Source organism: Guptibacillus algicola (assembly GCF_020171805.1).
GTDB lineage: Bacteria > Bacillota > Bacilli > Bacillales > Guptibacillaceae > Guptibacillus > Guptibacillus algicola.
Genome location: NZ_JAIVAF010000001.1, coordinates 459,451 through 1,382,196, shown reverse-complemented (window position 1 = coordinate 1,382,196; position 922,746 = coordinate 459,451). Strand labels below are relative to the sequence as shown.

At 40.3% G+C, this 922,746-nt stretch carries 894 protein-coding genes, 3 tRNA genes, 2 other RNA genes, 5 pseudogenes, 12 riboswitches and 7 other annotated features (2 of these 923 cut by a window edge); of the genes and pseudogenes, 705 read left to right on the top strand and 199 right to left on the bottom strand.

Features of this window, described 5'->3' with window-relative positions; translation table 11 throughout:
* The 20 genes from LCM09_RS07045 to LCM09_RS06955 all read left to right on the top strand — a co-directional run.
* Positions 1-966: the 3' portion of a glycoside hydrolase family 55 protein gene (locus LCM09_RS07045; protein WP_224879924.1), read on the top strand. The gene continues 27 nt to the left of window position 1, outside the view; only the last 966 of its 993 coding nucleotides appear in the window; the start codon falls outside the window, past its left edge; its stop codon occupies positions 964-966.
* Between the two features lie 216 nt (positions 967-1,182).
* A complete protein-coding gene (locus LCM09_RS07040; protein ID WP_224879923.1) occupies positions 1,183-2,421 on the top strand; it encodes an O-antigen ligase family protein in 1,239 nt (412 codons plus the stop codon).
* A gap of 393 nt (positions 2,422-2,814) precedes the next feature.
* Entirely contained in the window at positions 2,815-3,558 is a 744-nt protein-coding gene (locus tag LCM09_RS07035) for a YveK family protein (RefSeq protein WP_224879920.1), read from the top strand.
* A complete protein-coding gene (locus LCM09_RS07030) occupies positions 3,551-4,177 on the top strand; it encodes a P-loop NTPase family protein (RefSeq protein WP_224879918.1) in 627 nt (208 codons plus the stop codon). Before LCM09_RS07035 ends, LCM09_RS07030 begins: the two co-directional genes overlap by 8 nt.
* 111 nt (positions 4,178-4,288) lie before the next feature.
* A complete protein-coding gene (locus tag LCM09_RS07025) occupies positions 4,289-5,347 on the top strand; it encodes a glycosyltransferase family 4 protein (protein WP_224879916.1) in 1,059 nt (352 codons plus the stop codon).
* Positions 5,344-5,985 carry a sugar transferase gene (locus tag LCM09_RS07020; protein ID WP_224879914.1) on the top strand — a complete coding sequence of 214 codons (642 nt, stop codon included), beginning with the start codon at positions 5,344-5,346 and terminating at the stop codon, positions 5,983-5,985. Before LCM09_RS07025 ends, LCM09_RS07020 begins: the two co-directional genes overlap by 4 nt.
* Before the next feature lie 23 nt (positions 5,986-6,008).
* A complete protein-coding gene (locus LCM09_RS07015) occupies positions 6,009-6,773 on the top strand; it encodes a GNAT family N-acetyltransferase (protein ID WP_224879913.1) in 765 nt (254 codons plus the stop codon).
* Entirely contained in the window at positions 6,770-7,987 is a 1,218-nt protein-coding gene (locus LCM09_RS07010; RefSeq protein WP_318246491.1) for a DegT/DnrJ/EryC1/StrS family aminotransferase, read from the top strand. Before LCM09_RS07015 ends, LCM09_RS07010 begins: the two co-directional genes overlap by 4 nt.
* A 60-nt stretch (positions 7,988-8,047) precedes the next feature.
* A complete protein-coding gene (locus tag LCM09_RS07005) occupies positions 8,048-9,874 on the top strand; it encodes a polysaccharide biosynthesis protein (RefSeq protein ID WP_404800786.1) in 1,827 nt (608 codons plus the stop codon).
* Positions 9,875-9,894: 20 nt separating this feature from the next.
* The gene (locus tag LCM09_RS20710; RefSeq protein WP_263622836.1) at positions 9,895-10,020 is read left to right on the top strand and encodes a hypothetical protein; all 126 of its coding nucleotides are present in this window, start codon (positions 9,895-9,897) and stop codon (positions 10,018-10,020) included.
* Positions 10,017-10,229, top strand: a complete 213-nt coding sequence (locus tag LCM09_RS07000) for a hypothetical protein (protein ID WP_224879911.1) — start codon at positions 10,017-10,019, stop codon at positions 10,227-10,229. Before LCM09_RS20710 ends, LCM09_RS07000 begins: the two co-directional genes overlap by 4 nt.
* A complete protein-coding gene (locus tag LCM09_RS06995) occupies positions 10,204-10,842 on the top strand; it encodes a YdcF family protein (RefSeq protein WP_224879909.1) in 639 nt (212 codons plus the stop codon). The genes LCM09_RS07000 and LCM09_RS06995 overlap by 26 nt, the downstream gene beginning before the upstream one ends.
* Positions 10,843-10,864: 22 nt before the next feature.
* On the top strand, positions 10,865-11,992 hold the full coding sequence (locus LCM09_RS06990) for an acyltransferase family protein (RefSeq protein WP_224879907.1): 1,128 nt from the start codon (positions 10,865-10,867) through the stop codon (positions 11,990-11,992).
* A 44-nt stretch (positions 11,993-12,036) separates the two neighbouring features.
* Entirely contained in the window at positions 12,037-12,387 is a 351-nt protein-coding gene (locus tag LCM09_RS06985) for a helix-turn-helix domain-containing protein (protein ID WP_224879905.1), read from the top strand.
* Between the two features lie 84 nt (positions 12,388-12,471).
* Positions 12,472-13,500: a UDP-glucose 4-epimerase GalE gene (gene galE / locus LCM09_RS06980; protein ID WP_224879903.1), complete on the top strand. Its 1,029-nt coding sequence runs from the start codon at positions 12,472-12,474 to the stop codon at positions 13,498-13,500.
* 354 nt (positions 13,501-13,854) lie between these two features.
* Positions 13,855-15,264, top strand: a complete 1,410-nt coding sequence (locus LCM09_RS06975) for a TcaA NTF2-like domain-containing protein (RefSeq protein WP_224879901.1) — start codon at positions 13,855-13,857, stop codon at positions 15,262-15,264.
* Between the two features lie 26 nt (positions 15,265-15,290).
* Entirely contained in the window at positions 15,291-16,115 is an 825-nt protein-coding gene (locus tag LCM09_RS06970) for a zinc ribbon domain-containing protein (RefSeq protein ID WP_224879899.1), read from the top strand.
* 109 nt (positions 16,116-16,224) lie between these two features.
* Entirely contained in the window at positions 16,225-18,084 is a 1,860-nt protein-coding gene (locus tag LCM09_RS06965; RefSeq protein ID WP_224879897.1) for a zinc ribbon domain-containing protein, read from the top strand.
* A gap of 416 nt (positions 18,085-18,500) precedes the next feature.
* Entirely contained in the window at positions 18,501-19,166 is a 666-nt protein-coding gene (locus tag LCM09_RS06960) for a c-type cytochrome (protein ID WP_224879895.1), read from the top strand.
* 330 nt (positions 19,167-19,496) lie between these two features.
* Positions 19,497-19,724: a helix-turn-helix transcriptional regulator gene (locus LCM09_RS06955; RefSeq protein WP_224879893.1), complete on the top strand. Its 228-nt coding sequence runs from the start codon at positions 19,497-19,499 to the stop codon at positions 19,722-19,724.
* Positions 19,725-19,763: 39 nt separating this feature from the next.
* On the opposite strand, the gene LCM09_RS06950 is transcribed toward LCM09_RS06955, so the two are convergent.
* Together LCM09_RS06950 and LCM09_RS06945 are read right to left on the bottom strand one after the other, a co-directional pair.
* Positions 19,764-20,003 (bottom strand): mersacidin family lantibiotic, encoded by a 240-nt coding sequence (locus LCM09_RS06950; protein ID WP_224879891.1) that lies wholly within the window; start codon positions 20,001-20,003, stop codon positions 19,764-19,766.
* A gap of 13 nt (positions 20,004-20,016) precedes the next feature.
* Positions 20,017-20,256, bottom strand: a complete 240-nt coding sequence (locus LCM09_RS06945) for a mersacidin family lantibiotic (RefSeq protein WP_224879889.1) — start codon at positions 20,254-20,256, stop codon at positions 20,017-20,019.
* A 291-nt stretch (positions 20,257-20,547) separates the two neighbouring features.
* On the opposite strand from LCM09_RS06945, the gene LCM09_RS06940 reads away from it, so the two are divergent.
* The 11 genes from LCM09_RS06940 to LCM09_RS06890 all read left to right on the top strand — a co-directional run bounded on the left by LCM09_RS06940 (position 20,548) and on the right by LCM09_RS06890 (position 32,819).
* Positions 20,548-20,835: a hypothetical protein gene (locus tag LCM09_RS06940; protein WP_224879887.1), complete on the top strand. Its 288-nt coding sequence runs from the start codon at positions 20,548-20,550 to the stop codon at positions 20,833-20,835.
* 19 nt (positions 20,836-20,854) lie between these two features.
* Complete coding sequence (locus tag LCM09_RS06935; RefSeq protein ID WP_224879884.1) at positions 20,855-21,754, top strand: ABC transporter ATP-binding protein; 900 nt, start codon at positions 20,855-20,857, stop codon at positions 21,752-21,754.
* On the top strand, positions 21,747-22,982 hold the full coding sequence (locus tag LCM09_RS06930) for an ABC transporter permease (RefSeq protein WP_224879882.1): 1,236 nt from the start codon (positions 21,747-21,749) through the stop codon (positions 22,980-22,982). Before LCM09_RS06935 ends, LCM09_RS06930 begins: the two co-directional genes overlap by 8 nt.
* Positions 22,983-23,201: 219 nt before the next feature.
* The gene (locus tag LCM09_RS06925) at positions 23,202-24,455 is read left to right on the top strand and encodes a helix-turn-helix domain-containing protein (protein ID WP_224879881.1); all 1,254 of its coding nucleotides are present in this window, start codon (positions 23,202-23,204) and stop codon (positions 24,453-24,455) included.
* Positions 24,452-24,697 carry a hypothetical protein gene (locus LCM09_RS06920; RefSeq protein WP_224879879.1) on the top strand — a complete coding sequence of 82 codons (246 nt, stop codon included), beginning with the start codon at positions 24,452-24,454 and terminating at the stop codon, positions 24,695-24,697. The genes LCM09_RS06925 and LCM09_RS06920 overlap by 4 nt, the downstream gene beginning before the upstream one ends.
* A gap of 308 nt (positions 24,698-25,005) precedes the next feature.
* Positions 25,006-25,251: a response regulator transcription factor gene (locus LCM09_RS06915; RefSeq protein ID WP_224879878.1), complete on the top strand. Its 246-nt coding sequence runs from the start codon at positions 25,006-25,008 to the stop codon at positions 25,249-25,251.
* A 9-nt stretch (positions 25,252-25,260) separates the two neighbouring features.
* Positions 25,261-27,420, top strand: a complete 2,160-nt coding sequence (locus tag LCM09_RS06910; protein ID WP_224879876.1) for a peptidase domain-containing ABC transporter — start codon at positions 25,261-25,263, stop codon at positions 27,418-27,420.
* A complete protein-coding gene (locus LCM09_RS06905) occupies positions 27,401-28,858 on the top strand; it encodes a S8 family serine peptidase (RefSeq protein ID WP_224879874.1) in 1,458 nt (485 codons plus the stop codon). The genes LCM09_RS06910 and LCM09_RS06905 overlap by 20 nt, the downstream gene beginning before the upstream one ends.
* A gap of 24 nt (positions 28,859-28,882) precedes the next feature.
* Entirely contained in the window at positions 28,883-29,110 is a 228-nt protein-coding gene (locus tag LCM09_RS06900) for a mersacidin family lantibiotic (RefSeq protein WP_224879872.1), read from the top strand.
* Positions 29,111-29,133: 23 nt separating this feature from the next.
* On the top strand, positions 29,134-29,364 hold the full coding sequence (locus LCM09_RS06895) for a mersacidin family lantibiotic (RefSeq protein ID WP_224879870.1): 231 nt from the start codon (positions 29,134-29,136) through the stop codon (positions 29,362-29,364).
* 371 nt (positions 29,365-29,735) lie between these two features.
* Complete coding sequence (locus LCM09_RS06890) at positions 29,736-32,819, top strand: type 2 lanthipeptide synthetase LanM family protein (RefSeq protein WP_224879868.1); 3,084 nt, start codon at positions 29,736-29,738, stop codon at positions 32,817-32,819.
* A 522-nt stretch (positions 32,820-33,341) separates the two neighbouring features.
* Here the strand turns inward: LCM09_RS06890 and LCM09_RS06885 are convergent.
* Positions 33,342-34,442: a S8 family peptidase gene (locus tag LCM09_RS06885; protein ID WP_224879866.1), complete on the bottom strand. Its 1,101-nt coding sequence runs from the start codon at positions 34,440-34,442 to the stop codon at positions 33,342-33,344.
* Positions 34,443-34,746: 304 nt separating this feature from the next.
* Positions 34,747-35,856: a peptidase S8 gene (locus tag LCM09_RS06880; RefSeq protein WP_224879864.1), complete on the bottom strand. Its 1,110-nt coding sequence runs from the start codon at positions 35,854-35,856 to the stop codon at positions 34,747-34,749.
* Between the two features lie 190 nt (positions 35,857-36,046).
* Between LCM09_RS06880 and LCM09_RS06875 the strand changes: the two genes are divergently transcribed.
* A complete protein-coding gene (locus LCM09_RS06875) occupies positions 36,047-36,631 on the top strand; it encodes a YdhK family protein (protein ID WP_224879862.1) in 585 nt (194 codons plus the stop codon).
* Positions 36,632-36,798: 167 nt separating this feature from the next.
* On the opposite strand, the gene LCM09_RS06870 is transcribed toward LCM09_RS06875, so the two are convergent.
* The 3 genes from LCM09_RS06870 to LCM09_RS06860 all read right to left on the bottom strand — a co-directional run bounded on the left by LCM09_RS06870 (position 36,799) and on the right by LCM09_RS06860 (position 40,231).
* On the bottom strand, positions 36,799-37,998 hold the full coding sequence (locus tag LCM09_RS06870; RefSeq protein WP_224879860.1) for a DUF819 family protein: 1,200 nt from the start codon (positions 37,996-37,998) through the stop codon (positions 36,799-36,801).
* A 293-nt stretch (positions 37,999-38,291) separates the two neighbouring features.
* Positions 38,292-38,717, bottom strand: coding sequence for a hypothetical protein (locus LCM09_RS06865; protein ID WP_224879859.1), 426 nt, complete (start codon positions 38,715-38,717; stop codon positions 38,292-38,294).
* 155 nt (positions 38,718-38,872) lie between these two features.
* Positions 38,873-40,231, bottom strand: a complete 1,359-nt coding sequence (locus tag LCM09_RS06860; protein WP_224879857.1) for a GntP family permease — start codon at positions 40,229-40,231, stop codon at positions 38,873-38,875.
* Positions 40,232-40,551: 320 nt separating this feature from the next.
* Between LCM09_RS06860 and LCM09_RS20960 the strand changes: the two genes are divergently transcribed.
* Both LCM09_RS20960 and LCM09_RS06850 read left to right on the top strand, forming a co-directional pair.
* A complete protein-coding gene (locus tag LCM09_RS20960; protein ID WP_404800785.1) occupies positions 40,552-41,061 on the top strand; it encodes a TM2 domain-containing protein in 510 nt (169 codons plus the stop codon).
* 159 nt (positions 41,062-41,220) lie between these two features.
* Positions 41,221-42,489 carry a LysM peptidoglycan-binding domain-containing protein gene (locus tag LCM09_RS06850; protein WP_224879855.1) on the top strand — a complete coding sequence of 423 codons (1,269 nt, stop codon included), beginning with the start codon at positions 41,221-41,223 and terminating at the stop codon, positions 42,487-42,489.
* A 106-nt stretch (positions 42,490-42,595) separates the two neighbouring features.
* Here LCM09_RS06850 and LCM09_RS06845 read toward each other — a convergent pair whose 3' ends face one another.
* From LCM09_RS06845 to LCM09_RS06830, 4 genes are all read right to left on the bottom strand, one after another.
* Complete coding sequence (locus LCM09_RS06845; RefSeq protein ID WP_224880130.1) at positions 42,596-44,011, bottom strand: NAD-dependent succinate-semialdehyde dehydrogenase; 1,416 nt, start codon at positions 44,009-44,011, stop codon at positions 42,596-42,598.
* Positions 44,012-44,029: 18 nt separating this feature from the next.
* A complete protein-coding gene (locus LCM09_RS06840) occupies positions 44,030-45,421 on the bottom strand; it encodes a DUF3360 domain-containing protein (RefSeq protein ID WP_224880128.1) in 1,392 nt (463 codons plus the stop codon).
* Between the two features lie 23 nt (positions 45,422-45,444).
* Complete coding sequence (locus LCM09_RS06835; protein ID WP_224879853.1) at positions 45,445-46,593, bottom strand: iron-containing alcohol dehydrogenase; 1,149 nt, start codon at positions 46,591-46,593, stop codon at positions 45,445-45,447.
* Positions 46,594-46,763: 170 nt separating this feature from the next.
* Positions 46,764-48,365, bottom strand: a complete 1,602-nt coding sequence (locus LCM09_RS06830) for a sigma 54-interacting transcriptional regulator (RefSeq protein ID WP_224879851.1) — start codon at positions 48,363-48,365, stop codon at positions 46,764-46,766.
* A gap of 295 nt (positions 48,366-48,660) precedes the next feature.
* Between LCM09_RS06830 and LCM09_RS06825 the strand changes: the two genes are divergently transcribed.
* The gene (locus LCM09_RS06825) at positions 48,661-48,834 is read left to right on the top strand and encodes a hypothetical protein (protein WP_224879849.1); all 174 of its coding nucleotides are present in this window, start codon (positions 48,661-48,663) and stop codon (positions 48,832-48,834) included.
* 317 nt (positions 48,835-49,151) lie between these two features.
* Positions 49,152-49,931, top strand: coding sequence for a nuclease-related domain-containing protein (locus LCM09_RS06820; RefSeq protein WP_224879847.1), 780 nt, complete (start codon positions 49,152-49,154; stop codon positions 49,929-49,931).
* Positions 49,932-50,065: 134 nt separating this feature from the next.
* Here LCM09_RS06820 and LCM09_RS06815 read toward each other — a convergent pair whose 3' ends face one another.
* Genes LCM09_RS06815 through LCM09_RS06805 form a run of 3 tightly spaced genes read right to left on the bottom strand, consistent with a single transcriptional unit; the run spans position 50,066 to position 53,498 of the window.
* Positions 50,066-51,457, bottom strand: coding sequence for an APC family permease (locus LCM09_RS06815; RefSeq protein ID WP_224879845.1), 1,392 nt, complete (start codon positions 51,455-51,457; stop codon positions 50,066-50,068).
* Between the two features lie 12 nt (positions 51,458-51,469).
* A complete protein-coding gene (gabT, locus tag LCM09_RS06810; protein ID WP_224879843.1) occupies positions 51,470-52,828 on the bottom strand; it encodes a 4-aminobutyrate--2-oxoglutarate transaminase in 1,359 nt (452 codons plus the stop codon).
* Positions 52,829-52,841: 13 nt separating this feature from the next.
* Positions 52,842-53,498, bottom strand: coding sequence for a GntR family transcriptional regulator (locus tag LCM09_RS06805; protein ID WP_224879841.1), 657 nt, complete (start codon positions 53,496-53,498; stop codon positions 52,842-52,844).
* A gap of 265 nt (positions 53,499-53,763) precedes the next feature.
* Between LCM09_RS06805 and LCM09_RS20890 the strand changes: the two genes are divergently transcribed.
* The 3 genes from LCM09_RS20890 to LCM09_RS06790 all read left to right on the top strand — a co-directional run bounded on the left by LCM09_RS20890 (position 53,764) and on the right by LCM09_RS06790 (position 58,297).
* The gene (locus LCM09_RS20890; RefSeq protein WP_224879839.1) at positions 53,764-55,215 is read left to right on the top strand and encodes a cell wall-binding repeat-containing protein; all 1,452 of its coding nucleotides are present in this window, start codon (positions 53,764-53,766) and stop codon (positions 55,213-55,215) included.
* A 238-nt stretch (positions 55,216-55,453) separates the two neighbouring features.
* A complete protein-coding gene (locus tag LCM09_RS06795) occupies positions 55,454-56,596 on the top strand; it encodes an acyltransferase (protein ID WP_224879837.1) in 1,143 nt (380 codons plus the stop codon).
* A 183-nt stretch (positions 56,597-56,779) separates the two neighbouring features.
* Complete coding sequence (locus LCM09_RS06790; protein WP_224879835.1) at positions 56,780-58,297, top strand: cell wall-binding repeat-containing protein; 1,518 nt, start codon at positions 56,780-56,782, stop codon at positions 58,295-58,297.
* Between the two features lie 71 nt (positions 58,298-58,368).
* On the opposite strand, the gene LCM09_RS06785 is transcribed toward LCM09_RS06790, so the two are convergent.
* Positions 58,369-59,508, bottom strand: a complete 1,140-nt coding sequence (locus tag LCM09_RS06785; RefSeq protein ID WP_224879833.1) for an IscS subfamily cysteine desulfurase — start codon at positions 59,506-59,508, stop codon at positions 58,369-58,371.
* A gap of 115 nt (positions 59,509-59,623) precedes the next feature.
* Between LCM09_RS06785 and nadB the strand changes: the two genes are divergently transcribed.
* From nadB to LCM09_RS06750, 7 genes are all read left to right on the top strand, one after another.
* A complete protein-coding gene (gene nadB / locus LCM09_RS06780) occupies positions 59,624-61,168 on the top strand; it encodes an L-aspartate oxidase (RefSeq protein WP_224879832.1) in 1,545 nt (514 codons plus the stop codon).
* Positions 61,125-61,967, top strand: coding sequence for a carboxylating nicotinate-nucleotide diphosphorylase (gene nadC / locus LCM09_RS06775; RefSeq protein WP_224879830.1), 843 nt, complete (start codon positions 61,125-61,127; stop codon positions 61,965-61,967). Before nadB ends, nadC begins: the two co-directional genes overlap by 44 nt.
* Positions 61,964-63,067, top strand: a complete 1,104-nt coding sequence (nadA, locus tag LCM09_RS06770; RefSeq protein WP_224879828.1) for a quinolinate synthase NadA — start codon at positions 61,964-61,966, stop codon at positions 63,065-63,067. Before nadC ends, nadA begins: the two co-directional genes overlap by 4 nt.
* 69 nt (positions 63,068-63,136) lie before the next feature.
* Positions 63,137-63,967, top strand: coding sequence for a 3'(2'),5'-bisphosphate nucleotidase CysQ (gene cysQ / locus LCM09_RS06765; RefSeq protein ID WP_224879825.1), 831 nt, complete (start codon positions 63,137-63,139; stop codon positions 63,965-63,967).
* A 134-nt stretch (positions 63,968-64,101) separates the two neighbouring features.
* Positions 64,102-65,883: a S9 family peptidase gene (locus LCM09_RS06760; RefSeq protein ID WP_224879823.1), complete on the top strand. Its 1,782-nt coding sequence runs from the start codon at positions 64,102-64,104 to the stop codon at positions 65,881-65,883.
* 41 nt (positions 65,884-65,924) lie between these two features.
* A complete protein-coding gene (locus LCM09_RS06755) occupies positions 65,925-66,350 on the top strand; it encodes a hypothetical protein (protein WP_224879822.1) in 426 nt (141 codons plus the stop codon).
* A 170-nt stretch (positions 66,351-66,520) separates the two neighbouring features.
* A complete protein-coding gene (locus LCM09_RS06750) occupies positions 66,521-66,925 on the top strand; it encodes a DoxX family protein (protein WP_224879820.1) in 405 nt (134 codons plus the stop codon).
* Positions 66,926-66,988: 63 nt separating this feature from the next.
* On the opposite strand, the gene LCM09_RS06745 is transcribed toward LCM09_RS06750, so the two are convergent.
* Positions 66,989-68,758: a metallophosphoesterase family protein gene (locus LCM09_RS06745; RefSeq protein ID WP_224879818.1), complete on the bottom strand. Its 1,770-nt coding sequence runs from the start codon at positions 68,756-68,758 to the stop codon at positions 66,989-66,991.
* Between the two features lie 222 nt (positions 68,759-68,980).
* Between LCM09_RS06745 and LCM09_RS06740 the strand changes: the two genes are divergently transcribed.
* Positions 68,981-70,099, top strand: a complete 1,119-nt coding sequence (locus LCM09_RS06740; protein ID WP_224879816.1) for an NAD(P)/FAD-dependent oxidoreductase — start codon at positions 68,981-68,983, stop codon at positions 70,097-70,099.
* A gap of 124 nt (positions 70,100-70,223) precedes the next feature.
* Here LCM09_RS06740 and LCM09_RS06735 read toward each other — a convergent pair whose 3' ends face one another.
* Positions 70,224-71,648, bottom strand: a complete 1,425-nt coding sequence (locus LCM09_RS06735; protein WP_224879813.1) for a peptide MFS transporter — start codon at positions 71,646-71,648, stop codon at positions 70,224-70,226.
* A gap of 346 nt (positions 71,649-71,994) precedes the next feature.
* Here LCM09_RS06735 and LCM09_RS06730 point away from each other — a divergent pair, with 346 nt between their 5' ends.
* From LCM09_RS06730 to LCM09_RS06630, 21 genes are all read left to right on the top strand, one after another.
* The gene (locus LCM09_RS06730; RefSeq protein WP_224880126.1) at positions 71,995-72,672 is read left to right on the top strand and encodes an MgtC/SapB family protein; all 678 of its coding nucleotides are present in this window, start codon (positions 71,995-71,997) and stop codon (positions 72,670-72,672) included.
* A gap of 274 nt (positions 72,673-72,946) precedes the next feature.
* Positions 72,947-73,231: a YhdT family protein gene (locus tag LCM09_RS06725; protein ID WP_224879811.1), complete on the top strand. Its 285-nt coding sequence runs from the start codon at positions 72,947-72,949 to the stop codon at positions 73,229-73,231.
* Positions 73,228-74,694, top strand: a complete 1,467-nt coding sequence (panF, locus tag LCM09_RS06720; RefSeq protein ID WP_224879809.1) for a sodium/pantothenate symporter — start codon at positions 73,228-73,230, stop codon at positions 74,692-74,694. Before LCM09_RS06725 ends, panF begins: the two co-directional genes overlap by 4 nt.
* Positions 74,695-74,866: 172 nt before the next feature.
* Positions 74,867-75,661 (top strand): carbon-nitrogen family hydrolase, encoded by a 795-nt coding sequence (locus LCM09_RS06715; protein ID WP_224879807.1) that lies wholly within the window; start codon positions 74,867-74,869, stop codon positions 75,659-75,661.
* Positions 75,662-75,835: 174 nt separating this feature from the next.
* Complete coding sequence (locus LCM09_RS06710) at positions 75,836-75,931, top strand: putative holin-like toxin (RefSeq protein WP_224879806.1); 96 nt, start codon at positions 75,836-75,838, stop codon at positions 75,929-75,931.
* A 337-nt stretch (positions 75,932-76,268) separates the two neighbouring features.
* Positions 76,269-77,507 (top strand): M20 family metallo-hydrolase, encoded by a 1,239-nt coding sequence (locus tag LCM09_RS06705; protein WP_224879804.1) that lies wholly within the window; start codon positions 76,269-76,271, stop codon positions 77,505-77,507.
* Positions 77,508-77,511: 4 nt separating this feature from the next.
* The gene (locus LCM09_RS06700) at positions 77,512-79,116 is read left to right on the top strand and encodes an amidohydrolase (RefSeq protein WP_224879803.1); all 1,605 of its coding nucleotides are present in this window, start codon (positions 77,512-77,514) and stop codon (positions 79,114-79,116) included.
* Complete coding sequence (locus LCM09_RS06695; protein WP_224879801.1) at positions 79,113-79,334, top strand: DUF3311 domain-containing protein; 222 nt, start codon at positions 79,113-79,115, stop codon at positions 79,332-79,334. Before LCM09_RS06700 ends, LCM09_RS06695 begins: the two co-directional genes overlap by 4 nt.
* Before the next feature lie 3 nt (positions 79,335-79,337).
* The gene (locus tag LCM09_RS06690; RefSeq protein ID WP_224879799.1) at positions 79,338-80,810 is read left to right on the top strand and encodes a sodium:solute symporter family protein; all 1,473 of its coding nucleotides are present in this window, start codon (positions 79,338-79,340) and stop codon (positions 80,808-80,810) included.
* Positions 80,811-80,932: 122 nt separating this feature from the next.
* The gene (locus tag LCM09_RS06685; RefSeq protein WP_224879797.1) at positions 80,933-84,148 is read left to right on the top strand and encodes an AfsR/SARP family transcriptional regulator; all 3,216 of its coding nucleotides are present in this window, start codon (positions 80,933-80,935) and stop codon (positions 84,146-84,148) included.
* 144 nt (positions 84,149-84,292) lie between these two features.
* Positions 84,293-85,471, top strand: a complete 1,179-nt coding sequence (locus tag LCM09_RS06680) for a substrate-binding domain-containing protein (protein ID WP_404800797.1) — start codon at positions 84,293-84,295, stop codon at positions 85,469-85,471.
* Between the two features lie 71 nt (positions 85,472-85,542).
* Entirely contained in the window at positions 85,543-86,307 is a 765-nt protein-coding gene (locus LCM09_RS06675; protein ID WP_224879793.1) for an ABC transporter ATP-binding protein, read from the top strand.
* Positions 86,291-86,998 carry an ABC transporter ATP-binding protein gene (locus LCM09_RS06670; RefSeq protein WP_224879790.1) on the top strand — a complete coding sequence of 236 codons (708 nt, stop codon included), beginning with the start codon at positions 86,291-86,293 and terminating at the stop codon, positions 86,996-86,998. Before LCM09_RS06675 ends, LCM09_RS06670 begins: the two co-directional genes overlap by 17 nt.
* Before the next feature lie 15 nt (positions 86,999-87,013).
* Positions 87,014-87,874: a branched-chain amino acid ABC transporter permease gene (locus LCM09_RS06665; protein ID WP_224879788.1), complete on the top strand. Its 861-nt coding sequence runs from the start codon at positions 87,014-87,016 to the stop codon at positions 87,872-87,874.
* Between the two features lie 4 nt (positions 87,875-87,878).
* A complete protein-coding gene (locus LCM09_RS06660; protein WP_224879786.1) occupies positions 87,879-88,880 on the top strand; it encodes a branched-chain amino acid ABC transporter permease in 1,002 nt (333 codons plus the stop codon).
* A gap of 8 nt (positions 88,881-88,888) precedes the next feature.
* Positions 88,889-89,911 (top strand): 3-oxoacyl-ACP synthase, encoded by a 1,023-nt coding sequence (locus tag LCM09_RS06655; protein ID WP_224879784.1) that lies wholly within the window; start codon positions 88,889-88,891, stop codon positions 89,909-89,911.
* Positions 89,908-90,807: an intracellular short-chain-length polyhydroxyalkanoate depolymerase gene (gene phaZ, locus LCM09_RS06650; protein ID WP_224879782.1), complete on the top strand. Its 900-nt coding sequence runs from the start codon at positions 89,908-89,910 to the stop codon at positions 90,805-90,807. The genes LCM09_RS06655 and phaZ overlap by 4 nt, the downstream gene beginning before the upstream one ends.
* 11 nt (positions 90,808-90,818) lie before the next feature.
* The gene (gene fabG, locus LCM09_RS06645) at positions 90,819-91,559 is read left to right on the top strand and encodes a 3-oxoacyl-ACP reductase FabG (protein ID WP_224879779.1); all 741 of its coding nucleotides are present in this window, start codon (positions 90,819-90,821) and stop codon (positions 91,557-91,559) included.
* 46 nt (positions 91,560-91,605) lie between these two features.
* Positions 91,606-93,111 carry a class I adenylate-forming enzyme family protein gene (locus tag LCM09_RS06640; protein WP_318246490.1) on the top strand — a complete coding sequence of 502 codons (1,506 nt, stop codon included), beginning with the start codon at positions 91,606-91,608 and terminating at the stop codon, positions 93,109-93,111.
* A 170-nt stretch (positions 93,112-93,281) separates the two neighbouring features.
* Positions 93,282-94,244: a 2-hydroxyacid dehydrogenase gene (locus LCM09_RS06635; RefSeq protein WP_224879777.1), complete on the top strand. Its 963-nt coding sequence runs from the start codon at positions 93,282-93,284 to the stop codon at positions 94,242-94,244.
* Positions 94,245-94,455: 211 nt separating this feature from the next.
* On the top strand, positions 94,456-95,040 hold the full coding sequence (locus LCM09_RS06630; RefSeq protein ID WP_224879775.1) for a transposase: 585 nt from the start codon (positions 94,456-94,458) through the stop codon (positions 95,038-95,040).
* A gap of 71 nt (positions 95,041-95,111) precedes the next feature.
* Here the strand turns inward: LCM09_RS06630 and LCM09_RS06625 are convergent, their stop codons facing one another.
* On the bottom strand, positions 95,112-95,588 hold the full coding sequence (locus tag LCM09_RS06625) for a hypothetical protein (RefSeq protein WP_224879773.1): 477 nt from the start codon (positions 95,586-95,588) through the stop codon (positions 95,112-95,114).
* A 154-nt stretch (positions 95,589-95,742) separates the two neighbouring features.
* Here LCM09_RS06625 and LCM09_RS06620 point away from each other — a divergent pair, with 154 nt between their 5' ends.
* Positions 95,743-96,660: an ankyrin repeat domain-containing protein gene (locus tag LCM09_RS06620; protein ID WP_224879771.1), complete on the top strand. Its 918-nt coding sequence runs from the start codon at positions 95,743-95,745 to the stop codon at positions 96,658-96,660.
* Between the two features lie 68 nt (positions 96,661-96,728).
* On the opposite strand, the gene LCM09_RS06615 is transcribed toward LCM09_RS06620, so the two are convergent.
* From LCM09_RS06615 to LCM09_RS06590, 6 genes are all read right to left on the bottom strand, one after another.
* Positions 96,729-98,102 carry a M28 family metallopeptidase gene (locus tag LCM09_RS06615; protein ID WP_224879769.1) on the bottom strand — a complete coding sequence of 458 codons (1,374 nt, stop codon included), beginning with the start codon at positions 98,100-98,102 and terminating at the stop codon, positions 96,729-96,731.
* A gap of 319 nt (positions 98,103-98,421) precedes the next feature.
* The gene (locus tag LCM09_RS06610) at positions 98,422-99,348 is read right to left on the bottom strand and encodes a glycerophosphodiester phosphodiesterase (protein ID WP_224879767.1); all 927 of its coding nucleotides are present in this window, start codon (positions 99,346-99,348) and stop codon (positions 98,422-98,424) included.
* Positions 99,349-99,666: 318 nt separating this feature from the next.
* Positions 99,667-100,659 (bottom strand): LacI family DNA-binding transcriptional regulator, encoded by a 993-nt coding sequence (locus LCM09_RS06605; protein ID WP_224879765.1) that lies wholly within the window; start codon positions 100,657-100,659, stop codon positions 99,667-99,669.
* 96 nt (positions 100,660-100,755) lie between these two features.
* The gene (locus LCM09_RS06600; protein ID WP_224879763.1) at positions 100,756-101,586 is read right to left on the bottom strand and encodes a carbohydrate ABC transporter permease; all 831 of its coding nucleotides are present in this window, start codon (positions 101,584-101,586) and stop codon (positions 100,756-100,758) included.
* 24 nt (positions 101,587-101,610) lie between these two features.
* The gene (locus LCM09_RS06595) at positions 101,611-102,510 is read right to left on the bottom strand and encodes a carbohydrate ABC transporter permease (protein ID WP_224879761.1); all 900 of its coding nucleotides are present in this window, start codon (positions 102,508-102,510) and stop codon (positions 101,611-101,613) included.
* An 82-nt stretch (positions 102,511-102,592) separates the two neighbouring features.
* Positions 102,593-103,834, bottom strand: coding sequence for a sugar ABC transporter substrate-binding protein (locus tag LCM09_RS06590; RefSeq protein ID WP_224879759.1), 1,242 nt, complete (start codon positions 103,832-103,834; stop codon positions 102,593-102,595).
* A 289-nt stretch (positions 103,835-104,123) separates the two neighbouring features.
* Between LCM09_RS06590 and LCM09_RS06585 the strand changes: the two genes are divergently transcribed.
* Both LCM09_RS06585 and LCM09_RS06580 read left to right on the top strand, forming a co-directional pair.
* Positions 104,124-106,283, top strand: a complete 2,160-nt coding sequence (locus LCM09_RS06585) for a glycoside hydrolase family 3 N-terminal domain-containing protein (RefSeq protein WP_224879758.1) — start codon at positions 104,124-104,126, stop codon at positions 106,281-106,283.
* 15 nt (positions 106,284-106,298) lie between these two features.
* Positions 106,299-109,634 carry a GH36-type glycosyl hydrolase domain-containing protein gene (locus LCM09_RS06580; RefSeq protein WP_224879756.1) on the top strand — a complete coding sequence of 1,112 codons (3,336 nt, stop codon included), beginning with the start codon at positions 106,299-106,301 and terminating at the stop codon, positions 109,632-109,634.
* Between the two features lie 61 nt (positions 109,635-109,695).
* On the opposite strand, the gene LCM09_RS06575 is transcribed toward LCM09_RS06580, so the two are convergent.
* The gene (locus LCM09_RS06575; protein WP_224879755.1) at positions 109,696-111,054 is read right to left on the bottom strand and encodes a glucoamylase family protein; all 1,359 of its coding nucleotides are present in this window, start codon (positions 111,052-111,054) and stop codon (positions 109,696-109,698) included.
* A gap of 159 nt (positions 111,055-111,213) precedes the next feature.
* A complete protein-coding gene (locus LCM09_RS06570; protein ID WP_224879753.1) occupies positions 111,214-111,366 on the bottom strand; it encodes a hypothetical protein in 153 nt (50 codons plus the stop codon).
* Between the two features lie 69 nt (positions 111,367-111,435).
* Between LCM09_RS06570 and LCM09_RS06565 the strand changes: the two genes are divergently transcribed.
* Positions 111,436-112,242, top strand: a complete 807-nt coding sequence (locus LCM09_RS06565; protein WP_224879751.1) for a histidinol-phosphatase — start codon at positions 111,436-111,438, stop codon at positions 112,240-112,242.
* Positions 112,243-112,288: 46 nt separating this feature from the next.
* On the opposite strand, the gene LCM09_RS06560 is transcribed toward LCM09_RS06565, so the two are convergent.
* Positions 112,289-113,761, bottom strand: a complete 1,473-nt coding sequence (locus tag LCM09_RS06560) for a potassium/proton antiporter (RefSeq protein WP_224879749.1) — start codon at positions 113,759-113,761, stop codon at positions 112,289-112,291.
* 295 nt (positions 113,762-114,056) lie between these two features.
* On the opposite strand from LCM09_RS06560, the gene yhfZ reads away from it, so the two are divergent.
* From yhfZ to murQ, 19 genes are all read left to right on the top strand, one after another.
* Complete coding sequence (gene yhfZ, locus LCM09_RS06555) at positions 114,057-114,989, top strand: GntR family transcriptional regulator YhfZ (RefSeq protein WP_224879747.1); 933 nt, start codon at positions 114,057-114,059, stop codon at positions 114,987-114,989.
* A 63-nt stretch (positions 114,990-115,052) separates the two neighbouring features.
* Positions 115,053-115,427 (top strand): PRD domain-containing protein, encoded by a 375-nt coding sequence (locus tag LCM09_RS06550; protein WP_224879745.1) that lies wholly within the window; start codon positions 115,053-115,055, stop codon positions 115,425-115,427.
* Positions 115,424-115,783: a DUF2620 domain-containing protein gene (locus tag LCM09_RS06545; protein WP_224879743.1), complete on the top strand. Its 360-nt coding sequence runs from the start codon at positions 115,424-115,426 to the stop codon at positions 115,781-115,783. Before LCM09_RS06550 ends, LCM09_RS06545 begins: the two co-directional genes overlap by 4 nt.
* A gap of 17 nt (positions 115,784-115,800) precedes the next feature.
* Positions 115,801-117,093, top strand: coding sequence for a YhfT family protein (locus LCM09_RS06540; RefSeq protein WP_224879742.1), 1,293 nt, complete (start codon positions 115,801-115,803; stop codon positions 117,091-117,093).
* Positions 117,094-117,115: 22 nt separating this feature from the next.
* Positions 117,116-118,036, top strand: a complete 921-nt coding sequence (locus tag LCM09_RS06535) for a phosphotriesterase family protein (RefSeq protein ID WP_224879740.1) — start codon at positions 117,116-117,118, stop codon at positions 118,034-118,036.
* Positions 118,033-119,127: an aminotransferase class V-fold PLP-dependent enzyme gene (locus LCM09_RS06530; RefSeq protein ID WP_224879739.1), complete on the top strand. Its 1,095-nt coding sequence runs from the start codon at positions 118,033-118,035 to the stop codon at positions 119,125-119,127. Before LCM09_RS06535 ends, LCM09_RS06530 begins: the two co-directional genes overlap by 4 nt.
* 44 nt (positions 119,128-119,171) lie before the next feature.
* Positions 119,172-120,335, top strand: coding sequence for an alanine racemase (locus tag LCM09_RS06525; protein WP_318246496.1), 1,164 nt, complete (start codon positions 119,172-119,174; stop codon positions 120,333-120,335).
* A gap of 1 nt (position 120,336) precedes the next feature.
* Positions 120,337-121,629, top strand: a complete 1,293-nt coding sequence (locus LCM09_RS06520; protein WP_224879735.1) for a serine hydrolase — start codon at positions 120,337-120,339, stop codon at positions 121,627-121,629.
* A 73-nt stretch (positions 121,630-121,702) separates the two neighbouring features.
* Positions 121,703-122,665 (top strand): nucleoside hydrolase, encoded by a 963-nt coding sequence (locus LCM09_RS06515; RefSeq protein ID WP_224879733.1) that lies wholly within the window; start codon positions 121,703-121,705, stop codon positions 122,663-122,665.
* A 247-nt stretch (positions 122,666-122,912) separates the two neighbouring features.
* Entirely contained in the window at positions 122,913-124,592 is a 1,680-nt protein-coding gene (locus tag LCM09_RS06510) for a serine hydrolase domain-containing protein (RefSeq protein ID WP_224879731.1), read from the top strand.
* 24 nt (positions 124,593-124,616) lie between these two features.
* Complete coding sequence (locus LCM09_RS06505; RefSeq protein WP_224879729.1) at positions 124,617-126,701, top strand: glycoside hydrolase family 3 protein; 2,085 nt, start codon at positions 124,617-124,619, stop codon at positions 126,699-126,701.
* A gap of 58 nt (positions 126,702-126,759) precedes the next feature.
* Entirely contained in the window at positions 126,760-128,037 is a 1,278-nt protein-coding gene (locus LCM09_RS06500) for an exo-beta-N-acetylmuramidase NamZ family protein (RefSeq protein ID WP_224879727.1), read from the top strand.
* Positions 128,038-128,188: 151 nt separating this feature from the next.
* Positions 128,189-129,043 carry a MurR/RpiR family transcriptional regulator gene (locus tag LCM09_RS06495; protein WP_224879725.1) on the top strand — a complete coding sequence of 285 codons (855 nt, stop codon included), beginning with the start codon at positions 128,189-128,191 and terminating at the stop codon, positions 129,041-129,043.
* Positions 129,036-130,046, top strand: a complete 1,011-nt coding sequence (locus LCM09_RS06490; RefSeq protein WP_224879723.1) for a serine hydrolase domain-containing protein — start codon at positions 129,036-129,038, stop codon at positions 130,044-130,046. The genes LCM09_RS06495 and LCM09_RS06490 overlap by 8 nt, the downstream gene beginning before the upstream one ends.
* A 4-nt stretch (positions 130,047-130,050) precedes the next feature.
* Positions 130,051-131,319 carry an ABC transporter substrate-binding protein gene (locus LCM09_RS06485; RefSeq protein ID WP_224879721.1) on the top strand — a complete coding sequence of 423 codons (1,269 nt, stop codon included), beginning with the start codon at positions 130,051-130,053 and terminating at the stop codon, positions 131,317-131,319.
* A 19-nt stretch (positions 131,320-131,338) separates the two neighbouring features.
* A complete protein-coding gene (locus LCM09_RS06480) occupies positions 131,339-132,289 on the top strand; it encodes a carbohydrate ABC transporter permease (RefSeq protein WP_404800784.1) in 951 nt (316 codons plus the stop codon).
* Positions 132,290-132,299: 10 nt separating this feature from the next.
* Positions 132,300-133,124, top strand: coding sequence for a carbohydrate ABC transporter permease (locus LCM09_RS06475; RefSeq protein ID WP_224880121.1), 825 nt, complete (start codon positions 132,300-132,302; stop codon positions 133,122-133,124).
* 1 nt (position 133,125) lies between these two features.
* Entirely contained in the window at positions 133,126-134,091 is a 966-nt protein-coding gene (locus LCM09_RS06470; RefSeq protein ID WP_224879719.1) for an N-acetylglucosamine kinase, read from the top strand.
* Between the two features lie 13 nt (positions 134,092-134,104).
* Positions 134,105-135,004, top strand: coding sequence for an N-acetylmuramic acid 6-phosphate etherase (gene murQ, locus LCM09_RS06465; protein WP_224879717.1), 900 nt, complete (start codon positions 134,105-134,107; stop codon positions 135,002-135,004).
* Positions 135,005-135,078: 74 nt separating this feature from the next.
* Here the strand turns inward: murQ and LCM09_RS06460 are convergent, their stop codons facing one another.
* On the bottom strand, positions 135,079-135,225 hold the full coding sequence (locus tag LCM09_RS06460) for a BH0509 family protein (protein WP_224879715.1): 147 nt from the start codon (positions 135,223-135,225) through the stop codon (positions 135,079-135,081).
* A 348-nt stretch (positions 135,226-135,573) separates the two neighbouring features.
* On the opposite strand from LCM09_RS06460, the gene LCM09_RS06455 reads away from it, so the two are divergent.
* Positions 135,574-136,011: an HIT family protein gene (locus tag LCM09_RS06455; RefSeq protein WP_224879713.1), complete on the top strand. Its 438-nt coding sequence runs from the start codon at positions 135,574-135,576 to the stop codon at positions 136,009-136,011.
* Positions 136,012-136,063: 52 nt separating this feature from the next.
* On the opposite strand, the gene LCM09_RS06450 is transcribed toward LCM09_RS06455, so the two are convergent.
* Together LCM09_RS06450 and LCM09_RS06445 are read right to left on the bottom strand one after the other, a co-directional pair.
* Positions 136,064-136,549: a hypothetical protein gene (locus tag LCM09_RS06450; protein WP_224879711.1), complete on the bottom strand. Its 486-nt coding sequence runs from the start codon at positions 136,547-136,549 to the stop codon at positions 136,064-136,066.
* A 213-nt stretch (positions 136,550-136,762) separates the two neighbouring features.
* Positions 136,763-137,923, bottom strand: a complete 1,161-nt coding sequence (locus LCM09_RS06445; RefSeq protein ID WP_224879709.1) for an amidohydrolase — start codon at positions 137,921-137,923, stop codon at positions 136,763-136,765.
* A 201-nt stretch (positions 137,924-138,124) separates the two neighbouring features.
* Here LCM09_RS06445 and LCM09_RS06440 point away from each other — a divergent pair, with 201 nt between their 5' ends.
* The 15 genes from LCM09_RS06440 to LCM09_RS06370 all read left to right on the top strand — a co-directional run bounded on the left by LCM09_RS06440 (position 138,125) and on the right by LCM09_RS06370 (position 153,027).
* Positions 138,125-138,583 carry an Lrp/AsnC family transcriptional regulator gene (locus tag LCM09_RS06440; protein ID WP_224879707.1) on the top strand — a complete coding sequence of 153 codons (459 nt, stop codon included), beginning with the start codon at positions 138,125-138,127 and terminating at the stop codon, positions 138,581-138,583.
* Between the two features lie 73 nt (positions 138,584-138,656).
* A complete protein-coding gene (locus LCM09_RS06435) occupies positions 138,657-139,505 on the top strand; it encodes a M55 family metallopeptidase (protein WP_224879705.1) in 849 nt (282 codons plus the stop codon).
* Positions 139,506-139,526: 21 nt separating this feature from the next.
* Positions 139,527-140,453, top strand: a complete 927-nt coding sequence (locus LCM09_RS06430) for an ABC transporter permease (RefSeq protein WP_224879703.1) — start codon at positions 139,527-139,529, stop codon at positions 140,451-140,453.
* A 1-nt stretch (position 140,454) separates the two neighbouring features.
* Positions 140,455-141,396 carry an ABC transporter permease gene (locus LCM09_RS06425; protein ID WP_224879701.1) on the top strand — a complete coding sequence of 314 codons (942 nt, stop codon included), beginning with the start codon at positions 140,455-140,457 and terminating at the stop codon, positions 141,394-141,396.
* A 13-nt stretch (positions 141,397-141,409) separates the two neighbouring features.
* A complete protein-coding gene (locus LCM09_RS06420; protein ID WP_224879699.1) occupies positions 141,410-142,435 on the top strand; it encodes an ABC transporter ATP-binding protein in 1,026 nt (341 codons plus the stop codon).
* Positions 142,432-143,442 (top strand): ABC transporter ATP-binding protein, encoded by a 1,011-nt coding sequence (locus LCM09_RS06415; RefSeq protein ID WP_224879697.1) that lies wholly within the window; start codon positions 142,432-142,434, stop codon positions 143,440-143,442. Before LCM09_RS06420 ends, LCM09_RS06415 begins: the two co-directional genes overlap by 4 nt.
* Entirely contained in the window at positions 143,423-145,021 is a 1,599-nt protein-coding gene (locus LCM09_RS06410) for a peptide ABC transporter substrate-binding protein (RefSeq protein ID WP_224879695.1), read from the top strand. The genes LCM09_RS06415 and LCM09_RS06410 overlap by 20 nt, the downstream gene beginning before the upstream one ends.
* On the top strand, positions 145,021-145,455 hold the full coding sequence (locus LCM09_RS06405; RefSeq protein ID WP_224879693.1) for a DUF3899 domain-containing protein: 435 nt from the start codon (positions 145,021-145,023) through the stop codon (positions 145,453-145,455). The genes LCM09_RS06410 and LCM09_RS06405 overlap by 1 nt, the downstream gene beginning before the upstream one ends.
* A gap of 23 nt (positions 145,456-145,478) precedes the next feature.
* The gene (locus tag LCM09_RS06400; RefSeq protein WP_224879691.1) at positions 145,479-147,488 is read left to right on the top strand and encodes a S9 family peptidase; all 2,010 of its coding nucleotides are present in this window, start codon (positions 145,479-145,481) and stop codon (positions 147,486-147,488) included.
* Positions 147,489-147,594: 106 nt separating this feature from the next.
* Positions 147,595-147,703, top strand: a riboswitch (SAM riboswitch).
* A 174-nt stretch (positions 147,704-147,877) separates the two neighbouring features.
* Positions 147,878-148,684: a MetQ/NlpA family ABC transporter substrate-binding protein gene (locus LCM09_RS06395; RefSeq protein WP_224879689.1), complete on the top strand. Its 807-nt coding sequence runs from the start codon at positions 147,878-147,880 to the stop codon at positions 148,682-148,684.
* Positions 148,685-148,705: 21 nt separating this feature from the next.
* Positions 148,706-149,740, top strand: coding sequence for a methionine ABC transporter ATP-binding protein (locus tag LCM09_RS06390; protein ID WP_224879687.1), 1,035 nt, complete (start codon positions 148,706-148,708; stop codon positions 149,738-149,740).
* Complete coding sequence (locus tag LCM09_RS06385; RefSeq protein WP_224879685.1) at positions 149,730-150,404, top strand: methionine ABC transporter permease; 675 nt, start codon at positions 149,730-149,732, stop codon at positions 150,402-150,404. The genes LCM09_RS06390 and LCM09_RS06385 overlap by 11 nt, the downstream gene beginning before the upstream one ends.
* A 29-nt stretch (positions 150,405-150,433) precedes the next feature.
* Positions 150,434-151,528: an iron-containing alcohol dehydrogenase family protein gene (locus tag LCM09_RS06380; RefSeq protein ID WP_224879683.1), complete on the top strand. Its 1,095-nt coding sequence runs from the start codon at positions 150,434-150,436 to the stop codon at positions 151,526-151,528.
* 419 nt (positions 151,529-151,947) lie between these two features.
* Positions 151,948-152,445 carry a DUF6843 domain-containing protein gene (locus tag LCM09_RS06375; protein ID WP_224879681.1) on the top strand — a complete coding sequence of 166 codons (498 nt, stop codon included), beginning with the start codon at positions 151,948-151,950 and terminating at the stop codon, positions 152,443-152,445.
* Between the two features lie 30 nt (positions 152,446-152,475).
* Positions 152,476-153,027 carry a GNAT family N-acetyltransferase gene (locus LCM09_RS06370; RefSeq protein WP_224879680.1) on the top strand — a complete coding sequence of 184 codons (552 nt, stop codon included), beginning with the start codon at positions 152,476-152,478 and terminating at the stop codon, positions 153,025-153,027.
* Positions 153,028-153,110: 83 nt separating this feature from the next.
* Here LCM09_RS06370 and LCM09_RS06365 read toward each other — a convergent pair whose 3' ends face one another.
* The 3 genes from LCM09_RS06365 to galU form a co-directional block, all read right to left on the bottom strand.
* Positions 153,111-153,692, bottom strand: coding sequence for a histidine phosphatase family protein (locus LCM09_RS06365; protein WP_224879678.1), 582 nt, complete (start codon positions 153,690-153,692; stop codon positions 153,111-153,113).
* A gap of 1 nt (position 153,693) precedes the next feature.
* The gene (locus LCM09_RS06360) at positions 153,694-155,529 is read right to left on the bottom strand and encodes a LuxR C-terminal-related transcriptional regulator (protein ID WP_224879676.1); all 1,836 of its coding nucleotides are present in this window, start codon (positions 155,527-155,529) and stop codon (positions 153,694-153,696) included.
* A gap of 225 nt (positions 155,530-155,754) precedes the next feature.
* Positions 155,755-156,645: a UTP--glucose-1-phosphate uridylyltransferase GalU gene (gene galU, locus LCM09_RS06355; RefSeq protein WP_224879675.1), complete on the bottom strand. Its 891-nt coding sequence runs from the start codon at positions 156,643-156,645 to the stop codon at positions 155,755-155,757.
* A 314-nt stretch (positions 156,646-156,959) separates the two neighbouring features.
* Here galU and galE (LCM09_RS06350) point away from each other — a divergent pair, with 314 nt between their 5' ends.
* Together galE (LCM09_RS06350) and pcp are read left to right on the top strand one after the other, a co-directional pair.
* The gene (galE, locus tag LCM09_RS06350; RefSeq protein WP_224879673.1) at positions 156,960-157,967 is read left to right on the top strand and encodes a UDP-glucose 4-epimerase GalE; all 1,008 of its coding nucleotides are present in this window, start codon (positions 156,960-156,962) and stop codon (positions 157,965-157,967) included.
* Between the two features lie 346 nt (positions 157,968-158,313).
* Entirely contained in the window at positions 158,314-158,928 is a 615-nt protein-coding gene (gene pcp, locus LCM09_RS06345; protein WP_224879671.1) for a pyroglutamyl-peptidase I, read from the top strand.
* 48 nt (positions 158,929-158,976) lie between these two features.
* On the opposite strand, the gene LCM09_RS06340 is transcribed toward pcp, so the two are convergent.
* Positions 158,977-160,779, bottom strand: a complete 1,803-nt coding sequence (locus LCM09_RS06340; RefSeq protein ID WP_224879669.1) for a diguanylate cyclase — start codon at positions 160,777-160,779, stop codon at positions 158,977-158,979.
* A 218-nt stretch (positions 160,780-160,997) separates the two neighbouring features.
* Entirely contained in the window at positions 160,998-161,585 is a 588-nt protein-coding gene (locus LCM09_RS06335) for a DUF5317 domain-containing protein (protein WP_224880119.1), read from the bottom strand.
* A 205-nt stretch (positions 161,586-161,790) separates the two neighbouring features.
* On the opposite strand from LCM09_RS06335, the gene LCM09_RS06330 reads away from it, so the two are divergent.
* The 5 genes from LCM09_RS06330 (at position 161,791) to LCM09_RS06310 (ending at position 171,281) form a co-directional block, all read left to right on the top strand.
* The gene (locus LCM09_RS06330; RefSeq protein ID WP_224879667.1) at positions 161,791-162,687 is read left to right on the top strand and encodes an ROK family protein; all 897 of its coding nucleotides are present in this window, start codon (positions 161,791-161,793) and stop codon (positions 162,685-162,687) included.
* Between the two features lie 27 nt (positions 162,688-162,714).
* Complete coding sequence (manA, locus tag LCM09_RS06325) at positions 162,715-163,674, top strand: mannose-6-phosphate isomerase, class I (protein WP_224879665.1); 960 nt, start codon at positions 162,715-162,717, stop codon at positions 163,672-163,674.
* Positions 163,675-164,207: 533 nt separating this feature from the next.
* A complete protein-coding gene (locus LCM09_RS06320) occupies positions 164,208-165,938 on the top strand; it encodes an ABC transporter ATP-binding protein (RefSeq protein WP_224879663.1) in 1,731 nt (576 codons plus the stop codon).
* On the top strand, positions 165,889-167,688 hold the full coding sequence (locus LCM09_RS06315; RefSeq protein ID WP_404800796.1) for an ABC transporter ATP-binding protein: 1,800 nt from the start codon (positions 165,889-165,891) through the stop codon (positions 167,686-167,688). Before LCM09_RS06320 ends, LCM09_RS06315 begins: the two co-directional genes overlap by 50 nt.
* A 224-nt stretch (positions 167,689-167,912) precedes the next feature.
* The gene (locus LCM09_RS06310) at positions 167,913-171,281 is read left to right on the top strand and encodes a hypothetical protein (RefSeq protein WP_224879659.1); all 3,369 of its coding nucleotides are present in this window, start codon (positions 167,913-167,915) and stop codon (positions 171,279-171,281) included.
* Positions 171,282-171,316: 35 nt separating this feature from the next.
* On the opposite strand, the gene LCM09_RS06305 is transcribed toward LCM09_RS06310, so the two are convergent.
* Entirely contained in the window at positions 171,317-171,913 is a 597-nt protein-coding gene (locus LCM09_RS06305) for a YdcF family protein (protein ID WP_224879657.1), read from the bottom strand.
* A 246-nt stretch (positions 171,914-172,159) separates the two neighbouring features.
* On the opposite strand from LCM09_RS06305, the gene LCM09_RS06300 reads away from it, so the two are divergent.
* The 5 genes from LCM09_RS06300 to LCM09_RS06280 all read left to right on the top strand — a co-directional run bounded on the left by LCM09_RS06300 (position 172,160) and on the right by LCM09_RS06280 (position 179,075).
* Entirely contained in the window at positions 172,160-173,605 is a 1,446-nt protein-coding gene (locus LCM09_RS06300; protein ID WP_224879655.1) for a circularly permuted type 2 ATP-grasp protein, read from the top strand.
* A 20-nt stretch (positions 173,606-173,625) separates the two neighbouring features.
* On the top strand, positions 173,626-174,591 hold the full coding sequence (locus LCM09_RS06295) for an alpha-E domain-containing protein (protein WP_224879653.1): 966 nt from the start codon (positions 173,626-173,628) through the stop codon (positions 174,589-174,591).
* Positions 174,588-175,454: a transglutaminase family protein gene (locus tag LCM09_RS06290; protein ID WP_224879652.1), complete on the top strand. Its 867-nt coding sequence runs from the start codon at positions 174,588-174,590 to the stop codon at positions 175,452-175,454. Before LCM09_RS06295 ends, LCM09_RS06290 begins: the two co-directional genes overlap by 4 nt.
* A 185-nt stretch (positions 175,455-175,639) precedes the next feature.
* Positions 175,640-178,606: a formate dehydrogenase subunit alpha gene (gene fdhF / locus LCM09_RS06285; RefSeq protein WP_224879649.1), complete on the top strand. Its 2,967-nt coding sequence runs from the start codon at positions 175,640-175,642 to the stop codon at positions 178,604-178,606.
* A complete protein-coding gene (locus LCM09_RS06280; protein ID WP_224879647.1) occupies positions 178,590-179,075 on the top strand; it encodes a helical membrane plugin domain-containing protein in 486 nt (161 codons plus the stop codon). The genes fdhF and LCM09_RS06280 overlap by 17 nt, the downstream gene beginning before the upstream one ends.
* A gap of 28 nt (positions 179,076-179,103) precedes the next feature.
* Here the strand turns inward: LCM09_RS06280 and LCM09_RS06275 are convergent, their stop codons facing one another.
* Positions 179,104-179,601 (bottom strand): VanZ family protein, encoded by a 498-nt coding sequence (locus LCM09_RS06275; RefSeq protein ID WP_224879646.1) that lies wholly within the window; start codon positions 179,599-179,601, stop codon positions 179,104-179,106.
* A gap of 167 nt (positions 179,602-179,768) precedes the next feature.
* Between LCM09_RS06275 and LCM09_RS06270 the strand changes: the two genes are divergently transcribed.
* The gene (locus tag LCM09_RS06270) at positions 179,769-181,100 is read left to right on the top strand and encodes a UDP-glucose dehydrogenase family protein (RefSeq protein WP_224879644.1); all 1,332 of its coding nucleotides are present in this window, start codon (positions 179,769-179,771) and stop codon (positions 181,098-181,100) included.
* 588 nt (positions 181,101-181,688) lie between these two features.
* Positions 181,689-182,102, top strand: a complete 414-nt coding sequence (locus tag LCM09_RS06265; RefSeq protein ID WP_224879642.1) for a hypothetical protein — start codon at positions 181,689-181,691, stop codon at positions 182,100-182,102.
* Positions 182,103-182,207: 105 nt separating this feature from the next.
* On the opposite strand, the gene LCM09_RS06260 is transcribed toward LCM09_RS06265, so the two are convergent.
* A complete protein-coding gene (locus LCM09_RS06260) occupies positions 182,208-182,345 on the bottom strand; it encodes a hypothetical protein (protein WP_224879641.1) in 138 nt (45 codons plus the stop codon).
* A gap of 43 nt (positions 182,346-182,388) precedes the next feature.
* Positions 182,389-182,479, bottom strand: a riboswitch (cyclic di-GMP riboswitch).
* Between the two features lie 180 nt (positions 182,480-182,659).
* Between LCM09_RS06260 and LCM09_RS06255 the strand changes: the two genes are divergently transcribed.
* Entirely contained in the window at positions 182,660-183,607 is a 948-nt protein-coding gene (locus tag LCM09_RS06255; protein WP_224879638.1) for an arginase family protein, read from the top strand.
* Here LCM09_RS06255 and LCM09_RS06250 read toward each other — a convergent pair.
* A complete protein-coding gene (locus tag LCM09_RS06250) occupies positions 183,604-183,768 on the bottom strand; it encodes a hypothetical protein (protein WP_224879636.1) in 165 nt (54 codons plus the stop codon). The genes LCM09_RS06255 and LCM09_RS06250 overlap by 4 nt on opposite strands.
* 173 nt (positions 183,769-183,941) lie before the next feature.
* Between LCM09_RS06250 and LCM09_RS20700 the strand changes: the two genes are divergently transcribed.
* The 6 genes from LCM09_RS20700 to LCM09_RS06225 all read left to right on the top strand — a co-directional run bounded on the left by LCM09_RS20700 (position 183,942) and on the right by LCM09_RS06225 (position 189,318).
* The gene (locus LCM09_RS20700) at positions 183,942-184,076 is read left to right on the top strand and encodes a hypothetical protein (RefSeq protein ID WP_263622834.1); all 135 of its coding nucleotides are present in this window, start codon (positions 183,942-183,944) and stop codon (positions 184,074-184,076) included.
* 124 nt (positions 184,077-184,200) lie between these two features.
* Positions 184,201-184,653, top strand: coding sequence for an SRPBCC family protein (locus tag LCM09_RS06245; RefSeq protein WP_224879634.1), 453 nt, complete (start codon positions 184,201-184,203; stop codon positions 184,651-184,653).
* 59 nt (positions 184,654-184,712) lie between these two features.
* Entirely contained in the window at positions 184,713-185,204 is a 492-nt protein-coding gene (locus LCM09_RS06240; RefSeq protein ID WP_224879632.1) for a VanZ family protein, read from the top strand.
* 167 nt (positions 185,205-185,371) lie between these two features.
* Positions 185,372-187,651 (top strand): cell wall-binding repeat-containing protein, encoded by a 2,280-nt coding sequence (locus LCM09_RS06235; RefSeq protein WP_224879630.1) that lies wholly within the window; start codon positions 185,372-185,374, stop codon positions 187,649-187,651.
* Positions 187,652-187,822: 171 nt separating this feature from the next.
* Positions 187,823-188,110 carry a hypothetical protein gene (locus tag LCM09_RS06230; protein WP_224879628.1) on the top strand — a complete coding sequence of 96 codons (288 nt, stop codon included), beginning with the start codon at positions 187,823-187,825 and terminating at the stop codon, positions 188,108-188,110.
* Positions 188,111-188,325: 215 nt separating this feature from the next.
* Positions 188,326-189,318: a Gfo/Idh/MocA family protein gene (locus tag LCM09_RS06225; RefSeq protein WP_224879626.1), complete on the top strand. Its 993-nt coding sequence runs from the start codon at positions 188,326-188,328 to the stop codon at positions 189,316-189,318.
* 26 nt (positions 189,319-189,344) lie between these two features.
* Here the strand turns inward: LCM09_RS06225 and LCM09_RS06220 are convergent, their stop codons facing one another.
* The 3 genes from LCM09_RS06220 to LCM09_RS06215 form a co-directional block, all read right to left on the bottom strand.
* Positions 189,345-190,130 carry an HAD hydrolase family protein gene (locus LCM09_RS06220; protein ID WP_224879624.1) on the bottom strand — a complete coding sequence of 262 codons (786 nt, stop codon included), beginning with the start codon at positions 190,128-190,130 and terminating at the stop codon, positions 189,345-189,347.
* A gap of 101 nt (positions 190,131-190,231) precedes the next feature.
* On the bottom strand, positions 190,232-190,360 hold the full coding sequence (locus LCM09_RS20695; RefSeq protein ID WP_263622833.1) for a hypothetical protein: 129 nt from the start codon (positions 190,358-190,360) through the stop codon (positions 190,232-190,234).
* Positions 190,361-190,378: 18 nt separating this feature from the next.
* Entirely contained in the window at positions 190,379-191,638 is a 1,260-nt protein-coding gene (locus tag LCM09_RS06215) for a tetratricopeptide repeat protein (protein WP_224879623.1), read from the bottom strand.
* 203 nt (positions 191,639-191,841) lie between these two features.
* On the opposite strand from LCM09_RS06215, the gene LCM09_RS06210 reads away from it, so the two are divergent.
* From LCM09_RS06210 to LCM09_RS06135, 16 genes are all read left to right on the top strand, one after another.
* Positions 191,842-192,057 (top strand): hypothetical protein, encoded by a 216-nt coding sequence (locus LCM09_RS06210; RefSeq protein ID WP_224879621.1) that lies wholly within the window; start codon positions 191,842-191,844, stop codon positions 192,055-192,057.
* Between the two features lie 77 nt (positions 192,058-192,134).
* The gene (locus LCM09_RS06205) at positions 192,135-194,192 is read left to right on the top strand and encodes a cell wall-binding repeat-containing protein (RefSeq protein WP_224879619.1); all 2,058 of its coding nucleotides are present in this window, start codon (positions 192,135-192,137) and stop codon (positions 194,190-194,192) included.
* 222 nt (positions 194,193-194,414) lie between these two features.
* On the top strand, positions 194,415-198,575 hold the full coding sequence (locus LCM09_RS06200) for a cell wall-binding repeat-containing protein (protein WP_224879617.1): 4,161 nt from the start codon (positions 194,415-194,417) through the stop codon (positions 198,573-198,575).
* A gap of 192 nt (positions 198,576-198,767) precedes the next feature.
* A complete protein-coding gene (locus LCM09_RS06195) occupies positions 198,768-199,541 on the top strand; it encodes an SGNH/GDSL hydrolase family protein (protein WP_224879615.1) in 774 nt (257 codons plus the stop codon).
* Between the two features lie 251 nt (positions 199,542-199,792).
* Complete coding sequence (locus tag LCM09_RS06190) at positions 199,793-200,809, top strand: Gfo/Idh/MocA family protein (protein WP_224879613.1); 1,017 nt, start codon at positions 199,793-199,795, stop codon at positions 200,807-200,809.
* 23 nt (positions 200,810-200,832) lie between these two features.
* Entirely contained in the window at positions 200,833-202,164 is a 1,332-nt protein-coding gene (locus tag LCM09_RS06185; RefSeq protein ID WP_224879611.1) for a nucleotide sugar dehydrogenase, read from the top strand.
* Between the two features lie 78 nt (positions 202,165-202,242).
* Positions 202,243-203,295: a non-hydrolyzing UDP-N-acetylglucosamine 2-epimerase gene (gene wecB / locus LCM09_RS06180; RefSeq protein ID WP_224879610.1), complete on the top strand. Its 1,053-nt coding sequence runs from the start codon at positions 202,243-202,245 to the stop codon at positions 203,293-203,295.
* 25 nt (positions 203,296-203,320) lie between these two features.
* Positions 203,321-204,550: a glycosyltransferase family 4 protein gene (locus LCM09_RS06175; protein ID WP_224879608.1), complete on the top strand. Its 1,230-nt coding sequence runs from the start codon at positions 203,321-203,323 to the stop codon at positions 204,548-204,550.
* 16 nt (positions 204,551-204,566) lie between these two features.
* Entirely contained in the window at positions 204,567-205,709 is a 1,143-nt protein-coding gene (locus LCM09_RS06170) for a glycosyltransferase (protein WP_224879606.1), read from the top strand.
* A gap of 21 nt (positions 205,710-205,730) precedes the next feature.
* Positions 205,731-206,825, top strand: coding sequence for a glycosyltransferase family 4 protein (locus LCM09_RS06165; protein ID WP_224879604.1), 1,095 nt, complete (start codon positions 205,731-205,733; stop codon positions 206,823-206,825).
* Positions 206,826-206,850: 25 nt separating this feature from the next.
* Positions 206,851-207,981 carry a DegT/DnrJ/EryC1/StrS family aminotransferase gene (locus LCM09_RS06160; RefSeq protein WP_224879603.1) on the top strand — a complete coding sequence of 377 codons (1,131 nt, stop codon included), beginning with the start codon at positions 206,851-206,853 and terminating at the stop codon, positions 207,979-207,981.
* Between the two features lie 3 nt (positions 207,982-207,984).
* Positions 207,985-208,695, top strand: a complete 711-nt coding sequence (locus LCM09_RS06155; protein WP_224879601.1) for an acyltransferase — start codon at positions 207,985-207,987, stop codon at positions 208,693-208,695.
* A gap of 58 nt (positions 208,696-208,753) precedes the next feature.
* Positions 208,754-209,734 carry an LCP family protein gene (locus LCM09_RS06150; RefSeq protein WP_224879599.1) on the top strand — a complete coding sequence of 327 codons (981 nt, stop codon included), beginning with the start codon at positions 208,754-208,756 and terminating at the stop codon, positions 209,732-209,734.
* 76 nt (positions 209,735-209,810) lie between these two features.
* Positions 209,811-211,289 carry a flippase gene (locus LCM09_RS06145; protein ID WP_224879597.1) on the top strand — a complete coding sequence of 493 codons (1,479 nt, stop codon included), beginning with the start codon at positions 209,811-209,813 and terminating at the stop codon, positions 211,287-211,289.
* 8 nt (positions 211,290-211,297) lie between these two features.
* Positions 211,298-212,305, top strand: a complete 1,008-nt coding sequence (locus LCM09_RS06140; RefSeq protein WP_224879596.1) for a GNAT family N-acetyltransferase — start codon at positions 211,298-211,300, stop codon at positions 212,303-212,305.
* 20 nt (positions 212,306-212,325) lie between these two features.
* A complete protein-coding gene (locus tag LCM09_RS06135) occupies positions 212,326-213,249 on the top strand; it encodes a PIG-L deacetylase family protein (RefSeq protein WP_224879594.1) in 924 nt (307 codons plus the stop codon).
* 127 nt (positions 213,250-213,376) lie between these two features.
* On the opposite strand, the gene LCM09_RS06130 is transcribed toward LCM09_RS06135, so the two are convergent.
* Positions 213,377-214,459 carry a glycosyltransferase family 4 protein gene (locus LCM09_RS06130; RefSeq protein WP_224879592.1) on the bottom strand — a complete coding sequence of 361 codons (1,083 nt, stop codon included), beginning with the start codon at positions 214,457-214,459 and terminating at the stop codon, positions 213,377-213,379.
* A 213-nt stretch (positions 214,460-214,672) separates the two neighbouring features.
* Here LCM09_RS06130 and LCM09_RS20885 point away from each other — a divergent pair, with 213 nt between their 5' ends.
* Together LCM09_RS20885 and LCM09_RS06120 are read left to right on the top strand one after the other, a co-directional pair.
* Positions 214,673-216,148, top strand: a complete 1,476-nt coding sequence (locus LCM09_RS20885) for an O-antigen ligase family protein (protein ID WP_224879590.1) — start codon at positions 214,673-214,675, stop codon at positions 216,146-216,148.
* On the top strand, positions 216,149-216,817 hold the full coding sequence (locus LCM09_RS06120; RefSeq protein WP_224879588.1) for a YveK family protein: 669 nt from the start codon (positions 216,149-216,151) through the stop codon (positions 216,815-216,817).
* A 118-nt stretch (positions 216,818-216,935) separates the two neighbouring features.
* Here the strand turns inward: LCM09_RS06120 and LCM09_RS06115 are convergent, their stop codons facing one another.
* The gene (locus LCM09_RS06115; RefSeq protein WP_224879587.1) at positions 216,936-218,003 is read right to left on the bottom strand and encodes a glycosyltransferase family 4 protein; all 1,068 of its coding nucleotides are present in this window, start codon (positions 218,001-218,003) and stop codon (positions 216,936-216,938) included.
* Positions 218,004-218,192: 189 nt separating this feature from the next.
* Positions 218,193-218,831 (bottom strand): YigZ family protein, encoded by a 639-nt coding sequence (locus tag LCM09_RS06110; protein ID WP_224879585.1) that lies wholly within the window; start codon positions 218,829-218,831, stop codon positions 218,193-218,195.
* Positions 218,832-219,093: 262 nt separating this feature from the next.
* On the opposite strand from LCM09_RS06110, the gene LCM09_RS06105 reads away from it, so the two are divergent.
* Together LCM09_RS06105 and LCM09_RS06100 are read left to right on the top strand one after the other, a co-directional pair.
* A complete protein-coding gene (locus LCM09_RS06105; RefSeq protein ID WP_224879583.1) occupies positions 219,094-220,245 on the top strand; it encodes a sensor histidine kinase in 1,152 nt (383 codons plus the stop codon).
* 3 nt (positions 220,246-220,248) lie between these two features.
* Positions 220,249-220,953: a response regulator gene (locus tag LCM09_RS06100; RefSeq protein ID WP_224879581.1), complete on the top strand. Its 705-nt coding sequence runs from the start codon at positions 220,249-220,251 to the stop codon at positions 220,951-220,953.
* Between the two features lie 98 nt (positions 220,954-221,051).
* Here the strand turns inward: LCM09_RS06100 and LCM09_RS06095 are convergent, their stop codons facing one another.
* Positions 221,052-221,978: a C40 family peptidase gene (locus LCM09_RS06095; protein ID WP_263622832.1), complete on the bottom strand. Its 927-nt coding sequence runs from the start codon at positions 221,976-221,978 to the stop codon at positions 221,052-221,054.
* A 289-nt stretch (positions 221,979-222,267) separates the two neighbouring features.
* On the opposite strand from LCM09_RS06095, the gene LCM09_RS06085 reads away from it, so the two are divergent.
* The 15 genes from LCM09_RS06085 to LCM09_RS06015 all read left to right on the top strand — a co-directional run bounded on the left by LCM09_RS06085 (position 222,268) and on the right by LCM09_RS06015 (position 238,402).
* Positions 222,268-223,116, top strand: a complete 849-nt coding sequence (locus LCM09_RS06085; protein WP_224879579.1) for a DegV family protein — start codon at positions 222,268-222,270, stop codon at positions 223,114-223,116.
* A gap of 28 nt (positions 223,117-223,144) precedes the next feature.
* Positions 223,145-224,638 carry an ATP-dependent helicase ComFA gene (locus LCM09_RS06080; RefSeq protein WP_489753191.1) on the top strand — a complete coding sequence of 498 codons (1,494 nt, stop codon included), beginning with the start codon at positions 223,145-223,147 and terminating at the stop codon, positions 224,636-224,638.
* Positions 224,635-225,345 (top strand): ComF family protein, encoded by a 711-nt coding sequence (locus LCM09_RS06075; RefSeq protein WP_224879576.1) that lies wholly within the window; start codon positions 224,635-224,637, stop codon positions 225,343-225,345. The genes LCM09_RS06080 and LCM09_RS06075 overlap by 4 nt, the downstream gene beginning before the upstream one ends.
* A 143-nt stretch (positions 225,346-225,488) precedes the next feature.
* A complete protein-coding gene (gene cspD / locus LCM09_RS06070; RefSeq protein WP_136947176.1) occupies positions 225,489-225,689 on the top strand; it encodes a cold-shock protein CspD in 201 nt (66 codons plus the stop codon).
* Between the two features lie 215 nt (positions 225,690-225,904).
* A complete protein-coding gene (gene hpf / locus LCM09_RS06065) occupies positions 225,905-226,465 on the top strand; it encodes a ribosome hibernation-promoting factor, HPF/YfiA family (protein WP_224880115.1) in 561 nt (186 codons plus the stop codon).
* Positions 226,466-226,634: 169 nt separating this feature from the next.
* Positions 226,635-229,148: a preprotein translocase subunit SecA gene (gene secA, locus LCM09_RS06060; protein WP_224879574.1), complete on the top strand. Its 2,514-nt coding sequence runs from the start codon at positions 226,635-226,637 to the stop codon at positions 229,146-229,148.
* A 68-nt stretch (positions 229,149-229,216) separates the two neighbouring features.
* Positions 229,217-230,327 (top strand): peptide chain release factor 2 gene (gene prfB / locus LCM09_RS06055; RefSeq protein WP_224879572.1). Its coding sequence is split into 2 segments (ribosomal slippage): positions 229,217-229,288 and positions 229,290-230,327, totalling 1,110 coding nucleotides; the frame shifts between segments, so codons are not numbered across the junction.
* Positions 230,328-230,535: 208 nt separating this feature from the next.
* On the top strand, positions 230,536-231,405 hold the full coding sequence (locus tag LCM09_RS06050) for a YitT family protein (protein WP_224880113.1): 870 nt from the start codon (positions 230,536-230,538) through the stop codon (positions 231,403-231,405).
* A 47-nt stretch (positions 231,406-231,452) separates the two neighbouring features.
* On the top strand, positions 231,453-231,842 hold the full coding sequence (locus tag LCM09_RS06045; RefSeq protein ID WP_224879571.1) for a c-type cytochrome: 390 nt from the start codon (positions 231,453-231,455) through the stop codon (positions 231,840-231,842).
* Positions 231,843-232,145: 303 nt separating this feature from the next.
* Positions 232,146-232,832, top strand: coding sequence for a cell division ATP-binding protein FtsE (ftsE, locus tag LCM09_RS06040; RefSeq protein WP_224879569.1), 687 nt, complete (start codon positions 232,146-232,148; stop codon positions 232,830-232,832).
* Complete coding sequence (ftsX, locus tag LCM09_RS06035; RefSeq protein ID WP_224879567.1) at positions 232,822-233,715, top strand: permease-like cell division protein FtsX; 894 nt, start codon at positions 232,822-232,824, stop codon at positions 233,713-233,715. The genes ftsE and ftsX overlap by 11 nt, the downstream gene beginning before the upstream one ends.
* Before the next feature lie 52 nt (positions 233,716-233,767).
* Positions 233,768-235,099 (top strand): murein hydrolase activator EnvC family protein, encoded by a 1,332-nt coding sequence (locus tag LCM09_RS06030; RefSeq protein ID WP_224879565.1) that lies wholly within the window; start codon positions 233,768-233,770, stop codon positions 235,097-235,099.
* Positions 235,100-235,255: 156 nt separating this feature from the next.
* Entirely contained in the window at positions 235,256-236,698 is a 1,443-nt protein-coding gene (locus LCM09_RS06025; RefSeq protein ID WP_404800795.1) for a S41 family peptidase, read from the top strand.
* 98 nt (positions 236,699-236,796) lie between these two features.
* A complete protein-coding gene (locus LCM09_RS06020; protein ID WP_224879563.1) occupies positions 236,797-237,999 on the top strand; it encodes a PDZ domain-containing protein in 1,203 nt (400 codons plus the stop codon).
* 172 nt (positions 238,000-238,171) lie between these two features.
* Positions 238,172-238,402, top strand: a complete 231-nt coding sequence (locus LCM09_RS06015; RefSeq protein ID WP_224879561.1) for a DUF2198 family protein — start codon at positions 238,172-238,174, stop codon at positions 238,400-238,402.
* 3 nt (positions 238,403-238,405) lie between these two features.
* On the opposite strand, the gene LCM09_RS06010 is transcribed toward LCM09_RS06015, so the two are convergent.
* Entirely contained in the window at positions 238,406-239,272 is an 867-nt protein-coding gene (locus tag LCM09_RS06010; protein WP_224879560.1) for a sulfite exporter TauE/SafE family protein, read from the bottom strand.
* 174 nt (positions 239,273-239,446) lie between these two features.
* Between LCM09_RS06010 and uvrB the strand changes: the two genes are divergently transcribed.
* From uvrB to LCM09_RS05925, 17 genes are all read left to right on the top strand, one after another.
* A complete protein-coding gene (gene uvrB, locus LCM09_RS06005) occupies positions 239,447-241,423 on the top strand; it encodes an excinuclease ABC subunit UvrB (RefSeq protein WP_224879558.1) in 1,977 nt (658 codons plus the stop codon).
* Between the two features lie 7 nt (positions 241,424-241,430).
* Positions 241,431-244,298, top strand: coding sequence for an excinuclease ABC subunit UvrA (gene uvrA, locus LCM09_RS06000; RefSeq protein WP_224879556.1), 2,868 nt, complete (start codon positions 241,431-241,433; stop codon positions 244,296-244,298).
* Positions 244,299-244,407: 109 nt separating this feature from the next.
* Positions 244,408-244,701: a magnetosome magnetite crystal formation protein family gene (locus LCM09_RS05995; RefSeq protein WP_224879554.1), complete on the top strand. Its 294-nt coding sequence runs from the start codon at positions 244,408-244,410 to the stop codon at positions 244,699-244,701.
* Between the two features lie 51 nt (positions 244,702-244,752).
* Positions 244,753-245,805 (top strand): DUF4097 family beta strand repeat-containing protein, encoded by a 1,053-nt coding sequence (locus LCM09_RS05990; RefSeq protein ID WP_224879552.1) that lies wholly within the window; start codon positions 244,753-244,755, stop codon positions 245,803-245,805.
* A 29-nt stretch (positions 245,806-245,834) separates the two neighbouring features.
* The gene (locus LCM09_RS05985) at positions 245,835-246,191 is read left to right on the top strand and encodes a phage holin family protein (RefSeq protein WP_224879550.1); all 357 of its coding nucleotides are present in this window, start codon (positions 245,835-245,837) and stop codon (positions 246,189-246,191) included.
* A gap of 83 nt (positions 246,192-246,274) precedes the next feature.
* Positions 246,275-246,844: a glycerol-3-phosphate responsive antiterminator gene (locus LCM09_RS05980; protein WP_224879548.1), complete on the top strand. Its 570-nt coding sequence runs from the start codon at positions 246,275-246,277 to the stop codon at positions 246,842-246,844.
* A gap of 207 nt (positions 246,845-247,051) precedes the next feature.
* The gene (locus LCM09_RS05975) at positions 247,052-247,879 is read left to right on the top strand and encodes an MIP/aquaporin family protein (protein ID WP_224880110.1); all 828 of its coding nucleotides are present in this window, start codon (positions 247,052-247,054) and stop codon (positions 247,877-247,879) included.
* A gap of 42 nt (positions 247,880-247,921) precedes the next feature.
* Positions 247,922-249,424: a glycerol kinase GlpK gene (glpK, locus tag LCM09_RS05970; RefSeq protein ID WP_224879546.1), complete on the top strand. Its 1,503-nt coding sequence runs from the start codon at positions 247,922-247,924 to the stop codon at positions 249,422-249,424.
* 344 nt (positions 249,425-249,768) lie between these two features.
* Positions 249,769-251,391: a glycerol-3-phosphate dehydrogenase/oxidase gene (locus LCM09_RS05965; RefSeq protein WP_224880108.1), complete on the top strand. Its 1,623-nt coding sequence runs from the start codon at positions 249,769-249,771 to the stop codon at positions 251,389-251,391.
* 137 nt (positions 251,392-251,528) lie between these two features.
* Positions 251,529-252,467, top strand: a complete 939-nt coding sequence (gene hprK / locus LCM09_RS05960; RefSeq protein ID WP_224880106.1) for an HPr(Ser) kinase/phosphatase — start codon at positions 251,529-251,531, stop codon at positions 252,465-252,467.
* Between the two features lie 29 nt (positions 252,468-252,496).
* On the top strand, positions 252,497-253,309 hold the full coding sequence (lgt, locus tag LCM09_RS05955; RefSeq protein ID WP_224879543.1) for a prolipoprotein diacylglyceryl transferase: 813 nt from the start codon (positions 252,497-252,499) through the stop codon (positions 253,307-253,309).
* 12 nt (positions 253,310-253,321) lie between these two features.
* On the top strand, positions 253,322-254,269 hold the full coding sequence (locus tag LCM09_RS05950) for a nucleoside recognition domain-containing protein (RefSeq protein ID WP_224879541.1): 948 nt from the start codon (positions 253,322-253,324) through the stop codon (positions 254,267-254,269).
* Positions 254,259-254,903, top strand: coding sequence for a pyrophosphatase PpaX (gene ppaX / locus LCM09_RS05945; protein ID WP_224879539.1), 645 nt, complete (start codon positions 254,259-254,261; stop codon positions 254,901-254,903). Before LCM09_RS05950 ends, ppaX begins: the two co-directional genes overlap by 11 nt.
* Positions 254,900-255,406, top strand: coding sequence for an acyltransferase (locus tag LCM09_RS05940; RefSeq protein WP_224879537.1), 507 nt, complete (start codon positions 254,900-254,902; stop codon positions 255,404-255,406). The genes ppaX and LCM09_RS05940 overlap by 4 nt, the downstream gene beginning before the upstream one ends.
* A gap of 95 nt (positions 255,407-255,501) precedes the next feature.
* A riboswitch (cobalamin riboswitch) is annotated at positions 255,502-255,686 on the top strand.
* Between the two features lie 171 nt (positions 255,687-255,857).
* Positions 255,858-256,835, top strand: a complete 978-nt coding sequence (locus tag LCM09_RS05935; protein WP_224879535.1) for an ABC transporter substrate-binding protein — start codon at positions 255,858-255,860, stop codon at positions 256,833-256,835.
* Entirely contained in the window at positions 256,819-257,859 is a 1,041-nt protein-coding gene (locus tag LCM09_RS05930; RefSeq protein ID WP_224879533.1) for a FecCD family ABC transporter permease, read from the top strand. Before LCM09_RS05935 ends, LCM09_RS05930 begins: the two co-directional genes overlap by 17 nt.
* A 2-nt stretch (positions 257,860-257,861) precedes the next feature.
* Positions 257,862-259,331, top strand: a complete 1,470-nt coding sequence (locus tag LCM09_RS05925) for an adenosylcobinamide amidohydrolase (RefSeq protein WP_224879531.1) — start codon at positions 257,862-257,864, stop codon at positions 259,329-259,331.
* A gap of 133 nt (positions 259,332-259,464) precedes the next feature.
* Here LCM09_RS05925 and map read toward each other — a convergent pair whose 3' ends face one another.
* Positions 259,465-260,220 (bottom strand): type I methionyl aminopeptidase, encoded by a 756-nt coding sequence (gene map, locus LCM09_RS05920; RefSeq protein WP_224879529.1) that lies wholly within the window; start codon positions 260,218-260,220, stop codon positions 259,465-259,467.
* 330 nt (positions 260,221-260,550) lie between these two features.
* On the opposite strand from map, the gene LCM09_RS05915 reads away from it, so the two are divergent.
* The 16 genes from LCM09_RS05915 to LCM09_RS05840 all read left to right on the top strand — a co-directional run bounded on the left by LCM09_RS05915 (position 260,551) and on the right by LCM09_RS05840 (position 274,132).
* Entirely contained in the window at positions 260,551-261,732 is a 1,182-nt protein-coding gene (locus tag LCM09_RS05915; protein ID WP_224879527.1) for an ATP phosphoribosyltransferase regulatory subunit, read from the top strand.
* Positions 261,732-262,373 carry an ATP phosphoribosyltransferase gene (gene hisG, locus LCM09_RS05910; protein ID WP_224879525.1) on the top strand — a complete coding sequence of 214 codons (642 nt, stop codon included), beginning with the start codon at positions 261,732-261,734 and terminating at the stop codon, positions 262,371-262,373. Before LCM09_RS05915 ends, hisG begins: the two co-directional genes overlap by 1 nt.
* Positions 262,360-263,631 carry a histidinol dehydrogenase gene (gene hisD, locus LCM09_RS05905; protein WP_224879523.1) on the top strand — a complete coding sequence of 424 codons (1,272 nt, stop codon included), beginning with the start codon at positions 262,360-262,362 and terminating at the stop codon, positions 263,629-263,631. Before hisG ends, hisD begins: the two co-directional genes overlap by 14 nt.
* Complete coding sequence (gene hisB, locus LCM09_RS05900) at positions 263,631-264,224, top strand: imidazoleglycerol-phosphate dehydratase HisB (protein ID WP_224879521.1); 594 nt, start codon at positions 263,631-263,633, stop codon at positions 264,222-264,224. The genes hisD and hisB overlap by 1 nt, the downstream gene beginning before the upstream one ends.
* Positions 264,224-264,859 carry an imidazole glycerol phosphate synthase subunit HisH gene (hisH, locus tag LCM09_RS05895; protein ID WP_224879519.1) on the top strand — a complete coding sequence of 212 codons (636 nt, stop codon included), beginning with the start codon at positions 264,224-264,226 and terminating at the stop codon, positions 264,857-264,859. Before hisB ends, hisH begins: the two co-directional genes overlap by 1 nt.
* A complete protein-coding gene (gene hisA, locus LCM09_RS05890; RefSeq protein ID WP_224879516.1) occupies positions 264,849-265,580 on the top strand; it encodes a 1-(5-phosphoribosyl)-5-[(5-phosphoribosylamino)methylideneamino]imidazole-4-carboxamide isomerase in 732 nt (243 codons plus the stop codon). Before hisH ends, hisA begins: the two co-directional genes overlap by 11 nt.
* Before the next feature lie 2 nt (positions 265,581-265,582).
* On the top strand, positions 265,583-266,341 hold the full coding sequence (gene hisF, locus LCM09_RS05885; protein WP_224879514.1) for an imidazole glycerol phosphate synthase subunit HisF: 759 nt from the start codon (positions 265,583-265,585) through the stop codon (positions 266,339-266,341).
* Positions 266,338-266,964 carry a bifunctional phosphoribosyl-AMP cyclohydrolase/phosphoribosyl-ATP diphosphatase HisIE gene (gene hisIE, locus LCM09_RS05880; RefSeq protein ID WP_224879512.1) on the top strand — a complete coding sequence of 209 codons (627 nt, stop codon included), beginning with the start codon at positions 266,338-266,340 and terminating at the stop codon, positions 266,962-266,964. Before hisF ends, hisIE begins: the two co-directional genes overlap by 4 nt.
* Positions 266,965-267,025: 61 nt before the next feature.
* On the top strand, positions 267,026-267,163 hold the full coding sequence (locus LCM09_RS05875) for a hypothetical protein (RefSeq protein WP_224879510.1): 138 nt from the start codon (positions 267,026-267,028) through the stop codon (positions 267,161-267,163).
* Between the two features lie 180 nt (positions 267,164-267,343).
* Positions 267,344-268,939: a tetratricopeptide repeat protein gene (locus LCM09_RS05870; protein ID WP_224879508.1), complete on the top strand. Its 1,596-nt coding sequence runs from the start codon at positions 267,344-267,346 to the stop codon at positions 268,937-268,939.
* 106 nt (positions 268,940-269,045) lie between these two features.
* A complete protein-coding gene (gene trxB / locus LCM09_RS05865) occupies positions 269,046-269,996 on the top strand; it encodes a thioredoxin-disulfide reductase (protein ID WP_224879506.1) in 951 nt (316 codons plus the stop codon).
* Positions 269,997-270,273: 277 nt separating this feature from the next.
* A complete protein-coding gene (locus LCM09_RS05860) occupies positions 270,274-270,747 on the top strand; it encodes an 8-oxo-dGTP diphosphatase (protein ID WP_224879504.1) in 474 nt (157 codons plus the stop codon).
* Positions 270,748-270,799: 52 nt separating this feature from the next.
* On the top strand, positions 270,800-271,690 hold the full coding sequence (rapZ, locus tag LCM09_RS05855; protein WP_224879502.1) for an RNase adapter RapZ: 891 nt from the start codon (positions 270,800-270,802) through the stop codon (positions 271,688-271,690).
* Between the two features lies 1 nt (position 271,691).
* Positions 271,692-272,657, top strand: coding sequence for a gluconeogenesis factor YvcK family protein (locus LCM09_RS05850; RefSeq protein WP_224879501.1), 966 nt, complete (start codon positions 271,692-271,694; stop codon positions 272,655-272,657).
* 45 nt (positions 272,658-272,702) lie between these two features.
* Positions 272,703-273,644, top strand: coding sequence for a DNA-binding protein WhiA (whiA, locus tag LCM09_RS05845; RefSeq protein WP_224879499.1), 942 nt, complete (start codon positions 272,703-272,705; stop codon positions 273,642-273,644).
* A 233-nt stretch (positions 273,645-273,877) separates the two neighbouring features.
* On the top strand, positions 273,878-274,132 hold the full coding sequence (locus tag LCM09_RS05840) for an HPr family phosphocarrier protein (RefSeq protein WP_224879497.1): 255 nt from the start codon (positions 273,878-273,880) through the stop codon (positions 274,130-274,132).
* Positions 274,133-274,168: 36 nt separating this feature from the next.
* Here the strand turns inward: LCM09_RS05840 and clpP are convergent, their stop codons facing one another.
* The 3 genes from clpP to LCM09_RS05825 all read right to left on the bottom strand — a co-directional run bounded on the left by clpP (position 274,169) and on the right by LCM09_RS05825 (position 275,524).
* A complete protein-coding gene (gene clpP / locus LCM09_RS05835) occupies positions 274,169-274,753 on the bottom strand; it encodes an ATP-dependent Clp endopeptidase proteolytic subunit ClpP (RefSeq protein ID WP_224879495.1) in 585 nt (194 codons plus the stop codon).
* A gap of 165 nt (positions 274,754-274,918) precedes the next feature.
* A complete protein-coding gene (locus LCM09_RS05830) occupies positions 274,919-275,305 on the bottom strand; it encodes a YhjD family protein (RefSeq protein ID WP_224879493.1) in 387 nt (128 codons plus the stop codon).
* A 140-nt stretch (positions 275,306-275,445) separates the two neighbouring features.
* A tRNA-Arg gene (locus LCM09_RS05825) sits at positions 275,446-275,524 on the bottom strand.
* A gap of 113 nt (positions 275,525-275,637) precedes the next feature.
* Here LCM09_RS05825 and LCM09_RS05820 point away from each other — a divergent pair.
* Complete coding sequence (locus LCM09_RS05820) at positions 275,638-275,904, top strand: atypical membrane-integrating protein (Mistic protein) (protein ID WP_224879491.1); 267 nt, start codon at positions 275,638-275,640, stop codon at positions 275,902-275,904.
* A gap of 25 nt (positions 275,905-275,929) precedes the next feature.
* Here LCM09_RS05820 and LCM09_RS05815 read toward each other — a convergent pair whose 3' ends face one another.
* Complete coding sequence (locus LCM09_RS05815; protein ID WP_224879489.1) at positions 275,930-276,217, bottom strand: hypothetical protein; 288 nt, start codon at positions 276,215-276,217, stop codon at positions 275,930-275,932.
* 189 nt (positions 276,218-276,406) lie between these two features.
* Between LCM09_RS05815 and rpoN the strand changes: the two genes are divergently transcribed.
* From rpoN to LCM09_RS05735, 16 genes are all read left to right on the top strand, one after another.
* Positions 276,407-277,696, top strand: coding sequence for an RNA polymerase factor sigma-54 (rpoN, locus tag LCM09_RS05810; RefSeq protein ID WP_224879487.1), 1,290 nt, complete (start codon positions 276,407-276,409; stop codon positions 277,694-277,696).
* 76 nt (positions 277,697-277,772) lie between these two features.
* On the top strand, positions 277,773-278,009 hold the full coding sequence (locus tag LCM09_RS05805; protein WP_224879485.1) for a glutaredoxin family protein: 237 nt from the start codon (positions 277,773-277,775) through the stop codon (positions 278,007-278,009).
* 153 nt (positions 278,010-278,162) lie between these two features.
* On the top strand, positions 278,163-279,191 hold the full coding sequence (locus LCM09_RS05800; protein WP_224879483.1) for a sugar-binding transcriptional regulator: 1,029 nt from the start codon (positions 278,163-278,165) through the stop codon (positions 279,189-279,191).
* Between the two features lie 57 nt (positions 279,192-279,248).
* Positions 279,249-280,256 carry a type I glyceraldehyde-3-phosphate dehydrogenase gene (gap, locus tag LCM09_RS05795; protein ID WP_224879481.1) on the top strand — a complete coding sequence of 336 codons (1,008 nt, stop codon included), beginning with the start codon at positions 279,249-279,251 and terminating at the stop codon, positions 280,254-280,256.
* A 149-nt stretch (positions 280,257-280,405) separates the two neighbouring features.
* Positions 280,406-281,590 carry a phosphoglycerate kinase gene (locus LCM09_RS05790; protein ID WP_224879479.1) on the top strand — a complete coding sequence of 395 codons (1,185 nt, stop codon included), beginning with the start codon at positions 280,406-280,408 and terminating at the stop codon, positions 281,588-281,590.
* A 37-nt stretch (positions 281,591-281,627) separates the two neighbouring features.
* Positions 281,628-282,389 carry a triose-phosphate isomerase gene (gene tpiA / locus LCM09_RS05785; protein ID WP_224879477.1) on the top strand — a complete coding sequence of 254 codons (762 nt, stop codon included), beginning with the start codon at positions 281,628-281,630 and terminating at the stop codon, positions 282,387-282,389.
* Positions 282,382-283,914, top strand: a complete 1,533-nt coding sequence (gene gpmI / locus LCM09_RS05780) for a 2,3-bisphosphoglycerate-independent phosphoglycerate mutase (protein ID WP_224879475.1) — start codon at positions 282,382-282,384, stop codon at positions 283,912-283,914. Before tpiA ends, gpmI begins: the two co-directional genes overlap by 8 nt.
* A 24-nt stretch (positions 283,915-283,938) precedes the next feature.
* Entirely contained in the window at positions 283,939-285,228 is a 1,290-nt protein-coding gene (gene eno, locus LCM09_RS05775; RefSeq protein WP_224879473.1) for a phosphopyruvate hydratase, read from the top strand.
* 136 nt (positions 285,229-285,364) lie between these two features.
* Positions 285,365-285,595 (top strand): preprotein translocase subunit SecG, encoded by a 231-nt coding sequence (secG, locus tag LCM09_RS05770; protein WP_224879471.1) that lies wholly within the window; start codon positions 285,365-285,367, stop codon positions 285,593-285,595.
* Positions 285,596-285,828: 233 nt separating this feature from the next.
* Positions 285,829-286,578 (top strand): alpha/beta hydrolase, encoded by a 750-nt coding sequence (locus LCM09_RS05765; protein ID WP_318246495.1) that lies wholly within the window; start codon positions 285,829-285,831, stop codon positions 286,576-286,578.
* A gap of 64 nt (positions 286,579-286,642) precedes the next feature.
* Positions 286,643-288,931, top strand: coding sequence for a ribonuclease R (gene rnr / locus LCM09_RS05760; RefSeq protein ID WP_224879467.1), 2,289 nt, complete (start codon positions 286,643-286,645; stop codon positions 288,929-288,931).
* Positions 288,932-289,026: 95 nt separating this feature from the next.
* On the top strand, positions 289,027-289,494 hold the full coding sequence (gene smpB, locus LCM09_RS05755; RefSeq protein ID WP_224879465.1) for an SsrA-binding protein SmpB: 468 nt from the start codon (positions 289,027-289,029) through the stop codon (positions 289,492-289,494).
* 96 nt (positions 289,495-289,590) lie between these two features.
* Positions 289,591-289,949: a transfer-messenger RNA gene (ssrA, locus tag LCM09_RS05750) on the top strand.
* 128 nt (positions 289,950-290,077) lie between these two features.
* Positions 290,078-290,704, top strand: coding sequence for a TVP38/TMEM64 family protein (locus LCM09_RS05745; RefSeq protein WP_224879463.1), 627 nt, complete (start codon positions 290,078-290,080; stop codon positions 290,702-290,704).
* Positions 290,705-290,825: 121 nt separating this feature from the next.
* Positions 290,826-291,767, top strand: coding sequence for a helix-turn-helix domain-containing protein (locus LCM09_RS05740; RefSeq protein WP_224879461.1), 942 nt, complete (start codon positions 290,826-290,828; stop codon positions 291,765-291,767).
* 16 nt (positions 291,768-291,783) lie between these two features.
* Positions 291,784-292,170, top strand: a complete 387-nt coding sequence (locus LCM09_RS05735) for a DUF1761 domain-containing protein (protein WP_224879459.1) — start codon at positions 291,784-291,786, stop codon at positions 292,168-292,170.
* Positions 292,171-292,210: 40 nt separating this feature from the next.
* On the opposite strand, the gene LCM09_RS05730 is transcribed toward LCM09_RS05735, so the two are convergent.
* Positions 292,211-292,633 carry a hypothetical protein gene (locus tag LCM09_RS05730; protein WP_224879457.1) on the bottom strand — a complete coding sequence of 141 codons (423 nt, stop codon included), beginning with the start codon at positions 292,631-292,633 and terminating at the stop codon, positions 292,211-292,213.
* A gap of 58 nt (positions 292,634-292,691) precedes the next feature.
* Positions 292,692-293,111, bottom strand: a complete 420-nt coding sequence (locus tag LCM09_RS05725) for a hypothetical protein (protein ID WP_224879455.1) — start codon at positions 293,109-293,111, stop codon at positions 292,692-292,694.
* A gap of 176 nt (positions 293,112-293,287) precedes the next feature.
* On the opposite strand from LCM09_RS05725, the gene LCM09_RS05720 reads away from it, so the two are divergent.
* Genes LCM09_RS05720 through LCM09_RS05700 form a run of 5 tightly spaced genes read left to right on the top strand, consistent with a single transcriptional unit; the run spans position 293,288 to position 299,125 of the window.
* Positions 293,288-294,088 (top strand): hypothetical protein, encoded by an 801-nt coding sequence (locus LCM09_RS05720; protein WP_224879453.1) that lies wholly within the window; start codon positions 293,288-293,290, stop codon positions 294,086-294,088.
* 11 nt (positions 294,089-294,099) lie between these two features.
* Positions 294,100-294,399, top strand: coding sequence for a hypothetical protein (locus LCM09_RS05715; RefSeq protein WP_224880104.1), 300 nt, complete (start codon positions 294,100-294,102; stop codon positions 294,397-294,399).
* Positions 294,400-294,420: 21 nt separating this feature from the next.
* Complete coding sequence (locus LCM09_RS05710) at positions 294,421-294,723, top strand: hypothetical protein (protein ID WP_224879451.1); 303 nt, start codon at positions 294,421-294,423, stop codon at positions 294,721-294,723.
* A gap of 14 nt (positions 294,724-294,737) precedes the next feature.
* Positions 294,738-298,385: a multicopper oxidase domain-containing protein gene (locus LCM09_RS05705; RefSeq protein ID WP_224879449.1), complete on the top strand. Its 3,648-nt coding sequence runs from the start codon at positions 294,738-294,740 to the stop codon at positions 298,383-298,385.
* A gap of 35 nt (positions 298,386-298,420) precedes the next feature.
* The gene (locus LCM09_RS05700; RefSeq protein WP_224879447.1) at positions 298,421-299,125 is read left to right on the top strand and encodes a hypothetical protein; all 705 of its coding nucleotides are present in this window, start codon (positions 298,421-298,423) and stop codon (positions 299,123-299,125) included.
* A 66-nt stretch (positions 299,126-299,191) separates the two neighbouring features.
* Here LCM09_RS05700 and LCM09_RS05695 read toward each other — a convergent pair whose 3' ends face one another.
* Entirely contained in the window at positions 299,192-299,470 is a 279-nt protein-coding gene (locus LCM09_RS05695) for a hypothetical protein (protein WP_224879446.1), read from the bottom strand.
* Positions 299,471-299,892: 422 nt separating this feature from the next.
* Here LCM09_RS05695 and LCM09_RS05690 point away from each other — a divergent pair, with 422 nt between their 5' ends.
* Positions 299,893-300,477 (top strand): SCO family protein, encoded by a 585-nt coding sequence (locus LCM09_RS05690; RefSeq protein ID WP_224879444.1) that lies wholly within the window; start codon positions 299,893-299,895, stop codon positions 300,475-300,477.
* Positions 300,478-300,581: 104 nt separating this feature from the next.
* Positions 300,582-301,280, top strand: a complete 699-nt coding sequence (locus LCM09_RS05685; protein ID WP_224879442.1) for an SDR family oxidoreductase — start codon at positions 300,582-300,584, stop codon at positions 301,278-301,280.
* Between the two features lie 73 nt (positions 301,281-301,353).
* Here the strand turns inward: LCM09_RS05685 and LCM09_RS05680 are convergent, their stop codons facing one another.
* Both LCM09_RS05680 and LCM09_RS05675 read right to left on the bottom strand, forming a co-directional pair.
* Positions 301,354-301,851, bottom strand: a complete 498-nt coding sequence (locus LCM09_RS05680; RefSeq protein ID WP_224879440.1) for a DUF4188 domain-containing protein — start codon at positions 301,849-301,851, stop codon at positions 301,354-301,356.
* A 13-nt stretch (positions 301,852-301,864) separates the two neighbouring features.
* On the bottom strand, positions 301,865-302,413 hold the full coding sequence (locus tag LCM09_RS05675) for a PadR family transcriptional regulator (protein WP_224879438.1): 549 nt from the start codon (positions 302,411-302,413) through the stop codon (positions 301,865-301,867).
* Positions 302,414-302,586: 173 nt separating this feature from the next.
* Here LCM09_RS05675 and LCM09_RS05670 point away from each other — a divergent pair, with 173 nt between their 5' ends.
* Positions 302,587-303,138, top strand: a complete 552-nt coding sequence (locus LCM09_RS05670; RefSeq protein ID WP_224879436.1) for a DJ-1/PfpI family protein — start codon at positions 302,587-302,589, stop codon at positions 303,136-303,138.
* Positions 303,139-303,180: 42 nt separating this feature from the next.
* Here LCM09_RS05670 and LCM09_RS05665 read toward each other — a convergent pair whose 3' ends face one another.
* Positions 303,181-303,717 (bottom strand): DUF6944 family repetitive protein, encoded by a 537-nt coding sequence (locus LCM09_RS05665; RefSeq protein ID WP_224879434.1) that lies wholly within the window; start codon positions 303,715-303,717, stop codon positions 303,181-303,183.
* Between the two features lie 75 nt (positions 303,718-303,792).
* Positions 303,793-304,992: an MFS transporter gene (locus tag LCM09_RS05660; protein ID WP_224879432.1), complete on the bottom strand. Its 1,200-nt coding sequence runs from the start codon at positions 304,990-304,992 to the stop codon at positions 303,793-303,795.
* Between the two features lie 175 nt (positions 304,993-305,167).
* On the opposite strand from LCM09_RS05660, the gene LCM09_RS05655 reads away from it, so the two are divergent.
* Positions 305,168-305,326, top strand: coding sequence for a DUF1540 domain-containing protein (locus LCM09_RS05655; RefSeq protein ID WP_224879430.1), 159 nt, complete (start codon positions 305,168-305,170; stop codon positions 305,324-305,326).
* 44 nt (positions 305,327-305,370) lie between these two features.
* Here LCM09_RS05655 and LCM09_RS05650 read toward each other — a convergent pair whose 3' ends face one another.
* Positions 305,371-305,814, bottom strand: coding sequence for an SRPBCC family protein (locus LCM09_RS05650; protein WP_224879428.1), 444 nt, complete (start codon positions 305,812-305,814; stop codon positions 305,371-305,373).
* A complete protein-coding gene (locus LCM09_RS05645) occupies positions 305,814-306,623 on the bottom strand; it encodes a helix-turn-helix domain-containing protein (RefSeq protein ID WP_224879426.1) in 810 nt (269 codons plus the stop codon). The genes LCM09_RS05650 and LCM09_RS05645 overlap by 1 nt, the downstream gene beginning before the upstream one ends.
* A 249-nt stretch (positions 306,624-306,872) precedes the next feature.
* On the opposite strand from LCM09_RS05645, the gene ilvD reads away from it, so the two are divergent.
* On the top strand, positions 306,873-308,567 hold the full coding sequence (gene ilvD, locus LCM09_RS05640; RefSeq protein ID WP_224879425.1) for a dihydroxy-acid dehydratase: 1,695 nt from the start codon (positions 306,873-306,875) through the stop codon (positions 308,565-308,567).
* Positions 308,568-308,654: 87 nt separating this feature from the next.
* Complete coding sequence (locus LCM09_RS05635) at positions 308,655-309,674, top strand: nuclease-related domain-containing protein (RefSeq protein ID WP_224879423.1); 1,020 nt, start codon at positions 308,655-308,657, stop codon at positions 309,672-309,674.
* A 245-nt stretch (positions 309,675-309,919) separates the two neighbouring features.
* On the opposite strand, the gene LCM09_RS05630 is transcribed toward LCM09_RS05635, so the two are convergent.
* The gene (locus tag LCM09_RS05630) at positions 309,920-310,339 is read right to left on the bottom strand and encodes a VOC family protein (protein WP_224879421.1); all 420 of its coding nucleotides are present in this window, start codon (positions 310,337-310,339) and stop codon (positions 309,920-309,922) included.
* A gap of 208 nt (positions 310,340-310,547) precedes the next feature.
* Between LCM09_RS05630 and LCM09_RS05625 the strand changes: the two genes are divergently transcribed.
* Positions 310,548-312,581, top strand: coding sequence for a catalase (locus LCM09_RS05625; protein WP_224879419.1), 2,034 nt, complete (start codon positions 310,548-310,550; stop codon positions 312,579-312,581).
* 117 nt (positions 312,582-312,698) lie between these two features.
* Here LCM09_RS05625 and LCM09_RS05620 read toward each other — a convergent pair whose 3' ends face one another.
* On the bottom strand, positions 312,699-313,442 hold the full coding sequence (locus tag LCM09_RS05620) for a SurA N-terminal domain-containing protein (RefSeq protein ID WP_224879417.1): 744 nt from the start codon (positions 313,440-313,442) through the stop codon (positions 312,699-312,701).
* A 181-nt stretch (positions 313,443-313,623) separates the two neighbouring features.
* On the opposite strand from LCM09_RS05620, the gene hpaB reads away from it, so the two are divergent.
* Both hpaB and LCM09_RS05610 read left to right on the top strand, forming a co-directional pair.
* Positions 313,624-315,060: a 4-hydroxyphenylacetate 3-monooxygenase, oxygenase component gene (gene hpaB / locus LCM09_RS05615; protein ID WP_224879415.1), complete on the top strand. Its 1,437-nt coding sequence runs from the start codon at positions 313,624-313,626 to the stop codon at positions 315,058-315,060.
* 186 nt (positions 315,061-315,246) lie between these two features.
* Complete coding sequence (locus tag LCM09_RS05610; RefSeq protein ID WP_404800794.1) at positions 315,247-316,566, top strand: short-chain fatty acid transporter; 1,320 nt, start codon at positions 315,247-315,249, stop codon at positions 316,564-316,566.
* 64 nt (positions 316,567-316,630) lie between these two features.
* Here the strand turns inward: LCM09_RS05610 and LCM09_RS05605 are convergent, their stop codons facing one another.
* Positions 316,631-318,076, bottom strand: a complete 1,446-nt coding sequence (locus tag LCM09_RS05605) for a carbon starvation CstA family protein (RefSeq protein ID WP_224879412.1) — start codon at positions 318,074-318,076, stop codon at positions 316,631-316,633.
* Positions 318,077-318,415: 339 nt separating this feature from the next.
* Here LCM09_RS05605 and LCM09_RS05600 point away from each other — a divergent pair, with 339 nt between their 5' ends.
* The 11 genes and pseudogenes from LCM09_RS05600 to LCM09_RS05550 all read left to right on the top strand — a co-directional run bounded on the left by LCM09_RS05600 (position 318,416) and on the right by LCM09_RS05550 (position 325,763).
* A complete protein-coding gene (locus LCM09_RS05600; protein ID WP_224879411.1) occupies positions 318,416-319,393 on the top strand; it encodes an acyltransferase family protein in 978 nt (325 codons plus the stop codon).
* A gap of 377 nt (positions 319,394-319,770) precedes the next feature.
* A pseudogene (gene msrB, locus LCM09_RS05595) lies at positions 319,771-320,708 on the top strand (peptide-methionine (R)-S-oxide reductase MsrB).
* A gap of 231 nt (positions 320,709-320,939) precedes the next feature.
* On the top strand, positions 320,940-321,308 hold the full coding sequence (locus LCM09_RS05590) for a YidH family protein (protein WP_224879409.1): 369 nt from the start codon (positions 320,940-320,942) through the stop codon (positions 321,306-321,308).
* Between the two features lie 140 nt (positions 321,309-321,448).
* Positions 321,449-321,709: a metal-sensitive transcriptional regulator gene (locus LCM09_RS05585; protein WP_224879406.1), complete on the top strand. Its 261-nt coding sequence runs from the start codon at positions 321,449-321,451 to the stop codon at positions 321,707-321,709.
* Between the two features lie 52 nt (positions 321,710-321,761).
* On the top strand, positions 321,762-322,241 hold the full coding sequence (locus tag LCM09_RS05580; RefSeq protein WP_224879404.1) for a DsrE/DsrF/DrsH-like family protein: 480 nt from the start codon (positions 321,762-321,764) through the stop codon (positions 322,239-322,241).
* A 13-nt stretch (positions 322,242-322,254) separates the two neighbouring features.
* Positions 322,255-322,608 carry a rhodanese-like domain-containing protein gene (locus LCM09_RS05575; RefSeq protein WP_224879402.1) on the top strand — a complete coding sequence of 118 codons (354 nt, stop codon included), beginning with the start codon at positions 322,255-322,257 and terminating at the stop codon, positions 322,606-322,608.
* A gap of 14 nt (positions 322,609-322,622) precedes the next feature.
* Positions 322,623-322,931 (top strand): rhodanese-like domain-containing protein, encoded by a 309-nt coding sequence (locus tag LCM09_RS05570; protein WP_224879400.1) that lies wholly within the window; start codon positions 322,623-322,625, stop codon positions 322,929-322,931.
* Between the two features lie 22 nt (positions 322,932-322,953).
* Entirely contained in the window at positions 322,954-323,517 is a 564-nt protein-coding gene (locus tag LCM09_RS05565; protein ID WP_224879398.1) for a sulfurtransferase TusA family protein, read from the top strand.
* Positions 323,518-323,556: 39 nt separating this feature from the next.
* Positions 323,557-324,678: an MBL fold metallo-hydrolase gene (locus LCM09_RS05560; protein WP_224879396.1), complete on the top strand. Its 1,122-nt coding sequence runs from the start codon at positions 323,557-323,559 to the stop codon at positions 324,676-324,678.
* Between the two features lie 17 nt (positions 324,679-324,695).
* Positions 324,696-324,923: a sulfurtransferase TusA family protein gene (locus tag LCM09_RS05555; protein WP_224879394.1), complete on the top strand. Its 228-nt coding sequence runs from the start codon at positions 324,696-324,698 to the stop codon at positions 324,921-324,923.
* A 60-nt stretch (positions 324,924-324,983) separates the two neighbouring features.
* Positions 324,984-325,763: a sulfite exporter TauE/SafE family protein gene (locus LCM09_RS05550; protein ID WP_224879392.1), complete on the top strand. Its 780-nt coding sequence runs from the start codon at positions 324,984-324,986 to the stop codon at positions 325,761-325,763.
* 41 nt (positions 325,764-325,804) lie between these two features.
* Here LCM09_RS05550 and LCM09_RS05545 read toward each other — a convergent pair whose 3' ends face one another.
* A complete protein-coding gene (locus LCM09_RS05545) occupies positions 325,805-327,094 on the bottom strand; it encodes a hemolysin family protein (protein ID WP_224879387.1) in 1,290 nt (429 codons plus the stop codon).
* A gap of 235 nt (positions 327,095-327,329) precedes the next feature.
* Here LCM09_RS05545 and LCM09_RS05540 point away from each other — a divergent pair, with 235 nt between their 5' ends.
* The 10 genes from LCM09_RS05540 to LCM09_RS05495 all read left to right on the top strand — a co-directional run bounded on the left by LCM09_RS05540 (position 327,330) and on the right by LCM09_RS05495 (position 333,240).
* Positions 327,330-327,632 (top strand): EthD family reductase, encoded by a 303-nt coding sequence (locus tag LCM09_RS05540; RefSeq protein WP_224879385.1) that lies wholly within the window; start codon positions 327,330-327,332, stop codon positions 327,630-327,632.
* An 87-nt stretch (positions 327,633-327,719) separates the two neighbouring features.
* Positions 327,720-328,337, top strand: coding sequence for a flavodoxin family protein (locus LCM09_RS05535; protein ID WP_224879384.1), 618 nt, complete (start codon positions 327,720-327,722; stop codon positions 328,335-328,337).
* A 303-nt stretch (positions 328,338-328,640) separates the two neighbouring features.
* On the top strand, positions 328,641-328,817 hold the full coding sequence (locus LCM09_RS20880) for a YjcZ family sporulation protein (protein WP_318246488.1): 177 nt from the start codon (positions 328,641-328,643) through the stop codon (positions 328,815-328,817).
* Positions 328,818-328,855: 38 nt separating this feature from the next.
* A complete protein-coding gene (locus tag LCM09_RS05525; RefSeq protein WP_224880103.1) occupies positions 328,856-328,942 on the top strand; it encodes a YjcZ family sporulation protein in 87 nt (28 codons plus the stop codon).
* 151 nt (positions 328,943-329,093) lie between these two features.
* Complete coding sequence (locus LCM09_RS05520; protein ID WP_224879382.1) at positions 329,094-329,861, top strand: DeoR/GlpR family DNA-binding transcription regulator; 768 nt, start codon at positions 329,094-329,096, stop codon at positions 329,859-329,861.
* Between the two features lie 167 nt (positions 329,862-330,028).
* Positions 330,029-331,015 (top strand): LLM class flavin-dependent oxidoreductase, encoded by a 987-nt coding sequence (locus LCM09_RS05515; RefSeq protein WP_224879380.1) that lies wholly within the window; start codon positions 330,029-330,031, stop codon positions 331,013-331,015.
* Between the two features lie 97 nt (positions 331,016-331,112).
* Entirely contained in the window at positions 331,113-331,463 is a 351-nt protein-coding gene (locus LCM09_RS05510; protein WP_224879378.1) for an IDEAL domain-containing protein, read from the top strand.
* 69 nt (positions 331,464-331,532) lie between these two features.
* Complete coding sequence (locus tag LCM09_RS05505; RefSeq protein WP_224879376.1) at positions 331,533-331,949, top strand: RrF2 family transcriptional regulator; 417 nt, start codon at positions 331,533-331,535, stop codon at positions 331,947-331,949.
* 66 nt (positions 331,950-332,015) lie between these two features.
* Positions 332,016-332,510: a Crp/Fnr family transcriptional regulator gene (locus LCM09_RS05500; RefSeq protein WP_224879375.1), complete on the top strand. Its 495-nt coding sequence runs from the start codon at positions 332,016-332,018 to the stop codon at positions 332,508-332,510.
* A gap of 94 nt (positions 332,511-332,604) precedes the next feature.
* Positions 332,605-333,240: a nitroreductase family protein gene (locus LCM09_RS05495; protein WP_224879373.1), complete on the top strand. Its 636-nt coding sequence runs from the start codon at positions 332,605-332,607 to the stop codon at positions 333,238-333,240.
* 67 nt (positions 333,241-333,307) lie between these two features.
* On the opposite strand, the gene LCM09_RS05490 is transcribed toward LCM09_RS05495, so the two are convergent.
* Complete coding sequence (locus LCM09_RS05490) at positions 333,308-334,672, bottom strand: alanine/glycine:cation symporter family protein (RefSeq protein ID WP_224879371.1); 1,365 nt, start codon at positions 334,670-334,672, stop codon at positions 333,308-333,310.
* Between the two features lie 188 nt (positions 334,673-334,860).
* On the opposite strand from LCM09_RS05490, the gene LCM09_RS05485 reads away from it, so the two are divergent.
* Positions 334,861-335,499, top strand: coding sequence for an SDR family oxidoreductase (locus tag LCM09_RS05485; protein ID WP_224879369.1), 639 nt, complete (start codon positions 334,861-334,863; stop codon positions 335,497-335,499).
* A 169-nt stretch (positions 335,500-335,668) separates the two neighbouring features.
* Positions 335,669-337,078, top strand: coding sequence for an alanine/glycine:cation symporter family protein (locus LCM09_RS05480; RefSeq protein WP_224879368.1), 1,410 nt, complete (start codon positions 335,669-335,671; stop codon positions 337,076-337,078).
* A gap of 61 nt (positions 337,079-337,139) precedes the next feature.
* On the opposite strand, the gene LCM09_RS05475 is transcribed toward LCM09_RS05480, so the two are convergent.
* Both LCM09_RS05475 and LCM09_RS05470 read right to left on the bottom strand, forming a co-directional pair.
* On the bottom strand, positions 337,140-337,790 hold the full coding sequence (locus LCM09_RS05475; protein ID WP_224879366.1) for a class F sortase: 651 nt from the start codon (positions 337,788-337,790) through the stop codon (positions 337,140-337,142).
* Positions 337,791-337,851: 61 nt separating this feature from the next.
* Complete coding sequence (locus LCM09_RS05470) at positions 337,852-338,736, bottom strand: DUF4349 domain-containing protein (RefSeq protein ID WP_224879364.1); 885 nt, start codon at positions 338,734-338,736, stop codon at positions 337,852-337,854.
* A gap of 110 nt (positions 338,737-338,846) precedes the next feature.
* Here LCM09_RS05470 and LCM09_RS05465 point away from each other — a divergent pair, with 110 nt between their 5' ends.
* From LCM09_RS05465 to LCM09_RS05450, 4 genes are all read left to right on the top strand, one after another.
* Positions 338,847-339,923 carry a mechanosensitive ion channel family protein gene (locus LCM09_RS05465; protein WP_224879363.1) on the top strand — a complete coding sequence of 359 codons (1,077 nt, stop codon included), beginning with the start codon at positions 338,847-338,849 and terminating at the stop codon, positions 339,921-339,923.
* Between the two features lie 106 nt (positions 339,924-340,029).
* Positions 340,030-340,560, top strand: a complete 531-nt coding sequence (locus LCM09_RS05460; RefSeq protein ID WP_224879361.1) for a hypothetical protein — start codon at positions 340,030-340,032, stop codon at positions 340,558-340,560.
* A gap of 400 nt (positions 340,561-340,960) precedes the next feature.
* A riboswitch (cobalamin riboswitch) is annotated at positions 340,961-341,138 on the top strand.
* A 132-nt stretch (positions 341,139-341,270) separates the two neighbouring features.
* Complete coding sequence (locus LCM09_RS05455) at positions 341,271-343,502, top strand: ribonucleoside-diphosphate reductase subunit alpha (protein WP_224879359.1); 2,232 nt, start codon at positions 341,271-341,273, stop codon at positions 343,500-343,502.
* 11 nt (positions 343,503-343,513) lie between these two features.
* Positions 343,514-344,551 (top strand): ribonucleotide-diphosphate reductase subunit beta, encoded by a 1,038-nt coding sequence (locus LCM09_RS05450; RefSeq protein WP_224879357.1) that lies wholly within the window; start codon positions 343,514-343,516, stop codon positions 344,549-344,551.
* Between the two features lie 473 nt (positions 344,552-345,024).
* Here LCM09_RS05450 and LCM09_RS05445 read toward each other — a convergent pair whose 3' ends face one another.
* Positions 345,025-346,092 carry a DmpA family aminopeptidase gene (locus LCM09_RS05445; RefSeq protein ID WP_224879355.1) on the bottom strand — a complete coding sequence of 356 codons (1,068 nt, stop codon included), beginning with the start codon at positions 346,090-346,092 and terminating at the stop codon, positions 345,025-345,027.
* Positions 346,093-346,313: 221 nt separating this feature from the next.
* On the opposite strand from LCM09_RS05445, the gene LCM09_RS05440 reads away from it, so the two are divergent.
* Complete coding sequence (locus LCM09_RS05440) at positions 346,314-347,033, top strand: YebC/PmpR family DNA-binding transcriptional regulator (protein ID WP_224879353.1); 720 nt, start codon at positions 346,314-346,316, stop codon at positions 347,031-347,033.
* 39 nt (positions 347,034-347,072) lie between these two features.
* On the opposite strand, the gene LCM09_RS05435 is transcribed toward LCM09_RS05440, so the two are convergent.
* The gene (locus LCM09_RS05435) at positions 347,073-347,525 is read right to left on the bottom strand and encodes an NUDIX hydrolase (RefSeq protein WP_224879351.1); all 453 of its coding nucleotides are present in this window, start codon (positions 347,523-347,525) and stop codon (positions 347,073-347,075) included.
* A 225-nt stretch (positions 347,526-347,750) separates the two neighbouring features.
* Here LCM09_RS05435 and LCM09_RS05430 point away from each other — a divergent pair, with 225 nt between their 5' ends.
* Together LCM09_RS05430 and LCM09_RS05425 are read left to right on the top strand one after the other, a co-directional pair.
* Positions 347,751-347,870 carry an FbpB family small basic protein gene (locus tag LCM09_RS05430; protein WP_318246487.1) on the top strand — a complete coding sequence of 40 codons (120 nt, stop codon included), beginning with the start codon at positions 347,751-347,753 and terminating at the stop codon, positions 347,868-347,870.
* 96 nt (positions 347,871-347,966) lie between these two features.
* The gene (locus tag LCM09_RS05425; protein ID WP_224879348.1) at positions 347,967-348,608 is read left to right on the top strand and encodes an MOSC domain-containing protein; all 642 of its coding nucleotides are present in this window, start codon (positions 347,967-347,969) and stop codon (positions 348,606-348,608) included.
* Positions 348,609-348,749: 141 nt separating this feature from the next.
* Here LCM09_RS05425 and LCM09_RS05420 read toward each other — a convergent pair whose 3' ends face one another.
* Together LCM09_RS05420 and LCM09_RS05415 are read right to left on the bottom strand one after the other, a co-directional pair.
* Positions 348,750-349,022 carry an HU family DNA-binding protein gene (locus LCM09_RS05420; protein ID WP_224879346.1) on the bottom strand — a complete coding sequence of 91 codons (273 nt, stop codon included), beginning with the start codon at positions 349,020-349,022 and terminating at the stop codon, positions 348,750-348,752.
* A 145-nt stretch (positions 349,023-349,167) separates the two neighbouring features.
* Positions 349,168-349,326 carry a Fur-regulated basic protein FbpA gene (locus tag LCM09_RS05415; RefSeq protein WP_224879345.1) on the bottom strand — a complete coding sequence of 53 codons (159 nt, stop codon included), beginning with the start codon at positions 349,324-349,326 and terminating at the stop codon, positions 349,168-349,170.
* A gap of 152 nt (positions 349,327-349,478) precedes the next feature.
* On the opposite strand from LCM09_RS05415, the gene LCM09_RS05410 reads away from it, so the two are divergent.
* Entirely contained in the window at positions 349,479-349,679 is a 201-nt protein-coding gene (locus LCM09_RS05410; RefSeq protein WP_224879343.1) for a hypothetical protein, read from the top strand.
* Positions 349,679-350,443 carry a GNAT family N-acetyltransferase gene (locus LCM09_RS05405; protein ID WP_224879341.1) on the top strand — a complete coding sequence of 255 codons (765 nt, stop codon included), beginning with the start codon at positions 349,679-349,681 and terminating at the stop codon, positions 350,441-350,443. The genes LCM09_RS05410 and LCM09_RS05405 overlap by 1 nt, the downstream gene beginning before the upstream one ends.
* Positions 350,444-350,478: 35 nt before the next feature.
* Here LCM09_RS05405 and LCM09_RS05400 read toward each other — a convergent pair whose 3' ends face one another.
* Positions 350,479-351,165: a TerC family protein gene (locus LCM09_RS05400; protein ID WP_224879339.1), complete on the bottom strand. Its 687-nt coding sequence runs from the start codon at positions 351,163-351,165 to the stop codon at positions 350,479-350,481.
* A gap of 344 nt (positions 351,166-351,509) precedes the next feature.
* Between LCM09_RS05400 and LCM09_RS05395 the strand changes: the two genes are divergently transcribed.
* The gene (locus LCM09_RS05395) at positions 351,510-351,770 is read left to right on the top strand and encodes a hypothetical protein (RefSeq protein WP_224879336.1); all 261 of its coding nucleotides are present in this window, start codon (positions 351,510-351,512) and stop codon (positions 351,768-351,770) included.
* A 30-nt stretch (positions 351,771-351,800) separates the two neighbouring features.
* Positions 351,801-352,784, top strand: coding sequence for a S8 family peptidase (locus tag LCM09_RS05390; RefSeq protein ID WP_224879335.1), 984 nt, complete (start codon positions 351,801-351,803; stop codon positions 352,782-352,784).
* A gap of 109 nt (positions 352,785-352,893) precedes the next feature.
* On the opposite strand, the gene LCM09_RS05385 is transcribed toward LCM09_RS05390, so the two are convergent.
* The 7 genes from LCM09_RS05385 to LCM09_RS05355 form a co-directional block, all read right to left on the bottom strand.
* Positions 352,894-353,736 carry an ABC transporter ATP-binding protein gene (locus LCM09_RS05385; RefSeq protein ID WP_224879333.1) on the bottom strand — a complete coding sequence of 281 codons (843 nt, stop codon included), beginning with the start codon at positions 353,734-353,736 and terminating at the stop codon, positions 352,894-352,896.
* A 9-nt stretch (positions 353,737-353,745) separates the two neighbouring features.
* On the bottom strand, positions 353,746-354,540 hold the full coding sequence (locus LCM09_RS05380; protein WP_224879331.1) for a hypothetical protein: 795 nt from the start codon (positions 354,538-354,540) through the stop codon (positions 353,746-353,748).
* Entirely contained in the window at positions 354,521-355,087 is a 567-nt protein-coding gene (locus tag LCM09_RS05375; RefSeq protein WP_224879329.1) for an RNA polymerase sigma factor, read from the bottom strand. Before LCM09_RS05375 ends, LCM09_RS05380 begins: the two co-directional genes overlap by 20 nt.
* Entirely contained in the window at positions 355,080-357,335 is a 2,256-nt protein-coding gene (locus LCM09_RS05370) for an ABC transporter permease (protein WP_224879328.1), read from the bottom strand. The genes LCM09_RS05375 and LCM09_RS05370 overlap by 8 nt, the downstream gene beginning before the upstream one ends.
* Positions 357,332-358,195: an ATP-binding cassette domain-containing protein gene (locus tag LCM09_RS05365; RefSeq protein ID WP_224879326.1), complete on the bottom strand. Its 864-nt coding sequence runs from the start codon at positions 358,193-358,195 to the stop codon at positions 357,332-357,334. The genes LCM09_RS05370 and LCM09_RS05365 overlap by 4 nt, the downstream gene beginning before the upstream one ends.
* A 113-nt stretch (positions 358,196-358,308) precedes the next feature.
* A complete protein-coding gene (gene trhA / locus LCM09_RS05360; RefSeq protein ID WP_224879324.1) occupies positions 358,309-358,962 on the bottom strand; it encodes a PAQR family membrane homeostasis protein TrhA in 654 nt (217 codons plus the stop codon).
* A gap of 63 nt (positions 358,963-359,025) precedes the next feature.
* A complete protein-coding gene (locus LCM09_RS05355; RefSeq protein WP_224879322.1) occupies positions 359,026-359,205 on the bottom strand; it encodes a hypothetical protein in 180 nt (59 codons plus the stop codon).
* 345 nt (positions 359,206-359,550) lie between these two features.
* On the opposite strand from LCM09_RS05355, the gene LCM09_RS05350 reads away from it, so the two are divergent.
* The 9 genes from LCM09_RS05350 to LCM09_RS05310 all read left to right on the top strand — a co-directional run bounded on the left by LCM09_RS05350 (position 359,551) and on the right by LCM09_RS05310 (position 368,478).
* On the top strand, positions 359,551-359,886 hold the full coding sequence (locus tag LCM09_RS05350) for a hypothetical protein (protein ID WP_224879321.1): 336 nt from the start codon (positions 359,551-359,553) through the stop codon (positions 359,884-359,886).
* A 54-nt stretch (positions 359,887-359,940) separates the two neighbouring features.
* On the top strand, positions 359,941-360,201 hold the full coding sequence (locus tag LCM09_RS05345) for a YusU family protein (protein ID WP_224879319.1): 261 nt from the start codon (positions 359,941-359,943) through the stop codon (positions 360,199-360,201).
* 310 nt (positions 360,202-360,511) lie between these two features.
* Positions 360,512-361,426 (top strand): proline dehydrogenase family protein, encoded by a 915-nt coding sequence (locus LCM09_RS05340; RefSeq protein ID WP_224879317.1) that lies wholly within the window; start codon positions 360,512-360,514, stop codon positions 361,424-361,426.
* Between the two features lie 189 nt (positions 361,427-361,615).
* Positions 361,616-364,006 carry a 3-hydroxyacyl-CoA dehydrogenase/enoyl-CoA hydratase family protein gene (locus LCM09_RS05335; protein ID WP_224879315.1) on the top strand — a complete coding sequence of 797 codons (2,391 nt, stop codon included), beginning with the start codon at positions 361,616-361,618 and terminating at the stop codon, positions 364,004-364,006.
* Between the two features lie 21 nt (positions 364,007-364,027).
* On the top strand, positions 364,028-365,203 hold the full coding sequence (locus LCM09_RS05330; RefSeq protein ID WP_224879314.1) for an acetyl-CoA C-acetyltransferase: 1,176 nt from the start codon (positions 364,028-364,030) through the stop codon (positions 365,201-365,203).
* A gap of 31 nt (positions 365,204-365,234) precedes the next feature.
* Entirely contained in the window at positions 365,235-367,019 is a 1,785-nt protein-coding gene (locus LCM09_RS05325; protein ID WP_224879312.1) for an acyl-CoA dehydrogenase FadE, read from the top strand.
* A 214-nt stretch (positions 367,020-367,233) separates the two neighbouring features.
* Positions 367,234-367,593, top strand: coding sequence for an arsenate reductase family protein (locus LCM09_RS05320; RefSeq protein WP_224879310.1), 360 nt, complete (start codon positions 367,234-367,236; stop codon positions 367,591-367,593).
* 99 nt (positions 367,594-367,692) lie between these two features.
* Positions 367,693-368,079 (top strand): glycine cleavage system protein GcvH, encoded by a 387-nt coding sequence (gene gcvH, locus LCM09_RS05315; protein WP_224879308.1) that lies wholly within the window; start codon positions 367,693-367,695, stop codon positions 368,077-368,079.
* A gap of 150 nt (positions 368,080-368,229) precedes the next feature.
* The gene (locus LCM09_RS05310) at positions 368,230-368,478 is read left to right on the top strand and encodes a YusG family protein (protein WP_224879306.1); all 249 of its coding nucleotides are present in this window, start codon (positions 368,230-368,232) and stop codon (positions 368,476-368,478) included.
* Positions 368,479-368,504: 26 nt separating this feature from the next.
* On the opposite strand, the gene LCM09_RS05305 is transcribed toward LCM09_RS05310, so the two are convergent.
* Positions 368,505-369,011, bottom strand: coding sequence for a peroxiredoxin family protein (locus tag LCM09_RS05305; RefSeq protein WP_224879304.1), 507 nt, complete (start codon positions 369,009-369,011; stop codon positions 368,505-368,507).
* A gap of 138 nt (positions 369,012-369,149) precedes the next feature.
* On the opposite strand from LCM09_RS05305, the gene LCM09_RS05300 reads away from it, so the two are divergent.
* The 5 genes from LCM09_RS05300 (at position 369,150) to LCM09_RS05280 (ending at position 372,924) form a co-directional block, all read left to right on the top strand.
* Entirely contained in the window at positions 369,150-369,668 is a 519-nt protein-coding gene (locus LCM09_RS05300) for a TraR/DksA C4-type zinc finger protein (protein ID WP_224879303.1), read from the top strand.
* Positions 369,669-369,763: 95 nt separating this feature from the next.
* Positions 369,764-370,093, top strand: coding sequence for a toprim domain-containing protein (locus LCM09_RS05295; RefSeq protein ID WP_224879301.1), 330 nt, complete (start codon positions 369,764-369,766; stop codon positions 370,091-370,093).
* 79 nt (positions 370,094-370,172) lie between these two features.
* Positions 370,173-370,490: a thioredoxin family protein gene (locus tag LCM09_RS05290; protein ID WP_224879299.1), complete on the top strand. Its 318-nt coding sequence runs from the start codon at positions 370,173-370,175 to the stop codon at positions 370,488-370,490.
* A 344-nt stretch (positions 370,491-370,834) separates the two neighbouring features.
* On the top strand, positions 370,835-371,590 hold the full coding sequence (gene sigI / locus LCM09_RS05285; protein WP_224879297.1) for an RNA polymerase sigma-I factor: 756 nt from the start codon (positions 370,835-370,837) through the stop codon (positions 371,588-371,590).
* 20 nt (positions 371,591-371,610) lie between these two features.
* On the top strand, positions 371,611-372,924 hold the full coding sequence (locus LCM09_RS05280; RefSeq protein ID WP_224879295.1) for an anti-sigma factor domain-containing protein: 1,314 nt from the start codon (positions 371,611-371,613) through the stop codon (positions 372,922-372,924).
* A gap of 102 nt (positions 372,925-373,026) precedes the next feature.
* On the opposite strand, the gene LCM09_RS05275 is transcribed toward LCM09_RS05280, so the two are convergent.
* A complete protein-coding gene (locus LCM09_RS05275) occupies positions 373,027-373,446 on the bottom strand; it encodes a TlpA disulfide reductase family protein (protein WP_224879293.1) in 420 nt (139 codons plus the stop codon).
* A gap of 166 nt (positions 373,447-373,612) precedes the next feature.
* Positions 373,613-373,722: riboswitch (SAM riboswitch) on the top strand.
* Positions 373,723-373,830: 108 nt separating this feature from the next.
* Between LCM09_RS05275 and metX the strand changes: the two genes are divergently transcribed.
* The 20 genes from metX (at position 373,831) to LCM09_RS05175 (ending at position 397,195) form a co-directional block, all read left to right on the top strand.
* Complete coding sequence (metX, locus tag LCM09_RS05270) at positions 373,831-374,904, top strand: homoserine O-acetyltransferase MetX (RefSeq protein WP_224879291.1); 1,074 nt, start codon at positions 373,831-373,833, stop codon at positions 374,902-374,904.
* A gap of 15 nt (positions 374,905-374,919) precedes the next feature.
* Positions 374,920-376,218 (top strand): O-acetylhomoserine aminocarboxypropyltransferase/cysteine synthase family protein, encoded by a 1,299-nt coding sequence (locus LCM09_RS05265; protein ID WP_224879289.1) that lies wholly within the window; start codon positions 374,920-374,922, stop codon positions 376,216-376,218.
* A 28-nt stretch (positions 376,219-376,246) separates the two neighbouring features.
* Positions 376,247-376,359: riboswitch (SAM riboswitch) on the top strand.
* 72 nt (positions 376,360-376,431) lie between these two features.
* The gene (locus LCM09_RS05260; RefSeq protein WP_224880098.1) at positions 376,432-378,210 is read left to right on the top strand and encodes a PLP-dependent aspartate aminotransferase family protein; all 1,779 of its coding nucleotides are present in this window, start codon (positions 376,432-376,434) and stop codon (positions 378,208-378,210) included.
* 22 nt (positions 378,211-378,232) lie between these two features.
* Positions 378,233-379,240 (top strand): aliphatic sulfonate ABC transporter substrate-binding protein, encoded by a 1,008-nt coding sequence (locus tag LCM09_RS05255; RefSeq protein ID WP_224879287.1) that lies wholly within the window; start codon positions 378,233-378,235, stop codon positions 379,238-379,240.
* Positions 379,241-379,255: 15 nt separating this feature from the next.
* A complete protein-coding gene (locus LCM09_RS05250; RefSeq protein WP_224879285.1) occupies positions 379,256-380,086 on the top strand; it encodes an ABC transporter permease in 831 nt (276 codons plus the stop codon).
* A gap of 12 nt (positions 380,087-380,098) precedes the next feature.
* Positions 380,099-380,854 (top strand): ABC transporter ATP-binding protein, encoded by a 756-nt coding sequence (locus LCM09_RS05245; RefSeq protein ID WP_224879283.1) that lies wholly within the window; start codon positions 380,099-380,101, stop codon positions 380,852-380,854.
* Positions 380,851-382,506 carry an acetate--CoA ligase gene (gene acsA, locus LCM09_RS05240; RefSeq protein WP_224879281.1) on the top strand — a complete coding sequence of 552 codons (1,656 nt, stop codon included), beginning with the start codon at positions 380,851-380,853 and terminating at the stop codon, positions 382,504-382,506. The genes LCM09_RS05245 and acsA (LCM09_RS05240) overlap by 4 nt, the downstream gene beginning before the upstream one ends.
* A gap of 14 nt (positions 382,507-382,520) precedes the next feature.
* Positions 382,521-383,723 carry a homoserine dehydrogenase gene (locus LCM09_RS05235; RefSeq protein WP_224879279.1) on the top strand — a complete coding sequence of 401 codons (1,203 nt, stop codon included), beginning with the start codon at positions 382,521-382,523 and terminating at the stop codon, positions 383,721-383,723.
* A gap of 330 nt (positions 383,724-384,053) precedes the next feature.
* Positions 384,054-384,959 (top strand): branched-chain-amino-acid transaminase, encoded by a 906-nt coding sequence (ilvE, locus tag LCM09_RS05230; RefSeq protein ID WP_224879277.1) that lies wholly within the window; start codon positions 384,054-384,056, stop codon positions 384,957-384,959.
* 401 nt (positions 384,960-385,360) lie between these two features.
* Positions 385,361-387,076, top strand: coding sequence for an acetolactate synthase large subunit (ilvB, locus tag LCM09_RS05225; protein ID WP_224880097.1), 1,716 nt, complete (start codon positions 385,361-385,363; stop codon positions 387,074-387,076).
* Entirely contained in the window at positions 387,073-387,594 is a 522-nt protein-coding gene (gene ilvN, locus LCM09_RS05220) for an acetolactate synthase small subunit (protein ID WP_224879276.1), read from the top strand. The genes ilvB and ilvN overlap by 4 nt, the downstream gene beginning before the upstream one ends.
* Positions 387,595-387,623: 29 nt before the next feature.
* Positions 387,624-388,649 (top strand): ketol-acid reductoisomerase, encoded by a 1,026-nt coding sequence (ilvC, locus tag LCM09_RS05215; RefSeq protein ID WP_224879274.1) that lies wholly within the window; start codon positions 387,624-387,626, stop codon positions 388,647-388,649.
* The gene (locus tag LCM09_RS05210; RefSeq protein WP_224879272.1) at positions 388,636-390,177 is read left to right on the top strand and encodes a 2-isopropylmalate synthase; all 1,542 of its coding nucleotides are present in this window, start codon (positions 388,636-388,638) and stop codon (positions 390,175-390,177) included. Before ilvC ends, LCM09_RS05210 begins: the two co-directional genes overlap by 14 nt.
* A 16-nt stretch (positions 390,178-390,193) precedes the next feature.
* Positions 390,194-391,300: a 3-isopropylmalate dehydrogenase gene (leuB, locus tag LCM09_RS05205; RefSeq protein ID WP_224879270.1), complete on the top strand. Its 1,107-nt coding sequence runs from the start codon at positions 390,194-390,196 to the stop codon at positions 391,298-391,300.
* Between the two features lie 17 nt (positions 391,301-391,317).
* Positions 391,318-392,730 carry a 3-isopropylmalate dehydratase large subunit gene (gene leuC, locus LCM09_RS05200; RefSeq protein WP_224879268.1) on the top strand — a complete coding sequence of 471 codons (1,413 nt, stop codon included), beginning with the start codon at positions 391,318-391,320 and terminating at the stop codon, positions 392,728-392,730.
* A 12-nt stretch (positions 392,731-392,742) separates the two neighbouring features.
* Positions 392,743-393,330, top strand: coding sequence for a 3-isopropylmalate dehydratase small subunit (gene leuD, locus LCM09_RS05195; RefSeq protein WP_224879266.1), 588 nt, complete (start codon positions 392,743-392,745; stop codon positions 393,328-393,330).
* Positions 393,305-394,333 carry a threonine ammonia-lyase gene (gene ilvA / locus LCM09_RS05190; protein WP_224879264.1) on the top strand — a complete coding sequence of 343 codons (1,029 nt, stop codon included), beginning with the start codon at positions 393,305-393,307 and terminating at the stop codon, positions 394,331-394,333. The genes leuD and ilvA overlap by 26 nt, the downstream gene beginning before the upstream one ends.
* A 97-nt stretch (positions 394,334-394,430) precedes the next feature.
* Positions 394,431-394,540: riboswitch (SAM riboswitch) on the top strand.
* Between the two features lie 112 nt (positions 394,541-394,652).
* Positions 394,653-395,672, top strand: a complete 1,020-nt coding sequence (locus LCM09_RS05185; RefSeq protein WP_224879262.1) for a methionine ABC transporter ATP-binding protein — start codon at positions 394,653-394,655, stop codon at positions 395,670-395,672.
* Positions 395,665-396,333 (top strand): methionine ABC transporter permease, encoded by a 669-nt coding sequence (locus LCM09_RS05180; RefSeq protein ID WP_224879261.1) that lies wholly within the window; start codon positions 395,665-395,667, stop codon positions 396,331-396,333. Before LCM09_RS05185 ends, LCM09_RS05180 begins: the two co-directional genes overlap by 8 nt.
* A gap of 19 nt (positions 396,334-396,352) precedes the next feature.
* Positions 396,353-397,195, top strand: a complete 843-nt coding sequence (locus LCM09_RS05175; protein WP_224879259.1) for a MetQ/NlpA family ABC transporter substrate-binding protein — start codon at positions 396,353-396,355, stop codon at positions 397,193-397,195.
* 42 nt (positions 397,196-397,237) lie between these two features.
* On the opposite strand, the gene LCM09_RS05170 is transcribed toward LCM09_RS05175, so the two are convergent.
* Positions 397,238-398,188, bottom strand: coding sequence for an L-lactate dehydrogenase (locus LCM09_RS05170; RefSeq protein WP_224879257.1), 951 nt, complete (start codon positions 398,186-398,188; stop codon positions 397,238-397,240).
* Positions 398,189-398,358: 170 nt separating this feature from the next.
* Between LCM09_RS05170 and LCM09_RS05165 the strand changes: the two genes are divergently transcribed.
* From LCM09_RS05165 to LCM09_RS05115, 11 genes are all read left to right on the top strand, one after another.
* The gene (locus LCM09_RS05165) at positions 398,359-398,730 is read left to right on the top strand and encodes a carboxymuconolactone decarboxylase family protein (protein WP_224879255.1); all 372 of its coding nucleotides are present in this window, start codon (positions 398,359-398,361) and stop codon (positions 398,728-398,730) included.
* 258 nt (positions 398,731-398,988) lie between these two features.
* Entirely contained in the window at positions 398,989-399,141 is a 153-nt protein-coding gene (locus LCM09_RS05160; RefSeq protein WP_224879253.1) for a YuzK family famiily protein, read from the top strand.
* 322 nt (positions 399,142-399,463) lie between these two features.
* Positions 399,464-400,249 (top strand): Fe-S cluster assembly ATPase SufC, encoded by a 786-nt coding sequence (sufC, locus tag LCM09_RS05155; protein ID WP_224879251.1) that lies wholly within the window; start codon positions 399,464-399,466, stop codon positions 400,247-400,249.
* A gap of 18 nt (positions 400,250-400,267) precedes the next feature.
* Positions 400,268-401,575: a Fe-S cluster assembly protein SufD gene (gene sufD, locus LCM09_RS05150; RefSeq protein WP_224879249.1), complete on the top strand. Its 1,308-nt coding sequence runs from the start codon at positions 400,268-400,270 to the stop codon at positions 401,573-401,575.
* Positions 401,575-402,798 (top strand): cysteine desulfurase, encoded by a 1,224-nt coding sequence (locus LCM09_RS05145; protein WP_224879247.1) that lies wholly within the window; start codon positions 401,575-401,577, stop codon positions 402,796-402,798. The genes sufD and LCM09_RS05145 overlap by 1 nt, the downstream gene beginning before the upstream one ends.
* Positions 402,788-403,234, top strand: a complete 447-nt coding sequence (gene sufU / locus LCM09_RS05140) for a Fe-S cluster assembly sulfur transfer protein SufU (protein WP_224879245.1) — start codon at positions 402,788-402,790, stop codon at positions 403,232-403,234. Before LCM09_RS05145 ends, sufU begins: the two co-directional genes overlap by 11 nt.
* A gap of 101 nt (positions 403,235-403,335) precedes the next feature.
* A complete protein-coding gene (gene sufB / locus LCM09_RS05135) occupies positions 403,336-404,733 on the top strand; it encodes a Fe-S cluster assembly protein SufB (RefSeq protein WP_224879243.1) in 1,398 nt (465 codons plus the stop codon).
* Positions 404,734-404,944: 211 nt separating this feature from the next.
* Positions 404,945-405,757: an ABC transporter ATP-binding protein gene (locus LCM09_RS05130; protein WP_224879241.1), complete on the top strand. Its 813-nt coding sequence runs from the start codon at positions 404,945-404,947 to the stop codon at positions 405,755-405,757.
* Positions 405,758-405,825: 68 nt separating this feature from the next.
* Positions 405,826-406,770, top strand: coding sequence for an iron-hydroxamate ABC transporter substrate-binding protein (locus LCM09_RS05125; protein WP_224879239.1), 945 nt, complete (start codon positions 405,826-405,828; stop codon positions 406,768-406,770).
* A gap of 28 nt (positions 406,771-406,798) precedes the next feature.
* Positions 406,799-407,842 (top strand): FecCD family ABC transporter permease, encoded by a 1,044-nt coding sequence (locus LCM09_RS05120; RefSeq protein WP_224879237.1) that lies wholly within the window; start codon positions 406,799-406,801, stop codon positions 407,840-407,842.
* Positions 407,839-408,846, top strand: coding sequence for a FecCD family ABC transporter permease (locus LCM09_RS05115; RefSeq protein WP_224879236.1), 1,008 nt, complete (start codon positions 407,839-407,841; stop codon positions 408,844-408,846). Before LCM09_RS05120 ends, LCM09_RS05115 begins: the two co-directional genes overlap by 4 nt.
* 23 nt (positions 408,847-408,869) lie before the next feature.
* Here LCM09_RS05115 and LCM09_RS05110 read toward each other — a convergent pair whose 3' ends face one another.
* The gene (locus tag LCM09_RS05110) at positions 408,870-409,916 is read right to left on the bottom strand and encodes an NAD(P)/FAD-dependent oxidoreductase (protein ID WP_224879234.1); all 1,047 of its coding nucleotides are present in this window, start codon (positions 409,914-409,916) and stop codon (positions 408,870-408,872) included.
* A 626-nt stretch (positions 409,917-410,542) separates the two neighbouring features.
* On the opposite strand from LCM09_RS05110, the gene LCM09_RS05105 reads away from it, so the two are divergent.
* From LCM09_RS05105 to LCM09_RS05070, 8 genes are all read left to right on the top strand, one after another.
* Entirely contained in the window at positions 410,543-411,394 is an 852-nt protein-coding gene (locus tag LCM09_RS05105; RefSeq protein ID WP_224880095.1) for a DUF72 domain-containing protein, read from the top strand.
* A 14-nt stretch (positions 411,395-411,408) separates the two neighbouring features.
* On the top strand, positions 411,409-412,230 hold the full coding sequence (locus tag LCM09_RS05100; protein WP_224879232.1) for a sulfite exporter TauE/SafE family protein: 822 nt from the start codon (positions 411,409-411,411) through the stop codon (positions 412,228-412,230).
* 15 nt (positions 412,231-412,245) lie between these two features.
* Complete coding sequence (locus LCM09_RS05095; RefSeq protein WP_224879230.1) at positions 412,246-413,628, top strand: bifunctional metallophosphatase/5'-nucleotidase; 1,383 nt, start codon at positions 412,246-412,248, stop codon at positions 413,626-413,628.
* Between the two features lie 74 nt (positions 413,629-413,702).
* The gene (locus tag LCM09_RS05090) at positions 413,703-414,005 is read left to right on the top strand and encodes a YunC family protein (protein WP_224879228.1); all 303 of its coding nucleotides are present in this window, start codon (positions 413,703-413,705) and stop codon (positions 414,003-414,005) included.
* A gap of 101 nt (positions 414,006-414,106) precedes the next feature.
* A complete protein-coding gene (gene yunB / locus LCM09_RS05085) occupies positions 414,107-414,877 on the top strand; it encodes a sporulation protein YunB (RefSeq protein WP_224879226.1) in 771 nt (256 codons plus the stop codon).
* A 76-nt stretch (positions 414,878-414,953) separates the two neighbouring features.
* A riboswitch (Lysine riboswitch) is annotated at positions 414,954-415,134 on the top strand.
* A gap of 116 nt (positions 415,135-415,250) precedes the next feature.
* Entirely contained in the window at positions 415,251-416,828 is a 1,578-nt protein-coding gene (locus LCM09_RS05080) for a Na+/H+ antiporter NhaC family protein (protein WP_224879224.1), read from the top strand.
* A gap of 230 nt (positions 416,829-417,058) precedes the next feature.
* Positions 417,059-418,585, top strand: coding sequence for a sodium-dependent transporter (locus LCM09_RS05075; protein WP_224879222.1), 1,527 nt, complete (start codon positions 417,059-417,061; stop codon positions 418,583-418,585).
* Position 418,586: 1 nt separating this feature from the next.
* Entirely contained in the window at positions 418,587-418,691 is a 105-nt protein-coding gene (locus tag LCM09_RS05070) for a methionine/alanine import family NSS transporter small subunit (RefSeq protein ID WP_224879220.1), read from the top strand.
* A 27-nt stretch (positions 418,692-418,718) separates the two neighbouring features.
* Here the strand turns inward: LCM09_RS05070 and LCM09_RS05065 are convergent, their stop codons facing one another.
* A complete protein-coding gene (locus LCM09_RS05065; RefSeq protein WP_404800793.1) occupies positions 418,719-419,711 on the bottom strand; it encodes a M23 family metallopeptidase in 993 nt (330 codons plus the stop codon).
* 179 nt (positions 419,712-419,890) lie between these two features.
* Between LCM09_RS05065 and lipA the strand changes: the two genes are divergently transcribed.
* The gene (lipA, locus tag LCM09_RS05060) at positions 419,891-420,778 is read left to right on the top strand and encodes a lipoyl synthase (protein WP_224879216.1); all 888 of its coding nucleotides are present in this window, start codon (positions 419,891-419,893) and stop codon (positions 420,776-420,778) included.
* Positions 420,779-420,814: 36 nt separating this feature from the next.
* Here the strand turns inward: lipA and LCM09_RS05055 are convergent, their stop codons facing one another.
* Positions 420,815-421,474, bottom strand: coding sequence for a YhcN/YlaJ family sporulation lipoprotein (locus tag LCM09_RS05055; RefSeq protein ID WP_224879215.1), 660 nt, complete (start codon positions 421,472-421,474; stop codon positions 420,815-420,817).
* Between the two features lie 125 nt (positions 421,475-421,599).
* Here LCM09_RS05055 and LCM09_RS05050 point away from each other — a divergent pair, with 125 nt between their 5' ends.
* Positions 421,600-421,905 (top strand): YutD family protein, encoded by a 306-nt coding sequence (locus tag LCM09_RS05050; RefSeq protein WP_224879213.1) that lies wholly within the window; start codon positions 421,600-421,602, stop codon positions 421,903-421,905.
* Between the two features lie 28 nt (positions 421,906-421,933).
* Here LCM09_RS05050 and LCM09_RS05045 read toward each other — a convergent pair whose 3' ends face one another.
* On the bottom strand, positions 421,934-422,215 hold the full coding sequence (locus tag LCM09_RS05045; RefSeq protein WP_224879211.1) for a hypothetical protein: 282 nt from the start codon (positions 422,213-422,215) through the stop codon (positions 421,934-421,936).
* Positions 422,216-422,265: 50 nt separating this feature from the next.
* Positions 422,266-422,538: a DUF3055 domain-containing protein gene (locus LCM09_RS05040; protein ID WP_263622826.1), complete on the bottom strand. Its 273-nt coding sequence runs from the start codon at positions 422,536-422,538 to the stop codon at positions 422,266-422,268.
* 139 nt (positions 422,539-422,677) lie between these two features.
* Here LCM09_RS05040 and LCM09_RS05035 point away from each other — a divergent pair, with 139 nt between their 5' ends.
* Complete coding sequence (locus tag LCM09_RS05035; RefSeq protein ID WP_224879208.1) at positions 422,678-423,121, top strand: DUF86 domain-containing protein; 444 nt, start codon at positions 422,678-422,680, stop codon at positions 423,119-423,121.
* A 58-nt stretch (positions 423,122-423,179) separates the two neighbouring features.
* A complete protein-coding gene (locus tag LCM09_RS05030; RefSeq protein WP_224879199.1) occupies positions 423,180-423,944 on the top strand; it encodes a TIGR01457 family HAD-type hydrolase in 765 nt (254 codons plus the stop codon).
* A 43-nt stretch (positions 423,945-423,987) separates the two neighbouring features.
* Here LCM09_RS05030 and LCM09_RS05025 read toward each other — a convergent pair whose 3' ends face one another.
* Positions 423,988-424,479: a phosphatidylglycerophosphatase A family protein gene (locus LCM09_RS05025; RefSeq protein ID WP_224879197.1), complete on the bottom strand. Its 492-nt coding sequence runs from the start codon at positions 424,477-424,479 to the stop codon at positions 423,988-423,990.
* A gap of 166 nt (positions 424,480-424,645) precedes the next feature.
* Between LCM09_RS05025 and LCM09_RS05020 the strand changes: the two genes are divergently transcribed.
* Positions 424,646-425,647: a protein kinase family protein gene (locus LCM09_RS05020; protein ID WP_224879195.1), complete on the top strand. Its 1,002-nt coding sequence runs from the start codon at positions 424,646-424,648 to the stop codon at positions 425,645-425,647.
* Between the two features lie 42 nt (positions 425,648-425,689).
* Here LCM09_RS05020 and LCM09_RS05015 read toward each other — a convergent pair whose 3' ends face one another.
* Entirely contained in the window at positions 425,690-425,914 is a 225-nt protein-coding gene (locus tag LCM09_RS05015) for a NifU family protein (protein WP_224879193.1), read from the bottom strand.
* A 210-nt stretch (positions 425,915-426,124) separates the two neighbouring features.
* Here LCM09_RS05015 and LCM09_RS05010 point away from each other — a divergent pair, with 210 nt between their 5' ends.
* Positions 426,125-426,433, top strand: coding sequence for a DUF1462 family protein (locus tag LCM09_RS05010; RefSeq protein ID WP_224879191.1), 309 nt, complete (start codon positions 426,125-426,127; stop codon positions 426,431-426,433).
* 40 nt (positions 426,434-426,473) lie between these two features.
* On the opposite strand, the gene LCM09_RS05005 is transcribed toward LCM09_RS05010, so the two are convergent.
* Entirely contained in the window at positions 426,474-427,538 is a 1,065-nt protein-coding gene (locus tag LCM09_RS05005) for an NAD(P)/FAD-dependent oxidoreductase (protein WP_224879189.1), read from the bottom strand.
* 214 nt (positions 427,539-427,752) lie between these two features.
* Between LCM09_RS05005 and LCM09_RS05000 the strand changes: the two genes are divergently transcribed.
* The 17 genes from LCM09_RS05000 to LCM09_RS04920 all read left to right on the top strand — a co-directional run bounded on the left by LCM09_RS05000 (position 427,753) and on the right by LCM09_RS04920 (position 442,088).
* Entirely contained in the window at positions 427,753-427,983 is a 231-nt protein-coding gene (locus LCM09_RS05000; RefSeq protein WP_224879187.1) for a DUF1450 domain-containing protein, read from the top strand.
* Between the two features lie 229 nt (positions 427,984-428,212).
* Positions 428,213-429,436 carry a NupC/NupG family nucleoside CNT transporter gene (locus tag LCM09_RS04995; RefSeq protein WP_224879185.1) on the top strand — a complete coding sequence of 408 codons (1,224 nt, stop codon included), beginning with the start codon at positions 428,213-428,215 and terminating at the stop codon, positions 429,434-429,436.
* A 107-nt stretch (positions 429,437-429,543) separates the two neighbouring features.
* Positions 429,544-429,783 (top strand): hypothetical protein, encoded by a 240-nt coding sequence (locus LCM09_RS04990; protein WP_224879183.1) that lies wholly within the window; start codon positions 429,544-429,546, stop codon positions 429,781-429,783.
* A 21-nt stretch (positions 429,784-429,804) separates the two neighbouring features.
* Positions 429,805-430,662: a diaminopimelate epimerase gene (dapF, locus tag LCM09_RS04985; RefSeq protein WP_263622871.1), complete on the top strand. Its 858-nt coding sequence runs from the start codon at positions 429,805-429,807 to the stop codon at positions 430,660-430,662.
* 78 nt (positions 430,663-430,740) lie between these two features.
* Positions 430,741-430,938 carry an aspartyl-phosphate phosphatase Spo0E family protein gene (locus tag LCM09_RS04980; RefSeq protein WP_224879181.1) on the top strand — a complete coding sequence of 66 codons (198 nt, stop codon included), beginning with the start codon at positions 430,741-430,743 and terminating at the stop codon, positions 430,936-430,938.
* 73 nt (positions 430,939-431,011) lie between these two features.
* Complete coding sequence (locus tag LCM09_RS04975) at positions 431,012-431,368, top strand: HesB/IscA family protein (RefSeq protein WP_224879179.1); 357 nt, start codon at positions 431,012-431,014, stop codon at positions 431,366-431,368.
* Between the two features lie 153 nt (positions 431,369-431,521).
* A complete protein-coding gene (locus tag LCM09_RS04970; RefSeq protein ID WP_224879177.1) occupies positions 431,522-431,818 on the top strand; it encodes a hypothetical protein in 297 nt (98 codons plus the stop codon).
* Positions 431,819-431,835: 17 nt separating this feature from the next.
* Positions 431,836-432,597, top strand: coding sequence for a hypothetical protein (locus LCM09_RS04965; protein WP_224879174.1), 762 nt, complete (start codon positions 431,836-431,838; stop codon positions 432,595-432,597).
* 122 nt (positions 432,598-432,719) lie between these two features.
* Positions 432,720-433,478 (top strand): sugar phosphate isomerase/epimerase family protein, encoded by a 759-nt coding sequence (locus LCM09_RS04960; RefSeq protein WP_224879172.1) that lies wholly within the window; start codon positions 432,720-432,722, stop codon positions 433,476-433,478.
* A gap of 128 nt (positions 433,479-433,606) precedes the next feature.
* On the top strand, positions 433,607-434,596 hold the full coding sequence (locus LCM09_RS04955) for a LacI family DNA-binding transcriptional regulator (RefSeq protein ID WP_224879170.1): 990 nt from the start codon (positions 433,607-433,609) through the stop codon (positions 434,594-434,596).
* Positions 434,597-434,673: 77 nt separating this feature from the next.
* Positions 434,674-435,987 (top strand): ABC transporter substrate-binding protein, encoded by a 1,314-nt coding sequence (locus LCM09_RS04950; RefSeq protein WP_224879168.1) that lies wholly within the window; start codon positions 434,674-434,676, stop codon positions 435,985-435,987.
* A gap of 66 nt (positions 435,988-436,053) precedes the next feature.
* Positions 436,054-437,397: a carbohydrate ABC transporter permease gene (locus LCM09_RS04945; RefSeq protein WP_224879166.1), complete on the top strand. Its 1,344-nt coding sequence runs from the start codon at positions 436,054-436,056 to the stop codon at positions 437,395-437,397.
* Positions 437,398-437,427: 30 nt separating this feature from the next.
* Entirely contained in the window at positions 437,428-438,255 is an 828-nt protein-coding gene (locus LCM09_RS04940; protein WP_224879164.1) for a carbohydrate ABC transporter permease, read from the top strand.
* Between the two features lie 28 nt (positions 438,256-438,283).
* Positions 438,284-439,003, top strand: a complete 720-nt coding sequence (locus LCM09_RS04935; protein ID WP_224879162.1) for a ThuA domain-containing protein — start codon at positions 438,284-438,286, stop codon at positions 439,001-439,003.
* Between the two features lie 21 nt (positions 439,004-439,024).
* Positions 439,025-440,053 carry a Gfo/Idh/MocA family protein gene (locus LCM09_RS04930; RefSeq protein ID WP_224879160.1) on the top strand — a complete coding sequence of 343 codons (1,029 nt, stop codon included), beginning with the start codon at positions 439,025-439,027 and terminating at the stop codon, positions 440,051-440,053.
* Between the two features lie 4 nt (positions 440,054-440,057).
* Complete coding sequence (locus LCM09_RS04925) at positions 440,058-441,095, top strand: Gfo/Idh/MocA family protein (protein WP_224879158.1); 1,038 nt, start codon at positions 440,058-440,060, stop codon at positions 441,093-441,095.
* 24 nt (positions 441,096-441,119) lie between these two features.
* The gene (locus LCM09_RS04920; protein ID WP_224879156.1) at positions 441,120-442,088 is read left to right on the top strand and encodes a sugar phosphate isomerase/epimerase family protein; all 969 of its coding nucleotides are present in this window, start codon (positions 441,120-441,122) and stop codon (positions 442,086-442,088) included.
* Between the two features lie 44 nt (positions 442,089-442,132).
* On the opposite strand, the gene LCM09_RS04915 is transcribed toward LCM09_RS04920, so the two are convergent.
* The gene (locus LCM09_RS04915) at positions 442,133-442,954 is read right to left on the bottom strand and encodes an SDR family oxidoreductase (protein ID WP_224879154.1); all 822 of its coding nucleotides are present in this window, start codon (positions 442,952-442,954) and stop codon (positions 442,133-442,135) included.
* Positions 442,955-443,408: 454 nt separating this feature from the next.
* Here LCM09_RS04915 and LCM09_RS04910 point away from each other — a divergent pair, with 454 nt between their 5' ends.
* Positions 443,409-443,597 carry a hypothetical protein gene (locus LCM09_RS04910; protein ID WP_224879152.1) on the top strand — a complete coding sequence of 63 codons (189 nt, stop codon included), beginning with the start codon at positions 443,409-443,411 and terminating at the stop codon, positions 443,595-443,597.
* Positions 443,598-443,655: 58 nt separating this feature from the next.
* On the opposite strand, the gene LCM09_RS20685 is transcribed toward LCM09_RS04910, so the two are convergent.
* Positions 443,656-443,784 (bottom strand): hypothetical protein, encoded by a 129-nt coding sequence (locus tag LCM09_RS20685; RefSeq protein WP_263622824.1) that lies wholly within the window; start codon positions 443,782-443,784, stop codon positions 443,656-443,658.
* 20 nt (positions 443,785-443,804) lie between these two features.
* Positions 443,805-444,812, bottom strand: a complete 1,008-nt coding sequence (locus LCM09_RS04905) for an NAD(P)/FAD-dependent oxidoreductase (RefSeq protein WP_224879150.1) — start codon at positions 444,810-444,812, stop codon at positions 443,805-443,807.
* 371 nt (positions 444,813-445,183) lie between these two features.
* Here LCM09_RS04905 and LCM09_RS04900 point away from each other — a divergent pair, with 371 nt between their 5' ends.
* The 5 genes from LCM09_RS04900 to LCM09_RS04880 all read left to right on the top strand — a co-directional run bounded on the left by LCM09_RS04900 (position 445,184) and on the right by LCM09_RS04880 (position 448,449).
* Complete coding sequence (locus tag LCM09_RS04900; RefSeq protein WP_224879148.1) at positions 445,184-446,386, top strand: NAD(P)/FAD-dependent oxidoreductase; 1,203 nt, start codon at positions 445,184-445,186, stop codon at positions 446,384-446,386.
* A 164-nt stretch (positions 446,387-446,550) separates the two neighbouring features.
* On the top strand, positions 446,551-447,021 hold the full coding sequence (locus LCM09_RS04895) for an NUDIX hydrolase (RefSeq protein WP_224879146.1): 471 nt from the start codon (positions 446,551-446,553) through the stop codon (positions 447,019-447,021).
* Positions 447,022-447,160: 139 nt separating this feature from the next.
* Positions 447,161-447,304, top strand: coding sequence for a YuiA family protein (locus LCM09_RS04890; RefSeq protein WP_224879144.1), 144 nt, complete (start codon positions 447,161-447,163; stop codon positions 447,302-447,304).
* Between the two features lie 109 nt (positions 447,305-447,413).
* Positions 447,414-447,731 carry a YuiB family protein gene (locus tag LCM09_RS04885; RefSeq protein WP_224879142.1) on the top strand — a complete coding sequence of 106 codons (318 nt, stop codon included), beginning with the start codon at positions 447,414-447,416 and terminating at the stop codon, positions 447,729-447,731.
* Between the two features lie 130 nt (positions 447,732-447,861).
* Positions 447,862-448,449 (top strand): 3D domain-containing protein, encoded by a 588-nt coding sequence (locus LCM09_RS04880; RefSeq protein WP_224880089.1) that lies wholly within the window; start codon positions 447,862-447,864, stop codon positions 448,447-448,449.
* 37 nt (positions 448,450-448,486) lie between these two features.
* Here LCM09_RS04880 and LCM09_RS04875 read toward each other — a convergent pair whose 3' ends face one another.
* Positions 448,487-449,287, bottom strand: a complete 801-nt coding sequence (locus LCM09_RS04875) for a cobalamin-binding protein (RefSeq protein WP_224879140.1) — start codon at positions 449,285-449,287, stop codon at positions 448,487-448,489.
* 10 nt (positions 449,288-449,297) lie between these two features.
* On the bottom strand, positions 449,298-449,783 hold the full coding sequence (locus tag LCM09_RS04870) for a divergent PAP2 family protein (RefSeq protein WP_224879138.1): 486 nt from the start codon (positions 449,781-449,783) through the stop codon (positions 449,298-449,300).
* 90 nt (positions 449,784-449,873) lie between these two features.
* Here LCM09_RS04870 and LCM09_RS04865 point away from each other — a divergent pair, with 90 nt between their 5' ends.
* From LCM09_RS04865 to LCM09_RS04855, 3 genes are all read left to right on the top strand, one after another.
* Positions 449,874-450,257, top strand: a complete 384-nt coding sequence (locus LCM09_RS04865; RefSeq protein ID WP_224879136.1) for a DUF309 domain-containing protein — start codon at positions 449,874-449,876, stop codon at positions 450,255-450,257.
* Positions 450,258-450,333: 76 nt separating this feature from the next.
* The gene (locus LCM09_RS04860) at positions 450,334-451,653 is read left to right on the top strand and encodes a Na+/H+ antiporter family protein (RefSeq protein WP_224879134.1); all 1,320 of its coding nucleotides are present in this window, start codon (positions 450,334-450,336) and stop codon (positions 451,651-451,653) included.
* 82 nt (positions 451,654-451,735) lie between these two features.
* Positions 451,736-452,332, top strand: a complete 597-nt coding sequence (locus tag LCM09_RS04855; RefSeq protein ID WP_224879132.1) for a sulfite oxidase-like oxidoreductase — start codon at positions 451,736-451,738, stop codon at positions 452,330-452,332.
* Positions 452,333-452,357: 25 nt separating this feature from the next.
* Here LCM09_RS04855 and LCM09_RS04850 read toward each other — a convergent pair whose 3' ends face one another.
* Positions 452,358-453,755: an N-acetylmuramoyl-L-alanine amidase gene (locus LCM09_RS04850; RefSeq protein ID WP_224879130.1), complete on the bottom strand. Its 1,398-nt coding sequence runs from the start codon at positions 453,753-453,755 to the stop codon at positions 452,358-452,360.
* Between the two features lie 96 nt (positions 453,756-453,851).
* Positions 453,852-454,436 carry a YiiX/YebB-like N1pC/P60 family cysteine hydrolase gene (locus LCM09_RS04845; RefSeq protein ID WP_224879128.1) on the bottom strand — a complete coding sequence of 195 codons (585 nt, stop codon included), beginning with the start codon at positions 454,434-454,436 and terminating at the stop codon, positions 453,852-453,854.
* A gap of 144 nt (positions 454,437-454,580) precedes the next feature.
* Between LCM09_RS04845 and LCM09_RS04840 the strand changes: the two genes are divergently transcribed.
* The 11 genes from LCM09_RS04840 to LCM09_RS20680 all read left to right on the top strand — a co-directional run bounded on the left by LCM09_RS04840 (position 454,581) and on the right by LCM09_RS20680 (position 467,077).
* Positions 454,581-455,306 (top strand): hypothetical protein, encoded by a 726-nt coding sequence (locus tag LCM09_RS04840; RefSeq protein ID WP_224879125.1) that lies wholly within the window; start codon positions 454,581-454,583, stop codon positions 455,304-455,306.
* Positions 455,307-455,581: 275 nt separating this feature from the next.
* Complete coding sequence (locus tag LCM09_RS04835) at positions 455,582-456,271, top strand: DUF4867 family protein (RefSeq protein WP_224879123.1); 690 nt, start codon at positions 455,582-455,584, stop codon at positions 456,269-456,271.
* The gene (locus LCM09_RS04830; protein ID WP_224879121.1) at positions 456,264-458,045 is read left to right on the top strand and encodes a solute:sodium symporter family transporter; all 1,782 of its coding nucleotides are present in this window, start codon (positions 456,264-456,266) and stop codon (positions 458,043-458,045) included. The genes LCM09_RS04835 and LCM09_RS04830 overlap by 8 nt, the downstream gene beginning before the upstream one ends.
* 24 nt (positions 458,046-458,069) lie before the next feature.
* Positions 458,070-460,112, top strand: a complete 2,043-nt coding sequence (locus tag LCM09_RS04825) for an alpha-glucosidase (RefSeq protein ID WP_224879119.1) — start codon at positions 458,070-458,072, stop codon at positions 460,110-460,112.
* Positions 460,113-460,208: 96 nt separating this feature from the next.
* The gene (gene sftI / locus LCM09_RS04820; protein ID WP_224879117.1) at positions 460,209-461,552 is read left to right on the top strand and encodes a sulfoquinovose isomerase; all 1,344 of its coding nucleotides are present in this window, start codon (positions 460,209-460,211) and stop codon (positions 461,550-461,552) included.
* 14 nt (positions 461,553-461,566) lie between these two features.
* Entirely contained in the window at positions 461,567-462,730 is a 1,164-nt protein-coding gene (locus LCM09_RS04815) for a diphosphate--fructose-6-phosphate 1-phosphotransferase (RefSeq protein WP_224879115.1), read from the top strand.
* A complete protein-coding gene (locus tag LCM09_RS04810) occupies positions 462,720-463,448 on the top strand; it encodes a GntR family transcriptional regulator (RefSeq protein ID WP_224879113.1) in 729 nt (242 codons plus the stop codon). Before LCM09_RS04815 ends, LCM09_RS04810 begins: the two co-directional genes overlap by 11 nt.
* A gap of 16 nt (positions 463,449-463,464) precedes the next feature.
* The gene (locus LCM09_RS04805) at positions 463,465-464,358 is read left to right on the top strand and encodes a class II fructose-bisphosphate aldolase (RefSeq protein ID WP_224879111.1); all 894 of its coding nucleotides are present in this window, start codon (positions 463,465-463,467) and stop codon (positions 464,356-464,358) included.
* A gap of 16 nt (positions 464,359-464,374) precedes the next feature.
* Positions 464,375-465,808 (top strand): aldehyde dehydrogenase family protein, encoded by a 1,434-nt coding sequence (locus LCM09_RS04800; RefSeq protein ID WP_224879109.1) that lies wholly within the window; start codon positions 464,375-464,377, stop codon positions 465,806-465,808.
* 73 nt (positions 465,809-465,881) lie between these two features.
* Positions 465,882-466,790 carry an AEC family transporter gene (locus tag LCM09_RS04795; RefSeq protein ID WP_224879108.1) on the top strand — a complete coding sequence of 303 codons (909 nt, stop codon included), beginning with the start codon at positions 465,882-465,884 and terminating at the stop codon, positions 466,788-466,790.
* A gap of 152 nt (positions 466,791-466,942) precedes the next feature.
* Entirely contained in the window at positions 466,943-467,077 is a 135-nt protein-coding gene (locus LCM09_RS20680; RefSeq protein ID WP_263622822.1) for a hypothetical protein, read from the top strand.
* 48 nt (positions 467,078-467,125) lie between these two features.
* Here LCM09_RS20680 and modB read toward each other — a convergent pair whose 3' ends face one another.
* Both modB and modA read right to left on the bottom strand, forming a co-directional pair.
* On the bottom strand, positions 467,126-467,788 hold the full coding sequence (modB, locus tag LCM09_RS04790) for a molybdate ABC transporter permease subunit (RefSeq protein WP_224879106.1): 663 nt from the start codon (positions 467,786-467,788) through the stop codon (positions 467,126-467,128).
* Positions 467,789-467,793: 5 nt separating this feature from the next.
* Positions 467,794-468,540 (bottom strand): molybdate ABC transporter substrate-binding protein, encoded by a 747-nt coding sequence (modA, locus tag LCM09_RS04785; protein ID WP_224879104.1) that lies wholly within the window; start codon positions 468,538-468,540, stop codon positions 467,794-467,796.
* Between the two features lie 430 nt (positions 468,541-468,970).
* Between modA and LCM09_RS04780 the strand changes: the two genes are divergently transcribed.
* A complete protein-coding gene (locus LCM09_RS04780; protein ID WP_224879102.1) occupies positions 468,971-469,300 on the top strand; it encodes a hypothetical protein in 330 nt (109 codons plus the stop codon).
* A 25-nt stretch (positions 469,301-469,325) separates the two neighbouring features.
* On the opposite strand, the gene LCM09_RS04775 is transcribed toward LCM09_RS04780, so the two are convergent.
* Together LCM09_RS04775 and LCM09_RS04770 are read right to left on the bottom strand one after the other, a co-directional pair.
* The gene (locus LCM09_RS04775) at positions 469,326-470,153 is read right to left on the bottom strand and encodes an alpha/beta fold hydrolase (protein WP_224879100.1); all 828 of its coding nucleotides are present in this window, start codon (positions 470,151-470,153) and stop codon (positions 469,326-469,328) included.
* Between the two features lie 178 nt (positions 470,154-470,331).
* Positions 470,332-471,672, bottom strand: coding sequence for a sodium-dependent transporter (locus LCM09_RS04770; RefSeq protein WP_224879098.1), 1,341 nt, complete (start codon positions 471,670-471,672; stop codon positions 470,332-470,334).
* 301 nt (positions 471,673-471,973) lie between these two features.
* On the opposite strand from LCM09_RS04770, the gene yugI reads away from it, so the two are divergent.
* On the top strand, positions 471,974-472,387 hold the full coding sequence (gene yugI, locus LCM09_RS04765) for a S1 domain-containing post-transcriptional regulator GSP13 (protein ID WP_224879096.1): 414 nt from the start codon (positions 471,974-471,976) through the stop codon (positions 472,385-472,387).
* Between the two features lie 38 nt (positions 472,388-472,425).
* Here the strand turns inward: yugI and LCM09_RS04760 are convergent, their stop codons facing one another.
* Complete coding sequence (locus LCM09_RS04760) at positions 472,426-472,656, bottom strand: DUF378 domain-containing protein (protein WP_224879094.1); 231 nt, start codon at positions 472,654-472,656, stop codon at positions 472,426-472,428.
* Between the two features lie 163 nt (positions 472,657-472,819).
* On the opposite strand from LCM09_RS04760, the gene LCM09_RS04755 reads away from it, so the two are divergent.
* Positions 472,820-473,983 carry an iron-containing alcohol dehydrogenase gene (locus tag LCM09_RS04755; RefSeq protein WP_224879092.1) on the top strand — a complete coding sequence of 388 codons (1,164 nt, stop codon included), beginning with the start codon at positions 472,820-472,822 and terminating at the stop codon, positions 473,981-473,983.
* Between the two features lie 199 nt (positions 473,984-474,182).
* On the top strand, positions 474,183-475,550 hold the full coding sequence (locus LCM09_RS04750; protein ID WP_224879090.1) for a glucose-6-phosphate isomerase: 1,368 nt from the start codon (positions 474,183-474,185) through the stop codon (positions 475,548-475,550).
* A gap of 52 nt (positions 475,551-475,602) precedes the next feature.
* Here the strand turns inward: LCM09_RS04750 and LCM09_RS04745 are convergent.
* Positions 475,603-476,427, bottom strand: a pseudogene (locus LCM09_RS04745) (IS3 family transposase).
* Positions 476,428-476,432: 5 nt separating this feature from the next.
* Complete coding sequence (locus tag LCM09_RS04740) at positions 476,433-476,996, bottom strand: helix-turn-helix domain-containing protein (RefSeq protein WP_224879087.1); 564 nt, start codon at positions 476,994-476,996, stop codon at positions 476,433-476,435.
* Between the two features lie 143 nt (positions 476,997-477,139).
* Between LCM09_RS04740 and LCM09_RS04735 the strand changes: the two genes are divergently transcribed.
* The gene (locus tag LCM09_RS04735; protein WP_224879085.1) at positions 477,140-477,550 is read left to right on the top strand and encodes a YugN-like family protein; all 411 of its coding nucleotides are present in this window, start codon (positions 477,140-477,142) and stop codon (positions 477,548-477,550) included.
* Here the strand turns inward: LCM09_RS04735 and LCM09_RS04730 are convergent.
* Positions 477,541-478,533, bottom strand: coding sequence for a potassium channel family protein (locus tag LCM09_RS04730; RefSeq protein ID WP_224879083.1), 993 nt, complete (start codon positions 478,531-478,533; stop codon positions 477,541-477,543). The two genes, LCM09_RS04735 and LCM09_RS04730, sit on opposite strands and share 10 nt — an antisense overlap.
* A 122-nt stretch (positions 478,534-478,655) precedes the next feature.
* On the opposite strand from LCM09_RS04730, the gene LCM09_RS04725 reads away from it, so the two are divergent.
* Entirely contained in the window at positions 478,656-478,964 is a 309-nt protein-coding gene (locus LCM09_RS04725; protein WP_224879081.1) for a YggT family protein, read from the top strand.
* 212 nt (positions 478,965-479,176) lie between these two features.
* Positions 479,177-479,249: transfer RNA gene (locus LCM09_RS04720), tRNA-Ala, on the top strand.
* Positions 479,250-479,378: 129 nt separating this feature from the next.
* Here the strand turns inward: LCM09_RS04720 and LCM09_RS04715 are convergent.
* The 3 genes from LCM09_RS04715 to LCM09_RS04705 all read right to left on the bottom strand — a co-directional run bounded on the left by LCM09_RS04715 (position 479,379) and on the right by LCM09_RS04705 (position 480,850).
* Complete coding sequence (locus tag LCM09_RS04715) at positions 479,379-480,308, bottom strand: tyrosine-type recombinase/integrase (protein WP_224879079.1); 930 nt, start codon at positions 480,306-480,308, stop codon at positions 479,379-479,381.
* Between the two features lie 45 nt (positions 480,309-480,353).
* Positions 480,354-480,491 (bottom strand): Arm DNA-binding domain-containing protein, encoded by a 138-nt coding sequence (locus LCM09_RS04710; protein WP_224879077.1) that lies wholly within the window; start codon positions 480,489-480,491, stop codon positions 480,354-480,356.
* Positions 480,492-480,649: 158 nt separating this feature from the next.
* Positions 480,650-480,850 (bottom strand): helix-turn-helix domain-containing protein, encoded by a 201-nt coding sequence (locus LCM09_RS04705; protein ID WP_224879075.1) that lies wholly within the window; start codon positions 480,848-480,850, stop codon positions 480,650-480,652.
* A 569-nt stretch (positions 480,851-481,419) separates the two neighbouring features.
* Here LCM09_RS04705 and LCM09_RS04700 point away from each other — a divergent pair.
* The 4 genes from LCM09_RS04700 to LCM09_RS04685 are packed head-to-tail and all read left to right on the top strand — an operon-like array spanning position 481,420 to position 489,834.
* Positions 481,420-483,999: a UvrD-helicase domain-containing protein gene (locus tag LCM09_RS04700; protein ID WP_224879074.1), complete on the top strand. Its 2,580-nt coding sequence runs from the start codon at positions 481,420-481,422 to the stop codon at positions 483,997-483,999.
* Complete coding sequence (locus tag LCM09_RS04695; protein WP_224879072.1) at positions 483,992-484,813, top strand: PD-(D/E)XK nuclease family protein; 822 nt, start codon at positions 483,992-483,994, stop codon at positions 484,811-484,813. Before LCM09_RS04700 ends, LCM09_RS04695 begins: the two co-directional genes overlap by 8 nt.
* A complete protein-coding gene (locus LCM09_RS04690; RefSeq protein WP_224879070.1) occupies positions 484,814-486,814 on the top strand; it encodes a site-specific DNA-methyltransferase in 2,001 nt (666 codons plus the stop codon). It abuts the gene before it with no gap.
* A gap of 14 nt (positions 486,815-486,828) precedes the next feature.
* A complete protein-coding gene (locus LCM09_RS04685) occupies positions 486,829-489,834 on the top strand; it encodes a restriction endonuclease (protein ID WP_224879068.1) in 3,006 nt (1,001 codons plus the stop codon).
* Positions 489,835-490,168: 334 nt separating this feature from the next.
* Here the strand turns inward: LCM09_RS04685 and LCM09_RS04680 are convergent, their stop codons facing one another.
* The 3 genes from LCM09_RS04680 to LCM09_RS04670 are packed head-to-tail and all read right to left on the bottom strand — an operon-like array spanning position 490,169 to position 491,853.
* Positions 490,169-490,915 (bottom strand): hypothetical protein, encoded by a 747-nt coding sequence (locus tag LCM09_RS04680; protein WP_224879066.1) that lies wholly within the window; start codon positions 490,913-490,915, stop codon positions 490,169-490,171.
* Positions 490,899-491,105 (bottom strand): helix-turn-helix domain-containing protein, encoded by a 207-nt coding sequence (locus LCM09_RS04675; protein WP_224879064.1) that lies wholly within the window; start codon positions 491,103-491,105, stop codon positions 490,899-490,901. The genes LCM09_RS04680 and LCM09_RS04675 overlap by 17 nt, the downstream gene beginning before the upstream one ends.
* Positions 491,086-491,853: a rolling circle replication-associated protein gene (locus tag LCM09_RS04670; RefSeq protein WP_224879063.1), complete on the bottom strand. Its 768-nt coding sequence runs from the start codon at positions 491,851-491,853 to the stop codon at positions 491,086-491,088. The genes LCM09_RS04675 and LCM09_RS04670 overlap by 20 nt, the downstream gene beginning before the upstream one ends.
* A gap of 329 nt (positions 491,854-492,182) precedes the next feature.
* Between LCM09_RS04670 and LCM09_RS04665 the strand changes: the two genes are divergently transcribed.
* The 8 genes from LCM09_RS04665 (at position 492,183) to LCM09_RS04630 (ending at position 502,958) form a co-directional block, all read left to right on the top strand.
* Positions 492,183-492,755, top strand: a complete 573-nt coding sequence (locus tag LCM09_RS04665; protein WP_224879061.1) for a hypothetical protein — start codon at positions 492,183-492,185, stop codon at positions 492,753-492,755.
* A gap of 15 nt (positions 492,756-492,770) precedes the next feature.
* The gene (locus LCM09_RS04660; RefSeq protein WP_224879059.1) at positions 492,771-493,220 is read left to right on the top strand and encodes a hypothetical protein; all 450 of its coding nucleotides are present in this window, start codon (positions 492,771-492,773) and stop codon (positions 493,218-493,220) included.
* Between the two features lie 171 nt (positions 493,221-493,391).
* Complete coding sequence (locus tag LCM09_RS04655) at positions 493,392-497,309, top strand: nSTAND3 domain-containing NTPase (RefSeq protein WP_224879057.1); 3,918 nt, start codon at positions 493,392-493,394, stop codon at positions 497,307-497,309.
* Between the two features lie 72 nt (positions 497,310-497,381).
* The gene (locus LCM09_RS04650; protein WP_224879055.1) at positions 497,382-497,834 is read left to right on the top strand and encodes a hypothetical protein; all 453 of its coding nucleotides are present in this window, start codon (positions 497,382-497,384) and stop codon (positions 497,832-497,834) included.
* A gap of 707 nt (positions 497,835-498,541) precedes the next feature.
* Positions 498,542-498,997 (top strand): hypothetical protein, encoded by a 456-nt coding sequence (locus tag LCM09_RS04645; RefSeq protein WP_224879053.1) that lies wholly within the window; start codon positions 498,542-498,544, stop codon positions 498,995-498,997.
* A 670-nt stretch (positions 498,998-499,667) separates the two neighbouring features.
* Positions 499,668-501,635: a lipoteichoic acid synthase gene (ltaS, locus tag LCM09_RS04640; RefSeq protein WP_318246486.1), complete on the top strand. Its 1,968-nt coding sequence runs from the start codon at positions 499,668-499,670 to the stop codon at positions 501,633-501,635.
* Positions 501,636-502,045: 410 nt separating this feature from the next.
* Positions 502,046-502,516: an inner membrane protein YiaA gene (gene yiaA / locus LCM09_RS04635; RefSeq protein WP_224879049.1), complete on the top strand. Its 471-nt coding sequence runs from the start codon at positions 502,046-502,048 to the stop codon at positions 502,514-502,516.
* Positions 502,517-502,688: 172 nt separating this feature from the next.
* Positions 502,689-502,958: a hypothetical protein gene (locus tag LCM09_RS04630; RefSeq protein ID WP_224879047.1), complete on the top strand. Its 270-nt coding sequence runs from the start codon at positions 502,689-502,691 to the stop codon at positions 502,956-502,958.
* A 148-nt stretch (positions 502,959-503,106) separates the two neighbouring features.
* Here the strand turns inward: LCM09_RS04630 and LCM09_RS04625 are convergent, their stop codons facing one another.
* Positions 503,107-504,681: a high affinity choline transporter 1 gene (locus LCM09_RS04625; RefSeq protein ID WP_224880085.1), complete on the bottom strand. Its 1,575-nt coding sequence runs from the start codon at positions 504,679-504,681 to the stop codon at positions 503,107-503,109.
* 679 nt (positions 504,682-505,360) lie between these two features.
* On the opposite strand from LCM09_RS04625, the gene LCM09_RS04620 reads away from it, so the two are divergent.
* Positions 505,361-505,948, top strand: coding sequence for a TetR/AcrR family transcriptional regulator (locus LCM09_RS04620; RefSeq protein ID WP_224879045.1), 588 nt, complete (start codon positions 505,361-505,363; stop codon positions 505,946-505,948).
* Between the two features lie 73 nt (positions 505,949-506,021).
* On the opposite strand, the gene cudC is transcribed toward LCM09_RS04620, so the two are convergent.
* Complete coding sequence (gene cudC, locus LCM09_RS04615) at positions 506,022-506,561, bottom strand: choline uptake/conversion transcriptional regulator CudC (RefSeq protein WP_224879043.1); 540 nt, start codon at positions 506,559-506,561, stop codon at positions 506,022-506,024.
* A 285-nt stretch (positions 506,562-506,846) separates the two neighbouring features.
* Between cudC and betB the strand changes: the two genes are divergently transcribed.
* The 7 genes from betB (at position 506,847) to LCM09_RS04580 (ending at position 514,526) form a co-directional block, all read left to right on the top strand.
* A complete protein-coding gene (gene betB, locus LCM09_RS04610) occupies positions 506,847-508,319 on the top strand; it encodes a betaine-aldehyde dehydrogenase (protein WP_224879041.1) in 1,473 nt (490 codons plus the stop codon).
* Positions 508,320-508,501: 182 nt separating this feature from the next.
* Positions 508,502-510,184, top strand: coding sequence for a choline dehydrogenase (betA, locus tag LCM09_RS04605; RefSeq protein ID WP_224879039.1), 1,683 nt, complete (start codon positions 508,502-508,504; stop codon positions 510,182-510,184).
* Positions 510,185-510,693: 509 nt separating this feature from the next.
* Positions 510,694-511,236, top strand: a complete 543-nt coding sequence (locus LCM09_RS04600) for a small multi-drug export protein (RefSeq protein WP_404800778.1) — start codon at positions 510,694-510,696, stop codon at positions 511,234-511,236.
* A 224-nt stretch (positions 511,237-511,460) separates the two neighbouring features.
* Positions 511,461-511,886, top strand: a complete 426-nt coding sequence (locus LCM09_RS04595; RefSeq protein ID WP_224879034.1) for a DMT family transporter — start codon at positions 511,461-511,463, stop codon at positions 511,884-511,886.
* 26 nt (positions 511,887-511,912) lie between these two features.
* Entirely contained in the window at positions 511,913-512,599 is a 687-nt protein-coding gene (locus LCM09_RS04590; protein WP_224879032.1) for a Crp/Fnr family transcriptional regulator, read from the top strand.
* 26 nt (positions 512,600-512,625) lie between these two features.
* A complete protein-coding gene (locus LCM09_RS04585) occupies positions 512,626-513,090 on the top strand; it encodes a DMT family transporter (protein WP_224879030.1) in 465 nt (154 codons plus the stop codon).
* Positions 513,091-513,380: 290 nt separating this feature from the next.
* Entirely contained in the window at positions 513,381-514,526 is a 1,146-nt protein-coding gene (locus LCM09_RS04580) for a serine hydrolase domain-containing protein (protein ID WP_224879028.1), read from the top strand.
* A 143-nt stretch (positions 514,527-514,669) separates the two neighbouring features.
* Here the strand turns inward: LCM09_RS04580 and ulaA are convergent, their stop codons facing one another.
* The 4 genes from ulaA to katG form a co-directional block, all read right to left on the bottom strand.
* Entirely contained in the window at positions 514,670-516,049 is a 1,380-nt protein-coding gene (gene ulaA / locus LCM09_RS04575) for a PTS ascorbate transporter subunit IIC (protein WP_224879026.1), read from the bottom strand.
* A 2-nt stretch (positions 516,050-516,051) separates the two neighbouring features.
* Positions 516,052-516,327 carry a PTS sugar transporter subunit IIB gene (locus tag LCM09_RS04570; protein WP_224879025.1) on the bottom strand — a complete coding sequence of 92 codons (276 nt, stop codon included), beginning with the start codon at positions 516,325-516,327 and terminating at the stop codon, positions 516,052-516,054.
* A gap of 15 nt (positions 516,328-516,342) precedes the next feature.
* Positions 516,343-518,448: a BglG family transcription antiterminator gene (locus tag LCM09_RS04565; RefSeq protein ID WP_224879023.1), complete on the bottom strand. Its 2,106-nt coding sequence runs from the start codon at positions 518,446-518,448 to the stop codon at positions 516,343-516,345.
* 355 nt (positions 518,449-518,803) lie between these two features.
* Positions 518,804-521,050, bottom strand: coding sequence for a catalase/peroxidase HPI (gene katG, locus LCM09_RS04560; RefSeq protein WP_224879021.1), 2,247 nt, complete (start codon positions 521,048-521,050; stop codon positions 518,804-518,806).
* A gap of 286 nt (positions 521,051-521,336) precedes the next feature.
* On the opposite strand from katG, the gene LCM09_RS04555 reads away from it, so the two are divergent.
* The 9 genes from LCM09_RS04555 to LCM09_RS04515 all read left to right on the top strand — a co-directional run bounded on the left by LCM09_RS04555 (position 521,337) and on the right by LCM09_RS04515 (position 534,526).
* Entirely contained in the window at positions 521,337-524,540 is a 3,204-nt protein-coding gene (locus LCM09_RS04555) for a DEAD/DEAH box helicase (protein WP_224879019.1), read from the top strand.
* Between the two features lie 240 nt (positions 524,541-524,780).
* Positions 524,781-526,853, top strand: a complete 2,073-nt coding sequence (locus LCM09_RS04550; RefSeq protein ID WP_224879017.1) for a right-handed parallel beta-helix repeat-containing protein — start codon at positions 524,781-524,783, stop codon at positions 526,851-526,853.
* A gap of 197 nt (positions 526,854-527,050) precedes the next feature.
* Positions 527,051-527,422 carry an ArsR/SmtB family transcription factor gene (locus tag LCM09_RS04545; protein ID WP_224879015.1) on the top strand — a complete coding sequence of 124 codons (372 nt, stop codon included), beginning with the start codon at positions 527,051-527,053 and terminating at the stop codon, positions 527,420-527,422.
* 33 nt (positions 527,423-527,455) lie between these two features.
* Positions 527,456-529,969, top strand: a complete 2,514-nt coding sequence (locus LCM09_RS04540) for a heavy metal translocating P-type ATPase (protein WP_224879012.1) — start codon at positions 527,456-527,458, stop codon at positions 529,967-529,969.
* Positions 529,970-530,062: 93 nt separating this feature from the next.
* Positions 530,063-530,920: an AraC family transcriptional regulator gene (locus tag LCM09_RS04535; RefSeq protein WP_224879010.1), complete on the top strand. Its 858-nt coding sequence runs from the start codon at positions 530,063-530,065 to the stop codon at positions 530,918-530,920.
* A 167-nt stretch (positions 530,921-531,087) separates the two neighbouring features.
* Positions 531,088-531,408 carry a metal-sensing transcriptional repressor gene (locus tag LCM09_RS04530; RefSeq protein ID WP_224879008.1) on the top strand — a complete coding sequence of 107 codons (321 nt, stop codon included), beginning with the start codon at positions 531,088-531,090 and terminating at the stop codon, positions 531,406-531,408.
* Between the two features lie 12 nt (positions 531,409-531,420).
* Positions 531,421-533,826, top strand: a complete 2,406-nt coding sequence (locus tag LCM09_RS04525) for a heavy metal translocating P-type ATPase (protein ID WP_224879006.1) — start codon at positions 531,421-531,423, stop codon at positions 533,824-533,826.
* Between the two features lie 29 nt (positions 533,827-533,855).
* Positions 533,856-534,062, top strand: a complete 207-nt coding sequence (gene copZ, locus LCM09_RS04520; protein ID WP_224879004.1) for a copper chaperone CopZ — start codon at positions 533,856-533,858, stop codon at positions 534,060-534,062.
* Between the two features lie 134 nt (positions 534,063-534,196).
* On the top strand, positions 534,197-534,526 hold the full coding sequence (locus tag LCM09_RS04515) for a four-helix bundle copper-binding protein (RefSeq protein WP_224879003.1): 330 nt from the start codon (positions 534,197-534,199) through the stop codon (positions 534,524-534,526).
* A 63-nt stretch (positions 534,527-534,589) separates the two neighbouring features.
* Here the strand turns inward: LCM09_RS04515 and LCM09_RS04510 are convergent, their stop codons facing one another.
* A complete protein-coding gene (locus tag LCM09_RS04510) occupies positions 534,590-535,084 on the bottom strand; it encodes a CBO0543 family protein (RefSeq protein ID WP_224879001.1) in 495 nt (164 codons plus the stop codon).
* 225 nt (positions 535,085-535,309) lie between these two features.
* Here LCM09_RS04510 and LCM09_RS04505 point away from each other — a divergent pair, with 225 nt between their 5' ends.
* The 13 genes from LCM09_RS04505 to LCM09_RS04445 all read left to right on the top strand — a co-directional run bounded on the left by LCM09_RS04505 (position 535,310) and on the right by LCM09_RS04445 (position 548,862).
* Positions 535,310-535,762 carry a MarR family winged helix-turn-helix transcriptional regulator gene (locus LCM09_RS04505; protein ID WP_224878999.1) on the top strand — a complete coding sequence of 151 codons (453 nt, stop codon included), beginning with the start codon at positions 535,310-535,312 and terminating at the stop codon, positions 535,760-535,762.
* Positions 535,759-538,176, top strand: coding sequence for an MMPL family transporter (locus tag LCM09_RS04500; RefSeq protein WP_224878997.1), 2,418 nt, complete (start codon positions 535,759-535,761; stop codon positions 538,174-538,176). The genes LCM09_RS04505 and LCM09_RS04500 overlap by 4 nt, the downstream gene beginning before the upstream one ends.
* Before the next feature lie 177 nt (positions 538,177-538,353).
* A complete protein-coding gene (locus LCM09_RS04495) occupies positions 538,354-538,506 on the top strand; it encodes a hypothetical protein (protein WP_224878995.1) in 153 nt (50 codons plus the stop codon).
* 81 nt (positions 538,507-538,587) lie between these two features.
* The gene (locus LCM09_RS04490) at positions 538,588-539,454 is read left to right on the top strand and encodes a hypothetical protein (RefSeq protein WP_224878993.1); all 867 of its coding nucleotides are present in this window, start codon (positions 538,588-538,590) and stop codon (positions 539,452-539,454) included.
* Positions 539,455-539,554: 100 nt separating this feature from the next.
* Entirely contained in the window at positions 539,555-540,532 is a 978-nt protein-coding gene (locus tag LCM09_RS04485; RefSeq protein WP_224878992.1) for a LacI family DNA-binding transcriptional regulator, read from the top strand.
* A gap of 6 nt (positions 540,533-540,538) precedes the next feature.
* Positions 540,539-541,429, top strand: coding sequence for a ribokinase (gene rbsK, locus LCM09_RS04480; protein WP_224878990.1), 891 nt, complete (start codon positions 540,539-540,541; stop codon positions 541,427-541,429).
* A complete protein-coding gene (rbsD, locus tag LCM09_RS04475) occupies positions 541,426-541,812 on the top strand; it encodes a D-ribose pyranase (RefSeq protein ID WP_224878988.1) in 387 nt (128 codons plus the stop codon). The genes rbsK and rbsD overlap by 4 nt, the downstream gene beginning before the upstream one ends.
* Positions 541,813-541,826: 14 nt before the next feature.
* The gene (locus LCM09_RS04470) at positions 541,827-543,317 is read left to right on the top strand and encodes a sugar ABC transporter ATP-binding protein (protein WP_224878986.1); all 1,491 of its coding nucleotides are present in this window, start codon (positions 541,827-541,829) and stop codon (positions 543,315-543,317) included.
* On the top strand, positions 543,310-544,263 hold the full coding sequence (gene rbsC, locus LCM09_RS04465; RefSeq protein ID WP_224878984.1) for an ABC transporter permease subunit: 954 nt from the start codon (positions 543,310-543,312) through the stop codon (positions 544,261-544,263). The genes LCM09_RS04470 and rbsC overlap by 8 nt, the downstream gene beginning before the upstream one ends.
* A 10-nt stretch (positions 544,264-544,273) precedes the next feature.
* Complete coding sequence (gene rbsB, locus LCM09_RS04460; RefSeq protein ID WP_224878982.1) at positions 544,274-545,212, top strand: ribose ABC transporter substrate-binding protein RbsB; 939 nt, start codon at positions 544,274-544,276, stop codon at positions 545,210-545,212.
* Between the two features lie 83 nt (positions 545,213-545,295).
* Positions 545,296-545,396: riboswitch (SAM riboswitch) on the top strand.
* A 230-nt stretch (positions 545,397-545,626) separates the two neighbouring features.
* The gene (sfnG, locus tag LCM09_RS04455; protein WP_224878980.1) at positions 545,627-546,718 is read left to right on the top strand and encodes a dimethylsulfone monooxygenase SfnG; all 1,092 of its coding nucleotides are present in this window, start codon (positions 545,627-545,629) and stop codon (positions 546,716-546,718) included.
* Between the two features lie 271 nt (positions 546,719-546,989).
* Positions 546,990-547,826: an ABC transporter permease subunit gene (locus LCM09_RS04450; RefSeq protein ID WP_224878979.1), complete on the top strand. Its 837-nt coding sequence runs from the start codon at positions 546,990-546,992 to the stop codon at positions 547,824-547,826.
* Positions 547,827-547,839: 13 nt separating this feature from the next.
* Positions 547,840-548,862, top strand: coding sequence for an ABC transporter permease (locus LCM09_RS04445; RefSeq protein ID WP_224878977.1), 1,023 nt, complete (start codon positions 547,840-547,842; stop codon positions 548,860-548,862).
* Between the two features lie 100 nt (positions 548,863-548,962).
* Here the strand turns inward: LCM09_RS04445 and LCM09_RS04440 are convergent, their stop codons facing one another.
* Positions 548,963-550,420 (bottom strand): aldehyde dehydrogenase family protein, encoded by a 1,458-nt coding sequence (locus LCM09_RS04440; RefSeq protein WP_224878975.1) that lies wholly within the window; start codon positions 550,418-550,420, stop codon positions 548,963-548,965.
* Between the two features lie 287 nt (positions 550,421-550,707).
* Between LCM09_RS04440 and LCM09_RS04435 the strand changes: the two genes are divergently transcribed.
* From LCM09_RS04435 to LCM09_RS04395, 9 genes are all read left to right on the top strand, one after another.
* Positions 550,708-551,778, top strand: a complete 1,071-nt coding sequence (locus LCM09_RS04435) for an SDR family oxidoreductase (protein WP_224878974.1) — start codon at positions 550,708-550,710, stop codon at positions 551,776-551,778.
* Positions 551,779-552,210: 432 nt separating this feature from the next.
* A complete protein-coding gene (locus tag LCM09_RS04430) occupies positions 552,211-553,116 on the top strand; it encodes a peptidoglycan-binding protein (RefSeq protein ID WP_224878971.1) in 906 nt (301 codons plus the stop codon).
* Positions 553,117-553,357: 241 nt separating this feature from the next.
* Complete coding sequence (locus tag LCM09_RS04425; protein WP_224878970.1) at positions 553,358-555,817, top strand: S8 family serine peptidase; 2,460 nt, start codon at positions 553,358-553,360, stop codon at positions 555,815-555,817.
* A gap of 114 nt (positions 555,818-555,931) precedes the next feature.
* Positions 555,932-556,810 carry a GNAT family N-acetyltransferase gene (locus tag LCM09_RS04420; protein ID WP_224878968.1) on the top strand — a complete coding sequence of 293 codons (879 nt, stop codon included), beginning with the start codon at positions 555,932-555,934 and terminating at the stop codon, positions 556,808-556,810.
* Between the two features lie 170 nt (positions 556,811-556,980).
* Complete coding sequence (locus tag LCM09_RS04415; protein ID WP_224878966.1) at positions 556,981-557,181, top strand: hypothetical protein; 201 nt, start codon at positions 556,981-556,983, stop codon at positions 557,179-557,181.
* A gap of 114 nt (positions 557,182-557,295) precedes the next feature.
* Positions 557,296-557,784, top strand: a complete 489-nt coding sequence (locus LCM09_RS04410) for a GNAT family N-acetyltransferase (protein ID WP_224878964.1) — start codon at positions 557,296-557,298, stop codon at positions 557,782-557,784.
* Positions 557,785-557,953: 169 nt separating this feature from the next.
* Positions 557,954-558,715 carry a class I SAM-dependent methyltransferase gene (locus LCM09_RS04405; RefSeq protein WP_224880084.1) on the top strand — a complete coding sequence of 254 codons (762 nt, stop codon included), beginning with the start codon at positions 557,954-557,956 and terminating at the stop codon, positions 558,713-558,715.
* A gap of 27 nt (positions 558,716-558,742) precedes the next feature.
* Positions 558,743-559,258 (top strand): GrpB family protein, encoded by a 516-nt coding sequence (locus LCM09_RS04400; RefSeq protein ID WP_224878961.1) that lies wholly within the window; start codon positions 558,743-558,745, stop codon positions 559,256-559,258.
* A gap of 271 nt (positions 559,259-559,529) precedes the next feature.
* The gene (locus LCM09_RS04395; protein WP_224880081.1) at positions 559,530-559,922 is read left to right on the top strand and encodes a GNAT family N-acetyltransferase; all 393 of its coding nucleotides are present in this window, start codon (positions 559,530-559,532) and stop codon (positions 559,920-559,922) included.
* Between the two features lie 134 nt (positions 559,923-560,056).
* On the opposite strand, the gene LCM09_RS04390 is transcribed toward LCM09_RS04395, so the two are convergent.
* From LCM09_RS04390 to LCM09_RS04380, 3 genes are all read right to left on the bottom strand, one after another.
* The gene (locus LCM09_RS04390) at positions 560,057-560,824 is read right to left on the bottom strand and encodes an SDR family NAD(P)-dependent oxidoreductase (RefSeq protein ID WP_224878960.1); all 768 of its coding nucleotides are present in this window, start codon (positions 560,822-560,824) and stop codon (positions 560,057-560,059) included.
* A gap of 592 nt (positions 560,825-561,416) precedes the next feature.
* Positions 561,417-561,710: a hypothetical protein gene (locus LCM09_RS04385; protein ID WP_224878958.1), complete on the bottom strand. Its 294-nt coding sequence runs from the start codon at positions 561,708-561,710 to the stop codon at positions 561,417-561,419.
* 172 nt (positions 561,711-561,882) lie between these two features.
* A complete protein-coding gene (locus tag LCM09_RS04380; RefSeq protein ID WP_224878955.1) occupies positions 561,883-563,205 on the bottom strand; it encodes a PAS domain S-box protein in 1,323 nt (440 codons plus the stop codon).
* Between the two features lie 285 nt (positions 563,206-563,490).
* A riboswitch (cyclic di-GMP riboswitch) is annotated at positions 563,491-563,574 on the top strand.
* Positions 563,575-563,665: 91 nt separating this feature from the next.
* Here LCM09_RS04380 and LCM09_RS04375 point away from each other — a divergent pair.
* Positions 563,666-563,842, top strand: coding sequence for a hypothetical protein (locus LCM09_RS04375; protein WP_224878953.1), 177 nt, complete (start codon positions 563,666-563,668; stop codon positions 563,840-563,842).
* An 82-nt stretch (positions 563,843-563,924) separates the two neighbouring features.
* Positions 563,925-564,206, top strand: a complete 282-nt coding sequence (locus LCM09_RS04370) for an AbrB/MazE/SpoVT family DNA-binding domain-containing protein (RefSeq protein ID WP_224878951.1) — start codon at positions 563,925-563,927, stop codon at positions 564,204-564,206.
* A gap of 49 nt (positions 564,207-564,255) precedes the next feature.
* On the opposite strand, the gene LCM09_RS04365 is transcribed toward LCM09_RS04370, so the two are convergent.
* The 3 genes from LCM09_RS04365 to LCM09_RS04355 form a co-directional block, all read right to left on the bottom strand.
* Positions 564,256-564,678 carry an S-Ena type endospore appendage gene (locus LCM09_RS04365; protein WP_224878950.1) on the bottom strand — a complete coding sequence of 141 codons (423 nt, stop codon included), beginning with the start codon at positions 564,676-564,678 and terminating at the stop codon, positions 564,256-564,258.
* 67 nt (positions 564,679-564,745) lie between these two features.
* Complete coding sequence (locus tag LCM09_RS04360; protein WP_224878948.1) at positions 564,746-565,099, bottom strand: S-Ena type endospore appendage; 354 nt, start codon at positions 565,097-565,099, stop codon at positions 564,746-564,748.
* Between the two features lie 611 nt (positions 565,100-565,710).
* Positions 565,711-567,165: a recombinase family protein gene (locus LCM09_RS04355; RefSeq protein ID WP_224878946.1), complete on the bottom strand. Its 1,455-nt coding sequence runs from the start codon at positions 567,163-567,165 to the stop codon at positions 565,711-565,713.
* A 111-nt stretch (positions 567,166-567,276) separates the two neighbouring features.
* Between LCM09_RS04355 and LCM09_RS04350 the strand changes: the two genes are divergently transcribed.
* The 4 genes from LCM09_RS04350 (at position 567,277) to LCM09_RS04335 (ending at position 569,236) form a co-directional block, all read left to right on the top strand.
* Positions 567,277-567,504 (top strand): hypothetical protein, encoded by a 228-nt coding sequence (locus LCM09_RS04350; protein ID WP_224878944.1) that lies wholly within the window; start codon positions 567,277-567,279, stop codon positions 567,502-567,504.
* Between the two features lie 168 nt (positions 567,505-567,672).
* Positions 567,673-567,846: a manganese catalase family protein gene (locus LCM09_RS04345; protein WP_224878942.1), complete on the top strand. Its 174-nt coding sequence runs from the start codon at positions 567,673-567,675 to the stop codon at positions 567,844-567,846.
* A 143-nt stretch (positions 567,847-567,989) separates the two neighbouring features.
* Positions 567,990-568,487: a P-loop nucleotide/nucleoside kinase family protein gene (locus tag LCM09_RS04340; RefSeq protein WP_224878940.1), complete on the top strand. Its 498-nt coding sequence runs from the start codon at positions 567,990-567,992 to the stop codon at positions 568,485-568,487.
* A gap of 191 nt (positions 568,488-568,678) precedes the next feature.
* A complete protein-coding gene (locus tag LCM09_RS04335; protein ID WP_224878938.1) occupies positions 568,679-569,236 on the top strand; it encodes a hypothetical protein in 558 nt (185 codons plus the stop codon).
* A gap of 89 nt (positions 569,237-569,325) precedes the next feature.
* On the opposite strand, the gene LCM09_RS04330 is transcribed toward LCM09_RS04335, so the two are convergent.
* A complete protein-coding gene (locus tag LCM09_RS04330) occupies positions 569,326-569,757 on the bottom strand; it encodes a MarR family winged helix-turn-helix transcriptional regulator (RefSeq protein WP_224878936.1) in 432 nt (143 codons plus the stop codon).
* 128 nt (positions 569,758-569,885) lie between these two features.
* On the opposite strand from LCM09_RS04330, the gene LCM09_RS04325 reads away from it, so the two are divergent.
* Positions 569,886-571,046, top strand: coding sequence for an MFS transporter (locus LCM09_RS04325; protein WP_224878934.1), 1,161 nt, complete (start codon positions 569,886-569,888; stop codon positions 571,044-571,046).
* Between the two features lie 200 nt (positions 571,047-571,246).
* Here the strand turns inward: LCM09_RS04325 and LCM09_RS04320 are convergent, their stop codons facing one another.
* Positions 571,247-572,527 carry a GntP family permease gene (locus tag LCM09_RS04320; RefSeq protein ID WP_224878932.1) on the bottom strand — a complete coding sequence of 427 codons (1,281 nt, stop codon included), beginning with the start codon at positions 572,525-572,527 and terminating at the stop codon, positions 571,247-571,249.
* A gap of 252 nt (positions 572,528-572,779) precedes the next feature.
* Here LCM09_RS04320 and LCM09_RS04315 point away from each other — a divergent pair, with 252 nt between their 5' ends.
* The 8 genes from LCM09_RS04315 to LCM09_RS04280 all read left to right on the top strand — a co-directional run bounded on the left by LCM09_RS04315 (position 572,780) and on the right by LCM09_RS04280 (position 579,513).
* The gene (locus tag LCM09_RS04315) at positions 572,780-573,556 is read left to right on the top strand and encodes a 3-hydroxybutyrate dehydrogenase (RefSeq protein WP_224880077.1); all 777 of its coding nucleotides are present in this window, start codon (positions 572,780-572,782) and stop codon (positions 573,554-573,556) included.
* Between the two features lie 501 nt (positions 573,557-574,057).
* Positions 574,058-574,519, top strand: coding sequence for a hypothetical protein (locus tag LCM09_RS04310; protein WP_224878930.1), 462 nt, complete (start codon positions 574,058-574,060; stop codon positions 574,517-574,519).
* Between the two features lie 213 nt (positions 574,520-574,732).
* Entirely contained in the window at positions 574,733-575,227 is a 495-nt protein-coding gene (locus tag LCM09_RS04305) for an AAA family ATPase (RefSeq protein WP_224878928.1), read from the top strand.
* A gap of 286 nt (positions 575,228-575,513) precedes the next feature.
* Positions 575,514-575,957 carry a hypothetical protein gene (locus LCM09_RS04300; protein WP_224878926.1) on the top strand — a complete coding sequence of 148 codons (444 nt, stop codon included), beginning with the start codon at positions 575,514-575,516 and terminating at the stop codon, positions 575,955-575,957.
* A 98-nt stretch (positions 575,958-576,055) separates the two neighbouring features.
* Positions 576,056-576,322 carry a hypothetical protein gene (locus LCM09_RS04295; RefSeq protein ID WP_224878924.1) on the top strand — a complete coding sequence of 89 codons (267 nt, stop codon included), beginning with the start codon at positions 576,056-576,058 and terminating at the stop codon, positions 576,320-576,322.
* A gap of 238 nt (positions 576,323-576,560) precedes the next feature.
* Positions 576,561-577,205 carry a YczE/YyaS/YitT family protein gene (locus LCM09_RS04290; protein ID WP_224878923.1) on the top strand — a complete coding sequence of 215 codons (645 nt, stop codon included), beginning with the start codon at positions 576,561-576,563 and terminating at the stop codon, positions 577,203-577,205.
* 227 nt (positions 577,206-577,432) lie between these two features.
* Complete coding sequence (locus LCM09_RS04285) at positions 577,433-578,281, top strand: alpha/beta fold hydrolase (RefSeq protein WP_224880075.1); 849 nt, start codon at positions 577,433-577,435, stop codon at positions 578,279-578,281.
* On the top strand, positions 578,281-579,513 hold the full coding sequence (locus tag LCM09_RS04280; protein ID WP_224878921.1) for a SpoIIE family protein phosphatase: 1,233 nt from the start codon (positions 578,281-578,283) through the stop codon (positions 579,511-579,513). Before LCM09_RS04285 ends, LCM09_RS04280 begins: the two co-directional genes overlap by 1 nt.
* A gap of 44 nt (positions 579,514-579,557) precedes the next feature.
* Here LCM09_RS04280 and LCM09_RS04275 read toward each other — a convergent pair whose 3' ends face one another.
* From LCM09_RS04275 to proB, 3 genes are all read right to left on the bottom strand, one after another.
* Positions 579,558-580,670 (bottom strand): oxidoreductase, encoded by a 1,113-nt coding sequence (locus LCM09_RS04275; protein WP_224878919.1) that lies wholly within the window; start codon positions 580,668-580,670, stop codon positions 579,558-579,560.
* 167 nt (positions 580,671-580,837) lie between these two features.
* On the bottom strand, positions 580,838-582,106 hold the full coding sequence (locus LCM09_RS04270) for a glutamate-5-semialdehyde dehydrogenase (RefSeq protein WP_224878918.1): 1,269 nt from the start codon (positions 582,104-582,106) through the stop codon (positions 580,838-580,840).
* 50 nt (positions 582,107-582,156) lie between these two features.
* Positions 582,157-583,299: a glutamate 5-kinase gene (gene proB / locus LCM09_RS04265; RefSeq protein ID WP_224880073.1), complete on the bottom strand. Its 1,143-nt coding sequence runs from the start codon at positions 583,297-583,299 to the stop codon at positions 582,157-582,159.
* 439 nt (positions 583,300-583,738) lie between these two features.
* On the opposite strand from proB, the gene LCM09_RS04260 reads away from it, so the two are divergent.
* From LCM09_RS04260 to LCM09_RS04230, 7 genes are all read left to right on the top strand, one after another.
* Positions 583,739-584,299 (top strand): methyltransferase family protein, encoded by a 561-nt coding sequence (locus tag LCM09_RS04260; RefSeq protein ID WP_224878916.1) that lies wholly within the window; start codon positions 583,739-583,741, stop codon positions 584,297-584,299.
* Between the two features lie 57 nt (positions 584,300-584,356).
* Positions 584,357-585,652: a DUF2254 domain-containing protein gene (locus LCM09_RS04255; protein WP_224878914.1), complete on the top strand. Its 1,296-nt coding sequence runs from the start codon at positions 584,357-584,359 to the stop codon at positions 585,650-585,652.
* Between the two features lie 23 nt (positions 585,653-585,675).
* Entirely contained in the window at positions 585,676-586,860 is a 1,185-nt protein-coding gene (locus tag LCM09_RS04250) for a DUF418 domain-containing protein (RefSeq protein ID WP_224878912.1), read from the top strand.
* On the top strand, positions 586,847-587,410 hold the full coding sequence (locus LCM09_RS04245; protein WP_224880071.1) for an HD domain-containing protein: 564 nt from the start codon (positions 586,847-586,849) through the stop codon (positions 587,408-587,410). The genes LCM09_RS04250 and LCM09_RS04245 overlap by 14 nt, the downstream gene beginning before the upstream one ends.
* A 74-nt stretch (positions 587,411-587,484) precedes the next feature.
* Positions 587,485-587,928: a DUF948 domain-containing protein gene (locus tag LCM09_RS04240; protein WP_224878910.1), complete on the top strand. Its 444-nt coding sequence runs from the start codon at positions 587,485-587,487 to the stop codon at positions 587,926-587,928.
* Entirely contained in the window at positions 587,928-588,560 is a 633-nt protein-coding gene (locus tag LCM09_RS04235) for a YtxH domain-containing protein (protein ID WP_224878908.1), read from the top strand. Before LCM09_RS04240 ends, LCM09_RS04235 begins: the two co-directional genes overlap by 1 nt.
* A gap of 172 nt (positions 588,561-588,732) precedes the next feature.
* Positions 588,733-588,999: a hypothetical protein gene (locus tag LCM09_RS04230; protein WP_224878906.1), complete on the top strand. Its 267-nt coding sequence runs from the start codon at positions 588,733-588,735 to the stop codon at positions 588,997-588,999.
* On the opposite strand, the gene LCM09_RS20675 is transcribed toward LCM09_RS04230, so the two are convergent.
* Positions 588,996-589,124, bottom strand: coding sequence for a hypothetical protein (locus LCM09_RS20675; RefSeq protein WP_263622818.1), 129 nt, complete (start codon positions 589,122-589,124; stop codon positions 588,996-588,998). The genes LCM09_RS04230 and LCM09_RS20675 overlap by 4 nt on opposite strands.
* 281 nt (positions 589,125-589,405) lie before the next feature.
* On the opposite strand from LCM09_RS20675, the gene LCM09_RS04225 reads away from it, so the two are divergent.
* On the top strand, positions 589,406-589,792 hold the full coding sequence (locus tag LCM09_RS04225; RefSeq protein ID WP_224878904.1) for a response regulator: 387 nt from the start codon (positions 589,406-589,408) through the stop codon (positions 589,790-589,792).
* A 92-nt stretch (positions 589,793-589,884) separates the two neighbouring features.
* Positions 589,885-590,025: pseudogene (locus tag LCM09_RS04220) on the top strand (TIGR00266 family protein); the annotation flags it as partial.
* 49 nt (positions 590,026-590,074) lie between these two features.
* Here LCM09_RS04220 and LCM09_RS04215 read toward each other — a convergent pair.
* Positions 590,075-591,196 (bottom strand): DEAD/DEAH box helicase, encoded by a 1,122-nt coding sequence (locus tag LCM09_RS04215; RefSeq protein WP_224878902.1) that lies wholly within the window; start codon positions 591,194-591,196, stop codon positions 590,075-590,077.
* A gap of 125 nt (positions 591,197-591,321) precedes the next feature.
* Between LCM09_RS04215 and LCM09_RS04210 the strand changes: the two genes are divergently transcribed.
* On the top strand, positions 591,322-591,666 hold the full coding sequence (locus LCM09_RS04210; protein ID WP_224878900.1) for a DUF3905 domain-containing protein: 345 nt from the start codon (positions 591,322-591,324) through the stop codon (positions 591,664-591,666).
* A gap of 53 nt (positions 591,667-591,719) precedes the next feature.
* On the top strand, positions 591,720-591,956 hold the full coding sequence (locus LCM09_RS04205) for a hypothetical protein (RefSeq protein ID WP_224878898.1): 237 nt from the start codon (positions 591,720-591,722) through the stop codon (positions 591,954-591,956).
* 363 nt (positions 591,957-592,319) lie between these two features.
* On the opposite strand, the gene LCM09_RS04200 is transcribed toward LCM09_RS04205, so the two are convergent.
* Positions 592,320-592,802: a divergent PAP2 family protein gene (locus tag LCM09_RS04200; RefSeq protein WP_224878896.1), complete on the bottom strand. Its 483-nt coding sequence runs from the start codon at positions 592,800-592,802 to the stop codon at positions 592,320-592,322.
* Positions 592,803-592,888: 86 nt separating this feature from the next.
* Here LCM09_RS04200 and LCM09_RS04195 point away from each other — a divergent pair, with 86 nt between their 5' ends.
* The 3 genes and pseudogenes from LCM09_RS04195 (at position 592,889) to LCM09_RS04185 (ending at position 594,219) form a co-directional block, all read left to right on the top strand.
* A complete protein-coding gene (locus tag LCM09_RS04195; protein ID WP_224878894.1) occupies positions 592,889-593,065 on the top strand; it encodes a hypothetical protein in 177 nt (58 codons plus the stop codon).
* 137 nt (positions 593,066-593,202) lie between these two features.
* Positions 593,203-593,736, top strand: a pseudogene (locus LCM09_RS04190) (peptidoglycan recognition protein family protein); the annotation flags it as partial.
* The gene (locus LCM09_RS04185) at positions 593,731-594,219 is read left to right on the top strand and encodes a peptidoglycan-binding domain-containing protein (RefSeq protein ID WP_224880068.1); all 489 of its coding nucleotides are present in this window, start codon (positions 593,731-593,733) and stop codon (positions 594,217-594,219) included. The pseudogene LCM09_RS04190 and the gene LCM09_RS04185, both read left to right, overlap by 6 nt.
* Positions 594,220-594,262: 43 nt before the next feature.
* On the opposite strand, the gene LCM09_RS04180 is transcribed toward LCM09_RS04185, so the two are convergent.
* Complete coding sequence (locus LCM09_RS04180) at positions 594,263-595,399, bottom strand: CapA family protein (protein ID WP_224878892.1); 1,137 nt, start codon at positions 595,397-595,399, stop codon at positions 594,263-594,265.
* Positions 595,400-595,549: 150 nt separating this feature from the next.
* Positions 595,550-596,008, bottom strand: coding sequence for a hypothetical protein (locus LCM09_RS04175; protein WP_224878890.1), 459 nt, complete (start codon positions 596,006-596,008; stop codon positions 595,550-595,552).
* Between the two features lie 166 nt (positions 596,009-596,174).
* On the opposite strand from LCM09_RS04175, the gene LCM09_RS04170 reads away from it, so the two are divergent.
* The 5 genes from LCM09_RS04170 (at position 596,175) to proC (LCM09_RS04150) (ending at position 600,192) form a co-directional block, all read left to right on the top strand.
* A complete protein-coding gene (locus LCM09_RS04170; protein ID WP_224878888.1) occupies positions 596,175-596,894 on the top strand; it encodes a Crp/Fnr family transcriptional regulator in 720 nt (239 codons plus the stop codon).
* Positions 596,895-597,027: 133 nt separating this feature from the next.
* On the top strand, positions 597,028-597,183 hold the full coding sequence (locus LCM09_RS04165; protein WP_224878886.1) for a cytochrome c oxidase subunit 2A: 156 nt from the start codon (positions 597,028-597,030) through the stop codon (positions 597,181-597,183).
* A 15-nt stretch (positions 597,184-597,198) separates the two neighbouring features.
* Positions 597,199-597,672: a cytochrome c oxidase subunit II gene (locus tag LCM09_RS04160; RefSeq protein ID WP_224878884.1), complete on the top strand. Its 474-nt coding sequence runs from the start codon at positions 597,199-597,201 to the stop codon at positions 597,670-597,672.
* A complete protein-coding gene (locus LCM09_RS04155) occupies positions 597,669-599,312 on the top strand; it encodes a b(o/a)3-type cytochrome-c oxidase subunit 1 (protein WP_224878882.1) in 1,644 nt (547 codons plus the stop codon). The genes LCM09_RS04160 and LCM09_RS04155 overlap by 4 nt, the downstream gene beginning before the upstream one ends.
* 82 nt (positions 599,313-599,394) lie before the next feature.
* Positions 599,395-600,192 (top strand): pyrroline-5-carboxylate reductase, encoded by a 798-nt coding sequence (gene proC, locus LCM09_RS04150; RefSeq protein WP_224878880.1) that lies wholly within the window; start codon positions 599,395-599,397, stop codon positions 600,190-600,192.
* Between the two features lie 38 nt (positions 600,193-600,230).
* Here proC (LCM09_RS04150) and LCM09_RS04145 read toward each other — a convergent pair whose 3' ends face one another.
* Positions 600,231-601,739: a hypothetical protein gene (locus LCM09_RS04145; protein WP_224878878.1), complete on the bottom strand. Its 1,509-nt coding sequence runs from the start codon at positions 601,737-601,739 to the stop codon at positions 600,231-600,233.
* A gap of 147 nt (positions 601,740-601,886) precedes the next feature.
* Between LCM09_RS04145 and LCM09_RS04140 the strand changes: the two genes are divergently transcribed.
* The gene (locus LCM09_RS04140) at positions 601,887-603,707 is read left to right on the top strand and encodes a terpene cyclase/mutase family protein (RefSeq protein ID WP_224878876.1); all 1,821 of its coding nucleotides are present in this window, start codon (positions 601,887-601,889) and stop codon (positions 603,705-603,707) included.
* Positions 603,708-603,737: 30 nt separating this feature from the next.
* Here the strand turns inward: LCM09_RS04140 and speD (LCM09_RS04135) are convergent, their stop codons facing one another.
* Positions 603,738-604,124: an adenosylmethionine decarboxylase gene (speD, locus tag LCM09_RS04135; RefSeq protein WP_224880066.1), complete on the bottom strand. Its 387-nt coding sequence runs from the start codon at positions 604,122-604,124 to the stop codon at positions 603,738-603,740.
* A 191-nt stretch (positions 604,125-604,315) separates the two neighbouring features.
* On the opposite strand from speD (LCM09_RS04135), the gene LCM09_RS04130 reads away from it, so the two are divergent.
* The 5 genes from LCM09_RS04130 to LCM09_RS04110 all read left to right on the top strand — a co-directional run bounded on the left by LCM09_RS04130 (position 604,316) and on the right by LCM09_RS04110 (position 612,061).
* Positions 604,316-605,686: an aldehyde dehydrogenase gene (locus tag LCM09_RS04130; RefSeq protein ID WP_224878874.1), complete on the top strand. Its 1,371-nt coding sequence runs from the start codon at positions 604,316-604,318 to the stop codon at positions 605,684-605,686.
* A 140-nt stretch (positions 605,687-605,826) separates the two neighbouring features.
* Complete coding sequence (locus LCM09_RS04125; RefSeq protein WP_224878872.1) at positions 605,827-606,777, top strand: carbohydrate kinase family protein; 951 nt, start codon at positions 605,827-605,829, stop codon at positions 606,775-606,777.
* A gap of 160 nt (positions 606,778-606,937) precedes the next feature.
* Positions 606,938-607,987 (top strand): M20/M25/M40 family metallo-hydrolase, encoded by a 1,050-nt coding sequence (locus tag LCM09_RS04120; RefSeq protein ID WP_224878870.1) that lies wholly within the window; start codon positions 606,938-606,940, stop codon positions 607,985-607,987.
* Between the two features lie 297 nt (positions 607,988-608,284).
* A complete protein-coding gene (locus LCM09_RS04115; RefSeq protein WP_224878868.1) occupies positions 608,285-610,036 on the top strand; it encodes an ABC transporter ATP-binding protein in 1,752 nt (583 codons plus the stop codon).
* Positions 610,037-612,061 carry an ABC transporter ATP-binding protein gene (locus tag LCM09_RS04110; RefSeq protein ID WP_224878866.1) on the top strand — a complete coding sequence of 675 codons (2,025 nt, stop codon included), beginning with the start codon at positions 610,037-610,039 and terminating at the stop codon, positions 612,059-612,061.
* A gap of 51 nt (positions 612,062-612,112) precedes the next feature.
* Here the strand turns inward: LCM09_RS04110 and LCM09_RS04105 are convergent, their stop codons facing one another.
* Complete coding sequence (locus LCM09_RS04105; protein WP_224878864.1) at positions 612,113-612,808, bottom strand: thermonuclease family protein; 696 nt, start codon at positions 612,806-612,808, stop codon at positions 612,113-612,115.
* Positions 612,809-612,898: 90 nt separating this feature from the next.
* On the opposite strand from LCM09_RS04105, the gene LCM09_RS04100 reads away from it, so the two are divergent.
* Positions 612,899-613,060 (top strand): hypothetical protein, encoded by a 162-nt coding sequence (locus LCM09_RS04100; RefSeq protein WP_224878862.1) that lies wholly within the window; start codon positions 612,899-612,901, stop codon positions 613,058-613,060.
* Here the strand turns inward: LCM09_RS04100 and LCM09_RS04095 are convergent.
* The 3 genes from LCM09_RS04095 to LCM09_RS04085 form a co-directional block, all read right to left on the bottom strand.
* Positions 613,057-613,437 carry a hotdog fold thioesterase gene (locus LCM09_RS04095; RefSeq protein WP_224878860.1) on the bottom strand — a complete coding sequence of 127 codons (381 nt, stop codon included), beginning with the start codon at positions 613,435-613,437 and terminating at the stop codon, positions 613,057-613,059. The genes LCM09_RS04100 and LCM09_RS04095 overlap by 4 nt on opposite strands.
* Before the next feature lie 91 nt (positions 613,438-613,528).
* Positions 613,529-614,473, bottom strand: coding sequence for a 1,4-dihydroxy-2-naphthoate polyprenyltransferase (locus LCM09_RS04090; RefSeq protein ID WP_224878858.1), 945 nt, complete (start codon positions 614,471-614,473; stop codon positions 613,529-613,531).
* A 148-nt stretch (positions 614,474-614,621) separates the two neighbouring features.
* Positions 614,622-614,906 carry a hypothetical protein gene (locus LCM09_RS04085; RefSeq protein ID WP_224878856.1) on the bottom strand — a complete coding sequence of 95 codons (285 nt, stop codon included), beginning with the start codon at positions 614,904-614,906 and terminating at the stop codon, positions 614,622-614,624.
* A gap of 271 nt (positions 614,907-615,177) precedes the next feature.
* On the opposite strand from LCM09_RS04085, the gene LCM09_RS04080 reads away from it, so the two are divergent.
* From LCM09_RS04080 to menC, 6 genes are all read left to right on the top strand, one after another.
* On the top strand, positions 615,178-616,581 hold the full coding sequence (locus LCM09_RS04080; RefSeq protein ID WP_224878854.1) for an isochorismate synthase: 1,404 nt from the start codon (positions 615,178-615,180) through the stop codon (positions 616,579-616,581).
* Positions 616,574-618,328 (top strand): 2-succinyl-5-enolpyruvyl-6-hydroxy-3-cyclohexene-1-carboxylic-acid synthase, encoded by a 1,755-nt coding sequence (gene menD / locus LCM09_RS04075; RefSeq protein ID WP_224878852.1) that lies wholly within the window; start codon positions 616,574-616,576, stop codon positions 618,326-618,328. The genes LCM09_RS04080 and menD overlap by 8 nt, the downstream gene beginning before the upstream one ends.
* Positions 618,322-619,146 carry a 2-succinyl-6-hydroxy-2,4-cyclohexadiene-1-carboxylate synthase gene (menH, locus tag LCM09_RS04070; RefSeq protein WP_224878850.1) on the top strand — a complete coding sequence of 275 codons (825 nt, stop codon included), beginning with the start codon at positions 618,322-618,324 and terminating at the stop codon, positions 619,144-619,146. Before menD ends, menH begins: the two co-directional genes overlap by 7 nt.
* Positions 619,147-619,172: 26 nt before the next feature.
* Complete coding sequence (gene menB / locus LCM09_RS04065) at positions 619,173-619,988, top strand: 1,4-dihydroxy-2-naphthoyl-CoA synthase (RefSeq protein WP_224878848.1); 816 nt, start codon at positions 619,173-619,175, stop codon at positions 619,986-619,988.
* Positions 619,989-620,060: 72 nt separating this feature from the next.
* Positions 620,061-621,521: an o-succinylbenzoate--CoA ligase gene (locus LCM09_RS04060; protein ID WP_224878846.1), complete on the top strand. Its 1,461-nt coding sequence runs from the start codon at positions 620,061-620,063 to the stop codon at positions 621,519-621,521.
* A complete protein-coding gene (gene menC / locus LCM09_RS04055; protein ID WP_224878844.1) occupies positions 621,518-622,618 on the top strand; it encodes an o-succinylbenzoate synthase in 1,101 nt (366 codons plus the stop codon). The genes LCM09_RS04060 and menC overlap by 4 nt, the downstream gene beginning before the upstream one ends.
* Positions 622,619-622,660: 42 nt before the next feature.
* Here the strand turns inward: menC and LCM09_RS04050 are convergent, their stop codons facing one another.
* From LCM09_RS04050 to LCM09_RS04040, 3 genes are all read right to left on the bottom strand, one after another.
* Positions 622,661-622,936: a DUF3817 domain-containing protein gene (locus tag LCM09_RS04050; RefSeq protein WP_224878842.1), complete on the bottom strand. Its 276-nt coding sequence runs from the start codon at positions 622,934-622,936 to the stop codon at positions 622,661-622,663.
* An 874-nt stretch (positions 622,937-623,810) separates the two neighbouring features.
* Positions 623,811-623,999: a hypothetical protein gene (locus LCM09_RS04045; protein ID WP_224878840.1), complete on the bottom strand. Its 189-nt coding sequence runs from the start codon at positions 623,997-623,999 to the stop codon at positions 623,811-623,813.
* Positions 624,000-624,121: 122 nt separating this feature from the next.
* Positions 624,122-626,296, bottom strand: a complete 2,175-nt coding sequence (locus tag LCM09_RS04040) for a UvrD-helicase domain-containing protein (RefSeq protein ID WP_224878839.1) — start codon at positions 626,294-626,296, stop codon at positions 624,122-624,124.
* A gap of 144 nt (positions 626,297-626,440) precedes the next feature.
* Between LCM09_RS04040 and LCM09_RS04035 the strand changes: the two genes are divergently transcribed.
* The 5 genes and pseudogenes from LCM09_RS04035 (at position 626,441) to ytkD (ending at position 628,709) form a co-directional block, all read left to right on the top strand.
* Positions 626,441-626,665 (top strand): hypothetical protein, encoded by a 225-nt coding sequence (locus LCM09_RS04035; protein ID WP_224878837.1) that lies wholly within the window; start codon positions 626,441-626,443, stop codon positions 626,663-626,665.
* Between the two features lie 21 nt (positions 626,666-626,686).
* The gene (locus LCM09_RS04030; protein ID WP_224878835.1) at positions 626,687-627,016 is read left to right on the top strand and encodes a hypothetical protein; all 330 of its coding nucleotides are present in this window, start codon (positions 626,687-626,689) and stop codon (positions 627,014-627,016) included.
* 180 nt (positions 627,017-627,196) lie between these two features.
* Positions 627,197-627,307 (top strand): annotated as a pseudogene (locus tag LCM09_RS04025) (YjcZ family sporulation protein); the annotation flags it as partial.
* A 266-nt stretch (positions 627,308-627,573) separates the two neighbouring features.
* Entirely contained in the window at positions 627,574-628,098 is a 525-nt protein-coding gene (locus LCM09_RS04020; protein ID WP_224878832.1) for a hypothetical protein, read from the top strand.
* A 137-nt stretch (positions 628,099-628,235) separates the two neighbouring features.
* Complete coding sequence (ytkD, locus tag LCM09_RS04015) at positions 628,236-628,709, top strand: RNA deprotection pyrophosphohydrolase (RefSeq protein WP_224878829.1); 474 nt, start codon at positions 628,236-628,238, stop codon at positions 628,707-628,709.
* A 98-nt stretch (positions 628,710-628,807) separates the two neighbouring features.
* Here the strand turns inward: ytkD and LCM09_RS04010 are convergent, their stop codons facing one another.
* From LCM09_RS04010 to pckA, 4 genes are all read right to left on the bottom strand, one after another.
* Positions 628,808-629,608 (bottom strand): ABC transporter permease, encoded by an 801-nt coding sequence (locus LCM09_RS04010; RefSeq protein WP_224878827.1) that lies wholly within the window; start codon positions 629,606-629,608, stop codon positions 628,808-628,810.
* Positions 629,601-630,365 carry an ABC transporter ATP-binding protein gene (locus tag LCM09_RS04005; RefSeq protein WP_224878826.1) on the bottom strand — a complete coding sequence of 255 codons (765 nt, stop codon included), beginning with the start codon at positions 630,363-630,365 and terminating at the stop codon, positions 629,601-629,603. Before LCM09_RS04005 ends, LCM09_RS04010 begins: the two co-directional genes overlap by 8 nt.
* 11 nt (positions 630,366-630,376) lie before the next feature.
* A complete protein-coding gene (locus tag LCM09_RS04000; protein ID WP_224878825.1) occupies positions 630,377-631,372 on the bottom strand; it encodes an ABC transporter substrate-binding protein in 996 nt (331 codons plus the stop codon).
* A 146-nt stretch (positions 631,373-631,518) separates the two neighbouring features.
* Complete coding sequence (pckA, locus tag LCM09_RS03995; RefSeq protein ID WP_224878824.1) at positions 631,519-633,102, bottom strand: phosphoenolpyruvate carboxykinase (ATP); 1,584 nt, start codon at positions 633,100-633,102, stop codon at positions 631,519-631,521.
* Positions 633,103-633,318: 216 nt separating this feature from the next.
* Positions 633,319-633,427, top strand: a riboswitch (SAM riboswitch).
* A gap of 200 nt (positions 633,428-633,627) precedes the next feature.
* On the opposite strand from pckA, the gene metK reads away from it, so the two are divergent.
* Together metK and LCM09_RS03985 are read left to right on the top strand one after the other, a co-directional pair.
* On the top strand, positions 633,628-634,824 hold the full coding sequence (gene metK, locus LCM09_RS03990) for a methionine adenosyltransferase (RefSeq protein WP_224878823.1): 1,197 nt from the start codon (positions 633,628-633,630) through the stop codon (positions 634,822-634,824).
* A 94-nt stretch (positions 634,825-634,918) separates the two neighbouring features.
* Positions 634,919-635,539 (top strand): pyridoxamine 5'-phosphate oxidase family protein, encoded by a 621-nt coding sequence (locus LCM09_RS03985; RefSeq protein ID WP_224878822.1) that lies wholly within the window; start codon positions 634,919-634,921, stop codon positions 635,537-635,539.
* Here LCM09_RS03985 and LCM09_RS20670 read toward each other — a convergent pair.
* The 4 genes from LCM09_RS20670 to LCM09_RS03970 form a co-directional block, all read right to left on the bottom strand.
* A complete protein-coding gene (locus LCM09_RS20670) occupies positions 635,531-635,653 on the bottom strand; it encodes a hypothetical protein (RefSeq protein ID WP_263622815.1) in 123 nt (40 codons plus the stop codon). The two genes, LCM09_RS03985 and LCM09_RS20670, sit on opposite strands and share 9 nt — an antisense overlap.
* A 22-nt stretch (positions 635,654-635,675) precedes the next feature.
* Positions 635,676-636,203 (bottom strand): phosphatase PAP2 family protein, encoded by a 528-nt coding sequence (locus tag LCM09_RS03980; RefSeq protein WP_224878821.1) that lies wholly within the window; start codon positions 636,201-636,203, stop codon positions 635,676-635,678.
* A 684-nt stretch (positions 636,204-636,887) separates the two neighbouring features.
* Positions 636,888-637,109 (bottom strand): hypothetical protein, encoded by a 222-nt coding sequence (locus LCM09_RS03975; protein ID WP_224878820.1) that lies wholly within the window; start codon positions 637,107-637,109, stop codon positions 636,888-636,890.
* A 70-nt stretch (positions 637,110-637,179) separates the two neighbouring features.
* Positions 637,180-637,701: a gamma carbonic anhydrase gene (locus tag LCM09_RS03970; protein WP_224878819.1), complete on the bottom strand. Its 522-nt coding sequence runs from the start codon at positions 637,699-637,701 to the stop codon at positions 637,180-637,182.
* Positions 637,702-637,783: 82 nt separating this feature from the next.
* Here LCM09_RS03970 and LCM09_RS03965 point away from each other — a divergent pair, with 82 nt between their 5' ends.
* The 3 genes from LCM09_RS03965 to LCM09_RS03955 all read left to right on the top strand — a co-directional run bounded on the left by LCM09_RS03965 (position 637,784) and on the right by LCM09_RS03955 (position 640,063).
* Complete coding sequence (locus tag LCM09_RS03965; protein WP_224878818.1) at positions 637,784-638,593, top strand: alpha/beta hydrolase; 810 nt, start codon at positions 637,784-637,786, stop codon at positions 638,591-638,593.
* A 33-nt stretch (positions 638,594-638,626) separates the two neighbouring features.
* Complete coding sequence (locus LCM09_RS03960; RefSeq protein WP_224878817.1) at positions 638,627-639,697, top strand: tetraprenyl-beta-curcumene synthase family protein; 1,071 nt, start codon at positions 638,627-638,629, stop codon at positions 639,695-639,697.
* A 66-nt stretch (positions 639,698-639,763) separates the two neighbouring features.
* Positions 639,764-640,063, top strand: coding sequence for a hypothetical protein (locus LCM09_RS03955; RefSeq protein WP_224878816.1), 300 nt, complete (start codon positions 639,764-639,766; stop codon positions 640,061-640,063).
* Between the two features lie 332 nt (positions 640,064-640,395).
* Here LCM09_RS03955 and mnmM read toward each other — a convergent pair whose 3' ends face one another.
* Entirely contained in the window at positions 640,396-640,968 is a 573-nt protein-coding gene (gene mnmM / locus LCM09_RS03950) for a tRNA 5-(aminomethyl)-2-thiouridylate-methyltransferase MnmM (RefSeq protein WP_224878815.1), read from the bottom strand.
* Complete coding sequence (mnmL, locus tag LCM09_RS03945; protein ID WP_224878814.1) at positions 640,965-641,927, bottom strand: tRNA modification radical SAM protein MnmL/YtqA; 963 nt, start codon at positions 641,925-641,927, stop codon at positions 640,965-640,967. Before mnmL ends, mnmM begins: the two co-directional genes overlap by 4 nt.
* Positions 641,928-642,078: 151 nt before the next feature.
* Here mnmL and LCM09_RS03940 point away from each other — a divergent pair, with 151 nt between their 5' ends.
* The 6 genes from LCM09_RS03940 (at position 642,079) to LCM09_RS03915 (ending at position 648,187) form a co-directional block, all read left to right on the top strand.
* On the top strand, positions 642,079-642,291 hold the full coding sequence (locus LCM09_RS03940) for a hypothetical protein (RefSeq protein ID WP_224878813.1): 213 nt from the start codon (positions 642,079-642,081) through the stop codon (positions 642,289-642,291).
* A gap of 158 nt (positions 642,292-642,449) precedes the next feature.
* Positions 642,450-642,680 (top strand) — a binding site (T-box leader).
* Between the two features lie 58 nt (positions 642,681-642,738).
* On the top strand, positions 642,739-645,153 hold the full coding sequence (leuS, locus tag LCM09_RS03935) for a leucine--tRNA ligase (RefSeq protein ID WP_224878812.1): 2,415 nt from the start codon (positions 642,739-642,741) through the stop codon (positions 645,151-645,153).
* Positions 645,154-645,395: 242 nt separating this feature from the next.
* Positions 645,396-645,704, top strand: a complete 309-nt coding sequence (locus tag LCM09_RS03930) for a rhodanese-like domain-containing protein (protein WP_224878811.1) — start codon at positions 645,396-645,398, stop codon at positions 645,702-645,704.
* Between the two features lie 27 nt (positions 645,705-645,731).
* Positions 645,732-646,076 (top strand): rhodanese-like domain-containing protein, encoded by a 345-nt coding sequence (locus tag LCM09_RS03925; RefSeq protein WP_224878810.1) that lies wholly within the window; start codon positions 645,732-645,734, stop codon positions 646,074-646,076.
* Between the two features lie 161 nt (positions 646,077-646,237).
* A complete protein-coding gene (locus LCM09_RS20875; RefSeq protein ID WP_318246484.1) occupies positions 646,238-646,843 on the top strand; it encodes a lytic transglycosylase domain-containing protein in 606 nt (201 codons plus the stop codon).
* 123 nt (positions 646,844-646,966) lie between these two features.
* Entirely contained in the window at positions 646,967-648,187 is a 1,221-nt protein-coding gene (locus LCM09_RS03915; protein ID WP_224878809.1) for a DEAD/DEAH box helicase, read from the top strand.
* A 39-nt stretch (positions 648,188-648,226) separates the two neighbouring features.
* On the opposite strand, the gene LCM09_RS03910 is transcribed toward LCM09_RS03915, so the two are convergent.
* The gene (locus LCM09_RS03910) at positions 648,227-649,483 is read right to left on the bottom strand and encodes a BaiN/RdsA family NAD(P)/FAD-dependent oxidoreductase (protein ID WP_224878808.1); all 1,257 of its coding nucleotides are present in this window, start codon (positions 649,481-649,483) and stop codon (positions 648,227-648,229) included.
* 196 nt (positions 649,484-649,679) lie between these two features.
* Here LCM09_RS03910 and LCM09_RS03905 point away from each other — a divergent pair, with 196 nt between their 5' ends.
* Complete coding sequence (locus LCM09_RS03905; RefSeq protein WP_224878807.1) at positions 649,680-651,317, top strand: putative polysaccharide biosynthesis protein; 1,638 nt, start codon at positions 649,680-649,682, stop codon at positions 651,315-651,317.
* A 52-nt stretch (positions 651,318-651,369) separates the two neighbouring features.
* Here LCM09_RS03905 and LCM09_RS03900 read toward each other — a convergent pair whose 3' ends face one another.
* On the bottom strand, positions 651,370-651,630 hold the full coding sequence (locus tag LCM09_RS03900) for a hypothetical protein (protein WP_224878806.1): 261 nt from the start codon (positions 651,628-651,630) through the stop codon (positions 651,370-651,372).
* A 76-nt stretch (positions 651,631-651,706) separates the two neighbouring features.
* A complete protein-coding gene (locus LCM09_RS03895; RefSeq protein WP_224878805.1) occupies positions 651,707-652,132 on the bottom strand; it encodes a DUF6884 domain-containing protein in 426 nt (141 codons plus the stop codon).
* 115 nt (positions 652,133-652,247) lie between these two features.
* Here LCM09_RS03895 and LCM09_RS03890 point away from each other — a divergent pair, with 115 nt between their 5' ends.
* Both LCM09_RS03890 and LCM09_RS03885 read left to right on the top strand, forming a co-directional pair.
* Positions 652,248-652,952 (top strand): pseudouridine synthase, encoded by a 705-nt coding sequence (locus LCM09_RS03890; RefSeq protein ID WP_224878804.1) that lies wholly within the window; start codon positions 652,248-652,250, stop codon positions 652,950-652,952.
* A gap of 66 nt (positions 652,953-653,018) precedes the next feature.
* The gene (locus LCM09_RS03885; RefSeq protein WP_224878803.1) at positions 653,019-653,615 is read left to right on the top strand and encodes a PRC-barrel domain-containing protein; all 597 of its coding nucleotides are present in this window, start codon (positions 653,019-653,021) and stop codon (positions 653,613-653,615) included.
* 74 nt (positions 653,616-653,689) lie between these two features.
* Here LCM09_RS03885 and LCM09_RS03880 read toward each other — a convergent pair whose 3' ends face one another.
* Complete coding sequence (locus tag LCM09_RS03880; protein WP_224880064.1) at positions 653,690-653,887, bottom strand: DeoR family transcriptional regulator; 198 nt, start codon at positions 653,885-653,887, stop codon at positions 653,690-653,692.
* Between the two features lie 389 nt (positions 653,888-654,276).
* On the opposite strand from LCM09_RS03880, the gene LCM09_RS03875 reads away from it, so the two are divergent.
* Complete coding sequence (locus tag LCM09_RS03875) at positions 654,277-655,374, top strand: potassium channel family protein (RefSeq protein WP_224878802.1); 1,098 nt, start codon at positions 654,277-654,279, stop codon at positions 655,372-655,374.
* A complete protein-coding gene (pepV, locus tag LCM09_RS03870) occupies positions 655,371-656,780 on the top strand; it encodes a dipeptidase PepV (RefSeq protein WP_224878801.1) in 1,410 nt (469 codons plus the stop codon). The genes LCM09_RS03875 and pepV overlap by 4 nt, the downstream gene beginning before the upstream one ends.
* Positions 656,781-656,821: 41 nt before the next feature.
* Here pepV and cysK read toward each other — a convergent pair whose 3' ends face one another.
* A complete protein-coding gene (cysK, locus tag LCM09_RS03865; RefSeq protein ID WP_224878800.1) occupies positions 656,822-657,751 on the bottom strand; it encodes a cysteine synthase A in 930 nt (309 codons plus the stop codon).
* 221 nt (positions 657,752-657,972) lie between these two features.
* On the opposite strand from cysK, the gene thpR reads away from it, so the two are divergent.
* The 5 genes from thpR to LCM09_RS03840 all read left to right on the top strand — a co-directional run bounded on the left by thpR (position 657,973) and on the right by LCM09_RS03840 (position 662,707).
* Positions 657,973-658,515 carry an RNA 2',3'-cyclic phosphodiesterase gene (gene thpR / locus LCM09_RS03860; protein ID WP_224878799.1) on the top strand — a complete coding sequence of 181 codons (543 nt, stop codon included), beginning with the start codon at positions 657,973-657,975 and terminating at the stop codon, positions 658,513-658,515.
* Entirely contained in the window at positions 658,499-658,867 is a 369-nt protein-coding gene (locus tag LCM09_RS03855; protein WP_224878798.1) for a CidA/LrgA family protein, read from the top strand. Before thpR ends, LCM09_RS03855 begins: the two co-directional genes overlap by 17 nt.
* A 4-nt stretch (positions 658,868-658,871) precedes the next feature.
* Positions 658,872-659,555, top strand: coding sequence for an LrgB family protein (locus LCM09_RS03850; protein ID WP_224878797.1), 684 nt, complete (start codon positions 658,872-658,874; stop codon positions 659,553-659,555).
* A 77-nt stretch (positions 659,556-659,632) separates the two neighbouring features.
* Positions 659,633-661,771, top strand: a complete 2,139-nt coding sequence (gene pulA / locus LCM09_RS03845; protein WP_224878796.1) for a type I pullulanase — start codon at positions 659,633-659,635, stop codon at positions 661,769-661,771.
* A gap of 129 nt (positions 661,772-661,900) precedes the next feature.
* Positions 661,901-662,707, top strand: a complete 807-nt coding sequence (locus tag LCM09_RS03840; RefSeq protein ID WP_224878795.1) for a phosphotransferase — start codon at positions 661,901-661,903, stop codon at positions 662,705-662,707.
* On the opposite strand, the gene LCM09_RS03835 is transcribed toward LCM09_RS03840, so the two are convergent.
* Both LCM09_RS03835 and cydS read right to left on the bottom strand, forming a co-directional pair.
* On the bottom strand, positions 662,691-662,969 hold the full coding sequence (locus LCM09_RS03835) for a YtzH-like family protein (protein ID WP_224878794.1): 279 nt from the start codon (positions 662,967-662,969) through the stop codon (positions 662,691-662,693). The genes LCM09_RS03840 and LCM09_RS03835 overlap by 17 nt on opposite strands.
* Positions 662,970-663,246: 277 nt before the next feature.
* Positions 663,247-663,342: a cytochrome bd oxidase small subunit CydS family protein gene (gene cydS, locus LCM09_RS20955; RefSeq protein WP_404800777.1), complete on the bottom strand. Its 96-nt coding sequence runs from the start codon at positions 663,340-663,342 to the stop codon at positions 663,247-663,249.
* A gap of 148 nt (positions 663,343-663,490) precedes the next feature.
* Here cydS and trmB point away from each other — a divergent pair, with 148 nt between their 5' ends.
* The 7 genes from trmB to LCM09_RS03800 all read left to right on the top strand — a co-directional run bounded on the left by trmB (position 663,491) and on the right by LCM09_RS03800 (position 670,826).
* Positions 663,491-664,129 (top strand): tRNA (guanosine(46)-N7)-methyltransferase TrmB, encoded by a 639-nt coding sequence (gene trmB / locus LCM09_RS03830; protein WP_224878793.1) that lies wholly within the window; start codon positions 663,491-663,493, stop codon positions 664,127-664,129.
* Between the two features lie 98 nt (positions 664,130-664,227).
* On the top strand, positions 664,228-665,070 hold the full coding sequence (locus LCM09_RS03825; protein WP_224878792.1) for a YtnP family quorum-quenching lactonase: 843 nt from the start codon (positions 664,228-664,230) through the stop codon (positions 665,068-665,070).
* 169 nt (positions 665,071-665,239) lie between these two features.
* Positions 665,240-665,992 (top strand): DeoR/GlpR family DNA-binding transcription regulator, encoded by a 753-nt coding sequence (locus tag LCM09_RS03820; protein ID WP_224878791.1) that lies wholly within the window; start codon positions 665,240-665,242, stop codon positions 665,990-665,992.
* Positions 665,989-666,897: a 1-phosphofructokinase gene (pfkB, locus tag LCM09_RS03815; RefSeq protein ID WP_224878790.1), complete on the top strand. Its 909-nt coding sequence runs from the start codon at positions 665,989-665,991 to the stop codon at positions 666,895-666,897. Before LCM09_RS03820 ends, pfkB begins: the two co-directional genes overlap by 4 nt.
* Positions 666,898-666,916: 19 nt before the next feature.
* The gene (locus LCM09_RS03810) at positions 666,917-668,818 is read left to right on the top strand and encodes a PTS fructose transporter subunit IIABC (protein WP_224878789.1); all 1,902 of its coding nucleotides are present in this window, start codon (positions 666,917-666,919) and stop codon (positions 668,816-668,818) included.
* A gap of 444 nt (positions 668,819-669,262) precedes the next feature.
* Positions 669,263-670,117 (top strand): pyrroline-5-carboxylate reductase, encoded by an 855-nt coding sequence (proC, locus tag LCM09_RS03805; RefSeq protein WP_224878788.1) that lies wholly within the window; start codon positions 669,263-669,265, stop codon positions 670,115-670,117.
* Positions 670,118-670,283: 166 nt separating this feature from the next.
* Positions 670,284-670,826 carry a hypothetical protein gene (locus LCM09_RS03800; RefSeq protein WP_224878787.1) on the top strand — a complete coding sequence of 181 codons (543 nt, stop codon included), beginning with the start codon at positions 670,284-670,286 and terminating at the stop codon, positions 670,824-670,826.
* A gap of 47 nt (positions 670,827-670,873) precedes the next feature.
* Here the strand turns inward: LCM09_RS03800 and LCM09_RS03795 are convergent, their stop codons facing one another.
* Positions 670,874-671,182, bottom strand: coding sequence for a PepSY domain-containing protein (locus LCM09_RS03795; protein ID WP_224878786.1), 309 nt, complete (start codon positions 671,180-671,182; stop codon positions 670,874-670,876).
* A gap of 172 nt (positions 671,183-671,354) precedes the next feature.
* On the opposite strand from LCM09_RS03795, the gene LCM09_RS03790 reads away from it, so the two are divergent.
* Positions 671,355-672,428: a M42 family metallopeptidase gene (locus LCM09_RS03790; protein WP_224878785.1), complete on the top strand. Its 1,074-nt coding sequence runs from the start codon at positions 671,355-671,357 to the stop codon at positions 672,426-672,428.
* 61 nt (positions 672,429-672,489) lie between these two features.
* Positions 672,490-672,993: a DUF84 family protein gene (locus LCM09_RS03785; protein WP_224878784.1), complete on the top strand. Its 504-nt coding sequence runs from the start codon at positions 672,490-672,492 to the stop codon at positions 672,991-672,993.
* Here the strand turns inward: LCM09_RS03785 and LCM09_RS03780 are convergent.
* Positions 672,990-673,436, bottom strand: coding sequence for a YtoQ family protein (locus LCM09_RS03780; RefSeq protein ID WP_224878783.1), 447 nt, complete (start codon positions 673,434-673,436; stop codon positions 672,990-672,992). The genes LCM09_RS03785 and LCM09_RS03780 overlap by 4 nt on opposite strands.
* 154 nt (positions 673,437-673,590) lie before the next feature.
* Here LCM09_RS03780 and LCM09_RS03775 point away from each other — a divergent pair, with 154 nt between their 5' ends.
* The 12 genes from LCM09_RS03775 to ccpA all read left to right on the top strand — a co-directional run bounded on the left by LCM09_RS03775 (position 673,591) and on the right by ccpA (position 686,772).
* A complete protein-coding gene (locus LCM09_RS03775) occupies positions 673,591-674,604 on the top strand; it encodes a PTS sugar transporter subunit IIC (RefSeq protein WP_224878782.1) in 1,014 nt (337 codons plus the stop codon).
* Positions 674,605-674,620: 16 nt separating this feature from the next.
* On the top strand, positions 674,621-674,935 hold the full coding sequence (locus LCM09_RS03770; RefSeq protein WP_224878781.1) for a thioredoxin family protein: 315 nt from the start codon (positions 674,621-674,623) through the stop codon (positions 674,933-674,935).
* Between the two features lie 536 nt (positions 674,936-675,471).
* Positions 675,472-676,275: a DUF1444 domain-containing protein gene (locus LCM09_RS03765; protein ID WP_224878780.1), complete on the top strand. Its 804-nt coding sequence runs from the start codon at positions 675,472-675,474 to the stop codon at positions 676,273-676,275.
* 20 nt (positions 676,276-676,295) lie between these two features.
* Entirely contained in the window at positions 676,296-676,904 is a 609-nt protein-coding gene (gene ytpR, locus LCM09_RS03760; protein ID WP_224878779.1) for a YtpR family tRNA-binding protein, read from the top strand.
* A gap of 189 nt (positions 676,905-677,093) precedes the next feature.
* Complete coding sequence (locus tag LCM09_RS03755) at positions 677,094-679,904, top strand: DNA translocase FtsK (RefSeq protein ID WP_224878778.1); 2,811 nt, start codon at positions 677,094-677,096, stop codon at positions 679,902-679,904.
* Positions 679,905-680,051: 147 nt separating this feature from the next.
* A complete protein-coding gene (locus LCM09_RS03750) occupies positions 680,052-681,149 on the top strand; it encodes a nicotinate phosphoribosyltransferase (protein ID WP_224878777.1) in 1,098 nt (365 codons plus the stop codon).
* Positions 681,150-681,324: 175 nt separating this feature from the next.
* Positions 681,325-682,629, top strand: a complete 1,305-nt coding sequence (murC, locus tag LCM09_RS03745; protein ID WP_224878776.1) for a UDP-N-acetylmuramate--L-alanine ligase — start codon at positions 681,325-681,327, stop codon at positions 682,627-682,629.
* 249 nt (positions 682,630-682,878) lie between these two features.
* On the top strand, positions 682,879-683,322 hold the full coding sequence (locus LCM09_RS03740) for a DUF948 domain-containing protein (protein WP_224878775.1): 444 nt from the start codon (positions 682,879-682,881) through the stop codon (positions 683,320-683,322).
* Between the two features lie 12 nt (positions 683,323-683,334).
* Positions 683,335-683,787, top strand: coding sequence for a YtxH domain-containing protein (locus LCM09_RS03735; RefSeq protein WP_224878774.1), 453 nt, complete (start codon positions 683,335-683,337; stop codon positions 683,785-683,787).
* Positions 683,788-683,881: 94 nt separating this feature from the next.
* Entirely contained in the window at positions 683,882-684,208 is a 327-nt protein-coding gene (ytxJ, locus tag LCM09_RS03730; protein ID WP_224878773.1) for a bacillithiol system redox-active protein YtxJ, read from the top strand.
* A gap of 154 nt (positions 684,209-684,362) precedes the next feature.
* Positions 684,363-685,463 carry a bifunctional 3-deoxy-7-phosphoheptulonate synthase/chorismate mutase gene (locus tag LCM09_RS03725; RefSeq protein WP_224878772.1) on the top strand — a complete coding sequence of 367 codons (1,101 nt, stop codon included), beginning with the start codon at positions 684,363-684,365 and terminating at the stop codon, positions 685,461-685,463.
* Positions 685,464-685,767: 304 nt separating this feature from the next.
* Positions 685,768-686,772 carry a catabolite control protein A gene (ccpA, locus tag LCM09_RS03720; protein ID WP_224878771.1) on the top strand — a complete coding sequence of 335 codons (1,005 nt, stop codon included), beginning with the start codon at positions 685,768-685,770 and terminating at the stop codon, positions 686,770-686,772.
* 41 nt (positions 686,773-686,813) lie between these two features.
* On the opposite strand, the gene LCM09_RS03715 is transcribed toward ccpA, so the two are convergent.
* From LCM09_RS03715 to LCM09_RS03705, 3 genes are read right to left on the bottom strand one after another with little or no spacing between them, the layout of a single operon-like run.
* On the bottom strand, positions 686,814-687,962 hold the full coding sequence (locus tag LCM09_RS03715) for an acetoin utilization protein AcuC (protein WP_224878770.1): 1,149 nt from the start codon (positions 687,960-687,962) through the stop codon (positions 686,814-686,816).
* Positions 687,959-688,606, bottom strand: coding sequence for an acetoin utilization AcuB family protein (locus LCM09_RS03710; RefSeq protein WP_224878769.1), 648 nt, complete (start codon positions 688,604-688,606; stop codon positions 687,959-687,961). Before LCM09_RS03710 ends, LCM09_RS03715 begins: the two co-directional genes overlap by 4 nt.
* Positions 688,607-688,627: 21 nt before the next feature.
* Positions 688,628-689,260: a GNAT family N-acetyltransferase gene (locus tag LCM09_RS03705; protein ID WP_224878768.1), complete on the bottom strand. Its 633-nt coding sequence runs from the start codon at positions 689,258-689,260 to the stop codon at positions 688,628-688,630.
* 176 nt (positions 689,261-689,436) lie between these two features.
* On the opposite strand from LCM09_RS03705, the gene acsA (LCM09_RS03700) reads away from it, so the two are divergent.
* Positions 689,437-691,146 (top strand): acetate--CoA ligase, encoded by a 1,710-nt coding sequence (gene acsA, locus LCM09_RS03700; RefSeq protein ID WP_404800791.1) that lies wholly within the window; start codon positions 689,437-689,439, stop codon positions 691,144-691,146.
* Positions 691,147-691,186: 40 nt separating this feature from the next.
* Here the strand turns inward: acsA (LCM09_RS03700) and LCM09_RS03695 are convergent, their stop codons facing one another.
* Positions 691,187-694,348 (bottom strand): transglycosylase domain-containing protein, encoded by a 3,162-nt coding sequence (locus LCM09_RS03695; protein WP_224878766.1) that lies wholly within the window; start codon positions 694,346-694,348, stop codon positions 691,187-691,189.
* Between the two features lie 136 nt (positions 694,349-694,484).
* Positions 694,485-694,713: a binding site (T-box leader), on the top strand.
* Positions 694,714-694,766: 53 nt separating this feature from the next.
* Between LCM09_RS03695 and tyrS the strand changes: the two genes are divergently transcribed.
* Positions 694,767-696,038 (top strand): tyrosine--tRNA ligase, encoded by a 1,272-nt coding sequence (gene tyrS / locus LCM09_RS03690; RefSeq protein ID WP_224878765.1) that lies wholly within the window; start codon positions 694,767-694,769, stop codon positions 696,036-696,038.
* A 126-nt stretch (positions 696,039-696,164) separates the two neighbouring features.
* Here tyrS and rpsD read toward each other — a convergent pair whose 3' ends face one another.
* The gene (gene rpsD, locus LCM09_RS03685; RefSeq protein ID WP_224878764.1) at positions 696,165-696,767 is read right to left on the bottom strand and encodes a 30S ribosomal protein S4; all 603 of its coding nucleotides are present in this window, start codon (positions 696,765-696,767) and stop codon (positions 696,165-696,167) included.
* A 340-nt stretch (positions 696,768-697,107) separates the two neighbouring features.
* Between rpsD and megL the strand changes: the two genes are divergently transcribed.
* Complete coding sequence (megL, locus tag LCM09_RS03680; RefSeq protein ID WP_224880063.1) at positions 697,108-698,310, top strand: methionine gamma-lyase; 1,203 nt, start codon at positions 697,108-697,110, stop codon at positions 698,308-698,310.
* A 48-nt stretch (positions 698,311-698,358) separates the two neighbouring features.
* Here megL and LCM09_RS03675 read toward each other — a convergent pair whose 3' ends face one another.
* Positions 698,359-698,844: a GAF domain-containing protein gene (locus LCM09_RS03675; RefSeq protein ID WP_318246483.1), complete on the bottom strand. Its 486-nt coding sequence runs from the start codon at positions 698,842-698,844 to the stop codon at positions 698,359-698,361.
* A gap of 148 nt (positions 698,845-698,992) precedes the next feature.
* Here LCM09_RS03675 and refZ point away from each other — a divergent pair, with 148 nt between their 5' ends.
* Positions 698,993-699,649 carry a forespore capture DNA-binding protein RefZ gene (gene refZ / locus LCM09_RS03670; RefSeq protein WP_224878763.1) on the top strand — a complete coding sequence of 219 codons (657 nt, stop codon included), beginning with the start codon at positions 698,993-698,995 and terminating at the stop codon, positions 699,647-699,649.
* Here the strand turns inward: refZ and hisJ are convergent.
* Positions 699,636-700,469 (bottom strand): histidinol-phosphatase HisJ, encoded by an 834-nt coding sequence (gene hisJ, locus LCM09_RS03665; RefSeq protein ID WP_224878762.1) that lies wholly within the window; start codon positions 700,467-700,469, stop codon positions 699,636-699,638. The genes refZ and hisJ overlap by 14 nt on opposite strands.
* A gap of 213 nt (positions 700,470-700,682) precedes the next feature.
* On the opposite strand from hisJ, the gene ezrA reads away from it, so the two are divergent.
* Positions 700,683-702,380 (top strand): septation ring formation regulator EzrA, encoded by a 1,698-nt coding sequence (ezrA, locus tag LCM09_RS03660; RefSeq protein ID WP_224878761.1) that lies wholly within the window; start codon positions 700,683-700,685, stop codon positions 702,378-702,380.
* A gap of 392 nt (positions 702,381-702,772) precedes the next feature.
* Here ezrA and brnQ read toward each other — a convergent pair whose 3' ends face one another.
* Positions 702,773-704,101: a branched-chain amino acid transport system II carrier protein gene (gene brnQ / locus LCM09_RS03655; protein WP_224878760.1), complete on the bottom strand. Its 1,329-nt coding sequence runs from the start codon at positions 704,099-704,101 to the stop codon at positions 702,773-702,775.
* A 269-nt stretch (positions 704,102-704,370) separates the two neighbouring features.
* On the opposite strand from brnQ, the gene LCM09_RS03650 reads away from it, so the two are divergent.
* The 4 genes from LCM09_RS03650 to mbcS all read left to right on the top strand — a co-directional run bounded on the left by LCM09_RS03650 (position 704,371) and on the right by mbcS (position 708,718).
* Positions 704,371-705,510, top strand: a complete 1,140-nt coding sequence (locus tag LCM09_RS03650) for a cysteine desulfurase family protein (RefSeq protein ID WP_224878759.1) — start codon at positions 704,371-704,373, stop codon at positions 705,508-705,510.
* 2 nt (positions 705,511-705,512) lie between these two features.
* A complete protein-coding gene (gene thiI / locus LCM09_RS03645) occupies positions 705,513-706,709 on the top strand; it encodes a tRNA uracil 4-sulfurtransferase ThiI (protein ID WP_224878758.1) in 1,197 nt (398 codons plus the stop codon).
* 87 nt (positions 706,710-706,796) lie between these two features.
* Complete coding sequence (locus LCM09_RS03640; RefSeq protein WP_224878757.1) at positions 706,797-706,985, top strand: alpha/beta-type small acid-soluble spore protein; 189 nt, start codon at positions 706,797-706,799, stop codon at positions 706,983-706,985.
* A gap of 152 nt (positions 706,986-707,137) precedes the next feature.
* Positions 707,138-708,718, top strand: coding sequence for an acyl-CoA synthetase MbcS (mbcS, locus tag LCM09_RS03635; RefSeq protein ID WP_224880059.1), 1,581 nt, complete (start codon positions 707,138-707,140; stop codon positions 708,716-708,718).
* Positions 708,719-708,796: 78 nt separating this feature from the next.
* Here mbcS and murG read toward each other — a convergent pair whose 3' ends face one another.
* The gene (gene murG / locus LCM09_RS03630) at positions 708,797-709,867 is read right to left on the bottom strand and encodes an undecaprenyldiphospho-muramoylpentapeptide beta-N-acetylglucosaminyltransferase (protein WP_224878756.1); all 1,071 of its coding nucleotides are present in this window, start codon (positions 709,865-709,867) and stop codon (positions 708,797-708,799) included.
* Between the two features lie 178 nt (positions 709,868-710,045).
* On the opposite strand from murG, the gene LCM09_RS03625 reads away from it, so the two are divergent.
* Positions 710,046-711,641, top strand: coding sequence for an amidohydrolase (locus LCM09_RS03625; protein WP_224878755.1), 1,596 nt, complete (start codon positions 710,046-710,048; stop codon positions 711,639-711,641).
* A 29-nt stretch (positions 711,642-711,670) separates the two neighbouring features.
* On the opposite strand, the gene LCM09_RS03620 is transcribed toward LCM09_RS03625, so the two are convergent.
* Positions 711,671-712,468, bottom strand: coding sequence for an NAD kinase (locus LCM09_RS03620; protein WP_224878754.1), 798 nt, complete (start codon positions 712,466-712,468; stop codon positions 711,671-711,673).
* 226 nt (positions 712,469-712,694) lie between these two features.
* On the opposite strand from LCM09_RS03620, the gene sppA reads away from it, so the two are divergent.
* The 9 genes from sppA (at position 712,695) to LCM09_RS03575 (ending at position 720,033) form a co-directional block, all read left to right on the top strand.
* Complete coding sequence (gene sppA / locus LCM09_RS03615; RefSeq protein WP_224878753.1) at positions 712,695-713,690, top strand: signal peptide peptidase SppA; 996 nt, start codon at positions 712,695-712,697, stop codon at positions 713,688-713,690.
* 14 nt (positions 713,691-713,704) lie between these two features.
* A complete protein-coding gene (locus LCM09_RS03610; protein WP_224878752.1) occupies positions 713,705-714,178 on the top strand; it encodes an RDD family protein in 474 nt (157 codons plus the stop codon).
* An 82-nt stretch (positions 714,179-714,260) separates the two neighbouring features.
* Positions 714,261-714,866 (top strand): hypothetical protein, encoded by a 606-nt coding sequence (locus LCM09_RS03605; protein WP_224878751.1) that lies wholly within the window; start codon positions 714,261-714,263, stop codon positions 714,864-714,866.
* A gap of 25 nt (positions 714,867-714,891) precedes the next feature.
* Positions 714,892-715,431 carry a GerW family sporulation protein gene (ytfJ, locus tag LCM09_RS03600; RefSeq protein WP_224878750.1) on the top strand — a complete coding sequence of 180 codons (540 nt, stop codon included), beginning with the start codon at positions 714,892-714,894 and terminating at the stop codon, positions 715,429-715,431.
* 125 nt (positions 715,432-715,556) lie between these two features.
* Positions 715,557-716,054: a thiol peroxidase gene (gene tpx / locus LCM09_RS03595; protein WP_224878749.1), complete on the top strand. Its 498-nt coding sequence runs from the start codon at positions 715,557-715,559 to the stop codon at positions 716,052-716,054.
* A gap of 149 nt (positions 716,055-716,203) precedes the next feature.
* Positions 716,204-717,196 carry a class I SAM-dependent methyltransferase gene (locus LCM09_RS03590; protein WP_224878748.1) on the top strand — a complete coding sequence of 331 codons (993 nt, stop codon included), beginning with the start codon at positions 716,204-716,206 and terminating at the stop codon, positions 717,194-717,196.
* A 177-nt stretch (positions 717,197-717,373) separates the two neighbouring features.
* Positions 717,374-718,561, top strand: coding sequence for an acetate kinase (locus LCM09_RS03585; protein ID WP_224878747.1), 1,188 nt, complete (start codon positions 717,374-717,376; stop codon positions 718,559-718,561).
* Between the two features lie 115 nt (positions 718,562-718,676).
* A complete protein-coding gene (locus LCM09_RS03580; protein WP_224878746.1) occupies positions 718,677-719,525 on the top strand; it encodes an EcsC family protein in 849 nt (282 codons plus the stop codon).
* Between the two features lies 1 nt (position 719,526).
* Positions 719,527-720,033: a MogA/MoaB family molybdenum cofactor biosynthesis protein gene (locus LCM09_RS03575; RefSeq protein ID WP_224878745.1), complete on the top strand. Its 507-nt coding sequence runs from the start codon at positions 719,527-719,529 to the stop codon at positions 720,031-720,033.
* 40 nt (positions 720,034-720,073) lie between these two features.
* On the opposite strand, the gene LCM09_RS03570 is transcribed toward LCM09_RS03575, so the two are convergent.
* Positions 720,074-720,376, bottom strand: coding sequence for a hypothetical protein (locus LCM09_RS03570; RefSeq protein WP_224878744.1), 303 nt, complete (start codon positions 720,374-720,376; stop codon positions 720,074-720,076).
* A gap of 108 nt (positions 720,377-720,484) precedes the next feature.
* On the opposite strand from LCM09_RS03570, the gene LCM09_RS03565 reads away from it, so the two are divergent.
* On the top strand, positions 720,485-720,652 hold the full coding sequence (locus LCM09_RS03565) for a hypothetical protein (protein WP_224878743.1): 168 nt from the start codon (positions 720,485-720,487) through the stop codon (positions 720,650-720,652).
* A gap of 19 nt (positions 720,653-720,671) precedes the next feature.
* Here LCM09_RS03565 and LCM09_RS03560 read toward each other — a convergent pair whose 3' ends face one another.
* Complete coding sequence (locus tag LCM09_RS03560; protein WP_224878742.1) at positions 720,672-722,015, bottom strand: purine-cytosine permease family protein; 1,344 nt, start codon at positions 722,013-722,015, stop codon at positions 720,672-720,674.
* 117 nt (positions 722,016-722,132) lie between these two features.
* Between LCM09_RS03560 and LCM09_RS03555 the strand changes: the two genes are divergently transcribed.
* The 13 genes from LCM09_RS03555 (at position 722,133) to LCM09_RS03495 (ending at position 731,447) form a co-directional block, all read left to right on the top strand.
* Positions 722,133-722,504, top strand: coding sequence for a hypothetical protein (locus LCM09_RS03555; RefSeq protein ID WP_224878741.1), 372 nt, complete (start codon positions 722,133-722,135; stop codon positions 722,502-722,504).
* Between the two features lie 55 nt (positions 722,505-722,559).
* Positions 722,560-722,925 (top strand): fluoride efflux transporter CrcB, encoded by a 366-nt coding sequence (crcB, locus tag LCM09_RS03550; protein ID WP_224878740.1) that lies wholly within the window; start codon positions 722,560-722,562, stop codon positions 722,923-722,925.
* 1 nt (position 722,926) lies between these two features.
* Complete coding sequence (locus LCM09_RS03545; RefSeq protein ID WP_224878739.1) at positions 722,927-723,268, top strand: fluoride efflux transporter FluC; 342 nt, start codon at positions 722,927-722,929, stop codon at positions 723,266-723,268.
* 132 nt (positions 723,269-723,400) lie between these two features.
* Complete coding sequence (ald, locus tag LCM09_RS03540; RefSeq protein ID WP_224878738.1) at positions 723,401-724,522, top strand: alanine dehydrogenase; 1,122 nt, start codon at positions 723,401-723,403, stop codon at positions 724,520-724,522.
* 93 nt (positions 724,523-724,615) lie between these two features.
* On the top strand, positions 724,616-725,089 hold the full coding sequence (locus tag LCM09_RS03535; protein ID WP_224878737.1) for a DUF3939 domain-containing protein: 474 nt from the start codon (positions 724,616-724,618) through the stop codon (positions 725,087-725,089).
* 51 nt (positions 725,090-725,140) lie between these two features.
* Complete coding sequence (locus LCM09_RS03530; RefSeq protein WP_224878736.1) at positions 725,141-725,653, top strand: DUF4178 domain-containing protein; 513 nt, start codon at positions 725,141-725,143, stop codon at positions 725,651-725,653.
* 13 nt (positions 725,654-725,666) lie between these two features.
* Positions 725,667-726,338 (top strand): PspA/IM30 family protein, encoded by a 672-nt coding sequence (locus LCM09_RS03525; protein ID WP_224878735.1) that lies wholly within the window; start codon positions 725,667-725,669, stop codon positions 726,336-726,338.
* Between the two features lie 26 nt (positions 726,339-726,364).
* On the top strand, positions 726,365-726,937 hold the full coding sequence (locus tag LCM09_RS03520; RefSeq protein ID WP_224878734.1) for a DUF4247 domain-containing protein: 573 nt from the start codon (positions 726,365-726,367) through the stop codon (positions 726,935-726,937).
* Between the two features lie 18 nt (positions 726,938-726,955).
* Positions 726,956-727,351 carry a DUF350 domain-containing protein gene (locus LCM09_RS03515; protein ID WP_224878733.1) on the top strand — a complete coding sequence of 132 codons (396 nt, stop codon included), beginning with the start codon at positions 726,956-726,958 and terminating at the stop codon, positions 727,349-727,351.
* 26 nt (positions 727,352-727,377) lie between these two features.
* Positions 727,378-728,922 (top strand): polyamine aminopropyltransferase, encoded by a 1,545-nt coding sequence (locus LCM09_RS03510; protein ID WP_224878732.1) that lies wholly within the window; start codon positions 727,378-727,380, stop codon positions 728,920-728,922.
* Between the two features lie 68 nt (positions 728,923-728,990).
* Complete coding sequence (locus tag LCM09_RS03505; RefSeq protein WP_224878731.1) at positions 728,991-729,671, top strand: metal-dependent hydrolase; 681 nt, start codon at positions 728,991-728,993, stop codon at positions 729,669-729,671.
* Positions 729,672-729,783: 112 nt separating this feature from the next.
* Positions 729,784-730,029 carry a hypothetical protein gene (locus LCM09_RS03500; RefSeq protein ID WP_224878730.1) on the top strand — a complete coding sequence of 82 codons (246 nt, stop codon included), beginning with the start codon at positions 729,784-729,786 and terminating at the stop codon, positions 730,027-730,029.
* Positions 730,030-730,136: 107 nt separating this feature from the next.
* Positions 730,137-731,447 carry a DRTGG domain-containing protein gene (locus tag LCM09_RS03495; RefSeq protein WP_224878729.1) on the top strand — a complete coding sequence of 437 codons (1,311 nt, stop codon included), beginning with the start codon at positions 730,137-730,139 and terminating at the stop codon, positions 731,445-731,447.
* 38 nt (positions 731,448-731,485) lie between these two features.
* On the opposite strand, the gene LCM09_RS03490 is transcribed toward LCM09_RS03495, so the two are convergent.
* Positions 731,486-731,788 (bottom strand): YtpI family protein, encoded by a 303-nt coding sequence (locus LCM09_RS03490; protein WP_224878728.1) that lies wholly within the window; start codon positions 731,786-731,788, stop codon positions 731,486-731,488.
* Positions 731,789-731,897: 109 nt separating this feature from the next.
* Here LCM09_RS03490 and LCM09_RS03485 point away from each other — a divergent pair, with 109 nt between their 5' ends.
* Entirely contained in the window at positions 731,898-732,836 is a 939-nt protein-coding gene (locus tag LCM09_RS03485) for a DHH family phosphoesterase (protein ID WP_224878727.1), read from the top strand.
* A 55-nt stretch (positions 732,837-732,891) separates the two neighbouring features.
* Here LCM09_RS03485 and LCM09_RS03480 read toward each other — a convergent pair whose 3' ends face one another.
* The 3 genes from LCM09_RS03480 to LCM09_RS03470 all read right to left on the bottom strand — a co-directional run bounded on the left by LCM09_RS03480 (position 732,892) and on the right by LCM09_RS03470 (position 734,020).
* A complete protein-coding gene (locus LCM09_RS03480) occupies positions 732,892-733,083 on the bottom strand; it encodes a YtzJ family protein (protein WP_224878726.1) in 192 nt (63 codons plus the stop codon).
* A 98-nt stretch (positions 733,084-733,181) separates the two neighbouring features.
* On the bottom strand, positions 733,182-733,688 hold the full coding sequence (ytrI, locus tag LCM09_RS03475; RefSeq protein ID WP_224878725.1) for a sporulation membrane protein YtrI: 507 nt from the start codon (positions 733,686-733,688) through the stop codon (positions 733,182-733,184).
* Positions 733,688-734,020: a YtrH family sporulation protein gene (locus LCM09_RS03470; protein ID WP_224878724.1), complete on the bottom strand. Its 333-nt coding sequence runs from the start codon at positions 734,018-734,020 to the stop codon at positions 733,688-733,690. Before LCM09_RS03470 ends, ytrI begins: the two co-directional genes overlap by 1 nt.
* A gap of 194 nt (positions 734,021-734,214) precedes the next feature.
* Between LCM09_RS03470 and LCM09_RS03465 the strand changes: the two genes are divergently transcribed.
* From LCM09_RS03465 to LCM09_RS03430, 8 genes are all read left to right on the top strand, one after another.
* Positions 734,215-737,586: a DNA polymerase III subunit alpha gene (locus LCM09_RS03465; RefSeq protein ID WP_224878723.1), complete on the top strand. Its 3,372-nt coding sequence runs from the start codon at positions 734,215-734,217 to the stop codon at positions 737,584-737,586.
* Between the two features lie 130 nt (positions 737,587-737,716).
* On the top strand, positions 737,717-738,955 hold the full coding sequence (gene ystJ, locus LCM09_RS03460) for an NADP-dependent malic enzyme (protein ID WP_404800790.1): 1,239 nt from the start codon (positions 737,717-737,719) through the stop codon (positions 738,953-738,955).
* 81 nt (positions 738,956-739,036) lie between these two features.
* A complete protein-coding gene (locus tag LCM09_RS03455) occupies positions 739,037-739,690 on the top strand; it encodes a FadR/GntR family transcriptional regulator (RefSeq protein ID WP_224878721.1) in 654 nt (217 codons plus the stop codon).
* A gap of 20 nt (positions 739,691-739,710) precedes the next feature.
* Complete coding sequence (gene accD / locus LCM09_RS03450; RefSeq protein WP_224878720.1) at positions 739,711-740,568, top strand: acetyl-CoA carboxylase, carboxyltransferase subunit beta; 858 nt, start codon at positions 739,711-739,713, stop codon at positions 740,566-740,568.
* On the top strand, positions 740,568-741,545 hold the full coding sequence (accA, locus tag LCM09_RS03445) for an acetyl-CoA carboxylase carboxyl transferase subunit alpha (RefSeq protein ID WP_224878719.1): 978 nt from the start codon (positions 740,568-740,570) through the stop codon (positions 741,543-741,545). Before accD ends, accA begins: the two co-directional genes overlap by 1 nt.
* A 115-nt stretch (positions 741,546-741,660) precedes the next feature.
* Positions 741,661-742,620 (top strand): 6-phosphofructokinase, encoded by a 960-nt coding sequence (pfkA, locus tag LCM09_RS03440; protein ID WP_224878718.1) that lies wholly within the window; start codon positions 741,661-741,663, stop codon positions 742,618-742,620.
* Positions 742,621-742,723: 103 nt separating this feature from the next.
* Positions 742,724-744,478: a pyruvate kinase gene (gene pyk / locus LCM09_RS03435; protein ID WP_224878717.1), complete on the top strand. Its 1,755-nt coding sequence runs from the start codon at positions 742,724-742,726 to the stop codon at positions 744,476-744,478.
* Between the two features lie 160 nt (positions 744,479-744,638).
* Positions 744,639-745,031 (top strand): FxsA family protein, encoded by a 393-nt coding sequence (locus tag LCM09_RS03430; protein WP_224878716.1) that lies wholly within the window; start codon positions 744,639-744,641, stop codon positions 745,029-745,031.
* Positions 745,032-745,133: 102 nt separating this feature from the next.
* On the opposite strand, the gene ytvI is transcribed toward LCM09_RS03430, so the two are convergent.
* A complete protein-coding gene (gene ytvI, locus LCM09_RS03425) occupies positions 745,134-746,258 on the bottom strand; it encodes a sporulation integral membrane protein YtvI (RefSeq protein WP_224878715.1) in 1,125 nt (374 codons plus the stop codon).
* A gap of 458 nt (positions 746,259-746,716) precedes the next feature.
* On the opposite strand from ytvI, the gene citZ reads away from it, so the two are divergent.
* The 22 genes from citZ (at position 746,717) to LCM09_RS03315 (ending at position 768,670) form a co-directional block, all read left to right on the top strand.
* Positions 746,717-747,832 (top strand): citrate synthase, encoded by a 1,116-nt coding sequence (gene citZ / locus LCM09_RS03420; RefSeq protein ID WP_224878714.1) that lies wholly within the window; start codon positions 746,717-746,719, stop codon positions 747,830-747,832.
* A gap of 67 nt (positions 747,833-747,899) precedes the next feature.
* The gene (gene icd / locus LCM09_RS03415; RefSeq protein ID WP_224878713.1) at positions 747,900-749,171 is read left to right on the top strand and encodes an NADP-dependent isocitrate dehydrogenase; all 1,272 of its coding nucleotides are present in this window, start codon (positions 747,900-747,902) and stop codon (positions 749,169-749,171) included.
* A 50-nt stretch (positions 749,172-749,221) separates the two neighbouring features.
* Entirely contained in the window at positions 749,222-750,160 is a 939-nt protein-coding gene (mdh, locus tag LCM09_RS03410) for a malate dehydrogenase (protein ID WP_224878712.1), read from the top strand.
* 83 nt (positions 750,161-750,243) lie between these two features.
* Positions 750,244-750,723, top strand: a complete 480-nt coding sequence (locus LCM09_RS03405) for a MaoC family dehydratase (protein ID WP_224878711.1) — start codon at positions 750,244-750,246, stop codon at positions 750,721-750,723.
* 281 nt (positions 750,724-751,004) lie between these two features.
* Positions 751,005-751,718: a response regulator transcription factor gene (locus LCM09_RS03400; protein ID WP_224878710.1), complete on the top strand. Its 714-nt coding sequence runs from the start codon at positions 751,005-751,007 to the stop codon at positions 751,716-751,718.
* Positions 751,718-753,136, top strand: coding sequence for a two-component system histidine kinase PnpS (gene pnpS / locus LCM09_RS03395; protein ID WP_224878709.1), 1,419 nt, complete (start codon positions 751,718-751,720; stop codon positions 753,134-753,136). Before LCM09_RS03400 ends, pnpS begins: the two co-directional genes overlap by 1 nt.
* Before the next feature lie 254 nt (positions 753,137-753,390).
* Positions 753,391-756,018, top strand: a complete 2,628-nt coding sequence (polA, locus tag LCM09_RS03390) for a DNA polymerase I (protein WP_404800776.1) — start codon at positions 753,391-753,393, stop codon at positions 756,016-756,018.
* Positions 756,019-756,041: 23 nt separating this feature from the next.
* On the top strand, positions 756,042-756,872 hold the full coding sequence (gene mutM, locus LCM09_RS03385) for a DNA-formamidopyrimidine glycosylase (protein WP_224878707.1): 831 nt from the start codon (positions 756,042-756,044) through the stop codon (positions 756,870-756,872).
* A gap of 65 nt (positions 756,873-756,937) precedes the next feature.
* Positions 756,938-757,570 (top strand): sporulation membrane protein YtaF, encoded by a 633-nt coding sequence (gene ytaF / locus LCM09_RS03380; RefSeq protein WP_224878706.1) that lies wholly within the window; start codon positions 756,938-756,940, stop codon positions 757,568-757,570.
* 13 nt (positions 757,571-757,583) lie between these two features.
* On the top strand, positions 757,584-758,177 hold the full coding sequence (coaE, locus tag LCM09_RS03375; RefSeq protein ID WP_224878705.1) for a dephospho-CoA kinase: 594 nt from the start codon (positions 757,584-757,586) through the stop codon (positions 758,175-758,177).
* A gap of 197 nt (positions 758,178-758,374) precedes the next feature.
* Positions 758,375-759,403, top strand: coding sequence for a glyceraldehyde-3-phosphate dehydrogenase (locus LCM09_RS03370; protein ID WP_224878704.1), 1,029 nt, complete (start codon positions 758,375-758,377; stop codon positions 759,401-759,403).
* Positions 759,404-759,680: 277 nt separating this feature from the next.
* Positions 759,681-760,070: an adenosylmethionine decarboxylase gene (gene speD / locus LCM09_RS03365; protein WP_224878703.1), complete on the top strand. Its 390-nt coding sequence runs from the start codon at positions 759,681-759,683 to the stop codon at positions 760,068-760,070.
* A 130-nt stretch (positions 760,071-760,200) separates the two neighbouring features.
* A complete protein-coding gene (locus tag LCM09_RS03360) occupies positions 760,201-760,584 on the top strand; it encodes a cytosolic protein (RefSeq protein WP_224878702.1) in 384 nt (127 codons plus the stop codon).
* A gap of 77 nt (positions 760,585-760,661) precedes the next feature.
* Positions 760,662-761,120, top strand: a complete 459-nt coding sequence (gene nrdR / locus LCM09_RS03355) for a transcriptional regulator NrdR (RefSeq protein ID WP_224878701.1) — start codon at positions 760,662-760,664, stop codon at positions 761,118-761,120.
* Between the two features lie 97 nt (positions 761,121-761,217).
* Positions 761,218-762,579, top strand: a complete 1,362-nt coding sequence (locus LCM09_RS03350; RefSeq protein WP_224878700.1) for a replication initiation and membrane attachment family protein — start codon at positions 761,218-761,220, stop codon at positions 762,577-762,579.
* A gap of 24 nt (positions 762,580-762,603) precedes the next feature.
* A complete protein-coding gene (dnaI, locus tag LCM09_RS03345) occupies positions 762,604-763,533 on the top strand; it encodes a primosomal protein DnaI (protein WP_224878699.1) in 930 nt (309 codons plus the stop codon).
* A gap of 143 nt (positions 763,534-763,676) precedes the next feature.
* Positions 763,677-764,531 carry a sporulation protein YtxC gene (ytxC, locus tag LCM09_RS03340; protein ID WP_224878698.1) on the top strand — a complete coding sequence of 285 codons (855 nt, stop codon included), beginning with the start codon at positions 763,677-763,679 and terminating at the stop codon, positions 764,529-764,531.
* A 307-nt stretch (positions 764,532-764,838) separates the two neighbouring features.
* Positions 764,839-766,776 (top strand): threonine--tRNA ligase, encoded by a 1,938-nt coding sequence (gene thrS, locus LCM09_RS03335; protein WP_224878697.1) that lies wholly within the window; start codon positions 764,839-764,841, stop codon positions 766,774-766,776.
* A gap of 216 nt (positions 766,777-766,992) precedes the next feature.
* Positions 766,993-767,117, top strand: a sequence feature (ribosomal protein L20 leader region).
* An 88-nt stretch (positions 767,118-767,205) separates the two neighbouring features.
* Positions 767,206-767,709 (top strand): translation initiation factor IF-3, encoded by a 504-nt coding sequence (infC, locus tag LCM09_RS03330; RefSeq protein WP_224878696.1) that lies wholly within the window; start codon positions 767,206-767,208, stop codon positions 767,707-767,709.
* Between the two features lie 22 nt (positions 767,710-767,731).
* Positions 767,732-767,932 (top strand): 50S ribosomal protein L35, encoded by a 201-nt coding sequence (rpmI, locus tag LCM09_RS03325; protein ID WP_224878695.1) that lies wholly within the window; start codon positions 767,732-767,734, stop codon positions 767,930-767,932.
* Positions 767,933-767,975: 43 nt separating this feature from the next.
* Positions 767,976-768,332, top strand: a complete 357-nt coding sequence (gene rplT, locus LCM09_RS03320) for a 50S ribosomal protein L20 (protein ID WP_224878694.1) — start codon at positions 767,976-767,978, stop codon at positions 768,330-768,332.
* A gap of 56 nt (positions 768,333-768,388) precedes the next feature.
* A complete protein-coding gene (locus LCM09_RS03315; RefSeq protein ID WP_224878693.1) occupies positions 768,389-768,670 on the top strand; it encodes a DUF1294 domain-containing protein in 282 nt (93 codons plus the stop codon).
* On the opposite strand, the gene LCM09_RS03310 is transcribed toward LCM09_RS03315, so the two are convergent.
* Positions 768,650-769,681 carry a cytochrome d ubiquinol oxidase subunit II gene (locus LCM09_RS03310; RefSeq protein WP_224878692.1) on the bottom strand — a complete coding sequence of 344 codons (1,032 nt, stop codon included), beginning with the start codon at positions 769,679-769,681 and terminating at the stop codon, positions 768,650-768,652. The two genes, LCM09_RS03315 and LCM09_RS03310, sit on opposite strands and share 21 nt — an antisense overlap.
* 23 nt (positions 769,682-769,704) lie before the next feature.
* On the bottom strand, positions 769,705-771,030 hold the full coding sequence (locus LCM09_RS03305; protein WP_224878691.1) for a cytochrome ubiquinol oxidase subunit I: 1,326 nt from the start codon (positions 771,028-771,030) through the stop codon (positions 769,705-769,707).
* A gap of 142 nt (positions 771,031-771,172) precedes the next feature.
* Here LCM09_RS03305 and LCM09_RS03300 point away from each other — a divergent pair, with 142 nt between their 5' ends.
* Positions 771,173-771,745, top strand: a complete 573-nt coding sequence (locus LCM09_RS03300) for a TVP38/TMEM64 family protein (RefSeq protein WP_224878690.1) — start codon at positions 771,173-771,175, stop codon at positions 771,743-771,745.
* A gap of 42 nt (positions 771,746-771,787) precedes the next feature.
* Here the strand turns inward: LCM09_RS03300 and LCM09_RS03295 are convergent, their stop codons facing one another.
* Positions 771,788-772,183: a sigma-w pathway protein ysdB gene (locus tag LCM09_RS03295; protein WP_224878689.1), complete on the bottom strand. Its 396-nt coding sequence runs from the start codon at positions 772,181-772,183 to the stop codon at positions 771,788-771,790.
* A gap of 103 nt (positions 772,184-772,286) precedes the next feature.
* Between LCM09_RS03295 and LCM09_RS03290 the strand changes: the two genes are divergently transcribed.
* Positions 772,287-772,772: a dUTP diphosphatase gene (locus tag LCM09_RS03290; protein WP_224878688.1), complete on the top strand. Its 486-nt coding sequence runs from the start codon at positions 772,287-772,289 to the stop codon at positions 772,770-772,772.
* A gap of 83 nt (positions 772,773-772,855) precedes the next feature.
* On the top strand, positions 772,856-773,941 hold the full coding sequence (locus tag LCM09_RS03285; protein WP_224878687.1) for a M42 family metallopeptidase: 1,086 nt from the start codon (positions 772,856-772,858) through the stop codon (positions 773,939-773,941).
* Between the two features lie 573 nt (positions 773,942-774,514).
* Here the strand turns inward: LCM09_RS03285 and sspI are convergent.
* Entirely contained in the window at positions 774,515-774,721 is a 207-nt protein-coding gene (gene sspI, locus LCM09_RS03280; protein ID WP_224878686.1) for a small acid-soluble spore protein SspI, read from the bottom strand.
* Positions 774,722-774,861: 140 nt separating this feature from the next.
* Here sspI and LCM09_RS03275 point away from each other — a divergent pair, with 140 nt between their 5' ends.
* From LCM09_RS03275 to pheT, 3 genes are all read left to right on the top strand, one after another.
* Entirely contained in the window at positions 774,862-775,611 is a 750-nt protein-coding gene (locus LCM09_RS03275; protein ID WP_224878685.1) for a TrmH family RNA methyltransferase, read from the top strand.
* 54 nt (positions 775,612-775,665) lie between these two features.
* Positions 775,666-775,881: a binding site (T-box leader), on the top strand.
* Between the two features lie 123 nt (positions 775,882-776,004).
* Complete coding sequence (gene pheS / locus LCM09_RS03270; RefSeq protein WP_224878684.1) at positions 776,005-777,039, top strand: phenylalanine--tRNA ligase subunit alpha; 1,035 nt, start codon at positions 776,005-776,007, stop codon at positions 777,037-777,039.
* Positions 777,040-777,057: 18 nt separating this feature from the next.
* Entirely contained in the window at positions 777,058-779,469 is a 2,412-nt protein-coding gene (gene pheT, locus LCM09_RS03265) for a phenylalanine--tRNA ligase subunit beta (protein ID WP_224878683.1), read from the top strand.
* Positions 779,470-779,743: 274 nt separating this feature from the next.
* Here the strand turns inward: pheT and LCM09_RS03260 are convergent, their stop codons facing one another.
* Both LCM09_RS03260 and rnhC read right to left on the bottom strand, forming a co-directional pair.
* Positions 779,744-780,118 carry a cytochrome-c oxidase gene (locus LCM09_RS03260; protein WP_224878682.1) on the bottom strand — a complete coding sequence of 125 codons (375 nt, stop codon included), beginning with the start codon at positions 780,116-780,118 and terminating at the stop codon, positions 779,744-779,746.
* 139 nt (positions 780,119-780,257) lie between these two features.
* Positions 780,258-781,208, bottom strand: a complete 951-nt coding sequence (rnhC, locus tag LCM09_RS03255; RefSeq protein WP_224878681.1) for a ribonuclease HIII — start codon at positions 781,206-781,208, stop codon at positions 780,258-780,260.
* 144 nt (positions 781,209-781,352) lie between these two features.
* Here rnhC and zapA point away from each other — a divergent pair, with 144 nt between their 5' ends.
* From zapA to LCM09_RS03155, 20 genes are all read left to right on the top strand, one after another.
* Positions 781,353-781,613 carry a cell division protein ZapA gene (gene zapA / locus LCM09_RS03250; RefSeq protein ID WP_224878680.1) on the top strand — a complete coding sequence of 87 codons (261 nt, stop codon included), beginning with the start codon at positions 781,353-781,355 and terminating at the stop codon, positions 781,611-781,613.
* A 6-nt stretch (positions 781,614-781,619) separates the two neighbouring features.
* Positions 781,620-782,162 (top strand): CvpA family protein, encoded by a 543-nt coding sequence (locus LCM09_RS03245; protein ID WP_224878679.1) that lies wholly within the window; start codon positions 781,620-781,622, stop codon positions 782,160-782,162.
* A gap of 71 nt (positions 782,163-782,233) precedes the next feature.
* Complete coding sequence (gene polX, locus LCM09_RS03240) at positions 782,234-783,967, top strand: DNA polymerase/3'-5' exonuclease PolX (RefSeq protein ID WP_224878678.1); 1,734 nt, start codon at positions 782,234-782,236, stop codon at positions 783,965-783,967.
* Between the two features lie 28 nt (positions 783,968-783,995).
* Positions 783,996-786,341, top strand: coding sequence for an endonuclease MutS2 (locus LCM09_RS03235; RefSeq protein ID WP_224878677.1), 2,346 nt, complete (start codon positions 783,996-783,998; stop codon positions 786,339-786,341).
* Positions 786,342-786,358: 17 nt separating this feature from the next.
* Entirely contained in the window at positions 786,359-786,766 is a 408-nt protein-coding gene (locus LCM09_RS03230) for a DUF350 domain-containing protein (RefSeq protein WP_224878676.1), read from the top strand.
* Between the two features lie 272 nt (positions 786,767-787,038).
* Positions 787,039-788,733 (top strand): AMP-binding protein, encoded by a 1,695-nt coding sequence (locus LCM09_RS03225; protein ID WP_224878675.1) that lies wholly within the window; start codon positions 787,039-787,041, stop codon positions 788,731-788,733.
* Between the two features lie 241 nt (positions 788,734-788,974).
* Positions 788,975-789,568 carry a fatty acid metabolism transcriptional regulator FadR gene (gene fadR, locus LCM09_RS03220; RefSeq protein ID WP_224878674.1) on the top strand — a complete coding sequence of 198 codons (594 nt, stop codon included), beginning with the start codon at positions 788,975-788,977 and terminating at the stop codon, positions 789,566-789,568.
* A 49-nt stretch (positions 789,569-789,617) separates the two neighbouring features.
* Complete coding sequence (locus LCM09_RS03215) at positions 789,618-790,391, top strand: enoyl-CoA hydratase (RefSeq protein WP_224878673.1); 774 nt, start codon at positions 789,618-789,620, stop codon at positions 790,389-790,391.
* Positions 790,392-790,421: 30 nt separating this feature from the next.
* Positions 790,422-791,192, top strand: a complete 771-nt coding sequence (locus tag LCM09_RS03210; RefSeq protein ID WP_224878672.1) for an electron transfer flavoprotein subunit beta/FixA family protein — start codon at positions 790,422-790,424, stop codon at positions 791,190-791,192.
* Positions 791,193-791,204: 12 nt separating this feature from the next.
* Positions 791,205-792,182: an electron transfer flavoprotein subunit alpha/FixB family protein gene (locus LCM09_RS03205; protein WP_224878671.1), complete on the top strand. Its 978-nt coding sequence runs from the start codon at positions 791,205-791,207 to the stop codon at positions 792,180-792,182.
* A 215-nt stretch (positions 792,183-792,397) separates the two neighbouring features.
* A complete protein-coding gene (gene trxA, locus LCM09_RS03200; RefSeq protein WP_224878670.1) occupies positions 792,398-792,709 on the top strand; it encodes a thioredoxin in 312 nt (103 codons plus the stop codon).
* A gap of 258 nt (positions 792,710-792,967) precedes the next feature.
* Complete coding sequence (locus LCM09_RS03195; RefSeq protein WP_224878669.1) at positions 792,968-793,912, top strand: NAD-dependent epimerase/dehydratase family protein; 945 nt, start codon at positions 792,968-792,970, stop codon at positions 793,910-793,912.
* Complete coding sequence (locus LCM09_RS03190; protein WP_224878668.1) at positions 793,885-794,829, top strand: lysylphosphatidylglycerol synthase transmembrane domain-containing protein; 945 nt, start codon at positions 793,885-793,887, stop codon at positions 794,827-794,829. The genes LCM09_RS03195 and LCM09_RS03190 overlap by 28 nt, the downstream gene beginning before the upstream one ends.
* On the top strand, positions 794,826-796,292 hold the full coding sequence (locus LCM09_RS03185) for an alkaline phosphatase family protein (RefSeq protein WP_224878667.1): 1,467 nt from the start codon (positions 794,826-794,828) through the stop codon (positions 796,290-796,292). Before LCM09_RS03190 ends, LCM09_RS03185 begins: the two co-directional genes overlap by 4 nt.
* Positions 796,289-797,062, top strand: coding sequence for a glycosyltransferase family 2 protein (locus LCM09_RS03180; protein WP_224878666.1), 774 nt, complete (start codon positions 796,289-796,291; stop codon positions 797,060-797,062). Before LCM09_RS03185 ends, LCM09_RS03180 begins: the two co-directional genes overlap by 4 nt.
* A 64-nt stretch (positions 797,063-797,126) precedes the next feature.
* Entirely contained in the window at positions 797,127-797,885 is a 759-nt protein-coding gene (locus LCM09_RS03175; RefSeq protein ID WP_224878665.1) for a hypothetical protein, read from the top strand.
* A 27-nt stretch (positions 797,886-797,912) separates the two neighbouring features.
* Positions 797,913-798,851: an FTR1 family iron permease gene (locus LCM09_RS03170; RefSeq protein WP_224878664.1), complete on the top strand. Its 939-nt coding sequence runs from the start codon at positions 797,913-797,915 to the stop codon at positions 798,849-798,851.
* A gap of 84 nt (positions 798,852-798,935) precedes the next feature.
* Complete coding sequence (locus LCM09_RS03165; RefSeq protein ID WP_224878663.1) at positions 798,936-800,420, top strand: hypothetical protein; 1,485 nt, start codon at positions 798,936-798,938, stop codon at positions 800,418-800,420.
* A 65-nt stretch (positions 800,421-800,485) separates the two neighbouring features.
* On the top strand, positions 800,486-802,267 hold the full coding sequence (gene uvrC, locus LCM09_RS03160; RefSeq protein WP_224878662.1) for an excinuclease ABC subunit UvrC: 1,782 nt from the start codon (positions 800,486-800,488) through the stop codon (positions 802,265-802,267).
* 79 nt (positions 802,268-802,346) lie between these two features.
* Positions 802,347-802,535, top strand: a riboswitch (Lysine riboswitch).
* A 145-nt stretch (positions 802,536-802,680) separates the two neighbouring features.
* Positions 802,681-803,913 (top strand): aspartate kinase, encoded by a 1,233-nt coding sequence (locus LCM09_RS03155; protein ID WP_224878661.1) that lies wholly within the window; start codon positions 802,681-802,683, stop codon positions 803,911-803,913.
* A 34-nt stretch (positions 803,914-803,947) separates the two neighbouring features.
* On the opposite strand, the gene LCM09_RS03150 is transcribed toward LCM09_RS03155, so the two are convergent.
* A complete protein-coding gene (locus tag LCM09_RS03150; protein ID WP_224878660.1) occupies positions 803,948-804,397 on the bottom strand; it encodes a YslB family protein in 450 nt (149 codons plus the stop codon).
* Between the two features lie 293 nt (positions 804,398-804,690).
* Between LCM09_RS03150 and LCM09_RS03145 the strand changes: the two genes are divergently transcribed.
* The 24 genes from LCM09_RS03145 (at position 804,691) to LCM09_RS03030 (ending at position 830,275) form a co-directional block, all read left to right on the top strand.
* Complete coding sequence (locus tag LCM09_RS03145) at positions 804,691-805,299, top strand: succinate dehydrogenase cytochrome b558 subunit (protein ID WP_224878659.1); 609 nt, start codon at positions 804,691-804,693, stop codon at positions 805,297-805,299.
* 85 nt (positions 805,300-805,384) lie between these two features.
* Positions 805,385-807,148, top strand: a complete 1,764-nt coding sequence (gene sdhA / locus LCM09_RS03140; protein WP_224878658.1) for a succinate dehydrogenase flavoprotein subunit — start codon at positions 805,385-805,387, stop codon at positions 807,146-807,148.
* The gene (gene sdhB / locus LCM09_RS03135) at positions 807,148-807,906 is read left to right on the top strand and encodes a succinate dehydrogenase iron-sulfur subunit (protein WP_224878657.1); all 759 of its coding nucleotides are present in this window, start codon (positions 807,148-807,150) and stop codon (positions 807,904-807,906) included. Before sdhA ends, sdhB begins: the two co-directional genes overlap by 1 nt.
* A 235-nt stretch (positions 807,907-808,141) precedes the next feature.
* Entirely contained in the window at positions 808,142-808,369 is a 228-nt protein-coding gene (locus LCM09_RS03130; RefSeq protein WP_369810531.1) for a helix-turn-helix domain-containing protein, read from the top strand.
* 164 nt (positions 808,370-808,533) lie between these two features.
* Positions 808,534-809,373, top strand: a complete 840-nt coding sequence (gene glcT, locus LCM09_RS03125) for a glucose PTS transporter transcription antiterminator GlcT (protein WP_224878656.1) — start codon at positions 808,534-808,536, stop codon at positions 809,371-809,373.
* 163 nt (positions 809,374-809,536) lie between these two features.
* On the top strand, positions 809,537-811,567 hold the full coding sequence (ptsG, locus tag LCM09_RS03120) for a glucose-specific PTS transporter subunit IIBC (protein ID WP_224878655.1): 2,031 nt from the start codon (positions 809,537-809,539) through the stop codon (positions 811,565-811,567).
* A 31-nt stretch (positions 811,568-811,598) separates the two neighbouring features.
* Complete coding sequence (locus LCM09_RS03115; protein WP_224878654.1) at positions 811,599-811,865, top strand: phosphocarrier protein HPr; 267 nt, start codon at positions 811,599-811,601, stop codon at positions 811,863-811,865.
* Positions 811,865-813,592 (top strand): phosphoenolpyruvate--protein phosphotransferase, encoded by a 1,728-nt coding sequence (ptsP, locus tag LCM09_RS03110; protein WP_224878653.1) that lies wholly within the window; start codon positions 811,865-811,867, stop codon positions 813,590-813,592. The genes LCM09_RS03115 and ptsP overlap by 1 nt, the downstream gene beginning before the upstream one ends.
* Positions 813,593-813,722: 130 nt before the next feature.
* The gene (locus tag LCM09_RS03105; RefSeq protein WP_224878652.1) at positions 813,723-814,172 is read left to right on the top strand and encodes a MarR family winged helix-turn-helix transcriptional regulator; all 450 of its coding nucleotides are present in this window, start codon (positions 813,723-813,725) and stop codon (positions 814,170-814,172) included.
* A 29-nt stretch (positions 814,173-814,201) separates the two neighbouring features.
* Positions 814,202-815,008 carry a glutamate racemase gene (gene racE, locus LCM09_RS03100; protein WP_224878651.1) on the top strand — a complete coding sequence of 269 codons (807 nt, stop codon included), beginning with the start codon at positions 814,202-814,204 and terminating at the stop codon, positions 815,006-815,008.
* Positions 815,009-815,113: 105 nt separating this feature from the next.
* Entirely contained in the window at positions 815,114-816,190 is a 1,077-nt protein-coding gene (locus LCM09_RS03095) for a GerMN domain-containing protein (protein WP_224878650.1), read from the top strand.
* A 112-nt stretch (positions 816,191-816,302) separates the two neighbouring features.
* Positions 816,303-817,061 (top strand): ribonuclease PH, encoded by a 759-nt coding sequence (rph, locus tag LCM09_RS03090; RefSeq protein WP_224878649.1) that lies wholly within the window; start codon positions 816,303-816,305, stop codon positions 817,059-817,061.
* The gene (locus tag LCM09_RS03085; protein WP_224878648.1) at positions 817,054-817,647 is read left to right on the top strand and encodes an XTP/dITP diphosphatase; all 594 of its coding nucleotides are present in this window, start codon (positions 817,054-817,056) and stop codon (positions 817,645-817,647) included. Before rph ends, LCM09_RS03085 begins: the two co-directional genes overlap by 8 nt.
* Positions 817,648-817,662: 15 nt before the next feature.
* Positions 817,663-818,181, top strand: a complete 519-nt coding sequence (locus LCM09_RS03080) for a metallophosphoesterase (RefSeq protein ID WP_224878647.1) — start codon at positions 817,663-817,665, stop codon at positions 818,179-818,181.
* Positions 818,182-818,292: 111 nt separating this feature from the next.
* A tRNA-Arg gene (locus tag LCM09_RS03075) sits at positions 818,293-818,369 on the top strand.
* 264 nt (positions 818,370-818,633) lie between these two features.
* Positions 818,634-819,662, top strand: a complete 1,029-nt coding sequence (locus LCM09_RS03070; RefSeq protein WP_224878646.1) for a tetratricopeptide repeat protein — start codon at positions 818,634-818,636, stop codon at positions 819,660-819,662.
* Between the two features lie 262 nt (positions 819,663-819,924).
* Positions 819,925-821,217: a trigger factor gene (gene tig / locus LCM09_RS03065; protein WP_224878645.1), complete on the top strand. Its 1,293-nt coding sequence runs from the start codon at positions 819,925-819,927 to the stop codon at positions 821,215-821,217.
* A 321-nt stretch (positions 821,218-821,538) separates the two neighbouring features.
* Positions 821,539-822,813 carry an ATP-dependent protease ATP-binding subunit ClpX gene (gene clpX, locus LCM09_RS03060; protein WP_224878644.1) on the top strand — a complete coding sequence of 425 codons (1,275 nt, stop codon included), beginning with the start codon at positions 821,539-821,541 and terminating at the stop codon, positions 822,811-822,813.
* Between the two features lie 126 nt (positions 822,814-822,939).
* Complete coding sequence (gene lonB, locus LCM09_RS03055; protein ID WP_224878643.1) at positions 822,940-824,607, top strand: ATP-dependent protease LonB; 1,668 nt, start codon at positions 822,940-822,942, stop codon at positions 824,605-824,607.
* Positions 824,608-824,833: 226 nt separating this feature from the next.
* Entirely contained in the window at positions 824,834-827,092 is a 2,259-nt protein-coding gene (gene lon, locus LCM09_RS03050) for an endopeptidase La (protein ID WP_404800788.1), read from the top strand.
* Positions 827,089-827,670, top strand: a complete 582-nt coding sequence (yihA, locus tag LCM09_RS03045; protein WP_224878641.1) for a ribosome biogenesis GTP-binding protein YihA/YsxC — start codon at positions 827,089-827,091, stop codon at positions 827,668-827,670. The genes lon and yihA overlap by 4 nt, the downstream gene beginning before the upstream one ends.
* Before the next feature lie 282 nt (positions 827,671-827,952).
* On the top strand, positions 827,953-828,780 hold the full coding sequence (locus LCM09_RS03040) for a transporter substrate-binding domain-containing protein (protein ID WP_224878640.1): 828 nt from the start codon (positions 827,953-827,955) through the stop codon (positions 828,778-828,780).
* A gap of 76 nt (positions 828,781-828,856) precedes the next feature.
* Positions 828,857-829,516, top strand: a complete 660-nt coding sequence (locus LCM09_RS03035) for an amino acid ABC transporter permease (RefSeq protein WP_224878639.1) — start codon at positions 828,857-828,859, stop codon at positions 829,514-829,516.
* Positions 829,517-829,534: 18 nt separating this feature from the next.
* Positions 829,535-830,275 (top strand): amino acid ABC transporter ATP-binding protein, encoded by a 741-nt coding sequence (locus tag LCM09_RS03030; protein ID WP_318246493.1) that lies wholly within the window; start codon positions 829,535-829,537, stop codon positions 830,273-830,275.
* Between the two features lie 41 nt (positions 830,276-830,316).
* On the opposite strand, the gene LCM09_RS03025 is transcribed toward LCM09_RS03030, so the two are convergent.
* Positions 830,317-830,793 (bottom strand): LiaI-LiaF-like domain-containing protein, encoded by a 477-nt coding sequence (locus LCM09_RS03025; RefSeq protein ID WP_224878638.1) that lies wholly within the window; start codon positions 830,791-830,793, stop codon positions 830,317-830,319.
* Between the two features lie 239 nt (positions 830,794-831,032).
* Between LCM09_RS03025 and hemA the strand changes: the two genes are divergently transcribed.
* The 9 genes from hemA to LCM09_RS02980 all read left to right on the top strand — a co-directional run bounded on the left by hemA (position 831,033) and on the right by LCM09_RS02980 (position 840,296).
* On the top strand, positions 831,033-832,406 hold the full coding sequence (hemA, locus tag LCM09_RS03020) for a glutamyl-tRNA reductase (RefSeq protein WP_224878637.1): 1,374 nt from the start codon (positions 831,033-831,035) through the stop codon (positions 832,404-832,406).
* Between the two features lie 17 nt (positions 832,407-832,423).
* The gene (gene ccsA, locus LCM09_RS03015) at positions 832,424-833,251 is read left to right on the top strand and encodes a cytochrome c biogenesis protein CcsA (protein ID WP_224878636.1); all 828 of its coding nucleotides are present in this window, start codon (positions 832,424-832,426) and stop codon (positions 833,249-833,251) included.
* A gap of 33 nt (positions 833,252-833,284) precedes the next feature.
* Positions 833,285-834,214: a hydroxymethylbilane synthase gene (gene hemC / locus LCM09_RS03010; RefSeq protein ID WP_224878635.1), complete on the top strand. Its 930-nt coding sequence runs from the start codon at positions 833,285-833,287 to the stop codon at positions 834,212-834,214.
* Positions 834,211-834,957 (top strand): uroporphyrinogen-III synthase, encoded by a 747-nt coding sequence (locus LCM09_RS03005; RefSeq protein WP_224878634.1) that lies wholly within the window; start codon positions 834,211-834,213, stop codon positions 834,955-834,957. Before hemC ends, LCM09_RS03005 begins: the two co-directional genes overlap by 4 nt.
* Positions 834,958-834,968: 11 nt before the next feature.
* Positions 834,969-835,946 carry a porphobilinogen synthase gene (gene hemB / locus LCM09_RS03000; RefSeq protein WP_224878633.1) on the top strand — a complete coding sequence of 326 codons (978 nt, stop codon included), beginning with the start codon at positions 834,969-834,971 and terminating at the stop codon, positions 835,944-835,946.
* Between the two features lie 21 nt (positions 835,947-835,967).
* Complete coding sequence (gene hemL / locus LCM09_RS02995; RefSeq protein ID WP_224878632.1) at positions 835,968-837,254, top strand: glutamate-1-semialdehyde 2,1-aminomutase; 1,287 nt, start codon at positions 835,968-835,970, stop codon at positions 837,252-837,254.
* A 149-nt stretch (positions 837,255-837,403) separates the two neighbouring features.
* A complete protein-coding gene (gene spoVID / locus LCM09_RS02990; protein ID WP_224878631.1) occupies positions 837,404-838,447 on the top strand; it encodes a stage VI sporulation protein D in 1,044 nt (347 codons plus the stop codon).
* A gap of 24 nt (positions 838,448-838,471) precedes the next feature.
* Complete coding sequence (locus LCM09_RS02985; protein ID WP_224878630.1) at positions 838,472-839,329, top strand: hypothetical protein; 858 nt, start codon at positions 838,472-838,474, stop codon at positions 839,327-839,329.
* The gene (locus LCM09_RS02980; protein WP_224878629.1) at positions 839,322-840,296 is read left to right on the top strand and encodes a phosphotransferase; all 975 of its coding nucleotides are present in this window, start codon (positions 839,322-839,324) and stop codon (positions 840,294-840,296) included. Before LCM09_RS02985 ends, LCM09_RS02980 begins: the two co-directional genes overlap by 8 nt.
* Here the strand turns inward: LCM09_RS02980 and LCM09_RS02975 are convergent.
* The gene (locus LCM09_RS02975) at positions 840,293-840,493 is read right to left on the bottom strand and encodes a hypothetical protein (protein ID WP_224878628.1); all 201 of its coding nucleotides are present in this window, start codon (positions 840,491-840,493) and stop codon (positions 840,293-840,295) included. The genes LCM09_RS02980 and LCM09_RS02975 overlap by 4 nt on opposite strands.
* A 158-nt stretch (positions 840,494-840,651) precedes the next feature.
* Positions 840,652-840,877, top strand: a binding site (T-box leader).
* 63 nt (positions 840,878-840,940) lie between these two features.
* Here LCM09_RS02975 and LCM09_RS02970 point away from each other — a divergent pair.
* The 3 genes from LCM09_RS02970 (at position 840,941) to LCM09_RS20870 (ending at position 846,762) form a co-directional block, all read left to right on the top strand.
* A complete protein-coding gene (locus LCM09_RS02970; RefSeq protein WP_224878627.1) occupies positions 840,941-843,583 on the top strand; it encodes a valine--tRNA ligase in 2,643 nt (880 codons plus the stop codon).
* Between the two features lie 58 nt (positions 843,584-843,641).
* Positions 843,642-844,943, top strand: coding sequence for a bifunctional folylpolyglutamate synthase/dihydrofolate synthase (locus LCM09_RS02965; RefSeq protein WP_224878626.1), 1,302 nt, complete (start codon positions 843,642-843,644; stop codon positions 844,941-844,943).
* A gap of 109 nt (positions 844,944-845,052) precedes the next feature.
* Entirely contained in the window at positions 845,053-846,762 is a 1,710-nt protein-coding gene (locus tag LCM09_RS20870; RefSeq protein ID WP_224878625.1) for a sensor domain-containing diguanylate cyclase, read from the top strand.
* A gap of 42 nt (positions 846,763-846,804) precedes the next feature.
* Here the strand turns inward: LCM09_RS20870 and LCM09_RS02955 are convergent, their stop codons facing one another.
* From LCM09_RS02955 to LCM09_RS02945, 3 genes are read right to left on the bottom strand one after another with little or no spacing between them, the layout of a single operon-like run.
* Positions 846,805-848,607 carry a hypothetical protein gene (locus LCM09_RS02955; RefSeq protein ID WP_224878624.1) on the bottom strand — a complete coding sequence of 601 codons (1,803 nt, stop codon included), beginning with the start codon at positions 848,605-848,607 and terminating at the stop codon, positions 846,805-846,807.
* Positions 848,597-849,085: a PulJ/GspJ family protein gene (locus tag LCM09_RS02950; RefSeq protein WP_224878623.1), complete on the bottom strand. Its 489-nt coding sequence runs from the start codon at positions 849,083-849,085 to the stop codon at positions 848,597-848,599. Before LCM09_RS02950 ends, LCM09_RS02955 begins: the two co-directional genes overlap by 11 nt.
* The gene (locus LCM09_RS02945) at positions 849,066-849,509 is read right to left on the bottom strand and encodes a type IV pilus modification PilV family protein (protein ID WP_224878622.1); all 444 of its coding nucleotides are present in this window, start codon (positions 849,507-849,509) and stop codon (positions 849,066-849,068) included. Before LCM09_RS02945 ends, LCM09_RS02950 begins: the two co-directional genes overlap by 20 nt.
* Before the next feature lie 143 nt (positions 849,510-849,652).
* Between LCM09_RS02945 and LCM09_RS02940 the strand changes: the two genes are divergently transcribed.
* From LCM09_RS02940 to pheA, 29 genes are all read left to right on the top strand, one after another.
* The gene (locus LCM09_RS02940) at positions 849,653-851,029 is read left to right on the top strand and encodes a hypothetical protein (protein ID WP_224878621.1); all 1,377 of its coding nucleotides are present in this window, start codon (positions 849,653-849,655) and stop codon (positions 851,027-851,029) included.
* A 22-nt stretch (positions 851,030-851,051) separates the two neighbouring features.
* Positions 851,052-851,831: a PRC-barrel domain-containing protein gene (locus tag LCM09_RS02935; protein ID WP_224878620.1), complete on the top strand. Its 780-nt coding sequence runs from the start codon at positions 851,052-851,054 to the stop codon at positions 851,829-851,831.
* 13 nt (positions 851,832-851,844) lie between these two features.
* The gene (locus LCM09_RS02930; RefSeq protein ID WP_224878619.1) at positions 851,845-853,224 is read left to right on the top strand and encodes a VanW family protein; all 1,380 of its coding nucleotides are present in this window, start codon (positions 851,845-851,847) and stop codon (positions 853,222-853,224) included.
* Entirely contained in the window at positions 853,224-854,888 is a 1,665-nt protein-coding gene (locus LCM09_RS02925; RefSeq protein WP_224878618.1) for a GspE/PulE family protein, read from the top strand. The genes LCM09_RS02930 and LCM09_RS02925 overlap by 1 nt, the downstream gene beginning before the upstream one ends.
* 15 nt (positions 854,889-854,903) lie before the next feature.
* The gene (locus LCM09_RS02920) at positions 854,904-855,938 is read left to right on the top strand and encodes a type IV pilus twitching motility protein PilT (RefSeq protein ID WP_224878617.1); all 1,035 of its coding nucleotides are present in this window, start codon (positions 854,904-854,906) and stop codon (positions 855,936-855,938) included.
* Between the two features lie 5 nt (positions 855,939-855,943).
* A complete protein-coding gene (locus LCM09_RS02915; protein WP_224878616.1) occupies positions 855,944-857,152 on the top strand; it encodes a type II secretion system F family protein in 1,209 nt (402 codons plus the stop codon).
* Between the two features lie 78 nt (positions 857,153-857,230).
* Positions 857,231-857,659 (top strand): prepilin-type N-terminal cleavage/methylation domain-containing protein, encoded by a 429-nt coding sequence (locus LCM09_RS02910; protein ID WP_224878615.1) that lies wholly within the window; start codon positions 857,231-857,233, stop codon positions 857,657-857,659.
* Between the two features lie 92 nt (positions 857,660-857,751).
* Positions 857,752-858,504 (top strand): prepilin peptidase, encoded by a 753-nt coding sequence (locus LCM09_RS02905; protein ID WP_224878614.1) that lies wholly within the window; start codon positions 857,752-857,754, stop codon positions 858,502-858,504.
* A gap of 19 nt (positions 858,505-858,523) precedes the next feature.
* Positions 858,524-859,525 carry a type IV pilus biogenesis protein PilM gene (pilM, locus tag LCM09_RS02900; RefSeq protein WP_224878613.1) on the top strand — a complete coding sequence of 334 codons (1,002 nt, stop codon included), beginning with the start codon at positions 858,524-858,526 and terminating at the stop codon, positions 859,523-859,525.
* The gene (locus tag LCM09_RS02895; RefSeq protein WP_224878612.1) at positions 859,515-860,099 is read left to right on the top strand and encodes a PilN domain-containing protein; all 585 of its coding nucleotides are present in this window, start codon (positions 859,515-859,517) and stop codon (positions 860,097-860,099) included. Before pilM ends, LCM09_RS02895 begins: the two co-directional genes overlap by 11 nt.
* Complete coding sequence (locus LCM09_RS02890; RefSeq protein ID WP_224878611.1) at positions 860,092-860,868, top strand: hypothetical protein; 777 nt, start codon at positions 860,092-860,094, stop codon at positions 860,866-860,868. The genes LCM09_RS02895 and LCM09_RS02890 overlap by 8 nt, the downstream gene beginning before the upstream one ends.
* Positions 860,869-860,991: 123 nt before the next feature.
* Positions 860,992-862,005 carry a hypothetical protein gene (locus tag LCM09_RS02885; protein WP_224878610.1) on the top strand — a complete coding sequence of 338 codons (1,014 nt, stop codon included), beginning with the start codon at positions 860,992-860,994 and terminating at the stop codon, positions 862,003-862,005.
* Positions 862,006-862,234: 229 nt separating this feature from the next.
* Positions 862,235-862,825 carry a Maf family protein gene (locus LCM09_RS02880; protein ID WP_224878609.1) on the top strand — a complete coding sequence of 197 codons (591 nt, stop codon included), beginning with the start codon at positions 862,235-862,237 and terminating at the stop codon, positions 862,823-862,825.
* 22 nt (positions 862,826-862,847) lie between these two features.
* Positions 862,848-863,537 carry a RadC family protein gene (gene radC, locus LCM09_RS02875; RefSeq protein ID WP_224878608.1) on the top strand — a complete coding sequence of 230 codons (690 nt, stop codon included), beginning with the start codon at positions 862,848-862,850 and terminating at the stop codon, positions 863,535-863,537.
* 100 nt (positions 863,538-863,637) lie between these two features.
* Positions 863,638-864,678 (top strand): rod shape-determining protein, encoded by a 1,041-nt coding sequence (locus tag LCM09_RS02870; protein ID WP_224878607.1) that lies wholly within the window; start codon positions 863,638-863,640, stop codon positions 864,676-864,678.
* A 19-nt stretch (positions 864,679-864,697) separates the two neighbouring features.
* The gene (gene mreC / locus LCM09_RS02865) at positions 864,698-865,576 is read left to right on the top strand and encodes a rod shape-determining protein MreC (RefSeq protein ID WP_224878606.1); all 879 of its coding nucleotides are present in this window, start codon (positions 864,698-864,700) and stop codon (positions 865,574-865,576) included.
* The gene (mreD, locus tag LCM09_RS02860; protein ID WP_224878605.1) at positions 865,573-866,094 is read left to right on the top strand and encodes a rod shape-determining protein MreD; all 522 of its coding nucleotides are present in this window, start codon (positions 865,573-865,575) and stop codon (positions 866,092-866,094) included. The genes mreC and mreD overlap by 4 nt, the downstream gene beginning before the upstream one ends.
* Before the next feature lie 65 nt (positions 866,095-866,159).
* Complete coding sequence (minC, locus tag LCM09_RS02855) at positions 866,160-866,834, top strand: septum site-determining protein MinC (RefSeq protein WP_224878604.1); 675 nt, start codon at positions 866,160-866,162, stop codon at positions 866,832-866,834.
* Between the two features lie 19 nt (positions 866,835-866,853).
* Complete coding sequence (gene minD / locus LCM09_RS02850; RefSeq protein ID WP_224878603.1) at positions 866,854-867,654, top strand: septum site-determining protein MinD; 801 nt, start codon at positions 866,854-866,856, stop codon at positions 867,652-867,654.
* Positions 867,655-867,776: 122 nt separating this feature from the next.
* Entirely contained in the window at positions 867,777-868,520 is a 744-nt protein-coding gene (locus LCM09_RS02845) for a M23 family metallopeptidase (protein ID WP_224878602.1), read from the top strand.
* Between the two features lie 56 nt (positions 868,521-868,576).
* Positions 868,577-869,347, top strand: coding sequence for a M50 family metallopeptidase (locus tag LCM09_RS02840; RefSeq protein WP_224878601.1), 771 nt, complete (start codon positions 868,577-868,579; stop codon positions 869,345-869,347).
* 33 nt (positions 869,348-869,380) lie between these two features.
* On the top strand, positions 869,381-870,529 hold the full coding sequence (locus LCM09_RS02835) for a ribonuclease E/G (protein ID WP_224878600.1): 1,149 nt from the start codon (positions 869,381-869,383) through the stop codon (positions 870,527-870,529).
* Between the two features lie 84 nt (positions 870,530-870,613).
* Positions 870,614-870,689 (top strand) — a sequence feature (ribosomal protein L21 leader region).
* Between the two features lie 12 nt (positions 870,690-870,701).
* Positions 870,702-871,010, top strand: coding sequence for a 50S ribosomal protein L21 (gene rplU, locus LCM09_RS02830; protein WP_224878599.1), 309 nt, complete (start codon positions 870,702-870,704; stop codon positions 871,008-871,010).
* A gap of 11 nt (positions 871,011-871,021) precedes the next feature.
* A complete protein-coding gene (locus LCM09_RS02825) occupies positions 871,022-871,354 on the top strand; it encodes a ribosomal-processing cysteine protease Prp (protein ID WP_224878598.1) in 333 nt (110 codons plus the stop codon).
* 13 nt (positions 871,355-871,367) lie between these two features.
* Positions 871,368-871,658, top strand: a complete 291-nt coding sequence (rpmA, locus tag LCM09_RS02820; RefSeq protein ID WP_224878597.1) for a 50S ribosomal protein L27 — start codon at positions 871,368-871,370, stop codon at positions 871,656-871,658.
* Between the two features lie 183 nt (positions 871,659-871,841).
* The gene (locus tag LCM09_RS02815) at positions 871,842-872,375 is read left to right on the top strand and encodes a Spo0B C-terminal domain-containing protein (RefSeq protein ID WP_224878596.1); all 534 of its coding nucleotides are present in this window, start codon (positions 871,842-871,844) and stop codon (positions 872,373-872,375) included.
* A 9-nt stretch (positions 872,376-872,384) separates the two neighbouring features.
* A complete protein-coding gene (obgE, locus tag LCM09_RS02810) occupies positions 872,385-873,668 on the top strand; it encodes a GTPase ObgE (protein WP_224878595.1) in 1,284 nt (427 codons plus the stop codon).
* 77 nt (positions 873,669-873,745) lie between these two features.
* Complete coding sequence (locus LCM09_RS02805) at positions 873,746-874,195, top strand: ACT domain-containing protein (RefSeq protein WP_224878594.1); 450 nt, start codon at positions 873,746-873,748, stop codon at positions 874,193-874,195.
* Between the two features lie 9 nt (positions 874,196-874,204).
* A complete protein-coding gene (pheA, locus tag LCM09_RS02800) occupies positions 874,205-875,068 on the top strand; it encodes a prephenate dehydratase (RefSeq protein WP_224878593.1) in 864 nt (287 codons plus the stop codon).
* 38 nt (positions 875,069-875,106) lie between these two features.
* On the opposite strand, the gene LCM09_RS02795 is transcribed toward pheA, so the two are convergent.
* On the bottom strand, positions 875,107-875,646 hold the full coding sequence (locus LCM09_RS02795; RefSeq protein ID WP_224878592.1) for a transcription repressor NadR: 540 nt from the start codon (positions 875,644-875,646) through the stop codon (positions 875,107-875,109).
* 267 nt (positions 875,647-875,913) lie between these two features.
* On the opposite strand from LCM09_RS02795, the gene safA reads away from it, so the two are divergent.
* The 11 genes from safA to yajC all read left to right on the top strand — a co-directional run bounded on the left by safA (position 875,914) and on the right by yajC (position 886,443).
* A complete protein-coding gene (safA, locus tag LCM09_RS20865) occupies positions 875,914-877,899 on the top strand; it encodes a SafA/ExsA family spore coat assembly protein (RefSeq protein ID WP_318246482.1) in 1,986 nt (661 codons plus the stop codon).
* 88 nt (positions 877,900-877,987) lie between these two features.
* Positions 877,988-878,818 carry a phosphotransferase gene (locus LCM09_RS02785; RefSeq protein ID WP_224878591.1) on the top strand — a complete coding sequence of 277 codons (831 nt, stop codon included), beginning with the start codon at positions 877,988-877,990 and terminating at the stop codon, positions 878,816-878,818.
* Positions 878,819-878,864: 46 nt separating this feature from the next.
* Positions 878,865-879,491 carry a YhcN/YlaJ family sporulation lipoprotein gene (locus LCM09_RS02780; protein WP_224878590.1) on the top strand — a complete coding sequence of 209 codons (627 nt, stop codon included), beginning with the start codon at positions 878,865-878,867 and terminating at the stop codon, positions 879,489-879,491.
* A 112-nt stretch (positions 879,492-879,603) separates the two neighbouring features.
* Positions 879,604-880,353, top strand: coding sequence for a YebC/PmpR family DNA-binding transcriptional regulator (locus LCM09_RS02775; protein WP_224878589.1), 750 nt, complete (start codon positions 879,604-879,606; stop codon positions 880,351-880,353).
* Between the two features lie 505 nt (positions 880,354-880,858).
* Positions 880,859-881,404: a BofC C-terminal domain-containing protein gene (locus LCM09_RS02770; RefSeq protein WP_224878588.1), complete on the top strand. Its 546-nt coding sequence runs from the start codon at positions 880,859-880,861 to the stop codon at positions 881,402-881,404.
* 673 nt (positions 881,405-882,077) lie between these two features.
* Positions 882,078-882,680, top strand: a complete 603-nt coding sequence (gene ruvA / locus LCM09_RS02765) for a Holliday junction branch migration protein RuvA (protein ID WP_224878587.1) — start codon at positions 882,078-882,080, stop codon at positions 882,678-882,680.
* Positions 882,681-882,692: 12 nt separating this feature from the next.
* Positions 882,693-883,691, top strand: coding sequence for a Holliday junction branch migration DNA helicase RuvB (gene ruvB, locus LCM09_RS02760; RefSeq protein WP_224878586.1), 999 nt, complete (start codon positions 882,693-882,695; stop codon positions 883,689-883,691).
* Between the two features lie 2 nt (positions 883,692-883,693).
* Positions 883,694-883,891 (top strand): DUF2905 domain-containing protein, encoded by a 198-nt coding sequence (locus LCM09_RS02755; protein ID WP_224878585.1) that lies wholly within the window; start codon positions 883,694-883,696, stop codon positions 883,889-883,891.
* Positions 883,892-883,954: 63 nt separating this feature from the next.
* Entirely contained in the window at positions 883,955-885,001 is a 1,047-nt protein-coding gene (gene queA, locus LCM09_RS02750) for a tRNA preQ1(34) S-adenosylmethionine ribosyltransferase-isomerase QueA (protein ID WP_224878584.1), read from the top strand.
* Complete coding sequence (tgt, locus tag LCM09_RS02745) at positions 884,998-886,140, top strand: tRNA guanosine(34) transglycosylase Tgt (RefSeq protein WP_224878583.1); 1,143 nt, start codon at positions 884,998-885,000, stop codon at positions 886,138-886,140. The genes queA and tgt overlap by 4 nt, the downstream gene beginning before the upstream one ends.
* A 39-nt stretch (positions 886,141-886,179) precedes the next feature.
* Positions 886,180-886,443 carry a preprotein translocase subunit YajC gene (gene yajC / locus LCM09_RS02740; RefSeq protein ID WP_224878582.1) on the top strand — a complete coding sequence of 88 codons (264 nt, stop codon included), beginning with the start codon at positions 886,180-886,182 and terminating at the stop codon, positions 886,441-886,443.
* A gap of 39 nt (positions 886,444-886,482) precedes the next feature.
* On the opposite strand, the gene LCM09_RS02735 is transcribed toward yajC, so the two are convergent.
* Positions 886,483-886,869: a TIGR04086 family membrane protein gene (locus LCM09_RS02735; RefSeq protein ID WP_224878581.1), complete on the bottom strand. Its 387-nt coding sequence runs from the start codon at positions 886,867-886,869 to the stop codon at positions 886,483-886,485.
* Between the two features lie 128 nt (positions 886,870-886,997).
* On the opposite strand from LCM09_RS02735, the gene LCM09_RS02730 reads away from it, so the two are divergent.
* Together LCM09_RS02730 and LCM09_RS02725 are read left to right on the top strand one after the other, a co-directional pair.
* A complete protein-coding gene (locus LCM09_RS02730) occupies positions 886,998-888,287 on the top strand; it encodes an ArsB/NhaD family transporter (RefSeq protein WP_224878580.1) in 1,290 nt (429 codons plus the stop codon).
* Positions 888,288-888,382: 95 nt separating this feature from the next.
* Positions 888,383-889,054, top strand: coding sequence for a DUF421 domain-containing protein (locus tag LCM09_RS02725; RefSeq protein WP_224878579.1), 672 nt, complete (start codon positions 888,383-888,385; stop codon positions 889,052-889,054).
* A 53-nt stretch (positions 889,055-889,107) separates the two neighbouring features.
* Here LCM09_RS02725 and spoVB read toward each other — a convergent pair whose 3' ends face one another.
* Entirely contained in the window at positions 889,108-890,661 is a 1,554-nt protein-coding gene (spoVB, locus tag LCM09_RS02720) for a stage V sporulation protein B (RefSeq protein ID WP_224878578.1), read from the bottom strand.
* Between the two features lie 121 nt (positions 890,662-890,782).
* Here spoVB and LCM09_RS02715 point away from each other — a divergent pair, with 121 nt between their 5' ends.
* The 10 genes from LCM09_RS02715 (at position 890,783) to dtd (ending at position 901,070) form a co-directional block, all read left to right on the top strand.
* The gene (locus LCM09_RS02715) at positions 890,783-891,268 is read left to right on the top strand and encodes a COG2426 family protein (protein WP_224878577.1); all 486 of its coding nucleotides are present in this window, start codon (positions 890,783-890,785) and stop codon (positions 891,266-891,268) included.
* Positions 891,269-891,286: 18 nt separating this feature from the next.
* Positions 891,287-891,553, top strand: coding sequence for a post-transcriptional regulator (locus LCM09_RS02710; RefSeq protein WP_224878576.1), 267 nt, complete (start codon positions 891,287-891,289; stop codon positions 891,551-891,553).
* Positions 891,554-891,657: 104 nt separating this feature from the next.
* Positions 891,658-892,962 (top strand): protein translocase subunit SecD, encoded by a 1,305-nt coding sequence (gene secD / locus LCM09_RS02705; RefSeq protein WP_224878575.1) that lies wholly within the window; start codon positions 891,658-891,660, stop codon positions 892,960-892,962.
* A complete protein-coding gene (gene secF, locus LCM09_RS02700) occupies positions 892,952-893,872 on the top strand; it encodes a protein translocase subunit SecF (RefSeq protein ID WP_224878574.1) in 921 nt (306 codons plus the stop codon). The genes secD and secF overlap by 11 nt, the downstream gene beginning before the upstream one ends.
* Positions 893,873-893,983: 111 nt before the next feature.
* Positions 893,984-894,886 (top strand): cation diffusion facilitator family transporter, encoded by a 903-nt coding sequence (locus tag LCM09_RS02695; RefSeq protein ID WP_224878573.1) that lies wholly within the window; start codon positions 893,984-893,986, stop codon positions 894,884-894,886.
* A gap of 41 nt (positions 894,887-894,927) precedes the next feature.
* The gene (locus tag LCM09_RS02690) at positions 894,928-895,272 is read left to right on the top strand and encodes a LapA family protein (RefSeq protein WP_224878572.1); all 345 of its coding nucleotides are present in this window, start codon (positions 894,928-894,930) and stop codon (positions 895,270-895,272) included.
* Between the two features lie 117 nt (positions 895,273-895,389).
* Positions 895,390-897,741 carry a single-stranded-DNA-specific exonuclease RecJ gene (gene recJ / locus LCM09_RS02685; RefSeq protein WP_224878571.1) on the top strand — a complete coding sequence of 784 codons (2,352 nt, stop codon included), beginning with the start codon at positions 895,390-895,392 and terminating at the stop codon, positions 897,739-897,741.
* A complete protein-coding gene (locus LCM09_RS02680) occupies positions 897,742-898,254 on the top strand; it encodes an adenine phosphoribosyltransferase (protein ID WP_224878570.1) in 513 nt (170 codons plus the stop codon).
* A gap of 168 nt (positions 898,255-898,422) precedes the next feature.
* Positions 898,423-900,603 (top strand): RelA/SpoT family protein, encoded by a 2,181-nt coding sequence (locus LCM09_RS02675; RefSeq protein ID WP_224878569.1) that lies wholly within the window; start codon positions 898,423-898,425, stop codon positions 900,601-900,603.
* A 23-nt stretch (positions 900,604-900,626) separates the two neighbouring features.
* A complete protein-coding gene (gene dtd / locus LCM09_RS02670; RefSeq protein ID WP_224880055.1) occupies positions 900,627-901,070 on the top strand; it encodes a D-aminoacyl-tRNA deacylase in 444 nt (147 codons plus the stop codon).
* A 32-nt stretch (positions 901,071-901,102) separates the two neighbouring features.
* Here the strand turns inward: dtd and LCM09_RS02665 are convergent, their stop codons facing one another.
* Positions 901,103-902,548 carry an N-acetylmuramoyl-L-alanine amidase family protein gene (locus LCM09_RS02665; protein WP_224878568.1) on the bottom strand — a complete coding sequence of 482 codons (1,446 nt, stop codon included), beginning with the start codon at positions 902,546-902,548 and terminating at the stop codon, positions 901,103-901,105.
* 142 nt (positions 902,549-902,690) lie between these two features.
* Here LCM09_RS02665 and LCM09_RS02660 point away from each other — a divergent pair, with 142 nt between their 5' ends.
* The 4 genes from LCM09_RS02660 to ssrS all read left to right on the top strand — a co-directional run bounded on the left by LCM09_RS02660 (position 902,691) and on the right by ssrS (position 906,625).
* A complete protein-coding gene (locus LCM09_RS02660; protein ID WP_224878567.1) occupies positions 902,691-902,864 on the top strand; it encodes an RNA polymerase subunit sigma-70 in 174 nt (57 codons plus the stop codon).
* Between the two features lie 131 nt (positions 902,865-902,995).
* Positions 902,996-903,220 (top strand) — a binding site (T-box leader).
* A gap of 72 nt (positions 903,221-903,292) precedes the next feature.
* Positions 903,293-904,579 carry a histidine--tRNA ligase gene (hisS, locus tag LCM09_RS02655; protein ID WP_224878566.1) on the top strand — a complete coding sequence of 429 codons (1,287 nt, stop codon included), beginning with the start codon at positions 903,293-903,295 and terminating at the stop codon, positions 904,577-904,579.
* Complete coding sequence (aspS, locus tag LCM09_RS02650) at positions 904,576-906,363, top strand: aspartate--tRNA ligase (RefSeq protein ID WP_224878565.1); 1,788 nt, start codon at positions 904,576-904,578, stop codon at positions 906,361-906,363. Before hisS ends, aspS begins: the two co-directional genes overlap by 4 nt.
* A 78-nt stretch (positions 906,364-906,441) precedes the next feature.
* Positions 906,442-906,625: non-coding RNA, 6S RNA (gene ssrS, locus LCM09_RS02645), on the top strand.
* Between the two features lie 60 nt (positions 906,626-906,685).
* Here ssrS and LCM09_RS02640 read toward each other — a convergent pair.
* Together LCM09_RS02640 and LCM09_RS02635 are read right to left on the bottom strand one after the other, a co-directional pair.
* On the bottom strand, positions 906,686-907,372 hold the full coding sequence (locus tag LCM09_RS02640; RefSeq protein WP_224878564.1) for an RsfA family transcriptional regulator: 687 nt from the start codon (positions 907,370-907,372) through the stop codon (positions 906,686-906,688).
* 154 nt (positions 907,373-907,526) lie between these two features.
* On the bottom strand, positions 907,527-908,870 hold the full coding sequence (locus LCM09_RS02635; protein WP_224878563.1) for an AAA family ATPase: 1,344 nt from the start codon (positions 908,868-908,870) through the stop codon (positions 907,527-907,529).
* Between the two features lie 146 nt (positions 908,871-909,016).
* On the opposite strand from LCM09_RS02635, the gene LCM09_RS02630 reads away from it, so the two are divergent.
* The 14 genes from LCM09_RS02630 to LCM09_RS02565 form a co-directional block, all read left to right on the top strand.
* Positions 909,017-909,724 carry a YczE/YyaS/YitT family protein gene (locus tag LCM09_RS02630; RefSeq protein WP_224878562.1) on the top strand — a complete coding sequence of 236 codons (708 nt, stop codon included), beginning with the start codon at positions 909,017-909,019 and terminating at the stop codon, positions 909,722-909,724.
* The gene (gene cymR / locus LCM09_RS02625; RefSeq protein WP_224878561.1) at positions 909,657-910,076 is read left to right on the top strand and encodes a cysteine metabolism transcriptional regulator CymR; all 420 of its coding nucleotides are present in this window, start codon (positions 909,657-909,659) and stop codon (positions 910,074-910,076) included. Before LCM09_RS02630 ends, cymR begins: the two co-directional genes overlap by 68 nt.
* 48 nt (positions 910,077-910,124) lie before the next feature.
* Positions 910,125-911,267 carry a cysteine desulfurase family protein gene (locus LCM09_RS02620; protein WP_224878560.1) on the top strand — a complete coding sequence of 381 codons (1,143 nt, stop codon included), beginning with the start codon at positions 910,125-910,127 and terminating at the stop codon, positions 911,265-911,267.
* 46 nt (positions 911,268-911,313) lie between these two features.
* Positions 911,314-912,429 (top strand): tRNA 2-thiouridine(34) synthase MnmA, encoded by a 1,116-nt coding sequence (gene mnmA / locus LCM09_RS02615; protein ID WP_224878559.1) that lies wholly within the window; start codon positions 911,314-911,316, stop codon positions 912,427-912,429.
* Between the two features lie 106 nt (positions 912,430-912,535).
* Positions 912,536-913,204 carry a tetratricopeptide repeat protein gene (locus LCM09_RS02610; RefSeq protein WP_224878558.1) on the top strand — a complete coding sequence of 223 codons (669 nt, stop codon included), beginning with the start codon at positions 912,536-912,538 and terminating at the stop codon, positions 913,202-913,204.
* Positions 913,205-913,230: 26 nt separating this feature from the next.
* Complete coding sequence (gene recD2, locus LCM09_RS02605) at positions 913,231-915,504, top strand: SF1B family DNA helicase RecD2 (RefSeq protein WP_224878557.1); 2,274 nt, start codon at positions 913,231-913,233, stop codon at positions 915,502-915,504.
* A 139-nt stretch (positions 915,505-915,643) separates the two neighbouring features.
* Positions 915,644-915,832 (top strand): hypothetical protein, encoded by a 189-nt coding sequence (locus LCM09_RS02600; RefSeq protein ID WP_224878556.1) that lies wholly within the window; start codon positions 915,644-915,646, stop codon positions 915,830-915,832.
* A 22-nt stretch (positions 915,833-915,854) separates the two neighbouring features.
* A complete protein-coding gene (locus tag LCM09_RS02595) occupies positions 915,855-916,919 on the top strand; it encodes an AI-2E family transporter (protein WP_224878555.1) in 1,065 nt (354 codons plus the stop codon).
* A 400-nt stretch (positions 916,920-917,319) separates the two neighbouring features.
* Entirely contained in the window at positions 917,320-919,953 is a 2,634-nt protein-coding gene (alaS, locus tag LCM09_RS02590; protein ID WP_224878554.1) for an alanine--tRNA ligase, read from the top strand.
* A gap of 78 nt (positions 919,954-920,031) precedes the next feature.
* Positions 920,032-920,295, top strand: coding sequence for an IreB family regulatory phosphoprotein (locus LCM09_RS02585; protein ID WP_224878553.1), 264 nt, complete (start codon positions 920,032-920,034; stop codon positions 920,293-920,295).
* A 9-nt stretch (positions 920,296-920,304) separates the two neighbouring features.
* Complete coding sequence (ruvX, locus tag LCM09_RS02580; protein ID WP_224878552.1) at positions 920,305-920,724, top strand: Holliday junction resolvase RuvX; 420 nt, start codon at positions 920,305-920,307, stop codon at positions 920,722-920,724.
* A 12-nt stretch (positions 920,725-920,736) separates the two neighbouring features.
* A complete protein-coding gene (locus tag LCM09_RS02575; RefSeq protein WP_224878551.1) occupies positions 920,737-921,021 on the top strand; it encodes a DUF1292 domain-containing protein in 285 nt (94 codons plus the stop codon).
* A 209-nt stretch (positions 921,022-921,230) separates the two neighbouring features.
* Positions 921,231-922,388: an endolytic transglycosylase MltG gene (gene mltG, locus LCM09_RS02570; protein WP_224878550.1), complete on the top strand. Its 1,158-nt coding sequence runs from the start codon at positions 921,231-921,233 to the stop codon at positions 922,386-922,388.
* An 82-nt stretch (positions 922,389-922,470) separates the two neighbouring features.
* Positions 922,471-922,746, top strand: the 5' portion of a protein-coding gene (locus tag LCM09_RS02565; protein WP_224878549.1) for an O-methyltransferase. Its footprint extends 372 nt past the window's final position; the window shows 276 of its 648 coding nt (coding positions 1-276); its start codon is at positions 922,471-922,473; its stop codon lies beyond the right edge, outside the window.

Genomic DNA, 922,746 nt, shown 5'->3' with positions numbered 1-922,746 from the left:
ATCTCATTTTTCTTTGTCGGTGTTTTCTTATCAATTGAATTTAGTCAATATACAAAGAAGGAGAGCGAAGCGGTTTCTTTAACTACGTACTCAGAGGACAAAGGTCAAGTGACGTATGTAACACCTGAACAATTTGGTGCGGGGGAGGAGGGTGAACAGGACGACGCAGAAGCTATTCAAAAGGCAATTGACTTCAGTGCTAAATCAGATATAGGTTTAGTACGGCTCACTGGGAACAAGACATATGTTTTGGAGAAGGGACTTATCATACGTGAAAAGGTTGAACTCAGACTTGATCAGAATACAAAAATTCAAGTTAGTGGTGACTTTCGCGTACTTGAATTGGAGCGAAATGCTTCTATCACAAATGGGATTATTGAAGTTGTTTCTCCTACTTTCACTTCAGAAGTTGTTTACATGGATGGGCATACACAACACTGGTCTACTGAACGCACGCGTGTGCATAATCTCACAATTGTTAATCTAAATGAAAAGCATCAAGGGACTGCTATCTATTTATCTGCTAATAAGAAGGGCGAGTACATCAGCTTTGTTAACATATCAGATCTTAACATCAATGGATTTTATAATGGTATTCATATTGAAGCCAGTAATGGAAAAGCTGGAGAACCTACTTGGATTAGCGGAAACCGCTTTACTAATATTACGCTAGACTATTGTGTTCGCTGTATCGAATTAAGTGGAGATGTTAGTGGTAAAAATGAAACCTCTGGAAATCAATTCAGCAATCTACAAATTCAAATCTCAAAAGTTACAGAAAGAGCTATTGTTGTAACTGGATCTTCTAATCGTATTGACGGAATAGTGTGGGACGCTCACCTTGCTCCTGGAAGTTCTTTAATTGAATTGAATTCTAAATCAGCCTACAATCGAATTGATTTAAATTTGAATCATGAATATATCGTAAATAAAGGTAATCAGAATAATGTATTAGAATCAAGGTAATAAGTGAAAGTACATTTCTAAAATACAAAAGGATTAATTAAAATTTTATAGAAAATAAAATTTATAAGTTGCTACCAGTTTATTGTAGAAATTTTTTTTATAAAGGCGTTCTTTATAGAGTACGATATTGCTATAAGAAACTCTGTTAGAAACACTTATTGATTTGTCTATAGTGTTAAGCCGAGTAATAAAGTAAAGTTTCAAGGAGGGTGAAGGATGGATAGAACCTCTCTAGCCATAGAAAGAAGTCCATTTATCATATTTTTGTTAATGGTATTCGTTACTATGGGAAAGTACTATATTTATGTGGGTTTTGCTATTAAACCGTACATGATCTTTTGTTTTCTATTTATGTTCTTTCATCTAACTTCATTTTACTTTCATAAGTTTCAACTATTTGAAATCTTTTTTTTCTTTTTCTATTTTATGTACATGTATTCTGGGGCGTTTTCACTTTATTCAACTTCTTCCTTTCGTGTGATGGTTGGAATAGGGCTGTATTTGCTTTGTTATTTAATTATTAAAGAAATCATAAGCGATTCGAAAGAATCGGTCATTGAAAGTGCTCTTGGGTATGCAGGTATTGTATTTAATCTAATTAGTTTGTTTCTATATATTCTTGGCTTAAGAATGATAGATAGTCTTGGAGATGGAGATTATAGAGCTTATGGCCTTTTACTTGATAGGGAATCACCAAGGTTAATGGGAGTTCTACAGGATCCGAATTTCTTTGTTTTTTATAATACACTCTTCTTCACTTACTATCTATGTAATAGTAAATCTTTGAAAAATAAGGCCGGTTTGATTCTTTGCTTGACTACTTCAGTACTTACTTTTTCAAGGGGAGGCCTGATTGCTCTTGTCCTGCTTTTTTTCCTTTATATCAGTATGAATAAGTTTGTCACCCAGCTAAAACTCTTAGGAACGCTCATTATTTCACTAAGTTTGATTGCTTATATAGCCATTGTGCAATTAAATTTTGATATGTTTGCGTTATTAGAGTCTCGAGTTGAAGAGTTTTCGATTGATCAAGGAAGTGGGAGGTTTGATCTGTGGGGGCGTGCTTTAGAGTTTTTTTCTACAAACATGGTATCTGGAGTAGGGTCCTTTAACTTTGAAGAATACAACTATTTTTATTACGGCGATCGTCTTGCAGCCCACAATACTTTTCTTGAAATCCTTTCTGAATCTGGTGTTTTTGGACTCTTTTTTTATCTATTATTCATCCTAATTGTTTTTTATCAACTATTCGAAAGTAAGCTTTACCGCACAAAGCCTTATCTTTTTCTGGCCTTTGTTGGTTATCTTTTACAAATGCTTTCATTATCACTCGTTTTTAATGATATATTTTTCTTATTCTTAGCTATTTTGTCGGCTTATCTTCACCAAAGTGAATATCGAGATACCAAATCCCCCCCAGTAGATTCACACATCGAAACTGATCGTGCCATATGAGTTTTTGAAATTAAAAAAGGAACTTTTACACTCGGAATGTTAATAAAAAACAATCCTTCCCTTTTTAAGAGTCAGTGATATAACGTTAGGAACAATGCTGAAACGTCAATAAAAGATTTAAACTCGTTAAGCTAATTTTAGAGGTTGGGGTAGCGTTAACAAAGAATTAATGATTAAATTCGTGTTTTATAAAGAACAAAAACATTCTTTTTGTTCTTTATGAGAAACGGCGGTAAATTGAGAAAAGAATAGAAAAAGCATGTATTACTCTTGTTTTTGAAGATATATAGATGATAGTAGTCCTTTCCATTCTTCTATAGGGGGACTATACTTATGTTAGAGTTCTCTAAAAAGAACGAAAGGTGAATGAAAACATTAAATTAGGAGGTCATTATGGAGCAGCGAATGGATATAAAGCAGTTTTTAAGGGTTATGAGAAAAAGGTTTCTTTCTATCATCATAACCACACTGGTTGTTTCATCAATTGCCATAGTGGCATCTTTGTTTTTGATTAAGCCGACCTATCAAGCTACAGAATATATTCTTATTGGGACGTTTGCTGAAGATAGTGCCTCAGTAAACGGTCAACAAATCGATCGTCTTCTTGCATCAACTATGGATTTCATCGAAAGTCCAATTGTTGATAATACGGTTAAAACAAATTTTAATTTTAAAGAAAGCGAGATTGAAGAAAGTGTTTCTGTTCAAAATACACGGAACTCACAAATTATTAATGTAATTGCGAAGGGTAATGATCCAGAAAAGGCTCAGGAATTAGCACACGCTATTGCTTCTACTTCGGTTGAAAAAATGGAAGAGTTGCTAAAGGTAAACCAAATAGAGCTTCTAAGTAAAAGTGAAGGGGAAACGAAACTATCTCGAGTCGATAAGCCAGTTGTTAATATCGTAATCGGCTTTGCAGTTGGTTTATTAATTGGCATTGGATTGGCACTTCTCAGGGAACAGTTCGATGATACTTTCTCTAACGCTAAAGAACTTGAATCACAGATGGGTGTAAAGGTGCTAGGAGAGTTAGATATAGTACCTACCAAAATTAGAAAACAGATGATTTATGGGAAAACAAAAAATGAAGATATCGTTTTTAGAGAGAATAAAGGAGGGGAAGCTCGTGCCTAGTCAGAAAACAGTGGTCCATGGAAAGACGAAGAAAGGGCAAGCTCGCTACCGCCTTAGAATTAATCAAATAAAAATGATTAGTGAAGAGCTTCGACAAAAAAAGAGGGTTGGTCAAAGGTGTATTTTAATTACGTCTATTGACCATTCATTTTATGATTCCTTTCTCTCATTTGACATGGCTACTACGTTCGCCGAACAAGGAATGAGAACTGTGTTGGTTGACGCGAATATTCGAGAAAAGAGTGATGAAACAGCAGAGTTCGGATTAATTAATGCGTTGCATAAGGGTAGTAATATAACAAGGTTCATCCATCCTACTAAAGTGAAAAATTTATCTTATTTACCATACGGAAGACCTTCTATTATGAATTCTAAAAGCTGGCAAATAGAAAGGCTTTTATGGTTAAAACAGCAGCTCACTGAAATCAGTGATGTTGCTATCATCGAATCACACAGTTATTTGAATTACCTTGAAATACAAATGCTAGCAAAAGTTTGCGAGGATGTAGTTGTTGTGGTGAGGAAACACAAAGATAAGAAGAGTAAAATTCAAGAAATGAAAAGGGATATGGAAACAGCTGGTATCCATCTAACTGGATTGATTTTTCAACCTCATTAACTAGAGGTTTCTTTGCATTTTTAATCTCATCCGTTTATCTTTCTGATACTAATAAAAAGCTTTCATCTAGAGTAAAGGAGTTCTACATACTACCTAAAGGGAGGACAGGGTATGAATCTCTTAATTCTTACGGACAAACTTATTCATGGTGGAGCGGAGAATTACTTTTGTCGGCTTGAAAATGAAATACATGCACAAGACTTTACCGTTTACACGGCTGCCGGTCCAGGTGAGTTACAATCTCAAATTAAACATAAAGAGAATTTTTATTGTATGAGCAGAACCAACCATTTAACGAATGTGAGAAGTATCAGGAGACTAATAGTAAAACGGGATATCGAGGTGGCTCATGCTAATAGCTTACGTATGGTATTGTATCTTCTTATGGTTAAGTTAACGCTCGGAAGAAAAAAAACTTTTGCCATTATTTATACAAAGCACAATATTACGGCGCTTGAGAAATACTCTTTCCTTTTTGCTAGTATCGTCAATAAATACGTTGATCGGGTCATTGCTGTTAGTGAATTTGAGAAAGAGAATCTCATAAACAAAGGCGTTCAACCATCTAAAGTCACAACTGTTTATAATGGAGTTGACATAGAAAAGTTTTATTTTAGCTCAAAACAAAAAAGCACTCACTTCAAAATTGGTATTTTGGCTAGGTTATCTGAAGAAAAGAATCATAAGCTCTTTGTCCAGGTTGCGAATGAGTTTAAAGATGTTCCTCATCTTCAATTCTATATTGCTGGAGATGGACCTGAACATGCATCCATCATAAATCAAATCGAATCATTAGGAGTACAGAATATTACGTTACTAGGTAATGTTTCTAATCCGGGAAAATTTATAAGGGAGATGGATTTGCTTCTATTAACTTCAAAAAGAGAAGTATTTCCCATGGTAATGCTTGAGGCAATGGCTACAGGCACTCCCCTCCTCGCAGTAGAGGTAGGAGGCGTAAAAGAAGCAGTCATTCATAATGAAACAGGTTTCCTAGTAAGACAGTATAGTGTAGATGAATTTTGTGACATTATTTATCATGTACTTGAAAATGAGGATATAAGCCGCCAGTTAGTTGTGCGTGCAAGAGAAAGAGTAGAGTCAGAATTTTCGATGGGAAAAATGGTAGAACGAACGATGGAAGCGTATATGCAGGTTAGCCATAAATGATTGTTCTCAATAAAGAATGGAATGGAGGTGATGTTTTGAAACGTGCAATTGATTTGAGTATTAGTGCTTTTACTCTACTGATGTTATCTCCATTCCTCTTAATTGCTTGTATTGCAATTAGGATTAAGTTGGGGGCACATATATTTTTCAAACAAGAAAGAATAGGCTATAAAAATGAGGTTTTTACTGTATATAAGTTACGCACAATGTCTGATGAAAGGGATAAGGAAGGCAGTTTGCTCCCAGACTCGGTTCGACTAACTCGTACTGGGAAGATTCTTAGAAGATTAAGTCTAGATGAGATTCCACAGCTGATCAACGTCATAAAAGGAGAAATGAGTCTTGTGGGTCCAAGACCTTTGCTAGTGAAATACCTACCTTATTACTCAGAAAGAGAACGTAAGCGACACGAAGTAAGACCTGGTATAACAGGACTTGCTCAAATAGCAGGTAGAAATACGCTTAAGTGGGAAGAACGATTTGAACTTGATGTCCAGTATGTTGAGGAAGCTACTACCTGGTTAGACATAAAGATTATGTTGGTAACCGTAGTAAAAGTCTTACGAAGAGAGAGTATTCTTGATGTACCAGGAGATCATTTAATGGACTTTGATATGGAACGGAAACTCAAAGTTTAATACGACAAAAAGGAGTTCTTTAGATGAAGAGTCTTCAAATTCAACCACTTCTTGAGACGGATGCTGGCTCTATTTCTAGATTGATAGAATCGGGAATTAAACATAACGTTTTTCCACTTACCATATATAGCTCTCCGAAATATAGTGAATTTGTAAAAAAAAGCATGTCTAATTCAGTGGATGTGAAGTTTTTCGGAGCATATTATGAAAATCATTTGCTTGGATTTACAGAGTGGAGGATAACCGATAACCAACTATTTTTGAACAATATTGCTACCTCTAAGAAGGCACGAGGCTTGGGAATTGGGCGCAAATTGTACCATCACGGATTATCTTCTTTGGAAAGGCGATCAATGATATGTCTTGCTCTTGATGTGTTCGACGATAACATATTTGCAAAAGCATGGTATGAAAAAATGGGCTTTGAACAAATTGACTTAACTCACTGGTACACTTCTCCACAAAATCTGATAGAGCGAAGAGAAGGCGGAAATTTTCATATTACTAACTTTGATCAAGCCAAAGAACATCATGGTAAGTATGGTTTCTCAGTTATCAACATTGCAACAAGTATAGGTGAGTATGGGATAGGGCGCATTAATAGCTCACATTTTCGTATTAGTGATAAATGTTTACTAGATACGGATTTGCTTGTTGCTCTAAAAGAGATTGACGAAGACCGTAATCTCTTGTTGCTGAGCAAACAATCTTCTGTAGACGGATTTAAAAAGGTAAGCACAAGTCATCGGATGAGGAAGGGCATATTACACCAGGTGGGGGGTATATGACTATCACAAGGGAGGTTATGAATATAGAAAATCATAAACGAATCTACTTATCTCCACCTCATATGACCGGTAAAGAACAAGTGTATATCTCTAAAGCATTCGAATCCAATTGGATTGCACCCCTTGGACCAAATGTAGATGCGTTTGAAAATCAAATCAAAACCTATACGAATGTAAAGGGGGCCCTTGCAGTAAGTTCTGGGACTGCTGCTATCCACCTTGCTCTGCGTTTAATTGGTGTTGAACCAGGGGACCATGTCTTTTGTTCTAGCTTTACATTTATAGCGAGTGCTAATCCTATCTTGTATGAAAGAGGAACACCAGTCTTTATCGATTCGGAGCCTGAGACATGGAATATGTCGCCAACTGCATTACATCAAGCATTTGAAGAAGCTGTGAAAGAGAAGAAATTACCGAAAGCTGTTATTGTTGTTCATCTATATGGTCAAAGTGCAAAGATGGATGACATCCTTGCGATATGTAACTATTACAATGTTCCGGTTATTGAAGACGCTGCAGAATCATTGGGTGGTTTATACAAAAATAAGAAAACTGGCAGCATGGGGAAGTACGGTGTTTATTCGTTTAATGGGAATAAAATTATTTCCACTTCTGGTGGAGGGATGCTGGTTTCAAATGATCAAGACGCGATTGATCAAGCAAGGTACTATGCTACACAAGCAAAAGATAAAGCCCTCCATTATGAACATAGTCAAGTTGGGTACAACTATCGGATGAGTAATATACTAGCTGGAATGGGGATTCCACAGCTTCAAGTAATCGATGAGAGGGTGGAAAAGAAGCGTAAGCTATTTACCAAATATAAAGAAGCATTCAAGAATATTGAAGGAGTTTCATTTATGCCAGAAGCGGAAGGGATGTACCATAATCGTTGGTTGACCACTATGACCATCGACCCAACTCTATGGGGCAAGTATCCAGAAGATTTCGTGAAGGCACTTGAAAGAGAAAATATTGAAGCAAGACCGCTTTGGAAACCACTCCATCTCCAACCATTATTTAAGAACCATCGGTTATATTCCCATTCGATAAATGATGTGAGCGTCAGTGAAAAGTTATTTCGTACAGGGATTTGTCTCCCATCAGGTACGAACATGACGGAAGCAGAACAAAAAAGGGTAATTTCAGTGTTGAAAGAAAACTTACAGGAGAAGTCAAAAAGTCCTATGGTCCGGATTGAAAGTTTCAGATAAAGAGTCATGTCTGGTCGTTCTTTATAAAGAATGAAAAGGGAAGTAAAGGGGCTGGTAGGATTGAAGTTACAGAATAAGCTATGGAGTGCTATGTTACTAGACTCGGTTATTGTATTCACTTCTGTTTATATTAGTACCATCTCATTATTTCCTGTATCTGAAGTGTTTACAATACCACTTCTAGTTATCTCGATTACTCTCATACTCAGTCATCACATCTTTGCACATTACTATAAGATGTATAAACGAGCTTGGGAATATGCGAGCATAGGGGAATTAATCATCATTCTCAAAGCTGTAAGCTTATCTGTCATAGTAGCTGCACTTTGTCAGTATGTTTTCATGCAAGACATTTTCTTTAGAGTATTAGCTTCAACATGGATGATTCAATTGTTTTTAATTAGTGGCACACGTTTTTCTTGGAGAATTTATCAAGAAAGAAACTCTTTAAAGAGTTATAAACAAATGAAACCCACACTTATTGTAGGGGCGGGTTGCGCAGGAACCCTCGTTGCACGGCAGTTAAAATATAACCAGGAAAGCGGACTCCAGCCTGTTGCTTTTATCGATGATGATAAACGAAAGCAAAATCTTGATATTATGTGTTTACCCGTAGTCGGTGGCACAGATTCTCTGACTGAGAATGTAGAGAAGTTAGGTATCGAAACGATTGTGATTGCAATCCCTTCATTAAGTAAAAAAGAGTTGCACAAGATTTATCAGGAGTGCAACAAAACAAACGCCACCACTCAAATGATACCAATGTTTGAGGATCTTGTAACAGGCAAAGTATCCGTTAGTGATATTCGAAATGTTGAAATTGGTGATTTACTTGGGAGGCCATCAATCCAATTAGATACAGATTCAATTGAGAAACTTGTAAAAGGAAATGTGATTCTAGTAACTGGTGCAGGAGGTTCAATTGGTTCAGAAATATGCAGACAGCTATCAAGTTACCAGCCCTCTCAAATCATATTGTTAGGACATGGAGAGAACAGTATCTATTCAATTGAGATGGAACTAAATACAAACTTTGGAACGGACACTAGATTCACCACGGAAATTGCGGATATTAAGGATCGTGAAAAAATTTTAAAACTCATGGTTCATTATCGTCCAAAGGCTGTATTCCATGCAGCGGCTCATAAACATGTACCATTAATGGAACGAAACCCAGAAGAGGCGATTAAAAATAATGTTTACGGAACTCGTAATGTAGCTGAAGCCGCTGATGTAGCTGGTGTCGAGACGTTTGTGATGATTTCAAGTGATAAGGCTGTTAATCCGACAAGCGTAATGGGAGCGACCAAGCGAATAGCTGAAATGATTGTTCAAAATCTTGATAAGAAAAGTAAGACAAGGTTTGTAGCTGTTCGTTTTGGAAATGTACTAGGTAGTCGGGGAAGTGTCATCCCATTGTTCAAAGAACAAATCCGAAAGGGCGGACCTGTCACCATAACCCATCCAGAAATGGAACGGTACTTTATGACGATTCCAGAAGCCTCAAAGTTGGTTCTTCAAGCTGGCGCTCTTGCTAAAGGTGGAGAAATCTTTGTTCTAGACATGGGCGACCCAGTTAAAATTCTCGACTTAGCACACAACTTAATACGGTTATCAGGTCTTTCAGCAGACGATATAGGAATTGAGTTCACAGGGATGAGACCCGGTGAAAAACTATACGAGGAATTACTCAATGATTATGAAGTTCGAGAAAAGCAAATCTATCCTAAGATCTATATCGGTAAGTCAGTTGAAGTCAATGTGAATGAAGTAATTGAGAGGGTAGATGAGTGTTGGTCTAAGGACAAGTCCGTTGTAAGAGAGGTACTCTTATCGATTGCGAATCATCCTGTTCCACATAAAGGATCAGAAGCCGTGAGTATTTAAAGAGGGAGGTTACGTTTCAAGTGTCTACGAAAAAAAATGTTCTTCATGTTTTACCATTTCCTATTTTGCTGAGTCTAGTAGAGGAGAAATTCGATGGAAGAATAAGATACATGGATTATTTAGTAATTGAGGATGCACCTTCTTGAAAGAAGGGGGAGGAACGGAGTACAGAGAACTTTTTCTAGAAATCAGACAGTATGTTAAAGAAATAGAAAGGAATAAAGGAAGTACTCTAACTGCTGAGAAAACTGTAGATGAATTGAAGTTCATCTTTCTTAAATATTTACTAGACAGTGAATACATCCCAAAAAAAGATACGGGTGATTCTAATGAGCCCCACTCCAATTGTAAATAAAACTAAGAAATTGTCGACTAGGAATTCTGTTTATTGGTTGATAGTTTTTGCCATCCCCTTCTTCTTCCTTCTTTTTGCTGGTCGTTGGTTGGTTATTGACCAACAAGCAAAACAGGCTGATGTCATTTTTGTGTTAAGTGGTGGAGAGGGTCGTGTAGATAAGGGGTTAACTCTCATCGAACAAGGCTTTTCTAATAAAATTGTTTTAACCAATGCTCGTGGTTTTTCCGCAGCTGATTTTAAGAGGGTGAATGATGAGATAACCTACGAAAATGTGTACACAGATTATGAGTCTACAAGTACGTTAGCCAGTGCAAAATATTCAAAAGAATTGATGCAAAGTGAGGATATGACCTCTGCTCTTATTGTTTCATCCGATTACCACATGAGAAGAACAAAGCTAATTTATGATCGTACCTTTAATGACGGTGGTATTGAATTAACATTTATCAGTACAGAGAGTGACTATCTCCCAGAGCGGTGGTGGGCAGATAAGTATAGTATCGGTGTAACTGGAAGTGAGTACATTAAGCTAATTGGAAATTTCATAGGTATTCATGGAGCTTTTGCGAAAAGACAACTGTATAAATTTGAGAGCTATTTCTTCTCATAGTTTAAAGAAAGGAAGTGAACGAATGGATCAAAGAAAAACAATCGATGAAGTTTTCTTACTTAGGAGCTTGGCCTGTCTAGGCATAGTCTTCTTGCACGCCTTTGCGAGATCGTTCTTAGAAACGAACAGTGTTGTTAATTCCCTGAATTTATTATTTACTTTTGCAACGCCTACATTTGTTTTTATTTCAATCTTTATTCTAGCTCGGTCTTATCCCAATCAGCTGCCAACCTATTTCTGGGGGAAACGAGTGAAATATGTCCTTTTCCCTTATCTATTGTTTGGAACGTTTTACGCTGGATCGAAAGGGTTGGAACTTGCTCTAAGTAGCTCTGAAATGTCCTTTGCTAGTGCGTTTTTCCAATTCTGGTGGAAACACCTTTTACTGGGCGATTACCATGGATATTTTATATTGATTATTCTTCAATTCTATTTCCTTTATTATTTCTTCCATTCTCGATTAAAAGAGTGGAGTCCTAAAATCGTACTTCCTATAACCTTTATCATTACTAGTGCTTATTTAGGTTTCTTTAATTTTGTTCCAGCAATTCAAACACCTATTGGTGAATACATTTGGGACAAATTCTATTGGATCCCCTTTCTAGGTTGGCTGTTTTATTTCGCTCTAGCTTATTATTGTGGAAGAAATTATTCGGAGTTTGTCTCATTACTTAAGACCCACTCAAAGCTAGTTCTTATTGGACCAATTCTAACAGGAAGTCTTTGTGTTTTTCTTTATCACTATGATGTTTTCGGAAAAATATCATCAAAGCAGGTCGACATTCTCTTCTTTACTACGAGTATGATTTTCTTTATCTACTATATCGGAATGAGTGTTCGAAGAGTCCCAGATTTCTTTGTTTATATAAGCCAATACTCTTTTGGAATCTATTTGTTTCATCCATTATTTATGGCTTTCATTTATATTGGTCTAAGCTTACTGCCACTCTCTATTCCTCCACTTCTTCAAGTAGTTGTCTATGCCTTTATCAGCGTAGTTCTCTCAATCATTGCGACATACATCATGAATCAAATTCCGCTAGGACACTATTTTTGCGGAAAAATTGGAATGGGACGTAAGAAGGACTCTAAACCCAATGAAACGGAGTCTGTCGTTATGCCACATCGAAGTGTAGCAAATAAAACCTGAGTGTTATGGGAGGAAGACATCAAATAGGAAGGTGAAGATGTGGAATGATTGGAGATAATCTTAGAAAGTATCGAAAGGCTAGCGGATTGAGTTTAAGTGAATTAGCAGAGCGATCAAATGTTTCAAAGTCTTATTTGAATAGTCTTGAGAGAAACATTAAACATAATCCCTCCATTAACTTAGTAACACGTATTGCCAAAGAATTGAATACAAATATCCACAACATCCTTGGTACGGAAGAAACAAACACTAATCAACAAGAAGATTCTGGTTGGGAGAAATTTATTGAAGAAGCAGAACGTGCTGGGATTGAAGGGAGAAATTTGAGCGATTATAAGGAGTTGATTTCTTTTATTAAGTGGAAGAAAGAACAGGGTGTTAAAGAGAAGGGATAGCAAAATGGTTTAAATAAACGGTTTGATTTACTCTACCGTGCGATGTTTTGGAATATCTATTGCTAACAAGGGGGCGGGCATAAAGTGGCTATATTGGTGACCGGTGGTGCAGGGTATATAGGAAGTCATACATGTGTACAGCTAATTAGTCAGGGATATAAGGTAGTAGTTGTCGACAACCTTTCAAATAGCAATATTGAATCGTTAAATCGTGTTCGCGAACTAACCGATACAGAAATCCCTTTTTATAAAATTGATTTATTAGATCGGAAGTCGCTTGAAAAGGTATTCGAAGAACATCATATAAATGCTGTTATTCATTTTGCGGGATTAAAAGCGGTTGGAGAATCCGTTTCAAGGCCACTAAATTACTATTACAATAATGTAGCTGGAACCTTTGTTTTATGTGAAGTAATGGAAAAGTACAACATTAGAAAAGTTGTCTTTAGTTCCTCGGCAACAGTGTATGGTAATCCTAAAACTGTCCCTATTACAGAAGAAGAACCTTTGTGTGCAACAAATCCCTATGGTCAAACTAAGCTTATGATCGAACAGGTTTTTCGTACTCTATACGAATGTGATGCTCGTTGGAGCGTAGCACTCCTTCGTTACTTTAACCCAATTGGTGCTCATATAAGCGGCAGAATTGGTGAAGACCCAACCGGTCTCCCCAACAACTTAATGCCATATATCAGTCAGGTTGCTATTGGTAAGCTTGAGCAACTTAAGGTGTTTGGAGATGATTATGAAACTGTTGATGGCACAGGTGTAAGAGATTATATTCACGTGATGGATTTGGCCAATGGTCATATAAAAGCTCTTGAATATTTGTTTGGTACAACAGGAGTTGAAGCTTTTAACTTAGGTACCGGAAACGGTTATAGCGTACTTCAAATGGTAAAAGCGTTTGAAGAAGCTACTGGTAAAAAAGTGAAGTATTCAATTGCGCCCCGTCGTCCTGGAGATATTGGAGAATGCTATGCTGACTCAACCAAAGCAAAAAAAGAACTTGGTTGGGTGGCTGAAAAGGGAATTGAAGAAATGTGCCGTGATACATGGCGTTGGCAGTTAAGTAATCCAAATGGATATAAGCTTGATCAGGTACATACCTGATCAAGCTTTTTTTTCTGTATATGATCCCTTTTATACAAAGACTGGCAAAAATATCGAAAAAGAAACCCTTGATCAAACGTTTGTTCAATAAATTTTTATTAAATATGTCGTCTCTTAAATTATATGGTTGTTAATCAGGCTGACAATAAGATAACTATTTTATGGAAGAATATACATTTTATCACTTTCAGGCTAAAACTTCCTTATTTGATACCGATATACTAGTGAGAGGAAATTATATGGAAAATAGTAGTTCGAAAGACTCCGTTATATTTTCTGAATCTATGATTGTGAAAGGAGAAAGAGAAACTCTTTATTAGTTTGTTGAATAAGTAGCAAAGGAGGAAAAATGGATTGAATTTTTGTATCGAGTGTGGGAAAGCACTTAATGAAAAGAATACGTTTTGTATAGAGTGTGGCTCACCTCAAGGAAAAAAGAAAGACCATACTCAACAGTCAGTAGAAGTGAAGGAGGTGCCAAGAAAGCCACTTTCACACAAAAAGAAAATTAGTTTACTCGCAAGTGGTATCACGGTTGCCTGTTTAATTATTGCCCATTTTGTCATTACGTCAATTACTGACCCTATGAATAAAGTAAAGGAAATGGATCGAGCAATCAGCGAGGGAGAGACGGAAGCTTTCTTTGAAGAGGTTAATCTTGATCAATCCGCACTTATTAATAAAGATCATTATTTACAGTATATAAAAGAATCTGGTTGGGAAGATATCCGTGTTCAGCTTGTTGCGATGGAAGATGCTGATTACGCATTTGATACGACCATAAGAGATAACTACGGAAACCAGGTTTTTATTGTGAAGAAAAAGGCCTTCGTTCCTGGGTTTTACTATACATATGATTTTGATGCAATCCCGAGTGATGTGGTTGTAAGTAGTAATGTTGAACAGACTACTATCACCATAGGCAAGAAAACCAGTAATGCCAAAGAGGTCGGTGAAGAAATCTCTTTTGGAAAAGCTTATCCAGGTAAATTTGATGTAATTGGGACGGCTAGTAATTCTTTCGGAGAATTCACTTATGAGGATACGGTTGATTTAAAAACACAAGGGAATGAACCTATCTCTATACCTGTAGAATTTACTGGGTTCATGCTTTCTTATAATACGAATGTGCCTGAATCTACATTGTTTATCAACGGAAAAAGCACAAAGAAAACACTCTCTGAGTTTGATGCACTTGGCCCTTTTCCAGACGATAAAGATGTTGTGATGCATGCTGAGTGGAAAGATAGCGAAGGTAAGGTTCATAAAACAGATGAAATGAGTCAGTTTGATGATAACTGGGGTGCGCTAGAGTTTGAATTCGCTGTAAATGATGATGCTGTTGTTGCCTCGACCTTAGAAGAACCAGACAAAGCAGACGCGGTAGAAAATAGTGAAACGGCTGAAGATCATGTCTTGAATTTTCGTCAAGCTTACGAAGAGGCGTTAAACTCTCGAGATTATAGTATCATCTCTCCTTTTTTACTTAATAACAGTACAGCAGACAAAGAACTAAAGAAATATATAGGTGATTTACAGGACAAAGGGTATTCATATGAGTTTACTGATAATACGGTAACGGATACGGAAAATCTCGGAGAAAATATGTTCTCAGTTTCTACAAACGAGGTATTCGTTTTTACCAACCACCTTAATGAACAAATTCATTATGATCGGGAGAAAACTTACTATTTAAGTAAAGAAGAAGATGGATTTAAAATTACTAAGATTGATATTAAAGATACAGATCGAAATGATCTTTAAAAACAAAATAAAGGAATGGTGACAGGATGAATTGTTCAAATTGTGGAGCTGTATACGAAGAAAATGCTAAGTTTTGTGGTGGTTGTGGAGGTCAGCTGAATACAAACAACGCGAATGAAGCGGCTCAGTTAAATCAACAACAAGTGACTCAGCAAATGACGGCTGCAACTGTTAGCACTACTGGTACGGCAAACAACGAATACCTTGAAAAAGGAAAACAAATCAGCAAGAACTTTTTCTCTTTTGCACTAGAAGCCTTTAAAGGTCCGATGGTTGCTAGTCACAAGGTTACAGATTCCGATAAGTTAAACGGAATCATTTCTCTACTATTATATGCGTTTTTGCTTCCTTTCTTTTCATATTTAACGACTAAGAACTTAACGAATCAAGTTAATAACGAATTCTTTCCTGCAGCTTCTATTCCAGTTCCATTTGGAGCGACCGTAATTCAACCATTCTTTTATATACTAATTTTCCTCGCAGTGTTTACGGCAGTTAATTTTGGTGTTGCAAAATTAATGAGAGTGGATCTGTCGTTTACAAATGTGATGACTCGGTTTGGTGTATTTGTTGTTATTCCAGCTACTCTCTTATTTCTTGCAGTTTTGTTCGCTTTCATTTCTGCTAATTTCCTTAGTGCGCTATTCTTCTTTATTGGACTTGGCCTCTTCACTGTCTCTAGTACATCTCTTCTATTTTCCTTAAAAGAGAAGTCAAGTGGCGGATTAGATGTTTATTACGGATTAATCATTACGAATGTGGTGATGTTCATTTTCTTTGTAATAGTAGTCATGACTGTACTGGATAGAATTATCAACGAAATGGGTAGCATGCTTCCCTTCGGATTCTAGTAAAGACATGGATCAGTAGTTTACATGATTGTTACTCAGCCTACTTAGTAATTCTGTTATTAAGTAGGCGTTTTTGTTAATGATGAAATTCTTTGGAAGGGGAAAGAACATGAAGTTTTGTACATCCTGTGGTACAGAAGTTGAGCAGTCAAAGACGTTTTGCATTCATTGTGGAGCAAAACTAGACGGTGAAAAAAGTACTGAGAACAAAGCAAGAAAAGCGTCTAGGCCAAAAAAGAAGAAGGTCATGCTCGGTAGTCTTCTAGCTTTTATCATAGTAGGGTTTATTCTTTTTAGAGTGGGAGCCTCGTACACAGACAAGTATAACCAGCTATCCAAATTTGAAGAGTATCTTAATAATGGAAACGTAAAGGGGTTAGTCACTCTTCTTGACTCTCCAGATCAATCTCTCAAAGTTACCGAAAATAACGCTGAAAGTTTAGTATCGTATTACAACGAAAACCCTTCTGAGAAAGAGAGCTTGATTACAAGTTTACGAGAAGCTGTCTCACAGAATAGTCTGTCTCTGCAACCCAGTGCCCAAGCTTCAGAGGATAGTGGTCAATTAATATGGTTAGTACAGAACGGCAAGAAATTTTTCGTATATGATAATTACGATTTTGTGCTACAGCCATTCCCTCTTTTAATCGATTCTAATTATGAAGAGGTAAACTATCTCGTAGACGGGAAGAAAGTGTCGTCTGAGGTTACAGAAAATGGATTGGTGAATCTAGGGACATTCTTACCAGGATATTATGAAGTAGAAGGAAACCTATCTTCAGATTTAGTTGACTTGACTAAGAAGGTAAAAGTGGACCATTTTGATCGAAACAACTACTCTGATTTTACATTTGATGTGGAATCGACTGTTGTAGAAACGAATGTTGAAAGCGGTACAGTATTGATCGATGGAAAAAACACTGACATCTCAATTTCAAATGGAAAACAAGTCGAAGTGGGTCCTGTCATTCTCGATGGATCGATGACTGCCCAAGTTGAAGTAGAGACACCTTTTGGAAAGGTGAAAAGTGAAGATGTATCGATCGATGACTCTTATATTAATGTCGTTGTGACGCTGTCAGATGAACAAAAAGAAAAAGCAGCTCAGAGTTTAAAACAGCATGTAACAAATTATTCGAAGGCCCTTATCAATAGAGAAATCGAACATCTTAGAGACAACGCTACAAATGTTTCTGACTATACCTTTTCTAGTTTTGAAAGCTTGTTAGGCCCCGGCACAAACTACGCTGGCTATGTAACCGATGCACAAGTAGATTGGGAAACCTTTTATCTAGAAGAAACCGATGGCGAATGGAAACTTGAAGTGGGTCTATTGGAAAAGTGGAATGAGAGCTACGACTACAATGGCGATGCTTCTGCATTATCGGAATCACTACATTCGAACTTATATACCTTAACGTACGAAAAAGGTAAGTGGGATGTGGTTAAGTGGAACTCCTATGATGAAAGTAGCGGTAACTTGAAAGCACTCGGGATGGATGTGAAAGAACAGAAGAAGCTGTTTGATTCATCTAGCGCTTTAAAATCATCCACTAAAACACAACCAGAATCCAACACAGGTAATGCCAATACAGATTTGATTATAGGGTTCGTTCAAAATTACGTAGCAACATATGTAAAAGCGATTAACTGGGGGGATTTTTCAATCGTTTCCAACCAGATTGACCCCTCAGCGACAGATTATCAAAATGAAGTTTCTGACTATATCGATTACCTAGCCGAAAAGGGTATGACGGAAGAAGTTATTAATGTTGAAGTTGATTCCGTAGAAGCTATTGGAGATAACAAATATAGAATTTCTACGGTCGAAAAATATAAAATTTTCTATGAGAACGGCTCCGCAAAATACAAATCCTATAGTTCTAGTTATGAAGTTAGAAATACTTCTGATGGTTTGAAGATGGTTAAGCTTTTGAAGACTAAAGAGGTGGATAGTAGGGATTTTTGATATGATCTGTCATTAGTGTCTAATCTACATTTCGTTTATGAGAACCTCTTGACCAACTATTGGTTATGGAAATTATAAGCTCTATTAAAATATCAATTACTAGTGTTTTTACCCTGATAAACACTAGGGTGGGCGAAAGTGACATTTACACTAACAAGAGTGATTATTGAGCATATGCCTTCTTCGGTGATGTATTAAAAATAACCAAATCTGTAAGTGCTCGTTTATTGAATCGTGTATTGAAAATCAATACACGACTTTTTGTGGACTCTAAATATTGTTGTTGTGATATGAACTAAGGGACGATGAAAGAATTCGCTAACTAAAAACAGAAATATGTTAAATACTCTAAAGAATACTCAGATATTAGTGTTGCTATAGTAAAAAAATTACACAGAAATAAGGTGGACAAAACGATGTTTAAGAAGTTGTTTAAAGGTTGTTTAACTATATTTTTTACTTTGTTTTTCTTAAGTTTCTTATTGATTCGTTTTCCAGAATTTATTGTGAAGAAAGCTATCTTGGAACCAAAAGTTGAAGAAGTTACTGCGGATTTGGTGAGTTACATTGAGATAAATGACAGGGCATTAACTGAAGAGTACATAATAAACTACATTAATAATAAAAAGGAAAGTGGTTATATAAAAACAGATCAGGAACTAAGTCTGAATTACGTACAGGCGGCAAATGACAAACGATACAAACTAAGGGTTACGCTATCTGGTGGATCATATTTTAACGACTTTGTAACCGGTGGATATGTTGTTAGTGAGCTTCAAGGCTCTAGGTACAGTGTTCCCCGTTCAACAATTTATAGGACATCTCAATTCAATGAAAAAATGAAAAGTACTGATTTGACGTCAGTGAAAGCTGATAATGGAAATGAATTATATCAAAGAATGTGTGCCTCGTGCCATGGAGGCCAGTTAGAAGGTAGTGTAGGTCCTAATTTGACTAACCTAAAAAGTAGTGAGACATATGAAAGTATATATAACTTCCTTATTAACGAGGAACTACATAGTGATTTGATTAGTGAAGAGGAAACAAGTTTAATCGCTGAATGGTTAATCGGTTATCAATAGAGTTAGCAAATAACATCACTTAAGTAACCGAGAACTTTACATTGATTCTGTCTGGTTAAAAGCTTTGTTTCAACAGATTTTCTAGGGGAGTTGAATCATGTTATATCATTCTGTATTAAATATTCTAGGTGAGCTAACCATGTATTCGTCATTTTGAGATGGGAGCTTTTAATAACCATAAGAATCATATGTAACGTTCTTACTGATTTTTTAGTAGAGATGCGTTATATGATACGGAATATAACTTATTTTTTACTTATTGTAATATATTTTTGACAATATTTCGTAAATATATTACATTATTAGTAAGTTAAGAAATGAGGTATGAATATGAAGAAAAAAGGTACGCTGCAAAATCGACTTCATGTATTAAGGGCTGAACACAAAATGTCTCAAGGAGATCTTGCCAAGAAAGTTGGTGTCAGTCGTCAAACCATCTCTTCATTAGAAGCAAACCGCTACAACCCTTCGTTATTATTAGCGTTTGAGTTAGCGAGAGTTTTAGAAACGAACATGTTAGAAATATTTACTTATGAACATGAAGAAGAAATGAAATAAATGCCTAGCATGATGTCATACTAGGCATTTTCTTACAAGTTATCCGCAATATTTTAGAGAAAGTGTTACCCCTACACCAACTGTAGTTACTGCACAGAAACCAGAACTTGCAATTGTAGTTGTGGGAGTGGTTTCTGGCTGAACATCTCCAGCACCTTGTACGTCCATCATCTCTTGTTCTGATAGTTCATTAAATGCCTGTCCTGCTGGATGTATAAAAGTAGAATGAGTACGAAGTTCCGGATTTTTCCATGATCTAATGATATCTGTTTTATTCATTTTTGGTTCCCCCTTAACATTTTTTGATGCTGTATGAAATTGTAATTCCAGCTGTAAGTCCACCCACACAAGGTGCTGAACTTGTAGAAATAGTAATAGTTGGTGATGTTTCAGTTTGCACATCTCCAGCCCCTTGAATGTTCATCATTTCATCCTTTGTCAATTCTCCGAATGCTTGACCAGCAGGATGGATCGTTGATTGAGAACGCAATTCAGGGTTTTTCCAAGCCAAAATTGTTTTTTCGTTTTGCATTGTAATTCCTCCTCTTAATGTGTGATACAAGAAAAGCTTACCACGTGGTTTTTTGTGGAAAAACATACATCTTTAGGAAGTTATGTAATATATTTTTGACAATGTGTAATAAATATATTACAATGCTTGTAGATAGCTTACCGAGTTAATACTCGCCTAATTTATTTCTCCACTAAACGTATAAAGCTTAGCATGGGGGGGGTTTAAGGAAAACGTTCATTCTTATGAATGGTTATAACGTATCTTATAAAGACACATTAATTTCTATAGAACAATATAAGGAGGAATAGTATGTTATCTACATTGAGCACGATTGCAACCTTTATGTTAGTTATTGCAGTTTTCTATTTTGGTAGCTTTGTAGCAACAGAAGGAAAGGACGAGAGAGGACAACAAATACTTGGGAAAGCAAGTATCTGGACATACATACTTGTCACGGTAGGCTTTGTAGGAACGGTTATTATTGAAGCTGTGTTCTCGTTGTCTGTTGAAGATCTAATACAAGTTTTAACGATTATGTATGGTTTGTTGGCTTCCGTTCATTCATTACTTATTTTCACGTTTAAAAAACAATATTAAGCAAAAGGGATGGGTTAATGTGGGATTGGAACTTCGTAACATCTCAAAGACGTTTGGAGATTTTGTAGCAGTCGAAAACTTAAATGTTCAAGTGAAAGAGAATCGCATTCTAGGAATGATTGGGCAGAACGGAGCAGGTAAAACGACTACTTTTCGAATGATTTTGGGCTTATTAACTCCTGATGCTGGAGAAATGGTTTGGGGTGGAAGAAAAACAACTCACATTCATTCAAATGCAGTAGGATATCTTCCGGAAGAGCGTGGTCTCTACCCTGAAATGTCATTAGAAGAGCAGCTACTTTTCTTTGGTCAACTTAGAGGTAAAAAGAAAAAAGAGCTTATGCCGCATATTCATTCCTGGTTAGCCCGTTTACAGTTAGATGAAAAAGCAAAACAAAAAGTAAAAACGCTTTCGAAAGGAAATCAGCAGAAATTACAGCTAATAAGCACAGTTCTACATAACCCTCAAATTGTCATTTTAGATGAACCTTTCAGCGGCCTCGATCCGGTTAATGCAGAAGCTTTAAAAGAAATTGTGTTGGAATTAAAAGAGATGGGGACTACTGTTATTTTTTCTAGTCATCGTATGGAGCATGTCGAGGAAATGTGTGATGATATTTGTTTACTAAAAGATGGGAAAGCAATACTGCAAGGTGACATTCTAGAAGTGAAGGAACAGTTTGGTGTTAAGAAAATCGTTCTACGTTCTAATCATACGATGAATGAATTAAAAGAACTGCCCTTTGTTACATCAGTAAAAAGGGAGTTTGATAAAACGTATGTTTATATCAAGAGCGAACATGACGTAAAGAAGGTGTTTAACTATGTTACGAAAGATGGTTTTATTCCAACCTTCAGCGCTGAAACACCTACTTTAAATGAGATTTTTAAAATGAAGGTGGGTGGACTTAGTGCATAAATTTTGGGTGCTGGTTGGCCAAACTTATAAAAGTAAAATTAAATCCAAAACCTTCTTCTGGTCTACGATCTTAACGATTATGGCTCTGTTTGGTGGCGTAATGTTACCTGGATTACTTACAGAAATTAAAGAAGAAACATCGCTAACTTCGCTTGCGCTTGTTAATGCGACCCCAGAAGTTGAACAATCTCTAAAAGATAATTTGAAAGGGATTTCGATAAAAGATGTTCAATCCAAAAAGGAAGCTGAAACTTTATTATATGAAGATACAGTAAGTGGTTATCTTGCGTTAGACGTTGGAGGAAATGAATTAGTTACAAAAGAACCAGTCAACCAACAAGATATGCAGTCTGTTGCCAAAGCGTTGCAATTGACGAAGTTACAGCGAACCTCTGATGCATTAAGCATATCTGATGAAAAACTTCAGGAACTCGTTACACCTGTTTCTTTGAAGACAGATACTTTTCATGGATCTGATAAAGCGCTATCCGAAAAAGAACGAAAAGCAGCAGAGAATATTGCGATCGGGTTATTATTCGTATTGTATATGTTTGTCATGTTATATGGAACGATGATCGCATCAGAGATTGCTAAAGAAAAAGGCTCTAGAATTATGGAAGTTATCATCTCTAGTTCTTCAGCTACATCACACTTCTTTGGAAAATTAGTAGGAGTATTATTTATTAGCATAACCCAGCTAAGTGTTTTTGGTATTATCGGATTTATTATCATTACATACTTCGGGTCAGATACAGTAAGGGGAGTTGTTACTGAAACAGTTCAGAGTGTATCTATTAGTGTTTGGCTCTATGCAATCCTACTAGGAATCTTAGGGTATTTGTTTTATGGTGTTTTAGCAGCTTTTGTTGGATCACTAGTTTCAAAGGTGGAAGACATCAATCAATTCATGGCGCCAATCTCATATCTCTTAATGTTCTCATTAGTTGGTGCGTTAATCGGTATAAACTCTCCATCGTCGATCTTGATTACAATAGGGTCTTATATTCCATTTTTCGCTCCAATGTTCATGTTCATTCGTATTAGCTTTTTAGAAATACCCTTGATTGAAATCATTTTCTCACTATCAATACTCATCGCATCCATTGGAATATTAATGAGCTTTTGTGTACATTTTTATAAAGGTAGCGTATTACTATACAGCAATCAACCTCTTTACAAATCTATGAAAAGCGCCTGGAAACTAGCAGGTGAAAATAATCGAACATAACGACCTAGCCTGCATCTCGAATGCAGGCTTTTTTATTTTGAACATGAATAAGTGAATAATATTTTCCTGTAAATTCCTATTTTAACCTGCAAAAACTGTAAATTTTTGAGATAATAACAGTGGTTTTACAAACAATTTGAACAAATTTAATGCTTATAAGGGCGTTATATCCCTGAAAACAACCGATTTATTCAACTTAGAAATGAAGGTGGTTAGGCTATGTGGGGAGAAAAAGTACACTATTATAGGAAAAAAAGGGGGTTAACACAAAGCGACTTGGCTCATGGTATATGTTCCGTTTCTTATCTTAGTAAAGTTGAACATAATAGTATTGAACCTTCTCAGACTATCATTATCCCTTTATGCGAGCGATTAAACATTCAATATGATGATCACCAGACGATTGAAGAAGTTAATGAATTATTAATGTCTCTATATAACGATATTATTGAGAAAAATATAGATGAGGTAGAGAAAGCCTTTGAATCCCTCAATACTCAAATGAAGTGGATTCACGAACCAGATATAATAGCTTGGTTTAACTTGTTATGTGCTAGATATTCCATGTTAAAGAAAGATTTAGAAACTGCTTCTGAACACCTCCATCTAGTTGAAAAGACAGTAGATCGGCTTAGAGATGATCGAAAATATTATTTCAATAGTTTTAAGGGACTTTACTATTACCTCAAGGGTCATTTTATTGAGGGACTTGACTACTACATTGCTGCAGATAAGCTAAGAAAAGAGCTCAATATTGAGGAACCAAATTTTATTTATCAATTAGCCATTATATATAGTCGCACTAATCAAAATTCAAAAGCGATCAGTACTGCGTTAGAAGCTCTAAGGAAATTCAATGATATGAGTGCTTATTCAAAAAGCGTCGATTGCTTAATTCTTCTTGGTATCAATTATAATCGCATAGGAAATAGAGAAGATGCTAAGTCTTATTTTCATAAAGCATTAAAAGCATCCAAGCATTTAATCAATAAGGACAAATTTCTCATCAAAATCTACCATAACTTGGGCTATGTTTACTCACTCGAAGACTCTTCCTTAGAAGCCATCACAAATTACGAGAGAAGCTTGAAATTAGCTGATCAACAATGTAATGTTCCGACATTATACTTGTTAGCAAAGGAGTATTATCGCATTGATCAATTTGAGAGTGCTCTAAGTCAGCTACATAAAGCGCAAGAGTGTATGACTAATGAGGATATTACCTACTCATTAAAATTATCAATCTTATCGTTGAAGCTAAAAGAACAACACGAAACGGTAGAATATGAACATTATTTAATCAAGGCACTATCTCATTTCCAGGAGAAAAATGATGTCGTAAACTTGCACGAGATTTATATTGAACTTGGGAATTATTATTCAAAAAAATTCTCATATAAGAAATCGAGTGAATATTATCGAAAAGCACTCGAACTCGATCACAAAATAATGAAAAGAGGTACTTTATTATGAAAAAATTAATTTATACTGTCGCAATAACTTCTACTATTTTTGGGGGAACATTATTAGGAGGAGCACAAGATACTCAAGCGAGTGCTACTTCATCTTCGACTATTATTGTGAAGCCAGCAGCAGACGAATTGTATCCGGATCCGACTCCGCCGATCCCTTTTCCATTTGATGAATTATATCCAGATCCTCTTCCTGCTTTAGACGAGCTTTATCCAGACCCAATTATTATTGAATTACCTTAATTTGATTTTCTTTTCTAAGTGAATCTCATATTTTAAAACAGTTCTTTCATTCGAAAGAGCTGTTTTTTTTATGAAAATTTGAATGATAGAAAGAAAAATACAAGAATAAAACGGAAAAATCCTCTATTTTTTCTCAATACCAAAACTTTACAACATGATTTAGGATGAGAACTAAGCACTACGAACTAAAACTTAAGATTTGAGTGGGAACCAATTCGTTACACGTAGGTAAACACAGCTAGGACATATTTAATGCGTTGATCACTACTTTCATTGGAATTTATTTCATTTAGAAAAGGAGAATTGTAATGGCCTTATCATCGGTAGCAACAAAACTAAGCAAACGAGAAAGAGAAATTGCCTCCATGGTTTCGAGGGGGTTAACGAACAAAGAAATTGCTTATACCTTACATATTAGTCAGCGTCGTGTGGGAGAAATTGTTTCTAATATTAAACGAAAATGGTCCATTGAATCTCGAGTTGAAATAGGGGTTATTTCTTATCATTTAAAGATCATAGAAATTTCCTATTTTCCAATGGAAAGTACTGACTAGGAGGATGCTATGAGAAAAACTGTCCCTTACATTGAGCAAATGGAACATAGCGAATGTGGAATAGCCTGTTTGGCTATGGTGCTCAGCTATTTCGGTCACCATATATCGCTATCTGATTTACGGGAAGAGTATGGTGTTCCGAAAGGTGGCTTTTCGGTCTTCCACTTATCAGAAGTAGCGAAAGAAAAAGGGTTAGAAACAAAAGCATTCAAGGTCGATTATAAAAAGCTTGAAGAAGATGAAATCCTTCCTGCTATTTTATTTTGGGAACGAAAGCATTTTGTTGTGTTAGAAAAATACAAAAAAGGTCGCTATTATATCGTTGATCCTGCTGTAGGACGTTACAAGTTATCAGAAGAGGAATTTGAAGAACGTTTTTCTCAAATCGTACTGTTATCTAAGCCTTCTGAAAAATTCGAGAAGAAAAAGAAATTAAATCCATATGTGTTTTTATTGTCCTATGCGTTTAAAAAACCAAGACTTCTTGTAAGCATCTTGTTAGTTTCATTGTTATTGCAGGGATTGGGTATATCTTTACCGTTGTTAACCAAATGGGTGACTGACAATGTACTTGTAACAAAAGATGTTACAAATCTCAACACGCTTGGGGTTGTGATCCTCTTTATCCTGGTTGGTTATAAACTGTTAAGTTTTGCGCGAGGTTTTTTCATCGCCAAACTCCAAACTGCAATGGATAATCAGATGATGTCGCATTTTATGCACCATCTGTATCGTCTTCCTTATCAGTTTTTTGAGAACAGATCTAATGGTGAACTAATATTTAGAGCCAATTCAAACGTGTATATTAGACAAATCCTATCAACTAGACTGATTACGTTCGTAATCGACGGTATCATGTTATTTTCTTATGCCATTCTTATGTTTAACATGTCTGCCATCTTGGGACTTGGAGTCGTTGGAATAGGCATACTGTTGTTTGCTCTTTTGATTTTGAGTACAAACATTACTCATCGTATTACGAGTAAGGATGTCACAAACCAAACGAAAGTCCAAAACATATTAGCTGAATCTATTAATGGTGTTTCTGATATCAAGGTGTTGGGATTAGAAGATCGTTTTTATAAGGAATGGAAAGAATCCTTTCGATTGCAGCTGAAGAGTTCAGAGAGAAGAAGTATCTGGACGACCACTTTAAATATATTACCTTCTACGATCCAATTTGGATTACCAATTTTTCTACTGTGGTGTGGCGGGTATCTCGTCGTGGATAATGCGATCAGTTTAGGGACGTTAGTCGCGTTCAGCACACTCGCACTTTCATTTATTGCACCTATCTCATCGTTAGGGTTAGGGTACACCGAGATTATTTCTTTAAAGTCGTATATCCAACGTCTATACGATGTGATTAAAAGTAAAGTAGAGAACCAATCGTTTGAGAAAGAAGAAACAAAATTAAAAGGGGAAGTTGCATTTCAAAATGTCTCATTTAAATACAGTCGCTTCTCTGAACCTATCTTAAAAGATATCTCATTTCATGTGAAACCTGGAGAAAAGATAGCGATTGTTGGAGATTCTGGATCAGGAAAAAGTACCATTGCAAAGCTTCTTCTGGGATTATACAAACCCTCTTCTGGAGGCATTTATTATGATCAGAAAAATATCGAAGAACATAACCTCCTCAATCTACGTAATCAAATAGGTACTGTATTGCAGGAAACAAAGCTTTTTAATAAGTCTGTAGTAGATAATATTTCCATGCAGCATCAAGAATTGGACGAGGAAACATTGATTTCTACTTGTCAAAGGGCTGATATCTTACAAGACATAATGACTTGTCCTTTAGGGTTCCAAACAACCGTTTCAGAAAAAGGTGTGAACTTTTCTGGGGGACAGCGTCAACGATTGGCTCTTGCAAGAGCTCTAATTAATGAGCCTTCTGTACTAGTTTTAGATGAAGCGACAAGCGCGCTCGACAATCTTTCAGAAGAAAAAATAGATGCGAGCATATCTGAGTTGAATTGTACGCGTATCATCATCGCACATCGATTAAGCACCATCATTAATGCGGATCGAATTTTGGTTTTGCGAGACGGAGAAATTGTAGAGGAAGGGAATCACGCAACGTTAATTAATCAATCTGGCTATTATGCACAACTTTATCATGCAAATAAGAAGGGAAACATAGAAGATGAAAAAATTTATGCCTAATCTTTTTAAGACGATGCTCTTGTTCTTTTTGTTAGTCGGTGGGATTTCCATAGGAGTAAACCAAACAGTTCAGGCGAAACAAATTGACTCAAACCAAGCCATATTAATTCTATCTGCCAATACGAAAGAGGCTTCTGATTTAAAAAAGGAGCTATCTAGTCTTGATTCAGAAGCTCAAATCGAAGAAATAGAAGAAATCAATCTAGTGAAGATCAAAGCTTCTTCTTCAGAAAGAAAGAAAATAATTGAAAGGCATTTTGTAGATAAATTTCAATTCAATACTGAAAACATTGGTGAGGAACAGAAAGTTCAGTTGCTGGACGCAACTCCAAATGCCTTTTCGTCTAGTAAAGCGATAGATTCCGAAATTAGTTTTTTGAGAGATTCTCAATGGGACGTAAATCAAGTTACACAAGATGGAAAGTCTTATGAATTACAAGCTGGAAACCATGGTGTAACGATTGGAATGATTGATAGTGGGATCGATTTTAACCATCCAGATTTATCAAAAAATATTGTAAGCTCTGGTAAGTCTTTTGTGCCTGGCATACAGGATACCCAGGATGTACTTGGACATGGCACGATGGTTGCAGGGTCTATTGCAGCAAACGGGACACAAAAGGGTGTAGGACCTGGACTGGGATTGATTCCTTACAAAGTCTTTCATAATGGTTCAGCTGACTCATCTTGGATCATAGATGCAATTATAGAAGCTGCAAATGATGGCGTAGATGTTATCAATTTAAGTTTAGGAACGTATAAATCACCTAAAAACAAGGAAGATCGAATCGTTATTAAAGCCTATGAAAAGGCTGTGAAATATGCAAAGAAAAGAGGGGTGTTCGTTGTGGCATCTGCTGGATCAAGTGGGTATGACATTACAAAGCCATTTGACCAAAACGAAGAACATCAAGATCTCATTCATTTGCCAGGAGGGATGAAAGGAGTCTTTACTGTTGCTGCCACTACAAAGGAAGCTACTCTAGCATCTTACTCCAATTTCGGTAGAAATGTAGATATGGGAGCACCAGGAGGGGACTACGGTATTAATTTCAAGGAAAATCAGGTGTTTGATATCGACTCGATGATCTTAACAACATACCCTGTTAACGCACCACAATCTCCTTTTGCTACTTATTTTGGTATTCCAAAAGGCTATGATTATAGTGCAGGATCAAGCTTGGCTTCACCAAAAGTAGCTGCTACAGCTGGGCTTATCATCGCTGAATACAGAGAGTTGCACGAAAAGAAACCGAATGTCCAAACTATTGAAAGGATTCTTGTAAAAGGAGCTAATCATAGTAACGAAAAGGAGCAGAAAGCTTTATTTAGGCACGGTATTTTAGACGTTTCTCATTCGCTTGAACTCCTTCAATATGACTGCGTTCATAAAGAGGTATGTTTTAGCTCCCCTAAAAATGATTTACAATTCAGATAAATTAAAAGAAAGGAGCGACAAGTGATGAGTAAAGAATTGATGATTCAAGCATGGAAGAACCCAGAACTACGCACAAATGCAATGGATCACCCAGCAGGTCAAGCTTATGGAGAGCTAACTGAGGAAGATATGATGAAAGTACAAGGAGCTGGTGATGTGCAACCAGAAACAACACCAACCCTGTCTAGTGCACCATGTGCTGGTTGGTTAACAGTAGGTGTAACAGTAACAATTTCTTATGCAAAGTGCTAATAACTCTATAGGAGGAATGCAAGATGAGTAAGGAAAAGACGATCCAAGCATGGAAAAATCCAGAAATGCGTTCTGTATCAATGAACCACCCAGCAGGTCAAGCATTTAGTGAACTCACTATTGAAGACATGATGACCATTCAAGGCGCAGGGGATGTACAACCAGAAACAACACCAACTACTGTTTCCAGTGGAGTATGTGTTGGATGGTTTACAGCTGGTGTCACAGTAACCATTTCATATGCAAAATGCTAACCGTTTCGTAATCGCAAGGCTAACTCATAAATAGAAAAATAATGATACAAGCAAGAAAAATCCAGAAAAGCGTACTGCATTACTGAATCATTCAACAGCCAAGCAATTAAAAACTGCAGCTTACAGTAGTCAAGTTATCTTAAGATAAATGGTTCAAGGGGTTGGCGATGTATTGATAAATGCTTTAACTCCTACGCTTAATTACTTCTATATACTATCGTACTTACAGATCGTGTAGTGTGCTATTACATATTCAATAAAGAATTGGTAATAACGGATTTTGCTACAGTTCAGTATGTATTTTCTTGATTAGGATACCTGTCCTTCGATGGACAGGTATCTATACATAAATTTAAAAAGGAGTTACAACAATGACGACAAAACATCGACTTCACCTTGATTCCAAGTTCGCAATGCATGCTTTATGGATTGAGGAACGACATGACGTTATTCAAAACAATTCAATTCAATTTGATAATACTGCAGCACTTTTAACTAAATGGAGAGACAAGAAGAACATAGTGACAGATGAAGCTTTCCAAATGAAATTAAACTACGATTGCTACACAGAAAAAGAATTTAGCTCTGCTACCGCACCGATACCGCAGGAAATGGAAACCTATTATCAGGAGAAGGTAGAAAAGAGTGAGTGGTTTAAAGTATTTAATGAGTCATTAGAGTTGTTGGAAAAAGAAGAAACACCAGATGATAGTAAGGATTGGTCACGATCTGTTAAACCATTGTTATTATGGGCTGTCCAAGAACTAAAACCTACATTTATGAGGTTGGATGATTTTCTAGAATCTGGGCCAGATATTCTAAGGAATTTACTTTTAAACCTTGCGAATGAATTAGTAACTTTCCTGAGTCGAAGTGCTGTTTTAGAATTACATATCTTCAAGTTAAACGAAGAATTAACAGGTGAAACTCCAGAAGAACGTTTTGAAAGTTTTATAGAAAAGCAATTTGCTGATTCTGATAAGCTACTTACTTTTTATGAGGAGTATATTACTCTCTGTCGTATAGTGACAACGAGAACGATTTTCTTTGTTAACAATATTAAAGAAATACTCAACCATTTTGAGGCGGACTATAATGAATTACAAGATGAGATGGGAATAGGAGATGCAAAGATTATTGCTTTAAAACCCGGTATGGGGGATACGCATCAAAAAGGTCACACGGTAATTCGTTTTGAATTCGATTCTGGTCAAACGGTGTTTTATAAGCCAAAGAATCTATTTGTAGCGCAATCTTACAACAATCTCATGCAATGGATAAATAATAAAAATGAGTTATTAGATATGCCTATATATAATATTATCTGTCGTGATACGTACAGTTGGGAATATAACATTGAGAAGAAAGAGTGTGTAACAGAAAAAGAAGTATCTAATTTTTATGAACGTTTCGGGCAAATCCTAGGGATTATGTATTGCCTTAAAGGTGGAGATTTTCACTACGAAAATCTAATTGCACAAGGAGAATACCCATATATTATCGACTTAGAAACGTTATTTCAGCAATCTCCTCCATTAAATTTTCCGGATTTTGCGAACATTAAAGCCAAAGATGCTCATGTAAACTCTGTGCTCTTCACGTCTCTTTTACCACAACGTTTTTACAGAGATTTAACTGATAAAGAAGGCATCGATTTAAGTGGTTTGAACGGAAAAGAGCAGAAATTACCATATCAAGTCATCTCTCCAAAGAACTTTTCAACTGACGAAATGGTTTATGACTATTCGGATGTTATGCTTACAAATAAAGATAACTTGCCTAAATTAGACGGCCAAGCTGTTTCTTTTCAACCTTATTTAAATGAAATCTTCCAAGGGTTTAAGAATTCAGCAATGTTTTTTGTTCAACATCGTGAGGAGCTTTTTAACCAAGGACTACTAACACAATTTAAAACGAACATCGTTCGTGTGATCTTACGTGCTACTCAGCGTTATGTGAATATGCTGACTGAGGGAACACACCCTGATTACACTCGGGATGCATTACATAGAGAGCATTTAATGGAAAACATGTGGTCTTACCCGTTTGTAACTAAGGAAGTGATTGGTCACGAAATAAATGACTTACTTCTTGGTGATATACCAGTCTTCTTTAATTATCCAGGTTCTAGAGATCTAGTTGATGGTGACGGAAATGTGGTTTCGAACTTCTTTGAAAAATCTTCTTATGAACTAGTAAAAGACCGTATCATGAACTTGAACGAAGATGAGATTCAAACTCAAATGTCGTGGCTTAAAGTTGCTTTAGGCGACTACGACATCGTCCAAGAAGAAAAATATTCTAACCTTAGGGTAGAGAATGATGTAAATCTTCTTGATTCATCGGTATTAATTGAAGAAGCTAAAATTATAGGTGATTCTTTACTAGAAAGCAGCATTTTATCCAAAAATGAAAAAACAATGACATGGCTTGATGTGACCATGGGACGTAACGATTCTTGGGCAATAGAACCTTTAGTTGCTGATTTTTATGATGGGCTCTCAGGGGTAGCGTTATTTTTCTATTACCTTCATGAGCAAACTGGAGAAATCAAATATAAAAAGGCTTTTGATAAAGTAAGTGAAAATATTAAAAGTGTACCAGATCTCGCAAATTTAATTTCTTCATATTATGGTAAAATTTCAGTCATACAATTAATCAGTCGTACCAACGATTCGATAGAGTTGCTTGATGAGTTATTAGAAGAGCTAGAAAACGGAATCGAGGACGTTGAACAGTATGATTATCTGTCTGGGGTAGCTGGAATTATCGATGCATTGCTCAAGTTAGTAGAATATGAGAATGATACAAGAATTCTAAACATCACTGATGAGTATGGAGAGAAGTTACTAACGATATTGAATGAAGAAAAAGAAAATCTTATTGGAGGCATGGCTCACGGGTCTGCAGGTATAAGCTATGTATTTTTCAAGCTTTATGACCGGTTTGCTAAAGAAAAGTATTATCAAGCAGCTGTTGATTTACTAGAACATGATCGTCATCACTATAGTGAACAACACTCTGCATGGATGGATGCTAGAAAAGATGAAGAAGTTTGTTTACACCAATGGTGTCATGGCAGTAGTGGAATTGGTTTAAGCCGTGCTCTTATGATGAACTATTACAAAGACGAAAAATTTGATGAAGAAATCAACGTGGCAACAGAAAATGTATTAAAGCAGGGAATTAAAACGGATGATGGAATTTGTCATGGTAATCTAGGGGATATGGAACTTTTCTTAACCCTTTATCAAAACACAAAAGATCCTAATTATTTGAAAATGGCTCACGGGATTACACAAAAAGTACTAGCACGAAAAAGTGAGAATTCGAATTATTCTCTAAGAGACATTCCGGGTTTTGATGCAGTGGGATTATTTACTGGAAAAGCAGGCGTTGGTTATCAATTACTTCGATTAGCAAACCCAGACTCAGTGCCATCTGTACAATATTAATACAATCTAAACTAAAATGCTCTAGCACTTTTTTGTGCTGGAGCATTTTATGGTTGAAATACTTAAAGAGATGAATAAATCATGAGTTAGATTCTTTTATCTTATTTTTGAGCGTTATAAAACATTCGTTGTATAGATGGTGTAGACTAGTAAATCCATATTGGTGACATGTGCAATGTCATTTAATTAGAAAGTGTTAAATGAGCATATTCAATACATTTAGGTGTTGAATTGGGAGGATAAATATTGAAACCATATTAAGAAGTAAGTATAAAACTCTATTGGACAGAATGTTTTATGGTCGTACTTGGTTTTACTATAATTGCTCTCCAGTAAACAAGAGTATTCAAATGAAACCGTGGTTGCGTTTTTTTCTAGGTTATTGTTGGAGCGAGAAAACTGCCTGCGAACTGTTCCCTTTGTCTCCCTAGTAAAACACCAAATGAGCTAACCAATTTACATTGATCGCTCATTTAGTCGGGTATTGTAAGCAAATAAATTAAAAGAACCGTTCCACTTATTCTATCCTTTAATTTTCAACAAAGCAGTATACGTATTAATCCGACCTCTCTCATAAAGGGATCCTGTCCCATTTAGCGGAACAGTTGTAGTCTCAATCGCATTTTGAACGTTGTTAACGTTCGCATCAAGAGAGAGCATCAGCGCTGCTAAGCCAGCTACAAATGGTGAAGCCATCGATGTGCCTGATAAGATACCGTAGTTGGTTTGACCGGTTGAATTCTCATAGGTTGGAAGAGTAGATAGGATACTGACTCCAGGAGCGGCGACGTCGACCCAGGAAGAGCCGTAATTAGAAAACGACGCTTTCGTATCGTCTCGGTTTAAAGCTGCTACGCTAAGGCAGTGGGGGTATGCGGCTGGATAGAATAGGTCGTTTGAATTGCTATTTCCTGCAGCAGCAACGACCAACACGCCATTGTCTTTCGCATATTGGATTGCATCTTGAAGAGTTCTACTAGATAAAGTACCGCCAAGGCTCATATTGATGACTTTTGCTCCAGTATCTGTCGCATAAACAACGCCTTGAGAAACATCACTAACGGCTCCGCTTCCGTTATCATCTAATACCTTTACATTCATGATTCTCGGATTAATGGCCAGTCCCGCTACACCAAGGTCATTTTTCGTCGTAGCAGCTGCAATTCCTGCTACGTGCGTTCCGTGACCTTGTAAGTCTTCAAATGTTGATGAATTTGAGAAGTTTTTACTTAATACAATCTTGTCCACTAAATCAGGATGACTTGTTTGGACACCAGTATCTAAAATAGCGATATTCACAAATATTGATCCACGTGTAACGTTCCATCCTCTCACAGAGTTTATTTTCAGAAGGCCCCATTGCTGAGGGAAGAGGGGATCATTCGGTGTCAACTGAGTGTCTACGATGCCATCATACTCGGTATACTCAACTCCGGAAAAGTTAGAGAGAATTGTCATTTTAATGTTCAAGAGAAGGGGATCAACTGCTACAGTATAGACGTTCAGTACTGGTATTTCATCTATAAGAGTAAGACCACCAACATGTTGAATAATTTCTAGAGCACGTCGCCTTGAAACGCCGGGTATAAATCCAATTATAAATCTATTTGGAAAATAATTCATTGTAATAGATACACCTCCTATCATTGTAAGACATTACTAGTTTATTCATAAGATTATTTAATGATTGGGGAAGGGTACAAAATAGGTTAAAAGTGATAAAAGAGTTTAAAATAGTTAATGAAAATATTATGAATTAGCTCTTGATGCAACAAATTCTTCTAATCTTTCATTGGTAAAGGGTTTCAATAAATCTCCTTCTAAATTATTGAGTTTGATGAATTCGTATAAAGAAAACAGGGCACCGTCTTCGTCGGTTCCCTGTTTTTCTTTAGTTAGTGAATCATTCGACTGTCCTATCTTTCTTTTATTGAGAAATGTTCAACAAGGCCGCATACGTATTGATTCTACCCCTCTGATAGAGAGAACCTGTCCCATTTATCGGCACAGTTGTTGTCTCGATTGCATTCTGAACATTGGTAGCATTCGGATCTAGAGAGAGCATGAGTGCTGCGAGTCCAGAGACGAATGGCGTAGCCATCGAGGTACCAGATAAGGAACCATAGTCTGTTCCACCCTGGCTATTTGCATAAGTTGGAAGGGTAGATAGGATACTGACTCCAGGAGCCGCAACATCGACCCATGAAGCACCGTAATTTGAGAAAGCAGCCTTTGTATCATCCTGGTTTAAGGCTGCTACGCTAAGGCATTGCGCGTAGGCAGCAGGGAAGAATAGGTTACTAGAGTTGTCATTGCCAGCGGCTGCAACGTTAAGCACACCGTTGTTTTTAGCATATTGAAGGGCATTTTGGAGAGTGGCACTTGCTGAAGGTCCGCCGAGACTTAAGTTGATTACCTTTGCTCCGTTATCTGCTGCATAGATAACGCCTTGAGCAACATCGCTGAAGGATCCGCTTCCACTATCGTCTAATACTTTTATATTCATGATTTTCGGATTAATCGCAAGTCCAGCGACTCCAAGGTCGTTTCTGGTTGTAGCTGCTGCAATTCCAGCTACGTGTGTTCCGTGACCATTCAAATCTTCCGATGTGGCAGATGTTGAGAAGTTTTGACTTAAAATAATCTTGTCCACTAAATCAGGATGGTTCGTTTGAACACCGGTATCGAGAATTGCAATATTCACAAGTGTTGAACCACGTGTCACGTTCCAGGCTCTTACAGAATTTATCTTTAGAAGCCCCCACTGTTGAGGGAATAGAGGGTCGTTCGGTGTGAGCTGAGCATTTAAAATGCCATTATATTCAACATACTCCACACCGGAAAAGTTTGAGATGATTGTCATTTTGATATTCAACAAAGCTGGATCCACTGAAACAACATACACATTTAGCACTGGGATTGTATCGATGACAGTAAGACCACCAACTCGTGAAATGATCTGTAGCGCAGTACTTGGTGTAACACCAGCTTTAAACCTGATGATAAATTGATCAGGTAAATAATTCATAGTAATCATAACACCTCCTATGTTTGTAAGGCATTACTAGTTTATTCAGTAGATTGATAGATTGTTTGGGTATTTATGGGAATTGGGTTTAATTTGTGAAATATACTAATCTGCACAATTTCCACATATTTAGAAGGTAATGTTAGAAATGAACTACTGTATAAACTTACAGTTGTAGAAAAATTCAGGAGGTTTTTTTATGAAAAATAAGTCTATTCTATTAGCAACTACAATTCTTGTATTTACATTCATTCTTGTTGCATGTTCAGGAAGCAATGAGAACATGAGTAAAGAAGATAGTGAATCACAAGCCAATATTGAGTCGAACTCTGAAAGTAATATGGATGATATGAACCATTCGGGTTCTTCGAAGGTCCCTAATGATTTAGAGAAGGCAGAAAACCCAGCATTTGAAGTTGGAAACCAAGCGATTATCCAAGCAGATCATATGAAAGGTATGAAAGGCGCTGAAGCAACGATTAAGGGCGCATACCAGACGACCGCCTATGTTGTTTCTTATACTCCAACTACAGGTGGAGAAAGAGTAGAAAACCATAGGTGGGTTATCCATGAAGAGATTGAAGAAAGTGGTGAGAAACCTCTCGATACAGGAGCGGAAGTTACCATTAAGGCTTCACACATGGAAGGCATGGAGGGAGCAAGCGCCGTAATAGAATCTGCCGAACAAACGACTGTTTACATGATCGATTTTAAGCCAACGACTGGAGGCGAAAAAATAACGAATCACAAATGGGTGACAGAAGATGAGTTATCTGCAGAATAACATTTAATAGGATGCGGACATTGCGAAAACGAATTTCATGCTTCACTTACAATTAAAATTCCAAAGATCATAATTAAAAAAACCAGGAGACTAACCACGTGTGGATTAGCCTCCTGGTTTTATTTTAAGTTTAAGCAGGGTACCCGCAGAACTCTTCCCTGTTTCTATTAACCTCCTGCAATCATCCGCGCGAGCTGACCACAGAGAAGTGCGGCATACGTTCCGACCACATTACCGAGTATCCCCATTAACAATCCAACAGGAGCAAGCGCTGGCTGGAAGACGGAAGCCACAATCGGTGCTGAGCTCGTACCACCGATATTTCCTTGTGAACCAACAGCTACGAAGAACAGTGGTGCACGTAAGAGGCGTGCAGCGATAAAGATAAATAGTACGTGAATCGAGAGCCATACCATTCCCATCAGAATAAACTGAGGAGCTTGAACGATGTCCATCAAGTTTGCCTGAGCACCGATCGCTGTTAGGAATAAGTAGATTCCCATATAACCGAATTTACTAGCACCGTAGTACTCAAGGTTACGAACCTTCGTAAAGGATAGAAGAATACCAACGGCTGTAATGATAAGGAATGTCCATGTGGACGTGCTCATCACATCTGACTTCGGAATGAAAGAAAGATCTGCAAATAGACGAATCAAGTAAGACCCAGCCACACCAATAGCAAGGATCCCAAACAGCTGTGGCAATTGTAGTGGCTTGGAATTTTCCTCTACATCTGTTGCGATATCTTCATTAACACGTTTGATCGTGGAGTTATCCGCCTTGTTCCATTTGTTAAAACGTTCCTGGTAACTAGCAAGTGAAATCATTACACCCATCCAGCCGATTCCAACGAGTGTATCTGTTAAGATGATCGGGCTAAGGATATCGTCCGGAGTTTGAAATGCTTCAATCATCGCACCCATGTTAGCAGATCCACCAATCCAGCTTCCTGCAAGGGCGGCGACACCGCGCCATGCTTCATCAGGAAGGATACCTTGGAAAAGGAAGAATGAAATTGGTCCACCTATCACGACTCCAAGTGTTCCTGCTAAGAATACGAGAATGGCTTTTCCGCCAAGCTTGAACGTTGCCGGTACATTTGTACTGATCATTAATAGCAATAGACCTGCTGGGAGCATATATGTGCTCAAGAAGCTGTATAAGTCTGAGCTTTGAGGGATAATGCCGAATGTCGTAGAGAGCATCGGCAAGAAATACATCCAAATTAACGGTGGCAAATAGCCGAAGAACTTTTTCAGCGGTGCATATTGAACTGTCGAAAGCATAAATACAATTCCGACAATTGCGATTAAATAAGCAAAAATCGCCATGGGTTGTTGGATAAGAGCTTGTGCAAGTATCATGATGTGTTTCTCCTTTTCTGTTCAATCTTAGAAGTAGTTATGTTGGGTTATAAAGCTACATTCGAAAAGTATAGCATATAGGAAGGATCTTGAGACAGGTACATCTTAGCTAATAGTATGGTAATTTGTCTCATTGTTTTTTCTGTATTTGAGGAAAGAAGAAAATATAATCCTTAGTATTTTAAGTGAAGGCTGAAAGTTAATTAAGAGTATTGCCACAAACAAAAAGCAGTGGTTAATCAAACGTTTGATTAACCACTGCTTTTTATGTGACATGAGCTGACAGTCTTGATTTAACTGTTCTGAAACTGCTGATCGAGCTCCCGCACTCTATCATAGGACTCTTTTAAGAAATCAGGAATTAATTTACGCCCGAATTCCCAAGCGTTTTCTTCAATTTCATTCAGTAGCTTTTGTTGAACTTCTTTATCTTCATACATTAGTATTCTCAAGTCGTGTCTGTGCTTCTTAAAGTCTAAGTAATAGCCGATCTCATGATAGAGCAAAATGAGTGCGATGTTTTCTTCATTTTCTTTTAAGCCAACATTCACTTTTGCTACATACCCGTTTATTTCTAAATAGTTAAACTTGATCGTATTTGTTGATACGTTGTAACTCATTGGGGATTTCAGATCGTTATTGAATTCATAATTAATATCTAACTGGTGCTTTTCCAATGTATCTTTAATGATCTTTTCAACATCCCATATATATAACATGTTCTTTATCACTACCTTTTTGTGAAGCTTTGCCCTATTTTAAACCATCAACTGTTATATTCCCACTATTTTTTAGATGAAACGGTATAGGTTGGCCTTAAAACATGAATGAGACAGTTTTCAATCAAACTTTGATTGAAAACTGCCTCACTATGTTAAACCAATACAATCCACAATATCATTGTAAACACGATAGCCGTCAAACCTTGGACGAGTGTCGCCATTGTTTGTGCTTTATAAGCATCGGTGACTTTCATGCCACTAAATTCTGTCACAACCCAGAAGTAACTGTCGTTCACATGACTGACCACCATTGCACCAGCTCCTACTGCCATAACTACGAGTGCTAATGGAATTGCGCCATCGATGCCCATTCCTGGTAGTAATGGTGCGATGAGAGTTGACGTTACAACGATTGCTGCTGTAGAAGAGCCTTGGGCAGATTTTAATGCTGCAGCAATGATAAAAGGAATAATTAAGACGAATGCGCCGTTTAAAAGTCCACCGTCTGCAAGACCCTGAATCAATCCTGCAACTGGAGTCGCTTTAATGACTGAGCCAAATGCTCCCCCTGCACCAGTAATCAATAGAATCGGTGCGGCATCTTTAATGCCATCTCCAACCCACCCGGTTAATGTTTCTTCATTAAGGTTAGGCATTAATGTAAAGGAAACGAGTACGCCCACGAGGAGAGCAACGACCGGCGAACCGAGAAAGAGTAGGACGTCTGCGAATGTTCCAGTCCAACCTGCGAAGCTAACGAATGAACCACTGCCGATTAATAGAATAGGTAGCGTGATGGGCGCAAATGATTTAACAGTAGATGGGAGTTCTCCGAAGCTTTTAACGATCTCATCATAATTAAGTCCCTCGTCATCATGTTCGCCCTCGATTTCGATTTTACTAGCTACTTTAATTGCCCATAAGTACCCAACTAAAATGGTAGGAATGGCCACAATAATACCAATCATGATGATCGTTCCTAAATAATCACTCGCCCCAATATTCCCAGCTGCGGCAATTGGACCTGGAGTTGGTGGCACAAGAGTGTGTGTTGCATATAAACCAGTAGCTAGAGCAACACTCATTGAAGCGAGAGCGACTTTCGCCTTCTTCGCAAGCGCTTTCTTTAAACTGGATAAAATAACGTATCCTGAGTCACAGAAGACGGGGATACTGACGATAGCACCGATCAATGACATCGCAAGTTGAGGGCGCTTCTCTCCAACGATTCTTAGGACGACTTCGGCCATTCTAAGTGCGGCACCTGATCGTTCAAGAATCGTTCCGATGATGGTACCGGCTACGATTACAATTCCGATGTAGCCCATCAACCCGCCGAAACCACCATTTACAGCTTCGATGACGTCTGGAAGTGGCAATCCTGATAGGAGGCCGACCCCAAAAGCTGCGAATAGTAGGGATAGAAATGGGTGAAGCTTAAGCTTGGCTGTTGCAAAAACGATGAATCCAACTCCTAATAAAATGACAAGAAATAATAGTGGTCCTTGCATAGTAGTTCCTCCTTAATACTCTTGCTGTAGTGCTCATTAAACAGTGGTGTTGTTTTCACATTTAGTTAAAACTTCCGTTTAACGTTTAGTGATAACACTATATGAATCCGTTTACATTTTAAAGCGTTTGAGTGACTTTTATTAAAAAGTAACCTTTTTCATAGCTAAACTCATTGATCATTAAGAATTGAAAGAGGTTCGAATACACAGGTACATCGAATGATAAAAGATGTGAATTATTCTTAGATTCACCCCAAATATTTCCTTTATTTAGTATATAATAGAAATTGTTAGTACTGGTAATCTAAGGGGGCATTACTATGGGGATTAACTGTTATATTCATGAGAATCAGGCATCTGTAGGTACGTGCGTAGGTTGTGGAAAGTTTATATGCCAAGAATGTAATACTGAAGTGAAGCGAAAGAATTATTGTAAAACGTGTATTGGCGAAATGATCACTGAGAATCAAAGCAAGATTGAGAAGTTGGAAGACAGCAAGAATAATTCTAACCCAATGGTCTTCATGAATGCTGGTGGGGGTGGCGGAGCAGCCAGTTCTGCTGCTAGTTCAAGTGGTTCAAATGGTATGGGGGTACCAGTCTACACGAAAAGTAAAATTACTGCAGGTGTCTTAGGGATTTTGCTAGGTTCTCTCGGAGCTCATAAGTTTTATTTAGGAAGATGGGGATGGGGGATTATTTATCTGTTATTCTCTTGGACATATATCCCAGGTATCATTGGTTTCATCGAAGGCGTAATATATTTGTTTTCACACCACGAATCTTTCGCAGCAAAGCATGATCGTAACTATTTTAGACGGGCAGCATAACGGTAATGTATGTACATATCAAACTAAACAGTCTTTCCCAGTAACGGGAAGGCTGTTTTTTTTAGGTTCTTGTAGATGGTAGACACAGATAGCCTTCATGAAAAGCGCCAGCTCAAAATAGACTGTCATTATAGACTTTTAAATGAAGGGGGGGATCGAATGGCAATCCATACGATTAAAGCAGGAGATAATTTATGGCGGATCTCAGCGGCTTATGGTGTACCGATACCAACACTAAAAGCAGTTAACGGACTCGTTTCGAATCGTCTCGTTCCAGGGTTGAACTTATATATCCCTGACCAATCTCTTCCTGAGCAGTATTATCAAATTAAGCCAGGAGATACGTATTGGAAACTCTCTCAACAATTCAACACTTCCATTCAAGCGATTATCGCTGCTAACCCAACTCTTGATCCTAACGCTCTCCCAATCGGGTTACGCGTGCGAATTCCTTCTTTAGAAAAATACCGGATGCAATCCTTAGTCTTCTTTGATGCGTTAGCTGGTACTCCTTACCTTGATACGCTTACTAAAATTGCTGCATCAATCACCTATTTAGCGATATTCACGTATTCCTTCACAAGAGACGGGGAATTAATTGGGATAGATGATGCGCTGATTTTACAAAGGGCGAAAGAATTAAACATCAAACCGTTGCTGGTGATTAGTAATTATGAAGGGAACATGTTCAGTCCCGGTTTAGCAAATGATGTTCTTCAAAATAAGGAAAAAAGAACTGTATTGGTTCAAAACCTCGTTCGAGTAGTAAAAGCAAAAGGATATGCAGGTGTTAGCATCGATTTTGAATTCGTTCCTCCTGAGAGAAGAAATGATTTTACAGCATTCTTAAGAGAATTAAAGAACGGGCTCGGCACTCTAGTCCTCCAGCTCAACGCGCATGCGAAAAGCAGCGATATGGCAACGAATCGATTGGTTGGCTTTTTGGATTACAAGGCCACTGGTGCGATTGTAGATATCGTTTCAATTATGACGATTGACTATGGATATGCGATCGGCCCGCCAGACCCAATAGCGCCTGTTTGGTGGGTTGAACAGGTGTTGATGTATGCAACAGGACAGATTAACCGGCGCAAGATCATGCTTGCGATGAGTCTTTACGGCTATGATTGGATAGTACCAATTCAGGCTGAGGTAGTGGCTGGAATGATTCCAATGCAAATCGCTCAAAACCGAGCGATTGATTCGTGGATTCCTATTACCTATGATGAGGTTGCGCAAGCTCCTCACTACCGTTATCGATTGCCGAACAGTGAGCATATTGTCTGGTTCGAGGACATTCGGAGTATCACTTGGAAGTATAAGCAGATGGAAGCTTATAACTTGTTGGGGGCGACTTATTGGCGATTACGCTTTTCGTTTCCACAGAACTGGGCTTATGTTGGGAAGAATCTTTTAGTAATGAAATAACTAGAAATAATAAGATATATTCTATAGTATAAAAAAGCACTTAATCAAACGTTTGATTAAGTGCTTTTAAAAAAAGAAAGTTACCTTTTTTCAATAGATTATCTTCTTACAACCCTATCGAAATATACTTCACTTCCAAATACTCCTCAATTCCATGATGTCCACCTTCACGTCCAAGTCCACTTTGCTTAAAGCCTCCAAATGGAGCTTGAGGAGTGGAAGGGGCACCGTCGTTGAGCCCAACAATTCCGTACTCCAGCTGTTCGCTAATACGGATCCCTCTCGTTAGATTCTCTGTAAATAAGTACGCAGCAAGTCCATAGATAGAATTGTTCGCTCGTTCAATCGCTTCTTCTTCTGTTTTGAATGTAGCGATTGGAGCTAGTGGACCAAATGTTTCATCTTTCATACAAAGCATCTCGTCAGTCGCATCAGTTAAGATCGTAGGTTCATAAAACAACCCGTTTTTTGCACCACCGGAAATAAGTGAAGCTCCTTTTAATTGTGCATCCTCAATGTGGCTTTGTACTTTTTCGATAGCAGATTGATCGATTAGCGGGCCAATTTGGACATCTTCATTAAGACCGTTTCCTGTTTTGAGCTCTTTCACCTTTTCTTCTAGAAGTTCGGTGAACAAGCCTGAAATCGATTCTTGTACGTAGATTCGGTTCGTGCAGACGCATGTTTGTCCTGAATTTCGAAATTTTGATGCGATGACCCCGTCGACAGCTTTATCAAGATCACAGTCATCCATCACAATTGCTGGTGCGTGGCCTCCTAATTCAAGGGATATTTTCTTAACCGTTTCCGCTGATCCTTTCATGAGTAGCTTTCCAACTTCGGTTGAGCCTGTGAATGTTAGTTTTCTCACACGCTCGTCTTCTAACCATGCTTCTCCGATCGATTTCGCGTCACCTGTGACGACGTTAATCACTCCCTTTGGAATACCAGCTTCCTCAGCAAGTTCTGCTAATTTCAACGCTGTAATTGGCGTTTGCTCAGCAGGTTTGATAACTACCGTACAGCCTGTCGCTAATGCTGGTGCTATTTTTCGAGTGATCATCGCAGCCGGGAAATTCCATGGTGTAATGACTGCGACGACACCTACCGGCTGCTTACTTACAAATAGTCGCTTGTTTTGTTGGATCGCAGGCAGCTGCTCCCCATTCACTCGTTTCCCTTCTTCTGCATACCAGGAAATGAAGCCATTCGCATAGTCGATTTCCCCTCGTGCTTCTTTTAGAGGCTTGCCTTGTTCGAGTGTCATCGTCCGGGCGAGATTTTCTTTATGTTCATTGATAAGGTGATGCCATCTAGAAAGGTAGGCACTTCTTTCAAAAGCAGAAATTTGAGACCATGGGCGAAACGCATGATGTGCTACGTCCACTGCCATCGACGCTTCCGTTTTACCTCCGTTAGGAATTGTTCCGATAACGTCTGATGTAGCAGGATCAGTAATCTCGATTGTTGGCAGATTTGCGCCTATTTCTTCATTATTAATTCGCATATAGTATGGTTTCATCATAATCCTCCTACTGTTTTACGAAATTTTCTTTTCGTCGTCAGTTTTAATGTCTTTTGTAAAGATTTCGTCGTTTTCTCCTTTGAAAAAGTTCTTTCCATAGATTAAGAATGTGAGGAGGATACCGACTGCAAACGCCCACGCAGCTCCTTTTGTAGCAAGGACCGCTCCAATGATTCCAGCTATTCCAAGGTCACGGTTACTACGTGATTCGAGGATTCCGACTTTTACACTTACATAACCTTGAATCAAAAGAGTTAAGGCTAGTGCGATTCCGAGGATGGGTTGTACTAAGCTTACGATTGGGAGTAAGAGTAGACCTGTATTCGTTCCCCAACGGAATGATCCTGATCCGCCGAAGATGGAGTTCATCGCTTTCTTTCCTTCTTTAAAACGTTCGATGACAACAACTTGCATCGCTGCCCATAATGGTCCAGCCATCGTTACATCGGGTCCTAAAATACTCATAATCGTGTTACGTCCACCGAAGATCATATGAGCACGGTTCGGGTTGTAATCGATCTTCTCATCTCTACGATAATCTTCCGCTTCTTCGACGAGCGCCTTACTTTGCAGGACGTCACCGAAGAGAACGATATACGCTGCAAGAACGGTAGGAATTGCCGTAACAAATAACATGAGTGGCGGGAATCCGAGTCCAAAGACTGTGTACTCACTCCAAAGTGTTCCGAAGTCAGGGTTGATTAGCCCCCATTCGATCGTTGGCCATGGCGCTTCTCCAAAAAGAGGTCCAATAATGACGGCCAGGATGATGATAGGGAAAATTCCGAGCTTACCGATTAATCCCCAAATAGAGCTCTGGTTCTTAAGACGATTGAAGTGTTTTGAGAAAATGATATAAAATGCGATACCTACAGCGATCGAGATCGTCCACGGGAACGATTCAAATCGACCGCCGACTTCAAATACAGAAATAACTGCCGCAAATCCAGCTCCTAATATAATCCCTGATTTGATAGCAGGAGGGACGAAGGCGACAACTTTTCTCGCAAGACCAGTCGAACCGAGGAGTATAGAGAACAACCCTAAGGTCAGCTGAAAGGCGACGAGGGCATGAACCCGTTCTGCTCCTTCTGGGAACGTCGATACATATGCCATGATTAGTGGAATGGCAGGTGTAATCCATCCAGGAACAACAGGGTCTCCAAGGAGATGATGCGTTAAATAAAGTAAACCGTTCAATAGAACGACAGCTAACGCAACTTCAAACGGCATGCCTAATAGTTCGATCATTAATGGGATGGCAGCTAAGTCGACAGCACACATCAGAAGGCCTTGTACATAATCAGGCCATTCAAATTTATAATGAATGAACGGGAGCCTTAATTTAAACGGCCCCATCGGGATGTACGGTGATTCCTCACCATCTTTTCGGTTTTTCCACATAATAAATCCCCCTTATCTCAGTATTATTAATACGCAGATCGATAGATTTCTTCAATATCATCTTTGCTAAGTTGACGAGGGTTATTGTTCAGCAAACGTTCCACCTTGCTCGCGTCTTCTGCCATCTCCGTAATAGCGGATTCTGGAATATCGAATGATTGCAATCCTGATGGGATGTTAACGGACGTGCATAAGCGCTTCATCGCTTCTACGGCACTTGTCGCAGCGTCAGCATCTGAGAGGTGTTCTACTTGTTCACCTAAAGCAGTCGCGATGTCTCTAAAACGCTCCACGCAAGCGAGTTTGTTCCATTCCATCACATAAGGTAAAAGAAGAGCGTTACTCACGCCATGCGGAATATGGTACCGACCACCTAGAGGATAAGCGAGTGCGTGAACAGCTCCTACACCTGCATTTCCAAATGCCATGCCCGCCATTAAGCTCGCTGTTGCCATCTGTTCTCGAGCTTCGACGTTGTCGGCTTTTGCATAAGCTTTCGGAAGGTTTACTGAGATCATTTTGATTGCTTGAATCGCAAGTGCATCAGTAATCGGAGAAGCGTGAACGGAAATATATGCTTCTATCGCGTGCACGAGTGCATCGATTCCACTTGCAGCTGTCACGGATTTTGGCATGCTTAACGTCATTTCGGGTGCTACGATCGCAACATCTGGGAGGAGGTGATCACTTACGATCCCTTTCTTCAGCTGCGCCTCCGAGTCAGATAGAATGGAAATATTGGTTACTTCCGATCCAGTTCCAGCTGTAGTAGGCAGCGCAATAATCGGTGCTCCTTTCTCTGGCACGAGGTCTGTCCCAAAAAGATCCGATAATGAACCTTCATACCCGGCATATGCTGAAACGCTTTTTGCGATATCAATCGCACTTCCTCCGCCAATTGCGATTAATGCATCATGATTTCCTTCGGTAAATAACCCCGTACATTCTTCAACAATGGTGAGTTCGGGATCAGGCTTTACCCCTGTGTACACGTCATACTGTATCTCTTTTAATAGTGGGGTGATTTGATCAACAATCCCTATTTTTTCTAGAATTTCATCTGTGACGATAAGCGGATTTTTTACTTGTAAGCGCTTAATTTCTTCTGTAAGTTTTTCAGTCGCCCCTTTACCAGTAATTAATTTGTTAGCGATTTTGAACGTTGAGATAGACAAACGACATTCTCCTTTCAAGCATTTGTCTATAGACGTTGCAATTCCCATGCCAACTTATTAGTTCCCTTGTTTGTAAGGGCTTTGTTTCGGGTTATGTTCGAAATATTGTAAAAAAGCTTTTAAATTGAGTAGTATTCTACTCAAAAAAAGAACAATGATTAGATATTTAATCATTGCTCCCACTTTTTCATTTTTTGTACGATGGTCGATTGACTCACTTCAAGAATTTCGGCCGCTTTCCTTGTGGTCTTGTACTTCCTCATCGCTCTCATAATTAAATCACGTTCAACTTGTTCAAGTGCTTTCTTTAGTGGAATGATTTCATCACGTTCAGAATTTAGGTGGTCACTTTTGAAATGGAGTAAGTCATTTGGTAAATCTGCCAACTGAATTTTGGGGTGAGGTGTCAAGACCACTAAGCGTTCTATGACATTCTTAAGTTCTCGTATATTACCTGGCCAATCATACTCATGTAACATGTCCAGTGCTTCAATACTCAAGGAGTGATCTACATCATACTCCTCGTTAAAGCGTTCAAGAAAATGTTGCGCTAACGGTATAATTTCTTCTCTACGGTATCGTAAAGGAGGGATTTCGAGTGGAACGACGCTAAGTCGATAGTAGAGATCTTCTCGAAAAAGCCCTTCACCTACTAATTTCTTCAAATTCTTATGAGAGGCAGCGATGATGCGTACATCAACATGCTTTAATTTAGAAGATCCAATTGGAATAAACGCCTGGTCTTCGATGACTTTTAATAACTTGATCTGTACTTCTAAAGGAAGGTCTCCGATTTCGTCTAAAAACAACGTGCCATTGTCTGCGACATCTAAGAGCCCTTTTTTCCCTTTCGTTAGAGCACCAGTAAAGGCTCCGGCTTCGTACCCGAATAATTCAGCCTCAATAAGATTCGGTGGAAAGGCTCCGCAATTCAGCTCTAAGAAACTTCCTTCGGATCGCTTTGAATGTTCGTGAATGTATTTTGCGATCATCGTTTTTCCAACACCGGTTTCCCCCTGTAAAAGGATCTTCGTATCTGTCTTCGAAGCCCTTTTGATGAGAGAAAACAATTCACTCATCGTTTCGCCAAAGTAAATCGATGAATGATCTGGTTGATTCAGCGTTGTTTTAGAATTTTGTCTAAGGTTTCTCAAATCCTGAAGTTCGTCAATCTGAAGCTTCAATTTCAATAGTTCTGTGATATCTCGAACGCTGTTTACGATATATAGAATCTCGTCGTCAGGCGTAAAAATAGGGGTGCCGGAAACGATGATTTTTCTCCCGTTCGAAATCGTCTGCATCAATGTAATCGGCTTCTTTTCTTTTAAAACCTGCAACGAGGCTGATTTTGAGATATAGCCTGCTTTAATGAGATCTTCCATATGATAACCGATAACTTGCTCCTTTTTCAGACCCGTAATTCGTTCGTAGGACTCGTTGACTATGACAGGTATGCCTTCACCGTTCGTAATGAACACACCATCATATAAAGAATTGATAATATCATTGAAAACCGGATCTTCGAGTAACGCAGTATACTGATTTTGGTTTATGCTGTGTTCTTGTATAGGGTGATGATTCTTAGCAATCGTTTCTAAGATGTGTCCAATCGATGTACTGCCTTCGTCTTCTTGTAGAGCGCGAACCATTTCTTCCACTTCGATAAGACCAAGTGATGCGCCATTTTCATCGATAACTTCCAAAGCCTGAACGTCTTCATTTGCGAATAACTCAATCGCTTGTTCGATTTTATCTGTTGCGAGGATCTGCATGATTGTAACCTCCAGAAGAGTTTGCTTGGTGTTAGTTTAACATGATGGGGGGAGAAGCATGTTGATGTGAGTAGGAGTGAGAGGAAAATATGATGTGGCAGCTTTTCATTCCCTTAGCATTTTTGGTGAAAATATGCCTAGAGTTATATTTAAAAAAGAAAATAGAAGAATATGTAAGCTTGGGTATGGTTGAATGCTTGTAATATTCTCTCAATAAATATGCAGATAAAGTAAAGAGAGTTATAGACTAAATACTATATGCTTTATAAATAGAGGGAAAAAAGGGGAAATAAGGATGAAGAAGGTTATAGTGAACATACTGCTTGTCACAGGATTTCTATTCAGCGTTGTTCAAGCAGATTATACAGGAGTAAATGTAGCGGTTGCGATTGGTGGCCCAGATTTCAGTGATAAAGACCTCCCACCTCAACATACACCTGGTGGAAATGACGACCAAGTTACGGGTTAATTGATCGAGAGATAGTAATAAATTGTTGATAGAGGAGCGAGTCGCATAAAAGTGCGGCTCGTTTTCGTTGTTATGTACATTGTTTTTTAGGAAGGCCTATCATGTAACTATCAATATTATTGGAATATATATACATTTATTTGATAGATAAGTATACTAATAATGGAAGGAGCAAGGTGACACATAGTGCTCTATATTTATTTGATACTTATATAAATGCAAGTAGATTCCTATACAAATTCAGAAAAGGTGACGATATGGCAAGGGTAGCTAAAAGGGACACGATTCTTCAAAAAACTAGGGAAGAATCACTTTTTATGAAAAGAAGATTGGAAGGAGAGATTGAACGGGTCAAACGAGAAAATAAGAAGGATCTACTCTTTCAATCTATTCTTTGGATGATGGCAATGGGTATTGCCTTGTTTTTTGTTTTCCCAATCGGATTTATATTAGGGTGGTTTGTAGGTAGGGAGCTTGTCTTACGAAAGGTATGTGGAGGACAAAGAATTCAACTAAAGCAATTGAATCATCACATCCAAATCCAGCCAGGAGAAGAAGGGGAAAGCAAGGTATCTGATGTTATAGAAGGTTGGCTACCGGATACGTTTACGTTGTTGAATGACCTTGTCATACCGAATGGGCGAAATGGCACGCAAATCGATCATGTTCTAATTGGTCCAGATAAAATCTATTGTATTGAAACCAAAGACATCACTGGAAGGTTCTATCCACATCGAGAAGGGTGGCTATGGTATCCATACAATAGTAGAGGAAATGTTACGAAGAAAACGATCGTTAAGAATCCTCAGGGGCAATCGATCTACCATGCGGTTCACCTAAGGAAGTATTTGAGGAGTTATGGGCATCATTATAAAGTCGAGCCTGTTGTGATTATGACAAATTCTCAAGGAGTTTGGATGGGCAAGCAGGATGATAAGTGCCCGATTTTTAGGATCCATGATTTCATTCATTATGTGAGGAAAGCGAATCAAGGGAAGATCACAAGAAAGACGAGCGATGAGCTCGCTAGGTTACTGTTGGAATGTGATCGGGATTATTCTGATGGGTTTTACCGCGCTATAAGGTCTGTGCAGTAGGTGGGGAGACAGGTGCCTCTTGTATGTTAAATGAACTTGATGGCGTTCAATAGATAAATATAGAAAAATAGCTTCAGCCGACTTGGCTGAAGCTATTCGACATAAAGCGGGTGGTACCAGGCACGTGCCTTGCCTTAGAGCGTTTCACTTTTCTCTGTACTTACTTGTTTATATACACCTTTCCTCATTCTCATGAAGAAAAACAATCCTACTATTGCCCAACCTGCGAACATAATCCATTCGTATGGCCAGATGAGGGAGGCTGGCATGCCTGGTAAATAGAGTGTGATGAATCCGAAGCTTAGCACAAGTGCGAGATATCCGTAGACAGGAGATTTCGCTGCACGGAACGGTCGTTCCATGTTCGGTTCTCTTTTACGAAGAACAAGGAATGAAAGAGCAACAAGGAAATAAGCGACAACGATTCCAAGTCCACCAGCGTCAACGATCCAAACGAGCGCTGATCTTCCTAGAAGGGGTGCGAGCATAGACAGAATGCCGATGAACAGAACGGCGTTTGAAGGCGTGTTAAATTTGGGATGCAAACGTCCAAACCAAGCTGGAAGCATGCCGGACTGAGCCATCGCATAAAGCACGCGACTTCCTCCGATGATGAACGAGTTCCAGCTCGTGATGATACCAGCTACACCACCGATGATTAAAATTTGAGCGAATAAGTCTGATCCAAATAAGCTCGCGATCGCGTCAGCTGAAGCGAGTTCAGTGACAGCTAGTTGCTCTTGGTTGAGTCCGAGTCCTACACCAAGGGCAATCGCAAGGTAAAACAAGATTGCCCCGATTACGGAAACGACTAGAAACATTCCGATTTGGCGTTGCGGCAAGTTGGCTTCTTCGGCAACCTGTGGAATGACATCGAAACCTACGAATAGAAATGGAACCATCACGAGAACGGTCATGATTCCACCTGCTCCTCCTACGAAAGTGGGAGCGAGGTTTGATGGATCGCCGTGTAGACCTGATCCAAAGATTAATAGAAGTCCTACACCAATAATGAGGATCGTGAAAAACGTCTGCATCGCAGCGGCTTGCTTAAGACCTATGTAATTAATCGCTGTGATGATGAGCGCTCCGCCTGTTCCGATCAACACCCAATTTAGATGCACATCCCATCCTGCAACGGTCCATAAATAGCCAGACTGGTAATCGGGAATGAGATAGTCGATAACAGTAGGTAACGCTACAGCTTCAAACGTTGCGACTGATACATAGCCTAGTGTTATCGCCCATGAAGCGATAAAGGACATGTTTTCACCGAGTGCCCGATGAACATACTCGTGTTCTCCACCAGCCTTTGGCATGGCGGAGGCGAGTTCGGCATAGTTCAACCCAACGCAGATAACCAAAAATCCTCCGATCGCAAAAGCGATGACGGCTCCAAATGAACCAGCAGATGTAATCCATGTTCCAGATAATACGACCCATCCCCAACCGAGCATGGCTCCTAGAGCAAGGAAGAGGAGGTCGAATCTTGATAGAACCTTCTTTAACTTTTGTTCTTCTTGCATACTTGATTCCTCCTATTCATTCGAAGTAACTAACGTGGTATTCCAGACAGTTCGGACAGCGCTTTCAATGATGGATAAGCCTTCATCAAGTTCTTCATCCGTAATAACGAGTGGCATGAGAAAGCGGATGACATTTCCATAGACGCCAGCTCCGAGAACGAGAAGACCCTGTTGTTGAGCGGTAGAAATCATTTGAGCTGCTAAACTCTTTGCGGGTGTTTTCTTTTCTAAGTCGCTCACGATTTCAACCGCTACCATCGCGCCAATTCCTCGAATGTCGCCAATACAATCAACTTCTCCTGATAAGGTATGGAATGTCTCTTTTACTTTTTGTCCGATTTCGTTTGCACGATCGTTCAACTTTTCCTCTTCAATAATATCGATTGCAGCAAGAGCAGCTCGACACCCAAGTGGATTTCCACTGTACGTTCCACCGAGTTCCCCTGCGTTAGCAGCATCCATCATTTCTTTCCGTCCGATTACACCACTAATTGGCATTCCAGCACCAAGTGATTTCGAAACGGTGATGAGGTCAGGAACGATGTCAAAGTGCTCGGAAGCAAAATAGGCACCCGTTCGAGCGAAACCTGTTTGAATTTCATCAGCGACAAAAAGAATACCGTGTTCAGCACATAATTCTTTTACCGTCTGTACAAACGCTTTGTCAGGTACGATGAATCCGCCTTCTCCTTGAATTGGTTCCATTACGACAGCGGCGATTGTTTCTGGTGCAACTTCTTTTAAAAGAAAGTCTTTAAACTGATCGATCATGAAATCACTGTACTCTTTTTCAGTCATATTATCAGGACGGCGATAAGCATAAGGGAAAGGGGCTTTATAAACTTCTGGCGCAAACGGACCAAAGCCAAATTTATAAGGCTTTACCTTACTTGTCATCGACATCGTCATAAGCGTTCGACCATGGAAAGCGTTTGCGAACGTGACGATCGCTTGGCGTCCTGTGTATTTTCTAGCGATTTTCACTGCATTTTCTACTGCTTCAGCTCCGCTGTTTTGTAAGAGGACTTTTTTATCGTGAGACCCTGGAGCAAGCTCTGCTAACTTCTCAGCTAACGCAATGTATGGCTCATACATCATGACGTTGAAGCCAGTGTGGATGTATTTTTCTACTTGATCATGAAGCGCATCCTTCACTTTTGGATGGCAGTGGCCAACGTTGATCGTACCGATGGCCCCAGCAAAGTCTATAAACGTATTGCCATCGACGTCCGTAACTTTTGCGCCATGTGCTTCTCTAGCAAAGGTTGGAATGCCGTAACTAACCGCGTCAGGAACGATTTTTTTCCTGCGTTCTAATAGGTCACTAGCTTTTGGCCCTGGAAGAGGGGTATTGATCGATGCATGTCTCATAGAAAATCTCTCCTTAGCTAAAAATAGATTTACGTTCAGACAAGTCGTCGAGCGTTGAAAGTAAGTGAGTTTCAATCGCATCGCACATCTTGTCTACATTTCGGTTTCGAAAAGCTTCTAAGATCGCATGATGTTCTGGGATCGACTTCGCTTCTTCAGTTGGTATGGTGTAAAATTCGTCTTTCAAGATCAGGTAGCAATCGGACCATTGATTTAATCTCTCTATCTCTTGAAGGAGGAATGTATTGTTTGAGAGTTTAGCAGGGAACGAATGGATGAGGCAGTTGATTTGGAGGAAGGCCTCGAAGTCTTTGGATTCGTATGCTTCTAACTCTTGTTTCAATAATGCCTCCATATGATCGACATCATCATCTGACATGTTTTCAATTGCTAATTGAGCGGCATAGCGTTCGATGACGACTCTGAGATGAAACACATCTTCTAGCTCTTTATCAGAAGGGTTACAAACAAATGCCCCTCGGTGTGGGATAAGTGTAAGAAGTCCCTCACTTTCAAGACGTTTGAATGCAGATCGTATAGGTGTGCGACTCATCTTCAGTTCCTGACTTAACCAATCTTCTGTTACGCGTTGATCTGGATTCAGCTTCTTGAGCATGATGGCGCGCTTCACTTTCTCATAAGCTAGTTCTTCATTTCTCCGTTTTGTCATCTTATAATCCCTCACAATTGTGTTCATGCATTGTATACAATTTCTCTGTTGCTAGTAGTCATGATAACTTACTATATTCTAAACTTCTAGTATTTTCAGAAAAGTCAGTCATAGTGCCTGTCACCACCCGGTTTTTGTCGAACAAGAATATGGTAATTTATACCCAAATCACCGTTCGACAGTACCTTACATGGATTATGGTTCAAAGCACCTATATAATGAGTCTATGTTACACATTTTGGTAAATGAGGCGGGGGATGAGCGAGTGAGGAAGACGTTATCATGGCTGTTGTTAGGGTTTTTATTAGTGAGCGGGTTTTCATGGTCAGGCGATGTGCATGCAGCAAGTGATGGTTCAAATGGATTAGAAGAAGAAATTAAGAAAGTAAAACAGGACAAAAGTGCTTCGTTCTCTGAAGATGAGAAGAAGAAGATCGAAACTCATCTAAAGCAGAAGCTTTCAAACGATCCGACAAGTATCAAAACGCTAGGTGACTATTATGAGAATGAACCGAATGATGATTTCAATCAGGCGAATATCCTTTACATGGAGGATGTTGTTTACGGTACATTCGATGTTAATGATGTAGATATGTACCAAATTAAAGTCAACAATCCGATCGAACTTGTTGTTGCGGGTACTTCACAGCCTGGTGTCGATCTTGGGTATCTTGTAGCGGATGCTTATGGAGATTGGCTCGACCCTGATTTTTATGACTATTACGACGGTGTTGAAATACAAGTCTATACGATTCCAGAAGGAACCTATTACATAGGAGCGATCGATTTGAATGGTGGCGGCTCAGAAGGCATGTATGCTTTATCTGCCTATAACACAGAGTACATCGAGCGTCTTTCAGGTAAGGATCGTTATGAAACAGCGATCACGATTGCTGAAGCCGGTTGGCCAGAAGGAACGGATAATGTCGTGCTCGCTACTGGATCAACATTTCCAGATGCCCTCGCAGGAGCGCCACTTGCTTTTCAATTAGATGCTCCGATTCTATTAACGCCAAAAGCGAAACTTGATAGTCGAGTGCGTGATTTAATAGTAGATTTTGGTGTCAAGAAGGTAACGATTCTTGGAGGAACAGGTGCTGTTTCGGCAGAGGTGGAAAAAGAGTTGCGAAACAAAATGGGTCTTGAAGTTAGACGGTTGAAAGGGAAAAACCGCTATGAGACTGCAGCTGCAATCGCAGAAACCCTTTTACCGACTCATCATGCGGTCGTAGCATATGGCGGTAACTTCCCAGACGCGCTTTCGATCGCACCATATGCCGCGATGTATGGACTCCCGATATTCTTAACCGACAAAAACGAACTCTCGAAGGCAACAAAGGACGCGATGTCTTCTTATACAAAAACGTACGTGGTCGGCGGTACTGGAGCAATCAGTGAGAGTGTGAAAAGCCAGCTTCCTTCGCCAACTCGTTTAAAAGGGAAAGATCGCTATGATACGTCAATTTCCATTACAAAAGAGTTGAACATGGCTACGACTGGGGTATTTATTGCTACTGGTGAAGGGTTTGCTGATGCTCTTACAGGTTCTGTTCTAGCAGCTAAGTTTGGAGAACCTACCATTTTAACTCAGAAAAACAAGCTACCAACGGGGACTAAGAAATTCCTTATTGAAGAGAACACGACGTTCTACACGATTTTAGGCGGTAGTGGAGCTGTGGGACCAGGTGTTGAGGATGATATTTTTGGAATAGAATAAGAAAAGAGTGAGAAAGGGACGAGATCTGAGAAGCTCGTCTCTTTTGTTTTGATAAAAGGAAGCATAAGGGAATGTAGCTAAATACTAGATTTTATTGGAAGTATCATCTTGTTATATGTGTAATTTTTTAAGAAATAATTGACAGGAGTATTACTATTTTATGAAAAATGATGCTGAAAGCTAGATAGTTCGTGAGCATCCGTTATAATAGGATCGTTATGTCGAATTGTGTGGGATTATGCAATTTGACAAACGCTACTATAATCAACAGGACGTGACACCTATTATGAATAAAAATAAATCTAGCTATATAAATGAGATTCACTTTCTACGCGCCATTGCTTGTTTGTTTGTATTAATGGTACATGTGACTGCAATTTATTATTCCAAACATGGAGGCACGTTTACTGAATTCACTCAGTTTTTTAATCAGATTGGCCGCTATGGAACGCCGACTTTTGCGGTGATTAGCGGCTTCTTACTCTTCTTGCAAGTAAGGAAAAAAGGCTTCGATGCGAAGCGGTTCTATCACTCTCGTATGATCAAGATCGGTATGCCATTCTTGATTTGGAGCATCGTGTACCTTGCCTTGATGCAATATGTGCTTCAAGTCGATATCTTTACAGACTGGAAGCAGTTCGCGGTAGATTTTGCGATGGGTAATTCGTTTTATCATCTCTATTTCATGTCAGTCGTTTTTCAATTTTATTTAATCTTCCCATTGCTTCAGCTTATTCGTACGAAACTCGGCTGGTGGATTGCGCTAGCATTAGCTGTTTTCGCTAACTATTATTTTGTTTATGTCTATTCACCAGAAACGGTCACGGTAGTGAGTCAGTTATTGGAACAAAGGGCCATGCTGACAAAGTGGATTTTCTTCTTCGTATTCGGAGGATTTCTTGCATACCATTGGGATCCAATCTTGAAGTTTGGTAAAAATTTGAACTGGTTCGGTTATGTTGGCTTTGCAGGTTTGGTCGTTTTTGCAGTATATGAATATAAGACAAAAGGTTCGATTGACAACAATCGTTGGACGAATATGATCAACATTCCGGTTATGACGTTGATGGTGATCGGGATGTATCAGTCAGTGAAAAGAGTGAAGTGGATTGAGAAGTTCTTTGCGATGTTAGGGAACTTATCGATGGGAATTTATTTGGTCCATCCACTGGTCATCCTCGTCTACTCGAGAACGCTTCCTGAAAGTATTTGGACAACAGAAACAGCGCCGTTCATGTTCGTAGTGGTCCTTGCTACGTCTATCGGCTTTATCAAAGTTCTACAGCTGTTCCCACTGAATCACTATGTGATCACTGTGCCAGCTAAGAAAAAACCTGTTTATAAAGAACGAGAACCTGAGATGACGTTAAGCGTAAGGTGACAGGTACCACCCTATATGTGTTAGGTGACGTCGAATAACTATTGTATTAAGGAAGAGCCCCATGGTGGGGTTCTTTTTTTATGGAATCGCTATTAAGCACAATTTACTAAATTTAGAATCCTTGGTTCATTCTGTTTTTGTTACAAATATTACGGGAATTGGGGACTATGGGGTGATTACTTTATGCTTACACGAAAACTAGGAGTAAGCTTCTTTTGGTGTGTTGGTCTATTGGGACTAGTTCTATTGTTCCCTAAAGGGGTCGTAGCAGTAGAGATCGATCGGATTTCTGGCAGTGACCGGATTGAAACAGCTGTTGAGGTTTCGAAGAAAGGTTGGGCTGACGGTAGTGACACGGTTCTGTTATCACGAGCAAACGCGTTTCCTGACGCACTCGCTGGAACGCCACTTGCTTATCAAGAGAATGCGCCTATTCTACTGACACAATCTCACAAACTATCAGATGCGACAAAGAAAGAAATTCAAAGATTAAACGCAAGTAACGTTATCATATTGGGAGGCTCAGGAGCTATCTCAAACGATGTGGAATCATACTTAGAAGATGAAATGAACGTAGACGTTGAACGAATTTCAGGTAGCGATCGATTTGAAACGGCAGCGTTGATTGCAGATCGAATTGACGCAAATAGTCGAGCAGTTGTCGTAAGCGGTGAGAATTTTCCAGATGCGTTATCGATTGCACCATACGCAGCTTACCGCGGCTATCCAATTTTATTAACGCTTAAAAACGATCTTCCTGATGTAACGAAAAATAGAATCGATAAGAACGAAAGGAACTATGTAATAGGTGGTACTGGTGTTATTACAAAATCAGTTGAAAATGACATTCCAAAATCAATGAGAATCGCTGGAAGTGATCGCTTTGAAACGTCCAGAGCAGTAGCAGAGGCATTCCCACAAGGTAACGCCGATGAGACGTATTTAGCGACTGGTTTAGATTTTGCGGATGCATTAACAGGGTCCGTACTAGCAGCAAAAACAAATGATTCACTCCTATTGGTAGAGAAAAATTATGTTCCAAACCCTGCAAAGCTCTATATTGCTGAGAAAAGACTAACGAAATTTACTGTACTCGGTGGATATGGAGCGATCGATGAGTATGTCGATACAGAAGTTTCGTTGCCGATCCAATTGTTATTAGTGAACAAGCAACGAGATCTACCAGCATCATACGTCCCTGAGAAATTAGAAGAACCCGACGTACCATTTCCGTTTGATTATGAGCATAACAAACGGAAGATGAACATCATCGCTGTCGAACATCTTGAAGCACTATTTGATGGTGCAGAACGAGCAGGTCTTGATCTTTATGCACAGTCTGGCTATCGTTCTTATGAAAGACAAAAGCGTATTTATGAGCGAAATGTTCAGGAACATGGTGAAGAGTATGCAAACCGTGTTAGCGCTAAGCCCGGGCACAGTGAGCATCAAACCGGACTAGCGATGGATGTGACGAGTCCTGAAGTTGACTATAGGCTCGTTGAAGAATTTGCGTACACGGATGAAGGTGAATGGGTTGATGAACATGCACATGAATATGGGTTCATCATCAGATATCCTGATGGGGAAGAACATGTGACAGGGTACAAGTATGAGCCTTGGCATTTACGTTATGTAGGTAAAGAAATTGCGACGTACATGAAATCTACTAACAGAGTGCTTGAAGAATATTTGAGATAGGCCCTTCTAATACGAACTGATGAAATGCACCGATCATCTCGAGATGATCGGTGTTTTTTTGTGCGGATCACTCATTCGACATGATTCGGGTGGTGCCTGTGAAACCTACTAAGAATGCCGTTTATCAATGCTTTAGTCCTCACGATCTCTTCCTTCGTTGTATGCTTTCCAAAGCTTATTCGAACGAGTTCCCTTGCTTCATCATCACTTCGACCCATCGCTTTCAGAGTTTTTGAAGGGCTTTGTTGTCCGATTGAACATGCTGAACCAGTCGAGACGGCGATTCCTTTTTGGTTTAGTTCGTTCATCACATATTGTCCTTCGATGCCTTTTAAGCGGATACCAACGATATGGGAAAGAGCATCATTTCCTCCTTCGATTACTACATTTGTCCCTCCACATTCACTTAGGAACACGTCGCGTAACTCATTACAATAGGCAACAGTAGCATCCATATTTGTCGTTGCTTCTTCAACAGCAGCTGTAAAAGCAAAAATCCCAGGCACATCCACTGTCCCGGGTCGGAATCCTTTTTCGTGAACCGTTCCGGGTAAGCTAGGATGCCATGATTCTGCCGGTGCGATATAACAAGCACCTACGCCTTTAGGACCGTGTAGTTTATGCGAAGAGACAGAGAGTGCGGTAAGGTTCATGCTCTTAACATCAATTGGGACTTTACCAAATGTTTGCACCGCATCAGTGTGAAATAGGATTCGTCTTTTCGCAAGTTCTGCACCGATTTCTTCAATCGGTTGTCGTGTACCAATCTCACTATTACCGTGAGCGATCGAAACGAGGAGGGTATCCTCGCGAAGTGATTCTATGAGCTTATCGATCTGAATTCGTCCTTTGTCATCGTAGCCGAGATAGGTGACGTCGAACCCCTCGCGTTCCAATTGCTGAAAGGTATTAAGGATAGAGGAGTGCTCCGCTTTAGCGGTTATGAGATGACCGCTTTTGTGCTTTTTCACTAGCCCATTGATCGCTAAAATATTCGATTCTGTGCCGCCAGATGTAAAGTAAACGCCAGAGGGGTCACCGTTTATTTCGTTTGCGACTGTTTGCCTCGCGATTTCGAGCAGTTGAGCTGCTGATGTTCCCTCGTCGTGCAGGCTTTGTGAATTTGCGAAATAGCTCCGTGCTACCTTGGTATAAACCTCAATTGCTCGCTCTGACATCGGGGTTGTCGCTGCGTAGTCTAAATAAATCATTTCCTTCTCCTCGTTAATTTCTGTCTTGTACTTTATTTAAATCTATGTAACTATTAGTGTCAAGACACATGTAAAGTTACATCAGTGAATACCATCATTTTTAGGAGAAGGTGTCATGAACAACAACTTTCATACAGAGGTACTTGTCATTGGTAGTGGGGTGTCAGGTTTATTGACCGCTGAGCTTCTAGCTGCGGAAAAGAATGTGACGGTTATCACAAAGTCAGAGCTCGGAAAGAGCAATTCCCGATTAGCACAGGGTGGTATTGCAGCTGTCACGTCGGACGATGACAGTTGGGCAGATCATTTTTTCGATACGATACAAGCAGGCGTTTTTCATAACAACAACGAATTGACGGAGCTCTTAGTGAAAAAAGGGGGAGAATGCGTCAGTCAGCTTATTGAAATGGGAGTGACGTTTGATCAGAGTAAAGATGGAACCTATTCCAGGTGTCGTGAAGGCGCGCACAGTGTTCCAAGAATCCTCCATGCAGGTGGCGATGCGACGGGAAAAGAACTCATGAATAAGCTTGTGAAACGAGTGAAAGAAAGCAGTACGATCATCGAACATCATGCAGCGGTCGATCTCATCGTGGAAAATGGCTTCTGTGCAGGTGCCTCGTTTATGAATGAGAAAGGAAATCTTCTCATGGTAAAGGCAGATTTCGTCATTCTCGCAACAGGTGGTGCAGGGCAGCTTTATCCTGTCACGTCTAATGATACGTCAGTGACGGGCGATGGCATTGCGATGGCTTATCGAGCGGGAGCAATCGTCTCTGACCTTGAATTCATGCAGTTTCATCCGACGATGTATGCAGGTAGTGGTGCTTCTTTTCTTCTTTCTGAAGCAGTGAGGGGAGAGGGCGGCCGTTTGGTCATGGAGTCAGGAGTGTACCTGATGGAAGGGAAGCATGAACTCCTCGACCTCGCCCCAAGAGACGTCGTTGCCCGTGCGATCTATGAGGAACAGAATATGGTGTACCTCGATATTTCCGCTGTCACGAACTTTGACGACCGTTTTCCAACAATAGCGTCGTACCTGAATGAAGACGATGCATCATCAAAAAAAGTTCCTGTCCAGCCAGGAGCACATTTTTTGATGGGTGGGGTGGAAACGGACCGATACGGAAGAACATCGGTCGCAAATCTTTTCGCCATTGGAGAAGTTGCGAACACTGGTGTGCATGGAGCGAATAGACTTGCGAGCAATTCCCTTTTAGAAGCGGTTGTTTTTGCGAATGAAGCGGCAACGTGGATGCTGAATCATAAGCGAGTTCAGCATGGTATGGCTGCCGCGTCACAACCTCTTCACATACCAAACTCGCTCCCTGATCCAAGCAAGCTCCGAACCATAATGAATGATTACGTCGGAATCACGCGCCATGCGGTTGGACTCTCTACTGCAATAGACGAACTAGGTGCTTATTTAAAAGGTAAGAAAAAATTAGCATCGAGTGTCGAGGAAGTCACATTGACCAACATGCTGCAAACAAGCTGGCTAATGGCGACGTCAGCTTATATGCGAACGGAAAGTCGTGGGGGACATCATCGGTCAGATTTTCCTCAAGCAAATCAACGATTTCAGCAAAAAAGGATAAAGAGGAGGATTCTTGAGGATGAATGGGCTACTACTGAGAAGAAATCTCGAGCGGTTTTTTAATGAAGATATTGGCACAGGAGATTTATCGACTGAACTGTTATTTGAACTGAATGAGCGTGGCGTTGCCGAGTTCGTAGCAAAGGATGATGGCATCTTCTGCGGGCAAGCTGTGATCGATATGGGTTTTTGTTTGTTAGATGAGGATTGCTCTGTCGAGATATACGTGCAAGAGGGTGAGCGTGTCCAAAAAGGCGATGTAATTGCGAAGGTTTCCGGTCGTGTAGGTGCTATCCTCACTGGTGAACGCGTCATCCTTAATTTGATTCAGCGCTTGAGCGGGATCGCGACGATGACGAGGCGTGCAGTTGAGTTACTTGGTGATTCGAAAACACGCATATGCGACACTCGTAAAACGACTCCAGGACTTCGGATGTTAGAAAAATACGCCGTGCGATGTGGTGGTGGGTACAATCATCGCATCACGCTTGACGGTGGCGTGATGCTAAAGGATAACCATATTGCACAATGTGGAAGCATTCGAAATGCTGTGGCACAGGTTAGAGAAAAGGTAGGTCACATGACGAAGATCGAGGTAGAGACGAGTACTGAAGAAGAGGTGCGAGAGGCCGTTGACGCAAACGCTGACATCATTATGTTTGATAACTGCTCACCTGATGAAGCAATTTTTTATAATCGTCTCGTACCACGTGCGATCGTGACAGAACTATCAGGCGGGATTACGCTCCAGAACCTAACACAGTACAAGGACTGTGGTGTCGATATGATTTCACTCGGCTGTCTCACACACTCTGTTAAAAGTCTTGATATTAGCCTTCGAATGAAAGGGGTAGGGCAATGAGTATACTAGATGCGTTACATATACCAATAGGCATTCCAGAGCATTATCACTCACTATCAGAGGAAGAGATGATTCAGCGGGTACGTGAGATCAAGAAGGAATTGGGTGAGCGTCTTTATTTACCTGCTCATCATTATCAGAAAGATGAGGTCGTTCAGTTTGCAGATGATACGGGTGATTCGTTACAGCTTGCTCAGTTAGCAGCGAAAAATAAGAAAGCGGATTACATCGTTTTTTGTGGTGTGCATTTCATGGCGGAGACGGCGGATATTTTAACAGAGGATGCTCAGACGGTGATTCTTCCAGACATGAGGGCTGGGTGTTCAATGGCCGATATGGCTGACATCCACCAGACGGAGCGCGCATGGAAGATTCTTGTGGAGCGGTTCGGTGATACCATTCTCCCGTTAACCTATGTGAATTCGACCGCAGCGATCAAATCATTTGTTGGGGAGAACGGTGGCGCGACCGTTACTTCTTCAAATGCTACGGCTATGGTCGAGTGGGCGTATACACAAAAGGAGCGAATTCTCTTTTTGCCAGATCAGCATTTAGGAAGAAATACCGCTTATGATCTTGGCATTCCACTTAAGGCGATGGCAGTATGGGATCCTATTTCAGATCGACTAGAATATGACGGTGATTATGAAGATGTAAAAGTGATTTTGTGGAAAGGGCATTGCTCTGTTCATGAGAAGTTCACGCTTGATAATATTGCCGATGTGCGACGAGACATGCCGGACGTCAACGTGATCGTCCACCCTGAGTGTACGTTTGAAGTCGTTCAGAAATCGGACTATGCAGGTTCAACGAAAATGATCATCGATACGATCGAGAAAGCACCTTCTGGGTCTTCATGGGCCATTGGGACAGAAATGAATCTCGTAAATCGCATTATTCAACAGCATCCTGATAAAAGAATCGTATCGTTGAATCCTAATATGTGTCCGTGTTTAACGATGAATCGAATCGACCTTCCGCACCTTCTTTGGGCTCTTGATGAAGTCAGTTCCGGAAAGAAAACGAACCAGATTAAAGTAGACAAGAAGACGGCGCGATATGCGAAAGATGCCTTGAATCGTATGTTAGAACGCGCGTAAATTCAGTTTAAGCATACAGTATTACAGATGAGGTGTGCCTCACCGTTATTTTGGAAAGGAGTGAGTGCAGTGTTAAGTGAAAAAGATTTGCTTAACGTTATCCATACCTCAGTGACTGCTGGAAAAGCAATACTGAAGATATATGGTAGTAATGATTTTCAGATTGAGAAGAAGAGTGATGCGTCTCCTTTGACGACAGCAGACAAACTGTCACACGAAACAATCGTAAAAGGGTTAACTACACTTACCGTCGATTATCCGATCTTAAGCGAGGAAGGGCAGCATCTCAGGTTTGAAGATCGGAAGAAATGGGAAACGTTCTGGCTTGTCGACCCTCTCGATGGAACGAAGGAGTTCATTAAACGAAACGGTGAATTCACTGTGAATATTGCTCTGATTCATCATAAAAACCCTGTTTTCGGGGTTGTTTATGTGCCTGTCAGTGACACCTTGTATATCGGAAGTGAAGAAGTAGGCTCTTACAAAATTGAGAAAGTTTCAGAGGGCAAGCATCCTACATTCAAGTCTCTTACTGAAAGTGGTCACCGACTTCCACTGCACAATAGTAAGGATGATACCATCACCGCAGTAGCCAGTCGGTCGCATCCGACTCCTGAGACAAAGAAGTTCTTAGAAACTCTTAAAAAGTCGTATAGAAAAGTGAATGTGACGTCAGCTGGGAGTTCGCTTAAATTATGTCTTGTTGCTGAAGGGACGGCAGATGTGTACCCACGTTTCGCTCCTACAATGGAATGGGATACTGCAGCAGGGCATGCAATCGTATTAGGCTCTGGTGGCAACGTCATTCATTCGACAAGTGACAGGCACCTCGAGTATAACAAGGAGGATTTGTTGAATCCGTGGTTCATTGTATGGAGAAAGGGGCAAGGAGCAGGATAAACTTCCGCTATCGGAAGTTTATTTTTATGCCATTATTTATTGGTTAATTATGTAAAGTAAACAGGAGTTTATCGTTAAATTGCGAATACGTTATACAGAATACAGGTTGCACACATTATTGGGGGGGAAACAGTATGATCGAATTTGAGAAACCAGACGTGGAACAATTTTTTCAAACGCTAGGTATTCAAACATTTGCAGTTAGTCCAGATGAAAAACAAATGGTATTCAGTACAAATCTAAACGGAACATACAATTTATGGGCGATGGATCTACCGCACACATTTCCATATCCGTTATCGTTTGAGAACCAGAGTTGTCAGGAAGTCTTTTATGATAAAAACGGATCGTTTATCGTTGCGGTCATGGATAAAGATGGTGATGAGAATGGTCAAATTTATGCGCTGCCAACTTCAGGCGGGAAGGTAAAGCCTCTTAGAGAAGCAGAAGGATATCGTCATGATATGCCGTTCTTATCAGACGATGGGAAGTGCCTTTATTATACGTCGAATAAAGAAAATGAAACATTCCTGAACGCCTACTCCTATCATCTGGAAACGGGAAAGGAAGAATCTGTTCTAGAAGGTAAGGACGCAATGGTTTTCTTATTCGATAAAAGCCCTGAGGAGAAGAGCTTCTTATATGGTGAGTTTCATAGAAATACATACTCATTACCTTATGTGAAGATGGCTGAGGAACATATCTTATTGACACCAGACAAAGAAATTGAGCACACATTTGATGGCGCAGTCTACACTTCGGAAACAGACGTGTATTTGGTTACAAACTATGGAGAAGATTTTACATACCTTGCAAAGTTCGATATAGAGGCGAGAAGCTTCGAAAAAGTGCTTCAGCTTGAGAAAGAAAGCTTTACTGAAATCGTATTTGATCGTAGTAGTGAATCTCTTTATCTCACTAGTGAAAAAGGGGTTCAAGATTATTTCTATCGGTACAGAATCCAATCTGGCGAACTCGAGAAAATCGAAACACCCGTAAACGTTATTGAAAAGGTGATCGTCGGTGAAAAAGGAGGCGTCTACCTGAAAGGAAGTTCGCCTAGAGTTCCATCTAATATTTATAAGAGATCTGATCAAGGATGGGCGAGACTTACAAACTACAATGTGCCTGGTGTAGCTGAGGAGGATATGGTTGAGCCATACGTCGTAACGTACTCATCGTTTGATGGTCTTGAGATCGAGGCGCAGTTTTTCAAAGCAAAAGAAGAAAACAACAATGGCCATGTGATCGTTTGGCCACACGGAGGGCCTCAAGTTGCAGAACGAGCTTCCTTCCGCTCGTTGTTTCAATTCCTTCTCCACAGAGGATATAGTATTTTCGCGCCGAATTTCCGTGGCTCAACTGGATACGGTCTTGCTTTTAAAAGAATGGTAGAAGGTGATTGGGGAAATGGTCCACGTCTCGATAATGTTCATGGAATGGAGTGGCTAATAAATGAAGGACATGCTGATCGAGATAAGATCCTATTGATGGGCGGTAGCTATGGTGGCTATATGGCACTCCTCTTACACGGTAGACATCCAGATTACTTCAAAGCCGTTGTCGATATTTTTGGACCAAGTAACTTATTTAGTTTCCTAGATACAGTTCCTGAGCACTGGAAACCAGCAACAAAGAAGCTAGTCGGTGATCCGATCAAAGATAAGGATGAACTAACGGAAGCATCCCCAGATACGTATCTTTCATCTATGACAAAACCAATGCTTGTGATACAGGGGGCGATGGATCCAAGAGTTGTGAAAGAGGAATCTGATCAAATTGTTGACGCATTGAAACAAAAGGGTAGAAAGGTAGACTATCTTGTTTTGGACGACGAAGGACATGGGTTCTCGAAAAAAGAGAATGAGATGACCGTCTATCGAAAAGTTTTAGCCTTCTTTGATCAGTGTTTGTGATTCAATAAAAAAAGCAAGGTGTTAAAAGTGGGGGGATAATCTTGGAGTCTGAAGTTTTAGCAATCAAGTTCTTAAATTTTGTAACTAATCATTTTATTGACGTTAGAGCAAAACCTCCTAATGTTAAAAGACCCAATAGAGTTAGCCTATATGTCCCCAACAAACCTAGAAATAAAAGGTGGATGCAAATAGATTGGAATAAAGAATCAATAAGCATAGCGATGGATCATTTACAGGGAGATATAAGTGAAGAAACCATCAGAAATGCCGGAGTTGTATACGGAAAATTAGATGGAAGAAATTCTAGAATTCGTCTTCAAAATGACAACGCTGTATATTTAACTGTTTTTAAGAGCGACATGGTTAATTTCACATCAGACGAGTTTTTATATTTCTTAACCCTGCACTACAATTCCTATTTGAGAAGAATTTCGAGGAAAGACTTAACTATTGGAATCAAGAGTTGATAGTAGCTTAAACCTGAGCCGGAGAGGGCGTTACGATAAAAACTAAGTAATCTAACAGATGCTCAGAGGTTCGCACTCTGAGCATCTTTGGGCTTAGTGATAAGTCTCGTTAGCTGATAACTGTATTTCTGAACGTTACAATAGGTATATCATCTAAAAAGGAGATCGACATGAAAACTATTCTACGGATTGCTGCACTAGTATTATTTGCGCTCTTTTTCATATTCGCCGGCGTTGCTCACTTTACTCAAGGGGAAGGGTTCGCAACTATGTTGCCCGAGTGGGTGCCGTTTCGTTTAGGTATTATATACGCAACGGGCATACTTGAAATCCTTCTTGCGATTCTACTTCTAGTACCTTCTACTCGAAAACAAGCTCGATTTTGGACAGCGGTATACCTCATCGCGATATTCCCAGCAAATATTTATGCAGCAATAGCTGGCATACCGGCTCCAGGTCAGGAAGAAGCAAATCAGACACTTCTATGGATCAGGCTATTATTCCAACCTTTATTAATCTGGTGGGTTCTATGGGCGGCAGATACCAAAAACCGCTCTAAAAGCAAATCATCATAGCACAAACAAAAAGAGCTTAGTGGCGAATGCCATCTAAGCTCTTTTCATTTATTTAAATGGTAGTTATTCCACGACAATCTCCTTCGAACTCTTCGCAGGCACCGTAATTTCTACTTCAATGTGCTGTTTGTCTCCTGAAGCAGTATTTTGTGTGACCGTTCCTTCAGAAACGTTGTAGTCTCCTTTTACTAAATAGAAAGGAACCGTTACAGTCATTGCTTTATCGAGACGATTTGTAATCGTCGCTGTTAGGTTAGATGAATGTCCATCATTGCTATTTTTATAGCTAGATTCGAGTGACATTACACCGCGCTCCGTATCACCATTCTCGTAAACAGGTATAGAGTGATGAGGGTCTTGGTAGTTGTAATTCACAACGTTGCCGTCTTTTACCTCAAGTGGACGGAAGCCAACGTATGGTTTGCCGCTAAGCTCAAGCGAAGTCGTTGTTGTATAAAGGATGCCATCCTCTTTCGTAACGTCATCGATATGCGTATGACCATGTAAGCTAATATCAACGTTGTGTTGCTTCATCACATCGATCAGCTCATGAGCATTTTCGCCGTGCCACTGCTGGTCATATTCGATTCCTAGCTTTTCCCCTAGTGCGAGTGTCTCTATAGACTGTGGATTGTGCTTCGCATCATATTGCTCCCAGTACTTTTGAACATCAGGATCTTCTTTTGGCCAGATGTCACGGTCTCTCCATAATGGGTTATGGTGAGAGAAAAGACCTCTAATTTGATTTGGTTGTGCTGTTTGTGCATTTTTCTCAAGATCTTGCTTCACCCAATCGAGCTGTTCCTCACGAATCTGTCCGCCCCAAGTTGGTACAGACACCGTTCCGTGTCCCTGGCGGTCGAATTTGTGCCAGTCAAAGGAATTGTATCCGATGAAGTGAGCATATGGGCCGTAATCAAATGAGAAGTATTGTGGTCCGAAATAATTTTCCCAGTATTTTGCTCCGTCTGCTAGAGTGGCATCTTGAGCATAGTAATCGTGATTACCTGGTACAAGGTACACTGGCACTTCTAGCTGTTGTAGCATCCGGTACGTTTCTTCATATTCATAAATATACTCTTGAGGGTTCATTTGCCCATACATCAAATCTCCCGTTACCACTACAAAATCTGGATTTTTCAGATTCACTTCTTTAATCGCTTTTTGAAGGTAGAGCCAACGATCATCTTCATTAGGATTCCACATGCCAGCTTCTTTCGTCCGGCCTGGGTCTACAGTAGAAGGATCATCCTGGTTACCTAGGTTACGAGGTGAACCTATATGTGTATCTGTAAGATGCAAGAACTCAAAGTCTTTCTCATATTCATCGACAACATTGACTGAATGAGGCTGCTCATCTGAATGACGCTGACCATTCGCTGTATATTCAACTTGTAAATCATAAAGTTCTTCTGGGATGTCCTCTGGAATCGTTACGGTAACATCATAGATCTTCTCGCTATCCTTCCAGTGTGACTTCCCTATATCAATATCTTTAACGGGTAAGCTGTGAGTCTCTGTTACCGCTGAATTACTGTTTGGTTTGAGTAGTATATCCCAGCTAGCTGCTTCTTTCCCATGTGTATCGATCTGCATCGTCAAGGTCTGCCCCTTCTTCTTTATTGCTGGTGTTGCGAAAAGGGGATAGATGATATCGTTGATCTTTTTATCCAGCGATGTGTTTGGTGCAAAATCGGTAAAATTCGTCGTCTTGCCAATTCCTCCGTCACGCTTTCCTACTGTATCTATTGAATTTTCGGCTGACAAAACCGAAAATGGTGCAATCAATACGACCATCATGATGACTGCGAAAATCGCTTTTAGTTTATGCATCTAAGATATTGCCTCCTTTTATGAAGTCAGCCCCATTGTAACTGACATGTGTAAATACTGTGTTAACAACCCATTACAAAACGACTGTTTAAATGTAAATCCTTCTACATTTGTGTTAAACAAACATTTGATTGAACATTTTAATGAAGGTAGCCTGAATTGAGTGGATAAAGGTTATCCTGTAAAATAGCTACACAGACAGAAGAAGAAAAGGTGTATGTAATGAAATCAGTCATCGTCATCGGGGCAGGCATAGTAGGAGCTTCGACTGCTTATCACCTCTCTAAAAAGGGTGTAGCGGTCACAGTAGTCGATCGAAAAGATCGCGGACAAGCAACAGAAGCTGCGGCAGGAATCGTTTGCCCCTGGCTTACAAATAGAAAGAACGGACCTTTTTATAGACTCGTGGAAGCGGGAGCGAGGTATTATCCTTCCTTAATAGGAGACCTAGAAAAAGATGGTGAAAGAAACACTGGGTATAAACGGGTCGGTGCGATCAACATCTATTCTGGGGAAACGAAGCTCGAGAAGAAATTAAATATGGCGCTTGAGCGGCGGGAAGACACGCCTGAAATGGGTGAAGTCTCAAAGCTATCGAAAGAGGAAACGAAGGCAATGTTTCCACCGTTATCAGATCGGTTTGGAGCGGTGTACGTCGGTGGGGCAGCAAGGATCGATGGAGGAGCACTACGTGATGCGCTTATTCGTGCTGCAGAAAAAAATGGCGCGACCGTTTTACATGGAGACGCTTCTCTAAAATGGGAAGGATCAACGATCAAAGGGGCATTCGTTAATCATGAAGAGTTGCTCGCTGATGAAGTCATTGTGACAGGAGGAGCTTGGGCGAAGGAGTTGATCGAGCCACTTGGTATGACGTTTCACGTTTCACCCCAGAAAGCTCAGATCGTTCACTTGCAGTTACCGGATACAGAGACGAAAGACTGGCCAATCGTGATGCCACCATTCGTTCAATATTTCTTACCGTTTGAGGGCGGAAAGATTGTAGTCGGTGCTACACAGGAAGATGATGCGGGCTTTGATTACCGCGTTACGATGGGTGGCGTTCATCATATCATTGAGCGTGCTTTGAAAGTTGCGCCAGGACTAGAAGTGAGCACGTATGTAGAAACGAAAGTAGGTTTTCGCCCACTTACGCCCGGAAACCTTCCGGTGGCTGGTGCTGTACCTAACGTAAAAGGGCTTTATGTTGCAAATGGATTAGGAGCTTCTGGGTTAACGAGCGGTCCATTTCTAGGGGCGGAACTTGCTAGAATGATTGCAGGTGAAGAGACAGAGCTAGACTTAGAGGAATATGATCCAGAGAAAGCCTTTGGGCGGTGACAGGCACCGCCCGGTTTTGCTCGAAGGGTGTCGAACCGAAGTTAAATCAAAAACAGGCGGTTCCCAAAAATGGGAATCGCCTGTTTTGTAATGAAAAAGTATCTAGTAATCAATTTATAAGCTACTAACTAGCTTGCTGAATCTTATTCCCATGAACATCTTCATCAACATGCATCAGCTTTTGAAGTTTCTTAGACATGAGCAGTAGTACGACTCCTAGTCCAAGTGCTGCAACTCCAAGGTAAACGAAGATTTCGAGGTACCCTGCTGAAGTTGTGAGTGATGCGATATGACCTGCTAGATAGTTTGCGACTGAGTTACTCAAGAACCATGCACCCATCAAGAGTGATGCGATTTTCACTGGTGACATCTTACTTACAAGTGAAAGACCGATCGGTGATAGTGCTAGTTCACCTAGTGTGTGTAAGAGGTATGTGAATACCATGAACAGCATACTCGCTTTTACAGTGATGCTTCCGTCATCACTACCTGTCATAATGACTGCTGGAACCATGACCATGAAACCTAGACCGAGCAAAATGAGACCGAACGCCATTTTCGTAGGGATGGCAAAGTCTCCACGCTTCGTTTTAGAAAGCTTGATCCATAGTGCAGAAATAACAGGTGCAAGTAGTAGAACGAATAGTGGATTCAATGACTGGAACCAGGATACGGGTACTTCATAGCCAAATACGGTTCTGTCGATGAAATCACGTGTATAAAGTGTAAAGGATGCGCCGGCCTGTTCAAAACCAGCCCAGAAAATAACAACGAATACTGCAAGGATAAGAATAACTGACGTACGTTGTTTTTCGATTTTCGTTAATGGTTTAGCTTTTCCTTTCACTGTTGGCGAAACTCTCTGAGAAGAAGGCTGTGTACCAACATCACCGAGGTATTTCTTTGCAAGAAGGTTAAATGTAAGCTGTCCAATAATCATACCGATCGATGAAGCAAGGAAAGCATATTTAAAGCCGAATGTTTCGATTCCGCCCGAAGTGGAGTGGAATAGGTCGGCATAAAGGAATCCTGCAACTAGTGGGGAAATAAGTGCCCCAAGGTTGATTCCCATATAGAAAATTGTAAAAGCTGAGTCTTTACGTGGATCGTTTTTGGTGTATAGTTCACCAACAAGAGTTGAGATATTCGGTTTGAAGAATCCATTACCTAGAATTAATAATAGTAGTCCTAAATAAAGACCCCATTGCTCTTGTATAGCAAATAAGGTAAAATCACCCAGAGCCATCGTAATACCACCGATTGTGATGGCGGTCCGTAGACCCATGAGTTTATCGGTTAAATATCCTCCGATGAGTGGAGTGAAGTATACGAGACCAGCATAAATACCATAAAGCTGAAGTGCTTTTCCGTTGTCCATTCCTAGACCGCCGCTGATCAATTCAGCCGTCAAATAGAGAATTAGAATGGAACGCATTCCGTAGTAGCTATAACGCTCCCACATTTCTGTGATGAATAGCAAGTATAAACCAGGAGGGTGTTTTCCTTTTCCCTTTGGTGGTTTCACCTTGCTGTCTACTGTGGTGTCCATGTTGTAACCTCCAAGTTGTTAAAATAACACTCACCCATTTTAGCAAATTATTAGTCAATTTGAAGATTTTGCAAAAATGTTCACCTATTTAAAATCTTTGTAAATTTGTAAAAACAAAATTAAAATAAACGAAATAATTGAAGAAAGCGCTATTATGTAAGACGTTTTGAAAAATATTCATTTAAGACTGGTTGTTAAGCTTGTTATAAAATTGGGCACAATGAACTGAGTGTTAGGTCATACATAAATCACGAAAAACGCACATAAAAATTACCTATACCGCAGGAAATCCACATGTGCTTAAAGAATTTTGAATGATAAAGAAAAAGAGTTGGAGATGACTCCTATGAGCATGATTGTACTAGCAAAACTGGCTATTTCAGCACTATTAGGATTGATGATTGGAATCGAAAGGGAGTTAAAGCATAAGCCACTTGGGCTGAAAACATGTATGGTTATCGCCGTTAGCAGCTGTTTGTTAACGATCGTTTCCATCGAATCAGCTGTTAAATTCGCTGAGTTCTCAACGAATATCCGTACAGATCCGATGCGACTTGCTGCACAAGTTGTGTCTGGAATCGGTTTCATCGGTGCTGGCGTAATACTTAGAAGAAACAATGATGCCATATCAGGATTAACGACAGCGGCAATTATTTGGGGAGCTTCAGGGCTTGGTATATCTGCAGGTGCCGGCTTTTATTATGAAGCGTTTATTGGCGCAGCAATCATTCTTTTCAGTGTAAATGTTCTACCAATCATTATTAAGAAGATTGGACCAAAGCAGCTTAGACAGCGTGAGATGCGTGCAAAGATCACGTTGAACGAGGACCAGGATGTGACTGCTTTTATGCGAGCGATCGAGGAACATGATTTTGAACTTCGCCACGTACGCGTTCGCGATACGAAGGATCATAACCGACAGATCGAACTTAGACTGATGACGTTTGAAAAAAATCACACGACAGATATTTACCAGCTGCTAAGAAAAGTAGATGGTGCTTCATCCGTAGAAGTCGAGGGATAAGTAGCTTTGTATTAAGGTGTTTTAATACTTAGATAGGATAGCTACCTTTCAATCAAACGTTTGTTTAACTTAAAAGCTTTTGGCGAGAGTGACGGCCAAAAGCTTTTTTTATGTTTGATAGGAATGATTGCTGTCGCAAAAGATAGTAAGAGGGTTATGATCAAGACTGTAGACTTTCTTCCATTAAATTATTTAGAATAGGAAATTGTAGACATGCTTTTTGATATTGATGGATGAAGAGTCATGTGCTTGAGAGGTTTTAGGGGGGTAAAGAATGAATAAAGAAAAGCGAGAAAATGGCGAGGATCCGCGTTTTCAAATCGCAAATCGTGAAGCCCTTATCGGTATTGGGCTTGTAGTTATAAATTTTCTGTTATGGTATGGAACCGCTTATGGTTTCGGGTCAAAGCCTGTAGCGGAGTACAATTACATATGGGGATTGCCGGCTTGGTTTTTCTATAGCTGTATCGTTGTCACTCTTGTGATGCTTGTTCTAGTAATCGTATCTGTAAAGTTTCTATATAAAGAAGTGCCGTTAGATGAGGAGGAAGACAATTGAACTGGGAAGTTGTGATTCCACTCTTTATCTTTCTTTGTAGTATTTTCGTCGTTGGCTTCTATGCGTCTAGGCATTTATCGGCATCGTCCAGTTTTCTTCACGAGTACTTTCTTGGCAGTCGTGAACTAGGTGGATTTATTCTTGCGATGACGATGGTAGCAACGTATGGGAGCGCGAGTAGTTTTATTGGTGGTCCAGGCGTAGCGTACGAAATGGGACTCGGTTGGGTGTTGCTCGCGATGACGCAGCTTCCTACCGGTTATTTTGTGCTATCCGTTCTAGGGAAAAAATTTGCGATCGTGGCAAGGAAGATTCGAGCTGTAACATTAATCGACTTTTTGAAAGAGAGGTATCGAAGTAAAGCTGTTGTCATCTTATCTGCACTTAGCATCATTATCTTCTTGTTTTCCGCCATGGCAGCACAATGGGTCGGTGGAGCACGTCTGATCGAGTCATTAACAGGGCTCTCGTATACAGCGGCGCTGTTTATTTTTGCTGTTTCCGTGCTTGTGTATGTCATTATTGGTGGATTTCGAGCTGTTGCGATTACGGATACGATTCAAGGTGTGATCATGTTCTTCGGGACCCTCGTTATCTTAGTCGGGACGGTTATTGCAGGTGGTGGTATCGAAAACATCATGTCAGATCTTTCTGCAGAGAATCCAAATTTGATTTCTCCTTATGGGCCTGATCGATCCCTTACACCTTTATACGTGTCATCGTTCTGGCTGTTAGTAGGTGTTGGGGTCGTTGGTCTGCCACAAGTTGCTGTTCGTGCTATGTCTTATAAAAGCTCAAGAGGGATGCACCGCGCTTTGATCATCGGCACTGTTGTCGTAGGTTTTATTATGGTTGGTATGCATTTAACTGGAGTTTTTGCACGTGCTGTCTTACCTGGTATCGAAGTTGGCGATACGGTCATGCCGAGAATTGCTATGGAGGTTTTGCCAGCTTGGGTAGCAGGGATCGTTCTAGCTGCACCAATGGCAGCAATTATGTCCACGGTAGATTCACTTCTCTTGTTGGTGAGTTCTGCAGTTGTAAAGGATGTTTACTTGAATTATGTGAAGCCTGATGCAAGTGATCAGTCCATTAAGCGGTTTAGTATCGGGGTTACTGCAGTACTCGGTATTATTGTATTCTTAATGGCTGTTAATCCTCCTGATCTTTTGATATGGTTGAATCTGTTTTCTTTTGGGGGATTAGAAGCATCTTTCATCTGGCCTGTCGTAATGGGTCTTTACTGGAAGAAAGGCAATGCGAGCGGGGCAATGGCTTCGATTGTAACGGGAGTTGGGAGCTATATTTTGTTCAACACGTTTCAGCCTAACGCGTTCGGTATGCACACGGTTGTGATGCCCGTTCTGATATCACTCGTTTCCTATGTTCTGGTGAGCTTATTGACAGTGAAACGACATGAAGAAACGCAGGCTTTCGTGCAAGAGAATTTGTGGAAAGCTTAAAAGAAAATCGACAGATGCATTCGACAGGTGCCAGGCACTTGTCGATTTTTTTAGCCCTTAAAGGTACAAACAATTTGATGTTTCTGAAAATTAAGATGTATGATGTGGGGAGAGTGACAAGCAGAGGACGAAAAAACGTAACTCCAGAACTATTTCAACAGGAGGGTGAGCAATGAAGTTTTCAATTTATCAAATGGACATTTATCCAGGTGACCCAGAGAAGAATCGCCAGAAGGTAAAAGAGTGGGTAGAAGAAGAGGTTGCAAACGCAAATCCTGATACGATCGTTCTTCCTGAAATGTGGACGACCGCTTATACTCTCGCAGACCTTAACCTTTATGCTGATGAAAATGCTGAACCGACGAAAGGGTTCCTAAGTGATCTTGCGGTAAAGCACGATATTAACATTATTGGAGGCTCCGTCGCTAACAAAATCGATGGAGAATTTTATAACTCATCATTGGTCGTGAACCGAAAAGGTGAAGTGATCTACCAGTACGATAAAGTCCACTTAGTTCCGATGTTGAATGAGCCAGCTTATCTTTCAGGTGGGACAAAAGCTCCAGAAATCTTTGAACTCGATGGTATCAAGATGGGAGTGATCATCTGTTATGATCTTCGTTTCCCTGAAATTATTCGTTCTCTAGCGCTAGAAGGTGCTCAGGTTCTTCATATCGTAGCTGAGTGGCCGCTTGCTAGGCGTTCTCATTGGCGTACGTTACAGCTTGCAAGAGCGATTGAGAACCAGATGTATGTTGTCTCTTGTAACCGTGTCGGGAGCTATGATGGCGTTGAATTTGCAGGAACGTCTATGGCAATTGATCCATGGGGAGATGTACTCGCAGAAGGTGAAGTAGAAGAAGAAAAGTCGCTTTCCGTTTCATTAGATCTTGAAAAGGTGAAGCAGGTTCGAAAGGATGTCCCTATTTTTGATAGCAGGGTCCCTCATCTTTATAAACATAAATAAGGGTGTAGTTATGTAGAATGTGTAAGCTTTTATAACAATCATTAAATCGGTCCTGAAGTCACAATGACTAATGACCCATCCTATTCACCCATTCGGCTGTGGTAAAATAAACGTATCAGCTGTAAAGCAGGGTGGGCGGTGGTACCCCATGAACGAAAGGGGGTACTGCCTATAATGATGAGCACATATGAGGCATTGGTATTGATGATCAGTTTTGCTTCTCTTGTGGTCACGATTATTACGGTTTCAAGTAATAATAAAAAGAAGTAACCCACCCTGCCCCGGCCAAGGTTTAAGGTGAGTTACTTCATTCATTTGCCTTTTGAGCCGCCGCTCTTCTTGCGGAGCAGCTGTATGGACGCTGGTGTTAACGCACCAGCGTTCTTTTTTTTACTGTATGATTTCTACTCTTATTATATGCAATGCAGCTCGGTATGGCAAGGGTTATTGGGTGCCTGGTACCACCCGGATTCTCTCATAAATTGTCGAATATGAAATGAAATAGACGAAATATCAAAAGGGAATCTTGAAAATTGAGCGAAGTGTAAAATGTCAGACTATTTCTGTTTTGCTATAGTGGACTAAAACAAATGAAAAGGGTGAGATTATGTCAATAAACCGTTCGCGTTTACTAAGTCATTTAGAAGAGCTTGCAGAGATTGGGAAAATCGGTGAAACAGGTGTATGTCGTCTTGCGCACTCTAAAGAAGATCGGCAGGCTGTTGATGTCGTAAAAGGGTGGATGGAAGAGGCAGGATTATCAGCTGAAATCGATGGATTTGGCAACTTAATAGGTCGAATTGATGGAGAAGATAAAGCAAAACCTATCTTGATTCTAGGATCCCATATCGACTCTCAACCGTACGGCGGCAGGTTTGATGGTACGGCGGGGGCACTCGGCGCGATCGAAGTGATCCATACGATGAAAGATAATGGAATCAAACCAAAACGAACGATCGAAGTGATCTGTTTCTCAGATGAAGAAGGTTCGCGTTTTAATAAAGGCGTATTCGGTGTTCGAGCGCTCGTTGGCATGCTTGAAGAAGGCGAAATCGAGCGTCAGGACAAAAATGGTGTGTCGAGAAAAGAAGCGCTAAAAGAGTTTGGTGTCGAAACGGATCTTAGTGAAAGCCCCGTATATAAGGAGGGGGACATCGAAGCATTTATAGAGCTTCATATCGAGCAGGGACCTGTACTCGAATCAAAGAATAAGCCTGTTGGAATTGTTTCTGGTATCTCTGGTCCGATCTGGCTAACGGTTACGCTTGAAGGATTCGCAGGTCATGCTGGATCTGTTCCGATGAACTTACGAAAAGATGCGATGGTTGGCGCGAGTGAAATCATTTCGAAATTTGACCGTATGGTAAAAGAAAAAGGGAAGAATACAACGGTTGGAACGGTAGGTAGTGTCCAGGTTTTTCCTAATTCAAGAAACATCATTCCAGAAAAGGTAGAGTTTACGATCGATTTACGTGACATTGACCTTGACCACAGAACGAAACTTGAGCAAGAGCTTTATACGATTATCGAAGAAACGTCCAATTCGTATGAACTTACGTATAGCATCAGAGAAGATACAAAGAGTGATCCAAGGTATTGTGCAGACTGGATTAAAGAGATTATGGCAGAAGAAGATGAGAATCTTGGACTTCATTCTCCAGTTCTCATGAGTGGCCCCTTTCATGATGCGCTCTTCATGTCTTATATCAGTGACTATGGCATGATTTTTGTTCGCTGCGAGAAGGGCATCAGTCATAATCCGCTTGAGTTTGCTGAGATGGATGATATTGAGAAAGGAGTCAATTTACTTTATAAGACAGCAGTGAGAATTGCTCAGAAAGGATGAGTTTATGAAAGCTGATTTGGTCTTTGTTAACGGCGAAGTATGCGTTTTGGATTCAGAATTTTCAATACACGAAGCGGCGGCAGTGAAGGACAACAGGATTTTGATGACTGGGAAAACAGATGAAGTGATGAAGGTTGCTGATGACCAGACAGAAATCATCGACTTGAAAGGTCGAAGTTTATTGCCGGGTTTTATTGATGCTCATGCACACCTCGAACTATATGGTACGAATCAGCTAGGAGTAAACTGCAAAGATGTTACGGGCATTGAGAACCTTTTAGGAAAACTAAAGGCTGCTGCTGATCGAACGCCAGAAGGAGAGTGGGTTCGCGGCTGGGGCTATAACCAGAACGAATTAGGTCGACATCTTACTAAGTGGGATCTCGATAAAGTGTCTACAGAGCATCCGATCATCGTCATACGAACGTGTGGCCATATCTCATGCGTGAATAGCCTGGCTTTGGAGATGGCTGGGATTACGAATGACACTCCTAACCCTGCTGGAGGGAAGTTCGTTCGTGAAGGTAATGAATTAAATGGCCTATTGCTGGAATCAGCTCATATGAGTATGTTTCTTAAGGCGATGTATACAGAGGAGGAGATTCAAGAGGGACTTGCAATCGCTTCTGAAGCCTTTTTGAAAAATGGCATCACGAGCGTTCATGATGCCGGCGGATATGGTACAGATCATATTCGTGCTCTTCAAATTGGAGTGAACTCTGGTGCAATAAAGCAGCGTGTGTATGCGTTATACGGATCGCTACATGAGTCTGCTTCTATGGTCCAAAAAGGGATAGGAAGTGGTCTGCTGACGGGCTTAGGAGATGACAGGTTTAAAATCGGTCCTGCGAAAGTATTCATCGATGGAAGCAGCAGCGGACCGACTGCAAAGACAAGAGAACCTTATACGAGTAAGCCGGAAGACTCGGGCATTTTATATTTAGATCAAGAAGAGCTCAATCAGTCTCTGCTAGGAGCACACGAACAAGGATGGCAAATCACGGCTCATGCGATAGGAGACGAAGCAGTCGAGATGATGAGTAAAACGATCGAAGTGGCACTCGACGTCTCATATCGAGAAGACCATCGCCATCGAATCGAACATGCAGCGATTACCCCGGCCGATCTAACAAAAAGGATAAAAGAATCTCGCATCGTACCCATTCCTAACCCTGCGTTTTTACATGAGTTCGGTGATGGATATGTACGTGATTATGGTGAACGAACAGATGTGATGTTTCCTCTGAAAGATTTTGGTGATCAAGATATTCCGTTTGCCTTCGGTTCTGATAGTCCAATCACAGACGTTAATCCATTCGTTGGAATTCATGCAGCTGTGAATAGACGAAGCAAGAATGGAAATTTAGTTGGGGAACGTCAACGCATTTCCGTTGAAGAGGCGATACGAGCGTATACTCAATCAGGAGCTTATGCGAGTTTTGAAGAAGATATAAAAGGGAGCATTGAGGAAGGGAAACTAGCTGATCTAGTAGTTGTAAACGAATCAGTTCTACACTGTCATCAAGAGCGGTTGAAGGAATTGAGAGTTGATATGACGGTTATAGATGGAAAGGTTGTCTTTACAAATGAAAAGGAGGGTGTGAGATGACCAAGAAAACGTTCACTAAGGTTTACTGTTTATCGTTAGCGATCCCATTACTATTACTCGTATTTCCCCTGTTCACCTTGGGAAATCGAAGTACCCCTCTCGTACTGGGTCTTCCCTTTTCTATGTTTTGGGTACTCTTTTGGATTGTGATTACATTTCTGATCGTTCTCGTGTTGTATCGACTGGACCCAGATAAAGATGAAGAGGAGGTGAGCTAAATCATGGCAGACTGGAAAATTGCAATGATCATTATGATTGGATACCTTGTCGTCGCTCTCTTCATCGGGGTGCTGGCTGGACGAAATCAAGATAAAGGATCTCTCGACGAATTTGCGGTAGCAGGCGGTAAATTAGGATTGTTTGTCATGTGGTTCTTGATGGGTGGCGCGGTGTTTAGTGCCTTCTCCTTTCTAGGTGCGCCTGGATGGGCCTATTCAAAAGGGGCGCCGGCACTTTACATCATCACCTATACGGCGTTTGCTATCCTTCCGTGGTATATCATCGGTCCGAAAATAGGAAAGATCGGTCGGGCGTATAATATCTACACTGTATCGGGCTTTTTGAAAAAGAGATATAACAGCCGTGCTTTACCTATCTTGATCGGGTTAATTGCCCTATTTGCATCCATTCAGTACTTAGCAACACAAATGAAAGGAATGGCATACATATTCAATATCATGACAGAAGGAAGAATCCCCTTCTGGTTAGGAGCTCTTGTGTCTTATGGTATCGTTGTCGTTTATGTAGCTACAGGTGGGCTCAGAGCAGCGGCGTGGTCTGATGTTTTTCAAGGGTTACTCATGATCATCATCTCCTGGGTAGTCGGGCTAGCGATCGTAAACCAGCTTCATAGCAGCGTTTCTGGTATGTTTACGGATTTAATTGCAGCAAAACCAGGTTTTCTTGAAATAGGAAGCGAAGGCTCTTTCATGTCTTCCACTGCTTACACATCTACCATTCTCGTGTCTGTTATCGGTTTTCTTATGTGGCCTCATTTATTCTCAAAATCGTATGCTTCAAACGCGAGAACAATAAAGAAAACCGTTCTTGTTTATCCTGTATTCGCGTTGTTTCTTGTGCCGCTTTTACTCGTTGGATTTGCAGCAGCAAACGTTGTCGACTCAACAGCTATCGGATCACCGGATGAAATTCTACCGTACCTTATTACAGCTGTCTTGAGTCTTCCGGGTTGGATTTATGGACTTGTTGGAGCAGGAGCACTCGCTGCAGCGATGTCTTCAGCGGATGCGATTACACATAGTGCTTCCCTTGAGTTTACGGATGGCGTGATTAAGAATGTGAAAACAGATATTTCTAATAAAACGACGTTGTTATTAATGAGAGTAGGCGTCTTCATTATAGGAGGACTCGCTTATTTCATTACTGTTTTCGGCGGGCAGGGGCTAATTGCGCTGTTACTTGGTGCTTATGGATCAATCGTTCAATTTGCACCGGGGGTATACGGAGCTCTTTACTCGAAGCGGATCACAGGACCTGCTGTTATTTCAGGACTACTAATTGGAACTGTTGTGAACTACTATTTCCAGCTTGTAGCATCAAGCACACCATTTGATTTACATGCTGGAATACTTGGCTTACTTTGTAACATCGTCATTGTAGTGGTGGTATCAGCATTTACTCAATCAAAGGATGTTCAGGTTGTTGCTGACGAGTATCGAAGTATAAGTGGATGATAAGCAGAAGAGAGTGGATCATAATCCGCTCTCTTCTTATTTTTTTATTAAGAAGACACCAGTATTTTACTGGATATGGTAAACTATTAGAAAACTCTGAAATATGCAGGCGGGGTGTGTTGATGCAACCTACCGTACCGATTATTGAAACGAAACTTGTACCACCAGCTTTGAAAGATACGTATATCTATCGGCGTTCGGTAATCAAAAAACTGAAAGAGGTTATGAATGTTCCATTAACTCTTGTTCATGGTGGAGCGGGTTATGGAAAAAGTACGATCGTCAGTCAATTTATTAAACAATGTAATATACCTGTTTGTTGGTATACAGTAACCGAGCATGACGATGATATTTTTCCCTTCATCCACTATGTTGTTTATTCGATCCGAAAGAAATTTCCTTCTTTCGGTGAAGAGTTACTCGACGTTATTGCAAATATGGACTATTGGGTCAGTGAAGAAGATCTTCAATTACTAAGTGCTCTCTTTATAAATGAATGCGCGAGAACAGAATCAGAATTCGTTCTTGTAATCGATGATTTTCAACTCGTTGATCACGTATTTATGATCAATCAGTGGATTGAGAAATTCCTTACCCTCCTTCCTTCGAATGTTCACCTTCTCTTTTCTACTCGTATGAAGCCTAAGTGGGATAGTCTGATCAAACTGAGCGTTAGCAGTAGAATGCTTGAAATAAGTGAGAAGGAGCTTTCGCTTTCTGAAGAGGAGACTGGGTTCTTTCTGACGGATTTCTATGAATCATCTATCACGGAAGAGCAAGTTGAGAAAATTCACCATTTAACAGAAGGTTGGATCATTGCGATCAACATGATTGGGAGCCAGCTTTCTCGTTCAGAAGAAATCGATTCGATCCTAAAATTTACACATACGTCTATGGAAGAGTTATTCTCTTATCTTGCTCAAGAGGTTTTCAATAAACAGTCTGAAGAAACGAGGCAGTTCCTGTTGTATTCGTCGATTTTCAGAGAGCTTGAACCCGAAATATGTAACCGCATTCTTGAATGTCCCAACGCTAAAGAGATGTTAGAAACCCTGTTCGCTAAGAACCTTTTTATTCAAAAAGTAGATGAGTGCCGCTACCGTTATCATGCGTTATTCAAGGCATTCTTGAAGAGTAGAGGGGTAGAACAACAGGAAAAACGTTTGAGAAATCTGCAATATAAATGGGCACACGATCTTGAAGAAAACAACTGCTATGAAGAGGCGATCGTTCACTATGATGAATTAGGCGATGAGTCTTCACTCGCTCGAATCTTGTTAAAAACAAGTGACAGGTTGATACGAAACCGCCAGCTCGAAACCCTTCTTGAGCAGTTGAGCTCTCTTTCTAAGGACGTCAAAGACGAACGGTATCCACTATGGTTTTATGAAGGGGAAGTTTGGCGCTATCGCTCCTATTATGATCGGGCGTTCACTTGTTATGAACGAGCGATTGAGTTAGGGAAGAGGGAAGACGATTCTATTCTACTCAGTAAAGCGAATGAGGGGATTGGAAATATCTATTTAGATACGATTCAGCCTGGGAAAGCTGAGCGTTATTTAGCTGAAGCGATCCATTTTCTCGAACGAGCTGATCCCGCTCATCCTGATAAAGAACGATTGTTTCGTTTACTAGCTGAAAACCTTGTCAACTCTGGTCAAGCTGCTAAGGCAATGAACTGGTATGAAAGAAGTGAGGGAAACGATTCCTGGATATCTGGAAATCTCGATGCTCGTTTGTTATTACGTACAGGTAAGATTTTTGAATCGCGAGAACTCCTTCTCACCCGTAACTCTTCGATCGAACAGCTTCCTCAGTCTCATAGAGAAACAGAGCTATTGCTTTCACTATTAGAGTCGCTCAGCGGTAATGAGGACCGTGCCAAAGAGCTTGCGCAACAAGGTATACAGCAAGGGATTCAACACCAATCCACTTTCATAGAGGCATGTGGTTGGATCCGGATGGGGCATGCAGTTGCTATTTCAAATCATTACGAAGAAAAGCTCGCGATTAATTGCTATGAAACAGCTTTAGAATTAATGGAGTCAATAAAGGTTGAGAGAGGGAAAGCAGAGCCTCTCATGGGCTTGTGTGCGATGTTTGGTAGAAATGAGATGTGGGAGCGTGCGAAAGAATACGGTGAACAAGCTTTATATGAAACGAAAAGGGTGAAAGATGAATGGCTCTCTACCCTTATCAAACTATGTATCGGTCAATCAGCGTACTATTGTGGTCAACATGAAGAAGCTGAAAAGTGGCTGCTCGAAACGTACCGTTCTGCGCAATCGTGTGGGGATGTTTATGCAGAAATGCTCGCCACGATGTGGCTGTCATTTCTAACGAAAGATCGAGAAGATTTTACAACCTATGTGCGTGCGTTTCTCCAGAAGGTCCAAATCGAAGAATACGAATTTATTTTCGTGAAAAAGACAACTTTCGGTCCAAAAGACTTGCAGCAATTTATGCCGCTATTACTTCAAGCAAGAGAAGCGGGAGTCTATGCATCTTACATCACCAATTTACTGGATTCATGGGGATATAAGCACTTAGAATCTCATCCAGGTTATACCCTCCGTATCAAAACTCTAGGAGAATTTAGCGTTTCGTTAGGTGACAAGGTCCTTGACCATAAAGACTGGCAACGTGAGAAGGGGAAAGAACTTTTTCAGTATTTGCTTGTGCGCCGTAATACATTTGTGAGAAAAGAAGAGATTTTTGATGACATATGGCCAGAAGCAGATGAATCTAGTAGTCAACGAGACTTTAAGGTCGCTTTTAATGCGTTGAATAAAGCACTAGAACCTGATCGGAAAACAAGAGGTCAACCGTACTTCGTGGTAAGGCAGGATTCATCCTACGGTTTTAATAAAACAGCTGTGATCGATGTTGATAGCTTCCATTTCGATCATTGGATAACAGAGGGGTTAAAAGAGAACCGTGTGCTTCAATCCAAAAAGCTACTAGAGAAAGGGTTGCAATACTATGAGGGTGAGTTTCTCCCTGATCGCAGGGCACCATGGGCTCAACGTGAACGAGAGCGTCTTCGTCAATTATATGTACGCGGGTTAGAAAAGCTTGCTCAGCTATCTATTCGGTTATCAGATTTCGATAAAGCGATTCCCCTTTGTAGAAAAATCATTGAAGTCGATTCATTGTGGGAAGAGGCTTACCGGCTTCTCATGTACTGTTATTATCAGCGGAACAATCGACCGCAGGCAATGCGCCTATACCATGAATGTGTCGAAAAGCTTCGTGAAGAGCTTGCAGTAGACCCGATGAAAGCAACAAAGCAAATGTATGACATGATTTGCTCAGAATCCGTTTCATTTACGATATAAGATCGCTTCTTTCAATCGAAGAAGCGGTCCTTTTTTATTTTGTAACTCGTGTGTAACTCTCTCCCTGTAAGCTGTTCCTATAGCAATAACTGAATGAAAAGGGGGAAGAAATTCTTGCGTAAACATGTGGTGTTATCGATCGTTATGTCATTGTCTCTTGTTCTTGGTGCCTGTAGTTCAAATTCTCAGTCGTCGGGAGAAGCTGACGGAAATTCTGAAGAAACAATCAAGATCGGCGTACTTGCATCATTGACTGGTGCTCTTGAAACGTACGGAAATCAGACAAAGCAAGGCTTCGAGCTTGGATTAGATTACGCAACTGATGGAACGATGGAAGTTGAAGGGAAGAAAATCGAAGTAGTCTATGAAGATACCGAAACAAAACCAGAAGTAGCTGTGCAGAAGGCAACAAAGCTATTGGAAGAGGACGAAGTGGATTTCCTTGTAGGCTCTTCGAGTTCTGGTGATACATTAGCAGTTCTTCCGCTAGCAGAAGAGTATGAACGCATCATGGTCGTTGAACCTGCAGTAGCAGATAGTATTACAGGTTCAGAGTTTAACGAGTATGTTTTCAGAACGGCTCGTAACTCATCTCAGGATGCCATTTCTGGTGCGGCGGCTATCGCAGATGAAGGGGTGAAGATCGCAACGTTCGCACCTGATTATTCATTTGGAATCGATGGTGTGGCGGCGTTTAAAGAAGCAGCGGAAGACCTTGGTGCTGAAGTTGTACTAGAAGAATACGCTGATCCAGCTGCGACGGATTTCACACCGAATATCCAAAAGATTATTGAAGCAGATCCAGATTACTTGTTTGTCATTTGGGCAGGAGCTAACTCTCCTTGGAACCAGATCAGTGACATGAAGCTGCAAGAGAAAGGAATCAAAATTTCGACAGGTGCACCTGATATGGCTGCCCTAAAAACGATGGAACCTCTTATCGGTATGGAAGGGTTCTCGGTCTACTATCATAGTTTACCTGATAATGAAGTCAATGATTGGCTCGTTGAAGAGCATAAGAAGCGTTATGATGGAACACTTCCTGATCTCTTTACACCTGGTGGAATGAGTGCTGCCATTTCGATCGTAGAAGCATTGAAGGAAACGAAAGGTGACGCAACGGCTGATGGTCTTATCGATGTGATGGAAGGCATGTCGTTTGAATCGCCTAAAGGTACAATGACTTTCCGTGAAGAAGACCACCAGGCATTGCAAACCATGTATGCTGTGAAGCTCGAAAAGCAAGACGGTGTCGATCACCCTGTACCTGTTCTTATTCGTGAGCTGACGCCGGAAGAAACAGCACCGCCTATTCGTAACTAAGGAACTTATGAGAGAAGGTGCTGTTGCTGATGTTCAGCGCAGCCCTTTTCCATGTTGGGAGGTATTCAAGCATGAGCATATTGGAGACAAAAGATTTAACGATCGCATTTGGCGGACAGGTGGCAGTAAATTCAGTAGATCTCTCCATCGAAGAGCAATCGTTCACATCCATCATCGGCCCGAACGGTGCTGGTAAGACGACGTTGTTCAACCTATTGAGCGGGCAGTTAAAGCCTACGAAGGGAAACATTTTCTTCAAAAACGAAGAGATTACGAAACTACCTTCTACCATACGTACGCGAAAAGGAATCGGTCGTTCTTTTCAAATCACGAATGTTTTTCCTAACTTAACCGTTCTTGAAAATGTTCGTCTTGCCGTTCAGTCACAAGCAGGGGTTCGTTATCAAATGCTTAAGCATTTCAGGTCGTATAAGAAAATGACCGAAGAGGCTTTCCATTTACTCGAGCAAGTCATGATGGCGAAACAAGCGGACGCTCTTGCAAGTAATCTAGCACATGGAGAGAAGCGAAAGCTAGAAATTGCGATGTTGCTAGCATTAAAGACAGAACTACTTTTACTTGATGAACCGACTGCGGGCATGTCATTAGAGGAAGTTCCTGCAATCTTAAAAATCATCGAGGATATCAAGTCTTCAGGTGATCGAACGATTTTGTTGATCGAACACAAGATGGATATGATTATGAATCTCTCAGATCGAATCATCGTTCTTTTTAATGGCAGGTTACTAGCTGAAGGGACGCCTCAAGAAATTATGACGAATGAAACGGTGCAGAATGCGTATTTAGGAGGGTTGTACGATGACCACACTGCTTGAAGTTAACGATATCGAGACGTATATAGGGCAGTATCATATCCTCCAAGGTGTCTCGTTTCAGGTTAAAAAAGGTGAAGTTACTGTTTTACTAGGACGAAACGGAGCAGGAAAAACGACTTCTTTGCGATCGATTATGGGACTAAACCCTATACAAGATGGCCGCATTAATTTTAACGGTGAAGACATTTCAAAGCTTGCAACCTATCATATCGCAAATCGTGGCATTGGGTTTGTTCCAGAGGATCAGGGGATATTTGGGGAGCTAACGGTAGAAGAAAATATGAAGATTGCGATGCAGAAGCAGGATGATGCGACGCTTGCACGGTTGGATAAAATCCTTACGCTCTTCCCCGATTTAAAAACATATTGGAAAAAGCAGGGCGGGTACTTAAGTGGTGGACAAAAGCAGATGCTTTCGATCGCAAGAGCTTACCTTAATAAAAATGAGCTTTTACTCATCGACGAACCTAGTAAAGGCCTTGCGCCTATTGTTGTAGAGAAAGTAATGGAATCGATTATGGAAATGAAAGATGAAACAACGATCGTACTTGTTGAACAGAATTTTAGAATGGCGATGGGTGTTGGAGATACCTATTACATTATCGATGATGGAAGAAGCGTAGACACTGGAAACATGAAGGAACTTGCTGATAACGAGGAGCTAAAACGTAAATACCTTGGTATCGCATAGAAAAGAGGTGGGAAGATGGATCTTCTATTAAACTTAACCATCAATGGACTTGCAACCGGAATGTTGATCTTTTTATTAGCAGCAGGATTAACGCTCATCTTTGGGTTGATGGATGTTTTGAATTTCGCTCACGGTGGTCTTTTTGCTTGGGGAGCTTATAGCGGTGTCTGGGTATATGGAATGACTGGAAGTTTCATGGCAGCAATTGCTGGCGCGATTCTAACAGGTATTATTCTAGGGTTTGTTACTGAACGCTTTATCATTCAGCCAGTGTATGGGAATCACGTTCAGCAGATTCTGATTACGCTTGGTCTCATGCTTGTTCTTTCTGAGATGTTAAAAGTAGTCTTTGGACCAAATCAAATCGTAGCTTCTCCTCCTGATTACTTAGCAGGAAGCTGGCAGTTAGGTGATGTGGTCATTATTAAATACCGTGCGTTCATTATTCTTATCGGCGTGATGGTATTTGCTCTCGTTCATTATGTTCTAAAGAATACTAAGATTGGTCTTACCGTTAGAGCGGGTGTTATGAACAAAGAAATGGTGCAGGCACTCGGGATCAATATTAAGAAAGTATTCATGCTCGTGTTCATGATTGGTTCCGCGATGGCTGCGCTAGGTGGCGTCTTGCTTGCCCCTTATTCTGGCGTCATCTATGCGGAGATGGGAATGGACTTCGCAATTCTTGCCTTTATCGTTGTGGTGATCGGCGGGATGGGAAACTTCGTTGGTTCCTTGTTCGCAGCAATGCTGATCGGCCTCTCAGGGGCATTCATGACATATTATGTTCCAGATCTTTCTCTAGCTGTAAATATGCTCTTGATGGCCGTTGTGCTAGTTGTAAGGCCACAGGGTCTATTCGGTGTAAAGGGGTGAGCAGATGTTAAAACAACTCAATAAAAGTCCAGTATGGCTTCTCGTTTGTAGCGCATTGCTCATTCTACTTCCATTCGTTAACGACTCTAGGAGCTTAATGATCATGCTAACGCAAATCTTCATCCTCGCGATTTTTGCGATGAGCTATGATTTGTTACTCGGCTACACTGGGATCGTTTCATTTGGGCATGCGATGTTCTTTGGAATTGGTGCTTATTCAACAGGTGTGTTGCTAAGTCGATTCGAGCCAACCTTGTTGTGGCTAATCGTCTCAATGGCGGTAGGTATGGTCATCGCTGCAATCGTTAGTTACTTTGTAGGACTGTTAACGCTTAGACTTAGTAATCACTTTTACGCCATGCTAACCCTTGCGCTTGCTGGTTTGTTTCTTGTAGTAGCAGAGAAATGGCGTTCACTTACTCTTGGTAATGATGGGTTTACGTTCAGGGTGCCAGACATTATGAGAGATCGCCTTTCCTTTTATCTCATCTGCCTCCTCTTAATGGTAGCCGTCTTCTTTTTACTTATGAGACTTACGAATTCACCAATGGGTAAAGTACTCGTCGCTGTTCGAGAAAACGAGGCGCGGACCCAATCACTTGGGTTTAAAACGATACATTATAAGCTTATCTCAAGTGTAGTTGCTGGTGTAATCGCTAGTGTCGCAGGTTCCTTGTATGTGATGTCACTTCGCTTCGTAAACACAAGTGTATTCGCTCTAGATGTTACTCTTGATGCCCTTTTGATGACAATCCTCGGTGGTGTTGGTACGTTGATCGGTCCGATTATTGGGGCAGCGATCATTGAAGTGTCACATCACTGGTTAACAGAGCTTGGCAAGTTCTATGCGATTTTTGAACGCTGGATTATCTTTTTTGGGATCTTATATATTCTTGCAGTGATGTTCTTTCCAAAAGGCATTGTTGGATCGCTTAGGGAGATAAGGTGGAAGAGAAAACCATCTAAGGTAAAGACGAAAAACAAGAATAAGCGAATCGCAGGGTAGGTGAAGGGATGAGTATTGGAATCGTTAGTACAGGTGTATATATTCCAGATTCATATATAACGGGGGAAGAGATCGCTCAGAAAGCAGGACTTCCTACAGATGTAGTGGAAACAAGGTTAGGCATTAAAAGAAAAGCAGTACCAGGCGAAGAGGACCATACATGTGAAATGGGTATTCGAGCTGCTGAAAGCGCGCTTAAAGAGGCTGGGATGACAGGAAAAGACATCGATCTTGTAATTTATATTGGAGAGGAATACAAAGAGTATCCGCTTTGGACAGCTGCACTTAAAACACAAGAAGCGATTGGTGCGCACCATGCCTGGGGGTTTGATACCGCCCTTAGATGCGGCACGACGATCATGGCTCTCAAGCTAGCGAAAAGCTTGATGCAAACGGATGACGAAATTAAGACAGTCCTTCTTGCAGGTGGCTATCGAAATGGCGATTTCATCGATTATTCCAATGAGCGGACACGCTTTATGTTTAACCTCGGAGCTGGTGGCGGCGCACTGATTTTGCAGAATGGTTTTAAGAAGAACATGCTTCTAGAGTCACATATCATGACGGATGGTTCGTTTTCGGAAGACGTTGTCGTTACGGCAGGAGGTACGAAGAATCCAATTACGTGTCGCGAACTAGAATTAGGAACATATCGATTGGACGTAAAAGATCCCGTTGGAATGAAGAAAAGACTGGAACAAAAGTCTATGGATAATTTCTTATCTGTCATTCGAAAATCTCTTCATAAGAGTGGAAAAGAAGAGAGTGACATCGCCTACATAGGGATGTTGCATATGAAAAAATCAGCCCATGATTTTGTGCTACGTGAACTTGGACTAACAGAAGAACATTCGATTTACTTAGAAGACTATGGCCATATCGGGCAAATCGATCAGATCCTATCGCTACAGTTAGCTGAGGAACAAGGGAAAATCAAGTCTGGTGACGTGATTGTCCTTGTCTCTGCTGGGATCGGATATGCCTGGGGGGCAACAACAATCGTTTGGGGAAATGAGGAGGGAATCGCATGATTACACTACCAGCCGATAAGAAAGTAAAACTTTCAAATGGAGAAGAGATAGGCTATCGAAAACGAAAAGGCGGAGAAAAAACGATATTACTCGTTCACGGCAATATGACGTCATCGAAACATTGGGATTTGTTTTTTGAGACATTCTCAAACGAATACACGCTCATTGCAATCGATATGAGGGGATTTGGTGAATCGTCTTATAAAGAACGTATCAACTCTATTCAAGACTTTGCTGAAGACCTGAAATACTTCGTCGATGAGATGAAATTAGAAGACTTTACTCTGATCGGGTGGTCTACTGGGGGAGCGGTTTGTATGCAGTTTGAAGCGCAATACCCGGGATATTGCAACAAGCTTGTCCTCATTGCTTCCGCATCGACAAGAGGGTATCCATTCTTTGAAGCGCATTCGGATGGCACGCCGAATTTCGATAGAAGACTTCAAACGGTTGAAGAAGTTGAAAAAGATCTGATGAGAACAATTCCAATTCAACAAGCTTATGACACAAACAACCGTGAGCTTCTAAAAACAATATGGAACTCGCTTATCTATACCCATAATCAACCTGATAAGGAACGATACGAAGCGTATGTGGATGATATGCTTACGCAGCGAAACCTAGCTGACGTATACCACGCACTCAATACATTTAACATAAGCTCCGTTGATAATGTGATTTCTAAAGGAACGAACCAGGCTAAAGACGTGGCTATACCTGTTCTCGTTCTAAGGGGTGAACGTGACCTTGTTATTACGAAGGAAATGGCAGATGAGATCGCCCAGGATCTTGGAGATTATGCAACATTCAAAGAGTTACCGGAATCTGGTCACTCTCCCTTTGTGGACGATGTTGAACAGCTGAATGCTATCATTGTTGATTTTTTGGAGAAATAGGAGGAGACGATATGCGACTTCAAGATAAGGTAGCTGTTATCACAGGTGGTGCGAACGGAATTGGTTTCGCTGCAACGGAACGTTTTGCTAAAGAAGGTGCACGCGTTGCAATGGTCGACTTTAATGAGGAAGTAGGCCGGGAGAAAGCGGAAGAGCTACAATCAGCTGGGTATGATGTAAGGTTCTTCCGGCTTGATGTTGCAGACGAGGAAGATGTTCATACTACGATGAAGGAAATAGCTGATGCTTATGGAACAATCGATATTCTCATTAACAATGCTGGAATTACAAGAGATAGCATGCTTCACAAAATGAGCGGAGAAGATTTTAAAAAAGTGATGGACGTGAATGTAAATGGGGTTTTCTACTGTGCTCAGGCTGTGACGCCTTATATGGTGAAGCAGGGGAAAGGGAAGATTATTAATACGTCTTCGGTCAGCGGCGTATATGGAAACGTAGGTCAAACAAATTATGCAGCAGCTAAGGCTGCAGTTGTAGGGATGACGAAAACATGGGCGAAGGAACTGGGTGGAAAAGGAGTTAACGTGAACGCAGTCGTTCCTGGGTTTACAGAAACAGGGATGGTAGCTGCAGTACCTGAGAAAGTAATCGAAAAGATGGTTGCAATGGTTCCTGTAAAACGACTTGGAAAACCAGCAGATATTGCGAATGCGTATTTGTTTCTAGCAAGTGATGAATCTGATTATGTGAATGGAACGGCTCTTCACGTTGATGGAGGCATTATGATGTAATGATTTTTAGCTCAACATGTTTTTTGTGGGGAGGGGATGAAAAGAAGTGGAACTTGACTGGATGGAACGAAGAGCCATTCTATTCCCGGATGAAATCGCGTTAATTGATGGGGATTCGAATAGAGAGTGGACTTATTGTCAGCTGAATGAAAGAGCACTCCAGTGGGGTGCGTACTTACAAAGAAACGGTGTGTCAAAGGGAGATCGGGTTGTGGTGTTAGCCCATAATGCCCCCGAAATGTTTGAAGTATTGTTTGGATGTAAAAAGCTCGGAGCTATATTCGTTCCACTCAATTGGCGACTTTCAGAACAGGAACTATCTGAACTAATCGATCATTCAGACCCAACCCTTGTCATATTTGACCAGCATACAAAAGCACTAGTGACGAGATGTGTAAATAAAAGAGTCCCTAGCGTTTCTATCGAAATCCCTTTGTTAACCGATGTTAATGCAACGTTTTTGCCTCTTATTAACCTTGAGGAAGAAGACCCATGGATGATGATTTATACGGGGGGAACCACAGGTAAGGCTAAGGGTGCTGTATTGTCCTACCGTTCCGTTAATTGGAATGCTTACAATACGATTATCAGCTGGAGCTTATCCCAGAAGGATACAACGTTAACTTATCTGCCGATGTTTCATACCGGCGGACTCAATGCGCTGTCACTACCAGTTCTAATGGCTGGAGGAACAGTGGTGGTAGCAAACAAATTTTCACCGGACGAGGCGATGGGACTTCTACATGATTTCAAATGTACGATCGTTCTGTTTGTTCCAACCATGTACCATATGATTGTAACCGACCAACATTTTGATAGGTATGCCTTTGCATCTGTGAACGTATTCTTGTCTGGTGGTGCACCTTGTCCAGATCTAATTTACGAGAGATTCAAACAGCGTGGGCTACCATTTAAAGAAGGGTATGGATTAACTGAAGCTGGTCCTAATAATTTTTATATCGATCCTAAACAGTCTGTCATAAAGAGAGGGTCTATTGGAAAACCAATGCTATTTAATGATGTGAAGATCGTTGACGAAAACGGTATGACCGTCGAAGCTGGCAAGGTTGGCGAACTGTTGATTCGAGGTAAACATGTGTTTAAAGAATATTTCAGAAATGACGAAGCAACGAAAAAGGCACTACAAAATGGGTGGCTTCATACTGGTGACCTTGCTCGGTGCGACAGTGACGGAGATTTCTATATTGTAGGTAGAAAAAAAGAAATGATCATTTCAGGTGGAGAGAATATCTATCCTGTAGAAATTGAGAATGTTCTACTTCGCCACACTCATGTGGATGAAGCTGCAATTGTAGGAATAGATGATGAAAAGTGGGGACAGAAGCCAGTTGCCTTTGTGTCTCCAAAAGCTTCTATGGAGCTTGATGTTGAAGAATTGAAGGCGTTCATGAAGATGACTCTCGCTGCATTTAAGGTACCGACGGAAATATATGTGATCAAAGAATTGCCAAAGACTTCAGTTGGAAAAATCGATCGAAATAAGCTTGTCATGCGTGCGATTGAAGGAAATCGTATACAAGTGGATCGTTAATAAATGCCTCTCAAAAGCGAAACAAGCTTACTGGATTCGCTTTTATTTTGATTTTTTCAAAGCTACTATTATCAACATTTATTGGTGATTAGCAGGAATAAAGAGGGTAAAAGCTTAACGTATTGTCTATAACGTATAGAATGGAACTGTGAGGGAGGGGCGAATCTCATATGAAACGAAAAGTCTATGTAACAAGAAAACTACCTGACGTAATCGTTGAGCGTTTGAGTGAGACCTGTGAGATTAGAATGTGGGAAGAGGAAGAAAGGCCTGTACCGAGAGAAGTACTTGAAGAAGAGATCAAAGACGTTGATGGTCTCTACTGTTTACTTACAGAACAAATCGACGCACCACTCTTAGATCGAGCAGACAAGCTCAAAGTAATCGCAAACATGGCAGTCGGCTATAACAACATCGATATTGACGCTGCAAAAGAGCGAGGTGTGACAGTTACAAATACACCTGGCGTTTTGACAGAAACAACTGCAGATCTTACATTTTCTTTATTGATGGCGACTGCTAGAAGAATTCCCGAGGCTTCAGAGTATTTGCGGAATGGCGAGTGGAAAACCTGGTCGCCGATGCAGCTTACCGGACAGGATATTCACGGTGCAACACTAGGTATTATTGGTCTCGGAAGGATTGGCGAAGCAGTAGCCAAGCGCGCTAAGGGGTTTGACATGAAGGTGCTTTATCATAATCGGAGCCAGAATCGAGAAGCAGAAGGACGACTAGAGCTTCACTATACAGAGTTACATACATTATTACGTGAAAGTGATTTTGTCTGTGTGTTAACTCCGTTCACCCCTGAAACAAAGAATATGATCGATAAAGAGGAATTGGATCGTATGAAAGAAAGCGCCATTATCATCAACACAGCAAGAGGTGGAATCGTAAACGAAAAGGCGCTTTATGATGCGTTAAAGGAAAAATCAATTTGGGCTGCTGGCCTTGATGTGTTTGAAGAAGAGCCTGTTTCATTGAACCATCCACTATTATCGTTACCAAATCTCGTCACCTTACCGCATATAGGCAGTGCGAGTATTGCGACAAGGATGAAGATGGCAGATCTTGCAGCAACGAATTTGCTGGACGTCTTGGCAGGAGGAGATCCACCGAATAAAGTAGTGTAGAAGGGCGGGTGCCAGGCACCGCCCGAACTACCTCGAACGTTGTCGGAGAGAATGTATTGACGATGTTAGTGTGAGACAAGTAATCTGAAACTACTATGAAAGGGGGAATAATGTTATTTACTACTAAATACGAAGGAGAGAAGAAAGTGAGAACGATGTATCAACCCCGTTCGCTAATTACCCGTCATCGAATAATCAGCCTGACACCCCCATGGTGAGAAAACGCAGAGTTTGGCTTCCGAATCATTTTTATCACATTGTAAGCAGAGGTAACCGTAAAGATCTTCTGTTTAAAGACGACAAGGATTATCGCGTTTTCTTCTACATCCTCGAAGAAGTCTACGAATCTTATCCATTTGAAATCTCTTCATATTGTTTATTAAGTAACCACTATCATCTTCAGCTTCGATCACAACACTTCCCTATCTCTAAAATAATGGCGATCATTAATAAACGCTATGCAACTTACTTTAACTCACGCTACGAGTTAACTGGTCATGTTTTTGAAAGGCGGTATTTTGGTGAAGTCTTAGAAACCGTTGGTGATATGTTGGAAGTTAGCCGTTACATCCACCTTAATCCCGTCAAGGCAGGTATTAGCACCCAACCCCAAGCGTACAAATGGTCAATCTATTCCCATTATTTCTCAGGTCGGTCACGGGTTGTTCCATATCTAAAAACCTCTGTGTTGTTAGAGGGCTATCCAGGAACAATAAAAGAAAAAAGAGAGGAGTATTGTAATTACGTTAATGTGTTACAAAGAGAACTTCTAAATTCCCATTCTGTAAAGGCATAAATAACAATCGAGGTGCCTGTTCATGCAAGTACCTCGATGTTAAACAAACGTTTGATTGATACAAATGTACGCTAGTTATAATTCCACAGTATTCGGTATTCCCCATCTTCCTTTGTGACGAGCACATCTTGCACGATCTTGAAGTTACCAAAATCGTTATTAAAGGTTTGGGTCACGGTCGTGACATACACTTTTGTTAAAACTTGACCGCTTCCAGGTGTTTTCCAATTCTTTTTTGTTTTCATTTTACTAACTTTAAAAGTATATGCCTTTGCGAAGGTATCTTGTGTTAAAAACTCGGCTCGTAACTTACTATACTGTTCGTCTGAAAAGCGATTCCTCATTTCAGTGTGAAACAACTTCCACGATTTTGTGTATTCTCCTTTTTGCTCATATCTATAAAATTCTTTCACGGCATCCGAAGCTCGAGCTTTTGGTTGGTGCCAAATCCAAACTGTAACACTACCACCTAACAATAAAATAATAATGATGATGATCAAGAATTTAGCGCCGCCTCCAGGTTGGCGACGAGTTTTGAAATGCGACAAGGTGTGTTCCTCCTTGTGGCTTGACTATTAAAGTGTATGAGCTACCTGAGTTGTCCCATTCAAAGTAGTTGTACTTTTCAGAGTATTTCCCCTTACCGTCTCTTTTAAAGGTTATACTAGAAAAAGAATAGAACTTGCTTCAGGAGGAGAGCTAATGAACTGTAAACTGTTGATGGGAATACTGTTTCTTTCATTTATGTTGGGATGCAATACGATGGAGTTGTCTTCTGACTCTCATAAGGTTTCCAGTGCTGAAACAGTTGAGGATCAAAATCCTGAAGTACCTAAGAAAATCTCTGACGAAGAACGCTTTTGGAGCATAGTTACTTCAGCTGATCTTAGCGATGATAGTGATGAGATTGCTTCTCTCATTGAAGGAGGAGTCGATCCAGATATAGAGGATGAAAACGGTCAAACACCATTAGCGTATGCTGTGAATCAAGGGAATAGCAACCTTGTAGAAGTGTTACTTCGTGCCGGAGCTGGTGAAAAGGATGCACATGAAGGTGATGAACTTTTAGCAATCGCTGCAAAAGCTCAACACTATGAAATAGTCGATCTTCTTTTGAAGAGTGGGGCACACTTTGAGATCGGGAATGAAGCCATGCTGATCAAGGCTGTTGAAGAAGCTCAAAGTGATCTGATTGGTATCCTATTACATAATGGATACAGCCCGAATCAAATATTATCGATCAAAGGTACAGAAACGACTCTCCTTAATTATGCGCTTAAGGGAGAAGACGAAACGCTAGTCACGTTGCTTCTAAATGCAGGAGCAAATCCTAACTTTGCAGTTGAAGAAGGAGATGATAATGCTCTATCCATTGCGATATCAGAAGGAAAATCGGCTGACATGTTAGCAAGGTTACTAGCAAAGGGTGGAGACCCGAATAGTTCGATAGAGGGTGAATTATTAATACATAAAGCGATTGAAGGGAATCAATTAGAGCTTGTAGAAACGCTTCTTATTTATGGAGCATATCCTCGATTAGAGGAGGAAAGGAAAGAAGTTAATACACTAGCGGGGGCGAATAAAGAGATTGCTAATCTACTTGTACATTACGGGTGGTGAAGGGGCCGAGCGGAACCTTTGTAGGTATAACATGAATCAGCCCCTCTAGTGAGGGGCTGACGATTTCGTTATAATGGTCGATAATCAAAATCATAATCGGCCGGGCTAGGAGCAACATTAGCGTTTTCTAAAGCAGGAGTGTCTGGTCTAGCAATTTGGTAAACGGATGCCCCGACAATTTCAGTTACGTTTTGAAGTTTTTCTTTACTGATTTTATCTAACGTATCTTCAGGAGAGTGGTACCATGGCTCCAATGGGGCGTGAATAAACAATGCAGCTGGGATACCTTTTTCAAAGAATGGAACATGGTCGCTGCGACCAAGCTGGCCGTAATCTACGACTTCAGAAATTCTTGCTCCTGCAGACGCGCCAATGTCGGTCACAAGATTTTTCTCACCGTCTGGAGTGAACATAATTAAATCTCCAGAGTCTTTACTACCCACCATATCTAATTGAAAATGAGCGACACTATTATCGATTTCCTCATCAGATAGTGAATCAGCATAATGATATGAGCCCCATAAACCTTTCTCTTCAGCGCCGAATGTTACAAATCTGAGTTCCGTGTCTGTTGGTGTCTTTGCCATAATTCTTGCTAATTCAAGAGTCGCAGCAACTCCTGAAGCATCGTCATTCGCACCGGGACCTCCAGGCACAGAATCATGATGAGCGCCGATGGAGATGATTTGGCCATTGTCTTTATTAGGATGAGGCTCTTTTTTGGCAACTACATTGTAGGAGGTTTTTGGAATGAAGTTAGCATCCTGAACGGAAACTGTGGCTTTTATTTCTCCGCTACTAAGACGATTCACTAAATCTAACCCAGCTTCTCGTTCAACGGCTACAGCAGGTATATTCTGTCCTTGATAAAGAATTCCAAAATCATTACCTGACTCGCCTTCTTTATTGAACATAATTACGCCCACTGCTCCTTTTGCCAATACATTTTGAACTTTTTCATAGAAACTATATTTACCACGTTCGATAAGAGCAATTTTACCCTCAACATCCTCACTGACCTCTTCAGGGGAAGCGAACCCTACATATTCTAGCGGAGCTGTAACACTAGCATTAAGAGATGCATAGAAAGATTGAGTGTCAGCTTCAAAACTACCTTCTTCAAGAGTTATAGAAGATGTGCCAGAATCCCAGTTGTAGATTGGGAAGGATTGTACTTCAGTTTCATATCCATACTCCTCGAACTGACTCTTTATGTACTGTACAGCTTCATATTCACCTTCTGTACCGGCAGCACGGGGTTGCTCTGACAATAGCGCAATAGTATTGTACATTCTTTCAGAGCTGATTTTCTTAATGACTTTGTTATCAAATGCATGATCGGATTGGTTGTTAGGTTTAGACTGGTTTGCATCTGCAGACATACCAACGGGACTGAGAACAAGACCTGCAACGAGTGCAGCTGTTAAGATTTTACGATACAAATGAAATCCTCCTTTGAATTGATATACAAAGAACATTATTCCATTGTTAGAATATTAAGCAAATTACACCTCGTACTATAATGCGTATTATTTCTTCATTTTCCGTACTTTCTACTCATGAAAATATGTAAAATTTTATCAAAATTTGAAGCTGTTTGTAGAAAAAATGTGCCATAGTAATCATTTTGAAAAAAGTGAGTGGCACCAACCGAAAAATAGTTAAAACAAGGACTGTGTGCCCCTATTTTAATAATAGAAATAAAAAAGTCCGGCATGAGGGGAGCTCATACCGGACTTCTTGAAATGGTTGGATTGACTTTTAATCTTCATCCTCTTCATTCTCATCCTCATCTTCAAAATCATCCATAACATCGTCCAATCGGTCTGGATAATTCGTAAACATTCCAGTTACACCCCAGTCAAGAAGGCGTTTCATGTCTTCTTTTTCATTCACTGTGTAGGGGTGAATAAGCAATCCTGATTCTCTTACTTTTTCAACGTACTCTTGATCAATTTGATTGTAAGACATTCCTACTCCAACAGCGTAACGATTAATCTCTTGTAGTTCTTGATTAGTAATAGTAGCTGGAGTTACATAATGAATTAATTGTACTAAAGGCATGTTTGGTGCAAGGTCATGCATTTTTAATAGACTCGCTTTACTGAAAGATTGAATCAAAACTGTTCCGCGCTCTTCGTTCTCAGGTGTAAGTTCATATTTCTCTAAAACGCGAAGTAGTTCTTTTTCCATACCAGGGTAAACTTCTGGAGATTTCGTTTCAATGTAATAGCGTTTGTCTTTACCAAACGTTTGGATAACTTCTTCAAGTGTTGGTACTTCTAGTCCCTCGTAAGAAGGCTTTGCTTTCTCAGGATTTTCTTCGTTAAACCAACTTCCAGCGTCTAATTTCTTCAGTTCTTCAAGTGTATAGTCCTTTACAAGACCTGTACCATCAGTGGTGCGGTCAACTGTCTCATCGTGCATTGCAACCAGGACCCCGTCTTTTGTCATTTGGAGATCAATTTCAATATAGTCCCCATTCATTTGATCACCAAGCTCGTATGAAGGAATCGTGTGCTCAGGTGCATGGCCAGAAGCTCCGCGGTGCGCTACGTTTAATCGTTCATTAGAATCTATCTCGGATTGATTATCTTGAGGTGATGCTAGCGTCGTATTACCTGTAATCGTACTGAGGAATAATAGAAGACTAAGAGATAGTACTGTTGCTTTGAATATTCTTTTCATTCTAACCATCCTTTCAATTTTCCCCCTTTGTAAACGGGCGTTTACAATGTTCCTTTCTTTGGATAAGAAGGAGGGGGCTTGTGACATCAGGAATCTAGCATAGAAAGTTTGGTAGTACAACTTAATTAATTGCAAATAGTGAAATAATACTATGAAATATGGGTACGTTCACACGATGCGATTCAAAAGTTACATGTAGATGGACTTGGAGAGATAGGAAGTTGGTTGTAGAAACCTTAACAGATTCTCAACAAAAAGCGGGTGGTGCCTGGCACCGCCCGCTTTTAGAAATCTATATCCTCAATTGGTTTTATATCTTCAATATTGTTTTTCTACTGATTTTCTTTCGACTAGTTCAGTAGGTAGCTTGTAATACCGTTCTACTTTCTCAAGTAATAGCTGCTGGAATATGAGATGAACAGCGAGAGCACCTGCTTCATATTTAGGTTGTCTAATTGTTGTTAGGGAAGGGGAGATGTATTCAGATAGCTGTATATCATCATATCCGATTATTGAAATGTCTTCAGGGACAGAAATCTTATTTTCATTAAATGCTTGCAGCCCTCCAAGTGCCATTTCATCGTTTGCAAAAAATACAGCTGTTGGCAGGTTTCCTTGAGCAATCAGCATTTTGGTTGCTCGGTAACCACCTTCCCGAGTGAAATCACCAGCGAACTTCCAACGTGATTGATAGCGAATGTCATGCTCACTTAAAGCATGCTGGAAGCCATCAAATCGCATTTCATTATCGTGCGAGTTATAAGGTCCACTTATATAGGCAATTTCTTTATGGCCCATCTTGATTAAATGTTCAGTCGCAAGGTATCCACCTTGCATGTTGTCGACTTCTACTTGAATAATGTGTTCATTGTCTATATTTCGATCGAGTACCACAATTGGAAACCCTTCTCTAGCGGATTCAATTATGATTTCATCTGTAATGTTCTGAGCCAGAATAATTGCGCCATCCACGCGTTTTTCTTTCAAAAATTTCACGGCAGTTGATTGTTCACCACCGATTGAACTGCAGGCAATTAAGTCGAAGCCATTCGTCATCGTCACTTCCTGAACCCCTTTAATCAGTTCAGAATAGTACGGTCCTGAAAGATCCTTTAGAATTAGAGCTATTGTATTTGTTTTAGTCCTTTTCAGATCAGATGCCAAGCCGTTTTTTTGGTAGTTTAGCTCTCTAGCAGCATCTTGCACTCTTTTTACAGTGGCAGGACTCACTTTTTTTATATTATTTAACGCATATGAAGCAGTTGATACTGCAACGCCTGCTAATTTTGCTACGTCTTTAATCGTCGCCATCTTTTTTCACATCCTCTAACTAGACAGGTCATCCACTGTTATATTTTCTTCCAGACAAAAGTTTTCACGTTCAGTCACATCCTCATTATATAGCATTTACTTCAAGCCAGACATTGTAAACCCTTCAACGATATACTTCTGGAAGAATGAAAAGATAATGACGATCGGTATGACCATGAACGCTGCTCCAGCCATTTGTAATGCATAGTTATTCGCATATTGACCTTGCAAAAGAGAAAGGCCAACGGAGAGAGTATAAAGACTTTCATCATTTGCGATAATCAAAGGCCATAGGAAACTGTTCCACGCTCCGATAAAGGTCAGGATACCTTGAACAGCAAAGATAGGTTTTGCAATCGGTATGATGAGCTTAAAGAAAATATAAAATTCCCCAGCTCCGTCTAATCTAGCGGCTTCAATCAAGTCGTTAGGAATAGTCGTCATAAACTGCCTGAACAAGAAAATACTGAACGCTACTGCAAGTCCAGGGAGGACAATCCCTGTCATTGTATTGGTAAGTCCCATTTCATTTAACAATAGGTAAACTGGAATCATGGTTACTTGTGCTGGAATCATCATTGTCGCGAGTACAATATAAAATAGCTTTTGTTTTCCTTTGAAGTTAAATTTAGCAAAGCCATACCCAGCCATCGCGTTTAATAGAAGTCCTAGAAATGAAAATAAGACGATGATCAACGTGTTTTTTAAATAAACCCCGAAGTTTAAGCTTTGGAATAAATTGATATAATTCTCAAAAGTCGGATTCGATGGAAACAACTGTGGCGGGATATTTAATACCTCGCTTTCCTCCTTAAATGAACTTGAAATCATCCATAAAAATGGAACGGAAACGAGTACACCTCCAACAATAAGGAAGAGCGCTACGAAGGGTCTTTCGATTTTTTGTAAAAATGATTTTGATTGCAACTGTATCACTCCAATCCTATACCTTTAGTATTCCGTGTCAGACTTGCGTACTTTGAACTGAACGAGTGTAGTGACAATGATGAAAATGAACAGGATGAAAGAGCCTGCTGCTGCATAGCCAAATTCGCTGAACTGGAAACCGTTCTTATAGATGAATAATGCAATTGAAATGGTACCATCCAATGGACCACCGTCCGTCATTACAAATGGTTCCTCGAAGAATTGCATCCACCCGATCAAAGTCGTCACCGTTACGAAGAAGGTTGCATACCTCAGTAGCGGAATCGTTACATAGAACAACGTTTGAAAGCGATTAGCTCCATCGATTTTTGCTGCTTCGTAATAAGACTGAGGAATGCCTTGGAGAGCGGCAAGAAAGATAATCATATTGATACCGATGCCTTTCCAAACAGCTAGGATAATAAGTGACAGCTTCGCAATTGTTGGGTCTGTAAGCCATGGAATTTTATCTGCGGAAAGTAGCGACAACAAGTAGTTGAAAAGTCCATATTCTGTGTTGTAAAGATAGCCCCATACCACTGCGACTGCAATGATGTTTGTAATAGAAGGCATGTAGTAAACAGCCCTGAATACTGTAAACAGTTTCGAAGTTCCGTAATTTAATAGAAGAGCGATACCTAGAGAGAAAAAGATAACTAGTGGAACACCGATCAGTACATAGAAGATCGTGTTGTAAATTGATTTATGAAACAGTTCATCCGAAAAAAGTTCAACGTAGTTTTCGAATCCTATAAAACTGATATTAGACCAGTCAGCAAGTCCCTTTAGGTTTAAATCTGTGAAGCTGATAAAGAAGGCGATAATAATTGGCACAATACTAAAGACAAATAAGATGAGAACTGCAGGAGCAATGAACATCAGTCCGTGTTTGGCTTGTGAAACACTTTTGAGAATACCTTTCATAATAACCCCACCTACCTTTGAAGCGCTTATTATTCCTGTAAAAAAGGAGAACAGGCAGCGCCTGCCTGTACCTCCATAGTGGTTAGTCTTCTATTATTTCGTTCGCTTTTTTACTAAAATCGTCAAGCTCTTTATCAAGGTCAGCTCCGCCAACATTAATTCGTTCTATTGAAGCAAGAAGTTCTTGAGCAATCTTTTCGAACTCTTTAAGTTGTGGTGCTGCTTTTGTGTTTTCAAGCTGTTCACCAAACGTAGCTAACATTTTGTTTTCACTTAATGCAGGGTCTTCCCATGCTTTCACGCGTGAAGGTAGAGTGTTTGAAATCTCAAGCCATTCAAGCTGTGTTTCAACTTCGTTCATGTAAGATAGGAATTCAAGAGATTCATCAACATTTTCAGAGTTATGGAAGATGGAGAGGTTGGATCCGCCGATGCTTGATTTGTTTGTTTCTTTCTCAGGCATCACAGCTACGTCCCATTTTCCTTCTAGATCTGGAGCCTGATCATTGAGGATGTTGATCATCCATGGACCACTGAAGAACATTGGCTTTACACCATCTTTGAAGGCTTGTACCATATCCACGCCTTCTGTTGTTTGGCTAATCCCTTCTTCAAAATAGCTATGATAATAGTTCATCGCTTCTCTGAATTCTGGACTATCAAAATTAAGATTGTTGTTTTCTGCATCGATCTCATAACCGTTTTGCCAAGCGAAAATGAATGGTGTGATTTGGTCATTCTGGTCAATATCTAACCCGTAATAGTCATCACCACGGTCAGAAAGAGTAGTTGCAGCTTCTTTGAGTTCATCCCATGTAGCTGGAGGTTCTTCATAACCAGCCTCTTTTAAAAGGTCTGTACGATAATACAATACTCGTGTTTCTACATACCAAGGTACACCGATAACCTCATCGTTGAACGTCATAGACTCAGCTGCACCTTCGAAATAATTATCAGGCTTAAATTCGGGATAATCTTCGAGGTGTGGAGACAAATCAAGTAAAGCTCCTGCGTCGGCAAATTCAGGTACCCACGTAGTTCCAAGTTGAACAATGTCCGGTCCTTTTTGAGATGCGACAGCTGTTAACAGTTTATCGTGAGCATTTTCCCATGGGATTGCTTGGACGTTCACCTTGATATCGGGGTGCTCTTCTTCAAATTTCTTACTTAGCTCACTAAGTTTTTTCCCTTCTTCACCCATTGCCCAGACTGTGATTTCCTTTGATCCATCTGAAGAACTGTTGTCACTATTTGAGCATGCTCCTAGAACCATCGAGATAGCAAGTAAGCATACTCCTAAGATGATTGACGATTTTTTTCTCACTTCACTCCAACTCCTTCTAAACTTATTTTCATATACACCTTGGATTTCTATCCAATTTCAAAAATACTGCAAAAATTATTGAAACGTTTCGATAACCCGATTATAATCAAACGTGTATCCGCTTTCAATACTTTTGTTAAAAAATTTAAAATATTATTTATAGATTACTTTTACTACAGTACTTAAGCTGAATAGAGAAGAAGAAATGTTTTGACGATTGCTAATAAACTAGTCTATTATTCTTATTATACTTTATTGAAACGTTTCGATTTCTAGAAGGAGGTAATGTATGAGCCAGTTAGATTTGACGTTATTGTTGGAGAAGATGACGCTTGAGGAGAAGACCGCTCAATTAATGCAGCTTGCAACCCCTTTTTACAAAGGTGCGAAGGATTCGGGAGAGATTACGGGTCCTTTAGAACAATTGAACATAGATGAAAAGCATGTCCGGAATAGCGGGTCTGTGCTTGGAGCTTCTGGTTCTGAAAACATTATGAATATCCAAAAGACCTACCTTGATGAAAGCAGGCTTGGAATCCCGCTTCTTTTTATGTCTGATATTGTGCATGGTTACAAAACGATCTTCCCTGTGCCACTTGCAATTGGATGTTCTTGGGACTTGGAGCTTGCTGAGAAAAGCGCAGAAGTAGCAGCTCGAGAAGCAGCCGTTTCCGGTGTGCATGTAACGTTTGCTCCGATGGTCGATCTAGTACGTGACCCAAGATGGGGACGTGTGATGGAATCAACTGGAGAAGATTCGCATTTGAACAGTGAGTTCGCTCGTGCGTTTGTAAGAGGCTTTCAGGGGAAGGATTTAACGAATGATTATGAAAAGGTTGCAGCATGTGTGAAGCATTTTGCTGCTTATGGAGCGGCCGAAGGTGGAAGGGATTATAATACGGTCGATATGTCTGAACGTGAGCTTCGTGAAACGTATTTACCAGCATACAAAGCAGCGTTAGATGAGGGCTGTGAAATGGTGATGACGGCGTTTAATACAGTCGATGGTATACCTGCGAGTGGAAATAAACCGTTGATGCGAGATTTGCTCCGCGGCGAGTGGGGATTCGATGGCGTTCTCATTTCTGATTGGGGAGCAATAAAGGAAATGATCCCACATGGGGTTGCTGAAGATGAACGAGAAGCAGCATTAAAGTCGATTGAGGCTGGCGTAGACGTTGAAATGATGACGTCGACATATGTTCACCATCTCCAGCAGCTTGTGTCTGAGAACTACATAACAGAAGAAATTATAAATGAAGCAGTACTTCGTATTTTGAAATTGAAGGACAAGCTGGGCTTGTTTGAAAACCCTTACAGAGGAGCGAATCCTGTTCTTGAGAATGAGATTGTTCTATGTAATCACCACCGTGAGACGGCACGTTTACTTGCTCAGAAATCCAGTGTCCTATTGAAGAACGATTCCGTACTACCATTACAGAAAGATCAAAAGGTAGCTCTTATAGGACCATTTGCTGAGAGCGAGGACATTCTAGGACCTTGGTCGTGGCTCGGATCCTTCGACGAAGCAGTGACACTAAAGAATGGAATCTCGTCAAAGCTGAAGGAATCGAATCTTCACTCATCAAAAGGTTGTGATGTTGAGAGCTGGACGGAGAAAGAGATAGAAATGGCTATTAACACTGCAAATGAAGCGGATGTTATTGTGCTTGCACTAGGTGAGCACTCGGAAATGAGTGGAGAAGCTGGGTGTCGTGCAGATATTCGCTTGCCTCTTGCACAGCTCAAGCTCGTGGAAAAAATAAAAGAGCTGAACAAGCCAGTCGTTACCGTTTTATTTAATGGGAGGCCGCTCGATTTACATGGTGTGATCGAGGAGTCTGATGCGGTACTTGAAGCATGGTATCCAGGAACTGAAGGTGGAAACGCAATTGCTGATCTACTGTTTGGAGACGCCAATCCTTCAGGTCGGTTAGCGATGTCCTTTCCTCATTCAATGGGTCAAGTACCAGTCTACTATAATCATTTCAATACAGGCCGACCTAAAGGAGCACCAGATGCCCAAATACGATATGTTTCTCAGTATTTGGACGTGCCAAATGAGCCAATGTTTCCGTTTGGTTATGGGTTAAGTTATTCATCATTTGCGTATTATGATGCGACAATCTCAACTGATGTGATGAAAGAAGAAATTGAGATCAGTGTAACGGTAGAGAACACTAGTGAGCGTGTTGGAGAAGAAGTTGTTCAGCTTTATGTTCGCGACATTTCAGGAGAAGTAGTTCGTCCAATGAAAGAGTTGAAGGATTTTAAGAAAGTAGAGTTAAAACAAGGTGAAGCTCGAAAAATAACCTTTATTTTGAATGAGAAACAGCTTCGTTACCATCATGCAGACTTAACATATAAAAGTGATGCTGGAGCATTTAGAGCGTATATCGGATCCAATAGTCGTGATGTTATTGAATTGCCATTCCAATTAGTGAAATAGAGGGGTTGTGTCACAGTGTTAAAAACAACAGAGGAACACAAAACGCATTTGCGTGCGGGGGAAGTAGAAGCTGTTTTTTTAAACAGTGGTGATCTTTATGAATTAAGCTCAAACACAATTATGATCAATCAGGTTCTTTCGAATCCGATTGATGGTGCGCTTAATAACCTTTATCTTAGGGTTTTTTTAGAAAAAGAGATTCAGTCTTATCCACTAATCGGCGTTAAATCAAATAGTGATGTTTGCTTTGAAGAGTCTCGTGTAATTTGGACAGGGGAAGTATCTGGGGTGAAATACAGGGTGACCTTCATGCTTTCGGAAAGAAATATCTGGTTCTGGGATGTCGCGGTAGAAGGAAGTGACGTTGAAGTAGATGTGATCTACGGTCAGGACCTCGGATTAGCTGAAAAAGGAGCAGTACGTACGAATGAAGCTTATATGTCACAATACATGGATCATGCTGTGTTCGATACTCACAACGGTTATGTCGTCTGTACACGACAAAATCAGCCGCAGCAAGGATCTTTTCCATATCTACAGCAAGGTTCTCTAGGAAACATAGCGGGCTACTCAACAGACGGGTTTCAGTTCTTTGGATTATCATATAAGGAAACAAACGAGCCTGAAGTGTTGAAAAGAGAGTCACTTGCAAACGAGATTTATCAATATGAGTTTGGTTATACTGCACTTCAAACTGAACGTGTTCAACTTGATGGAATAGAGAGATTTGCTTTTTATGGATTGTTTAAAGGAAATCATCAAGAAGCAGTAGCTCAACGCGAGTATGAGGAAGAGATTAAATCAGCATGGGACGATGTTCAGAAACGTGCTGAAAAAGAAGGTGAGCCTGGACAAAAAGTAAACCTCCAAACTGGTCGTCCTCTTCAAACAATTAGCATGACAGAAGGGGATGTGAGTGAGTTATTCCCGAATCGAGTGCAGGAGGAGCGTGAGGACAATCAGTTACTGTCTTTTTTCACTAACACTTATGAGCACGTGGTTCTAAAAGAAAAGGAGCTTCTTGTGGAGCGGCCTCATGGCCATATCCTTATGTCGGGTGAGAATGATCGCTTGAATGAGAATGTCATTTCGACAACGTCATATATGTATGGATTATTCAACTCACAGCTTTCTCTTGGCAACACATCGTTTCATAAAATGCTAAGCAATGCTCGTAATCCGCTTAATATCATGAAAACGTCTGGACAGCGCATTTACATTGAACTGAATGGTGAGTTCATGTTGCTTTCGATGCCTTCTATGTTTGAGATGGGTTTCAACTATGCGCGCTGGTATTACAAAATGGAAGACGACATGCTTATTGTCACAAATTTTACTACAGTTGATTCTCAACAAGTACAGCTCGATGTTTGCTCAAAAAATGGTAAGGAATACCGTTTTCTCGTTACGAATCAGATTACAATGAATAATCTTGAGTATGAAAGCACGTACCTCGTGATTCATGATGAAGGTAGACTCACATACAAGGCGGGAGAAGAGGGCCCGAGTAAAAAGTCTACTCCTGACCTCTCTTACCACTTGCAACTTTTTGGCGGTTCAATGAAGGTCGGCGATGAACAATTACTCGGCGAAAATATTCCTTCAGGCTCAGCATCGCTTACTGTTATGGATGTTAGCCCCTCTGATAAATGGTCAATCGTCATTCAAGGTGCACGTTATGGGGAATGCACGATTTCTGAAAAAAATGCTGAGGTAGAAATTGAGCGTTACCGAGCTTTCTATAACGGCGTTATGAATGGCTTTGAAGTAGCAACAATGCGAGAGAGTAGCGATGATCTCGAAAAGGTTAATGCCCTTGCATGGTGGTATACCCATAACATGCTCGTTCATTTCTCAGTACCAAGGGGACTCGAACAATATATCGGTGCTGCTTGGGGAACGCGTGATGTATGTCAGGGACCAACGGAGTATTTTCTAGCTACCCAAAATTATAAAACCGTTAGGAAGATTATTCAGACAGTATACGCTCATCAATACGAGGATGAAGGCAATTGGCCACAGTGGTTCATGTTCGATGAGTATGCTTCTGTTCAGCAAGATGAAAGTCATGGAGACGTCATTGTATGGCCGTTGAAAGTCATTGGGGATTATATTGCTGCAACTGGTGATCATGACATATTAAATGAGCAAATACCTTTTACAAAGCGAGGAGACTTTTCATTTACGGATCATCAGTATACGCTGCGAGAGCATATTGAAAAGCAGCTTCACTATATCAAGAATAATTTTCTCCATAACACGCATCTCTCTTCTTATGGTGATGGCGATTGGGATGATACATTACAACCTGCGAACGCTCAATTAAAGAAATATATGGTGAGTAGTTGGACGGTCGCGTTAACCTATCAGGCTATGGTGAAACTCTCTGAAGCGGTTGGCAGTAGTAATGAAGCTTCGTTAAGTCGTGATTTACAGGAGCTTGCGAAAGGAATCGAACGTGATTATCAGGAATTCATATTGAACTCAAACGTTATTCCAGGCTTTTTGTATATGGAGGATAAAAACAATCCTGAAAAGATGCTTCATCCTGAAGATTCAAAGACAGGGATTTCTTACAGGTTGCTTCCAATGATAAGAGGTATGATCAGTGAATTATTGTCGGCAGAAGAGGTAGAAACACACTATGAGCTAATTAAAGAACACTTGTATTGCCCTGATGGTGTTCGGTTGATGAATAGACCGGCACACTACATTGGTGGAGTAAGTACTCATTTCAAACGAGCTGAGCAAGCATCGAATTTCGGAAGAGAAATTGGTCTTCAATATGTGCACGCTCATATCCGTTTTGTTGAAGCGATGGCGAAGTTAGGTAAAGCGGATGAAGTGTGGCAAGGCTTGCAGATGATTAACCCGATAGGTATAACAGACGTCGTTATGAATGCAGAAAAACGTCAAAGTAACGCTTATTTCAGTAGCTCAGATGGTAAGTTCAAAACTCGTTACGAAGCACAAGAGCATTTTGAGGAATTGAAGAAGGGGACAGTTCCGGTGAAAGGCGGATGGCGTATTTATTCCAGTGGCCCCGGGATTTATATGAACCAATTGATCACTAACACATTGGGTGTCAGAGAGGAAGCAGGAAAGATGGTCATCGACCCCGTTCTTCCACAAAAACTAGACGGCTTGCAGTTCCAGTTTAGATTTTGGAACAAACCGATCACATTTGTTTATCACCTTAATAAAGGAGAAAACCGTGTCATCGTAAACGGGACAGTTGTGGAGACTGAAACAACTAAGAATAGGTATCGTAGTGGCGGTGAGTTGCTGGAACGTGACCTCGTTGAAAAATTATTAAAAGATGATGGAAACCTTATAGAAATTTGGCGTTAAATTGTAATCAAAACGTTTCGAAAAAAGGCCGCTGATTGATATCAGCGGCCTTTTTCTATCTCTATTTTATTGAGAAAGTTTCTTTGATCAATAAGTCTTCAGGTTTTTCTCCGATTTCATCTTGATGGAAGTAATCTTTTATCACACCATCTTCTAGATAGTTCGCCATAGCGACCATTGACATCCCCTGGTCTAGGGCTAAATATGCTTGTGTCACTTCGCCGGTCTTTACGTTAACGGAATCAAGGAATCCGTATTTACCGTAAGCTCCAAATTCTTTCAATGTTTTCAGGTTTTTGTATGCTTCCTTCGGTGCATATTCAAGAGCGAGAAAGGTAGCGTGAGGTGTAACGATCGCGCCTTCTGCGCTGTAGCCACTCATACCAAGAGGTGTAGCCCCAAACTCAGAATAATTTTCAGGCGTGGCTGCTGGTGATAACCCCCAAGCACTGAAACCCATTTCCTCTGTTGCGTACTCAATTTGAATATCTACGTGGCGTTGATTGTTGAGTCCAAGTGCATTTTTTCCAAGTTCCTTTTCCTTTAAGACAAGCCCTGGCATAAGAGCTTCGAACATGCTTCCGCCCCAGCTAGGTACATACTTTTGGTCGTTGTACGTATAGTGCCCTTCGAAGACCTCGACACCGTCATATGTTTCAGTATACCCCTCAGGTGTTTGTGACTGCCAATCCCAACTATCAGGCATTGTTCGATACATTTTCCACCAGTGTTCTTTCGGAACATCCCCTTTGCCGATTGATATGTAGCTAGCAACACGGGGTTCAGTATAAAATGCTCCATAATGGTGTTCTGTAACGCTTCCTGCTTTTACATCATAGCCACCGCGCATTTGTCCAACCTCTGGATCGTAAAGAGTAGAATAATCCATTGCTTCTACAAGTTCACTTGTTTGTTCGTTCAATTCTGGATAAGCTTGCCCAGCAACAATCAGTCCAGCTGAAAGCCACCCATTGTCGACAGTAGAGATGAATTCGCCCCAGTCTGTCATCAATGAACCATCTTTCGTATAGTACCAGTTATAATACAGACCGTTCCATTTCTCTAAACCTTCTAATGTCTCTAAACTCGTTTGAATGCGAGAAACCGCTTCTTCTCTTGAAATAATACCGATTTCCTCTGCTGACACGGTGCTCATGTAATACATACCGATGTTAGTTGGCGAGGTGAAATCTTGTGCTTCCATTTCACCATCGTTCATGCGAACAGCATCATAGGGTAGTCCAGTTTCTTCATCAGTAAAATCCTCGAAATACCGATATGTGTTCTTTGAAATCGCTTCCAATTTCTTTGAAAAAGCATGCTTTTTCCCTTTTGTAGGTCCATGTGCTCCAACCGATGTCGGTAAAGTGCCGCCTACGATTAACCCAAGTACAAGAATTAGAAAAAAGATTTTCTTCATCGATACACATCCTTTTAAGTTTTAGTGAAACGTTTCGATTTTTAGTATACAGAAAGGGGAGGAGTCCGTAAACAACAGGAGTGATAATATTCAGAAATTATTAAAAGATAAACAAAAATACCTGAGTCAAAAGAACGAGGGGTGCTTTGTATAATTAGCTTACAAAGAAGGTGACTTTTCGTCTTTGTCTTCGTAGCCTACGATTTTTATGATTTGTTCAGCAATGTTCCCTTGAAGCGTTACTGTATTGAGCAAACTTTCTAATGCTAGGTTTTTTTCCCAATGCTCGCTCAAAACATTAAAATTCGTCATGTATTATTTTCGCAATATTTTGTGATAGGATATATGAAAGCTACCTAACATTTGGAAAGGGGTATGAAAATGAAGTTCGATTACCATACACACCACGAACGATGTGGTCATGCGGAGGCAACAATCGAGGATTACATACAAGCTGCTATTAAGAATGATTTGCAGATGATTGGTATCTCAGATCATTCACCGTTCTTTGCGAGTGAGGAAGATCGAGCGAAGCCACGTATCGCGATGGCGAAAAGCGAGTTTTCTTCTTACGTTGAAGAAGTGTTGAAACTGAAAGAAAAGTACAGCGGTAAAATTGACGTGTTGTTAGGTGTGGAATCAGATTTCTTCCGAGAGCATTATCCGTTATACAAGAGTATTTATGATCAATATCCGTTCGATTACATTATCGGTTCTGTTCATTTCAGTAACGAAGCCAATATCTTTGATAAAGAGCGTTGGGAGAACGTGACAGAAGAGGACGTTAGAAAAGAAAAGGACCATTACTATCAGCTCATTGTTGAGTCTGCAGAAAGTGGCGTGTTCGATATCCTTGGACATATTGATGCGATGAAGGGTTTTTATCCAGACTTCACGAATGTGCATACTCCTGAAGTGGAAAAAGCATTGAAGCGACTTGGGGAAGTAGAGGCAACAATTGAAGTGAATACTTCTGGAAAACACAAAGATTGTGGGGGCTGGTATCCAGCTAATGACATGCTAGAGATGGCTTGTCATTATGGAGTAGGTGTCACGTTTGGTTCTGATGCGCACTGGCCAGAGCGCGTTGGTGAAGAGTTTGAAGAAGTGCGTGCGAAACTGAAGGAAATAGGGTTTAAGAACTGGACGATCTTTAAAGAGCGGAAGAAACAGCTGGTGGAACTGTAAAGAGAAGGGGTCAGGATGGGGACTGTCCCCATCCTGACCCCTTTTTTCATCCACCGATTGTTTTTCGAATCCCGAGAACTTTCTCCAATTCTCCTCTCTTTTGGTTTTCGACAAGGATGTAGAGAACATCGTTCACCTTGATTTTCGTATCACCAGAAGGTGCGATAAGTTCATCTTTTCGAATGATGGCACTCACAAGCACTTTATCAGGAAACGAAATGGCTGATAGCTCTTTTCCGATGAGCTTAGAAGATGATCTGATCGTATAAGGAATCATCTCTGCATTTACTGTTGTTGATGAAACAAGTTCAAGTGAATGAGATGGCACATGCACCTCTGGACCAGTAAGTCCAAGCCGTTTGGCCACATAAGGGATGGTCGTTCCTTGAATAAGAGCTGACGTCAAGACGATGAAGAAGATTAAATTAAAGAACAACTGACTGTTCTCAAGACCTGCTAATAAGGGAAACGTTGCAAGTACAATTGGAACTGCCCCTCTTAGGCCAGCCCAGGAGAGAAATGTTCTTTCTTTTAATGTGAATTTGAATGGAATACTTGAGATAAAAGCAGCAATCGGACGTGCGACGAAAATCAGTATGAATGATAACGCGAGTCCTTTTAGAACGATCCATGTAGAAAATAACTCAGAAGGAAAGACAAGAAGTCCAAGCATTATAAACATTAGGATCTGCATCATCCATGCGATTCCATCGTGGAACCGGAAAATCGTCTGCCCGTATGGAAGACTCTTCGTATTCCCAAGCACAAGCGCAGCGGCATAAACGGCTAAAAGTCCACTTGCATTTATAAGGTCTGTTAGGCTGTACGTAATTAAAGCAATCGCGATAGAGAAGACAGGGTATAAGCCGTTTGACCCTAGATTAATGTTTTTCATTGCCCAAGAGGCAGCTAAACCGAATAGAATTCCTAATAAAAGCCCGGCACCCATTTGCCAGAAGAACGAAAGAAAGATTGAAGCTCCAAATGACTCCTCGCCTATCGCAAATTGAAGGAGAGAAAGGGTCAAAAACATCGCCATCGGATCGTTTGAACCTGATTCAGCTTCAAGTGTGGACTGAAGTTTCCGTTTAATATTTTTACCTTTCAACACTGCAAACACGGCAGCGGCATCTGTTGAACCAACAATCGCACCAAGAAGAAGTGCCTCGTTCCATGTTACATCGAGTAGAAGTTTGGCAGCTACGCCGAATAATCCTGCGGTGATCAGAACTCCCACTGTTGCTAGCGATAAAGAAATCGGTAGAACGGATTTGGTTTTACGCCAATCCGTTTGTAAACCACCATCAAATAAGATAAGAACGAGAGCTAATATTCCAAGTGACTGGGTGAGTGACGCGTTATCGAAATAGATAAAGCCAAAACCATCACTGCCAAAAAGCATCCCGACGATGATAAAGAGTACAAGAGCAGGTACACCTACACGTGATGAGAACTTTGCCATCATCACGCCACCTATTAAAAATAAAGCACTAAATAATATGACCGTATTTGTTTCCATTTGTGTTGCTCCTTCTATCTTTCACATCAATCTTTCGTTCTCGTGTCATTTAGTCTAATCCATTACATTGTTTCACTTTGTAACAGCCGTATACTTGTTATTTATCTTACTAAATTTTAACACAGTCATTATGTCACCACTACTATTCTGAATTGATGGTATGTGGGGTCAGGTAGGGGACAGGCACCATCCAGACCCCCACCTCAAAATAATCAGAATATTCATTGTAATCATCTTATGTATAAGATAAACTATCAGTATAGAATACAAAATACTGTATATTGAGGTGGAGACGTTGGACGGCAAGTGGGAGAAACTATACAACAAGAATGGTCTAGCAGCGAAGAAAATTGCTGGAAGATTGTTATCCATCGAGCCAGGAAGCCGCATTCCTCGCGTAAGTGATTTCGTTACTGAAACTTCACTTGGAAGGGGGACGATTCAGGGAGCATTTCGTTTACTTGAGGAGATTGGGGCGATTCAGCTCGAAGCAAGAGGGCATTTAGGTACGTTTCTTGTCAGAACGGACAAGGCGCTTCTTTGGGAGATTGCAGGTCTTGGTGCTGTTATGGGCGCGATGCCGCTACCGTATTCAAAAAAGTATGAAGGATTAGCAACGGGACTTGTGCAAGCTTTCGAAGATATGAAGGTTCCTTTTAATCTTGCATTTATGAGAGGGTCTTCGAATAGAATCGAAGCGTTAAAGGCTGGTAGATATGACTTTGCTATCGTATCTCGACTTGCGGCTGAGCTAGCGATTCAAGAGTCTACATCGATCGAAATTGTAAAATCATTCGATCATCATTCCTATGTAACAGGTCATGAAATTTTCTTTTCAGATTCCAACGAAACTCATATAAAAAGTGGAATGAGAGTCGGAATCGACTACTCTTCTGCTGATCAACACCTTATGACTGAGTATGAAGTTGAAGGAATAGACGTTGACTTGATTGAAGTGAACTATATGCAGCTGATGGAAATGCTGAAAAATAACGAAATTGATGCGGCTGTGTGGAACAAAGATGAAATGACATTGTCTGATGGATTAGGGAAAGGATCTTTTCGCTCGGAAAAAGCAGTAGAGGTCAGCAAGAAAGTAAACGAGGCGTGCATGGTCCTCCATCGAGATCGGGAAGAGCTTAGCAAAGCTTTAGGTGAACTAGCAGTGTTCGAAGTGAAGCAAATTCAGCAACAAGTTGAAGAAGGAAAGGTCTATCCAAGGTATTAACGGAGAATGTTACTTCTTCACGAAATAAATATACTAAATACTGTATATTGGAGGGTTTGACTATTGACTACGATTAACGAGCGACTCACCATTTTAGAAAAAGGGGACGTGATCAGCCATGAAGCAGCACTTGTGGCCGAAAAAGCTGTGCAGCGTTTAACAAGTAAGGCAAACGATCTTCCACAAAATAAGCTAGACATGCTTGTCACCCATCTTGCGACAGCGTTAACGCGCATTTCCCGTGGTGAAACGATCGATCAACCGCCAGAAGAATTAGTAGCTGAGGTAGAAAACAGTAAGCAGATTCAATCAGCCTTAGAAGAGATCGGATGGGTAGAATCCGTTTGGGAGGATAAGCTTCCACACTCAGAAATCGCATTTTTGAAAATCCACTATGTATCTATTTTTCAAGAAATGAAAGAGGAGGGGTCACGATGAAGGTTGTAATAGGTGGTCAAGTTGATAAAAAAGAAGTAGAAGCGCTAGTAAAAGAATACGGACCTGAAGGAGTAGAGACATCGATTAAGTCTGATGTCGAAGCAGCGATGGCTGTAAAAACTGGTCAAGCGGATTATTACGTTGGAGCGTGTCATACAGGTGGTGGCGGAGCGTTAGCCATGGCGATCGCGATCGTAGGGAAACCTAAGTGCGAGACTGTATCCATGCCCGGACGCAAACCGAATGAGGAAAAGATACAGGTGGCAGTGAAAGAAGGAAAGAAAGCCTTCGGGTTTACATCAGATCATAAAGAGACGGCTGTACCTATGATTATGAAGGCAATTAAAGAGCTGTAATCTGAAAGGAGAATCGCATGATGGAAATGGTGCTCATTATACTGATCGGTGCGATGGCTGCTGTTTTAGCAAACTTGAATCTAGCAGTCTTTAACGATGGTTTGCGTCCGATCGTACCAGAAAACACTGAAGGTCGGATGGGGCGGAAAGAACTCGGGGTCACAGCATTTGCGATGAGCTTTGGACTCGTGATCGGATTTGGAATTCCTTTTACGATTACAGCTAGCATTATTTTGATACATAGTATTCTCCTAGGAACAGACATCATCGGGTTAATGACACCAAGAAATAAGTGGGGAACACCAGTCGCTGCTATTATCGGCGGTGCATATGGAGCAGGATTGTTAGTAGGTTTAGAAGGATTCGTAGCACTGTTTGAGAAGCTACCACTGAACTTTCTTGATGCGATGGGACAGGTAGGATCTCCTGTTGTCGTGACATTCATGGCATTTCCGGCACTTGCTGTCGCTCTACAGTTTAGTGTGAAGAAAGGTGTACTTACGTTTATCGTTTCAGCAATCGTGAGGCAGCTAGCTGTATGGTTGAATGGAAGCGGTATCATCACGTTTGGGGGCACGGCCGTCACATTGAACCAGGAAGGGATGGCATTGATTACAGGGATGATCTTTTTGATCACATATGCTGTCCGTCAAAAGCCAGATTCTGAAGGAAGTGGCATTGACCTAGCTTCTGTGTTCAGTGAGCGGGTGAACCGAATTAAGAAGCACGTTGTGTATTTCATGATTATGGGTGGTCTGATCGCGGCAGCTACGAATCTACTGATTATGGCTGGGGATCCGATCTCTCTCAATTTAATTGCTGAAGGAAAAGTTACTGATGGTGCAATCGCTGCTGGTGCTCGCGCGCTTGGCTTTATTCCACTTGTTGCGAGTACAGCAATCGCAACAGGGGTGTACGGCCCGGTAGGATTTACGATCGTTTTCGTTGTGGGCTTACTCGTTCCGAATGTGTGGGTTGCTTTAGTAGCGGGGGCCATTACAATTTTTCTTGAAGTGATGTTACTTAGCAAAGTTGCGCGATTTCTTGATAAGTATCCAGGAGTTCGCCAATCGGGTGAAAACATTCGTACTGCTATGACACGTTTATTAGAAGTTGCTTTATTAATAGGTGGGGCGAACGCGGCAAATGCCATTGCCCCAGGACTTGGTTTCTTTATTATCGCTGGTTTTTATTTATTAAATGAGATCGCGGGTCGACCGATCGTAAGGATGGCAGTTGGTCCGATTGGTGCGATCGCGGTAGGTATTCTCGCTAATATTCTTGTTGCGTTAGGTATTATGCAGCTGTAATGACTCGGAAGGGGGTTATACAATGATTCAAACGGTAACTGGGAAAATTTCTTCATCAGAACTAGGCGTATGCTCAGCACACGAACATCTATGTATCGATTTATCACGTATCAAAAAAGATCCAGACACGATTCTTGATGACGTAGGAGGGATGGAAGAAGAACTGCGTCGTTTCAAACGTGCTGGAGGACGCTCCATGGTAGAGGTTACGAATGATGGGATGGGACGAGATGCATCGTTACTAAAGAAATTAAGTGAGACAACCGGCGTACACATTATCGCTAGTACTGGTTTTTACAAAGATCCTTTTCTTCCAGAACAATCTGCTTCATGGAACAGGGATGATTTTGCGAGACGTATGCTTGATGAAATTCGGAATGGAATAGAAGGAACGGAGGTCTATCCAGGGATTATTGGTGAAGTCGGAAGCAGTCATCATGAAATAAAACCGATTGAAAAAGAACTCCTGATGGGTGCTGGGATAGCGGGAATCGAAAGCGGTTTGCCCGTTACCACTCATACGACTCTTGGCACTATGGGGGTTGAGCAAGTGGAACTATTTTTGAAGCTTGGACTTGCGATGGATCAGCTTATCATAGGGCATCAGGATCTTAATACGGATGATGAACGTATCCTTGCCGTCTTAGAGTCAGGAGCTTATGTAGGGTTTGATACGATTGGAAAGAATAATTATCGCAAAGATACAGAACGGATTCGTTTGTTCGAGTTTTTATTCGAGAGAGGATTTGGTTCTCGTATTCTTTTATCTACGGATTTAACTAGGAAATCTCATTGGCATAAGTATGGTGGCATTGGCTATGACTACGTTCTTCATTCGTTTGTTCCACTTTTAAAGGAAAATGGTTTTTCTGATCGTGACATTCATATGCTTCTCGTTGAGAATCCAGCTCGCGCCTTTTGCCAAAAGGTGATTACCTCATGAACGTTGCCGATTCAGTTTTAAGTCAAATGACGGTGGAAGACGCGAAGCAGTTCCAATTTAAACTAATCGATCGTATTACGAAAGAGTTCACTGACAACGCCATGTTTGAAGATGGTGACCGTGGCATTCATCCAACGTATAAACGTCCAAGAACAACAGCAAAAGTAGAACGTGTTTTTGCTGATGTTTTTGGTGTGGATCATGCTGCCCTCGTTAGGGGGTCAGGTACCGGAGCGATTCGCTCTTTGTTGAGTGCTCTTTTGGAACCGAGTGATGAAGTGATCGTCCATACTGCTCCTATTTATATGACGACAAAAGAAACATTCCGCATGCTCGGCCTTCAACCTGTGGTGGTCAATTACAATGATGTGAATGCGATCAAAGCAGTAGTAGCTACTTCGAAAGCGAAGGTACTTTATGTTCAGCATGCGAGGCAGCAGCCTGAGGACACGTATTCACTAAGAGAGGTAATCGAGACTGTGAAATTGGTGAATCCTGCGATCGATGTTGTTGTGGATGATAATTACTGTGCGCTAAAAATGCCGAAGATTGGAGTAGAGCTTGGCGCGGATTATTCAACATTCTCAGGGTTTAAGGTATTAGGTCCAGAAGGTGTAGGAGTCATAGTAGGACAACAACATGCAATAGAGGTCGTACATCAACGGAATTATTCTGGAGGGAGTCAGGTACAAGGTCCAGAAGCGATGGAGCTGCTTCGTGCTATTCCTTTTGCTCCTGTCTCTCTTGCTATTCAAAGCGAGCAGGTCGATCACTTATGCGAACTTTTGAATAGAGGTGCTGTTCCTGGTGTGAAGGAAGCCTATATAACGAACTCTCAATCTAAGAATGTCATTATCGAGTTAGTTGAACCAGTCGCACAGAAAATCATCGAACGAAGTAAAGCGTTTGGAGCTGCGACTTATCCAGTTGGAGCTGAATCCAGATTCGAGCTCGCGCCGATGGTTTATCGTGTGTCTGGTAGTTTCTTAGAGAGTAATCCCAATCTTCTAGACTATGGACTGAGGATTAATCCAATGAAAGCAGGAGCAGATACTGTTGTTCGGATTTTGAACAAAGCGATGAAGGTGTAGAATGAACTTAAATTTGGTAGGAGCGCATGCCTATCGTGTGGGAGGTGTTGCGATTGTTTTTAACGCTTACGAAGAAAAGAAATCCAGAGCTCATAAAGACTGGAGTTAAGCTCCATCAAGCTGGAGAAATTCCTCCCAATACATATGTGATCGATCTCGATACTGTTGCAGACAACGTGAAGCACATGGCACGTGCAGCCGAAGAAAATGAGTTTTCACTGTACTTTATGAGTAAGCAGCTCGGTCGTATCGGAGAGCTAGGGCAATGGATTGCTGAACATGGTATTAAAAAAGCAGTCGCGGTTGAATTTGAGGAAGCTAGAAGGCTTCATGAAGCGGGGGTACCTCTTGGCAATGTGGGACATCTTGTGCAACCTGGAAAGCATCAGTGGCCAGATGTTCTCACATTTGATCCTGAAGTGGTAACGGTTTTTAATATTGAAAGGGCCAAGCAGGTATCGGATGCAGCTATTGGGCTTAGAAAGAAGCAGGACATTCTTCTTCGTGTGATCGAGAATGGCGATACAATTTATCCTGGTCAATGGGGAGGCTTTCAATTAGATGAGCTTGATGACATCATCCCAATCCTTAAAAAGCTTCCAGGAGTTAATGTTGTTGGGGTCACCTCATTTCCGTTGTTATTAATGGATAACGAAGGAGAGGGACTGACTTTTACTAAGAATTTAGAGACGCTTCTAAATGCAAAGGAAAAATTAGAATCATCGGGCTTCACGATTACACAGGTGAATGGACCGAGTGCGACAAGCACTGAGACCATTCCCATGTTGAAGCGAGCAGGGATTACTCATGGAGAGCCAGGACATGCGCTAACCGGCACGACACCTCTCCATGCCATACGATCACTTCCCGAAAACCCAGCGATTATCTACGTTACAGAAGTATCACATCAAGATTATGAACATGTTTACGTTCTTGGAGGCGGGTTTTATGAACGGGGCAATACGACAGGAGCATATGTCGGAGATAACGCTGAGACGATCTTTCAGACTTTCTTAAAAGGCAAGCCTACGACCTCAGAGTATATCGATTATTATGGAAGACTTGAGCAGGGAGCTCCGGTTTCCGTTGGGGATACCGCAGTTTATGCTTTTCGAACGCAGGTATTTGTCACTAGAGCCAATGTTGCACTTGTACGAGGATTACGTTCAAATAAACCAGAAATCGTGCATTTGGAAAGGAGAGGCTAGCGTGAAATTTGCAGGAATCACTAAAATGTTTGTGGTGATGATGGTAGTCATTCTAACAATGGGAACGCCTTTGTACTCAACAGCTAACGCAATGGGGAAGAATAAGCTTAGTCACGGCAGTGCTAAGAGTGTGGATATGAATGCATCTACCCTTGATAAGATCGATGATGTTGTTTATACCGCAATCGAAAGCAACATTACGCCTGGAGCGGTAGTATTAATTGCGAAGGATGGAAAGATTGTAAAAGAATCAGCTTATGGCTATGCAGAGAAATATGATATGGGCATGCTACTCGATGATCCTCGTAAAATGAAGAAGAAGACGATATTCGACCTTGCCTCTCTGACAAAAGTAATGGGCACGACCCAGGGCATTATGAAGCTCGTGAGCGATGGGAAACTATCAGTTGATGATCGTGTGACGGACTACATACCTGAATTCGGAAAGAATGGTAAAGAGGATGTCACCGTGGCAGACCTTTTAACCCATACCTCTGGTTTGACACCATGGCAGCCGACCTATTTAGAAGCTGGTAATTCTGATGAAGTTCTCGAAACTATTACGAATCTACCATTAGAATACGAGACAGGTACCGACCGACGTTATAGTGACTTCAGCTTTATGACGTTAGGGTTTATTATCGAACGTGTTTCTGGTCAGCGTTTAGACCAATATCTCAAGGAAAGTGTGTATGACCCTCTTAAGATGAAAGATACGATGTTCACGCCTTCCGACAAACTAGATAAAAAAATTGCTGCGACGTCTTGGGGCAATCCATTCGAGCATCGCATGATCGATGATCCAGACTTTGGTTACTTCGTACCTGAAGATGCAGATGAATTTTCAGGTTGGCGCAATTACACGCTAGTTGGAGAAGTGAACGATGGGAATAGTTTTTATGCGAATGGTGGAGTCGCGGGGCACGCGGGACTCTTTTCGACAGCACGTGATCTCGCGATTCTTGGGCAAGCGATGCTCAACGGTGGGAGCTATGGAAAAACCTCTCTGTATGATGAGTCTACTTTTTCTACTTTTACTCACCCTCAACGATTTGGACAAGGATACGGATTTGAATTGAATAAAAGCTGGTACATGGGTGACAGGCACTCTAACAGTGCATTCGGACATACAGGGTTTACTGGTACTAAAGTAATTTTCGATCCTGCGTACAACTTGCAATTCATTGTTCTAACAAATAAACAAAACAACGGACCAAAGGAAAATGGGTTCTACCCAAGTACTGGAGGATTATCGAAGGATATCGCGAATCTTGTATATAAGTCTATTGAATAAGTAATCAAAACCCTGATCTCTTTTAAGAGCTATCGGGGTTTGCTTGTTTCTACATAAAAGGAGGAGCCAATTCATGCCAAAACCAAAGAAAATCATCTTAGACTGTGACCCAGGACATGACGATGCCATCGCCATGATTCTTGCCGCTTCGAATCCTCATATTCAATTAGAAGCAATCACGACAGTCGCTGGAAATGTAGAAGTAGAGAAAACGACGTTAAATGCGCTTAGGATGTGCGATATTCTTGGATTAGAGGATGTTCCTGTCGCTCAAGGTGCTGCTCAGCCCCTCGTTAGAGAAAGAGAGATTGCGCCGACGATCCACGGTAAGACAGGGCTTGATGGACCTCATTTCCCGGAGGTTCCGAGAAAAGAGGTCGTCGATCAACATGCAGTAGATGTCATCATTGAAAAAGTGATGGAGTCGAACGGAGATCTATACCTTGTTCCAACTGGACCACTCACAAATATCGCTTTAGCTATTCAGAAGGAGCCAGCAATTACGGACAAAGTCAAAGAAGTCGTTGTGATGGGTGGTGGGACATTTGGTAACTGGACACCTACGGCTGAATTTAATATTTACGTTGATGCAGAAGCGGCTGACATCGTATTTAACAGTGGTATACCCGTAACGATGTTTGGTCTAGATATTACACATCAGACGATTGCTACTGAGGAGATCCTGGAGCAAATTTCTGAGATAGGAAATTCAGTATCTAATCTTGTGAGTGAGCTATTAGTCTACTTCTCTCACACCTACAAAGAGGTCTTCGGATTCGACGGTGCCCCGATTCATGACGCGTGTACGGTTGCCTATTTAATTGATGAGTCAATCTTTGATTTTGAGAAGGTCCGTGTGGACATAGAGACAGAAGGAAACTATACCTATGGAACAACGTGTGTTGACCGTTTGCATGTGACAGGAAGAGAGCCGAACGTGAAGTTTGCGACGCAGCTTGATTACGAGCGGTTTTGGAGGCTATTGATTGGAGCGTTGCGAGCGGAGGGGTCTGACCCGGGTCAGGTACGTACCTGACCCCCTGCTTTTGTCATGTAACAAAGTTTCGTGAAAATCAGCACCAAAATGTCACAATATTTAAAATTCATTCAAACCTCATAGTCACAAAGTCCTCAAAAAACACGTCATCTTGTCTGAAGCGGTACTAAGGTGGTATAGACGACTATAACAGAAGAGCGTTACTCTTTAAATAGAAGTGATTCGATAGCATTTTAAGGAGGGTGGATTAATCGTTTTGCATTTTATATGAAAAAAGGGGGAGCACATGAGGAAAAAGACGGTGTCTGTTGTTTTATCAACGTTACTCGTAACCTCGTTATTTCAAGTTACACATGTAGATGCGAAAGGTCCAACGATTGAAAGAGAAGGAAAGCATAATCAGCATCAGTCTTCAAAGAACCGTCATCCTGTCTCTACATGGGGAGAACCAGGACCTACTTCTCCGGTTCTTCACAAAGGTTCTGTTAGAGGAGCTGGTATGCGCGTTGATCCATTGAACAAGATTGATGAGGTCATAGAGACCGCGATTGATAAACAGGTTATGCCTGGTGCCGTTACGTTTGTGGCAAGGCGGGGGCATATTGTAAAAGAAGAAGCTTACGGATATGCAGCGCAGTATAAAGACAATTCTTTTACTGAAATGGACGAGCCTGTGAAAATGAAAAAGGATACCATTTTTGATTTAGCTTCAATCAGTAAGATCTTCACTACAACCGCTGCAATGACACTTTATGAAAAAGGGATGTTCAACCTCGATGATCCGGTGGCTAAGTACATTCCGGAATTTGCTGTGAACGGAAAAGAAAGCGTTACCATCGAACAGCTCATGACGCATACTTCAGGATTTAAGCCCTGGGTTCCGCTTTATTCCATCGATGGTACACGCGAAGAACGTATGCAATATGTGTTTCAATATCCGCTCAGGTCTGAACCAGGTACAGAGTATACATATAGCGACCTCAACATGATCACACTCGGTGCCCTCGTAGAAACGTTATCAGGTATGCGTCTTGATGACTATGTACGTCAAGAAATCACGAAACCACTCGGGATGGATGATACGACATACAATCCAGAGCCAGAGTTAAAAGACCGTATTGCCGCAACAGAATACCAACCGTGGACGAATCGAGGACTAGTCTGGGGTGAGGTTCACGATGAGAATGCATGGTCGTTAGATGGAGTAGCTGGTCATGCGGGAGTCTTCTCAACAGCTTCGGACCTCGCAAAATTCGCTCACATGTTTTTGATGGAAGGTCGTTATGGTGGGACGAAGATTCTTGAACCCGAAACAGTCCAGCTCCTTACCGAAAATCGTATCCCCCAGTTTCCGGGTGATGACCACGGACTAGGTTTTGAACTTCAGCAAGGTTGGTTCATGGATGCGCTGACTGAGAGTACGACGCTTGGTCACACAGGGTACACTGGAACGTCTCTTGTCATAAGTCCTTCGAATCAAACGATTGCAATCTTATTAACAAATAGGGTTCATCCTACGAGGGAAACAGTATCGACATCCCCAACGCGTAGAGATTTTGCTAGACAGGTGGCAGACTCTATTCCGGTGGCTATGCCGAAAAAAGCTGATCCCTGGTTTGCGGGATATGGTGACGATGTTTCCAAGAATCTTATCGCTAAAGTAGACGTAGAAACAGATTCTTTATTTTCTTTTCATACATGGTATCAATTGGAAGCAAACTATGATGTAGGAAAAGTTGAGGTATCGGAAGATGGAACGAATTGGACGGAGCTCACGATAGTAACTGGTAATAGTGATAGCTGGGAAACGAAAGAGCTGACTGTGCCAGGAGAAACAACCTATATACGCTTTTCTTATGATACGGACTCCTCGGTAAATAAGCGAGGCTGGTACGTTGATCAGATGAAACTGAACGGTAAACAACTTCATTTCACAAGTGACGAGTGGGAAAAACGTTCATATTAATTCTTTTACGTAGGAGGAAACGCAATGCCTAGAAAATTTACGCGACGGATTGTTTTCTTACTAACCTTAGTCTTGATCGTTTCGCAAGTACTGATAAGTCCGGGGAGTGCTCAAGCTAAAAAGGATAAGGGGCACAATCATACAGATTTAATCATCATGCAAAATGTCCCTGAAGCAAAAACAGATATTGAAGATGGAACAATTCAGTTACACGCTCTCCATGTTTATGACGATGGTCATTTTATGAAAACGTCAGACAAGTTAACATGGCGCTCTTCTAATAAAAATGTGGCGACTGTCGATGAAAATGGAAACGTGACGCTTTCAGGCCAACCGGGGCGTACCTTTATTTATGTTTCAGATGGTGAGGATCGAGACCGTATCGCCATCCATACATCAAAATCTCCCAAGGTCATCAAAGCGGAAGGAGTTAAATACGATATTATCCAGAATGCGATCAACGGCATGACGCTTGAAGAGAAAGTTGGACAGATGCTGATGCCAGATTATCGGAAATGGAATGCTGAAAACGTAACGGAAATGCTTCCTGAGATTGAGCAACAGGTAAAGGACTATCATCTAGGTGGCGTAATTTTGTTCCGAGAAAACGTGGTCACCACTGAGCAAACAGCAAAACTTGTTTCTGATTACCAAAAAGCTTCTGAGAAGTATGGCTTGTTGATGACAATCGACCAGGAAGGTGGAATTGTGACGCGACTTCAGTCAGGTACAGATATGCCAGGAAACATGGCACTGGGTGCAGCTCGATCTGAAGAGATTAGCAACGATGTTGGCCGTGTCATAGGCGAAGAGCTGGAATCACTCGGTATCAATATGAACCTTGCACCAGTGATGGATGTGAATAATAATCCTGATAATCCTGTCATAGGTGTACGTTCATTTGGTGAAGATCCTGAGCTTGTCGCTGGTCATGCGATCGCTTATACAAAAGGACTTCAGGAAACTGGTGTTGCCGCCACAGCGAAGCATTTTCCTGGACACGGAGATACTGCGGTTGACTCCCACCTTGGATTACCAGAAGTTCCTCATGATAAGGAACGTTTGAAAAAGGTTGAACTATACCCATTTCAACAGGCTATGGATGCAGGAATCGATGCCGTGATGACAGCTCATGTTACTTTTCCGAAAATCGATGACACGAAGGTAATATCCAAAAAAGATGGGGAGGAAATTTCCCTGCCAGCTACGTTATCTGAAAAAGTATTGACTGGACTTATGCGTGAAGAAATGGGTCATGATGGAGTCATTATTACTGATGCGATGAACATGGGGGCTATCGTGGAGCATTTTGGCTCGGTAGATGCTGCGATACGCGCTGTGAAAGCTGGAACGGATATTGTATTGATGCCTGTTGGTTTACCTGAAGTAGCGAGTGGATTACTTGATGCGGTTCGTTCAAGGGAGATTTCAGAAGAACGCATCGAGGAGTCAGTCGAACGAATTTTAACCTTGAAAGTAAAAAGAGGGATTATTAAATCGGAGAGTAAAGAAAACGTTGAAGACAAAATCCAAGAAGCCTTAAAAACAGTTGGGTCAGACGAGCATAAGGCTGTTGAAAAAGCAGCAGCAGAAAAATCGATTACGCTAATAAAAAATGAAGATGTCCTTCCTCTTACTAAACAAAGTGATGAACGAATTGTCGTGATCGGGAGAAGCTTTGTTGATTCTTTAGGAGAAGCGGTGAAAACGTATCATCCAAATACAACCGTAATCAGTCTTGATTCAAACTACAAACTGAACGAAGATCAGCGCGAAGTAGTTGAATCGGCAGATCGAATTATCGTTGGGACGTATACGTACAGCGTTGGAACTCGCTCAGAAGAACATCCACAGATGAAGATGGTTAATGATTTACTGAAAACGACAGATGCTTCTGTAATCGGGGTAGGGATTCGAAACCCTTACGATATTATGGCTTATCCAGAGATCGATGGTTACATTGCACAATACGGGTTTAGGACAGCTAGCTTTAAAGCAACAGCCGCAACGATCTTTGGTGAATATGCACCATCTGGAAAGTTACCTGTTACGATTCCAGGTGTTGAAAATGAAGTTCTTTATCCATTCGGTCATGGTCTAACTTACTAAACTAATATGAGAAGAGAGCTCTTACCTCTCTTCTCTCCTTGGGGGAGGAGTTTCACGTATGAAAAAATGGTTCGTCATGATTTTGATGTCTGTTCTTGTCATGTCTACAATCTCGGTAGCCCTTGCTGATGATAATGGAAAAGGAAATAAGTATGGTCATGATAAAAATAAGCATAAGAAGGATTTTAAACTCGGAGTAGAAGTACTATTAGATGAAGAGAAACAATTGATCGAGGGGAAGAATGTTGGTTTGATCACGAATCCAACGGGCGTTGATCAAGAATTAACTAGCATTGTTGATCGTCTTCATAACGATCCTGATGTGAACCTCACTGCTCTTTATGGCCCTGAACATGGAGTGCGAGGAAGTGCGCAAGCCGGTGAATATGTGGAGTATTACACAGACGAACAGACCGGACTTCCGGTATACAGTCTGTATGGTGAAACTCGGAAGCCATCACCTGAAATGCTAGAGGGAATCGATGTGTTACTTTTTGATATTCAAGATGTTGGAACACGCTTCTATACGTACATCTATACGATGGCGTATGCGATGGAAGCAGCAGAAGAGAATAATATCAAATTTGTCGTTCTAGACCGTCCGAATCCACTTGGAGGCGAAGCGGTTGAAGGGCCAGTCTTGAATGATGAGTATTCTTCTTTCGTTGGAAAGTATGAAATTCCACTCCGTCACGGTATGACGGTTGGGGAGCTTGCGAAACTATTCAACAACGAATTTGGCATCGGCGCAGATCTCACGGTTGTCGAAATGAAAAACTGGGACCGAGACATGTACTATGATGATACGCCGCTTGAGTGGGTGTTGCCATCTCCAAATATGCCTACGTTAGATACGGCTCTTGTGTATCCAGGTGCTGCCCTCATCGAAGGCACAAACGTATCGGAAGGACGCGGAACGACAAAACCATTTGAACTAATTGGTGCTCCGTTCATTAATTCAACAGAATTAGCGTCAGAGCTTAATCGTCTCGAACTTCCAGGGGTTGATTTTAGAGCAGCATCTTATACGCCATCCTTCTCGAAACACGCAGGGAAATTAACACATGGTGTTCAGATTCACGTTACTGATAAGGAAGAATTCAAGCCTGTCATGACGGGATTACACCTAGTGAAAACAATCCATGACCTCTATCCAGCAGACTTCGAGTTCCGTGCTGAATATAGTAACGGCATCTCATTCTTCGACTACCTTGTTGGAAATGGCTGGATCAGAGATGCGATAAAGGAAGGACAGAGTGTTGAAGAGATGCAGGAGAAATGGGAAGAAGATCTTGATGACTTTAAAGAAGTAAGAGAAGACTATTTAGTATACTAAACAAAGAAAAAAGCACTCGCGGTAAGCGTTCGCGGGTGCTTTCTTTATATGATTGTAATAAAACTTCGTAAATAGTGTTTAAATAATAAATAAAACTTGATACACTGTAATAAACTTATTAGAAAATTCACTCATTTAGAAAGGAGGTAAGATGATGAACGGAGGATTAATCAGTATTCAAGAGTCTATGGCATCTCTTAAACCTTCCGAACGAAAAGTCGCAGAATACATTGTTAACCGTCCAGAAGAAGTGATCAACCTCTCTATTCAAAAGCTGGCGCACAGGACAGAAGTGAGTGAAGCTACGATTATTCGTCTTTCTCGAACGCTTAACTATAAGGGTTTTCAAGAATTGAAGCTTCGAATTGCTGGAGACCTTGCTACGAAACAGAGCAGTAATTCTTATCAGGAAATTTCGATCGATGGAACCGTTGATTCTTTTATCGCTAATATATCGAACAACAACATTCAATCCATCAATGATACACTCTCCGTTCTTTCACGAGATGAGGTTGAGAAGGCAATCGAAGTGCTTGGTAAAGCAAGGAAGATCGCATTATATGGCATTGGTGCCTCTGGGTTGATCGCGCACGACTTCAAACAAAAGCTTTCTAGAATCAATCGATGGTGTGAAGCAGCAGTAGATTATGACTCACAAGGGACGATTAGCGCAAACCTTAGTGAGGAAGATGTCGTGTTTGGCATTTCGTATTCTGGTCAAACGAACGATATTATTCAATCATTATCTATTGCTAAAGAAAACGGTGCGACCGTAATCACGCTTACGAAATATGGAACGAATCCTGTCTCTCAGCTTGCTGATATCAAGCTATTTACTAGTTCACTAGAAAAGAGCATTCGAAGTGGCGCGATGAGTTCACGCATTTCGCAGCTTAATGTGATCGATATTTTATACGTGGGTTTAACAAGCCGCAACTACAATGAAAGTGTAGTTGCACTCGAGCGCACCCGAAAAGCTGTGGAGCATTTGAAGAAGCATGTTTGATCAATATGTACACCAACTCGTCAAAGACAATGAATTGCCAGGTGCGACTCTACACGTTCAACATCTAGGAAAAACAGTGTTTCACAAAGCCTATGGCACGTATCGTAATCGTCACAACAACGTAGCTAGCATTTCGAAATCCACAAAATTTGATGTAGCTTCTCTCACAAAAGTGATGGCCACCTTACCTTCGATTCTCTGGCTACTCGATAACAGCTCATTAGAATTAGACCATCCTATTCAGACCTACATACCAGATTTCAAGCATAGAGACGTTACAATTGAACACGCCCTTACACACACGAGTGGCCTCCCAGCTGACCTTCACCATATGAAAAGGAGCGAGTGGCGACCGGTATTAGATGAGATCGTTGCATTGCCTCTCGTCCATAAACCTGGTGAAAAAGTCCTTTATAGCGACTCCGGGATGATTTTACTTGGAAAGGTGATCGAAAAAATAAGCAACTTACCGATTTCAACCTTTACAAAAACGTATCTCTATCGGCCATGGAGACTTTCATTCACCGAATTTCACCCAGCTGGCGATGCAATCGCGTCGACTGAGGCTTATGGTGACTCCTATATTCAAGGAGAAGTTCATGACGAAAAAGCCCTTCATCTAGGTGGCGAAAGTGGAAGTGCAGGACTGTTTTCAACTGCTTCTGATGTTGGAAAGTTCGGAAGCATGTTTCTTTATCCGGAACAGCAAAGCGTCTTACAGGAAAAGAGAATTTGGCAAGCCCGGGAACATGTGCTTGGTAATCGCGGACTTGGGTTTGAAGTGTGGAGTGGCAAAGGAGCTGAGCTTTCGTGTGGGAGGTGGTCGATAGGGAGCTTCGGTCATACCGGTTTTACAGGAACAAGTTTATGGATCGATCCTAAAGAGAAACTCGTTGTAACTTTTTTGACGAACATCGTTCACTATGGGAGAAAACATAATATGAAAGTGATTCGACCTTATCTACATTCATTGATTCATTCAAATTTTATTAAGGGGGAGTAATGGCATGAAGAAAATGAAAGCGATTTCTTTTGTGGCGTTTTTATCGTTAATTCTTGTTATTTCTGCTTGTAGCAGCTCTGACACAGGTAGTGATGGTGGAAGTGAAGACGGGACAACGTTAACGATCGGCAGTTGGAGAACAGAAGACAAGGCAAGTTATGAAAAGGTCATCGAAAAATTCAATGAGGAATACCCCGACATCAATGTAGAATTTAAGCCTTCTAAAAACACAGAATACAACACGATTTTGAATACAGCTCTTCAAAGTGGAGAAGGTCCAGACATTATTCATCTTCGTCCTTATACCCCGGGAATTGAACTAGCTGACGCAGGATACCTTGAGCCCCTCGATGGACTTGAAGGTCTTGATCAATATCCAGAAGAAACGCTTGCTGCTTCAAAAGGAACAGACGATAAACAGTATGGTGTCCCTCTAAACATCAGTACGACACAAATGTTTTACAACAAGAAAATTTTCGAAGAGGTAGGTCTTGAGGAGCCTAAAACGTGGGAAGAGTTCATGACATTGAACAAGACGTTACAAGATGAAGGGTATACGCCTATTTCTCTTGGAACGAAGGAAGGATGGCTCCTATCACTTGCTCACGGTATTATCGGCCCTGCACACTACGGAGCAAATGAATTTGTAGACAACATCACGGCAGGAGAAACTGAATTCACTAGTGATGAGTTCAAAAGCTCGATCGAAGCATTGGATGAGTTAAAACAATTCTTCCCTGAAAATTATGAAGGTCTTGGGATGGAGGATATACGAACGATGTTCTTTACAGGTGATGCTGCGATGTTCCCGCTAGGTAGTTGGGAAATCGAAGTGCTTCGTGAAATGAACCCTGAATTGGAACTAGGTTTCTTCCCGATGCCATCGGCAGTCGGCAAGGAACCAACAATTACGACATGGGTAGATGGTTCCTATGCAATCAATGCAAATTCAGAAAATAAAGATGCTGCAAAGAAATTCCTTCAATTTATGACGACAGAAGAGTTCGGCACGATGTTCACGGAAGAATTTAAAATGATCAGCGCGATACCTGGAATTGAGTCGGATGATGAGCTTGTAAATTCGCTTGGAAAAGCGGTAGAAGAACAATCAACACCATACATGATGCTTGTTCATTTCGCAGGTGGTAATCCCTCAACGAAAGCTACGATTGAAACAGAACTTCAGGGCATGTACTTAGGCGAACGCTCTCCAGAGGAAGTTGCAAACGCTGTACAAGATAGTGCGAAGTCATGGTATGAACCTCTGAAATAATAAGGAAGGGGCGGAGAATATGAAGCCAGCAATGCATAAACCACTGACATTGAAAAAGCAACGGAACTGGAAAAGGTTGACGATTCACCTTTTCCCTATTCCCGCCTTGATTATTTATGGGCTATTTATTGTTTACCCTTTATTTGCTGCACTTACATACAGTTTCTTTGATTGGAAAGGCATCGTTAGAGGGGAGTTTGTTGGACTCGACAATTTCAAAGATCTATTCACGCTCCAACCTTTCTCGGATCTGTTTTGGAATGCCTTTGGTCATAACATCCTGTATTTTGTTTTACAGATGATCTTTCAGAATGGTTTAGCCTTTATTCTTGCTTATATTATTTATAAAAAAGTTCGAGGCTCTGAGTTTCTGAAGATCGCTTACTTCCTACCGCGTCTTCTTTCAGTCATCGTTGTTGGCTTCTTATGGAAACTAATTCTGAATCCAAACTACGGTGCTTTGAACGTGATTCTAGAAAAAGTCGGATTAGAAGATCTCGAGAAGGCATGGCTTGGTGATCCTGATACGGCCCTCATTTCTATTATTCTCGTCAATTGTTGGTACGGACTCGGATTTGGCGTACTGATCTTTCTTGCAGGGTTTCAGTCGATTCCAAAAGAGTTGTTTGAGGCTGGGAAACTTGACGGGGCAGCTGGTTTTGCGATGATCAGACGCATTGTTTTGCCACTGATGGTGCCATCGATCATGATTATGACGGTGTTAACGTTCATTCAGTCGTTTGAAGCCTTTGAACTCGTTTATGCGATGCAAGGTTCACAAGGAGAACCTTATCATTCTACTGATACGCTCGCAGTATACTTTTATCGGCTTGCCTTTGGCGGATCAGCTGGTGGATCGACCACAGCGGTAGGTCTCGGTTCAGCACTTGCTGTCGTGTTATTTATTTTCATCTCATTCTTTACAGCGCTGTATCTGAAATATATGCAGAAAAAACAAGTGGATCTATAGGAGGGATATGATGAAGCATTCAATCTGGTCGAAGCCTTTTTACTACGTTTTTGCATTTTTAATTGCATCTGTCAGCATCTATCCAATCCTACTCATGATTCTATCTTCTTTCAAAACAAGTTCGGAGATTTTTACGAACCCACTCTCGTTACCAGAGACGTTTACGTTAGATACGTATAAAAGCTTACTTGAACAAGTGCCATTCATGACATATTTCATGAACAGTGTTCTCGTTAGTGTGGTGTCTGTGGCGCTCATTCTTGTCACGTCTTCTCTTGCGGCATTTTATATCGCGCGCTTTACGTTTGTATGGAACAACATGATTTTCTTTTTCTTCCTAATGGGCATGATGCTTCCGATCAAACTAGGAATCGTCCCTCTTTTCATTTTGATGAAAGATCTACAGCTATTAAACTCACTCTGGTCATTGATCTTTATGTATGTGGCAACAGGAATACCGCTCTCCGTTCTTATACTGACAGGCTTCTTTAGAACGATGCCACGGGAACTAGAAGAAGCTGCGAGAATCGATGGAGCTGGAAACCTTCGCATCCTATGGAATGTCGTCTTACCTCTTATGAGACCAGCACTTGGAACAGTGATGATCATTCAATTTATTCAATCATGGAATGATTTTTTCTTTCCGTTGATCTTCATTACAGATGATTTAAAACGAACGATACCAGTCGGGATGCTGTCACTCTTCGGTGAGTATTCAGCTGATTGGGGAGCCCTTTTTGCCGGTCTTACACTTGCTTCATTACCGATGATCGTCCTATTCTTCATTGCTTCAAAACAATTTATGGAGGGACTCACACAAGGTGCGATCAAATAACATGTATTATATCGGAATCGATGGTGGCGGTACGAAGACAGAAGCGTTCCTTTGTGATCACGATGGGAGACTCATTGCTAAAGGCGTAGCTGGGTCGACGAATATCAAATCACGTTCAGTAGAAGAGGTTCGAAAAGAAATACAACAGGTCATGAAAGCCTTGACGTGTAACCTCGTAAAACCTGAAATTGAAGCCATCTATGTATCGACAGCTGGAGGCGACCGAGTGGAGGACCAGGAACGTTGGAAAACGTGGCTTCTTGAAAGTTTACCAGAATTCAGTGGAATGATAACCGTTACGAACGATGCCTATGGTGCCATTGCAAGTGGCACATTCTCATTGGAAGGAACCGTGCTCATCGCTGGAACGGGTTCGATCGCATACTCGATAAGTCGTAACAAACCTTCTATTCGTGCGGGAGGGTGGGGCTACCTTTTTGGAGACGGAGGAAGTGGCTATGCGATTGGAAGACAGGCGCTAAATGTTCTCACTGAGATGCATGACAACATACGAGAGAAGGATGAAGCTTTTGTACGAAGCATGCTATCTTTTTTAACATTGAAAAACGCTTCTGAAATCATTACGAGTATTTATGAAGACGGGTACCCTAGATTGAAGATCGCGTCACTAGCAAAGTGTGTCATCATGCTTGGGGAACAACATAACCCTATAGCTTTAAGGATCTTGGATGATGCTTGTGAAGCATTGTTGAAACTAGTGAAGGTGGTACATGATGATACAAAATCGATTGTATTATGTGGAGGGCTATTTCAGTCAGAGCTTTTCAGAGAAACGTTTGAAAGAAAGCTAGAAAAGAGCTTTGCAAAATTGAAGGTCATCTATCCAGAACTATCACCAGCTGTAGGTGCTTGTATTTGTGCCTTGCTTACAAATAGTTTAATCACTGAAAGAATGAAAAAAAATCTAACGTCGTCCTATAATAAGATCGAGGACAGCTATACCTGATGGAGGTACAGATATGACGGATGTGAACGACATGAATACGGAAATGAGAAACGTAAAATCAGAACAACTTCATCAATTTTCAACGTTAGAAATCATCGAGCTAATGAATGAAGAAGATCAACGCGTACCTTCTGTAGTGAAGGCGGCTTTACCCCAGGTCCAGAAGGTCATCGATCAAGCTGTTGAAATCATGAAAAGTGGTGGTCGACTCTTTTATTTCGGAGCTGGTACGAGTGGTCGTCTCGGCGTCCTTGACGCTTCAGAATGTCCGCCAACTTTTGGAGTTCCGCATGACCTTGTGAATGGTATTATTGCTGGTGGCGACAGAGCTCTTCGCTTTCCGATCGAAGGAGCAGAAGATAGCGCTGAGGCAGGTGCAGCAGATGTTCATAAACACGTGACTCGTAAAGATATGGTCATCGGAATAGCGTCAAGTGGAAGAACGCCGTATGTGCTTGGTGCAGTTAATGCCGCATCCAACCTCGGAATCCCAACAGCGGGTATTGCTTGCAACACAGGGTCCTTATTATCACAGAAAGTTATATACCCGATCGAAGTACCGGTTGGACCTGAGGTGGTCACGGGATCGACTCGTTTAAAAGCAGGTACAGCGCAGAAGATGGTACTGAATATGATTACGACAGCTTCGATGATTAAGCTTGGAAAGGTTTATCGAAACCTGATGGTCAACGTTCAAGCTTCAAATGAGAAACTCCGTAAACGAGCAGTTTCAATCATTCAGGAAATCACAGGTGTTGATGAAGTAGAAGCGAGTCGAGCTAGTGAAAAAGCAGGCGGTGATGTGAGAGTTGCCATTGTCATGCTGTTACTAGGAGTTAACGTTGAAGAAGCGAAGGTAGTGTTAGAGAAGAAAAATGGTAATTTAGCAGAATTAATGAGAGATGTGGAGTAGTGGGTCAGGTACGTGCCTGGCACCAAGTTAAAAAAATTCCACCCCCTGCAACCTTGCAGGGGGTGGAACCGTTATTACATTAAATCCATCGGTGATTCATCAAAATAGAGCCAGTGGAAGTATTCGATTTCTGCGTCGGACATGCTCAGAACGTCATCCCTATTCATTGTCGTTTTGGTCGTTAAACGTTCAATAAATTGGTTTCTTGCTTTCTGGCTCATTGTAAATCCTCCCTGTATTTTTAAGCGGGACAGCTACTGTAACCGCTTTCAATTTGTTAACACTATTATAAATCTCGAAATGAGATCAATACAATACCGTTTCGAGATATATCGTATGTAACCAATGTGAAATTGTGATGAGAGTGAGTGCTCGTTCAGATGAAAAGAAGTAAAACAGAGAACGTTTGTTCCTTTTGTGGTAATAAAGGCTTAGTGATATGTATAGAAATGAATGGACTACCAAACATCTAAACTCACAAATTTTATAGTCAATGTTTCTTTTTAAGAGAAATGATAAACTATGGTTATTAAAATTTACCAAAATCACAAAAAAGAGGAAGTGCTTTAATGATTTGCTTAGGTTGTCGATTGGCCAATAAAAAAGAACCAGTGCATATCGTTTATGAAAATGACTTTGTAAGTTGTTTGTTAGATCATGAACCATACAACGAAGGCCATGTCATGATTTTGCCCAAAAAACACTTTCATGACGTAGATGAATTTGATGAAGATACAGCAACTGCGGTTATGAAAGCATCGATTCTCCTATCCAAAGCAGTTAAGAACGTATATGCTCCTGATGGAATAACGGTTTGTCAAAACGGTGGTATTTTCAATGAGCTGACGCATTATCATATGCATGTTGTACCAAGGTACGAAAATCAGTCGTTCTCAACATTTTACATCGAAGACGGAGAGGTGTGTATTGAGGATGAAGCGAAGTTAGCTGAGACAAAAAGAAAATTGAGTGGTGCTATTGCTGAACTAGTTGAAATTCATCAATAGGTGCAGAGGGGAACGATCGAAAAGCATCAATTCCCCTTCTTATTTAACCCCCCTATTCTTTCTCATACTCTGGGAATTTCCCATATTTAATAAGTTCATACACGATTCGTCCATTGCTTGGTTGTCCATCAGGATAATAGATTGGCAATAAATCGAATAGCACAAAGTAAAAGGCATAATAAATGAATTGTTTCCCGAAATCCTTCATACCGATCCATCCAAAGGAAAGTGAAAAATTCACAATAAGCGCTACAGCAATATTCGCAACAATAGGTGAAGAATACACCAGGATTTGTGCCCAGTTCTCCTTATACCTTAAGTTATCGTAGCTACACCAGCTATACATAAAATAATATTTGCGAAATTCAAAGATTCCTATATTGAAAATTCTTGGGCCGCAGCCAATTACGACCTTAGAATTTTTTGCGCCAAGAAAATAGCTCGTTAATAAGTAGCCACCTTCTCTAATGATCGAAACCATTGGCAAAATAATAAAAGCAGATAATAATAATTTGAGAAAATCACTGATTCCAAACATAACGTCGTTCCTTTTGCTTAAGTTTTTTAGTTAGTGAAATAAAAAAAGCCAAAAAGAACCAGGGTTCACACCTAGTCCTCTTTGGCTTATGTCTAGCTCTAATTGTCCAGCTCATTTCCACCAATTATGCGGCTGTCTAGCATTCGTAACTAATATTATTATTAGGTATATACCCGCATTCTACAAACTAAAACGTTATGTTGTGAAGATTTATCATTTTTCCTTTAAAAATTCTTGCTCATACACGACTTCCCCATTAACATACGTTACTTCAACTTCATTTCTGGTATCAAAAGGATCGCCGCCCCAAATAACAAAGTCCGCATCTTTTCCTTCTTCTAACGATCCAACTCGGTCGTCCACACCTAAATGCTTAGCAGCTTGCAGGGTGATGGCTTTCCACGCATCCGTTGTTTTCATTCCATGCTTAACTGCAAGGGCAGCGCTTTGCAGAAGATTTTCGATTCCGACAACAGGATGATCCGTCGTAATCGATACAGGCACTCCAGCATTCGCAAGAATACCAGCAGTATGCCACCCTTTATCAGCAAGCTCGATTTTACTTCTTGTTGAGAGGGTAGGACCAATTGCAGCTGGAGCATTTGATGCTGCCACAAATTCGCTAATCTGATGACCTTCCGTGCAGTGCTCGATCGAAATATTTAAATCGAATTCTTTGGCAAGGCGTATAAGTGTAACAATATCATCTGCTCGGTGCGCATGAGCGCGAATTGGAATCTCCTTTCTAAGCGCTTTTGCTAAGTTTTCTAAACCAAGGTCTATTTCTACGCTTTCTTCTTTCTCAACTTCCATCATATAGTGCTTGGCTTTGAGCAATTCCTGGCGAAACATGGAGGCGATAGCCATTCTTGTGATAGGCGCTTTTCCTTTATGACCATGGATGCGCTTCGGGTTTTCTCCAAAAGCGGCTTTCATTCCTGAAGGTTCTCGAATGACCATTTGATCAACGATGGTACCCGCTGTCTTCAATGTAACCATCTCGCCACCAATGACATTCGCACTTCCAGGAAGCACTTGAACAGTTGTGATCCCCGCACGTCTTGCATCTTCAAATCCTTTATCTGCTGGATTGATGCCATCCATCGCTCGTACTTCTGGTGTAAGTGGACTACTTGTTTCATTAAAATCGTGACCTTCAGCTCCGATGCCTTCTTCATGCACGCCGAGGTGAGTATGCACATCGATCAAACCAGGAGTGATTACCTTTCCTTTCGCATCGATCACATCAATATTGCTAGAGTCTATGCAAACCTCCCCAACTTGGCGAATAATTTTTCCCTCGATCAGAAGACTTGCCTCTTCAAGAACTTCACCATTCCCAATGACGATTGTTGCATTCGTAAAAAGTTTCATATGAGTAATCTCCTTTTATTAAATAGAAATTTTTTCTAAATAACCCTTGAAATTAATTATTAGAATATTTATACTGTTCTTTAAATTACTAATTCACATACTAAAACAAAGTATTAGTATTGTAAATAGTCGTAATGTATTATGATTAGGTCTAAGTACATAAGTAATTATAACTATTACGACTGAAAGGCGGAATTGTAATTGAGTAGAATTGGTACAGATCTTATCGATGATCTTGATCGCAGTATTATTAAGTTTTTATCGAAGAATGGCAGAATGTCATTCACAGAAATCGCAAATCAGCTTAACGTAACGGAGAAAACTGTTCGAACACGGTACAACAATATGGTGGAAAACGACATCCTCGAAGTTGTTGGCGTTATTAATCCGATCACACTCGGCATTAAGATGGGAGCAATTATTCAATTAAAGGTTGTTCCTCAACACATCGATGATGTTATTGAAAGACTCAGAACCATTCGAGTGGTTCGCTTTATTACAACGATTTCTGGTGAGTATCCCTTACTTGCACAAATCAACGTCCGAGACTACGAAGAAATCAACGAAACGGTGCGCACTGTTCAATCTATTGAACATGTGACAGCAACGAACGTGATGGTGCAGATGGATGTGTTTAAAAATACGTTTGAATATTTATAAAAAGAGCTCTCGCTCTTTTTTTATAGGATTATATGTCTGAATATTTAGATAAAAATTGAAGGAGATGATTGTAATGAAGATTTTTATTTCTGCGGATATGGAAGGCATATCGGGTGTTGCGACAAACGTTCAGTTGAAAAAAGAGAGCGAGTATCAACGTTTTCGAAAGCTTATGACTCTTGATGTAAATGCGGCAATCGAAGGGGCCTTCAATGGAGGGGCCACTGAAGTAGTTGTGGCGGATGGACATGGCAATATGTCGAACATCATCGTGGAAGATCTAGATGAGCGAGCAATATTGGTTTCTGGTAACAACCGCGTGATGTGTCAGATGCAGGGACTTGATGAAACATTTGACGGCGTGATGTTCATCGGTCACCACGGTCGTGAAGCAGGTGCAAATGAGACAGTAATCAGCCACACTCTCGCTGGAATTTGCGTTGGTGAAATGAAAATCAATGACAAGGTAGTTGGGGAAACAGAGCTAAATTCGGGTGTTGCAGGAGCCTTCGGAGTACCTCCAATCTTTGTTTCAGGAGATGACACTTATGTAGCAGAAGTAAAAGAAACCTTCCCAGACATTGAATCAGCTATCGTGAAAACTGGAATCGACCGATTCGCAGCTGAGTTAATCCATCCTGTTAGGGCGAGACGCTTAATAAGAGAGCAAGCTGAAGTTGCTGTTCGACATGCAGAGAAAAGGACTCCTTACGTAGTCGATGGACCGATTACGTTTGAAATTGAGTTTAAAGGTCCTCAACAGGCTTTGATGACAACGACCATTCCAACTGTTGAGAAGATAGGACCGAAAACAATTCGATTTACTTGTGATGACTATGTAACAGCCTACAAGCAGATGTGGGGTCTAATCATCATTGCGATGACATCAACAAACGGAGTGTTAGGCTCAGTAAATACATAACCACTAAAAGGAGGGGCATCATTGTACATTTTTAAGCGGGTCCTCACGATGATTTTAACCATCTGGGTGATCACCACACTCACCTTTATCATTATGCACTCGATACCTGGGGATCCTTTCGCTTCAGATGCGGACGTGCTCCCTGAAGAAGTTCTTGAAAACATGCGGGCGAAATTTAATTTGGATGAGCCGTTACCTATGCAGTACATCTTATATTTGAAAAACCTTGTCCAATTTGATCTCGGACCTTCCATTCAATCTGAGACGCGAGACGTCAATACGCTAATTGCAGATGGGTTTCCTGCCTCAGCCATACTTGGTCTTCAATCACTCGTAATCGCACTTGTTTTTGGACTGCTTCTCGGTATCATCGCTGCGCTCAATCATAATGGCATTCTCGATTACGCGGCAATGGCATTTGCCATAATTGGGATATCGATTCCGAGTTTTATCCTTGCACCACTGCTTATTAATTATTTCGCCGTAAAGTGGGGCATGTTCCCTGTGGCCTCATGGGGGACATGGCAACATACTATTCTCCCCTCAGTCGCGTTAGCAACGGCACCACTCGCGATCGTCGCAAGGTTTATGAGGTCAAGCATGTTAGACGTTATGAATCAGAACTACATCAAAACAGCTGATGCAAAAGGCCTTGCTATTACAGGAATCGTCATTAAGCATGGTGTACGAAACGCGCTCATTCCTGTCATTTCGTTCATCGGACCACTTGCTGCGTTTTTATTAACTGGAACATTTGTTATTGAAAAGATTTTTGCGATTCCAGGTATCGGAAAGTATTTCGTAGATAGCATCTTCAACCGTGATTTTCCGGTTATTCTCGGAACGACGATTTTCTTCAGTACGATTCTGATCGTAACGTTGTTCCTTGTTGATATTTCATACCGAATCGTAGATCCAAGAATCAAACTAACAAGCAGGGGGGAGTAACATGGCTGAGCAGCATAAAGAAACGTTATTTCGCCCTGTAGATCGAAGTCGTTTTCAACAGGAGAAAATCGTTCGACCAAGCATGAGTCAGTGGAAAGAAACAACGGTTAAAATCATGCGGAACAAGCTTGCGATTCTTGGTCTCGGTCTCCTTGTCATCATTACGATCCTTGCGATAATCGGTCCTCACCTCGTGCCGTATAGCTATTCTGACCAGAACTTATCAGCCAAGAATATGGCACCAGGAGCAGAGCACTGGTTTGGGACAGATTCTCTAGGACGTGATATGTGGGCGAGAACCTGGTATGGGGCAAGAATTTCGTTAACGATCGGACTTGCTGCCGCCATTATCGATTTGATCCTTGGTTTAATCGTCGGTGGAATCTCCGGCTATATGGCTGGGAGAGGAAAATTCGGTGATAAGGTCGATGGTTTCTTGATGAGAATCGTTGAGATCCTCTATGGCATTCCGTACCTTCTTGTTGTGATCTTGCTCCTCGTTGTTATGAAGCCAGGTCTTTGGACGATTATCATCGCCCTTTCCATTACAGGCTGGGTTGGAATGGCAAGAATCGTAAGAGGGCAGATTCTGCAGCTGAAAGAGCAGGAGTACGTCGCTGCCGCTCAAAAGCTTGGAACACCTCACAGGAAGATCATCTTGCGTCACCTTTTTCCAAATATGATCGGGATTATCATCGTGAATTTAACCTTTACGATTCCTCAGGCGATTTTCGCAGAGTCATTTTTAAGTTTTATCGGACTTGGTGTACAAGCTCCGATTGCAAGCTGGGGAACAATGGCGAACGATGCGCTGGGCGTTATTCTCACCGGCCAATGGTGGAGGTTGTTCTTCCCAGGATTCATGATTTCATTAACGATGTTTGCATTCAATGTCTTCGGTGATGGATTACAAGACGCGCTTGATCCTCAGTCAAAGGAATAAGGAGGGGAAATAGATGAGTCGATTACTTGATGTTAATGATTTGAAAGTATCATTCAAAACGTACGGCGGGGAAGTGAAGGCGGTACGAGGCGTTGACTTTCATATCGATGAGGGCGAAGTGCTCGCAATTGTTGGAGAAAGCGGCTGTGGGAAAAGTGTAACGGCTCAGTCGATCATGGGACTCCTTCCGAAGAAGGTTAGCAGAATTAATAGTGGAAGAGTTACGTTTAACGGAAAAGAACTATTAGGCTTGTCGAAGAAAGAGATGCAGAAGCTGAAAGGGTCCGATATCGGTTTAATTTCACAGGACCCCATGACATCTCTTAATCCCACGATGAGGATTGGTTCACAGATCGCAGAAACGATAAAAAAGCATACCGATTATTCAAGGTCTAAGATTCATGACCGAACCATCGAGCTCCTTGATCTAGTGGGAATTCCTAACCCGGCGGAGCGCTATCGATCGTATCCTCATGAGCTTAGTGGAGGAATGAGGCAACGCGTGTTGATTGCGATGGCACTTTCTTGTGAACCAAAACTCTTGATTGCAGATGAACCGACAACGGCTCTCGATGTTACGATCCAGGCTCAAATTCTCGATTTATTAAAAGATATTCAAAAGCGTCTTGGAACGTCGGTCTTGATCATTACACATGATTTAGGTGTTGTTGCAGAAGTTGCCCAACGTGTTGCGGTGATGTATGCAGGAGTAATCGTGGAGAGTGGCGAAGTGGAAGAAATTTTCGAAACACCAAACCATCCTTACACATGGGGCTTACTAAAGTCCGTGCCGCGTTATGAGAAAGGAAAGCATGAGAAGGAGCGTCTCGTACCTATTGAAGGTTCTCCTCCAGATTTATTTGCTCCTCCGGCAGGGTGTCCATTTGCCGCAAGGTGTGAATACGCGATGGAGATTTGTCTCGATCAGATGCCAGACCCTATTAAGACGTCTGACACACACCAGGCACGTTGCTGGTTGAACGATACGAGGGCACCGAATGCAAAAGACTTTGTTGCAGCAGGGGGGAGCGATGTATGAGTGATGCGTTAGTAGAAGTGCAGCAGGTGAAGAAATATTTTAATGTTGGACGCAATGATTCCTTAAAAGCCGTAGACAATATCTCGTTCTTCATAAAAAAAGGTGAAACGTTTGGACTAGTTGGAGAAAGTGGCAGTGGAAAATCAACGCTTGGGCGAACGATCGTTGGTCTTCATCAAGCCACTGATGGTCGCATCGTCTACAACGGAAATGACACGAGTCTTGTAAAAGGAAAAGATGCTCGTGATCTTAATCGCACGATGCAAATGATCTTTCAGGACCCAGAGGCGTCTCTTAATCCACGCATGCGTGTGATGGATATTATTGCAGAAGGCATTGATGCGCATGGACTTCTGAAAGGAAAGAAGCGAAAGGAACGAGTCTTTCAACTTTTAGAAAAAGTTGGATTGAGCGCTGAGCATGCAAAGCGTTATCCGCATGAATTTAGTGGGGGGCAGCGCCAGCGGATCGGGATCGCACGAGCGTTAGCTGTTGAGCCTGACTTCATCGTTGCAGACGAGCCGATTTCAGCTCTCGATGTGTCCATTCAAGCGCAAATTGTAAATCTTATGGAAGATCTAAAAGAAGAGGAAGGCCTTACGTATTTGTTCATCGCTCACGATTTAGGAATGGTGAAACATATCAGTGACCGAATTGGCGTGATGTACCTTGGAAACTTGATGGAGCTCGCAGATAGTGACTCACTTTTCGATGAGCCGCTTCACCCTTACACTCAGGCGTTGCTTTCCGCCATACCTGTTCCGAACCCGAAAGAAGCAAGTGAGAGAGAACGGATCATGCTAGAAGGTGATTTACCGAGTCCGATCTCACCTCCGTCTGGCTGTCGTTTTCGAACAAGGTGTCCTCATGCCATGGATGTTTGTAGTGAAGTTGTTCCTGAATGGAGAGAAGCAAAGGAAAACCATTGGGTAGCATGTCATCTTTATACGAATGAAGGAGGAGAAACGAATGAAGGAGGAGAAACGAATGAAAAAGTTGATCTATAGTTTGATCATGGTGTTAACTGTCGTTCCATTTCTTGCAGCATGCGGCGGGGAAGGAGCTTCTGGAGATGGAGAAGGAAAGCAGGAAATTACAGTCAATGCAATGAGCGAGCCTCCTTCCATGGACCCTGCTCTAGCAACAGATACGACATCAGGATGGGTGCTCGATCACTTATTTGAAGGGCTCTACAGGAAGAATAAGAATGGGGAAATTGAGCCTGCTCTTGCAGAGAAAACCGAAGTATCAGAAGATAACACTACGTACACGTTCACACTGAAAGATGCAGAGTGGTCAAATGGAGATCCGATCACTGCAGGAGATTTTGAATATGCTTGGAAGCGTGTATTAAATCCAGAGACAGGAAGTTCTTTTGCTTTCTATATGTATTACATCAGCGGTGCTGAAGCTTATAATAAAGGGGACGGTCCTGTTGAGGATGTCGGTATTACAGCAGTGGACGATAAAACACTAAAAGTCGAGCTAAATGCACCGACAGGTTTCATCGAGAAACTTCTCTCTTTCTGGACGTTTTACCCTGTAAATCAATCTGTTGTTGAAGGAGATGAAAACTGGTCAGCAGAAGCAGATTCGATCGTTAGTAACGGTGCTTATGAGATGACGAGCTGGAAACATGACAACGAGCTCACGATTGAGAAACGCGCCTCTTATTGGGATGAAGATTCCATTAACATGGAGAAAATCACTTGGAAGATGGTTAACGATGCAACAACATATTATCAAATGTACAAATCAGGGGAGCTCGATATGATTCATACGCTTCCGATCGACGTCATTTCTTCAGAGAAAGAAAGCGATGATTTCAAGATTACTCCTTATTTTGGAACATATATGTATATGTTCAACGTGGATAAAGAACCGTTTACAAATGAGAAAGTAAGAAAAGCCTTTGCGATGGCGATTGACCGTGAATCGATCACTGAAGATATTTCACAAGCAGGTGAAACACCGGCTTACGGCTTTGTACCAGAAGGCGTCGATACGCCGAACGGTGACTTCAGAGAACAAAGTGGGGAGTACTTCGAAGAGGACTTTGATAAAGCGAAACAATTGATCGAAGAAGCTAAGAAAGAAGAAGGATGGAGCGAACTGCCATCAGTCGAACTCATGTACAACACTTCTGATAACCACAAGAAAATAGCTGAAGGTGTACAAGAGATGTTGAAGCAGAATCTCGGTGTGAACGTTACGCTGAATAACCAGGAATGGAAAACGTACCTTGATACTACAAAACAAGGAAACTTCCAGATGGCGCGTATGGGCTGGATTGGCGTTTATGTTGATCCGACTCCAATTCTAGAATACTACCTGGGGGATAGCCCTAACAATCGTACGAACTGGGTGAATGAAGAATACGATTCACTTATCGCTGAATCCAAAATGGTTCAGGACGAAGAAAAGCGAATGGAGCTTTTGCATAAGGCAGAGGATGTGTTAATGGAAGATATGCCGTTTATGCCTGTTTACCATTACTCACAAAACTTCTTAACATCAGAAGCCTATAAGGGTATTGTATATCCTGTTAACAGATACCCAGACCTACGCTATGCTGAAAAGAAATAATGATTGAAAAGAAGGAAGATCTGCTGAAAGTGGATCTTCCTTTATTTGAAAGGATGAGCGCAGTGCATAAATATGGACTAGCTTTTCTAGCGTCACTGCTTTTAGCAACAACCTTTTGGTTTGTTCAAGGTGATGACGTTCTTCACTTTATTAACAGTTCATTTTATTGGGGAATCATTTCGTTAACAATTGGGACTGGATTGTTTGTGTTAAAAACAGGGTTCTTGAATTTGTTGTTTGAAGGATTTTCAAAAATCCATCGCATGATCGTACCCCGTCCGCGTTCGATGGAACGAGTGGATGAACAGGTGAATAGAGATTATCGATTTACAGATTGGAAGGATCGTGTCCTTTTAAGTGGCATTCTTATGTGTCTAGGAGTAGGTACAGGGCTTACTGGGATCTCGGTAGCAGGTGTTTTTTTACTTATGTAAAAACAATTAGGTGAGGTGTTTAGATGGAAATTAAAACAGTAGAGAAAGAGAATCTTCAAGCTGATTCACTTTATAACTTGGCATTTGTAGGAGATCCACAGTTATCTCCTGACGGTAAGAAGATCGTATATGTGAAGAAAAAGATCACGTCGGATCATGAATATGCTTCTTATCTCGTGATGGTAGATGGTGAGACAGGTGAAGAAGTGCCGTGGACATCTCCCTCTTCCCCGCATCTTGATTCTTCTCCGCGATGGTCACCTGATGGGGAGAAACTAGCTTTTGTTTCGAATCGTTCTGGAGAGAATCAAATATGGATCATTTCAGCTCTTGGAGGGGAAGCATTCCAATTAACCTCACTTGAAAATGGAGCAGGCAGCCCGGTTTGGAAACCGGATGGATCAGCACTTCTAGTACTTTGTAATAGGTACCCTAAAGGTAAGAAAGAAGAAGCGAATAAAAAGAAGACAGCACTCGTAGTAGAAGATTTGCATTACAAGGCAGATGGGAAAGGGTTCCTTGATGGAAAGCATACACAGGTGGCTGTAATCAATAGCACGACAGGTGAAGAAACTTGGATTACGGACGCTGAGCTCGATCACTCATACCCAAATTGGTCGCCTGACGGTGAAACGATCGTTTATGTAAGAAGTAGACGCGAAGAGAATGGAGCTTACATTCAATCGGATTTATTCATTAAGAAGCTAGCTGAAGATGATAGGAATAAGCCTGAGCAGCTTAACACGGAAGGTGGTAGTTTCATAGCTCCACGATGGGCTCCTGATGGAACAACACTCTCTTATATTGGTCATGACTTTAAACATGAAGGAGCGACGTTGAATAAAGTGTGGACAGTGGATGTGAAGTCGAAAACGTTTAACTGTCTTACTGATTCGTTCGACCTAGAGTGCTCGGACGTTCTTATTTCAGATCTTCATTGGGGAATTAATTCTCCCGGAGCGATTTGGAGTAAAGACGCGAGAGAACTCTACTTCCTTGGCAGTGAACGTGGAAACACAGGAATCTATTCTATCAACCTTGATGGCACGCTTCGACAAATAGCGGGTGGTGACAGGCACCACTATACGTTTCATGCAGTAGTTGATCACGGTGAGGCAGTCGTCGCAATTAGTGACACTACGAATATAGGCGATATTTATACCTTCTCATTAGAAGAAGATGCTTCTCCGAAAAGAATGACATCATCAAATGAAGAGGTGCTGAGTGACTATCCTCTTTCAACACCAGAAGCGTTCACGTATGAAGGTCGAGATGGTTTGAACGTACAAGGGTGGATCATGAAGCCAATCGGTTTTGAAGAAGGAAGACAGTACCCAACGGTCTTAGAAATCCATGGTGGTCCTCATATGATGTATGGAAACTCATTTATGCATGAGTTTCAGCTTCTTGCAGCGAAAGGGTACGTCGTCGTGTTTACAAATCCTCGAGGTAGTCAGGGATACGGTCAAGATTTCGTTAACGGCTGTCGAGGTGACTATGGCGGTGGTGACTTCGATGATGTGATGGCAGGTATAGAAGCAGCAGTAGACCGAAACCGATTCATAGACGCTGATTGTTTGTTTGTTACTGGCGGGAGTTATGGAGGGTTCATGACAAATTGGATCATTGGTAAAACGAATGTATTCAAGGCCGCTGTAACACAGCGCTCGATTTCAAACTGGTTAAGCTTCTATGGTGTAAGTGATATCGGATACTTCTTTACGAAATGGGAAGTTGGGGCTGACCTTGATGAAGACCCAACGAAGCTGTGGGGTCATTCACCTTTGAAGTATGTAAACGACATCGAAACCCCGCTGCTCATTCTCCACAGTGAAAAGGACTACCGTTGTCCGATTGAACAAGGCGAGCAGTTATACATTGCACTTAAGCACCGTGAAAAGAAGACAAAATTTGTGAGATTCCCTGATTCTGACCACAACCTTTCTAGAAGCGGTCATCCTGAATTAAGAGTAGAACGCTTGAATCATTTAATCGGTTGGTTTGATGATCACCTTGATGGCGACCAAGCATGATTCGACAGAATGTGGGGAGTGACAGGCACCGTTAAATGTCCCCTTGACGTGCATGAATTAAGGTACTATACTGTTTAGAATAGTTAAACAATATGAATATTTCAAACTCTTATCAAGAGTGGCGGAGGGACTGGCCCATTGACGCCCGGCAACCATCTCAGTTCGTGAGAAAGGTGCTAATTCCAGCAAACGAGCAATCGTTTGAGAGATGAGAGAGAGTTACATAATCGTGAAGAACACCCAACTCTCTCTGTCCAACAGGGAGAGTTTTTTAGTTTATGGGTAGAAAGAAGGAGGGGGGATTTTCACGGTTCCAATGCAGCCGTATGTTTTCGTAATTTAGTGCAAAGACGCTTTAAATGATTATAGGTAAGAGGAGGAGTAGGAGAATGAAGAAGTTATCACTTTTATTAGGTGCATTAGTATTGATTGTTGTAACAGGTTGCTCTAGTAGTGCAGAGTCAGGCGGTTCAGAGGGAGGGCCATTGAAGGTCGGTGTTACAGCTGGGCCCCATGAAGACGTCATGAAGAAGGTAAAAGAAGTAGCTGAGAAAGATGGGTTTGAGATTGAAGTGGTGGCGTTCAACGATTACGTGATGCCGAATAAGGCTCTTGACGAAGGTGAACTCGATGCGAATGTTTTTCAACACGAACCGTATTTAACTGATTTTGTTGAGGAGCGTGGCATGGAATTATCAAAAGTTGCGACGACGATTAATTTTCCGATGGGAATCTACTCTGACCAATATGATGATCTTGATAATCTTAAAAAAGGTGACAAAGTAGGACTACCAAACCACTCGACAGGGGAACCTCGAGCGCTCATGCTGTTTGAGGAAGCAGGAATCATTGAACTGAAAGACGGCGTAGGAGTTGAAGCAACAATTAAAGATATTGAGAAGAACCCACTAAATCTTGAGTTTGTTCCTCTAGAAGCATCACAAATTCCAAGGCAGCTAGGTGAGCTTGCAATCGCAGCGATCAACACGAACTATGCGATGGAAAGTGGTCGCGTTCCAACAGAAGATTCACTCGTAATGGAACCAGAGGATTCTCCTTGGGTGAACGTCATCGCAACAAAAACAGAGAATAAAGACGATGAAAGAATCAATAAGCTAGTGGATTATTACCATTCAGATGAGGTGAAGCAGTTTATTGAAGAAGAATTTAACGGTTCAGTTGTAGCATCCTGGTAATTTGGTAAAGGAGAGAAGGCAATGATTCGATTAGAGAACATCACAAAAGCGTTTCAAACCGGAACGACTGTAACGAAAGCACTGGATGGGGTAGACCTAAACGTTGAAAAAGGGAAGATTTATGGCGTGATCGGATACAGTGGGGCTGGTAAAAGTACACTTGTACGAACGGTGAATTTATTGGAGAGGCCTACAGAAGGCAAGGTGTACATTAACGATGTAGAGTTAACAGGCTTATCTGCAGGAAAGCTTAAGAAAACTCGTCAACGAATAGGAATGATCTTTCAGTCTTTCAATCTATTAAAGACTGGAACGGTTTATCAAAACATAGCCGTTCCTCTTAAGCTGACAGGCGTTCCAAGAAAGGAAATCGATTCGCGGGTGAAGAAGTATCTTAACATTGTGGGACTTGAAGATAAGCGTGATACGTACCCTGGACAACTTTCTGGTGGTCAAAAGCAGAGAGTTGCGATTGCTCGCGCTCTTGCTCACGAGCCAGAAGTACTTCTTTGTGATGAAGCAACAAGTGCGCTCGACCCTGATACAACTGAATCGATTCTCTCCTTATTAGAGCAAATTAACCAGGAGTTCGGTATTACAATTTTACTGATTACGCATGAAATGCACGTTGTTCAGAAGATTTGTCATGAAGTAGCGGTTATGGAAAATGGGCGCGTCATTGAGCGAGGCCGCGTCGTTGATCTGTTTAGTAAACCGAAAACTCCTACAACGAAGCGGTTTGTTCAATCGCTGTTTCAAGATGACGTTCCAGAATTACTCGTGAAAAAGTTAGAATCTAAAGGCCAAATCGTAACGTTGTCCTTTGTCGGGGAGTCTTCTGGTAAACCAGCGCTCGCACTTCTTAGTAAAAATTTTGATATTTATCCTTCTATTCTTGCAGGGAATATCACGCAGCTTAAGGACGAACCTTTCGGAAGGTTAGTCGTTCATCTGGAGGGTGAGGAGACGGAAACTAGACGAGCAGTCATGTTTTTAGAAGAGAAAGGAATCGGTGTTGAAGGGTACGTACAGGAGGTGAGTACACATGTCAGCTAGAGTATCAGAGTTTATCGATCTATGGGGAGCAGATATTTGGAGTGCGATCATTGAGACGTTCCAAATGGTTGGAATCTCCCTGTTCATTTCAGTGTTGATCGGTTTACCACTCGGTGTGCTGCTCGTTCTCACAAGGCCTGGAAAGGCGTTAGACAACAAAATTTCATTTCGATTATTGAATGCTGTCATCAACGTGATCAGATCGATTCCATTCATCATTCTTCTATTTTTCATATTGCCATTCACAAAGTTTATTGCTGGAACGACGATCGGAGTAAAAGGGGTCATCGTGCCACTTGTTGTCTTTACCGCTCCATACATAGCAAGGCTGATGGAGTCTGCTCTTCTAGAAGTAGACCGAGGAGTAGTAGAAGCGTATGAAGCGATGGGAATTAAAACGCGCCACATCATCTGGCACGTACTCGTACGCGAATCACGTTCTTCTATTGTGTTAGGGCTTACGATTGCAACGATTGGATTGATCGGTGCAACTGCCATGGCAGGACTTGTTGGAGCAGGAGGTTTGGGTGACCTTGCCTATCGATACGGTCATCTACGCTATGAAGTGGATGTTATGTATGTCACGGTGTTCTTGTTGATCGTACTCGTGCAAGGGCTACAATCATTTGGGAATGTGATGGCAGCGCGATTGAAGAAAGACTAGTTTTATAAAAGTAGAGGAGGTCTCATAGAATGCAACCTATTCATGTAAGAGCTACTCCGGGACATTACCAGTGTCAAAATGGTGTTTTGGATGAACTGCCAGATCGATTGAAGGAAGGAGGATTTCGGAATATCTTTATTATACACGGTGAGAAATCGTGGGAGGCAGCTCGTCATTATATTCCTGAACTCTCACAATTTCATGCTGCTTTTTCAAAGTATCGAGGAGAGTGTTCTTATACCGAAATAGAAAGGCAGGCTGAGTTAGGTCGGCTTCATGATGCAGATCTAGTTATCGGTGTTGGTGGTGGAAAGGTACTAGATGTTGCAAAGGCAGTTGCAAACGAACTGACTATTGAAACAGCCCTTATTCCTACGCTTGCTTCAACTTGCGCCGCGTGTACACCTCTCAGCGTAATTTACACAGACCGAGGTGAGTTTGTAAGGCATATCGTCTACCCTAGAAGCACTCATCTTGTTCTTGTGGAACCAGAAATTCTACTCCATTCACCGTCATCTTTCCTACGTGCAGGAATTGGGGATACGCTCGCAAAGTGGTATGAAGCGAGAAGTATTATAGAAACGCTTCCTTCTCTATCAGTACCGATCCAGTTTGCATATTTTGCAGCGAAAAGCTGTCGAGACACCTTGCTAGAACATGGTGAGCAAGCTCTTAAAGATCAGAAAGATGGCAACCTAAGTGAATCTTTCATAAAAGTGATCGAAACGAACCTACTTACCGGGGCGATGGTAGGAGGTTTTGGAGATCAGTATGGAAGAGTAGCTGGGGCTCACGCCGTTCATAATGCGTTAACTCATCAGCCCGAAACGCATTCCTTTCTCCACGGTGAAAAAGTAGCGTACGGTATATTGGCTCAACTTGCACTTGAAGAGAAGTGGGAAGAGATAAAGGATCTGCTACCATTTTACGAGTTGGTAGAGTTACCTACTTCACTTGGTGCACTTGGAATCCATGAGGAAGAAAGTTTTAAGAAAGCCGAGTCGATTTCACAATACGCAACAAAGAAAGAGGAATCGATTCATATAACAAAGCATGTTAGAAAAGATGAACTGTTAGAAGCGATCACTAAACTTGAAGCAAAAGCAAAAATTAGCAGTAAATAAAAGGAACCCCTGGATCTCAAGTATGATCCAGGGGTTTATATATGATATTGGTGATCAGCTAGTCGATCGATATGACGTTCGCGATGTTTCCTAAATGCTTCAACTTGCTTTAGGTGTGATTTAAAGAAATTCTTCATTAGTACCACGACCATTACATGACCTCCTTTTCTACAATCCTATTCATTATTCATAACGTTTATTAAAAAATTCTCCGGCCGCTCTCTCGATACCGTTGACGTCTCTCTTTCTACTCCCAGTGTACGCAGAAAATGATTGAGTTAAACCAGTCGCGAGAATGGTTTTTCTCTCGGTCTCTAGTCTGATTTTTTCTTCGACAAAATGCGGGGAGTGACAGGCACTGTACTGGTAGGCGTCGAAATAATCATAGAGTTTGTTTAGATAATGGGGGCGAAGCATAAATGAGATGGAGCAAACTGCTTGCTTTAACACTAGTGGTTATGAGTACAGTTTCATGTTCGTCTAAAGCTTCTACTAACCATGACACAACAGATACGTTACACTTGATTCCAGAAGGTTTTGAGGGTCAGTTGATCACCGTCTATAATGTAGAGGGAGCGCCAAAGTTAAAAAGGGAAAAAGGATTCACGGTGATTCGATACGATAAGGATGGAATGTTTTTAACTTCCACAGAGGAAATGGAATATGGGGCAGTGACAGATGAGTTTTATTATGTAGATCGTAAAGATAAACGCACGAAAATAGAGGAGAATTGTACGTATCTCTTTCCGAATGGTGGCTATACGATCAAAGACAGACGTCTTCTTTATAATGCTTTCTACATTACCGAATCGCACTGTAGTGAAGATTTTGTAGGGAGGGGGCCACAAACTCCAGCAAATCGTAATTTAACCCCAAAGCTTGAAGCAAAACTGATTGAAGAGGGTCTGCTCGAGTAGTGACCCTCTTTCATAGAAAAGGATGTAGAAATGATGAATGGAAACTTAACACGACTTCGCGCAGTAGCATTCGACGATATGGAAGAGTTGTTTCAATGGAGAAACGATGAAGAGGTCAGTCTATTTGCAGTAGGTAATTCTCCACTTCTAACACACGTATCTCGAGAACAAGTAGAAAATACGTATGAAACGATCATAAGTATGAATCGAGCAGAAAATGGAGTGTTTTCAATTCTTGATTTGGAAGGGAGAATAATAGGTATTGCAGACTACCGAGATGTGAACAGCATTACTAGATCTGCAGTGATGGGAATCACGATCGGTGATAAAGCATACTGGGGAAAAGGGTACGGAAGTGATGCGATTCGTGCGATGGTTCGTTATCTCTTTCTCCAATTAAACTTAGAGCGGATTCAGTTGGATACATGGAGTGGTAATGTGCGTGCAATCAGGTCTTATGAGAAGTGCGGGTTTGAAGTAGAAGGTCGGCTACGTCAAAACGAGTACGTAGAAGGAACGTACTATGATACAGTCGTCATGGGCTTACTGCGAAGTGAATGGGAAGACACAATAGATCGATAATGTTAAATCAAACGTTTGTTTAACATGAAAAACCCCTGTTGTGAGGGTACAATCTCTTATAAAACAGGGGGGTGCTATGAGGGCTATAAATAGACTTTTTTCAATTCAGGGTTCCAGACCCTTTCGACCTCTGTTAAATTTTCTCCATGAAAAGAAAGTTTGTAAACATCAGGCATATCAAGGCTTCTCCAAAACTCTACATCATAGTGACTGTCAAAGTAACTCATCAGCAAAACCATAATATTACCGTGCGTGCCGATCACCACGCTTTTCCCTTCATATGTGTGAAGGATTTTAAATAAAGCGTCACTGCCTCTTTGTCTTGCAGCCTCATTCGATTCTCCACCTTCGAATGAAAATGACTCATCGCTCCAAACTGCTTCGATCGCGGCGGCGAAATCCTCTACAGGCTTTTCGGCAAGAACGCGTTCTTTCAAGTCTTCGATTACGTTTACTTGTTGATCGTTGCCTTTTGCAATTCCTTCAACTGTAGCGATGGCACGCTGATAAGGGCTTGAAAGCACTACGTCTACGTGACGAGTCTTCATTAGTTCCGTTACGCTTTTAGCATCATCTAACCCTTTTTGAGAAAGTTCTCGTCCATATTCATCTGGCGTGTAAGTGGAATGTGCATGGCGCACGAGATAAATTGTTGTATGTTTCATTCTAGTTCACTCGTCCTCCTAAAATTATTTTGGTTAGTTCTGTACGGTTTTTTATATCGAGCTTGGCATAGATACGTGTTAAATGTTTTTTTACCGTGATTTCTGTTAAAGATAGCTCGTTCGCTATCGTAGCATTTGATTTCCCCTGGATAACGAGAGTAGCTACTTCTTTCTCGCGAGGTGTGAACTGGAAACGGTCTAACGGTGTTGAGTTTAAGGTTACACCGATTGCTTGTGCGAACGTATCCAGGTATTGTGGCAGGCGGTTGTTTTTTAAGTCGAGTTCGTACGTTTTGGATCGTATATGACTGCCATAGTCGTTATGAGACGCTTCAGGAATTTCTTTGAAGCGGAATCGTTCGAGAAGGCTCTGGTAGTAGGCCACAGGGGTTGAAGCAACGAGAATCCCTTCAGTTAACACAAGTGGAAGAAGATGATAAAGCAAGGCGTATAGCTCTTCCTTTTTGTTTTTATCAATGATGTTAAGGTAACGAATAACCCAGCCACAAGGCAGTTTAGCTTTCCGAACTCGTTTTTCCTCAAAAGATGATAGGTTATAGAAATAGCTTTTTGTGACGGGATTGGTTTTCAACAACTCGAGTGTAGAAGATTGTATGGGTATCATAACTGCCATTCCTCTAACCTTACCTGCCTCATTTCTCAAAAGTTTAACGTAGCGAAGACCTATTTCTTTGAGCGCTTCTAGTGATAAATAAGAATTTTCACCTTCCCGGAAGTATTCCTTATCTTTCATAAGGAATGGTTGAATTTCAGTCCAATCTTCAGCATGAGCTGAAGCCATTGAATACATCGAAATGTTTTCATTATTGAATGGAGATGACTGTACCATACGCTCCTTTAAAAGGTAGAAAAACTCGTTGATGTCGTTGGTTTTTATCACGTGGTCATGTTGCTCCATGTACGTGCGGCAATACATAAGAGCTCTTTTCCACAACTCATGGTAGTAAGTTGGTTTTCTTTTGATTAAATCCATTTTTAAAGCATGGTGGAATAAAGGATGGAGTTTCCAACCTGTTTCTGTTTCTTCAACAAAAGAATAGGAAATAAGTTGCTCGAACTCTTTTCTTGAGAGGGTGTTTGTAAGGATCGCCTCTATTTTTTCCTGGTGGATCTGCACCCCGAATGAAGCAGCTTCAATGTATGGTAACATCCTATCGTTTGTAACTTCTCTAAGCCACTCACGTACAATGTTCTGATAGGTTGCTTGTACTAGTCTGTCATCTAATTTCCCTTCCTTATTTGAGGAATAGATAAGATGAGAGATTGCGAATGGATTTCCTTTCGAACAGTGCCATATTTTCTTTAATTGTGCTTCTGTTGAAGTCTCGATCGTAGCATTGAACTGTTCATATGTAAGCGCCTGAAGCTCGATCGTCTGAATGAACGGATGCCAAATAGAAGATTTCCAATATGTGTTCAATGGGTTTCTTCCACAAAAAATGAATATAATCGATGAAGGGAGGGAGGGAAGGAATGACTGCCTGAACCATTCATCTAGCTTCTCATAATGTTCGTAGGAATCGATCGCGATTACAAAGTGGATCCCTTTTTTCTCAAGGTGTTGCATATGCATACGAATCGCTTCAAGAGGAGAAACAGAAGGAGAAGGTGGGCCCATTTGCTCGAGTAAAGCTTGTAAAAAAGAACTTGGGTCAGCCTTTGTGAATTGTGCGTTCACGAGGTAGAATGGTACTCCTTTATCTCTAGCTTTAAGGCGATAGTGCATAAGTAATTCACTTTTGCCTGTGCCGGAGTGACCGTAGATCGACAGTATCCCGCTACTTTCACCTATAAGTAATCTATGAAAAGTGTTCATTTCATTTTCTCTTGAGATAGTGATAGGACTGAATTTAGAGTCTTTGTTAAGATTGGGTATATTCGTTAAGTCTTCTAGCATCGGTGTCATCACGCCCCGTTGAATATTTTTGCATACGAAAGTATAAATACTATACTTTCGTATAAGTCACCGATATTCCTGCATACCAGGTTCAACTTGTTACAAAAAAAAAAAAACGCACCCTAGTTGGGGATGCGGTTTTTGTTATTTCTTCGTGGCTAGCTCTTGTTCAACTACTTGCTTCAAGTAATTCATGACATCTTCTTTGAGCTCAGGGCGATATAATGCGAAGTCGATCGTCGCTTTAATGAAACCAAACTTATCACCGACATCGTATCGTTGACCATCGAATTCATGAGCGAAAACGGCCTGTTGTTCGTTCAATCGCTTGATCGCATCAGTTAACTGAATTTCCCCGCCTGCACCAGTTGCTTGCGTATCAAGGATAGAAAAGATCTCAGGCGTTAGAATATAGCGTCCTAGGATTGCATAATTAGAAGGAGCTTCTTCTAGAGATGGTTTTTCTACTAATGATTGAATTGGGATGATTCCGTTATCGATTTGTTCGCCCTTTGGCGCGATGACTCCGTATTTAGAGACATCCTCATTTGGAACCTGCTGAACGCCAACGATTGATGTGCGATACCTGTTATAACTTTCCATCAATTGTCCGATACATGGCTTTTCAGACCGAACGATGTCATCTCCAAGAAGAACTGCAAAAGGTTCATTTCCAATAAATCGGCTTGCGCAATTAATCGCGTGACCGAGACCCTTTGGCTCTTTTTGTCGTATGTAATGGATGTTAGCTAAGTTCGAAATTTGTTTTACTTCATCAAGCATCTTTGTTTTTTGTTTCTTAGTAAGCGTCTCTTCTAGCTCGTAAGATTTATCGAAATGATCTTCGATCGCACGCTTCCCGCGTCCACTTACGATGATAATATCTTCAATGCCAGCCGCTACTGCTTCTTCTACAATGTACTGAATTGTAGGTTTATCAACGATCGGTAACATTTCTTTCGGTTGTGCTTTAGTCGCTGGTAAAAATCTTGTTCCAAGACCAGCAGCAGGTATGATTGCTTTTCTTACTCTCACGTTGGAATTCCTCCCAAAATCTAGATAAATTATGTTTCTAATTCCCTATAAATCCTTTTTCATATTAACATAAAATAGTGTAAATTTCCTGTTTTTTCTTATTAAAGCTTCTAAAGTATGGAAAAGATAGATTCCGATTACAAACTAATTTCGACGTGTTTCCTTGTGTTCCTTTAAGATTTTAGTAAATAAAATTGGAATTATGTGCATGGATGAATGAACGTCTCGTCTTTCGCAAAATTATTGTATTTTCCGGGAAATAACGTGTGGATTCGACGAGTAATAACAGGTACTATTAATGTGGAGGGGATAAAATGGCAATTTTAGTAACTGGTGGAGCAGGATACATAGGAAGTCATACTGTCATGTATTTGAAAGAGCAAGGGGAAGAAGTCGTTGTATTAGACAACTTGTCGAAGGGACACAGTGAAGCTGTTGATGGTGTGTCTTTTTATCAAGCAGATTTAACGGATGCTAAAGTATTGGATCAAGTTTTTTCTGATAATGACATTGATTCCGTTATTCATTTTGCAGCGAGTTCACTTGTAGGTGAAAGCGTAGCGAATCCACTGGAGTACTATCGAAATAACGTGAATGGATCGCATGCTCTTGTTTCAAAACTTGTTGAGTATGAAGTGAATTATATTGTATTCTCTTCAACTGCAGCAACTTACGGAAATCCGGAGCGAACACCGATCGAAGAGACTGATCCAACGATTCCAACGAATCCTTATGGAGAAACAAAGCTTGCCATTGAAAAGATGCTTCGTTGGTGTGATGAAGCATATGGCTTGAAGTCTACATCGCTTAGGTACTTCAATGCTGCAGGCGCTGATCCAAAAGGTCGGATCGGTGAAGATCATGACCCTGAGTCACACTTAATACCGATCGTTCTAGAGGCTGCCCTAGGAAAAAGAGAGAAAGTCTCTATCTTTGGAAATGATTATTCTACAAAAGATGGTACATGCGTGCGAGACTATATTCATGTATTAGATCTTGCGCAGGCGCATTACCTTGCACTGAAGCGTATGAAAGATACGAATGAGAGCAACATTTTCAATCTCGGGAACGGTAAAGGATTTACCGTTAAAGAAGTGATCGATACATGCCGTAACGTGACAAATAAAGAGATCATAGCAGAAGATGCACCCCGTCGTGCTGGTGATCCTGCTGTTCTAATCGCATCTTCCGAGAAAGCTATAGAAGAACTCGGATGGAAGCCCGTTTACCCTGAGCTGCAGCAAATTGTTGAGCACGCTTGGAATTGGCATCAAAATCATCCACAAGGCTATAAAGCAGGAGCTGCTTCTTTAGACAAATAGGCACAGTTTTCATAGATGGAAAAATAACAAACACATGAAGGTCATGTAGGAGAAACTCCTGCATGACTTTTTTACGTTCCAACACCTGGTTAGAAATATCTCCAATAGGGAAGAGGTAATAGTAGTATGTTTGAAACGGTGGTGTAGTCATTGGGATATTTTCTGCTGTTAATCCTTTCATTAGCTCTATTGATCGTTCTTGTTCGAGTTCCTATGACGGAACGTTTTCCTCCTGCAATTCGTAAGATGGGAATCGTGTTTCTTGTATGCCTTTCACTAGTATTTCTTATTTTATTAATAGGGGGTATGGTGCGTTCCTGACCCCAAGATGAGAGGAGCGAGTAAGTTGAACAGATTATTATTAACAGGATTTGAACCTTTTCTTGGACACCGACATAACCCTACTGAATCAATTGTTAGAGAGATGGATGAGGAAGTTGTAGGAGGGTATGAAATCATAGGCCGTGTGTTGCCGGTAGATTATAAGCATGCTGCCGAAAGACTACTGACCTATGTAGAAGAATGCAAACCAAGTGCGATCATCATGCTAGGTCTAGCTGCAGATCGCACGAAAATTACACCTGAACGTATTGCGATCAATGTGAATGATAGTGTTGAAGATAACAACGGCAATGCTCCAGAAGATGAGCCGATCGTACCAGGTGGTCCTGCAGCATATTTTTCAACTCTTCCTATTAAACGAATGACGGATGCGCTCTTGGAAAATGGCATTCCTGCCGAGATTTCTAACACAGCGGGAACTTATTTGTGTAATAACGTGATGTATAGCGTTCTACACGTTCTTGAACAGAATAACATCGATACGCCGGCAGGATTCGTTCATGTGCCTCCGACGTTTGAAATGACGTTGCATCATTCTGCTCATACAGGCTTTCCGTTTCATAGCATTCGAGATTCGATTCGAATTATGATCAACACGATCGCTGAAGCAAAAGTATAGGATGAATCATAAATAAAAGGCAGAGCTAAACACTAGCTCTGCCTTTCGTTATGGTGTCACTTGGACTGGTTTGTTGTGATTCATTTTCTCTAAATCTACCGTTGGAGATTCTTGGATTACTTCAATAAATGCATCAACAAGCTGCGGATCAAATTGAGAACCTGAACAACTCTTGAGTTCGGTGATTGCTTCTGTGAAGGACTTTGTTTCCTGATAAGGTCGCTCTGTCGTCATTGCATCGAAAGAATCGATAACAGTCAGCATGCGGACGAGTCTTGGAATTTCATACCCGCTAAATCCATAAGGATATCCCTTTCCATCGAAGCGTTCATGGTGAAGTTCGACTAGTGGGAGTAGGTCATGAAGCTCACGGTCTGTTGATACGATTTCTCTTCCCCAGATCACGTGCTTTTGAACCATCTCCCATTCTTCTTTCGTAAGCTTGCCTCTTTTGTTAATCACATCTCTTGGGATTTCTAGCTTGCCGATGTCATGTATAAGAGCACCCATAATAAGTGTTTTTCGATCTGCCATATTAAGGTTAAGTTTCTTGCTGAATTGGATCGCATACTCATAAACCCTTCTACTATGACGATACGTATAGACATCCTTGTACAAGAAGATGCGAAGCTGCTGTTCAAGTAGGTCCATTTCTCTTTGGTACTGAAAGGTATCTACGGGAAGATTCTCGGTATCAAATAGAGAAACATTGTTTTTCCCTTTTGTTTTTGCAAAATACATCGCTTGATCAGCTTTTTCAATCATTTCTGTTGAATTATAGATCTCAAGATTATATTCGATTACGCCTGCCGAGAATGAAAGACAGCCATGTGGTAATACCTCGACTCCTTCAAAATACGTATCGTTGACTTGTTTTCTCAGCTGATTAATAAATCGGTATGCTTCTAGTTGATTTAGACCGGGCATCAATACAGCGAACTCTTCACCGCCATATCTTGCAACTGTAAAGCTAGACTTTGCCATTCTTTTCATCTCAGCTCCGAAATGCTTGAGTAACCGATCACCTTGCAAGTGACCATGAAGATCATTGTATTTCTTAAAATCATCGAGATCGATTAGTCCAAGTGAGAGCGGTTCACCGGCTTTTTTAGCTTTATTGATTTCTTTTTCTAATAAGTTCTTAAAATAACCATGGTTAAACAATTCGGTTAAATGGTCGATATCGGCTTTTTCTGACACTTCCTGATAAAGTTGAAAATATTGTCTAAACGAAATAGATAGTAGGATCGCAACGGACGAAAAGAGGAAAATCCCAAGATAAACCTGCTGTTTTATCATTAAAACTAGAATTAGCGATAGCACTAGAGTGATTAAATAACTGGATATCGTTTCTTTTAGCATTCCTTTGATGAGCATAAATAAGCTCTCTGTTTGAGTTAGAAGAAAGAACAAACCTATAAGGATTACGTTCAATAAAAAGTAAATGCTAAATGACGCGAGGTAAGAAGAAATATTCAATACCGTGATTGAACCGAGCTTCCCACCAGTTAATAGAAACGATTGATACGTACAAACAATCATAATCACATAGATTGAAAAATTAAATAGGTGCTTCCACCAAACAACTTGCTTCTGGTAAATGGCGTAGATAAGAGAGGTGAATAATAAGATCGTTAGCGTCATATCTAAACCGAAAACAAATAGAATCGCAAGATAAATTGCAGAATCCATCGATAAGGAGTTACCGCTCGGTGGCAGTAGAATTGTATAGTGGTTTAATAGGAGGATCGCAGTAATAAACGTGAAGGCCAAACTCCAAGTCAGTGGTGTCATGGAATAGCTTGAAATGTACAATAATATCCCAGCAACAGAAACTGCGCTGAGGTACATGTTTACTAGGTTTTTGCTTTGAAATATGCCCTTCATGTTACCACCACTCTCATTTAAATTTAGTTTGAAAGTCGAGGAGCACACCGTGCTCCTCGGTTATCAATTAAACTAATTTAAATCCAGAAGTTAATGCGATTAAGGCGGTAGAAATAATAGCAATATTAACGATGATACCAGTTAGCTTAATGCCTTCTTTTCTTTCCATGCTGTCACCTCCTTTAAGTAGACAGCTTCTTAGTCGCGGAAGATGAACCTTCTGGATGTCGATTCTTTACCATGACTCGCTGTATGAAAATAAAAATACCTATATTCATGACGATATCTCCGATACTGATTACCTGATCTTTTGGATAGGGATCGGTAATTGGAATAACATCACCAAGAAATCCTAATAATGTTGAATCTGTAAGTACAGCATGCTTACCATATAAACCGTCTTGGATAGCGTTTGCATAGGCTGGGTCTAAAATAGTAGCAGCTTCTAATGATACTGGCATTCGACCGCCATTCAAGGCCATAACGATAAAGTTAAGAAAAACGCCTAGCAATAGAATTGGAATACCTATGTTCATCTTGCGGTTTATCCAAAGGAAAACCATGCCGACAACGTAGATCAGCATAAATAATAATCCGCTATATTTTCCAATCCATGCATAGGAAGATTGGAAGATGAAAACTCCAATTTCTATAAGGAGTAATAGCGGGAAGATCCAACCGCCGCGGAACGTTAAATAAGCAAAGCCTTTTAAGCTTCCTTTTCTTAGGAATCCAATAAGGAGTGCTAGCAAAATGCCGTCAAATACCATGTTTGTCACCTAATTTAACCTAATTTGTTATTTAATAATAGTTTATCAGAGCACCATTAGTAGTCAACGAAATTCCTAGAAAGTTTTCACAATTTAACAATTTTAGAAGATTTATGTTGAATAGTGTAACGATTTGAACTTTACGATACGTTACTGTGTGATTCATGGTAGCATATAAAAATAAGAAATTGCAGGAGGGGATATTTTGGGAAAATACTACATGGGTATCGACTTAGGAGGAACGAACTTACGTGTAGGAGTGACTGATGAACGTGGTCACCTACTAAAAGTAAGGCAAGTTCCTACAGAAGCTACCAATGGCTCTACATCTATTATCGGCAGAATGGTAGACTTGATAAAGGAAATGAATGAAAATTACAAAGTAGAGACCATAGGTATCGGATCCCCGGGACCGTTAAATCCCTTTGAAGGTATCGTGCTTTCGCCTCCCAATCTGCCAGGCTGGAAAGATGTTCATATTACGGAGATTGTCGAGAAGAGAGTCGGCGTTCAGACTTCTCTCATAAATGACGCTGATGCTGCAGCGCTAGGTGAAGCGATGTATGGTGCAGGAAAGGGAAAACATAGTTCATTCTACATAACGGTCAGTACTGGTGTCGGCGGAGGATACGTGATAAATAACAAGATTGTCCAAGGTGAACATGGTTATGGTGCTGAAATTGGAAACATGATAATAAAGCCGAAAGGGCCAAAACATGCGAATATGAACGCTGGTTCTCTTGAAGCAATGGCATCAGGAACAGCTATCGGAAGAGAAGGAAAGGCAAGATTGGGTATTGCAGGAGGAGCTACCGAAGTGTTTTCATTAGCTGATGAAGGTAACCAAACAGCGATCGCTATTATTAATGAGGCAATCGATGCGCTAGCTATAGGGATTGCGAACCTCGTTCATACAGTAGATCCGTCAGTGTTTATTCTTGGTGGAGGTGTTATGAATGGACAAACTACGCTGTTCCCGCTCCTCAGAGAGAAAGTCGATGGCTATATTTATGAAGGGTTACATGGAAGAGTAGCGATTGAACCTGCCTCACTTGGGAATCATGCAGGGTTAATTGGAGCAGCAATGGTTGGAATTAAGTAAATAAATGTAATGAGGAGGAATCAATATATGTATCAACATGAACCGCTTTTCTTAAAGCCTGAATTCAAAGATCGAATCTGGGGTGGTACGAAGCTTAAAGACCTATTTGGTTACGACATACCATCAGAAACGACTGGTGAATGCTGGGGGATTTCAGCTCATCAGAACGGACCATGTGAAATTAAAAATGGTCCACTCGAAGGCAAAAAGTTAAATGAAGTGTGGGAAGATCATAGAAATTTATTTGGAGATGAAGAGGGAGAGCACTTTCCACTGTTAGTTAAAATTCTTGATGCGAATCGTGATCTTTCTGTTCAAGTCCATCCTGATGATACATACGCAAGGGCTGAAGAAGGTGAAGCGTATGGAAAGACAGAATGCTGGTATATCATCGATTGTGATTCTGGAGCTGAGCTTATTTTTGGTCACCATGCAACATCAAAATCACAGTTTACAGAGATGATCGATAATGGGCAGTGGGGTGACCTGCTTCGCCGCATTCCAATCGAGCCAGGGCAATTTTACTTTGTTCCGAGTGGTACCATCCATGCAATTGGAGCTGGAACTATGATTCTTGAGACTCAACAAAGTTCTGACACCACCTATCGCGTTTATGATTATGATCGTACGGATGATAAAGGAAATAAGCGTGAGCTGCATATTGAGAGGTCGAAAGAAGTTTCGACTATACCTCATGTTGATCCAGAGTTTCATCCTGTCGTTTCAGAAGAAGAAGGTTTGAAGGAAACAAAACTTATTGAAGCGACCTATTTCACAGTATATCACTGGGAGGTCGATGGTGTTTATAGCACCGATTTAGACGCCCGCTATTTATTGGTTAGTGTCTTAAGCGGTGAAGGTGAAATTTCTTCAGCAGATTCCTCTCATTTCGTAAAACAAGGAGATCATTTTATTATTCCTTCAACGATGACTGAATTTGAGTTTGAAGGAGAGCTTGAACTGATGGTTTCAAAAAGCAATAAATAATCTGAAGGAAATCGGCTCTGTAGCCGATTTTCAAATTGTCTAGAAAGTCTTAAACATCATCTGCACGGATATGAAGGTGATTTCCGCTCCAGGATGCTCGCTTTCCGCGAGTCGGGCGGTGAGCCTTCTCAGCGCACAAAACCATTGCGCCTCCGGGGTCTCACCTGTCCCGCACATCCCGCAGGAGTCGAGCATCCTTCCGCTCCAATCAACATTAGTACGTATGATAGGAAAACAAAACATAAGCAAAGTTACCAACATCATGATTAGTGGACAGAAAAGTTGCTATATTCATAGCAATCTAGTGGGAGTGATTATCGCTTGACTACTCTCGAATACGTGCTTTCGTCCACACGAAAGTAAGCGGTATTCAAACTCCTACGGTATATGTAGCACCATAATCAGCGTTTTTCTTAAAAAAGGAATTGGCTTTGTAGCCGATTTCTTTTTTTATTTGTCATAATTTCCGCGGACCTAAATATTCTGAAAAATATGGTAAAGTGTATATAATGTCGGAGTATTCTGGAGGGGTTATGCGTCATATTTTTTCTTTCATATATCCATATCGTAAGGCTGCAATAATTGCTGCATTGTTGATGCTTTTTGAGCTTGCGGTTGAACTATGGTTGCCTATACTAATGGCGGATATCATTGATAACGGCATTATAGAGAGAAATATTTCTATTATTACTTCAGTTGGACTGTTTATGCTTCTGCTCACTGTCCTTTCTTTTGTTACATCAATTATAAATACATATATTGCTTCTTTTGTTAGTCAACAGTTCGCGTTCGATCTAAGAGAAGCGTTATTTGAAAAGATTCAATCGTTCTCATTTATGGATTTTAATCGTTTTCCAACTTCTTCTCTGATCACGAGGCTTACCAATGATGTGAATCAGGTTCAGCTTGTTATCTTTATGGGCCTTAGAATTATGGTAAGAGCTCCTCTCCTTGTAATTGGGGGCGTGGTGATGGCTCTCTTTGTGGACTTCCAAATTGCTCTTTTATTAACAGTAGCGATCCCGATCGTGATCGTCTTTCTATTTTTTGTTATGAAGAAAGGTATCGCGTTGTTCGCTCTTGTTCAAGAAAAGCTTGATCGAGTAAATGGCGTTATGAGAGAGAATTTAGTAGGCATTCGATTGATAAAAGCACTAAGACGAAGCGAGTATGAACAAGATCGCTTCAAGGTAGTTAATGATGACCTTTTTGAACGAAATGTTGCCTCCTTACGGTTAATCGAACTTGCGACGCCTGTATTGCTCATCATTATGAATGTCGCGATTGTAGCTGTTATATGGTTTGGGGGGATCAGAATTATTGGAGGAGGGACACAAGTCGGTGATGTGGCAGCTATCATCACATATGGAACACGGATTACTGTTGCCCTTTCGATGTTTTCTTTCATATTAATGATTCTTTCTCGTGCAAGAGCATCAGTCCACCGCATGGAAGAAGTGTTTGCTACTGAGACAGTAACTCAAAGTTCTAGTCATCCGTTGCCTCTTCCATTACGTACCTTAGCGTATGAAGATATCAGTTTTTCATATCCTGAAAAGAAGGTGTTGAAGAATATTTCCTTCACGTTGGAACGAGGTCAATTTATTGGAATCTTAGGTTCCACAGGTACAGGGAAGACGTCGCTTATACAATTAATCCCTCGTCTTTATGAACCGGATTCTGGAGAAGTAAAATGGAATGGCGTTAATGTGAATGAGGTGCCAGTAGATGAGCTTAGAAGAGCAATCGGTGTTGTTCCGCAAGAAGTCATGCTTTTCAGTGATACAATCGGTGAAAATATTCGATGGGGGAAAGAGGACGCATCGATGGATGAAATTGTTGCTGCTGCAAAAACAGCGCAAATTCACGAGTTCATCATGACGCTTCCCAATCAATATGAAACAGAGCTAGGACAAAAAGGTGTCAACCTTTCTGGTGGTCAAAAGCAACGTCTCTCGATTGCAAGAGCCCTCATACGAAAGCCTGAAATCTTAATACTTGATGATAGCACTAGTGCCCTTGATCTAAAAACAGAAGCGAAATTACAGCAATCATTGAAGGATAGTGATTTTCAAGGACTCATATTGTTAATCGCCCAGAAAATAAGTTCTGTTAAGGAAGCTGATCAAATTTTCGTACTTGAAGATGGAAAAGTAATTGGGAAAGGCTCCCACGTGACGTTATTACGTGAAAATGAAGCATACCAGGATATTTATGCTTCGCAGTACGGGGAGGGGGTTGACCATGCCGAAAAAACATCTTAATAAGAAGAGACCGGATGATATAAAAGGAACGGTGAAGAGGATTTGGAACTACCTATCTGTGCAGAAGGGACTCCTAACCGTTGTCTTTTTCTTAGTCTTGATGAGCTCGGTTTTTGGTTTGCTCGGCCCGTACGTAACGAGCGTGGCAATTGACGATTATTTAGTAAAAGGAGATCTGAACGGTCTTATTCCTCTCCTTTTGATTTTGATCGGCATCTATTTTTCACAGTCAATCGTAACGTTCCTTCAGAATTTCTGGATGATCGGAATCGCACAAAAAACGGTAATGACTATAAGGAAAGACCTATTTCGTCATTTTCAACGTCTTCCGATCCCTTACTTTGATAAAAAGACACATGGAGAGCTCATGAGTCGACTTACAAATGACATTGAGAATGTAAGCAAGACGTTGAACAGCTCAGTAATTCAAATTATCTCGAGCATTCTGACTCTAATCGGAACAGTGGCGATTATGATTTGGTTAAGTCCTCTTTTAACCTTGATTACGTTTACAATCATTCCAATTATGTATGCAGGGATGAAATGGATTACAAAACGTACAGGGTATTATTTTAAAGAACAGCAGCGAAACTTAGGAAACTTAAATGGTGTTATTGAAGAGACGATTTCAGGACAGCAGATTGTAAAGACATTTTCACAAGAAGAACGAGTGATGAAGCAATTTGAAAAAGAAAGTGAAGAGCTCAGAAAATCAGGGTTCTGGGCGTTGACGTATTCCGGTTTTATTCCAAAACTAATGAATGTGTTAAACAATCTAAGCTTTGTTCTAATCGCAGCAGCAGGAGGGTGGCTAGCGTTAGAAGGGTTAGTCACGATAGGGGTTATCGTTGCTTTTATTCAGTACTCCAGGCAGTTCACTCGTCCTTTGAATGACTTGGCGAATCAATTTAATACGATTCTTTCCGCTGTTGCTGGCGCGGAAAGAGTTTTTGTAGTTCTTGATGAAAAGGAAGAGCTTGAGGATCGAGATCACGCTACTCCATTAACTGACGTAACTGGAAGCGTGTCTTTCCACGAAGTCTCATTTGGATATGAGAAAGATCAAGATACGTTACAGGGGCTGAGCTTTACCGCTCAACCTGGTGAGACCGTCGCAATCGTCGGTCCGACTGGAGCTGGAAAAACAACCATCGTTAACTTACTCATGAGGTTTTATGAAATAGACGAAGGAACGATTGAAATAGATGGGAAAGATATTACTTCGTTTACGAGAGATAGCTTACGAGAGAATATGGGGTTTGTCCTACAAGATACATTGTTATTTGAAGAAACCGTTCTAGAAAACATTCGCTACGGAAGATTGGATGCAACGGATGAAGAGGTCAAGAACGCAGCAAGAATTGCCAATGCTCATTCATTTATCACAAAACTCCCCAATGGTTATCACACGGTTTTACAACAAGATGGAGGAGGAATTAGCCACGGACAAAGGCAGTTACTGTCGATTGCAAGAGCTGTTCTTACTGATCCAACTATTCTTATTCTTGATGAAGCAACAAGCAGTATCGATACGAGAACAGAAGTGCAGATTCAACGTGCGCTGTGGACATTAATGGAGGGTAGAACGAGCTTTGTGATCGCTCACCGGTTGAATACCATTCAGCGAGCTGATCAAATTCTTGTTTTAGATCAAGGGAATATTATTGAAAAAGGAACGCACGATGAATTGATTGAGAAAGATGGATTTTACAAAGAGATGGTAATCTCAGGTATTCAAGCGAATGCTTAAATGTAAGATCGAAGATCGAAGCATTTCTATCTTATTAAAGACGGCTCTTGAGAATGTCTCGGGAGCCCTTTTATTTAAAATAACGTATAAAACGTCAATCTGAAGAGCATATCTGATAGTTCTAGAAGCTAGATTGGTTTTGTTTTTTGACTATTGCGAAATAAAAAAAGGTGTGAGTAAATAGAATTATTATAAAGGAAAAATACGGAAGTAGGGGGGAGAGAATGAATGGAAAGGAGAATGAAGCTACTTTTAGAGAAGAATTAACCAAGCTAAGGCAAAGGGATTTTATTTCTAAAAGTACTTACGATCAAGTATCAGCTGCTTATTCACGTCTATTAGAGTCAGAAGTTGAACAGCAAATGGATATGACACAAGCTAATGCAGTTCTGGAAGAAAAAAAAGCAGCAAAAACGATAGAAAAGAAAAAAGCGAAAAAGGTAAAATCTACTCAAGAACTCCGTGATCGAAACCTCACTTGGATCCTTATTATTGGCGTTGTACTCCTTTTGTTAGGCGGCCTCGTACTTGCGACTAGTACCTGGGATGTTCTTACTTCAACACTAAAAACAGCTTTAATTGCTACTGTATCGTTCCTTTTCTTTGGCATTAGCTGGCTAAGTGAACATAAGCTTAAAATCGGAAAAACAGCATTTGCTTTCTTAGTTCTAGGAAGCCTATTTCTACCGATCATCATTATCTCAGCTGGATACTTTCAGTTATTTGGACCATGGTTGTCAATAAGTGGAGAAGGCAAATACGTGCTTGGTTTACTCGGAACTCTCATGTGCTTACCTTTGTATAGTTATCATGCAATAAAGAGAAACTCGAGATTATTTGTATGGTTATCTTTCGTCGGCCTTACAATCGGAGCCTCATTTTTTGTTCAGCTATTTAATCCGAGTATCGATGCTTTCTTTTTTGGCATCGTATTATTTAATGGACTACTAATCATTGCGTATGTAAAGTCTAGAAGAGTAACGGGGAATCACATATTTATTAAAGAGCTACCGCTTTATCTTCAGGGAAATCTAGTGTTATCCACGATATTGATGCTTTTCTTTTACGATCACGCCGTTTTTTATAGTTTTAACATTATTATAACGTCAACTCTTTATTTAACAATGGTATATGTAGGCAAACAAAAAGAGTATCATTTTGTATTCACACTTCTTTTCATATACGGCATCTATCAGTTAATCGAGAATTCTGCTCTCGAATCATTAGATGTTTTCCTTTACTCGCTGATCGGATTTCTATTCATAGGACTTCAAATGCTCGAGAAATTTGAACAACTCTATATGAAACGGGCGTTTCAGTTTACGAGTGGAATTATTTCTATATGTGCCTTTCTTTTCATTAGTTATAAGGGGTTACTGCTGCGGTTCGATGATCCATCATGGCTACTTGTTGCAGGGTACGTTTTGATTAGCATCAACTATATATACCTTGCGAATCTATCTAAAATGAAGCTCTTTGGTTTTCTAGCTCCTCTCTTTCTATTAGCGGCAGGGCTGTATCCATTGAACTTAATATATGACGATGTGAACGTAACGATCGTGATGCTTCACTTCTTCCTAATTGGTTTCGTTTTATACTTTCTAGGCTTTTATTGGAACAAGTGGAAGTTCACAACGGTTATCAGATCTGGATCGATGTTTCTATCATTTGGACCGATGACTCTAGCTGTCTTAATTGGAATAGCTGCTGAAAAATGGATTCTAGATAGTGTCATGTTGGGAATCATAGGCATTGTCTTTTTGACACTTACTTCTAAAGGTGAAAGAGAATGGATCAGAGAGGCAGCTAGTGTAGGCAATCCTGTAGCATGGGCGTTCGCATTCCTTGTTCTCTATCCTTCTTTTGCTGAAGCTAGCTTTTATCGAGATGAGCTAGGTGCACCGTTTCATATAGGTGCAACTGCGTTCATGCTTATGGGGATTTCCTACGTATGGAAGGACAGGATGAGCCTTAGAGGGGCATTCTTTTGGACGGCTCAGGTTGCATATACAATCGGTCTTCTGCTACTTCTTGTCTATCCAGTTAATGCGTTATACACGAGAACTGGCCTGCTTTTAGGAGCTATACTCTTTTTGATTCTACTTATTAAAAAATCGGCAGAGGAAACGGTTTGGATTCTTGTTAGTTTATTTACTCTGGGGGCTTATGTTTCTACTGCTGCAGCTTTTCCAGTTCAGGGAATCTTCCAATGGATTCCTGGTAGTATCGTGTTGATTGTAATAGGGGACTTTATCACTAGAAAAAGCGAATTTGTACAAAAGTCTTATTTTTATTTGGCTCATATTTACTTGCCTTTTGCTTTGTTTTTTACAGTCGGGGAATATTCAAATGTACCAATATTATATGTAGCGGCACTACTGATCTATTTATATAGTGTTGTCACGCGTACGAGGGAATGGGAGGTTCGGGCATTCCTTTATGCTGGCTTTTCCATTCTGCCGTTTCTATACACTTCTCTCGTAGATTTCTATCAGTTTAATAATGCCTACCTCTATACAGGGTTCGCCTCAAGTGTTGTGATGGTTGTGCTTTGGTTTTTGTTGAATCCGAAATGGAAGGATCGGATCAAATGGTATGTCGTACCTTTTTCTGTACTCGGGTTAGTACCATTTACTTTGGAGAACACATTGACTGCTTTATCTTTTAGTATCGCAATCTGCTATATAGGTGTACTTCTGTATATCATGCATAAGTCTAGGTGGCAGTTATTTAGTATCATTCCTTTGTTGTTTGTACTCATATGTGTTCAGCTTCTACCTTTCGAATTCATTGAAATGACGGTCGTACTCAATGTACTTGTAGGAACGGTACTGCTTTGTTCAGGACTCTTCATTCATAAACAGCTATACGCGTTTCAATCAACAGAAGTGCTGAATAACCATATCGATTGGTATTCATTTGCTGCGCTGATGCTAGTTCTGCCGTTAAATTACTATTATGACGCCTCACTATGGGCAGAAGAACTGCCTAGTCTCTTCATCGTTATTTTACTAGCATGTCAGATAAATAGGGTGCCAGGGGGTGCTCCGAAGCGAATTGTGAAAAGCTTGACCGCTGTAAGTATGCTAATCCCTTACTATACGCTTCTTCATCATGTGGAGATCAATCAGTATCTTGTAACAGAAGTTTATGTTCTTCCATGGTTAGGTGTCACGATCTATCTCGCAAAAGGTACATGGAAGCATGAAGAGCGAGCTGTGAAATGGATAGAGTTCGGTGTAGTGGCGATCATTGCAGCCATTCTTGTGACAGATGCTATCATGAGCAATATGATCTATGATGCTCTTATCGCAGGAGGATTATCTCTCGCATCGATTCTAGGCGGTTTCTATTACAGGATTAAATCTTATTTCTTAATCGGAATCAGTGTTCTTATATTGAACGTCTTTATTCAAACTCGCCCATATTGGGGGAACATGCCGTGGTGGGCTTACTTATTGATCTCTGGGTTTACGCTTATCGGAGTTGCAAGCTTTTACGAATGGCAGAAGCAGAAAAAAGATGATAAAGGAAGCACGATTCTACAAGTGAAGAAAGAACAATTATTGAGAAAATGGAAGGAATGGAAATGATGAAAGAGGGGGCAGGCTCGCTGCCCCCTCTTTTTTTACAATTCTTCATCTCTTAAAATTCCCAGTTTCGCATACTTGTTAATAGATTTAACTTCCTTTACTACATTAGCTTTTTCACCGGGGTCAGTCCACCAATTTGTACGCTGTCCTACTTTTCGATTATCGGCACAGAGCGTGTATTCTATTCTTTCTGGCATGTATGTTTTTAGAGTTAGGAGACATCGTTTCATATGAAAGGGAGAGCTCACAATTAATAACCTGTTGATGGCATGTAATCCAAATGTCTGTTGAAGAACCAACATGGAAGCGACCACGTTTTCAGTAGTGTTTTCAGCCTTGATCTCTAGCAAAATATCTTCCGAAGGAACTCCGCGTTCCATCAATTGATCTCTCATCCAGACAGCCTCAGGAATTTCTTCGTCTCCCCATCTCGCACCTGAACCTGAAACGAGAATCGTTGGAGCTCGTTTCTCACTATATAATTCAGCTGCTTTCTCAACACGTAATAGGCTCCTTGCTCCAAATACTAGAATACAATCACCGTTCTTGCCATCATCTTCTAAACCATCGAACAGAAGAGATGTTATTTGGTTTCTTGTAAGAAGTTCAGGATCCATCTCTGATAAACGCACGTTTATTCACCTCACTGTTGAATAAATATCAACGGTCTCATTAAGAATCACTTTTTTAGCCTGTACTAGTCTATGTTTAAAACGATTTAGAAGTGAATAGTAACGGTTACAATTGTAAATTTCTGAAAAAAACCATCCTTTTCTACTATCAATTAAAGGAGATAGACTATATGATAACGAAATTTGTTAGAAAAGTAAGAATTATGGGTAATTTATTAATCATACATAAAAGGAGGAAGAGGGATCGTGTTTAATTCATACAAACTTGGTGAATTTTTTGATGAGATGCTTCAAAAGGACCGCCTTCCTAGAGATTATTGCAGACCTTTTCATGAAAGGTTGAATGTAGTTGATTCAAGAGATCTGCAGGAGAGGTATGAACTTGCTCAGAGTGACTTTCTAAGGCAAGGTATTACCTTTACAGTTTACAGTGAGAATGAAGGAATGGAACGAACGATGCCGTTTGATTTTGTCCCGAAAATCATTCCTCCAGATGAATGGGCTGAGCTTGAACGTGGGTTGATGCAGCGTTTTGATGCGCTCAATGCATTTCTTGATGACGTGTACCATGAACAACAAATTTTAAAAGATGGCGTCATTCCACGTGATCTCATTGTGAATTGCCAGCATTTTTTTGAGCAGGTTGCAGGCATTGACCTACCAAGAAGACAACATATATTTATGGCGGGTATCGATTTAATTCGCGATGATACCGGAGAGTATCGCGTTCTCGAAGATAATCTTAGGAATCCTTCAGGGTTATCGTATGTCTTTCAAAATCGCTACGTGATGAGGAAAGTCTATCCTGAATTCTTTAATCAATATTCAGTACAGTCTCTTGAACAGCAATTTTCATACCTTCACTCTTCAATGGCTTCTCTTGCACCACAGAATAAAAGTAACCCTACTATTGTCCTACTAACTCCTGGTATCCATAATTCGGCTTATTACGACCATAGCTATATTGCCCAAAGATCTGGCGTTGAGCTTGTAGAAGGTAGAGACCTTGTTGTACGAGATCGAGAAGTATTTATGAAAACTGCAAGAGGTCTAAAACAAGTAGACGTGATCTACAGAAGAATAGACGATGAATTCCTTGATCCATTAGAGTTTAGAGAAGACTCACTTCTTGGTGTACCAGGTCTTGTTGATGCTTATCGAGCGGGTAATGTATCCATTATCAATGGCATTGGAAATGGCGTTGCTGACGATAAGGCAATCTATCATTTTGTTCCAGATATGATTCGCTATTATCTTAATGAAGAACCTCTTGTGAAAAATGTGAAAACGTATTTGTTAAGATATGAAGATCAGTTGGAGTACGTTCTTGACCACTTGTCTGAGCTTGTTGTGAAGCATACGAATGCTTCCGGTGGATACAACATGTTAATCGGACCACATGCGTCTGAAGAGGAAATAGAAGCTTACCGAAAGCAAATTTTGAAGAACCCTTCAGAATTCATAGCGCAGCCAACGATTAAGTTATCAAGACTCCCCGCATTTAAAGGTGACCGTTTTGCTGCATGTCACATCGACCTTCGAGTATTCATTTTCGGCGGAGAGAAAACTCACGTATTCCCTGGTGGTCTAACGCGTGTTGCTTTAAAGGAAGGTTCTCTTGTCGTGAATTCCTCGCAAGGTGGAGGAGCGAAAGACACATGGGTGCTTGAGGAATCGCCTGTTAACGTATAGAAAAGAAAGGAGTGCTGAGGATGTTAAGTAGGGTCGCTGATTCATTATATTGGTTGTCGCGTAACGTTGAAAGAGCCGAAAACAATGCTAGATTGATAGCTGTAAAGTTAACGAGTCGTCTTGAAAACGCAAATCCAATAGAAGAAAATAACCAAAACTGGTATGAGCTCATCGAAATTGGTGGTTATGAGCAAATTTTCAATGAAAATTATGATCGGTGTGATGACCGAAGCGTTGTAGAATTTTTGATGTTTTCTATGAAAAATCCAAATTCAATACTGAACGCTATTACGGTTGCAAGAGAAAATGCAAGAGCCGTCCGCGAAATTATCCCTAACGAATTATGGGAAAGCATCAATTCATTCTATTTAAAGTTAATGAGCTTTAGCAAATCAGTTTGGGCGATGGATGAGGTCAATGAATTTTGTGAAACAGTCAAAAAAGAATCCCTATTCTTCCAGGGTATTGTGGAAGCGACAATGCCTCGAGGAGATGCTTACTTGTTTATGGATATGGGGAAACATCTAGAAAGAGCAGAGAAAACAGCTCGCATTCTTGATGTTTTCTATCATAAAGATTTAGATCAGTATCAAAATAAAGAAATTGTTGAATATCATCACTGGTGGTCTGTTCTTCAATCCGTAAGTGGACATGAAGCGTATATAAAAATGTACCGTCCCTTGATTAAAGCAAAGGATGTTGCAGAGTTCTTTATTCTTAATATCGATTTCCCACGCTCTATGATCTATTGCATTCAAAAGGTTCGAAATGCATTTGTTGCTCTCGAAGAGGGGGAAGTGGAGCACTACTCTGAGTCACTTGCAAAAGAACTCGAGTACCTAGCAAACGATTTAATAGATTTTACAATCGAGGAAGTACTCTATCAAGACGCACATGCATTTCTTCAAAGTTTTCAGCGCAGATGTAGTACCGTCGGTCACTATATTACAAGAACATACTATTTAGGGGAAGTAGCGATACCATGAAATTTGAAGTTACTCAAACCAGCAGCTATGAGTATGAACGTCCAGTGAGACAAAGCATCAATCAGTTCAGGTTACGACCGCTTCATGATGAGATGCAGTCTCTTGAATCTTATTCAGCGACTATTGATCCAGCTAGTCCAACTTATGGTCATGTTGATTACTGGGGAAATTACGTGGAAACCTTCTATCTTTGGGGAGAACATCATAACCTATCTATCGAAACTGTCTCAAAAGTGGAAACGAGGCCAACAGAAATTGACTCAACTCTGGTGTTAACTTCAGAGCAAAAGCAAGAGCTGAAGTCGCATGCTTTTAAACAAGCATACGCAGAGTACTTAGTAGATCGAGATTATACAATTATTTCTGAAGAATTGATGAAGCAAGAAACGAATGAACTTTGGGCACAGTCTCGTGATGAATTAGACTTCGTGGTTAACCTTAATGAGCATATCTACAATACGATGACTTATGTATCAGGTGCTACAAATGTCCTGACAACCGCTGAGGAAGTATTGTATCAAAGAACCGGAGTGTGTCAGGACTTCACTCACTTAATGCTAGCGCTTTGTCGCTACCGTGGAATACCAGCTCGTTATGTCAGCGGGTATATCTATATAGGTGAAAATTCTGCGTTTCGTGGAGATGCTGCAACGCACGCTTGGCTTGAGGTGAAACTTCCGGGCATAGGTTGGATTGGTTTAGATCCTACAAACAATACGATTGCTAGCGAACAGCATATACGAATTGCTGTAGGGCGAGATTATAGCGATATTTCCCCATTAAAAGGTGTCTATATTGGCGGAGCGCATACACTTGGTGTAAGTGTTAGCGTGAAAAATTTAGAAGAGCGGGTAAGCGGATAGTTTCGCTACTCGCTTTTTTTAGCGTTTAATTTGGAATTAGTAGCGAGTCGGGAGGAATTTCGAATACTTTTAAAGAATGGTGAAGTCATATAAGACTTAACCGTTTTCTGAAAATTAGTCTACCATTGCTACTAAAAGGGTATATAGGAATAGGTTTCCTATGAACGAAACAGGGGTGAAAAATATTGTCTGAAACCATTCAGGTTACGATTAATGGCGTAAGTACGGTAGTAGAAAAGAGTAAAAGTGTTTTAGAAGTATTACATACCAATGAGCTAGATTTACCTAGTGTGTGCTATCATCCAAGTTTAGGTGCGATCGAGACATGTGATACATGTATGGTGGAGGTAAATGGTGAGATCGTGAGGGGCTGCTCTACAAGTCTATCGAAAGGGGATAACATAAACACCACAGCTTCTCATGTAAAAGAAGCGCAGGATATCGCAATGAACCGGATTCTTTATAACCACGAGCTCTATTGTACCGTTTGTGACTACAACAATGGTACATGTGAAATCCATAATACAGTTAAACAAATGAAGAAAGATCACCAAGCCATACCTTTCGATGCAAAACCTGAGCAAGTGGACAATTCAAATGCATTTTATAGATATGATCCAGATCAATGTATATTATGTGGTCGTTGTGTCGAGGCATGTCAGGATGTCCAGGTAACTGAAACACTGACGATCGATTGGGAGAGGGAACGACCAAGAGTAATTTGGGACAACGATGTTCCAATCAATGAATCTTCTTGTGTTTCTTGTGGTCATTGTTCTACGGTGTGCCCTTGTAATGCCATGATGGAAAAAGGGATGGAAGGGGAAGCTGGTTTCTTAACAGGCATGCCAGATGGGACTCTTCGCCCAATGATCGAATTAACAAAGAACGTTGAAACAGGCTATAACTCGATTCTAGCCATCTCTGATATGGAGTCAGCGATGCGAGAAAACCGCATTAAGAAAACCAAAACCGTTTGTACATATTGCGGTGTGGGCTGTAGTTTTGATGTGTGGACTAAAGGAAGAGATATCCTGAAAGTTGAGCCGCAAGCTGAAGCACCTGCAAATGGTATATCGACCTGTATTAAAGGTAAGTTCGGATGGGATTATGTGAATAGTGATGAAAGGTTAACGAAACCTTTGATCCGAGAAGGAGATTCATTCCGAGAGGCAGAGTGGGATGAAGCGGTGAAATTGATCGCAAGCAAGTTCAGTAGCATAAAAGAAACCCACGGCCCTGATGCCCTTTCATTTATCAGCTCTTCAAAATGTACAAACGAAGAATCCTATTTGATGCAAAAATTAGGTAGAAGCGTAATCGGGACGAATAACATCGATAATTGCTCACGATACTGTCAAACTCCAGCGACGAAAGGGTTATTCCGAACTGTTGGATACGGTGGTGATTCTGGATCGATTACAGATATTGAAATGTCTGAACTAGTGATCGTTATTGGTTCTAATACCTCAGAGTCACACCCGGTGCTCTCTACCCGTGTGAAACGATCAAATAAACTTCATGGACAAAAGCTTATCGTTTCTGACTTGAGAAAGCATGAAATGGCTGAGCGTTCTGACCTCTTCATTCGTCCTTCTTCTGGAACGGATCTCGTATGGCTGTCAGCCGTTACAAAATATATCATCGATGAAGGATGGGCAGATGAAGCATTTTTGAAAGGTCGCGTGAATGGCCTCGACGACTATATTGAAAGTCTTGAAACGTTCACGTTGCAGTACGCTGAGGAAGTGACTGGAATTGCACAAGTAGAACTAATCAAGATTGCGACGATGATTCATCATTCAAACAGTACGGTTGCTCTTTGGGCTATGGGAGTGACGCAGCATAGCGGTGGTTCTGATACGAGTACAGCTATATCGAATCTACTACTTGTAACAGGGAATTACGGTAAACCAGGAACGGGTGCCTACCCGCTTAGAGGACATAACAATGTTCAGGGTGCAAGTGATTTCGGAAGCATGCCGAATATGATGCCAGGATATGAAGAAGTAACCGATGAAAAGGTTCGAGAGAAATACGAAAAAGCATGGGGAAGCCCTTTACCTAAAGAGATTGGACTCAACAATCATGAAATGGTCAAAAGTATCCACGATGGAAATCTTAAGTGTATGTACTTAAAAGGAGAAGACATGGGAATTGTAGATTCGAACCTTAACTATGTACATGATGCTTTTGAAAAACTAGATTTCTTCGTTGTACAAGACCTTTTCTTAACGAAAACAGCGGAATTTGCAGATGTGGTTCTTCCAGCAAGCCCGAGTCTCGAAAAAGAAGGGACCTTTACGAATACAGAACGACGAATCCAACGACTTTATCAAGCGCTAGATGAGCTTGGAGACTCTAAACCAGATTGGAAGATCATCATGATGATCGCAAATGAACTTGGAGCTGACTGGAACTACTCTCATCCTAGAGATATCATGGCTGAAGCTGTGCAATTAGCTGATCTTTTCGCTGGTGTCTCCTATGATCGCTTGGAAGGTTATGATAGCCAGCAGTGGCCAGTGACAGCTGATGGAAAAGATTCGCCGCTGCTTTTCCAAGAGGATTTTCCGTTTCCAGATGGAAAAGCGCGTCTGTTCCCAATTGACTGGACTGAACCTATACAATTTGATGATGAGTATGACCTTCATGTTAACAATGGACGCCTTCTTGAACATTTCCACGAAGGGAATATGACATACAAAAACGAAGGCATAAAAGCGAAAACTCCTGAATCGTTCATAGAAGTTTCTCCAGAGTTAGCCGATGAGCGAGGTATAACGGACGGCACATTAGTAAGACTTTCTTCTCCATATGGTGCGATAAAACTGAAGTGCCTCGTAACGGACAGAGTACAAGGAAAAGAAATATACGTGCCATTGAATGACTCTGGGGAAGGTGCGATCAATTTACTAACGAGCAGCTATGCAGATAAAGATACAGACACACCAGTATATAAAGAAGTAAAAGCGAAAATGGAGATCTTAAAAGACAAGGGATCGTCTCCGCTTCCGAAAATTAACCATCGATACGGCAACCCTCAGCCACAAATAGGTGTACAGGTAGAACGAAAATGGGCAAGAAAAGACTACCTCTTCCCTGGAGATATGGTAAAGAAGGAGGCGAACCGTTTTGGCAAAAGCCATTAAGTCGATTAAGAAAATTGAGCTGTCAGAAGAAGAAAGAAGAGCACAGGACTTAAAGGAAATCGAAGATGCGCTCATCGATAATAAAGAAGCTTTGCTCGAAACGCTTGAAGTGGTAGGACATATGAAGGACAGAGGCGTGATCTCCGTCTTGAATGGAATGTTTGGGGAAGGGGATCGAGTGCTTAAAGTTCTCGTTGATCTCCTCAGTACGAAAGAGAATACGATGGCTATCAAAAACCTATTGCTATTGGTTGGAGCGCTAGGAAGAATTAACGTGAAAGAGCTTGAACCATTGATGGAACGCTTAAATAATGGGATTGAAAATGTATCGGAACACGAAGAGGTTCACCATAAAACAGGCTATCTTGATTTGATCAAGGCATTAAAAGATCCTGAAATCAATCGGTCGCTTTCCATTCTTCTACTCTTTTTAAAGGGGATGGGAAGTGAGAAAGATCAAGGAATGTAGCTTAAAAAGAAGAAAGCTGGAGAATCCTTTAGGAGGATTTTTCGGCTTTTTCTTTTTTGCTGATTGAAGCCATAATAAGAAAAGCAAAGCTGGCTATTACGATTCCGAGAGTATCAGGGATAAAGACATCGATCAGATGACCGGTTCGATTTGGGATTAGGCTTTGATGAAATTCGTCAAACAAAGCGTATAGAAGTGCGAGCGCAAATCCCAAAAGGAGTGCCACACGCTTGGAATATTTTCCTTTGAAGAACATCATCCAAAAAAACGCAAGTAACCCAAACGAAACGACGTGGGCACTTTTTCTTAAAAAGAACTCAACATAGTTATATGGCTGTGATGGTGTAACGAGAGCGCCATCATAAGTAAACTCAATTTGAGGTAGATCTTCTTGCGTAATTGTAACCCACTCTCTAAAAAGAGGTTTAACGTCTTGATTTTGGTAAGGCGTGTTAGAAGAGATGAAGAGAATAGTCATCATTAACAATGCTAATAGAAGCCAAAGCCACTTTTGTAAGAACATCATTCGTTTCACACTTTCTTGTTTGATCGTTAATTACAATCATATCGGAAAACGTGCATAATAGGGAGGTGTAAAATTATTATTAATGTTTTGTTTAGATAGAACGAAACGGTAAACCACAAAAATATTCTTATAATAGATACAAGTACGTAGTAGAGGAGGACCTTACTATGAATATTGCAGTGATCGGTACTGGATATGTTGGACTAGTTACCGGTGTGAGTCTTGCGGAAATTGGACACAACGTTATCTGTATCGATAAAGACGATGAGAAGGTAAGAGTGATGTCTCAAGGGAAATCGCCTATATATGAGCCGAAACTAGAAGAACTTATGAAGAAGAATATAGATGAGAACCGTCTAGTTTTTACAACGTCCCACCATACTGGAATCGAACATGCTGATGTTATTTATATTGCTGTCGGAACTCCTCAACTGTCAGATGGTACAGCAGATCTTAGTTTTATTGATCAAGCTGCCTTTGATATAGCCCGTTCGTTAACTCATTCTGCAATTGTTGTAACGAAAAGCACCGTACCGGTTGGGACAAATGAGCGCATACAGAAGATCATACACTCCCCATCCTCCTCCGAATTTGATGTTCATATCGTTTCTAATCCTGAGTTCTTGCGAGAAGGATCAGCGGTTTATGACACGTTTAACGGTGATCGTATCGTTATTGGTGCAGACCACCCAGAAGCGGGAGACATCGTAGAATCGATCAACCTTCCCTTCGGCATTCCTATTTATCGGACGGACATCAAGAGTGCAGAAATGATTAAATATGCGTCTAATGCTTTTTTAGCAACTAAGATTAGTTTTATCAATGACATCTCGAACATATGTGAAAAGGTGGGGGCGAACATCGAGGATGTTGCGGCCGGAATGGGAAAAGATCATCGAATTGGCAACGAATTTCTGAACGCTGGTATCGGATACGGAGGCTCTTGTTTCCCGAAGGATACAAAAGCCCTTGTCCAGATTGCTGGAAACAATCGACATGATTTTAAGTTACTTAAGTCTGTTATCGAAGTGAATAATATTCAACAAATGAAGCTTGTCCAAAAAGCCAAAGAAGTGATGGGGGATTTGAAACATAAAAAAATTGCCCTTCTCGGTCTAGCATTCAAACCGAATACGAATGATATGCGTGAAGCAGCTTCGATTCCTATCGCTCATACTCTTATAGATGAAGGTGCAGATATTTACGCATATGATCCAGTGGCAATGGATCATGCTCGTTCATTCTTGCCAGAAGAAGTGGTATTTTGTAATACGATAGAAGATGCAATTTCGAATGCTGATGCAGCTTTTATTATAACGGAATGGGGAGAAATAAAAGCACTTGATCTTGCTATTTACGAACGTTTCATGAGTGTGCCACTCGTTTTCGATGGTAGGAATTGTTATAGCCTAGAGGAAGTTTCTGAGTACGATCTAACCTATCTATCGATCGGAAGACCAATGATAAGCCCTTCATTGAGACCAACAACGAATCAGTAGGAGAAAAGCAGACCTGTCAAGGCTGTCGAGAAAGTCTCGACAGTTTTTTCTGTTTTTTATTGGGTGTGGTGATTTCCGCTCCAATCAACATTGTTATGTAAATTATTTATACAAACCAACCTAGAGTTGATAGAAATGTGGTTTTTGTCCAGTTAATATCAATAGGAAGGAGAGTTCTGCTTGGTATCGGGAGCACAAAAGTAAAAGTCAAGGTTCCTCTACAACCAGTCAGTAGAAATTAACCAGTTTCTTATATATTTTTGTAATATAATGTCATAAGGTTGTTCTTGATATATTACCGTATTTTGGTAAAATAATTGTGAGTATATGGAAAAGTAACAATGATTCAATGACATGGGGGAGCGAGGTGATAAGGTGGTAGAAAAAAAGTGTATCCACTGTGATAAACCTTCCTATAGTAGTAACCAAAATGGTGAGTGGATTTGCCCGTATTGTGGAGAGGATATGACCGATATTCCAGTTAATGATCAAGAACTTAACTCATAAAAATAACCATAAAAAAACCCTTGCTTTTCTAGTTGCCTTCTCTCTAGAATAAAGTCATACAAATGAAAAGGAACGTGACTAATGGAGGGGCTAATAAAATTAATCGTTGCCATAGTTAATGAGCTTCACGATCTTCTTATTGAGGTTGTCTACGGTTTAGGATTTGTGGCGACTGATAAAGATTTACACTTTTGGGTGATTGGTATTTTAGGGATGTTTGGGTTTATCTTCGTTCAACTTGCTTTTAGACTGCTTTCTAAATGGAGTATTACGTCTATCTCATTTATCTATACGTTTACAGTGTTATTAGTCGTCGTATTTGCAATTGAGATTCAGCAAAAGATTACGGGTAGAGGAAACATGGAATTCGATGACGCCGTTGTTGGATTACAAGGATTCTTCGTGTTGTTTGGCGGCTATCTTATCCTAAGAGGTGTGTTGAAGGGAATCAAACATATATATAAAACCATACAGAAACAGTCTGTTACAAAGTAACGTCGTGAAGCTGCTATAGTCAGCTTCTTTTTTATGGTTTAATTGTTGTAATCAATGATCATTCACATAAAATAAAAAGAGCCTGTCAATTGAGGCCCCGCAGCGTTAATACGTTAGTTGTGTTAGCAATGCTATCAATGCACCAATACAAATAGCTGAGATTGGTATGAGGATATAAATCAGTTTTTCTTTTCGTTCCTTCTTATATTGAATCTCTTCCGGTGTCGACCAAGTTCCTTTCATATCTTTCTCCCCCTTTATTGCCACAAATCGACTGGAGAATGTGTTCGGCAGCTGGCTGACTTTCGGAACGCCAATACCATTAAGTCCCTCTAGCTTTGCGTCACCACTTTTCAGTGGTTTTGCCTTTCTCGTACGATTGTATGACGGTTGCTGTGAAGACCTGAAAAAAATAAAATCTTGTCGAAATTTGACCACAACAATAGTATAACCTAATCCAATAGACCTGTATATTGGGAAAATTGTTTTATTTTATAATTCATAAAACTCTCTCTTCCAAAATTATTTCCCAACCTTTTTTAAGGAGGATTGGTCGTATGGGACGTTACCCTTATCCGATGCTTGAAAGACCTATGATCTTTTCTAATGCAAACACGAATAGAAAGTCTTTTGTAAGTGAGTGGGTGCAAACCTTGCCCTGTTCGGGAGCGATTGATTGGGGAAAGATCGATGCAATATTCCTAGGAATACCCGTACCAAGAGTGCACAGCATGTTCGCTTCCTCATATAACTTCATACGTAACTACAGAAACGCGTGGCGTGATGTTACAACGTATCATCTTGAGAAAAATGTAGATTTGGAAGATATTTATTTTGCTGATATAGGGAACATAAGGCAACCGAAAGAGAATCATGTGAGTAAGGTCATAGAGGAAGTCATGTATGAAATGAGAAGTCATCACTCTCATATTCTTCAAGTCTGTCTAGGAGTCGATAGAGGAGTTGATCGATCATTGCTTGAGGGGATAAAGAAATCTGCTCCAGATAAAAAAATAGGTGTGTTGCAATATAGTAATAATCTAAATAAAGAACTGATCAACTCACTCGCATGTAGTGATAACGGGGAGAACACCATAGAGAGTTTGCATGTCATCGGTATACATGGGTTTACTACTTGTAAATCCCTTATGATTGAAGCTGTGCAGGCTGGAATGACATATACTCGCTTACCAGAAATGCGTAAAAAAGGGGTTGCAAGGACAATAAAAGAAGTGATTGAAGTGATGAGTAATCAAGTTGATATGATTTACGTCACTGTCAATATGAATGTAGTCGATAGGGTCTCTCAATCATTCGATTCTATAATGTGTAGAGAATTAATGGAATCAGCATATCTATCTGGACTTGCCTCAAAAACTGGATGTTTCACACTTGTTTACGAAGATGAGGCATTGGAAAGGGAAGAGGCAGTAGCCCCCGGTGTGAATGTTATGCTGAGCTTGTTGTCTGGATATTGTGAGCGTAAATCGAAAAACACCTATTAAATGATATACTTCTGTTCGGTTAATTGACGTTCTACTAAGTACTCAATGAAATCCCTTTCATTTTCTGAGAGACTACGGTCAAGCTTTTCTTCAAATTCAAGCACTAACTCGTTGTATCTTCTTTCAGAAAGCGATGCAAGCATGATAAATGAATCCTTCATGACCTTTCCCCCTTTTGGTTAAATAATTTCATGGCAAAAAGCTCCTCATATTATACTTTCGAAACGTTAACAAAGGTTTTTGGGTATAATTGCTGAATATTATAAAAATTTAATTTTATACATGAAAATGTTTTGTGAGCTTAAACTAATCTCAACCAAAAGGAGGTAGCGATATGAAGAAAAGAAAAGCACAAAGAAATGCAGCAGTAACAAATAATCAAACTCCTACTGAAAGCCTTCCAACTCCAAAAGGAGAATATAAGAGAAGCGAACACAAAGAAGTAACAGCACCAAAATTAGAAGAGTAGAGGTATCAAGTTGCTCCGAAGATAGGTAAAAAATGCGAGAGAATTCATAGTGATTCTCTCGACCCTTAACCACACTAAAAAGTAGATGACTCATTGGATTACAGTAGAAAAAGGTGGATGGAAAATGGCTTTAATTTATCTGGAAACATTCATTGAAGCTCCGGTTGAAACGTGTTTTGATCTTGCTAGAGATGTCGATGTGCATATGAAAAGCACAAGGGGTACAAATGAAAAAGCGGTCGGCGGAGTAACAAGCGGGTTATTAGAAGTTGGTGACTTCGTAACGTGGGAGGCCAAGCATTTAGGAGTGAAGCAAACGTTAACTGCTCAAATTACAGCCATGAATAGACCGGATTATTTTATAGATGAGATGGTATCTGGAGCATTCCATTCATTTGTACATACACACAGGTTCGAAGAAATGGATGGGGTAACATTGATGATCGATCAATTTATTTATAAAGCTCCTTTCGGACTAGCGGGAAAGATTGCAAACGTGGCTTTTTTAAAGCGCTATATGCACCGTTTTCTTCAACAGAGGGCTACAGCATTAAAGACTATCGCTGAATCGAGTTGAATAGCAGCTGCTCCTCCAGGCAATACTCGTAAGGTCTAAGGGGGAGTGAAGCAGAAACCATGAGAATTTTAGTTAATATATGTCTAATGTTGTTTTTAACCTACATATTCCTTGGTATTTCAATCATAACTGCTGCCGTCCTTCATTATCCTCTTGGGGAGCAACTTCCCAACTACGATAATTATTTACCTGCCGTTATTCAATATGGCCATTTAGAAGTAACGATTGAGAGAAATGGACAAGAAGGTATGCTTTACTTTCTGATAAGAAAATCAGGGCATTTCTTCATGTATAGTTTTGCATCCTTTTTCTTAATGGCACTCATCCAGATGAAATCCCGTATGTTCAAAGTCACATTAGTAATAGCTTGTATATATGCGCTTGCTGCTATTGACGAAATGGTACAAGCCTTCTTACCGGAAAGAAGTTCATTGCTCATGGATGTAGTTGTTGATGGAGCGGGAGGTTTTTCTGGAATTGCTTTTTATCTTATGCTTTCTATTTTGTTAACTAGAAGTAGTTCACATATGAACGGAAAAGTGGTTGGTTAAAGAAACTTTTATAGTAAAAAAGAACCTATAAGGATTTCCCTTATAGGTATATTTGTGTTATTTATGTAAGATTTGTCATTTTTACCATTCTAAATGTCGAATTTATGCTAAAGTGTTGTAAAAGGGAAAAAACTATTTTCCGACAAATTACTTAGGGGGAAAGGGATTTGAAATTTTTCACTTCACTTTTAGTTGGCATTTTCGCACTGTCTTTGTCGGTCCAACATGTTCAGGCAGCAGAGGACCAAGTTTCAGTACGGCTCGTGAATTTTATTAAGAACAAAACAGAAGTTTCCTTTAACGTTAATGGTAGCTATCATGTGGATGGTAGTGACATTGACATTCAAAGTAAAGATGATAATCAATTCAAAGTAAAAGCAGAGTCTGGGGATGTTGTTCTTTACAAAGGAAACTCAAAGATTGGTAATTTCGGCGATAGTCTGAAATTGGTTCCTACCATAACAGGTGCAAAAGATAGTTACATAGAATTAGGGGATAAAAGCTATCTAGGTGTAATTGAGATGAAGGTAGAAGGTAACTATATCCGACCAATCAACACATTGCCGATGGAGGACTATCTTAAAGGTGTCGTTCCAAGTGAAATGGTGCCTTATTGGGGAGATCAAGGTGGGCAAGAAGCTTTGAAAGCTCAGGCGGTTGCAGCACGAACATTCGCTAAGGTCGATATGATTAATCAAGAGAGAAATCCAGACAGATATCCGTTTACTGATACTACAATGAGTCAAGTGTATAAAGGGATGAACTGGTATTCTACAACGAATCGAGCTGTAGATGAGACGGCTGGGAAAGTTTTGAAACACCCGAATAGTAAAGGTGAATTAAATTACATCGGTGCCTATTACTCTTCTAGTAATGGGGGAAGAGTCCTATCTAACACAAATTCTTGGGGAAGTGGATTAGTACCATACCTTCAAGGAAAAGTAGATCCATATGATGAGAGAAGCACCAACCCTAACGATATGTGGAGTTATACATTAGGGAAAGAGCAAATCGACACATCAGCATTAGATTTAACAAAACCTGAATCATGGTGGAGTAATGTTTCAGAGCTAAACACGGATGCAACAGAAATAAAAAACATCAAAACTAGACTCGTAAGCAAATACGGCTTCAGTTCTAAAGATGAGATTAAAATAACAAAAATCAATGACCTCTCATTCACATTACCTCCATTCAAGTCTGATGAGGTATTAAAAGGTAGTCTATCATTTAGCTACTTCGTTAAGAAACCTGATGGGTTCGTGATGGAGAATGGGGAGATTAAAGAACATACAAAAGAGATTAACGATACATCGTATAACATCAGGTTTATGGTAGGTACTTCCATCATGATGGGACCATACGTAAAGAATGTCGATAAAAAAGCTAATTCCTTTACCGTGCATGGCAGCGGATTCGGACATGGCATCGGAATGAGTCAATATGGAGCATATCAGCAATCCAAGGAAGGTCGTACGTACGATCAAATACTTGATTTCTACTACACTGGTACAAAATTAGTTCAAGAGGGCACTGTGGTTTCAAGTAAAAGACTTTCTGGCATAGATCGATATGGAACAAGTGTTGCAGTATCTCAATTCGGTTGGGCAAACCAATCTGATGTTGCAGTTATCGGGCGCGGAGATGTAGCGATCGATGCATTAACAGGAAGTGTATTAGCGAAAAAATACAATGCACCACTTTTACTAACGCCGCCCGATCATCTTGATGAGCGTGTAGAAGAAGAGTTAAACCGTTTGAAGCCTCAAAAGATTTATGTTCTTGGTGGTACTGGTGCAGTTTCTGAGAGTATCGAGAAAGCTTTGAAAGGGAAGCCTTTTGTACAGGAAGTTGAACGCGTTAGCGGAAAAGACCGCTATGAAACTGCCATTGAAGTTGCTGAAGAAGTAGGAAACTATAATCAAGCAATACTAGCTTCAGGCAGTGATTCCTCTCCTGATGCACTTTCCATCGCTTCACATGCAGCTTCTTCCCAGGTTCCGATTTTATTAACACCACAGAATAAGTTGAGTGATTCAACAGAAGATTATCTTCATACCGTTAACGTGAAAAAAGCCACATTAATCGGTGGGAAGGGCGTCATCTCAACTTCAATAGAAGAGGGATTAAACAAAGACGGACTTACAGTCAACCGTGTATCTGGAAAAGATCGTTATGAAACAAGTGTAGAAATTGCAAAAACATATGACTTTGCAGCTTCTAACGTTTTCTTTGCGAATGGGGACGTATTTATCGATGCTTTGCCTGGCTCATCACTTGCGGCAGCTATGCAAGCACCGGTTCTTTTGACAGAGCAAGGGAAGTTACCTCAATCAGTAAACGAATATTTGATAAAGAATAGTCATTCGACAAATGTTTACCTTCTTGGTGGCAAGGGAGCCATTTCTAATCAAACAGTTGATACTATTCAAAAAAGCTTAGATTAAAAAGGTGACCCACTTTCTTATTAGAAGGTGGGTTTGCCTTTTAGAAAGCAAAAGTGTAATATTTGTGTTTCTGTGTTATGCTTTTTAGAAGATATTTGTTAATCAACATGCTAATCTAAAGTAAACAGTCAAACAAATAAATTATAGTCTCACCTCTAAGGACGTGATTCGATGCACGATAAACAGGAAATAGAAATTCTATGTGATGCGTTAAGAACATATTGGCGACAGCATCCTGAAAAAAAGTTAGGTCAATTGTTATCTGATTTATATGATGAGCGTAGCAAGGACAAGTCTTTTTATGAAACAGGCGACGATGAGTGGTTGCACTGGATGCTTGAGAACAGCAAAAATCAGCATCGTATCGAAAAAAAGTATCGTTATGAAGCTCAAATCAGCGATCTTGAGAAGCATATTCGTCCTGAGTTAATCGAAGTAATCAGACGTTTTTCTAAATAAGAAAAATACTCAAAGAGCCGCTCTCCAATTGGAGAGCGGCTCTTAATTTTCCTTATAATCAAAAGGGGGGATTAAAGGGATTACTTAATGTTTCGGTATCTAGATAATCTAGGTGGGGGTACTATAAAGGAAAATTTTTCAGGCATATTGAATGGAGCTACTGATTACTTATGCTAAGCTAAAAGTGTGATACATAGAGAAAAGGAGAGGATAGCATGACGATTAGGTTTGGTATTATGGGTACTGCAAATATTGCTCGAAAAGCGTTGATTCCAGCGATGAAAAGAGCGAAAGATGTACAAGTAGTGAGCGTTGCTAGTGGAAGTGGTAAAGCAAAAGCATTTGCTGAAGAAATGGAAATTGAAAGATATCACGACAGCTATGAAGCGATGCTTGAAGACGAGACGATCGACGCTGTTTATATTCCTCTTCCAAACACTCTTCATAAAAAGTGGACGATTGCAGCAGCAAGAAAAGGAAAGCACGTATTATGTGAAAAGCCTGCGGCAATTACCGTTCAGGATGCTGAAGAAATGGTACAAGTCTGCGAAGAAAATGGCGTTACTTTTATGGAAGCATTTATGTACCAATTCCATCCGCAGCACAATAAAGTAAGAGACGTTATCGCATCAGGAGAAATTGGTGAAGTAAAGCATATGCGCGCGACATTTTCATTTTATCTTGGTGATCGTCCAGAAAATATAAGGTTGAACAAAGAGCTTGGTGGAGGGAGTATATGGGATGTTGGCTGCTACTGTATTCATTCCGCTCGCCTTATTCTTGGAAGTGAGCCGATAAGAGTGTTTGCTGAAGGAAACGTTCCTGAAAACGTTGGGGTAGACTTGTCTGCAAACGGCATCTTAACATTTCCGAACGGTGTGACCGCATCCTTTGATTGCAGCTTTGAGCGCCAAATGAATAACGTCTATGAAGTGTTTGGTACAAAAGGTAGCATAAAAGTTCCATACGCATATCGTCCTGATGCCCCTCATGCTGAAGGGTTAATCGAAGTTACTGATAGCTCTGGAGAAATCAGACACGAACGAATAGAGGGAGAGCAGTACACGTTGATGGTGGAGCATTTTGCAGAAAGCGTGAAAAATCGTAAAATACCTTCTTACTCAGGTGAATTGACAGTAAACAACTTAAAGGTTATCGAAGCATCATACGCTTCACTCGAAAAACAAAGTCCAATCCCTATTCGTTAAATCAATCGAAAAGCACACTTGGTCAACTACGACCGAGTGTGCTTTTTTAATAGTTCTTTCGTTCCACTTGAAAATGATGCTGAACTTGATACGGTCTCGATCATGTCCTCTTCAGGTGCAGATCCTTCTCCGACCCAATGAAAGGTGATGTCTTGTAGTTTCTTTTCACGTGCAGTTACTGCCATGACCATGTCGCCACTGCTGTCTCCAAAAACGAAAACTTCATTAATTTGCTCACCCGAGATTTCTTCGATAATCCATTCTGCACCAACATTTTTAGAAAGATCAGGGTGAATAACATCAACACCGTAAGTAGATATGACGGTTTTGTTCCCGGAGCCTTCCGAAATTGATTCGATTTTAGAAGCATAATCTTGTAGGGCTTTTCTTGTATTTTGTAAATGTTCTCGATCACCAGGTTCTCCGTGAACTGCTTCAACCGTTCCCATAGATTCTTTGGTGTGATCCCACTCGATAAGGTCATTAAATTCCGGTTGCTTGCTCACATCGTACAACGATGCCTTCACATTATCAGCAATAACAAATTGATCGTCCAAGTTCCAAGTCGAAATATCGGTACCTCGCCCTTTGATCGCGCCATGCTCTGCTACACAATAAAGTGAAGACCAATCGATGTCGTTATTGAAAAGAGGAAACAAATTATCTGAAAGCCATTCACGAGATCGCCCTGTAACGAAGGATAGGATATGACCGTCTTTCGCAACATCTTCGACTAGCTTAACTGCATCGTGATCTGGTCTTGCATTTTCGTCAGTCAAAACACCATCAACGTCAAACATATAAAATGCCATGAGTAGCACGCTCCTTGAATAGATATCATTTATAGTATAGCTTCCAATCTAAAAGTAGAGCAAATAAATAACCTGACGCAATGAGCGTCAGGTTGATTGAATTATGCGATTACTTCAGTTTTTACTTCTGGTGTGTGGTCCTTAGAATCAGGCACCCTATCGTGATCACTCATCAAAGCGATACTACCAACACTAGCGACTAACAGCATGTTAACGATAAACTTTTTCATAATAATTTTTCTTCCTTTCTAATTCATAATTTTTTTTCTAGCATCATTAGCTAATCTAAAGTAAAAGCTAGCGCTTTTATATTGACCACTATTAAAATAGTAATCTGCTAGCATTTCTCCATAATCTGATACATGTATCCAATAGTTTTTTGCTTCAAAGTAGATAACAGCGTCCTTGAGTAATTCTTCACGGTTGTTTCCATCACCATCAAGCTTTAACCTTAGAAGCTTAAAATGATAGATATACTCAAGGTATTCTTTCTTTGTTACTAGCTGTAACCCTTTATCAATCCAGTGACGTGCTAAGTCAAAATCATTTATCTTATAATACTCTGAAGCAATTAGAAACATCGTTTTAGAGCGGTCTTCAATCTCGTGTTCTTCATTATTATGAAGAGCAGATTGATAGTAACGCAATGCCTTTTCAGAATCATTTTGAAAAGAAAATACATAGCCTAGATCATGGTAAATGATACTCTTGAGCCTTTTATCATTAAATGATTCTGCATACTTTAATGCATTTTGGAAATGATGCTCAGCTTCTCCGTAATTTAAGATGATGCGATTGTTTACGCCGAGTAAAATCTCGGTGTCAGCAGCTCGCTTGAAGTTATACTCCTTATTAAAGAGGTCGAGACATCTACTAGCCAGGTTATTCGATAACGTAATTTGACTAATTCGGTTGTGAACGAGTGCTTGCTGATAGTAAAACTCAGCTAATTCAGCATTATTCGTTTTCATAGAGCTAAGAAGCTTGTGAGCCTTTGTGTACTGTTCATTCGCTTCTTTAAACTTACGATTTTGATAATAATATAGTCCAAGGAAATAGTAGTAGAAGTACTCAAGATCTTCAGACAGTCTTTCTTGTACATGATAGAGCTTCTCTAGAATATCGTTCGCCTTATCAGCTTCTTTGAAGAGGATGTGGTACCTAAAGGTAAGAAGAAGATACTTAGTTAACATGTCTGGATCTTCTACTCCAACTATCTCATCTTCAATACGCTTTTTGAGTATAGTCACTTCTTCAAAATTACGAAGGCGCATTTCCTTATACCAGGTATCCAAATCGTTATGAAGTCTATTAATCTTGTCTTCATCATCAACCTGTTCTAGAGATACTCCTAATTCTTTACATAAATGCTCGACTAATTCCTCACTCGGCTGAGCTAGACCATGTTCGATTTTGCTTAGATAAGGGATAGAACAGATTCCCGAGGCAAGCTGCTCCTGTGTAATACCCTTCATTTGCCTGAAATAACGAATTTTTGCCCCAATCATGAGATGCTTCCTTTCTCCTAGAACTATTCTATTACAGTTTACTAAAAATTTGAACAAATGAAAATAGATTTAAGGTTGGGAAATATAAAAAGAAAAACGGTGATAAATGTCTCATTTTGCGATTAGGTTTCCCAATATTGTTTTGTGCAAATATTTTGATAGTATGCTATATATAAATTATAACATAGAAAAGGAGGTTAAATATGGAAGATAGATTAAAGAATATGGAAACTCTTGTCGCAAGTTTGATTCAAATCATTGGCTCCTTAAGAAAAGAACAAAGCATTCTAGAAGCTAGGTACTCAAAGCTTCAATCCTCCTATGACGCTCTTCTTTACGAGATTTCATCCCATCAACCTTCTATCGATTCACCCCTCAATCCTCACCATTCAGAACAAACTCCATTATGTGACATTTAAACTATTTATCGTAAAACTCTTTCAATTCGTTCTGGATTTCCTTATTCTAGTACTACCACGCATTAGGAGGAAACGAATTGAAGGCAGTCAGTAAAGTAACCATCACGTTTATCGTCTTCAGTTTCTTCATCGTATTTAGTCATCATGTAAATGCTGAAGAAACTGTGAAAATTATTGTGAAGTATAGCGATTCAAATGAACTAGTTAGAACCCAATCAAGTAAAGCAAGCAACTTTGATGTAATTGAAACAACCCAGTCAGAGAAGAATAGCGTGATCAAAGAGCTCAAAAACTCTCCTAATGTTGAATATGTTGAAGAAGATGTACCTGTATATTTAATGAATTCTAGTACGACTAATGATCCTGAATTCCAAAAACAAGAAGGTTATCTATCTGAGTTATCAACAACAGATGGGTGGGATACATACGAACCGACCGATGAGGTAGTGGTAGCCGTTCTTGATACTGGTGTTGATCTTGATCACCCAGACTTAAAAGAAAACCTCGTTAAAGGAATCAACCTCCATTCTAAAGGCACTAGTCCCCAGGACAACGAGGGCCATGGTACCCATGTTGCTGGGCTCATAGGTGCAGCTACCGATAATAATTTAGGAATAGCTTCTATATCTAGAGGCGTAAAGATCATGCCTATTAAAGTAATGGATGGAAACGTAGGGCAAATGTCTACGGTGGTTGAGGGGATCGATTATGCGATCAACCATGGTGCAGATATTATCAATTTAAGTCTTGGATCATATAACAATTTAAAGTCAATGAATGATGTGATTGATAAAGCTTCGGAAAACGGAGTCCTAGTTGTAGCAGCAGCTGGCAATGATAATCTAAACAAGGTAATTTATCCTGCAGCTTACGAATCTACTATTGCAGTGGGTTCTACTAAGACAGGCACTGATGAGAAAGGTGATTTCTCAAATTATAGTAAGAATGTTGATATCAATACGCCTGGTACAGATATCTATAGTACTTGGATCGATGGTTACAATTATTCTACCGGTACTAGTATGTCTTCAGCTATCGTTAGTTCTGCAGCTGGAATGGTTATGCAACATGCGCCGTTCTTGGAGCCAGAACAAGTAGCCGATATTCTTATTTCAAGTGCAAATCCAATCGAGGATTTGAACGAACTTGGGAATGGCAGACTTAATGTATTAGGCGCAATAAATAGTATCAAAAACAAAAACCGATTGTATGGTGAAAATGCTGTAGAAACAGCTATCGCCGTTTCGCAGCATGGATGGCCAGAACTACTTGAAAAAGAAGTCGTTTTAAATGATGCTAAGATAAAAGGGAAGTTTGCCATTATGGCAAGTGGGTTAACATTCCCGGATAGTCTGGCAGCATCTCCATTGTCCACTTATCTTGATGCTCCGATCCTTCTGCAACAAAGGAAGACTCTCTCTCATGCAAACACGACAGAGCTTGAACGTCTCGGTGTCACACATGTTGTAATCGTTGGAGGCAGTGGAGCAGTTTCAAGTACAATTGAAGAACAATTAGCAGAGAAAGAGATAAACACAATCCGTTTATCAGGCAAAGATCGTTATGAAACGTCTGTTGCAATTAATGAAGCAATACCATTTTCAACGAATGAAGCAATGATTGCTTCCGGAGAGAATTTCCCGGATGCGCTCTCGATTGCTCCTTATGCGGGTAAGATGCATACTCCTGTATTATTTGTACAAAAAAACAAAGTTCCAACTGAAGTGGCTTCTTATTTGAAAGATAATAACATCGCAGATTCATATACAATAGGTGGCGAAGGTGTCATTACGGATGATACAGTTCAATCCCTTGGTATTCCATCTTCTAGGGTCAGTGGCAAAGATCGATACGAAACAAATTATCAAGTAATCAAAAGGTTTAGTGGTCCTAATTTGGAACACATTTATATTGCGACAGGAACGAACTTTCCTGATGCTCTTGTAGGAGGAGCACTTGCTGCAAAAGAAAATAGTCCGATTATGCTAACTCATCCAAACAAATTACTTCCCGGAGTAGCGCAAGAAATAACATATTTGAAGAACAGAGGCGCACAACAATACAACATTTTGGGTGGGTATGGAGCAATATCAGTTGAACTGGCATGGGCAATAGATAATAAGTTTCTTTACTAGCTTCGATTTATTTCGAGGCTATTTTTTATGGAAAAAAATAGATTTATAGAATATCATTAAGATAATTGTTATATAATTTAAAATTCTTGTAATTTTATACAGTTTTTTGTTGACGGTTTGTAACCTACGCAGTAAACTGAAAATACAGAAATTTTGTAAATTTTCAACGAGGAGGGTCGGTTGAAGAGGGATTTATAAATTAATTTAGGGGGAAATTTATACATGACATTCAAGAACAAAGTTCTTTCCGTCGTTGCAGGGGCATCTTTGATCGCCTCATCTTTTGCGAGCGTCGGATTCAATCCGGAAGTTGCTGATGCAGCCTTACAAGAGACAAAGAAATTCAAGGCACCTATCTCTCAAGAAATTTCAGCTCTGGCACTTAGTGGTCAGCAATCTCAAGAACTAATCGTTGTTACAAAAGGGAAGAAAGACATTAGTTCACAGTTGAAGAAGCTAGGCGTTACAGTAAAGGACAACCATAAAAACTATATTTACTTAACGGAAATGCCAACTTCAAAAGTTATGGACGTTTATAACCTTGCAGACGTTGCATCTTTAGGTAAAAACGGTACTGTAGAATTAGAAAAGACGTTCGATGATCCTGACATTAAGCCAGTTAATGAGCAAGGTGGAGAAGTTGATGGTCCACAAACTGAGGAAACTCACGATGCGACTGGCGTAGACGAATTTCACAATAAATATGATGGTTCAGGAGTAAGAGTAGGAATCATTGACTCTGGTCCAGACCCAGGTCACGAAGCATTTACTGCAACGTTAAAAGATGGGTATTTTGGAAAGTCAAAAATCGTAGGTGTACGTGATTATACAATAGGCGATCAGACTTATGAAAGAGATATGCTGCTTGCAGAAGGTGACGTCGTATTTGATCAAACGTTCGATGAGGGCGCTTCTTTCACTGCTGATGGTGATACATATGTAACAGCAGGAATCGATGCTTCTGATGATGAGTACCATTTTGGAATGCTTGCACCTGACTATAATGCGGGTGACATGAATGCTGATGGAGAAGTAACTGAGGATAATAACGAAAATGTAGAAGGTAATGATGCTGACGCATTTGGCGTATTGATGGTTGATGATGAGGTTTATATCGACAAAGATAACGATCAAGACTTCTCTGATGAAATGCCATACAAGAATAATCAAGCTGGTACGTTCGATGTAAATCCAGATGACGATCTTGTAGGAGCTAACTTCCGAGTTAACTCACTAGATGCTGAAGGTCAGTTTGCTAACATTTTCTTCGATGTTAACGGACACGGAACACACGTTTCTGGTATTACAGCTGCGAATGGTCCTGCACGCACAAATGCTCTTGGAGCAGTTTCTAAAGATGGTGTAGCTCCAGGTGCTGAGCTTGTTGGTCTAAAAGTATTCAAAGCTGAGGGCGGTGCTTCAAGCTACAGCATTATGTCAGCGATGGTAGATGCGGCTCTTCCTGAAGATTTAGGCGGTTTTGGCGTAGATGTTGTCAATATGAGTCTTGGCTCATTACCTGACTTGAACGATGGAACGGATTCAGATGATCAACTAGCTAACATCTTATCTGAAGAATTCGGAACAATCTTCTCAATGTCAGCTGGTAACTCTGGTCCAGGAGCAGATACTGTAGGTTCCCCTGGAACAAGCACAGCATCTGTTTCAGTAGGAGCACACATTGACGAAACAATGTGGGCAACAGAATATGGTGCATATCCATACGGTAAGAATGAGGATGGAACGCCGAAAGAAGGAGACGGACTTTGGTACTTCTCTTCTAACGGTCCACGTGAAGACGGAATGCAAAAGCCTGATATCGTAGCTCCGGGAGCAGCTTTTGCAGCTTATCCTGCTCAATTGGGTAATTATGCAGTTCTTCAAGGTACTAGTATGTCAGCTCCTTACGTAGCTGGTGCTCTAGCGCTATTGAAGCAAGCTTCTCTTAAGGATCGCGTACCATTTGATTATGAAACAGCTCGTGAAGCGTTGATTCAAACTGCTAAACCACTTGAAGGGTACACTCGTACGCAACAAGGTGCTGGTCTTATCGATGTACCTGCTGCATTTGAATATTTGAAGAATAACTTTGTTAATGAGTTAAAAGAAGTGAACGTGAAAGTCTACCACGGTGAGAAAGTATCTGGCGGTGCAGGCCTTTACGTAAGAAATCAAGAAGTTCCTGAAAAGGTTGAAGTTCTGATCGAGAACCCAACTGATGAGAAGAAAACTCTCTCTATCACTCCATCTGAGAGCTGGTTCACTCCATCTAAAAAGTCGATCACGCTAGAACCAGGCAAGAGTGAAGCAATAACAGTAACGTACGATAAATCTCAGCTTGAGGTTGGTAGAAATGAAGGCACGTTAGTTATCGATGATTCTTCAACAAGCTATGTAGAAGCTAGATCTCACCAAACAATCATTATGGGTGAACAGTTTACTTCTGATAATAAGTATCGCTTTAGTGATGAGAACGAAGTACAAGCTTCTCAAACGAAGCACTATTATTTTGATGTGAAGCCAGGAATGGAAGAAATTCGCTTTGCTCTTGAAGCATTACAAGAAAATGGCGAATATCAAGGCCGTGTAAGAATGATGGTCTTCGATCCAAATGGTACACAAGTAAGTAGCTATCAGGGTTACGCTGGGTACGGTAATGGTGGATTAAAAGTAGAAGAAAACGTATTTGAAAGCCCTAAAGCAGGAGTATGGGAAGTAGCGATCTACGGTACGTTTGGTCCTGAAGAAGGCAAAGAAATGAACAAATTCAACTTTGAAGCATTTGTTCAAGGTGTCGTGAAATCCCCAGGTCAGATTGATCTTGGTCAAACACCTGCAGGATTTGAAGCAACGAAAGAAGTTATGTTTGAAAACTACATGTCTACTTCTAAGAAAGTGAAAGTAGAAACTGGAGATTTCAGTAAGGCAGAAACAACGAAAGAGAATGTTGAGGTTCCATTACAAGGTTACTATACTCAAGTTCTTAATCTTGAAAACAATATCTCACTAGAAGTGGTAACTTCTAATCCAAATAATCCATTGGATGATGTTGATTTAGAGTTCTACAAGATTACAGAAGATGGTCCTAAGATGGTGGCTAGCTCAGGCTCAGCTTCTTCTGATGAAGCTGTGAAGCTTAATAACCTTGAAGATGGCCAATATCTTGTAGCCGTTTATGGTTACTCTACTGCTGAAGGTGGCGACACTGCAGTTGATCTAGCAATCACTGAACAAAAAGTAACAAGCCCAGGTGTCGAAGGTGAAGGTGAACTACAAGCAACAGATAAAACGTTTGACCTTGGAGTAGGAAAATCATTTAAAACAGATGTGAAGATCACAGCACCTGAGTCTTCTGGTGATTACACTGCTGGTGTATTCTTAACAGATGCGGATACTGGTGAAGTACTCTCTATTCTTCCTGTTTCTGTTGATGGCGGAGTAGTTGATGTGATTAAAGGTAAAGACCGTGAAGGCACAGCTATAGCTACTTCTAAGGAAATGTATCCAAATGGATTTGGTAAAGATGATAGCAAAACTGTTGTCATCACAACTGGCTATGACTTCCCTGATGCTCTTTCAGTAGGACCACTAGCATCTGCATACGGTGCTCCGATTTTACTAGCAGGACCTAATGGAAAGCTATCTGATCAAGTGAAAGTTGAAATCTCACGTCTAGGTGCAGAAAATGCTATCATCGTCGGTGGAACAGGAGTTGTTTCTGATGATGTAGTTGTACAACTTGCTGAACTTGGTATGAGTGCAAACAATGTAGATCGCTTATCTGGTAAGAGTCGTTTCGATACAAACATCGAAATTGTTAACCATTTACAAAGTGATTCTGACTTAGAGTTTGCTGGTAATGGTGTCTTCCTTGCAACAGGTATGACTTATGCAGATGCTCTAAGTGCTGCAAGTGTTGCTGGTGAAAATGGAATGCCGATCGTACTAACGGATGGTAAGAAGTTAACTAAGGAAGCAAAAGAGGTTCTTGCTGGTGAGAATGTATATGTTCTTGGTGGAACAGGTGCAATCTCTGACGATGTATTCAAAGAAGTTGAAAAGATTGCTTCGAGTACTGAACGTCTGAAGGGTAAGAATCGTTACGGAACTCTTGCAGCAATTCAAACGATGTTTGCTGATTCTACAGATACTCTTTATGTAGCAAGTGGGCAAACATTCCCTGATGCTCTTGCTTCAGCTCCACTAGTTACAATGAATAATGGAACAATGATTCTTGTTCAAAAAGATGACGTTCCTGGTGAAGTTGAATCCTTCCTAACTAAGTACCTCTACACAAATGACATCACGTCTGTGAAGGTACTAGGTGGAAATGGTGCTGTAAGTGAGATGACAAAAGATGAGCTTCAAAAGCTAGTAAAGTAATAACGCAATATGATGAAAGAGCCACTGATCTTAGATCAGTGGCTTTTCTATTTTCGACGTTCTCTAACAAAGACAAACAATTTTCGATATTTTGTTTATTTTGTGGGGGTCTCTCTATATAATTGAAATTAGGCGCTAGAAAATGTAATCAATTAAGGATAATATTTCTATTTAAAAGCGGGGGGATTAATATTGAACAAAGTAATGAATATCGTACTATTACTAGCATGTATTGTTGTCATTATATTAGGAAAGAGCCACTGGGAAAGTAGAGCGAGTGATTATGATGGTAGCGCAGGTGCTACCGAACAAGTAGGTGCACAAGAGGTAAGTACTAATGAAAATAACAAGAACCAGGTCTCAGGGAAGGTTAACGAGTTAACATCTAATCTTCCTACGGAAATAAAAGAAGATGTACAAAACGAAGAACTTCCTATAACGGTTGAAGCTGTTGGATCCTCAGCTACATCTGAAGATCGTGTTGGCTGGCCTGCAGTATTACAAGAGAACTTGGATAATACATATGGAGAAGGTGTCTTTGAACTATCCGTTACTTCTTTTGGTGACAAAACGTCTGATGAAGTCGTACAAGAAATTACTGCTTCTAAGGTTGATGTTTTGCTATTAGAACCGTTTTTGCTGAAGAATAATGGAATCATACGTATTGAGGATTCACTTGAAATTGCTACAAATATTATAAGCAAATATAAAAAAATGAATGAAGATGTCACGATTATGCTCCAGCCATCGAATCCTTTATATGATGCAACATATTATCCTTTACAAGTAGAGGAACTACAAAATTATGCTGCTGAAAACGATTATGTTTATATCAACCATTGGGAAGCTTGGCCAGCGTCAGACGACGAGAAAATGAATGAGTACCTAACTGATAAAAGTGAACCTAATGAAATGGGACATAATATTTGGGCGCAATATTTAACATCTTACTTTACAGGTAATTAACCAAAACGGTTTGATATAATCATAAGAGTGGTATAGAAAATTTAGTAATACCAAAAGACATCATATGACAGATGTCTTTTTGATTTTAGTCGATTTTTAGTCGATTTAACAAAACAATTGATATTGAAAATTATTGCTATACAATTACTATAGAAGATTTTATTATATAGATGTCTTTACAAGTATGTTCATAAAATACAAAGTACGGTAGAAAACTATATATAGGAAAACGAAAAGGAGATTTTACACATATGAATTTTGCAATTGTAGGCTGTGGCCATATAGCAAAGAAACATGCAGATGCGATTCAAGCAGCTGAGGGTGCTACGTTATTTGCTGTTTGTGATACTGTTTCTGAAAAAATGGAACCATTTGTTATAGATTATGGTGTTGAAGCTTTTGATGACTTTAGCAAATTATTGGCGAATGATAACGTCGATGTGATTAACATTTGTACTCCGAGCGGCTTTCATGGAGACCTTGCTGTACAAGCAGCAGCTGCAGGGAAACATATCGTCGTAGAAAAGCCGATCGCTCTTACTCTTGAAGATTCTCAACGTATTATTGATGCATGTAAAGAAAATAATGTTAAGCTATCAGTAGTGCATCCAAACCGCTTTAGACCGGTTATGATGGAGATAAAAGAATTAATGAACCAAGGCAAGATCGGTAAATTAAGTCATGCAAATGCTACGGTAAGATGGAATCGTAATCAAGCATATTATGATCAGGCACCTTGGAGAGGGACAAAATCTCTAGACGGTGGCGTACTCATGAATCAAGCGATACATAATTTGGACTTGATTCTTTGGTTGATGGGTGATGTTGAGGAAGTTTATAGCATGAGTGCAACAAGACTTAGAGATATAGAAGCGGAAGATGTTTCAACAGGGGTAATCCGATTTAAGAATGGCTCACTTGGAATTATTGAAGCAGCGACTACCATTTATCCTAAGAACCTTGAAGAAACAATTAGTTTGTTCGGTGAAACTGGATCTGTGAAGATCGGTGGTACTACAGCTACTCTTTTTGAACATTTGACGATAGAAGACCTTAATGATGAAGAAAGCAACACGCTAATTGAGAAAGTAAAAGCTGATCCATTTGGTAAGCCAGGACATCAATGGATTATCGAGGATATGGTGAAGGCTATTGAGGAAGATCGAGAGCCAGTTGTTACAGGTGAAGATGGTAAGAAGGCACTTGCACTAGTGTTAGCGTTGTATGACTCAGCAGAAACGAACACTCCAGTTAAAGTACTTGATTAATATAAAAGAAAGTAGGAATAATCATGGTTGATATTCAGTTGAACACGAATGCGAAAGAACTTTTAGCAAAAATCGAAAACAAAACAGCTACAATCGGTGTTGTTGGATTAGGTTATGTTGGTTTACCATTAGCTGTCGAAAAAGCGAAAGCTGGATATAATGTTATTGGTTTTGATGTTCAAGAAAAGCGAGTTGGCCTCGTTAACGACGGTATTAATTATATTGGAGACGTTGTTGAAGAAGAGCTTGCTGAGTACGTTGAGAAAAAGCAACTTTTTGCAACGACAGATTATTCAAGAATCGCGGATGTTGATGCAGTCGCGATCTGTGTGCCAACACCTCTTGATGTGTACAAGCAACCAGATACGTCATACGTAGAGAGCTCTGCAAAAGAAATTGCGAAGTATCTACATGATGGTATGCTCGTTGTTCTAGAAAGTACAACATATCCAGGTACAACTCAAGAGATCTTAAAACCGATTCTTGAAGCGACTGGTAAAGTATGTGGCGAAGACTTATTCATCGCATACTCTCCAGAACGAGTTGACCCAGGTAACAAGATATACAATACAAAGAACACGCCAAAAGTTGTGGGTGGGATTACACCATCATGTACAACTGTCGCTTCTGCTATGTACCGTAACGTATTAGAAGGTGATGTTCATGAAGTTAGCAGTCCTTCTGTAGCTGAGATGGAAAAGATTTTGGAAAACACGTTCCGAAACATTAACATCGCACTTGCGAACGAAATGGCTATTCTCTGTAATAAGATGAACATCGACGTATGGGAAGTAATCGACGCTGCAGCAACGAAGCCTTACGGATTCATGCCGTTCTACCCAGGACCAGGGCTTGGTGGTCACTGTATTCCGATCGATCCTTTCTACCTTACTTGGAAAGCAAGAGAATTTGACTATCATACACGATTAATCGAAATTGCAGGTGAAATCAATACGAGTATGCCTGACTTCGTTATTGATCGTTGCATGCAGATCTTGAACAAAGATAAGAAAGCATTAAACGGTGCGCGCGTTGTTGTGCTTGGCGTTGCTTATAAGAAGGATATTGAAGATGTTCGGGAATCCCCAGTACTGCCTATTCTTGAACAATTGGAAGAAGCAGGAGCAGATTGGATCGTAGCAGATCCACACGTTGAATCATTTAAAGTTGCAGAAAAAGTGAATGAAACGGTTGCTCTAACTGAAGAGCTAGTTGAAAATGCTGACTTAGTTCTATTAGCAACTGACCATTCTGACTTTGATTATCAGATGATTGCTGAAAGAAGTCCTGTTATTTTTGATACACGTAATGCTTTCAAAAATGTAGAAAAACCAGCTAAATACTACAAGTTATAGAGTCCTTAATAAAGAGGCGTAGATGAGTATCATCTATGCCTCTTACTTAAGAAGATGAGAATGAAGGGAGTTTTTCACATGAAAATTTTAACAGTATTAGGTGCGAGACCTCAATTTATTAAAGCTGCTCCAGTATCACGTGAATTAAGAAAGCGTCATACTGAACTAATTGTACATACAGGTCAACATTACGATAAAAATATGTCAGATATTTTCTTTGATGAATTAGAAATACCGAAACCCGATTTTCATCTTGGAGTCGGTTCTGGTAATCACGGAAAGCAAACAGGCGAGATGTTAACTAAGATTGAAGAGATAATTTTACAGGAAACTCCTGATTATTTACTAGTATATGGTGATACAAACTCCACACTTGCTGGAGCTTTGGCTGCATCAAAATTGCATATCCCTGTAATTCATATTGAAGCGGGGCTTAGAAGCTTTAATAAACACATGCCTGAAGAAATTAACCGTATTATGACTGATCATGTATCAGACATGTTGTTTTGTCCAACAAATACGGCTGTTGAAAACTTACAGAATGAGAATATTCGAGAAAGAGTATTTAATGTTGGAGATGTAATGTATGACGCGGTTGAATTCAACAGAAAATTGGCTGAAGAGAAGTCTACAGTACTTTCAGATAACGGTCTAACTTCAAAAGACTACCACTTAATTACTGTTCACAGAGCTGAAAATACTGACGATAGCGACAAAATGCGAAATATATTAAATGCATTCTCTAAAATTGATACTGTTAAAGTTTGGCCTATTCACCCTCGCACAAAAAAAGTAATAGAGGATCAGGGCTTTGATTTAGAATCAGTTCCTAATTTACACGTTATTGAACCAGTAGGATACTTGGATATGTTAACTCTTGAACAAAACTCTCGGAAAATTATTACTGATTCTGGCGGAGTTCAAAAAGAAGCTTACTTTATGGAAGTACCATGTGTTACTTTGAGAGAACAAACCGAGTGGGTAGAAACTTTAGAAGGCGGTGCCAACGTACTTGTTGGAACTGATCTTGAGAAAATAGTTAATGCGGTTGAAAAACAAGTCACGCCAAATTATCTTAGCGTATTTGGGGATGGTCAAGCTTCTGTTAAAATATGCGAAATGATTCGGTAAGCATTATCAAATAAGGATGAGAATAATGAAAATTACACTGCTTAGTCAACACTTCCCACCGGAAATAGGTGCTCCTCAAATTAGATTATATGAAGTGAGTAAAGAACTAAAAAAAAGGGGTCATCAGGTGGAGGTCATCACTGCCTTTCCACATCATCCTCATGGAATAATCCCTGAAGAGTATAAAGGGAAATTTTATGAGCTTGAAACATATGACTCAATACCTGTTCACAGAAGTTGGATATATCCTTCTCCTAAAGGTAGCTTTTGGAGAAGGCTCCTTTCTTACTTTTCGTTTACGTTCAGTGCGTTTTATTCAGTAATGAAGTCAAGTAAGACGGATGTAATAATATGCAATTCCCCTCCACTTTTTTTAGGACTAACTGGATATATAGCCTCTAAAATGAAAAGGTCCAAATTTGTTTTCAATATAGCTGATATTTGGCCTGAATCTGCTGTTGAATTAGGGATTGTAACAAATAAAAAATTCATACGTTTAGCAGAAAAACTTGAAATGTTTCTCTATAAAAAATCATGGAAATTAGCTGCTGCAACAGAGGGAATCCAAGAATATTTAATTAACAAAGGCAAACCCCAATATAGTGTCTTTTTACTACCTAATGGAGTGAATACTGAAACATTTCAACCGGAGCCTCAAGATGATAATTGGTTGAAGAAATTAGAGGGAGAAAACAAAACGGTATTTACGTTTGCAGGACGAATGGGTTATGCCCAGGGGTTAGACTCTATCCTTCATGCTGCAAAAGTAGTGCAAAACAAAACTCCGAATATTCAGTTTTTATTCGTGGGTGATGGGCCTGAAAAACAAAAATTAATCGATCTTTCTCTCGAGCTAGGATTGAACAATATTCAATTTCATGAGTCGGTACCTGTAACCGAGATGCCAAAAGTTTTCTCAGTAACAGATTTTAGTATTGTTTCATTGCGAAATATAGAATTGTTTAAAGGTGCTAGACCTTCTAAGATATTCCCTGCATTGGCTACAGAAACTCCCGTCTTATACTGTGGTTCAGGTGAAAGTGCACAATTTATTACTGAAAAAAAATGTGGGATAATCGCTGAACCAGAAAATGTTGAAGACATTGCTGAAAAAATGCTTTACTGTGCTAATTTATCTGATGAAGATCAAGATGAAATAGGGAAAAATGGAAGGAAATTTGTCCTGAATGAATACTCTTGGGAAAAAATTGTTGATGATTTACTAATTAACCTTACAGTAGATGAGGGTAGGTAGTATGAGGAGGAATGGTATGCATGTCTTAATTGTTCCTTCTGGTTACCCTATGGAGGGCAAGCCTTATAGGGGTATTTTCTATAAAGAGCAAGCTATTGCTTTAAGTAAAGCCGGATATAGAGTAACTGTCGCTTTTCCTGAAATATGGAGTTTAAAGGCTATCGGTATTCACAAAGAAAAAGACAAACTAACTCACGAGGTAGAAGATGGAGTAGTGACATACCGCTATAAAGGTTTTAACATCTTTGGAAATGCACCATATAGCACAGAACTGATTTTTAAAAAACGACTAAAATCCTTATATAAACAAATAGTAAATGATATCGGTAAACCTGATATTATACATGCACATTCATGTTTATGGGGAGGATATGGTGCTAGCGAGTTAAGTGAAAAAGAAAATCTTCCTTTGGTCATTACTGAACACTCTTCAGCATTTGGAAGAAATATGCTCAAATCCTACCAAAAAACATTAGCAAAAACAGCATTTAAGAAAGCGGATGAAATAATTTCTGTAGGCCCTGGTTTGAAGAAAGACCTAGAATCTTATACAGATAAAAACATTAGGTTGATTCCAAATTTCATTGAAATGGACCAGTTGACTCCAAAAGAGTCCAACGTTTCAACATCAGATTTCAGAATTCTTATAGTGGCAAATTTGAATACTAACAAAGGTATTGACCTGCTAATCACCGCTTTTGCTCAAGCATTCAATCAAGGGGATGAAACGTTGAGGATCGGTGGTATGGGAGAAGAAGAGAAGCATTTAAAGAAATTAGTGAAAGAATATGGCCTGGAATCTAGAGTTACGTTTTTAGGAGCACTTTCTAGAGAAGATGTTTTAAAGGAAATGATACAGGCCGATGTGTTTGTGTCATCAAGTTACTACGAAACATTTGGTGTTGCTTTAGTCGAAGCTTTAGCAGTTGGAACACCAATTATTGCAACGGATAGTGGTGGCCCAAGTATGATCGTAAACGATTTGAATGGGTTATTAGTTCAACCAGGAAGTGTTTCGGAACTAGCTAATGGATTAATATACATGAAGAATCATCAAAAAGATTATAACCCAGTAACTATTCATGATGATTGCAAAAAGAGATTTGGCAAACAGGCAGTTATCAATGAATTGGGCAAAATATATAATAAGTTAGTTTGAGTTGAAAGTAGGTAGTACAAAATGAAAGTTTGTCATTTAACCTCGGTCCACTCTCCTAATGATATAAGGATTTTTATAAAAGAATGTCGCTCGCTTCAGAAAGCTGGATATGATGTTTCATATGTAGTTCCAAATACGACTTCTTTTGTAAAAGATGGAGTTAATATTATTGGAGTGGCTTCTGAAGCAACTAATGAAAGAAATAGAATGGTAAATACAACCAAAAAAGTATATGAAGCCGCGTTAAAAGTAGACGCAGACATCTATCATTTTCATGATCCCGAACTTATTCCAATAGGCCTTAAATTAAAGCGAAAAGGAAAAAAAGTAGTTCATGATATACATGAAGACGTACCAAGACAGATCTTAGAAAAGCAGTGGATTCCTAAGTATCTTCGAAAGAGTATCAGCGTTGTGTTTGAAAGATACGAACACTATGCTGCTAAAAAGTTTGATGCAGTCATAACCGCTACTCCATATATATGTGAAAGATTCAAACGTATAGGTTCAAACGCCTATAATGTAAACAATTATCCTATCCTAAGCGAACTGTATATGGATGATTCAGATTGGAATCAGAAAAAATCTGCGGTGTGTTTCATTGGTGGAATTACAAAAGTTAGAGCTGCAAGCGAAATGGTAGAAGCTATAGGCAAAACGGATTCTCTCCTTATATTAGGCGGGAATATAGCGCCTGTAGCATTGAGACAAGATCTTGAAGAAAATATTGGGTGGAAGAATGTACGGGATATGGGGTTTGTAGACCGAGAGACGGTTGCGAGTGTTATGTCTGAATCTCTTGCTGGGTTGGTTTTATACCATCCACTCCCTAACCACATTAATGCACAGCCTAATAAAATGTTCGAGTATATGTCAGCAGGAATTCCTGTTATCGGATCTAACTTTAAGCTCTGGGAAGATATAATAAAAGGTAATGATTGCGGACTTTGCGTCGACCCATTAAATCCGGATGAAATTGCTAAGGCGATTGAGTGGATAACAAACAATCCTCAAAAGGCTCAAGAAATGGGTAAGAATGGAAGAGAAGCAATCGAACAAAAGTACAATTGGGAAAAAGAAAGTGAAACACTAATTGATATATATCAAAATATCTAAAAATTATCGAAAGAAGGTTTAACTTATGAAAGTACCTATGCTTGATTTAACAGAACAATATAAATCATTAAAAGGTGAGATTGGAGTAGCTTTAGAGGAAGTAATGTCTAGTTCGAGATTTATCCTTGGTGATAATGTAAAAAAACTTGAACAAGATGTAGCTGAGTTTAGTAATGCTACTCACAGCGTTGGTGTGGCAAATGGTAGTGATGCACTTCATATCTCCTTATTAGGATGTGGAGTTGAAGAAGGTGACGAGGTAATTTGTCCAGCATTTACTTTTTTCGCTACAGCAGGTGCAATAGCACGAGCGGGTGCTACCCCTGTATTTGTTGACATTGATCCTAAAACATATAATATCGATCCTTCTGCTGTAGCCCAAGCTGTCACAGATAAAACAAAGGCTATTATTCCTGTTCACTTATACGGACAGATGGCTGATATGGATGCACTCAAAGAGATAGCAGAAAAGCATAATCTTGCTATCATTGAAGATGCGGCGCAATCAATTGGTGCTGAATACAAAGGAAAGAAAGTAGGAGAACTTGGTACTACTGCAACGTACAGCTTTTTTCCAACAAAGAATTTAGGAGCATATGGGGATGCAGGTATGATCATCACAAGCGATGATGAAGTTGCTGAAAAAATGCGGGTTATCAGAGTACATGGTAGTAAACCTAAATATTATCACCATGTATTAGGTTATAACAGTCGGTTGGACGAACTGCAAGCTGCAATATTAAATGTTAAATTCCCACACCTTACTGATTGGAATAAGAAAAGAATCCAAAATGCTGAGTATTATACAGAATTGATTAACAAGCACCTAAAAGAGGAAGTTGTGACTCCTTTTGTTGAAGAACATAATTACCACATCTTCCATCAATACACTATCCGTGTGCCAGAACGGGACAAGCTTCAGGCATTTCTAAAAGAACATGGTATAGCTACAATGATTTATTATCCTAAGCCTTTACACCTTCAGCCAGTATTTTCAAATCTTGGATATAAAGAAGGAGACCTTCCTCATACAGAAAAGGCATGTGGAGAAGCTCTTTCGCTTCCTATGTTTCCAGAATTGAAGAAAGAACAGCAAGAATTTGTTATAGAGACAATGAAAAGCTTTTTTGAAAAGAACAGGGAAGGAGAAGCTTAATTTATGCAACCCATACAAGTAGGTCAGAATGTTGTTATTGGAGAAAACGTAACTTTTGGGGAGAATGTTTCATTAGGAAACAATGTAATAATATATGATGGAGTGCATTTTGGTAATGGAGTTATGGTTCAAGACAATGCAATAATTGGTAAGCAACCGGCTCGTGCTAAAAATTCTATACTTCCAGAGGTCAAGAATCTCCCCCCGGCTAAGATAGGTTCTGGCTGTACAATCGGTACCTCCTCTATTATTTACGCAAATGCGGAATTAGGTGAAGATGTATTTGTTGCAGACCTTGCTACAATTCGTGAGCGTGTTACAATCGGTGAAAAAACGATTGTTGGACGCGGAGTAGCGGTTGAAAATGATTGTAAAATAGGTGTTAAATGTAAGTTGGAGACTAACTCATATATAACTGCATATTCTGAACTGGGTAATTATGTATTTGTAGCACCTTATGTAGTAACAACAAACGATAATTACTTGGCAAGATCGTCAGAAAGATATGACCATTTCAAAGGAGTAACGATCCATGATGGGGGAAGAATAGGTGCAAATGCTACGATCCTTCCTGGAAAGACTATTGAAAAAGATGGCACCGTCGCTGCCGGGAGTGTTGTCACGAAAGATGTGGAAGCAGAAATGCTTGTAATTGGATCTCCTGCAAAGCCAGTTAGAAAAGTTCCAGAAACTCAACTACTTAAAAATCAATGAGAAGCTTTCCTATAATATATCTAATGTAGAGCTTTTGAATTGAAAAGAGGCGTTATGTTTGGCAAACAACAAGTCGCGTATTAGGCGAAGAAGAAAACGCTCAATTCTACGAAAAATTATTTTGTTAATTTCTCTAATCGTTTTATTAGTTGTTGGTTATGGTGCTTATGTTGCATTTCAAGGATATCAAGCATCTAAGAAAACTTTTAATGAATTAGAGCGTGGTAATCAATCAGAACTACGTGGAGAAGCGGTTAAAATAAGTGAAGATCCTTTCTCGATCTTGCTAATGGGCGTTGAGGACTATTCTACAGGTGGCGACCATGGCCGTACAGATACCTTAATATTATTAACGATTGACCCTAAGAAAAAAACTGCCAAGATGGTTAGCATTCCTCGTGATACCAGAGTTGAAATTGTTGGTAGGGGAAAAATGGATAAAATCAACCATGCCCATGCCTTTGGTGGACCTGATATGACAATTGACACGATAGAAAATTTCTTAGATATTCCTATTGATTATTATGCTAAGGTGAATTTTCAGGGGTTTAAAGATATAATCAATGAAATTAATGGTGTAGAAGTGGACGTGCCGTTTGATTTTTGGGAGTACAGTGACGAAGTAAACCGAAAAAAAATCCAATTTACGGAAGGTCCGATGAAATTAGACGGTGAAGAAGCGCTAGCATACGTACGTATGCGAAGGTTTGATAGTGATTTTGGTCGAAGTGACCGGCAACGACAAGTTATTGATGCTGCATTAGACAAAACATTGTCTGTTTCTGGCCTATTTAAATTAGATGATATAGCGGACCACTTAGGTGAGAATATTCAAACCAACTTAACTGCATTAGATTTAGTTTCTTTAAAGAAAAATTTTGCGGATCTAAATTCCGCAAATATTGAAAACCTCAAGTTCAATGGGGAAGACGCTCGTATAAATGGAATATACTATTTTGAACCATATGAAGATAATGTAAATGAAATAGAGCAGATTCTCAAAAATCATTTGAATCATGAGAACACATCTGAGGAATAATTCCTTAGATGTGTTTTTATGAAGAATATGTTGTTTACTGAAGACTCAGTAATTTTGTTGTTAAGGAGTTTCAATTATGAGTAAAAGAGAGCAGTCCTTTGGGCACGATCTTGTGTATTATGCTATCACATATATAGTTCCAATGATTATAGGTTTTCTTCTCGTTCCTATCTTCACTAGTAATTTCACCACCGCTGAATATGGTCAATATAGTCTAATTAATGCTTCAGCTGGATTTCTAGGAATACTTTCAGTTAACTGGATTAATGTGGCCTTTATTCGCTATTATACAAATGACGAAGAGGATACTAAAGAACAACAGTTAATAATAGTGTCAATAATTGCTTTAACGGCATTAGTAACACTTATTTCAATAATATTATTTGTACTAAGCTATTTTGGCATAATAGATGAGATTATTCCAAGTAAGTATTTATGGTTAACAATCGTGTTATTATTTTCAGCGAACCTTCATTCCTTTTTCTTTTCGTATTTAAGAGCTAATCGTAAAGCGAAATTTGCAACTGTCTTAACTACATTAACAATATTAATTAGGTTTTTATTATTTATATATTTGCTTAAGAATTTTGATTTAAGTATCGCTGCTATTCTTATCGCAACGATTGTTTCAGATATTATTTATTCACTTGTAGTAGTTATTAAAGAAAAGAAAAAGTTAAGGCTGTATAAATTTGATAACCTTGACTTTAATTTAATTAAAGAATATTTTAATTATGGTTTTCCATTTATATTAATATTGGGAGTTCATTGGCTGTTAACTTTATCAGATCGATATATGCTAAAGTTCTTACGAGACAGTAGTGAAGTAGGTATATATTCGATCAATTATTCTTTCGCACAGCAAATAATGATGCCATTAATAACAATTTTTATGTCTACAGCTGAGCCAATCTTGTTCCGTAAACATCGCAATAATACAGAAACAGAAGTTAACTATACACTTAACACTATTTTTAAATACTTTTTCCTTATGATATTACCTGCAGTTGTGGGACTTTCAGTTGTTTCTAATAATATCACTTCACTATTTATTAAAAATGATTTTAAAGCTGGATATATAATCATACCAATTGTCACGTTCGGATTCTTGTTTCTTGGTGTAAGACAATACCTTAACAAAAGTTTGGAGCTTGTTAAAAAGAGTAAAGAAATAGCAAATATATCACTTGTAGCCGCAATTACTAACATAGTATTTAATTTGATTCTAATTCCTATATACGGTTATATTGGAGCCGCTTGGGCAACGCTAATAGCCTATTTCGTCTATTTTATCCTATCCTATTACAAAACTAATCACTTATCTAATTTAAAAATCAAATTTACATTCTCTCATATTAAAATAATAACAGCGGCCACTATAATGGGGATATGTGTTTACGGAGTTAATTTCCTTCCTATATCTAATGTTCCGTTATTGCTGTTTGTACAAATTATTGTTGGTTTACTTGTTTATTTTGTAGCCCTAATATTCTTAAAAGTTATTAAAGACGATGTATCTTTAATACTGAATAGATTTAGAAAGAAAGGTAGATGATGGGGGTAGTGAGTAATTCAGATATTATTTATCGCCTTTATAAAGACAGTGATTTTACAGAATACGTGAAATTATATTTAAAAGTATTTAAAAAGAACATTTCTAAACAATACTTTGATTGGAAATTTCGTAGTGAAAGTAACCCAGCATATATTTTCTGTGCTTTTAATAGTGAAGGTGATATGGTGGCTGCTAGAGTTATTTTACTTACTGATATAATGTGCAATGGTGAGACTATAAAAGGAGCTCAATCCGTAGATTCAATGGTGGATTCAGACTACAGAGGCAGGGGTATATACAAAAACCTAAATATATTAGCTATTGATGTAATAGAAAAATTGGACGTCAAGTGGATTATCACGTTCCCAAATGGAAATTCATTTCCTGCGTTGCAGAAAATAGGTTGGGAAGAGGTTTCTCCTATATCAATAAAAATTAAAGTTTTGAGATATAAACCATTTGCTCCGAATATACCAGGCTTGACATGGCCCCTTTCTATCCTTGATGGCATTTTAGCAAAGAGAAATAATTCAACAAAATTTAGCATTACAGAATTAGATATTTTTAATAAGCATCATGAGAGTTTTATATTTTCCACTTTAAGACATAAAACACATCAAAAAAGAAGCGCTGAGTATTTGAATTGGAAGTATCACGAAAAGCCAAATAGCGATTACGTGAAATTAGAATTTAGAAAAGACAATAAAATAATGGCGTTATTTGTAATTAGAAGAGACGCCAATGCACAGAGAACAACTGGAACTATACTTGAAAGTATAATCCATGAAAACGAAAATAAAAAAGTTGTGTTCCAACATTTAATCAGCTATCTCAGAAGAACCCATTTTGATGTAGTTAAAGTATGGGAAACGAAATTCTCCAATGATAACACTACTAACTCGATAGGCTCTTTTAGGAGAAAAAACGCTCTAAGATTTGCAATAAAGAATGTAGGTGAAAAAAGAGCTGAAAATGAAGTGTGGTTTATTAGTGCTGGCGATGCAGACACCGCATAAACTTTGGGGAGGCAATTAATATGATTTCATTAATAAAACGTTTCATAAAACCACTAGTATTAACCATGCATACGAGAGAAAACAAGAAGTTCATGAGAACAATTATTGAAGAGAACAAAGAGGAAATTATAGAAAGAAATCAAGTTGTTTCAAAGCTTTCTGGTAATAAGATTCTCGTCTTAGCTCCACATGTTGATGACGATATAATCGGATGTGGCGGAGCTATCGTACAATATTTGAGGGAAGGTAAGGATGTACATATAGCCTATTTGACTAATGGACAAGGTAAAGGTACTCCTGGTTTAAAGGAAGAAGAAATAATTGAAGAACGAAAAAAAGAAGCATTTGCTGTAGCTGACAATCTGGGATTACCTAAGACCAATCTATATTTTTTGGAAGCAAGAGATTCAGAATTATTAACAACCGATATCCATTGCGATCTAAAAGAATTAATTCAATCAAATAGTATTGACACCATCTTTTTCCCTTCAATTATAGATACACATGTTGACCACTATGCAACAAGTAAAAAGCTCTATGAGCTCTATGCAAAAGATGAAGAATTAGTCAAAGATATTACACTGATGATGTACGAAGTGCAAAGTCCAATATCACCTATATACTCAACAATTATACTGAACATTACAAGAGAATTTGATATCAAGAAAAAGTTGCTGAAAAACTATAAATCACAAACTAATAAATTCTACTTCTTGCCCATTATGAATCGTCTTAACGGTTTGGTAATCGACAGGGACAGTATGGCTGAAGTTTTTATTAAAACTGATTTCAAATCATTTACTAATTTCGTAAATCAAAACTTTAGTGATAATGAAAAGTACTATAATTATAAGAAAGAACTAGTTGCGCACAGGGACCATAGAAACACCATAGCCACTTACAAGAACGTATTAAAATATAAAGAGGAGCTACTTAAATTATAATCGTTTGAGGGAACATTTTAGACGTTAGGTTAAATAAAAAAGCCTTTGTAATTAAACAAAGGCTTTTTCTGAGTTTGGGATCATCACTTTTGTATTATCTATTTATATATAATTATTTCATTTTAAGTTATTTTTTAGTAGATAGTCCAATAGCTAAAATTCTTTTAGTAGTGTTAATTAAAGGTTTTTTATCTTTATCGCCGATTAATCCTACTATTTCTGCTGTTAATTGAATGAAAATAAGAATTAATCCTAAGATGATAAAAGACCCCCAAAGAGTAGCATTAGAAAAAACTACTGCTGATAAGCCAAATAGTGTAGCTAAACCGTAAATAATTAATACTGTTGATTTATGGCTAAACCCCATAGAAATAAGACAGTGATGAAGATGTGATTTATCCGGATCAGAGATTTTCTTCTTGGTAATAATACGTCTCAGAATAGCGAAGAAAGTATCAAAAATAGGCACTGCAAGAATAATTACAGGAATAATGAAACTAAATAAAGTTACACTTTTGAAGAAGCCCATCAACGATACGATTGATATGGCGTATCCCAGAAAGAGAGCACCTGTATCACCCATGAAAATCTTAGCTGGATGAAAATTAAATACTAGAAATCCTAGCGTGCTTCCTATCAATACAAGAGTTAAAGAGACTACTAGAAGATTCCCGTTGAAAATTGCCATGATTAGCATTGAAGAGAATGCTATTGTTGAGATCCCTCCCGCCAAGCCATCTAAACCATCTATTAGATTTATCGCATTGGTAATCCCTACGATCCAAAGAACAGTGACGATATACCCGAAAGGACCTAAATCTAGTATTCCTTCAAAAGGTAGAGCGATAAAATCAATTTTTAGTCCGGATTGAACTACGATGATAGCTGCTGCTAGCTGCGCTACCATCTTTATTCCTGCAGATAATGTGTATTTATCATCAAGAAAACCTATTACTAGAATAATAGCAGCGCCCACTAGAATATTAGACATATAAGAAGAATATGGAGACAGGTAAAGAAAGCCAACGCTACTTCCTATTACGATTGCTGCTCCCCCAAGTCTCGGCATAACCGCCTTATGGACTTTTCTATGATCAGGCTGATCCACAGCCCCAATTTTGATAGCGAACTTTTTCACGAATGGAGTAGCGAGGATGGATACAAAGAATGATAATAAGAAACCAATGATCAGTTGTGATATTGTAAACATTTTCCTTCACCTACTTATTAGTATACAATCTTAAATAATCATAACAGAAACATCAGAAGATGCAACGAATTTGCGAATACTTTTACATGTAAATTTCGACAAAATGATATTGAAATACAATAGCTTAAATGGAATAATTTATTATGGCAATAATGAGATAGGGAGGTTTCGTACCAAAAGGATGAGTGAAAATATTGTAGGAGTTGAAATTTTGTGGAAATCATCACCAATCTTTTAAAGAATATCTATATACAAATTTTAATTGCCTTTATTGCTGCTATATTAATTAGCATTTCTATAGTACCTGTGCTTACAGGTTTGAATGATAAAGTTGCTTTAGGTGCTCTAGTTATGAGTATCCCCGCATGTGTGGTTACATTGAAGATTTTAAAAATAGCGAGAAGAAAAGTTAAGTTACATGAACTACTACTATATTTACTAATAGCAGCTTCGTTTATTGGGCCGGCTCTCACATTTAAGCTTGGACCTATATCCATGTTTCCCTTTAGAGCATTGTATTTAGTAGTGGTTCCCATGTTTTTTCTTTACTTGTATAAGAAAAAAGATATAATAGAATGGCGTCAAATACCATATAAATCCATATTTATATTTATGATAGCTTGGATATTATTCGCAATTGCTTCATTAATATGGGCAAAATCTTTAATCTTAGGTATAAAAAATCTTTTTTACTTAAGCACTGGAATATCGCTTGTATTTATTATTTCTTTCCTATTCACAAAATTAAAGAATTACTTAATGTTCTTCTATATTTGGATCGTGATGTTAGTTTTACTTTTAGTGTTGGGCTTTTGGAACCATCTGACCCAAAATCATTTGAGTGTATCGAGAATTAATGATTTAGCAAAATATATGCAAAGTGTACCTACTGCAGTGTTCGGTAATGAAAATGACTACGCGAGCTATCTTTCGATAAGTTTGTTTTTTGTTGTAAGTTTAATTAAATATCAGAAGAATTGGTTTGTGAAACTATTGGGAGTAGGGGTAGTCCTAGGTTCTATTTATATTATTTACGTTACTTCTTCTAGGGCAAATTATATATCAATCTTGTTAGGATTTGGAGTGTGGCTGCTTCTATATGGCGGAAAAAAGTTGAAGACAATTATCTTCACAATGAGTGGTGTAGGAGTTCTCTTGATAGGTACTTTATTTTACTCAAGAGTTATAGCGGTGCTAGATAAAATAAAATCTGAAGTTTTTGCAACTAATAATGGTGGTTCAATTGATGTTCGAACCAATATTTTAAAAAATGTTTATGCTTATTTTGAAGAATCTTACGGTTTAGGTGTGGGTGCAGGAAACGCACAGTATTATTTAAAAAATCATGCCATCTACCCAATAGACATCTTTTCAAATGTTCATAATTGGTGGGCAGAAATAATGGTTAACTATGGCGCTATTATTATTTCTGGTTATTTAGCACTTTATATAAGTGTATTGTATATTCTTTTTAACATTTCTAGAAAGAAATATGATGATAATGTAAGTATGATAAGTGAGGCATTAACAACAAGCTTACTTGTATTTTCTCTTGCAAGCATAAGTCCTAGTTCTGTTTTAACTTTAAATTATCATTGGATGTTGTTCTCATTTTCAATTGGATTTATTGTTTATTATTCAACTCGATATAGTCATGCTAGTACGCCCATAACAGGAGGTAAGTCTTAAATGAAAAATAACTTGAAAAGAGTCTTGAATAGGTTTAAAAAGTTTTTTTGGGTAATATTATTAATTCCTATCCTAACTGCGGGGATTTCATATGTATTAGAGATGAATACCCCAAAAACATACACGGCTTATTCAGAGATAGCACTTGGAAATTATGAATACGATAGAATGACTGAGCCCCGCACGGTTAAAGACTTCTTGTCCAATGAAGCTTATTTGAAAATTTTGGATGACAAGTATGGTTTATCAATGTCTCCTGAAGATTTATCTAAAGATTTAACCATAGGTGAAAAACCAGGAAAAATCTTGACGCTCCAGTTGGTTGGTAAGGATTCTGCTACGGTAGAGGCGGGATTGTCTGATGTAGCAGAAGCATTTATTAAAGAAAGTGATGAGATAAAACAGGAAAGAAAAAACTTTTTCCAAGAAAAAATAAATAAGCTTGAGTCCTTACCCGATAGTCCAGAATCGGCAGTTAAGAAACAAGAATTTATTTATGAACTACAATTAAATATTCTTAATATGCGTGACACGATTGTCAATGAACCAGTTACTATAAAAGACCAATTAGGCGATCCTATAAAAAGAGCAGTATTTGGTTTTCTGGTTGGTGTAATTATTAGTATGTTTATTCTTATTTTGCCTGAGTTCTTGAGACAAGAAAAATAGTAATAAAAGCAGGTTGTCGAAACATTCTCGACAACCTGCTTTTTTACTTCAATTCACAAAAAAGCTTGTAAAAGAACATAGTATTCCTTTACAAGCTGAACAATTCACATAGTGTTTTTTATTGTATTAACGCTAATAATTTTTTGATTGTACTTAGGATAGGCGTGGGCTTCTCTTTAAGCCATCCTAAAACTTCAGAAGTAAATTGCATAGCAAACAATATAATACCAACAATAAATAATGTTCCCCACACTATAGAGGAGGTAAACACTACAGCCGATAATCCAAACAGTAAGCTCATTAAATATATAATCAGTACTGTCCCACGATGTCCAAAACCTAATGCAAGAAGGTTATGATGCAAGTGAAATTTATCTGGTGCTGAGATTTGCTGTTTGTTCTTAATCCTTCTAATAATTGCAAAAAACGTGTCAAAAATAGGTACAGCGAGAATGAGTACTGGTAAAACAAAACTGAAGATCGCGACACTTTTAAAGAAACCGATTACGGAAAGTACAGCGATCATGTAACCTAAGAATAGTGCTCCAGTGTCACCCATGAATATTTTCGCGGGATGGAAGTTAAAGATCAGAAATCCTAACGTACCCCCGATTAAGATGATGGCGATTCCAGCGACAAATATATTATTATTCAATACTGCAACAGTGAAGATGGATGTAAGCGCAATTGTCGATACTCCTGCAGCTAGTCCATCTAATCCATCGATTAAATTAATTGCATTCGTGACTCCGACGATCCAAAATACCGTCACTGCGTAGCTTGCAATGCCAAATTCGATTTTACCAATAAACGGAAGAGCAACAAAATCAATCGTTAAGCCAGTACTAACTACAAGTAGGGCAGCGGCAATTTGAGCAATAAATTTAACTTTTGCACTTAAGGTATATTTATCATCAAGGATACCAACAATGATAATAATCATTGCTCCAAGAACAATTCTTAACGGAGTATCCAAAAATTGTGATAGATAAAGATATCCTGCAAAAAATCCAATTACAAATGCTAAACCGCCAAGTCTTGGCATTAATTTTTTGTGTACTTTTCGATTATTAGGCTGATCAACAACACCCATTTTTATAGCTAATTTCATCACTAACGGCGTAACAGCTATAGTTGTTAGGAGAGCTATAAAAAAAGCGATGCTAAGGTCAAGCCATGATGGCATGTTTTTCACCTACTTTACTATGCATTCACATAACATTTCCCTCTTTATGAAAATGAAAACTTTGTCATGCTCTTTCTTGATAACTTAGTTATATGCTTCGACAAAAAAACACATACTCCATAATGATATCAAAATACTGGGAAGATAGGGAATGTGTTTTATTAAATTATTTTACGATAGTTCTACGTCTTATGAAGGAAAATTAACTTCAATATATAGTTGGTTATGCACACTGATTGTGCCTTTACCGCTTGTTAAGTTCGTCATCCACTCTATGAAAGATTCTTCTTCACCTCGCTCTACAATAACGATTACCTGAACATTTTCTAAATAATTTATTTTCTTCAGTATATAATTCGAAGAACGGATTTCGTTTTCGACTTTTCCAAGCAAAGTATAGTAGATATTTGTCTGTATCTCCGTCATAAGCTTTCGTTCAACTATACCCGTAGCATTTATACCTTCTGAAACCGTTTGACCGTATGCACGGATTAGCCCACCCGCACCTAGTTTAATCCCCCCAAAGTATCGGGTAACTACGACGGTAGTATCTTTCAGTTGTTTCTTTTTTAAGACCTCTAACATCGGGACTCCTGCCGTTCCGGAAGGTTCTCCATCATCGTTAGCTTTTTGGATGTTGTCCTGCTCGCCAATTAAGTATGCTGAACAATTATGGGTAGCGTTGTTGTGGGTTTTTTTGATATGTTGGATGAACGCTTGGGCTTCTTCTTCAGTGGTTGTCCTTTTTACATGTGCGATGAAGCGAGATTTCTGAATAACCATCTCATATTCTCCTTCACCTTTCACGGTTAAATAAGAGTTAAGCAAAATTATTACCTCCATAATCCCTTACAATTTTTTGGTTGGAAGGGGATTTGTTCTTTATTATCGAATAGTATCAAGATAAAGAATACTAATATGGCTTGGAAACACCTCGATTTAGACATATTCATTATAAGTGTCCTAAATTAATCCATCAAATATTATTCCTAATGACATAAACAGGCGGTCCGATACGAATTTTGTAAAAGAAGTACTTTTGGACTATCTTTTCTCGACGTCCGTCTCCTAAAGAAATGGAGGAGTAAGCTTGAGTTTTCAAAAGTTAGATCCAAACGCGCTCGATGCTATCCTGGATAAAACGATGGAAAGCATAAACACAAGCAAATCAAAGCTTTTCGAAATTGGAGAGCACTCTCATGAGGAATATCAAGAGCTAAATGAGCAACTTCTACTTTTAAAAGAAGAACTCAACACAGTTCAGAAATTGAGAGAAACTAGGCTCCATGAAGATCGAATCGCTAGAGCTGAGCTTGTGAAAATCAGTAAGAACTTTCATAATTATGGAGAGCCAGTTATCAGAAGGGCCTATGAGCAGGCATCAGAAGCACAAATTAAACTCTCCATAAGTTTAGAGAAAGAAACTAGGTTGAAAGATCACATCGCCAGCATAGAAAACAGGATCTCATCAGTAAGGAAAACATCTGATAAAGCTGAATCATTCATGAGTCAAATTTCTACAGTTCTTAGCTTTTTAGGTGGAGAGCTTAGGCAATATGGTGAAGCTATAGAAGATGCCAAAAGAAAACAAGAGTATGGTCTACGTATTATTGAAGCTCAAGAAGAGGAAAGAAAACGTCTCTCACGGGAAATTCATGACGGACCAGCCCAAGTACTTGCGAACGTATTGTTAAGGTCACAGTTAATAGAACGAATTTACGAGAAAAAGGGAAAAGATGAAGCATTTAAAGAGATAAAAGATATGCGGAGTTTAATTGAGGACGCATTATCTGAGGTAAGAAGGTTAATCTATGATCTTCGTCCGATGGCTCTCGATGATCTTGGTCTTATTCCCACATTGTTAAAATATTTAAATCGAGTTGATGAACGATCAAATGCGTCGATTACTTTCGAATACTATGAAGGAATACAACGCATGCACGTCCGATTAGAAGCTGCAATCTTCCGCCTCGTGCAAGAAGCCGTCCAAAATGCAATTAAACATGCAGAAGCTAGCAAAATACATGTTGACCTGAATCTAGATGGTGATAAGATTGTGGTAACGATTCAAGATAATGGAATTGGTTTCGATGTTAATGTGCGTAAAGATCAATCTTTTGGGTTGTTAGGAATGAAAGAACGAGTCGGCTTATTAAATGGTACGATTAAAGTTGATTCGACGCCAAAAAAGGGTACATATATTTTGATAAGAATCCCGATACATGAACAGGAGGGCGTGTAAGATATGTATACAGCAAAAGCTTTAACAAAAATTGTTATCATAGATGATCATCGATTATTTCGTGAAGGTGTAAAACGAATTTTGGATATGGAAGATGATTTTGAAGTAATCGCTGAAGGTGATGACGGTGGAGACGCACTTCGCCTTGTTGAGGACCATAAGCCGGACGTTGTGCTAATGGACATCAATATGCCTCACGTAAATGGTGTGGAAGCGACTAGACAGTTAATTGAACAAGTACCAGATACAAAGGTTATTATTCTTTCAATTCATGATGATGAAACATACGTTACTCACGCTGTGAAGACTGGAGCTGCTGGTTACCTTCTTAAAGAAATGGATGCGAATTCTCTTGTAGAAGCTGTTAAAGTTGTAGCTTCTGGTGGAGCTTATATTCATCCGAAAGTGACGCACAATTTGGTAGATGAATATAGAAGACTTGCAACAGAAGGTAAAAAAACAACTGCTCAGATTGGTTTTAAAGAAGTTGAATATCGCAAACCGCTTCATATTTTAACACGTAGAGAGTGTGAAGTTCTCCAGTTATTAACGGATGGTAAAAGCAATCGTTCGATTGGTGAAGAGCTTTTCATAAGTGAAAAGACAGTTAAAAACCACGTTTCAAACATTCTCCAAAAAATGAATGTAAACGATCGTACGCAAGCGGTTGTAGAAGCGATTAAAAAAGGTTGGGTAAAGGTGCGCTGATGCGCATCTTTTTTTGTGCAGGATTTCGAGTTTACTAGTTTCATACCATCAACAAAAAAGGAACTCCTATAAAAGGAGTTCCTTCATTAATATATGGTTTATACTTCTTTCGCACCTAGGTAACGTGGTGCCCAGTAAGAGTTATCCATGCTGCTGATCGTTACTCCGTAAGAAGAAGAAGCGTGGATAAACTTGCCGTTTCCAAGGTAAATACCAGCGTGAGATGGGCCAGCTTTGTATGTTTCAAAGAATACTAAATCTCCTACTGATGGAGATGAAACACTGCTTGTAGCATTCCACATGCTTGCTACTGTACGAGGTAGTGATTCACCAGCTTTGTTGAATGCGTATTGTAGGAAGCCACTGCAGTCAAATCCAGATGGAGTAGATCCACCCCAAACATAAGGAACGCCTATGTATTGTTTTGCAATTGGTACTACAGATGTGCTAGCTGTTTCTGTGCTTGTGTTCGATGATGAGGAAGTAGACGTTGATGCACCAGAAAGTGCTCCAAATGTCTGTGGTCCAGCGATTCCATCGACAGTCAAGCCGTTAGAGCTTTGGAAATCCATAACTGCGTTTCTAGTGACAGGTCCGAAAACACCATCTACTGAATAGTTATAGAAGCCTTTATTCTTTAACTGGCTTTGTAGGTTAGAAACTTGTTGTCCACGATCTCCGTAACGAACTGTTCCTGAATAATTAGAAGAAGTAGATTGGCTAGTTGCTTGTACTGAAGCTCCGTTAAGTGCTTTTACAGTTTGTGGTCCAACGACTCCGTCAACTGTAATTCCTGCACTGCGTTGAAAGCTACGTACGCCAGATTCTGTGATTGATCCAAAATATCCTGTTGCTGTATGGTAGTTAAAATAGCCTTTGCTATCTAGTAGATTTTGAAGTTCAGTTACGTCAGAGTGCTTCATGCCATTGTAAAGTGTTTGATCACCAAGTGCAGCTTCGCTTACGTTTGGTGCTAATAAAAGTGACCCAGCAATCGTAGTAGTGATAACAACTTTCTTAAACATTATATAATTCCCCCTGAAGTAATATATTAAACATTTTATTTTTCTTTACGATTGCTAGTTTACAGGATAGAGATAACAGTGCGATGAACATGAGATTACAATGTTGTAACAGAATAGTGGTCTATTTTACTAAAAGATTCATTTTTCGACAATTACATTAAAAAATATGGCATTTGTGGTTGACAAATATTATGAAAACATTGCTTAGATCTGTTGGCACACTACAAAAAGTATTCTATGATTAGCTTAGCTGCAATCTAACAAAAGTATCATGAAGAGAGGCGTTATTATGAAAACTGTTGCTGTTGTTACAGATAGCACCGCATACATCCCAGGTGAACTCCTGGATGAATATAATATTACGATGGTTCCTCTCAGCGTAATTTTTGGGAATGAATCATATCTTGAAGAAAAAGAAATAAAAGCAGAAGAGTTTTTTGACCAAATTCGTAATGATGAAGACTTACCCAAAACGTCTCAGCCTGCTATAGGAAGTTTTGTAGAAGCGTACGAGAAACTTTCGGAGGATCACAAAGAGGTCATTACGATTACTCTTTCAAGTGGAATCAGTGGTACATTTCAATCGGCACACTCAGCTGGGGAAATGGTCGAAGGAATAGATGTCCATGTCTTTGACTCAGAAATCAGTTGTATGATGCAAGGATTCTATGTTCTCGAAGCTGCTCGTATGGCTCAAGAGGGACATAATGGAGCTGCGATTCTACAAAGACTTACATCAATGAAAGAAAAGGGTATGCCTGCATACTTTGTGGTAGATGATTTAAGTCATCTCCATAGAGGAGGTCGCCTGAATGGTGCTCAACTTTTTGTAGGAAACTTGCTACAAGTAAAGCCGGTGCTCACATTTGAGAATAAAAAAATCGTGCCATACGAAAAAATTAGAACAAAGAAGAAAGCATTAAATAAGATCCTGTCACTAGTTGAAGAGGACGCGAAGCAAGGAGAACCTATTAAATTAACTGTCATCCATGCTAATAATAGAGAAGAAGCTGAAAAACTGAAGGATAAACTTGAAGCGGACTACTCTAATATAGAGGTGGTTCTCAGCTATTTTGGTCCAGTTATTGCGTCTCATCTCGGTGAAGGATCTATTGGAATCGGATGGTATCGTCCATGAGACTGCTAATACGAGAGGAAGTAAATCTATGAGATTTACTTCTTCCACTATTAACAATAGAAATGTTCTTATACCAGAGGGAATTACAAAGGGCAACCTTGAATCCTATTATCCGATCAATCACTTCGATTTATTTGCACCACTACCAACAACGCTAGATTACACCCCTTCACATGAACTCCTAATACTCCTAAATGGCCGCCATCTCCTAATAGATGAAATTCCTTTTTCTATAGAAATACTGCATGATCACTACGTAAATGGATATCTTCAGATAGAAGCTGGAATTCAAATGATATCTAGAAAACCTACTTGTATGAGGTGTGGAAGCATTGATGGCTTCGGGTTCTATCCGTGTGCAAGATGTAAAAATAATGCGTGTCGCTACTGTAGACAATGCATCATGATGGGACGAGTCAGCGCATGCTCCCCCCTATATCACTCTCCTCTCACAACCTCTTATCATCCACCCACAACTTTACAATGGAATGGAAAACTTTCTGAAGGACAACAAGAAGCTTCTAATCTAGTAAAGCTCACCATACAGGAAAATAAAAAACTACTGGTTTGGGCAGTATGTGGTAGCGGAAAAACTGAAGTTTTATTTAATGGTCTTGAAGCTGCTATTTTAGAAAACAAGACGATTTGTATTGCTACACCAAGAACTGATGTAGTACTTGAATTACTCCCACGTTTACGTAAGGTTTTTCCGAACATAGATATTTCTGGTCTTTATGCAGGAAGTACGGACCCTTTAACATCATTCATCATCTCCACCACACATCAATTAGTCCGTTACAAAAATTTCTTCGATGTCATGATTATTGATGAAGTAGACGCTTTTCCATTTGAATATGACGCTACACTTAAATATGCCGTGCAAAAGGCTCGAAAAGATTGCGGGGCATTAATATACCTCACCGCAACGCCTTCCAAAAAGATTCTCCAACAAGTGAATGAACAATCGTTACCACATGTGCGAATTCCCGCTCGCTTCCACCGTCATCCTTTACCGATTCCAAGATACGTGTGGATTGGAAACTGGAGAAAAAGTATTCAAAAAGGAAAAGTACCGAAGCTCCTCATACAGTGGTTAAAGATACAATTTGATAATAAGAAGCCAGTGATGTTGTTTGTTCCTTCTATTAAACTTATTGAACAACTTCAATACTTACTGGAAGCAGTTGGTGTAAGTTGTGAAGCGGTTCATTCCGAAGATCCTGAACGTGTTGAAAAAGTTAAAAACTTTCGCGCGGCTCACTATCCATTACTTCTTACTACGACAATATTAGAAAGAGGCGTGACAATAGAGAATGTTTCGGTCGGGGTTTTAGGTGCGGAAGCAGAAATTTTTACGGAAAATGCACTTGTGCAAATCGCTGGCAGAGCAGGAAGAAGCGAAAAATATCCTGATGGGGAAATAGCTTTGTTTCATTTCGGTAAAACAAATGACATGGTATTAGCTGTACGACATATCAAGAAAATGAATATAGAGGCAGAGAGAAGAGGATGGCTCAAGTGAGAAACTGTTTATGGTGTAGGGATACAATTGATCGTGTTTCGTGGGGGATGTTCTCTATATTTGAAGAAGAGTGGAAGATTTGTGAAGAATGCAAGTCGAAACTTGCTCCTATTTCCGGGGAAATTTGTCTAATGTGTGGAAGACCTCTCGCAAAACTAAACCATGATTATATACATGAAAAAAAGTGTTTAGATTGCCAAAAGTGGAAGAGGAAGGATCAAAGTAACACGTTCGTTCATAATCGTTCTTTTTACGAATATAACGATTTTATAAAACATATTCTTGTTCGTTATAAATATAGAGGCGATGCCGAAGCTGGGAGGGCATTCAATAGTGTCTTCGTAAAAAAAATAAGGAAATCGTATAAGTTCATCGATGGGGTGATTCCAATTCCACTAAGTAATGAAAGGTTATACGAAAGAGGATTCAATCAGTGTGAGATTTGGATAGAGAAAGAGTCCCAAACGTTGAAACATTGTCTTGTAAGAACGCAACATGAAGAAAAACAAAGCAAAAAATCAAGAGCAGAGCGAATAAATCGATCAGAGCAGATGTTTCAAGTTACAAATCATTCACTCATTTCAGGGAAAAAGCTCCTCGTTATCGATGATCTTTATACAACAGGAACGACAATTCATCACGCGGCACATTCGTTAGTTAGTAATGGAGCAAAAGAGGTCTATTCATTAACACTATGTAGAGGTTGAATCCGGTTGTCGAAAAGTTTTTTAGAAAGCGCCTCCATTCGTGTCAAATCAACAAAAACATCCCTTTGACAGGTAAGGGGAGCGGGCGTATAGTGAAAGTGTGGCTTACGCCATGAAGATTTTTGAAGGGAATGTTGAACAACATGCAAGGAAAAGTAAAATGGTTTAACAATGAAAAAGGATTCGGTTTTATCGAGAGAGAAGATGGAGACGATGTATTCGTTCACTTTTCAGCAATCAGTGGTGAAGGGTTTAAGTCTCTAGAAGAAGGCCAGACTGTTGAGTTTGAAATTGTAGAAGGCGCTCGCGGTCCTCAGGCTGCTAACGTAGAAAAAGTATCTTAATAATCTTGCTAATGAATGAGCCCTTATCTTTTAAGGGCTTTTTATTTTGGGGATAAACCGTTCATGTATAAGGAAAAAATGTAAATTATTGTCGAAAAAAACGGTATATTGTTAATTTATCGTTAAAAAAACTTATTTTTTTGAAAGTTTATGAAGGGAAAGAGAAAGGGTATAACGAATAATATAGTTATAGATGGAAGGAGGAGTGCCACATGATGAATTTCAACATCCGTGGTGAAAACATTAAGGTTACACCTGCAATGAGAGATTATACTGAGAAGAAGGTAAGTAAACTTGAAAGGTATTTCGATACTCCACCTAACTCTGATGTTCATGTAAATATGAAAGTTTACAACGATCAGCAGATGATTGAAGTAACAATTCCGATGCCGAACCTATTACTAAGAGCAGAAGAAGAACATCAGGATATGTACGCAGCAATTGATCTAGTAGTTGAGAAGCTTGAAAGACAAATCCGGAAGCATAAAACAAAAGTGAATCGCAAATTCCGCCAGGAAGGTAGCGTAAAATATATGTTCCGCGATGAACTGAATCCAACGATGACAAGCGTTGCTGAGGCTGATCAGGATGAAGACGAACTTCAAGTCGTTAAAACGAAACGATTCACATTCAAACCGATGGATGTAGAAGAAGCAATCCTACAAATGGATATGCTGGGACACAGCTTTTTCGTATTCTCTAGTGCGGTTACTGGAAACACAAACGTGGTATACCGCAGGAAAGACGGAAAATACGGTTTAATTGAACAAGATTAACATAAATAAACAATGGGGCAGAGGGGTAACCCTCTGTCCCTTTATGATGGGGAGGCAGTTTTTAACTTTCTTGTGCCCCCGTCAAGGAATTGTTAAAATGAATACATAGAACTAAAATGAATTAATTTAAACGATAGCACTCTACTGATAATAAAAGAGGAGCGTTTTTATGAAGGGTTTATTACGCAAAATTATTCCAAACGGCAATGAGCGTCAAATAGGACGCCTACAAAAAATTGCTGATCAAGTCGATTCATATTCGGAAGCTATGAAAGGCTTGTCCGATGAAGAATTACAAGCGAAGACAAATGAGTATAGAGAGCGTATTGAAAAAGGTGAAAAGCTGGATAAAATGCTACCAGAAGTTTTTGCTACAGTACGTGAAGCCTCAGATCGCATACTCGGAATGAGACCATTCCCCGTGCAGATTATGGGTGCGGCTGCTTTACATGAAGGTAATATCGCAGAGATGAAAACTGGTGAAGGTAAAACGCTAAGTGCGACTATGCCAGTTTATTTAAATGCGTTATCAGGAAAAGGTGTTCATGTTATTACGGTCAACGAATATTTAGCGAGACGTGATGCTGAGGAAATGGGTGAACTCTATCATTTTCTTGGTCTAACAGTGGGACTTAATATCAGTGGCTTATCTAAGGATGAAAAAGCAGAAGCTTATGCTGCTGATATCACATATGGAACGAATAATGAATTTGGATTCGATTACCTAAGAGATAACATGGTGCTTTATAAGGAAGAAAAAGTTCAAAAACCTCTTCATTATTCCATCATTGATGAAGTCGACTCCGTCTTAATTGATGAAGCTAGAACGCCATTGATTATATCTGGGAATGCAGAAAAGTCTGCTACCCTCTATATCAAGGCAAATCAGTTTGTACGCATATTAAATGAAGAAACTGATTATACCGTCGATATAAAAACTAAAAATGTTCAACTAACAGAAGAAGGAATGTCGAAAGCTGAGAACTTCTTCTCGATTGAAAACTTGTTTGATTACAAACATGTTCAGCTCAACCACCATATCAACCAGGCGATGAAAGCTAATTTCATCATGCAGCGTGATACAGATTATGTTGTGCAAGATGAAGAAGTTGTAATCGTAGATTCTTTCACAGGTCGCCTAATGGCAGGTCGCCGTTATAGTGATGGTCTTCATCAAGCTATCGAAGCAAAAGAAGGACTAGTGATTCAGCGTGAGAGCATGACGCTTGCTACCATCACATTCCAAAACTATTTCCGAATGTATGAGAAGCTATCTGGTATGACTGGTACAGCGAAGACAGAGGAAGAGGAATTTAGAAACATCTACAACATGAACGTTATTGCAATCCCGACGAATAAGCCGATTGCTCGTGTGGATTATCCTGATCTTGTGTACAAGTCAATGAATGGAAAGTTTCAAGCTCTTTCGAAAGAAATCGAAGAAAGACACAAGAAGGGACAGCCAGTGCTAGTCGGAACCGTAGCAGTTGAAACTTCTGAATTGATTGCACAGGTCCTTAAGAAGCGCGGCATCCCGCACAATATTTTGAACGCGAAAAACCATGCTCGAGAAGCTGAGATCATCGAATCAGCTGGTCAGCCTGGAGCAGTTACAATTGCAACCAACATGGCGGGTCGAGGTACAGATATCAAGCTAGGTGAAGGTGTAAGAGAAGCAGGCGGTCTCTTTATCCTCGGTACTGAACGTCATGAAAGTAGACGTATCGATAACCAGCTTCGTGGACGTTCCGGTCGTCAAGGTGACCCGGGTGAATCGAGATTCTATATTTCAATGGAAGACGAATTGATGCGTCGTTTCGGTTCAGACAATATGATGAACATGATGAATAGACTTGGTATGGAAGAAGACCAGCCTATCGAATCGAAGCTTGTATCAAGAGCCGTTGAGTCTGCTCAAAAACGAGTTGAAGGTAATAACTACGATGCACGTAAACAGCTATTGCAGTATGACGATGTTATGAGACAACAGCGCGAGATCATCTATGCACAGCGAGATGAAGTGTTAGAATCTGATAATCTCCGAAATATTGTGGAAAAGATGCTCGATTCCGTAATCCATCGTATTGTTGATGCTCATACCGGTGATGAGGACATTCAGGAAGAATGGGACCATCAGGCTATTCTTGATCATGCTAAAGGGATCTTCTTACAGGAAGGTCAAGTAACGCTTAAAGATATAAAAGGTCTAGACAAAGAAGAAATCGTAGAGCTTTTAATTGAAAAAATGAAAGTGAACTATGATGAGAAAGAAGCAGAGTTTGAACCTGAGCGCATGCGTGAGTTCGAAAAAGTTATTCTTCTTAGAAGTGTCGATCGTAAATGGATGGACCATATCGATGCGATGGATCAGTTGCGTCAGGGAATACATCTGAGAGCGTACGGTCAAAATGACCCACTGCGTGAATATCAGTTTGAAGGATATGAAATGTTTGAAGATATGGTAGCAGAAATTGAAGAAGAAGTTGCCACTTATATCATGAAAGCGCAGATTGAGAACAATCTCAAACGGGAAAAAGTAGCTGAAGGGCAAGCGGTGAACCCAAAGGAAGAAGGGTCATCAAAACCTAAACCAGCTAAGAAGAAGCAGGATATAGGTAGGAACGATCCGTGTCCTTGTGGTAGTGGCAAGAAATATAAACAGTGTCACGGCAAAGTTCAATGATGCCGGGCAGGTGTTCTTCTTGAACACCTGCTCGTTCTGTTTAAAATAATTTATTTGAGGTGTACGACATGGAAATGCATGAAATTCGCAGTGAATTGAACACGATTGAAACAAGATTAAATGATTTTAGGGGGTCTCTTTGACTTAGAAAACAAAAGAGCCCGTATCAATGAACTTGAGTTAGAAATGACTGTTCCTAGTTTTTGGGATAATCAGAATGAGGCTCAAAAAGTCATCAACGAATCGAATGGATTAAAAGATATGGTTCATGAATTTGATGCTCTTGAGGAGAAATATGAAAACCTTGAGGTTTCATATGAATTAGTTAAGGAAGAGAATGACCAGGAGCTATTTGAGGATCTTGAAGTTGATATCAAAGATTTAAAAAAATCATTGAATGAATTTGAACTAACATTATTATTAAGTGATGAACACGATAAAAATAACGCGATTCTTGAGCTTCACCCAGGTGCTGGTGGAACGGAATCTCAAGACTGGGCTTCAATGCTTCTTCGTATGTATACACGATATGGCGAGAAGAAGGGCTTTAAAGTAGAAACGCTTGATTATTTGCCAGGTGATGAAGCTGGTGTGAAGAGTGTAACGTTGAACTTCAAAGGTCATAATGCATATGGATACCTTAAAGCTGAAAAGGGTGTGCATCGACTTGTTCGAATCTCACCTTTTGATTCGAGTGGTCGTCGCCACACGTCGTTCGTTTCTTGTGAAATCATGCCAGAATTTAATGATGAGATCGAAATTGACATTCGAACGGAAGATTTGAAAATTGACACTTACAGAGCTAGTGGTGCAGGTGGACAGCACGTAAATACAACCGATTCAGCGGTTCGTATTACCCACCTTCCAACAAATGTAGTTGTGAGCTGTCAGTCTGAAAGATCTCAAATAAAAAACCGTGATCAAGCTATGAAGATGCTGAAAGCAAAGCTTTATCAGCGAAAATTAGAAGAGCAAGAAGCGGAGCTCGATGAAATTCGAGGCGAACAAAAAGAGATCGGATGGGGAAGCCAAATTCGTTCTTACGTCTTCCACCCTTATAGCATGGTGAAAGATCACCGGACGAATGTTGAGATTGGTAACACGCAAGCTGTTATGGATGGAGATCTTGATCCATTTATTGATGCATATCTTCGTTCACGCCTTAATGACAAAGAATAAACACTTTATATATGATCCTCTACATAGGTAGGGGATTATTTTTTTCGTTAAGGGCATGCTACAACATCAATGATGCTTCAATATGATAACGCGCTGATATGGTGCGGTTTACACCCTCCTAGTACGGTGATATACTACTGAAGGATTTTGCTGAAAAGTAGCAAAATATGTGTGAAAACTATTAAATAAGTGAGTGGAATAAACCATGATGGCAACAGTAGCGAAGTTTACAGCAAGAAACGATTCATTTTCACGGCAAATCTTTGAATACATTAGTGTCTTAATAGGTTCCGCAATCGTAGCCATCGCCTTTAATCTATTTCTACTACCGAACAGTATCGCGTCTGGTGGAGTAAGTGGAATTAGTACGATAACTAAAGGGGTCTTCGATTGGAAACCCGCCTACGTTCAGTGGGCTTTTAATATTCCATTGTTTATTAGCGGATTAATTTTTTTGGGGAAAAAGTACGGCCCCAAAACGCTTGCTGGGACGTTGTTCCTTCCTTTTGTCGTAAAGCTAACAGAAAATGTAGAAGCTGCGACAACGGATCCTTTACTAGGTGCATTATTTGGCGGGCTTGGGGTAGGTCTTGGTCTAGGTATTGTCTTCCGAGGAAAAGCATCCACTGGAGGGACTGACCTTGCAGCACAAATTGTGAACAAGTTCTCAGGTTTATCCCTTGGAACGTGTGTATTTATTATTGATGGTCTGATTGTAACAGCATCTGCTTTTGTGTTTAGTCTTGAGTCAGCTCTGTATGCGCTGATCGCCATGTATCTAACTGGAAAAACAATCGATGTTGTCCAACTTGGATTCGGGTATTCAAAAATGGCGCTTATCATTTCCGAGAAAGAAGAAGAGCTTAGAGAAGGCATTTTTTCTGTTATCGATCGAGGTGTCACGAGAATTTCTGGTCAAGGTGGATATACGAACGATAAGCGTCCGATTCTTATGGTTGTGGTTACTCAGAATGAAGTGACGAAGTTGAAACAACTTGTAAAAAGTGTAGACCCAAAAGCTTTTGTTATCGTCTCCAATGCAACAGAAGTGCTTGGTGAAGGTTTTAAAAGAGAGTAAGCAGGTTATAGTAACAGTAGCAATTCTTAACTTGATTACAGGGGTGAGTGACTTTGAAAAAGTGGCTAACAGTATTGTTAGGACTCGTGCTAGCGATCGGACTTGCAGCTTGTGGAGGCAATAGCTCAGATGAGGGCGCGGTGAATGAAGGTTCTAATGACGAATCGACTGAAGAAGAATCAACAGAAGAAAGCTCAGATCAAGCAGCAGATTATGATGAAGAAGCAGCTAAAGCAACGTACGAACAGCAATGTTTGCAATGTCACGGTGAGAACTTAAAAGGCGGCGCAGGACCGAATATTTCGAAGGTAGGCGAACGCCTTTCTAAAGATGAGATTTTGAACATTGTTAAAAACGGGAAAGGCCAAATGCCAGCAAACCTTGTCGAGGGTAAAGAAGCAGAGAATCTTGCAAGTTGGTTAGCAAGTATGAAATAAAGAAAAAGCACATGTGAATGCATGTGCTTTTTCTTTATTTTAGTACATATAAGCATTGGATTACAGAGAGTTAAAAAAGCTTTCAACAAAGGGTTTGTAGAGCATTATTAAACGACTATTGCAAAACATGTCAGATTAGGGTTTATTTGAAACAGAAATGTAATAAAAATTTGTCTTAAAATATCGAATTTGTTTGTTATAATATCTTCAGAGTAAGACACAAGAAAAAGTACAATGCTAAAATAAAACACCAAGATCCTAAAAGTTTGCATCATGAATTTAGCAAGTAGGAAGTGGTAAAACGTGATCGAAATGAACGATGTATGGAAAACATACAAAAACGGAATAAAAGCCATTAATGGAATAGATATAAAAATCAACAAAGGTGAGTTTGTCTACATAGTCGGTCCAAGTGGAGCCGGTAAATCAACTTTTATGAGAATGATGTATCGGGAAGAAAAACCGACGAGTGGAAAGATTATCATTAATGGTAAAGACGTGGGGAAGATGAAGAGTAAAAATGTTCCTAGATTACGCCGTGATATTGGAGTTGTCTTTCAGGACTTTAAACTTCTTCCGAAATTAACCGTCTATGAAAACGTCGCTTTTGCTCTTGAAGTCATCGAAGAAAATAAAGCAGTCATTCGCAAGCGCGTGATGGATGTTTTAGGTCTAGTAAACTTGAAAAACAAAGCAAGATTCTTACCAGACGAGCTTTCCGGTGGTGAACAACAGAGGGTTTCAATAGCAAGAGCGATCGTGAATAACCCTGTGATTCTTCTAACAGATGAACCTACTGGTAATCTGGATCCGGAGACAGCTTATGGGATTATGGATTTACTTGATGAAATCAACAATCGCGGTACAACTGTATTAATGGCAACTCATAATAAGGATATCGTTAATTCCTTTAGAAAGCGTGTTATTGCAATTGAAGACGGTTTGATCTCCCGTGATGAAGCAAGAGGTGAGTACGGGTATGAAGATTAAGACGTTCGGAAGACACAACAAAGAAGCTTTTAAAAACATCGGAAGAAACGGTTGGATGAGTTTCGCATCAATTTCTGCTGTTACCGTAACGCTCCTTCTAGTAGGTGTATTTCTAACTCTAGTGTTAAACTTAAATGCATTTGGTGATCAGCTAGAAGAAGATGTTGAAATAAGAACATTCATTGATCTTACAGCGGAAAAAGCGCAGCAGGATGAGCTAAAAGCAAAAATCGAGAACATCTCAGAAGTTAAGTCAGTTACTTATCAGTCTAAAGAAGAAGGACTCGATAAACTGATTGATAATCTTGGCGATCAAGGTGAAGTTTTTGAATCTCTTAAAGACGAGAACCCGCTGAGTGATGAGTTCGTCGTTAAGACGACAGATCCTCAAGATATCAATGATGTAGCTGATCAAATTAAGAAATTCGAATATGTAGAGAATGTTGAATTCGGTAAAGACACCGTCAATAGATTGTTTAAAGTCTTAGAAATTTCTCGAAATGTTGGACTTGGGCTTGTAATAGGGCTTCTATTTACAGCAATGTTCCTCATTTCAAACACTATTAAACTAACAATTGTTGCCAGAAGAACTGAAATTGAAATTATGAAATTAGTAGGTGCGACAAACTGGTTTATTCGCTGGCCTTTCCTTATCGAAGGGGTGCTAATCGGCATATTTGGAGCATTGATTCCAATCGGCGTCTTGATTTACGGCTACTATTTCTTAACAGACCTTATCAGTACGAGATACCCAACTTTCTTTATCGACTTGCTGCCAGTAACACCGTTTGTATATCAACTTTCGGCTCTACTAGTAGTATTAGGAATGATCATAGGGGTTTGGGGCAGTCTTACGTCAATGCGAAAGTTTTTGAAAGTCTAACAGACAAATACAAAGATAAATAGTTTGATCTATTTTGGGGGAGGAAGAAAGTTTGAAGTTTAAAGTAATGGCCACGGCACTAACGTTAACTTTAGGGTTGAGCACACTATCGACTACAGTCTCACCAGCACCTATACAAGCAAATTCACTTGATGAGAAACTAGATGAAGTAAAAGATAAGCAGTCACAGAACGATCAGGAGCTTAAAGAAAAGGAATCAAAGCTTGCTGAAGTAAAGAAAGAACAAGAAGAGGTACAAGCTGAAATCGGACGTATCGATAAAGCGGTAGCCGAAACTGATAGCAAAATTGCAACAAAAGAAAAAGAAATCAAAGATACTAATGCAGAAGTAGAACAGCTGAAAGAAGAAATCACCGTTTTGCAAAACCGTATTGCTGAACGCGATAAGCTCTTGAAAGACCGCGTACGCTCTATGCAGCAAAACAATGGCGGATCTGTTGATTATATGGAAGTCCTTCTAGGTGCATCTAGCTTTGGTGACTTTGTAGAACGTGTTCTAGCATTAAACACAATCGCTGAACAGGATAAGAAGATTCTAGAAGAGCACAAAGCAGACAAACTAGCTGTTGAAGAGAAGAAGGCTGAAGTTGAAAAGAAACTTGCTTCACTTGAAGAAAAGAAAGCAGAGCTAGAAACTCTTAAAAATGAACTTAGCGCTCAAAAAGCGGAAAAAGATAAATTGATGGAATCTCTTGAACATGAAGAAGGCGAAATTCATAATCATATGATGGATTTAAATGAAACGGCTGAACTTTTAAAAGCACAAGAAAGAGCCGTTCAACAAGAAATTAAACGTGCTGAAGAAGAAGCAAGAAAAGCGGCTGCAGCACGTAAAGCAGCAGCGAAGAAGAAAGCTGCCGCTGAAGCAGCAGCTAAAAAAGCAGCAAACAACAGTAGTTCAAGCAGCTCTAGCAGCTCAAACGAATCTACAACATCAAGCGAACCTGCTCCTGCAGTGTCAACAAGCAGCTCAAGCTTTAGATGGCCAACGGCTGGTCGAGTAACATCTGGTATTGGTCAACGCTGGGGTTCATACCACGCTGGGATTGATATCGCACAAGGCGGTAAAAACCCAGTTTACGCAGCAGCTTCAGGTACAGTATTACGTTCGTATTATTCAAACAGCTACGGCAACGTAGTTTTCCTTACTCATAGCATTAATGGACAAATGTTCACGACAGTATATGCACACATGAGAGATCGTGGTGTTTCTACTGGTCAATCAGTAAGCGCGGGTACATACCTGGGTACTATGGGTAACACAGGAGCTTCAAAAGGACAGCATTTACACTTTGAAGTTCACAAGGGCTCTTGGAACGGAAGTAAGTCAAATGCCGTTAATCCTTTAAACTACCTACCTTAAAAAGTTACTGGCTTGATCGTTTTCATGACTGTTGCTCATATAGTTGGAAACATAATGAAAACAAGCCGGTCATATAGTACAATAAGATGAAAAGGCATCGCATCGCTAAGGTGTGATGCCTTTTCTTTCAAATTAGAAGAGGTGAGTGGATTGAATATAAAAGGGAAGGTTGTCGGACTACTCGTCGTTATTGCCCTGCTTGTAGGCTCAGGAGGTACATATGCTGCAATGGCGCTCTTTCAGGATGATTCGAACGGAGGAAGTGAGCGTTCGGTTTCAAACGGTTCTGATAGCGACATTGATTCTGAAGAACTCACAAAAATCAATAAAGCTTATGAACTTATAACCGATCGCTATGTAAGTGATGTAGATCAGAAGAACTTACTTGATGGCGCGATTAAAGGAATGTTAGATACGCTAGAAGATCCTTATTCCGTTTATATGGATCCTGAAACCGCTGAACAATTTAGTCAGTCATTAGGCTCTTCTTTTGAAGGAATAGGTGCAGAAGTAAATATGCAGGATGGACGGGTAACGATCGTTTCTCCTTATAAAGATTCTCCCGCTGAGAACGCCGGCCTTCGACCCAATGATAAGATTATGACGATCGATGGAGAAAGTACCGAGGGTCTTGATCTTTACGACGCTGTGTTAAAAATCCGAGGAGAAAAAGGTACCGTTGTGAAGTTGGGAATCCAGCGACCTGGTGTCTCTGAAACATTAGAAGTCGACGTGACTCGAGATGAAATCCCGATTGAAACAGTCTACTCTGATACGGTGAGAAAGAATGGTAAAACAATCGGTGTCTTGCAAATCACATCTTTCTCGGAGAATACAGCAGAGAGTTTTTCAAAAGAACTAAAGAAGTTAGAAGATCAGGGAATCGATGGCCTTGTTCTTGATGTAAGAAATAACCCTGGTGGTTTATTAAATAGTGTTTCTGATATTGCTCAGGAAGTCATTCCAGGTGAGAAGCCTTTCGTACAGATTGAAGATCGAAAAGGAGAGAAACAACGTTCCGTTTCGTCTCTTCAAGAAAAGAAAGACTATCCGATCGTTGGTTTGATTGACCGAGGAAGTGCTTCAGCTGCTGAAATACTGGCCGGAGCGTTAAAAGAAGCAGGCGGATATGAACTGGTCGGTGAAAAAACATTTGGAAAGGGAACAGTTCAGACAACAGTTGATCTTGGGGATGGCAGTAACATCAAGCTAACAATGTTTAAATGGTTAACTCCTGATGGAAACTGGATTCATAAAGAGGGAATTAAGCCAACTGTTGAAGCTGACCAACCTTCTTATTTCTATGTAAATCCACTTAATACTGAAAAAACACTGCAGTATGACCAGAATAATAAGCAGGTTGAATCTGCACAAGTTATGCTCAAAGGTTTAGGATTTGAGCCTGGTCGAACAGATGGTTATTTCAGTGATAAAACCACTACCGCTGTAAAAGCATTTCAGCGTACAAACGATTTATCTGTTTCTGGTAAAATCAATGAAGAAACAGCTCAAAAACTACAAGAAAAAATATTGGAATCAATTCGAAATCCCGAGAACGATATTCAGTTAGAAACGGCTGTGGAACTACTAGCAAAGTAAATTAAGAAAAGGAAACGAGCTAGTTATGTCGAAGCTATTCCGCAGGATATCCTGCGGAATTTTCTTTTGACAGGAATTGAAAGATGGAGGAGTAAATCATGGCGGAAACGATAGGTCTTTCCATATTAAAAGGTATAGTCTCTTTTTTAATAAACCCACTTACTTATATTAGCTTAGTGGCAGCTTTTATGATTGGGTTATCACGTGTCAAACGAGATCGACGTGATTTTCATACTCGGGTTCACGACGTTCTCGACGATGTGAAATTTGCGATTGTTCCAGGTATTATAGCGGGTATTTCAATCCTTATTCTAAACTTATTATTAGGACTAGTCGTTCCGATGGGGATTGTGTTAGCTATTAGCATCAGTGCGATTCTTATTCTTGTAACAGGGCAAATGCGTTTCTTATCGCCGGCATTTGTATTTATCCTTCCTGTCTTAGCCGCTCTATATTATGAACCTATCGATCTAGGAAGTGAGTGGTTGAATTCATGGCAAACCGGCTTTGATTCTGTATCCCTTATTGCCTTGGCACTCATCGCTGGATTGTTGCTTATTGTCGAAGGCGTTCTTATTCATCAGAATGCTAGAAAGCAAACGTCTCCAAGATTAGTAAGGAGCAAACGCGGTAAGCTCGTTGGAGCTCATGAGGTCCAAAGGCTTTGGTTGTTACCGCTCTTTCTCTTTCTTCCTTCAGGTGCAATCGAAGCAAGTTCGTGGTGGCCATTATTAGAATTCGGCGATCAAACGTATTCATTCTTAATCCTTCCACTGCCAATTGGATTCCGAAAATTAATCCACCATACATTGCCGGCACCGGAAATTAAAAGAAATGGTATTCATGTTGTGACAGTAGGCGTATTTGCTACGTTACTTGCTACTGTAAGCTATTTCGTTAATGCCGAATGGCTCGCTCTTTCTGTGTTTCCATTGATCGTGATCCTAAGAGCAGCTATCTTACTTCTTCATAGAGGAATGAATAAACCTGCTTATTTTAATGAACGTAACGAGGGTCTTGTTATTCTTGGTATTCTGCCTGAATCACCTGCTGATCAAATGAATCTTCAGGTTGGTGAAGTCATTTCTAAAGTGAACGGATTGTCTTTAGGAAATGGGACAGATTTTTATACTGCTCTTCAGCAGAATGCGGCATTTTGTAAACTACAGGTCCTTGATTTCAATGGCGAAATAAGATTTGAACAAAGAGCGCTCTACAACGATCAACATCACGAATTGGGATTGCTATTTGTGAAAGAACAGCGACTCGATGATTCTATTGATTATGCAAAAGAAAGCTAATCGTTCGAACGAAAAAAAGGCTGTTGAGAAACCTCTCAACAGCCTTTTTGGTTGATTCAAAGTAGAATAAAATGAATAGCTTTTAATAAGAATTTTAACACTTAATAGCATTCTCTCATTCATTTGTTGTAAGATGGAGAAAGAGTTACGCTTTAGAGAGGGGAACCAACTCATGCAGGAGATATTAGCAGCATTACTCATCCCAGCGATTGTTGCCGTTGTGTTTACACGCGTTACATATAATAAATATGTTAGTCTCGGATTAGCACTGCTTTTCATGTGGGCAATTTTTGGAGGGTTTGACCACCCGATTCATTTGATCCTTATCACGATTCTTTCTGCTTTGATCGGATTTTATTTTTCTAGGAAGATTCAAAAACAAAATAAGAAAAAGATAAAATAGCGTCTATTCTGAAGAGAATAGACGCTTCTTTTTTGTTCTATACTGATAGCTAAAGAAAATGATGAGTGGAGTGATATAGATGGCAAGGATACTTAATCCTGCTATCGGTAAATGGAAGAGTTCCAAAATGACACTCACCAATGTAAAGATATATAGTGTACCCAATAGTTTCTGTATAACGTGATTGGAAACAAATTCAGTAATTCCAGCCCCTATACGCGAGCCTATAATCGCACCGATTACTAAAATACATGCTAGAGTGAACGGAATACTTACACTTCCTATGTATGAAAAGAACCCTGTAGATACAATAATGAAGATGCTTGCAAGAGACGTTCCTACTGCTAAGCGTGGTGGAAGACCTAGAACACTAATTAAAAGTGGCACCATAACAAACCCACCCCCTACGCCAAGAACAGATGAAATAAACCCACCGGCTAGTCCGATTAGAATTGCTCGAACAGGGGAAATGGAATACAACTGAGACGATTCCTGGGTAGATTGCTTTTCCGTTAGCATGGATAGTGCGAAATAACTGAGTAACCCTACATATAAGAGTGAGATGACAATTTCATCATAACCGATCGACTCTAAAAAGAGGACGAGCGGTTTTGCTATTTGGGTGCTTAGCATCCCGCTGATCGATAAGATGATAACAGGTTTCCAAAGTATATGTTTTTGTTGATAGTGTTTAACCGCTCCTGAAATAGAAGTACTCATGCTATATAGTAAGCTGATCGTAATCGCAGTTGAAGGTTCATATCCGAGCAGGAGAAGAATAGGTGTTAATAAAAACCCCCCGCCTACTCCAAAGAACCCTGATATTGCGCCGATCGCTAGTCCTAGTGGTAATGCTAAGAAAACAAACAAGGTCATAACTCCTTTTTCTGAAAAGGGTATTTGCTCACTCAGCATACCTTAGTTTTTGTAATATCGGAAGTGTCGTCCTAAAAAAAGGGGAATACCAGTTCGTTTCATTTGAAGGAATAGCCATCATTTATGATATAATAAATTTTATGAAGAATACGAACGGAGGCGACTAAGGTGGAAAGACAGTTTGAATTGGTCTCTAAATATGAGCCTCAAGGCGATCAGCCTGAAGCAATTAAAAAGCTTGTTGAAGGTGTAAATAATAATGATCGGTATCAAACATTACTTGGAGCGACAGGTACTGGAAAAACATTCACAATGTCCAACGTAATCAAAGAGGTTAATAAACCGACGCTTATTATTGCTCATAATAAAACGCTAGCAGGACAATTATACAGTGAATTTAAAGAGTACTTTCCTAATAATGCTGTTGAGTACTTTGTGAGCTATTACGATTACTATCAGCCTGAAGCTTATATTCCTCAATCGGATACTTTTATTGAAAAAGACGCTAGTATCAATGATGAAATCGATAAGTTGCGACATTCCGCAACATCAAGTTTATTCGAACGTAACGATGTCATCATTGTTGCCAGTGTTTCTTGTATCTATGGTTTAGGTAATCCAGAAGAATACAGAAGCCTAGTCGTATCCCTAAGATCTGGAATGGAGAAAGACAGGGACGGTCTTCTACGTGATCTCGTTGATATTCAATATGCACGTAACGACATTAACTTTACTCGTGGTACATTCCGGGTTCGCGGAGATGTTGTTGAGATTTTCCCAGCATCAAGAGACGAAAACTGTATCCGAGTTGAGTTCTTTGGTGACGAAATCGATCGTATTACAGAAGTGAATGCATTGACTGGTGAAATATTAGGTCAGCGTGAACATATTGCTATTTTCCCTGCTTCCCACTTCGTAACGCGTGAAGAAAAGATGAAGATGGCGATCAAACGGATTGAAGCGGAGTTAGAAGAGCAGTTAAAGAAGATGAACGAAGACGGCAAACTTCTTGAAGCACAACGACTGGAGCAAAGAACAAAGTATGACATCGAGATGATGGCAGAAATGGGCTTTTGTTCTGGAATTGAAAACTATTCAAGACATCTAACTCTACGAGATGCTGGGGCTACGCCATATACCTTAATGGATTACTTCCCAGAAGACTTCTTAATCATGGTCGATGAGTCTCATGTTACATTGCCTCAGGTTCGAGGAATGTATAACGGAGATCAGGCGCGAAAAGGCGTACTCGTGGATCATGGATTCAGACTTCCTTCAGCCAAGGACAATCGACCGTTAAGGTTCGAGGAATTTGAAGAAAAAGCTCATCAGTTTGTCTATGTGTCTGCTACACCTGGGCCATATGAAGAAGAGCATTCAACAAAGGTAGTAGAGCAGATCATTCGCCCTACAGGATTACTTGATCCTACAATTGAAATCAGGCCGATCGAGGGTCAAATCGATGATTTACTTGATGAAATAAATAAGAGAGCCACGAAAAATGAGAGGGTTCTTGTTACAACTCTAACGAAAAAGATGTCAGAGGACTTAACCGATTATCTAGTAGAAATGGGTGTGAAAGTTCGTTACCTTCATTCAGAAATAAAGACGTTAGAGCGAATTGAAATCATCCGTGATTTACGCCTTGGTGTCTTTGATGTCTTAGTCGGCATCAACTTGTTGAGAGAAGGGCTAGATATCCCAGAAGTATCTCTCGTTTCGATCCTTGATGCAGATAAAGAAGGTTTCTTAAGATCTGAACGATCATTAATTCAGACGATTGGACGAGCAGCTCGTAACTCTAGCGGTCATGTCATCATGTATGCAGACAAGATCACGAAATCAATGGATATCGCGATGAATGAGACGAAGCGGCGTCGTGAAACACAACAGGCATACAACGAAAAATATGGTATTACTCCTACGACGATCAAAAAGGAAGTTCGTGACTTGATTCGAGCAACTGTGGCAGCTGAAGAAGGCGAAGAGTACACAGCTCCGAAGCCAGGTAAGCTGAACAAGAAAGAACGTACGAAGATGATTGAAAATGTTGAGAAAGAAATGAAGGAAGCTGCACGGGACCTTAACTTTGAGCGTGCTGCTGAGCTTCGTGATTTACTATTAGAGCTTAAAGCGGAAGGATGACGAATAAATGGCAAATGAAGAAATCGTCGTCAAAGGGGCAAGAGCCCATAATTTAAAAAACGTTGATGTGTCGATCCCTAGAGATAAGCTAGTCGTTTTGACTGGCTTATCTGGTTCGGGAAAGTCATCATTAGCTTTTGATACGATTTATGCAGAAGGGCAAAGACGATACGTAGAATCCCTCTCTGCTTATGCAAGGCAATTTCTTGGGCAGATGGATAAACCTGATGTCGATGCAATTGAAGGATTATCTCCTGCAATTTCGATCGATCAGAAAACGACTAGTCGTAACCCTCGTTCCACTGTAGGAACAGTAACCGAAATCTACGATTACTTGCGCCTATTGTTTGCGAGAATCGGACGTCCTGTGTGTCCTCGTCATGGAGTGGAAATCACTTCTCAGACAATTGAACAAATGGTCGATAGGATCCTAGAATATGAAGAACGCACGAAGCTACAAATCCTAGCTCCCGTTGTATCTGGTCGAAAGGGAGAACACGTAAAGATCCTTGAAGATATTAAGAAGCAGGGCTACGTGAGGGTTCGTGTCGACGGTGAAATGATGGAAGTAGCAGATGACATTGCCTTAGAGAAGAACAAAAAACATTCTATCGAAGTCGTAATCGACCGTATTGTTGTAAAGGATGGTGTCCAATCAAGACTTGCTGACTCACTTGAAACAGCTCTTCAACTTGGAGGAGGACAGGTCATTGTAGATGTGATAGGAGAAGGAGAACTTCTTTTCAATCAACATCATTCTTGTCCATACTGTGGATTTTCAATCGGCGAATTAGAGCCGAGAATGTTTTCATTTAATAGCCCATTTGGCGCATGCCCATCTTGTGATGGAATTGGTTTAAAGCTAGAAGTAGACCTCGATCTCGTTATTCCAGACTGGAGCTTAACGCTTAATGAACATGCACTTGCTCCATGGGAACCGGTTAGTTCTGGTTACTATCCGCAGCTTCTTAAGAGCGTCTGTAATCATTTTGGAATCGATATGGATACACCTGTCGAAAAGCTTCCTAGGCATCTCCTTGATAAAGTGCTTTATGGTAGTGGAAATGAAAAAGTCTACTTTAGATATGAGAATGATTTTGGGCAAGTAAGAGAGAACAATATTCATTTCGAAGGCGTCGTGCCTAACGTTGAACGACGTTATCGTGAAACGAGCTCTGACTATATTCGTGAGCAAATGGAAGCGTATATGTCTCAAAAACCCTGCCCAACTTGTAAAGGGTATCGACTGAAAAAAGAAGCGCGTTCTGTTTTAATTAACGGAAAACATATCGGAGAAGCAACGGAGTTTGCTATTAAAGATGCTTCTGTCTTCTTTGATGAGCTACAACTCACAGCGAAGGAAGCGACCATCGGTAAAATGATTTTACGAGAAATAAAGGATCGCCTTGGATTTCTTGTAAATGTTGGATTAGATTATTTAACTCTTAATCGATCAGCAGGTACTCTATCTGGAGGAGAAGCTCAGAGAATAAGGCTCGCTACGCAGGTAGGTTCAAGACTTATGGGTGTGCTCTATATCTTGGATGAGCCTTCGATCGGGTTGCATCAACGAGATAATGATCGCCTCATATCTACTTTAGAAAACATGAGAGACTTAGGAAACACGTTGATCGTTGTAGAACATGACGAAGATACGATGCTTGCGGCAGATCATATTATCGACATTGGTCCAGGTGCAGGAGCGCACGGGGGATATATAACGTCACAAGGTACTCCGGCTGAGATTATGAGTGATGAGGAGTCTCTTACAGGTGAATATCTCTCTGGTAAAAAGTTTATTCCCGTCCCTTCTGAACGAAGAAAGACGGATGGGCGATATATTGAGATCGTTGGGGCGAAAGAAAATAACTTAAAGAATACGAATGCGAAAATCCCGATCGGTTTATTTACATGCGTAACGGGTGTATCAGGATCAGGAAAAAGTACGCTCATCAATGATATTCTCTATAAGTCCCTTGCACAAAAGCTTCATAAAGCAAAAGACAAACCAGGCGAACATAGGAAAATTAAAGGGTTAGAATACGTCGATAAAGTAATCGATATCGATCAATCACCAATCGGTCGTACGCCAAGGTCAAACCCAGCAACATATACGGGTGTTTTTGATGATATTCGTGACGTTTTTGCACAAACAAACGAAGCAAAAGTCCGCGGATATAAGAAAGGTCGCTTTAGCTTTAACGTAAAAGGCGGCCGTTGTGAAGCGTGTCGTGGAGATGGAATCATAAAGATCGAGATGCACTTTTTACCTGATGTGTATGTTCCTTGTGAAGTATGTGAGGGGAAACGGTACAATCGTGAAACGCTGGAAATAGAATACAAAGGGAAAAATATCGCTGATATATTAGGGATGACAGTTGAAGACGGGCTCGAGTTCTTTAAGAACATTCCTAAAATCAATCGAAAGTTACAAACGCTATATGATGTTGGTCTGAGTTATATTACGTTGGGCCAGCCGGCTACAACGGTGTCTGGAGGAGAAGCACAGCGCGTGAAGCTTGCCTCACAGTTATATAAACGATCAACTGGGAAAACACTCTATATCCTTGATGAGCCTACAACAGGCCTTCATGTCGATGACATCGCGCGATTACTTCAGGTATTGCAACGATTAGTGGATAACGGTGATTCTGTTTTAATCATCGAGCATAACTTAGATGTGATTAAGACTGCTGATTATCTAGTTGATCTTGGACCAGAAGGCGGAGATGGTGGCGGTGAAATCATCTCTACAGGAACTCCTGAAAAAATCGTGAAAGAAGAACGGTCTTATACAGGACGTTATCTTGCGCCGATTCTTAAGCGAGACAAAGAGCGGATGAAAAAGAAGCTAGAACAAACACAATCTGTTTAAACATAAAAGACAGCCGAACTGGCTGTCTTTTTATTGAATATAACTTTATGAAACCTTCTCATTGTTTATTCGTATAAATAGGTAGATAGTTTTGAAAGGAGAAACATGCATGTCTGTGGAAAAAGTAATGTCGTCACTATGTTATTTTAGTGTGTTTTTCGCTCCATTCCTATTTCCAATCATCGTCTTTTTCGTAATGAGAGATGAGGAAGTTACGTATCATGCGAAGCGGGCAGTCCTTTCTCATTTATTACCGTTCGCTAGTGTGATTATCGCCTTTATAGCAGTATTTGGATTGGATATTGGAGTCGTTGTTTTCCTTGGTTTCATCGTCTTTGGTTTACTTAATGTCATTGTGTTTATCTGGAATATCGTAAAAGGAATTCAAGTTCTCCGCTGGTAATCAGGTATAAGTGTTAGACCACTTCAATAAATGAAAAGGGGATGTTTTTGAATGAACGAAGAACGCAAAATGATTTTGACCATGATCGAAGAAGGAAAAATCACTGCAGATGAAGGTGCGAAACTATTAAGCGCACTTGGTAATGCGGATACGAAAAAAGAAGAAAAAGCTGCTGAGCCGGAGCCAGAACGGTCTCAACCAGGGTATAGAGTCGGTCAGTTTGTAGAGTCGTTGATTCAAAAAGTGAAGGACATGGACCTTGACTTTAATTTCGGTTCATCAGAAGAAGCTGCACACGTGTTTGAACAACAAGATGTTTCTCTAGACACAATAGACATACACGTAAGAAACGGAGAAATTGCTTTTCAAACTTGGGACCAGAACGATGTGAAGATCGATTGTAAAGCAAACGTATACCGTGTATCTAATGCGGAAGCTGCAAAAGAAAAGCTACTAAGAGATACGTACTTTTCAATCGATGAAGGGAAGATGACGTTTAAGTCTGAAAGAGCGGATGTGAAGCTTAACATCGTTGTTTATGTACCTGCTAAAGAATATGAAAGAGTATGGATTACTACGTTTAATGGTGATGTTACTGGAGAAACGATTCATTCAGCGAAAGCGAAACTGAAGACCGCTAATGGGAAGGTTGGAATCAAGTCATCTGAAGTAAAAGATTTAGAAGCTGAAGCTGGGAATGGAGCAATCTCGGTAGTAAATACAAACGGTGATGTTTGCGAGCTAGAAACAGCAAACGGTCCAATAACTCTTGATGGCACGTATAAAGAGGTTGAAGCACAATCCCTAAATGGAGCAATTCGCTATACGCTTCTAGAAACAGTAAGTGGAAGCATTCAATTGAAAACCGTAAATGGTACGATTCAAGTAAATGTTCCAAAAGGAATGAATCTAACTGGCGACCTGAAGTCTACAATCGGAGCGATTACAGCTGATTTAGATAACATGAGCGTAGTGAGAGAAAAACAAGAAATCTCTCACAGAATGAAGAAGTTCAAAACTGAAGTAGATTCAGAATATAATTATCGAATCGATGCCACGTCTACAGCTGGTTCAGTTACAGTAGCGTATTCCACTAACGAATAACGCTTACACTTGTGATGGAGGGATAGCCCTTGGGGCAATGGTTGATCAGTTTAATCGTAAACAGTATCGTTTTAATGGTGGTGGCTGGTTACTTTGAGGCCTTCTATTTAGAGGGGATCGGAGCTGCAGTTATAGCGAGTGTTTTACTATCTGTGATAAACGTGTTTATCAAGCCAGTATTAATCGTATTAACACTACCGGTTACGATTGTAACGTTCGGATTGTTTTTAATCGTAATTAACGCGATAACATTGTTGATCACAGCTGCGTTCATGGGGAGCTCTTTCGTCATCGATGGCTTTGGGATGGCGATCCTTGCAGCAGTGATCATCGGGTTATTAAATTTATTAATCGATAAGCTTATTCTCGATCGAATCAAAAAGTAATGAAACACACGCCTTCAAATGGCGTGTGTTTTTTATTTTTGGTCACTATATCTGGTAAGATAGTATGAAAAGGAGGCTGCATTATGCCATTTCATAACCAGACGATTTTGCCTGCAGTTAGGAAGATGCGGGATTTTGAAACATTATTGAATAGTTCATATACATATATCGTGTTGCTCGATTCCCACATCGGTCAATTAAAATCAATTGTGAAAGAAGGAAAGAGAGCGGATAAACAAATTCTTTTACACGCAGATCTTGTACAAGGGTTAAAAAACGATGAACATGGTGCTGAATTTCTTTGTCAGGAAGTGAAGCCAGCTGGTTTGATCTCGACAAGGTCGAATGTGCTATCCGTCGCAAAACGGCGCGATATCATTGCTGTGCAGAGGTTATTTATGCTTGACTCTATGGCGCTTGAAAAAAACTTAAATATAATTAAGCATACACAGCCAGACTGTGTGGAGATCCTCCCTGGGATTATTCCTCAAGTATTCGAAGAATTGCATGAAGAAATTGAGGTTCCTATTTTCGCAGGTGGTTTTATACGCTCTGTTGATGATGTAGAACTCGCTCTAAAAGGTGGAGCAACTGCAGTAACAACGTCAAAAAGCGAGCTGTGGAAGCATTATGAACCCAAAAAAAGGATTTGACATCGCTTACATATATTTGTTTTAATAAACAGTAAGTTAATACAACGTGCCGGAGACGAGGAGAACCACGCAAAATTCCTATCAGATGTATAGGAAAATTTGTCGTGGTTTTTTATGTTACTTTTGAAATGGCGCAAACAGGGTATAGTTGAGAGTAGGAATACATTTCAACATACCATACTTAGAAAGAAATGGTAGGTGTCAAAGATGACTCCATTTGTTGGGGAAATATTAGGTACAATGATTTTGATTATCTTTGGTGGAGGGGTTGTCGCTAACGTCAACCTCAAGGACTCAAAGGCTCAAGGTGGCGGCTGGATTGTTGTCGCTCTTGGGTGGGGACTCGGTGTAGCGATGGCTGTCTATGCAGCTGGACAGGTTAGTGGTGCTCACGTAAACCCTGCAGTAACATTAGGGTTAGCAGCGGTTGGAGATTTTCCATGGAGTCAGGTACCTGGCTACATAACAGCACAAATGATTGGAGCCTTTCTCGGAGGGTGTATCGTCTACTTTCATTTTCTTCCGCACTTTCGTAAAGAAGAAGATAAAGCGCTTAAATTGGCGGTGTTCTCAACGGATCCAGCTATACCGCATACGTTCAGTAACTTCCTAAGTGAGTTTATTGGAACAGCAGTGCTACTGAGCGGTCTACTCGCAATTGGTTCAAACGAATTTACAGAAGGGTTAAATCCATTCATTGTTGGCTTTTTGATCGTAGCAATTGGTCTTTCGCTTGGCGGAACGACTGGCTATGCAATTAATCCAGCCAGGGACTTAGGTCCTCGTATCGCGCATTTCTTTTTACCTATTCCAGGTAAAGGTGATTCCAATTGGAGATACGCATGGATTCCTGTAGCTGGGCCAATCTTCGGAGGCATTTACGGTGCTATCTTCTATAAGTCTGTGACAGAAGCAAATTACAGCATGGAATTCTGGTTTTCAACGCTCTTTGTCACAATCTTTTTGTTTGGCCTCTACCATGCTGGTGATAAGGTAGAAGATAGTATCCATTCAGGTGAAAAGGCGAAAAATTAATCGTCCTAAAATTTTATTCTAGATTAAAGGGAGGACTTCACAATGGCAGAACAAGAAAAGTATATTTTATCACTCGATCAAGGAACAACAAGCTCACGCGCTATCTTATTTAATAAGAAAGGTGAAATCGTTAACGTAGCTCAAAAGGAATTCAAGCAACACTTTCCTGAGTCTGGTTGGGTGGAACATGACGCCCAAGAAATTTGGAGTTCTATTCTTTCCGTAATGGCACAAGTTCTATCTTCTACTTCAGATATTGCTGCAAAAGATATTGAAGCAATCGGAATTACAAATCAGCGTGAAACGACTGTTGTATGGGATAAAAACACTGGAAAGCCTGTCTATCACGCAATTGTTTGGCAATCCCGTCAAACAGCGGGCATTGTTAATGAGCTGAAGGAACAGGGCCACAGTGAAATGGTTAGGGATAAAACGGGGCTGCTCATCGACGCATACTTCTCAGGCACAAAAGTAAAGTGGATTCTTGATAATGTAGACGGTGCTCGCGAGAAGGCGGAAAATGGTGACCTGTTGTTTGGAACGATCGATACGTGGCTCATCTGGAAACTATCTGGTGGAAGTGCTCATGTAACTGACTACACGAACGCCTCTAGAACGTTAATGTACAACATTCATGATTTGAAATGGGACGACGAGCTTCTTGACATGCTAGATGTTCCAAAATCAATGCTTCCTGAAGTTCGTCCTTCTTCTGAGGTTTATGCAGAAACGGTAGATTATCACTTCTTTGGTCAAAACGTACCGATTGCAGGCGTTGCAGGAGACCAACAAGCAGCATTGTTTGGTCAGGCATGTTACGAAAAAGGAATGGCTAAGAATACGTATGGCACAGGTTGCTTTATGTTGATGAATACTGGTGAAAAAGCTGTTAAGTCTGAAAATGGTCTTTTAACCACGATCGCATGGGGAGTTGATGGTAAAGTTGAATATGCACTTGAAGGAAGTATCTTCGTAGCAGGTTCAGCTATCCAGTGGCTTAGAGACGGACTTCGCATGTTTAATTCTGCGCCTGAAAGTGAGAAGTATGCTGAGCGTGTTGAATCGACTGAAGGCGTCTATATGGTTCCAGCCTTTGTAGGATTAGGTACGCCATATTGGGATAGTGATGTGAAAGGAGCCGTATTTGGCTTAACGAGAGGGACAAGCAAAGAGCACTTTATCCGTGCAACTCTCGAGTCACTTGCTTACCAAACGAAAGACGTTCTCGATGCTATGACAGCTGATTCAGGCATTGATTTGAAAACACTCCGTGTCGATGGCGGCGTTGTGAATAATGATTTCTTAATGCAGTTCCAAAGCGATATGATTGGAGTTCAAGTAGAGCGCCCAACTGTTAACGAAACAACAGCATTAGGTGCAGCTTATCTTGCTGGTCTTGCAACAGGATATTGGGAAAGCCGTGAAGAAATTGAAAAGCAGTGGATGGTTGATCGTGCTTTCGAACCTGAAATGAAAGAAGACCAAAAGGAAGAATTGTATGACGGCTGGAAAAAAGCTGTGAATGCGACAATGGCATTTAAATAACACTTCTGAATAGCAACTCAAACTAAAGTGTGCTACACTAAATATAAGTTAATAGTAAAGCGGTCGGAGAAAAGGAGAAGACTACAACGCTCAAGCATAGGAGAACTATGGCTTGAGATGTTGTGGTCTTTTTGTTGTTTTAGCGAATTAAAAAGTTAAATCGCTAAATTTGTTTCGACTACGTATAGTTTATAAGTTTTACCATGCTTTATTCCTTATGGAGAAGGGTATGGTAATAAGAGCCTATTTAAAACGAATGGATGATCTAGTCTAGATATATAAAAGGAGTGAGCGTTTTGGTTAAACCATTTTCTGGATTGCAAAGAAGCGTTATTTTAGATCAGATGGTATCTGAAGAATTGGATCTATTAGTAATTGGTGGAGGTATTACAGGTTCAGGTATTTTACTTGATGCAGCATCACGAGGAATGAATGCTGCTGTTATTGAGATGCAGGATTATGCTGCAGGTACATCAAGTCGTTCAACGAAACTTGTCCACGGAGGCCTTCGATACTTAAAGAACTTTGAAGTTGGTCTTGTGGCTGAGGTAGGTAAAGAACGAGCCATTGTATATGAAAATGCTCCACACGTTTCAATTCCAGAGTGGATGCTGCTACCGATCTTCAAAGGTGGGACATTTGGTAAGTTCTCTACTAGTGCAGGTCTTGCGTTGTATGACCGCCTTGCTGGTGTTAAGAGAAAAGAGAGAAGAAGCATGCTTTCTAAGAAAGAAACAATGTCAAAAGAGCCATTACTTCGAAAGAACGATCTAAAAGGTGGAGGGTATTACGTTGAATACCGAACTGATGACGCCCGTCTTACTCTTGAAGTGATGAAAGAGGCTGTTCATCGCGGAGGGAAAGCAGTTAACTACGTAAAAGCAGAACAGCTTTTGTATGAAGATGGCAAGGTCGTTGGCGTACGTGCAATGGATGTCATTACAGGTGAGACACGAGAAATCCGAGCGAAAAAAATTGTGAACGCAGCGGGTCCTTGGGTAGATGATATCAGAGAACTTGATCAGTCTAAGAAAGGGAAACACCTCTTTATGACAAAGGGAGTTCATCTTGTTTTTGATGAAAGTAAGTTTCCACTTCAGCAAGCTGTGTATTTCGACACACCATTTGAAGATGGCCGTATGATGTTCGCTATTCCAAGAGCTGGAAAAACATACATTGGTACAACAGACACGGAATACAAGAAAAATCCTGTTCATCCACAAATGACAGTTGAAGATCGCGATTATATCATCGATGCAGCTAATTATATGTTCCCAGGAATCAAACTAGACAAAGATGATGTGGAATCTAGCTGGTCGGGTGTACGTCCACTTATTCATGAAGAAGGAAAGGATCCGTCCGAAATTTCTCGTAAAGATGAAATCTTCCACTCCAACTCAGGATTAATTACAATTGCCGGGGGCAAGTTAACTGGCTATCGTAAAATGGCTGAGAAAGTTGTCGACTTCGTTGCTGATGAATTTAAAGATGAGAAATATAAAAAGTTTCCTAGCTCCACTACAAAGAATATGGTTCTCTCTGGAGGGGACGTTGGTGGAAGCAAAGGATTCAAAGATTATGCGACGAAGCAAGTTCGCCGCGGTACAACGCTTGGCTTATCAGTAGAGGAAGCTGACAGACTCGTTCAGAGATACGGTTCTAATATCGAGCGAATTTACCAGATTATCGAAACGATCGGAACAGAAGCAAACTTCCATGGCTTAAGTCTTGAGGTATTCGCAACACTTATCTACGGTATTGAAGAAGAAATGGTAGCAACACCGCTCGATTACTTTAATCGTCGAACGAGCGCGCTATACTTCGATATCGAATGGGTGAAAACATGGAAAGAACCTGTGATTGAATATATGGCAAAACGTTTGAACTGGTCGAACGAAATGAAAGAAGCTCATAAGCAAGATCTCGAACAACAACTTCATGATGCTGTTGTACCAGTTGATGCGTAATAAGAACGCCGATGCGAAAGCATCGGTTTTTCTTTTGGAGAATTTTGTGGTGCATCATTCTGTTCTTTCAAATGTGAAATGGTACAATAGAAAATAGCGAAAAATGTAACTATAAGGTTCGATCAAGGAGGTTTATGATGGTAAAAGTTCGCATGAAAGATGTAATGGAAAAATTTAGCCTTGAACTTGTAAGTGGTGGTGAGGGGATTCATCGCCCGATCATCACAAGTGATATTTCACGTCCAGGTCTTGAAATGGCTGGTTTTTTTACATATTATCCTGCTGAAAGATTGCAGTTGTTAGGGAAGACTGAGCTGTCTTTCTTCAATGGATTGCCTGAAGAGCAAAAACAGGCGCGTATGGAAAAACTATGTACAGATGAAACCCCGGGTATTGTGATCTCGAGAGATATGATTGTGCCTGATGAGCTGATTCGTTCTTCGAAAGAAAATGACGTTCCAATCCTACGTACCAGTATGACGACAACTCGTTTGAGTAGTAGACTGACGAACTATCTGGAGAGTCAACTTGCTCCTAATACTGCGATTCACGGTGTACTTGTTGATATTTATGGTGTCGGCGTTCTCATCACAGGTTCAAGTGGTGTTGGAAAAAGTGAGACGGCCCTAGAACTCGTTAAGCGTGGTCACAGACTAGTAGCCGATGACTCTGTAGAAATTCGACAAGAGGCTGAGAACACACTCGTTGGTAGTGCTCCTGAATTGATCCAACATCTTCTTGAAATAAGAGGATTGGGGATCATCAATGTGATGACTTTGTTTGGTGCGGGTGCAATCCGAAATTACAAAAAGATCTCATTAGTTATCAATCTTGAGTTATGGGATTCTAAGAAAGTATATGATCGCCTTGGTCTTGAAGAAGAACATATGAAGATTATTGACTCTAACGTCCCTCGCCTTGTGGTTCCAGTGCGTCCTGGACGAAATTTAGCCATCATCATTGAGGTCGCGGCTATGAACTTCCGTCTGAAAAACATGGGAATGAACGCAGCGAAACAATTTTCTGAGCGTTTAACGAAGGAAATTGAAGATGGAGATGAGCACGATAGCATCTAATAGAGTGAACTTAGAAAGGGGAAACTGACATGCTAGCAACGATAGAACCTCTAGATCGGATTGCTGTTCAACTTGGACCAATTTCAATCTATTGGTATGGCATCATTATCGCTCTTGGGGCATATCTTGGACTTGTTCTTGCCGTTAGAGAAACACAGCGCCAAGGACTACCAAAAGAAACGTTTGTCGATTTAATCTTATGGGCTGTGCCCATTGCCATAGTTTCAGCAAGAATTTATTATGTCATCTTTCAGTGGGGCTACTATAAGGATAACCCGGGGGACATTTTTGCGATATGGGAAGGCGGAATTGCCATTCATGGTGCATTGATCGGTTCCGTTATTACCGCTCTTGTTTTCACTCGAAAGCGCGGGTTATCATTCTGGAAGATCACTGACATTGCTGCTCCTAGTATCATCCTTGGTCAGGCTATTGGACGTTGGGGTAACTTTATGAACCAGGAAGCACACGGCGGAGAGGTAACAAGAAGCTTTCTTGAAAATTTAATGCTTCCTGATTTTATCGTGAATCAGATGTTCATCAACGGAACATATTATCACCCAACTTTTCTGTATGAGTCTCTTTGGAACTTAGTCGGATTTGTTATTCTAATTCTCTTACAAAGAACAAACGTGAAACGAGGAGAAGTCTTCCTATCCTATGTAATCTGGTATTCAATCGGGCGCTTCTTTATAGAAGGATTACGAACAGATAGCCTTATGTTAACTGAATCTCTCAGAATGGCGCAGGTTATTTCGGTTGTTCTAATCATCGGTGCAATCATCATAATCGTTTATCGTAGGATGAAGAAAAATCCGAAGCCTTATAACGAAAAATCCTAGGAGGACGTTGGGATGGGAACACTACAACGTGGATTGAAAACGGGTCTCCACACAACGTGGGAGCTAGGCAAAATCATTTTCCCAATAACTCTTCTTGTTACGATTCTAAGGTATACACCTGTACTTGGATGGCTGATCAATGTAATCGAACCTGGTATGAAGTGGATCGGACTATCAGGAGAAGCAGCCATCCCACTCGTAATCGGAAACTTCCTGAACCTCTATGCAGGAATTGGAGCGATTCTTACGCTGGATCTATCCGTCAAAGAGGTGTTTATCCTTGCCGTCATGCTCTCTTTCTCACACAATTTGTTGATTGAATCTGGAGTTGCTGCAAAGGTTGGCGTCAAACTATGGGTGATTTTGTGTGTGCGGATTGGTCTAGCATTGTTATCAGGATTCATCATTAACCTCGTTTGGCAAGGTGGAGAAAAACAAGCGGTTTATGGTTTCGTACCGCAAACTAGCGAGGAAATTAACGGATGGGGTGCCATTCTACTTGAAGGTCTTGAAAAAGCTTCGATTGGGATATTACAGCTCGCGATCATCGTTATTCCATTGATGATTTTTATTCAAGTGATGAAGGATCGATCTTGGCTTTCTGTCTTTTCTAGGTGGATGGCACCTATCACAAGAAGTCTCGGTATGAGGGAGAATACGTCGACGACGCTCGCTGCAGGTCTTGTATTCGGTCTTGCTTACGGTGCGGGTGTGATGATTCAGGCAGCGAAGGAAGACGGGGTTAAGAAAAAGGATCTTTATTTGGCGTTTATTTTTCTTGTCGCGTGTCATGCTGTTATTGAGGATACGCTGATTTTTATCCCACTCGGCATCCCGGTGATCTATCTTTTATTAGTCAGACTGATTACAGCTGTTTTACTAACATTGGTGATTTCGATTATTTGGAAGAGAAAGGATACACGTGTGTCACACAGAAAGGAACCTTTTTATGAACATTGATACAATTCTATTTGACTTAGACGGTACGTTAATTAATACGAACGATTTAATCATGGCATCGTTCAAGCATACTTTCGAGCATTACTACCCAGGTATGTATACAGACGAAGAACTTGTGGGATTTATCGGGGAGCCACTTTATCATACGTTTGAAAAGCATGATAAAGAAAGAGCGGAAGAAATGGTTCAGTTTTATCGTGAGCACAATATCGAGAATCATGATCTTCTTGTTACCGAATTCGACGGTGTGTTTGAAACGATCAAAACGTTATCTGAAAAAGGATATAAGATGGCGATCGTCACTTCAAAAATGAGAAACACAGTCGAGATGGGCTTAAAGCTGACAAAGCTCGATCAGTTCTTCCCTGTTGTGATCACAGTGGAAGAGGTGGAAAATCCGAAGCCTCATCCTGAACAGCTCAATTCTGCAATCGAAAAGTTAGGGTCTACACCAGAAAAGTCATTAATGGTTGGAGATAGCCAATATGATATTCTTGCTGGACAAAACGCAGGCGTGAAGACTGTCGGTGTATCTTGGACAATTAAAGGGCGAGAGTTTTTATCTTCTTACAATCCAGACTATATGCTTGATCATATGTCAGAGATTCTTCCAATTGCAGGAGCGAACAAGTGAGGAATACCGAGCGTTACCCTGTTAAAGGAAGCAACGCCCTGTGGCAAATATACAAAACAGTCCCATTCTGGAAAGTAGTGAAAAACTTCGCCGTTATTCAATTAGCAAGGTATACGCCATTTATTCCAATGAAAAATTGGCTATATAAAACGTTTCTTGGAATGAAGATTGGAAGTGAAACAGCTTTTGCGTTGATGGTTATGGTAGATATCATGTTTCCTGAGCGTATTAAAGTGGGGAAGAATTCCATCGTTGGGTACAATACAACGATACTTGCTCACGAATATCTGATTGATGAATATCGTCTTGGAGACGTAGTGATTGGGAACCGTGTCATGATTGGAGCAAATAGCACGCTGCTACCTGGAATTACAATTGGTGATGATGCCATCGTTTCTGCTGGGACACTCGTTCATAAAAGCGTCCCGGAAGGTGCTTTTGTTGGTGGAAATCCAATGAGGATTATTTACACGAAAGAAGAAAGAGAATCGAAAGGATTATGATGATAACGATTACGTGGTGGTAAAGAGCTTATAGAGAGAAGATGGTTTAGCCTCTTCCGCCCCTCGCAACAATCGTGTATAATGAAGTTTGCAATTACATATGTATTGATTCGGGTGTCTTCACTATGAAGACTTAAAAGGGAAGCTGGTGTAAATCCAGCGCGGTCCCGCCACTGTAAATGGTTGTACGCTGTAAAATCCACTGTTCGTCACCTCGAATGGGAAGGAACAGCGTGCGATAACCATAAGCCAGGAGACCTGCCTGAATTACAAGCACGAACAACCTACGAGGATAGGGATGTGCGAAGGACTTTAGGCGTAGATTTATGTATTCAGTAACCCTAATTTCATTCGACCATCTCCATGCTCGTGCGTGGGGATTTTTTTATTTTATTGAAAGGTGTTTACCACCTCAACTCATCATTGTCTAAAAATAGGAGGAGAAATACACATGAAAAAGCTTTATTCATTACTTACCTTACTACTACTCGTTACAGGAATCATTGCTGGGTGTGGTGCAAATGACACAGAAAATAATGCGAGTGATACAAGTGCTGAACAAGATCAAAATTCAAAAGATAGCGCTTTCCCAGTAACAATCACGGATGCTCTAAATAAGGAAGTTGCCATTGAGGAAGATCCAGAGAAGGTCGTCTCTCTCATTCCTAGTAATACTGAAGTACTTTTTGCGCTTGGAGCTGGAAATGAATTGGTGGGTGTCTCTGATTTCGCTAACTATCCAGAAGAAGCAGCTGATATTGAGAAGATTGGCGGCATGGAATTTAACGTTGAAAAAATCATCTCCCTTAAGCCTGATCTTGTACTTGCGCACGAATCAAGTGCTAAGAACTCAGAAGCTGGTCTTCAGCAACTGCGTGATGCAGGAATCGCAGTTCTCGTTATAAATGATGCAAAAGGCTTTGATGAAGTGTATAAATCGATAGAAATGATCGGTCAAGCTACTGGTGAAACGGAAGCAGCAGAAACGATGATCGCAGATATGAAAAAGAAACTTGAAGAAGTGAAGTCAAAAGCTTCAACAATCAGTGAAGATGACCAAAAGAGTGTTTTTGTAGAAGTTTCGCCTGCACCTGAAATTTTTTCACCAGGAAAAAACACGTTCATGGATGAAATGCTCTCGCTCATGAATGCTAAAAATGTGACCCATGATGAAGAAGGGTGGAACCAGGTAGATCAAGAAGCGATTATCAAAGCAAACCCTGATGTCATCATTACTACCTACGGTTACTATACGGAGAAACCTGTTGAGAAAGTGTTGAGTCGAGACGGGTGGCAGAATGTAACAGCAGTGACTGAAGAAAGGGTTGTTGACGTTCACTCTGACCTAGTCACACGTTCAGGACCACGCCTTATCGAAGGAATAGAGGAACTTGCTAAAGCGGTTTACCCTGATGTTTTTGCTGAATAATAAGGTCGTGCCATACCTCATCGCAATAGGATTGCTGATCGGTGCCATGTTACTTGGTATTTCAATTGGAACCGTCTCAGTCCCAATTCCAACGATCTTACAGTTAATTTGGACTGAAGTACTGCACCTCCCTTCACGAACTGAAACTGATCCAATGTTCACTACAATTGTGATGGATATTCGATTGCCACGTGTGATTCTCTCAGCTCTTGTTGGGGCATCACTAGCGGTTGCTGGAGCTGCTTTTCAAGGGCTTCTTCGCAATCCGTTGGCAGATCCTTATGTACTTGGAGTGTCATCAGGTGCATCAGTTGGTGCGGTTCTTGTGCTCTTTTTCAATCTTTCTCTACCGGTTGTAGGTATGTTTACGTTGCCTGTTATGAGTATCACTGCCTCAATCATCACGATTTTTCTCGTTTTGTTTTTTGCAAGACAAATTGAACGCTCGATGCGTGTTGAGACAATCATTTTGACTGGAATCGTATTTAGTTCGTTTCTTGGTTCTCTGCTCTCACTTATGATTGCTCTAACAGGAGAAGAACTACGTCAGATCATCGGTTGGCTACTCGGAAGCGTTTCAATGCGTGGATGGGAGTACATTGCGATTATCCTGCCTTTTTTCGTAATCGGAACTGCCATTTTACTCTTTAGCAGTAAGGAATTGAATGCCATGTCCTTTGGAGAAGAACGTGCCCAACATATTGGAGTGAACGTAGCGAGGAGAAAGCTTTGGATTCTATTAGGGGGCTCTATTCTAACAGGAGGAGCGGTAGCTGTTTCTGGGACGATCGGGTTTGTCGGACTCGTGATTCCTCACCTTACCAGGTTATTATGGGGACCTGATCACAGACACCTTTTACCTCTATCCATTTTACTCGGGGCAGCGTTTCTGATCGTGACAGACCTCATATCAAGAATAATCATCTCGCCTACCGAACTACCGATCGGCGTCATTACTTCTTTGATCGGTGCACCAGTGTTCGCAATTATTTTAATTAGAAGGCGTAAAGAAAGAAGAGGGTAAGTATGTTAAGCGTGAATCACGTAACAGGTGGATATCCTGGTCATGAAGTACTTCATGATCTTTCATTCGACGTTCAAAAAGGTGAACTGCTAGGAATTGTTGGACCGAACGGGAGTGGCAAAACGACGATATTTAAAGTGATAAGTGGTATTCTTAAAGCGCAATCAGGAGAGGTAACGATTAAGGGAAAATCTATTTCAAAATACTCGGCTAAGCAACTTGCAAAAGTTCTCGCTGTTCTTCCTCAGCATGCTGAACAAGCCTTTCCATATACAGTGAAAGAAACCGTCTCACTTGGACGCTATGCGCATCATACAGGCTGGTTCCAAATGTGGAGTGAACATGATGAAGCTGTGGTCCAAAAGACGATGGAGCAGACTGGAATTAAAGCGTTTCAAGACAACTATGTGAATGAACTTTCTGGCGGTGAACGTCAGCGAGTGTTCCTTGCTCAAGCGCTTGCTCAAGAGCCAGAAATCTTGCTGCTCGATGAACCGACGAATCACCTTGACCTTTCCTATCAAAAAGAACTGCTCGATTTATTGAAAAAATGGACGCGTGAACAAGGTCTTACAGTCATCTCTATCTTTCATGACTTAAATCTTGCTGGTTTATATTGCGATCGACTCCTTCTTCTTGAAGAAGGGAAGATCAATAAACATAACAAGCCAAACGAGGTGTTAGAAGAAGGGCGTATTCAATCCGTGTATCGGACACACATCGAAAAGCACCCTCATCCGACCGTACCTAAACCTCAAATGCTACTTTTGCCAGAAAAGCGGGCAGAAGATCTGGATGATCTTCTTATTGATAATCGGCTCCTGAAGTATGACGATGATATGATAATGCTTGAAACACCCTTCCCGCTTCGTACAATGTCTTCAGGTGTGGTGGGATCTGGGACAGGCTGGTATAAATCATTCGTTAACCGTCGCGTTTCAAAAAATTACAGCTGTCTGAACCATCGAGAAGAAATGAGGGCATATTTAAGAAAACGTGGTATCGATCCTTTTGAAACTGTTGGGATGATGACTGCTGTTTGTCTTGAAGATGTTTCGTATCGGTTGATCGAAGAAGATGATGTTTCTGTATTTATCGTTGTGACCGCTGGAATAGGGAATGCAGTAGATGCTTCGAGAAGTGCAGAACATGTTTATGCACCACTGCCAGGGACGATCAACACGTGGGTGTTTGTGAATGGCTCTCTTACAGACGAAGCGTTCATACAAAGTATCATGACTGCAACTGAATCCAAAGTAAAGGTTCTGCACGATCATGATGTGAAAGATTCGGTAACAGGTTCTTATGCTACCGGAACACCGACAGACAGCATTTTGATTGCCTCTAGCCAAAGAGGTAAACACCTACCCTACGCCGGGACGATTACGACATTAGGAAAGCTCATTAGTCAGGGCGTTTACACATGTACATCTGAAGCACTTAAGAACTATCGAGAAAGAATGTCGGTATGATCGTCAATTGCTTTGTAGCGTTGAGTGTGAAATAAATCTAATAAATAAGAGGGACGCACCTTAAACAAAACAGTGCCGGATTGGCGCTATGATTTGTTTTAAGGTGCGTCCCTTTTGATGATGATTCAGTTTGTTATTCGTCGTCCTGACTAGTGAGGATAACTGGCCCTTCTGACGTAATCGCAATGGTATGCTCATATTGCGCAGATAGAGAGCCATCCATTGTACGAGCAGTCCAGCCGTCTTCGTCGATTTTACTGTAAGGAACGCCAGTGTTAAGCATTGGCTCAATCGTGATGACCATGCCTTCTTTCAAACGAATGCCCGTTCCAGGTTGACCGAAATGTGGAATCATCGGTTCTTCGTGAAGTGTTGGTCCAATTCCGTGTCCAGTAAAGTCACGAACGACTGCAAAGCCTTCTCCTTCAGCATATTGTTGAATAGCGTGGCCGATGTCACCGATTCGATTTCCGATTACCGCCTGTTCTATCCCAACATAGAGAGACTTCTTCGTTGTATCGAGAAGCAGCTGTTTTTCGTCAGAAACCTTACCTACAGCATATGACCATGCTGAGTCAGCTAGTGCACCATTTAAATTAACGACCATGTCGACCGTAACGATATCGCCTTCTTCAAGTTTCTTGTCGTTAGGAAATCCATGACAGATCACATCATTAACGGATGCACATGTAGCGAATGGGTAATCTTGATAGCCTTTTTGTTCCGGTGTCGCACCGTGTTCCTCAAGAAAGTCTTCTACGAATGAATCAAGCTGTAAGGTTGTAACTCCCGGCTTGATCAAAGCTCGAAGCTCTTTGTGGCAGGCCGCAAGAAGTTCCCCGGCTTCTTTCATGAGCTGAATTTCTCGGTTTGTTTTTCGTTGTATCATGTTTTCGCCTACTTTCTGCGGTTTACTTATTACGATATGTGTTTCCCTTCGTTACTGTAACAAAAATACCCGCACATTGCAGGCTTTTCGCCTAAAGTAGGTAAAATTCTATCCTCTCTTCAATAGAATAACCAATTTCTATTATAGATTTCCTTTATCAGAAGGAAACCCTTCGTTCATGTTCATTGTTGTGTAAAATTCAGATTAGAGAAAATCGTTATAGGGAAGTCTTTTCATATATGTTGACGTTGAATAGTTAGAGATGTAAACTACAATTAACTTCATCTTGTTAGTATGTTAGCGAACTAAAGTATAAGCGGGGTGCAATTGATGACAGTACCATTTGTTTTTGAAAAGCCACTCGGTATGCGTGATACGCTACCGGTATTATATGACCTAAAAACAAACATCAGACAAAGAATTCAAGGCGTTACGGAAACATGGGGTTACCGTTTTATGAATACCCCTACTTTAGAATATTATGAAACCGTTGGAGATGCTTCGGCTATTCTCGATCAGCAATTGTTCAAACTCCTTGATCAACGTGGTAAAACTCTTGTATTACGGCCTGATATGACAGCGCCAATCGCGAGGGTTGCTGCATCTAGTTTAAAGCATGAACCTTTTCCACTTAGACTTGCATATGATTCGAATGTGTTTAGAGCCCAGGAGGATGAAGGTGGAAAACCTGCTGAGTTTGAACAAATCGGTGTTGAATTGATAGGTGACGGAACAACAAGTGCTGATGCTGAAGTTATTGCATTGATGGCTGAAGTTTTGAACAAAGCAGGACTAGAGGAATACCAGATTGCGATCGGCCACGTAGGTTTTATTCAAGAGCTCTTTCTGTCGATCGTAGGAAATGAAGAGCGTGCTGCAACGCTAAGACGATTCTTATATGAAAAAAACTATGTAGGGTATCGCCGACATGTGAGAGAAATGGCGCTTTCAAGTATCGATCAAAAACGACTGATGGCACTTCTTACTTTACGAGGGGATGGCTCGAAGCTATCTGAGGCGATCGAACTCCTTCCAACTGATAAAGGGGAGAAGGTGCTAAGCGACCTTCGTACACTTTTAGATACGTTAGACTCTTACGGTGTCGCTCATCGAGTGAAGTTTGACTTCACTCTCGTCAGCCATATGAGCTATTATACAGGCGTTGTTTTTGAAGGGTATGCAAATAACCTTGGTGTGCCTCTCAGCAATGGGGGACGTTACGATGAGTTGTTATCTCGTTTTAATCGTCCAGCTCAAGCAACTGGGTTTGGAATAAGACTTGATCATCTTACTGAAGCACTGAACCCTAAGCGAGAAGAATTGCTTCCGGCAGCAATTATCTTTAGTCCGGAAAGAAAAAAAGAAGCGATTCAACAAGCTACAGAAAGACGTTCGAAGGGTGAAAAAGTCGTCATGCAAGAATTAAGCGGCATAAAAGACCTCGATGCATATTCTGAAGGATTTGAAGATGTCGTTTATATGATCGGTAAGAACGGAAGGGGGACGATGTAATGCTAACGATGGCGATGCCAAAGGGACGAATCTTCGAAGAAGCAGTTGGCTTACTTCGTAAAGCTGGTTACAGATTACCCCCTGAATTTGATGATTCTAGAAAGCTAATCCTTGAAATAGAAGAAGAGAATTTGCGTTTTATACTGGCGAAACCGATGGATGTTCCGACATACGTTGAACATGGTGTTGCAGATGTAGGAATCGCCGGTAAGGACGTTATGCTTGAAGAAGAGAGAAATGTCTACGAAGTGTTAGATTTGAAAATTAGCGGTTGTTACCTCGCTGTTGCTGGCATTACGGACAAGCCTCTAACGGGTGTAGCACCAAAAATCGCTACGAAATATCCGAATGTTGCATCCAATTATTTTAGAGAACAGGGTGAGCAAGTAGAGATCATTAAGCTAAACGGATCGATTGAACTTGCTCCTCTTATCGGGCTAGCTGATCGAATTGTAGATATTGTATCGACAGGAAGGACATTGAAAGAGAACGGCCTCATGGAAACCGCATTTATTGAGCCGATCACATCACGTTTTATCGTTAACCCTGTTAGTTATCGGACGAAGGATCGGGTGATCGATGATATGGTAGAACGCTTGTCGGCTGTTGTTGAAGGAGTAGATGACTATGAAGATCGTTAATATGAATGAAGGTGTTTCGATAAAACGTTCGATCGAAGAAGGAACGGATGAACAGCGCGAGGCTGTTCTATCGATACTCAACCAGGTGAAAACAAACGGCGATCAAGCCGTTTCAACGTTTACGAAAACATTTGATGGAGCAGATTTGCACGATTTTCGTGTTTCTACTGATGAAATAAACGAAGCTTACAATGAGGTGTCCGATGACATCGTCTCCGTTATTAGACAAGCAGCTATTAATATCAAAACATTCCATGAACAACAGCGCCGTCAGTCGTGGTTCACAACATCAGAAGACGGTAGTATGTTAGGGCAAAAAGTAACGCCGTTAGATTCTGTTGGCGTGTATGTCCCTGGAGGAAAAGCAGCGTATCCTTCATCAGTTTTGATGAATGTGATCCCGGCTTCTGCTGCAGGCGTAGAACGAATTGCAATGGTTACTCCTCCTGATGCAGATGGCAAAGTGCCAGCAGGCGTATTAGTAGCCGCAAATGAAGTAGGTGTAACAGAAATCTTCAAAGTAGGTGGAGCACAAGCGGTAGCTGCACTTGCTTATGGAACAGAGACGATTCAAGCTGTTGATAAAATCGTAGGTCCAGGAAACATCTACGTTGCGCTCGCAAAGCGAGAAGTGTTTGGTCTCGTTGATATCGATATGATTGCAGGACCGAGTGAAATCGTTGTCCTTGCTGATGATAGCGCAAAAGCTTCCTATGTCGCTGCAGATTTATTGTCACAAGCTGAGCATGATGAGCGCGCTAGTGCAGTACTCGTAACGAATTCAATGATACTAGCGGAATCTGTTCAACAAGAAGTAAGCGAGCAGCTCGAGCAGCTACCTCGAGCAGATATAGCTTCAAAGTCTATTGAAGACTTTGGTGTAATTTATGTAGTGGAGGATCTTGTGAGTGGAGTTGAAGCGGTGAATGAACTTGCGCCTGAGCACCTTGAAGTACTTGTTCAAAATCCAATGGCGCTGTTAGGCAAGATCCGTCATGCTGGAGCGATTTTCCTAGGACCGTATAGCTCGGAACCTGTTGGTGATTATTTTGCTGGCCCAAACCACGTATTACCGACAAATGGCACCGCACGCTTTTCAAGTCCACTTTCCGTTGACGATTTCATTAAGAAGTCGAGTGTAATCTCGTATAGTAAAGAGGCGTTACAGAAGAACGGAAACAGTATTGCGGCGCTTGCTAAATTGGAAGGCCTAGATGCTCACGCACGAGCGATTGAACTTCGATTGGAGGACATGTGATGACTGAGGAAAGAACGTATTCAATTTCAAGGGAGACTTCTGAAACGTCTATTAATCTTACGTTCGATATAGATGGAGAAGGAAGGTCAGAATTAGAGACAGGAGTTCCTTTTTTAACACATATGCTAGATCTATTTACAAAACACGGGAAATTTGATCTTTCATTAACTGCGAATGGTGATACTGAAATCGATGATCATCACACGACAGAGGATATTGGAATTTGTCTTGGAGAAACGATTCGTCAAGCTTTAGGAACAAAAGAGGGAATTAGAAGATATGGGAATGCATTTGTTCCGATGGACGATGCTCTTGCACAAGTAGTTGTTGATTTAAGTAATCGCCCTCACCTTGAATATCGCGTTGAGTTACCAGCCGATCGCGTTGGCACATTCGATACTGAACTCGTGCATGAATTCCTTTGGAAGCTTGCTCTTGAAGCGCGTATGAATCTTCATGTTATCGTTCACTACGGTCATAATACACACCACATTATTGAAGCGATTTTCAAAGCGCTAGGGCGCGCGTTAGATGAAGCTACACTACTTGACCCGCGTGTGAAAGGCGTTCCATCCACAAAGGGGATGCTGTAATGATCGGCATTATCGACTATGGGATGGGGAATTTATATAGTGTTAGTAAAGCGCTTGAGCGACTTGGGTTCGATTATTTCGTTTCAGAAGATGAAGAAGAGCTAGCAAAAGCTAATGGTTTGTTGCTACCTGGAGTTGGTTCATTTCGAGATGCGATGGCGATCTTGGTTGAGAGTGGTTTAAAAACATTTATCGAAAAAGAAGTTGAGGCAGGAAAACCTTTGCTTGGAATATGTCTTGGAATGCAGCTTCTTTTTGAAGGAAGTGTTGAAAATGGAGAGACGCCTGGCTTTTCATTTTTACCTGGTAAAGTGAAAAAGTTCCCATACAAAGACCAATCGGGTCAAGCTTACAAAATCCCTCATATGGGGTGGAATAAACTGAAGAGACAACAGCCAGGTTCTTTCCTTTTAAATGAAGTATCTGATGAGCATGTGTACTTCGTGCATTCTTACTACGTTGATACAGACAACCGTGATGTTCTCCTCGCAACTTCTGATTATAGCGAAGAAGTTCCAGCAGTAGTTGGAAAAGGAAATGTATTTGGGACACAATTCCATCCTGAGAAAAGCAGTCATGCAGGTCTAACGATTCTAAAAAACTATGCAGAATATGTGGAAAGGAATGACGTATAGAATGACCTTTACCATCTATCCAGCAATCGATATACGCGGAGGGAAATGTGTTCGCCTCCTTCAGGGAGATTATAATCAGGAAACAATTTATGGAGATTCTCCATTTGAAATGGCAAATAAATTTGCAAACGATGGGTCAGAATGGATTCACATGGTAGATCTTGATGGGGCGAAAGAAGGAAAAAGAATCAACGACCATCATGTTCTGAAAGTGGCTCAAGAGCTAGATGCAAAGGTTCAAATTGGCGGTGGAATTCGAACTGAAGAAGATGTTGCTTATTACCTTGATAACGGAGTCGATCGCGTTATTCTAGGAAGCAGTGCGATCTCACATCCGGATTTTGTTAAAAAAATGCTTTCTCGTTATAAAGAGAAGATTGCGATTGGAATCGATGCACGTGACGGATACGTTGCGGTTGAAGGCTGGTTGAAGACATCTGAAATTAAAGCTGTAGACCTTGGCAAGGAGCTTGCTGAACATGGTGCTGAAGTCTTTATTTTCACAGACATTTCAAAGGATGGCACACTTTCAGGTCCTAACGTTGAGGCAATCGCTGAACTAGGTGAGGCTACTGGTAAAGAAGTGATTGCTTCTGGTGGTGTGAGTACTCTTGAGGACATTTCAAACCTTCGCAGCAGAAGTGAATCAATAAGCGGCGCAATTGTAGGAAAAGCCCTCTATACGAACAAATTCACATTAAAACAAGCTCTGGAGGTCTAGACATGTTAACGAAACGGATCATTCCATGCCTCGATGTGAAAGATGGTCGAGTCGTTAAAGGTGTTCAGTTTGTCGGTCTTCGTGATGCGGGTGATCCCGTAGAGCTTGCGAGAGTATATGACAAAGAGGGCGCAGACGAGCTTGTGTTTTTAGATATCTCTGCTTCTCACGAAGGTAGAGAAACGATGGTAGATGTTGTTCGCCAAGTTGCTGCCGAGCTTGCGATCCCATTTACTGTTGGGGGAGGTATCAATAAGTTAGAAGATATGAAGCGTGTGTTGCGCGCAGGTGCTGACAAAGTTTCGATGAACACAGCAGCCGTATTAAGACCTGAATTGATTAGCGAAGGCGCAGATTATTTTGGGACACAGTGTATGGTCGTAGCGATCGATGCAAAGTGGGAGCCTGAATTAAACGCCTGGCGTGTATACACCCATGGCGGTCGCACCCAAACAGAGTGGGATGCAATCGAGTGGGCGAAAAAAGCTCAGGAAATGGGTGCAGGCGAAATCCTACTTACAAGCATGAATGCAGATGGCAGTAAGAAAGGATTTGACCTACCACTTACGAAAGCGATTGGAGAAGCAGTAACGATTCCAATCATTGCTTCAGGAGGAGCTGGATCAGGGGAAGATTTTATAGAGGTCTTCCGCGTGGCCCAAGCAGATGCAGCTCTAGCTGCTTCGATCTTCCATTACAAAGAAACATCAGTGTCTCAAGTGAAAAATCTTCTTAAAGATAATGGGGTGGCGATTCGATGAATTTAGATACGATCACGTTTGATGAGAAAGGACTTGTCCCAGCAATCGTGCAGGATGCAGTAAGCAAAGAAGTGCTCACCCTCGCATATATGAATGAAGAGTCTCTTAAGAAAACGATTGAAACGAAAGAAACATGGTTTTACAGTCGCTCACGTGAAGAGCTCTGGCATAAAGGAGCGACTTCCGGCAATACTCAGGAAGTTGTTGATCTACGGTATGACTGTGACCAGGATGCTGTACTAGCGCTCGTTAAACCCGCTGGTCCTGCTTGCCATAAAGGTGATTACTCCTGCTTTTCCGACTCATTGATGAAGGATGAGGCGAAGCCTGTTGAGAGTCGTTATGAGATCTTGAACACTCTTGAAAGCATTATTGCTAAGCGTCATACAGAGCGACCAGAGGGAGCGTATACAACGTATCTTTTCGGAGAAGGTGTAGACAAGATCCTTAAGAAGGTTGGAGAAGAGGCTTCAGAAGTGATTATTGCTGCAAAGAATAGAGACAAAGAAGAGTTAACGTGGGAGTCTGCTGATCTTCTGTTTCATTTAATGGTGTTACTACGTGAACAAGAGTGTCCTCTTGACGATGTATTGAAGGTTCTCGAAAAGCGACATAATTCATGAAACCTTTTTGATTCTTGATCGTATGTAAACGAAAGACGATTAAGAAGAGGAGAGAGCGGCTATGTTCGTTGGATTCTTATTTGTTGGTCTTGCAATCGGCCTGTTTTTCGGGCATCCAGGGCCAGGAGTTTTACTAGGAATGGGCGTTGGGTTTATCGCTCAGAAGCTAATGGAACGTAAAGAGAATATGTGGAAGTAATAAGAGCAATAAACGTTCGTGAGACTGCTGGAATGATCCGGCAGTCTTTTCGTTTGTCCAAGTCTTTGAAGATTCATTCTTTCATAGATTTTTCCTACACGATTGGAAACAGATGTATGTTATACTTTTGAACGGACATGACTGGTATAGAACTACTTTTAGAAAGTAATGGGGGAAAACATGAGGAAAGAACTTCATGCTTCTTCGGAGATAAAAGGCCGGTTGATTCCGTTCGTGCAGAACGGAGATTATTTTTTTAAGAAGGCAATGCGTGCCTATCAACAGCGGAACCTTGATAAAGCAAGACAGCATCTGGAAAGAGCTGTGAAGCTTGAGCCCGAAGAGGTCGATTATATATGTCAATTGGCGGCGGTCCTTGCAGAAATAGGCGAATATGAAGCATCGAATAATTGGCTGACGTTTGTTCTTGATGATCTTGATCCTGACTTATATGAATGCTATTTCTTCCTAGCAAACAATTATGCTCACATGGGATTGTTTCAACAAGCAGAAAAGCATGCAAATACTTACCTCGCTAATGAGCCTGACGGTGAGTTTCTTGAAGATGCGGAAGAACTTGTAGAACTGATTTCATTTGAGCAAGAAGAAACCGTTCCTGGAGAATTTGGCGAAGAGAGCCTCATTCAGGAACATGAAGAAGCAAGAGGTGCGATTGAATCAGGAAGATTTACAGAAGCAATCGAACTTTTAGAGAATATGACAAGTGTATATACAGAATTTTGGCCTGCCTATAACAATTTGGCACTAGCCTATTTTTATAACGAGCAGTATGACGATGCGATTCAAGTTCTCGATCTTGTGCTCACTAAAAACGAAGGTAATTTAAACGCGGTTTGTAACCTTGCATTATTTTATGATTTCCTTGGACAGCACGTTAAGCGTGATGTGATGGTCGAAAGGCTCAAGAACGTCTACCCGATTCACGTGGACCATCGATACAAACTGGGTAGTACGCTAGGCTTTCTTGATGAGCATAAGTTAGCATACTACTGGTTAAGAAAAGTAGAAGTGACGAGAGCAGAGTGGAATGTTCCTTTCTATCATTGGCTAGCAGTATCTGCTTTTCACCTTGAGCAACCTGAAGCGGCAAAACGCTATTGGGAAAAAATAAAGCAACTTGATGCGACGAGTGAGATTTCAAGTTCTCATCTCGAGGCATTGGATGAAGGTACGTTGACGGTTGACCGTATCAACTATCGTCTTCAAGCACCGAGGGATGTAAGGGATAGTGTGAAGAAGCATGATTATCGTGCGAGAATGACACATTTAATGCTTCTTTATACGAAGAGAGACCCTGCTTGCGCTTCACTTCTCCAATCCTACTGTAAAAGTAAGGATGAACCACTCCTTATTAAAGAGTTATCTGCCTATATCGCATTAACTCTTTCTGGGGAAGAAGTTAGTATTCTAGATGGCGATCACGTTGTCACGATGAAGAGCTACAGTGACTTTCCTGAACATGTAACGGCTGGTATGCGGGTGATCGTTGAGCTTGAACAATCGTATTTATCAGATACAGAATTGCATGAGCTCATTTCTACCGTATGGTTACCTTGCTATGTTAAGCTACAACGAAATAAAGACTTCTTTCAGAATTCAAAAGGAATCGCTGCGGCGATGCTATATATGTGGAAGAAGCTAAACGCGATGGAAGTTTCTCAAACTGAAGTCGCTAAGGTATTTAATATATCTAGTTCAACTGTACATGCTTATCGGAAGAAACTTACGAATCTACTGGCAAAAAGAGATCTGTAAGCAACCTGGTAGACTTTCCTTTTATCATCAGTTATCATACTAGATAAGAAACATTACTTTTTAATAATTAATATAAATAGATTTTAACGTGAGGGAAGTGAAACACATGAGTGAAAAAATATATGATGTCATTATCGTTGGAGCTGGACCTGCTGGAATGACTGCAGCTGTTTATACTTCTCGCGCAAACCTTGACGTTTTGATGATTGAGCGCGGGATTCCAGGTGGACAGATGGCTAATACAGAAGATGTTGAAAACTATCCAGGATTCGATCATATCCTAGGGCCAGACCTTTCAACAAAAATGTTCGAGCACGCTAAGAAATTTGGTGCTCAGTATCAATACGGTGATGTGAAAGAAATCCGTGATGATAAAGACTACAAGACCGTTGTCTCAGGTAACCAGGAATTTCGAGGTAAGGCTGTAATCGTAACGAGCGGTGCAGAATATAAGAAGCTAGGTGTTCCAGGTGAAGCAGAGTATAGTGGCCGTGGTGTTTCTTACTGTGCAGTATGTGATGGAGCATTCTTCAAGAACAAAGAACTAGTCGTTGTAGGTGGCGGAGATTCTGCTGTTGAGGAAGGCGTCTATCTAACTCGCTTTGCTTCAAAAGTAACGATCGTTCACCGTCGAGATCAGCTTCGTGCTCAGAAAATTCTCCAACAGCGTGCGTTTGATAATGAGAAGATCGATTTCATTTGGAACCACACTGTGAAAGAAATCGCAGGAGAGAACGGCAAAGTGAGCAAGACTGTCCTTGTGAATACTGAAACAGGAGAAGAAAGAGACTTTGAAGCAGATGGTGTCTTTATCTATATCGGTATGCTTCCATTGAATCAAGCAGTAAAAGGTTTAAACATTACAAATGAAGAAGGTTATATTGTTACTGATGAACAAATGGCTACAGAAGTGCCAGGAATCTTCGCAGCTGGAGATATTCGTGACAAGATGCTTCGTCAAATTGTAACAGCAACTGGTGATGGTAGTATCGCTGCTCAATCTGTTCAGCACTACATTGAAACCCTAGAAGACGCTAACAAAAAAACACTCGTCTAAGTTCGACAAAATGCGGGTGGTGCCTGTTACGACGAGGCGTAATTAGCTTTTAATTCTGCTGTAACAGCTATGAAACAATGATGGGGTACAATGTAAATAGATTTGACCCCCTTTTAAATAATTACTTTTGGCACGGGCATGTTTTAGCCCGTGCTCTTTTTTTGCTATAATCCACTTACATTGTTCATGCTAAGCAATCATAGTATACTATGATTAGAAATTTAGATGATTGTACGGTTTAATGGGAAAGTCCTGTACAAAAAGATGCCGAATTGAGGTGACAAATGTGCAACGTGTAACAAACTGTATATTATTTGATGAACCTAATAATCGAGTACTACTCCTACAAAAGCCAAGACGTGGTTGGTGGGTTGCACCTGGTGGAAAGATGGAATCAGAAGAATCGATCCGAGATTCGGTGATTAGGGAATTTCGAGAAGAAACTGGTGTTTATTTAAAAGATCCTAAGCTAAAGGGAATCTTTACGTTTATTATTAAAGAGAATGACGTTATTAAATCTGAATGGATGATGTTTACGTTCCTCTCCACTAAATATGATGGAGAGCCCGTTGAGCAATCTGCGGAAGGGAAAGTAGCTTGGATAAACTCAGAGGATGTTAGTGAACTACCGATGGCCCCTGGGGATTACCATATACTTGATTACATGATGAAGGGCCACGGCATTATATATGGAACCTTTACCTACACACCTGACTTCAAATTACTTTCATATCGACTAGATCCTTCGTAATACGTCCAATTGCCATATAATAATCCGAGAAATGAGAAATGGAGTGGGGAGAATGGCCGAACTTATAGATAAACGAATTCATATGGTCATTATTACTGGAATGAGCGGTGCAGGAAAAACGGTTGCGATGCAATGTTTTGAAGATATGGGATATTTCTGTATCGATAATCTACCTCCTGCATTGTTACCGAAATTTGTTGAGATGGTCGAAAACTCCGAAGGAAAATTAGACAAAGTAGCTCTAGTCATGGATTTAAGAGGCGGTGATTTCTTTGAGCATCTGTTAGAAGCAGTAGATTTACTGCGTACGAATGCTCAATTAGACGCTGAAATTCTTTATCTTGATTCTAGTGACTCAGCGCTCGTTAGACGATACAAAGAGACGAGACGATCTCATCCACTCGCTCCGGAAGGACTACCTTTAGAAGGAATAAAAGTAGAGCGTGAGATGCTTGAAGAGCTAAAAGGACGTTCACAGCAAATCATTGATACGAGTGATATTAAACCTGTTCAGCTAAGAGAAAAAATCATGGATCGTTTCTCCTCTAATGAAAAAGAAAATTTTGGTGTGAATGTGATGTCCTTCGGTTTTAAGTACGGAATTCCAATTGACGCTGATCTCGTTTTTGACATTCGTTTCTTACCAAATCCTCATTATGTTGAGCACTTGCGTCCGAAAACAGGAGTAGATGAAGAAGTATCGAACTATGTATTTAAGTGGAAAGAAACTCAGACATTTTTGGATAAGCTGATCGATATGCTGGCTTATATGCTTCCGCAATATAAAAGAGAAGGTAAAAGTCAGCTTGTCATCGGTATCGGATGTACTGGAGGAAAGCATCGATCTGTTGCTTTCGCTGAGCACATCGGACATCATTTTGAATCAGAATATCGAACGAACATAACTCACAGGGATATTGAAAAAGGAAAGGGTCACAAATAATATGACAGACACAAATCTTCCGAAGGTCGTTGTAATTGGTGGAGGGACCGGCCTTTCGGTATTGCTTCGTGGACTTAAGACATTCCCAGTCGATATTACGGCAATCGTCACAGTAGCTGATGATGGGGGGAGCTCTGGTCGCTTACGTGATGAGTTTGATATCCCTCCACCTGGTGATGTGCGAAACGTTATCACTGCACTAGCTGAGGTCGAACCACTGTTAGAGGGCTTAATGCAGCATCGTTTCAAAAATGGTAATGGGTTATCAGGTCATTCGCTCGGAAATCTTATGCTAGCTGCTATGACGGACATTACGGGAGACTTTGTCCAAGGCGTTCGGGAGATGTGTCGCGTTCTTAATGTGCGAGGAAAAGTCCTTCCAGCTTCGAATCAAAGTGTAGTCCTACACGCTGAAATGCGCGATGGAACGTTCGTAAAAGGTGAATCTCAAATTCCGAAAACGAATAAGACGATTAAGAAAGTTTTCCTTTCACCTCCAGGAATAAAAGCTTTGCCAGATTCTTTGGAGGCGATTCGAACCGCTGACTTAATCGTACTTGGACCAGGCAGTCTTTATACGAGCATACTGCCGAACTTACTTGTTCCTGGTATTGCAGATGAAATTAGTCAATCAAATGCTCGTAAAGTGTATGTATGTAATGTGATGACTCAACAAGGTGAAACTGAAAATTATACTGCAAGTGACCATGTGCAGGCACTCATTGATCACATTGACCACAAACTTATTGAAACGATTATTGTAAACAAACAAGTGATTCCACCCTATTACGCAAAGCGTTATGCAAAAGAGCAGGCAGAAGTTGTGCAATATGACGAAAATAGGTTAAAGAGCTTTGGTTTTGAAGTAATCAGTGATAAAATTATTCAATATGATGAGAAGTATGTACGTCACGATGCCATCAAAATATCTTCTATTCTTTTATCTTTATTAGAAAATAAGAAATGATGGCAATGGGTCAATGGACCCCTGCAGGGTAAAGGGGGGATAGCGATGTCATTTGCTGCCGATACAAAGAAAGAATTAACACAGCTCGAAAGTAAACCGTGTTGCTCGAGGTCAGAACTCGCAGCCCTCATCAGGATGAACGGGTCCATATCATTTGGAAACAGACAATTGATCCTTAATATTCCCACTGAACATGCTGCGATTGCAAGAAGAATCTATACGCTTATCAAACGACTATACAATTTTGATGTGGAATTACTTGTGCGTAAGAAGATGCGTCTCAAGAAAAACAATGTCTATATTGTTCGAGTGTCTGCTAAAGCGAGAGATTTACTTGAAGACCTCGGAATTATGGACAATACGTTCATGTTTACGAGAACGATCCCTAATGATTTTACAAAGCGAGCATGTTGCAAACGGGCATATTTAAGAGGTGCCTTTCTCGCAGGCGGATCGATTAATCACCCAGAAACTTCCTACCATCTAGAGATATTTTCGATGTATGAAGAGCATACTGAGTCGTTGTGTAAGCTAATGAATCAGTTCGACCTGAATGCAAAAATGCTTGAGCGAAAAAAAGGATACATCGTCTATATTAAAGAAGGCGAAAAAATCACAGAGTTTTTAAGTGTAGTAGGAGCTCACCAGGCGCTACTGTACTTTGAAGATGTCCGTATTATGAAAGATATGCGAAACTCGGTTAACCGTATAGTAAATTGTGAGACTGCCAATTTAAATAAAACAGTTGGTGCTGCATTCCGACAGGTGGAAAACATCCGATTTATTCAGAATGAAGTTGGATTAGAAATCCTTCCTGATAAATTAAGAGAAATTGCTGAATTAAGAGTTAAGCACCAAGATGTAACCCTAAAGGAACTTGGAGAAATGTTAACTGGGGGAGCGATCAGTAAGTCTGGAATCAATCATAGACTTCGTAAAATCGACCAGTTAGCTGAAAAACTCCGTGCAGGAAAACCAATAACATAAGTGTCAGAAAATAAAAGCCTGCGCAAGTGGTGCGGGCTTGATTTTCTATACGACACCTTGATTCTAACTAACTAATAACTGTTCATGATGTTTATAAGTCAGTTTAAATGGAATCCTGTTAGTAGGATCATAGTAAATGAATAATGAGGACATATACTTATTTTTTTCGTCATTTAAGATAGCGCTTTCTTATAAGGGAATAAAGGATTTAGGAATTAAGGAGGAATGGAAAAGTGGTTCAAAAAGAGGTTGTCGTTACGTTAGATACAGGGTTACAAGCAAGACCTGCCGCGCTTTTTGTACAAGAGGCAAATCGATTTAATTCGGATATCTTTCTTGAAAAAGACGGTAAGAAGGTAAATGCGAAAAGCATTATGGGGATCATGAGTCTAGCAGTAGGCTCTGGCTCGTCTGTGGTGATTACAGTCGATGGAAATGATGAAGAAGACGCTGTTTCTTCTCTCATTCAGTTCATTCAAAAAGATTAAAGAAAAAAGGTTGCCGAAACGGCAACCTTTTTTTATTTATGCTTTTTTCTCCATAACTTCGTCGATCAAGCCGTATTCTTTCGCTTCATTTGCTTCCATGAAACGGTCACGGTCAGTGTCGCGTTCGATCGTGTCTAGAGGTTGACCAGTACGTTCTGCAAGGATCTTGTTAAGCTTCTCGCGCATTTGGATAATACGCTTCGCGTGAATTTCGATATCAGAAGCTTGACCTTGTGTACCACCTAGTGGTTGGTGAATCATAACTTCACTGTTTGGAAGAGCATAACGTTTGCCGGGCTCACCAGCCGCAAGTAGGAATGCTCCCATTGATGCAGCCATTCCGATACAAATTGTAGAAACCTTTGGTTTGATGAACTGCATTGTATCATAGATCGCCATTCCAGCTGTGATTGATCCACCTGGGCTATTGATGTATAGAGAGATATCTTTGTCTGGATCTTCTGCAGCAAGGAAAAGAAGCTGTGCTACGACTGCGTTAGAAACGTTGTCGTCAATTGCCGTTCCAAGCATAATAATGCGGTCCTTTAGAAGACGAGAGTAGATGTCATAAGCTCTTTCACCGCGGTTTGTTTGTTCGATAACCGTTGGAATTAATACCATTAAAAATTCCTCCCTTATATTCATTCAAATATGTAGTTGCTGTAGGTTCATCATACCGAAAAGGTCAATATAGGTCAAATAAAGTGCTGTTCTTTTTAACCATTTATTTTGTAGCTACTTATAAGATGCTTCTACATACCTCCATTTTCCCCGCTAACTATCGTTTTAAACAGAACGAACCTGTCTTTTTTTAAATCGCTGATCAGATAAAAAGTAACCCGCAATCCTTCTCTCGACTAGGTTTCTTATTTGGACTGATGTATACCGATACGTTTGGTTGTATCCGCGACAATATACTGTGTAAATGACGATATCTTTCTTAGTATCTTGAACTGAAGCAGTAATGTGTTGCCTATGGAGAACTGATTTTGCATCCCTAAGGTCTGTTGAAGCTAGAGAAAAAGCCTGATTGATCAGTTCCAAATAAGGGCGTGGTAGCTTCATCTTAGAGTGATTGATCCATGCAGCATCGAGCTCCAGTACCCTTTTGACATAAGGAAGCAATAAATAATCCCGAACAGCACTTGCTTCCTCTTTACTTAATCGGAACATGATCTTCACCGCCTATAAGAACATATGTTTGGTATTACAATACTATGAGACGAATGAGACGTCAAGAACTCCCTCAATCAATTACATTGATAACGCAAAAAGTCCCCTTCCGTATGGAAGAGGACTAACATTTATGTAGTTGGCGCGCCCGGAGGGATTCGAACCCCCGACAGACGTGGTACCGGAAACCACCGCTCTATCCTACTGAGCTACGGGCGCATATGTGAAGTGCAAGGATTATTATACGTGAATGGTTTTTTTTTTGCAAGGTGATTTTTTGGATGAAAGTGACAAACACTAAGGCTATAAACACGCTGAAAGTAGGGGTTTAGTTGAAGGTAAAACGTGAAGAAAGTAAAGCTTTAAGTGATGCGATTGATCATATTACTGAGGGACTTGAGAAGGTCGTTGAACTGTATAATGAATCAGAAGAAGATGAGCCATTGATTCAGTTTGAGCCTATAGTAGTGGAAACCATAGAAAAAGCAAAAAAGGTGTACGGAGATCAGGTCGTTAACAACAAACTGAATAACGTTGTAAAGGAGATGCTAAGTTGGTTGGATCTTGAGGAAGAAAAAGAAGGCAAAAAAAAAGAGTGAACCTTGTCCACTCTTGAAAATGAGATTACTGCTTCTTAACTGGCTTGTCATCTTCTCGGTCAACTGGTTTTTTGCTTGCCCCATTCATCGTATGCTTTATGCCTGAATGCATACCAGAAGCGCATAATCCTAGCCAAAGTCCAATTAAAAAGGCTTTCTTAAAATCCGGGTCAATATAAATATAGCTCATGACGATTCCAACTCCAACTGAAAGCAATGGAAGAAATCTGGCCGGAAAACCAAATACCTTAAAAAGTTGGACAATTCCAATGATGATTGGAAGCAAAGCAATACCATATACAGTTAAATCCATGGTTTTTGCCTCCTTTTCTCTCTCTGTATAACAGTGTATGTCGAATAATAGGGTATTGAGTGGGCATATGGCTCATTTTAATAAAAAGGAGGCACATCACTTCGTAAATGATTGAAAATTCAGGTCATTATCGTTTTCCTCATACCATAAGCTGAATCAATATAGTATGATAAAGGTGGAGGGATTGCGATGGAATTAGGATTAGTACAAAAACAGACAACGCAACTCGTAATGACAACTCAATTGCGTCAGGCTATAGCTATTCTTCAATATTCGACTATAGAGTTGATGGAATATATTAAAGAAGAAGCGCTTGAGAATCCTCTTATTGAACTTCATACGCCGTCATGGGAAGTGGGCATTCATTCGAAAAACGCATTCGGGCGAGAACGCACTGATCCGCTAGACTATGTAGCAGAGCGAGGGAAAAGTTTGAACGACGAGCTTCATGAACAAGTGCGATGTTTGAACCTATCTCATCATCAAGCAAACGTTATCCATTATTTGATAGATAATATAGATGAAACTGGGTATTTACGAACGCGCGATCAAGAGGTTATCTCACAGTTTCAATTGACAGATCATGAATTTAAAGATGCGCTTCATGTTCTCCAATCACTTGAGCCTGGAATTGGTGGCCGCAATTTAGCAGAATGTCTATGTTTACAGATACACTCCACCACACCTATTCATAACCTTGCTCGTAAGCTAGTAACAGAAAATTTGAAAGCGCTAGCACAAAGGAAGTTTCGAGAACTTTCCAAAGAGTATGAGGTGAAACTTGAAGATATACAATTGGCCTCGGATGTTATCGCTACGCTTGATCCAAGGCCGGGTTCAAAGTGGTACACGGAGAAACCACATTACGTTTCCCCGGACATCATCATTCAAGAAATTAACGGGAACTACACGGTTAAGTTACTAGATGATGATCTACCATCTATGAAAATAAGCGATGCATACCAATCGTTCAATAAAGGCGAAGTAGCTCACTATATTAAAGGGAAATACAAGCAAGTCAATTGGCTGATAAAGAGCATTGAACAACGGAAACAAACGCTTCGGTCCATTATGGAGGTATTCATAAGGCGGCAGGTCCACTTTCTTAAAACTGGGCTTAGCGAACTAAAACCATTCACGCTTAAGGAAGTCGCGATTGAGGCAGGTGTCCATGAATCAACAGTCAGTCGAGCAATTAAGAATAAGTACGTTCAAACACCTCAAGGGTTGTTTGCGCTAAAAGACTTATTCACGTCACGCCTAGGTGGAGAAACGGAAAGAGGAACGTCATCCTCTAGTGTGAAGATCTTGATCAAAGAGTTTGTCGAACAAGAAGATAAGAAGAAGCCACTGTCAGATCAGAAAATTGTTGAGGCTCTTCATATACAAAGAGGGATTAAGGTATCGAGACGAACGATCGCAAAGTATCGTGAAGAATTAAGTATACCTGGCTCATCTAGAAGGAAACGTTTTTCATAGCAGCTGCAAACGCAGCTGTTTTTTGCGCTCACTTTTGGTTAAAGGTTAGAATGATGGTAGGAAAGGGGTTTAAGTGATGAGTAAAACGGTAATGTTATACACGAAAGAGACGTGCGCTCTTTGTGATGAAGCTTATGCGATTCTTGAGGATCTTCAAACCGAAGTAGATTTCACGATCGAAACGGTTGATATTTATCAGGACGAAGCATTGCTCGAGAAGTTTATGGTGATGATTCCGGTCGTTGAAGTAGACGGGGAAATCATTGATTATGGTCGAGTTTCAAGGAATAACGTAAGAAAACGCTTACTTTAAAATTTTCAGTATAACATAGTTGCCCATGCAGTTGGCAACTGCTACAATGAAAATTGTAAGACGTTCTTTTTTTGATTCAGGTGGGACTGAAAATGTCTAACCGGGACATAATACGTCTCATGAAGATAAAAAGAACTGCAGGGGAGACGAACAATGCGCTCATTACTCGCACTTCAACAAAAATTATTGCCAGACCTTCTAGAAGTCATGAACAAGCGTTATCGTGTTCTCAGGCAGCTGAGACTCACGCAACCTATTGGACGCAGAAGTCTCGCGAACAGTCTGGATATAACAGAAAGAGTTCTTAGGAGTGAAGTGACTTTCCTGAAAGATCAAGGTTTGATCGACATGTCGATTCAAGGCATGCAGCTAACTGAGGAAGGTGAGCAACTATTAATGGAGCTCGAACCTGTTATGAACGAAGTTTCTGGTCTAGATAATCTGGAAGAACGGTTGAAAGACAAACTTGGTATTCCAGAAGTACTTATTGTACCCGGTGATAGCGATGTTACTCCCTGGGTAAAGAAAGAAATGGGCAGAGCCGCAGTGGGACGCCTCAAAAGGTTTCAGCTTCAAAGTAAGGTAATAGCTGTTACTGGCGGTACCACGCTCGCGAGTGTTGCTGATATGATGATTCCCTCGCAAGATACGGATGGAACACTATTTGTACCGGCACGTGGTGGTCTAGGTGAACAGGTTGAAAACCAGGCTAACACGATTTGCGCGAAGATGGCACGAAAAGCCCATACAGATTATCGTTTGCTTCACGTTCCAGATCAGCTTAGTGAAGAAGCATACCAATCATTAATCGAAGAACCAGGCGTCAAGGAAATCCTTGAAATTATCAAATCTGCCAGTATTGTGGTTCATGGGATTGGAGATGCTAAAACAATGGCTGTGCGGCGTAAATCAACAACTGAGGTTTTAGAGAAAATCGAAGAAAACCAAGCTGTTGCGGAGGCGTTTGGATATTACTTCAACCAATCCGGAGACGTTGTACACAAGGTGAAGACCATTGGATTACAGCTAGAAGATTTAGAACGAAGTGAACTGGTTATTGCAGTTGCAGGTGGCCATTCAAAAGCAAATGCGATTGAAGCTTATCTGAAAACTGGTATTCAAAGCACCCTCGTCACTGATGAGGGAGCAGCAAAAGCGTTACTAGAGGGATTTTCCCTTTAATAAATAAAATTATTAGATACCTCGGGAAACGAGGAACATTCAAGGAGGAATTATACAATGGCAACAAAAGTAGGTATTAATGGTTTTGGACGTATTGGTCGTAACGTATTTCGTGCAGCACTAAACAACCCAAATGTAGAGATCGTTGCAGTTAACGACCTTACAGATGCTAACATGCTAGCACACCTTTTGAAGTATGACACGATCCACGGAGAACTAAATGTAGAAGTTGAAGTTAACGGTGAGAACCTTGTAGTTAACGGATCTGAAATCAAAGTTCTTTCTGAGCGCGACCCTGCACAACTTGGTTGGGGAGACCTTGGCGTAGAGGTTGTTGTTGAATCTACTGGTCGTTTCACGAACCGTGAAGACGCTGCTAAGCACATGGAAGCAGGCGCTAAAAAAGTTATCATTTCTGCTCCAGCTAAGAACGAAGACATCACAGTTGTTCTTGGTGTAAACGAAGATAAGTACGATGCAGATAACCATCACGTCCTTTCAAATGCATCTTGTACAACAAACTGTCTAGCTCCAGTTGCTAAAGTATTGAACGACAAGTTCGGTATTAAGCGTGGTCTTATGACAACAGTTCACTCTTACACAAATGATCAGCAAATTCTTGATCTTCCACATAAAGATTATCGTCGTGCTCGTGCAGCTGCTGAAAACATCATCCCAACTTCAACAGGCGCTGCTAAGGCAGTATCTCTAGTACTTCCTGAGCTTGATGGTAAGTTGAACGGTATGGCTATGCGTGTACCAACTCCAAACGTATCAATCGTTGACCTAGTAGCAGAACTAGACGCAGATGTAACAGTTGATGAAGTTAACGCTGCACTAAAAGAAGCTGCTGAAGGTGACCTACAAGGCTATCTTGGTTACAGCGAAGAGCCACTTGTATCAAAAGACTACAATGGTAACCCTCATTCTTCAATTGTAGATGCAATTTCTACAATGAACATTGACGGTAACATGGTTAAAGTTGTTTCTTGGTACGACAACGAGTGGGGTTATTCTAACCGTGTAGTAGATCTAGTCGACTACGTTGCATCAAAAGGGCTATAATAAGAATTGTGAATAATGGGGGAGGAAGTCAGGAGCCTTCCTCCTTTTCCATTGGTTTTTTTAGCTCTATTTTAGGATAAATAAACAGTATGTCACATGTAATGTGATGATTTTATCCTCACTAAGACGTGCAAAGGAGGAATATCCGTATGAACAAGAAATCGATTCGTGACGTAGCTTTGCAAGGTAAAACGGTATTTTGCCGCGTTGATTTTAACGTACCTATGGAAAACGGTAACGTCACAGATGAAACTCGTATCAAAGCAGCACTTCCTACGATTCAGTATCTTTCTGAGCAGGGAGCAAAGGTAATTCTTGCAAGTCATCTTGGTCGTCCAAAAGGTCAGGCTGTCGATGAACTTCGTCTGGATCCTGTTGCTGACCGTCTGAGTGACCTAGTTGGAAAAACAGTTACAAAAACAGATGCAGTATATGGTGATGAAGTGAATCGTGCGATCAGTGATCTTCAAGAAGGTGACCTTCTGTTGATCGAAAACGTACGTTTTGAAGCTGGTGAAGAGAAGAACGACGCTGATCTTGCGAAAGAATTTGCTAATATGGCAGATCTTTTTGTGAATGATGCATTCGGAGCAGCTCACCGTGCACATGCTTCAACTGAAGGCATCGCACACCACATCCCTGCTGTAGCTGGTTTCTTAATGGAAAAAGAGCTTGAAGTACTTGGTAGTGCGCTTACAGAACCTTCTCGCCCATTCACAGCGATCGTAGGAGGAGCGAAAGTAAAAGATAAGATCGGCGTAATCGACCACTTGCTCGATAGAGTGGACAACTTGATTATTGGTGGCGGTCTTGCTTATACATTCGTAAAAGCACTTGGTCATGAAATCGGTCAATCTCTTCTTGAAGAAGATAAGATTGAGCTTGCAAAATCCTTCATGGATAAAGCAAAAGAAAAAGGCGTTAATTTCTATATGCCACAGGACGTTATCATTGGAGATGATTTCTCAAATGATGCGAATACGAAAGCTGTAAGCATCGAAGAAATTCCTTCTGACTGGGAAGCTCTTGATATCGGACCGAAAACAAGAGAAACGTACAAAAGCGTTATTCAAGATTCCAAGCTAGTTATCTGGAATGGCCCTATGGGTGTATTTGAACTTGATGTGTATGCAAATGGTACGAAGGCAGTAGCTGAAGCTCTTGCTGATGCGAACGATACTTATTCAATTATCGGTGGCGGTGACTCCGCAGCAGCTGTTGAGAAGTTTGGCTATGCAGATCGTATGAGCCACATCTCTACTGGCGGCGGTGCATCTCTTGAGTTCATGGAAGGAAAAGAACTTCCTGGAGTCGTTGCACTAAACGATAAATAAATTACAATTACTACTACCAAAAGGATGGTGAGTGAACATGCGTAAACCAATCATCGCAGGGAACTGGAAGATGAACAAAACACTTACTGAGACGAAGAGCTTCGTCGATGAAGTAAAAGGACTAATTCCAAGTGGCGACCGCGTGGATTCAGTCGTCTGTGCTCCAGCTCTTTTCCTTGATTATCTAACGGATGAGCTTAAAGGCAATGCGCTAATGACTGGTGCACAAAACATGCACTTTGAGGAAAATGGGGCTTTCACAGGTGAAATTAGCCCTGTGGCACTTAACGATCTTGGCGTAGAATATGTCATCCTTGGTCACTCTGAACGTCGTGAGCTTTTCGGTGAAACGGACGAAATCGTTAACCAAAAAACTCATTCAGCGTTCAAACATAATATCACACCGATCATTTGCGTTGGGGAATCGCTGGAACAGCGTGAAAGCAACGAAATGGAAGCTGTTGTGAAAGTACAGGTCCAAAAAGCGATTTCAGGCCTTACGAATGAACAAGTATCTCAGGCTGTTATTGCATATGAACCGATTTGGGCAATTGGAACAGGTAAAACTGCAACAAGTGAGCAAGCGAATGAAGCATGTGCATTTATTCGTAACGTTCTTAAAGAAGAAACGTCTGAAGAAGCAGCAAATGCTGTTCGAATTCAGTACGGCGGCAGTGTAAAACCTGCTAATATCGATGAGCTTATGAGTCAATCTGATATCGATGGTGCTCTTGTTGGAGGCGCTAGTCTAGATGCTAAGTCTTTCCTACAGCTTTTGGAGGCTGGTCAGAATGCCTAAGAAGCCAAATGCTCTCATCATTCTCGACGGCTTCGGCCTTAGAGATGAAGAGAAAGGAAATGCAGTAGCAAAGGCTAATAAGCCGAATTTTGACCGCTATTGGAATCAGTATCCACACGCAACCCTTGAAGCTTCAGGGGAAGCTGTTGGTCTTCCAGACGGGCAAATGGGGAATTCTGAAGTTGGACATTTGAATATCGGTGCCGGCCGTATCGTTTATCAAAGTCTGACTAGAGTAAACCTTGCTATTAAAGAAGGCGACTTTTACGAGAACCAAACATTTATTGATGCGATGGATCACGCGAAGGAAAAAGGAACAAGCCTACACTTGTTCGGACTTCTTTCAGATGGTGGAATCCACAGTCATATCAAACATCTTTTTGCTCTTCTTGAGCTCGCAGCTAAGAAAGATGTTAAGAATGTGTATGTGCACGGCTTTCTAGATGGAAGAGACGTTGGTCAGCAATCAGCTAAGACTTACATCAAGCAGCTTCAAGACAAAATGGACGACCTCGGAGTAGGACGCCTTGCAACGATATCAGGCCGATATTATTCGATGGATCGTGACAAGCGTTGGGACCGGGTTAAGAAATCTTACCAAGCGCTTGCTTATGGTGAAGGTCCTTCATACAAAGACCCATATGAAGTTATCGATGATAACTACAAGAATGAAATCTATGATGAGTTTGTTCTTCCTTCCGTACTAACTGAAGAAGACGGCTCACCAATTGCGACGGTAGATAGCGAAGATGCAGTCATCTTCTTTAACTTCCGTCCCGACCGAGCAATTCAGATTTCACAAGTCTTTACAAATGAAGATTTCCGTGGCTTTGACCGTGGCGAAAATCATCCAAAAGACATTCACTTTGTCTCATTGACACACTTCAGTGAAACAGTGGGTGCAGATGTTGCCTTTAAACCAGTTAATCTTGATAACACCCTTGGTGAGGTACTGTCTCAACAAGATTATACTCAGCTTCGTATCGCTGAAACTGAAAAATATCCTCACGTAACGTTCTTCTTTAGTGGTGGACGTGAAGAGGAATTCCCTGGGGAAGAACGTATTCTGATCGACTCCCCTAAGGTTGCTACTTATGATTTACAGCCGGAGATGAGTGCTTATGAAGTAACGGACGCGTTACTGAAAGAACTTGATGCGGATAAACATGATGCAATCATATTGAATTTTGCTAACCCAGACATGGTGGGGCATTCCGGAATGCTCGAACCTACAGTCAAAGCCATTGAAGCTGTTGACGAATGTCTTGGTAAGATTGTTGATAAAATTAAGGAAAAAGGCGGAAATGCTATCATTACCGCTGATCACGGGAACTCTGATGAAGTTACGACACTCGATGGTGACGCAATGACCGCTCATACAACGAGTCCTGTACCTGTTATTGTTACTAAAGAAGGAGCAGAGCTTCGTACAGATGGAATTCTTGCGGATCTATCTCCGACTCTTCTTGAACTACTAGGTGGAAACCAACCTAAAGAAATGACAGGAAAATCATTAATTAAATAACCTAAATTAAAAGGAGATGACAATATGCCAATCATTACTGACGTATATGCACGCGAAGTCCTTGACTCCCGTGGCAATCCAACAGTTGAAGTAGAAGTATTTACAGATGCAGGCGTAAAATCACGCGCTATGGTACCATCTGGTGCATCCACTGGCGAATACGAAGCAGTTGAGCTTCGTGATGGCGACAAAGGCCGCTACCTTGGTAAAGGTGTAGAAAAAGCAGTAGCTAACATTAACGAAACAATCGCTCCTGAACTAGTAGGCATGAGCATTTATGACCAGCTTGGAATCGACAACATGATGATCGACATGGATGGTACTGACAACAAAGCGAAGCTAGGTGCTAACGCAATCCTAGGCGTATCCATGGCTGTAGCTCGTGCTGCTGCTGAAGAGCTTGAGCTTCCACTTTATGTTTACCTTGGTGGATTCAACGCGAAAACTCTTCCAACACCAATGATGAACATTCTTAACGGTGGAGAACACGCTGATAACAACGTAGACATCCAGGAATTCATGGTTATGCCTGTTGGCGCACCTTCTTTCAAGGAAGCACTACGTACTGGTGCAGAAATCTTCCACAGCCTGAAAGGTGTTCTTAAAGAAAAAGGTCTTAACACTTCTGTTGGTGACGAAGGCGGATTTGCTCCTAACCTTGGTTCAAACGAAGAAGCAATTCAAACAATCATTGAAGCAATCGAAAAAGCTGGTTACAAGCCAGGCGAAGAAGTTATGCTTGCTCTTGACGTAGCATCTTCTGAAATCTACAAAGACGGCAAATACGATCTTGCTGGTGAAGGTGTCGTTAAGACATCTGAAGAAATGATCGAATTCTATAGCCAACTTTGCGAGAAGTACCCAATCATCTCCATTGAAGATGGTCTAGATGAAAACGATTGGGAAGGCTGGGAGAAGCTAACTCAAGCACTTGGTGAGAAAGTTCAGCTTGTTGGTGACGACCTGTTCGTTACAAACACAAACAAACTTTCTGAAGGAATCGAGCGCGGCGTTGGTAACTCAATCCTTATTAAAGTGAACCAAATCGGTACACTTACTGAAACGTTCGAAGCAATCGAAATGGCGAAACGCGCTGGTTACACAGCTGTTATCTCTCACCGTTCTGGTGAAACAGAAGATACTACGATCGCTGACATCGCTGTTGCGACAAACGCTGGACAAATCAAAACAGGCGCACCGTCTCGTACGGACCGCGTAGCGAAATACAACCAGCTACTACGTATTGAAGATGAGCTAGAGCATCTTGCAGTATACGGTGGTAAGACAAGCTTCTATAACCTTGCTAACAAGTAAGGTCTGCTATTCCCCCTCATATCCATGAGGGGGTTTTGTTTTTGCTAGAACGACGTATTCCAAAATTTATTGCTTTTATCGAATTTTTTGTGGTAAATTTATAGTATTGGAAGGTTAATGTCCGGGAGGTGGAATCATGCATTTAGCAGCATCTATTGCGTTAATCATCGTATCGATCTTACTCATCACTGTAGTATTGCTTCAATCAGGTAAAAGCGCAGGTTTATCAGGAGCAATTACTGGTGGCGCTGAACAGTTATTTGGAAAGCAAAAAGCACGCGGTTTTGAAGCCGTATTAAATAAAATAACGGTAGTACTCGCAGTACTATTCTTTGTTCTTTCTATTCTAGTTGCGTACCTCGTGTAACGCAGGGGGCAGCAAGTGATGAACCACTTGCTGCTTTTTTATTTCCTAAAAAGTTAGGCATGAATAACAAAGGGTACTAGATGGTTTTCTACATAATAAATCAGGGTAGGAAAAATAACAGGAGCACTTTCCTTTAGCCTCCCTTATGAAAAAGGTAAAATGCAGATAGAAATGATAATCATATAAATCTAAGGAAAAGCTACAGATAGGTAGAGATTTAGGAGGAGGAACACATCATGAAAGTTGTTGCACCAAAGCCGTTTACATTTGAAGGAGGCAATAGGGCGGTATTGATGCTCCATGGGTTTACAGGAAACTCAGCAGATGTCCGGATGATGGGGAGATATTTACAGGAGCAAGGATATACCTGTCATGCTCCACAATATAAAGGACACGGCGTGCCACCGGAAGAATTAGTACATACGGGACCTACTGATTGGTGGAAAGACGTAGAAGAAGGATATAACAAGCTGAAGGAAATGGGATATGAAGAAATCGCAGTTGTAGGATTATCCCTAGGAGGCGTATTTTCGCTCAAGCTAGGCTATACTGTTCCTGTAAAGGGAATCGTACCCATGTGTGCTCCAATGGATATGAAAGATGAAGAGACCATGTATGAGGGCGTTCTTGCATATGCGCGAGAATATAAAAAATACGAACGTAAATCTCCTGAGCAAATAGAAGAAGAAATGGAAGCGTTCAAAGAAACACCTATGAACACTCTTGGTGAGCTAAGAGATTTAATCTACGACGTGAGAGAAAACATCGATATGATTTATGCTCCAGCGTTCGTGGTTCAAGCAAGACATGATGAAATGATCAATACAGATAGTGCTAATGTGATTCATGACAACATCGAGTCAGATGAGAAAAGCCTTAAATGGTATGAGAATTCAACTCACGCAATTACGCTTGGAAAAGAAAAAGAAGAACTTCATCAAGATGTCCTCGAATTCTTAAATGGACTCGATTGGAAAGAGTGAAAATCACATTAACATATTTGAAGGAAGGTGAAACGATTTGGCAGAAGAACACGTGCAGAAAATAATGAGTTACATGAAAGACGAAGCATATAAACCACTAACCGTTAAAGAACTTGAAGAAGTGTTTGGACTTGAAGATTCAAGTGAATTCAAAAATTTCGTTCAAACTCTTAATAAGATGGAAGACGATGGTCTTATCGTACGGACGCGAACAAATCGATATGGTTTACCAGAAAAGATGAACCTTGTTCGAGGTAAACTACAAGTTCACGCAAAAGGATTTGCGTTTCTAATCGCTGAAGGTGAAACAGACGAGAAAGACGTATACATCAATCAAGGCGATTTGAACGGAGCAATGAACGGAGACCGTGTCATCGTACGCTTACATTCTAAGTCGTCTGGTTCCCGCCCAGAAGGTACGGTTATTCGCATCATTGAACGAGGTGTGAAGCGGACTGTCGGAACGTATTCTGATAGTAAGCATTTTGGTTTCGTAATAGCAGATGATAAGCGAATTCCTCATGATATATTTATTCCAAAAGGCTCCACTGCTGGTGCTGTAGATGGACACAAAGTAGTCGTTGAAATTACGAAGTATCCTGAAGGAAGAATGAGTGCTGAAGGAAAAGTTACTGAGATTCTTGGTCATAAAAATGATCCGGGTGTAGATATTCTTTCCATCATCCACAAGCATGAGCTTCCTGGAGAATTTCCAGACGCTGCGATGGATCAGGCGACAAAAACGCCAGATCAAATCGATGAGAAAGAAATAGAGGGCCGTAGAGACCTTCGAGACGAGACGATCGTTACGATCGATGGTGCAGATGCAAAAGACCTTGATGATGCTGTTAACGTTGAAAAACTATCCAACGGGAACTACAAGCTTGGCGTCCATATCGCTGACGTAACGTATTACGTGACTGAAAACTCCCCAATCGATCAAGAAGCATTAGAAAGAGGAACAAGTGTCTATCTGGTTGACCGTGTAATACCTATGATTCCTCACCGGTTATCAAATGGAATTTGTAGTTTGAATCCGAAGGTCGACAGACTGACGATTTCATGCGAGATGGAAATCACCACTGGTGGTGAAGTTGTTAACCATGAGATTTTCCCTAGTGTCATCAAAACAACCGAAAGAATGACGTACACTGATGTACGAAAGATCTTAAATCGTGAAGATGATGAGGTGCTTGAACGCTATAAGTCACTAGTGCCATTCTTTGATGGTATGGGAGAGCTTGCTGAAATCTTACGTAAAAACCGCTTCGAACGAGGCGCAATTGACTTCGATTTCGCTGAAGCAAAAGTTCTTGTAGATGAAGAGGGAAGCCCAGAAGAAATCGTTTTGAGAGAACGTTCTGTAGCAGAACGACTCATCGAAGAATTCATGCTCGTTGCAAACGAAACCGTTGCACAGCATTTCCACTGGATGGATATCCCGTTCATGTATCGTATTCACGAAGATCCAGATTCTGAAAAGCTAGATACGTTCTTTGAATTCATCACGAACTTCGGTTATGCTATTCGCGGAAATGCGAACACCGTACACCCACGTGCTCTTCAAGAGCTATTAGAAGAAGTGAAAGGTGAACCGGAAGAAGCAGTCATAAGTAAAGTGATGCTTAGGTCTATGCAACAGGCGAAATACTTCCCTGAGAGTCTTGGGCATTTCGGACTTTCGACAGAGTTCTATACACACTTCACATCTCCTATTCGTCGTTACCCGGATCTAATCGTACACAGATTGATTCGTACGTATCTTTTCGAAAAGAAGGTCGACAACCAAACGCGCGCAAAATGGCAAGAAGCGCTTGGAGAAATTGCACAGCACGCTTCTGCGATGGAAAGAAGAGCAGTTGATGCCGAACGTGAAACAGATGATCTGAAAAAAGCACAGTTTATGGAAGACAAAGTTGGGGAAGAGTTTGAAGGCGTAATCAGTGGTGTAACGAACTTCGGACTGTTTGTTGAACTTCCGAACACAATCGAAGGTCTCGTTCATGTAAGCTACCTAACTGACGATTACTACCATTACGATGAGGGCGCATACGCTATGATCGGTGAACGTACAGGGAATGTTTATCGAATCGGTGATGAGATTTCGATTCGCGTCCAGAACGTCAATGTCGATGAACGAGCAATCGACTTCGAAATCGTCGGAATGAAACCACCTAAACAGCGTCGCCGCAAAGAGAGCCCTAAGGTTATCCAAGGCGGTCAACGTAAGAAGCGTGGTAAATCCAATAAGACGACAGATGAAGGTTCCAAAAAGCGTAAGTTTACGCCGCCAAAGAACGGTCAAGGCACAAAGAAATCAAAAAAGAAAAAGCGTAAGCCTGGAAAAAAATAAGAGGTAACAAGCACATTTTGGTCGGAATAGGTCATCTTGACTTATTCTGACCATCTTGTTATACTGGTTTTTGACGCTTGAGAGGGGGAACAGTCATGCCAAGAGGCGATGGTAATCTTATTGCACAAAATAGGAAAGCAAGACATGATTATTCAGTTATCGAAACATACGAAGCAGGATTAGTTCTACAGGGTACTGAAATCAAATCCCTCAGGGCAAGACGTGTGAACTTAAAAGACTCTCATGCCATCATTCGTAAAGGTGAAATCTTTCTCCTGAATATGCACATCAACGAGTATGAGCAAGGAAATCGTTATAATCACGATCCAACTCGTACACGTAAGCTATTGATGAAACGGAAAGAGATTGATAAGCTTATTGGCCTTACGAAAGAACAAGGTTATACACTTATTCCGCTGAAAGTCTATATTAAGAATGGCTATGCAAAAGTGCTTCTAGGCCTAGCTAAGGGTAAGAAAAAGTACGATAAGCGCCAGGATCTGAAAGATAAGACAATGAAGCGTGAAGTGGATAAAGCATTGAAAGAGCGTCAACGGATATAGTTTCCATTTGATTACAAACGCTCATATGTTATAATAAAAAGTACCGAAACATCCATATAAGCTTAAGTGCTTCCCGTTTTCGGTTCTCATTCACATGGGGACGTTACGGATTCGACAGGGATAGGTCGAGCTTAAGTCGCGAGTCGAGTTGGCGAGCTACGTTAAAAACGCCACGCCTATAATTGGCAAAGAAAACAACAACTTCGCACTAGCAGCATAAACTGCTTTGCGGTTCCTCCCTCCATCGCCCATGTGGTAGGGTAAGGGACTCAACTTAAGTGGGATACGCCGACGATCCACCGTCTGAGGAAAGTCGGAAGAGATTAATCAGACTAGCTACAAGGAAGCCTGTCGTTAGGCTGAATTGTAGTGAAACGCTAATATAACGACTACACTCGTAGAAGCTTAAGTGCCGATATCTCTGGACGTGGGTTCGACTCCCACCGTCTCCACCAATACATATGTTGGTGGTTTTTTTAATAGAAATAATCTTTAGAAACAGTCCTTTTAATAAGGAAGTGAGTATATAAAAGCTACGCGCATAGTACTAATAACCGCATTGATTTTCATTGGATTAATTATCATGCTAACTCCCTCATTAAGAGAAGTAGTAAGCATCTTATTTTCAAAGAATGGGTTAGAAGATTTAAAGGACTACATGTTGAACTTGGGACACTGGGGACCGGTTTTTGCAATTTCTCTCATGATTCTCCACAGTGTCATCTTTATTCCTTCTGAAATCATCTTGTTTGCTAACATCTATATATTTGGCTTTACTCTTGGACTTATTTATACATGGATCGGGTCTATGTTGGGCGCATATTTATCGTTTTATCTTGCGCGATTATTTGGTCGGCCTCTTGTAGTCAAATTCGTATCGAATGAAAAACTCCAGAAGTTTGATAGCTGGTTCGCCAAAAACGGCCTAACTGGGTTATTCACATTGAGACTTATCCCCTTATTCTCGTTTAACTTACTTAACTATGGTGCCGGTTTATTAACAATCACGTTCTGGCAATTCACCTGGACCACTTCTATTGGTATCATCCCTCCGATGATCGTGATGGCATGGTTGTATGTAAACTCGCTGCAATCGAACTTGGGACTTATCCTCTTACTAGCAGTAGTTTCGATGTTTATCCTGATTAAATTCATGAGAAAAAAAGTTCAAAGAACAAGGTTGTCTCGCTTAGAAAATGAGAATGAATAACAAAATGATGAAGGACTCGACTCAAGACGTCGAGTCTTTTTTTATTTTCATGGTAAACTAATGGGTAGATAATGTTGAAAATTCTAAAACAGTATAAAACGTGACCGTTAGGAGTTTTATCATGACCCCTGAACATGAACAGAATAAACAGATAAGTAAAGTGTTGCAATACATAGAAGCTCATCTTACTGAACCGTTACAGCTCGAAAATGTTGCGAAAGTCTCAACATACTCTCCGTATTACTTCCAAAGACTATTCAAAAAAATTGTTGGAGAATCACCGGCGAACTATATCAAAAGACTTCGACTAGAAAATGCAGCTCACCTGTTGATTTATGAGCCCCATATGCCGGTTACAACAATCGCATATCAGTCTGGCTTCTCGTCTTTGTCTTACTTTACATACTCATTTAAAGCATATTTTGAAATGAGTCCTAAGCGGTGGCGAGAAGGAGCTTATCTAGAACGATTTACTAGAGAATATCAAGATAGCAAGAAATCTAAACTACTTAACAATAATATGAAAGCTGTTTCTCAAACGAACAACTATAATGAATTTAGGTGGTTAGACCTATCTGCCGTAAAAACAGTTCAATTGAAGCGATGCTCTACCGTTAAGCGGATTTGTACGGGACCTTATACAGAAGGACTTCCAGAGGTTTGGGAAGAGCTGTATCACTGGGCAAATGCTAGAGGATATCATCAAGATCATCTTTTTACATTTGGCATCCCTAAGAACAACCCTTACATTACCCCACCTGAGAAAAGTCAATATGAGTGTTGTTTAGGGTTACACTTGGAATATCAAGACTTGGAAGACGAAGTAATAGGGGATTTTGAAGGGGGTAATCACGTCCTTTTTGAGTTTGAAGAACCTTTACATTATAGTGAGAGAGAGAAGATCATCGAGTGTTATGCCGAACTCTATAGTATCTGGTTGCCAAAGAGTGGCTATCGATACTTGAGTAATCCCATTGAGGTTGTTCAATTGGAACGAGAAGAAAATTCTTTAACAGTGAATTGCAAAATTAAGGCAATAGGTTTAGCGATTGAACCAAAATAGTATCGGAGGAATTCTTATGACTGATATAAGTATTATCGCTTTTATTGCTGGTGGATTGTTATATATGGTATATGGGGGGATATACTACTCTGTCTTGTTATCGGACAAGAAGAGTAAGAACGAATCGTTTTCACAACAAGAAACAAAAGGTGCTATCAAGTACGTTTTTGCAGTTCTGATTGCATTCATTTCTTCTTTTATCGTCGCGTTATTTGTACAGATGAGCGGGGAAGTAGGAGTATTGTCCGGTGCAGGAATCGGATTGCTCATAGGTACGGTTATTACGATGGTCTATTTAAAAAATCACCTGTTTGGCTTAATGAGTAAAAAAGCCTTTATTATCGCGATCGGTGATCATCTTGTAGTCTTTACCTTACTTGGTATACTCCATGGATTGATCTAAGACTTTAAAAACCCACCAAAGGTGGGTTTATTGTTTGGATTCATACTCTAAAGGATGCTAACAATAACCCAAAAGTTACGGTAGTCAAAAGAGTAATGAATACACTCATTCCAATTATATTCTGTTCTATTTGTAAGCTATATAAGCTTGGTAATCTACATAATGAAGGGTCTACGAGTATCGCCCCAAGCATCGTTCCCATCAAAGCAGCTGTCATACCATGAAAATAGCCTATCAGCAAAGATTTAAATGTTTCTAACGCTCCAATACAGGTGCCTATGATTGCGCCAATTATAACCGTTGAAATAATGATCGCACTCGATTTATCTTGTAGTAGGAGAAAAAGGTGTAAGCCAATAGTGAAGCAAAGACTGGTACTATACAGTGTAGATGATATGATTGCAAAACGATCGCTAAATAACTTGCGAGACTTTCTTCCTTTTACAAAAACAAGATACCCCATTACACAATTAACTATAAGAGATAAAAAGAGATACAACTTCAAAAGCAACATCCCCTTATTACGATCTCCTAACTGACAAAAATAACAGTAGGTATGAAACCATAAGCAACATTTCAATGAAGATCAGAAATGGAAAGTTATTATTTGCTGCTGATCCAATCATAGGAGACATAAGTCCAAGCATCATTCCGTTACCATATCCAGTTAGCAACGTTTGATAATCAAATAATCCCCCAAATAAACTCCCTATAGTTACTCCAGTTAAAGTAGAAAGTATTGTTATTAATACAAAGTGAAAAGGATATTGATAAATTAACACAACTCCAGTTGACAGTGCCGTTATTCCCCCCACAATTATTGAGATGTTCATCCCCAATTGAAAACCGATTAGCTTCCTGTATTGGAAGAGGTAAAGATACATCAGAGTTGTTAGTAGAAAGTTCCCGTATAACATCCAACCGAGTATATTAATCTTCATTATATCCTCCCTAAAATGTAGTATTACTCTCTACACTTTATGTAGAGTAGGGTAAAACTATTTTTTCTAAAGCCCCTTCTTTTCTCATGTAGCGATCTTTCAATAACTGATGGTGTCATAATCATGCACGTTGTTTGATACACATAATTCGTAGAGGAGTTGAAAGGAGAGGGATGATGGAAAAGAAGAAATCATCCATACGAATGTCGGAGTATACTTCACGTTTGTTGGAAGCAAGGAAAAAAGAGGTAGTAAATGTAGACGTTGTTAATGAATTTAGATTAAGAAAAGAAAATCTCCTATCCTCCCCAACAACTGCTACCTCAACTGAAGAAACAAGGCTATTTATGGAGTATATGACTCTTCATAACCTCTTAAATATTTCAAAAGGGGATAAAGAAAAAGGAAAGTTACTTACACTGAAACAATTTTTTAAATCCAAACGGAATCAGCAAGTAGAAGTATATTTAAAAAACAGAATCAACGAGATTGCGTATCTAGAAGCTAAGGTAAGCGCGATTGGGCGAGATTTTGTCATGTTAACTAATTTAACAAGGCGTTACTGGATTCCATATACGTCAATTGAATCTGCCAACATTCCATATGGAATTCCGAACTATTCGAATGCTCACCAACACTATTTGTATGACAATAATTTGAGGCAGAAGTTACTTAGAAATTTTGGTGAAACCGTTTCAAAACGAGATGCGCTAAGGCAACAATTTTATGAAGAAACGCTTCAAACTAACTTAAACTATTGGCAAAGCACGGGGGTAGAAATCAACCTTTCTGATGGTAACAAAACGGTTGGGAAAATATTGCGTTCTCAGGATGGACTTCTCGTACTAAAGTCACTACTTAATGAGATGAAAATCCCGATAGAAGAGATACAACTCCTTAAGAGTTTAAGGTTTTATGAAGGAACAATGTTTTACTTAAAAAAGGCGATCAGACGTAAAGAGTATGAAGGAGGCTAATTTATTTGAGTATGTATAAGAATGAGCCTTTAGGTGAGAGATTATTTGAATTCTTACGTTCAAAAATTGGTAGTGACATATTGGTCATTACAGATTCAGATCAACTTAACATATTTGGGCAAACGTTTCGTCCAATCTTTTGTGGGAGACTAAACCAAGTTGAACCAGGTCATATCGAGCTATACCCTGTCATTATCAAAATGGTGAACGCTCCGTTTTTTGAGTTTCCCACACCTCTTTGTTTTCCTCTAGAAAAAATCAGTCAATTCACGATCGACTTTGACTGTGGAACTGTTTTTCCTATTACGTAAATAAGGAGAGGAGACAAAGCGATGGCAGATTATAAGTACGATTATAAGTTTCCAACAGTAAATGATGTACATGATCAATCTTTGGTTTACTACTTTATGGAGCAAGTTGGAAAGAGAATACTAATTATGAGCCCAGCTTTTCCGTTTATCATTATTGGAATAATTCTAGAAACAATCGACGATTACTTAGTTGTTGATGTTGAAACGACGAATATAGCCGAGTTGGAAAACAGAGATTGGTTCATTCATATTCACGACATCGAAGTGTTTTATGTTGAGAACGGTGGTCCACCTATTCCTAAGTTAAAGGATGGATATTGCTAAAGGGAGGTGCTGAGATGAAACGCTGTTTTCATGTGGTAGCCATTCCGATTCGAATCGTTCTCAATACGTTTGGAGATTACAACCCACACGGGATGATGTATGTATTAAAAGAAAATGAGGATGAAGTGAGGGAACGTGTAAAACGAAATCCGTTCTCACCAGTGGATTTAGTGCAACCTCTTGTCATCAGAGCAAATGATGGAGATGAGGTTGAGATTAAATTTGAAAACAAACTTCCCTTTGCAACTGGTATGCACTTTAGCGAAGCTGATTACGATGTTCAGACCTCTGATGGTGCGAATGTGGGCTTGAATGAAAATACATTAGTCGAATGCGGAGAGTGTATTGTTTATAATATTAAGGCTAATCATCCAGGCGTTTATTATTTTTCTGACCTGGGTAATCCTGCAAGCAGCGATCAGGGATCTAATATTAATGGATTGTTCGGCTCATTATTTGTGCAGGCAAGAGGTTCATGGTGGACAGATCCAGTAACAGGATGTCCAATAAAGAGCGGTGTATATGCTGATATTCACCACCCATTTCTTCCTTCTCATCGAGAGTACGCGTGGATTTTCCATGATGAGATGCCTGCGGTTGATTTAACGGGGAACAAACCGCTCGATCCTGTTACAAATCAAGAGAGAGAGTCTACCCATGCCATAAACTATCGCTACGAGCCTCTCCAAAACAGAAAGAAATTAATCGATGAGGGCGTTGTATGTCCTGATTGCGATGGAGAAGAAGTACACCATGATTCGTGGGTGTTTGGGGATCCTGCAACCCCTATCCTTAGAGGGTATGTAGGCGATCCAGCTAGAATTCGCCTGGTGCATGGAGGCGTGAAGGAGACGCACGTTTTTCACTACCACGTTCATCAGTGGTTCCAGGATCCTACCAATACAGATTCAGAGATTTTCGATGCTCAAGCCATTAGCCCTCAATCCTGGTATGATGTTAATCCTTTGTATGGCTTAGGGAGCTTGCAAGGATCTTTTGGAGATGCCATTATTCATTGTCATCTGTATCCGCACTTTGAAGTTGGAATGTGGGGAATTAACAGGGTCTTCAATACACTCCAAGACGGTAGTCAATGTTATCCAAACGGTGAACCGATTGAAGCACTCAAGCCGTTACCAGATCGGGCTCCACCACCTCTACCAACAAAGAAGAAGCCAGGATTCCCTAACTTTATACCAGGGAAGGTAGGTTTTAAAGCACCTAGACCGCCACTAGGAATTGTAGGAGGAAGAGGCTTAACGAAAATAGAACGAAACGCTGCTGTGCCAAATCCAAGACCTGGGGCAGTATTTACAGATCCTTGTGGGTTTGTAGACGATCCAGTTGTTGTTGAATACAATATTTCAGCAATCGAATTACCGCTTGTATACAATCGAGAGGGGTGGCACGATCCTAAAGGCAGAATTTATGTAAAAGATGAGGATATTGACGATATCTGCTCAGGTAAGAAAGAGCCAGAACCTCTTATCATTCATATGGCCGCTGGAACATGTATAAGAATTAACTTCACGAATAGGTTACCAAATGTAGCAGATGGGGACGCCTTTCAGCTTGTCACTCGCACATATGAAGTAGGGCTGCACATTCACTTCGTTAAGTTCGATGTTTTAGTAAATGATGGCGCCAATGTTGGGTGGAACTACGATTCAAGTGTGTTACCAGGGGAAACCATACGTTATGAATATTTTGCAGATGTTGAGCTGAAGGCATGGTTTTTCCATGATCATCTTTTTGCAAACTATCACCAGCAGCACGGGTTATTTGGTTCAGGTGTGGTACATCCGAGGTTTGCAGAATTTTTAGATTCTTGTACAGGAGAAGAGGTTGATTCTGGAACTCAAATTACTGTTGTTCAGCCACTCATTCCAGATTACAGGGACTTTTCTTTAATGGTTCATGACTTCGCATTGATTTTTGATAAGAAGGGGTGCCCTCTTAACCCTCCAGAATTCCCAGGCTCTCAAGATGACCCGGGGTTATTTGGTGTGAATTATAAATGTGAACCTCTTCAATTTCGTTTGAAGGGTCCAGATTGTGATCCAGCCTATTCGTTTAGTTCCTTTGTAAACGGGGATCCAGTAACACCTATTCTTCAATGTTATGAAGGTGATTCATTTAGGATACGGCTTTTACAGGGGGCACAGGAGGAGTCGCATAGTTTTAATGTTCATGGGATGAGGTGGAAATCAGATCGACCAGATGTTGAATCTAGGTTTAATGCTCAACAGCATATTGGAATATCAGAATCATTTACTTTCGAAATATGGGCGAAAAGATTTGGTGATTACCTCTGGACCTTTGAAACGGAAGAAGATCTCTGGAATGGTCTATGGGGATTAATAAGAGTTTTTGATGAAGAAGTTGATTTTTTGATTCCGCTCCCAGATCAAATTCCACCACCACCGCGTACAATGGCATTACCTGAATGCACTGGGATACCTCCGGGGCAACCAGAAATAATTGACTGTCCAGGTCCAGCTGATGCTCCCGTGAAAAGGTTTAATATTGTGGCATTCCAAATTCCAATTATCTATAGTGATCACTTGGAAAAGGATCCTTTTGGAATTATTTTCGCACTAGAAGAAGATATGAACGATATAATTTGTGGTAAGAAAAATCCTGTTCCACTTGTCATCAGAGCTAATGTTGGGGACAGAGTAGAAGTTAACTTAACGAGTTTATTAGAATTTAATAAATTTCCATTTCTTGATGGGATATGGCCATATCCACCAGTAAAAGAACAGGCTTGTTACCCTCCTTCTATACGAATATCTCTGCATTCTCAGTTAATTGATTATGACGTTAAAACGTCAGCTGGAGAAACAGTAGGTTTTAATCCGGATCAAACTGTAGGGCCGAATGAAGCGATTACGTATTGTTGGTACGTAGATGAAAACGTCGGTACATGTGGATTATGGGATATGGCTGACATCCGAAATCATCGTTCACTCGGGACATACGGTGCTTTTATAGCAGAGCCCAAAGGGACTGAATTTTTAAACCCTTACACATTAGAACCGGCATGCAATGGAGCAAGTGTTATTCTAAACAACCCTTTCTTACCGGTAACAAGAGAGTTTGTGTTAGTGATGTACGATGGAGCTAGGTTAGTGGATAAATGTGACCAACTCATTGTAGATCCGATTGACGGTATTCTATTAGCTGATGAACCTGATCCAGATCTTGTCGATACGTACGACAATGGTTCAAGGGGCTTCAATTATCGTACTGAAAGGTTAATCAACAGATATGTAAAAGTTCCTAACTTGGGTGTATTATTCAGTAGCAAAGTCCATGGCGATCCTTCTACTCCTCTTTTTGAAGCTTATGCAAGAGATCCAATCACGTTTCGGTTATTAAATCCTTCAGAACGGAGACGCTCACATGGATTTTTCCTTCATGGCCATTATTGGAATTCAACCAATACGGACATAACTTCACAGATTAAATCTTTCATATCTGAAATTGTTACAGGATTAACAAGAGACATCCCAGTCCATTATGGAGCTGGAGGGGTTTTGGGTATTCCAGGAGATTACATGTATCGATCAGGGAACATAAGATGGGATATTGAACAAGGTATGTGGGGGATAATGCGCGTTCATGGACAGGTGCAAGGTCATCTTCCACCTATAAAATAGACAGTCATAGTCGAAGGGAGGTGTTGTGACAGAACATGGAAATGGAAGAAAGAGAATGTTGTCAAGAAAATGATTGCCCAGAGCGGTTTCAGACCCAAGAGCTTCCATCCCCTAATAGCTGTTTGCCATTAGATGTACTAAGAGATCTTGAAGAAGAAATTGAGGCAGCTAATGAGTTATTGCTTAGTCTGGCATTGTCAGATGAGAGAGAAATTGACGAAACATATCGTTCAATTTTTGATGGGTTGCTTGGGCAAACAGTAGAAATACAGATAGATTGTTTTGACACGTTATCCCCTGACGAAAATGATGAAAGAATAATGTTGTCTGGGTGTGTCATTTTATCAGGAACAAATTTTGTAGTCCTTTGTGAAGGTAAGAAAAAGACGCTTGTTTTGTACGAGAAAATTTGCAATGTCACCTCAAAAGAGAGAGGAGAGGAGCCAGAACACCAGCCTCAGTTACTTTGCATCAGTCCTAGTCTTAGGAGGTGCCTAGTCTCTGATTTTGGAAGGGTTGTTTCTAGCTCACCAGAGCTCGTTCAAATATTCTTCGGGCTGAATATGCAAGCATATCTTCTACAATTCGTCCAGTCAGAAGTTACTGTCAGATTAGAAGATGAAAAAATAGAAGGAGATCTTGTGAAAGTAGATAAAGATTCAATCAGAGTATTCGTAAGCGGTCAAAAGAAACGGATCTCTCTAGATGAAATTTGCTTTATGGTTGTTTGTAATCCGTAAAAAAAACTATCGAGCACAACTCGACAGTCTGAAAAGCTGCTTATGATAAGCAGCTTTGTTCTTCTTTTAATTGCAACAACAGTCTCTTTTATTACACTTAGGACAATTTTTAACGTCAACAGAAGCGATCTTCTGAATAGGAATAATAAAGGTTTGTTTGTTACTATTCCTGCAGTTGCAATCGTCATCTCCTGGGTCTGGGAGTGGTGGATCTGTTCGAGTGATCAATTCAACAAAGTCACTTCCAACGTTACAAATCGTTCCCTCGTATTCTTTGCAATTACTCGCACACTCATATTCGATGACGACATCACAGTCAATAAGCTGACGTAATCGGAACGCCAATCCGCTCTGGAGCCCTCCAAACCTCACCTTAAATCGATCATCACACACGAAAGGACTGCAACAATTGTCTTTGCATTTATCATAAGGTTTTTTACACCCAGAACAACATGAATGCCTCATTTTATCACTCCAATAATTAGTTGATGGGTACTCGTACCCAGAAGGTGAATCATCAAACAATGTTTTGCGGAATCTGCTCTTTTTCTTTCTATAGGGATACTTCCAATAGTGAGAACTAGAAGTTTTACCTGACCACGAACAGGACCCATTGTAGCTATAACCCATCTTATCTCCTCCATTTTCTACATACATCTATAGTTTATGGTTGTCTTTTATTTTTGTATGGTTTTGTATCCAGTGTTGCAAAAGCTTTTGTATAAATAAGTGGTATGTACAGACGTATTGTTGGGGAGGTATTAAAAGTGAAGGTATTGTATTTATCAGCGGTTACGATCGTAGGATTTGTATTGGTTTATTTCTTTTGGCCAAACAATCAGGAATTACCTGTGTTAACTAGCATAGAAGAGGTGAAGTTAGAGTCAATTGACAAGGATGGATATCGTTGGGATAATTCAAAAATTAAAGTTGTTTCCTTCTTTTACACCAACTGTCCTGATATTTGTCCCCTTACCCTTGGTGATATGAGTAAGCTACAGAATCATTTAAAAGAAGAAGGGCTTTTCGGAGATCGGGTGGAACTAGTCTCGATAACCCTCGATCCACAAGTTGATACCATTCAAAAAATAAAGGGTTACTCCAAACTCTATAATGCTGATGGTAAAGGATGGGAGTGGTTGACTGGTTCTGAAAAGCAGGTAACAAAGGTTGCATCAAATTTCCAGATGCAATTCCAAAAGAGTGAGGATGGCTTTGTGACCCATGGTACAAAATTGTATCTACTTGACGAGAGACTGCGAATACGAGGAGTATACGACATGGCAACTAGAAAAAACAAAGTAGATACGGATAAGGTCATGGAAGAAATCAGGATGTTATTAAAAGAATAAAATTGAGCATACCAAAGGGTAAAAGTGTCAAAGTTAGATGTTTGGTTTAAATAATTTGTGGAAAGTAAAGTAGCATGACATAGTTTGGTTGAGGAGTGGTCAAAGTGAGCAAGAAAACAGCGCTTGTAACTGGTTCAAATAGAGGAATTGGCTTTGAAATAGCACGCCAGCTAGGAAAACAAGGTGTCACGGTTATTATGACAGCTAGAGATAAAGAAAAAGGAATAAAAGCAATGGAGGAGCTTAAAGAAGAGGATCTAGATGTCCACTTTTATGAGTTAGACATTACGAGTGACAGTAGCGTGAAGCACCTATATAGTGAAATATACAAAAACTTTCATAAACTCGATATCCTCGTAAACAACGCCGGGGTATTTATCGATCAGGACTTCACGGTATTAGAAGTAGATCGTGATACAGTTTCAAAAACGATGGAAACCAACACATATGGTCCGTTATTCTTGACCCAAGCTTTAATCTCTTTACTTAAGAACAGTGAAGATGGTCGGGTAATCAACGTTTCGAGTGGGCTTGGTTCTGGTAACAGCATAGGAGAATCGCATCCTGCTTATTCCCTCTCGAAAGCAGCGTTGAATATCGTCACGATTCAACTAGCCGATGCACTGCGAGATAAGGGTATAAAAGTAAATGCGATGTGCCCAGGCTGGGTTAAAACTGATATGGGTGGAGCAGGAGCAATGAGGTCTGTACAAGATGGTGCAGATACGGCAGTATGGCTTTCCTTAGCTGAATTAAGCACAACAGGGAAGTTCTTTAGAGATCGTAAGATGATTGATTGGTAATTTAAGATGTAAGATTGTCAACAACAGATAATAACAGAAATCCCCTCTTTAAATATAAGAGGGGATTTTACAATTAAGTAGATGCTTCACTTTTCGATTGGTGGTTTGGGCGCAGACGCTTTTTTGCTGTACTGCTTTTCGAGGTAATCGGGGTATGTCCCAAAGCCTTAGATAACCCAAATTTCGGCATGTTTCCATAGATGCATTCACTATTATCTTTTGGAACAATGTACGTCTCGTGATAAATGCCCACTGCCTTATTGTCTCCAACTCTTTTATTAAAGTTCTTCCAGGCTGTTAGATGCTTCTCACCATGAGCGTAAGAGAGTAAGTCTTCAGTTGATCGCCAGTATTGAATCATTAACGTTGTGCGTCCAAAGAAAGATTCCATTGAAAGACACCCAAGGCTTTTGTTTATAAGTAACTCCTTAATCATACCTGGCATCGCTGCAAACACTGGCAACCACTTATGAATAGCCCACCACTTATTAACCCTCATTCCGATGACGAAAACAACAACATCTTGTTTCTCTTCAGCCGTATACCTTCCTGGAAAAACTTCTTTACTCATGCTTGAAACCTCCCTATTTTTTTAGTAATGCTGTTCGGGTTTCATCACACCACTCAATGGCTGCCTGCGTTGTCCGTTTACCGTAGTCGAGTGTAAATAACCAGTATTGTGCATCTTCATTGTCATTCAGTGTTTCTGAAATCATGGTCTCGATACCAATATACGTCTGGAGTCTTTCTTGGAGGTTTTCAGCGTACTGATCAAGCAGATTTGTTGTTACATCATCTTGTTGATGTCTACTAAAGAAAAGCTTAAGTAATAGTTCATTCTTTTCTGGTTGGACAGATTCTAAGGGGAGAGCTAGCCAATGTTGCAAAGCTTCTTTTCCTTTGACAGTAAGGTTATACTCTTTTTTATCTGGCTTCCCGTCTTGTATTTCCTGTCTGCAAGTTGCCAACCCTTCTTCTTCTAGACTTTTCAAGGTAGGATAAATTTGTCCATAGCTAATTTTCCAAAAGTGATTTAAGCTACCGTCGATCATTTGCTTTATGCCATACCCCGTCTGACAACCGGTAGTAAGAAGCCCTAGAATTGCATATTTAGTGTGGTTTATTTTTGTCATATACTCTCCTATATCTATTTGATATATATCTAATAGATATAATATAGACGATCACCAACAAATAGTAAAGGTTATTTTTTGAATTATATAAAAATTCATTATGTTCTAAGTTAACTTTTTACAAATCAGGGTAAGGAAAAGGTGTAATCATTATTCGATGGAGGTGCTTTTCTATGAGTAAAAAAGTATTGATTGTTACGGGTGATGCTGTCGAGGCGCTTGAGGTGTTTTATCCTTATTATCGTTGTATAGAGGAAGGGATGGACGTGACGATTGCAGCTCCATCAACGAAGAAGCTACAGACAGTTTGTCATGACTTCACAGGAGAAATGGAGACTTATGTAGAGAAGCCAGCGTATGGGATCGAAGCACATACCTCTTTTAGTGAAATCGACCCAGCTAATTTTGATGGCTTGATTATTCCAGGCGGCCGTGCACCTGAATACATTCGTCTTGATGAGAACTTACCAGACATCTTGCGTCATTTCTTTGATGAAAATAAACCTGTTGGCGCTATATGCCATGCATCACAAGTGTTGAGTGTGGTGTCTGATCGTATGGAAGGAAGAGAGTACACCGCCTATCCCGCATGTAAACCTGATGTGACAGCTTGTGGCGCTACATATAGTGAAGATCAGGTTCATACAGATCGTAATCTTGTTTCTGGTCAAGCATGGCCAGACTTGCCTCATTTCATGAAAGAATTTCTAACTTTATTACGATAGCGCTAAAATCCCTGGTATGTACATACCAGGGATTTCTTTATATTACGGATATTTTGTTTGGCCGATAGCTGAGATGACAGAGCCGACTGCTTGAATCCAGCTTCCCACTACATTCAAATTCTGTGCTTCCTCATCCTTAAGTTCCTTCACTCCAGACACAGCTTGAAGAGAGTTACCGATTACCTGAAGTAAATTACCATAGATGTTATAAAGCTGCTCTTCAGAAGGTGTTTGTTCAAAGGCATCGCCCAGAGACGCACTACCTCCGAGTGCTTGGAGCCAGTTTCCGTCAATATTGAGAATTTGACTGATTCGGGAATTACTATCTATAAGAATACCTGCGACAACTGTAGAATTACCAACCGCTTGGATTTGGTTTCCGACTTTATTTAAGTTAACTGATTCAATCGTATCCGCGATTAATGCATTTCCTGTCCCTTGCATGACATTACCTATTAGGTTGAGGGCATTTTTTAGTTCATCGCTCAATGACTTAAATGGTGTACTACCGGTTGCAGCCAAAATGGTTCCTATCGCTTGGATCCAGGAACCTAATACAGCCTTTGTTTGATTGTCCATTGGGAATCGCCTACTCTATAGTAGTCCTATGATAGTGTATACAGTTTCAGTCTGTTTGGTTCGGAAGTTGAGTCGTTAGCTTACGTTTATGTTTAAATTTGCTTTTTGCTCTGTTTTATATTTAGTGAAAAAGGTAGCAGTTATCGTAAGCGACAGAATTCCAAACAATACACACATTAATTGTAGACCAATAAGGTCTAACATGAGCCCTGTTAGTAAAAGCACAACTTGAAAGATGATTCGGTCAAGCATGTTTCGGAATGAAAAGAACCTGCCGTGATATTCTTTCGGTACTCTTGTTTGAAAGATTGTTGCAGCGGTAGGGAAAAAGCAACCCACCGAAAATCCAAATATGGCAAATGCCATCACAGACAGTAGCGGAATCCACGCAAAGAAAAGCAAAAGCTGGGACAACCCGATGATGAATGAAAATACGAATAAAATTGTATAGGGAGAAAGCTTATGAGCGAACCGTTTCACAGAAAATGCTCCGATCATAAACGCGATCCCTTCTGTTGTATAAATCCAACTCTTTATTAATGAGTTATCTTGTAGTTCACTAATGTTGATCACTAACAAGTTGAATCCGCCGATGAACAATAAAGGGACCATCGTCATGATCAACGTCATTGTAACGATAGGAAGCTCTTTTACAATAGGGAAAAGGTGTTTAAATCCACTTGCTTCTTTAGAAAAAGTAGCTTGTGTTTCTTTATCTTCATCAATTTTTATAAAGAAGGTTAGGATAAAGAGAAGTAAATAAGCAGCTAATGACATCGTGTACATCGTACTAAGCGACATGATGGCGAGGAAAATCCCTGCAACTGCTGTCCCTAAAATACGTGATAGCGTGGCCACGTTCATATGGACGCCGTTCATCTCCAGTAGGTCTTTCTCTTTCACGATAAGCGGAATGGCTGCCTGTAAGGCAGGAAAATAAAAAGCCGCCGCAAGTTGAATCATTACTAAAAATACGATCATCCATAGAACTGAGCCTGTTTGAATTGCGATTAACATAAACACAACGCTCAATGAACGAGCCAATCCAGCGGGGAGCATAACCGTTTTCTTTTTTACTTGATCCGTTATCCGACCAGCTAAAGGACCAATTGCTACCCCCGCTAAAAGACCTGCTGCGAGAATAACAGCTTTCATGAAATCAGATGGGACCTTCTCTTGCATAAATTCAAGGTTTCCGATAATACCAAGCCATAACCCAAGCCCAGCAACAAATTCTCCCGCAAGAAGGATCCATACATTTTTGTTTCTCCACATAATTGTTCCCTCAATCTCTTGTTATTTCTCCCATCATATCACGTAAATTAAGCAAATTATCACGAAATGTAGAGGTTAAATTTGTCTTTTTTGAGGAGAGAAGGAAATGCTTCTAAATGACTCCTGCATGATACAAATGCATTAAGCTCATCTTAACGTTAAGGAGGTGAGAAACATGGCATTAGATGTACTATGTGAAGTAGCAAACTGTGTCCATAATCGTGAAGGTAAGAAATGTGGTGCAGATGAGATATATGTTGTGAGTCACAAGGGGAATAAAGCAACGAATAGTGAAGAAACAGATTGCAAAACGTTCGAGCCTGGTGTGCTTTAAACATCAGAACAAAGCCGGTTCTACGCGAGAACCGGCTTTTCTAATTACTTTTTCGAACATCGGTTTTCTAAAATGGTTTTCAAGTTCGCATAGTCATTCGTAACTGAACGGTATACCATTCGTTTTAACAGAGGCTTTGCGAGTTTGAAAAGTCCACCAGGATCCCCTTCAACAACTGCACTTACGAGTGTGCCTTCATCGGCAAGCTTTACAGATCTCGTGACTTTAATCGGAAAAGTGCTTGTTACGCTTTGAATTTGTATACATCTGTTTCGTTCAAAGCGGGTGACAACGAAGGAGGTGATGATTTTTCTGCCTAAAAACGTTGCAACCTGGTCATATGTCGATCCCTCTCCGAGTGGACCAGTAGATGTGAACGTGGCCTCGATCATCCCACCTTGCCAGATGGGATTGTTCTCAAAATTCGAGATATACTCAAAGACAACGGAGGGCTCACATTTAATGACTCTTTCCGATGTGATCTCCATCATTTTTGCTGCTCACTATATGTCTTACCTTCCTCCACATAGTTCTTTAAGAATGTACCAAGTAATTCTTTCCATCCGCCGTCATGCGCAGCATGCCACTCAGGATCTAATAAGCCAGATGCATGATGAGATAGGGAGAGGATTGTTTCTCCACCTTCTTCACGCAGCTTGTAGCTATATGCACTGTTAACTGCCCCTTGCATTCCTAGTAATCCATTGAGACGGATTTCACACGGTGCGTTTATATACGTGATCGTCCCCCATAGAGCACCAGCCTCACCTGAAGCGCCTCTTTCAATGAATCGACCTCCAACCTCTGGCTCAAATGAAAGCGTCGAATCCTCACCACATAATCGATAAGCCCACCAAGAGTCGATTTTTTCTGTAAGTGATTTAAATACCTTTTCGATAGGTGCTTGAATGCGAATCTCCTGTTCAATTTGAAATGTGTCGTGCTTGTAACCGTGGTTTTCCATTATATTTGTACCCCTTTCAAGAGTAGATTTTAAAGATAAAAGTGAAGAAGCATGCATGGATTGATACTTGTTCATCCAGCGATCGTACATCTCTTGAATCGGCACGGCGTTTAAGTAATTCATTCTAGAACGCCCCTCCCGACGAACGAGAATCAAATTAGCTTCTTCAAGTTGTGATAAGTGCTTCATGACCGCATAACGGCTGATTTCCCCAAACTGTTCATCTAAATACCCAGTTGTTTTGGGACCATCTTTCAGTAGATCAAGAATTTCTCTACGTGTAGGGTGAGTTAAAGCTTTGAGAGTAGCTGTTAACTCATCTTCAAGGGTCAAAAAATCCACCTCCATATTCATGTGACGTAAAGGTAACATTTATTATGTGACTTAATAGTAACATATTATTCATGCTAAGACGATGAATTTTAGAAGGTAATAATTGGAACGGTATCGCTTACATAAAAATGTTTCGTAAAAATTCTGATAATGGTTTGCAGAAGGAGCTGAAAACTAGTATTATCAAAGAATATAAATTTTGAATAAACAAAATTATGAATTTTCATGTAAGGAGAAAGGGTGAGAAGGATGACAGAAAAAAAAGACTTGCGCATCCGAAGCAAAGTTATCAGTGAGGGCGTAAATAGGGTTCCGAATCGCTCTATGCTTCGAGCAGTTGGATTTACAGATGAGGATTTCAAAAAGCCTATGATTGGCGTAGCTAGTACATGGAGTGAAGTAACGCCGTGTAATGTACATATCGATCGGCTTGCACGTGAAGCAAAAGGTGGAGCGGCCGATAACGGTGGCGCCCCAATGATCTTCAATACCATTACCGTTTCTGATGGAATTGCGATGGGGCACGAAGGAATGTTCTATTCTCTTCCAAGTCGAGAGATCATCGCGGATTCCATCGAAACCGTTACAAACGCTGAACGTTTAGACGGTATCGTTGCAATCGGTGGTTGTGATAAAACTACACCTGGCTGCTTGATGGCAATCGGACGAATGAACATTCCATCCGTTTATGTTTACGGTGGAACGATCCAGCCAGGGAAACTCAATGGAAATGACATCGATATCGTGTCTTCATTTGAAGCTGTTGGTCAGTATCGTGAAGGTACAATCAATGAGGAAGAGCTTCATAAAGTTGAATGTCATGCTTGTCCGGGAGCGGGAGCATGTGGCGGAATGTATACTGCCAACACGATGGCATCAGCAGTAGAAGCACTGGGCATGAGTATTCCAGGATCATCATCAACTCCTGCTGTAAATGATTATAAGGAGTCAGAATGTCGTCAGGCTGGTGAAATGGTCGTGAACCTATTGGAAAAGGACATCTACCCACGCGATATCATGACAAAGAAAGCATTTGAAAATGCGATTACCGTTGTGATGGCGCTCGGAGGTTCAACGAATGCCTTTCTTCATTTAACAGCTATGGCGCATTCATCTGGCGTTGATCTTTCTCTAGATGATTTTGAAAAAGTGCGTGAGCGCGTTCCACATATTGCAGATATGAAACCAAGCGGAAAATATGTCATGCAAGACCTCTATGAAATCGGTGGCGTCCCTGCGGTCATGAAGTTATTGCATGAACATGGACTTCTTCATGGTGATTGTCTAACAGTTACAGGAAAAACAGTTGCAGAGAACCTTGCTGAGGTTGAGTCCCTAACAGAAGGACAAGTGGTGATCAAACCGCTGAACGATCCGATCAAGCCAAGCGGTCCACTTGTTGTACTTCGAGGCAACCTTGCTCCTGAAGGTGCCGTTGCTAAAATGTCTGGTCAGAAAATCAGCCGCTTTGAAGGACCTGCAAGGGTATATGATAGTGAAGCAGAAGCGACGGTCGCAATCGAAAATAACGAAATAAAAGAAGGCGATGTTCTCGTCATTCGAAATGTTGGACCAAAAGGCGGACCTGGAATGCCAGAGATGCTTTCAATCACAGCCATGATCGTCGGGAAAGGACTTGGTGGTAAAGTAGCCCTTCTAACAGACGGCAGATTCTCCGGAGGCTCACATGGTTTTGTTATCGGTCACGTATCACCAGAAGCCTTCGTTGGTGGACCGATTGGATTGTTGAAAGAAGGCGACACGATTACGATTGACAGCGACACTCAGCAAATCAATTTCAATGTCACAGACCTCGAACTTCAAAATCGTAAAGCTGAATGGGTCAGGCCAGAATTACGATACAAAACAGGAATTCTTGGTAAGTATGCGCGTCTAGTCTCTTCTTCAGCTAAAGGCGCAGTGACAGATTTAGATATCGAGTAGGTTATTGTGCCGGTCTTCCTTTTTCGGGAGGCCGGTTTTTGTGTGGGAGGAGGAGATAGGGGTGGGGAAGAGAATAATAGTTAGGTGTTGAATGAAAGGATTGATGAAAACGTGATCGCCAAAAATCGAAATACTCCGCAGTACCTCCTCAAGCTAACCGCACTTATGAAACGCCTCCCATCACATCATCCAATAGTTGAAGAAGTTAGAGAACTGGTAGCGATCCATAAAGCTGGATTCAATGGAGAACGAGCGCTAGATTTTCCCCTTAGCTTAGTCAAAAGTAAAGATCATACCGTCTATCATGATATTCGAATCTCTAATATTTCATCTTATTTTCAAATGGATTCATTGGTCGTAACTCCGTCTTACTTGCTAATAATAGAAGTGAAAAACATATCTGGCACGCTGCTGTTTGACCCTATTTTCAACCAACTTATTAGAACTTCAAAAAATAATGATGTCGAGGAAGCGTTTCCTGATCCCTTAACACAGGTTAGACGACAACATCTTCAGTTATTAACTTTCCTCAAACAACACCGTTTTCCAAGTATCCCTATTGAAACCCTAGTTGTCGTGAGCAATCGAAGGACAGTTCTTAAAGCAACGAATGATGTTAAGGAAATAGCAACTCAAGTAATCAAAAGCGACTATTTGCCGACGAAGATAAAAGCATTTGATAACAAGTACCTCGAAGAGAAGTTATCGATGAAGGAAATGCGAAGATTAGGGAGACTGCTCATTAAGCATCACACTCCACTAGATATCGATGTGTTAAGAAGGTTTTCACTGTCACGATTAGATCTTCTTGAAGGTGTTCATTGTCCGGAATGTAGTTATTTACCTATGAAGAGGTTGCATGGTAGATGGATTTGTATGAAGTGCGGAGGGGTATCGAGGGAGGCGCATTTAGAGGCTTTGAGGGATTATGCTTTGCTGGTTAGCAATTGGGTTACTAATCAAGAGGTCCGAAGGTTCTTGAAAGTAGAGTCTGCTGATGCTGTTAAGAGATTGTTAGGAGAACTGAATCTTGAGTATGTTGGAGCAAATAAAGCGAGGAAATACAAGCTGGATAATCGAGTGATTAATCGATTCGCTGATAAATAGAGGGTATCGCTGATATAACTAGTGTTTTCGCTGATATATTTTAAATATCGCCGATATATCTTGAATTTCGCTGATATCCCTGAACTTTTCGCCGATATCCGGTCTTCCAGCCCCGTCAAGCTCTAATCCACCCTAATCCACCCCCAATCCAGCCCCTGCCCACACCCCCAAATCACCCCGCCACCCAAAAAACAACCAAAAAAGCACCCGCCACTCCCCGTGACAGGCACTCTCCAACTCAACTATTATTTAGCTTTTGCCTTCTCAAAGTTCAAATCCCACGTAACACCGTATGCATCCTTCACTTTAGCGAAAGTTGCACCCCAGAAGGTATCTTGAAGCTCCATAAAAACTGTTCCTCTTTCTTTCAAACGCTCATATAACGCATTGATTTCTTCTTCCGAATCAAGCTCGAGTGCAAGAGAGATGTTATTTCCAACAGCGACATCCTTATTGTCGAATGTGTCTGAAACCATGAAGTAAAGGCCTTCCTTTCTGAAGCGAGCATGCATGATGCGCTCATCCATGTTTGGGGGCGTTTCGAAGTCTGCGTCTCCGAAAGTTTGGAGATCAGTGATTTCGCCACCGAAAACCTCCTTATAATAGTTCAGTGCTTCTCTTGCTGTACCATCAAAAGTAAAGTATGGAATTGCTTGTTGCTTCATTAGATACACTCCTTTTTCGTTTGTAGGATGTTTTCATCACCATTATAGTATAGCTCATCCTATTCCCCTAGTCTAGAACATATGTTCCTAAGATGGTGTGTTCGAAAAAATTATTCGTTATGCTCTGAGAAATGTTTTATTTTGGGAGAAGGAGGGGATTACCCATGTAGACGATTTATACATATTCGTTAGAGGAGGAGAACCAAAAATGAGTGAGGAGCAAAATAAGAAAAAAGAACAACTAGAGAAATATAGCACGAATGACGAAGGTAAGATGACAACGAATCAAGGGCAAAAGGTTTCTGAAGATGAATTTTCTTTAAAAGCTGGTGAACGTGGACCAACGTTGATGGAAGATTTTCACTTTAGAGAGAAGATGACGCACTTTGACCACGAGCGAATTCCAGAACGAGCTGTTCATGCAAGAGGTTTTTCAGCTCATGGTGAATTTCAAGTATATGACTCGTTAGAAGAGTTAACAGACGCTGAATTTCTAAAGGATCCATCTAGAACTACGCCTGTTTTTGTTCGTTTTTCTACAGTGGCTGGTTCCAAAGGTTCTTCTGAAACGGTACGTGATGTAAGAGGATTTGCGACACGTTTTTATACAGATGAAGGAAATTTCGATTTAGTAGGTAACAACATTCCTGTTTTCTTCATCCAAGATGCGATTAAGTTCCCTGACTTGGTTCATGCAGTAAAACCAGAACCACATACAGGAATGCCACAGGCTGCTTCAGCACATGATACATTTTGGGATTTCATTGCAAATAACCAAGAATCAGCACATATGGCAATGTGGGCGATGTCAGATCGCGCAATTCCAAGAAGCTTCCGCATGATGGAAGGTTTCGGAGTTCATACTTTCCGTCTTGTTAATGCAAAAGGTGAAGCTAACTTTGTTAAATTCCATTGGAAGCCGAAACTAGGTGTGCATTCCCTTGTTTGGGATGAAGCTCAAAAGCTTTCAGGTAAAAATGCAGACTTCCATCGTGCTGATTTACTTGAAGCAATCAATAATGGAGACTATCCAGAATGGGAGCTTGGACTTCAAATTATTAAAGAAGAAGATGAGTTCAAGTTTGATTTTGATGTCCTTGATCCAACCAAAGTTTGGCCGGAGGAAGAAGTTCCTGTCAAAATCGTTGGTAAGATGGTACTGAATCGAAACGTAGAAAATGTTTTTGCGGAGAATGAACAGGTTGCATACCATCCAGGAAACGTCGTGAAAGGAATCGACTTCTCGAATGACCCGCTATTACAAGGACGTCTATTCTCTTACACAGACACACAAATCAACCGTTTTGGAAGTGCGAACCATCATGAACTACCGATCAACAAGCCAGTATGTCCGTTCCACAATAACCAGCGAGATGGGTTTATGCGCCAAACAATCAATAAAGGGCAGGTAAGTTATCACAAGAACTCTCTTGCAGATAACCAGCCTGAACCAGCAACAGAAGAAGAAGGCGGATATGTTCACTACCAAGAGAAGGTAGAGGGACATAAGATCCGTGCTCGTAGTGAGAGCTTTAAAGATCATTTCTCTCAAGCTACTCTATTCTGGAACAGCATGAGTGATGTTGAGAAAGATCATATTACGAATGCATTTAGCTTTGAGTTAGGAAAAGTTGAAAGTAAATCTGTTCAGCAGCAAGTGGTAGATATGTTAGCGAATATTAACCTAGACTTATCTACATCAGTTGCAGAGAACATTGGAGCTAAAGTTCCTGAACAGGGTGGATCTGAAGTCACAAAATCATCTCCAGCTCTAAGCCAAATCAATACGAAGTTCAAACCGGATACTCGTAAAGTTGGAGTCATTGTTGATGATGGCTTTGATGGTAAAGAACTGATCGCTATTCTAGATGAACTGAAGGGACAGGGAATTATGCCTGAGCTAATCAGTGATAAGCTTGGTGTTAAGAAAGGAAACGACGGCGCAGAAGCTGAGATCGATCATACTTTCTTAACGAGTGAATCAGTCCTCTTTGATGCGATTTATGCAGTCGGCGGAGACAAGGAAGACAAAGGATTCTATCAAACGGCGAACTACTTTATTAATGAAGCATTTTCTCATTTTAAACCGATCGGTGGAACACATGAAGGTGCGAAGTGGTTGGAGAACAACAATATGAAAGGTAGTGCCGGAGTCGTAACAGGGGATAACCCCGAGGATTTCGCAAGAGAATTTGCGAAAGCTATTGCGAAGCACCGTCACTGGGATCGCGAATTGGTTTAATCCTTGATCATAAATAACGGGAGCTATCATGTAATGTGATAGCTCCCTTTTTGTGTGTCATCGCCGTTTTGACAATAAAAAAACCGCCAAGGAAAGTCCTTAGCGGTTTATGTGTCATTATACGTTGATTTTGATGTCTGCGTCTTCTTTCAATTTCTCAATGTGTTCTTGAGTTTTCTTTTTCTTCTTTTCACTCTCTAGCCCTTTTTTGATTTGAGATTTTACTTCTTCAAATGCAGGCATTTCTTCAGAGCTTCCTTTTTCTTTTGCTTGGTCGTAATATTGCTTCATTTCTTCTTCTGTTACTTCTTCTACCCTGATTTCTTCTTCAACATAAGACGTATATTGGACGTTCTTCCCAATTTCTTTCTTAAGTTCATCTAATGTCATGCCACTCTCTTCAAGAGCAGTTTCGAATTTCTTTTCATCGCCATACTGTTCTTTAAGGTCTGCAAGTTCTTCTTCTACTTGCTTTTCAGAAGCTTCATAGCCTTTTTCATTGGCTGCTTGAAGAATTAATTCCTGACCCACCATACTTTCAGCTACTTGTTTTTTGATTTCTGATAATTGTTCTTCAGAGACTTCTTGTCCCATTTGATGGTACTGCATTTGGTTTTGAGTATAGAGGGCATTGAAGTCCTCACCTTTAATCTCTTCACCATTTACAGTAGCAACGACTTTATCTGCTTTTACTTCATCAACGTCAGGTTGAGATTGCTTTGAATCCCCTTCACCTGCTTCAGCTGACTTTTGTTCTGTATCGTTTTCTTTATTTTTGCTTTCACTTTCTTCATTACCTCCACAAGCTGCAAGTGCAACTAGTAAAAGTCCAGTTATCATTAGATAAGTTAGTTTACGCAAGTCACATTCTCCTTTCAAAAGGCTGTACCCATTGTTCCACAAATTTTCCACTTTGAAAACCCCATGAGTAAAGTATGGGACAGATTCCACAATTCTATTACCAGAATGAAACAATGGGTAACTACCTTGCCACATGTCCACCTCTATTTGCATAAACTAGAATTAGAAAGGGGGAGCATTTTTGATTAATGGGAAACAATTCGTCGATAGAATCGATGCCCTCCAGAATGAGGTATGGATTGAAGGAAAACGATGTTTGGATGTATTGTCCAAATCAGCACCCTTCAAAGGGATTATTGCAAGTAAAGCTGAACTGTATGATTATCAGTGTTGTAAAGCGCAACAGGAGTTGTTTTGTTGTACAGCACATGATGGAAGAAAGTATGGTTTTTCATACCATCAACCTCAAACTGTCGAGGATTTAATAAATAGAAGAAAAGCGACACAGAGCTGGGCAAGACTAAACGGTGGTCTGATCGGACGCCCACCTGATTATATGAATACACTCTTAATGACTTTAGGAACCGCTTCTTCACACTTCTCAAAAGGTGAACGCCCATTTGGTGAAAATTTGAAGGCACTCTATGAATTAGCGAAATCGGAAGATCTTTCGATAACACATACATTTGTTAATCCACAGGTGAACCGTTCAATCTCGCATTATTTGGATGACAAAACGATTACTGCGGCAAAAGTAATTGAAGAAAATAAAGATGGAATCGTTGTTCATGGGGCTAAACTACTAGCAACCCAAGGAGGACTTACAGATGAATTACTCGTTCTACCAAGTGGGCAAATTGTAGACGAGTCATTTATTTTTGGGTTCATGATTCCCTCGAATACAAAAGGACTACGTTTTTTGTGCAGAGAGTCATATCGGTATAGAGATTCGTCCTTTGATCATCCGCTAGCTGCGAGATTTGAAGAAGTGGACTCTCTTGTAGTATTCGATCATGTCTTGATTCCATGGGATCGCGTTATTCTTTACAAAGATTTACAGGTTCTAAATGACTTAGATGCTGAAACTGGTATGTATGCATTTTTACAATACCAGGCGGTTTGTAGACAGATTGTTAAATTAGAATTCTTGCTCGGTTTAGGTGAAGCCATGTGCGATGCGATTCAAATTAGCGAATTTGAACACGTGAAACTGAAAATGACAGAGATCATTGTTTCTCTAGAAATAATGAAAGCTTTGCTCCTGTCTTCTGAAGTAAATAGTGAATTGAACCAGCATGGTACGCTTGTCCCTGATAGCAAACCATTGCGTACCGCGAATAATTATTTCGCGAATACGTACCCAAGATTAATAGAGATCACACAACTACTTGGGGCGAGCAGTATGATTTCCTTACCTACAGAAGAAGATTTTGCATCACAGATAAAAGGTGACCTCGGACAATATTTGCAAGGTGCCAATATTGGTGCGATGGAGCGGGTGAAACTCTTTCGAGTAGCATGGGATCTTGGAATGAGTGCCTTTGGGTCAAGACAAACTCAGTTTGAACGATTTTTCTTTGGAGATCCGATTAGGCTTTCAACAGCGTTTTACAACAGTTATCCGAAGCAACCCTACCATGATATGGTGCAGAATTTTTTAGATAACGATAAGAAATAAATGTGCATGAGCTTAAAGATAGTAACTGTCGAGATTTCTCGACAGTTTTTTTATTTCGTCCAGACGCAGAACGGATTTTCATTAAAACAATAATGTAATCGTTTTCAATATGCGGGAGGAGTCGTTTAGAAATATGTCGAATGAGTTTAGAGAGAGAGATAGATTGTAGGAGGAGATAGTGTCATGTTGAAATCAGCGATATCTGTTTCAAATCGGGTTATGCAAAGATATTTGCCTGATCCATTTTTGTTTGTCATTTTGTTAACATTCGTAGTATTTGGATTAGGATTAATCATTACAGGAAGTACCCCTGTTCAGATGGTTCAATACTGGGGAGAAGGGTTCTGGAACTTACTTTCATTTTCTATGCAAATGGTGCTTGTTCTAGTAACAGGATATGTTCTTGCTAGCAGTCCTATTTTTAAAAGAGGACTTGGTTGGTTAGCAGGCTTGGCAAAGTCACCTGGACAAGCAATCATTTATGTCACACTTATTTCATTACTTGCCAGCTGGATTAACTGGGGTTTTGGATTGGTAATTGGTGCTCTTTATGCAAAGGAACTAGCGAAAAAGGTTGAGAAAGTCGATTACCGCTTACTTATTGCGAGTGCATATAGCGGGTTCATCGTATGGCATGGTGGATTAGCAGGTTCGATCCCGCTTACTATTGCAACTCCTGATCATTTCTCAGAGGAACAAATCGGGCTGATTTCAACAAGTGATACGATTTTTTCTATGTTTAACTTAATTATCGTAGGAGCTCTGTTTCTTTGTCTTCCTATCATAAACTATTTTATGTCGCCTGCTGAGGACGAACGAGTATTGGTGGATCGCTCTGTACTAAATACGGAAGATCTTCAAGCTGCTACGGTTGAGGGTAGTCCAACTCCTGCAGAGCGCATCGAAAATAGTAAAGTACTAGCTATGCTAATGGGGTTAGTGGGATTATCTTATCTCTTCTATTATTTTATTACGAACGGCTTTCAGCTTAATTTAAACATTGTAAACTTTGGATTTCTGTTTTTAGGGATATTATTTCACGGTACACCGAAGCGTTTTCTAGAATCGGTAACAGATGCTGTAAAAGGGGCTAGTGGAATCATCATTCAATTCCCGTTTTATGCAGGTATCATGGGGATGATGGTAGCTTCTGGACTTGCTGCAGAGATGTCTCAAGGATTTGTATCAATATCGAACGAATGGACATTTCCGTTTTTCACATTCCTTAGCGCAGGTATCGTGAACTTTTTTGTTCCTTCAGGCGGAGGACAGTGGGCGGTACAGGCACCAATCGTGTTAGATGCTGCAAAAGAGCTTGGGGTATCTGTCCCGAAGGCTGCGATGGCTGTAGCTTGGGGAGATGCTTGGACGAACATGATCCAACCTTTTTGGGCGTTACCTGCACTTGCAATCGCTGGGTTAAAGGCGAAAGATATCATGGGCTTTTGTCTCATTGTTCTAGTGGTAAGTGGAGTAGTAATATCAACAGGACTTGTTTTCCTATAAGTGTACGTAGCTACAAAAAAAGCGGCTTCCCTTCATTGAAAGGAAAGCCGCTTTTTTTTTGTGATTATGAGGCAACTTGTTCAACAGTGAAGCTATCTTTCTTACGCTCTTTCCAGAGTTGATACCCAAACCATAATGCGACGATTATTGTGATAACTCCGCCCAGAATCATGGAGACTCCATAGGGAAGTTCAAATCCTTCAGGTGCTAAGAAAAGATACGTTGCCACTGTCATTGTCATGAAGAGGGCAGGAAGGCTACAGATCCAGTGGAACTTCTTGCTTTTAACAAGGTACATGGCTCCAGCCCAAAGCATTACTGTCGCAACAAGCTGATTGGTAAATCCTACATACCTCCATAAGAAGGTGTAGTCCATTTGCGTCAGCATAAATGTAGGTAGTGCAACGACGCCAGTAAGCAATAAGGTCTTCCCTTTACCGGAAGCTTTCCCTTTGTTCTCTTTCTTAGTGAATAGGTCTGCGAGCATCATTCTTGATGAGCGAAGAGAAGTATCGCCCGTCGTGATCGGAAGTACAATCACGCCAAGAATAGCAAGTATGCCCCCTACGGTTCCAAGAAGAGAAGAACTGATTTCGTTAACAACGCCTGAAGGTCCGCCTGCTGCTAATGTTTCCTGTAAGCCGCCAGTTCCGCCGAAGAACGTCATACCTGCAGCAGCCCAAATTAGTGCGATGACGCCCTCTGCGATCATTGCGCCGTAAAAGACTTTTCTTCCTTCACTTTCTTTTTTCATCGTCCTAGCGATGATCGGACTCTGAGTTGAGTGAAATCCTGAGATTGCCCCGCATGAGACGGTGATCATTAGAAGCGGCCATAATGGTAAATTATCAGGGTGGAGATTAGAGAACGTTAGATTCGGAACGGCATGATCCATGAAGAAAAGCCCAATCCCGATTGAAACAGCCATAACGATAAGAATAACGCCAAAGATCGGATATATTTTTCCAATGATTTTATTTACAGGCAACACTGCTGCAATAACGAAGTAAGCGAAGATGATCAACAGACTTACCAAAAAGCTTAATGGTGTAACTTGAGCCATTAGCTGAGCAGGACCTGCTGTAAATGCTGCCGCCACTAATACCATAAGGACGATAGAGATAATGTTGATCGCCCCTTGCGCACCACGACCTAAGTACCTTCCTACAAGAGAAGGGTATTGCTCTCCATTATGTCGAAGTGACATCATTCCAGAAAAGTAATCGTGAACAGCTCCAGCGAAGATACTACCGATTACGATCCATATAAAAGCGACAGGGCCGTAAAGTGCGCCAAGAACTGCTCCGAAGATAGGTCCGAGTCCGGCTATATTTAATAGCTGGATCAAGCTTCCTTTCCACCAACTCATCGGCATATAGTCCATGCCATCGTTCTTTGTATATGCAGGCGTTTCGCGATGATCATCAATGCCGAAAATTCGCTCAACCACCTTAGAATAGACAATATAACCAAGAATTAATAAAGCAACTGCACCGACAAATGTGATCATGTTACTCGCCTCCTCTTTTTGTATGTTTGAAAATATAACACTCATTGTACGTACCAAATTGACAAAATACAATAGATTATTCAGAAAAAATAAAATATATCGAACTATTGGACTGAACATGCATCGGAAAGGCGTCGAATTAAGGGGAAATCAGGACTATAGACGTACGGTAAAATTCCCTCTTTATGAAATTCATACCTTTTCTTAGATGACCGATAAAATACGAATATTACAATTCGAATAACTAATAGTGAAATAGGGTAAAAATGAACTGAAACTGGGTATTAGAAGGGTGAGCGGGATTGTCCCGTTTTTGATCTTATGAGGAGGTCTTGTATCGTGTCGCAGCGTATAGCATATTTCGATAACAGCAAAGCAATTTTAATTCTACTAGTCGTTGGGGGCCATCTGCTTACGCCATTTATTGACGACTCACGTTTTTTATATAGTTTGTATCATGTGATTTTTATCTTTCATATGCCGGCCTTTATCTTTCTAACCGGGTATTTCACTCGTAAGGCTTCTGGAACTAAGTACTATTGGAAGATCTTCACCACCTTCCTTCTTCCTTATATCTTGTTTCAAGTTGTTTATGCAGTTTACTATACGAACCTGTATGAGAAGGCATTCCAAATTGAGTTTCTTACTCCTAGGTGGGCCATGTGGTTCTTATTATGTATTGCAGCGTATAAACTTCTTTCACCATTCATTCTAAAAAGCAAAACCAGTATTTTGCTCACTGTAAGTATTACAGCGGGTCTTATCGTTGGGTATTTTGATATAGAGAGGTTTCTTTCTCTCGATCGCCTATTTGTTTTTCTACCATTCTTTGTTTTAGGTGTCGTAATGGGAAGAAGTGAAAAGCCAATTCGCTTACCTCATATGAAATGGATTGCACCTGTGGTGCTTGGAGGACTGTTTCTTCTATTCTACTTGTATAAGATAGAAGGTCTGACAGATCTCCTTTATGGAACGTATGTTTATGAATCAAATATGGGACTTCTCGTACGTCTAGGGTATTACGTAGGAACGGCATTCGTAATGTTCATGTTCTTTTCAATCATTCCGAAAACGCCGATCGTGATCACGCCGATTGGCTCACGAACATTTGCGATTTATCTCTTCCATGGGTTTATCATCAAATGGTTCCTTGAACAGCAATCTGCAGAAGTTATCTCTACCTTATGGGGTATCCCGTTCATCGTGATCTTTACTCTCACGATCGCGATGATTCTGAGTCTGCCATTCTTCTCGAAGCTTCTTGCGTTTGATCGCTGGCTTCCATCACCAGACAAATTAATCTTTAATAAGAGGTAATAGGAAGGTATCCCTGGTGGGGTACCTTCTTTAAGGCTGTTGAGACGTTCTCAACAGCCTTTTTTTAAAATATGCTCTTTAAAAATAAGCACGTTGATAATCGGCCTATTGTCAAAGCAAAAACCTCTCTTTTACAACAGAGATGAGTTACACTTAGAGTAACTGGAAGAGAATCTTCCACGGTGATTTAGCAAAGGGAGGAACTTTATATGAAGAAATCAAGAATCCTCATGTTACTAGGTTTGCTAGCCGTTCTGATAATTGGAGCACCAAAACTGTACGATGTTCTTTTCAATCGCTCTTATGGAAGTGAGCCGGTTAATGCTGTTGATGAAAACCTTGAAGTTGCGACGTTTGCTGGAGGATGTTTCTGGTGCATGGAGCCACCTTTTGAGAAACTAGACGGTGTAGATGAAGCTATTTCAGGTTATATAGGAGGAGATACTAAGAATCCTTCATACGAAGAAGTGTCTTCAGGCGACACAGGTCATATTGAAGCAGTTCAAGTGCATTATAATCCTGATATTGTCTCTTATGAAACATTGTTAGATGTGTTCTGGAGGCAGATCGATCCTACAGATGAAGGTGGGCAATTTGTAGATAGAGGTGATCAGTACCTTTCGGGTATTTTTTATCACGATGAGAATCAGAAAGAATTAGCTGAGAAATCGAAAGAAGAGCTTGAGAGCACAGGACGATTTAATGAACCGATCGTAACGTTTATTAAAGAAGCCCCTACCTTTTATGTAGCTGAAAAATACCATCAAGATTATTACAAAGAAAACGAGTTTCGTTATAAGATCTATCGTAAGAACTCTGGACGTGACGCTTTCTTGGATGAAGCTTGGGGAGATGAAAGGGAAATCGAACAGCCCGATAATGATGTGACTTATACAAAGGAAGAATTGAAAGAAATGCTTACGCCAATTCAATATGAAGTGACGCAAGAAGATGGAACGGAAAAAGCATTTGATAATGAATACTGGGACAATAAAGAGGAAGGAATCTACGTCGATATTGTTTCTGGAGAACCATTGTTCAGTTCTACTGACAAATACAAATCAGGTACAGGTTGGCCGAGTTTCACAAAACCTTTGGTCGAGGATAATATTGTAGAGAAAGAAGATAAAAGCTTTTTACCACTCGTACGGAAATTAGGAGTAAAGAGGCCGACTCGCATTTAGGACATGTTTTTGAAGATGGTCCAGAGCCAACGGGATTAAGGTATTGTATGAATTCTGCTGCACTTGATTTCATTCCGAAAGATGAATTGGAGTCTAAAGGCTACGGAGAATTCTTAAGCCTATTTGAATAAAAGGAGAGTAAGTCATCACCATATTCTTGGTAACTACTGACAAACCAACGTTACCATAGATATGTTTCTAAACTTTTCTACAGCCTGAGGCAGCATCCGTTGCTGCCTTTTTATAGTTATCGTTTCCTTTGTACATACTCTATTTAAGGTCGAAGTGAATAAACTCATCTCTTGATATTTTACGGAGGGGGGTATAAGATCAAAGGTATGAAAGAGGGAGGGAGATTAGGAGTGGAAGAGAAAAAAGCAGATGGAAGGGTTCAGCAGCTACTTGCAAATGAACGGACATTTTTAGCATGGATTCGAACATCAATCGCTATCATTGGTATTGGATTTCTCGCAGCTAGTCTTCATTTTACAAGAACGGCTGGTGAGCGTGCAGATGATCAAATTGTTGTCATGATCAGCTTTACTTCATTATTATTTGGTTTATTAACGATGGTGGGTGGAGCATTCCAATTCTACCGTACTCGAAAGAAGATCTTGAATTTCGAAGTCCCTTCATCAACTTGGGTCGTTATTTTCTTAATCGTGATTGTCCTTCTTATTATCGCTCTGATTATCACGTATTTTGTTATTCAAATAAACTGGCTTTCTTAAACTTGAGCACCTATTGACATTTCAACTCAGTACGTTATAATACCCCTATAGGTATTAATTGTTAGTGACAACACGCATTCATATAAAATTTTTTTGGTTGCAATAATACCCCGTAGGGTATATAATGTGGAGGTGACCGTATGAATTACGATAAGAAAGTAATAAATCGCATCAAAAGAGTTGAAGGTCAACTTAGAGGTGTCGTTCGAATGATGGAAGAGGGGAAAAGTTGTGAAGACATCGTAACGCAGCTTTCTGCTACACGATCTGGTATTGATCGTTCCATCGGGCTTATTGTTGGCTCCAACTTAGAACAGTGTCTTCTAGAGCAACTTGAGCAAGGCAACTCAACAGAGGATACAGTTAAAGAAGCAGTTCAGCTTTTAGTTAAAAGTAGATAAAAAAATTTAAAGATAATTATACCCCTATAGGTATAACGAGGAGGAAATAAAGATGAGTGAAACAAAATCAACAAACATTGTCCTTTTTAGTGGTGATTACGATAAAGCAATGGCAGCTTATATTATCGCAAACGGTGCAGCTGCTTACGATCATAAAGTAACGATCTTCCATACGTTCTGGGGCTTAAACGCATTACGAAAAGACGAACTTGTGAAAACGAATAAAGGTTTCCTAGAAAAAATGTTCGGTAAAATGATGCCTCGTGGCGCAGATAAAATGGGAATCTCAAAAATGAATTATGCTGGCATGGGTCAGAAGATGATTAAGAAAGTTATTAAAAAGCATAATGCAATGGAATTGCCACAGCTGATCGAGATGGCTCAAGAACAGGATGTCGAGCTAGTAGCTTGTACGATGACGATGGATCTCCTTGGCTTGCAAAAAGAAGAGTTGTTGGAAGAAATCGAATACGCTGGTGTTGCTGCTTACCTTGGTGATGCAGAAGACGGTAACGTAAACCTGTTTATCTAAATGGAGGGTTAAGATGGAATTCCTAATCATTATCGCAGTTGTAATTCTTGCATCATTTTTTTTGAAACGAAGTGGAAAAGGTGTAACGACGATTAATCCTGAACAAGCAAAAGCTAAGTTCGGTGATCGTAATGTGCAATTTATCGACGTAAGAACGCAGGCGGAATACAAAGGTAACAAAGTGAAGGAATTTAAAAATATGCCGCTCGACCAACTTGGTAAACGAGCAAAAGAGCTCGATTCCAATAAGGAAACCATAGTTATATGTCAGAGTGGGATGAGAAGTTCCAGAGCATGTAAGGTATTAAAGCAACAGGGTTTCAAATCGCTTTATAATGTTCGTGGCGGTCTAAATACCTGGAAATAAGGGAGGAAAGGTATATGTCAGGCTATGTAGAAGAAATTGCTCCAGAAAAAGTAAATGACCTACTATCGAATAGGGAGAAATTGAGCATCGTTGATGTTCGTGGCCCCGAGGAGGTTGCAACTGGTAAAATTCCGGGCGCATATAACCTTCCTGTTAACGAGATTCAAACGAGAATGACCGAACTAGACAAAAACAAACAGCATATTATCGTCTGTCAATCTGGAGGTAGAAGTAGTATGGCTTCTATGGTCTTAAAATCTAATGGCTATAACGTGCTTAATATGACAGGCGGTATGAATGAGTGGAACGGTACAACAGAATAACAAAATCTCAGGAGGTATGGATATGATTCAAACTGACCATGTATTAGATGCAAAAGGACTAGCTTGTCCGATGCCAATTGTTAAAACAAAGAAAACGATGAAAGATCTTGAACCAGGAGTTGTTCTTGAAGTTCAAGCAACAGACAAAGGTTCAAAAGCTGATATTAAAGCATGGGCTGAAAAAGTTGGCCATTACTATCTTGGAACAGTTGAAGAAGACGATGTACTAAAGCACTATTTACGCAAAGCTTCTGATGATGAAACAGTGCCTGAAACAAAGCATGATCACGTCATTTCGAATGAAGAATTAAATGAACTACTTTCTAATGATGCTTACACGCTTTTAGATGTTCGTGAACCTGCTGAGTATGCATTTGGTCACATTCCTAATGCAGTATCGATCCCACTTGGAGAAATCGAAGAGAAGATGACTGAACTATCTAAGGACAAAAAAGTATTAGTGATCTGTCGTACAGGATCAAGAAGTGATCTAGCTGCTCAGAAGCTTTCAAGTAATGGTTTTGAAGCGATTAATGTAGTGCCTGGTATGTCAGAGTGGAACGGCGAAACAACATCAAACCTATAATTTTTTTTGGTAAGAATAATACGGATGGGGGTATAATTGATGAGTTTAAATAAAATGCATGCAAGTGAAGTAGCTGCAAAAATTATCAACAAAAACGATCTTTTCATTCTTGATGTTCGAAATGAGGATGCATATGCTGACTGGAAAATCGACGGTGAGTCTGTAACAAGTATGAACGTTCCATACTTTGACTTAATCGATGGCGTAGAAGATATTCTCGAGAAACTTCCTAAAGATAAAGAAATACTTGTTGTTTGTGCAAAAGAAGGGTCTTCAATCTTTGTAGGGGAAGAATTAGTAGAAGCTGGCGTTCAGAACGTTTCTTATCTTCCTGGTGGAATGAAGGCATGGAGTGAATACCTTGAACCAGTCAAAGTAAGCGATCTTCCTGGAGGCGCACTTTATCAATTTGTACGCATAGGGAAAGGCTGCCTATCTTATATGGTCGAATCAAACGGTGAAGCTGCAGTCATCGATGCTAATCGTATGATCGAGAATTACACGTCATTTGCTGAGAACAAAGGTCTTACGATTAAAGCAACGTTCGATACACATCTTCATGCTGATCATATTTCAGGAGGAAAAGATCTTGCTGATCAGATGGGTGGCACGTACTACCTTCCTGAAGAAGATGCTGGAGAAGTGACGTTTGACTATACGCCTCTAAAAGAGGGAGATGTGTTTTCAATTGGTGATGTGAAGCTTGAGCCAGTTTATTCACCAGGGCATACGATCGGAAGTACGTCTTTCATCATTCAAGATCAATTTTTACTAACTGGAGATATTTTGTTTGTTCAATCAATCGGTCGTCCTGATCTTGCAGGAAAGGCAGAAGATTGGGTAACAGACCTCAGAACGACACTTTATGACCGTTATAAAGAAATGGCAGGCGAGCTCACTGTATTGCCAGCACACTTCTCAAAAGTAGAAGAGTTGGGCGAAAATGGATTAGTTTCAGCTCAGTTGAATGAACTTTATCGTGTAAACGATGGCTTGAACGTGGAAAAAGAGGAAGACTTCCGTAAGATGGTAACAGAAAATCTTCCTCCTCAGCCAAATGCCTATCAAGAAATCCGTGAAACAAACATGGGCAAGATTAGCCCTGATGAAGAAACACAAAGAGAAATGGAAGTTGGACCAAACCGCTGTGCGGTAAACTAATTAGGAGGTTTTATAAGATGGATGCACAAAAAACATTAGACGCAAAAGGACTAGCTTGTCCGATGCCAATTGTAAAAACAAAAAAGGCTATGAAAGAGATCGAAACAGGAGAAATCCTTGAAATTCAAGCAACAGATAAAGGTGCAAAAAGTGATTTGACTGCATGGGCCAAATCAGGAGGACATGAGCTTCTTAAGACAGAGGAAGAAGACGATGTTTTCTACTTCTGGATTAAAAAGGGATAAATATTGATACAATGTGGGGTACTTAATAAGTGCCCCATATTCATTTGGAGGTGAGTGCAAATGGATTTTAGTTTTATTATTACAATATTCTTAATTGGATTTATAGGCTCTTATATTTCAGGTATGGTGGGAATCGGTGGCTCTATTATCAAATATCCGATGCTCTTATATATCCCAGGACTTCTTGGTTTTACAGCATTTAGTGCTCACGAAGTATCGGGGATAAGTGCTGTTCAAGTGTTCTTCGCAACCATTGGCGGGGTCTACGCATACCGTAAAGGTGGCTATCTTAATAAACAGCTTATTCTATATATGGGTGTAAGTATTCTTATCGGAAGTTTCATCGGTGGTTATGGTTCTAACCTGATGTCTGAACAGGGGATTAACGTTGTATATGGTGTGCTAGCAGCGATTGCAGCAATCATGATGTTTATCCCTAAGAAAGGAATCGATGATGTACCACTCGATCAGGTTAGCTTTAATAAATGGTTATCTGCTAGTCTAGCCTTTATCGTTGGGGTTGGCGCAGGGATCGTTGGCGCGGCCGGGGCATTTTTACTAGTGCCGATTATGCTTGTTGTTCTTAAGATACCAACTCGAATGACGATAGCATCATCGCTAGCTATTACGTTCATTTCATCAATAGGTTCAACAGTAGGAAAGTTAGCAACAGGGCAAGTGCTCCTTTTGCCAGCAGCTATTATGATCATTGCGAGCCTAATCGCAGCACCTCTAGGGGCAAACGCTGGTAAAAAGATAAACACGAAATTTCTACAATGGTTATTAGCAGCTCTTATCCTAGGAACTTCAATCAAAATATGGGTAGATCTTCTTATGTAATAAAAGCTGGCACGATCCACAATGGGCGTGCCAGCTTTTTATTATGATTGTTTCGTCTTGATTTCGATTTCTTTTACTTGATGACCATCGATTTCTAACACTTTAAATTCATACTGATCGACGGTTAACGTTGTACCATGAACAGGTTCCATGTCATGCGTGAGAACCCATCCACCAATCGTATCAACATCGTCATGCTCGATAGCAGTTCCAAGATATTCGTTAATATCTTCAATCAATGCTTTTCCATCGACAACGATACTTCCGTTCTCTTCTTTTCGAATAGGAGGCTTTTCATCTGAATCAAATTCATCCTGTATTTCTCCAACGATTTCTTCGAGGATATCTTCTACTGTAACGAGTCCAGCCGTACCTCCATACTCATCCACGACAATGGCGATATGGCTATGTGTTTTTTGCATTTTAGCAAGAAGCTTTTTGATCGGCGTAGATTCGATGACATGATGAATCGGATGAATGTAGTCTTCTAATAATAACTCTTCTCCCCATTTGTACTGAGTGAGAACTTCCTTAATATTAACAACCCCTACGATTTTATCTTTATCACCATCTGCGATAGGGTATCGTGTATATTTCCCTGTTTTCATGATCGCTAGGTTTTCTTCTGTCGTATTATCTAGGAATAAACAAGTCATTTCTGTTCTTGGTATCATAATTTCTTTCGCTAACCGCTCATCAAATTCAAAGATGTTATTAACAAATTCCATCTCTGATTCATTAATTTCTCCACTTTTGTAGCTCTCGGATAAAATGATGCGAAGTTCTTCTTCGGAATGAGCTTGTTCATGATCATTAGCCGGTGGTAGTCCTAGGACACGGACGATTCCACGAGCGGAACCGTTCAATGCCCATATAAATGGATACATAATCCAGTAAAACCAGATGAGTGGTCGAGCCGTTAGTAAACTGACTTTTTCTGCTTTTTGAATGGCGAACGTTTTTGGGGCAAGTTCCCCGAGTACAACGTGTAGAAACGTAATGATCACGAATGCTAATGCGACCGTTATCGTACCAGTCATTGCTGGTGGTAGGTCAATCATCTCGAATAAAGGATGCAGAAGGTGCTCAACAGTGGATTCACCTAACCAACCTAGTGCTAGCGCTGTAATGGTAATTCCTAGTTGGCAGGCTGAAAGATATCCATCTAAATTACCAAGAACCTTTTGAACAGACTTTGCTTTCTTATTCCCTTCTTGTGCTAAAGAGTCGATTTTTGTTTTTCGTACTTTTACAATCGCAAATTCTGATGCCACGAAAAATGCAGTTAACACGATCAATAAAATAACAACAATAATTTTTATGATTTCCAATAGAGCCCTTACTTCCGCGTAAGGGTTCACCTCCTATACACTAAGTTACAACACCTATTATTATAACGATATTTACCTTAATAATGTCGGATTAAACACGTAGTTACATTATAGTTTCTTCACTATTGCATGAATTATCACGACATACTGTACAGTTTCGATTACTAGCGTTATTTCTACGCTGTGCTGTATGATGAAGCTTATTAAAGACAGAAAAAATAGGGAGAGAAGAATATTGGCTAAAGTAATCGTCATTTACAAAAAACCAACCGATGAGGAAAACTTTAAAAACTACTACGAAAATGAACACATTAAGCTTGTTCAACAAGTTCCTTACATTCAAAAAGCTGATCTAGACTATGTCACAGCAGCAATGAATACAGAGGAGTCCTATTACCTTGCAGCCACGATCGAATTTGAATCAAAGCAAAGAATTGGGGAAGCATTGCAGTCTCCAGAATGGGCGAAAGTAACGGAAGATGCGGAAAATATGATGAAATTCCTGCCTGAAGCACCTCTTGTACTGATTACGGAATAACGATTTCTAGATGAGTTCTATTGTTTAGGTGCCCTTGCGTAAAGGGAATGGTTGACTAAATCAAAGCTGCTGAGAGGAGATGTAAGAATGAAAGCACTATTTCTTAATTGCTCGCTTAAAGATAGTAATGAGACGTCAAACACCGATGCGCTGTATAAAGAAGCCGAGACCATCTTTCATGAAGAAGGTGTTGAATCAGAAACTGTAAGGGTTGCTGATTACAACATTGCATATGGAATTTCTGAAGATGAAGGAAAAGGTGATGAGTGGCCAATCATTTTTGATAAGGTAAAAGCTGCAGACATCGTCGTACTCGGCACGCCCCTTTGGCTTGGTGAAAAAAGTAGTGTAGCCACTTTAGTTATCGAACGATTGTATGGTGGAAGTGGAATAACGAATGAAAAAGGCCAATCAATCTACTACAACAAAGTTGGTGGGGTAGTGATAACGGGCAATGAGGACGGTGCAAAAAATGCCGCACGATCTGTTCTTTATGCATTTTCTCATATCGGCTTTACCGTTCCTCCAAATGTTGATACGTACTGGGTCGGTGAGGCTGGTCCTGGCGAATCGTATATTAAAGCTGAAGGACAAAAAAATGACTTCTCAGTCGGTCATGCAAAGACAATGGCGCATAACCTCATTCATTTTGCACAAATGTTTCGTAATAACCCAATCCCTGCCAAAGGGAATACAATGGAATAATGCATACTATAGCCCTCTAATCCAGAGGGCTTTTTTTAATGGAAAAGAAGAGCCCTCACCATTCACTCTGTAGCCTCATAAACTAATACACGAAATGTATGGGGGGAAATTTTATGGATGAATTGATAATCTTGCTAATCCTTTTTATTCTCCTAATCATCATTTTGCTTTTTGTAGCGGATGTATTTTAAGCATCTTTTAGGCCAGGGTATATAAATCTTACCAAATATGGATAGATGCCCATCCCTTACAATCAATTCTCACATATAGTATTAGTAACCTTCGAGGAAAGGGGGTTTTCAAATGAGCGGTGGAAAAGAGAACGTGCGCCCTGCTGGATACGGCAAAGGGTTTGCGTTGATCGTAGTATTGTTTATCCTTCTAATTATTGTTGGTGCAGCGGCAGTTGGAGGAGCTAATACAGGACCTTGCTGCTATGGAAAAGGTGGTTATGGCGGTTACGGCGGTTACGGCTACTAAACCTTTCTTTATATCTTAATTAGAAGGGAGGTTTTTTTATGAGCTATGGATGTGGTCAAGGTTTCGCGCTAATCGTAGTATTGTTCATTCTTTTGATTATCGTAGGAGCAGTTTGGGCTTACTAATATAAACGAAGCACCCTTTGAATGGGTGCTTTTATTTAATTTGATCTACAATACTTACATTTACTTATAAATAATAATAAATAACTTAAAATAATTGATTTATTCATTACGAAAACTTATAATGGTAGTGAATGGAAGAGAGGTGTTCCCCATGTATCAAGAGGAGCGCATGCTATCAATTCTTGAATATTTAAAGAATAATGAGCGTATTTCTGTCGAACAGATTTGTGACCGCTTTGAGGTTTCAAGGGATACTGCAAGGCGGGACCTGGTTCGATTGGAAGAAGAAGGAGCTGTGACACGTACAAGGGGTGGAGCGGTTTTACCACAACTACGACATGAAATTAAATCTTATCAAGATCGCTTGTCGTTAGTATCAAAGGAAAAACATCTTATCGGACAAAGAGCAGCTGAATACATAAGGCCAGGAGATATTGTAATTCTTGATGCCTCTACAACGGTTCAAGCGTGTGCTGAATTTCTCACTCATAAACACGCCGTCATTTTAACGAATTCGATTCATCAGGCTGATATACTCTCAAGTGGAGAAAACCTAGATATTCACCTTCTTGGAGGCAAACTTGAAAAGGAACATTTCTTCCTATATGGATCGAGTGTTGTGGAAAAGGTAGCATCTTATAATGCAGATGTTGCGTTTATCGGAGTAGTTGGCATAACGGAACAGGGATTAACGATTGCTCATGAAGAGGATGGCATGGTGAAGCGTAAGATGATTGAACAGGCAAAGCATGTGATCGTCCTTGCTGATTCAACGAAATTTGGTCAATCAGAGTTTTTCACGTTCGCGAAATTGGACGATGTAGATGTCATCATTACGGATAAACTGCCTGAACTGGTTTTTCAAGAGATGCTTCAGAATCTTGGTGTGGAAATCGTGATTGCAGAAGGCACATCATAAATTTTGTTTACAACAGCACATGCTGTTGGAATATACAATGGACCGGCGTAACCTTACGGGCGTAACGGTCCGTTTGCTTTGTAAGCATATTTTTTGGAGTAGATGTATTTACCTGTTATGATTTAACTGTAATATTTAAATTTACACATTAAGGGAGACCTTTATAGATGAAATTAAGTGTATTGGATCAATCACCTGTATCAAAAAATAAGACAGCAATAGAAGCTCTTAAAGAAACTACTGAATTAGCGAAAGAAACCGAAAAGCTTGGCTATCATCGTTTTTGGGTATCCGAACACCATAGTACAAAAAGTCTTGCAGGTTCTAGTCCTGAAGTTTTGATTTCTCACTTGGCAGCTAATACAAGTCATATAAGAATCGGTTCAGGTGGCGTGTTACTACCTCATTATAGTTCCTATAAAGTGGCTGAGAATTTTAGAATGCTTGAATCTCTAAATCCAGGACGAATCGATTTAGGTTTAGGCCGTGCACCTGGTGGAATGCCAAACGTTACGAGAGCTTTGGCAGATGGGAACCGAAGAGATATCGATCGATACCCTGAGCAAATCGATGAACTCACGAATTATCTTAAAGGACGTGCCTCTTCCTATAATGTTCATGCGACTCCTCAAGGAGAAACGACGCCGGACATATGGTTACTTGGATCAAGTGGAGGCAGTGCCCGAATAGCTGCGAACAAAGGTTTATCATTTTCGTTTGCACATTTCATAAACGGGAATGGTGGTACAAACGTAGTAGATAAGTATCGCGAACGTTTTACAGCGTCAGAATTTAATGATACGCCAAAAACGAACGTTGCCGTGTTCGTTGTATGCGGTGAAACAGAAGAAGAAGCAGAGTACTTAGCATCTAGTCTTGATCTTGCCATCTTACTAATAGAACAAGGGAAGTCAGGGACAGGCTTTCCATCACCAGATGAAGCCATGCAATTTCCGTACTCTGTGTTTGATAAAGCACGAATCAGGGAAAATAGGAATCGTATAATCGTTGGCAACCCTAAACAAGTAAGAAAGCAAATCGAAGATCTTTGTGAAATGTACCAAACCGACGAAATCATCGTGAATACCATTACGTATGATTTTAACGCCCGGTTAAAATCGTATCGTTTATTAGCAGAAGAGTTCGGTCTTTAATCCGACACTGTTGACAAATCTAACTGTAATATTTATTATTACATTATGCGATGACGCAGTTGGAACACGATAATCTTCCAAATAAGGAGGGAGAATAATGATGAACCAACTTCATCAACAATCTCAATTTACTAAAGGTGAATGGGTAAAAGGCAAATCAGTTCACGATGAATTAGTGAAAGGGTTTGTAGATTCAGTAAATGATTATTTAGGTACGATTAAGATATATGTTCATGAGTGTGATAACCCAGAAACAGTGGGTAAGGTGATTGAAACCTTTCAAAATAGGATTTCAGTGTTAGAAGAACAAGATCTTGAGAAAGACGAAACTTACATTTTGAATCTTATTGATCTTGCTCTTATTACTAAAGACAAAGAATGGTTTTTAGAGCTTTCGACTCAGCTTAATGAAATCCGAAATGGGTCTGAAGAAGCGGTTGCCTGTTAAAATTTTCTTGCCAGTTACAAAAGGAGTACGATAGGATGGAATTGAAGAAAGTGTTAGGGGGCGCTAAAATTGAATAGTGATTTTACTCTTGCCGTGCATAGCCTGGCCTTATTAGCTATTAAGCCAGGACAAATGTCAACAAGTGATTACCTTGCTGGCAGTGCTTCGGTCCATCCTGTACGTATGAGAAAAATTCTTAGTTTACTAAAGAAAAATGGATATATTGTTTCAAAAGAAGGTGCCGGTGGTGGCTTTACTTTAGCATGTAAGGTTGAGGATGTTACACTTGATAAGATCTACTCACTAACGTCGATCGGTTCGTTAAAGCCTAAGTGCCCAGATGCGAACCAGTATTGTCTCGTAGGAGCAAACTTATCAGAGGTACTAGGAGACATTTTCACTGATGCGGAGGATCACTTAACATCATTTTTGAAGAAATATACGATTCGTGATATCATACAAAGCCTAAAGCAGAAGCAATTCTAAAGAATTGTTTTTGTTTTTGAGATAACTGTAACAAAATATATTCTAATTATTCGGGGGTGAGCAAACATGGGAAGTTTGGCATTGAGTAAAAGTGAAAAGAAGTTCGAAATAAAGGATTGGAATAAGTTAGAACGATCTGGACGAAAATTGAAACGAAATGAAGGAAGGTTTCTTATTCGACCCAAACATACGAATCGCGATGTTTATATCATTCAACAAGGATGTGTAGCGATTTATCAGGAGGGTGATGACACGCCGCTCGCCGTGCTTTCGGCAGATGATGTCCTTGGTAATCGCTCGATTTTTGTGCATCAGAACTTGTATGCCAAAACTATAACTGATGTTGAGCTCATTCAACTCGATCAAGCATCTTATCGCTCTTTGTATCTGGCATATCCAGAGCTTGCAATTAAATTAACAACGGAATTATCGAAGCTAAAGCTAAAACTTGATTTTCCAGAACAACTGCCAAAATCAATTCTTGCTGTGTTCAAAAAGAACGCAAAATCATTGTTGAATAAGACTACAACGAAAAAAGGTAGATACTGCCACAATTGCTAACAATATGATTTTGTAACTGTAATCATTTATGTTACATTATAATAGTGCTATACCTTAAGAGAGAGTATTGATGGATAGAAAGGGAGAGAAACAAATGTCTACACAAGTTGAACAAAAACTAGATGTTCTTGAAGTGATGAAAGAACGCCATTCAGTAAGAAAATATGAAAAGGGATTTAAGATTCCTGATGAGGATATGAACGATATTTTGAACGCTACAATCGAAGCTCCTTCATCTTGGAATCTACAACATTGGAAATTCCTTGTTATCGAAAATGATGAGAAGAAAGAAAAGCTTCTACCAATTGCTTTTAACCAGAAGCAGGTTGTAGATAGTTCTGCAACGATCGTTATTCTAGGTGACACAGAGGCAAACTTGCACGCTGAAGAAGTATATGGTCAAGCAGTAGAGAATGGCTTTATGGATAATGCAGTTAAGGAAACGTTAGTTAGCCAAATTAACGGTGCCTATGAAAGAGAGGGCTTTGCATACAGTGAAGCAGTGAAAAACAGTTCTCTAGCTGCGATGCAACTCATGCTAGCTGCAAAAGCAAAAGGATATGATACGATTCCGATGGGTGGCTTCAATCCACAGGCCCTTATCAATGAATTTAATATTCCTTCAAGATATGTACCTGTTATGCTCATTTCAGTTGGTAAAGCAGCAGCCGAAGCGCATGCATCTGCTCGTTTCCCAGTTGAGCGCGTCGTGATTAAAGATAGCTTTTAAAAAGTATTAATAATTAGAAGAAGAAGCTGTCAGCTTATGCTGACAGCTTTTGTTATACATAATCACATTACATGCCTTGTGAGCGTGCTTCTTGCTTTTCTTCTTTTACTTTTTCAAGGAAGCGTTTTGTTTCAGCAACGACAACTCCAGAAAGACCTAGTAGTCCAATTAAGTTTGGTAGTGCCATTAGGCCGTTGAAGATATCAGCAAGCAGCCATACGACATTTAGTTTTAGCGTTGTACCAACAAATACTGCTAATACAAAAACAATTCGATAGTACTTGATCGACTTATCTCCAAATAGATAAGAGAAGCATTTCTCTCCGTAATAGGACCAGCCCAACACAGTCGAGTATGCAAAAAGAATTAATCCGACCGTCACGATTAATGCTCCTGGTACTCCTAGGAATTTCTCAAAAGTAGCTGTTGTAAGAGCGGCGCCGTTAAGATCGCCCATATACAGGTCACCCATCACGAGTGCAATTCCTGTGATCGAACATACAACAATCGTATCGATGAATACTTGTGTCATGGAAACGAGAGCCTGGCGACCAGGATAGTCAGTCTTAGCAGCTGCTGCAGCAATTGGAGCAGATCCTAGACCGGCTTCATTTGAGAATACCCCTCGAGCAACACCATAACGGATGACTGCACCGATTGCGCCACCTGCTACAGCTTCACCGCTAAAAGCGTCAGAGAAAATGAGCGACACGGCTGCAGGGATAAGATCAATGTTCATAAGTAGAACGATAAGACCACCGACTACATAAAAAAGCGCCATGACCGGGACAAAGAAAGCTGTAACCCGTCCGATGCTTTTAATTCCTCCAAGAATTACGAGGCCAGTAAGAACCATTAAGACAAGACCAGTAATCCATGGAGCGATTCCAAATGTTGCTACTGCATCTGCTACGGAATTCGATTGAACCATGTTCCCGATTCCAAAGGCTGCAAATGCCCCAAAGAATGCAAAGATCATACCTAGCCATTTCATGTTAAGGCCTTTATCAAGGTAATACATAGGACCACCAGACATCTCACCATTCGAATTCACTGAGCGATATTTAACCGCTAGGATAGCTTCAGCATATTTCGTAGCCATTCCGAATAGTGCGCTGATCCACATCCATAGAACAGCCCCTGGTCCACCAACGAATACCGCTGTTGCTACACCAGCGATGTTTCCAGTACCGATAGTGGCAGCAAGTGCTGTCATCAATGCCTGGAAGTGGGAGATGTCTCCTTCAGAGGACTTATCTTGTTTTCTAGTAAATGCTTGTTTTAATGCATACGGTAGCATCGTAAACTGCAAAAATCCTAAACGAAGGGTAAGAAAGATACCCGTTCCAACTAGGAGGATTAGAAGGGGCCATCCCCAAACGAATCCACTAATAGTATTTAATACTGATTCCAAAATAATATCCCCTTTCATATGTAGTACAATACTAAATATTCTAATAATTTATCACAAATCCCTTTTAAATTACACAAATCGACTTATATTACTTAAAAAAAGTATTGGTTTTCATGAAAAAAGCATTATTAAGCGTTCATGTGTTTATTTGCGCAAGGAATGAGGAAAATAACAGAGGTGAAGGTAATTAAAGGAGGAAGATAGTTGTGAAAGTACTCGTAATTGGTGCGAACGGACAAGTTGGGACACATGTTATTAGTAGTCTTGCAGAAAGAGGGCACGAACCTGTAGGAATGGTGAGAGATACTGATCAAGTGAAAGCAATCGAGGACGCAGGTGGAAAAACAGTACTTGGTGATTTAGAGAAAGACTTTTCCCATGCAATGTACGGTTGCGAAGCTGTAGTCTTTGCGGCAGGTTCTGGACCACACACTGGTGCAGATAAAACGATTTTAATTGACCAGGAAGGTGCAATTAAATCTATTGATGAAGCAAAACATCAAGGAATCAAGCGATTTGTGTTATTAAGCACAGTAGGAGCTGATTATCCAGAACAAGGTCCGGATAATATGAAACCTTATCTATATGCGAAAAAACGTGCTGATGACTATTTGAAATCCACTAATTTAACATATACGATTCTCCGCCCTGGAAGACTTTCGAATGATGCCGCTACAGGACAAATTCGAGCAGCTGAAACGCTCGAAGACAAATCTGGACAGATTCCACGCGAAGATGTGGCTAAAGTACTTGCTGAAATTGTAGATAATGAGAACACATTCAATAAAACGTTCGAGATATTAAATGGTGAGACCACCATCGGTGATGCTCTAGGTCAATTATAAAAAGAGAGAATCTTTTGAGAGACCCATTTGAGGGTCTCTTTTTTTATGGAAGAAACGAATTATATAGTTGTGTCTGAAACGGTCATTATCATTGACCTCGAAATAATTCTGATGGTAATGTATAAAGGTCGTCGGTTGAAAGCGTTAACACGTTGGAGGAGTAGAGAAAATGGACATCTTAGAACTACTAAAACTAGTAAATGGTTTCCTTTGGGGAGCACCAAGCTTAATCCTTTTGTTTGGTACTGGTGTATTTTTGACACTGATTTTAAAAGGGCTTCAGTTCAGGAAGCTCGGCTATGCATTCAAGCTCGCATTCTCAAAAGAGAAGGCAGAGGATACCTCTGCTGAAGGTGATGTTAGTAACTACAAAGCACTTATGACCTCATTAGCTGCTACGATAGGGAACGGAAACATTGCAGGAGTAGCAACTGCGATTACGATTGGGGGACCAGGTGCTGTATTTTGGATGTGGGTCGTTGGGTTATTTGGAATGGCTACAAAGTACGGAGAAGCCCTACTCGCAATGAAGTACCGGGTAAAAAATGATAAAGGTGAGTACGCTGGCGGACCGATGTATTATGTTGAACAAGGTCTAGGATCGAAGTGGAAATGGCTTGCCATCTCGTTTGCATTATTCGGTGCAATTGCCTCGCTAGGAATTGGTAACAGTGTACAATCGAACACGATTGCGAGCGTTGTTGGAGAAAGCTTTAATATTGATGGCTGGATAACGGGAGCTGTCGTTGCAGGTCTTACGTCTCTTATTATTTTCGGAGGAGTAAAACGAATCAGTTCTGTAGCAGGGTTCTTTGTACCGATTATGGCGGTGCTCTACATAGTAGGTGCTTTAATCATCATCCTTTTGAATGTTGATGCAATCGTACCTGCAATGAAGTTAATCTTCACGTATGCCTTCTCACCAATCTCTGCTGTCGGTGGATTTTCAGGTGTAATCGTTATGGAAGCAGTTAAGTCTGGCGTTTCAAAAGGTATCTTTTCAAATGAAGCTGGATTAGGAACGGCAGCGCTTATTGCTGGTAACGCGAAAGCAGAACACCCTGTTAGGCAGGCACTTGTTGCCATGACGGGTACGTTTATCGTTACGATTATTGTTTGTACGATGACAGCATTAGTACTACTCATTACTGGGTTCTGGGATCCAACAGGTGGAGATCTGTCAGGAGTGGTTCATAACGCAGATTTGGAAGCTGGAGCATTAACCACAGCCGCCTTCGGGTCAAGTCTTGGTATGATAGGTGAATATATCGTCACCTTCTCAGTAATCTTCTTTGGTTTCTCTACGATTATTGGATGGTATGTATATGGATATAAATGCTTTGAATATTTAGCAGGAACGAAATTCACGACATACTATGGAATTGTGTATATCCTCGCATGCTTTGTTGGAACGGTTGCAAACCTGACAACAGTGTGGGCATTTGCCGATATGGCGAATGCACTAATGATGATTCCGAACTTGATCGCTTTGTTATTATTATATAAAGTCATAAAAAGTGAAACAGATGACTACTTTAATCGATACTTGGGTGAAATAGAAGTTAAAAAAGCGAGTTGAGTGCATAACGAAAAAGACGCTTCGTCCTATGAATAGGAGAAGCGTCTTTCTTATGTTACTACTATTCTGCTTTGAGCTCAGTGAACACGACGAGGCGTTCTTCATGTGTTCCATGAGACTGACTGAAGTTACCAGTACATGTGATGAGGTTCAGATTGGCGTCATCAGTTGGTCCAAAGATTTTTTCAATCGGTGCATTCTGAAATGGGTACCTCTCTTTACCTGTTACAACGAATGTAAGTGTTTCTCCATCCTTATTGGTTACAAATACTTCATCACCTTCTGATAGGTCTTCAAGATGATAGAAAACAGATGGTCCGGTTTTGCTATCTACATGTCCTGCTATGACAGAATTTCCGGTTGCACCCGGCTCAAAGCCAGGCTCAAACCACCCGACATTTACGTGATTGGATGGGACACCCATCTGTCCGTTTTCCAGAATACCTACGTTCTCAACTTTTGCTTCAACTTCAATAGAAGGGATCTCGACAGAAACGGGGATTATGCTTTTCTCACTAGAAGTTGGAACTTTCTTTGCATTTTCATCGATCGATTGTTTTACGTTGTCATATGCTACATCGGAATCATTTTCAATTTCTACTTTCTTAACTGGTTCTGAATCCGTTTCAGCTGTTGATGAATAGTTATTGGTATATCCAGTAATCAGAAGAAAGATGATTACTGAAGTAACTAGAGACATGACTATTTTCATAGTATCACCTCGTTTGTTCTATAGGGATTTAATAAGCTAACGATTCAATTGAAGGTTTGGATCACTCTTTTCTTCTTTTTCTACGATGGCGTATGAGAAAAACTACGGCTACTAAGGTAAGTGGCACAAGCACTGGCGATAACCCAATGAGAACTACCACTGTTTTTGAGAAGAAATGAAGGATGCCATTTGCTGTTTTCATAAATAGCTGCTTCGCCTCTGCAATCGTACTGTCATCACCTTCTCCTAGAGAGGGAACGGTGATTTTTCTTTCTTCTAATGAAATCGTAACCGTAGAAAAGTCACTCTGATTGTTTAAATACTTCATCCTACCTTTTAATTGTTCGATTTCTTCTTGTATTCGAGAAAGGTCATTTGAAATAGCAAGTAAATCTTCTGTCTTTTCCGCTTTCTCTAAGAAAGATTCTAGCCTACTCTTAACATCTTCCTTTGCTTTCAGCCTTGCTTCTAAATCTACAAATTCTTCTGTTACATCACTACCTGAAATAGATTTCTCTGGCGTTCCTTTTCCAATTGTTTCAGCTTCATCAAGAAAAGGGTAAAAGTTATTTTGAGGAACCCGAACAGTTATTGAAGCATGGTTAATATCTTCCTCAGAGAATGTATTAGCCTCAACAATATATCCTCCATTTGATTGTAAGAGCTGTTCGATTCTATCAGTAGCTTTAGAAAGGTCTTCAACCGTTAATGACAAATTCGCATTAAAGATGACTTTTCGATCAGTCTGAAGTTTTGGCATGTCCATAGCTTCATTTGAAGAAGGGGATTCGCTACTATCATTTCCTTTTCCTTCTTCAGAACTTCCAGCCATATCTTCGGTCTTGAATTCGCCTCGATCCCCACTCTCAGACTGGTGTTGGTTAGAGCTGCAAGCTGTAATAAGAAAAATAGATAAGGCAATCACACATATCAATACCCTTTTCATCCCTTTTCCCCCTCAATCACTTTATACAACTAAACGTGCTAAGGAAGGAATAGGTTACAAGTCCATGATATGATTGTTCATAACTCTTGATAAAGGAGGTTATTCGTTAGTTGTTAACATTCTTTGAAGATTCCATTATGAAAGATACGTTGATTACGACAGGTGTTATCGTATGCATCATCTTGTTTCGGTTTATTGGAAAAGCACTTTTCTTTAAAAGTAAAGGATTCGAAAAGCAAGAGAGCAAGCATGCAATTGTTTCGTTTCTGAATTGGGTTACGTTGTATGCGATTCTTGTTTTCCTATTGCTCTACTTTTCTGAGTATGCTTGGATGAGTCGAGAATTGTTCACGATTGGTGATGTTGACATATCCTTACTTCTTCTTCTGATCGCATTGTTCATCATTACTCTTGCGAACAGGCTATCGAAGATCTTCACATCGTTACTGATGCCTCCTTTGTACGATCACTACAGGTTAGATACAGGTTTGCAATTTACATTTAATCGTGTTTTTCATTATACATTGATGGTGATCGCGGTCATTATTAGCTTGACTACTGTTGGAATCGACTTAAGCGCATTGACGATTTTCGCTGGGGTACTAGGTGTTGGAATTGGTTTTGGAATGCAGAACATCGCTAATAACTTTATTTCTGGACTTATTATACTGTTTGAGCGGCCAATAAAAGTTGGTGATCGGGTCATTATTAATGACATCATCGGAGATGTTGAGAAGATAAAAATGCGAGCAACGATTATTCGCACGCTCGATAATGAACGGATCATCATGCCAAATTCCTATTTCATTGAAGAGCAAGTCGTTAATCACTCTTATGGAGACAACCGGCTTCGTCTCGTGGTTCCGATCGGTGTCGCCTATGGTTCTGATGTTGAACTGGTGAGGGATTTGCTTCACCAGGTCGCAAAAGAAGAAAAAGAAAATTCGATGTATGTACTCGAGAAGCCGAATCCTTTTGTGAATTTCATTGGATTTGGGGACTCATCTCTAGATTTTCAGTTATTCATTTGGATTTCTTCTCCTAAAGCAGCGGTAGAAACGAAAAGTAACCTTAATTTTCGAATCAATAGGGTGCTTGCTGAAAACAATGTAGAAATTCCATTTCCACAACGTGATTTGCATATAAGAAGTGTAGATGAAGCGGTCTTAGAAAAGCTAAGAAAATAAGAACGATTGAATTCACATAATTTCACACACTTTTCACGAAATTTCTTCCACAATTATTGTCCATAATGAAACATGTAAGGATAATAAATTGAAGGGAGATTTGATAATGAAAAAGTGGTTGGTAGGTGTTGTAGGATCTGTGGTACTTGCTGGGGGATTAGCTTCAGTAACTGCGAATGCCTCATCTGAAGACACACCAGTGGACAGTGAGGTAAGTCAAGAGCAAGGACAATTTGGAAACCATAGTCATAAAAGAGGCTTCCATAAGCATGGAAATGAAAACAAGAAAGAGAACCATGAGTTGATGGGAACGATCTTTCAAAAGCAAGAACAGCTGATCAATTTGTTGCTTGATAAAAATGCCTCAGCGATTGATGGTGTTGAAGAACTCCAGACTGAGTTAGCAAATGTTAATGAGCAGTTGAATGCTCTTCATGAAGAAGCGAAAGCGGCTCATGAGAAAATGAAAGCACAGAAACAAGATTGGAAAGATGGCGAACGACCTGAACTCACAAATGAAGAAAAAGAAGATCTCAAAGCGAAGTTCAGTGAAATGCAAGAGAAGCGTGATGAAGCACTTGCATTAGCCAAACAGAAAGACGTAATACTTACTCAGTTAATTGAGAAACTAAGTTAATTCAATTGACTAACAGAGATAGGGGTTCCTATCTCTTTTTGTATGCTTATGTTTGTTGCTTTGAAAGAAGATTCATGATTTCTTTACTTTCTTCCTCGCTAAGTAATCCAAATTTACAGCACAATTGTGTATAACCCGCTAATTTCTTCAGACATGTATGATGTTGTTTCTTCACGGTAAGCTCATCTCCTTTTTCCTTAGGGAAACATTTTTAGGTATAAACAATATATGCTGGATTGAAACAAAAGTGTTAGGCAAAACAAAGACTTTATACCCAAAAACGGCTAAATACATTTTTTGTTCTTGTTCGAATTCAGAATGTACGATAAGATATTGATATCGATATTTAGTATTTATTTTATATAGGTAATACTACATATAGATGTTTTTGACAATAATTACATAATGATTGAGTATGAGGTGTCGTATAACGACTTAATAGGGAATCCGGTTAGAATCCGGAGCTGTCCCCGCAACTGTCGTGTGGACGAAGCAAATGCCACTGGATGATTCATCCGGGAAGGCTTGCTGAGGAAGAAACACGTAGCCAGTAGACCTGCCTGTACTCAAATCGTTTCTATTCTTCGGGGATTGAGGATGAGAAGTGGCAATATGAATGCAGGACATTCCTGTATTCTAACCTTGTCGTATTCTCAAAGCTCACTCGTTGAAGAGTGAGCTTTTTATTTTGACTAAAAGGAGAGAGGTATATGAGTTATACGGCTGATCTAGCTGAACATGAAATGATAATAAAAGCAAAAGATATCTTGGCACGTTTTCCTTATTTAAATCGCGAAGGGTTTTTAACAAAGCTAGTAAATGGAGTTTCAGGAGAAGAGTCGCATCATGATTTAGAGCGAATGTTGGTTCTGCATGCACTCGAGCGAATCACAGCGGAAGAACCTGATTGGACATATGTGGCAGCGGGTTTTCATCTTCAAGCATTGTATCGGAATGCAATTCAAACTCGTGGAGAAGAAGGTGTGTATAGCAAGGGGTCATTCTACCGTCTATTACAAGTTCTTACAGATCAAGGAATCTACAACGCTGACCTATTGAAATTCTATAGCGAAAAAGACATCGAACAACTTACAGAAATACTTCAGCCAGAACGAGATCACCTTTTTACTTATATTGGTTTAAGAACACTTGCTGATCGCTACTTAACAAAAGATTACGAGAATAATATTGTTGAGATGCCTCAAGAGCGCTTTCTCGTTATTGCGATGACCCTGATGATGAAGGAGCAAGATAATAAAAGACTAGACCTTGTTAAAGAAGCATATTGGGCACTATCGCACCTCTATATGACAGTTGCAACACCTACTCTATCAAATGCGGGGAAAACGTATGGGCAGCTAAGTTCTTGCTTTATCGATACTGTAGATGATAGCTTGCGTGGCATCTATGATAGCAATACAGACGTTTCGACAGTATCGAAAAATGGTGGCGGAATCGGTGCATATCTTGGAAAGATTCGAGCGAGAGGCAGTGATATAAAAGGTTACAAAGGGAATTCCTCTGGTGTCCTTCCTTGGATGAAGCAACTGAATAACACAGCGGTAAGCGTTGATCAGCTAGGGCAACGCCAGGGAGCTGTTGCCGTCTACCTCGATGTCTGGCACCGAGATATTATTGAATTTCTTGATGCCAAGTTAAATAACGGGGATGAGCGGATGAGGACTCACGATCTTTTCACGGGGGTGTGTCTACCAGATGTATTTATGGAAGCCGTTGAAAACCGTGATGAATGGCATTTGTTTGATCCTCATGAGGTTCGAAAGGTGATGGGTTTTTCACTTGAGGATACTTATGATGAAACGCCAGGGGAGGGTGACTTCAGAAGGAAATATGCTCAGTGTGTGAAGAGGAGTGAGCTATCCCGAAAAACCATACCTGCGATCGACATTATGAAACGAATCATGAAATCGCAATTAGAAACCGGCACACCATTTATGTTCTATAGAGATGCCGTTAACCGAGCGAACCCGAATAAGCATTCGGGCATGATCTATAGCTCTAATTTATGTACTGAAATTATGCAGAACATGAGCGCGACTACGGTAGAGGAAGAGATAACTAAAGACGGAAAGATCGTTATTACAAAAGCACCAGGGGACTATGTGGTTTGTAATCTATCAAGCATTAATCTTGGTAAAGCTGTTCCAGAGGGCGTGCTCGAACGACTGATTTCGATACAGGTTCGAATGCTTGATAATGTGATCGACTGCAACACAATCGAAGTGCCTCAAGCTCAACTTACGAATGCCAAATATAGAGGAATTGGTCTAGGTACGTTTGGTTGGCATCATCTTCTCACAAAAAACAAAATAGTATGGGAATCAGATGAAGCGGTCCATTATGCAGATGAGTTATATGAAACCATCAATTATTTAGCGATAGAAGCTAGTGCGGAGTTAGCTCGGGAAAAGGGTCCTTACTCAGTGTTTAAAGGATCAGATTGGCAGACCGGTGCTTACTTTGAACAGAGACGGTATGACGATGAAAAGTGGCTTAGGCTTAAAGAAAAAGTCCAGAGCAACGGGCTTCGTAACGCGAATTTAATAGCAGTTGCACCGAACAGTTCGACAAGCTTGATTGCAGGTTCTACAGCCTCGATCGATCCTATTTTCCGGAAAGAGTACTCCGAGGAGAAGAAAGATTATAAAATTCCTGTGACAGCGCCAGATCTATCACCCGAAACAACCTGGTATTATAAGTCCGCCTATCATATCGACCAATTATGGAGCATCAAGCAGAACGCTGCCAGACAGCGTCATGTTGATCAGTCCATTTCATTTAATATCTATGTTCAAAACACAGTTAAGGCGAAAGACCTCTTAAAGATACACATGACAGCATGGAAAAAAGGGTTAAAAACAACGTACTACGTTAGAAGCACATCCGTAGATATTGAAGATTGCGAAAGCTGTTCTAGTTAGGAGGAACTTATATGAATACGATTCAGAAAAGGAAAATATATGATAGTACAGCACCTAATCGATCTAGCGGAATCATCAATGGAAAAAGTTCCAATGTACTAAACTGGGATGATACGAGATTCAGCTGGACGTATCCAATGTATAAGAACATGTTAGGTAACTTTTGGACGCCGTTTGAAATCAACATGTCTCAAGATGTAAAGCAGTGGGAGTCTTTATCGGAGGAAGAGCAGGAAACGTTCAAGAAAATTATAGGTTTACTTGCATTCCTTGATTCAATTCAGACAGATTACTCGAGCAAAGTGGCAGATTATTTAACAGACTCTAGTTTATCTGCTCTCATGCAAGTTCTTTCGTTTCAAGAAGTCATTCATAACCAGTCCTATAGTTATGTGCTCTCATCACTTGTGTGTAAGCAAGAGCAAGATAAGATTTTTGAGTATTGGAAGCATGATGAAATCTTGGTGGAGAGAAACGAATTCATAGCATCTGGTTATGAGAGGTTTGTAAAAGATCCTTCTCCTCAAACGTTCTTTGAATCGATTGTCTATGACATCATTTTAGAAGGATTGTTTTTCTATGCAGGATTTGCGTTCTTCTATAACTTAGCACGCAATCAAAAGATGGTATCGACTTCGACGATGATCAATTATATCAATCGTGATGAGCAGCTTCATGTCACCCTTTTTGTGAATATCGTAAAAGAACTATTCAATGAACAGCCTCAGTTGAACACAGAGGCAAACCATCGTTTTATTACAGAAACCTTTAGAAAAGCAGCAGAATTAGAAATAAAATGGGGGGAAGCGATCATAGGAAATAAATTTATAGGAATCTCTAAAAATGAGCTCAACGATTATATCAAATTTATGACGAACAAACGTGTGAACCAGCTTGGGATTGAACGGCCTTTCGAAGGTTACCGAGAGAATCCTATGCGTTGGATCAAAGCCTATGCTGATGTTAATTCCGGAAAGAGCGATTTCTTTGAACAGAAATCAAGGCAGTATACAAAAGTATCCGATGATAATGGATTTGACGAGTTATAGAAGAGAGAAGTGAACCTACTGCAATAGTAGGTTCACAGATTGTCGAGAAAGTAGTAAGGACCATTCGCCTCGGATATAGTAGTGATTTCCGCTCCAGGATGCTCGCTTTCCGCGGGGCGGGCGGTGAGTCTCCTCGTCGCTTTCAAAACGCTCCTGTGGGGTCTCACCTGTCCCGCACGTCCCGCAGGAGTCGAGCATCCTTCCGCTCCAATCAACATTGATATGTGGTTTTGAAAACAAGACAAAAGCAAATAAAAACCTTCTAGAGATATAAAGCAGAGGACTACTTAATTATAATCAGTTGGAAAGTTTGCTTTGATTGAATGCAACCTAGTAGGAGTGAATAACACTTGACTCCCGTGGAAAAAGGGCGTTCGTCCACAGGAAAGCAAGTGTATTAAACTCCTACAGCATAGGGAATACATTAATCAGGTTTCTCTACAAACTGTGAACCTCCTACTATAGTAGGAGGTTCATTTTTTATTCAAATCAATCCCGAACTCCTCCAATAAGTCCTTTAGTGCTGGGCGCTCATTTCCGTCTCTGCCAATTACATGAGTTGCCTGAGTCAACGAGTTGAGGACAGCTTCTTCCGTTGCTTCCCCGATCGCTCGAAAAGCAAGATCGATGTCTTCTTCATGGATGTTTTTCATTTCTAAAGGCACTGCCGTCTTCTCGTGAGGTACTTTGTTGGCAGTTGAAAAACCAACTATGATTTCACCACTTCCAGTTGTAATAATCGATCCCGTTCTTGATAGGCCTGTGACAGACCGTTTGAGGATTCGGTTCAGCTGTCGCTCAGAAACAGGAAGGTCTGTGGCTACGATGACCATAATTGAGCCTTTATCTTTCTCTTCCCATTTACTTTGGAGACAGGCTTTAAGTTCTTCACCAATCGCTTTGCCATTAATACGTAAATCACGTAAAATACCAAAGTTTGTGACAACGAGAACACCTAACGTATATGTACCGTGCGTCATTTCCATCATTCTAGATGATGTACCTATACCACCCTTTAATGAATAACAAAGCATCCCTGTCCCGGCTCCAACCGTCCCTTCTTCAACTTGACTCGAAGCATTAGTTATGGATTCTAGGACATGCTCTTTCTTAACGTTTTTCGCACGGATGTTATTCAAAAACATGTCGTTGCATTCACCAACGATTGGGTTGACCGTCCCTGTAGATGTTCCAATTTCAGGACATTGATCGAGCATATACTCAATTAGTCCATCTGAAACTGTTCCAATGCTAAGTGTATTTGTTAAAAGAATCGGAGTTTCCAATGTCCCGAGTTCACTCATTTGTATTGTACCCATCGTTTTTCCGAAGCCATTGATAACATGACTTGAAGCAATACATTTTTCTCTGAATGTGTTCCCTTGATGAGGGAGGATCGCTGTTACCCCTGTTTGTATGTCGCCGTTGCTAAGCGTGACATGTCCCACTGCAACTCCTGTTACATCAGTTATTGTATTTTGAGGACCTGTTTCTAATTCTCCGACAGTTATACCATAATCTCTTAATCTTTGTTTCTGCATCTTCTCCCACCTTTCTCATTTCATCATACTCTTAATGTGTTGAAAGGAAAATATGATGAAGCAATCTATGAAGTAATGATCAATAACTGGTGGTCTTGATAACCCATTCTCATTCGGGAGATGTGCTATAATCAATGAAGGAATTGTAAATTTCTTTACGTAATCAGTCATTAGCTTTAGATAATAGATAAATAGATTAAGTCGAAAGAGAGTGGAACGTAATGGGACGAAAATGGAATAATATTAAAGAGAAAAAAGCTTCCAAAGATGCGAATACGAGTAGGATCTATGCGAAGTTCGGCCGTGAAATATATGTTGCTGCAAAACAAGGGGAGCCAGACCCAGTAGCGAACCAGGCTCTTCGATTAGTACTTGAGCGCGCAAAGACGTACAACGTACCAAAAGCGATCATTGACCGTGCGATCGAGAAAGCAAAAGGTGGTTCAGAAGAGAACTATGACAACTTGCGTTATGAAGGGTTTGGACCGAATGGTTCAATGCTGATCGTCGACACGCTAACGAACAATGTGAACCGAACAGCGTCTGACGTTAGAGCTGCTTTTGGTAAAAACGGTGGAAATATGGGGGTAACTGGATCTGTTGCATATATGTTCGACCCAACTGCCGTATTCGGTATTGAAGGAAAAAGTGCTGATGAACTGCTTGAGTTATTAATGGAAGCAGATATTGATGTTAGAGATTTATTAGAAGAGGATGACGTAGTCATCATTTATGCTGAACCTGATCAATTCCATGCCGTACAAGAAGCTTTAAAAAATGAAGGAATCACAGAATTTACTGTTGCAGAGCTTACCATGCTTCCTCAAAATGAAGTTGACCTTTCAGAAGAATCTCAGGAACAGTTCGAGAAACTAGTGGATGTACTTGAGGATCTTGAAGATGTTCAGCAGGTATACCACAATGTGAACTTAGGTGAATAATGAATGTCATACAGCCCGACGATTTGTCGGGCTGTTTTATTAGGTGCATGTCATGTAATCCATAATCATCTTTCGATGGCTCAAAACCATATTATCAGGTAGATTAGTAGTCCGAAAAAATTGATAAGACAGGCTTTCTTCTTTATTTGAGATCAACGTTCCTGTGTAATGGTTCGTATAATAAGCAGCTGTTACGGAGTAAAACTCATCACCGTTATCTGCTATGGTGAAGAATTCCTGTCCTGAATACATTTGAAAAAGAGTAAGTGATTGTACACTCAACCCAGTTTCCTCAAAAGCCTCCCGTATAGCAGTTTCTTCAGTAGATTCTCCAGGCTCCATCAATCCACCAGGTAAGCCCCATCGTTCTTTCTTTTCATTTCTCTGTTGTAGAAGGATCGAACCCTCTTTATTACAAATAATCACAACTGAACCGACAAGTATAAGTGGTCGTTTTCCAACTAGGCTTCTTAATTCTTCTACATACCCCAATATCAAAACTCCTTTGAAGTGTTCTATTGTAAGTATAAAGGAAATTGTTTGTAAGGAGGCTTGTTCAAGCATATTAAGGAAAAATAACACGGTCATATTCCAAAAAAAGGTGAATAAACTTAATTATGTGTTAATTTTCATAAAATTTTAACAATTAGGTAACTTATCTTTCGTTATGTTGATGTATAATCGTTAGCATACAGACAAGAAAGTTGGTGGGTTATTGTGAAGAAGCATAAGAAATTAACTTTTAAACAGCTTGTTGAGCAAAATAAAGCAGAACTTCTAAAGAACGAAAAGGAGTTAGCAGAAATAGAAAAGCGCCTGGATGATAAGCATTCATAGTTAAGAGCAGTCCTTGATAAAGGGCTGCTTTTTTCATTTGGAGCATCCATGAAATGGAAGGTTATGCTACGATTAGAGAAGAAGGGAGGTACGGGAGTGAAAAACTTATTGAGCGTAAATGTCGGGATGCCGGTTGAAATGCAATACAAAGGAAAGTCGATGGAATCTGGAATAATAAAGACGTCTACTCATGAACCATTGTATGTATCCACTGTTCAGGTAGAAGGGGATGGACAAGCTGATCGCGTTCATCACGGAGGTCCTGAGAAAGCAATTTGTGTTTATTCCTATGAACATTATCCATATTGGGAAGAGAAACTAAACCGTAACCTATCTCCTGGAGCATTTGGTGAGAACTTTACCGTATCTGGACTGGATGAACACGAAGCGAGAATTGGTGATGTTTATCGTATAGGAGAAATCCTTGTTCAAGTAAGTTTACCTAGAAAACCTTGTTATAAGCTTGCAAGTAAATTCGGTGTAGAGGATATGGCTAAACAAGTAACTGACAATGGATTTAGCGGGTACTATTTACGAGTCCTTAAGGAAGGGTATGTCACGACTGGAGAGAAAATAATTGTCGATCATAGGCCTGATCATGATGTAACTGTAGCGATGATCAATCGTTTAACCTACCATGACAGACAGGACCGTACAGGTCTCGAACAAGCTATGTTAGCGAAAGAGCTTTCAGAGGATTGGTATCATAAACTCAGTAAACAATTAAGCGCGCTCTAAGGCGCGCTTATTATTTTTTTGCCATTCGATAATAGAAGTAACAAAGCATACCGATCGTAACTGCAGTTACTACATATTTTACAATATCCATCTTTGCTCCTTAAAAGAAAAGCCGGAATCAAATGATTCCAGCTTTATGCGTTAGACGACTTTTTCTTTTAATGCTTTACCTGGTTTGAACGCAGGTGTTTTAGATGCTTGAATGAAAATTTCTTCTCCAGTTTGTGGGTTACGACCTTTGCGAGCGGAGCGCTCTCTTACTTCAAAGTTACCAAAACCAACGAGTTGAACCTTTTCACCCTTAGCAAGTGCTTCAGCAATCGTATCCATCAGCGTGTCTATCACTCTTGCAGTATCCTTTTTGGACAGTTCTGCTTTCTCCGCAACGGTGTGTAGTAATTCTGCTTTATTCATAGTGAATCATCCTTTCTAACTTTGCTAGTTTATCTATCTATGTCTTAAGCTTGGACATTAAATCCTTGTTCTATACATGTTTTTCTTAATTATTTGTAGATTCATCTGCAAAGAAAAAAAGAGATTCACTCAGAACCTCTTCGGATTAGTAATTTGAGAGTTGTTTGTACTCTTTTTCAAGGTCTGTCAGTGTGCATTGATAAAGGTGTTGGTCAGAAGTGGAGTATGCACCTGCTTCAACCAGCTTTGAAATGTAATAATTCTTTCGTTCTTCAATTGCTTTTCTTAGCTGATTCGCTTCCAAGAGTACACCTCCTTAATAATTCTTTTGTTCCCAGTATGTCCTCGAATAATGTATTCTAATCAAAATCTTATTGTGACAATTTAGACAAGATAAAGGTTCACTATAGGTGCAGTAACGAATACATAGTGGTATAGGAAAAAGGAGGAGATGTGATGATTAAAACGTGTTTACTTTGCAAGAAGGAATACGAAATAAAACCAGGACACCCTCAATATCGCAAACTATTGATAAAGAAATCATCTTCATTCACGTGTGAAAGCTGTAACCGTAACCTCCAAATGGAAGCGTCAGCAACGACAGGGCTTAAGCCAGAGGATATTGAGACAGATCATGATAGGATGTTAAAAAAGTAATGAACTACATATTAGAAAAAATCGCAGCCCTTCAATGGGATTACGAACCATCGTTTGTACCTGAATGTATTCATTTCGTTCAAAAAGAAGACCTAATAATGATAAAAAACTTACGGTCTACAAGTGTTCACGCCAACAGAGTCGTTAGGTACAATAAGCCTGTTGAGAACATCGAAATGGTTTTTGACTATTTTGAGGGTCGACCATTTTCCTGGTGGGTCATTGAGAACAAAGAACTTGAATCGAAGCTGAGCGAACATGGTATGACACACCATGATACGTATATTGGATTAGCGAGAACATTGGAAGACGTAAATGTAACACCAGAACGTTACCGAATAGAAAACGTAACAACGAAAGAGGACGTGTGTCTTCACGCAAAATTAAGCGCTGAAATTTGGGGTTATGACGAGAAGAATTTAGAGGCCGCGATTAATGAAAGAGAGAGTTATTTAAACCTTCCTGATCGTAGAGGTGGGTTCGTTCTCGCATTTGATGAGGATACACCCGTAGGTTATTCATCCTATCGTTATAGTCATGATGGAGATGCTCTTTATATGACTGGAGCTGGTGTTCTTCAGTCGCACAGAGGAAAAGGCGTTTATCGAAAGATGGTTGAGAATAGACTAGTGGATGCGAAGGAAAAGGGGAGCAGTATTGCGGTCACGCAGGCAAGATATGGAACCTCTGAGCCTATATTGAGAAAGCTAGGATTTCAAGAACATGGAGTCTTTAAACAGTATATTCCTGATGAAAAGGCATAAAAAAAGAGCTCTGAGAGATTCAGAGCTCTTTCCTATTAATGTTCACGTGCTACTTGGTGGTTCGATTGAGCTGCTTTTAGCTTGCCTGCAAGAAGGACTAATGCAGTCACAATAATCATAAATGCCCATTCAATGAACGTGTTATGGTTGATGAAGTCTCCAACAAAAGGCTCGTGTAGGATCATTTTGGATGCTGTCCATGCAAGAACACCAGCACCAATAAAGATAATGATAGGATACTTCTCCATAAGTTTCAGGATAATCGTACTTCCCCATACTACGATAGGAATACTGATGATTAGACCGAGGATAACGAGTAAGAAATCCCCGTTTGCTGCTCCTGCCACTGCAATCACATTATCAAGCCCCATAGCAGCATCAGCAATAATAATCGTACGGACAGCCGCCCATAAGTTACCTGCTGACTTTACATCTTCGTCCTCTTCTTCTTCATTTAATAGTTTATAAGCAATCCAGAGTAACACGACTCCTCCGATAAGTAGGAGGCCAGGTATTTTCAGTAACCAAACAACGAGAAGTGTCGCTACGGATCGAATAACAATCGCACCTAGTGCACCTAACCAAATCACTTTCTTTTGCTGTTTCTCAGGCAAGTTGCGAGCTGCCATACCGATTAGAACGGCGTTGTCACCAGCGAGCACAATATCAATCATAATGATACTAAGTAGAGCCATAAAGAATTCTACTGAGAATAATTCCATGAATACACCTTCCTCATAAAAATAATGATAACAAATAAAAAAATCCTGCCATGACGACGGACAGGATAAAAAAGAAGGGTCCTTTGTCCGGCGTACGGGCAAAGGTCTCGCTAACAGTCTGATAGACTGCCAGTGTGGCCGGAGAAACAAACGTTTCTCGTCATGACGACCATACTGTGACTAGCTACTCCCCTTTGAAGTTTATATTGTTCAATACCAACTAATTATACAATCCTTTACCTTATTGCGCAATGTGAACTTTTGTAATTTGAGATTACAGTAACGCTCATTAGCGTTTTATAAATGTAATAGGCTGTACTCCCCTGTGTCTGGAATAATGGACTGTGAGGATAATAGTAATCCTTACAATCTTTTGTACATCACTTCAAAAGAGCTGTTCTACTAGCGCGATATACAACGGAATAACGTATGCAGTAGAGCGGTTAAAACAAGAGGGTGATGTAGGAATCGCTCATCTTACAAATACAAAGCGAAGTAGTCTTGCTGAAAAGACTGTTATAGGACGATGGAATCACCATCACATTAAAAAAAGGAAAGAATTAGCACATATGGGACTGGACAAGAAGACTCTGTTTATCAGATAATTCTGTTAACAGCGTATGAAGGGGGTACTTATGAACGAAATAAAGTTAATTCCATTCGAAGTAAATGAAGTAGTAAGTAAAGCAGAAGAGGCTTTTCCGGACGGTGTTGAAATGATTCAGGCACCAGAGATATGGGATGAGTCTGATCGAGGGAAGAATAGAATAGTTGCCGTTATTGATACGGGGTGTCAAGTGGATCATCCTAATCTTAAGTCTAGAATAATTGGTGGAAAAAATTTCACAAAAGATTACAATGCTGACCCAGATAACTATGATGATAATAACGGTCATGGAACTCACGTGGCTGGTACAGTCGCTGCTGTGCAAGGTGAAGATGGAATTGTAGGAGTAGCACCAGAAGCAAAGCTCTTAATCGTTAAAGTACTAAATGGTTCCGGAAGTGGTTCGTACGAGTCCATTATAAGTGGGATTCGCTATGCGATCGATTGGGAAGGAACAAATGGAGAAAAGGTGAATGTCATTTCAATGTCTCTAGGCGGCCCATCTGATCTGCCTGAGCTTCATGAAGCGATCAAAGATGCTGTCGATCAAAACATATCGGTCGTCTGTGCAGCTGGAAATGAGGGAGACGCGAGAGCAGATACCCCAGAATATGCTTATCCTGGCGCATATAATGAAGTGATTGAAGTGGGAGCTGCTTCCTTCAAGCGAACCCTAGCACCGTTTTCCAATACTAATGATGAAATCGACCTTATCGCTCCCGGGGTAGATATTTTATCTACTTTTCCTGATAATAAATATGCGGTGCTTTCAGGAACGTCGATGGCCGCACCACACGTCTCTGGAGCGTTAGCGCTTCTTATGAACTTATCCGAGAACGAATTTAATCGAACATTAACAGAACCTGAGATTTATGCTCAGCTTATCAAACGAACTGTTCCAATCGGGTATAGGAATAGCGCAGAAGGAAATGGTCTTCTTGCTCTAAACCTAGTAAACCAACTTGAAGAGTTATTTAACATCTACACAACTGCTTGGAATTCAAAAGAATAGAATGGTTTCAGGCTGTCGAGTAAATTTCTCGACAGTCTTTTTGCATTAATTGTATTTTTAGTTGCAAACGTAAACCCTCCTGATCATCAGGAGGGTTTCAATATTATAGTCACGAGCTATATTTTCGTATAAAGTACGCATCTTCAATTGTAGTAGTAGTGAGTGTGAAGGTTTCAAAAGGCTTTGATTCAGATATATATTTAACGATAACATCGTCTTTCGATCTCTTCATATACGTTATGCGGTTGAAATCAAGTGAGCTGATTTCATGTTGCTTTACTCTTCCTTCCCAAACGCGACCAGAGTTATTTTTCCATAAAGTAAGTGGTCCATCGAACAGTACTTGTCCATCACTTAGCCAGATGATGTGATCGGCAATTTCTTCCCACTCATTTAAATCATGAGTAGCAACGAGTACAAGTTTACTTTTCCCATAACGTGATAGGAGCGACACTACGTTTTTTCTTTCTTGACTGTCTAAATAATTTAATGGTTCATCAAGAAGGAGGAAAGAAGGTGTATCTAATAGTGCTTGTGCAATTCCTACTCGTTGTTTCATTCCTTGAGAAAGAGATTTGATCTTGGTCTTTTTTACATCTTCAAGTTTCATTGCTTGAATTGAAGTTTCCACTGCTTTGTCAGTTGAAATGCCTTTTAATTCACTCATGTAAGTTAGGAACTGTCTCGTTTTCATTTCTTCGTACAGTTCTACACCTGTTGGGAGAAAGCCTATTTGTTTTCTGATAAATGGAAGAGCCTCGCCAACTGTTTTTCTTCCATAAGTAATACTGCCTCGATGTGGCTTAAGAGCAGTGGCGAGTAGTTGGAGGAAGGTAGATTTTCCAGCTCCGTTCTTACCAACTAAAATCGTAATGCCAGCATTAAGCTGCATAGTAGGAATCGTTAGTGAGAAACCTTTTCTATTGTATGTTATCTGGTCAATTGAAATCATTGAATAACCTCACATATATTGAAGGTGTAAACTCTTGCGATAGGATAAAAATAATAAGAGACCTCCTATGGCAAAGATAATAAGGTATGAAGCAACTAATGGAACTTGAGAGACATGTGATCCGCTAGACAGTTGATGCAAAGAGTATGGCAGTGCGATAAAGGTGAATACCCAACCAGCTAATGCAGAGATAAAACCAGCCACTACCCCTTTATGAAACATAATGTAAGCAAGTAATCCCGTTAGGAATAGTAAAGGGGCGATCCATTGCAATAAGAACATGCCTGGTTCAACGAAACGGTTCTCCACGATAATAACCATGGTTGAGACAAAGGCAAAGCTGAAATTCACTCCTAGAACAACGAGTAGTTTGCTAAGTAATAAAAGTGCTGGTGGAAAAGGAGTGACAGATTCAATCATTCGCATTTCTTTGTTCCAGGATTTGTAGCTGTACAGTATTCCAAACAATAAATAAATCGGGACGAGTAAAGGAAAGAAGCTGTCTGGATCACCGCTTCCAGAAGTAATTAATGTTAACATCGTGAATATACCAAGACTTATTATCCAATAGAGCCAGTGATAAGAACGGAATTGATTTAGACACTGTTTGAGTAGAGACGGTTTTTCAGGTTCAGCATCGAAATCGAATTCGATTTCATTTGGCTTAAGGTCATCGAATGAATCCTGAAGAGAGAGGATAAGCTTTTGAGTATCTTCTGACCTTGGTGACGTTGCCATATAAGAGTTGAATGGTTGCTTCATTTCTTGTTCGAGTTCTTCTAATTCATCTTTGTGATCTCGCATGGCTAACTTCCTCCTTTCGCCCAATTGATGTCTTTAGTTTCTTTAATGCGTGATAAAGGTTTGATTTAACAGTTCCTAAGGGCATTTCAAGGGTTTCTGCGATTTCCTGATACTTCAGATCTTGGTAGAATCTCAAAAACACAATCTCTCGCTGGCTCGTAGAAAGTTCATCGAGTTCCTCAAGGAATTCTTTCCTAGACTCTTGACGTTCAAATAATTCTACAACAGATGGATCTCCGCTTTGTTGATCTGGTAGTTTATCAATTACTTGTTTCTCAGATTTATAACTTGAGCTTTTCCAGTAGTCCCTACATTGGTTTGTAGCAACCTGGTATAGCCAGGGTTTAATCTTTTCAGGGATCTTTCTCGCTTTTAATTGGGTTAGTAATTTCAGGAATGTGTCCTGTACGACATCTTCCGCTTTTTTTCGGTCTCGAAGCATTCGCTCTAAGTAGCCTAATAGAGGTGCATGATAGCGGTGAATCAATGCTTCAAAAGCAGCCTGATTGCCTTTGGACATTCCAATAACTAACTCTTCATCAGTCATGCCCTTTCTCCTCTCGCTGTTTAGTAGTCATTACGTCATTCCATTCTTTCATCCAATCGTCAAATCCAATGATGGAAGCAGGCTCGAGATACAAGTTATATCCGGTCGGATAGCTAGTGTCGCTCCAGTGCTCACTGTAAAGTCTGTTGAGAACCTCCTTAACTTTTTCTTCCTTCCCTTCCTTTACCGCAGCTTCGATCATATCTAATACCATATCAGCTTGAATAATTTCGTTACTTGATATAATCTTTTCACGTTCATCTGTGATGTTCGCAAAAGCAGATCTTGTCTGAAAAGCATCATCTTCTTGTCCATTTTCGAGTTCGTATAAATAATTGAATGAAGCTTTGATCGTGCTCGTTATTAAAATGTTCTTAGCTCTAGCATTTCCGCTTACATAATTATCCTCATGAAATAAATTAGCGATCATAAAGGTATTGATCGTTTCACGCTGATTTAAAGAATTATTATCGTTCATAATGTAATTTTGATCGATAAACCCATTTTGTCTAAAATAACCACTCCACCTCAATCGATTCAGCGGCAGATAGAAAAAGTGGTTTACAGGCTCTATTTTTTCATCCAAAAACTCATCAAAATATACGAGTCGTGAATCTACTTCCCTCATAAATAACTCTGAAGCTTCCCTATGATAAGGAACAGTTACTAAAGTAGTAGAATAGTGATCTGAATAAATCTCAGTCAAAAAGCCACTGAATAGATCAAGTCTAGCTGTTTCCCCGGATAGGGTATGAGTTTCACCTGAAGACTGCACGTTTTTAACAGAGCCATACACGTTGTTATCAACCCCTGACACCTTCACATTAAACTCGGAAGGGTGAAGCAAGCCGACATCAGTGCGTGATTCACCAGTAGAATCAGTCAAGTACTGATGACCCGGTAAAGGATACCATGCTGTATGTGAAGGCATCACCATCTGGTTGTTTAGAGCGAAGCCAGGATAATACTCTTGACTATTGCGATGTGTCCAAAGTTCAAAAACCCCCTCGTAGTCGAAGTGAATGATTGGTTCTTTTATTGTGTTTGGAAGAGTGATCGTAACGAAATCGCCACTCTGTTTGTAAGGAATCGATTGTTGATCAATTTTCACATCTTTAAGTGAAAAAGTGTGGTTAAGAGTAAACTTGAATTCATCTTTGTTTTTTAACTCAGCTTGTTTAAGAGCAACGGTTGCTGATATATCGAGCTTAGAGCTTGGTGTATGATATAGATCGATATCATAATTCGTAATAGAAAAAAGGCTTGGCTCGTAAACATCTCTTTCTTCTAATGGAATAGCTTCATAGTCTATAGGCGAGAACCACATATAGGAGTGATTACCCTCACTAGCTTGTGCGAAAGTGGGGGAACTATCTTTCATACTATTAAAAGTAGATAAACGATCATTCCATAATTGACTATAGGGAAGGTAAGCAAATGTCGCTCCTAGTAAGCTAATACCGCACACCAATTTCCACAGTTTTGTATGATCACTTGGACGCTTGCTATTTAAGACTAGCATCGTCACCATCAGTAACATGAAGGAGAAGGAAAGGACGAACAGTCTTTGCCTCTTAATTTCATCCTTCATTATTTCAATTCCCCATACTCCATTTGCCAATATGGAATCCACAAAGAAGTAGGTGAGATGAAATGGCTTTAAATAGAAATTTCCTGTTCCACCAAGTATGTATATTTCCATAAACAATGTGCCAAATATCCATGCGCAAAATGCGATTAGATAAACAAATCGGTTTCGAATAATGACGGATAAGACCATTCCAAGAGATAAGCTGATCAATAGTGAGATTTCATATTGAACGACAAAGAAGCTTAGCACCTGCGTTGTTTCCGCACCTGGTATACCTTGCATGGTGGAAAGTGCACTGAACACGATCGCCATCAACAATGTGAACAACGACATATAGGTCATACCAGCAAATAATTTTGCCGATAAAAATACAAAGTTAGAAACAGGTAAAGCTCGATGCCATTCAAATGAGTCATTCCCTAAATCCCTACGCATAAGGTATACGCCTATAAGGATACTCAATCCGACTACTAAAATGAAGATTGTAGAATGGGTTGTTCGATAGGCTGACACATAAAGATTAGTTGAATCGCTAACATTCTCAATGGTCATACTCGTAAGTAGCCAAATTAGGAATAGAAAGGGCATGGGAAGTAGAAACCAGTTCTTGTATAAAAATGATAATTCAAATTTCCATTGGATAAACCATTTCTTCATCTCATGTCCCACCCAATCATGGTCATATATCCTTCTTCGAGCGTTGGATTAACGCCTTCTGCATCTTCTAGCGGTGCTACAGGTGAAAGGACTCGGAATAAATAGCCGTTTTTAGTTTGCTTTGAGAATGTGATTTGTAGTCCTCGCAAAGCAGTGGCATTCTCATCAAACAACTCAAGCTCCCAAACGAACCCATCCCCTTTCCGTTGTAGTTCATCAGGCGAACCATGGAAAATGATCTTACCTTCTTTTAGAACGATCAACGTATCACAACTTGCTTCAATATCTTCTACGATATGTGTTGATAGGATGATCGTCTTATCTGATGGAGAATTAGCAATCAATTGCCGGAACCTCAATCGTTCATCGGGATCTAGACCAGAAGAAGGTTCGTCAAAAACAATGACATCGGGACTCCCGTACATCGCCTGGGCTATCCCGAGTCTTTGTCTCATACCGTTTGAGTATGTTTTGACTTTGGAATGTTGGTAGTCTGATAAGTTTAATTCCTTTAATATGCGCGCTTTTTCCTTCTTGTGATCAACATTCGTAAAGCGCTTTAGGTTACCAGCATAGTCTAGGAACGTTGATCCTGTTAGCTGAGGGTAAAGTTGAAAGTGTTGAGGCAAGTAGCCAACTTGTTTTCTAACTTTAGTAGTCTCTTTTTGGACAGAATAACCGTTTATCTTCACATCACCAGAAGAGGGGCTAGTTACGGTGGAAAGAATCTTTAACAGTGTGGACTTTCCAGCACCATTCGGTCCGATGAGCCCGACCACTCCTCCTTCAATCGAAACAGTTAGGTCTTCTAAAATCGCTTTACTTTTTATTTGCTTTGATAATTTCGTTATCTCGATCACATGTCTTCATCCTTTTAATATGTAATTCTACTTTTATAACGAGTAGACAGTATGTTTTGTTCTAGTTCACACAAAAAAAACACCTCTGCACGATAATCGTACAGAAGTGCTCTTTAAAGGGGAAGAACATAAAACAAAACACAGAAGAAGTGTGTGATTGTTCCGCCAATTACAAATACGTGCCAAACTGCATGGTGATATTTAAAAGCTCGCCAAACATAAAAGACTGCTCCTACCGTGTAGAGCAAGCCTCCTATGATCAGAAGTGTCAATCCATTCGGATGAAGGTTCTGAAGAAGAGGATCCCATGCTAAAACGATTAGCCATCCCATAACAACATATACGATTGTAGAGATGAACAAGAATTTCTTAACAAAGAATGCTTTGAATACTGTTCCGGCGATGGCAAGGCCCCAGACTGTTCCAAATAACGTCCAACCGAGCCATCCTTGGATAACAATAAATAAAAACGGTGTATACGTTCCAGCAATAAAGAAATAGATTGCAGAATGATCAAGAAATTCAAAGAAATCTTTCGCCCTACCTGGTGGAAAACTATGAACTAAGGTAGACGCCGTGTATAGAAGCAGCATAGTCGCTCCAAATAATGTGAAGCTGATGATATGCCAAGCTGTGCCTTGAAGTGACGCGAAAACAATAAGGATGACGAGAGCAGCAAGACTAATTAATGCACCAACACCATGAGTAATATAGTTTGCTCGTTCTTCACCTACAGTAAATGTATGGGTGGTCATGAAAGGCATCATTCCTTTTTATCAGTTACAAGAAGTATACATCATATGCGCCCATCATCAAATAGGTCAATGTTGTTATTTCCTTTTACTTCTTAATTCTTCTGCTTGTTTTAATAGGTGGTACGTAAAGAAATCTTTCTCTTGAACATTTTCATTTACCGCTTCCATTACTAAGAATTCTTCAGCGATTTCCTCGCGAACGGATGCTAACAACTTCTCACTACCTTCTGCGATGAGTTTCTTACGTTCATTCACTATATCCCTCTCCTTTTGGTAAAGAATGTTATTATCATTCTTCCATAGACTGGGAATATTATTCTTCTCTTATGTTATTGCAGGTACAAATTATTAAAGAATTTGAAAAAATACATGTTTGTACCGTGGTACTTGTCCAACCAATCGTGCTTAATTAACATAGTATATTGTGAGAGTGAGTAGTGGTCCCCCCCTTCGTAAAGCTCACTCTTATGTGACCCATAGTACAACCAAAGCTAGTCTTTGGTTTTTTTTTTTTTTTTTACATAATTTAAATGTTTTGTCTTTTGTACCTCTAAGAAGAATGGTGTTTCCTTCGAATATTGTGTAGAGGAGGTATGTACTTTGCTAGAAATTGTAGAAATGGGTCAAAATCAGCAGGGAAGAGAGTTTACGGTTAGAGAACTAATTAAATTGATCGAAGAACATTCTCTCGATCCTGCATATGAACAAAATGGGAACTTCATCTTTCCATATCAACCCGTTCGTGATGCGAAGAGATATCAAGGCTGTAGAGCATTCTTTGGAGATTTTGCGATGATTTCTTGCAGGTTCTTTATCATTACTGACGAAACCGTATTAATTGATGAATTAGTTAAAGTCATTCGTGAAAATCAACAGAGAATAGATTATGCAAGACTAAGAGATGTTCAGGTGAACGGAAGAGTCTCTCCTTATTAAAGAACTCTGCTCTATGCTATAATCGAGAGACACTGTATTGATCGGAGTGATAGCATGAGTCTAGAAACCTTGCAGGAACAAGTCGATGGATTGATGGAAAAATATACAGAACTATTAGTTGGGGAGAGTACTCCTGAACTAAAGGAAAAAGTGAAACTATGGGCGATGTATACGCACTTATCCAAAACGATGCCTCCACTAGCAAAGCACTGGAATCAGACATATCCAGATGCCAAAGATGAAATGAAAGAACTGGTGGAGGAAATTAAACTATTAAATGAAGAAAATCGCAAATCTCAGCAAGATAAAGAGTAAGAGACTAGGGCATAAACTGCCCTAGTTTTTTTATGTTTAAAGGTAGCGCGGAGTATCCAAACAAAAGAGTTAGCAATATAATAGGGAAAATATGTTTTTTGACCCCATTCACTTGGGTATGGTTAAAGACACAGTTAAAAATTAGCAGTTATTATTTGAGAGAATTTCTAACAAAAAACGTCTTATTCATAGGATTTCGTGGTAGAATAACACTAAAGGGAGAATATGACGGTATTTGAAGCAATATGCCGTTTTTCACCACAATATATTTTTTATCACGCTTTGAATGCGTTTTCATGGAGGGGTTATTATGGAACAAGTAATGCGTAATTTCTTTTTACACATGGGAAAGAACAAGGTCGCGACAAAAGTTGCTAAGAAATATGGCATGCGATTTGGCGCAGGTAAGTTTGTAGCTGGTGCATCTCTCGATAGCTCTGTAAATGCAATTAAACAACTAAATGCCAAGGGATTATCCGTAACGATCGATCATCTTGGTGAATTTGTTGATAATGAAGCAGAAGCATCGCAAATGACAAGGCACTGTATCGAAGCGATTGAACGTATTGCTGCCGAAGGACTTGATTCTCAACTCTCTCTCAAGCTCACTTCTATGGGGCTTGATATTGACTACCATATGACGCTAAGGAATATGCGCGAGATACTTAAAGCCGCTGATAAATACGACGTATTTGTAACAATCGATATGGAAGATTATGAACGTTGTGAAAGGACATTGAATATCTTTACTGAATTAAAAAAGGAATTTCAGAATATCGGAACTGTTTTACAAGCTTACTTATACCGAGTTTCTGATGATGTCGAAAAGCTAAATGAATTATCTCCTAACCTACGATTAGTAAAAGGAGCGTACAAAGAAGCTCCGACAGTTGCTTTTCCTGCAAAACGAGATGTTGATATTAATTTCAAGAAGATTATCAAAATGCATTTACTGAATGGAAATTATACTGCAATCGCTACTCATGATGATGCCATTATCGAATATACAAAAGAACTTGTTGAAGAACATAATATTAGTCGCGATCAGTTTGAATTTCAGATGTTATATGGGATTTGCGTAGATCGTCAGGAGCAACTATTAAAAGAAGGCTACAAAATGAGAGTGTATGTACCATATGGACAGGACTGGTACGGTTACTTCATGAGACGTCTTGCTGAACGTCCTGCGAACGTTGCCTTTGTGCTTAAAGGAATGATGAAATAAAAGGAAGGCGAATTTTTTTGCCTTCCTTTTTCACAATGTTTTGATAAATAATCGTAAAGAAAATAGAAAACATTATATTGCTAAATTTCAGAAAATACTTTATAGTAAAGACAGAGGAATTGAAAAGTGAATTCGCTTCTTTTTTTGAAACAAAAATGAATGAGCATTCATTCAATAGGGAGGTTCATTATGTCACGCAGCATTCATAAAGTTGCCGTATTAGGAGCAGGAGTAATGGGATCAGGTATCGCTGCACACCTTGCGAATGTTGGTATCCCAAGTATTTTACTAGACGTTGTACCGAAAGAACCAAACGAAAAAGAAAAAGCTAAGGGGCTTTCCATAGAGCATCGATCGGTAAGAAATAGACTATCCGTAGATGCAATCAATAAGCTCAAAAAGCAAAAGCCAGCACCACTGTCTAAGAAAGACAATATTCAACTTATCGAACCAGGGAATATGGAAGACGATATGGAGCGATTAAGTGAAGTGGACTGGATCATCGAAGTGGTTGTTGAGAACTTAGAAATCAAAAAGAAAGTATATGAGAAAGTAGAACAATATAGACGTCCTGGTGCAATTGTTAGCTCTAATACGTCAGGAATTTCTGTAGAAGCTATGGCAGAAGGTCGCTCAGAGGACTTTAGAAAGCATTTCCTTGGCACTCATTTCTTTAATCCTCCAAGGTACTTGAAGTTATTAGAGGTCATCCCAACTAAGGGTACAGATCCTGCAGTTCTTTCTTATATGAAGACATTTGGAGAAGAGACGCTAGGGAAAGGCGTTGTCGAAGCGAAAGATACTCCAAACTTCATTGCGAACCGCATTGGAACATATGGGTTACTGGTTACGGTGAGAGAAATGCTCAACCGAGGTTATTCAGTTGGAGAAGTTGATTCTGTTACTGGACCACTGATTGGTCGTCCGAAGAGTGCAACGTTTCGAACACTTGATGTTGTTGGGTTAGATACATTTATTCACGTAGCGAAAAATGTATATGATCAAGTATCAGGTGATGAAAAAGAAGTGTTCAGAACGCCGGATTTCATGGAAAAAATGAACCATAAAGGATGGATCGGTTCGAAGGCAGGGCAAGGATTTTTCCTCAAGAAAAAAGGTGAAAAAGGAAGCGAGATTCTAGAATTAAATCCTGAAACGCTGGAATACGAACAAAGAAAGAAGCTTAGAACTGGTTCAGTTGAAGCAAGTAAACAAGCAAAATCAAAGAGTGATAAATTGAAAGCGGTTGCTTATGCAGAAGACCGTGCTGGTGAATTGGTATGGAACATATTGAAACCAGTGTTACTCTATTCAGCTGAAAAAGCTTACGAAATTGCAGACGATATTCAAGCGATCGACCGTGCGATGAAGTGGGGATTCGGCTGGGAGATGGGCCCATTTGAATCGTGGGACGCTCTTGGACTTGAAAAGTCAGTTGCACGAATGAAAGAACAAGGTGAAACCATACCAGCTTGGATCGAAGAGATGATCGAAGGCGGCAATACAACGTTTTACAAGCGTGAAGGTGGCAAGACCTTCTTCTTCCATAACGGAGAATACAAGGAAGTAGAGGAAAGTAAGAAGATTATTCATCTGAAAGGGTTAAAGGACCAAAATCGTGTGATAAAGAAGAATACTGGTGCTACTCTTTTAGACCTTGGGGACGGCGTTGCTGGACTTGAATTCCATTCTCCTAACAACGCGATTGGAATGGATATTCTCCAAATGATCAATGAAGCGGTCGATGAGACTGAAAAGAACTTTGAAGGTCTTGTCATTGGGAACCAGGGAAGGAATTTCTGCGTTGGAGCAAACGTCGCATATATGTTGATGGAAGCGCAGGATGATAACTTTTTTGAAATCGAATTAGTCGCAAGGAAGTTCCAACAATCGATGGGACGCATCCGTTATTCCAAGAAACCTGTTGTGGCAGCACCATTTCAAATGACACTAGGTGGAGGAGCAGAGGTTGTCATGCCTGCTGCAGCGGTCCAGGCATCATTTGAAACCTATCTCGGTTTAGTTGAAGTAGGAGTTGGGCTGATCCCAGGCGGAGGCGGAAACAAAGAGCTTTATCTAAGAAAGCTTGAGCAGGCTGGCGGAAAACCAAACTTAATCGATGTTTCTGCAGATGTATTCGAAACCATTGCGATGGCAAAAGTATCAACTTCAGCACATGAGGCTTCAGAAATGGGATACATCAGAAATAAGGATGGCATCAGTGTAAACGCTGATCATGTTCTACATGATGCGAAGAAAAAAGTTCTCTTCCTAGCTGAACAAGGATATCAGCCACCCGTTTCAAAGAAGATACCAGTTTCAGGTGAAGCAGGGTATGCCGCGATGTTGATGGGAGCGAAAACAATGCAGTGGAGTGGCTATATTTCAGAGCACGATTTGAAGATAGCGAATAAACTCGCACATGTAATCGCTGGCGGTAAAGTGAAAGAAGGAACGCTTGTGGATGAACAGTATCTTCTAGATATTGAACGAGAAGCATTCTTGAGTCTATTAGGTGAACCGAAAACTCAAGCGAGAATGCAGCACATGTTGATGAAAGGAAAGCCCCTACGTAACTAGTTTTGGAGGAGGGAAGCAATAATGAAAGAAGCAGTGATCGTGTCTGGTGCCAGAACACCTGTAGGAAAAGCAAATCGTGGAACACTTGCCGAAATGCGTCCTGATGATTTAGGAGCAATAACGGTAGCCGAAACGTTAAAAAGAGCTGGGGATTATGATGGAGACATAGATGATGTCATTATGGGTTGCGCGATCCCTGAAGCAGAACAAGGTTTAAACGTTGCCCGTATGATCGGTGCACGAGCTGGCCTAAAAGAAACAGTTCCAGCTATTACTGTAAATAGGTACTGTTCTTCAGGATTACAAACAATCGCATATGCTTCAGAGCGGATTATGCTAGGTCAATCTTCCTCTATATTGGCAGGAGGCGTTGAGTCGATGAGCCTCGTTCCAATGGGAGGACATGTGATTAAACCAAACCCTACACTCGTTGAAGAGAAGCCAGAGTATATTATGGGTATGGGTCATACCGCTGAAGAGGTTGCCAGAAGGTTCGACATAAGCAGAGAAGATCAAGATGCGTTTGCGTTGAGGAGTCATCAGCGCGCAGCAAAAGCGATCAAGGAAGGCAAGTTTGCTGATGAAATCGTACCGGTCGAAGTAACAAAGCGCTGGGTAGACGCTAATCATAAGCTTAAAGAAGAAAAAGTGATGTTTTCACACGATGAAGGAGTCCGTGAAGATACGTCCCTTGAAGTACTTTCGAAACTTCGTCCAGTCTTTAATGTAAGAGGATCCGTAACTGCGGGTAATTCTTCTCAAACAAGCGATGGTGCAGCTAGTGTTCTCGTTATGGACCGAGAAAAGGCCGAGAGTGAAGGATTAAAACCGATGGCAAAGTTCCATTCGTTTGCTGTAGCAGGTGTAGCTCCTGAAATTATGGGTGTCGGACCTATCGAAGCTATTCCAAAAGCATTGAAACTAGCTGGACTAGAGCTATCAGATATCGGATTGTTTGAGCTGAATGAAGCGTTTGCTTCTCAGTCCATTCAAGTTATCCGTAAATTAGGACTCGATGATGAGAAAGTGAATGTAAATGGAGGCGCGATTGCGCTCGGTCATCCGTTAGGCTGTACAGGTACAAAGCTCACACTAAGTCTTATTCATGAAATGAAAAGGCGTGGAGAGCAGTTCGGTGTCGTAACGATGTGTATTGGTGGCGGTATGGGAGCTGCCGGAGTGTTTGAATTGCTATAATACATGACCAAATTAAGGGAGGAACACCTGCATGTCTAATACAATGAACAAAACGGTTAAAGGCGGAAGTTTTCTAGTAGAGGATCATCTTGCAGAAGATATTTTTACACCAGAGGATTTTTCCTCTGAACATGTGATGATGGGGAAAACGACGGAAGACTTTATTATTAAAGAAGTTGTTCCTGAGTTAGAGAAGATTGAAAATCATCAGTTCGATATTTCACGTAAGCTTCTGGAACGCGCTGGGGAAATCGGTTTGCTTGGAGCGGATGTACCTGAAGAATACGGTGGACTTGGTCTCGATAAGATTAGTTCTTCTGTTATCACAGAAAAATTTGCTCGTTCTCGCTCATTCTCTTTAAGCTACGGTGCGCATGTGGGAATTGGATCGTTACCTATCGTGTTCTTTGGTAACGAAGATCAAAAGAATAAGTATCTCCCAGATCTAGCATCTGGAGCGAAAATTGCAGCTTATGCACTGACTGAGCCTGGCTCCGGTTCTGATGCACTAGGAGCAAAAACAACAGCTAAGTTAAACGATGAGGGTACGCACTATATCTTGAATGGCGAAAAGCAGTGGATTACCAACTCTGCATTTGCCGATGTTTTCATTGTTTATGCAAAAATAGACGGAGAGCACTTCTCAGCTTTCATCGTAGACCGTGAGCTCGAAGGCCTTTCAACCGGACCAGAAGAAAAGAAGATGGGAATCAAAGGTTCTTCTACCAGAACGCTAATTCTAGATGAAGTAGCTGTGCCAAAAGAAAACCTTCTTGGGGAAGCTGGTAAAGGTCATGTTATCGCCTTTAACATTCTTAACGTAGGACGTTATAAGCTTGCTGTCGGTACAATTGGCGGTATGAAACGCGCGATTGAACTTTCAGCTAAATATGCAACTGATCGAAAACAGTTTAAAACACCTATTGCTAAATTCACGCTCATACAAGAAAAGCTTGCGAATATGGCGGTCGCAACTTATGCAAGTGAAAGCTCAACATACCGTACGGGTGGGCTCTTTGAAAATAAGCTTGGAAACCTCTCTGATGAAGAACATAAGGATGGAGAAAAGGTTGCAAAATCCATTGCTGAATATGCGATCGAATGCTCATTAAATAAAGTATTTGCTTCTGAGGCTTTAGATTATGTCGTAGATGAAGCCGTACAGATTCACGGTGGATATGGATTTATGTCTGAGTATGAAGTTGAGAATATGTATCGTGATTCCCGAATTAACCGAATCTTTGAAGGGACGAATGAAATCAACCGTCTTCTAGTACCTGGAACGCTCGTTAGAAAAGCGATGAAAGGTGAACTTCCTTTGATGGAGAAGGCTACTGCTCTTCAAGAAGAGCTGATGATGTTGATGCCTGAAGAAATTGGCGATGCTCCACTTGAACAGGAGAAACACCTTGTTGCCATGGCGAAGAAGATTATGCTGATGGTAGCTGGAACAGCAGTTCAAAAGTATGGCAAGAGTCTTGATAAAGAACAAGAAGTCTTGTCTAATATTGCTGACATAATCAGCGAAATCTATTCGATGGAGTCAGCAGTCCTACGTACTGAAAAAGCAATCAATAAATCGAGTAGTGATAAGCAACAGCAAAAGCTTTTACTAACACAAGTTTTCTGCCAAGAATCGTTCAATCGAATAGAAGCACACGCTAAAGAAACTCTTGTGGCTGTTGAAAGTGGAGATACACTACGCATGATGATCTCTGCATTACGAAAGCTAACTCGTCACACGCCAATCAACGTTATTGCGAAGAAGCGTGAGATTGCTGCCAACATTTTGGAACAGCAGCGTTATGCTGTTTAACTAATATTTTTCAAACCCTATTCTCTTAGATTCCCTCTTGAAAAAGAGGGATTTTTTTTGGCTGAATTGGGAAGATAAATCTTAAAGCAAAAAAGAGGATTTGCACTGTATATGACGAAAGGTGTTTAAGGCACGTCATAATTTGTTGTAGGGGTTTCATATGGTACACTTAGTCTGTACTTACTATTGATCAGTTGCACAAGGAGGAAATGGATTGTCACTTACTTTTTATGCATATCCTAAATGCGGAACGTGCCAGAAAGCAAAGAAATGGTTTCAAAGTAATGAGATTGCCGTGGATGAAGTCCACATCGTCGAAAATCCCCCTACAAAGAAGGAACTTGCAGAATTAGTGGAAAAAAGTGAACTGCCTATCAAAAAGTTCTTTAACACTAGCGGGAAGAAATATCGTGAGCTAGGTTTGAAAGATAAGGTTTCTTCATCTTCTCAAGATGAACTGTTAGAACTGCTAGCTTCTGACGGTATGTTGATCAAAAGACCTATTGTTACTGATGGGAAAAACGTAACGTTGGGATTTAAAGAGGAAGTTTTTGACGAAACTTGGGGACACTAATAGTTGATTAATTAATAATAACTATTATACGATAGTTATTGTAAATAATAATAATAAATACTTACCTTAGTTGAGGGATATTTCAGGGAGGAATTACTAATGAATTTACCAAAAGATTTCCGTTATTCAGAAGAGCACGAATGGGTACAAGTACAAGAAGATGGCAATGTTCGCATTGGAATCACTGATTTTGCACAGTCAGAATTAGGTGACATTGTTTTCGTAGAACTTCCTGAAGAAGGCGACAGCCTTGAAGCTGACGAACCTTTTGGTAGCGTTGAATCAGTTAAAACTGTATCTGAGCTTTATGCACCTATTTCAGGTAAAGTTGTTTCTATCAATGAAGACTTAGAAGACAGTCCTGAGTTTGTAAATGAGTCTCCATATGAAAAAGCTTGGATGGTTGTTGTTGAACCTTCTGATTCTTCAGAGCTCGATGAACTTATGACTGCACAGGCATATGAAGAAATGGTAAGTGCTGACTAATCATCGCTAAATACTTCCAAGTATCATTTGAGGGAATAAATTCTTCATCATCGCTAACCCTATTGAATACCTGTGTTTCCGTTTCATATTGCCTGTATTTGTTGTGATGTTAGGTATAAGGAAAGACACTATAAAAAGGGGATGAATTCGATGAATGATCAGTCTCGTCCTATGGAAAAAATCGATATCACTAGTAGAGTGCATGGTAAACTCGACCAAAGTTCAATGAACCTATATCTGAACAAAGAAAAAATCGGTCGTATACTCTTCACGAATCAAGGCAACCAGTATGAATTTGCTGAGGGCTTTGAGTTTGACCAGGATAAGATTTTTCAATATCAACGAGCAATGGAGAAAAACGGCAAGTACGTTGAAGACTGTGACCTCGGATGGTGCTAAAAAGACCGGCCATATGGCCGGTCTTTTTATGCTTTATTTTTGCGGATATACTTAATTGTAGTAGTTAGCCCATCTGCTGACGGACGTCCGAATGGACTAGACTGTAGATATTGTGCCATTAACTTTCCTTCATCATCGATAATAAAGATAGCAGGCTCACCGTGCTCGCCATGATCTTCATAAGGGTCTTCTTCAGTATGCATGAACACGCCAAATGAGTCGATTGCAGCTCGTTCGTGATCTTGGAGAACTGGAAAATCAAGACCGTGTTTCTTCTTCATCTTGCGTAGTGAATCCATTTCGTCACTTGCAATCGCGATAACGTGCACATCAAGGTCTTCAAAAGCCGAGATATTTTCTTGTAGTTCTTCCATTTGCTCGTTACAAACAGGGCACCACTCACCTCTAAAGAATACAAGCATATGCCACCTTTTGTTATCTTCTTCTAAATGCTTATCTAGTTGAAAAAGCCCTCCCTCAGTATCGACGAGGGAAAATGATGGTACATTTTGTCCTAAAGATAATTTAGCCATTATACTCACTCCTATTTAATGTCTTATCCATTGCTTTCCACTTAATGGACATAATAAAACCCAATGGTTGGTTTAACGTAATCAATTAACAGGAAATTAAATTATGGAAAAGAAAAAGAACCTTTGGAGGGAAAAAATATGACTTTGTCGAATCAAGAAATACAGGGATTTAAAAAAACCCTTATTATGCAGAAAAAGGAAATATTAGAGAATGGTGAAGCCGAGCATAATGAAAACAATGGGCTTTCTGAGGAAACGGGGGATCTAACTTCATATGATAACCATTTTGCTGACCTTGCAACAGAGTTGGATGAACGAGAAAAAGATATTACAATCGAGGACGCGGCGAGAGAGCGTTTAGAATTAATCAATACTGCACTAGATCGTATTCGTGAAGGAAAATACGGTATATGTGTAGATACTGGAGAAGAAATTGATCGAGAGCGTCTAGAAGCTATTCCATATGCGATCCGCACGAAAGAAGCGCAAGATCGACTTGAAGATCGAAAAGAGGGGAATCGAACAGAAACTGAGGCTTCGTTTGCTACAGGCGGCGAAAGGGAAGATGACCGAATTCGCACAGTGGATGACCTGCAAGAGGAGCACGGCAATTCAACAAGAATTCCGTCTTCAGAAGATGAGCGTTTTGACGACTAGGTAGAATACTTTATAGAAAGTGAAACGATATGCCTTCTTATCCATATACTATAGTAAACGCAGTAGAGACGACAGCTTGAATGGAGAGTTGCGCCATGCATGATAAAGTGATTATTGTAGAAGGTAAGACGGATCGGGATCAGCTACTTAGAATTCTAGATGAGCCAGTAGATATCATTTGTACGTACGGTACGATTAGCTTTGACCGACTCGAAGAACTAAGTGAAGAGTTGATAGAAAAGGATGTATATGTACTCGTAGATGCGGACGATGCTGGTGAAAAACTACGAAGACAATTGAAACAAGAAATTCCTCATGCGGAACATTTGTATATTACGATGCTGCATCGAGAAGTAGCAGAAACACCATTAAATTATTTAAAACGCATTCTACGAGCAGCGAAGTTTAAAGTAATGCCTGTATAAAAAATAAATAAGTATCTTTTCCGAAGAAGAAGCTCGCTAAGCTTCCTCTTCGGGTATATAACTGAAGGAGTATACACATATGATAGAATTAAACAAGGAGGTTGAGATTGAGAGAGCCCATCAAGAATCAATGTCGGTGCTCTTTTTTTATACGCCTTTTTGTTCGACATGCAAAATTGCAGAACGAATGTTGGGAATCGCTAGTGAAGCTAACGACTTAAAGGAACACACGTACAAAGTGAATTTGAATTATTTCCCAAAACTAGCCGAGAAGCTCACGATACAAAGTGTTCCTGCACTTACAATCTTTAAAAATGGACAAGAGGTCGAAACCATTTTCGCAATTGAATCAGTCGTCCGCCTAAATTCTTTATTACATAAGTATAAAGAGGACTAAATTTATTTGATGAATACTGACCAAATCCACCACAGTTTACGTTTCTTAAAAAGCGTATTCTAACAAGGGTTTGAGGCGTTGAAAATTTGTTGAAAATTGTGCAATATTAATAATGATAAATTATGATATCAGACAGTAAAGAAACAGTAACATTGTCATTAAATTGTATTTTCGTTGCAGCTGATTGAGTGGTATAAATGAATAGAGAGTCGCCATTCGAATCCATCGTATGGGGGCGAATTTTTATTTTGCATTCTTTTTTAATTTTTAAATAACAGACATCTAAGAAAAAAACCTAATAAGCGATCAATGCTAAATTGACTGCAAGATGAGAGGTGTATGACATGACAACCATTTCAATCAGCACAAGAATAGGAAAATATAAAAACAAAAAAGACAATGTTACATTAGAGGATAAAATTGATAGAATTCAAAACGGTGACGAGTTTTTACGAAATAAGCTTTTAGAAGACTATCAACCATTTATTAAGAAAATCACGTCAAAAGTCTGCAATCGATACATTAATCAAATGATGGACGAATTTAGTATTGGTTTATCAGCTTTTAATGAAGCGATGGATCAATATCAAAGAGGACAAGGTAGTCGTTTTCTTACATTCGCAGATATGGTTATCCGTCGACGCGTAATCGATTATATCCGTAAAGAAGCACGTCAAAATAAGTACATCTATTTAGAGCCAGAAGAGTTGGACGAAGAAGGTAGATTAGAAGATAGCTTTGCAGAACAGAAGGCAGCTCTTGACGTCTATGAAATGGATAAACAACGAGAAGTAAGAATGTACGAAATCGAAGAATACGAGCAATTACTGCAGAAATTCAGCATCACGTTCAAGGTGTTGAGTAAGAATTGTCCGAAACACATCGATGCAAGAGATAATGCTAAATTGATAGCAAAACTCATTGCGGAGGATTCAACATTATCGAGTTATCTACTTGAAAAGAAACAGCTCCCAATAAAAGATTTGCTATCTCTTGTTTCTTGCAGTCGGAAAACGATCGAACGTAATCGAAAGTATATAATAGCAGTTGCATTAATTTATCTGGGAGGTTTTAATGCGCTGAAATCTTATATACAGTAACTGAACGAGGGGGCCAGGGGATGAAAAACGGGGTTATTATGGAGATACGAGGCAGAAAAGCCGTAGTCCTGACACCCGATGGTGAATTTACAACAATCTATCTTAAACGAAATCATAATCTATCAATTGGCTCTGAAATTAAACTTGCACAAAAACCTCAGAAAAATAGAAAAGGTTACTTTATCCCCTCTATGCCAACTATGGCAGGAATGGCATCGATCATCATGCTTTTTGTCATTGTGGCGAGTGTCATTCCTGTCCCGAATAACGATGCAGTTGCTGCTTATGTTAGCTTCGACATCAATCCAAGTATCGAGGTGGGAATCAACTCCGATCTTGAAGTTGTACAGTATCAAGCATGGAATTCGGACGGTGAAGGGTTGAATTTAGATCATACAACAAAGAATATGCCGCTCGCTGAATTTGCGAATGTCCTTGTTTCAAAACTCGAAGAGAATGGGTACCTAATGGACCAAGGACAGCTTCTTATCGTAGCGAGTAATGTTGAAAAAAACAGTCGCTATCAGGAAATCAAAAATAAACTAGAAGTAACGATTAATAGTTTGAAACAAAACGAAGTTCTTACAAAACAAGCTGTTGCCATTACGACTATTTTACATGCCGATTATCAAACGCGGAATAAAGCAATTGAAAAAGGCGTGTCTCCTGGAAAATACATGACGTATTTAGCTGCACAAGATCGTGGAGTTGCGATTACTCTTGAGGATGCACGTAACCTCTCTATTAAGAAGTTGGATGCACTTAACAATCGCGCAACTGCTTCGGAAGATACTACTTCTGAAGAGAATGAAGCCGAACCTATCAAAAATGAAACGAACAACTTAGAAAATAAGATCACTCAGCTTAATGATAAATCCAGCAAAGCTGTTTCCAGTGAATCTGATGAGAAAAAAAAAGTACAAAGTAAACAGGACCTTGATCCGGTCGTAAAAGAAGAAAAAGATTCAATCGGTAAGCTATCTGATAATGGACAATTCTCAACTCAGCAAACTAGTGACAAAACTGTTGAAACGAAAAAGGTTTCTGAACCTAAGGAAACGTCTATAGAAAAAAAAGATAGAAAAAAAGAAGAGAAAGATAACAAAAACAATCGTTCCTCGAAGGAAGATCACAAAAAGGATAACGATGAAGATCGAAAAGAACATGATGATGAGAGAGAGAAAGAAGATCATGATGACGAGAAAGATGAGAAAGACAAAGACAAAGATGATCGTAAAGACAAACGCGAAGATAAGCATGAGGAAAAGCACGAAGGTAAACACGACAGGCATTCGAAAGATGATGAAGATCGCGAAGAGCAAGAAGACGATTAAGAGAGAGTTTTACTCTTATTCAAAAAGATTAACGCTATTATTTTATATTATTAAAGAAAAGCCAGGGGATTTCCCTGGCTTTTTTCGTTGTGTCTTATAGTTTTAAAGCATGATTGTAGGGAGCACTTTGACGATGTCCATGAATGATGCCTGATCTCCGAAGGTCTCTACAATATTGTGTTCTTTATCTAGAAGTACCGTTGTAGGAACACCACTACAGCCATATTGATCATATGTCTCTCTTCCTTCGTCCTTTAGTACCGGAAAAGGGAGGTCGTTTTTGATTGCAAATTGTTTGCCGGCTTCTTCTGAACGTTCTCGCCCAGTCACATTGATTGTAAGAAATGCAAGTTTTTCTAAGTCGGCGTGTTCATAAAATTGTCCTTTCGTAGGTAGGTCCTTCATACAATCAGGACACCACGATGCCCAAAAGGTAAGCATAACGGGCTGCCCTAAATAATCATTTAAAGAATATTTTTTATCACTACGGACCTCTTGTAAAGAAAACGTAGGTGCTTTCACAAAAAGTCTCCTTTCGAATATTGTTATGGTAACCTTATCAAAATTCTCGTTCTAATCAAACCGTTTTGTGTGTATAGTGAATTTGTATAAACTTTCAAAAAAAAGTTTGACACTAATGCATTGCCTTGCTAAAATAATACTCAATCACAAAGTAATTGAATATTCGTACTTATCTAGAGTGGCGGAGGGACTGGCCCGATGAAGCCCGGCAACCGTCAAACCATTATGGTTTGAAAAGGTGCCAATTCCTGCAGGATTATTCCTGGAAGATAAGCAGAGCTGATTTTATATAATCGTGCCTCTCTGTCTTTCAGAGAGGCTTTTTTATTTGGTATAAACTATAAACATCTGAAATTGGTAATGCGTGATGGGAGTGATCGTGAGTTGGAAAGAGAGACGAATTACGAAGACCAAAGGGTCTCCATTGGCTCGTTCGTTCTCGAATCAGGAAAAGTACTTGAAGAAGTTGAGCTTGCTTATGAACGAGTTGGACCGAAAGAAGCGCCAGTCATTTTAGTCTGTCATGCACTAACAGGGAATCAATATACGGTTGGAAGAAGCGAGGATGGGTGGTGGGAAGGCCTTATCGGTCATCGCAAATTTGTAGATACTTCGGAATTCCAGGTCATCACATTCAATGTTCTAGGTGGATGCAATGGTTCGACTGGTCCATTATCACTTGATCCGAGTAGGAACCGTCCTTATCAGGCAGATTTTCCTTTCGTAAGTGTGAGAGATATGGTCCATTCTCAAAAGAGAGCGCTTGAAGCTCTTGGCATTGACCGCCTTCACGCAGTCATTGGTGGATCACTTGGAGGAATGCAGGTTCTCGAGTGGGGAATCCTTTATCCAGATATCATGGAGCACCTCGTACCATTAGCAGTGACACCATCTTTAAGCGCATACGGAATTGCATATAACGCAATATCGAGACACGCGATAACGAAAGACCCTGAATGGAGAGGGGGCTATTACGATCATGCCCACCCACCAGCTGCAGGCCTAGCTACAGCGCGTATGATCGGAATGATATCGTATCGAACAGATGAAATGTTTCAAAAGAAATTTGGCAGGAAGGTGATTGGAAAACCTGAAGATCAGCATACAGAGGCTGCCTACGACGTTGAATCATACCTTAAATACCAGGGGCAAAAGCTTGTTGGAAGGTTTGATGCTAACAGCTACTTGTACTTATTAAAAGCAATGGATCATCATGATATCACTAGAGGTAGGGATGGCACTTCACCCATCAAAAAGATTAAAGCAAATGTTTTAGCGATTAGTTTTAAGGGTGATTTAATATACCCGCCAAAGGATCTTGAAAACGTATTTAACCTTGAGAGCATGGCACAATTCTATATCGTCGATACAAAATATGGTCATGATGGATTCCTTGTAGAATTTGAAAAATGGGGTCCATTAATTAAAGAGCGATTAAAAGAACCATCAAAAATTTGAAGGAGTGGATAAGAGATGGCAGAGAAACGTTATAACTTAGAAACAATTGGAATTCATGGTGGATTGCAGGCTGACCCTGCTACAGGAGCAAGAGCATTACCGATCTATCAATCGAATGCTTATAAATTTAATAGCACAGATCATGCAGCTGATTTGTTTGGATTAAGAGAGGAAGGATTTATCTATTCACGGATCGGTAATCCAACTGTTGGTACCCTTGAAGAACGTGTTGCTGAGCTCGAGGGTGGAATTGGAGCTCTTGGACTTGCGAGCGGCATGGCTGCTATCACAAATGCAATCTTGAATATCGCCAATAGTGGAGATGAAATTGTATCAGCTTCTACTTTATATGGCGGGACATACAACCTATTCTCTACAACCCTTCCTAAATACGGCATTAAAACCAACTTTGTTGATCCGAAAGATCCGGAATCGTTTCGAAAAGCCATTACCCCGAATACGAAGGCGATTTTCGCTGAAACGATCGGGAATCCTGGACTTCACGTCCTCGATATAGAGAAAGTAGCAGAAATCGCTCATGATGCTGGAATTCCATTAATCGTCGACAATACATTTGCCACCCCTTATTTGTGCAGGCCAATCGAACATGGTGCTGATATCGTAGTACACTCTGCGACAAAATGGCTTGGTGGGAACGGCTCAACGATGGGAGGCCTAATTGTGGATAGTGGTAAGTTCGATTGGAACTCATCGAAGTTTCCAGGTTTCATTGAACCAGATCCTTCTTATCACAACATCGTATATGCTGAAGCACTTCCTGAAGCAGCTTTCATCATCAAAGCGCGTGTTCAACTATTGCGAGATACTGGTGCATCACTAAGTCCTTTTAACGCTTTCCAAATCGCTCTAGGAATTGAAACACTTCACGTTCGGATGAAGGAACACGTTCAGAATACACGTAAAATCGTATCCTATTTGAAAGAAAATCCTGCGGTTGAGTGGGTAAGCTATCCTGAAGACGAAAACCATCCTTCAAAGCCCCTTGCAGAGAAATATTTACCGAAAGGAGCAGGATCAGTAGTCGTATTTGGAATCAAAGGGGGACGTGAAACTGGTGCAGGTATTATTAATTCAGTGAATCTGTGGTCCCATGTAGCAAATGTTGGCGATGCAAAAAGCTTGATTATTCATCCTGCAAGCACGACACATCAGCAGCTTAGTGCAGAAGAATTAACAGCCTCTGGTGTTAAAGATGATTTGATTCGATTGTCTGTAGGAATTGAACATATCGATGATCTCATCGAAGATTTGGATCAGGCCATTTCAAAAGCAAGAATAGAAGCTAGCGTATAACAGAAACCATCCAAAACTAAATAGATCACTCTTATCAAGAGAGGCAGAGGGACTGGCCCGATGATGCCCGGCAACCTTTAAGCAATCCGCTTAAAAAGGTGCTACTTCCAGCAGAATAGCTACTATTCTGAGAGATAAGAGGAGGCGAATGCCCTCTTCTTATTGAAGAGGGCATTTTTTATTACCTATACAACAATTACTGGAGGAATCATGATGACACAACAATATCAGTTCGACACACTATCGCTTCACGGTGGCCAATCACCAGATCCTACAACAGGATCAAGAGCAGTACCGATTTATCAAACGAGTTCGTATGTGTTCCATGATAGCGAGCACGCGGAGAGACTGTTTTCTCTTGATGAACCAGGCAATATTTATTCAAGGATTGGAAATCCAACTGTAGATGTTTTTGAGAAGCGTATGGCTCTTCTTGAAGAAGGTGTGGCAGCCGTTGCAACATCTTCTGGGCAGGCGGCGATTGCACTTTCGATTTTGAATATTGCAAGTGCCGGAGACGAGATTGTAGCGGCTTCAAACTTATACGGAGGAACTTATAATTTGTTTGCCGTGACACTCCCGAGGTACGGGATCAATGTGAAATTCGTCGATCCTACTGACCCAGAAAATTTCAGAGAAGCGATTACTAGTAAAACAAAGGGAGTTTTCGCAGAAATCATTGGGAATCCTAGTTTGTCCGTTCTCCACGTTGAAAAGGTGTCAGCGATTGCTCATGATGCAGGAATTCCATTGATTGTCGATAACACGTTTGCTACGCCTTATGCTTGTAAGCCACTGACGTTAGGTGCGGATATCGTAGTTCATTCTGCGACAAAGTGGATCGGAGGGCACGGGACATCGATTGGAGGTGTGGTTGTCGATGGAGGGCGGTTTGATTGGAATTCTCCAAAGTTCCCTACGTTCACTGAACCAGATGAAAGTTACAACGGAATTCGCTATGCGATTGATTTTGCGACACTCGCATTCAGTACAAAATTACGCGTTCAGCTGCTTCGTGATTTTGGTTCTTGCTTAAGCCCATTCAATGCATTTCTTCTACTACAAGGACTTGAGACGCTTCATCTTCGAGCAGAGAAGCACAATGAAAACGCACGTAAGCTAGCAATCTATTTGCAAGATCATCCTGCTGTAGATTGGGTGAGTTACCCAGGCTTACCAACTCATCCATCCTATAACGATGCAAAAGAGATCCTAACGAATGGTTTCGGGGCAGTCGTTAACTTTGGAATTAAAGGAGGAAAAGAAGCAGGTCGGAAGCTTATCGATCATGTCTCTCTTTGGTCTCATCTTGCAAATGTTGGCGATGCGAAAAGCCTGATTATTCATCCAGCGAGTACGACTCATCAACAGCTAAGTAGAGAACAGCTACAACGAGCGGGAGTGAAAGAAGAGCTTATCCGCCTTTCTGTAGGGGTCGAGGGTGCAGATGATTTGATTTTTGATTTAGATCAATCGCTCCGCAAAGCAACTGGTTTAGAAACTGACACGTGTATCGTCATCAATGATGAAGGTGAGATTCAATGGGCCCTGCAAAGTCCTTATCAGAAAGAGAAGATTAATGGAATTGACACCCAAAGACAGAAAACACTTGCTGTTGTAGGTCTTAGTGGGAATGAATCCCGCCCAAGTCATCGGTTAGCTAGGAAAATGCAGAGGTTAGGATACAAGATTATTCCTGTCAATCCGAAGGCCGACTACATCCTAGGTGAAAAAGCTTACCCAAATTTAAAGAGTGTTCCAGATTATATAGATGTTGTGCAGGTATTTAGAAGTCCTGAGGCAGCTGTGGAGATCGCAAAAGAAGCTGCCGAGGTGAAACCACGTTTATTCTGGCTTCAAGAAGGTGTGGTATCAGAAAAAGCTGCACAAATAGCAGCTGATGCGGGTCTACAGGTAGTTCACAATCGTTGCACATACAAAGAGGCTCAAAGGCTTAGAGGCACGATTTCAACATATGCGTGTGAACGTTAAATAGGGAGAGGGAGAAATCATTATGAAGAGAATTCCATGGATTAATTTAAGAAGTTTGGTAGCACTCTCATTGGTAGCCGCGTTGATTCTAATAAGCGCAGGTTGTTCTTCTTCAGGAGCTTCTTCGAGCGAAGGGCCAGACGAATTAAGAGTAGATTATGCTTATTATTCACCTACTAGCCTCGTTGTGAAAAAGCAAGGCCTGCTTGAGGAGGAGTTTAAGGGTGACAATATCAAGATTGAATATGTGCTGAGTCAAGGAAGTAACAAAGCTCTAGAATTCTTAAATAGCAATAGTGTTGATTTTGGTTCTACAGCAGGTGCGGCAGCATTAATGGCAAAAGCGAAGGGCGCACCGATTAAGAACGTGTATATTTATTCAAAACCTGAATGGACGGCGTTAGTGACAGATAAGGGTTCAGATATTAGTAGTGTTAAAGATTTAAAAGGAAAGAAGGTTGCAGCAACCTTAGGTACAGACCCTTATATTTTCTTACTTCGTTCATTGAATGAAGTGGGGCTGACGCAAGATGATATTGAACTAGTGAACCTTCAGCATGGTGACGGTGCATCTGCCTTAAGTACTGGTCAAGTGGATGCGTGGGCAGGGTTAGATCCTCATATGGCACGCCTTGAACTAGAGACGGGCTCAAAACTATTCTATCGAAATGCAGATTTGAATACGTACGGCTTTTTGAACACCAGGACTGAATTTGCTGAGAAATATCCAGAGCATGTAAAGCGTGTGATTAGCGTATACGAGAAAGCTAGAAAATGGGTCATCGATCACCCAGAAGAAGCAGCACAGTTACTAGCTGAAGAAGCTGATATTAAGCTTGACGTAGCTAAGAAACAATTGGAACGAAACGATTTTTCAAACCCAATTCCTGGTGAAGAACAGAATAAAGCGATCATTAAAGCAGGAGACGTTCTTCAGAAGAGCGAGATCATCGATCAGGGTGCAGATATCCAATCGTTAACAAATGATCTGATCGATCCATCGTTTGCAGAAGAAGTTATTACAGAATAGAAAGGGGATAAGGAGATGGCAAAACAACATACAGAAGCACTCCCCTTAAAGGGGATCGCGGGTAAGTCTGCCGAGAGACAACTTAGGTTACACCCGATCCTTATTGGAAGTATCCTCCCCTTTATTTTGTTAATCATATGGGAGTCATTAAGTAGATTAGGTATACTACCGTCTTATTTACTCCCAGCTCCCACTGTTATTTTTAGCACGATTGTAGAATTGGGTGCAGATGGCTCTCTTTTTGGTCATATTGGAATAACATTATATCGAATTTTCTTAGGCTTTCTCTTAGGAGCTGCATCAGCATTATTGCTAGGCTCATTCGTTGGCATTTACCGAAAAGCAGAGCAATTTTTTGATCCGATCATTCAAGCATTTCGTTCGATCCCATCTCTTGCCTGGGTTCCACTTTTCATCTTATGGATGGGTATTGCTGAAGCATCGAAAGTTACGCTGATTGCTGTTGGTGTATTCTTCCCTGTTTATCTGAATGTGGTGAGCGGGATTTTGAGTGTGGATCGTCAGTTGATCGAGGTTGGCAAAATGTACGGATTAAATAGTTATCAATTAGTAAAACGAATCATTCTTCCAGCTTCGCTCCCTTCTTTCCTTGTCGGTCTCAGAAGTGGTTTAGGTCTTGGGTGGATGTTTGTTGTCGCAGCTGAATTAATGGGGGCAAGTCAAGGACTGGGTTATTTACTCGTACTTGGACAAAACACGTATTCTCCAGAGTTGATTATCGCGAGCATCGTTCTCTTTGCATTACTTGGGAAAGTAAGTGATGCCCTATTAAAGAAAGTGGAGTACCGATCATTACACTGGCAGGATCGAATGGAACAACGTTGAGGGGGAGTCACAATGAGTCTACAAGTACGTAACGTAAGTAAAGAATTTGAAACCCGAAAGGCCATTAGTAATATTTCGTTCAACACAGAGAGTGGTGAAATTATAGGAATACTAGGAACGAGCGGTTGTGGGAAAAGTACGTTGTTACGAGCAGTTTCGGGACTAGATTCATCGTATACGGGTGATGTGATTATCGATGGCGAAGTTTGCAACGATATTGATGAAAGACTAGGGTTTATTTTTCAACAACCAAGACTTATGCCGTGGTTATCTGTACTCGACAACGTGTCGTTTGGTTTAAAGGGCGGGAAGGAAGAACGACGGTCGAATGCTGCGAGATACCTTGATCTTGTTGGGCTTAAAGGAAATGAACAAGATTATCCAAAGCAACTTTCTGGAGGGATGGCCCAACGCGTTGCGATTGCGAGAGCGCTTGTTACGTCACCACAATATTTGTTATTAGATGAACCATTTAGTGCACTGGATGCGTTTACGAAAATGAAGCTTCAGGACTTATTGTTAGACATCTGGGAGGCTTACAAAACAACTATTCTACTCGTCACTCATGATGTGGAGGAAGCACTGTATCTTTGTGACAGACTTATTATCTTAAAGGGGCAACCAGGACGGAAAGATGAAGAGATTGTTATCGATGAACCACGACCTCGTTCTCGTGGAAGTGTAAACCTCGCGGAATACAAAGAACATATCTTAGAGAGGTTGGAATTGACTACATCTGCAACCGAAATCGGAGGGGCTACCACATGAGTATATCCATACCAAAGCAAATTCCTTCAGAAGCAACAGGTACAAATCTAGGAAGTTATGAAGAGGCTTATGAAACGTTTCAGTGGGGGAAGGTAGAAGATCAATTTATCAATCATACTACTGGAAAAATGAATGTTGCTTATGAGTGCATCGACCGCCACGTAGAAAATGGCTATGGTCATAAAAAGGCATTGTATTATGTTAACGAAAATACGAAAACCTCACTCACGTTCGAAGAAGTGAAGAACAAGACAGATCAGTTTGCGGCTGTACTCAAAAAGCATGGGATAAGAAAAGGAGAAAGAGTGTTTGTTTTTCTTCCTAAGAACCCAGAGTGCTACATCGCCATACTTGCTGTAATCAAAATTGGTGCGATCGCTGCACCATTGTTCGAAGCATTTATGGAAGAAGCTGTGAAGGATCGCATCGTTGATTGCGACGGTACAGCACTCATAACTGATGGAGAGCTCCAAAAGAGGGTGCCTGCTAATGAAATACCATCACTTACTCTCATTCTTACGACGGATGAAATTGAAGAAGCGCATGTACAGGAAAGGGAACCTATTGAATGGTCTGATCCTGAAGATGGCTTTTTGCTTCACTATACGAGCGGGTCAACAGGGAAACCAAAAGGAGTTCTTCATGCACATCGTTCGATGATCCACCATTATCAATCGGGTAAGTGGGTTCTCGATATTAGAGATTCAGACGTTTATTGGTGCACGTCACACCCTGGATGGGTGACTGGAAGTGTCTATGGATTGTTTGCCCCCTGGTTAAATAAAGCAACGATTGTGATTAATGGAGGACGTTTTAAGGCAGAAGATTGGTATAACATAATCGACGATTTGAATGTCACAATCTGGTATAGCGCGCCAACTGCATTTCGGATGTTAAAGGCAAAAGAAGATATAGTAGAAAACTATCGTTTAACTTCATTACGTCACATTCTTAGTGTTGGAGAACCATTGAACCCAGAAGTGATCCATTGGGCCTCACGAGTATGGGGACAAAGGATTCACGACACTTGGTGGATGACGGAAACGGGTGGACACCTCATTGTGAATTTCCCAGGCGAATCGATTAAACCTGGCTCAATGGGACGGCCATTTCCAGGTGTAAAGGTTGGGATCCTAGATGAGGACGGAAAGGAAGTACCTGTAGAAAAAACGGGACAGCTGGCGATTCAGGCACCATGGCCAGGATTAATGAAAACGATTTGGAAAAACGATGAGAAATTCGAAAGCTATTTTCCGTATCCGGGTTGGTATGTATCAGGTGATCTTGCTTATAAAGATGAGGAAGGATTTATATTCTTTCAGGGACGTGATGACGATATGATTAATTCCTCAGGGGAGCGGATCGGTCCGTTTGAAGTAGAAAGCCAGTTGATTACTCATCCTGCAGTTGCTGAGGCAGGTGTGGTTGGCAAACCCGATCCACTTAGAGGTGAAATCGTAAAAGCATACGTCACATTAAGACATGGCTATGAAAGAAATGAGAATCTTCTAGAAGAAATTCGACTTCATGTGAGGAAGAACCTTGCAGCACACGCTGCACCACGAGAGATAGAAGTGCTAGACGAACTACCGAAAACGAAAATAAGCGGGAAGATCTTGAGAAGAGTCTTGAAGGAATGGGCAATACAATAACGGAGGTGATAGGATTGGATACACTGCACGTAGCGCTGATTGGTTTCGGCACAGTTGGTAAAGGCATTTATCAATGCATCGAGAAACAGAGAGAACAATTAGAGAGCTTGCTTCAGAAAAAGATTTCGATCGACGCCATCTTAATTAAAAACGCTGAATTACAACGTGAAGTAGACGAGGGAACGGTAGTGACGACGGAATTTGATGAACTATTGAACCTACCTCAGCTCGATGTTGTGTTTGAAGCGATCAACGGTGTCGAACCTGCAGAAACCTATTTGTCTAGATTAATAGAAAAAGGCTGTCATATCGTCACAGCTAATAAAGAGTTACTTGCGACGAGTGGAAGTAGGATAAGGGAGTTAGCAGCAACGCACAAGGTAGGCTTAAGGTACGAAGCATCCGTTGCGGCATCTATTCCGATTCTAAGCACGTTGAGAGAGGGGGTTAGAAGCAACCAACTTAGCGAAATCAGCGGAATATTAAATGGGACCTCTAATTTCATTCTCAATGAATTACAAGAAAAGGGCATCACATTTGAAGAAGCTCTAAGGGTTGCGCAGGACAAAGGGTACGCTGAAGCTGATCCCAAAAATGATATTGATGGCTGGGATGCGTTTTATAAGATTCTCATTCTATCTGACATTGTATACGGTCAGCAGCCTAAATGGGAAAACGTAGTTAGGAAAGGCATAAGCGATGTTACTAGTTTCGATATCAAAAAAGCTGAAGCAATTGGTCTCCGAATTAAACATACAGCGAACCTTAGCTTAAGTGCTGAAGGACCCGTTATTTCTGTTGAGCCAGTTGCAATTTCTAATACCCATCCTTTTTTCAATGTTACAGGTGTTAACAATGCTGTATGTGTTTCTAGTAACCTCGCAGGTGACATTACACTACAGGGACCAGGGGCAGGTGCAGAACCTACTGCTAGTGCTATGATTGAGGATTTGCTTAGCCTACATCGAAACAGCACGGACGCAGTGTATTACTCTAGCCTAGAAAAAGCAGAGGATGGAGATCAGAACTTTCTGCTGATAGGTGATGATGCTGCCTTAAGTAACCTAACCTTTCTTCCATCGTCCGAAGAGGGTGCTTACTATGCCACGGGCAATCGGAGAGATATTGAAGCAGCATTACAGACTCATCCTCATGTAAAGGTTTATCCGATGTATGGAACTGAAAATAGGTTAACACCCCAGATAGAATTAATTTAAACACATCTTCCCCCCCCTCTGAGTTTTGGAGGGGGTTTCCTCTTAATGGATTGTAAGCGCTTTAATAAAATTTACAATAAAAAATTTTATGTCATGTAATCTCACTCATGTAAAGGTTGTAAGCGGTTGCAAATAAACTGATATATCTAAATAGTCTAAAAACTTTCGTGAAGGGTGTTGACCTTCACCAGAAACGGGAGTATTATTGTCCTCAATTAAACAAATTATCAAAACAATTCAAACATTCAACAAGGACCTAACTCGTATGGTCCTACAAATTAAACTTGATGCTTTAATGCGTCTATTACCAAAAGGAAAGGAGTGAACAAGGTGAGTGAACAATGGATCTACCTTAATGGAGAATTTGTAAAAAAAGAAGATGCCAAAGTATCGGTATACGATCATGGCTTTCTATACGGCGATGGGGTGTTCGAAGGGATTCGCATGTATGATGGAAACGTCTTTCGACTGAAAGAACACTTACAGCGTTTATTCGACTCAGCTCATTCAATCATGCTTAATATTAGCTACACGATGGAGGAAATGACTGACATTATTGTCCAGACATTGAAAAAGAATAAACTCCAAGATGCTTATATTCGTATTGTTGTTTCACGCGGCGTGGGCAACCTGGGACTTGACCCATTCACATGTAAGGAGCCACAAGTGATTGTTATTGCGGAATCACTGGCCTTGTTCCCTAAGGATCTTTACGATACTGGGCTTGAGATCGTAACGGTCGCAAGTCGAAGAAACCGTTCAGACGTTCTAAGTCCAAAGGTTAAATCATTAAATTATTTGAATAATATTCTAGTGAAAATCGAAGCGAACCTTGCTGGGGTCAGTGAAGCTCTCATGCTTAATGATCAGGGCTATGTTGCAGAAGGTTCAGCTGACAATATATTTATCGTGAAAGGCAATGTTATTAAGACGCCACCTGGTTATGTTGGTGCTCTAGAAGGAATCACGCGGAATGCCATCATGGAAATTGCCAGAGAAAAAGGATATGAAATGCGAGAAGAAACATTCACAAGGCATGATGTTTATGTTGCAGACGAGGTGTTCTTGACTGGAACTGCAGCGGAAGTCATTGCTGTGGTTAAGGTTGACGGAAGGGTAATCGGTGACGGCCGTCCTGGTAAGACCACTAACAATCTTCTTAAAGCATTTAGAAATATCGTTACCGTGGATGGCGAGAAGGTATACCCTACACAGCGTGATGTTCAAGCAGGATAATAGCGAATACAAAAATAAATATGCAAAATCAATGACGAGGTAAAAGGTGCAGGACCGAGTAATTACCAGAGAACCGGTAAAGGTGGAAGCCGGTATTACTCCCTGCTCCGACATCCCCTCTGAGTGCTGATCTGAATAAAGCAACGTAGGATCAGTCAGGTGTTTTACAACACTTGTTACTAAAAAAACAGCATCAGCTGTTACTGAGGTGACATCGAATAGATGTCACAAATGTAGGGTGGTACCGTGAAGTCTTTTCGCCCCTACGGACCGTGTGAAGCGGCGTGGGGATGAGAAGGCTTTTTTTTAATACGTTAACGAGCCTGTTAATACAGGATAAAAAGCTTGTTGCAAAGCACGATAAGCAAAAGTCATTACAAAGCATTGGAGGGATTATCAGTATGCGGGCGAAGGCAAGAAATGAAGCCGAAGCTGTTACGATGGAGATGACCGGAGCGGATATTCTGATCGATTCATTGAAAAAGGAAAATGTTGAAGTACTGTTTGGCTATCCAGGAGGTGCTGTTTTACCGATTTACGACGCCCTCTACCGTTCACCGATCAAGCACATCCTTTCAAAACATGAACAAGGGTCGATCCATGCTGCTGAAGGATACGCGAGAGTAAGCGGTAAGCCAGGTGTCGTGATTGCAACATCAGGTCCTGGTGCTACTAATCTCGTGACAGGTATTACAGATGCCATGATGGACTCGTTACCGATCGTTATTTTTACAGGTCAAGTAGCTAGTAACGTCATCGGTACAGATGCCTTTCAGGAAGCAGACGTGATGGGAATCACTTCACCGATTACAAAGCATAATTACCAGGTGCGTGATGTGAAGGACCTTCCTAGAATTATTAAAGAAGCGTTTCATATCGCTTCTACCGGTCGACCAGGTCCAGTGCTTGTAGACATTCCAAAAGACGTATCGAATAAGAAAGTAGCGCCGGTTGAGGATTTCAAGGTGAATCTACCAGGTTATCAACCAACCTTTTCTCCAAACGTCTTACAAATTAAGAAATTAGCAGATGCGATTGGTACTGCACAAAAACCTGTTATTTTAGCTGGGGCTGGCGTTCTTCACGCCACTGCCGGTAAAGATCTACTCGCATTTTCAGAAAAGCACCAAATACCGGTAGTCAATACCCTCCTCGGCTTAGGAAGCTATCCAGGTAACCACCCACTGTTTCTCGGAATGGGAGGTATGCATGGTACGTACACGGCCAACATGGCGTTGTATGAATGTGATTTGCTTATCAGTATTGGAGCTAGGTTCGATGATCGGTTAACAGGTAACCTTGATCACTTTGCTAGAAACGCAGTAGTAGCACATATCGATGTAGATCCAGCAGAAATAGGTAAGAACATTCCTACCCAAATACCAATTGTTTCTGATGCGCGAGAAGCGTTAAAGAGTTTACTAGATGTTGAAACAAGAACACCTGAAACGGATGAGTGGCGAAAGCAACTTACAGAAAAAAGTGAACAGTATCCGCTTTGGTACAAAACGCATACAGAGGAATTTTTACCACAGCGCGTTATAGAGCTTGTTCATAAGCATACGAAAGGAGACGCCATCATCACGACTGATGTTGGGCAACACCAGATGTGGGCAGCTCAATATTATTCTTTTACAGATCCGAACAAATGGGTTACTTCAGGTGGTCTTGGAACAATGGGATTCGGCTTCCCAGCTGCTATTGGGGCACAGCTAGCGTTTCCTGAACAAACAGTTGTGTCACTAACCGGCGATGGCGGTTTTCAAATGACGCTGCAAGAGCTTTCAGTTCTTCAAGAACTAAATCTTCCAGTAAAAGTGGTCATCGTAAACAATCAATCACTTGGAATGGTGCGACAGTGGCAGGAAGCCTTCTATGAACAGCGATACTCTCAATCTCTTATTCCAATCCAGCCTGATTTCGTGAAACTTGGTGAAGCATATGGAATTAAGGCCTATCAAGTGCACACAGAGGAAGAAGCAGAGGCTGTATTCAGTGAAGCATTTTCACATAGAGATCCTGTATTGATTGATTGCAGAGTAAGTGCTTCTGAGAATGTATATCCGATGATAGCACCTGGTAAAGGTCTTCATGAAATGATCGGGGTGAAACCATGAAACGAATCGTGACGGCTACGGTTATTAATCAAAGTGGTGTGTTGAATCGAATCACCGGATTGATGACCAAAAGACAGTTCAATATCGAGAGCATCACAGTTGGTCATACCGAAACTGAAGGTATATCAAAGATGACCTTTGTGGTTAACGTTGAAGGTGACGGAAAGATCGAGCAGTTGATCAAACAGTTAAACAAACAAGTTGATGTGTTGAAAGTATCTGATATTACTGACCAGGCAATCGTTGTAAGAGAGCTTGCACTTATCAAAGTCATTAGTAACGCTCAGATCAGAAGTGAACTATCCGGGATTATTGAACCTTTCCGAGCTTCCATCATCGATGTTAGCCGCGAAAACTTAACGGTTCAAGTAACAGGAGATTCAGATAAAATCGAAGCCATCATCGATCTGCTACGCCCATACGGGATTAAAGAGATGGTTCGAACTGGCATCACAGCATTCCCAAGAGGAAGCCAGAAATCTGTAACAGACTTAAAACAATATTCAATTCTTAATTAACAAACCACATTCAGAAGGGATGGAGAATCATGGCAAAAGTTTACTATAACGGAGATATTAACGAAGGTGTACTGAAAGATAAGAAGATCGCGGTAGTTGGATATGGCTCTCAAGGGCATGCACATGCACAAAACTTAAGAGAAAGCGGTTTTGACGTGACGATTGGTTTACGTAAAGGTCGTTCCTGGGATCAGGCATCTGAGGATGGTTTCGATGTAAAGTCCGTTAAAGAGGCAAGCGAAAAAGCTGATGTCGTAATGGTACTTCTCCCTGATGAACATCAGCCGGAAGTGTATAAAGAAGAGATCGAACCAGGTCTGAAAGCAGGTAATGCACTTGTATTTGCTCACGGATTCAACGTTCATTTCAATCAAGTTGTCCCACCATCAAATGTAGATGTATTTCTAGTAGCTCCAAAAGGTCCAGGACATCTTGTTAGAAGAACATTTGCCGAAGGAGCTGGCGTTCCTGCATTAATCGGTGTTTATCAAGACGTAACCGGTGAAGCGAAAGAACTTGCATTAGCCTATGCGAAAGGCATCGGTGGGGGACGAGCGGGAATTCTAGAAACATCGTTCAAAGAAGAAACAGAAACAGATCTTTTCGGAGAGCAAGCAGTCCTTTGCGGTGGTCTAACGTCCCTCGTTAAAGCTGGGTTCGAAACATTAACGGAAGCAGGTTATCAGCCAGAAGTTGCCTACTTTGAATGTTTGCACGAGTTGAAGCTAATCGTTGATTTGATGTATGAAGATGGTATTGCTGGTATGCGTTACTCGATCTCAGATACAGCTCAATGGGGTGATTTCGTTTCAGGTCCACGCGTTGTCGATGCTGATACGAAGAAGCGCATGAAGGACATTCTTGATGAAATCCAAACAGGCAAGTTCGCGAAAGGCTGGATTTTAGAAAACAAACTGAATCGACCTGAGTACCACGCGATCAATGAGAAAGAAAAGCAGCATCCTATTGAACAGGTTGGGAAAGAACTACGAGCAATGATGCCTTTCGTTAAACCAAAATCCAAGAAGGAAGTGGTTTCAAGTGCAAAAGATTAATGTATTCGATACGACGCTTAGAGACGGTGAACAGTCAGCAGGTGTCAATCTGAATGCATTAGAAAAGCTCGAAATCGCTAAACAACTTGAAAGGTTAGGAGTCGACATTATGGAAGCGGGTTTTCCTGCCGCTTCCAAAGGCGACTTCGAGGGTGTGAAGAACATTGCTGATACAGTACGAAATGTCTCTGTAACAGGTCTTGCGAGAGCGAATAAAAAAGACATTGATATCGCATGGGAAGCCTTAAAAGGCGGAGCCGACCCAAGATTGCATGTCTTTCTTGCAACGTCTCCGATCCACATGACGCACAAGCTTAAGAAGACGCCAGAACAAGTGGTAGAAACTGCTGTAGAAGCTGTAAGATATGCCAAAACGATGTTCCCTAAAGTTCAGTGGTCAGCTGAAGATGCTTGTCGTTCAGATCGAGCGTTTCTAGCAAAAATCATTACAGAAGTAATCGATGCGGGTGCATCTGTTATTAATATTCCGGATACAGTCGGCTATCGCAGTCCACAGGAATACGGAGAACTATTTACGTATTTGAAGAAGAACGTTCCTAACATAGATCAAGTTGCCCTTTCTGCACATTGCCATGATGATCTTGGCATGGCTGTAGCCAATTCACTAGCTGCAATCGAATGCGGTGCTACTCAGATTGAAGGAACGATCAATGGAATCGGTGAACGTGCTGGGAACGCGGCGATCGAGGAAGTCGCTGTTGCCCTTCGAATAAGAAATGATTTCTACAACGCTGAGACTAACTTGAAATTAGATGAAATCAAACGAACGAGTACGCTAGTAAGTAAGCTGACTGGTATGGCGGTGCCAGGAAATAAAGCGGTTGTTGGAGCAAATGCGTTTGCTCATGAATCAGGAATCCACCAGGATGGCGTTCTTAAAGAGAAATCCACCTATGAAATTATTAGTCCTCAATTAATAGGTGTCCAATCGAATAGTCTTGTTCTTGGTAAGCACTCAGGAAAGCATGCTTTCAAAGATAAAGTGAAAGAACTCGGTTTTGTTCTTGATGAGTCCAAGATCCTTGAAGCTTTCGCTGATTTTAAAGACCTTGCTGACAAGAAGAAACATATCACTGAAGAAGATTTAATCACGCTTCTAACTGATATTCAGACTGATGAGACAGTTGAGAAATATGAGATTCATAGTATACAGGTGCAGTATGGAACGGCTAATATTCCGACAGCAACCATATCTATGAAGTCTCCAGATCAATCGATGTTACAGCAAGCTGGTACAGGTTCAGGTAGTGTTGAAGCGATCTATAATACTCTTGAACAAATGATCCCAGGGACGCTGCAACTACAAGACTATCGTTTAAGTTCAGTTGGTGGAGGACGTGATGCCCTCGCAGAAGTTCATGTTCGCGTCTTGTACAACGGAATCGAATCAAGTGGGCGAGGTACTGCTCAGGATGTTCTAGAAGCTTCAGCAAATGCTTACTTGAACGGAGTAAACCGGACGCTAGCTCGTGAAAATTATTTAGTCAAAAAGCAAGCTCACGTATAAAAGGAGGTTAAAAAGGATGAAGAAAACAGTTGCGGTATTACCAGGAGATGGAATTGGCACAGAGGTAATGGAGGGAACGATTAAAGTTCTAAATGCCGTAGCAGATCGATTCGGCCACACATTCGAATTTCAAAAAGGCGTCATTGGTGGTGCAGCTATTGATGAAACAGGTGAGCCGTTGCCTAAAGAAACACTTGATGTGTGTAAAGAATCTGACGCGGTTCTATTAGGCGCGGTAGGCGGACCGAAATGGGATGATCTGCCCCGAAACCTTCGTCCTGAAAAAGGCCTTCTAAAAATTCGAAAAGAGCTTGAATTGTTTGCAAATCTACGTCCAGTTAAAGCGTATGACAGCCTCTTAGATGCATCGCCCTTAAAAGAAGAGCGCATCAAAGGTGTCGATATGCTGATTGTACGAGAGCTAACTGGTGGTCTGTATTTTGGTACACCGAGTGAACGAAGAGAGGATGGGGATCGCGTTGTCGACACCCTTTCCTATACAAGAGAAGAAATCGAACGCATTGTTGACCAGGGATTTCAAGCAGCCAGGAAACGAAATAGAAAGTTAACGAGTGTCGATAAAGCGAATGTTCTAGAATCGAGTAGAATGTGGCGCGAAATCGTAAATGAAAAGGCAGCGAATTATCCAGATGTCGACGTGGAGCACATGCTTGTAGATGCTGCGGCGATGAAAATCGTCCAAAATCCTGCGAACTTTGACGTAATCGTAACAGAGAATCTTTTCGGAGACATCTTGAGTGACGAGGCATCTATGATTACAGGGTCATTGGGTATGCTTCCATCAGCAAGTCTTAGAAAAGATGGATTTGGAATGTATGAACCTGTTCACGGTTCAGCGCCTGATATCGCTGGGAAAAACCTTGCGAATCCACTAGCAATGATCCTATCCTCATCAATGATGTTGAATCATTCCTTCAATATGAAGGAAGAATCTGAAGCAATTGACAAGGCTGTTAAGGAAGTACTTGAAGCCGGATATTTCACAAGTGATCTTGTGAAAAAAGGGAAGCGTGGCCTTAGTACAGACAAGATGATCAATCAAGTGATCCTTCAATTGGCAGAAGACAATGCTACGGCTGGAATCATGGAAGCTTATGCGTGATCGAGAGGAGGATGGGTGTGGAGCCAAAAACAATTATTGAAAAAATCTGGAATAAACATATCGTTCATAGAGAAAAAGGTAGTCCAGATTTACTTTATATCGATTTGCATCTTGTTCATGAAGTGACATCTCCGCAGGCTTTTGAAGGCCTGCGGATGAACCAACGGAAGGTTAGACGACCTGAATTGACGTTTGCAACGATGGATCATAATGTTCCTACAATAGCACGGCACATTATTAATGATCCTGTATCAAAAGTGCAGATGGAGAAGCTTGAAGAAAACTGTAAAGAATTCGGTGTGGAAATTGCGGATATCAACCATCCAGATCAAGGGATTGTCCATGTAATTGGTCCTGAACTAGGGTTAACTCAACCAGGTAAAACAATTGTGTGTGGAGATAGTCATACTTCGACTCATGGTGCTTTTGGAGCACTTGCTTTTGGTATCGGAACGAGTGAAGTCGAACACGTTCTTTCAACACAAACGCTTTGGCAGTCCCCTCCGAAAACAATCGAAGTTCGAGTGAACGGTCAGCCAGGTGCAGGTGTGACAGCGAAGGATATTATTCTTGCGATCATCGCAAAATTCGGCGTGAATGCTGGGACAGGTGCCGTATTAGAATACACTGGTGAAGCGATTCGAAACATGTCTATGGAAGAACGGATGACGATTTGTAATATGTCGATCGAAGCAGGTGCTAAAGCAGGGTTGATCAGTCCTGATGAGGTGACCTTCGACTATCTAAAGGGCAAAAGACACGTTCCAAAAGGCGAAGCTTTTGAAGAGGCCGTAATGGAATGGAAAAGCCTAGCGACAGATGAAGGAGCAGAGTACGATAGCGTATTAGAAATACACGCTGATGAAATCGAACCGCAGGTGACATGGGGAACGAACCCTTCGATGGGAACCTCCGTTTACGGAAGAGTACCTTTTCCAGAGGATTATGAAGATCCAGGTGATCAGAAGGCGATTTCTCAAGCATTGACTTACATGGGCTTAACAGCAGGGATGGCGATTCAGGACATCGACATTCAACATGTTTTCATTGGTTCTTGTACAAATTCACGAATTAGTGATTTAAGGTCAGCAGCAAACATTGTTCGAGGAAGAAAGGTACACAGTAATGTTCGGGCTCTTGTGGTGCCAGGCTCTAAATCAGTTAAAGATCTAGCCGAAGCCGAGGGACTTCACCAGGTATTTATGGAAGCTGGTTTTGAATGGAGAGAGGCAGGATGTAGTATGTGTCTTGCGATGAATGACGACATTGTTCCACCAGGTGAGCGATGTGCTTCAACTTCGAATCGTAATTTCGAGGGTCGACAAGGGAATGGCTCTAGAACACATCTTGTTAGTCCTGCTATGGCAGCAGCCGCAGCTTTGGAAGGCAAATTTACCGATGCTAGAAAAATGAAGCCGACTGTCGTTTAAAGGAGTGAACGTATGGAACCAATCAACGAATATACTGGTATCGTTTATCCACTAGAAAAGGTGAACGTGGACACTGACCAAATCATTCCAAAGCAATTTTTGAAACGGATCGAGCGGCAAGGATTTGGACAGTTTTTGTTCTATAACTGGCGTTTTGACGATGATGGAGTCGCACGATCTGATTTCTCATTAAATGAAGAGCAGTACCGATCTTCATCCATCCTTGTAGCAGGAAAAAACTTCGGATGCGGCTCTTCAAGAGAACATGCTCCGTGGGCACTGCTTGACTATGGGTTTAGAGTGATCATTGCACCAAGCTTCGCCGATATCTTTTATAATAATTGCGTCAAAAATGGCATTCTCCCAATCGCGCTTCCTCAAGAAACCATCTCAGAATTGTTCTCGAAAGCGTTCGATGGTTATTCTTTAACAGTCCACCTTGAAGACCAACAAATCAAGGACCACGAGGGATTACATGTATCGTTTGATATCGATCCTTATTGGAAGGAAATGCTGTTAAACGGTTGGGACGAAGTATCACGTACCCTTTCGCTGGAGGAAAAAATCCAGCATTATGAAAATCTGCATTCAGGAGTGTGAGGAACTTGGGAATTATCAGGGGAAATACAACGTTCATGTCGTAAAAGCAATGGAGAACTTACTTGGAGCCGTCCACAGAACCCCGTTACAACGGTCACATACACTTGATCAATTAACAGGTAAAGATGTCTACTTAAAGATGGAGAACTTACAGCGGACAGGTTCTTTCAAGTTACGCGGTGCTTTTAATAAAGTTTCGAAGTTAACAGACATAGAAGCTGCGAGGGGTATTGTAGCTGCATCGGCAGGGAACCATGCGCAAGGAGTAGCCCTCGCATCAAAAGGAATCAAATCAAAAATATTCATGCCAGCCCATACCCCGATAAGTAAGATTGAAGCTACACAATCATATGGTGCTGAAATTGTTCTTGAAGGCGATTCCTATAATGAAGCTTTCAAAGCTGCACAAGAAGATCAACTGAAACGAGGAGCAACATTTGTACACGCCTTTGATGATGAAGATGTTATGGCTGGTCAGGGAACGATTGCACTAGAAATGATGCAACAGTGCCCGGATTTAGACACTATTCTAGTTCCAGTTGGAGGTGGTGGTCTACTAGCTGGCATGGCGGTCGCTATCAGAGAGTTCTTCCCACATGTGAAGCTTATCGGTGTTCAAGCTGCTGAAGCCTCAGCTACATGGAATCGTTTTCATAAAATAGGACCAGATCAATTATCTTCTGCAAAGTCAATTGCAGATGGTATCTCTGTGAAAGAGCCAGGTCAAATGACATATCCAATCATTGAAGACCTTGTTGATGATATGGTTACCGTGAGTGAAGAAAGGATAGCGTCAGCCATCATCTTTATGCTTCAGCGGCAGAAAACGCTTGTCGAGGGTGCCGGAGCAGCATCAGTTGCGGCACTTTTAAGCGGCAGTATAAAAGGCGAGAGAATTGGTGCGGTTATTAGCGGTGGAAATGCAGATGTAGAGAAGATCTCAACGTATAAAAAGCTTTCAGAAGAAGCAAACAAGAGAGGCAAAAAGTTAAAGGTTATTTAAAAATTCAAACTTTTTACTCATCGATTGACACACTAAAAGTCCCATGCTAGAATTCGATTTAGTACTTAACCAGAGTAACGTGTTAATAACTAAATATCTCTTATTCAGAGAGGTGGAGGGACTGGCCCTGTGAAGCCCGGCAACCAACAAACAATATGTTTGAGAAGGTGCCAATTCCTGCAAAGCAATTGCTTTGAGAAATGAGAGAAAGACATCGATTTTTCAGTGCCTTTCTGCTCATAGCGGAGAGGCACTTTTTAGTTTAAGAAATAAAAAAATAGTGGTCATGGGACGTCGTACCTAAAAAGGATGTGTGCAGATGATTGAGTTAAAAGGAATAAAGAAAACTTTTTTTGCAGCTTCAGGACCAGTTGAAGCCGTGAAGAATACTGATCTTACAATTGAAAAAGGCGAAATTTTCGGAGTAATCGGATATAGTGGCGCTGGTAAAAGTACGCTGATCAGGATGCTGAATTTACTAGAAAGACCTACTGAAGGTAGCGTAACCGTAGATGACAAAGCGTTATCTAAGCTGAAGAAAAAGGACCTTCGGTTGGCAAGACAAGAAATAGGAATGATATTTCAACATTTTAATATTCTTTGGTCCCGTACTGTAAAGGAAAATATCGCTTTTCCACTTGAAATATCAGGTATGCCGAAAGAGAAACGAAAAGCTCGCGTAGAAGAACTAGTCAATCTTGTTGGATTAACTGGGAGAGAAGATGCCTATCCTTCTCAGTTAAGTGGTGGCCAAAAGCAACGCGTTGGAATTGCAAGGGCACTTGCTAACAATCCTAAAGTGTTACTTTGTGATGAAGCAACTTCTGCTTTGGATCCGAAGACAACAGATAGCATTTTAGACTTGCTAAAGAAGATTAATAAAGAGCTGGGATTAACGATTGTGCTGATCACACATGAGATGCACGTAATAAGAAAGATATGTCACCGTGTTGCCGTTATGGAAGGCGGAAGCGTTGTGGAAGAAGGTCCAGTTCTTGATATCTTTCATCATCCAGAGCAGCCGATCACTAGAGACTTCGTTAATCAATTGAGTGAGCCTGAAGAAATGAAAGAATCGATATCACATCTAAGTGAAGGAGCGGATGGTACGCTCGTACAATTTACATTTGTGAAAGGTGCTACTGGATCACCACTCGTAACTCAGTTGATCAGAGAGTATCAGGTTGAAGTAAACATTATTCAAGGTAAGGTCACTCACACTCAGGATGGACCGTATGGCAAGTTATCTGTCTTACTAAAAGGTGATGAATCTGCGATCGATAACGCTTTGAATTATGCGCGGGGGCAAGTGAAAGTTGAGGTGATTCCAAATGCTTAGTTCATTATTTCCAAATGTGCGTTGGGAGGATATGTGGGAAGCTTCATTACAAACGATGTATATGACCGCAATATCCGTATTTGCAACGTTCATCTTAGGCATTGCGCTTGGACTCCTCCTTTTCTTAACTTCAAAAGGAAACAGCTGGGAAAATAAGTTTGTTAATGGAATCGTTGCAGGGGTAGTCAATCTGTTTCGTTCGATTCCCTTCATCATATTAATTATTTTACTTATTCCACTATCTGTTTACATTGTTGGAACCATGCTTGGTGCAAATGCAGCATTGCCAGCACTTATTGCGGGGGCTGCGCCATTTTATGCACGAATGGTCGAAATTGCTCTAAGAGAAGTGGACAGAGGCGTCATCGAAGCATCTCAAGCAATGGGAGCGACGAATGGCCAAATTATCTTTAAAGTTCTACTTCCTGAAGCTATGCCAGCATTAATATCAGGTATTACCGTAACTGCAATCGCACTAGTGAGTTATACAGCGATGGCAGGTGTGGTTGGGGCTGGAGGTCTAGGTGACCTTGCTTATCTAGATGGTTTCCAACGAAATAACCCAGATGTAACACTCGTAGCAACAGTATTGATACTCGTCATTGTTGCGGTTCTCCAGGTTATTGGAGATGTAACGACGCGAGCTATGGATAAAAGATAGAAAAAAGGAGAGAGAAACCATGAAAAAACTATTAGTCATACTGTCAGTTCTTGCTCTTGCAGCACTAGCAGCTTGTGGAGGCAATAACGGTGGAAACAGTGAAACTTCTGGCTCAGAAAATGAAGAAACGAAGCTAGTTGTAGGAGCATCAAACGTACCACATGCTGAAATCTTAGAAAAAGCGCAACCGCTTCTTGAAGAAAAAGGGATAACTCTTGAAATTGAACGATTCCAAGATTATATTCTACCCAACAAGACACTAGCTAATGGCGAATTAGATGCAAACTACTTCCAAACCGTTCCATACATGGATCTTCAGATGGAAGAAAACGAAAATTATGATTTTGTTAATGCTGGCGGCATTCACATCGAACCGATCGGCGTGTATTCTCAAGAGTACGAAAACCTTGATGCATTACCAAAAGGTGCAGAAATCATCATGAGTAATTCTGTATCTGACCACGGTCGTATGCTTTCATTATTAGAAGCAAAAGGCTTGATCACGATCGAAGAAGGTATTGATCCTACAGATGCACAAGTTGAGGATATTGCAGAAAACCCTAAAGAACTTGAGTTCACTACAAATGTTGAAGCTTCTCTTCTTCCACAGATTTATAAGCAAGGTGAAGGCGACGCAGTAATGATCAACACGAACTATGCGATCGATGCCGGTTTGAATCCACAAGAAGATGCGATTGCACTTGAAGGATCAGATTCTCCTTATGTGAATGTGATTACTGTGAACAAAGGCGATGAAGATAACGAAGCGGTACAAACGCTTGTTGAAGTTCTTCGATCTGAAGACATTCAGACATTCATTAAAGAAGAGTATGATGGAGCGGTCGTTCCGGTAAATGAATAAATACCATAAAAGGTTCTCCAAAATGGAGAACCTTTTTAATGCTTATTTGTTCAGAGACACTTGCTGCATTGCCTGTTTAAGAGTGTTTGCTGAATGATGAAGTTTTTCCTTCTCCATTTGATTAAGGTCAAGCTCTATAATCTCCCTTATTCCTGTTTTATTAACAATCGCTGGCACCCCGATATAAATATCATTAAGTCCATATTCACCTTCTAAATAAGTGGATACTGTTAGGATAGAGTTTTCATTTCTAAGAATTGCTTTTGTTAAACGAACTAGCCCCATAGCTATTCCATAATACGTAGCCCCTTTACGATTAATAATGTGATATGCCGCATCCCGTACATCCTCAAAAAGAGAATCAAGTTCAGCTTTTGCGCTCTCGTTATTTTCAATCAATGATAAGACAGGCCTGCTTCCTATCGTTGCGTGGCTCCATATTGGTAACTCGGTATCACCATGCTCGCCAAGAATATAGGCATGTACATTCCGTGAATCTACATTAAAATAGTCACCTAATAAAAATCGAAATCTTGCAGTATCAAGGATTGTACCAGAACCGATTACTCTTTCTTTAGGTAATCCTGAAAATTTCCACGTTGCATAAGTTAAGATATCAACTGGATTTGTAGCGACGATAAAGATGCCATTAAAGTTGGTTTCCATCACGTCTGAAACGATTTTCTTAAAAATACTCGTGTTTTTATCGATAAGATCTAGCCTGGTTTCTCCTGGACCTTGGTTAGCTCCCGCTGCAATAACGACAATGTCAGCTTCCCTACAATCTTCATAATTACCTGCCCATATTTTCATTGGAGTGCCAAAAGGGAGGCCATGATTCAGGTCTCTTGCTTCACCCTCGGTTTTTTCTTTATTAACATCGATCAATACGAGCTCGTTAACCACTTCTTGATTTAATAATGAAAAAGCATAGCTCGTTCCTACAAAACCTGTCCCGATCAATGAAACGCGTGTCGTTTTACCTTCGTACATAAAAGCAACTCCTTCTACGTTATTAAATCTAGATTATCGTACTACTTTACCCAATAATGTGACATTCCTCACAAAAAAATCGTTTTATGAAGCATTCTATATAATTTCATGGATAGCATTGTTACTGTCATCTCATACTAACGGTGAATAATAAGAAGGAGGAATGTGTCTTGACGCAGGAACAACAAACGAATAATTTCGCTCAACAAGCACTTCAGGATTACAAAGAGGGTCTTGGAGTATTTACTGAGAAAATGCCACAAATAGCAAAAAAGTATAATGCTTTTACTGAAGCTTGTTTTAGAGAAGGTGCAATCAGTAAAAAAGAAAAGCAAATGATAGCACTTGGAATCTCTATCTTTTCTCAAGACGAATATTGCATTATTTACCACACAAAAGGGTGCCTTGATCAAGGATGTACGGAAGAGGAAATACTTGAAACCGTAGGCGTAACAGCTGCATTCGGGGGCGGAGCTTCCATGAGTCAGGCGGTTACCCTTGTGCAAGATTGTATAACTGATTTAAATCAAATGAAGCATTAAAAAACGAGTTTCTTCCATTATATATGTGCATGGTTCAAATAGAGTTAGCTGAAAAAGGCTGTTAATTGAAGGAATGGTACGAATTATAGTTTTCAATATATTCAGAACATAGAAGAGCGTGATATATCCTTTCTAATTCCTTTATATGCTGTTTGTAGGCTAGCGTATTAAAGTGGTAAATTAAGTAAGTGAATAAATAAAGATTACTGAAAGGATTGATTCATTATTAGCCCGTTGCGGTTAAACCACACATCAGAAATGGAAAAGGCAATGTACCAGTCTCACGGGGTAGGCTACGCAGAATATAGCAGAAACTTCAATAAACGAATGCAGGTAGAGCGTGATCGTGATCTGGACTATCGCCAGAGTCTTATGATGGTAAGGGAATTCGACCGTAAGTTGCAAAAGTGAATCAGACTAGAACGCCACTAGAAACCAGTCGTTGACTGGTTTTTTTATTTGGATAATGAGAATAACATCCGTTGTCTACCGTATGAGGAAATGATACGCTTATTCTTGGGTGCAAACTCTTGTCTGAATAGTGCACAGATTTGTGGTGTACGCTAGGAAAGGACACTTTTCTCGTTCCTTGATAATAGTTTGGATTTGTTATAAAATTAGAATGAAAATAGATTGAGAATGACTCAGCACACATTCCTTGACTTAAACCTTATAGCTACTACAATAAGGAAGGAAGAAGGAATAGTATAAACGTTATTGGAGGTATTCACAAATGGCAGCATCAACTCTTAAGATTGAAAATCTTCATGTTTCCATTGAAGGAAAAGAGATTATCAAGGGGCTAGACCTTGAAATAAATGGTGGCGAAATTCATGCAGTAATGGGTCCGAACGGTACAGGTAAATCTACCTTAGCATCCGCTATCATGGGACATCCGAAATATCAAATCACTGAAGGTAAAGTCTTTCTTGATGATGAAGATGTACTTGAAATGGAAGTTGATGAGCGTGCGAAAGCGGGCCTCTTTCTTGCAATGCAATATCCAAGTGAAGTAAGCGGGGTAACAAACGCTGATTTCCTACGTACGTCAATCAATGCTCGTCGTGAAGAAGGCGATGAAATTTCTCTAATGAAATTCATCAAAAAGCTAGACAGCAAAATGGCTGACCTTGATATGGGCGAAGAATTTGCTCAGCGTTACCTTAACGAAGGATTCTCAGGCGGTGAGAAGAAGCGTAACGAAATTCTACAGCTTATGATGCTTGAACCAAAGATTGCCGTTCTTGATGAAATTGACTCTGGTCTAGATATCGACGCTCTTAAGGTTGTTTCTAAAGGTGTAAACGCTATGCGTAACGAAGAGTTTGGTTGCTTGATCATCACTCACTACCAGCGTCTTCTAAACTATATTACTCCAGACAAAGTCCACGTAATGATGCAGGGACGTATCGTGAAGTCCGGCGGTGCTGAACTAGCTCAGCGTCTTGAAGCAGAAGGTTACGATTGGATTAAAGAAGAACTAGGTATCAAAGACGAAACAGTTGGCCAAGAAGCGTAAGCAGTAAGGAGGATGACAATGTCAGTGGATACGAAGATTGCATTCGATCAAGATTATGTTCGGTCTTTTTCAGAGAAGCGACAGGAGCCTGAGTGGCTTACACAGCTTCGACTTATGGCACTAGAGAAATCAACAAACCTTCCTATGCCAAAACCTGATAAGACGAAAATAGATAAATTTAATTTCACTTCTTTTAAACACGATGTACCGACAGAAGGAATTTCTTCTTTGGATGAACTTCCAGAAGATATTAAGGACCTAGTTGCAAAAGATCAGCAATCAGGTAACCTTCTCGTGCACCGTAACTCAACGCCAGTTTTCAGTCAGCTTTCTGATGAACTTAAAGATAAAGGCGTTATCTTTACAGACATTCAAACAGCTGTTCAGAATCATAGTGAACTTGTTGAGAAGTACTTCATGAAAGACGTTGTAAAAGTGGATGAACACCGCTTAACAGCACTTCATACAGCACTTCTTAATGGAGGAACGTTCCTATACGTGCCACGCAACGTGGATGTAGACGTTCCAGTCCAAGCTCTATACTGGCAAGAAGACCCTGAAGCAGGTCTATTCAACCACGTGATTATCGTTGCTGAAGACAACAGTTCTGTAACTTACGTAGAGAACTATCTATCTTATTCTCATGACGTTGAATCAGTAGCTAACATTATTGCTGAAGTTCATGTTGGTCAAAATGCTCGCGTAACGTTCGGATCAGTTGATAACTTCGCAAAAGGCGTAACAACGTACGTTAACCGTCGTGCAAATGTTGCTCGTGACGGAAACATTGATTGGGCACTTGCTCAGATGAATGACGGTAATACAGTTTCAACGAACTCGACTAACCTTGTTGGTGACGGTTCTACTGCTGACTCTAAGACGGTTACGATCGGTCGTGGTAATCAGAAGCAGAACTTCACAAATGAGATTTTCCATCACGGTAAAAACTCAGAAGGTGTTCTTCTTGTTCACGGTGTTCAAAAAGATAGTGCGAGCGCAATTTTCAATGGAGTTACGAAGATTGAGCACGGCGCTACGAAATCAAATGGTGACCAGACTCAACGCGTTCTTATGATGAATGAAAAGGCTAGAGGGGATGCAAACCCAATCCTTCTCATCGATGAAGATGACGTTATGGCTGGACACGCGGCATCTGTTGGTAAAGTAGATCCACTTCAACTCTTCTATCTACAAAGTCGCGGAATCAGCCGTAAAGAAGCAGAACGTTTAATTATCCACGGATTCCTTGCTCCGGTTATTAACGAACTTCCAATCGAAGGTGTTAAAAACCGTGCGATCGAGGTAACCGAAAGGAAAGTAAATTAATGTTCAATGTCCAGGATATACGCAAGCAGTTTCCCATTTTACATCAAGAGGTGAATGGGAAACCTCTTGTTTATCTTGATAGTGCTGCAACGTCTCAAAAGCCTAAGCAAGTCATCGATGCAGTTGAGCGTTACTATAAAGAAATCAATTCTAACGTCCATCGTGGAGTTCATACGTTAGGTACGCATGCTACTGATGCATATGAAGGCGCACGTGAGAAGGTTCGTGAGTTTATCCATGCTTCTTCTACTGAAGAGGTTATCTTCACTCGTGGAACGACAACTGCGCTTAACATGGTTGCATCAAGCTATGGCCGTGCAAACCTTCAAGAAGGTGACGAAGTCGTCATCACTCCGATGGAACACCATAGTAATATCATTCCGTGGCAACAAGTTGTTAAAGCTACTGGTGCTACACTCAAATATATTCCTCTCCAAAAAGATGGAACGATTTCACTTGAAGATGTAGAAAATACAGTAACAGAAAACACGAAAATTGTTTCAGTTATGCATGTGTCAAACGTCTTGGGTACGATCAACCCAATCAAGGAAATCGCTGCGATCGCTCACCGTAATGGTGCTGTGATGGTAGTGGATGGTGCACAGAGTACACCGCATATGAAAATCGATGTCGACGACCTTGATTGCGACTTTTTCGCATTCTCTGCACATAAAATGTGTGGTCCGACAGGTATTGGTGTTCTATACGGTAAAAAGCATCACCTTGAAAACATGGAGCCGTTTGAATTCGGTGGAGAAATGATTGACTTCGTTGGTCTTTACGACTCAACGTGGAAAGATCTACCTTGGAAGTTTGAGGGAGGCACTCCTATCATTGCAGGAGCAGTCGGCCTTGGTGCTGCAATCGACTTCTTGAATGAAGTCGGAATGGATAACATTAAAGCTCATGAACAGCACCTTGCTAACTATGCAGTGAAACAAATGTCTGAAATTGAAGGTGTCGAGATTTATGGTCCTGAAGAACGTGCTGGCGTAGTAACGTTCAACAGTGCCGATGTTCACCCTCATGATCTGGCAACAGTGCTGGATACTGAAGGAATTGCTGTTCGAGCAGGACACCATTGTGCTCAGCCACTCATGAAGTGGTTAGAGGTATCAGCTACAGCTCGTGCTAGCTTCTATTTATATAACACTGAAGAAGACGTGGACACTTTTGTAGCAGGTTTACAAAAAGCAAAGGAGTTTTTTGGTCATGTCTTTTAACAATCTTGACCAGTTATATCGACAGGTCATTATGGATCATTATAAAAACCCTAGAAATAAAGGGGAGCTTGAAGAAGGCGACCTAAAAATAAATATGAACAATCCAACATGTGGAGACGCGATTCAGCTTCAGTTGAAAGTGGATGAAGGTAAGATATCAGAGGCAAAATTCATTGGAGAAGGCTGCTCAATTTCATTAGCATCTGCTTCCATGATGACGGAATCTGTTAAAGGCCTTGAAGTTGATGAAGCTCTCCGTATGTCTAAGATCTTCTCTGATATGATGCAAGGAAAAGACTACGACGATGAAGAATTCGATCTAGGTGACATTGAAGCTCTTCAAGGTGTATCAAAATTCCCAGCTCGTATCAAATGTGCAACACTTTCTTGGAAAGCAATGGAGAAAGGGTTTAAGGAACAGAACAACGAGGCTTAACCCCTTTCCAGGTGTTGTAATAGATGCTTATTCATACTAGAATGATGGAAAGAGAACGTAAGCCAAACACTGACATGTAATATGTCTAGGAGGGAAATACTATGGCTAAAAAAATGCCTGAAGTTGGCGATTACCAATATGGTTTTAGTGATAAAGACGTTTCAATTTTCCGCTCACAGCGTGGCTTGACTCCTGATATCGTTAAAGAAATTTCTCGAATTAAGGATGAACCACAGTGGATGCTTGATTTCCGTTTGAAATCTCTTGAAACGTTTTATAGCATGCCTATGCCTCAGTGGGGTGGCGACCTTGCTGATTTAGACTTTGATGAGATTACGTACTACGTAAAGCCTTCTGAGAAGTCTGAAAGATCATGGGATGAAGTACCAGAAGAAATTAAGACAACGTTTGATAAGCTTGGAATTCCTGAAGCTGAGCAAAAGTACCTCGCAGGTGTATCTGCTCAGTACGAATCCGAAGTCGTTTATCACAACATGCAAGAAGACCTTGAGAACATGGGGATTGTCTTTAAGGACACAGATACAGCTCTTAAAGAAAACGAAGAATTGTTCAGAGAACATTTCGCTAAAACAATTCCTCCAACTGATAATAAGTTCTCTGCTCTTAACTCTGCAGTATGGTCTGGTGGATCATTCATTTATGTTCCAAAAGGCGTAAAAGTTGATACTCCACTACAAGCATACTTCCGTATTAACTCAGAAAATATGGGGCAGTTCGAGCGTACGCTTATTATCGCGGACGAAGGTTCTTCTGTACACTATGTTGAAGGTTGTACAGCTCCTGTTTATACAACGAATTCACTACACAGTGCTGTTGTTGAAATCGTTGTTAAGAAGGATGCTTACTGCCGTTATACTACGATCCAGAACTGGGCTAACAACGTCTACAATCTCGTTACAAAGCGTGCAGTTGCAGAAGAAAACGCAACGATGGAATGGATCGATGGTAACCTAGGTTCAAAACTTACGATGAAGTATCCAGCCGTTCTTCTAAAAGGCGAAGGCGCACGTGGAATGACACTTTCCATCGCCCTAGCTGGTAAAGGACAGCATCAGGATGCAGGTGCTAAGATGATTCACCTTGCTCCGAATACTTCTTCTACAATCGTTTCTAAGTCCATCTCAAAACAAGGTGGTAAAGTAACGTACCGTGGTATCGTACACTTTGGCCGTAAAGCTGAAGGTGCTCGCTCTAACGTTGAGTGTGACACGCTTATCATGGATAACGAGTCTACTTCTGATACAATTCCTTACAACGAAATCCTTAACGATAACATTTCACTTGAACACGAAGCGAAAGTATCGAAGGTTTCTGAGGAACAGCTTTTCTATCTAATGAGCCGTGGGGTTTCAGAAGAAGAAGCAACAGAAATGATCGTAATGGGCTTTATCGAGCCATTCACAAAAGAACTTCCAATGGAATATGCGGTAGAAATGAACCGTCTTATCAAATTCGAAATGGAAGGTTCAATCGGTTAAATACAAGTAGACCCTGGATACATTCCAGGGTCTTTTTTTATTGGTTTCTATAGACATAAGAAAAATGACATAGAGCATTTAATGTGTTAGCAATAGGAATTAGGTTGACACTCTTAAACGTTTCAACTAGAATAAACTATGACATTGATAATCATTTTCATTTAGATAAGTTTGGTTCAGTATAACTTGAGAATTTCTAAGGAGTGGTAGCATGTCTAGACTATATGCTGAGGATTTAAAGGTTGCTTATGGTGAGAGGGAGATCGTGAAGAATTTAAAAATCGATATTCCGGATAGAGAGATCACTACGATCATTGGTCCGAATGGCTGTGGGAAATCAACAGTTCTAAAAGCGTTATCACGCATTCTCAATCCGAAGTCTGGAACAGTTTATTTAGATGGTAAAAGCATCAGTAAAGAGTCGACAAAGAAAATTGCTCAAAAGATGGCAATTTTACCGCAAGCTCCAGATTCACCTGATGGACTTACTGTTGGAGAACTTGTTTCATATGGTAGATATCCATATCAAAAAGGGTTCGGTAAACTAACGAAAAAGGATTACAACGTGATTGACTGGGCGCTTAGCGTGACAGGTATTCTTGACTATAAAGAACGCCCTGTAGATGCTCTTTCTGGTGGTCAAAGGCAGCGTGTATGGATTGCGATGGCGTTGGCGCAAGAAACAGACATCATCTTGCTAGATGAACCTACAACCTATTTAGACTTGTCTCATCAATTAGAAGTACTCGAGTTATTGCATCAATTGAACCGTGATGAGAAACGTACAATTGTTATGGTCATTCACGATTTAAACCATGCCGCAAGATTTGCTCATCATATGGTTGCTATGAAAGAAGGCTCGATTGTAAAAGAAGGAAAAGCAGAAGAAGTGATGACGCATAAAGTTCTTTTTGATGTGTTCAATATCGATGCTGAGATCGGGGTCGATCCAAGAACGAGAAAGCCTGTATGTCTTACTTACGATCTTGTGAAGAGTGAGCAGTACGAGAAGAATTTGGCGTAATCGCCTTTCTTTTTTTCTACTATATGAGAATGATTCTTATTATCATACAATTCAGGAGGAAGAACAACATGACAAAAGGATTGAAACAGTTTCTACTAAGCTTGACGGCACTTGTATTTGTATTCGCACTAGCAGCTTGTTCAGATCAACCATCAGGAGAATCGAGTACAGAAGAAAAAGAGTCAAAACAAGAGACAAGAATATATGAAGGCGAAAATGGAGAAGTTGAAGTGCCGGCTGAACCAAAACGCGTTGCAATGCTTGCAGCTACATACGCAGGGAACCTGTTAGAATTAGGCATTACGCCAATCGCAGTAAATGAATATCCAAAATCCAACAAATTTTATGGTGACAAACTAGAAGATGTAGAAGTTGTTACTGCTGATTCTTACGAAAAATTATTAGAACTAAATCCTGATCTCATCATTACGTATTCAGATGATAAGAATCTAAAGAAATATGAAGAAATCGCGCCAACTGTAACGATGTCGTATGATAAGTATGATTATATGGAACAACACGTGGAAATTGGTAAGATTGTTGGGAAGGAAGAAGACGCGAAAGCATGGGTAGAAGATTGGAAGAAAAAAGCTGCACAAGCTCGTAAAAAAGTATATGAAGCAATTGGTGAAGACAAAACATTCATGGTCATGGAAGCATACGGAAAAGACATGTATGTTTACGGAGAAAACTGGGGCCGCGGCACAGAAGTTATCTATCAAGCTCTAGAATTAAAAGCACCTAAGAAGCTAAAAGAAGATGTCTTTGGACCAGGTTGGAAAGCTATCTCTACGGAAGTGATCCCTACTTATGCAGGAGACTACATTTTCGTTGGAACTGGAGCTGCTAATCCGGATAACTCATTTATGGAGTCTGACGTTTGGAAAGAGCTTCCTGCAGTGAAGAATGGAAATGCGATCAAGTTTGATTCAGAATCCTTCTATTTTAATGATCCGATCTCTCTAGAGAAAGAATTGGAGTTTATCGTCGAAGAATTAACGAAAAAAGAATGAATAGACGTTTCATAAAGGGATAGTTTATATGTTCAAAACGAAAACGAAGGTTATAAATGATGTAAAAGTGTATTCGAGGCCTCAGGTTGGAATGACCATCTTATTGTTAGGGTGTTTGCTACTCGTATTGAGTATAGGGCTTGCAGTCTCAGTTGGAGCTGCAAAGATTGATTTCCGTTCAGTTTGGGAAGCTATATTTAATTATGACGCTAGCAGAGAAACCGACCGAATTATTATGAGCCTCCGCTTACCAAGAGAACTTGGAGCTGCTGTGGTCGGGGGTGCGTTCGCTGTCAGTGGTGCGATTATGCAAGGCATGACTCGAAACCCCCTTGCAGATCCAGGCTTGCTCGGTTTGAATGCTGGGGCTAGTTTGGCCCTCGCTTTAGTATTTGCCTTTAACTTAGGCTCATCCTATTTCACAGTTATGCTTCTTTCTTTTGTAGGAGCTGGAGTGGGTGCGGGATTAGTATTCGGTTTAGGTTCAATGACAAGGGGAGGGCTATCTCCTATACGTATTACGTTAGCAGGTGCAGCTGTGTCTGCACTGCTTTCTTCATTAGGAGAAGGCGTTGCAATTTATTACAAACTCTCTCAAGACCTTGCATTTTGGACAGCGGGCGGTGTTTCAGGAACGAACTGGACACAGTTGAAGATTATTGTTCCCGTTGCTGTGATTGGAATGATGGTTTCAATTATGCTTTCGCGACAGCTTACAATTCTTAGTTTTGGTGAAGACCTAGCCAAAAGTCTTGGACAACGCACGCTAGTGACGAAGGCGGTTTTGATGACCGTGGTATTGATTCTTGCAGGAGCTGCTGTGTCACTTGCGGGCGCAATTGCTTTTGTTGGGTTACTCGTTCCGCATATCGTCCGTTTTCTTGTTGGAACAGACTATCGCTGGATTATTCCGTGTTCAGCTATTTTTGGTAGTGTACTGTTAGTTTTAGCAGATACGTTTGCGAGAACAGTAAATGCGCCATATGAAACACCTGTAGGAGCAGTGGTAGCAATGGTTGGAGTTCCTTTCTTTCTTTACCTCGCTAGAAAAGGGGGAAGGAAACGATCATGATGAACGCACAACAGGTCAAACGCTTTAGAATCACTTTGATTACTGCCGTAGTGTTATTAGTCCTAGCTATCATTATTAGTATTGGAACAGGATATGCGCCGTTAACGCCTAGTGAACTCTTTCGTACAATCATCGGACAAGGAACACAGCGAGAGAATTTGATTTTGTTTCAATTCAGGATGCCAAGAATTTTCGTAGCGGTACTTGCAGGAATGGGACTTGCAGTATCTGGTGCCATCTTGCAGAGTATTACGAAGAACCCACTCTCTGATCCTGGTATTCTAGGGATAAATGCAGGAGCAGGTTTGATGATCGTCGTCTATATTATGTTCTTCTCCGTTGAGTCTACTAGCTTCCTATATATTCTGCCACTCTTTGCATTGGCTGGTGGAATGGCAACAGCTGCTATTATTTATGTGATGTCATACATAAAAGGTGAAGGTGTTGAACCAACAAGGCTTGTATTGATCGGAGTTGGTTTAGCAGCTGCGTTATACGGGGCAACATTAGTGCTAACTACTCGATTAGACATGGAGGATCATGCTTTCATGGCTAATTGGATGGCAGGGCGTATATGGGGAGACGACTGGGTATTTGTTCTTTCATTAGCACCTTGGATTTTGATTTTATTCCCGATTGTGCTTATGAAGTCTAACGTCTTAAATACATTGACGCTTCATGAAAATGTTTCGATCGGTGTAGGTGTGAATATTGGTAAAGAACGAATCGTTCTCATTATTATTGCCGTTGCGCTAGCGTCTGCATCTGTAGCAGTAAGTGGAGGAATCGCATTCGTAGGATTGATGGCACCGCACATATCCAGGTCACTTGTTGGACCTCGTCATCAAGCGTTTCTACCGATCACTGCATTATTAGGTGGTATTTTGCTTCTTACTGCGGATACGATTGGGAGGGTGATCCTAGACCCTAGCGGAATTCCTGCTGGAATCATCGTTACAATAATCGGAGCACCATACTTTATGTATTTATTAGCCAAAAAGTAAAGGAGCCATTTCTGGCTCCTTTTTTATATCATCTGTTTGATTAGCTCTCGGTTTCTTTCTTTGAAAACTTCATTATGAGAAGAAACCATTCCAGCAGCTTGGGCTTCAGGCTGGATAAATTGTTTCGCTTTATTTACAGCGTTTGCAGCATCTTGAAAAGCACCTGCAATTAAGTTTAGTTTGCCATCGTGTTTTAATATATCACCTGCTGCATATAACCCAGGGATAGATGACTCGCTAGTTGAATTTCCTTCGATAAAGAATTGGTCAACGAGTACAATATCTAAGTCACTATTCCCAATTAACGAAGAATCGCGCTCATATCCATGATTAATAATAACTTCATCGATCGGAAGATAAGAAATTTCACCTGTTACATGGTTGGTCAACTCGATCTGTTCAATCGTTTCATGGTTACAACAAGCGATCAGTTTAGAAATTGAAGTGTTGAAGATGCAGTTTGCACAGCTATCTTTAAGCTTTGAGACCTGAGCTTCGTGCCCGCTAAGTGTATCTTTTCTATACGTAAGATATACTTTTTTTGCGACAGGAAGTAGTTCGTTTGCCCAATCGATCGCAGCGTTACCACCGCCTGAGATGACAACCGTTTTATCCTTGAAATGCTGAAGAGACTTAATTGTGTAATTCAAGTTCGATACTTCAAACCGTTCAGCACCTTGAATCTCTAGTTTTTGTGGCTTTAGAATGCCGCTCCCAACTGCGATGATTACGGTCTTAGAGTAATGTTTCTCTCCTTCAGAACTTTTCAAGATGAATAGTCCATCTTCATCTCTAGTAATGGATTCAACTTTTGTATTTAAGACTACTTCTGGGTCGAATGTTAATCCTTGCTCAACGAGAGATTCGATGAGTTGAGCACCAGGAAGGGGCTTGTGCCCACCTACATCCCAAATCATTTTCTCTGGGTAAACGTGAATTTTGCCTCCTAAATGAGGCTGGAATTCGATAATCTTGACCTTTAATTCTCTTAACCCACTATAAAACGCAGAGTAAAGTCCTGCAGGACCTCCTCCAATTACCGTTACATCAAAAACTTCTATATTTGGCATTTACAGTCCTCCCCAGAAAGTAAACAGTACTGATTATCATTATCAATTACAATATATAATAGATCCTGGGGATTTACAATAGATAGTAGTTGTGCAGTTCTTGGGGTTACTTCACCTTTTCGTTTGAAGGTGAACAGCGTGTTCAATCGAAAAGGTTCCAGCGCTTGTCGGGTCTAAGCGCGCCCTTCCGCATTTCGGTGTCTAGCTGCGGTGGGCAGATCCTCGATCGCTTCACTCTTTCACATGAACACAAAAAGCGTGTTCAGTCGAAAGGCCTCCAGCGCTTGTCGGGTCTAAGCGCCCCCTTTCGCTTTTCATGTCTAGCTACGTGGGCCAAATCCTACGGCTGTTTCGCCCCTTCGGATGAGACAAAAAGCGTCTCAACCTCACGGGCTCCAACATCCTACGGATTTAAAGCGCGCCCACCTCCGCTTTTCGTGTCTAGCTGCGACTCGCAGAAACTACGATATTTCACTCTTTCAACAGAACACAAAAAGCGTGTTCTATTTCAAGAGTTCCAATATCTCCGTTTCTAAACGCTCGTCTCCGCCTTTCATGTCTTTTCCCTTGCTATTTCTTCTCTAAAATCAGAAAATAGAAGGAGTGAGGTAGAAGGGAAGGATTTGATGATTTACATAGGTGTTACAGGTTGGGGAGATCATGATGATTTGTATCCTCCTGGTGTAAAGAGCAATGAAAAACTATCGATTTATAGTTCCCATTTCCCTGTGGTGGAAGTGGATTCTTCTTTCTATGCGGTACAACCTATCAGAAATTATGAGAAGTGGGCGAATGAGACGCCTGAGGGTTTTCAGTTTGTTGTGAAAGCATATCAAGGTATGACAGGGCATGAGCGAGGAGAGATTCCGTTTGAAACGAGAGACGATATGTTCACTGCGTTCAAGGAGTCGATCGTGCCATTACAACGTTCTGGGAAGCTCGCCATGGTTCTTTTTCAGTTTCCACCATGGTTTGATGTGAACAAAGATAACGTGAACATTTTGCGAGATTGTAAAGAAAGGATGGGAGACATCCCTTGTGCGGTTGAGTTCAGGAACCAGTCCTGGTACCATGAAGCATTTCGTGAGAAGACTTTGTCCTTTCTCGAGGAACAAGGCTATATTCATTCCATCTGCGATGAGCCGCAAGCTGGAGAAGGATCGATTCCGATCGTGATGGAAACGATCTCTAATAAGGACGTACTTGTTCGGCTGCATGGTAGAAATGTAAACGGATGGCGTAACCCTGGAAATAGCCAGAAGTGGCGAGAAGTTCGCTATTTGTATGATTATGATAAAGAAGAGCTAGAGGAATGGAAAGATAGAATTGAGAAGCTACGTAAAGAATGTAAGAATGTGACTATACTATTCAATAACAATTCTGGTGGTCATGCGTCAGGGAATGCAAAAGAGATGATTCGAATGCTAGACATTGAGTATACGAATCTTAACCCAAGACAGCTTGATCTTTTTGATTAATAAGGAGTTCTTACATGCTAACTTGGGTATTATTATTTGTTATCGGACTAGCTGCAGGAACAATCGGAAGTCTAGTTGGACTTGGTGGCGGAATCGTTATTGTGCCGGGGCTCTTGATCATTGATAAATATACGGATTGGCTTCCGAATTTAACCCCACAGCTCATTGTAGGGAGCTCTATCGTGGTTCTTGTAGCCATCGGTTTATCTTCAACGCTCTCTTACATGAAAAAGAAGACCGTCGATTATAAAAGTGGCGGATTATTCTTTCTCGGGAGCGGTCCTGGTGCAATCGCAGGAGCCTGGTTGAATAAATTTATCGCGGTTGATCAATTTTCTATGTATTTTGGGGTATTTATGGTGCTTGTTTCCATATTATTAATGGTAAGGGGTCGTTTACGGCCGTTGAAGTTGAATGGCCGATTCACTCGAACGATTACCGATTCCAATGGAAATGCTAGTGAATACCGATTCTCAGCGACAGTTGCTTTACTGGTTTCGTTCAGTGTTGGGGTTCTTTCAGGGTTGTTTGGAATTGGTGGAGGCTCATTAATGGTACCTGCTATGATTTTACTATTCGGTTTTCCGACATCTGTTGCAGTGGCTACTTCGATGTTTATGATCTTTCTTTCAAGTATAATCGGCACGGCAACTCATCTAGCCCTTGGGAATATTGCCGGATTTTTGTTGATTGGATTAGTTCCGGGCGCCTGGATTGGGGCGAAATGTGGCTCTTTCATTAATCAGAAACTGTCAGATAATACGATTGTCGTTATTTTAAGGTGGATGCTAATTCTCGTCGGGATACGATTGGTCTGGCAGGGAATGACGGGTTAAGAAAGGAAGAGTGTCTTGACTTCAAAAAAGATACATTTATATTATACGAACGACCTGCACAGTCACTTTGAGAATTGGCCCAAAGTGGCTAGGTATATAAAAGATAGAAAAAGAATTCATGATTACCATGAAGATCGCTACTTATTATTAGATCTAGGAGATCACGCGGATAAAGTTCACCCCATTACTGAAGGAACGTCAGGAAAAGGGAATGTACATCTTTTAAATAAATTGAATTACGATTATGCGACCATTGGCAATAATGAGGGAATCACATTTTCAAAGGAAGAGCTTGAAGACTTATACACGGACGCTGAGTTTCAAGTGATTGTTTCAAACTTATTCCATTCCGATGGTTCTAGACCTACTTGGGCAGCTCCATATGTTATCGATGAACGTGACGGGGTCAAAGTTGGACTCATCGGTGTAACGATTCCATATGAGCAATTCTATAGCCTCCTTGGCTGGTCGATTCAATCTCCTTGGGATATGCTTCAGGAAATTGTGGATGATGTTCGTGAGCAAGCTGATGTGGTCGTGCTGATGTCTCACATGGGCCTTGGTAATGACGAGCGGATTGCGAATGATATAGAAGGAATAGATGTAATCATAGGTGCTCATACCCATCACGTTCTTAAGCATGGTATGACTGTGAACGGTACATTGATCACACAAGCAGGGAAAAACGGAAACTATGTAGGCGAAGTTGTATTGAAGTACGACCATGGAAAGTTGCTAGAAAAGGAAGCATACGCTATATCTGTTCGTGATCATAAGGAAGACCAAGCTACGAAAGAGCTACTAGATCAGTTAGGAACAAATGCACAGAATTTATTGGACGAGGTCGTTTGTCGACTTGAACAACCTCTAGAAGCTGATTGGTTCAAGCGCTCTGTTCTCCCGGATGAGCTTTCAGCTGCTCTTAGAGAATGGTGCAACGCTGATATCGGGATGATTAATTCCGGAATGCTTCTTGAGGGATTACGGGAAGGAAAGGTCTCAAGAGAAGATCTTCATCGTATATGCCCACATCCCGTAAATCCATGTAAAGTTATCTTAAAAGGAAGCGAGCTTCGAGAAATCATTGCATATGCCATGTCTGATGAACTCGTGAATTTAAGTTTTAAAGGATTAGGCTTCCGAGGGGAAGTTATGGGCATCATGGCATTCGATGGACTAGAAGTCAAAACTGTTATTATGGAGGACGGTCTCCATCACGTTACAGAAATTCTTCATAATGGCAATCGTCTATCTCCAGAACAAGAATATTCAGTGGCAACTGCGGATATGTTCACCTTTGGAAAATTTTATCCGCAGATGAAGCACGCTAGGAAAAAGTATTACCTACCTGAAATGTTAAGAGATCTGCTCGCATGGAGACTCGAGAATAGATATTAATCTTTGATTGTCAAACAGGCCTCCGCGCTCATATAAATATAATGACAATTTGTGAGTCAGGAGGCGGAGAATACATGATTACAATGACACCTATCATGATCGATGGTCATCCATTTACAGCTATCAGTATGAAGCTACCTAAAACAAACTTCCTTGCTGTTTCAAATGAAAATGGCTACATCATGTGTGGAGCACTCGATATCGCGTTGCTTAATGAAAAGTTAAGTGATCGCAAAATTATCGCAGGGAGAGCAGTTGGTGTAAGGTCTATCGAACAGTTGCTGGATGCACCACTTGAATCTGTAACCCTTGAAGCAGAGGCGAGAGGCATCAAAGTAGGAACAATCGGTAGAGATGCGATGCTCAAAATGCTATAAGACAAACCACAGCGAATAAGCTGTGGTTTTCTTTCGGGAAAATTGTCCATACTTCTTTCCTTCTTCGCATATACATGTTGAGGAGAAGGGAGGATATTCGCTTGTTCCGAACTCGAAGAAGATTTATTCGAAAAGGTCCACTTCCTTTTCGATATGTGTTTGTGATCTCGTTCATTCTTTTTATTTTTATGACTGTTCAGGGCTTATGGATCGTTGAAAAAGGCATTAAGCCGACCCTGATTGAAATCGCTAGAACGGAGACGAACCGAATCGCAACACTTGCGATCAACCAGGCGATCAACAAAAAGATCGTTGAAGAAGCGGATAGCACAGAAGAACTTATCAAAAAAGAAACGGTGAACCAAGTAGATATTGTACAGATTAACCAAAGTGCAGTTAATAAAGTGCTTGCTCAATCTACAGATAAAGTACAAAAGTTCTTAAAGAGCGTTGAAGATAACTCGATCGATTACTGGGCAGAAGAAAATGGAGTGGAACTACAAGTGGATGAAGATGTTCCATTAAGTAAAGGTATTATCCATAACATTCCGATCGGTCAGGCATTCAATAATACATTACTCGCTAACTTTGGTCCGAAAGTTCCAGTTAGATTCACAGCGATCGGAGAAGTGAAGTCTGATATTAAACACAATATTAGACAAGTGGGAATCAATAATACGTGGGTAGATATTCGCGTTCATATCGAAGTTCATGTGAAAATAGTTATCCCATTTGCAACGGATTCTGATGTTGTTACAACGGATATACCAGTTATCGCGACCTTTATAAAGGGAGACGTTCCGAACTTCTATAACAATGGGTCAGGAACTGGGCTGCCAGATCCTGCGATCGATATAAGTGGAATGGAATAATTTGCGATTGCAGAGCACGTAGAAATAAGATATAATAACACATTGTATTGAACTAAATAATGTTCCTTATCTTATACGATGAGGTAGAGGAGCAGATACTCATTAGTACGTGTTGGGAGAATGACATCCATGATCAGCATCGAAAGGGAGATCTGCCGAAGCAAAAATAATCGTCACATTATTTTTGTTGGGGCGGCATTGAATAAATGTCGAACTGTCATTATGAGGCCCACTTATAATGGAGAACTACTGATCGGGATGGACACTTGACATTGTATCGGTGAAACGGGCAATGATAGGACCATATCCTGTCATAGCCCGTTTTTTGTTTATCCAAAAAGTAGTGAACCATAATTTACAGAGGATGGTGAATATGGAAAATACGATTTATTCGATTATTCCGCCGCTCGTCGCGTTATTGATGGTAGTGGCAACCAGGAAGGTATTACCTTCACTAGGGGTGGGAATCGTCCTTGGTGCGTTAATGATTAACGACTGGAGTATCATGGGTTCATTGAAAGAAGTTTATGCGATCGTGAAAGGAATCTTCATTGATTCTGAAAGCGGTGGACTGAATAAGTGGAATATGTATATTATTTTCTTCTTATTATTACTTGGAATGATGACTGCATTCATTTCCATTTCTGGCGGAAGTCGAGCGTTTGGTGAATGGGCGATGAAGCGAGTGAAAACAAGAACTGGCGCCCAAATTGTAACGGCAGTCTTCGGAGTTATCATCTTTATCGATGACTACTTTAATTCACTAGCAGTAGGGAACGTCAGTCGTCCAATTACGGACAGGCATAAAGTATCACGAGCAAAACTTTCTTATATTATTGATTCAACTGCAGCACCAATGTGTATCATTTCTCCGATCTCAAGCTGGGGAGCTTATATTATTGCAATTATAGGTGGCATTCTTACTACACATAGCATCGTTGGTGTTGGCGCTTTAGAAGCATTTATCAAAATGATTCCTATGAACTTATACGCAATCTTTGCACTAGGATTGGTATTCTTCGTTAGTTATTTTGATATTAACCTGAAATCGATGAAGGTTCACGAAGACCGTGCTCAGAAAACGGGTGAAGTGCTCGACCCTTCAAAGGGTGCTGTTCCAGGAGAGTCTACTGGGTTACCAGAAAGTGAAAAAGGTAAAGTAGCAGATCTCGCTTGGCCGATCATTATGCTGATTGCAGGAACGGTTATCTTCATGATCGTTACGGGTATTCAAGCGGTAAGTGGAACAGATGCTAGTGTAACACCACTTACAATTTTCGAAAATACTGATGTAGCAGCTTCACTCTTGTACGGTGGTCTAATTGGATTAGGCACGTCTCTAATCTTCTTCTTCCTAAAGAATATGGGAGGATCTGCTTTTGGTAAGGGCATTGTAGAAGGTATTAAATCGATGCTTCCTGCAGTGTATATCCTACTCTTTGCTTGGACGTTAATCGAGATCATTGGAACGCTTGGAACAGGTAAGTATTTAGCTGGCCTTGTCGATCAGCACATTGCGATTGGGTTCCTTCCGGCAATCTTATTCCTATTAGCAGGAGTTATGGCATTTGCGACAGGAACATCTTGGGGAACATTCGGTATCATGCTACCAATCGCAGGGGAAATTGCTGCGGCAACAGATCCGACATATATGCTTCCTGTACTTGCAGCAGTCTTGGCAGGAGCGGTGTTTGGAGATCATTGTTCACCGATTTCCGATACCACGATCCTATCGTCTACAGGGGCAGGAAGCCATCATATCGACCACGTGTTAACACAGCTTCCTTACGCGATGATCGTAGCTGGAATCGCACTCGTCGGTTATCTTATTCTTGGATTTACAGGAAGCTCAGTCATTGGGTTACTGGCAACAGCGGTAGTGTTTGCAGTTGTTGTTTATTTCCTTAAATCAAAATACGCAAATCGTACGGTTGATGCCGTTAATGATTAAGTAAACAGGGGGACCATCCTCCTGTTTTTTTTATGTCAAACTACAAAAAAGGTGCGTTAGTATCTAATTTTCTACTGAATTTTACAAAATATTTAAAAGATTACTTTGACATGGCCAATAGTACTAGATATACTATAAACAAAATAATCAGAATTTAATTAAAAGTCTAAACCTTTTTCTGGAAGGGGGAATATGGGGAGAAGGTTATAACGTCTAAGGGGGTAATGCATGTGGAAAAACGAGCACAGTGGGGAACAAGAGCTGGCTTTATTTTAGCGGCTGTTGGTTCTGCAATCGGACTAGGTAATATTTGGAGATTTCCAGCCGTTGCATATGACAACGGTGGGGGAGCATTTTTTATACCTTATTTATTTGCACTAATAACAGCGGGTATTCCGATTCTTATTTTAGAATTTACACTTGGTCACAAGTTTAGAGGTTCCGCTCCACTTTCCTTCTTCAGAATGAACAAGAAGACAGAATGGCTCGGTTGGTGGGGAGTTATCGTAGCATTTGTTATTTCTACGTACTATGCGGTCATCATAGGCTGGGCGATTTCCTACAGTTACTTCGCATTCAATCTAAGCTGGGGCTCAGACACTGAAGGCTTCTTGTTCAATGACTATCTCAAGCTAACAGTAGATCCAGGACAAACGGGTAGTCTTGTACCGGGAGTATTCATTCCGCTTGTTGCTGTATGGATTATCACACTTGGTGTCCTTCTTGCGGGTGTTAAGAAAGGAATCGAGCGTGCGAACAAGATCTTTATCCCAACATTGATTGTACTTTTCCTTATTATTGTTATTAGAGCTGTCACGCTTCCAGGTGCTGCTGAAGGCTTAAATGCATTCTTCACACCTAACTTCGATACGATTATGTCAGGAAGCGTATGGGTCGCAGCTTATGGTCAGATCTTCTTCAGTTTATCGATTGCGTTTGCTATTATGATTACGTATTCTAGCTATCTTCCGAAGAAATCTGATATTACGAACAACGCATTTATTACCGGCTTTGGTAACTCGTCTTTCGAACTTTTAGCTGGTATCGGAGTATTCTCAGCACTTGGATTTATGGCTACGCAACAAGGTGTTAGTGTTGGTGAAGTTGTAAGTGGTGGAGTAGGACTAGCTTTCGTCGTATTCCCTCAGATCATTAATGAGTTTCCAGCGATGAATGGTTTGTTTGGATTCCTATTCTTTGCATCACTCGTACTTGCTGGATTGTCGTCATTAATCTCAATCTCAGAAACGTACGTTGCGGGTATTTCAGAGAAGTTTGGCATTTCTCGTACTAAGGCTGTATTGATCGGTGGAGGCGTTGCATCGCTTATCTCGATCTTATTTGCTACACAAGGTGGATTGTTCTTCCTTGATGCAGCAGATTATTTCATCAACCAATTCGGTATCGCATTTGTAGGTCTAGTCGAAGTAGTCGTGGTAGCATGGTTCCTACGTCAGCTTACAGACCTTGAAAATCATGCGAATGGCATTTCTGATATTCCGCTTAACTACTGGTGGAAAGCGTGTCTTGGTGTCATCACACCAATCGTGCTTGGTTACATGATGTTTGATCTATTCAAAACGAACCTTCTTAAGCAATTTGAAACTGAGACAGGAAACTATGGAGGATACACAGATGGCTTTATCCTTTATAGTGGCTGGTTCGTAGCTGGATTTGCTCTTCTTGTTGGTATCCTATTCAGCGTAAAGAAATGGGATGCAAAAGTAGAACAGGAAAAGTATAAGGAGGTAAGTTAATATGGGTGGAAGCGCAATTTTCATGATGATTGTTGGCATGGTAATCATATGGGGTGGACTTACAGCAAGCATACTGAACGCTGTAAGAGTCGCTAAAAAACAATAAATCAAAGAAAGAACTAACGGGTTTCCGTTAGTTCTTATTTTTGCGTATTCGCTCTTGTCTCTCCCATAGGCGTAAAGAAGGATAGGGATCGTAAGACCATTCGGTTCTCCCATTATCTTTATAAATCCCATAGTGTAAGTGTGGAGGGAACTTACCTGCAGTGCCTTTAGGTCCGTACCCCGAGCTCCCAACATATCCAATAACCTCTCCTGGTTGAACGACGCTTCCTTTATTCATTCCTTTTTCAAAGCCATTCAAATGTGCATAGTAATGATAGTTACCGTTTATATCACGAATACCTATTCTCCAACCGCCATAGCGATTCCATCCTTTTGTTTCAACCGTGCCATAGCTTGTTGCTTTCACTGGAACACCGTATGAAGCAAAAATATCTGTTCCTTCGTGAATACGAAGACCACCCCATCCGCGACGATCTCCCCATGTGCTTCGATAGCTGTAATTCGCAGTGAGCGGTACAGGGAAGGCATGTTTCTCAAGTTTTAGTGTATTGAAGGTTTTGTAAACTAAGCAGTTGCTATTAATCGTTCTGACCGCTTGATCTCGTTGATAATAATCCCATAAGCCGATGCGAATATCTTCCATGTTTGTACCATACTTTTGTAGAAACGAACCGATCGTGAACAGTAGGTCTTCATCATCTGTTCGACTTGCTTTTCCATCTTCATTACCATCTAAACCGATTCCTCCGAAGAAAGAGATTGATTCAGGTGAGGTATCCTCCTTATTAGGATTAGCACCTCCTGCCCATTCTTCAGGCGATATATTGATTGCAATGGCACCCGTTTCTCTAGGGATATCGTTCCGTGATCTTCTTATACTTCTTTCATACTGATCGATTCCGGCATAGACATACCAAGGGATTTGGGTGATAGTTTCCATATTATTAAAGAGCATCATACGAGCTTTTCTTAGCTCGTCGTCATTTTGTTCAGCAGCAGAATAACTCGCAGGAAATAGGAAGAAAAGAATAAGGATAAGAAAGCTGTATTTTCTCACGATTCTTCTCCTTTCGTTAAATGTCGTTATATATAGTGTGGTTTTCCTGTGGTAATTCATTAGGTCTAAATAATGGAAAGGAAATATGGGACAATCGTCATTAGATTCCGACTTTTCCTAGATTCATCCATATTAGGTATGTTATTCTTTAATACAGAAAAGGAATGGTGGGGTGAATAAACATGACAAAAAAAGAAGAACATTTGCGTAAACCGGAATGGTTGAAAATAAAATTAAATACGAATGAGAACTACAAAGGTCTTAAGAAAATGATGCGCGAAAAGAACTTACATACAGTCTGTGAAGAAGCTCGTTGTCCTAATATTCATGAGTGCTGGGCTGAAAGAAAAACAGCGACATTTATGATTCTTGGAGATGTTTGTACGCGTGCGTGCCGTTTCTGTGCCGTTAAAACTGGATTACCAACTGAACTTGACTGGGCTGAGCCTGAGCGAGTTGCAGATTCCGTAGAAATGATGGGTCTAAAGCACGTTGTTATTACTGCTGTTGCGAGAGATGACCTAAAAGATGGTGGAGCTGCTGTCTTTGCTGAGACGGTTCGTGCGATTAGAAGAAAGAATCCATTCTGTTCCATCGAAGTGCTTCCATCAGATATGGGTGGCCAATTTGAAGCACTGAAAACGTTGATGGATGCAAAACCAGACATCATGAACCATAATATTGAAACAGTTGAGAGACTGACTCCAAGAGTTCGAGCTCGAGCAAAATATCGTCGTACACTTGAATTCTTACAACGAGCAAAAGAAATGAACCCTAACATACCTACTAAATCAAGCATCATGCTTGGTCTTGGTGAGACGAAGGAAGAAATCATTCAAACCCTAGACGATCTCCGTGCGCATGATGTTGATATCGTTACGCTAGGTCAGTACCTACAGCCTTCTAAAAAGCATCTAAAGGTTATGAAGTACTGGACTCCACAAGAATTCCTTGAACTAAAAGATATTGCACTTGAAAAAGGCTTTAAGCACTGTGAATCTGGCCCGATGGTCCGTTCATCGTACCATGCAGATGAACAGGTTAATGCTGCAAAAGAAGCAACAAATTAAAGAAAATGAAATCGGCCCTCTACAGGGCCGATTTTGTTATTCATTCTTCATTTCTTTTCCTTGCATATCATTTAACTCGTCGTTCGCTTCACCTGTCATCTCGCCGTTTTCGTTTTCTCCATCACTTACTTTTTTGCCCTGTGGTGCTTTTTTCATTTGAGCAATAGTCTGATCGATGCTCTTGTCCATTTGACCATTAGCAGTAGAACCGCTCTCATAACGTTCAATCTCAGGAATCATGCCTTCCATATCAGAAACGTAGACATGATAATATCTTGGAATAACCGATAAAGCTGTTTTCTTTACTTGATCGGCTGTTGCATCACGATTTTTTGTCGTTGTTTTGTATCCAATCAATACTTCTTCATCGGTTACAAGAACAGCTGTATCATGAACATAAGGGAGTTGAATAGCCATCGAGCTAATCATATCAGCCAGGCGATCACGATCAAGGTAAACAACGTTTGACGGTTTCCGTGCTGACTTCATGTTGTTCGTATTTCTTGAATGTCGAACATACCCAAATTCGCCTTTTTTGGCTTTGTTCTGTGTATTCGCTTGGTTCATTCCGTACTCTTCAGGGTCCGTTTTAATGGGTGTTAAATCCGCGTGATCGAATGGATCCGTAGCTTCTTCACCCTGACAAGCAGCTAGGCCGAATACAAGCGGGATAATAAGCATGATTTGCTTTTTCAAAAGATTCACCTCCATACTGTTATCATCACCCGATTGTATGATCTTTTTTCCTAGCAATACTTGGACATTTAGAATAAAAAAGGTATGATTATGATAACGAGCCATATCAAAGTGAGGGAAGTATCATGATAAAAGTTAATCAACACTCCTATGAGTTGGTAAAAGAAGAACGGGAAGGCTGGAACGAAGAAGCATTCCAAAATCGTTACAGCGAAATACTCGATAAGTATGATTACATCGTTGGTGACTGGGGATATGGCCAATTGAGGTTAAAAGGGTTTTTTGAGGATCGTAACCAGAAAGCCACATTCGATACTAAATACAGCACAGTTCTTGATTACCTATATGAGTATTGCAATTTTGGCTGCCCTTATTTCGTACTGAGGAAACAAAAGAAAGAAAAGCCGAAAAAGCAATATCAAGAAGCATAACAAAACCCTCCGATTGTGGAGGGTTTTGTTATGCTTTATAAGGCTTCTCAGACTCCCGATCTGGATCATCATGCGGAGGATGCGAAGCAGGATCTTGACGAGGAAGGTCCTGATGAAGATTTTTGTTTTCGTAGTTAAACGCACTATAGGAACGTTGCCCTTCCCTCCACGGAGAGGTTTTGCCAAGCTTTTTGTTTACTGGAGAGCCGTACGGGCCCTCAGGTGTATCCTCTGGAAGAACATAGTTTCTCCCTTTCTCAACATTCGCAAAGTCTGTATACGTTTCATCATCGTCATCGTATAAAAACATGAAAAAACACCACCTTCAACAGGTAGTGTATTCATATTCAAGAAATTTTATTAAACAAGTGCGCCGCGAAGAAATTCCCTTAGCTCTTCAGCATCTTCTTCGTTAAGCGTATAAGCGTGCTCAAGATATCCAGGCTCATCAAGATCGTCTTGTCCTACGATCGCAAATTTTCCACCTTGAATATCCAAAACGAGTGACTTCCCATAAAATCGGTCAGATTTCACGATGCAAAGGTCAAACCGATGATTGTGTCCCATAAAGCAAACGAACCTAGAATCGGTACTTTCTTTTTCATCATAGATAAACTGATCATCTTCAATCATATTCGACACACCCTCTCGCTTTTATTATTATCATACCAAACTCTGAAGCATTCTCAAATTCCTTCATGTATGCTTTCTCATCTTAGATTATGATAAACTATACTCAGTTCTCATCGTAATAAAGGTAGGGGATAACGATATGTATTTTGTAGATCGAAGAAAAATTGAGGAACAGCTTGTTTTCCTAGAAAGAAACCTTTCGCTTTTTAAGGAAAGCTCTTTCCAGACAGATTTAGAAAAAGTAGCGTTAGAAAGACTTCACCATGTAGTTATAGAAAGCATTATTGATGTTGGGAATACGATCATCGATGGATTTATTATGCGGGATCCTGGTAGTTACGAAGATATCATTGAGATTCTTACTGATGAATGCGTGGTCCCTGCAACTAGCAGTGAACCTTTAAAACAAGTTGTCGTGATGCGTAAAATACTTATGCAAGATTTTACGAATATTGATCATAATGTTCTTGAAGAGAACTTAACGAAAAACATGAACGTTCTTGAAGCATTTCCAAATCAAGTAAGAAAATATTTAAATGAAGAGCTTGGGGCTGTTTCAGCTTTTATGCCTGAAGAGTCCTAGCCGGTAACCGCTTTCAATAAGGAAGCGGTTTTTACATTGTTGAGTGGAGGTAGGAAATATGAAGAAGTATAAAGGGTATTTAATCGATTTAGACGGTACGATGTATCGTGGCACTGAAAAGATTCAAGAAGCAGTAGATTTTGTGAAAAAACTTGAGGCCGCGCAAATTCCATACTTATTTGTGACGAACAACTCGTCAAAGCGAAAAGAGCAAGTAGCAGAGAAGCTTGTTGAATTTGGCGTTCCATGTACGAGAGACCACGTGTTCACAACAAGCATGGCGACGGCTAACTATATTTCGAATGAAAAAAGGGATGCATCTGTGTATGTAATCGGTGAAGAAGGAATTCGTGATGCTCTTAAGGATGAAGGGTTGACGCTTCAAGATGAAAATCCAGATTATGTTGTTGTTGGAATCGATCGAGAAATCTCATATGAGAAACTTGCGAAGGCTTGTATCGCTGTTCGTAACGGTGCAACTTTCATTTCAACGAATGGAGATATCGCGATCCCAACAGAGCGTGGATTACTACCGGGGAATGGTTCACTAACAGCTGTCATCACAGTTTCTACTGAAGTCGAACCAATTTTTATCGGAAAGCCAGAGGCAGTCATTATGGAACAAGCATTGAAACAACTTGGAACTGCAAAAGAAGAAACGCTTATGATTGGTGACAACTACAGAACAGATATCATGGCTGGTATACAGGCAGGTTTAGATACGTTACTTGTTCACACAGGAGTCACAACGAAAGAGCATTTAGAATTGGTGGATAAGCAGCCCATGTACACTACGAATTCATTAAAGGAATGGGAATTATAGGGGAAATGAAGAAAACGCCCCAGAAATGGGGCGTTTCGTATTATTATTTTTCTGAACGGTGGGCAAGGCGGCTTGAAGCAGCTGCTGCGATTGCTCCTACGATGTCATCAAGGTACGTGTGGCATAGTCCTGATGACTTATCGTTCAACTTTTCTAGAATTCCTGGTTTTAATTTATCGATGTAACCGTAATTTGTAAAACCGATAGATCCGTATACGTTCACGATGGAAAGCGCGATAATTTCATCGACTCCGTACAACCCTTCGTCTTTCATCAAGATATCTTGAAGGGGTTGATCGAGCATGTTCTTCTCAGCAAGCTCATCAAGCTGTATGCCAGTAAGGACTGCGTTCTGTACTTCCCTTTTTGATAAAACGCGATCAACGTTTGTTCGACACTCTTCCATTTGAAGATTAGGGTGATACTTCACTTGCAAATAATACACCAACTCTGCAATGTCCTCTAATTCTACTCCTCGTTCTTTTAGCTTAGCTCGAGCAGCTTTCTCTACACCATCTGTAGGTTTTTCGCCCATTCTTGTCCCACCTAACTTTATAGTAAATTGGTAATGTTGTTTGTTAGTTTTATTAGTATATGGTTAAAAGGTAGGAACTATGACAATTCTTAGCACCCATAAATCATACACAAAATGGGCGGTCGGGCATATCTTACATATATACGACGTAACGTGGAGGCCAACTATGCTAGAACGAGAGCTGTTTCACCAGTACGGAATCGTGGTCAATCATGTATACAGAGTGAGCGGAGGATATTTGCTTCAGACGGTAGAATTGGGCGAGTGCATTCTAAAACGGGCTGAAACAGAACGAGAAGAAGATTTCCCCTGGTATGTACTTGTCTCACAATATTATAATCAACAGAATGAACCGACACTTCTTCCGATGCCCTCAAAGAAAGGAAGGTATATTGAAACGATTGGGAACGAAGCGGCTACGCTTTATCAGCTCCCATTAAAAACACGGACGATTAGAGAGTCTGATGGACATCGATTAGCTCTCCTTCACAGAAAGGGAGGAAATCTATTAACGAGCTATAGTGAGTTGCCTGAAGTCCAGCCATGGCAAATGAGGTGGCAGCGAAGAATCGATCAGCTAGAAGCATACCGTGTAACGTTGATGCAACAAGAACAGCCTTTAAGAGAATTCGATACGTTATTCATCGAGACGTTTCCATATTATCTAGGGTTATCAGAAAATGCGATTCAATACCTTGTTGATGCAGGAATCGATGCAGGAGTAAATCCATTCGATGTAAAAACATTGGTGTTTAGAAGATATAATGCGCAATATATCGCTGATACAGAATTTCTGCTTCCTTCTGAATTTATACTCGATCATCCTGCTAGGGACCTTGCAGAATGGATACGGTATAAGCTGTTTGATGAGAATGCAGGTTTTGATGAGGTGAGATCGTTTATTTGGGACTATCACCAGAGAAGGTCCATGAACGCGATGGATTGGAACTTGCTCTATGCACGTATCCTATTTCCTATTGCTTATGTTGAGGCGATCGAACGGTATTATAGTGAAGAGAATCTTAAAGAGAAGCAAGAGATCTATCATCGATTGCTGAACTACGTGAATCATGAGGGTGATCGAGAAGCTCTTTTTAAAGGGATATTCAGTGAACTGATCGGGGAACGGGGAAGTACGATGAGGCAAATCGAATGGTTGACGATATAAGAAATACCCTCCAATTTATTGGAGGGTATGAATGTGTATTTATTAGAAAACCTGTTCAAGTTCGGTCACGCCTGGAACTTCTTCAAGAAGTGCGCGCTCGATTCCTGCTTTTAGTGTAATAGTGGAACTAGGGCAGCTGCCGCACGCTCCCATTAAACGTACCTTTACAACGCCTTCTTCGATGTCTACAAGTTCTACGTCTCCGCCGTCACGTAGGAGGAATGGACGCAGTTTGTTAAGTACATCCTGGACCTGTTCGTGCATCATTCATCGACTCCCTTCATACTTCCATTATACTAATGATTAGCGAAAAAATCTATGTGCTAACGTGGAATGATTATAATTATCACTATAAATTTATCATGCAATCAGATGACAAGCAATAACGAATGTGAAAAAGGCTTTTGGTTCTTTTCGTTCCATTAAGATTAAGGTACAATAAAGGTATACGATGGTATAGAAAGGGCGTTTTGCATCATGGAAGAAGTGCTTGTATATGGAGCAGGTGAACGTTGTGCAAGTTGTGTCAATCTCCCATCTTCAGAAGAAACAGCGGATTGGTTACAAGCCGCGTTGTCCCGTAAATACCCAGAACGAAACATATCCGTACGTTATATAGATATTTTCTCTAAGCTAGAAGGTGAAGAAGCTGCTTTTGCCGAGAAAGTGATCGAGGAAGATCTTTTTTATCCAGTTGTCGTGATTCAACACCAGATTATTTCAGAAGGTAACCCTCGCTTGAAAGATCTGTATGCTGTACTCGATGACCATGCTTCTACAGCTTAATGAAAAGGCCAGTGAGATGAGGTTCTCACTGGCCTTTTCTCTATCCATTATGGTTTTTGTACATCCAGAGAATACCAGACTTAAGAAGACGAGGAACTCGACCTGTTAATGGTCTGTTCGCCATTACACCGAATCCATGCTTACTCCCAAGGGACCCGAGCGTTCCTTTGACTTTAATCGGTGGTAACTTCGGAAGAGCTTCTTGCTTCCATTCCTTTTGTAGAACAAGTGCGATTTGTTCTGCTTGTTCCTCTGCTAGCTGAGCACTAGGAGAATAAGGAAGGCTTGCACAATCTCCTACAACGAATACGTTTGAATGATCAGGGATTTTGTGGTGCTCATCTAGGATGATTCGCTGCTGACCATCCTTCTCGACATCAAGGTCACGTACTAATTGATTGGGCTGGATACCAGCAGTCCAAACGATCGCATCACAATGAACAGGATCACCATGATTATAAAGGGTGTTCGGTTCGACCATCGTGATATTGGATTCACTTACAACCGTTACGTCTCGATCTTCAAACCATGTTTGTACATAGTTCCCTAGACGATCAGGAAACGCAGAAAGGATCGTCTTTCCTCTGTCAAAAAGCTTAATTTCAAGATCAGGTCGGCTTTCGTGAAGCTCGCTTGCAAGCTCAACCCCACTTAAACCGCCACCTACGATTCCTACAACCGATCGTGCACCTAGATTATTTAGAACTTCATATGTTCTTCTAGAAGAATCGATTGTTTGAATACTCATCGTGTGCTCTTTTGCACCAGGCACATTGTGGTATTTATCCTCACAACCTAAGCCGATGACTAGGGAATCGTAAGGAATTGATTCATCGTCTTTCAGATGAATAACATTTTCATTTAAATCCAATTCAGTAATTTCACCGTACTTTACTTCCAAATTCGGATGCGTTGGAAATTGAACGCGAATATGATGATCACTTGCTGTCCCAGCCGCAAGCGCATAGTATTCTGTTTTCAAACTGTGGTAAGGATTACGGTCAACTAGCGTTATTGATACATCTTTTGGTAAATCTTGAGCGAATAATTTCTGGAGAATACGCATTCCCCCATATCCTCCGCCTACAAGCACGAGCCTTTTCATGTGAAATTTCCCCTTTGTAAGAACAAATTCAATAACGCAGTATCCCTTTATTAGCAAAATGTAGTAATGAAATTTAAAGAAATGAAGGAAGTAGGAAGATACACGCGTTATAATAAAAGCAATAGGTAAGTTCGATCTGCTTCGACAGTTAAAAGTATAGCGAAACTGCTACTTTTCTACAATATGAATTCTGAAATGGATTGTAAGGGGATGGGTGCGTTTGCATACGATTGAGTTTTGTAGTGGCAATTTAAGGAGTAATAACAAAGTGTGGAGGGGTTTAGAAAGTTATGGAAATATCGAACTGATCGACTACGGTTGTCTAGGGTATTGCGGTAACTGCTATGAAGAGGCTTTTGCTATCGTGAATGGAATTTTGATGAGCTCAACGGATCCTGATCAACTGTTAGAGAAGATTATAACTGATCTAGAATTACGAAAATAAAACCTTTTCATGAAGGGGATATATGTTATAATGACAAAGGTCAAAAGAAGTCTGATAGAGAGAGAACAGGCTTTTTCTTTTGGGACAATATGCGAAAATTGTCGAATATTTCAGAATGGGTTTGTAAGCGCTGTATCCAAACTTTTAATATATATATGCTTTCTTATGGTAATGATTTGGGTACGCTAAGCTTATGACTGGTACGAATATTAATTAAGGGGTGTAAAACATGCAAATATTATGGGGTTTAGGCGGTATGGCTGTTCTATTTGCCATCGCGTTAATCTTTTCGACGAATCGTAGATCAATTAACCTTCGCACAGTTTTTGGTGCGCTGGCTATTCAGATAGCATTCGCGTTTGTAGTTCTAAAGTGGGAAACAGGTAAAGAAGCGCTGAAGTGGTTAGCACTTCGCGTACAAGATATTATTAATTATGCTAATGAGGGAATTGAATTTCTATTCGGTGGGTTGATTGGTAATGAGCAAGTTGGATTTATTTTTGCTTTTCAAGTATTAACGATCATTATCTTCTTCTCCTCATTAATTTCAGTTCTTTATTATCTTGGAATTATGCAATGGATCATTCGCATTCTAGGTGGAGCAATCTCTTGGGTTCTTGGGACAAGTAAAGCAGAGTCACTTTCTGCTACAGCGAATATTTTCGTTGGTCAAACGGAAGCTCCACTAGTTGTAAAACCATACTTGGATAAAATGACAAAGTCAGAACTATTCGCAGTAATGACTGGTGGTCTTGCATCAGTTGCAGGTTCTGTACTAATTGGGTACTCTCTCCTAGGTGTACCTTTGGAATATTTACTTGCAGCAAGCTTCATGGCTGCTCCAGCAGGTTTGTTAATGGCAAAACTAATCATGCCTGAAACTGAAAAATCAGAAACGGCTGATAAGATTAAGATGGAAAGAAACGAAGATCATGTTAACGTGATCGACGCAGCAGCACACGGTGCATCAGACGGTCTTAAGCTAGCGCTTAACGTTGGTGCGATGCTACTATCTTTCATCGCTTTGATCGCACTACTTAACGGACTAATCGGTGGAATCGGTGGATTCTTCGGATTTGGTGGAATCACGATTGAACAGATTCTTGGTTACATCTTCTCCCCACTAGCGTTCGTCATCGGTGTACCATGGCAAGATGCTGTACAAGCTGGTAACTATATCGGTCAAAAACTTATTCTTAACGAATTCGTAGCATTCTCTTCTTTCGGACCTGAAATTGGTACCGGAAGCCTTTCAGAGAAGTCAGTTGCGATTATCAGTTTCGCACTATGCGGATTCGCTAACTTCTCATCTCTAGCAATTCTGCTAGGAGGACTTGGTGGACTTGCTCCAAAACGTCGTCCTGAAATTGCTAAATTCGGAATGCGCGCAATCCTTGCAGGTACGCTTGCAAACCTTCTAAACGCAGCTATTGCTGGTATGCTTATCTTTTAATTCAAAGCCTCTTTTATAGAGGCTTTTTTTCTTTAAGCAACAATATTGTTTTTCACATGTATTGTTGTATACTTGTTTCAATGACTGACAAGGGGAGGCGAGCACGCATGACGAGCTTCAACCATACACTGCCATATGACAGGATGATGGGCGACGTTTATGTGAATGAGTGCCCTTTTTGTCATAGTGAAAACGTCCTTACTCCTATGACAGAAAGAGACTTTGAACAGGGGTTACAAGAGATCAAAACGCGATTAGTGATGCCTTGCTGCAACGGCAAGGTTCATATCGTAAAAATAGATGACGATTATTTTTGGACAACGCAAGCTGTTCGGAATAGTAATTAATATATAGAAAGAGTGAAATCATTGCCAGAAATTACGTATACAAAAATGCACGGATTAGGCAACACCTACATTTACATCGACATGTTCCAACAAGAACTCAGTGAAGACCGTCTGTCACAATACGCGATCGATGTCTCAAACGTACATACAGGCATTGGATCCGACGGAATGATCTTAATCTGTCCTTCAGATCAAGCGGATGTGAAGATGCGCATCTTCAATAAAGATGGTTCAGAAGGGAAAAACTGTGGAAACGGCTTACGTTGTTTAGCGAAGTACGCGTATGAGAACAATATTGTCACAGATACATCCTTTGCTATTGAGACACTAGCTGGTCTTGTTCATGCTGTTGTTCAACAGGAAAATGGTGTCGTAGAGTCAGTTACGATCAACATGGGAGTACCTCAATGGACAAAAGGAAGCCTTCCAATGGTAGGAAATCCTGATGATGAAGTGATTAAAGAATCGGTTTATTACAATGAAGAACTTTTTACCATGACCGGAGTTTCGATGGGAAATCCACACATGGTGATGTTTGTAGATAACATCGACGAAGCACCGCTTACAACAGCAGGGCCTTATTTTACAAATCATGAACTATTTCCTGAAAGCATTAACGTAGAGTTCGTTGAAGTTGTATCAAACTCTGAATTTCATTTCAGAGTATGGGAAAGAGGATCTGGAATCACACAGGCGTGTGGAACTGGAGCTTGCGCAGCCGTAGTGGCTGGCGTGTTAAATGATAAAACAGAAAAAGGGACACCCGTAACAGTCCATTTAGCAGGCGGTGATCTTGAGATCACTTGGAAAGAAGATAACCATGTGATGATGACAGGACCAGCAACAACGATTGCCACCGGAATCTATTACAGTTGTTAACAAATTTAGAGATGTTTGTTAATAAAAGGATATTCATGTAGAATGGAAGGAGGTACTTATAGAGAGGGGACGCAGGCATTGGACGGTATAGAAATGCAGCGATACAATGACGAAATTGAATCTCTACGAACGAAAATGATGCAAACAGCAGTAGCAATGGGCTTAAACCATCCAAAAGTTCTAGAGTACAGTCAAAAGCTTGATGAAAAGCATAATCTGATATTACAGATAAAATACAAAGAGCGTTCTGAAGAAATGAGTGTATCTGTCCGATAAGGTTCGATTGTTGAGCTTAAGGACTGAGCACTGTATACTAGAAGTAGCATTATGGTGAAATGGAGGGATATGTATGATCCATTTATCTGAAGCTGCAGCAGCACAGGTAAAAGAAATGATGAAGCAAGAAGAAGGCGATAACCTTTACCTGCGTGTAGGTGTAAAAGGTGGAGGCTGTACTGGCCTAAGCTACGGCATGGGCTTCGATACAGAAATGAACGACGATGATCAATCGCTCGATCCACAACATGGCGTAACGATTATTATGGATAACGAAAGTGCACCGGTCTTAGAAGGTGTTCAGATCGATTATAAACAAAACATGATGGGCGGCGGGTTCACCATCGAAAACCCGAACGCGATCGCATCATGCGGGTGCGGTTCTTCGTTTAAAACAGCGACGAATGCTGGTACGCCGGAGAATTGTTAACACGATTTCTAAAGTCTTCGCAATTAAGTTTGCGATGGCTTTTTTTTATTGAGCTGAAAAATCCCTAAGGTTGTCTAGTGACTAGTCCAAGCAATTCGGTTTTTTAAGAGTAAGATAGAGTGATAAAACTTTTATGGGTAAAGGAGGGTCAAGATGGACTGTGGGTGTAACTCAAAATCGAAAGACAAGAAAGGCAAATGCGACGGATGTGTTTGTTCAATACTAAGAGACTGTACGGATCACCAGCACGACCTATGCAAAAAAGGTACTCAGTTTTTCACGATTTTATTTGGTGATCCAACATTAAATATCGGTGGACTCATGTTTAAAGATCTAGATGAGAAAACATGCTGTGCAACGTTTGTGGATATGGATGGAAATGTTTACATCTTTGATTGTCGAAAGCTTCATGGAATTAGCAGTATGAGAGTTCAGCTAAATGGTGAATAAAGGAGAGGAGGATAACGATGGATCATAAGAAAAAGCACACTTCTTGCGATTGTGAAGGATGTGTGTGCAGTGTCTTACGTAAATTAAGTAAAAAAGATTGTCTATTTGACGACTCAGAAGAGCAGTTTTTTACGCTAGTAAAAAAGAATGGATTAAAAGTAGCAAATTTAAGGTTTATTGAACTTGACCCAAAAACTTGTTGTGCAAAATTCAAATCGTTTACAGGTCAGACGATACAAGTATGGGATTGTCGTAAGCTTGCAGGAATCATTAAGCAGAACGTACCGCCAATTCCGCCACCCCCACCGCCTATTGAGTGCGAGTGCAGCGGAACAATTACAGCAGGTCAATCGGGTACTCCAGAAACGTTCGCAAATAACCGAGTGGACTTCTTGGTTCCTTCAGATACACGAAGAAACGTGAACGGAAGAATAAATATTTGCCCTAGCTGTTCAATTGATCAAAGCGTTTTTCAATTCAGAGTTCCTCCTAGTGGAGGGTCAATGTTTGGTTTTAACTTTGAAGCAAATACTTTCACAAGTGCTATTTGCTCGATGGAAAATACGATTCTTACAGTATGTGGCGTAGGAACGGCCACTCAAATGGGAGCAAATGGGTTAGATGGTGTGTTTACCTACGAGGTTATCTTAACTGCAGGTGGAGAAGGCACGATTAAAATAACTCTATATGATGAAAACAATTTAGTTGTTTTTGAAACAGCACCGTTCAGACCATCTGTTGGCGGAGGAAAATCGGTAGCGATTGTAGAATGTCCTTAAATGAATTATATATTAAATAACATCCTTCCTATGGAAGGACTTTTTTATTTTAAAAGAGGATATAAAGATCTCATCTCGAAAGGTGCACACGAGAGAAATTTATCATTTGGGGAGGCTTAACCATGTTAAATGAGATCGGTGTTGGTGTGCAGCTTTACACACTAAGGAACGAATGTGAAAAAGATTTCTTCAAGACGCTAGAACGGGTAGCCGGAATTGGTTATGAAGGTGTAGAGCTCGCTGGGTTATTTGGTCATCGACCAGAAGAAGTGAAAGAAAGATTGGATGAGCTAGGATTAGAAGTGGTGGGTCACCATATTCCATTTGAGCGAATCGAACAAGACCTTGAACAAGTGATCTATGAACAGATGAAACTTGGCAATACGCGTATCGTTTGTCCATGGCTTCCGCCTGAAATGCGAAATGAGGAGAGCTATGAACGTGTTGCGGATGTATTAAAAGATGCAGTTGAGAAATGTGTGGAACATGGAATGTCCATTTCGTATCATCACCATGACTTTGAACTTGAAAAAAAAATGACGAACTCTCCACTCACTATGATTCTAGATCGTGACGAAAGAATTCAAGGAGAATTTGATATTTACTGGTTAGAAAGAGCGGGGCACAATCCTGTTGATTGGTTAAAAGCTTATAAAGGACGGACGCCAGTTGTTCATTTGAAAGATCGTTCAGATGATGGTAATGAAGATACGGTTATTTTAGGAACTGGGAACCTTGCAATTCAAGACGTTCTTGAGCAAGGGCCTGAAAGCAATGTGCAATGGTGGGTTGTTGAACAAGATGAGTGTCAGCTCGATCCCATTGAGAGTATTTCAAGAAGTTACCGATTTTTAAGAAAGTTAGAAATAAATAAAAAGTAATCGTAAAAATTTTCTAAAAATAGTCTTGAAGGTATAAAAAAGATGGGGTACAATGAATGCAATCGATTCCATGTAATCGATTACAAAGAACGGGGGGAGGCTATTGAGCTTTCTGGGGAGGTTAATTGATGGCTACAATTTCAGATGTCGCCAAACAAACTGGGCTTTCTAGTGCGACAGTATCTCGCGTCATAAATAACTATCCTCACGTATCGGAAGAAAAGCGAAGGCTTGTACATGAAGCGATGGAGGAATTAGGTTATTTTCCTAACACCTCAGCAAGAAATCTTAGGAATAGGAAAACAAACCTTGTAGCTGTACTGATACCGAGACTAACGAACCCATTTTTCACCTCGATCCTTGATGGAATCGAAAAAGTGGCAGAAGAAAAAGGATTTCAATTGCTCATCTGTCAAACGCAGTCTAGTAAAAAGAAAGAAATGGATTTTCTCACGTTATTAAAGACGAAGCAGGTAGATGGGGTGATTTTCACATCGATTGAAAACGATTGGAGTGAGATTAAGCCGTATACTGAATCAGGTCCAATCATTCTTTGTAACGAGTATCACAGAAATGCAACAGTTCCTATCATTCGCCTTGATCAAGCCTATGGAAGTTATTTAGGCACTCGCCATTTAATTGAGCGGGGCTACAGGAAAATCGCATTTTGCCATGGTTCTAAAAGCGGTCTATCGAATGATCGACGAAAAGGATTTGTAAGAGCCATGTCTGAAGCTGGTCTTCCACTCAACCAAGAATGGATTTTCCATAATACATACACGATGGAAGATGGTAAGAACGTGCTTAGAGAGATTATGAACCTACGTGATCGTCCAAATGCGGTCTTTACCGGTGGAGATGAAGTTGCTTCAGGGGTATTAAAAGAAGCAAAACGCTACGGTCTTAAAGTTCCAGAAGAACTTGCGATCTTAGGGTTTGATGATCAACCTATCGCTAGTTTGATTGAGCCTGAGCTTACAACGATCTGCCAACCAGGAGAAGAGATAGGCTCACGAACAATGTCAGTATTTATTGATTGTTTGAATGGAGAAATTGATCGTAAGCAACAATCGGTAATCGAACTACCCATATCACTTGTGAAAAGAAAGACGACATAGTCATTGCACGATTTTTTGAAATCGATTACAAATTTTTTGTAAACGATTTCAACAACTAAAAGGGGGAAAAAAATAACATGCATTTTTTGAAGAACAGTAAGCTGTTGACGATTGTATTGGCTCTTATTCTTGTATTATCCGCTTGTGGATCGAACTCCACATCGAGCAACAGTAACTCAAATTCAAGTGATGAAGAAGCAAACTCTGAAGACCAAGAACAGGTAACAATTGTGTATGCACGTGGTAAAGATGCAACTGGTGCAACAGATGTAATGGTTGAGGAATTCATGAAACAAAACCCTAATATCAACGTAGAATTCCGCGAAATGCCAACAGACACTGGCGCACAGCACGATGCGTATGTAACGATGCTTAACGCTGAATCATCTGAAATCGACGTGTTCGATATCGATGTAATCTGGCCAGCTGAATTCGCTCAAGCTGGATATGTATTACCTCTAGACCGTTTTATCCAAAAAGACGGCATCAACATGGAAGATTACAACCAGGGACCAGTAACAGCTGCAACGTTTAACGGTAAGCAGTGGGCGATGCCGAAATTCATCGATGCTGGTATGCTTTTCTACCGCTCTGATATGGCTTCTGAAGCTCCAAAAACATGGGATGACCTTATGACGAAAGCATCAGAGCTTGATGGTCAAGATGGAACAAAATTTGGTTACTTAATGCAAGCAAAGCAATATGAAGGACTTGTTACAAACGCAGTTGAGTTTGTTGCATCTTACGGTGGAGAGTTCATCGATGAGAATGGTGAAGTAGCAATCAACTCACCTGAAGCGATTAAAGGTCTAAGCAAGATGGTTGAAATTGCAAATGCTGATTTCGTTCCAGATAACATCACGACGTTTACTGAGCCTGAATCTCACACTGCATTTATCGAAGGACAAGCTCCATTTATCCGTAACTGGCCTTACCAATATTCACTAGCTAACGATGAAGAGCAGTCAAAAATCGTTGGAAACGTAGAAGTAGCACCACTTCCTGAAGGTGATGCTGGTTCAGCAGCAGCACTTGGTGGTTGGATGGCAGCGATCAACAACTACTCTGAGCACCCTCAAGAAGCTTGGGAGTTCTTGAAGTTCATGACTGGTCCAGAAGGCCAGAAGATCGATGCGATCGAAGGTTCTCACGCTCCAACACTACCAGCTCTATTTGAAGATGAGGAAATCATCGAAGCAAATCCATTCTTTGGTGAAGAAGGATTCCAGAACGCACTAGAAGGTGCCGTTTCTCGTCCAGTTGCTCCAAACTATCCTGAAATCTCTGAAATCATTCAGATCCACGTATCAAAAGCAATCGCTGGTGAAGAAACTCCTGAAGAGGCAGCAGCAGCGATGGAAAAAGAGATGAAAGAAAAGCTAGTTAAGTAAATCTAAATGAACATTAGCCTTCATACCTATGGAGGCTAATGTCTTTCATAAGAGAGGAGCGGCAAAATGCCACAAACGGATATTGATCCTCATAAGCCTATAAAAGTAGACAAGAAAACGAAAAAGAAAAAAAGTGACGCAAAAGTAGGTTACTTACTTGTCGCCCCGGCATTGCTTTTAATTCTAGCGATTTCGATTTGGCCCGTTATTCAATCCTTTTACTTTAGCTTATTTGACCTTAGATTGAACGATCCGACGAAATCTTCTATTCATTTAGACTATCAGCTCGATATGGATCGCTATCTTCAGAACTATCCTTTCTTAATCGGAGCGATCGATTCAGAGATCAGTAAAGGAAATGCAGCAGACGAGCTTGGCGAAATCAAGACGACCCTTGAAGAGTTGGACGGTCGCATTCAAGAAAAGCCAAAGGCTGCTGAAAACTATGATCTAATCAACGAGAAACTCGATAACTTTGAAAACATTCCAGAAGAGTTAAAATACGTTGAAATCGAAAAGGGTGTCGCTGAAGAATTCACAACATCAGTTAAAGACATCAATTCTGAACTGAAATCAATCAACAGTGCAGGTGAACTTGATCAAGGTGATAAGATCGTCGGACTCGCGTCATCACTCAATGACATCGTCGTGGAACCGAACTTCATCGGTTTTGAACACTACAAAGATAATTTTAGTGACACGCGTATGTGGAAAGCGTTATGGAACACTGGGGTATTTACATTCATTTCTGTATTAGCTGAACTTATTCTTGGACTTGCGATCGCGTTATTGATCAATAAAGCATTCATCGGAAGAGGACTTATCCGTGCGAGCATCCTGATTCCATGGGCAGTACCAACCGCTGTAGCCGCATTGATGTGGAAGTTCTTATACGATGGTCAGAATGGTATTGTCGCTAAACTATTTGCGGACGTAGGTCTCGTAGAAAAAATGACCGTCTTATTGACGACTGATACAGGTGCGATGTTCTCTGTTATCTTTGCGGATGTTTGGAAAACAACGCCATACATGGCACTACTTATTCTTGCTGGACTACAAACGATTCCATCCTCTCTTTATGAAGCAGCATCGATCGATGGAGCGAATAAGTGGAAACAATTCTTAACGGTAACGCTGCCACTTCTAAAGACTAGCATTCTAGTAGCCCTTTTATTCCGTACTCTAGATGCGTTCCGAGTGTTTGACTTGATTTACGTATTGACTGGTGGAGGTCCGGCAAACTCAACCGAAACGATATCGATCTTAGCGTACAAGGTGATGTTCTCACAAACTAACTTTGGTGAAGGATCAGCACTTTCCGTTATCGTCTTCCTCTGTGTTGCCATCATTTCCGCTATCTTTATCAAATTGCTTGGATCTGAATTAATCAAGGACGGTTCTGGTAAATAATGGGTGAAATCGTGAAGGAGGCCAAGTATAATGAATAAGAAAGCGGGACCACTGTTTTATGTCTTTCTAGCAGTATTTGTTTTTGTTGTCATGTTTCCATTCTTATGGATGCTTGCAAGTTCGATCAAGCCTTTGTCAGAGCTATTCGGGGAGAAAGCATTTTCTCCATTTACATCTAATCCGACTCTGCAAAACTACGTATCTGTTTTCGTAGAGTATCCATTCATGCGCTACCTTTGGAACAGTTTCGTGGTGGCAGGTGTCACAACGGTATACACCGTACTTGTGGCATCGTTCGCAGCCTATGCGATCGCGCGATTAAATTTCCGAGGGAAGCCGATTATCTTAGGTGTTGTGCTATCTGTTTCGATGTTCCCACAGATCGCAACGATTTCACCAATTTATATTTTCTTGAAGAATCTTGGACTTACAAATAGCTATCTTGGTTTGATTATTCCTTATACAACGATCACGCTGCCTCTTTCAATCTGGATTCTCGTAACCTTCTTTAGGAAGATTCCGTTTGATCTAGAGGAAGCAGCAAGAATCGATGGTGCGTCACTTTGGCAGACCTATTGGAAAGTCATCATGCCACTTGCTGTTCCAGGGATTTTCACGACTGCGATTCTTGTCTTTATCGCTGCGTGGAACGAGTTTCTATTCGCACTTACGATTAACACAGCAGATAAGTTTAAAACGGTACCTGTCGGGATTGCGCTTTTCCAGGGGCAGTTTACAATTCCATGGGGAGAGATTTCAGCAGCAACCGTTGTTGTTACGATTCCACTCGTCATCATGGTACTTATCTTCCAAAGAAGAATTGTATCTGGTTTAACATCAGGTTCTGTAAAAGAATAGGTAATAACAGAAAAGGAAGTGGAGAAATATGCTTAACGTAACAGTATGGAATGAGAATCGACATGAACAACAAAATGAGGAAGTAAGGAATGTATATCCAGACGGAATACACGGCACGATCTCAAACTTTTTAAAAGACGATCATCACGTTAGAACGGCAACGCTCGATGATGCAGAACACGGACTATCTGAAGAAGTTCTAAATGATACAGATGTTTTACTATGGTGGGGTCACATTGCGCATGAAGAAGTCTCTGATGAGCTCGTTGAGAGAATCCACAATCGCGTATTGGACGGCATGGGTTTGATCGTCCTTCACTCCGCTCATTTCTCAAAGATTTTCAAGAAACTGATGGGAACTGGCTGCGATTTAAAGTGGCGTGAAGCAGATGAGAAAGAGCGATTATGGGTAGTCGACCCTTCTCATCCAATCGCTGAAGGCATCGGAGAAAAAATCGAACTAGAAAAAGAAGAAATGTACGGAGAGCACTTTGATATCCCAGCTCCTGACGAGCTTGTTTTCCTTAGCTGGTTCGAAGGTGGAGAGGTATTTAGAAGCGGCTGTACATATAAGCGGGGACAGGGGAAAATTTTCTATTTCAGACCAGGCCATGAAACGTACCCAACCTACTATAACGAAGAAATTCAACGTGTTATTCAGAACGCTGTCGCTTGGGCTGCACCTACGAAACGATCAAAGCCTGTTTACGGAAATGCAAAGCCACTAGAAACGATTACCGCGAAATAAGAGATAGATGGAGGATAAACCATGAAAACATTAAAAATTGGCGTCATTGGATGTGGAAGCATTGCGAAGCATCGTCATCTACCAGAATACGCTCGGAATAAGAATGTACAAATCGTCGCTGTATGCGACATCGTAAAAACAAGAGCGGATGAAATCGCGTCCCTTTATGGAGCGACTGCCTACGAACATGCTGAAGAGTTACTTCAAATTGAAGAGATCGATGCGATCAGCGTATGTACGCCGAACTACTTGCATGCTCCGATCTCCATTGCTGCATTAAAAGCAGGAAAGCACGTTCTTTGTGAAAAACCTATGGCAACATCAAAGGAAGACGCGGAGCTCATGATCGAGACTGCTCGTGAACATGGAAAGCAGCTTATGATCGCTCATAACCAGCGCTTTGTTCCATCACACTCAAAAGCGAAAGAATTGCTAGCTAGTGGAGAGCTAGGAAAAGTGTATAGCTTTAGAACTGCGTTTGGACACCCGGGACCTGAGGGATGGAGCGTTGATGGTAAAGAAAGCTGGTTCTTTGAAAAAGAAAAAGCATTTATTGGAGCAATGGGAGATTTAGGCGTTCACAAGACAGATCTCATTCGCTATGTACTCGGTGAAGAAATCGTTGAAGTAGGATCGTTCGTAGAAACGAGTGCAAAAGACTTTGCAACGGTTGATGATAATGCGGTTTGTATCTTGAAGTCTGAAAGCGGAATCGTCGGTACGCTTGCCGCAAGCTGGGCGTATACAGCGAGTGAAGATAATTCAACGATCATTTATGCAGAAAAAGCAATCCTTCGCTTAGAAGATGATCCGGTTAACTCACTCGTCGTTCAGTACCAAACAGGTGAAGTCGTGAAGTACGAACTTGGTGGGATTCAGACGAACGATAGCGGTGGACAGACTAGCTCACAAGTAATTGATCGGTTCGTTGATAGCATCATCTCAAATAGTGAAAGCCCTGTAAGTGGAGATGAAGGAATGAAATCACTCCAAGTCGTATTAGCTGCACTCCAATCAAACGAAACAAAGACAATCATTAACCTGAGGTGATAACGTGAGTAAATTACGAATGGGCATAATCGGATCTGGCGGGATTGCTCAAGGTCGCCATATCCCAGCATACCAACAACTCTCTGAACAAGTAGAGTTGTTCGGTGTGTATGACGTTGATCGTGAAAGAGCAAAGGAAGCGTCACTTTTATTCAAGATTCCAAATGTATATGAAGACGTTTCAGATATGCTGAAAGAAGTAGATGCGGTAACGATCTGTACACCGAACAAGTTTCATGCAGATCTTGCAATCGAAGCTCTACTAGCCGGCGTTCACGTGTTATGTGAAAAGCCGATGGCGATGACGGTGGAAGAGTGTGACCGGATGATCAAGGCGGAAAAAGCCTCCGGTAAAATCCTCTCGATCGGGTATCACTATCGCTTTATGAAAGAGCCGCGTGCCGCTCGTCAAGTTATCGTCGAAAAGGAAATCGGTGATCCGATGGTTGCGAGAGTACAAGCACTTCGCCGACGAAAAGTACCTGGCTGGGGTGTATTTACGAACAAGCAGCTTCAGGGTGGCGGAAGCTTGATCGACTACGGTTGTCACTTCCTCGATCTGAGCATGTGGCTGATGGGGAATCCAAAGCCAGTTGAGGTGACAGGCACCACATATAACAGGTTGAGTAAAACGCCTGAACAGGTGAATTTATGGGGCGGTTTCGATCATGAGACGTTCAATGTCGATGATCATGTTACGGCATATATTAAATTCGATAACAACATCTCATTGTTGTTCGAAACTTCATGGTCCGCAAACATTGCGGAAGACAAAGAGTCTGTCAGCATTTCTGGAAGTGATGGAGGACTCGACGTGTTTCCGTTCGAAATGAATAAAGCGCAGTATGGCATGCTTTTGAATAGCAGCAGTCAGTGGGTACCAGGTGAAGATGACCCGGGCTTACCACAAGCAGCTAATTTCGTGAACAGCTGCCTTGGACTTGAAGACCCAATCGTGAAGGCTGAAGAAGCACGAACAGTTTCACAAGTGATCGAAGCGATTTATGAAAGCTGTGAGACAGGCAGAAGCGTTCGACTATAACAATATTGAAGTAGGAGTGAGACGATGAAACTTGGCGTATTTACTGTTCTTTTTTCCGATAAATCATTTGAAGAGATGCTTGATCACGCCAAAGCATCTGGATTAAAAGCTGTTGAAATCGGCACGGGCGGTTATCCAGGCAATGCCCACTGTAACCTCAATGAACTGCTTGAAAGCGAAGAAAAGCGAGCTGAGTATCTAGAAAAAGTTCAGGAAAGAGGACTTGAAATCAGCGCATTTAGCTGTCACGGAAACCCACTTTCTCCTGATAAGGCGTTCAGAGAAGAGTGCCACGAAACATTTGTTAAAACAGTGAAGCTCGCTTCATTAATGAATGTTTCAGTGGTGAACACATTCTCAGGTACTCCTGGAGATCATGAAGATGCGAAGTTCCCAAATTGGCCAGTAACACCATGGCCAGCGGAATATTCAGATGTTCTTACGTGGCAATGGGAAGAGAAACTCGTTCCTTATTGGAAAGAAATGGGGCAATTTGCGCAGGATCATAACGTGAAAATTGGTCTAGAACTACACGGTGGATTCCTCGTTCACACGCCATATACGATGCTGAAGCTTCGTGAACTAACGTGCGATGCGGTAGGTGCAAACTTAGACCCAAGTCATATGTGGTGGCAAGGCATCGATCCCGTCGCAGCGATCAAAATTCTTGGCAAAGAAAATGCGATCCATCACTTCCACGCAAAAGACACATATATCGACCAGGATAATGTGAACATGCATGGCTTAACGGACATGCAGCCATATGGTGAAGTAAAAACACGTGCGTGGACGTTCCGTTCAGTTGGATGTGGACATAGTAACCGCGAATGGTCGAACATGATGAGTGCACTACGAACGTATGGCTACGATCATGTCGTCAGTATCGAACATGAAGATCCACTCATGTCGATCGAAGAAGGTTTCCAGCGCGCAGTGAGAAACTTGCAATCTGTATTGATAGAAGAACAGCCAACCGAGATGTGGTGGGCGTAAAAAGATACCCCCCGTTTCCTTATTGCGAAACAGGGGGTTGTTATTTATTCAGTTTCTTCTTTCCATTTGTTGTCGATCAACATCTTACCAGGCCACGTATATGCCATGATACCGCCATCAGCTGCGATATCTTCGCCAGTTACGTAAGAACTATCGTCAGATGCAAGGAAGAGAGCTACACTTGCCATTTCTTCTGGACGACCTAGTCTTCCCATAGGCGTCACCCATTTATTAGCTTCTCTGAATTTTTGACCCATTTCTTCATCCTTCGATCCAGCTAATTTATCGATGAGAGGTGTTTCGATCGTACCTGGTGAAATCGAGTTTACTCGAATACCGTCTCTAGCATAATCGATCGCCATCGCTTTTGTGAAGTTCGTGATGCCACCTTTTGCAGCGTTATACCCAGAGCGATCCAGGTCAGCTGCTCTGCCTGACATCGATGACGTATTGATGATGGACCCGCCATTATCGAGCATCAGTGGGATTAAGTATTTGCTAGTTAGGAACGTACCGCGCAAGTCCACAGAAATAATACGATCAAACAATTCAGTCGGGTATTCGTGAACCTTGCCACCTTCCTGATCCACACCAGCGTTGTTGAACAGCACATCGATCGATCCGAATTCCTCTTGTACATTATTTGCAAATGCTAAGACACTATCTTCATCAGATACATCGACTTGATACGTTTTAACTTCTGTGCCTTTTTCATTTATTTCCTTCGCTGTTTTCTCCATCTCTTCTGTATTAACATCTGCCAACAGAACAGTAGCGCCTTCCTTCGCAAAAAGCTCTACCGTCGCTTTCCCGATTCCAGTAGCTGCACCTGTTACGACAGCGGTTTTGTTTTCTAGTCTCTTCATTGTGCCTGCCTCCCTATGTAAACTTAGTAAGCTCTTACCCGATGGGAGGGGAGAGTAATCATTAGAGTGTTTTTTTGGTTTGTGTGAGGGTGTAGGGAGGTGACGGAATGAGCCGGGTTCGCTGATATATTCTCGAAATCGCTGATAAAAGTGGTGTTTTCGCTGATATAGGTGGGATTATCGCTGATAAATTTGAAATTTCGCTGATAAACCTGGGATTATCGCCGATATGTAGCGAAAATTAGCAGGTTTCCCAATCAAATTCGCGGGTGTCCCGCCCCCCAAAGGCCTAGACTCCAGCCAAAATCACAAATAACCTCATAACTTCGCCCACTTCACTTCCAAAAAACAGGTAAATACTGGGCATTATGTTAACTTTTGCGCATATCTCCGTCTCTCTCAGGATGATAAAATTAATGTATTATGTAATGAATTTGGGGGGATCATGTTGTTCTTGTTAAAGATACGTGAGGAGAATTCAGGTCATTTAGAAACAGAAAGTATCGAGATTCGCTATAGTGCTAATATTGCATTCAAAAAACGCACGTTAGACTATTCGAATCGACCTGGCCGTTATGAAATATCGTTACATCACGATTCTGGAGAATCGATTTTATCTACGAAAGTAGGACTAGGTTGGTAAAACGCTATACATATTGAAACCCCGTGCCATGGCACGGGGTTTTAGTTTTTCTATTGAATTAATGAGTAGAGTGGAAAAGGTTTTTCTTAACGGACTTCCAGTCTGGCTTAGGTGTGTGCTTTAAACTTCTGTATAGGGAGTAGCCAAGACCTGTGGCCATTACTAGTATAAATAGTATTTCGATCACAACGATCCCATCCTTCTACTTTACTTTTTCTTATCGAACAAGCTCGTACTGTGCATCGGCTGTACTTTTGCATCCGGATCCATATACGATTTTGCGTTGTTTACAGCTGTAGGTGCTTCGCCAAAACCTGAGGCAATCAATTTTACCTTGCCTTCATATGTAGCTACGTCACCAGCAGCATAGATTCCAGGGATGTTCGTTTCCATCTTGGAATTCACAACGATCGAATTCTTCTCGATATCAAGGCCCCATTCTTTAATAGGTCCAAGCGAAGAGATGAAGCCGTAGTTCACGATGACTGCATCTACGTCTTTTCGAATCTCATCATCTTCTTTAGCATGTTTAAGAACAACTTGATTGATACGCTCGCCATCACCGATGAATTCGCTGATGTTGTATGGCGTTTGAATATTGACAGAGGAATTCATCAATTGCTCCACGCTATGTTCATGTGCTCTAAACTTATCACGACGGTGAATAAGCGTTACTTCTTCTGCAATCGGCTCAAGCATGTTTGCCCAGTCTACTGCAGAGTCTCCGCCTCCAGCTACAAGCACTTTTTGTCCCGCGAATTTCGTTAAGTCATTCACGAAATAATGAAGATTCTTGCCTTCGTATTGGTCCGCACCTTCAACTTTTAGACGGCGAGGTTGGAACGCACCAACGCCAGCAGTAATGATCGCTGCACGTGTATAGTGTTCTTCGCCAGTATTCGCTCGAAGATAAAGCGTACCATCTTCCATCTGTTTCACTTCTTCAACCGATTGTTCAAGCGCCACTTCTGGTTTGAATTGGTCGGCTTGTTCGATCAAGTTGTCTACAAGATCTTGAGCTAGCACTTTTGGAAAGCCAGCTACATCGTAAATATATTTTTCAGGATAGAGAGCGGATAGTTGCCCTCCAAGCTGAGGCATACTTTCTATTATTTTAACGTTTAGCTGACGCATACCACCGTAAAAGGCAGTAAATAGTCCAACTGGACCTCCACCGATTATGGTAATATCGTAAACCTCTTGTTGGTCAGTCATTGTCAGTCCCCCTCATAAATTAATGAACCTTTCATTATTATAATCGTAATAAAAACGGAACTAAACCCCAATCACGAAAACACACCTAGAAGTTTTATTATAAGGGTTGAAAAACAAAATAAAAAAGAATATGATTAAAATTGAGCGTCAGAATTGAAGTATTTATGACAATATGCGTGCTAGACATACATTTTTTTCGATCTAGAACGTGAAATCTTTAACAATGTCTCTTGTTCTTTTCTATTAAAATTTGAATAATGAGGGATAATATCCATAATCATAACGTTTATTGACGTTTCACGAATGGTCAGAACAGGAAACTAATCTGTAATGTCCAAAAAATTTCGGTAAAAAAGGTGGATGTGATACAAGTGAGTAGGCCAAAAATCGCAATCCTAGGTGCAGGTTACGGTGGAATGATGACAGCGGTTCGCCTCCAAAAGGAAATGGGAACCAACGAAGTGGAAGTTACGCTTGTAAACAAGCATGACTATCACTACCAGACTACATGGCTTCATGAACCAGCAGCAGGAACAATGCATCATGATAAGACACGTATTATGATCAATGAAGTGATCGATACAAACAAAATTAAGTTTGTACAAGACACTGTTGTAGAAGTTAAGCCGGATGAGAAGCGCGTTATTCTCAAAAACGGCGAGCTTGAGTATGATTACCTTGTTCTTTCCCTTGGGTTCGAACCAGCAACATTCGGTATCAAAGGTTTGAAAGAAAATGCATTTAGCATCCGTAGTGTAGACTCTGTTCGTAAAATTCGTGAACACATCGAATATCAATTTGCAAGCTACAACAACGAACCTGAACGTCGCGACGATCTTCTAACGATCATCGTTGGTGGTGCTGGATTTACAGGTATCGAATTTGTAGGAGAACTTGCTGAGCGTGTTCCTGAACTTTGTAAAGAGTTCGATATCGATCGCGATCGTGTAAGAATTATCAACGTTGAAGCTTCTCCAACAGTACTACCAGGCTTTGACGAAGAGCTTGTCGAGTATGCGATGAACCTTCTTGAGCGTAAGGGCGTAGAGTTCCGTACGAACACAATGATCAAAGAAGTAATGGAAGACGGCGTCGTACTTGGCGAAGACGAAGTAGTGAAATCAGCAACTGTCGTTTGGACAGGTGGTGTTCAAGGTAACTCGATCGTCGCAGACTCCGGTTTCGAAACAAACCGTGGCCGTGTACCTGTTCGCAAAGACCAGCGTACGCCAGATTACGATAACGTATTTGTTGTTGGTGACTGTGCACTTATTATCAACGAAGAGATCGACCGTCCATTCCCACCAACTGCTCAGATTGCTATTCAGGCTGCTGGCGCAGTATCCAAGAACCTTTTGAACCTTGTAAGAGGTAAAGAAACAGAAGGGTTTGTTCCAGACATCAAAGGAACAGTCGCTTCTCTTGGTAAAGGTGAAGCGATCGGTAAAGTTGGTAACAAGAAGCTTTACGGTACAACTGCATCCGCTATGAAGAAGGTAATCGACAACCGTTACCTGTTCATGCTAGGCGGACCAGGGCTTGTATGGAAAAAAGGTAAACTGAAGTTATTCTAAAATGAATCAGCTAAGAGGGCAAAGACGCGACGTCTTTGCCTTCTTTTTTAAGCCTTACATAAGGAAAAGCAAAGACTCTGTGAGCCTTGCTTTTCTATAATAAGGATAGGGGCTATGGTAAAGCTTATGAACGTATCATAGAGAATATACCGGGGGGAATTCGCTTGAGTAGGAGAGGAAACGTCTGGTTGGGAGCTGCTGGTATTGTTGAAGAAAACGGAAAATACTTAGTTGTAAAAAAGAACTATGGTGGCCTGAAAGGACAGTGGTCATTTCCAGCTGGTTTTGTTGACCAGGGGGAGACTGTTGATGAAGCAGCAGAACGTGAAGTCTTGGAGGAAACAGGCGTTATCGCTGAACCAATAAAGATTGCAGGAATCCGTTCTGGTGTGATCAAAAGTGAAATCAGTGATAACTTAGTTGTTTTTTATATGAAGATGACTGGTGGAGAATTGAAAGCAGAAGAGGGCGAAATTGCGGAGGCACGTTTTTTATCAAAAGAAGAGCTTCTCCGTGATCCAAACACGTCTTCAATGATTCCTTATTTCTTAAACAGAAAAGAAGAATTTAAGACTGAAATGAACCCAGGTAGTCAGTTCGGGTATACAACTTATAAATTATTTCATAATGAGTAAAACCGTTAGATTACAGACGGAATATTCTGATAATTGTAGTTGTATTCGCTTACATGAGCAAATTTGGACGTATTTGGGGTTTTTCTTTTTCAACCATTCTTGGTATATTATCAGAAAATTATAAAAAGGAGTGGTTGATTTGAGAAGACAGCAAAGAAAAGTAAAGGCAACAGATTGTCCTTACTGCCAGGGGAAGGGGTACTTTCAACTACTTCTTGGGGGATCGGAAACATGCGATAACTGCGGAGGCAGTGGAGCTAAGCAAAATCCAACAACAAGCTAAGCGCGAACAGCGCTTAGTTTTTTTTGTGTGTCCTTTTCGTTCACGGTCTGTTCATTGACTAAATGGACGCAATCCAGTAAACTAACAATGATTAAATGGAGGTGAAAGTATGGCAATTCCACAGCTAATCATCTCGATGCTGCTATTTATCGTATTATTTTTTGGAATCGGATTCTTACTCAATATGCTCCTACGTTCTACGTGGATCATGGCAGTTGTTTATCCGATAATCGTCATTATGATCGTTGATAATGTTCCGTTTTTTAATTATTTTTCTCAGCCGGGCACGTCACTTCGAGCGCTTGGATCTGATTTGATATCTCTAGGAAGTGCAGATACAGTCATATTAATTTCTGGCCTAGTTGGAGCAGTGTTTGCAGGAGTCGCAATCCGCATGCTACGCGTCAGAGGATATCAAATGTTTTAGAAAAGCTTCGCCAATTCTTGGCAGAAGCTTTTTTCGTGTGCGGTTTTCAGTCTGTTTCTGAATAGCTTTGCTTTTCTCTGGACATGAATAGACCATGAGAGGAGTGGAGCAAGTGCGAGTTTTAATTGTAATGACGAAGGGCTTGTTTTTCACAAGTCTGGTACTAGCAGCCCTAATATCAACTTATTTACTACTATCCGGTGTTCCGTTAAACGATTTAACAAATTGGTTTTTTCCTGATCAAAAAGTATTATCGAGTGAAGAACGACCACAAACACTTGATGATTCACAGGACTGGTCACAGTTTCCTGTTCATACTGTCACAGCTACAGGATATACAGCGGGTGAAGAATCAACTGGAAAGAAACCCGATCATCCCGCTTACGGTATTACGTTCTCAGGCGTGAAGGTAACGAGAGATCTTTATTCGACAATCGCAGCTGACCCAGACAAATTTCCAATTGGTACGATTTTATTTATCCCAGGGTATGGATATGGTGTTGTGGCGGATACGGGAAGTGCGATAACGGGAAATCGAATCGACCTTTACTATGATACCGTTCAAGATGTTTATGATGAGTGGGGGAAAAAGACAATCGAAGTGTATGTGATAAAAAAGGGAGACGGCTCGTTAACGGAAGAGGCGCTGCAGTCATTGAATGAAGACGAATCGATGCAGGTATTCAGACAGCAGCTGTTGAATAAAACAGAAGACTAAAAAACGACGGAGATGCTATCTCCGTCGTTTCTGTTATCTATGAAAGAAAAGGATCTTTCCCGTCATAAGCAGGGTAGTGATCTGGGTGAAGAATCGCAGCAAGCTTCACTAAGCCTGTGAGTAAGCGTGGAGAAGGTCTACAATACAGCCATTCTTCAAGGATGTGGATTGGCGTTTCACCTAACTCCTCCCATCCTTCACGCTTCTTCACTACAATCGGGTTTACCTTCTTTTTACGGACGCCTACCCAGGCGAGGCAGATGTGGTCAGGCTTTCTCGCTACGACATCTTCCCAATCGGTTTGAACAGAAGCGAGCTCTACATCTCTGAAGATATTCTTGGCTCCGGCTAAATCACTGATTTCTGTTAACCAATTCGTTTTCCCAGGCGTGAAGATCGGTTTTGGCCACCATTCCCAATAGATTTCAGGCTTATTCTGAATCGAGCTACTGATCTGTTTGTACTCATGAATCATATGTTGGATACGGTCAGTAAGCGCAATGGCTTCTTCCCGTTTATTTGTTAGCTCGCCTAGTGTCACAAGATCCTTACAAATATCGTCTAGTGAGTTAGGATTCAGAACCGTATAATTCAACTCTAACTTTTCGAGTGCTTCGATATTCTTTTCCATCCCTGGAACGCTTAACGATGCGAGGATGAGGTCGGGTTTTAATTCTTGTACTTTCTCCATATCGATCGATAGGTCAGGACCAAGTCTCGGAAGGCCCTGAATTGATTCTGGCCAGTCTGAAAAGTCATCGACTCCAACGAGCTGAGAAGTTAAATTAAGGTACGCACAGAGCTCAGTGTTGCTTGGACAAATTGAAACGATTCTCATAATACCCTCCTTACGAGCCGATCTTAAATAAATAGTAAAGAATGATCGTTGCGATGACGCCGAGTAGTCCGCCTATGAAGACTTCAATTGGCTTGTGACCTAGAAGTTCTTTCAGTTCTTCGACTTTCTCACGATCTTGCTTTTGTGGCCAGCTCTTTGCTTCTTCAATAAACCTATTGAAGTCCATCATGAGCTGGTTAAGGACGATCGCTTGCTCTCCGGTTTGCCTTCTGACACCCGTTGAATCAAACATCACGATGATACTAAACATGGCAGCAATCGCAAACACGGGGGAATCGAGCCCGGTTTCAAACGCTACGCCTGTTGCAAGAGCCGTTGTAGCAGCAGAGTGGGAGCTTGGCATGCCTCCTGTTGAGTTCATTAACGACCAGTCGATTTGTTTTGTGGCAATAAAATAGATCGGGACTTTTAAAAATTGAGCGAAAAATACGCCGAAAAGTGCAGCCCAAAGTGGGAAATTTAATAAAATATCCATTGGTGAAAACATCTTCCTTTCTCATCGGATCCTAAGTATGATTTACCCGAAGTTCATTTAACTCAATCGAGCGGAAGGGGGTAACTAATAATGAAGTACCCTTATCCTCAAGAATATTATGATTTCCTTGTAGCATTCAATGAACAAGAATTCTATCTCTGCCATGATCTTTTAGAAGAGATTTGGTTAACAGATCGTTCAAACACCTTTATAAAAGGGTTATTGCATTTGTCAGTTGCCCACTACCATTATAGCTACGGAAATGTAAAAGGGACAAAATTGATGATGCAGTCCGCATTGGCGTATCTTCACCCTTATATGCCAGTCCATTGGGAGATCGATGTATGTAAAATCGTTGAGCATATTGAAAATTGTCAGTCTATTATACCATATTTAGAGTCGCTCACTCTTCACAATATAGGGCATCTCCCGACATTGCCAGACTTAATCATCGAACCGGAAGATGAGGTTTGACACGTTTTCTCTTTCGTGTTAACTTATTAGTGATTTACCAAACTAAAGCAAAACGTCATGAAAGGTTGTTACTAAAATGAACGCTGTTATTATAGCCGTACTCATCATGCTAGGGCTTAGCCTTTTTCGAATACATGTAGTTGTCGCTCTTGTTATCGGTGCAATAGCAGGTGGCCTGTTGGGTGGCATGTCACTAGATGACACAGTTACCGCATTCACCTCTGGTCTTGGAGGAGGAGCAACAGTTGCCTTGAGCTATGCATTACTAGGAAGCTTTGCAGTAGGATTATCACGAACTGGATTACCAGAACTAATGGTAGATAAAGCATTAAAAGTTGTAAACCGACAAGGTGGAGATCGAAAGAAGGGACTTGCAAAAGTACTTATCTTGTTCATTATCTTATTGATTTCTTGTTTCTCTCAGAACCTTGTTCCCGTGCATATCGCATTTATTCCGATTCTTATTCCGCCGATCTTACAGGTTCTTAATGAATTAGGGGTAGACAGAAGAGCAGTCGCATCTGTTCTAACATTTGGTTTGACTGCACCATATATTTTATTGCCAGCTGGGTTCGGGAAGATTTTCCACGGAATTCTTCAATCCAATATGGCTGACAGCGGGATGGAGATCGAGCTTTCTTCGATTCCAACTGCTATGTTACTGCCGACCGCTGGACTTGTTGTAGGGCTATTCATTGCCGTATTCATCACGTATAGAAAATCTAGAACATATAAACAGCTCTCGATTTCTCAAGAACCAGAGAAAGAACGCACGTATTCAAAACGTTCGATTTTCTTTGCATTACTATCTGTTGTAGTAACACTTGCGGTGCAGCTACCAACTGAATCAATGATTCTAGGTGCTCTAGCTGGTATCATCGTTCTATATATTACGGGTAGCATCCGATTGAAAGAATCAGAAGAAGTTCTAACTGATGGAATGAAGATGATGGCATTCATCGGATTCGTCATGTTAGCTGCTAATGGATTTGCAGAAGTGCTAAGACAATCAGGTGAAGTTGAACAACTCGTAAATCAAGTGTCTGGCATGATTGGCGATAACAAAGCACTGGCAGCGCTATTGATGCTGATCGTCGGACTATTTATCACGATGGGGATCGGTTCATCATTTTCCACAATTCCAATCATTGCAGCGATTTATGTGCCGCTTGCGTTGGAACTAGGATTCAGTGACATGGCGACGATTGCTCTCGTAGGAACAGCTGCTGCTCTAGGAGATGCTGGGTCACCTGCATCTGATAGTACCCTTGGTCCAACCGCCGGGTTAAATGCGGATGGTCAGCACAATCACATTTGGGACACTGTTGTTCCAACATTCCTACACTACAATATTCCGCTCATCCTATTCGGATGGATTGCGATCATGATCTTTTAATGTGTGAACACAGGGGAGAAGTCCCCTGTGTTTTTGTTATGATTGAGTTAATAGGAAATGCTGATGCATAGGAGGTGCAGGAATGTACTTTGGAAAAGAAAAGGAACAGAACGAAGGACGAGTACCGCCTAACCAAAAGGTAACGTCTGGATGGCCAGTTCTTCATGTTGGGAATGTTCCATATTACAAAAACGACCTTTCGAATTGGGATTTAACGATCGATGGATTAGTTGAAAGACCTACTGTGTTCTCGTTTGATGACTTACTTGCACTAGAAGTAGCGGAAAAAGAAAATGACGTTCACTGTGTGACAGGGTGGTCGAAGCTCGACAATCGCTGGAAAGGTGTTTCCACTCGAGTCCTAGCAGAACACGTAGGATGTAAAGAGGAAGCAAAGTTTGTCATGCTGTTCGCTGAAGAAGGATGGTCGACGAACCTTCCCATTGAAGATTTCCTCCATGAAACGAGCTTGTTAGCTCATTCCCATAACGGAGAACGATTGACCCCGGAGCATGGGTATCCTCTACGTGCTGTGATCCCCCATCTTTATTTCTGGAAAAGTGCGAAGTGGATCAGAGGCATACGATTTCAATCAGAGAATGAGCAAGGGTTTTGGGAGCGGAATGGCTATCATATGTATGGGAATCCGTGGAAGGAACAACGCTTTGCATGGGACTAAAAAAACGCTCGGACCTGCCGAACGTTTAAATCGTAATTTCTGTCAGAAGTTTATTTAGTTTTTCGATCGTCGTCTCCATGTCGGAGATTGAACTCTGCACCATTTTTTTGTAAAGCGTTAAGATCATTTCGCCATAAGTGGTTCCTGGCACCGCCCATTTGCCATTCAAAGCTTGCCATGTCGTTGCTGAACCTCTGGTTACTAATGAGAAGCGAGGGTCTACGACTTTTTCACCTGCTGGAATCGGATCTTTCGAACTGTACGCATACAAGTGTTGGATATGTGCAAGTACGCCGTCAGAAGGTGTATCGAATGAAGCACCTTTTGCCCCTCCACCAGTGGCACCTATGCCAGCATAGTTATTTTGTTCTGGAGTAACATCTCCTGTGAAACGGAAGAAGTTTGTTTCATGCAAAGCTTGCGCAAATGCAATATCTCCTCGAATTCCATAACGTTTGCTGTGTACAAGGTAATAAGCTCCGAGTAGTGGTGCTTCAGGGTTTACTGACCTAGCATAATTGTTCAGATGTGCTGCAGCTAGCGCGCTATCTCCAGCGATCGGATATCCTACGTCAGGTTCAGGCTCTGGCTCAGGCTCAGGTTCTGGCGCTGGTGGTTCTACTGTACCTTCTGTGATGATGAAGGAATCGATGCCGATCGTCTTTAATTTTGCTACTAGTTCTTCAGCATTCGATTTCTCCGAAAAGGCACCGGCTTGTACACGGTAGTAAGTGGTTCCCTTGATGACGAGTGATGTGATAAAGGAATCGAACCCTTTGCTGGCTAAAAATTCTGCTCTAACTTCAGCGTTTTCTCTAGAAGTAAATGATCCAGCGATGACTTTATAAAGCCCTAGCGAAGGTGGCGGCGTCTTTTTTGGTAGATTGAGTGCACTAGCAGTTCCTTCAGCAATCGCCATGGATACGTCTTTAATAAAGACAGAGTTATTTAGTAGATTCAGGTCTATATTGTTATCAACGAATAAGACTTCAAGTAACAATGCATGCATTTTGGTTTCGCGTAACACATGGAAGTTAGCGCGTTTCTTACCTCGGTTAGGGATTTTGTACTTATTGAGAACAGTGGAAGCAATCGTATTGTGTATCACATTTTGAATTCGAACAGTTTCTGCTGGGACGGTTCTGTTGTAAATGAAGCTTTCAAAACCTCGTCCTCCGGCAGCGTTGTTGTGTATGCTAAGGTAGAAATCAGCATCCTTCGCATTAGCAAAATCTGTTCGTTGCTTTAACGAAACTGTTTTATCAGCTATTCTTGTTAAAGAAATGTCTACTTCATATCTTGATTCGAGTGCAGCTTTAACAAGTAGAGCGATCGTTAGGTTATACGTCTTCTCAAAATACCCCTTATATGTTGCACCAGTATCAGACCCTCCATGTCCAGGGTCTATTATAATTCGTTTCAACCTAATCCCTCCATTAACTGTGCATTAATAATAGTATATTATTTCCAATTTTTTACGCTTGGACGAAGTGTACAAGTTAGAAGGGAAATAGGCTCTTTAGTAGCTTAATTGATAGAGAGGTTGAACGTCTGGTGCTTGTGCGATGTGTTCTGGATAAATAAAGCCTCGTCCATCATCTGGGAAGATAAGTCCTGCTTTCTTAAAACACTCATGAACAAACTCAGAACATATATAGCGATCATTAGGAATCGATCGTAAGTCACCCATAACAACACTCGCGAGAATCTTAAGAATTTCTTCGTTATCGTATCGTTTTCCTGAGAGGTCAGCACCTCGTTTTAGCATGGCTTCTGTTCTTGACTGTGATAAGTTTTTTACGGCAGTATGCCTAGCTAGATACAGGTCACCTTGGTACGGACCACCGGAGTTTTTATAGTCATGGATATAGTGAGAAAGTGGAACGATCCTCACCCCATAGCTTTCTACGCTTTCCATCATCATGACTCTATCCATCCATCGGAACAATAGTCCCACATGACTGAAGCGCGAATCCGATACCTTTTGAATGATTTTACTCACAGGGTAATTTCCGCTACATAGTAGTAGATCTGCAGTTAAGATATCCGCTCGGGCGGCATTATATTTCATTGTTGGTACGTGATCAAAACGGTCTGATGTCATGAAGTATGTCCTCCCTCGAATTACGGTCCTTACCAAAGTAGTTGGATAAATTTTCTTGTATCCCTCTTTTTGAATGTGAAATTGCTAAAAACAGTTGTCTAAGGTAGGGTGCTCGCTCTATAGTAAAGGGAGGAGGAGAATGATATGGACGTTTTGAAAATTATCGTAGTACTTGCCTTTTTGTTTATGACCTTAAATATTATTAAACCATTTATCGGTTCTGTAACGCGTAAGCGTGCAGCGCTTTATGCAGCTTTCTGGGTTATATTATACTTGCTTGTTTGGGGAGCACCTGGATTTATTAATTCATCAGATGAAGCAAGTGGTGGCAGTGAAGGTGGCGTCGACCAAGAAGTGCAACAGCATGGTGAAGAAGTATCTCCTGAAGAGAAAGCAGAAGAAGCGAGGTTGGAAGAAGAGATCGACTTTGATCCTGAATCGATCGAGTTAATTATCGATGTGCCAAATTTGCTCGGGTTGTCTCGTGAGGAATTTGTAACGAAGTTTGGCAGAGAACTTGAGAACAATGGTGAAGACCCAATGGTCATGACGTTTGAGAATGGCGAGGTGACTTTTGAGGATAATGTCGCTAAATCGATGACGTACTATCCTGAAGGTTTGCAATACCCCGAGGATAATCGCCTGCTACTCGCTAGCCTCGGATTCGATATTAAAGAACTGAAAAAAGGATCGAATCCTTTTGAAAGCCCTGTTACGTTTTATTTGATCGGTGGTTTTTCAGATGTGACGATTTCCGCTGTTGAAGAAAAAGAGTCCAAAAGACCAATCGATAAGATCTATATGAAGAAAGAAATTTATCCACCGACTTCACCAGATGAAGAAGGTGAAGAAGAGGAAGATCAGCACTAAGGTTTGCTCGTCGAAATAGTGGGGAGCTCGTTGCTAGATAAACGAAAGTATTATAATACTAGAGAAGACGCTTCCAAACGAGGGAGCGTCTTTTGTTCGTGTTTCAGCGGTAACTAAAATATATGTGAAGATAGGCTTTTCCAAACAAAGTCCAACTAATTCATTTGATACAATTTTCTAAAAACTATTGCATTCTTGTATGCGGTTACAATATAATGTGTTCAAAGGTTATGATGTTTATATAAACGTCATTACTTATGATCGGAGGGATTGATATGATTGATGTGTTAAAAGAGTTGAATCAGCATCTCGAGATTGAAAGCGTACATACTAATTCATTCTTACCTTTTGGTAGAGTTCTTAATGATTTCCCTTTTAATGAAATGGCCGAACGAATGGATAAGACAGTTATTCCTGAAGAAGGGAACCAATACCTCCCTTCTATTAGAGAGCTAGAAGAGGAAGCTCTCAAAGGGTTCGTAGAAAATCGTTACTTTGGAGGTATGCCAGTTCAAATAGGGTACTGTAACGGCAACAATTCGTCACTTGGGGGGCTAGAATTTCACAAGGGCAGTGAAATTAACGTGGCGATTACGGATTTCGTATTATTGCTTGGTCATACGAATGATATTGTAGATAACCAATACGACGTAACGAATATCAAGGCATTCTTTGTTCCAAAAGGTACTGCGATCGAAATGTACCAAACGACGCTTCATCTTGCACCGTGTAAAGTGGGCGACGAAGGTTTTAAGTGCACAGTGATCTTACCAGAGGGAACGAACACACCTCTAACTGAAGAACAGAAAGAAGTGGATCCACTGCTTTTTATGAAAAACAAATGGCTGCTTGCACATACAGAACATCAGCGCTTTATGGAAATGGGCGCACATAAAGGAATAATCGGTGAGAACATTACACTCGCTTACCCGAGTAAAGAACAGAGGAGGAAATTGAATGTCTAGTATCACGTTTACACTCGTCTCATGCGTCTTCTTCATGGCACTCGTCGCCTGGATTTCTTACTTGAAAACAAGAAACTCCGTCAACGATTCTGATGGGTACTTCCTTGCAGGCCGCGGCCTAACGGGTGGGTTCATCGCAGGTTCACTACTACTGACAAACTTATCAGCTGAACAGCTCATCGGCTTGAATGGACAGGCTTACCGAACGAACTTATCGAATATGGCCTGGGAAGTTACTGCTGCTTTTGCAATTGTAATTATGGCTCTTATTTTACTACCACGATATCTTGGCGGCGCGTTCTCGACGCTTCCGGAGTTTTTAAGTAAACGTTATGATGAAAGCGTTCGCAGATACACGGTTATTCTGTTTATGCTTGGATACGTGTTTGTAACGATACCATCAGTTCTTTATTCTGGTGCACTTGCGATTCTTCGCTTGTTCGATGTTCCTGGACTTTTCGGAATTTCGTTCGAGTCCTCTGTATGGCTCGTTATCTGGGTAATCGGTATTATCGGTGCTATTTATGCGATATTCGGTGGATTGAAAGCGGTTGCGGTTTCCGATACTCTAAATGGAATCGGACTTTTATTCATCGGCTTGATCGTTCCTGTGTTAGGGTTCTTCGCACTTGGTAATGGTGATATGCTTCAGGGAATGAAGACGATCGCAACTGAGAATCCCGAAAAGTTAAATTCAATAGGGTCGAGTACCGACTCCGTTCCGTTCTCAGCGATCTTTACCGGCATGATCTTTATGAACATGTTCTATTGGGGGACGAACCAGTACGTAATTCAACGTACACTTGGTGCGAAGAACCTCGCTGAAGGCCAAAAAGGTGTCCTGCTTTCAGGTTTCTATAAACTAACCGTTCCTTTCATGATGATGATTCCTGGTGTTATTGCGTTTCATTTGTACGGTAGTTCAATGGATCCTGTTGATCTTGCGTATCCAACTGTTGTATCAAACTTGCTCCCAACGTTCATGTCCGGGTTATTCTTGGCCGTTCTTCTCGGAGCAGTATTCTCAAGCTTTAACTCACTGTTGAATAGTGCGGCAACGATGTTTGCTCTTGATGTGTATAAACCAGGTTTTAATAAAAACGCAAGTGATCGACAGTTAATCAATGTTAGTAAATATTTTGGAAGCGTTCTCGCGCTCATATCGTTCTTCATCGCACCAATGTTGATGAACGCGCCGGATGGCCTCTGGGATCTCATCCGTCGTTTCACTGGATTCTTTAACATCCCGATCATTGCGATTGTTCTTGTCGGTATCGTTTCAAAACGTATTCCAGCCCTCGGTGCGAAGATTGCAATCATCTTCCACGTCATCACGTACTACATGCTCGTTTGGGGCTTAACGCAGCTTTTCGGTATCGAAATCACGATGAACTTCATCCACATCTCAGCGATTCTCTTCCTAATCGAAGTTGCGATCATGATGGTAGTTGGGCGCATTCGTCCACTGAAAGAAGCGTATCAGTTCCGAGCGAATCCAAAGGTCGACATGGTGCCTTGGAAATACACGATGCCAGTTGCCGTTGTTCTTGTCAGTCTCGTCGTGATGGTGTACATCCTGTTCTCACCAATCGGTGTTGCATATGCAGGAGGAATCGTGTCAGGTTGGTTCTGGCCAGCTATAATCGGAACAACAATCGTTGGCGCACTGTGCTACGTACTTGCTCTTAAATCTTGGAACAAAAAATATACAGGCTATGTAACGCGTAAGCACGACGAAGCCGTTGAAGTCGATAAGAAATTTAGAAGTGCATAATTAACTAGGTTGTAGGAGGCGTTTATGTTGAAAACACAAGAGGCTCAAAACGTATTTGAAGTGAATCAGCAGGGAGAGGAATTCGACGTTCAACTCGATGGTCGGTTACTATTCAAGCACTCCCCAGCAAAACCGTTCATTTTTGTTGGCAGTGGGGAAGAGACGATCGATATGTACCGAGGAAATTTTAAAATAAAAGATTACGTGGTTGAGAGAGTTGCACTTCGTTACGCAACAGTAAGACATGAGGGAGAAACGTGCCGGATTTCGTTCCGTCACTTCTCTCATGACCACGAGCTCCTTACGATGGTTCTGAAAAAAGATGGAGAGGGTCTACGCGTTTCATTCGAACTTGTTGATCCGCTCTTCAATCGTTTCTGGGTCCGCGTTGCTGCAGATGCGAGTGAGAAAGTCTACGGATGTGGCGAGCAGCTTTCCTACTTTAATCTGCGCGGAAAGAACTTTCCACTTTGGACATCAGAGCCTGGTGTTGGAAGAAACAAGTCTACCTACACAACATGGCAGGCAGATGTGAAGGATCAAGCTGGCGGCGACTATTACAATACGAACTACCCACAGCCAACCTTTGTATCTACCAATAAATATTTCTGTCATGTAGAAACTACTGCATTCGCTGATTTTGATTTCGGGCGTGATGATTTCCATGAACTACACATCTGGGAAGCACCTGCATCGATCCTTTTTGAAACGGGAGAGTCGTATAAAAGTTTAGTAGAGAAGCTGACAGCTCGTCTGGGACGTCAGCCTGAGCTTCCAGACTGGACGTTCGATGGCATCTGGCTTGGGATGCAGGGTGGAACAGAAATCGTTCAGGATAAAATTGATCGAGCGATTGAAAAAGGGATGAAGATCGGTGCGCTCTGGTGCCAGGATTGGCAGGGAAAACGGGAGACGTCATTCGGAAAGCGCCTCATGTGGAACTGGAAATGGAATCCTGAAATGTATCCTGAGCTCGATCAAAAGATCAAAGAGTGGAAGCAGCAGGGGATCAAGTTCCTCGGCTATATCAATCCATATGTTGCGGTGGAAGGACATCTTTATAAAGAAGCTTATGAAAAAGGGTATCTCGCAACAGCACTCGACGGAAGCGATTATGTTGTAGACTTCGGTGAATTCGATTGTGGTGTTGTTGATTTTACGAACGAAGATGCGTGTGAATGGTATCAGAACGTAATCAAAGAAAACATGATCGATTTCGGTATGGACGGCTGGATGGCTGACTTCGGCGAGTACCTTCCGACAGACCTTAAGCTTCATAGCGGTGAGTCCGCTACGATGATGCACAACGCGTGGCCAGTGATGTGGGCGAAGGTCAACCATGATGCGGTGAAGAAAGCCGGTCGCTGGGGCGATATCGTGTACTTCATGCGCGCGGGTTATTCCGGAACGCAGGGGTATTGTCCACTTCTATGGGCAGGTGATCAGAGTGTGGATTGGAGTCTTGATGATGGACTCGCATCTGTTATTCCAGCGGCTCTTTCAGCTGGGATGAGCGGTAACGGGGTTCACCACAGTGATATCGGTGGCTACACGAGCCTTCACGGTAACAAGCGAAACAAAGAGCTTCTGCTTCGATGGGTCGATATGGCGGCGTTCACACCGGTAATGCGTTCTCATGAAGGAAACCGTCCTGATGACTGCTGTCAATATGACCATGACGAGGAAACATTGGATCATTTTGTGAAGATGACGAATGTATTCACAGCGTTAAAGCCTTATTTAAAAGCACTTACGAAAGAAAATGCGGAAAAAGGGATTCCGATGCAGCGTCCGCTGTTCATGGAATACGAAAACGACGAGCACGCGTATAACATAAAGTATCAATACATGCTTGGAGCGGATCTTTTGGTCGCACCTGTGTATGAAGAAGGGAAAGAAACGTGGAGCGTTTACCTTCCTGAAGATGAGTGGGTTCATTTCTGGAGCGGAAAAGAGACCAATGGTGGCACGATTGAGGTAGAAGCGCCGCTTGGTGAAACGCCAGTCTTTTACCGCAAAAACTCAACGTACGCAGAGCTTTTCAAAAAAGCTGCCACGAAAAAATAGTAAGAAAGAAAAACAAAAGGTTATTACCTATTTTAAAAGGTTATGACTTATGATACAGTATGAGTAACGAACAGCTAAGAAAGGTTGTGACCAATCATGCCAAAAACGAGCATTTTATACGTACCGATCGGAAGAAAAACATTTGACCTAGAAGCGGGGGAAGTTCAGAGAAAGAAAAGCTCTGAATTTCTCCACAGCGTAACGGAGAACGTCATCGAACCAGAGGAGATCATCACATCTCCAGAAGATCTTGAGAAGTTCCTTGAAACCGTTAACAGTGAGGAGATCATCGCAAGCATTTACCAAAGCGTTACGTTCGCGGATGGCGAATTCGTTGAAGCACTGGTTAAGAAGGTAGAAGCACCAGTTATCGTTTGGTCTGTAAGAGAGCCGAGCGTTGGCGGAAGGTTAAGGCTGAACTCACTCACAGGTGGAAACAGCACGAGCCACGTGCTTCGCTGTGCAAAACATCCGTTCAGCTTTGTGTTTGGAAATGCAGACGAAGCGCAGGTTCAAAAGCGCGTAAAGGTTCAGCTGAAAGTTCAAAAGGTCATCGAGGATTTGAAAGGCCTACGCATCGGCGTTATCGGCGAGCATCCTCCAGGCTTCTTTTTCTCAGGAACGGACGAAGAAGCACTTCATAAACAGCTTGGTGTAACGGTAAAGAACTTTGACCTCAACAAAGCGTTTGAAGAATGTGTGAAGCTTCCTCGTGAGAAATGGGAAGGTGCGATCGAGAGAGCAGAGCAGCAGGTGATCGGCCTGAACCGCAATGAAGAAACGGTTCAGCGTTTTGCTCAGTTTACTACATATGTTCAGGAACAGATCGATGAAGCAGACGTATCAGCGCTAGCGATCCGCTGCTGGCCGGACTTTTTCAATGAGCTCGGAGCTGCGGCTTGTTCCACGCTTTCTCAGTTCACGGAAGATGGTGTTGTGTCGTCATGTGAATCAGATATCCACGGTTCTGTTTCCATGTTCATTCTTCAGCAGCTAACTGGTAGCGCGCCGTATCTTGGTGACATGGTACACGTGAACGAAGCAAGTAACTCTGTTGTGTTCTGGCATTGCGGAGCTGGCGCATATTCCCTCGCACATCCTGATCAAGGTGCAAAGCCTGGTGTTCACCCGAACCGTAAGCTCGGCTTTACGATGGAATTTGGTTTGAAGCCAGGTCGCGTGACGATGTTCCGAGTAGGCTATACGCCAGAGGGCTACCGCCTTCTCGTTATGCGCGGGAACGCACTCGATACACCACAGCGTTTCAACGGAACGTCAGTGGAAGTTGAACTTGAAACAGAAATTAATGACACGTTGTACGGGTTGATGGAAGAAGGATTCGAACCGCACTATGCGATCGTTTATGATGATGTGGCTGACGAGTTAGTAGAGCTTGGAAAACAGCTAGGACTAAAGACCACTGTCTATACAAAGAACTGAAGGGAGTGGGGTGCATGAGAAAGGTCGCCGTTGGCCAGGCCGGGGGACCTACGGCCGTAATCAATGCTACTCTCGCAGGGTTTGTACAGGAGATCGAACGGACTCATTCCCTGCTGTTTATCAAAAATGGATATGAAGGATTAGCGAATGGAAGCTACTATGAAGGCGATGAGGAGATGCTGAGGAGCATTTCCCTCCATCGCGATGTTCCTGGTGCGTGTCTTGGATCAGGACGTTTTCCTCTTACGGATGAACATATCGAAAGAGGTGTCAGACTTCTTAAAGAAGAAGGTGTCGATGCGCTCGTATTCATCGGTGGAAACGGCACGATGGAGGCATTGAAAAAAGTTGATCGCGAGGCGAAAAAGCAGAACTATTCGTTGCAGGTAATAGGTCTTCCGAAAACGGTCGACAATGACCTCGGTGAAACGGATCATGCGCCTGGATTCGGCAGTTCGGCACGATATGTTGCGCAGGCGACAAGAGATATGAGTCGCGATCTCGCATCGATGAAGAATTTTGAAAAAGTACGTGTCCTTGAAACGATGGGAAGAAATGCTGGATGGCTAGCTGCAGCGTCAGGTCTTCTGCAAAAGTATGAAGAAGAAGGACCACATGTTATCGCGATTCCAGAACGACCGCTTGAGCGAGAAGCACTTTTAGATGGAGTGACGAGTGCACTCAGGCGTTTCGGCCATGCAACAGTCGTTGTGAGTGAAGGTGTAACGTGGAGTGAAGGCGCTCAGGTGCAACGAGAAATCGTCGATGGGAGATCGGTGCTTGGTGGGATCTCAAATGAAATCGCAGCTTTTTTGAAAAAAGAATGCAACGTGATGACGAGAGCAGAGCTTCTCGGAATGAATCAGCGGAGTTTTTCAGCCGTTGTATCTGACATCGATCGTGAAGAAGCTTATACTGTAGGTAGAGTTGGTGCAGAATGGATTCGTGATGGATTATCGAACGTGATGGTTTCGATCGCGCGTCATTCCCACCATCGTTATGCTGCTCGTATGATTCCTGTACAGCTCGAAGCTGTGGTAAAAGCGGGAGAACGCGTCATGCCAGAGCAGTTCATCCAAAATCGGAAGCTATACTATGAGTGGTTGAAGCCGCTTATAGGAGAGGATGTGTCAATCTATCCTCCACCGCTAAAAGGAGACGAAGTGTATGTCGAATGAACAGTTTACTAAAGGCGAAGCCCTCTACCTACAAATAAAAGATATTTTGATCGATCGTATTCAAAACGGCTCTTGGAAAGCGAATGAATTGATTCCGACCGAACAGGAGCTAATTAAAGAGTTTGGTGTAAGTCGGACAACGATTCGCCAGGCGATCACTGTCCTCGTACAGAACGGCCTTCTTGAAAAGAAACAGGGCAGAGGAACGGTCGTGAAACCGCAACAGCTCGTTGGAAACCTCGGACAGTTAAAAGGATTCGCAGAGGAAGTGATGGAGCGCGGTTCTGTTCCTCGTTCAAAACTAATTCGAGCTGAATTTAAAACGAACCTTTATCACGAAAAGGAAATGCTTCAGGTTCCAGAAGATTCTCCAATTCTTTTAATAGAAAGAATTCGTTTTTCAGATGATACGCCGGTCGCGCTCGAGCGAAGCTGCTGGCCTGAAGAAATCGGGCAGCTTTTAATGAAACATGATCTCAATGAAGCGAAGTACTATGAAATTCTGGAGAACGACCAGATTTATCTAAATCGCGCAAACGAACGTATCGCAGCGATGAACGCGACGATCGATGAAGCAGACTTGCTGGCGATCCGTCCTGGAGAGGCATTACTCGAAATGACGCGTCTTAGCTACGGGCTGAACGATCATCCGATCGAATATACGAGAACGAAATATAGAAGCGATCAGTACCACTATCATATTGAATTGAAACGATAAGAAGGGAGCATATCACATGCCATTTATTGATGGGAAAACGATACTTGACCATGCTTTTCAAAACGGATACGGAGTAGGTGCTTTCAGCGCACATAACGCAGAAACGGTTGTTGCGATACTGGAGGCCGCCCATGAAGAGAAGGCTCCAATCATGATTCAAGTTGGACAAAAAGTAATTCAAACGCTCGGAATGGAAGCGTTGAAGAACTTGATCGATACGTATGAAAAAGAATACAACGTACCTGTTGCGATTCACCTTGATCATAGCCGTCAGTTCGAACAAACGATGCAAGCCGTTCAAATGGGCTTTCAATCCGTTATGTTCGACGGCTCTGGTCTCTCGTTCGAAGAAAATACAGCGACGACGAAAAAAGTTGTCGATATCGCACGAGCGCTCGGAATCGGTTCTGAAGGTGAAATCGGTAAGATCGGTGGTACAGAAGACGACATCACAGTAGATGAAAAAGATGCGCTTATCACAACGACTGAAGAAGCGGTCGCATTCGTTGAGGCAACGGATGTTGATTACCTTGCAGTCTCGATCGGAACAGCACATGGCATCTACAAACAAACGCCGAACCTTCGCTTTGATCGCTTGAAAGAGATTGTTGATGCAGTAAAACGCCCGGTTGTACTTCACGGTGGGTCAGATGTACCGGATGAGCAGGTACAGCGTGCGATTTCACTTGGAATTGCGAAGATCAACGTAGATACAGAACTACGTCAGGCATTTACAAGAGGCGTTCAAGAAGCATTTGCTGAGAATCCGAATGATATCGTAATCGCAAGCACGCTTGGACGCGGTCGAGAGCGTATGAAAGAGAAAGTTCAGGAGAAGATCCGTGTATTCGGTAGCCAGAACAAGGCAGAAGAACTTTTAACAAACAAAAAGGTCATTACCATTTCTTAAGGAGGATGATGAATCGATGAGTACACAAACTTCAGTACGTACATATGGCTTGTACATCAATGGCGAATGGCGAGAGAAAGCAAAAACAGACGATGTTCTTAATAAATACACGCAGGAAGTAACGGCGAAAACAGCGGCAGCTGACGAGCAGGATGTAAACGATGCAGTCCAGGCGGCTAAAGACGCAATGAAAACACCTTTTTCACCTTATGACCGCTACAGTGTATTGATCAAGGCAGCGGCTGCGCTTCGTGCGCGTCAAGATGAGCTTGGTGAAGTACTCGCAAAAGAAGTTGGAAAACCACTTGCTGAGTGTAAAGGTGAAGTTGGCCGAGCAGCACTCACGCTAGAAGTATCAGCTGAAGAAGCAAAACGCATCCACGGTGAAGGCATTCCCGTTGAAGCAGCTCCTGGATCTGAAAAGCGTCAGGCGTTCACAAGACGTTTTCCAATCGGTGTTGTCGCAGCGATCACACCATTCAACGTTCCTCTAAACCTTGTTTGTCATAAAATTGGACCTGCGATCGCAGCTGGAAACAGCGTGGTATTGAAGCCGGCAGAAGTAACGCCGGTAAGTGCGATCATCTTAACTGAAATCATGGAAGAAGCTGGCCTTCCTGCTGGTCGGTTGAACCTTGTGACCGGTGAAGGTGCGACTGTTGGTGAATGGTTGATCTCAAATCAGGATGTGAACATGTTTACGTTTACAGGTAGTCCGCGTGTCGGTCAGTACATTCGTGAAAAAGCTGGTCTTCGCAATGTGTCGCTTGAATTAGGAAACAATTCGGCTACGATCGTTCATAGTGATGCAGATGTTGAAACAGCAGCGACGCTTGCTGCCCAGAAGAGCTTCAACAATGCGGGGCAAGTTTGTATCTCAGTTCAGCGCGTGTATGTGCATGAAGATATTTACGAGCCGTTCCTTGAGAAAATGAAGGAAGTAACAGAGAGCCTGGTACTTGGAGATCCGATGGATGACGCAACGAACATTGGGCCGATGATCGCTGAGCGTGAAGCGATTCGTGTTGAGGGCTGGGTGAACGAAGCGGTCGAGCAGGATGCGAAGATTGAAACCGGCGGCAAGCGTGACGGTGTATTCTATCAACCTACGATTCTCACAAACGTAAACGATGACATGAAGGTTTGTCGTCAGGAAGTTTTCGGTCCTGTTGTTGCGGTGAGCACGTATCGCTCAGAGGATGAAGTGATCGCACGCGTGAATGATTCGGAGTACGGTCTTCAAGCAGGGTTGTTTACGAACGACCTCGCATTTACGCTAAAAGCAATCAATGAGGTTCATGTTGGTGGCCTTATCATCAATGATACGTCAGGGTACCGTGTTGATCACATGCCATACGGCGGTGTGAAGAAGAGCGGGACAGGAAAAGAAGGTCCACGCTATGCGATCGAAGAGATGACAGAAGAGAAAATCGTCGTGTTTAACGGATAGACAGGAAAGGGGTCCAGATATTTGGATCCCTTTTTATAAGTGTTGAACACGTTAAAGGTGAAGGAGAATGAGTATGGCGATCATCACGATTTTGTTACCGATCTTTTTTGTGTTTGGCGTCGGGTATATTGCACAGCGCTTTTTGAAACTTGAGACAAAGGTTCTTTCTAATCTAGCTTTGTACGTATTGGTGCCATTCTTAGTGTTTCGAACGTTCTATGAACAGGAAATCGATTCATCCTATGGGTATCTCTCCATTTACATGCTTGGACTTTGTTTCGCATTGATCGTAATCGTGAGTATTCTATCGAGGATGTATCGATTTACAGAGTCAGAGCGGTGCGGTCTAGTGCTTTCGAGCGCATTTATGAATAATGGAAACTATGGAACGCCACTCATACTCTTTTTATTTGGGACAGTCGGAATGGAAACAGCCATCGTATTAATGGTGCTTCAACAGTTATTGATGAGTACGCTCGGCGTGTACTATGCGGCGAAAGGTAGTCCAAATCATGATGGATTTAAAGCAGCACTACGAGCAGTGAGGCGCATGCCAATGGTGTATGGCGCGATCATCGGCTTGTTGTTTCAATGGTTACAGATTCCTCTCGGCACGATAGCTGGAGGGATCGATTTGATCGCAGACGCTGCGATACCGGTCATCATGGTAACGCTAGGTATGCAGCTAAGGAATATCACAGTGAAATCGATCGATTGGCGCAAGCTCTCGACAGCTCTTTCTCTTAAACTAATGATTGCACCAATCATCGCAGCGGGCATCGTGCTATTGATGCCGGTTGATACGATGACAAAACAAATTATGATCATCATGGCAGCAACCCCAACCGCCGCAAATACAACGATGTATGCTATTCAATTTCATACTGAACCACAGAATGTCTCGAGTGCGACATTGGTCTCAACCTTATCGAGCCTAGTTACTATGCCAGTCGTAATCTATTTAGCAACGACATTTGTATAGAAGACGCTCCTAAACTAAGGGGCGTCTTTCATTTTGAGATTCATTATATTTAAATAGTGAAAAGGGATTGAAATAAATTACATGGGAATCTATTCCTTTATTTTAGGATTCAAAGTAAAATAGAAGTACTAATCTAAAGGAGGAGTTAGAAAATGAATGGAAAACCAATTCATTTCGACGGTAGCTCTGTTCCCTCTAAAGGTTCTGGTGAGAGTAAACCACCATTCAAGCTAACTGATGAGACAAGAAAAGTAATAAGCGGAAATCCGTTTTACCAACAAAAATAATAAAAACCAAGGAGACAGGAATATTCCTGTCTCCTTTAATTTCTCTCATTATGTTCTAACGCTTACACGGTAGCTAAGTAAAAGCATGACCATCGATATGAGCATTGTAATTGCGACCCATGCCCATGCTAATTCCATTTTTCCTGAATCGATTGCTACGTAGATTGCTGTCGGCATCGTTTGAGTTTTACCAGGGAGGTTACCAGCAAACATGAGCGTTGCGCCAAATTCCCCTAGTGCGCGAGCAAAGCTCAGAATGATGCCAGATACAATTGCGTTCAACGAGAGGGGAAGCGAGATCGTCCATAACACAGTCCATTTGCCACCACCGTCAACGCGGGCTGCATCTTCTAAATTAGAATCGACTGATTCGAATCCTATACGAGCGGATTGATACATCAATGGAAACGCCACAACACTTGAGGCAACAACGCCAGCTTGCCATGTGAAGACGAGCGGATGTTGGAAAATCGTCTCGATCCATCTTCCTACGGGGCTGCTCGCTCCAAATCCAACTAAAAGGATGAATCCCACTACTGATGGAGGGAGGACGAGAGGGAGCATAAGAAGTGTATCGATCATACTTTTTCCTCGAAACGTTCGGTTTGCCATGAAGCGGCTGACCGCAATTCCAATGATCGTAACGATAAGGGTTGAGACGGTAGCGATTTTTAGTGAGATTAGTATAGGGTCAATGAAAGATGCTGGCACGTGAATCACTCGTTTCGTTTAAATCCATAGTCTTCGAATGTTTGCATTGCTTGATCGCTTTTTAAGTAGGTGAAGAATTCTTCTGCAGCTTGAGGTGCGCCCTTCACAACTCCTGCAGGATATATGATCGTAGAATAGTTTTCTTGCGGAACTCTAGCAACCATCATAACATCCTCTGAAGCATTGAGGTCACTACTATATACGATTCCTGCTTCTGAATTGCCTGTTTCTACGTATGTAAGAACCTGTCTAACATCCTTGCTGTATATGAGCTTACTCTCTAGATCCTTCCATAGGTCCATGGATGTTAACGCTTCTTGTGCATAAGCACCCGCCGGCACGGTTTCAGGCGTTCCAATCGCAATCCTCTTAACGTTCTTGGATAAAAGGTCATCCCATGTCGTGACTGTTGTGTCCTCTTTCGTAATAACCACTAATTCATTAGTCAACAAATCGGTTCTATATGTATCATCCATAAGACTATCAACAGCTGAAAAGTGTTCGTTTGATGCTGATACAAACACATCGATCGGAGCTTCTTGTTTGATTTGGTTCGCTAATACGCCTGAAGACGCTACGTGTAACGAAATATCGATATCTGGATGAGTCTCTTCATATGACTCTATTGTTTCTTCCATTGCATCACTTAAACTCGATGCAGCTGCGACTGTAATGGTTTGGTTTGGATCGTCACTTGTTTGACAGCCTGCAAGAATAAGAGACATGACGACTAGTAGAATACGAAGTTTCATATGTAAAATCTCCTCGTTGGAAGGTATCTTTCATTTATTATAACGAAGAAAAAATCTTTTGCGTGTGTTATATCATTTTTCCACTTAAGATGGTAGATTTATTTCGTAGGATAGTAAATTCACATGTCTCTACCAGAACAAGAAAAATGGGTTAATTTAGCGATGAGTATACGTCATTTCCTTGGAAATATTGACGAATTATATAAGAAAATACCGAATAGCTAGTGCTTATATGGAAGATAACTACTAAAATGGAATTGAGATTAATTCGAGGTAGTGTCTATAGCAAACATACGTTCCTCATTCCACCTCTAGATGCTACATTATTCATGATAAAATAGATGAATGTTAGCAAGAAGGAAGGATGAACGACGGTTAAATCGAATTAGTTTATATGACTCAGCTTCCGCATAATGAGAGAGGGAATAGAATGAAACAAAGACGCATGTTTAGACTGGCGCTAGCTGGAAGTATTTTAAGTGTCATTGCAGCGGTGCTTTCCAGGTTCGATATCATACCTCTATTTCACCTACAAGATCTATCATCTATAATCGCGTTTCTTTTTCCTATTATGGCGATCATCGGTTGTTATCTAGTAAAGTCACGACCGATCGTCGGAGGGTTTTGTTTGTTGGTTTCAGCAGTAGGAGGCATTATCTTTTTATCCGTCTTTTATATCATACCGGCAGTATTTCTAATTACATCAGGCTTTTTAAGTATACTTCTTAAAGACGAAACACAATTGGTCACAGACAAGTAAACCGCTCCAGGTTATGGAGCGGTATTTATTTTGTTAAAAACGAACGAATCGCATCTGCTGTTTCCAGAGGATGCTCTTCTGGAATCAAGTGGCCTGTGTGTGGAAATACGAGGAGTTCCGCATCAGGTAAATCTTTCTTCATTCGCTCGCCGACTCGTAACGGTACAAGTCGGTCATCTTCTCCCCAGATAAGCAGAACAGGAAAATTGATTTTATTCAAAGCGCTTGTAGATAGATCTTCTTCTCGCTCACGAACCAACTTGGCAAGAGCGGTAAAAAACCCCTTCTCGTTGAAGCTCGTTGTATACCCATCAATAACCTCTTGAGTGAGTAGCTTGTGATCGTACACGAGATGCTGGAAGTTCTTTTCAATGTTGATCGAACTCATGCCTATACTTAAACAATAAGGGAAGAACGGAAGGTAAGAGCACAGTCTCAGTGGTAACGATGATGATTTAATGTAGCTCGAGCTACAAAGAAGGATAAGCTTCTCAACTCGCTCAGGATGTTGGATACATGTTCTAAGTGCGATTTGGCCACCCATGGAATGCCCGATTAATATTGCTTTCTGAATGCTCAGTCGATCTAACAAATCATTTGTAAGAGCTGCGTATTCGTGAAGCGAGTAATGTATTGAACTGATCTTCTCGCTCTCACCAAATCCAGGAAGGTCAAAGCAGAGAAGGTTGTAATCGTTGTAGAGTAAAGGGAAGAGCTTTCGAAAGCTAAACGAACATGAAAGAAACCCATGAATAAAAACGAGCGTATCGGCATGTGGATTTGCTGCATGATAATATTCATAAGAAATTGTCACGTTACGAAGATCGATCTTGTCTTTAGACTGTACGAACATCTTCCCTCATTCTCCCTCCTAGTTAGACTCTGTATAATAAGTTTGGCTTAAAACAGGACTGATTATGAGCATAAAAAAAAGACGAAGCATACGCTCCGTCATCAAAAAGGGGGAATATAGATAGCTTAATAATACTGTTATTGCCATGTGATCCAATTTCTATACATGATTCTGTAAATTAATATGAAAGAAGGGATGTGATCAGAACAATCGTGATGGCTGCTGGTACGATATAGCGAATCAACGCAAACCAGGCAGGGAAAATGACTTTTCCAATCTTAGACCCCATCATCACTTCATTTTGAAGAATATCTTTCTTCATCTTCCTCGAAACAAAAATCGAAATCAACAATGCGCCAATCGGCATAAACAAATTACTCGCAAGAAAATCCATCACATCAAAGATTCCTCTTCCCATAAGTGAAACGTCAGAAAGTACACCGAACGAAAGGGCTGAAGGAATTCCAAGGATGAAGATAAAGAATCCAGAGATCCATGCAGCCTTTTTCCGATTGCCTTGTCCTTTCGTTACCGTTGCAACGATAATCTCAAGCAGGGAAAACGCAGAGGTCAAAGTTGCGAATAAAAGAAGTGCCATAAACGTCGCTAAGAAAAGGTTACCAAATGCCATCTGGTTAAAAACAGCAGGCAGTACTGTAAAGATTAGTCCTGGACCGCCCGCTGGTTCGAAACCGAATGAAAAGACGGCAGGGAAGATCGCAAGACCAGCAAGGAACGAAATAAAAATGTTCAAGCCTACAACAGAAAATACGGATCCTGTAATATTCGCGTTCTTACTAAGATATGAGCTGTACGTCACCATAAGTGATATACCCACGCTCAGCGCAAAGAATGATTGACCAAGCGCATCGAGCACGCCTTCAGCAGTCAGTTTTGAAAAATCAGGCTGAAGGAAGAAAGCTACACCTTCTAACGAGTTCTCAAGCGTAAGAGATCGTACTACCAGTATAATAAAGAGAAGAAAAAGTGATGGCATCATATATTTACTCGCTACTTCGATTCCTTTTTGGATACCGAATTGCACAACGGATATCGTAATCGCTAGAAACGCCGCCTGCGAAAGGAGAGCAGTAGCTGGATCACCGATGATGGATTCAAATAACGTTCCATATACATTACTCTCAAGACCTGTTAATGAGCCTGAGAAACTTCTGAGTAAATAAGTAAGAACCCAACCACCTATAACGCTATAAAAAGAAAGAATAATAAATGAAGCAATAACGCCAAGGTAACCAAGTGATCTCCACTTAGGGCTTCCTGATATTTCTTCATAAGCTGCTACTGCATCTTTCTTTGAATGTCTTCCTACTACAAATTCTGCGAGAAGCATAGGAGCTCCTACTAAGAAAGTGAAAAGTAAGAAAACGAGGAAGAAAGCTCCTCCGCCATTCGTACCTGCCATGTAGGGAAACTTCCAAAGTGCGCCGAGTCCAATTGCTGATCCTGCGGATGCAAGAATGAACCCGAAACGGGAAGACCATTGCTCGTTCGTACTCATATTGTCACCTCAATTGTTATAAGTCGCATTTACACACTATAGCCAACAGTGCAACTAGCGTCAATATCAAAAAATTCTGTTATGATTTACCACATAACAGCAAAGCAGCTATGACTGGATTTATAGCCGTTTTCCTTGTTAAAATAGATTTGAAAAAAGATTGGGGAATCTCGAATGTCTCACTCTTGATATTCCCATATATGAACGGTATGATTCTAGTGAGTAGAATTCATGACTTTTGTTTTGGAACGAAATCTGTGTTATACTAGTTAAGTTGAAAAAATTTGTTAGGAGTGTTTTCATGGCAGAACAATATAACGTCGGTGATATCGTAGAAGGGAAGGTAACAGGTATTAAACCTTTTGGTGCATTCGTTGCTATCGATAACCAAAAGCAAGGTCTTGTTCACATCTCAGAGATTTCTCACGGCTACGTAAAAGAAATCGAAGAACATCTTTCAGTAGGAGACGAAGTAAAAGTTAAAGTTCTTAACATAGAAGAAGATTCTGGTAAGATCTCTCTTTCTATCCGCGCTACTCAGCCTAAGCCTGAGAGACAGGAAAAGAAACCTCGTCCAGCTAGTGGCGGAAATAAGAAGCCTCAACAACAAGCTTCTTCTCCACAAGGCTTCAACACACTTGAAGACAAGCTTAAAGATTGGTTGAAAGAGTCTAACGACCGTCAAGCACAATTGAACAAGCGTCTTAAGAAATAATAATGAAAGAAGGCAGCCATCATGGCTGCCTTCTTTTTTTAGGTCGTGGAACGATCAGGTTCTGTTGTTAGTTCCTCAGCTGGCTTGAATAATAGTGTTAAGCAATAAAGACCACTAAGTCCTACAAGACCATAAACGATTCGAGCCAATGCAGCGTTTTGCCCTCCGAAGATAGCTGCCACAAGGTCGAACTGGAAGAAACCAATCAGCCCCCAATTAATCGCTCCAATAATAACAAGTGCAAGAGTAAATCGTTGTAGAGTACTCATGAGTATACCTCCTTTATCTAGGAAACATAGGTGTTCTTTCATAAGATAACTCCATTTCCAAATGTTATACATCTCGTAATAAATTTTGCCAAACAGATTTCTTTATTTTAGTACAGAGTTAAGGCATAATAAGACGTGATTTAGCTTGAAAGGAGAGAACACATTGAATAACTTTACTTTTCAAAACCCAACGAAACTAATCTTCGGCAAAGGTCAATTAGAAGCGCTGAAGACTGAAATACCGCAATACGGCAAGCGCGTCTTGGTCGTTTATGGCGGAGGAAGCATTAAGAAGAACGGTATTTATGATAACGTGATGAATACATTGAAAGAGCTTGGCGCAGAGGTTTCTGAACTAAGCGGGGTAGAACCAAACCCACGTCTTACAACCGTACACAAAGGTGTAGAGATCTGTAAGAACGAAGGCATCGACTTCATTCTAGCTGTAGGTGGCGGAAGTGTGATCGACTGCACGAAAGCAATCGCTGCTGGTGCAAAATACGATGGAGATGTGTGGGACTTCGTAACGAAGAAAGCTGCTCCTGAAGCTGCTCTTCCATTCGGAACTGTTCTAACTCTTGCAGCTACTGGTTCAGAAATGAACCCTGGTTCTGTTATCACGAACTGGGAAACGAATGAGAAGTACGGCTGGGGCCACCCGCTCGTTCATCCTCAGTTCTCAATTCTAGATCCAGAGCATACGTACTCTGTTCCTACAGACCAAACGGTTTACGGTATGGTCGATATGATGTCTCACGTACTTGAACAGTACTTACACTCCGAAACGAATACAGAGCTTCAAGAAAACATGCAGTTCTCTGTGCTCAACACGATTAAAGATGCAGCACCTAAGCTGCTTGAAGATCCAAAGAACTACGATCTTCGCGCAACAATCATGCTAAGTGGTACAGTTGCTCTTAACCAATCTCTACAAATGGGCGTTCGCGGTGACTGGGCTGCTCACAACATTGAGCATGCTGTTTCAGCTGTATATGATATTCCGCATGCGGGTGGTCTTGCGATCCTATTCCCTAACCTCATGAAGCACGACCTTGAAGTGAACGTAGATAAATTCAAGCGTCTTGCAGTTAACGTTCTAAACGTTAGTGAAGAAGGTAAAACAGATCGCGACATCGCTCTTGAAGGAATCGATAAGCTAAGCGAATTCTGGACAAGCCTCGGTGCACCAAACCGCCTGGCTGACTACGATATCGATGACAGCAAGCTAGATCTAATCGCAGATCGCGCGATGGCAAATGGTGCTTTCGGTAACTTTAAATCACTTGAACGTGATGATGTTATGTCGATTCTTAAAGCTTCACTATAAAAATGTTTGTAAAGGCCGTTCGGTAAGAACGGTCTTTTATTGGTATTGATGGGTAATTTTAGCAGTATATCGAATATTTTAAAGAAAATTTCAATGGGTAATCGCTTACATCAATCAGTCTTCTTGATTTAAAATTCTTCTTTCGATAAAGTGAAGATGAACACGTATAGCGAACAAAATTCGATATTGGAGGCTAACAATGACTTCAAAAGTAAGTTTTGATTATTCAAAAGCATTGTCGTTTGTCGGCGAACATGAAGTAACATACATGAAGGATGCAGTAAAAGCTGCTCACGAAGCACTACATAACCAAACAGGGGCTGGAAATGACTTTCTTGGCTGGCTCACACTTCCTCATGACTATGACAAAGAGGAATTTTCTCGCATCGAAAAATCTGCTGAGAAAATCAAGTCAGATTCTGACGTACTACTGGTTGTAGGAATCGGTGGCTCATACCTTGGTGCACGTGCTGCAATCGAGATGTTGAACCATTCTTTCTATAACACACTTTCAAAAGAAGAGCGCAAAACGCCTCAAGTTTTCTTTGTTGGAAACAACATTAGCTCTACTTACGTGAAAGATCTATTCAGTCTTCTTGAAGGAAAAGACGTTTCCGTTAACGTTATTTCGAAATCAGGTACAACGACTGAGCCTGCGATCGCATTCCGTATCTTCAGGAAGTTTCTTGAAGAAAAGTATGGTGTTGAAGAAGCAAGAAGACGCATCTATGCAACAACGGATAAAGAGAAAGGTGCTCTTAAGACACTTGCAGACGAAGAAGGCTATGAAAGCTTCGTCATTCCAGATGACGTTGGTGGACGTTACTCTGTCCTAACAGCTGTTGGACTTCTTCCTATCGCAGTTAGTGGCATTTCCATTCAAGACATGATGAAGGGTGCCGAAGACGCTGCAGATGATCTTAACACTCCTGATCTTGCGTCTAACCAAGCTTATCAGTATGCGGCAGTTCGTAATGCTCTTTACAACAAAGGCATCAACATCGAGCTTCTCGTTAACTATGAGCCATCTCTTCATTACTTTGCTGAATGGTGGAAGCAGCTCTTCGGCGAAAGTGAAGGAAAAGATAACAAAGGACTATTCCCTGCATCTGTTGACTTCTCAACTGACCTTCATTCTATGGGTCAATACGTTCAAGATGGCCGTCGTAGCCTCTTCGAAACGGTTCTTAACGTTGAGAAAGCGCGTCATGAGATCACGATTGAAGAAGACGACAAGAACCTTGATAAGCTGAACTACCTTGCTGGTGAAACGATGGATTACGTGAACCAGAAAGCGTTCGAAGGGACGATGCTTGCACACACTGATGGTGACGTACCAAACTTGATCGTCAACATCCCAGAGCTTACTCCTTATCACTTCGGTTACCTTGCATTCTTCTTTGAGAAAGCATGTGCGGTATCCGGTTACCTTCTAGGCGTGAATCCATTCGATCAGCCAGGAGTCGAAGCGTACAAAAAGAACATGTTCGCTCTTCTAGGGAAACCAGGCTTCGAAAAAGAAAAAGCTGAGCTTGAAGATCGTTTGAACTCAATGGGAAATGAATAAATAGGTAAAAGAGAGTGCCACGGGGTGGTTAACCCCAAAAGTTAAAGTTTTGTTATGCAGCTGATTGGATGGACTGAGTTCGGTACTCAACTGGACTTAGTCCATCCAATTTTTGTTTTGACCGTTCATGATTGTACTAGTGGATATATTCTTCAATCCGGCTTCTCAATTCCTCATAGCTTACTAATTTTTCTCCATAATACATTTCCTGCTTTAAAATACCAAAGAAGTTTTCCATTGAAGCGTTGTCTGCGCATGTAGACTTCCGTGACATGCTTTGGAATACATTATTTTTCTTTAATGTATTCACCCAATGATTGTGCTGGTAATGCCAGCCTTGATCAGAATGGATGGTGGTTCGGTAGATGGCGTGATTTTTTATTATTTCTATCGTTTCTTGTAAAGGTTCCGTGACTAAACCTAACGTGGGACGTTCACTGATTCCATACGCTATTATTTCTCCGTTGTAGAGGTCAAGAATGGGATTTAAATATAACTTCTCTTCGTTTAGACATTTAAATTCTGTAATGTCGGTTACTAATTTTTGAAGTGGGATAGGGGTATTAAAACGGCGTGATAATCGGTTTTTCGCTACCTTCCCAACTTTCCCCTTATACGAATTGTATTTTCGGGATTTTCGCATAAATTTTACACACTTTAATCCGAGTTCCCGCATAATACGATACACTTTTTTATGATTGATATGTTGACCTAATTTCTTTAATTCTTTCGTGAGGCGTTTATAACCATAACGTTCATGAGAATTTTTAAATAGGGAAGTAATGAGTTCTTTTAATTCAGTATCCAGATCCTCTTTTCCATAATTCTTCACATGATAGTGATAGGTTGCTTCTGGAATCCCCACTACTTTGAAAATATCTTTTAATCGGAATCCTTCTTCTTTAAGTTCGAATGCGAGTTTTGCTTGTGCTTTTCGTGGAAGGCATTCTGGTTCTCCCGAAAAGCTCTCAACTTTTTTAGGTACGCATTTTCCAGTCGTAGTAATTCATTCTCGCGTTCTAATTCCTCTTCGCGTGTTAACTTTTTCTCTTCTTTCTTCTCCGATTTACTAGGTTTCTTAGACATAGAAGGTCTCCCCTTTATTTTAGGTTTCAGGCCTTCTACTCCTTGTTCATTAAATGTTTTCGTCCAGTAATGAATTAATGAAGGATTGTTCAGTCTAAATTGTTCAGCAGTTTCCTGATAAGAAGCACCTGTCTCTAACATAAATAGTATCGTATCTAATTTATATTGAACAGAGTACGCATTCTTTATTTCTCTTCGCTTCAATCCCTGTATCCCTTGTGTTTTATAAGCTCTTACCCAATCTTGTAATGGCGTTTGAGAGGGCATGTTATATTTTTTCGCCAATGATTTATATCCAAGCTTGCCACCCAAATACTCGGTGACAAGCTTTATTTTAAATCCCTCACTATATTTAGCCATAAAAACACCCCCAAAAGTTAGTTTTCTACTCTAACTTTTGGGGGTCGATACCCGGCGGCACTCTCTTTTGTTTTATCATCACATGAATTTCTCTTTGTTTGGATACGATAAACGTAGACTACTTATACAGGGAGGAAGAAATCATGATTCCGATGGACTCCGTACTAGAAGGCAAAACGATTGAACTTAGCATTATGGAAGACAAGTTACGCCAGCTCGGCTACAGCTACGGCGGTGGCTGGGAATACGATCACGGCTACTTCGATTATAAAATTGATGATGAAGATGGCTACTTATATCTTCGTGTACCGATCAAAGCAGTGAAAAAAGAGCTCGACGCAGACGGTGCTATTGTCCAGATCGGCCAACCATTTATGCTTCATCATATGTATCAGGCTGGCGTGGATCCTGGTGGTAATATCGGAAACATTACGGCTTCATTTAATCAGTTTCAGGAACCTACTGATAAAGATGCTGAAGTCGACGAGAAGTGGCTTAAATTTGGCGAGCGTTATGTGAAACAGCTCGATGCTGCGCTCATGCCCTATGTGTGAATCACAAACAGGCGGTCTTCCGCAACGATAGACGTTGAAGGGGAAGGGTTCATCATGAGCTCAGTCCCCCTTTTTATGCCAATCAATAAAATATCATCTTCATTCATCCGTTGAGCAGCATCGCAAAACGAATTACCAACGTAACCATCCGCATTTAGAAATCCTAATTGGTTTGGTTTAAGGTGAGCAAGCATTTCGAGTAACGTTGTGGAGATACCATGTGAAAAGACGCTGTTGATCATTACCGTACTGAGAAGGTGCGCACTCTCAATGATTTCATCAGCCCCCGCTCTTTGTGCGTTGATCAATTGCTCTCTAGATAATATCTCAACGATTGTGTACACGTCAGGATTAATCCCTTTCACTGTAAGAAGCGTTAGCATCGTCTGCATATCAACTTCAAGCTCGCTTTTATATTGATCCGCAGTAATGAGAACGGTCTTTGCTTCTTTAATGTTTGCTTTTTTGAACGTCGCATCTTCCCCAGGATTCCCTCTTATAAAATGAACGCCTTCTGCTTGCAGTGGATTTTCTTGTAGTGAAAAATCAATCAGCACAATCGACCGTTCAGGCCGATGCTCAAGCAAATAATTGATCGTATGATTGCTTCTTGAATTCCACCCGACAACGATAATATGATTCTGTCGTTCGAAACTCCTTTCTCCACGGCTGAGCGCACCTTGCGATAGGACAAAGCTTGATGCAAGCTTCGCCATATAAAACGTCATAAACCCAGCCCCAAACATAATGAATACCATGGCAAAGGCTTTCCCTAACGTCGTCTCAGGAGAAACATCACCATATCCGATTGTAGAAGCCGTTACAATGGCCCACCAAATCCCCTCAAATACATTTGGAAACATCTCTGGTTCCACAAGGTGCATCACAAATCCCATAATGGATAAAATGAGGACAATAAGAAAACCTAACTGTAATATAAGTGGATAGCGCGATATATAATAAATAACATCTCGGAAGTTCAAGTGAATCGTCTCCTTTCTCCTACCCATTATGTCCACAACTCACTGGAAAAAAACGACACGTGTGTGGTCTCCACTAGAAGGGTATAGAAAGGATATGTCTGTTTATAAAAGGGTGAAGAAACATGAGAGCACTATCATCATTCCTCGTATCGATTGTACGCCTCATCTTTGGCATCATCGAAGCGATTCTAGGAATTCGTATATTGCTGAAACTATTCAGCGCAAATCCAACAGCTCCATTCGTGCAGTGGATCTATGACTTTTCAGCTCCATTATTATATCCATTTCGAAATATCTTTCCAACGAGGGAATTCGCCGGACAATACGTGGTTGAATTCTCTGCGGTGTTTGCATTGATTGTCTATAGTATTGTGGGATCGCTTATTGTACGATTTTTGGCGATGGGGTTAACGAATCGAGAAAGAAGGTAAGGAGAAGAACCGTTGGCGAACGGGAACGGTTCTTTTGTTGTATCGAGTATAAGAAAACCTTAATAGTAATAACATAAAATCCCTCTCGGAATAGTGAGAGGGGTTTTATTTATGAATCACCTTATTTTCTGATATTACAAAAAACAAGTTGTTCGTTAAAGATAAGCTATGATAAAATAATTCATGTCGACAGGAAATCGCTGTCATTATACGGGGCATTAGCTCAGCTGGGAGAGCGCTACACTGGCAGTGTAGAGGTCAGCGGTTCGAGCCCGCTATGCTCCATCGATGGAAACCCTTATAAATAAAGGGTTTCTTTTATTTTATAGCGAAAATCCCTAACCACTTTTACTAATATCCTGTCTTTTGGTCATGAGTTGGTCATGTAGCTTCTTTTTTGGTTTCTTAACTCCATTAATTGAAAAGAGCCTGGTTAATCTTTTCAGCTGCTTCAAGTTGCATGTTAGGGAGTAGATGGCTGTATGTGTTTAATGTTATGCGAACATCAGCATGTCCCAACCTTTCAGACACTATCTTAGGATTTATGTTCTGCGAAAGCAGAATTGTAGCATGCGTATGCCTTAAATCATGGAAGCGAATTAACTTAACCTCCGATCTTTCAATAAGCCGTTGAAATGTACGAGTCAAATTACTAGGGTTGATTGGTGTTCCTAATTTTGTACAGATGACCAAATCATTATCTTTATAAATATCTTCGGCAAAAAGTTTTTCATTAATGACTTGCTTGTGATGTTTTTTTAGCTTAATAACAGTTTCTGCAGGAAGAGAGATTGTTCGAAGTCCCGCTTTTGATTTAGTACCAGACTTAAGGTGTTTGCCATCATGTGATAAGGTTTGACGCACCATTAGTATTTTCTTGTTAAAGTCGATATCTTGCCATCTAAGCCCTAAGATTTCTCCTTGTCTCATCCCTGTAGAGATAGCAATATGAAAAGCTATATACAGAGGATCAGATTCAGCAAATTTTAAGAAGCGGTTTATCTCCTCAACATTCCAAACTTCTACCTCATGCCTTTCAGATTTGGGTCGATCGACTGCATCTGCAGGGTTCTTATGAAGTAATTCCCACTTCACAGCTTTTTTTAAGGAGTCTTTTATAAGAGTATGGATTTTTTGAACTGAAGAACCTGATAGCCCCTTTTCATTGAAGAGATTATTATAGAAATCTTGTATTGTAAGAGGCTTCAGCTCTGATAAGATAACATGGCCCAACTTTGGAGAGATATGCTTATTTACCAATATGACATACGACTTGTAAGTTGACTGCTGTACGTTTCTTTTTTTGTCTTCAAGCCATTGATTGAGAAAGTCACTATAAAACATCTTGGATGGCTCTACATAAACCCCTTTATTATACTGTGCAATAATTTAATTTAATGCTTGATTAGCTTCACGCTTAGTTTTAAATCCTCGCTTCTTTTTTTGGTTTGGCTTACCGCTTGGCTTTTTTCCTAATGTCACAACATAGTACCAACTGCTACCATCTTTTTTTACTGAACCTTTCATCTATCAACACTTCCTCTAATTATTTTTTGAATAATTTGGAGAAAGTGCAGTAACATATACTGCACCTCTCATTTAAAAACGATCGAGATGCAGCAGTGTTTGCCTAATTTCAATCGTAAGTTTTATTGCCGAAGTAGTCAATTAATTGCTTAGACTAATTAATGAGTTATTTGCTGGTCATGTCCGCCATTTAACCAGTTCAAAAATATGTTCTTGGATACTTTTATTCTTGAACCGATACGTACAATATGAAACTGCTTTGAGTTAGCTAAGTTATACGCTTGTCTTCTTCCGATTTCAAGAATCTCTTGAATGTCTGAAACATCTAATACATCTGGATAATTATCTAGGTTTTTCATTGTTAAATTCTCCTTTGTGATTATTTAATTGCTGACTCCTTAAAGGCCGTTAATTTCCTTTCATGTTCTAATATTATCTCTGTTATCCTTTGAAATCGAAGTTGATTAAAGGGTGATCTAAACCTACACGAGTAGACAGCATGTTTTTTTATAACAATTCTAGTTTTGATTACAATATTTTACGAAATTCCGTGAAAACACTTTAAAATACTTAAATGTCATAATAATTAGTCAATTTAAGGTTGACTCTAAATATAAAAATACCCCTACGAGTCAAAATGACCTCAAAAAAATTTTGTGAAGTAGTAGGTTATATAAAGCCTTCGGCAAATGGAGTTTTGCGCCCCCCCCTAAAAAGTTTGTTACAACTTTCTTCTTGAGAGTGATTTGTTTTGTAACTGATAACTTTTATGTCCAAACAATATTAATCCAGAAGATTACCTAACACTCACTCGAAAACACAGAGATATAGGAGTCTTTTAATCAAATAGACTGTTTATAAAATCCCAATTATAGGATGCTTATGTTAAAATTTTCTATATATACTACTATGTCATGGAGGGGTAATTTTGAATTGCACTATAGAAAAACTATTTAGAGTGCATAGATTTACACCAAATGAAAGGCAACGAGAAGCGATAGAATCATTGAATGACCCGTTATTCTTGATTGCAGGTCCAGGATCAGGAAAAACAAGAGTTTTGTTGTGGAGGACGGTAAATGCAATAGTTTTTCATAACATAGATCCAGAAAGGATTTTCCTTTCTACTTTTACAGAAAAGGCCGCTAAACAACTCAAAGATGGTTTGCAATCAATTCTTGGAACTGTAACGAATGAGACTGGGGTCCCTTATGACTTATCCAAAATGTATGTAGGTACAGTTCACTCCCTTTGCCAAAGGCTGATAGCGGACAGGCGAGTGACTATAGAACGTAGCAGAGTCAAACCGCCAATTCTTCTGGATGAGATAGATCAATATTTTCATGTGAATTCAGGAACATTTTGGAAAATGTGCGAAGAGATTCTTCACATTGAAGGCGAAGAGTTTCGAGAACATATAAGGCTTTACTTTGGTAACCGCTCTTCTTCTAAACATGAAACAACGCTTGCACTAATCTCTCTTTTTAATCGTCTAAGTGAAGAAAATATTCCTCTAAAAGAGCTTCGTACATATGCTGAAGATCAAGAGAATGATACATTTTTGAAAGTGGTTAGGCTATATGAATGGTATCGAAATGATCTTGAAAGTAAGAATTTGGTTGATTTTGCATTGTTGCAAAAGAAAGCCTTAGACACACTTGAAAGCAACAACAGTTCAAGTGATTTATTTTCTTACGTTGTCATCGATGAATTTCAAGATACAAATAGGATTCAAGAACAGGTGTTTTTCAAGCTTGCGTCAGAGCATAAGAACATTTGTGTAGTGGGTGACGATGATCAGGCTTTATACCGCTTTAGAGGAGCCACAGTAGAAAACTTCGTTGAATTTCCTACTCGGTGTAATAACTATTTGAGTCAATATCCTAAAGCAATACATCTAAACATTAATTATCGATCAAGGAAACATATCGTAGAGACTTATACTTCCTTTATTGAAAATGAATCATGGGTGAAAGAAGATGGTGAAGGGCATTATCGTTTAAAAGATAAAGATATTAAACCACATAATCAAGATCATGAATTATCGGTCTTCACTACTACTCCAGGTCTTTCGGAAGACGTTGTAAAAGAAACCGCTTCATTTGTACGACGCTTGTTAGACGAAAAAAAAGCAGATGACCCTAATCAAATAGCATTTCTCTTTCCATCTTTAAAAAACAACAAGCATGTAATGAGAATGAAACAAGCCTTGGAAGCAGAGGGAGTAGGAGTGTATGCTCCCAGGGCAGGGAAGTTTTTAGAAGTAGATGAAGCTAAAGCAATATTTGGAGCAATGATACGAATTTTTGGGAAACCCGAAAGACAAGAGTATGGCGGTGAATATAAAGCTTTCCATGACTGGCTTGATACTTGTCAAGAACATATTAGAGGAATTACGAAAAACGACGAACGTTTAGAAGCATTCATCAATGAGAAAAATAGTGAGCTAAAAAGGTGCCAACAAGATTATATTCGTCTTCTTAAAACTGTAACAGATGAAGGTTGGTCTATTAATGACAATTATAATCCGGGGAAGCACAAAAGAACCTTGGTTAAGACTCCATTGTTGTCTCAACAGACGGTAAAGGGATTAGGAACACAAAGGCTGGATAAGTTTATTGAACAAAGAATGAAAACTGGAAATCCATTCACTATTAAATACATTCTAAATAGAGCTACCTCTGTTGACTGGAACCTTTTAGATATCTTTTATAGGCTTACTGGGTTTCCGTATTTCTCGCATATGTTTAAATTAGCACAAAATGGCGAGGATGAAGGCCCCATCTGTAATCTATCAATGATTTCAGAGTATCTTTCAAGATATATGGAGCAAACTCAATCAGTAATATCAGGAGCGAGATTAATAGAGCGTCGCTTGGGCAATGACTTTTTTGGCCGATACATTTATGGATTATACCGTATAGGAGAATCCGAATTTGAGAATGAAGAAACTCCTTTCCCAAAGGGTAGAGTACCATTCTTAACTATACATCAGTCTAAAGGATTAGAATTTCCATATGTGGTTTTAGGGGCAGCTGGTAAAAAAAATTTTGGTGTTCCAGTAGTTGAGGAAATTGTCAGACCTATTATAGATAGAGAATCAGAACCTCTAAGCAAAATTCCAAGATTTGATACTATGAGACTATTTTACGTAGCTTTATCAAGAGCAGAGAAGGGCTTGGTTATCATTAACTTACGAGGACGTGGCCAGGTGGTTGATCCAGCATTTAAAAAGCTCTTTGAAGAAAATAGATTCCCTTTGATTGGGGATGTTGATGTTACTAATCTACCTAAGGCTACTATTAAAGAAGACGATATTCCTAAAGTTTATTCATATACAAGTGACTACCTTCTTTACCTTAAATGTCCACGAAACTATATGGCTTTCAAAAAATATGGATTCGTACCTTCTCGAACTCAAACGATGTTATTCGGAACACTGATCCACCAGACTATAGAAGACCTTCATAATCATTTGATTTCATTAAGAGGTGATGGAGATGCATAATCCAGAAATGATACAATTCATTGAGGAAGCTTTCGAAGAAAATTACGAATTACTTAGACTTGAAGGAGGTCACTCTCTTTCGCCACACATAAAGAATCAGGCACTTGATCAGGTGAAAAATTATTGGAAGAAACTTCGACATCTGGCTGAGAATGTTTCAGATACAGAAGTGAAACTTACACTCCCACAACAAAAAACACCAGCAGGTCGCATATATACTATACAAGGTGTGGTAGATGTAGTTAAAGAAGATGAACATATAAACCTTTACGATATTAAAACGCATGATGTGGAGTACGTGAAGGTTAATAAACACGAGTTTGAAGGTCAATTGAACATATACGGACATGTTTGGCAGTCAATACGTGGTGAACATTTGGACAATGCATCAATTATTGCAACTGGCGAAACAAATGAGTTAAGGAAAGCCAAAAAAAGGTATAGTAGCACTGGTGATGAGAACTATTTATTAGAAGCATTAGATAAATGGGAACCAGAAGTGTACATTGAAGTGTCTCCCGAAAGAGTGCAAGAATACTTGGATTCTTTTGGTGAAGTGGTGGATATGATTGAAGAACACAGATATGAACCTCCAACAGTGGAAAAGTTGAAACGAGAAGTAACAGAGAATAAATCTTTTGTAGATCATGTTTGTAGTAACTGTGATATAAGGTTTTCCTGTGATGCATTTAAAGAATATGCACTATCCTCATCAAAAGGACATAGTGATTTTTTAAAGTTTTTTAATGATTTTGGTACAGAGAATGAACTAGCAGATATAATTGAGGCAAACTTAGAAGAAGAGGTGGAATAAATGTCATATAAAAAATTAAAAAAAACTGAGAGAACTGATCAAGAGAGAATCGATAAAATAAAAGAATTGTTCCCTGAGGCTATGGGAGATGGCTTACTAAATATACAGACGTTAAATGATTTAATTAAAGGATTTGATATTGAGACCGTATCAGAAAAAGATGAATTTTATTCATTAGGCTGGTCAGGTAAAAGTAAAGCAAGGAAATTGGCATATTCTCCTCCCACGGGAACCTTAACTTTAAAGAAGGATAATGGGTTTAATGAAAATAATGCTTCCAATTATTTAATTCAAGGAGACAACCTTGAGGTTTTAAGAATACTTAAGAAAAGTTACACGAACCAAGTTGACACTATATATATAGACCCCCCTTATAACACCGGTCAAGATTTAATTTATAATGATAAATTTGATGAACCTGTAGAAAGTTATTTACAAGCTACAAAACAAGCTGATGAACAAGGTCTGTTGACAAGTAATCCAAAATCAACTGGACGATATCATGCAAATTGGTTAAATATGCTGTATCCAAGGGTAAAACTTGCATGGAGTTTATTAAAAGAGGATGGGATAATTTGTGTCTCAATTTCTGACATTGAAGTAGCTAATTTGAGAAAAATGATGGATGAAATATTTGGAGAAGAGAATTTCATTAATACAGTATCGGTTAAGTCTAAGGTTAACGCAGGTGCATCGGGTGGGGGAGAAGATAAAAAATTAAAGAAAAATATAGAGTACATCCATATTTATGCAAAAAATATTGATAAACTACCTGCCTTAAAAGATTTATATCAATATAAAGAATTAATGCAGTTGATATCAGAAATGAAAGATGAAGGGCAAAGCTGGAAGTATACTAGCGTATTAGTAGACTATGGAGAACGACAAAAACTTGGAACTACATATGACGGTAATGGAGACCCGATTGAAATTTATATAAGAAAAGATTTGCAGCGAAAATCAATAAACCAAATAATGAAAGAAGAAAAAATATCCGAGGAAGAAGTATATAGAAAATACTTGAACAATATTTTTTCTGACACAAATGCTCAATCAAGCATAAGACAACGTGTAATTGATAAATGTGGGCATCTGAATCAAGGTGAACTATATGAAGTTGAGTACACGCCCAGATCTGGTAAGGATCGAGGTAACAAGGTAGTACATCATTACATCAGTAATACTGTAAGGAGAGTAATTTGGTTAGCTGATGTTGTAGACGAAGTAGATGGTAAACTCTTAAAGAAAGAGAGATTAAGTACGCTATGGGACGATATAGATTTTAATAATGTCGGCAAAGAAGGTGAAATTCCTTACCCAAATGGTAAGAAACCAATAGAGTTAATTAAAAGGTGTATACGAATCAATAATAAACCAAAAGGATTAATATTAGATTTTTTTGCTGGTTCTGGATCGACTGGACATGCTGTATTAGATATGAACCGTGAAGACGATGGAGATAGAAAATTTTTATTGATTCAATTACCGGAAAGACCTAACGATAAAGAGGAGAAGTTTGATACTATTGCTGATCTTGCTGTTCAAAGAATAAAAAATTCATACAAGCAAGTGTTTAATTCTGAATTAATTAATATTAATGCAAATGGATTTAAAGTTTTGGAGTTGAATAGGTCTAACCTTAAAATGTGGTTATCTCAAAATGATCAGAGTGTAGATTATCTTGTTAATAAACTGGATCTTTTTTCTACGAGCCCTTTCATAGAGGGGGTAAGTGAACAAAATATAGTGATAGAATTAATGCTTAATCAAGGTTTCCCATTAAATAGTATGCTTCATAAGAATAGAGAAAATATTTGGGAAGTAACTCATGAACGAATTCCATTTAACCTTTATATTAGCTTACAAGACAATATAAACAATGATGTAATAGAGTTTTTAGAAAAGGTACAGATAGGGTCTTTATTAATTTGTACTGATGATTCTTTAAGCGACGAACAGAAGGTATTATTGAGTGAAAAATTAAATGTGAAAACTATTTGATAGGGGGATGAAAAATGAACAAGTTGAAACTTCACTATAACCCTGATCAAAAATATCAATTAGAGGCAATTGAGAGTGTTGTTAAATTATTTGAAGGGGTTCCGATACAAGCACAAAAAGATATGCTTCAAGGAACAATGAATGATATTACTCCTAACTTTCCAGAAGGAGAAATTCTTGATGAGGTTACTTTAAGTGAGAATTTAAAAAATGTCCAAGAAATGAACAATTCACATAAACTTGGCAGTGAGTTAGAGATTACCTCTGAAGTAGAAATTGATGATGGCATGGTAATGGAAGTGGCAGGTAATGACTCATACAGGGTTCCTCATTTTACAGTTGAGATGGAAACAGGTACAGGGAAGACATATGTTTATTTAAGGACAATGTTTGAACTTAATCAAAAATATGGTTTTACTAAATTCATAGTAATTGTTCCAAGCATTGCTATATATGAAGGTGTAGTAAAATCAGTCAATTCTATGAGGAATCACTTACGAAAGATATACGATAATCAAGATGTGACTGTTGTGCCATACGACAGTACAAAAATTGGTGAGCTTAATACATTCGCAAGTAATCCTGGTTTAACTTTAATGGTAATGACAATTGATTCCTTTAATAAAGCAAGTAATAATATATTTAAGAATACTGAAAAGTTGCAAGGGGAATGGAAGCCATACGAGTACATTCAAGCAACAAGACCAATCATGATTTTAGATGAGGCTCAAAACTATGAATCAAATAAAGCGAAGGAAGCCGTTAGGACATTAAAGCCTCTTTTTGTTCTTAGGTATTCAGCTACTCATCGGGAAACACCTAATTTAGTTTATAAGCTAACACCAATAGATGCGTTTAGAAATAATCTTGTAAAGCAGATTGAAGTCATAGGTGTGTCAGAATTAGACAATTTAAATGATAAAATGCTACGTCTTGTTGAAGTGAAAAGAGGAAAGCCCCTTACTGCAACTGTTCAATCTTTTGCAATTGAAAAAGGTGAACTAGTTGAGAAAGAAATCACCTTAAAACAAGGCGATGATTTAAAGGCTAAGACGAAAAATGATGAGTATGAAAATTTCATTGTTGATGAAATACGTTATGGGAAGAAAGAAGACGAGCAAATAATTCGTTTTAAAAATGAAGTTCAATTATCCGTTAGTGACTCTTTACTCTCAAAGGAAAGTATTTTTAGGGCACAGATAGAACGTACAATAAGTGTCCATCTTCAAAGACAAAAGCAATTGAAAAAACAAGGTATTAAAGTGCTGTCTCTATTTTTTATTGATAGAGTAAAAAACTACACAGCTTCAGATGGTTTAATAAAGAAACTCTTTGATGAATGTTATGAAAGGTTAAAAGTACACTACGAAGACTTTAAGGACATAGATGCTGAAAATATTCGTGAAGGATATTTTGCGAAGCCCAAAGTAGACTCTCCAGAAGAAGAGGCTGTAGATACAAATGGTAGAACTAAAGATCAAAGGAAAATGGAAAAACAAGCTTTTGAACTAATAATGAAAGAAAAAGAGCGACTTTTAAGCTTTGATGAACCAGTATCTTTTATTTTTGCTCATTCAGCATTAAAAGAAGGGTGGGATAACCCTAATGTGTTTCAGATATGCACCTTAAATCAAACCAGTTCCACTATGAAGAAAAGACAAGAAATTGGAAGGGGACTTCGCTTAGCTGTTGATCAAAATGGTAAAAGGACGGATGACCACAATATTAACACTTTAACGGTTGTGGCGAACGAGCAATATGAGTCGTTTGTTTCAAGATTACAAGAAGAATATGTAGAAGACGGGAATGAAGCTCCTCCAAGTCCAAAAACTCCCCAAAAAGGAAAAGTCATACGTAATGATAATCTATATAACTCTGTTGAATTTAAGGAATTTTGGAATAAACTTAACAAAAGAATGAACTATAAAGTAGAAGTTAATACAGAGCAACTTATTGAAGAATGTGTTGAAAGGCTGAATTTCACCTCTTTTCCTACGCCTTCAATTGAAGTGAAAAGAGGTCGCTTTGTAATTTGTGAATACGTCATATCTTTATTGGAAGTGGAGAATGATATAGCGACTATTAAGGTAAATATGGAAGATTCGAGAGGTAATAAGTTTGTAAACGAGCTCAATGTCAGAGCTGGAGCGGACTTGAAAAAGGTTGCTTGTGATGAAAGACTAAGAGGATATAAAGTTTTAGAGATTGGCGAGATATATGGGGAACCCTATCTAAAATTCACCAATGAAGTCACTATAAAGAGGTATGAACCACATAAATTTAATACAGAGAAAGCTGAGAAGCCTAAAAAACAAATTGAAATCTCTTCAGACACAGTTTATCCAATATCTGATTTTATTACTAGAACTGCAAATGAGACCAATCTTACTAAAAAAACTATCCTAGAGATCTTTAAAAAGATGAAAAAAGCACAACAAGAAAAGATTTTCTCCAATCCAGAGGGTTGGATAAATGAGTTTTTAAGTCAAATAAGAATAACTCTTAGTGATCACATTGTTAAGAATATTGAGTTTGAGATTGATGAAGGCAGCAAATTTTATGATATTGAAGAATTATTCCCTATCGAAATTCAGCAACCACAAAGAGAGCTTATTGAAGCAGGAAGAGCGGGGTTGTATGATAAAGTTCAAGTAGATTCAGACGTTGAACGAAACTTTATTGACAATCTAATAAAGCCGGATGTAGAGAAGGATCATACGATTCTTTACTTTAAATTCCCACCGAAGTTTAAGATTATGTTGCCTAAAGTTATAGGTAATTACAATCCAGACTGGGCTATAGTGCGGCTATATGATAATACATTGAAGTTAGAATTAATCAGAGAAACAAAAGGGAATGAAAACCCTGATGAATTGCGTTTTCCCCATGAAAAACGCAAAGTTCTCTGTGCAATCAAATATTTTGAAAAGCTTGGAATAAATTATCGCATGGTTTCTGATAGAACATATAATTGGATGGAAACAAATCCACCCCAACAAATGCAATTTAGTAACAGCTAATACCGTAGGAAACAACTACAGTCTTTAGAGACTATTAGCGCTCTATTTATTATTTGATATTGTTCATGCAGAAAGGCTGTTTTTAGGAGGGGGGATAAGACAGAAGAGCATAGATTCCTAAAGAGTTTTTTCAAATAGCATTTAATTTAACGACGTGCTATACCCATAATGGAGAGAAAAAATTCATTGCAGAGTGAGATTTGCTATTGATATTCAGCTTTCACGCTTTTAATATTCTGTTCTACTCAGCAAGTAAATTTAATAGTAAAAATTAAAACAAGGAGCTCTAATATTGAGTTCCTTGTTTTAAACTTGGGGTAATATTGCTTAGTTTCTAGAACCAATTAAGATCAAGTTCGACAGGGTAGGACTTGGATTGTTTAGAGTAGATATTCACAATAACGAAACCTGCTTTATTATCATATATTTCTTCTGTATGGAGATTTGGATAGCTTAATAGGTTTTTCGTAATAATGTGTGTTTCAGCATCCTCATCAAAGAGAATTTTAGGCTTACTAAGTTTGTTATGGAATATAAGGAAGGGAGAATATTGATAGTAATAAGAGATTAATGAGTCTTGATAGGTTCTAATAAATATATCAACCAGTTCATCTGGGGAATGACTATTTATAAAAACCTCGCTCCCCCATAACTCCCGAAAGAACTCTTCGAAGTAATCTTCATTATGGTTCGCTGCTAGTTCATCTGACTGAGCTAATTCAAAGATTTCAATGTCTGTTATGAGATTGATATAAGCATCTGTTTCATTTTGACTGGTAGGAAGTTCAACTACAGCGAGATATTTTATTGCTGAGTCGCCACTAACTTTTTGAAGTTGTTTAATGAATCCTTCCAGTCTATCATTGATGTTATTTAAACCACTTAGAGGTAGTTTCAATACGAAGTTTGCTAACAACATATTATCATCACCAAAATTAGTAAACATCATTCTTTTGAGGTTAGTGATTTCTTTTTCACCAACTCTAGTTTCGAAAGCGAAATCTCTCACATTTTTACGACTTTGATAATCATAAACAAATATTTTACTCCCACAATCAACTAACTTAGTTTGCTTTGACATCGTTAATGTTCTCTCCTTCAATCCAGTTAATTAGAACCTTTTTTGATACCTTTATCCGTTTTCCAATGTTAATAACATGGAAGTTGCCAGAGTGTACTAATTCGTATGCCTGTTTTCTCCCAATCCCAAGAACTTGTTGGATGTCAGATACATTTAAGACATCAGGGTAATTATTGAACATCTTGTACATAATTGATCAGCTCCTTTGAATCTTCTAGATAGTACTGTTCATATTTAGTTTCGCCAGTATAGGGAGAGTGATAGGTCTCGCCACCTTTTAAACAAGGCTTGCATTTATCTAGGTGGCTATAGAAATCACTTGGGTTTTCTACCTCGTGAATTATTGGTTCTCTAAGATTTTGTGATTTGAAATACCTCTTGTGTCCGTTAAGCCTTTGGTCAGAAATACCTTTATTTAAATAGAAAGCAATCTTCTCGTTATCACTGGGGTTAGAGTTAGCTACAACTTTATGTGCCCAGCCATATGACCAAAGTTCTTCTAATTTGTCTTTTGAAAGGTCAATAAGATTGCAAACAAGGTGGAAGTGAATATCTCCTTTGTTGTTATTGAATTCAGTAACGCCAAGGTAAAGAAAATTTCCAAGGTTGTTTTTCTGCAGGTAATAAGAGAGGCGCTTTTTAAAATCTCTAAACAACTTGTTACAAGCCTTTACACTTGTAAGGTCGACTTCTTTAGTAGGTTTGAAGGTAAGTGTGATGAAAGCATATTGATTAGTAAAGTTACATTCCAGCAATCTTCGGATATTCTTCCTTGCACGATTAATACTCACCTTGATATTAGCTTCATGATTTTCAGTGCTTTGATTTGATAGAGGTTTTCGTCCTCCTAAAGATGTTCTTTTTAAGTTTGGTGAATATGCTTGTTGAGTTATTTCTACAAGGTTATTACTAATTATTGCTTTTGTGTAGGGTTGCATGTCTTATCCTTTCCGAGTGTTAAGTGATAGAATTTCGTCAAATTAATCACTATTTATCAAGTTATTGAATTATTGAGGCCTTCAAATGAATTTGTATATACCGGTGTGTTTTTCTTTAATGATCATGTGCTAATTGTATATCTTAATGCTCCAATAAATCGAATCTGATCTGACTCTGTCTCTACTCGTCACCCAATCTAAGTCTCAGGATTAATGGTTGATTTTTCCGCAATTAGCCAGTTTCTTTCAATTACTTTGAATTTCTTTAAAATATTGCTGGATTGTAATGCATTACTGCTTTAACCTAAAAATTGGAAGGGTGAAAGGGGGTGAAAGTTCTGAAAGATTCTAAGGGATTTAATAATAAGCAGTATCTTATTAGTGATATATTAAAACCACCATTAAGCGCAAAAGCCAGGGCTAAAGAAATGGTTGAAGACGAGGAAGTTCTTAAGGTTTTTGTAGATGCCTCTGAACTCGACTTTCAAGGGATTTTTGGACTCGGTGTTTGTTTTGTGGGTCAAGGTAGTGTAAAAGTTATATCAAAAAAACACTATAATCAGATGATGAAAACTCACAATGTTTATGCTGAACTCAAATCAATTTCTTTTGCTATAGAGGAACTTGATAAGATAATAGCAAATACATTAATAACCCCTTCATCGGTAAAAATTTTTAGTGATTGCGTTATAGTAGATAAATTAAGGGATAATAGAAAGCTTACTAGAAACAGTTCATTCAATGAAATTGGTAATAAAATCGTAGCCCTTTGTAGAATTTTTGAGGGAAAATATGAAACTATTGATATTAATCTCATAACTATGAATTCTGATATTAAAAGATATAATCCATTTTATAAAGCTGCACATAACGCTGCAAGAAAAGCTTTGAATAAAAACTGATTGCAGGAGGTTATTATGAATACTTTACATGATTATGAAAGGTATCTTTGTAATAACTTTATTCTTTTTAGCAAGGAGATTGCGGGGGTTAAAATTCCAAAAGAGACAGGCGTTTATATGTTAGGAGTGTCTATAAATAATCATATTATGCCTGTTTATTTAGGAAGGGCTTGCGGAAATGTACAACATTTATGGTTGCGAAGCAGAAGGTATTTGAGAGTTTTGTATGGGCATCCAGGAGATAACGAGGTAATAGATACTTTATTAAAAGGAATAAATAATCATGAGAATTGGTATATAAGTTGGATAGTTACCTCAGCAGATTTTGCAAAAGAACTTGAGTATAAATTATTAAGAAACACTACATTGAAGTTAGTGAATGCTATAGGCATGAGGAAGGGATGTAAAAAACAAGCTTTAAACAATGCCTTGTGGTACTTGGATTTATATAAAAAATTCAGTTAAGTAATTATAAAAGGAATCTATCATTTAAACTCCCTTCGTATCAGTATTTCTCCTTGATGCGGAGGGAGGGGCTCTTTTTTACTACATACGATTGATTCAGTCAACTATCTATATAAACTAATGTATCTGGCAAGCTCAAAATTTATAATTAAACAAAAAAGGATGTGCTTTATGTCAGTTGAATTAACAGGACCACAGGCTTATGACTTTCAATATTTAGTAACGGCATATATAGCTTTGTTACATATAGAAGAAGCCAATTGCAAATTAATTGTTGAAAAGAAAGATGGTGAGGACGCAGAGTTAATTATTGTTAGTGATTCTAAAGAAATGACTTTAGAGATACAGGTTAAAAGTACAACAAATGATTTGAACATTGAGGAGTTAACTTCTTGGTTAAATCATTTTCCAGATAGAAAATCTGAAAATAACCTTATTGAAAGGTTAAATAGTGATGATAATAGGATTGCATTATTTATAACGAAAGGCAGAGGAACAGATTTAATACGGCCTTTTTTGGCAACTAATATTTCAGAAAATAGTGGTCCGTTTAATAATGAACTATTAAGTAATATTGTAAATAATTTAGAGTCTAATAACTCTTCTGATTCGCTCTTAAAGGAAAAACGATCTGTGTACTCCTCGAGGCAAGCGAGATATTTTGATAACAATAAATCTCATTTGAGAAGTATTTGTAGAAGAACATTAGTCTGGGAAATGGTTAGCGAAGATAACATAATTGATAAATGTTATGACGTATTAAACAAAAAATTTTTCGTGCCTTTATCAAAGGCTAAAAGTGCTCTATCAGAAACTATAGAATTAGTGAAGAAAGCAAGAAATGAGCGTAAAGACGTAATACCATCATTAGAATTTTTCCTTAGAAAATATAATGTAAACCAAATACATTTGAATCCTGTTAATGTAGATAGGGAGAGTATAGAAGAAAAAATAAAAATTTTAGAAGAAAATAATGTATTACTGTTAACAGGCATTTCATTTTGTGGTAAAACTCATGTCGCAAAAAAAATTGGAAGTGAACTACAATATGCTGGGTATAACTGTTTAATTGAACCTGATATTAAGAAAGCCACTCGTTTTCTGCTACAGAATTCTATGGAAAATAGGTTATGTATTATTGAAGACCCTTTCGGTCAAGTAGAACTAGAGGATAACTATTATGAAATCTTGAGTTTGCTAAAAGATTTAATCAATAGTTTAGGGCTAAATAGAAAAATTATTGTTACTAGTAAAATAGAGCTTTTAAGAAGACTTTCGAATTCATCTGATCCCCGTGATTGGAGATTGGAAGGGAATGAATGGTTAGATCTAACCGTTAAGGATTATATATTTATTAAAAAGGTGTGGGATGCTTATTGTTTAGAAAAAAAGATACCAAGTGATATTGCCAGCTTGATAAGTGATAGTCTTAAAGAGATGCCTGAGGATAATTTATTACAGCCTGGTCAATTAAAGCATTTAGCATATCAGAATAAAACAGAGTTATTACAAATGGATATTGAAGATTTGATTCAGGTAGCTACTGTTGGTGGAGAATCACTTGGTATGTATTTTGACACAAAATCCATTGCGTTCAAAAAAGTTCTTGTGGCTTTGGGCTTAGGGTCAAGCCCTAGCCAAATAATTAATGCTAAAGAGCTTACATATATATTATCTGATTCTGAGGAGCAACCTAGTTTAGTTTTCCTTGAAGAAAATTATAGTACGATGGAAATTCCCGGCAGGAGATCTAATCCATCGTTCCCTGAATATGAATTAAATACAAACTTACCAGACTGGGTGTTAGAACAATTAGATGAGTTAGAAGTTCACGGTTATATTTCTATAATAGGTGATAATATCCTATTCACACATCCAATTTACCATGAGGCAGCTAAATATGTAATTAATCATCAGACAAGATTGAGCCTTCGAGGCATACCCACCATTATAAATAAAGGAATCGCTTGTTTGGAACCTGATACATCCTTTATGTTTACGAAACAATTAAGAAAATTATATTTACGCTATTCTTCAAATCAGGAGTTTAAAGAACAATTGATATTATCATCGTGTAACTCATTAAACTCTATCTTCCCATCGGTAAGAGATTCGGCTTTTATATTTTTGGTTTCCATTATCGATGATTTAAGTGATCAATTGCAGGAAAAAGTATATAGGTTTTTGAAAAATGAAGATATAGGTAATAAAAGGTTACTGTGGCGAAATGGCGAACCGTGGATTAATATTACAAGCTCATATAGTTTATTGGATGGTATAGATGCTCTACTAGGGCTTGAAAATTATATGGACGTTGTAGAAATTGCTAAAAAACTAATTCATCCTAGCGAATCAAAAAGAATATCTTCAGAAGAGGCATGGCAAGTTGTCTCAAGTGATTTTTTATTTGAAGAAGAAGAAGATAACATCCAATTGATAAAACAACTTTTAACGTATAAAGAAGCATTTATCCGTTCAAGAATTGCTTTCACAGCTATAAAATTCTTAAGCAATCAAGATAGTCACCAACTTGTAGAATTGGTGTTTACTGACGAACACCCTAATGTTGTGTATCAAGCTATGAGAGGTGCTATTAGTGGATGGAATGAATATTCTGAAGATCATCGTGCTTTTTTGTTGAGTTATATGAAACGAGCAATGTCTAACAAAGTTGTAGTTGCGAACATGAGTCGTTTCCTGATTGATTTTGGTGATGATTATGGCACAGATCATATAGATTGGGATAGGTTTAGTGAAAATGAAAAGAAAAAAGTTTGGTGGATTTGGAGTCAAATTTTCCATGTGTTTATGGAAAAAGTTCCTTATAAATTTGTATCTTTGAATGAGAGTCATTTATTCGATACTGTTATGAAATCTGCTGATTACATCGATTCTTCAGAAATATTAAAGATATCAAAGTCATGGTTACTTTGGATAGAGAAGCACTTGCATAATAGATTACTACATGAGTCTGGTTATGCAGTTTGTGATTATTTAATTAAAAATACTTGCCCAGACCAAAGGAAGGAGTTATCTGGAAGGATTCTTAATCAAGTTGATACTAATTTCATTTCAGTGGCTTTGGCTGAGTATATCAATCAATGGGATATATTAAGTAATGAAGAAAGGCAAAAAATAATGCTTTTATTACAGAGTGGAAGAGATGATGCTCGATGGTTAAAGGCTGTAAGTTTGACACGAACTAAGGTTCCAGCTGCAATTGCTTATGAATTAGTAGGAGATAAGTGTATATTTGAGAAAGAGATTAATGATATCATCAAATGTTTTCCGGGAGATCTGCTTACTGATTGTTTAAGAGTATTTACTGGTGATCCTCAACCACTTTGGTGGTTGGGCTATCACCATACGAGAGATACTAAATGGCCACAGGTATTACAAAAACTATTAGAAATACCTGAACATCCGAGTTTTGAAATTGCTTTTAAAAGCTTCCTAGAGCGATTTATAGAAGGAAGTTTCAGGGGACAGCAACGAATAGAAGTATTAGAGATTTGGAAAAATATTGTCCTAAACAAGAGTGAATTTCATGAAAGATTGTTTCGAGAATTAGAATATAAATGTATCTCTTACAATGGAGCAGATAGTGAAGATTTATGGAGAGTATTTTTAGAGAATCTTAATCCTAAAAAGAAATCACACTATTTGAAAGAGATTATCCAAAATATTGAAGCATATATATACTTTGATGAAATTTATGAAGTTGTTGGTAAGAAACTATTTCAAGAAGAAATTTTACCTAAATTACCATTTGATAAAATGATGATAGAAATGATTCTGCAAACGAAAGATATTCTTGATGATGAGTTGAATATAGAGCATATTATTCCTGTCGTAGAAGCGTTATACTCTGAAAAATCACCAAGGTTAAATTTAACAAATGAAATAGTAGAACATTTTTTTAGTGAAATTGAAAATGAGAAAAAGAACGATTTATTAAGATTAATTAAAAAATCTAATGAACAAATTTCTAAAGAAGGAGAAAAGAAAAGAGAAAGCATAGTTGAAAATTATGATAAAAATTACTCTTATCCAATTTCAGACTGGACTTCAAAATATCAAGAAAAGTAGCTTTAGTAAACTGGTAAGTATATTAAAGTAAGAAACTATTTAATAATATTTATAATTGAAGGAGATTCCATAATGGAATTTAAAGATGTTGTTATTAATATAGCAATTGGCTTAATTAGTGGGATAATTTCAGGTGCTGCTGTAAGCGAGTATTATAGATCGATAGATCGACAAAAGACCTTGAGAACAGGCTTGTATGAAATGCATATGTACTTATCAATTGTCAGATATGCCTTAGAGGATGCAATAAAGGGAGATTATTCAACTATTACTAATGTGTTAAGAAATGAACCATATCCATTACTTGATAAGTTTTCTGAAGAAGAAAAAAAGAATATAGGAGAATCTACTCTTAATGGAATATATAAAGCAAATACAGTAATTAGTGATTTAATAATAATTTTCCTTAGGGATGAAAGAACCACGTTTAACAAGAAAGAACTGATTAAATTAAAAACAAAAGCATTGCAATCTTCGTTAGACTTATTAACTGCTAGACAAATCCTATTGAAGAAAGGCGAATGAAATGGATAGTATCAAAGAAATCTTAACTGTCCTTATATAAATTTATACAATAATAGATGATGGAAGGGACAAAATAAAATCTATTAGAAATTGCCTATATCAGCACTTTAACCAGGCGTTTGCAGTACTGAAAAACAATTTAGATAGTTTTAAGATGGGCAAACACTGCTACATTGGTCATATATTGGTCATGCACTATCGATAACTAATGGAATTTATTGAGTAAAAGCGTATGAGTTAAAACGATATAAGTCTTATTAATGTAGGCTTTTAAAACATTATAGATTACATTAAATAATGTTAGCTTCTACACTGGCAGTGTAGAGGTCAGCGGTTCGAGCCCGCTATGCTCCATCGATGGAAGCCCTTGCGAAAGCAAGGGTTTTCTTTTATAACTGAAAACAAAGGTAAGTATTAGGAGGGTTGCTACGGTAGAATCCTCTTTTTTTGTGTTTAATTCATTTGAAAATCCATAATACAGCCATCATTTTAGACATATTGGGAGGGACAAGAAACCTGTCCGGCAGGTGAAACTCCCTGCACTATGGTTAATAAAATTATTGTGGTGACTGTCTACCTGCCCCTTCACCCCTATATAATAAATTTCACATTTAAGTAAATAAATGGAAATAGTTACGATAGCCGTTTCAATCGATTAATCCTGTCATATAGTTAATACATATAGAAGATAAAGAGGTGCATTGGATATGAATGAAACACCGAATGGATTCCAGTTTCAGCTATTCAGACAATTTACATTCCAAACTAATGATCAAGTACTAAGTTGCTTTTTTAATGAATTAGCTTCCCAAAACATCAATATAACTGGATATATGCAGGCTAAAGAGGCCAATGGTATTAATTTCGTAAAAGTCGTTGTCGGAACACCGTCTACGCAAACAGCAAGCGATTTAGAAACAACACGAAGTGTACTTCGGTCACTTGGAGTGAAAAACAGAGAATATGACATAATCCAAGTTTTCGGATTTCCGCCAGTAACCCCTGGTGTCCTTAACACTCTTTTTGGCGCACTTTGGTGCAAGGTAAACGTAAAAGCAATGTATGTCGGGGAAGAATCGCTGATATTTATTGATGTGAATGATATAAAGAAGGCATTACGAACCTTAAATCAATCCGTTCTAAAAAGGTGTCCTACCGATTAAATTACCAAGAGGAGAGTATTCCTGTAGAAACGAACGAGCCCTATAATCTAATGGAAAAAGACAGTTAGTTGGCTTCGGCACATCAACGGTCTTTTTTTATTGTGGCTTACATCAAGGTTTAATGTTGTTATCAAGTGTTATTGGGGTGTAACATTGGCATGGATAGAACAATCAGCTACGGTTCTGAAGTATTCAAGTAATTTTAAGGATACGCACTTACAAAAAGCCTTAATAAATATCTTATACTTAAATATTTATTGAAAAAAAGGATGGATTAATCCTAGGGGAGAAACGAAATCACTCTACTACAATTGGCTACCATCTAGGTAAATATTAGGAGGATTGCTACGATAGAATACTCGTTTTTTATGTTTAATTGATCTAAAAACCAATAATCCAATCATTTTTAAATTTTTCTATTGAGTCAGTGAAAATCAAGGAACTACTAGGATTTCATTGGTCTAGACTATCCTTATGTTTCCCCTAAAAGCTCCTAAATTGTGAAAAAATATAATTTTTTCACCTCCTAATTACCATCAAATACATTCCTCAATCTAAATTTGACAATAAACCAATATCGGCGTATCATACTCGAGTATTAACCCGATAACCAATAAATTTACAGTTAATTAATAAATCATATTAAGCGGTGCAATCCGCTAGGAGGCTGATGACAGTCATGTTTGAACAATTAAAAGGTAAGTTGAATAAGCCGTGGACATTGTTCTTTGGCGTCATTCTATTATTCTGGTTAAAAACCTATACAATCTATCAAACTGAATTTGAATTGGGTATCAAAAACGGTATTCAATCATTTCTTCTTTTACTAAATCCAATAAGTTCATTATTGTTATTCTTTGGTTTTGCATTGTTCTTTAAAGGACGTAAGCGAGTATGGGCGATTCTGATTATAGATTTCTTGCTATCATTTGTACTTTATGCAAATGTCGTTTACTATCGTTTCTTTAATGATTTTATTACGTTGCCAACCGTTATGCACTCAAATGATGCTGGAGAGTTGAAAGACAGTGCATTTGCGTTGATGCAATTCACAGATGTTTTCTACTTTATCGATACACTGCTCATTCTTGGATTGATCCTGTTTAAGGTTGTGAAACCACAGGCACCAATGAAAAGAAAGAAGATCGCGATGATTTTTGCGTCAGCAGCAGTCTTTTTTGTAGTCAATCTTGGCTTAGCTGAGACTGATCGGCCGCAACTTCTAACACGTTCGTTTGATCGTACGTATCTTGTTAAGTATCTTGGGCAATTTAACTATCAAGTCATTGATGCTGTTAAAACGATTAAATCAAATTCACAAAGTGCTCTTGCAAGCAGTGATGATTTAACTGAGGTAAGAAACTTTGTTGAAGCAAATAGAACTGAACCTAACCCTGACTATTTCGGTGAAGCTGAAGGAATGAATGTGGTTTACATTTCACTTGAATCGCTTCAAAGCTTTGTTATTGGAAAAGAAGTCGATGGTCAAGAAGTCACACCATTCTTAAATAGTCTTGTTGAAGATCAAAACACATTCTATTTTGATAACATTTTCCAACAAGTTGGGCAGGGGAAAACGTCTGACGCAGAGTTTATGTTGGCAAATTCACTTTATCCGTTACCAAGTGGGTCTGTAGCGATGGAGAAAGCGCGTAATACGTATCAAGCGCAGCCTGCGATTCTTGAACAAAAAGGCTATTCTACTTCATCTCTTCATGGAAACGGGAAAACGTTCTGGAACCGTGACGAAATGTATAAGTCATTTGGTATTCAGAAGTTCTTTGACTCAAGCTACTATGATATGAACGAGCAGGATGTTCATAACTATGGTCTTAAAGATAAACCATTCTTTAAACAGTCGATGCCTTATCTTGAAAGTCTAGAGCAACCGTTCCATGCAAAGATGCTTACACTATCGAACCACTTCCCATTTACAATGGATGAGGGAGATGTTGATTTCCCTACACCTGAAACAGATGATGCAGTGGTAAATGGCTACTTCCAGACGGCGAAATATATGGACGAATCGATCGAACAATTTTTTAATGACCTGAAGAAATCTGGTCTTTATGATAATACGATGATCGTTATGTATGGAGATCACTATGGTATTTCGGATAACCACAACAAAGCCATGAGTGAAGTAATGGATAAAGAAATCACTCCGTACGAAAATGCACAATTGAAGCGTGTGCCACTTTTCATTACCGCACCTGGGCTTGAAGGAAAGCAGGTACACGAATACGGCGGGCATATCGATATTCGAGACACTGTTCTACACTTGTTAGGTGTAGAAACAGACGAATTTATTTCATTTGGGTCAGATCTTCTTTCAGAAGATCACCGTGAAATTGTGCCGTTTCGAAATGGTGATTTCGTCACACCTGAGGTTACATCTGTGAACGAAAAATGCTATGAGAATCCAACTGGAAACCAAGTAGATGCACAAGCGTGTGAACAGCCTGGCAAATTTGTTGAAGAGTCTCTCGAACTCTCTGATAAGGTTGTTTACGGAGATTTACTTCGTTTCTATGATCCAGAAGGTTTCGAGCCTGTTGATCGGGATGATTACAATTACAATGTGAATCAAATAGATCCTGAAAAAGAAGCGCCTAAGTCACAAAAAGAACAAAAGTAAAATAAGTAAAATAAAGGTGCTATAGACGTAAATAGAAAAAGGTTCCGATCATCGTTTGATGATTGGAACCTTTTTTATTACTCCTATTCATTTTAAAAGGTACGTATTCTTACATATGTTGAACTGCTGGCTTAACCTGACGCATATGGAAGTTCTGTTATAAAAAATTGGTATAAGCCAACGATCAGGCCAATATTAGCTGCATTATAACCAGCATTTAAAATGATACCTATCACAATCAGTGGTCAGTTTAAAATTAGTGAAGGATGTTCTTCTGATTCAATGAGCTAACACTATTTTTAAATAGACAAAAAATTCCTGCAATAAGAGTACTAAGATGTAAAATATTGCTATAATAGTCGTTATAGGATTGTAAGATAGCCTACATATAGGAAAAGGGGGGGCGGGCAATGTCTGAAGTAAATGAGAACCCGTTAATGAAGGCGGATGAAAAGAAACCAAAGGCTAAGGTGGAAAGAAAAGAAGGGGAACCTACAGCTGCTTTTAAAGGAGCAAGTTGGACAGCTTTGGTAATAGGTGTTTCAGCTTATCTGATCGGTCTTTTTAATGCTGGGATGGAACTGAACGAGAAGGGATATTATTTTGCCGTATTGGTTTTCGGATTGTATGCAGCGGTATCACTGCAAAAGGCAGTAAGGGATAAGGAAGAGGATATACCTGTTTCAGGCATCTATTATGGGCTCAGTTGGTTTGCGGTACTTACAGCCATTGCTTTGATGGCGATTGGACTTTATAATGCTGGCAGTATCATCTTAAGTGAAAAAGGATTTTATGGAATGTCATTTGTCCTTAGTCTATTTGCTGCTATTACCATTCAGAAAAATATTCGAGATACTCAGTTGGCTAAAGAACGAGATTAGTAACGGAGAGAGATACTGCATAAAAGACTTTCTTTTGTCGGTCTAAATGAAGTTCTGGAAGTTATGTAGATTCTCTATTTTTAAATTTAGTTAGAATGACGATAGATACAACAAGTATAGTACAATGAAAATCAACTGGAATTATCTGTTTGGAGAAAGGGATGTTGGATAAATGGAAAATAAGACAATTGAAAAAGGCCGATTTAAAGCAAGGTATCATAATGAGAAGACAGCTTATATAGATGGTTTGAAAATTTTCAGGCACAAAGATGGGATCGCTTTAGAATTTAATGGGCAATTAACAAGTGTCAATGATAGGGGAAAAGAGTCAATACGTGGTAATAACGATTTATATAACAAACTAAATGAAGTACTTCTTGAATTAGGAGTTGAAGATGGTGAATATGAAAAGGCTAAAAGAGAAAAGAAAGATAATAGCTAATTAATTTCTATGTAATGGTCAACGAGGCGGTAAGAAGGCCTTTCTATTGATCACAAAAAATAAGCACCTCACCAAATGTCTCATAAGTAGAGTCATCGAGGTAAGGTGCTTATTATTTATGTTCTTGTAACTTCATACATAATCCAAATTAAGCGGTTTTCCCAATTTCCTCATTACCGTTCTCTCTCTCACTTGGCATTAACAACGGCTTAGGTGGGCATGCTTTTTTGGTCAATTTAGAGACAACCATAATCGTCACTAAGCCAGCAACCATTGCGAGTGTTCGGAATGGAAAGAGGACAACTCCGTTTTCAATCATTGGATATGGTAGGAAGACCGGAAGCCCAATGATTGGCTCTCCACCACCGATTCGAAGAATGAAAGAAACAATTAATCCTGCAATTGAACCGTATTTATTCGCATCTTTAAAGAATAAAGCGGTTGTTAGCTGAGGAAATAGAATAACATAAACCAAGTCTGCAGCAAGATACCATAAGGCATAAACACTTTGGACATTCAAAGCGATGATGGTGGCTGCAATTCCTACTAGTATGATTGAACGTTTAATAATCTTCTTAAGTTGATCACTTGATGCATTAGGTTTGAAAAGTGGACGATAGAGATTCCAGGCAGCCATCGAAGATGCTGATAGAATTGAAGAATCCATTGATGACATAACAGCAGCTGCGAGCGCTCCTAAACCTATCGCTCCTATAATGTCAGGTGTTAAATACTGCAAGACATAAGGAAGGATCATGGCTGGATTATCAGGAGCATTTACACCAAGGCTTGCCCAATCTGTATCTAATCCGATGGCACCGATGATTACTGCTGGGATCGCTGCAAGAATACAAACGAAACCTGCTGTGATCGAAAGCCACATGGCGGTTTTCTCAGTTTTAGCTGAAAGGACACGTTGGAAATACACCTGCCATGGAATTCCTCCTAATATAAGTAGTAATGCGAAGTCCCACCAGTTCCAATAAGAGTTCCCCCACTCAGGGTCAGTCCATCCATCTAATGGAGGGAAAAGATTTGCATAACTCCCCATGTCAGTTTGGTAATTGCTCCAAACGGAACTTAAACCTCCAACTTCTGATAGAGCAAATGGAAGCACCAGAAATAGTCCGATCATGACTGCGAGCATTTGAAAAACGTCAGTAAATGCAACTGACCACATGCCTCCGACGACCGTATAAGCGATTGCAATAATCGCTGATAGAATAATAGACGTTTGGAAATCCAAGCCTAGAATAGTTCCAAACGTTGTCCCTAAAGCAGTTAAGATCGCACCGCTCCAGAAGACTTCCCCTAAGAGTGCTGGGATATATAATACACCAGCAACTTTTTTTCCGTATCGCTGCTCGAGTGGATCAATCATCGTCATAAATTCATATCGGCGCATTTTTCTTGCATAGAATATACCGCCAATAATTAAGCTTAGTGCATAACCCCATGGGGCTTGTGCCCATGCTAATCCAAATGAATATGTTGATTCTGCTGTACCTGATATGTATCCGCCACCGACCCAAGTGGCAGCCATGGTGAACATGGAAATCCACAACGGTAACGATCGTTTAGCTACCATCATGTCTGAGGCTGACTCGGATTTATTACTCGCCATGAATGCTCCAATATAATAGATTACTCCGTAGAAGGCGAGCATAGCAATAAATGAACCCCAGTTAATATTAGTATTTGTTGTACCTAAGTAAACAAACATAGCGGCAATAGCTGCGACAAATATTCCACCTTTTAGTAGGTTACCTTTTCGTTCAGTCAAATATCATCATCCTTTCGATTAGTTTTAATTTAAAACCTTTTTTAGGCGTATCCATGTAATGAGACATGTTTATCTCTTTTATTCTTCAACTCGTATAAATTCAAGTACGTTACCTAGATTGAAGATATTTAACGATCTTAATGTGGTTATGTATTCTTTCTAGCGAATTAAAATGACTGCTCGCTTCGTTTTAATCTACCTAGTCCTCTGCCTGTCCATTCACTCCCTTCAAACGGTACAACCTTTTCTGTACAGAAAATTAAGTTTGTTAAATATTTATTTAACGCATTTAATTATAGATGCTACATGAAGAGATTTTCTTTGTCAAATTGGGTCTGAGGTACTTAAATAGCGCCGACCACTTGATTAAACCCTAATCTCTAGACGTGCACATCATTTAGTGTTGGAGGAAAGAAGCATGACTTCATCTGTTAACAGTAAGGTTCCACCAACTTCAGTCGTGGACTTTAAGGAGCTACCGATAATCGTTACATAAACTTATCGTTCCATTGTTCAGGTAAGTTTCAAATAGGAATACCGTTTTTTCTATTTTTACGCAAGAGGTGAAATGTAGTATGTTGAATGAGTGATTCGCCTGAAAAAAGCTAGGAGTGATAACATGTCATCAACCTCTATGGTTGAAAAAATAGAAAAAGCTGCTTTACCGCTTTTTGCACGAAAAGGTTTTGAAGGGACTTCCCTAACTCAAATAGCAAAAAGCGTAGGGATAAAAAAACCGTCTTTATATGCACACTTTGATAGCAAAGAAGACCTTTTTCTAGGGATGCTGCAGAAAGTAAATAGTGATTATCGTGATTTTCTAAAAGAGAGAGTTCAGAAGAATAGAAACATGAAAACGGAGCAACAGCTGTATTGTTTGTTGAAAGACAACGCTACTTATCTTAAGAATGAAGACCTTGGTCTACTCTTTAAGAGGTTCATGCTATTTCCTTCGCTAAAAGTAAATGATACTTACAATGAACAGTTTATCGAATCAGAAAAAGCCTTAACGGAGGTTTTGATCGAGATTGTAAAAGAAGGAAAGAGGATAGGAGATATTCAAGTGAAGGAAGAACAGGTAATCGATGCTTATTTATGTTTACTTGATGGGAGTTTTGAACAGCTATTTTACTATTCAGAAGTAGAGTATGAGGAGCGTTTGAAGAACGCATGGAGTATTTTCTGGAATGGTATAAAAGGTTGTTAGAGAAGTACGGATAGTTTATATAAAAAAGTTAGTCTATAGCTTTATATAGACTAACTCATTCCTTCATGTCACTTTAGTTTTTAGGATCTTTCGGTAAGAATTCGAATATCTTTCCGCTTCTAATACTTTCAACTAAGTCCTCCAACCAGCGATAGTAGGTTTTTGATTCTTCTAATTGATCATAGTACGTTTTTGCTTCTGCAACAATTTCTGGAGTGCTTTTGGAATCTTTTATGACTTCTATAAAATCTTCTTGTGCTTCCTCAATAGCTTCCATATTCATTTTTGCTTCGCGTTCCCACATCTGACAATAAAAAGCCATAAACGAACGAAAGAAATTCTTCTCTGCTGCATAAGTATGTTTTCTCGAACCGCGAGTAAATGTTTTTTTCACCATCTTGATTTCTTGAAGTCTGCGGACGCTAGTACTCATACTTGGTTTACTCATGCCGAGTTCTGTACGCATTTCATCAAGAGTCATCTGATCTTTAAAATACATTGTTGCGTATAAGTTTGCCGCAGCAGGTGTTACCCCGTATAAATCCATCGTCTCCGCAATAGTGCCAATAACTTTATCCTTGGCTTCTTCTAGTCTTTCTGTAGATTCACTCATAATAGGTCGCTCCTTCAAAGAAAAGTAAATCGAGTTAAAAAGTTATTGAATTTTATTTATGAACTTATTGTTAACATGTTCACATTAAAAGTCAAACACAAGATTTTAAGGTAAGGGTTAAAATTGACCATTGTGTTACTCATTATACCCATCACAGTAAGAGTTAAATCTTTCTATACGTATGTCCGATTTTATTTTGACACCTAAAAAAAGAAGTGTTAACGTTAAAAGTGTTAAATAAATTTTTAATAAAGTTAATTTACTTCTGAATTGGAGTTGATAGATATGGATCTGAAATTACAACAATACATAAATGGAAAATGGGTGGACGCTAACTCCGGAAATACGCGTAACATTATTAATCCATTCAACCAGGAAGTTATTGCGGTTGTTCCAGAAGGTGATGAATCAGATGCAAAAATTGCAATTGCTGCAGCAAGAGAAGCATTTGATAACGGAGCATGGGCTACTACTCCGGCAACCGAGCGAGGAGCTGTCGTTAGGAAAATTGCTGAATTCATTGAAAGAGATAGAGAAGAACTAGCTCGCTTAGAATCGCTGGATACAGGTAAAACAGTCGAAGAAAGTCGTGGAGATATGGATGATATCGCTGGAGTATTTCGTTATTTCGCAGAACTCGCTGATAAAGATGGCGGAGAGCTAATCGATTCTCCGGTACCTAACTCGATCAGTAAAGTGGTCCGCGAACCAGTTGGTGTTTGTGGCCAAATTACTCCTTGGAATTATCCTTTGCTGCAAGCGTCATGGAAACTAGCTCCAGCGCTTGCAACAGGAAATACGTTGATCATAAAGCCGAGTGAAATTACACCACTAACTCATATAAAAGTATTCGAACTGATCGAAGAAGCAGGAGTGCCTGCAGGTGTTGCAAACCTAGTTCTTGGTGCTGGCGATACAATTGGGGCAGAGCTTTCTAGTAATACGAATGTGGACCTTATTTCTTTCACAGGCGGCATTGTGACAGGAAAGAAAATCATGCAAGCGGCAAGCGTGAATGTGAAGAAACTCGCACTTGAGCTTGGCGGGAAAAATCCTAATATTATCTTTGCTGATACTGATTTTGATATTGCAGTCGATCAAGCGTTAAACGGCGTATTCTTCCATGCAGGGCAAATTTGTTCTGCTGGTACAAGACTGATTGTAGAAGAGAGCATTCACGATGAGTTCGTTAACGCACTTGTGGAGCGAGTGAAGAAATTCAAGCTTGGAAGCGGATTTGTTGAAGATACGCAAATGGGTCCTCTCATTTCTGCAGAACACCTTGCAAAAGTAGAAAAGTATGTAGAAGCAGGGATTAATGAAGGTGCTACGGTAGCAGTCGGAGGCAAACGTCCAGAAGATCCTGAACTACAAAATGGATTCTTCTACTTGCCTACGGTTCTGACAGATTGCACAACAGACATGAGCGTAGTGCAAGAAGAAGGGTTTGGTCCGATTATTACGGTTGAGAAATTCCGTACAGAAGAAGAAGCGGTCAAGTTATCCAATGACTCGATCTACGGACTTGCTGGCGGTGTCTTTACAAACGATATTGCAAAAGCTGAACGCTGTGCAGCGAAAATGCGCATGGGTACGGTTTGGATCAATGAATTCAACCTTTACTTCCCGCACGCACCGTGGGGTGGATTTAAGCAGTCTGGTATTGGTCGCGAACTAGGGAAACTCGGCTTAGAAGAGTATACGGAATCAAAACATATCTTCCAGAACCTTAAACCAGAAACGCTGAACTGGTTCTAAACAAACCCTCTATTTTCTATAAAGAAAAACATCATGCTTAAGGTGCTGATTGGACTTAAGCAAACGATATTAAATACAAAAACTATTAACTAGATTTGATAGGGATAAAGGTTTTTTAGACAGTATGGCTCGTATTGTCTGAATGCCTTCTTTCCTATTTCAACATCAAGGAGGAACAGAGTATGACTGAATCATATGATTACGTAATCGTTGGTGGCGGTAGTGCGGGTTCTGTACTCGGCAACCGTCTAAGTGAAGATGGAAAGAAAAGTGTGCTTGTATTAGAGGCTGGACGAAGTGATTATTCATGGGACCTCCTGATTCAAATGCCAGCAGCTTTGCCATTTCCTTCAGGGAAAGACCTCTACGACTGGCAATACGAAACGGATCCTGAGCCATATATGAAGGGACGAAACATCCCACATGCTAGAGGAAAGGTGCTTGGAGGTTCAAGTTCCATCAACGGTATGATCTATCAACGTGGAAACCCGATGGACTATGAACGTTGGGGTGCTGACACAGGTATGGAAAACTGGAACTTTGCACACTGCCTTCCGTATTTTAAACGTTTGGAAAATGCTCTAGCATCTCCAGATGATGATCTTCGCGGTCATGATGGACCTATCAAATTAGAACGCGGACCAGCCAAAAATCCATTGTTCCAAGCCTTCTTTAATGCAGGCGTAGAAGCTGGTTATTCACGAACTCCTGACGTAAATGGCTTTCGTCAAGAAGGATTCGGACCGTTTGATAAGCATGTTTACAAAGGTCAGCGTCTGTCTGCATCACGTGCCTATCTACACCCATTTATGGACCGTGAGAACTTGACGGTTAAAACGCGTGCTTTTGTTACGAGCATCGACTTCGATGGTACTCGTGCCAAAGGCTTGACGTATCGCCGAAACGGTAAGACTCATCAAGTTGAAGCAGGGGAAGTGATCCTTTCAGGTGGTGCGATCGCAACGCCACAGATGCTTCAACTAGCAGGGATTGGGGACGCTGAACATCTTCGCTCAGTTGGCGTTAAGCCTATTGTCGACCTTCCAGGTGTAGGGGAAAACCTTCAGGATCACCTCGAAGTATATGTGCAACACACATGTCCTGAGCCTGTTTCTGAACAGCCTAACCTAAGTAAAGCGCGTATGCCTTGGATTGGCTTGCAGTGGATGCTTGGACGAACAGGACCGGCAGCGACCAATCACTTCGAAGGCGGAGGTTTTGTCCGTTCTAACGAGGATGTCGACTATCCGAACTTGATGTTCCACTTCCTTCCTGTAGCGGTACGTTACGATGGTCAAAAAGCGGCTACGAAACACGGCTTCCAAGTACACATCGGACCTATGTACTCTGATGCCCGCGGATCATTAAAAATTCGTTCGAAAGATCCAAAAGAGCATCCGAGTATGGTGTACAATTACCTTTCTACTGAACAGGACAAGCGTGAGTGGGTAGAAGCGATCAGAATCACTCGTGAAATTATGTCTCAACCAGCCATGAAAAAATATAATGGCGGCGAGATCTCCCCTGGACCTTCTGTTCAAACAGACGAGGAAATCCTTGAATGGGTAAAAGAAGATGCTGAGACGGCACTTCATCCATCATGCACATGTAAAATGGGACCTGAGTCAGATCCTATGGCTGTTGTTGATCCGGAGACGATGAAGGTTCACGGAGTTGAAAACCTACGAGTTGTCGACGCATCTGCAATGCCTTATGTGACGAACGGAAACATCCATGCACCAGTGTTAATGTTAGCGGAAAAGGCAGCGGATCTTATTCTTGGACGTAAACCGCTAGATCCAATTGATGCGGACTTCTATCGTCATGGTGTACATCCAGCTGATGCAGGAACTGTAACTGAGTAACATTTTCTTAAGAAAATCTATATAGTAGAAAGCATAAAAAATCACCCCCGACATAGTCATTTGAAATGTCGGGGGTGATTTCATATATTATGTTGTTATGTGAGATGCAGCTTAAGATCGCAGTGTTCAATGAAAAAAATAACAATCTATTTCAATCTCTTTTGTGGTAAAATAAGGATATTCTGTTTAAGGAGCTGGGGTGCATGCGATGCTTCTTAATGAAAAAGGAAGGATATGAGCAAGCGCACTATCATTCAGTGGATTGCATTTGTAATTGTTATGCTTGCTGTTGTTAATAGAGTAGTATTATTTCTATCGGGAATAGCTCGAAATTTAGAATACAGCACAATTAATGCAATAACTTGGACCGGGCTTACTATAGGTATTCTGATATTATTGATTTCTTATTTATTCCCAAAAGAGGCGTAACTACGTATTTTAAAGAAATGGAGCGGTTTTTAATAGAGTAGTAATCTGAAACTATATAATTAAAGAGGGGAATGGAGACGTTGATCTTATCATATCTACTTGTGTTTCTCTTGGCAGCAATTCCGTTATTTGAATTGGTTACCGTTGTCCCATTGGCGATCATCGGTGGATTGTCTCCAGTATTGACAGCGATACTTGCTTTACTAGGAAATGCCCTTACAGTCGTTCTGTTAATTATCTTTGTTGATCATGTGAAGAAATGGATGAGAAAGCGAAAACAAAAGCGTATGCAAGATGGTGTACAAGAAGAGGATGAGGGCGAGACGCCAGAAGATCATGGTGAAGAGATGGAGGAGTCGAAAAAAGGTAAACGCGCAAGAGTGCTTTTTGATAAGTATGGCTTACCTGGATTAACGATTATCGGTCCTTTTTTCGTTGGATCTCATATCTCAGCGTTCATGGGGATGAGCTTCGGTTCAACTAGGAAGAGGGTAACCTCATGGATGATGACCAGTTTAGTTCTCTGGACTGTAATTATGGCTGTGGCTACAAGCTATGGCGTCACCTTTTTTATGCCTGGTGTTGAAGAAGATGGTGTTTTAGTTCGTCTGTTCAAAAATTAGTGCTCCATTACAGACAAAAGACTCGTTGATAAAACGGGTCTTATTTTAATGTTCACTGTTCGCTTTTATTCTTATCTCTACACGAAACCTTTTTAAGGATGAAGGAGAGCTTACATAAAATAATAATTCCTATAAAATCATCAATCTGAGGACATATGTCCTAACTCATCCATTCTAATCTGTATTTTAATAAAGAAGTAGAAATCATGTTAGAAGGTGAGAAAATGAAAGGAAGTATTTTTGCGCTGTTAGGTGGAGTGTTTATAACGTTGCAAGGCGTTGCGAATGCCCGTATTAGCCAAGATGTTGGCGTATGGCAGGCAACAACAGTTACTCAACTCGTTGGATTTTTGTTAGCACTTTTCATTTTAATCAGTCTCCGTAATAAAACCTGGCGAAACGTGAAGCAAGTGAAGCCTCTTTATTTAATGGGCGGCACATTTGGTGCGATCGTGGTATTTAGTAATATCACAGCGATCCATAAAATTGGCGTTACGGTAACGATCTCCGCCTTATTGATCGCACAGCTTCTTTTAACCTTCGTGATCGATAGTAAAGGATGGTTCGGCGTAGTCAAACAGAAAATGAAACTTCCACAGTTTATCGGCATCGGAATGATGATTGCCGGAGTGGTTATGCTAACCTTTTAATAAACCGAGTGAGGAGTTGCAGTTCGATGAAGGAAACAGTCGATCGAGTAATCGATGATTATATAAACACATATGAGTTGCAGTCTATTTTTAATAAAGAAATCCGTTCGAAATTCTCGCTATATACGTTTGAACAGGGAGAACGAATCGGTGATCAAGGGGGACCTGCCGAGCATCTATATGTTCTTGTAAAGGGTAAAGTGAAGATTTATACCACTTCAGAAGAAGGAAAGACGCTTATTCTATCGTTTAAAACGCCGATTGAACTGATCGGAGATATTGAATATGTGCGAGGAGGGAGCTTGATCAATACAGTAGAAGCGGTCTCGACTGTTCAACTTCTAGGCATACCTTACACTGCTTTAAGAAAACACGGTGGAGATGATCCAGCTTTCCTTCAGTTTTTACTCAAAATCATTACGGATAAATTTTATATGAAATCGAACTCCTTAAACTTCACCATCATGCAATCTGTCGAGGTGAGGCTGGCAAGTTACCTTCTCTCCGTTACAGAAGATGAACATGCGAAGGCTGATGATAAAAAAGTTAATCTTACGGATGCATCGAATCTAATCGGAACGAGCTACCGTCACCTTAATCGTATTATAAAGAAGTTCTGTGAAGAAGGTTTGATCGAACGAAGTAGCGGTGGGATTGTAGTGAAAGATCGAAAAGGACTAGAAGCGTTGGTCGGTAAAAGTATATATGAATAAGTTAACATGTTAGAGGTGGTTGAAAGATGATGATCGGTTTAATCATGGCAGTTGTTGCAGGTTCGTTCGTCAGTTTGCAAAACATATTCAATAGTAAAGTGAGTGAACGAGCAGGATCCCTAGTTACAACCACGCTTGTACTAGGCCTCGGCTTTCTCGCTTCCCTCGTAATAGGATTGTTTGTTGAGGGCGGCAATCTATTTATGCTCACTGATATGAAGCCCTGGTATTGGTTATGTGGGGCAATCGGTGTAGGGGTTGTGGTTTGTTTGGTACAAAGTATCAAACACCTTGGACCGACGTTCGCAATTTCAATCGTCATGGCGTCACAATTAGGTTTTGCAATCATATCAGATTCACTCGGCATTTTTGGTTTAAAACAAGTCCCTTTTACATTCCAGCAGTTATTAGCTGTTATCGTGATCGTAGCAGGAATGCTTATTTTTAAGATGAGTGGGAAGAAAGATGAAGAGGTTGCGAAGGCTGCTTAAAAGGTTGTGTACTTTCCATAAGACCCCTCAATGACCATCCAAGTTAACATGATGAGTTAGATGTGGGCATATAAAGTTATAATGATGGAAGCGTTAATCTAAAAAAAGGATTACGCTTCTTTTTGTTTAAGATTAGTAGTGGTGCAGTTTATTTGAAGAAGACAATTAAAGAAAAGGAGGAGTTATTTTGTTTCATATTTTCAACTTCATATAACTATTCATAAGAGGTCCGCCTCCAGTTATGAATCGATCAAAATCTGATACAAAAATCGTAAATGGAGGTCTTTATAGTGAATGGACAAGATTTTAAAAAAAGAGAAGTAGATAAGGTACTAGATTTCTTAGAACAAAATAGGTTGTTTAGCGGAGTCGTCCTTTTATCTGAGCATGGTAAACCTTTCTACAAGCGAGGAATAGGGAAAAGAAATGATAGAGAACATCATTCCTATCATTCGATTTTCGAAATTGCTTCTATATCAAAAAGCTTTACAGCTATTGCAATTATGATTCTAATCGAGGAGGGAGAGCTTACACTAGACGATCACCTAGAAAAGTTCTTCCCTTATCTTCCCTTTAAGGACATTACAATAAAAAATATGTTAAATCACACCTCTGGGCTGCCAGATTATATGGAATGGTTTGAAACAGCGGGAAATTGGGATCGAGGTACAATTGCTACCAATAAAGATGTGGTTCAATTCTTGAGGAACGAAAAGCCTGCAGTATTATTTCAAGTAAATGAAAAGTGGGAGTATTGTAATACGGGATATGTATTACTGGCAGAAATCATAGAGATGGTTTCGGAAATGGAGTACGGAGAGTTTTTAGCCAAAAGAATATTCAAACCTTTAAATATGTACAATACATCAACGTATTCACAATTTCTAGATAATGAAATTGAAAACTTTTCACTAGGCTATATCTATGATTGGAAACAGAATTTGTACAGACTTCCTAATGAGTTGGACGACCATAACTATGCATATTATCTTGACGGAATCAAAGGTGATGGAGGGATAAAATCCACCGTAGATGATTTACTAATTTGGGAGCGTTCTATTTACGATAGTAATCTGTTAGCTGAAAAAACAAAGAAAGCTATGATTAATCCAGTGCTCGTTAATGGAAGCGCTGAGTATTGCCATTCTTTGCATAAGGGTATAGGAGGATATGGATTCGGATGGAAAATTGAAGATCACACTCACTATAAGAAGATTGTTCTTCATGATGGATATTGGGCGGGTTATTGTTCTGGATTAATTAGTTATAAAGATTATGATAAAGGAATAGTAATGCTAAATAATTTAGATTTCACCGAAAGCGAATATAATAAGATACCTCATTTGTTAACTCTTACTTTGGAAAGAATATTGTTTGGTGGCAAAGCGGAGCTGCATGAGTTTGAGAAGTTAATTATGCCAATTCGTATAAAATAAGGGAAGATCTTGAAGAGGAGAACCGCCCCTTTTGCTGCAAGCGAGGACTGCTATGCTATTTGAAAATCCAGATAGTAAGAAAGTAGGATAAAATAAGAAACCACCAAAAAAAGGCAACCTACTATGAGGTTGCCTTTTTCATACTATACTGCTTCTTGTGTTTCATCTGTGTTCTTTTGTTCTTTTTTACGTTTCATTTGTGCAGCTCCTACGAAAATAGCTGTTAGTAAGCCGCCAAGAATAACGAGGAACGTGATCTTAGAAGAGAGTAGCTCGATTAAGTTTCCAAGAAGAATTCCAACCACTGCAAAGTCCGAGTCACCAAACGTCGTTCCTTCGAATCCTAGTGAACCGAGGACTGGAAGAAGAAGCGCTGGCAAGAAGCTGATGAGAGCTCCATTTGCCATTGAGCCAAAAATCGCTCCTTTTCGTCCACCAGTTGCATTTCCGAATACGCCTGCTGCTGCACCTGTAAAGAAGTGTGGAACAAGACCAGGTACAATGACTTTAAGTCCGAGCAGGGGGAGGATGAACATGCTCAAAAGCCCTGCTACGAAGCTAAAGAAAAACCCGATGATAACGGCATTGTTTGCAAATGGGAATACAGACGGGCAATCGAGTGCTGGAATGGAATTCGGTACGACTTTATCAGCAATTCCCTTAAATGCAGGAACGATTTCAGATAGAAGCATTCTTACGCCGGCTAGAATGATGTAGACACCAGCTGCAAACGTTAGTGCTTGCATGAAAGAGAAAACAAGGAAGTTTGTTCCGCCGCTTAACTCTGATTCAATGAAAGAAGGTCCAGTAAAGAATGCGACGACGATGAAAAGTATGGCCATTGTCAGTGAGACAGATACGGATGTGTCCCGAAGGAAATTTAGTGTCTTCGGAACTTTAATTTCTTCAGTAGATCTTGAGTTCTTTCCCACTGCTTTACCCACAGCTGCTGCTAAGAAGTAACCGAACGAGCCGAAGTGGCCAATCGCAAAGTCATCACTGCCAGTGATTTTTCTTGTATAAGGTTGAAGAAGTGCAGGAAGAAGAACCATAAGTGATCCAAGAATAACAGAGCCTGTGACGATCATCGTGATACCGCTAAATCCGCCAGTTGTTAGGATAACAGCGATAAGACATGCCATGAACATCGTGTGGTGGCCCGTAAGGAAGATATATTTAAAAGGCGTCACACGTGCTAGGATGATGTTCACGACCATTCCGAACAGCATGATCATCGCCGTTTCTGCACCAAATGATTCCTGTGCTAACGCAACGATTGCTTCATTGTTCGGGATGATACCTTGGATTGCAAAAGCATGATCGAACATGCTGCTGAAGTTATTGAGGGAGGCTACTAGTACAGTAGCGCCTGCCCCCAGAATAACAAAGCCCATGATCGTCTTGAGCGTACCAGATATAACGTTCGCAAAGTCCTTCTTCTGAAGAAGGAGACCGATTAGGGCGAATAGCCCGACAAGGATAGCCGGTGTTCCTAAGATGTCCTTCATTATAAGATCGACCATAATTAAGCCCCTTTCAGATTTGCTTCGATCGCCGTTCTTAGCTCGTTCTTATCCATAAGGTTGTTTAGCTTGATCACATTGCGGTTTCCATCTTCAAGATTTTCTACGATTTCTGTTGAACCTAAGAAGTAATCAGCGTTCTCTGATTTACTCGTTGTAAGGTCCGTGTGATCCACTTCAGCTTCGATTCCTAGTTCATCAAGAATCTTCTTTACGTTCATCTCCACAATAAAGCTACTTCCAAGTCCATTTCCACATACTACTAGAATTTTTTTCATTTGATAGTCTCTCCCTTAATTTGAGTATTTTGATACGAGTTTGATAATGTCTTCTTTTTCAGTTGAGTTATAGATAATATCCAGGTTCTCTTCTTCAGATAGTAAGTCTGAAAGCTGTGCAAGTGCTTTGAGGTGCGTTTCGTTATCCACCGCAGCAAGCACGATCAGTAGTTTTACCTGGTGCTTGTCTTTGTCAGAAAAAGGAACCGTTTCATCTAAGCGAAGCAAGCTCATACCCACTGTGTTGACGCCTTCCTCAGGACGCGCATGTGGGATTGCGATTCCTGGCGCAATCACGACATATGGTCCTAGTTCTTCTACATTCTTGATCATTGCATCGATATACGTAGAAGAAATCTGCTCCTTCGTTAGAAGAGGCGATGCCGCTGTTCTTATCGCTTCTTTCCAGTCTGTTGTGTGTGAAGCGAATTGAATCGTTTCTTCGTGCAGTAAGTCATTTAACATAGGTCTTTCAAACCTTTCTATTGGTAAGGTGGTTGGTGTAGGATCGAAAAGTTGATTCAATTCGTTCCTCAATGCTTCCTCGTCACGTATTGTTCCGTGCTTCTTTACTAATTCCATAACGATGTCACTCGTAGGTGCTTTGGAATCGTTCGGTGTCGACTGGACTTCATCCATCCAATGAAGGATTTTTTCCTTATCTTGTTGCGTCAAAATCGGACTGACCGTTAGAACTGGCAACGTTTCATGGTGTAGTGGAGAAGTCGAAAAGACGTAATTGATGTCATAGTGATTGTTGATAAACTGTCTTTTTGAAACTGTTCCGACGATTTCAACATTTGTTAAAAGCTTTTCCAACTGGCCTTTTAAGATGTTCGACGTTCCGATTCCCTTCTCACAAACAATGATTGCTTTTCCAACCGTTATTTCCGGCAGCTCTTCTTTCTGCATCCAGGCACCAAAGTGCATGGCAAGATACGCGATTTCATCATCTGGTAGTTTCTTAGACGTCATGGATTCGACCGGCCAGATGGCTCGTTTTGTGATCGAAAAGACGTCTGGATATTCCTGTTGAACGGATGCTGTTAACTCGTTCGTGATCGGAACGTTGTACTTTAATCGGTAGTATGTTGGCTTAAGATGAAGAAAGAGAGCGTTTTCAAGTTCTTTTCGTTGTTCGAAAAGGATGCATGCATAGATTTGAAATTCATGTACGATTTCACTCACAACTTCTCTAAGCTTCTCGATCTCAAGGTTACCAACCGCACTCACTTCTGAGTAATTCACTCGTGATCCGAGTAGATGCATGGTGATGAAACAAATCTCATCGGTAGAAAGTGTAAGTTTGAATTGAGATTCTAATTCCTCTGAAATACGAGTTGCAGCATCGAACTCTCTTGTTGATGAGACGGCTTCCTTTTCATCAGGGTCAAGTTGAATGCGGTGTTCCCCTTTCAATCTTTGAAGGAGCACAACGAGTTGAATAGCGAGAACCTGAATCGTATCGTCCGTTAGTTCGACCTTCAGAATTGGCTCGACGTTCATGATGATCTGCTTCATTGGAATAAGGTTAGAATAAATGTAGTCTTCGCCGTTTTTTACGAGCGGATAGACGACATTCATCATTTCCGTTAATTGTTCATTCGTTAGAACTTCAGTAAGAAAACGACTCAACAACCTGCGCTTGTTCTCTTCTTTTCCTTCGACGACGTAACCAGTCGAACGCTCAAACTGTAAGTTCAGCTCTTCATCTTCTAACAGTTGAATAACGAGCTTCAAGTCTTTCGAAACTGTTCCACGACTCACCTTTGTTCGCTCCATGAAATCTTTCATAAAGATAGACTGATCATTCGTTAAAAGTTCGATCCCAATCAACGTGACACGTTCCGTTTGTGAGTAATGGTATTGCCATTCTTTTAATTCTTTCATCAAATTAGGAACGTTCTCTTTCGTTTGTTCGGGTAGGTAATAGCCCATCCCCTGTTGTGTTTGGATGATCGGTAACTTGTTATCTTCTAACCAGTCGTTGATCTTTTTTAAGTCATAATGAACAGTTCGCTTTGAAATACCTAGCTGCTCGGTTACTTGATCAACCGTAACGAGATCAGTTGCATTTACGAGTTTCGTTAATAGAAATGTACTTCTTTCATCGAGTGACATGGAGATCTCCAACTCCTTACGATTGCAAAATGATACATATAAAACAAATCATGATTTGATAATACCAAGTATAATGTAGGTAGAATGCATATGAAAGGGTTTGCAAGGTATAGTCTTTGTATTTTGCGAATTTGCAAAAGTGAACGGTATTAATTTCAATATTTTGCTAATTAATTATCCAGATATAACCAGAAAAGAAGGGGTTAATATTGAGGTCTATTTAAAGAATGATTAGGAGCGTAATCCTGTGGGGAGAAAAATGAGTGTTATTGATTATGAAACAACAAAAAAAGCACCCTACGAGATGCTCTTGAATCAGATTGGTCGATTCATAGTCTAGTAGGGTGCTTGCTCATTATGCGTTTTGAGAAGTCATAACATTTTTATTAGATTTGAGATCGAAACGATCAGCATTCATGATCTTAACCCACGCATTTACGAAATCTCTAACAAATTTCTCTTTGTTATCTTCCTGCGCGTATACTTCAACAACAGCACGTAGGACTGAGTTTGAACCGAAGACGAGGTCTACACGGGAAGCTGTTCTTACGAGCTCGCCTGTTTTGCGATCGCGGCCTTCGTATTCATTGAATTCTTTCGGCTTCCATTCGATTCCCATATCGAGTAGGTTCACGAAGAAGTCGTTCGTAAGCGCTCCGACGTTATCGGTGAATACGCCGTGCTTCGAGTTGTTATAGTTTGTTCCTAGTACACGCATACCACCTATTAGCACTGTCATTTCTGGTGCAGATAGACCAAGTAATTGTGCTTTATCAACGAGTAGTTCTTCTGGGCTCAACGTGTACTCTTTCTTCTGGTAATTGCGGAAGCCATCTGCCATCGGCTCTAGTACGTCAAAGCTTTCAACATCTGTTTGCTCTTCAGTAGCATCGCCTCGACCAGGAGAAAATGGAACGGTAATATCAACGCCTGCATCTTTTGCAGCTTTTTCTACAGCAGCGCTACCACCAAGGACAATTAAGTCAGCTAGGCTAACATTTTTATCGAGATCATTTTGAATGTCTTTATAAACGGAAAGTACTCTTGAAAGCTGTTCAGGCTCATTTACTTCCCAATTCTTCATTGGCTCAAGACGAATGCGAGCACCGTTTGCACCACCGCGATTATCTGAGCCTCGGAACGTGCTAGCTGAAGCCCATGCAGTTGTGACAAGTTCGCTGATCGTTAATCCAGAGCTAAGAATCTTCGATTTTAGATCTTCGATTTCACCGTCCGTCAATTCATAATCAACAGTTGGAATAGGATCTTGCCAGATCAAATCTTCTTGTGGCACTTCAGGTCCAAGGTATCTTGCTTTCGGTCCCATATCACGGTGAAGCAATTTGAACCATGCGCGTGCGAACACATCTGCAAAGTATTCAGGATCCTGATGAAAGCGACGTGAAATTTTTTCATAAATTGGATCTTCACGAAGAGCCATATCAGCAGTTGTCATCATCGTATTCACTTTGATTGCGGGGTTTTCAGCATCAGGTGCCAAATGTTCTTCTTTCGGGTTCACTGGTTTCCACTGATTTGCACCAGCAGCACTCTTTGTTAGCTCCCATTCGTAACCGAATAGGAGATCATAGTAGCCGTTATCCCATTTCGTTGGATTCGCGGTCCAAGCGCCATCAATACCACTTGTAATCGTGTCGCGTCCTTTACCACTACCATGTGTGCTCTTCCAGCCTAAGCCTTGCTCCTCGATGTCCGCTGCTTCCGGAGCTGCGCTAACATGCGCTTCTGCATCTCCTGCACCGTGTGCTTTACCGAATGTGTGTCCACCGGCTGTTAGTGCAACTGTTTCCTCATCGTTCATTCCCATCCGGGCAAACGTTTCTCGGATGTCGCGTGCACTTGCGAGCGGATCTGGATTACCGTTAGGACCTTCAGGGTTAACATAAATGAGCCCCATTTGTACGGCAGCAAGTGGGCTTTCAAGCTCACGGTCGCCAGAATAACGGTTGTCAGCTAACCACTCTTTTTCCATTCCCCAATAAATATCTTCTTCTGGATGCCAAACGTCTTCACGTCCACCACCAAAGCCAAATGTTTTCAAGCCCATGTCTTCGAGCGCAACATTACCTGTTAGAACAAGCAAGTCAGCCCAAGAAATCTTATTTCCGTATTTTTGCTTCACTGGCCACAAGAGACGACGCGCTTTATCAAGGTTAGCATTATCTGGCCAGCTGTTTAGTGGTGCGAAACGCTGTGATCCAGTTGCGCCACCGCCACGTCCGTCACCTGTACGGTATGTACCGGCAGCATGCCAAGACATACGGATGAAAAGTGGTCCGTAGTGACCATAGTCAGCAGGCCACCAGTCCTGGCTGTTCGTCATTACGTCACGAAGATCTTGTTTCAGCGCGTAATAGTCTAGTTTTTCGAATTCTTCCGCGTAATCGAAGTCTTCTCCAAGCGGATTTGTCTTCGTGTCATGTTGATGCAGAATATGAAGGTTCAGTTGGTTTGGCCACCAGTCTTTGTTCGTCGTACCAACTTGTGTTGTAGTGATTGCATTTTCCTCTTTCGTTTTCCCGTGTGAGACAGGGCATTGCCCAGCAGCTGCTTGGCTATCGTGCATTTCGTTTTTATCCATATGGTAATTTCCCTCCTAAAAATGAGTAAAAATTTGTGATAACTCTTCTCAGATTATAATTATAATAAATTAATAATCATTTTGAAAGAAAAACGACTCTATTTTTTTAAAAATTTTTGAGACTACTATTATGACACTAGTATCGAATGTGTTTAAGGTCAGGATGTGCTAGTGAGCATTCTAATAAATGACCGATACCTATGATAAAATGAGACAAGAAGTTTGATGAGATTCTGTGCGAGATACATACGAGAACGCCTTAATAATAAAAAGAAGGACGAGGCCAATGGAAATTAACGTAACGAACAAAACGATAATAGAAAAATGCGGTAACCTTTCCTTCAAAAGAGGAGAGTCTTATTATCGTTCAAACAAAGTGAAAATCAATGCGTATCGTATGGACTATTGTGAAGCGACGGTTACTGGGACAGAAGATTTTCAAGTGACGATTGTCAAAGGGGTGGCGGGAGATTATAAGGGTGAATGTAGCTGTCCTTCCTTAGTGAATTTCCAAAAGGATTGTCAGCATATTGCGGCGGTTTTAATCGCGATTAGAGATTATCATCAGCGCACGATTTCGCCGGATACCCATTCTGATCATTCATCGAACAATGAACTGACTGAAGATTTTATGAAGCTTTTTGATGAGAAACCTACAAGAACGGGTGAGCAACGATTTTTTGAGAATAGAGAATCTCTTGATGCTACGTTTACTTGTAAACCAGTTTCAGTGGGGGACGGTGAATACTTACTAGGGATCGAAATTGCAATCGAACACAAGGTAGTGCATCATGTTCGAGACTTCCTGTTGGATGTTAAACAAGGAAAAGCGAGTAAACTTTCTACTGGGCTTATGTATGACCCGAAGATCCATTACTTTACAGTGGAAGCTGATGCGATCATCCATCATCTTATCCGAGTTGTCTTGGACGAAGAAGCATTTCTTGAAACGATCGATGCGACGTCAGATGGTTTAATTACGAGTAGTATGTTACTAATTCCACCATCGACTTGGATGAAGCTTGTACCACTTTTAACAACAGGATCAGTAGCAACTATCGAGTACAACGGCCAGTTATTTGATAGCATCCAAATAATAGACGGGACGCCACCAGTCACCTTTTTATTCGACGAAATAAGAGATAATACCTTCCGATTAACGATGAAAGGTTTGGAGCGAATGCTCATGTTGAGGTCATATCGCTCTGTCCTTTGTAATGGGAAGATGTTTCAACTGGATTGGCGGGATTCCGATCGGTTATTTGAACTCACGCAAATGCTTTCACCAGAAAGTAAGAATCATATTATGATTCCTGAGCAGCATATCGATCATTTTCTAGGAAAAATCGTTCCAGACTTGAAAAGGATTGGGAATGTTCAATTGTCCCATGCGATCAATCAGAGGTTTTACAAAACGCCACTCACTGCGAAACTATATTTAGATCGGCTGAAGAATCGTTTACTCGCGGGGCTAGAATTTCACTACGATGGCATCATGATTCAGCCACTCGAAAGCAGGGATGCTACAACAGGTCAGGCTGTTATTAGAGATATTGATAAGGAAGAAGAAATTCTCACACTCATGGACGAAAGTGGATTTTCCAAAACTGACGGTGGTTATCACATGCAAAATGAAGCGCTCGAATATGACTTTCTGCATCATATCGTTCCTAAGCTGCAGAAGAAGCTACAACTCTATGCCACTTCGTCTGTTCGGAATCGACTTGTGAGAAAGGAGAATCATCCTACTATTCGGGTGAAGCATAAAAAGAGGGAACGCACGAACTGGCTGGAATTTAAGTTTGAAATGGATGGGATCTCAGATAATCAAGTTCGAGAGATATTAGAAGCATTAGAAGAAAAGCGGAAATATTACCGACTTCCAAACGGCTCGCTTTTATCGCTTGAAACGAGTGAAATGGAGGAGATCCATCGCTTCCTAACCACTGTACCCCCGCAGGATGAGGATTTTGAAACGACGTTAAATCTCCCGGTCGCACAGGGTATTCCTATTCTAAATACAATGGGCGAGGTCGTTCAAAAAGAAGAGTCAGTCAAGAACTTACTAGATGGGTTCTACCATCCTGAACGCCTGGATATTGAAGTGCCTATTGGGTTAGAGCACATCTTGCGAGATTATCAGATCACAGGATACAAATGGTTGAAAACCTTAGCTAGCTATGGCTTTGGTGGCGTACTAGCTGATGATATGGGACTCGGTAAAACGTTGCAGACCATCACCTACATCACATCCGAGCTCTCGGCGATTCGAGAGAGCGAGAAATCCATTCTAATCGTCTGTCCATCATCGCTCACGTATAACTGGTTACACGAAATGAAGAAGTTTGCGCCAGACATTCGAGCGATCGTAATCGATGGGAAGAAAACAAACCGAGATACCTTACAAAAGGATAGTGGGGAAGTAGATGTGTTGATCACATCCTACCCGCTCCTCCGTAGAGATATCAAATGGTATGAACATCAATCCTTTCATACGGTCTTTTTTGATGAAGCACAAGCCTTTAAGAATCCCGCTACACAGACGGCACGCGCGGTTAAAAAGCTTAGAGCAGACCAAAAGTTCGGGTTAACAGGAACACCTGTCGAAAACGCCATCGAAGAGCTTTGGTCGATTTATTATGTTGTGTTTCCACAACTATTTGGTGGGCTGAAAGACTATAGTCATTTAACAAGGAAAACCATCGCACGGAGAGTGCGGCCCTTCTTGCTTCGAAGAATGAAAGAGGATGTGCTTGCTGAGTTACCTGACAAAATGGAGTCGCTTGAATTAACAGAACTGTTGCCTGAACAAAAGAAACTTTATGCTGCCTACTTAGCGAAGCTGAAAACTGATACCTTAAAGCACCTAGACAGAGATACAATCCGTAAGAATCGGATAAAGATCTTGGCTGGTTTAACACGACTGAGACAAATTTGTTGTCATCCCTCATTGTTCGTAGACGGGTACAAAGGGAGTTCAGCGAAGTTTGATCAGCTTCTTAACATTATCGAAGATTCTCGCCGCTCTGGTAGAAGAGTTTTGATCTTCTCTCAATTCACCAGCATGCTGAAGTTGATTGGAAGAGAACTCACGATGCGAGGTTATCCTTATTTTTATCTTGATGGAGAAACACCTGCAGAAACACGGTTAGAAACGTGTGATCGATTTAACAATGGCGAGAGAGATCTGTTTCTAATCTCTTTAAAAGCGGGTGGTACTGGTCTCAACTTAACTGGAGCAGATACCGTTGTCTTATATGATCTTTGGTGGAACCCTGCAGTAGAGGAGCAAGCAGCAGATCGAACGCACCGCATCGGTCAGGACAAGGTAGTTAACGTCATCAAGCTCGTTGCACGTGGCACGATCGAAGAGAAAATGAATGACCTTCAAGATAAAAAAAGAGAGCTTATCTCTGACATTGTGAATTCTGGCGAGAATGCGCGAACGACATTAACAGAAGAAGATATACGGGATATCTTTATGGAGTGAAAGTGAAAATAAAAAACGAACAAATAAAAGGCAAGAGTTCACGTAGAACTCTTGCCTTTTTATTTTTGTAAACTCCTATTATATTCTGCATTTATTTTCCTATTTCTAGACATGCACACAAGCATTCAAGTCCAAGCGGTAATACACATGCTATAAGTGCTATTTGCCTCTATCACGTAGATCGAGTTACTTAATAGAAGCATGTTGTATTCGAGACTTGAAAGAAGGTGTGGAACACGAATGTCAAGAAGTGAAAATCTACCTTTAGGCTTACAAAAACTATTTGAACAGTGGAATAAAAGTGTGAAAGACTATCATGCAGACCTTGTTTCATTGATGGAAAAAGGGCAGTCTAGAACATCGTCTGCAAAAACAATTCAAAAAACGCTCCATGTACCACAAGATTTTAAAACGATTACGAAGGCTCTAAAAAAGGCGAATCCTGGTGATACTATACTCATCTCAAATGGAACGTATCATGAAAGTATTACGGTCCCTTCAGATAAACCTTCCGTCCGTTTTATCGCGAATGGTGACAAGGTAATCTTAAATGGAAAAGGAAAACTGAAACAAGCATTTACATTGATGGCAAATGATGTTGAAGTAAATGGGTTCGTTATTGAAGATTACGTCAAATCAGCAATAGAAGTTACAGGTGTATACGGAGTTAAACTGATCGAGAATACGATTCACAGTATTAAGGAAGGACACGGCATCCAGTTGGATAAAGGAACTTTCTCTAATTTGATCTGGAAGAATATAATATCCAGTGCACATCAGGATGGCATTAACCTTCAATCGAAAAACGTATGGGTCGTTGATAATGCCATTCGTCAGAACGGAAAAAATGGTATTCGCATTCAAACGATCGGAAACCATATCGTCGGAAACGTCATCCAGCATAATAGAGCCAGCGGAATACTAGAAGATGAAGGGTTTAATCTTATATTCGATAATGAGATTAGTGAAAATGGGAAACAGGGTATTGATCTCCCTTCTAGTCTTGGTGGCTCAATTACATTAGGAAATAAGGTCGAAAACAATAGAGTCAATGGGTTAGCAATGAATACGCCTGGTAATGTAGCGTTAGACAATGATTTCGTAGGAAATGAACGCTCTGGTGTTCACGTAGAAGGAAAGTTAAATGGTATTGAATTAAACCGATTTATTGAGAATGCAAATGGTCTCGTTTTAGAAGAGAAAGCTACGAGAAATCTTGTTTTTAGAAACTTTTTTAAACGAAATAGAAAGAATGACCTCGAGGTTAAAAATTCTAAGAATACGATTCTCCAAAACCATCTAAGTAACTCGCCTCCTCATCACTCAGCCGAAGGGTCACATCAGTTGAAAAGCATGGTCATCACTGTCCCGAATGACTATGAAACAATATCTGAAGCAGTGAATGCCGCTTTCCCTGGCACTTCGATTCTCATAGAAAATGGTGTGTACCATGAAGAAGTGGCGGTGCCACTCTCAAAGTCAGGTATCCGTATCATTGCGAATGGGAACCATGTGACGCTAGATGGGAAGGACAAATTGAACGTTGCCTTTGATCTATCATCTAGTATATTACTCATTCAAGGCTTCAAGATTAAGAACTATATCGATACTGGGATTTTAGTGAAAGGCATAGGCGTTTCACTCGTGGACAATGACATTAAGAACATTTCAAAAGGAAATGGAATCGAACTTTCTCTCGCGTTCTCTACTCTCATATGGCAAAACGACATCTCACATGCGCTCGAAGACGGTATTCGAATCAAAGCGATGAACACATGGATCGTCGACAATACGGTTCATTCTAATGGTGGAAATGCCGTTAACTATGAAGGAAATACCACGGTAGGTAGTACCGTTACTCGAAATCGTTTTCTTTCCAACGGCATGAATGGAATTGCCGACAACGCTGGTTTCAACTTTATATACAATAATGAGATTAATGAAAATAACAATAATGGTGTTCATGAAATAGCGGGTCTTGGTTCAGGGGCGATCATCGAGAACAAAATCCTAGCCAATACGTTAAGTGGTGTAAGACTAAATAATGAAGGCGATCAGGTTGCTAGAAATATGATTCAATTCAACTTACACAGCGGTGTATTAGTAGAGACAGGTTTTCATAATTTAGAGGAAAACACCATTACAGGTAATAAAATGGATGGCATTGTTCTTGAAAACAAAGCTATTCACAATCTTCTACTCAGAAATAAGGTGTTTAGAAATAATCCTTTTGATGTGAAAGTAGAGAATAGAAATAACAGCTTCATACAAAATGACTGGGGCAAAAGTGATCCATCGGACATCTTTGATTAAAACCAGAATAATAGAAAAAACGCTCAGAACTTGAGCGTTTTTCTAATGTTATAACTATGATGAACCAATTAGTAAGCATAAGGTAAAGGTTACGCCATATTCTAACGTTCGTTTGAATAATTGTTTTGACTTCATCTAGAGGAGATACTACACTATAAACAAATACTCAAACAATCATTTGAATGAAGGTGAACATGATGAGTGAAAAGATAATAAAACCAACTAATAAAGATACATGCGATACATTTTGTTTCGATGAAGAGCTTGTTCAAAGAGTCCAGCCAGAAATCGAGAAGGTGGAAGGCGTTGAGTTGATTTTCAAAGCGTTATCAGATGCTACAAGAATGAAGATCGCTTATGCGCTCACGTTAGAAAAAGAACTTTGTGTATGTGATGTTGCAAATATTATTGGTTCCACGACTGCCACAGCATCACACCACTTAAGATTACTTAGAAATATGAAACTCGCCAAATATCGTAAAGAAGGAAAACTTGTTTTCTATTCTTTAGCCGACGATCATGTTCATCAATTGGTTTCAATTGCTTTGGTGCATGCAAAACATTCATGAGGATTGGCGGAGTTTACGAAAGGAGGTAGGAGTATGAGTGAGGTAGAAAAAAACTCACAATCTGGCTGCTGTTCAGGTGAGAAAGGTCATGATCATAACGAGGCAGAAGATGTCAATTGCTGTAGACCAGAGAAAGTAGAACCAACTGTTTCTACGTGTTGTTCAAACGAAACGGCTGAAACTGACAAGACTTCTACCTGTTGTAGTTCTATAGAAGATGAAAGAAGCGGTAGTACTCCAGATGAACAAGACACCGTTCAGTATAAAATTAGTGGCATGGATTGCCCTTCTTGTGCAGCTACAATTGAAAAAGGGTTACAGAAGACGAAAGGGATTCGTTCGGTGCAGGTCATGTATGGAACTGGGAAGATGGCCGTAGGTGCAGAGAGCGCAGATGTGTATGAGAATATCCCTAATTACGTTAGGAAGTTAGGTTTCGAAGCGGAGCCAATGCAAAAACCAAAAAACATGCAAACGTACAAAGTTGAAGGGATGGACTGTGGGTCATGCGCCATGACGATTGAAAAACATCTTTCCCAAAACCCTAATGTACATGAGGTCAACGTGAATTTTTCTACAGGAAACATGCATGTTGATCACTCAACGAATGAAAAAGAAATAATAAAAGAAGTGCAAAGAGTTGGTTTTGACGCTTCCTTAGAATCTACTAACGAACAAAAGAATGAGAAAACGAAAAGAAAAATACCGGTTACGACACTAGCTGGAATCTTTCTAGTTCTTGGTTTCATCGGGTCATTTACGCCCTTAAACAATGATCTCATTATCGCTCTTTATGCTGCAGCCATCGTTGTAGGAGGATTTAAGCCAGCAAAAAGTGCTTACTATGCTATAAAGAGTGGCTCTCTCGACATGAACGTGCTGATGGCTTCAGCAGCGATTGGTGCCGCCCTTATTGGCGAGTGGTTTGAGGGTGCGACTGTGGTCTTTCTCTTTGCTTTAGGAAATAAGTTGCAGAACAGGTCCATCGAACGTACAAGAGAATCGATCCGAAGTTTAATTAACCTTTCGCCTTCAGAAGCATCAGTGAAAAGTGGAGATCAACTGATTCGAAAACGAGTTGAAGACGTGAGGGTGAACGATGTGATCATCGTTAAGCCTGGTGACAAGATCCCGCTTGATGGCGAAATCATATCAGGTTCATCTAGTATTAATCAGGCACCCATCACAGGAGAATCGTTACCTGTCGATAAAGCCAAGGGAGATGCGGTGTACGCAGGAACGGTTAATGAGAGTGGTTCATTAGAAGTAACTGTAACGAAATTGGTTGAAGATACAACGATTGCCAAGATCGTTCACCTTGTAGAAGAGGCGCAAGAGAAGAAGGCCCCTACTCAAGCATTCGTCGATCGATTTGCAAGAGTCTATACGCCGATCGTGTTTGCTCTAGCCCTTCTTATCATGGTCGTTCCGCCAGTATTAGGTTTCGGAACATGGGGTGGATGGCTGTATAAAGGGCTTGCATTATTAGTAGTAGCTTGTCCATGTGCATTGGTCATTTCAACTCCTGTTGCGATCGTATCTGCAATTGGAAATGCAGCTAATAACGGCGTATTGATCAAAGGGGGCACGTTCTTAGAAAAAGCTGGCGTCATTAAAGCGATTGCTTTTGATAAGACGGGGACCCTAACAGAAGGAAAACCCAAAGTTACAGAAGTCATTACCGTTAAACAAAATACGGAAGAGCTCATCAGTATCGCAAGAACGATTGAGGAGCATTCAACGCATCCAATCGCTCAAGCTATTACGACGTACGCAAAAGAACGTGACATTTTTGTTAAAGCTGGAGAATCATTTAAAGCAATACCAGGGAAAGGTGCTCAAGCGACGATTAATGGCATCGACTATTTCGCAGGAAATCCGAAATTGTTTTCTGAAATGGCAGTCCCATTCGATGAATTTGAGACGCGAATCGCTTCGTTACAAAGTGACGGACACACTCTCGTGGTAGTAGGAAATCAAACGGAAGTTCTAGGTATCATTGCTGTAGCAGACACCATCCGGGACATTACGGTTCAATCGATACAGAAGTTGAAGCAAGTAGGCTTAGAAGAAATGGTGATGTTAACAGGTGACAATGCAGGAACAGCGAAGAAGATCGCTGATGAAACAGGTGTCGATCGCTACTTTGCTGAATTGCTTCCTGAAGGAAAAGTGTCCTCAATAAAAGCATTACAGCATGAAGGTAAGAGTGTCGCGATGGTTGGAGATGGGATAAACGATGCCCCTGCTCTAGCGACAGCTGACCTAGGTATCGCTATGGGGGGTGCCGGAACAGATACGGCTATGGAAACGGCAGACATCGTTCTGATGGCAGATAATCTAGAGAAGCTACCTTATACGATTCGATTAAGCCGTAGGGCTTTGAAGATTATTAAGCAGAATGTTTGGTTTTCATTAGTGACGAAAGTGGCAGCGCTCCTGCTGATTTTTCCTGGCTTCCTCACTCTTTGGATGGCAGTTCTAAGTGATACAGGTGCGGCATTACTCGTCATTCTCAACAGTATGAGGTTGTTAAGAAAAGAATAAATTGCTCTTCTAGTAAACCTGTCATTCCTGAGCATGGAATGACAGGTTTTTATGGTATTGTGTTGGTAAAGTGAGAGTAAGGGAGTGAAGGAGATGACGTTGATCGAGTCGATGCAAAAGGCGATCGATTTTATGGAAGATCATTTGTTGGAAACGATAACGATAAAGGAGATAGCGAGAGCTGCACATTTGTCTCCGTTTCATTTTCAACGGATCTTCACTATTTTAACAGGAACGACAGTGGCAGAGTACATGCGTCGGAGAAGGTTAACGTTGGTCGCTCAAGAATTAAGAAAAAGTGATGATAAAATTATCGATCTCGCCTATAAATATGGCTACGACACTCCCGAGTCTTTCTCGAAAGCATTTCGTAAGCAGCATGGCTTATCCCCGAGAGAAGTACGAAAAAAATCTGGAAAGATGACAGCTTATAACCGCCTGATTATCCAGGTGAGTTTGAAAGGAGCGGAACCGATGCAATACGAAATTGTTGAGAGAGAAGCGTTTCAAGTTGTTGGAATCAAGAAGGGAATGTCTTGCGCGAACGGAGAGAACCATAGCCTTATACCAAAGATGTGGGAAGAAGTGAATACTAATGGTACCGACCAAACGCTATTAAAGAAAAATAACGGACCTGTGAAAGGAATGTTAGGAATTTGCCTCAGTGATAATGAGCAATCCGAGCGTATGGAGTATTGGATTGCGGCTGCTCATAATGGAGAGCCACCCGAAAACATGAGCAAGCTTGAGATTCCTCGTAGTCGTTGGGCGATATTTAGCGTCCAAGGAGCGATGCCTCACGCAATGCAAGCGGCATGGAAGAAGATCTATTCCGAATGGTTTCCATCGAATGGATATGAAAATGCAGGTGGGCCTGAACTCGAAGTATATTCAGCAGGAAACCCAAACAGCGAAGACTACCGATCTGAAATTTGGATTCCGGTTAAATAGAATAACGGTGATACTTGCGCGATTCCTCAGTATGAGGAGTCGCGTTTTTTATATACAAAAATTTAACTTTAGAGGAGATGAGTATGAACAATCACTAAATCAAACGATTTGACTCATATACCTTATGGGGGTATATTGTGGGTAAAAGCAAAAGGGAGCGGGTCTTGATGAGTAATGAGCTTGAACTTTCACTACAGCCAGATAAAAAGCCGACTGAAGCTAGGACTGAAGAGGAAAAGCAACTTTTGCAAAATCGGTTGAAACGAATAGAAGGTCAGATCAGAGGGATACAGAAGATGGTCGGAGAAGATCGCTACTGCGTTGATATTCTTATCCAGATTTCTGCGATTCAAGCAGCTTTAGATAAGGTTGGATTTTCATTGCTTGAACGACATACGAAAACATGTGTAGCGAGCTCGATTCAAGAAGGTAACGGCGATCATCATATAGATGAATTGATGAAGGTGATCAAACAATTCACGAAGTAAGAAGGTGATGAAATGGAGACGAATAAACAAGCTACGTTCGATATCACGGGAATGACATGTGCATCTTGCTCACAAAGAATCGAAAAAGTCCTAAACAAGATGGACGGTGTGGAAGCAAACGTCAATCTGACAATGGAAAAAGCGAGTGTCACCTACGATGAGGAGAAGGTAGAAGCGGGTGACATCGTAAACAAAATAGAGAAGTTAGGGTATGGTGTTCAAAAAGAGCGGGTTGAGCTAGACATCCATGGGATGACATGTGCTGCTTGCTCTACAAGGATTGAAAAAGGATTGAACCGCACGAAAGGTGTCGATTCAGCTTCAATTAATTTAACGACTGAATCTGGTATCGTGGAATATCAGCCTGGGGTCGTGACGGTTGACGACGTTATCCAAAAAGTAAAGAAATTAGGGTATGAAGCTGTCGTTAAGGAAGACCGTGAAGAGAAGCGTTCTCACAAAGAGGAAGAAATCAAACAGAAGAAGATGAAGCTAGGTTTATCGATCTTGCTTTCTTTACCGCTTCTTTATACGATGATCGCTCATCTTCCGATGGATATTGCACTTCCATTACCTGAATTATTTATGAATCCGCTGTTTCAATTCCTATTAGCTACACCAGTACAATTTTATATTGGTGCTCCCTTCTATGTTGGGGCTTACAGAGCACTTATTAATAAAAGTGCCAATATGGATGTGCTTGTTGCACTAGGAACGTCTGCAGCTTACTTTTATAGTGTAGTGGAAGGTATTCGATTCTTTGCGACGTCAGGTTATAATCCGGAACTGTATTTTGAAACGAGTGCGATCTTAATTACACTCATCCTTGTTGGAAAGTTATTTGAAGATCTCGCAAAAGGGAGAACGACGCAAGCCATTACGAAATTATTAGATCTTCAAGCGAAAGAAGCTAGTGTGATAAGAGATGGTGAAGAAGTGAAAATCCCGGTCGATCAAGTCCAGGTAGGCGATACGATTCTTGTTCGCCCAGGAGATAAGATTCCTGTAGATGGTTTGATACAAAAAGGGAAGTCCTCGGTAGATGAATCCATGATCACAGGTGAATCCATACCTGTTGACAAGACTGAAGGAGATACTGTCATTGGATCTACTATCAATGAGAACGGAACGTTGACGATGACTGCTGAGAAGGTAGGCAGTGATACTGCGCTTGCAGGAATCATTAAAATCGTTGAAGAAGCCCAAGGCTCTAAAGCACCAATTCAGAGAATGGCAGATGTTATATCAGGTATCTTTGTTCCGATCGTAGTAGGAATCTCAGTCGTAACGTTTCTGGTATGGTACCTTTGGGTGAATCCTTTCGATTTACCTCAGGCACTTGAGGTTGCAATCGCTGTTCTCGTTATCGCTTGTCCGTGTGCACTCGGACTCGCTACGCCTACTTCCATCATGGTAGGTACGGGGAAAGGTGCTGAAATGGGCGTTCTTTTCAAAGGTGGCGAGTTTTTAGAAGGTACTCACAAAATTGATGCCATCTTATTAGATAAAACGGGAACGATTACGAAAGGGAAACCTGAGGTGACTGACTTCATCGTTGTGGATGGAGAAGACCAAGACGTCTTACCATACCTCATTGCAGCAGAAAAAGCATCAGAACATCCGCTTGCGCGATCAATCGTCCAATACGGTGAACAAAGGCAAATGAAGGTGAATGAAGCTGACAGCTTTGAGGCCATACCTGGTCACGGTATCTTATCTACTGTCGATGGTAAGAAAGTTCTTGCTGGTACAAGGAAGTTGATGGCTCGTGAGGAGATACCATATAAAGAGTATGAAGAGCAGATGGCTCGCTTCGAAAAAGAAGGAAAAACAGCGATGTTCATCGCCATTGAGCAAAAAGTTAGAGGGATCATCGCCGTAGCTGATACAGTAAAAGAAACATCAAAGAGAGCGATTCAAGAATTACGTGAACTTGGAATCGATGTATATATGATTACTGGTGATAACAAGAGGACTGCAGAAGCGATTGGGAAACAAGTGAACATCACTGGTATATATGCTGAAGTTCTTCCAGAAGATAAAGCGAATAAGGTTTCTGGTCTTCAGAAAGAAGGAAAGCGCGTTGCGATGGTTGGTGATGGAATAAATGATGCTCCAGCACTTGCAACGGCTGATATCGGGATGGCGATCGGGACCGGTACGGACGTCGCGATCGAAACAGCAGACGTTACGCTTGTCGGTGGGGATTTAGAACATATCCCTAAAGCGATCAACTTAAGCCGGAAGACAATGAAGAACATTCGCCAGAACTTGTTCTGGGCACTATTCTACAACTCGATTGGAATTCCGATCGCTGCGATCGGACTCTTAGCCCCGTGGGTAGCAGGTGCCGCAATGGCATTTAGTTCAGTATCTGTTGTGACGAACTCACTTCGTTTGAAGCGAGTTAAATTATAAAATTTTATTATGTGAAAGGAGAGTTCAACATGGAAAATACAACACTTACCATTAAAGGTATGACGTGCAATCACTGCAAAACAGCAGTGGAATCAGCATTAACGGAGTTAAACGGTGTTTCTCGAGTCGAGGTAGACGTGGCGAAAGGAAAAGCAGAAGTGTCCTATGAAGCATCCAAAGTTTCGGTTTCTGATATGAATGAAGCGGTAGAAGAACAAGGGTATGATATTGTGTAGCATATTTTCTATAGAAAGGAGCGAGGGTGAATCCTCGCTCCTTTTGTTTAAGGAATTTTATGGCCAAATTGAGTTTAAAAGTACATAATTATGGAAAAATACTACAGTGAAATCACTATTAAGGAGGAATAGCTATGTCACACGAAAAATACGGTTCTATTATTGAAACGCTGCATGAGTGCATGACGGCATGTAACCACTGTTATGATTCTTGCCTTAAAGAAGAAGATGTGAAAATGATGGCTGAATGCATTCGTCTTGATCGAGAATGCTCGGATATCTGTGGCTTTTTAGAACAGGCTCTTGTGCGAGGTACGCCATTTTCCTCAGAACTGGCGGGAGTATGTGCGACTATCTGTGAAGCTTGTGGAAATGAATGTAAGAAGCATGATCACAAGCACTGTCAAGACTGTGCAGAAGCTTGCTTTAAATGTGCAGAGGAGTGCAGAAAGCTGGCTGCTTAATAAAAGGTACTGTAGTGAATACGAACGAGAGCTTTCCGAAAAGTGGAAAGCTCTCGTTTAGTTTTACAAGTAGTTGAAAATGAGCAAATATAAAAATGTAAAAAAGCATGAGAGTATGAGTGCAACAAGCTTATGAATATGATGAAGACGGACCATAGGAAACATAATGGCTACAAACAGTACGGACCATCCGATATGCCAGCCATTGTGGTACGAAATCGTATTTGTTTGTGTTCCAATCCATTCGATCAATCCAAAAACAATGACCCATTTGAGCGTGTAGATCACTTGTTTCTTAACGTCTGAAGGATAATTCGATAAATAAACAAAGGCTAATAATGGGTTAATAATCAAATTATGTACGAAGTGAACGTTCATAAGGTTAAAGAACGTGCTTTCTTGAAGTTCCCATAGGTGAAAGTGACTATGTGAAATGAATTCATATAAGAAAGAAGCTAAGGAAATATAGAGCATTGTTGGATAGTATGGTTCCCAGTTTTTCCAGTCTCCTTTTAGGAAAGCAAGTAGAAAGACCAGGGCTACAAGAATGACATTCATATAATTTTCTCCTATTTTCAGCGTCATTGCTAGAGTGGTCAAGAACGTTGATTAAAATACCAACAATTGCCTTTTGTTTAAAAATAAGCAAATAGGCATAGTTTTCCTTGTGCAAGCCTAGAATCAAATCTAGGCTTTTTTCTATTTTCACCTTATCCTTTTCTTGACACTTTTATAGTTTACCCCCTAAACTAAATAGAGAAATAAGTTTAGGGGGTAAACTAATTGGATAAACGTTTAATAGAGGCAGTCGAGCTGTTTGAAGATGTGATGGTATTTGGAACTGAAAGGGTGCTAAAGAATGTCAAAGCAGACGTTTGGCAAGAGTATTCCCTTGAGCAGATTCAAGTATTGAAACTCATTAGTAAGAACGGTCCACTTACTGCTGGCATCATTGCAGATCTTCAAGGGGTACATAAAAGTGCGATATCGAATCGCCTTAAGAAACTTGAAGACAAAGATTTGATTGAAATCGTAAAGTCAGAAGAAGATCAACGAACGAAGCTCGTTGACCTGACTGATGCAGGATTGAATGTCTTAAAAGAATCCGATCAAGCAGTGTATGCCTATATTCATAATTTATTCTCAAATCATGTGAAAGATGATGAGCTAGATAATTTCTTAATCATGTTCAGAAAGATTAAGTCGATATTGAAGCTTGAGGGGGAAAGAGAATGAACATTATCATCAAATATAAATGGCCGATTACGATTGGTTTACTAGTTGTAACGGCTCTATTATTCGTTATAGCTCCAAATCTTACAAAGCAGGCAGAAGACGCTGGTACTTTCCAACTTCCTGATGATGCTGCGTCGAAACGAGCAGCTGAAATTCTTAATGATGCAGGAGCGGGAGAAGAAACGATTTCCGTAGTGTATACCTTTGATGAGACGTTAGATGATTCAGCAAAGGAAGAAATCTCTTCAACTGTGAAAGAGATTCAAAAAATCGGGGAGCCAATCAGCTCTGTTTTAGCACCATTCGGGAGTGAAGAACTAGAAGCACAGCTTGTTTCTGAAGATCAGAAAACTGTTCTTGTTCCGATAACTGTCGATGGGTCACAAGAAGAAGTGGTGGAGCTTGCTGACAAGATAAGAACGGATTTGCTGGATGAACAAGAATCCGTTTACCTGACTGGAGAAGCGATCATCAATCATGATGTGAACTTGAGTGCTCAGGAAGGGTTGAAAAAGACGGAAATCATTACGGTCATTCTAATTTTTGCACTACTACTTGCAGTCTTTCGTTCACTAGTCACACCCATCATTCCGCTTCTGTCAGTTGGGATTACGTACTTACTGAGTCAATCGCTCGTTGCATTTTTTATTGATTGGTTCGGATTTCCTGTATCAAACTATACGCAAATATTCCTTGTCGCCATTCTCTTTGGGATTGGAACGGATTATTGTATTTTACTACTGAGTAGATTTAAGGAAGAACTGGGGGCGGGTCAGCCCATTAATGATGCGATCGTCCGCACGTATAAGACAGCTGGTAGAACACTCTATATAAGCGGTCTTGCAGTATTTATCGGATTCTTCGCAATTGGATTTGCTGACTTTCCAATATTTAAGTCAGCAGTAGCAGTGGCAGTAGGGATTGCAGTCCTGTTACTTGTGTTGAGTACGGTTATGCCATTCTTTATGGCAACGTTGAAGGAGAAGATGTTCTGGCCTTCGAAGAAAACTGTTTCCCATAATGACAGTAAGCTATGGGGTTGGATGAGCAAGCTTTCCGTGAATCGTCCGTTGCTGTCGATGCTTGTGGTTGCGGCGATTACGGTACCACTCTTGTTCACATACGATGATGCTCTATCTTTTAATACAGTAGACGAAGTAGGGAACAGCTATGAGTCCGTTAAGGGTCTTCGTGCTATTGAAAGTGGATTCGGTCAAGGAGATTCCTTACCGGTTCAGGTGCTTCTATCCAGTGATGAAAAACTAGTTACAGAGGACACTGTTCCTTATGTAGAGAAGCTTAGTGCAGAACTTGTGAAAATCGATGGGGTGGACAGCGTCCGTTCGATTACGAGACCTGCTGGTGAAGTGATTACCGAACTTTATGCGGATTACCAGATTGGTAGAGTTGCGGAAGGTGTTAGTCAGGCAGCTGATGGCCTAGATGGTGCGGTTCAGGGACTAAGTCAAGCTGCGCAAGCACCACAAGCGCAAACGGCACCGTCTAATGCTGGCGCACCCCAACAAAATCCTCTAGAAGGATTAAATCAAATTTCTGAAGGGTTACACACTGCAGGTGAGCAACTTCAAGGAATGAGTGAAAGCAAAACGATACGCGACACAGGGTTGTATATTCCTAAGGGGACTCTCGAGAATGAGGAATTTGCACAAGTGATCGATCGATATGCCTTTGGGGAGGAAAAGGGTACGAAGCTAGAAGTTATCTTAACGGATAACCCTTACTCACCTGAAGCCATCGATACGGTTGATCGGATTTCAGTAACAACGGAGCGTGTGATGAAAGATACGCCTCTTGAAGATGCTGAGGTTGCTATAGGCGGGGTATCGAGTATTAACCGTGATTTGAGCGACATATCGAATAGTGACTTCACTCAGACGGTAACGATCATGTTGATCAGTTTGTTTGTTGCACTAGTGATTATCTTTAGATCCTTTATCATGCCGCTTTATATGATTGGATCACTACTACTCACCTATTTCACATCTGTCGCAGTAGCAGAATGGATCTTTGTAAACGGACTTGGCTATGACGGAATTAGCTGGGCAGTACCGTTCTTTGGATTCGTCATGCTAATCGCTCTTGGAGTAGATTACTCTATCTTCCTATTAGATCGGTTCCGTGAAGAATCAGCAAATGGATTATCAGTTGTCGATGCGATCAACGTTTCGATGTCCAAAATGGGCACAGTTATCATCACAGCTGCGATTATCCTTGCAGGAACGTTTGGCGCAATGATTCCATCGGGAGTGTTGAGTCTCGTGCAGATTGCTACGATCGTCATCACGGGATTACTTTTATACGGACTCATTGTTTTACCATTGCTCATTCCGGCTATGACCGTTTCATTCGGTAATGGGGTTTGGTGGCCGTTTAAATCGAAGAAAATGAAATAAGTAGAAAGCCCGCCCAGCATAAGGGCGGGCTCTCTTTAACGGCTTAACTCATAAAGACCTTAATTCTATTGCGGTAAGATATGCCTTTTGAAATACTTGGTAGTTAGAGAGAATTGTACGAAATGAAGGAAATAGGGTAGAAGACTATAATTATTAGGAAATAGGTGATGAAAAAGAATGGATGGATCAGCAATAATCATTGTGATGACGCTTTTTTTATGGTCGATAACTAAAACCATCGTTAGCGTTACTGAAAAAATTACAGATAAACCAGAAAAACAAAATGATTTGTTAGAAGAGATTAAAGGACGTTTAGACAAACAGGAATAATCGACGTTACACTTTTTATTATGCTGTTAATCAAAAGCCATACATAGAATTCAAATGACTAAGATGAGGAGAGTGAACGAATTGAAGATACGCTATCGACATTATGAAGGTCCTGAAGATCTTAAATTGCAGTATGAATTTTGGGAAAGTGCTACGAGAAAGCTACCATTTGCATGGAAGCCAACTGATTCACCGCGTCAGTTTGTGGACCAAGAGCAATTTCATCCGAAATCACGTTATTTTGCTTTCGATGGGAAGAAGGTAGTCGGTTATATGAGTTTTACAGGAAGCAAAGAGTTTGTATCATTAGGGTACCCTTGGGTTTTGCCAGGTTATGAGGGTGAAGTACAAGATCAGCTTTATGATCGAGTCTATGGGTTTGCAGTAAGTGAAGAATTTGGGGCGAAGAAATTCGCACAGCGTTTTAGAAGTCAATGGAAAGAACCGCTCGAGTACTTTTTATCTAAAGGTTTTGAGGTTATAAATACTTCTCCGCTAGTTGGAACACATTTGGAAGGGGAACCAGAAATAAAGCTTTTAAGTGATGTGTTTACATATAGTGTTGAGGAAGGTTTTCAATTCGACCTATGGGAAGATCTAGAGCGTAAATATAATTCGAGTACTTCTGATGTAGAAATCGATATGATGAGACAATACTACGGTACGGTTAACTTTGACTTTGCGATTGAATTCACCGTGAACGGCGAACGATTAGGATACGCAGGTGTCGCGATAAGAAAGGATACAAACTATGCTGAAGTAATCGCTGTCTCCTTGAGTGAACAAATGCAAGATGTATTTGAAGACGTGATGTCGGTAATAGAGGTAGAAAGTTATCGTCGCGGAGCTAAGACATTATGCATCGCAACGGCATATACGCCTAACTCTTTTTCAAGGGATGGTTATTTAGAGTTAACAAAAGATGTGATGGTAATGAAGAATGCGTAAGCTATAGAAATAGATCTAAAAAAAAGATTGCAAGCGGTTCCAATAATGTGTTACTTTGTGTGTAACCGGTTACACACGGAACGATAAGGGAGTGAAGAACGTGGTTACGATCAAAGATGTTGCACAAGAAGCGGGCGTTTCGGTTGCGACGGTTTCCCGTGTACTAAATGATAATGGATACGTGGGGGCCGAAACGAGAGAAAAGGTGATGAAGGCCATCACGAAATTTAACTATAGCCCGAATGAAGTTGCACGTTCTCTCTATAAGCGAGAGTCTCGATTGATCGGGTTGCTGCTCCCTGATATAACGAATCCATTTTTTCCACAGTTAGCAAGAGGTGTGGAGGATGAAGTGAACCAAGCAGGTTATAGGCTATTACTTGGTAATAGCGATGAAAGCATACAAAAGGAGCTAGATTATATCCAAACATTTGCGCAGAATAACGTTGTGGGTATGATATCAGCAACGAATCACGTTGATCATGAGCTTTATGAAGCATTAGCTCTTCCTTTAGTTCTCTTAGACCGTACGTCAGAGGACTATCCTGCCGTTTATGCCGATGGAAGAGAAGGCGGTCTTCTTGCAGCAAAAGCTTTAGTAGAAAAGGGGGCAAAACGTATCACGGTGATGAAGGGACCCTCTCACATAAAGCCAGCTCAGGACCGGTTTCGTGGAGCAATTGAGTACCTTAGTCAAGAAGAGGTTGATTTCTCTGTGATGTCAACGACTTCCTATTCTTTCGAAGATGCGAAGGGGTGGGCAGAAGAACTTTTTAGTAAATATTCTGATACAGATGCTGTTATTGCAAGTAACGATATTGTCGGGATAGCGATTCTTCACGAAGCGTTAAGGCTTGGGAAAAGAATTCCAGAAGATGTGCAAATCATTGGTTATGATGATATCCCACAAAGCAGTCTTTCATATCCAACGCTTTCGACGATTCGACAGCCAGCGTATGAAATGGGAAAACAAGCAGCAAAACTGTTGATCACCATCATAAGAAAAGAACAGGAAATCGAGCGGTCAATTCAACTTCCTGTTGAACTAATCGAACGAAATACGACCCGAAAGGAATGAGATAGTATGAAGAAAGCAAAAATCGCCGTTATCGGCAGTTCGTCGATGGACCTCGTGGTGACATCAAAGAAACGTCCGATGGCTGGTGAAACGGTACTTGGTGAATCATTTAAAACGGTACCTGGTGGAAAAGGTGCGAATCAGGCTGTTGCTGCAGCAAGGCTTGGTGCGGATGTCTATATGATCGGTTGCGTTGGCGATGATGCGTATGGCGATGAAATCATCGCAAATTTTAAAAGAAATGGCGTTCATACCGATTGTGTGGAACCGGTTACAGGTGTAGAATCTGGAACCGCTCATATCATCCTTGCAGAAGGTGATAACAGCATAGTAGTCGTTAAAGGTGCTAATGATTACGTTACTCCGAATTATGTTGATAAAATGATTTCCTTTTTACAAACATGTGACCTCGTCCTGATCCAGCAGGAAGTACCGGAAGAAACGGTAGCTTATGCAGCGAAAGTTTGTAGCGAAATGGACGTTCCACTGTTGCTTAATCCTGCTCCTGCAAGAGAGATCTCAAAAGAAGTAGTGAACCTAGCAACATACCTTACACCGAATGAGCACGAATCAGCCGTGCTATTCAAAGGACTACCTCCAAAAGAAGCAATGAAGGTATTTCCAAACAAAGTATTGATTACAGAAGGAGAGCAAGGTGTTCGCTACTATGACGGGAAGAAAGAAGTTCTTGTTCCCTCTTTCAAGGTAGAAGTCGTTGATACGACAGGCGCTGGAGATACGTTCAACGCAGCGTTCGGTGTTGCGGTTGCTGAATCAAAAGGGATGGAAGAAAGTATTCGTTTCGCTAATCGAGCTGCATCGCTTTCTGTAACAGGTTTTGGAGCACAGGGGGGCATGCCGTCCCGTGAAGAAGTAGAACGGAGGCTATCAGAATGAAGCGAAAAGGAATGTTGAACAGTCATATAACGAAATTACTCGCTGACCTCGGTCACACAGATACGATCGTTGTGGCTGACGCCGGCCTTCCAGTACCAGATGATGTAGAGAAGATCGATCTTTCTCTTAAAGAAGGAGTGCCTTCTTTTCTTGATGTTGTACAGGTAATGAAAGGCGAAATGGTCGTTGAGAAGGTTACGCTCGCAGATGAGGTGAAGCGCAACCAGCATGTATATAGTGAAATGTCGTCTCTATTTGAAGCGATTGAGTACACGTCACATGAATCTTTGAAGGAACAGACGTACAAGGCAAAAGCTGTTATTCGAACAGGTGAAGTTACGCCGTTTGCAAACTGCATCCTTCACGCAGGAGTGATCTTTTAACAAGGGGTGAAAACATGCAGATTAAGATGAACAACATTCATAAAGCATTTGGTACCAACAAGGTGTTAGAAGGTGTGAACATCGCGATCAAAAATGGTGAGGTCCATGCCTTGATGGGTGAGAATGGAGCAGGAAAGTCAACGCTCATGAACATTCTTACGGGACTTCATCAAAAGGATCGGGGTACTATTCACATTGATGGAACGGAAAAAGTCTTTTCAAATCCAAAGGAAGCTGAGGAATTTGGAATTGCATTTATCCATCAGGAGCTCAATATATGGCCGGAATTAACGGTGCTCGAGAACTTATTTATCAATAAGGAACCGGTTACATCTTTAGGACTAATTCGCACGAAAAAAATGAAAGCGATTGCGAAGGAACAGTTTGATAAGCTGTCGATTTCAATTCCACTTTCGATAGAGGCTGGACAATGTTCAGTTGGTGAGCAGCAAATGATTGAGATTGCGAAAGCCTTAATGACTGATGCAAAGGTCATCATCATGGATGAACCAACGGCTGCCTTGACCGATCGAGAAATCGAAAAACTCTTTACCGTCATACGTTCGTTGAAAGATGCTGGTGTGTCGATCGTATATATCTCCCATCGAATGGAAGAGATCTTTACGATTTGTGACACCATCACCGTAATGCGTGATGGCCAAACGGTAGATACGACACCGATTCCCGATACGAATTTTGATGATGTTGTAAGAAAAATGGTTGGGCGTGAATTGACGGATCGTTTTCCTGCTCGTGAAGTGAACCTCGGCGAAACTGTGCTCGAAGTAAGAAACCTTACTCGTAAAGGACAATTTGAAGAAGTGAGCTTCAACGTTCAGTCGGGTGAAATCGTTGGCGTTTCTGGCTTGATGGGAGCAGGACGGACAGAAATTATGCGTACGATCTTTGGTCTCGATGGAAAGTATAACGGAGAAATTCTTGTGAACGGTCGATCGGTTACCGTAAAAAGTCCTGAGCAAGCAGTAAATTTAGGTCTCGGATTTATTACGGAAGATCGAAAAGAAGAAGGACTGATACTCGATTTTTCTATAAAGGATAACATCGCTCTTTCAAGTCTTTTTAGTTTTACTAAAAAAGGCTTGATCAATGAAAAAAGTGAAAGAGACTTTGTTGACCTTCTGATCAAACGATTGACGATCAAGACGGAATCAGCTCAGACGAGTGTAGGCAATTTATCGGGCGGAAACCAGCAGAAAGTGGTTATTGCGAAGTGGATCGGTATCGGACCAAAAGTGCTGATCTTGGATGAACCTACGAGAGGTGTAGACGTTGGGGCTAAGCGTGAAATCTATCAGCTGATGAATGAATTAACTGACAGGGGAGTTGCGATCGTAATGGTCTCATCCGAACTTCCTGAGGTGATGGGTATGAGTGATCGCATTCTAGTCGTGCACGAAGGAACAATTGCAGGAGAGCTATCAAAAGAAGAAGCATCACAGGAAAAAATAATGACACTGGCAACAGGAGGTCACGTACATGAATAAGGTACTTACTAATAACCACGTGGGAAATCTCATGCAAAAGCTCGGACCGCTAGTCGGATTGCTTGTACTTGTAGCAACCGTTTCAATTATCAACCCTAGCTTTCTTGAACCATTGAACTTACTGAATCTGCTTAGACAGGTGGCAATCAACGCTCTCATCGCTTATGGGATGACGTTCGTCATCTTAACAGGGGGGATCGACTTATCCGTTGGGTCAATTCTTGCACTGTCTAGTGCGTTGATGGCAGGAATGATGGTGTCAGGGATAGATCCAATCCTCGCCATCCTTATTGGATGTCTGCTTGGGGCAGTAATGGGTATGGTAAACGGTCTACTGATTACAAAAGGAAAAATGGCTCCATTTATCGCAACACTTGCTACAATGACGATGTTTCGTGGATTAACGCTCGTCTACACGGATGGAAATCCAATCACAGGACTTGGAGACAGCTATGCATTTCAGTTGTTTGGAAGAGGGTATTTTCTAGGAATTCCAGTCCCAGCTATAACTATGCTTCTGTCATTTGCAGTTCTTTGGGTCATTCTTCACAAAACGCCGTTTGGTCGTAAAACATACGCGATCGGTGGTAACGAGAAAGCTGCACTTATTTCAGGTATTAAAGTATCTCGCATTAAAATTATGGTGTACTCACTTGCTGGGTTGCTTTCTGCACTTGCAGGAGCGATTCTCACATCACGCCTTAACTCTGCACAGCCGACTGCAGGAACATCGTACGAACTTGATGCAATCGCAGCGGTCGTACTAGGCGGGACAAGTTTATCTGGTGGTCGTGGGTTAATTATCGGCACGCTGATCGGTGCACTTATTATCGGTACATTGAATAATGGTTTGAACTTGCTTGGCGTTTCATCTTTCTTCCAGATGGTGGTAAAAGGTGTCGTCATCATCATCGCAGTATTAATCGATCGAAAGAAAGCAGCTTAGGAGGGTTACAATGAAGAAAATACTACCACTACTGCTCAGTTTGTCACTTCTTTTGCTAGGAGCGTGCTCACTTCAACCGCCAGAATGGGCGAAGCCTGATAAGAAAACAAACCTTGAAGATATTAAATTAGGATTATCAGTATCTACATTGAACAACCCGTTCTTCGTTTCGATGAAAAACGGTGTGGAAGCAGAAGCAAAGGCGCAGGGAATGGAAGTTGTTGTTGTTGATGCTCAAAACGATGCTGCCAAACAAATCAACGATGTTCAAGATTTGATTCAACAAGGTGTCGATGCCTTATTGATCAACCCAACAGATTCGTCTGCAATCTCAACAGCTGTTCAATCCGCAAATAGTCTTGGTATTCCAGTTGTTACGCTCGACCGTTCCGCTGAAGAGGGTGAGGTTGCAACGCTCGTCAGCTCAGATAACGAAAAAGGTGGCGAGATGGCAGGTAAGTTTGTAGTTGAGAAGCTTGGTGAAGGAGCAAAAGTGGCTGAGTTAGAAGGGGTCCCTGGTGCATCAGCCACTCGAGAACGTGGCTCAGGTTTTCACAATATTGCTGATGAGAAGTTAGACGTTGTGGCAAAACAAACGGCTAATTTTGATCGAACAGAAGGGTTGAACACGATGGAAAACTTGTTGCAAGGAAATCCTGGTATCGAAGCTGTTTTTGCTCACAATGATGAAATGGCATTAGGTGCATTCCAAGCGATTCAGAGCTCTGGGAAGGACGTTCTCGTCGTTGGTTTCGATGGAAATGAAGATGCGATCAATAGTATTAAAGACGGAAAGTTATCTGCCACAGTTGCACAGCAGCCTGAGAAGATTGGATCACTTGCTGTTCAAGCAGCGAAGGATGTTCTTCAAGGGAATGACGTGAAAGATACAATTCCAGTACCTCTAAAGTTGGTAACAAAAGACTCGGTTTCTGATTCTGAAGAATAATAGTTAGAAAAGTTAGTAAACTCACTTGACATTTTATATGGCGCCACTTATTATAAGCCATAACAATTTAATAAAATATTGACTTCTTATCAAGAGAGACGGAGGGACTGACCCGACGATGTCTCGGCAACCAACGCTTATGCGTACGGTGCCAATTTCAGAGGATTCATTCCGAAGATGAGAAGGATGTGCAACGATTTCTATATTCATGATATCGTACTGTCACCCCTTCTTGCTTCGTGAAAGCAGAGGGGGTTTTTTATTGCATTCATAGGTAAAAAAAAAGAGAAGAAGTGCGGCTACACTCCTTCTCTAGGTCGATCTGAGCGTTTAGCACATACGGACATACCAGATCATTAATTAATGTACCATGACCTGGGAATGTCCGTCTACTTATGAAAGGAGACGGTTAAAGTGGCGAAAAATTTGGAGTTTGCTTATTGGGTACCAAATGTTAGTGGTGGTCTAGTTGTTTCTAAGCTTCCTCAGAAAACAGATTGGAGTTTTGAAGCGAATAAACGATACGCACAAATTGCAGAGGAAGCAGGATATGACTTTGCATTGTTACAAACACGGTTTATCGCAAGTTATGGAGCAGAAAATCAACTAGAAGCGATTACACTTGCCTCAGCGCTAGCCGCTTCTACAGAGAAAATCAAATTAATATCAGCCGTTCACCCAGGACTATGGCACCCAGGTGTCTATGCAAAGATGCTAGCAACTCTTGATCACATTAGTAATGGAAGAGCGGCAGTAAATGTTGTGAGTGGTTGGTTTAAAGAGGAGTTTACTAAATACGGAGAACCTTGGCTCGAACATGATGAACGATACCGACGTTCAGAGGAGTTCATCCGAGTGCTTCGTGAGTTGTGGACAGAAGAAACAGCTTCATTTAAAGGGGATTTTTACAGAATAAACGATGCGCCTTTAAAACCGAAACCTGTTCAAGAAGGTAAACTACCAATTTTCCAGGGAGGAAACTCAACAGCTGCGAAACAAATGGCTGGAAGAGTATCTGATTATTACTTTATGAATGGAAATTCGCTCGGAGGGTTTAAGAAGCAAATCGACGAAGTTAGCGCTTTAGCGAAAGAAGAAGGACGCTCTATAAAGTTTGCTGCACATGGATTTGCGATCGTAAGAGATACAGAAGAAGAAGCACATCAGCTTCTCCGTGACATAGTCGGTTATAAGGATGTAGAAGCTGTTGAAGGATTTAGACAATCTGTGAAGGAAGCTGGCCAATCAACGAGTGATAAAGAAGGTATGTGGGCTAATTCTAGTATTGAAGATCTCGTCCAGTATAATGATGGGTTCAAGACTGGTTTGATTGGTACACCTGAACAAGTAGCTGCTAGAATTATAGAATTAAAGAAAATAGGAATCGAAGTCATATTAACAGCACACTTCAATTATGAAGAAGACCTCGAACGTTTTGGGAAAGAAGTTATACCGCTTGTGAAGGAAAAGGAAAAGTTATTGGAGAAAGAGAGTATAGAGGTTTAGTAGTGAAAGGGATTGCACTTTAGTAGTAAACAATCGCAGGTACGTGACTCATTCCTTACATTAGTTAGAAGCAAAAAATTATAGATTGAGTTCAAGTCGCCTCGTTAGAAATATGTAAGCAGTGCCGAGGCGGCTTTTTGGTGTTAATAAATGTATATTTTTGTAAAACGGTATGCTAAGATTTTTGATAAGAGGCTTACCAAAACGAATAATATTAGGAACGATAAAATGAAGTCGAGTACTAATAAGAAAGGGTTGGAACCATGATCTTATGAGTTATATCCGCCAATACATATTAACAATCATTGGTTTCATTTTTATAGGGGCACTTCCATTCCTATTTGAAGGGATAAGTATGAATATAAGCCTCTACCTTAAAGAGTTAGGAGGATTACTAAAAGCAATATTTAATCCTGCTCAGCTTACATATTCGATCGGTCTAAGTGAGAGGGGTTTATTTCCTTATCTATTTACTCCTGTTAGTTATTCTTTAATCATCTTACTAGGTTCGTTGGTTATATCCCTAATTGGTGCTGTAATGTTAGTTTTACTAGTTTTCCTTCTGAAAAGAGATGTTTTACATAAAATACGTTACTCGATTTCTATTTTGGAAGGCGTACCAGATATCTTTTTGCTTCTGTTAATCCAAGTCCTTGTTGTTAGTCTCTATAAGAAAACGGGGTATTTGTTGTTGAATTTTACAACTATGCCAGGTGAGCAAATTTACTTCTTACCTATTTTTCTTATGAGTATCTTACCAACACTCTATCTTTTCCGGATGTTGGTTATCGCGTTCGACGAAGAAAGGTTTAAAAGTTATGTGGAACTTGCTAGATCAAAGGGCATAGCCTGGAAAACAATAATACTTAAGCATATTTTTCCTAATGTTTTATTAACCTTATTTAATAATATCAATCAGATTATTTGGATCATGCTTTCGAGTCAACTAATCATCGAATATTTATTAAACAGCAATGGTGTGTTCATGTTTATTTATAATTATCTTTCACCTGAAGTTTTGATGACCTCTTTAATATTGTTATATACTCCGTTGTTTGTGATTTTGCTACTATTTCGGGTGATCCTCAATAAAAGATTACCTTCGTGAGAGGGGAAAAAGAATGAGGAACGCATTTAAGAGTCCACCATTTTTAATTGGATTCATGTTTATTGCTATACTGCTTTTTAGTAGTATATTGAACGGGTTTATTTATGGAGAAGAAATCATTCAAGAGAACACTAGATACAATAGTGAGGGAGAGGCGATTAGTTCTGCCCCGTTTCCTCCTTCTCTAGCTCACCCTTTAGGTACGGACACAGACGGTTACGATTTGGCACATATTATTATTCATGGAGCTAAATATACGTTGGGTGCAGCGATATGCGTGAGCATTGGTAGAGTTTTTATTTCATTATTTCTTAGCCTGATCGTGACACTGTATTTTAAGAGATTGAAGCATATCATAAAAGAATTCAGCCAATCATTTAGTTTCATCCCATCAACACTATTTACCTATTTTATGCTTGTTTCAGTCGTAACGATGAGTATTGATGGTTTCCAATTTACGTTCTCCGAACAAGTGGTTTTTCAAGTGTTTATTATGACGATCATCGCTATTCCTTCACTCACATTATTTTTAAGTGAAGAAATGGAACGTTTTTATACTAAACCGTTTGTTGATGGAGCAAAGATCCTCGGTGGAAGTCGATTACATGTATTCAAAAATCACATATTTCCATACATCAAACCTGTATTGTTCGTCTCTTTCGGTCAAAATGTTGTTAATGCTTTATTAATTCTGGCTCATCTTGGAGTCTTAAACTTGTTTTTCGGTGGTACATACATATCATTTAGCCCATTCACACCAGTTGAGAAAAATTCCATTTCGTATGAGTGGTCTGGGTTAATCGGAAGTTATCTCCCTTTAGTAGCCACTGACCCATGGATTCCGCTAGTGCCAGTTTTGTTTTTTGCATTGAGTAGTATTGCTATTCAATTATGTATAGTTGGGTACCAATCTAGTATTGATTCAAACCAGAATTTGAAAATATCAAAGACCTCGCGTAAGAATGAACTAAAAGAAAAAGAGAAGCATATTCAGGTTAAGGAATCGGATTTTAAATCTGTTAAGCAAAATGTTTAGAAAAGCTTTCTGTAAATTGATTCTGACTAGGAAATTCTAGAGACCTATCTAAAATGACCACAAAGAAGCCCTCGAACAACTTCGAGGGCTTCTTAAATACTTATTTAAAAAACGGATACTGACGACGTTCTTGTTGAACAGATATCCACTTCACTGTTGTAAACTTATCTAACGCCCATTCTCCGCCAAATCGACCGAGTCCAGACTCTTTTTCACCACCGAATGCCATGTGTGCTTCATCGTTTACGGGTTGGTCGTTGATGTGAACCATCCCTGTTTCGATTTGATGTGCTACTTGAACACCACGATTTAAGTCGCGAGAGTGAACGGAACCACTAAGACCATATGGAGAACCATTTGCAATTTCAATCGCTTCTTCTTCTGTGCTGAACGTAATGATCGGGGCTACAGCGCCGAAGATTTCATCTTTCGCGATCGGCATATCGTTCGTAACGTTTGTAAGAATCACAGGCTTCATGACATTACCTTCAACTTCACCACCGAGAATTTTTTCAGCTCCCTGTTCAAGAGATGTGTTAAGAGACTCTTGAATACGTTCCACTGCATCGTTATTAATAAGAGGTCCAACTGCTGTAGTTGCATCAGCAGGGTCGCCCGATTGTAGAGATGCGACTTTTTCTTTGAACGCATCAACAAACTCATCATGAATACTTTCGTGAACAACGATGCGGTTAATCGCCATACAAATTTGACCCTGATGGAGGAATTTCCCGAATGCTGCTGCTTCAGCCGCTTGATCGATATCTGCATCATCTAGAACGATAAAGACGTTGTTCCCACCAAGCTCTAATGCCGTTTCCTTAATGTGTTTCCCTGCTAGTTCACCGATATGCTTTCCAACTTCAGTCGAACCAGTGAAGGAGATCAGTTTCGGAATAGGATGAGTGACAAAGGCATCGCCGATTTCTGAACCACGCCCAGCAACGACGTTAAGCACACCTTTCGGTAGTCCTGCTTCCTCAAATAACTCTGCGATTAGAAAGCCTGCTGTGACTGGTGTTTCTGATGCAGGTTTAAGTACAACAGTATTTCCTGCAGCTAGTGCTGGAGCGACGGAACGCATGGAGAGGTGTAGCGGGAAGTTCCATGGTCCGATTACACCGATAACTCCTTTCGCACTCTTATAGATCCGATTTTCTTTACCTGGAGTATCTGATGGTGCGATTTGACCCTTCATACGATAAGGAAAAGAAGCGGATTCTTTTACGATTCGAGTAGCTGCCGCCCATTCCACATTCGCCTTGATCTTCGTACTTCCTGACTCTTTTACAAGCCAGTCGATGAGTTCTTCTTTTCGTTCCGTCATAATGGCAGCTACTTTATCAATAATTTGCTGTCGCTTTCCAGGCGTTGTTTGAGCCCAAGACTTTTGAGCTTCTTTCGCTGATTTATATGCGCGATCCAGATCTTCTTCAGAAGCCGATTGTAGTGTGAATAGTTCTTCACGAGAAAATGGATTATAATTTGTTACAGTTTTATCACTCGTTCCCGTAACCCATTCTCCATTTAGATATTGTTTCGTATATGTGTTAGACATTTGAAATCCTCCTTTTAATGTACACTACCGATGGTTCCCCCTCAGGTTGATGAATAAACTTCGGAGTATGTTAGAAGGATTTTCCACGTCAGTTTCAAACGCACACAAAAAATTCTATAGTTGCTTATTTCTACCTACTCTTTTCCTTATTGTTAGTTTCCAACTAGTTTCTAATGTAATCTAAACGTATATGTGCTAAACTACGAACGGTGCAAAGAAATCATATAAATGTGACAATCATATAAAATGAGACAAATCATATAGAACGTTTTAGTGGGGTGAACAACATGAACATACTCTTAACAGGTGCGACTGGTTTCCTAGGAAAGCAGCTTACAATCAAGTTATTGAGTGAAGGTCACAACGTTTATGCGTTGATTCGTAATGAACGAAAAGCTGATCGTTTGCTAGATTCGTTATCAACTGAACTACAAAACAATTTATCCATTATCAAAGGAAACGTAGCGGATGATCGTTTGGGTGTTTCGGTCGAAACGATCGCTCTATTAAAAGATAAAATCGATACAGTGTACCACATTGCTGCTTATCTTTCTTTCGATGATGGTGATCGAGAAAAAACATTTGATATCAATGTGAATGGAACGAAAAACGTGCTGGAATTCTCAAAAGAGATTCAAACAAAGAAGTTTTATCACGTTAGTACTGCTTACACATTAGGAGATCAACTCTTCGGACGTGAAGAACTTCATCCTAAGGACAATACGTTCGTTAATCCTTATGAAGAAAGTAAATGCCATGCCGAGCACCTTGTGTTTGAATATAGTGAGAGCTTTGATGTTTCAATCTTCAGGCCGTCTATTATTATCGGGGACTCTAAGACGGGAGAAGCTGAAACAACCTTTGCGCTTTACGGAGTGATAAGAAGTTTGGAACTCCTAAAGAAGAGATTGGAACGAAAGCAGGCTACTGGAGAGAAGATCAAATTTCTTTGTACAGAAGAAGCCGCTCAAAACTTAGTACCAGTCGATTATGTAGTGAGTGTGTTGACGCTTGCGCTTGATCATGCAAAACGGAGTACAATCTATCACATTACGAACCCAGCTCCTCCTACAAATCAACTCGTATTAGATCTTATTCAATCTTCGCTTGATTTTTATCAAGTAGAACTAGTACCGACTGATTACGACGGAGACCTAACGGACCAAGATATTAAATTGAATCAGCCGATGAAGGTTTTTCATAAGTATTTTGAGAAGACATTAACTTTTGACGATTCAAACACAAGAGAGTTATTGCAGGACGCCAATGTAGATACCTTTACTTTGGACAGAGAGATACTACAAAGGATTATTTCTGGTGGTAGAACAAATCGATTAAACGAAAAAGCTCTTAAATAGGAAAGAACATAAAGAGGGGTAGCTCAATTTGGGCTACCTCCTTTTTTCATTCAATAGGAAGGAAACAATGTAATGAAGGTAAGAGCTTATTTAAAAGGTTTGTAAAAATAGAGGTAAATGTTACTAAGTCATTAGTCACCTTTTAGGTGAAGAAGTCGTTTGAGACAGTATTTTTCTTTATTGAGAACTATAACTAGACGTCAGAAAGCGTGAATCTGACATCATTGTAATATATTGTCGCTGTAAATAGTACTTTAATACCTAATTGTGCAAAAGTTATAAATTCCGTATTAATCTGTCATATTTATGTAACTGACTTGTTACTACACTAAAATGGCTGTGTTATATTTGGCTGTTACTATAAGGGACATAGGTGATCAAGACAAAAGAAACACCAAAAATTAATTATTATCTCTCAGGAGGAATGTGTACATGGTAACTCGTAAAAACATTGTAAGGAACGTTGTTACATCTACAGCACTGGCTGGAATGATGTTTGCTAGCCCAGTAGTTTCAGAGGCTGCTCTAGGAGATCAAACACTTTCTTACGGTGAAAAACACGGCGACGTCGTCGAGTTACAGGATGTACTGTCAGCCAAAGGATATTTCGACTATCATACATCTACAGGTTATTATGGATCGATAACTGAAGATGCTGTTAAGCAATTCCAAGATGCTCACGGTCTTGCTGTTGACGGTATCGCAGGTCCAAATACATTCGCAGCAATCGAAAAAGCTAATCAAGGACAAGCTCATCGTACGCTAATCGCTGGCGATCGAGGTCACCAAGTTTCAACACTTCAAGAAGAGCTTGGTGGATATTATAACTATAATGTAGACGGAATCTACGGTCCTATCACAGAGAAAGCTGTTCGTGCTTTCCAAGCTGATAACGGACTACGCGTTGATGGCATTGCCGGAGCAAACACTTGGGCAGCGTTGACAGGTAAAACTGTACAATCAACACCAGCGTCTACTAAATCTACTACTTCTAATTCCACATCTGCAAAGCAAACAAACACAGAAAGTAAATCTTCTGAGCAAAGTGGACAAGAATTTAAAGTCGAAGCAACAGCATATACAGCATATTGTGAAGGTTGCTCAGGCGTAACTGCTACAGGAATCGACTTAAGAGCGAATCCTAACCAAAAAGTTATCGCAGTAGACCCTGATGTAATCCCACTTGGATCTAAAGTACACGTAGAAGGCTATGGTACTGCAATCGCTGGTGACACTGGTGGTGCAATCCAAGGTAACCGTATTGATCTATTCATGCCTGAAAGACAGGATGCTCTAGACTTTGGCCGTAAGACAGTAACTGTAACAGTACTAGATTAATAGTGTTTATAACAGAGCCTAACTCATTTGAGTTAGGCTTTTTTTTTTTTTGATTATTGGCAGATTGTAGGAAAAGTACTAGTCTTAGATGACGCAAAGTATTACGAGATACTACTTTTGGATGAGTCTCATATAGTTCTTTCTCGACCAGGATTTAAAACCTTTAGTGAATAGGAAAATGGTCGCTTCCAATGGATAATAAATAGTAAGAAAACAATGAAAATTAAAAGGAGGAACACGGATGAGAATGAGGCTTTGGTACGTAGTGGCACTCTCGTTTCTATTAATAGTAGGTTTCGTAAACCCACCTCAATCTTCTGCAAGTCAATCTGCAGCGATTGGCCCAGAACTATCTCAACAGATGACAGAGGGAAATGGACCTTTTGAAGTCATCGTCACGTTCTATGGCGATGGAGCTCCAACGGATGCACAATCTAAGTTGTTGAAGGAAATAGGTGTCGATACTGGCTTGACTCTCAAGAGCTTGCCAATGGCAGGGGTAATTGCAACGAAGGATCAGATTAATGATCTTGCAGCTAATAGTATGGTTCAATCAATTTATTTGAACGAAAAGCTAGACTATTTTAATGCAGATGCAACAGATATCACTGGCGTAGATAAAGTTCGTACAGATGATAGCATGAGAAAAGCCAACGGAGGACTACCGGTTACTGGTAAAGGAATCGGTGTTGTTGTCAACGACAGCGGCGTAGATGGTACTCATAAAGATCACGAATTTGGTGAAAACCTTGTGCAAAACGTATTAGGATCAACGAACCTTAATAGTCTATCACCAGGACTACTTCCTGTTACATATCAAGAGGATGTAGCAAACACGGATACGAACTCTGGACACGGTACGCACGTTGCGGGTACGGTTGGTGGAACTGGTGCTATGTCGAGTGGAAAGTATGAAGGAGCAGCACCAGGTGCTGATTTAATCGGTTATGGTTCTGGGGCAGCACTCTTCGTTCTAGATGGTATCGGAGGTTTTGATTACGCTTTAACTCACCAGTCTCAATACAATATTCGTGTTATTACAAACTCATGGGGTTCTTCAGGCGATTTTGATCCTAATCATCCGATTAATATCGCAAGTAAGAAAGTATATGATCGTGGGATTGTAGTATTGTTTGCAGCTGGTAACGAAGGACCGAGTGAAAACACTCATAATCCTTATGCAAAAGCACCTTGGGTAATCTCTGTTGCAGCAGGTGAAAAAGATGGTACGCTAGCTGACTTCTCTTCTCGTGGTACAAAAGGAGTTGGCGGGTCATTTGAAATGGACGGTGAAACGTGGACTTGGGAAGATCGTCCGACTGTAACCGCACCAGGTGTTGATATCGTTTCAACTCGTGTTATTGCACCAGTTAGCTCACTCTCAGCTCCTCAAGATGCCGAAGAGCTTGATCCGGCACATGTTCCTTTCTATACACATATGAGCGGAACATCGATGGCGACTCCACATGCAGCAGGTGTTGTAGCACTTATGCTTGAAGCAAATCCATTACTCTCTCCTGACGAAGTAAAATCCATTGTACAATCAACGGCTACGAACATGCCTGGATATGAAGCTTGGGAAGTAGGAGCTGGTTACCTTAACGCATATGCAGCAGTAGATTCAGCGTTCGGTAACAATGAATATGGAAAGACTCTTACTTATAATAAGGAATTCAACAGCACTGTAGATGCGACAACAGAAAGAAAGCCTTTCTCAGTAGACTACAATCCAGTAACCCTTGCGTCTGACAATCAGTATGAGTTCGAAGTTGAGTCAGGTTTAACGAATCTAGTTGCAAAAGTAAATGCCTATGGCTTATTGGGGGAGACCGGTAATCCGGTCAACCTCGTTTTAATAGCTCCAGATGGCACTGAATATAGCTCTGGCATCAGCCTATTGTTCACATTAACGACTGACAGAACAGTTTCAGTAAATGCACCGATGGCAGGATCTTGGAAAGCTGAAATCAGAGGGTTACGAGGCGATGATGCAAATCCAACTTCAGGTGTTTCTGTTCCAGATAACATCGAAGGTACACTATCTTTCACAAAAGTAAGTGGCTTCTCTGGACTTAACGATATTGAAGGACAGCCGGCAGCCTCTGCAATAAAGAATGGTGTAAAAGAACAGCTTTTTGATGGCGATAACAAAGGGAATTTCAAGCCTGATAGCAAGCTTCAAAGAAAGGATTTAGCACAGTATCTAGTGATGGGCGCAGAAATCCGCCAATCAGGGAACAAGGCATTCAGTGATGTAACTAATGAGCTTCTTCCTTTTGCTTCTGCTGTTTCGGCTGAAGGAGCAGCATTCCGAGACGGTACTCATACGCAGCAGGGTGTTATGCTAAGTGAAGATGGCAAGTTCGCACCAAAAGGAAACGTAACGAGAGCAGAATTGGCTTTTTCCCTTGTGCAAAGTCTTGGTCTAGAAGAAGAGGCTAAAGCATTTAGAGATGATGTGACAGTACAATATAAAGATGAGCGCGTAAAGGTTCGTGATGCTGTTGATATTCCTGAACACTTAAAAGGATATGTACAGCTTGCACTCGACTTGAATATCATCAACGCTAGCTTCGATGTTACTCAAGGGCAATATGATATTGAACCAACAGTTGTTGCGAATTTTGAGCCTAACACTGATGTAACACGCGGTGATTTTGCCGTAGCGATGACAAGATATTTTGAAGCTTTCTTAAAATAAGATGGAAGAGGTCTGGCTATGGCAGCCAGAGCTCTTTTTCATGCTTAAATTTTAAAATATTGTGTTAATGTGTAAGGTACATACGAATTGTGAGTTATTTTATATAAGGTAGGTATGAAGAATATGCTGAAAATCGCAGTATTGAAAAGAGAAGAGCTAGAGACTGTAAGTGAGTTCATAGCGAAAATGAATCGTAAAGAAGAGTGTCATATTGGCTACTGTGGGACAGACAGCGATGAGATTTCAGATACGTTAAAAAATGACTTTGAAGTGCCTTTTTGGGAGAGTTTTGTGACAGTCTATCATTCGAACATGTTAGTCGGCGTGCTTGGCTTTGAAACTGATTATCGTAATAAGAGAATTGAAGTATGGGGCCCGTTCGTAGAAAATCAGTACTGGACGACTGTATCTGAAATGTGGCAAGCAATGCTTCAATTAGTTCCAGATGAAATAAATATGATACAGATGTTTCCTAATGTGAAAAATAAGAACTGTCTTGCGCTTGCGGAAAAACTACGCTTCACTAAAAAAAGTAAACAAGCAATCTTACAGTATTGTAGAAAAAGGTTTGATGGGGCTACGATTATTCAAGAGATTTCGCCACCTTATATAAGCAGCTTTATTGCTCTACATGATAAAACATTCCCGAAAACGTACTATAGTGGCAAACAAATCATTGAAAGACTGAACGAACATCACAAAGTGTTCGTAACTACGGAAAAATACAATCTAACTGGTTACATTTATGTAGAAGTAGAACCAGAGTTCGAAGAGGCAAACATTGAGTTTTTTGCTGTTGATGAAGCGTATCGAGGAATCGGCTTTGGAAGTAGGTTACTCCAGCAGGCTTTATCCTGGTTGTTTACGTTTAGAAAGATAAACACCGTTACACTTTGTGTGAATGCGGCGAATAAAGAAGCGATTCGTGTGTATGAAAGAACAGGGTTTGATCTTATACACGAACTAGAAGCGTTTTCGAAAAAGTTACAATAGGATAGAGTCTAAAGAAAAGCGTGTGGTGGCTGGCACTACACGCTTTCCTTTATGTATCTGCACATTTTTATCCTTTGGCCATACTTGTCCAAGCAAGTAGGACGAGCATACGTAAGATAAGGTATGGAATGTTTATCATTCCAACATCTTGTTGAGGAGGGAATATCAATATGAGTGTGGATATGAGAAATATGTTGAAAAACATGGTTGATGACCTATTTGACGGGACAAGTAAGAAAAAAAAGAAAAAGAAGGTTAAGAAGGAAGAAAAGAAGCATAAGAAGCACGATAAGTATAAGAAGTGCAAGAAACACAAAAAGCACGATAAGTGCAAGTGCTATAAATGCGAAAAGCACGATAAGTACGAGTAGAGATACAAGTCAGTAGTAAGTAGGAAAAGAATATCCCCCCTTTCCGGAGTTAATGTAGGCTTCCTGCATTAGCTCTTCTTTTCACCTAAATTTATTTGAAAGGAGAATGAGTGGATGTATTTACGAGATCGGATCGCTGAACGTGATGATTCAAAGCTAGTCGAGATCGGCATTGAGAATTTCGAAGTTAGTACGAAGAAAGTACAACGAATCATTGACCAATCTTATGAAGTACTGGTGGTGTGTAATAAGGGACATGAAGTTGTAGGTTTTCTCTCCTACCGATTACGAGTGAATGATATGATTCTCGTAGACTACGTAATGCTGCGTCAGGATCTGCAGGGGAACGGGATAGCACGTTCGCTGCTCCCAGCTTTTGAGAAGCATCTTCGTAATAAAGGGATTTCTACCATTTACGGTTTTGTCGATCGCGACAATATGCAAGGCTTAGAAAGCTTAAAACGATTAGGGTTTGAAGTGAAAGGTGCTGTGTTGACTAACTATATAATTGAAAAGAAATTACAACATGCTCCACCTGAGAATTCTTTAACGAATAGCTTTAGGAAAAGACTTACTCCTCCTCCACGCTTGAGAAGAAGGTAAACGTTTCTTTATCGGTTTTCTATTTAACTATGGAAAGCCGTTTTTTTATCTTCCAGATTAATTATTATATAATTGAAAATATACTGATATACTCTTTTAAGTGTGGATATGGAGGAAGATGAAACGAAATAGAAAGACTGCTTACAAAGAGAGTGAAGGGGAAGATACTGTGAAAGAGACGTACAGTACTGAAGAAGCAATAAAACGATGGGACGCAAACGCTGAAGCGTATACAAAAGGTTACACAGAAGAAGGAGATTTACATAGAGAAGTATTCTTGAATCCTTGTCTATTTACGTTGATTGGTGATAGCACCGATAAGAAAATATTAGATGCAGGCTGTGGAGAGGGATACTTGAGTAGAAAACTCGCACATGATGGGGCAAGTGTCACTGCAGTAGATTATTCAGAGAAAATGCTCGAGATCGCAAAAGAGAAAACCTCATCATCAGTAGATGTAACTTCTTTCCATGGTAATTGTGAAACCCTACCTTTCCTAGAAGACAGCAGCTTTGATCTTATCGTATCGAATATGGTTATGCAGGATCTTTCAGATCACGAGAGCGCGTTAAGGGAGATGTATCGATTACTAATAGACGGAGGCAGTTTCATATTTTCAATCTTACATCCATGTTTCGTTACGCCAGAAAGTGGATGGGAGAAAAATGATCAAGGGGAAAAGTTGCACTGGAATGTCGATCGCTATTTCTACGAAGGTGTTTATGAGCAGCGAGGAATAGGTGAAAACGATAAGATTCTCTACTACCATCGGACTCTTTCAACATACATGAATAGTATTCTTCAAACTGGGTTTATGGTTGAAAAAGTCGAAGAGCCCACTCCATCCAAAGAAATTTTAGAGAAATACCCTGCGTTTGAAGAAGATTTCCGGTGTGCAGATTTCATCGTATTTAAAGTAGTGAAAAAATAAGAATGCTGTATTCATTTGGAGGTCGTGATGAGGAAAGTTGTAGTAGAAAAATTCGATAATAATTGGAAGCTAGAATTCGAAAAGGAAAAGAGGATAGTAAGGTCAATTCTCGGTAAGAACGTGATGGAAATCTATCACATTGGAAGCACAGCGGTTGAAGGATTGAGCGCAAAACCAATCATCGACATGATGCCAGTGGTTCAAGACATTCACCACGTTGATCGATGTAATGAAGAGATGACAACGAGCGGTTACGAACCGAAAGGAGAGAACGGCATACCTGGACGAAGGTACTTTCAAAAAGGTGGAGACGAACGATCTCATCACGTTCATGTTTATGAAAAAGGAAGTGCAGAAATTAAAAGGCATCTAGCATTTAGGGATTATTTAAGATGTCATCCCGTTGCAAGAATGAAATACAGTAATATCAAGGAAGAGTTGGCTTTAAAGTTTCCAGACGATATTGCATCCTATATAAAAGGAAAAGACGAATTTGTAAGGAATCTAGAAATGGAAGCTCTGGATTGGTATAGGTCTAAGTAATGGTGTTTGTTGGAGTTGTGGTTTTGATGAAAGTTATTCAGTTTAAAGGCAGTAATTGTTGAATAAGTTATATTCTTAATTAAAGAGATAATTGAAAGGACACACAAATATGAAAACATTTCCTGTTTTAAAAAACTGAAAGATTGTTTTTACGAAAATTACGAAATACTGATGCACTGGATCTATATCATTATTTCTCCAATTATAATTATGCTAAGTACAGTGGTTCAGAATGCTTCAATGAAATGAAGTTGAGCAGGCTGAGGATCTTATCCGAATATTAAATGAGAGATTAGATAGTTACAAAGAAATAAAGTGGGGAATTGCAATGAGGGGTGAAGACCGAATTATAGGGACTTGTGGCTTTGAAAATTGGCATAAGAAGGATTTCAAAGCTGAGGTTGGTTTCGGTTTGTCCCCCGATTATTGGCAAAAAGGAATTATGACCGAAGCGTTAATGGAGGTTATCAAATTTGGTTATAAAGAACTTGAGCTTAATCGTATAGAAGCTATTATCTATCCAGATAACTTTAGGTCGAGAAAGTTATTAGAAAAGTGTGGATTTAGAGAAGAGGGCTATTTGAGAGACTACCATTTCGTAAAAGATGGATTTTTAGATATGGTTATTTTTTCTGTACTGAAAAAACAATTCACTATGGAGTGAATACTTTCATCCTTATTTAACTAAAGGGAGCGGTTCTTCAGAAAATGTGGTAAAAATGAAGGTTTATGATGGAATTTCTCATTACCTAAAATAGAAAACGCCTCTCCAACCGGAAAAGGCGTTTCCATCTTCTATTAAAGTCCGTATACAGTCATACCACCATCTACAAATACATTCTGTCCAGACACATAGCTAGATCCAGCAGATGCAAAGAATAGGAAGGAAGATTTCAATTCTTCTAGTTGACCTAGTCGTTTCATAGGTGAACGGTTTTCAACAGCAGTACGGAAATCTTTATCCTCAAGTTCGCTCTCGTTCATTTCCGTTTTGATAAACCAAGGGCTAATTGCGTTAACTGTGATATTATATGGTGCAAGCTCTAGAGAGAGTTGCTTCGTTTGGTGAATGGCTGCAGCTTTACTAGTACCGTAAACGGAACTGAAGGAAAGGCTAACTTCTCCAGCTACAGAAGCGGTATTAATAATACGGCCATAATTATTTTCTTTCATATAAGGAACCACTGCTTGTGTGGTAAAGAAAATGGATTTCGCATTTGTGTTCATGACATGATCCCAGCCTTCTTCATCTAGGTTCTCGATGGTCCCAGGTGCCAAAGTTCCTGCATTATTAACAAGAATATCAATTTGGCCAAAGGCTTCGTTAATTTCCGCTACGAATCGTTTGATATCATCTGATTTCGTAACATCTCCTTGGAATCCTTGCACGGTGTTACCCGTCTTACCTTGAATCTCTTCGGCAGCTTTTTGTACTTTCTCTAATGTGCGACCTGTAATGGCGACCGTTGCGCCGCTTTCTGAAAGAGCTTCAGCTGCAGTCTTGCCGATTCCACTGCCGCCACCAGTTACAATAGCTACTTTACCTGTATTATTAAATAATTTCATAAACTAACACTCCTAGTTGGTGATAAATATAAAACTCACCTTTAGTTATTCAAACAATGTTGAATATCCGTAAGTGTATCTTGTGAGTTTCATAATATCAAAATCCCTGCTTATATTAATTAATTCTTATTAAGTGGAGAGCTATAATTACTGCAAACCATCTAATGGCTTATCATGCTGAGGGATTGAAAAAATGCATATCATCTGCTCTTTATCCAATGTTCAAAGTTCGCTTGGTAGTTAGGATCCAATACTTTGAAGCTGGGTCTTCAAGAAAAGGGAGCGTTAATCTAGAAAGGATTACACTCCTTAAGAATAAATAAGGAGTTAGTATGTATGCTTTTTACTAAAGACAGCTTTGAAGAATATCTGTAAGGGGCAACAATCGAATGTAATGGACCTCGCTTAAATTGTGTGTGTTTTTGTATTGAGTGCAAAAGCACCTCTAGAAAGGGAACCCTTCCTATGGCAAAGATGCTTAAATATCATTCATGAAACAAGTTAGTTGGCATAGAATGATAATATCCTTTCCAATAATAGAAAGGAGCTCAAAAGATGGTGGCACCCATCGATGAGCTCGATTGAAATGGATCTACTCTTTGTTTAGCAATGTCAAAAACCGATCTAAAGTCATAGCTACAACCCAGGGACGATAGTCTGCTCGGAATGCGACGATATCCGGGCTATTTTGTTGCTCTAACCAGTTATAAAGAGTTGTAAAACCCGTCTTCTTCCTTTTCACCTCGACAGCCCAACCATTTGGGAGCATCACATCGTGTTTATAGTGAGGTGTACTACCTGATAACGGAACCCGAAATCCTTGCGTTAACTTCGCAAATTCAGCCTCACCACGATACCCCTTCTTTTTTGATTTTGAGCCACTCAATAAAACCCCTCCTTAAATTGAAAGCTGGTTAAGGCTTATAAACATGGCAAAATCAGCCTTCCATCGCGTGTATCTTAGTGGAACGCTGATCTTATGAATACCATATTCTTATAATAAATATATATAAAATTTCTAGAAAAAAACCTGAGCTTTAAATGTTTAAAAGATACGACTAATAAGGAAGGTCTGGCCATATTCTTGAGGCACTTTCGTTTAGGGCACTGGAAATTTTCTTTGCCGTATCGACGTTAGGCTTTTTTACTTTTCCGGTTCTCAAATTTGAAATCGTAGCTTGAGATAAATTGGTGATAGCAGCTAGTTCGGCCGTATTGATATCCATCTCGGCCATAATTAAGCGTAGATTCTTACCAGGGTCTCTAGACCGATGCTCTTCAGCTTGGATTTTTGCGGAATTCGTTTGGTACTCAACCATCGAGAAGACCATTGTTTCTCCATTAACTGTAATGATTTGAGAATTAATTTTGGCAGGTATTTTTTTTTGGTTTTTATGAAGGTGATAGGATTTTAGTGTCATGTTTTTAGAGGTAAGCAATCGGCTGCGTTGATTCAATACGATTTGAAACATTTCTGGTGTGTAAAGATCGCGTAGAGTCATACTCATAAGTTCGGACTTTGAATAACCTAGCGTATTACAGACGATATGATTCACTTCAAAAAATGGTGAGAGGGTCATATCATCCTTTACGGCATATAGAAATACACCCACGTTCAAATGCTCTAGGACGGCATGCAACGTTTCCTGTGACTGCATGAGCTCTTCCGTCAATCGTGTTTGTCTCGTCACATCTTTAGCGATCACATAGATGCCAGTCGTGTTGCCGTTCTCTATGAGTGGAATCGAAGTTACATTAAGAAGAACAGTTTCTCCAGATTTGTTTTCCATTTCAATAAACGTATTGTTTTGTTTATCTGGGTCATTTGTCAATCGAATCAATTCTTTTTTTGCTGATGTATGATACGTTTCTTTGATCAACTGAAAGAATGTCATACGAATTAACTCTAATTTACTGTAACCCGACAAGGTGACGCATGCATCGTTAACTGATAGAAATCGGCCGTTAAGATCGATAACAAACGTGGCATCGCAATTGTTTTCAAACAACAGCTGATATTTTCTTTTCAGATTGTCATAGGAATCATAAACTGGAAATAGTTCTACACCATCGGACGTGTAAAAGTTCGTGATATATACAACTGGTTCGGGATATTCGTGAGTATTTACTAGACTAGCTTTTGCATAAAGAAACTCATAGTTGTCGTTCTCGATTCTATATCGGAATGGAATCGAACCTTGGTCACCTAGAGTAAGCAACTCACTAAAACACCCCTCAATACCTGGTCGATCATCTGGATGAACAAACTCATAAATGGAGTACCCTTTTGTATGATCCCCCATCTGTAGAATACGTTTTACCAAATACGAAGCATGTTGAATTTCACCCTCAAGGTTACATATAAAGATCGGATTATCCATTTTGTACTGATCACCTGCCACTTATTCCGATTTATTAAGGCTAGTTTACATATATCCTATGTTATATTTTACAAATAAATGTCAATCAATATTGATGACCTAACCCAATATACAAATTAGTACAGAGGAAAAATTTACCGGATGAAATGAATACTAGGATTTCGTATAATAATACTAACTATCATAAATGTACAAGGAATGAAACTTCAATAAAATAGTACGAAAGCACTTTAAATGTAGTTCTAACAGCCTGTATTTAGATGTTTAATAGTAGTAAAGTCACTAGTGACGACGAGGGGTGAAGAAGTCGGATCTTTATCTGGGCACTTTGATTCGACGGAGCCAGTAGTGCAACCGACCATCTTTCATAGATGGTCTTTTTATTTAGTACAAAACAAGTAAGAAGGTGAAGATGCGATTCGAACCTTATGATAAATGATAATTTGTGAGGGAGACGGATATGAGAACTTACATTATTAAAGAAGGGGCCAGAGCTTATTTGTATATCCTTTGCGAAGATAACGGTGTACTGACAATTGTACAGAAGCTGAATGCAGAAGGGGAAGAACAGGTGATCACGCTAAATGAGGAAGAGGTAAACGAATTAAAAGAGATTCTTCATTCACCCAAATTATAAAAAAATCTAAGAAAATTGAAACGAAACAAACCGATCTCCCATAAACTGTATTGACAACAAGATAGACTGAGGGGAGACAGTTATGAAATCTACAGGAATTCTAAGAAAAGTGGATCAATTAGGGAGAGTTGTTCTGCCAATCGAGCTAAGAAGAATGCTTAATATTAATACGGACGATGCAATGGAGATTTTTGTTGAGGATGATGCCGTCATTTTAAAGAAATATGTTCACCGATTGGCATGTCAGGTTACGGGTGAAATATCAGACAAAAACCTATCTCTTGCATCCGGTACGATCATTTTAAGTCCTGCAGCTGCTAAAGAGATATTTAATCAGTTGCAACAGGAGTTTAAAAACACTTGAACGAAAAGGAAAGTCATCCGAAAAAAAGGATGACTTTCTTTTTATATTTCTAAGGAAAGGAAGGCCGGTCATAGTGAAGATTGATGCAGTACTTTCCTTCACAGCTTGAAGATCCGTTCGAGCAGCTAACTGCTAATTTTTTTAGCCCTTTAACAGTAGTGGAGTGTGCCTGCCCTTTTTGCAAAGAAAACGAAAAGACATCGTTGATAAATACATCCATGTTGCTACAACCTCCACTTAAAAAGAGAGTGGCTGTACCAAAAGCAGAAACTAAAGAAGTTTCCCACAAAACGGTCTCCATCCCGTTACAATTAGTTAGTATGTTGCCACAAAGCTGGTCTGTTACAAGCTCTCGTGTTTCTTTCTTCGGTTTTTTTTCTCTACAGCATTTTTCACATAGCATACAATCAAAACAGTAGCATTCATCAAATAGTGAATCTACTGGTATCTTTTCAAAGAATTTGTTGCTCATAGAAAATCCTCCCTCATTATTTAAAATATCTTATGCGAGGGAGGACGAACGGGTATGGTTGATTATCTTAGATTACCCGTTTGTAGAGGGTGATACAATATTTGCTGCCAAGTTTATTTGTTTCTGGTACTGTAACGACAAGCTTTGCTGGTTTGTTTGCAGATTTTGTGACGGTGGTTTGTGGAGGAACATCATAAACACCTACAATAATTTGATTAGAAGCATCTCGGATTGTTACCTGTATATTATGATCACCAGCATTGAATACTTCAAACGTCCCTTGAAGATAGTCATCTACTCCACCCTCAGCAGCGTCCCAGACAGCTAAATCATTTCCTGGAGCCAAATTCCCACAAATTTTTTCTTGAAAGACTTGACCATCTGGACAACATGCGTTGTTATCCCATTGAGAACCACACATAAAACATCTCTCCTACATAATTAATTTATACAGATTCATCATCTGCATATAGCATTACATGCATGTACGAATGATTTTGATTGTTTAAATAGCTGAGAAAATGAAATATGGGTGAAGAAATGGTGTAAGGTCTATTGTTTCGAGCAAAAAAATAGCCATCCTACTTGGATGGCTTTACATATTCTTCAGCTTTGAAAGTTAGTCTCGAATTCTAATCGCTTTTATTTCTCTACAGTCGACAATTACTGGGTCATTATCATGTCCTTTAAAGGTTGCACAGCAGGTCCTAGGGTCGAAGCAAAAGAAAACTAAATCTTTGTCCATCCCATTAAAGAAAATCTCAACTTCTGTATTTGGTTGAAGGCTTTTTAAGACATCACAGACACATCCATCGCACTTTGAGCGCGGTGAAACTTGGTCATAATCATGATCGAATAAACTCATTATTATTCTCCTATCCATTTAAATTGGAAGTTTAGCACATACTAACTTCTCTACAGTTAATGCAGGAAATGGATAAGAAGAGACGGCTAATTATCTAGTTCGTAAGCCCTTTTTGACATCTATGAAGATAAACCCCTTAACAATCAATGAAAATAGGTCTTCGCTTTCTAAAAAAAATAAATCAAAAGATTCTTCTCGGAGTATAAATATACTTTATCAACATAATTGTGAAAAATGGATTTCGTTGTGGTACTGTTCGTAGATAATCCGTCTAGCTTCCATAACTTCATATAATCTCTAACAGCTTCCTTATAAGCTCCCTCTTCCAGCATATCGATTAAAGTAGTCTCTTCTTTGAATCTTGATTGGATATCATCCATATTAGTCTTTTCATCCTGGAGTTCCTTCAATGAGATCAAGCCTTCAGTGAAGGCTTCCACCTTTCGTTCGTACCTTTTTTTAGAAGAGCGCATTTTTTGTTCTAGGCTGGCTTTATTGTAATCTACGTTAAGAAACACCTCAGTATCGAACTTCAGATTGAATGAAAGGAAAAGGGAAGTTAGTCCCTCTACAAACCATTCCTCAACGTGATTTGCACGATACTGTTTTTTTATGCACATGCCTTTATTCTTGTATGTCGAGCATTTGTATACTCGATAGCGATGATTCTTTGACCCAGACCAGCCAATTACCATGCTGCCGCCACAATGACCACACTTTAACAAACCACTAAGCAGGTGGGGACTTGTTTTTGCCCTTGAAGGAATATGACGTTGTTTCATCCTTTCTTGCACAGCATTCCAGTTTTTTTCATCAATGATGGCCTCATGGGCATGGTCATGCGTAATCCATTGCTCTTCATCATTGATAACACGTTTATCTCTCTCTGTTTGTGTCCGATTCCAAACGGTAGTTCCTTTATATACTGGGTTCGATAAGATTAGTTTAATAGACTGAGCGGACCATCCTCTATTTTTTTTGGACGGTATCTCATCATGATTTAGTTGCTTGGCTATAGCCTGATAGCCAAGCCCTTGATTTAGGTAATAATCGTAAATCTCACGGACGATTTTTGCTTCTTGTTCATAAATCACAAGCTTTTTCTCGATTAAACGATATCCGTAAGGGCTCTGGCTCATCCACTCGCCTTTTTGAGCGGCATAGTTCATCGTCTCGTACACGCGCTCTCGAACGCTTTCTCGTTCAAACTCTGCAACAGCTCCGAGTACTTGCATCGTCAGCCGGCCAGAAGGTGTGCACGTATCGAATGTTTCGCTTAACGATACAAGATCGACGTCATGATCAAGGAACAATTCGATGATTGAAAGCAAATCTAAAAGCTTCCTACTTAAGCGGTCCAGCTTCGTAACGAGTACCTTACAGATTTTGTTTTCAGCTATAGCAGCTAATAATTTATTCAGTTCAGGGCGATTCGCGTTTTTGGCAGATACGCCTTTATCAATAAACAGTCGAATGGGTTCTTTCCATCCCATCGCTTTGCAATAAGAGGTGAGACGTTCCTGCTGTTCGTCTAAAGAAATACCTTCATATGCCTGTTCATCAGTTGATACACGACAATAGAAAGCAATGGCTTTGCGGTGATTCGAATCACCATTCGGCATGGTTATCCCTCCTAACACTTATATTTATATGCAGGTAAAAGGAACAATTAGAAATAATTGGATTGTCCAACTGATATCAGCTCATAGATATGACTTATGGGGGTGTTCATCATGTCAGACATTAAAATTACCTTTGCCATAAAAACAGCTAATAGGGAATATAGGTTCAGTCAACAGGATGGTAATAACGATCAAGCCGTAAAAAAACTCTTGAAAGAAAGACTAGTAAATTTCGAATGTAGCTTGAGAGAAGAGGCATGCAAACAGTATCTCAAGAGGAAGTTTGGAGAAGAAATAGCAAATAAACTTAATGTGAAAATAAAGCAAAAAGCACCTTAATAAAGGTTTCCCGTTCTTTTGTAAAGGAGCTTTCCTTGCCCACTGATTTTGAAGAGCCGTGGCTCGAGTGTGTCCTTCCACGGCGGCATTTGTCATGACCTTCTGAGTTAAAGTGCCTGGCTCAACTCGAATTTGCTCGAAGATAGCAGATTCACCTTCTCCATACCTTTGCACTTTCTTGAACAGACAGAAACAGCATCTTTTGAGGTAGAAGAGCATCAAGGTGACATCGTCATTCCGATAGATTTTCAAAGAGAGTTAGAAAAGCATGCTATGGCTTATGCACTTTATAACTTTACCAGAGGAGAAGCGAGGATAAAGAGCTGTAAACGACTTAAGTAGTTTGTAGCGTCAAGAAGGAGGTAGAATTGATAGAATTGAATATTGAGAGGATAGCACAAAAACAATCATACATCGACCTTATTTTGTCGAAGAGAGCACATTCATTGTAGTAAATACTAGAATAAGCGGGGAGGTTAGTAAACTTGAAACAATCAGGGACGCTATACTTTTTCTGTGGGAAAATGGGTGCAGGAAAGTCAACGAAATCACAGCAAATGGCGATCGATAAACATGCGGTACTGTTGTCAGAGGATGAATGGCTTTCATATCTTTATCCCAATCAGATTGCATCATTTGAGGATTATATGAAATTTTCAGCACAGCTAAAGCCGTTAGTGAAAAAACATGTCCAAAACATATTAAGTGTTGGTACAGATGTCGTGATGGATTTTCCAGCTAACACTCAAAAACAGCGAAAGTGGTTTTTTAATATGGCGTCAGAGGTCAATGCTAGCCATCAACTAATATACCTTAATCTAAATAACGAGCAATGCTTACGCCGAATTGCAAAAAGGCGTAACGAACAACCAGAAAGAGCAGCTTTTGACACTGAAGATGTGTTTATTCATGTTACTACATTCTTTGAAGCACCAGAAGCATCCGAAGGATTAAATGTTTTAGAGTTTAGTGGAAAAGAATAACAAGGAGTTCAACACAGTGAGAAAAATCTTACTCCTACTAGTCTCTGCTTCACTGCTTGTGAGATACAAGTACATTCTTTTATTTCACGTTAGAAAGGAGTTATTAGTTGGATGAAAGACCACTAATCATTTAGATTGTTAGTCCAGTGTAAGGGATTCTATTGAAATTTAAGAATTGGGTGTGTTATTTAATGGAAAAATTCAAGAACTACCTTTTGCTTTTTATGCTATTGGGAACTCTAGTATTGGCTGTAGGTTGCACGAACTCCAATAGCTCAGAGGAAAGCGATAAAAAGAGCCAGGGCCAGAACGAAGAAGCTAAGACAAATGTCCGAAGCGTCTTAGAAAAAATATTTACTGGTCCAAATGAAGAACAGGTAAAATTATTAGATCCCACTGGAGATATGGAGGAATATAATAAAAAGCTCACTAATTATTATCAAGAAGATTTCAAACCTCATATGAGCGATGCTTTTTACGAGAGCCACATAATAAAACTCAATGGAGCAATAAGGTTCTTACAAGCTGCTTATCCTAAATATATATTGGAAGTAAATGAAATCACACTTGAAGAAAGAGAAGCTAAAGAGGGAGACTATCATTTTAATGTGGAGGTTACTTATACCAATAAGGATAGTGATGAAAGAGATACCATGAATATTGAAGGTACAGCGTCCACTAATGAAGAAGGGAAAATAACTAGCATTCGATATACGAATGATGAAGAATTTCGTGACTACTTGCAATAATTGAGTTTAAGTATCACAGACACATGAATAAAGCAGAAAGAACTCCTGGTAAGAGGAGTTCTTTTTATTGGACTGGGAGATCAACGTTGCTATTCCTTAACGATGTTGCTCTTTACTCGTGAGAGCATCTTAGCAAGTTGCTCGGTCTCTGCTTCACTTAAATGTTCGGTCAACTGCTTTTCTAATTCGTCTCGTATTTGATAGAGCTGTGACTTTTTTTCTTTGCCGAGAGCTGTGAGACAGATGATTTTAGAACGAGCGTCTCCATCTAATGATTCTCGTGTCACTAACCCCTTTTGTATTAAAATATCAACCAGCTTAGAAAGAGAAGAAGCTTTAATGCCGAGGTTATTTTGAATATGTGATTGATTCACTCGATTTTCTTCATACAACACAAACATGACATTCATATGAGAGATACTAAGACCTTCTTGTACTAGTCGTTCATTCTGAAGTTGTTTTACTAAATGAGAGATTTGTTGAATTTGATATCCGATGTCGTTTTTATGGGATTTATACATGAGAGTACTACCTCCTAAACTAACTGTATTTTAGCATAAAAGAAAAACAAATATCGATCGAGGTTTAATTAGTTTCCTAACTAATTATATTGTGCTATGCTGTTTTTTGTAATGAAGGAGGTAAAACGATGAACAAATTATCAAAAGTTGGTATCTTTTCATTAATGCTTACGGCAAGCTTAACGATAATGGTAGGAAGTGCTACTACACCCGCTCTCTTAAAAATATCACAGCATTATGGAGTAGAAGATATGGCCACCTGGTTAACGACACTGCCAGCACTTGGAGTTGTTATTTTCGCACCACTTGCTGGTCGGCTAATCGACCGAATTGGATCATATACTTCTTTATGCATAGGGTTAGTGTTGTATGGAGCACTCGGGGTATCAGCTATTTGGTTGACCGAAACGATCCCCTTATTTGCTGATCGGATTTTACTAGGTGGAGCGACAGCAATCGTCATGGCTTCTTCAACTGGACTCCTCGCTGAATTCTTTGTAGGAGAAGAGCGCTTGAAAATGATTGCTCTTCAGGGCATGTCGATTGAAGCAGGCGGAATTATTTTTCTAAGTATTGGTGGGCTACTTGGTGGATTAGGGTGGCAGTGGCCATTTATGATTTATTTCATCGCATGGATTGCTCTGATGTTCATCATGGTTTTTGTGCCTTTCAGGAAAGGAAATCATTCAGAAGAGGGACAAGAATCATCGAAAGAAGACAACTGGAAAACTATTTTTCCTGTGTTGCTATCGGCTTTATTAGCGATGACAATGTTTTTTATCGCATTTATCACACTACCTTTCTATCTAGCAGATAGCTTTCAATTAGGATCCACGACGACGGGCTATTTCCTAGCTATGATTTCACTTATAGCCGTTATTTCAGCTAGCGTTATGCCGAAAATGGTCAAAAAGTTCTCTGATTATCAAACGCTCATCACCGGATTTTCTCTGTTTACACTTGGTTTCATTCTATTAATGTTAGGTCAGAGTTTCTTTATAGTTGCAATTATAGCCGGCATCGTTATCGGATTCGGCTTTGGTTTCACGATTCCTTTGGCGAATCATATGGTTGTCGAAAAAAGTAATGTAAGCAATCGAGGAAAGAACCTAGCATATTTCTCTTCGTTTACATTCTTAGGGCAGTTTCTTTCATCACTTGTTGAAGGGATTTCAACTAACCTAGTCATTATTTATGCAATTGCTATTTCTATTGGCATCTTAATTATCTTATGCTATTCAATATGGCTTAAAAGAAATAACAATCGTCAAATGGTACAAACTCATTGAACCTTCACGATAATCGTCATTCCGGCTAAAGGAGTGGCGATTTTTCAGATCAGATAATAAAGAAAGAGTGACCCTGCGAACAACTCCATTGTCCACAGTGCCACTCTTTTTTTAATTACTAGGTTTCCCCCCAGCCTCTGTTTGATTTACAAAAATTCTTCTCATTAATGCAATCTATTTAGTGTGAAGGAAGAACTAGTTTATACAATACCAACATAAGACATCAAAATCCCGACGATGGTCGCGATAAACGGAATGAGTAAACCGACAAAGAAGATATCTTTGTAAGAATCTTTGTGAGTTAAACCGGTAATGGCAAACACCGTCAATAATGCTCCGTTGTGCGGAAGGATAGATGCACCAGATGCGATCGCTGTGATACGGTGCAGGATTTCAGGGTTCATTCCCATATCCATCGCTTGCTGATAGTAATCAGAACCAAGAGCGTTCAATGTGATGTTCATTCCGCCGGAAGCAGAACCGGTAATCATCGCGAGCAGTTGAGTGGCTAGGGCATCAGAGATGACAAGCCCACCTTTGATGTTCAACAAAGCTTCTTTAATGGCTGGAAAAGCGGGAGAAGCTTGTACGACAGCTCCGAAACCTACCGCTGCGCCTGTATTCACAACAGCTGTTACTGCCCCTTTTGCTCCATCATTCAAAGCAGTAATGAACTCATGAAATGCTTTCCAATTCAGAACAATCGTTAAAATGATCCCAACCAACAACGCAATTAGCATCTCTACGTCGAAAATATTAATAAGCAATACGACACAAATCAAAGGCAAGAAGGATAGGAAGACATTCGGATCGTTCCCATTACTCTCTGTTCCAGCTTTACTTTTCGGCTCTGTAAAGCCCTCACCCGCTCTGGTCAGTTTATTAGCTCTGTAAGAAAGATAGAAATAACCGCCCACAGCCATGATCAAACCAGTCACAATACCCATGATTGGCGCTGCCATCATCGTTGTATCAAAGTATTCTGTAGGGATATAGTTTTGCACTTGTGCCGTACCCGGTAAAGCGGTCATCGTAAAGGTGAACGCACCAAGTACAATCGTACCAGGGATCACTTTTCGACTAATATCCGCCTCTCTGAACAAATTGATGGCCAATGGATACATGACGAATACGACCACAAATAGACTGACACCGCCATACGTCAGAATGGCAGCACCTAACAGCACTCCTAAGATTGCTCGCTGTTTCCCAACAATCCTAGATAAAAAGCTTGCGACTACCCGTGCACTTCCTGTGACTTCCATAAGCTTTCCGAAGATAGCTCCGAATAGGAAGATCGGGAAGAAGTCTCTCGCGAAAGTTGAAAACCCGGTCATGAAGTCAGAAGTAAATGCTTCTAGAATATCCATGCCTGAAAGAATCGCTACGATCGAAGCTGCAATCGGAGCAATCCATAGAATCGACCACCCTAAGTAGGCCATGATCATCAAGGACACAAGTCCAATAACGATTGCAAACATCTCATTACCTCCTTTGGTAGTAGTTATGTAAAATTAGCATTTTACAAAAATCGACAAACTCTTTTGCAACATGAAATATCTTACTCCTACGACTTGGACGAATCAATAGATTTAGTAAGATAGAGAATTAAAGCATTTTTCTATAAAAAGAGAAAATTTAGCATAATTCACTATGAGTGAAATGGAATTTTCTTTTTGTTACCATCTTGGTTGTGTCATAAGTTAATGCAGTCTGAAAGGAGAATGAGAGATATGGTTGAAAACAAAGTAGTATTCATTACAGGAGCAGCACAAGGCATCGGGTATGAAATCGGAGAAACGTTTGCCAAGAACGGTGCGAAAGTCGTTTTATCTGATATTAACGAGGAAGGCGTAGAGAAAGCGGCAAAAGCGCTGACTGATCAAAACCTGACGGCAATTGGCGTAAAAGCGGATGTAACAAGTGAAGAAGAAATCAATGCTGCGATTAATCAAACGGTAGAAACATACGGTCGCATTGATGTTCTAATCAACAACGCTGGCCTTCAACACGTATCACCAATCGAAGAATTCCCTACATCTAAATTCAAGTTGATGCAGGACATCATGTTAACAGCACCATTTATTGCGACGAAGGCTGTTTTCCCAATCATGAAAGAACAAGGGTATGGCCGTATCCTGAACATGGCGTCTATTAACGGTGTGATCGGTTTCTCAGGAAAAGCCGCATACAACAGTGCCAAACACGGCGTGATTGGCTTGACAAAAGTGAGTGCACTAGAAGGAGCGGAACACGGCATCACGGTTAACGCAGTAGCACCAGGCTATGTTGATACACCACTAGTTCGTGGTCAATTAGAAGACTTGGCAAAATCCCGTGGAGTAGAATTGGAAAAAGTGCTTGAGGAAGTCATCTATCCACTTGTACCGCAAAAACGCCTGCTACAAGTGGAAGAAATTGCAAACTACTCCATGTTCCTTGCAAGTGATAAGGCGAAAAGTGTAACAGGACAAGCCGTCGTAATCGATGGTGGGTATACTGCTCAATAAGTTTCAAAGAGCTTTCTAACAATTATTAAAGCAAGGCTAGGATTTCTTGGCGAAAAAAGGTTCGGTTCATCACATCTTGATGAACCGAACCTTTTTTACTTGGTTGTTCCATTTTTAAAGCAACAAAATTGCTTCCATTTCAGAACATAGATATCGATTTTCAGGCCTTCAGAAGCATATCCGTAAATAGGATATGCTTTCTATTTTTTTTAGGAAGTTATTCCTCGTTGTTTTAGTGCTGGATCTAATGTGTAGTTGTAAGTCAAGATTTCTTGAATAATTTACTGCCATGTTTTTTCTACTATGCAGTAGATATGTGGGCTTTGACTCGGTAAACTTTTTTCTCGTTAAATCCACGGGCCCGTTCACCATAATCAAGCAAGGGGTGGCGGGGAAAGGGGGATGAGTTTCGCCTCCGGGAATGCAACCGCTCTCCCCAATCAATCTTACAAAGGATAAACATACAACCATATCGAAACTTTTATAAAAGGAGGAGAGGAAATGCAAGTAGAAGAAAAACGATTAAATAAAAAGGAATTCCATAAACTTATGGCCGTCACACTATTTAACTCAACTTGGGATTACTTAGATAAAAAAGAAAGAACGGATCGTGAAAATGAAACTATGATACATATGGCACATGCTTCCCGTTATCATTGGGAAGTCATTGGGGAGCCAATCAATACGGCTAGAGGAGATTGGCAAGTTTCTCGAGTTTATGCTGTATTAGGTCGGTTCGAACCAGCTCTTCATCACGCTCAACAAAGTTTGGATGTTTGTTTGCGTGAAGAAATAAAAGATTTTGATCTTGCATTCGCTTATGAAGCAATAGCTCGGGCATACAAGGTTGGAAACCAAGAGGAAGATAGTAACAAATATAAAAAACTCGCTTATAAAGCTTGTGATGAAATTGCTAAAGAGGACGATCGGAAAGTTGTAATAGAGGATCTAACATCTATTTAATGAAAAGAAAACTTGATATCTAGATAGTGGGGCTGTTACTTAATAGGATGGGTTGGGAAGCGGTTCGCTTTCCTGCCGGCGAGCTGGCAAGCTACCTCACTCTTTTGATTAATCATCTTTTAGTGAAAGGTGAATTCAGCTGTACAACAGTCTTAAAGATGGTAGTATTCCTTTGTTCTTTTTATAGGTTATTTATTGGGGGGAGGTCTAGCCATGGGTAATAGGAATTATTTAATTGAGGGTGTTTCCTGCACTGGCAAAACTACGGTCTGTAACGAATTGCAGCGGCGAGGCTTCCATGCTATTCATGGCGATCGCGAATTGGCTTATCAAGGTGACCCTGAAACCGGCACACGGACGGATACTGCAACGCACCAGAACCACATTTGGCATGTAGATAAAGTAAAAGCCTTGATTGCTAACTCGGATGAGGAGGTAACATTTTTCTGTGGTGGTTCAAGGAACTTTTCGAAATTCATAGACCTTTTTGACGCAGTTTTTGTCCTCGATGTCGATATTGATACATTGAACCGGCGGCTTATTGAGCGGCCGGAAAAAGAGTTTGGGGGAAAGATATCGGAAAGGGAACTCATTGTGCGATTGCACCATACAAAAGAAGATATTCCAAGAGACGGAATACTAATAGACGCCACGGCTCCAATCCAGCACGTCGTTGACGCGATTTTTCAAGAAACTGAAGAAAAATAAACGCTAGGAACGCATCTTTAATAATCGATTAGATGAATGTGTTGTTTAGGGCGTATTAACAGAATAATATTGAAACAGCATATATGGATTGGTGAAATCTATCAATATGCTGTTTTGTTTTGAAACTTTTTCCAAAGATGTTCGTATTGATTAAAGAGGGCAGATGATCCTTAAATCCTCTTCATGGAACACTGAGTTTCTAATAATGCTGTTTATTTCTTGGCATGATCATGTTGCCTGAATTTGCATTATGTATAGGAGGTTTAATAGGGGGGAGTTTAATGCTTTGATTTATAAGTTTCTTTTTGGTTTGGTGTTCTTACTAGGTACTCTTATGCTTGCTTTCTCACTAAGTGCTGCTTCTTCGACAGTTAATAAGTATTTAGAGAATAAGTTGAGTAGTAAGGTAAAGTATGTCTTCCTTGTTTTGTTAACGATTTTATTTGATGCTATTTTGGTTTTTCTTTTTTCATGGAAAACTCAATGGACTCTTGCGGATTCCTGGTTCACTTGTAGCATACTATTAATAGCTATTGTTTGGCTGCCAGGGTACTTTAGACCTTTTCATCAGAATGCTAGTAGAACAGTAGCGAATTTCAGTTCAGGTTATAAATCTAGTAGTATTTCAATCTTTCGGCTATCTTCTCACCCTTTTGTTATTGGAACCCTAATTGTTGGAATTACTGGAATAGTATCATCCGTTATTTTATATCTTCCGTACCTTTTATAAGGTAGGAAAGGAATGAATTTTGAATCGAAAGGGTCTTTCTCTTGTTAAAGAAGCTGATGTATTATGCATGTGTTGCAATTGGAATAATAGTCTTAGTAATGGCGTCAACTACACCATCTCAAGCAGTTGTTGATAAATGGGTTTCCCAAAAATACAATATCGAATGTGAAGTAGATGGAAGTTGTACGAATGGAGAAGGTCGTATTCGTTTAAGTTCTTCTCACTTCAAAAACACCGGTATCTATTCCTCTTACGAACAAAGATTTGAGGACTCTGAAGGTGGGGAAACAGTAATTAGAACTTTAGGTGTGTTTGGTCAGTTGTTTGAGATGGAAAGTAGCAAATTATGGGAGATGCTTAATTAGAAATCAATAGATTCCTATCAAAATCGACTTGAAGGAGAGTTTATGAATTAATGGATGCTTTGCAAATCAAGCTAGAAATAATAATCCAGTTATAAAGGCAGTTTCTCAAATATGAGAGACTGTTTTTTTGTGTAAAACCCAGTTTCCCGGGTGGTTTTTATGTTTTCTTTCATATGATATAGTTTTTGAGGTTTGGAAACTATGAGACGAAACGATAAGACTGAAAGGGGGAGCTTATATGCGAGAAAGAATGATCAGATGGAGTTTCTTTTTTATTGGGTTAGCTATTCTTGGCCTTGGTATCGCTATGACAATCAAAGGGAAAGCTTTTGGAATTGGCCCCTGGGATGTTTTTCATTATGGCTTATATAAACAATTCGGTCTTACGATCGGTACATGGTCAATAATTACCGGGTTTGTCATTCTTGGCTTTACATCACTATATTCGAAATCGTTACCTCAAAAAGGAGCATTTTTAAATATGCTGTTTCTTGGCCTTTTCATAGATTTGTTTTTGTTCTTACTTCCTGATCCCTCCACTATTGTGATTCAGGGTGTAATTTATATAAGTGGTCTAGTCATTCTCGGTTATGGAATAGGCGTATATGTTACATCTGGTCTTGGGGCAGGTCCTAGAGATGGAATTATGCTTTTAATAGTTGAAAAGACAGGCTGGCGAATTGATTGGGTTAGAAATGGTATTGAAATAGCAGTTTTATTAATTGGTTGGGCTCTCGGAGGACCAGTTGGAATAGGTAGTATTGTGATCGCATTTATGCTTGGTAAAGTTATTAGCGTTGCACTACCACAATGTAAATGGTTACTTGCAGCTATTCTTAGTTATGATAATAGTAAAGATGCTACAGCAAAAGACCTTTCATAATGAGCATTACTAACGAAATAAACCTTACAAGACGCATGCATAAGCATGCGTTTTTTTGTGCTAGATAGAGTCATACTGTAGAAGTATATTTATCAAAGAAGAAGGGAAAGTCCATAGACATATTGAATACTTTTTTAGATAATATCTTTTTAAAGGGCCCCTGTGTAAGTGTTTTCCAATAATACAAATTTATTACTTTAGTAAAATTTTAGAGAGGAGCCTGTATGATGAATGAGAGTATCCTGTCGCGTAACAATGTAAATATCTACGGACAAGGGGAGATTCCCATGCTCTTCGCACCAGGTTTTGGTTGTGACCAGAATGTGTGGAGGTTAGTTGCGGAGTCTTTCGAAAAGGATTATAAAGTCATTCTTTTTGATTACGTTGGATCAGGAAATTCAGATATAGGTGCCTATGATGAGACGAGGTACAGCAATTTGGAAGGCTATGCCGAGGATGTCCTGGATGTTTGTGCTGCACTAGACATAAGAGATGCGATCTTTGTAGGGCATTCAGTAGGAGGTACGATTGGTATGCTTGCCTCCTTGAAACGTCCAGAGTATTTTTCCGATCTTATTATGCTAGGACCATCGCCTTGTTATTTAAATGACCCACCTCATTACCATGGTGGATTTGAAAGGGAGGAGCTATTAGGTTTACTAGAATTAATGGAGAAAAATTATATCGGATGGGCCAATGCCTTCTCTGTGAGTGCAATGAGTAACATAGATAGACCTGAACTTGCTCGTGATCTTGAATCTCGCTTTTGTTCGACTGACCCTATCATCGCTCTTCAATTCGCACAGGCTACCTTCTTTACTGATAATCGAAAGGATTTACCGAACGTAAGAATCTCTACTCTCATACTTCAGTGTTCAGAAGACATTATTGCGCCAGTTAATGTTGGTGAATATCTTCATGAACAGCTTCCTACTAGCACCTACAAGCTCATGGAGGCCACTGGTCATTGTCCTCATATGAGTTATCCTGAAGAAACCAGTCACTTTATCCGTGAATACCTCATGGATAAGTCTGAGAACGTTTCTGAGCTGAAACGAATTGGTGATCTCCCCTAATGGAAGACCGATTTAATTTTGCACCATGTGGATTTCTTACACTCTCAGAAGAAGGAACAATCCTATCTGCTAATCAAACATTACTACAGCTCCTAGGATATGAATTAGAGCAATTGATGGGAGAGAACGTTAACATTATCCTAACAGTCCCTGCGCGAGTTTTTTACCAATTCTATTTTGTTCCTATAATAAAAACAGGCAAACCTGTTGAAGAAATGTACTTTTCTCTGAAGTCTTTAGACGGAGTTGAGATTCCCGTGTTAATCAACGCAGTGCTAAGAAAAGGGACGAGGGAAATAGACTGTGTACTTGTGCCTATGCATAAAAGAAATGAGTACGAAAATGAATTGCTCATTGCGCGGAAAAAAGCAGAGTCTGCTTTGTTAGAAAAACGAAAGGCGAATGAAAAGCTAGAAATCGCTTTGAAGGAGCTAGAAACGAAACAAGCAGAGTTGATGAATCTTAACGAAGAAAATCAGACGTTCAAAACAGAAACGAAGAAGGAATTGCATCTTGCTAAAATCATCCAAGAGGCTTCATTAACGAGTCCTATTAAAAATGATTTTATACAAATTGAATCCTATTATGAAGCCTCTAGTGATCTGTCAGGCGATATGTTTGGCGTCTATCAAATTAACCCTCATCAATATGGAATTATTATTCTAGATGTAATGGGACATGGAATTTCTTCCTCATTAATCACGATGTCTCTTCAATCTGTGTTTCAACGGTTAATTTCAAAAGGGGTTTCTCCGGATTTTTTAATGAAAGAATTAGATAATCATCTGCATGGGCTATTTCAAAATAATGAGGAAACGTGGCATTATTGTACAGTAATTTATCTTTTAATCAATACGTTTAACCAAACAGTACACTATCTAAATGCAGGACATCCACCTGCATTATGGCAGCACAATACGTATGAACAATATGAACTTTCATCAACATGTCCCCCAATCGGGACCTTTTCAAACATGAATTTTGATTATGAAACGTTCAATTACGAGAAGGGTGATCGTTTACTTCTATATACGGATGGTGTCATCGACCCTTATGACTCACACTATCTTTCTGCTTTATTAAAAAGATACCCAACTGTTCCTTTACCTGTTCTGAAAGAGAAACTTCTCCAGTTAGTTGAAGAACAAGCTACATATCACCAAGAAGACGATAAATGCTTTATATTGATTGATTTGAAGGACGGAGTAGATGTATTGAATAAAGGAATGTAGTCTCCGAATAAAAAAATCCCCCTCCAAAAGGAGAGGAATCGTTCTCAGGCTTTTACTAAATCCATTTCAATTTCATGATCTTTAATATAGGCAATAGGCAGAAGAGTGTTTTCGAAGTCAAATGACTTAAGTTCTTCACCTTTCGCTAAGCGGTTTGGATAATCTGGGTTTGCAAGTGCGCTAGTACCTAGACTAACAAAATCCGCGTCTCCATCTGTAATTAGCTTGCTAGCCTTTTGTAGATCGCCAAGTCCGCCATTAGCTATGATAGGAAGGGTAGAGAAAGCCTTGGCTGCAGAAGTTAAGGATTTTGTTCCTTCACCGAACGCTGATTGAGCTGCATCGCCATCTGTAACATGGATGTAGTCGAGGCCAGTGTTGTTTAGGGTAGAGAAGATTAATTGAGCTGACTCTTCCCCATCAGGCCATTTGTAAGAAGGATCAGCAACTTTTATCTGTGATATCCGGATACCTACAGTGAAATCTTCACCTACAGCATTCTTTACATCTTTTATCACTTCAGTAATTAGTCTCAGGCGATTTTCTAACGAACCACCATATTCATCCGAGCGGTTATTTGTATAATCTGTTAAAAACTGATCCAGAAGATAGCCGTTGGCCCCATGAATTTCTACTCCGTCAAAGCCAGCTTCCTCTGCATAGCGAGCAGATTGAACGAATGACACACGAATTTGCTCAATATCTTCCTTCGTTAGCGATTTAGGTTTTTGGAAAGGACCTGATCCACCGTAAAATCCAAGTTGCTCTCCTTTAGGAGCAATGTCTGAAGGGGCTACAGTAGTATCTGTATAAACATTTCCCTGACTTTGTCCACCAGCGTGCATAAGCTGAGCAATGATAGCTGTATCATGTTGGTGCACCGTATCAACGATTTCCTTCCACGCATTTACATGGTTTTCATTCGTAAGACCAGGTTGGTTTAAATAGCCTTGACTGTAAAGCTGATCAGTATAAATTCCTTCTGTAATGATTGCGCTAAACCCACCTTTTGCATACCGTTCGTAGTAGTCACGCATCTTATTCGTTGCGCTACCATCATCAGTTGCAGTAATTCGGGTCATTGGAGCGACGATAAATCTGTTAGATAGAGTATGTTTACCGAGCTTTTGTTCTGTATATAAATGATCGTATTTCATTTCTTTCACCCTTTCGAATTAAAGATATCGTAATTCATTATAAATGGAATGAGGGCTTTTCTCGAACCATATGCTCACTACAGTAGGCTGTTCATCTTTACCCAGTTCATGCGCTCACTACACAAAAAAAGATAACCCCTTTTGAAGGAGTTATCTCTCTGAAGGTTCTATCGAATCTGGCCAGTACCAGTCATGCAATACTTAATCGTTGTCAGTGCTGGTAGACCCATAGGTCCTCTTGCATGCAGTTTCTGTGTTGAGATACCGATCTCTGCACCGAAACCAAGAGCTGATCCGTCTGTAAAGCGAGTAGAAGCATTGTGATATACTGCTGCTGCATCGACTAAGTTACGAAATAGTGAAGCTGATTCTGGGTCTTCTGTAATAATAGCTTCAGAGTGCTTCGTTCCGTACGTTTCGATGTGGTCGATTGCTTCTTGTGTGCTTTCAACTGATTTAATTGCAATTTCAAGTCCAAGATACTCATTGCTCCAGTCATCTTCGTCTGCAAGGACTGCATCTTTAAACGTATTAACGATGTGCTCGTCACCATGAATTTTGATGTTGTTATCAGCAAGAGATTTTTCAAGAAGGTCTTTGTTCTCGTTCAACCATTCTTTGTGCACGATAAGTGTCTCAGCAGCGTTACATACTGCTGGTCGATCTGTTTTTGCATTAATAAAAATGTTGATTGCTTTTTTTGCATCAGCTGCTTTATCAAAATAGATATGGCAGTTACCTACACCTGTTTCAAGGACAGGAACTGTTGCATTGTTAACAACCGTGTTAATAAGTGCTCCGCCACCACGAGGGATTAGCACATCGATATGCTCTTTCATCGTGAACAGTTCGCTTGTCGCTTTACGGTCTGTTGTTGCGATTAGTTGTACTGCATCCACTGGAATCTTTGTTTTAGGAAGAGCGGAATGAATAACTTTTACAATTCCTTTGTTGGAATTAAGAGCGTTAGATCCGCCTTTTAATACGATCGCATTACCAGATTTAAGAGCAAGTCCCGTAGCATCAACTGTTACATTCGGACGAGCTTCATAAATCATTCCGATTACGCCGAGAGGTACACGAACTTGTTCGACTTGCATACCGTTATCTAGATTCCAATCAGAAAGAACTTCACCAACTGGATCTTCAAGCTGTGCTACTTCACGAAGACCGTTTGCGAAATCTTTAACGCGATCTTCAGTTAAGCGAAGACGATCCATAAATGCTTCAGTAAATTCTTTTTCTTTACCGCGTTCAAGATCTTTGTTGTTTTCTTGTAGGATATAATCCGTTTCCTTTTCAAGCACGTCTGCGATAATGTTGAGCGCTTCGTTTTTTTCTTCAGTCGTAAGCAGCGAAAGCTTTTTAGAAGCTTTCTGTGCCTGCTTCGCCTGTTCTTTTACATTTACTTCTACTGTTGTATTTAGAGTAGTCATCAAACGCCTCCTGTGAAATTAGTGTTCTTAAGTCGATTTCTTAATTATTATTATGAGCCAAGTGGAATGGCAAGCTGATCTTGTGATACGAAATCATTGATATGAACAGCTTCTTTTACAGATACATCGATCAATTCTGAAATCTCATCAGATGTGAGCCCCTTAATCATCTTAAGGTGTTTTGAAGAGTAGTTCGTCACACCAAGACCGATTTCTTCACCGTCCATATCTGTTACCTTAACTACTGCACCTGGTTTAAAGTGCCCGTGTACATAATGGACGCCGATAGGCTGTAAGCTTCGTTCTTGATCTGAAATTTCGTCTCTTGCTTTATCTGTAACGATTACTTCACCTTCAGGGCCTGAATTAAATGCGATCCATTGCTTCTTATTGTCAAGCTCTGCGTCGCCTTCAGGTTCGAAGTACGTTCCTCTTGCTGTCTCTTGAACAGCGTTATAAATAATACCTTTTGTTGAAGCATTACCAAGGAATGAATTTGTACCTGAAGCCATAGCAATTTTCACAGCATCGATCTTAGATCTCATGCCACCTGTTCCAACAGAGCTACTTGGCTCTCCAGCAGACTCTTCGATTTCAGGGGTGATTTCTGTTACATGTTCAAGTAGTTCAGCGTCAGGATTTTTCCTTGGGTCGTCGCTGAACAGACCATCTATATCTGAAAGGATGATAAGTTGATCAGCATCAACTAAAGCACCGACTTTAGCTGATAGTGTATCGTTATCTCCAAACTTCAAACGTTCTACTGTAACTGTGTCATTTTCATTTACGATCGGTACAATACCGCGTTCTAACAATACATTAATGGTATTGCGTGCGTTGTTATATCTTTTTCGATCGGAAAAGTCACTTCTCGTAATCAAGATCTGTGAAGCTGTATAACCATGGGAAATGAATCGCTCTGAGTAAGCTTCCATCAATAAGCCCTGGCCAATGGACGCGGCCGCTTGTTTTTCAGAAAGAGATGTCGGACGCTCGAGGCAACCGAGTCTGCGATACCCTGCAGCTACTGCACCTGAAGATACGAGAAGTACTTCGTGTCCTTCATCTTTCAACATTACGATGTCATCAACCAAACGTTCTAGTTTTCTGCGGCTAATGTCTCCGAGTCTGCTCGTAAGTGAGCTGCTTCCAATTTTTATTACGATTCGCTTTTTTCCATCGTCTAGATTCATCATTTCACTCCTATTAACTTACCGTTAAATGTGTTTTTTTCATGTGTCACTGGACAATTTGCTGTAATCAATTCGACTATTCGAGTATAACAAACCAACATTTCCTTACAATACCAGCTTCCCAAATAGTGCGGATAAATGGAGAATATCTAAGAAAATGGACGATAGAAGCTCTAACCTCTTCTTATATACTCTTAGAAGATGAGACGCTATCACAACCCTATATATAACAACTGATCGGGTTGTTATATTACCAAAAAACCCCAATTTATGCGAAAAGGTGTATATAGGCACCACTCCAATTCTGCGTAATGTAAGGGCTTACATTTGTTCAATTGTATAAATTCCCCGGTTTATACATCCATAAACGTGAGGTTCATTTAATTCCTTGAAACTCTGGTATACTGCATATAATACGTTTGGAAAAGGGGGGGGGGAAATGAATGTGTGGGAAATAATATTCTTCATCTTAACTGCTTTCTGGGTAGGAGAATTTGTTTTTAAGCGAGGAAAAGAAAATAAGGAACGAACAACTATGGAAAGAAGATCATTTCGACTAATCTTATTGATGACCTCATTAACGATCCTTCTAACTATATTCTTCAACATGTATAGTTTGTTTCATATAGAAGAATCTCCTTTAATGAGAAGTATTGGAATACTAATTTACGGGGGAGGTATATTACTACGGTACTGGGGAATTAAAGAGCTCGGTCAGTTTTTCTCAAGGGACGTGATCGTAGAGGATGATCTTGAGTTAGTTAGCTCTGGCCCATATCGCAAACTAAGACACCCTCTATATACAGGATTACTGTTAATCTTGATCGGCTTTCCTATCTACATGGGCGTGTGGATTGGTGTGATCGTGACAGCTTTGCTTGTACTCCCGATGTTACTGTATCGAATAAGTATTGAAGAAAAGATGATGTCAAAGTCAATTGGTGTTGGATATGAGGAGTGGGGTAAATCACGTAATCGCCTTATTCCTTATATTTATTAAAAATGTTCTTTTTTAATCTAATAGGAATGATAGCACATCATTAGAAAGAGGTACTTCATGAATGACTCCAAAACACACATTAATTTAAGAAACAGTTTTTGGTTTTTACCAGTGGTCTATGGAATTATATCCGCGATTGTTGTAGGAATGAGCACATGGATCGACATTGCTTTCGTTTCGCAGCTTGAGGGAACATATTCAAACCTTTTCCTAGCTTCAGAGAAAATAGCACAATCATTGTATGGGCCGCTTGTCACAGCAATTTTAACGATGACCACCATTTCATTTTCTTCTATTATGGTCGTCTTGACAACGTATTCTTCACAGTTTTCACCTAGGACGCTTCAGGACTTTATTTCAGATCGGTTCACTCAGCATGTTCTCGGTATATTTGTAGCTGGATTCATTTTCGCTCTTGTTAACATGCTTTTCTTGACTGGTAAAGACGACAGGCTGTTGCTTTCCCCTGTATTAACGGTGTTGATTGCGATCGCTTGCTTGTTATTCTTCATATTATTTATCCATCACTCCTCTTCCTTTGTGCAGGTGAGCAACTTAATTCAGAAGATCACAAGGGAGACGCTTGCTTTACTTGATACGAAAGAGGAAATGATTGATGGAGAAAGATTTGAAGGGTGGGACAGTTGGGAGAAGCTTGAGTTAAGAGATAGTGATGGCGTTCCTATTTATAGTGAAAAAATGGGATACATTCAAGAGATTCAGTACGACGATCTTGTAGAAAGGGCAGCACAGGATGATGTGATCATAAGGTTGAATGTAGTAGTAGGACAATATGTAAAACGAGGTTCTCTCCTTGGTACTGTATGGATGAAAGATAACAGTTCGTTCGGAAAGAATAGCTTATTAAATCGGATCGCGATCGGTACAGAACGAATCAACACTCAGGATTTGGAGTTTTCAATTCAGAAACTCGTAGAAATTGCATTACGGGCAATTTCGCCTTCTGTGAATGATCCTCATACGGCTATTAATTGTACGAATCGTCTTGGTTCAATCTTGTACAGAATTGGGGAAGTGTATCAACCTAAGGAAACCTTTTTTGACTCGGAGAAAAATCTTAGGGTTATGACCTCACCAAAATCGTTCTTTCAATATCTTTATAAGTCCTTCTACTTAATTAGGCACTATGGTAAAGATGATGTGGCGGTTATGAATGGAGTCCTTGAGGCGTTAATCTTAACTGCAGAAGGACAACGGGAAGAAATAAAAAGCGATGTTCGAAAATTCCATGCTTATATTATGGAAGGAATTGATTTTGAACATTATCCAGAGCTTGATAAAGAATTTATCATGACAACTTCAAAGTATTTAGAAGAGATATGCAAGAAATAAAGTGAGGGAAAGAGGGTGAAACCATGGGGGGAAATCTTACACCGGTCTCAGGGAACGAGAGAATTCATTCCATAGATGCAATGAGGGGATTTGCATTGCTTGGAATCTTTCTAGTGAATATGATCGATTTTCATTCTCCCTTTATTTATGTAGACCAAATCGAATACTGGGGGAATCAAGTGAACCAGTGGTCAATGCATGTTATTGACTTTTTTGCCCAGGCAAGTTTCTATCCCCTATTTTCTTTTTTATTCGGTTATGGGTTTATTATATTTAGGAATCGAGTGTTAGAAAGGGGAGGTCCGTTTTACCCATTAATGATAAGAAGGCTTCTTTTCTTGATGTTCCTGGGTGTGCTCCATTTCACCCTGATTTGGCACGGAGATATCCTATTTACATATAGTCTCTGCGGCTTAGTTCTTCTTTTATTTATTAAATTGAAAGGTACTAGGTTACTGCAAATCGGAATGATTCTTTGGCTCATTTATGCCATCTTCTTGTTCATATTGATGCTACCTCTTAACGCTATGGACTTTACAAGTCATCAACCTAATGCGATTCAACAATCGATCGAGGTATATAGTTCAGGGAGCTTTCAAGAAATTACTGAACAAAGAGTCAGTGATTGGGCATACGTAAATGGAGGGTGGAATGGATTCTTCCTATTGTTTGTGATTTTACCTTTCTTTTTATTTGGATCAGGGTTTGCGAAGAAAGGCTGGCTTAATGGGGATGCTGCAAACCTCCCTATTATAAGGAGACTTTTATTCATAGGATTTGTTGGGTTTGTAATTAAGTTTCTACCTTACATCTTGGATTCATATGCTTATCTACACCTCCAAGATTCTTTCGGTGGACCTCTTGTTTCACTATTTTATATAGCTTCCTTTGTCCTGCTCTATCAAAGTGGAAAACGGATTAAGGTGTTTGAATGGGTCGGAAAACTAGCGCTTAGTAATTATCTCTTTCAATCATTAGTGAGTACTCTAATTTTTTATAACTATGGTCTTGGATTTTATGGAGAAGTAGGGGTGAGTACTGGAATCTTACTATTGCTGATCATTTTCTTCATTCAGATCGTTTTAAGTAAAGTGTGGCTCAAATCATTTGCTTACGGTCCATTAGAATGGGTATGGAGACTAGTAACCTATCAAAGGCGGTTTGCTATTAAGAGGAAGGAGGAGACAAGCTTTGATGAAGGTCATTGAAAAAGCGGTTGAATATGCTGCTTATGCTCATGATAACCAGTATAGAAAGAAAACTAGACTCCCATATGTTTCCCACCCTGTAACGGTTGGTTTTTACTTACTTCAATCAGGAGTTAGGGAAGAGGTTGTAGCAGCAGCGATTCTTCATGATGTTTTAGAAGATACCACTACTACTTTTTCAGATCTTGAGAAAGAGTTCGGTTTAGAAATTGCCACGTTGGTAGAAGGGTGTTCAGAGCCTGATAAGAATCTCATTTGGGAAGAACGAAAAAAACATACGATCCGCCATCTAGAATGTGCCTCCTTCGAAATCAAACAAATCGCTTGTGCTGATAAACTTCATAATCTTAGAACAATACACGTAGAGCTTCAGAAGGATGGAGATCGCGTCTTTGAGAAATTTAGTCGAGGGAGAGAAAAGCAACGGTGGTATTATGAATCAATCCTAGCAAGTCTACAAGCAAATCTCACAGACAGCCAATCGGAGTGGCATTTATTTGGTGAGTTAGAAGAAACGATCCATCAGGTTTTTCCAAATTATGTAGAATAAAAATTTTTACGATTAGCTTTCCTATACAAGGGTATTGGAAACTATGCTCAAAATAAATTGGTAGGAGGCTCATTGTGGAAATCATTCTATACGTAGCAGTTGCAATTATAGCTCTAGCATTTGTAGTGTTAAGTGTTTTTCTTATTAAAGTGTTGAAGTCTACTGAAGCAACGCTTTCAAAGACTGCAGAAACAATTGATTCTGTGCAAGGGCAAATTGACGGCTTAACAAAGGAAACGACTGTCTTGCTCCACAAGACTAATGTTCTGACTGATGAAATTCAAGAAAAAGCAGAAAAGTTCACGCCAGCTTTTGAGGCAGTAAAAGATACTGGTGATTCTCTTCAGAGATTAAATAAATCTTTTTCCAAAATCAGTGATTCTTTTGAAAAAGGTGTAGAATCCAAGCAGGGAAACACTGTTAAAGTAGCGAATTGGGGTAGTACTATCTTAGGATTATGGGAACAGTATCGTCTTAAGAAGTCGTACACTCAATCTGTTAAGGAGGATGGTCAATAATGAAGAAGACGAAGAATTCTGAGCACAATGTCGATGTGAAGCACGAACCTGCTCCAAAAGGTCAAGATTCAGGTCAGAGAGAAGTTATTCGTATCAATAAGTCTCCTAAAAAACAGGATAACCAGAAGAAAGGGCCAGCGATTGCTGCTCTTGCTGGAACGTTAGTGGGTGCTACTGCCGGTGTATTATTAGCCCCTAAATCAGGGAAGGCGCTTCGAAACGATATTAGCGATGGTGTTACGAAAGCGAAAGATAAGAGTGTTGAAGTTTCTGGAAACGTTAAGGACAAATCAGCATCTTTTGCCCAGTCAGTAAAAACAAAATCCAATGATTTCGTTGGCAAAGTGAAAAACTTAAAGAAAAACAAGGAGTCAAAATCGAATCAAGAAGAAGCACTTGCTCCAAGCGGCTATTCGAAACGAAAAGCTTCTGAGCTAGATGAAACTGAAGTGCCAGTCTCAACGATGGTAAATCATGATGTAGAAAAAATGATTGTCGAAACATCAGGTGCAGAAACGATGGATGATGTGATTCAAAGAGACGTTGAACGAACTCTTGAGAAAGATCCGGATTCTCCTGAAACACTAGACGATGCTGCAAAACTTGAATTAGAACGCACATATCGTAAATAAACAAGAACCTCCGCCAATGTGGCGGAGGTTTTTTTGCATATTAAGAGAGGCGAGAGCCTGCTCATCAGTTTGTAGCAAAACGTTAACCTGTGCTCCTGATGTCGTAGGAGTTTGAATACAGCTTGCTTTCATGCGGACAAATGCGGGAGTCAAGCTGTGTGCAATCCTTGTGATGAATCCAAACAGAACCTTCCGAGTACTATTGACTTCAACTAGAAAAGAAATATTTTTCTTTTCCAATTATCTCAAGTTGCTTATTAAAGGTTCTGGATTTGATGAAAAATCATTTAAATCAATCTCACAACAACGTAGATTGGAGCAGAAGGATGCTCGGCTCCAGCGGGATGAGCGGGACAGGTTAGACCCCAAAGGAGCGTTAGCGAGAAAAAGCTGCCGAGATTTTCTCGACAGCTTGAGTAAAGCGAGTGCCTGTTTTTAAGATGGGTGTATGGAATTTACTCGAGTAGCTTCTAACACGACATTGCGCGCTTTAATTGCCTCTTGTTGTTCTTGTTTTGCTTTGTTCTCAATTTCTTTAATATTCTGCTTCGATGGACCCGTCATGGTTTTAAAAACCTCCTAATTATTGTTAGTAGGCAATACCCCATGTCAAACATAATAAAACCGAAACAGTGAAGAAACGTTATAAAATGGTAAAAAAGGACAGTCAACCTTTTATAGTGCGTTTCGAATTCTTAATAGGGAACAAAGACAGTGCGAAAAAGTGCGAGAAATGTAGTCTTATGACTAGTTTCGACGAAGTTATTTCCAGGGTTCTGATTATAGTGCACAATAGTGATAACGAAGGACAAGACCTGAGATTAAATAGCAGAGGTGGCATACGAATGAATAAAATTCTGATTGTTGATGACCAGTATGGAATTCGTATTTTGTTAAGCGAACTTTTTAAGAAAGAAGGCTTCAAAGCTCTGCAGGCTCCGAACGGCATTACAGCTATCGAGCTTGTGAAGCAAGAGAGTCCTGATCTTGTCTTACTCGATCTAAAGATGCCTGGTATGGATGGATTAGAAGTATTTAAGGCCTTAAAGAAGATTAATGAAAATATTCGGGTTATCTTTATGACAGCTTACGGTGAGCTACAGCTTGTAGAAGAGTTCATGAACCTTGGCGCTATCACCCACTTTGCTAAACCATTCGATATCGAGGAAGTGTGTCGAACAGTCAAAAGGGTCCTTCATGAGAACGCGAAAGAAATGACTTCATTGAAATAAACATTGAGAAGATCTGCTTTTTAAGTGAGCAGATCTTTTTTGTTTGGAAATAGCTTAATCTTGTTCTAAGAGTATCGAAACCTTTGGTTTTGGGTCCCGGAACAGTTTGGGTGCAATCACTTCCATTTAGCCGGTTGGCGAGCCGCGTCTTTGCCGTTATGTCGCAAACAGGTGGGACAAAAGGAGAAGGTAGTATGGCAAAAGGACTGTTCGATATGTTTAATAGTGATTGATTTAAATTGAAAAGCTGGCAATAAGGGAGCCCCTAATTGCCAGCTTTTATTATTTGCGCTTTACTCTTTTCTTTTGTGCTTCATTCTTCCTCGATACTTCGATTCCAAGCTTATTTGTAATTTTCTCAAGGTATTTTTCTTCACCAGGGAGTAGAAGAGTGACGACATTACCTTCTTTACCCATTCTTCCTGTTCTTCCAGAACGGTGTACATACGTTCTAGCATCTTCAGGAAGATCATAATGGAAGACATGTGTGATGTTATCGATGTCAAGACCACGTGCGCCTAAGTCAGTCGTAATCAATAATTGAATCTGGTCCTTACGAAAGCGGTTCAAAACGTTTTTTCGTTCTGTTTTATTCGTAGAGCTATCTAATACGTCAAAAGAGATTTTCTTTGTAGCAAGGATTTCTTTAAGTCTTGATAAGAAATCACTATTGTTAACAAAGGCAAGTGCTTTTACGCCTTCTTTTTTAGCTAATTTTCGTAATACTTCGGGCTTCTCTCGACGGTTTGTAACGTAATAGCTATGTGAAACTGCTTCTTTTTCTTGCTTTGAAGCCTCAACTGTTAAATGGGCTGCATTTTCAGATAGCTTCTTTGCCTGCTGCGTTACTTTATCAGAGAGGGTTGCTGAGAAGAATAACAGTTGGCAATCACGCATAGCGGATTGGCAGATAAAAGACACGTCTTCCATCGTAGATGGATGAAGGACTTGATCAGCTTCGTCACAAACGATTGTTTTCACTTCGTGCATTTTTAACTTTTTCATCTCAATCAATTCTGCTACGCGGTTTGGCGTACCTACAATTAATTTTGGATGCTTTTTTAACTTTTCTATTTGGCGTTTGATAGCAGCGCCACCGATCATAGATGCTGCACTCATATCGCTACCTTCAAGAAACTTCTGCGCTACGCCAAATACTTGCATGGCAAGTTCACGAGTCGGTGTGAGAATAACCGCTTGCGTGTGTGTTTTATCAGTTCTTAACTCCTGAATAATCGGGAGAAGATAGGCTAGCGTTTTTCCAGTTCCTGTTGGGGCTTCAACAAGTAAATCCTCTCCATTCAAAATGCGTGGAATTGCTTGTTCCTGAACAGGGGAAAGTTTGTCAAACCCTGCTTCTTTCCAATTATTCGAAAGAAATGGATGTTGTTCGAACATTGTCATAGGTAAACTCCTTTTATTATCAACTGAACTTATTTTAACATATAATGCCCTTCTCAGTTATCCTTCGCATACGTTCTGTCTAATTATCCAATACTAACCACATTCATTATCAGGAGGGCTGAAAAATGAAAGAAAATAAAAATCAAAAGGATTCACCAATATTTGATGAGACACAACCACATCAGATCGATGCCCCGACATTCAAGGGAACAGGTATAGAAATGAAAGCCCCTTTTGTAAATCGGTATGGGGTGGTGATCGGTGATAGTTTGTATAATTCAGATGACTCGCCCCTTAATAACTGGAGTGATGAGGTCGATCCTTCTATCATGTCAGGTGATGAATGGGTTCATCCTAAGAATGATATAGGTTGGAACACGGATGAAAACCATGAAATGCTGCATCAAAGACGAGCAGAGAACGGCTTCTTGCATCACGACACTCACGACACCGGCTATATGAAAGACTAAGATGTTTGCGTGATCACCATGAGGGAATGAAAATGGCAAGGAGGCTTTAGCTCATGAATGGATATTTACTTAGAAAAATGGCCGTGTATATTCTGATTACAGGCCTTGTAGTCGCATTGTTTATTGGAATTACTCTTGGAAATTACTTGCCAGATTATGCTTCGATTCAAGAGCCGCACCCTCTTAGGTGGATCTTTGCTTTTGGAGCTTTTGGAATTAGTGGAATCATATCTTCAATTATGTATACAGGTGGCGTAATTGCAGGCATAATCGATCGAAATGATAAGTGAAAATTGACAAAGAGCGCATCGAAGCGATGCGCTCTTTCTTTGGGTTATATATAACGATCGTTAGTTTATTAACAGTAACTCCTTCATTGCCGCGGTAAACATACCATAGAGATCTGTTGATCTCTCAAACAACGAAAGCCCTACCTCTCTTTCATCCTTACGGCTCCGAAGCCGCGCCAGTGTGAGTGAGCAGGATCAACAGCAATTGTAGTATGGCCAATAACTTGATGTAAGCCAATTCGAGACATGCTGTTCATATCCTTCCAGTTATGAATTTTAGTTCTCCTAATGTTAAAGGAGCTAGTTGTTAATACGGGAATTTCGAGATCCCAATTTCTTATTATACACGGTTTCGGTAGGATGTCAATGTTTGGGCTGTTTATTTTTTCCTAATGTATGCGCAAGGAGACCAAGGGCAATTCCAAAAAAGGCCCCTCCAGCAACCTCTGCAGGCTGATGTCCAAGGAGTTCATTAAGTTCTTCTTCCCTTCTAACATGAAGAAGGTCAGGGTAATGACCTGATAGTAACTCGATATCTTCATCTAAATCATTCACTAATTGAGCGATTTCTCCGGTGTGTCTTCTAATCCCTTGAGCATCATACATTACGATAACACCGAAAACACATGCTAATGCTGTCTCAATGGATTCTTTTCCTTTTTGTAAAGCGGTGTACGTAGCGAGGGCAGATACACCAGCTGAATGAGAGCTTGGCATTCCTCCTGTTTGTAAGAGAGGACGCCAATCCCATTTTCCTGATTCTTTTTTGTGTGTAAGGATCTTTAACCCTTGAGCTAATGAAATGGCAGATAGAGCAGTTACGATTCCTTTATTCAACGTATTCACCTCACCATATAGTCTCCCAAACAAAAGGAAGTAATATGTTTTGTTTAGGTGTGAAATAATAATGCTTAAAAACGGAGGAAATGCCTTTGAATATCAACCAAAAAGACGCAATTTTGATACAAAAAGCATTAAAAGCACTGCAGAATGATGACAATCGATCGGAGTATACAAGTTTATTGAGCAGGCTTGAGAACAAACCAGGCATGAATGTTCATCTAGATTCATTTATGAATGATTCTACAGACTACAACAATCTTACTTAAAGAATGAAGAGGAATGCCGCGGCTTAGGCCGTGGCCCTTTTTAATTAATTTGAAATGATAACTAGTCCTCCTCAACTCGTTTCCACATACCATATATAGGAAGAAAGAGAGAATGTGGCAAAAAAGGAGTGAGTTAAATGGCAGTTGAAAACAAGTATGCCATTACGAGGGACTATATTAGCAAAGGAAAATCCAGGCCACAAGAAAAAAATGATGGAATAACATTTATTGTAGCGCACGATACAGGAAATGCTGGTTCCACTGCATATGCTAATCGCGCATATTTTGCAAAAAACGTCGTTTCAGCTTCTGCACATACATTTATTGATGATGATGTCATTCTAGAAATTATTCCTTTAGATGAAAAAGCCTGGCATGTTCGATATGTAGTCAATACTGATAATGCTTTATATAACGGTGATGCGAATGATCATGCAATCGGAGTAGAGCTTTGTTGGGGGGGAAGTATTACATTTAGTGAAGCGTATAGTAGGTATGTGTGGTACATCGCTTATCTTTGTCATAAATTCAACCTGGATCCAGAATCAGATATTGTTGCACACTCAACGTTAGATCCTACAAGAAGAACAGATCCACAGAACGCTTTAAATCGTTACGGGGTGACATGGGCTGAATTTATAAGTGATGTAACAGCCACTTTTTATTTGTTCAGTGGCTCTGAAACGCTAGAAGTTGTTACGACAGAGCCTACAAAGTCTATCCTTCTTCTTAGCTATGGAGATCGTGGAGATGAAGTAAAACGTATTCAAAACTATCTGATCGATGTGGGTATGAACCTGCAAGAATATGGAGCGGATGGGATTTTTGGTAGAGAAACCGAAGAAGCTGTGAAGAAGTTTCAACGACTGTATGGTCTTAGTGAAGATGGGATCGTAGGTCCGATCACACTAGCAGCTTTGAAAAAAGCTCGGACTAACCCTGTATATTCAAGACCAGTGCGACCATACCCAGGGCACTATGTCATGGTTGGTGATCGTGGAAAAGATGTTGAGGCGATCCAGCGAGCAGTTAATGTTAAGCCTGATGGTATTTTTGGGCCTATCACACGAGATGCTGTAAAGAAATATCAAGCTAGAAAAGGATTGGTAGTTGACGGTATTGTAGGACCAATTACTTGGAACATGTTGTTCTAACTTGGAATAAAACACGTCGCTCCCTCATTTAGAGGGGGCGACTTTAATTTTGTTTAGGAACCTTTAATTCTGGAACCCATTGGCTCATATGTTCGTTGATTTCATTCAGTAATTCAGGTTTTGCTTCATTAAGTGGCTTAACAATATACCCTTTCTCAACAAAAGTAGGGAAAAAGGCTGGGGAGGTTACATCGACGGTCGTTTCCCCTCGGAAATTCTTCTTTTCTATTGTTAAAGTAAGAATTCCACCGATATCTTTATAGTCAAATTTTTGGCCAGACAAGAAATTACCCAATGAATAGGCAACAAAAACGTTTCTTCCATCTGTTGTATTAATCCACTCAACTGGCTGAAGAACGTGTGGATGATGGCCAAGAATAATGTCGGCACCAGATTCTGCAATAAATGAAGATAAGTCTAGCTGGAAATTGCTAGGCAATCTCTCGTATTCATTGCCGAAATGCATGCTGACTACAACGGCATCTGAGATTGATTTTGCATCTTGGATGTCTTTCGATATCTTTTCTTTATCGATATAGTTGACCAAGTAGGGCTTGTTTGCAGGTGGTCTAATCCCATTCGTTCCATATGTATAAGCTAGGAAAGCAACAGTGATATCATCTTTTTTTATCGTTCGGATCTTCGATTGATCCTCTTCCGAAAGATAACTTCCGGTGTAAAGCATACCGATTTCTTTCCAATGTTCAATCGCATTTTGTAGTGCTTTTTCACCTCGATCAAGAGTGTGGTTATTTGCCATAGAAACAATATCTACACCTGTTTCTTTTAGAGCATCCCCAACTTCTTGGGGGCTATTGAAGCTAGGATAAGAAGATAGGCCGATCGCTGTTCCCCCAATGACAGTTTCCTGATTAGCAAAGGTTATATCTGCCTGTTCCATTTCACTTTGCACAGCTTCGAGCATCGGCATAAAGTCATAACCGTTTTTTGTTTCGGCATTTTCGTATACGCGATCGTGAATAAGAATATCCCCAACTGCTGAGAGACTAATGGATGAAAGCGAAACCGTATTGCTTTCTGTTATGGCAGTATCTTCTCGGTAAGAAGGGTGGTCTTTCGGTTCTGAAAGAGATGAACCTTCAGTATTCATCAACAAAAACGTCACACTAAATGCAAGAAAGACGACTATAGCACAAATGACTATAAATTTTTTCTTCATTCCATTCACCTTTATTATGTATTTATTACTAAGTATGTACTAATTCGTATGTTATCTCAATAAATAGTCCTAATGCTCTTTAAAAAAATAGACACGACCAGTCGAATCGTGACTATTGTCGTGTCTTTAAATCATTGAGTGGCGTGCAGCTTACATAACGATATTGAGATTATCAAAGGGGTCCTCGCTCGGTTGTTCAAGATAGTTCGATAATACTGGTACGATCGATTTGTTATAGATTCCATTTAGTAAAGACTTGTCAAAACGGATCATATCAGGAGCAGTTTCCGAGAAACGGACGAGCGCTTCTTGTATACCTAACTCCTTAAAGGGTGATTGAAAATCAATCACAATATTTGTTTGAAAGCTTGAGAGAGAAAGACCAGCGTGTAGTCCCCCTAACAGTCCAGATCCCTTGTAGTATTCTGTAACAATACGAATGTCTCGTGGTGTATAAGGTAATATAAGCTTAGGGAAATTGGAAACAATAATGTTTTCCTTTGTGTAAGGAATTGTTACGTTTAGGAAATCATCTAACTTTTTTTTATAGCGATTAAGGTTTGTGGTATGACTAATTTCATCATTGATCAGTAATATTCCAGTGACCATGTTAACACCTCCAATGTGTTGTTATGTTTTATTTTACTTCTTTTCGAAAAGCTCATATGTGTAGTTCGTCACACCTAAAAGATGTGTGTGATATTTGTCACACCTAAAGAGATGGGAAGCTGATATACTATTGCTAAGATAAAGTGGAACGAAGGGAGCTAGGATAATGGAATGCCCTATGAGTGCGAGAAAAGCTGCTGGATTTAATACTCAGTCTTTTGCTTCTGAGAACTTTTCGAAACTGAAAAGTGTTATGCATGAAAAGCATATTTCTCAAGGAGAGAAGATTTATTGGGAAGGTGAAGACTGCCAGTACCTCTATTTTCTTAAACAAGGTGCAGTGAAACTAACAAAAAGCTCTGATGAGGGGAAAGACCTCGTGTTGTATTATTTTCAACCGGGGGACTTATTCGGCGATTTGAAGGACGATATTCATCTGACGAATAGCTATACAGCAGAGGCAATTAGTGATTGTACACTTGGGGTTATTCAACAACATGATCTGGAATCATTGTTATGGCAAAATGGTGGTCTTGCGATTGATTTTATGAAGTGGCTCGGGTATATGCAGCGGTTTCTACAAACAAAGCTTCGAGATTTATTATTTTTTGGTAAAAATGGGGCGTTAGCTTCAACGTTGATTCGTATGTCTAATACTTACGGAGTGGCTGATGGCGATACGATTCGATTTACGACTAAATTGACGAATTCTGAGTTAGGGGACCTTATCGGTTCTACTAGAGAAACAGTTAATAGAATGTTGAATCAGCTGAAGAGGGAAGAAATTATTGGCTATGAAGGTGGCGTCATTACGATTAAAGATCTAGATGGCTTAAAAACCATTTGTCATTGTGAGGGCTGTCCTAAAAGCATCTGCCGCTTATGAGGATATAAGAGATATGACTCTCTTATATTCTCTTTTTTTATGGGGAAATTTCTTTCTTCTTGTGATTAATATCACAGATAATCATTCTCTCATCTCCTACACTTAGGTTAGACATTGAATGAGGGGGAGAGAGATGAAGCTTGTTAATAGTAAGACTGAATCTCAGCCAGTAAAGATTGAAAAGAGTGAGGAAGATCTAAAGGGGACTATTATTTCAGTTTTTATGGTTGGTGGGTTTATTGCTCTATCATGGGCGGGTGTGTACTTGTTGTTTGTTGCAAGGTTCTAACAGGGAGGGAAACGTATGCATTTTCATAAATTTGAAAAAATCTGGTTGATTGTAGGCAGTGGAACATTAATCGTTTTTTTACTTATTATCGGTATCAATGCATTTGCGATGGGTCATACTCCACCAAGTGAAGATGAGATCTTGAATCCTAGAGAGGTGGACACAACTCCTCCATTTGATGAACCTGGGTTGAAGAAAGTTTCAGAAAATGAGTACGAATTGGTTATGGTTGCTCAAGCATTCACATTCGAGTCTGTTAAAGATTTGAAAATACCTAAAGGCGCAACAGTCCATTTTAAAGTAACCAGTAAAGACGTGGTTCATGGATTTCAAATTCCGAAAACGAATGTGAACATGATGATAACTCCAGGGCACGTGAATTCAATTACTCATACGTTTGATGAAACAGGTCAATTCTTAATTTTGTGCAATGAATATTGTGGAGTAGGTCACCAAGCGATGGGTGTACCTCTGGAGGTGATCGAATGATGAATCCAACTGTTGATCGTGCTGATGCAAAGCTAAGTATGGCACATATTTATGTTGCATTTGCTGCGGTGTTACTTGGTGGAATTGCTGGACTACTACAAACACTTGTAAGGAGCGGAAGCATCCAACTCCCTGCTGGGATAGGCTATTACCAATTGCTAACAGCTCATGGTGTCTTACTCGCACTTATTTTTACGACTTATTTTATTATTGGTTTCTTTTATGCTGGGATGAGCAGAACCTTAGGGAAATTCTACGATCAGCCTTATCGAATGGGGTGGTTAGGCTTTGTTGTCATGACGCTTGGGACGCTGTTAACTACTGTTATGATCTTATTGAATGAAGGGACGGTTCTCTATACCTTTTATGCTCCATTGAAGGCATCCCCTCTTTTCTATATAGGATTGACTTTCTTTATTATCGGAACGTGGTTAGCTGGTGGGGCAATGTGTAATCACTACTATATTTCTAAAAAAGTATCAAAGGAGAAATTGTCTCCCTTGTTTGCTTTTATGGCAGTTATGACGATGGTGTTATGGTTTGTGGCTACGATTGGTGTAGCAGTATCCGTTATTTTTCAATTCATTCCATGGTCATTAGGATGGGTCGATGGAATTAATATCCTGCTTAGTCGAACGCTGTTTTGGTATTTCGGTCATCCTCTCGTATACTTTTGGTTGTTACCTGCCTATGTATGTTGGTATGTGATTATACCGGAGATTATCGGTGGTAAAATATTTAGTGATGCGCTAGCAAGGCTATCATTCGTTCTATTTCTTTTATTTTCGATTCCAGTAGGCTTTCATCATCAGTTACTTGAATCTGGCATCTCACCATTCTGGAAATTCCTACAGGTAGTATTAACGTTTATGGTCATCGTACCGTCACTCATGACAGCATTCTCTTTATTCGCGACATTTGAGCTAGCTGGTCGAAAAAAGGGAGCTACAGGATTGTTCGGATGGTTTAAGAAGCTTCCGTGGAAAGATGCACGATTCTTTGCACCGATGGTTGGAATGCTGATCTTTGTTCCTGCAGGAGCAGGTGGTATTATCAATGCGAGTAACCAGATGAATCAAATTGTTCACAATACGCTATGGGTAACGGGACATTTTCATTTAACTGTTGCTTCAAGTGTAGCTCTAACGTTTTTTGGAATTGCGTATTGGTTGATTCCACATTTAACTGGAAGGGTTTTAACAGGCAGAATGCATAGTCTAGCGAACTTACAAACGATTCTTTGGGCTATTGGTATGTTCTTTATGTCAGGAGCTATGCATACTGTTGGCTTACTTGGCGCTCCAAGAAGAACAGCATACACAACTTATCAAGAACATCCTGATGCCCTTGGATGGATTCCGTATGAAGTGACGATGGCAGCTGGTGGGTCTATTTTGTTCATAGCGATCCTATTATTAATGTTCATTCTGACGGACCTCGCATTCTTTGCTCTGAAGGGAAAGGAAGACTTTCCGATTGGAACTGTAGCTGATCGTGCTGAAAAAACACCGATTATTCTTGAAAACTGGAGGCTATGGTTAACAGTAGCTACTGTCCTTATTCTCGTTGCGTATACCGTGCCAGTGGTGCACATGATTGAACATGCTCCACCAAGTTCACCTGGTTTTAAGTTTTGGTAGGAAAGAACGCTGGTTCAACCAGCGTTTTTCTATTTGGTGGCAGTTTGATATAGTATAAAAGAAAATGTGGAAGGAGAAATCTATGAAGAAACCTAACATACTATTTATTGGTGCTGGTCGTATGGCAGAAGCGATATTTTCTGGTCTTAAGCAATCAGAGCATATTGGAACTGTCACGATCTCGAATCGATCAGATTCTGAAAGACTAGCTCATTTGAAGCGTACATATCATGTTGAAACAGCGAAGTGGCAGGATGTTGTAGCAGATCAGGATGTTATTATTCTTGCGATGCCTCCTTCAAGTCACCCTGCTGTGATGAAGGAGCTATCGAACTTCGTAACGAGCCAGCTTGTTATTACGGTAGCAGCGGGTATTGGGCCTACTCTTCTTGAAGAGGCAATGCCAGGTATTCCTGTGGCATGGATTATGCCGAATACAGCTGCTGATGTGAAAGAATCCATGTCGATTTTTGCATGCGGACAGTACATCAAAGATGAAGACAGAGCAAACCTTCAGGTGATACTCGATGCAATCGGGGAGTCTGAAGAGTTATCTGAAGAACAAATTCATGAACTGACTGCTGTGACTGGAAGTGCTCCCGCGTTTGTGTATCAATTTGCAGAAGCCCTTGAACAAACTGCCAAATCATATGGTTTATCAAAAGAGCAAGCAACCAAACTTGTTGTGCAGATGATGTATGGGTCAGTTGCGATGTTAAAAGATGGTAGGCAAGCGAGTGACCTACGAGATCAGGTAACTACTCCAGGTGGAGCTACAGCTGAAGGACTAGACGTTCTTCAAGAGAACAATTTTAATGACATTCTTCATGAAGCTGTTATTGCTGTCAATCGAAAAGCGAAAGAACAAGCGAATAACTAAAAAAACTTGCTCCGGTTAACCCTGAGCAAGTTTTTTGATTATAGAATATAAGGTCCTAACAAAAGGACAACGATACCTAGATTGATGCCGAGCTGGTAAGACGTTTTTTGCAAGATCGTCCATTCATTGTCCTGGCCAAGGCGGCTAATCATATATGAAAAAACAAATATTAAGAGCGGCCATACGTAACCCGCACCTGAAAACGTTAAATAATTTGGTGCAAGATATTGAAATGGCCCGTCGAGAATAGAAGGTAAGAAGGCTATTTGCGAGCCTACAAACAATGTGACAATCGTCCATTCTACCCAACGTTTATCTCTTTCAAGAGCAGTCGTATTCGAGAAATACAGATACATTAATGCAAATGCAGGAAGGATTAAGAAGCCGAATGAGAAAGCAAGCATCGCAAACATTCCTACAATCGCTGAGAATGTATCGAAGAGAGCAAACTTGATATCACCACCAGTGGTCTTCGTACTTTCCTCGACGACACTATTGGATGTAGAAGCGCCATGAAGTTCAAAACCGGATTTTTCTTTATCTAACCAAACGATCGCATCTCCATTTAGAGCTATCGGTCTGATCGATAGTTCTTCACTCGTACTTCTACGAGAGGCTACCCATCCGTCTTCATTTTTTTTGGCTTGATAAATACTTATCACGGACTTTTTTGGTGATATAAGATCGTTGGCACTAAACAATAGAGTGGGTTCTCCATCTTCAATACCAAGTGAGAAATAACTTGGCTTAGAAAATGTATTTCCAGTTTCAGGATTATTAATCTTGAGAAGCTTAGGCTCTACTACACCTTCCCCTGAACTTTCGGCATAATATGTATTTATTAATTTGGAGCCATTTCTCGTTGCGAAAATGGTGTATGTGAAAGCAGTCGTTTCCTCTTTCTCTACAGCTTGAAAATTACTATAGTAGTCACCAGCAACAATTTTCGTTTCCATAATGAGCTCTGGAGCTTTTTCTGGATTCACATAGTAGATTCTATTCATTGTACCCGTCAATGCGTAGAGGATCACGTTATCTTCTTCCGTCACTACGGCGCTTTTTACTTGTTCTTCCTGATCAAACGTTACTTCGTTTTTTATCTCACCATCTGGAGAAACGAAATAAAGCTTATGTTTCGACCATGAAACGATGCCTGTTGCTGTGGTGTTGATCCCTTCGATTCCGTCCAATATTGGAGTTTCTGTGCCAGCTTTTGAATGGATAAGCTGATCGTTCTCTTTAAAGATTGCCTGCTCATCATCTATAAAGAATGAATACCCTTCAGGGATGTTATACTGCAGCTCCTGAGATGAAACCTCAAGTTCTGTAGTAACATTCAGCTTTCTTGCTGGATCTCCAGAAATATAAATATCTGTTGAATCTTCCTCGTTTGCAACAAATACTTCATTGTCCTCCACCGATAACCCTAATTCCATCGTCCTGCTCCAGTTTTCGTCTGGTTGCTGTTGGATCAAATTAAGCTGGTGAAGGAAAACAAAGAGCAAAATAACTAAACCCGCACCAATAGGTAACCCTAATTTTTTCATTTTGTCTTCCCCCCTCGTACCCTTTGGTCATTCATACGTATGAATTTTACACAAGTTTCAAAAAATTTACAATACATGATGAATTAACTAACGAATAAATATTGAATAGGGTAGGGTATCTCTATGTCTTGAGAGAGGGGTTTACTGATGAGGGATCGCGTGGAGAGTCGTATGAAAGATCTTATTCAATTAGCTGAGTCTGCCCAAGGAAAGGATGGAGCATTTCGCTATTGTTTCGAAAACAGTCTAGTAACAAATGCAGCTATGATCGTCTTACTAAGAACATTAGAGGTCGATGATGATGAGTTAATTGAAGCGTTAGTAAATCGGTTGTTAAGTCAACAAGATCCTTCTGGTTATTGGAAGTTGTATCATGATGAGGTGAATGGGAATCTTTCAGCAACAGTGCAGGCATACCATAGTTTGCTATATTCAGGTAACGTCTCGAAAGCAAGCTTGAAGAAAACACGAGACTATATCATAAAGAATGGTGGGTTAGGTGCGACAGACTCTTTCACAAAAGTGTTTTTGTCTATACATGGTCATCTCAAATGGCAAAACTTTTTTCATTTTCCAATGCTTTTTATGCTCGTTCCTGAGTCATTTCCAATTTCATTCTATGATCTAAGTTCTTATGCACGGATTCATTTCGCGCCACTTATTATCATGCAGGATAAGAAATTTACAATTCATACAAAATGGACACCAGACCTTTCAGATCTTGTGGTTAGAGAAAGAAATACGATGGATGACTCTCAAGACTCTGTTCAGAGATTACCTACTAACTTATTATTTCTAGCAAGAAAAAGGGCAGAACAATACATGCTTCAACGGATAGAAAGTGACGGAACATTGTTCAATTATGCAACTGCTACATTTTTTATGGCCTATGCGATGCTTGCGCTAGGCTATGATCGTCGTTCACCAACGATTATGAATGCTGTTGAAGGATTGAAGAAGATGATTTGGGTTCCTCTCATGCACGTCCAAAATTCACCCTCCACAATATGGGACACTGCTTTGATCTCGTATGCACTTGATGAAGCAGGGGTTTCATATGAGTCTAGCGTGAGAATCAACTCAGTAAACTATTTATTAGAGCATCAGCAAGATCGAGAAGGAGATTGGGCTATTACGAGACCAACCATTCAACCAGGTGGGTGGGGATTCTCTCGGGGAAACACGTTTCATCCAGATATGGACGATACATCAGCAGCTTTACGAGCGATCACGCGTTATATTACTTTTGATGAGAAAATTCATTCAGCGTGGCAAAATGGTGTTAATTGGCTTATTGGTATGCAAAATGATGACGGAGGATGGCCAGCGTTTGAACCTGATCGAAAGGCACTTCTGTTAAAAGACTTACCTATAGATGGAGCAAACTCTTCATTTCCAGATGACTCAACAGCGGATTTGACGGGAAGGACGATCGAATTTCTATGTCATGATGCTGGACTCAAAGGTTCACATCCAGTTATACAAAAGGCAATGAATTGGCTGATAAAAAATCAAGAAAGTGATGGTTCGTGGTATGGAAGGTGGGGGATTTACTACCTGTACGGGACGTGGGCAGCGCTGACCGGATTGAAAGCGGCTGATTTAAGTGGAGACCATCCGACTGTAAGGAACGGCCTCGATTTCCTTAAGAAAACGCAGCACGCGGCAGGAGGTTGGGGAGAATCGTGTTCAAGTAATGTGAAGCAGCGGTATATTCCACTCTCTCATTCTACACCCTCTCAAACAGCGTGGGCTGTAAACGCATTGATGAGTTGGGAAGGTAATACGATTGAGGTGAGAAAAGGGATCGACTACCTTTTGAAACGTTCCTTTACAGAAAGAGAGCTTACGTATCCAACTGGAGCTGGACTGGAAGGCAGCTTCTATATACACTATCATAGCTATAATATTATTTGGCCACTGCTTACACTTGCTCAGTACTATAAGATAAGCGATGAGAAAGATTAAAGAACAACGTGCGAAGTTCGCACGTGTTCTTTAATCTAATCCTTTCTTTTCAAGTTCTCTAACTGTGATCTCTCCAGTTCCTCGAGGAATTTTCACAGAGTGAACCGTACTCGCCTCTAGCTCTTGAGCAATCATATCTGTTGCTTGTGATGGGTCGATCTTATCTCCACAGGTGTACACATCGATCGAGGCATACCCATGTTCAGGAAAGCTATGAATCGTGAGGTGCGACTCTGCTATGATCACGGCTCCGCTAATTCCTTGAGGTTCAAAAGGGTGAAAAACGACATCTCGTATCTCAGCACCAGAATCGAGTGCTGCTTTCGCAAAGGTTTCTTCAATGAATACCAGGTCGTTCAATTTCTCTTTATTGCAATTCCACATTTCGGCTATTATATGATGACCAAGCGTTTCGATGGTATTTGCCTCCCTTGATTTGCTCGTTTTAGTTTCTATAATAGGAAATCCATTTATACAACGTTTCTCCCCTTTGAAAAGAAATGTTAAACTGATTTTGAAGAGGTATACTAAGAGGAAGTGTATTGATTGACACCTTATGTTTAAGAGTTTAAACTTAAGAACAAATAAGAATCAAAGGAGTATTGGCTATGACATCGATACCTGAACTTGTTGAAAATCATAAAAGTTATTATCATATTGGTGATACAAAAAAGTATGAGTTTAGAAAACAACAGCTTGAAGTATTAAAGAATGCGGTCAAGGAGTATGAAGAAGAGGTATTGGATGCGTTAAAGACTGATCTACATAAATCAGAATGGGAAGCGTACACAACAGAAATTGGTTTTCTTCTTGAGGAAATTAAATTTACAATAAAGCACTTAAAGGAATGGATGAAACCAGAAAGTGTCAAAACCCCTATCACTCACCTTGGTTCAAAAAGTCACGTTCATTCAGAACCATTTGGAGTAACGTTAATTATTGCGCCTTGGAATTATCCTTTTCAACTTCAGTTAGCACCACTGGTAGGTGCAATAGCTGCTGGGAATTGCGCAGTATTGAAGCCATCAGAACTAACTCCGACAGTTTCGAAAGTGCTTGCTAAGTTGATTAGAGAAAACTTTGATGAGAAGTATATCTCTATTGTTGAAGGTGGAGTTCAGGAAAGTACAGAATTGCTCAAACAGCCATTTGATCATATATTCTTCACTGGTAGCGTTGCAGTTGGGAAAATCGTAATGGAAGCTGCGGCAAAACAGCTAATTCCGGTGACCCTCGAATTAGGTGGTAAAAGCCCAGCTATTGTTGAGAAAGATGCTAACTTAAAACTTGCCGCCAAAAGAATAATGTGGGGGAAATTCACGAATGCAGGCCAAACTTGTATCGCTCCTGATTATCTGTATGTGCACAGTGATGTAAAGCAGAATTTGCTCAAGAACATGCAAGAAGTCCTGAATGATTTCTACGGCGAAGATCCAATAAGTGATGAGAAGTATGCCCATATTGTAAGTGACAAGCATTTTGAGAGATTGAAAAACTTTCTAAATGATGGCGATGTGATTATCGGAGGACAGCACCGATCTGAAGAGAGAGTCATTGCTCCTACAATAATCGATAATATTTCGTGGGAAGATCCCATCATGCAGGAGGAGATCTTTGGACCGTTACTACCTGTACTTGAGTTTGATGACCTTTCGAAAGTCGTTCAGGAAGTACGAAAGCGTCCGAAACCATTAGCTCTTTATTTCTTCTCAGAAAGCGAAGAGAAACAGGATTACATCACGGACAACCTTTCATTTGGTGGTGGATGTATGAACGATACGCTTATGCATATTGTTTCACCCTATCTTCCTTTCGGTGGTGTAGGTACGAGTGGAACAGGCAGCTATCATGGAAAAGCGAGTTTTGACGCTTTCTCTAACAAGAAGAGCATCGTAAAACAGACCACCAAATTTGATTTCTCTTTCCGATATCCATCAGCTAAAAATGGATTCAAAATAATAAAAAAAATCATGGGCTAATAGGCTATGAAGTCTTTACAATTTCTATAAAAAAGTTAAGTGCTTTTTCTCTTTAGTATCTTAAACTATCGTGATATGATAGCGAGAAAGCTACTCCCTTCTTTTGGAGTTAATGTTTATTTTCGATTAGGAGGAATCAAATGAGTCATAATAAAGGAATTATTAGTCTAGGTGAAGCCTTGATTGATTTTATCCCTCTAGATAAAGACAATATAACGTATCAAAAAAGTCCTGGAGGAGCACCAGCAAATGTATCTGTTGGTCTTTCTCGTCTAGGAGCAAAGTCTACTTTCTTAGGAAAAGTAGGTGATGACGTACTAGGACGTTTTCTTAGAGACACGTTACGTAATTATGGCGTTGATGTATCTACCATGATCTTGACAGAATCTGAGCGTACGGGTGTTGTGTTCGTTACAAATGCAGAGGATGGGGAACGCAGCTTTGACTTTTACATAAATCCAAGTGCTGACCGCTTTCTTCATTCAGAGGAAATTGTTGAAGAAGTGTTTGATCACCATCGGATTCTCCATTTCGGTTCGATTTCGATGATAAGCGAACCTTCTAGAAGTGCAACAAGAAAAGCAGTTGAGATTGCAAAAGAAAAAGGTCTCATCGTGTCATATGATCCAAATCTCAGACTTGGGCTTTGGGAAAGTGAAGAGCGAGCAAAAGAAACCATCGTCTCTATGCTTTCGGAAGCAGATATTCTGAAGTTGTCTGACGAGGAGCTCACGTTCATTACTGGAGAAGAAGATATCGATGCTGGGATTAAGAAGCTTTCACACTATCACATTCCAGTTATCTTCATTACGATGGGCGGAAAGGGAAGCCTTGTTTATACACCAGAGTATTCTTTGGAGGTTCCAGCCATGAAGGTTGACGCAGTCGATACGACTGGTGCTGGAGATGCTTTCGTTTCCGGCATTTTGTACGGATTTAATGAATTTCAAGAAGAATTGTCAACGATAACGAAAGAAGACCTTAAGAAGATTACACAATTTGCGAGCGTATCCGGAGCTCTTGCAGCCTCAACAAAAGGTGCGATGACAGCTCTGCCAACATTTACTGAAGTACAAGAGCTATTGAAGTAATGAGTTTAAACATGTCGCTTTAAGACCATCATTAATCAAGCTATCTTAACAAACTGAACATCTCGCACAGCGAGATGTTTTTTTAGTATTGGACGAACTAGCATGTAAAAGAACGGTACGGTACAATCGTAGTGGATGAATTAACGGAGGTGCTATTGAAATGAATAAAGACTTTTTACTAGAACTACTTGCAACGCCTTCTCCTTCTGGAGCTGAAATGGAAATCCAGCATAAGTGGATGGAGTATGTTAGTGAATTTGCTGATGAAATGCGTACAGATCATGCTGGAAATGTAATCGGCATCTTAAATCCAGAAGCTGAATTTAAAGTGTTGTTAGCTGGCCATTCTGATGAAATTGGCTTTATGGTGAAGAAAATCGATGATAAAGGGTTCATTCGAGTTGAAAAGCTTGGTGGAATAAGTCATAAACCTGCTATCGGAATGAAGGTAACGATCTTTGGCACACATGGGAAGTTGAATGGTGTCTTTGGTGTCAATGCAGAGCATCATGGTGGTGCTAAGGGTGAATTTACATTTGATGATCTCTATATCGATTGCGGAGCAACTTCGAAAGAAGAGGTAGAAAAGTATATTGAAATCGGGGATTTAGCGGTTTACAAGCGCGATGTTGAGTTCCTGTTAAACGACCGAATAAGTGGAAGAGGACTCGATAATCGAACAGGTTCGTTCATCGTTGCTGAAGTGTTGAAAGAAGTAGCGAAGCGCAATCCAAAAGTGGGTGTATACGCTGTAAGTACAGTGAACGAAGAAACGAACATGGGGGGAGCCTATTTCGCCGGAGCGGGCATTAAGCCTACGATGGCGATCGCTTGTGATGTAACGTTCGCATCCGATTATCCTGGTATCGATTCAAGTAAACATACAGACGTGAAAATTGGTGGCGGTCCTGTCATTGCAAAAGGTGCACCGATTAATATTAAGGTCAATCAAATGCTGCTCGACGCTGCAAAGAAATTAGACATGAAGGTTCAGTATGAGCTAACTCCGAGAATGACAGGAACGGATGCAGATAAACTTCGCTTAACAGGAGAAGGTGTCCCGGTCTCTTTATTATCACTTCCTCTCCGCTATATGCATGCGCCAGTCGAGACAGTGAGCTTGAAAGATATGGAAGAAGAAATTGATCTTTTAGTGGAAATGATCGCGAATTTAACAGGAAATGAAAGTGTCAATCCTTTAAAAAATTAATATTGACAATTTTGTGAAAATAATGCTAAGCTAACATAGTGAAAAAATTCGAAAGGGAGTGTGTGTGATGGAGCATGTTAAGAGAGTTATCCTATTAATTTCATGTGAAAGAGACGCACATTGCCCAAATGTAATGTTTTAAAGGTTTAGGGGTGAGAAGCGTCTTAGACGTGCGCCCTATTTAATGCCCAACGAAGATCAGGCATAACCGCGTACGGTTATGCCTTTTTTTGTTGGGCAATTTTAATGTCTTACATTTGGGCTGTAGTCTTGGTAAAAGGGATTGGGGGGAATGGATTGTTCGCAATTTTAGGGAAGTTAAGCTGGTTTTTTAAACAGCATTGGAAACGTTATGCTATTGCAATATTTCTACTCGTTTTTGCGGGTGTGCTTGAAATGATTCCACCGAAATTGATTGGAATGGCAATTGATGAAATTAATATCGGGACATTAACATGGGATCGGTTACAAAATTACCTTCTCACGTATGGAGCATTGTTGCTCGCTGTTTATTTTATTACGTACATTTGGATGTATCAATTATTTGGAGGAGCGTTCTTAGTTGAGAGAATGCTGCGCTCAAAATACATGAAACACTTGTTAAAGATGACTTCAACTTTTTATGAGAGAAATAGAACTGGAGATTTGATGGCACGAGCTACTAACGATTTGAAAGCGGTATCGATGACGGCAGGGTTCGGAATCTTGACGCTTGTTGACTCCACCGCCTTCATGATTATCGTTCTTGCGACAATGAGTATTCTCATCAGTTGGAAACTAACGTTAGCTGCAATACTGCCTCTGCCTCTTATGGCTCTTGCTATGAATCGGTATGGAAAAATCATACACAAACGATTCACTGCAGCTCAGGATTCATTCGGTGAAATGAACGATCAGGTCTTAGAATCCATCGCTGGGGTAAGAGTGACTAGAGCTTATGTGCAAGAACGTGCCGACCAAGATAAGTTTCGTCGTTTAACAGAAGATGTGTATAACAAGAATATCGGAGTAGCAAAGATCGATGTATTGTTTGAACCAACAATTAAAGTACTAGTAGGAATAAGCTACTTAATCGGTCTTGGTTACGGCGCATATTTAGTTTTTCACAACGCCTTAACTCTTGGTGAACTCGTGTCATTTAACGTTTATCTAGGGATGTTAATCTGGCCGATGATTGCAGTTGGAGAGCTCATCAACGTTATGCAAAGAGGGAATGCATCACTCGACAGAGTAAATAAAATTTTGAATTATGATGCCGATGTAAAAGAAGAACCTTCACCTCATTATCTTCGCGAACCTGGGGCGATCGAATTTGATCACGTAACGTTTACGTATCCTTCTTCTGAGGTTAAGAACCTCGATGACATCACATTTACACTCTCTAAAGGTGAAACGCTTGGAATCGTTGGTCGTACTGGAAGTGGTAAAACCACACTACTGAAGCAGTTGTTACGAGAGTATCCTCCTGGTGAAGGTGAAGTGAAACTCTCAGGCGTTCCAATTCAGCGATTTTCGTTAGAAACACTTCAAGGGTGGATCGGGTATGTTCCTCAGGATCAAATTCTTTTCTCGAGAACAGTAAAGGAGAATATTCTTTTTGGAAGAAGCGAAGGAACGGATCGCGATGTAGACCGTGTTCTAAGGCTAGCTGATATTCAAAAAGACATTCATATTCTCCCATCAGGGCTCGATACCCTTGTAGGCGAAAAGGGAGTAGCTTTGTCTGGTGGTCAAAAACAACGCGTCTCCATTGCAAGGGCTCTAATGATCGATCCTGAAATTTTGATTCTCGATGATGCGATGTCAGCAGTTGATGGGAAAACCGAAGCACAGATCATTTCTAATATACGAAACGAGCGAGCGGGTAAAACGACGCTAATTGCTACTCATCGCTTATCAGGCGTTCAACATGCAGATCGGATCATCGTACTCGAGGAAGGCAGAGTAATAGAATCAGGCACTCATAAAGAACTAATCAAACAAAATGGTTGGTATAAAGAACAATTTGACAGGCAGCAGCTTGAGGATAATTTGAAGGAGGTGCTGTAAGTGAATCGGAATGTTGGGAAACGATTAGTAAATTACGCACTTCGCTTTAAGAAAACAATTCTTATCGCACTTCTTCTGCTTACAGTTGCTGTGGCAGCAGAACTATCGGGACCGCTCATTGCAAAGCGGATGATCGATAAACATATTCTAGGTATTGAGAACCCTTGGTTCGAGACCGATCAAGGGGAAGACGCGGTTAAATACAGTGGAGAATGGTATAAGCGTAGTGACCATTTCTCTAGCAATGAAGAAAAAGGGAAAGAGGTAAGAATTCTTCAAGTAGGAAGAAACTATTACTTCGTTAATAATACGATCTCTTTTGATGGTGAGCGCTCGGTAGAGAATGGTGTTATTACCATTTCAAAAGATAACCAAGAAGCAACTTATGAAGCAAAAAAGCTTAGTAAATCAGAGCTTCTAAAGTTCTATACACCTGAGTTTCAACCTCTTATTTGGTTGATCGGACTGTATTTTGGTTTACTTGTATTTGCTTCGTTTTTTGAGTACGGTCAAGGACTGTTGTTACAAACATCAGCAAACCGAATCATTCAAAACATGCGAACAGATGTCTACGCTCAAATTCAAAGACTTCACATCAACTATTTCGATAATCTCCCGGCAGGTAAGGTTGTATCACGAATAACCAACGATACTGAAGCGATTCGAGAACTTTACGTTACCGTTCTTGCTACATTTTTCACTAGTATCATTTATATGACCGGTATCTTTATCGCTCTATTCTTCTTAGATGTGAAACTCGCATTTATCACCCTTGCTATCGTTCCGATCCTAGTGGTGTGGATTATCGTCTATCGAAAATTTGCTTCGAAATACAACAAAGTTATCAGAACGAGAATTAGTGATATCAATGGGATGATCAACGAGTCGATCCAAGGGATATCGATTATCAGAGCATTTAAACGTCAATCACAAACAGAAAAAGAATTTGAGACGTTGAATGAAAGTCATTTCACGTATCAAAATAAACTTTTGAACTTAAATTCACTTATGTCATATAACCTTGTTAACATCTTAAGGAATATCACCTTTGTTGCGCTCATCTGGTATTTTGGAGGGGCGTCGTTGACGGCAGGTTCTGTCGTAAGTCTCGGCGTGCTATATGCCTTTGTCGATTACTTAAATAGACTATTCCAACCTGTTACAAACATGGTGAATCAATTAGCTAACCTGGAGCAAGCTCTTGTAGCAGCCGATCGTGTATTCGAATTGCTAGATGAAAAAGGAGAAGACGTTGCTGATGGTGAGCTTAAACGGTATGAGGGGAATGTGGCTTTTGAAAAGGTTTCATTTGCTTATAAGGAAGAAGACTATGTACTAAAAGATCTTTCCTTTACCGCAAAGAAAGGTGAAACCGTTGCTTTAGTGGGGCATACAGGTTCAGGGAAAAGTTCGATCATGAACCTGCTGTTTCGCTTCTACGATAATCAAAAAGGTAAGATTACAATCGATGGGAAGGATATACAATCGATTCCGAAGCAATTCCTCAGACAGCATATGGCGATTGTCTTGCAGGATCCATTTCTGTTCACTGGCACGATTGCCTCGAACGTTAGTTTAGATGACCCTTCTATATCAAGAGAGAAAATAGAGAAGGCGTTAAACGATGTCGGAGCAGATGAGTTACTGAAATCTCTACCAAAAGGGTATGATGAGCCAGTAATTGAGAAGGGTAGCACGCTTTCTTCAGGTCAACGTCAGTTAATTTCATTTGCGCGCGCTCTTGCGTTTGATCCGGCCGTTCTTATACTTGACGAGGCAACTTCAAATGTTGATACAGAAACGGAGATCGTGATTCAGAATGCACTGGATACCCTGAAGAAGGGTCGAACGACATTCATCATTGCTCATAGACTATCAACGATTAGAGAGGCCGATCAAATCCTCGTCCTCCACCAAGGAGAAATCGCCGAAAGAGGAAGTCATGATGAGCTTATGAAGAAACAAGGTAGATATTATCAGATGTATCAGCTTCAGCAAGGAAAGTCGATCGAGCAGGCAGTGTAAAGAAAACCGGGACCCACTACTACTGGGACCCGGTTTTTATGTAAGATCAAATTATCTCGAAGAGGGCCGAAACCCAGCTGCCTTGGCATCTTCTTTTGAACAAAACAGTTCTTCTGCATTTGTCATTTCATAATATGCACCATCTGGAAGGTGATAAATCTTCTTGCCTTTAGAATTAATATTACCTTTGATCGTACAGTCATTATCAGGTTCCATAGGCGGTAGTTGTTCTTCTCCCTTGAAGCCATCTTCACGTACGTAGTCTTCTATACTCCAAATTCCTACTCCTTCTGTCTGTGCAGTCCTTTGAAGTGACTGGAACTCTTCAACGTATTTCACATTTGGCTGATAAATATAAGCAACTCTAGCTAGTCCCTTTTCTAATAGCAATTCATTAAACATATTGTCTTCAATCCATACATAAGCGAGTAACCGTCCATACTTATCCCTCTCTGATATTCCAAGCTCTAGCTCGATCTCTTCACCTTCTAGCGTTTCTTCAGCAAAGGTAGAAGCTTCGGGTCCGTAAGGTTGAACAGGTTTAGATGGATGTTTTGTTTCTGGTGTATCTACCAAAAGGAGACGTACCGTTTCAGATTTTCCATCCATCGAAACTTTTATCGTGTCACCGTCTACGACATCCGTTACGTCTGCTGAAATTGTCTTTGCCTGCTTCTGTGTTGTGTCTGTCGCACAAGCGCTCAGTAAAAAGAGCAGGATGAGTAGTAGTAGGAAAGAATGTTTCATATACATCCCCCTTTTGTTGTTGTTCTTCGTCAAGAATTTCCTGCATAGACTAAATGGGGGTGATGCGGATGGGTCACGTGTGCCTTTACTGTGACAAAGAATTACTCTTTCCTTGGGAACGAAGAAGAATCGTTTGTGACGGTTGCCATTATGCCATATCAGATAGTTATCATGAAGATTATCGCACCGTTAGTAAACGAAATACGGAACAAAAATCCCGTTAGACTCGACGGGATTTTTTTGTTGCCTTAATAGCGTTTAACCGCTAATGTACAGCGCGATATACAAATTAATTCTTCTTGCTCGTCAACGATCTTAACTTCCCATACCATCGTTCTTCTGCCAATATGAATGGGCTCAGCAATCGCGGTGACGATGCCGTCCTTTTTACTTCTTAAATGATTCGCATTGATTTCCATTCCAAATGCAGCTTCGTTTTCCCCATTAAGATGTAATGATCCTCCGATACTTGCAGCAGACTCAGCAAGAGCGACAGAAGCACCTCCATGCAAAAAACCTAGTGGCTGATGAGTACTTGGTCCAACGGGCATTTGGAGAACTACTTTTTCTTTCGTTAAAGAAACTGCCTCTATTCCGAGTGCTTCGAGTAGTGTGTTTTTGAATTCCATGCGATCTCCTCCATATCACTTATTCTTTCTCAGTATACAATACTATTGAAATAGAAAAAGGCAAAAGCTCTGTTGAGCTTTTGCCTTTTTCTTAGATCACATATGCTAGCAATAAGCCAATCGACATGAGTAAGCCAAATTGGGTATGCATTTGTGCTGTAGCCTTCATCGCAGGCATCATCTGAACCGCTTCGGTTTTGCCATCAAAAAGCTTTATTGCTTTAAAAGCTTTAGGAAGGCTTAGTAGAACTAATAATAACCATAATGATGCGTCGATCGTAATAATCATTATAACAATCCAAAGGAAAGAGAAAATAAACATCCATTCCAAGGATAGAACGGCCTTCTCATGGCCTAGCAGAATAGCTAGGGTTTTGCGCCCTTTTTCTTGATCACCAATTCTGTCTCGAATATTATTAGCCATCAATATGCCACCAACGAGAATTGAAATAGGTAATGATAGTAACACGCTATCAAGCGTGATCACTTCAGCTTGTACATAAAATGATAATAGTACTAAGATGAGCCCCATAAACAGTCCTGCCGCAATTTCCCCAAACGGTGTATAGGCAATCGGATATGGACCTCCTGTATAATAATAGCCTGCAGCCATACAAACAACTCCAATGACTGCAATCCACCATGTTGTTAATAAACAAATATAAACTCCAAGAAATATAGCAATCCCGAAAAAGATAAAAGCAAGTTTTAGAACTGTTTCAGCTCGAACCCCATCTCTAACGATTGCTCCACCGATACCAACACTTCCTTCATGATCGAGTCCACGTTTAAAATCGTAATATTCATTAAACATATTCGTTGCGGACTGAATCAAAATGGAAGCAACCATCATCGCCAGGAATAATCCAAAGTGAAACGGGTTATCTTGAATGGCTAACATAGTGCCAATAATAACTGGAACGAAGGCAGCTGTTAACGTGTGTGGACGTAGCAATCGCCACCACACCTGCCAGGTTGGTTTCGAAGGCGAATCATTTGCCAGCTTTTTAGTGCTGTTCGTCAAACGCTCTTCCATAATAATATGTCTCTCCCTTAATCTTTAACTTAAAAAAATGACCCCTATAACCATTATAGTGTAAAAAAACGGATAAGGGGTGTCAATGTTTAGTTATGTATTCAGAAAAAAACGACCACCTTTGCGCTAGCAAGGTGATCCCATCTTATTAATAATACGGATAAGGGTATGGTCTGAAGAATGCGATTCTTCCTAACCCAACCCCTACAAGACCTCCGAGCAATCCACCAGCAAATGCTCCAAAAAAATACAAGCCGGGTCCTCCAGGTTGCTCTGGTCCGCAGCAGTTATCACGATTTAATGGACGAATGTAAACAAATTCGTCATCTACATCTTCTACATGGCCTCTATGAAGTTGGCCATCGTGACAACGAATTTCGACACATTGTCCGATATGTTGGCGACATACGCCATGATAATAATGCCTGGACAAATTAGACCCTCCTTTGTTGACTTTTTTATAGACACTTGCTATAAAATGTCTACATTACTATCCTATGCTCGATATTTTTTTTGCTAAGGGCATTTGCGGAGTGTTGAGATGATTTTTTTCGTAGGAGATAGGGAAACTACTAATAGAATAAGGTATTGCTCAAAACCGCTTCGTTGACAGTCTTAGCCGGACAGGTGTATCCTTTAAGTAACTGTGGCCGAGGCTGACTCGGTCTGCTTTTGCATGGAAAGAAAGTTGGGGGGAGAAGTCAGTGTCTATCATACAGCATCAAGAACTATATAGCCTGCTTCATCAAGGTGTAAGTGAGGCGAACAAACGGGGAACGTCTGTACTTGTTAGCCAGGTGCTACCAGTAGATGTTGTCGATCCCCTCTCCTTTTATGCAGCTGGTTCGTCTTTATATGAAAACGATCGTACTTTTTGGGCTGACCCGGAAAATGATACGACTATCGTAGGGCTTGGGACCTTAAAAGCATTCGAGGCTAAAGAGGATCGGTTCCAAGCGATTGAACAAAAGTGGAAGAAGTTCCTAGAATCTTCATTAGTTGAGGGTGCCCCGTCGAGACCTGGAGTTGGCCCTGTGCTACTCGGTGGATTCTCATTCGATCCCGGTGCCCCTCAAACTGACAATTGGTCAGGATTTCCTCAGGGTGGTATGGTCATTCCGAAATTGATGTTAACAAAAGCGGGAGAAGACTCATGGCTTACGATGAATGTGGTTGTTGAAGAAAGTGACAAACCAGAGGACCTTTCTGACAAGCTTCTAGATCACTATCACCACATTCACGATATGATGCCGACTGAGAAAGGTACAAAAGTTTCACACTTCTCAGTTGAAGAAATTCAACCAGAGCATTGGAAGAATACTGTTCGCAGTGCAGCGGCTAATATTAGAGAAGGTAAGTTAGAGAAAGTAGTGCTTGCAAGAGAAATCAAGCTGCGTTCTGAGCAGCCATTTTCATCTTCTAGAACGTTAATGAATCTGAAAGAACAGCAAAGCGATAGCTACTTATTTGCTTTTAATTATAATAACAAATGTTTTATCGGAGCTTCACCAGAGCGTTTAGTTAAGCGTGATGGACAGCAAGTGTATTCAACATGTCTCGCTGGCTCTATTGAAAGAGGAAAGAATCAGCAGGAAGATCAGGAGCTTGGCAGTAAGCTTTTAAATGATAATAAGAATCGAATTGAGCATGACCTTGTAGTAAGGATGATTCGGACGGCGATGGAGGAAGAATGTGAGTTTGTACAAGTTCCTTCTACTCCTGAATTGTACAAGACGCCACACATTCAACATTTGTATACGCCTGTCGTGGCGAGAGCACGTAAAGGGACAAGCTTACTACGTATGTTAGAACGTCTTCATCCAACTCCTGCACTCGGAGGATATCCTCAACATCAGGCAGTTAAGGAAATCAGACAGGTAGAGCGGATGGATCGAGGTTGGTATGCTGGACCAGTTGGTTGGATTGATTACCAGGATAATGGTGAGTTTGCTGTCGCGATTCGCTCTGGTTTATTAAAAGGCAAGCATGCTTCGTTGTTTGCGGGGTGTGGAATTGTTGGAGACTCTAATCCAGATAGCGAATATGAAGAGACAAAGATGAAATTCAAACCGATGCTAGCAGCACTTGGAGGAAATCGATATGACTGATGGACTCATCCTATCTAAATATGTAGGGGCATTTGTTGATGAGCTTACAAGGGCCGGAGTTTCTGATGTCGTCATCAGTCCCGGCTCACGCTCAACGCCACTAGCGATGGTTATTGCTGATCATCCAACGTTAAATACCTGGATTCATGTGGATGAGCGATCAGCAGGCTTTTTTGCGCTAGGGATGGCAAAAGCTCAGAAAAAGCCAGTTGCACTTTTGTGCTCTTCAGGCACAGCAGGAGCGAATTATTATCCTGCTGTGATTGAAGCAGCTCAATCAAATACACCTTTGATCGTCCTAACAGCAGATCGCCCTCATGAATTAAGGGATAATGGTGCACCACAAGCGATCAATCAAAATCAACTGTTTGGAGACTTTGCAAAATGGTATATGGAAGTGTCGATGCCTGATGCTTCTTTGATTCGATACATAAGAACAGTAGCTTCACGTGCTTCAGCGATTTCTTTACAAGCCCCAAGTGGTCCTGTGCATTTGAACTTTCCTTTTAGGGATCCACTCGTTCCTGATTTATCAGATTCAACGATCTATCAAGAAGGTCGAGCTAACGAAGAACCATGGGTGCATGTACCTGAAAGTACGATGATGATTAACGACCATGACCTTTCTCGCTACATGGAGATGTTAAGGAAAAAGAAAGGGTTGCTCGTTGTTGGGCCACAGGGAGATGAACGGCTCTCAGACGCTGTTATCCAATTAGCACATGAAACAGGATTTCCAGTTCTTGTTGACCCGTTATCTAACTGCCGAAACAAAAGAGACCATTTCATTATCGAAAGTTATGATGCGTTTTTAAAAGGTGAGAGTAAAACGAAGCTAAAGCCAGAAGTCGTGCTTCGATTTGGTGCAATGCCTATTTCAAAAGCATATATGAAATACATCGATCAGTTAGAAAATGTTCAACAAATCGTTGTCGATGAAAAAGGGTGGAGAGACCCAACCCTCACTTGTACAGATATGCTTGTTGCTTCACCAATGGCATATTGCGAGCAACTTCTCAAGGAGTTCAAAAAAGAGCCAAAAGTTGAATTTGATAAAGAGTGGCTTGAACTTTGGAAAACAATCAACGATACAACCATCGATGTTCTTTTAACAGCTCATAAGGATGAGATGTTTGAGGGAAACGTCTTTAGAGAATTAAACCACTTATTATCAGAGAACTCGTTACTTTTCGTAGGAAATAGTATGCCGATTAGAGATTTAGATAGTTTCTTTATTCCACAACACGGTTCGCCAAACGTTATGGGGAACAGGGGGGCTAATGGGATAGACGGTGTTGTTTCTACAGCTCTAGGTGCGAGCGTATCTTATGAGTCGACGGTACTTGTCATCGGAGATCTGTCCTTTTATCATGATATGAACGGATTGCTATTAGCCAAGTTATATGGTCTTAATATGACGATTATCGTTGTGAATAACGATGGTGGCGGGATATTTTCTTTTCTACCACAAGCTGAGAAAGAACATCAGAAACACTTTGAACATTTATTTGGCACGCCAATCGGCCTTGACTATGAACATACAGCCGCTTTGTATGGTGCAACCTTTGACAGAGCTACGAGCTGGGAATCGTTCAGGACGCTGTTCGAAAACGCCCAGAATTATAACGGGTTATCGATCATAGAGGTACCTACAGATAGAAATCTAAATAAATCGCTGCACAAAGAAGTTTTTTCGATGGTTTCTGATACTACCAGGTCAATTCTAAAGGAGTATAAGCTATGCTGATACCTTCTCATGGTTTGCAATTTCATGTAGAAGATAGAGGAGAGGGGGACGTCATCGTTCTCCTTCATGGCTTTACTGGTGCTGTAGAGAACTGGGAACCATTCATTGAAAAATGGTCTGACCGATATCGCTGTATAGCGGTAGACCTCATCGGACATGGTAAAAGCAGTAAGCCTGATCATGCTACCTCTTACACGATGGGAGCAATGTCTATTTATTTGAAGGACATTCTTGATCAATTGAACGTAAAGAAAGCGAATCTCATTGGCTATTCAATGGGAGGAAGATTTGCTTTATCCTTTGCCGTTAAATACCCAGCATACGTAAAGAGTCTGATCCTCGAAAGTAGTTCACCTGGGCTCGAAACGGCCGAAGAACGAGAAGAAAGGATTACGAAAGATAGCGCTCTCGCTAAGCGTATTGCTGAGAGTGGGATAGATGAATTTGTTGCTTTCTGGGAATCACTCCCGCTGTTTCAGAGTCAGCAGCACTTACCTTCATCTGTACAACGAGAGATTAGGAATCAGCGTCTTACTAACTCTACAACAGGGTTGATTAATAGCTTGAAGGGGATGGGAACAGGCACGCAACCTTCTAATTGGGAACAGCTAATGTACCTCCCACACCCAATGTTATTGCTTGTTGGAGAGGAAGACGAAAAATTTATTGAAATCGCAAATCGCATGGCAGAACGCCTTCCTGAAGCGATTGTTGAGCAAATAAATGAAGCTTCGCACACAATTCATGTAGAACAACCGCAAATCTTTGATAAAATGGTTATAGGTTTTCTAGAAAAACTTTCTGAAAGACAAAACTAACCTACATATGAAAGGAGTATTTCATCATGATTGAATGGACTACTGAAAGAGAATACGAAGATATTCTTTATGAAACGTATGATGGCATTGCGAAGATTACAATTAACCGACCAGAGGTGCGAAATGCGTTTCGTCCAAAAACCGTTAATGAATTGATCAATGCTTTTGCATATGCAAGAGATGATTCAAATATCGGTGTTATTGTTCTAGCAGGTGCTGGAGACAAAGCATTCTGTTCTGGTGGAGACCAAAGCGTACGAGGACACGGTGGATATGTTGGAGACGACGAAATCCCTCGCCTGAATGTTCTTGATCTTCAAAGACTTATTCGCGTGATTCCAAAGCCAGTTGTCGCGATGGTATCTGGTTACGCGATCGGTGGCGGACATGTGTTGCACGTGGTGTGTGACCTAACGATTGCTGCTGACAATGCGATTTTCGGTCAAACTGGACCAAAAGTAGGCAGCTTTGATGCAGGTTATGGTGCAGGTTACCTAGCACGTATTGTAGGTCATAAGAAAGCTCGTGAAATCTGGTATCTATGTCGCCAGTACAGTGCTGAAGAAGCAAAAGAAATGGGACTAGTCAACACAGTGGTTCCTCTTGATCAATTAGAAGCAGAAACTGTACAGTGGGCACAAGAAATGCTTGAGAAATCACCAACAGCGCTACGTTTCTTGAAAGCTTCACTTAATGCTGATACTGATGGTCTTGCAGGTCTTCAGCAAATGGGTGGAGATGCAACGTTGCTTTATTACACGACTGAAGAAGCAAAAGAAGGTCGTGATTCCTTTAAGGAAAAACGTAAGCCGGACTTTAAACAGTTCCCTCGCTTCCCATAAATCGATAAGTATTGAACAGCTTGATGGCTAGCCATCAAGCTGTTTTTAACGACAAAGAAAGGAGAGGTACTGATGGAGACAATGCCTAATTGGCTGCATAAGCGTGCCTATATGACCCCTGATAGAATCGCAATCGTCGAAAACCAAAACGAGTGGACGTATCGAGATTTACAGAGAAGTTCTCTTCGGATGGCAAATGGGTTAAAAAAACGAGGTGTGAGAAAAGGACACCATGTTGGGTTTCTAATGGCAAACGGAATAGAAACGGTACTATGTCTTCATGCTCTTATGTACATTGGTGCTGTTATTGTTCCATTAAACTTTCGTCTAACAAGTGCAGAGCTTCGTTATCAAATTACGGACGCTGAGCTCTCTTTTTTGATTACGGATACAACCTACATAGGAAAAGCTACAGAAGCTATAATTGAAACTGAAGTTTCTCTACTAACATGGGATCGTGTTGAACCAGGTGAAGACCTTAGTGAAGGGTTACAAACAACGATCGCTCTCAATCAGCTACATACCATTATGTATACTTCAGGTACAACAGGTAAACCAAAAGGCGTGATGCTTACCTATGGTAATCATTGGTGGAGTGCTATTAGCTCAAGTTTGAACCTCGGCCTCGATGTGAGCGATCGATGGTTGAGCGCCGTACCTATGTATCATATGAGTGGGTTATCTATTCTACTTAGAAGTGTTATATATGGTATCACGACAGTAGTGCATTCTCACTTTGACCCAAAGGCTGTAAACGAGTCGATTCATAAAGACGGTGTGACAATCGTTTCTGTTGTGAGTGCGATGCTAAAACGTATGCTTGATGAGCTTGGAAGTGCCCACTATCCAGAAACTTTTAGGTGCATGCTTCTCGGCGGAGGTCCAGCCCCTTACCCTCTTCTTTCAACTTGTCAGGAAAAACAAATTCCTGTTTATCAAACATTTGGTATGACAGAAACGGCTTCACAGATCGTAACACTCTCACCAGAATACATGTTGAGTAAACAAGGTTCAGCGGGAAAAGCGCTCTTCCCTTCGGAGTTACGAATCATGGAGGATGGGAAAGAAGTTGAAGCTTTTCAACATGGAGAAATTATTGTGAAGGGTCCTACCATAACATCAGGGTATTACAACCTCGAAAATGAAGGCGATTCATTCATAAATGGCTGGTTCCATACTGGAGATCAGGGGTATCTCGACGATGAAGGGTTTCTTTTTGTTCTAGATCGAAGAAAAGATCTTATCATATCTGGTGGAGAAAACATCTACCCTGCTGAAATTGAGGCAGCACTTTTAGATCATGAAAACATTTTAGATGCTGGTGTGACGAGTATAAGGGAGGAAGAATGGGGGGAAGTTCCCGTTGCTTATGTTGTTCGGAAAGCAGAACATGTAAGTGAACAAGAGCTCCTTACCTTTCTTTCTGAAAGACTAGCTCGATACAAACTCCCAAAACGGATAACGTTTCTTGATGAACTCCCTAGAAATGGCGCGAATAAGCTTCAAAGAAGGTTGTTAGGAGTGAAACGATGAAATTACATACCGTCATTCTTTACCATATCAAAATGAAGCTGAAAACGCCGTTTGAAAACAGTTTGGAGACAGTGAATGATCGCGACTTAATCATTGTTGAAGCGATTGATCAAGATGGATTATCAGGTTTCGGAGAAGGGGTGGCGTTCACAACACCGTGGTATACAGAAGAAACGCTAACAACTTCGTGGCACATGCTGAAAGACATCATGATCCCAGAGTTAAAGAAACACACGTTAACCCATCCTACTGATGTCACGAAGCGCTTAAGTGGTATCAGGCGCAATACGATGGCTAAATACGCAATTGAAGGAGCCATTTGGGATCTATATGCCAAAAGAGAAGAGATAAGTCTTGCTCAGGCACTAGGGGGCACCTCAAAGCATATTAAAGCAGGAGTTGCGGTAGGAGCATCTTCACCTGAACGAATGCTTGATGAAATTGAGCAGAGAGTAACAGAAGGCTATGAACGAATTAAAATTAAAATAAAGCCTTCTCAAGATATTCAAATAGTCCATGCGATTCGAGAACGTTTTCCATCGATCGATTTGATGGCGGATGCGAATTCTGCTTACAGTTTAGATGATATAACGAAGCTCCAGAGTCTTGATCAGTACGATCTTTTAATGATCGAACAGCCGCTAGGTTCTGATGATATCGTGGATCATGCTTCACTTCAAAAGCACCTTTCGACTCCTGTGTGTTTAGATGAAAGCATTACGTCATATGACGATGTTAGAAGAGCTCTACAACTTGAGAGTTGTAAGATTGTTAATATTAAGCCTGGTCGTGTGGGTGGATTAACAGTGAGTAGAGCGATCCATGATTTATGCTTGCAAAATGAAATTCCTGTTTGGTGTGGTGGGATGCTTGAATCAGGGGTTGGAAGAGCTCACAATATAGCGCTCGCTAGCTTACCAGGCTTCACTATACCTGGCGATATTTCAGCATCTTCAAGGTATTGGGAGAAAGATATCATCACACCAGAAGTGACAGTAGATCATGGCCGCATTCCAGTTCCAGAGGGGCCTGGGATAGGGTTTGAGATCGATCGTCATGAGTTAAGTCGTCTTACGTTAACGACAGAAACTCTGTGATTCCATTAGAAAAGGAAGGGCCGTTTCGGTCCTTCCTTTTGATTAGGCTTCTGATTGATTGATAAGTTTAGCGTCAAAAATGAACGGGCCAAAGGGAATGACAGATGATACAACAGCAAGGAAGGCTTTGAGGAACGACCATTTCTTTACTAGCGTCACATATAAGATCACAGCGATATAGAGTACGAATAGTCCTCCGTGAATAGCGCCAACAATTGTTACTGCAAGAGGCATATCCAGCATATATTTAAGTGGCATCGCTATTCCGAGAAGTAGTAGGAAGGATATCCCTTCAGCGTACCCTACGCCTCGAAACATTTTTAAAGGCTGTTTAAACAATAGGTTCACCCCTTCAATAGTAGCTAATTAATGTGATTGATTTCACAATCTTAATTATCTATAGTATAAAACAAGTATATCAACGATACAACAATCTTAGTCATGTAAATTCATCGATTTGTTGACAGATGTGGACGCCATATCTCCTTAGTCAAGGTAGTAAAAAAGCTTCGGTTTAAATAAAATACCATTTAGAGTTGATTCTTATGTTTCGTATCAAGTAAAATTAGATAGGTGAGCGAAATAATTCCATCTTGAAGGAGATTAATATGAACAGCAAAAAGAAGGCGATTTTCATATACATCCCTAAGTCCAAAGTCGATGAAGTCAAGAAGAATAACGATAAACGATAATATAAAAATGCGCCTAGAACAATCGTTCTAGGCGCATTCTTTAATAATTAAATAAATGATAAGATTGCAGCAATAACGGCGATAGCACCGATGATCATTAAAATTGTTCTAACCATTTCTCTTTCCTCCTTACAACATGTTTTTCTAATGGAATTTAAAATAGGGCGTTAACTACAAATAGGACAACAACTACAATACCTATAATAACTAGTACTTGCTTTAACATGTCTTTTTCCTCCTTCAGAGTAGCCATTTCGACTGCTACTACTTTTATTCCCTACTTATTTTTTATATCAAACCTTTTTCATACATATTTTTTGTGATTGTAATATATTATTTTATCCTTCTCGATTTCCCTAACATTTATACACAATAGGAACCTCTAATTGAAAGAGTTTAAAACCTTGATGAACGTTGATTTTTTTAAAAACATTAAAAAAGCAGTCGAGTATTTCTCGACTGCTTGAGAGTCTCAAAGAGAGACTTGAATATTTTATAGATTATTGAGGTACATGCACTTTTTTTCGTTCATTTTGGAAGAATTCCTTTAATTCCGGGTTGAGATACTCCGGCTCCTCATCATGTAAGTTCAATCTGATCAGCTTGCCCTCTAAGTAATCCATAATTCCAATGACTGTTCCATTTGCAAGCTGTTTCTGAAAGATAGTTTCATACCGAATGCTGCTCATCGGAGCCCTCCTGTTGCGCTTTTTTTTATACTATAGCATGTATCAAGCATAAAAACGGGCTGTTTAATATCTCTTAAATAACTTGTAATCAAAGCGCAACAAAGATTATTGCTGTGACATATTCATCGTTTTAATAGTGCCTTTTGCGAGATAATCATAGGCTTTTTGCATAAAGGACACTGTTTCTCGTCAGGTTGATCGCCACTTATTTTCATCCAGCCTTTGCAGAACTCCCCAGAACAGACCCACGCTTTCACTTGGTAATCTGATATCGGTTTTTTCTTTTTAAAGGCTTCCGTTAAAAATCGTGACACAGGGGTCAGTTTGCCAAGGTGCTTTTCCGGTGAACTGATGTACAGTTCCTCTTTCGCTCGAGTGATCGCTACATAGCACAGTCTACGTTCTTCTTCTAAGTCAGCAGAAGGGTTCTTTAGGTAAAGCTGCTTTTGTGAAGCTTCTTTATCCTTCATCGATGTCAAAGCAGATACGTGAGGAAGTATCGTCTCTGAAGCACCAATTAAGTATACGACAGGAAATTCTAGTCCTTTTGCTTGATGAATCGATAACAGTGATAAGGCATTTTTCGTATAGGGTTTCTTTTTATGTTCATTAAATCGATCAATGACTCTGTCTACATACCCAAGAAATTCAGGCAGTGTTTCGAATCGTGAGCTTGAAAATTCGAGTTCATCCATCATTTCTTTTAACGTTGTTTTATGAACGGTAATTGTTTCATCGTTCGCATTGTCTAAATGCTTCATATAGTCTTCACGCAACAGTTGAATAGACTTTTGTGGATGAAGGCGTTTGGCTTCTTTAATTAAGCTTATACGCTTTTCAATTGCCTTTTGTTGAAAGGGGCGTAATGTTTTCCATGAAGTCAAATGCCTAAGAGGAAAATCAACTGGTTCAACAAAATTCTCCATCTCGATATGGCGCATACCGGCTTCCTGGTTTATAAAAAGTGAAGGTAGAACGGCAGCTGTTGCATCAAGGTTCTCGTGCTGATAAGCGAGCCTCAAATGGTCGAGCATCCCCTTGATAATGGTTTGTTCATAGAAAACTTGCTTCATTCCATGAGCATTAAAGGGAATGTCTTGCTCGACGAGTTGTTCGAAAATGGCTCTTGCATTTGTATAGGTTCTAGTAAGAATGACGACCTCATTCCATTCTCGATGCTGCTTTCTTATATGGTCCAGTACAACTGTAGCTTCATCCTCAGTCGTTGCAGGACGAATATAAGAAGGCTTACATCCTTCTTTTGCCGTTGCATTCATCCATTTCGATCGTCTGTACTCGTTATGTTTGATGACGTGGTTTCCGAGGCCTACAATATCTGGAGTTGAACGGTAGTTTGTATCAAGAGTTACAACCATCGCATCTCGGTAGGTCTTATCAAATTCAAGAATGATAGAACTGTTTGCCCCGTTGAATGAGTAGATCACCTGATCATCGTCGCCTACAACAAATAAATGATTTTCTGGTGCGGCTATCATTTTGATGAGCTCATATTGAATTGGATTCGTATCTTGAAATTCATCAACGAGTACATACTGAAATCGTTTTTGCATCTTCTCGAGCAGGTTTGGGTTGTTTTCGAATTCCTGATATGTAAAAACAAGAATATCATCAAAATCCATGTAGCCATTTGATGATTTCCAAGTTTCATATTCTTGATAAGCCTTTCTTAACTCTTCTGTTTCCTTTTCTTCTGGTAGATCCTTGGGCTTTATCATTTTAACCTTACATGAAGAAATAGAAGAAAGCATGATTTCAGGAAGCGAGCTTTGGTTACTATTTATTTTTTTTAGGATACTTTTCATAATGATTTGCTTATGGCGTTCGCTATTCAAGATCTTCTGATTATACCCTAGGCTTCGCAGTAGCTTTAAGAAGATAGAGTGAAATGTACCAGCAGTTAACCGGTTTGCATGTGTTGGCTCTACACCGGGAAGAGTGCTGATGCGGTGGCGCATTTCTTCAGAAGCTTTTCTCGTAAATGTAATGAGTAATATGTTAGAAGGATCGATCCCTTCCACTGTCATAAGGTACGCCGTGCGAGCCGTCAGTACAGATGTTTTGCCACTTCCAGCACCTGCTATCGTTAAGAGAGGTCCAGCAGTATGTCTCACAGCTTGCGTCTGTCGTTCATTTAATCGGATGCCAGTGTTGGTTAATTCTTCGAAAAAGTTTGAATCAAGGTCACTGTGGTCAAACCGTTTTGCATCTTTAGATGTTAAAGGCGCCGCCAGGTCATATTCGGATATTGCATGATGGGGGGTTTTCGTAAAATTCATGATCATCACCTGAACTTCATTCTATAGATTCATCCGTTCATTTTAACACAAATTCATAAGCGTTTTTGTTGTAATAATAAAAGATTAGCATGCTATTGTTTCGGGTAAAGTTACATACAAGATCGGACATGAGGAGGAAAGGCAATGGAAAGTAGTATCCTAGTGATCGTTGACCATGATGAAAAGCAGTTTCATGTTATTCCAGACGTTGAAGAAAAAGCTCTTTACGATCGTCGTGTAGAAGAAGCGAAAGAGTCTGGAAGAGATGTTGGAGTCTTTCGTTCTAGCCTCGCTTCTGTTTATGAAACGATCGATGCAGCACAGCATGAGTATAAAGGGTATAGCCATAAAGAAGAAAGTCCAGTTTAAAATGATTGAAGGAGGATACAAATGATTAAGAAAACATATTACGTTACTCCTAAAGGCGAGCTTCATGAAACAGAAATAGAAGGTCATCAACTAAACTCTTTTAAAATTAAAGCGAATGGCGAAGAATATTTAGAGCTAGAGCGAGTAATCGAGAAATTAAGGTCTCAGAAGTATGTTCAACAGCATGATTTCTTTTCAACAAACCATTTCGATGAGCACAAGGTTGATAGCCATCGTGATTGGACGGATAACGCTATCTATGACCTTTATTACTGGGTGCATAAATTGGGTACACCAGAGACAAAAGCTCAAATTGAGCAAATGGGCGTCCTCAACGCGTTAAAAAAATAGTCCACTTTAAGCTGTCGTCTTCGACAGCTTTTTTCTTTGTCCTACTAAACATCTGAATCATCTCGTTTAAGAGCGATTAAGCCGAATGCCTTTAAATTTTCCGTTTTCTCCGCTAATGCCCTTCCTAATTTAGGTTTATGACATACAGTATAGTGTAGTGATTAATCATTTTGGGGGGATATGTATATGGGTAAAGAACAAGGTGGTTACGGAAAAGGCTTTGCATTGATCGTAGTACTATTCTTGCTATTAATTATCGTTGGAGCAGGCGCATTTGGTGGAGGTTGCTGCCCACCACCTCAAGTTGGCGGAGCAGGATATAATCCATATTGCTAAAAAACTGAACCGGTAAATCCGGTTCTTTTTGTTTGGGAAATTCTCGTATTATGAAACTTTTCAGTCTATTTAATCGTCATATATTATAGAAGGAATAAGTAAAAAAAGCCTGGTTTAATAGTAAAAAAGTCTATTAATTGAAATGAGCGGTTTGACACCGTGGAAATTGAGGAAACGTACTTATAGACCAAAACACAACGAACAAAAGGATGGGAATTATAATGAGATACATAAGCATGCTACTACTATTTTCAATGGTGAGTATAACTGCAGGCTGTGGAGCTGATTTAAATAAAGTCGCCCAAAATCATACGGAAATGATGGTTTCGAGCTTTGAAACAAAAGCCGAAGCGAAATCCATCGCTGTGAAAGAGCTAGATGAAGTAACGTTAACCAAAGAACTTACAAACCGTGTCGTCCAAAAGACAGATGATCAGTATAAAGTAGAAAACTTCTCTTCTAAAGAAGAAATGAGTAATCACCTACAAGGAGTGGCGTCAGAAGAGCTATCCAATAAAATCACAGACTTTTACTATGAAGAAAAAGATGGTGCACTATATTTGAAGCCTACAGAACTATTTCCTTGGGTTGATTATGAGAACGACTATGATGTTAAAAAAATGAACGAGTTTGAATATCAGCTTGTACAATCAAATCAATCAGATTTGTATGGAAATTACACGATCAACATTAATTTTGAATATGTTAATAATGACTGGATTATTCAAAACTTTACGATCAAATAAGGAACATGGGCTTAGAGAAGCCCGTGTTTTTTTATTGAAGCTAAATCTTAAAAACTCTCTGATCAAATCATGTAAATTGGACATCCCTTCCGTACTCTTTTACAATAAAGTTAGAAACTAAAAGACGAGGTTATCAAATGAGCGAACTTACGTTTACGGATTATTATCATAATCAGGTAACACTTTCTTTTCAGGATCATCCTTATTCCGGTTCTCCAAAGCATGTTTGGGTCATTTGTCAGCTTGAAGGAAAGTGGCTTCTGACAGAACATTCAAGGCGAGGAATTGAGTTTCCTGGTGGAAAAGTTGAAGAGGGTGAATCTGCAAAAGAGGCTGCAGTGCGCGAGGTTTACGAAGAAACAGGAGGCGTAGTGAGTACGATGCAGTACGTGGGACAGTATCGAGTAGAAGGCAAAGGTGGAACAATCATCAAAAACGTCTACTACGCAGATATCGATCATCTCGTCTCTAAAGCAGATTATATGGAAACGAATGGCCCAGTATTGCTCGACAATCTTCCTAATGATCTAGTAACAAATGAGCGTTATAGCTTTATGATGAAAGACAATGTGCTACCGTTTTGTCTCGAGAGGTTGAACAAATCTCGGTAAAAAGTCCAGAATAATGGTAGTGCACCCCGGAAGTTAGAGTTAATAACTAACTTCCGGGGGGTTTTTTGTATGTCAAAAAAAATTAGCCTCAATAAAGGCTAATTTCTAATAAGCTTTCGTTCAATCCATTCAACCATCAGATACATGATCGAGGAAAAGATTGCGATCATGACGAGGCTAAGCAAGACGAGAGTGAAGTTGAATACTTGAAATCCGTAAATAATCATGTAGCCGAGCCCTTTTTCCGATACTAAAAATTCACCCACGATGACGCCTACCCATGAAAGTCCAACATTTACTTTTAGAGTTGAAATGATTGCTGGAAATGAGGCGGGGAGAATCGCTTCAACGAATGTTTGTTTTTTGTTACCTCCAAAGGAACGGATGACTTTAACGAAATTAGGTTCTACTGTGTGGAAAGCATGATAAACAACTAGCGTAGTAATGATGACGGAAATGGAAGCACCCATAGCGATGATAGAAAGGTAACCAGGACCAAGTGCCACAATAATGATTGGTCCAAGCGCTACTTTTGGCATTGAGTTTAATACAACAAGATAGGGATCAGCTATTCTCGATGCTTTTCTTGACCACCACAATCCTGCTGCAAACAACGTACCTAACACTGTGCCAAGAATAAAGCCCGCAATCGTTTCAAGTAATGTGACAGAGGTGTGTATCATTAAAGACCCATCAACTAATTTCGAAAGAAAGAGGTTACCGACCTTTGATGGGTAGCTGAATAATAATGGATCGACCCATGATAACCTTCCTGCTAGTTCCCATATCGTGAAGAATGCAAATAAGATAAAGACTTGCCACGCTAACACAATTCGTTTTTCAATCTGTAAGTCAAGAAGGTAAGAAGCATGTTGTTTTTTTAGCTGTGAGCTATTCATATGCTTCGAGCTCCTCCCAGATTGTCTGAAAATGCATACCAAAGTCTGGACTATTTCGTACTTCAAAAGGTGTGATGTCTCGAAGATGCTTTGGGATTTCAAAGACTCTTGCTATCTTTCCAGGATGTTTCGATAGAAGGACAACTCTATCTGACATTGCGATTGCTTCTCCGATATCGTGGGTAACCAGTAGAGCTGTCTTCTTCCTTGTTTTTAACGTTGATGCTACAAGGTTCTCTAACTTTAACTTTGTTTGGTAATCGAGAGCAGAGAACGGTTCATCTAATAGCAGCAAATCAGGCTGTGTTGCGAGCGTTCTGACAAGAGCTACTCGTTGTCTCATCCCACCGGAGAGTTGATTAGGATAGGCTTTCTTAACATCGCTCAACCCCATTTCATCAAGGAAGCCTAACGTTCTTTCTTTATTTTCAACTGTAAGCTGATTTGTAAGCTTTAAGCCAAGCATGCAATTTTCTTCAATCGTTTTCCAAGGAAATAAGTAATCCTGTTGTAGCATATATCCTACTTGATTATTTGGAGAAGTAATCTTCTTATTCTTAAGCTTGATCGTTCCGGTAGTCGGTTGTTGGAGACCTGCGATGAGTGAAAGGATCGTAGATTTTCCACAACCAGACGGTCCAAGCAATGATATGAATTCTCCTTCTTCAATAACAAAAGTAAGTTCAGAAATTGCAACTTTTGCGGATTCTTTTGTGAAATAAGCGTGTGTAATGGAATCTACATGAAGGAATGACATGAATTTTCCTCCTACTGCTGTGCTTTTTCTGCAAAAGTGGTGTCTACTAGAGTTTTGTGATCGACTCGTTTCGGAAGCTCTCCTGCTTCGTCCATGATATTTTGGAGGTTATTCCACTCTTCCTCGTCAAGAATTGGGTTTGTAGCGTACGAATGCTGGCTTTTGTAACGATCGACTACAGTAGTGATGAGGTCTAGTTCTGTGTCATCAAAATAAGGTTGAATCGACTTTGCAATCTCCTCGGATGAGTGAGTATCTACCCATAATTGAGCCTCATAGATAGCGGCTGTAAAACGTGCTGCCGCGTCGTTGTTTTCGTTAAGGAAGCTTTCCTTAGCCATGTAGACTGTATAAGGGATTTTACCGGATTCCTTTCCAAATGACGCGACGATATGGCCTAGTCCTTGAGCTTCAAAGATACTAGCCGTTGGTTCGAAGAGCTGCACGAAATCTCCTTTACCAGAAGCGTATGCATTTGCGATATTAGCAAAATCAATATTCTGAATTAGCGTCATATCGTTGTGTGGATCGATTCCTTTTTTCTTTAGTACGAATTCGCCAGCCATCTGTGGCATTCCGCCTTTGCGTTGGCCAAGAAACGTACTACCTCTCACATCATCCCATTTGAAGTGTTCCATCTCTTCTCTTGAAACGAGGAAAGTACCATCCGTTTGTGTTAATTGAGCGAAGTTGATGACTGGATCAGATGTCCCTTGAGCATAGACATAAATTGATGTTTCAGAACCTACTAGAGCGACATCAGCGCCATCAGAAAGAAGGGTTGTCATGGTTTTATCTCCACCCCATGTGGTGGTTAGTTCTACATTAACGCCATGTTTCTCAAATATTCCTTCAGACAAAGCAACATATTGTGGTGCGTAGAAAATGGAACGGGTTACCTCTGCAACTCGCACTGTGTTATCGGTGTTATTATTGCAGGCAGAAAGAACAAAGAGTGAACATATTGCAATAAGGATGATGCTTTTTGTCATCCAGCTTTTATGCATGTGAATAACCTCCTGATACGTTGATGAGCACGTTGAAATACTATACATTATGTCAAAAGGATAATTGTGTGTTTGCCTACAAAATAAATCAACGTAGCAGTAAGAATAAAAAAAGCACCCATGTTGGGTGCTTTATCATTCAAAGATTATATTGTAGGTCCTGCGTTTTTGATTTCGTCTGAAACATTTGAGAATTTCTCGAAATTCTTAATGAATTGCGTTGCAAGTTCTTTTGCTTTTTCATCGTACTTGTCTTTGTCTTGCCATGTTTGCTTTGGTTGAAGCACATCTGCAGGAACGCCTGGGCAATGTGCTGGAATGTGTAAGCCGAAGATAGGATCTTTCTTTGTTTCAACACTGTCTAGTTCACCATTTAGAGCAGCTTGAACCATTGCACGCGTATAAGACAGCTTCATACGCTCACCTTCGCCGTAGCTACCGCCTGACCAACCAGTATTGACTAAGAAGACTTCAACATCGTGCTCCATGATTTTCTCACCCAGCATCTCAGCATAACGATATGCCGGAAGAGGTAGGAATGGTGCACCGAAGCAAGTGGAGAACGTTGCTTGTGGAGACGTTACTCCTCTTTCAGTTCCTGCCAGTTTACTTGTGTACCCAGATAGGAAATGGAACATTGCTTGTTCTTTTGTTAACTTGCTGATAGGAGGCAGTACTCCGAAAGCATCGGCAGTTAAAAAGATAATGGTGTTTGGATGTCCTGCAACACTTGGAATCGCTATATTAGGAATCGCATCGATTGGATATGCAGCTCGCGTATTTTCAGTTAAACTAGTATCATCGTAATCAGGTACTCGTGATTTATTGTCTACCGCGACATTCTCAAGAACTGTTCCGAAGCGGATAGCATCCCAAATTTGTGGCTCTTTCTCACGAGATAGGTTAATACATTTAGCATAGCAACCACCTTCAATGTTGAAGACACCGTTCATCGACCAGCCGTGTTCATCGTCACCGATCAAACGACGGTTAGCATCTGCTGAAAGTGTCGTCTTACCCGTACCTGAAAGTCCAAAGAAGAGAGCGACGTCGCCTTCTTTTCCCACGTTAGCTGAGCAGTGCATCGACAAGATGTTGCTCTCAGGAAGCAAATAGTTCATAACGGTGAAGATCGATTTTTTTATCTCACCAGCATACTCAGTGCCGCCAATTAAGACTGTACGCTTTTCAAAGGAAATAATGATAAACGTTTCTGAGTTCGTGCCGCCTTTATCAGGATCAGCTTGAAAACCTGGTGCAGAAATAACGTTGAATTCAGCCTCATGTCCTTTTAGTTCTGTTTCATTCGGACGAATGAATAGCTGATGTGCAAATAAATTGTGCCAAGCATATTCGTTAATAACCTGGATGGGTAGTCTTGCTGCCTGATCAGCTCCGGCAAAACCTTTAAAAACATAAAGATCTTTTTTCTCTCCAAGGTAATCCAGAACTTTTGTGTAAAGGCTTTCAAAATGCTCTGAAGATATAGACTGGTTTGTTTCCCAGTTGATCTTGTCTTTAACAGAATCTTCTCGAACAATGAACTTGTCCTTTGGAGAACGCCCTGTATATTTCCCTGTTTCAACACGAAGAGCACCAGTGGATGTTAATGTCCCCTCTTTCGTCGATAATGAACGTTCAACCAGTTCAGAGACTGATAAATTAACATGTGGAGTGTTCTTATTTAAAATGGCATCCAAAAGTGGTGAAGAGAAGGAAGCTGTTTTCATACGTTAAACCCATCCTTTATAATAAAATTTCATCTAGATGTTACTGAACTTGTTCAACTCAAAAATAGTATAACACATTCATTTAATTATTCTATACTAATCTATGGATTTTTTACTTAAAAAGTGAGAAAAAGGTGAATAACCATTATGATTAGGGCTTGTGTCTTTACATTGACAGAGCAAGCGAACTGCGATATTATATTTCGAGAATGGATACTCTTATCCCGAGTAAGCGGAGGGACAGGCCCTATGAAGCTCAGCAACCAACTCCAGAATAGTGGATTAAGGTGCTAACCTGCAAGACAGTTGTCTTGAAAGATAAGAGGCGAAAGGCAAGAGATATCAGCTCCTTTCCCTTTATGATGAAGGAAAGGGCTTTTTTAATGTCGTTTTTGGAAAACAAAAGCGTAATACAATTGATTAAAATTGAATTCGATGTCTCGTTTCGACAACAATATTAGGGAAATGAGTACCGTATCCATTACACTATATTAAATAGGAATGAATCCTTAAGGAGGTACTTGAGTGAGTAATCGTCGATTGTTTACTTCTGAATCAGTAACTGAGGGGCACCCAGATAAAATATCAGATCAAATTTCTGATGCAATTCTGGATGATATTCTAGCGCACGACCCTAATGCGCGCGTTGCCTGTGAAACTACGGTCACGACTGGACTTGTTTTAGTTTCCGGAGAAATTACTACATCTCACTATGTAGATATACCAAAAGTAGTCCGTGAAACCATTCAATCGATTGGATACACACGTGCAAAATATGGATTTGATGCTGAAACATGTGCAGTGCTTTCATCGATTGATGAACAATCAGCAGATATCGCTGCTGGCGTAAACGTTGCACTTGAATCACGTGATGGTCAGATGTCTGATGATGAAATTGATGAGATCGGCGCTGGTGACCAGGGATTGATGTTTGGATATGCTTGTAATGAGACGCCAGAACTCATGCCTCTTCCAATTTCATTAGCTCATAAGTTGGCTCGTCGCTTAAGCGAAGTCAGGAAAGAAGAAATTCTACCTTACCTTCGTCCAGATGGAAAAACACAGGTTACAGTAGAGTATGACGAAGAAGGAAAACCGGTACGTATCGATACAATCGTTGTATCTACACAGCACCATCCAGAAATTTCTCTTGAACAAATTCAACGCAACATTAAAGAACACGTTGTAAAACCTGTTGTTTCACCTGAATTAATCGATGAAAACACAAAATACTTTATTAATCCTACTGGACGCTTTGTAATCGGTGGACCACAAGGTGACGCAGGATTGACTGGACGTAAAATCATTGTGGATACGTATGGTGGTTATGCACGTCACGGTGGTGGTGCATTCTCAGGTAAGGACGCTACGAAGGTTGACCGCTCTGCAGCTTATGCAGCGCGGTATGTAGCAAAAAATATCGTAGCAGCAAAGCTCGCGGATCGTTGTGAAGTGCAGCTAGCTTACGCAATTGGTGTGGCTCAGCCTGTATCCATTTCAATCGATACGTTCGGAACAGGCAAAGTATCTGAAGAAAAGTTAGTACAGGTGGTACGAGAGAATTTTGATCTTCGTCCAGCTGGAATCATCAAGATGTTAGACTTACGACGTCCAATTTACAAGCAAACTGCAGCGTATGGTCACTTTGGCCGTACAGACATCGAATTGCCATGGGAATATACTGATAAAGCAGAAGCCCTCAAACAAGGTGCTAATCAATAATATAGAAGAAGCCTTCGAGGCTTCTTTTTTTTGGTGGTTTTTTAAAGGGATATAATGGTAAAATCACACACAATAGTAAAAGGAGGGGACGATCTTGCCTGATGTTTTTTTGGAGAAAGTTCAAACAGTGGAGGAATTACAATCAATTGGAGGAGAACCGAGTAAATTAGCTGCTAATAAGGTGATTAACTTCATGGATGAAAACTGCGAGTTGTTTATTTCCCATTCACCTTTCTTAACGATTGCTACGTCATCTTCTGAAGGAAGCGATGTTTCGCCACGAGGTGACCAACCTGGGTTTGTGAAAGTAATTGATCAAAGACACCTTCTCATTCCTGAGCGGCCGGGTAACAAAAGGATGGACTCACTCAGGAACATATTAGAAAATCCCAATGTAGGTTTGTTGTTCATTGTTCCTGGAAGGGAGGAGACTCTTCGAATCAATGGCAAAGCCTGTATCGTGAAAGACCAATTACTTCTAGAGGATTGTGAGGCTTTTGGTAAAATTCCATTGTTAGGTATAGGAATAGAAGTGAAGGAGTGCTTTATTCACTGTGGAAAAGCTTTAAAACGCTCACACCTTTTTGAACAAGAATATTGGCCTTCCATAGACAGCTTACCTAGTGCTGCAAAAATGCTCGCTGATCATTCAAAATTGGAAAGTGAATCGGTTAGCAAATCCTTAATAGAAAGTTATACGGAGCGTTTATATTGAAGGGACACTACCGTCTATGGAATATCGTTCCATGTATGAGGTTAATCTTCTGAGCGTCTTTGAAACGCCATTCACTTCCGGAAAATACTTATCCGTAAAAAGAGCTAGCTTCATGATTACCCCTCCAAAGTTCAAATTATGTTATAAACATGGCGGAAACAAAGGCGCTACCCATCCCAAGTAAAGCACCGACAAGTACATCTGAAGGATAGTGATGACCAAGGTAAATACGTGAAATGGCAACGATGGCGGCAATCGCTAGTAGTGGAACCGCGAGAGAAGGAACGAATAAGAAATAGGGTGTGACAACAGAAAAAATAGCGGTTGTATGCCCAGATGGAAAAGAGTGATCCTTCAGCGGATAAACGAGCATCTTCGTTTCGGGTATTGCAAGATATGGTCTGTTCCTTGGATAGTGCTTCTTGATAAAATGAACGGGAAGATGGCTTAACAAAAGTGCGACTGCGCTTATAGTAACTATTGTTTTGGATGGATAAGGCAAGAATATGAGTAATAACAATGTGCTTAAGATGGTAGTGCGTGCACCACCGAGGTGTGTGAATGCACCCATGAAGCTAGTAAGGTATCGAGAATGACATCTTAAGTTTAAGAATCTGAAAACATAACATTCCTGTTCGTGAAGCCAGCCGACGACTTTACTCAAAATAATCCCCCTTCACTTTTGTTACTTCAATCATAAAGGAAGTATTTAGTGTGACTATTAAGAAGATATTAAAGAATTATTAAGATATATTAGTGTGCAGTAAATGACATAAGTCATCAAAAAAAGAGACAAGATACATTCTTGTCTCAGATTGTCGAGAAAGTAGTAAGGACCATTCACCTCGTATATAGTAGTGATTTCCGCTACAGGATGCTCGCTTTCCGCGGGGCGGGCGGTGAGTCTCCTCGTCGCTTTCAAAACGCTCCTGTGGGGTCTCACCTGTCCCGCACGTCCCGCAGGAGTCGAGCATCCTTCCGCTCCAATCAACATTGATATGTGGTTTTGAAAACAAAACAAAAGCAAATTATTACTTATAGAGAAATAAAGCAGATGACTACTTAAAGATAATCAGTCGGAAAGTTTGCTTTGATTAATTGCTACCTAGTAGGAGTGAATACCACTTGACTCCCGTGGAAAACGGGCGTTCGTCCACAGGAAAGCAAGTGGTATTCAAACTCCTACGGCATAGGGAACACAATAATTAGGTTTCTCTACAAACTGAGACAAGATACATTTTTGTCTTTGCCTTTTTATGTCCTATTAAACGTTACGCTTATCCAATGTAAAAAGGCTGTAGAGACTTTCTCAACAGCCTGTAGAGGTAACGAAACCTCTCTTTTCTTCTTATGATATTAAAGCGAAATAAATAACATACCCAATAGCGAGTGCCGTACCAATTAGATAAACTAAATAGACAGGGTTGCTAAAAAACGATGCTTTTACTTTTGCATCACCTTGGTTTTCGTAATCACCTTTTTGATTCTGACCAACGCGATATGTCATGAAGGCTCCGATCGCCAGGGTGATGATGACCAATACGATCAAAACAATCGTTAATTTGTACAAGGTAGTCACCTCTATCCAATAGGATTGTAGTCGTAATTTCCCACAATCCTAAATGAATTATACGTGGCCCCTACCTTTGAATAGGTGTTTGTGCTTTGTAATAAGCTGCCTTTTCTTTATATTCTCTTCGAATACGGTCCATATCACGCATATCTTCGTCAGTTAATGTTCTGACTACTTTTGCAGGTCGACCAAAAGCGAGAGAATTAGCAGGGATTTTCTTTCCAGGTGGAACGAGACTACCTGCACCTACAAAAGCACCTTCACCTACTTCTGCACCGTCTAAGACGATGGATCCCATCCCGATAAGTGCGTTTTTTCTAATATGACTACTATGAAGGATGACTTGGTGTCCTACTGTAACACCATCTTCTAAAATAAGTTCAAGGTTAGGACTTTGGTGGAGTACAGAATTATCCTGAATATTTACATCTTTACCTATGATGGTAGGGGAAACATCTCCTCGAATCGTCGTATTAAACCAGATGCTGCTGCTCTCTCCAATTGTCACATCACCCGAAATGGTAGTATAATCCGCAATATAGGCTGTTTCATGAATAACCGGTTTTTTTCCTTTATACTCATACAACATAAGATCCCAACTTCCTTGTTATATAATACTTACACATGTAGTGTATCAAAAAAGCTTGATGCTAGATAAGGGGGCATTACCCATGAGAATAAAGCAAACTGAAGGTGCAAAAGCAGTAATCGTATTAGTACACGGAGCAGGAGAACACCATGGTCGTTATGACTGGCTTGTTTCAAAATGGTTAGGTGAAGATTTTCATGTTGTTCTTGGAGATTTGCCGGGGCAAGGTGAAAGTTCACGTAGAAGAGGTCATATCGATTCATTTGATCAATATATCGAAACGATCGAAAAGTGGGTCAAAGCTGCACATGAATTTCATTTACCAGTGTTTTTGCTTGGTCACAGTATGGGTGGGCTTGCCGTCATTCGTACGATTATGGAGAAAGACTTTTCATTATCAGGTGTTATCCTTTCATCTCCTTGTGTTGGGCTCGTCAATCCACCAAAGAAAAGTCTGGATCTCATTTCGAAGATGTTAAATCCAATCGTTCCTTCTCTTAGATTGAGTTCTCAGCTGGAACCTGGACTTGCTACACGGAACAAAGACTTCCACGCTAGAGATCTTGAAGATCCACTCATTGTAAAAAAAGTATCGGTTAGATGGTATCGTGAATTAGTGAAGGCGATGAGAATTGCGAATGAAGGTGCGAGAACATTTACTGATCTGCCTCTCCTTGTTGTGCAAGCAGGAGATGATCGTATTGTCGACAAGAAATCAGTTCGTTCATGGTTTAATCGTATCCCCTCTACTGACAAGTCTTTTAAAGAGTGGGAAAGTTTCTATCACGAAGTATTTAATGAGCCAGAACGAGAAGTGGTATTTAAATCAGCATTATCTTTTGTAAACCTAAGACTGGATCTGTTAGGACATATAGACGAAAGTAGCACTTAATGGAACTAAACTGACTATTAGGAGTGGAGTTTATTGAATGTACCTACTCAACCCTGGACGTTAATGTTTAACATTTACAAACGCGTGTTGCCAAGAGTTCACAAAGAGCTTTATAAGTGGAAAGAACTTGCTGAGGATATCCCTGATAAAGAACTACGAACTCAAGCTATAGCGAGTATTGAGTCAAAGACATTTCATTGTGAAGGTGGGGCAATCTATGGATTGCTCGCAGGAGATAACATCGATAAATCGATTGAATTCATAGCCGCCTATCAGACGATTAGCGATTATCTTGATAATCTTTGCGATAGGAGTACTTCGCTTAATCCAGAAGATTTCAGTGCTCTGCATGAATCGATGTGCGATGCTTTATCACCACACGTAGAGCTCACCTCTAATTATTATCGCTATCGAGAAGAACAAAACGATGGTGGTTATCTTCAAGCTCTAGTGAAAACATGTCAGGGTGTAGTAAGAGAGCTCCCAAACCTTGAGGAAGTTCAACCAGCGCTGCTTGAACTCTGTAGGTACTATTGTGACCTGCAAATACATAAGCATGTTGTGGAAGAAGAACGAGTACCAAGATTAGAAAAATGGTTTAATTCAAATAAGGATCAACTCCCTGATATGTCATGGCATGAGTTCTCGGCATGTGCTGGCTCTACGCTCGGCATCTTTTGCCTTATCTCCTATTCTCTAGGAGGAGTGATTCCGAGCGGGAGTACGGATGTTATCAAAAAAGGATATTTTCCATGGGTTCAAGGTCTTCATATCATGCTCGACTATTTCATCGATCAGGAAGAAGATCGAATTGGCGGGGATTTGAACTTTTGTTTTTATTACAGAGATAATGAAGAGCTTGCAGAACGAGTTGGACATTTTATTAAAGAGGCAGATAAAAGTGTAAAGAACCTTCCACATTCAAATTTTCATCGTTTGATCAATAAAGGTCTCCTTGGGATTTATCTTGCTGATAAGAAGGTCATGAAGCAGAAGAATGTACGGTCCCTTGCGCGAAAAATCATACAGCAAGGTGGAAAATCCAGCATGTTCTTCTATTTTAACGGTTGGGTATACAGAAGACTTCATAAGGGTTCTCAATAAAAAGGTATAAAAACCGTCTCTTCGTGAGAAAAGTAACCTATAGAAACTTGAAAGGGGACTTAGACCATGAAGAAGCGGTATTATGTAGCTGTAGGTTCAGGGGAAATCCTGGAAGATCAAGGCGCTTCAAGCTATAATTTTGAAATAGATGCAGATGAAGAAGATGTATTTCATTTAAGTGAATTATTCGATTTGATCGATACAGATAGTCGACTATCACTATATCGATCACACGTACCTACAAATTATCATGAAGATAAGAATAACCATGACTATGATGATCACCTTCAACAAATCTACCGAATGATTCATCAGCTTGGGACAGAGCGAACAAGAGAGCATATCGAATCGATGGGAATATTATAAAACATAAGGACGGCGAAATTCGCCGTCCTTATGTTTGTAGAGAAACCCTGATAATTATTCGTCTTATTTCGTAGGAAATTGTACTAAATCTAGACAAAACATTTTTATTTCTTTAGCATGTATAGTTTTTAGTTAGGTTTAATTTTATGTTGTAAATATCCTCACAATAACGTTGATTGGAGCGGAAGGAGGTTCGACTCCTGCGGGATGAGAAGGCTCACCGCCCGCCCCGCGGAAAGCGAGCCTCCTGAATCGGAAATCCCATCTTATTCACAACCTGAACTAATGTTATCAATAGATGGATTTCGTAACTTTATTCACACTTGCCGACCTTATGTTTTGCTAATTGCAAGTATATATGGTGGGTTGTTCTTTTGGTTGATAAATCCATATCTTAGTACTTGAAAATTTCGTTGATCCAAACTTGAAGTGAATTCGGTTACTGCTTCGCTTTCTTTCTTACCTTCAGGGTGTCCAGAGTAAACGACGAGAATCAGAATTCCACCTGGTCTTAACAACTCTAATAGTGATTTAACAGCATCGAGCGTATCGTTAGGTGTCGTGACGATTGACTTATCTCCACCAGGAAGGTAGCCGAGATTAAAGATCGCAGCAGAAACATTCCCCTTATCTTCCTCATCTATTATGTTCGCTACATCAGCATGACTACTGTGTATCAAGTGTACTTGTGAACGTTGACCTGCTTGTTCGAGGCGTGCCTCTGTAGCTTGGAGTGCTTCTCGTTGAATGTCAAATCCGTATACTTTACCTGTTTCACCTACTTGTTCAGCCAGGTAAAGCGTATCATGTCCATTGCCGCATGTTCCGTCTATTGCTATGCTCCCCCTTTCTAAAACTGAAACTAACAACGTTCTCGAAAAGGGTAGAATCCTCTGTAGTGTCATGTAGTCACCTTTCCTGTTTCATATTTCCCTTGCCACGTATCTCTACGGACCATTTCGTCTTTTATCGCATTTAAAACGCCAAACTTATTTGTACTCCACATCGGGCCAATCAATAGTTCAGCTGGACCATCACCCGTGATTCTGTGAATGACCATGTTGGGAGGTATGACTTCCAACTGATCGACTACTAAATTGACATACGTATCGCGGTCGAGAAAGTCAAGCATCCCTTTTTCATACTGCTTCACCATCGCGGTATTGCGAAGGAGATGTAATAAATGAATTTTGATTCCTTGTACATCTAATTTTGACACTGCTTTTGCCGTTTCCATCATCATCTCAGGTGTCTCCCTTGGTAAACCATTGATGATATGAGAAACAACGTTGATATTATGCTTTCTTAGCTTTTCAACGCCCTCTACATAGCAATCATAATCATGAGCTCTATTGATCAATTCACCAGTATGATCATGAACGGTTTGTAATCCTAATTCAACCATTAGGAATGTTCGCTCGTTTAGTTCTGCTAAATATTCCACAACGTCATCCGGGAGGCAGTCTGGTCTGGTTGCGATCGAAAGTCCAACAACATCGTCCTGTTGTAAAATCATTTCATATTTATCACGAAGTTCATCAACAGGTGCATATGTATTCGTGAATGCTTGGAAATATCCAAGGTACTTGGCATCTTTCCATTTCTTTGCGCGCGTTCGATCTTTGATGGTGTTGAATTGTGTGATGAGATCATCTTGTCGGTCGCCTGCAAAATCACCAGATCCACTCACGCTGCAAAACGTACAGCCTCCGTGTGCAACTTTTCCATCGCGGTTTGGACAATCGAATCCTCCATCGAGAGGCACCTTAAAAACCTTATGACCGAACGTTTCTCGTAAGTAATGATTAAAGGAATAGTAGCGCATATCCGTTCCAAAGTGAGCGGGGAAGGCATTTGATTTCATAGATAGTGTGACTCCTCTCACGAGCTTTGCTCGTCCCTAAATAATAATCAAATTCTATCACTTTCGTAAGTTATCTCCAACTTCCTTTAAATGTTTGGGATTATTTAGGTTGTGGTAAAGGAGACTATAGCCAAAATGAAGAGGTGATCGTATGAAAGATAATGAAAAGCGTCATAAAAAAGGGCAAACGAACAATCCCGAACAGCTTCCTGATAAAGAACGTAATCAGCTTGACGAAGATATATCAGAGATGAACGTGGACCCTATTCCTCTTGAAGACTTGAAAGAAGAACAACGAGAAGAGAAAAATAAACCAAAATCAAAAGATGACTCTGCTAGCCAAAAGAAATATAGAGAAGGATAACGCGCCCATTTGGGTGCGTTTTTTTTGAATCGTAAATAATAGATACTGTTATTGCAATATGTGATAGTATAAATTTAATAGATGACGTCTAAGATGATAATGTTCTTGACAATTTTCTGAAGTATTCATACAATACAAATTATATACTAAGATTGACCTAAACGATTATGATGAGGAATAGTAATAAAGCTTCTATTCGTAGAGAGTTAACGGGTGGTGAAAGTTAACATAGAAACTTTATGAACTCGCCTTTGAATCGGAATCCTGAATTAGAGTAAGGTGCCCCGTCCGCCTGCGTTAAAGGCCTAAAGTGAGTGCAGTTATAGCACTAATCCGGGTGGTACCGCGGGTGATTGTGAATGTTAGATTCTCAACCTCTCGTCCCTGTTTATAGACAGGGATGGGAGGTTTTTTTATTTTAGTGATAGTTGGAAGGAGAGAGCAGCATTGTCTTTTGATCACAAAACGATAGAAAAGAAATGGCAACAATATTGGGAACAAAACAAAACGTTTAAAACAGCTGACGAAACAGAGGGAGAGAAGGTTTACTTCCTTGATATGTTTCCATATCCATCAGGAGCAGGGCTACATGTTGGCCATCCAGAGGGCTACACAGCTACAGACATTCTGTCCCGAATGAAACGAATGCAAGGCTATAACGTTCTGCATCCGATCGGTTGGGATGCATTTGGTCTTCCTGCAGAGCAATACGCACTTGATACGGGGAATAACCCTCGTGAGTTTACACAGCAAAATATTAATACGTTCCGTCGCCAAATTAAGGAACTTGGTTTCTCTTATGATTGGGACCGAGAAGTAAATACGACAGATCCTAATTACTATAAGTGGACGCAGTGGATTTTCACTAAGCTTTATGAAAAAGGACTTGCTTATGTCGATGAAGTCGCAGTGAACTGGTGTCCAGCACTAGGTACTGTTCTTGCGAACGAAGAAGTCATCGATGGTAAAAGTGAGAGAGGCGGACACCCAGTTGTACGCAAGCCTATGAAACAGTGGGTGCTTAAAATTACAGAATACGCTGATCGTTTGCTTGAAGACCTAGAAGAATTAGACTGGTCTGACAGCATTAAAGAGATGCAGCGTAATTGGATTGGAAAATCTGAAGGTGCAGAAGTAACGTTTGACATCGACGGACATGATGCATCGATCGATGTCTTTACGACACGTCCTGATACGCTATTTGGAGCGACGTATATGGTTCTTGCTCCAGAGCATCCGCTTGTTGATGTGATTTCTACTGATGAAGAATCTTCAAAGGTTACAGAGTACCGCTCTAGTGTGCAAACAAAGAGTGATCTTGAGAGGACGGAACTTTCAAAAGAGAAGACAGGCGTCTTCACAGGGGCTTATGCGATCAATCCGATTAACAATGAAAAGCTTCCAATCTGGGTTGCTGACTACGTTCTAATGAGTTATGGGACAGGGGCGATTATGGCAGTACCTGCTCATGATGAGCGAGACTATGAGTTTGCAACAGGTTTCGATCTTCCGATAAGAGAGGTAGTTTCAGGCGGAGATATTTCGAAAGAGGCTTATACAGAAGAAGGAAAACACGTTAACTCTGATTTCCTTAATGGGCTTGATAAAGCAGAAGCGATCACTAAAAGTATCGAATGGTTAGAAGAGAAGGAAAAAGGTAAAAAGAAAACAACGTACAGACTAAGAGATTGGTTGTTCAGCCGTCAGCGTTATTGGGGTGAACCAATTCCAATCATTCATTGGGAAGACGGATCGATGAGTGCTGTTCCTGAACAGGATTTACCAGTCGTGCTTCCTGAGACAACAGAGATCAAGCCTTCTGGTACAGGAGAGTCACCACTTGCTAACATCGAGGAATGGTTGAACGTTGAAGATCCTAAAACTGGCATGAAGGGTCGTCGTGAAACGAACACAATGCCTCAGTGGGCTGGAAGCTGCTGGTATTATCTACGCTATATCGACCCGGATAACGATGAAATGTTGGCAGATCCAAAGAAGCTTGAAGACTGGCTTCCTGTTGATATGTATATCGGAGGAGCAGAGCATGCGGTATTGCATTTGCTATACGCTCGTTTCTGGCATAAAGTCCTTTATGATATTGGAGTTGTTCCAACCAAGGAACCTTTCCAGCGTCTTCGAAATCAAGGAATGATTCTTGGAGAAAACAATGAAAAGATGAGTAAATCAAAAGGTAACGTCGTAAACCCAGATGAAATTGTTGAAACGCATGGTGCCGACACACTTCGCCTTTACGAAATGTTTATGGGGCCATTTGAAGGTTCGATTGCTTGGTCTAGCAATGGACTAGATGGTGCAAGAAGATTCCTTGATCGTGTGTGGCGCTTGTTTGGAGAAGGAGACCTTTCCAACAGCGCAATAACGGAAGCTGAACCTGAAGAAGGTTTAGAACGTGTCTATCATGAAACGGTGAAGAAAGTTACAGAAGACTTCGAAGGGCTGCGCTTTAATACAGCTATCTCACAAATGATGGTATTCGTAAACGAAGCGTATAAACAAGAGTCTCTTCCAACTCACTTGATGGAAGGCTTTGTGAAGCTTCTATCTCCAGTTGCTCCTCACCTTACTGAAGAATTGTGGGAGAAGCTTGGACATACTGGAACGCTTGCATATGCAAGCTGGCCAACGTTCGATGAAAGTAAGCTAACAGTGGATGAAGTAGAAATCGTGGTACAAGTGAATGGAAAGCTACGTGCTAAGATTTCGATTCCTTCTGAAGCTTCTCGTGAAGAAATGCAAGAAATTGCGATGGGTCACGAGAAAATCAAAGAGCAAATTGAAGGGAAAACAATTCGTAAAGTGATTGCAGTTCCTGGAAAGCTTGTAAACATCGTAGCAAATTAAAATGAAAGCCAGAGATCAACTTGATCTCTGGCTTTCTTTCATGAAATCAGGCCCTGGTTAACACACTTTTTTGCCAAAGATTAATAGTATGGGTTAGACAAATCAAAGCTCATGAAGAGAATACTCTCTTCAAAAAATACATGCCAGTTTGATTTCTTGAATTAAAGATAAAAATGATGTAGGATTGTTTTGGTGAAGCAACCATATCAATGAAAACTATCGTTCAGGAAGGAGAATGTTATATGAGTAATGAAATTAAGACGATTACACCTGAAGAGGTTCAACAGCTACTAAATGAGGGGAAAAGTGTCTCACTCATCGACGTTCGTGAGGATGAAGAGGTAGCAGAAGGAAAGATCCCTGTTGCTAAACACATTCGTCTTGGTACTATTCCTGAACGACTTGAAGAAATAAATAAAGACGAAGAGCATATCATGATTTGTCGCTCAGGAAGAAGAAGCGAGCATGCATGTGAATATTTACAAGAAGCTGGCTATGAAGTGAAGAATATGGTAGGCGGTATGATGAAGTGGGAAGGTGACGTAAAGTAACCTTCCCAAGAAAAGGAGAGAATCCAGATGGAACTATGGGGTATGGCTATCGCTATGGCTGCGGCTTTAATCATTGGGTTGTGGAAAGTCGTTCATCCCTATACGTATTTAAAGCCCATTAATGTTGATCCATTCGATGATGATAAATATTGCTTGATAGATGTGAGAGATTATATTCTATCGCACAGGATGCCGTATGAGAAAGCTAAGAATATTCCGCTTTCTTATCTAGGTAGACAAACAAGGGAAAATGATGTGTGTGATAAAGAAATCGTTGTGCTTGCAGAAGACCGCAAAGCGGCAAGGATAGCTGCGAAGATATTGTTAAAACAATCAAAACAGCCCATTTATTACATGACAGTTTCATCATAGAGTAATATGCGCCTTTAGGAGAAACCTTCCTAAAGGCGCACCCTTTCATCATTAATCCCACTAAAATGATAGGATTAATAATAATTCGCAATATAAAAAAAGTCCAACCTATTAAGTGATCTTTGTTATAATAAGGAAAAAGATTACTTAGAGGTGTCGTCATGAGGGCAGAACTTATTCGCGCTATGATGGATTTACAGGCGTTGCGTCAATTTCAATCTGGAAACGGAAATTCAAATCAGCAGGTAGCCACTCCTTTTCTTAAAATGTTAGAACAGGCTATATCTTACACTTCATACGATCAGATTAATCATAATAAAAGTAATAGTACGCCTATTACACAGCAAACGCCGGTAGAGCAATTCAAACCAACAGGTCACTCAACGAAGGCATTAGAAATCGATGGATATATCGAAGAGCTTTCGGGTCGGTATCAAGTAGACCCGAAATTGGTTCATTCGATTGTTAAGCAGGAGTCCGGATACGATCCATCAGCTGTAAGCCATGCTGGGGCAGTAGGACTTATGCAACTTATGCCTGCAACGGCTAGAGGTCTTGGAGTCGAAGATCCCTTTGATGCTAAGCAAAATATCGAAGGTGGCGTAAGATACATTAAGCAAATGTTGAGTAAATATGATGGAGATACAAAGCTTGCTCTAGCGGCTTATAATGCCGGACCGGGAAATGTTGATAAGTATGGAGGTATCCCTCCATTCAAAGAAACACAAAACTACGTATCTAAAGTAATGACAAATTATTTAGCATAAAGGAAAGCTGTCTCATGCGACCGCTCTTTAGCGGTCGTGTTCGGGGCAGTTTTTTTGTTTCTAAACGAATCAAGCGAGAAATAACCAATTTTTTGTGAGATACTACATGAAGAGGTGAGCACTATGAAAGATTTTAAAGCATTAGGTTTAGATAAAAGGTTGATTGAAGCGCTTGAAGTGCAAGGAATTAAAACACCAACTGATATCCAGAATGAAACGATACCTGTTATGCTCAATGGCGAGGATGTAATGGCTCAGGCACAAACAGGAACGGGGAAGACTTTCGCTTTCTTATTACCGATTTTAGAGAAGATAGATTCTGAATCAGATCATGTACAGGCGTTGATTGTGACACCAACACGTGAACTAGCCCTTCAAATCACGACTGAATTGATGAAGCTTATAGAGGGTCGCACAGATGTGAACGTTCTTGCCGTTTACGGTGGTCAGGATGTAGACAAGCAGATCTCACGACTTAACAAACAAGTTGATATTGTGGTTGGAACGCCTGGGCGACTGCTAGACCATATTCGTAGAGAAACGATCGACCTTTCTCAAACAGATTATCTGATTCTTGATGAAGCAGATCAAATGCTTCATATCGGATTTTTAAAAGAAGTTGAGGATATCATTTACGAAACGCCGGATTCGAGACAAACCGCTCTATTTTCAGCTACGTTATCGAGTGATATTCGAAGCTTAGCAAAACGGTTTATGCGCTCTCCAAAAACGATCAAAGGAAAAGAAAAAGGAAAGACCGTAGAAGAGGTACAGCAGTACGTAATCGAGACAACAGATCGAAGAAAATTTGGCGCACTTACTGAGACGATCGATGAAGCACGTCCATTCTTAGGAATTATTTTCTGTCGTACGAAACGTAGAGTTAGTAAGCTTTATGGAGATTTGCGTTCCAAAGGGTATTTAGCGGATGAACTCCATGGTGATCTTTCTCAGGCAAAGCGTGAAGGGGTCATTAAGAAATTCCGTGAAGCTAAGATCCAGCTTCTTGTTGCAACAGATGTCGCAGCACGCGGTCTAGACATCGACGGGGTTACACATGTGTTTAATTATGACGTGCCTCAAGATGTAGAAAGCTACATTCATAGAATTGGAAGAACAGGTCGAGCAGGTGAAGGTGGAGCTGCGTATACGTTCATCGCTTCGAAAGATAAGCAAGCAGTTCCAATGATCGAGAAGGGAATTGGAAAAAGGATTGAACGCAAATCAGTCGAAAGCGCGCTTCCTTCACACGATGAATTTTCGCAAAATCGAGAGAGAAGTAATCATTCACAAGGTCGACGGAAAAACAACCGTAATGGTGGAAGAAACAGAAACCGAAGATAAGAAAAACAAGGCTATCTGCATTTGCAGATAGCCTTATTCTTATCTCTCAGCTGCACTTTTTCCTGCAGTGAACCCTGTTACGAATGCGGAGGTAATGTTATAGCCACCTGTGTAGCCATGAATATCAAGCACCTCACCACAGAAGTAAAGGCCTTGTGTGAATTTAGAAGCCATCTCTTTTGGATGGATTTCTTTAAGAGAAACACCGCCACCCGTTACAAAGGCTTTATCGATCGGAAGTGTACCATCAACAGCTACGCGAAACTGTTTTAATGAGCGAACATACTCACGCACTTTTTCTTTAGATAGGTGAGCATACGTTGTATCCGGAGAAAGCTCAGCTTTTTCTAGTAGGAACAGCATGTATCGTTCCGGAACTTTCCCTTTCCAGATATTTTTAATCGCTTTTTTGGACTCATCTTTTGCGAGCTTCATATGTTCCTGGTACAGTTCTTCTTCGTTTTGATCAGGTACTGCATCAATCTGTAGCGGAATAAATTGTGCATTGAATTTCTTAAGTGCTTTTACAACATATTGACTACAGCGTAATACTGCAGGACCAGAAAGACCGATGTGAGTGAAGATCATGTCCCAGCGGTGGGTTTTTATTACTTTGCCTTTTGGATTCAAGACAGATAATGCAACATCACGAAGAGAGAGACCTTGAAGTTCTTTGTTTTGTATGAAGGGTTCGCTCGAAGTCAGCGGCACTTCTGTAGGGTAAAGCTCTGTGATCGTGTGTCCACCTTCTTCTGCCCAAGCATAGCCATCTCCTGTTGAACCAGTATGTGGAACTGATTTACCACCTACTGCTACAATCACATTTGATGCTAGGATCTTCTCATTAGACTTTAGTAAGATCCCTTGGACTGCACCATCTTCATAAAGCACTTTCTCTACGGGGGTATTTACCTGAATTGTAACGTTAAGATCTTTCACCTTATTAAGGAGAGCGTTTACGACCGACTTTGCATCATCTGTTACTGGAAACATCCTGCCGTGGTCTTCTTCCTTTAACCTAATTCCAAGGCCTTCAAAGAACGAAATGATATCTTCGTTATTAAAAATGTTAAATGCACTATATAAGAATTTCCCATTACCAGGTATGAATTTAATCAATTCATCTAGGGGAAGCCTGTTCGTTACGTTACATCTGCCGCCACCAGAGATGGCAAGTTTTCTACCGAGTTTGTTCCCTTTATCAACGAGTAGGACAGATGCTCCATGTTCAGCAGCAGCTACAGACGCCATGAGTCCTGAAGGTCCACCGCCAATCACAACAACATCATATTTCATGCTTACACCTCTCTCATTTTGCTACAAACAAACATACCACAATTTATTTGAAATAGAAAAGTCACGAAAAACAGATAATGTTTGTTGTTCCATTATAAATAGCTTAAAATGGAGAAGTGTCTTTAATTGACTGTAGAAAAAAGGTTATTATTGACGAATTGATATAGAGTAATGGTAAGAAGTAGGAGTTGGAGAAATGTCTGATTCAAATGTGATTAGAGGGACGATGCTATTAACTGCAGCTACCCTTTTTTCTAGAATATTGGGAATGATTTATATGTTCCCTTTCACAGCCCTGGTGGGTGCTCAAGGTATAGCCTTGTATCAATATGCTTATATTCCATACACGATCATGCTTAGTTTATCTACAGTAGGAATCCCTCTTGCTGTTTCAAAATTTGTCTCAAAGTATCACACGCTTGGTGATTACCGAACCGGAAGACGGTTATTCAAGTCCGGCTTGTTACTTATGACCTTCACCGGATTCATTGCTTTTCTAATCTTGTTTTTCCTTGCTGAACCGATCGCGAAGATGTTGATTGAAGAAGGTAGTGAAGGGAATACGATCGCAGATGTCACCCTCGTTATTCGAGTAGTCAGCCTTGCGTTGTTAATCGTTCCGATCATGAGTTTAACGAGAGGGTTCTTTCAAGGATTACAATCGATGGGACCAACTGCAGTTTCTCAGGTTATCGAACAGATTTTCCGTATTGTATTTATTTTGGTTTCGAGTGTGATCATCTTGCACGTTATGGACGGAGATAAAACAACTGCAGCTACCTTTGCAACATTCGGAGCTTTTGTAGGGGCAGTTGGAGGCTTACTAGTAGTCTTCTGGTACTACCGTAAGCGGAAGCCTAACTTGGATCGAAATTTAGAAGAAAGCACGGTTGACCACAATGTTTCTTTAAGTGACATGTACAAAGAGATCGTTAGATATGCGCTTCCTTTTGTCATCGTTGGTCTTGCGATTCCGTTGTATCTACAAATCGACACGTTGTTTATAAATCCCGCTCTGCAAAGCATTGGTTATGATAAAACAACTTATGAAACTGTTTTTGCGATCATTACAGGGCTTGCTCATAAGCTGATCATGATTCCAGTTTCATTAGCAACAGCTCTTGCAATGACGATTATCCCAGCAATTACAAAATCGTTCACATCACAGAAAGAAGGCGCACTCCAGAAGCAGCTTACCCAAACGTTTCAAATGTTGTTGTTCCTAACTGCGCCTGCTGCTATTGGGCTTGCTGTACTATCTGAACCTGTGTTTCGCGTTCTTTATCCAACAGTGAACCAAGATCTAGGTAGTCATCTACTGATGTGGTATGCTCCTACGGCGATTTTGTTTGCTCTATTCTCTGTTACTGCAGCGATTTTGCAGGGTATCAATAAGCAGAAGTTTGCTGTATATAGTTTGCTTTCAGGACTTATTTTAAAAGCCGCGTTAACCTATCCTTTAGTGGTTATGTTTGAAGGAAAAGGAGCAATTATTGCTACGGATATTGGTCTTTTAACTTCTGTTCTTGTTACGATCATCATTATCAAGAAATCGACAGATTACCAGTTTGCTTTTGTATTCAGGAGAATTATGCTGATTGGAATCTTTGTAATTCTGATGGCAGTTACTGCTAAATTAGCAACATTGCCTTTAGAAAATGCAATGCCAAACCTTTATAACTCTAAAAGTGATGGTGGAAGCATGCTGTTTTCTATCATTAATTTATTGATCGGTATAGGTGTAGGTGGCGTATTATACCTATGGCTATCTTATCGTTCTAACCTAGCAGGACTTGTACTTGGAGAACGCTTCAAATTCTTAAAAAGACACTAAAAAATGAAGGCCCTAGGGCCTTCATTTTTGTGAGTTAAAGGGTTTCTTCGTTTTACTCGTGGTAGTCTGTCGCGTCGATTTCGTCTTCTCGTATTCCTAGATACCTTTCGATCCTTCGTACTCTTCTGCTTAGGCGATTTAATCTTCTTCTAATCTGGTTGAATTGTTCCTCTGTATAATTGTAGCCTGGATAACCTTGCCCGCCTCCAGGTCCACCGCCTTGTCCGCCACCAGGATATTGAGGGTATCCTCCACCTTGTGGTGGTCCACCGCCATATCCGGGATATTGTTGCCCCTGCTGTCTATAATCCAACGTAGATGACCTCCTTTATAAGACTACGAGATAGTCTATGAAGGAGCTGGGCATAGTTGCTGGGCGTTTGTCATGGTTATACAGAATTTTTTTGATACCAGTTCAATTGTTCTCCTATGCCAAGACCTTTTAGGGGGACTTCATAATTGAAGTCATACTGTTGAAGCTGAGGTTCAATATGCTTTCTATACACGGAGCCACCGTGCAAATAAACAGTAATTTTTGAAGGTGATTCATGTTCTTTAAACTCCGAGATAAGTTTTTGCGCCCATTCTTCTCGTTGATGATGCGTCAATGTTTTGATAGATAAATCATAAGGATCCATGATATCGTCTGGTAATAATAGCCCGTCTTTGGCATTATAGAAATACATTCTGTCGTAGTGATGCAATGCATACTCTAATGTTTTTTGAAATAATGGGCTTTGATAAAACTCCGTAACTGGAGCTGATTTTGTACTTTTCTTGCGTGCGGTTGCTAGAAGTCCAATTTTTTCAGTCATTCTATCACTCCAAACGTGCAAATTAGCATTTACCGGTTACTTACCCCAGATTTATAGAAGTTATGCTCAAAATTTAATTTTTTTGGAAAATACATGGAAAAAGGAGCGTTTTAGCATGCGTATCGATAAATTACTTTCTAATATGGGATATGGAACGCGAAAAGAGGTCAAGAAAATTCTCAAGACAGGTACAGTTAGAGTAGATGAAGTAGTAATCAAAGATGCGAAACAGCATATTGATGTTGAAGAAAATGTAGTCACCATAAATGGAGAGACCGTCGAATATAGAGAATATATTTATATAATGATGAACAAACCTGCTGGCTTTCTATCAGCAACTGAAGATGAAGAAGAGACAGTAATTGATCTTCTTATTCCGGATGATCAGATCTTTGCCCCGTTTCCTGTCGGCAGACTCGACAAAGATACTGAAGGATTACTAGTTATCACGAATGATGGCAAACTCGCCCATCATTTGACTTCTCCAAAGCATCACGTCCCGAAAACATATTTTGCGAGAATAAACGGACGGGTTACTGAAAAGGATATTGAAGCCTTTAAACAAGGTGTTACGTTGGATGACGGTTATAAAACAAAGCCAGGTGAACTAACGATTGTTGAAGAAGGTCCAATTTCTCAAATTGAATTAACGATTCATGAAGGAAAGTTCCATCAGGTGAAGAGAATGTTTGAAGCGGTTGATAAGAAAGTTATTTATTTGCAGCGGATCAGTATGGGAGATCTTGTACTTGACGAAGACCTAGATATTGGAGAATACCGTGAACTGACGGAAGACGAAGTAGAGCTCCTAAGAAAATGACCGACTGTTTCTTTTTTGCTGACAAAGGGAATACATCTTGTAGTCAGTAAAGAAGGAGAGGATAGGATGGTAAAGATAAGTGAAGAACTATTAGGATTGCGTGTGAATAATGATTTAACAATCAATCAAGTCTACTTTGATGAAACACTTGACCGTGTAACATACGTTGAGATCAACAAATATCAAAAGCCTAAAGAAAGAAACCTTGAACCTGACCATCATGCAGGAGACGTATTGAACTCCATTCAGGCTTCTGGTGGGCAATATACCCATGATAATTACCCTGTTACAGGGGATGACCTCAATGCTAGCGACGAGGTAGAGAGTTTCATCGTTCCCTATTCTAGTTTATCGTGGGAAGGTAGCAATCCAGTGATTAGCGATCGTGGGGAAGATTTAAAGCCTACGGTACTCGCTGATCAATATTCTTATCATTTATTGTGTAAGGGAGAAGTTCATACTGAGGACGGACAAAAACTAGGCAAGGTGAATGATGTTACTATCAACAAAGAAGGCAAGGTCGAAGGAATCGAGCTCTCTGAAGGATTCTTATCAGACTTCTTAATGAGTGGACAGCCTTATATGAAAGTAAATGAATCAGTGAGAATCGTAGAAGGGAACGTCATCGTTCCAGAGAACTTTCAAGAAGAACTAACAAAATAACTATCAAAAAAGCCGTGGACTAGTCCATGGCTTTTTTCATGTATTAACGATGTTGTGTATTTGTTACTAAATCTCTAACCAACTTTTACTTTCTTGCTTGTGGTGGTCCATGTTCCTCGGTTTGGGCTTTTGACTAATTCATTATAGGCCAAGACGTTTAAATCTCTTTGAACTGTTCGTTGGGTAATACCAAACTCTTCAACTAACTCTGTTGTACTGACAGTACCATGCTTGCTAATAAATAAATAGATAGACTTGATACGGGTCATCATGCGATCAGTTGAAGTAATACTCAAAGAACCACTCCCTAACGTGTAATCAATGCCATACTCTTAGGATAGTTTCTCACTATTAAAACAATATGAAGGAAACGTTAAGATATACTTAATTTTCTGATGATTCCTTCGTTTAAAGATGAAAGTCTGTTTGGTTTGAGTGCTTCGTATTAAACTGGAAGTGATTATTAGGTGTTTTGGGCAAATCCCAACTTGGTGTAATGATAAATAAGGTTTGTCCTACTTTCATAAAAAGTTCTCTTATCGGCATTGTTAGTATATAGTTATTATTCCATCTCTATTGCCAATTCCCTTTAATTTACCTGCTTACACCTCCTCTTTGAAGTTTATTTTACAATATATCGATAAATACGGCAAAAATTTTCATGCATCTGTCTACATCTTCCTTCTTCTTCCTTCGTTTGCTATTCTTAAAGGAGCAGGAAATAGAGAGGAGGCATACAATGTTCGTTCGTCTTTTTATAAGAAATGCATTGAAACTAAACAACTGGTTTATGTTTTATACAACCGCCATCTTAATCGTCTTGAGTACGTTTATCATGAGGGTTATCGAACCTGAAACCTTTCCTACACTTTTCGACTCATTATGGTGGGTGATGACCACTGTGACGACTGTTGGTTATGGAGATTATTTTCCGGTTACAGTTGGTGGCAGGCTCTATGCCATGTTCCTTTATATCGTTGGTATAGGACTATTGGGAGTAGTCATAGGGAAATTGGTTGACGGAGTAGCTGAGCTCAAAAAAAGAAAGGAGGAAGGGAAATTGAAATACCATGGGCAGAATCACATTGTGATCATAGGCTGGTCACAGAAAGCATCGTATGCAGTAGCAGAAATTATGGAATCTGATACATGTGAAATTGTTTTAATCGATAAATTACCTAAGGCTCCTATCATTGAAGATCATATTCATTACATAAAAGGTGATGCGGCCGAAGAAGCTGTGCTGAATAAAGCAGCGATCAAAGATGCTAGAGCAGTGCTTGTTTTCTCAGATGACACAATACACGATCCATTGTTAGCAGATGGAAAATCTCTAATCGTCGCAAGCTCTATCGAGAGAATGTCACCTGAAATACATACTACGGTAGAAGTGATGAAGGAAGAACATATTAAGAATTTCGCGCATGTACAGGTGGATGAGTTTGTACTTTCGAATGAAGCGATCTCACGTATGGCCGTAAGAGCAGCGTTCACGAAAGGCATCTCTGGCGTATATTCTCAGCTTTTGAGTAGAGGGCATGGCGAAAACTTATATGAAATCCCTGTGAGCAAAGAATGGAACACATACAGAAAAGCATTTGATGACTTATTAAAACAAGGAGCAACGCTTATTGCTGATGGAAATAGAATGGACATCAACAGAAGACTTGAAGAAAAAATACCTGCTAACGCAAAATTATTTGTGATTTGCGACAAGGCTGTTTATGAGAAATTGATTAGAAAGGAGAGAAATTCGTGATGGAAGTAAATTGGACAGAGGAAGTATTAAAAAGAAAAGAAGAGATGCTATCTGACCTCACTGGTCTTCTACAAATTGAGAGTGTATTGGACGTAGAAGATACCAATGAAGATGCGCCATTTGGGTATAAGGTTCGAGAAGCATTAGATTACATGATTAAACTCGGTGAGCGTGATGGTTATCAAACAAAAGATGTTCAACATGTCGCCGGGCATTTGGAGTTTGGGGAAGGCGAAGATTCGATCGGCATTCTATGTCATGTAGATGTCGTACCAGCGGGCAGTGGATGGACGAGTCCCCCTTTTAAACCTGAAATACGGGAGGGTAAGCTGTACGCTAGAGGAGCGATCGATGACAAGGGTCCTACGATTGCTGCCTACTGGGCAATGAATATTGTTAAAGAGTTATGTCCTTCTCTATCAAAGCGCGTTCGTATGATTATCGGAACCGATGAAGAAAGTTCGTGGCGCTGCGTCGATACGTACTTTAAGAAAGAGGAAATGCCGTTGATGGGATTTGCACCAGACGCCGTTTTTCCAATCATCTATGCAGAAAAAGGGATTGCTGATTTTGAATGGGATTTTCCCGCGACGGAAACAGAGAGACACGATCTCGTTCTTCAATCGTTTACTGCAGGTGAAAGATTGAATATGGTGCCTGATCTTGCTAATGCAGTATTCGTTGGTGAAGAAAAAGTACTATCGAAGGTAAAGAAAGAATTTGAAGAATATCTTACTCAAAAACAATTAAATGGCAATGCTACGCTCGCTGAATCACTTGTACTCGAAATAGAAGGTGTGTCCGTGCATGGATCGAAGCCTGAGCAAGGAAATAATGCTGCATTTAGACTTGCGGATTTCCTTTCAGGTGTAGGACTTGATACGAACGGCTCTACTTATATTGACTTTATTGCAAGGTGGCTTGTAGATGACTTTTATGGTAGGAAATTTGGCGTAGATGTCGAGGATGATATTACAGGTGCTTTAACGATGAATGCAGGTACGTTTGAATACAAATCTTCAGACGGCGGTAAAGTTGGAATCAACCTTCGATATCCTGTTTCATGTGATTTTGATGAGGTGAAATCTACATTTGATAAAGTTACAGGTCCAAATGATATTAAGATGACTATCATCGATCATATGACACCACATCATGTACCTGAGGATCATGAGTTGGTGAAGAAGCTTCAACGAGTATACGAGAAGCAAACTGGAGAACCAGCAGAACTTCTTTCAATCGGTGGAGGAACATACGCGCGTTCATTAGATGCAGGCGTAGCGTTTGGCGCATTATTTGAAGGGAAGCCTCAGCTAGCACACCAAAAGGATGAATACGTAGAGATCGATGATTTGTTAAAAGCAGCTGCAATCTACGCAGAAGCTATCTATGAGCTAGCTAAGTAATAAAGAAACGCCATCGCATGTCCCTGCGATGGCGTTTTCGTTTATAGCGAACTAAACAAGTCGCTAGATAAATATCTTTCCCCAGAATCGCACGTCATCGTTACAACAACTTGGTCTGGTGAGAGACGTTCTGCTACTTTCATAGCTGCATATACTGCTGCACCGGATGAAGGTCCAACAAGAAGTCCTTCTTCACTTGCAAGTTTACGGGTAACCTCGTAAGCTTGTTCGTCTTTTATCTGGATAATTTCATCATAAATTGACGTGTTAAGGATGTCAGGTATGAATCCTGGACTTGTACCAACTAGCTTATGCTTTCCTGGTTTTCCTCCAGACAGTACGGGAGACCCTTCAGGCTCAACGACATGAACAGTTATATCAGGGTAATGTTCTTTTAGAACTTCTCCTGTGCCGGTTACAGTCCCGCCTGTGCCTGCAGTAGAAACAAAAGCGGCAGGCGTAACCCCTAGTTCTTTCATTGCTTCAATAATTTCGATCGCAGTAGACGTTCGATGTGCATCTGGGTTTGCCGCATTTTCAAATTGCATTGGAATGAAACTATTCTCGATCGTCTCAGCGAGTTCCTTAGCTTTTTGGATAGCGCCTGGCATTTTTTCAGAAGATGGAGTAAGTACTACTTTTGCGCCGTAAGCTTTAAGGAGCTTGATTCGTTCTTCTGTTGCGTTGTCAGGCATTACGATGATGGCAGGATACCCACTAGCAGCAGCATTCATAGCTAGTCCTATTCCCGTATTGCCTGAAGTTGGTTCAATGATTGTGGACCCAGGTTTAAGAAGTCCTTTTTCTTCAGCAGTAGCAATCATGTTATGAGCCGCGCGGTCTTTTACACTTCGGCTAGGGTTAAAATATTCAAGTTTGGCATAAATTTTGGCACCATCAGGATTAGGAACCCTGTTTAACTTAAGAAGTGGCGTGTTTCCAATTAGTTCAGCCATATTTTCATAAATCATATGTCCACATCCTTTGCTGATTTCATAAAAGTTTATCTTTAACCAATAAAAGGTTAAAGTATAAGGTAAACTCCTATCGTAAGTATGACTCATCTTTATACTGTTCCCTATTATAGCAAATGATAAAGTATAGGAATAAGAAGTCGGCTTAAAAGATAAATGCAAGAAGATTCAGTTTTTTGGTAGAATATTAATGAGACCTAAAGGAGTGGGTTAGGTTTATGAGCAACCATTATTTCATAGCGATTTCAGTCGAGAGACTTCATTCGGAATTAAAAACATTACAACAGTCGTTAGATACTTCCTTATTCAAACATATTGTCCATCCAAAAGATTTTCATATTACATTGATGTTTCTGGGAGAGGCAACAGAAGAACAGTTGGGTGATTTACGTGTGCGTCTTAAGGAAATAACTAGAAATATAACACCATTTGAGATTACTCCTACAAGTATCGGGGTATTTGGCAAGCTGTCACAACCGCGCGTTTTATATGTAGAGGTCGAAAAGAGTAAAAGCCTTGAGGAGCTCCATGAATTAGTGGTCGAGTCATGTGCGGAAGCTGGTTTCAAAAAAGATACAAGAGAGTACCGTCCACATATAACTCTCGCTAAGAAGTGGAAAGACCCTGAAAAGAAAATAGGTCGTAATATGCCGGAGATCAAAAAGAAATCCCACGAGATTCAGAGTATCGGGTTGTTTCGTGTATCTCCATCAGATAGTCCTAGGTATAAGTGTGTTGAGCGTTATGATTTCAAAAAGTAACCTGTTCATTACGATTTTACAACTAGGGGTATTGTTTGGATTTTATTTGATGGGTGTTTTGATTCAAAATCTATTTGATTTACTCGTTCCTGGAAGTGTTTTGGGAATGGTTCTGCTTTTAATCTGTTTATATACAAGGGTGCTACCTGAACAATGGATTTCTAAGGGAGCAACGTTTTTGTTAAACCACCTTCCGCTTTTCTTTATACCTGTAACGGTTGGAATAATGAATCATCTCGATTTCTTTACTGGAAAAAGTCTATGGTTAATTCCGATAGTACTAGTAAGCACCTTGTTTATTATGATAACAACTGGCTGGATTGGTCAGACACTTGTTAATCGAAAGGATTAGCGTCATGTTTATATTAGGAATATTATTCTGGTTTTTGTTCACAATCGTGATTTATATCGTATTGAACCGTATCTATCAGGTATGGCCTTATCCATTTCTAATTCCAATCCTCACAGGTACTACTTTATTAGTTCTCATACTTACTACGATGGACATCTCCTATGATACATATTTTAGTGGTGGAAAATACATCGATGCATTTTTGGGGCCCGCAATCGTGGCTCTTGCTTTTCCACTTTATAAACAACGGAAACTTCTAGAAAGGTACAAAAAAGAACTGCTTTCAACAGTCTTGTATGCTAGTTTGTTAGGAATTCTCTCTGGATATTGGCTGACTATGTTGTTTGGGTTTGAAGCCGTGATAACCTCTTCTTTTGTGCCGAAGAATGTGACAACACCCGTTGCGATGGAAGTCGCAAAAATAATCGGGGGAGAACCAGCTCTTGCAGTAATCTTCGTCATGATTGCAGGAATTGGGGGCGCAGTAACAGGTCCGTGGGTCTTAAAACGATTCAACATTTCAAACTTTCTTGGAATCGGAATGGCTTTCGGTGCCGCTTCACACGCTATTGGAACAGCAAAGGCGCTTGAATATGGTCAAGAAGAAGCCGCCGTTAGTTCAATAGGTATGAGTCTTTGTGCATTATGTGTATCGATCATAGCGCCTATCCTAATAAATTGGCTATAAGAAGTTTTGTCAAAACGGTCATGTTTCTTAAACAGAAATAAGATAGTGTGTAAACACCTTTGTAAAGGATGGGTTTGATGGGAAATCACTCTAATTATCATAAAGATAGTCACGCATTTACAGCTTATTGGGATGATTTCAATGTCATAACGGTAATGGTTGAAGAAGGAATAAACGATTATCGAGAATTCATCCTAACGGACGGTCACCTTGATATCAAACTTGAAATCAATGGGGATTTCAAGCTTGGAAAGAAGAGAGTTGTTTCGTTATTGACAGATACTGACTATACGCCTGGGACAGAATACTACCTGAAACATGCTAGTGGTGAAGAATCTTTAGTCATGACGGGGAAAGTAGTTCGAACGAAAGGTTTTGATGAACGGTATCATTATGATGGAGACCTTGGGAATTTCATAACGAAAAAAGGTACCTTATTCAAGGTTTGGGCGCCTACTGCATCAAACGTTATTGTGAATATATATAATGATTCGTTTCAAAAGGTGAATGAAATTCCAATGCTTCGTCAGGAAAGAGGTCTGTGGGATTGTGAAGCAAATGGGTACGGAGAAGGTACGCTGTACACGTATAGCGTGAGAGTGAACGGAAGTACGAAAGAAGTCGTAGATCCTTATGTGAAAGCTGCAACTTCTAATTGCAAATTTGGTATGGTTGCAGACCTTGCGAAAACGAATCCCCAAAATTGGGATCCTACAAGTAAACCGACTCATGCCAAACCCTCTGATTCGATTATTTATGAGTTACACGTAAGAGATTTTAGCATCCAGTCAAAGAGTGGTTTGAAATACAAGGGGAAATACAAAGCGTTCACTGAAGAGCTACCAGATAAGGATGGAATTCCACAGGGGCTTAACTATATTAAATGGTTGGGTGCAACCCATGTAGAGTTGTTGCCTATTATGGATTTCGGTAGTGTAGACGAGATGAAGGCAGATCCACAATATAACTGGGGATATGACCCTATCCATTATTTTGTGCCTGAAGGTAGCTACTCTACAGATTCTCACCACCCCTATACGAGAATACGTGAAGTGAAAGAAATGGTTGCTGCCATCCACAACAAGGGTCTACGGGTAATAATGGATGTGGTATATAATCATGTATACCACCTTGAGGCTTCAAACTTAGAGAAAATTGTTCCTGGTTATTATTTTCGCTATGATCACGGGGGTAAGCCATCTAATGGAACAGGCGTCGGAAACGATACAGCTTCAGAAAGAAAGATGATGAGAAAACTAATGCTCGATTCGGTCACATATTGGGCTAAAGAGTTTGGTGTCGATGGCTTCCGATTTGACCTAATGGGCATTCACGATAAAGAAACGATGAAAGAAGTCCGGTATGAAATAGACTGTATCGATCCAACAATTCTTTTATTTGGTGAGGGGTGGCACTTAAACACAATCCTACCTGATTACCGAAAGGCTACGATTTCTCATGCAAAGGAACTACCGAGAATCGGTTTCTTTAATGATCGTTTCAGAGACTCTGTCAAAGGTAAATTGTTCGATACGCATTCTTCTGGGTTTGCTACGGGAAATTTCTCAGTTAAAGAAGATGTAAAGAAGTGTATAATGGGTAGTATTGATGATTATTTCATAACAGCTTCTCAATCGGTAAACTATGTAGAATGTCATGATAATCACACGTTATGGGATCGGTTAAGTCGAAGCCATCCTCACTCGAGCGAGGAAAGTAAGCATCAAATGCATCGGCTTGCTTCAGCCATTACGATCCTTTCTCAAGGCATCCCTTTTCTGCATGCTGGGCAGGAGTTTTTTAGAACAAAAAACGGTGTTGAAAACAGTTATAAATCACCAGACCGAGTTAACAAGTTTGACTGGAGAAGATTGAGAGCTGTGAAAGAGAACGTTACGTATATAAAAGGTCTCATTGAAATTCGAAAGTACTTTTCGGCACTAAGAATGGCCGAGATTCATGAAATGCATAGCATTCAATTTATTGATACACCAGACTCAACGATCGCTTATCGTATTACTCAAGAAAATAGTGGAGAAACGCTCGTCGTTGTTCATAATGCTGGGCATCATTCTGAGTGGGTCTATATAGGTGAAGGCGAAAAGTGGATACTAGCTGATGGCATACAAGCTGGTGTCGACCCATTGGATAAAACGGAAGATAGCTCAATCTTTGTAGCTCCTTTAAACACTGTTGTACTCATTAAGATCGAATAAAAACATGAAGAATTCATTAACCTGTGTTATAATTTTTTATTCGTAGGCGGTTTTGAACAACGTCCAGAGATTCTGCCGCCAAAGCAGAGGTCAAAACTTCCAGAATCTACAAACTAACAGAAATCGAAGGTGAATTTGTTGGAGAACATTTTAGGCGAAGGCTGGCAGGTGACCCCTGCTGGCGGAGCGACAGGTGAAGCATACTTAGCTCAATATGGAGACGAGAAACTATTCCTTAAGAGGAACTCCTCGCCTTTTCTGGCTGTTTTGTCGGCGGAAGGAATTGTACCGAAGCTTCTCTGGACTAAGCGACTTGAGAATGGTGACGTCATTACAGCACAGAAATGGCTGCCAGGAAGAGAGTTGAAGGCTTTTGAGATGAAGAAACCTCGAGTAGCGAAGCTGCTAAGGAAAATTCATCGTTCTTCAGAACTTCTTAGAATGCTACATCGTCTTGGGAAAAAGCCTTTGTCTCCAGATGTCATTTATAACGACCTGATTCAGAAGTTCGAGGGTCATTATAGAAATGATGAAGAAGTACAGAGTGCTTTAACATATCTAGCTTCAAATAAGGATAATCTCGATCACGTAGAAAAAGTCGTATGTCATTGTGACGTCAATCATAATAATTGGATGTTCAGTGACGAAGGGAATTTATACTTGATCGATTGGGATGGTGCGGTCGTAGCAGATCCTGCTTTGGATATTGGGATGCTCCTCTATTGGTACGTACCAAAAAATGAATGGGAAGATTGGTTGAGCCACTACGGTTTATCTGTTACACATGGGCTTAGGAAAAGAATGTACTGGTATGTTCTTGCTCAAACACTCCTATCCATTTATTGGTACGACTACAAAGGTCTTTATGGTGAAGTGGAATATTGGAAAAGAGATTTATTGAATCTAATCAAAAATCGACTTATTGATAATGATTGATCGTTTCGACCCACTGGCTTAAATCTGGCTGGTGGGTTTCTATATGGTTTAATAAATCAACTTGTTGTGCTCCAGTCGAACTATACTCCTCGACCTGTTCTAATATTTGTTGAATCTCAGGAGCGATGTTGTGGTTTTGTTTCAGCAATTTCGTAAGTCTTTGAACTTGTTCACACTCAGAAGCCGTGCCAGCACAATCAGTTTGATGGTTCGTCAAAATGTCCGCTAATATCATGAGCTGATGTTGATGAGTAAGTGGCATGTTCATTCCTCCTAAATCAATTCTAATTAGTAGGATTACAATAACCATGCCTTATTATGTAAGAAAATAAAAAACACGGACTTGTATTGTCCGTGTTAGCTTGTGAAACTTTATTTTTGCGCTCCCAATACCTTAGGAGTTTGAAAACCGCTTGACTCCTACTAGATCGCTGTCAGCCCAACAGAACGGCCCGTCTATCCATCATATCTAGACAAGAACGAATCTGATATGTTGGTCTTATGAAGTAATATAAATCATTTAACAACTTGTAAGTGATTTACTTTGTATCTCCTTTTGCTCCCCATCCGAATAGGGCGAGGACAGATAAGAAGATAACGATCCATGGTGCCCACATAATTAGAAAGTGTTCCATGATACGACTCCTCCTATTTATCATTTTTCTTTAGTACAAGATAACATATATGGAGGGGGATTGCCTTCATGAGACCTTCCTATTCCTATAATTTCATGGTAAAATGTCGATTGTGTGAAATGAGATAGGGAATTAAGGAAGTGAAAGTATGCGTCAACGTAATAAACCTTGGGCAGAGGATATGTTTGCTAAAAATCCTAACCTAGTAACAGCCTCTCCTTCTGAGTGCAAAGGCAAATGGAACGAGGTATTTGGAAATACGAACCCGATTCATTTGGAAGTAGGAACAGGTAAAGGACAATTTATCATAGGAATGGCTAAGCAGAATCCTGATATAAATTTTGTTGGTATTGAATTATCGGCAAGTGTAATGGTTTCCGCTTTAGAAAAACTAATCGAGGAAAACATCACAAACGTTCGTCTATTAAACGAGAATGCTCAAGACTTAACTGAACTATTCAATGAGAATGAATTGAATCAAATTTATTTGAACTTTTCTGATCCATGGCCGAAAAATCGCCATGAAAAAAGACGTTTGATGTACCGTTCATTCTTAGAACTATACGAAACGGTTATGAAACCGGAGTGTGAAGTTCATTTCAAGACGGATAATCAGGGACTTTTTGAGTATGCGCTTCACAGCTTTTCGAATTATGGTATGGTGCTTCATGAAGTGAGTCTTGATTTGCATAACAGCGACTTTGAAGAGAATATCATGACTGAATATGAAGAGAAATTCTCAGCAAAAGGCAGCAGGATTTACCGCTGTATTGCTCAGTTTCGATAAAAGGACCGTATAAATCGGTTCTTTTTTTAGATTTATTTGAAAGCGCTTCCTGTTAATGAGAAAATAAGCCAATAACATGTAGGCGAAAGGAGAACGTCATGGAAAAGTTTCAGTTGGGATCTTTAACGATTAGTTGGTTAAGAGGTGGAGTTACTCATATGGATGGTGGCGCAATGTTTGGCGTTGTACCAAGACCACTTTGGAGCAAGAAATACCCGGTAAATGAGCGTAACCAGATCGAATTAAGAACGGATCCACTCTTAGTACAATGGCAAGGAAAGAATATTCTAATAGAATCAGGAATTGGATATGGCAAGTTATCGGATAAACAAAAAAGAAACTATGGGGTTAATGAAGAATCCGAAGTGAAAAGCAGCTTAGCTGACCTATCACTTACTGTCGATGACATCGATATCATATTAATGACTCATCTGCATTTCGATCATGCGTCTGGGCTGACAGAGCCAGTTGGTGAAGGGTATAGATCTGTATTTCCGAATGCAGTCATTTACACATCAGAAGTTGAATGGAATGAGATGAAAAACCCGAATATTCGTTCCAAGAATACATATTGGAAAGAGAATTGGGAAGCGGTTGAGGGTCAGGTTCAAACGTTTCATGAAGCGATGGAAGTATTACCAGGCCTAACGATGCATCACACTGGGGGCCACAGTGACGGCCATTCGATCATTACAATGGTTGAAAACGGTCAAAAACTGATTCATATGGCCGATTTGATGCCGACACACGCTCACGCTAATCCACTCTGGGTACTAGCTTATGATGATTATCCTATGACGTCTATCTATGCCAAGGAAAAGTGGATAAAAGAAGCTGTTCATGACAACGCGTGGTTTATCTTTTATCACGATGCAAGTTATCGAGCGCTTAAGTGGAATACGGATTATGAGATTGTAGATGAAGTGAAAAGAGAAAAATAGTAAGAGAAAGGGCTGCAGCTTGTGCAGTCCTTTTTTTGCGGTCATAACTATTATGAGTGAAATGAATGAAAATGATTGATTTTGAATTAATTTGAATGAAAATGATTGATTTTTGAAAGTGCTTCCAATATAATGAGTTTAAATAAATGATCAGAGAGAAGGTGAACATGTGCTAACAGCGGAACGCCATTTCATCATATTGCAAGTACTAAAAGAACAAGGTAATGCAACAGTCCATGAGCTAAGTGAAGTGACAGGAGCATCGATCTCTACGATTCGTCGTGATCTTGTTCAGCTTGAGGAAGCTGAGAAGTTAAAGCGAGTGCACGGAGGTGCGACTCAATATAGAACCAAATGGACTGAGCCTTCCCTTAACGAAAAGTCCTCTCAGAACTTACAAGAAAAAACGAGTATAGCAAGTTATGCAGCAGGACTAATAGAAGATGGAGACTGTATCTTCCTTGATGCAGGTACAACAACTCAGAAGTTAGCAGAACACCTTTCAAGCAAGAACTTAATTGTGGTTACAAATGGCTATCAAGTAGTGGAAACGCTTCTTGATAAAGGAATCACGACCTATTTAGTAGGGGGGAAACTCAAACCAATTACAGGTGCAATGATCGGTGGGAAAGCACTCGAAAGTATTGCGACTTACCGTTTTGACAAAAGTTTTATAGGAATAAACGGTATACACGAATCTTTCGGTTACACGACTGCAGATCCTGAGGAAGCCATTATGAAGAAAACTGCGATCGATCTATCTAGAGAGTCTTATGTAATCGCAGATCATTCAAAAATTGGAGAAACTGCTTTTAGTAAGGTAGCTGATCTACATGAATGCACGATTATTACTAGTCATTTTACTGAATCAAATTTAACTAAAATTAGTGAACAAACAACAATAGAAGTGGTGAAGTCATGATTTATACAGTTACATTAAATCCGTCAGTTGATTATATTGTAGGCTTAGCTAATTTTGAGCCAGGTCAAGTTAATATTGTCGATCACGATAAGAAGTTCGCAGGAGGAAAAGGTGTCAACGTATCCAGGGTTCTTCATAACCTCGGATTCGATTCGAAAGTCCTTGGATTTGTTGGAGGCTTTACAGGAGAATTTATCGAGACAGCACTTAAAGAAGAAGGGTTATCACCTCACTTTATTAAGGTGGATGGGGATACAAGAATCAATATTAAGTTGAAAGCAGAAGTAGAAACAGAAATAAATGGGCAATCTCCTGATATTGATGAAACATCTCTTGAAACGCTGTATAAACAACTTTCGGAACTTTATTCTGGTGACATCGTTGTATTAGCAGGGAGCGTTCCTGCCAGCGTCCCGTCTTCTATTTATTCACGCATTATTGAATCACTCCCAGAAGGTGTCGAAGCGATCGTTGATACAAAAGGCGCTGCCTTAAAAGAAGTGATTCGTTCAAAACCGTTCTTAGTCAAACCAAATCATCATGAGCTAGGTGAATTCTTTGGAGTTAAGATTACTTCAATTGAAGAGGCAACTAAATACGGCAGAGAGCTTCGGAATTTGGGTGCGCAAAACGTCATCATTTCACTAGCTGAGAAAGGCGCAGTCTTCTTATCATCACAGGGGGACTTTGTAGGAAATGCACCAAAGGGTGAAGTGAAAAACTCTGTGGGAGCAGGTGACTCTGTGGTCGCTGGTTTTCTTAGCACCTATTTAAAAACGAGAAAATTAAAGGATGGATTTCACACAGGTATCGCTGCCGGGAGCGCAAGTGCTTTTTCAAATGACTTCTGTACAAAAGAAGATATTGAAACGTTGAGGACAAGGATAACTGTACGTTCCATATAAGAAAGGGGAGAGTATTCGGATGAAGATAACAGAGCTATTAACAAAAGAAACGATGATTCTTAATCTCGCGTCGACTTCGAAAGGTGATGTAATCGAAGAGCTGACAGATAAGCTAGATCGTGCTGGTCATTTAAATGATGTAAAGGGATTTAAAGAAGCGATTCATAAGCGCGAAAAAGAAAGTACGACTGGTATTGGAGAAGGAATCGCTATTCCACACGCAAAAACTTCTGCAGTAAAAAGACCTGCTATCGTATTCGGTCGTTCTGATAAAGGAATCAACTATGATTCACTAGATGGTCAACCAGCTCACCTATTCTTCATGATCGCAGCTACTGAAGGGGCGAATCAAACTCACCTTGAGGCACTTTCAAGGCTTTCCTCCTTCCTAATGGATAATGAATTTCGTAACGTATTGATCAACGCAACGTCTACTGATGAAGTTTTGAGCGCTTTTGATGCTAAAGAGGAAGAACAAGAAGAGGAGAAAGCATCTGAAGATACAACACATACAACCAAATTGTTAGCGGTTACAGCGTGTCCAACAGGTATCGCGCATACTTACATGGCTGCTGATGCGCTAAAGTCAAAAGCAGCTGAGCTTGGTTATTCACTAAAAGTTGAAACGAACGGATCAGGAGGCGTTAAAAACAAATTAACTGATCACGATATACAAGAAGCAGACGGTGTTATTGTTGCCGCTGATACAAAAGTTGAGATGGAACGCTTCAAGGGCAAGAAGGTGATCGAGGTGCCTGTTGCGGAAGCAATTAGAAAACCTGAAGAACTATTAAAGCGTTCAGCCAATGGGGAAGCTGAAATCTATAGCAACACTTCTTCATATGAAGATGAAATCAACGAAAAGAAAAATGAGAGAAAAGGAAAGCAGCCAGCATTTTATAAACACTTGATGAACGGTGTATCGAACATGTTGCCTCTTGTTGTCGGTGGTGGTATTTTGATCGCTTTATCGTTTATCTTTGGAATCAATGCTGCTGATCCTGATCATCCCAGCTACAATGCTTTTGCTGAGGCATTAAGTACGATTGGTGGAGGCAACGCATTTGCCCTTATGATTCCAGTACTAGCAGGTTTCATTGCGATGAGTATTGCAGATCGACCTGGTCTTGCTCCTGGACTAGTAGGCGGCTTAATGGCATCTACTAACGGAGCGGGCTTTCTTGGAGGGCTCATCGCTGGTTTCCTTGCAGGGTACGCTGTACTTTTACTTAAAAGAGTATTTTCTGGTCTTCCACAATCGCTAGAGGGGATCAAACCCGTTCTGTTATATCCGCTATTTGGTATTTTTATCACGGGCATGATAATGATGTACGTAGTCATTGAACCAGTACAAGCAATGAACACTGGGTTAGAAAACTGGTTAGGCGGTCTTGGTACGACGAACAAACTCCTACTTGGATTGATTCTGGGGGGTATGATGGCTGTAGATATGGGGGGACCAATCAACAAAGCGGCATTTACTTTTGGTATCGCGATGATCGATGCAGGGAACCTCACTTATCATGCTGCAATCATGGCGGGTGGTATGACACCTCCTTTAGGATTAGCACTAGCAACAACGATCTTTAAGAAGCGGTTTAACAAAACAGAAAGAGAAGCAGGCAAAGTTGCGTATGTAATGGGTGCTTCGTTTATTACAGAGGGTGCTATCCCATTCGCTGCTGCTGACCCTGCGCGCGTCATTCCTTCTATTATTGTAGGGTCATCAGTTGCAGGCGCTTTAACGATGCTCTTTAATATTGGCCTGCCAGCTCCTCACGGAGGCGCATTTGTTATGTGGTCAGTGAACAATATTTCTGTTCAGCATATTCTTCTCTATCTTCTTGCTATTGTGATCGGTACGATCGTGACTGCACTGATGGTAGGTCTTCTAAAGAAATCTAAACCACAGGTAGCATAGAAATGAGAGGCTTCATAGGGAGCCTTCAAGCTGTCGAGAAAATCTCGGCAGCTTTTTATTTTCCTGTTAACCATGAATAGGAGTGATTTACGGTCCAGGATATTAGCTTTTCGGGCGGTGAGCTTCCTTCCGCTCCAAACTAACTCATTGTGAGAATGATTCCTTATATTAAGACGTTCATTCATTCCTGTCAGACGATAATATCCAATTGTTGTAAGAATTTGAGTTTCGATGAGATGGTGTGAGAAGCGATGAGAGAGCATATATCCGCATCTCATTCATGCAAAAGCGTCCCAGGTGTAAATGATAACGTTTTCACTAACTATCTTGTACAAATGCTTTTTAATTCCTACATAACGGTTGAAGCGTGTGGGAAGCAGTGTTAGTATAAATGACCGTAGACGAAAAGTCAGATGATTTGTTGGAAATTCAAAGGAGGAAATCATGCTACAGAATAAAACCGTAACGTTTATCGGAGCGGGTTCAATGGCAGAAGCAATGGCAGCAGGAATGATCGAATCGGGTACAATTGAACCTGAAAGAATTATTATGACGAATAGAAGCAATGAAGAAAGACGTCAAGAACTTATGGAAAACCACGGAGTTCTAGCGACGCAAAGTATAGAATTCGCTGTACGTGAAGCGGATGTTGTAATTTTGGCTATGAAACCGAAAGATATTGAAAAAGCACTCAAGGGAATTGAAGAATATATTACAAACGAACAGCTACTATTGTCAGTATTAGCTGGTGTTCCATCGGCCTTTATCGAAGAAAGCTTAGAAGGCGAACAACCAGTTATTCGTGTGATGCCGAACACTTCTAGCATGATTGGAAAGTCCATCTCTGCACTTGCAGCAGGAGAATATGTGGATGAAGAGCAAATTACAATGGCAAGAGCTCTTATCCGTTCAATCGGAGATACAGTTGTCATTAAAGAAGAACAGATGGATGTATTTACTGGTGTTGCAGGCAGTGGACCAGCATATATCTATTATGTGATCGAGAGCCTAGAAAAAGCTGCTGTCGAAGGTGGTCTAGAGGAAGAAACAGCACGTAAGATGGCTGTTCAAACCGTACTAGGAGCTGGAATGATGGCAGAACAGTCAGAAGATTCTCCTTCTGAACTTAGAAAGAAAGTCACTTCACCAAACGGTACAACCCAAGCAGGACTTGAAGCGTTGTATGAGAATGGTGGAGGAGATGCATTTCTTGAAGCTGTTCGAAACGCTGCAGTTCGTTCGAAAGAAATTAGCAGTCAATTTGATGAAGAAAATGAAAAAAAGCCAGTTATGCAATAACCTAATGAGAACCGGATTTTCCGGTTCTTTTTTTATGAGGAAAAGCCTGTTTTGGTTGTATATGGAAGATGTTACAGAATGTTCATTTCTAAAAAATGTTAGTAGAATAATAGACAAAATATGATATGATAATAATTGGATGATTTGTAGTTGGAAGGAGGAAATAATGATGAAAAAAGGGATTTTTGCTCTTATTTTAGCTCTTTTAGTCGCATTTCCGTTTGCAGGTACAGCTGTTCATGCTGAAGCAAATGTCAGCGATAAGGTAGAAAAGGGCGTCGCTAGTTATATTGGTGAAGAACATTATGACTATGACAAAGGGTCTCTTTCTATTAAAGAATCAGACAGTTTTGAAGTAAGTAGTTCTGCGGATAAAGAATTTAGTCAGGTAACGATGATGGTTGTAGATTTCCAAACTGTTCGTGATAACATCTTCTTTGAAGATCACACACAGGTTATTTTCTATGATACAGAGGCGAACGCAGTCATTCCTGATACAAAAGTTCTTGACCTAGAACAAGCGAAAGAATTCAAAGACAGTCATGCTGAAGAAACTGGTTCTCATTTGCATATGGGAGTAGTACTGTTCCTTCATGCTCTTATGATCATAGTCCCAGCACTTATTGTACTAGTGTTCATTAAAGGCTGGTACTCAACTCTTGGATTCAAACTACAGAACAATGTTTATGATACGAACACAACATTTTAATATTGAATGAATTTAAGCCCTCTACCAAATTGGTAGAGGGCTTAAATTTATTGCTTTTGAAGTTCTACAATCGTACCTGTATTTGCATCAACCAAGAAATCCATTTGCTCTAATCTTCCCTCTTTTTCACACGTTAACCCACCAGAATATACGGTGAATGGTACATCGAACTTATTGATCGAATCGGTTTTCATATGAATCCAGGATCCTTTGACGGCATATGAATTTTTAACCGCTTCTTTAACAGATTTAAGAGCCTTCTCAGGCGGAATCGCTGATTTTTTGCAAGTTGTCAAAGAGGTTGCTGCCATAGCAGCTCCTGCTCCGATAAGCGCGCCTAGTAGTACATCTCTCATTCTCATAATAATCTATTCTCCCTTCTATTCACGTCTATTTTGTTTCCTCTTTCAGTATATCTGAAGTTGTTTCATGTACCAACTACTTAAGCTGAAAATTCAAACGACTAGCAACACATTATGGAATTCGATACAATGAAGGAGGTACTTATTGTAGAGAGGAGATACATATATGAATGAAGAAACGCTATCCCTATTTAAAACACTAACTGAGCTTCAAGGAGCTCCGAGCTTTGAGCATGATGTAAGGAAGTTTGTTAAAGGTGAAATTAGCAAATATACTGATGAAATCATCCAAGACAATCTTGGTAGTGTATTTGGTGTGAAGCGTAGTGAGAACAAGGGACCGAAAATTATGGTTGCTGGACACATGGATGAAGTTGGATTCATGGTGACGTCGATTACGGAGAACGGCATGTTGCGTTTTCAAACACTAGGTGGATGGTGGAGTCAAGTCTTACTTGCTCAGCGGGTACAAGTAATGACAACGGATGGCCCGATTCCAGGTGTTATTGGCTCAATCCCTCCACATCTTCTTGATGAAGCGAAGCGCCAGAAGCCAATGGCAGTAAAAGATATGCTGATCGATATCGGTGCCGATAATAAGGAAGATGCTGAGAGAATCGGTGTTCGTCCTGGTCAACAAATCGTACCTGTTTGTCCATTTACTCCAATGGCTAATAACAAGAAAATTATGGCGAAAGCATGGGACAATCGATATGGAGTTGGACTTGCTATTGAACTTCTGAAGGAAATGCAGAACGAGGAATTACCAAACGAACTTTATTCTGGTGCTACAGTACAAGAAGAAGTTGGACTTAGAGGAGCGCAAACAGCAGCAAATCTTATTGGACCCGACTTATTCTATGCATTAGATGCGAGTCCAGCAAATGATATGACCGGCGATAAGAATGAATTTGGTCAACTTGGAAAAGGGGCACTGCTTCGTATCTATGACCGTTCGATGGTAACCCATCAGGGACTTCGAGACTTTGTTCTTGATACAGCTGAAAGTAACAATATACCGTATCAGTATTTCATTTCTCAAGGTGGAACCGATGCGGGAAGAGTTCACTTATCGAATAATGGTGTCCCATCAGCAGTAGTCGGCATCTGCTCAAGATATATTCATACCTCTTCATCTATTATTCATGTTGATGATTATGCAGCTGCAAAAGAGTTATTGTTCAAATTGGTTAGAACGACAGATCAAAATACGGTTGATCAAATAAAAAGTAGAGTATAGGGGAAAGGAGCCGCTAGGCTCCTTTTTCATTCGTATAGGCACAAGTAGGAGGGTATATCGTATGAAAAAAGTTGCTGTAGGTTCCCTGAATCCAGTCAAAGTAAATTCCGTTCGATCAGTAACGACATATGAAGTAGCAGGCTATGACGTTCCGTCTGGGGTTTCAGACCAACCATGGGGTGATGAAGAAACGATAGATGGCGCTAAGCAACGAGCTTTTGCATCTCTAGAAAAAGGAGATGCAGATATTGGAATAGGTTTAGAAGGTGGGGTGTATCAAATCGGGCAAGATTTGTTCGTTTGTAATTGGGGCGTACTCGTTGACGGTGTTGGGAAAGAAATTGTTGCGGGTGGTGCACGGTTTCCTTTACCGGAAGAAATTAAACGGAGGGTTATTGGTGGAGAAGAGCTAGGACCAGTCATGTCAGACTTTGCTAGTCGTGCACATGTAAACAAAAAAGAAGGCGCCATCGGAATCGTAACGAAGGGCGCCATCACAAGGACTGCCATGTATGAGCATATTGTATCGCTGCTCTTTGGACAGTATGACTATTACCGGAATTAATCCGTTTCAAATATATAGGATAATGCCTGAAGTGCTTGTTCAGGTGTTTCAACAACGACTTGTGCTTTGTTTGCGAGTTCTTTAAGAGGATGATGCAGTGATTCAGGTCTAATAAGAATAAGCGGCTTTTGAAGTGCAACAGCTGTTGCTGCATCCATAGCGCTATTCCATTGCTTATACTTATCACCAAATAATGCGATGACAACATCAGATTTGCCTAGTAGCACCTGTGTTCGAAAGTTATTGATTTCAGACGCAGCTTCGTCTTTGAAAACGGCGTTTGGCTGTTCGCCTTTAATTTCTTCTCCAATATTATCTGAGCGATCATGGTTTTCCATTGGCCCTACAAATGAAATGGGAAGGTCCATTTCTTTTGACTTTACCTTCAACTCATCTCGCCAGTTGTCGTGGATTTGTCCTGCTAAGTATACTGTAAGTTCCATTCGTAACGCCTCCTCTAGTTTTAACGCTGTTATTGTAGCATAATCACGTTCTGTGTTCCCAATTATTTGAATTGAGAAACGATTCCCTTTTATCAGCGTTAAACATTAGAGATTGTGTATACTAATGATTGAAGTATATTGGAGGGAGAAAGAAATGAAGGGATTATTGGAAAGAAAAGGTGTCTCTCTTTCACCACGTATCTATTTCGTTACAGCGCTTAGTTATATGGCTCTTGGATTATTTTCTTCGCTTATTATTGGTCTAATATTAAAAACCATTGGTGAACAAGTTGCGTGGGCGAGTTTTCTTATACCTATAGGTGAATTAGCAATGAGTTTAATGGGACCAGCTATTGGTGTAGCGGTTGCCTATGGACTAGGAGCACCACCACTTGTGTTGTTCGCCTCGTTACTAGCTGGGGCTGCAGGTGCAGAGCTTGGTGGGCCTGCCGGAAGCTATGTTTCTGCAATTATTGCTGCTGAGTTTGGTAAACTCGTATCAAAATCAACAAAGCTAGATATTATCATAACTCCAATGGTTACCATTTTTGCTGGATTTGGGACAGCTGCACTTGCTGGACCTGGAATAAATGCGTTCATGCAGAATTTTGGTTCACTGATCATGTGGGCAACGGAACAACGTCCTATACTAATGGGAATTATCGTAGCGGTTTTGATGGGATTAGCGCTAACCGCCCCCATTTCAAGTGCAGCGATTGCAATCATGCTAGGTTTAGAGGGAATCGCAGCTGGTGCAGCCACAATCGGTTGTGCCGCTCAGATGATAGGCTTTGGTGTAAGCAGCTATAGGGAGAATGGTTTTGGTGGCTTTATTGCGCAAGGTATAGGCACATCCATGCTCCAAGTCGCTAATATTGTCAAAAACCCATGGATCTTACTCCCTCCAACTTTGGCGGGTGCAATTCTTGCACCTTTTGGAAGTGGCTGGATCGGTATGCTCAATAATCCTTCAGGGGCAGGAATGGGTACGAGTGGATTTGTAGGTCAAATCATGACAATTAATGTGATGGGATCTAGTTTTGACATTTGGATCGCCATCCTTCTTTTGCATATTATTGGACCAGCTTTGATTAGTTTGATAATATCCGAGTTAATGAGGAAAAAAGATCTTATTAAGTTTGGAGATATGAAAATATCGACTGAGTAAGTATAGGAGGATAAACATGAAGACTTTTGAAAAACACGAAGAATATGTAAAAGCCATGAACGAGGGAAAATCAGTTTTCTTATTTTCTGCTGACTGGTGTCCTGATTGCAGAGTAATCGAGCCATTTCTTCCAGAACTCGAACAAGAGCATAGCGAATTAACATTTTACTATGTAGATCGAGATGAACATATCGAACTATGTCAGGAATTAAACGTTTTTGGGATTCCTAGCTTTGTTGCATTCAACGAAGGTGAAGAAACGGGACGTTTTGTGAGCAAGCAACGAAAAACTCGTGATGAGATCGAGGAATTTTTATCTAGTGTTAAATAAGGAAGAACAGAGCTATGTTAATCATTGTTTCAGTTTGTGGAAAAACCTGATTATTGTGTTCCCTATTTCGTAGGAGTTTGAATACCACAAGACCCCTGTGGACGAACGCCCGTTTTCCACGGGAGTCAAGTGGTATTCACTCCTACTAAAAAGCAATCAATCAAAGCAAACTTTCCGACTGATTATGATAAAGTAGTCCTCTGTTTTATATCCCTAAAAGTAATTTAATGGCTTTTCTTATTTTCGAAACCACATATCAATGTTGATTGGAGCGGAAGGATGCTCGACTCCTGCGGGACGTGCGGGACAGGTGAGACCCCACAGGAGCGTTTTGAAAGCGACGAGGAGACTCACCGCCCGCCCCGCGGAAAGCGAGCATCCTGAAGCGGAAATCACTACCATACCCGTGGCGAATGGTCCTTAATACTTCCTCGACAATCTTGAGCTATGTTAATCATAGCTTTGTTTTTGTCTATAGAACTTTCGTGGTATCATGAAGTGACAACTCTTATTGAACTTGCAGGGTGGTGAAAAAAATGGAACCAAAAGATTTACGAAAATTGCTCGAAACGCGCCTTCAAAATGAAGACCGTGAACTTACATATAACAAGAAGGAAGAAAAGCTGCGTATTGAAACGAAAAGCTCAGGAAAAGGTATGAGCCTTTCTTTAAAAGGACTAGCTGCAAAATATGAAGAACGGAAAGAGACTCTCCTGGATGAAATTGTTCATCATGTAGAAGAAACGTTGAAAGCAATGAATGATAACCAGCAATTAAGCGGAAGTGAAAACAACATTTTCCCTGTTATTAGGTCTGGTTCATTCCCTTCTGAGACTGACTCTGGCGTACCTCTCGTATTTGATGAACACACTGCAGAGACGAGAATTTACTATGCTCTTGATCTTGGCAAATCCTATCGTCTGATCGATAAGGAGTGGCTTGAGAAAGAGGGGATGACGAAAGAAACGCTTCAAGAGGTTTCGAAGTTTAACGTACGTAGTCTATCGACTGACATGAAGACAGATTCAGTTGCAGGCTGTACCTTTTACTTTTTAAATACAAATGACGGCTATGACGCAAGTCGTGTGCTTAATCAGTCTTTATTGGAGGATATGGCTTCAAAAACGAAAGGTGAATTAGCAGTAGCTATTCCACATCAAGATGTGTTGATCTTTGCTGATATTGAAAATGAGCGTGGATATGATGCACTTGCACAGCTAACGATGCACTTTTTCTCAAATGGACTTGTGCCTGTTACAGGATTACCATTCATTTATGAAGATGGCAAATTAGAACCAGTCTTTATCCTCGCGAAAAATAAACCCAAAGAAGATCAATAACCTAAAGGAGAACGCGGAATATGAACTTGTTTTATAACAAAGAAGGTATCGGAGACACACTGATTGTAACACTAGGGAGCACTGATCGAGATGATCGCGATGTTGAACGAAAGGGAAGCGTTGCACGTGTTTTCAGTAAAGAAACGAATCAAACAATCGGATACAACATCTTTGATATTTCTAGTACTTATACAATTAACACTGCTGGTCTTGTAGAAGAGAGCGAAGAACTTGTTTCTGCAGTTAATCACTTGCTTAAAGAGAATGGTTTTGAAGATGAACTTATTTATGATGCATCTCCAAAATTTGTTGTAGGGCTTGTTGAAGAGATGGAAAAGCATCCCAATGCTGATAAGCTTAACATTTGCCAAGTTAACGTTGGAGAAGAGCGTTTGCAAATCGTGTGTGGTGCTCCGAACGTAGATCAAGGGCAGAAGGTTGTCGTGGCTAAGGTTGGTGCAGTTATGCCGTCTGGAATGATCATTAAAGATGCGAACCTTCGTGGCGTCGACTCATCTGGAATGATTTGTTCAGCGAAAGAACTGGATCTTCCAGATGCACCAAAAGAAAAGGGTATTTTAGTTCTTTCAGAAGCTCATGAAATGGGATCGGAATTCAAAGCCTACTAGGATATTTTCTAGTAGGTTTTTTCTTTTTGCTATTTTTTGTATGGGGATATTGAACCGATTTTACTAATTTAGACTAAGAAGCACCTAAATTAACGAAAGATTTTAGAAAGTGCCTTACAATGATAGGGGAATATCCGATAAAATAGAAGAACAAAAGCTAAAAGGCTTAACTAGAAAAGGTGATTTTAATTGAGTAATAATTGGTTTAAAAAAGCACTGAATAAATTATTTGATGTAAATGAAGAAAAAGAATTGGACGACCCTACTGAGGAGAAAAAAGCACAAGCTCCTAAAGAACACCAAAAACCAGATCGTAGAAACTCAATCGGTAGAATTGAAAGTGGTGATCGAAAGAATGAAGCGAGAATAGTTCATCAATACCCTCGTGATGGCAATTTTCGCTTTCCTTTAATTCCTGATGAGTCTTATAAGAGCGGCAGAAAAGTTGATAGTAAGAATAGTCAAAAGAGTAGTCATGCTCCTAAGCCTGCTGAATCAAAACAACGGACTTCAAAGAACACGAACGATAGCTCAAAAAAGCAAGCGATTTCTAAACCGAACGTATCTAAAAACACAACTGAACCACAGGATGAGCCACCTAAAAAGTTCGGCGGTGTTAATTTTAAGCCTACTGATATTCCATCACCGATCTATGGATTTAGTAAACGACCGGTAGCAGAGAAAGTTGAGAAAGCAATTCAAGAGACCGAAAATAGTAATAAATATACCCCGCTGAATGAACATAAAGTTATTGATCAGCTCATACACAATCCGACTGATTATAGCTCTGAAGAAACTGAAATCAATTACCATTATTCTTCTGAACTCAACGAAAAGCATGATGAAATTAGTCAAGATTCTTCTGTATCAGAAAGTGACTCGCTTGAGTTCGAAGAATCTGAAGAGACGAGTGAACCTACCATCGATGATGATAGCTCTTCAATCACAGCTACTGACGATTTCATAGGTGAACAGAAAGAAACAATTATTTCAGATAACCACCCTGAAGAGAATAGTCAACAAGTGAACTTAGAAGGTGACCGAGAAGAAGAACAAGAAATCGCTTCACCTATTGGAGTGGATGAAGAAGCTCACTTCGAGGAGCAGCCTATTCAACAAGAGGAAGAGCTTACGCAGCAAGAACAATCTAGCGACTACGATGGTGAAGAAAAAAGCGATGATCGAGCATTTCAAATTATTGAAGATATCGATCTTCCAATTGAACAAGAAGCAGAAACAGAAGAAAAACCAGAAGAAGAACAAGAGGAAGAACCAACTGGAGAGCTTGAAGAACATGTAGACGTCCCTTCATTCATTGAGAGAGAGGAAACGTCTGAACCGCTACAATCTGAAGAACCTTCTTCTGAAGAGGATCTGCCTGAAACAAAAAACACTCAAGAGCAAGCGGTTGAACATAAGGAACAAGAAAAAATTGAGCGCCCGGTTAAGAAAGAAAATAAGAAAGTAGAACAAAAGAGAGAAGAGGGACGCCCTAAGCCTCAAGTTCCATACAATGTAATGATGCTTGCGAGTGATCGTAGACACCTTGTGAAAAAGCCAGTATCAAACGGTGAGTACAAGCTACCTCCTATTTCACTATTAGATATTCCCCCACGTGACGAAGGTAATGATGAACAATGGCTCGAGGAGCAACGTGAACTGCTCGAATCCACTTTGAAGAACTTTAATGTTCAAGCAACCGTCATTGGAGCTACTATGGGGCCAACCGTGACGCGCTTTGAAGTTCAGCCGAGTCCTGGGGTGAAAGTAAATAAAATTACGAACCTTAGTGATGATATCAAATTGAGTCTAGCAGCGAGAGATATTCGTATGGAAGCTCCGATACCAGGACGGAACGCTATAGGTATTGAAGTTCCAAACCCGAGTAGTCGCCCTGTTTTCATTCGTGAAATCGTTAGAAATGGCGTTTTTCAATCAAAAGATGCTGTATTGAACGCGGCTTTAGGGTTTGATATCGGAGGAAACGCAAAAGTTACGGATATTCACAAAATGCCTCACGGTTTAATCGCTGGTGCTACAGGGTCAGGTAAAAGTGTGTGTATTAATTCCATTCTTGTGAGCTTGTTATTAAATTCGAATCCAGCTGATGTCAAAATGCTATTGATCGATCCGAAAATGGTCGAACTAGCACCTTACAATGGGTTACCACACCTTGTTACACCTGTTATCAATGACGTTAAAGAGGCGACTACAGCATTAAAGTGGGCAGTAGACGAAATGGAAGAACGGTATGAAAAGTTTGCTGCTGCTGGTGTAAGAGATATCAAAAGGTATAATGACAGAGCAATCGAACATGGAGAACCACAGCATAAGTTACCTTATATCGTCGTTGTCATCGATGAGTTGGCTGACCTCATGATGGTATCTCCACAAGATGTTGAGGATGCAATTTGCAGAATAGCTCAGAAAGCAAGAGCTTGTGGAATACATTTATTAGTAGCAACTCAGCGCCCTTCAGTTGATGTCATTACTGGACTGATAAAGGCAAACATTCCGACCCGTATTGCTTTCTCAGTATCTTCTCAAATTGATTCAAGAACGATTCTTGATACGAGTGGTGCAGAGAAGCTACTTGGAAAAGGGGATATGCTTTGCCTTGAAAATGGCTCGTCTAAACCAGTTCGATTACAAGGGAACTTTGTTTCAGATGAAGAAATTGAACGTGTTACATCGTTTGTAAGAAAACAAAGAAAGCCAAACTACTTAATTGCCAAAGAAGATCTTGCAAAGAAGCAACAATACAACGAACAAGAGGATGACTTGTTTGAAGAAGCTTGTATGTGGGCACTTGACCAAGGCCAAGCTTCATCCTCAGCTCTACAGAGACGCTTTCGTATCGGGTTTAATAGAGCGGCGAGGTTAATCGAAATGATGGAAGAAAGAGGGCTAGTCTCTGAAGCAATGGGTAGTAAGCCAAGAAGCATTCTTATGAGTAAGACTGATTTTGAAGAGACGTTCCTCAAAGATATGCGCGTTTAGTGCATATCTTTTCTACTTGTTTTATCCAGGGTTGTTCTATATGATATAGAGTGTGTAAAAATTATGTTTTATTACTCTCTTAATTAAGAATACTAGTAAATATAGAGCTCACATTCGAATGACGAAACTACTTGAAGGAGCCCCAGAATGAAAGAAATTGAACTGAAAATGCAAGGTGAAATAAAACGCTTAACAAACCGCACGTTTAAATTTGATGAAAGAGTCAAAGAAGGCTGGTTTTCAGCAGTATACTTCCTAAAAACGTGTGAAATTGTCGAAGAGTATAAACCGGACAATCAAGTGACGATGCAGTTTTTCCAAAAAAGTGATGCTGTGTTGTGTGGTTCAGATGAAGCAATCGCTTTAATTAAGACGTTTGCCAAAGATCCTGATTCTCTTGAGATTCATTCATTAAAAGATGGCGATAAGATATCCCCATTCGAAACGGTATTGAAAATCAAAGGTCCATATCAGAATTTTGGTTTTCTAGAAGGGATTATTGACGGAATTCTTGGCAGAAGAACCTCAGTCGCTACGAATGTATATCATGTTGTTAAAGCTGCGAGATCTTCTGGTATTCAAAAACCTGTTATTTTCATGGGTGATCGGGATGATCACTATACTCAGCAAGCTGGAGACGGCTATGCTTCTTACATTGGTGGATCGACAGCACAAGCAACGCATGCCATGAATGAATGGTGGGGAAAAAGAGGTATGGGTACGATGCCACATGCGTTGATTCAGTTATTCAAAGGTGACGTTGTTGAAGCATCAAAAGCGTACCACTCCAAATATCCTGAAGATGATTTGATTGCCTTGGTCGATTATAATAATGATGTCATTACTGATTCTCTTAGAGTAGCAAGGGAATTTGGTGATACGCTAAAAGGCGTTCGAGTCGATACGTCTAGAACGATGGTTGATCAATATTTCTGGAGGAATCCAGACGTACTCGGAACGTTTGATCCAAGAGGAGTTAACGCTGAATTAATATTTGCGCTTAGAGATGCTCTTGATCAAGAAGGTTTCGACCATGTCAAAATCGTTGTTAGCGGTGGATTTACAGAAGAAAGAATTCGGGAATTTGAGGGTCAGAATGTACCTGTTGATATTTATGGTGTAGGTAGTAGTTTACTAAAAGTAAACATTGGGTTTACTGGAGATAATGTTATTATCGACGATGAGCCTGAAGCAAAAGCAGGGAGAAAATATCGCCCTAATCCAAGACTGGAACGCGTAGAGTAAAAAAGACAGGGAATAGACCTGTCTTTTTTAACCAGAGAAGGTCATTTAGATATTGGAGCATCCTTCCTATATATGCTATAATGCAGTATTGTACAGAAATATGGAGCATGAATGTAAGGATTTCATATAATAAAGAAGATATTCGGTGTAGAAATGAAAGTGTGGAGGTTCTGAAATGACTATATATCACTTTGTTGGCATTAAGGGCTCCGGAATGAGCGCTCTTGCGCAAATCTTGAACGACATGGGTTACAATGTTCAAGGTTCAGATGTAGAGAAACGCTTTTTTACCCAGGAAGCCCTTGAGCAAAAAGATATTACCATTCTTCCGTTCTCAGAAGAAAATATTGTTGAGAACATGATTATAATCGCCGGCAATGCGTTTGATGATGAACATGAAGAGTTAGTTCGCGCTCGAGAGATGAACCTTCCTGTCTATCGTTATCATAAATTTCTTGGTGACTTTATTCAAAAGTTCACTAGTATTGCTGTGACTGGATCACATGGCAAAACATCAACGACTGGATTACTTGCCCATGTCATTGGTGAAGCAGAGCCAACTTCCTTCCTAATTGGAGATGGAACTGGTAAAGGGGTAAAAGACAGCCAGTATTTCGTTTTTGAAGCTTGTGAATATCGTCGTCACTTCTTATCTTACAAACCTGATTATGCAATCATGACAAACATCGATTTTGATCATCCGGATTATTTTTCAGATGTCGAAGATGTTTTTTCAGCGTTTCAAGAGATGGCTATGCTAGTGAAGAAGGGAATCATTGCTTTTGGAGATGACCCATACCTGCAGCAAATTCAAACCAAAGTTCCAGTTGTATTCTATGGCTTTGACGAGCAAAACGATTTTCAGGCAACGAACATAAAAGTAGATGAGAATGGTACTACTTTTGATGTTCACGTTCGTGATGATTACTATCGAACATTCCAAATTCCTACTTATGGAAAGCACAATGTTCTAAACGCTCTTTCAGTAGTGGCGTTATGTCATTATGAGAACCTTCCAGGTGAAGCTGTACAAAAGCAGCTTCAAAACTTCAAAGGTGTAAAGCGTAGATTCACAGAAAAAGCTGTTGATGATCAAGTGCTTGTCGATGATTATGCACATCATCCGACAGAGATAAAAGCAACGATTGAATCTGCTCAACAAAAGTATCCAGATCGTGAAGTGGTTGCGATATTCCAGCCTCACACATTCACAAGAACAAAAACGTTCTTAGATGATTTTGCTGATAGCTTAAAAGAAGCAGATGTTGTCTATCTATGTGATATATTTGGCTCAGCTAGAGAAGAATCAGGACAATTAACGATCGATCATTTGATGGAAAAAGTTCCGAACTCTCATCTTATTACTGAAGAGTCGATTCAGAAACTGAATGATCATAATAGAGGCGTTTTACTATTCATGGGGGCAGGAGATATTCAAAAATATCAGGCTGCTTATGAATCTGAGAAAGCGTCGTTGTAAAAAAGAAAAGGCAACGTGCCTTTTCTTTTTTTTTTATATGCTGGAGGGCTCAAACAGCGATTTGACCAACAAAAATACAAAATATCCAATTTCTTCTTTGAAAAGAAAGTTTGTAAAAAAGGAATAATGGATACTCTAACGAATAATAGTAGTAAGGTTGTCTCATTTTACTTTTTTATGTGAAGTGACAAACTAGTGTTTATTAGAGACGAATCAAGGGAACACAGGTAGAAAAGGAGGTGCCAGGAGATGGAGATTATTCTTTATTTGAGTGTAGCTATCATAGCTATCGCATTTGCAGTATTAGTATATTTTGTTGCACAAACTTTGAAATCCTTAAAAGACACGCTTAGCAACACAGCAAAAACTCTTGATAGTCTTGAGAAACAGATGAATGGTCTTACGACAGAAACAACAGCATTGTTACATAAGACTAACCTTCTTGCAGAAGATATTCAGGGGAAGTCAGAAGCTCTGGATACTGTATTCGTACAAGTGAGAGAGGTTGGAACGTCACTTGGTAAGATGAACAGTTCACTGAAGAACATTTCAGAGAAAGTAACTGATGAAGCTGAGCGCCAATCAGAGCAAGTAACCAAGGTTGTTCAATGGGGCAACGCTGCAATGCAAATTTGGCAAAAGTGGCAAGTAAAGAAAAAAGCAACAGACCAATATATCGATTCAAAATCTTAGGAGGTTGATCACATGTCAAACGACAACAACAACAATAACAATAACAGCAACATCAACACAAAGGATTTCATCATCGGGTCACTAATCGGTGGGATCGTTGGTGCGGCAGCAGCTCTACTATCTGCACCAAAGTCAGGTAAAGAACTTCGAAATGATCTTAACCAGCAAGCTGGTGTAGTGAAAGAGAGAACATCTCAATTCCGTGATACAGCTGTTGAAAGAGGATCAGACATTGCAAATCGTGCGAAAGAAAGATCAAACACGATTTATAAGCAAGTATCTGATCAATCAAACAATATTGTTTCAAAAATCAAAGAACGTAAAGCTAATTCTGAAGATCCTGATGTTCGAGCTCAGGCAGATGAAGATGTTGAGAGCTTTCAACGCGATCTAAATGATCATTTTGTTGATGACGAGCCAGCTACTAACGAAAACCCTACAAGACACCAATATCAGCAAGATTAATGGTAGAAGGAGAAGCTATAAACGCTTCTCCTTTTTGTATGACCTCTTTTCATCTATAATGGATTTATGTAATAAGGAAAGGATGATTAACGGTATGGGAATTAATAAACTTGCAACATTTGATGACTTTTCGAAGGTCAAGGAGAAAACGGATCGATTTCTTTTATTTAAAAATAGTACAACATGTCCAATAAGCTCACAGGCTTTTGAAGAATTTGAGAAGTTTGCTGAAGATCATGATCATGACGTTTATTATTTAAATGTTCAGGAAGCTAGACCGCTATCGAATGATATAGCTGAAACCTATGGCGTTAAACACCAATCTCCACAGGCTTTGCTCATCGATGGGGATCATGTTGTTTGGAACGATTCGCACTGGAGAATAACGTATTCATCTTTGGCTGATGCAGTGAAAAAATAATATAGGCAAAACGGCTCTATGGAGCCGTTTTTTATTCACTTACACGATTTAATGCTTAAAAGCGTCTAAGAATTAAACTAAAAGTAGTGACATTTTATTTTTCTTCGTATATAATATCCCTAATCACTTATATAGATAGGGAGTGGAACAAATTATGGCTAACATTCAGATTGACGAGTTGAGAGAGAAACTAGACGAGATTAACTTGCAATTGCTCGATTTAATTAACGAGCGTGCAGAAGTAGCACAGGAAATAGGCAGAATTAAGAAATCTCAGGGGATCAATCGTTTTGACCCTGTTCGTGAGCGTAAGATGCTTGATCTGCTAGCAGAGAAGAATGATGGGCCGTTTGAAACGTCCACTCTGCAGCATATCTTTAAAGAGATTTTCAAAGCGAGTCTTGAACTACAAGAAGACGACCACAGAAAAGCTCTATTGGTTTCACGTAAGCGTCAGCCTGATAATACAGTCATCGACATCAAAGGTGAAAAAATTGGTGCTGGTGGCCAAGTATTGATTTCAGGACCTTGTGCAGTCGAAAGCTATGAACAAGTAGCTGAAGTTGCGAAGGCGGTTAAGAAACAAGGATTCAAAATGCTTCGAGGTGGTGCTTTTAAACCTCGTACGTCGCCTTATGATTTCCAAGGTCTTGGTGAAGAAGGACTTAAGATTTTAAAGAAGGTTGCGGATGAATACGACCTTGCAGTTGTAAGTGAGATCGTTAATCCAGCAGACATCGAAATTGCTGAGAAGTACGTTGATGTTATTCAAATCGGTGCACGAAACATGCAGAACTTTGAATTACTAAAAGCTGCCGGTTCTGTTGATAAGCCTGTTCTTCTCAAGAGAGGACTTTCAGCAACGATACAGGAGTTTATCAACGCCGCTGAATATATTGTTTCAAAGGGAAATACTCAAGTAATGCTATGTGAGCGTGGTATTCGAACATACGAAAAAGCAACTCGAAACACGCTAGATATAACGGCAGTACCAATCTTAAAACAAGAAACTCACTTACCGGTATTTGTTGATGTTACTCATTCAACCGGTAGAAGAGACCTACTATTGCCAGCTGCGAAGGCAGGACTTGCTATTGGCGCAGATGGAATTATGGTAGAGGTTCACCCTGATCCTGCAGTAGCGCTTTCAGATGCAGCACAACAGCTAGATATTCCTCAATACGAGAAATTCGTAGATGACCTAAAGTTAAGCGGGCTTTTTAACCCTGGAAAAGCTGCTCCTACTACGTTGTAAATCCAACTCAGACTGTCGAATCACTTTCGGCAGTCTGTTTTTTTGCGTTATAATAGATATTCTATATTACTTGTATAAATTTCTTTATATTAAAGCAAAAAAGGTATAAATGTGCTATCTTTAATACAGTTACTATCTTGTGAAATAAAATACATACACTTATACCGTATAGGGTGATAGAATAATACCGAAACTACTAGGTAGAAGACTTACTTGATTGCGGAAGATTAATATTTGCAGTCAGAAGAATAGTATCGTATCATTAACTAAATCAAAGTCCGAGAGAGCATGAAGGAGGATTATCGTGAATACAACGATTTATGATGTAGCAAAAGAAGCAGGAGTATCGATGGCCACGGTTTCGAGGGTAGTAAATGGAAATCCTAATGTTAAACCTGCTACGAGAAAAAAGGTACACGAGGCAATCGAACGGTTAGGTTATCGTCCAAACGCTGTAGCACGTGGTCTCGCTAGTAAGAAAACCACAACAGTCGGCGTAATCATCCCTGATATATCCAGTATTTTCTTTGCAGAACTTGCTAGAGGTATTGAGGATATTGCGACTATGTATAACTACAATATCATTCTAAGCAACTCAGATCAGAACAAAGAAAAGGAAATTCACCTATTGAACACGATGCTTGGTAAACAAGTAGATGGAATTGTTTTCATGGGTGGCCAGATTACTGAAGAGCACGTTGAAGAATTCAAACGCTCACCGGTACCGATCGTATTAGCTGCTACACTTGAGAAAACAGAAGAAATTCCTTCTGTAAATATCGATTATCAACAAGCTGCATATGAGCTAGTTACTGAATTCATCCAAAAAGGCCATAAGGATATTGGTCTTGTTAGTGGTCCTCTAGAGGATCCTATCAATGGAGAAGAGAAGTTTCTAGGTTATCGTCGAGCATTAGAAGATGCAGGCTTAAACGTGAATGAAGATATGGTTGCCATTGGTGACTACACATATGATTCAGGTATCGAAGCGATGAATGGATTTATCGAAAAAGATAACATGCCTACTGCCATTTTTGGTGGTACGGACGAAATGGCTCTTGGAATCATCCATGGTGCCCAGGATAATGGCTACAAAGTACCTGACGACCTTGAAGTGGTTGGATTTGATAACACTAGGCTTGCTACAATGGTTAGACCAACGTTATCAACTGTGGTACAACCTATGTATGATATTGGAGCAGTAGCGATGCGACTACTCACGAAATTCATGAACAAGGAAACAGTTGAAGAACAGACTGTTGTATTGCCTCATCGTATTCAACATAGAAACTCAACAAAGAACAAGTAATAATCAATGAAAAAGAACCTGGAAACTTCCAGGTTCTTTATTTATTGACTGATTTGATAGAGTGATCGTTCCAACGTTAGTTTGTTTTTTTCTGTGATTTCATTCTTTCTAGGAATCGGTTCATAAAGATCTTTAGGATCGTGCCATGTTTTTGGTAGCTCAAATGGAGATAGAGATTGCCAACGTTCAATCCATTTCTCAGGTAATACCCCAGTAGCCTTTTTGTTTTTCATTTCTAGCCAGATTCGAGACCATGCTCTAGGCACGACACGCCACACATCATAGCCACCTCCACCTACAGCGACCCATTTCCCATCGCAGTATTCATGTGCAAGCTCATGAGCAAGTTTTGGAATGAATTCGAAGCTATTCATTGTAACGGAAAGATGTGTGAGAGGATCGTAGTAATGGGCGTCAGCACCGTTTTGCGTGAGAATGATATCAGGTTTGAAGAATTCGATCACTTTACGAAAAGAACTTTCGTAAACTTCTTGAAAAGACTCATCTTCAGTAAATGCATCGATCGGAACGTTAAAAGAAAAGCCGTAGCCTTTGCCATGACCTTTTTCGTTAATATTTCCTGTGCCAGGGAATAAATAACGGCCGGTTTCATGAATGGACAGTGTACAAACATTTGGGTCATCATAAAAAGCCCACTGAACCCCGTCTCCATGGTGGGCATCTGTGTCGACGTACAACACTTTCGCATCATATTTCTTCTTCATATATTCAATTGCAATCGAACTATCATTGTAAATGCAAAATCCAGATGCTTTCCCACGAAATCCGTGATGAAGTCCACCACCGATATTTAACGCATGTTTTGCTTTCCCAGTCATCACAGCGTCTACTGCAGTTAACGTGCCACCTACTAATAGTGCACTAGCTTCGTGCATATTCGAAAAGATTGGGGTGTCTTCAGTTCCTAATCCATAATTAGCAGCAACTGAAGAGGCTAGCGTTCCGTTGCCTGCATCCTTCACAGCTTGTATGTACGCTGGATCGTGAATCAATGCGATTTCATCGTCGCTTGCGATTCTCGGTGAGATGATTTCATCCTGTGATAATGCACTTAGTTCTTTCAATAGATCATGAGTTAATTGGACTCTAATATGATTGAAAGGATGATTATCACTGAATTTGTAGTTTAAATAATCTGAGGAGTAGATGAATAATGAATCACATTTCATCTTTGCACACCTGGCATACTTGGCCAAAGTACGTTATAACCCTCTTCAGTAATATCATTTACAACAGCTGTTGGATTCATAGTTTGAACTCTGAAAACGATATTTTTATACCCTTCGTTATGACTACAAGGGTAAACGAGAACGCTTATGATGTTCACATTGCGCTTTCGAATAATTTGTGTGATATCTGCAAGCTTCCCAGAGACGTTCTCGACTTGTACTTCGATATGAGAACTTGGTTGATGTGCTCCTGTAAGAAGGATAAGGGTGTGCAGCATATCTGTTTCGGTAACGATCCCAATAACTTTTCTATTATCTATAATCGGGATACAAGATATTCTGTGTTCATAAAATACATTTGAGATTTCTTCTACAAAATCAAGAGGGTGTGCAGTGATAACATCCTTTTTCATGATAGAAGAAAGAGAAGATTCTAGAACTTCTCTGTTAGGATTTGCATCGAGTATCGAAGGACTAGCTTCTTTTACATCTCGATCTGAAACGATCCCTACTAGTTCTCCATCGTTATTCACAATGGGGAGATGACGTATATTCTTTTCTCGCATCAGTTTGATCGCATCTGCGATCGTTTGCGATTCATTCAAAGAAAATACATTCCTGTTCATTATTTCCTCAATGATCAAGTCCTCTCACTCCTTTAACTCTCAGTACATGAACCGATTTTGAAAACGTAACGCATCAAAAGCTTGTATCGACTCTCTGTCTACTCTTGATCCAATCTTCGCCATTAAGCAATTGGCAGGGTGAGAGCTTATTTCTGGGTCATCGGTGGCATACCATTCTAGACCACCAGCATTCATCATTTTTTCCATTACTTTTCGATAGTCCCATACTGATAAGCCAGTACCTTTAAGGTCCCAATGCCAATAATATTCAGTTGTGATGATGATATAATCATTCATCGAATCATCCATGAAGGAAGCTCTTAACAAACTTTTTCCTACCTTAGCGTTTCGGTATTTAGGAATTACTTCGATAGCTCCAAGTTCAAGTAGGTTCTCCATCTTACCCTCTGACCATCTTTCCATCGGATCTGGGTATAAAAACGTCACGTAACCAACGATTGTTTCGCGCTCTCGTGCTACAATAATTCTTCCCTCTGGAAGGCCAGCGATTTCTATTAAAGCCCTATGTTGCTGCTCAGGCGGGCGAAATGCTACCAGATCTTTATGTAAGTGATAGGAGGCCAGGCGGTCGGGTGTAATCGGTCCCTCAATAATCAGTTTTCCATGAGGCGTATTCCATTCCACTGCATTATATGTCTTTTGATGTTCCATCTAGTCACCACCTTTAATAACGATCTCAGCTCTTATTATACATGATTACGTGTAAATGTAAGGGGTTTCAGGATGATTTTATTAACTTTTGTTATTTGTTAAAATATTACGAATTTATGTTATACTATCAGTGAAATCATTGAAAGATGTAGAAGAAGGAGGAGAATTACTTGGAAATGAAATCGCTTTCCGCTACGCGTGGAAATCACAACTTACAGGATTATGAAGCTACTTATGAGAATTTTGAATGGAAAGAAGCAGAAAAAGCATTTTCCTGGAATGAAACTGGGAATGTGAATATGGCTTATGAAGCAATCGATAAGCATGCTGAATCTGAACGCAAAAACAAAGTTGCCCTCTATTTTTCTGATCCAAAGAGGGATGAAAAGTATACGTATAGTGAAATGAAGTCATTGAGTAATAAAGCCGGAAATGTTTTGAGGAAGATCAACGTTGAAAAAGGTGACCGAGTATTCATCTTCATGCCTCGTTCTCCGGAACTCTACTTCATTCTGCTTGGAACATTGAAGTTAGGGGCTATTGCTGGTCCATTATTTGAAGCGTTTATGGAGGGAGCTGTTCGTGACCGCCTTGAAGATAGCGAAGCAAAGGTTCTCGTTACGACTCCTGAGTTACTCGATCGTGTGCCTGTAGAGGAACTACCTCATCTAGAGAGTATCGTTCTTGTTGGGGATAACGTGAAGGAAGAAGGACCTTATATTGATTTTTACAATCATTTTGAATCTGCTGATAAGAATCTAAAGATCGAATGGGTTGATCGTGAAGATGGAATGATTCTCCATTATACGTCAGGTTCAACTGGAAAACCAAAAGGTGTTCTTCATGTTCACAATGCTATGATTCAACATTATCAAACAGCACAGTGGGTACTAGATTTGAAAGAAGATGATGTGTATTGGTGCACAGCAGATCCAGGCTGGGTTACTGGTACATCTTACGGAATATTCGCTCCATGGCTAGCAGGGACATCTAATGTCATCCGTGGTGGGCGTTTTAGTCCGGAAGACTGGTATTCCACGATTGAGAAATATGGCGTAACGGTATGGTATAGTGCACCGACGGCTTTCCGTATGCTTATGGGAGCGGGAGATGAAATAATTAAAAACTATGATTTATCATCACTGCGTCACGTCCTTAGTGTAGGAGAACCACTAAATCCAGAGGTAATCAGATGGGGCAATAAAGTCTTAGATCAACGCATTCACGATAACTGGTGGATGACTGAGACAGGTGCCCAACTAATCAGTAACTATCCTTCAATGAAAATTAAGCCCGGTTCTATGGGTAAACCAATTCCTGGCGTACATGCAGCAATTGTGGATGATCAAGGAAATGAGTTACCTCCTAACCGTATGGGTAATCTCGCAATTAAAAAAGGCTGGCCTTCCATGATGCGTGCGATCTGGAATCGCCAAGAAAAATATGAGAGTTACTTTATGAAAGGTGACTGGTACGTATCTGGAGATTCTGCTTATAAGGATGAAGATGGCTACTACTGGTTTCAGGGGCGTGTTGACGACGTAATCATGACGTCAGGTGAACGTGTTGGTCCATTTGAAGTCGAAAGTAAGCTCGTTGAACATTCAGCTGTTGCTGAAGCTGGTGTTATCGGGAAGCCTGATCCAGTACGTGGTGAAATCATCAAAGCATTCATCGCACTTCGTTCTGGTTATGAGCCTACTGATGAGTTAATGGAAGAAATTCGTAATCACGTGAAAAAGGGACTCGCTGCACATGCAGCACCACGTGAAATCGAGTTCCGTGATAAACTTCCTAAAACGAGAAGTGGTAAGATCATGCGCCGTGTCTTAAAAGCATGGGAGCTTGATTTACCAACTGGCGATCTATCTACAATGGAAGAGTAATAACTACAAAATCCCCGCAGCTTCTGCTGCGGGGATTTTGTTATTCTTCACTATTCGAGTTGTTCGATTCCTGACTATTGCTAGAGTTTGTACTATTGGAACCCGAACTATTGGAGGTTGAACTACTGGAACTTGAATTGCTGCTTGAATTATTGGAACCTGAGTTGCTGCTTGAATCATTGGAGCTTGAACTGTTGTTATTTCCTTCTTCAGAGTTCTCATCGTCGTTTCCAGCATTCCCGCCGTTCGATTCTCCAGAGTTATCTTCGTCGCTCGAATCATCGTTGTTGTCGCCGCCTGAGTCATCATCTCCATCATCTTCAGGTGGATCTGGATCTGGCTTTTCTTCTTCTTTAGGCTCATTAGACCAATCACCAGATGTAACCTTTGCGGAAGGAGAGGATTCATTCCCTGCAACATCTACTGCTGTAACATAGTAAGCGTAAGAACCAGATGGAATATTGAATGAGCTACCATCGGAGGCCTTTATGCTTCCTAGCTTAGTAAATGAATTACTTCCATTTCCTGCTCGGTAAATACGGTATCCAACTATATCACTTTCCCCTGATGCGTTCCAAGTGAGAGTAGAACCGCTAATGGAAACACTTCCGACTGCTCCAGGTTTCTTACCGTTTTCTTTTGCAGTAGTACCTTCTGAAACGATGTTCAAATCATTGAACTTTGATGGGAGTAGTGTACTAAGGTCGATGCCTTCGAAATAATCTTCTTTGATCATCACACCACTTGTTACAAATTCTGAAGGCGTTGATGAAAGTGCTTCATATGTCTTTCCATTGATGACAACGTATCTACCTTGCGTTAAGCTGTCATCAACTTCTGTAGGTACGTACTTTGCATTAAATAGATCTGTTTGAACAAGTCCAGCTTGCTGACATAAATCAGAAGCAAGTTTCCCGGATATTCCACAGAATGATCTTCTGACGATACCAGTTGGCATATCGAATCGTTTTTGTGGGTCCATGATTTCTGGTTTCTCATCATAAGCTGCATTCGCAAACAGTGCCCATAAATTCTTATTACGACTAGCATACTGAGAGTCCATTCTCATTTGCTTGTCGTACCCTGTCCAAACGCCAAGAGACACATTTGGATTAACTGCTACAAACCAGGCATCTCTATAGTCTTGACCAGTACCCGTTTTACCAGCCCAATCTGCTGTGAATTTCAATTTACCTGGTACATCTTGTGCAGTACCTTGTCTAACTACGTCTCTCATCATATCGATTGTAAGATAGGATGTTTGAGGGCTGAAGACTTGAACAGGATCTGGCTTATGTTGGTAAACAACATTTCCTTCTCTGTCTACAATTTTATCGATCATATAGGCGTCTACGAATTTACCACCGTTTGCAAACGTACCGAAAGCATTTGTGTTTTCTTCAACACTTACGCCTCTAGTTAAAGCACCAATTGACATGGCTGGGTTATAGCGGTCATCTAAAGTAAGAGTACTAAAGCCCATTTTCACCAAATATTCGGTAGCTTCTACAGGATTTAGCTTCGAGTAAATCCGAGCTGCTGGAACATTATAAGATCGTTCAAGAGCTTTTCTTGCAGTCACTAATCCATGATAGTTTGAAGAATAGTTGTTCGGATTAAATGCTCCCCTTTCCTTAATCGGGAGGTCCGGGATAATGTATCCTGGCTGTACCTTTCCAATTTCCATGGCTGGAGCATAGTCGAGCAATGGTTTCATTGTAGATCCGTTAGAACGATAAGCGTTCGTTGCATGGTTCAGTGCTTCCTGACCAAAGTCTCTACCGCCAACAAATGATAGAATCTTTCCTGATTTATTCTCGATTAAAATCCCGCCAACCTGCATTGGGTATTCTTTTTCGACCATTTCACCCGTTTCAGGGTCTTGCACTGAGACGGTTTTAGGACTTTGGAAATAGCTCCGGTTATCAAGAACTTTATCTCTAGCTGCATTCATTGAATTGTAAACACTTTTATCGATCGTAGTGTGAATCTTATAACCATTCTTCCTAAGTTCTTTTTCCGCGTTATTCATAAACTCGATAAAGATTTTCGAGTCTTTTTCTACTTCTTCCCACTTGAGTCCCATTTTTTCAGCGCTTTCTTCTACCGTTCTTGTTGAGACGTTAGCGTCATAGGTGACTCTGTTATATTGATCGACGCTTTCGGCAAGCTTCTTCCCATCATAGCCTTCTTCATTAGCGATTTGCTTTGCAAGAGCTGTTTTGGCACGATCTTCTATTTCGAACGTTAGATATGGATACTGTTCAAAAGGTGAAGGAGAAGGATCTGTTAGATTTTTCTCAATGTCATATTTTATTGCTTTATTGTATTCTTCCTCAGTGATTGAACCTTCTGTATACATGCGATAAAGTACGAACTTCATCCGGTCAATTCCTGGTGAAAGATCGTCCTTTACTATTCCAGTATTCGTAAAAGGAGTGTATGTATATGGGTTTTTCGGTAGGCCAGCAATGAATGCGGCTTGAGGGAGATTTAATTCACTAGCGTCTACACCAAAGATTCCTTGTGCTGCAGATTGCACACCAGCGATATTTCTTCCAGAAGCATTTCGACCGAATGGCACGACATTGAGGTACGCTTCAAGTATTTCTTCCTTTTCAAAGAAGTTCTCAAGACGCAAAGCAAGTAACATTTCTTTCGCTTTTCGTTCAAATGATACTTCTCTTGTTAATATCTGGTTTTTGACTAGCTGTTGTGTGAGTGTACTACCACCAGTTCGATCCTCAGAGTTCGTGAGCTCTTGAAGAATCGCTCGTCCAATTGCTTTAGGGACAATTCCTTCATGGTCATAAAAATATTCATCTTCAGTTGAGATGACTGCTTTCTGTACTAAAGGGGACACGTCTTTTAAATCGACTTCCTTTCGCTCGATATCCGATCGAAAGTTACCGAGAAGAACATCGTCAGCGAAATATATCTCACTAGTTTCTTCATAGTTATAGACGTCTCTCTTCATTTCATCATAGGAGCGGACTTGTTCATCCTTTACTAATGATGCAAAATATCCTGCACCTACTCCACCGGCAAACAAGCTACCCATAAGTCCTAGCACAAGAAAAATTAAGAATAAATTCCAAATGACTTTATAAGCAATCCTTGAGCCAGTTAAGATGTGATATTCTTGCAATCTATCGATGAACGCGTTCCACTTCGACCTGATAGAAGAAAAAAGCTCTCGCATTCCTATACCTCCTCAATTAATCCTAATAATTATAGCATATCTAGTCGATATTTGTATAAAGCTTCCTGATGTTTTGGACGGTTGGAATTGACATTATAGGTCGATATGTGATATTAATTTAGTTAGATTTTTAAACGGGTATGCGAAGAATGGACCAAGTAGCGTTTTCCTCCCTTTTTCAGAGAGTTGGTGGTCGGTGTGAACCAACATAAAGGAAATGTGAATACTTCCATGAGCATCTGGTGTGAAGAACAAGAATATTTGTTTGTGTAGCATCAAGACGGACCAGGCCGTTATCCTGATGAAGTGGGAGAAAGATTTTTTTCTTCAACAAGGGTGGTACCGCGATCAAACTCGTCCCTTACCAGGGGCGAGTTTTTTTATGTGTTCAATTTTAATTGGAAAAGGAGTTAATATCATGCATATTTTAGATGAACTTGAATCCAGAGGCTTAATTAATCAGGTTACAGATGAGCAAGGCCTTAAGAAGGAACTTTCAGAAAACAGTATCGGAATTTATTCTGGTTTTGATCCAACAGCAGACAGCCTGCATATAGGGCACCTCCTTCCTGTGCTTGCACTCAGAAGGTTTCAGCTTGCAGGTCATACACCGATTGCGCTCGTTGGAGGGGCTACGGGTCTAATCGGAGACCCAAGTGGTCGTGCCAACGAAAGAACGTTGAATTCTGAAGATATTGTTCAAGAATGGACAAATAAGTTACAGGGACAGCTCGCTCGTTTTCTTGATTTTGAGACGAGTGAAAACCCAGCAAAAGCTGTGAATAACTTTGATTGGATCGGCGGCTTAAACATTATTCCTTTCTTACGTGATATCGGAAAGAATTTTGGCTTGAACTATATGCTTGCAAAGGATTCGGTATCTTCTCGTCTAGATGCTGGTATTTCGTTCACTGAGTTCACGTACATGATTCTTCAGTCTTATGACTTTCTTGAGTTGTACCGTAATGAGAATTGCCGCCTACAGATTGGCGGGAGTGACCAGTGGGGGAATATCACTGCTGGACTAGAGCTCATTCGAAAAGAAGAAGGATCTGAAGAAGGAGAGCGTCCAAAAGCATTTGGTGCGACGTTCCCACTCGTTACAAAAAGTGATGGTTCTAAGTTTGGTAAATCAGAGGGCGGAGCAATTTGGTTAGATGCAGAGAAGACATCACCTTATGAATTCTACCAGTTCTGGATCAATACGGATGATCGAGACGTTGTGAAATTCCTTTACTACTTCACGTTCTTAAGCGTTAAAGAAATTAAAGAGCTTGAAGCTATGAATGATGAAGCACCTGAAAAAAGAGAAGCTCATCGTAAGCTAGCTGAAGAAGTAACGAGACTTGTTCACGGTGAAGAAAAGCTTCAGCAAGCCATCAACATCTCTCAAGCGCTATTCAGCGGGGATATTAAAGAATTAACAGCAGATGAAATCCGACAAGGCTTTAAAGATGTTCCTTCTTACCACGTTGAAGAGGATGACAAAGGATTGATCGACCTTCTTGTTGAGGCAGGGATATCATCTTCCAAACGTCAGGCTAGAGAAGATATCAAAAACGGAGCTATCTATATTAATGGAGAGCGTAGTCAAGAGATGGATAAAGTAGTTTCTTCTAACGATCGAATCGAGGGACAGTATGTGATTATTAGAAGAGGAAAGAAAAAATACTACCTTCTAACATTTTAATATGTAGAAGCGCCGGTAATCACGAAGTGATTACCGGCTTTTTTTACGTTCAGTTTCATAGGTAAGAACGCCTTCGGATAAATAAAAAAAACCTCGGAACAAAGTCCGAGGTTTTTAAGAAACAGCTTAACGAGAGTAGTACTCAACGATAAGAGCTTCAGTGATTTCTGCAGGAAGTTCAGAACGCTCAGGAAGGCGAGAGTACGTACCTTCAAGCTTATCTGCATCAAAAGTAAGGTATTCTGGAACGAAGTTGTTCACTTCAATAGCTTCTTTGATGATGTCAAGGTTGTTAGACTTCTCACGAACACCTAGTACTTGACCAGTTGCTACGCGGTAAGAAGGAATATCAACACGTTTGCCATCAACTGTGATGTGGCCGTGGTTAACTAGCTGACGAGCCTGACGGCGAGTACGAGCTAGACCCATACGGTAAACTAGGTTATCAAGACGAGATTCAAGAAGAATCATGAAGTTCTCACCATGAACACCTTTCATTTTACCAGCATCATCGAAAAGACGACGGAATTGACGTTCAGTCATGCCGTACATGTGACGAAGCTTTTGCTTCTCTTGAAGTTGAAGTCCATATTCAGAAAGCTTTCTACGCTGGTTAGGTCCATGTTGACCTGGAGCGTAAGGACGCTTTTCCAATTCTTTACCTGTTCCACTTAGAGAAATACCAAGACGACGAGAAATTTTCCAACTTGGTCCTGTATAACGAGCCATAATTAGCTCCTCCTTTATCACTATTTTTATTGGTATAAAATAAAAACAGTGTCGTGATTCCGATTTGTGCACATTATGTTTTCACACGCCTTCACCTCGACAGCCGGAGGTTACGCGGCGCACCTATTTAAAGGAACATAATGAAATCACAAGCCGTCACGCTGCTGCCCATTTCTATTTTACACAACTGTCATTGTACCCTTTTCATAGATTCATGTCAACTTTACCATTTATTCTAGGTTGAGATACTAATTTCAGAAAAACTAAATTCCTCTTCACCTTATCTTAGAAAGCGCTTACAATAGAAGTGAAAGGTACATAGTTAAAAGATAGGGGAGGAATTGCTTTGAAGAAAAAACATCAATTTGAAACTAGATCGATTCATGATGGTTATGAATCCAACTCTCACTATAACAGTCTTGCGTCACCTATATATCAAACATCAACCTTCACTTTTGAAACTGCTGAGGCGGGAGAAAAAAGGTTTGCTGGTGAAGAGCCTGGATATATTTATTCTAGGTTAGGTAACCCGACTGTCCGTATGCTTGAAGAACGGATCGCATCACTTGAAAGTGCGGAAGCTGGATTAGCGTTCGGATCTGGAATGGCTGCAGTATCAGCAGTTCTTTTTCATCTCGTTCGGTCTGGTGACCATATTTTGTGTTCAGAGGGTGTCTATGGTTGTACGTTTGGATTATTGCAACTTATGAAAGAGAAATTCTCAGTCGAACACGACTTACTTCCTCTTGATTCTAAGGAGCAAATCATTGACTCAATTCAGCCAAACACAAGGGTTATCTATATTGAAACACCAATTAACCCAACTTTGAAATTAATAGATTTGCAAATGATTTCTTCAATTGCGAAGGAAAGAGGAATTACGGTGGTTGTTGATAATACTTTCTCAACACCTTATTTACAGAGGCCATTAGAATTTGGTTGTGATATCGTTTTACACAGCGCAACTAAGTATATTGGTGGTCATGGTGATGTAGTTGCTGGTCTTGTTGCAGGTGATAAAGAAACAATTTCATCTATTGCAAAATCAACACAAAAAGACATAGGAGGCATCTTAGCACCTTTTGATGCATGGCTGTTGTTGCGCGGTTTGAAAACACTTCCTCTTCGCATGGATAGGCATTGCTATAACGCAGAGTCAATTGTAGACAAACTTAAAAGTCACCCTAAGATAAAAAAAGTAATGTACCCTGGAATAAAAGGGTACCCGTCTTACGCTATTGCACAAAAACAGATGAAACAAGCAGGTGGACTAATAAGTTTCGAAATAGATGGAGGAAAAGCAGAGGCACAAGCTTTTATGAACAAGCTTGAAATGATTAAAATAGCTGTAAGTCTAGGAGATGCAGAAACCCTTATTCAGCATCCTGCTACGATGACTCATGCTGTTGTTCCTGAGGAAGAGCGTAGTAGAATGGGGATCAACCATTCTCTTATACGTTTATCACTCGGTTTAGAAGCATCCGATGATATCTGGGAAGATCTCAAGCAAGCCTTGGAGTCGCTTGAGGTTTCATATCAATAATTATCGATCTATAAAAGCTGTCGCGAAATACGCGACAGCTTTTATACTTTAAATGAATTCTTCTAAAGTAGCGATAAACTTCTCTAAGTACTTCTCATCGATTTCATCAAATCGGCCTACAGTGGGGCTATCGATATCTAAAACTCCAATAATTTTATCAGTCGTACGGATCGGAACAACGATCTCAGACTGTGAAGCAGCGTCGCATGCAATATGGCCAGGAAATTCATGGACATTCTCAACCCTCATCGTTTTCCCTTCTTTTAAAGCAGTTCCACATACACCACGTCCGTTTGGAATACGGACACACGCTGGTAATCCCTGGAATGGACCAAGAACAAGCTGGTCGCTTTCTTCTTCGTATAAGTAAAATCCAACCCAGTTAACATCACTTAGGAATTGATTCAATAATGCCGAGGCATTTGACAAATTAGCTATTTGGTTTGTCTCACCATCTAGTAGTGCTTTAAGTTGCTTAATGACCATTTCATAATCTTTTTCACTCTTGCCTGAATAGGATTCGACTTCAAACAAGTTTATTCACCTCAACTTTGTATCGAAATTATGCTAATCATATCAAAACTTGCAGATTTACACACATATTTTGTCGCACGATTATTAAAGGATAGCATCTAGGTATAACGAAAAAGTATATTACGAAAGAAATTGGGGGTGGTTCCACATGAAGCAGGAGCGAGATACAGTATCGAAGCGAAACGTCATACAGGCCGCCATTCAACTATTTAATACGAAAGGATACAATGGAACATCAGTCCGAGATATTGCCAACAAAGCCGGAGTCAATGTTTCTCTCATCTCTTACTATTTTAATGGGAAGAAGGGGCTTGCTGAGTTTTTGATGACTACGTTTTTGGAAGGCTATGTGAACGAATTAGAGAAAGTGCATAAGTTGTTAGAAAAAAAATCAGCGAAAGCTTGTTTAGTTGAAGCATTGCAAGCCATCATGACGTACCAACATCAAAATAGACAGTTAGCAAGGTTCGTTCATAGAGAAATTACATTTGATTCGGTCCTTGTTCGTGAAATCATGACCACTTATTTATCAAAAGAAAAGTTTTATTTATCAAAAATATTTGAGGCGGGTTTTTCGAGAAAGGAATTCCGCCCTCAGTCAATCGATTATATCGTGATGCAACTAAGGGGGATGTTATCGATGCCTTTCTTACAACCTCAATATATTCTAGAGGTTCATCACATTAAACCTAATGAAACTTATTTTATCGAGCGATATACAAAGCAGCTATTACAGTGGGTCGATCTATATATATGCGGAGATCTGAAAGTAGTAAAACAAAAGCCGTTCGTTATGAACGGCTGAGTGGAAGTGGAGAAGATAATTGACTTGTAACAAGCTGATCGAAACCTTGACCAATCCCTTTATAACTATGGGCATCAGAACCATAGATGAGAGGGATTTTTCTGCTTATAGCTTCTTCAATTACCCACGAAGGCGGATAAGGTTCCTTACAAAGAGGTTTTACGGTCCCGGCTCCGTTATAGTCTAATGAAAGTTCTTGTTTTTTTACTTCATCCAATATTGCTGTAACAAGATTAGCTGAGAGGTTATCGTAAGGAAACTTTTCTTGAAACTTATTCACCAAACTTATATGACCTAATCGCTTAGGTTTATAAACCCCAAGATCTGCAGTTAATGACTTAAGGACAGTCTCGTAGTATTTCTTATGTACATGATCAACGGATCCTAATGATGTCACTAGTTCTTCAAATGAACCTGGGCTATAGTCGAGGCACGTATACTGATAGTTATGGTGAATGAAATGAACGGATAAAATTGCATCATCTAATTTTGAACCTACTTTATCTAGAAAAGCCTTCGTCTCTTCTTCAAACCCTTCTATGTAATCAACCTCAAGACCACATTTTATTTCGATCTGATTACGGTAAGACTCTTTGATCTTTTCGACAGCATCAAAGTAAGCTTCTAAACGCTTATGAGACATCCCACTATCTTTTAAAGGGACAGGGTCTAAGAAGCTTGATGGCAGTGGGGCATGCTCTGTGAACGTAAGACCAGAAAAACCTAGTTTAATTGCTTCTTCAACATAACTTTCGAGGGGGTCAGTGGTACCATGTGGACAAAATGGGGAATGAATGTGACCATCGTATTTTTCACTCATATTTAAGCACCTCTTTCGATAAATCAAAAAAATTACAACATTATCAAGGAATTTGGCTGTCGAATATTGAATTTATTTAGTCAAACAGGTAATTACATGGTATCATAATACCGTTACCAAATTTCAAACACATATAATTAATCATGTACATTTCAAGTAGTTTATTCGTATACATTTACATAAATTGATGATGTGGAAGAAGGGGTGCTTCCGTTGGAGTATATTGTCATTGCCATTATTCTGATGATAGCCGTTTTTATTTACGGTGCTTATGCGAGAAGGAAAATATTCAACGAAATCGATCGTCTTGAAGAGTGGAAGATCGATATTTTAAATAGGCCTGTAACTGACGAAATTTCGAAAGTAAAAGGACTAGTAATGTCTGGTCAAACAGAAGAAAAGTTTGAGAAATGGCGTGAAGAGTGGGATGAAATCGTTGCTGTGAAGCTCCCAAACCTTGAAGAGCAGCTAATGGATATAGAAGAAGCAGCTGAAAGATATCGCTTCAGAAAAGCAAGGGCAAAGCTAGAAGAAACACAGCACCGCTTAGAACACGCTGAAAAAAGAATTGAACTGTTATTGAAAGATATCGATGAGTTAGTTTCGAGTGAGGAACAAAATCGGATTGAAATTACTTCTGTACAAGAAGACTTTAGAGAAGCGAAACAGCGTCTATTATCTCAGAATCGATCACTTGGAGAAGCATTCCCTGTTCTCGACGTAGAGGTAGAAGAACTTCGGGATATGCTGAAAAGCTATGAACAATTAACTGAAGAGGGTAATTATCTTGAAGCAAGAGATGTTCTTGTAGAAGTACAAGAACGATTAGATCTTGTTCAAGAAAAGATATCGATTACACCTGAAGTGATTGTTCTTGTGAACAATCAAATACCTTCACAAATCAAGGAGCTCGAAGATGGCACGTCAGCCATGGAATCTGAAGGCTATGTTCTAGACCATTTAGAAATCGATGAAAGAATTGAAGAAGTTTCTTCTGAACTAGAGAAATGGAAGACTGCCATAGAAACTACTGAAGTTCAATCGATTAAAACCGAAATTGATGCTGTACGATTGAAAATTGAAGGCTTATATGACCAATTAGAAAATGAAGTAGAAGCAAGGCACTTCGTTACATTAAAAGTTGAAGAACTTGAACATGAAATGATGAAAACGAACAACCATCTTCAAGAGTTGCAGGAAGAAAGTAATGTTGTTCAATTAAGTTATCGACTAGAAGAGCAGGAATTAAAGGCTATCAAAGAACTTGAACTGAAGCTATCTGACCTTTACGTTAGGTTCCAATCTGTACAGGAAGCCGTCGATCAAAATAAGCAGGCATACTCATTGCTTGCTGAAAGTGCAATCAAACTAAAAGAAGATTTAACGATTGTAGATGAAGAATTGAAAGTTCAAAAAGAGAACCTGCACATGCTTCGAAAAGATGAGCTAAGAGCTTTAGATACAATTAAGGAATTAAAGCGCAAGCTGATTGAATCGAAGCGTTTGATGAAGTTAAGTAATATACCTGGAATTCCTGAATCTTATTTAGAAGGCTATGAGCGTGCTGAGGACATCATCGTGGAGCTAAATGAAAGATTATCTGACGTACCGTTGGATATCTATCAAATAAACCAGGTGCTAGCTGAGGCAGAACGAACTGTTAACGAAAGCTGTGAATCGACTCGTACGTTAGTTGAAGATTCTGTTCTTACAGAAAAGCTTATCCAATATGGGAATCGGTACCGTGGTAAGTATAGAAGTGTTGATGATCTGTTATTAAAGGCGGAAGATCACTTCAGAAATTATGAATACGAAGATGCCCTCTCAACCGCAGAAGCCGCGATTGAGAAGGTAGACCCGCAAGTTCTCGCTTCATTAAAAGAAGATGTGAGAGAACCTGTCAACCTATAGTAAATAAAGCCTTCCTCAAACTGAGGAAGGCTTTATTTTTTAGAGAAACTTTAACCTGAGCTCCTAATGTCATAGGAGTTCGCTAGATTGTGATGAACTCAAACAGAAGAAGAATCTTTCTTTTCCTTTTCTCTTCTCAAGGTGTGCTAAAAAGAATTTTAATTTGATGGAAAATGATCTGAATTATTCTCACAATAACGAAGATTGGAGCGGAAGGTGCTCGACTCCTGCGGGATGAGCGGGACAGGTGAGATCCCACAGGAACGTTTTTGGCGACGAGGAGGCTCATCGCCCGCCCCGCGGAAAGCGAGCATCCTGGAGCGGAAATCCCTCCTATACAATGTTAAAGGGATATAAATATGACATTCTTATAAAAGAAAAACGCAGGCTAGTTAGCCTGCGTTTGTTGATTGACGGTCAGTTGAAGCTGTGATGACACCGATCAGAATACCTGCTAATGCAGGGATCAACCATCCTATTCCTTCACTGTATAGTGGCAAGTAATGCAAGAACTCTAAGCCAGGAATCGGTAGGTTTGCACCTTCAAGAGCTTTAGGAATACTAACTATAACTGTAAGGAAAATAGCCCACTTGTAAATGTAATGATGCAGTGGAATGATATAGTTAATAAAAGTTAAAAAGATTAATATGATCGCAATCGGATAGATGGCGATTAAGACAGGAACAGTAAAGGCAATGAGCTGAGTTAGCCCAAGGTTTGCTATAAATGCACTAAAGACCGTAACGATTAGAATAACCATTTTATAAGAAAGTTTTGGATATGCCTTTGAAAAGTACTCTCCACATGCGGTTACAAGACCAATTGAAGTCGTTAAGCAAGCGAATGTAATAGCTGCTCCAAGAAGTACGGTTCCAAATGTTCCATAAAGGTAATTCGCAACGTTAGATAAGATGACTCCACCATTTTCTGCCGAAGTAACAACATCAAGACTAGAAGCTCCTATGAACGCGAGTGATAAATAAATGATCGTTAAACCTAACGCAGCTAGCAAACCAGCTTTTAAGACTGAAAAAGCTACCACTTTTTTGTTTGTAACCCCACGATCATTCACTGCTTTTATAATTACGATACCGAACACCAGCGCAGCAATCGCGTCCATTGTGAGGTATCCATCTAAGAATCCTTTAAAGAATACGCCGCTTTGATACCCTTCCGCTGGCGTTGAAAGGTCATTAGGCAAGCTAACGAATGCTCCAATGATCAAACTACCAAGTACCACAATTAATAGTGGAGTTAGGATATTACCAATTCGATCTACCAGCTGAGTTGGGTTAAGAGCAAACCAGAAAGTAAACCCAAAAAAGATTAAGGTGTATATGACTAATGGTAGTCCAGTTGGATTCACTGTTTCACTTAAGAAAGGTACGACCCCAATTTCAAATGCAACGGTGCCTGTTCGTGGTATCCCAAAAAATGGACCGATGGCTAAATAAAGTATCGCTGTAAATAATAAACCAAAACTAGGGTGAACTCTTGATGCGATATCTTTCAAGCTACCACCAGTCAAACCAATTGCAGTAACACCTAGCAATGGCAGTCCGACACCCGTAATTAAGAAACCAATTATTGCTTCACCGATATTCTCTCCTGCACTTTGACCAAGTGCTGGGGGAAATATCATATTTCCAGCACCAAGAAAAAGTGCAAAGAGCATTAACCCAATTGTAAACGTTTCCTTTTTTGATAACTTTGCTTCCATAACTTGTCCTCCAGATCATTAAACGACATTTCCTAATTTTCGGACTTCATATTAACACAATTTATCGACAAAACATAACAAAGTTGTAAATGTTTTAAAATTCTAATAATTAAAACTCAATGTTGATAAGGGTTCATGCATATTGGGAAAATTGACCATCAACCTATAATGAAAATAATAGATTGTTGAACGGTGTTTTGTTTGGCTAATGGTTTAGCCTATGGTAAGATTATTAGTTGGAAAATAATCACGACTGAGGGTGTCATAATATGATATATCTGGATAATAGTGCCACAACACAACCCTATGATGAAGTTATCGAAGCGTTCAGGAAAACTGCGCTTGATTATTATGCAAATCCTTCATCTCTTCATAGAAAAGGTGGAGAAGTGGAGCGATTAGTAAGACAAGCAAGAGGAAGTATAGCGTCATTGCTCCAGATTGATTCTGATGAGGTAGTTTTCACATCAGGTGGGACTGAGAGTAATAACTTAGCGATTAAGGGAACGGCATTCGAGCATATGAACCGTGGCAAACACTTGATCACCTCCCAAATAGAACATGCATCATGTATGGAGTCGTTTCGCCAACTTGAGAAAATGGGCTTTAATGTAACTTATCTTCCGGTTGGAAGTGACGGTCAAGTTTCTAAAAGTGATCTCGCTGAAGCACTTACGAAAGATACGATCCTTGTTTCCCTCATGCACGTTAACAATGAGGTTGGTTCGATTCAACCGATAAAAGAACTAGGAACGATCATTAAAGAAAACTCCCGAGCATTGTTTCATATAGATGATGTGCAAGGCATTGGTAAGGTTTCATTACCTATTCCAGATACAGTAGACCTCGTATCATACTCAGCACATAAATTTCATGGGTTAAAAGGAAATGGGTTGTTGTATAAACGAAGAAATGTATCTTTGTTTCCTCTGCTTTCAGGTGGAGGACAAGAAAAGGAAGTGCGTTCAGGTACGGAAAATGTTCCTGGAATTGTAGCAACTGCCAAAGCGCTCAGACTGTATTTACAACAATCTCAATCCAATAGTGAGAAATTACATCATTTAAAATCGAAGCTGCAAAACGAGCTCGGTGCAATCAATGAGGTAGTTATTAACACTCCGAGGAACAGCGCACCTCATATTACTAATTTCTCAATACCAGGCATAAAACCAGAAGTATTGATACACGCTCTAGAAGAAAAAGATATATTCGTTTCAACACGTTCTGCATGTTCTTCTAAAACCGCAGAGCCAAGTCACGTCCTAACCGCACTCGGTGTATCTAATGCGAGAGCACGATCAGCAATCCGCATTAGTTTATCATTTCAATCAACAGAGAAAGAAATTGAAGTTTTTCTTGTCGAGTTAAAAAAAGCAATTCATAAACTAAAACAAGTAATGAGGTATTAATAATGTATGATCATATAATTGTTAGATATGGAGAAATAGCTTTAAAAGGTAAAAATCGAAAAGGGTTTGTAAATTCTCTTAAGAAAAGAGTTAAACAAGTTACTACAGATTTTCAAGGTATCATCGTTACGCAATCATTTGACAGGATGGTAGTTAAACTTAATGGGCATGACCCTGATCCTGTTTTAGCAAAACTTAAAACAGTTTTTGGGATTCAGAAGCTAAGTGTAGCGATCAGAACAGACCATGATTTAGAAGAAATTAAAGAAAAGTCATTAGAACTAATTCGTGATCAACAAAAGAATGGAATCAAGACATTTAAAGTAACTGTTAAGCGCCCTTATAAGCAGTTTCCTCATCGCTCTCAAGACATGAATAGGGAAATCGGAGGGTACGTACTTCGAAATACGGAAGATTTAACGGTAGATGTACACAATCCTGATAGTGAACTGCGCGTTGAAATTAAGAGCGATGGTGCGTTTATTAGTTGTGACCATTCAGAAGGTGCAGGAGGTCTCCCTACAAATCATGATAATAAAGTCATGCTTATGTTATCTGGTGGAATCGATAGTCCTGTAGCCGGTTACCTCACAATGAAACGAGGGGTTAAGGTAGAGGCTGTTCATTTCCATAGTCCTCCTTTCACGAGTGAACGATCTAGACAGAAGGTTGAAGACCTTACAAGGGTACTTGCTCAATATGGTGGCGATATACGTCTTCACATCGTACCATTCACTAACACACAAAAAACGATTCAGAAAGAAATGCCAGACAACTATAGTATGACGATCATGAGAAGAATGATGATGCGTATTACTGAAAGAATCGCAGAACAAACCGGGGCATTAGCTATTACAACAGGCGAAAGTCTCGGACAGGTAGCGAGTCAGACAATTCAAAGTATGAATACGATAAATGAAGTGACCAATTATCCTGTTCTTCGTCCATTGATTTCAATGGATAAGGTCGACATTATGAATATTTCAAGAGCAATTGATACGTATGATATTTCAATCAGGCCTTATGAAGATTGCTGTACAGTCTTTTTACCAGAAGCACCTAAAACAAGGCCTAAACGAGAGCATGCCAATAAATTTGAGAAGTACTTGCCAGTGGATGAATTAGTAGAAGAAGCCGTTGCAGGTGTAGAAACGATCATTATTAAAGAAAAAGAGGAAGAGTTTAACGATCTTCTGTAGATTTCCAGCTTTTAGCGTTACTACCATAACTTAATGAGGATAGCACCACCTTATCTATCACAGGATAGTGTCAAGGAGGTGATTACCTTGGCAAATACAAACAAGCTTATCGTACCTGGAGTACAGCAAGCTCTTGATCAAATGAAGTATGAAATCGCTACTGAATTTGGTGTGAACCTTGGTCCAGACAGCTCTTCTCGTCAAAACGGATCTGTTGGTGGCGAGATTACGAAGCGTCTTGTACAACAATCAGAACAGCAATACAGCGGTAAATAATTTCATATATGTGGCTAACGGAAGAAGCATCATGCTTCTTCCGTCTTTTTTTGTTGGTGAGGAAAAAAATGGTGTATAAAGAAAGGTGCTTTGTAAATATTCAAAACCTTTTAACTTTTGTGTATAATGAAACTATTGATGCCAAAGGAGGAATTAATTTGCAAAATTTAATCGCACCAGAAATTTACAACCTTACAAGTGAAATTGAGAAATTTTCAACAGATGAATCAAAGCTCGCCCTAAGGTGGAGAAGTGGCGATGGAAAGTACAGTGAAATTACATATAAAGAACTAATTGAAAAAGCAAATAGGATTGCGAACGCATTAACAGCTCAAGGTCTTACTAGCCAAGATCGAGTATTGATTATGATGCCGAGACAAATCGATACATACGCAGTGTATATTGCTTGTTTAAAAGCAGGACTTGTCGTTATCCCGTCATCTGAGATGCTACGTCAAAAAGACTTAATCTACCGAATCAATCATGCTGAGGCAAAAGCGGTAATATGTGACTCGGCACTTTATGAGGCTTTTGAAGGAATTGAAAAGGAAGCTCCTTCCCTTAAGCTGAAGTTCACAGTCGGTCAAGAAGTGAACGGATGGACTTCCCTTTTAGGCGAATCTCTAAATGAAAGCGCTTATTTCGAAGCGGCTAAGACTGCGCGTGACGATATGGCTTTTCTGTCCTATACATCAGGTACTACCGGAAATCCAAAGGGTGTCGTACATAGTCATGGGTGGGCTTATGCACATCTGAGAACTTCTTCAAAGTCTTGGTTAGATATTCAAGAAGGAGATAACGTTTGGGCAACTGCAGGTCCTGGTTGGCAAAAATGGATCTGGAGTCCTTTTGTGGCGACATTGTGTAGTGGAGCTACTGGGTTCTTATATAGCGGTAAGTTCGAGCCAGAGACGTATTTAAGTTTCCTAAGCGAATATGAAATCAATGTTCTCTGTTGTACGCCAACTGAATATCGTCTAATGGCAAAAGTCGATAGTTTAGATAAATACAATCTACCTGCGTTAAGAAGTGCAGTATCTGCCGGTGAGCCGCTCAACCGAGAAGTGATCGATACGTTCAGAAGGTGTTTTAACATCGATGTGCGAGATGGGTATGGGCAAACCGAGAATACGCTTCTTGTTGGAATTACTAAGGGCATGGAAGTGAAAGCTGGTTCAATGGGGAAGCCTACTCCAGGGAATCAAGTTGAAATCATAAATGAAGATGGCAAACCGGTTCAAGTAGGAGAAGTTGGTGATATTGCTGTTCACAAAGATGTTCCAGCGTTGTTTAAACGGTATTACAAAGACGAAGAGAGAACTCAAATGGCGTTTAGAGGAGATTACTACCTAACTGGTGATAAAGCTTCAAAAGACGAAGATGGCTACTTCTGGTTCGAAGGAAGAGGAGATGACATCATCATCAGTTCTGGATATACGATCGGACCATTCGAAGTTGAAGATGCTCTTGTGAAGCATCCTGCAGTTAGAGAGTGCGCAGTTGTCGCAAGCCCAGACGAAATCCGTGGTAATATTGTTAAAGCCTATATCGTTCTTAAGGACAGTTCACAAGCAGGGGACGAACTCGTTCAAACGCTTCAACAACACGTGAAGGACTTAACGGCACCTTACAAATATCCTCGCAAGATTGAATTTATAGAGGAACTTCCAAAAACGACGTCAGGAAAAATACGCAGGATCGAACTACGTCAAAAAGAAAAACAAAGCGTATAATCATAACGAAGAGGACCAATTTGGTCCTCTTCGACTTTTGTAATGGATGTATAAGACTTAATCGTCCAAGTGAAATCTTTATTTTTTCGCGTTAGCTTTAATCAATTGCTCTATTTTGCTTGCTTGATCGCCGGCATTATCTTCTTCCATCGCAATGATGTATTTATTTCTGTTTGAGTAGGTTTCTTCAACCGCTGTCATAAACGACTCAGGAGAAAGGTCTTCTTCAAGGAGTACGTTCGCATAGCCAGACTTTTGAAATGACTGTGCATTTAGTATTTGATCGCCTCGGCTAGCTGCTCTTGATAGTGGAATGAGTAACATTGGTTTCTTAAGAGCAAGAAACTCAAAGATTGAATTGGACCCTGCTCGTGAAACAATTAGGTCTGCCATTTTCAATAAGTCAGGAAGCTCTTCAGAGACATACTCATATTGTTGATATCCTTTTTGTTGAATCGAGTCATCTACCTGCCCTTTTCCTGAAAGGTGAATGATATCGAATGTACGAAGTAGTTCATCGAGCTTACTTCTAACAGCTTCATTAATTTTCTTCGCTCCAAGGCTTCCTCCCATGATTAACATGACAGGCTTTCTCCCATCAAAACCAGCGAAAGTTAACCCTGCATCTCTCTTCCCTTGCTTCAGCTCATCTCTAACGACAGCGCCAATGTACTCGGCTTTGCTTTCAGGTAGGTGCTTTACGGTCTCTGGGAAAGTGGTGCAAACCTTCGATGCAAAAGGTATGGCTATTTTATTAGCGAGCCCAGGTGTTAGGTCTGACTCATGAATGATCACCGGAACTCTGTTCAACTTCGCAGCGATTACCACTGGGACTGAAACAAATCCCCCTTTAGAAAAAATAATAGAAGGTTTTTCTCGTCTAATTATAGCGAATGCTTCCCCTACTCCTTTAACAACTTTGAATGGATCCTTAAAGTTCTTCCAGTCAAAATAGCGTCGCAGTTTACCTGTTGCTACATGATGATAGGTTACGCCATTCACTGGTTCGATCAGTTCACGTTCAATGCCATTTATGGACCCAATATAATGAACATCCCAATTTTCTTTTAGAAAACGAGGAATTAATGCCAGGTTTACCGTAACGTGACCTGCAGAGCCACCGCCCGTAAATAATATTTTCTTCTTCAAAGAGTTGCCCTCACTTTCACAAATGTTTCTTACTAAGTATAATCGTACTCCTTATTGTATCATGAGAAAAAATACTACAAAGAGTAGAGTATGAAAATCCAGAAGATTCACAGTATAGGAGTGGAATGATACAATTGATGCACAATTGTCATCTTACATAAAGAAGGGAAGAATTTCAGTGGGGAAGCTTTGGTTTGGTGGAAAAATCTATACCCTCATCAATGAGGTGGATACAGTTGAAGCTGTTTATACAGAAGGTGGCCAGGTTGTGAAAACAGGGACCTTCTCAGAGCTTACCAACGAATTTGGGAAAAACATTCATTCCTGGCATGATCTAAAAGGAAATGTCATGATTCCAGGCTTTGTAGATAGTCATCTTCACATGATTGGCCATGGTGAGAAGCTCCTTCGACTAGATTTGTCTCAAGTTGATTCTGCTGAAGAGATGAAACGTTTACTGATCGAGAAAGCAAATGAATCAGCTCCTGATGAGTGGATCATAGGAGAGGGTTGGAACGAGAATAACTTTAGCGATCGAAAGATCTTTCATAGAGATGAATTAGATCGGATTGCACCTAATAACCCAATGATGCTAACAAGAGTATGTCGACATGCCATACTTGCTAATTCGATTGCGATGGACCTAGCAGGAATTACAGATGAAACCCCGGACCCTGAAGGTGGGGTCATCATGAGGGACAATGATGGCCGCGCGACAGGTTACCTTCTTGATAAAGCTCAAGAGCTAGTCAAAGATGCTATGCCGGAAGTAAGCCTTTCGTTCCTCGAGAAAGCACTAACGTCTTCCGTTGATGATCTTGTTTCAAAAGGGGTAACAGGAGGCCATAGTGAAGACTTGAACTACTATGGTGGTTTTACTCGTACTTACAAAACGTTTCTAAATGTTATTAACGGTACGCGTAAATTCAGAGCAAACTTACTCGTCCACCATGAAGTGATCGAAGAAATGAGAAAACAGGGATTAGGTTTTGGAGATGGTACTGAATACGTTGAATTAGGTGCGATGAAGTTGTTCGCTGACGGTGCTTTAGGTGGTCGTACAGCCTTATTAAGGATCCCTTACAATGACTCACCTGATACTTCTGGCGTTGCCATTCACAGTGTCGAAGGTTTAGAGAAGCTTGTTCAAAAAGCAAGGGCCCATCATATGCCAGTAGCCATACATGTAATTGGTGACCTTGCTTTGGAGTATGCGATCGATGCTATCGAGAAATATCCACCGCCTCAAGGGCTTAGAGATCGATTGATCCATACTCAAGTCATTAATCAGGATTTGGTTGACAGACTGAAACAACTTCCAGTTATTTTAGATATTCAACCAAGGTTTGTTGCTTCAGACTTCCCTTGGGTGATGGAACGTCTAGGTGAAGAGCGGATGGAGTGGTCTTTTGCATGGAAGACGTTAATCGATAGTGGTGTAGCGGTTGCCGGGGGTTCAGATGCGCCCATTGAACCAGTTGATCCTCTTTTAGGCATTCATGCTGCTGTTACGCGAAAGCGTCCGAATGACACTCATGACGGATACTATCCCAAGCAAAAGCTCTCCGTTTATGAAGCTGTATGCTTGTTCACAAAAGGAAGCGCATTTGCGATCGGTAAAGAAAAAGAACGTGGTGAAATAAAAGAAGGAATGGATGCGGATTTCACGGTGTTAAACCGGGATATCTTCACATGTGATGCTGATCTTATTCTTAGAACAAAAGCAGTAATGACAATCATCGATGAAACCATTCAATATTGTGATTTAGATTAAAAGAAGCACCGCGTATGCGGTGCTTTTCTTTAGAGGAAACTTCTTTGTACTTTGTGCCAAAAAGAGTTGTCCTTCAATTTTACAGTTTTAATTCGCTTTTCTGGGATACGTATGGTTAGTTTCTTTGCATGTTGTATGCTTAGCGCTTCGTTGTCAATTCCGATAACTGGATAATCGTTACCGTCTTGAACGACTTCAAGTGAGAGCGTTCGCTCGTCGCTCAATAGGAACGGGGAGCCTAGGGTTCGATAATGATTATTGTTAAGAGAAGCAATCTCACTTACTTGCATGCAGGCAAGCTTAGGGTCAACTACTGCTCCATTCACTGATTTACTATATGCTGTGCTGCCTGTAGGGGTTGAAACGATTAAGCCGTCTCCTCTAAATGTTTCAAAGTGGAAATCTTCCACATGAACATTCATCACAAGTGTTTTGATAATCGATGATCGTATGGTGCATTCATTTAAACAAAAGAAAGATGATTCGTCATTCACATTGACCTCTATTGTAGGGTAACGGCGAACTTCTATACCCTCAGACAACGTGTTTTCCACCATTTCTGGCAGGTTATCTATGTGGAAATCACAATAAAAACCTAGCTCTCCAGTAGAGATTCCAACGTATAGACAATCTTCACGAAATCCTGTTTTTCTCACTGCCTGAAGAAAAGACCCATCTCCTCCAATGCTTGCGATGATACTAGCGTCTTTTGAATTTTCAACTACGTGGAAGTCATATTTACTTGCGAGTTCTTTAAGTGGTTCTACTTTGGTTCGAAGTTCTTCTGTTTCTTTATAGAAGAAAAATATATTACGACGATTTGGCATGTGAATTCCTCCTCCAACGATTTTCTTCTTAACTTTATCATTCTCTCAATTTAGAAAAAAGAAAAAATTAAGTTTTTTGATCCAAGCTTAGTTTTTCTTTGTGTATAGAATTCATACAACGCTACCAAAAGTAGTGCAGTTCCTTATTCTGTATGGTATTCTCGAAATTATGAAACCAATAAAAGGTCACAGACGTACATAAGGTAGACTACAGAGGAGGCTTACTATGAATGGAAAACGATGGCTAGCACTTGGAATTGCAGTTGTACTAATTATTGTTTCAATAGGATTCAATGTCGTTTCAAGTCTTGCTTTTGGAAATTGGCAAGAAGAATTAAATTCATCCGATGAATTTGCAGAAACCGTTATTGAAGAAGGCAATAGTCTTAACAAAATCGTTGTATTAAATGTAGAGGGCGTCATACAGGATACACCACAAGGCTCGAGCATTTTGCCCCAAGCAGGTTATAACCATGATGTGTTTCTAAAGCGTTTAGAGCATGCTGGTGAAGATAAAAGTGTAAAAGGTATTATCCTAAGACTTAATACTCCCGGTGGTGGAGTGGTAGAAAGTGAAGAGATCTATAATGAGATTCTTGAATTAAAAGAGAAAACGGATAAACCGATTTACGTCTCCATGGGTAGCATGGCAGCGTCTGCTGGTTATTATATATCAGCACCAGCGGATAAGATTTATGCAAGTCCTTCCACGATTACTGGTTCGATCGGTGTAATCATGCAGTCGATGAATTACTCGGAACTTGCTGAAAAGGTGGGCGTAAAGTGGGAGACGATTAAGAGTGGCCCATACAAAGATATCATGTCTCCAAATCGCGAAATGTCTGAAGAAGAACGTGACATTCTCCAATCGATGATCGACAATTCTTATGATCAATTTGTTAGTGTAATTAGCAAAGGAAGAAGTATGGATGAGAATCAGGTGAGAGAACTTGCTGATGGTCGAATTTATGATGGACGTCAAGCTAAGGATGTAGACCTCGTTGATGGATTAGGAGGTCTTGAAGATACGATTGCAGGAATGAGAGAAGACATTGGAGATAAGAAACTCAAAGTCGTTCAGTATAAACAGAGCTTTGGCTTTAACTCTTTGTTTGAGATGACAGCGGCTAAATTAATGGGACCTGAAAAAGACTTGCTTGGTATCCAGCAGCTCCTTTCAACTCCCCCATCACCAAAGCTCATGTATTTATATTCTGAATAAGGAGGTAGGCAGAAATGGATGAAACCTTGAACGTGCATACTGCCCCTCCAGCATCCTCTGAAGAAACGGCTATACGATATGCAGGTTTCTGGATGCGTTTTTGGGCATATTTAGTTGATGTAATCGTAGTTGCGAGCTTGAATGGCATTCTTATCACACCTTTTGTAAAATGGCTTGATATTCCACCAGGAGAGCCGGGATTTCTTCCTTTACAAGGCGTGTTAACAGGTATCGTTTTCTACGCGTACTTTATTTTGATGACGAAGTTTCTCTCACAAACGCTTGGTAAGATGCTCTTTGGGTTAGTCGTGAGAAAAGAGGGTACACCCGGTTTAACTTGGGGGACAGTGATTTTCAGAGAAGGAATTGGAAGATTTATTAGTAAGACCATCCTCTTTGTTGGATATATAATGGTGGGCTTTACGAAGCATAAGAAAGGTCTCCATGACATATTTGCAGATACGATCGTCATTCATGAAGAAAAATAGTTTCAATGAATAAACCTGCCTCGTTTGGGCAGGTTTATTCTATATGTATTTTTTTGCAAGATAATAGGGTGGAGGGGCAAACATGCTAATCGCAGTCGGCATCGTAGTGGTATTACTTCTGTGTTTGATCATGCTAATCTTATTTTCTACAGTGAAAGTAACTGTGATGGTCGAACATTCTAGAGCGGTTGAAGAAGTAGTTGTTGATTTTTCAGCATTGTTTGGCATCATCTCTCATACTGCGACAATTCCCTTAATTGATCTATTAGAACAAAAAGAAGAAGAGTTGATAGAAAAAGTCGAAGAACAGAAAAGCTTCTCTCCTCTTAAGGGTATAAAAAATGTGAAGAAATGGGTTAGAAGAGGAATGGAGGCTAAGCCAGCTGCGTCTTTTATGCTTAGAAAAACTAATATTAGGACGGTACAATGGGAAACGAATATTGGTGTTGGGAACGCAGCAACGACCGCAGTTGGAGCTGATGTTCTGTTAAATTCAAAAATAGCGCTGTTTGCCATTCTGTCTCACTACACGAACCTGTTAGCTGTACCTCAACTGATCGTTACACCAATATATGAAATGAAAACGATCCAGACATATATCAAATGCATGATAACGTTCAAACTAGGGCATGCTATGATCGCGGTAATTAAATTATTGAAGTCTCAAAAAAAGCTTCAAGAGGCTTAACGGTTTAAGCGAAGGAGGCATTAATATGGCTGGGCATCCGATAGAAGGACTAATGCAAACAGCAATGGAAAATTTGAAAGATATGATCGATGTTAATACGATCATTGGCGACCCGGTAGAAACCCCAGATGGTAGTGTGATATTAACCGTTTCGAAAGTAGGCTTTGGTTTCGCTGCGGGTGGAAGTGAATTCATGCTCAAATCCCAATCTCAATCGTCACAGAAAGACCAAAGTAAGGGAGAGCCTTTTGGTGGGGGAAGTGGTGGTGGAGTTTCGATTACACCCATCGCCTTTTTGATTGTAAGCGGAAGTGACATCAAAATGATCCATCTTGATAACACAACTCATCTTTATGAGCGACTCTTGGATCTTGCTCCACAGGCCATCGAAAAAATCCAAAGTATGCTTCAAAACATGGGCAATCAAGGTTCAGGAAAAGATAAACAAAAGAGTGATCAAAGTAATCAATCGGAGCAATCCCAATCTAGAAATCATTCGCAAAGTAAGTATCGCTCACAAAGAGGACAACAACAAAACGATGAAAAGCAGGATCTTGGATTTTAAACCCGTTATATGCACCGGGTTTTATTTTGTTCTAGCGAGCACAGCACATTTCTTGAAATAATAACGTGTCACAGATATGATGAAAATAGTCGTACATACGACCAACTAATAAAGGAGGTAGTAACATGGCTAATATTACATTTAAAGGAACACCAATGACACTGCTTGGTGAAGAAGTAAAACAAGGTGACAAAGCACCTGATTTTACTGTACTTGCAAATGATCTTTCAGAAAAAACGCTAGAAGATTATTCTGGTGTACGCCTTATTAGTGTTGTTCCATCTCTTGATACTGGGGTTTGCGACGCTCAAACACGTAAATTTAATGAACAAGCTGCAGGGCTTGAAAATGTATCAGTATTAACAATAAGTGCCGACCTCCCATTTGCTCAGAAGCGCTGGTGTGGGGCTGCTGGAATTGAGGATGCAATTACACTTTCCGATCATCGTGACTTATCGTTCGGTAAAGGTTACGGTGTTGCAATTCAAGAGCTTCGCTTGCTAACAAGAGCAGTATTCGTTGTAAATAGTAAGAATGAAGTTGTCTACACAGAATACGTAAGTGAAGCAACTGATCATCCAGATTATGAGAAAGCACTAGAAGCTGCTAAACAAGCTGACTAACAGGTAGGGACTTCGATGAAAGCATCGGAGTCCCTTTTTTTGAAGTACAACGTTCATTCGGTTTTAGTCTCAACAACTATGTCATTTGCGAAACGGTTCCTTACTGTTTACAATAGAGGCGGCGAACTAATAGGCAGGAGGCCAAAAAAATGAACGAATTAACTGTAGAAAATCTATTTAGCGTACTTGATGAATCGACATTGGTCATTCAAAATAAATTGAATTTGACTTATTTAGAAGCACTTGTAGAAACGGGCTTAAACTTATTCGAAGAATCTGTGCTTCAGGAAGAATTAGATGCTGAGACAGTCGAGCGCCTAGAAAAACTATATGAACCGATAACGTTAGAAGGTGCGGAAAAAGAGACGGTTCGAAAAGGCATTCAGCTTGCTATACTAAAAGGCATGAAGAAAGGAATTCAGCCTCACCATGCGATGACACCTGATAGCGTAGCTCATCTGATTGGATTTCTGGTGAATAAATATAAAGAAGTTTTACAGCTTGATGAGGTAAGAGTTCTTGATCCTGCTGTTGGGACTGGGAATCTTTTAACTGCTGTTTTAAATCAGTTGAAGGCAGAAAAAGTTCTATCATATGGCGCGGATGCAGATGACTTGCTCTTGCATATTGGCTTTATTAATGCAAACTTACAGAAGCATCAAGTTGAATTTCTACATCAAGACAGTATTAAGGATTTGTATGTTCCACAAGTTAATACAATTGTTACAGACCTACCGGTTGGTTATTACCCTCATGAGGAAGTTGCAGCGAATTATTCCCTTAAAGCTGAAGAAGGAATGTCTTACGTCCATCACTTGTTAATTGAGCAGAGCCTCAATATGACTGAAGAATCGGGAATGCTTTTCTTCATGATTCCTAACTTCTTGTTTAACGATGAAAAAGGGCACCGAATCCAGAACTTAATCAATGAGCGGTCAAACATTCATGGAATTATTCAGCTGCCAACAAGCCTCTTTGCAAATGAAGCACAAGCGAAGAGTATTCTTGTCGTTCAGAAAAAAGGAGAGAAAGCCCTAAAACCAAAACAGGTTATGATGGCAAAACTTCCTTCATTTTCGAATAGAGAAGCAATGGTTAATATGATGCAGCAAATAAATGGGTGGTTTCAACAGCTATCCTAAAAGCTGTTTTGAAACGTTTACAAATCTGAATTGGCGGAATACTTTTATGTAAGCGGTTTTCATCTTGAATTAAGTCATTCAGGGTGTTTAAATAAGGAAGGTGTGAAAAGATAGAAGGGTATCCCCCTTCTATTTTCGTGTAGTACGCTAATTACAGTATAAAAGGAGCTGTCACATATGGCGAAAGTAATAGCAATCAACGCCGGTAGTTCTTCATTGAAATTTCAACTTCTAAATATGCCGGAAGAAACTGTTATCACTAAAGGAATTGTAGAACGTATCGGTCTTGATGACGCCATTTTTACAATTGAAGTGAACGGTGAAAAAGATAAAGAAATTACTGACATTCCCGATCATGCGGTTGCAGTAAAAATGCTTTTGGAAAAGTTGTTCGAACACTCCATCATCTCATCTTATGAAGAAATTGAAGGCGTGGGTCACAGAGTTGTGCACGGAGGAGAAAAATTTAATGATTCCGCCCTCATTACTGATGACGTGCTTAAAGGGATTGAAGAAGTATCAGAATTAGCTCCATTGCATAACCCTGCAAACTTAGTTGGAATCCGTGCATTCCAAGAAATCCTGCCTGATGTTCCAGCTGTTGCAGTATTTGATACAGCTTTTCACCAATCAATGCCAGAGCAATCTTTCCTATATAGCCTTCCTTATGAGTACTATGAGGACTTCGGAATTCGTAAATACGGATTTCATGGTACATCCCACAAGTATGTTTCAGAGCGTGCGGCTGAATTATTAGGACGACCTTTAGAAGAGCTTCGTCTTCTTTCATGTCACCTTGGGAATGGCGCGTCAATTGCAGCAATTGAAGGTGGAAATTCCATCGACACATCTATGGGCTTTACTCCACTAGCTGGTGTTACGATGGGAACTCGTTCAGGTAATATTGATCCTGCATTAATTCCATTCATTATGGAGAAAACAGGCCAAAATGCTGAAGAAGTACTGAATACATTGAATAAAAAGAGTGGACTTCTAGGAGTATCTGGTTTCTCTAGTGATCTTCGTGACATTACGTCTGAAGCTGAAGCTGGTAACGAACGTGCTGAACTAGCCCTAGAAGTGTTCACATCAAGAATTCATAAATACATCGGCTCTTATGCTGCGCGCATGTCAGGGCTAGATGCAATTATCTTCACAGCGGGTATCGGAGAAAATAGTGATACTGTACGTGAGAGAGTTCTTCGAGGATTAGAGTTCATGGGAGTTTATTGGGATCCTGCTCTTAACAAGGTTAGAGGAAAAGAAGCGTTTATTAGCTATCCTCACTCTCCAGTTAAAGTCATTATCATCCCTACAAATGAAGAAGTTGTTATTGCGAGAGACACGGTTCGTCTTTCAAAATAAATTGTTACGAGAGCATCTGTCTATCAGGTGCTCTTTTCTTTTTAGCAATATTGGAAGTTTTCCTCGTAAAAAGCTACAATATAGACATATACGTAACTGAAGGGAGCGATTGTGTTTGGTATGGACGGAACGAGAAGAGAGAAGACTTGAAGAAATTAAGCAGTGGGAACAAGAACATTTTGCCCAGCATGCTACTGATATCGAGCGAACGTTTCAAAAATGGTATGAATATCAAATCAATACAGTTGATTCATCAACAAGAAATAAAATGTATTCCATTATCGATTCTGCCTTATTTCATATGCATGCATTTATCCAAAATTCCCAATCTCAAGTTGATGCAAGCAATCGTTTATTAACTGATGCGCGGTTATATAATCCTGAAATCGAACAAATTCAGGATATGAAAAAATTATCAGTCGATCAACTTGCATACATAGCTGATCAACAAATAGCGCGCCAAAAAATGGTGTCTCTCGCACAAGGTGGCTTAGCTGGTACAGGAAGTTTACTTTTACTTGGACTTGATATACCAGCCGTTTTGGCAATTAATTTACGTACGGTACAATTAATTGCGATGACGTATGGTTATCCAGTCAGCTATCCTGCTGAAATGATGATCGCTTTAAAAGTATTTCATATGGCAACGTTACCAAAAGGGCTACAAAAGCAGGGGTGGATGGCACTTGAAGAAGAACTGTCACAAGGACATGAACACCCTTACTTCTATGAAGGTAGTGAGGAAATCGCCGACTTAAATTGGTTACAGGGACCTATGAAGCAAGTTGCGAAAGGTACCGTCTTAATGATGTTGAGAAAGAAAATTATTCAAGGTATTCCCTTGTTTGGTATTGCAATCGGAGCTAGCTTAAATTACAGGTTTACAAGGTCTGTTAGTGAAGCGGCGCATAAGTTCTATCAAAAGCGATTTTTAATGGAGCTTCAATCAGAGCGAGGTGTTTGATATGAGTTATATAGAGCATAAGGCAGCGGCTCCTTCTACCGTTCGCGTCCAAATTATAACTGTAAGTGATACGAGAACGCTTGAAACAGATAAAAGCGGGATGCTTATATCTGAAATGCTTGGTAAGAATAATCACAAGGTTATTGAGCGCGTTGTTATAAAAGATGATCAAGAGACCATCAAAAACACAGTGAAAAATGGTGTGGACAACAAAGAAATCGATGCTATTTTACTGAATGGTGGAACAGGAATCTCAAAAAGAGATGTTACATATGAAGTGATCGAAAGCATGCTTGAAAAGGAGTTAACTGGATTTGGGGAGCTCTTTCGGATGTTGAGCTTTACTGAGGATATCGGATCACCAGCAATGTTATCACGAGCGATCGGAGGGGTTTTGGAGGATACAGCCATCTTTGCGTTACCAGGTTCATCAGGAGCCGTTAAACTAGGTATGTCAAGGTTGATACTCCCCGAATTACCTCATGTTGTTCGAGAAATAAATAAGTGAACAAAAGGCTGCTGAGAAAAAATCTCGGCAGCCTTTTGTTTCACTTAGATGTTATCAATAAGCTCTTCCTGTACCACAGCCATAAATCATTAATGATCGATGCTAATTCAGCAATTTGTGAATTCAAATCACATGAATGATCAAAGTTCTCTTCATTGCTCAACTGAAATTGTTTATTCATGATCAAAGTCTCAATCTCAATAATTCGATTAGGTATCGTGCTTCTTATTTGTTCCCATCTGTGTAGAAGTTCTTCTTGTTCACTTAGAGTTAGGTCTTCCCAAAGGTGTTCAACAACAGGGATATCGATTTGTAAACGATTGTCTCGATAAAATGTAAACATTTTTCTTCCCTCCTAATGAAATGGTAAAGACTTCATTCTTCAATATTTACAAGTGAGTAGGGAACACTATAAAAGCAAGACTTTATTGACAGAGGAGGTTTTCCCGAGTTGAATAAGAATAAAGACGAATTGGTATATGACCAGAGTGGTGAAATGATGGTCCATCAGCAGTTGAGTCAATCCTATCAAAGCGGTGTGATCGATCAAGAAGAGGCAATGAAGCAAGAAAAGAGCAAAAAATTCCCTCCTAAGCAAGACAGAAAGAGCTACTATTAGGATTCAGAAAGTTCATGTACTACACATGAACTTTCTTGTTTTTTATCAATAGTCTTATTTTCTTGATGGTTAGGTAGAGTATACCTGTGAAAAAAAACGATAAGAATCCAGGTGAGAGTGATACGGGTAGTACGAGGTAAAAGCACATACCGAGAACGATTGCGCTAAACCCATCGTAGTTGATCACATTTTCTTTGCTATTCATTTTCGACAATAATTCTGAAGTGAAGCGCGCCTTTTTTAAGATAATGAAATCAGTAATTATAATAGCGGATAACGGGATTACAAAAGCCCCGAGCAAGGAAATGAATTGGTCTGCCTCATTCACAAGTGTTGGAAAGCCACTTAGGACGATAGCAAAGCATCCGAGTACTATGGCACTCTTCACTCTTCCTAAAGAAGGAAACGTGTTTAGGAGGCTATATCCGCCTGTATAGGCATTGCTGATATTAATCGTAAACATCGAACAAAGAGCTGCTATGAAGATAAAGGTGAGCAAAATAGTCGAGTCAGTATAGCGACTAGTGATTAGAAATGGGTTCCATGAATCTGCTACAGAAGCAGTGTAAGCACCTAAGAGTGCCGTGAAGAGAAATCCAAATGAGTTCCCTATAAACAACCCGAAAAACGCGTGCTTTGCTGAACGTGCATACCTTGCCATATCGGAAGAACTACTCACCCCTGATACATATTGAACAAAGGCCAGGCTTGCATAAAAAAAGACCGTGGTGAATTTGGGAGCCTCATTGCTTGATACAGTAGAAGGAAACGTGTTGCCTCCAACGGTTGACGTTAAGAAAACAATCAACATAGAGATGGTTCCTGCAAAAAGCAATGGTAGTAAAAAGACAGTTGCTTTCTTTACGGCATTAAACCCTACTAAGGCAAGGGTCGCCATTAGAGTTGCTAAGAGTAATGAAACTGGGAGGAATGGCAGTGTGATTGAGAAGGCGCGATGTAATAATTCTACAGCCATGTAAGTTCCGCCAATTGTTTGTACCGCGAACCAATATAGAGAAGTGATGGTTCGAACTGGTGATGCAAAATACTGTGCTCCTTTTTGGCCTAGAAAAGACCTGACGGCATATTGTGAGGGAATTCCTTTTCTAGCACCGGGGAAGGAAAGAAAAGAGACAAAGACAAAAGCGAGTATCGCACCTAATACAGTTGAAATGACAGCCCACATAAAAGATAATCCGCCTTCAAGGACTGCAAGAGCTGGGACAAGGAAATTTCCCGCGTTAACTGAAATTGTCATTTGAATCATTGCGTATTCATACCAGGAAGTCGTACGTAAGTTTGTGGGTACAGATTCTAGCCCGAATCGTTCAATTTTTGTAAGCTGTTTGTTAGTTGAATTCATGAAGACTCCTTTTTAACGTCCTTATCTCTATTTTAGTTCGCTAAATAAGATGTTGCAATCTAGAAGTGTAGGAATAATTATGAAGAGTTTTTCAGAGGCTAATGAAGAGGTGATCGAATGATAAAATTAGCGTTAATTCTGACTATTCTATTGTGCATACCTTTTCACGCTGAAGCTTCATCGTTGCAAAACAGCTTTATGTTTAAGTGTACAGTTATCGCTGAAGGGGTTGAGAATGAATGGGAGTTCTCAAGTCCTAATGAATACGAAGTTGAGAAAGGTAACTTTGTGAAAAAGGGTTCAACAGCAAAGGAAGATGTAAAGTCACTATATGATTATCTTCAAGTGACTGAACTTTCTAGAGTAGAAGAATTAGTGGAGAAAATAAAGCAGTACGGATATTCAGATGCAGACCGCTTTGAATTGAGATGGATGGACGCAAACGGGAGACTCTATACTTGGGTATGGGATAAAAGGGGAAGTGAGTAGACTTTAAAGAATGGTTCCGATAAGATGGAAAAAGATTGATTAAAGGAGCCATGTAATGAGGTATAGTCTCGCTGTAGCAGTTGGTGGAGCGCTTGGAGCATTGCTTCGGAGTACTGTTGGTACATTGATGAACGGTATACCATTTTCAACATTTCTTGTGAATATCGTCGGTTCGTTTTTATTAGGGTTTTTTTATCGGTATATCGAGAGTAAAAACCTTGCAGAATGGTTTAAGAAGTTGATCGCGACAGGTCTTCTTGGCTCTTTTACAACATTCTCTACGTATTCTCTCGACCTATTCATTTATGTAAAAGCAGGTGAGTACTTGTCTGCTTTTCTTTATGGTTTTGGAAGTGTAGTAATCGGGATTAGTGCAGCCGTAATCGGAATGATAATTGCGAAACGCGTTAGGGGGAAGTAGTTTGCAATGGGTTATGATTGCCGTGGGTGGTGCTGTCGGAGCGCTTATGAGGTATTTAATCGCGCTGCTGATAGATAAGTTGAATGTAAAGAAACGTTTCCCGTTTGCGACTCTGTTAGTAAATAGTATCGGAAGCTTTCTCTTAGGGGTCGGATATGGATCAGGTGATTTCGGCCCAGCCGTATCGACAGGTTTTCTTGGAGCGCTAACGACCTTCTCTACATTTATATATGAAACCTTAGAGCTTTCTACAAATCATAAATATCTCGCTCTTTTTTATTTGTGTGTAAGCGTATGTGGAGGGTTGTTTATGGCCGCTGTAGGCTATATGCTTGTAGTATAATATGTGCGTTGAAAAGGGTTACAAAATTTTTCGGAGTAAAGGTTCCTTATTAGGAATCGGAATGTTATGATGATAGAGGTTTTGAGAAAAGCCCTTCCATTTATAGTTTGAAAGTCGAAGGAGGATTTATCAATGCGTATCGGAGTACCTGTAGAAATAAAAAACAACGAAAATAGAGTGGCTATGACCCCAGCTGGTGTGCTTAGTCTTACAAATTTCGGCCACGAAGTACATATTGAAAAAGGAGCAGGTATTGGCTCAGGTTTTACTGATGAACAGTATACTGAAGCTGGTGCTCACCTTGTTGATACTGCAAGCGAAGCCTGGAGTATGGAAATGGTTATGAAAGTTAAAGAACCATTGCCAGAAGAATACGGTTATTTCCGTGAAGGTCTTATTTTGTTTACATATTTACACCTTGCAGCAGAGCCTGAGCTGACGCGAGCTCTTGTTGAAAATAAGGTTATTGGTATTGCTTATGAAACAGTACAATCACCTAATGGTTCTCTACCACTTCTAACACCGATGAGTGAAGTAGCAGGTAGAATGTCAGCGCAAATCGGTGCGCAGTTCCTTGAAAAGCCTAAAGGCGGTCTTGGTATCCTTCTAGGTGGCGTCCCAGGGGTGAAACGTGGAAAAGTTACTGTCATTGGTGGTGGGGTTGTAGGTACTAACGCAGCCAAAATCGCTATGGGTCTCGGTGCGGATGTAACGATTATGGATTTGAGTCCTGAACGTATGCGCCAACTAGATGACATTTTTGGTACAGAAATCAACACGATGATGTCTAATCCCCTTAATATTGCTGAAGCAGTGAAAGAATCAGATCTTGTTATCGGTGCAGTTTTGATCCCAGGTGCAAAAGCGCCAAAACTTGTTACTGAAGATATGATTAAAGATATGAAGCCAGGATCTGTTATCGTTGATGTAGCGATCGATCAGGGTGGAATATTCCAAACGACTGATAAGATTACGACTCATGATAATCCAACATACACGAAGCATGGTGTGGTGCATTATGCAGTAGCAAATATGCCAGGGGCGGTTCCACGTACGTCTACGATTGCATTAACGAACGTAACCGTTCCATATGCAATCCAACTAGCAAACAAAGGCTACAAACAAGCCTGCCTACAAAACCAACCATTACTTAAAGGAATCAATACGTTGGATGGATTTGTAACGTATCAAGCAGTAGCAGAAGCACATGAATTAGAATACAATAGTGCCGAGAAAATGCTAGGAAATAGCTAACAAATGTTCAAGCAGCTGATGTTCAGCTGCTTTTTTCTTCTACAAAGAAAAGGAAAACAGAGGGCCTAGGCGAAAAAATAAGGAGGGGTAGTGATGAGCTTATTCAGGAAAAGAAAAGAGAAAGATAAGAATTTATCGAAAGAGTATAATGTGATCGATGTTTCTCTAGATGATATTCGTAAGGCTGTAGGGGAATTTGCGAATCAAAAGAGGGAAGGGATATCACTTAAAGTACTCGTTCTAAATGATAATCGAATCGATATGACTTTACTTGCACCTTTTTTACATGGTCTTCCCTCTACTCCTTTTTATATGTCCAGGGAAACTTTCGAGCTTTTTTCAGAGCAAGACCGTGAAATTCCTCTTTGGATCGACCGGATGCAAAAAGCTGTAGATGCATATGTAAGGCTAGAAGATGAGTTTCCTATTATTGAAGGAGATCCATATTACAAAGTTAGCTTCTATAAGTTAGAGAAAAAAGCGCTATTACAAGAGAGGCCGCCCTTTGACTTTTATTTAACGTCAGAGGAACATATGGTCAGTCATCGCAAACCTGAAAAAAAGTGAAACTATTAGTGAGTTAATTCGTAAATAAGATATAGGATAGGGGGTGTAGTGGTGAGTTTTCTTTCAAAGTTATTTGGCAAAAAAGAAAAAGAACAGCCAAAAGTAGAGGACCGCACAGTATTTAACATTCAGGTTGGAGATATCATTACCTACGACCTTGAAGACTACGAAGTGGTAGGAACGCTTACGTATAACAATCAGGGGTACAAGTGGTATGCTTATCAATTACAGGCAAGTACATCAACGATTTGGTTGAGCGCTGAGATGGATGATGAGCTGGAGCTTGGGATATACAAAACGGTTAAAGAGAAACTCTCTAAACCAATTCCTAAAGAAGTTACGATTGATGGAACGAAATTCTATCAGGATGAAAGTGGTAAAGCTCACGTATCCGGTACAGGTAGAGGTAGTAACCTAAATGGACAGCATGTTGAATACTATGACTTCTCAGATGAGGATGAAGAGGAGTTTCTGTCTGTTGAAGTTTGGGGTACTGAAGTAGAAGTTAGTAAAGGTTATGAAATTGAAGAGTACGAAATCAAAATTCTTGCAGGAAGCAAATGAGAGGATGAAATAAATGTTTAAAATGTTCAAACGAGTAAAAACCCTTATGTCATCAGAGTTGAATGCTGCGCTTGATAAAGCAGAAGATCCGGTTAAAATGCTAGAACAGTTTATGAGAGATATGGAAGCAGATATTCGTGAGGCTGAAACGGCTGTTGCAAAGCAGATTGCTAACGAAAAGATGCTTAAGAAAAAATGGGATGACGCCAATGCTATGGTTGAAAAGCGCCAGGAGCAGGCTGTGAAAGCACTTGAAGCAGATAATGATGAACTTGCGAAAAGAGCTCTTGAAGATAAGAAAGATCATCAAGCGAAAGCAGAGACGATGAAAGAATCGTATGAACGAGCAAAAGCAGATGCAGATACACTCCGTAGTAAGCTAGATGAAATGAAAGAAGAACATCGTCAAATGAAGCTGAAAAAGGATAGCCTTAAAGCACGTGCTGAATCTGCAAAAACAAAAACAAAAATTAACCGAGCAATGTCCTCAGTTGGTAGCGATGACTCCAAACGAGGTTTTGAGAGAATGGAAGAAAAGGTTCTTCAGTATGAAGCAGAAGCGGAAACAAGTGAAGATATGCGTTCTGACAATCGATCTCTTGATGATGAACTAGATGCACTAGACAAAGGTAACGGGATTGATGATGAATTAGCAGAACTTAAGAAAAAAATGGGGAAAGAATAACTCTTTCCCCTTCAAGGGGTGGAAGGATGAAAAGGCTGACAGGATTAATTCTGTTGACAGCATTCGTTCTACTCGTATCGGCATGCGGCATTACGAAAGATATTCAAGAAGTCGTAGAAGATCGATACCAACTTGAAGATGTTGTGGAGAGCAGCATAGATTCTGGAGATGTCTCTAGAATCTACACGGCAGAGGGGAAAGACATTCCCTCGGTCTCTTCATATCTTCAAGAACAAATTAAACCGAATGAAGTCAGCGAGTTAAAAGAAGGCAAACAAGTTCTTGTGTATGACGATTTCATAGTATCGTTGACAGAGGGCGACAATGACTCAAACACACTAGTAGAAGTGGCGACGATTGGATTCGTTAGAGATAATTATCGGCCAAGTTTCTTTGATGGTTTATTGGCTTATTACATACTTGATGAAATCCTTGACGTTGATGATTGGGGTAAAAAGCAAAAATCACGATGTAACAATAGCCTCGGAAATTGTTATGGAGGCTACAAATCAACTGGTGGAACATATAAAGGACCTTCAACCATCCCCTCATTTAGAGGTTCAGGAAGTCGCGGTGGAGGACCAGGAACAGGAAAATAAATAAAGGAGCGTCATAAAATGGGTCCATTTTTGTTAACTTTTGTATATTTTATTGCTGCGATCGTTGTTGTTGCAGTGGGGTTAGTGATCTTTGAATTAATAACGACTAAGTATAAGGATTGGCATGAAATTGAAGCAGGGAACACTGCTGTTGCGCTATCGATAGGTGGTAAGATTATTGGAATATGCTTAATCTTAGCTTTCTCCATTTATCATAGCTCAGATGTACTCGATACAGTGATCTGGGGTGGGTACGGAGTTGTCCTTCAGCTTATTGCCTACTATATTTTTGATTTTCTAACTAGACGTTTTTCAGTCGAGCAAAAGCTTCACGAAGGTGTGATAGCTGTAGGAATCGTATCGATGTGTGTCTCGATCGGACTTGGCTTTGTAGTGGGCGCATCCATTACATAAGAATATGACAGCTGAAGGTGAAAGACATGAGTAACGTTACAAATAAGAGCAGTCAGCTGTATTGGGCTTCTGGAATTGTCTCGATATGTGGAATCATTTTTGAAGTGCTTTTTGGCGCTCTTGGTTCTTACATCCTAGGAGATGGTGTGAAGCAATATACGATTACAATCTCATTATTTCTTACAGGAATGGGAATCGGAGCCTCCTTGAGTGAAAGAGTAGTCAAAAACCTGATCACACGATTTATCGTGATCGAGTTGATGATCGGAATCATCGGTGGTGTATCGAGTTTTGCTGTTTTTGGAATCACATCCATAGCTGGAGAAGAATCAACCGCAATCTTCCTCTACAGTATTATTTTAATCGTAGGTGGCTTAACTGGTCTTGAATTACCTATTTTGATCAGGAAAGCTAACGAAATAGGTGTGGAGATGAACAAAAGTACCGCCAGGGTACTTTTTTCAGATTATGCTGGTGGTCTTGTGGGCGGGCTATTGTTTGCATTTTACCTTAGACCCGAATTCGGACTTGTTAAATCAGCTTTTCTTGTTGCACTAATCAATATTCTGGTTGCTTTTTGGATGATCATCTCCTTTAGAAAAGAGATTGTGAAAACAAGTATTTATATAGGTGCAGCCTCTTTTGCATTGCTCTTAATGATTGCAGGGGTATTGTTCGGAGAGGAAATCGCCTTTTCATTCGAACAGCGTCTTTATAAAGATCCAATCATCTTTTCTGAAGAAACCAGTTATCAAAGGATTGTCCTCACTAAGGAGCAAGGTGATCTTAGGCTCTATTTAAATGGACAGCTTCAATTTAGTTCGAGCGATGAACACCGCTATCACGAGACGCTCGTTCATGTTCCGATGGCAGCGAGTCGTGATCGAAATAACATCCTTCTCTTAGGTGGAGGAGACGGACTTGCTGTTCGAGAGTTACTAAAATACGAAGAAGTAGATTCCATTACGGTAGTCGATCTTGATCCTCGAATGGTTGACATAGCAAGAACGAATCACATGTTAGTAGAACTGAATCAACAAGCATTTGAGGACAAGCGAGTAAAAGTTGTGAACGCAGATGCGTTTAAGTTCATGAAAAATGAACCTGACCGATTTGATGTCATCATAAGTGACCTGCCTGATCCGAATAATGAATCATTGAACAAGCTATATACTTGGGAATTCTACTCTATGTTGAGAAATCATTTGAAGCAGAATGGTGCAATGATGGTCCAGGCTACTAGTCCTGTTTTTGCTACGGAAGCATATTGGACAATTTCAAAAACCATTCGTGAAACAGGTCTCTATACGACGAACCTGCATGTCGATATACCAAGTTTTGGTAATTGGGGATTTGTGTTAGGTACAAGATCACAGATTGATAGCGAAGATCTCAATATTCAAGTGAAAACGGACTATCTAACATCTGAAATGGTACCCTCACTAACTGCGTTTGGTAAAGATGAGGATTCTACGATAACGAAAAATGGGGAGAAAGTTACATTAGAACCAAATACGTTAATACGTCCTAACCTTATCGATAAATATGAAAATGCATGGCAGCAGTATTAGTTTAGTAAATGTATGATAGGGAAAAACATATGTGAATCCATAATTAAGCATGTAAAGGAGCGGTTGAGATGCAAGTAACATTTCATGGTCATTCAGTAGTTGAGATTGTAACAGACAAAGCGAAAATACTAGTCGACCCGTTCATTACAGGTAATGAACAATGCGACCTTGATGCGAACGAGGTAACGTGTGATGTTATTTTACTAACACATGGACATAACGACCACGTTGGTGACACTGTTGAAATTGCGAAGCGAAATGATGCGCTTGTAGTTGCGCCTTTCGAACTTGCGACATACTTAGGCTGGAAAGAATTAAATACTCATCCAATGCATATCGGAGGAGCACACGAATTTGATTTTGGTACAGTTAAGTTAACTCAAGCTTTTCACGGTTCAAGCTATATGGATGAAGATAGTAAGCAGATCATTTATACGGGAATGCCTGCTGGTATCCTGTTCACTGCTGAAGGTAAAACAGTTTATCATGCTGGTGATACTGCACTGTATTCAGATATGAAGCTACTTTCAGATGTGAAGATCGACCTGGCGTTCATTCCGATCGGTGACAATTTCACGATGGGTCCAGATGATGCAGCGATTGCTACAGAATGGATCAATGCTGATTTAACAGTACCGGTTCACTATAATACGTTCCCTGTTATTGAACAAAACCCTGAAACATTTGTAGACAAGTTAAAGAATAATAAGGGTAAAGTAATGAAACCAGGCGATACAGTCAAATTATAATTGAAACAGTTACAAAGAACCGATGCCGAGGCAACGGTTCTTCTTTTTTTACGTGTTAAAAGGCCATGTCCTCTCATATCCTTTCTATAAGAAGGGCTGAGGAGGAATAAAAGTGAAACAACGCCTATTTTTATCAGTATTATGTATCTTATTTCTAGTATATGATGCGGTACCGAGGTTTCAGTTTGATTTAACCATGGAAGGTGCGTTTTTTGGCTTGTGGTTAGTATTTGCACTAATGGCACTGGGCGGAAATTTTGTTGGGCTGTACTTTGGTAGAAGCGAAAAGAAGGGAAATCGCGCTTCTCAATTTGAAGATTCTGCCGTAGAAACGAGAAAAAAGCTGTACAGCCGTTGAAGTTGCATCCAATAGTTATGTATAATGAAGTCAATTCAAACACCACTATAACAGATGAAGATTAAATATTGATACAGATGAGGCCATAGAAAGCATGGTGAAAGTAATTGACAACCAAACATGAACAGATACTCGATTATATTGAAACGCTCGAGGTAGGTAGTAAAATTTCAGTTCGACAAATCGCAAGAGAGCTCAAAGTAAGTGAAGGGACAGCTTACAGAGCGATTAAAGATGCTGAAAATAAAGGTACTGTTAGTACGATTGAGCGTGTAGGTACTATTCGTATCACGAAAAAAGAAAAAGAAAATATCGAAAAACTAACTTATGCTGAAGTTGTAAATATAGTGGATGGACAAGTGCTCGGTGGAAAAAACGGACTTCACAAGACGCTGCATAAGTTTGTCATCGGTGCCATGAAGCTAGAGGCGATGATGCGTTACGTTGATCCTGGTAGTCTTCTTATAGTAGGAAATCGTGATAACGTCCATAAGATTGCTCTTGAAGCAGGTGCAGCTGTCTTGATTACAGGAGGATTTGACGCTGAAGAGGAAGTGAAAGCGATGGCTGATGCCTATGAGCTTCCGATCATCTCAACATCATATGATTCGTTTACGGTTGCGACAATGATCAATCGTGCGATATATGACCAGCTGATAAAGAAAGAAATCGTCCTCGTAAGTGACATTTTAACACCGTTAACAAAGACGAGCTTTCTTGTATCGACCGAGAACGTTGGCAGATGGCATGAGCTAAATGAAGCGACCCTTCATAGCAGATATCCTGTTGTCGATCCGAACATGAAAGTTCAAGGCATCGTTACATCTAAAGACGTCCTTGGCGAGCAATATCAAACACCGATTACGAAAGTAATGACGAAGCAGCCGCTCACTGTTAATGAGCAAACGTCTGTAGCTTCAGCAGCACACACGATGATTTGGGAAGGGATCGAGATGCTCCCTGTCCTTGATCAATATCAAAGGTTGATCGGTATCGTGAGCAGGCAAGATGTTTTAAAAGCGTTGCAATTGATACAACAGCAACCACAAATTGGGGAAACGTTTGACGATTTGATCACAAGTCGGTTTAATGATGTATCTACGAGTACGGAGAGTAGATATGTATGTGAAGTAACTCCACAGATGACGAGCCTTTTAGGAACACTTTCGTACGGAGTTTTCACGACTCTTGTTACTGAAGCAGGTAGCAGAGTGTTGAAGAAGTATAAAAAAGGTGATCTAGTCGTAGAGAATATCACATTATACTTTATTAAGCCTGTTCAAATTGACAATACGATAGAAATTATCCCTAAAGTCCTCGAAGTCTCACGTAAATTTGGGAAAGTAGATGTTGAGATCTATCATGAAGGGACAGTAGTTGGTAAAGCATTGATGATGGCACAATTGATCGATCGATAAAACAAAAACGCCATGAGAGAACTCATGGCGCTTTCTTGTTACTTATTCATACTATCGTACTCTTCAACGGCGAAAGGTCGATAATGCTTTTGTTTCTTGTAGCCGACGATAACGTTAACAAGGCCGAGTATAATGAATGCGGCGCCAACGATATACGTTACAGTCGTGATGTAGACGGCAAATGAATTTATCGCAAAGAAAATCAGAAATAGTCCGAGAGCAATGCTTGCTTTAGAATTCAACCATTCTTTCGTAGCCACTCCGTTGGATCTGAACGACTTTACGCGATAAAACAAATAAAATACTATTGAAAAAATAATGAGTATAATAAAGATAGGCATGTATGTTTTCCTCCAAATGTAAAGGTTCGTCTCTATTGTATAGAACTTAAGGTGGAAAATCTATGACGAACCTATAACAAATAGGAAAGTGTACGAAAGGAGTAATAAAATGAAGGAACAAATACTGGATGCAATAGAAGACTTCGAAACAATCATAATCCATCGTCATGTACGACCGGATCCTGATGCGCTCGGTTCTCAAGGTGGACTAGCTTCATTAATCAAAGGAACATTTCCACAAAAAAACGTACTAGTAGTAGGAGAAGAAGAGCCATCCCTCATGTTCTTGAACAGAATGGATGAGGTGTCAGATGAAGAATATGAGAATGCTCTTGTAATCGTATGTGATACTGCGAATCAACCTAGAATTAGTGATGATCGATATAATCGAGGGAAGCTGCTAGTGAAAATTGATCATCACCCAAATGAAGATCCGTACGGAGACATTTTGTGGGTAGATACCTCTTCAAGTTCTGTTAGTGAAATGATAGTGGATCTTTACATAACTGCAAAAGAGCGCGAATATGTGCTTCCGGATGAAGGGGCTTTTCTTCTCTATGCAGGTATCGTTGGAGATACGGGAAGATTTATGTTTTCAAATACGACGCAACGTACGTTTGAATACGCAGGAGAGCTACTTAAACATGGTTTTGACACGGGATCTCTCTATAATGAACTATACAAAACAGAGCAGCATATAGCGAGGCTGAATGGTCATGTTCTTCAACATTTCGAAGTAAGTGAGAATGGAGCAGGATGGGTAAAGTTAACGAATGAAACGATTACTTCATTTGGAGTAACCGCAAGTGAGGCTTCACAACTCGTTAATTCTTTCTCAAACGTTTCAGGGCTTAAAGCATGGGTGTTTTTCATAGAAGAAGAAGATCAGATTCGAGTTCGCCTTCGTTCGAAAGGACCAGTGGTGAACAGTATTGCTACCCGGTATAACGGAGGAGGTCACACGATGGCTGCAGGAGCTACTGTTTATACATGGGAAGAGGCAGATCAGGTGTTAGAGGAACTTGAGAAAGCCTGTAAAGACTTTTAAATCACAAATAAAGACCGGCATCGTCATATAAAATGAGATCGTCGGTCTTTACTAATTAAACTTGTTCTTGTGGCATCGGTATGAACCATGAACCAAAGTTTGTCACGTCCTCATGCACATCAATGTTAAGCGATTGTAGTTCTTTTTTGATAAGAGTAGCTAATTCTTTTGTTTCCGCATAAGCTGAACGTCCGTTCATTAAATCGGCTACCTTTGATTTGGCTAGCTGCTTGCGGTTGATAACCATCGCTACACCTCCTGAATTTTTGCTGTACTCCTATCATATACCACAATTTATAAGAATGCGACTTTTCTGACAAAAAGTCACAAAATAGTATAATCTTTTTATTGTATTAATCGAATAGATAATACAACTTCGACAGTTGTATAAACGATCATTTGTTTTACCTCGAACCCATATTCTATATCGTTGATCAGCAATGTTTTATTCTCGAGGGACTTGATAATAAAAGACCTGGTGTGTGCTACGGACCCAAGGTCTTTATTCAATAAGTCATTTAATTCGTCTTGTACTGCTTTCTTTAACTCATGCTTTGTCAATGAGTTAAGAGATAAATCCTGCTCCTTATCGAATGTAACGAGAATTCCTTTAATGAGAAGTGTTTTTTCGATGTCTTCATTGTCGTAGTTTTTTTCATCATCTAATAACGTGCGGTTTTGTGTTTTTAGATCTGAGATTTTTATTTTCTGCTCCTTAATTGTTGTAATTTGCTTTTCATACATGATTCCAAAAAGCATCAAGAAGAATAGCCATCCAAAAATGACACCTACTGATAGTCCAGCGAGGAATTTCTGCCATCCTTTTCTGGTGTATACTTGTGGAACTCTCATCAGTGGGAACGTTCCTGTGTAAACCAATTAATGACTTCCATCCCTGCCTGTGCTCCTCCTAATGCACAGAATATCCATAAAAACTGGCGCATGATTTCATCTGGAGACCCGCTTAAGAAACTTCTTTCCATATTATTTATCGTATCGAATGTTCCTCCAATCGCAGCAGCGATTGCCCAGATTTTCAGTCTTTGCGCTACTACATATATCCAGTGCAAAGGTGGTTCCCCCGAAAGAAATGCGCCGATTCCACCGATGATGGATCCACCAACAATTACCCCGAAAGCAACAAAAAAAGCAATAATTAATGTGACGAGCGTAACTCTCTCCATTGGGAACTCCTTCTTTCATTAGTTAAGGATGATAAATATAAAAAAAGTTACATTTGTAAAATGTCCGAGCTCATCTAGTCCACCTTTAGTAAAGACTATGCGAAAAGGAAGGGTGGTTATGCTTGATAATGTTTGTTTGATAAGGTAACAGTATCTATAATAGAGGTAATCGTTCAGTGAAAGTGGGATTACAAATGGAATTTGTGCATCTGCGTGTTTATAGCGAATATAGCCTGTTAGATAGTCCGAGCCGTATAAAGAAACTAGTGGGAGCAGCTAAAGGAATGGGATATGCCTCACTTGCGTTAACGGATAAAGGGACAATGTACGGCACAATTCCGTTCTATAAAGCATGTATTGAAAACGGAATTAAACCTATCATTGGACTTGAAGTTGAGGTATTAGTAGGAACATCGAGTTCTCCCGCTGACTCAAATCGGTATGACACGTTGGTTCTTTTGGCGGAATCTAATGAGGGTTATCATAACTTATTAAAGATATCTACGATTGTAAAGCACTCTACTAATAGAAAAGCTTATATCGAAAAACAGAAACTATTGTCTCTCTCTGAGGGAATTATTGCGATAACTGGTGGAAGAGAAACGGTTATAGGTCAATTGCTTCTAAAAGGTGAAGAGACTGCAGCACTGCAGCATGCGATTGAGTACAAGAAAGCTTTTACGTCAGGCTTTTATTTAGAGATGCAAGATCATTTCATACGTGAAGAAAGGCAGCTTAACCAGATACTCTACAGGTTTGCAAAAAAAGCGGACTTATTTCTCACCGTTACAAATGCCGTTCACTACATATCAAAAGGTGATGGAGAAGCGCATGATTGTCTGAAGTGCATCGATCACGGGGTGCGCTATGAAGATAAAGACCATGTTAGTCTTCCTAATCATGAATTCTATTTAACAAGCAAAGAGGAAATGATAGACCGCTTCAAAGGATACGAAGAAGCCGTTGCCTCAACAGAAACAATAGCAGCAGGATGCAATGTGAACTTATCGTTTGATGATACTCACCTTCCTAAATATCCTGTTCCTGAGGGAAAATCAGCTGAGGAATACCTTGAACGATTATGCCTTGAAGGTGTGACTGCTCGCTTTGGATCGAGTAGCACGGTTATTGATGATAGGTTGAATTATGAGCTATCTATCATTCGTAAAATGGGTTTTAGTGACTACTTTTTAATCGTTTGGGATTTCATGAAATATGCTCATGAGAAAGGGATGATCACTGGTCCAGGAAGAGGATCAGCAGCTGGATCACTTGTAGCTTACTTACTTAACATCACAAACGTAGACCCTATTCAACATAACCTTCTCTTCGAGCGATTCTTAAATCCAGAACGAGTCACGATGCCAGATATTGATATCGACTTTCCGGATGTGCGTCGCGATGAAGTAATCGAATACGTTCATAAGAAATATGGTCATAATCATGTAGCGCAAATTGTTACCTTTGGAACGCTTGCTGCTAAAGCAGCGATTCGAGATGTTGGAAAAGTGTTAGAAGTTGATACGAAATTGCTCGATGCGATGTCAAAAGCAATTCCTTCTCAGCCAGGGATTACGTTAAAAGAGGCAAAGGAAGAATCTACAGAACTTAAAAAAGTGCTTGCTAACTCTGAAGAATGTATGCGAGTTTTCGAAATCGCAAGCACGATCGAAGGCTTGCCAAGACATACTTCTACACATGCTGCTGGCGTAGTCATTTCTGCTGCCCCTCTTACGAACTATGTACCCCTTCAAGAGGGACATCACATAAGTTTAACTCAATTTCCAATGAATGACCTCGAAGAAATAGGTTTATTGAAGATGGACTTCCTTGGACTTCGTAATCTTACACTAATCGAAGGGATTCTTAGAGATATCGAAGTGAATACAGGGGAACGGGTTTCATTATCAACTATGCCAAAGGATGATGAAGCAACATTTTCTATGCTCCAAGAAGGAGATACAACAGGTGTTTTCCAATTAGAATCTGACGGGATGAGACAGGTTCTCCGTAGACTTAAACCGACAGAGTTTGAAGATATTGTTGCCGTGAATGCTCTTTATCGTCCAGGTCCAATGGAAAATATTCCATTATTTATAGCGGGTAAACATAATGAACGGCCTGTTCATTTCCCGCATCATGACTTGGAGTCAATCCTTCAATCCACCTATGGGGTCATCGTATATCAGGAACAAATCATGCAGATTGCGTCTAAATTAGCTGGATTCTCGTTAGGTGAAGCTGATCTATTAAGAAGGGCTGTTTCAAAGAAGAAGCGAGATGTGCTCGAATCAGAGAGGGAGCATTTCGTGAAAGGCTGTCTAGCAAAAGGATATTCTGAAAAAACTGCAGAAGAAGTATATGAGTATATCGTACGTTTTGCAAACTATGGATTTAATCGTAGTCATGCAGTGGCATATAGTATTATTGCGTACCAGCTTGCATATTTAAAAGCGAATTACCCAAGATATTTCTTCTCAAGCTTATTAACATCTGCGATTGGAAACCAAGATCGATTATCAAAATACTTAACTGAATGTCACCAGAAAGGCTTATCTGTTCTTCCTCCGTCCATTAACATGAGTGAAAGTACATTTATAGTAGAAGATGAGTCAATACGGTTTGGGCTACTGCCAATAAAAAACGTTGGGAAAAATGCGATCGAGGAAATTGTTTCAAAAAGAGGCAACAAAGCCTACAAGAGCTTATTCGATTTCTGTACTAGGGTTTCGCTCCGAGTAGTAAACAAACGAGCGATCGAATCTATGATTTTTGCTGGCGCAATGGATGATTTTGAAGTCGGTCGATCATCGTTACTTGCAACACTTGAAACTGCGATGAATTATGCATCCGAACAGGGCGATATGGATCAACCAGGTTTATTCAATAATAGTGAATCGGAGCCCCCCTACGAGAGTGTCCCACCTTTTGAGGAAAAGGATTTACTCGCGTTCGAGAAGGAAGCTATCGGCTTTTATTTAACAGCCAATCCCATCGATCCTTACTTGAAGAATATTCAAGGTTATCAACGAACCGTAATATCTGAAGGGTTAACGTTCAATGATCGACAACCGCTTCGAATTGCAGCGGAAGTGATTAAGTCGAGAAGTATTCGAACGAAAAAAGGACAAATGATGGCGTTTATCACGTTAGAAGATGAAACTTCCAAAATAGAGGGAGTTGTTTTCCCTGATACATGGGAACAAACATCAACGATTCTTCAGCAGGGCGAATTTGTGTATATAGATGGCGTTGTCCAAAAAAGAGGAGAAACGACAAATATCATCGTATCGAGAGCCAAGAGACTAAAAGATATTACGCCAAAACAACCTCTTAGTATACTATTTTTGAAAATTGATCCACACCATCTCGAGGATGACACGTTGGAAAATGTAAAGAAAGTACTTAGTGAAAACAAAGGAGAATCGTCTGTCGTACTGTACTATAGCCATTCAGAAAAAACAGTTAAACTAGGTGAAGAATGGTTTGTAAATCTCTCAGACACTTGTGTAGAAAGATTAAAATATTTACTAGGTGAGAACAATGTAGTTAAAAAGACTCGATGAAATTGTTTACAGCATTAGATCATTTGTTATAATGGTGAAAATAGAGTGGTCTGACCACTCTCTTCATAAACGGTAAAATCATAACACTAGCACATATAGCTTCCTTAGAAGGAGAGTGGGTTAATTGTCTATCACAAGAGAAGAAGCATTACATATTCACAGAGTTAACCAAGGAAAACTAGAATCGAAATCTAAAGTACCAGTGAGGAATGCAACTGACTTGAGTCTTGCGTATTCACCAGGGGTTGCTGAGCCGTGTAAAGAAATATACGACGATAAGAATAAGGTATATGAGTACACAATGAAAGGGAATATGGTAGCGGTCGTTTCAGATGGTACAGCAGTGCTTGGTTTAGGAAACATTGGACCTGAAGCATCGTTGCCCGTCATGGAAGGAAAAGCTGTTCTTTTCAAAAGTTTCGCTGGTGTAGATGCATTCCCGATTTGCTTAAATACGACAGATGTTGACCAAATTGTTCAGACCGTTAAACTAATGGAACCAACATTTGGTGGTATCAATCTTGAAGATATTGCTGCACCAAACTGTTTTGTAATCGAAGAAAGATTAAAGAAAGAAACCAACATTCCAATCTTCCATGATGATCAACATGGTACAGCTATCGTTACAGTAGCGGGTCTTGTTAATGCTCTAAAGTTATCAGGAAAGTCTATGAGTGAGATCAAAGTTGTCATCAATGGTGCTGGTGCTGCAGGTATCGCTATTATTAAGCTATTAAACCGCTTTGGTGTCAAAGACATCATCATGTGTGATTCAAAAGGAGCAATCTTTGAAGGTCGCCCTTATGGTATGAATGATGTAAAAGCATCTGTCGCGAAATATACGAATAGAGATCAAGCTGAAGGCTCTCTAAAAGAAGTTATTTCAAATACTGATGTGTTTATCGGTGTGTCAGTTGAAGGAGCATTAACGAAGGAAATGGTTGCATCCATGAATGAGGATCCAATTATTTTTGCGATGGCAAACCCTGTTCCTGAAATTATGCCTGAAGATGCTAGAGATGCAGGTGCGAGTGTGATTGGGACGGGTCGTTCGGATTTCCCTAATCAGATTAACAACGTTTTAGCGTTTCCTGGGATTTTCAGAGGTGCTCTCGACGTCCGTGCGACACATATCAATGAAGACATGAAGGTAGCTGCTGTTCAGGCGATTGCGGAACTCGTAAGTAACGATGATTTAAATGCAGACTATGTTATTCCTGCTCCATTCGATCCAAGAGTTGCTCCAGCAGTTGCAGCAAGTGTTGCAAAGGCTGCGATGGAAACAGGAGTAGCGCGTATTAATGTAGATCCTGAGGTCGTAAAAGAAAAAACACGTTCTCTTGCAATCATTGCTGAAGAAGAAAAGTAAGTGGGGAAGAACGTTACTTTCTCACTTTTTTCTTGGATAAGACGATGACCAGGGTTGAAGAAGGGGTGGTGATTTTCCAACATGGAACCACAAGGGAAAGTCTACCAGAATATCTTAGATAAGATAAAAGCAATTATATATAATGATGGTTTGCAAACCGGTGATAAGCTCCCTTCTGAAAGGGAGCTTTCTGAGCGGTTAAATGCAGGAAGGTCATCTGTACGAGAAGCCTTACGTTCAATGGAAATGCTAGGGCTTATCGAAACAAGACGTGGAGAAGGTACCTTTATTTCAAATGTGAAAAATCACCGTCTAGTTGAAGTTATTGCTTCATTTATTTTGAAAGATACAAAGTCTAGACGAGATTTGTTAGAAACACGTCACCTAATCGAGATGGACATCTTAAGGTTAGCTTGTGACCGTATAACAGATGAAGAACTAGAGCAACTGAGAACGATGCTTTATCATAAAGAACCTGCTTCTGAGGAAGATATTTATTCAACAGAATTTGATATAGCATTCTTTCGAGTAATCACATCTTCAACAAAGAATCATTTGCTCATGAGGTTATGGGCTGAGCTTTCTGATTATCATCAGACGATTTGGCACCATCTTACTTACCGTCCTGTTACTTATTATGAAGCACTAATTGAAGCGTTAGCTGCTCGTAACCAGGAGAAAGCCATACGTCTGTTGTCTGAGTATGACAATGATTTTAAACAGCAAGATATATAAGGTGAAAGGGATGGTCACAATTGTTAAAAGATATATTTAATAAGAAGAAAAAATACGCAACCGTTCCCTCCGAAAAAATAAAACAGGATGTACCGGAGGGCATTATGACAAAATGTCCTGGGTGCAAAAGTATTATTTATTCGAAGGAACTCGAGAAGTCTAATAAAGTATGTGTGAAGTGTGGATATCACCATCAGATGAACGCTTTTGAGCGTATTAAGAATACCCTTGATGAAGGTAGTTTTGAAGAGTTTAATGCAGGGATGATTTCTGAAAATCCGCTTTCATTCCCTGATTATGTTGAAAGGCTTGAGAAAGATCGTAAAAAATCTTCTCTTAACGAAGCCGTGGTAACTGGAGAAGGAACGATTAACAGTCAGCGTACAGCGATTGCTGTTATGGACGCTCGTTTCCGTATGGGAAGTATGGGGTCTGTTGTTGGAGAGAAAATAACCAGAACGATAGAACATGCCGATAAAGAAAAGATTCCTTTTATTATCTTTACAGCATCAGGTGGAGCTAGAATGCAAGAGGGCGTATTAAGCTTAATGCAGATGGCTAAATCGAGTGTGGCCCTGAAGCGCTTCTCAGATAATGGAGGTTTATTCATTTCGGTTATGACCCACCCTACTACTGGGGGAGTTTCTGCTAGTTTTGCTTCTGTAGGAGACTACAACTTCGCTGAACCTAAGGCAATGATTGGGTTTGCTGGACGAAGAATCATAGAACAAACCATTCGGGAGGATCTTCCTGAAGATTTCCAAACTGCTGAATTTCTACTTAATCATGGACAACTCGATTCCGTTATCCATCGTGCTGATATGAAGAAAACACTCTCAACAGTACTGATGATTCATAGTAAAGGAGGTGACCGATAGTGGCAAATAGACTTGATTTTGAACGACCGGTTCAAGAGCTTGAAGACAAAATCGAAGAATTAAAATCGTTTATGGATGAGAAAAACATCGATCTTTCAGATGAGATTTCACGACTTCAAAAACGTCTTGCATATATGGAAGAAGAGGTTTACGGAAATATGACTGCCTGGAATAGAGTACAACTTGCTCGTCACCCGGAACGTCCAACTACGCTTGACTATATTGATCGCATCTTTGATGACTTTATTGAACTCCATGGCGACCGAGCATTTGGTGACGATGAAGCAATTGTAGGTGGGATCGCAACATTTGAAGATAAGCCTGTTACTGTTGTTGGTCATCAACGAGGTAAAGATACAAAAGAGAATCTACGAAGAAACTTTGGTATGCCACACCCTGAAGGTTACCGCAAAGCTCTTCGACTTATGAAACAAGCTGAGAAGTTCAATAGACCTGTTGTCTTTCTATTGGATACAAAAGGGGCGTTCCCAGGAAAAGCTGCCGAGGAACGAGGTCAGAGTGAAGCGATTGCTCGTAATCTCATTGAGATGGCTGGTCTAACCGTTCCGATCGTTTGTATCGTAATTGGTGAAGGGGCTAGTGGCGGTGCGTTAGCGATCGGGGTAGGAAACCACGTACACATGCTCGAAAACTCCTGGTATTCTGTTATCTCTCCAGAAGGTGCAGCAGCACTTCTTTGGAAAGATTCTAGTCTCGCTCAACAAGCTGCTGATACGATGAAAATTACAGCTCCTGACTTGAAAGAACTAGATGTGATCGATGAGATTGTGCCAGAAGCAAAAGGTGGCGCTCATAGAAATGTGGAAGAACAGGCGGCTTCTATCCAAAAAGTGTTAAAGAAATCTTTGGAAGAGCTTTCTAAACTTTCCAAAACGGAGCTTGTCGAGCAACGCTACGAAAAATACAGAAATATTGGACAATATACGTTTGTAACCGATACCATTGGCTTAAAATAAGGAAAGTGCTTTCTCTGTTTAGGGAAAGCACTTTTTTATGAGCGTGCTTTGCTATTGTGTTACACGGGTGTATTTGATATTTTAATAACACAAAGAACTAATGAGGTGAACAGGTATGAAGCGTATTGGTGTATTGACCAGCGGGGGAGACTCACCTGGAATGAATGCGGCGATTCGTGCTGTAGTTCGTAAAGCGATTTATCATGATATCGAAGTTTACGGAATTTACCACGGATATACCGGATTGATGAATGACGAAATTAAAAAGATGGAAATCGGCTCTGTAGCTGATATCATTCATAGAGGCGGCACAATGCTTTATTCTTCACGTTGTCCAGAATTCAAAACGATTGAAGGGCAATTAAAAGGGGTAGAAAACCTTAAGAAGCACGGAATCGAAGGCCTTGTGGTCATCGGAGGAGATGGTTCTTACCGTGGGGCTCAGAAGCTTACGGGACACGGATTCCCTACCATTGGTATCCCTGGAACAATTGATAACGATATTCCTGGCACAGATTTTACTATTGGTTTTGATACTGCCTTGAATACTGTTATTCAAGCTATTGATAAGATTCGTGATACAGCAACTTCTCACGAGCGTACATACGTGATCGAGGTAATGGGCCGTAACGCTGGAGATATCGCACTCTGGTCTGGTCTTGCTGATGGTGCAGAATCTATTCTTATCCCTGAAGAGAAATACGAAATGTCGGATATTCTAGCTCGTTTGAAACGAGGACATGATCGTGGAAAGCGTCACAGCATCATTGTCGTTGCTGAAGGCGTTGGAAGCGGAGTTGAAATTGGGAAAGAAATTGAGGAAGCAATGAATATGGAAACTCGTGTGACTGTTCTTGGTCACGTACAGCGAGGTGGTTCACCTACTGCAACTGACCGTGTATTAGCAAGTCGTCTTGGTGCGCGTGCAGTTGAGCTCTTGCTTGAAGGTGCACAAGATCGTACAGTAGGCATTCACAATAACCAAATCATTGATTTAGACATTAATGAAGCACTTGATATGCCTCATACTGTTAATCAGAAAATGGTGCAACTTGCAAGAGAACTTTCAATCTAAACTAGTATTCATCCATGACTAATGGATGAATAATGGTGTTTACTGGATAAATAATACCCAGAGTTGGATAAAATTATTAAGAAGAGCTTTTAGGAGGAGACCTATGCGTAAAACCAAAATTGTCTGTACAATTGGGCCTGCAAGTGAGGACCAACAAACATTAGAAAAATTGATGCAGGCTGGAATGAATGTTGCCCGTCTTAACTTTTCTCACGGAGATTTTGAAGAGCACGGCAACCGTATTAAAAATATTCGTGCGGTATCTGAGAAGATTGGCAAGAACGTTGCGATTTTACTTGATACAAAAGGACCAGAAATTCGTACGCACAACATGGAAAATGGTGCGATCGACCTTGAAGCTGGACAACAGCTCATCGTATCGATGGAAGAAGTAGCCGGTACTACAGAGAAGATCTCTGTAACGTATCCTGATCTTGTTAATGACGTTCATCCAGGTTCAAAAATCCTTCTCGATGATGGATTAATCGAACTTGAAGTGAAAAGTATCGAAGAAAATGAGCTTTACACAGAAGTATTAAACAACGGCACGTTGAAGAATAAAAAAGGCGTTAACGTACCAAACGTAAGTGTAAACTTACCTGGTATTACAGATAAGGACGCTGCTGATATCGAATTTGGTATTGAGCAAGGCGTTGACTTTATTGCAGCATCATTTGTTCGTCGTGTATCTGATGTGTTGGATATTCGTAAACTTCTTGAGAAACATGATGCAACTGATATCCAAATCGTACCTAAGATCGAGAACCGTGAAGGTGTAGACAACATCGATTCTATTCTTGAAGTTTCTGATGGTCTAATGGTAGCTCGTGGTGATCTTGGTGTTGAAATTCCTGCTGAGGAAGTGCCACTTGTACAGAAGCAACTGATCAAAAAGTGTAACGCACTTGGTAAACCAGTCATTACTGCAACGCAAATGCTGGATTCTATGCAGCGTAATCCTCGCCCAACTCGTGCTGAAGCAAGTGATGTTGCCAATGCAATTCTTGATGGCACGGATGCAATCATGCTTTCAGGTGAAACTGCAGCAGGATCTTATCCTGTAGAAGCTGTTACAACGATGCATAATATTGCTTCATATACGGAAAAGTCTCTGAACTACCGTGAATTGCTTTCAATGAGAAGTAAGGAAATTGAAACTAATACAACAAATGCAATCAGTGAGTCTGTAGCACACACGGCTTATAACTTAAACGTGCCAGCTATTCTAACTGCTACTGAGAGTGGTCATACTGCACGTATGATTTCAAAGTATCGTCCAAAAGCACCGATTGTTGCTGTTACAAATACAGCAAGTGTGTGTCGTAAGCTTGCTCTTGTATGGGGCGTACATGCTCAAGAAGGACGCAAGGTGAAAACAACTGACGAGATGTTAGAAGTAGCGGTTGAGGCTTCTATCCGCTCAGAAATCGTTAACCACGGTGACACAGTTGTCATCACAGCAGGCGTTCCTGTAGGTGAATCTGGAACGACAAACTTGATGAAAGTACACGTTATCGGTGATATCCTTGCTAAAGCACAGGGTATTGGTAAAACATCTGTTTCCGGTCGCGTCGCAATCGCGAAAAGTGCTGATGAGGCAATTAGCAAAGCGGATGAAAATACAATCATTGTAGCGATTGGTTCAGATAAAGATATGGTTCCTGCACTTGAAAAAGCAGCTGGCCTGATTACAGAAGAAGGCGGTCTAACAAGTCATGCAGCAGTTGTAGGACTTAGTCTTGGACTACCGGTTGTCGTTGGTCTTGACGATGCTACGAACTTGTTTGAAGATGGTCAAGAAATTACTCTTGATGCAACTACTGGAATTATCTACAAAGGGAAAGCAAGCATTCTGTAAGCTTTGACTTTTGATGAAAGGCTGCCGACTATTCGGCAGCCTTTTCCTTTTCATCTAATTAAGGTTCGAAATCGCCATAGTACGAAATATGGCTTAAATCATTTATAATAGAAAGTAACGGGATTTTCTTTCTCGAATATAAACAAAGGGGCCCTGAAACATGTTTCGTATCTTGCTTCTTTTTATCATTTTAGTCCCAGCTCTTGAAATAGGTCTATTGCTTTTGTCAGGGCGGACATTAGGGTTGATTCCTACAATATTATTAATCATTGGAACTGGTGTACTTGGAGCTTGGCTTGCCAAGAAAGAAGGTTCGGATGCTATACAAAAGGTTAATCGACAGATGCAAACTGGTCAGATGCCTGGAGATGCAATCCTTGATGGATTGTGCATTCTAGTAGGTGGAGTAGTGTTGCTTACGCCTGGTTTTATTACAGATGCGATTGGGTTTTGTCTTCTAATACCAGCAACTAGAAGACCCTTCAAGCGCTGGCTACGCAAGTTTCTTGAAAAAAGGATGAATAATGGTCAATTCGTGTTTATAAAGAGATGATAACCCAATAAGAGACAACTTTGAGTGGGATCATGACCACTTTTAGATAATAAAAAAACTGTCGAGTATTCATCGACAGCTTGAAGCTGAAGGACTCTTCCTTCAGCTTTTTCTTTTGTTTTCACCGATAATATAATGCCAAATATCTTTAAACACATTTGCGTGATACAACGTTTTGAGAACAACGAGGAACACGGGGCCGATGATTAATCCGATGAACCCAAAGATTTGGAACCCCACAAACAGTGCGATTAACGTTGCGAGGGGGTCGAGACCGATGTTCGAGGATAATACTTTAGGTTCTACTAATTGACGTTGAATAACGACAATTCCATAGAGTATAGCTAGCCCAATCGTTAACCCATAATTCCCAGTGAGGAATGAATAGATCATCCACGGTACAAACACTGCTCCTGTACCAAGGTATGGAAGAAGATCAACAATCCCAATGATTATAGAAATTGTAACAGCATATTCAACACGAAGAATCAGAAGACCTACGAGAACGATTGCAGCAGTCATGGAAATTAACGTGAGCTGAGCTTTAATAAAGCCGAAGAGTGCTTTTCTCAAATCTTTGTATACAGAACCGATACTTCGTTGGATATCACTCGATACCTTTTTCTTTACCCAACGGATGAACTTATACCAGTCTTTGCTTATAAAGAAGGTAGCCAACAATGAGAAGATGAGTACTGTAATAATTGTTGGTAAGCTGATGATGATAGAACGTATCCCTTCTACTAGTGCTTGCAGAATATCCGTAACAGCAGTAGTCACAGTCGTTCCGACCGATTGTATATTATCCATGATCGTAGTTTGCTGGTCTTTGTTTAAATCTTTAAAAAGGTCCTCAAGCTGATTATATAAAGGCAAAACTTGAGAAACGAAAAGCTCTTCAATAAAGGTGACAATTTCTCTAAAGTTCTCAGGCAAAACGTCTGCTAAGTAAACGACTCCTTGTACGATTTCGTTTACAAGAAGTGTTAAAAAAGCTGCGAGTACTCCGATCAAGAATACAATCGATAGTGCAACAGCAGCTGCCCTTGGCATTTTCACTTTCGCTTCAAGAAGATCGACGAGTGGGTTGATCAAGAAGGCCAGGAGCAAGGCGATTACAAAAGGGTAAGCAAAGTGCCAAATATAATAGAGTATAAACAAACCGAACACTACAGCTGCGATTACGATTAAGAATCGGAGAATGCTGTGTACATAATGCCAGTTCAATAAAGCGCCTCCTCCAAAAGTATTCTACTTTAATAATACACTTGTTCGATTGAGCCAATCAAATGCATTTTAGCTGATTTCGTGAAAAATTTTGAAATGTTTGTTATGCTTAGATAAGTGTTCTGTTTAGTTTGAAGGAATCTTCCTTTTACAGTACATCAGACCTGTTGAAGTGGGATGGGTGTTTTTTGTCGAGTTTTGAAACTGAACTACCGTTCAGAGTAAGGATAGTACGACAAATTCTTATGAAAACACGTAACCAACAGGCTTTTAAGAAAAAAAAGGAAGTCGCCAAATCTTGCATATTCATTCACAAATGTCAGATTTTTGTTTATAATGGAGACGGACGCACCTTCTTTGTACATAAGATTCCTTTTTTTTTGGAGCGTTTGTAAAGCGTTATCAAAGCAGAATTTTTAGAAAAAAAGAATGTTAACATGGAAAAGGAGAGGGAAAGTATGACGACTACTCGCGGTTTAGAAGGCGTTGTTGCTACTACATCATCTATAAGTTCAATTGTAAACGATGTCTTAACATACAGAGGTTACAACATTGATGACCTAGCTGAGAATGCTAGCTTTGAAGAAGTAATCTATTTGTTGTGGAATGATAAACTTCCTAACAAACAAGAATTGGATCAGTTCTCTGCAAAGCTTGCGGAAGATGCTGTGATTCCTGAAGAAATCATTAATCAAATTAAATCTTATCCAAGTGATAAGGTTTCTCCAATGGCTGCACTTCGTACAGCAGTTTCAACACTTGCACTGTATGATGAAGAAGCAGATGATATGAGTGAAGAAGCGAACTACCGTAAGGCAATTCGTCTTCAGGCGAAAATCCCTACAGTTGTTACAACTTTTTCACGTATTCGTGAAGGGAAAGAGCCGATCAGCCCTAAGAAAGACCTTAGTTTCGCAGCAAATTTCCTCTTTACACTGAATGGTGAGATGCCAGAAGAGGTAGCAGTTACTGCAATCAATAAAGCGCTAGTTCTACACGCTGACCATGAATTAAATGCATCAACATTTACTGGTCGTGTATGTGTAGCCACGCTTTCGGATATTTACTCAGGTGTTACTTCAGCAATTGGAGCTCTTAAAGGCCCACTTCACGGTGGAGCAAACGAAAGAGTTATGAAAATGCTAAGTGAAATAGGTAGTGTTGAGAACGTCGATTCTTACCTTCATCAGGCTTTTGAAAAGAAAGAAAAAATCATGGGCTTTGGTCACAGAGTGTACAAAACTGGAGACCCTCGTGCGAAGCATCTTAAAGAAATGTCCCGTAAGCTTACTGAATTAACTGGAGAAACAAAGTGGTACGAAATGTCTACAAAGATGGAACAGATCGTTAGAGACGAAAAAGGCTTGCCGCCAAACGTAGATTTCTATTCTGCTTCTGTTTATCATAGTCTTGGCATTGACCATGATTTGTTCACACCACTATTCGCTGTAAGCCGTGTGTCAGGTTGGATCGCTCATATCCTTGAGCAGTATAGCAATAACCGCTTGATCCGTCCTCGTGCAGAGTACGTAGGAGCAACAAACCAATCATATGTCAGCGTAGAAAATCGATAAAACAAAATAGGGAAGGAGTTACTCCTTCCCTATTAATAAATGTAGATTCAATAGGAGGAATATAATAATGGCTAATGGAGAAAAAATTACCGTAAATAATGGCGTACTAAACGTTCCAAATCATGCAATTATTCCATATATTGAAGGCGATGGAACAGGTCCAGATATCTGGGCAGCAGCATCTCGCGTACTAGAAGCTGCGGTTGATAAAGCTTACTCTGGTGAAAAGAGTATTACTTGGAAAGAAATTTATGCCGGTGCTAAGGCTCATGATAAAACAGGAGAATGGCTTCCTGCTGATACACTTGAAGCAATTCGCGAATACATAATTGCGATTAAGGGGCCACTTACGACTCCAGTAGGAGGCGGAATCCGTTCCCTTAATGTTGCTCTTAGACAAGAGCTAGATTTGTTTACTTGTCTTCGCCCAGTTCGTTATTTCAAAGGGGTACCTTCTCCTGTTAAGCGACCTGAAGACACTGATATGGTTATCTTCCGTGAGAACACTGAAGATATCTATGCAGGTATCGAGTTCCAAAAGGGATCAGACGAAGTAAAGAAAGTCATTTCTTTCTTACGTGAAGAAATGGGTGCGAAAAACATTCGCTTCCCTGAAACTTCTGGAATTGGAATCAAGCCAGTTTCTGAAGAAGGTACAAAACGTCTTGTAAGAGCAGCGATTCAATATGCTCTTGATGAAGGACGTAAGAATGTAACGCTTGTTCATAAAGGAAACATCATGAAATTTACTGAAGGTGCTTTCAAGAACTGGGGTTATGAAGTTGCTGAACAAGAATTCGGAGATAAAGTATTCACTTGGGCTGAATATGACCAAATCGTAGAGGATAAAGGCAGAGATGCTGCTAACGAAGCACAATCTAAAGCAGAAGCAGAAGGCAAGCTTATCGTTAAAGATGCGATTGCAGATATCTTCCTTCAGCAGATCTTAACTCGCCCAGCAGAGTTTGATGTAGTAGCTACGATGAACTTGAATGGTGACTATGTATCAGATGCACTTGCAGCTCAGGTTGGTGGCATAGGAATTGCTCCTGGAGCTAACATTAACTATGAGAGTGGACATGCAATCTTTGAAGCTACTCATGGTACTGCACCGAAGTATGCTGGATTAGACAAAGTTAATCCTTCTTCTGTTCTTCTTTCAGGCGTATTGATGCTTGAACATATCGGATGGAATGAAGCTGCTAAGCTTGTTTTAGATTCAATGGAAAAAACGATCGCAAGCAAAGTAGTAACGTATGATTTCGCCCGTCTAATGGAAGGTGCAACTGAAGTAAAAACTTCTGAATTCGGTGACGAACTTATTAAAAACATGAATTAATGATTAGAACTATATCTTGAATTATTTTCCTTTAAAGGAGTGGCGTTCATATGACAATAAAACGCAAAAAAGTATCCGTGATTGGTGCGGGTTTCACTGGTGCTACAACTGCTTTTTTACTAGCTCAAAAAGAGCTATCTGATGTAGTGCTTGTTGATATACCAAATCAGGAAGGCCCGACGAAAGGAAAAGCGCTCGATATGTTCGAAGCGAGTCCTGTACAAGGATTTGATTCCAAAATAATCGGAACGTCCAATTATGAGGATACAGCGGATTCAGATATCGTAGTTATTACGGCTGGAATTGCAAGAAAACCGGGAATGAGCAGAGACGATCTTGTTAATACAAATGCAAAGATCATGAAAAGTGTTACTCATGAAATCGTAAAGCACTCTCCAAATACGCTTATTGTCGTTCTTACAAACCCTGTCGATGCGATGACATATACCGTATATAAAGAGTCCGGCTTACCTAAAAACCGCGTTATTGGTCAATCAGGTATTCTAGACACAGCTCGTTTCCGCTCGTTTATTGCTGAAGAGCTTAATATTTCAGTAAAAGACATCACTGGTTTTGTACTAGGCGGACATGGTGACGATATGGTCCCTCTAGTCCGTTACTCCTTTGCAGGTGGAATACCATTAAATAACCTTATTTCTAAAGAGCGCCTCGACGAGATTGTAGAGCGCACACGTAAAGGTGGAGGAGAAATCGTTAGCCTTCTAGGAAATGGAAGTGCCTATTATGCTCCCGCTGCTTCTCTTGTTGAAATGGTTGAAGCCATTCTCAAAGATCAGCGCCGCGTCCTTCCAACAATCGCTTATCTTGAAGGCGAATACGGATATGATGGATTATATCTTGGCGTTCCTACCATCATTGGCGGAAATGGAATCGAGGAAATCATCGAGCTTGAATTAAAAGAAGATGAGAAACAGCAATTAGATAAATCTGCTGATTCTGTGCGCAAAGTCATGACAGTGCTAAATTAATAAAAGACGATCCGGTTCATACCGGATCTCTTTTACTAAAAGAAAGAAAGCGCTTTCTCACTATGGTTAAAGGGGGATGTATCATGCTATTAGGAAAAAAACGCAAGATTGGCCGAATGATCGAAGAAATTTCAGTTGGTGAGAAATTGGAAGTGACAGAAAAAATAGATGATCGAGAGCTGTTATTGTATCTTGGAATTTCTAACGACAATAATCCTCTTTTCATTCAACACGATTATGCATCATTAACACCATTCAAGAAGCCGATCGTTCCACAGATTATGCTGTTAGCTATCGTTACGGGTGCTATCTCAAAATACCTCCCAGGTCCAGGTAGTAGCGTGAAAAAACAGGAAGTGGACTTTCTGAATCCTGTTTATCATTATGAATCTGTTCAATTTGGTTTTGAAGTAATTGACGTCAATAATCAAGATCACGAAATTACTGTAAAGGTTGAAGGGGAAAATGAAGAGGGGACTGTTATTTTAAACGGACAATTCGTTGTTTGCCCGCCATATCCAACAAAGCCTTTGACGAAAACAACTTCATTTGAGAATTTCTAAGAGCCGAAAGAGGCTCTTTTTTGTTGGTCAAAAAAGTTCGCTTTAATCAATTTCTGTGATTAAATAGAAACTATCGATGTAATGGAAAGTGGTGTTTCATTCGTTTCGTCCTAACAACATGAAGGTCAAATTACATCATTATTATAAAAACCTCGATAAGTATCTCTTTTTCCTTTGTGAAAAGAATAGTATTATGTAGGTATTCAGGAAAAAATAAAAGAAGTCCTGGTAATTGGCTCTAGAACATAGATGAATGGGGAAAATGTTTAGGGGGTAATACAATGGCTCAGAAGATACTTGTAGTTGAAGATGAGATGTCTATTCAGACATTGCTTCAATTCAATCTTGAACAAGCGGGTTATGAAGTTGTAACTGCAGACGATGGAGCGGAAGCTCTAGAGAAGGTTGAATTAGATAAGCCGAATTGCATCATTCTTGATTTAATGTTGCCAGAGATGGACGGACTTGAGGTTTGTAAAGAACTGAGAAGTCGACATATCTTTACACCTGTCCTTATGTTGACGGCCAAGGATGATGAATTTGATAAAGTATTAGGACTTGAGCTTGGTGCGGATGACTATATGACCAAACCGTTTAGTCCACGAGAAGTTGTGGCTCGTGTTAAAGCGATTCTTAGAAGAATAAAACAGTTAGAAGGTATGAAGTCATCAACCACAGAAGAAGGAGAAAGAATACAAGTTGGCGAGTTAGATGTTTACCCAAATAATTATGAAGCATACTTCCAGGGTGAACTGATGGAAGTTACTCCAAAAGAGTTTGAGCTACTTGTTTATTTAGTTCGACACAAAGGAAGAGTTCTGACGCGTGAACAGCTGTTAAGTGCGGTCTGGAATTATGACTTTGTAGGAGATACACGAATTGTTGACGTTCACGTTAGTCATTTAAGAGAGAAGATTGAGCAAAATACTCGTAAACCAGAGTATATCAAGACAATACGAGGTCTTGGGTATAAGTTAGAAGGACCTTCAACCTAATGAAACGTTTTCGATCACGTTTTCTAAATGGACAATTTATTGTACTCTTTTTTGTATTCGTTATGATGGTCGTGTTACTTGGAAACATATTCGAAGGAATCTTGTTTGCAGAGGCTTCTAATGAACAGCTCAAAAATATGTGGTGGGTGCTTAGTATTGCGTTTGGAATTGCTTATTTGCTTTTCGTTTACATTAGTTTTCGGATTTCAAGTAGGTTAACAAAACCTCTTGAAGGGGCACTAAAAGTTGCCAACGAATTAGCTTCAGGTAATTTCAAAGCACGGACGTATGAATACAAGTTGGATGAGACTGGACAGTTTAGCCATTCCCTCAATATCCTTGCTAGAAATTTAGAAAGTATGACTAATTCATATGAGATTCAGCAAAATCGTTTGATGACATTAATTGAAAATATGAATAGCGGATTGATATTAATCGATGTAAAAGGACACATCAATTTGGTGAATCGCTTTTACAAAGACACGTTTGGTATCGACACAAATGATTACATAGACGAACTTTATTATGAATCGATTCCATACGAAGAGATTGTTCAATTAGTGGAAGAGACGCTATTGATTGAAGGGACGGTTCAAAAACAAGTTGAACTTCCAGTGGGATTAGAGTTTCGTCATTTCGATGTTTCTGGTGCTCCTATCCTTGCACATGATGATCAGATGAAGGGCGTTGTACTCGTTTTTCATGATATTACGGATATAAAGAAACTTGAGCAAATGAGAAAAGACTTTGTTGCGAATGTCTCTCATGAACTCAAAACACCGGTAACCTCGTTAAAAGGGTTTGCAGAAACGTTGTTGGATGGCGCAATGGAAAATAAGGAATTTCGTACAAAATTTCTTACAATCATTCACGATGAAAGTGATCGTCTTCAGACACTAATTCAAGATTTACTCGATTTATCTAAGATGGAACAGAAACATTTTTCTCTAAATTGGCAGGACGCTAATCTTAAAGAGATCGTTGATGATTGTGTGCTATTGACGAAGAATAAAGCAGATAAGAAAGCGATTGAAGTGATCGCTTCGTATGAAGGGGATACACAAATTAAAGGGGACGTTCATCGACTAAAACAAGTGTTTTTGAACTTGATATCTAATAGCTTGACTTACACACCAGAGAACGGAAAAGTAAACATATACGTAAAAGAACAAGTTGATACGGTAGAATTCAAAATTACTGACAACGGCATCGGTATAAAAAAAGAAGAGTTGCCAAGAATTTTTGAACGCTTTTATCGTGTCGATAAGGCTAGAAGCAGGAACCTTGGTGGAACAGGGCTTGGTCTTGCGATCGTGAAACATCTTGTGGAAGCACATAATGGTAAAATATCTGTTGATAGTGAGCTTGGTGAGGGATCTACTTTCACGATTACGCTTCTCAAAGAACGAATTTATTAAAGTTTACGTTAAGTTTACACTTTGTTTATACGCCCTTAAAATTATTTCTGTAAAGTAACAATTGACCCCTTCATCATGACTAGAGCATGATTTTAGACGAGTTCTACTCGTCTCTTTTTTTTGAAAAGAAACGCAATCACACCTGTTTTTTCATTCTTGATGCCGTCATGGTAAAATGAATGGACAGGTGTTTTTGTAGTGGAGAATGAAAAAACATACTTACTAGTTAATCGAAAAGAATGGGAGGCTTACCATTGAAAAATAAACTTGTATTGATAGATGGTAACAGTATTGCGTATAGAGCTTTTTTTGCATTGCCCCTTTTAAACAATGATAAAGGTGTATATACAAACGCTGTCTATGGATTTACGACAATGCTTTTGAAAATTATTGAGAATGAATCACCCACACATATGCTAGTTGCTTTTGATGCGGGTAAAACAACGTTTAGACATAAAACCTATACAGAATACAAGGGTGGAAGACAGAAAACACCATCTGAATTGAGTGAGCAATTTCCCGTTATTCGTGAAGTGCTTGATGCATTTAATATAAAACGATATGAAATAGAGAATTATGAAGCAGATGATATTATCGGTACAGTTGCTGGAATGGCTAGTAAAGAAGACTGGGATGTAAAGATCTACTCAGGTGATAAGGACCTTCTTCAACTTGTATCTGATAAAGTCCACGTAGCATTAACAAGAAAAGGAATAACAGATATCGATACATACGATCCTGAATTCTTGAATGAAAAGTACGGCATCACGCCTAAACAAATCATCGACATGAAAGCGCTGATGGGAGATAACTCAGATAATATTCCTGGTGTTCCGGGTGTTGGGGAGAAAACAGCGCTTAAGCTCTTAAAAGAACATCAGACCTTAGAAGGCGTTTATGATTCCATCGATAACGTATCAGGGAAGAAGTTAAAAGAAAAATTAGAAGATAATAAAGATCAGGCGATGATGAGTAAAGAACTTGTTACCATCTTCAAAGAAACCCCTCTTTCAATCGGAATTAACGATATGGTGTTTGAAGGGTATAAAACTGAATCGGTAAGCGGACTTTTTCAAGATTTAGGTTTTAAAACACTTCTTGATCGTATTGGTGGAGAAAGTGTAGAAGAAGAGAAGATGGATGATCTTAAAGTTGAGTTTTTGGAAGAAATCAAAGAAGAACATCTTGCGAATCCATCCGCACTCATTGTAGAAGTGATGGAAGAGAATTACCATAATTCCGAAATACAAGGATTTTCACTCGTAAATGAGAAGGGGAATTTTTATATTCCTGAGGAGACAGCATTGGAATCCGAACTGTTTCGATCCTATCTTCGAGATGAGTCGAAAAAGAAATGGGTATTCGATGCAAAGCGAGCAGTCGTAGCTCTTGGCTGGAAAGGAATTCATCTGAAAGGGATTACGTTTGACCTTGTTATCGCGTCATACCTTCTGAATCCATCAGAATCGACACATGATCTATCCGCTATTTCAAAACGTGAAGGATTTTCGGTGGTTTCCTCAGATGAAGCGGTTTATGGTAAGGGTGCGAAACGAGCTGTTCCAGGTGAAGATGACCTTGCCGACCACTTAGTGCGAAAAGGGTATGCAGTCTATCAGCTGAAAGAGACGTTGGAAGAGCAATTAGACAAGAATAACCAAATAGAACTATTCCATGATTTAGAGATGCCTCTGACCCTCGTGTTAGGTGAAATGGAGACGCAGGGCGTGAGTGTTGACGTCGAACGGTTAGAAAAGATGGGGAAGGATCTAAATAAGAAGCTGAAAGAAATTGAAGAACGTATCTTTGAACTAGCACAGACTGAATTTAATATTAATTCGCCAAAGCAGCTTGGAGAAGTGCTCTTTGAGAAGCTTGAGTTACCTGTTATTAAAAAAACAAAGACAGGTTACTCCACCTCTGCAGATATCCTTGAAAAGCTAGAAAGCAAGCACGACATTATTCCAGAAATCTTACTCTATAGACAATTAGGGAAATTGAATTCAACGTATATCGAGGGATTATTGAAAGTGACATTTAGAGAAACTGGCAAAATCCATACGAGGTTTAATCAGGCTCTCACTCAAACAGGAAGACTTAGCTCTACGGATCCTAACTTGCAAAACATCCCGATTCGTTTAGAAGAAGGAAGAAAAATTCGTCAGGCCTTTATTCCTACCACGAAGAATTGGGTTATGTTTGCGGCAGACTATTCTCAGATTGAACTGCGTGTTCTTGCCCACATCGCACAAGATGAGAACTTGATCGAAGCTTTCCAAAAAGGTGAAGACATCCATACGAAAACGGCAATGAACGTATTTAGCGTAGCGAAAGACGATGTGACGTCTGAAATGAGAAGGCATGCAAAGGCCGTTAACTTTGGTATCGTTTATGGAATTAGTGATTATGGTCTATCTCAGAGTCTAGATATTACGAGGAAAGAGGCTTCCGAGTTTATTGAACGATATCTTGAAAGTTTCCCAGGCGTAAAGCAGTATATGGAGGACGTTGTGACCAAGGCAAAGGAAGATGGCTATGTTTCTACTCTTATGAATAGAAGACGTTACTTGCCAGAAATCAATGCCCGAAACTTCAACCAAAGAAGTTTTGCGGAACGAACTGCAATGAACACTCCTATTCAAGGTACGGCTGCAGACATTATCAAAAAAGCCATGGTTGAGATGGATAAACGTTTGAAAGACGAGAAACTTGAAACAAGAATGCTCCTTCAGGTACACGATGAACTTATTTTCGAGGCGCCTGAAGAAGAGATCGAAACATTGAAACGCATTGTACCCGATGTGATGGAAACTGCTATTGAACTAGTCGTTCCATTAAAGGTTGATTATGAGTATGGCTCCACCTGGTATGATGCTAAGTAGTTCGCATCAAAGGAGAGAGAAATATGCCGGAGTTACCGGAAGTAGAAACGGTTAAACAAACACTGCAAGATTTAATTGTTGGAAAGAAAATTACAGACGTTGTGATCAAGTGGCCAAAGATGATTAAGTCTCCTGATGATAGTGAAGTGTTCAGGATGAAAGTAATCGGTCAAACGTTTACGGGTGTGAAGAGAAGAGGGAAGTTTCTAAAACTCTTATTAACAGATGATGTCATCGTGTCTCACCTTCGTATGGAAGGAAAGTATCGTGTGGCAAAAAGTGATGAAGAATTCGACCATCATACTCATGTGTTCTTTAAGTTTGAGGATGGATCAGAGCTCAGGTACCACGATGTCCGAAAGTTTGGCACGATGCATCTCCTTCCTTTAGGAACAGAAGAAGAGGTTCTACCGCTAGCTCAGCTAGGTCTAGAACCGTTTTCTGATCAATTTACACCAAATGTATTAAAAAGCGGCCTTCAGAAAACAAGGCGGCATGTAAAAACAGTTTTACTTGATCAAACGATCGTCGTTGGACTTGGTAATATTTATGTCGACGAAGCGCTATTCAAAGCTGGAATTCATCCTGAGCGAGTGGCGTCTACGTTAACAGATAACGAACTTGTTACACTACATGGAGAAATTATCGAAACCCTAAGAGATGCTGTGGAAAAAGGCGGTAGCACGATAAGGTCTTATGTTAATAGCCAAGGCAAGATCGGTACTTATCAAGATAGCCTTTATGTTTACGGAAGAGTGGGATTATCGTGCAAAAGGTGTAATGCACTACTGGAGAAAAAAGTAGTTGGTGGAAGAGGAACGACATATTGTCCTAACTGTCAAAAGAAAAGTTGATTCGTAGCGTTGGAAGGGCTCTATTCATATACTATCAAAGATTTTAGTATGGAAGGAGCTCGCCAATGCACTGGGTTTCACTATTCTTTCTCGCCTTTGCTGTAAGTGTCGATGGATTTGGAGCTGGCTTAACATACGGATTGCGAAGGATGAAAATTCCGTTTAAATCGATTATTATTTTGACCATTTGTTCTGCAGTATCCATGCTAGTCGCAATGGGCCTCGGCTCAATTCTACAATTATGGATATCTGAGACGCTCGCTCAGAGAATAGGGGGAGGCATCCTCGTAGCTCTTGGTGGCTGGGTGTTGTATCAAATGGTACGTGGTGGTAGTAGTACTGAGAAAACTGTATCAGAGCGAATCTTACTTCATTATGAAATAAGGTCACTTGGGGTTGTCATCAGTATTTTACGAAAACCAACGACAGCTGACTTTGATGATTCAGGAACAATAACGGGGATCGAGGCAGTGATGTTAGGAGCTGCTCTGTCTCTGGATGCTTTTGGTGCGGGGATTGGGGCATCGATGATTGGATATGCACCTCTCCAAACTGCTCTTTTGATCGCGTGTATGAGCTCGCTTTTTGTTTTTTTAGGATTGAAGTGTGGAAATTTAGCATCGGGAGTAAAGTGGGTCGATAAGCTTTCTTATCTACCAGGTTGTTTACTGATCATCATCGGTTTTATGAAGATGTGAGAGGAGGAAACATATGAATATTGGCCTTACCGGAGGAATAGCTAGTGGAAAAAGTACCGTCGCAGAAATGATGAGGTCCCTTTCTATCCCTGTTATCGATGCAGACATTATTGCAAGAGAAGTTGTGGCGCCCGGTGAGCCAGCATTAGACGAAATCGTCCATGTGTTTGGTGAAGAAATGAGAACGGAAGAAGGAAGCCTTGATCGAAAGAAATTAGGCTCTATTATTTTTGGGGATGATGAAAAACGCTCGAAACTCAATGAGATTATCCATCCTGCTATTCGAAAGCGAATGCTTGAAGATGCAAAGGAATATAAAGAGAACGGTCATGAGCATGTTGTATTAGATATACCACTCCTATTCGAGAGTGAACTTCAATACCTAGTGGATCGCATCCTAGTCGTTTACGTGGATTCCGAAACACAATTAAAGCGGTTGATCGAACGTGACGGTAGTTCGAGAGAAGAAGCGGCTCAAAGAATACGTTCACAGATGCCAATCGAAGAGAAGAAGAAATTAGCCGATGAGGTAATCGATAATACAGGATCAAAGGAAGATACTGAAATACAGCTGAAAACCATAATAGAAAAATGGGATATTCATTAAGGTAAAACACGTCGAAATGGCGTGTTTTTGTTTTGCTATTAGAACCTAATGTGATCCTCTCGAATGTTAACCACCCATATCTCCCCCTTTTTGGGTGAATGGTGTAAATAAATCTTTTAAAATGCATATTATATGTTATACTAATCGTGAGAAAAACAAAAAAGAGTATAACACATAAATGGTGGGAGGAACGCTGGATGAAATCAAGAATAGCGATAAATGGCTTTGGAAGAATTGGGCGTATGGTTTTTAGAAAGGCGATTACTGAAGAGAGTTTAGAAGTAGTAGCAATAAACGCCAGTTATCCACCTGAAACGTTAAGTCATCTGATTAAATATGACAGTATCCACGGAACGTTTGACGGAGAGGTTATTCCTAGTGAAAACGGGATTAAAATAAACGGCAAAGAAATCAAAGTAATAAGTGATCGCGATCCTAGTAAGCTCCCATGGAACGACTTGAAGATCGATATTGTGATCGAAGCAACTGGAAAGTTTAATTCACGCGATGGTGCAGCACTTCACTTGGATGCTGGAGCAAAGAAAGTTATCATTACTGCTCCTGGGAAGAATGAAGATCTGACGGTCGTTATGGGCATAAATGAAAGCGAATACAAACCTGAAGAGCATCATGTTTTATCAAATGCATCATGTACAACGAACTGTCTTGCACCTGTCGTGAAAGTGTTAGATAAATCATTCGGTATCGAAACTGGTATGATGACGACAGTCCATGCTTATACAAATGATCAAAAAAATATTGACAACCCTCACAAAGATTTAAGAAGAGCAAGAGCGTGTGGTCAATCCATCATTCCTACAACAACTGGTGCGGCGAAAGCTATTTCCAAAGTATTGCCTCATCTAGAAGGAAAACTCAATGGCATGTCACTTCGAGTGCCAACACCGAATGTCTCGCTAGTGGATTTAGTTGTCGATCTAAAGAAGGATGTAACAGTTGAAGAAGTAAACGATGCGCTGAAGGCTGCTTCTGAAGGTCCTCTCCGCGGAATTTTAGGTTTCTCTGATGAGCCGCTTGTTTCGATCGATTACAATGGAAACGCTAATTCATCGATCGTTGATGGTCTATCAACGATGGTGGTCGAGAAAAATAAAGTTAAAGTATTAGCTTGGTATGATAATGAATGGGGCTACTCATGTCGCGTTGTGGATATGGCGAAATATGTTGGCGAGAAAATACCCAGCCAATCCGAAGTAAGCGTATAAGTAAGAAGCAGGGCTATGTTCCCTGCTTCTTTTTTTGCATAAATTCAAGGTTTTGCCTATAGACAGAAGAGAACACTATTCCTTTCATTGATAAAATTTTGTAGTTGCAAATCTATTTTAAAAGCCTTATACTATTTTTCGTGAACTTCTTTTATAGCAAAATGGCGTTGAAAACTACTTAAAGGGTTAGGACCTCATCGGACTAACTTTCCCCCGTGGTGGATTTTCAATACCGCATGCTAATCGCATGAGTAAAATTAAAGGGGGATATTTAAAAATGGAAACAATTGGACGACATGTTATAGCTGAATTATGGGGTTGTAACATCGAAAAGCTTAACGATATGAAACTTATTGAAGAAACGTTTGTAGAGGCAGCACTAAAGTCTGGTGCAGAAGTCAGAGAAGTAGCATTTCACAAGTTTGCACCTCAAGGTGTAAGTGGTGTTGTTATTATTTCTGAATCACATTTAACGATTCATAGTTTTCCTGAGCACGGCTACGCAAGCATCGATGTATATACTTGCGGTGACCTTGATCCTAATGTCGCTGCGAACTACATTGCAGACGCACTTGGTGCCGATACTAGAGAGAACATCGAGTTACCACGTGGAATGGGACCTGTGAAACCAAGACTTAGAGAGCAAGAATCAGCGTTTACTTCATAAACTATATGATTGACTCAAGGAGTGCTAGCGCACTCCTTTTTATTATGTCTAAAAACTAAAAGGGGATCTTTGGTGAATTGATTTCTTTCTAGTTTCTTGCTATTCTTATAAAAAATAAAGGGGGAACACTGTGGGGATTAAAGATTTTTTTACTAACAGAGCGGAAACAGCAGAAATGCACCCGAATGATGCACTTAAAACACAATATTTTAAAACAACTAAGGAACAAGGTTATAAAGCAGCGAAGGAAATATTGCAAAATCAATATAAAGGGAAAATTGTAACAGATTCTCTTGATCGTGGAGAGTTCGTGTTTCAGATAAATGAAGGAAAGAAAGCCCTTATCGTTGTAACCGTCGTCTCAGTACGAGCATATAACACGGCGATTGACTTTTCTGTATCTACAGAAACCCCATTACCAGTTGATTTTGGTTTTAGTAAAAAGGTTATAGAAACATCTTATCAAGCACTACAGAAACAACTTACTTTCTTAGGTACTGGGCACTCTAATTAGTTTTAGGAATAGTGCACTGCTTTAATCTGTGCTAAAATAAGAAATAGAAATCTTGTTCGTTTGGTGGAGATGATCTGATGCGTTGTCCCAACTGTAATAATAATGGAACACGAGTACTAGATTCCAGGCCTGTCCATGAGGGTAGGTCTATTCGTAGACGTCGTGAATGTGAATCTTGTACATACCGTTTTACTACTTTTGAAACGGTTGAAGAAATTCCGCTTATCGTAGTAAAGAAAGAAGGAACAAGAGAGGAATTTAGCAGAGACAAAATTCTTCGAGGTTTAATCAAAGCATGTGAAAAAAGACCAGTTCCTTTAGAAACTCTTGAAAAAGTAGTAAATGAAATTGAACGTGAACTACGAAACCAAGGGGCTTCCGAAATAAGCAGTGACGTGATTGGTGAGCTTGTCATGGATCAGCTCGCTAGGGTAGATGAGGTTGCCTATGTAAGGTTCGCTTCAGTATATCGTCAATTTAAAGATATCAATGTGTTCATCAAAGAACTGAAAGAATTGATAAACAGAGCGGAGTGAAGAAAGAGAGCTTAGATTAAGCTCTTTTTTTGTACGTAAAGAAGACTAATTATAGTAGTGAAGTACAATAATAAAGAAGAAATTAAAGGTGAAGCATATGCATTGGAAAGAACTTCTCCCTGTTGATACTCTACAAGTGGAGGCTGTGGGCCTTTTGCATGAGTATGACAGGAAAATATTAACCCTTTTGTATCAGCCTCTGATAGGCGCAGAAGCTTATAGTTTATATATGACGCTTTGGAGCACGTATGAGCATCAAGTCTCTAGCCCTTCTACTATGACGCATCATAGTTTAAAGGTTATGATGAGGTGGGATCTAAAGAAAGTTCTTGAAGAAAGAAGGAAATTAGAGGGAATCGGTCTAATGAAAACATATTTAAAAAAGGACGACGACCCGAGACATTTCGCTTACGAATTAAACCCTCCTCTAACACCAGAGCGTTTTTTTAATGATGGTGTTCTAAATATTTATCTATATAATAGACTCGGAAAAAATCGCTATAATGAGTTGAAAAAACACTTCTCGCATCAGCACATCGATCTTGACGCGTACACGGACGTTACCGCGTCGTTTAATGAAGTTTTCGATTCCCTTCATCCATCTGAAATGGTGTTAGCTGAAGAAAGTGAAGAGACGGATGTTGCTGTTGTCGGTAGAACTGATAACAAAGGGCTCGTGTTCAGTTCGCCTCAATTTGATTTTGAAGTGATGAAGCAGCATATTTCTGATATGATTGTATCAAATCAAATGCTAACTAAATCTGTTAAACAGACGATTGAGCGCCTTGCATTCGTCTACAAAATCGAACCATATGAGATGGCAAGAATTGTAGAACAAGCAGCTATCCATCATGATCAGCTAACTGAAGATTTGCTGCGTAAAGAAGTTAGCAGCTGGTTCGCGTTAGAGAATAAAGGGAAAGTACCTGCGCTCCAAATGAGAAAGCAGCCAACAGAATTACAAGAGTTTCATAAAAAAGAACCATCAACAAGTGAGGAAAAAGCTGCGCAACGTTATGAACAGATGACCCCATATGATATCTTGCAAAGAGCGGCAGCAGGTGGCAAACCTTCTCAAGCCGATATGCGAATGGTCGAGCGAATTATGGACGAGCAGAACTTAAATCCGGGTGTGATGAACGTTCTCTTGGACTTTATTCTAGAGACACAGGACAAGAAGCTCTCTAAGAATTACGTTGAGAAGTTTGCGAGCCATTGGGCGAGAGCAAATGTGAAAACGGTTAGAGAAGCTATGAATTTAGCGATTAAAGAATTGGAACAACCTTCTCCTAAGAAAACGGGTAAGCAACCTAACCGAAACAGACCTTCCACAAGAACAGATAAAGTACCGGAGTGGATTTCGAATCCTAAAGAACCAGAAATGGATGAAGGAGAGCGCGAAGAAAAGCAGAAGCAGTTGCAGAAATTCTTAAGTAAATACAAGAAAGATAAAGATTAGAAGAAGAAAGCGGGTGAAATCGAGATGGAATCTATTCAAGAATCTTTTAATAAAATGCCTGCAAATAACAAGATTCAACAGCAGTATAAGGAAATGAAGAAGGCGATTATGGCTGACCCTCATATTCGTTCGTTTTGTGAAGAACATGAGGAAGTCGATGAAAAAATGATCGACCGAAGTCTTGCGAGGCTCTATGAATACACAACTCAAACGAAAGGTTGTGAAGGCTGTCCTGGACTTTCCGAGTGTATTAACATGATGGATGGATATGAACCTGAATTATTTATTAATCGAACGGTGATCGACATTCGGTACAATCGTTGTCCTACAAGAATTCAGGAAGAGGATAACAAGAAGCGTAATGAAATGGTGAAAAGTTATTATATTCCTAAAGAAATCCTTAATGCTACTTTCGCTGACATCGATGATGATGGTGGGAGAATTGACGCATTTCAAGCAGCTGATCAATATGTTGAAGAGTTTGTCCCAGGTGAAACGTCGAAAGGACTGTATATCCACGGAGGCTTTGGAGTAGGAAAAACTTTTCTACTCGGTGCGATCGCGAATCAGCTTGCAAAAGAAAAAGGTGTGCAATCTCAGTTTATCTATACACCCGATTTCTTTAGACAAATGAAGAGTGCGATTCAAGATCAGTCGATCGATGAAAAGCTAAACTTCTTAAAAGAAACCCCGCTTCTCATATTAGACGATATAGGTGCAGAAAATATATCGACATGGGTTAGAGATGATATATTAGGAACCTTGCTTCAATATCGAATGACTGAGGGGCTGCCTACACTCTATTCGTCTAACCTTGACTATGATTTACTTGAGGAGCACCTTGCTTATTCCAATAAAGCAGGCGTTGAATTAACGAAAGCAAAGCGAATTATGGAACGTATCAAACATTATACAACGCCTGTTTTTCTAGAAGGGAAAAACAGACGAAAGTAAGCAGCGCGCAAGTGTGCTTACTAGCAAATCCCTGAAAGTTTTAAGAGTCTTCCACTACTCGTGGAAGGCTTTTTTTTGTTTCATTCATCTTTTATGCAGTAAGACCATATAGTCTCTAATAAGAAGGTGGACAGGAGGGAGAAATGTTGATTTCACTTACGTTCAAAAATAAAGCAGACTTTGAATTTGTACATACAGCTTTAATTACTCGTTTGAGAGGAAGTAATAAAAATACGCTGGTAGATGATGCAGAATTGGTTTTATCGGTATCGATCGAACCATATGATTCCAGAACGTGTTTTGAAATTGCTGATTGCCTCGCTCTCTGTATTAAGACCACCTATGAAAAAACATGGATGCAGAATATACTTACGTCTACCTATTACTTTAAAGATATGGGAGAAATAGATGAAATCTGCGCTTTGGCTAGAAGTATTGGAGATGGCGATCGGATTGACGTTCCGAGGACAGAAGCTTATCGTGAGCGGTTTACTGTTCTCAGAGATGCAGCTTTTTGTTGTGTTGAACAAGGCGGTACGATTTCGTTTGACTCTTTTCTCGTTTTTCGTACAAGACCTTACCAAAAACTCCTCTCAGCTTTAGTTGCAGAAGCAATTGATGAATATAAACTCGAACAAGAATATCAGAATTTCATCGAAGATCTTAGACAACTTCTTCAGCTTCGATCATCGATGAGAGAAAAAATAAACCTTTTATACGATGGGAGCTATCATTTGGTAGATGATAGTGGCGATAAACTTAAGCTCAAAAGAAGTGAAATGTATTTTGAGGAACTACCGAATGAGTTAACGACAGATGAAATCGATCCTGATATTTTGTTGCCGCTTTTATATTTTGCTCCAGACAAAATCAATGTTTTTACAGATCATATGGAAGAAGGGTTAACTCAGACGATTTGTAATGTCTTCCAAGAACGACTGTGTTTTTTCCCATTTCATATGTCTAAAATATTTTTTTCTGGAAATCATGAGAAATAGGCTTGATTTTATGAAGACGACTACTTATAATACCTACATAAACATATATTGAGAATCGTTATGATAAGGATACGAGATACTTTGTCAACTTTCAGAGAGGGATGAACTGGTGCGATCATCCTAGTGTGAGGAGTATACTTACCACCTTTGAACACCGCTCAGGAAATAGGGCGGCGTTTGTGCTACGTTACAGCAGTCTGAGCCGCCGCGGATTATCTCCTGGCGGGAAGCAGGGTGGAACCACGAGATCAACACTCGTCCCTTTTGGGATGGGTGTTTTTTATATGCAAAAAAAGGAGTGAAGAGCATGGCTGAATTAGTAAATATTACATTTCCTGATGGTTCTGTTAAGGAATTTAATAAAGGAACGACAACTGAAGAGATTGCGAGTTCAATTAGCCCAGGTCTTAAAAAGAAAGCTGTTGCAGGTAAATTAAACGGTGAAACGATCGATTTAAGACGCGAAATTGAGGAAGACGGCGCGATCGAGATCGTAACTCCTGAAAGCGAAGCTGGACTAGAAGTTCTTCGTCACAGTACTGCTCATTTGATGGCACAAGCGATCAAGCGTCTTTTCAAAGATGTGAAGCTTGGTGTTGGGCCTGTAATCGATAGCGGCTTTTATTATGATATTGATTGCCCTGTGTCTATTACACCGGAGGATCTTCCTAAAATCGAAAAAGAAATGAAGAAGATTGTGAATGAAAATCTTGAGGTCAAACGTAAGGAAGTAACTCGTGATGAAGCTAAGAAAATGTATGAGGACATTGGTGATGACCTTAAACTAGAGCTTCTTGAAGCTATTCCAGCTGACGAAAAAGTTACGATTTATGAGCAAGGTGAGTTCTTTGATCTTTGTCGTGGTCCTCATGTTCCATCAACAAGTAAGATCAAAGCGTTTAAATTGTTATCAATAGCTGGAGCATACTGGAGAGGGGATAGCGATAACCAGATGCTTCAACGTATTTATGGTACAGCTTTCCCGAAACAGACTCAGGTTGAAGAATATCTTCAATTGTTAGAAGAAGCGAAAGAACGCGATCACCGTAAGCTAGGAAAAGAGTTGAAGCTCTTTACAATTTCACAAGAAGTTGGTCAAGGATTGCCAATCTGGCTTCCTAGAGGTGCTACGATTCGCCGTACGATCGAGAGATACATTGTAGATCTTGAAGAACGTTTGGGATATAACCATGTTTATACACCTCACTTGGCAAACGTAGATCTATACAAAACAAGTGGACACTGGGAGCATTATCAAGAAGATATGTATCCTCCGATGAAAATGGATGAAACAGAGGAGTTGGTTCTTCGTCCGATGAACTGTCCTCACCACATGATGATTTACAAAAATGATCTGAAGAGCTATCGTAGCCTTCCTTACCGAGTGGCTGAACTAGGTACGATGCACCGTTATGAGATGTCTGGCGCATTAGCTGGTCTTCAGCGAGTACGTTCGATGACTCTTAATGACGCTCACATCTTCTGTCGTCCTGACCAAATTAAAGAAGAATTCATTCGCGTTGTTAAACTTGTTCAAGAAGTGTACGAAGATTTCCAGATCAACGATTACTATTTCCGACTTTCTTATAGGGATCCAGAAGATAAGAAGAAATACATCGATAATGATGAAATGTGGAATAAAGCACAGGCGATGCTGAAAGACGCTATGGATGATCTTGATGTCGAGTACGTTGAAGCTGAAGGTGAAGCGGCGTTCTACGGACCGAAATTAGACGTTCAAGTCAAAACTGCACTAGGTAAAGATGAGACGCTATCAACAGTTCAGCTTGATTTCCTTCTTCCTGAACGCTTTGACCTTTCTTATATCGGTGAAGACGGCGGTCAGCACCGTCCGGTTGTCATCCATCGTGGCGTTGTTTCAACAATGGAACGTTTCGTTGCTTTCTTGATTGAAGAATACAAAGGAGCATTCCCTACATGGTTAGCACCAATTCAGGCAGAAATTATCCCTGTGTCTGACGTACACCTTGACTATGCGAAGAAAGTTCAAGAGAAGCTTCAGCGTGAAGGCATCCGTGTAGAGGTTGATGAAAGAAATGAGAAGATGGGCTACAAGATCAGAGAAGCACAGATGCAAAAGATTCCTTACATGCTTGTTGTAGGTGATAAGGAAGTTGAAGGTGAAGCAGTTAATGTTCGTCGTTATGGACAGCAAGATTCTGAAACAGTTGCCCTTAGCGAATTTACTTCGAATCTAGAAAAAGAAATCAAAGAAAAGAAATAATTTTAAAAGCCGGCTTTCATGCCGGCTTTTTTATGTTATGCTAGGAAAGTCATCTGATAAATCCTTTAGACAATATCATTTTTTCAAAAAACCCTTGTCAGCGTCAGGAAAATCAGATATGATAATCAAGTGCGCTTCAAATGAATTCTTTCATGTCGCCTTGACATAGTTTGAAACAGCATGGTATACTGTCTTAGGTAATTAAATATCGGGAAACAAAGCAAGCAGAAGCGCCCGCTTCTCACCTGATTGACGCCATTATGGTAGTTTGCAGGTATCATTGTTTATGTACTATGTAGAGAATGTGTGGGTGTCGTATGCGCCGACGCTTTTTTTTATGCTTTGAACCGAATAGATAATTTAAGGACATCTTGTTAGATGATCACATCGAACAATTAACCATGGAGGTGGCTGATTATTAGTAGAGACATGAACGTCAATGAGGGCATCCGTGCTCGGGAAGTACGTCTCGTAGGTGCAGACGGAAACCAAATTGGTGTGAAATCAAAAAATGAGGCATTAGATATGGCTCGAAACGCAAATCTTGATCTGGTTATGGTTGCTCCAAACGCAAAACCTCCAGTATGTCGTATTATGGACTACGGAAAGTTTCGCTATGAGCAGCAAAAGAAGGAAAAAGAAGCGCGTAAGAAACAAAAAGTTATTACCGTTAAAGAAGTTCGCTTGAGCCCGAATATCGAGGAACATGACTTCAACACGAAGCTTCGTAACGCACGTAAGTTTCTTGATAAAGGCGACAAAGTGAAGGCATCGATCCGTTTCCGCGGTCGTATGATCACACATTCTGATATCGGTAAAAAGGTGCTTGAGCGCCTTGCAGAAGATTGCAAAGATATCGCAACTGTTGAGTCCAAACCAAAAATGGAAGGACGCAGCATGTTCCTTATCTTAGCACCAATCAGCGAAAAGTAATTCTTTAAGGAGGAACTCACTCATGCCAAAAATGAAATCTCACAGTGGAGCATCAAAGCGTTTTAAGAAAACTGGATCAGGTAAACTTAAGCGTAGCCGTGCTTTCACTAGCCATATGTTCGGTCATAAGACTCAAAAGCAGAAGCGTAAACTTCGTAAAGCTTCTCTTGTGTCAGCTGGAGACTTCAAGCGTATCAAAGCGCTTATCTACAACAAAAAGTAATCGTTAAAATCATACATTGATACACTATTAGGAGGGGTTTAGTATGCCAAGAGTAAAAGGTGGCTACGTAACACGTCGCAGACGTAAAAGAGTCTTAAAACTTGCAAAAGGATATTTCGGATCTAAGTCATTGCTTTTCAAAGTTGCTAATCAGCAAGTTATGAAATCAAACATGTACGCTTATCGTGACCGTCGTCAGAAAAAGCGTGATTTCCGTAAGCTTTGGATCACTCGTATTAACGCTGCTGCACGCATGAACGGACTTTCTTACAGCCGTCTAATGTTCGGTCTTAAGACAGCTGGTATCGAAGTAAACCGTAAAATGCTTGCTGAGCTTGCAATTAGCGATGAAAAAGCATTCGCACAACTTGCATCTAAAGCAAAAGAAAACTTGAAGTAAGTAGACAAGCCATCCTCATCATGTGAGGATGGCTTTTTATGTTAGGAGATATCATAATGAAATTACTTTTAGTATACATCGTATTGCTCAACCTATGGAGCTATATTGTTATGGGATTAGATAAGAACAAGGCTAGAAAACATCGAGCGCGCATATCAGAGAAATCATTGTGGACGAGCTTTCTGCTAGGCGGTGCTTTAGGTGGCTACATAGGCATGAAGCAATTTAAACACAAAACAAAGCACACTAGTTTCGTGTATGGACTGCCAATAGCCATTCTCGTCAACATAGCGTGCTTTTCAGGTGTCTATTATCTATTACGATTCGTTCTGCTTTAAATACCGCTTGTCTTTAAGGAATAATCGCCAAAAGTATATGAACCCGGGGGTAAGGATGAAAAACGCAACAATATAGGTAATGATTAGAGCTCTAAATGTAGCTGGGTTCGTAAAGCCCGTTTCGATTGTAACGTCAGGATAAACAATATAAGGAAGATGAGCTGAACCATACGCGTAGCTTGCAAGTAAATATTGAATAACGACACTAATCATAGCTAGCCTCGGTATTCCTGTACCTTTTTTTCTTGGAATGAAGAGCGCAATATAGCCAATAAAGAATGTAACCACAGACCCAATTAACCACGGCGTATAGTCCAATAAGTTCTCAAATAGCCATTGAGCTTCTGTACGAATGGTTAATACGATTAACGCAGCCATAACAAGAGAGATAGGTCCTACTAGAATTGCGTCTCTTCTATAGATCGTATATGCCTCTGAATCTCCCGCTACATTTGAGTAGTCAGCAAGTAGTAATGAAGAAAGAAACAACGTGCTGGAAATTGCAAAGGCCATATAAGCGTAGACGTTAAAGCTCGTAAAGAGTGCGCCTATATCTAGTTGTCCTGCACCTTCTGTAGGTGTGATAAAACCTCCTTGCGTAATGGGAAGTACTGCTATCAATAACGCAGGGATAAGAAAGCCTGTTATACCGGATATAATGCTGAGAATTTTTTTATACTTTTCTGTTGCTGAGTGTGAAAAAACTAGAAAGGCACTGCGTATCGCCAGGAACAGGATGATGAGACTCCCTGGTATTAAGAGGACTGTGCCAAGAGTGAAGGTTGCACCAGGAAAGAAACTAAACAGTGCTACAACAATCGCAACGATGAAAACATTTGTGACTTCCCACGATGGAGAGAGGTATCTGTTAGCGATTGAAGTAGCTTTTGTGTTGTTTTTGTTTAAGTAGATCATGGACCAGAAACCCGCACCAAAATCAATTGTAGCCATAACCGCATAAATAAAAACGATTCCCCAAATTAACGTGATTGCATAGAGTGCTTCAGACATGTGAACACCACCTTTTCTTTAGTTTATTGATCGATCTCACGCGCCACTGGATTCTTCTTGAAGTAATACCGAAGGACTAAGACAGTTGAGATCATTAAAATGATATAAATAATCAAAAACAATACGAATAGAAGACCGATGTTTCCAGAGGTCGTAACCGCATCTTCCGTTTTCATAACATGGTAGATTACCCACGGCTGCCTTCCGGTACAGGCGAATATCCAACCAAACTCGATCGCAAGCATAGAAAAAGGACCTGCCGATATAAATGCCCACATGAGCCAACGTGGGAAGCTGCCTTTTTTTAGCACCCTGTACCATACAAATCCAACAATCGATAGCAGGATTAACAAGGATCCGATCGCTACCATTGAATTAAACAAAGTGTGAACGAAAAGGGGTGGCCACTCGTCCTCTGGAAACTCTTCGAGTCCAAGAACCTCTGTCTCGAATGAATCGTCTGCTAGATAACTGAGAGCCCACGGAATTTCAATCGCCCACTTCACTTCTCGTTCTTCTTTGTCAGTGAACCCACCAATCGCTAATGGTGCATGTGTCTGAGTTTCAAACAACCCTTCTGCTGCAGCTAGTTTTTCAGGTTGATAAGCATGCAGCTGCTGAGCGGATTCATGACCATTAAGTGATGTTAATAACGAAAATATTCCACCGATCGCAAGTCCCATCATTAAGGCTTTGTGATGAAACTTATATTCTCTCGTATTTCCTTTTTTGAGTCGGATCATCTTATAGGCGGCGATGGAAGCAATGACAAATGCTCCGGTCATTAATGCTGAAACCGTTACGTGTCCCGCTGTTACGATGAATGATGGATTGAAAAAGGCTTCCCATGGGTCGACGTTTACGAATTTACCATCGACAATATCAAACCCAGCAGGTGTTCCTTCGAAGGCATGAACGTTCGTGATTAGAATAGCAGAAGCGCTCGCACCAATCGCTACGAGAGTCACGCTTACGATTCTCATAATCGGTGAGAGTCGATCTGAAGCATAAACATAGATTGACATAAATAGAGCTTCGAGAAAGAAAGCGTAAATCTCGATTTGGAACGGAAGTGCGATGACTCTACCAACTGCTTCCATAAAGCCAGGCCATAGGAGAGAAAGTTGAACTCCTGCTATGGTTCCTGTTGGTATGGCGACTCCGAGTAGAACAGCAAAACCCTTTGTCCAACGTGTAGCCATAATCGCGTAATCTTTGTCTTTGGTTTTTTGGTACATCAGCTCAGCCACAAGGACCATAAGAGGTAGACCAACACCCAAGGTGGCATAGATAATATGTACGCCCATCGTCATACCAAATAGTGAACGGGCTATCACAAGCTCATCCATTTCCATACCCTCCTTTTTCCGATTTGGTTAAATTCCCACTTATTGTCCACGTATTACCAAAAAATATTCCAAAAGCTTACCGCGGGTTTTGACATAACTGCTCGTCTCATGTCATAAAAGTAAAGGAGAAGGGGGGAACATCATGAATGAGCTTGTCCTGCCTCTCGTCGAAGTTGTTTCGAATAGTGGAGTCTATGCCCCGCTTTATTTTATTGTCCTTCATTTTTTACGACAGTTTATATTCGTACCAGTAAGTGTGATCTGTATGGCAGGAGGCGTAATGTTTGGCGCAGTGTATGGAACGATCTATTCTGTAATTGGAATCACAGTCGTAAGCGTCGTTTTTTATTTTGTGATTAAACGTTCTCCATTTTTGTTGAAAAAGATAACGAAAATTAAGAAAAAATGGATGAAGAAGCGAATGCCGATGTCGATTGGTCAAATAGCAATCTTACGATTAGTACCTTTCATGCACTTTCATTTTATTTCACTTTGCCTGATTGAAGTTTCTAGGGATTTTCAGGGATATTTAAAATCATCTTTTTTTACTAACATACCGCTTGCGTTACTTTACTCTTTTTTTGGTACGGCAATCAGAGGGCTTGAACCTCAGCTAATTGTGTTATTGATGCTAGGGTTAGCGATCTTATTTCATTTATTAAGAAGAAGAGAGTGGATCATGAAGTGGGAAGAATTTTTTCAGCCAGCTAGATAAAAAAACGTCCTTGCCACTGGTGGCAAGGACGTTTATATTTTTCTATGAGTTTTCTCGATGTCGAAGGAATTCCTTTACTGGACTCTTCCATTTAATTTCAGCACATGGATACCGCAGGTCCATTTCTTTTTCGAGGAAATAAAAATCTTCTTTTTCGAGCAAATATAGTTCAGAGGCATTTTTTACGCTCACTGAAATGGTAATGATGTCAAAGGAGTTATCTGTTGTCCCAAGATATTTCTCACCTTCGAACAAAGCCCCTTTGTACGTGACTAGAAAATTCTTTCTTGCGTTAGTCGTGTCATCTAAGAAATAATACTGTTTATGGTCGTGAGCTTTTTCAAGTTTTCTTTTTGGATCAGCAAAAAAACGGATTACTGAGTACGCGATAAGTACCATAGCAGCAAGAATAACTAAACGGAACAGAACAATAATCATTTGGCAGCACCTCGTTTTCACTATGCTTCATTACTATTTACGTTTATGATGAAAAAAGGTTTCAAAAAAAAATTAATAATATTATATGGAGAGGACGATAACGTTGAACTTTGAACGCTTGCTTGAACTACAAAAAACATTAGACGACCGAATCCTAGATGAGCATCGCCTGCATACTAGTGATCTTTTTAGTAGAAAGCTTCTTGCTCTACAGGTTGAAGTGGGAGAGCTAGCCAATGAAACAAGATGTTTTAAGTTTTGGAGTACGAAACCAAGAGCTAAAAAGGAAACGATTCTTGAAGAATATGTAGACGGGATTCACTTTATCCTGTCGTTAGGTATTGAACTTGGAATTTCAGAAGTCTCAGCAGATGAGCGATTGGAAACTAGCGAGCCTGTTAAAGCCTTTCAAGAAGTATATCATGCGATCGATGTTCTCCGTGAGAATCAGAGTGTGGAATCATTTCATATTTTGCTTGAGAAATATTTACAGTTAGCAACAGCTATCGATCTTAGCATCGATGAAATTGAACAAGCATACTTAAAGAAGAACGAAATAAACCATCAACGACAGAACCAAGGGTATTAGCTGTAAAAACGTTCTCAATTGTGTAACATTTCCAAAAACGTTATAATGAACGGTGAATGTATACATACAAGGAGGAACTACATATGACGAAGCTTGATGAAACATTGCAGATGCTAAAAGAATTAACTGATGCAAATGGGGTACCAGGTAACGAACGTGAACCTCGTGACGTTATGAGAAGACACATAGAACCACTTGCTGATGAAATGATGACCGATAATCTTGGCAGCTTGATCGCTATGAAGAAAGGGAGTGCGCAAGGTCCTAAAATCATGGTAGCAGGCCACCTTGATGAGATTGGCTTTATGGTAACTCGCATTGATGATAAAGGTTTCTTATGGTTCCAAACAGTTGGAGGCTGGTGGGAGCAGGTAATGCTTGCACAGCGAGTAAACGTTATGACAAGAAAAGGTAACATCATGGGTGTAATCGGGTCTAAACCTCCTCACATTCTTCCTGCCGAGCAGCGTAAGAAATCGATCGACAAGAAAGACATGTTTATCGATATCGGCGCTTCAAGTAGAGAAGAAGCTTTGGAATGGGGGGTTAAGCCTGGTGATTCTGTAGCTCCTGTTTGCGAATTCACAGTTATGAACAATGAAAAAATGCTGATGGCTAAAGCATGGGACAACCGTATTGGCTGTGCGATCGCGATTGAAGTTCTTCGTAAACTACAAGGAGAAGACCACCCGAACACTGTATATGGTGTAGGAACAGTACAAGAAGAAGTAGGTCTTCGCGGAGCAACGACTGCAGCGAACATGATCAAACCTGATATCGGTTTTGCAGTTGACGTGGGTATCGCTGGAGATACTCCAGGAGTATCAGACAAAGACGCTCAATCGAAAATGGGTAAAGGACCTCAAATCATCATGTACGATGCATCGATGGTTGGTCACAAAGGGCTACGTGACTTCGTTACAGACACAGCTGACGAAAACAACATCCCTTACCAATTCGACGCGATTGCAGGTGGTGGAACAGATTCAGGTAAGATTCACCTGACAGCAAACGGTGTACCAGCACTTTCCATCACAATCGCAACACGCTACATCCACACACACGCAGCTATCCTGCACCGTGACGACTTCGAAAACGCAGTTAACCTAATCGTAGAAGTCATTAAGAAAATGGATGATGATAAAGTTAAGGAAATAACGTTTAATTAAGAAAAGCGAAGTTTCGCGTTTAGACACGGAGTCATTGGAGCGCTCACAAAAGAACACGTTTTTTGTGTTCATTTGTGAGAGCGAAATGGCGTAGTGTCTGCGAAACGCAGCTGGACACCAGAAAAGCGAAGACGAGCGGTTAGAAACGGAATCATTGGAACGCTTTTGAAAGAACACGCTTTTTGTGTTCATTCAAAAGAGTGAAATGATGGAGTTTCTGCGAGTCGTAGCTGGACATCAGAAAAGCGAAGTTTCGCGTTTAGACACGGAGTCATTGGAGCGCTTTCGGAAGAACACGCTTTTTGTGTTCATCCGAAAGAGCGAAATGATGGAGTTTCTGCGAGCCGTAGCTAGACACTAGACAAGAGGAGAGCGGCAATGGTTTAGATACCTAAACGCCCACTTCCGCTTTTCGGTGTCTAGCTGCAGGAACCAGGTCCTCGGGTCGCTTCAGCTTTTCAATTGAACACAAAGAACGTGTTCATTTGAAAAGCCTCCAGCGCCTTTCGGACCTAAACGGTTCCTTCCGCTTTTCACACACAAAATCCGGTGGCTTTTGCCACCGGATTTTGCTTATTGTACGCCTTGAGCCATATAAGTGAGCATTTGCTGACGCTCTTCTTCTGGTGCTTCTTTCCAAAGAATTTCGAAAAGGACACCAAGACCTGGTAACATTTTTTCTTCTCCGCTTTGCATCGCGTCGAGAATCGTCGCCTCTATCTGATCCTCATCGTTACCAGATACGTTAGCAAGGATGGCTTTTCTTAAGTTAAGGTCCATGCTTTCCACCTCACCTTTCTCATTCGCTTGGAAACCAAGCAATCTTAGTATGAACGAAAGAGTAATTTTTCATGAATTGTATTGGAAACTTCTTGTTGATGCGTCTATAATGGAATCATTGAAAAATGAAGGAGAGCACTATGCTTATTGAATCTGTGAAAAACCAAAAAGTGAAAGACTGGAAAAAACTCCAGTCAAAAAAAGGTCGAGAGAAAGCATCTGCGTTTCTTATTGAAGGGCCTCATATTGTTGAAGAAGCGGCTAAAGCAAACGCGCTTGTGACAGAAGTCATTTTATCAGAAGGATCAGAGTTTGAAGTTAATTTGTTTAAAGATCAACCAAAAGTCTATACTGTTACTGAGAAAGTGATGAAGGAAATAACGGCGACTGAAACGCCGCAAGGTATTATTGCTGTATGTGAAATGACTGAATCTGTTATAGAGGATAAAGGCAAATTCATTTTGTTAGATGCCATTCAAGACCCAGGTAATCTAGGAACGATTATACGGACTGCTCATAGCGCAGGATACGATGGTGTTCTGCTTGGAAATGGAACGGTCGATCTTTATAACAGTAAGGTTTTACGTTCTACCCAGGGATCACTTTTTCATATACCAATCAAAAAAGTTGATCTACAAGAAGCAGTACAAGACTTTAATAATGCAGGGCTTTCCATTTATGCAACTGAGGTAAGTGGAGGTACACCGTATAATCAGCTTCAAGGTCCTGAGCACTTCGCAATCATTATGGGAAATGAAGCGAACGGTGTTTCGAAAGATCTTCAAGAACTCGCACATGAGAAAGTGTATATCCCTATTTATGGTGGAGCAGAGTCATTAAATGTAGCTGTTGCAGCTGGAATCTTGATGTATGGATTGTTGCCTTCATAATCAGGCTTGCAGACTTTGCGTTTTTTTTCTATAATTATTAAGAACTTCAATATATTAAAAACAATGATAGAGAGTAGTAAACTGTCTCTTCCTATGTAGGGAGGAAATGCCTTGACTGAAAGCATTTCTATAGGAACGCTTTTGAATTCACTCTTGAGTTGCCGCTTGATAAAAAAAGCGGACCGGTTACGAACCGTTATCGTTTACCAAGGCTGATCGTACAATCAGTGAATTAGGGTGGTACCGCGAACTCAAATCTTCGCCCCTTTCCAGAGGGGTGAGGATTTTTTTATTTTCTTAAAACCCGAAGGAAGAGGGATAGAGCATTTAGATATTGTTTTTACACTACCTTAGTGGCTAAGTAGAACAAACATTGAAATGGAGGTAAAAGTTATGCAAGAACGGTTACAAACATTAAAGGAAGAAGCGCTAACTCAAATCGAAGCTGCTTCCTCGATGAAAGAATTGCAAGACATTCGTGTCGCATACTTGGGTAAAAAAGGGCCAATCACAGAAATTTTGAGAGGCATGGGGAAACTTTCTGCTGAAGAACGTCCGAAAATGGGGCAATTAGCAAACGATATTCGCGCTGCAATCTCAGAAAAGCTAGACGAGAAAACACAGGTGATGGAAAAAGCAGCAGTTGAAGAAAAGTTAAAAGAAGAGACGATCGATATCACATTACCAGGTCGACCTGTTAAGAAAGGTAATCATCATCCTTTAACAAGAGTCATTGAAGAAATTGAAGATCTTTTCCTTGGTATGGGTTTTTCAATAGCTGAAGGTCCTGAAGTTGAAACAGATTACTATAATTTCGAAGCGTTAAATTTACCTAAAGATCATCCAGCACGTGATATGCAGGATTCCTTCTATGTTACAGAAGAAACGTTACTTCGCACTCATACTTCACCGATGCAGGCTAGAACGATGGAGAAGCTGAATGGCGAAGGCCCTGTTAAAATCATCGTTCCAGGAAAGGTTTATCGTAGAGATACTGACGATGCTACGCATTCACACCAATTCATGCAGATCGAAGGACTTATGGTTGGTGAAGATGTTCGAATGAGTGACTTGAAAGGTGTTCTTCAATCTTTTGCTAAAAAGATGTTTGGAGAAGAAAGAGAAATTCGTTTACGTCCGAGCTTCTTTCCATTTACTGAACCTTCAGTAGAGATGGATATTTCATGCTTTAACTGTGGAGGAAGTGGTTGCTCTGTTTGTAAAAGTACAGGCTGGATCGAAATTTTAGGTGGCGGAATGGTGCATCCAAATGTGCTTCGTATGTCTGGTTTTGACCCTGAGAAAGTGACCGGTTTTGCATTTGGAATGGGACCTGAAAGAATTGCAATGCTTAAATATGGCATCGATGACATTCGCCATTTCTATACAAATGATAGTAGATTTATTAAGCAATTTAAGCATATATAAGCGTAAGGAGGAGAAATCATGCTCGTATCATTGAACTGGCTAAGTCAGTATGTAGACCTTGAAGGGTATTCAGCTGATGAATTAGCAGAACTGATTACTAAAGGCGGTATTGAAGTTGAAACAGTAGAGAGTTTGAACAAAGGGATCAAAGGCGTAGTCATCGGGCACGTTCTTGAGTGCGTCGGGCATCCAGATGCTGACAAACTTTCTGTATGTAAAGTTGACATAGGGGAAGAAGAACCCGTACAAATTATTTGTGGAGCAGCTAACATAGCTAAAGGACAGTATGTAGCTGTAGCAAAGGTTGGAGCAGTACTTCCTGGTAACTTCAAGATTAAAAAGGCAAAACTTCGTGGAGAACCTTCTCATGGAATGATTTGCTCTCTACAAGAACTTGGGATTGAAAGCAAGCTTGTTCAGAAAGAATATGCTGAAGGAATCTTCGTATTTAGTGATGAGGTTACGCCTGGTGAAGATGCGTTAGAATATTTAAATCTGAATGATAACGTTCTTGAACTTGGTCTTACTCCAAACCGCGCAGATGCTATGAATATGATTGGCATAGCTTATGAGGTAGGCGCTGTCTTAAATCGTCCCATTTCTCTACCTTCTCCAGAGCTTGTTCGTTCTGAAGAGAATGCGGAAGACTACGTATCAGTTCGAGTTGAAAACGAAGAAAACACCCCATATTATGGCGCTACTATAATAAAAGACATTACTGTAAAGCCTTCTCCACAGTGGCTTGTAAACAGACTTGTCTCTGCTGGTATACGACCGATTAACAATGTAGTAGACATAACGAATTTCGTACTTCTTGAATATGGTCAGCCATTGCATGCATTCGACTATGACCGCTTTGGCTCAAAAGAGGTTGTTGTCAGACGAGCTAATCAAGGAGAAAAAATTGTAACGCTCGATGATACAGAACGCACGCTTTCAAGTGACCATCTTGTTATTACAAACGGGACTAATCCGGTTGCGGTAGCAGGTGTTATGGGTGGAGCTGATTCAGAGGTTCAACAAGATACCACCACTGTATTGCTTGAGGCTGCTTATTTTAATAGTAAGCTTGTTCGAAAATCATCAAAAGATCTTGGACTACGAAGTGATTCTAGTGCGCGGTTCGAGAAGGGAATCGATCGCAATCGCGTAGTACCAGCAAGTGAAAGAGCAGCACAGCTCATGCAAGAACTTGCGGGTGGAACTGTCTTAAGAGGAGTTTCTGAACAGGGCGCTCGTCATATTGAAGCGAAAGATGTGACTGTGGAAGTTTCTAGAATCAATCAAGTGCTTGGAACTGAGATTTCTGAATCCGACGTTGCAGCAATCTTTGATCGTCTGCAGTTTTCTTATAAAAACTTCGGTGGAACATTTACTGTTCAGGTTCCTCCAAGACGTCCTGATATTACGATTACAGAAGACTTGATTGAGGAAGTTGGTCGTCTTTATGGGTATGATAATGTACCTGCTACGCTTCCGATTACAGAAAGCACGCCAGGTCAATTAACTGACTTTCAATTAAAGCGCCGTCGCGTTAGGCGTTTACTTGAAGGAGCTGGGCTTTATCAAGCTGTGACGTATTCATTGACTTCTCCTGCAAAGCGTGTGTTCTTCTCAGATGAGTCACCTGAAGCCATTCGTCTTGCAATGCCGATGAGTGAAGAACGTAGTGAACTTCGTACAAGTTTACTTCCTCATCTTCTTGAAGCTGCACAATACAATATTAATCGTCAGCTTGAGAACCTTGCTTTTTATGAAACAGCTTCAGTATTCCTACCTTCTGGATCCGACCTTCCTGAAGAACAGGAACATCTTGCAGGAGTAATGACAGGATTATGGCAAGAGCACCCATGGCAAAAAGAAAAGAAACCAGCTGATTTCTTTGTAATCAAAGGTATTGTAGAAGAAATAGCTGAGGATCTTGGTTTAGAAGATCGCTTAACTTTTGTTCGTGCCGAAGAGCCTAAGCTACATCCAGGAAGGACAGCAGCAATTCAACTTGATGGTGAATTGATCGGTTATATTGGTCAGCTACATCCAGAAGTAGAAAAAGAGCTGGATTTACCAGAAACGTATGTTTTTGAACTTAACCTTGAAAAGGTGCTTAAGGCTAACGTAGCTCACCTGAAATACGCAAAGCTTCCTCGCTTCCCTTCAGTTACACGAGATGTAGCGTTGGTGGTAGATGAAACACTTGAAGCAGCGGAAGTTAAGCGTGTGATTAAAGAAGTAGGTGGAGATAAGCTAGTCGATATTAACCTTTTCGACGTTTATCAAGGAGAGCATCTTGAAGATGGTAAGAAGTCGCTTGCCTTTTCGTTACGATATTACAACCCTGAACAAACCTTAACTGAAGAAGAAGTTAAGAATGCCCATGATCGCGTATTACAAGCTGTAGAAGAACAGTTTGGAGCAGCGTTACGTAGCTAAATAAAAAAGCATGCAAAAAAAGCTGTCGAGAAACTCGACAGCTTTTTTATTTGCATTTAAAAAGTCACAATAACTATTCTTATAGCGTGAGAGGTTTCAAAATTCAATACCTACCATCTAGTAGGAGAGAATATCGCTGACTCCTGCGGAAAAACGGGCGACCGAGACCCCGGAATGGTCTTTATGAGGAGGCTCGGGCGTTCGTCCCCGGAAAGCATGCGATATTCATCGATTACGGCATAGGGAGCAGAAGAACAAGGGGTTCCCTTAAGTTTTATTCTTTTGAAGCTGGTTTAATATTTGATAGTACATTGATCACAAACAATATGACTGATATATACAACACAAAACTTCCTATGATTACGAGAAGAATCAAAGAATCGTTTCCGTATAGTAAAAAACCAAGCCCAAGCATAAAGACAGGAAGAGATAGGTTGTATAACCAGAAATGAAGTTTAGCGAGAAGATTATTAGAGATATCAAAATGGTGATAGATTAGTCCAAATATAGCCATTGATACCCAGCCAACTAGGTTAATATGCGCATGTAAACCTGATAAGGAATGGTCGTGTGACATCTCCATAGAAATGCCAATGCTCAATCCAATAAAAAGATAGACAACAGCTAATTTAATAAACGTAATCCCCATCTTGTTACTCCCCCATTCTTTTCATACTAACGCTATTATATTTACGAATCCTCCTGTTAGTACTGTAAATTTCACCATGATAGGAAAGATGAGGGAAAATAAAAAAAGAAAGCTGGCTTTTACTCGCCAGCTTTCTTAGTTATCGACGTTTGTTAGCTTTCTCAGCCAGGTCTTTCGCTTTCTGACTATTAGCGAAGTGCACTTTTGCAACTTTATTTAGAACATCTTCTCCGTGTTTTTGAATTAATTTTGCCGCAGCCTGATCAACGATTGGACCAGCTCCTTTTGGAAGTTCTACCTTGTTTTCTTTGCCAAGGCGATTCATTTCCATAACGAAGGAGTACCTTGCGATGATCGATGCCGCCGCAACCGCTAGATGAAGTTCTTCGGCTTTTGTTGCAAAATATACCGAATCCTTAACAATTGTAGGCTGGCCTTTTAAGTAGTTGAAGTATACTTCTGGTTTAGCAAATTGATCGACGAGGATCGCGTCATAGGAAGATACTTTTTTCTGCACGTTATGAATGGCTTGATTATGCAGTAATGCTTTCATTTTCCCCTGGTTCATGCCTTTCTTTTGCATAGCATTATACTTTTCATTCGGGAGAACAAGTAGACTATATGAAATCGTTTTGATTAAGTTTTTTGCTATTTCAATAATCTCTGGGTCCTTCATGCCCTTTGAGTCTCTTACGCCTAACTCTTTTAATAGAGGCATTTGTTTTTTATCTACAAATGCAGCCACGACCGTCATAGGACCAAAGAAATCTCCTGTACCTACTTCATCACTACCTATAGCTGATAAAGTTGAAATTGTAGGTGGAGGAGCGAACTTGTGATCGCCGACTTTCTTACCTGTTTTCTTTTTAGGAGAAGGTGTTCCTGCGCCTGATTGCCAAGGCTTCGCTTCTGTTTCAGCGCTAGATCCTTGAAACAGGACTTTACCTGATCGGTATGCTGTAATAGTACAGGAAGGTAATTTGGCCACAAAAACGCTTCCTGGCGGTTGTTTATCGCTTAACATGCTGTTGTAATTATTTCTCATTTCCGTCATAATGGATGGTGATACAGTTATTACTACCTGTGACATAATAAAACTCCCTTTGTTAGCTATACTGCAACCTATTATAGCAGACTGTACCTACAACAAGAATTATCCAATATATTTTTCAACAACATCGTTTCGTGATATGATACAAGTTAGGATTCTTTCTCATGATAGGAGGCTTATTGGGTGACAGATAGTCATGATAAAGTTCGCACTACAGTTGATATCTATGGTGAACAATATAAAATAGTTGGCGATAAAAGTCATCAACATATTCAAGAAGTCTCTACTATAGTCGATGAGAAGATGCGTGAAATAAAGGGTATGAATCCCTATCTCGATACAAAACGACTAGCAGTATTGACTGCAGTAAATATAGTTAACGAATATGTGATGATCAAAAAGGAACTTGAAGAACTGAAGAAAAAACTTAGAGAAGAGGAATAACGTAAGATGGTTGATCTAATTCTTTTGATTATACTGGTTAGTGGATTTCTAGTTGGCTTGCGAAGAGGGTTAATTCTGCAAGTCGTCCACCTAACTGGTTTTATTGTATCGTTTATCGTTGCGTATGCATATTTCCGTGATCTTGCACCACATTTAAAGCTTTGGATACCTTATCCTTCATTAGGAGGAGAAGCTTCTGCTTCAGCAATGGTATTCGATTCAATAAATCTGGAAGCTACATATTACAGTGGAATAGCTTTCGCACTATTGTTCTTTGCAACCAAAATTATAATGCAGATCATTGGATCAATGCTTGATTTCCTAGCAGAACTTCCTATATTAAAAACAGTGAATGGTTGGTTAGGAGGATTGCTTGGATTTGTGGAGGTCTACATCGTCGTTTTTCTCTTCCTTTTTCTTGCAGCTCTGTTCCCGAATGAAACTGTTCAGATGGCAATATCTGACTCGGTGATTGCTGAGAGTATTGTAAAGCATACACCAGTGCTGACAGAACAAATAAAAGATTTATGGAGTACACACGTCGCATAACCCTTCACCATGAAGGGTTATTTGTTTGTGATAGAATGGAATAGGAAAAAACCTTTAATTGACGATTCCTTATGAAGGGTGAGATCGAAGTGAATAAAAAAAATGTTATCAACTACCTTGAAGAAATAGCAGTTTATATGGAATTAAAGGGTGAAAATCCTTTTAAAATATCTGCCTTTAGGAAAGCCGCTCGAGCTCTTGAGACGGATGATCGAAGTATGAACCAAATCAGTGATCCAGCTGAGCTTAATGGAATTGGTAAAGGTACAGCAGCGGTTATTAATGAAATCATAGCAAGTGGAGAATCAGAAACCTTAGAATCGTTAAAAAAAGACGTGCCTAAAGGGTTAGTTCCACTTCTTAAATTACCAGGACTCGGTGGCAAAAAAATTGCAAAGCTTTATCACGAACTTGGTGTTGTCGATATGAAAACACTTGAAGAGGCATGTAAACAAGAGAAGATACAAGAACTGCCAGGGTTCGGGAAGAAAAGTGAAGAGAAAATTTTAGCGGCGATTGATGAAGCTGGAAAGAGACCAGAAAGACTATCGATCGCATATATGTTACCTCTTGCAGAAAGAATTGAACAGCAGCTAGAAAACATAGATGGAATAGAGCGATTTGCAAGAGCAGGCAGCCTTAGACGGATTCGAGAAACGATCAAAGATCTTGATTTTATTATCGCTACAACTAGAGCAGCGGATGTTTCAGAGGCGCTTGTTTCCTTAGAAGGCGTTTCGAAAATCGTTGTTCAAGGAGAGACGAAAATCACGCTGGAAATGGATGATGAGTATTCAGTTTCAGTTGATTTTAGAATCGTTAAACCAGAAGAATTTGCTTCAACACTCCATCATTTCACAGGTTCAAAAAACCATAATGTTAAAATGCGTCAAATTGCTAAACTAAAGGGCGAGAAAATTAGTGAGTATGGCGTTGAATCAATTGAAACAGGTGAAGTATTAACGTTTGAAGATGAAAAAGAATTCTATAACCATTTCGGGTTGGCATTCATTCCACCAGAAATACGGGAAGATAGTGGTGAGATTGAGGCAGCGGAAGAATCAGAATTTCAACTTGTTTCTTTAAGTGATATTAAAGGTGACCTTCATATGCACTCTACATGGAGTGATGGTGCTTATACAATAGAAGAAATGGCAGAGAGAGCAAGAGAAAAGGGCTACTCTTACATTGCGATAACAGATCACTCTCAGTACTTAAAAGTTGCCAATGGGTTAACACCAGATCGACTACGCGAGCAACGACTCGAGATTAATCGTTTGAATGAGAAGTGGGATGATTTCAAAATCTTCTCAGGCGTAGAGATGGATATCCTCCCTGATGGCACACTCGATTATGATGATGAGCTTCTAGAAGAGATGGACTTCGTTATTGCTTCGATTCACTCTTCATTTAATCAAGACGAAGAGACGATTATGGCAAGACTTGAAACGGCATTAAGAAGTCACCATGTTGATTTGATCGCCCACCCATCAGGAAGGCTACTCGGAAGAAGAAAAGGGTATGCTCTAGACCATGAGAAGCTAATTGCACTTGCTAAAGAAACGAATACGGCTCTTGAACTGAACGCAAATCCGAATCGTCTAGATTTAGCAGCAACGTGGCTTAGGAAAGCGCAGGAAGAAGATGTGAAAATAATGATCAATACCGATGCGCACCACATGGATATGCTTGAACATATGGAAATTGGCGTATCAGCAGGAAGAAGAGGCTGGTTACGAAAAGAAAGTGTGATAAATACATTTACGGCAGAAGAATTGGAAGCATTTTTCAACCGTCATAAATAAATTTTTGCTTCACAGGAGGAACGGACCATTGAACAGTAGAGTGTTGCGACTGCTTGAATTTGAAAAAGTTAAAGAGAGACTTGGGAAGCATGTTTCTTCTTCTCTAGGGAAGCAAAAAACCGAACAACTCGTCCCATCCTATAATCTAGAAGAAGTGAACGGTTACCTGAATGAAACGGATGAAGGGCGGACTGTCATTCGCCTCCGTGGCCAAGCTCCCCTAGGTGGAATTAGAGATATTCGTCCAAGCTTGAAGAGAGCTGAAATCGGAGGAGTACTAAACCCGTCAGAACTATTGGATATTTCGAGTACGATTTATGGTGGGAAAAGGTTTAAAACCTTCTTAGAAAACATGATTGAGGATGGAATAGAGGTTCCTTTATTAGGTGCACTCGTAAATCAGATCATGAGTGAGACTGAGCTTGAGCGTGAAATTAATGCTTGCGTTGACCAGGATGGCGATTTGCTTGATTCAGCAAGTGATGCATTAAGACGTCTTCGTACACAGCTCAGAAGTTATGAGTCAAGGGTAAGAGAGAAGTTGGAAAGTTTAATTCGTTCTTCAAGCACTAGAAAAATGTTGTCTGATGCACTGGTAACAATTCGAAATGAACGGTATGTAATACCAGTCAAACAAGAGTACAGAAGCTCATTCGGAGGAATGGTCCATGATCAATCGTCATCAGGCGCGACTCTTTTTATTGAGCCTCAATCCGTTGTTTCTATTAACAACCAACTCAAAGAGGTAAAGGTAAAAGAAAAGCAAGAAATTGAACGCATCCTGACAGAGTTAACTGTAAAAGTAGCTGAATCAGCAGAGACGCTAAGACACAATGTAGACATGCTAGCAGAGATCGATTTTATATTTGCGAGAGCACTTTATGCCAATGAATTAAAAGCAACGAAACCTGCAATGAACGATAAAGGAGCTTTTGAGATCAGGAAAGGTCGACACCCTCTTCTTCCTCAGGACGAAGTTGTTCCGATATCCATTGCGCTTGGAGATGATTATTCATCACTAGTTATTACGGGACCCAACACAGGGGGGAAAACAGTTACGTTAAAAACTGCGGGACTGTTAACTCTGATGGCGCAATCAGGGCTTCATATTCCTGCAGATGACGATTCTTCCATGTCGATCTTCCAACATATTTTCGCAGATATTGGGGATGAACAGTCAATTGAGCAAAGCTTAAGTACTTTTTCATCTCATATGACGAACATCGTTGGAATCCTTGATAACTTAGATCATAACAGTCTTGTCTTATTTGATGAACTTGGAGCAGGTACAGATCCACAGGAGGGTGCGGCGCTAGCCATCTCTATTTTAGATTATGTTTACAACAGTGGAGCAAAAGTAATTGCTACGACTCACTATAGTGAGCTAAAGGCGTATGCCTATAATCGAGAAGGTGTTATGAATGCTAGTGTAGAATTTGATGTTGAAACGTTACGTCCTACGTACCGACTGTTAATAGGGGTGCCTGGGCGAAGTAATGCCTTTGAAATTTCTAGAAGGCTCGGATTAATGGAAGTCATTATTGATGATGCAAGATCTCAGATCTCAAGTGAAAGTAATAAGGTAGATAAGATGATTTCTTCACTTGAAGATAGTCAGAAGAAAGCAGAGTCTGATCGAGAGAGTGCTGAAGTTATTCGAAAAGAAGCAGAGGCATTAAAGAAAGACCTTGAAGCACAGCTTGAAAAGTTTGAGAATCAGAGAGATCGAATGTTAGAAGACGCTGAAAAGCGTGCGGAAGAAGAAGTTGAAAAGGCAAAAGAAAAAGCCAAAAAGATTATTCATGACCTTCGTACATTCCAGAAAGGCTCGGTAAAAGAACACCAACTTATCGATGCTCAAAAACAGCTAGATGAATCAAAGCCAGAGCTTAAAGCTAGCAAACAACCATCGAAAAAGGCGCAGGTTACGTCTTATCAGCCCGGTGATGAGGTTAAAGTAATCAGCTTTAATCAAAAGGGACATATCGTTGATCAAGTTGGTAAGAACGAATATCAAGTTCAGCTTGGAATTATGAAAATGAATGTTAAGGCGAACGATCTTGAGAAAATCAAGTCCAAACCTGTTGTCGAAACGAAACCGCTTGTTTCCGTACGTGGACGTGATAGCTCCGTTAAGACAGAGTTAGACTTAAGAGGAAAGCGGTATGAAGACGCTCAAATGCAAGTAGAGCGTTATATTGATGATGCATTATTAGCAGGATATCATCAGGTTTCGATCATACATGGTAAAGGAACTGGCGCACTAAGAAAAGGCGTACATGAATGGTTGAAACGTCACTCTCGAGTTAAAACCCTAAGAATGGGTGGCATGAATGAAGGCGGTGGCGGGGTAACCGTCGTCGAATTGAAATAAAGAAAGGAAGCTCGGAGATGGATCGACTTTGGGACAGTGTAGCTTTTCAAACGGCAGCCACCTATAGTGTTGTCGTCGTATGTTTGATTGTATTTCTTGCGGCCTTTGAATTTGTTACTTCTTACCGAAACTGGGATGAAATCAAAAATGGAAACCTGGCCGTTGCTATGGCGACGGGCGGAAAGATTTTTGGTATTGCTAATATTTTTCGTTTTTCAATTGAACATAATGATTCTCTTGTTACTATGATGGGCTGGGGAGTATTTGGATTCGTTCTATTATTGATCGGATATTTTACGTTCGAATTTCTAACTCCTAAATTTCGAATTGATGAAGAAATAAAACAAGACAACCGTGCAGTAGGGTTTATTTCCATGGTCATTTCAGTCGGCCTTTCATTTGTAATAGGAGCAGGGATAAGTTAAGGGGAGAGTTGGATGGAGACCTTATGGAAAGTGCTCATGGTCGTATCAGGTATATTCTTTATTGCTGGAATCGTATATTTGCTTTATTTTGTTTAGAAAAGACAGGTGAAAACCTGTCTTTTTTTCATTTTTATGAGACAAGTTGTGACGAAAATTGCCATTCTATTCAAAAAAATCAAAAAAAGATAGGATATTTTCTTGTTTTTCATTATAATTATTTTATAGAGAGAATAGGGTTTGAAAGGAGAGTTGAAAGGGAGGTTGAAAAAATAATGGAGAATATTAGCGAAAAACCATGGTTTTCGCATTATGATGAGGGCGTACCACCAACGATAGACTATGATAACAAGCCTCTTCATCAGTACTTGGTAGATGCTGCACAAAACTACCCGAATAAGAAGGCAGTTCACTTTTTAGGGAAAGAGCTAACGTATCAAGAACTTTACGACCGAGCAAACCGACTAGCAAACTCGTTGAAAGATCATGGGCTTGAGAAGGGTGCCAGGGTATCGATCATGCTGCCTAACTGTCCTCAAGCTGTTATTAGTTACTACGCAGTACTAATGGCAGGCGGTATTGTTGTACAAACAAACCCCCTGTATATGGAAAGGGAGCTGGAACATCAGTTAACGGATTCGGATGCGTCTATCATTATTTGCCTCGACCTCGTGTTACCAAAAGTGTTAAATGTGAAAAATAAGACTACGTTACAGCATGTTGTCGTTACTAAAATAAATGAGTACTTGCCATTTCCAAAGAACTTCCTTTATCCGCTCGTTCAAAAGAAAAATAAGCAAGGACCAATTGTTGAAATTCCACTGAACGAGGACATTCATACTTTTCAAAGTTGGGTGAAAAATGGAAGGTCTGAGGAAATCGAATTAGATATAGATCCTAAAGAGGATTTGGCTTTGCTTCAATATACTGGTGGGACAACAGGTCTAGCGAAAGGCGTCATGTTAACACACTATAATCTCGTTGTGAATACGATGCAGATGATCGTATGGAATCGAGACATCACCTATGGTGAAGAGAGGATATTAGGCGTTCTGCCTTTCTTTCACGTATATGGGATGACCTGTGTGATGAACTTCTCTATTATGTTTGCTTCCAAAATGATTATTTTACCTAAATTCGAACCTAGAGACACATTGAAGACAATCCATAAACAAAAGCCAACGTTATTCCCAGGTGCGCCTACCATCTATATCTCATTACTAAATGAACCTGACTTTGATAGCTATGACTTATCGTCGATCAAGTCTTGTATTAGTGGATCAGCACCACTGCCAATCGAGGTTCAGCAGAAATTCCAGGAGAAGATCAGTGGAAGACTCGTAGAAGGGTATGGCTTAACGGAATCCTCACCTGTAACACACGCGAATCCCATATCTGATGGGAATATAATCGGGAGTGTAGGTATGCCTTGGCCAGATACCGATGCCAAAATAGTAAACCCTGAAGGTGAGGTTGCAGAAGTTAAAGAGATTGGTGAACTCATTGTGAAGGGTCCTCAGGTTATGAAGGGATACTGGAATAGACCTGATGAAACTGAAGCGGTTCTAAAAGATGGCTGGCTTTTTACTGGTGACATGGCATATCAAGACGAAAATGGTTATTTTTATATCGTAGACCGGAAAAAAGATATGATTATCGCAGGCGGCTTTAATATCTATCCACGTGAAGTTGAAGAGGTCTTATATGAACATCCTTCCGTTCAAGAAGCTGTTATAATAGGGGTTCCTGATCCTTATCGTGGGGAGACAGTAAAAGCATTCGTCGTTCTTAAGAGTAATAATCGTTGTACGGAAGAAGATTTAGATCAACATTGTAGGCGCTTTCTTGCGGCTTACAAAGTTCCACATCTATACGAATTTCGTGAAGAGCTTCCAAAAACTACAGTTGGGAAAATTCTTCGAAGAGTGCTTGTTGATGAAGAAAAGGAAAAGGAAAGTCAATCGCTGTAGCGATTGGCTTTCTTCTTTATTTAATGAGAAATATTAACTGGGAAATTAATTAGAAAAATTCGCACATTTCAGCTTATTATGATATGATGAATTTGCAATTATCCTTGCATTCAAATTGAGCGCTCGCTCAGAAATCCGATATTGACAGCTACTATGGTGTACAGCTACAATATATTTATGAATGAATGCTCATTCATTTTATTGAGTGAGATGTCGGATTAAGAATAAAGGAGAACTTGCTATGGTGGAAAAAGGGAAAAAGCGTGGCCCGAAGTATGACAAAATAATTGATGCTGCAGTAGTAGTAATTGCACAGAATGGCTACCATCAAGCGCAAGTTTCCAAAATAGCGCGTGAAGCCGGTGTGGCAGACGGTACGATTTATTTGTACTTCAAGAACAAAGAAGATTTGCTCATATCATTATTTCAAAAAAAGATGGGAAGCTTCATTGATAAAATAGAAGAACAGATTGCTGAAAAAAGCAATGCAGAAGATAAGCTGTTAACGCTGATCGATATGCATTTTAAGCACCTTTCTTCTGATTATGAGCTTGCGATCGTGACTCAGTTAGAGTTAAGACAAACGAACAAAGAGTTACGTGCTCAAATCGGTGAAGTACTGAAGAAATATTTAACACTTGTTGATCAAATTTTAATCGGTGGTGTTAAGTCAGGGCTATTCATGAAAGAGTTAGATGTCAGGCTCGCTAGACAAATGATTTTTGGGACCCTTGATGAGACAGTCACTAACTGGGTTATGAAAGATCATAAGTTTGACTTAGAATCACTTGCAAAGCCTATTCATCATCTGCTGATCAACGGGTTGAGCAAATAAATGTGTCCCGGATTCCCGGAAACACTATGATGCAGGAAGGAGTGGGAAAGTGGAGTTTATTAATGTAACGAAAGAGAACAAAGTAGCAAACGTTTCATTGAAAAGACCACCAGCAAATGCAGTTGCTACGGATGTACTTAAAGAACTTACGTATATACTTAATGATTTAGAGAACGATGCAGAAACAAAGGTAATCTTGCTAACTGGAGAGGGTAGGTTCTTCTCTGCAGGAGCGGACATCAAAGAGTTTACTACTGTTGATACTGAAGAAGGCTTCGCTGATCTTGGAGGTCTTGGTCAATCACTTTTCGACAAAATGGAAGCGTTCCCAAAACCGATCATCGCTGCCATACATGGGGCTGCGCTCGGCGGGGGGCTCGAGCTCGCGATGGCTTGTCATATCCGTCTCGTAACGGAAGATGCGAAACTTGGCTTGCCAGAACTTCAATTAGGGCTTGTGCCTGGTTTTGCAGGTTCACAGCGCTTGCCTGAGCTCGTTGGAAGAGCGAAAGCTACAGAAATGCTACTAACGAGCGAACCGATTTCCGGACGTGAAGCCGTGAACCTAGGTTTAGCGAATCAGGTCTTCCGAGAGGATGAACTCCTTCCTAATGCAAAACAACTTGCAGAGAAAATCGCTCAAAAAAGTGCTGTTTCAATGAAGTATGCATTAGAGCTTTTGAATTATTCTAAGGCTGCTAGGTTTGATGAAGGAGTAGCGAAAGAAAAAGAGTATTTCGGTAAGGCTTTCGCATCTGAAGATGGGCAAGAAGGCATTCGAGCTTTCATAGAGAAGCGTAAGCCAAACTTTACTGATAAATAAACACAATTATCTCAGGGAGGGTAAAAAGAAATGAACATATTCGTAATTATGAAAAGAACCTTTGATACAGAAGAAAAAATTGTTATCGAGAATGGCAAGATCAGTGAAGAAGGCGTTGAGTTTATTATCAACCCTTACGACGAGTATGCGATTGAAGAAGCAATTCAACTACGTGACGACCACGGTGGGGAAGTAACGGTTGTTAGTATTGGTAGTGAAGAAGTCGAGAAAGAACTTAGAACGGCACTCGCAATGGGCGCAGACAAAGCTGTTCTAATTAACAATGAAGAGCTTGAGGATAGTGATCAATATACAACAACTGCTTTACTAGCCGCTTATTTTGGGGATAAAGAGTACGACATTATCCTAGGAGGGAACGTTTCGAACGATAACAGTACTGGACAGATTGGACCTCGTCTAGCTGAGAAGATCGGTATTCCATACGTAACAACAATTACGAAATTGGATATCGATGGAAGTACAGCTACGATCGAGCGAGATGTTGAAGGTGATGTAGAAATCGTAGAAGCACAGCTTCCTCTACTTGTAACAGCACAGCAGGGACTTAATGAACCTCGTTATCCTTCTCTTCCTGGGATTATGAAGGCAAAGAAGAAGCCATTAGAAGAAATCGATTACGATGAATTAGACGTTGAGGACGATGAAATAGAAGCTAAAACAGAAACGATCGAACGTTATTTACCACCTAAAAAAGAAGCTGGAAAAGTGCTTGATGGGGAAGTTGATGATCAAGTACAAGAGCTAGTGAAATTACTTCGTCAGGAAGCGAAAGTTATATAGGAGGGGTTTATTATGGCCAAAAAAGTACTCGTAATTGCAGAAAGTCGTGAAAGTGAACTACGTAATGTATCGTTTGAAGCTATTGCTGCTGGTAAAGAAATCGCAGCAGGCGGAGAAGTAATCGCTGCTATTGCAGGTGAAAATGTAAGCGCATTAACAGATGCTTTGGTCCACTATGGTGCAGACCGCGTCATTAAAGCAGAAAATGAAAAGCTTTCAACTTATACAAGTGATGGGTATGGGCAAGTGTTCCTACAAATCATCAACTCAATAAAGCCGGATGCTATCCTTCTGCCTCACACATCAATGGGTAAAGATATTGCACCAAAACTAGCAAGTAAACTTGATGCAGGTTTAATATCAGATGCTACAGCGATTGAGCTAGACGGTGAGGATATCGTATTCACTCGTCCAATATATTCAGGTAAAGCTTTTGAGAAGAAAAAGGTAAAGGCAGGCGTTACTATTGCAACGATCCGTCCTAATAACATCTCAGCACTTGAGAAAGATGAATCACGTTCAGGTGAAGTCTTCTCTGAAGATGTAGAAATTAAAGACCTACGAACAATCGTTAAGGAAGTTGTTCGCAAGTCTACTTCTGGAGTGGATCTATCCGAAGCTAAGGTTATTATCGCTGGTGGCCGAGGTGTTAAGAGCGAGGATGGGTTCGAACCACTTCAAGAACTTGCTGATGTCCTAGGAGCTGCAGTGGGAGCTTCTCGAGGAGCTTGCGACGCGGACTACTGTGATTATTCATTACAAATCGGGCAAACTGGGAAAGTTGTTACACCTGACCTTTATATTGCATGTGGTATCTCAGGTGCAATTCAGCATCTCGCAGGTATGTCCAACTCTAAAGTAATCGTCGCAATCAACAAAGATCCTGAAGCGAATATTTTCAATGTCGCTGATTATGGAATCGTCGGAGACTTGTTTGAAGTAGTTCCGTTATTAACTCAAGAATTCAAAAAAGTACTACAAACAAATTAAGGATAAAGCGAGCTAAACATAGCTCGCTTTTCCCACGTTTTTTTCTCTTCATAATAGGGAAGAATGTGTGTGAGTCAAAAAAATGGAAACCAAAAGAGTATTAATGATATACTCAGTCTGAGCCATTTTGATAAGCAATATGGCAGAAAACACATTGAGTCAACCGGCCTTAACCTGGTATCTCAAGTGATAATTGTTTAAGGAGGACGATATATATGGCTATCGTACATGCGACAGATCAAAACTTTAATCAAGAAACAAGCGAAGGTCTAGTACTTGCAGACTTTTGGGCACCTTGGTGTGGACCTTGTAAGATGATTGCACCAGTTCTAGAAGAGCTTGATGCTGAAATGGCTGATGTGAAAGTTGTTAAGCTTGATGTTGATGAGAACCAAGAAACAGCAAGCAAGTTCGGTGTAATGAGCATTCCAACACTTCTTGTTTTCAAAAACGGAGAAGTAGTTGATCAAGTAGTTGGTTTCCAACCGAAAGAAGCTCTAGCACAAACTCTTTCTAAGCATCAGTAAATGATGAACGAAAAACCCCAATCTATGGATTGGGGTTTTTTCTATGCCACAAAAAGAATGAATATTGACACTGATAATCGTTCTCGGTATACTCTTCATGACGAAAGCGGAAGTCTAGCATGTTAGGATTCACATGAGAATTACATTTTGTCTCTATTCTTGAGTGTAGTACAATAGAATTAGATGAAAATGGCCGCTACTACAGCGGCCATTTCTCTTGTGTAAGGTTCGTTCAAAGAGTAGGTAGGGGTGCAACATATGAATGTTTTAATTACTGGTGGAGCTGGTTTTATCGGCAGTCACCTTGCGAAATATTTACTGCGAAATAATTTCAATATTACGATTATCGATACGTTTTCAAATTACTATGAAGTGAAGAGGAAGAAGGAACACCTTGATCAAATTAAGAAGATTGGTGAATTCCACTTAGAGACGTTTGATTTAAGAGATGAAGATAAAACGCTTCACCATTTTAAAAAGAAATCGTATGATGCTGTGATTCATCTTGCTGCTCTTCCTGGAGTGCAGTATTCCATTTCGAACCCACATGACTATATCGACCATGATATTAAAGCAGTGGTTAACGTTCTTAGAGCGGCTGGTGAAACAGGTGTTCCACATGTTGTTTTTGGATCTTCTTCTTCCGTGTATGGTGATGTTGACGGTCCTGTTCGAGAAGAACAAGCTGATGGAAGAGTGAGATCACCATATGCAGCAGCGAAATCAGGAGCAGAATCTTTTTGCCATGCATATAGGTCCCTTTATGGATTTAAACTATCGATTCTTCGATTCTTTACAGTTTATGGTCCATGGGGAAGGCCTGATATGGCGATTCCCCTATTCATTAAGAAACTGATGGATGAAGAAGAAATTGAAATTTTCGGTAGAGAACAATCAAGGGATTTCACCTATATTGATGATATTGTGAAAGGGATTTTTCTCTCACTCTATCAACAAACTGATTCAGAAGTTTTTAATTTAGGAAATGGACATCCAATCCCACTCCAGCGCCTCATCGACTTATTGGTTGACCCTTTCCCGGATGCGAAGATTGTAGATCGTCCTTTTCGTATAGGAGATGTTAAGCATACGTGGAGTAATATTCATAAAGCTCAGGAACAACTTGGATATAAACCTGAAATTGATATTAATGAAGGATTACGGAGAACGATTGCATGGGCAAAAAAATATTACGGTCGATAAAGCTGTTGATCGGTCTGTCTCTTATCGGACTTTTTTTCTGGTTTTTAATCCCCATCTTTAATATCGAGTCATTATCTAAGTTATTTAGTAGTTTACTCACTCATCCTGTTTGGCTAATCGCCATGGTCGTAGGATACACGATTGCTTTTCTCTTACGGGCTTTGAGCTGGAAACTCGTGATAAATCGGAACGTTAGCTATAAAGTATTTATATCCGGTATTTTCTATAGCCTGTTTTTCAATCACATCCTACCACTCAAAGGTGGGGAAGCGGTTAGAATCGGAACACTTGCACAACACCCAGAAGTGAGGGTGAATCATTCCGTTAAGACTGTCGTATCACTTAGGTTTCTTGATTTAATATGGTTAGGTTTATTTGCAATAATCGGAGCTACGTTAATGGGTATCAATCTAAGCTATCGGGTTGTTATTATTTTCAGTATCGTAGGAATCGTGACTCTAGCTCTTCTCCTTATCATACATAAATTAAGAAAACTTCCATTTTTTGTTGTTAAGCAGTTTAATGACTTTAAAAGGTTATTTTCCTCAAAGACTGGAACATTGATTGTGGTTTTATCAGGAATTAGTTGGATTGCAGAAGGAATAGTCGTATACGGAGTAGCGAGGTTTTCTGCGCCTGCTTTTTCTTATATGGATGCGATTTGGGTTACCTCCTTATCAGTGGGAGCGGGTGTCTTTCAGCTTGCACCAGGCGGTTTAGCTACTTATGAAAGTGTCATGAGTTTCTCACTATACCAGTATGGCTTCAGTATGGAAGATGCCCTTTCTGTCGCAATTATTACGCATGGCTTTAAATACTTGTACTCATTTGCAGCAGGTGCACTAGCATTCTATATGTACCCTTTGAGACTTCACAAACTGAAGTCGTTTTTATCTAAGAAAGGAGAAACACAATGAAGCAAGCGTCTGGTTTTGAAAAGGTTGCAGCAAGATGCTGGAATTTACTTAATGAAGGGAAGCCCTTCACCCCTATATTCGTAACAGGAACGGTTTTACTTTTTTATATCACGCAATGGTCGACCTTGGGTTTTTGGAGTAGTTTTTTCATAGGGTTTGCTGCTGTCCTGCCATTGCTCGTTCTTTATTATAATTATGACTATCCGCTGTTTTTGAGGAATTATTTGTGGATACCTTTAGTCGGCTATTTGCTATTATTTGATCATTTTTCATTAACAGCTGCTCTGTTAGCCGTCTCTCTATACTTTTTCTTTACAGTGTTTTTCTGGGGAACATTTTATTACCATCTAAGAATTGGTACGAGCTGGCTTAACTTCACTCGTTTCTGGAAACTAGTCCTTAAGAATAGTGATTCCACTAGTGGGAATGCTCAAGAACAGCTTCCGAAGTTTCTTCTCATCATTCCAATATGGGTTATGGTAATCGATTCTGCTTCAATTTCTTCTTTATCGATAGATTGGACCAAACTTCTATTGTTTTATGCTGGTATATGGTTGTTTAGCTTTATTCTCCATCGTAATTTATTCGATTGGAAGCCTGATATTAAAACAAGCTACACAGATCAGGTTGACAAACCAATCACACAAAATGAACGAGTCATTATGATTGTAATCGATGGGATGAGAAAGGAACGGTTCCAAGAAGCGAACACGCCTTTCTTGGATTCATTGAAGAAGAATGGAACAGAATACAGTCAAATGGAAACCGTTTATCCAGCGAGAACTGTGGTATGTTTCTCTTCTATGATGACAGGTACATATCCCTTTGAGCATGGAATTAAGTCGAACATGGTTTGGAACGAGGGTGTAAAAGTAGAAACGATATTTGATTCTTTAAGAAAAGTGAACAAAAGTGGAAGGTTATTAGGAATTGCTCATCTTGTTGATGCTATGGGTGACGATGTTGATACAGTAACTGCTGTCATGAATAATGATGTTGCTGATACAAACATTATGGGGAGAGCAAGACAGGTTATGAAAGAGAAAGACCCTTCTTTCTTTGCTCTGCAACTAATCGGTACTGACCAAACAGGGCATGCGAGAGGTGTACTATACGATGAGTACATTCAAAAAATCGAAGAAGCTGATCGATTGATAGAAGAATATGTGAACTGGTTAGAAGAGCATGGTTATATGGAGAATACGACGTTGATCGTTTGTGCTGATCATGGACAAGCTGATGGAATCGGTGGTCATGGCCATCTCGATGAAGGTGAGCGCTTTGTTCCATTTTTCATGAATGGTCCGACGATTGCTTCAGGAAAGGTTATTGAAGATAAGCATAGTTTAACTTCAGTTGCACCAACTGTGTCATATTTAATCGGTGCTCCCATTCCATCACATAGTAGGGGTTCTATTTTGACAGATGCTTTTGAATATAGGAAGGAAGAGACAAGTAAATGAAGCAACATGTAATCGTATTTCTCCCTGCTCACAATGAAGAGCGAGCGATAGGAGAAGTAATTAGAAAGATACCAAGACATTTCCTGAGTAATATTACCGTTAGTGTTCTTGTCATCGATGATGGTTCAACAGATCGCACGGTTGAAGTGGCTAAAGAAGCAGGAGCAGATTATATTTACTCGTTTGAAGAAAATCGAGGCTTAGGTGCTGCAGTACGTAAGGGACTCTCACACTCTGTAGAGCTAGGTGCTGACATTGGTGTTATGCTTGATGCTGATAATGAGTATCCAGCCTGGCAGCTTCCAGAGCTAATCGAGCCAATCTTAAAAGGAGAGTCTGATTACGTTATGGGGTCCAGGTTCAAAGGGACGATAGATGGAATGAGAGTTCATAGGCGCCTAGGGAACTATTGCTTCACGTTCCTTCAATCCTTGCTTTTACAAAAATGGATACGAGACGGACAGTCAGGTATGAGAGCATTCTCAAAGCAAGCGATGATCCATGGGGAAATCATTCATGATTATAACTATGCTCAGGTTCTAACGTTGAATCTTGTTCGTAAAGGGTTTCGAGTAAGAGAAATCCCGATCACGTATCAGGTGAGATCAACTGGAGAATCATACATCAAATTCAAAGCTTATTTAACTTCAGTTATCCCAGCAATCGTTAAAGAAATGTCGAGACCAGTTAAGAAAGTCAAGATCGACTACAAAGCGCATCGCTATTCGAATGATGAATGGAAGTATACTTATCCAGAAAAGTCGTTATAAGTGCATTTCAGTTATTGACTTCGATGATGATAATCATTATCATTATCAATGAGGAGGATTTTCAATGAAAAAACGCATAGTGTCAATTATGGCCGTAATCATGGTTATCAGCTCACTAGCAATGCCACAATTAGCTGAAGCCTATTCATACGGTGATCCAACAGAAGAGAAAGTAGCTGAAGCTTACGCAGAAATGTCCGCAAAACTTTCTGAATCTCCTCCAGATTATGATCAAGCAGAGAAAATTTTCGAAACTGTTGAAGATGAGATCAAATTACATATGGGTGAAGATGCCGTTTCAGCGGTTAAATCTGAGCTCGAAAATGAGAATAAAGATGCGATTCTTACTAATATGCAGCAAGTCCTCGTTCTTAACATCGCTAGACGTCTTGAAAATGTTGAAGGTAAGTTCGAGGAATATGAGACAACTAGGAAGTTAGTTGGAAAAGCGGATGCAACCTATAAGAAATTATCGCCAATCGTAGAAAAGAATGATTCAGAACTTGATTCTACAATTAAGCAGGAATTTGAAACGATGCTCGATTCACTCGGTAACCCGGGACTGTTTGGTGTTGGTGAGAAAGATTCAGATAAAGAGCAGTTTACAAAAAGTAAAGAAACAGTTATTAATGGGTTAAAAAATCAATTTGATATGAAGTCGGTGGAAATCGGCCATTTTGGTGAGAGTGCAAAAGAAGATACAACCGGAACTGGTAACGAGTGGACTGACCTCGGTCAATTATCAAATTGGATACCGTTAGTACTTATCGTTCTAGTAGTAGCGGGAGTTGTGTTTTATTCAATGAAGAAACGACGATCATAGAGGTTTGTTCAGAAAGGGGATAATGTAATGGAATTTCAGGCGTTGCTGATCATGTTCAGAGAAGTACTTGAAGCCCTCCTCATCATTGGCATCATAACCACATATATGAAAAGGGTCGGACAGAGTCAGTTCAATAAATTTGTCTGGCTAGGCGCAGGTCTCGCAGTTGTTGCGAGTGTAGGAGTCGCCATGTTGTTCCAGGTGGTTTTCACAGGATTTGCAGCGATGGGAAGTGAAATGTACCTGAAAATTTCCATTATGTTAATATCCTCTGTACTATTAACCCAAATGGTCTTTTGGATGGCAGCTCACAGTAAGAACCTTAAAGGTAAGGCAGAAGAAAAGATGTCTCATCTTATTACGACAGGAAATATAGTAGGAATGGTCATTCACTCTTTCCTAGTAGTATTACGAGAAGGTGTCGAAACAGTTTTCTTCTTCGCTGCAATTACAGGTGGGGATATTGGAAAAGGCTTTGAAGGCTGGGGGGCGATTACTGGTGTCCTAATTGCAGCAGTCATTTCGTATCTATTCTTCAAAGGCACAATGCGTATCCCTCTTAAATCATTTTTCAAGGTAACTGGAGTCTTTATCGTTCTAATCGCTGGTGGTCTTCTCGTTCAGGGGATCTCAATGATGCAAGATATTAAGATGATCGGTAGTGTAATGCCGCATGTATATGATTTAACTTGGCTTCTTCCTGAACATCCGATCGATTATGCTCATTATGTTCGTGACAATGGCGTAGCTCCTCTTCTTTCAGGGGATATAGGGATTTTCTTCAAAGCATTGTTCGGGTATTCATCTATGCCATCACTTGAAGAAATCGTAGCTTATATTGGTTACTTTGCTGTCATTTATCTTCTTGTGAATACGAACAGTGAACCTAAGAAGAAGACGGTAAAAGAAGAGAAACAAACTGTTTTTGAATCTACAAATAAAATGAATGAATCTGCAGTGAAATAAATTTACAAATACAAGGCGATTAATCGCCTTGTATTTTTTGTAGCTTTACTTCGTAAGCGGAGTGCTGAAAAGGGTGAAGTAGTCTTGAAGGATAGAGACCGTCATGAAATGAACCAGTTTTTAAAAGGAACAGTTATATCCCTATCATTAGTGTGTATTGTTCTTATCGTATGGTGGAGAACGGTATATGCCTTAGACGTGCCAAGGTCTTGGGATCAAGTGGATTTTTTGCTTGCGCTTTCTAGGTTTGATCTTTTTGCAATGCAACCTCATTTCCCAGGTTATCCATACTTCATTCTAGGTGGTATGCTCGTGAACAGTTGGGTTGAGAACCCTTCGATTGCGTTATCATATTTTAATTCAATTCTTTTGTTTTCAGCAATTTACCCACTATATTCAATCAGTAGGTCTGTTCTATCAAAGAGCTTAAGTGTTCTTACTGTAGCTGTTATCCAATCGATGGTTTTTATGAACGTGATGACGATTCAGCCAATGAGTGAAGTTTCAGCTGTTTCGGTCTTATGGTGGTACATTTGGAGTTTGAAAGTAGCATTTCAGAAGAGAAATTCCTTATCAATTGTTATACTGCCATCGTTATTGTTAAGCGTGTTGTTTGGAATCAGGTTGTCTTATCTCCCATTTGGAATAGGACTTCTCTTACTGCTAATAGAAAAGAAAAGATTGTTTTCATATAAGAAAGGTTATACCGTCTTCTTAGGGTCTCAACTTACCCTTGCCATCCTATTTCAACTTATTTGGGTTATGGGTCTTGCTGCCTCAGAAGGAGGAGTGGCTGCATTCCTTCAACTAGCGTTAGGCTTTTCAGCAGGTCATTTTCAAGAGTGGGGAGGGACTGCCGTTTCAAGTGCATCTTCACCAATTTGGGAGAGGGTCTTTCAACTTATTGTATACAACATTGGATGGACTGGTTTGTCTGGTCATTCCGTATTGGCTCTTTTACTCATTTCAATGATTGTGGCGTATGCCGTGTTCAGAGGTTTTCGTAGACAAGGTTCTTGGTTTGATTGGACATATTTTTTCATGTTTGTATGTTACTTTTTTTGGGCGCTCTTTGCTCAAAATATAGATAAACCTAGGCATATTTTGCCGTTACCTGGCATGTTGCTATTTGTTTGTTTATTATCTTTTATGGGTTGTAGAAAGGTTTATTTAAAAGTAGGTTTGGTAATGATTCTCTTGCTTTCACAAATGGTCGGGACTTACAACATGTTAGTAGAAGGAGATAAACCCGCTGCGGTTCACAAATTAATTGGGTATTTGTCTGATATAGAGGAACCACTAATGGTATATACGTGGGAAGAAACAAGGGTCATGGAATATACAAACGTTTCCTTTAATCATGACCGGGTATATACTTACGCTACCTTTTTATCACAACTTCCTTATTATGAAGATCGCAGGGTTTTTCTCACTGGAGAAGTTGTAAATGGATTTTCAGTGCAAGGAGCTCCGATACATGACTCGATCCAAAAAGTAAAACCATTTTATTCAAATCAGATGTACGACCCTGTTTACCATAAAATCGTCCTGTACGAGTATAAACCTTAGTATGTGTTACAATTGAGAGGGGAACATAGATACCCCTATAAGAGTGAAAAGAGAGGAGAGGCAGCATGCAGGAACATTTGAAAAATAAATTAGCTGTCCTTCCAGATCAGCCTGGCTGTTACTTAATGAAGGATCGCCAAGGAACAATCATTTATGTTGGGAAGGCAAAAGTTCTTAAAAATAGAGTTCGGTCTTATTTCTCAGGAGCTCATGATGGTAAAACTCAGCGTCTTGTTGGTGAAATTAGAGACTTTGAATATATCGTAACGTCGACTGACTTAGAAGCACTTATACTTGAACTTAACTTAATTAAAAAACATGACCCGAAATACAATGTGATGCTCAAAGACGATAAAAGCTATCCATATATAAAAATAACGGCTGAAGAACAGCCTAGACTCATTACGACCCGGAAGATAAAGAAAGACAAAGGGAAGTACTTCGGGCCATATCCGAACGCTTATGCTGCTAGTGCTACAAAGAAGCTACTAGACCGTATTTATCCGCTGCGTAAGTGCCGAAAGATGCCAGATCGAGTATGTTTGTATTATCATATCGGGCAATGCCTCGCTCCTTGTGTAAAAGAAGTTACGAAAGAGCAGAACAAGGAGATGATTGAGGGAATCACAAGGTTTTTAAATGGTGGCCATCAAGAAGTGAAACAGGACCTAGAGCGTAAGATGGTAAGCGCTTCTGAAAACCTTGATTTTGAACGTGCGAAAGAATACCGAGATCTTATGTTCCACATCGAGAAAGTCATGGAAGCACAAACGATTCAAACGAATGATGGGCTTGATCGAGATATATTTGGATTTAGCTTCGATAAAGGCTGGATGTGTGTGCAAGTCTTTTTCGTGAGACAAGGAAAACTAATCGAGCGGGATGTATCGTTATTTCCATTTTACAATGAACCAGAAGAAGATTTTCTAACATACTTAGGTCAGTTCTATCTTCAGAAAAACCACCCAAAGCCAAAAGAAATCCTCTTGCCTAATAGTATTGACGCAGATATAGCTGAAGAACTTCTTCATATTCCAGTACATCAACCAAAAAGAGGTAAGAAAAAAGAACTGGTAGAATTAACGATCAAGAATGCGAACATAGCACTCAACGAGAAATTCTCCCTTATTGAGCGGGATGAGAAGAGGACGATCGATGCCGTTGAAAATCTTGGTGAGCAGTTAGGCATTCATGCCCCTCTTCGTATAGAAGCATTTGATAACTCGAATATTCAAGGTACCAATCCAGTTTCAGCGATGGTCGTGTTTCTAGATGGTAAACCTAAGAAGAATGAGTATAGGAAGTACAAGATTAAGACGGTAGAAGGACCAAACGACGTCGGTTCAATGAAAGAAGTCATCAGGAGAAGGTATACGAGGTTGCTCAAGGAGAATGGCCCTTTACCGGACCTAATTATTATCGATGGTGGTATAGCACAAATACAGGCTTCAAAAGATGTATTAGAAAATGAACTTGGACTGGATATCCCTGTTTGTTCGTTAACAAAAGACGAAAAACACCGCACATCGCATCTTTTGATAGGAGATCCTCCTGAAGACGTTTATCTACCTAGAAACAGTCAGGAATTTTACCTTCTTCAGCGTATTCAAGATGAAGTCCACCGTTTTGCAATATCATTTCATCGTCAGCTTCGGGGTAAATCGATGTTGAAATCAAGCCTAGACGAGGTTCCTGGCATTGGTCAGAAGCGTAAGAAGAAGCTTTTGAACCATTTTGGCTCTATTAAGAAAATGAAAGAAGCAGATGTGGAAGGCTTACAAGAGGCCGGATTACCGAAGAGTGTTGCTGAAGAATTGATGGCTCGATTCAAACAAAAAGAAAATTAATTTCAAATTTATATTGCGGCATATCATATAGTTCGTTATAATAGTGAAAATTTAATAGTTCCACACTTCGATAAATTGAAGTGATGGTAGAGGCGCAAAAACCATCAGTAAACTCAAGCGAGAGTGATAAGACTTGTTGACGTGAGTTGAAAGGGGAATTTGCCGAAGCGATAAGGTGCTTATTCACCTTAAGCTGGATCTGTGTTGAAGAAATACAGAGCTGTCATTCAATGCCTTCCCGGGGATTGAATGGAGGACTATCTCACACAGGGACGTTTTCTTGAATGAATTATGAAAACAACAGTGAGGTTTTTCTCATTGTTGTTTTTTTGTATATATAGGCTCTTCGTAACCTATTCAAGAAGCTATTTGTGAGTGAGAAATACAGTTTTAGAGTGGAAAGGATGGAGAGAGTGGGACTTCGAGTACTGAAATTCGGTGGAACATCTGTAGGAGATGTAGAAAAAGTAAAAAACGTAGCAGCGAGGCTTGCTGAAGCGGTCGATGCAGGAGATGAAGTTGTAGCAGTGGTATCCGCTATGGGGAAAACAACTGATGAACTAGTAGGTTTATCAAAAAGCATAACGACAAAACCTTCCCCAAGAGAATTAGATATGTTGCTGACAACAGGGGAACAAGTAACAACCGCTCTTCTTGCTATGGCTCTTCAAGAGATGGGCTACGAAGCAGTCTCACTTACGGGCTGGCAAGCTGGGTTAAAGACAGAATCCGTACATGGAAACGCAAGAATTTTGGACATCGACGCAAAAAGAATGATTCGGCATCTAGGAGAAGGAAAAATCGTCATCGTTGCTGGGTTCCAAGGTCTTTCTGATACAGAAGACATTGCAACACTAGGCAGGGGAGGATCTGATACGACTGCTGTAGCAATCGGTGCTGCACTTAAAGCTGACCGCTGTGAAATTTATACGGATGTAGACGGCGTATACACAACAGATCCAAGATACGTAAAAGGTGCGCGGAAGCTTTCAACTATTTCTTATGATGAAATGCTTGAATTAGCCAACCTCGGTGCAGGTGTCCTTCATCCGAGGGCGGTAGAATTCGCCAAAAATTTCAATATTCCGCTTGAGGTACGCTCAAGCTTTACAAATGACACAGGAACCATAATTGAGGAGGTCGCATCAATGGAACAGAATTTGGTAGTGAGAGGACTTGCGTTTGAAAGTAATGTCACAAAGATAACGATTTCAGGTCTTCCAAACGAAATCACAACACTTCCTTCATTATTTTCTTCACTCGCATCGAACGGAATTAATGTTGACATCATTATACAAAGTACTAGTCAAAGGAATACAACGAGCATTTCGTTCTCGATCGAAACCGCTGCGCTAGAACTAACGCTCGATGTACTTCGTCGTTTAGAAGTGAAACTACCATATGAGAATATTTTCTATGAGTCAGAGCTTGCAAAAGTTTCAATCGTAGGGTCAGGTATGATTTCAAATCCTGGTGTTGCTGCACAAATGTTTGAAGTACTAGCTGATCACGATGTGGAAATTAAGATGGTAAGTACCTCTGAAATCAAAGTATCTACAATTGTACCCGAGGATAAGATGATCTATGCGATCGAAACACTTCATGAGCAATTCCAGTTAGATGAAAGAACGCCAGTTAATCAGTGAAAAAAATAAGGAGGCCAAGACGGTCTCCCTTTTTCTAACCTAAATTAATTTTATCCTTTGGATCCCACTTGATTGTAATTTGAACATCATTCTTTTTGCTCGTTTCATAAGCTTCCGTTATACATTGCAACATGTATTGAAATTGTTCAGCAAGAAAGCCAGCTTCCAGCTGATAACAATCATCACGACTCGTTTTTTTTCTTTCTTCTATTAAAGGTGATTGAATCAAGTAGGATATTTCATTCTTTTTCTCTTGTGCGATGGTTAAAGCACCCCATCCAGCATCCTTAAAGAATTGCTCGATTTCCTCTCTTGTCGAAAGAGGGAACTTTCTTGCGATTTCTTTACCAGTCCAATAGAGAATGTTAGGTTGTTCATTCCCTAATAGCTCAGGAAGAAGAACTTCTCTAAAAAGCTCATATCCAAAAGCTGTTGTGGTTATTTCATGACTATAATCGATGGTATTCGTACGCTTTTTAAACATAAACTCCTCCAATTCGTCTCATATTATTATAACGGTTTGGAAGGGATTCCTCCATACATACATGAAAAGAGAGGAATAATATCCTAGCATGTTTATGAAATGACGTATGTAGATAAATTTAGAAAACTCAAAATGTACGCGTTTTCTTGACGCTCCTAAATGATGGGAGTACAATGGTTATGTCACAATAAAATCGACAGAAAGCGATGATTTCTGTGCATGCAAAGGCTTTTATAGTAGAATATGCAGTGGCAGATGGTAGCTTAACAACTTAAAAGGGGGACACACAAAACATGGCCGCAAGTCGAGACTTTGTCAGCCGAAAATTGCATTCGCTTCTAGGAGTAATTCCACTGGGACTCTATGTTACGCAGCATCTAACAGTAAACCACTTTGCAACAAGAGGACCCGAGGCATTTAATGAGGCAGCCCATTTCATGGAATCTTTACCGTTCAGGTACCTCCTTGAAATCTTTGTTATCTTCTTACCGCTATTATTTCATGCGATTTATGGAGTATATATCGCATTTCAATCCAAGAATAACGTAAGTACATACGGGTACTTACGAAACTGGATGTTTTATATGCAGCGGATCTCAGGTGTAATCGTTTTAATATTCGTAACTTGGCATGTATGGCAAACTAGGATACAAGCTGCAATGGGAGCAGATGTTAACTATCAGATGATGGTCGATATTCTATCAAATCCAGGGATGATGATTTTCTACATCGTTGGTGTAATTGGTACAGTATTCCACTTTGCTAATGGGCTCTGGTCCTTCTTCGTAAGCTGGGGCTTTACTGTAACACCGAAATCTCAGCGTGCAATGACATATGTAACCATGGCTATTTTCCTAGCTCTTTCAGTCGTTGGTATACGCGCGCTCTTCGCATTTGTTTAAGAAACAAACGAACTGTCTTCACCACCAATTCTGAAAGGGTACATATCCTTCAGACAGAGCTAGCAATTAAGGGGGAACCGTTCTTATGAGTAAAGGTAAAATTATTGTAGTCGGAGGCGGACTAGCCGGATTAATGGCTACTATTAAAGCCGCCGAAGCCGGAGTTAGTGTCGACTTAATTTCGATCGTTCCTGTTAAACGATCACACTCTGTTTGTGCGCAGGGTGGAATTAACGGAGCTGTAAATACAAAAGGAGAGGGAGACTCTCCTTGGGAACATTTTGATGATACGGTTTATGGAGGAGACTTCCTTGCTAACCAACCGCCAGTTAAGGCGATGTGTGATGCAGCACCAGGAATCATCCACTTGATGGACCGTATGGGTGTTATGTTCAACAGAACGCCTGAAGGCCTTCTTGACTTCCGTCGCTTTGGTGGTACACAGCATCACCGTACTGCTTTTGCGGGGGCAACAACAGGTCAACAATTACTTTATGCACTTGACGAACAAGTGCGCCGACATGAGGTAGCCGGTCTTGTGAACAAATATGAGGGCTGGGAATTCTTATCCGCTATCATTGATGATGGTGGCGTGTGCCGCGGAATGGTCGGAGAGAATTTGACGACTTCCGAAATAAGAAGCTTTGAAGCTGATGCAGTCATCATGGCAACAGGTGGTCCAGGAATCATCTTTGGTAAAAGTACAAACTCTGTCATCAATACAGGATCAGCTGCTGGTGCTCTTTATCAACAGGGTGCGATCTATTCGAATGGTGAATTTATTCAAATTCACCCAACTGCAATACCAGGAGACGACAAACTTCGTCTAATGAGTGAGTCAGCTCGTGGTGAGGGTGGAAGAGTTTGGACCTACAAGGATGGAAAACCTTGGTATTTCCTTGAAGAAAAATATCCTGCATATGGTAACCTCGTTCCGCGAGATATTGCTACTAGAGAAATTTTTGATGTTTGTGTACGTCAGAAGCTAGGAATCAATGGAGAGAACATGGTTTATTTAGACCTATCCCATAAAGATTCAAAAGAACTAGATATTAAGCTTGGAGGAATCATTGAAATCTATGAGAAATTCATGGGTGATGATCCTAGAAAAGTTCCAATGAAGATCTTCCCAGCAGTACACTATTCAATGGGTGGACTATGGGTAGATTTCAATCAACAAACAAATATTCCAGGGCTTTTTGCTGCTGGTGAATGTGATTATTCACAGCATGGTGGAAATAGACTTGGTGCCAACTCATTGCTGTCTTCCATTTATGGTGGAATGGTAGCTGGACCGAATGCTGTAGACTACATCAATGGTCTTGAAAACACTGTTGAAGATATGCCATCTTCTTTATTTGAAAGTCATCAGCAAGAAGAGCAGGCGAAGCAAGACGCTATCCTGAAAATGGATGGAACTGAAAATGCTTACCAGATTCACAAAGAACTTGGTGAATGGATGACTGCTAACGTAACAGTGGTTAGAGATAATGATAAGCTTCTAGAAACGGATAATAAGATTCAAGAATTGATGGAACGTTACGAGAACATCAATATTAATGATACGTCCAAATGGAGTAACCAAGGAGCCGCTTTCACTCGTCAGCTATCAAACATGCTTCAGCTTGCACGTGTCATTACACAAGGAGCATATAACCGTAATGAGAGCCGTGGAGCGCACTATAAACCAGACTTCCCAGATCGTAACGATGAAGAGTGGTTGAAAACAACGATGGCTAAATACGATGCAGTTAACAACAAACCAGAATTCTACTATGAAGAAGTTGATACATCATTAATTACACCTCGTAAACGTGATTATTCGAAGAAGAAAGCGGGGACTAAATAATGAGTGAAGAACGTAATATTACTCTTAAAATAAAAAGACAAGATGGACCTGAATCTTCACCATATGAAGAAACATTCACAATTCCATATCGTCAAAATATGAATGTGATTTCAGCTCTTATGGAGATTAGACGTAACCCAGTAAACGCAAAGGGTGAGAAAACAACACCTGTTGTTTGGGAAATGGGTTGTCTAGAAGAAGTTTGTGGAGCATGTTCAATGGTAATCAACGGAAAGCCTCGTCAATCATGTACAGCTCTTGTCGATCGCTTAGAACAGCCGATCCGCCTTGAGCCGATGACGACGTTCCCAGTTGTGAGAGACTTGGCTGTTGATCGCAGTAGAATGTTCGATGCTCTAAAGAAAGTAAAAGCTTGGATTCCAATCGACGGAACCCATGATCTTGGTCCTGGGCCACGTATGCCAGAGAATAAAAGACAGTGGGCATATGAACTTTCCAAGTGTATGACTTGCGGTGTTTGCTTGGAAGCATGTCCGAACGTTAACAGCCGTTCTGAATTCATAGGACCAGCCGCAGTTTCTCAAGTGCGTTTGTTCAATTCCCATCCTACAGGTGAGATGAACAAAGAAGAGCGACTCGAAGGATTAATGGATGAAGGCGGATTGGCGAATTGTGGTAATTCACAGAACTGTGTTCAATCTTGTCCAAAGGGAATTCCTTTGACAACATCCATTGCTGCTATGAACAGAGCGACTTCTCTTCAAACATTTAAGAACTTCTTCGGAAGTGATCGATAAATCGATTCATCTCAAGAAAGACCCCATTAATGGGGTCTTTCTTGTTTGTTTTCTTCATGAAACAAAATATTTCTCAGGAAATGACAAAGAATGAAGAAGCCTGTCGGTAGATTTTTGTCCTTCACATCAAGAAAGTATTCTAAATTATGTAACACGTCTGTTAAAAAAACATATAGTGTATGGACTATATTAATTTTGAATGAAGTTGCTTTGTTGCCCTATCGAGGAGGGTGGAATGTTGAAAGGGAACCACTACCGACCGAAGCCGCTTTTAACTAAACGAGAAAGAGAAGTATTTGAATTGCTTGTTCAAGACAAAACAACTAGGGAAATAGCAGAAGAATTGTTTATTAGTGAGAAAACAGTTCGGAACCATATTTCCAACACGATGCAAAAGCTTGGGGTAAAGGGGCGTTCCCAGGCAGTAGTCGAATTACTCCGTCTGGGAGAATTAGAGATATAGAAAAGCCGGCTTGTAATGAGCCGGCCTTTTTATTAATTTTACAGAAATTAGTATGTTTTGACTCAGTGTGGAAGGTTTTCTCATTGACGTTCTATAAGTTATTTACTATTATTAATACGTTCATAGTTAAAAAATGAAACCGGTTTAATGAGGGGAACTTGAACATGAGGGGTCCATTTAAAATAAAAAAAGTGTTGAATAACAACGTGGTCATTGCTCTTACAGAGAAAAATGAAGAAGTTGTGCTTACTGGAAAAGGAATTGGCTTTAACCAGAAACATGGTGAAAAGCTTGATGACACGAAAGTAGACAAATTCTTTGTGCTTGCGAACAAAAGTGAGCAGGAACAGTACAAGCTCCTTCTGACAGATGTGCCAGAAGATTTTATCGGTATCATGAATGATGCAATTTCGCTCATTGAAGAGAAACTAGGGGCAGATCTTGACGAACATATTCATGTTTCGTTAACAGACCACCTATCTTTTGCGATTAAGCGACTTCGGCAGGGGTTAGATGTGAAATATCCTTTCTTAGTTGAAACTCAGACGATGTATCCAAAAGAATACACCGTTGCCGAAAGCGTGATTCAGCTTTTAAAGAGCAAGCTTAATATGGAGTTACCGGATGGTGAGATTGGCTTTGTTGCCCTTCATATCCATAGCGCAATCACTAACAGAAGCCTTTCTACTATAAATAGATATTCAGCTTTGATCAACCTACTTGTTTCTGTAATAGAAGATTCACTTTCACTTCGGATCAGCAAGACTGGAATTGATTATTTGCGTCTCGTTAGACATCTAAGACACGCGATCGATCGAAGTGAACAAGACCTTCCTGTAGAAGCTCATAAAAGGCTAGAAAAAGTGTTGAAGGAAGAATATCCACTATGTTATAATCTTGCTTGGAAGTTGATTAAAATCATGCAACGGGAATTAGCTACAACATTTCCTGAAGCAGAAGCAGTCTACTTAACGATGCACTTGCAAAGGCTTTCTCCAAAATAAATAACGGTACGCGTGTTACTGATACGATCAGGCATGAGTGGAACCGGTATGACAACAACCGATTGGGGTATAGTATATCCTGATTGACTTGTTATACCTTTCTGCTCATGTCTTTTTTAGTTTGATACATTGTTTATTTGGGGATAAAAAAGGAGGAAAACATATGTTTAAACAAGCGTTTGGTGTTCTACAGCGAGTTGGTAAAGCACTTATGTTACCGGTTGCAATTTTACCTGCTGCTGGTTTGTTGCTTGGTTTTGGTAACGCATTCCAAAACCCAACTTTGCTTGAAAAACTGCCATTTCTTACGGCAGATTGGTTCCAACTACTTGCGACTGTAATGGAAGAAGCAGGTGGAATCGTCTTTGCTAACCTCGCACTATTATTCGCAGTAGGGGTAGCAATCGGTTTATCAGATGGAGATGGGGTTGCAGGACTCGCTGCAATTGTCGGTTTCCTAGTAATGAATATTACGATGGGTGTACTAGAAGGTGTTTCTGCTGATCAAGTAGCAGACAGTGCATCTTATGCAAATGTTCTAGGAATACCTACTCTTCAAACAGGTGTGTTTGGAGGAATTATCGTCGGTATTCTTGCCTCATTTATGTATAAACGGTATTATAATATTCAACTTCCGCAATACCTTGGCTTCTTTGCTGGTAAACGATTTGTTCCAATTGCTACGGCTGTTTCAGCGTTAATTCTTGGAATCATCATGTTGTTTGTCTGGCCGCCAATTCAATCAGGATTAAATGCTTTCTCACATAATATGCTTGATGCAAACCCAGCGCTTGCTGCTTTTGTATTTGGTGTAATCGAGCGTTCTCTCATTCCATTCGGATTGCATCACATTTTCTATTCACCATTCTGGTTTGAGTTTGGTCAATATGTAAACGATGCCGGTGAAATTATTCGAGGCGACCAAAAGATTTTCTTTGAACAATTAAAAGATGGAGCAGAACTTACTGCAGGTACATTTATGACTGGTAAGTTTCCGTTTATGATGTTTGGACTTCCTGCTGCCGCACTTGCGATTTATCATGAAGCACGTCCAGAAAAGAAAGCGGTTGTCGCTGGTATTATGGGTTCTGCAGCGCTAACATCATTCCTTACAGGTATTACAGAACCTATTGAATTCTCATTCTTATTTGTTGCACCAGTGCTATTTGGTATCCATGCCATTTTCGCAGGCCTTTCCTTTATGACAATGGAGTTGCTTAATGTTAAAATTGGTATGACCTTCTCCGGAGGTGTAATTGATTACCTGTTATTCGGTGTTATTCAAGGTAGAACTGCATGGTGGCTCGTTATACCTGTAGGTCTTGTGTTTGCGGTTATCTATTACTTTGGGTTTAGGTTTGCGATTCGTAAATTTAACCTTATGACGCCAGGTAGAGAAGAAGATGAGGAAGATGAAGTTGCTGATGACGGTCAAGAGAATACTGCACTTGCATATAACGTGCTTACTGCTCTTGGTGGTGAAAGCAACATAACAAACCTTGATGCGTGTATTACTCGACTTCGTGTATCTGTTGCGGACAAAGGCGAAGTTGACAAAAACCGCTTGAAACGTCTTGGAGCTTCTGGTGTCATGGAAGTAGGTAACAACATACAAGCAATCTTCGGTACGCAATCTGATGGACTCAAAGGTCAGATTCAAGATATTATCAGCGGGAAAACGCCGAAACCTATACAAGATGAGCAAAAAGAAGAAAAGCCTAAGACAGAGAAGTCAGGCGCAGATCATCTGATCGCTCCGATCGAGGGTAAGATTCTCCCGATTACTGAGGTTCCAGATCAGGTATTCTCAGGTAAAATGATGGGTGACGGGTTCGCAATTGAACCGAATGATGGATTAGTGGTTGCGCCAGTTGATGGCAAGATTATCAACGTCTTTCCAACAAAGCATGCAATTGGGATTGAATCAGTGAATGGTCGTGAAATCTTAATTCATGTTGGAATTGATACCGTTAATCTAAAAGGAGAAGGATTTGAGGTATTCGTTAGCGAAGGTGATGAGATTAAGCAAGGTCAAAAGCTTATGAAAGTTGATCTTGGTTATATTAAAGAACATGCGACATCAACGATTACACCTATCGTCTTCACAAACCTTGATGAAGGTGAAAAGATCGACCTTGCAAAAGAAGGTACGGTTTCTCGTGAAGATAAAGACATCATTACGATTTCTAAATAACATCATATTAATTTGAAAGAGGGATTTTATTATGGCAGAGAAAAATTTTACAGTTACAAGTGAATCAGGAATCCATGCACGTCCAGCAACAGCTCTAGTAAACAAAGCTGGTCAATACAGCTCAGATGTAACGCTTGAGTATAACGGAAAATCAGTAAACCTTAAGTCCATCATGGGTGTTATGAGTCTTGGAATTCAGCAAAACTCAGAAATTACAATCAAAGCAGAAGGATCAGATGCTGACGAAGCGATTTCTGGATTGACTGAAGTTATGGAAACTGAAGGCCTAGGTAACTAATGTCTAAACAACTAACTGGAATTGGCGCTTCAGCAGGAATTGCGATTGCTAAAGCATTCGTTCTTGAAAATCCAGCTCTTGAAATTGAAGAGAAAGCAATCAATGATGTAGACGCTGAGATCGATCGCTTTAACGGTGCTGTTAGTATTGCGAAAGAAGAGCTAGAAGCAATTAAAAACCACGCCAATGAACAGCTTGGAGAAGATAAAGCAGCAATCTTTGCTGCTCATCTTCTCGTTTTATCTGATCCTGAGTTGTTGAATGCTGTTAAAGACAAAGTAACGAACGAAAAAGTTAACGCCGAAAGTGCGATGAATGAAGTTTCGAATATGTTTATTTCTATGTTTGAGAATATGGATAACGAATATATGAAAGAACGTGCTGCAGATATTCGCGACGTTTCTAAGCGTGTACTTGCACACTTGCTTGGTGTTACATTTACAACTCCAGCAAGTATTACTGAAGAAGTAATCGTGCTTGCTGAAGATTTAACTCCTTCAGATACTGCACAGTTGAACAAGCAATTTGTGAAAGGTTTTGCTACTGATATCGGTGGTAGAACATCTCACTCAGCGATTATGGCGCGTTCGATGGAAATTCCAGCAGTAGTTGGAACAAAAACAGTAACTTCAGAAGACATCGAAGGCAAGACTGTCATTATCGATGGAATCGATGGAAAAGTAATCATCGGAGCATCTGAAGAAGAAGTTGCGTCATATACGAAGAAACAAGAAGAGTTCGAAACGAAGAAACAAGAGTGGGCAAAGCTTGTTAATGACCCGACGACGACCAAAGATGGAAAGCACGTTGAGTTAGCTGCTAACATCGGTACACCTGAAGATGTAAAAGGTGTTCTTGAAAATGGTGGAGAAGGCGTTGGCCTATACCGTACAGAGTTTCTTTATATGGGAAGAAACGAGCTTCCGACTGAAGAAGAACAATTCAAGGCGTATAAAGAAGTGCTTGAAAAAATGGACGGTAAGCCGGTCGTTATTCGTACACTAGATATTGGTGGCGACAAAGAACTACCATATCTTAATCTACCAAAGGAAATGAATCCTTTCTTAGGTTTCCGTGCAATCCGCCTTTGCCTTGAAGAAACGGAAATTTTCCGTACACAGCTACGTGCACTACTTCGTGCAAGTGTTTACGGTAACCTAAAAGTTATGTTCCCAATGATTGCTTCTGTTGATGAATTCCGTCAGGCAAAAGCAATTCTCCTAGACGTGAAAGAGGAGCTTACTAGTGAAGGTGTCGATGTTTCTGACGACATGGAAATTGGGATGATGGTTGAAATTCCAGCAACAGCTGCAATGGCAGATGTATTCGCTAAGGAAGTTGACTTCTTTAGTGTTGGAACAAACGACCTCATTCAATACACAATGGCTGCTGACCGTATGAACGAGAAGGTATCATACCTTTATCAACCATATAACCCAGCAATTCTGCGCCTTGTCAAAATGGTTATCGATGCTGCACATAAAGAAGGCAAATGGGCTGGTATGTGTGGTGAAATGGCAGGAGATCAAGTCGCTATACCTATTCTTCTTGGTCTTGGACTAGATGAATTTAGTATGAGTGCTACATCCATTCTCCCTGCAAGAAGCCAGATGACTAAGTTATCAAAAGAAGAAATTTCTTCTCACATTGATCACATACTTTCTCTTGCAACAAACCAGGAAGTTATTGACTATGTGCAAGAACACTTTGCTACAGAAGAGCTATAGTTCCCTATAGCTCTTCTTTTTTTATAGGATTACCTAGAAGTCTACATAGAACCCTTGCTGAAGCTCTCTCCTTGCAATTGTGGAGGGATACAATCAAAATAGACATATGAAACAGATTGGGGGATAACCGATGCATGAAGAATTAACCAAAGCACCAGCATCAATCGTTGATATAGAAAAGTCACTCCGTATGGTTGCAGGAATTATTAAACAGCATGGGCGTGAATTATTAGGCGAATTCTCACTAACACCACCACAATTCCTAGCATTGCAGTGGCTTTCAGATAATGGAGACCTTACTATTGGTGAATTATCCAATAAAATGTACCTTGCATGTAGTACAACAACCGATCTCGTTGATCGTATGGAGAAGACTGAGCTTGTAAAACGGGTAAAGGACCCACATGATAGAAGAGTCGTGCGAATTCATATACTAGAAAAAGGTCACGACATCATTAGAAAAGTAATACAGAAAAGGCAAGCGTACTTAGAAGAAAAAACAAAAGATTTTTCTGAACATCAAATGAAAGCTCTTGAAGAGAGCCTTGCCTTGCTTTATAGCGAGATGGAGACTAAATAACGATAAGCAGATTTGAGAGGCGAAATGCATTGAACAAACCGATAGGCATAATTGATTCTGGAGTTGGCGGATTGACCGTAGCTAGAGAAGTAATGAGGCAACTGCCAAAAGAGGAGATCGTTTATCTTGGCGATACTGCGAGGTGCCCTTATGGGCCAAGGCCTTCAGAAGAAGTTAGACAGTACACGTGGGAAATGACGAAATTCTTACTAGAGCAATACCAAATAAAGATGTTGATCATTGCTTGCAATACAGCAACTGCAGTTGTTCTCAAAGAGTTGCAAGAGCAGCTGACGATTCCTGTTCGGGGGGTTATCAATCCAGGAGCTCGAAGTGCAATAAAAGTCACGACGAATTCCCATATTGGCGTTATCGGCACATCTGGAACAATTGCAAGTGGTGCTTATAAGGATGCGTTGAAATCTGTAAATAATGATATCAAGGTAGAGAGTCTTGCTTGTCCACCGTTTGTTCCTCTTGTGGAAGCTGGAAATCTTGATAGCCAAGAAACGTACGACATTGTGAGCACAACATTGAAACCACTGAAGGATAAAGGAATTGACTCACTCATTTTAGGTTGTACCCATTATCCTTTATTGCAGAAGGTCATCCAATCGGTTATGGGTGATGAGATATCCATCATATGTTCTGGTGACGAAACGGCTTATGAAGTTAGTGGAATTTTAGAATATAGCTCTCTTTTGTATACGGGTGATGAAAAACCATCACACACATTTTTAACAACAGGTTCGATTGGTAATTTCACTAAAATTGCTACTCACTGGCTTGAGCATCCAGTTAAAACAGTAAAACAAATCGACCTCCATTCCCTTTAGAGAATGGAGTTTTTTTATGTAGCGTAATAGTTTTTCATTCCTCAGGTCTAATTTAAATTGTAGCTCGTATAAATGATAGTACAAACCATCTGAGGAGGGATAGCTATGCGTTTACGTGGGGCTATATTCACGATGCTGTTGCTTTTATGTATGATAATCATATCTGGGTGCGGATTTGGATTTGAGAAATCATTAAAAGAAATTGATCCACCAAAGGTTGATTATGCGAATGAAGGTGAAGAACTGGATGACAGCAATGCGGAGGCTCCTGATACGACTGAAGAAACAAAAGATGGAGATTCTGAAGCTTCTACAAATATGTCTAACCGAGAACTTTATTTATTAGACTCTAATGGAATGGTCGTACCGCAAACTGTTCAGCTCCCAGCGGTCGAAGGGGCTGCAAAGCAGGCGCTTGAGTACTTAGTCATCGATGGACCTGTTACGGAGATGCTACCGAATGGTTTTCAAGCTGTGCTTCCTGCTGGAACTATGGTACAAGGAATCAATCAGGTAGATGATACGCTAGTCGTGGATTTCTCAGAAGAATTCAAAGATTACGCAGCTGAGCACGAAAAGCAAATATTAGAAGCAGTAACATGGACGCTAACTCAATTTGAAGGTGTCAAAAACGTTAAAATTCAAATTAATGGTCACGATCAGACTGAAATGCCAGTGAATGGAACGCCGATTGGGGAGAATGTTAGTAGATCGAACGGTATCAATAATGAAATGGGTAATGTAGTAGATGTATCTAATAGTTCTGCAGTTACGGTGTACTTCATGGCACAGAATAACGACTATACGTATTATGTGCCAGTTACAAAGCGTATAGAAGGTGTGAAAAATGATGTGAATGGAGTAATTACTGGTCTACTCGAAGGACCTCCTGTACACTCCGGATTGTTTAGTCAATTTTCAAAAGATCTTAAACTGTTGGATTCAGTGATTAAGGATGGTTTAGTAACGCTTGATTTTAACGAAGCGATATTGACTGGATCAGAGGATATGGTATTAGAACAAGAGCTTCTTAACAGCCTGGTTCTTTCACTTACGGAGAATGCTGATGTCAAAGAAGTAGCCATCACAGTTGATGGACATGAAGAGGTCGTAGACGAAGCAGGAAATATCGTTTCTGAACCGGTCTCAAGGCCTGTAGAGGTTAATAAAGTAGGTTTTTAAAATAGAATATGATAGGATGAGGGGGCAGGAAAACTGCCCTCTTTTTGTTTTGATTTTCGAAAAATAGGGCAAAAGATTCCCATGGAAAGGTACGATGAACAGGAGGAAGATTATGAGAGTCGATGGACGCCAACATAATGAAATTCGTGAAATACATATTGAAAAAGATTACGTAAAACACCCTGAAGGTTCTGTCTTAATAACGGTAGGAGATACAAAGGTAATCTGTAATGCTTCGATTGAAGAGAGAGTTCCTCCATTTATGAGAGGACAAGGGAAAGGCTGGGTAGCTGCAGAATATGCGATGTTACCTAGAGCGACTGAACAGCGGAATATCCGTGAGTCAAGTAAAGGTAAAGTTGCTGGGCGCACAATGGAGATTCAGCGTCTGATTGGTCGTGCACTTCGAACAGTCATTGACCTTGATGCACTTGGTGAGCGTACAATTTGGATTGATTGCGATGTGATACAGGCCGATGGTGGAACACGAACGGCTTCCATTACAGGTGCATTCGTTGCGATGTCACTAGCTATAGAAAAGGGTATGGCGAACAAACAAATTAAGAAAATGCCAATTACAGATTTCCTTGCGGCTACTTCAGTAGGAATCAACACTAATGGAGAGGCTATTCTAGACCTTTGTTATAAAGAAGACTCAACTGCAAAGGTAGATATGAATATCGTTATGACAGGACAAAGTGAGTTTGTTGAAGTTCAAGGAACAGGAGAAGAAGCAACGTTTACAATGAACCAATTGAATGAAATGCTATCACTTGCTCAATCTGGAATTGAAGAACTCATCCAAAAACAAACAGAAGTAATCGGATCGTTCTCCTCTGAGATCAAAGGAGGTAAACAAGAGAATGCGTAAGCTCCTTGTCGCGACCAAAAATAAAGGTAAAGTAAAAGAATTTAAACGGCGGTTTGAGACAGATGAACTTCAAGTTATTTCGCTGTTAGACTTAGATGAAGACCTTGATGTGGAGGAAACAGGGACAACGTTTGCTGAAAACGCAGTATTAAAAGCTGAGACGATTATGCGTATGACGAACCAAATCGTGATCGCTGATGATTCAGGTCTCGTTATCGATGCACTCGACGGTGAACCTGGCGTTTACTCTGCTCGATATGCAGGACCTGAGAAAGACGATGAAGCAAACATCGATAAAGTTTTGTCTGAACTCAAAAATGTACCAGACGAAAAAAGAACAGCTTCTTTTCAGTGCCTATTAGCGGTTGCCATTCCTGATAAAAAAACAGAAGTGTTCTCTGGATCATGCGAAGGTAGGATAGCTCATGAACGTTCAGGATATGAAGGATTTGGATATGACCCTATCTTTTACTTACCGTCTTATCAAAAAACGATGGCTGAACTAACTCCGGAAGAGAAAGATGCGATTTCTCATAGAGGGAAAGCACTCGACCGACTACAAGAAGTTTTTCAAGACTTACTATAAAAGAGGTGAGCGGTTATGAAGGTACTCGTTGTAAGTGATAACCATAGTTCTTCAGAAGAACTTGAAAACCTAGTTAAAAGGCACAAAGACGAAGTCGAATGTATGGTACATTGCGGCGATTCTGAATTTGGTTTTGACGATACGATCATGAACTCATTTCCACTACGTGTAAGAGGGAACTGTGATTTTGATACGAGGTACCCTGAAGATGTATCGGAAACTGTTGGTGGCAAAACCATCTTTGCTACGCATGGACATTTGTACGGCGTGAAGCTGAACTTGATGAATTTAGCGTATAGAGCGGAAGAAACTCAAGCAGATCTTGTTTGTTTCGGGCATTCTCATGAAGCAACAGTCCATTTTGAGGCGGATATTTTGTTTCTAAACCCAGGAAGTATAAGCTTACCGAGGAAACCGAGGATAAAAACGTATGCAATCGTAGAGTGGATTGATAATCGCGTACAGGTTGTTTTTTATGATGATAACGGAGAGCCTGTCGAAGATCTTTCCAGATCATTTGAGCTTGAATCTTAGGAAAACACAGTAACATTTTACTGTGTTTTTTCTTCTGTTCCGGTATTGACTTTATGTTTCTACTTAGGTATATTTATATTTGTCGCTAGAGCTGACAGCTTATACAACGATGTCCCAGTAGCTCAGCAGGATAGAGCAACAGCCTTCTAAGCTGTGGGTCGGGAGTTCGAATCTCTCCTGGGACACCATATACATATTCCCAAAGTCTTTTATCTATTAGATAGAAGACTTTTTTATTTATGTTCTAAAGGAATGGGCAGGTTAGCCATATATATCTGTTTCTTATACATGGAGTTAGGGTATTTTAATAAGAAATGAACGGACTAAGCATGGAAGCACTGTAACTTGAGTTTACGTCTTTATACTGATAAACTGAAAGCTAATCGTAGCTGCGCCTTTCCTGCTGAAAACTCTTTTAATAGAGAATATAAGAGAGTGGAGCGAATACGTCTATGGACAAAGAAAAAGATGAAAGGAAAATAGTTTATTTTCCAAACGTGGCAAGCAAACTTGCCGAAAAAGGTATGGCAGCCCTAAAAGAAAAGAAGATTCAACAGGCACATGAACACTTTAGTCAACTTCTAGAGATCGATCCAGACCACCCACAGGGGCACTTTGGATTGGTACTAAGCCTCGTAGAGCTTGGAGAGTTGACAGAAGCCTCCGATCGTTGCGAAAAGATGATGCAACAAGGTATTGGAGATTACTACGACATTTTTCAAGTATACATATCGATTTTGGTTCAGCTTGGAAAGTATCAGAAAGTAGTTACGATGATCGAAGCGGTTCTAGAAGAACACCAGCTTCCGTCGAACATTGCTGAGTCGCTCTATCAGCTTTTGCATTTTAGTAGAAAAATGACCGGCTATGACGTCGCTTCTGATGACAAACATAACGATGTTCAGGATGAAGACCCAGACATGTTGATAGACTATCTGGAAAGCGAGCAGACGGAAAAGCAATGGTTAGCCATTCAGAAACTGAGTAATGTCAGTGAAGAGATAGCTATACCAGCATATCTAGCATACATAAACGCAACTGGGAAAGATCCGCTACTAAAGAGTCTTGTACTACAAGTATTAAGAGAAAAAAAGCTAGACCAAGAAGTCACCATACATAAGTTTGGAAGAGAAATTTCCGTCAACCCATCTGAGTTGACAGACATCTTTATACAAGAGTTTTCTTTAAGTGTGAAGAAAAAGCTATCTGACCACGTTGAACAGGAAAATCCTGTCCTGTTTGAAATGTGCATGCAAATATGGTGGCATTATCTATTTGCCATTTCTCCATTTGAAGCTGAGCCAAAAAATAGTTCTGTTTGGGCTGCTGCAGTACATATCGTGGCTTCAGATATCAATGGAGAAAGCTATACAAGCCAGCAAATAGGTAGTATCTATGGAGTGAAGCCCTCAGAATTTGAGGTTCCTGCAGATCGTATCAAGCGAATAGAGAATCAGCCTTTCTATCGTCCATTCGAATAGAAATAGTTGGAAACCAATTCTTTTCGCTTGCGATTCAGAGCAAAAATAGTTAAGCTGTACAATGGTAAAGGCGGTGTGAATCATACTGTATGTATTGAAAAGCACCTGTACTATGTTATAATAAAATGGTTGCAAACCCATATTTACTAGTAAAAGAGATCGTTTAAAAAAGCCTTCTGGCGCTTTTATACTCCAAAAAGCGTCATCTTTTTTTAAACGCTCGATTAGTGGAAATATATTTATTGTTGGAGGGAATGTGTAAATGACTGCAAATTGGGAAAAGCTTGAAGGTAATCAGGGCGTCCTTACAGTTGAAGTTGACGCTGGTGAGGTAAATACAGCACTTGATGAGGCATTTAAGAAAGTTGTAAAGCAGGTTAATGTACCTGGATTCCGTAAAGGGAAAGTGCCACGTTCACTATTTGAAAAGCGTTTCGGCGTAGAATCTCTATATCAAGATGCTCTTGATATCATTCTTCCTAAAGCTTATTCAGAAGCTGTAGAAGAAGCTGGAATCGACCCTGTAGATCGTCCAGAAGTGGACATCGAGCAAATCGAAAAAGATAAGAACCTTATCTTTAAGGCTACTGTTACAGTTAAGCCAGAAGTGAAGCTTGGTGAATACAAAGGACTTGAAGTTGAAGAAGAAGACACAACAGTTACAGATGAAGATGTTGAAGCTGAACTTAAAGGACTTCAAGAGAAGCATGCTGAACTAGTAGTCGTTGAAGATGGCGAGATCCAAGAAGGTGACACTGCGATCATCGACTTCGAAGGCTTCCTTGGTGAAGAACCATTTGAAGGTGGAAAAGGTGAGAACTACTCTCTAGAAGTTGGTTCTAACACATTTATCCCTGGTTTCGAAGAACAGCTAGTAGGTGAAAAAGCAGGAGCTGAGAAGGAAGTAACAGTTACTTTCCCTGAAGAGTATCATGCTGAAAACCTTGCTGGACAAGAAGCTACATTCAAAGTAAAAGTTCATGACATCAAGCGTAAAGAGCTTCCTGAGCTAGATGATGAGTTCGCTAAAGATGTTAACGAAGAAGTAGCATCACTTGATGAGCTTAAAAAGACTACAAAAGAAAATCTTGAAAAGCAAAAAGCTGAAGATGCTGATATGAAAAAGAAAGATACGTTGATCGAGAAAGCAGCTGAAAACAGTGAAATCGATCTTCCATCTGCAATGGTTGATTCTGAAGTTGATCGTATGCTTCAAGAATTTGAGCAACGTTTACAGCAACAGGGTATGAACCTTGAGATGTATTATCAGTTCTCAGGACAAGATGAAAAAGCACTTCGCGAACAAATGCAAGAAGACGGTGAAAAGCGTGTACGCACGAACCTAACTCTTGAAGCGATCGCTGATGCAGAAAACATCGAAGTTTCTGAGGAAGAAGTTAACGAAGAGCTTGCTAAGATGGCAGCTATGTACAATATGGAAGAAGAACAAATTCGTCAAATGCTAGCGATGCAAGGCGGCGACGCTGCACTTAAAGGTGACCTGCGCGTACGTAAAGCAATCGACGTGTTAGTAGACAACAGCAAAAAAGCTTAATAGATGTTAATCAGAGAAACAAGGCGCATAACAGCGCCTTGTTTCATACACAAATATGTTGTAATGAAAACATATAATTTAGATAAACATAGTAGTAGGACAATTACTCGATACATATTAAGTCTCCTAAGAGTCGTTTTGCTTCATAACCTTTTGCTTTATATGATACAATTTCAATACATAATCAGGGTTGAAAAACCATTGGTGAATGCCCGTTTGGATTGCTAACGAAGTGATCGGCGTTTCTACATTTGAAATAGCAGAGACCTTTGCAATATCACTATTCGGATTTCATCGAGATCAACGGTTAGGGGTGATTTCATGTTTAAATTTAACGATGAAAAAGGGCAACTTAAATGTTCCTTCTGTGGTAAGACACAGGATCAAGTACGTAAACTAGTTGCAGGTCCAGGTGTTTACATTTGTGACGAGTGTATTGAGCTCTGTACAGAAATCGTAGAAGAAGAGCTTGGAACTGAAGAAGAGGTTGACTTTAAAGAAGTACCAAAACCTCATGAAATCTGTCAGATTCTTGATGATTACGTTATTGGTCAAGAAAAGGCTAAGAAATCACTTTCAGTAGCGGTTTACAACCATTACAAGCGTATCAATGCATCAACTAAATCTGATGAAGTAGAACTTTCTAAGAGTAATATTGCTCTTATAGGTCCTACAGGTAGTGGTAAAACACTTCTAGCTCAGACTCTTGCGAGAATCTTGAACGTTCCTTTTGCAATTGCTGATGCAACGTCTCTAACAGAAGCTGGTTACGTTGGGGAAGATGTTGAGAACATTCTTCTGAAACTGATTCAGGCTGCAGACTACGATGTTGAAAAAGCAGAAAAAGGTATTATTTATATCGATGAAATCGACAAGGTTGCTCGTAAATCAGAGAATCCATCGATCACTCGTGATGTTTCTGGTGAAGGTGTGCAACAAGCACTACTTAAAATTCTTGAAGGAACAACTGCAAGTGTTCCCCCACAAGGTGGACGTAAGCATCCTCATCAAGAATTTATTCAGATCGATACAACAAACATTCTCTTCATTTGCGGAGGAGCGTTTGATGGGATCGAACAGATCATTAAACGTCGCCTCGGTAAGAAAGTAATTGGATTTAGTGGAGAAGCAAAACAAGAGGACTTGAAACCAGGTGAATACCTAAGCAAGGTTCTTCCTGAAGACCTTCTTCGTTTCGGGTTGATTCCAGAATTTATTGGTCGTCTTCCTGTTATCGGAAGCCTAGAACCATTAGATGAAGAAGCACTTGTTGAGATTCTGACTAAACCAAAGAATGCTCTTGTAAAACAATACCAAAAACTTCTTGAGCTTGATGACGTTGAGCTTGAGTTTGAAGATGATGCACTTGTTGAAATAGCTAAGCAAGCCATCGAAAGAAAAACAGGTGCGCGTGGTCTACGCTCGATTATCGAAGGAATCATGCTCGATGTCATGTATGACCTACCATCTCGTGAAGAGATTAAGAAGTGCGTACTTACAGCAGCGACTGTAAGTAAGAAAACGTCTCCTCGTCTTGTTTTAGAAGACGGTTCTGTGATCGATGAAGGTAAAGAGTCACCTAAAGAGAGTGCATAAAGATGGAACCAATCACCTAAGGTGATTGGTTTTTTCTTTTTGGAGAATCCTTTCCAATTTTCCGGTTTATGGAACACTACCTCAGGAGATACTATGGCTATTGAAAATTTTCCAGGAGGTACTGTTATGAATTGGACAGGAGTTGCACTAGCGATACAATTGTTTTTTGGAATTGTGATTGGTTTATATTTCTGGAACCTTTTACGTAATCAGAGGACCCAGAAAGTATCAATAGATAAAGAAGCTCGAAAAGAAATGGAGCAACTGCGCAGACTTCGAAATATTTCGCTGAGTGAACCATTGTCAGAACGGATAAGACCTTCTGGTTTTTCTGAAATCGTTGGTCAGGAAGAAGGGATCCGTACTCTTAGGGCAGCTATATGTGGACCGAACCCGCAGCATGTAATCATTTATGGTCCTCCTGGGGTTGGTAAAACAGCGGCAGCACGTCTTGTACTTGAAGAAGCTAAGCGAAACAGGATGACACCATTTAAGCAATCTGCCATATTCGTTGAACTTGATGCAACAACAGCCCGATTTGACGAAAGAGGCATTGCAGATCCATTGATTGGTTCCGTACATGATCCCATCTACCAGGGAGCCGGCGCGATGGGACAGGCTGGAATTCCACAACCGAAGCAAGGAGCTGTAACGAATGCTCATGGTGGTATCTTATTTATCGATGAAATAGGAGAACTACATCCTATCCAAATCAATAAGCTTTTAAAAGTTCTTGAGGATCGAAAGGTATTTCTTGAAAGTGCCTACTACAGCGAGGAGAATTCCAACATTCCCGCTCATATCCATGATATTTTTCAGAATGGATTGCCGGCTGATTTCAGAATGATTGGAGCGACAACAAGGTCACCGGATGAAATTCCTCCAGCCATTCGCTCTCGATGTATGGAAGTGTTTTTTAGAGAGCTAACGCAGGAAGAAATCTCAAAGATAGCGGCAAGATCTGCTAAGAAATTAAACTTAACAATTATGGATGAGGGAATCGAACGAATAAGCCGATATGCTAGGAACGGCCGTGAAGCTGTTAACCTGATGCAAATTGCTGCTGGTCTAGCGATCACCGAAAACAGAAATAGCATAACAGCTGGTGATATGGAGTGGGTTATCCACGCTAGCCGATTAACGCCTCGTCCTGAGCGGAGAATCCCACATCGTTCTCAAATTGGGTTAGTAAATGGTTTAGCGGTATATGGTCCGAATACAGGTGCTCTCCTAGAAATTGAAGTTACTGCGGTTAAATCTGATAGAGGAAAAGAAGGCACTGTAACGATAACTGGTATCGTTGAAGAAGAGAGCATTGGAAATCAGAGCAAATCCATTCGTAGAAAAAGCCTTGCAAAGTCATCAGTAGAAAATGTAATGACTGTTTTAAAGTCAATGGGAGTACCGTCGAATCACTATCATCTACATATTAATTTTCCTGGCGGAGCACCTGTCGATGGCCCTTCAGCGGGAGTAGCGATTGCGACAGGCATTTACTCAGCTATTAAAGGCAGCCCAATTAATAATAAGGTAGCCATGACTGGGGAAATTAGTATCCATGGGTTAGTTAAGCCAGTAGGGGGAGTATTTGCAAAAGTTTCCGCTGCAAGGGATGCAGGTGCAAAAATTGCAATCATCCCAGATGAAAACAATGAAGAAATGCTCAAAACGATAGAAGGAATAAAAGTAATGCCCGTCAAACACCTTTCAGAGGTTTTCGATGTCGCATTCTTATTAGAAAAGACCGAAGAGTTTCCACCTTTTGCTATAGGAAAATCTCAGCCCGGCAGCTAAGTCGGGCTTTTCTACTTGTTCATAATTTTTTTAACCGTTTGAGCAGGGAAGATTAGACAAGTGTAAGAAAGTTAGGATACAATGAAGTACAACTTATCAACAATGTGGGCTCGGAATTAGAGTATAAATAAAGTAATAGTTTGTTGTGTGGAGGTGCCTTAGATTGAATAATGAACAAAAAACATTGCCCCTACTTCCTTTAAGAGGGTTGCTTGTTTATCCATCCATGGTTCTTCATTTAGATGTTGGCCGTGATAAATCTGTACAAGCACTTGAACAGGTAATGATGGATGATCAACAAATTTTTCTTTCTACACAGAAAGAAGTAGAGATCGAAACTCCTGAAGAAGATGATATATATGAGATCGGAACTCTTGCTACCGTAAAGCAAATGCTTAAACTTCCTAATGGGACAATCCGCGTCCTGGTCGAAGGAATCCAGCGTGGTAAGATCATCGACTTCAAAGAAAATGAAAGTTATTATGAAGTTCAAATCGAGCAGATCGAAGAAGCTGAGGGTTCAACTATAGAAGACAAAGCTTTGATGAGAACAGCTTTAGATTTATTTGAGCAATATATTAAAGTATCCAAGAAGGTCACGGCTGAAACGTTTGCTTCAGTTAATGATATAGAAGAGCCTGGAAGGTTAGCAGATATTATTGCTTCACACCTCGCTCTTAAAATTAGACAAAAGCAAGAGATATTGGAAACATATAGTGCTCATGACCGGTTGAACAAATTGATTGAAATTCTTCAAAATGAGAAGGATGTTATCGATTTAGAAAAGAAAATCGGACAGCGTGTAAAGCGTTCGATGGAAAAGACTCAAAAAGAATACTACTTGCGTGAGCAAATGAAGGCTATACAGAATGAACTTGGCGAAAAAGAAGGCAAAACTGGTGAGATAGCTTCATTAAAGGAAAAGATCGAAGAAGCGAATATGCCTGAAAACGTTCAGGAAATGGCTTATAAAGAATTAGATCGTTATGAGAAGATTCCTCAGAGTTCAGCTGAGAGTTCCGTCATTCGCAATTATATCGATTGGCTCATTCAACTACCTTGGTCTAAGGAAACGACAGATAACCTTGATATCCACCATGCAGAGAAGATTTTGAACGAAGATCATTACGGCCTTGAGAAAGTGAAGGAACGTGTCTTAGAATATCTCGCAGTACAACAATTGACGAAATCACTAAAAGGACCGATCTTATGCCTTGTTGGACCACCAGGTGTAGGTAAAACCTCTTTAGCAAAATCTGTTGCGAGATCGATCGGCCGTGAATTTGTCCGTATTTCACTTGGTGGTGTTCGTGACGAAGCAGAAATTAGAGGTCATCGTAGAACGTACGTTGGCGCGATGCCGGGCCGAATCATTCGAGGTATGAAGAAAGCTGGCACCGTGAATCCTGTATTCCTTTTAGATGAAATCGATAAGATGTCTAATGATTTCAGAGGTGACCCCTCATCAGCGATGCTTGAAGTATTAGATCCGCAACAAAACAATACGTTCAGTGATCACTATATTGAAGAGCCTTATGATCTTTCAAAAGTTATGTTCGTTACTACTGCTAACAACCTTGCGACGGTTCCTGCTCCTTTACTTGACCGTATGGAGGTTATTCAGATTGCAGGATATACAGAAATTGAAAAGGTTAATATTGCAAAGAGCTACCTTTTACCTAGACAGTTGAAGGAACACGGTCTAAAGAAAGGTAACCTTCAAATGAGAGATGAAAGTCTCTATAAATTAGTTCGTCACTATACAAGAGAAGCTGGTGTTCGTAACTTAGAACGTCAAATTGCTACAGTATGCAGGAAAGCTGCCAAGCTCATAGTATCAGGCGAACGGAAGCGTGTGGTCGTAACTGAGAATATGCTCGAGGAGTTGCTAGGGCATCCTAAGTTCCGTTATGGTGAAGCAGAAGCGGAAGATCAGATTGGTACCGCAACGGGTCTTGCCTATACGACAGCTGGTGGAGATACGTTAGCCATTGAAGTATCCTTATCTCCTGGTAAAGGAAAGCTGATTCTAACTGGTAAGTTAGGAGACGTTATGAAAGAATCTGCACAGGCAGCATTCAGTTATATTCGCTCTCGTTCTGAGGAGCTTTCAATCGACCCAACCTTCCATGAGAACAACGATATTCATATCCATGTTCCTGAGGGCGCTACTCCAAAGGACGGGCCTTCTGCGGGTATTACGATTGCGACAGCACTAGTATCCGCTCTGACTGGTAAAGCAGTTAGAAAAGATGTTGGTATGACTGGTGAAATTACCTTGCGAGGAAGAGTACTTCCTATAGGTGGACTGAAAGAAAAGTCCCTAAGCGCACACCGTGCAGGACTAAGAACAATTATTATGCCAAAAGAAAATGAGAAAGATCTAGAAGATATACCAGAAAGCATTCGAAATGACTTAACATTTCTGCCGGTAAGTCATCTAGATGAAGTGTTAAAAACCGCACTTGTGGGGGAAAAGAAATGAAAGTAACAAAATCCGATTTTATAATCAGCGCTGTTAAGCCTGAACAATATCCTGATGACCGATTGCCTGAGATTGGTCTTGCAGGTCGGTCGAATGTTGGAAAGTCGTCGTTGATCAATACGTTGATCAATCGAAAGAACCTAGCAAGAACATCAGGAAAGCCTGGTAAAACTCAGACACTTAACTTTTATCTAATTAACGAGTTACTTTACTTTGTTGACGTTCCTGGCTATGGTTTTGCTAAAGTCTCCAAAAAAGAGAGAGACGCATGGGGCCGTATGATCGAAACGTATTTAACAGATCGTGACGCTCTAAAAGCAGTTATTCTAATCGTTGATCTTAGACACTCTCCATCTAATGATGATGTCATGATGTATGATTGGTTAAAGCATTACGAGATTCCTGTTATTGTAGTGGCAACAAAGTCTGATAAAATTCCTAAAGGTAAATGGGCAAAGCATCTGAAGGAAGTTAATCAAACGTTGAAGATCGAACCGACAGATAAGCTTGTTACTTTTTCCTCTCAAACAGGGCAAGGTAAGGAAGATGTCTGGAGTGCGATCAAATCGTATATTTAAGTATAGAGATCTGGCAATAAGCCAGGTCTTTTTTTGTGTTGATTTTTCTAAAAATTACAAAAATAATGTTTGTCTTACCAAAATAGTGGGAATAGGATTAAACGGTAGCAAACATCAGTATGAAGCTACTCAGTGTTTATGATGATCAATTTTAGGCTCTAAGGAGGGATGATAGCGAAAAGTGGAAATTGAATGAAATATCTAAATATTGGTATGATTGGAATACCGCAGTTTACATAACATTAACTGCTATATGAAAAGTCGATAAGGGGGACAAGTGGAATGAAAAGAAATTGGAGTTTTTTAACAGCAATATTGCTATCTCTCGTTCTTATTCTAGCAGCCTGTGGAGGCGGGAACGAAGGAAATAGTAATGAAGGTAGTTCTGAAGGATCTGGAGATGAAGGTAGTAGTTTGGAACTAACTGAGGACGGTAAATTCCGTTATGTTGTTTCTGGTGAATTCCCTCCATTCAGTACAGTGGACGAGAATGGAGACCTTTCAGGCTATGATGTAGCAGTAGGAAAAGCGATTGCTGAGAAGATTGGTCTTGAACCAGAAGTAGAAAAGTTCAAGTTTAGCGGTATGGTATCAGCGATCAAATCAGGTCGATACGATGCAGCTGTAGCCAGTCACACGATTACTGACGAGCGAAAGAAAGCAGTTAACTTCAGTGAACCATACTATTATTCTGGTCCAGTACTTTATGTTCAACCTGGTAGCGATATTAAGAGCGTAGAAGATCTTTCTGGTAAGGATGTTGCAGTTTCCAAAGGATCAACATACGAAAAATCAGCTCAAGAATACACAGATAAAATTTCTAACTACGATAGTGACCAAACTGCTTTACGTGCGTTGAGTGAAGGAAAGCATGACGCTGTTATCACAGATGATATCACTGGTAAACAGGCTATCGACCAAGGGTTCAAAGTTGAAAAAGTAGAGCAACTTGGTACTAGTGAACAAGCTGTGGCGATCAAGCAAGAAAACAAAAACTTACTTGAAGCGGTAAACAAAGCCATTCAAGAGCTTAAAGAAGATGGAACGCTTAAACAACTTAGTGAGGAATACATCGGAGTAGACATCACCCAGAACCCTGACAGTGAGTAAAGAAAGGAATGTGTGCTCGTGCACACATTCCTTTTTACCAGCAAGCGTTTATTGAAATCGAAGGAGCTGATTGTTCTTGCCTACGTTCTCGCACTTTCTAGAGACTTTATTAAGTAGTTATCCGGTTTTCTTTGAAGGTCTTTGGCTGACGATTCGGGTAACTGCAGTATCCATATTAATCGCCGTATTCATCGGTTTGTTGTTTGCGTTATTTAAAATATCAAAAGTGAAAGTGTTGAATTGGATTGCAAATATCTACATAGCGGTTATTCGAGGAACCCCTCTAATCGTACAAATCTTTATTTTCTACTTTGGATTAACTGAATTTAACATTCCTAAATTTTGGGCAGCGTCAATTGGTTTAGCTCTTCATAATGGAGCTTACATCGCTGAAATCTTTCGTGGCTCCATTCAATCCATCGATAAAGGGCAGATGGAAGCTGGTCGTTCACTCGGCATGAGTCATACGCTTGCAATGAGAAGGATTATTTTACCCCAAGCATTTAGACGTGCTCTGCCACCCCTCGGGAACCAGTTTATTATCGGATTGAAAGACTCGTCTCTTGCAGCATTCATAGCCCTTCCTGAATTGTTCAGTGTAGCGACAACTCAGGGAGCAAGAACATTCGATGAGATGACATATCTATTAATCGTAGCAGTTTACTACTTAGTGCTCGTTCTTATCTTTACACTACTGGTCAACCTGCTTGAGAAACGATTGTCTGCAAGTGATTAAGGAGAGAGGTGCAGTATGATGACAGAAAAAGGTGAAATGATTCGTGTTGAGAAACTAAACAAGTCATTTGGCGATCTACATGTTCTTAAAGATATCGATATGGAAGTAAAGGAAAGTGACGTTGTCGTTCTGATTGGAGCCAGTGGTTCAGGTAAGAGTACTCTCCTTCGCTGTATGAACTTTCTCGAAATCAAAAATAGCGGAAAAGTAATTATCGAGGGTCAAACGATCGAGCCTAACAAAGATAATCTAAATAAGGTTAGGCAGAAGGTTGGAATGGTTTTTCAGCACTTTAACTTATTTCCACATAAATCCGTATTGAACAACGTGATTGAAGCACCTATGATGGTAAAGAAACTGAAAAGAGCTCAAGCCGAGAAAGAAGGTAGAGAGCTCCTTGCCAAAGTAGGTTTGGCTGACAAAGCGGATGTGTATCCCAATAAACTGTCAGGAGGTCAAAAGCAGCGTGTGGCAATTGCAAGATCACTTGCAATGAAGCCTGAAATCATGCTCTTTGATGAACCGACTTCTGCACTAGATCCTGAATTGGTTGGTGAGGTTCTCTCCACAATGAAGGAGCTTGCTAAAGAAGGTATGACAATGGTAGTTGTAACTCACGAGATGGGCTTTGCTCGTGAAGTGGCAGATTGGGTCGTTTACATGCATGATGGGAAAATAGTCGAAAAAGGAAAACCGGCTGACATATTCAATGATCCAAAAGAGCAAAGAACGCAGGACTTCTTGAGTTCAATACTATAATAGGTATACAAAAAGTAAGGAGACAAGCTGTGCTTGTCTCCTTACTTTTTTTTGATTACTAAGTAAACGCCGATAAGAATTAATGCCAGCGGCCAAAACTCTCCGATGAATGAAAAGGTTGAAGCTAGCCACATTTGAAACCCAGTATACAGAAGCTCGATAATGGATAATGCTAGGAGCAGTAATCCAGGAATCAAGCCGGACTTCTTTGTTTTATAGTAGGTAGAAAGATAGGCGACGCTTAGGATTAACGCATACATTCCCCAAGTGTTTGGCCATAGTGCGAGTTTATTAACGAAGTAGAAGTGAATGCCAAGTCCTAATAGTAATACACCAGGAAATAACATTGAACCTTCTTTTGATATCACTCCCTGAATGATCATCGCAACTCCGATGAGAATGAGGATGATTTGCCAGCTTGTGATTTGGTCCGAAATGGGTAGACTTAATGTTTGAATAAGATAATAAAGACCGATTCCAATAAACAGTACTCCTGGAAAAACACTTTGTCGTCTCAAGAAAAGATCCTCCTATTGTCAAAATTGCACGTTCTTTGCTAAACTTTGCGTTTTCTGGTACATTATTAGTGGTATGACTACTTATAATAATGGTTAGATTACTTTTTTACATCATATCATATCTTGTTTCAAAGTCTGTTCACATTTTGAAACTCTGTGATTTTAGTCACATGTTAAAATAGTATTGACTGATAGTATTAAGGACAAGTTCCGGGTTAACAATATTTGGGGGTGGAACGATGCACATCCTGGTCGTAGGGTTGAACCACAAAACAGCCCCTGTTGAAATACGAGAGAAACTTTCGTTTCAGGAAGATACATTACCTGATGCGTTAAATAAGTTGCGCCACTCTAAAAGTATTCTAGAAGCCGTCATTCTATCTACGTGTAACCGTACTGAGCTTTACGTAGTAGCTGACCAGCTTCATACAGGGAGATATTATTCAAAAGCTTTCTTATCCGAATGGTTTGGTATTGAAAAAGATGAATTTAGACCATATTTAGAAATTCGAGAAAACGATGCAGCAACAGAGCATTTATATCGTGTTGCGTCAGGACTAGATTCCCTTGTAGTAGGAGAAACACAAATTCTTGGACAAGTAAGGGACGCTTTCTTACTAGCACAGGAATCGTCAACTACGGGAACGATATTTAATCAGCTTTTCAAACAAGCTATAACACTGGCTAAGCGATCTCATTCTGAAACAGAAATCGGAGAGAATGCAGTATCCGTTAGCTACGCTGCAGTAGAACTTGCCAAAAAGATTTTTGGTGGGCTCAATCAAAAGCATGTAGTGATCCTTGGTGCTGGTAAAATGGGTGAGTTAACGGGGAAACACTTAAAGAGTAACGGAGTGAGTCAAGTAACCGTTGTTAACCGTACTCTTGAGAAAGCATCTGAACTTGCGTCTCAATTCAAGGGGCAAGCTCGCTCTATGGATGATATTCATACAGCGCTTTCTGAAGCGGATATCTTGATCAGCTCAACCGGATCTTCTAACTATGTCTTAACGGAAGAGACCGTGAAACCGGTATTGAAGAAGCGAAAAGGACGTCCTTTGTTCATGGTGGATATTGCGGTACCACGCGATCTTGATCCAGCGCTAAACAATATGGATTCTGTCTTCTTGTACGATATAGATGACCTAGAAGGTATCGTTGAGTCAAACCTAGCTGAAAGAAAGAAAGAAGCTGAGAAGATTGAGCTCATGATCGAAGAAGATCTTGTTCAGTTTAGGGAGTGGTTGAATACTCTTGGTGTTGTACCAATGATTACAGCATTACGATCAAAAGCGCTATCTATTCAAGCTGAAACGATGAAAAGCATCGAAAGGAAACTTCCAGATCTAAGTGATCGTGAGAAGAAGGTTCTGAGTAAGCACACGAAAAGTATCGTGAACCAGCTTTTAAGAGATCCTATCGTTCGAGTGAAAGAGATGGCAGGAGAGCCAAATGCTGAAGAATCTCTTGAAATATTCACTAAGATCTTTGCGATTGAAGAAGAGATCGAAAGAGAACTTCATAAGCAGCGCGTACAAGAAAATGAAGAAAAAAGAAAGCAAGAAACATTTGATTACTCAGCCTTATTAAGAGCATCGCAGGTGCGCTCCTAGGAGAGGAGACATGAGTTGTGACGAACGCCAGTTGGCTTTATGATTTAACCATTTCTCTTTACGCACTTAGTGTATTGGGGTATTTTATTGACTTCTTGCAGAACAACCGGAAGGCTAACCAAATTGCCTTCTGGTTGCTTTCTATTGTATGGGTCTTGCAGACCACGTTCCTTTTTACACAAATCATTGCAATCGGCGGTTTTCCAATTTTGACACCTTTTGAGGGGTTATTTTTTTATACATGGGTGATTGTTTCGCTATCCCTATTAATAAATTGGTTTTTCCGCGTTGATTTCTTTGTGTTCTTCGCAAATGTACTCGGTTTCATCATAATGGCCATTAACTTATTTGCAACAAGGGAGCAAGCTTCAAGTATGTTGACAGAACAGCTCATGTCAGAGTTATCTGTCATACACATCACCATGGCTTTTATTTCATATGGCGCTTTTTCTCTTTCTTTTATCTTCTCAGTCATGTATTTGATTCTCTATCAAATGTTAAAAGGGAAGAAATGGAGTAAGAGACTAAGACGATTTGGTGATTTATCGCAGCTAGAGAAGCTTTCGTATTTATGTAGTGTTCTTGGTGTTCCACTTCTATTACTTAGTTTAATCCTAGGTATTGTGTGGGCCATTCTGAAAGTAGATGACTTTAGTTTATTGGATACGAAAGTAATCGTTTCATTTTTCGTGCTGATTGCCTACAGTACGTATTTATATCAGAAGGTTGCTAGGGATATTGAAGGAAAGTCCCTTGCTGTATGGAATGTTGCAGCATTTCTAATCGTGCTGATCAACGTATTCTTGTCTGGGGCATTTTCACAGTTTCATTTCTGGTATGGTTAATAAGATAGACAACCAAAGTTTGGGGGACAAACAATGAGGAAAATAATTGTTGGATCACGTAGAAGTAAGCTAGCAATCACACAGACAAAATGGGTGATTAGCAAATTGAAAGAGATCAATCCTGATGTGGATTTCGAAATAAAAGAAATCGTAACAAAAGGAGATAAGATCCTCGATGTTACCTTATCTAAGGTTGGTGGGAAAGGCCTCTTCGTGAAAGAAATAGAGGATGCGATGATCAAGGGTGAGATTGATATGGCAGTGCACAGCATGAAAGACATGCCATCTGTTTTACCAGAAGGTCTAACGATCGGATGTATTCCTGAGCGTGAAGATTATCGAGATGTTCTTATTTCACAGTCAAAGCAGTTGTTCCGTGAGTTACCAGAAGGGGCTATCATCGGAACGAGCAGCTTAAGACGAGGCGCACAGTTAAAAGCGATTCGACCAGATGTAGAGATCAAATGGATTCGCGGAAATATTGACACGCGTCTTCGTAAACTTGAAGAAGAAGATTATGATGCGATTGTCTTAGCAGCAGCTGGACTTCATCGAATGGGTTGGTCTAAAGAAATTGTTACGGAATATCTAGACCCGGATCTATGTGTACCAGCAGTTGGCCAAGGCGCACTTTCCATTGAATGTAGAGAAAGTGATGATGAGCTGCTAGGTCTTCTCGAGAAACTCAATGATGAGCATACAAAAGAGACTGTTTTAGCAGAAAGAGCGTACCTTCATACTCTTGAGGGTGGTTGTCAAGTTCCAATAGCCGGACATGCCACTCTAAAAGACGGAACGATTTCTATAATTGGCCTTGTGGGAGAACCGGACGGATCCGTAATCATTAAAGAGATGGAAACAGGCACTGACTTCAAAAAGGTTGGTGTAACGCTCGCTAATAGAATGAAAGAGCAAGGTGCAAAAGAGATATTAGATCGAGTGAAAGAAGAACTCGATCAATGATTTCTCCGCTCTCAGGGAAACGTGTACTAGTCACGAGAGCTCGGGGGCAGGCAGCTACATTTTCTAGGTTAGTTGAGAAGCGAGGGGGAGTTTCGGTAGAAATTCCCCTCATTGCGTTTAAACCACGTTTACATGCTTTAAATACAATCGATATCTCTCAGTATGAATGGGTGGTTTTCACGAGCTCAAATGGGGTGCGGTACTTTTTTCAAGAAGCGTCACTTCCAAGGAATATAAAAGTGGCTGCAGTAGGCAGCAAGACGGCTAAAGCGCTCAAACAACATCATGTGACCATCGACCTTCTTCCTGAAGATTATACTGCGGAAGGATTAATCTCGGCACTTTCTCAATCGGTAGAAGCAGGAGAAAGTGTGTTGTTACCGCGTGGGAACTTAAGTAGAAAAGTGTTGCCAAAGCAACTGATGAAACTAGGGCTTACTGTAAAAGATTTAACTATATATGACACGGTTATTCCGTATGATTCCGAGAAAGAATTAACCGATCTAATTACTAATAAGAAGATCGATGTTATCACTTTTACTTCATCTTCCACGGTTCATCATTTTGTGGAGCTGCTGAAAGTGAACGATTTGAAAGAAAGCTTAAAAGGAATTACGATTGCGGTAATCGGACCAATCACGGATAATACGCTACAGTCTTATGGGTTGAAAGCAGACGTTGTTCCGAAAGAATATACGATCGAAGGATTGCTCCAAAGTCTTGAGCATTACTTTCTAGAATAGGGAGGATACTAATGAAAGCCGAAAATTTTCGTCGCCATCGTAGATTAAGAAGATCAGACTCAATGAGAGCAATGGTTAGAGAAACATTTTTACATAAAGAAGATCTGATCTATCCTGTTTTCGCTGTAGAAGAAAACGATGTGAGAAGAGAAGTACCATCGATGCCAGGTGTGTTCCACTTTTCTTTAGATCATTTGAATGCAGAAATTAAAGAGGTAGTTGAACTAGGCATTCAATCCGTCATAGTGTTCGGCGTACCTAACCATAAAGACGCAGTTGGATCTGAAGCATATTGTGAGACAGGGATCGTTCAACGAGCGATTAAGCAAATTAAAGATGAATTTCCAGAGCTAACCGTTATTGCTGACACTTGTCTGTGTCAATACACAGACCATGGACACTGTGGCGTGATCGAAGATGGTTATGTATTGAATGATGAATCGCTTGAGCTTTTAACAAAAACTGCGATTTCACAAGCGGAAGCTGGAGCAGATATCATCGCTCCTTCCAATATGATGGACGGGTTCGTCGGTGCTATTAGAAAAGGTCTTGATGAAGCTGGGTTCGTAGATGTGCCTGTCATGAGCTATGCAGTGAAGTTTTCTTCTGCGTTCTACGGTCCATTCCGTGATGCTGCTCATAGTTCTCCACAGTTCGGAGATCGAAAAACGTATCAAATGGATCCTGCTAACCGATTGGATGCAATCAGAGAGGCTGAAAGTGATGTTGAAGAAGGTGCTGATTTCTTAATGGTGAAGCCAGCTCTTTCCTATCTTGATATCATCCGTGAGCTAAAAGATCGCTTCCCTCTTCCGATGGTTGCTTATAACGTAAGTGGGGAATATTCGATGATAAAAGCAGCCAGCCAAAATGGGTGGTTGAATGAAGAAGAAGTTGTTCTTGAGAAATTAACAAGTATGAAGCGAGCGGGAGCAGACTTAATCATTACGTATTTTGCAAAAGATGCTGCACGTTGGTTAGATAAATAAGTATAGAGAGGAGATTCGATTATGGGAAATTATGATCGTTCCAAAGAAGCGTTTCAGGAAGCATCCAAAGTTATGCCAGGAGGGGTGAATAGTCCTGTACGAGCATTTAAGTCAGTAGGACTTGATCCGATCTTTATGGAAAAAGGGAAAGGGTCTAAGATTTATGATATCGATAAAAATGAGTACATCGATTATGTTCTTTCATATGGCCCCCTCATTCTTGGACACGCTGACGAGAAGGTAGTAAGTAGCTTGAAAGAAGTTACAGAGCTAGGCACTAGTTTCGGAGCTCCGAGTACGTATGAAACAAAGCTAGCTGAGCTAGTTGTTGAGCGTGTTCCATCTATCGAAATCGTTCGAATGGTGAACTCTGGTACGGAAGCTACAATGAGTGCGCTTCGTCTAGCAAGAGGCTATACAGGTCGTAATAAGATCCTCAAATTTGAAGGGTGTTATCATGGGCATGGTGATTCTCTATTAATTAAAGCAGGTTCTGGCGTTGCAACCCTTGGACTACCGGATAGCCCTGGAGTTCCTGAAGGAATTGCGATGAACACGATTACGGTTCCATACAATGACCTTGAGAGTGTACGGTATGCATTCAAAGAGTTTGGTGATGATATAGCAGGGGTTATCATTGAGCCTGTAGCTGGTAACATGGGCGTTGTCCCACCACATGCTGGTTTCCTAGAAGAATTGCGCACAATTACAGAGGAAAACGGCACTCTTCTCATTTTTGACGAAGTCATGACTGGATTCCGTGTTGGTTTTAACTGTGCACAAGGCTATTACGGCGTTACACCTGACCTTACGTGTCTTGGTAAAGTAATCGGCGGAGGTCTTCCAGTTGGAGCTTATGGTGGTAAAAAAGAAATCATGGCTCAGATTGCTCCAAGTGGACCGATTTATCAAGCTGGTACATTGAGCGGGAATCCACTAGCTATGACAGCTGGGTATGAAACTCTTGCACAACTGACTCCAGAAAGCTATAAAGAGTTTGAACGGAAAGCAGAGCGTTTGGGTGAAGGTCTTTCAAAAGCTGCTGAAAAATACAACATCCCTCATACAGTTAACCGTGCAGGATCAATGGTTGGATTTTTCTTCACAGATCAGGATGTTGTGAACTTTGAAACGGCATCTTCATCTAATCTTGATTACTTTACTCAGTATTTTAAAGAAATGCTTGATCAAGGAGTTTCCATTCCTCCTTCACAGTTCGAAGGTCTTTTCCTTTCAACAGCACATACAGATCAAGATATCGATCAAACCATTGCAGCTGCAGAAGCAGCCTTCTCAAAACTTAAATAAGTTCAACACCTGTTAGGATGATCCTGACAGGTTTTTTTTTACGCTTAAAATCAAATAGTATATCAACCTTTTTCAATATTTTAGACATAATCCTGCATCCTACTCATAAACGTGTAATGTATGGATAATGTTCGAAAGGAGGAGAAAGCATGCAGAATGATTCACATTTGCATTTCTCCGTTGAGGAGCAGGTATGGTTAAAGAAAGGACAGGAAGTTGAAGAGGTTTTATCGATTTCGCTAGACCCTGAAATTTCCATTGAAGAATATGAGGATTATGTAGCGGTTAAAGGATGTTTGTATTTATCAGGGGAGTATCTTCAAAGAGAGAATGATGGTAGTGAAGATGAAGAGAATGATTCTTCTGTTTATCGCTCCGTTCACGAAGTGGAAACTCGTGAGGATGGAACAGCTACAATCGGCCACCGTTTCCCTGTTGATATTACAATCCCAGCAAGTAGGATCCGTAAGCTTGAAGATATTTATGTTACGGTAGACACCTTTGACTACACGCTCTGTGAAACAAACTGTTTGCAACTTAATGCTGATATTTCAATAAGCGGCATTCAAGGAGACGCCAGCTACTCGGCTTATGAAAATGATTCAGAAGTGGAGTACGATGAGGTGATGGAAGAAGAAAGGTCATCAGATGAATCAGTATGGGAAACAGACGTGAAATATGTGAACAATGAGGCTGATGAGCCGGATATGTTTCCTGCAAATGTACGAACGCCACAAGTCGATATGAGAGCTCAACCTCCTGAGCAGCATGTGGAACATGTACAACATGAAGAAGTGCAGGACGAAGCAGATAACGAAACGAATTATGATCTACTGACTAGAATGGCTGGCCAAAGTTCTGAAGCAAGTTACTATAATCATAACGAAGAAAGTGCTCAAAGAGCCTACGGCTATGGCTATGAACCACAAATTGAGCAAGAAGAGGTTGAAGAAGAAAATGTGGAAGAAAGAGAACCAATCCGTGAAGAAAATGCATTATATTTAACAAACATGTTAACGAAAGATGAAGAGAATTTCTCGAAAATGAAAATGTGTATCATCCAACCCGGAGACTCCCTCACAGAAATTGCGGAGCGTTATAGGGTACTGCCGAGTCACCTTGCTAGAGTGAATCGACTCGATGAAGAAGAAGTTAGAGAAGGCCAGATCTTATACATCCCCGTTAACCGGTAAATGGTGTGAAAAGGGGTAGTACAAATGGACATTACAATGGTTCTTCAATATAAATACGGGTTTGAGGACATGAAGTGGAATCATACCAATTTAATTGAAACACATGTTGGAACAAAAAAGGTAACGTATTGGCGGGATCGGAAATTGCTTGAGTATCATCTCAACTTCCGTGACCGTCTTTTTTCTAAATCGGGAATTATGTGCAATCGCATGATTCGTACACGCGACGGTTTGCCTTATGTTCAAATCGATCAATCTTTCATTACAGTCCATGATGTTATCGATTCATCGTCAGCCATCGATGATGACCCACAGTTTAAAGGGTTCCTAATCGCTTCATTACTCGATATTTCAAACGAACTTCCTTATCATAATCAGAAAGATAGAGGCGTGTTTCCTTATAAAGAATCCATTAAAGCATTAAACAATCTAAAGCAAAAGAATGAAAGATACTATTCTTTGTTAGTTAGAGCCATTCCGAAAGTGAAACAACGATTAACACACGAAAAAACGTTGTCTCCGACTTGTTACGTTGGAAACGAGTTGAACGTTATAAATGGACAGTACTACTATAATTTGAGTGAAGAGCCTCCCGAGTCTGCCCATCAGGTGATTCGAAAAGCGCTTGACTTTGAGCGAGTAGAGGACATTCAGGCATGCTGGGCAAGTTTACTTAACGCAATCTCAAAAGGCTTAGCGAAGCAAGTGAAGGGTGCATTGATCTCTCCTTGGGAATGGAAGGAATGTATTGATCACATGCAGTGCTGTCGGGATGAAGAAGAAATTTATCACCGTTTTGAGAAAGAATGGGAAGCTACGATGGAATTATGTGAAGCTCTTAAGCTTTCTGTTCCGGCCAGGAGGACCTTCTCCTATGAATAACCTTGGTGCAATTTTATTTCAATATGATCTGATTCCTGAAAACTATGAGAGATATGGGAAAGTGTTAAAGGTCACAACAAATCAGGGCACGTTTGCTCTTAAAGATACCAACTTGACCAGAGATCGAATGGACTGGATGCTATATTTGGAGAACTATTTCAAAGAATTGCAATTCAATGGATTTGTACCAATCGTCAAGACAAAATATGGCGATACGTTTGTAGTTGTGGAAGATCGTGTGATGTACTTGTCTCCATGGATAGAAGAAGGGCATGTGAATCCTTCTTTAAAAGAAGGACAAATGATTCAAAGCTTGGCAGAGTTACACGGCTATTCAGTGAAAGATCATGCTTTCTCAGAAGAATCGATCAAACAATTCTATGATAAGATGGTCGTCTTAAGAGAAAGTCGGCAGTTTGAGATGGAGAAGTACGTCAACGACATTGAAAAACGTATTTACCTCTCCCCATTTGAACTTACATTTGCTACTCATTTCCATCAGTTGATGAAGAATTGCGATCTGTCTAAGTCGCGATTAGACTATTGGTTTGAACAAACAAATGAATCGAAGAGATTTAGAACGGTGCTCTGCCATGGGAAATGCTCAGCATCGCATTTTATTGCTGGAGGAGAGCGAGGTTATTTTATAAACTTTGAACGATCTGTCATGGACTCTCCGGTAAGGGATCTCACTTATCTGATACGTTCAGCAGTTCCACCGTTTCAATACAATCCAGAAGTATTAGTTTCGAATATGTCTCGCTACGAAAGCCAGTTTGCTCTACATGAAGAGGAGAAGGATTTACTTGCTAGCTACTTATATTTTCCTGAATCGTTGTTTAACAGTGTGACCCATTTTACTAGTAATCGACGTAACTGGTCACATATGAAGCATGTCCGGCATTTTACGAAAAAAATAGAAGTGATGAACGGAATTACGAACACATTACAGCACATGCGAGCTTAAATCCATTCGAAATAAAAACACACTTCTAAGGCTACTAGGATAATTAAGATGAGCACATCAACTGAAGTTGGAAAAAGTATCGTTCTAATCGCTTGGAAGAAGATAAAAGGCGGAACAAATTGGGCTAATATGTCTCTGAACTTATAAAAGGATGGCGGAAGCTGATAACGGTTGATTCCTCCAAATCGCTTTTTCATGTCTATGTCTCCTTCACAGTACTTTCGATACAATCAGCGTATGTATGCACAGTAGTTTGGGTGATTAGGTAGAAGAAAAAGTGGTTATCATAATAAAAAGGGCTAATAGTATCTTGACGGTTTTTTATACAAAAGGTAAACTTATGAATACAAATAGTCGACAGGCAACGATAGGGAGTAGTAAAGTGTGAACCCTTCAGAGAGAGAAATCATTTGCTGAGAGATTTCTTAGGAACGTAACACTTGAAGTCGCCCTGGAGCTGTTTCTCTGAAATAGTAGTAGGAGAAGCCGGTGAATCCGTTATTCAATGAAGCGTACAGCTTCTCTTCTTTTTCTGGAGCTGTAAATAAAGGTGGTACCGCGAAACTTCTTTCGTCCTTTTTACCGAGGATGGGAGAAGTTTTTTTGTTTGCTATCGACTTATTGATTGGAAAGGATGGATAGTAATGGCTAATAAAGAACTAACGATGCCAACAAAGTATGATCCACAGGCAACTGAGCAGAAATGGTACCCATATTGGGTAGACGGAAAGTTTTTTGAAGCAACAGGAGATAAGAATAAAACCCCATACACGATTGTTATTCCGCCTCCTAACGTAACAGGTAAACTACACCTTGGGCATGCTTGGGATACAACACTTCAAGATATCCTATCGCGTTTTAAACGAATGCAAGGATATGACGTACTATGGTTACCTGGAATGGACCATGCAGGTATTGCCACTCAGGCAAAAGTAGAAGGGAAACTTCGAGAAGAAGGTACTTCTCGTTATGACTTAGGAAGAGAGAAGTTCCTAGAGAAGTCTTGGGATTGGAAAGAAGAGTATGCTGATTTCATCCGAAGTCAGTGGGCAAAGCTTGGTCTATCTCTTGATTATTCTAGAGAGCGTTTTACGCTTGATAACGGCTTATCAGACGCAGTTCGAGAAGTATTCGTTAAGCTTTATGAAAAAGGTCTCATCTATAGAGGCGAGTATATTATTAACTGGGATCCCAAAACAAAAACCGCCCTATCTGATATCGAAGTTATCCATCAAGAAGTAACGGGTCATTTCTATCATATGCGCTATCCGCTAGCTGATGGATCTGGACATATCGAGATTGCTACAACTCGTCCTGAGACGATGCTTGGAGACACTGGGATCGCTGTCCACCCTGAAGATGAGCGATATAAGCATCTGATTGGTAAGAAAGCCATTCTTCCGATCGTTGGGCGCGAGATTGAAATCGTAGCCGATGATTATGTAGATATGGAGTTTGGATCTGGTGCAGTTAAGATTACTCCTGCTCATGACCCAAATGATTTCGAAATCGGTAACCGTCATGACCTTGAGCGAATTCTTGTTATGAATGAAGACGGTTCAATGAATGAGAACGCAGGTAAGTACAAAGGAATGGATCGCTTCCTGTGCCGTAAGCAGCTCGTTAAAGATCTTCAAGAAGCAGGTACTCTCTTTGAAATTGAAGAGCATGTTCATTCAGTAGGTCATTCTGAGCGAAGCGGTGCAGTTGTTGAACCATATCTTTCAACGCAATGGTTCGTAAAAATGGGACCTCTAGCAAAACAAGCGATCGATCTTCAAAAATCAGACGATAAAGTAAACTTTGTCCCAGAACGATTTGAAAAAACGTATCTTCATTGGATTGAGAACATCCGTGACTGGTGTATCTCACGTCAACTGTGGTGGGGGCATCGTATCCCAGCTTGGTACCATAAAGAAACTGGTGAAATTTATGTAGGTGACGAAGAGCCTAAAGATATTGAGAACTGGAAACAGGATGAAGACGTTCTTGATACGTGGTTTAGCTCGGCTCTATGGCCATTCTCTACAATGGGTTGGCCTGACGAAGAATCAGCTGACTTCAAGCGTTTCTATCCAACGAATGTACTCGTAACAGGTTACGATATCATCTACTTCTGGGTAGCTCGAATGATCTTCCAAGGTATTGAGTTTACTGAACAACGTCCATTCAACGACGTACTTATTCATGGACTTGTACGAGATTCTGAAGGACGTAAGATGAGTAAGTCTCTCGGAAATGGTGTAGACCCAATGGATGTAATCGAGAAGTATGGTGCTGATTCTTTGCGTTACTTCTTAGCTACTGGTTCTTCACCAGGTAATGACCTAAGATTCTATTGGGAAAAGGTTGAGTCAACTTGGAACTTCGCAAACAAGATTTGGAACGCTTCTCGTTTTGCTCTTATGAACATGGATGGCATGGAATACGATGAGCTCGATCTTACTGGTGAAAAGTCCACTGCTGATAAATGGATTCTAACGCGTCTGAACGACACGGTCGATCAGGTAACACGCCTAATCAACAATTATGAGTTCGGTGAAGTTGGTCGATACCTCTACAACTTTATTTGGGATGATCTATGTGATTGGTATATCGAAATGGCGAAACTTCCATTGTACGGGGAAGATGAAGCAGCGAAGAAAACAACTCGTTCTGTTTTAGCTTATGTACTAGATCAGACGATGCGCATGCTACATCCGTTCATGCCATACCTTACTGAGGAAATCTGGCAGCACCTTCCTCATAAAGGAGAATCGATCACAGTTGCGAGCTGGCCAGAGAAACAAGATGCTCTTCATTTCCCTGATGCAGCGTCAGATATGGCTCTACTAACTGAAATCATTCGTTCTGTTCGAAACATCCGTGCAGAAATGAACGTGGCTCCTAGTAAACCGATCGAACTTCAGGTCAAGCCAAAGACTTCTGAAGCACAGGCTCAGCTTGAGCAGAATAAGCAGTATATCGAACGTTTCTGTAACCCTGAAGCTCTTACGATTTCTGCTGATCTACAAGCTCCTGATAAATCGATGACAGCAGTCGTTTCTGGGGCAGAGCTCTTCCTGCCGCTTGAAGGATTAATCGATATAGATGAAGAAATCGAACGCCTACAAGGTGAATGGAAGAAGCTAGACTCCGAAGTAGAGCGCGTACAAAAGAAACTAGCTAACGAGAAATTCATTAGCAAAGCTCCTGAGAAGGTTGTTGCCGAAGAGCGTGCGAAGGAAAAGGATTATTTAGAGCGTAGAAACAATGTTGAAGCTCGTATTAACGAATTAAAAAAATAAAGCTATGGCGAATCTCCAAAAGGGGATTCGCCTTCTTTTGAAGAAAGGTGTGGGAAGGATGTTCAACACATATGAAGAAGCAGTAAGCTGGATTCACAGCTTATTAAATCATGGCATTAAGCCTGGATTAGAACGAATGGAATGGATGCTAGAACGATTAGGTCATCCAGAAAGACGGTTAAAGTTTGTTCATGTTGGTGGTACGAACGGGAAAGGATCTACTCTAACCTATATGAGACACATCTTACAGGAATCAGGTTATGAAGTAGGAACGTTCACTTCCCCTTATATCGAATCGTTTACTGAACGTATCGCATTAAACGGAACACCTATACCAGAAAATGATTTAGTTGAGGTATGTAACCGTGTTTATCCCATCGTACAAGAAGCATCGAACACTTCTTTAGGTTCGCCAACAGAGTTTGAGGTGATTACGCTCATTAGCTTCGTGTATTTTGGAAAAATTGCGTATCCTGATATCGTCTTGATGGAAGTTGGATTAGGTGGTCGATTGGATTCTACGAACGTGATCCATCCGTTAGTTTCGGTCATTACGAACGTTGGATTCGATCATATGCATATTCTTGGTAATGACCTCGAACAAATCACGTTTGAAAAAGCAGGTATTATTAAATCAGGTGTACCTCTTGTCACGACTGCAGAGAATGACCTTGTTCGAAACATGCTAATGGAAACGACAAAAGAAAATAACACAAAGTGCTATAAGTTAAATGAAGAATTCAGGCTAAGCAATGTAATGTCGACTAAGGATGGAGAGACCTTCACGTTTCACTCCCCATATAGAACAATAGAAAATGTAAGCATTGAAATGAAGGGGCTTCATCAGGTGAAGAATGCATCGGCAGCCTTAATGGCGATGGAGTATTTAAGAGTGTTTTATGGTCTTCATATTGAAGAAGATATGATCAAACGAGGTTTATTAAATGCATCTTGGCCAGGTAGGTTCGAACATATGCTTACAAATCCAGATGTCATTATTGATGGTGCACATAATCCGGAAGGTATCGCTAGTCTTGCTGATACGATCAGAAAACGCTATCCGGATAGTACCATCTACACTGTGTTTAGTGCTGTTGGAGACAAAGATATTGAAGCGATGCTCAAGCCTCTCTATCCTATTGTATCTACTATTACGTTTACGACTTTCGATTTTCCGAGAGCTGTTCGTGCAAGTGAGCAATATAAAAGGTGTTCGTTTTCAGAAAAAGCCTATGAAGAAAACTGGAGGACAGCAGTCGATGCAGTGATGAAGAAAGCAGATGAAAAGGACCTTGTCTTAGTGACTGGATCACTCTATTTTATTGCTGAAGTTCGAAGTTATCTAAAAAGTTTGAAATAAATACAAAATACTAGGACTTTTCCTTCATTTTTTGCTATTATAAACTTAAACAATTTGAAGAAATGGAAAATTATTCTTTAAAAGGACGGAAGATGGAAGGGGGGAGAAGGTGAATGCAAGTATGACTTTAAAAGTTTGGCTCACTTGGTTAGCCTTTTGGCCTACACTTATCATTGCAACATATATCTTCTATCCCCCTGATTTATCAGGAAATGTGTTAGATATTCTAGCACTATTTGCACTCCTTGCAGTCGTCTCCCTAATGCCGATCAATGTAAAAGGAATCGATATCTTCTTCATTCAGGGAATCTCGCTTACTGTATTTTTGAGATATGGTCTATTTGTAGAAATGGTCTTAACTCAACTATCTATCTTAGTCTTTCTACTTAACTTACGTGTAACGAAAAAAGAAAGTCATCGCTACCCAGTCAATATGCTCATGTTTATGATGATTTCTCTTATTTCAGGTGGTTTATTCTATGCACTAGGTGGAACGGTTGGGGAATTTTCCGGTAATGCGATGTTTCAAGTTCTGCCTGCATTAGCTTACACGTTTTCATTAATCTTCGTTAATCAGATATTACTGCATTTTCTAAAGGTTTTCGTATATAGAGAAGCTGATACTACTTTCTTTGGAAAAGATATGCTTTGGGAAGCGATCACAACTGCAGTTACGCTACCCATTGGCTTCCTACTCTATATGCTTCATACATACCTCGGTGCAATTGCGATTCTTTTTGTAGGAGTGCCTTTTATCCTAATTTCTCTCATGCTCAGATTGTATTACTCTAGTCGTAAAGTAAATGACCTCCTACATAAAACAAGCGAAATTGGTCAGCAAGTTACACAACGGCTTGATACAGATGACATACTGAACTTATTCCTAGAAAAAACAACAGACATGTTTGAAGTAGATCATGCCTATGTGATGGATGCTGAAAATGTGCGAAGGCTATCTCTTATCAAAACATACGAGCGGGGAGTCGGGGTCATACCAGGACCTGGGGAAAGTCCTACTCAAGAAGGAATTAGCTCAATTGTTTGGCGTAGTGGCCGTAGTCGTCTATATAGCAAACGGTCTCAGTGGAAGAGCTTAACTTCTGGTGTCTTACCGCTTTCGGCTAATTCTATCATTTCAGTACCGATGAAACGGAACAAGAAAGTGGTAGGAATTATCACGCTCACATCGAATAAAGTTCGCTCGTATGAGAAGCAGCATATACTCGTGCTACAAATATTAGCAAACTATCTTGCAGTGGCGATCGACAATGCAAAGAACTATGAAGAAACAAAGAGAAGAAGTGAAACGTGCCCATTAACAAATCTATACAATTACCGTTTCTTTGAAGAGTTGCTAGACGAAAGGTATCTAGCATACGAAGAAAATAACCGGCCGTTTTCTATCATCCTGTTAGATATCGATCACTTTAAGAAAGTGAATGATACATTTGGTCATCATAGTGGTAACGAAGTACTATGTGGCCTTGCAAATCGCCTTGTTGAACAAATTGGTGATAAAGGTACGGTGGCGCGATTTGGAGGAGAAGAATTTATCATCCTTCTCGATGATGCTTCGCATGACCATAGTTTTCAGGTGGCTGAAGAACTGAGGTTTGCTATTGCAGATCAACCTTTTGAAATTTTTAATGACTTAGAGAATGGCAATCGACAGGTAATTTATATTACAGCGAGTATTGGTGTTGCTTCCGCTCCTGACCAAGGTGAAGATGGTCAGACGCTCATTCGGAACGCAGACCGTGCGATGTATACTGGTGCGAAACAGCGAGGACGAAATCGTGTTGCTAGCTATGTCGGATAAGAAAAGCCCGCAGCTTCAATTGAAGCTGCGGGCTTTCTATAATTAATCTTTAGTACGATCGATTGGGACGGGTTCATTTACAACTTTAATATAAGGCTCCTCCGTTTTTAAATCGGAGTAGGTCTTGATGATATCAGGGTTGTATGAAATTTTTAGTCTGGAAGGTTGATTTTGTTGGTAACTTGGGAGTTGGAAGTATCCATCTCCATATTTAACAAATTGAGAGTTATTAGGGTTGGAGTCTCGAGACTGACCTTTAACTGCATTTAGAACGATTCTCCTCGCAGAAATCCCCCCATCAATGTGAACATTTGAGCCCACACCATACATTTCGAATTCTCCTTCAGAATAAAAGAACCCTCGAATATTACTTGGTGTATCCTCGTAAACGGAGTTATTACTTATATGGATATCTCCTTCTGCAAAAACAATTAATGATCCCTCTTTACCGTTCTCTGTTAACCCTTTTAAAACTGAATATTGTATATTCACATCACCTTTTACATAAATAATGGCATTAAATTGTATGTCAGCATTTAAAATTGTTAAATCTTCTTCTACGAAATAAGTTCCACTAACTTTTAATTTGTGCCTTTGATTATTATTAGAGATAGTATTACCAATATAAAGGTTTTCCCCAACATACATCCCATTCTTTGTTGACGTCTTGCTATGGTAGTAAGCATTACCTGTTAAATATACGTTCTTATCTGCGCTAAAACGTTTGAATAGGTTATTGTTATAGAAAACGATATTCTTAAATTTTTTCATATCCTCTAGCTCATCTTCATCATCATCGTCGTCATCATCATTATAGTATGGATAGACATTGTCGTTTGGCATGTTCATACCATTTATAAACACAGTCTTCGGATAATCTTCCAATTCTCCGAATTTCTTATAGGTAATGGATTCGCCATTAATAAGCCTATCATTTAATTCATATTTGAACGAACTTTCTCTTTCCTCAATATCAACTGGATCTCGAACAGGTTCTCGGTTTTCAATAAGTGGATAGTCGTTTCCAGCAAAAGCTTGTTTTGCTTCTACCTCAATATACTTACTATCATTAAAGTTCATTCTCTTAATGTGGTTTTTGTATTGAGGTTCATTTGTGAAATTATAAATCGAACCACCTATAACCATCTTTGCTTTTTTAGGCGGACCTTCAACGCTCTTAATAATAGGAAGGAACGTATCGATCCAATAATCTTTATTACCATAGATAGCAACCCCTTGATTTGTTGTGACAAGGTCACCGTCAACGAGTAGGTCGCCGGTAATATCTACCGCTCCGTGCAGAAACAAATTCCCTTCCCCTTTAACATCACAGCTAGGATCTTTTGGGCAAAGTTGGTAGGCTCCGATTGCATATTTTAGAACTTCAGGAAAGGAATCTGGTCCAATTTCCAATGTTTTGGTGACGGTTTTGGTTTCGTTGTTAACCGTACCGACACTCTCTACTTCAATCAGGCGCCTTAATGCGTTTGAAGTCGTGTCCACATTTACAATCTTCGCTGAAGATTCGCCTGTATCGTGACTCAATACTGTAGGGTCCGTGTAATTGCTTACCGTCCGATCGATTAATCTAGTAAAATCTTCTTTCTGGAGTCCGGAAGATCCGAGTCCATTTCTTAGATCAGCTTGTATTGATTGGACGAGTTCATCGACACCTTTTTCAGCAACGAATGTGGCTTGTACATCGTCTTCACGTAGTTCAGTCCGTTTTGTTCCGTTAACGGTTGCGCTAAGTAGGGAGAGACCTAGAACAGTGAAAATCAACGTAACGAGTAATACTAGCACAAGACTTGAGCCGCGTTCATCTGAAAGTCGTTTATGGTCCATTTTCGCCCTCCGTAATAAGTCCAATTTCGCTAACGAGTGTTAATGGTTTTGCGTGGTCAACAGCTTTGTCTTTAATGCTAATACTAATTTCAAAATTACCAGACGAGTTCTCTTTGATCGTTGATCCAGTTAGATCAAATGAAGAACCATTTAATACGTTCCCATTCAATAGAGCATCTCCATTTTTAAATCCTATCGTTGTGGAACTGTTGATCGTAAGTAGAAAAGTATTTGTGGAGGAGTCAAAGTCTCTCGAAGTAATTTCTTCTTCTTTCACAGGATAGAGCGTATTGATGAACGAGGTCATCACGATATCGGCTTCATCTCGAAAAGCAGCTTCAGTGCTGATTTTCTGATAAGAATGGAGTCCGTTAAACAGAAAAGCATAGATTGCTAGGGAAACGATCGATACAAGGACGAGTGTAACTAAAACCTCTGGAAGCGTTAGTCCTCTATTATCACGGAGATATTGCTGCATATTTAACGTACCCTTCTACTGAAGTTTCGATGGTTGGTTTCTTATTGGGTAATACAACGTCAACACGGACGTCAACTAACTCTATTCCTTGTTCATTTGAATCTTGTGAAACTGAAACATTAATCAGGTACTCGTGGTTATTGATTTTAATTTGATAATTATTACAATCTGTTTTTGGGTTCCTTTTACAGCTTTGATACGTGTAAGGTCCACCAGTTAGTCCATCAGTAATATAGGTTTCTGGTGATAGTTGAACCCTTTCGAGTGTTGCGCGTGCAAGGTTTACAGCCACTAGCTTTTGGTTGTTGTAGGAGGAAATGGTATTTGATTGTGTGAAAAAAGAGGAGGCGACTAGTACGATAGATGTTAATAAAGATAGAGACACCAGGACTTCTATTAAAGTAAATCCTTCGCTTTTACTCAATTTCCAAAAACCCCCAATAAAAGAAATGATTAATTAATAAGAGTAATGTTTCCAATTCTTAAATACTATTATACAATAAACTACATAAATTTCTTTTTATTGTTAGAATTTGATAATATTTTTATTTAGGAGGTGGCAAGCTAGTGGGTTATTTATTGGCTTTAGTTGGTGGAAGCTTGCTTTTATTACTATTGATGGTTGCACCACTTGGTCTTTCACGTATACAGAAGTACGTCGTTGCTGGGATGGGGTTGCTGTTAAGCTTACTACTACTTGTATTTAAATCTATTTATCCACTCCCGATCGCCTTTGTACTAGTGCTTCTTGTAGCGATGGTCATCATGTATGTTATTTGGAAAAAAGCAAATTACTTGTTGATTTCCTCGGAAGGAAGCAAGGAATTATTGGAAGATTACTATAATCGAATAGAAGTAGCTGAAGAAAAAATTCTTGAACCCGAGGACGAATTAGTAAACAGTCCCTCAGAAATTGTCGATGAAGAAGATGAGGACCTTAATTTAGAAGAAATAGATTTTGAAGAGTCAGAAGGTGCTGAGAAGCTAGAACAATCGTCGGAAGATAACTCAGAGTTTGAGGTTTCGGAGGAAGATACGGAATCTTTAATTGAATTAGATAACATAGAAGAACATGCTGAAGAAAATCGTGAGTTGGATCAAGATACTTACGATGATGAATACGTAGAAGTGCTTGAAACTGTAGAAGTTTTAGAAGAGGCAGACTATGAAACAACAAAAGAGCCTATTGATCATGCAGATGAACAAGAACAGGTGAAAGAGGCGCTTAACGAAACCGAAGAAACAGCAGATGATATAGAAGGGATCGATTTCTCTCTTCGCCTTGAGTCTGTTTTAGAAGAAGCACCATCTAATGATTTCGAGGAAAGCGAAGAAGAACTGACCGTAGAGAACATTGCTGAAGAAGATTTTGAAGTCTCAGAGTTGGAAGAAGAAGTGAAGGTTGATGAAGATTTAGAGAGTGAATCAGGTTCTGACGAGGATGAGGACCCTCAATCATCTCGAAGCAACGATTTTGAATCTCGATTAGATAACGACTCTTTTGATGATAGTGAAGAAGAATGTGATGAAATTTCCGCTGAGGACAATATTCGAGTAGAAACTTATGATGACGATGAAGATGTACTCGATCCAACTGATGCTGAAGTGAACGATTCAAATGATGAGGAAATCAGTGATGAAGTTGTTGAAGATCAGTCTGAACAGATTGCTGGTGAAATGGTTGCATTATTACGTGAACAAGCGAGTTACTTAAAAAACAGTGGAAATAGATCTGCGTATGTCAATGTTACCGAGCAGTTACTAGATTCCCATTTAACGGATGATATCTATTTTGCTGTCGCGGCAGAATATCGGGATTTTCTTATTGTACAAAAAGAATGGGCGAAACTTAACACTCTTCTAGATGAAATGGAAAAGCGTTGTGAGTATCCCCTTTTACTTGAAGAAATTCACTACTTAAAGACACGATACAAACAAAAATGATGAAACAGGTGTGTGATGAAGGATGAAGAAAAGCAATCAAATCGTAGGTCTACCAATTATCAGTATTGAAAGTGGTTCAGAGATTGGTCATGTTAAATCACTAGTTGTAAACGCCTCGGACAAGTCTATCGATTTTCTAACCGTAGACCACCCAGATTGGGACGTAAGTGTAAAAGCTGTTCCGTTTCGTAAAGTGATTGGTGTTGGGGAATACGCAGTGATGATCGAAGAGGAGAAATCGATCTTTGATCTATCTGAAATACCGATTGCAAATGAACTAGTAAAGAAAAAAATCAGTATTATTGGTACGAAGATCATTAACCGAAAAGGTCAATTTCATGGAGAAGTAAGCGAGTATTATCTCGATGACAATACCGGAAGAGTTATAGGACTTGAGTTCAAAACGAATGATACAGAACAATTCTTATCAACTGAGCACGTGATTACGTTAGGAAAAGATCTTTTGATTGTAGCAGAAGATGCAATCGATCATATTGTGAACCAGCCAGAAGAGCTATTTGAACCCCTGAAACCATATACATCTGAAACGTATTCAACTCATGGCAAAGTAGAAGTTGTCAGAGAGGCGCCAAAAGAAGAGCCTTCAGCGGAAGAGGATAATGGTTTTAAAGAAAAGCAAATCGCAATTCTTGAAGGGAAAAAGCTACTAAAAGATATTTATACCCCTTCTGGTGAACTTTTGTTTGAAGAAGGAAGTGTTCTCACTAGAGATGAAATAGAGAAAGCTCAGGAAACGGGTGTAGGTGTAGTGGTCGAAATGTCGATGCATGTATCAGGATAGAGAGGCGAAGTAAATGAGTTCTGAAACGAAGAAGGGTTTATTGAAAACTGCGGGTCTTATCGTCTTTTCAACTCTTTTTATTAGTTCTTTTTCATTAATAGGTTCTTATACCTATGACGCTGCATTTGGGGAAGAAACGTTACCACCTAATGCATTAATCGGTAGTGTTTCAGTGTCCGGATTAGAACCCCAAGAAGCGAACGCAAAACTAACCCAATTGACTGATGAATGGAAAGCGTCTCAGTCTCTTTCATTCTCATACAATGAACAAACTGTACCTCTATCAGGAGAGCTCTGGGAGTTTCAAATCGAACAAACTGTAAAAGAAGTTGCTGAGACAAAATCGAGTGAAGTTCCTCTGTATGTCTCTGTCAACCAGGAGCTGCTGAAAGAGAAAATGGGTGAGCTCGATGTGAACCCGTCAAATTTCAGTTTGGAATTGTTGTCGGAGGTATTGATTGGCTATGCTTCTACACTTGAAAAAGATACCATTGCCATCGATCTATCAAACTATTACTCGATAAATAGTGATGTAGAAGAGATCTTTCAAAGTGAAGTGAAAGGCACATCTGAATTGATTCTTGTTCCTAGTCTTGTTGATGAGATAGGGGCTGTGACGATAAAACCTGAAGAGAACTTTTCTTTACAACAGGTGTTAGCAGCTGCTGGTGTTACAGATAAAGCAACGGATAGCTTGAATATGTTCGCTTCAGCGATTTATGAAATTATCCTTCATACGAATTTTGAGGTATTAGAAAGACATACCACCCTAAATACACCGTCCTATGGCGAACCAGGTTTAAATGCGGCGGTGAATGTTTCGAATCGTGATCTCGTTTTTTATAACCCGAACCCAACGACCTATAAACTAATGTTTGAGTGGCAAACAGATACCCTGGTCGCGACCCTGAACGGTCCAGCTTTTCCTCTGCAATTCAGACCAAAGGTCGAAGAAGAAGTTCTCTCTCCTGATACGATCGTTCAATATTCTGCTTCTTTGAGTGGAAATAATAAGACGATTGTTGAAGAAGGCGAAGATGGTCTATTGATTAAAACCTATAGAGAGACGCTTGACCAAGATGATCGCGTGATAAAAACAGAAAAGTTATTAGAGGATTTTTATCCTCCGGTTCACCGAGTTGAGAACAGAGCATATCCTGAGCCTACGGCGAGTGATGGTGGTGACTCTTCCAATAGTGGTAGCGGAGAAAATGGAGAAGGTTCAGAGAACGGAGAATCTACCACCGATGATGAAAATGGCGGCAGTAATTCAGACTCTGAAGGTAACTCTAATTCAGGGTCATCAAATGACTCAGAAGGTAAGGAAGAAAAAGATGGAGAGGAGGACGGTGAAATCATCAAGGGATTAGAATACAAGAGGGAGGGAGATTGATGAGACAAACAAAGAAACGACTAGGTGATCTCCTTGTCGAGTCCAGCTTCATCACACGAGAAAAAATCGATGAAGTGCTCTCTCAAAAGCCTAAAGGTTTGAAATTAGGCGACGCTCTCATTGAACAAGGCATTCTAACAGAGCAGCAACTTATCGAGGTGCTCGAATTACAGTTAGGCGTACCACATGTGAGTTTGTACAATTATCCTATCGAAACAAATGTGATCGATATCGTTCCAAAAGACATCGTAAAGAAATATCATCTCGTTCCTTTGAAAATAGAGAACAATAAGCTGTATGTTGCGATGACTGATCCGATGGACTTCTTCGCAGTGGACGACCTTCGATTATCAACCGGGTTTATGATCGAGCGAACGATCGCGACGAAAGATGATGTCAACCGAGCGATCAGCAAATACTATGAAATCGATGATTCGATGGATGAGTTGCTTAGTGATCTACCAGGAGAGCGAGATGAAAGAGAAGAAGATCAAGTGACTGACGAAGATTCTCCGGTCGTGCGACTAGTCAATCAGGTCATTCAGTTCGCTGTCCAAAACAGAGCAAGCGATATTCACTTTGATCCTCAAGAAACAAAATTACTTATTCGTTACCGAGTAGATGGTCATCTTCGAACGGAGCGAAGCCTCCCGAAGCATATGCAGAATGTGCTAACTGCTCGTGTCAAAATCATTGCGAACCTGAACATTACGGAATCAAGGGTACCGCAAGACGGGCGTATCAAGATTAGTATCAACCACAAGCCAATTGACCTTCGTGTTTCAACGCTGCCTACGGTTTACGGGGAAAAAATCGTTTTGCGTGTACTCGATATGAGTAGTACATTGAATCGATTAGAAAAGTTAGATTTTCATCCGATCAACGATAAGCGGTTCCGTAAAATGATCGAGCAGCCGAACGGCATCATCTTGATCACTGGACCAACAGGGTCAGGAAAATCTTCTACCCTTTATGCAACGTTGAATCATTTGAACCAGGAAGAAACAAACATCATTACGGTGGAAGATCCAGTTGAATATCGGTTGGAGGGCATCAACCAGGTTCAAGTGAATAGTGGTGTTGGTCTCACGTTCTCTAAAGGACTTAGGTCCATTTTACGCCAGGATCCTGATATCGTCATGGTTGGAGAAATCAGGGATACTGAAACGGCTGAAATCTCCGTTAGAGCATCACTAACCGGTCACCTTGTCTTGAGTACACTGCATACGAATGATTCGATTGCAACGATAGCACGATTAATCGATATGGGGGTGGAACCTTTCCTTGTAGCTGCTTCGCTTTCCGGTATCGTCTCACAGCGTCTTGTTAGACGAGTGTGTAAAGACTGTCTTCATCGTGAGGCCGCAACAGAACGCGAGAAAGAGATTTTTAGAAAAAGAGGAATTACCATCTCTGATATTTCACGTGGTGCCGGATGTGGAAATTGCAATATGACAGGTTACAAAGGGAGAATTGCTCTTCAGGAAGTCCTTGTGATGGATGATGCGATACGAAAGAAGATCATGAACAACGAAGATATGAGCAGTATCCGCCAGTATGCAATCAAAAAAGGGACGATCTTCTTAATCGACGATGGTTTACTAAAAGTTAAGCAAGGGTTAACGACAACAGAAGAAGTACTACGAGTCGCTTTTAATGAGTAATGAGTAGGTGAAGGTATGAGAGAGCAAATGGACAAGCTATTACGAGCAGCATGTAAGTTAGGGGCCTCCGATGTCCATTTAACCATCGGTGTTCCTCCAATCTTACGAATACATGGTGACTTGAAACGGTATGGAAATGAACCATTGGAGCCTGCCACAACTGAACAGATGGCAAGGCTGTTGATTCCAAAAGAACAGTGGACAACGTTTAAAGAGCATGGTGATTTAGATTTTTCCTATAGTTTAAAAGGTGTTTCGAGATTTAGAATCAATGCTTTTCATCAAAGGACAAGCATTAGTCTAGCAATACGTGTTGTTCCGTCTTCCATTCCTTCTCTTGAGAGCATTCATGCTCCTGAAATTATTAAGAAGCTCGCTTTGAAGCCTCAAGGGTTAATCTTAGTAACTGGACCTACAGGGTCAGGGAAGTCGACGACGCTTGCTTCAGCGATTAACTTTCTAAATCATACCGTCCAAAAGCATATCATTACGCTCGAAGACCCGATCGAATATCTACATAGTCACCGAAACTGCGTGATCGATCAACGAGAAATTGGCGCAGATGTGAAGAGTTTTGCAAGTGGCTTAAGAGCTGCTCTACGTCAAGACCCTGATGTTGTTCTAGTAGGGGAGCTTCGTGATCTAGAGACCATCCAAACAGCTGTGACCGCAGCGGAAACGGGGCACCTCGTATTCGGGACGTTGCACACGAGTAACGCTGGAGCGACGGTGGATCGGATCATCGACGTGTTTCCGCCGAGCCAACAACCACAGATTCGAATTCAGCTCGCATCTGTGTTGGTAGGGATTATCTCTCAGCGACTGTTTCCAACGGTTGATAAAAAATCGAGGAGACCTGCGTTTGAAGTGCTAGTAAACAATCCGGCGATCGCGAATTTGATTCGTGATAGCAAAGTCTATCAAATCCCGAACGTTCTACAAACTAGTAAATCGACAGGAATGGTAGAGCTATCAAGTTCGATACGGAATTTGATCAAGAATGGTGTGATTTCAAAAGAAGCTGCTGATCCATATTTACAGGGGGAATAATGGCAATGAGCCAATTTCAATACGTTGGTAAAACAATGAACGGCAGAGTGAAAAAAGGAAATTTAACAGGAGCAACAAAACGTGACGTCATCCTGCAGCTGAAAGATAAAGGAATAGCTGTAATGGAGATTCAGGAAGTCGAACCTTCCCTTTTAGCAAAAGACATTACGATAGGTAACCCTGTAAAGCTTCGAGATTTTGTCGTTTACTTGCGTCAGTTTGCAACGCTGCTTCGAGCAGGGGTGTCGATTGTTGACTCAACAGCAATCCTCGCACAGCAAACGGAAAGTAAGGCGTTAAAGCATGCCTTACAAGATGTAGAAATCGAACTCAGAGCAGGGAATCCTTTTTCTCAATCTGCTGCGAAACATAAGAAGGTTTTTCCGGCGATGTTTATCAACATGATTTACGCTGGGGAAGTAAGTGGTAGCCTTGATAACGTACTTGACCGCCTTGCTTTGTATTATGAGAAACAGCATAAAACTAGGCAAAAAGTTATTTCTGCGATGACATATCCGGTCATTGTTGGATTGATTGCGATCGGGGTAGTAATATTCTTGTTAGCTTCTGTAGTCCCTTCGTTTGCTTCAATGCTAAACGATCTAGGAGGAGAACTTCCGGTCATTACCAAAGTCGTACTAGGTGCAAGTGAATTTGTTCAGTTATTTTGGTGGCTGATAATTATGGTTTTTTTGTTAATTGTTGGATTTATTTCTATAATTCGTAATAAACCATCTAGTAAGTATTATTTTGATTATGCTATACTTAAAACACCGATATTCGGGAAGATTTTACAGAAAGCGACGATGGCACAGATGACGCGAACGTTGAGTTCACTGTTCTCGAGCTCGGTCCCCATCCTGCAGTCGATCTCGATTGTAGAAAAAGTTGTAGGGAATGAGGTGGTGGTCAAAGTATTGCGTGAATCAAGAACCTCGCTTGAACAAGGGAAACGATTAACAGAGCCGTTTAAGCAGCACTGGATCTTTCCGCCTCTCGTAACGCAAATGATTGCGATTGGAGAAGAATCAGGTTCGCTAGACGCAATGCTAGCCAAAGTAGCAGATTTTTATGAAGATGAAGTAGAAAACGCAACTGATCGTTTGAAGGCCTTGATCGAACCGCTGATGATTGTTTTTCTAGCGGCAATCGTAGGGGTAATCGTACTGTCCATCATCGTTCCGATGTTTGAAATCTACAATAATGTGGGGTAGTAGAAGTAGGTTACTAGTTTTAGATAAACATAGACATCATAGATCTTATACTTAACTATTATATTAGGGGGAAAAGGAATGTTTAAACGCTTTTTGAAGAATGAAAAAGGTTTAACGTTGATCGAACTTTTAGTTGTTATTGTTATCCTTGGTATTATTGCTGCAATTGCAATACCGGCGGTTGGTTCTCTGATTGATAATTCTAAGACAGATGCTCATATTGCGAATGCTGAGCAGATGGCGAGTGCAGCTAGAATGGCAATTGCTCAGGATGGAGATGGAACAAAAGAATTCTCAATGCAGGATTTGATAACTGCAGGTTACCTTGAAGCGATTCCTGAATCCCCAGGAAATGAAGGTGATTACGATTCAACCGCTTCTAAAGTCGAATACGATGGAACATCATATACTGTAACTCTTTCAGATGGCACGCACGCATATATTGATGGCTCAGTGGCGGTTACAGAATTAACTAGAGCTTCAGTTGAGCTAGAGGCTACACCATAATTTTTTCAATAACCCTCCTCTGGAGGGTTATCTCCTTATAAACAACCGATACATAACGAATTACTAAACTATTTCGATTAAGGATGAAACCTATGGGGGTCGTAATACATAGTTATTTATTCATAGTTGGCCTTGTTTTAGGGTCATTTTTTAATGTGGTGGGACTAAGGATACCTGTGAAGCGTTCGATCATAACTCCTCGTTCGTCTTGTCCTTCGTGCGAGCGAGTGCTAACACCGATCGAGTTAATTCCAGTGTTTTCTTATGTTCTACAAAAAGGAAGGTGCAAAGGCTGTTCTACAAAGTTTTCTCCACTCTATGCCGGTGTCGAACTCACAACGGCATGTCTTTTTACGATCGCACCGCTCCTGGTGGGATGGTCAAAAGAATTGCTTATCTCGTATGGACTGATATCACTTTTAATCATTGTGTTTGTGTCAGACTTTACGTACATGCTTATACCTGACAAAGTGCTGTTGTTTTTTGGAGCATACTTTCTCATTTCGAGAGTGATCGTCCCGATGAACCCATGGTTTAGTCCTTTGGTGGGCGCTGCTCTCGGTTTTTGTCTATTGCTTCTCATCGCTGTCGTTAGTAAAGGTGGAATGGGAGGCGGCGACATTAAGCTGTTTGCTGTCCTCGGGCTAGTATTTGGATATCAAGATCTTTTGATCGTTTTCTTTTTCTCAACATTATTTGGAACGATCATTGGAATTGGAGCGATGGTAAGTGGAAAAGTAAAGCGAAAGCAGCCTATTCCTTTTGGTCCTTCGATTGCACTCGGTGCTTTACTCACTTACTTTTATTCAGACAACATCATAGATTGGTATATTAGTTTCTTGTAGTGACAGGGGGATATAATGAATGCGCTTTTTGGGATTAAAGCCTCAGACAAAACAAATTAGCCTTGCACTGTATGACCACGTGATCCGTATGGTTGAGATAAATAAAGGGGACAGGTCTCTTCGCGTGTATCACGAACGGTTCTTGCCTAACGATATCATTAAGAATGGGAAGATCATTGAACGTGAAACGCTGAAAGACATTCTTGTAGAGTGTGTAGAAGAGTGGGGGATCAAAAAAAAGAAGGTGCAATTTCTTGTTCCTGATACCTATTTGGTTCTTCGAAATGAAAAGCTTCCACTTACTGTTTCAGATGACGAGATAAAGGGACATCTCTATTTAGAAATCGGTTCGAGCATTAAACTTCCTTTTAATGAAGCGGTATTTGATTATGAGTTAGTACGAACAACCGAGGAGCATAAAGAGATTTTATTGTTTGCTGCTCCAGAACACATCGTTACAGATCTATCTACTTTACTAGAATCCGTTTCGTTACGTCCGGAAGCTGCAGATGTTACTGCCCTTTCGCTCTATCGACTTTATTATCATCATGGTCTCATCGATCAATATGAACCTACTCTCATTATCCATGCTGGAATTCAAACGATGAACGTTAGTGTTTTTTATAATCATCAGCCTGCCTTTATTCGTCAGATTCTAATGGATACACCATACTCCAAGTGGGAAGTTCATTCTACTTCAAGAGTATCTGAAAGTTTGAAGTGGTCAGGAGATCAAAATGATTTACACGATAAAATTGAAGAGAGCATCACAGAAATCGAGCGTGTTATCAATTTTTATTACTATTCGATGAATAGGAGTGGAAAAACGATACAAACGGCTTTTCTATCAGGAGACTTTCCGGAAATCGATCTACTAAACTTACGGTTAGAAGAAACGTTAGCGATACCTGTTAAGGGTGAAACGAAGAGTGAAATCAAAGATGAAGATGGACTAGCGTTGCCGATGAAATATTATACGGCGATGGGGCTTGCTTTAAAGGGGTGCAGTGATGCTGATTGAGATTAATTTACTCCCTAAGAAAACAAGACGTACCATTTCATTTATATATGTTCCAATATCAGTCGTAGCGGTTTTACTAATTGCTTTTATCATCATGGTAGTAAATGCTAGTCAGTTGAAGAGTGAGCAAGCTGAACTTGAACAAAAAGTCGAGCGTACGACTGAACTATTATCTGTCATGGAAGGAAATGATTCTGAATTTGTGAATTCTGCTGACACGCTGCAACAGTATGTAAGTTGGTTAGATTCTGTTGAATTTTCAACGGTGAAACTACTAGACGATTTAGTTACACGTCTTCCTGAACGGGGCTTTTTCATGGAATATGCTTTCGATGGCGATGAAACTGTAACGGTCACTGTGCAATTTGATCAGATGAAAGAAGTTTCTCAATATCTTAATGAATTAAATCAGTCTGATAACGTGACGTCAGCTAGTGTCCTTACAGTTCAAACGGCACAGTTAGCGGAAGAAGCGGAAGAGGACGCGAGGATTTTACCGCGGTATGTAACGGATTATCAGATCGTGATAAATAAAGAAAACCTTAGAGCGGAAGAGGAGGAGACCGATGGATAATCGTACGAGAAATCTATTGACGGTAGTCGGTCTACTGCTTCTTGTATTTGGCGTAACGATGTACTACTTTTATGGCGTTGCTCCTAAAAAGCAAGAAGTACTTCGATTGGAAAAGCAGGTTGAGCAAAATGAGAAACTCATCGCTCTCCTTCAAGCGAAAGAGGATGAAAAGGTAGATGCGTTCGATACGACGGTTCTCCAAAGAAAAGTACCTGTTAAACCATTGGTCGATCAATTCATTCTCGATTTAAATCGCGCTGAACTCGTATCAAAAAGTAATATTCATAAATTGGACTTTTCTGATGATGCTTTGAACACCGATCAATTCTCAAATGAGAATGAAGATGAAAACGAAAGTTCAGAAGGTGAAACCACTGAAGAGACAAGCACTAAGGATGCAAACCTTCCATCGGAGCCAGTCGTAGCTCTTCCTGAAGGTATTCAAACTGTAGATGTTAGTATGGAGATGTCTTCTGATAATTACCCTTCCTTACGAAAGTTTCTACTGTCTATTGAAGATTTGCCAAGAATGGCTCTCATCAGTGGGTTAACGTTCTCAGGTAAATCTGAGTCGCTCGATACAGAAGAAGGAGACCCAGAAGTTGCCTATGTTGCGAATGTTGCGACCTTCTATATCCCGACCTTAACAGACCTTGCTGAACAGACACCATCGATCGATTATCCAGAACCATCCGATAAGGACAATCCGTTATATGAGACGGTTGATGATGAGGAAGAAGATTTTTCAGAAGAAGCTGCATCTGAATAATGTGTGAGCTGCCAACGTGGCAGCTCTTTTTTTATACCAAAAACAAATCTAGTAACTCCTGTTCTAGTAATTCTCTCTATTTCATAGACTGTAGTACAAGCCGCTAATGAGGGGGGTAACGCAATGAAAGACGGTAGAACGATTTCAATTCGTTTCAATGGAGAGAACAAGGACCGTGATCCTGAAGTGCATAAAGAGGAAAGCGCAGCTGCGGAGGAGAAGGAATTTGAGTGGATTCTTCCTGAACGAAGAGATGAGAAGAAAGTCGTCGAATTTAAAAAACTACAGCTGCCAAAAAAGAAGTATCCTCAAGTCGAGAAATCTAAAAAGAAACATATGCTGCCACTTCGGAGGAAAAAGAAGAAGCATCTCGTTTCTCAAAATCGATCGCTCACGTTGCATAAGAGTGTCGTTGTTTCAGTAGCATCTGCGGTATTTATTGGCGTTCTTTTTGGATTTATTCTACTTATGGTATTTTCAGGAGACGATTTAGCTCCCCCTGTAAGCAGTGATGCAAAAGAGTCTACGGAAGTAACAGCTGTCAGTACCGATACAGCTGAATTGTCACTAAGTCTTCAAGTCGTTCAATCGGGTGTTTATAGTACAGAAGAGTCTGCGCTCGAATTTCAACAAAGACTGAAGGATAACGGCTTTCCTGCTGCAATTATTAATAGTGATAACTATTACTTGATGATTGGTGTGTCTTCAACAGTAGAGGGGCAGGAAGCACTGGCTGGATATTTTAAGAGTAAAGGTGAAGATGTCTATGCGAAACAATGGAATGTCAGTGCTGAAGGTGCTGTATTATCCAAAGAAGGAGTCGCTCATTTAACAGAAGGAAAAGCGTTTATTGAAGAACTCGTTTCGATGGATCTTAACGGCCTGACTGATAAAGAATTGACAGCTGACATGCTTGGGGATGTTGAAGGTAGGTTAAGTGAGTGGAGTCAAGCAACTCCTGACATAGAAGCTTTAAGTAAAGGGGATGGAGAGGAACTTGTAACCTCTTTGACCGGAGCAGTAGCTGAAATGAAAGAGTATACATCTAATGAAACAATATCATCCCTTTGGGTTGCTCAACAGCATTTACTCGATGCACTCGTATCATACCAGGAATTGGTTGAAAGTTTGAAATAGTCACGGGTTTGCGGAGACGGCGATTTAAATGTAGGATAAAGGGGTAGCTTATTATATAAAGTAAGAAACAACGGAAATAAATTACTTTCTTATGCACATACAATGATAAGAAGACACGAAAAATGTAAAGGAACATCAAAATTTTAAATTGTGGAAAGAAAAGGGATTTGATAAGCTGTTATCAAGCCCTTTTCCCACTTTTGAATCATTTACAAAAAGGGTGGTATACATGAAGCACCTCGTATTAGCCTCAGGCTCTCCACGAAGGAAAGAACTTCTTGAGCAAATGAACCTCACTTTTGATATCATTGTAAGCCGCTTTGAAGAACATATCTCTCTATCTGTCCCCCCTTCTGAACTTGTGCAACAGCTTGCTTATGGTAAAGCGAGTGACGTGTTTAATAGAACACAAGATGCAGTTGTGTTAGGGTCTGATACAGTTGTTACATTAGATGGTGATGTGTTGGTGAAGCCAGATAACCGCGAGCATGCGAGGCAGATGCTTACGGCTCTTTCAGGTCGTACACACACTGTTTATTCAGGTGTGTCAATTTTATCAGATGGTCAGCAGGCGAGTTTCTTTGAGGCGACTGACGTAACGTTTTGGGACTTAACAGACCGTGAGATTGCTCAGTATCTTGATACGGACGAGCCGTATGATAAAGCGGGAGGCTATGGGATTCAGGGCTTTGGTGCCGCCTTTGTGAAATGTATTCAAGGAGATTATTATAGTGTGGTTGGGCTTCCGATTTCTAAAACGCTGCGTGAACTTGCGGCTTTTGGAATTGTTCCAGAGATTCAGCATAAGTCAGACAGATAGATGAATCCAGGGAGGAAGCGTGTTGTTAAAAACACCACTATTAATTCGAGATTACCCAGAAGACGAACGCCCAAGGGAACGTCTGATCAAGGGTGGTCCTGAGATACTATCAAATCAGGAGCTTCTCGCTATTATTCTTAGAACAGGAACGAAGCAGGAGTCTGTGCTTGAATTATCTCATCGGATCATACAACATTTCGAAGGTTTGCGTCTTTTGAAGGACGCGAGTGTTGAAGAATTAACTTCTCTAAGCGGTGTTGGCCCTGCAAAAGCGGTTCAGCTCATAGCTGCGATCGAACTTGGTAGACGGGTGAGCCGTCTGCAGCAGGAAGAACGCTATACGGTACGCTCTCCAGAAGATGGAGCGAATTATGTGATGGAGGACATGCGCTTCTTGTCACAGGAGCATTTTGTTTGCCTATATTTGAATACGAAGAACCAGGTTTTACATAGACAAACAGTCTTCGTTGGCAGCTTAAATGCTTCTATCGTTCATCCGAGAGAAGTGTTCAGAGAAGCGTTTCGACGATCAGCTGCATCGCTTATTTGTTTTCATAATCACCCGAGCGGTGATCCGACTCCTAGCCGTGAAGATATTGAAGTTACGAAAAGGCTAGCTGAATGCGGAAAAATGATTGGAATCGATGTGCTCGATCATATTATTATCGGAGATCAAAAGTTTATTAGTTTAAAAGAAAAAGGGTATGTGTAAAACATTGTCCATGACACGTTTTCCCACTACCGTTTTCAATACTGATGCAGTATAATCATATTTATGAGTTTTGCTTGAACTGAAGGGAGATTTAACATAAATGTTTGGTGGATTTTCAAGAGATATGGGTATAGATTTAGGTACAGCGAATACGCTGGCTTATGTGAAAGGTAAAGGAGTAGTTGTACGAGAGCCGTCTGTGGTAGCACTCCGTACAGATACAGGTTCAATAGAAGCGGTCGGTAACGATGCGAAGAATATGATTGGACGTACGCCAGGAAACATTGTAGCTCTAAGACCGATGAAAGACGGAGTAATTGCAGATTTCGAAACAACAGCCACAATGCTGAAGTATTTCATAAAGCAAGCGCAGAAAAATCGCTCAGTATTCGCACGTAAACCGAACGTGATGGTGTGCGTACCTTCTGGGATTACTGCAGTTGAAAAACGTGCGGTAGAAGATGCGACTCGTCAAGCAGGAGCACGTGAGCCTTATACAATCGAAGAGCCTTTCGCTGCAGCGATCGGTGCTGACCTCCCTGTTTGGGAACCAACAGGAAGCATGGTCGTAGATATTGGTGGCGGAACAACAGAAGTTGCAATCATTTCACTTGGTGGTATCGTAACGAGCGAGTCAATTCGCATTGCTGGTGATGAGATGGACGAGTCTATCATTCAATACATCAAAAAAACGTATAACCTTATGATTGGTGAAAGAACTGCAGAGCAATTGAAGCTTGAAATTGGTTCAGCAGGATCAACAGAGGGAATCGAAGCAATGGACATTCGCGGACGTGACCTCGTTACGGGCCTTCCAAAAACGATCAGCGTAACAGCGGAAGAAGTGTCAGGCGCCCTCAACGATACGGTGAACAGCATTATCGAAGCTGTAAAAGTGACTCTAGAAAAAACACCACCAGAACTTGCTGCTGATATTATGGATCGCGGAATCGTTCTGACAGGCGGGGGAGCATTGCTTCGAAATCTTGATCAGGTAATTAGTGATGAAACGAAGATGCCGGTTATCGTAGCAGAAAATCCGCTAGAGTGTGTTGCGATCGGAACTGGTCGAGCGCTAGAAAATATTCATTTGTTCAAATCAAGAGCAGGGATTACGTCCCGATCATCAAAACAGAAGTAGTTAGAAGGTGTTGTAAGGCATGCCGCAATTTTTTTCGAATAAAAGACTAATTGTTCTACTTGTCAGTATTATCGTTCTTGTGGCACTTATCGGTACCTCAATGAAAGAGAGAGATGCTTTGACGATACCAGAACAATTCTTCAAAGATTCAGTTGGTTGGCTTCAATCAGTCTTCTATAAACCCGCTAATTCAGTAGCGGGTTTATTTGAGAGTGTTGAGGATATGAAGGATATGTATGAAGAGAACAAACTCTTGAAATCTAGATTAAATGAATTTGTTGCGCTATCTGAAGAGTTGAAAGAAGTAAAGAAGGAAAACGCGGAACTAAAAAATGAGTTGAATATCGACCCATCTACGGGAATCTCAAACTATCAGACCTTCCATGCGAATATGATTGCTCGATCTCCTGATCGCTGGAATGATTTACTGACGATCGATAAGGGTAAGCAAGATGGTGTAGAAGCGAATATGGCTGTTACTACGCCTGAAGGATTGATCGGTAAGATCAAAAACGTTCAACCGTTTTCTTCTACTGTCCAACTCGTTAGTGATGTGGATCGTACAAATCGAATTGCTGCGATGACTCAGGAAGATGAGAATGTTTTCGGTACGATCGAGGGATACGACACAGAAAGAGATGTGTTGCTATTTGCGAAAATACCAGTCGATACGAAGGTCAAAAAAGGCCAAACAGTGATAACAGCAGGTAATGGCGGTATTTTTCCAAGAGGGATCGTCATTGGAGAAATCCTTGATGTCGAGACAGACAATGTAGGAACGACTCAGACAGCTTACGTTAAGCCTGCAGCAGATTTATACGATATTAACAATGTGATGGTGATCGACAGGGGAGCTCAAACGGTAACCCCTTCATCTGAAGAAGGTGATGAAGAATGAAGCAGCTTCTTCTCTCAGGAACGCTCTTCGTTCTTTTCCTTTTAGAAGGGACAGTTTTTCAAGTATTCGCCCCTGAGCAATACGGTTTTGAATTTCAACTGATTCCAAGGTTCGTAACAGTCGTTGTTCTTCTAGTCGGTATGTACTTGAGTCCTATGTTCGGAGTGATCTTTGGAGTCATCTTCGGATTGTTACATGATTTGATCTACACCGATTTAGTCGGTGTTTATATGTTTGGGATTGCAGTTTCCGCATACATAATTGGCTACCTATCAAGGGTTTTCCAACTGAATTTGTTTATTTCGCTTGTTCTCGTTTTACTTGGTTTTTCCATGTTAGAATTCTATGTTTATGAGCTATTTTCGTTAATTAATGTTACGAATCTTTCGTTTAACTCATTCATTTATGATCGGTACTTGCCCTCACTAATCTTGAATGGCGTCTTTATGCTTATTGTTTATTTTCCTGTGAAGCGTTTGCTGGAAGAATTGTCGGAGAGCCGTAGACAAGAAAATTAGGCCGAAAAGAGGATTTTCCTTTAGCTACGTTGAAATATTCTATGTTGAGGTGAATGAAATTGGCTATGGCACAAAAACAATCACAGCATTATGTCACAATAAAAGGTACGAAAGATGGCTTGAATTTGATTTTAGATGATTCCTGCGCCTTTCGTGATGTCATAAATGATCTTGATGACAAACTTTCCGCTCGTCATATTCAGCAAACGGAAGGCCAAACGGTTACGGTTACAATCAAAGTAGGGAATCGGTACTTAACAGATGAACAGGAAGACTCGCTCCGAGAGATTATTCAGGAGAAACAGAATCTTGAAGTTGACCGGATCGATTCCAATGTAATCTCACGTGATGAAGCTGAAGAAGAAAGAAAGCGGACGACTGTTAAGTCCGTTGCAAGAACTGTCCGCTCTGGTCAGGTTCTTGAGGTAGAAGGAGATTTGCTCTTAATAGGAGATGTTAATCCAGGCGGTACTGTGATGGCTGGGGGTAATATCTTCGTTATGGGAACGCTTAGAGGAATTGCTCATGCCGGAGCATATGGTAATAATGATGCAGTTATCACGGCGTCTTTATTAAAACCTTCCCAACTACGAATAGCAGATTTAATTAGCAGACCACCTGATCAAACAGGCATCGCAGATGCAGAAGCAGAATGCGCATACATCAAAGAGGGAACTGAAATTAGCGTAGATCGCGTTCAAATACTTACTAAAATTAGACCGAATTTGACAAGGTTGTAGACAGAAAGGGGAATGTTGTGTGGGAGACGCTATAGTAATTACTTCCGGAAAAGGCGGCGTGGGCAAAACCACGACTACAGCAAACATCGGAACAGCTCTTGCACTAATGGGCAAAAAGGTATGTCTTGTTGATACAGATATCGGCCTACGTAATTTAGATGTTGTAATGGGGCTTGAAAATAGAATTATCTATGATCTCGTCGACGTTGCTGAAGGTAGATGCCGACTTCATCAAGCTTTGATTAAAGACAAGCGTTTTGAAGCGCTATATATGTTGCCTGCTGCTCAAACAAAGGATAAGTCAGCTGTTCAACCGAAGGAAATGAAGAAAATCATTGAAGAATTGAAACAGGACTATGATTACGTCCTAATCGATTGTCCTGCAGGTATCGAACAAGGCTTTCAGAATGCCATTGCTGGAGCTGATAAGTCAGTTGTCGTTACAACTCCTGAAACGTCAGCAGTTCGAGATGCTGATCGTATTATCGGCCTTCTTGAGAAAGAGGAAGGAATCGAGGCGCCAAAGCTCGTCGTTAACCGTATTCGAAATCATATGATGCAGAGCGGTGAAATGCTCGATGTTGATGAGATCGTATCGATCCTTGCGATTGATTTGCTTGGGATCGTAGGAGACGATGATACTGTTATTCGTGCTTCAAACAAAGGTGAGCCCATTGCGCTTGACCCAAGTTCGAAAGCGTCGATCGCTTATCGTAATATCGCTCGAAGAATTCTTGGTGAATCGGTACCGCTTCTATCTCTACAGGAAGAAAAGGGTATGTTTAAAAAAGTGAAGAAGTTCTTTGGAATGCGTTCGTAAAAGCCGGCCCTCGTGCCGGTTTTTTTGTTGGATTTGTTCAATTCAACTCCTGAAATCAACTGACATATCCCTTCCGGACAAGTCATAGACTGAGTACTACGGCTAGGAGGGAGGGGTGAGCGATGGGAAGAGATATAAACGACGTTAGGAAACGACTCAATGCTAGAAAAAAGCATCGTCATCCGGGGCGGTCGACTGTTCAATCTGAAAGAAAAGGAGATCAGCACTCACATGGGTCATTTAAACAAACAGAGGTGACCTTTCATCCTTTATTTAATAAACAGGCCTTTCTCATACGGGCGATGATTGCTGCTTGTTTGTTTTTAGGTGCGGGAATTTTATTTAAATCAGATAGTGAAAAGCTAGTCCCTATGAAGCAATATGTAACGAGTGTGATGGAGGATGACTTCCAGTTTGCTACAGTTAGGGAATGGTACGAAGGCAAATTTGGTAATCCTGTTGCCTTAATCCCGGATGGGACGGATACGAATACGGCAGGTGAAGCTCCTGTTTTCGCATTGCCTGCGAACGGAAAGGTGCTTGAGGATTTTCAGTCGACCGGAAAAGGAATCATGGTTGAAACTGTTTTGAGTACTGAAGTAGAGGCAATCAATGCTGGCGTAATCACATACGCTGGTGAAAAAGAAGGTATAGGAAATACTGTTGTCATTCAGCATGCAGACGGAAGTGAATCATGGTATGGCATGCTAGAATCGGTCGATGTAGCGTTATATGACTTTGTGAAAACAAAGGACAAATTAGGAAGTGTGACCAACTCTGAAGATGGAAAAACTGGGACGTTCTACTTTGCGATAAAAAAGAACGATGGATTTGTTGATCCTCTTCAAGTTGTTCCGATCGAATAATGCTTTCAAAGTTGACTATTCACCCGTTGTTTTGGGTCACAATAGGATTAGCTATAATGACGGGAAGATTCAAAGAGGTCATCTTACTATTTAGTATTGTCCTTATCCATGAATTGGGTCATGCTGTTGCTGCACATTATTATCGTTGGCGGATAAGTAAGATCGTCCTCCTTCCGTTCGGTGGTGTAGCGGTTGTTGATGAGCATGGCAATAGACCTATACATGAAGAATTCATGGTGATTCTTGCAGGACCATTGCAGCATCTCTGGATGGTTGGCGCCGGATTCGTGCTCTTTGAAGCTGGGATGATGAGCGATTCGCTATTTAACCTTTTCATTTTCCATAACATGATTGTTCTATTATTTAATTTACTTCCAATCTGGCCTTTAGACGGTGGAAAATTATTATTCTTGCTATATACTATCATGTTTCCTTATAAAGCTGCTCATCGACACATGATTTACTCTTCTGGCGTATTTCTATTAATACTGATCCTACTTACGCTACTTTGGTTCCCAGAGCAGCTTAGCTTGTGGCTCGTAATAAGCTTCCTGGCTGCTGCACACTTTAAAGAGTGGAAACACCATCCTTATGTGTATTTCCGATTTTTACTTGATCGCTATACAAAAGAATACAATGGGAAAGAAGCAACACTTTCTGTTTTGCCGCATATGAGGGTGAGTGAGGTGCTCTCTCTACTTTACAGAGGGAAGCGTTATAGCATTTCCATCAAAGAGCTTGATGTTTGTGCGGATGAACAAGTGCTACTAGAAGCTTATTTCAGAAAGAAGCAGATAAGGTGTGCAGTAGGCACGCTTTTTAGATAAACTTAAGAAAACGATCAAAGGGTGCAAAACGACATGCAGTTAATTGTTCTAGAGAAAAAGGGCGTGCGAGTCTTCGCTATACAAAAGGAAGGAACGTTTACAAATCTATGGGTTGAAGAGCGACATCGAAAAAAACCACTCCAGGGAGATATTATTCTCGGTGTGGTTAATAAAGTCGTTCATGGAAAGAACGCAGCATTCATTTCTCTAGGTAGTGGTAAGCCAGGCTTGTTGAACGGTGAGGACACGATAGTGGCACAAAAGAAAAAAACAGTCGGAGAAACACCTCCGGCTGTTTCTGATGTTATTGAGGAAGGGCAAGCCATTCTAGTTCAAGTAATGCATGAAGGCTACGACCGTAAAGGTCCAATTGTGACGGAACTTGTTCAACTCCCTAGTGAGACACTTGTTTACATGCCTTATGCAGGATATTCAGCAGTGGCTAAGGCAATATCGAAACGAGAGGAATTCTTAACGATTGCAGAGGAACATTGTATAGGAGATGAAGGTATTATCTTTCGATCGAGTGCTAGAGAAGTCAGCAAGGATCAACTTGTCGAAGATTTAACGAATCAAAGGAAAGTGTGGACAAGCATTCTAGAAAACGTGAAGGATGTGCGACCACCAGCGACTGTTGTTACGGCGAATGATACTTATGACAAAGTGGATAACTATTTTCCAATTGCTCGGATGGACAAGGTGATTACGAATTCTTCCGGAGTTGCAAAAGAATTGGAGCAGCGATGGATCGACCTAAAACTTATTCAGGTTGAAGCAAACCATCGAAGTTTGCAACAGCTCGATGAAAAGTTAGATGAACTTAGCAATCCTACTGTAAAGATTGGAAAGGCGAGTATACATATTGAAACGACTCGTGCTCTAACCGCAATCGACATCGACAGCGGCGGTGCAGACTATGGTTCAATCGAAGAGACGCATAAGAAAGTGAACGAAGCAGCAGTCATGAAAATCGTTGAACAGCTGAATTTAAGAAACCTTGGTGGGACGATTATGATCGACGTCCTCACTATGTCAGAGAGTGAAAAGTCTAAATTCCTTCAATATATTAATGAAGCTCTTTCAGGAGATCCTAGAATTATTGTTGGAGGTTATACACATTTTGGCTTGGTCGAGCTTCGACGAAAAAAGCAAGGTTTGCCACTGCATAAGCTTCTTACTTGAGTTCAACAGGTAGAAAAATTATCGCATTGACACGGTATTTTTAGCTATGGTATGATTTAGTGGTTAGTTCGTTTGGAAGCACCCAAAGAGCTACAACCGCTCAGGATCAGGTTTTTAAGCTAGTGATCTAGCACCTGTAATGGCGAGTCTGAGTATTAGAGGAGGTGCACGTATGTACGCAATTATTGAAACTGGTGGTAAACAAATCAAAGTTACTGAAGGTCAGGAAGTATACATCGAGCTTCTTAACACAGAAGCAGGCGAAACTGTTACTTTTGACCGTGTGCTAATGGTAGGTGGAGATGACGTTAAAGTTGGTTCTCCTATCGTAGAAGGCGCAACTGTAACTGGTAAAGTTGACAAGCATGGTAAAGGTAAGAAAATCACGGTTTATAAATATAAGCCAAAGAAAAATTACCGTCGTAAGCAAGGCCATCGTCAACCTTACACAAAAGTAGTCATTGATAAAATCAACGCATAAGGGTCACTGACATGATACGTTTCAAAGTGAAACGCGATTCACATGACAGGATCATTTCATTCTCCCTTTCAGGACATGCCGATGCTGGGCCACATGGTTACGATATCGTGTGTGCAGGTGTTTCAGCAGTTACGTTTGGGGCAGTTAATGCAATTGATTCCCTTTGCGATGTAGATCTCATAATTGACATTGAAGATGAAGGGGGCTACCTCAGCTGTACTGTTCCTGCTCGCTTAGAGCAGCGTACGGATGAGAATGTTCAGCTTCTTCTTCGAGGAATGGAAGTCTCCATATCCTCAATTGCCGAAGAATACGGTAATCATATTCAAATCACTCACACATAGGAGGTGGGACATTATGTTGAAAATGAACCTTCAGTTTTTCGCATCCAAAAAAGGTGTAGGTAGTACGAAGAACGGTCGTGACTCAATCTCCAAGCGTCTTGGAGCTAAGAGCGCAGATGGTCAAATCGTATCCGGTGGCTCTATCCTTTTCCGTCAGCGTGGAACTAAGATTTATCCTGGTACAAACGTTGGCCGCGGTGGAGACGACACTCTATACGCGAAAATCGACGGCGTTGTTAAGTTTGAGCGCCTTGGACGTGACCGTAAACAAGTAAGTGTATATCCAGTTGCGAAAGAAGCGTAAGCAGCTACGAAAAACTCTAACCGTTCGGTTAGAGTTTTTTGATAGTATTGACTTATAAATGAAACAGTCGAGTGACGATGCACGATGAAAAACAACTAGGAATCGTTTTCTTTTTGAGGCAATATACGACGATGAAATTATTGTTATAATGAAGGAAATGGTTAGAGTATTGGGAGTGCAAATATGTCTAAAAATTGGAATACCTTTGAAGTTCTGCGCCATTCTCGTCATGATTGGTTGAATCGTCTGCAGTTAATCAAAGGGAACCTGGCCTTGGATCACATAGACCGAGCTAAGGAAATTATCGAAGAGATTATTATCCAGTCAAGACAAGAAGCAAAATTGTCGAATTTAAATGCTCCAGAACTTACAGAATATATATTAACGTTTAACTGGTGTAACCATTTATTTCAGTTGGATTTTGAAGTTATTGGAGATGAATACGATATATCTAACTATGAAGCAGAGCTGATTGAGTTAGTTGCTCGGTGTACAGAAGCGATTGAAGCACAGGTATCCTATCCTGCAGATCATCACTTACTGTTGACGCTTCAACTGTATCATGAAGAAATTCATCTAGTTTTCGATTTTCAAGGTGAGTATTCTAATTCACACAAGCTTAAAGAGTATTTCCGGAATGTTGAGATAAGCTGTGCTCATCTGACCCGATTTGAACACTCAGAGAATGAGCTTGTAAGCACGTTTTTGATTAAATGAGGTGAGAGAATGTTTGTAGATCAGGTCAAAATATTTGTAAAAGCAGGCGATGGCGGAAACGGCATGGTAGCTTTTCGTAGAGAGAAATATGTACCCGACGGTGGACCTGCCGGAGGAGATGGAGGAAAAGGCGCAAGCGTCGTCTTCGAGGTAGAAGAAGGTCTTCGTACTCTAATGGACTTCCGTTATAACCGTCACTTTAAAGCTAAGACTGGTGAACATGGTCGCTCAAAGAACCAGCACGGTCGTGGCGCTGAAGATATGGTCGTTAAAGTTCCACCTGGAACGATCGTGTCCTATGCAGATACTGGCGAAACGATTGCTGACTTAACAGAGCACGGTCAACGTGCAACGATTGCAAGAGGTGGTCGTGGAGGAAGAGGGAACACGCGATTCGCTTCTCCATCAAACCCAGCTCCAGAACTATCTGAAAATGGGGAACCTGGTGAAGAAAGAGAAGTTATTCTTGAATTAAAGGTACTAGCGGATGTTGGACTAGTTGGATTCCCTAGCGTTGGTAAATCGACATTACTATCCGTTGTATCTGCAGCAAAACCGAAAATTGCTGCGTATCACTTTACTACTATCGCTCCTAACCTTGGGGTTGTTGATACAAAAGATGGTCGTAGTTTTGTGATGGCAGATCTTCCTGGACTTATCGAAGGTGCCCATGAAGGTGTTGGACTTGGCCATCAGTTCTTAAGACACATCGAACGTACTCGTGTTATCGTTCACGTAGTCGACATGTCAGGGATGGAAGGTAGAGATCCATTTGAGGATTACGAAAAGATTAATGAGGAATTAAAGCAGTATAAGATGCGTCTTATGGAACGTCCTCAAATCATCGTAGCTAACAAAATGGACCTTCCGGATTCTGAAGAAAACCTTAAAATCTTTAAGGAAAAGCTTCAAGAAGACTATCCGATCTATCCAATCTCAGCAGTTACAAGACAGGGTATCCAAGAAGTTCTGTTTGAAATTGCAGATAAGCTCGAGACAACGCCTGAATTCCCACTCGATGAAGAGAAGGAAGAAGAAAGCAGAGTTGTTTACCGTCATGAGAAAGAAGCGCCTGACTTCTATGTTACGCGTGATGATGATGGTACATTTATCGTGAATGGTCCACGTATCGAACGACTATTCAAGATGACAGACTTTGATCGTGAAGACAACGTTCGCCGATTTGCACAGCAAATGCGCAGCTTGGGCATTGATGAAGCATTACGCGAACGAGGGGCTGAAGATGGAGACGCTGTTAGGATCCTTGAGTTTGAATTTGAGTTTGTAGATTGATCTAAGCAGAAGGCTGTCCACACGGGCGGTCTTTTTTGCAAATCTACTTATGATTGAGGAGAGAGGTGAGAAAATTAATGAGTAAAGACGAAAAAAATTTTTTCTTAGTACGTGAAGATGTTTTATCAGATTCTATGCTAAAAACACTGAAAGCAAAGCTTTTGCTTGAAAGTGGTGCAGCAGATTCTGTTCGAGAAGCGATTGATCAAGTGGGAGTGAGCCGAAGTGCTTTTTATAAGTATCGAGATACGATTCTTCCATTTCATACAATGATCATCGAACAGATCTTCACGCTCTCAATTCATTTAGAAGACCGCTCTGGAGCTCTATCAAATGTGTTAAGTACCGTTGCTTCACTTGGTTGTAATATCCTTACCATCAACCAGACCATCCCTCTTCAAGGTTATGCGACCGTTATCTTGACGATGGAAATTGGGGAATCAAATTTACAATTGAACAGTTTAATCGATAGAATTAAGCAGATTGAGGCCGTAAGTAATGCAGAAATTATTGGATCAGGAGCATAGGGGGAAGACATGAAAAATCAATCGAAAATCGGGTTTTTAGGCCCTGAGGGGACTTTTACTGAAATAGCTGCAAAAACGTTGTTCGAAGAAGATGAGAGACTGCCGTTCCCAACGATTAGGACTTGTCTTGAGGCTGTTGAAGAGGGAAATATCGATTATGGTGTCGTGCCCTTAGAAAACACGATCGAAGGCTCTGTAAATATGACTCTTGATCTATTATCCCAACAAGTATCACTTCCTATTGTTGGTGAGCTTGTTTTACCGATACGTCAACATTTACTCGTATTACCAGAGCTAGAAGATTTGCATACGATCAAGACAGTTCAATCCCACCCTCATGCCATTGCACAATGTCATCATTATCTTCAGGATGAGCTGCCACATGTGCAATTAAAGAATGCTGCTTCAACAAGTGCAGCGGCTGAGTTTGTAAAAAATACTCGGGATATGAGGGAAGCAGCGATTGGAAATGAGCTTGCTGCAGAAAAGTATGGGTTAAAGATCGCAAAATCTAATATTCATGATACAGAGGAAAATGATACTCGATTTTTGGTTGTACATAAAACACCTGAACCATTGCCACGAACGAATCTTTTCAGAGAAGATCGTGTAACGTATAAAATCATTCTTCCTTCTGACTACCCTGGTGCGCTTCATCAGGTACTTTCTGCATTCGCGTGGAGAAACCTGAATTTAACCAAAATCGAATCACGTCCGATGAAAACAGGTCTAGGTAACTATTTCTTTATTATTGATGTAGAGAGACCTAACAAAGAAATTTTGTTAAAAGGCGTGAAAGAAGAAATACAAGCTCTAGGAATCGGAATCTCAATACTTGGAGAATATCCATGTTTCGTTGTGAATGGAAAGTAAGAAGGCAAGAGGGGAATCCCCTCTTGCCTTCCTTTTGCTTATTCTAGAAGAAAGCCCTTATTTCGAAGAGCATCACAGACTGCGTCAATCTGTCCTTCAGAGTTAGCTTCAATCGTATGAAGGTGAACACCAGACGTAAGTTCAGACAATAATGATGCCTTTGTTGCAGATAACCTTGCTAGGAATTGATCTGCCTCTAGTCGATTGCTAACAAAGAGCGAAGCATGAAGATCTCCATACAAGGGATGCTCAACAGTAACATCAGTAACTGTTCCTCCATGATCTACAATGGTATATAGTTCATCCTTCGTTTCTTCGTGTGTATGTTTACAAGCCACAATCCGTTTAAAGAGTTGGGTTTGTTGGTTGTTATCAAACATCACATACCCTTGTGATGTAGCAATGATCGGTTCATTTCGAGCTTTTAGAAGGGAGATATCTTGAACGATTACTTGACGACTTACATTTGTTTTCTGTGATAAATCGCTCCCTGTAAGTGGACGGTCCGCTTCTTGTAACCATTTCTTAATGAGTGCTCGTCTGTTTTCTCCTAATATTTTCTCTCCATCTTTTGGCAATGCAAATCCCCCTTTCCATCTAATCCTTCTCTATTATAGCTTCCATCATCATGAACTTGTATAAGAAAATAAGATGAATTTATGATAGATAATTTTTTTTGTAAGGACGAAAGTAGCTAGATATTCCTTACATTATACATAGGAAAAGCCCTCCTGGCATATTTATGTCATGACCTATGCCTAAAAAAAAGGTAGCAATCTGCCCAATAGCGCATACACTGTACTGAATTTCAATGTACTGAATTTGTACGGGAGGGAGTTTTCAGTTTGAAAATACATGTTGTTCAAAAAGGCGATACTTTATGGAAAATCGCTAAAAAATATGGCGTGAATTTTGAAGAACTTAAAGCAGTGAATACGCAATTGAATAATCCTGATATGATTATGCCTGGTATGAAGATCAAAATACCTTCAGGAACAGTTCCTGTTAAAAAGAAAGAAATGCAAATGAAGAAGAAAGAAATGTTCAAGAAAAAGGAAGCACCGAAGCAACAGGTGAAGCCTATGGAAAAACCTTCTTTTAACATGCCGATTAAGAATGAAGTCAATATGGGTCTTAATATGAATATCATGCCTGAGAAAGAAAAACCTAAACAAGTAAAGCCAGAAGCTAAAAAGCCGGAAGCTAAGAAACCAGCAGCTAAGCCTGAAAAGAAATCAGACGTAAAGGGCGATAAAGCAAAGAAAGAGAATTTATTCTATCCAATGAGTGATGAAGAAGTTTTGAGCGAATTCGAATCATCATCTGGAATGGGGATGCCGGCTCCTCCAAATGCAAATCATGGCAATGTAGCAGGAGCGCAACAGGGTAACGGTAACTTTGGCTATCCAGGCTCAGTAGCAGGAGCGCAACAAGGGAATCAGGGGTATCCAAACTCTGTAGCCGGAGCGTATATGAATCATGGAAATCAGGGTTATCCAGGTTCCGTAGCAGGAGCGCAACAAGGGAATCAAGGATATCCGGACTCCGTAGCAGGTGCGTATATGAACCATGGAAACCAGGGCTATCCAGGTTCTGTAGCAGGAGCGCAACAAGGAAACCAAGGATATCCGGACTCAGTGGCCGGAGCGTATATGAACCATGGAAACCAGGGCTATCCAGGATCCGTAGCAGGAGCGCAACATGGGAATCAGGGTTATCCGGATTCTGTAGCCGGAGCGTATATGAATCATGGAAATCAAGGCTATCCAGGATCCGTAGCAGGAGCGCATCAAGGGAATCAAGGGTATCCAGGCTCCGTAGCAGGAGCGTATATGAACCATGGAAATCAAGGTTACCCTGGGTCAGTTGCAGGGGCTCAAAAAGGGAATCAAGGGTATCCAGGCTCTGTAGCTGGAGCTAATAAAGAGAACTATTCAGATGACATGGAAAGCAGTGGCTCAGATGTAGCAGGAGCATATGATGGGTATGGTAATAACGGTTTCCCTAACTCCGTCGCAGGAGCGCATCAAGGAAACAATGGTTACCCAGGCTCCGTTGGAGGAGCGTATGGCAACAACGGCTATCCAGGTTCTGTAGCTGGAGCACATATGGGTAACGGGAACCAGGGCTATCCAGGCTCCGTAGCTGGAGCATATTCGCCAAACCAACAGGTTGCTGGGGCATATGGCAATAACGGTTATCCAGGCTCAGTTGCGGGAGCGCAAATGGGAAGTAATAAAGAGAATTACTCTGGAGAAATGGAAAGCAGTAGTGAGATGAATGTAGCGGGAGCATCAAGTGGCTATGGCAACAACGGTTATCCAGGTTCAGTCGGAGGAGCGTACGGTAACAATGGCTACCCAGGTGCAGTAGCAGGAGCGCATCAAGGTCCAAATGCGAATATGCCAGGCTATCCATCTTCAGTAGCTGGAGCTCAGATGGGGCATGGAAACCAGGGGTATCCTAACTCCGTAGCTGGTGCGAGCATGAACGGGTATGGAAATCACCAATACCCTGGTGCAGTCGCTGGAGCACAATCGCCATATGCGAATAAAGCGAACGAAGAGTATCCTGAAGCGGTTATGGGAGCACAAGGAGGGTATCCAAATCAAAACATCGCAGGTATGATGTCTCCTTATCCAAATCAACCGATGGTTTCTCCGTATCAACAAAAAGATTGCGGTTGCGGATCCAACCAGGTATCGCCACAACAAATGCCACCATACGCAAACCCTTATTACGGAAATGGGCCGAATATGGTTCAAGGGGCAAATAAGGCACCTATGATGGACTATATGGATATGGAAAGCAGCTATGCAGAATCACGATAAGGAAAAGGCACGTATCCTAAAAGGGATACGTCCTTTTTTTCATTCATTAACATTCGTTAAACCGCGTGTCTGGTATGGTGGAACGCGAATGGGAGAAGGTGTTTTTGTGAAAGGAGTACTTAAATCACAGGATGTATTAAAGCAGATCTTGCTATCAGAAAAGTGTTCATCGTCTTTTATGAAAGTTGTGCCATTTGAAGATGGTGATTGGATCAAAAAGAGTGAAGATTTATATTGGTTTTGTTTACTTGAAATAGAAGGAAGGAGCCTCGATTACTCCCGTATTGAGGAAAGAAGGCTAGCCGTTGAAAAGCTAGCTGAGTTTCATGCAGAATCATTTGGACTGAAAATGGAAGGTATCCGTATTGTCTCACTAAAGAATAAATGGATGAATCGATTGATGAAATTTGAAGAAAGTTTGTGCAATCATCCAAAGAGAGATCATGAATTGATAAAGCGGTACACAACGCTCGGCCGACAAGTTCTTGAACAAATGGATGAGGAGCTAGTCTTTATGGAAACTAAGGCAGTTGAAGAGGGGTGTATCATTCATGGTGATCCTGCTCATCATAACTTTGTATTTAACCGCTCTCAATTACGATTGATCGACGGTGACCTCATCTCTTACGCGCCAAGAGAATATGACTTTTTACAGCTAATGAACCGAATGCTTCCATACTCGAATTGGTCTCTATATGAATGGGGCCAGTATGATAATCCTGCCATTAAAACAATTTTAAATAAACCTTACTTAGTAAAGCTCCTTGCTTTCCCAGCTGACTTTTACCGTGAATGGCTAGTGGATACGGACGGAAGAGAGCAGTTATTACAAAAAGAGCTTGAACAACATGAAAAGAGATATTCATTCATGTTAAATCTCTTCGGTAAGTCCCTTTCTTGCCAAGACATAACAGATTAATTTAGAACGCCTCCTGCCATGCTAATAAATGAAAGGAGGTTTTTAAATGAAGAAGAAAGCACTTACACTTTCAACGTTGATGCTCGCTGGCGGTCTAATAGGGTGTACAGCAGATAATGAAGCAATGGATACACGTTATAGTGACTCTGCTCGACCTATCGGTTATTACACGAGCGAAGATAATAATAAAGATTACCGTGAAGGTGCATTCACTGACATGATCGATCGAGATTATGCTAATGGTGTAAAAGCACCCGATGAGAAGCAAATCGATAAGCGTAACGGGATGAATGGTCCTGGATATATGCGTACGAACGAGAATTATTCTGGGTATGACAATAAGCTCTCACAGCGTCTTGCGAGTCGAGTTAAGAAGCTAAAGAGTGTAGAAGATGCCCGAGTCATTGTATATGGTGATCAAATTATGGTCGGTGTCGAAACAAACAGTAATGATCGAGATGCTGTAAAAGATCAAGTACGAAGTGAAGTAGCAAAGCTTGCTAAGCAAAAGAACGTGTCCGTATCGACTGACAAAGATGTCGTGAATAGAATGGGCAGTGTTGATGATCGCTTAGAAAACGGCGATGGCTTTGAAGAAGTTCAAGCTGATGTGAATGGCATCTTGAACGATATTTCAAGTGCAGTACAACGACCATTCCAAAATAATCGATAACGTGAGAAGAACAGGGGTTCCCTGTTCTTTTTGCTTGATTTGGTTTATTTTATCCTCTTCTTTTCGTGTGTTATAGTATATGAACGAAATGAGATGGAAGGGGATATTGACGATGGCAGGACATTCAAAGTGGAAAAATATTCAGCGGAGAAAAAATGCTCAGGATGCTAAGCGTGGCAAAGTTTTCATGAAGCTAGCTAAAGAGATTTTTGTTGCAGCCAAACAAGGCGGTGGCGACCCTGAAACAAATCCAGCGTTGAGGTTAGCTATTGATAAAGCAAAATCCGCAAACATGCCAAATGACAATATCGATCGAGCGATCAAGAAAGCAACTGGCGATTTAGATGGCGTCCATTATGAGGAGATTGTTTATGAGGGGTATGGCCCAGGCGGAGCTGCAGTTATGGTCGAATTATTAACAGATAATAAGAATCGAACAGCTGCAGAAATACGTCACGCCTTCAGTAAAAACAAAGGGAACATGGGTGAAAACGGTTGTGTATCCTTTATGTTTGATCGACGCGGTCTGTTTGTAATCGATCGTTCGGAAAATGATGCTGATGCAGATGAATTGATGTTAGAAGTGATCGATGCTGGAGCAGAAGAAATGGAAACACATGAAGACTCATTTGAAATCTATACAGATGCACAAGAATTTCAAGCGGTTAAAGATGAGCTTGAGAAAAAGAATATTGTTTATTCCTCAGCTGAAATTACAATGATCCCTCAAACATATGCACCTCTTGATGCAGAAGATGGATTAGATATGTTAAAGCTGATCGATATGCTTGAGGATAACGATGATGTTCAGGAAGTTTACCACAATGCTGACATTAGCGATGAGGTTTATGAACAGCATTAAGAGCTACAGTGTTTACTGTAGCTCCCAGTTTGTAGAGAAACCTGATTAATGTGTTCCCTATGCCGTAGGAGTTTGAATACCACAAGATTCCTGTGGACGAACGCCTGAGCCTCGTCGCGGACAAAAAGACGTCCACTCCGAGTCTCAAACGCCCGTTTTCCACGGGAATCAAGTGGTATTCACTCCTACTAGGTTGCAATTAATCAAAGCAAACTTTCCGACTGATTATTTTTTAGTTTTCTCTAGAAGTAATAATTTGCTTTTGTTTTCAAAACCACATATCAATGTTGAGTGGAGCGGAAGGATGCCCGCCCTGCGGAAAGCGAGCATCCTGTAGCGGAAATCACTACTATATCCGAGGCGAATGGTCCTTACTATTTTCTCGACAATCTGAGAGCTACAGTATTTACTGTAGCTCCATTTATTTTCTACATATTATTTTCATGGTTGGACACGCTAAAAAAAAACAGACTTCTTCAATCTAGAAGAAAGGTGCTAAAAAATCGTGAAAAACCTATACGGATTTCTTGGAGTTCTCCTTCTGACTGTAGTTGTGATGTCTTCACAACATGCGTACGCTATTGAAACAGCTCAGAGTGAACAAAATGTTGATGAATCGCATTACCATATGGATGGACCTATGGTTATTGAAGTGATATTAAGAACGAATTATGCCGATGGCGTTACGACAGAGCAGTCAATCCAGAAAACAGTTTGGTCGATGGAAGACTTTTGGAGCGAGTACTCAGACTGGCAGTTGATTACGCAAGACCAAGGTAAGATGGTTTTCGAAAGAAGAATAGAAGATATTTCCCCGGCCATGAAAGAGAATGGGCACTTCGGCCTTACGGATGATGGGGTTCTCACAATCTTTGAAGGTAAACCTGATGAACAAAAAGTAATACAAACCTTTTTCCAGATCGATGTTGGTAAAGTGGAAAGCTCAAGACTAAAAGAGCTTGCAGAGGGCATTCCTGTAAAGTCATGGTACAATTTTGAGGACATGCTACATACATTGTATAAAGCAAAAGCTAAACAACCTGCCGATTAGGGCGGGTTGTTTTTTTGGGGTTATGGAGGGTGCTATTTTTTTGTGATGGCTAGCTTTAGAGGACAGGTCAAAACACCCATGGACACAAAGAACGTGTTCTATTTCAAGAGCTCCAATATCTCCGTTTCTAAACGCTCGTTTCCTCTTTTCGTGATGGCTAGCTACAGAGGGCAGGCTCTCGATCGCTTCACCTTTTCAATTGAACACAAAGAACGTGTTCCCTTGAAAAGGCTCCAGCGCTTGTCTGATGTCTAGTTGCTGCTCGCAGAAACTCCGATATTTCACTCTTTTAACAGAACACAAAAAGCGTGTTCCATTTCAAGAGCTCCAATATCTCCGTTTCTAAGCGCTCGTTTCCTCTTTTTCGTGATGGCTAGCTACAGAGGCCAAATACTCCGTCAGTTTCGGAAGAACGATTGAGACAAAAAGCGTCTCATTCGATTTTCCTCCAACTTCCTGCGTATTTAAGCGGGCCTCTTTCGCTTTTCGTGATGTCCAGCTACAGAGGGCAGGCTCTCGATCGCTTCACCTTTTCAATTGAACACAAAGAACGTGTTCCCTTGAAAAGGCTCCAGCGCTTGTCGAGCCTAAACGCCCTCTTTCGCTTTTCGTTTTATATGATAAAATAAAAGGATAGAAATGCATGTTCGTATGCGATGGGGAGAGAGAGTTTTTGATAGAATATATTAAAGGTACTGTTGAGTATATTGATACAGAATATATTGTTATAGAATCGAATTCGATTGGATATAAAGTTTTTTGTGGGAACCCTTTTACTTTCCAGAAGTATCGGAACCAAGATATTCAGATTTTTACGCATCATTATGTGAGGGAAGATTTGATTGCGTTATACGGTTTTCCGACTCGTGAGGAGCGTCTTTTGTTTGAGAAGCTTCTGAATGTTTCTGGTATCGGGCCTAAGGGTGCTTTAGCTATTTTAGCGACGGGTGAGCCTGATAAGGTAGTTAGTGCAATCGAACTTGAGGATGAGAAGTTTCTGACGAAGTTTCCTGGAGTAGGAAAGAAAACTGCACGTCAAATTATCCTTGATCTTAAAGGGAAGCTAAAAGGCTTCGGAGAACCACAGGAAGGGCTTTTCGCTGTTGAAGAGACAGAAGATGATGGTGCACATGAACTTGAGGAAGCGATCGAAGCATTGAAAGCACTTGGTTATGCTGAGCGGGAGATTAAGAAGATTAAGCCTGGGCTTCAAGAAGAAGTACTTTCAACAGATCAATATATCAAAAAAGCGCTTCAGCTTATGCTGAATCGTTAAGGAGGGGTTAGATTGGAAGAACGCATTCTATCTGGTGAGCAGGTCGGTGATGACTCATCCGTAGAATATAGCCTCCGTCCACAGCGATTGAGCCAGTACATAGGACAGGAGAAGGTGAAGCGTAATCTTGAGGTTTTTATTCAGGCGGCAAAAATGCGCGAAGAGCCTTTGGATCACGTTCTCTTATACGGTCCTCCTGGTCTAGGGAAGACGACTCTTTCTGCGATTATCGCGACTGAAATGGAAGTGAATCTCCGAACGACTTCTGGTCCTGCAATCGAGCGACCGGGTGATCTCGCGGCTATTTTAACAGCGCTTGAGCCTGGTGATGTTCTATTTATTGATGAAATTCATCGTTTACCAAGAAGTGTTGAAGAAGTACTTTATCCTGCAATGGAGGACTATTGTTTAGATATTGTAATAGGAAAAGGTGAGACCGCTCGTTCCGTACGCCTTGATCTTCCTCCTTTTACTTTAGTTGGAGCTACTACGAGAGCTGGGCTTTTAACAGCGCCCCTTCGTGATCGGTTTGGGGTACTCAGTCGATTAGAATATTATCAAGAAGATGAATTACAAACCATCATCATGCGTACTGCGGATATCTTTGAAGTTGAGATGGATACGGAAGCTGCTGTTGAACTGGCTAGGCGTTCACGTGGAACGCCTCGTATCGCGAATCGCCTGTTAAAAAGAGTGCGAGATTTTGCGCAAGTAAAAGGAGATGGGGTCATCTCCATGTCACTTTCTACTCAAGCTCTTGAGATGATGCAAGTAGACCCTCTAGGACTCGATCATATCGATCACAAGCTTCTTCTTGCTATCATAGAAAAGTTTCGAGGCGGTCCTGTCGGTGTGGATACGATTGCTGCTACGATCGGGGAAGAAAGTCATACGATCGAAGATGTTTATGAACCTTATCTCTTGCAAATCGGTTTCTTACAAAGGACACCTAGAGGAAGAATGGTCACTCACCGCGTGTATGATCATTTTGGAATGAAGGAGCCAGAGTAACAATGGGAATCTCAAAGCTTTTCATTACACTCGGCATCGTATTCCTTGTTATTGGAGTGCTGTGGTCATTCATAGGGAAATTACCTGGTGACATCGTAATTAAAAAGGGAAATACAACCTTTTTCTTTCCGATCGTCACCTCTATTGTTGTTAGTATCTTACTGTCGCTTCTCTTTTTTATCATAGGGAAATTTCGATAATGGATGAAGCTGTGGTAAGATCGGTTGGTGGAATAGATATTTTTTAAGAACAGTGGTGAAAAAATGGACGTTAAAGATTTTGATTTTGAACTTCCGGAACATCTTATTGCGCAAACGCCATTAAAGGAACGTACAAAGTCGCGTTTAATGGTGCTTGATCCTGCAAATCAAAAGGTGTCACATCGTGAGTTTCTAAATCTAGAAGAATATATTAAACCAGGCGATTGTCTTGTATTGAACGACACAAGAGTAATGCCTGCAAGGTTATATGGTATGAAGGAAGAAACTGGTGCTAAGATCGAAGTTCTCCTTCTTAAACAAATAGAAGGTGACCGTTGGGAAACGTTAGTAAAGCCAGCAAAGCGAGTAAAGCCTGGAACGAAGCTAACGTTTGGTGATGGCAGGTTAACAGCTGAATGTGTAGAAACACTCGAACATGGTGGCCGTGTGTTTGAATTCAGCTACGAGGGTGTTTTTTATGAAGTGCTTGACCAGCTTGGCGAAATGCCTTTACCGCCGTATATAACGGAAACACTGGACGACCAAGACAGATACCAGACTGTTTTTGCGAAAAACCGTGGTTCTGCTGCAGCACCTACTGCGGGTCTGCACTTTACGGAAGATATGTTATCGAGACTGGAAGAGAAAGGCGTTCATATTGCTTTTCTAACACTCCACGTTGGTTTAGGAACGTTCCGTCCTGTTTCAGTGGATAATATTTATGAGCACGAAATGCACGGTGAATTTTATCAGCTGACAAAAGGAACTGCGGATTTATTGAATCGTGTGAAAGAACAAGGCGGAAGAATCATTTCTGTTGGTACAACTTCGACGAGAACGCTAGAAACCGTTGCTTCTTCTAGTAATGGAGAATTTGTAGAAGCTTCTGGTTGGACAGACATCTTTATTTATCCAGGTTATGAATTCAAAGCGATCGATGGCTTAATCACAAACTTTCATCTGCCACAATCCACTTTGATCATGCTTGTCAGCGCACTTGCAGGAAGACAGTTTGTACTGTCAGCCTATAAAGAAGCGGTCGAAGAACAATATCGCTTCTTTAGTTTCGGTGACGCCATGTTGATAATGGAAGGGAGCTTGAAAGAATGACGGAACCAATTCGGTACGAACTAATCAAAACATGTAAGCAAAGTGGCGCGCGTTTAGGCAAGCTGCATACTCCACACGGAACGTTTGAAACGCCAATGTTTATGCCTGTCGGTACGCTCGCGACGGTGAAAACGATGAGTCCAGAAGAATTAGTGGAAATGGGAGCAGGTGTAATCCTTAGTAACACCTATCACCTTTGGTTACGTCCTGGCCATGATATCGTACAAGAGGCCGGTGGGCTTCATAAATTTATGAATTGGGATGGACCGATCCTTACTGATTCTGGCGGCTTCCAGGTTTTCAGTTTAAGTGACTTAAGACAAATTGAAGAAAAAGGTGTTCATTTCAGAAACCATCTTAGCGGAGAAAAGCTGTTTTTATCTCCTGAAGGTGCGATGGATATCCAAAACGCACTTGGATCTGATATTATGATGGCTTTTGATGAGTGTCCGCCTTATCCAGCAGAATATGACTATATGAAAAGCTCTGTAGAACGGACAAGCCGTTGGGCTGAGAGATGCCTTGCTGCTCATCAAAGAAAAGATGTACAGGGATTGTTCGGAATCGTTCAAGGTGGAGAATATGAGGAACTACGTAAGCAAAGTGCAGAAGACCTTGTGTCTCTTGACTTCCCGGGTTACGCCGTAGGTGGTTTATCCGTAGGTGAGCCGAAAGATGTTATGAATCGAGTGCTTGATTTTACGACACCTCATTTACCAAACAATAAGCCGAGATATTTAATGGGTGTAGGCTCTCCGGATTCTTTGATTGAAGGAGCCATTCGAGGAATCGATATGTTCGATTGTGTGCTTCCTACTCGTATTGCGAGAAATGGTACATTGATGACGAGCAACGGACGCCTTGTCGTTCGTAACGCGAAGTTTGCGCGTGATTTCCGCCCTATCGATGAGAATTGCGACTGTAAAGTATGTAGGAACTATTCAAGAGCCTATATACGCCATCTTGTAAAATCGAATGAAACGTTCGGCTTCAGATTAACGACTTACCATAATCTTTATTTTCTGTTAAACTTGATGAAGCAAGTAAGGCAGGCGATTATGGATGATCGTCTCCTTGACTTTAAGGATGAGTTTTTTGAACAGTATGGATTTAACTTGCCTGGTGCGAAAAACTTTTAATCCATAGATAGGATCATTGCTAGAAAGGGGTGAAATGATTTGGGTTCAACATTAACAAATTTAATTCCGCTTATTTTAATGTTTGCGATTTTCTATTTCCTTTTGATTCGTCCTCAACAGAAGCGTCAGAAGAAGACTAGAGAGATGCAGGCGAGCCTTGAAAAAGGACAAAAGGTTATTACGATCGGTGGTATGCATGGAATCATCGATGCGATGGATGAAGGTACGATTACTGTACGTACTACTGATGGAACGAAGATGGTTTTTGATCGTGCAGCAGTACGTGAGGCTATCACTGAATAATATCATCAAAAATAGCGCCCTTACGAGGGCGCTATTTTTTTATTGTGTTCGACTGCCGCCTCGAACGTTCACTCCGATGATGCCTCCGAGTGTGCAAACACCGAGGTACCCAGCATGAAATATCATTTGTTCTGTGTCCATTGTAGAACGATAACCTAAATACTGAATAAGGAATAAGAGCAACATGTACATCACAGCTGTTCCTAAGCCGAGCATCCAACCTCGCTCTCCGCCTTTTCCTCCAGATATGAATCCACCGATAAAAAACGCGATCACTGTTGCTGTAATGACGACAGGAGCAATTCCATTTTGAGACACAGAAGTAAAACGAAGAATTAGAGAAAGTAATACGCTCGTAGCGAGGACAATCGTTACGATAGTAATCATACCTGACCCCATAGCAGAGAGTGCATGTTTTGACCTCATGATAATCCCCCTTTTTATATGAATGGTTTGTACATTCTATTCACACGCTCTTCATTTAGAAGTCAATCATGATTTAGGACAGCCCGTCATACGATTATAGAAAGTAGCTAGGAAAGGGGCAGCAGGGATTGGAAATGAGTATTGCGCTAATTATCTTTGTTCTTGCTTATATAGGAATTATTACCGAGAAAATAAATAGAGCCCTTGTTGCCTGCGGTGGCGGTTTGTTGATGCTCCTAGCAGGGATTTCAACGGCTGATGAAGCATTTGTGAAGCATATAGATTGGAATACGATCGCCCTTTTGTTTTCGATGATGGTTCTTGTTTCGATTACTAGTCAGAATGGGATTTTTGAATACATCGCGATACAAATGGCTCAAAAAGTAAAAGGGCACCCATTACCTCTTCTGGCAGCTGTAGGCTGTTTAACTGCAGTAGGTTCAGCGCTACTCGATAATGTAACGACAGTACTACTTCTCGTTCCTATTATTCTAACGTTGACGAGAATTTTAAAAGTTGCAAGTATGCCTTTTTTAATAACGGTCATTCTTTCCTCAAATATCGGAGGGACCGCAACGTTGATAGGTGACCCTCCAAATATCATGATTGGGCAGGCTGTAAAGCATCTTGATTTCAATGACTTTCTTTTTAACCTCGCTCCAATTGTTGGGGTCATTTATGCAGTAATCATTACAGGGCTTTTGCTATTCTACAAGAAGAGTCTTGTCGTAGATGATGCACATCGTGAGACATTGATGAAGATGAATGCAGAAGATTATTTGAAGAAAGGACCATTACTTTTTAAGTCGTGTATTGTGTTGATTATGACGATTATCGGATTTTTGCTACATCCTCTTCTTCATACAGACATTACAAATATAGCGATGGCTGGCGCAGTTCTTTTACTGCTTATCACTCAACATGAACATAAAGTAGAGGAGGTCTTCTCCTCAATCGAATGGGTCACGCTGTTTTTTTTTATAGGGTTGTTCATTCTGATTGGTGGTTTAGAGGAAGTGGGCATCATTGATGAAATCGCTAGAGCAATCTTGCTATATACGGAAGGTGACATGCCGAAAACATCAATCATCATATTGTGGGGCTCAGGCATACTATCAGCATTTCTCGATAATATCCCATTTGTCGCAGCGATGATTCCAGTTATTACGGAGTTTTCTGGCTATGGAATGACGAATTTAGATCCTCTCTGGTGGTCGCTTGCATTAGGCTCTTGTCTAGGAGGAAACGGTACCTTGATTGGAGCATCAGCGAATGTAGTAGTTGCGGGACTTGCCATGAAAGAAAACCATGAAATTAGGTTTATCCACTTTTTATTAATCGGCCTACCTGTTGTAATCATTTCGCTACTTATTTCCACGATCTATATTTATTTTAGGTACTTGCTTCCCTTTTATTAAAGGGGAGTTTTTTTGTTTCCATTACCTTCCTTTATGCCTTCTCTATCGACGGGTCACACTAAGCATAAGAAGAATTAGAAGGGAGGCGATCGTGAATGGAGTATTCAACGATGATTCTTAGAACACTGGTTTTGTATTTCGTGATCATACTCGTTTTTAGGATTATGGGTAAACGGGAAATCGGTCAGCTGAGTGTTCTGGATTTTGTTATCTCCATTATGATCGCCGAATTGGCTGTAATGTCGATTGAAGACCCGAGTACCCCAATGATTAGTACAATCATCCCGATAAGCGTGCTCGTCATTATACAATTGATCATGGCGCTTATTTCTTTAAAGAGTGAGAAGATAAGAGAAATTGTAGACGGAAAACCAACGGTATTGATTGAGAAAGGTAAGATTGATGAATACGAAATGAAAAAGCAGCGATATAATTTTGATGATTTACTTGTCCAGCTAAGAGAAAACAATATCAATTCCGTTTCAGATGTTGAATTTGCGATTTTAGAGCCTACAGGTAAGTTATCTGTCATTAAGAAAGATGAGCAGGATGAAAGTGAAGGAAATGACGCTGTCTCCCTCCTTCCGTTACCGCTTATACTGGATGGAAAGATTCAAGGAGAGCACTTGGATCGGATTGGTAAAACGGAGCTATGGCTTCGTCAAGAATTAAGGAAGGTTGGTCAGAGGAACTTAAAGGATATTTCTTTTTGCTCGCTTCATAAGAATGGGAACTTCTTTATCGATTTGAAAAATGAGAAAAAGTAACCCAAGAGGTTACTTTTTCATTTCATGATTTGATAAGATTTAAGGTGTGGTGGCTAGTGAACAAATTTCCCGATAATAGGAAGGCGTCTTAGGTCATTTCGATTGACTAGACCTAGTAGTAATAATAAGAGTACATAAACGATTGAAGTGCACGAGATGGCAAGGATTGATCCAGGTATGTCTGAAGGTGCGTCGATCATCATCTTATAAAAAATATGGCCTGCGTATGAAGCAAGAATGATACTAGCAACACCTTTCAGAATATCGCCGACAACGATTGAAAATCCAATCGCTTTCACAAGCGTAGCAAAATGAAGAAGTGTGACGAGTAGTATTCCGATTACGATTGCAAGCGCGGCACCCATGATGCCAAGCTCAGGACGTGATGCTAGGAAGAAAATAGCTGCTAGTTTGACTGCAGCACCGATAAAGCTGTTGATCATAGCTGCTTTTGCTAGATCAAGTGCTTGAAGAGCCGCGGCAAGAGGTCCTTGAAAATAAAAGAAGAAGAAAAAGGGAGCCATCACTTGAACATAGACCGCTACATGAGGTGCGTTATACATGATCTCAAGGAGTGGTTTTGCAAAGACATACATCACAACGACCGATATCCCACCCGCCACCATAGAGAGACGGATTGCCTGACTTAAGCGGTGTTGAATCTGTTTAAATTGTTTTTGAGCATATGCCTCACTGATTGCCGGTACGAGTGATACTTGTAGAGAGAAGGTTATGAAAGTTGGAAGAAAGAGTAGTGGAATCGCAAGTCCTGCTAAGTTTCCGTACTGTTGTGTGGCGATTGTAGCTGCAATGCCTGCTATCGCAAGACTTCGAACTACGATAATCGGTTCGAAGAAATAGGATAGCGATCCGATCAGCTGACTCCCTGTTGTTGGAAGAGATATGCCCATTAAATCTTTAAAGGTTTTCCTCCCGCCTCTTAAGTAAGAAAAAAAGTCGCTTCTTATTTTAATCCTTTTTTTCATCTTAAACATAGAAAACATATAGATGAGCGAAGCTAGTTCTCCTAACACGACTGAAATCATAGCGCCTGCTGCAGCAAATTCAACGCCGTACGGCAAGAAAGCACCAGTTAAGATTGCAACTAAACAAATTCGAACGATTTGTTCGATTACTTGCGAATAAGCTGAAGGACGCATATTTTGTAATCCTTGAAAATAACCCCTGAGAACAGATGACATCGCAACGATGGATACGACTGGTGCGATAGCGATCAACGGATAAAACGTACGATGATCTGTGAAGAAAACATTTGATAGAACGGGTGCGGCCATTACCATGATCGAAGTGAATACAATACTTAATACGGCTGTTATGGATAAGGATACGATCAGGATTCGCTTGATTTTTTGTCTGTCACCCTCCGCATCTGCTTCTGCAACCATTTTGGAGATTGCGACAGGAAGTCCAAGCCTCGTAAGAGTTATGGTAAGGATCAAAGTAGGAACCGCCATCATGTATAATCCTACTCCTTCACTACCCATAACCCTGTACATAACGATTCGATTGATGAATCCAAGAATTTTAGTGATTAACCCAGCAAATATAAGTAAAAGAGTGCCTCTCAAAAAGGTTTGCTTCGTCATAAGTAAACCTACTTTCCATGCTTAGTAGCCTTGCGAAATTATAGAAAAGTCTAGATATTTTTTATCACTATGTATATGCTTAGTAGGGGACAAAGCATGACAGGCATATGGGAGTGTTTTAATGAAAGACGAAATTAAACAGTTTGTAGTGGAGAACCTGGACTTCCTTCCTCAGGAAGCAATCGTGGTAGTGGTTTCTGCTCTTCCAATTCTAGAACTCAGAGGTGGATTACCACTGGCGTTTACGTTTGATATTCCTTTCTGGGAAGCGTTTTTACTGAGTTTGATTGGAAATGCACTGCCAATCATTCCACTGCTCTTATTGTTCAAACCGCTAAGTAATTGGATGATGAGGTTCGGATGGTATAACCGATTTTATGAATGGTTGTATCAACGTACGCTAAATAAAAGTAAAAATGTTGAAAAGTATGGAGCGATCGGACTTATCTTATTTACGGCCGTACCGTTACCAACAACAGGCGCTTATAGTGCTTGTGTAGCCGCATCGCTATTTGCGATACGGTTTAAATATGCTTTTCTATCGATTTTAACGGGAGTAGTGATTGCTGGCCTTGGAGTGGGCGCGGCCATTTATTCAATCTTTTAGAAGGAGAGGAGACAAAGGATGGAAGACTGGAAGAACGAGGTATATCCTGCACTTGAAAGCAAGCGAGACGAGTTTCACCTGTTGGGCTATGATAGGGCTACTGTTGATGAGATCTGGAGTTGTCTCCTTGCTCGTTTAGAACGAAACAATGATAATGAAGAGATCAAGCTGCACCAGCTTGTAAATGACATCATGAGATTATCACCGAATGAATATATGAATTGGTTGACGATTCATGCCTACAAAGGGACAGGTTGGGTTGAAGAAGAAAACCTACAAAATTGAACAATAATTGACAGAAAAATCTATATTTCGGTATAATATGTAGTATTATGGCATTTTAACCTACATACGTTATTGCTGGTGGCTTAGAGAGGAGTTTTTATTCCATGGTAAAAAAAGGCCGGATCGTTGCGTTCTTTTTGATTGTTCTCCTGCTTGGAGGATTGATTGGATCGACGGTCCTAGGTGTAACAAAAGACATTAAGTTAGGTCTTGATCTTCAAGGTGGCTTTGAAGTGCTTTATGAAGTAAAACCTGCTGAGGAAGGACAAGAGCTTTCCAAAGACTTGTTGAATAGTACTGTAAGCGCACTATATAAACGAATCAATGTTCTGGGTGTATCTGAACCTCGTATCACAATTGAAGGAGAAGATCGAATTCGCGTTCAATTAGCTGGTGTAAAGGACCAAAATCAGGCACGTGAACTTCTTTCTACGCAGGCTGAGCTTACATTTCGAACTGTAGAAGACGAAGAGAAGATGAGCGGTGCGGATTTGAAGGAAGGCGCTGCGAAAGTAGTATTTCAGGATAATCAGCCAGTCGTTCAGGTTGCTTTAAAGGATCCTCAACAATTCGCTGAAATCACTGGCGAAATTATGCAAAAGCCGTTTCCTGATAACCGATTGGTGATTTGGTTGGATTATCAAGAAGGTGACTCGTACAAAGAAGAAGCGCAAAAACCTGCTGATGAACAGAAGTTTATTTCTGATCCATCAGTACGAGAAGTGCTTTCACAAAATACAGTTATCATCTCTGGACCACCATTTACAATTGAAGAAGCAGAGAATTTAAAGGAACTATTAAATGCAGGGTCTCTTCCTGTGAAGCTTGATGAAATTTATTCAACATCTGTTGGAGCACAGTTTGGGGAAAAGTCACTAGATAAAACCGTTACAGCTGGATTTATTGGAATCGGCTTAATCTTCCTATTTATGCTTTTCTATTATCGATTCCCAGGTATGATCGCTGTTATCACACTAAGTGCTTATATCTATCTAATCCTAGTCGTGTTTAACTGGATGGGAGCTGTGTTAACACTGCCAGGTATAGCAGCATTGATCCTCGGTGTAGGTATGGCTGTTGATGCCAATATCATTACGTATGAGCGGATAAAAGAAGAAATACGTTCTGGTAAATCGATCATGTCTTCTTTCAAAGCTGGTGGAAGACGATCATTTACAACAATTTTCGATGCGAATATCACTACGTTGATCGCTGCTGGAGTACTGTTTGCATACGGTACAAGCTCTGTAAAAGGGTTCGCAGTAATGTTGATCACAAGTATTATTGTAAGCTTTTTGACTGCTGTTTGGGGTTCACGCATCCTACTCGGACTGTGGGTCAAGAGCAGGGCATTGAACAAAAAGCCCGGACTTTTTGGCGTGAAGGAGAGTGAGATCGATGAGCTCTAAAATAAGAAATATTGATTTTGACTTCGTTAAACATCGTAATAAGTTCTTTATGATTTCACTAGCCCTCATTGTCCTTGGAGGATTGGTGCTTGCCATTTTTGGTCTTAATCTCGGTATCGATTTCTCAAGCGGTTCAAGAGTTGATATTACTTCGGAACAGAAACTAACGACTGAAGAAGTTAGCTCTGAATTAGACTCCCTTGGCTATCAACCTGAGTCGATAACGCTTGCTGGCGGAGGAGACATGGCAGTTGCGGCTTTTAAAGACGAACTTGAAAAAGAAGAAATCAGTGAATTAAAAGATCATTTTACTGAACTTTACGGTGCTGAACCTAATGTAAGTACAGTTTCCCCTGATGTTGCTGTGGATCTTGCGAAAAATGCATTTATTGCGGTTGCGATCGCATCTCTAGGAATCATTATCTATGTGGCAATCAGGTTTGAATGGCTACAAGGATTGGCTGCAATTGTTGCGCTCTTTCATGATGCGTTCTTTATTATTGCGGTCTTCAGCTTATTGCAGATAGAGGTGAATATTACCTTCATCGCTGCTGTTCTAACCATTGTCGGGTATTCGATCAACGATACGATCGTTACGTTCGATAGAATTCGAGAAAACATGAAGTTTGAGAAAAAGATCAAGGACTTTGAAGACATCGCACGTGTCGTAAATAAGAGTCTTGTTCAAACACTAGCTCGTTCCATCAATACTGTTTTAACAGTGGTATTTGCGGCAGCTGCGCTCACTATTTTCGGTGGGGAAGCAATCCGTCCATTTGCAATAGCATTGCTAATCGGACTAGTTGCAGGTACGTATTCCTCTCTATTTATTGCCTCTCAAATATGGGCTGTTTGGAAAGGAAAGCAACTTAAAAAGAAGAAATTCACAACAACTCCGAATGAAGCTTAGAGAGTAAAAGCCATGGCATAGCCATGGCTTTTACAGTCGGAATTTATTTATGTTATGTGAGAGTATTCAAGGGAAAGGCTATAGTGAATAGGTACATTTAGGGGTGAAGACATGAATAAAGAAGAGCGTTTTCGCAAAGCTGAGGTAGCAGCTCTCATTGGCATAATCGCAAATATTGCTCTTGCTGTCCTAAAAGGTGTGATCGGGTATATATCGAATAGTCGTGCGTTGATAGCCGATGCGGCACACTCTGCTTCTGATGTTGCAGGATCGTTTGCGGTATTAATTGGTCTTAGGGCTGCAAAGCTACCTCCTGATCGAGATCATCCATATGGACACGGTAAAGCTGAATCGATTGCAGCGATTATTGTTGCAGTATTACTCCTCCTTGTTGGAGTGGAAATAGGGATCAGTTCTGGCCAAGCATTATTTGAACCCATCGAGGCACCAGGTCAACTAGCTCTGTATGCTGCGCTCATTTCAATCATTTCGAAAGAAATCTTGTTTCGATACAAGTACAGGTTAGGGAAAAGGATTAACAGTGATGCTCTCATCGTAAATGCTTACGAACATCGTTCAGACGTTTATTCTTCAATCGCCGTACTAATAGGTATAACAGGTGCTCTTCTTGGAAGCTTCTTCAACATGTCATGGCTTGTTTATGCAGACCCTGTAGCGGGAATATTTGTTTCAATCCTTATTGGAAAAATGGCAGTTAAATTAGGCTTTGAATCGATTCATACAACGTTAGACCATGTATTACATGATGAAGATACAACGCATTACGTAAAAGCAATCAAAGAGATGCCAGGCGTCCTTAATTTGGATGAGTTCTATGCGAGAGAGCATGGGCATTATGTCATTATTGACATTAAGCTTGGAGTAGACCCAAACATCACAGTGAAAGAAGGTCACGATATAGGAAAAGCTGTGAAAGAACATCTTCTCGAACAAGATGAGGTACATGATGTGCTCGTTCATATTAATCCTTATGAAACAAAGGAAAAAAGTTGAGTGCAAGAGAATAGACTAGTATTAAGGGGAGGTTGAAAGAGATGAAAGGACAATGGGGAATTGTGGTTGGTCTTCTATTCGCTCTAATCATTGCGGTTTTTTCAGTAGTAAATGTCGACCCTGTTCAAGTGAACTATGTGTTCGGAACATCTGAATGGCCACTGGTGCTCGTCATTTTAGGGTCCGTCCTAATGGGGGCAATTCTAGTACTTGGGTTTGGAATGGTGAAGTACTACAAATTGAGTAGAGAAGTGAAAAGACTTCGGAAAGAAAATCAAGCTCATACTGAAAATCAATCTGTTGCAGTTCCTAAGGCAGATGAAGCCTCTCAACCATCTGAAGAAGTGGTAGCTGAAGAACGTTCGGTTGAAAAAGAAAATAAATAAGCTATTCAACCTCCGCATTTGCGGGGGTTTTATATTTGTTTTCAAAGATTCATTCATAGAGACCTATGGTCAAATTAGCAATAACTATATATAATAGACTGGTTAAGAGGTGATTCGATGTTAAAGTCTAAAACACGCTGGAAGTTAGCTGAATCAGATGAAACAAACATCGACCAGCTCCAGAGTGAACTAGGGATATCACGCCTTGCTACTTCTCTTTTAGTGAATAGAGGTATTCAAAGTGCGGAAACAGCCCGTAGATTTTTATACAAAGAAAATTTAATATATCATGATCCATATTTAATGGATGGTATGAAAGATTCAGTACAACGAATAAAAGAAGCCATTTCAAACAATGAAAGAATTCTGATCTTTGGTGATTATGATGCCGATGGTGTGAGTAGTACTTCAGTTCTTGTCTATACGTTTAATGAACTCGGTGCTGAGTTTGATTATTATATTCCAAACCGTTTTACTGAAGGATATGGACCTAACGAAACCGCTTTCCGAAAAGCTAAAGAAGATGGATATGATTTAATTGTAACGGTTGATACAGGAATTTCTGGTGTCCATGAAGCAGAGGTAGCAAAGGAGATTGGAATCGATCTAATCATTACCGATCACCACGAGCCACCACCCGTTCTTCCCGATGCTCTAGCGATTATTAATCCAAAGAAACCTGGATGCACCTATCCATTCAAAGGACTAGCAGGAGTCGGCGTTGCTTTTAAACTAGCACAAGCACTTCTTGATCGAATACCTGGTCACTTGCTCGAAATTGCAGCGATGGGAACAATTGCTGATTTGGTTCCTCTCCAGGATGAAAACCGCTTGATTGCTAGTGAAGGGATTCGAGCTCTTCAGCATTCCGATAAACCTGGAATAAAAGCACTCTTGGAAGTGTGTGGACTCAAGGGGCAGGAATTGAATGAAGAACACCTTGGATTTGGAATAGGCCCAAGATTAAACGCTGTTGGAAGGCTAGAGCATGCTGGACCAGCTGTAGAGTTATTAACGACTGAAGATTTCACATATGCTAAGCAGCTTGCAGAAGAAATCGATTCTTTAAATAAATCCCGACAAGAGCTTGTGAACACGATGACAAAAGAAGCGATAGAAGAAGTAGAAACGAACTATCCACTTGATGATAATCGTGTCCTGATCATCGCTCGAGAAGGATGGAATCCGGGAGTGATAGGGATTGTCGCTTCCCGACTAGTAGAGAAATATTATCGCCCTACCATTGTCATGAGTATCGACCGAGAAAAAGGTGTTGCAAAAGGATCCGCTCGGAGTATAGAAGGGTTCGATATGTTTATGAACCTATCAGAGTGTCGAGATATTCTTCCGCATTTCGGAGGCCACCCGATGGCAGCGGGGATGACGATCGATTTAGAATATCTTGATGAATTAAGAAGCAGACTTAACGCACAAGCGAACGAGAAGCTTACCGAAGCAGATTTAACTCCTCTAACAAAGGTTGATCTACACTGCTCAATAGAAGATATATCACTTGATACGATCGAACAAATGAATTTGTTAGCTCCTTTTGGTGTTAGTAATCCTAAACCTGTAGTGATGCTAAAAGACGTGAACTTGGCTCAAATCAGAAGGATAGGTAGTCAAGAAAATCACCTGAAAGTTTCCTTGAAAGAGGGTGGAGCAACACTCGATGGGGTCGGGTTTAATTTTGGATATGTATTTGAGGAGATCGCTTCTCGAGCAGCCCTATCAGTAATTGGTCAGCTCTCAATAAATGAGTGGAACGGGTTGAAGAAACCACAAATCTTTGTTCATGACTTAGCGGTTAATGAATGGCAACTGTTTGACTACCGTGGTATACGAGACCTTAACAAGAGGTTAGAAAACCTCCCGATTGAGAAACTAACAATGATTGCTTTTAGAGATTCTACTGTTGATAAACTAGGAATCCAAAATTGGAGCGATCTAATATTACACAATCCTCTTGAAGCAAATCTATCGTTTGAGAATAGATATGTAATGTTGCTAGACCTTCCATATGTGGAAGAAGATCTAATCGAACTGTTTCGTAAAGGTGGAAAACCTGAACGAACCTATGCAGTTTTTGAGCATGAAGAAGACCATTTCTTTTCGACTCTTCCATCTCGGGAAGATTTTAAGTGGTATTATGGATTTTTAATGAAACGTGGAAGCTTTCATTTGAAAGACGCAGCTAAGCTTGCAAAACACAAAGGTTGGTCGAAAGAGACTGTCAACTTTATGTCACAGGTGTTTTTTGAGTTGAACTTTGTTAGAATGGAAGACGGACTTATTTCAATAAATCCACAATCTGTAAAAAACGAACTTACTTCTTCTAAAACGTATAGAAGCAAGCTTGAACAAGCAAAACTCGAGAATGATTTTTGCTATTCATCTTATCATGCGTTGAAAAGTTGGTTCGATCAATCAGTAAATTGTTTCACTAGCACTGAGGAGGCCATAAAATAAATGAATTATAAAGACTATATTGCAGTAGTTGAAGATTACCCGAAGAAAGGGATCCGCTTCAAAGATATTACACCACTCATGCAAGATGGAGAGGCGTATAGAGGCGTTGTAAGTGATATCGCTGACTTCGCTAAGGACAAGAACGTCGATGTAATCGTTGGACCAGAAGCGCGTGGGTTCATCGTAGGTTGTCCTGTAGCTTATATCCTTGGCATTGGATTTGTTCCTGTACGTAAGGAAGGGAAACTTCCAAGAGAAGTGGTTAAAGTGGACTACGGACTAGAATACGGAAAAGACGTTCTAACAATTCATAAAGATGCGATCAAACCAGGTCAAAGAGTTCTCATAACAGATGACTTGTTGGCGACTGGTGGTACGATTAATGCAACGATCGAACTTGTTGAAAAACTTGGCGGAGTCGTTGTCGGCCTTGCATTTATGATCGAGCTTTCTTACCTAGAAGGACGTAAAAACCTTGATCGCCATGACATTTTCACACTAATGACTTATTAATTATCATAGAGTGTCCGAAACATCTTTCGGACACTCTTTCTCTTTAAGAAAGTGCTCCCCCACTTGTTTCCAGTAATGAAAAGCGACCTATTTTTCTTTATTACTTTACATGCAGACTTTTTTTAACGATAATAGAAGCTATATACCAACAGTAATTAAGGTGATTTCATGACCATAGAAGAGGTAATGCAAAGAGCGAAGCAATATTTGTCAGAGGAGGATCTCTCCTTTGTTCAACGAGCTTACGAATACGCACGTGATTCACACGAAGGCCAATACCGTAAATCAGGTGAACCATATATCATTCACCCTATTGAGGTTGCTGGAATTCTTGTGAATCTTGAGGTTGACCCCGTAACGGTTGCTGGGGGGTTTCTTCATGATGTGGTTGAGGATACAGACGTAACCCTTGAAGAAATCTCAAACGAGTTCAGTCCTGAACTCGCTATGCTCGTTGATGGCGTTACAAAGTTAAAGAAGATTAAATATAAATCAAAGCGTGAGCAGCAGGCTGAAAATCACCGTAAGATGATGATTGCAATGGCTCAAGATATCAGATGTATCTTGATTAAGCTTGCTGACCGTCTTCATAATATGCGAACGCTAAAGCATATGCCAAAAGAAAAACAATTACAAAAAGCAAACGAGACGCTGGAGATATTCGCACCACTTGCTCATCGACTCGGTATTTCAACTATTAAGTGGGAGCTTGAAGATACAGCTCTACGCTATTTGAATCCCCAACAGTATTATCGCATCGTTAATCTCATGCAAAAGAAGCGGGAAGAAAGAGAAGGCTTCGTTCATGAGGTAGTTGGTGAGATTCAAGATCGTGTCGAAGAGGTTTCGATCAATGCTGAAATTTCTGGTCGACCTAAGCATATCTACAGTATTTATAGGAAGATGACAAAGCAGCATAAGCAATTTAACGAGATCTATGACCTTTTAGCAGTTCGAATAATCGTGAATAGTATCAAAGACTGTTACGCAGTTCTTGGAATCATTCATACTTGTTGGAAGCCTATGCCCGGTCGTTTCAAAGATTATATTGCAATGCCAAAAGCAAATATGTATCAGTCTCTTCACACAACTGTTATCGGTCCAAAAGGTGACCCTCTCGAGGTACAGATAAGAACCTCTGATATGCATAAGGTTGCAGAATACGGTATCGCCGCCCATTGGGCATACAAAGAGAATAATGATGGTGCAGTGAATAGTTCTTTTGAGAAAAAGCTGTCATGGTTCAGACAAATTCTTGAATGGCAAAATGACGTTTCAAATGCTGAAGAGTTTATGGAATCTCTTAAGATCGATCTGTTCAGTGATATGGTATTCGTCTTTACGCCAAAGGGAGATGTAATCGAGCTTCCAACTGGTTCTGTTCCTCTTGACTTTGCTTATCGAATTCACACTGAGATTGGAAACCAGTGTATCGGTGCTAAAGTCAATGGGAAGATGGTTCCGCTCGATTATAAATTAAAAACTGGAGACATCGTAGAAGTGCTTACTTCAAAGCATTCTTATGGTCCTAGTAAAGACTGGCTGAAAATCAGTCAAAGCTCTCATGCGAAGAACAAGATTAAGCAATGGTTCAAGAAAGAAAAGCGTGAAGAGAACGTTGATAAGGGTCGAGAACTTGTTGAAAAGGAAATTAAGGGGCATGGTTTTGAACTTAAAGAAGTGTTAACTTCTGAAAACATTGCGAACGTCTCGAATAAATTTAATTTCACAAGTGAAGAAGATATGTATGCAGCTGTAGGCTATGGAGGCATTACTGCAGCTCAAATCGCAACTAGGCTTACAGAAAAAGCTAGAAAAGAAAAGACGAAAGAGCAAGAAGAAGAGCTTGCAAGATCGATTATTGAAGGCAAGACGCACTCTCCATCCGAAGCACCAAAACGTGCGGAGTCTGGCGTAAGAGTCAAAGGCATCGATAATTTGTTGATTCGACTTTCACGCTGCTGTAATCCAGTTCCTGGTGATGATATCGTAGGGTATATCACGAAAGGCAGAGGTGTATCGATCCATCGTAAAGACTGTCCTAACGTCAATGAGGATAATGCCAAAGAACGCCTTCTTGAAGTTGAATGGGAAAGTCATTCACCAAAGAGCTATAACGTTGACATTGAAATCAGTGGGTATGATCGAAGAGGTCTACTGAATGAAGTTCTTCAAGCTGTAGCAGAAACAAAGACAGATATGACATCTGTATCAGGCCGATCTGATAACAATAAGATGGCGACAATCAGTATGACAGTATCCATTCGAAATACTGCACATCTTCAGAAAGTAGTTGAGCGTGTAAAACGTATTCCAGATATTTATGCCGTACGGAGAATCATGCAATAGCAGAGTTAGAAAGGAAGTTTATGATGAAAGCAGTAGTTCAAAGGTCGAAGCATGCATCGGTTACTGTAAATGATGAAGTAACTGGGGAAATCGATTCAGGACTCGTCGTTCTGCTTGGTGTAACCCAGGAAGATACTGAGAAGGACGCGGCGTACTTGGCTGACAAAATCGTAAATCTTCGTATCTTTGAAGATGACAGTGATAAGATGAATCTTTCACTCAAGGACACCGGCGGTTCGTTGCTATCAATTTCTCAGTTCACGCTTTATGGAGATTGCCGTAAAGGGAGAAGACCAAACTTTATGAAGGCTGCGAAGCCAGATGAAGCAAAAGGCCTTTACGAGAGGTTTAACGATTTTGTTGTGGATAACGACGTAGACGTTCAAACAGGTGTGTTTGGAGCAATGATGGATGTTCAGCTAACAAATGACGGTCCAGTCACCCTCATCATAGATAGTAAGGAATAATAAAAGCAGCAGGGCATCCCTGCTGCTTTTATTTATCGATTTTTATTTAGGTAAGAAATAATACCATTCGCAATATTTGAAGTCATGTTAGCTTGATATTGTTGTTTATTGATCTGCCGTTCCTCAAAAGGGTTAGATAAGTACCCTAGTTCTAGTAATACAGATGGTGAAGAATTATTGCGTAATACATAATAATTCCCAAACCGTGTGCCTCGATCTCTTAGAGAGTTGCTTTGAGTAATCTCATTATGAATACTTGAAGCAAGAGACTTGTGATCTTCATGATAATAATAAGTAGTTATGCCGCTTACAGTCGGATCTACAGTACTATCATAATGAACGCTGACGAACGCATCTGCCTGGTAGAGGCCGGATAGGTTTGTTCGTTCTGACAGTGAAACATAACGATCTTCATCCCTTGTTAATATGACACGAATGCCAGCGTCTTTTAGTTTTTCAGCAATTGCTTTTGTTGTACGGAGATTTACTAGCTTCTCGTAAGTAAAAAGGCCAAGGGCTCCACTATCTTCTCCACCATGCCCTGCGTCTAATATGACGGTTTTTCCATTCGTATGATTTGCTCTCAGTCCGAGAGAAGAACCTGTTGAAACAATCCAATCGGCAATATAGGCTGTTGTGCCGTCATTTAGTATGATTTCATACCATTCTTTTTCTTTCCCTACTATTTCATATTTGTCATCCTTAGCCCCTTGAGCAATAACAGGATAGTCTAGTCCTGGTCCCCCTCTAAGATTTATGGAATGATAAAGAAGTGTAAGGGTACTAGTTGAAAGGTGTTTGTTTGTCTCTTTCAAATACGTTCCATCAACCCATCCTGTTTCTCCGTTGTTGTATCGAATATAACTCCATTCTCCAACTTGTTTTAAGTCAGAAACGACTGTACCGCTTGGAAGCTGTGTGAGGATCGTGTTGTTAACTCCAGGCTTTTCTCGAACGTTTAAGATCGTAGCGACTACTTCTTTTTTGACCGGTGCGGTAGCTTTTTGTTCGCTTTGGTTAGAAACTTCTTCGACAAGCCAAGTAGCAACCCATCCAATTTGGTCATGGTAGTGAATAGCAGTCCAATTCCCAGATGTTTTTGACACTTGCCATGTTTCCCCTTGTTTTGTGCTTCCGATTACACGGTTTTCTTCACCAGGACCTGACCTTATCTGTAGATCAGAAACAACAGCTTCCACTACCGAAAGGGTATCACTATTCTCACTGGTCGTAACCAACCAGCCAGCAATCCATCCCGTACTGTCTGAACCGAGACTGACCTTAAGCCATTCACCCGAATCTCCAACTATACGTAACGTCTCGCCACTATGTACCTGTTGAAGAACAGAAGATGAAAGTGATGGGCCAGAACGGACATTTAATGTGTTCGTAATCTTTACCGATTCTTCAGCAAAGCTTTTCTCAGGAGTATGAAATACAACTAATAAAAGCAGAATGAAGTAAAATAAATGTTTCAATGTGCGACTCCTTTCTCCGACTCTACGTTTTTCATATAAGCGATATTTCTTTATCGGATAAAAAGAATCCTTCGTGAAGTTGTAAATGTCATTATTTTTGGTGAAACTAGTATAACACTTCAAAAAAAAAGGATGATATCTGTTGCGGTCAACAAATAAAGAAATGATGAACTATAATAACTCTCAACCTGAATTTGGCGTGGATTTCCATGATTTTCTACAAAAAGAGCAATGCTTAACGAACATGGAGTTAGCAGAGGAGTTTGGACTGTCGCTCAAAAGTATTAAAATTATGCGACAGAAAATGAAGCGTTAATCGTGAGCGATAAGCTTTTCAACTAGGGTTCTTAGAAAGAAATCTAGGATTGACAGAATTGATCCTCAAAAATAAGCTTGACAAAAAAAACGCTGACTCGTATGATAGAAAACAATTCAGTAATTAGATACGTTGCTCCAATGAGGGAGAAAAGTAAAGAAAGATAGGGCATCAGCAGAGAGAGAATGTCGTAGGCTGCAAACATTCTTGAGTCCGCTTTTTTGAAAGACACTTCCTGGGATTGTTTCCGAACGGCTCGCTTAGTAGGGAACAACGTTTACAGGCGTTAACTGTTAAAGTGGAAGGAAATGACTCCTTCTATTAGGGTGGCACCGCGGGTAACTCTCGTCCCTGAATGTATATTCAGGGATGGGGGTTTTTTTTAGTCCCAAATTTTGGGCTAAGATACGATTTAAGGAGGAGAAAAAATGAGTTTTCAAATTCCAAGAGGTACTCAGGATATCCTTCCTGGTACATCTGAGCTTTGGCAATATATAGAAGATAAGGCGAGAGATATTTGCCGTAGATATAATTATCATGAACTACGCACTCCTATTTTCGAGCAGACTGAATTATTTCAGCGTGGTGTAGGCGGTTCAACTGACATCGTGCAAAAAGAAATGTACACATTTGAAGATCGAGGTGGGAGAAGTCTTACGCTTCGTCCTGAAGGTACGGCCTCTGCCGTTCGTGCGTTCGTGAACAATAAGATGTTTGGACTACCAGAGCAGCCTGTAAAACTATATTATATTGGGCCGATGTTCCGATATGAGCGTCCTCAATCAGGAAGAATGAGACAGTTCGTTCAGTTTGGGGTAGAGGCTATGGGTAGTAATGATCCTTCTATTGATGCTGAAGTTATCGCGTTAGCAATTGATTTCTATAAAGAACTAGGACTTAAGAACCTGAAATTATATATAAATAGCCTTGGTGACACTGAAAGTAGAGAGGCACATCGTAATGCGCTGATCGCACACTTCGAACCCCGTATCGGAGAGTTCTGTAGCGACTGCCAAAATCGGTTAGAAAATAACCCACTACGAATTCTTGATTGTAAGAAAGACCGCGATCATGAATTGATGGCAAGTGCACCGTCTATCCTAGATTACTTAAATGAAGAGTCTGCAACCTACTTTACGAACGTGAAAAAAGCATTGGATTATATGAAAATCGACTACGTAATCGATGAGCGTCTCGTAAGAGGACTTGATTATTATAATCACACTGCATTTGAAATTATGAGTGAAGCGGAAGGCTTTGGAGCGATCACAACACTTAGTGGCGGTGGACGCTATAACGGTCTTGTCGAAGAAGTAGGGGGACCTACAACGCCTGGAATTGGTTTTGCTATGAGCATTGAACGCCTACTTCTGGCGCTAGAAGCAGAGGGTGTTGAACTTCCGATTGAAAAGATAATCGATTGCTATGTCATCACGATGGGTGAAGAAGCACAGGCAGTTTCAAATGGTCTTCTTCATGAGTTACGAAGTGCAGGCTTATCAGCTGAACGTGACTACCTTGATCGAAAGATGAAGGGTCAATTCAAAGCAGCTAACCGTGCGAATGCGAAATACGTAGCGATCCTTGGAGATAATGAAATTGAAAAGGATGAAATCAATATTAAGGAAATGGAAACGGGAGAGCAGCAAGCAGTACGCTTTTCTGAAATCACCTCATACCTTACAGAGAAATTGAAGGAGGAAACTGGAGAATGATAGGAAGAAGCCATTCATGCGGCAATGTTCGCGAGAGTCAAGTAGGCGAGACAGTAGAAGTAAAAGGGTGGGTGCAGAAGCGACGTGACCTCGGCGGATTGATCTTTATCGATTTTAGAGACCGTTCTGGTATCGTACAGGTTGTCTTTAACCCGAAAGTATCGAAAGAAGCACTTGAATTAGCTGAAAAAGTAAGAAGCGAATATGTGCTTGCGATTACTGGTACAGTTGTTGAACGTGCGAAAGAAACCGTGAATCCAAATCTTCCTACAGGCGCAGTTGAAATTCACGCTGAAAAGCTGGAAATTTTAAATGCAGCTAAAAACCCACCGATTGCTGTTGCAGACGATGTTGAGGTTTCTGAAGATATTCGTCTAAAGTATCGTTATCTTGATCTTAGACGTCCAGTGATGCAAGAAACGTTCAAGCTTCGTCATCGTACGACGAAAGCGATTAGAGACTTTCTTGATCACAATGAATTCCTAGAAGTCGAGACGCCGATGCTAACAAAGAGTACACCAGAAGGAGCAAGAGACTATCTTGTACCGAGTCGTGTACACGAGGGAGAATTTTACGCACTTCCACAATCTCCTCAATTGTTTAAGCAGCTATTGATGGTTTCAGGCTTTGAACGTTATTATCAAATCGTCCGTTGCTTCCGTGATGAGGACCTTCGTGCTGATCGCCAGCCTGAATTCACTCAAGTGGATATTGAAACTTCTTTCTTACCAAAAGAAGATTTAATTTCCATGATGGAAGAGATGATGTCTCTTGTACTTAAGGAAACGAAAGGCGTTGATCTGCAAACACCATTCCCTCGTATGACTCATGCAGAGGCAATGAGCCGCTACGGTTCCGATAAGCCTGACACACGTTTTGAAATGGAGTTTGTCGACGTTTCAGAGCTTGTGAAAGATTCATCATTTAAAGTCTTCTCTAAAGCTGTATCATCCGGTGGTGCAGTAAAAGGAATCAACGCCAAAGGTGCAGCTGGGAATTATTCTCGTAAAGATATCGATGCACTCACTGAGTATGTGAAAACATACAAGGCAAAAGGGCTTGCTTGGTTAAAAGTAGAGGAAGAAGGTTTGAAAGGACCTATTTCTAAATTCTTTGATGAAGACATATCTGCTCAATTAATTGAAGCGTTCGATGCTGAAGCTGGCGACCTCTTATTATTTGTTGCTGACAGTAAATCGGTTGTTGCTGATAGCCTTGGTTCATTACGATTAAAGCTAGGTAGAGAGCTTGGATTGATCGATGAGTCGAAATTTAACTTCTTATGGATCATGGACTTCCCTCTAATGAGCTACGATGAAGAGCAAGATCGTTACTTTGCTGAGCACCATCCGTTTACTATGCCACTAAAAGAAGACTTACATCTTCTTGAAGAAGAGCCTGGTAACGTTCGTGCCGATGCATATGACCTTGTATTGAATGGATATGAACTTGGTGGAGGGTCACAACGTATTTACCAAAGAGATATTCAAGAGAAGATGTTCCGTGCACTCGGATTTACGAAAGAAGAAGCAATGAAAGAATTCGGATTCTTATTAGAAGCTTTTGAATATGGTACACCTCCTCATGGAGGAATCGCATTCGGACTCGATCGTTTGGTAATGCTTCTAGCAGGAAGAAACAACCTTAGAGACACGATTGCATTTCCAAAAACAGCAAGTGCTAGCTGTTTACTAACTGAAGCACCATCAGCCGTTAGTGAAGAGCAGCTTAAAGAATTGAACCTTGAACTTAGAAAAAAACCAGTAGCAGCTGAAAAGGAATAAGAAACACTAACAATTACCTAGAAGTACGTTATTGAAATCATTTTTAAGGTCTGCTATAATTCAATTACAAGTTAACGAAGAGTCCTGAAGTGTACGTTTACTTCCATAATAATTTGAGCCAACACTTTTACAACGGGAGCCTGATTCTTTCTGTTCCGAGTACATGCCTCGTAAGCTGAGGACTTACAAAGAACAGAATAAGGCACCCACCTGCCAATGCAGGTTCAAAATTTATGGAAAGGACGGCACAGTTGGGGCTCTTCTTTTTTTATGCAAAAACAAAGCAGCAGTTCATTATGAACTGCTGCTTTTTTAATAGGATTTACCGAGCAAGTTTTTCAAGGTTCCCGTTTTTATCCATCTTGAATCCAGGCACTGCCATCTCGTCTGATTCATTAAGAACTACCATTCTTCTCGCTCGATCCATAATTTGAATCAGAGACTGATAATCTTCCTTCATGACTTGCTGCTCGTTCTCAAGCCTTTTTACCTTCTGGTGTAGAAGAGAATTCTCTTCAACAAGTTCTTTGTTTTCCAATTCTAGTTTTTTCATTTCTGATTGAAGTCTGCTAGTTGAATATTGTGAATGCTCCATTTTGGTGAGGAACGATATAACGTCACGCATAGAAAGCTCACTAGTTGTCTCCTCGACAGGCCTAGTTCTTTCACTTGACGGTCTTTCAGCAGTAGGTTGTACGACCTCTTGAAACTGCGGTACGTGTGGTGCTGATTCTCTTACTGTATATTCAGGTTTATAATCAGCTGACTGTCTACGCTCAGCACGCTTCATTTCTTTTCTTTGTTTTTTCGCAAGCTTTAATGCTTGTTCGTAGCGTTGACGGACGATGGCGTTCCATCTAAACCCGACCGCTGCTGAGGTACGGCTCAACCGATCGCCTACTTCTTCAAAAGCGTTTAGCTGAGTGCTGCCTTCTCGAACATGTCGTAGTACCGTTTCAGCGAGCATCAAATCATCTTCATGTGACCATGCATCTTGTCTAACTTTCATAGTGACTCAACCCCTTTATATTCTTTAAATTCATAGCATTTTGGTGAAAGTAATCATAGCTTTGCCAGTATGCAAGAATTTATACAGAAGTCTTGTAAATTTAAGATAGATTGATAAGAGGTAGAAAGAAAAACAGCAGTGCCTCGCACTGCTGTTAAGACTTCTTATTCTCTGATTTTATTCGCTCATTAAAGTAATCCATCCTTTTTTGGACGGTTCGTTCATGACCACGCTCAGTAGGTTTATAGAACGATTTCCTTATCATATGATCAGGAAGGTACTGTTGAGGAACATAGCCTCCTGGGTAGTCATGAGGATATTTGTAGTCGATTCCATGACCAAGCTCTTTTGCGCCTTTGTAATGGGAATCTCTTAAATGAACAGGTACCGTACCCGTTTTCTCTTTTTTTACTGCTTCTAGAGCAGAATCGATCCCTTTAATAACAGCGTTGCTCTTAGGAGCGGTCGCTAGGTATAGAGCAGCTTCAGCTAGTGGAATCCTTGCTTCTGGCATGCCTAGGAATTCTACAGAATAGCTGGCTGCGTGAGCAACAAGGAGTGCGTTCGGGTCTGCTAATCCGATATCTTCAGCCGCGTGAACATAAAGCCTCCGTGCAATGAATCGTGGATCTTCGCCAGCATAGATCATTTTCGCTAACCAGTATAATGTAGCATCTGCATCTGAACCTCGTATACTTTTAATAAAGGCTGAAATCGTGTCATAGTGATTATCGCTGTCTTTGTCATATTGGAGAACTCTTTGTTGAATCGATTCTTCAGCTATCGCAAGCGTGATGACTAGTTTGCCGTTCTCATCAGGCGATGTTGTTAAAACAGCAAGTTCTAACGCGTTTAGAGCCGTTCTAGCATCACCATTCGCTACATCCACGATGTGAGAGAGTGCTTCATCTTCGATTTGGACCGAATACTTTCCATATCCTCGAACGTCATCGTTGATTGCTTGGAGAAGGACTTGTTTGATCGTTTCTTCAGTCAGGTGTTCAAAGCGAAAAAGTCTTGATCGAGACAGTAGAGCTTTGTTGATCTCAAACATAGGACTTTCAGTCGTAGCTCCGATTAAAACGACCGTTCCATCTTCCACGTAAGGAAGAAGAGCATCCTGTTGAGATTTATTGAACCTGTGAATCTCATCAATAAATAGAACAGTTCTTCTATCATCAAGCTTAACGCGCTCTTTTGCTTCAGATGATAGTCTTCTAATGTCTCCGACACCTGAAGTAACCGCGTTTAATTGTTCAAAATGTGCAGAAGTGGTGTTTGCGATTATTCTTGCAAGGGTTGTTTTACCAGTTCCTGGTGGACCGAAGAAAATCATCGGCGTAAGTTGGTCAGCCTGGATTGCTCTTCTTAAGAGTTTGCCTTCACCGATAATATGATCTTGACCAATAAACTCTTCGATCGAGCGGGGACGCATTCTACTCGCTAGAGGTCCTGATGATGTGTTTTTCTGCTCTGAAGAATAATCGAATAAATCCATATTACATCCGCCCTTTCATAGATAGTTGAAACATACTATATGGTTTTTGGAAATGCAAGAGAAACCCTTTCGTGCTATAATAGCGAAGGTTTACTAACAGAATAGGCCACTAGTGTATGATTAAAAAGCAGGTTAAGAGGGATAAAATGAAGACGTATACGAATGGTTTGGCTGGATTCTGGATGAGTTGGAGTGTATTCGTTACTGGTTTGCTTGTGATGACGTTTGGCATTGCCCTCATGATCAAAGCTGATGCAGGAAGTGCTCCATGGGATGTCTTTCACATTGGACTCTATAACCAGCTTGGTCTATCTATCGGAACTTGGTCAATCATAGTTGGATTTTTTATCATAACAACGACCGCATTTATGGAAAAATCATGGCCGAAAGCAGGCGCATTTCTTAACATGCTTTTAGTGGGAATCTTTATTGATTTTTACTTATGGCTTCCTATATTAAATACACCCGACATGTATTTCGGTCAACTGATTATGTTATCGATCGGAATCATCGTGATGGGTTATGGAATTGGCTTATATATAGCTGCAGATAAAGGAGCGGGCCCGAGAGATAGCTTGATGCTCGTATTAACAACAAGAACTGGATGGAAAGTCCAACACATTAGACTATCGATGGAAATAATAGTACTTGCGCTTGGGTGGTTGATGAAAGGACCTGTATCGATCGGGACACTTTTGTTCTGTGTAACCATTGGTCCAATCGTAGGATTTTCATTACCTCAATGTAAGTATCTTGTAGCTCGATTGATGGAAAGAGGGATAAAGAATGAAGATTTCAACAAAAGGAAGGTACGGCTTGACCATTATGATGGAGTTGGCAAAAAAGCACGGTGAAGGCCCCACATCATTAAAGTCTATAGCAAGAGCTAACAACCTTTCAGAACATTATCTTGAGCAGTTGATCGCCCCCCTTCGTAACGCAGGGCTTGTGAAAAGTATTCGTGGGGCTTACGGCGGATATATTTTAGCGAAAGAAGCACAAACGATCACAGCTGGCGATATCATCCGTGTTCTTGAAGGTCCGATCAGTCCTGTTGAAGTAATGGATGATGAGGAACCTGCTAAGAGAGACCTTTGGCTTAAGATTCGAGATGCCGTGAAAGATGTACTGGATTCCACAACCCTTCAAGATCTTGCGACTTATGAAGGTGAAGGAGAACAGGACAGCTATATGTTCTATATCTAATGTAGATTACCGGTTCAATAAGAAGACCGTATATAGAGGTGAATTTTTATGAAAGCAATTTATATGGATCATGCTGCAACATCGCCTGTCCACCCTGAGGTTATTGAAGTCATGACTGCTTCTCTTCGTAATGATTTCGGAAATCCTTCTAGTATTCATCAATTTGGACGTAAGACACGTCATGCTCTTGATGAAGCGAGAAGTAGTATTGCGAAAAGCATCAACGCCCACCCAAATGAAATTGTCTTTACAAGTGGTGGAACCGAAGCAGATAACCTTGCGATCATCGGCACAGCAAAAGCTCACTCGAATAAAGGAAATCATATTATTACGACAGCAATCGAACATCATGCTGCCCTCCATGCTTGTAAGTCACTAGAGCAAGAAGGGTTCGACGTCACGTATTTGCCAGTAGGTGAAGATGGACGTATTTCGTTAGAAGATGTAAAGAGTGCGATTCGTAGTGAAACGATCTTAATGACAATCATGTATGGGAATAACGAAACAGGTACGATTCAACCGATTGATGAACTTGTACAATTAGCAAAAGAACACAGCATTGCTTTTCATACTGATGCTGTACAAGCTTACGGATTACTGGATCTTGACGTTAAGGAAGTAGGCATCGATATGCTATCTGTCTCATCCCACAAAATCAATGGCCCAAAGGGTGTCGGCTTTCTTTATATAAAAGAAGGGTCATCCATCACTCCATATACACATGGTGGAGAACAAGAACGGAAGAGACGGGCGGGTACTGAGAATGTTCCGGGCATTGTTGGAATGCAAAAAGCAGTTGAATTGATTCAATCAGATCGAGCGGAAAGAATTGAGCTTTACCAAAAGATGAAAGAAACAATGATTGATATTTTTGAAGAGAACGCAATTGAATACGAATTAAATGGAGATCAAGTAAATATTCTCCCACACGTTTTCAATATTAGTTTTCATGGTGCAAGCGTTGAACCAATGTTAATGAATCTTGATTTAGCTGGCATCGCAGTATCAAGTGGCTCTGCTTGTACAGCAGGTTCACATGAACCATCACATGTGTTAAAAGCGATGTTTGACGATGATGAACGTGCTCAAACAGCGATACGCTTTAGCTTCGGATATGGAAATACTGTTGATGACGCTGTTAAGGCTGCAGAAGAAGTCGTGAAGATTGTCAATCGCTTAAAGAAGTTATAAAATAGTTTGGACACAAGAATTGTGTTAGTGAAAAGGAGGTGCAACCATGACAGCAAAAAAGCCGGAAGATACGCGAGTCGTGGTTGGGATGTCCGGAGGTGTTGATTCATCTGTTGCTGCCCTACTACTAAAAGAACAGGGCTATGATGTAATCGGCATTTTCATGAAGAACTGGGACGACACCGACGAGAACGGAGTTTGCACAGCCACGGAAGACTATAATGACGTCATTCGTGTGTGTAACCAGATTGGCATTCCTTACTACGCAGTAAATTTTGAGAAACAGTACTGGGATAAAGTATTTACTTATTTCCTAGATGAATATAAAGGTGGCCGTACACCAAATCCTGATGTGATGTGTAACAAAGAAATTAAGTTCAAGGCGTTTCTTGAACATGCTCTTACACTTGGGGCAGATTATCTTGCTACTGGTCACTATGCACAAGTAGTAGAACGTGATGGCGAAGTGAAGATGCTTCGAGGCATCGACAACAACAAGGACCAAACTTACTTTTTGAATCAGTTGACGCAAGAACAGCTATCTCGAGTGATGTTCCCGCTCGGCGGAATCGAAAAGAAAGAAGTTCGTGAAATCGCTGAACGAGCAGGTCTTGCAACTGCTAAGAAAAAGGATAGTACAGGTATCTGCTTTATCGGTGAACGAAACTTCAAGGAGTTCTTGAGCCAATATCTTCCTGCTCAACCTGGTAAAATGGAGACGCTACAAGGTGAAGTTAAAGGTAACCATGACGGGCTCATGTATTACACGATTGGTCAGCGCCATGGTCTCGGAATCGGTGGCGATGGAGAGCCTTGGTTCGTAGTTGGTAAAAACCTGGATGATAACGTATTGTACGTTGATCAAGGGTTCCATAATGAAAAGCTTTATTCTGATTCCTTGATTGCTGTGAATTCAAGCTGGGTCTCAAACCAAAAGCTTGAAGGGACAATGACGTGCACGGCTAAATTTAGATATCGTCAACAGGATTCAGGCGTAACCGTTACGATGCTAGACGACGATCGACTGAAAGTAACTTTCGATGAGCCGGTCCGTGCAATTACTCCAGGACAAGCTGTTGTTTTTTATGATGGTGACGAATGTCTTGGTGGTGCAACGATCGACCAAGTATTTAAGAATGAATCTGAACTCACATATGTGTAAGAAACAGCCTCATTTCCACTGTGAAATGAGGCTGTTTTATAGGAGCGATAGACAAGCTAAGATATGCTACACTAGAAAATAAGGTTAAAGATAAGGAGTTTTTGTCATGAGTAATAAAAATGAACAAGCGATAAACGCAATGAATAATGGGGAGCTAGAGAAGGCTGTAACACTTCTCTATGAAGCAATAGAAGAAAGTCCTAATGATCCTGTTGCATATACAAATGTAGGAAACCTACTAGCACAAGCTGGAGAGCTGAAACAATCCGTTGCTTTCTTTGAAAAAGCGATTGAACTAGATGAAACGCAAGCGACCGCTTACTACGGAGCAGGAAATGCCTTTTTCCAACTCGAACAATATAAAGATGCAGCTGATATGTATCAAAAGGCGATTCAACAAGGGCTTGATCAAAGTGATGTGCATTTCATGATCGGTCAATGCTTCGTGATGCAGGATGCCATGCGCCTTGCACTCCCGTTCTTTCAAAGAGCGACAGAACTTAATGAAGGTGATACGGAGGCGCGTTTTCAATATGCCATGTGCCTTGCACAAGAAGGCGCAGTTGCCACAGCATTACCTCAATTTGAAAAAGTTGTTGAAGAAGATCCAAACCACGCAGACGCATGGTTTAACCTTGGGGTGAGTCATGCTTATCAGGATGATGCACATAAAGCATTAAAATGCTTTGACCGCGCTCTTGATATTCAACCAGATCACCTTCTTGCAGGAAATGGTAAAAAGCAAATGGAAGCAGTGATAAACAATAACGAATAAATTCAGGTTATTGGGGAGAAGTTCAAATGTTTCAAGAGCAGGAAGATAAAGGGTATATAAAAGGAAGACTCATACAAATGATTTTCTTTAATGAAGAAAGTTTGTATGGCGTAGCGCGACTTCGAATCGATGCTACAAATGAAGATTACGATGAAAGAGAAGTCGTTGTGAATGGGATGATTCCTAGGCTGCTAGAAGATGAAACATATGTCTTCTATGGCAGATTCACTGACCATCCGCGGTACGGTAAACAGTATGCAATCGAATCCTTTGAGCGGAAGCTCCCAGAATCAAGGTCTGGGCTTGTTCAATATTTATCGAGCGATTTGTTTAACGGAATAGGAACGAAAACCGCTGAAACCATTGTTGATACACTCGGTGATCAGGCGATTTCAAAAATAATGAGAGACTCATCTATCTTAAATAAGGTCCCTAAGCTTTCAGAAGAAAAAGCTAAGACTCTCTATGAATCTCTTATGGAGCACCAGGGTCTTGATCAAATCATGATCAGACTTACTGAGCTCGGGTTTGGCGCCAAGCTCTCAATGAAAATTTTTAAAGAATACAAACAAGAAACCCTAGAAATCGTTGAGAAAAATCCTTATCAACTCATACAAGATGTTGAAGGAATCGGTTTTAGAAGAGCCGACGAGCTTGGTCGTTCGATCGGAATAGAAGGTAAACATCCAGAACGGATAAGAGCAGCTTGCCTTCATACTCTTAACGAACAAACATTGCAAGAGGGGCACGTGTATCTCGAATACGATGTTCTAATAAGAGCCGTCGATACGCTACTTGGTGAAAAGATTGATGAAGCTGATGTCTCGAGGGAGCTCATTTCGCTTTATGAAGAGGATAAGCTCATACTTGACCGGGAGAGAATCTATCTTCACTCTCTCTACTACGCTGAGAAGGGTTTAGTAACAGGAATAAATAAGCTAATGACCCAAACTGAGTACGAAGACGCTTTTCCTGAATCTGAATTTTACCGCGCTCTGGGTGATTTTGAGGAGCGACTTGGTATCCAGTACGCCCCGTCTCAAAGGGAGGCTGTTCAGCGAGCGATTTCTTCTCCATTTATGATTTTGACTGGGGGACCTGGTACAGGAAAAACAACAGTTATTAAAGGGATTGTTGAAATCTATGCAGAATTAAACGGCCTTTCTTTAGAGTTAAAAGATTATTCGAAAGATAAGCCCTTCCCTGTCCTTTTAGTTGCTCCAACTGGGAGAGCGGCGAAAAGGATGAGTGAAGCGACAGGTTTACCTGCTTTCACCATCCATAGACTTCTAGGTTGGAAAGGGGAAGCGGGATTCGAACATGACGAAACAAACCCTGTCGAAGGTCGGCTGCTAATCGTTGATGAAGTATCGATGGTAGATATATGGCTTGCTAACCAGCTTTTCAAATCGTTACCTGAAAACATTCAAGTCGTTATTGTTGGAGACGAAGACCAGCTACCATCAGTCGGTCCTGGGCAAGTGTTAAAAGATTTGATTCATTCTGATGCAGTGCCAGTTTGTAAGCTTACGGATATCTATCGTCAGGCTGAAGGTTCTTCCATCATTCAACTTGCTCACTCCATTAAAGATGGCGTTCTCCCTGATAAATTTAGTACTCCTACTTCTGATCGGAGATTCTTTCCTTGTAATCAACAACAGATTATTGAGGTGATTTCTCAAGTATGTGGGAATGCGTTGAAAAAGGGCTACTCTCCAAAGGATATACAGGTTCTTGCTCCTATGTACCGAGGTACAGCAGGGGTGGACAGATTGAATAAAGAGCTCCAACAGTTATTTAATCCTCCTTCAGATCAACGAAGAGAACTTCCGCATGGAGATCTAGTGTATCGGGTTGGAGATAAAGTGCTTCAGCTAGTTAATAACCCAGAAGAGAATGTTTATAACGGTGATATGGGTGAGATCGTCTCCGTATTTTTCGCTAGAGAAAATACAGAGAAACAAGATCAACTCGTTGTCTCATTCGATAATCAAGAAGTCGTGTATGAACGAGGAGATTTTAATCAGTTAACTCATGCATATTGTTGTTCAATTCATAAATCACAGGGTAGTGAATTTCCAATCGTCGTTTTGCCTGTTGTAAAAGGGTATTATCGCATGCTTCGTAAGAACCTTATTTACACAGCCGTAACAAGAAGCAAAGATTACCTGATTGTATGTGGCGAAGAGCAAGCGATTAAGCTTGCGATTCAAACTGAGGATGACCAAATTCGGAACACACGGTTAACGGAAAAGCTTCAGGAAACCCTTAACCCTCCAATGGAAATGAATGAATCATAGGAAGGAGCCAGTGGCGAAATGTCATCTGGCTTTTTTGTGTTGAGCGCACATTTCACGATCGCCCTCCTGTATAGAAACGATAAAAAGTGGACAATATGGTGAGTATCTCTATGAATTGCTATACAGGAGGTTGAGTCGTTTGGAATGTCCGAATTGTAAAAGTAAAAATATAGGTAAAATTGGTGCCAACCAGTTTTACTGCTGGAATTGTTTCGTTGAAATGTCTGTTGTGAAAGGAATGCTCTCTCTTCACCAAGTGGAGGAGGATGGTTCTCTAACGTCATTGGATGACTTGTTTGAAGACTATGATATGCGTGCTGAAATGTAAGTAAAGCAGGGGGGGAGTGAAGATGAAGAAAGAATGGAACTTTAATTGGGTGATCTATTTAACTACCCTCCTACTTGTATTTCTGTGCATCTATGTGTTTTTGAAGCTCTCTCCCGTATGGAAACCAATTCTCGATGTGATTGCTGTGCTGTTGGTGCCTTTTTTAATTGCATCACTCATTACATATCTCTTACATCCAATCATCGAGAAAATTCACAAAGAGGGTCTTCCGAGATCAATCGCAGTTCTCTTAATCTATCTGTTGTTTTTTGGTGGAACGGGTTTTGCGATCTTCAAAGGTCTCCCTCATATAGTAAAGCAGTCACAAGAACTAATGGAAAATGTTCCTGTTTTTATGAAGATGTATCGCGAAGCGGTTCATTATATTTATGATTACACGTCAAATTTTCCACCCGCTCTTCAAGAAAAAGTAGACCAGGCGTTTAGGGATACTGAAGATGCTGTGAACAACACGTTATCACTTGCGATTGAGCTCGCGAAGAAACTACTGAGTTCATTTTTTGTCATTATGATTATCCCTTTTATCGTGTTTTACTTGTTGAAAGACTTCGAAACACTAAAAAAGACATTATGGAAAATCATGCCTGTTAAATGGAGAGATCCAGGTAAAGAGCTTGTACTCCGGATCGATGAATCGCTTGGGAATTATATTCGAGGCCAATTCTTCGTCATAACCGTGCTTGGTATATTGGCAGTGATCGGTTTCTGGTTAATCAAATTACCATATGCCATCTTGCTTGGGATCATCGTTGGAGTCACAGATATCATTCCGTATTTTGGTCCGTTCCTTGGAGCGGCACCGGCTCTATTGATTGCGTCCACTGTCTCCGTGAAGATGACGATCATTACGTTAGTGGTCATTCTAGTGTTACAGTTCATAGAAAGTAATATTTTGTCTCCATATATCGTAGGTAGAAGCCTCCATATCCATCCCGTTATCATTATTTTTGGTTTACTTGCAGGAGGAGAAATCGCAGGGATCATCGGACTTATACTAGCAGTTCCTGTTCTTGCTATTTTGAAAGCTCTCATCTTATACAAAAATGAACGAGAGGCAAAGCATTGACAAACGATTCTTTCTTTGACTATAATAACCGCAGAACATACTTAAAACACAATGACGGATCGAGTACGCTGAACATTGCTTTAACGATATGTACATATCGATCAGAGAGAAGCTCCAAGGCTGGAAGAGCTTCATAAAGTAAGTCAGCAGAACGCTAATCCTGAGTGCGGTTTAATCACCGCCGTTTCAACCTCGTTACGGTTGCTTGAGGTGATAGGCATAGCCTATAACCAGGGTGGTACCGCGTGAGTAGATAATGACAGCTCTCGTCCCTGATTTCGATCAGGGACGGGAGCTTTTTGTATTTTCCTGCGGTGAATTCTCGTGATCGAGTAGGATCAGCTTGATATCAGGTAAGCGATTAGTTGGTCATGATGTAAAAATAAAAGGAGGATGTACGATGAAGAATCTAACTTCAGCTGATGTAAGACAAATGTTTTTGGACTTTTTTAAAGAAAAGAGCCACTCGGTTGAGCCGAGCGCATCCCTAGTTCCACATGAAGATCCAACGTTGCTTTGGATTAACAGTGGCGTCGCAACACTAAAGAAGTATTTCGATGGTCGTGTTACGCCTGACAATCCAAGGATTGTTAACGCACAAAAGTCAATACGGACAAATGATATCGAGAACGTAGGGAAAACTGCTCGTCACCATACTTTCTTTGAAATGCTAGGTAATTTCTCAATCGGAGATTACTTTAAAGAAGAAGCGATCGAATGGGGTTGGGAATTCTTAACGAGCAAGGATTGGATCGGATTTGATCCTGAAAAGCTATCGGTTACGATTCACCCAGAAGATGATGAGGCATTTACGATTTGGAAAGAGAAAATCGGTTTACCAGAAGAACGTATTATTCGTATCGAAGGAAACTTCTGGGACATTGGTGAAGGACCAAGTGGACCAAACACTGAAATCTTCTATGACCGTGGCGTAGAATATGGGGAAGAAGATCCTGAAGAAGAATTATATCCTGGTGGCGAAAATGAACGTTATCTAGAAATCTGGAACCTTGTGTTTTCACAATTCAACCATAACCCTGATGGCACGTATACACCTCTTCCTAAGAAAAACATCGATACTGGAATGGGTCTTGAGAGAATGGTGTCGGTTATTCAGGATGCGAAGACGAACTATGATACAGATCTCTTCATACCAACGATTCGTGAGACAGAACGATTGGCAAATGTGAACTATGGTGATGGTAGAGAATCAGATACGGCTTTCAAAGTTGTTGCTGACCATATTCGCACAGTAACGTTTGCAATCGGTGATGGTGCACTTCCTTCAAACGAAGGTAGAGGCTATGTCCTTAGAAGACTTCTTCGCCGAGCAATTCGTTTTGCAAAGCAGATCGGAATTAACCGTCCATTTATGTATGAGCTTGTACCTGTAGTGGGGGACATCATGGTTGATTTCTATCCAGAAGTAAATGAAAAACAAGAATTCATTCAAAAAGTGATCAAGAATGAAGAAGAACGTTTCTACGAAACATTGAATGAAGGACTAGCAATTCTCTCTCAAATCATTAAGAAAGGGAAAGAGGAAGGAACTTCTGTTATTTCTGGAAGTGACGTTTTCCGCCTATATGACACATATGGATTCCCTGTTGAACTGACTGAAGAGTATGCACAAGAAGAAGGTATGGAAATTGACCGTACTGGATTTGAGCAAGAGATGGAGATGCAGCGTAAGCGTGCACGCGATGCGCGTCAGGATGTTGGATCCATGCAAGTTCAGGGTGGCTCTCTCGGCGAATTATCAGTAGCAAGTGATTTTGTAGGCTACGATGAACGCACAGTCGAAACTGATGTTGCGACCTTGATCAAAGACAAAGAGATAACTGACGAAGCATCAGAAGGTGATGACATTCAATTGATTCTAAGTAAAACACCTTTCTATGCTGAGAGTGGTGGTCAGGTAGCAGATCCGGGTGTTATTCGCGGAGAAGGAGTACTACTGCGCGTTAAGGATGTACAAAAAGCTCCTAATGGCCAACATATTCATACGGCAGTAGTTGAATCAGGGTCTATCAAAACAGGTTCAAAAGTAACGGCTGAAATCAATCCAACGAGCAGAGCTTCAATCGTTAAGAATCATACAGCGACACACCTCCTTCACCAGGCGTTGAAAGATGTCTTAGGTGATCATGTGAATCAGGCAGGTTCTCTCGTAGGATATGAACGATTGCGTTTTGACTTCTCACACTTCGGTCAAATTTCATCGAGTGAGCTTGAGGAAATTGAAAAGAAAGTGAACGAACAAATCTGGTCAAATATTCCTGTTCAAACGATGGTTAAACCGATAGATGAAGCAAAAGCTATGGGAGCAACTGCATTGTTCGGAGAAAAGTATGGCGATACCGTTCGAGTAGTACGTGTTGGAGATTATAGCTTGGAGCTATGTGGTGGTACACATGTCCAAAACACTGCTGAAATTGGATTGTTCAAGATCGTATCTGAAGCAGGTATCGGTGCTGGTACTCGTCGTATTGAGGCTGTTACGAGTGAAGGAGCTTACCAGGCTCTCAATTCACAAGTTGGATTACTGAAAGAAACAGCTAATTTACTAAAATCTAACTTGAAGGATGTACCATCTCGAACAGAGTCGCTATTATCGCAAATTCGTGATCTTCAACGTCAAAATGAATCGCTTACTTCAAAGCTAGCGAATGTAGAAGCGAAACAAATGTCTACAGAGGTTCAAGAGGTCGATGGTGTAAAAGTTGTTGCCAAACGGATCGATACGGACATGAATAACTTAAGAAGTATTGTAGATGATATGAAATCTCAGCTTGGTAGTGTTATCGTAGTATTAGGTAGCGGAACTGATGGAAAAGTTCAACTTGCAGCAGGAATCACGGATGATCTTGTAAAAGAAGGTTATCATGCAGGAAAACTAATTAAGGAACTAGCTACTCGTTGTGGTGGCGGTGGCGGTGGACGCCCTGATATGGCCCAAGCTGGAGGGAAAGATCCAGAAAAGCTTGATGAAGCATTAGCTTACACAACAGAATGGGTCAAATCCATTTCCTAATTAGGTTTTAGTAGTGTACAATGAGAAATAGAGGAACAGTTACGATTCTAGTGGGGATCGAGGAAAGAGGTGTAAGGATTGAGTTCAATGGACAAGACAATGAAATTCAATTTCCCAGATGACGCAGATAATCATGATGTCCAGGAAGTTTTACTCACCGTTTACGGCGCTCTTCAAGAAAAAGGGTACAATCCAATTAACCAGATTGTGGGTTACCTCCTTTCTGGGGATCCGGCTTACATTCCTAGACACAATGATGCGAGAAGCTTAATTCGTAAACTTGAGCGTGATGAGTTGATCGAGGAGCTCGTCAAATCGTATCTTACACACCACCAGAGATAAGGAGACAGCATGAAAACACTTGGTTTAGATGTTGGCACAAAGACGATTGGCGTTGCATTAAGCGATCTAATGGGGTGGACTGCACAGGGGTTAGAAACTGTAAAGCGTAATCCCGATGAGCCAGATGTAATACCTGAGCGGTTAATGGATATCATAAACGGGAATGAGGTTAGCAAAATAATTGTTGGCCTTCCTAAAAATATGAATGGATCAATTGGCTCTAGTGGTGAATTTTGCATTGAATTTGCTAATCGTTTGAAGGAAAGCACAGATCTTCCAGTAGAAATGTGGGATGAACGATTAACCACAGTTGCTGCTGAGCGCATGTTAATCAGTGCCGATGTGAGCCGTAAAAAGCGTAAAAAAGTGATCGACAAAATGGCTGCTGTTATGATTCTTCAAGGATATTTAGACAGCAAGCAAACTTAATGAGGTGAAAACATGGAGGAAAAAGAAAGAATTATTATCCCAGATGAAAACGGAGACGAGCATTTATTCCAGGTTCTCTTTACATTTGATGTTGCAGAAAATGGAAATTCATATATGACTGTCGTACCAGCTGACCAAGCAGATAGCGAAGATGAAGTTGAAGTGTACGCATTCCGTTATGAAGAAGAAGACAACGAGGATCGTGACTACAAGCTTTTCCCAATCGAATCTGACAAAGAATGGGAAATGGTTGAAGAAATGTTGAACACTTTCTCAGAAGAAGAAGACAACGAATAGGAACATAAGAAAGGCTGCCGATGACGAATCGGTGGCCTTTTTATTTGGTTTAAGGGGAAGTTTTTATAACTTAAATTGGGAAAAGGCTACAAAGTATTACGGTTACCTAGTATAATACAAATTGGAAATTTTTTTGACGAACGGTGGCATGCTGAGCGAAAGTATGTCGATGTATAGTATAATGGGAACGAGTGAAGGGGGCAGAGGCGTTGTCAGATTACAAAGAACAATACAAAGAGAATTTATTAAAACGCCAAAATGAGAATAAAACCGTAAGAAAAGTTGTATTCATCATTTTGTTATTACTTACGATTACGATGGCAGCTGTTATTACAGGTGGCTACTTCTACATAAAGAATACGTTGCAACCGGTAGACCCTAATAGCGAAGCACAAAAAGCTGTCTCAATCCCAATTGGTTCATCAACCTCATCGATTGGTGAAATACTAGAAGAACAAGGGATTATTAAAGATGGAACAGCATTTCGTTATTATGTTAAGTATAAAAACGAAAGCGGATTCCAAGCAGGGGATTACAGTCTCTCTCCATCGATGACGATGGATGAAGTCATCTCTAAGCTTAAAAGCGGAAAAGTAATGAAGGAATCTGTGGCTAAGATTACTTTACCAGAAGGTATTTGGATCGAAGATATCGCTTCACGTATCGGAAAAGAACTCGATATGGAAACGGAAGAAGTAATCAATACCCTCGATGATGAAGAGTATGTAGAGACCTTAATTAATGAGTACTGGTTCCTAACTGATGAAATCTTAAATGAAGACATTAGACACCCACTAGAGGGTTATCTTTTCCCAGCTACTTATGACTTTGAAGAAGAGCCAACGGTCGAACTAGCTGTTAAGAAAATGCTCGACAAAACACAGTCTGTCTTGAAGTCCTACCAAGGTGATGTTGAAAATAGTGACCTTTCCATTCACGAGTTCATGACGATGGCGTCACTTATTGAGGAAGAAGCATCAGAAAAAGCTGACAGAGCAAGGATTTCTGCCGTATTTAGAAATCGAATGGAGAAGGGCATGCTGCTGCAAACTGACCCTACTGTTATTTATGCAAGGGGAGAACAATCTGGTGAAATTTTGCAGAGTGAGTTAGATGCTAATTCACCTTATAATACGTACCAGAACAAAGGGCTTCCAGTAGGACCGATTGCAAACCCAGGAGTATCGTCGATCATTGCTGCAATTGAACCCGCTGATACTGAAGATTTGTACTTCTACGCTCGTCCGAACGGAGAAACGATCTTCTCAGAAACGAATGCTGAACACAATAAAGTTCGAGCAAAGTATGACGAAGAATGGGACGAATACTATAAAAAGAAAGAAGAAGAAGAAGCTAATTCAGAATAAGTTTGTGGGAATGGTAAGTACGACTACCATTCCCCTTTCTTTTATGATAAAATGGTTCGGGCTACATGAAGGAGGAACGTAGATGATATCCGATCATGTTGAACAATATTTGGAATCTTTACGACCAAAACGGGCAGAATTGATAGAAGAGATGGAACAATACGCAAGAGACTACAACATTCCGATAATGGAACAGACTAGTCTTGATGTAATGCTTCAAATCATGTCGTTTCTAAATCCCGATCGCATTCTCGAAATAGGTGCTGCAATCGGTTATTCTGCTATCCGAATGGCTCAAGTAGTACCAGAGGCTGAAATTGTTACAGTAGAGCGAGATGAAGAACGCTATAATGAAGCA

Excerpts from the sequence above, each read along its gene's own strand:
- LCM09_RS07040 (WP_224879923.1), top strand. The coding sequence starts at position 1,183 with ATGGATAGAACCTCTCTAGCCATAGAAAGAAGTCCATTTATCATATTT.
- LCM09_RS07035 (WP_224879920.1), top strand. The coding sequence starts at position 2,815 with ATGGAGCAGCGAATGGATATAAAGCAGTTTTTAAGGGTTATGAGAAAA.
- LCM09_RS07025 (WP_224879916.1), top strand. The coding sequence starts at position 4,289 with ATGAATCTCTTAATTCTTACGGACAAACTTATTCATGGTGGAGCGGAG.
- LCM09_RS07020 (WP_224879914.1), top strand. The coding sequence starts at position 5,344 with ATGATTGTTCTCAATAAAGAATGGAATGGAGGTGATGTTTTGAAACGT.
- LCM09_RS07015 (WP_224879913.1), top strand. The coding sequence starts at position 6,009 with ATGAAGAGTCTTCAAATTCAACCACTTCTTGAGACGGATGCTGGCTCT.
- LCM09_RS07010 (WP_318246491.1), top strand. The coding sequence starts at position 6,770 with ATGACTATCACAAGGGAGGTTATGAATATAGAAAATCATAAACGAATC.
- LCM09_RS06995 (WP_224879909.1), top strand. The coding sequence starts at position 10,204 with ATGAGCCCCACTCCAATTGTAAATAAAACTAAGAAATTGTCGACTAGG.
- LCM09_RS06990 (WP_224879907.1), top strand. The coding sequence starts at position 10,865 with ATGGATCAAAGAAAAACAATCGATGAAGTTTTCTTACTTAGGAGCTTG.
- LCM09_RS06985 (WP_224879905.1), top strand. The coding sequence starts at position 12,037 with ATGATTGGAGATAATCTTAGAAAGTATCGAAAGGCTAGCGGATTGAGT.
- LCM09_RS06970 (WP_224879899.1), top strand. The coding sequence starts at position 15,291 with ATGAATTGTTCAAATTGTGGAGCTGTATACGAAGAAAATGCTAAGTTT.
- LCM09_RS06965 (WP_224879897.1), top strand. The coding sequence starts at position 16,225 with ATGAAGTTTTGTACATCCTGTGGTACAGAAGTTGAGCAGTCAAAGACG.
- LCM09_RS06960 (WP_224879895.1), top strand. The coding sequence starts at position 18,501 with ATGTTTAAGAAGTTGTTTAAAGGTTGTTTAACTATATTTTTTACTTTG.
- LCM09_RS06955 (WP_224879893.1), top strand. The coding sequence starts at position 19,497 with ATGAAGAAAAAAGGTACGCTGCAAAATCGACTTCATGTATTAAGGGCT.
- LCM09_RS06950 (WP_224879891.1), bottom strand. The coding sequence starts at position 20,003 with ATGAATAAAACAGATATCATTAGATCATGGAAAAATCCGGAACTTCGT.
- LCM09_RS06945 (WP_224879889.1), bottom strand. The coding sequence starts at position 20,256 with ATGCAAAACGAAAAAACAATTTTGGCTTGGAAAAACCCTGAATTGCGT.
- LCM09_RS06940 (WP_224879887.1), top strand. The coding sequence starts at position 20,548 with ATGTTATCTACATTGAGCACGATTGCAACCTTTATGTTAGTTATTGCA.
- LCM09_RS06925 (WP_224879881.1), top strand. The coding sequence starts at position 23,202 with ATGTGGGGAGAAAAAGTACACTATTATAGGAAAAAAAGGGGGTTAACA.
- LCM09_RS06920 (WP_224879879.1), top strand. The coding sequence starts at position 24,452 with ATGAAAAAATTAATTTATACTGTCGCAATAACTTCTACTATTTTTGGG.
- LCM09_RS06915 (WP_224879878.1), top strand. The coding sequence starts at position 25,006 with ATGGCCTTATCATCGGTAGCAACAAAACTAAGCAAACGAGAAAGAGAA.
- LCM09_RS06910 (WP_224879876.1), top strand. The coding sequence starts at position 25,261 with ATGAGAAAAACTGTCCCTTACATTGAGCAAATGGAACATAGCGAATGT.
- LCM09_RS06905 (WP_224879874.1), top strand. The coding sequence starts at position 27,401 with ATGAAAAAATTTATGCCTAATCTTTTTAAGACGATGCTCTTGTTCTTT.
- LCM09_RS06900 (WP_224879872.1), top strand. The coding sequence starts at position 28,883 with ATGAGTAAAGAATTGATGATTCAAGCATGGAAGAACCCAGAACTACGC.
- LCM09_RS06895 (WP_224879870.1), top strand. The coding sequence starts at position 29,134 with ATGAGTAAGGAAAAGACGATCCAAGCATGGAAAAATCCAGAAATGCGT.
- LCM09_RS06890 (WP_224879868.1), top strand. The coding sequence starts at position 29,736 with ATGACGACAAAACATCGACTTCACCTTGATTCCAAGTTCGCAATGCAT.
- LCM09_RS06885 (WP_224879866.1), bottom strand. The coding sequence starts at position 34,442 with ATGAATTATTTTCCAAATAGATTTATAATTGGATTTATACCCGGCGTT.
- LCM09_RS06880 (WP_224879864.1), bottom strand. The coding sequence starts at position 35,856 with ATGATTACTATGAATTATTTACCTGATCAATTTATCATCAGGTTTAAA.
- LCM09_RS06875 (WP_224879862.1), top strand. The coding sequence starts at position 36,047 with ATGAAAAATAAGTCTATTCTATTAGCAACTACAATTCTTGTATTTACA.
- LCM09_RS06870 (WP_224879860.1), bottom strand. The coding sequence starts at position 37,998 with ATGATACTTGCACAAGCTCTTATCCAACAACCCATGGCGATTTTTGCT.
- LCM09_RS06865 (WP_224879859.1), bottom strand. The coding sequence starts at position 38,717 with ATGTTATATATATGGGATGTTGAAAAGATCATTAAAGATACATTGGAA.
- LCM09_RS06860 (WP_224879857.1), bottom strand. The coding sequence starts at position 40,231 with ATGCAAGGACCACTATTATTTCTTGTCATTTTATTAGGAGTTGGATTC.
- LCM09_RS20960 (WP_404800785.1), top strand. The coding sequence starts at position 40,552 with ATGGGGATTAACTGTTATATTCATGAGAATCAGGCATCTGTAGGTACG.
- LCM09_RS06850 (WP_224879855.1), top strand. The coding sequence starts at position 41,221 with ATGGCAATCCATACGATTAAAGCAGGAGATAATTTATGGCGGATCTCA.
- LCM09_RS06845 (WP_224880130.1), bottom strand. The coding sequence starts at position 44,011 with ATGAAACCATACTATATGCGAATTAATAATGAAGAAATAGGCGCAAAT.
- LCM09_RS06830 (WP_224879851.1), bottom strand. The coding sequence starts at position 48,365 with ATGCAGATCCTCGCAACAGATAAAATCGAACAAGCGATTGAGTTATTC.
- LCM09_RS06825 (WP_224879849.1), top strand. The coding sequence starts at position 48,661 with ATGAAGAAGGTTATAGTGAACATACTGCTTGTCACAGGATTTCTATTC.
- LCM09_RS06820 (WP_224879847.1), top strand. The coding sequence starts at position 49,152 with ATGAAAAGAAGATTGGAAGGAGAGATTGAACGGGTCAAACGAGAAAAT.
- LCM09_RS06815 (WP_224879845.1), bottom strand. The coding sequence starts at position 51,457 with ATGCAAGAAGAACAAAAGTTAAAGAAGGTTCTATCAAGATTCGACCTC.
- gabT (WP_224879843.1), bottom strand. The coding sequence starts at position 52,828 with ATGAGACATGCATCGATCAATACCCCTCTTCCAGGGCCAAAAGCTAGT.
- LCM09_RS06805 (WP_224879841.1), bottom strand. The coding sequence starts at position 53,498 with ATGACAAAACGGAGAAATGAAGAACTAGCTTATGAGAAAGTGAAGCGC.
- LCM09_RS06795 (WP_224879837.1), top strand. The coding sequence starts at position 55,454 with ATGCAATTTGACAAACGCTACTATAATCAACAGGACGTGACACCTATT.
- LCM09_RS06790 (WP_224879835.1), top strand. The coding sequence starts at position 56,780 with ATGCTTACACGAAAACTAGGAGTAAGCTTCTTTTGGTGTGTTGGTCTA.
- LCM09_RS06785 (WP_224879833.1), bottom strand. The coding sequence starts at position 59,508 with ATGATTTATTTAGACTACGCAGCGACAACCCCGATGTCAGAGCGAGCA.
- nadB (WP_224879832.1), top strand. The coding sequence starts at position 59,624 with ATGAACAACAACTTTCATACAGAGGTACTTGTCATTGGTAGTGGGGTG.
- nadC (WP_224879830.1), top strand. The coding sequence starts at position 61,125 with ATGAATGGGCTACTACTGAGAAGAAATCTCGAGCGGTTTTTTAATGAA.
- nadA (WP_224879828.1), top strand. The coding sequence starts at position 61,964 with ATGAGTATACTAGATGCGTTACATATACCAATAGGCATTCCAGAGCAT.
- LCM09_RS06760 (WP_224879823.1), top strand. The coding sequence starts at position 64,102 with ATGATCGAATTTGAGAAACCAGACGTGGAACAATTTTTTCAAACGCTA.
- LCM09_RS06750 (WP_224879820.1), top strand. The coding sequence starts at position 66,521 with ATGAAAACTATTCTACGGATTGCTGCACTAGTATTATTTGCGCTCTTT.
- LCM09_RS06745 (WP_224879818.1), bottom strand. The coding sequence starts at position 68,758 with ATGCATAAACTAAAAGCGATTTTCGCAGTCATCATGATGGTCGTATTG.
- LCM09_RS06740 (WP_224879816.1), top strand. The coding sequence starts at position 68,981 with ATGAAATCAGTCATCGTCATCGGGGCAGGCATAGTAGGAGCTTCGACT.
- LCM09_RS06735 (WP_224879813.1), bottom strand. The coding sequence starts at position 71,648 with ATGGACACCACAGTAGACAGCAAGGTGAAACCACCAAAGGGAAAAGGA.
- LCM09_RS06730 (WP_224880126.1), top strand. The coding sequence starts at position 71,995 with ATGAGCATGATTGTACTAGCAAAACTGGCTATTTCAGCACTATTAGGA.
- LCM09_RS06725 (WP_224879811.1), top strand. The coding sequence starts at position 72,947 with ATGAATAAAGAAAAGCGAGAAAATGGCGAGGATCCGCGTTTTCAAATC.
- LCM09_RS06715 (WP_224879807.1), top strand. The coding sequence starts at position 74,867 with ATGAAGTTTTCAATTTATCAAATGGACATTTATCCAGGTGACCCAGAG.
- LCM09_RS06710 (WP_224879806.1), top strand. The coding sequence starts at position 75,836 with ATGATGAGCACATATGAGGCATTGGTATTGATGATCAGTTTTGCTTCT.
- LCM09_RS06705 (WP_224879804.1), top strand. The coding sequence starts at position 76,269 with ATGTCAATAAACCGTTCGCGTTTACTAAGTCATTTAGAAGAGCTTGCA.
- LCM09_RS06700 (WP_224879803.1), top strand. The coding sequence starts at position 77,512 with ATGAAAGCTGATTTGGTCTTTGTTAACGGCGAAGTATGCGTTTTGGAT.
- LCM09_RS06695 (WP_224879801.1), top strand. The coding sequence starts at position 79,113 with ATGACCAAGAAAACGTTCACTAAGGTTTACTGTTTATCGTTAGCGATC.
- LCM09_RS06690 (WP_224879799.1), top strand. The coding sequence starts at position 79,338 with ATGGCAGACTGGAAAATTGCAATGATCATTATGATTGGATACCTTGTC.
- LCM09_RS06685 (WP_224879797.1), top strand. The coding sequence starts at position 80,933 with ATGCAACCTACCGTACCGATTATTGAAACGAAACTTGTACCACCAGCT.
- LCM09_RS06680 (WP_404800797.1), top strand. The coding sequence starts at position 84,293 with ATGTCATTGTCTCTTGTTCTTGGTGCCTGTAGTTCAAATTCTCAGTCG.
- LCM09_RS06675 (WP_224879793.1), top strand. The coding sequence starts at position 85,543 with ATGAGCATATTGGAGACAAAAGATTTAACGATCGCATTTGGCGGACAG.
- LCM09_RS06670 (WP_224879790.1), top strand. The coding sequence starts at position 86,291 with ATGACCACACTGCTTGAAGTTAACGATATCGAGACGTATATAGGGCAG.
- LCM09_RS06665 (WP_224879788.1), top strand. The coding sequence starts at position 87,014 with ATGGATCTTCTATTAAACTTAACCATCAATGGACTTGCAACCGGAATG.
- LCM09_RS06660 (WP_224879786.1), top strand. The coding sequence starts at position 87,879 with ATGTTAAAACAACTCAATAAAAGTCCAGTATGGCTTCTCGTTTGTAGC.
- LCM09_RS06655 (WP_224879784.1), top strand. The coding sequence starts at position 88,889 with ATGAGTATTGGAATCGTTAGTACAGGTGTATATATTCCAGATTCATAT.
- phaZ (WP_224879782.1), top strand. The coding sequence starts at position 89,908 with ATGATTACACTACCAGCCGATAAGAAAGTAAAACTTTCAAATGGAGAA.
- fabG (WP_224879779.1), top strand. The coding sequence starts at position 90,819 with ATGCGACTTCAAGATAAGGTAGCTGTTATCACAGGTGGTGCGAACGGA.
- LCM09_RS06635 (WP_224879777.1), top strand. The coding sequence starts at position 93,282 with ATGAAACGAAAAGTCTATGTAACAAGAAAACTACCTGACGTAATCGTT.
- LCM09_RS06630 (WP_224879775.1), top strand. The coding sequence starts at position 94,456 with ATGGTGAGAAAACGCAGAGTTTGGCTTCCGAATCATTTTTATCACATT.
- LCM09_RS06620 (WP_224879771.1), top strand. The coding sequence starts at position 95,743 with ATGAACTGTAAACTGTTGATGGGAATACTGTTTCTTTCATTTATGTTG.
- LCM09_RS06610 (WP_224879767.1), bottom strand. The coding sequence starts at position 99,348 with ATGAAAAGAATATTCAAAGCAACAGTACTATCTCTTAGTCTTCTATTA.
- LCM09_RS06605 (WP_224879765.1), bottom strand. The coding sequence starts at position 100,659 with ATGGCGACGATTAAAGACGTAGCAAAATTAGCAGGCGTTGCAGTATCA.
- LCM09_RS06595 (WP_224879761.1), bottom strand. The coding sequence starts at position 102,510 with ATGAAAGGTATTCTCAAAAGTGTTTCACAAGCCAAACACGGACTGATG.
- LCM09_RS06585 (WP_224879758.1), top strand. The coding sequence starts at position 104,124 with ATGAGCCAGTTAGATTTGACGTTATTGTTGGAGAAGATGACGCTTGAG.
- LCM09_RS06575 (WP_224879755.1), bottom strand. The coding sequence starts at position 111,054 with ATGAAGAAAATCTTTTTTCTAATTCTTGTACTTGGGTTAATCGTAGGC.
- LCM09_RS06570 (WP_224879753.1), bottom strand. The coding sequence starts at position 111,366 with ATGACGAATTTTAATGTTTTGAGCGAGCATTGGGAAAAAAACCTAGCA.
- LCM09_RS06565 (WP_224879751.1), top strand. The coding sequence starts at position 111,436 with ATGAAGTTCGATTACCATACACACCACGAACGATGTGGTCATGCGGAG.
- LCM09_RS06560 (WP_224879749.1), bottom strand. The coding sequence starts at position 113,761 with ATGGAAACAAATACGGTCATATTATTTAGTGCTTTATTTTTAATAGGT.
- LCM09_RS06545 (WP_224879743.1), top strand. The coding sequence starts at position 115,424 with ATGAAGGTTGTAATAGGTGGTCAAGTTGATAAAAAAGAAGTAGAAGCG.
- LCM09_RS06540 (WP_224879742.1), top strand. The coding sequence starts at position 115,801 with ATGATGGAAATGGTGCTCATTATACTGATCGGTGCGATGGCTGCTGTT.
- LCM09_RS06535 (WP_224879740.1), top strand. The coding sequence starts at position 117,116 with ATGATTCAAACGGTAACTGGGAAAATTTCTTCATCAGAACTAGGCGTA.
- LCM09_RS06530 (WP_224879739.1), top strand. The coding sequence starts at position 118,033 with ATGAACGTTGCCGATTCAGTTTTAAGTCAAATGACGGTGGAAGACGCG.
- LCM09_RS06515 (WP_224879733.1), top strand. The coding sequence starts at position 121,703 with ATGCCAAAACCAAAGAAAATCATCTTAGACTGTGACCCAGGACATGAC.
- LCM09_RS06510 (WP_224879731.1), top strand. The coding sequence starts at position 122,913 with ATGAGGAAAAAGACGGTGTCTGTTGTTTTATCAACGTTACTCGTAACC.
- LCM09_RS06505 (WP_224879729.1), top strand. The coding sequence starts at position 124,617 with ATGCCTAGAAAATTTACGCGACGGATTGTTTTCTTACTAACCTTAGTC.
- LCM09_RS06500 (WP_224879727.1), top strand. The coding sequence starts at position 126,760 with ATGAAAAAATGGTTCGTCATGATTTTGATGTCTGTTCTTGTCATGTCT.
- LCM09_RS06495 (WP_224879725.1), top strand. The coding sequence starts at position 128,189 with ATGATGAACGGAGGATTAATCAGTATTCAAGAGTCTATGGCATCTCTT.
- LCM09_RS06490 (WP_224879723.1), top strand. The coding sequence starts at position 129,036 with ATGTTTGATCAATATGTACACCAACTCGTCAAAGACAATGAATTGCCA.
- LCM09_RS06485 (WP_224879721.1), top strand. The coding sequence starts at position 130,051 with ATGAAGAAAATGAAAGCGATTTCTTTTGTGGCGTTTTTATCGTTAATT.
- LCM09_RS06480 (WP_404800784.1), top strand. The coding sequence starts at position 131,339 with ATGAAGCCAGCAATGCATAAACCACTGACATTGAAAAAGCAACGGAAC.
- LCM09_RS06475 (WP_224880121.1), top strand. The coding sequence starts at position 132,300 with ATGAAGCATTCAATCTGGTCGAAGCCTTTTTACTACGTTTTTGCATTT.
- LCM09_RS06470 (WP_224879719.1), top strand. The coding sequence starts at position 133,126 with ATGTATTATATCGGAATCGATGGTGGCGGTACGAAGACAGAAGCGTTC.
- murQ (WP_224879717.1), top strand. The coding sequence starts at position 134,105 with ATGACGGATGTGAACGACATGAATACGGAAATGAGAAACGTAAAATCA.
- LCM09_RS06460 (WP_224879715.1), bottom strand. The coding sequence starts at position 135,225 with ATGAGCCAGAAAGCAAGAAACCAATTTATTGAACGTTTAACGACCAAA.
- LCM09_RS06455 (WP_224879713.1), top strand. The coding sequence starts at position 135,574 with ATGATTTGCTTAGGTTGTCGATTGGCCAATAAAAAAGAACCAGTGCAT.
- LCM09_RS06450 (WP_224879711.1), bottom strand. The coding sequence starts at position 136,549 with ATGTTTGGAATCAGTGATTTTCTCAAATTATTATTATCTGCTTTTATT.
- LCM09_RS06445 (WP_224879709.1), bottom strand. The coding sequence starts at position 137,923 with ATGAAACTTTTTACGAATGCAACAATCGTCATTGGGAATGGTGAAGTT.
- LCM09_RS06435 (WP_224879705.1), top strand. The coding sequence starts at position 138,657 with ATGAAGATTTTTATTTCTGCGGATATGGAAGGCATATCGGGTGTTGCG.
- LCM09_RS06425 (WP_224879701.1), top strand. The coding sequence starts at position 140,455 with ATGGCTGAGCAGCATAAAGAAACGTTATTTCGCCCTGTAGATCGAAGT.
- LCM09_RS06420 (WP_224879699.1), top strand. The coding sequence starts at position 141,410 with ATGAGTCGATTACTTGATGTTAATGATTTGAAAGTATCATTCAAAACG.
- LCM09_RS06415 (WP_224879697.1), top strand. The coding sequence starts at position 142,432 with ATGAGTGATGCGTTAGTAGAAGTGCAGCAGGTGAAGAAATATTTTAAT.
- LCM09_RS06410 (WP_224879695.1), top strand. The coding sequence starts at position 143,423 with ATGAAAAAGTTGATCTATAGTTTGATCATGGTGTTAACTGTCGTTCCA.
- LCM09_RS06405 (WP_224879693.1), top strand. The coding sequence starts at position 145,021 with ATGATTGAAAAGAAGGAAGATCTGCTGAAAGTGGATCTTCCTTTATTT.
- LCM09_RS06400 (WP_224879691.1), top strand. The coding sequence starts at position 145,479 with ATGGAAATTAAAACAGTAGAGAAAGAGAATCTTCAAGCTGATTCACTT.
- LCM09_RS06395 (WP_224879689.1), top strand. The coding sequence starts at position 147,878 with ATGAAGAAGTTATCACTTTTATTAGGTGCATTAGTATTGATTGTTGTA.
- LCM09_RS06390 (WP_224879687.1), top strand. The coding sequence starts at position 148,706 with ATGATTCGATTAGAGAACATCACAAAAGCGTTTCAAACCGGAACGACT.
- LCM09_RS06385 (WP_224879685.1), top strand. The coding sequence starts at position 149,730 with ATGTCAGCTAGAGTATCAGAGTTTATCGATCTATGGGGAGCAGATATT.
- LCM09_RS06380 (WP_224879683.1), top strand. The coding sequence starts at position 150,434 with ATGCAACCTATTCATGTAAGAGCTACTCCGGGACATTACCAGTGTCAA.
- LCM09_RS06375 (WP_224879681.1), top strand. The coding sequence starts at position 151,948 with ATGAGATGGAGCAAACTGCTTGCTTTAACACTAGTGGTTATGAGTACA.
- LCM09_RS06370 (WP_224879680.1), top strand. The coding sequence starts at position 152,476 with ATGATGAATGGAAACTTAACACGACTTCGCGCAGTAGCATTCGACGAT.
- LCM09_RS06365 (WP_224879678.1), bottom strand. The coding sequence starts at position 153,692 with ATGAAACATACAACAATTTATCTCGTGCGCCATGCACATTCCACTTAC.
- LCM09_RS06360 (WP_224879676.1), bottom strand. The coding sequence starts at position 155,529 with ATGAACACTTTTCATAGATTACTTATAGGTGAAAGTAGCGGGATACTG.
- galE (WP_224879673.1), top strand. The coding sequence starts at position 156,960 with ATGGCAATTTTAGTAACTGGTGGAGCAGGATACATAGGAAGTCATACT.
- LCM09_RS06340 (WP_224879669.1), bottom strand. The coding sequence starts at position 160,779 with ATGTACCTCAGCGCAGTTTCTGTTGCTGGGATATTATTGTACATTTCA.
- LCM09_RS06335 (WP_224880119.1), bottom strand. The coding sequence starts at position 161,585 with ATGGTATTTGACGGCATTTTGCTAGCACTCCTTATTGGATTCCTAAGA.
- manA (WP_224879665.1), top strand. The coding sequence starts at position 162,715 with ATGTATCAACATGAACCGCTTTTCTTAAAGCCTGAATTCAAAGATCGA.
- LCM09_RS06320 (WP_224879663.1), top strand. The coding sequence starts at position 164,208 with ATGCGTCATATTTTTTCTTTCATATATCCATATCGTAAGGCTGCAATA.
- LCM09_RS06315 (WP_404800796.1), top strand. The coding sequence starts at position 165,889 with ATGCTTCGCAGTACGGGGAGGGGGTTGACCATGCCGAAAAAACATCTT.
- LCM09_RS06310 (WP_224879659.1), top strand. The coding sequence starts at position 167,913 with ATGAATGGAAAGGAGAATGAAGCTACTTTTAGAGAAGAATTAACCAAG.
- LCM09_RS06295 (WP_224879653.1), top strand. The coding sequence starts at position 173,626 with ATGTTAAGTAGGGTCGCTGATTCATTATATTGGTTGTCGCGTAACGTT.
- LCM09_RS06290 (WP_224879652.1), top strand. The coding sequence starts at position 174,588 with ATGAAATTTGAAGTTACTCAAACCAGCAGCTATGAGTATGAACGTCCA.
- LCM09_RS06275 (WP_224879646.1), bottom strand. The coding sequence starts at position 179,601 with ATGATGTTCTTACAAAAGTGGCTTTGGCTTCTATTAGCATTGTTAATG.
- LCM09_RS06270 (WP_224879644.1), top strand. The coding sequence starts at position 179,769 with ATGAATATTGCAGTGATCGGTACTGGATATGTTGGACTAGTTACCGGT.
- LCM09_RS06265 (WP_224879642.1), top strand. The coding sequence starts at position 181,689 with ATGGAGGGGCTAATAAAATTAATCGTTGCCATAGTTAATGAGCTTCAC.
- LCM09_RS06260 (WP_224879641.1), bottom strand. The coding sequence starts at position 182,345 with ATGAAAGGAACTTGGTCGACACCGGAAGAGATTCAATATAAGAAGGAA.
- LCM09_RS06255 (WP_224879638.1), top strand. The coding sequence starts at position 182,660 with ATGGGACGTTACCCTTATCCGATGCTTGAAAGACCTATGATCTTTTCT.
- LCM09_RS06250 (WP_224879636.1), bottom strand. The coding sequence starts at position 183,768 with ATGAAGGATTCATTTATCATGCTTGCATCGCTTTCTGAAAGAAGATAC.
- LCM09_RS20700 (WP_263622834.1), top strand. The coding sequence starts at position 183,942 with ATGAAGAAAAGAAAAGCACAAAGAAATGCAGCAGTAACAAATAATCAA.
- LCM09_RS06245 (WP_224879634.1), top strand. The coding sequence starts at position 184,201 with ATGGCTTTAATTTATCTGGAAACATTCATTGAAGCTCCGGTTGAAACG.
- LCM09_RS06240 (WP_224879632.1), top strand. The coding sequence starts at position 184,713 with ATGAGAATTTTAGTTAATATATGTCTAATGTTGTTTTTAACCTACATA.
- LCM09_RS06230 (WP_224879628.1), top strand. The coding sequence starts at position 187,823 with ATGCACGATAAACAGGAAATAGAAATTCTATGTGATGCGTTAAGAACA.
- LCM09_RS06225 (WP_224879626.1), top strand. The coding sequence starts at position 188,326 with ATGACGATTAGGTTTGGTATTATGGGTACTGCAAATATTGCTCGAAAA.
- LCM09_RS06220 (WP_224879624.1), bottom strand. The coding sequence starts at position 190,130 with ATGGCATTTTATATGTTTGACGTTGATGGTGTTTTGACTGACGAAAAT.
- LCM09_RS20695 (WP_263622833.1), bottom strand. The coding sequence starts at position 190,360 with ATGAAAAAGTTTATCGTTAACATGCTGTTAGTCGCTAGTGTTGGTAGT.
- LCM09_RS06215 (WP_224879623.1), bottom strand. The coding sequence starts at position 191,638 with ATGATTGGGGCAAAAATTCGTTATTTCAGGCAAATGAAGGGTATTACA.
- LCM09_RS06210 (WP_224879621.1), top strand. The coding sequence starts at position 191,842 with ATGGAAGATAGATTAAAGAATATGGAAACTCTTGTCGCAAGTTTGATT.
- LCM09_RS06200 (WP_224879617.1), top strand. The coding sequence starts at position 194,415 with ATGACATTCAAGAACAAAGTTCTTTCCGTCGTTGCAGGGGCATCTTTG.
- LCM09_RS06190 (WP_224879613.1), top strand. The coding sequence starts at position 199,793 with ATGAATTTTGCAATTGTAGGCTGTGGCCATATAGCAAAGAAACATGCA.
- LCM09_RS06185 (WP_224879611.1), top strand. The coding sequence starts at position 200,833 with ATGGTTGATATTCAGTTGAACACGAATGCGAAAGAACTTTTAGCAAAA.
- wecB (WP_224879610.1), top strand. The coding sequence starts at position 202,243 with ATGAAAATTTTAACAGTATTAGGTGCGAGACCTCAATTTATTAAAGCT.
- LCM09_RS06175 (WP_224879608.1), top strand. The coding sequence starts at position 203,321 with ATGAAAATTACACTGCTTAGTCAACACTTCCCACCGGAAATAGGTGCT.
- LCM09_RS06170 (WP_224879606.1), top strand. The coding sequence starts at position 204,567 with ATGCATGTCTTAATTGTTCCTTCTGGTTACCCTATGGAGGGCAAGCCT.
- LCM09_RS06165 (WP_224879604.1), top strand. The coding sequence starts at position 205,731 with ATGAAAGTTTGTCATTTAACCTCGGTCCACTCTCCTAATGATATAAGG.
- LCM09_RS06160 (WP_224879603.1), top strand. The coding sequence starts at position 206,851 with ATGAAAGTACCTATGCTTGATTTAACAGAACAATATAAATCATTAAAA.
- LCM09_RS06155 (WP_224879601.1), top strand. The coding sequence starts at position 207,985 with ATGCAACCCATACAAGTAGGTCAGAATGTTGTTATTGGAGAAAACGTA.
- LCM09_RS06145 (WP_224879597.1), top strand. The coding sequence starts at position 209,811 with ATGAGTAAAAGAGAGCAGTCCTTTGGGCACGATCTTGTGTATTATGCT.
- LCM09_RS06135 (WP_224879594.1), top strand. The coding sequence starts at position 212,326 with ATGATTTCATTAATAAAACGTTTCATAAAACCACTAGTATTAACCATG.
- LCM09_RS06130 (WP_224879592.1), bottom strand. The coding sequence starts at position 214,459 with ATGTTTACAATATCACAACTGATCATTGGTTTCTTATTATCATTCTTT.
- LCM09_RS06120 (WP_224879588.1), top strand. The coding sequence starts at position 216,149 with ATGAAAAATAACTTGAAAAGAGTCTTGAATAGGTTTAAAAAGTTTTTT.
- LCM09_RS06115 (WP_224879587.1), bottom strand. The coding sequence starts at position 218,003 with ATGCCATCATGGCTTGACCTTAGCATCGCTTTTTTTATAGCTCTCCTA.
- LCM09_RS06100 (WP_224879581.1), top strand. The coding sequence starts at position 220,249 with ATGTATACAGCAAAAGCTTTAACAAAAATTGTTATCATAGATGATCAT.
- LCM09_RS06095 (WP_263622832.1), bottom strand. The coding sequence starts at position 221,978 with ATGTTTAAGAAAGTTGTTATCACTACTACGATTGCTGGGTCACTTTTA.
- LCM09_RS06085 (WP_224879579.1), top strand. The coding sequence starts at position 222,268 with ATGAAAACTGTTGCTGTTGTTACAGATAGCACCGCATACATCCCAGGT.
- LCM09_RS06080 (WP_489753191.1), top strand. The coding sequence starts at position 223,145 with ATGAGATTTACTTCTTCCACTATTAACAATAGAAATGTTCTTATACCA.
- cspD (WP_136947176.1), top strand. The coding sequence starts at position 225,489 with ATGCAAGGAAAAGTAAAATGGTTTAACAATGAAAAAGGATTCGGTTTT.
- hpf (WP_224880115.1), top strand. The coding sequence starts at position 225,905 with ATGAATTTCAACATCCGTGGTGAAAACATTAAGGTTACACCTGCAATG.
- secA (WP_224879574.1), top strand. The coding sequence starts at position 226,635 with ATGAAGGGTTTATTACGCAAAATTATTCCAAACGGCAATGAGCGTCAA.
- LCM09_RS06050 (WP_224880113.1), top strand. The coding sequence starts at position 230,536 with ATGGCAACAGTAGCGAAGTTTACAGCAAGAAACGATTCATTTTCACGG.
- ftsX (WP_224879567.1), top strand. The coding sequence starts at position 232,822 with ATGAAGATTAAGACGTTCGGAAGACACAACAAAGAAGCTTTTAAAAAC.
- LCM09_RS06020 (WP_224879563.1), top strand. The coding sequence starts at position 236,797 with ATGGCGGAAACGATAGGTCTTTCCATATTAAAAGGTATAGTCTCTTTT.
- LCM09_RS06015 (WP_224879561.1), top strand. The coding sequence starts at position 238,172 with ATGCAGGAGATATTAGCAGCATTACTCATCCCAGCGATTGTTGCCGTT.
- uvrA (WP_224879556.1), top strand. The coding sequence starts at position 241,431 with ATGGCAAATGAAGAAATCGTCGTCAAAGGGGCAAGAGCCCATAATTTA.
- LCM09_RS05995 (WP_224879554.1), top strand. The coding sequence starts at position 244,408 with ATGTCTGTGGAAAAAGTAATGTCGTCACTATGTTATTTTAGTGTGTTT.
- LCM09_RS05990 (WP_224879552.1), top strand. The coding sequence starts at position 244,753 with ATGAACGAAGAACGCAAAATGATTTTGACCATGATCGAAGAAGGAAAA.
- LCM09_RS05980 (WP_224879548.1), top strand. The coding sequence starts at position 246,275 with ATGCCATTTCATAACCAGACGATTTTGCCTGCAGTTAGGAAGATGCGG.
- LCM09_RS05975 (WP_224880110.1), top strand. The coding sequence starts at position 247,052 with ATGACTCCATTTGTTGGGGAAATATTAGGTACAATGATTTTGATTATC.
- glpK (WP_224879546.1), top strand. The coding sequence starts at position 247,922 with ATGGCAGAACAAGAAAAGTATATTTTATCACTCGATCAAGGAACAACA.
- LCM09_RS05965 (WP_224880108.1), top strand. The coding sequence starts at position 249,769 with ATGGTATCTGAAGAATTGGATCTATTAGTAATTGGTGGAGGTATTACA.
- hprK (WP_224880106.1), top strand. The coding sequence starts at position 251,529 with ATGGTAAAAGTTCGCATGAAAGATGTAATGGAAAAATTTAGCCTTGAA.
- lgt (WP_224879543.1), top strand. The coding sequence starts at position 252,497 with ATGCTAGCAACGATAGAACCTCTAGATCGGATTGCTGTTCAACTTGGA.
- LCM09_RS05950 (WP_224879541.1), top strand. The coding sequence starts at position 253,322 with ATGGGAACACTACAACGTGGATTGAAAACGGGTCTCCACACAACGTGG.
- ppaX (WP_224879539.1), top strand. The coding sequence starts at position 254,259 with ATGAACATTGATACAATTCTATTTGACTTAGACGGTACGTTAATTAAT.
- LCM09_RS05935 (WP_224879535.1), top strand. The coding sequence starts at position 255,858 with ATGAAAAAGCTTTATTCATTACTTACCTTACTACTACTCGTTACAGGA.
- LCM09_RS05930 (WP_224879533.1), top strand. The coding sequence starts at position 256,819 with ATGTTTTTGCTGAATAATAAGGTCGTGCCATACCTCATCGCAATAGGA.
- LCM09_RS05925 (WP_224879531.1), top strand. The coding sequence starts at position 257,862 with ATGTTAAGCGTGAATCACGTAACAGGTGGATATCCTGGTCATGAAGTA.
- map (WP_224879529.1), bottom strand. The coding sequence starts at position 260,220 with ATGATACAACGAAAAACAAACCGAGAAATTCAGCTCATGAAAGAAGCC.
- LCM09_RS05915 (WP_224879527.1), top strand. The coding sequence starts at position 260,551 with ATGACAGTACCATTTGTTTTTGAAAAGCCACTCGGTATGCGTGATACG.
- hisG (WP_224879525.1), top strand. The coding sequence starts at position 261,732 with ATGCTAACGATGGCGATGCCAAAGGGACGAATCTTCGAAGAAGCAGTT.
- hisD (WP_224879523.1), top strand. The coding sequence starts at position 262,360 with ATGAAGATCGTTAATATGAATGAAGGTGTTTCGATAAAACGTTCGATC.
- hisB (WP_224879521.1), top strand. The coding sequence starts at position 263,631 with ATGACTGAGGAAAGAACGTATTCAATTTCAAGGGAGACTTCTGAAACG.
- hisH (WP_224879519.1), top strand. The coding sequence starts at position 264,224 with ATGATCGGCATTATCGACTATGGGATGGGGAATTTATATAGTGTTAGT.
- hisA (WP_224879516.1), top strand. The coding sequence starts at position 264,849 with ATGACGTATAGAATGACCTTTACCATCTATCCAGCAATCGATATACGC.
- hisF (WP_224879514.1), top strand. The coding sequence starts at position 265,583 with ATGTTAACGAAACGGATCATTCCATGCCTCGATGTGAAAGATGGTCGA.
- hisIE (WP_224879512.1), top strand. The coding sequence starts at position 266,338 with ATGAATTTAGATACGATCACGTTTGATGAGAAAGGACTTGTCCCAGCA.
- LCM09_RS05875 (WP_224879510.1), top strand. The coding sequence starts at position 267,026 with ATGTTCGTTGGATTCTTATTTGTTGGTCTTGCAATCGGCCTGTTTTTC.
- LCM09_RS05870 (WP_224879508.1), top strand. The coding sequence starts at position 267,344 with ATGAGGAAAGAACTTCATGCTTCTTCGGAGATAAAAGGCCGGTTGATT.
- trxB (WP_224879506.1), top strand. The coding sequence starts at position 269,046 with ATGAGTGAAAAAATATATGATGTCATTATCGTTGGAGCTGGACCTGCT.
- rapZ (WP_224879502.1), top strand. The coding sequence starts at position 270,800 with ATGGCCGAACTTATAGATAAACGAATTCATATGGTCATTATTACTGGA.
- LCM09_RS05850 (WP_224879501.1), top strand. The coding sequence starts at position 271,692 with ATGACAGACACAAATCTTCCGAAGGTCGTTGTAATTGGTGGAGGGACC.
- whiA (WP_224879499.1), top strand. The coding sequence starts at position 272,703 with ATGTCATTTGCTGCCGATACAAAGAAAGAATTAACACAGCTCGAAAGT.
- clpP (WP_224879495.1), bottom strand. The coding sequence starts at position 274,753 with ATGGTATTAATTCCAACGGTTATCGAACAAACAAACCGCGGTGAAAGA.
- LCM09_RS05830 (WP_224879493.1), bottom strand. The coding sequence starts at position 275,305 with ATGTTCCGATTAAGTAAAGAGGAAGCAAGTGCTGTTCGGGATTATTTA.
- LCM09_RS05815 (WP_224879489.1), bottom strand. The coding sequence starts at position 276,217 with ATGGATTTAACTGTATATGGTATTGCTTTGCTTCCAATCATCATTGGA.
- rpoN (WP_224879487.1), top strand. The coding sequence starts at position 276,407 with ATGGAATTAGGATTAGTACAAAAACAGACAACGCAACTCGTAATGACA.
- LCM09_RS05805 (WP_224879485.1), top strand. The coding sequence starts at position 277,773 with ATGAGTAAAACGGTAATGTTATACACGAAAGAGACGTGCGCTCTTTGT.
- LCM09_RS05800 (WP_224879483.1), top strand. The coding sequence starts at position 278,163 with ATGCGCTCATTACTCGCACTTCAACAAAAATTATTGCCAGACCTTCTA.
- gap (WP_224879481.1), top strand. The coding sequence starts at position 279,249 with ATGGCAACAAAAGTAGGTATTAATGGTTTTGGACGTATTGGTCGTAAC.
- LCM09_RS05790 (WP_224879479.1), top strand. The coding sequence starts at position 280,406 with ATGAACAAGAAATCGATTCGTGACGTAGCTTTGCAAGGTAAAACGGTA.
- tpiA (WP_224879477.1), top strand. The coding sequence starts at position 281,628 with ATGCGTAAACCAATCATCGCAGGGAACTGGAAGATGAACAAAACACTT.
- gpmI (WP_224879475.1), top strand. The coding sequence starts at position 282,382 with ATGCCTAAGAAGCCAAATGCTCTCATCATTCTCGACGGCTTCGGCCTT.
- eno (WP_224879473.1), top strand. The coding sequence starts at position 283,939 with ATGCCAATCATTACTGACGTATATGCACGCGAAGTCCTTGACTCCCGT.
- secG (WP_224879471.1), top strand. The coding sequence starts at position 285,365 with ATGCATTTAGCAGCATCTATTGCGTTAATCATCGTATCGATCTTACTC.
- rnr (WP_224879467.1), top strand. The coding sequence starts at position 286,643 with ATGAGTTACATGAAAGACGAAGCATATAAACCACTAACCGTTAAAGAA.
- smpB (WP_224879465.1), top strand. The coding sequence starts at position 289,027 with ATGCCAAGAGGCGATGGTAATCTTATTGCACAAAATAGGAAAGCAAGA.
- LCM09_RS05745 (WP_224879463.1), top strand. The coding sequence starts at position 290,078 with ATGCTAACTCCCTCATTAAGAGAAGTAGTAAGCATCTTATTTTCAAAG.
- LCM09_RS05740 (WP_224879461.1), top strand. The coding sequence starts at position 290,826 with ATGACCCCTGAACATGAACAGAATAAACAGATAAGTAAAGTGTTGCAA.
- LCM09_RS05735 (WP_224879459.1), top strand. The coding sequence starts at position 291,784 with ATGACTGATATAAGTATTATCGCTTTTATTGCTGGTGGATTGTTATAT.
- LCM09_RS05730 (WP_224879457.1), bottom strand. The coding sequence starts at position 292,633 with ATGGGGTATCTTGTTTTTGTAAAAGGAAGAAAGTCTCGCAAGTTATTT.
- LCM09_RS05725 (WP_224879455.1), bottom strand. The coding sequence starts at position 293,111 with ATGAAGATTAATATACTCGGTTGGATGTTATACGGGAACTTTCTACTA.
- LCM09_RS05720 (WP_224879453.1), top strand. The coding sequence starts at position 293,288 with ATGGAAAAGAAGAAATCATCCATACGAATGTCGGAGTATACTTCACGT.
- LCM09_RS05715 (WP_224880104.1), top strand. The coding sequence starts at position 294,100 with ATGTATAAGAATGAGCCTTTAGGTGAGAGATTATTTGAATTCTTACGT.
- LCM09_RS05710 (WP_224879451.1), top strand. The coding sequence starts at position 294,421 with ATGGCAGATTATAAGTACGATTATAAGTTTCCAACAGTAAATGATGTA.
- LCM09_RS05705 (WP_224879449.1), top strand. The coding sequence starts at position 294,738 with ATGAAACGCTGTTTTCATGTGGTAGCCATTCCGATTCGAATCGTTCTC.
- LCM09_RS05700 (WP_224879447.1), top strand. The coding sequence starts at position 298,421 with ATGGAAATGGAAGAAAGAGAATGTTGTCAAGAAAATGATTGCCCAGAG.
- LCM09_RS05680 (WP_224879440.1), bottom strand. The coding sequence starts at position 301,851 with ATGAGTAAAGAAGTTTTTCCAGGAAGGTATACGGCTGAAGAGAAACAA.
- LCM09_RS05675 (WP_224879438.1), bottom strand. The coding sequence starts at position 302,413 with ATGACAAAAATAAACCACACTAAATATGCAATTCTAGGGCTTCTTACT.
- LCM09_RS05670 (WP_224879436.1), top strand. The coding sequence starts at position 302,587 with ATGAGTAAAAAAGTATTGATTGTTACGGGTGATGCTGTCGAGGCGCTT.
- LCM09_RS05665 (WP_224879434.1), bottom strand. The coding sequence starts at position 303,717 with ATGGACAATCAAACAAAGGCTGTATTAGGTTCCTGGATCCAAGCGATA.
- LCM09_RS05660 (WP_224879432.1), bottom strand. The coding sequence starts at position 304,992 with ATGTGGAGAAACAAAAATGTATGGATCCTTCTTGCGGGAGAATTTGTT.
- LCM09_RS05655 (WP_224879430.1), top strand. The coding sequence starts at position 305,168 with ATGGCATTAGATGTACTATGTGAAGTAGCAAACTGTGTCCATAATCGT.
- LCM09_RS05650 (WP_224879428.1), bottom strand. The coding sequence starts at position 305,814 with ATGGAGATCACATCGGAAAGAGTCATTAAATGTGAGCCCTCCGTTGTC.
- ilvD (WP_224879425.1), top strand. The coding sequence starts at position 306,873 with ATGACAGAAAAAAAAGACTTGCGCATCCGAAGCAAAGTTATCAGTGAG.
- LCM09_RS05630 (WP_224879421.1), bottom strand. The coding sequence starts at position 310,339 with ATGAAGCAACAAGCAATTCCATACTTTACTTTTGATGGTACAGCAAGA.
- LCM09_RS05625 (WP_224879419.1), top strand. The coding sequence starts at position 310,548 with ATGAGTGAGGAGCAAAATAAGAAAAAAGAACAACTAGAGAAATATAGC.
- LCM09_RS05605 (WP_224879412.1), bottom strand. The coding sequence starts at position 318,076 with ATGATCACATTTGTCGGTGCAGTTGCTTTATTAATTCTTGGTTATATT.
- LCM09_RS05585 (WP_224879406.1), top strand. The coding sequence starts at position 321,449 with ATGAATTACGATAAGAAAGTAATAAATCGCATCAAAAGAGTTGAAGGT.
- LCM09_RS05580 (WP_224879404.1), top strand. The coding sequence starts at position 321,762 with ATGAGTGAAACAAAATCAACAAACATTGTCCTTTTTAGTGGTGATTAC.
- LCM09_RS05575 (WP_224879402.1), top strand. The coding sequence starts at position 322,255 with ATGGAATTCCTAATCATTATCGCAGTTGTAATTCTTGCATCATTTTTT.
- LCM09_RS05570 (WP_224879400.1), top strand. The coding sequence starts at position 322,623 with ATGTCAGGCTATGTAGAAGAAATTGCTCCAGAAAAAGTAAATGACCTA.
- LCM09_RS05565 (WP_224879398.1), top strand. The coding sequence starts at position 322,954 with ATGATTCAAACTGACCATGTATTAGATGCAAAAGGACTAGCTTGTCCG.
- LCM09_RS05560 (WP_224879396.1), top strand. The coding sequence starts at position 323,557 with ATGAGTTTAAATAAAATGCATGCAAGTGAAGTAGCTGCAAAAATTATC.
- LCM09_RS05555 (WP_224879394.1), top strand. The coding sequence starts at position 324,696 with ATGGATGCACAAAAAACATTAGACGCAAAAGGACTAGCTTGTCCGATG.
- LCM09_RS05550 (WP_224879392.1), top strand. The coding sequence starts at position 324,984 with ATGGATTTTAGTTTTATTATTACAATATTCTTAATTGGATTTATAGGC.
- LCM09_RS05535 (WP_224879384.1), top strand. The coding sequence starts at position 327,720 with ATGAAAGCACTATTTCTTAATTGCTCGCTTAAAGATAGTAATGAGACG.
- LCM09_RS20880 (WP_318246488.1), top strand. The coding sequence starts at position 328,641 with ATGAGCGGTGGAAAAGAGAACGTGCGCCCTGCTGGATACGGCAAAGGG.
- LCM09_RS05525 (WP_224880103.1), top strand. The coding sequence starts at position 328,856 with ATGAGCTATGGATGTGGTCAAGGTTTCGCGCTAATCGTAGTATTGTTC.
- LCM09_RS05520 (WP_224879382.1), top strand. The coding sequence starts at position 329,094 with ATGTATCAAGAGGAGCGCATGCTATCAATTCTTGAATATTTAAAGAAT.
- LCM09_RS05515 (WP_224879380.1), top strand. The coding sequence starts at position 330,029 with ATGAAATTAAGTGTATTGGATCAATCACCTGTATCAAAAAATAAGACA.
- LCM09_RS05510 (WP_224879378.1), top strand. The coding sequence starts at position 331,113 with ATGATGAACCAACTTCATCAACAATCTCAATTTACTAAAGGTGAATGG.
- LCM09_RS05500 (WP_224879375.1), top strand. The coding sequence starts at position 332,016 with ATGGGAAGTTTGGCATTGAGTAAAAGTGAAAAGAAGTTCGAAATAAAG.
- LCM09_RS05495 (WP_224879373.1), top strand. The coding sequence starts at position 332,605 with ATGTCTACACAAGTTGAACAAAAACTAGATGTTCTTGAAGTGATGAAA.
- LCM09_RS05490 (WP_224879371.1), bottom strand. The coding sequence starts at position 334,672 with ATGAAAGGGGATATTATTTTGGAATCAGTATTAAATACTATTAGTGGA.
- LCM09_RS05480 (WP_224879368.1), top strand. The coding sequence starts at position 335,669 with ATGGACATCTTAGAACTACTAAAACTAGTAAATGGTTTCCTTTGGGGA.
- LCM09_RS05475 (WP_224879366.1), bottom strand. The coding sequence starts at position 337,790 with ATGAAAATAGTCATGTCTCTAGTTACTTCAGTAATCATCTTTCTTCTG.
- LCM09_RS05470 (WP_224879364.1), bottom strand. The coding sequence starts at position 338,736 with ATGAAAAGGGTATTGATATGTGTGATTGCCTTATCTATTTTTCTTATT.
- LCM09_RS05460 (WP_224879361.1), top strand. The coding sequence starts at position 340,030 with ATGAAAAAGTGGTTGGTAGGTGTTGTAGGATCTGTGGTACTTGCTGGG.
- LCM09_RS05455 (WP_224879359.1), top strand. The coding sequence starts at position 341,271 with ATGAGTTATACGGCTGATCTAGCTGAACATGAAATGATAATAAAAGCA.
- LCM09_RS05450 (WP_224879357.1), top strand. The coding sequence starts at position 343,514 with ATGAATACGATTCAGAAAAGGAAAATATATGATAGTACAGCACCTAAT.
- LCM09_RS05445 (WP_224879355.1), bottom strand. The coding sequence starts at position 346,092 with ATGCAGAAACAAAGATTAAGAGATTATGGTATAACTGTCGGAGAATTA.
- LCM09_RS05440 (WP_224879353.1), top strand. The coding sequence starts at position 346,314 with ATGGGACGAAAATGGAATAATATTAAAGAGAAAAAAGCTTCCAAAGAT.
- LCM09_RS05420 (WP_224879346.1), bottom strand. The coding sequence starts at position 349,022 with ATGAATAAAGCAGAATTACTACACACCGTTGCGGAGAAAGCAGAACTG.
- LCM09_RS05410 (WP_224879343.1), top strand. The coding sequence starts at position 349,479 with ATGATTAAAACGTGTTTACTTTGCAAGAAGGAATACGAAATAAAACCA.
- LCM09_RS05405 (WP_224879341.1), top strand. The coding sequence starts at position 349,679 with ATGAACTACATATTAGAAAAAATCGCAGCCCTTCAATGGGATTACGAA.
- LCM09_RS05400 (WP_224879339.1), bottom strand. The coding sequence starts at position 351,165 with ATGGAATTATTCTCAGTAGAATTCTTTATGGCTCTACTTAGTATCATT.
- LCM09_RS05390 (WP_224879335.1), top strand. The coding sequence starts at position 351,801 with ATGAACGAAATAAAGTTAATTCCATTCGAAGTAAATGAAGTAGTAAGT.
- LCM09_RS05385 (WP_224879333.1), bottom strand. The coding sequence starts at position 353,736 with ATGATTTCAATTGACCAGATAACATACAATAGAAAAGGTTTCTCACTA.
- LCM09_RS05380 (WP_224879331.1), bottom strand. The coding sequence starts at position 354,540 with ATGCGAGATCACAAAGATGAATTAGAAGAACTCGAACAAGAAATGAAG.
- LCM09_RS05375 (WP_224879329.1), bottom strand. The coding sequence starts at position 355,087 with ATGACTGATGAAGAGTTAGTTATTGGAATGTCCAAAGGCAATCAGGCT.
- LCM09_RS05370 (WP_224879328.1), bottom strand. The coding sequence starts at position 357,335 with ATGAAGAAATGGTTTATCCAATGGAAATTTGAATTATCATTTTTATAC.
- trhA (WP_224879324.1), bottom strand. The coding sequence starts at position 358,962 with ATGATGCCTTTCATGACCACCCATACATTTACTGTAGGTGAAGAACGA.
- LCM09_RS05345 (WP_224879319.1), top strand. The coding sequence starts at position 359,941 with ATGAGTCTAGAAACCTTGCAGGAACAAGTCGATGGATTGATGGAAAAA.
- LCM09_RS05340 (WP_224879317.1), top strand. The coding sequence starts at position 360,512 with ATGGAACAAGTAATGCGTAATTTCTTTTTACACATGGGAAAGAACAAG.
- LCM09_RS05335 (WP_224879315.1), top strand. The coding sequence starts at position 361,616 with ATGTCACGCAGCATTCATAAAGTTGCCGTATTAGGAGCAGGAGTAATG.
- LCM09_RS05330 (WP_224879314.1), top strand. The coding sequence starts at position 364,028 with ATGAAAGAAGCAGTGATCGTGTCTGGTGCCAGAACACCTGTAGGAAAA.
- LCM09_RS05325 (WP_224879312.1), top strand. The coding sequence starts at position 365,235 with ATGTCTAATACAATGAACAAAACGGTTAAAGGCGGAAGTTTTCTAGTA.
- gcvH (WP_224879308.1), top strand. The coding sequence starts at position 367,693 with ATGAATTTACCAAAAGATTTCCGTTATTCAGAAGAGCACGAATGGGTA.
- LCM09_RS05310 (WP_224879306.1), top strand. The coding sequence starts at position 368,230 with ATGAATGATCAGTCTCGTCCTATGGAAAAAATCGATATCACTAGTAGA.
- LCM09_RS05305 (WP_224879304.1), bottom strand. The coding sequence starts at position 369,011 with ATGGCTAAATTATCTTTAGGACAAAATGTACCATCATTTTCCCTCGTC.
- LCM09_RS05300 (WP_224879303.1), top strand. The coding sequence starts at position 369,150 with ATGACTTTGTCGAATCAAGAAATACAGGGATTTAAAAAAACCCTTATT.
- LCM09_RS05295 (WP_224879301.1), top strand. The coding sequence starts at position 369,764 with ATGCATGATAAAGTGATTATTGTAGAAGGTAAGACGGATCGGGATCAG.
- LCM09_RS05290 (WP_224879299.1), top strand. The coding sequence starts at position 370,173 with ATGATAGAATTAAACAAGGAGGTTGAGATTGAGAGAGCCCATCAAGAA.
- sigI (WP_224879297.1), top strand. The coding sequence starts at position 370,835 with ATGACAACCATTTCAATCAGCACAAGAATAGGAAAATATAAAAACAAA.
- LCM09_RS05280 (WP_224879295.1), top strand. The coding sequence starts at position 371,611 with ATGAAAAACGGGGTTATTATGGAGATACGAGGCAGAAAAGCCGTAGTC.
- LCM09_RS05265 (WP_224879289.1), top strand. The coding sequence starts at position 374,920 with ATGGCAGAGAAACGTTATAACTTAGAAACAATTGGAATTCATGGTGGA.
- LCM09_RS05260 (WP_224880098.1), top strand. The coding sequence starts at position 376,432 with ATGACACAACAATATCAGTTCGACACACTATCGCTTCACGGTGGCCAA.
- LCM09_RS05255 (WP_224879287.1), top strand. The coding sequence starts at position 378,233 with ATGAAGAGAATTCCATGGATTAATTTAAGAAGTTTGGTAGCACTCTCA.
- LCM09_RS05250 (WP_224879285.1), top strand. The coding sequence starts at position 379,256 with ATGGCAAAACAACATACAGAAGCACTCCCCTTAAAGGGGATCGCGGGT.
- LCM09_RS05245 (WP_224879283.1), top strand. The coding sequence starts at position 380,099 with ATGAGTCTACAAGTACGTAACGTAAGTAAAGAATTTGAAACCCGAAAG.
- acsA (WP_224879281.1), top strand. The coding sequence starts at position 380,851 with ATGAGTATATCCATACCAAAGCAAATTCCTTCAGAAGCAACAGGTACA.
- ilvB (WP_224880097.1), top strand. The coding sequence starts at position 385,361 with ATGCGGGCGAAGGCAAGAAATGAAGCCGAAGCTGTTACGATGGAGATG.
- ilvN (WP_224879276.1), top strand. The coding sequence starts at position 387,073 with ATGAAACGAATCGTGACGGCTACGGTTATTAATCAAAGTGGTGTGTTG.
- ilvC (WP_224879274.1), top strand. The coding sequence starts at position 387,624 with ATGGCAAAAGTTTACTATAACGGAGATATTAACGAAGGTGTACTGAAA.
- leuB (WP_224879270.1), top strand. The coding sequence starts at position 390,194 with ATGAAGAAAACAGTTGCGGTATTACCAGGAGATGGAATTGGCACAGAG.
- leuD (WP_224879266.1), top strand. The coding sequence starts at position 392,743 with ATGGAACCAATCAACGAATATACTGGTATCGTTTATCCACTAGAAAAG.
- ilvA (WP_224879264.1), top strand. The coding sequence starts at position 393,305 with ATGAAAATCTGCATTCAGGAGTGTGAGGAACTTGGGAATTATCAGGGG.
- LCM09_RS05185 (WP_224879262.1), top strand. The coding sequence starts at position 394,653 with ATGATTGAGTTAAAAGGAATAAAGAAAACTTTTTTTGCAGCTTCAGGA.
- LCM09_RS05180 (WP_224879261.1), top strand. The coding sequence starts at position 395,665 with ATGCTTAGTTCATTATTTCCAAATGTGCGTTGGGAGGATATGTGGGAA.
- LCM09_RS05175 (WP_224879259.1), top strand. The coding sequence starts at position 396,353 with ATGAAAAAACTATTAGTCATACTGTCAGTTCTTGCTCTTGCAGCACTA.
- LCM09_RS05170 (WP_224879257.1), bottom strand. The coding sequence starts at position 398,188 with ATGTACGAAGGTAAAACGACACGCGTTTCATTGATCGGGACAGGTTTT.
- LCM09_RS05160 (WP_224879253.1), top strand. The coding sequence starts at position 398,989 with ATGGAAAAGGCAATGTACCAGTCTCACGGGGTAGGCTACGCAGAATAT.
- sufC (WP_224879251.1), top strand. The coding sequence starts at position 399,464 with ATGGCAGCATCAACTCTTAAGATTGAAAATCTTCATGTTTCCATTGAA.
- sufD (WP_224879249.1), top strand. The coding sequence starts at position 400,268 with ATGTCAGTGGATACGAAGATTGCATTCGATCAAGATTATGTTCGGTCT.
- LCM09_RS05145 (WP_224879247.1), top strand. The coding sequence starts at position 401,575 with ATGTTCAATGTCCAGGATATACGCAAGCAGTTTCCCATTTTACATCAA.
- sufU (WP_224879245.1), top strand. The coding sequence starts at position 402,788 with ATGTCTTTTAACAATCTTGACCAGTTATATCGACAGGTCATTATGGAT.
- sufB (WP_224879243.1), top strand. The coding sequence starts at position 403,336 with ATGGCTAAAAAAATGCCTGAAGTTGGCGATTACCAATATGGTTTTAGT.
- LCM09_RS05130 (WP_224879241.1), top strand. The coding sequence starts at position 404,945 with ATGTCTAGACTATATGCTGAGGATTTAAAGGTTGCTTATGGTGAGAGG.
- LCM09_RS05125 (WP_224879239.1), top strand. The coding sequence starts at position 405,826 with ATGACAAAAGGATTGAAACAGTTTCTACTAAGCTTGACGGCACTTGTA.
- LCM09_RS05120 (WP_224879237.1), top strand. The coding sequence starts at position 406,799 with ATGTTCAAAACGAAAACGAAGGTTATAAATGATGTAAAAGTGTATTCG.
- LCM09_RS05115 (WP_224879236.1), top strand. The coding sequence starts at position 407,839 with ATGATGAACGCACAACAGGTCAAACGCTTTAGAATCACTTTGATTACT.
- LCM09_RS05110 (WP_224879234.1), bottom strand. The coding sequence starts at position 409,916 with ATGCCAAATATAGAAGTTTTTGATGTAACGGTAATTGGAGGAGGTCCT.
- LCM09_RS05105 (WP_224880095.1), top strand. The coding sequence starts at position 410,543 with ATGATTTACATAGGTGTTACAGGTTGGGGAGATCATGATGATTTGTAT.
- LCM09_RS05100 (WP_224879232.1), top strand. The coding sequence starts at position 411,409 with ATGCTAACTTGGGTATTATTATTTGTTATCGGACTAGCTGCAGGAACA.
- LCM09_RS05090 (WP_224879228.1), top strand. The coding sequence starts at position 413,703 with ATGATTACAATGACACCTATCATGATCGATGGTCATCCATTTACAGCT.
- LCM09_RS05080 (WP_224879224.1), top strand. The coding sequence starts at position 415,251 with ATGGAAAATACGATTTATTCGATTATTCCGCCGCTCGTCGCGTTATTG.
- LCM09_RS05070 (WP_224879220.1), top strand. The coding sequence starts at position 418,587 with ATGGGTGGAAGCGCAATTTTCATGATGATTGTTGGCATGGTAATCATA.
- lipA (WP_224879216.1), top strand. The coding sequence starts at position 419,891 with ATGACAAAAAAAGAAGAACATTTGCGTAAACCGGAATGGTTGAAAATA.
- LCM09_RS05050 (WP_224879213.1), top strand. The coding sequence starts at position 421,600 with ATGATAAAAGTTAATCAACACTCCTATGAGTTGGTAAAAGAAGAACGG.
- LCM09_RS05045 (WP_224879211.1), bottom strand. The coding sequence starts at position 422,215 with ATGTTTTTATACGATGACGATGATGAAACGTATACAGACTTTGCGAAT.
- LCM09_RS05040 (WP_263622826.1), bottom strand. The coding sequence starts at position 422,538 with ATGATTGAAGATGATCAGTTTATCTATGATGAAAAAGAAAGTACCGAT.
- LCM09_RS05035 (WP_224879208.1), top strand. The coding sequence starts at position 422,678 with ATGTATTTTGTAGATCGAAGAAAAATTGAGGAACAGCTTGTTTTCCTA.
- LCM09_RS05030 (WP_224879199.1), top strand. The coding sequence starts at position 423,180 with ATGAAGAAGTATAAAGGGTATTTAATCGATTTAGACGGTACGATGTAT.
- LCM09_RS05025 (WP_224879197.1), bottom strand. The coding sequence starts at position 424,479 with ATGGGCGAAAAACCTACAGATGGTGTAGAGAAAGCTGCTCGAGCTAAG.
- LCM09_RS05020 (WP_224879195.1), top strand. The coding sequence starts at position 424,646 with ATGCTAGAACGAGAGCTGTTTCACCAGTACGGAATCGTGGTCAATCAT.
- LCM09_RS05015 (WP_224879193.1), bottom strand. The coding sequence starts at position 425,914 with ATGATGCACGAACAGGTCCAGGATGTACTTAACAAACTGCGTCCATTC.
- LCM09_RS05010 (WP_224879191.1), top strand. The coding sequence starts at position 426,125 with ATGGAAGAAGTGCTTGTATATGGAGCAGGTGAACGTTGTGCAAGTTGT.
- LCM09_RS05005 (WP_224879189.1), bottom strand. The coding sequence starts at position 427,538 with ATGAAAAGGCTCGTGCTTGTAGGCGGAGGATATGGGGGAATGCGTATT.
- LCM09_RS04995 (WP_224879185.1), top strand. The coding sequence starts at position 428,213 with ATGCAAATATTATGGGGTTTAGGCGGTATGGCTGTTCTATTTGCCATC.
- LCM09_RS04990 (WP_224879183.1), top strand. The coding sequence starts at position 429,544 with ATGACGAGCTTCAACCATACACTGCCATATGACAGGATGATGGGCGAC.
- LCM09_RS04975 (WP_224879179.1), top strand. The coding sequence starts at position 431,012 with ATGATCCATTTATCTGAAGCTGCAGCAGCACAGGTAAAAGAAATGATG.
- LCM09_RS04970 (WP_224879177.1), top strand. The coding sequence starts at position 431,522 with ATGGACTGTGGGTGTAACTCAAAATCGAAAGACAAGAAAGGCAAATGC.
- LCM09_RS04965 (WP_224879174.1), top strand. The coding sequence starts at position 431,836 with ATGGATCATAAGAAAAAGCACACTTCTTGCGATTGTGAAGGATGTGTG.
- LCM09_RS04960 (WP_224879172.1), top strand. The coding sequence starts at position 432,720 with ATGTTAAATGAGATCGGTGTTGGTGTGCAGCTTTACACACTAAGGAAC.
- LCM09_RS04955 (WP_224879170.1), top strand. The coding sequence starts at position 433,607 with ATGGCTACAATTTCAGATGTCGCCAAACAAACTGGGCTTTCTAGTGCG.
- LCM09_RS04950 (WP_224879168.1), top strand. The coding sequence starts at position 434,674 with ATGCATTTTTTGAAGAACAGTAAGCTGTTGACGATTGTATTGGCTCTT.
- LCM09_RS04945 (WP_224879166.1), top strand. The coding sequence starts at position 436,054 with ATGCCACAAACGGATATTGATCCTCATAAGCCTATAAAAGTAGACAAG.
- LCM09_RS04940 (WP_224879164.1), top strand. The coding sequence starts at position 437,428 with ATGAATAAGAAAGCGGGACCACTGTTTTATGTCTTTCTAGCAGTATTT.
- LCM09_RS04935 (WP_224879162.1), top strand. The coding sequence starts at position 438,284 with ATGCTTAACGTAACAGTATGGAATGAGAATCGACATGAACAACAAAAT.
- LCM09_RS04930 (WP_224879160.1), top strand. The coding sequence starts at position 439,025 with ATGAAAACATTAAAAATTGGCGTCATTGGATGTGGAAGCATTGCGAAG.
- LCM09_RS04920 (WP_224879156.1), top strand. The coding sequence starts at position 441,120 with ATGAAACTTGGCGTATTTACTGTTCTTTTTTCCGATAAATCATTTGAA.
- LCM09_RS04915 (WP_224879154.1), bottom strand. The coding sequence starts at position 442,954 with ATGAAGAGACTAGAAAACAAAACCGCTGTCGTAACAGGTGCAGCTACT.
- LCM09_RS04905 (WP_224879150.1), bottom strand. The coding sequence starts at position 444,812 with ATGACTGACCAACAAGAGGTTTACGATATTACCATAATCGGTGGAGGT.
- LCM09_RS04885 (WP_224879142.1), top strand. The coding sequence starts at position 447,414 with ATGGCAATTCCACAGCTAATCATCTCGATGCTGCTATTTATCGTATTA.
- LCM09_RS04880 (WP_224880089.1), top strand. The coding sequence starts at position 447,862 with ATGACGAAGGGCTTGTTTTTCACAAGTCTGGTACTAGCAGCCCTAATA.
- LCM09_RS04875 (WP_224879140.1), bottom strand. The coding sequence starts at position 449,287 with ATGAGAATCGTTTCAATTTGTCCAAGCAACACTGAGCTCTGTGCGTAC.
- LCM09_RS04870 (WP_224879138.1), bottom strand. The coding sequence starts at position 449,783 with ATGGATATTTTATTAAATTTCCCACTTTGGGCTGCACTTTTCGGCGTA.
- LCM09_RS04865 (WP_224879136.1), top strand. The coding sequence starts at position 449,874 with ATGAAGTACCCTTATCCTCAAGAATATTATGATTTCCTTGTAGCATTC.
- LCM09_RS04860 (WP_224879134.1), top strand. The coding sequence starts at position 450,334 with ATGAACGCTGTTATTATAGCCGTACTCATCATGCTAGGGCTTAGCCTT.
- LCM09_RS04855 (WP_224879132.1), top strand. The coding sequence starts at position 451,736 with ATGTACTTTGGAAAAGAAAAGGAACAGAACGAAGGACGAGTACCGCCT.
- LCM09_RS04845 (WP_224879128.1), bottom strand. The coding sequence starts at position 454,436 with ATGACATCAGACCGTTTTGATCACGTACCAACAATGAAATATAATGCC.
- LCM09_RS04840 (WP_224879125.1), top strand. The coding sequence starts at position 454,581 with ATGGACGTTTTGAAAATTATCGTAGTACTTGCCTTTTTGTTTATGACC.
- LCM09_RS04835 (WP_224879123.1), top strand. The coding sequence starts at position 455,582 with ATGATTGATGTGTTAAAAGAGTTGAATCAGCATCTCGAGATTGAAAGC.
- LCM09_RS04830 (WP_224879121.1), top strand. The coding sequence starts at position 456,264 with ATGTCTAGTATCACGTTTACACTCGTCTCATGCGTCTTCTTCATGGCA.
- LCM09_RS04825 (WP_224879119.1), top strand. The coding sequence starts at position 458,070 with ATGTTGAAAACACAAGAGGCTCAAAACGTATTTGAAGTGAATCAGCAG.
- sftI (WP_224879117.1), top strand. The coding sequence starts at position 460,209 with ATGCCAAAAACGAGCATTTTATACGTACCGATCGGAAGAAAAACATTT.
- LCM09_RS04815 (WP_224879115.1), top strand. The coding sequence starts at position 461,567 with ATGAGAAAGGTCGCCGTTGGCCAGGCCGGGGGACCTACGGCCGTAATC.
- LCM09_RS04810 (WP_224879113.1), top strand. The coding sequence starts at position 462,720 with ATGTCGAATGAACAGTTTACTAAAGGCGAAGCCCTCTACCTACAAATA.
- LCM09_RS04805 (WP_224879111.1), top strand. The coding sequence starts at position 463,465 with ATGCCATTTATTGATGGGAAAACGATACTTGACCATGCTTTTCAAAAC.
- LCM09_RS04800 (WP_224879109.1), top strand. The coding sequence starts at position 464,375 with ATGAGTACACAAACTTCAGTACGTACATATGGCTTGTACATCAATGGC.
- LCM09_RS04795 (WP_224879108.1), top strand. The coding sequence starts at position 465,882 with ATGGCGATCATCACGATTTTGTTACCGATCTTTTTTGTGTTTGGCGTC.
- LCM09_RS20680 (WP_263622822.1), top strand. The coding sequence starts at position 466,943 with ATGAATGGAAAACCAATTCATTTCGACGGTAGCTCTGTTCCCTCTAAA.
- modA (WP_224879104.1), bottom strand. The coding sequence starts at position 468,540 with ATGAAACTTCGTATTCTACTAGTCGTCATGTCTCTTATTCTTGCAGGC.
- LCM09_RS04780 (WP_224879102.1), top strand. The coding sequence starts at position 468,971 with ATGAAACAAAGACGCATGTTTAGACTGGCGCTAGCTGGAAGTATTTTA.
- LCM09_RS04775 (WP_224879100.1), bottom strand. The coding sequence starts at position 470,153 with ATGTTCGTACAGTCTAAAGACAAGATCGATCTTCGTAACGTGACAATT.
- LCM09_RS04770 (WP_224879098.1), bottom strand. The coding sequence starts at position 471,672 with ATGAGTACGAACGAGCAATGGTCTTCCCGTTTCGGGTTCATTCTTGCA.
- yugI (WP_224879096.1), top strand. The coding sequence starts at position 471,974 with ATGGCAGAACAATATAACGTCGGTGATATCGTAGAAGGGAAGGTAACA.
- LCM09_RS04760 (WP_224879094.1), bottom strand. The coding sequence starts at position 472,656 with ATGAGTACTCTACAACGATTTACTCTTGCACTTGTTATTATTGGAGCG.
- LCM09_RS04750 (WP_224879090.1), top strand. The coding sequence starts at position 474,183 with ATGACTTCAAAAGTAAGTTTTGATTATTCAAAAGCATTGTCGTTTGTC.
- LCM09_RS04740 (WP_224879087.1), bottom strand. The coding sequence starts at position 476,996 with ATGGCTAAATATAGTGAGGGATTTAAAATAAAGCTTGTCACCGAGTAT.
- LCM09_RS04735 (WP_224879085.1), top strand. The coding sequence starts at position 477,140 with ATGATTCCGATGGACTCCGTACTAGAAGGCAAAACGATTGAACTTAGC.
- LCM09_RS04725 (WP_224879081.1), top strand. The coding sequence starts at position 478,656 with ATGAGAGCACTATCATCATTCCTCGTATCGATTGTACGCCTCATCTTT.
- LCM09_RS04715 (WP_224879079.1), bottom strand. The coding sequence starts at position 480,308 with ATGTTTTATAGTGACTTTCTCAATCAATGGCTTGAAGACAAAAAAAGA.
- LCM09_RS04710 (WP_224879077.1), bottom strand. The coding sequence starts at position 480,491 with ATGAAAGGTTCAGTAAAAAAAGATGGTAGCAGTTGGTACTATGTTGTG.
- LCM09_RS04705 (WP_224879075.1), bottom strand. The coding sequence starts at position 480,850 with ATGAAAAACCTAGATAATTATCCAGATGTATTAGATGTTTCAGACATT.
- LCM09_RS04695 (WP_224879072.1), top strand. The coding sequence starts at position 483,992 with ATGCATAATCCAGAAATGATACAATTCATTGAGGAAGCTTTCGAAGAA.
- LCM09_RS04690 (WP_224879070.1), top strand. The coding sequence starts at position 484,814 with ATGTCATATAAAAAATTAAAAAAAACTGAGAGAACTGATCAAGAGAGA.
- LCM09_RS04685 (WP_224879068.1), top strand. The coding sequence starts at position 486,829 with ATGAACAAGTTGAAACTTCACTATAACCCTGATCAAAAATATCAATTA.
- LCM09_RS04680 (WP_224879066.1), bottom strand. The coding sequence starts at position 490,915 with ATGTCAAAGCAAACTAAGTTAGTTGATTGTGGGAGTAAAATATTTGTT.
- LCM09_RS04675 (WP_224879064.1), bottom strand. The coding sequence starts at position 491,105 with ATGTACAAGATGTTCAATAATTACCCTGATGTCTTAAATGTATCTGAC.
- LCM09_RS04670 (WP_224879063.1), bottom strand. The coding sequence starts at position 491,853 with ATGCAACCCTACACAAAAGCAATAATTAGTAATAACCTTGTAGAAATA.
- LCM09_RS04660 (WP_224879059.1), top strand. The coding sequence starts at position 492,771 with ATGAATACTTTACATGATTATGAAAGGTATCTTTGTAATAACTTTATT.
- LCM09_RS04655 (WP_224879057.1), top strand. The coding sequence starts at position 493,392 with ATGTCAGTTGAATTAACAGGACCACAGGCTTATGACTTTCAATATTTA.
- LCM09_RS04650 (WP_224879055.1), top strand. The coding sequence starts at position 497,382 with ATGGAATTTAAAGATGTTGTTATTAATATAGCAATTGGCTTAATTAGT.
- LCM09_RS04645 (WP_224879053.1), top strand. The coding sequence starts at position 498,542 with ATGAATGAAACACCGAATGGATTCCAGTTTCAGCTATTCAGACAATTT.
- ltaS (WP_318246486.1), top strand. The coding sequence starts at position 499,668 with ATGACAGTCATGTTTGAACAATTAAAAGGTAAGTTGAATAAGCCGTGG.
- yiaA (WP_224879049.1), top strand. The coding sequence starts at position 502,046 with ATGTCTGAAGTAAATGAGAACCCGTTAATGAAGGCGGATGAAAAGAAA.
- LCM09_RS04630 (WP_224879047.1), top strand. The coding sequence starts at position 502,689 with ATGGAAAATAAGACAATTGAAAAAGGCCGATTTAAAGCAAGGTATCAT.
- LCM09_RS04625 (WP_224880085.1), bottom strand. The coding sequence starts at position 504,681 with ATGTTTGTTTACTTAGGTACAACAAATACTAATATTAACTGGGGTTCA.
- LCM09_RS04620 (WP_224879045.1), top strand. The coding sequence starts at position 505,361 with ATGTCATCAACCTCTATGGTTGAAAAAATAGAAAAAGCTGCTTTACCG.
- cudC (WP_224879043.1), bottom strand. The coding sequence starts at position 506,561 with ATGAGTGAATCTACAGAAAGACTAGAAGAAGCCAAGGATAAAGTTATT.
- betB (WP_224879041.1), top strand. The coding sequence starts at position 506,847 with ATGGATCTGAAATTACAACAATACATAAATGGAAAATGGGTGGACGCT.
- betA (WP_224879039.1), top strand. The coding sequence starts at position 508,502 with ATGACTGAATCATATGATTACGTAATCGTTGGTGGCGGTAGTGCGGGT.
- LCM09_RS04595 (WP_224879034.1), top strand. The coding sequence starts at position 511,461 with ATGAAAGGAAGTATTTTTGCGCTGTTAGGTGGAGTGTTTATAACGTTG.
- LCM09_RS04590 (WP_224879032.1), top strand. The coding sequence starts at position 511,913 with ATGAAGGAAACAGTCGATCGAGTAATCGATGATTATATAAACACATAT.
- LCM09_RS04585 (WP_224879030.1), top strand. The coding sequence starts at position 512,626 with ATGATGATCGGTTTAATCATGGCAGTTGTTGCAGGTTCGTTCGTCAGT.
- ulaA (WP_224879026.1), bottom strand. The coding sequence starts at position 516,049 with ATGGTCGATCTTATAATGAAGGACATCTTAGGAACACCGGCTATCCTT.
- LCM09_RS04570 (WP_224879025.1), bottom strand. The coding sequence starts at position 516,327 with ATGAAAAAAATTCTAGTAGTATGTGGAAATGGACTTGGAAGTAGCTTT.
- LCM09_RS04565 (WP_224879023.1), bottom strand. The coding sequence starts at position 518,448 with ATGTCACTCGATGAAAGAAGTACATTTCTATTAACGAAACTCGTAAAT.
- katG (WP_224879021.1), bottom strand. The coding sequence starts at position 521,050 with ATGGATAAAAACGAAATGCACGATAGCCAAGCAGCTGCTGGGCAATGC.
- LCM09_RS04555 (WP_224879019.1), top strand. The coding sequence starts at position 521,337 with ATGGAAATTAACGTAACGAACAAAACGATAATAGAAAAATGCGGTAAC.
- LCM09_RS04550 (WP_224879017.1), top strand. The coding sequence starts at position 524,781 with ATGTCAAGAAGTGAAAATCTACCTTTAGGCTTACAAAAACTATTTGAA.
- LCM09_RS04545 (WP_224879015.1), top strand. The coding sequence starts at position 527,051 with ATGAGTGAAAAGATAATAAAACCAACTAATAAAGATACATGCGATACA.
- LCM09_RS04540 (WP_224879012.1), top strand. The coding sequence starts at position 527,456 with ATGAGTGAGGTAGAAAAAAACTCACAATCTGGCTGCTGTTCAGGTGAG.
- LCM09_RS04535 (WP_224879010.1), top strand. The coding sequence starts at position 530,063 with ATGACGTTGATCGAGTCGATGCAAAAGGCGATCGATTTTATGGAAGAT.
- LCM09_RS04530 (WP_224879008.1), top strand. The coding sequence starts at position 531,088 with ATGAGTAATGAGCTTGAACTTTCACTACAGCCAGATAAAAAGCCGACT.
- LCM09_RS04525 (WP_224879006.1), top strand. The coding sequence starts at position 531,421 with ATGGAGACGAATAAACAAGCTACGTTCGATATCACGGGAATGACATGT.
- copZ (WP_224879004.1), top strand. The coding sequence starts at position 533,856 with ATGGAAAATACAACACTTACCATTAAAGGTATGACGTGCAATCACTGC.
- LCM09_RS04515 (WP_224879003.1), top strand. The coding sequence starts at position 534,197 with ATGTCACACGAAAAATACGGTTCTATTATTGAAACGCTGCATGAGTGC.
- LCM09_RS04510 (WP_224879001.1), bottom strand. The coding sequence starts at position 535,084 with ATGAATGTCATTCTTGTAGCCCTGGTCTTTCTACTTGCTTTCCTAAAA.
- LCM09_RS04500 (WP_224878997.1), top strand. The coding sequence starts at position 535,759 with ATGAACATTATCATCAAATATAAATGGCCGATTACGATTGGTTTACTA.
- LCM09_RS04495 (WP_224878995.1), top strand. The coding sequence starts at position 538,354 with ATGGATGGATCAGCAATAATCATTGTGATGACGCTTTTTTTATGGTCG.
- rbsK (WP_224878990.1), top strand. The coding sequence starts at position 540,539 with ATGAAGAAAGCAAAAATCGCCGTTATCGGCAGTTCGTCGATGGACCTC.
- rbsD (WP_224878988.1), top strand. The coding sequence starts at position 541,426 with ATGAAGCGAAAAGGAATGTTGAACAGTCATATAACGAAATTACTCGCT.
- LCM09_RS04470 (WP_224878986.1), top strand. The coding sequence starts at position 541,827 with ATGCAGATTAAGATGAACAACATTCATAAAGCATTTGGTACCAACAAG.
- rbsC (WP_224878984.1), top strand. The coding sequence starts at position 543,310 with ATGAATAAGGTACTTACTAATAACCACGTGGGAAATCTCATGCAAAAG.
- rbsB (WP_224878982.1), top strand. The coding sequence starts at position 544,274 with ATGAAGAAAATACTACCACTACTGCTCAGTTTGTCACTTCTTTTGCTA.
- LCM09_RS04450 (WP_224878979.1), top strand. The coding sequence starts at position 546,990 with ATGAGTTATATCCGCCAATACATATTAACAATCATTGGTTTCATTTTT.
- LCM09_RS04445 (WP_224878977.1), top strand. The coding sequence starts at position 547,840 with ATGAGGAACGCATTTAAGAGTCCACCATTTTTAATTGGATTCATGTTT.
- LCM09_RS04440 (WP_224878975.1), bottom strand. The coding sequence starts at position 550,420 with ATGTCTAACACATATACGAAACAATATCTAAATGGAGAATGGGTTACG.
- LCM09_RS04435 (WP_224878974.1), top strand. The coding sequence starts at position 550,708 with ATGAACATACTCTTAACAGGTGCGACTGGTTTCCTAGGAAAGCAGCTT.
- LCM09_RS04430 (WP_224878971.1), top strand. The coding sequence starts at position 552,211 with ATGGTAACTCGTAAAAACATTGTAAGGAACGTTGTTACATCTACAGCA.
- LCM09_RS04425 (WP_224878970.1), top strand. The coding sequence starts at position 553,358 with ATGAGAATGAGGCTTTGGTACGTAGTGGCACTCTCGTTTCTATTAATA.
- LCM09_RS04420 (WP_224878968.1), top strand. The coding sequence starts at position 555,932 with ATGAAGAATATGCTGAAAATCGCAGTATTGAAAAGAGAAGAGCTAGAG.
- LCM09_RS04415 (WP_224878966.1), top strand. The coding sequence starts at position 556,981 with ATGAGTGTGGATATGAGAAATATGTTGAAAAACATGGTTGATGACCTA.
- LCM09_RS04410 (WP_224878964.1), top strand. The coding sequence starts at position 557,296 with ATGTATTTACGAGATCGGATCGCTGAACGTGATGATTCAAAGCTAGTC.
- LCM09_RS04400 (WP_224878961.1), top strand. The coding sequence starts at position 558,743 with ATGAGGAAAGTTGTAGTAGAAAAATTCGATAATAATTGGAAGCTAGAA.
- LCM09_RS04390 (WP_224878960.1), bottom strand. The coding sequence starts at position 560,824 with ATGAAATTATTTAATAATACAGGTAAAGTAGCTATTGTAACTGGTGGC.
- LCM09_RS04380 (WP_224878955.1), bottom strand. The coding sequence starts at position 563,205 with ATGGATAATCCGATCTTTATATGTAACCTTGAGGGTGAAATTCAACAT.
- LCM09_RS04375 (WP_224878953.1), top strand. The coding sequence starts at position 563,666 with ATGAGAACTTACATTATTAAAGAAGGGGCCAGAGCTTATTTGTATATC.
- LCM09_RS04370 (WP_224878951.1), top strand. The coding sequence starts at position 563,925 with ATGAAATCTACAGGAATTCTAAGAAAAGTGGATCAATTAGGGAGAGTT.
- LCM09_RS04365 (WP_224878950.1), bottom strand. The coding sequence starts at position 564,678 with ATGAGCAACAAATTCTTTGAAAAGATACCAGTAGATTCACTATTTGAT.
- LCM09_RS04360 (WP_224878948.1), bottom strand. The coding sequence starts at position 565,099 with ATGTGTGGTTCTCAATGGGATAACAACGCATGTTGTCCAGATGGTCAA.
- LCM09_RS04355 (WP_224878946.1), bottom strand. The coding sequence starts at position 567,165 with ATGCCGAATGGTGATTCGAATCACCGCAAAGCCATTGCTTTCTATTGT.
- LCM09_RS04350 (WP_224878944.1), top strand. The coding sequence starts at position 567,277 with ATGTCAGACATTAAAATTACCTTTGCCATAAAAACAGCTAATAGGGAA.
- LCM09_RS04335 (WP_224878938.1), top strand. The coding sequence starts at position 568,679 with ATGGAAAAATTCAAGAACTACCTTTTGCTTTTTATGCTATTGGGAACT.
- LCM09_RS04330 (WP_224878936.1), bottom strand. The coding sequence starts at position 569,757 with ATGTATAAATCCCATAAAAACGACATCGGATATCAAATTCAACAAATC.
- LCM09_RS04325 (WP_224878934.1), top strand. The coding sequence starts at position 569,886 with ATGAACAAATTATCAAAAGTTGGTATCTTTTCATTAATGCTTACGGCA.
- LCM09_RS04320 (WP_224878932.1), bottom strand. The coding sequence starts at position 572,527 with ATGTTTGCAATCGTTATTGGACTTGTGTCCTTGATGATCATGGCCTAC.
- LCM09_RS04315 (WP_224880077.1), top strand. The coding sequence starts at position 572,780 with ATGGTTGAAAACAAAGTAGTATTCATTACAGGAGCAGCACAAGGCATC.
- LCM09_RS04310 (WP_224878930.1), top strand. The coding sequence starts at position 574,058 with ATGCAAGTAGAAGAAAAACGATTAAATAAAAAGGAATTCCATAAACTT.
- LCM09_RS04305 (WP_224878928.1), top strand. The coding sequence starts at position 574,733 with ATGGGTAATAGGAATTATTTAATTGAGGGTGTTTCCTGCACTGGCAAA.
- LCM09_RS04295 (WP_224878924.1), top strand. The coding sequence starts at position 576,056 with ATGGCGTCAACTACACCATCTCAAGCAGTTGTTGATAAATGGGTTTCC.
- LCM09_RS04290 (WP_224878923.1), top strand. The coding sequence starts at position 576,561 with ATGCGAGAAAGAATGATCAGATGGAGTTTCTTTTTTATTGGGTTAGCT.
- LCM09_RS04285 (WP_224880075.1), top strand. The coding sequence starts at position 577,433 with ATGAATGAGAGTATCCTGTCGCGTAACAATGTAAATATCTACGGACAA.
- LCM09_RS04280 (WP_224878921.1), top strand. The coding sequence starts at position 578,281 with ATGGAAGACCGATTTAATTTTGCACCATGTGGATTTCTTACACTCTCA.
- LCM09_RS04275 (WP_224878919.1), bottom strand. The coding sequence starts at position 580,670 with ATGAAATACGATCATTTATATACAGAACAAAAGCTCGGTAAACATACT.
- LCM09_RS04270 (WP_224878918.1), bottom strand. The coding sequence starts at position 582,106 with ATGACTACTCTAAATACAACAGTAGAAGTAAATGTAAAAGAACAGGCG.
- proB (WP_224880073.1), bottom strand. The coding sequence starts at position 583,299 with ATGAATCTAGACGATGGAAAAAAGCGAATCGTAATAAAAATTGGAAGC.
- LCM09_RS04260 (WP_224878916.1), top strand. The coding sequence starts at position 583,739 with ATGAATGTGTGGGAAATAATATTCTTCATCTTAACTGCTTTCTGGGTA.
- LCM09_RS04255 (WP_224878914.1), top strand. The coding sequence starts at position 584,357 with ATGAATGACTCCAAAACACACATTAATTTAAGAAACAGTTTTTGGTTT.
- LCM09_RS04250 (WP_224878912.1), top strand. The coding sequence starts at position 585,676 with ATGGGGGGAAATCTTACACCGGTCTCAGGGAACGAGAGAATTCATTCC.
- LCM09_RS04245 (WP_224880071.1), top strand. The coding sequence starts at position 586,847 with ATGAAGGTCATTGAAAAAGCGGTTGAATATGCTGCTTATGCTCATGAT.
- LCM09_RS04235 (WP_224878908.1), top strand. The coding sequence starts at position 587,928 with ATGAAGAAGACGAAGAATTCTGAGCACAATGTCGATGTGAAGCACGAA.
- LCM09_RS04230 (WP_224878906.1), top strand. The coding sequence starts at position 588,733 with ATGAATCCAAACAGAACCTTCCGAGTACTATTGACTTCAACTAGAAAA.
- LCM09_RS20675 (WP_263622818.1), bottom strand. The coding sequence starts at position 589,124 with ATGACGGGTCCATCGAAGCAGAATATTAAAGAAATTGAGAACAAAGCA.
- LCM09_RS04225 (WP_224878904.1), top strand. The coding sequence starts at position 589,406 with ATGAATAAAATTCTGATTGTTGATGACCAGTATGGAATTCGTATTTTG.
- LCM09_RS04215 (WP_224878902.1), bottom strand. The coding sequence starts at position 591,196 with ATGACAATGTTCGAACAACATCCATTTCTTTCGAATAATTGGAAAGAA.
- LCM09_RS04210 (WP_224878900.1), top strand. The coding sequence starts at position 591,322 with ATGAAAGAAAATAAAAATCAAAAGGATTCACCAATATTTGATGAGACA.
- LCM09_RS04205 (WP_224878898.1), top strand. The coding sequence starts at position 591,720 with ATGAATGGATATTTACTTAGAAAAATGGCCGTGTATATTCTGATTACA.
- LCM09_RS04180 (WP_224878892.1), bottom strand. The coding sequence starts at position 595,399 with ATGAAGAAAAAATTTATAGTCATTTGTGCTATAGTCGTCTTTCTTGCA.
- LCM09_RS04175 (WP_224878890.1), bottom strand. The coding sequence starts at position 596,008 with ATGGTCACTGGAATATTACTGATCAATGATGAAATTAGTCATACCACA.
- LCM09_RS04170 (WP_224878888.1), top strand. The coding sequence starts at position 596,175 with ATGGAATGCCCTATGAGTGCGAGAAAAGCTGCTGGATTTAATACTCAG.
- LCM09_RS04165 (WP_224878886.1), top strand. The coding sequence starts at position 597,028 with ATGAAGCTTGTTAATAGTAAGACTGAATCTCAGCCAGTAAAGATTGAA.
- LCM09_RS04160 (WP_224878884.1), top strand. The coding sequence starts at position 597,199 with ATGCATTTTCATAAATTTGAAAAAATCTGGTTGATTGTAGGCAGTGGA.
- LCM09_RS04155 (WP_224878882.1), top strand. The coding sequence starts at position 597,669 with ATGATGAATCCAACTGTTGATCGTGCTGATGCAAAGCTAAGTATGGCA.
- proC (WP_224878880.1), top strand. The coding sequence starts at position 599,395 with ATGAAGAAACCTAACATACTATTTATTGGTGCTGGTCGTATGGCAGAA.
- LCM09_RS04145 (WP_224878878.1), bottom strand. The coding sequence starts at position 601,739 with ATGAAAAAATTAGGGTTACCTATTGGTGCGGGTTTAGTTATTTTGCTC.
- LCM09_RS04140 (WP_224878876.1), top strand. The coding sequence starts at position 601,887 with ATGAGGGATCGCGTGGAGAGTCGTATGAAAGATCTTATTCAATTAGCT.
- LCM09_RS04130 (WP_224878874.1), top strand. The coding sequence starts at position 604,316 with ATGACATCGATACCTGAACTTGTTGAAAATCATAAAAGTTATTATCAT.
- LCM09_RS04125 (WP_224878872.1), top strand. The coding sequence starts at position 605,827 with ATGAGTCATAATAAAGGAATTATTAGTCTAGGTGAAGCCTTGATTGAT.
- LCM09_RS04120 (WP_224878870.1), top strand. The coding sequence starts at position 606,938 with ATGAATAAAGACTTTTTACTAGAACTACTTGCAACGCCTTCTCCTTCT.
- LCM09_RS04105 (WP_224878864.1), bottom strand. The coding sequence starts at position 612,808 with ATGAAACATTCTTTCCTACTACTACTCATCCTGCTCTTTTTACTGAGC.
- LCM09_RS04095 (WP_224878860.1), bottom strand. The coding sequence starts at position 613,437 with ATGGAATTCAAAAACACACTACTCGAAGCACTCGGAATAGAGGCAGTT.
- LCM09_RS04090 (WP_224878858.1), bottom strand. The coding sequence starts at position 614,473 with ATGGAAGAGCGTTTGACGAACAGCACTAAAAAGCTGGCAAATGATTCG.
- menD (WP_224878852.1), top strand. The coding sequence starts at position 616,574 with ATGACTGATGGACTCATCCTATCTAAATATGTAGGGGCATTTGTTGAT.
- menH (WP_224878850.1), top strand. The coding sequence starts at position 618,322 with ATGCTGATACCTTCTCATGGTTTGCAATTTCATGTAGAAGATAGAGGA.
- menB (WP_224878848.1), top strand. The coding sequence starts at position 619,173 with ATGATTGAATGGACTACTGAAAGAGAATACGAAGATATTCTTTATGAA.
- LCM09_RS04060 (WP_224878846.1), top strand. The coding sequence starts at position 620,061 with ATGGAGACAATGCCTAATTGGCTGCATAAGCGTGCCTATATGACCCCT.
- menC (WP_224878844.1), top strand. The coding sequence starts at position 621,518 with ATGAAATTACATACCGTCATTCTTTACCATATCAAAATGAAGCTGAAA.
- LCM09_RS04050 (WP_224878842.1), bottom strand. The coding sequence starts at position 622,936 with ATGTTTCGAGGCGTAGGGTACGCTGAAGGGATATCCTTCCTACTACTT.
- LCM09_RS04045 (WP_224878840.1), bottom strand. The coding sequence starts at position 623,999 with ATGAGCAGCATTCGGTATGAAACTATCTTTCAGAAACAGCTTGCAAAT.
- LCM09_RS04040 (WP_224878839.1), bottom strand. The coding sequence starts at position 626,296 with ATGAATTTTACGAAAACCCCCCATCATGCAATATCCGAATATGACCTG.
- LCM09_RS04035 (WP_224878837.1), top strand. The coding sequence starts at position 626,441 with ATGGAAAGTAGTATCCTAGTGATCGTTGACCATGATGAAAAGCAGTTT.
- LCM09_RS04030 (WP_224878835.1), top strand. The coding sequence starts at position 626,687 with ATGATTAAGAAAACATATTACGTTACTCCTAAAGGCGAGCTTCATGAA.
- LCM09_RS04020 (WP_224878832.1), top strand. The coding sequence starts at position 627,574 with ATGAGATACATAAGCATGCTACTACTATTTTCAATGGTGAGTATAACT.
- ytkD (WP_224878829.1), top strand. The coding sequence starts at position 628,236 with ATGAGCGAACTTACGTTTACGGATTATTATCATAATCAGGTAACACTT.
- LCM09_RS04010 (WP_224878827.1), bottom strand. The coding sequence starts at position 629,608 with ATGAATAGCTCACAGCTAAAAAAACAACATGCTTCTTACCTTCTTGAC.
- LCM09_RS04005 (WP_224878826.1), bottom strand. The coding sequence starts at position 630,365 with ATGTCATTCCTTCATGTAGATTCCATTACACACGCTTATTTCACAAAA.
- LCM09_RS04000 (WP_224878825.1), bottom strand. The coding sequence starts at position 631,372 with ATGCATAAAAGCTGGATGACAAAAAGCATCATCCTTATTGCAATATGT.
- pckA (WP_224878824.1), bottom strand. The coding sequence starts at position 633,102 with ATGAAAACAGCTTCCTTCTCTTCACCACTTTTGGATGCCATTTTAAAT.
- LCM09_RS20670 (WP_263622815.1), bottom strand. The coding sequence starts at position 635,653 with ATGAAGCTAGCTCTTTTTACGGATAAGTATTTTCCGGAAGTGAATGGC.
- LCM09_RS03970 (WP_224878819.1), bottom strand. The coding sequence starts at position 637,701 with ATGTTGTATGAGTATAAAGGAAAAAAACCGGTTATTCATGAAACAGCC.
- LCM09_RS03965 (WP_224878818.1), top strand. The coding sequence starts at position 637,784 with ATGAGAATAAAGCAAACTGAAGGTGCAAAAGCAGTAATCGTATTAGTA.
- LCM09_RS03955 (WP_224878816.1), top strand. The coding sequence starts at position 639,764 with ATGAAGAAGCGGTATTATGTAGCTGTAGGTTCAGGGGAAATCCTGGAA.
- mnmM (WP_224878815.1), bottom strand. The coding sequence starts at position 640,968 with ATGACACTACAGAGGATTCTACCCTTTTCGAGAACGTTGTTAGTTTCA.
- mnmL (WP_224878814.1), bottom strand. The coding sequence starts at position 641,927 with ATGAAATCAAATGCCTTCCCCGCTCACTTTGGAACGGATATGCGCTAC.
- LCM09_RS03940 (WP_224878813.1), top strand. The coding sequence starts at position 642,079 with ATGAAAGATAATGAAAAGCGTCATAAAAAAGGGCAAACGAACAATCCC.
- LCM09_RS03930 (WP_224878811.1), top strand. The coding sequence starts at position 645,396 with ATGAGTAATGAAATTAAGACGATTACACCTGAAGAGGTTCAACAGCTA.
- LCM09_RS03925 (WP_224878810.1), top strand. The coding sequence starts at position 645,732 with ATGGAACTATGGGGTATGGCTATCGCTATGGCTGCGGCTTTAATCATT.
- LCM09_RS20875 (WP_318246484.1), top strand. The coding sequence starts at position 646,238 with ATGAGGGCAGAACTTATTCGCGCTATGATGGATTTACAGGCGTTGCGT.
- LCM09_RS03915 (WP_224878809.1), top strand. The coding sequence starts at position 646,967 with ATGAAAGATTTTAAAGCATTAGGTTTAGATAAAAGGTTGATTGAAGCG.
- LCM09_RS03910 (WP_224878808.1), bottom strand. The coding sequence starts at position 649,483 with ATGAAATATGATGTTGTTGTGATTGGCGGTGGACCTTCAGGACTCATG.
- LCM09_RS03905 (WP_224878807.1), top strand. The coding sequence starts at position 649,680 with ATGTCTGATTCAAATGTGATTAGAGGGACGATGCTATTAACTGCAGCT.
- LCM09_RS03895 (WP_224878805.1), bottom strand. The coding sequence starts at position 652,132 with ATGACTGAAAAAATTGGACTTCTAGCAACCGCACGCAAGAAAAGTACA.
- LCM09_RS03890 (WP_224878804.1), top strand. The coding sequence starts at position 652,248 with ATGCGTATCGATAAATTACTTTCTAATATGGGATATGGAACGCGAAAA.
- LCM09_RS03885 (WP_224878803.1), top strand. The coding sequence starts at position 653,019 with ATGGTAAAGATAAGTGAAGAACTATTAGGATTGCGTGTGAATAATGAT.
- LCM09_RS03880 (WP_224880064.1), bottom strand. The coding sequence starts at position 653,887 with ATGATGACCCGTATCAAGTCTATCTATTTATTTATTAGCAAGCATGGT.
- LCM09_RS03875 (WP_224878802.1), top strand. The coding sequence starts at position 654,277 with ATGCATCTGTCTACATCTTCCTTCTTCTTCCTTCGTTTGCTATTCTTA.
- cysK (WP_224878800.1), bottom strand. The coding sequence starts at position 657,751 with ATGATTTATGAAAATATGGCTGAACTAATTGGAAACACGCCACTTCTT.
- thpR (WP_224878799.1), top strand. The coding sequence starts at position 657,973 with ATGAGCAACCATTATTTCATAGCGATTTCAGTCGAGAGACTTCATTCG.
- LCM09_RS03855 (WP_224878798.1), top strand. The coding sequence starts at position 658,499 with ATGATTTCAAAAAGTAACCTGTTCATTACGATTTTACAACTAGGGGTA.
- LCM09_RS03850 (WP_224878797.1), top strand. The coding sequence starts at position 658,872 with ATGTTTATATTAGGAATATTATTCTGGTTTTTGTTCACAATCGTGATT.
- pulA (WP_224878796.1), top strand. The coding sequence starts at position 659,633 with ATGGGAAATCACTCTAATTATCATAAAGATAGTCACGCATTTACAGCT.
- LCM09_RS03835 (WP_224878794.1), bottom strand. The coding sequence starts at position 662,969 with ATGCCACTTACTCATCAACATCAGCTCATGATATTAGCGGACATTTTG.
- cydS (WP_404800777.1), bottom strand. The coding sequence starts at position 663,342 with ATGGAACACTTTCTAATTATGTGGGCACCATGGATCGTTATCTTCTTA.
- trmB (WP_224878793.1), top strand. The coding sequence starts at position 663,491 with ATGCGTCAACGTAATAAACCTTGGGCAGAGGATATGTTTGCTAAAAAT.
- LCM09_RS03825 (WP_224878792.1), top strand. The coding sequence starts at position 664,228 with ATGGAAAAGTTTCAGTTGGGATCTTTAACGATTAGTTGGTTAAGAGGT.
- pfkB (WP_224878790.1), top strand. The coding sequence starts at position 665,989 with ATGATTTATACAGTTACATTAAATCCGTCAGTTGATTATATTGTAGGC.
- LCM09_RS03810 (WP_224878789.1), top strand. The coding sequence starts at position 666,917 with ATGAAGATAACAGAGCTATTAACAAAAGAAACGATGATTCTTAATCTC.
- proC (WP_224878788.1), top strand. The coding sequence starts at position 669,263 with ATGCTACAGAATAAAACCGTAACGTTTATCGGAGCGGGTTCAATGGCA.
- LCM09_RS03800 (WP_224878787.1), top strand. The coding sequence starts at position 670,284 with ATGATGAAAAAAGGGATTTTTGCTCTTATTTTAGCTCTTTTAGTCGCA.
- LCM09_RS03795 (WP_224878786.1), bottom strand. The coding sequence starts at position 671,182 with ATGAGAGATGTACTACTAGGCGCGCTTATCGGAGCAGGAGCTGCTATG.
- LCM09_RS03790 (WP_224878785.1), top strand. The coding sequence starts at position 671,355 with ATGAATGAAGAAACGCTATCCCTATTTAAAACACTAACTGAGCTTCAA.
- LCM09_RS03785 (WP_224878784.1), top strand. The coding sequence starts at position 672,490 with ATGAAAAAAGTTGCTGTAGGTTCCCTGAATCCAGTCAAAGTAAATTCC.
- LCM09_RS03780 (WP_224878783.1), bottom strand. The coding sequence starts at position 673,436 with ATGGAACTTACAGTATACTTAGCAGGACAAATCCACGACAACTGGCGA.
- LCM09_RS03775 (WP_224878782.1), top strand. The coding sequence starts at position 673,591 with ATGAAGGGATTATTGGAAAGAAAAGGTGTCTCTCTTTCACCACGTATC.
- LCM09_RS03770 (WP_224878781.1), top strand. The coding sequence starts at position 674,621 with ATGAAGACTTTTGAAAAACACGAAGAATATGTAAAAGCCATGAACGAG.
- LCM09_RS03765 (WP_224878780.1), top strand. The coding sequence starts at position 675,472 with ATGGAACCAAAAGATTTACGAAAATTGCTCGAAACGCGCCTTCAAAAT.
- ytpR (WP_224878779.1), top strand. The coding sequence starts at position 676,296 with ATGAACTTGTTTTATAACAAAGAAGGTATCGGAGACACACTGATTGTA.
- LCM09_RS03750 (WP_224878777.1), top strand. The coding sequence starts at position 680,052 with ATGAAAGAAATTGAACTGAAAATGCAAGGTGAAATAAAACGCTTAACA.
- murC (WP_224878776.1), top strand. The coding sequence starts at position 681,325 with ATGACTATATATCACTTTGTTGGCATTAAGGGCTCCGGAATGAGCGCT.
- LCM09_RS03740 (WP_224878775.1), top strand. The coding sequence starts at position 682,879 with ATGGAGATTATTCTTTATTTGAGTGTAGCTATCATAGCTATCGCATTT.
- LCM09_RS03735 (WP_224878774.1), top strand. The coding sequence starts at position 683,335 with ATGTCAAACGACAACAACAACAATAACAATAACAGCAACATCAACACA.
- ytxJ (WP_224878773.1), top strand. The coding sequence starts at position 683,882 with ATGGGAATTAATAAACTTGCAACATTTGATGACTTTTCGAAGGTCAAG.
- LCM09_RS03725 (WP_224878772.1), top strand. The coding sequence starts at position 684,363 with ATGGCTAACATTCAGATTGACGAGTTGAGAGAGAAACTAGACGAGATT.
- LCM09_RS03715 (WP_224878770.1), bottom strand. The coding sequence starts at position 687,962 with ATGAAATGTGATTCATTATTCATCTACTCCTCAGATTATTTAAACTAC.
- LCM09_RS03705 (WP_224878768.1), bottom strand. The coding sequence starts at position 689,260 with ATGGAACATCAAAAGACATATAATGCAGTGGAATGGAATACGCCTCAT.
- acsA (WP_404800791.1), top strand. The coding sequence starts at position 689,437 with ATGAAATCGCTTTCCGCTACGCGTGGAAATCACAACTTACAGGATTAT.
- LCM09_RS03695 (WP_224878766.1), bottom strand. The coding sequence starts at position 694,348 with ATGCGAGAGCTTTTTTCTTCTATCAGGTCGAAGTGGAACGCGTTCATC.
- tyrS (WP_224878765.1), top strand. The coding sequence starts at position 694,767 with ATGCATATTTTAGATGAACTTGAATCCAGAGGCTTAATTAATCAGGTT.
- rpsD (WP_224878764.1), bottom strand. The coding sequence starts at position 696,767 with ATGGCTCGTTATACAGGACCAAGTTGGAAAATTTCTCGTCGTCTTGGT.
- refZ (WP_224878763.1), top strand. The coding sequence starts at position 698,993 with ATGAAGCAGGAGCGAGATACAGTATCGAAGCGAAACGTCATACAGGCC.
- hisJ (WP_224878762.1), bottom strand. The coding sequence starts at position 700,469 with ATGAGTGAAAAATACGATGGTCACATTCATTCCCCATTTTGTCCACAT.
- brnQ (WP_224878760.1), bottom strand. The coding sequence starts at position 704,101 with ATGGAAGCAAAGTTATCAAAAAAGGAAACGTTTACAATTGGGTTAATG.
- LCM09_RS03650 (WP_224878759.1), top strand. The coding sequence starts at position 704,371 with ATGATATATCTGGATAATAGTGCCACAACACAACCCTATGATGAAGTT.
- thiI (WP_224878758.1), top strand. The coding sequence starts at position 705,513 with ATGTATGATCATATAATTGTTAGATATGGAGAAATAGCTTTAAAAGGT.
- LCM09_RS03620 (WP_224878754.1), bottom strand. The coding sequence starts at position 712,468 with ATGCCAAATCGTCGTAATATATTTTTCTTCTATAAAGAAACAGAAGAA.
- sppA (WP_224878753.1), top strand. The coding sequence starts at position 712,695 with ATGAATGGAAAACGATGGCTAGCACTTGGAATTGCAGTTGTACTAATT.
- LCM09_RS03610 (WP_224878752.1), top strand. The coding sequence starts at position 713,705 with ATGGATGAAACCTTGAACGTGCATACTGCCCCTCCAGCATCCTCTGAA.
- LCM09_RS03605 (WP_224878751.1), top strand. The coding sequence starts at position 714,261 with ATGCTAATCGCAGTCGGCATCGTAGTGGTATTACTTCTGTGTTTGATC.
- ytfJ (WP_224878750.1), top strand. The coding sequence starts at position 714,892 with ATGGCTGGGCATCCGATAGAAGGACTAATGCAAACAGCAATGGAAAAT.
- tpx (WP_224878749.1), top strand. The coding sequence starts at position 715,557 with ATGGCTAATATTACATTTAAAGGAACACCAATGACACTGCTTGGTGAA.
- LCM09_RS03590 (WP_224878748.1), top strand. The coding sequence starts at position 716,204 with ATGAACGAATTAACTGTAGAAAATCTATTTAGCGTACTTGATGAATCG.
- LCM09_RS03585 (WP_224878747.1), top strand. The coding sequence starts at position 717,374 with ATGGCGAAAGTAATAGCAATCAACGCCGGTAGTTCTTCATTGAAATTT.
- LCM09_RS03575 (WP_224878745.1), top strand. The coding sequence starts at position 719,527 with ATGAGTTATATAGAGCATAAGGCAGCGGCTCCTTCTACCGTTCGCGTC.
- LCM09_RS03570 (WP_224878744.1), bottom strand. The coding sequence starts at position 720,376 with ATGTTTACATTTTATCGAGACAATCGTTTACAAATCGATATCCCTGTT.
- LCM09_RS03560 (WP_224878742.1), bottom strand. The coding sequence starts at position 722,015 with ATGAATTCAACTAACAAACAGCTTACAAAAATTGAACGATTCGGGCTA.
- LCM09_RS03555 (WP_224878741.1), top strand. The coding sequence starts at position 722,133 with ATGATAAAATTAGCGTTAATTCTGACTATTCTATTGTGCATACCTTTT.
- crcB (WP_224878740.1), top strand. The coding sequence starts at position 722,560 with ATGAGGTATAGTCTCGCTGTAGCAGTTGGTGGAGCGCTTGGAGCATTG.
- ald (WP_224878738.1), top strand. The coding sequence starts at position 723,401 with ATGCGTATCGGAGTACCTGTAGAAATAAAAAACAACGAAAATAGAGTG.
- LCM09_RS03535 (WP_224878737.1), top strand. The coding sequence starts at position 724,616 with ATGAGCTTATTCAGGAAAAGAAAAGAGAAAGATAAGAATTTATCGAAA.
- LCM09_RS03525 (WP_224878735.1), top strand. The coding sequence starts at position 725,667 with ATGTTTAAAATGTTCAAACGAGTAAAAACCCTTATGTCATCAGAGTTG.
- LCM09_RS03520 (WP_224878734.1), top strand. The coding sequence starts at position 726,365 with ATGAAAAGGCTGACAGGATTAATTCTGTTGACAGCATTCGTTCTACTC.
- LCM09_RS03515 (WP_224878733.1), top strand. The coding sequence starts at position 726,956 with ATGGGTCCATTTTTGTTAACTTTTGTATATTTTATTGCTGCGATCGTT.
- LCM09_RS03510 (WP_224878732.1), top strand. The coding sequence starts at position 727,378 with ATGAGTAACGTTACAAATAAGAGCAGTCAGCTGTATTGGGCTTCTGGA.
- LCM09_RS03505 (WP_224878731.1), top strand. The coding sequence starts at position 728,991 with ATGCAAGTAACATTTCATGGTCATTCAGTAGTTGAGATTGTAACAGAC.
- LCM09_RS03490 (WP_224878728.1), bottom strand. The coding sequence starts at position 731,788 with ATGCCTATCTTTATTATACTCATTATTTTTTCAATAGTATTTTATTTG.
- LCM09_RS03485 (WP_224878727.1), top strand. The coding sequence starts at position 731,898 with ATGAAGGAACAAATACTGGATGCAATAGAAGACTTCGAAACAATCATA.
- LCM09_RS03480 (WP_224878726.1), bottom strand. The coding sequence starts at position 733,083 with ATGGTTATCAACCGCAAGCAGCTAGCCAAATCAAAGGTAGCCGATTTA.
- ytrI (WP_224878725.1), bottom strand. The coding sequence starts at position 733,688 with ATGAGAGTTCCACAAGTATACACCAGAAAAGGATGGCAGAAATTCCTC.
- LCM09_RS03470 (WP_224878724.1), bottom strand. The coding sequence starts at position 734,020 with ATGGAGAGAGTTACGCTCGTCACATTAATTATTGCTTTTTTTGTTGCT.
- LCM09_RS03465 (WP_224878723.1), top strand. The coding sequence starts at position 734,215 with ATGGAATTTGTGCATCTGCGTGTTTATAGCGAATATAGCCTGTTAGAT.
- LCM09_RS03455 (WP_224878721.1), top strand. The coding sequence starts at position 739,037 with ATGGAACCACAAGGGAAAGTCTACCAGAATATCTTAGATAAGATAAAA.
- pfkA (WP_224878718.1), top strand. The coding sequence starts at position 741,661 with ATGAAGCGTATTGGTGTATTGACCAGCGGGGGAGACTCACCTGGAATG.
- pyk (WP_224878717.1), top strand. The coding sequence starts at position 742,724 with ATGCGTAAAACCAAAATTGTCTGTACAATTGGGCCTGCAAGTGAGGAC.
- LCM09_RS03430 (WP_224878716.1), top strand. The coding sequence starts at position 744,639 with ATGTTTCGTATCTTGCTTCTTTTTATCATTTTAGTCCCAGCTCTTGAA.
- citZ (WP_224878714.1), top strand. The coding sequence starts at position 746,717 with ATGACGACTACTCGCGGTTTAGAAGGCGTTGTTGCTACTACATCATCT.
- icd (WP_224878713.1), top strand. The coding sequence starts at position 747,900 with ATGGCTAATGGAGAAAAAATTACCGTAAATAATGGCGTACTAAACGTT.
- mdh (WP_224878712.1), top strand. The coding sequence starts at position 749,222 with ATGACAATAAAACGCAAAAAAGTATCCGTGATTGGTGCGGGTTTCACT.
- LCM09_RS03405 (WP_224878711.1), top strand. The coding sequence starts at position 750,244 with ATGCTATTAGGAAAAAAACGCAAGATTGGCCGAATGATCGAAGAAATT.
- LCM09_RS03400 (WP_224878710.1), top strand. The coding sequence starts at position 751,005 with ATGGCTCAGAAGATACTTGTAGTTGAAGATGAGATGTCTATTCAGACA.
- pnpS (WP_224878709.1), top strand. The coding sequence starts at position 751,718 with ATGAAACGTTTTCGATCACGTTTTCTAAATGGACAATTTATTGTACTC.
- mutM (WP_224878707.1), top strand. The coding sequence starts at position 756,042 with ATGCCGGAGTTACCGGAAGTAGAAACGGTTAAACAAACACTGCAAGAT.
- ytaF (WP_224878706.1), top strand. The coding sequence starts at position 756,938 with ATGCACTGGGTTTCACTATTCTTTCTCGCCTTTGCTGTAAGTGTCGAT.
- coaE (WP_224878705.1), top strand. The coding sequence starts at position 757,584 with ATGAATATTGGCCTTACCGGAGGAATAGCTAGTGGAAAAAGTACCGTC.
- LCM09_RS03370 (WP_224878704.1), top strand. The coding sequence starts at position 758,375 with ATGAAATCAAGAATAGCGATAAATGGCTTTGGAAGAATTGGGCGTATG.
- speD (WP_224878703.1), top strand. The coding sequence starts at position 759,681 with ATGGAAACAATTGGACGACATGTTATAGCTGAATTATGGGGTTGTAAC.
- nrdR (WP_224878701.1), top strand. The coding sequence starts at position 760,662 with ATGCGTTGTCCCAACTGTAATAATAATGGAACACGAGTACTAGATTCC.
- LCM09_RS03350 (WP_224878700.1), top strand. The coding sequence starts at position 761,218 with ATGCATTGGAAAGAACTTCTCCCTGTTGATACTCTACAAGTGGAGGCT.
- dnaI (WP_224878699.1), top strand. The coding sequence starts at position 762,604 with ATGGAATCTATTCAAGAATCTTTTAATAAAATGCCTGCAAATAACAAG.
- ytxC (WP_224878698.1), top strand. The coding sequence starts at position 763,677 with ATGTTGATTTCACTTACGTTCAAAAATAAAGCAGACTTTGAATTTGTA.
- thrS (WP_224878697.1), top strand. The coding sequence starts at position 764,839 with ATGGCTGAATTAGTAAATATTACATTTCCTGATGGTTCTGTTAAGGAA.
- infC (WP_224878696.1), top strand. The coding sequence starts at position 767,206 with ATGAACGTCAATGAGGGCATCCGTGCTCGGGAAGTACGTCTCGTAGGT.
- rpmI (WP_224878695.1), top strand. The coding sequence starts at position 767,732 with ATGCCAAAAATGAAATCTCACAGTGGAGCATCAAAGCGTTTTAAGAAA.
- rplT (WP_224878694.1), top strand. The coding sequence starts at position 767,976 with ATGCCAAGAGTAAAAGGTGGCTACGTAACACGTCGCAGACGTAAAAGA.
- LCM09_RS03315 (WP_224878693.1), top strand. The coding sequence starts at position 768,389 with ATGAAATTACTTTTAGTATACATCGTATTGCTCAACCTATGGAGCTAT.
- LCM09_RS03310 (WP_224878692.1), bottom strand. The coding sequence starts at position 769,681 with ATGTCTGAAGCACTCTATGCAATCACGTTAATTTGGGGAATCGTTTTT.
- LCM09_RS03305 (WP_224878691.1), bottom strand. The coding sequence starts at position 771,030 with ATGGATGAGCTTGTGATAGCCCGTTCACTATTTGGTATGACGATGGGC.
- LCM09_RS03300 (WP_224878690.1), top strand. The coding sequence starts at position 771,173 with ATGAATGAGCTTGTCCTGCCTCTCGTCGAAGTTGTTTCGAATAGTGGA.
- LCM09_RS03295 (WP_224878689.1), bottom strand. The coding sequence starts at position 772,183 with ATGATTATTGTTCTGTTCCGTTTAGTTATTCTTGCTGCTATGGTACTT.
- LCM09_RS03285 (WP_224878687.1), top strand. The coding sequence starts at position 772,856 with ATGACGAAGCTTGATGAAACATTGCAGATGCTAAAAGAATTAACTGAT.
- sspI (WP_224878686.1), bottom strand. The coding sequence starts at position 774,721 with ATGGACCTTAACTTAAGAAAAGCCATCCTTGCTAACGTATCTGGTAAC.
- LCM09_RS03275 (WP_224878685.1), top strand. The coding sequence starts at position 774,862 with ATGCTTATTGAATCTGTGAAAAACCAAAAAGTGAAAGACTGGAAAAAA.
- pheS (WP_224878684.1), top strand. The coding sequence starts at position 776,005 with ATGCAAGAACGGTTACAAACATTAAAGGAAGAAGCGCTAACTCAAATC.
- pheT (WP_224878683.1), top strand. The coding sequence starts at position 777,058 with ATGCTCGTATCATTGAACTGGCTAAGTCAGTATGTAGACCTTGAAGGG.
- LCM09_RS03260 (WP_224878682.1), bottom strand. The coding sequence starts at position 780,118 with ATGGGGATTACGTTTATTAAATTAGCTGTTGTCTATCTTTTTATTGGA.
- rnhC (WP_224878681.1), bottom strand. The coding sequence starts at position 781,208 with ATGTCACAGGTAGTAATAACTGTATCACCATCCATTATGACGGAAATG.
- LCM09_RS03245 (WP_224878679.1), top strand. The coding sequence starts at position 781,620 with ATGGTTGATCTAATTCTTTTGATTATACTGGTTAGTGGATTTCTAGTT.
- polX (WP_224878678.1), top strand. The coding sequence starts at position 782,234 with ATGAAGGGTGAGATCGAAGTGAATAAAAAAAATGTTATCAACTACCTT.
- LCM09_RS03230 (WP_224878676.1), top strand. The coding sequence starts at position 786,359 with ATGGATCGACTTTGGGACAGTGTAGCTTTTCAAACGGCAGCCACCTAT.
- LCM09_RS03225 (WP_224878675.1), top strand. The coding sequence starts at position 787,039 with ATGGAGAATATTAGCGAAAAACCATGGTTTTCGCATTATGATGAGGGC.
- fadR (WP_224878674.1), top strand. The coding sequence starts at position 788,975 with ATGGTGGAAAAAGGGAAAAAGCGTGGCCCGAAGTATGACAAAATAATT.
- LCM09_RS03210 (WP_224878672.1), top strand. The coding sequence starts at position 790,422 with ATGAACATATTCGTAATTATGAAAAGAACCTTTGATACAGAAGAAAAA.
- LCM09_RS03205 (WP_224878671.1), top strand. The coding sequence starts at position 791,205 with ATGGCCAAAAAAGTACTCGTAATTGCAGAAAGTCGTGAAAGTGAACTA.
- trxA (WP_224878670.1), top strand. The coding sequence starts at position 792,398 with ATGGCTATCGTACATGCGACAGATCAAAACTTTAATCAAGAAACAAGC.
- LCM09_RS03195 (WP_224878669.1), top strand. The coding sequence starts at position 792,968 with ATGAATGTTTTAATTACTGGTGGAGCTGGTTTTATCGGCAGTCACCTT.
- LCM09_RS03190 (WP_224878668.1), top strand. The coding sequence starts at position 793,885 with ATGGGCAAAAAAATATTACGGTCGATAAAGCTGTTGATCGGTCTGTCT.
- LCM09_RS03185 (WP_224878667.1), top strand. The coding sequence starts at position 794,826 with ATGAAGCAAGCGTCTGGTTTTGAAAAGGTTGCAGCAAGATGCTGGAAT.
- LCM09_RS03180 (WP_224878666.1), top strand. The coding sequence starts at position 796,289 with ATGAAGCAACATGTAATCGTATTTCTCCCTGCTCACAATGAAGAGCGA.
- LCM09_RS03175 (WP_224878665.1), top strand. The coding sequence starts at position 797,127 with ATGAAAAAACGCATAGTGTCAATTATGGCCGTAATCATGGTTATCAGC.
- LCM09_RS03170 (WP_224878664.1), top strand. The coding sequence starts at position 797,913 with ATGGAATTTCAGGCGTTGCTGATCATGTTCAGAGAAGTACTTGAAGCC.
- uvrC (WP_224878662.1), top strand. The coding sequence starts at position 800,486 with ATGCAGGAACATTTGAAAAATAAATTAGCTGTCCTTCCAGATCAGCCT.
- LCM09_RS03150 (WP_224878660.1), bottom strand. The coding sequence starts at position 804,397 with ATGTTTAAAAAGCGTACGAATACCATCGATTATAGTCATGAAATAACC.
- LCM09_RS03145 (WP_224878659.1), top strand. The coding sequence starts at position 804,691 with ATGGCCGCAAGTCGAGACTTTGTCAGCCGAAAATTGCATTCGCTTCTA.
- sdhA (WP_224878658.1), top strand. The coding sequence starts at position 805,385 with ATGAGTAAAGGTAAAATTATTGTAGTCGGAGGCGGACTAGCCGGATTA.
- sdhB (WP_224878657.1), top strand. The coding sequence starts at position 807,148 with ATGAGTGAAGAACGTAATATTACTCTTAAAATAAAAAGACAAGATGGA.
- LCM09_RS03130 (WP_369810531.1), top strand. The coding sequence starts at position 808,142 with ATGTTGAAAGGGAACCACTACCGACCGAAGCCGCTTTTAACTAAACGA.
- glcT (WP_224878656.1), top strand. The coding sequence starts at position 808,534 with ATGAGGGGTCCATTTAAAATAAAAAAAGTGTTGAATAACAACGTGGTC.
- ptsG (WP_224878655.1), top strand. The coding sequence starts at position 809,537 with ATGTTTAAACAAGCGTTTGGTGTTCTACAGCGAGTTGGTAAAGCACTT.
- LCM09_RS03115 (WP_224878654.1), top strand. The coding sequence starts at position 811,599 with ATGGCAGAGAAAAATTTTACAGTTACAAGTGAATCAGGAATCCATGCA.
- ptsP (WP_224878653.1), top strand. The coding sequence starts at position 811,865 with ATGTCTAAACAACTAACTGGAATTGGCGCTTCAGCAGGAATTGCGATT.
- LCM09_RS03105 (WP_224878652.1), top strand. The coding sequence starts at position 813,723 with ATGCATGAAGAATTAACCAAAGCACCAGCATCAATCGTTGATATAGAA.
- LCM09_RS03095 (WP_224878650.1), top strand. The coding sequence starts at position 815,114 with ATGCGTTTACGTGGGGCTATATTCACGATGCTGTTGCTTTTATGTATG.
- rph (WP_224878649.1), top strand. The coding sequence starts at position 816,303 with ATGAGAGTCGATGGACGCCAACATAATGAAATTCGTGAAATACATATT.
- LCM09_RS03085 (WP_224878648.1), top strand. The coding sequence starts at position 817,054 with ATGCGTAAGCTCCTTGTCGCGACCAAAAATAAAGGTAAAGTAAAAGAA.
- LCM09_RS03080 (WP_224878647.1), top strand. The coding sequence starts at position 817,663 with ATGAAGGTACTCGTTGTAAGTGATAACCATAGTTCTTCAGAAGAACTT.
- LCM09_RS03070 (WP_224878646.1), top strand. The coding sequence starts at position 818,634 with ATGGACAAAGAAAAAGATGAAAGGAAAATAGTTTATTTTCCAAACGTG.
- tig (WP_224878645.1), top strand. The coding sequence starts at position 819,925 with ATGACTGCAAATTGGGAAAAGCTTGAAGGTAATCAGGGCGTCCTTACA.
- clpX (WP_224878644.1), top strand. The coding sequence starts at position 821,539 with ATGTTTAAATTTAACGATGAAAAAGGGCAACTTAAATGTTCCTTCTGT.
- lonB (WP_224878643.1), top strand. The coding sequence starts at position 822,940 with ATGAATTGGACAGGAGTTGCACTAGCGATACAATTGTTTTTTGGAATT.
- lon (WP_404800788.1), top strand. The coding sequence starts at position 824,834 with ATGGTTCTTCATTTAGATGTTGGCCGTGATAAATCTGTACAAGCACTT.
- yihA (WP_224878641.1), top strand. The coding sequence starts at position 827,089 with ATGAAAGTAACAAAATCCGATTTTATAATCAGCGCTGTTAAGCCTGAA.
- LCM09_RS03040 (WP_224878640.1), top strand. The coding sequence starts at position 827,953 with ATGAAAAGAAATTGGAGTTTTTTAACAGCAATATTGCTATCTCTCGTT.
- LCM09_RS03030 (WP_318246493.1), top strand. The coding sequence starts at position 829,535 with ATGACAGAAAAAGGTGAAATGATTCGTGTTGAGAAACTAAACAAGTCA.
- hemA (WP_224878637.1), top strand. The coding sequence starts at position 831,033 with ATGCACATCCTGGTCGTAGGGTTGAACCACAAAACAGCCCCTGTTGAA.
- hemC (WP_224878635.1), top strand. The coding sequence starts at position 833,285 with ATGAGGAAAATAATTGTTGGATCACGTAGAAGTAAGCTAGCAATCACA.
- LCM09_RS03005 (WP_224878634.1), top strand. The coding sequence starts at position 834,211 with ATGATTTCTCCGCTCTCAGGGAAACGTGTACTAGTCACGAGAGCTCGG.
- hemB (WP_224878633.1), top strand. The coding sequence starts at position 834,969 with ATGAAAGCCGAAAATTTTCGTCGCCATCGTAGATTAAGAAGATCAGAC.
- hemL (WP_224878632.1), top strand. The coding sequence starts at position 835,968 with ATGGGAAATTATGATCGTTCCAAAGAAGCGTTTCAGGAAGCATCCAAA.
- spoVID (WP_224878631.1), top strand. The coding sequence starts at position 837,404 with ATGCAGAATGATTCACATTTGCATTTCTCCGTTGAGGAGCAGGTATGG.
- LCM09_RS02985 (WP_224878630.1), top strand. The coding sequence starts at position 838,472 with ATGGACATTACAATGGTTCTTCAATATAAATACGGGTTTGAGGACATG.
- LCM09_RS02980 (WP_224878629.1), top strand. The coding sequence starts at position 839,322 with ATGAATAACCTTGGTGCAATTTTATTTCAATATGATCTGATTCCTGAA.
- LCM09_RS02975 (WP_224878628.1), bottom strand. The coding sequence starts at position 840,493 with ATGAAAAAGCGATTTGGAGGAATCAACCGTTATCAGCTTCCGCCATCC.
- LCM09_RS02970 (WP_224878627.1), top strand. The coding sequence starts at position 840,941 with ATGGCTAATAAAGAACTAACGATGCCAACAAAGTATGATCCACAGGCA.
- LCM09_RS02965 (WP_224878626.1), top strand. The coding sequence starts at position 843,642 with ATGTTCAACACATATGAAGAAGCAGTAAGCTGGATTCACAGCTTATTA.
- LCM09_RS02955 (WP_224878624.1), bottom strand. The coding sequence starts at position 848,607 with ATGGACCATAAACGACTTTCAGATGAACGCGGCTCAAGTCTTGTGCTA.
- LCM09_RS02950 (WP_224878623.1), bottom strand. The coding sequence starts at position 849,085 with ATGCAGCAATATCTCCGTGATAATAGAGGACTAACGCTTCCAGAGGTT.
- LCM09_RS02935 (WP_224878620.1), top strand. The coding sequence starts at position 851,052 with ATGAAGAAAAGCAATCAAATCGTAGGTCTACCAATTATCAGTATTGAA.
- LCM09_RS02930 (WP_224878619.1), top strand. The coding sequence starts at position 851,845 with ATGAGTTCTGAAACGAAGAAGGGTTTATTGAAAACTGCGGGTCTTATC.
- LCM09_RS02925 (WP_224878618.1), top strand. The coding sequence starts at position 853,224 with ATGAGACAAACAAAGAAACGACTAGGTGATCTCCTTGTCGAGTCCAGC.
- LCM09_RS02920 (WP_224878617.1), top strand. The coding sequence starts at position 854,904 with ATGAGAGAGCAAATGGACAAGCTATTACGAGCAGCATGTAAGTTAGGG.
- LCM09_RS02915 (WP_224878616.1), top strand. The coding sequence starts at position 855,944 with ATGAGCCAATTTCAATACGTTGGTAAAACAATGAACGGCAGAGTGAAA.
- LCM09_RS02910 (WP_224878615.1), top strand. The coding sequence starts at position 857,231 with ATGTTTAAACGCTTTTTGAAGAATGAAAAAGGTTTAACGTTGATCGAA.
- LCM09_RS02905 (WP_224878614.1), top strand. The coding sequence starts at position 857,752 with ATGGGGGTCGTAATACATAGTTATTTATTCATAGTTGGCCTTGTTTTA.
- pilM (WP_224878613.1), top strand. The coding sequence starts at position 858,524 with ATGCGCTTTTTGGGATTAAAGCCTCAGACAAAACAAATTAGCCTTGCA.
- LCM09_RS02895 (WP_224878612.1), top strand. The coding sequence starts at position 859,515 with ATGCTGATTGAGATTAATTTACTCCCTAAGAAAACAAGACGTACCATT.
- LCM09_RS02890 (WP_224878611.1), top strand. The coding sequence starts at position 860,092 with ATGGATAATCGTACGAGAAATCTATTGACGGTAGTCGGTCTACTGCTT.
- LCM09_RS02885 (WP_224878610.1), top strand. The coding sequence starts at position 860,992 with ATGAAAGACGGTAGAACGATTTCAATTCGTTTCAATGGAGAGAACAAG.
- LCM09_RS02880 (WP_224878609.1), top strand. The coding sequence starts at position 862,235 with ATGAAGCACCTCGTATTAGCCTCAGGCTCTCCACGAAGGAAAGAACTT.
- LCM09_RS02870 (WP_224878607.1), top strand. The coding sequence starts at position 863,638 with ATGTTTGGTGGATTTTCAAGAGATATGGGTATAGATTTAGGTACAGCG.
- mreC (WP_224878606.1), top strand. The coding sequence starts at position 864,698 with ATGCCGCAATTTTTTTCGAATAAAAGACTAATTGTTCTACTTGTCAGT.
- mreD (WP_224878605.1), top strand. The coding sequence starts at position 865,573 with ATGAAGCAGCTTCTTCTCTCAGGAACGCTCTTCGTTCTTTTCCTTTTA.
- minC (WP_224878604.1), top strand. The coding sequence starts at position 866,160 with ATGGCACAAAAACAATCACAGCATTATGTCACAATAAAAGGTACGAAA.
- LCM09_RS02845 (WP_224878602.1), top strand. The coding sequence starts at position 867,777 with ATGGGAAGAGATATAAACGACGTTAGGAAACGACTCAATGCTAGAAAA.
- LCM09_RS02840 (WP_224878601.1), top strand. The coding sequence starts at position 868,577 with ATGACGGGAAGATTCAAAGAGGTCATCTTACTATTTAGTATTGTCCTT.
- LCM09_RS02835 (WP_224878600.1), top strand. The coding sequence starts at position 869,381 with ATGCAGTTAATTGTTCTAGAGAAAAAGGGCGTGCGAGTCTTCGCTATA.
- rplU (WP_224878599.1), top strand. The coding sequence starts at position 870,702 with ATGTACGCAATTATTGAAACTGGTGGTAAACAAATCAAAGTTACTGAA.
- LCM09_RS02825 (WP_224878598.1), top strand. The coding sequence starts at position 871,022 with ATGATACGTTTCAAAGTGAAACGCGATTCACATGACAGGATCATTTCA.
- rpmA (WP_224878597.1), top strand. The coding sequence starts at position 871,368 with ATGTTGAAAATGAACCTTCAGTTTTTCGCATCCAAAAAAGGTGTAGGT.
- LCM09_RS02815 (WP_224878596.1), top strand. The coding sequence starts at position 871,842 with ATGTCTAAAAATTGGAATACCTTTGAAGTTCTGCGCCATTCTCGTCAT.
- obgE (WP_224878595.1), top strand. The coding sequence starts at position 872,385 with ATGTTTGTAGATCAGGTCAAAATATTTGTAAAAGCAGGCGATGGCGGA.
- LCM09_RS02805 (WP_224878594.1), top strand. The coding sequence starts at position 873,746 with ATGAGTAAAGACGAAAAAAATTTTTTCTTAGTACGTGAAGATGTTTTA.
- pheA (WP_224878593.1), top strand. The coding sequence starts at position 874,205 with ATGAAAAATCAATCGAAAATCGGGTTTTTAGGCCCTGAGGGGACTTTT.
- LCM09_RS02785 (WP_224878591.1), top strand. The coding sequence starts at position 877,988 with ATGGGAGAAGGTGTTTTTGTGAAAGGAGTACTTAAATCACAGGATGTA.
- LCM09_RS02780 (WP_224878590.1), top strand. The coding sequence starts at position 878,865 with ATGAAGAAGAAAGCACTTACACTTTCAACGTTGATGCTCGCTGGCGGT.
- LCM09_RS02775 (WP_224878589.1), top strand. The coding sequence starts at position 879,604 with ATGGCAGGACATTCAAAGTGGAAAAATATTCAGCGGAGAAAAAATGCT.
- LCM09_RS02755 (WP_224878585.1), top strand. The coding sequence starts at position 883,694 with ATGGGAATCTCAAAGCTTTTCATTACACTCGGCATCGTATTCCTTGTT.
- queA (WP_224878584.1), top strand. The coding sequence starts at position 883,955 with ATGGACGTTAAAGATTTTGATTTTGAACTTCCGGAACATCTTATTGCG.
- tgt (WP_224878583.1), top strand. The coding sequence starts at position 884,998 with ATGACGGAACCAATTCGGTACGAACTAATCAAAACATGTAAGCAAAGT.
- LCM09_RS02735 (WP_224878581.1), bottom strand. The coding sequence starts at position 886,869 with ATGAGGTCAAAACATGCACTCTCTGCTATGGGGTCAGGTATGATTACT.
- LCM09_RS02725 (WP_224878579.1), top strand. The coding sequence starts at position 888,383 with ATGGAGTATTCAACGATGATTCTTAGAACACTGGTTTTGTATTTCGTG.
- spoVB (WP_224878578.1), bottom strand. The coding sequence starts at position 890,661 with ATGACGAAGCAAACCTTTTTGAGAGGCACTCTTTTACTTATATTTGCT.
- LCM09_RS02715 (WP_224878577.1), top strand. The coding sequence starts at position 890,783 with ATGAAAGACGAAATTAAACAGTTTGTAGTGGAGAACCTGGACTTCCTT.
- LCM09_RS02710 (WP_224878576.1), top strand. The coding sequence starts at position 891,287 with ATGGAAGACTGGAAGAACGAGGTATATCCTGCACTTGAAAGCAAGCGA.
- secD (WP_224878575.1), top strand. The coding sequence starts at position 891,658 with ATGGTAAAAAAAGGCCGGATCGTTGCGTTCTTTTTGATTGTTCTCCTG.
- secF (WP_224878574.1), top strand. The coding sequence starts at position 892,952 with ATGAGCTCTAAAATAAGAAATATTGATTTTGACTTCGTTAAACATCGT.
- LCM09_RS02695 (WP_224878573.1), top strand. The coding sequence starts at position 893,984 with ATGAATAAAGAAGAGCGTTTTCGCAAAGCTGAGGTAGCAGCTCTCATT.
- LCM09_RS02690 (WP_224878572.1), top strand. The coding sequence starts at position 894,928 with ATGAAAGGACAATGGGGAATTGTGGTTGGTCTTCTATTCGCTCTAATC.
- recJ (WP_224878571.1), top strand. The coding sequence starts at position 895,390 with ATGTTAAAGTCTAAAACACGCTGGAAGTTAGCTGAATCAGATGAAACA.
- LCM09_RS02680 (WP_224878570.1), top strand. The coding sequence starts at position 897,742 with ATGAATTATAAAGACTATATTGCAGTAGTTGAAGATTACCCGAAGAAA.
- LCM09_RS02675 (WP_224878569.1), top strand. The coding sequence starts at position 898,423 with ATGACCATAGAAGAGGTAATGCAAAGAGCGAAGCAATATTTGTCAGAG.
- dtd (WP_224880055.1), top strand. The coding sequence starts at position 900,627 with ATGAAAGCAGTAGTTCAAAGGTCGAAGCATGCATCGGTTACTGTAAAT.
- hisS (WP_224878566.1), top strand. The coding sequence starts at position 903,293 with ATGAGTTTTCAAATTCCAAGAGGTACTCAGGATATCCTTCCTGGTACA.
- aspS (WP_224878565.1), top strand. The coding sequence starts at position 904,576 with ATGATAGGAAGAAGCCATTCATGCGGCAATGTTCGCGAGAGTCAAGTA.
- LCM09_RS02640 (WP_224878564.1), bottom strand. The coding sequence starts at position 907,372 with ATGAAAGTTAGACAAGATGCATGGTCACATGAAGATGATTTGATGCTC.
- LCM09_RS02635 (WP_224878563.1), bottom strand. The coding sequence starts at position 908,870 with ATGGATTTATTCGATTATTCTTCAGAGCAGAAAAACACATCATCAGGA.
- LCM09_RS02630 (WP_224878562.1), top strand. The coding sequence starts at position 909,017 with ATGAAGACGTATACGAATGGTTTGGCTGGATTCTGGATGAGTTGGAGT.
- cymR (WP_224878561.1), top strand. The coding sequence starts at position 909,657 with ATGAAGATTTCAACAAAAGGAAGGTACGGCTTGACCATTATGATGGAG.
- LCM09_RS02620 (WP_224878560.1), top strand. The coding sequence starts at position 910,125 with ATGAAAGCAATTTATATGGATCATGCTGCAACATCGCCTGTCCACCCT.
- mnmA (WP_224878559.1), top strand. The coding sequence starts at position 911,314 with ATGACAGCAAAAAAGCCGGAAGATACGCGAGTCGTGGTTGGGATGTCC.
- LCM09_RS02610 (WP_224878558.1), top strand. The coding sequence starts at position 912,536 with ATGAGTAATAAAAATGAACAAGCGATAAACGCAATGAATAATGGGGAG.
- recD2 (WP_224878557.1), top strand. The coding sequence starts at position 913,231 with ATGTTTCAAGAGCAGGAAGATAAAGGGTATATAAAAGGAAGACTCATA.
- LCM09_RS02595 (WP_224878555.1), top strand. The coding sequence starts at position 915,855 with ATGAAGAAAGAATGGAACTTTAATTGGGTGATCTATTTAACTACCCTC.
- alaS (WP_224878554.1), top strand. The coding sequence starts at position 917,320 with ATGAAGAATCTAACTTCAGCTGATGTAAGACAAATGTTTTTGGACTTT.
- ruvX (WP_224878552.1), top strand. The coding sequence starts at position 920,305 with ATGAAAACACTTGGTTTAGATGTTGGCACAAAGACGATTGGCGTTGCA.
- LCM09_RS02575 (WP_224878551.1), top strand. The coding sequence starts at position 920,737 with ATGGAGGAAAAAGAAAGAATTATTATCCCAGATGAAAACGGAGACGAG.